Below are 922,746 nucleotides of genomic sequence, written 5' to 3'. Positions count from 1 at the left end.
GATGGTGTTTCAAAAACTTGGGACGAAGTTGCTATCAACATCACTTCTACTTTTAAATAAAACTTATTACACATATATATAAAAGCCTAAGAACAAATCTTAGGCTTTTTTTTGATTAATATTTTATTTAATGAACACCTTTCATCATTCGTTTTATAGGCAAAGAAAAGATTATAACTAATCCCCCTATTAACGAAGCTATAATTCCAAAATTTGCATACACTGACACATAAGTATACAACTGTTTAAACACTTCTGTTTTTTGCATTATAACATCACTCGACAAACCAGTTACAAACTCTGTAACCTCTCCAAAGACACCTTTTGAAAACACTCCTAATTCGCCATTAGAGACAGCTGTTAGTTTAGCTATTTTTCCAGCAAAAAAATGTCCGTAAAAATTAGCAGAGAACCAAACTCCCATTATAAAAGCTACATATTTTAACGGTGATAATTCTGTCATTTTCGACAAACCTATTGGTGACAAAAACAACTCCCCTACTGTATATACAAAAGTTCCTAACACCAAATAAAACATTGGCGTTTTAGCAAACTCATCTACCTGTTGAGCCGATAAACCAAATACAACAAATCCTAAACCTAAAAAGAACAATCCTAAACCAAATTTAACTACTGAGTTAGGGTTTCTTTTTATCTTGTTTAAAAAGATCCAAAGCATTGAAAATGGTATTGCCAACAGTATTATAAAACCTGAATTTATACTGTTCGTTTGAGCTGCATTCATTAAAACTAAATTAACATTTCTATCAGCAAATAATGTCAACGAACTCCCTGCTTGTTCAAAAATGGCCGAAAATAATGTATACAAAACTGTAAAATATACTGCCACTAATAACTGTTTACGTTCTGACAAAGTAACCTGTTTTAGAATATAGCTTAAGTAAACAATTAAAAAAAGCGAAACTACCCAAACCAAATAATGCTCAAATTGATGAAAACGTACAATTAATGCAAAAATAGGTACTGACAAAAAAGCTCCAATTGTTACTAAATTCCCTGACTTTATCCCTAAATTTTTTCTATTATACAATGCTTCGTTAGGAATTAAACCGTGATCTTCAAAGACTTCTCTTTTAAGCCCATTGTTAAAAACCAATAAACCTATTAACATCCCTATACCAGCTAAAACAAATCCATAATGCCAGCCATATGATTCTGCTAACCATGCACATAATAATGGAGCTACTGCTCCTCCTATATTAACCCCCATATAAAATATTGTAAATCCTGCATCTCGCCTGGTATCTTCTTTCTTATATAACTTTCCTACAAAAGAAGATATATTCGGTTTAAAAAAACCATTTCCTACTATTATTAACGATAATGAACTATAGAAAAACACTGGATGTTCAAAAGTTAAAAAAAAGTGACCTAAAGCCATTAAAACACCTCCTAATATAATAGCCTTTCTAAAGCCTAAAATTTTATCAGCAAGTACACCTCCAATCATTGGAGTTACATATACTAAAGACATATAAGCTGCATAAATTCCGAAAGACATTTCATCTGAAAAAAGTAAGTGTTTTGTCATGTAAAGCACCAACAAGGCTCTCATACCATAAAAGGAAAAACGCTCCCATAATTCTGCAAAAAATAAATACAATAGTCCTCTTGGGTGACCAAAAACATCTGTTGTTGACGTATAAGTTTTCATATAAATAAAAGTTTTAGCTAAACTATTTTTTGACTAAAACTTTTTAAAACACTGTAGTAAATTGTTATAAAAAATAAGTTTTGTGAGTTTTTGTAACCTTTAAAAAACCTAGCATTAATAAAGATTTAACATTTTAACTCACTAAGTTAATAGTAATACTATTAAATTTGCAGATATAATAATTATTTATGAAAAATCTACTTTCAAATCTTAAAATTGAAATCCCTTGTGGAATTTATATTAAAGACCCTGAGACATCCGATTTAGGAAAAAGAATTATTGAGCATAGTATTGTACTTATTGAAGAAATTGGTTTTGAAAAATTTAACTTTAAAAAACTAGGTCAAAAAATAGGTTCAAACGAAAGTTCTATTTATAGATATTTTGAAAGTAAGCACAAGCTATTAATCTACCTAACTTCCTGGTATTGGGGATGGATACAATATCAATTAGTTATTGAAACTTATAGTATTCAAGATTCAAAAGATAAGCTAAGTAAAGCCATTGAAGTAGTTACTAAAACTACTAAACAGGATAGTAATTTCTCTCACATTAATGAGATTTTATTAAACCGAATTGTAATAGATGAAAATTCTAAATCTTATTCTACAAAAAAGGTAGATTCAGAAAACAAAGAAGGCTTTTTTAGATTATACAAAGAAGTGGTTAGACGGTTAGCAAGCATTATTAGCCAATATACACCTTCATACAAACACCCTTTAACATTAGCTAGTACTATTATTGAAGGAGCTTTACATCAACAATTCATTAGACAACATTTTAAAACATTAACGAATTGTGATGACCAAATAACACCAACATCATTTTTTATTGACTTAACTCTTAACACTCTTGCTAATGAACGATAATAAAACACTAACCCCTTGGAAACGTTTTGTTGGCTTATTAAACCTTGAAAAAAAAGATACATTCCAAATTGGATACTACGCCATATTTGAAGGAATTGTTGCCCTTTCTCTTCCTTTAGGAATACAAGCTATTATTAATTTACTTCAAGCTGCTCAGGTATCAGCTTCTTGGATTGTTTTGGTAATATTAGTTACCTGTGGTGTAGGGTTTAGTGGAGTTTTGAAATTGATGCAAATTAGAATCATAGAAACTATTCAACAACGAATATTTACCAGAGCTTCTATTGAGTTAAGTTATCGATTTCCTAAAATAAAAATGAAAGAATTAGAAAACTATTACCCTCCTGAATTGGCTAATAGATTTTTTGATACACTAACTATTCAAAAAGGACTTTCTAAAGTTCTTATTGATGTACCTTCGGCATTTTTACAAATTATTTTTGCCTTAATATTACTTTCATTTTATCATCCATTTTTTATTGTATTTGGAATTCTTTTACTGCTATTAATTTATGTAGTATTTAAATTCACCGCAGAAAAAGGATTAGAAACTAGTTTAAAAGAATCTAAAAACAAATATAAAGTTGCACACTGGTTACAAGAAATTGCTCGTACTATTATTAGCTTTAAGTTATCAGGTAAAACAACTTTAGCACTTCAAAAAAGTGATGATCTAGTAAGTGAATACTTACAGTCAAGAGAAAGCCACTTTAGAGTATTAGTTACTCAGTATATTCAAATGATTAGCTTTAAAGTCATAGTAACTGCTGGGCTATTGTTAATTGGTGGATTTCTTGTATTGAACCAGCAAATGAATATTGGTCAATTCGTTGCAGCAGAAATCATCATTTTATTGGTTATTAACTCTGTTGAAAAACTTATTGTTGGACTTGAATCTTTTTACGATGTATTAACTTCAATTGAAAAACTAGGTCAAGTAGTAGATAAACCAATTGAATCTCAAAAAGGAACAAATGTTGAGAATTTTGACGAATTTAAAATAGAGATTCAAAATGCAAGCTATGTAACTTCAGCAAAGGAAACACCTATACTTAATGATATCTCTTTTACAATTAATCCAAAAGATAGAGTTTTAGTTCAAGGAAAAAGTAGCTCAGGAAAATCTAGCTTATTGCAAATGATTGCTGGAGTTATTGAACCAACTTCTGGAAATATCTTTATCAATAATTTATCGATAAAAAGCCTTTTATTGAATAGTTATAGATCAAATTTAGGGTTATCACTTTCAGAAGAAACTCCATTTGAAGGTACTATTCGTGAAAACATAACTTTTGGTGATGAAAAAATTACCGATGAAGAAATTTATGAATTATTTGATGCCATTGGTTTGTCTTATTTTCTAAAACATCAACCTAACGGCTTAGACACTTATATTCAACCAGAAGGTAAGTTAATTGGTTACACAGTAGCTAAAAAATTAATTTTAGCAAGAGCTATAATAAGTAAACCAAAACTGCTAATACTAGAAGACCCTCTTGATCAATTAGAAAAAGAGGAAACTCAAAAAATAATTGATTACATCACTGACAAATCAAAACCTTGGGGATTAATTATAGTAAGCAGTAACGATGCTTGGAAAAAGAAGTGCAACAAACAAATAACCCTTGTAAAAGGAGTTATTGTAAACTAAAAAGAACATAAATATGTTAAACATATCTACGAATAGTATCTCAAACCATATTGATGTAACCAAATTGAAATCTGGTAAAGTTATCTTTACTAAAGTACACCATAGACTTTTTAGAAAGTTTTTACTAGGATTTTTATTTGCTCTTGCAATTATACTGTTTTTACCATGGACACAAAATGTTTCTAGTGCTGGTAGAGTAACTACTTTGAAACCTAATCAACGTCCACAAACTTTACAATCTCAAATTCCTGGGCGAATTGAGCAATGGTTTGTTCAAGAAGGTACTTTTGTAAAAAAAGGTGATACAATTTTAAGAATCTCAGAAATAAAAAGCGATTATTTTGACAGCAAACTAACCGAAAGAACTGGACAACAATTAAACTCTAAAAGTCTTTCTGTAAAAGCATATAACAACAAAGTAAATGCTTTAAAAACACAAATTAGCGCCTTAAAAAGCGAGCGTGTTTTAAAACTACAGCAAGCTAAAAATAAACTAGAGCAATCTCATTTAAAAGTTAAAACTGACAGCATAGATTTAAAAGCTGTAAAAATAAAACTACAAATTGCAAAAACTCAATTTGACAGAACAGTGATGCTTGAAAAAGAGGGTTTAAAAGCTGTAAAGGATGTAGAAGAAAAAAGAGCAAAGCTTCAAGAACAATCAGCTAAATTGGTTTCTCAAGAAAATAAGCTACTTAATTCTAAAAACAACGTATTAAATGCACAAATTGCAATAAATAGTATTCAGGCATCTTATACTGATAAAATTTCAAAGGCTGAAAGTAATTTATACACAGCTGAATCAAATGCTTTAGATGCAGAAGTTCAAGTATCTAAATTAGAAACAAGCTTATCTAATTATAGCAAAAGAAATTCTCTATTATATGTTACTGCACCTCAAGATGGGTACATTAATAAAGCTATTAAGTCTGGTATTGGTGAGACTTTTAAAGAAGGTGAAGCCTTAGTTAAAATAATGCCTGCAAATTACGATTTAGCAGTAGAAATGTTCATAGAACCAATAGATTTACCTCTTATTCATATTGACGAAGAAGTACGTGTACAATTTGATGGATGGCCTGCTATTGTTTTTAGTGGATGGCCTAACGCATCTTATGGTACTTATAGTGCTAAAGTGATTGCAATAGAAAATTTTATTAGCGACAATGGTAAATACCGTGTATTGATTGTTCCTAACAATGATTCTCAACCATGGCCAAAAGCTATTAGAGTAGGTTCTGGAGCTAAAACCATTGCCTTATTAGAAAATGTACCTATTTGGTTTGAACTATGGAGACAAATAAACAGCTTCCCTCCTAACTTCTATCAACCAAAAAAAGATAATAATCAAAAAGACAAGAAGAAGAAATAATGAAGTTTAAGAGTTTACTTTTTATATTTTTATTTATAGGTTTTTGCACATATTCTCAAAACAGTACTAGTTTAAATCAATTAAGCTTAGAAGAATATTTAGGATATGTAAAGAAGTTTCACCCTGTAATTAAACAAGCAAATTTAATTACAAGCACAAACGAAGCTAAATTACTAAAAGCAAGAGGAGCTTTTGATCCTAAAATTGAAGTAGATTTTGAAAAAAAAGAGTTTAAAAACACCGAATATTTTGAGAAATTAAACTCAGTTTTTAAAATTCCAACTTGGTATGGAATTGAGCTAAAAGGTAGTTATGAAAACAACTCAGGTCAATATTTAAATCCAGAGCTAAATGTTCCTGAAAATGGATTATACAACGTAGGTATTTCTGTTTCTCTTGCTAAAAATCTTTTTATAAATAAAAGAATGGCTGCTTTAAAACAGGCTAAATTATACGTAAAACAAGGAAAACTAGAACAACAACTTGTTGTAAATGACATTCTTTTTAACTCCATTAGTGCTTACTTAAATTGGGCTAAGCATTATCAAAGTTTTGATGTTTTTAAAAACTATAAAAACAATGCTAAATTTAGATTAGATAATGTTATAAAAAGTTACAAAGCTGGAGAAAAACCTGCTATTGACACTTTAGAGGCTCGAATAAATTTTGACAGCAGAAAACTAGATTTAGAAAAAGCCAGAATTAAATATGTTAAATCTACTTTAGAGTTATCTAACTATTTATGGATTGGAGACAACACCCCTATGGTATTAAGAGAAAGTATTACTCCTACACCTGATACTTTTTCAAAAATTGAAGTTCTTTTAAATAATTCTATCATCAATACCTCAACTAGTATCGATGGACATCCTAAATTAAAATTATTAGAGTTAAAGAGGAAAAACTTACAAATTAACAAAAACCTAAAAATTAATAACTTATTACCTAAAGTAGATTTCCAGTACAACCTTTTAAGTTCAGATATTAATAATTTCGATTCTTTTAAAGTTGCCAACTATAAAAAATCACTTCAAGTAAGCATCCCTTTATTTTTAAGAAAATCTAGAGGTGATTTAAAGTTAGCCAAAATAAAATTGCAAGACATAGACTTTGAAATTGCTTCAACAAAAACAAGCTTACTTAACAAAATTAAGGCTACCGAACAAGAAATAGCCTCTTTAGAAACTCAAAATAATATTCTAAAAAATCTTGTAAACGATTACAATACTATTGTAAAAAGTGAAGAAAGAAAATTTACTCTAGGAGAAAGTTCTGTTTTTTTAATTAATTATAGAGAAGTAAAACTAATTGAAACTCAATTAAAAGCAATTGAAAACAATTATAAATTTGCTAAAACACAAAGTAAATTTTTCAAACTACTTGGAAAATTAAACACGTTATAATTCTCTTTCAAATTCTTTTAAGAGAGCTTTATCAAATGATATATATTCAGGTAATATGCGCAAACGATATTTACTTTCTCCAATAAAAGTAATTAAATCTTTGCGCTCTAACTTATTTTCATCCTCTAAAGAAAGTATCCCATTAATATTATCTATTATTCGTGTTAAATATGTTTGACTTTTAATTTCTCCTCCTGAATTTACTACTATCGATTGCTTTTCTGGCTCTAAATACTTTCTCTTATAAGCAAAGTTCATAAGGTTTTTATACTGAGTTGTTTTTGAACCAAAATCAATTTTTTCATTAATAATTCCTTTTGAAGGAATACTTAACTGCACTAACGACCAATCTAAAAAACCAATTTTCATTTCATTAGGCTTAGGCATGCTAGCTAACTGTATTACCCAACTTGTTCCTAACACTAAAAACACTGAAACCAAAGATGTTTTAGCAATGATTCGTATTAATTGATTAACAAAATCATCATCCAAATTCACAAATACATCCGATAATTGCGAAACAAACAACAATGTTATTGCTATAATAGAAATAAAAGCTACTAGTTTTAAATCGCGATGCATAAAAGTTCTATAAAAAGAAACCCCCATTAAAAAACATAAAAAGGTAGTAAGTAGGACATCTGGTACTGAAGCTAGTTTTATTCCATAAAACACTTCATTTCCTACTATAGATGACAATAACAAAGTTATACTCGCAACTGCCAAAATTATTACTGCAATAATCTTTACATTTTTTTCATTTCTATAAATAAACTTTGGCGCATCATATACATAATACAAAGCCAACAACCAAAACAAGTTATTTATTGTAGACAAAATATTGACCCCTATCTGATACTTTGTTGTGGTTTCAAATAAAAAGTAATTTGCAACAAAAGCCCAAGTACCTGAAACCACCCAAACTAACATTCCAAAACTAAAATAAAGCAAACCTCTGTCAACCCTTTTTATAGAATTTCCTTCTTCTAAAACTGCTCTAAATCGTTTTCTAATATTATAATAAATTGCTAATAGTAACACAGCTCCAATGAACGATATACAAATATGTGATAGGTTATGAAACTGTGTTACTTGATTCATTTATTGAATAATTTTATTGATTAAATTTTGTTTTGCTTTTTCATCATCTCCATACAACCACTGAAGTACATTATCCTCCCATATCTCATCTTTCTCTTCTTCGCTAATAATACTTCTATCGATGGCTAAATCTAATATTTTTCCTGGATATGACGATTGTTTATCACTTTCCATTTCCCCTAATGGATAAGGGTCATCTAACCCTATTAATACTTGCTTCGACCCTTGGTTTTTTATTAATAACTCTAAAGAACCTGTATCGTGCACTAAAGTATCAAAAAAGATATTCTTATGTCCTACTGCTTTTCTTGGGTGTTGTTTACCCTCGAACAAATCTGAACGCCCATCAAAACCTTGAATACGACGACCTATATTCATTTGCGCTAACTGCCCTCCATGAGCAAAACATATACGCATATTAGGATATTTTTCATAATATCCATTAAGCGTTAAGAAATGATAAGCATCTGCACATTGTGCTAACATCCAAATTAAATGAAAACGCCAAGAAGTATTTTCTAGTTTAATAAATTTTTCTCCATCATATGGATGAATTTCAATAGCTAAATTATACTTATTAGCTAATTCAAAAATAGGTTCATTTTCTTCATCAAAAATACAACGCCATGTACCTATAGTATCCATATAATGTGTTGGTAAACACAACAGTCTCATACCCAAAACCTCAACACAACGTTCTATTTCCCATAAAGCCCCTCTAACAAAACCTGGGTGCACTACAAATCCACAAGTAAATTTATTTGGATGATCGTGCTGTACTCTTGCATTGAAATCATTCTGAAAACGCAAAGCTTGTTTCATTTCCTCTAAACGCAAACCATTTCCATATAGCTGAGATAAATTTAGTACTACTGCATGATCTATTTTAAAGTGCTCCATCCAAGCCAACTTTTCTTCCAAGAAAAATGAAGAGTCAGTAACTGGTCGTTTCCAGTTTTTTTGAAGCATATATTTTTTGTCCTTGTCTACCCAAAAAATCCCTTTGTCTTTCATAAACTGTGGAATCTCTTCTGGATAAGGTAACAAATGTGAATGTCCGTTTATTCTTAATTTACGTTTCATTTTAGTTGGTTGGTTTTAAGGAAATCATTGTTCCTTGCATTGTTGTGTATAGTATTTCTTCTTTTTCATCAGTAACTTTTGCTTCGCAAAACACTAAGGTTCTTCCGCTTTTCACTACACGTCCTGTAGCAATGATAACATCGGATTTTGCTGGTCGCAGTAAATTAGTCTTAAACTCTACTGATAAAACATCTGAACCTTCTTGCATAGTTGTTAAGGCTGCATACCCACAAGCTACATCCATTATACTTGTTAATACTCCAGCATGAAAAAATCCATGTTGTTGTGTTAAGCCTTCTTGCTTTTTACATCGGATTTTGAGCAGTCCTTTTTCAATATGAATAATTTCCGCTCCTAAGGTTTTCATAAAACCTTGTTTTAAAAAACTCTCTTTTGCAGCCTCAATCATTATTTTACTTTGTTTGGAGCTTCCATTACTGTTCCACAATTAGAACAAGTACATTTTTCTTTATCTGAATAATATTTATCAAAAATTATAGGCATATCTGTTTCAATATTATCTAAAGCAAATTCTTCTCTATATAATTGCGACCCACAATTTTCACAGTACCATTCTAAAGCATCCATCATTCCTTCAGCTCTAGGATACTCTATTACCAAACCTACAGTGTTTTCTTTTCTTTGTGGAGAGTGTGGTACTTTTCCTGGTAATAAATAAATATCTCCTTCATTAATTTCTACATCAACCATTTCACCTTTATCGTCAATAATTTTCAATACCATATCTCCTTCTACTTGGTAGAAAAACTCTGGGGTTTCATTATAATGATAATCTTTACGGTTGTTAGGACCTCCTACCACCATTACAATATATTCACCATCTTTCCATACTTGTTTATTCCCCACTGGTGGCTTTAACAAATGACGATGTTCATCTATCCACTTTTTAAAATTCAAAGGTTGTACTAACTTACTCATGACTATTTAGATTTTATAATGATTTTGTTCTTCCTCCATCTACAGGAACATTAATCCCGTTAATAAAACTAGCTCGCTCACTCGCTAAGAAAACCACTGCATTTGCAATTTCTTCTGGTTTTGCAAAACGTTTTGCTGGCGATGCATTTTTCATTGTTTCAGCAACTTCTTCAACAGATTTACCTGTCTTTTTAGCCTTGTTATTAATTATCTCATTTAAACGCTCTGTACCTGTAGCACCTGGTAAAACATTGTTTACTGTAATATTAAACTGCCCTAACTCATTTGCTAACGTTTTTGACCAATTTGCTACAGCTCCTCGGATTGTATTCGAAACTCCTAATCCATCTAACGGTTGTTTCACAGAAGTTGATATCACATTAATAATTCTACCATATTCTGCTTCTTTCATAAACGGCACTAAAGCTTGAACCAATACATGATTACATTTTAAATGCTGCGTAAACGCTCTTTCAAATTCGTCTAATTGTGCATTAAATACTGGCCCTCCTGCTGGTCCTCCTGTATTATTTACTAGAATATGAAAATTTAAATCAGAAGCTTTAATTTTTTCTTTTAGCTCTAATGGATTAGAAAAATCCGCTACGATATAATTATGATTCTGGTTTTTATTTGGTAATTCTGCCAATACTGCTTTTAACTTTTCTTCATTACGAGCTATTAACGTCACATTTACTCCTTCTTCTGCCAACTGTATTGCTGATGCTTTTCCTATCCCTTGAGTACTACCGCAAACTAATGCGTTTTTATTATCTATATTTAAATTCATTTCTAATCGTTATTACAAATCATTGTTTTTATTTTAATCGCTTTTTCAAAGTGATCTAACCTATGTTTTTGTATCCACCAGGTTGCTACTTCCATTAACAATTCTGGATTGTCATTTTTATTTTTGAAAAATGCATAAAAAGACACTCCAACATTCTCTCCTTTCTTAACTATCTTTTCATCGCAAATTCTTACAATTTTTTGCCTTATTTCTTTATTCATATTTAATACAAACATTTTTAGGCTCGGTAAAGAATCGTAAAGCTTCGAATCCTCCTTCTCTTCCAACTCCACTATCTTTTTGACCCCCAAACGGTGTTCTTAAATCGCGTAACAACCATGTATTCACCCAAACAATACCTGCATGCAATTGTTTACTAAATTGCATGGTTCTATTTAAGTTATTAGTCCATAAAGTTGATGACAATCCGTATTTTACATCATTGGCTAGCGAAAGTGCTTCTTCCTCTGTTTTAAAAGACATTATTGTTACAACAGGTCCAAAAATTTCTTCTTGATTGAGTTTACAATCATTACTTTGAACTTCTATAATTGTTGGTTGTAAATAATATCCTCTTTCACTTCCTTCAACTGTAACCGTTTCTCCTCCAAAAAGTATTTTTCCACCTTCTTCTTCCGCTATTTCTATATAGGATTTCACTTTCTCTAAATGCTGTTTTGACACTAAGGCTCCTACATTAGTATCCTCATCAAATGGATTTCCAACTTTTAACTCAGCTACTTTCTGAACAAAATCTTTTTTAAACTGTTCGTAGATATTTTCTTCTACAAGAATTCTACTTCCGCATAAACAAATTTGCCCTTGATTCGCAAATGATGAACGTACTGTAGTTGCTAACATTTTATCATAATCACAATCTGCAAATATGATATTAGGGTTCTTTCCTCCTAGCTCTAAAGAAAGCTTTTTAAACATTGGAGCTGCTACTCGAGCTATATGTGCTCCTGTGGCTGTTCCTCCTGTAAATGATATGGCTTTAATATTTGGATGCTCTACAATTGCTTGACCAGTTGTTCCTCCTAATCCATGTACTATATTTAATACTCCTTTTGGTAAACCTGCTTCGGTACATATTCCTCCTAACAAATAAGCAGTCATTGGAGTTACTTCACTTGGTTTGGCTACTACACAGTTTCCTGCTGCAATAGCTGGAGCTATTTTCCAAGTAAATAAATACAACGGTAAATTCCATGGTGATATACAACCAACTACTCCTATTGGTTGACGCAATGTAAAGTTCATTGCCCCTAACCCAACACTTTCATGTGCTTCAGAAGAAAATTGAGTTATTGCATTGGCAAAAAACTGAAAATTAGATGAAGCTCTTGGTATATCTATCGCTGTTGCTAAACTTAAAGGTTTTCCATTATCTTTTGCTTCTGCCTTAGCTAATTCAGGTAATTTTTCTTGAATTAACTGGGCTATTCTAGACAAAATATTACTTCTTTCTTCTAAAGTAGTATTTGACCATTCTTTAAAAGCAGATTCTGCTGATTTATAAGCTAATTCTACATCCTCTTTTGTTGAATTTGGTATCTGCCCATAAACCTCTCCAACTGACGGATTATAATTATCTATATATCCTCCATTAATTGGCGATTGAAATTCTCCGTTTATATAATTTTTAATGTTTTGCATTTTAACTAACATTCTTTTTTACTAAAGATTTGTTTAGTAATTGAATACCCTTTATAGGCTAACTCTTCTTTATTTTGAATGAACACCTCCAAAAGATTTATTGTTTTTTATAAGCCACCACTTTAATTTCTATCAACAAATGTGGATGTGGCAATTGATGCACTGCAACTGTTGTTCTAGTTGGTCCGTTATAATCGAAATACTCTGCATATACTTCATTATAACCACCAAAATCATTCATATTTACCAGAAATGAAGTTACATCTACAATATCAGATAAATCAGCTCCTACTTCCTGTAAAATATCTCTTATATTTTCTATAACAGCTCTTGTTTGTTTTCTTATATCTAAATTTGTAGTCCCAAACTCATCTACCTCTACTCCTTCAAAAGAGTTGTCTGGTCTTCTTGAACTTGTACCTGATACATATATAAAATCCCCTACTTGTTTTACATGTGGAAATTTTCCTCTTGGTATTGCTTTCCCTTTGATTACTTTACTATCCATTTCCTTTATTCGTTTGTTGCCATTTCGAGCAACTTTACTGTTGTTTTATAATTTCTTGTTGTGGCTATTACATCTAACTTCTTCTCAAGAATATTATTAGTCAATTTTGTTCTCCCAAAACCTGATGGGCAATGCAGATAAACTACATCTTTATCTATTTTATATTGATCTTCTTTTATTCCTTTAACTTCAATTTCTGTTTGGCTAGACATTGTATTTAAAAATGAAAAAGCCACTATTTTTTCATTCTCTATAGAAAAAGGATATGCTTTAATTGCTTTTTCCCATTCGCTTACGGTTCTAACTATTACTGGAACATCATACTCGTACTTTTGATGTATACTTTGTTTAATCTTCTTGCTAATAGTTTCTTTTGTTTCTTCTGACTCTAAAATAATATTACCACTTTGAATGTAGGTTTGAACATTTTTAAAATCGAGGCTGTTTAACAATTCTCGTAATTCTGCCATTGAAATTTTATTTTTTCCCGAGACATTTATTCCACGTAATAAAACAATGTATACCATTTCTACTTTTCTCTTTGTTTTATCTCTTCTTTTATCTTTTTTACGCTTGAATATTGTAAAAGGAGAATTGTGCTTAACCCAAACACTATTGGCAATAAAGTAATAAAAACTGTTTTATTTTCTTTTGTTAACAAACCATATATAGTAACAGCTAATAACAGTATTAATGCTACGGTCATAGCTTTAGCTACCACCTTTAGTAACTTTATTCTTTTGTTAAGTTCTTCTATTGTTTTATTTTCCATGATACAATTATTTTAAACCTGCTACTTTATCTTCTTCTAGAATTTCGTTTGTTTCTTCCTGTACCTTTTTTAATACTACAGCCAACTCTTCTTTTGTCATATCTAAAGAAGTAATCACTTCATTATCCGCAATAAGATTTAATAGAGCTTTATCCTGAGCTCTTCCTTTTTTCATTGCTTTTGAATATGAAATTTCATCATTAAAAGTGACCATTGAATATTTTGAGAAATACTCTGTAGGAAAATTACTTTCCAAATCCATTTCTATTTTTCGTTTTTGTTTAAACAATGGATTTGCTACATGATCTCGCATTTCATAATAATTATCTATTGCTAAATCTGCAATTGCATCAGTATCTTCCTTTCTTTGCTTTTGATATTCCTTAAATACCTCTTCCCAACTACATTCACATATATCTAATATTTCATCAAAAACTGTTACATCCTCGAAAGAAGCATTCATTCCTTGTCCATAAAAAGGTACTATTGCATGAGCTGCATCTCCCATAAGTAAGGTATTCCCCTTATAAGACCACGGTGAACACTTAACTGTTCCTAACGCTCCTGTAGGATTGTTAAAAAACTCATCTTTTATGCTTGGTATCAGCTTTAATGCATCTGGAAACTCTTTTTCAAAAAACTCTGTAATTTTTTCTTCTGTTGTTAAGTTATTAAAATTGTATTCTCCTTCGTCATAACTTAAAAACAAGGTTACTGTAAAACTCCCATCTAAGTTTGGCAATGCTATTAACATATACTTACCTCTAGGCCAAATATGTAAATGATCTTTACTTATTTGATGTTTTCCTAAAGCATCTGCTGGAATCTCTAACTCCTTATATCCATGTGTTAAATAGTTTTGCGAATAACTAAACAAAAACTTTCTTTCTAAATAATAGCTTTTTCGCAGTATAGAACCAGCACCGTCTGTTCCAAAAACAACGTCTGCATTTACTGAAAACTCTTCTTTGGTTTCGTAATCTTTAAAATGAACTATTGTATTTTCTATATCTACTGAAGTACATTTTTTATTAAAATGTATTGTTACATTTTCATGATTTTCTGCTTCTGTTAATAGAATTCCATTTAAATCTCCTCTAGAAATTGAATTGATATATTCACCATTTCTACCAGAATAATTTGAAGCAAATGTATTCCCTTCTGTGTCGTGTATTAAACGTCCATACATTGGAATGCAAATCTCTCTTGCTTTTTCTTCTACTCCTGCCAAACGTAAAGCTTTAAAACCTCTATCTGACAATGCCAAATTAATCGAACGACCTGCTGATATATCTGTTGTACGTAAATCTGGTCGACTCTCATACATTGCTATTTTATATCCTCTTTGCGCTAAACGTAAGGCCAATAACGAACCACATAAACCAGCTCCTACTACTACTATATTATCTTTTTTATTCATAAAACTGAATTAATTCATTTTTCCGTTTCTCAGATTGATACCTGTATACAAATATGCTTTTAGTGAACATAAAAAATCTGTCCAACCCTGTGTTTGTTGCATTGTTTTCTTTATTCCTTCTGGAGTATTCTCATAACTTTTTTCAGTTATATTAACCTCTGTAGTAGCATCATCATTACTGGTAAATTTCATTTCTACCTCAGTTACAATTTGATTACCTGCCCAACTAAAAACAATTTCTTTATTTTCTGTTACGGATAATACACTTACCATACATTCTGCTCCAAAATCTTTCCACTCCCATTTCACTTCAGTTCCTTGAATTAAGTTCGCACTAGCTTCAGAAACAAAATATTTCGAAATCTTTTCTTTATCAACTATAGCCTTAAAAATCTCTTCTACATTTCTTCTTACAACATCTTTTACATGAACTTCTAAACTCATAATAAACTTTTTAAGATTTCTACCATTTTAAATACATCTTCAAAACTATTATACATTGGTACTGGTGCACATCGTATAACATCTGGCTCTCTCCAATCAGTAATTATATTATTCTCTGTTAACTTTTTATGTAAACTTTTATCAGCATTTTGTACCTGTATTGACAACTGACACCCTCTTTCTTTTGGATTTGATGGGGTAATAACTTTAATTCTATCTGTATCTATTTGATTAATCAAGAACTCAAAATACCCAGTCAGTCTTTCCGACTTTTCACGTAAAGCTTCCATTCCAACATCGTTAAACATATCTAAAGATGCTCTAATTGCTGCCATAGATAATATTGGTGGATTTGATAATTGCCATCCTTCTGCTCCGTCCATTACATCAAATGGTTGACGCATATTGAATCTCGTTTCTTTATTATGATTCCACCAACCTGCAAAACGAGGCAATTCTTTATTTTTTGCATGCTTTTCATGCACAAATAACCCCGCTAAGCTTCCTGGACCAGAATTTAAATATTTATAAGTACACCAAGCTGCAAAATCTACTCCTGAATTGTGTAATTCTGGTGAAATATTTCCTGCACCATGTGCTAAATCTATTCCTACAAAACAGTTTTTAGCATGACCTATTTCTGCTATACGTTTTAAATCTAAATATTGCCCTGTATAGTAATTTACCCCACCTATTAACAATAATGCTATTTCATCTCCTTGTTCAGAAACAATCTGTTCAAGGTCTTCAATCCTTAACAACTCTTCTCCTTCTCTTGGTTTCCATTCAATTAAACCGTCTTCTACATCAAATCCATGAAACTTTAATTGTGATTGAACTGCATACCTGTCAGATGGAAATGCATCACTTTCTATTACTATCTTATATTTCTTTTTTGTTGGTTGATAAAAAGAGACCATTAGCAAGTGAAGGTTTGTAGTTAACGTATTCATCACCACAACTTCCAACGGCTTAGCTCCTACAATTTTAGACATACTATCTGTTAAAAACTCATGATATGGCAACCATGGATTTTTTGCTTCAAAATGTCCTTCTACCCCATATTTTGCCCAATCATCTAATTCTTGTTGAATATACTTTTGAGTTGACTTAGGTTGTAATCCTAAAGAATTCCCCGTAAAATATAACCAGTCGTTTCCTTCTTTATCTTTTGGTATATGAAATTGCTCTCCTAAATAAGCTAATTTATCTTTTTTATCCTGCTCTTGCGCGTAATCAAGTGTTGCTTTATACATGTTTCTTTTTTTTCAAAAAACCTTTTCTTAGAAACACTAAAGATAATTCATTTATAAGCAAATTGAAAAACTAAAGTGTTTCATTATTTGAAACGGTGTTTTATAAATTTACACTTTTTTCTTACATTAGCAAAAATGATTTTTTAAAATATGATGGATAACAAGAACTTAAACCAATCTATTATTAAAGCTTTTATTCTTTTAGATGCTTTTACAAATGATAAAAAAGAATGGGGTGTTCGAGAACTAGCCTACAAAACAGGTTATAACAAGAGTACAGTACACAGACTCTTAAGCACATTAGTTTCATTAAATGTTATACATCAAAATGAAAATGAAAAATATCGTTTAGGAAGTAAACTTTTTGAACTTGGTAATCGTGTTTCTTTGTATCAATCTTTGATTACCATTACCAACCAACCTATTAAAAATGTTGCCTTAGAAATTCAAGAAACAGTTTTATTAGGCACACTAAAAGACCATCAAGTTTTTTACATTAATAAAGCCGATAGTTTGCAAGGATTAAAAATTAGCACTTCTATTGGATCTTATCAACCTATTCATGCTACAGCTTCTGGTAAATTACTACTAGCTTTTTCTTCTTCAGAAATGCAAAATGATTATTTCAAAAACAATACTTTAAATTCTTTTACTCAAAATACAATTAACAAAAAAAATGAACTAAAAAACAGTTTACAAACGATACAAAATCAAAAATACGCACTAGATTTAGAAGAATTTGAACTAGGACTTATTTGTATAGCTATTCCTATTTTTAACAAAAAAGGAAATATTATTGCTAGCCTTAGCGCTTCAGGTCCCTCTAGTCGATTTAGAATTGAAAACGTCCAAAACTATATTGCTATATTACAAAAGGGAGCTTCTATTATCGAAAACTCTTTACGAGATTTTGATTCATTATAAAAAAACGCCTTGCAAATATTACAAGGCGCTTTCTTTAAAATTATATTCGTTTTAATAAAGTACTCTAAACCTAAGAGTTCCTTCTACTTTACGAAGTTTTTCAATTACTTCTTCATTGTATTCTTTATCAACATCAGTAATTACATACCCTACTTTAGAATCTGTTGATAAATATTGACCAGTAATGTTTAACTCATATTTTGCCAACACTTTGTTTATTTTCGCCATCACTCCTGGTACATTTTTATGAATATGTAAAAATCGATGTGCATTTGTTTGGCGAGGTAATCTTATGTTAGGAAAATTAACAGCATCTACTGTATTTCCTGAATTGATATAAGCCATAATTTTACCAGGAACAAAATCAGCAATATCTTTTTGAGCCTCTTCAGTACTACCTCCAACATGTGGCGTTAAAATCACATTATCTAATCCTTTTAATTGGGTATAAAAATCACCGTTTTTTCTTGGTTCTTCTGGATATACATCAACTGCTGCTCCTGCCAATTTACCTGACTTCAATGCTTTTACTAACGCTTCTATATCTACCACAAAACCTCTTGAAAGATTCACTAAATGCGCCCCATCTTTCATATAACTAATCTCTTCTTCACCTATAAAGTTTTTATTTGCTGCATTATCATCTATATGCAAAGTAACTACATCAGAAATACTCAACAATTCTTTTAAACTATTTATTCTTGTTGCATTTCCTAAGGCCAATTTATCTTCAACATCATAATAATACACATCCATACCCAAAGCCTCGGCTAAAACTGATAATTGCTTCCCTATGTTTCCATAACCAACAATCCCTAGTTTTTTACCACGTACCTCTCTTGAACCTTGCGCTGTTTTATTCCATTGCCCATTGTGTAGTTCTGTACTTCGTTTAAATACACTACGCATTAGCATAATAATTTCCCCAATAGCCAACTCAACTACCGAACGTGTATTACTATAGGGTGCATTAAAAACTACAATCCCATTTTCCTTACACGCTTCTAAATCTATCTGTTTGGTTCCAATACAAAATGCAGAAACAACCATTAATTTTTCAGCAGCTTCAATTACACGTTTTGTTACTTGTGTTTTTGAACGGATTCCTAAGACATGGACGTCCTGTAACTTTTCAATTAATTCATCTTCCGACAAACTTCTTGATACTGTTTCAACTGTAAATCCATCACTCGATAACTTAGTAAAAGCATCTGGATGCACATTTTCTAATAATAAAATCTTTATTCTATTCTTTGGGTATGATATATTTCTAGGCAACTTGTTTACGTATAAAAATTCATCTAAATTCGGCGTAACATGATCAGCATTGGCAACAGTTTTATCTCTTAACACATTTTCTGTATAAGCAAAAAACTTGTCTGCAACCCCTGCTTCTTTTGTTACTGCATCACTATAACCATCTCCAATCATTTGAACTTCTCCATCTAAGTTCAATTTTTGAAGACATTCTATTTTCCCATTATGCTTTGATAAAGAATTTTCCTTATCAAAACCTATAATATTCTCATTTTCATCAAACTGAAAGGTATTTGCAAAGACCCTCTCTGATGGAATATTATACTCTGCAACTATTGGATCTATAAACTCCTTAAATCCAGCAGATATCACATAAATATCATCAGAAAAACTCTCAAAAAACTCTTTATTTCTTTCAATAGATGAGGAAACATGCTTTTTTAATTCACCTATTAACAAGGATAAATCAGATTTTTTAGCATTCAATAATTGAATACGCTTTTCTAAAGATTGAGGAAATGAAATTTCTCCATCAATTCCTTGATTGGTTATTTCTGTAATCTCCTGAATAATTTCTTCCTTCTTTGGATTTCCTACCAAAGTGATTTCTGCTAAAACATCTAATGCTTCTACTCTTGTTAGAGTACTATCGAAATCGAAAACGAAATTTCGTTTTACTAAGTTCATGTTACAAATTTTTACTCTTTTTTTTGTTGTTATGTTGTATGTTTTTGACTCCACTAAAGTACAAATGATAGGCAAAAAAAGTATCACAAAATGATAACATTTTCATATTCACCTATTATTCCTTTTAGAAATGAAGTTTATCCGTTAAAAAACTAAAAAACAGAAAGAAAAAGAAACCAAAAAATCGGAATAGCTTCCACTATAAAAGAACTGTAATATTTCGATTGATTTTCCGAAGATTTAAACAATAAAATCAATAAAAGTAAATAAATTACCAAAAACGAAATCCTAAATTCAATACTAGAACTTATAAAAAACTCTAACACTAAACACATCGTTAACAATACGTAACCCAACTTCTTTGTATTTTGAACTCCTATCTTTTTAGGAATAGTTTGTAGTGAAATGGCATCATATTTTACATCTCTTATATCAAAAGGCAATATTAAGGTCACTACCAATAAAAAACGCTGTATTGAAATCAAAACAACATTATAAGAAAACTCTAAGTCAATATCATAAATCGGAAGAACAACAGTTGTTCCCATCCATACTAAAGCAACAATTATAATTTTCAAATACCCTATACTCCTTAAATTCTTTTGAAAGCCACTTAGAAAAGGAACTGCATATAACAAAGTTAAAAAGCCAAAAGGTATAATTAACAACAATGTTTTTATTGAAAGTTGCCAGGTATAATAGCATAACAATAAGAAGCAAATCAATGAAAAAATTTGAATAATCTTTAAATGAGTTGTTAAACTTCTATGATGTAATTTTGCTACTCCTGCATATTTCACAAAATTATACCCCGTAATTGTTCCATAAAAGATAAAATAACCTAGTGATTCATTGTATGATAAATTAAAATACAATTGGGTAATTCTAACAAAAGCAAATACTGCTAATGCCACATGAATACTAGAGTTTATATAGAAATCTAATATAATTTTTAAAAGCTTCATTACACAAAAATAACTTTTATGTTTACACCCTTAACATTTGGTTAATAAAATATCGTTTTTAACATAAAATATACATCCAGTAATCGTACAATTTCACTATTTTTGAGCCACTTAAAAAACAACAACACAAATGAACACGAATTCATTTCAATTAAGACATATTGGTCCTCGTAAAAAAGACCATAAACAAATGCTTTCATCTATTGGTGTAGAGAGTTTAGATCAATTAATTTATGAAACTATTCCTGACGATATTCGTTTAAAAAACGAATTGGATTTAGCACCTGCAATGAGTGAATATGAATATTTAAATCACATTAATGAATTAGGCGCTAAAAATAAAGTGTTTAAAAGTTACATTGGTTTAGGATATCATGAAGCTATTGTTCCTAGTGTTATTCAAAGAAACATTTTAGAAAACCCAGGTTGGTATACTGCCTATACTCCTTATCAAGCTGAGATTGCTCAAGGACGTTTAGAAGCTTTATTAAATTACCAAACTATGGTTTGTGATTTAACAGGTATGGAATTAGCAAATGCTTCTTTATTAGACGAAGGAACTGCTGCTGCTGAAGCCATGGCTTTATTATTTGATGTTCGTGAACGTGCTCAGAAAAAAGCTGGGGTTAATAAGTTCTTTATTTCAGAAGAAATTTTACCACAAACATTATCTGTATTACAAACGCGTGCCATCCCAATTGGAATTGAACTTGTAATTGGAAACCATGAAGAGTTTGATTTTTCAGAAGAATTCTTCGGTGCTATAGTTCAATACCCTGGAAAACATGGACAAGTTTACGACTATACATCTTTTGTTGCTAACTGTAACGACAAAAACATAAAAGTAGCAGTAGCTGCTGATATTTTATCTTTAGTAAAGTTAAAAGCTCCTGCTGAGTTTGGTGCAGATGTAGTGGTAGGAACAACACAACGTTTTGGTATTCCATTAGGTTATGGAGGTCCTCACGCTGGTTATTTTGCAACTAAAGAAGCTTATAAAAGAAGTATCCCTGGACGTATAATTGGTGTTACCAAAGATGTTAACGGTGGACGTGCTTTACGTATGGCTTTACAAACTCGTGAACAACATATTAAACGTGAAAAAGCAACATCTAACATTTGTACTGCACAGGTTTTATTAGCTGTTATGGCAGGAATGTATGCTGTTTACCATGGTAAAGATGGTTTGCAATATATTGCTGATAAAGTTCATTCAGCAACTAATACACTAGCATCTGCCTTAGAACGTTTAGGTTTCAAACAAAAAAACACTTCTTATTTCGATACAATTTTAGTTGAAGTAGAAGCTGAGAAATTACGTTCTGTTGCTGAAAAGAATGCTATTAACTTTAACTATGTAGATAACAACCACGTTTCTATTTCTGTAAACGAAACTGTTAGCTTAAAAGAAATTAATGCTATTATTGATTGCTTCGAACAAGCTTTCAATGTTCAGGATATTACCATTTCAGAATTCACTTCATTAGATGTTATTCCTGAAAACGTTCAAAGAAGCACTTCTTTCTTAGACAACGAAATATTCAACACGTATCAATCAGAAACTGAAATGATGCGTTATATTAAAAAATTAGAACGTAAAGATTTAGCTTTAAATCATTCAATGATTTCTTTAGGTTCTTGTACGATGAAGTTAAATGCAGCTTCTGAAATGCTACCTTTGAGCAATCCACAATGGGGTAATATTCACCCTTTTGTACCTGTAGAACAAGCTCAGGGATATCAAGAAGTTTTAACTAACTTAGAAAACCAATTAAATGTAATTACTGGTTTTGCTGGTACTTCATTACAACCAAATTCTGGAGCTCAAGGTGAATTTGCTGGATTAATGGTTATTCGTGCATATCATGAAGCTAATGGAGATACTAACAGAAATATCTGTTTAATTCCTGCTTCTGCACACGGAACCAACCCTGCATCTGCTGTTATGGCTGGTATGAAAGTGGTTGTTACCAAGACAGATGAAAGAGGTAATATTGATGTAGAAGACTTACGCGCTAAAGCTGAAAAACACAAAGATAATCTTGCTGCTTTAATGGTTACTTATCCATCTACTCATGGAGTATATGAAAAAGCTATTAAAGAAATTACTCAAATTATCCATGACAACGGTGGACAAGTTTATATGGACGGTGCCAATATGAATGCTCAAGTTGGACTAACTAACCCTGCTACTATTGGAGCTGATGTTTGTCACTTAAACTTACATAAAACTTTTGCTATTCCTCATGGTGGTGGTGGACCTGGTGTTGGGCCAATTTGTGTAGCTCCTCAATTAGTTCCATTTTTACCTACAAACCCTGTTATTTCAACAGGAGGAGAAAACCCTATCACAGCTATCTCAGCTGCTCCTTGGGGATCTGCCTTAGCTTGTTTAATTTCTTATGGATACATTACAATGCTAGGTGCTGATGGCTTAACTAACTCTACTAAAAATGCTATTTTAAACGCCAACTACATGAAAGAGCGTTTAAGCGGTCACTTTAGTACTTTATATACTGGTGAATTAAATCGTGCTGCTCACGAAATGATTTTAGACTGTCGTGAGTTTAAACAAAATGGAATTGAAGTTGTAGACATCGCTAAGCGTTTAATGGACTATGGTTTCCATGCTCCTACTGTATCTTTCCCTGTTGCTGGAACTATTATGGTTGAGCCTACAGAAAGTGAAAGTGTTGCTGAGTTAGATCGTTTTTGCGATGCTTTAATTGCTATTCGTAAAGAAATAAGTGAAGCTACAAAAGATGATAATAACAATATTTTGAAAAACGCTCCACATACTCAGGAAATGCTAACTGCCGATGAATGGGATTTACCATATTCTCGTAAGCAAGCTGCATTCCCATTAGGTTATATTGCAGACAATAAATTCTGGCCTTCAGTTCGTCGTGTTGATGATGCTTTTGGAGATAGAAACTTAATTTGTTCTTGTAATCCTATTGAAGATTATATGGAAGCGGAAGCTTAAAAACATATTTACATTAAAAAAAGACCTCGATTATATCGAGGTTTTTTTTATCCTTATACTATAAGTATTTTTGCTTCATATTCACACCAAATGACTATTGAAGATTTAATTGGAGATTATAACATTATTGGAAACAACCAAGATTCTGAAGCCAATACATATAAAGGAGTTCTTTCTTTAACATTGGATATTAATAAAAGAATTGTAGCTAAATGGATTATCAATAAAGATCAAGAACAATACGGAACTGGCTTTTTTAAAGACAACATTTTAGTTATTAATTTTAATTACCTAGGTTTTGATAAAAACAAATACAAAGGCGTTGTTGTATATAAATGTCTTTCTAAAGATATATTAGATGGCTTTTGGTCTGAAAAACACGGAAATCCTCTTTATTTAGGAGAAGAACGCTGTTTTAGAATAAAAAACTCTAATGAACCTGTAAATTAAAAAGTATGAAATGCCCTTGTAATCCTAATATTGAGTATAAATTATGTTGCGGAAGAATACACAATGATATTCATATGGCTAATACCGCAGAAGAATTAATGCGATCGAGATATAGTGCCTTTGTATTAGCCAATATTGATTATTTACAGAAAAGTCATCATAGTAAAAAACGTCCTTCTAAACGTGAGAAAAAAGAAATTTTAGCTTGGGCTAAATCTGTTACTTGGGTAAAATTAGATGTTTTAACAAGTACTGAAGGAAAACCATCTGACTCCAATGGTACTGTAGAATTTAAAGCTTTTTTTATTGAAAATGGAAATTTAGAATTTATCCACGAAAACTCTAAATTCTACAAAGAAAATAACCATTGGGTATATTTTGATGCTAATTAGTTGTTATCTTGTAAAAACTAATTCTGTCTCAGTTGACATCTCTTCTGAAAAACCATATCCCTCTACATTAAAACCTTTAAGTTCTTCCAAATTCTTTATATCATTTTCAATAATATGACGTACCATTAAACCTCTGGCTTTTTTTGCAAAAGTCATAATTGTCTTATACTGCCCGTTTTTAAAATCTTTAAAAACTGGAGTAATCATCGGTACTTTTAATGTTTTCTTTGGTAAAGCTTTAAAATACTCTGAACTTGCTAAATTAATCAACAATTCGCCTTCTTCTAATTCTTCATTTAAAGAATTTGCTAATGTGTCTCCCCAAAACTTATATAAGTTATCAGCTCTTCCAACCTTTAATTTTGTTCCCATTTCTAAACGATAAGGTTGAATTAAATCTAATGGCTTTAATAAACCATAAAGTCCTGACAATATTCTTAATTTTTCTTGTAAGCTAGGCACCTTGTCTTCCGATAAAGAATTAACATCTATCCCTCTAAAAACTTCACCTGTAAAAGCGTATACAGCCTGCTTAGCGTTATCTATAGTAAATGGTGGCAACCACTCTTGATTCCTATCATAATTTAAACTAGCCAAATCATCAGAAATTTTCATCAATTCAGACAATTTCTTTCTTGATAATGTTTTTAGCTTCTTGTTTAATTTTGCTGATTGTTCTAAAAACCTTGGTTCAGTATATAAAGTAGTGTTAGCTTTATTTTCAAAATCTAACGACTTAGCTGGAGATATAATAATTTTCATGTAACAGAATGTTTTTGTAAAAATAAAAAGCAATTTTAGAAACCTCAATTACTTTCACTAATTTATATTAATAATACTATTGAAAAAGATGATACTTATTAAATAACAAGTCCATCATAAGATAAAAACACATTATCTGGCAATTCTTTTTCTACTTCGGCATGCAAACCTAATAATTCACTAATATGTGTTAAATATGTTTTCTTAGGTTTTACTTCCTCTATAAAATTAAGAGCTTCTTCTAAATTAAAATGAGTTGCATGCAATTCTCTTCTTAACCCCGTAACAATTAAAACATCTAAATCTTTTAATTTTTCTTTCTCTTCCTCAGAAATTGTTTTAATATCGGTTACATAAGCAATATCATTAAATCGATATCCTAAAATTGGTAAGCGACCATGCATTACTTCAATAGGAGTAACTTTTACACCTTCTAAAAAGAAACTTTCATGATGGGAAATTGTAGTAGTTGATACTTTTGGTGCACTTGGATAACGGTTTTCTGTAGCGAAAATATAATCGTACCTCTTCCTTAACACATTGAAAACTCTTTCCGATGCATACAAAGGTACTTCTCCCATTTGAAAACAATAGGGTCTAATTTCATCTAAACCTGCAATATGATCTGCATGTTCATGTGTAAATAAAATCCCGTTAATAGACATAACTTCTTCTCTCATCATCTGTTGACGGAAGTCAGGTCCACAATCAATTACATAATTAACATTATCATCCCATGAAATTAGCACCGAAGACCTTAAACGTCTGTCTTTAGGGTCTTTTGATAAAGCTACCGGGTGCTTACTTGTAAGCATAGGAACTCCAGTTGAAGTTCCCGTACCTAAAAAAGTTACTTTTAATTGCTTTTTTTTCTCCATTATTATCACAAAAATACGACAAATATTGTCTGATAATTCCGATTTTCTGTACATTTGTTTTACGTAACTAAAAATAGAAAAATGGCAATTACGCTAAAAGGAGATCAGAAGATAAATACAGTACCTACTACTAAAAGTAAAGCTCTAAAAATCAACTTAAATGCTCACATTTATGGAACATTTGCAGAAATTGGAGCTGGTCAAGAAACTGTTCGTAACTTTTTTAGAGCCGGAGGTGCTTCGGGAACTATTGCAAAAGCAATGAGTGCATATGATAAAGATTTTTCAGATGCAATTTATGGGATTGAGGAAGACAATAGATACGTAACTGAGCCTCGATTAAAGAAAATGTTAAAGCATGAAATGGATTTGATTGAAGATCGTCTTGATCGTCAAAAGCATCCAGATAAATTATTTTTTAGTTATGCTAATACCGTAGCAACTATAAACTTTACTAAAAAGTTTAAAGGTCATGGTTGGGTAGGTATTCGTTTTCAATTAGACCCATTAGAAGATTATAACGAAATTATTTTACACCTTCGTTTTAAAGAAACCGACGCTAGACAACAACAAGAAACCTTAGGTATCTTAGGGGTAAACCTAGTTTACGGAGCTTATTACTTAAATGATAATCCAAAAGATTTATTAAAATCTTTTTATGACAATATAGATAGCGACCGTTTAGAAATTGATATGATTAATTTCTCTGGACCTCGTTTTATGTATGTTGATAACCGTTTAATGAGTTTACAATTAGTTAAAAACGGAATGACCAACGCAGTGATGTTTGGTCCTGATGGAAATAACTTATTACCTGCTCAAGTACTTTATAAAAAGAACATTTTAGCTTTACGTGGTAGTTATCGTCCTGTTACTAAAGTAAACATGGACATGTTCGAAAGATCGAAACAATTATTCTTAGCTGAGAAAAAAGTAAATCCTGAGAAAACACAAATAATTTTTGAAATAACATTAAGTAACCTTCGTGCTGAAGGAGAAATTAATGAACGTGATTTCTTAGATAGAGCTGAATTACTTTGTGCTTTAGGTCAAAATGTAATGATTACCAACTACCAAGAATACTTTAAATTGGTAGAATACTTTAGTGAATTTACTAAAGAAAGAATGGGACTAGCCATGGGAGTTTATAACCTTATTCAAATATTTGATGAGAAATACTATCGTGATTTAAGTGGTGGTATTTTAGAAGCTTTCGGTAAATTATTTTATCGAGATTTAAAGGTATATATGTACCCTTATAAAGATGAAGAATCTGGTGAGTTTATTACTAGTGATAACCTGAAAGTTCATCCTAGAATGAAAGAGTTATACAAGTTCTTTAAAAACAATGGTAAGTTAAAAGACATCCAAAACTTTGACCCTGAAATCTTACATATTTTTTCTAGAAAAGTATTGCAAATGATTAAAGAAGACGAAGATGGATGGGAAGAAATGCTTCCAGAAGGAGTATCAGAAACTATTAAAGAAAAACGTTTATTTGGTTGCTCAAGAAAGCGCAAATAAAAAAATTATAGATTCTTTTTAAACCTTTTATTATCTTTAAAGTCTAACAGCTAAACATAAATTTAGTTGACTGACGAAATTACACTTATAGAGCAGCTACAAGATCAAAAAACAAGAGAAGTAGCTTTTAAACATTTGATATCGCAATATAAAGAGCGATTGTATTGGCATATAAGAAAAATTGTAATTAGTCATGATGATGCAGATGATGTTTTACAGAATACTTTCATTAAAATTTTTAAAAGCATTAATAATTTTAAAGGAAACAGTAAACTGTATTCTTGGATGTATAGAATAGCGACCAATGAAGCTATTACATTTATTAATAAAAAAGCCAAGGAAAGAAATATTGACATCACAGATTACCAGCATCAGTTAGTTTCTAATCTAGACAGTGACAATTGGTTTTCTGGAAACGAAATTCAGTTAGTTCTCCAGAAAGCCATTGCTACACTCCCTCAAAAACAACAACTTGTTTTTAACATGAAGTATTTTGACGAAATGAAATACGATCAAATTTCTGAAGTTTTAGAAACGTCTGTAGGTGCTTTAAAAGCATCATACCATATTGCTGTAAAAAAAATAGAACAGTTTATAAAAAACTACAATTAAACCTTTTACAAAAAATAAGGTCTTAGAAGTGAGATGGATAAAGAGATAAAAAATAAAATAGATTTTATAAACCAAAAAGCTGGTAAGCAAACTGGTTTTTCTACACCTAAAAATTATTTTGATGGTATAGAAGAAGACCTATTGAATTCAATAAAGACAGAAAGCTTCTCCAAAAAGAATAGCTTTGAAGTTCCGAGCAATTATTTTGATAAAATTGAAGATGATATATTTGCTAAAATAAACACACTAGAACCTAAGGAAACAAAAGTTATTTCTTTACGTAAAAGAGTGTTACAATTAGTCCCTATTGCCGCAGCTGCTTCTGTATTACTATTCATAGGTTTAAATTACTTTAACACTAATGGAAAAAGTGTAATTTATACGATAGACGACATTTCTGATGCAGATTTATCAGCTTGGTACGAAAATGGATATGGTGATACTAATGATGACGAATTAGCTTTAGCATTAAACACTACTGATTTAGAAAGTGACACTTTTAATGACATTAGCGATGATAATTTAGAAGAATATTTAAACGGTTTAGACAGTTCGACCTACTTAAACGAATTAGAATAATATGAAAAAATTAATATTAACACTTATAGCTTTTAGCTTCTTTGCTACAACAGCAAACGCTCAGTTTAAAAAAAGCAGTGAAAAAATTAGACTTTACAAAGTTTCTTTTCTTACTGAAAAACTAGATTTAACAGCTAGTGAAGCAGAAAAATTTTGGCCTATTTATAACAAATACGACAAGAACATGATGGAGCTTCATCGTGAAGAAAGGGTAAGTATTAGAAAAAGAATCAAGGAAAATGGTGGTATTGAAAATCTTTCTGAGAAAGAATCTAAAGAAATTCTAAAAAACATTAGAACGATTAATAGACAACGTTATGAAATCAAAGCTAAGTTTCATAATAAGATTTCAAAAATACTTCCTTATAAAAAGATTTTAGCTTTAGAAATGGCAGAACACGACTTTCATCGTAGCCTATTCAAAAAGTATAAAAGAAAAAGGATGAGAAAATAAAAAAACCGAGCAATGCTCGGTTTTTTTTTAGTGACCACATACAAATCAAATTATTTTTTCTTAATTATTAATGTATCTAATTTAAGTTCCTTTTGAAGCCACGTTCTCAATTCTTTTTCTTTTGCATTGACAACCGAATCTTTTATTTTTTTATCCCAAGTAATTGACAACTCTGGAATAGTATCTATTTTAATAAAATCTTTAGAACTTAATATTTTTGCAAAACTGATACCTTTAATATCATTATACCTAATCTTAGCATCTTTTGCTATTGTACTAAACGGCACAGAGTTTTTATCTCTATTTAAAGCATCTTTTTCTATTCGTTGATTTAATCCAGTAATAGTTGATTTTAACCCCTCTATTTCCTTGTGTAATCCTTTTATTACATTATCCTTTTGATCCAATTCAACAATAGCTCTATCATATGCATCTACTACCCTATCTACACTACGCGCTTTATTTTCATTAATAAGTAATTCATAAGTATCAATTCTTGGGTATGATTTCAACTCATTCCTTAAAAATGTTTTAGTTGCATCATTAACATCTCCATTGAAAAATAAACTAATCTTTTTCTCTCCTCTATCTAACTTCTCACGTTGCAACCATAAATCTTTATTAGAATCAATTTCTTCTTTTAAAAACTTCTTATAATTTGCATTTATAATACTTTCATTATACACATTAATAAAAGTAAAAACTGCTGGTACCATTACTAACACTGCAACAAATGAAGCTAAACGTGCAATTCTTTTTCTCTCTACAGAATTCACATAACGGATCATTGTAAAACGTAACAATTTCAAAACTACAAAGGTTGCCAAAGCAATAAAAATAGTATTGATTGTAAACAAATACATTGCCCCTAAAAAGTAATCGTAATTACCTATTGCTAATCCATAACCTGCAGTACACAAAGGAGGCATTAATGCTGTAGCAATTGCCACTCCAAATATTACTGATGCAATAGTTCCTTTTTTAGTACGTGCTATAATTAAAGCCAATCCTCCAAAAAAGGCTATCAGTACATCTCGTATATCTGGCTTTACCCTTCCTAAAAGCTCGGAAGTTTCTTCTTTTAAAGGAAAAATAGCAAAGAATAAAAAAGCCGTTAACAAACTTAACACAATCATTGTTGCTAAATTGATTAACGATTTTCTAAGCGTATCAATATCATTTATAGCAATAGACATTCCTACACCTAAAATTGGGCCCATTAAAGGAGATATTAACATGGCTCCAATAACTACTGCTGTTGAATTCGCATTTAAACCTATCGAAGCTATAAATATTGAGCAAATTAAAATCCATGCGGTTGCTCCTTTTAAAGGAATATCACTTTTTATAGCTTCTATAGTAGCTTCTTGATCGGTATCATGACGAAAATCTAATAACTCTTTTAAAAATATTATTGAGTTTTCCCACAAGCCTTTCGCGTTCTTTTCAACCGCCTGCTTCGATTGCTCCACATTTTCATCCTGCTTCTTCTTTTCTTCCATATAAATTGATTTTTGTTAACTCGGGGAAGATACAAAATTCCAGCATTACTCAATAAAAACAAAACCTCGAAACTAATTGTTCGAGGTTTTATTTTTACTTAAAGTTTATATCTCTTTTTTAGATTTTCAATTTATTTTTTAAATCTTTTGAAATCCCATCTTTATGTAATAAAACTGATATTGTTTTTAATTTAAAATAAGGAATTGACATGTAAACATATCCATTATTCCCTTGATTAGTTCCCCAAGAGTTTTTTACTTTAAAATACTTATTTCCTTTTTGATCTTTAACTAAACCTACAATATGCATTAAATGATCATCAGTTGTATTAAAGTTTTCAAATTCAGCCTGACGTAAACTTGGAGTTATTTTCTTTTCTTTTACAATTTCTGTCAATCCTTTCTTTGCATCAGCACTGCTTGCTGGTATGATTGCTACCCCACTTTTTGATGAAAATGTTTTTTCAGAGACATCACAATCTAATTCAATAGTATATCCTTTTTCTACAGCATCTTCAGTAACTTTTACCAATTCATCTAAAGACACATTATAAAACATTCCGTTTGAGAAATTATCTGGAATATTCAATACAAATTTGTCATACTTTCTTGCATGTTCAAAAGATGTTAAGGTCACATAGTTTGATGGATCTATTTTCACATACTCTGCAAAACTTTTTGGTGTATATGTTTTTCCTTCAAAAGTAAACTCTTTTTTATTCTTTCCTAAATACACATCTAAAACTCCCTCTGTAGCTTTACGCCATCTTGGACTTAACTCTCTTGCTGGGTTTTTAATATATGCATCTAACATTGCTTTTAAAACCGCTACCAGTTCTGCATGATTATGTCTGTCTTGCCCTACTTCTAATCCTGTAAAAACAGTTTCCGGTACCAATCCATACTTCGCTACTGAATTGATAACATCATGCCCTAAACCTCCTTCACTAAATTGTGCTTTTCCTTGACGATATAAATAATTATTTGCCTTATCTGAATACGTATTACGTACTGTATACATTTCTGATAAATCAATATCCTTACCTGTTAAACGTATAATTTCTGATTCTAAAAAAGAAGTTGTAGAAAAACTCCAACAAGTACCAGTTCTACCTTGGCTCTTTACTTGAGTATTCTCTATATCTTTTATTTCTTTAAATTGATATTTCTGTGCTTTAATTGAACCAATACTAAGAACTGCAAAAGCTCCAGCTACTAAGATTTTTTTCATGAGGTTATTTTTAATTTCTGAGCAATTTACATTTTTTAACTATCATTAAAAATTTCATACTCTTAAAAATCTACAATAACTCCAATTCTTGGCAAAGCTCTACCAGTAGTACTTTCTACTTCTTCTAAAAGATACCTTGAACTATCATTAGGGTCTATAACTCTTCCGTTTTGATCTTCTATTGGCAATAAAAAAGGGCGTTGCTTAGAACTACTAGCATAAATATTCTGCACATCTAAATATAAATTTATAGCCACTCTTTTTAAATACCAAGTCTTATCTACTCTAAAGTCTAATTGTGTGTAAGTATCCAAACGCTCCTCATTTAATTTAGTATAATCTAAAACACCTCCATTTCTAACGTCATAATTTGATATTAACGACGATGCATTTAAATCATAAGGAGTAAAAGGTTTTCCTCCTACCAATCTAAACTTAGTACCAATTTCCCAGTTTTTCTTCAGCTTTTTTCCTGCTGTAATAGCAATAAGATGTCTATTATCCCAAGTAGATGGTATGTATTGTCCTAACGCATTTTTAAATTCACTTCTTACAAATGTATAAGATGCAATTCCATACAAACCATCATAGGATTTTTTTTGAGCTAAAAATTCAAAACCATAAGATTTTCCTTGTGAATTTGAAACCACTTCTTCATTTCCAACAACACCAAAATCATCTCCTAAATTTGCTAAACTTATTTGATCCCTCACCGAAAATGGATAGTTATCATAAGACTTATGAAATGCTTCAAAAGTAACTTTAGAACTTGTATTAGGTCTATACGATAAACCTGTCACTATATGATCTGACTGTATATATTTTAGCCCTTTTTTATTTACAAACTCACCTGCATTATTCTTAAACCCCAAAACGGTATAAGAAGGCAATTGATAATATCTCCCAATAGATCCATTTACTGACCATTTATCTGTTAACAAATAATTCAAAGAAACTCTAGGTGAAAACTGGTTAAATACATTTCTCATTTCACTATTATAATCCACACCATCCAATCTAAAACCAAAAGAAACCCCTAATTTATTATTTAAATATTCCTTTGAAATCTGACCGAAAACTCCATATTTAATAAAGTCTATTTCTGAATTAAAAATATCTTCAAAAACTCCTTGATTATTTGCTACTTTCCTATAAGTGTTGTTTAAATATGTCGCTGTTTCAAAATTTGAACCTATATTTATTTTATAATTGTTTTTAGTATCTAAATTAAACTCATATCTAAACTTTGTTTCTATTTCTTTTGAGCTATAATTCAATAATAAATTTGGAGCTACTTCTTCATTCATAAAGTATTTCAGAGCCTTATTCTTAAGTTCATTTCTACTTAAAACCACTAAATGTGTAGCTTCTTCAGCAAAATATTTATAACTAGCCCCAACAGTGTAATTCCATTGACTATTTACTGGCACTGTATTTAATATTACTTTATTTCGCTTTATAGTTTCTTCATCAGTTTCTCCATCATTTACCGTTTCATTTAACTCAAAATCATCTATAGCTCCTAACGCTATAATTGACAACTCGCTATTTTTAGATAATTCAGATTTTACATTTAACTGAAAATCATTATACGTTGGTAAAAAAGGTAGTTTTATCAGCTTGAATAAAAACTGAAGATACGATTGACGCACAGATAACATAAAAGTGGTTTTATCACCAATAGGACCATCTAATGTAATACCAGCATCTGAAGTTCCTAAAGTAGCTCTTGTATTCAACGATTTGTTATTTCCCTCTTTCTGAGTAAACTCTATAACCGAACTCAATGTATTACCTCTATTTGCAGGAAAAGCACTAGAATAAAAATCTACTTTTCTAATTAAATCTGCATTCATTATCCCAACAGGACCTCCTGTAGCTCCTTGTGTTTGAAAGTGATTTATTACTGGTACTTCTACCCCATCTAAATAAAATTTATTTTCAGATGTTGCTCCTCCTCTAATAATTATATCGTTTCTAAAACCTGGATTTGAAGCCACTCCAGGAAAAGATTGAATTACTTTTAAAACATCTCTATTTCCTCCAGGGTTTTTCTCTATTTCTGCAACACCTAATGTTTGTAATGACAAAGGACTTTCTATTGATTTTTTAAATAAGTTTGCTTTAATCTCAACTTCTTTTAATGTTGTTGAGTTCTCTTTGAGCACTACTGTTATATAAGGAGAATTGTCTTTAGTTACTAAATATTCATCTGTAATTAACGACTGGTAACCTACAAATGAAACTTGTAGCTTGTTGTAACCTAAAGGAACGTTAGTTATTCTAAAATTACCTTCATCATCAGAAACAGCACCTACTGAAGCACCATAAACCAATACATTTACATAAGGAATTGTTTCTCTTGTTTTAGAATCAATTATTTTTCCTGAAATTTCTCCTAGATTTTGACCTACGGTTAAAAATGTTTGAAATATCAACCACAACACAAGTATACGTTTCATATATCAGAAATTTAAAGCTATGCTAAAATACAATTTGTTTAACAAATAATCAAAAAAGTTAAACAAACTATTTTAAAGCACAAAAAAACCTCAGCTTTAACTGAGGTTTGTGGGGAGAGCAGGATTCGAACCTGCGAAGTCGTAAGACAACGGAGTTACAGTCCGTCCCATTTGGCCGCTCTGGAATCTCCCCAGAGCTTTTCAAATTTATCTAATCTGATAAACTCTAAAAAACTTGTGACCGGGCTGGGGCTCGAACCCAGGACCCTCTCCTTAAAAGGGAGATGCTCTACCAACTGAGCTACCCGGTCATTGTTTTTTTTCGCGTTAGCGGGTGCAAATATAGAAGGTATTTTTAATTCTACAAACTTTTTTTTGACTTTATTTTTAAAAAAAACGCACTTATTTTTTTACCTCTTAATACACAGAAAGTTACCTAAACATCATTTAAATATGCTTTTCTAACTTTTTTAAATAAATTAGATGAATACACAAAATTAACGATTGCTTCATTATCTGTTTTAAAGATTTCTTTGTGCGAACCTTCCCATGCTTTTACTCCATTTTTAAGAAATACTATCTTGTCTCCTATTTCCATAACGGAATTCATGTCGTGAGTATTAATAACAGTTGTTATTTTATATTCATCGGTAATTTCTTGAATTAAGTTATCAATAACGATAGATGTTTGTGGATCTAGTCCTGAATTTGGTTCGTCACAAAACAGGTATCTTGGATTCATTACAATTGCTCTTGCAATTGCCACACGTTTTTGCATTCCTCCTGATAATTCTGCTGGAAATTTCTTATTTGAGTTCTCTAAGTTCACTCTCTTTAAAACAAAGTTTACTCTATCCAACATTTCACTCTCAGGCTGCTTTGTAAACATTTTCAAGGGAAACATCACATTCTCTTCAACTGTTTGAGAATCGAATAAAGCACTTCCTTGAAAAACCATTCCTAGCTCTTTTCTGAAGCTTCTTTTATCTTCTATAGTCATTTCAGTATTTACACGACCATCATAAATTATAGTTCCTTTTTCTGGTGTATGTAAACCTATTAATGATTTTAAGAACACGGTTTTTCCTGAACCACTTTGCCCTATAATTAAACTTGTTTCTCCTGGTTTAAATGAAGTTGTAATTCCTTTTAAAATCTCAACTCCATTAAATCCTTTATGTAATTTATTTACTTCTATCATTAGGTTAACAACATTTGAGTTAAGAAATAATTAGCGATAACGATTATTACAGTCGTCCAAACTACCGATTGCGTACTTGCTTTACCAACCTCTAAAGAACCTCCTTTTACATAATAACCATGATAAGAAGGCACTGTAGCTATCAAAAACGCAAAAACTAAAGTTTTAATAATTGCATAAGTAAGTAAAAAAGGGTTAAACTCCATTTGAACCCCAGTAATATAATCTACTCCTGAAAATAGCCCTGAAAGTACTCCAGCTACCCATCCACCAAAAATCCCTAAGAACATGGCTAATACAATTAAGAATGGATAGAAGAATATAGTAGCTATAATTTTAGGCAATACTAAATAGTTTAACGAGTTTATCCCCATTACCTCTAATGCATCTATTTGTTCAGTTACACGCATTGTACCTATACTTGAAGTAATGTAAGACCCTACTTTTCCAGCTAAAATAATTGAACAAAATGTAGGAGCAAATTCTAAGATTACTGAACGTTTTGCTGCAAAACCAATTAGTGATTTTGGAATAAATGGACTCTCCAAGTTTAATGCTGTTTGTAAAGCAATAACTCCTCCAATAAAAAAAGATATAAAAGCTATAATCCCTAACGACTTATGTCCCAGTTCTTCAATTTCTCTAAATAAAGCTTCTCGAAAAACCCTAGCTCTTTGTGGTTTTGTAAAAACTTGTTTTAGCATTAGAAAATACTTCCCAATATGCTCAATATAATTCATTAAACTATTCTATTTTTCTTTACTGCTAAAGTATTAAAAAACCATTAACTCTTCACGTTATTTATGAGTTTTAGCACTCTTTTTACTTACCTTTGATTCTAAATTTTTAAAATTAATCATGAAAAAAATAATATGTTTAGCTGCTTTAGCCGCAACTTGTTTAATTGGTTGTGTCATAGCCCCTAAAAAAAGCACTCATAAACCTAAACTAGTTGTTGGTGTAGTAATTGACCAAATGCGTTATGATTATTTAACTCGTTTTGCTTCAAAATATGGAGAAGATGGATTTAAACGTTTATTAGAAGATGGGTTTTCTCTGGAAAATGCTCACTATAATTATATACCAACCTATACTGCTGTTGGTCATGCTTCAATTTATACAGGAACAACTCCTACGAACCATGCTATAATTAGTAACACTTGGTACGACAAATACACTAAAGAAATGGTGTACTGTGTAGATGATAGTAATTATAATACTGTAGGTTATGATGGTGATGGAGGAAAGAAATCTCCTAATAGAATGCTAACGACTACAATAACAGATCAATTAAAGTTAGCACAAAATATGAATGGTAAGACTATTGGAGTTGCTATCAAGGATCGTTCAGCAATTTTACCTGCTGGTCATGCTGCTGACGGTGCTTATTGGTTTTATGGTCGTGATATAGGTAAATGGATTACCTCATCTTATTATATGAACAACCTCCCTAATTGGGTACAAGAATTTAACAATTCTAAGATAGTAGATGAATACTTGAAACAACCATGGGAAAGCTTGTATGACATTAACACTTATACTGAAAGTATTACTGATGATAATAATTTTGAAAAGGCTTTTAAAGGAGAAGAAAAACCTATTTTCCCTCATGACATACCTAATTTAAAAAGTGAAAACAAAAACTATAGTATCATAAAAGCAACACCAGCTGGTAATACCTTGACTACCGATTTTGCTAAAGCTGCTATTATTGGAGAAAACTTAGGTAAATCTGAATTTATTGACTTTTTAGCTATCAGCTATTCTTCTACTGATTATGTCGGACATCAATTTGGAGTTGCTTCCAAAGAAGTTGAAGACACTTATCTACGATTAGACAAAGATTTAGCTGATTTGTTTCAGTTTTTAGACACTGAAATTGGTGAGGACAATTACACCTTATTTTTAACAGCTGATCATGCTGCTGTTCAAGTCCCAGCTTATCTTAAATCTGTTAAAATCCCTGCTGATTATTTTAGTTATACAGAATTTAAAACTTATGTAAATGATATTACTAAAAAGTATTTTAATTCAGATGCATTAGTTGAGAGTATTTCTAATTTTCAAATCTTCTTAAATAAAGAGAAAATTGAAGAGTTAAAATTAGATGTACATACTGTTTCTCAAAAAATAGCTGACGAAGCAATCAATTATAAAAACATCTATAAGTCTGTAACCGCAAAAACATTACAAACTACTACTTTTACCAATGGTATTTTAAACTCATTACAGAACGGTTACAATCAGAAATTTTCTGGAGATATTCTATTAATTCCAAATCCATCTACACTTAGTGCTTATTATAAAAATGGAGGTACATCACATGGTTCTGGATATTCTTATGATACTCATATCCCTATGATTTTTTATGGAAATGGTATTAATCAAGGTTCATCAAAGAAAAAATATGAAATAATTGATATTGCACCTACAATCTCTAATTTATTACAAATTGAATTCCCTAACGGAACCACTGGAAAGATTATAGAAGAAGTATTAGAATAAAAAAAGCGCTCAATGAGCGCTTTTTTCTTTTCAAATAATGTACAGAATATTCTATTTTCTTTTACAATATACTTTACACGTTTTATATTTATATCTATTTGAAATATAACTCTTCATTATAAAAGCTGTAAGTAGTGTAAAAAAAATGTAAATCATATTTTTATGTTTTTGGTTTCTAACTATTTAGACACATCAATTTTAAAAAAGTCACATTTTTTATTTTGGATTATTTAATATAACCAAAGCACCAATAACTCCTGGTACCCAACCACAAAGGGTTAATAAAAAAACAATTACTACAGATCCACATCCTTTACCTAAAACAGATAATGGTGGAAAAAAAATTGCTAGTAAAACTCTTAATAAACTCATAGTATTTTTTTGATTAATATACTATAAAGACGAATATTCCTTTATTTTGTTACAGTTTACAGCAATAAAAGGTCATTTTGAAAAGAAAAAAGCATTGATTATATAACGATAATCAATGCTTTTCGATTTTAAAAACAATTCAATTAATGCAATGCAAAAATGAAAACTGTTTAGAAAGTTACTTCTAAACAGTTTATTTTATAAGCTATTTCTTTATAAATCGGATACTCTTTACATCTGTATCCTTTTCAATTACAATTGTATAAATAGCCGATTTTAAACCACTAACATCAATATTATTAGTAGTAACACCTTTCTTAATTCTTTGTCCTAATGTGTTATAAATAGTATAATTTACTTTTTCATAACCAATTGGCTTCACTAAATTTATTTGGTTTCCAACTGGATTCGGATAAATTGCAAACTCAAGAATATCTCCTCTTGTAGTAATTGCTGATTTTGAACCAGTAACCTGGAAGTTATCAATAGCAATATCTGCTTGCCATGTATTTCCTGTTACGCGGTTAAAACGTAATTTAATACCTTTTCCTACATAATCATTTAAGCTTACTGTAGCTGTTAACCAAGAGTTCCCTTTATTTCCTGATTGATTCCAAATTGAAGTCCAATTAGCTCCATCATCCTCACTAACTTCTAAGTCGATAGTTCCCATATTAGTAGCTCCATACATGTGATATTTGAACGAAATTGAAGCAGAACTTAATCCTGATAAATCATAACATGGTGAATTTATAATTGCTCTTTTATTTGGATATCCTGTATTCCTCACAGATGCTTCTACATAAATATAGTGTGAACCATTATTTGCTGATGAAGGACCAGTTCCACTTGATGGAGTACTTCCAGTTCTTCTTGTCCAATTGATATCATCGGCACTAGATTGTGTCCATGAACCAAAAGATGAATCAAAAGATTGTGCATAAGGGTAACTATCTATTCCTCCTGTACAACCAGCTGTAACTGCATTTACATTAACAGTTCTAGTTACTGCTGTTGCTGCATTACCAGCTGCATCAGACACATTATAAGTTAAAGTATAAGTTCCTTGTGTATTCGCATCTACAGAACCTGTTACTACAATATTAGCAGTAATGTTTCCATCGACATTATCACTTGCAGTTGCTCCAGCATCTGTATACGAATCTCCAACATTTATATTTTCAACACTATTTCCTAACAAGGTTATTACTGGTGCTACTGTATCTGCTCCAGCACCTGCTATTGTAACTGTATAATCTTCTACCTCTCCATAAGTAAATTCACCACATGGACTTGGTACTGCATTATAACGTAAAATTACTCTCATTCTAGTATCTCCTGTAACTGCTGATGCAGGTACCGTGAAACTTCCTGACACTGGTGTATCTGTTGAAGGAGATTTACTCCAAACCAACTCTCCAGCATCTGTAAACACGCCATTTTTATTATAATCAATCCAAACTCCATAACCTTCACTATAAGTTGTTCCAGTCCAAGTTGGAGTAATGGTAATTGTTTCTGAAGCTCCTTTAGTTATAGTAGTTGAAATATTTGTAAAATCTGAATAAAATTGACCTGTTGAAGTATTATCTATTGTATTTAATTTTACATTAGAAATATATTCATCATTTACATTTGTACTTTTAGCTGTACAATATGTTAATTGAACATCTGTTGTTGTAAAATTAGCTGTTGCACTAAAACTAGATGAAGTACCATCTGTACAAACACTCTTAACTCTAACTTCATAAGCTGTATTTGCATCTAAACCAGATAACGTAGTAGTTGTTCCTGATGTATTATTTGAAGTCCAAGAAGCATCTGATGCTTTTTTGTACTCAACAGTATAAGTTGCTCCTGATACTGTATTCCAAGAAACTGTAGCTGCTGAATCTGTAACTCCACTTACACTAACTCCAGTTGGAACTGATGCTGTACATGGTAACGGATTTGAAATAGTAAAGTTTGTATTTGAAATATCGAAGAAGATATGGTTAGTTCCTCTAACCATTATTCTATTTTGATTTCCTACTGAGTTTGGCACCGTAATATCATGAGATCCGTCATTAGGAACTCCACTAGCTAATACTACTGGATAAGTATCTCCACCATCTGTAGACATTAAAATATCAACATTTGCAGCATTTACTCCATTACTTGTTGTACCTGCTACATTCCAAGTAACAGTTTCAGTTGCTCCTGCTGTTAAAGTAACTGCTGTATTAGGTGAATTTACCACAAAAGGCCCTGCTGTTCCATTTACAGTAACCACCATATCATCACTATTATTTGTTCCTCCTCCTGCTCTGTTATCTCTTACCGTTAATCTAAAGTTTAAACTTCTGGCAACATTTGGAACCGCTTCCCATTGCCAAGAAGTATTTCCTGCTTTTACTGTTTCTAATCTTGGAAAATACCTTGACGCATTTGTTGTTGGAGAATAAGACCTAAAAGCTACTCCTGCTGTAGCTGTTGCACTAGGGTACGTTGTAGCTGCATTGTTTTCATCCATTTGTTCCCAACAATATGAAAGCACATCAGACGCATCTGCATCGGTAGCAGATCCTGTTAATACAAATGCTGTTCCTTTTGGAATTGTATAATCACTACCAGCATTTACTGTTGGCACATTATTTCCTGTTGAAGTATTTGTTTGACATGAAGTTGATTTAATATAATTAGTAATTTGCTGAATATTTATTGCATGAAAATATGGATCACTATTAGGCTGCACATCTGTTGCTCCTGTTATACCTGCATATCCCATTATGGTAGTACCACTTCCTGGTTCCATATGTACATTGGTTCCTTCATTTCTTATTGTAAAGGTATGATTACCTCCAAATTGATGTCCAATTTCATGAGCTACGAAATCTACATCAAAAGGATCTCCTTCTGGAGTAGTACGCGAAGTAAATGCACTACCTTTACTTCCATCTACACAAACACATCCAATACAACCTGCGTTTCCATTGTTTGATGCTTTTGCAAATAAATGCCCTATATCATAGTTCGCTTCACCAATAACACTGGTTAAAGTTGATTGCACTTGTGAATTAAAACTTCCATTTGAATAAGGATCTGTTGATGCATTCGTATAAATTACATCTTCATTATTCGCAATAATAATCATAGTTACATTAAAATCCGTTTCGTAGATTCCATTAACCCTTGTCATTGTTGTATTCATTGCTGCCAATGCTTGTGCTTTGGTACCACCATGATGCGCTGTATATTCACCTGTTGCAGAAATAGCAATACGATACGTTCTTAAGGTTCCATCATCTGCATTTTTATGCTGAGAAGAACTCCCTGTACTTTTATTTCTGTTGTTTGGATCTACATCACATTTGAATCCGTTTACATCTCTAGGCTTATCCGATTTTTTATAGATAGTATATCTTTTTAAATCTGCTGAATAAGGTTCAATAAACACTGTAGGTTTATCAATTCCTAAACGCATACTTTGTAAACCTTTTGCGTTTGAAAGACTAAAACGAATCCTATCTGAAGGATCATCAACACCTACACCCATGTAAGATTTAATGTCTGGATACTTTTGTGATAAGGCTGGATGCAACACCGAAGCTTCTGAAACTCGGTACTTTTCTAACTTTCCATCAGCATTTGGAAAAGCTATAATCACACTAGATTGTTTACCTGATTTTCTCTGAGGTGCATTTACTAAAGCTTGTTTAAACGCATCTAAATCTAGTTGATAAATCTCTTTATCGGGCAATCTTTTTTCTAGTGCAGAAACACTAGCTCTTACTTTTCCATTTGCTTGTTTTTTCCATAATTCGCTGTTTTGAGAAAATAAAACAGACGTAGCCAAGGACATGGCTAAAAATAGCTTGTTTTTCATAATCTGGGGGACTTAAAATTTATTTCGTTAAAGATATAAAAAAACTTTACACAAAAAAGTAACAAGCTAAAAAACAGAGCTTTAAAAACATACAATCTACATCAAGCGCCCGAAAAATATAGCGTTCATTAACAATTTATTTGTTCCAAACCAAAATCCTCTAAAATTTGTATTATCAGTAAATACAATTACTTTTCCAGCCCCCAAACGCTGAGATTTAAAAGGAACTGTATTCTTTAATTCCTTTAAATTTTCTTTTGAAATATATCCACTCAATAATGGGGCATTTGTATATTGAATTGGGTTATTATAACTTTTTTTATCAGGTTGAATGAATTGTCTTGTATTTCTAAACAATGCTATCTTATTATCTTTATAACCAAAACTTATTGGATGTGAACGATCTATTGAGGCTTCAAAAATTGCACCTCCGATAACTTGTGCTCCTGACTGCAATGAACGATTTTCAAATGATACATTTTTCACTGTATCCATTTTAGGTTTATTAAATTGTAATGAAATAAATCCTTTATTAGACATCCAGTTAACCGCATTTCTATATCCTATTAATACGCCTCCTTTGCGAACCCAATCTCTTAACTTTCCTTCTAAATTCTTATCTATTGAATAGCTATTAGGTATTATAATAGTAGTGTACTTACTTAAATTTACTCTTGATGCATAAGACATATCTAGTTTAGTAAGTTGCATATCAAAACGTTGGTCTAACAAATGCCAGATTTCACCTGCATCATAACTTGTTATTCCTTTTCCTACTAACATCGCTACTTTTGGTTCTTTTACAACTCTAAAGTTTCTACTCCCTAAATCTATACCATCATTCAAACCTGTTGAAACACCTGTTATTTCAATATGATTTTTCATTGCAACTTTTTCTAAATAAGCAAACAATTCAGCATTATTTAATTTTTGATTTTGTGCAGGAATAAAAATAGTTCCATAATCGTATGGTTTGTTATTGTTTTTAAACTGCTTCATTGCAACTTTAGCTCTTAGTCCCTTCTTTAAAATTTCATTTAAAGCCTTAGGTGCTTCATATTCATTCCAAGCAAATAAATATCCTACTGTGCTTTTATTTTGAATACTTCCCGATTTCTTTTTTAAATCAAGTATCTCATTACCCACTTTAGACAACGAAACATTTTTAGCAAAATCTACTCCAAATGCATGATTAAATGTCCAAGCAGAAACATCATAAAACAGACTATCTTTAAAGGTAGTTCTCACATCAAACATTGCCTTTACCAATCGATTATTTTTCTGATTCATTGGTATTGCATAACTATATCCTTTTTTAAAATATTTTCCATTAACTGTTAAATCAGATTTTAACTCATGAAGTTTTACTTTATGCTTTTTTAATACCTCAGCTAAATGATAACTTTTGATTGCATCCTTTTCATCTCCAAATACAAATGCCTTATTTTCTGATAACTTCCTTGATTCCTCATAAAAACCTTGTTGATATTTCAAGATTTTTTTTCGCATATTTTTAGCAGCTTCCAATGTTGATAATATTGCTGTAAACTGATTTCTAATTGTAAATGGAAAAGTTAATATTCCATTATCACTTTCCTGTGCATGTCCACGTGAACTTCCTTGTTCAAACAAAATCCCTATACTTCCATTGATATCTGGAAATGTTGACCCCTTTCCATAATAAAAATCATCAAAGCTTTCTTCTGAATAATATGTTGATCCTATTTTATCAAAAGCTTTCGCATGATAAGTTGCAATCTCCTTTGTTAAATCTTGATTCATTTGAGGCGTTAATGGATTTGTCCTACTTGGAATTCCTGGTTGAAAAAAGAAAGTAGAATTCGTCCCCATCTCATGATGATCTGTTAAAATATTAGGCAACCATTTATGAAATGTTTTAATTCTTGCTGTACTCTCTGGCAACTGTACAGGTAACCAATCTCTATTCATATCGAACCAATAGTGATTGGTTCTTCCTCCTGGCCAAACTTCATGATACTCTCTATCATTTGGATCTGGATTTATATTACTTGCTTTATTTGTATTTGCCCAATAAGCAAAACGTTGTAATCCATCTGGGTTTAATGATGGATCAAATAAAATTACTGTATTATTCAATAACTCATTTATTTTTGGCCCTTGAGCTGCTGCTAAATAATATGCTGCTGCTAATGCTGCATTAGAACCACTTGGTTCATTTCCATGAATTGAAAATCCTTGATACACAACAATTGGTTGATTAGACACATTTATTGAAGCATTATCTGTTATTTCAATATGCTTTTCCCTTATCTCCTTCAAGTTTTGATGATTCTTAGGCGCTGTAATTGTCAGTAACAGTAAAGGTCTCCCTTCATAAGTTTCTCCTCTATTTTCAATAGTTACTCTATTTGAAGCCTTTGCTAAAGCTTTCATATACGACACTAATTTATCGTGAGTAATATGCCATTCTCCTACTTCATGCCCTATAATAGACTTTGGAGTTGGTATATTTTTATCATAACTCACATCACTTGGCAAATAATATGATAAATCTACTTTTTGCTGAGCTAGCACTGAAACTGATAGAGATAATACTAAGTATAGAAAAACTTTTTTCATGAATTTGTTGTTTGATAGACTCACAAATATATTAAATCAAAAACGTTATTTTTGATTACTAACTAACTGGTTTCTATGTACACTAAAAAAACTTACCCAATTAAAGGGATGCTAAGATGGACTAGAAGGTATATTTATGTTTTTATACTACTTAGTCTTATCCCCGTATTTTTATTTGACGTTATGGGATGGAAATGGTTATATGTACCATGGCTTCCTTTAGGTGTTTTGGGTACCGCTGTTTCTTTTATTGTAAGTTTTAAAAATAACGCTTCTTATGATAGATTATGGGAAGCTCGTAAAATTTGGGGCGGTATTGTAAATACTTCCAGATCTTTTACTGTTATGGTGAAAGACTTTATTAAAAATGATCAAATAACTACTAGTGAATTAAAAAATATTCACAGAGAATTGGTTCATAGACATGTTGCTTGGCTAACCGCATTACGCTACCAAATGCGTAAAGACAAGCCTTGGGAAAATCATATTAAACTTAGCAAATCTAATAGAGAGTTTAGAGAAAAAAATGTTTACGTATTTGAAGATAACGTTCCAATCAAAGAAGCTATTTCACCTTATATCTCTGAAACCGAATACAATGAGATTTTTGCTAAAGGAAATCAAGCTTCTCAATTATTAGGAATTCAATCTAGACGAATCAAAGAACTTTATAATGAAGGATTCATAGATAATTTTCGACATATGGAACTTGAAAAAATAATTGTTGAATTATATACTTTACAAGGAAAATCGGAACGTATTAAGAACTTTCCATACCCTCGTCAATTTGCTACTTTAAACTTTATGTTTGTTTGGGTATTCATTATTCTTTTACCTTATGGTATGATGCAAGAATTTGAAGCTTTAGGTGATAGAATTACTGAAACCTTAGCTAATCATCAATCTAGAACAGCAATTATGCATAAAGTTCAAGTATTTATTTCCCGTCATTTCGAATGGTTTTCTGTTCCTTTTAGTACACTAATCGCATGGGTATTTTACTCTATGGAAGCTATTGGTGAAAACTCTGAAAATCCTTTTGAGGGAGGCCCGAATGATGTCCCTATTACAAACATGAGTAGAGGTATAGAAATAGATATCCGACAATTAATAGACGATACTGATATTCCAGAACCTTATAAATGGAATAATGATATTGTTTTATAAAAGACCCTATAATGACTGTAAAAAATTTATCTACTACCCCATTTGAAAAAATTATTGAATGCTTCTTGTTAGCTTTTGAAAACTATTTTGTTCCCATGCCTAAAGAGGAAATATATTATCAGGAAAGATGGAAAGCAGCTAAGGTTGATTTTGAATTTTCTTATGGCATGTTTGATGGAGAAAAGTTAGTTGGATTTATAATTCATGCTATTGATGAAAGAAATGGAACATTAATAGCTTTTAATACTGGTACTGGTGTAACTCCTGAATATCGAGGAAAAAAAATAATTCAATCCATATACAAACACGCTCTCAAAGAATTTAAAACCAACAACATTCAACAAAGTTCTTTAGAAGTTATTACAGAAAACAAAAAAGCTATTCATTTATATAAAAATATTGGCTTCACTACTTCTAAAACCTACAAATGCTATAGAGGGCAAATAAAAACAGATAGTTCACTTGAATATGAATTAAAAGAAACAGACTTAAAGAATGTAAACTGGAATCAACTTCCAAATCAATCATACTATTCTTGGGACAATCAAAAAGAGTCTATAACAAGAGGAAACTATCAATTTTTTCAAATAATATATAATGATATACCTGAATCCTTCTTTATTATCAATGCAGAACAAAATTATCTGGCTCAATTTGATTTATTAAACGATTCAAATATAGGTTGGGAAAGACTTTTCTCTGGTATTAAAAAATTATCAGAAACTATTAAAATAAACAACGTTGACACAAGGCTTTCTTCTAAAATTATTGCCCTCAATAATATTGGGCTTAAAAACATTATTGATCAATTTGAAATGAATTTAAAAATTGACCAGCTACACTCATAAACCTCTAAAAATCAAAACAAAAAGATAATCAAAATAATTTTCGTTTATTAATAATGTCAAATTGATTTTTTAAGAAGTTCTTTTTTAATCAAAATAGTTTTTTTTTATAAAAAAAGCCATTTACAAAACCAAATAAACACAAAACACTTCGTTTTAGAGTGAATTTTATTTTTAATAAACCTCAAAAAGATTAAATTTATTTAATTTGCAACAAAATTTAATAAATTATGTCATCAAAAAACATATTAGAAAATTCTAACACTACTACCAAGACATTTGTCTCGCCAGAATACATTCGTAATCGCTTCTCTACGATCATGTCTGATATGTATAAAAACGAAGTACCACTTTACGGTGAATTACTTGATTTGGTTCATGATATTAATGACAATGTTCTTTCAGAATCTAAAGATATTGAAGAACAATTGGCAAATACAGGAGAAATAACTCGCTTAAATATGGAACGTCATGGTGCTATTCGTTTAGGTAAACCATATGAGTTATTTACTATGAGACGTTTATTTAAAGTTATGGGAATGTTTCCTGTTGGGTACTATGATTTAGCTCCTGCTGGTGTTCCTGTTCACTCAACGGCCTTTAGAGCTATTGAAAACACAGCTCTTAATCAAGCTCCTTTTAGAGTTTTTACATCTTTATTACGTTTAGATTTAATTGATGACGAGCAACTTCGTAAAAATGTTGAAACTATTTTAGAAAAGCGTCAGATTTTTACAGAAAAGGCATTAGAGTTAATTGATAAATCTGAAAAAGAAGGTGGATTAAATAAAGAAGATGCTGAAACTTTTGTTCAAGAAGCATTAGAAACTTTTAGATGGCATGATACTGCTACGGTAGATTATGAAATGTACGAAGCATTATTAAATCAACACAGGTTAATTGCAGATGTAGTTGCTTTTAAAGGACCTCACATTAACCACCTTACACCTAGATCATTAGATATTGACAAAGTACAAACAAGCATGGAAGCTCGTAATATCCCTCCAAAAGACAATATTGAAGGACCACCTACTAGAAAATGCCCAATTTTATTACGTCAAACAAGTTTCAAAGCATTAACTGAAAAAGTAACTTTTAAAGGAGATGTTGGAAATGAAAAAATGGGAGAACACAAAGCTCGTTTTGGTGAAATTGAACAACGTGGTGTAGCTGTTACCCAAAAAGGATTAGATTTATATAATGAGTTATTAGGTAAAACACGTAAAGCTATTGGTGGTTCTCCAACTGCCGAAAATGCTAATGAGTACAACCAACTATTATTAGAAAACTTTAAAGTTTTTCCTGATACTTACAATGAATTACAAGCTAAAGAATTAGCCTACTTTCATTATTTCACAACTGATAAAGTAAAAGATATATCTGAAGGCAAAACATATACAAAAGCAGACGTGAATCAATTACTAAAAGATGGTTATTTAACCATTGAGCCTATGGTTTACGAAGACTTTTTACCTGTAAGTGCTGCTGGAATTTTTGCTTCAAACTTAGGTACTGATGATGCAAAACGTGAATACGAAGGAACATCAAATCAATCATTATTTGAAAAAGATTTAGGTGAACCAGTGTACAAGTTAATGAAGTGGTATGAAGACATGCAAGATGAAACTATTCAGAAATGTTTAGCACAAATAAACGCTTAAATAAGGTTTAGTCACATTTCTATATTTTCAATTATATTTTTTTTCATAAAAGAGATTGTCTATTTTACAACTTAAACTAAGTTTGTTTTATCAAAACACAATAAAGTTATTCTTTTGAAAAATCAATTTGATTATATAGACCAACAAATACTTCTAAAGCTACGAAAAGATGCGCGTAAAGCATATTCTCAAATAGCTGAAGAACTCAATGTTTCTAACTCTTTAATTCATCAACGTATAAAGAAGTTAACTTCTGAAGGCGTTATTCAAAATGCTGAATTTATCCTAGACGAAAAGAAACTAGGATATAAAACTAAATCCTATACTGGAATTCGTTTACGTGAAGCCCGTTTTGCTAAAGATGTAATGAAAGAGTTAGAAAAAATTGATGAAATTGTAGAATGTAATTTCGTCTCTGGTAATTATGCGATTTTCATTTTAATATATGCTAAAGACAATGAACATCTGCAAAAAATATTATATGACAAAGTTCATTTAATAAACGGAGTTGCAGGTACCGATACTTTTATTTGTTTTGACACTTGTTTTAAAAGAAATATTCCAATTGAATAGTTTATGAAAAAAAACGCAGCTGTTTTATGGACCGGTGGAAAAGATTGCGCTTTAGCCTTTTTTAAAGCTCAACAAGAAGAATATTCTATTACTCACTTAGTAACTTTTGCTCCAGAGAATCCTGATTTTAAAGCTCATAATTTGTCTCTGATTAAACAACAAGTAACATCGGTTGGAATTCCGCATATAATACTTACTGTAAAACCTCCAATGCAAAATAGCTATGAAGACGCTATAAGTTTATTAAAAACTAAATATCATATAGAGACTTTAATTACTGGCGACATTGATGAAATTGAAAACCATGATAATTGGATTGAAAAGTGCAGTCAAAAATCAGAAATGAAAGTTTACAACCCGCTATGGAAAAAAAATAGAACAGAATTACTTTCTACCTTATTAGATCATAAATTCGAAGTTATTTTTTCTTTGGTCAAAAAACCTTTTTTTAATCAAAAATGGGTAGGAAAAGTAATAGATTCAACAATTATTGAAGAATTAAAGAAATTAAATATTGATATTTGTGGTGAAAACGGAGAATACCATACAATGGTAATCAATGCTCCTTTTTTTAAAAGTCAAATAAATATAGGTTCATACACAGTTACTGAAAATGAACATTATAGTTATTTACACAAATAAATAACAACATCATAAGGTGTTTAACCATGATACAGAATACACAGCTACAAAATTTAGAAAAAAAACTAGAAGGAGAGTTATTTTTCGACGATTTACATAAAAACATATATGCTACAGATGCATCGGTGTATCGTAAAATCCCATTAGCTGTTGCATATCCTAAAAACAAAAAAGATATACAACAATTAATTAATTTTGCTACTAAAAGTAATATCACATTAATACCACGTACAGCAGGTACCTCTCTAGCTGGACAATGTGTTGGTGATGGAATTGTAGTTGATGTTTCTAAGCACTTTACCAACGTATTGGCTTTTGATGAACAGAATAAAACTATTACTGTTGAACCTGGTATAATTAGAGACGATTTAAATCGTTTTCTAAAACCTTTTGGATTATTTTTTGGACCAAACACCTCAACTTCAAACCGATGTATGATTGGTGGTATGGTTGGAAACAATTCTTCTGGAAGTACTTCAATTAGATATGGAGTTACTCGCGATAAAGTAATAGCAATTGAAGGTTTATTAAGCGACGGTAGTGAAGTAACTTTTTCAGAAATAACTTCTGATGAATTCAAACAAAAACGTTTTGAAAAGTCTTTAGAAGGAAGTATTTATAAAGCTATATACAATGAATTAACTTCTAAGGAGAATCAACAAGAAATAAAAAAAGAATTTCCAAAGGAAAGTATTCACCGAAGAAATACAGGATATGCTGTTGACGAGTTTTTAACTTCTGATTTATTTGGAGGAAATGAACCTACTTTAAACCCTGCTAAATTCTTATCAGGAAGTGAAGGAACCTTAGTTTTCTCTACTGCCATAACAATTCAATTGGACGACCTCCCACCTACTAAAAGTATTATGGTATGTCCACATTTTACAAGTGTAAATGAGAGTTTAAAAGCAACAGTTACTGCCATGAATCACAAATTGTACGCTTGTGAATTGATGGATAAAGTAATTTTAGACTGTACTAAAAACAATAGAGAGCAAGCAAAAAATCGTTTCTTCTTGCAAGGTGATCCTGAAGCTGTTTTAATGTTAGAAGTTTCTGCAAGTACTATTGAAGAAGCAGAAATACTAGCCGATAAACTTATTGAAGATTTAAAAGCTGGTAATTTTGGTTATCACTACCCTAAAGTATATGGAAACGATATAGCCAAAGTTCATTACCTACGTAAAGCTGGTTTGGGGTTACTAGGAAATATTGTAGGAGATATGAAAGCTGTTGCCTGTATTGAAGATACAGCAGTTGCCTTAGAAGATTTACCAGAGTACATTGAGGAGTTTACTCAAATTATGGATAAATATGAGCAGGATGCTGTTTATTACGCTCATGCTGGTGCTGGTGAATTACACTTACGCCCTATTTTAAATTTAAAGAAACAGGAAGATGTAGTTTTATTTAGAAAAATAACTACTGAAACTGCCGAACTAGTAAAAAAGTATAAAGGATCGTTTAGTGGTGAACATGGAGATGGAATTGTTCGTGCTGAATTTATACCGCTAATGATTGGTGATAAAAACTATCAATTATTACGTAGAGTTAAGAAAGCTTTTGACCCTAATAATGTATTTAACAAAGGAAAGATTACCGATGCCTTTCCTATGGATAAAAGTTTACGCTACGAAGTAGATAGAAAAGAACCAGAAATTAAAACTATTCAAGATTTTTCTGACAGTGAAGGGATTTTAAAGCTAGCTGAAAAATGTAATGGTTCTGGTGATTGCAGAAAATCTCCTGAAGCTGGAGGAACCCTATGCCCTAGTTATAGAGCAACTAGAAATGAAAAAGAAACTACACGAGCTAGAGCCAATACACTACGTGAAGTTTTAACCAACAACATCGCTAAAAACAAATTCGATTCTAAAGAATTAAAACAAGTTTTAGATCTTTGTTTAAGTTGTAAAGCTTGTGCAACAGAATGCCCTAGTAATGTTGACATAGCCTCTATGAAAGCAGAGTTTCTATATCAATACCAAGAAACTAACGGATATTCTTTCCGTAGCAAACTATTTGCTAATAATGCTAAGTATAATAAGTTAGGTAGTAAGTTTCCAACCATTACAAACTTTTTTACAAATACAACTATAGCTAAAAAAGTAATGGGAGTTGCAACAGAACGTTCAGTACCTAAATTGGCTAAACAACCTTTAGAAGCTTGGTTAAATAAGCATCAAATAAAAACATCAAACAAAGTAGTATACTTATTTAATGATGAGTTTACCAACTACTATGATGCTGAAATAGGAAAAGACGCAGTTTTAGTTTTAGAAAAACTAGGTTACGAAATTAAATACATCCAACATGAGGAAAGCGGTAGAAGCTATATCTCTAAAGGTTTTTTAAAGGAAGCTAAAAGCATTGCAAATAAAAACACTACTGCTTTCAAAGAATTAATTACTGAAGAAACTCCTTTAATTGGTATTGAACCTTCTGCTATTTTAACATTTAGAGATGAATATATTCGATTAGCGGACGATAAAGATGCTGCTAAAAATATTTCTAAAAACACATTTACTTTTGAAGAATTTTTAGCTTCTGAATTGAAAAAAGGAAATATTGATACTTCAATTTTTACTAATGATGAAAAAGAGCTCAAAATTCATGGTCATTGCCATCAAAAAGCATTATCAAGTACACATGCCTCTTTTTCTATTTTAAACATACCAAAAAACTACAAAGTAACCATTATGAATACAGGTTGTTGTGGTATGGCTGGTTCTTTTGGTTATGAGAAAGAACACTATAAAGTTAGTATGCAAGTAGGAGAAGACACTTTATTTCCTAAAATAAGAAATTGTTCTTCTGAAACGGAAATTGTAGCTGCAGGTACTAGTTGTCGTCATCAAATTTATGACGGAACAAAACGAATTGCAAAACATCCTATTACCATATTAAAAGAAGCCTTATCTTAGGCAAATGCAAAACAAAAATAAAATTACTTCTATGCTTTCCCTGATTATTGCAGGGGAAGCTATTTTTTTATTACCCTTTATTTTAATGCGTGTTTTTAAACCCATCATTAGAGAAGCCTTTCTTATTTCAGATGCAGAAATTGGAGAAGCTCAAGCTTTATATGGGATAACTGCTGTTATCTCTTATTTCTTTGGTGGCTTTGTTGCTGATAAATGGGAAGCCCGTAAATTATTATCTCTGTCATTAATTTTAACTGCTTTTGGTGGTTTTATAATGATTATGACTCCATCAGTTTTCACTCTAAAAATACTATATGCATTTTGGGGGATATCAACTATTTTTCTTTTTTGGGCTGCTTTAATAAAAGCAACAAGACAATGGGGAACCAAAAACAACCAAGGTTTATCTTTTGGTTTACTAGATGGCGGTAGAGGTTTTTTTGCTGCGACGATAGCTTTATCTGGCGCTGGAATCTTAAGTTTCTTCTTTCCCGAAAATGGAATAATAACTTTTGAGAATAAAGTAATTACTCTTCAATATATAATTGGAACCATTACACTTATTGTTTTTTTAGTAGCGTTTTTTGTTTGGAAAACTTTACCTAAAGACCAACAAAAAGCAACTAATTCTAAAGAACTTAAATTTAATTTTAAAGAGGCATTGTTTTTAATGACCAAATCTAAAGTTATCTATCATTCTCTTATTATTTTTTGTGCTTATTGCGCTTATAAACTAACTGGTGTTTATGGCACATATGCAAGAGATGTTTGGGGATATTCTTTAGAAAAAGCAACTTATTTTGCCGTTTTTATTCAATACTTAAGGCCTGTAGCTGCTATAACTATTGGATGGATAGCTGATAAATTTGTACCTTCTAAACTAATACTTCCTTGTTTTACTGTTCTAATTATTATTTCAACCTTTTTAGGTTTAGGCACATTTAAAGAACAATCCTTATTTATTTCTTTTTCGTTTTTTGTTTTTATGGCTTTAAGCACCTATGCGCTTAGAGGTTTATACTTTGCTATAATAGAAGAAACTAAAATCCCTATTCAATTCACAGGAACTTTAGTAGGAATTATTTCCGTAGTTGGTTTTACTCCTGATATTTTCATGTCGTTATTTATTGGATATATGCTTGGTGAAAATCCATCATTTGCCGAATACCAAAATTTATTTAGTTACTTTACTATAATACCGATTATAGGTTTAGCAGCCAGTATTTTATTCAGAAAAACTATTTATAGGAAGAACTAAGAGTCTAAAACTATTTTTAATTCAACGAATCTCGCTTCTCTTCTTTATTTATATTTTTGAAAATCTTTGCTATATTTTCTTTTACTTCGACGTGGTGATTTACCATTGCTTTTTGATACAAGATAGAAGAAGTACTTAATAACCTACCTGTAGCTGGTTGTACAATCCCCCTTTCTTCTATATTATAATATTTTTTACACTCTTCAACTTCTTCTTTACAACATTGCTTTTTTAATGCTGTTTTTATTTTATAATTACTTTTTTTGATTAAATCTACAACTCTTGCAAAATCTCCTTTTAATTTTCCTCCAAGTACATTTTCTAAATCTTTATATGTAAAATAATGCGGTAAATAAAGATCAACTGTCTCTTCCTTATTATTTACAACATCCTTAATATAATTAGGAGTATGTTCTATTGCTACTCCTACTTTTAAAACGGCAATAAGCTCTGGAGAAGACCTTAGTTTTTCTACCTTAATATTGTTTTCTTCTGCAAAATGCCTAATATAATTTGATTTAGCATTGATAAAGTTGACAAACTTCACTGTAGCAGAATCTTGTATCGCTTTAACCTTTTCTAAATATTCTTTAAAACTATAAGCACTTAAAAGTCCTGAATTTTCAAATGCTCCTCCATCTAAAAAATACCCTTTCTGTTTAATTTTTGCTGCTGGACTCACAAAAGGAAAACGATTACTCGTTGATACAGCTGTATAAAAAGGAAGCTCTTTACCTTTTTCTGAACCAAGAATATTTATAGCTCCAGGAAATATATCTTCATAGTTTTCTACATCAAATTTGCTACTATCATTAATCTTCAATGAAAGTGCATTCCCGTATTTATTACTCGTACTTGTTGTATTTATTATTAAAGGAGGATAATAACCTTCTTTATAAACTTTTTCATAGAGATCATAATAAGTAAATGAATCCTCTGCTTCTCCTTTAAATTCATCTAAAGCTAAAATGTGTTGACGCATTCCAAAATGAGACCTATCTCTTCCTTTAAATTCTATCAAAGAACAAGAATCTTTTTTAAAAGTTATTGTAGGAATAAATTCTCTTATTAAATCACAAGTTGCTAAATATAAAACATCAAGGGAAAGTCCATTTAAATTCGCTAACCGATCAATTGCTTCTTCTTTATTTTTATTAAAAGCTTTTATATAAGTATAATTTGCTATTCCCACCGAACCTCCTGATACCCCTGACAGACACCTTGTACTATTTAAAAACTCTTCATTTTCACTATCTAATTTATTCAATAAAAGCATGGTCCATAAATTAGACTTTAATCCTCCCCCATAGGAAGATACAAAATAATGTTCTTTTTTTTCCTTGATATCACTTACAAAAGCACTAATTTCAATGCCTTTAATAGAATCTTGCTTAATAGTTTGTAACTCATGTAAATCATTTCCTTTATATGATGTATATCCACCTATTAAAACTAAAACTAGCAAAGCGAATGGAATATGATATATCCATAACCTCCATCGTAACCTACCTCCTTCTTTATCAAAATTTTCATTTCTTACACTCCTTTCCTCTTCAGTACCGTTTCCTAGAGTTCTTCTATACATTTGTGTATAGTATTTGAAATGTTTTATATAGATAATGATTGCTCCATAAAAAAACAGATATAACATTAAAAAAAGTGGGATTGGATTAAAATTATGGATAAGTTTCCAATTAAAATCCAACACTAAGATTCCTGAAACACACACAATTCCAAAAACTGCTATAAAAAAAAGATACCATGAATTATTACTAAAAATAGATAAAAAATTAATATAGCTTCCTTTGTGTTTCTCATAATATTTCGTTCTTTTTTCTTCAAAGTATTCTTGAGGTCTTTCTAACAAAAAAGTAGTCCATTTATTGGTAAAAATATATTTTAGATACGACCTCCCCACTGTTAACAAAACATAGGTTAAAGCCGCTAACACTGAAACAACTATTGTAAGAAAAACCAATTGCTTATTCCATTCTGAAGCGGTAAAAGCAACAATAACCAACATTAAAACATCTAACATTAGTAAATAAGGAAAAAGACTTATGATTCTAGTAAACTTTTTTACACTTTCAACTCCCGATTGCTCTTCACCTTCTTTTTCAAAATATTTATCAGCATCTAATTTTAGTTTTGACAAATACCAAACAAACCAGAATAAAAACACAGCAATTAAAAATGTAACTGAAGTTGCTAGTCGTAAAGAATGAGCTTCATCTACTGCAGTTAATATCATATAAATAAAAGCTACATAAAATAACACTCCTAAACACCTTCTAAATATCTGCATCTTAAATTCTTCTTTATCATCCGAATCATTTTCATTCTTAACTACAGAAACACCTTTTCTTTTAACAAAATAAATAATTCCTATATAAGATTTAATGGTAAAATTACTACTCATTATATATTCATAGAGATTGGTATCTGAGTACTTTGAACCTTTAAAGTAGATTGGGTAATGTGCTGTAGGAATGGAAACAAAATACACCAATAACAGTGTAATAATTAAATTAAAACGACTTTCAAAAAGTCTAATCATAATATCACCTCCTTGATCTACAAAACCAATAAGTATACTAACAATAAAAATAAAGACTAAGCTAATCCTAGCATGCTTAATAAATCTCCAAACTATTTTTTTATGATCGATAATAACACTAAATAAAAAGGTAACAAAGCTTAATGCATACAATAATACTTTTACTCTCTGGACATGTATTACACTTTCAATTTCATATAATAAGTATAATACATTTTCTACAACATCAGCGGTATATGCTAAGATAAAAAGAGTAGTAATAAGTCGTAAAATATAAGGTGTAACGATTTCACATAAAATCCTATACATCATTAAAAGCAACAATGCAGCCCAAACAAAATCTACACAAAAAAACAGGTAATAACTCCAATTTTGAATACTGCTTTTATACTCTTCAAACAAAGGAATTTCTGTATCAAATTGCACATTACTATACAGAACATGCATTTCTTCTTGAAGCATTGCATTATGAAAATAATGATTCAACAAAACCATAATAGCTGTTAAACCAAACAATACTAAACCGTGAACTTTAAATGGAATTTTCTTTACAATTTTATCAAAAAAACTAAGCATATCTTTTTACTTTCTATAAAGTTATAAAATAATCAATCTATAAAAACTACCTATAAATAGGTGTTTTTAATTTAGAGTAAAAAGGGAAAAATTTTTTGATTTAAAATATAGAACTAAAGTAATAAAAATATAGCTTGATTATTTTATTATCTCAACTTTTTCTTAGCTATGCTAATTAAAAAAACACAATTATTATTAGACGTTAATTCCTCGATAAATACCTCACCTTTAAACTCCAGAAAATGCTAAAACAACTTTTTAAATTGATTATCAGTACTTTATTACGTATATTTAAACGTTCTATAAATTTTAAATATACTATTATGACAAGTACTAAAATAATAATTAACAATGCTTTGTTAATTTTTGCAGGCATTGTAGTGTTCTTCTTTTTAATGAAAATTTTAGGCTTAGAAAATGTCTCTGAACTACGAGTTTTAAACTTTGGATTTGTTCTCTGGGGAATAAACAGAGCTATCAAAACAAATATTCTTAGAAACAAAGAATCTTTATATTTTAATAATTTCTCTATAGGTATAGCAACTTCTGCAGTTGCTGTAGCACTTACCATTATAGGTTTAATTATTTATGTAGATTTTATTGACCCTAGTTTATTAATTGTACTAGAAAAAACTTCTTTCTGGGGACAAAATTTAAGTTTAGGTTTAGTAGTTTTTGCCTTAGCTATTGAAGGAATCGCTTCTTCTGTAATTTGTTCGTTTATACTAATGCAATACTATAAGAACTATAAAATTGATGTTACCATTGCATAAATTGTTTTTGTTTGTAAACAAAATATAATTATATCAAAAAAAATTAAATTAACACATAAAAAAACTCGAAGCTAAATTTAACTTCGAGTTTTTTATATCTGTACTAATTATTCCTTTTAAGGCTTTATTGTTTCTTCTTGAGCTAACAAACCAAAAAACTTATCTAAATTAGGTAAAATAATAATTTTTGTTCTTCTGTTTTTTGCTCTATTTTTTCTTGTATTATTATCTACTAATGGTAATGATGATCCTCTACCTGAAGCGATTAATCTACTTGGTTCTATTCCATATTTTTTTTCTAAAACACGAACAATAGATGTTGCTCTTTTCACACTTAAATCCCAGTTATCTTGTAATACTTCATTATGAATTTGTTGCGAATCTGTATGTCCTTCAATCATAACATCCATGCTTGGTTCAGATTTTATAATTTCAGATAATTTTTTAAGCACTTTATAAGCTTTACTACTTATTCTGTAACTTCCTGACCTGAATAACATTTTATCTGAAATAGAGATCATTACTACAGTTTTATCAATATTTACATTTACATCTTCAGAATTTTCTAAAGAGTTTTTATTTATTGATTTTTTCAATTTATAAGACACTGCAACATTCATAGAATCCTTTAGCGTTTTAGCATTTGCTAATTCGGCTGGATCAACATTTTTTAATGTTTTACGCATCTTTTCTTTCATAGAATTAGATATTACAGTCCCTTGAACCATATCTAATTTTATATCATTCTCTTTCTGTAAATCAGAATTTAAATTATTTAACGAGTTTAATTTCTTGTTATAATTATCTATTCTCTTTTCTATTTTAGAGAACTTTGCTTCTAGTTGCTCTTTTTCAAAAGCTGTTTTTTGAAGAGCTCCTTTCGTGTCTTTATACTTGTTTTCTAACTCTACATATTTCTTCTTAGAAACACAAGATGTTGCCATTACAGCAACCATTAATAAAAGGGAAAAATTTTTCATTTTTGATTTGTATTAGGTTATTTACCTAATAAACTTACTTTTTACTTCTTTAGTATAAAACCCAACACTAAATATTAAAAAACCTCTGCCATCATGCAACGAGCGCTACCTCCTCCACAAGTTTCTATAGTTTCTAACGATGAATGAATTACCTCATTATGCTTTTCTATTTTCTGTAACTGCTCTTTTGTTAAAGATTTATAAGCAGAACTACTCATTATTAAAAAGCGCTTATCATTTTCACCTCTAACTTGCAACATATTTCCTGCAAATTGAGTTACTTGCTCTTCTGATATAGCTATTACCTCTTTACCATCTGACTTTAAATGCTTCAACACATTTTTCTTTTCTTTTTTATCATCAATTGCATCTAAGCAAATTATTGCAAAAGTTTCCCCAACACACATCATAACATTGGTATGATAAATAGCTTCTCTTCTTTCTTTAACCGTTTGATTAGCTATAAAAACTACTGGAGTATATTCAAAATCTTCACAAAACTCAATAAATAACTCTTCATCTGCTCTTGGAGATAAAGCACAATAGGCTTTTCTATTTTGCCTATCTAAAATCATACTACCAGTACCTTCAAGAAATATACCTTCTTCCTCTGCTTCCGAATAATCTATTACGTTTTTAATTTCAAATCCGTTTTCTTCCAGTATATCTAAAACATCTTCTCGTTTTTCTAAACGACGGTTTTTAGCAAACATAGGATAAATAGCAACATCCCCATTTTCATGAAATGAAATCCAATTATTTGGAAACAAAGCATCTGGCGTATCAGGCTCTTTAGTATCCTGAACCACAATTACTTTTATTCCTTTTTCTCTTAACTTATCTACAAAAACATCAAACTCTGCCTCTGCTTTTGCATTGATAGATGCCGGTAACATTCCTGCTAACTCTTGTTGATAATAATTGTTAACAGCTGTTTGCTCGTTCATTCTAAAACTTGCTGGACGAACCATTAAAATAGTATTAGTTGTTTGCTTCATTCTTATGAAATTTTATGGATACTCAACCTCTAACTTTGTTACTTAATTTCTGTCAAAGATAGACACAAAAGAGCTAGTTAATTAAAGTTTTTTTTTAAAATTCATGTTAGAATTCTTCGCAAATCGTCTCCTTGACTATTTTTCAAGTGAAAAAAGAATTACACAGCTTTAACCTAGATATTTAAAACAGATAAAAAATCTAACAAAATTAAATAAACAGAAAAATAATCTATTTATTAAAATTAAAACTGACTCATATTATTATACATATTACTTTTGCCCGCTAAATTTTTCAGATTATGACAAACAACAACAAACTACCTATAGAAAGTCAGCAAAAACTAGATAATTTGCATACCGAATTAACTACTGCTCGCGACACCTTTTTAGGATACCCTGTATCTAAAGATTTTGATTATTCTGAATTAAATAAGTTTTTCAAATACCCTATTAATAATCTTGGCGATCCTTTTGAACAGGGAACTTATCGTGTACAAACACATGAAATGGAACGTGAAGTAATTGCTTTCTTCGCTAAATTATTTAGAGCAAATCCAAAAGACTTTTGGGGGTATGTTACCAATGGTGGTTCTGAAAGTAATTTATATGGCTTATATCTTGCTCGTGAGTTATTTCCTAAAGCCATTGTTTATTATTCTGAATCTACTCACTATAGTGTTCGTAAAAACATTCATTTATTAAACATTCCAAGTATCGTGATTAAATCACAAGAAAATGGAGAAATTGATTATGAAGATTTTGAAAATACTGTTCGTATGAATCGTCATAAACCAGTTATTGTTTTAGCTACTTTTGGAACTACCATGAAAGAAGCTAAAGATGATGTTTCTAGAATTAAAAATATATTAGGCAATTTAGCTATTCAAGACAACTACATACATTGTGATGCGGCATTAGCTGGATCTTTTGGACCATTTATGCAACCTCGATTACCTTTTGATTTTATTGATGGTGCTGATAGTATTTCTATAAGTGGTCATAAATTTATTGGTTCTCCCATTCCAACTGGAGTGTTATTAGCAAAAAGGTCTAACAGAGACCGAATAGCTAAAGGTATTTCTTATATTGGTTCATCAGATACAACTATTACTGGATCTCGAAATGGACACTCTCCTTTATTTCTATGGTACGCTTTAAAAAAACTCGGCGTAAAAGGATTGCAAGAACGTTATCAGCATAGTTTAGATGTTGCAGAATACTGCGAAAATGAATTAAAAAAGATTGGTATTAACGCTTGGAGAAATCCAAATGCCATAACAGTTGTACTTCCTAAAACATCTAAAAGGGTGAAAGATAAATGGCAATTAGCTACTGAAGGAGATATTTCTCATGTTATATGCATGCCTAATGTGACGAAAGCGCAAATAGATGAATTTATTTACGATATCAAAAACTGTAAAGAACCTATAATTGAAGATGAGTTTTCTTACGACTTTTCTTTAAGCTAAACAGCATGATTATAAAACCAAAAACGCTAAGAAAAATTCTTAGCGTTTTTTTATACATTCTATAATATCAAACTTCTTATTTTGTTTCAAGATAGTTACCTTTTTAAAAAGTCTGTTTAAATGCGTACTATAATTTAAATGTGAATTTGCTACTAACACAAATCTCCCATTGCTTTTTAAACAATTATGTACTCCTCTAAAAAGATTTAAAGCTACTTCTATATTATTTTCATGCTCAAAATGAAAAGGTGGATTTGACACTACTAAATCAAACGATCCTGTTTCTAAAGCATTTAATGTATCAGAGCAAATAAAATGTGCTTTTTTGTCTTTTAAATTTAACTTTGATGATTCTATTGCCAAGTTAAAATCATCCATTAATGTTACTTCAACATCAGGACTTTGTTTAGCCACTTCATAAGCTATAATTCCATTACCTGAAGCAACATCTAACACCTTTGATTCATCTGCTTTTAAATTTAAATTCTCTAAAAAGAACTGTGTTCCAATATCAATACTTTTTGAAGAAAATACTCCATAATATTGTTTTAACACATCTTCTTTCCAATCAATTTCATTAATCAATTCCTTGTACTCAATGTTTCTTTTAGGATTCTTTAAAATCAACAATCGAGCTTTTTTCCATGCTTTAGTTTGCTCAATAGAATCGAAATATTTCTCTGCTATTTTTAAAATTGAAGCTGAGAAATACTTGGTCATAAATCCACATACCACCTCAATATTTTCTTTTGAAGCTTTGTGAATTTGTTGTAAGAATAACTCAAACAACTCTATAGATTTTGGAACTTTTATAATTGCTAAATCAACTTTTTCTAAAGAATCTAAAGGTGTTTTATAAGCTCCCTTTTTAGATAATTTATTAAGCTTTAAATTCTGTTCGATTGCTTTTTGTTGACTAGCATAAGTCCAAACTGTTGTTAGATTTTTATCACTTAATGCACAATTCCAAATCCCAAATCGATCATTAAATAAATGAACATTTTCATATTCTTTTTCAGTAATATAATCTAACACTAAAAGCTCAGCATTACTCCAAGCTCTTAACGACTTATCAAATGTTTTTGGGTAACGTATTAATTCATATTTTACTGAATTAACCTCTACTATTGACTCCAATAAATTTCTTTTTTAATTATCTTTTTTAAGAGAAATATATTTTATCTAACGAAGTAATATCTCCTGCTTTATTTCTTCTAAAAATATGTTTTGCTTCTACTTCCGAAATTGTTTCTTTCCCCATAGCAGCTACTACTTCTTTTACTGCATCTATTGTTTTTGAATGATAATTTTTAACTCTAATATTTTTATCCCCTACAACCAACGCCTCTACTAAATCTTCATCTTGTGTTGCTACACCTACAGGACAAGTGTCTAAATTACATTCTCTAGCTTGTATACAACCTAAGCTCAACATAAAACTACGAGCCATACCAATAACATCAGCTCCTAAACTCTTGTACTTTACAATATCAAAAGCATCAATTGCTTTACCACTAGCAATAATTTTTATCTCTTCTTTTAATTTATACTTTTTCAACATTTTATTCACAAACGCTAATCCTTCCAATAAGGGGGTACCAACATAATTAGAAAACTCTAAAGGCGCTGATCCTGTTCCTCCTTCTCCTCCATCAACAGCAATAAAATCAGGATAATTGTTAGCTTCAGCAAATGCTTTAATCATTTCTTCAATCTCCTCATTATCTCCTACACAAAACTTAATACCAATTGGTTTTCCTTCAGCTAATTCTCTTACTCTTTGAATAAACGTAATCATTTCTTCAAAATTAGAAAATGCATCATGATTTGGTGGAGAATCTACACGAGTAAATGGCTCAACCGAACGAATCTTTGCTATTTCTTCAGTATTCTTTTTTGCTGGCAAAATTCCTCCATGACCTGGTTTTGCACCTTGAGAAAATTTAATCTCAATCATTTTTACCTCTGGTCTAATAGCATTCTTCTTAAAAACCTCATCATCAAAAACACGTTTTCCATCTACACTCTTTCCTGCTCCAAAATACCCTGTACCAACTTGAAAAATTAAATCTCCACCTTGTAAATGATACGGAGAAATTCCTCCTTCACCAGTGTTATGAGCAAAGTTTCCCATTTTAGCCCCTTGATTTAACGCCATAATTGCATTTTTACTCAGAGAACCAAAAGACATTGCTGAAATATTTATAATCGAAGCACTATATTTTTGAGTACACTTATTAGAACCAATAACTACTCTATCTCCCTTAACATGATGATGATTTTTTGGGAATAACGAATGTTTCACAAACTCATATCCTTTCTCATATACATTGTGTTGTGTTCCAAAAGGTACTGTTTCTATTTCTTTTTTTGCTCGTTGATATACAATACTTCTTTTTTCACGGTTAATAGGTGTTCCATTCAAATCATCTTCTATGAAATATTGTTGAATTTTTTCACGTTCTTCTTCAAACACCCAACGCAAACGTGCTACTACAGGAAATGCTCTCATTAAAGAGTGTTTTTTTTGAATAAAAGCATCATATATAGCTAGCAAGGTAATTGCCGAAGCTATAGTAAGTAATATGTAATTTCCCATATCGGGCATAAAGTATACCAATACCCCACATAATACATTTACTACTATAACCACAGTTAAAATAGTATCTCTCATTTTTGTTAGTTTTGTAGCTAAAATACAAGAATTTTGACATAAAAAAAGCTCTAACAGTTGTTAGAGCTCTTGTATATCTTATATACTTGAAATTATTTTTTGAATTTCGCGTATTTATTTTTGAACTTGTCAATACGTCCTGCAGTATCAACTAACTTAGACTTACCTGTATAGAAAGGGTGAGAAGTTCTTGAAATTTCTAATTTGATTAATGGATACTCAACTCCGTCAACTTCTAAAGTTTCTTTAGTGTTAGCTGTTGAACGAGTTAAAAATACATCTCCATTCGACATATCTTTAAAAGCTACCATTCTATAATTTTCTGGATGTATTCCTTTTTGCATCTTAAATGACTTTTAAATATTGTTTTAATTATTTGTCAAACACTGTAAAATTGGTAAGGTTTTACACTAAAAAATATTTTTAGCTGTTTGAGGCTGCAAATTTAACCATATTTTTTAATTTTCAAACAAATAAATTGTTTTAATTTGTAGTGAAAACGAATAAATTAGAAATCAAACTATAAAATATGCGTATTTATACATACTTTGCTTTAGCTTTATCAGTAATAACAATGACTTCTTGTAGCGATACTGGATACAAATTTAAGCTAAATACCTCTAAAAAAACTACTTTAGGTAAAAAAGCAGCAATAAAATTTGAACAAACTAAAGGAGCAAAAATTGATTCTGTTCATTTATTTGTTGATCAAAAACGTGTGAATAAAAACGAAACTAGCATAGCCATTAACACGAACGACTTTGGTGTTGGAAAGCATGCTGTAACTGCATTGGCTTTTTACCCTGGAAAATCTAAAAAAGTTACAGGTTCTATAGAAGTTTTAGCAAAGGATGCTCCTGCTATTTATACTTATAAAATTGTAAATACTTTTCCTCACGACAAGAGCGCATATACTCAAGGTTTAGAATACAAAGATGGCTTTCTATATGAAACTACAGGAAGAAGAGGTCAATCATCTTTAAGAAAAATAGACATAAAAACTGGAGAAGTTCTTCAAAAAATAGATTTAAACGACAAGTACTTTGGAGAAGGAATGACCATTTACGATAACAAAATTTATTGGTTAACATGGCAAGCTCGTAAAGGTTTTATTTACGATTTAGAAAGTTTTAAACAAGTTGGAGAGTTTGATTATAATAATAGTAATGAAGGATGGGGATTAACTCATAACAATAATGAATTAATAAAATCTGATGGTACTAATAAAATTTGGTTTTTAAATCCTGAAAACCAAAATGAAAAAAGAAGTATTCAAGTATACACAAACAAATATCCTGTTGACAATTTAAATGAGATTGAATTAATTAACAATAAAATTTACGCAAACAAATGGCAACAAAATTCTATTGTAATTATCAATCCAGAGACTGGTGTTGTTGAAGGTGTAGCTGATTTAAATGGGTTAAGAGATATTGTTGCTAAAGACCAAACTTTAGAGCCTAATGATGAAGTTTTGAACGGTATTGCTTACGACAAAGAAAACAATAAGTTATATGTTACAGGAAAACATTGGGGGAAATTATTTGAAATTGAGTTAATTAAACAATAAAATATTTACCTTTAGTTTTTTGAAAAAATCCTGAGCACATTTTACATATGAGATATACCCTTCAAATTTTATCTATCATTATTTTAATTGTAGTTAGTTCATGTAGAAAAGATTTTGACACTGTTCCTAACTTTGGTAAACTTCAATTTTCTAAAGACACCGTTTTTCTTGATACAATTTTCACTAATATAGGTTCTGCAACCTATAACTTAAAAGTTTATAACAGAAGTAACAAAGCTATTACCATTCCTGAAATTAAGCTAGAAAATGGAGTATCTTCAAATTATCGTTTAAATGTTGATGGAATAGCAGGAAAAAACTTCAGTAATATTGATATTTTAGCAAACGATAGTATCTATGTATTTGTAGAAACTACTATAGATTTTAGTACAGTTTCTAACCCGTTATATACTGATAAAATATTATTTGATAATGGAAACAATCAACAAGATGTTGATTTAGTTACTCTAGTCCAAGATGCAAACTTTATATTTCCTTCAAAAAATAGCATGGGAATTGAAACCTTAACTATTGATGGAAAAGATTCAAAAATACAAGGTCGTTTTCTAAAAGATTCAGAATTAACTTTTACTGATGAAAAGCCTTATGTTATTTATGGATATGCTGCAATTGCTGCTGATAAGACGCTTACAATTGATGCTGGAGCCAAAATTCACTTCCATAAAAACTCTGGATTAATTATTGATAAAAAAGGAAGTTTAAAAGTTAATGGAACTCTAAACAAAAAAGTTTCTTTTGAAGGAGATAGACTAGAACATGCTTTTAGTAACATTCCAGGACAATGGGGAACCATATGGATGCGTGCTGGTAGTAAAGAAAATGAAATCAATCATGCTTTAATCAAAAATGGTGTGGTTGGTATACTTGTAGACAGTATTGGTTCAAACACCTCACCTACTTTATCTATTAAGAACTCTGAGATTTATAACAACTCTAACTATGGTATTTTAGGAAGAGACACCAACATTCTTGGTGAAAACCTTGTAATTGGTTCTTCTGGACAATCATCCTTAGCTTGTACATTTGGTGGAACTTATAACTTTACACACTCTACTTTTGCTAATTATTGGAGAAATAGCATACGCCAGTTACCTACTGTGTTAATTAATAATCACATTACAATTACCGATGGTAGTAATAACGAGATTACATTAACTAGAGACTTAGTAGCTGCTAATTTTACTAATTGTATTATTAGTGGTAATAATAATATTGAACTAATACTAGACAGAATAAATGGAACTACTTTCAATTATAATTTTGAAAATTCAATGATTGATTTTAATGATTTCAATAATTCTTTCACCAACAATAATGAGTTAAATTTTAACGACGTTAGTCATTACCAAAATAATATTTTAAATGGCGATCCTTACTTTAGAGATACTTCCATGAACGATTTTATTATTGGCGAAAAAAGTGATGCTATTAACAAGGCTAAAGCCTCTTCTATTTCTGAAGATATTTTAGGAGTTAATAGAACTACAAATCCTGATATAGGAGCTTACCAACATATTACTTTTTAAAAAGTAATATGTTGTCCTATTTTTTGTTTAAAATCATTTTGTTTATCTACAAACAAGGCTAAAGAAACTGCACTTTTAGAGATGCCGTAAAAACTATTAAATTTTATTTTTTCTTTAAAATGTATCACTACATTATGCCCTCCAGAACTTCCCAATGGCGAAAAGTATTTGATTAAACTTTTTTCTGGAATATCTTTAGTACTCACCTCTATTTCCTTTATCTCATTAAAAGGAATAACTGCATTGGCAATAATACCAAATCTTAGCACTAATTGTTCTTTTTCTGTATCAATATAAATAGGTCTTTTAGCTAAAGAACGTAAAATTGCTATTACTTGTAATGCTGTATACACACTTAAAGCTCCTAGTACGAAAGAACCTTTTACATTTCCTTGTTCCATCATAGCATGAGTTACAAACATTTCAACCACCACTACCAATAAAAAACCTAATATTACACTTACAGCCATGCTATTTTTATGATAACTATATTCATTTTCTTGAAGTTGTTTCTTTCTCCAATTAAACAAACTATAGTACACCACTGAAATTTCAGCTGCAAAAACACTTCCTAAACCATAAGGTAAAATCTCATTACATGCCAACTGCATTGAATCGAAAAAGTCAAGAGAATTATTAGTAGTACTTTTTACTTTTTTTATAACCTTCCTTGCTTTTACAATAACAAACCCTATTAAAAAAACCTCTACTAAGGGCAATAAAATCATTCTTATTTGCCCAATTATTTCTTGATTTTCTTTGGGTAAAATTATACTTGCTATAGCTAAACCTAAAAAAGCAACAGTAATAGTTGTTTTATTTGATATTTCTTTCCTCCTTATTAAAAAGAAGTAAACTAGAGGTATTGTAATTAAAAAGTCAACAATAACAAAAGGTGAAATTCTTGGTATAAAAAAAGATGATTTTACCACAGCTACTAGTGATAAAATCATCAATAAAGGTATTCCAAAAACTATTAAATTATTCTGGATATTAAGTTTGGTAAACATACTTAGCTCTTTTAAGTTAATCTTTACTTATTAGTAGCTTATTCATGTTTTTTGTTACTCTTTATTATAATTATTTTTTCTTGTATACTTTTCCATTTTTCATAACAAAAACAACATTCTCCATTGTATTAATATTTTTCGTAGGATCTTCATTTACAGCAACGATATCAGCCAAAAAACCTTTTTTTAATTGTCCTATTTCATTCTCCATTTTTAAAATTTTGGCATTAGTAATTGTTGCTGACTGAATAGCTTCCATTGCAGGCATTCCTGCCTCTACCATGTAACCAAATTCTTTTGCATTATTTCCATGCTTAAAAACACCTGCATCGGTACCAAAAGCAATACCTACACCTTTCTTATAAGCTTTTGCAAAAGTTCCTTGTATTTGTGGCCCTACTGCTAAGGCTTTAGGTACAACTATTGCCGGATAGAAATCTTTTACCTTAGCTTTTTCCTCTACTTCTTTACCTGCAGTAATAGTAGGAACTAAATAAGCGTTATGCTTTTTCATTAACTCCATTGTTTTATCACTCATATAAGTACCGTGCTCAATGGTTTTAACCCCTCCTATAATTGCTCTTTGCATTCCTTCATCTCCATGTGCATGCGCAGCTACATGCATTCCGTAATCTTTTGCCATATCACAGATAGCTTTTATTTCTTCAACTGTAAATTGTGGATTATCACCACTTTTAGCTACACTAAGAACCCCTCCTGTAGCTGTAATCTTAATACAATCGGCACCATTTTTATAACGTTGACGCACTGCTTTTTTTGCATCCTCAACACTATTTACCACTCCTTCTTTTGGCCCAGGGTTTCCAATTAATCTCCTACTACTTCCATTGGTAGGATCTGCGTGTCCTCCTGTAGTTGCTAAGGCTTTCCCTGCTGTAAACACTCTTGGCCCTGGTATTTTACCAGCATTAATTGCTTTTCTTATAGCTATATTTACTCCAGTTCCTCCCAAATCGCGAACAGTAGTAAAACCTTTTAATAATGTTGTTTTAGCAAAACCAACTGAATTAAAGGCAATATCTGCTTCATTTTTAATATATCTATTCAACCTTGTTTTCGGACTATGCTCACTTTCTATATGTACATGCATATCTATTAATCCCGGAAGTACTACTTTATCTTTTAAATCAATTGTCTTTGAAGTTTTATCACGTGGTAAAATATATCCGTCAAAAACTTTTGTTATTTTATTTCCGTTTACAACCAAAGTTTGCTTTTCTTTTATAATTCCTTTTTCTGTATCAATAATTTTTCCACATAAAATGTATGTATTTTGTGCTTTTACAGATGTTATAATACAAATTAGCAAAATGAATAAACTGATTTTTTTCATGATAAAATATTAAGATTCGACAATAAATGTAACGTTTTTTTATGTAGCTTGCCTTTTAATTTTTCTATTTACTGAATGAAACATATTATAATTACTGGAACTAGTAGAGGAATTGGCTTTGAACTAGCTCAACAATCTGCTAATAAAGGACATAAAGTATTAGCTTTATCAAGAAACACTACCCCACTAGATACTATAAACCATCAAAATATAACTACCCTTTCTGTTGATTTATCAAATTCTGACGACATAAAAAAGGCTATAGACTTTGTAAAGTCTGACTGGAAAAAAGTAGATATCTTGATTAATAATGCAGGAAAATTAATCAATAAACCTTTTAGCGAATTAACTACTTCTGATTTTGAAGAAGTGTACAAAGTAAATGTTTTTGCTGTTGCTGAATTAACAAAGAATGTTCTTCCTTTTATGGAAAAAGGAAGTCATGTAATTACGGTAAGTTCTATGGGAGGAATTCAAGGAAGTATGAAGTTCCCTGGACTTGCTGCATACAGTTCTGCAAAAGGTGCAGTAATAACTTTATCTGAATTATTAGCCGAAGAATATAAAGAAGAACAAATTGCTTTTAATGTATTAGCCTTAGGAGCAGTTCAAACAGAAATGTTAGAAGAAGCTTTCCCTGGATATATCGCTCCATTATCTGCAAAAGAAATGGCTAATTATATCTTTGATTTTTCTTTAACCGGTAATAAATTTTATAACGGTAAAGTATTACAAGTTTCTAGTTCTACTCCATAAAAAAGACATTTATCTTTGCATAACACCCTTATAAAATATATTCCAGAAAAAGCAGTTCCGTTAGTTATATATCTAATTAACGAACATAAAATTAACCTCAAGATTGTTAATCAACGGCAAACTAAGCATGGTGATTTTAGAACTTTTCCTAATGGACAAACTCAAATAACTGTAAACAACAACCTAAACAAATATCAGTTTTTGTTAACCTTAGTTCATGAAATTGCGCATCATGTTGTTCATAAAAAATTTGGCAGAGTTCAAGCTCATGGCAAAGAATGGAAGATGATTTTTCAACATTTAATGCTTCCTTTTTTACAACCTGAGATTTATCCTAAAGAAATGCTTCCTTTTTTAGCTAATTACTTTAAAAATCCAAAAGCAAGTACTGATACCGACCCTCAATTATCATTAGCTTTACGAGGAGGAAAAGCCGAAACTGGTAAGAGTTTTATTTTTGAAATACCTTTCGATAGTATCTTTCAATTTAAAAATACATTATATAAAAGAGGAAATAAGCGGAGAACTCGATATGAATGCTTAAATTTAACAAACAAACGAGTATATTTATTTAATCAGAATGCAGAAGTACTAATTATAAAAAAATAGCTTTAAACATGAATAACAATTATTACGCAGTAGTCATGGCTGGCGGTATTGGCTCTCGATTTTGGCCAGTAAGCACACAAGAGTATCCTAAACAATTTCATGATATGTTAGGTACTGGAGAATCTTTAATTCAACGTACTTATAATAGAATAAATCAATTAATCCCTTCAGAAAACATATTAATTGCAACCAATGAACGTTACGAAGCTTTAGTACTTGAACAACTACCTAAAACTTCTAAAAAACAATTATTGTTAGAACCTGCAATGCGAAATACAGCTCCTTGTATTTTATATGCTACTTTAAAAATTTACAATCAAAATCCAGATGCTCTTATGTTGGTTGCTCCTTCTGATCACTGGATTGAAAACGAAACTGAGTTTTTAAATAATATTGAAACATCATTTGAAGCTTCTGCAAATAGTGATATTTTAATGACTTTAGGTATTCAACCAGATTCTCCAAATACTGGTTATGGATACATTAATTTCGAAGAGAATTCTAACACTATAAAAAAAGTAAAAAACTTTACTGAGAAACCAAATTTAGAAAAAGCTAAGGAATTTTTAGCTAGTGGTGATTATCTATGGAATGCTGGAATTTTTGTTTGGTCTGCAAAAAGTATTTTAAATGCTTTTAAAGAACACCTTCCTAACATGGTTACTACTTTAGATGACGGTAACAATGTATATAACACAGATTTTGAAGACGATTTCATTAAAAGTAATTACGAGAAATGTGAAAACATTTCAATTGATTTTGGTGTAATGGAAAGAGCTAAAAACGTTCATGTATTACCTGTTGATTTTGGATGGAATGATTTAGGTACTTGGGGATCTCTTTATAATAAACTAGGGAAAGATTCGCAACAAAATGCTATTGTAGGCTCAAAAACTATTTTTAGAGATGCTAATGGAAATATGGTTAGAACTCAAAATGGTAAAAAAGTGGTTGTTCAAGGACTAAACGATTTTATCATAGTAGAAAAAGATGATGTTATTTTAATTTGCCCCCGAAAAGACGAACAAGATATTAAACAAATTAGCGCAGAAGTTAAAAGCAAACTTTAAGCAAAATAAAAACGAAGCTGTTAAAGCTTCGTTTTTTTTATTTCATTAAGAATAAACTCATTAAACTCTTCATTTCTCGGTATAAATTCACTTTTTATTGAAATATAAGATACGTCTTCTAGCTTATTCTCTAATCGCATATAGTCCTTTTCTGTAGTTAAAAGAATTTTATCATTAGAATTTACTCCTTTAAACTCATTTTCTATTTTTAAAATATCATTCTCTGTAAATTCATAATGATCTGGATATTTCAAATGTTTATATTTTATTCCTTCTGCTGAAAGATAACTTAATAAAGAAGTAGGATTTGCTATCCCAGTTACTAACAAAACTTCCTTACTTTTTAAATCAGAAATTGTAAGCTCTATTCCTTTACCTTTTAATTCTTCATCATAAGAAATACTTGTAAAAAACAGTTGTTGATTTTCTCTTAACTTAATTCTTTGTTTAATTTTATTTTGTTCATCTTTTGACAAATTTTCAGGACATTTTGTTACTACAATTGCTTGTGCTCTTTTACTACCTCTTCTACTTTCTCTCAAATTTCCCGTTGGTAATATAAAATCATCAACAAATAAATCGCTATACTTGGTTAATAACACATAAGTACTCGCCTTTACTTTTCTATGTTGGTAAGCATCATCCAATAAAACTATTTCTGGCGGAGTATCATTTTTTAATAATTGTTGAATTCCATTAGTTCTATCTGCGTCTACAGCTACTATAATTTCTTTTCCAAACTTTTTAAAAAACTGTAATGGTTCATCTCCAACATCAGCTGCTGTATGATTAGTTTTTAAAATTTGAAAACCTTTAGTTTTTCTTTTATAACCTCTACTTAAAGTAGCTATCTTAAAATCGTTTTTTAACAACCTTATTAAATATTCAATCTGAGGAGATTTCCCAGTTCCTCCAACACTTAAGTTTCCCACTGCTATAACAGGTATGTTAAATGAGGTAGATTTTAAAATCCCAATATCAAAAAACCAATTACGTATTGAGGTAATTATATCGTATAAAATTGCAAACGGAAATAATAAAAATCGAAGTAACTTCATTGTATCAAAAGTAATAAAAATCTTAACTTTGATTCAAGATATTTTATATTATGCAAATAAAAGACATTACAAACTACATTGAAGAATTAGCTCCTTTGGCTTATGCCGAGGATTTTGATAATGTAGGTTTATTAATAGGTGACTATTCCACTGAAGTTACAGGTGTATTAGTTACTTTAGATACTTTAGAAGAAACTGTAGATGAAGCAATTGCTAAAAATTGCAATTTAATTGTAAGTTTTCATCCAATTGTTTTTAGCGGATTGAAAAAAATTAACGGCAATAATTATGTAGAAAGAGTAGTTTTAAAAGCCATTCAAAATAATATTGCCATATATGCTACCCACACTGCTTTAGATAATGTAAACAATGGGGTTTCTGCTAAAATGTGCGAAGTTTTAGGTTTAGAAAATTGTAAAACTTTAATTCCTAAAAAAGGATTAATTAAAAAGTTGACTACCTATGTTCCTCTTAGAAATGCTGACCAAGTAAGAGAAGAATTATTCAAGGCAGGAGCAGGAAATATTGGTAATTATGATAAATGTTCATTTAACTTTCAAGGACAAGGAAGTTATAGAGGTAATGAAAACTCAAATCCAACTGTAGGGCAAAGAGGGGAAGAAATTTTTGAAGAAGAAACCTGTATTTCTGTAACTTTTAATAGCTTTTTAGAATCTCAAATTATACAAGCTCTTTTTAAATCTCATCCTTATGAAGAAGTTGCATACGAAATAATTACCTTAAATAATGTAAATCAAAATATTGGTATGGGAATGGTTGGTGATTTACCAACTGAAATGAATGAAAAAGATTTTTTACTTTTTGTTAAAGATACGTTTAAAACTGGATGTGTTAGACATTCGTCTATGTTAAACAAGTCTATTAAAAAAGTAGCTGTTTTAGGAGGTTCAGGTAGCTTTGCTATAAAAAATGCGATTAAAGCAAAAGCAGATGCTTATATTAGTGCTGATTTTAAATATCATGAGTTTTTTAAAGCGGAAAATAAAATATTACTTGCCGATGTTGGACATTATGAAAGTGAGCAGTTTACAAAAAACCTTTTGATTGATTATCTTAGCAAAAAATTTAGTACTTTTGCAATTATTTTAAGTGAAAAAAGTACAAATCCAATACACTATATATAACAGATGGCAAAAAAAGAAGTAACGGTAGAAGAAAAGTTAAGAGCCTTATACGATTTACAGTTAATCGATTCTAGAATTGACGAAATCAGAAACGTTCGTGGTGAATTACCTTTAGAAGTTGAAGATTTAGAAGATGAAGTTGCCGGATTGAATACTAGACTTACTAATTTAGCTGAAGATGTTAAGAATTTAGAAACTGAAATTAGCAACAAGAAATTAGCTATTGACGAGTCTAAGTCATTAATTGCTAAGTACGAAGAACAACAAAAGAACGTTCGTAACAATCGTGAGTTCGATTCTTTATCTAAAGAAATTGAATATCAAGAATTAGAAATTCAATTATCTGAAAAAAGAATTAAAGAATACAAAGCAAAAATAGCTCAAAAGAATGAGGTTATTTCTGGTACTAAAGATAAATTAAAGCTACAAGAAAACCACTTATCTCATAAGAAAGGGGAACTTGATGCCATCTTAAAAGAAACAGAAAAAGAAGAGCAATTATTAAAAGAAAAATCTGAAGAGTATTCTCAGTCTATCGATGCTCACTTATTAACTGCTTATAAAAGAATTAGAAGCAAAGTAAGAAACGGATTAGCAGTTGTTGCTATTGAGCGTGGGGCTGCTGGAGGTTCTTTCTTTACAATTCCACCACAAGTACAGTTAGAGATTGCTAATCGTAAGAAAATTACAATTGATGAGCACAGTGGACGTATTTTAGTTGATGCTGCTTTAGCTCAAGAAGAAAAAGAAAAAATTGATAGCTTATTTGCTTAATTTTTATCTTTTAAAACATATTTTTAAAGCTCTCGATATCGAGAGCTTTTTTTATTTTACATAAAAACATTCATAACTATAAACACAAAAAAACTCGAATCATACGATTCGAGTTTTCTTTTAATTTATTCTTTAAAAAATTAGTAATCTAACTTTTTTAAATAATCTAATTTTGCTTGCCAAGCATCTAATTGATCTTTAAACTTCTGGATTCCTTTTCTTACATTTTGTACTAAAGGATTATCTTCTGTTGCATTCGAAATAAAGCTTAAATTATTTTCTAACTGCTGCATATCGCGAACTGTTTCATCAATTTTCTTACGAATAAAATATTGTTCACCATCTAATTTTCTATAGTCTTCTTGAGCCAAATAAGTATCAACTGTATTTTTAAATTTCATCATTTCAATATCGCCTCTACTCATATTTAGATTTCCTAAATGAGCATCAATAGCTTTATTGAATTTTTCATCTAAATGACGTGCATTTCTTGGTAAAGAACCTAATTCTCTCCATTTTGCAATACTTTCTTGAACTCCTTCTAAAGTTAAGCTTTCAGAAGCTTTAATTTGTTCTATATACTCTTTTTTAGCCTCAACAATAGCTAATTGTTCTTTATTCTGCTCATTCTTCTGAGCATGTAATCTATCAAAGTAATAATTACAAGCATTTTTAAAACGCTTCCAAATATCGTCAGAGAACTTTCTTGGAACATGACCAATCTTTTTCCAATCAGCCTGAATACGCTTCATTGTATTCGTAGTTTCATTCCAATCTTCACTATCTTTAATACTCTCTGCTAACTCTACAAGTTCCATTTTTCTTTTTAAGTTCTCATTTTGAGCACTCTTTTCTCCCTTGTAGAATATATTCTTTGCGCTATTAAACTTCTTGGTAGCCGCTTTAAATTCTTGCCATACAGCTTCACTTTTATTATAAGGTAATTTCCCTATATCAAAGTATTTTTTTCGTAGAGCTTCAATCTCAACAATACTTTTTTGCCAATCATTGTGCGATTTGTTATTAGATGTATCGTATGCGTTAATCTCGGCAATAACTTCTAATTTCGCATCAATCATTTCTTGATACTTCGATTTTAACTCTTTAAAATACTGGTGACGTTTATCGTGAATCTTCTTAGTTGCTTCACTAAACTTAGTCCAAACTTCTTCCCTATGCTCCTTTCCTACTGGCCCTATTTCTTCTTTCCATAAACGGTGTAACTCTTGCAACTCTTTGAATGCTACATTTACATCAGCTACTTCGTTTAAAGCTTCTGCTCTAGCAATCAACTTTAACTTCTCTTCTAAATTATGTTTAAAGTCAAGTTCTCTAAAGTCTTTGTTTAAGTGTAATAAATCGTAAAAACGCTCTACATGATGATGATATGTTTTCCAAGTGTCATTGTATTTCGTTTTCGATACCGCCCCTATTGCTTTCCATCTATTTTGAATTCCTTGAAAATCATTATACATGGTTTTAGGATCAGCATTTACAATTAACGCTTTTAATTCTTCAATTAAAACATTTCTTTTTTCTAAATTTTCTTTTAATTGTTTTTCTAATTGAGAATAATAAGCGTCTCTTTTTGACTTGTATTCTCCTAACAATTTATTGTATTCAGTTTTTACTGGGCTAGAAAATTGAAAATCTATAGAGTTACCTCCTTCAGCTAAAAAAGCCTCTTTTTTCTTAGCCAATAATGCTCCAAACTTTGTATTGAAAGCATTTTTTAATGCATCTACATTTGACTTTAACTGTTGAACTTGGTAAGTTTTTAATAATTTAGTTAACTCTTCTACCAATTTCTCTAGCTCCATAGAAGCATAGTCTGGCATTGGTATTTCGTGTTTTTCATCAGCTTTTTCAGCTTCATTAGCAACTTCATTTTCCACTTCACTTACTGCACTTTCAGTCTCTTTATTTACCTTAGCACTATCTTCAACAATTGGCTGCTCTATTTTCTCTTCGTTATTTTCTAACATATCTACAATGTTTAAGTTCCTTTTATTTAGATTATAAAGATACGCATTCTTATAAAATAGCAAACTTTATTTTCAGCTAATTCAAAGTTCTACTTATTCCATATTCTCCAAGCTTTCTCTGCTTGTTGTTCTAACATCTCTAATCCATTTTTTATAATAGCTCCTTTTTCTTTTCCTTTTTTCAAAAATGTTGTTTCTGATGGATTGTATATTAAATCGTATAATAAATGTTTTGAAGTAATATTTTCATAAGGAATATTTGGACAATCGTCTATATTTGGATAAGTTCCTAAAGGAGTACAGTTAACAATAATTTGATAAGCTTCTATTATTCCTTTAGACAAATCATTATAAGATATTTCTTTTTTCCCTTCAGGACTTCTCGATACAAATTTATATTTGACCCCTAACTCTTCCAATACATAAGCTATTGCTTTAGACGCTCCTCCTGTACCTAGAATTAAGGCCTTTTTATGATGCTCTTCTAACAATGGTTTCAACGATTTTTTAAAACCATAAACATCGGTATTAAAACCTTTTAATTTTCCTTTTTTTGAGATACGTATTGTATTAACCGCCCCTACCCTTAAAGCTTTCTTATCTATTTTATCTAAATAATTAAACACTTCCAATTTGTAAGGAATAGTAACATTCATTCCTTTTAAATTGTTTTTGTTTTCTTTTATTTTTTGAGGTAGTTCTTTTATTGTTTGAATATCAAAATTCACATACTCATTTTTTTCTAATTTTAAGTCTTCAAACTTTTTTGTAAAATATCCTTTTGAAAATGAATATGATATATTTCTTCCTACTAAAGCGAAAAGTTTTTTATTTTCTTTTCCTTCCATAAAATTCTATAATTAAAATTAAGGCGATTCCAAACACAATATAAGCTATTGAAATCCAAGTTTCTTGAGTTGTGAAATCAGGCAAAAATCTTTCGTAGTTTTCTATGATTTTATTACTGTTTCTATCTAGTAAAAACGCCCCATCATCGTCTATTTTATAAATTGTTTTTTTCCAAGGCCATACTATACCAAGCGAACCAGTAATAAATCCAATAATAACAGCAGTTACTATTTGATGCCATCTTTTTAAAACATATCCTAAAACATGTGAAATAGATACCAATCCAAAAGCTGAACCAGCTGTAAATACGGAAATAACTTTCAAGTACCTAACCTTTACTTCATCCTCCAACACTTCAAAATCGCCAGATAAAAGACTTGTTATTACACTTCCTAAAGCATTTACGCTATCTACTAAAAGAAGCACATAATTTCCTAATAAAATTAGAATAAATGAACCTGATAAACCAGGTAATGTCATTCCAGAAACTCCTATAATACCACAAACAAAAACAAACCAAAGATTATCGTTTTCTTTTGCTGGTGTCATAAAACTAATAGCTATTCCTACTGAAGCTCCTAAAATTAAACTTATTATATTTTTTAATCTCCAGTCATTAAAGTCTTTTGATATATAAAATATCGAACCAATAATCATCCCAAAAAACCAAGCCCAAACATAAAGTTCATAATGTTTTAAAAAATAATCTAGTATTAGGGAAACACTAAAATAACTGAACATACTCCCTAACATAACCAGCGCTAAAAATTGTAAATTGGTATATTGAGCAAAGCTTTTTAACCGTCCATTTAAAAGTAATTTAAACGCTTTTGCATTTATTCTTTGAAAAGTAAAAATGAGTTCTTCATAAAATCCCATTACAAAAGCTACCATTCCTCCTGAAACTCCAGGAACTTTGTTGGCCCCTCCCATAGCTAACCCTTTTAAAAAAAGGTTTACTTTTTGTAATAATGTACGCTCGTTATACATTTATATATTATATAAGTTCTAAAAACACCTTAGCATTAATGCTTTTTAACAGCTAACTTTTCAAGTAATAAAATTAATGAAAAACCTACAACTGCTAAGATAGTTGCATATAATATTTGAGGATTTCCATCGAAATTAAATGGAGATATTGACAATTCATTAAAGGGAACTTGTTCTCCATGAGAATTTGTACGGTAAGTTAGCACTTTTTTCCATGGCCATATTTTGTTTAGAGAACCAATAATAAATCCTGTTAAAGCTGCCAACGTATAGTTTTTATAATTCGCAAACAAATATTTTAAGACTCTAGAAAAAGATAACAACCCTACAATTGCTCCTAAAGCCACTGCTGCTATTGTTGTAATATCTCTATTATTTACTGCTGCTAAAACTGGTTTATAAGCTCCCAAAAGAACTAAAATAAATGAGCCTGAAATCCCTGGTAAAATCATTGCACAAATTGCAATTGCTCCTGCAAAAAACATAAACAGTGTTGATGAATTTTCAGATACCATTGGATTTAATGTAGTTATATAATATGCCAAAACCGCTCCTAAGGCAAGTAAGATAATAGATACTGCATTCCATTTAGTAATTTGCTTTGCAATATAAATTACACTAGCCAAAACCAATCCGAAGAAAAACGACCATAATAAAATAGGGTGATTTACTAATAACCAAGAAATTACTTTAGCTAAAGAGACAATACTTATAAAAACACCAACAAAAAGAGAGGCTAAGAAATTACCATTTAGTTGTTTCCATGCTTCTTTAAATCCTTTCTCTTTTAAAGTTTTTAAAAGACTTAAATTAACATTACTAATTGAACTTAAAAGTTCTTCGTAAATCCCTGAAATAAAAGCAATGGTTCCTCCAGAAACTCCTGGTACCACATCAGCTGCACCCATAGCAATTCCTTTTAAAGTAATTACCATGTAATCTTTAGTTGATCTATTCATGTGTTAGTTTGGTTATTCTTCTTTTTTCTTTTTAGACTTAAATCTAATTAATTTATTCTTCTTTGGTGCAATTATAGTATCTTTTTTAACTTCTTTTTTCTTTTTCTTCTTTTTCAACCCTAATTTTTCTCCCAGTTCTGATAAATTATTAAAGTTTACCTGATATGAAATACCAACTCCCTGAGTATATCCTTCTTCTTCTGTTGAATATTGTACTTCATTTTGCCTATTAAACACATTCCCTCTTAAATTACCTTCTTCATTCAAGAGTACCTCAACTTTTACTTCTCCTACAACACTTGTTTGTGTATTTGCTCCTACAGGAACTCCTACTTTACCATTTACTAGTACTCTATCACTCAATTGAGTCGAAATAGAAACATCTACCTGGTCATCTGATCTTAAATTGTCTACATTACCTCTATCTCCTTGTGTATATCCTAATCCTAACTGAAATTTACTTCCCTTACTATTTAACATATTTGTTAAAATGTTAGTTGCAATTTCTGATGCTGTTCCTGTTAATCCAGATGCTGCACTATTTCCTATAGCATCCTGATTGTAAAATGTTCCAAAAGCCAATAAAAATGAAAAATGTTGCATTTTGGTATTCAAATCATTTCCATTTAATACAAATTCTAACTCTGAAGCTACTGTTGAATTTGCATTAGGTATTTTAATATCAAACTCTTGTTTTGACTCAAATAAACCTCCAGTAATCTTTGTATATAAATCTATAGGAATTTTACGATTCGAATTAATATTATCAAGTAATTGAGCCGGATTAGCTTTGGTTCTATAAATGGCTGTTAAATCTAACTCTGCATTGTACGGATCTCCATCCCACGAAATGGTTCCCCCTTTTTGAACAGTAAAAGGTTTTGAAATTCCAGCGTATTTGAAATTATACAATCCATTATCAACTGTAAAATTTCCAAACATATTAAACTTTCCTAATGTATTAATCTCTATTCTCAAGTTTCCTTCTCCACTTCCTTTCAATTCACTTCCTGATACTTTATCAATTACAACCTGGGCAACTGCATCTTTTGTTACTATTAAATCAATTTCTAATTCTAACCCTTTAATATCTTTGATTTTTTTGTTCTCCTCTTCATCTTCAGGTTTTCCTGTTTTAAATCGTATTAACTTGTAATTATCTATTGTTTTTACATCACTTAATGGAATAACAAACTTGGTTCCTTTATTTGTTTTTCCATTTACACTAATAAAAAGATTACTTGTTAACCCACTTATACTAGCACTTCCATCTAAAAAACCTGTCCCATAATATTGAACTTCTTCTTCCTCTTCTGTATCTAGTACTAATAAATTATCAGTATCAATTTTAAGGTCTAAAAACCAGTTTTTAAAATTTTGATGCGCTATACTTCCTGATAAGGTTCCTTGCGTTTGATGCTTAGTATCTTCTAGTACAATATTATTTAGTAGAAACTGATTTTTATCCAATACAACACTTGTATTTCCTTTTAAATCAAAATCTACATTTAAATAAGGAAATTTTAGTCCTGCTTCTTCAAAATTCAAAACTCCTTGAAGATCTGGATTTCTCAAAGGACCTTTGGCTGTAAAATCTCCAGTAACTTTTCCTCTAAGTTTATTCAACACATCTTCTCCCAAAGGACTAAATGCTGCTATTTCATATTCCTTTAAGAATACACTTAAATCTATAATAGGCTTTTCTTTTGAAAAATCTACACCTCCAACTGCTGAGATATTCTTAGCCTTCTCACTTATCAATGAAAGGTTTACATCATATTTCTTGTACGAGTTATCCCCAGTTACATTTAAGGCTAAATCTCCTTGAGAATAATCATTAATATGGAAATTCTCTATTAATAAATTTCCTTTAGGAGCTAATAAATTGTTCTCTTGTTTATAGTTTATAATTCCATTTAAATCTCCATTCAATTTTAAACTATCAACTGGAGGTAAAAAACTAGCTAATTTTACTTTTTCAAAATTTACTTGTAAGTCTTTGTACGTACTATCTTTAACAATTCCTTTAAACTTTATTTTTTGTCCTCCTGAACTAAAAACAAATGGACTTATATTAAAATCATTTTCTTTTAAATCAAACGCTACTTTATTCTCTTGATTATTCTTTGGGTTTACAACCCAATCGAACCCTTTATAATTAAAAGTTGATTTCTGTATTCCTACAACAGATTTTTGTAATTCATCAATTGTATAATAAAAATCTAGATTAAAACTTTCTGAATAATCTTTACCTCCCTTAAATACCGATTTAAAAAATAGTGTATCATTCTGAGTTCTATTCAGCAGGTTTAGTTTTTCAATATTATAATACTTCGTATTTATTTTTCCCGCTGTTAAGTGAGTATTATACAACGGATTTTTATTATCTAACCTTAAAACTATGTTCTCAATAACATTTTTATAAGCTTCAATTTCAGGAGAACTAAACGTAAGTTTTAATGCATTTTTATCAGAATTGATTTTTCCTTTTAACCTTGTATTAGTACCTATTGAAATTTGAGGTAAAAACACATCAATAATTTTATTATAGATTGTAAAATCAAAATCTAAGAATTGATTTGAAGTTACTTCATGTGGACGATAGTTTGTATACACACTACCAAGTGCGTTTTGAGTAATTGGTATTAATTCTCCAAATGAAAACTTTCCTTTCAATTTTCCCTTTACTATATCTTCTGAGTCTACTTCAATAGTTTTTATACTATCTTTTACTGAAGAATTTACTTCAAAACGCTTAAAAGAATAACTCTGTTTTTGATTTGTATAGACTAAATTTTTAAATGTAGCCTTCCCTATGATATCATCAAAAGTATTTCCTGAAATATTTAAGCCTACATTCCCAGTTAACATAGCAATACTATCTCTTGTGAATAGATTTGTCTTTTTTAAATCTATTTTATCAATATTTGCCACGAAATCAAACTTATTAACTGCTGAAGAGAAATCTGCAAGTCCTTCAAATTTCAGTTTAAAATTATCATCTTCTGCTTTTAATAAACCGTCAAACTTTTTATTCTGAAACTGACCATTTACAATTAAGTCTTTATACTCATATTCATTAAAAAAAAGACTGCTTACTTTACCTATTATTATCGTATTAATATTATCAACATTAAATCCGCTTCCATTTACATCGGCTTTTAACGATATTTTTCCCAATACAGGATCGTTAGCAAATATTCCTAAATCAAAATCTTGAAATTCAACTTCCCCTACATACTCTGCTTCATCAATGTTATCAATATTTGTTAATTGAAGATCCGATATGGTAGTCCCTATTTCTGAATCAACCGTAAGTGTAGCATCCATTTGTTCTGGAGTAACTCTAACAATTCCTTTAAGTGTAAAATTACCAAGTCTTTGAAACTCTGTTGGCAAAGTTCTTCCCAATAAATTTGGCAGCACGCTTTTTAGTTGATAATAATTAGAAGTAACATTATCTAAATCGGCATCAAAAACAAAACCTCTACTTGTTTTTATAGCATTTACAAAGCCCATATTACCAACAATCCTCATTCCTTTTTTAGAATGGAGTCTTACATTGTTTGCACTAAAATTATTTAACGTACCATCAATATCTCCTGTGAAATAAACAATATCATTACCACTTAACTCTTTGTATAATTTACTTAAATCTTTTACTGCTAGTGCACTCTTTGAAAACTTTGCTTTGACATTAACCTTATCATTAAAGTTTGCAAAATCTTTACGATTGTATGTTAATTTTATATCTCCTTCTATTTTCGATTTATTATCAGTTTCTAACACAGTATTATCAAACTGCATATACTTTTTGGTATAAACAAAATCGGTAGATAAATTAGATATATTAACTCCTCTATTTTCAGTAAAATTCATTTTTCTAATATTTAGAGAAACATCAGGCCCCACAATTGAGAAGTTTAATAAATTACCTCCAGCATTGTACGCTGCAAACTCTAAAGGATCTTTTTTATTATCATCATATAACTTAAAAGTTAAATTTCTTAATGCTATTTTATCACTATTTAAAACAAAAGGTTTTGATAAACTATCTCTTGGTTTTCCGTCTTCAAAACTGTCGATAAAAATAGATAGGTTATCATTTTTTTCACCTTTATAAGTTCGCATATTAAAATAAGCACCACTTAAAGAAGCTTCTCCTAGGTTTACATTATTTTCTATAATACGTTTTGCATTTAAAAGTGAAGTGCTTAAGTTCTGAACAAAAATTAAAGTATCTTTATGATGATCTCTGATTTCTATTCCCTTTAATTGTACACTTCCCAACCAAGATAAATCTACTCTTTTTACTACAATATCTGTATTGTACTCCTTATTAAGCCAATCTGTTGCATGCTTTGCCAATTTGCTTTGTACAAATGGAAGTGACAACAAAATTATAAGCAAGATTAAAAAAAGTAACACGTACTTTAGTATTCTTCTTAATATTTTACCCGCTTTTCTAATAATTAAACCCTTTATAAACTAACTAACAAATGTAATCAGCTAACTGCAAAAATGTTGCCTTATTTTAAAGAAATATCAATTTTAACGAAAATCTAACGCAATATCGATATTTTTGCAATCTAATTTGAACTAAATTGAATACAAAAAACATTTACATTTTAGGTATTGAGAGCTCTTGCGACGATACAAGTGCTTCAGTAATTTGTAACGGAAAAGTTTTAAGCAATGTTATTGCAAATCAAGAAGTACACGCAAAATATGGTGGTGTTGTTCCTGAATTAGCTTCAAGAGCGCATCAGCAAAATATTGTTCCTGTTGTGCAACAAGCTTTAGAACAAGCCAATATTACTAAACATGATTTAAATGCAATTGCTTTTACACGTGGCCCAGGGTTAATGGGATCATTATTAGTTGGAACTTCTTTTGCTAAATCTTTAGCTTTAGGTTTAAACATCCCATTAATTGATGTAAACCATATGCAAGCGCATATTTTAGCTCATTTTATTGATGAAGAAGACAGTAAAATACCTCCATTTCCTTTTGTTTGTTTAACCATTAGTGGTGGTCATACACAACTTGTAAAAATTACCAATCATTTTGAAATGGAAATTCTAGGCGAAACTATTGATGATGCTGTTGGTGAAGCTTTTGATAAATCTGCTAAAATATTAGGTTTACCTTACCCTGGAGGTCCTTTAGTTGATAAATATGCTCAGCTAGGAAATCCAAAAGCATTTAAATTTACCAAACCTAAAGTAGGTGATTTAGAATTTAGTTTTAGTGGTTTAAAAACTGGTATTCTTTATTTTATTAGAAAACAAGAAAAAGAAAACCCAAATTTCATTAAAGAAAACTTATATGATATTTGTGCTTCTATTCAACACACCATTATTGAAATTTTAATGGATAAATTAAAAAACACTGTAAAGCAAACTGATATTAAACATATTGCTATTGCTGGAGGTGTATCTGCTAATTCAGAAATTCGTAAGCGATTAACATTAGCTGAAAAACACTGGAAATGGACCACTTATATTCCCAAGTTTGAATACACTACCGATAATGCTGCCATGATTGCTATCGCAGGGTATTTAAAATATTTAAACGGTAAATATTCAGACATTTCTGTTACAGCTCAAGCTCGTTTAAAAGTTACAGAATAATACTTTTAACACTCTAAAAACCTTACTAGAATCCCAAAATCTCCCTTAATGAAAAGCCTTAAAAATAGACTCCTATTTAATATTACTTATTACCTATTATGGGTAACTTATTTTTTATTTGCTAGATTTTTGTTTTTATCCTATTACTTTGATAAGACATCTGATCTTGGCTTTTCCACAGCGTTTAAAACTTTTGTATACGGAATTCAATTAGATTTTTCTTTTGCAGCCTATATAGCTGCACTCCCTTTTTTGATTATCATTTTTTCAATTTGGGTACCTATTAAGTACATTAAATATCTTATCAAAGGATTTACATTCCCCCTTATTTTTGTTATTAACTTATTTATGTTAATCGATATTATTCTTTATAAATCTTGGGGAGTTCGAATAGATTCTACTTTATTAAATTATATAAATACTCCTAAAATAATGATGGCCTCTGTTTCTACTTTTCAACTAGTTGGAGGTTTACTTATATGGATTCTTATTTCTTTAGCTGTTGTATATGTTTTTAATAAAGTATTAGACAAAGCAATGAACCGTTTAACAAAAGGTTCTTTTTTAGAAGCTCCTGCGCTTCTCTTATTAATAGGAACTTTAATTATTCCTATTAGAGGTGGCTTTGCTAATATTCCAATTAATCAAAGTAATGTGTATTTTTCTACTAAAATGTTTGCAAACCATGCTGCTGTAAACTTTATGTGGAATTTTGCCAACACCCTTACTCATAAAATAGATGATAAAAACCCTTATGTTCATTATAAAACTGATGTAGCTAAAAACATCATTCATAAAACTCAAAATGAATTATTAACAGGTTCAGATTCTATCTTAAAAACAAAAAAACCGAATGTTATTTTAATCATCTGGGAAAGTTTATCAGCCAAAGCAGTAGGAGCTCTTGGTGGCGAACCAGATGTTACTTCTAATCTAAATCGATTTGCTAAAGAAGGAGTTTTGTTTACTAATTTTTATGGAAATGGAGATAGAACAGATAAAGGTATACCTGCTATTTTAAGCGGTTATTATCCACAACCAACTACAAGTATTATGAAAATGCCTCGTAAGTCTCAATCGTTACCAATGCTAACTAAAGAAATGAAAAACTTAGGATACAATACTGGGTTTTATTATGGAGGTGACAGTAATTTTGGTAATATGATTACCTATTTGAGAAACGGAGAGATTGATAAAATTGTTGATGGTACTGAGTTTGATAAAGAGAACTGGAATTCTAAATGGGGTGCTCACGATCATATATTTTTAGAGCGTTTTCTTAAAGATTTATCAGACCCTAAATTAAAACAACCATTTTTCCAAATTGCTTTAACATTAACAAGTCACGAACCATATGAATTTCCTGATACTTATAAGTTTGGAAAAGATTCAGAAGCTAATTTATACAGAAGTGCTCAAGCATATACCGATAAAGCTATTGGTAATTTTATTGATGCTGCTAAAAAACAACCTTGGTGGGATAATACACTAGTTGTCATTATGTCTGACCACGGACACCCTTTACCTGTACACAAAGGATATTTTAATTCTTCTATACGTTTTAAAATTCCTATGGTTTGGATTGGTGGCGCTTTGGCTAAGACAGGAATTACAATTGATAATTTTAGTGGGCAAAGTGATTTTGCTTATACCTTAACTGATTTATTAGGAGGAAACCCAAAACAATTTCAGTTTGGTAAGCACATTTTTAATTCTTCTGATAACCAATACGTACATTATGTATTTAATAAAGGATTCGGGACCGTTTCTAAAAACGGAACTTTTATATACGATTACGTAAGTAACAAACCTGTTATTCAAGAAGGAAACTATCAAGCATTAGATTCGTTAGGAAGAGCAATTAGTCAAGAAGCTTATCAAGACTTTATAGACAGATAAAATAGTTTTAAACAAAAAATCCCAAGTTGTTTAACTTGGGATTTTTTGTTTACAGTAATAAATTTCTTACTGCCAGTTTTTTCTATCTTTAATAGAACATCCTATAGCACGAGTATTCGTTTTTGATGGCTTCTCTCCTTTTAATAAAGCATCAACTGCATTTTCTACAAAACGCTCAGAAACTTTAGTCTCATCACGAGAACTATCGTCAATAGCACCAATATATTCTACTATTAACTTACCATTGTTTTTATTTAAAATATATACATGAGGAGTTTTGGTAGCTCCAAATGCTGGATATACTCTTTGAGCCACATCAAATAAATACGGGAATGTGAAACCTTTTTCTTTAGCTCTAACTTTCATTCCTTCAAAACTATCTCCCTTAGAAATTTTTGGATCGTTTGGATTGATAGCAATTACTGGATATCCTTTAGCTTTGTATTTCTTATCTAAAGCAATTATACGATCTTCATTTGCTACAGAATAAGGACACATATTACATGTAAATACTACTATAAATCCTTTAGCATCTTTAAAATCAGATAAAGAAACCATTTTCCCATCTACATTTTTAAGTTTAAAGTCAGAAGCAACATCTCCTATTTTATATCCTTTAGATTCGTTTACTGTAAATGCTGAAATTGCAGCCATTACAACGAATAGTAATACTATTTTAAAAGTTTTCATAATTAATTAGTTTAAAAAGGTTTGTAATTCATTTTTTAGAGTTTCATAATGAAACGGTTGTTCGTAAAACTTTCTTTTCTTAGCATTATAAATTAATGTTGCAGGTATAGAACCTGTCCAATTTTCAGCAATATCTTTAATCCAAAATTGTTCATTACTATCTTCAAAATGAATAACTTTAGATTGTAATTTTTTCTCTTTTATAAATGGTATTAGATTAGTTTCCAACTGCCTTGAAAAATCAAGACTTACTAAAACCACTTCAACATTTTTATCTTTGAATTCTTGATGTAACTTTTCAAATGCGGGTAATTCCTTTACGCAAGGTATACACCAAGTTGCCCAAAAATTAACCACATAAGTTTTTCCATCATTTTTATGCAATAATGGTTTTAACTGCTCATAATTTAATGTAGCAATTTTAATATTTTCTTGTTGATTTACAGCTGTTTTTTGCGTTTTTTTACAAGAGAAAAACACAAAAACAAAGAGCAATAAAATTCCTGTTTTACGCATACACTACTTTATTTATCTCAAAATTAAATGATTAAACTATTCAAAATTGTGAATTAACGAAACATTAACAACAAAAAACCCGAAAGAAAATCTTTCGAGTTTATATATATTTTAAGTTACTATTATCCAAAAATATCATTCAATACTTTAGCTAAACGTAACCCTCCTTTTTGCAATTGCTCTCTAACTATTGGAAAGTAATCATAAGAATAACGATAACGTAATTTATCACCAGATTTCGCTGATCCATAAACTTTTTTAGTAAGCTTGTGTGTATCTTTCATCCAATCTAAAACACCACCTTTTTGAATCAATTTAATTTGTTCTTTAGACAAACGTTTGGCATTTTCAGCTAATTCAACATAGCTCATATCCCATTTGTTAATTAAGTTCTCATCCCATACTCTATGTAAATTAGAGCCTCTACCGTGCCATTGTACTTGTATAGTATTCCCTCCTTTATCTTCTTTTTGTCCAATATGCATTGGTTGGTGTAAATCTCCCATTAAATGTACCAACATTTTTAAGTAAAAACGTTTGTCTTCAACAGAACTATTGTCATTCCTTAAAACTTTAATACATTCTTTAATACCTGTAATTAAATCTCCTTTTGGATTTTTTTCTACATCCTCATAATTAGCATCTAATGGCATGTTTACATAATGCCAAGTATAAAACTTACCGTATTTTTTTCTATCTGATTTAATTTCATCAGCATAGGTTGATACAAAAGCTAAACTTTCTCCTTGTAATAGTTTATCAATATTTCTTTTAGCTCTTTTTGTTAAATGATTTTCTGCAATCTCTCCTGTAGCTCTATGACCTGTTGGTCCCCAAACATCTTCATTATTTGCTATAGCTGAAACACTTATAAAAAATGCGCTAAATAGCAGTAATACCTTGACTTTCATAAATAATTTTCTATTGATTTTTCGCTAAAATATAAAAATATTTACTCTAAAATTTGGATTTAACAAAAAATTATTTATATATTTATGATATCAATTTAATATCACTTTTAAATCAAAACAAAATGAAAGAAGAGAAAATTATAAAACCAGCCAATGGATATTTAATGTTTTTTATCGTCCTAATTCTTTTTATAGGCGGTATTGTTTTAACCATTAAAAATGAACATCCTGTATATATTTTAATGACAATCATAGGATTCATCTTAGCCTTAGGATTCATCTTAGTAAATCCGAACTCATCAAAAGTGCTGTTATTCTTTGGTAAATATGTTGGCACAGTGAAACAAAATGGATTGTTTTGGGCAAATCCACTATATAAGAAGAAAACTATTTCTTTAAGAGCTAGCAATTTTGATAGTGAACGTTTAAAGGTTAATGACAAACTAGGAAACCCTGTAATGATATCTACCATTTTAGTTTGGAGAGTAACCGAAACCTACAAAGCAGCTTTCGATGTAGATAATTATGAAAATTTTGTTCGCGTACAAACTGACGCTGCAGTACGTAAACTAGCTAGCATGTATCCATATGATAATTTTGCTGACGAAGGTCATGAAGAAGATATTACTTTACGTTCTAGTGTAAATGAAGTAAGTGAAGCTCTAGAAAAAGAATTAGAAGAACGTTTATCTATTGCTGGGATTGAAGTTTTAGAAGCACGTATAGGTTACTTAGCTTATGCTCAAGAAATTGCTAGCGCCATGTTAAAAAGACAACAAGCTACTGCTATTATTGCTGCTCGTCATAAGATTGTTCAAGGTGCTGTAGATATGGTTGATATGGCTTTAGAAGAATTAAATAAAAAAGAAATTGTAGAGTTAGACGAAGAGCGTAAAGCTGCTATGGTAAGCAACTTATTAGTTATTTTATGTGGAGATAAAGAAGCTTCACCAGTATTAAACACCGGAACATTAAGTCATTAAAATATGAAAGAATACAAAGTAACCATACCTAAATTAGGTTTCAAAAATAGAGTTAAGAAATACGAAGACTTGCTAAATCAACATGCTAGAGAAGGATGGATTGTGAAGCACATAGGACAAAATTCACCTATGATTATTTTCGAAAGAGATAAAAACAGGTAGAAGTAAAAATGAAGGAATACAAAATTATACACCGAAAATTTAGCTGGAGAAATGGAAGAGAAAAATTTCAAGACGAAATAAACAACCATGCAAAACAAGGATGGCGTGTTGTAAATATTTATTCCATTAGCGATGGTTATGTTGAAGCACTTTTAGAGAAAGATAAAAACAGATAAAAATGAAAATATTTAAAGAAGAGCAACGATTTATTCAGTTATGGCTAATTGTACTTTTAGCCGTAAGTACAATTGTACCTTTGGTTATTATTACACGAGAGTATCTTAATAATAAAGTAAGTTTATACAACTTCTTAGGCACATTAGCTTTAGTTGTTTTTGCTTCTGGATTTATCTTCTTCTTTAAACTTAAAACAAGAATTGATGAACAAGGGATACATTATCAATTTTTCCCTTTTCACTTAAAATTCAAACTCGTTAAATGGAATGAAATTAACAAAGCCTATGTTAGAAAATACGATGCTATTTCAGAATATGGAGGCTGGGGAATAAAAAATATTTTTTGGAGAAAAAACGGTACGGCTGTTAATGTTTCAGGAAATATAGGAATTCAATTAGAATTAACTAATGGTAAAAAATTACTTATTGGCACTCTCAAAGAAGAGGATGCTAAAAGAGTATTGCATACTTATAAAGAAAAAAACTAATAATCATGATACGAATTCTAGCTTTCATCGTTATTTACACCTTAGGAATTGTCTTTTCCTACTCGCAAACAAAATCTGAAGACATTGTTGTTCAAAATGATAGTATTATACTTTCGGGAACCTTGACCTATAATGAAAATACCAAACAACCTTTAATTATTTTTGTTCCAGGCTCTGGAAACCCAGATAGAAATGGAAATCAACCAGTTTATAATATAAAACCCAATTACATTAAACAATTATCAGATGAGTTAACTAAAAATGGTATCGCCTTTTTTAGATATGATAAACGAAATGTTCATAAAGAAAACATTCAACATATATTAAAAAAATACATTTTTGCGGATTTAGTTTCTGATGTTTCCACTATTATTAATCACTTTAAAGATGATAAACGTTTTTCTGAAATTATTTTAATAGGACACAGTCAAGGCTCGCTTGTTGCCATGTTAGCAGTAGATAAAAATGTTAGCAAATATATTTCTCTAGCTGGCTTAGGTGAAAGCATGGACAAAACCATAATTAGACAAATCACTTCCCAAAGTACTGATTTAGGAAAAATAGCTACACAGCATTTAGATGAGTTAAAAAACACAGGAACAATAAAAGAAGTAAATCCTTTTTTAGTTTCTTTATTTGCAAAACGAAATCATCCCTTTCTATTATCCTACATGAAGTATGATCCTACTGAAGAAATTAAAAAAGTAAGTATTCCAATACTAATAATTAACGGTACCAAAGATTCACAAGTTTTAGTAAAAGATGCCGAAGCATTACATAAAGCTAATATAAATTCAAAATTGACTATCATTAACAGCATGAATCATGTTTTAAAACACATAGAAAATGATAGCGACAATTTAAAATCATATACATCATCAGATTTTATAATTTCTCCTGAATTAATAAAATCTATAGTTACATTTGCGAAATAATAATTATGGCTAAAAAGAAAGCATTTGCACTCCGTATTAATGAAGACATGCTAAAAGCAATTGAAAAGTGGGCTTCAGACGAATTTCGTTCAACGAACGGACAAATCGAATGGATGCTTATGCAAGCTCTTAAAGAAGCTAAACGAGAGCCAAAAAAGAAAGAAGAAGACTAGGTTATTTCTTAATAAAAAGTTAAAAAACTACTCAATAATATTGAGTAGTTTTCTATTTTGTACCTTTTGTGTTTTTAACTAAACCAAGCAATGAAAAAAGCATTTTCTTTTCTATTTTTATTTTTAGTCTCTACCCTATTCTCTCAAGAATTTTCAATGGATTTGGTAAAAAACATGAAACCAAGAAGCATTGGACCTGGTGGTATGAGCGGACGTGTAACTTCTATTGATGTAGTATTAAGCAACCCAGATATTATGTACGTAGGTACGGCCTCGGGTGGTATTTGGAAATCTACTTCAGGAGGTATTAAATGGCAACCTATTTTCGAAAAAGAGTTAACTGCTTCAATTGGAGCAATAGCAATTCAGCAATCAAACCCAAGTGTTATTTGGGCTGGTACAGGAGAAGGAAATCCTCGTAATAGTTTAAATGGTGGTTATGGTATTTACAAATCGTTAGACGCTGGAAAAACCTGGAAAGCTATGGGATTAGAAAAAACACGTCATATACATCGTGTTATTATTGATCCTACTAACCCAAACACTGTTTATGTAGCTGCAATTGGTTCTCCTTGGGGAGAACATAAAGAACGTGGTGTTTATAAAACTACCGATGGTGGTAAAACTTGGAAACAAATTTTATATAACAATACTAAAACTGGAGCTGCCGATTTAGTAATGGATCCATCAAATCCTAATAAATTAATTGCTGCTATGTGGGAACACAAACGCGACCCTTGGTTTTTTAAATCCGGAGGTAAAGGAAGTGGCTTATACATTACACATGATGGTGGAGACAACTGGAAAAAAATAACAGACAAGGAAGGCTTCCCTAAAGGAGATTTAGGAAGAATTGGAGTTGCTATTTCAAGGAGTAACCCAAATACCATTTATGCACTAGTAGAAGCAAAGAAAAATGCTCTATACAAAAGTGAAGACGGTGGTTTTAAATGGAAAAAAATAAACGATAAAAGAGGTATTGGTAACCGTCCTTTTTATTATTCAGAAATTTATGTAGATCCTATAAATGAAAATCAATTGTATACTGTTTTTACTTATGTAAATAGCTCTATTGATGGAGGTAAAAACTTTAAGCAATTAATGCCTGCTTATGGTGTTTCTAATGGAGTTCACCCAGATCATCATGCTTGGTGGATTCACCCAGAAGATGGCTCTTTCATGATTGATGGAAACGATGGAGGTTTAAACATTACTAGAGATGGAGGTAAAACATGGCGATTCATAGGAAACCTTCCTGTTGCTCAATTTTATCATATTAATGTAGACAATGAATTTCCTTATAACGTTTATGGAGGAATGCAAGACAATGGTTCTTGGAGAGGTCCTGCCTATGTATGGAAAGCACAAGGAATAAGAAACTCTTATTGGCAAGAAATTAGTTTTGGTGATGGTTTTGATGTGATTCCTGATAAAGATGATTCTCAATACGGTTGGTCTATGAGTCAGCAAGGTTTTGTATCTCGTTACGATTACAAAACTGGAAATAATCATACAGTACGTCCAACACATTCTGATCCAAAAGTAAAATTACGTTTTAACTGGAATGCTGCTATTAACTTAGACCCTTTTAATAATTCAACATTATACTTTGGAAGTCAATTTGTACATAAATCAACTGATAAAGGTTTATCATGGGAAGTTATTTCTCCAGATTTAACAACTAACGATAAAAGCAAACAAAAACAAAGCGAAAGTGGTGGATTAACACTAGATGCAACTGGAGCTGAAAATCATTGTACTATTTTAGTTATTGAACCATCTCCACTAGAAAAAGACATGTTATGGGTAGGTACTGATGATGGTAATGTTCAAATAACACAAAACGGAGGCCAAACTTGGACTAATGTTACTAAAAACATCAAAGGATTACCTGCTGGTAGTTGGATAGCTCAAATAAAAGCTTCTAACAAAAACAAAGGAGAAGCTTTACTTGTAGCAAATGATTATAGACGTTTTAACTATACTCCTTATGTGTATAGAACAAAAGACTACGGAAAAACTTGGGAACGAATTGTAGACAAAGACGATGTGGTTAGTTATACGCTTTCAATTGTTGAAGATCCAATTACTCCAAATCTTTTATTCTTAGGAACTGATGATGGTTTATACATTTCTTTAAATGCAGGTAAAAAATGGACTAAATGGACAAACGGATTTCCTACAGTTTCTGTAAAAGACCTAGTAATACACCCTAGAGAACACGACTTAATTATTGGAACTTTTGGTAGAGCTGCTTGGGTTTTAGACGATATCAGACCTTTAAGAGAAATGGCTATGAATACCAATGTATTACAAAAAAACATTGTATTATTTGAACCGCCTATTGCTTACCAAGCTAGTTACCAACAACCTACAGGAAGTAGATTTGGTGCAGATGCTATTTACAATGGAGAAAACAGATCTCGTGGAGCTTTAGTAGCTTATTATGTTAACAAACCAAAGCAAGAGAAAAACGAAAACAAAAAGGATAAAAAAGCAAAAGAGCTAAAAGATAAAAAACCAACTATTAAGTGGGATTCTATTAAGTTTGAAATATTTGATGGTACACGTCTTATTAGAACTATAAAAAGAAAAGCTCCTAAAGAAAACGGTTTACAAAAAGGAACCTGGTATATGGATGAAAAAGGTGTAGCTAGACCATCTAGACGCATTCGTAAGTCTAAGAGAGAACCTAGTGGTGTTCGTGTAAAACCAGGAACTTATAGAATAAAAACAACTTTTGGTAACCAAACATCAGAGCAAAGTATTATCGTTAAAAGCGACCCTAGATACCCAGTACTAAAAGAAAACATTGACGAAAAGTATAGATTAAGTAAAAAGCTTGAAGGATACCAAAAATCTATTGCTCAAGCAGTAAAACAACTGGTAGAAAGTAAAAATACAGCAAAAAGTTTTAAAAGTAAATTAACTAAAAAGGACAAAAAGCTATACAAAAAGGAAATTAAGGCTTCTACTGATATCATAAAAAAGATAGACACGCTTTTAAATGTATATCTAGGTAAAGTAGACAAACGCCAAGGAATTGTTAGAAGTCCTGAGGTAAATGTTAATCAACGAATTGGTACTGCTAGATGGTATGTAGGTAGTAAACCTAAAATTACTAGTACAGAAAGAACTTTAATTAACCAAGCAAAAGAAGCTTTACAAGATGCTTTAAATAGCACTAATAAGTTCTTCAGTAACGATTGGAATATATATAGAGAGAGTACAGAAAAAATTGTAATTTCTCCATTTAAAAAAGTAGAGACTCTCAAAATAGAATAATCTAAAAAAGCTACCTTAAAACGGTAGCTTTTTTTATAGGATCTATGCTCTTAATCTGTTAAGAGAATTAAGCTTCCTGTTTAGATTATAAAAATAACCAAGAAAAATTGTAGTTTCGCTAACTGAAAACAAAACAATTAATTAAGTACCATGAAAAAAATCGCTTTTTTATTTATTATTCTATTTACTCTAAAAAATGTTGCTCAATCTAATCCTGAAAAAGAACTAGGTGCTTGGTATATGTACAATGGTTCTCATCAATTATCAGAAAAATTTAGCTTAAAAACAATGGCACATTTTCGTTTTTTCGAAATTGGTGATGATATGCAGCAATTTATTGGACGAATAGGTGGAAACTATAAAATAAATAAAAATTTAAGCGCTACAATTGGTTACGCTTTTTTAAATACGGACACAACCTTTAACCTAGATGGAGGAGACTTTAACGAGCACCGTATTTATGAAGATTTTAATGTAAAGCATAAAATATCTAAGTTAGGTTTCGCTCACAGATTTAGAGCTGAACAACGTTTTTTCAATTCACAAACAGGACATTTTATTCGTTACCAATTAGGATTAAGTTACCCTTTATCAGCAAAATGGTCTACTTATATCTATGATGAAATCTTTTTTGATTTTGACGGAGAAGCTTACAATCAGAATTGGTTAGGGTTTGGAGTTAAATACAAACTTTCGAATGCTGTAAAACTTCAGGTAGGTTATATGAATATTTCAAATGATGTAAGTCAAAGTTTTGACCGAATTCAATTAGGAGTAGCTATCAATACAAGTCACTTCAAAAAGAAATAAGCTTATTTTCATACTTTAGCAAAAAACTGATTTAAAATGAACACTCCTCTTTTTACTAATGATGCAATTGTATTTGGTATCTTAATGATTTCATTAGGTTTTGTATTTTATACTGAATCTAAAACATCTGGGTTTTGGCCTAAGTTTTACAAAATTGTTCCTGGCCTTTTCATGGCATACTTTATACCTGCTATTTTTACTACTTTAGGTGTTATTTCTCCAGAATGGGAAAGTTCAAATGCTGCTGGAGAAGTTATTAAAGGAAAATCTCAATTATACTATGTTGCCAGTCGTTTTTTACTTCCAGCTGCTTTAGTATTAATGACTTTAAGTATTGATTTAAAAGCTATTTTCAACCTAGGTTCTAAAGCTTTAATTATGTTTTTTACAGGAACTATAGGTATTGTTATTGGAGGACCTTTAGCTATTTTATTAATCTCAATATTTTCTCCAGAAACAGTTGGTGGTGCTGGTTTTGATGCTGTATGGAGAGGTTTATCTACTCTAGCTGGTAGTTGGATTGGTGGTGGAGCCAACCAAACAGCCATGTTAGAAATTTATAAATACAACCCTGCTAAATATGGGGGAATGGTTTTTGTTGATATTGTAGTTGCTAATATTTGGATGGCTATTTTATTAATTGGAATTGGTAAAAAAGATAAAATAGACAAATGGTTAAAAGCTGATACCTCAGCTATTGAGGAGCTAAAAGAAAAGGTTTCTACATTTACTCAGGGAGTTAAAAGAAACCCTACTCTTACTGATTTTATGATTATGCTTGCTATTGCTTTTGGTACAGTAGGTTTTGGTCATTTTGCTTCTAAATTTTTAAGTACACTTTTTAGTGACTTAGTAGCTTCTATTGAATCTCAAACTTGGAGAAATGTATTCTCTTTCTTAGGTTCTGGATTCTTTTGGTTAATTAGTATTTCTACTATTGTAGCAATTATCTTATCATTTACTAAAGCTAAAAACTATGAAGGTGCTGGAGCTAGTAAACTAGGAAGTATTTTCATTTATATTTTGGTTGCTACTATTGGTATGAAAATGGATTTAACCATGATTTTTGACAATTTAGGTTTAATTGCAATTGGCTTGGTTTGGATGAGTATTCATGCTGGACTTTTAATATTGGTTGCTAAACTAATTAAAGCTCCTTATTTCTTTTTAGCAGTAGGTAGTCAAGCAAATGTTGGTGGGGCTGCTTCTGCTCCTATTGTTGCATCTGCTTTCCACCCTTCTCTAGCAACAGTTGGTGTATTATTAGCCGTATTCGGATATGCTATAGGTACAGTTGGTGCTATATTATGTACAATTTTAATGGAATTATCAGCTACATTATAAGAGAATTCTGCATATTTGCAATCTAAAATTTAAACCTAATGGAATAGGCAAAAAGTAATAGTATTATATACATTTTTTTGCTAATTACATTTAACCTAACAAATAAAACAAAATAAACCAATGAAAAAACTTATCGCTATTTGTGCGTTCTCAATAATGGCTTTTGCTTGTTCTTCTCCTAAAAAAGAAGGTAACATGGTTGTAAAAGGTCAAATTAAAGGGTTAAAAAAAGGTACATTATATCTTCAAAAAATGAAAGATACAGTACTAGTTGCTGTTGACTCTATGGCTTTGTTAGGTGACGATAAATTTACATTAACTGATAATGTTGATTCACCAGTAATGTACTACTTAACTTTTAACGGAAATGCTGAAGATAAGCATATCATGTTTTTTGGAGAAAAAGGTAATATTACTATTAACGATAATATTGAAGAGTTTGGTTTCAAACCAGAAATTAAAGGTTCTAAAAACCAAGAAGTAATGGATAAATTCCGTGAAATTGATAAAAGATTCAAGGAAAAGCGTTTAGAGTTTATACAAAAAAGCTTTGAAGCTCGTAAAGCTGAAGATGAAGATTTAATCAAACAAGTAGAAGCTGATTATAACAAAATGATTCGTCGTCGTTTTTTATTTTCAACAAACTTTGCTATTACGAATGCTGATAGTGAAGCTGCTCCATACATAGCTTTATCAGAATTATACGATGCTAATATTCAATTATTAGACACCATTAATAAAAGCTTAAGTGATAAAGTTAAAAACTCTGACTACGGAAAACGTTTACAGAAATTTGTTGATGATGTAAAAGCTAAAGAGGCTAATTAATTTCAACAAAACATAGATATAAAAAACTCGATACAATTTGTATCGAGTTTTTTGTTTATCTAAATAACCTTGTATTACTTTCCAGAAGCTATATATTCATCTACCATAGTTTCTAATACATTTAATGGTAATGGTCCATTGGTTAAAACTACATCATGAAACTTTCTAATATCAAACTTATCACCTAAAGCATCTTTTGCTTTTTTACGTAACTCTAATATTTTAAGCATTCCTATTTTATAGGCCGTGGCTTGACTTGGCATTACAATATGACGCTCTACCATTTTAATAGCATCTAACTCTGCATTAGGTGTGTTATCTGTATAATATTTTATTCCTTCTTCACGAGTCCACTTTTTAGCATGAATTCCTGTATCTACTACTAAACGACATGCTCTCCATAATTCCATTGCTAAACGTCCAAAATCTGAATAAGGGTTAGCATAGAAGCCCATTTCTTTTGGTATAAACTCAGAATACAATCCCCATCCTTCAACATAAGCTGTATAGCGTCCAAATTTTCTAAACATTGGTACTTCTTTTAACTCTTGAGCTATGGCTATTTGCATATGATGTCCTGGTATTCCTTCATGATAAGCTAAAGCCTCCATTTGATATGATGGCATACTTTCCATATCATACATATTTGCATAATATGTTCCAGGTCTAGAACCATCTATTGCTGGTTGTTGATAAAATGCTTTTCCTGCCGACTTTTCTCTAAAAGGCTCTACTGCTTTTACTATTAAAGCCGCTTTTGGCTTTGTAATAAACAATTCATCTAAGCGAGTTTTCATACTATCAATAATAAAAGTTGCTTCATCCATGTACTCTTTTCTACCCTTTTGAGAATCTTCGTAATAAAATTGTTGATCCTTTTTCATGAATTCAAAAAACTCCTTTAAAGTACCTTTAAAACCTACTTTTTTCATAATAGCACGCATTTCTTCATGGATTCGAGCTACTTCTTTTAATCCTATTTCATGAATTTCTTCAGCAGTTAAATTAGTAGTAGTAGTTCTTTTTAATGCATTATTGAAAAATGCTGATCCTTCTGGTAACTTCCATGCGCCATCATCTGTACTCGCAACTTTTTCTTGTGCTTCTAATGTAGCTATTAAGCTTTCGTAAGCTGGTAAAACACTTTCCTTTAAAGCAGCTGTTCCTTTCTCAATAAGCTCCTTTTTTTGTTCAGTATCTATATCTAATGCATTAACTTTATTAGTAAAATCATTAAATAACGTACTTGGTTTACCTGAATTATCAAAAGGAGTTCCTTTTATTAGATTTCTAGAATCATCCAGCACTTTTGCAAACACAAACTTAGGAGGCATTATTCCTTTTGTTTCTCTTTCTTTTAAGCCTTTTACTAATTCAGCAAATAAAGGTTTTAAATTATGTAATCGAGCTATATAATTCTCTGCATCTTTAACATCAGATACTTGATGCATATTGATTAAAAATGCAGGTATTTCTGCTTGCATACCATGCATTTGGTTTACAGGATACGTATGAAAACGGTATTTAAAATCAGCTATTTGATTTTCTAATTGTTGTTTAAATAAATCATAACTTAATTTAGCTCCTTTATCTAAAGCTTTTACATTAACAGAATCGTTCATCCATTGTAAAGCTTCCTTTGCATGTTCTAATTCCTTTTTCGCAAAATCGTCAGAAATATCGTTCCACTTATCTGCATCTTTTTTTATACCTAAATAGGTTTGGTACATTGGATGCCTGTCTAAATTTCCTTTAAATTGTTTATCAAAAAAAGCATTTACTTTTTTAGATTCAGCAGCAATATCCTCTTTACTAAGAGCCTCAACTTTTTTTTCTTTTTTGCAGGACACTAACATTATCCCAACAAATAATGCTAAGACTGAATATGTTTTTATTTTCATGATTGATAGTTTAATATGCGGAAGATACAAAATAACTATCTCATAAAAATTGGCTATTTGTATTTTACAAATTTCTGTAAAAAGTCTTCTTTATAAGCTCTTCCTAAAGGTAAAACTTCTTCATTTGAAATATATACCTGATTCCCAGAAACTTTTTCTAAATAACTAGTATTAACTATATACGATTTATGTATTTGCACGAAAGATGTAGGTAATTTGGTTAACCAATTTTTCATTGACTCTGAACTTAAATATGTTTTTTCAGTAGTAACAATCTCCGTGTAATCTGCATCTGATTTTATAAATATGATATCATTGCTACTAACTTTTACAAAATCGTAGCCAGATTTCAATAAAAAAGTATCAGCTACTTCTACTATTTTACTTTCTTTCCCTTCTGATTTTGTTGATAACATTGAGGTACTTTTATGAATAGCCTGAACAAAACGTTGAAATGAAAAAGGCTTTAATAAGTAATCTACAACATTATATTCATAACTTTCTAAAGCATAATCAGAAAAGGCTGTTGTTAAAATTACTTGCGAATTATTTTTTAGTGTTTTTAAAAAATCGATACCCGATATTTTTGGCAAGTGAATATCTAAAAAAATTAAATCTACTTCTTCATTTTGTAAAAAAGATAATGCCTCTATACCATCAGAAAAAATTTCTAATAATTTTAATGAACCTACATCGTTAATATACTTTTGTAAAATACGTTGAGCAGGTGGTTGATCTTCCACTATAATACATGTTCTCATAGACTATTCTTTTTTTGAAAGTTGTAATTGTAAGTTCACTTTATAGGTTTGATTACTGTCATCAATTTTTAGTGAATACTTATCAGGATACAAAATTTCTAATCGCTTCTTTACATTTGCTAAACCAATTCCTTGGGATAAGTTTTGATTATTCGAACTAGACAAAAAACTATTCTCACAAACAAAATCTAATACTCCTTCTGAATTTACCTGTATATCTACATTAATGCGAATATCTGTGCTTTGACTAGCTGTACTATGCTTAAATGCATTTTCTATAAACATTAATAAAATTAAGGGTGCTATTACATAATTAGCAGGAATCTTTGATGTATTAAAACGAACTTCTCCTCTATTTTCTATCTGTAATTCATTTAAAGCTGTAAAATGTTTTAAATGTTCTATTTCCGATTGAAGTAACACAAAATCTTCCTTACAATCATATAACATATAACGCAATACTGATGAAAGCTCTAAAATAATTGATGGCGTTTTTGGTGATTGCTCTATAGCGTAAGCATATAAATTATTTAAATTATTAAATAGAAAATGTGGATTTATTTGAGACTTTAAAAAACGTAATTCACTCTCTTTTACTGTAGATTCTAATTTATCTACCAAGCCTTGTTTTTTATGTGCATCCCATCCTAATTTAAAACTTACTAATATTACTATAATTGGTAAAATATCGAGAAGTGTAAAGAATACATTTGAAATATATTTACCTCGTTCTCCTGCATAAAATATTTTTTCTAATACAAATTCTTCTGATATGTATAAATAGGCTAATGTTAATACAATAGCTATTCCAAACTCCTTATATCTTTTCTTATAAAATAATGTAGGAATAAAAATATAACTTATAATAAACGATACTAGTGCATAATGTGTAAAAAACACTAATCTATCTAAACTAATATCTGGACTATGCTTATCAAATGAAAACAGGAAAAAAATAACTATCAATAATGATATTTGAAAAAGCCATTCTTTACGTTCAATCTTACTAAATAGATGTTTCATAACTCAAAAATAAATGAATCTTATATAGTTACATACAAGTTTCCTATAAACGGTTAAATATTACCGACAAACAACAAAATATAAAAAATATCAATACCTAAGTTGTTTAGAGGTTAGTATTGGTTGTTTACCGATTTTATTTTTCACCCTACCTGTTTCTTTGAAAATTTGTTGTTCTAAAGTTTAAAATACAAATCATGAAACAATTTGGAATACTCCTATGCTTATTGTTTTTAGCTTTTTCTAAAACATATGGGCAAACAGATACCAAAACAATTAATGGAAAAGTTATAGAAAGTAATAACCAATTACCTCTTGAGTTTGTTACTGTAATTGTAATAGACTCTACAAAGAACACTCCTATTTCTGGTACTACTACCGATGAAACTGGAGCTTTTAGTTTAAAAACTACCGCTTCTAATTTTTATATAGAAGCTCGTTTTATTGGGTTCAAAACAAAAAAAATAACTCAATTTAATCGTAATGCTTCAATTATTAAATTACCAACTATTACTTTGGAAGAAGACTCTGATAAACTAGACGAAGTTATTGTTCGTGCTGAAAAATCTCAGACTGTTTTTAAATTAGATAAACGTGTTTTTAATGTTGGTAAAGATTTAAGTAGTACAGGAGCTAGTGCTTTAGAAGTATTAAATAACGTTCCTTCTGTAACAGTTAACATCGAAGGACAAATTAGTTTACGAGGTAGTCAAGGTGTACAAATACTTATAAATGGAAAGCCATCTGTTTTAGCTAGTGAAGAAGGAAATGCTTTAGGAAGTATTACTGCTGATATGATTGAAAGTATTGAGGTAATTACCAACCCTTCTGCAAAATATGACGCATCTGGAACTAGTGGAATTTTAAATATTATTTTAAAAAAATCAGAAAAAAAAGGATTAAATGGTTCGATATCTTTAAATACTGGTATTCCTAATAATCACAGTTTAGGTTTAAGTTTAAATAGACGTACTGAAAAATTCAACTTATTTAGCCAAATAGCTTATGGTAGACGTACTTTTCCTAGAAAAGGAAATAGTTCTAGTACTAACACTACAAGTAATACTCGATTAAGTACCACTAGCGACAGTGATAAAAACGAAAACTTCTTTAACCTAATTTTAGGTACTGATTATCATATCAACGAACATAATATTCTTACCTTATCTGGTCATTATGCTTTCGAAAATGAAAAAGAAAGTGCAAGTCAACTTTACAATTTACAAGATGCTTCTTTAACTACTACCGATTCTTGGAATCGATTAGAAGACACCAGAGCTACGAATCCTAAATGGGAATATGAATTACAATATAAAAAGGATTTCACAGATCATAAAAAACATAATTTATTATTTAGTGCTTTAGGTACTTCTTTCTCTAAAGATAAAACCTCAAACTTTAATAATAATGTGCTTATAGGTAGTATGACTAATGCTATTCAGGAAGCAAAAACTAACTTTGCTCAAAATGAATATACTTTCAAATTAGATTATACACGTCCTATTCGCGATAACTATATCTTAGAAATCGGAGCTCAATATTTATTAGACAAAGTAACCAATACTTATACCGTTCGTGATTTTATCAATAACAATTGGGTTACCAACACTGGATTTAGCAACGTATTTGATTATAACCAAGGGGTTTTAGGTACTTATGCTACTTTTGCCTATGAAAATGATACTTGGGGATTAAAAGGAGGTTTACGTTTAGAAACAACGAACCTTACTACAAAGTTAATTACCACAAATCAGAACAATAAACAAAACTATAGCAACCTATTCCCTAGCTTTCATAGTTCCTACAAAATAAATGATGATTTATCATTACAAGCTGGGTATTCTAAACGTATTTTTAGACCTAGTTTATGGGATTTAAATCCTTTTGTTTCTTTTAGAGATAACTTTAATCTTAATGTTGGAAACCCTAATTTAACTCCTGAATTTACCGATTCTTTTGAAATAACCACTATTTATAAATTATCAAAAGCATCTATTAATGCAGGAATATATCATAGAGCAACAACTGATGTAATTGAAGACATCACCACAATTAATAACAACGTAACAACTTCTCAACCTCAAAACATTGGTACTAATCGTGCTACAGGTATAGAAATAAACACTAAATATTCTCCTATTTCTTGGTTTAGTTTTACGTCAGATTTTAACTACAATACTTTTGTAAGGAAAGGACAATTATTGAACAATAATTTTGATTTCACAGGAAATAGATGGAGCTTAAGAGGAACTGGTAAAATTAAGTTTCCTGCTGGATTTACTTTAGAAGCTACAGGAAATTACCGTTCTAAATTTAAAACTGCTCAAAGTACCATATCTGATAATCTTTTTATGGATTTAGGTATTCGTAAAAAAATGCTAAAAGGTCGACTAAATGCTAGTTTAAGTGTTCGTGATGTATTTGCTTCAAGAAACTACGAAGAAGTAACTGTTCAAAATAACTTTAACAGAACTGCCTTTAGTCAAAGAGGACGTTTTGTTACCTTAGGAATTAGCTTCGGTTTTGGTAAAGGAGAAGCCATGGAATTTTCTGGTCAGAAAAGATTTTAAATACTTTAAATAAAAAAGTTAGCCTTTAATAGGCTAACTTTTCTTCTTTTATATTTTAAAGGTTAGTAACGGAAAACTACTATGATTAGCTACATCTTCAGTTATGCTTCCTTCAAAGAAACGAGCCATTCCTTTTCTTCCTTTTGTAGCAATAACTAACATTTCTACATCATTTGCGTTCACATAGTAACGTAAACCATCTTCTACAGTATAATCTGATACAATATGAATTTGTTCTTTACTAAAGCTTACTTCTCCTAGTTTATCTAAAAATCTTTGAATTTTTTCTTTTAATTCTGAAGTACTTTTAAACTTAGTTGAAGGAGTTTGTACATATACTAAATCTATTTTAGTATCTAAATCTTCAAAAAACAACTTTGCTCTTAGTAATGGAGCTATATCATCGTCAGAGAAATCACAAGCAAAAACTACTTTTTCAATATTCTCTACTATTGGTTTTTCTTTAATTACTAATACTGGTACATGTGCATAACGTATTACTTTTTCTGTATTAGAACCAATGAACATTTCTTTTAATCCACTTGCTCCTCTAGATCCCATTACAATTAAGTCTACATCTTCTTCTCTCGCTAATTGATCTAACTCGCTAAAAATTTTAAAATGCTTTATTATTGGTGTTACCTTTATGCCTTTTAAATAATCTTTTTGTAAAAAATTGTGAAACTTTTTTTCTGCCAATTTTAAATAAAAGAAGGTTTCATTTTGAGCATAACTTTCCGACTTACTAACGATAGCATTAGATAATTCTAACATGTGCACAACTATAATTTCTGCATTTGTTTGTTTTGCTAAAAAAGAAGCTGTTTCTAGGGCATATTCTGAATGATTTGAAAAATCAACTGGTACAATTATTTTTTTCATAAGTAAGATATTTAAGGTTTAACTTCATATCTAAATTACTAAACATCTACCAAGAAAATTATGATTTTTATCATGTGTAGTTTTTAATGACAACCTTTTACAGATGACACTATTTCATTGACTGGCAATGGAGAAACATAAGGTATTCCAAGTCCTAAACCTCTTAAAACAAATAATACTCCAATAAAAACAACCACGTAAGGAATAGCTTGTTGAATTCTTTTTCGAACAAGTACGTTGGCAAAATTCCCTATATATACCATTGTAGTCATTAAAGGTATAGTTCCTAATCCGAAAAGAAACATATATAAGCTTCCAGAAAGTGAATTTGTAGTAGTTAAAGCTCCAAAAACAGCCATATAAACCAATCCACATGGAAGGAATCCATTTAAAAAACCTATGGTGAAAAAAGTATCATTCCCTTTCTTTTTAAGTTCTTTTCCTAAAGCCGATTTTACTTTCATAACCAATCTACTTATTGGTTTTGAAAAATTATATTTTTGGAAGGTTTTGGGAAGTAAAATTATCAAAATCATTACAACACCAACAACAATAGAAAGTTGTTGTTGAAAGCCGAAGAAATAAAATCCTTTTCCCAAAAAACCAAACAACAAACCTATTAGGCTATAGGTAAATAGTCTTCCAAAATGATAACTTGTAATTTGAAAAAACTGTTTTACTTTATTAGTTCTATCTACGGGTAACATAAAAGCAATTGGACCACACATGCCTATGCAGTGAAAGCTTCCCAATAAACCTAATATGATTGCAGAAATAAGCATTAGTAAATTAGTTCTTTCTGATATAAATAATCTTTATTTTTGTAGTTCCAGGAAACAGTTATGTTCCAGCGACCACCTAACAAACGTTTCTCAGGCACGAGCAAATATGTATTGGAAAGTGAAATAGGCATTTCAAAATCCAGTTGCTTATTAGATGGTCTATATAGGAACACTTTTCCTGTTATATCCTTAGGATTAAATTCTGTTGGAAAATAGATTTTTAATCCTTCTTTTTTCTTTTCAACTCTTACATTCTCTTTTAATGCTTTCGCATTCTTTGTCGCATTTATACTGTTTTGATATGCTAATTCTTTTTGATAATATTTATCAGATACCAAATCGTGATTATAACTTTTTCCTGTACTCATGGTTATTACGAAATACATGATAAAACTTATAAATCCAATAATTGCGATTACTATGCCCGTGCCCCAGTTTAGTTTCATTTTTATTGTTTTTAGTGTCATTGTTCCCAATGACGTTATTATTATCTATAACTTCTTGGTCCTAAAAAATTTGTTTTAGTGGTTTCTATTAATTTATCTCCACTAAACACTCCTATTTTTAGTGTTACCTTTTCTTTTTTCATTTCAGATTGATGCAACTCTATAAATAGTGTTCCCTCTGCTAATCCTTGCTTTGGAACTTCAAAATTTTGATGTGTTACTGTTTCTATTTTCCCTTTATGAGATAGTAACTTATAACTAACATCATCAATCTGTTTTGTAGTTTTATTAATTACTTTGTATGTGTAAATATTACTAATAACTCCATTTTCTTTGTGCTGATATAACTGTCCTGGTAATCTTAAAATAGTAGCTTCAACATCGTTCCTCAAAAACAACATTCCTATTAAAACCGCTATTAAAATTCCCAATACTGCAGAATATCCTTTCATTCTTGCTGAAAACTTAAAAGGAGCTTTCTTCACTATATTCTCTTCACTTGCATAACGAATAAGTCCTTTTGGTAACCCCACCTTTTCCATCATGTGATCACATTCATCTATACAAGCTGTACAGTTTACACATTCTAACTGTGTTCCATTTCGGATATCAATTCCTGTTGGACATACATTTACACATTGGAAACAATCAATACAATCTCCTTTTCCAGATGCTGCTCTATCTTCTTTTTTCTTAAATTTTCCTCTTCCTTTTTCTCCTTCTCCTCGAACATGATCATACGCTACATTAATAGTTTTGTTATCTAATAAAACTCCTTGTAACCTACCATATGGACAAGCGATTATACAGACTTGTTCTCTGAACCAAGCAAAGATGAAGTAGAATACTCCTGTAAAAATTAATAGCGAAATAAGCGTTCTAATATTATCAAATGGATTACCTGTTACATAATCTATAACGGTATCTCCTCCTATCAGATAAGCTAAAAAAACATTTGCTATTATAAATGAGATAATAAAAAAGATGAACCATTTTAAAACTCTCTTTTTAATTTTCTCAGCATTCCATGCTTGTTTTTCTAAACGTATTTGTTTTCCTCTATCTCCTTCAATCCAATATTCTATTTTTCTAAAAACCATTTCTAAGAAAATGGTCTGTGGACAAATCCATCCACAAAAAATACGTCCAAAAACTACTGTAAAAAGTATTATAAATACAACTCCAATTATCATTGAAACCACCAACAAATGAAAGTCTTGTGGCCAAAATGGAAATCCGAAAATATTAAACCTACGCTCTAGTACATTAAATAGTAAAAATTGATTCCCTTTAATTTTTATAAATGGAGCAAGCAATAAAAATGCTAGTAAAAAATAACTCACATAGGTTCTGTATTTATAAAACCTACCACTCGGTTTCTTAGGATATACCCAAGAACGTTTACCTTCTTCGTTGATGGTACCAATACTATCTCTAAATTGTTCGTTCTTGGGTGTCTCCATTTTCTCCAATTAAAAACCAAATTTGTTATTAAGAGTATTATTTTACTGTATACTGTCTTTTGCTTGTTCTTCTACTTTTACCTCAGCAGTTGTTCCTTCTTCTACATATTTTTCTCCTTGAGGAGCTTTAGGTTTTGCTGGTGTTGTACCTTGAAATTTCAAAATATAACTAGCCACCTTTTGAATGTCTTTTGGTTTTAATGTTTTACCCCAAGCAACCATTCCTTTTCCATCTCTACCTCCATTGGTAATAGTGTTGAAAACATTTTTAATTCCACCACCTAAAATCCAGTATTCATCTGTTAAGTTAGGTCCTATACCACCTCCACCATCAGCAATGTGACAAGCAGCACAGTTTAAATTATAAACAGCCTTACCTCTATTTAAATCGCTTTCTGATGTTAATACGGTTACAGTTTCTGCATCAATTACTGCTTCTTTTGAAGTTGATCTAAAAGCAGCTAACTCTCTTTTAGCTTGCTCAACAGATTGTGCATATTCCATTTCTTGATTATCTGCTCCTAACATATGGTATCTTACTAAATACACACATCCGAAAATGATTGTTGCATAGAACATATATAACCACCATGGCGGTAAGTTATTATCCAGCTCTTTAATTCCATCATAATTATGATCCAGAATTATTTCTTCTTCCTCTTCTACTGCTTTGGCTTCTGTCCATTTATTAATTAACTTCTTAGCCCAAGCCCAATGATCTACTTCTTCTGGATTCACTCCATCCTTTTCCATTTGAAGCTGTTCAGCCTTTTGTTGTGCAACTATGTTTACTAATTCTTTCATTAGAATTACTAAAATCAACGCTACAATAGCTATCCATACTAATGGATTTTCATACAAGCTAAATGGATTTTCATACGACTTTATTGCTGTCATCAATGCAAAAAGTGTGAACCCTATAAAAGTGATATATGCTGCTGATTGAAAATATTTTTTCATGTTCTTTTATTTTAATCGTTTAACGGTAAATTGCTCACTTTACTTATGTAATCTTTCTTGGCTGTATATACCCACCAAAACAGTACTACAAAAAATGTAAAGAATATAGTTAACGAGATAATTGGATATATTTCAATACCTGCAATAGTCTCCATGTGATTTTTTACGAACTTCAACATAATTTCTAGTTTTTAGCACTTAATTGATCTTCTACATCTTTTACCTTTATATCTGTACCTAAACGCTGTAAATAAGCTATTAAGGCTACAATTTCCCTATCTTTCATCTCTATGAAAGTTTGTCCATTATCTGCCGCATATTTTTTATCTGCTGCATAATTCTTTGCAAAATCTGGATCTTGGTGTAAGTTCTCTTGAATCTTAGCTCCTTGTGCTTCCATATTTGCTTGTGCATTCGCAATATCTTCTTCAGTATATGGAACTCCTAAACTAACCATCGCTTTCATTTTTCCTTCAGTACTGCTCTTATCTAGTTTATTTCTTACTAGCCATTTATAAGCTGGCATGATAGAACCTGGCGAAGTACTTTGTGGATCGTACATATGATTTAAGTGCCAGCTATCAGAATATTTACCTCCTACTCTTAATAAATCTGGTCCTGTACGTTTTGACCCCCATAGGAATGGATGATCATATACAAATTCTCCTGCTTTTGCATACTCTCCATAACGCTCAACTTCTGACCTGAATGGACGAATCATTTGTGAGTGACATCCCACACATCCTTCACGGATATAGATGTCTCGTCCTTCTAATTCTAATGGTGAATATGGTTTTACACTAGTAATTGTTGGAATATTAGATTTTACTAATAATGTTGGTACTATTTGTACAATACCTCCTATTAAAATTGCTATCGTAGCATAAATTGTTAATTTAATTGGCTTTCTCTCTAACCAAGTATGCCATGTTTCTCCTTTAGTTCTGTACTTAGAAACTTTTGTTAATGCTGGTGCTTCTGCTAATTCATCTGTTACATTACTTCCAGATTTTACAGTTTTTACAACATTGTATAACATTACTATGGCACCAAGAATAAACATACTACCTCCAATAGCACGCATCCAGTACATAGGTATAATTTCATTTACAGTTTCTAAGAAGTTACCATAAGTTAAAGTTCCATCAGGATTAAACTGTTTCCACATTGATGCTTGAACAAATCCTGCAACATACATTGGTAAAGCATACATAATAATACCTAAAGTACCAATCCAGAAATGGAAGTTTGCTAATGCTGTAGAATATAATTTTGTTTTAAACATTCTTGGTATTAACCAATATAACATACCAAACGTTAAGAAACCATTCCATGCTAATGCTCCTACGTGAACGTGAGCAATAATCCAGTCTGAGAAGTGAGCAATTGCATTTACGTTTTTAAGTGATAACATTGGCCCTTCAAAAGTTGCCATACCATATCCTGTAATAGCTACTACCATAAACTTTAAAACTGGATCTGTACGTACCTTATCCCATGCTCCACGTAATGTTAATAATCCATTGATCATACCTCCCCAAGATGGTGCTATTAACATTACTGAAAACGCAACTCCTAAATTTTGAGCCCAATCTGGTAACGAAGTATATAATAAGTGGTGAGGTCCAGCCCAGATATAAATGAATATTAAAGACCAAAAGTGTACTATCGATAACCTATATGAATATACTGGTCGATTTGCAGCTTTAGGCACAAAATAATACATTAATCCTAAGAAAGGTGTTGTTAAGAAAAATGCTACGGCATTATGTCCGTACCACCACTGTACTAAAGCATCTTGAACTCCTGCATAAACTGAATATGATTTTAAGAAGCTAACTGGTAACTCTAAACTATTAAAAATGTGTAATACAGCTACAGTTACAAATGTTCCTAAGTAAAACCATATAGCAACATATAAGTGACGTTGTCTTCTTTGTAAAATTGTCCAAATCATGTTAGCACCAAAAGCTACCCATACTAAAGCAATGGCAATATCAATAGGCCATTCTAATTCTGCATACTCTTTTGATGTTGTATACCCTAAAGGTAATGTTATGGCTGCTGCAACAATAATTAATTGCCATCCCCAGAAGTTAAAATTACTCAGGAAGTTACTTGCCATACGTGCTTTTAACAATCGTTGTAATGAGTAATAAACTCCCGCAAATATTGCATTACCTACAAAGGCAAAAATTACTGCATTGGTATGTAATGGACGTAAACGACCAAAACTTAACCATGAAATCCCATCAGTAATATTTGGGAATAAAAACATAAAAGCCAGCAACAATCCTACCGAGAAACCTACAATCCCCCAGAGTAGCGTGGCGTAAATGAACTTTTTTACGATTTTATTATCGTAATAAAATTGTTGCATCTCCATAATTTATCTAAATTTAATATCTATTGTTAGTTGTTAATTTTTGTTTTCTTTTACCAATTCATCATCGAAAAGCATACGAACAGAAGGCGTATACGAATCATCGTACTGCCCTTTTTTTACCGAAACGATAAATGCAATAAAAAAAACAATTGCCACTAAGATGCTTAGTGTAAGTAGTAAGTAAATAACGCTCATATCTTGCCTGATAATTATAGTACAAAGGTAGATTTGAAGCTTTTCTTAAAACATGATATTTGTCATATTTCAAACTTTTATTAGAGATTTATTTACTTTTTTTTCAAATAAATAGCTCTTCTTTTTTTTAAAACTTGCAACTATTTCAATTTTATTTATTTTTGGAAGTGCTTAATTAAAATAAGCTATGAATTAAATATTTATTATAAATGAAATGTATTTCATGTAATAATATGCATGAGGAAAATTATTGCCCTCATTGTGGAGAAAAGAAAAATGTAAAAAGGATTACTTTCCCTTCTATGTTTCAATATGCTATATCTTCCATCATAGATATGGATAAAGGCTTTTTATTTAACGTAAAATCGCTCTTTACAAACCCCAAAAAAATAATCACAAATTATATTCTTGGTAAAAGAAAAGATATTTTAAATCCAATCTCTTTTTTAATTTTTTCTATAACTATATATTTAATTATTGAAACTTTTCTGAAAGTACCTGTTAAAAAAAGTACCATTACAAATGTTGACAGGGAAGGCCTTGAAAAAATAGCTTATTTTGGAGGACGATTTATTAGAGTATATTTTAAATATTTTTGGGTTTTTACTTTAATTCCCTTGAGTTTTCTAACTAGAATTCTTTTTCAGAAATATAATTACTCTGAGCATCTAGCTATCAACTCTTTTATTTTAGGGCAAATAACATTGATAGGGATATTAAGTCATTTAATTTTTAGAGAACCTATTATTATAGACCCAGTTATTTATATAGCTTTAATACTTTATATTTATATTGTCTTTAAAAATAAAAATGATAAAGTGGAAACAGCCATTTTATCATTTTTCACCATTTTTCTATTTATTCTTATGATGTTGGGGATTATTTTTACACTAGGTTATTTAAGTTAAATAGTCATAGAAAACAGCTTGGCTTCTGGTTGTTTTTCGTGTAATTTTTTATCAAACGCCATACAAATGTTTCGCACATACGGTCTTGCTTCTTCAGGAACTGTTAGCTTTTCATCCTCTATAAAAACTAGCTTATCCTCAATCATTTCTTCCAGTTTCTTTAAATGTTCATCTACATTTTCTATTTGTAAATTTTCTTCTTCCCATGAAGTAGAAAAATGACACATAATATTTAAAATATGCTTTCTTATTACTAAATCTTCTTTAGATAAAATGTGTCCTCGAAAAACTGGAATCTCACCTTCATTTACAACTTTTTGATATTCTTTTACTGTTTTTACATTTTGAGCAAAACCATACCATGAATCTGAAATTGCCGACATTCCTAAACCAATCATTAATTGAGTTTTATTAGCGGTATATCCCATAAAGTTTCTATGCAATGTTTTCTCTTCTGTTGCTTTATACAAACTATCGGTTGGTAATGCAAAATGATCCATTCCTATTTCTATATAACCCATCTCTGCAAATAACTCCTTCCCTATTTCATATAACTCTCGCTTTTCCTCATTCTTTGGTAAATCTTGTTCATTAAAACCTCTTTGCCCCACTCCTTTTACCCAAGGTACATGTGCATAACTATAAAATGAAATTCTATCTGGTTGTAATTCTTTTGTTTTATTAATAGTGTGAATTACATTTTCTTTTGTTTGAAATGGAAGTCCAAAAACTAAATCGTGGCTAATTGATGTATATCCTATTTCTTTTGCTAATCGATGTGCTCTTTCTACATTTTCAAATGGCTGAACTCTATGAATTGCTTCTTGCACTTTTAAATTATAATCCTGTACTCCAAAACTTACTCTAGTAAAACCTACATCATATAAAGTTTGTAATTGCTCTTTGGTCGTGTTGTTCGGGTGCCCTTCAAAACTAAACTCGTGATTAGGATGTTTTTTTGCTTTTAAAAAGATTCCATCAATTAACTTTTTTAATTGTTCTTTTGAAAAAAATGTTGGTGTACCTCCTCCTAAATGAATTTCTTTTACTAATGGTACTTCATCAACTAAATCAACATATAAATTCCATTCTTTTAATACGGTTTCTATGTATGGTTCTTCAACTTCGTGACGTTTTGTTATATGTTTATGGCACGCACAAAACGTACACAAACTTTCACAGAATGGTAAATGAATATATAAACTAATTCCTTCTGTTGAATTACTTTCTATAAACGATTTCTTAAAAGTTTCGATCCATTTTTCTTTTGAAAAAGTATTTTCATCCCAATAAGGTACAGTTGGATAACTTGTATATCTTGGACCTGGTATATTATATTTTTGAATTAGTGAGTTTTTCATTATAAAGTTCCTAATGCGATTTCTATCATTTCTTTAAACGTTTGCTCTCTTTCATCAGCTGTGGTTCTTTCTCCTGTAACCAAACTATCAGATATGGTTAATATTGATAATGCATTGACTTTGTGTTTAGCTGCCACTGTATACAAACCATTTGTTTCCATTTCTACACATAAAACACCGTAGTCTGCCCACTTTTTATAACTTTCAAATTCATCTGCATAAAATTCATCTGAACTTAAAATATTTCCTGCTTTTATAGCAATTCCTTTTTCATTAGCTGTATTTAATGCTTTTTGAAATAATTCAAAACTAGCTGTTGGGGCATAATCAGCACCATTAAATCGGATTGTATTTAATCCAGAATTGGTTGATGCTGCCATTGCTATTACAATATCTCTAATACCTACTTCTTTTTGATATGAACCTGCTGAACCTACGCGGATTAAATTCTTTACACCATATTCGGTAATCAATTCATGAGCATAAATTAATGTACTTGGTATTCCCATTCCTGTTCCTTGTACCGAAACTCTCTTCCGTTTATACTCTCCAGTATATCCTAGCATTCCTCTTACATCATTATAACAAACAGGATTTTCTAAAAAAGTTTCAGCAATCCATTTAGCTCTCATTGGATCTCCTGGTAATAATACCGTTTCTGCTACTTCTCCCTTTACGGCCGCTATATGTACACTCATCTTAATATTTGTTTTTGTCTGAAATTCCTGTTGTTACTAAAGATACTCCTGATGATGTTCCTAAACGAGTTACCCCCATTTCAATATACTCTATTGCAGTAGCTGCATCTCTTACTCCACCTGCAGCTTTTATTTGAGCCTTATCTCCAACTACTTCTTTCATTATTTTAACATCTTCAAAGGTTGCTCCTCCTGTTCCAAAACCTGTTGATGTTTTTACAAAATCAGCTCCTGCATTTACCGCTAATTGCGAGGCAATTTTTATTTGTTCTTTTGTTAGGTAACAATTTTCAAATATTACTTTCAAAATATTTTCTCCTATTGCTTCTTTTATCAATCTAATTTCATTCTCTATATATTCATTTTCTCCATCTATTAATTTTCCTACATTGATAACCATATCTATTTCTGAAGCTCCTTTTTCAATACATTTTTTTGCTTCAAAAATTTTAGATTCTGTATCCATAGCTCCTAATGGGAAACCTATTACTGCTGCTATTTTTATAGCCGAATCTTTCAATTCTTCTTTTGCTAAAGTTACATATGAACCATTTACACAAACTGCACAAAAATCATATTCTTTGGCTTCCTCACATAGCTTTACAATATCTTCTTTTGTTGCTACTGCTTTTAATAATGTGTGATCTATATATTTATTTATTTGCATAATATTTTATTTTTATTCTTGTTATCTTCTTTAAAACATACAAAGATAACTGTACTCTTTTTTCTTTTTTTGAATTTTGAAACTTCTCAAAAGCCTTATTTAATTTTCTTTCCTATTAAATTTGTTGCTACTGTTGTAAACACTACGATACTAATAGAACTTAAAGGCATTAAAATTGCAGCTATTACTGGTTTTAATTGCCCTGTAGTTGCAAAATACAATCCGATAACGTTGTATAATAAAGACAATAAAAAACTATATTTTATAATTTGAATTGCTTTTTTAGATACCTTGATATAATTTGCTATTTGATTAAATTTTGAAGCATCTAAAATTGCATCACAAGCAGGAGAAAATACATTTATATTTTCTGACAATGCTATACCAACATTACTTTGTGCCAATGCTCCTGCATCATTTAATCCATCACCAATCATAATTACACTTTTATCTTTTTGTTGTAATTTTTCTACATAAGACAATTTATCTTCTGGCTTCTGATTGAATAAAAATGTAGTATTCTCTGGTAAAATAGTTTGCAAATACTTTTTTTCTCCTTCATTATCTCCAGAAACAACCGCTAATTCATAATTCGATTTTAATTCTGAGAATAAATTATTTACTCCTTTTCTATATGCATTCTTAAAAACATACTTTCCTTTATACACATCGTTTATACTAACATGTACTGAAGTATCTAAATTTATCTGCTCTTCTATATTATTCACAAAAGATGATGAACCTACTTTTATTTTTGTTTGTTCATAATTAGCTTCTATCCCTTTTCCAGTGTGCTCTTTAAAATTTTCTATCGTTATTGTTTCTTCTATTAATGAATTATATAACATTCTACTTAAAGGATGATTTGAAGCTCTAAGTGTACTTTTTAATATTCTTTTTTCTAGCTTCTCTAAATCTGTTCCTTGATATTCAATTTTATTTTCCTTGTTTGTAGTAAGTGTACCTGTTTTATCAAAAATTACTGAGTTGGTTGCTGCTAATTGCTCCAATACAGTAGCATTTTTTATGTAAAACTTTTTCTTACCTAAAATACGTAACATATTTCCTAAGGTAAATGGAGCTACTAATGCTATAGCACAAGGACAAGCTATAATTAATACTGCAGTAAATACATTTAATGCCTTAGATGCATCATAAAACCACCAGAAACCAGTTGCTATTATAGCTATAATTAAAATTGTTATGGTAAAATGTTGACTTATCTTATCTGTTAGTGTTTTAAATGATGAGTTTTTATCTTTTTGAAATACATCATTGCTCCACAACTGTGTTAAATAACTTTGTGAAACTGATGCTAAAACCTCCATTTCAATAATACCTGATAACTGTTTTCCTCCTGCAAATAATTTATCTCCTGACTTTTTTGAAACTGGAATTGCTTCTCCTGTAACAAAACTATAATCTATCTCTGCTTCACCATTTATTAAAATTCCATCAACTGGGATTAACTCTTGATTTCTTATTAATAATCTATCTCCTTTTTTCACATCATATATTTGCGCATTTTCCTCTTTTCCTTCTGAAGTAAGCCTAGTAACAGCAATTGGAAAATAGGACTTATAATCGCGTTCAAATGATAGAAAGTTATATGTTTTTTGTTGAAAAAACTTTCCTAACAATAGGAAAAACACCAAACCAGTAAGAGAATCAAAAAAACCAGTTCCTAAATCAAAAATAATTTCAACAGAACTTCTAATAAATAAAACAGAAACTCCCAAAGCAATAGGAACATCTATGTTCAGGATTTTTGAACGTAATCCTTTATATGCTGAAATAAAATAATCTTGTGCGGCATAAAAAACTACTGGTAATGAAAAGAAAAACATTAACCAACGGAAAACTCCTTTGTATTGTTCTAACCAAAACTCTGATACTTCAAAATACTCTGGAAATGAAAGAAACATTACATTTCCAAAGGCAAATCCAGCTATTCCTAATTTATAAATTAAGCTTCTATCAACCTTTTTCTTTCCTACTTCGTAATCTTCCAAAGAAATATATGGTTCATAACCTATAGAGCTCAATAATAAAACAACTTCTTGTAATGAAATCTCGTCTAAATTATACGTAATTCTTACCGTTTTCTTTGGAAAGTTAACCTGCGAGTTTATTATACTCTTTTGAAGTTTATGTAAATTTTCTAGTACCCAAATACATGAACTACAATGTATATGAGGAATATATAAATTAACTACTTGAGTATTTCCATCGTTAAACTCTAATAATTTATTTACAATAGATTCATTTTCAAGAAAATCATATTTCCCTTGAATCTCTTCAGGAATTGCTCCTGGATTGTTCTGAAAATCGTAATAACAAGTTAAATCATTTTCTGAAAAAATTTCAAATACTGTCTTACATCCATTACAGCAAAAAAACTTTTCTTCTACTCTAATTTTATCAGTATCGCACTCGTTACCACAATGAAAACATATCTTGCTTTCCATATTTACTCATTTGCCTGATACAAAGGTCGTTTTTTATGCAAGTAATAAACATGATATTTATCAGTTTTCGTTATCTTTGAAGTATGCTACAAAACTCAGAAACTCACACTAAATGTGAACAGTGTATTATTAGGCAATTCAACTCATTAAAGTCCTTAACAAAAAGTGAATTGATTAGGATTTCTGGGTGTAAAACGTCTAAAATAATCAAAAAAGGTGAACCTCTTTTTCAAGAAGGCGAGCATATAAACGGTATTTTTTGTATTAAAGACGGTCTCTGTAAGGTTTCTAAAATGAGTGATAATGGTAGAGATCAAATCATTCACTTAATCAGAAAAGGTGATATTATAGGTGAACGTAGTTTAATTAATGACGAAGCTTCAAATCTAAAAGCTGTTGCTGTTAATGATATGGAAGTTTGCTTTATTCCTAAAGAAGAAATAATAAAGGATTTACAGAATAATTCTAACTTCTCTATGGATATGCTTAAAAAAATGGCTGCTTCTCTTAAAAATGCAGATAACGTTATTGTTGATATGGCACAAAAAACCGTAAAACAACGTTTAGCCGATACTCTTATTTTTTTAGATAGTGAATTTGAAAAAAATGAAGACGGCTCTATAGGTATATTATTGACTAGAGAAGATATTTCTAATATAATAGGTACTGCAACAGAAAGTGCTATCCGTTTACTTTCCGATTTTAAAAAGAAAAAATTGATTAACTTAAAAGGTAAACAAATTTTTGTTTTAAATATCTCTGGGCTTCAACAAATTTCTCAAGGATTTTAAACAATTAACAACATCATATAAAAACAAAAAATCGTCTTAATTAAGACGATTTTTTGTTTTATGCTTCTCCAGTAGTTCCTCCAAAATTCATTGGAATTGGTACTTTCTCATAATCTTTAATTTCACCATGAGCTTGTTCAAATTTTCGAACATTTTCTGCTAATGCTTTAGATAACCTTTTAGCATGTTGCGGTGTTAAGATTATTCTTGATTTTACTTTTGCTTTAGGTACTCCTGGCATCATATTTATAAAATCAACTATAAATTCAGATACTGAATGATTAATTATTGCCAAGTTACAATAGGTTCCTTCAGCTGTATCTTGATCTAATTCTATATTTAATTGTGGCTCTTTGTGATCTTCCATATTAAAATTTAAAAAAAAGACCTCTAAAAGCTTAGAGGTCTTTGTATTGAAAATTATAAACTTTGTTCAATTTCATCTTTAGGCCCTACGATTTGACTATCGTAAGATCTCATTCCTGTACCTGCTGGAATTCTCTTACCAACAATTACATTTTCTTTCAATCCTTCTAATGTATCAACTTTACCGTTTACTGCAGCTTCATTTAATACTTTAGTAGTTTCCTGGAATGACGCAGCTGAAATAAATGACTTAGTCTGTAACGAAGCTCTTGTAATACCTTGCAATACTTGCTCTGCAGTTGCTGGTTGTGCTTCTCTTGCTACTACTAATTCTTTATCTGCTCTACGTAATAATGAATTCTCATCTCTTAATTGACGAGCTGAAACTATTTGTCCTGGTTTTAAGTTCTCAGAATCTCCTGCATCCTCAACAACTTTCATTCCGTAAATAGCATCGTTTTCTTTGATAAAGTCGTTTTTATGAATTAATTGATTTTCTAAGAATAAAGTATCTCCAGAATCAATAACTCTAACTTTACGCATCATTTGACGTACTACTACCTCGAAGTGCTTGTCGTTAATTTTTACCCCTTGTAAACGATATACTTCTTGAATCTCGTTTACTAAGTATTCTTGAACAGCAGAAGGTCCTTTGATATTTAAAATATCTATTGGAGTAATAGCTCCATCAGATAAAGGCATACCTGCTTTAATGAAATCGTTCTCTTGAACTAAAATTTGGTTTGATAACTTCACTAAGTATTTAGTAATCTCTCCTGTTTTAGATTCAATAATAATCTCACGATTACCACGCTTAATTTTACCGAAAGATACAACCCCATCAATTTGAGCAACTACTGCTGGGTTAGATGGATTACGTGCTTCGAATAACTCTGTTACACGTGGTAAACCTCCTGTAATATCCCCTGCTTTACCAGACTTACGTGGAATCTTAACTAATGTATGACCTGATTCTACTTTATCACCATCATTTACCATTAAGTGTGCACCTACTGGTAAACTGTACGAACGTAAAGCATTACCATCTGCATCTTCAATAATTAATGAAGCAATAATTTTCTTATTTTTAGAATCAATCATTACTTTTTCTTGGAAACCTGTTTGCTCATCAATTTCAACAGTATAGTTAATACCTTGTTCTAAATTGTCAAACTTAACTTTTCCGTTGAATTCTGAAACAATAACTCCATTAAATGGATCCCATTGACAAACTGCATCTCCTTTTTTGATTGATTTAAGATCCTTATCAAATATGATCGAACCATAAGGAATGATATTAGTACTTAATACTATGTCAGTTTTCTTATCAATGATTTTAATTTCAGCTGTACGAGAGATTACGATATCTACTTCTTTACCTTCGTTATCTTTACCTTTAACTGTACGTAAATCTTCTATCTTAACATTTCCATCAAACTTAGCTATTAACTTGTTCTCCTCTGAAATGTTTCCTGCTACCCCTCCAACGTGGAATGTACGTAATGTTAACTGTGTTCCTGGCTCTCCAATCGATTGTGCTGCAATTACACCTACTGCTTCTCCTCTTTGTACTTTCTTTCCTGTAGATAAAGATTGTCCGTAACATTTTTCGCAAATACCTCTTTCAGATTCACAAGTTAATGCAGAACGTACTTCTACTTTATCTACTCCAGAAGCTTCAATTTTTTCAGCTATAATTGGTGTAATTAACTCTCCTGATTCAATTAATAATTCATCAGTTTTTGGAGCATATACATTGTGTAATGATGTACGTCCAGAAATTCTTTCACTTAAAGGCTCAACGATTTCATCGTTTTTCTTTAATGGAGAAATTTCTAATCCTCTTAATGTACCACAATCTACTTCATTTACAATAACATCCTGAGATACATCTACTAAACGACGTGTTAAGTATCCTGCATCGGCTGTTTTTAATGCGGTATCGGCAAGTCCTTTACGTGCACCGTGTGTAGAGATAAAGTATTCTAAAATCGATAATCCTTCCTTAAAGTTAGATAAAATAGGGTTCTCAATAATCTCTCCTCCACTTGCTGTAGATTTCTTAGGTTTTGCCATTAATCCACGCATACCTGTTAACTGACGGATCTGCTCTTTCGATCCACGTGCTCCAGAATCTAACATCATAAATACTGAGTTAAATCCTTGTTGATCTTCACGTAAACGCTTCATAGATAATTCAGTTAATCTGTTGTTTGTAGATCCCCAAACATCAATTACCTGGTTATAACGCTCTTTTTGCGTTAACATACCCATGTTATAGTTCATGATTATACCATCTACCTCTTTGTTTGCTTCAGCAATCATAGAGTGCTTTTCTTCTGGTATAATGATATCTCCTAATGAGAATGATAAACCACCTTCGAAGGCGTATTTATATCCCATGTTTTTAATCTCATCTAAGAATTTTCCAACTGCAGGAATATCAGTAACTTTTAAAATACCACTAATAACTCCTCTTAATGATTTTTTAGTTAAAACTTCATTAATATATCCTGCTGCTTCTGGTACAACTTCATTAAATAAAACTCTACCAACAGTTGTTTGTATGATCTTAACAACTGGTTCTCCATCCTCTACATCATTAGTACGAACTTTGATTCCAGCATTTAAGTCTACTCTTTCTTCGTTTAAGGCAATAATTACCTCTTCTGGTGAATAGAAAGTTAATCCTTCTCCTTTAATAGGTACTTCTGGAGTTGACTTTCTTTCCTTAGTCATATAGTATAGTCCTAATACCATATCCTGAGATGGTACAGTAATAGGTGCACCATTTGCAGGGTTTAAGATATTATGAGATCCTAACATTAATAACTGAGCTTCTAAAATAGCCTCTGGTCCTAATGGTAAGTGAACCGCCATTTGATCCCCATCAAAATCGGCATTGAAGGCAGAACAAGCAAGTGGGTGTAAACGTATTGCTTTACCTTCAATTAATTTTGGTTGGAATGCTTGAATACCTAGACGGTGTAACGTTGGAGCACGGTTTAATAAAACTGGGTGTCCTTTAATTACGTTTTCTAAGATATCCCAAACAACTGGTTCTTTTCTATCTATAATTTTCTTTGCAGATTTTACAGTTTTTACAATACCTCTTTCGATTAACTTACGAATAACGAAAGGCTTGTATAATTCTGCTGCCATATCTTTTGGCAATCCACATTCAAATAATCTTAACTCTGGTCCAACAACAATTACAGAACGTGCAGAATAATCAACACGCTTACCTAATAAATTTTGACGGAAACGTCCTTGCTTACCTTTTAAACTATCAGATAATGATTTTAATGGACGGTTAGATTCTGTTTTTACTGCTGATGATTTACGTGTGTTATCAAATAATGAATCTACTGATTCTTGTAACATACGTTTCTCGTTACGTAAAATAACTTCAGGAGCTTTAATCTCCATTAAACGCTTTAAACGGTTGTTACGGATAATAACACGACGATATAAATCATTTAAATCTGAAGTAGCGAAACGACCTCCATCTAATGGTACTAATGGACGTAACTCTGGCGGTATAACTGGAACCGCTTTCATAATCATCCACTCTGGGTTGTTTTCTCTATTCTTTTGAGAATCTCTAAATGCTTCAACAACATTTAAACGCTTTAATGCTTCGTTTTTACGTTGCTTAGAAGTTTCAGTATTTGCTTTATGACGTAATTCAAATGATAACGTATCTAAATCGATTCTTTCTAATAAATCAATTAAACATTCAGCTCCCATTTTAGCGATAAACTTGTTTGGGTCTGAATCATCTAAATACATATTCTCTTGTGGAAGTGTATCTAAAATATCTAAATACTCTTCTTCCGTTAAGAAGTCCATTTTTTGTAATGGTTCTCCTTCAGCATTTTTAGCTTCTCCTGGTTGAATTACTACGTAACGTTCGTAGTAAATAATCATATCTAACTTTTTAGATGGTAACCCTAGAAGGTATCCCATTTTGTTAGGTAATGATCTAAAGTACCAAATATGAGCAACTGGTACTACTAAATTAATGTGACCTACTCTATCTCTACGTACTTTTTTCTCAGTAACTTCAACACCACAACGATCACAAACGATTCCTTTATATCGGATTCGCTTATATTTTCCACACGCACACTCATAATCCTTTACAGGACCAAAAATACGCTCACAAAATAAACCATCTCTTTCTGGTTTGTGTGTACGGTAGTTAATAGTTTCTGGTTTTAAAACCTCACCTCTTGATGCCTCTAAAATAGATTCAGGTGATGCTAAACCAATTGAAATTTTGTTAAACTTTTTAACAGTGTATTTTTCGTTCTTTCTTGCCATAATAACTAATGGATTCGAATTAAAAATTTGCCTCTTTAAGACGTATATTTAAAATGATTTATCATTAGGTAGAAAACATCCTACCTAATGATATTTCACTGTTTATTATTCCTCTAATTTAACGTCTAATCCTAAACCTTTCAGTTCGTGCATTAATACATTAAATGATTCTGGTAATCCTGGTTCTGGCATAGACTCACCCTTAACAATACTTTCGTATGTTTTAGCTCTACCTAATACGTCATCCGATTTTACAGTTAAGATTTCTCTTAAGATACTTGATGCACCATATGCTTCAAGTGCCCAAACCTCCATCTCTCCGAAACGTTGACCTCCAAATTGTGCCTTACCTCCTAATGGTTGTTGTGTAATTAATGAGTAAGGTCCAATAGAACGCGCGTGCATCTTATCTTCAATCATGTGACCTAACTTAATCATATAAATTATACCCACTGTTGCTGGCTGATCGAAACGTTTTCCTGTACCTCCATCATATAAGTATGTATGTCCGTAACGAGGAATACCTGCTTGATCTGTTAAATCATTAATCTCGTTAATATTTGCACCATCAAAAATTGGTGTTGCATATTTTTGACCTAATTTTTCTCCAGCCCAACCAAGAACTGTTTCATAAATCTGACCAATATTCATACGAGATGGTACCCCTAATGGATTTAATACAATATCTACTGGTGTTCCGTCTTCTAAGAAAGGCATATCTTCTTGACGTACAATACGTGCTACAATACCTTTATTTCCGTGACGTCCTGCCATCTTATCTCCTACTTTTAACTTACGTTTTTTAGCTACGTAAATTTTTGCAAGCTTTAAGATTCCTGCTGGTAACTCGTCTCCTACAGAAATTGTAAACTTCTCACGACGTAAAACTCCTTGTAAATCGTTTACTTTAATCTTATAGTTGTGTACTAATTCTACAACTAACTTGTTTAAGTCTTTATCTGTAGTCCAAGTACCGTTTAAATGTGTAAAATCTTCTACTGAATTTAACATTTTTTGAGTAAACTTCTTACCTTTTGGTAATACTTCTTCCCCTAAATCGTTAAATACACCTTGTGAAGTTTTACCTGTAATTAAAGTAAATAACTTCTCTACTAATCTATCTTTTAATCCTTCAAACTTAGATACGTAAGATGCTTCTAAAGTTGCAATAGCCTCTTTATCTCTAGCACGTTTATTCTTATCTTTTACTGCACGTTTGAATAATTTTTTATTAATTACTACTCCTCTTAATGAAGGTGAAGCTTTTAATGATGCATCTTTTACATCTCCTGCTTTATCTCCAAAAATAGCACGTAATAATTTTTCTTCTGGTGTTGGATCAGATTCTCCTTTTGGTGTAATCTTACCAATTAAGATATCACCTGGGTTTACTTCTGCTCCAATACGAATCATTCCATTTTCATCTAAGTCTTTAGTAGCCTCTTCTGAAACATTTGGAATATCGTTTGTTAATTCTTCTGCTCCTAATTTAGTATCACGAACATCTAATGAATATTCATCGATATGAATAGAAGTAAAGATATCTTCACGAACAACTTTTTCTGAAATCACGATCGCATCCTCAAAGTTATACCCTTTCCAAGGCATGAAGGCTACTTTCATGTTTCTTCCTAAAGCTAATTCTCCTTTTTGCGTTGCATAACCTTCACAAAGTACTTGTCCTTCTTCAACTCTATCTCCAACTTTTACAATTGGCTTTAAGTTAATGTTAGTACCTTGGTTAGTTTTTCTAAACTTAATTAAGTTATAAGTGATTTCATCTGAATCGAAGCTTACCATTTGCTCTTCTTCAGTTCTATCATACTTAATAGTTATTTTATTTGCATCAACATACTCAACAACTCCAGCTCCTTCTGCATTGATTAAGATACGAGAGTCTTTTGCTACTCTACGCTCTAATCCTGTACCTACAATTGGAGATTCTGGACGTAATAATGGAACAGCTTGACGCATCATGTTCGATCCCATTAACGCACGGTTGGCATCATCATGCTCTAAGAAAGGAATTAACGATGCTGATATAGATGCAATTTGGTTTGGTGCAACATCCATGTAGTCTACTTCATTTGGAGTAACTACTGGGAAATCTCCACCTTCACGTGAAATTACTTTATCTTCAACAAAGTCTCCTTGCTCATCAATTTTTAAGTTAGATTGAGCAAACTTCATTCCTTCTTCTTCTTCAGCACTTAAGTAAACATGCTCTTGCTTTAAATCTATGTTTCCATCAACTACCTTTTTATAAGGTGTTTCGATAAAACCAAGATTATTAACTTTTGCAAATACTGCTAAAGATGAAATTAATCCAATATTCGGTCCCTCAGGAGTTTCAATTGGACATAAACGACCATAGTGTGTATAGTGAACATCACGAACCTCGAATCCTGCTCTTTCTCTAGATAAACCTCCAGGTCCTAAAGCTGATAAACGACGTTTGTGAGTAATTTCTGCTAATGGATTTGTTTGATCCATAAACTGAGATAATTGGTTGGTACCAAAGAATGAATTAATTACTGAAGATAATGTCTTCGCATTAATTAAGTCAATTGGAGTAAATACCTCGTTATCACGTACGTTCATTCTTTCACGAATTGTACGAGCCATACGAGCTAAACCAACACCGAACTGTCCAGCTAATTGCTCTCCTACAGTTCTTACACGACGGTTTGATAAGTGATCAATATCATCTACTTCTGCTTTTGAGTTAATTAACTCAATTAAGTATTTGATAATTGTAATAATATCGTTTTTAGTTAATACCTTTTGATCTATATCTTCATTAAGACCTAATTTGGTATTCATTCTAAAACGTCCTACTTCTCCTAAACTATAACGTTGCTCTGAGAAGAATAATTTTTCAATAATTCCTCTTGCTGTTTCCTCATCTGGCGGTTCAGCATTACGTAATTGTCTATATACATGCTCTACTGCCTCTTTCTCTGAGTTTGTAGGATCCTTTTGTAATGTATTATGAATGATTGCATAATCTGCCATGTCATTATCCACCTTATGTAATAAGATAGTTTTTGCACCTGCATCGATTATTTCATCAATGTGTTCTTTCTCTATAATTGTATCACGGTCGAAAACAATTTCGTTACGCTCAATAGATACTACTTCTCCTGTATCTTCGTCTACGAAATCTTCATGCCAAGTTTTTAATACTCTTGCTGCTAATTTACGCCCTAATACTTTCTTTAATCCTGCTTTAGAAACTTTTACTTCTTCCGCTAAATCAAAGATTTCTAATATATCTTTATCTCTTTCAAAACCTATGGCTCTGAATAACGTTGTTACTGGTAATTTTTTCTTTCTATCAATATAAGCATACATTACTTGATTGATATCTGTTGCAAATTCTATCCAAGATCCTTTAAAAGGAATAACTCTTGCTGAGTATAACTTGGTTCCGTTTGCGTGGAAAGATTGTCCGAAGAACACCCCTGGTGAACGGTGTAATTGAGACACTACAACTCTTTCTGCTCCATTAATAATGAAAGTTCCAGAATTAGTCATATAAGGAATAGTACCTAAATATACATCTTGAACTATAGTTTCGAAATCTTCGTGTTCAGGATCGGTACAATAAAGCTTTAACCTTGCTTTTAAAGGTACACTATGTGTTAAACCTCTTTCGATACATTCTTGGATGCTATATCTTGGAGGATCTACAAAGTAGTCTAAAAATTCTAATACAAATTGATTACGAGTGTCTGTAATCGGAAAGTTATCCATAAAGGTTTTGTATAAACCTTCTTCACCTCGCTCATCGGCTTTGGTTTGCAATTGGAAAAAGTCTTGGAAAGACTTCACCTGAATATCTAGAAAATCTGGATAATCAGTTCCTAACTGCGATGATGCAAAGTTAATTCTTTCAGTAGTGTTTATCGTTGCCAAAAGAGATGCTATTTTTAAATTAAAAATATTATTTTTTGAAACTTATCTGTTTCAATAATGCAATTTTAATTGCTTTTGATGGTTAAAAACCAACACTTTATAGTCGTAAAATCACAATTTCAAATTGTGATAAATAAAGAACGAATATATACACAAAATGGTTTAGGACTAAAAACATACGTTTCTAGTACCTAAACCTTAATTGTTTTTTCCCGTTTTAATTCGGGAGTATAGCTTACTTAAGCTCTACCTCAGCTCCTGCTTCTTCTAAAGACTTCTTAAGACCTTCTGCCTCATCTTTAGATACAGCTTCTTTTATTGGTGCTGGAGCGCTATCAACGATTGCTTTAGCATCTTTTAATCCTAATCCAGTTAATTCTTTAACTAACTTTACAACTGCTAATTTAGAACCTCCTGCTGCTTTTAAGATCACATCGAATTCAGTTTTTTCCTCTGCTGCATCACCTCCTGCTGCTGGACCTGCTACTGCTACTGCTGCTGCTGCTGGCTCAATACCATACTCTTCTTTTAAGATAGTAGCTAAATCATTAACTTCTTTTACTGTTAAGTTAACTAATTGTTCTGCGAAATCTTTTAAATCTGCCATTTTAATTGTTTTTTGAAATTTTATTTATTTTAGTTTATTAGTGCGCGTAATTATTTTTCAGATAACGTTGTAAGAATACCTGAAAGTTTGTTTCCACTTGATTGTAAAGCTGAAACAACATTTTTAGCTGGAGATTGTAATAATCCAATGATATCTCCAATAAGCTCTTCTCTAGATTTGATGTTAACAAGAGCGTCTAATTGGTCATCTCCAATGTAAACTGCCTCTTCAACAAAAGCTCCTTTTAATAAAGGCTTATCTGATTTTTTTCTGAACTCTTTTATAACTTTTGCTGGTGCATTTGCAGCTTCAGCAATCATTATAGAAGTATTACCTTTTAAAACACTTTGTAAGTCTCCAAAATCTTTATCTGAAGCTTCCATTGCTTTGGCAAGCATTGTGTTTTTTACAACAGCCAATTTAACGTTAGCTTTAAAACAAGCTCTACGTAAGTTAGATGTAGTTACTGCATCTAATCCAGAAATATCTGCTAAATAGATAGTACCAGTATCTCCTAATTGTGCTGTTAAATCTTCTATTACTTGTAATTTGTCTTCTCTAGTCATAATTAAAAAGTTTTAACTGCCTTATGATACAGATTTTTCATCTACAGCAACACTAGGACTCATAGTAGAAGACATAAAAATACTCTTAATATAAGCACCTTTAGCAGCTGTTGGCTTTAATTTAATTAATGTTTGTATTAACTCATTTGCATTTTCTTCAATCTTCTTAGCATCGAAAGATACTTTTCCAATTGCAGCGTGTACAATACCAGTTTTATCAACTTTAAAGTCAATCTTACCAGCTTTTACTTCTTGTACTGCTTTTGCAACATCCATAGTTACTGTTCCTGTCTTTGGGTTTGGCATTAAACCTCTTGGTCCTAAAATACGACCTAAAGGACCTAATTTACCCATAACGCTAGGCATTGTAATAATAACGTCAACATCAGTCCAACCACCTTTAATTTTTTGAAGGTACTCATCTAATCCAACATAATCCGCACCAGCTTCTTTTGCTTCTGCTTCTTTATCTGGAGTAACTAATGCTAATACTTTTACGTCTTTTCCTGTTCCGTGTGGTAATGTAACAACTCCACGTACCATTTGATTTGCTTTACGAGGATCTACTCCTAAACGTACTGCTAAATCTACAGATGCGTCAAATTTTACATTTGTAATTTCTTTAACTAAAGCTGATGCATCTCCTAAGCTATAAACTTTAGATCTATCTATCTTAGCACGAGCTTCCTTTTGCTTTTTAGTAATTGCCATTTCTAAATATCTTTTAAAGTTTAAGCAGGTGCATCACCTGTTACTGTTAATCCCATAGAACGAGCAGTTCCAGCAATCATTCTCATTGCAGACTCAACTTCAAATGCATTTAAATCAGGCATTTTGTCTTCTGCAATTCCTCGAATTTGATCCCAAGAAACGCTTGCTACTTTTTTCCTATTAGGTTCTCCTGAACCTTTCTTAATTTTGGCCGCTTCTAATAATTGTACTGCAGCTGGTGGTGTTTTTACAACAAACTCGAAAGATTTGTCTGTATAAACGGTAATCACAACAGGTAATACTTTACCTTGTTTGTCCTGTGTACGAGCATTAAATTGCTTACAGAACTCCATGATATTAACCCCGGCAGCACCTAAAGCGGGTCCAACTGGTGGCGACGGATTCGCAGCACCTCCCCTAACTTGTAGTTTAACTAATTTACTTACTTCTTTTGCCATTGTTTAAGATTTAATCGAGATATTTAAATTGGAAGCTTCAAACATCTCTAAATATAGGTGTAACAATTATATTTTCTCTACTTGCATGTAATTTAGTTCTAATGGTGTTTTTCTTCCGAAAATTTTAACCATTACTTCTAATTTACGTTTTTCCTCATTAACTTTTTCAACTGTTCCATCGAATCCATTAAAAGGACCGTCGATTACTTTTACAGTTTCTCCAACTGAATAAGGAATTGCGACATTTTCATCTCTAACAGAAAGTTCATCAACTTTACCTAACATTCTGTTCACTTCCGATTTACGCATTGGCACAGGTTCTCCTCCTTTTGTTTCACCTAAAAAACCAATAACTCCAGTTACTGATTTAATTACGTGAGGAACCTCTCCAGCTAAGTTAGCTTCAACCATTACATATCCTGGAAAATAAACTCTTTCTCTATTTATTTTCTTTCCGTTTCTAACTTGAATAACTTTTTCTGTTGGGACTATTACTTGATTAACATAATCTGATAATCCAAAACGAGCAATTTCAGTCTCGATATAAGTTTTAACCTTATTCTCTTGACCTCCAACAGCTCTTACAACATACCACTTCATTACTGAATTATCTGCCGCCATAATCTAAAAATTATATCTAGTTAAATTGGTTAAAAAACCAGTCTAATCCAGTGTGAAAAAACTTATCAATACCAGCTACAGCTAATGCAAATGCAATAGTGAATGCAGCAACCACTACAGTTGACTTTTGTGCTTCTTCACGAGTTGACCAAGTCATATTTGTATTTAATTCTTCAAAAGAATCCTTGACGTATTGTATAAATTTATTCATGTTTTTATCCTTTTAACGAGCTACAGTATTTAAACCGTAACTCGCTTTGATTTTTGCACGGATTGAGGGACTCGAACCCCCGACACCTGGTTTTGGAGACCAGTGCTCTACCAACTGAGCTAAACCCGTATTTCATTTTGAAAGGAGCCTCTCTATTTAAAGAGACTCCTTTTTTATGCTGTAAACTAACTATTAATTAGTCTAAGATTTCAGTTACCTGACCTGCACCTACTGTTCTACCTCCTTCACGGATTGCGAACTGTAAACCAATGTTTAATGCGATTGGTTGGATTAAATCAACTGTAATAGTTAAGTTATCTCCTGGCATTACCATCTCTACTCCATCAGGTAAGTTAATGTTACCAGTTACGTCAGTTGTACGTACGTAGAATTGTGGACGGTAGTTATTGTGGAATGGAGTGTGACGTCCACCTTCTTCTTTCTTTAAAACGTATACCTCAGCTTTAAATTTAGCGTGTGGAGTTACTGAACCTGGCTTACAGATTACCATACCTCTCTTGATATCTTCCTTAGCAATACCTCTTAATAAGATACCTGCGTTATCTCCTGCCTCACCTCTATCTAAGATTTGACGGAACATTTCAATACCAGTTACTGTAGAAGTTAACTTCTCAGAACCCATACCGATAATCTCTACTGGATCTCCAGAGTTGATGATCCCTGTTTCAATACGACCAGTAGCAACAGTACCACGACCTGTAATTGAGAATACATCCTCGATTGGCATTAAGAAATCTTTTTCAGTATCTCTTGGTGGCTCTTCAATCCAAGTATCAACAGCTTCCATTAATTCTAAAACTGTATCAACCCACTTTTGCTCTCCATTTAAAGCTCCTAAAGCAGAACCAGCAACAACAGGACCGTTATCTCCATCGTACTCGTAGAAAGATAATAAGTCTCTAACTTCCATCTCTACTAACTCTAATAACTCCTCATCATCAACCATATCAACTTTGTTTAAGAAAACAACGATACGTGGAATACCTACTTGACGTCCTAATAAGATGTGCTCACGAGTTTGTGGCATTGGACCATCTGTTGCAGCTACTACTAAGATAGCTCCATCCATTTGAGCAGCACCAGTTACCATGTTCTTTACATAATCGGCGTGACCTGGACAATCTACGTGTGCGTAGTGACGGTTTGCAGTTGCATACTCTACATGAGAAGAGTTAATTGTTATACCTCTTTCTTTTTCTTCTGGAGCGTTATCGATTTGATCAAAAGCTCTTTGTTCAGAAAATCCTGCATCAGCTAATACTTTAGTAATTGCAGCAGTTAAAGTAGTTTTACCGTGATCTACGTGACCAATAGTACCAACATTTAAATGCGGTTTCGAACGATCATAAGTTCCTTTTGCCATGATTATTAATTTTAATTCTTAGTTAAATATATTTAGTGTTATTTTAAAACTCTTTTAAACTCTTTTCACTAAAAAAGAGCCAATGACCGGATTTGAACCGGTGACCTCATCCCTACCAAGGATGCGCTCTACCAACTGAGCTACACCGGCTTGGAATTTTAGAGCGAGAGACCGGGTTCGAACCGGCGACATTCAGCTTGGAAGGCTGACGCTCTACCAACTGAGCTACTCTCGCCTATTTAAAACCGCTAATTTAATAATTAAACCTAGATTTAAAAATCATTTTTTCAGTTTTAAAAGAGTGGGGAGAGCAGGATTCGAACCTGCGAAGTCGTAAGACAACGGAGTTACAGTCCGTCCCATTTGGCCGCTCTGGAATCTCCCCAAGATTTTCAATAAAATCTTATCCGTTTTGCTTAAGAACTTGAGCCGATGAAGGGACTCGAACCCCCGACCTGCTGATTACAAATCAGCTGCTCTAGCCAGCTGAGCTACATCGGCAATTGTTATAAAAAAACAATCCGCTATTTCTAACGGACTGCAAATGTATAAAGTAATTTTTAATTTTTAAAACTTTTTTGAAATATTTTTTATCTTTTTATGAAACCAATGAATCTCTATGTTTTTCTTTTGATTTTTTCAGGCTTCTTTTTAATGATTCAATCGCAATGCTGACACCCTCTTCAAAGGTTTTTGTTTGTTTTTTCACCATCAACTCACTTCCTGGAATATTAATTTTAATTTCAGATATTTTATTTTCTTTTTCACTAGTATTTTGAACTTTTAAAAAAACCTCTACGTCTACTATTTTATCATGAAACCTTTCTAAACCTCCTACTTTCTTTTCTATGTAACTTATCAACTTTTTATCTGCTGTAAAGTTTACTGACTGCGTGAATACTTTCATAATTTTCAATCTTTAATTAGGCTCCCTAGGGTGAGCACTGTTATATACTTTCTTTATTTGCTCCAAGTTATTGTGCGTATAAACTTGAGTGGAGGCTAAACTTGAATGCCCTAGTAATTCTTTAACCGAATCTAATGACGCACCATTATTAAGTAAATGTGTAGCAAAAGCATGCCTTAAGATATGTGGGCTTTTTTTTACTTTAGTTGACACCCTACTAAAGTACGCATTTATTATTCGGTAAACAAGAGTTTCATAAATTTTAACTCCCTTTTTGGTTATCAAAAGTTCAGCTACATTTTCCAACTCATAGTCTTTTTTAAAATCAATATACTGATTCAAAGTATCTAACACCGTTGGCAACAACATTATATATCTTTCTTTATTTCTTTTTCCTAAAACCTTTATAACTTTCTTAACAAAATCAACATCCTTTTCTTTGATATTTATTAACTCTGTTCTTCTAATCCCTGTTGAATACAATAACTCTACTATTAAGCGGTCTCTTACTGATTCAAAATCGGTGCCTTCCTTCATAATATCCAAAACTTCTCCCACCTCATTTTGATCAAAAGGTACTTGTATTTTTTTTTGAACTTTTAATGCTTTGTGTTTTGACAAGGGATTTACTTTAACCTCTCCTATTTTTTGTAAAAAAGTATAGAACGTTTTTAAAGAGCTCATTTTTCTATTCACACTCCTATTTGAAATACCTTCATTTATCAAACTCACCATCCAAGTCCTAATTTGATTATAATGAATTTCCGTTAGTTTTTCATCTTCATATTCAACTACACAAAAATCTCTAAAAGCAATTAAATCAGTTTTGTATGCTTGAATTGTATGTTTTGAATACTTTTTCTCATGAGTTAAGTATTCTAGAAAAGCTTCTAATAACATTTGAAAGTTTATTTAAAATAAATGTACAAAAAAACCTGTATCGAAATCAATACAGGTTTTATATCTTTAAAATAGCTTATTCCTAACCTATTTCTTCTTTTGTTCTTAAACTCTGAACGTAAGATGCTTTTATCTTCTGAGCACGCTTTACAACAGATGGCTTATTAAACTGCTTTCTGTCACGTAATTGTTTTAACGTTTTAGTGTTACTAAATTTACGCTTATAACGTTTTAACGCTCTATCGATATTCTCTCCTTCTTTTACTGGAATAATTAACATTTGTTAGCACCTCCTTTCATTGTAGTCTCTAAATTTATTATTTTAGGACTGCAAAGGTACTGAGTATTTTTTAATTAACCTGCAAAAAAATTATTTTATTTTGGAGCCCAAACTGAGTAGCTTTTTGGCGGTACTTGTATTTTAACCCACTTTCCTCCTTGTGTTACAGGTTCCCATGAAGAATGTCCAGTATAATCTTTAATTCGAGTATTTGACCAATTGGTTTCTATCCAACGCTCTTGCCAATGATTTGCATTGTTAATATACACTACTAAACCTGCATTATTGTGTCCATTTCTTCTTGCAATGTATTCATCATTGTCAGTATATAAGTTTGTAGTACTTCCTCCTGCTAAGTTATTATGTATCCAAATCAAATTATTCAATCTTTCTTTATTTAACCATTCTTCATAATCTCTATAAAACATTGTTGGATACCCTTCATGTGTTAATATATATGCATAGGCTAACATTTTACCTCCATAGATTTCATTAGTATCATGATTAGTTACAAACGTTACCGCTCTACTCGCATTTCTCTTCCATAACATATCTTCGTTTAACTTATTTAAGTTATTACCATCAAATGCGTCTTTCATTCTATAATAACATGCAAAATCAAAAGCACTTGCTTCTGCTTGTCCTGACCACCAATCTAAAGTACCCGCATTTCCATCCCAGTATTCTCCAACTGTAAATCCTCCTACTTCATTTTTCCAATCTTTTACAACCCATGGTTCAAAACCTTTTACATAATCAAAACGCCAACCATCAAATCCCATTACATTTTTATAATATTTAGCAACTGACTCTGGATTTTTCCATAATTCATTTTGAACTCTTACTTGGTGATGCGATAAATCTGGAAATCCTCCAAATACCCCTGTGTCATTATTAAAGTTATGATTCGGATGAAAATCGTTATAATCTCTTATAAATCTTCCTGACATTGGTGTAAACTTAGTCCAATTTGGCTGACCATTAACTGGGTTCACTTCACTTTGGCCTCCACTATTATGATTGATAACAATATCTGCTATAACACTTAATCCAGCTCCGTGTGCTGATGAAATTAAACTTTTCAACTCATTTTCAGATCCAAAACGAGTTTCTACACTTCCCATTTGATTATATTTTCCAAAATCAAAATAATCGAAAGGATCATACCCCATCGAGAAAGCTCCATTTTGTGCTTTTGTTGCTGGCGGCAACCAAATAGCATCCATTCCTGCATTACTCCAATCTTGCACTTTACCTTTAACTGTGTTCCACCAATTCCCTCCTGCTGGAACATCCCAGTAAAACGCTTGCATCATTACTCCAGTTCCTATTTGTTTTAAGCCTGGTCTAGCCGACGCTTGTATTGTTTCTTTCTCTTGTGATTTTACGTTTAATTCTTCTGATAATTCTGCTGAACATCCTAAGAAAACTGTTATGATTGGCACAAGAAACCAATGCTTTTTTTGAAGAGTTTTCATTTAATATATTTTTAAATTTGGTTTCAAGTTATACATTGAATTTCAGACCGCGAAATCGTTATAGCTCCGAAATCGTTTTCGTGTTGAAAACTTATTGACTTTTAATTTTTTTCCTTCTCAAAAAGTTAATTTCACAAAAAAACCACTCATTAAACGAGTGGTTTTTATTTTTTTTATCATTTTGGTTATAAAGTCAACATTTAACAAAAATAAATTAACCTTATTAAAAAACGATTACGTCGCTGGCTTATACTCTTTCTTATCGATTACCATTTTTGCGATAATCTCTTTTAAGATTTCAGAGGTACCACCTCCTATTGGACCTAATCGGCTATCTCTTAATAAACGTGCTAAAGGATACTCTTCCATATATCCATAACCTCCTAATAATTGTAATGCATCATAAATTACTTCATCAGCCATTTTAGTCGATAATAATTTACTCATACTAGCTTCCTTTACCACATAATTACCATCATTAAGCCTCTTTGTAATTGAATAATTATATTCTTTACACATATCTATTCTACTTGCCATCTCTGCAACTTTATGACGTAATGCTTGGAATTTATCTAATGTTTTTCCAAAAGCTTCTCTTTCACTCATGTATTGAACTACATAATCTAAAGCGTACTCTGCTCTTGCATGAGCATTAACCCCCATTACTAGACGTTCTAAAGCAAAGTGCTGCATAATGTAAGGAAAACCTTTCCCTTCTTCTCCCATTAAATTTTCTGCTGGAATCACAACATTATCAAAAGCTATCTCTGCTGTATCTGATGCTCTCCATCCTAATTTATCTAATTTTGTTGATGATATCCCTGGTGTTTCTCTATCTACCACAAAAATACTCATCCCTTTATGCTTATCCTCTGGATTTGTTTTTGCTGCTACAACTAAGTAATCCGAATACACTCCATTTGTAATAAACGTTTTTGATCCATTTATCACATAAGTATCTCCATCTTTTATAGCTGTGGTTCTCATTCCAGCCACATCACTTCCTCCAAATGGTTCTGATATACATAAACACCCTATTTTTTCACCATCAATACTTGGAGTTAAATACTCTCTCTTAATTCTATCATCTCCTTCTTTATTTAAATGTGTCATTGCTAAATATGCATGTGCCCACATATTTGCTGCAAAACCTCCTGAGTTTATTTTTTGCAGCTCTTCTAAAAAGATTACGGTATAAAAAAGATCAAGGTTTAATCCTCCATATTCTTCTGGTTGATTCAAACCAAAGTATCCCATTTCTCCGAATTTCTTCCAAATAAAACGTTCAACTGTTCCTTCTTTTTCCCATTTATCTATATAAGGAGTAACCTCCTTTTGTAAAAACTCCTTAAAGCTTTGACGAAACGCCTCGTGTTCTTCAGTAAAATACATACTGTATATATTTTGTTGTTGTTTGTTTATTTTGCTTCCAAATATAAAACTATTCTCTCGTATTTGTCTACTGGGAATCCATCTATATTTTTTAATTCTGAGATATCTTGTAATTCTGCCACTTCATCTCTGTATTCAAAAATCTTTTTACATAAATCATAATCTATATATGGATTTTTAAGCACTTCTTTAAACATAGCTGTATTTACATTTATTTTTTCAATCTTAGGTTTTCTACCTATTTTAAACTTTGATAAAATATCATTGATTATTTCTTTTTCTAAACCCCAAACTTCATTCAATTGCTCTTTATAAGTAAACCCTTGTATCTTCTTTCTATATTTTAAAATACGATCAGCAATAACCTCACCAACTCCATTTATTATTTCAAAATCTTTTTTTGTTGCTTTATTTATATCATTAGTTGAAACTAATTTTTCTACTTTATTTTCAATAGTATTAGATTCTAACTTACTACTTCTAACAAGTATAGCTTTCTTTTCTTTTTTCCGCTTATTTCTATTAACAACCCAATCTGGAAACTTAAAGTATGGAGCTATCTTATTTAATAGACTATCGGACACCTCAGTTATTTTTTGGAACTCTTTTTTAGAATTCACATATCTATTTAGGTTTCTATATGCATGTAACCTATCTATTTCTTCTACAGACATACCCAACTGATATCCTTTATAATCGGTAATGTAATTTGGATTGAAAGGGTGTATTTTAAACTTTCTTTTTTCTATAGCTACTCTTTTTAAGCTATCAATCTTATTTTTAAAGACTAATAACTCTTCTGTATCATTGTTAATTATATCGTTTGAAGAAAAGTCTACAAACAAATAAATACTTTGCAATACAACTATAAGTATTATTAAAAAGAAAATCCCATTTCTTTGGCGTTTGTTATACCAGAAATAGGATTTAATATTTTTCATCGTTTTTCTTTTTTAGCTTTTTATCGCATCAAGATAACGCTTTAATTGCTTTTTCACAATTGGGAATAAGAAATATAATCCTACCATATTAGGGAAAATCATCGCAAAAATCATTGCATCTGAGAATTTCCAGATAGATCCCATACTTGCTGCTGCTCCAATAATTACAAAAATTAAGAACAATACTTTATATGTTAAATCTGCAGCCTTACCTCTACCAAATAAGAATTTCCAAGATTGTAATCCATAGTAAGACCAAGAAATCATTGTTGAAACTGCAAATAATACTACAGCTACAGTTAAGAACACATTAGAATAAGGTATATATTGAGCAAAAGCTTTTGATGTAATTCCCGCTCCTTCATATGCTACTCCATCAATTAATACTGCTCCGGAACCGTTTCCTCCATATTGGAATACAGCACCATCTCCACCACCAAAGTTAAAGATAATAATTACTAAAGCTGTCATAGTACAAATAACCACAGTATCAATAAATGGTTCTAATAATGCCACTAATCCTTCAGACGCAGAATATTTAGTTTTTACAGCAGAGTGTGCAATTGAAGCCGAACCTGCTCCTGCCTCATTCGAAAATGCAGCTCTTTGGAACCCTACTAATAATACTCCCATTATAGTACCTACTCCCATTGCAGTAGGGCTAAATGCTTCTTTAAAGATCAACCCAAAAGCATCATCAATAAAACTAAAGTTACTAAATATTATATATAAACATGCTAATAAGTACATTACTGCCATAAAAGGTACAACCTTTTCTGTTACAGAAGCGATTCTTTTAATCCCTCCAATAATAATAATACCTACTAAAACAGCTAAAACTACTCCAATAATAGCTCCAGCACTAGTACTCTCTAATCCTAATAATTCTTTTAAAACTATTGTAGCTTGATTTGACTGTGCTGCATTACCACCACCAAAAGAACCTCCAATACAGAAAATAGCAAAAAATATAGCTGCTACCTTTCCTAACATTTCGAAACCTCTCTCTTTTAAACCTTTACTTATATAGTACATTGGCCCTCCATATACAGTACCATCACTACCTACATCTCTATATTGAACTCCTAAAGTACACTCTACAAATTTTGTAGACATTCCTAATAATCCACAAACAATCATCCAAAATGTAGCTCCTGGTCCTCCCAAAGCAATTGCTAAAGCAACCCCTGCTATATTTCCATTTCCTACTGTACCTGAAACTGCTGTTGCTAATGCTTGGAAATGCGAAACCTCTCCTTCTTCACTCTCATCTCTAATTGTTTCAATTGAATCTCCACCTGGAGTAACATCTCCATAAGCTGGTTCCACTACTGCATGATCTACTTCATCATACTTTCCTCTTACAACATTAATAGCTGTTTTAAAGTGAAGGATATTTGGAAATTTAAAATATATTGTAAAAAATAACGCACTTCCTACTAGTAATATTAATACAAAAGGAATTCCAAAAACTTGAAAGAAAATAGCGTTAAAAAAAGTATCAGCAATTGGTTGAAACGCTTCATCAATTTGTTGGTCTAAACCTTTTTCTTGTGCAAATGTTAACATCGGTACTATCATTAGTAGTAACGTGAGAAGTTTTTTATTCATGATTTTTGTGTTGGTTTTTTTGAATTAGTAGCCCGCAATATCTTAAAAAAATGTACTTTCAACAAGTTTTAATCGTTAAATGTAATTTTTACTTGAGATTTATTTAAAATTTTAACGGTTTTTATTTATTTATTTTTAAGAAAACTCATATCAATTTACTAGAACAATTCTCTAAGTTTTATAATTTGTTCTGGACGGCCTAATACAATCAAATTAGCCCCTGCTGTTAATCTTACAGAAGCTTCTGGGTTAATAATATATTCTTTTTCTAAAGTCCTGTACCCTATCACAGTACAACCTGTTTTTTTTCGTAAATCTAAATCTAAAATAGTCTTATCTAAATATTCGTGAGGTAAATTATCAATAGCTATTTCTTCTAAATTCGCTGTAGTATCTCCTTCTATTGTTAGCCTATCTACAAACTCAATAACATCTGGGGTTACTACCAAAGAAGCCATATGTGCTCCTCCTAGTTTATCTGGCATAATTACATTATCTGCCCCAGCTATTTTAAGTTTATTATAAGAGGTTTCCTTAGAAGCTCTACTTATTATTTTACAATTTTTATTTAGCTGATTTGCTGTTAACACAACAAATAAATTATCTGCATCCGAAGGCAAAGCCGTAATCAAATTACTAGCATTTAAAATTCCTGCTCGTATTAGCGTTTCATCTGTAGTTGCATCTCCTTCAATATTCAGGACTCCTTTTTCATCAAGTAATTTAATTATACTCTCATCCTTCTCTACAACTACAAAATCTTTCTTATAACTATTTAGTTTTGAAATTGCTTGTTTACCATTTCTTCCAAAACCACAAACTATTGTATGCCCTTGTAATTTTTCTATTTTTTTTTGCACTTTTTTTATTTTTAAACGGTGAAAAAATTGCCCACTTATTAAGTATTCTGAAAATGACGATACTGCATATCCGAAAATAAAAAGGCTCGATAATATTAATCCTATTGTAAAAACCTTTTCTCCTGTTCCAAATGGATGTACTTCACCAAAACCAATGGTAGTTATGGTTATTACAGTCATATATAAAGCATCAATAAAAGAGTAATCAAATAACAAAGCATAACCAGCTACACCAATTGTTAAAATTAGTATTGAGAAAAAGATGGCTTTATATAACCTTGATCGAAATACCCTTTTTATCATAAATCAAATACCGAAGTTCTTTTTGTATAAATCATATCTTTCAACTTCAATAAAAATGCTAGAATAAGGTATATCCCAAAAGACAATCCTATTGTTACAAAAGACATATAAATAAAAAACAAACGTACATTACTCGTTCTGATCCCTAAACGATCTGCAAACCTTGAAGACACTGCAAAACCATGTCGTTCAAAAAAATGACGTACCGAGTCAATTAATTTCATATTTATCCGTTTTTTATGGCAAGATACCAATTTACAGCGATTTGTTAATAACATCGGTATTAAAATAAGTTTGGTTTTGGTAACTTTGCTTTTTTCTGAAAAATAGGCACTTTGAAAGAACAAGAATACATTGAGGTATACGGAGCTAGGGCTCACAACTTAAAAAACATCGACGTAAAAATACCACGTGAAAAGCTAGTTGTTATTACTGGTTTGAGTGGTAGTGGTAAATCTTCTTTAGCATTTGATACTATTTATGCTGAAGGTCAACGTAGATACATTGAAACTTTTTCTGCTTATGCTCGTCAATTCTTGGGTGGATTAGAAAGACCTGATGTAGATAAAATAGATGGTCTTTCTCCTGTTATTTCGATTGAACAAAAAACCACTAACAAAAGTCCTCGTTCTACCGTAGGTACTATTACAGAAATTTACGATTTTTTACGTTTACTTTTCTCTCGTGCTGCCGATGCCTATTCTTACAATACTGGAGAAAAAATGGTAAGTTATTCTGACCAACAAATAAAAGATTTGATTCTTAAAGATTTTGCCGATAAACGTATCGCTATTCTTGCTCCTTTAATTAAATCGAGAAAAGGACATTATCGTGAGTTATTTGAACAAATTTCTAAACAAGGCTTTGTTCGTGTTCGTGTTGATGGTGAGATTAGAGAAATTGAAAAAGGAATGAAACTAGATCGATACAAAACTCACGATATTGAAGTAGTTATTGATCGATTAGTTGTTAATCCTTCTGCCGACAAAAGATTGGAAGAAACCATAAAAACAGCATTATATACTGGTAATAATATTTTAATGGTTATTGATGTTGATGATGAAAAACCTCGTTATTTCAGTAGAGAGTTAATGTGTCCTACATCTGGGATTGCTTATCCAAACCCAGAACCAAATACTTTTTCTTTTAACTCACCAAAAGGAGCTTGTTCTCATTGTAATGGACTAGGAATTACGAATGAAATCAATCAATTAAAAATAATTCCAGATGCTAGTGTTTCTATAAAAAATGGAGGAATTGTTCCTTTAGGAGAGCAAAAAAACAGTTGGATTTTTAAACAATTGCAAAGCATTGCTGAACGATACAAGTTTAAATTAAGCGATCCAATTAATAAAATCCCTAAAGAAGCCATGGATGTTATTTTAAATGGCGGCAAGGAAAAATTTGAAATAAAATCTAAAACAGCTGGAGTTACCAGAAAATATGAAATTGATTTTGAAGGAATTATTTCTTTTATCCAAAGTCAATATAAAAATGCTGAAAGTTCAACTATAAAAAGATGGGCTAAAGGCTTCATGGACGAAGTTAAATGTTCAACTTGTGAAGGTAAGCGATTAAAAAAAGAAGCTCTTCACTTTAAAATTACTGATAAAAGCATTAGTGATTTAGCACAAATGGATGTTGTTGAATTAGCAAATTGGTTTTCTACTATAGAAGATAAGTTGACTGAAAAACAACTAACTATTGCTTCTGAAATTTTAAAAGAAATTAGAACCAGAGTCCAGTTTTTATTAGATGTAGGTCTTGATTATTTAACCATTGACAGAACATCTAAATCATTATCTGGTGGGGAAGCTCAACGTATTCGTTTAGCTACACAAATTGGTTCTCAACTTGTAGGTGTATTATATATTTTAGATGAACCTAGTATTGGATTACATCAACGGGATAACGAAAAGTTAATTCAATCACTTATAAAATTAAGGGATGTTGGAAATTCTGTTTTAGTTGTAGAACACGACAAAGACATGATTGAACAAGCCGATTTTGTATTAGATATAGGCCCTGGTGCTGGACGTCATGGAGGTGAAATTGTTAGTGAAGGAACTTTTGACGATTTAAAATCTCATAGTACTTTAACTGCAGATTATTTGACTGAAAGAAAAGAAATCGCTGTTCCTAAAGAAAGAAGAAAAGGAAACGGGAACTTTATCAAACTTACTGGAGCTACGGGTAATAACTTAAAAAACGTTAATGTTACTTTTCCTCTTGGACAAATGATTTGTGTTACTGGTGTTTCTGGTAGTGGAAAATCTACTTTAATCAACGAAACCCTTTATCCTATTTTAAATGCTCATATTTATCGTGGGGTAAAAAAACCTATGCCTTATAAAAAGATTGAAGGTTTAGAGCATATTGATAAAGTTATTGATATTGACCAATCGCCAATTGGAAGAACTCCTAGATCGAATCCTGCTACTTATACAGGTACTTTTGGCGAAATTAGAAGTTTGTTTGCAAAAACTCCTGAAGCTTCAATTAGAGGTTATAAACCTGGTCGCTTTAGTTTTAATGTAAAAGGTGGTCGTTGCGAAACTTGTCAAGGTGGTGGAGTACGTGTTATTGAAATGAACTTTTTACCAGATGTTCATGTAGAATGTGAAACTTGTCAAGGAAAACGTTTTAATAGAGAAACTTTAGAAATTAGATATAAAGGAAAATCTATTTCTGATGTTTTAGAAATGACCATTAACGAAGCTACTAAGTTTTTCGAACACATTCCTAAAATATTCAGAAAATTAAAAACCATCAAAGATGTTGGTTTAGGTTACATCACATTAGGGCAACAATCTACTACTCTTTCTGGTGGAGAAGCACAACGTATAAAACTAGCTACTGAATTATCTAAAAGAGATACGGGTAATACTTTCTACATCTTAGACGAACCTACAACTGGCTTACATTTTGAAGATATTCGTGTTTTGATGGATGTATTAAACCGACTAACTGATAAAGGAAATACTGTTTTAATTATTGAACATAACCTTGATGTTATCAAGCTTGCCGATCATATTATTGATGTTGGTATGGAAGGTGGTAAAGGTGGTGGACAAATTTTAACTACGGGTTCTCCAGAGAAAGTAGCAAAACATAAAACTAGTTATACTGCTAAATTCTTAAAAAGGGAATTGGTAAAATAACAGCTAAACAATGTAAAAAATAGAGATTTTACACAGTGTAAAATCTCTTTTTTTATCGAAGTCATCTAATTATTATTCTAACTTCTCTAATAATTCTTTTGCTTCTTTTTGCTTATAACTTGTATTAGTCAACAAAATATTTAATTCTTCCTTTGCTTTTGTTAATTGCTTAGACTTCACATACAATAAAGCTTTATACCAATGCCCTTTGGGAGCATCAATTAAATCGCTATTAATTAAAAGGTCTAAAGTTTTTTCTGCCTTGCTATAGTTATTTAATTCAATTAACGAAATAGCTTTATAAAGATAATAATTCCCATCTTTTAATTCTGGATTTGAAACTTGTTCTAAACTCGATAATGTCTCATTATACTTTTTCTCTTTAAAATAATTTTCGGCTGAAATTAGGTTTGCTTTATCAGATGCTTCTCCTCTGCTCGTAAAAGAAGGTAACTCGTTTAACATAATATATTCATTGTAATAATCTGATGAATTATTACCATTAAAAATATTTAAGGTTACCAGTAACAATATAGTTGCAGCTACTCCTGAAATATAAAACAACCTTCTTTTCTTAGATTGGTTTTCTTCTTTATAGACCTTATTAACTTCTGAAAGTGTTTTTTGTAAACTATTTGCTTCTTCCGAGCGAAACAACTCAGTATATTCTTGTACTTCTTCAGAATTTACATTCTCTACAAAACTCCAACTCTCTTCATTAAACGATTCAAACAACTCTTTTTCTATAGTAAAATGCTCTTTAAAAGCTTCGTCAGTTTCTACTCTTTTAAGAAATGTTTCTTTTTCTTCATTAGAAAGTTCATTTCTCAAAAAACGTTCAATTAGTATATCATCTTCTAAGTTCATATCTCTCTTAATGAATTATATCTTTTATCTGCCTTAATAATTTCTGTTAATTTCTTTTTACATTTAAAAACACGCTGCCTAACCACAGTTTCAGAATTATATTCTGTAGCAGAAACTATCTCGGCATAAGAAGTTTTAGCAAAAAACATAAATAAAATTTTCCTACAATTTTCTGAAATCTCTTTCATTTTCTCTATAAACAATTCCTGTCGTTTTTGTTCTACTAATGCCAATGAGTTTTCTCGTTCCTCATTAGCCAGTTCAACAACTTCACTATTTGTTACCTTATTTTTATGTTTATTTAATTCTCTACGCCATAAGTTTTTACATATGGTAAACAAATACGCATCAAAACTCGTAGTAATGCAAAACTGTTCCTTTTTATAACGTATAGCTATTTGTAGTAACGCTCTTTGAAAAATATCTTCAGCATCTTCTATATTACCGTTATTTTTCATTACAAAACTTTTAACCTTTGGTAAATTGTTTTTATAAATGGTAAGTATTGCTTTTTTGTTTTCTTTTACTAGCGCTTTTAAAAAAAAATCTTCTTCCATTTTTTTAAGTTGATTTACAAAAGTAAAATTTTATACTTTTGTTTGGGTAACAAAAAAAAAAAAAATGCACAACTAAAAAGAAAACAATATTAAAATTTAATTTTTATGAAAAAATTTAAAAGATAATCAGTCTAAAAATGAAGCCTTAAACAACGCGAAAAGAAACTATTTAAAAAACCATTCTTTAACTGAAAGGTCTCCTTATTACTGGGCTTCCTTTGTGTTAATTGGAGATATAGAACCAATTTCCTATACTAATATTTGGATTTATATAATAATAGGGGTGATTTCTATTTTTAAGTTGGTATTATTTTTTAATAAAAGGCTAAGAAAATAAACCTCACTTTTACGGATAACATTTTAAAATTTCTATAATTAAGAAAAAGAAAACAAAAACATTTTTAATTATGAAAAAAATCAACCTACTACCTCAAACAATTTTATTACTAGTTGCTATTATTTCCTTTAGCTTTACCATAAAAACCTCTATTGAAAGAGAAAAAAAGAACCAGACATCAGAGACTGTTACTGTTACTGTTACTCAATCTACAGATAGATTATTGCTTATATATTCTCCTGGGCTTACCTCTGCTGAAAAGGCACAAGCCAGACAATGCTTTAGCTCATATATAGGCGCTCCAATTATTCAAGCAATAGAATGTGACACAAATGAAAATGCCGAAATATTAAGATTTGCAATTAATATCGAGGTTCCTCCTACAGTAGGTATGAATGCTCCTGAAGATCCAGACGCTCAACAAACTCAAGAAGGAGCTACATTAAACTCGAACTTAATTTCGTTTGATACAGTAATGGAAGCTATTGATGCATGTCCAAACGTTTCTGGAGTTTCATTTAACTATAGTAGTTGTAAAAATTTTGATCCTTCAGCTGATGGACGTTAGACTTAACTATAAATTACTTTTACTTCTAGTTTTATCGATTTGCCCTATAATAGTTATGGGACAAATCGATAAAACTAAAAACTATTCTGAAAAAGAAGTAGATAGTATATTATCCCGAAATTTTAATAAAGCTAATTATGCCGAATTAGCTCATGATTTCTCTTTTTATTTTTATAGAAAAAAGAAGAATTATCGTCTAGCCATAAAATATGGCAAAATAGAAATTGAAACTATTGAAAAACAACCAATTGTTAACGATAGTGTTTATGCCAATGCCTTGTACAATTTAGGTAATTTTTTTAAAAGGGTTAAAGAACATGACACAGCTATTTCCTACTATATAAAGGCTATAAGAACTAAAGATTTCCCTTTGAAAAAAGCACAAGCCTATTGTGAACTAGGAAAGTATTATCGAATTAAAGGAGAATTATACAAATCTTTTGATTATTATGAAAAAGGACTTCCCCTGATAAAAAAATACTCAACTGCCAAAAGTTTTATGTCACATTGTATTAATTTCTCGCTAACTTGTCATGAGTTGAATACTAAAAAAAGTAACACTAGAGGACTCTTTTATTTAAAAAAAGTAGACAGTTTACAACAGTCTAACCCTAAACTAAATATCCCTGCATATTTTTACCCTTTACATATAAATTTGGGAAACCTATATTCCACAAAGAAAACTTATAATTATAAAAAAGCTAAATACCATTACAAAAAAAATTTAAAAAGAGCTTTTAAAGAAAATAACTCAATTGTAATTTCTTTTTCATATTTAAACCTAGGAGATTTATACTTAAAAAAGGGTAATGATAGCTCTATTGTTTTTCTTGAAAAAAGTATTATCTATGACACTCAGAAATCTGCTATAACTTCTGATGCAAATAGAAACATTGCCAATTATTATGTAAAAAAAAAACAATTTCCAATAGCTTTAACCTATTTTGACCAATCATTAAATGTTAGTTTTAGCACAGATAATAGCGATGATATGTTTCTCCTATCTAAAGAAAAACTATTAAATACTTTAGAAAAAAGAAATACAATGAAAGCACTAAAAGGAAAGATAAGTATTTTATTTTCTTTATATAGTTCAACAAGCGATGTTTCTTATTTAAAAGAAGCTATTAAATTAATTGATTTTTCTGATAAGTTTGTTCAAACGATTATTGAATATAGTACAGAAAATGATACTCGATTTTTATGGAGACAAGAAGTATCTGAGATATATGCTTTGGGAGCACACATTTCATACTTATTAAACAATCCTGCTTTCATGTTTAATTATATTGAAAAAAACAAAGCCTTCTTACTTACTTTAGATGTATACGATAATATTCAAGATTATAAACTTCCTAAAAAAGTAATTACAAAGGAACTCGCATATAAAAAACAAATATTAAAACTAGAGAACAATCCTACTTTAACTGATAAAAAAAAACTGAGAGATTCCTTGTTTAATTTAAAAGAACAATACGCTATTTTTAATGATTCATTAAAACAGATATACCCTCAACATTACGAAAATAAAAAAGAAATAATCCCAATTTCTTTAAATGAGGTAAAACAACTATTAAAAGAAGATGATATTATCATTTCATATACTTTAACGAATGATATTTATAATCAAAACGAAACTTCAAATTTGCTTGGCGTTCTCATCTCTAAAAATAAAACCTTAAGTTTTACCACCAAAAACTCCTCTGACATCAATCATGTGATATACGAGTATAAAAAATTAATTTCTAAACCTTTACAAAGCAAAAAGGAACTAGAATCTTTTAAACAAGTTTCTTTTAAATTATACAACCTATTATTTCCAACAAAAGAAATTCGAAATTTAATTCAACATAAAAATCTAATTATAATTCCAGATACTAGGTTTGAAAACATTCCTTTTGAAAGCCTAAATACTCAAAAAAATAAACTTAAATATCTTGTTGAAAATACTAATATTAGCTATGCGTATTCTTACTCTTTTATGAATTATAATAGTCAATTCAAAAGAGAAACTGAGGTTGACTTGGTAAGTTTTGCTCCTGTTAACTTTCATAATCCAAAATTAACTTCTTTAAATAACACCATTCAAGAAACGAATAACATTAACCATCTATTTGACGAGGTTAAATTTCAATATGATGAAGCTTCTAAAAGTAACTTTTTTAAGAATAGTTCAAATTCCAAAATCATACATTTGGCAACACATGCTAACTATACTCATACCCCAACAATCTATTTCTCAAAAGATTCTCTTAAACTTCATGAACTATATACTTTTAAAAACAATGCAGATTTAGTGGTATTGAGTGCTTGTGAAACTAATTTGGGTGAAGTTAAAAAAGGAGAAGGAACTTTAAGTTTATCTAGAGGGTTCTTTCATTCAGGAACCAATGCTGTTTTATCTTCTCTATGGAGTGTGAATGATAAAACTACCAGCTTTATTATGTCTAAGTTTTATAAAAACATAAAAGAAAATCAGTCTAAAAGTGAAGCCTTAAACAATGCTAAAAGGAATTATTTGAAAAATCATTCTTTAACTGAAAAATCTCCTTACTACTGGGCCTCTTTTGTGTTAATTGGAGATACAGAACCTGTCTTTTATACAAACATTTGGATTTATATTATAACAGGATTTATTGCAACTTCATTCCTGATTTTCTTTTTTAAGAAAAGAAAACTCAATCTTAAAGGGTAACATTTTAAAAAAAACGTAACAAAGAAGAAGAAAACAATTTTATCATGAAAAAATTTAACCTACTACCACAAACAATTTTAGTATTCATAGCTTTTATAGCCTTTAGCTTTACTACAAAAAACAATATTGATGTAGAAAAAAAACAGCAAACCACAATGGTTACAACATCAGTGTACACCTATACGGTATCAATTTTATATGAAAATGGGCTTACGCCACTGGAAAAAGCACAAGCCAGACAATGTTTCATCTCATACTTAAATGTTGCTATTACGCAAGTTACAGAATGTGACGGCAATGAAAATCTTGAAATATTGACGTTATCTATGCTGGTACAATTCCCAACTGTAGGTATGGAAGGTCCTGAAGATCATAATGAACAGCTTCCTCCAGGCTCTACGATGAACTATATTTCATTTAATCAAGTTGTTAATGCTGTTAATGCATGTCCTAATGTTATTGTAGTGTCACCAGGAACTAGTGCTTGTAATAAATCTCCACTTGGTGGTCGCTAGATTTAAACATAGCTTACTTTATTTAATATAACATTAGTCTTACAAAATTTGATTAATTAAAAATATTTAAATAGATAAAACTAACTTTCTGAAAAAATTAATACAGTTATACAATATTAGTTTAACTGTATTAATTTTTTCAGAAAGTTTTTATCTTTTTAAAAGGCACTCTTTCCATAATAATAGAATATATAAGCTTCCTTTTAAAAATTAACTCCATTAAAAAAAAATTCAAAAAAAGAGGGTAACAAAAAACTAAATAAGTAACTGTCTAGTAAACAAACTCTATTTTGCAAGACACATTATTTATTTTAGTACAAAGATTATTAAAGAGCAATCGTATAGCTTTTGATAAAGATGAATTAGCATTTCAAATACAAAGTCATCCATCATATCCAAGTTTACATGCTATTACAGGGGTATTAGACCATTTTAATATAGAAAATGTTGCTGCCGATGTTCCTGTAAATAAAGAAACCCTAGTACAACTTCCTGATTGCTTTTTAGTACAAATAAACACCGATAAAGGAAAAGACCTTGTTATTGTTGAAAGGAAACAACTCGATTATGTTGTTTACAATTCTGATAATAAAAAAGAAAAACATACAGAAGAAGCTTTTCTTCAAAAGTTTACAGGAATTATTGTTGCTGTAGAAAAAACAGAAGAAAGTGTTCAGCCAGAAAAAAAATCAGAGTTTGCTAAATATTTAGCAGTTGGATTATTAATAGGATTAACTGGATTTACTTTATATCAAAACACAATTAATCTATACACTTTAGCTTTCTTACTTTTATCTGTTGTTGGAGTTATAACTAGTATTGCTATTGTAAAGCAAGAACTAGGACTAAAAACATCTATAGGAAATGCCTTTTGTTCTGGAGCAGATGATAAAAAAGATTGTGATGCTGTATTAACTTCTAAAGGAGCAGAAATTATAAAAGGCTATAAACTTAGTGATTTAAGTGTTTTGTATTTTTCTGGGCTTGCTTTATTAACCTTAGCGCAAATCTCAAATCCAGCAATTTCATATACTATAAGCTTATTAGCTATTCCTGTTACTTTATACTCTATCCATTACCAATATGTTGTAGTAAAAAAATGGTGTATGTTATGTTTAAGTATTGTTGGAATTTTATGGTTACAAGCTGCTACTCCACTAATAACACACACTTTTGTTACAGAATTTGAACCCACAAATTTTGTTGTTTTTGGTATCGTATCTTCTATAACATGGTTGGCATGGTATTATATAAAACCATTAGTTACAGAAGTAACTGATTTAAGAAAAGAAAAGATAGAGAATATAAAATTCAAGAGAAACTATACATTATTTGAAAGTCTGTTGAAAAAATCACCGCAATTAAACACACAGATACAAAACAGTCAAGAAATCGTATTTGGAAATCCAAATTCAACTTTAGAATTAACGATTGTAACCAACCCATTTTGCGGGCATTGTAAACCTATACACAAGCATATTGATGAGATTTTACATCGTTATTCGAATAATGTAAAAATTAAAATTAGATTCAATATTAATACTGACAATACAGAAGATAACGCTGTAAAGATTACCAGTCGATTAATAGAGCTATACCATGAAAAAGGGAGCGAAGCTTGTTTAAAGGCTATGGATACTATTTATGACGGAGAAAACCCAGAAAAATGGCTTCAAACCTATGGGGCATGCACTCAAAAGGAGTTATACATCGTAGAATTAGAAAGAGAAAAAACTTGGTGTATTAACAATTCAATCAACTTTACTCCAGAAATTTTAGTAAATGGGAGGTCATTTCCTAAAGAGTACAACAGAACCGATTTAATCTTTTTTATAGAAGATTTAGAAGAAAACACACAAGAACTGGTAGTTATACAATAAAAACAACTGCTAATATAAAAGGGCTTCGAATAGGGGGAATTGCTATAAATGAAACCAAAATATTTTCGCGAAAATTAGACATAAACCTTGAGTGTCTTAAAACAGTTCAGGGGAATAATTAAAATTTCAAATTTATTACAAATGAAAAAATCAATTTTAAACATTGGAAAAACTATTAATAAATCAACCTTAAAAACTATAACTGGAGGGCATCCTCATCATAAAAGAGAACCAGACTATTGCGATGAAATTGTTGAAATGTCTAGAGAGCTATGTCTGTGTACATTTTTTGGTGATTGTAGTTAAACGAACAGTATTATATCAAACAACTATTAATAACATAATTTAAGTTTTGATATAGCTTTGAACAAAGTCGTTTAAAAAATTCATCAAAGGGTATTCATACCACAAAATAAATCATTCTTATTATAAGAATCTTGCAGTGTCTAATAAAGAATAAATATGTTTTTATTCGGCTTTGTAGATAAATACAAACCTTATTAATATTAGTCCAGAAATAGTAAAATATTTCTGGGCTAACAATAAAAAAACTTTGAAAAAGTTTCCAAATTATAAACAAACAGAGGCCAAAGACTGTGGACCTACTTGTATCAAAATCATAGCAAAACACTATGGTAAAACTATTAATACACAACAGTTAAGAAACTTAAGTGAAACCACTAGAGAAGGAAGTAGTTTATTAGGTTTAAGCGAAGCTGTTGAATCTATTGGTTTTAGATCTTTAGGTGTAAAACTAGCTTATAAAAAACTATTAGAAGCACCATTACCATGTATTGTACACTGGAATAAAAACCATTATGTGGTGCTTTATAAAATTAAAAAAGACACAGTTTATATCTCCGATCCTGCTCATGGACTCATCACTTTTACTAAAGAAGAGTTTATTCAACATTGGATAGGAAATAATGCTGATGAAAATACAGAAGAAGGAATTGTACTACTGGTAGAACCTACTCCTAAGTTTTATAGTGAAGAATTTGAAGAAGACGAAAAATTTGGATTCTCATTCATATTCAAATACTTATTCAAATACAAAAAATTTATTGTACAGCTAATTATAGGATTGTTAGCTGGAAGCTTATTACAATTAATCCTACCTTTTTTAACACAAAGTATTGTAGATGTTGGTATTGAAAATCAAGATTTAAATTTTGTTTACCTCATTCTATTTGCTCAACTATTTCTATTCATTGGAAAGGCTTCTTTGGAAATTATTCGAAGTTGGATTTTATTACACCTAAGTACCAGGATTAATATCTCTTTAATCTCTGATTTCTTTATCAAACTAATGAAATTACCTATTTCTTATTTTGATGTTCGAATGACAGGAGATTTATTACAAAGAATCAACGATCATAAACGTATTGAAAGAATCTTAACCACATCATCATTAACCGTATTATTCTCTTTCTTTAACCTAATTATCTTCAGTTTAGTTCTTGGGTATTATAGCCTGCAAATATTTGGAGTATTTGTACTAGGGAGTGTTTTATATTTTGGATGGGTGCTCTTCTTTTTCAAGAAAAGAAAAGAGTTAGACTACAAACGGTTCTCACAAGTAAGTCAAGAACAAAGTAAAGTAATTGAACTTATCAATGGAATGCAAGAGATTAAACTTCATAATGCAGAAAGACGCATGCGCTGGAACTGGGAATATGTACAAGCTCGTTTATTTAAAGTAGCTACTAAGAGTTTAGCTTTAGAACAAACACAAAGTGTAGGATCTAACTTTATCAACGAACTTAAAAATATGTTCATCACTGTTTTATCGGCAAAGTTGGTTATAGATGGACAAATAAGTTTAGGTATGATGATGGCTATTAGTTATATCGTTGGGCAATTAAACGGTCCTATTACTCAGCTTATCAATTTTATGAGAGATGTACAGGATGCACAAATATCAGTAGATCGATTAGGGGAAATCCATAATATGGAAGATGAAGAAAATCCAGATGATGAGAAAGTAACCAATATTCCAGAAAATGCTGCCATTACATTAAAGAACATCTCTTTTAGATACACAGGTGGATTAGAACCAGTACTTAAAGATTTATCATTAGAAATACCAGCGAATAAAACCACCGCTATTGTTGGAGTTAGTGGAAGTGGAAAAACAACACTAATGAAATTATTACTTGGGTTTTACCAGGTAGACCAAGGAGACATCATGATTAATAATTTTAATCTGAAAAACATCTCACAAAAAGAATGGAGAAGAAACTCAGGAGTGGTAATGCAAGAGGGATATATTTTTAATGATTCCATAGCTAAAAACATTGCTGTAGGAGAAGATTATGTAGACAAAGAAAAACTAGCACATGCTATTGATGTGGCTAACATCTCAGATTATATAGAAGGACTTCCTTTAGGATATAATACCAAAATAGGAAGTGAAGGAAATGGATTGAGTACAGGACAAAAACAACGTTTATTAATCGCTCGATCAGTATATAAGAATCCAAAGTTTTTATTCTTTGATGAAGCAACTTCAGCTTTAGATGCCAATAATGAAAAGGTGATTATGGAGAAGTTAAATACATTTTTTGCTAATAAAACAGCTGTGGTTATTGCTCACAGACTAAGTACTGTAAAGAATGCACATCAAATAGTTGTATTAGACAAAGGAAATATTATAGAAAAAGGTTCTCATGAAGAACTTATCAAATTAAAAGGAAGTTATTATCACCTAGTCAAAAATCAACTTGACTTGGGTAAATAAAAATATTTTTTCGCGAAAAATAGACATAGACCTTGAGTGTCTTTAAACAGTTCAAGGATTTAATCAATTTTTTAAATCATTTAATTATGAGAAAATCAATTTTAAGCTTGGGTAAAGCTTTAAATAAAGCAGAACAAAAAAATGTAAATGGAGGTGTCAGCTGCTTCGAAGTACCATGTGAAGAGCAACAATTAGGACATACTTTTACTCCATGGTTATGCATTAATGGTACTTGTATCGCTGGATAAACATCTCAAATTAATTATTTTTTTAAATCATTAAAATATGAAAAATTCAATTTTAAACTTAGGTAAAGTTCTAAACAAAACAGAACAAAAAAATGTAAATGGAGGGGCTCCACTTTGTTCACAAGACATATGCGACATATGGGATTCATTAATATTTAAACCTTTTTGTGTTTGTTATCAATAATTGATAGTTATAATTTCAAACCTTTTTAAAAAAGGAAGAACTTTCAGAAAAGACATATACCTTGAATGTCTCTAATTCTTCAAGGAAATTATTATAATTTTAAAACAAAATAAAATGAAAAAATCAATTTTAAACATTGGAAAAGCTTTAAATAAAGTAGAACAAAAGACGATTAATGGAGGAAGCCACATTGTTATGTGTACAGCAGATGCTAGTGGTTGTCCATGCGATTGCTACATTGATATTGATGGTCAATGCGTTACCGATTTATCGAGACGTTCAGAACCATGTCAAGATTATTAATTTAATTAATGGAATGAGGTGAAGATATATCACCTCATTCTTTACATTTTAAAAATATTATATGCCACAAAGTAATTCAGATATTGAAATACGTAGTGAAGAAGTACAAGAAATCTTAAATCAAGTACCCAATTGGATGATTCGTTGGGGAAACACCTTATTCTTATTATTAATTCTTTTACTTTTATTTATCTCATGGTTTGTTAAGTATCCTGATGTTATTACTTCTGAGGTAATGGTAACTACATCATTTCCTCCTGAAAAAATATATGCAAAATCGGCTGGACAGTTTGAAGTATTTTTAGCTAGTGAAGAGAAAAATGTTTCTAAAAATGAAGTACTAGCTGTTATAGAAAATAGTGCATCTTATAAAGATGTATTATTGTTAAAAAGTATTGTTGATACCATTAGTAGAGATAAAGATAAATTCTCTTTTCCTATTAACAAACTTCCTCCTTTGCTCTTAGGTGATATTACGGTGAGTTATTCACAATTTCAAAATGACTATACAGAATATGATTTAAACGAAAAACTCACTCCCTTTAAATCAGAAAGCCTTGCTAATCAAAGATCTCTTATAGAAGCCAAGAGTAGATTAATTACTTTAAACTCACAAAAGGCTATTGATCAAAAAAAATTACAAATCCAAAAAAAGGATTTAGAACGAAGTGAAAGTTTATTTGAACAAGGAGTAATTTCAGCGAAACAAGTTGAACAAAAAAAAGTAGATTATTTACAATTCGAAAAAGCTTATAAAGGTTTAGAAGCTTCTGTATCACAAATTAGAGAGTTAATAGGTAATTCAGCTAAAAACCTACAAGGTACTTCTATAAAGAAAACACAAAACGACATTCGTTTAAAAAATAAAGCAATTCAATCGTTTTTATACTTAAAAAAAGCATAAAGGATTGGGAAAAACAATATGCCTTAACCTCTTCTATCAATGGTAAAGTATCATTTTTGTCATTTTGGAATAAAAATCAAACAGTAAAAACAGGAGAATTAATTTTTATTGTAGTTCCAACAGAAGGAAATTCATTTATAGGAAAAATAAAAGCTCCAGCAGCAAATTCAGGGAAGATAAAAAAAGGACAAAAGGTTCAGATCAAATTATTGAATTACCCATCAGATGAGTTTGGAGAATTAAATGGAACCGTTAAATCAATATCCTTAATTCCAAATGAAGAGGGAAGTTATTTAATAGATGTAGACTTACCACAGGATTTAAAAACTACTTATGGTAAAAAAATAGCTTTCAGACAAGAAATGAAAGGAACTGCAAATATTGTAACTGAAGATTTACGCTTGATAGAACGTTTTTTCTATCAACTTAGAAATATTATTAAATAAAATAATTTTCTTCATGATCTAAAAGAGCAACTTAAAAGTTGCTCTTAAATTTTTAGTCAATTATTATAATCAGACTAATTCCCCTTTAATATTAAATTATATATTAGTTTTTATTTTTTAAAAGAAATATAAAAGATGAGCTATTTGCTGGATTAAAATTTAAAGGTAAATAACTACCATTTCCACTTGTATATAATATAAGACCATCACTATACATTCTTTTAATTTTCTCGTTTAGCCTCCATAAACAAATAACTACATCATTTCTTGAGAAGTAATCTGTAAGTGTTAGTCCATTACTTAATACTGAGTTTTTATTTGGAAAATACAGTTCCCAGTCATTTGAATTTATAATGTTATCAAGATACAATTCATAAAGCATAGTTGGACCAAATATTCCTCCCCACCTAAGTGGATCAGGATCTAAACTTGTTGATGTTGGAGGATCAGTTTCTCCTGTTTGGGGATCTTTATGATAATTATACTTATTAAACTGTTTATGAAACTCTATTTCAAACGGATTTGAATCAATAACATCATCATCCATAATATCAGACAAGTTTATTGCTGTCGTTCTAGGATCTTCTATATAATCATAAAAATAATCCCTTGCTGCCTCATTTTCAATAATCGTTTTTCCTATTAAAAAAGAAGTCATAAACATTAATTTTTCTACTTCCTTATTATCATAAGCTTGAAAAGGTTTCATACTAACATTACCTGTGATAGCCTTATTTTGTTCTTTCTCTATTATTTGTATTTCTTCATTGTTATCATTACAAGAAACACAAATAATCAATACAAAAAGAAACTGTTTTAAAAATTTCATATTCATTTTTTTTTGATTAACTCCTCAAAAATACATTGGAAATATCAAGCTTTATATAACAGTTCAAATTCGCTTATAATGAATTCAAATTCGTTACTTTTCTTTTTCAAAATAATGTTTTCAAAACCATATCTTTTCTCCTTGTAGCAACAGGAATTTGCTCACCTGTTTTAGTTATTAAAAACCCTTCATTTGTATATTTCGTTACATAAGTTTTATTGACAATAAAAGATTGATGACATTTAATAAACATCTGCTTATCAAGCAACTCCTCAACTTTTTTCATTGGTTTAGAAATAACAATTTTTTCTTCAAAAAGATAAAACGTTGTATAATTCCCTTCCGATTTACAATAAAGAATATCTTCAAAAGAAACCAAATGTTGAGTATCTAAAGTCTTTAAAACAATTTTCCGATGCTCCCCTTCTCTATAATAATGATTTGCAATGTTTATAGAGTTTCCATTCGTATTTTCTTTTTCAACAGCATTGATAGCTTTATTTACTGCCTCTTTAAATTCTTCTTCATCAATAGGTTTTAATAAATAATCTAAAGCTCCTAATCTAATCGCTTTTATTGCATGTGAATCATAACCTGTAATAAATATTATTTTAAAATTTATTTCTTCTAAAGACGACAAAATATCAAAACTAGTTCCGTCACCAAGATCAATATCCATAAAGATTAATTGAGGTTTATATCTTTTAATTTTTTCTACCCCTTCTTTTACTGAAATTGCTTCATCAACAATTGATATTTCATTTTGAAATTCTTGAAAAACTAATTTTTTTAAATTTTCTCTAACGTGCCTTTCATCTTCTACAATTAGTGCTTTTAACATGCTTAAAATATATTATATGGGATTTTTAACTCTACTCTAGTACCTGTAATTTCAATTTCTTTAAATGCTACTTTTTTATTGAAAATAATAATCCCTTCTCCTGTCATTTTCTTTAAAAATTCATCTATCAATTTAACTGATGATCTTTTATCAAAATTATTTTCATCTATCCCTACTCCATTATCATCTATAAAGCATTCGATATATTTTTTAGTAAGATTTAATTGAATTAAAAGATTTCCTTTTAGCTCCCTCTTCCTAAAACCGTGAATTATCGCGTTTTCAACAAAAGGCTGTAACAACATTGGTGGAATTAAAACTTCATCTTCAGTGTCAATTTTATTTTCTATTCTATAATCAAACTTTTCAGGAAACCTAAACTGTTGTAATTCTATATAATTCTGTAACGATTCTAATTCATCTTCAATGGGGACATAATTTTTTGTTGAATTTTGAAATATAGACCTTAATAACTTAGAGAATTTTTGGATATATTTTATTGACTTCTCACTATCCTCTTCTATAGTATTCTTTATCAAACTTAAGCTGTTAAATGTAAAATGAGGGTTCATTTGAGAACGTAATAATCGCTGTTGCAATAAAAAATTCTGTTGCTCAATCTTAAATCTTCGTTGTCTATATAAATTTAAAATTAATACTCCTATTACAATTGCAATCAATAATAAAAGAGCCAATATGTACTGATTCCTTTCCAACTTAAGACTCTTTATCTCTGCTTCTTCCCTTGCCTTTTCAGATATTATTTCTTTTTGATGAGATTTCCTTAAAGCTTCAAGCTCACTATTCATCCTATTAGCATAACTTTTTTCTTGAAAATTATTTATTGAATCTAACTGTGCTAAAACTTCATCTATACCTTTTCCTTTTTTAGATAAAATTTCCAAACTAGTTTTTAAAACACTTCTTTGATTTGTAAAATCAATATCCTCTATACCTAAAGCATAAATAGAATCTACATATTTTTGGGCTAGATCTAGTTTTTTTAATCTTATAAACGATTTAGATAAATTTAAATAACTATTAGCTTGTCTAGTTTTAGTTAAATGAGATGGTAACTTTTTCGAGAAAACCAGTGCCTTTTTAAATGCAGAAATACCTTTATGAAATAACTCATTATTATAATAATAAAAACCTAATGAACCATATAACTCATATCTTGCTGCTGTTTTCAAATTATCTTCATATTTAAGAGTTTTTCTTAACTCATTAATGGCCTGATCCTGTTCATTCAAACTACTATGAATAATAGATCTGCCTATTTTTGCCATTACATAATTTGTTGTATCTCCTACCTTTAAAAGCATAGTTGTAGCCGAATCACTTGCTACTAATGCTTCTTTGAACTGTTTTAATTTTGCTTTAACAGTTTGCTTAAAATAATATACATAAGCTTTATTTTTATAATCTTTACTATCTAAAAGAGATAACAGTTTTTCATTTACTCCTTCTCCATTTAAATAATCATTTTTATACGTAAAATATGTTTGCCTTAAAGCTCTAAAATATAAAACTTCTCTATTTGACTTTATCTTATTTCCTGAAAAAGATGTTGCTTTATTAAAGTTACTTACTGCTGAATCATATTTTTTTAAGCGAATGTTATATCTTCCTGAAGTATAATAAAATTCTGCTTTTAATGAATCTGATAAATTCTCTTTAGGTATATTTTTTAACAACTCTAAATAAAACTCTAAAGAATCTTTAGGTATATTTCTTTTTATTTTATTGTTAAAAAAACTAGGTGATTTTGGTAAAACTTTTTCTGGTGTTTTCTTACAAGAAATTACTATTAAGCAACATAATATTATTATTTTTCTTTTCATATTAATCGGGGTACAAGATAACAAAGCTAATTATTTTCTTTCCAATTCCTTTATTTGCTTTTTCATTTTAAGATTATATTAATAGAGACTTTACTATAATTATCTGGCTACAAAACAAATTATTGCTTAAATAGCTCACTTATGAAATAATTATATTCAAATATGAATTCACCATAAAAAACATCTCTTTTTTTACTTACTTTCGTTTGTAACTCATTTTTATTAAATCAAAAAAAGCCCTTAAATCCTTTGAAAGACACATTAATCAATTTAGTACAGAGATTATTACGAAAAAACCGCATATCCTTTGATAAAGAAGAATTATCATTTCAAATTCAAAGTCATCCTTCTTATCCAAGTTTACATGCTATAACAGGAGTCTTAGATCATTTTAATATAGAAAATGTTGCCGCTGATGTACCTGTAAATACAGAAACCTTATTACAATTACCTGATTGTTTTATTGCACAAGTAACTACTGAAAATGGCAAAGATTTAATTGTTGTTGAAAGAAAAGGATTGGATTATACGCTGTATGATACAGAAGGAAAAAAAGAAAAGCTTTCCGAAAGTGAATTCCTTCAAAAATTTACAGGAATCATCGTTGCTGTTGAAAAAACAGAAGATAGTACTTCAGGAAATACAGCTTCAAATATAGGAAGTATTCTAGCTACAAGTGTTTTATTACTTTTAGCTGTCTTTATGATATATCAAAGTTCAGCATCTTTATATACCATTGCTTATTTAATACTTTCTGTTGTTGGATTAGTAACTAGTATTGCTATTGTAAAACAAGAGCTTGGTTTAAAAACATCTATAGGGGATGCTTTTTGTTCAGGAGCAGATGATAAAAAAGATTGTGATGCTGTTTTAACTTCCAAAGGAGCTGAAATTATAAAAGGATATAAATTAAGTGATTTTAGTATTCTATATTTCATAGGATTAACTGCCTTAACATTTATCCAAGCAGCAAATCCAGTTATTTCATATACTATAAGTTTAGTAGCAATCCCAGTTACCTTATATTCTATTTATTATCAATATGCAGTAGTAAAGAAATGGTGTTTGTTGTGTTTAAGTATTGTAGGAGTATTATGGTTACAAGCTTTAATACCTGTACTAACGAGTACTTATATCAATAGCTTTATACCTACTGATGTTGTGTTGTTTGGTTTTGTAGCAGTAGCTACTTGGTTAACATGGTTTTATGTAAAGCCTTTAATTACAGATGTAAATGAGTTGAAAAAGGAAAAAATAGAGAATGTAAAGTTTAAGAGAAACTATACCTTATTTGAAAGCTTATTACACAAGGAGCCACAATTAAACACACAATTAGATAATAGCAAAGAAATTGTTTTTGGGAATCCAAATTCAAGATTAGAAGTAGTCATTGTAACCAATCCTTTTTGTGGACATTGTAAACCAGTTCACCAGCATGTAGATGCTATTTTAAATAGGTATGAAAACAATGTAAAAATAAAGGTTCGCTTTAATATTAGCACTAAAGATACCAATAGTGATGTTGTTAAAATTACAAGTCGATTACTTGAGATTTATAATACTCAAGGAGCTCCGCAATGTTTACAAGCAATGGATGAAATTTATGAAGGAGAGAAACCTTCAATATGGCTACAAAAATGGGGAGAGTGTATAGACTCAACAACATATGTAGCTGAATTAGAAAAAGAAAATGTTTGGTGTAAGGAGAATGCCATCAATTTTACTCCAGAAATCTTAATCAATGGAAGATCATTTCCAAAAGAATATAACCGTACAGATTTAATTTTCTTTATAGAAGAGTTAGAAGAAAGCAGTCAACCTGTTATATCCATGAAAACGGTATCATAAAACATGATAAAAAAGACAAAGCCCTAAAAAAGGGCTTTGTTTTAGAACAAAATTCTCTCGCGAAGAATAGACACAAAGGTGAGTGTCTTTAAATGTTCACCGCAAAAGTAATTTTTTTTAAATATTAATTATGAAAAAATCAATCTTAAATTTAGGAAAGGCTTTAAATAAAGCGGAACAAAGAACTATTAACGGGGGTAGAAAATTTTGTGAATCACATGAAGATTGTGGTACAGGATGCTGCAACACTTCTCGTTTTTGTCAAGTATTTGGAGTCCCTGGACCTGGAGGACTTTTATGTGATGGAAGCCTATCCTTTTAACACTTTTATTAAACGGGTAACTTTTTTAAAACAAAAAAATCACATTATCAAACAAATTTAAACAACATGAAAAAATCAATCTTAAATTTAGGAAAAACTTTAAATAAAACTGAACAACTAACTATTAATGGAGGTAGAAAACAGTGTGATTCCAATCATGATGGCACATGCGAAGATTTTGGTAGACACTGTTCTGAATTTTATTGTCGATTTACTTTAATTCTTGATTAAGAAATCCTTATTTCTAAAAACATTAACTATAACATACGCTAAATATCCAATTAGAAATATAGATAAGTATATACAAATACAATAATAGAAATTCAATTCTTTTTTAAATTCATTTTGAAAGGAATTGAATTTTCTTAAAATATCTACTTATAAATTAAATCTTAAGAAAATAGATTTTCAAAAATATCTTATCGATATTTGAAATCATATGAAAAAATTCCCAAATTACCAACAAACAGAGGCCAAAGATTGTGGACCTACTTGTATTAAAATCATAGCAAAACACTATGGTAAAACTATTAATACACAACAGTTAAGAAACTTAAGTGAAACTACTAGAGAAGGAAGTAGTTTGTTAGGTTTAAGCGAAGCTGTTGAATCTATTGGTTTTAGATCTTTAGGTGTAAAACTAGCTTATAAAAAACTATTAGAAGCGCCATTACCATGTATTGTACACTGGAATAAAAATCATTATGTGGTGCTTTATAAAATTAAAAAAGATACAGTTTATATCTCCGATCCTGCTCATGGACTCATCACTTTTACTAAAGAAGAGTTTATTCAACATTGGATAGGAAATAATGCTGATGAAAATACAGAAGAAGGAATTGTACTACTAGTAGAACCTACTCCTAAGTTTTATAGTGAAGAATTTGAAGAAGACGAAAAATTTGGATTCTCATTCATATTCAAATACTTATTCAAATACAAAAAATTTATTGTACAGCTAATTATAGGGTTGTTAGCTGGAAGTTTATTACAATTAATCCTACCTTTTTTAACACAAAGTATTGTAGATGTTGGTATTGAAAATCAAGATTTAAATTTTGTTTACCTTATTCTATTTGCTCAACTATTCCTGTTTATAGGAAAGGCTTCTTTGGAAATTATTAGAAGTTGGATTTTATTACATCTAAGTACCAGGATTAATATTTCTTTAATCTCTGATTTCTTTATCAAATTAATGAAATTACCTATTTCTTATTTTGATGTTCGAATGACAGGAGATTTATTACAAAGAATCAACGATCATAAACGTATTGAAAGAATCTTAACCACATCATCATTAACCGTATTATTCTCTTTCTTTAACCTAATTATCTTCAGTTTAGTTCTAGGATATTACAGCTTGCAAATATTTGGAGTATTTGTACTTGGAAGTGTTTTATACTTTGGATGGGTACTCTTCTTTTTCAAAAAACGAAAAGAATTAGACTACAAACGATTCTCACAAGTAAGTCAAGAACAAAGTAAAGTAATTGAGCTTATCAATGGAATGCAAGAGATTAAACTTCACAATGCAGAAAGACGCATGCGCTGGAACTGGGAATATGTACAAGCTCGTTTATTTAAAGTAGCTACTAAGAGTTTAGCTTTAGAACAAACACAAAGTGTAGGGTCTAACTTTATCAACGAACTTAAAAATATGTTCATCACTGTTTTATCGGCAAAGTTGGTTATAGATGGACAAATAAGTTTAGGTATGATGATGGCTATTAGTTATATCGTTGGACAATTAAACGGTCCTATTACTCAGCTGATTAATTTTATGAGAGATGTACAGGATGCACAAATATCAGTAGATCGGTTAGGTGAAATTCATAATATGGAAGATGAAGAAAATCCAGATGATGAGAAAGTAACCAATATTCCAGAGAATGCTGCAATTACACTAAAGAACATTTCTTTTAGATACACAGGAGGATTAGAACCAGTACTTAAAGATTTATCATTAGAAATACCTGCTAATAAAACCACTGCTATTGTTGGAGTTAGTGGAAGTGGAAAAACAACACTAATGAAATTATTACTTGGGTTTTACCAGGTAGACCAAGGAGATATTATGATTAATAATTTTAATCTGAAAAACATCTCACAAAAAGAATGGAGAAGAAACTCAGGAGTGGTAATGCAAGAGGGATATATTTTTAATGACTCCATAGCTAAAAACATTGCTGTAGGAGAAGATTATGTAGACAAAGAAAAACTAGCACATGCTATTGATGTAGCTAACATCTCAGATTATATAGAAGGACTTCCTTTAGGATATAATACCAAAATAGGAAGTGAAGGAAATGGATTGAGTACAGGACAAAAACAACGTTTATTAATCGCTCGATCAGTATATAAGAACCCAAAGTTTTTATTCTTTGATGAAGCAACTTCAGCTTTAGATGCCAATAATGAAAAGGTGATTATGGAGAAGTTAAATACATTTTTTGCTAATAAAACAGCTGTGGTTATTGCTCACAGACTAAGTACTGTAAAGAATGCACATCAAATAGTTGTATTAGACAAAGGAAATATTATAGAAAAAGGTTCTCATGAAGAACTTATCAAATTAAAAGGAAGTTATTATCACCTAGTTAAAAATCAATTAGACTTAGGTAAATAATAGAGTTAATGGACACAGGTTTTCAGTCTCATATACTAAACACAATTAGTAATAATTGTAATTTTCAATATAACACATTTTAATTATGTTTGTGATTAGAACATTCGTGTTTATATCCCCGAAATCTTTGGAGAAAAACCTTACAGTTATAAACTCCTAAAATTAAATAAATCATTAAGAAGTGTTTATAATAATACTTTTTTAAACAAAGTTATAATACATGCCAACAGAGATAGAAGATATAGAAATTCGCAGTGAAGAAGTACAAGAAATCTTAAATCAAGTACCCAATTGGATGATTCGTTGGGGAAATACCTTATTCTTATTATTAATTCTTTTACTTTTATTTATCTCATGGTTTGTTAAGTATCCTGATGTAATTACTTCTGAGGTAATGGTAACTACCTCATTTCCTCCTGAAAAAATATATGCAAAATCAACGGGGCAGTTCGAAGTTTTTTTAGCTAGTGAAGAGAAAAACGTTTCTAAAAATGAAGTCCTAGCTGTTATAGAAAATAGTGCGTCTTATAAAGATGTATTATTATTAAAAAGTATTGTTGATACCATTAGTAGAGATAAAGACAAATTTTCTTTTCCTATTAACAAGATTCCTCCTTTACTCTTAGGAGATATTACGGTGAGTTATTCACAATTTCAAAATGACTATACAGAATATGATTTAAACGAAAAACTCACTCCCTTTAAATCAGAAAGCCTTGCTAATCAAAGGTCTCTTATAGAAGCCAAGAGCAGATTAATTACTTTAAACTCACAAAAGGCAATTGATCAAAAAAAATTACAAATCCAAAAAAAGGATTTAGAACGAAGTGAAAGCTTATTTGAACAAGGAGTAATTTCAGCGAAACAAGTTGAACAAAAAAAAGTAGATTATTTACAATTCGAAAAAGCTTATAAAGGTTTAGAAGCCTCTGTATCACAAATCAGAGAGCTAATAGGTAATTCAGCTAAAAATCTACAAGGTACTTCTATAAAGAAAACACAAAATGACATTCGTTTAAAAAACAAAGCAATTCAATCGTTTTTATACTTAAAGAAAGCGATAAAGGATTGGGAAAAACAATATGCTTTAACCTCTTCTATCAATGGTAAAGTATCATTTTTGTCATTTTGGAATAAAAATCAAACAGTAAAAACAGGAGAATTAATTTTTATTGTAGTTCCAACAGAAGGAAATTCATTTATAGGAAAAATAAAAGCTCCAGCAGCGAATTCAGGGAAAATAAAGAAAGGACAAAAGGTTCAAATTAAGTTATTAAACTATCCTTCAGATGAATTTGGAGAATTAAATGGGACAGTTAAATCAATATCCTTAATTCCAAATGAAGAAGGAAGTTATTTAATAGATGTAGACTTACCACAGGACTTAAAAACTACTTATGGTAAAAAAATAGCTTTCAGGCAAGAAATGAAAGGAACTGCTAACATCGTAACAGAGGATTTACGTTTGATAGAACGCTTTTTCTATCAACTTAGAAATATTATTAAATAAAGAGCTCTTTAATTATAGAAAATAACTAAATTAGCAAGCTTGCTAAAAAAGTAATTTTTAAGCAACGTAAATTGTTACATTAATATAAAAGATAATGAGTATGAGTCCGAACGATGACAGAAAAATTAGAGAGAAATTACAACAAAAAACTTGGAACGAAATAAAAACAAATGATTCTTGGGCGATTTTTAAAATAATGTCTGAGTTTGTTGAGGGATATGAGAAGTTAAGTAAAATAGGTCCTTGTGTGTCTATCTTTGGATCTGCTAGAACAAAAACAGATCATCCTTATTATAAATTAGCAGAAGAAGTAGCTTTCAAATTAACTCAAAATGGATTTGGTGTAATTACCGGAGGTGGTCCAGGAATTATGGAAGCTGGTAATAAAGGAGCAGATAGAGGAAATGGAACTTCTGTTGGTTTAAATATTGAACTTCCTTTTGAGCAACATGATAATCCATGGATTGATCACGATAAAAACTTAAACTTTGATTACTTTTTTGTTCGTAAAGTAATGTTTGTAAAATATTCACAAGGTTTTGTAGTTATGCCAGGTGGATTTGGTACAATGGATGAACTTTTTGAAGCTATTACTTTAATTCAAACTAATAAAATTGGACGTTTTCCAATTGTTCTAGTAGGTAAAAAGTTCTGGAGTGGACTATTAGATTGGATTAAAAACACCTTACTAGAAGAAGGAAATATTAGTGAAAAAGATTTAAATTTATTTAGAGTTGTTGACACTGCTGATGAAGCTGTTGAACACTTTAATAAATTCTATGCTAAGTATGATTTAAAGCCAAATTTCTAAAAAAAATATTTATATTTAAAGCTCGTTGAATGTTCAACGAGTTTTTTTTTATTTTCAATTTGAAACAGAAACTACTACTCTTTTTGCCTTTCTTTTATTTGTTCTGTAATTCTTTAACAGCACAAACAAATTCAATAGAAATTAATGCAAAATTAGATGTTGAAAAAGACTTACTCAAAATTCAACAAAAAACTATTTTTTACAATAAGTCTTCAAAAAAATTAAACTCCATTTTCTTACATAATTGGGCTAATAGCTTTAGAAATAACGAAACTCCATTAGGTAAAAGATTTGTTGAAGATTATAAAAAAGAATTCTACTTTTCTAAAAAAAAAGATAGAGGATTTACTAAAATTCAAAACTTAACGGTAAACTATCAACAAGTTTCCTTTAAAGAAAAAACATCTCATCCAGATATCATCGAAGTTCTTTTAAATAATACGCTGAACCCAAAAGACAGTATTGTTTTATCAACTACTTATACAATTAAAATTCCGAATTCAAAATATACTGGTTACGGAAAAACAAAATCTGGATATCATTTACGTTTTTGGCATATAATACCTGCTATTTATAATAAAAAATGGCAATTAATGAGTAATTTAAATATTGACGATTTATATCAAGACCTTAGCGATTATAAAATAAGTATTGATGTTCCAAAAAAATATACAGTTGAGAGTAATTTATATCAGTATAAGACCCCAAAAGAAAATTATACCGAATATTATTTAATAGGAAAAAGAAAAAAAGATATCATAATAAATATCGATTCTATAAGTAGATTTAAATCTTTTAAAACGAAGGATAAGGAAATTAAAACTGATGCTTTTATAAGAAGCATTCCAAGTGAAACTACCACTAAAATAATTAATCAGCAAATAAAATTTATTGAAGGGTACTTAGGAAAACACCCGCATACAGAAATTTTTGTTGATGCGAATACTACTAATAAAAACTCTTTACATGAAATTTATGGAATACCAAGATGGTTAAAACCTTTTCCAAAGAATTTTAGATGGGAGATAAACTTTTTCAAAGCTCTTACAAAAAAATATATTGATGATGTCTTAATTTTAAATCAACGAAAAGATTATTGGCTTACTGATGGTATACAAACTTTTTTGATGATGGAGTATATCAAAAAAAATTATCCAAAAATTACCGTATTAGGAAAATACTCTAAATATTGGCCAATAAAAACATATAACATCGCTAAACTTAAACAAAATGACAAATACTCTTTTGTTTATCAATTCAGTGCACGAAAATTTTATGATCAAGCATTAGATATACCTGCCGATTCTCTTTCTAATTTTAACAGAAAAATTGTTAGTAAATATAAAGCAGGTCTGGGTTTACTATATCTTAAAGATTACATCGGTGGCGATACTTTAAAAAACTCATTAAAAGAGTACTATTTCAAACAACAATTAAAACTAAATAACAGTAAACTTTTTGCTCAAGTTCTTCAAAAAAACACTTCTAAAAATTTAGATTGGTTTTTTAATGACTATATAAAAACAAGTAAAAAAATTGACTATAAAATAGACAAAATTAAAGAAGCTAGTCACAAAGATTCTTTAGAAGTAACTATAAAAAATAAAAGAAGTTTTTCGGCACCAGTAGCTCTTTATGGAATCAACCAAAAAAAGATAAAATATAAAAAATGGTTTGACGGTATTGATTCTACTAAAACTATCAAAATAAAAAAAGGAAATTTTAATAAGTTAGCTTTAAACTATGAGAATATTTATCCTGAGTATAACTCTTTAGATAATTTCAGAAAAACCAATAATAGTCTTATCAACAAACCTCTACAGTTTCGATTTTTTAAAGATGTAGAAAACCCATATTACAACCAGTTATTTTATTTCCCTGATTTTAAATACAATTTATATGATGGATTAATACTAGGAGTTAACATTAATAACCAATCTGTAATAAATCATAATTTTGAATTTCGACTAACTCCAAACTTTAGTACAAGAAGTAGAAACTTTACTGGTTCTTATTCTTTTTCTTATAATCATTTCTTAAAAGAATCAAAAATATATAAAATACGTTATGGTGTAAGAGGTAGTAATTTTCATTATGCTCCAGAGCTTGAATACAACACCTTCTCTCCTTTTGTAAGTTTTCAATTTAGAAGAAATTCACTTCGTGAAAATGGTTTGAGACTTTTAATTGCTCGTATGATTAGTGTTAATAAAGAAGTACTTCCTAATGAACCTAAAACTGATAGTGATAAATACAACATCGTTAATCTTAGGTATATACATTCAAAATTTGATGCAATTAATAGAACATTATATGCCTTAAATACAGAATTCAATTCAAGCTTCACTAAAATTTCAACTGACATACGCTATCGTAGATTTTTTTCTGAGAATCAAAGTTTTGACATTCGTTTTTTTGGAGGATATTTTATATCCAACACATCAGATGGAGATTATTTTAGCTTTGGCTTAAATCGTGGGTCAGATTATTTATTTGAGCAAAACTTATTTGGCCGTTCAGAAAATGAAGGAATATTCAGTCAACAATTTATTATTGGTCAAGGAGGGTTTAAGTCTAAATTTAGTGAACCTCAATTTGCTAATCAACTTATAACTTCAATAAATACTAGTGTAAGTGTATGGAGATGGGCAGAAATTTATAACGATTTTGCTATGCTAAAAAATAAAAATACTTCTCCTAAATTCTTTTACGAAAATGGAATTCGTTTAAACTTAGTGCCAAATATCTTCGAATTCTACTTCCCTATTTATACAAATGAGGGATTTGAAGTGAATAAAAAAGCATATCCAACCAAAATTAGATTTATCGTTACTACAAATATTGACAGGATTTATAACTTTTTAAGAAGAGGATTATTATAAATACTTCAACAAAACCTCTTTTTTACCTTTTTTTTTGAAGAATATTCAATAAAAATTGAAATTTTTAGATTTCAACTAAAAAAACTATCTTTGTGTCGATACCAAAACTAGATGATTATGACGCAAAAGACCGAAGTAGCTAACACTCAACAACTTTCTTTTCAAGATTTTAAAAACGAAGTTTTAAACGACTATAGAATTGCTCGTATAAGTAGAGAATGTAGTTTATTAGGGCGTAGAGAAGTTTTAACAGGAAAAGCAAAATTCGGAATTTTTGGTGATGGTAAAGAAGTTCCACAATTGGCAATGGCTAAAGCTTTTAAAAATGGAGATTTTCGATCTGGTTATTACCGTGATCAAACTTTCATGATGGCTATTGACCAATTAACACCGCAACAATTTTTCGCTGGTTTATATGCACATACTGATATAAACGTAGAACCAATGTCAGCTGGACGTCAAATGGGAGGTCATTTTGCTACACATTCTATCGACGAAAATGGTAATTGGAAAAACTTAACTGCTCAAAAAAACTCATCATCAGATATTTCACCTACAGCAGGTCAAATGCCTCGTTTATTAGGTTTAGCCCAAGCTTCTAAAATTTACCGTAATGTAAAAGGTTTAGAAAATCAGACGAATTTTTCAAATAAAGGAAATGAAGTTGCTTGGGGTACTATTGGAAACGCAAGTACATCAGAAGGATTGTTCTTCGAAACAATAAATGCCGCTGGAGTTTTACAAGTGCCAATGGTAATGAATGTTTGGGACGATGAATATGGAATTTCGGTACACGCTAAACACCAAACAACTAAAGAAAGTATTTCTGAAATTTTAAAAGGATTCCAGAAAGAAAATGATACAAACGGTTATGAAATATTTGTGGTAAACGGTTGGGATTATGTACAATTAATTGATACTTATAACAAAGCATCAAAAATTGCGAGAGAGCAACATATTCCTGTATTAATTCACGTAAAAGAATTAACGCAACCACAAGGACATTCTACTTCAGGATCTCACGAAAGATATAAATCACCTGAGCGTTTACAATGGGAACAAGAATTTGATTGTATAGCTCAAATGCGTAAATGGATTTTAGAATTTGAATTACAAGATGAAAAAGGTGGTACTTTAAAATTCATAGAATCTGAAGAAGAATTAATTAAAATAGATAAAGAAGCTAAAAAAGAAGTTAGTAAAGCAAAACGTGATGCATGGAGTGCTTATACTAATGAAATAAAAGCTGAAGTAGCTGCTGCAGTAGAGTTACTTGAAAGAGTTGCTAATAAAAGTAACAATAGTTCATTTATTACAAAATATAAAAATGACTTAGCTGGAATTGCTGAACCAATTAGAAAGGATATTTTAGTTGCTACTCGTAAAAGTTTGCGTTATTTAAAAGATGAAAATTTTGCTGAAAAAATAGAGTTACAAAACTTTATTAAAGCAGCTATTAATAATGCCGCTGTAAAGTATTCTGCTCACTTATTAAGTGAAACAGAACTAGCTACACAAAATATTAGCTCTGAAGCTCCTACTTATGGAGAAGAAAAAAAGTTAGTAGATGCACGTATTATAATGCGTGATAATTTTGATGCTATTTTAAAGAAGTACCCAGAAACTTTAATTTTTGGAGAAGATGCAGGTTATATTGGTGATGTAAACCAAGGATTAGAAGGGCTTCAAGAAAAATACGGAGAGTTAAGAGTTTCCGATACAGGAATTCGTGAAGCAACTATTTTAGGACAAGGTATTGGAATGGCAATGAGAGGTTTACGTCCTATTGCTGAAATTCAATATTTAGACTACTTATTATATGCTTTACAAATTATGAGTGACGATTTAGCAACACTTCGTTACCGTACTTTTGGAAAGCAAAAAGCGCCATTAATTATTAGAACACGTGGTCACCGTTTAGAAGGAATTTGGCACTCTGGATCTCCAATGGGAGGGATTATTAATAATGTTAGAGGAATTCATGTACTAGTTCCAAGAAACATGACCAAAGCTGCTGGTTTTTACAATACTTTATTAGAAGGAGACGATCCAGCTTTAGTAGTTGAATGTTTAAATGGATATCGTTTAAAAGAAGAATTACCAACAAACCTAGGGGAATTTAAAACACCTATTGGAGTTGTTGAAACTATAAAAGAAGGAACAGATATTACTATTGTATCTTATGGTTCTACTTTAAGAATTGTAGAAGAAGCTGCTAAAGATTTAGCGCAGGTTGGTATTGATGTTGAAATTATTGATGCTCAAAGTTTATTGCCTTTTGATTTAAATCATGATTCAGTAAAATCTCTTGCTAAAACAAATCGTTTATTAGTAGTAGATGAAGATGTACCAGGTGGAGCTTCTGCTTATTTATTACAAGAAATTGTAGAAAACCAAAATGGTTACAAGCATTTAGATAGCAAACCAGAAACTTTAACTGCAAAAGCACACAGACCTGCTTATGGAACAGATGGAGATTATTTCTCTAAACCATCAGCAGAAGATATTTTTGAGAAAGTATATGAGATTATGCACGAAGCTAATCCTCAAAAATTTAAAAATCTTTACTAAGGTTTTAAAGTTTATAAATCAAAAAAAAGCGATTTGGAATTTAAATTCTAAATCGCTTTTCTATTTATTTTATACAATTACTTAATTTGAAGCAGCATCTTCTGTGTCAATTTTGACATTCTTAGATTTATAATCTTCAATTTTTTCTTGAATCTTTTCAATAAATGACGATGAAGAAAAATCTGTATTATTTACAATTTCTTCTAAAGCCTTAATTCTATCAGTCATTGCTCCATTAGACATAGCTACATTAGCAAACTTAGCTACTGCAATATCTACAGAAGATTCTGATAAATTCCCAGCTTTTATCCATCCTTCTTCAATATACTCACCTGCCGCTCTTTTTCCTTTCACAAGCATCCAATCGTCTTGAGTTTTTAAAACAGCTATAATATCCATTGTACTATATTTCTTGTCTGTTTTAGTTAATAAATCAGGTCTTTTATAAACTGTAGCTTCTTTTAATAAAGTTGCAACTTTACCGTCTACAGCTAAAAAGCTAGCTCTAGTCCATCCTTCTTTACCGTCAATCAATCTTACTTTGTAATACAGTTTTTTAGAAATAGAATCTGTTTCTTCTTCTCCAGTTAACGTAATCTTTTCTCCTAAGCTCATTGAAGTAATCCATTTTCCTTTTGCTTTAGGAGTAGCCCTAATAGACAGCTTTTCTAACAAACAAATAGCAGTTTTTTTAACCTCTTCTTTTTCTTGTTTAACAATTTCTGTTGAAGTTTCAGTTTGAGACGATTTTTTATCATCCTTACAACTTAATAGCATAAATGATGCTGAAATAATAGCAATATATACTCTTTTCATAATAACTAATTTTTCAGCAAATATATATGATTTTGTCAATCAACCACCTATAAATAAGATTAATTAGTTGAGAGCCTTATCAAACTCCTACTCTTCGTTAAATAAATCTAAAGTTTTCTCAATAGCTTTATCAAATTTATCCCACATTTCATCAGAGGATAAATCGGCATTAATAAACTTCTTATTAAATTTTGAACTCAGTGTAAAATAAATATAGCCACCAATCATTAAATGGAAAGCGTGTTGTAGTGAAGAATCTCTATCATTAATAGCAAATATTTTTTCCATTTGCTTATTTGTATACTTAAATAAATCTTTTGTTTCTTCCTTATTTTCAATAAGCTGCCATCTAAGAATTTCTTGAGTAATTTTATTATTTCGTAACTCTTTAGTTCCTTCTTTTGTAAAGCGCTTTAAATCTTCAACACTACTTTTTTCTTTATCATCAACAAGATGTAAAGGTTTAAAAAAGTCGCCACTTTTAGCATAGTTTAAAAGCAAACCTTTTAAACCTCCATAGTATCGATAAATAAGTTCTTTAGAAACACCAGCTTTTTTAGCTATAGCGTTAATCCCAACTCCTTGTGGACCTTTTTTTTCCAATAAACTAATAAAAGCATCGTATATTTTTTTTTCAGTTGCGGCTCTATCTCTCTTCATCTTAATTAATTTATTAGAGATACCAAATATAAGTAAAGATTAAAGAGCTGCAAGATTTAAAACTATACCTAAATCAACCCCGCCTTTTTGCAATGGAGGATACGTTTCTTGCATAAGTTGAAACATATAAGGCAAAGGCACATTTTTAAACGTACCATAATCTTCCAAATATTCCATAAAATTGACATTACCGCTTAAATCATATTCTTGAAATAAAGAATCTTGTTCTCCGTCAAAGTCTAATGCTTTTACTCCTAACTTCTCACACAAACTTTGATTAAATGCAGGAGTGGCCTTGACCCAATTATCATTTAAAAAAAGCTCTACATAGCCATGAGGAACTAACACATCGTTTCCAAACTTTTCAACTATATCTTCAACTGCAATATGATTTTTCACTTTAGCTAACCCCAAACGAGCAGGAATATTTTGCGATCTTAAAAGACTTATATAAATAATTGCTTTATCTAAACAATGCCCAGTTTTTTGGGTGCTAATTAATGATGATTTCCAATCCTCTTCTATTAAACTAAATCTGTAAGGGTTATAGGGCCATTTATCTCTTACATAATAGTAAGCTTTAATTGCAAAATCTTTTTTAGTTAACTCCTTAAAATTATCATCTACCTCTATCAAAAGATTTTGTAGATTTTCATGTAAAAAATCAAAATTGAAATTTTCTTCAGTATACTCCTTCATTTATATTATTTTAAAAATAACACCACAAAACAAACAATTCAACAAAACAAATAGTTAAAAATTAAATTATTCACTATTTAAACTGTAAATTAATGTGAAGTTATTTTCAAAAGTAAAAAATAATTTTAAATTTGTAACCACTTAGTCACAATAAAAAATTTAAAAGAAATATTTTTTTACATATAATGTTACCATAAGGTAACTTTAAAATTAAAAAAAATGGAAGCATACATTTACGATTCAGTCCGTACTCCAAGAGGAATTGGAAAAAAAACAGGAAGCTTATCGCAAGTTAGCCCAGTTCAATTAGCTGTAACTTTATTAAACGCACTTAAAACAAGAAACAATTTAGACACTACCTTAGTAGAAGATGTTATTTTAGGCTGTGTTACTCAAGCTGGTGAACAAGGTGGTAATATAGCTAAAGTGGCTGCTCAAGTTGCAAATTACGGAAATCATTTAGCAGCGGTATCCTTAAATAGGTATTGTGCTTCTGGTTTAGAAGCAGTAAATCAAGCTGCTGCTCGTATTCGTTCAGGTTGGTCTGATTTAATAATTGCCGGAGGTGTAGAGTCTATGTCACGTGTACCTATGGGAATTGACGGTTCTGCATGGGTAATGGAACCAGATGCTGCTTTTGGAAAATTTGTTCCTCAAGGAATTTCTGCCGATTTAATTGCTACTAAGTACGGTTATTCAAGAAAAGATTTAGATGCTTTTGCATTGACTTCACAACAACGCGCAACAGCAGCACGAAACGCTGGAAATTTTAAAAAATCAATCATTCCTGTAACTGATATTAATGGTTTTACACATCTAGACCATGATGAATATATACGAGAAAACACCACTCTAGAAGGTCTGGCTAACTTAAGACCAGCTTTTCAGAAAATGGGTGAAATGCTTTTCAATCAAACTGCTTTAGATACCTATACTGAAATAGAGCAAATTAATCACGTACATCACGCAGGAAACTCATCTGGTATTGTTGATGGGGCTGCTTTAATGCTTATTGGCTCTAAAGAAGTAGGTGAAAAATTAGGTTTAAAACCTAGAGCTAAAATAAAAATGGGAAGCATTATTGGTTCAGAACCTTTAATTATGTTAGAAGGCCCTACTCCAGCTACCAAAAAAGCTTTACAAAAGGCAAATATGGAAGCTTCCGATATTGACTTATGGGAAATCAACGAAGCGTTTGCCGTGGTTCCGTTACGTTTAATGGAAAACATGAAAATTGATCATTCAATTGTAAATATAAATGGAGGTGCCATAGCAATGGGGCATCCTCTTGGAGCAACTGGATGTATGATCTTAGGAACTGCTTTAGACGAATTAGAACGTCAAAATAAACAAACTGCATTAGCTACTCTTTGTGTTGGTGGAGGTATGGGAATTGCAACTATTATTGAACGTATTTAAAAGAAAAACATGCAACATATAAAATATACAATAGACTCAGATGGAATTGCATTTATTACTTGGGATGTAGCCAACAGCCCAGTAAACATAATGAATCAAGAAACCATGAACGAATTCTTTACTACCGTTACACGTTCTGTAAATGATTCTGCTGTTAAAGGAATTGTAATTAATTCTGCTAAGCAAGACTTTATAACTGGTGGAGATCTTAAATGGTTTTTAAATTATGACAAGTCTCGTGAAGAATGTTTTGATATGCTTATGGAAACTCACAAAGCAATGCGGTTGTTAGAAACCTCAGGAAAACCGGTAGTTGCAGCTATGAATGGACTAGCTTTAGGTGGTGGTGTAGAAATAGCTTTGGCTTGTCATCATAGAATAATGGTAAACCACCCTAAAAATAAAATGGGCTTAGTAGAATGTTCTGTAGGTTTATTTCCAGGTGCTGGTGGTACACAACGTTATTTACGTATGCTAGGTGCACAAAAAACTATTGAGTTCATAACGCAATCTAAAAAATTAACAGCTGAACAAGCATTACATAACAAATTAGTAAACCAAATTTGTGAACCAACTGATGATATTAATGAGCTAGCTAAACAATGGATTTTAGATAATCCAAATGCTAGTCAACCATGGGACAACAAACGTTTTGTGGTTCCAGGAACTCCAAATGGTGTTGGACAAATGTCGGGAATTACAGAATTCTATTCGGTTTCAAATGCCATGGCATACAAAACTACTCATGGAAATATGCCGCATATAAAAAATGTATTGAGTGCTATTTATCATGGAGGTTCAACAAGCATAGACAATGCTTTAGAAATAGAAGCTCGTTATTTTGTTGATACTTTATTTTCTAAAGAAACTAAAAATATTATCCGTTCATCGTTTATTTTTATTGGTGATGCTGCTAAAGGAAAAGCTAAACCAAAAGGTTTTGAAAGAGCTTCTTATAAAAAAGTTGGTGTTTTAGGAGCAGGAATGATGGGAGCAGGAATAGCTTATGTAACCGCTAAAGCAGGTATAGAAGTAGCTTTAAAAGATGTATCGATAGAAAGTAGTGAAAGAGGAAAATCATATTCAGAAAAAATAGAGCAAAAAAAAATAGCTAAAGGACGTACAACAGAAATAAAAATGAATGCTCTTTTAGAAAAAATTAAGCCTATAGACAAAGTAGAAGATTTAGCTGATTGCGATTTAATAATAGAAGCTGTTTTTGAAAACGAAAAACTTAAAAATTCAGTTACTAAAGAAACAGAAGCTATTATAAAACCAAAAGTAATTTATGCTTCCAATACTTCTACAATTCCAATAACAACTTTAGCAAAAGCTTCTGTTAAACCAGATAAATACATTGGATTACATTTCTTCTCGCCAGTAGACAAAATGCCTCTAGTAGAAGTCATTGTGGGGAAAGAAACCTCAGATAAAACTTTAGCTGCTGCGATAGATTATGTTACTAAAATTAAGAAAGTACCAATTGTTGTTAATGATGGTAGAGGCTTTTTTACTTCTAGAGTTTTTGGAAAATTTGTTAATGAAGGAATCGCAATGCTTTCTGAAGGCCTTCCTCCTGCTGTAATTGAAAATGTTGCTAAAAAAATTGGAATGCCTGTTGGTCCTTTAGCAGTTTCCGACGAGGTAAATCTAAAATTAATGCTAGATATCATGGGAGAAGACCCTACCCTATCTGATTTTGAAAAAAAACTAGAAAAAACCATTTACGATATTACAACCATTCATAAACGAACAGGAAAAAAAGAAAGAGCTGGTTTTTACGAGTACCCGAAAGAAGGGAAAAAATATATTTGGGAAAACTGGAAAACTATATTTCCTGTAAAAGAGGAATATGATGAAGAAGAAATAGGTAAACGATTATTATTTGCTATGGTAATAGACTCTTATAAATGTTTAGAATCCGGAGTTTTAAAAGAACCTAAAGATGCTGATATTGGTTCAGTACTAGGGCTAGGTTTTCCAATTTATACCGGCGGTGTTATGTCTTATATAGATTATATAGGCGCTAATGAATTCTTAGCATATTCAGAAAAGTTAGCTCGAAAACACGGTGAAAGATTTAAGCTACCAGAAAGTTTAAAAGAAAAAATTACAAAAACTGAAAACAATAGAATCTTTTACAAAAATTAATTTTTTAACCTAAAAAGTATCCAAATGTTACATAATATATTATTAGAAAGAAAAATATACGCATCAGAAGAACATAGTATGATGCGTAGCATGATACAAGATTTTATAACAAATGAAGTAGAATCTCAACTAGAACAATGGGAAAAAGATGGCATGGTAAGTAGAGAAATTTGGCAACGTGCTGGTGAATTAGGACTACTGTGTATGGATATGCCAGAAGAATATGGAGGTGCTGGACTAGACTTTACTTTTAATGCATTAATGATTGAAGAATTTGCTAGAAAAAATATTTCAGGGCCTGGTTTTTCTTTACATTCTGATATCATTGCCCCGTATATTTTAAAATGGGGAAATGAAGCACAAAAGAAAAAGTATTTACCTATTATGGCTACGGGTAAAATCATTACAGCCATAGGTATGACAGAGCCTAACTGTGGATCAGACTTGCAAGCTATCAGAACTACTGCAGTAGATAAAGGAGACCATTATTTAGTTAATGGACAAAAAACCTTTATTACCAATGGATATATGTGTGATATGGCCGTTGTAGCAGTAAAAACAAATCCTGGTACAGCTGAAGAAGGAGTATCTTTATTGATTATGGAAAGTAAATGGGAAGGTTTTGAAAAAGGAATACCATTTAAAAAGGTAGGAATGAAAGCCCAAGATACCTGCGAATTATTTTTCGATAATGTAAAAGTGCCCAAAGAAAACTTACTTGGAAATGAAGGACAGGGTTTTAAAATTATGATGACTGAATTGGCTAGAGAACGTATGTCTGTTGCTATTTCTGCTATTGGTGGCGCACAAGGAGCTATAGAAGACACTCTTTCATATACCTCAACTCGTACTGCTTTTAAACAACCAATTGCTGGTTTTCAAAACACTCAATTTAAAATGGCTGAATGTGCTACTGAATTACAGTTACACCAAGCTTTTGTAGATAGATGTATTGAAGATTTAGCACAGCATAAATTATCTGCTGAAAGTGCTTCAATGGCAAAATATTCAGCAACCGATATGCATGGAAAAGTTGTGGATGAATGTTTACAATTATTTGGAGGTTATGGTTACATGTGGGAATATCCTATAGCACGTATGTATGCCGATAACAGAGTCGCTAGAATTTATGCAGGGACTAATGAAATTATGAAGTTATTAATAGCTAGAGGATTGTATAAAGAACTATTTCAAAAGTTAAAAGCTATGAAAAAAAATCACAAATAATTTTCTCAAAAAATAACCAATATGATGACTATTAACGATTTTCCTATTCAAACTTATATAACAGTCCAATGGGGCGATATGGATGCTTTTAGACATGTGAACAATGTAACCTATGTTAAATGGGGAGAAACTGCTCGTATTGAATATTTTAAAAGTATCGACTTTTTCAATTCTGCTCCTGAAGAAATGGAGTTTGCTCCCATTTTAGGTTTTCAATCTGTAAAATACATAGCACCAGTAGTATATCCTGATATTATAAAAATTGGGACTATTACAGAAGAAATAAAAGAAGATCGGTTTATAATGAAATCATATTTTTTTAGTGACACACAAAATAAATTGGTTGCCATACAAACTCATGAAATCATAGTTTTTGATTATAAAAATCACCAAAAAATCCCAGTGCCTAACACCTTAAAAGAGTTAATTAAAAAAATTGAAGAATAGTTCATTATGCTACCATTAAAAGGAATAAAAATTATAGATTTTTCACGATTGTTACCGGGACCATTAGGCACACAAATATTAAAACAATTAGGTGCTGAAGTTATTAAAATTGAAAGTCCTAAACGTATGGACTATACTCGATATTATGAACCAAAAATCGAGCAAACTTCTACGATGTTTTATACACTAAATTATGGTAAAGAAGCATTGGTCATAGATTATGAAGAAGAAAAAGGTTATTCAAAAATTATTGAGTTAATTAAAGAAAGTGATGTTTTTATAGAACAATTTAGACCTGAAGTAATGAAAGGTTTTCGCTTAGATTTTGATACGGTAAAAAAAATAAATCCAACCATTGTTTATATTTCAGTAACTGGTTATGGACAAAACTCAAAATTTAAAAACAAAGCGGGTCATGATTTAAACTATATAGCACAAGCTGGCTTATTAGATTTGAATAAAGACGAAAAAGGAAAACCAGTTATACCAGGTTATCAAGTAGCAGACATTGCTGGTGGATCGTATATGTTAGTTTCCGCTTGTACTACAGCATTGTTAGCCAAACATAAACAACAAAAAGCACAATATGTAGATGTAAATTTATCAAAAGCCACGATGCCTTTAAATGCAATAGCACAAGGTATGGAATATCAAGGAGCATCTTATAAAAAGACTCCAATTCTAAGTGGTATGATGGTAAACTATAATGTTTATGAATGTGCCGATAAAAAATGGATTGCGCTTGGAGCCTTGGAAACTAAATTTTGGAATTCTTTCTGTGATAAAATAGATGAACCTTCTTGGAAAACAAATAATCAGTTTGATTTAATTGCTGGCGTATTTGACAAAACATTACTGGAAAATTTATTCTCAAGCAAAACTAGAGACGAATGGGTAGACTTTTTTGAAAACGAAGATATTTGTATTTCACCGGTATTAGAAATTAATGAGTTAATTGATTTTCATACTAAAAACAATACAGATGTTTTTGAAAAAGTTATGATTGATAATAATGAAATGTATATATACAAAGCCCCTTTTTTAATTACCAACTAAATATGTTTTTTAAGTAAAATATTTCCAATAGCACAGTTTATACAACGTTTTTTCACACAAAAATTATTTCTAAGTTCTAATAAAGCTTGACTTTCAAATGCATTTTTAGCAATCAATTTCAAGTCAGAGAACTTAGATATTATTGAATTTTTCTCTGGTTTTATCTGCTGTATTAGTTTTAAAATCTTTTCTTCATTCAATATCCCTTTGTATTGTTCATACACAAATTTTAAGGGTATAATTGTATTGATTAGAAGTAAATCAATAAATGACTTTGTCAATCTTTTTGTTAGCTTTTTTGAAGATGTTTCAAATGTATAATGTGCTTGCCAAAAAGCATTAACCTCAACAGATAATAAATCGTAAAAATCTTCTTTCCTATTTAACTCTAAAAGTTTAGAAAATAAATTTTGATATTTATGAAATAATGCAACCAGTTGTGCTATCCGTATTGTAGGAAAATTATTGGGACGCATTCTAAAGAATTGAAATTGTTTATTATGGATAGGGGTTAATTGATATTTATGCTTTAAAAAATCATACTCATTCTTTAAACTAAGGAAATATTCATTCTCCATAGTTTCTTCAAAAAAACCTGCTTGACCAAACAACAAAGCAGATAACTGGAATTCATTAAACCTAACCTTTTGTAGAATCGAAAAATCAAATGATTTCGCCAATTCTAAAAAGACATCTCCATTCACTTTTAATCCAAAGTTTTTAGCTAACAACTGAAACAAAACTGCTTCAAAATCATTTTTAGAATTCGCTAACAATTCTTTTATTAAAATTGATTTATTCTCTAATCGCTCAAAGTATAGTCGTTCTAACCAATTTTTAATTAAAAATGAATCAACATCTACTATTTGATTTTCACAAGAAATCCATTGTAGTTGTTTGGAAAATAACTGTTCATAATTTTTCATCACATTTTCATGAACTAATTCTTTAAGTTCTAAAGTAGGAAGTGGTAAGTTATTTTTCATAAACACTTCAGCATCATGATTCCAAACAATATGTAAAATTACTGCATCGTAATTTTCATCTTCTTCATGTTTATGCACATACCAATCGGAGGAATTGATATGGATTTCAACATTACCAATCCATAATTGATGGTTTATTTTTAACTGAGCATTTAAAAAATCTGGTCCAGAGTTTTTATTATGCATACCCGACTTAACAATCTGAATACTTTCATTGTGAACTGATTTCAAATTAGTTATATCAAATAATTTGTATTGCCACAAAAAATGTAGAAATTCCTCTTTCATAACCGTAAATTAGCAATTCTTTTACGACTATTAAGATATGAAAAATTTCACTAAGTCGCTTTTTATCAGCGCATTTCCAGTTTTCGCTTTGATTATTTTTATAAAAACAATCGCTAATGCAAACTTTAATAGTAGCAATATAGGCTTACTAATTTCTTCAATTACAGTAGTTATTTTCTTTGCTATGTTATTTATAAGACCAGTAGCAAGAACAACCAAAAATTTAAGTTTTTACTCAACATTTATTGTTATTGGGTTTGCTCTGAATCTTTTCAATTTTGAGCAAAAAACATTGGTTATTTCTGTTGGTTTGGCCTTAGGATGGTTAGCTTATTTAACTTGGTACTCTTCCTTTAATTCAAGAGATACAAGTATTTTGCAAGAAGGTAAAACACTTCCTGACTTTGTATTAGAAAACGAAAACTCAGAAAAAATCACGTTAAAAGATTTAAAAGGTGATTTTAAAATCTTTTTATTCTACAGAGGAAATTGGTGTCCATTATGTATGGCACAAATTAAAGAAGTCGTTGCTCAGTATAAAGAACTAGAAAAAAGAAATACAACTATGGTTTTGGTCAGTTCACAACCTCATAAATTCACTAAGAGTTTAGCAAAAAAACACAGCGTTCCTTTTAAGTTTTTAGTAGATGTAAAAAATAAAGTAGCTAAACAGCTAGGCATTTTACATGAAAATGGATTACCAGCAGGTTTTCAAGTTTTTGGTTACGACTCCGATGTAGTGTTACCTACTGTAATTATTACTGATGAAGACAATAAAATTATCTTTGCAGACTTAACTGATAATTATCGTGTAAGACCAGAACCAGAGACTTTTATTAAAATTATAGATCGTTATAAAAGATTAAATTGATTGGACTATCAATTATTGTAATAAACAAATCATTATTTTTCTTAATAGCAATTGTAATTTTGTGTCTCAAATAAATTCGAAAAAATGAATAGTATAGAAAGTTTAGAATGGCGTTATGCTGTTAAAAAATTTGACGAAAATAAATCACTTACAGAAACTCAAATAAACACCTTAAAAGAAGCTTTTAATTTAACAGCTACTTCATATGGATTACAACCAATTAAAATGGTCGTAATTCAAAATAAAGAACTTCAACAGCAATTAGTAGAACACTCTTGGAACCAAGGTCAGGTTGCACAAGCATCACATGTATTGGTTTTATGCATCCCTAAAGAATACACAGTGAAAGATGTTGAAAGTTATTTTACTTTGGTAAAAGAAGTAAGAAATACACCTGATGAAATTTTAAATCCATTTAAGGAAATGCTTAGTTCTTCAATAGCAAATAAAACTTCAGAAGAATTAAGAAGCTGGAATAAAAATCAAGCTTATATTGCTTTAGGAAATTTAATGACCGTAGCAGCTAATGAGCAAATAGATTCTTGTCCAATGGAAGGTTTTATTCCAGAGAAGTATGATGAAATCTTAGGTTTAGACAAACACAACTTGACATCGGTTTTAGTTTTGCCAGTTGGATTTAGAGCTGAAGATGATTATATGAAAGACCTGAAAAAAGTTCGTAGAAAAACAGCAGAAGTTGTTATAGAACTGTAATCTATATAACTTAAGTTATGAATTGCGAATGATAAATTTAGTACATTCGTAATTCATAATTTAACGGTATGCAACCACTACATATATTACTCCTTATTCTAGCCTATTTTGGTGTATTAATTCTTATCTCATACATCACAGGAAAGTCGGCAAATAACAATACATTTTTTAAAGCAGATAATTCTTCGCCATGGTATTTAGTAGCCTTTGGTATGATTGGAGCGTCACTCTCTGGGGTTACATTTATTTCCGTTCCTGGTTGGGTAGAAGGACAACAAATGAGTTATATGCAAATGGTGTTCGGCTACGTATTAGGATATGCCGTTATTGGACTGGTATTACTTCCACTCTACTACAAACTAAATCTAACTTCTATTTATACTTATTTAGAAGATCGTTTTGGTAGATATTCATATAAAACAGGAGCTTCATTTTTTTTATTATCAAGAACAGTTGGAGCGGCTTTTCGTTTATTTTTAGTAGCCAATGTATTACAATTAATTTTGTTCGATGCTTACGGAATACCATTTTGGGTAACTGTAACTATTACTATTTTATTAATTTGGTTATATACGTTTAAAGGAGGAATCAAAACCATTGTTTGGACAGACACTCTACAAACTTTATTCATGCTAATTGCCGTAGGTGTTTGTATTATAATGATTAAAGATGCAATGCAAATAGAAAGTTTATTCTCTTATATTTCAGAAAATAAACTATCAAAAATGTTCTTTTTTGACGATCCAAAAGCAGGAAACTATTTTTGGAATCGATTCTTTTCTGGTGCTTTTATAGCTATTGTTATGACGGGATTAGACCAAGACATGATGCAAAAAAACTTAACCTGTCGTAACTTAAAAGATGCACAAAAAAATATGTTTTGGTTTACCATAGTATTGGTTATCGTTAACTTCTTCTTTTTAGCTCTAGGAGTTTTATTAACCGACTATGCTGCTTCAAATGGTATTGATGCTCATAAAGATAATTTATTCCCAAGTATAGCTATGAGCGGTGAATTAGGTATAGCTACTTCCCTATTTTTCTTATTAGGATTAATAGCAGCAGCTTACTCAAGTGCCGACAGCGCCTTAACCTCATTAACAACTTCTTTTAGTATTGATATTTTAGAAATTGATAAAAAAGAAGACGGACAAGAGAAAGAAAAAATACGTAAAAAAATACACGTATTATTCTCATTTATTTTAATCGCAACCATTTTAGTTTTTAAATATTTTATTGCTGATGCTAGTGTAATTGCTAAAATATTTCAATTTGCAGGATATACTTATGGCCCATTATTAGGGCTTTATGCTTTTGGTTTATTTACCAAACTAAACGTAAAAGACAAATTAGTTCCCTATATCTGTTTACTTTCTCCTGTACTTACTTATCTAATAAGTATCTATAGTAAATCAGAATTAAATTTTGATTTTGGTTTCTTTGTTTTAATCTTAAACGGACTAATAACTTTCTTAGGTTTATTAGCTATTAAACAAACTCGTAATGCCTAAAAAAGGGAAAGGAAAAGCAAAAAACACTGTTAATAAGGCGAAACATACGCGCTTAATGAAACAGAAAGAAAACAAGGTAAAACTTGAAAAGCAACGTAATAAAGAACGTTTAAAAGCATTGATTAAAAAGATAAACGAACAGAAAAAAAATGACAGCACAACAGATAATACATAAATTCAATTTAACAGAACATCCAGAAGGCGGTTACTTTAAAGAAACTTATAGAAGTAACGGAATTATTAAAAATGAAAATTTAGGCTCAGATTTTGTTGGAGATAGAAATTACAGTACTTCTATTTATTTCTTATTAACTTCTGATAAATTCTCTGCTTTTCATAAAATAAATCAGGATGAAATTTGGCACTTTTACAAAGGCACTACCTTAAAACTTCATATGATTTCTCCTAAAGGAGATTATTCTTTTGTATTGATAGGAAACGATTTAGAAAATAACGAACAACCACAGTTTGTTGTACCAGCAACCTATTGGTTTGCTGCTGAAGTTATTAAAGAAAATTCTTACGCATTTACAGGTTGTACAGTAGCCCCAGGGTTTGATTTTAACGATTTTGTTCTACCTAAAAGAGATGAATTAATACAATTATTCCCTCAACATGAAGCAATAATTACAAAGCTTACTCATCATTAAAACAAAACTATTTTAATTAGGCCAACTTAATTACCATTAAAAAATTGCTATAAAATGAAAAAGTTTATCCTACATCTACTAATTATAGTTAGTATTTCATGTAGCTCACAAGAATCAATAATTGTAAAAAAAGAAAAAATTGATTGGAAAAACTATAAGGGTTTGTTTCAAGATGCTGAACAAACACAATTCAAAGCTCAATTTAAATTTTTACAAAATGTAAAATTATATGAAATTACTTACCTAAGTGATAGTTTAGAAATTCAATCGTTTGCAACATTTCCCAAAAAAGAAGGAAAATATCCAGTAATTATATTTAACAGAGGAGGAAATAGAGATTTTGGCGCTTTATCATTAACCAAAGAAAAACATAAACTTTTCTTCCCTCCTATGTTCTCTAAAATAACAAATAACGGCTACATTGTCATTGGTTGTAATTATAGAGAAAGTGGAAAAAGTGAAGGAAAAGATGAATTTGGAGGAAAAGACGTTAATGATGTACTCAACTTACTCAAAGTTGTTAAAGAGTTCCCTAAAGCCGACACAACTAGAATTGGAATGTATGGTTGGAGTCGCGGAGGTATGATGACCTATTTGTCATTAACCAAAACTAATAAAATTAAAACTGCAATAATAGGTGGAGCTCCCACAGATTTAACAATTATTGATAGAGCTGACATGGAAGTAAATGTATATGCGCCACTTATTCCTAATTATTGGAAAAACAAACAGGAAGAATTAAAAAAGAGGTCAGCTTTCTATTTTGCAAACAAATTTCCTAAAAATATTCCCCTCCTCATACTACATGGTGGTGCTGATAAAAGGGTGAGTGTATCAAATCCAATTAAACTTTCAAAAGAGTTGGATAAATATAATATCCCATATCGCTTAAAAATATATAAAGAAGGTAACCATGGCTTAACAAAAAATAAAAAAGAGGTAAACAGAGAAGTATTAGATTGGTTTCAAAAACACTTAAGGAACTAAAAAATAGACCATGAAAATATACTATTGGATTATTAAAAACTTACATCTTCTCATTTCATTAGGTATTGTTGTGCCAACTGCAATTATATATGGTTCACCATCCATTCTACCTCAACAATTAGATATCCAAGTTAATACAATAGACCTATCAAATATGCTAAAAGCTATTATGGGTTTATATATTGGAATTTCATTGGTATGGATTTTAGGTATTTGGAAAACCCAATATTGGAAAAGGGCTACTGAATTAAACATCTTATTTATGTTAACACTAGCAACAGGACGAGGATTAAGTATGATTACAGATGGAATCCCTACAAATGGTTATATTTTTGGAATTACAGCAGAACTATTACTTGGTTTCTTTTCAATTTATCAGCTTAGAAAATATAATTGTAAAGAAAAAAAATTGCAAAATCATAAATAGAAAACTTACAGATTAAACTAGGAAATGGTATAGGAAGAATAATTGATGTATATTTAGTTCCATAACTAACAAAACTTTAACTATTCTGCCCCTATGATTCAATCCTACAAGAAAAAACCAACACTACAAGAAAAATACGATACTATAATTATTGGCTCTGGAATGGGCGGGCTTGCTACCGCTGCTATTCTTGCTAAAGAAGGTCAAAAAGTATTAGTCTTAGAAAGGCATTATACAGCTGGAGGTTTTACTCATATTTTTAAACGAAAAGGTTATGAATGGGATGTAGGTATACATTATATAGGAGATGTACAACGAGACAAAAGCATTTTAAAAAAACTATTCGACTATGTAAGTAATGGTGACCTAAAATGGGAAGACATGGGAGATGTTTACGATAAAATTATTATTGGCAATAAACAGTATGATTTTGTAAAAGGTGTAAAGAACTTTAAAAAACAAATGATTACCTATTTCCCAGAGGAAGAGCAAGCAATTAATAAATATGTTGATACTGTTTTTGAAGCCGTAAAAGCGAGTAAAAACTATTATATAAGTAAAACACTTTCTACAATACCCAATGCAATAGCAGGTGGCTTCTTGAGAAAACCATTTTATAAGTATTCTGACAAGACCACCTATGAAGTCCTTCGAGAAATAACCGACAATGAAGAACTAATAAAGGTACTAACAGGACAATATGGCGATTATGGATTACCTCCTAAACAAAGTAGTTTTTCTATGCATGCGTCCGTAGCACGTCATTATTTTGATGGAGGAAGTTATCCTATTGGAGGATCGTCACAAATTGTAAAAACAATAGATCCTGTTATTGAAGCTGGAGGTGGAACTATATTAGTAAGTGCTGAAGTAGATGAAGTTCTTATAAATAAAGGCAAAGCTATAGGCGTACAAATGAAAGATGGCAAGCAAATTTTAGCGAAAAATATTATTAGTAATGCCGGACTCATCACTACTTACAATAAACTTTTACCTACTAGCATTGTAAAGAAATATCAATTAAAAAAGCATTTACAAACGGTTAATCCATCCGTAGCACATGTAAGTTTATATATAGGACTAGAAGGTACTCCAGAAGAACTTCAAATACCAAAAACAAATTATTGGGTATATCCAGCTAAAGGAGATCACGATACTTGTGTACATAATTACTTAGAAGATTTATCAAAACCATTTCCTGTAGTATATATGTCTTTCCCTGCTGCTAAAGATCCTGATTGGAAAAATAGATATCCTAGTAAGAGTGCTATTGATATTATTACCCTTGTTCCTTATGAAATGTTTGAAAAATGGAAAGAAACCTCATGGAAAAAAAGAGGTGACGATTATGAAGAAATTAAAGAACAAATAGCTCAACGCCTTTTAAGGGAATTGTATAAACAACTACCACAAGTAGAAGGAAAAATAAAACATTATGAATTATCTAGTCCGCTTACAACTGAGAATTTTGTAAACTATCAAAAAGGTGAAATTTACGGGTTAGACCACAGCCCTTCTCGTTTTAGACAACCTTTCTTAAAACCAAAAACACCTATTAAAAACTTCTATTTAACAGGGCAGGATATTGTTACCGCTGGTATAGGAGGCGCCTTATTTTCTGGAGTATTATCAGCCACAGCTGTAACAGGAAAAAATCTCTTAAAAAAAGTACTATAATATCTTAGTCAAAATAATAAAATAAGTACGTTTGTTAATTATATACAAACGTGCTTATTTCTTTATAAACTCTTCATTTCTTCACAATAAAAAAGTAAGGTTTTCCCTTACTTTTAGTATGGTTTTTTACATATTCTTTTACTTCTTTTCATTTAATTTTAAATAAAAACAATACATACGCTTATAACAAACTCAACATAACTAACTAAAAATCAACAAAAACCATGAGACAACTAGCCCTTCTTACAGTATTCATAGGACTATTAATATCGTGTAATAGTAAGCCTCAAAAAGAAACAGTAACAACCAAGAAAGCTGTACCACCTGAACTTTCTACTGTCAATTTGCATAAAGCATCAACAGTTAATTATATACGAGGAATAGATATTTCCGACTTTCAATCAAATATAAATTGGGAAGCTGTAAAGGAATCTCAAGTAAAATTTGTTTTTATAAAAGCTACAGGGGGAAAAAACTATATCGATCCGAAATTTTTCAACCATTGGAAAGATGCAAAACAACAAAAATTAAAAAGAGGTGCTTATCATTTCTATTATACAGCAGATAATCCTGAAGTACAAGCTGAATTTTTCTCACAAACCGTTTTAAAATTATCGGATAACAAAGACCTTCCTCCTACTTTAGATTTAGAAACTCGTGGAGTAAACTCAACAATATCTGTTGAAGAATATCAAGAAGGAGTAAAAACATGGTTAAAAATAGTAGAGGAAAGATTTGGTAGAAAGCCAATAATTTATGCTTCTACAAATTTTGCAAATCAATATTTAAACAATCCTTTCTTTAGTTCATATCATTTATGGGTTGCGAATTACGATACTGAAGCTCCAGAGGTACCATCAGCTTGGCAAAAAGCTAGCTGGACTTTTTGGCAAGATAGCGATGACGCCAAAGTAATTGGTATTCCTGGTACAGTTGATCATGATTATTTTAATGGAACCATGAAAGAGTTGAATCAATTATAACTATCAACATCTAATAAAACACTGATTTTAAAGCTTTACCCCCCTAAATAACTAAATCTTATAAATACATAATTAAAAAAAATACAGAAACATCTTTTAAAGTTAGGATTCCTTACTATATTTGTAAAACAATTAAACATAAAAAAATAGAACAGTATGAGTAAATCAATTTTTTATCACGCAGGATGTCCAGTGTGCATCAGCGCAGAGCACGACATTATTAATCTAGTTGGAGAGCAAAATGTAGAAATAGTCAATATTGGTGAAGACCGAAGTAGAATTCCCGAAGCAGAAAAAGCAGGAGTTAAATCGGTACCAGCATTAGTAACACCAACAGGAAATACTTTACATATTAACTTTGGAGCTTCCATGGCAGATGTAAAAGGCTAATTCTTTTAAATCATATAGTTAGGATTCCTAATTTAATTAGAATCCTAACTATTAAAACAAATCAAATGAAAACAATACTATCAATACTAACAGCAATACTATTTTTAAGTACTAGCATTTCTTGTGCTCAAAAGAGTAATTACAACAACAACGATTTTACAATTAAGAAGGTCAATGTAACACATCACTCCGACTTAGGAATCACGGTTTGGGAAATAAATGTAAATGGAACGGCAGGTAAAACAGTCCCTATCAAAAATGGTCAGCTAGACGGTGCTCCAGTACTAGGTTACGTATTTCCAACGAGTTTAAAAGCAACAGATGTAGGTTTCAATCAAACAGATGGAATAGTAGCATTAGCTTTGACTTCACATCCCGATTTTGATGATACACCTCTTTGGGACGAAAACAACGATCAAATTTATAATAACGATGGTGTTATCTGGCATCCTCATTGGGTAATATTACACCAAGACAAAAGAGTTGCTGGAGGCTTATCGGTTAAACAATTTAAAAAAGCAGATAAAACAGTGGTTTTACCACCTACAAATCCTGGAATGCCAATGTATATGGATTCCCCAGGATATCCAGTTACTACAAAAGGTAATACTATAAAAGTAGTAGTTCCAAATTACCGTATGAACAATCAAACAGATTTCAATTATGATGGCGTAACTGCTTTTATGAAAGTAAATACAAGTAATAAAAACTTACCTATGTTAGGAGTGTATGAAGTTTTTAGTGTAGCTAGTGGTAATTTATCTCTTCCCTATAAAGTTAAAAAGTAAAATGATGAAAATAGCAGTTTGGGACACCTATGTACAAAGAGAAGATGGTAAAACAATGCATTTTGACATTCTTGTACCAGATTATATAACCGAAGAACAAACCATATTTAATTATGGTATGGAATATTTGAAAACAAAACCTTTTAAAACTGATCAATTAACTACAAACGAATGTCGTCTTTGTCATATTGAACAAGCCACAGAAGCAATGATTGTTGCAATAGAAAAAGACAACTATACAATTATAGAAATGGAAAATTGTAATTAATTTAATTAGGATTACTAACTTTGCCTGTCGAACAAACTTCGGCAGGCTATTTCAATGAATAACAGTAATTTCAATCCAGAAGAGCAAAAAAATAATATTTCAAGTAAAATCGTTGCAGGTTTAGAACGAGTTTCTGAAGTATTTAAAATCTTATTGTGGGAAAAAGCCAAGTTGGTTGGGTTAAGTCCTATTCAAATTCAGATACTTATTTTTATTACGTTTCACAAACAACACTTGTGTAATGTAAGTCATTTAGCTAAAGAGTTTAATGTAACAAAACCAACCATTAGCGATGCCATAAGAGCCTTAGACAAAAAAGGAATGATTATTAAAGATTATTCTTCTGCTGATAGTAGAAGCTATGCTATTATGCTATCAGATAAAGGAAAGGAAATAGTACAACAAGTACACGATTTTTCAAATCCTTTACAACAACAAATAAATCTTTTTAATCAAGAAGAACAGGAAAGCTTATTTGATGCTTTAAGTACACTGATATATAAGTTAAATAAAAATGGGATTCTAAGTGTACAACGAACTTGTTATGGTTGCAAGTTCTATGAGAAAAAACAAGATTCGCATTATTGTAATTTACTAAAAAAGAAACTATTAAAATCAGAAATACGATTGGATTGTCCTGAATTTGAAGAGAAAATTTAGCTTTATTCATTATACAACATAAACTACAGCATTGATTCTAGAAAAAACATATCGTCCAAATGCACCATTGAATTATTTTGTGGATATGATATGGATAGGAAAAGCTTCTAATTTAAACCTAAAATCTAGTCACCATGCACCCATGTTTACCGAACTTATTTTTAATTATGGAGATACGTTTAAAGTAGAAGGTCAGAATACCGAGACTACATCAAACAAAGGACATCATCAAATTATTTCTGGATTAAAAACAACACCTTTTCAAACAACAGTATCAGGAATCTATGGTTCGGTTGGACTACTTCTAAAACCTTTTTGTTATGGAATGCTCCTTCGTAAATTCGATAGCTCTTTAATGAATACTATTTCAGAAATATTGTATGAACATGTTTTTAATACAGAAACGCCTAATTTTGAATTAGCAGAAAACTATTTATTAAAGCTATTTGAGCAATCGCAACTAGATACTAACTTACTAAAGTTTGAAGAATATCTTTCTTCAGAAATACTAGAAAAAGGAACACTGAAAAACTTTAATCATTCAATCCCTCTTTCACAAAAGAGCTTCATTCAAAAGTTTAAAAAACATTATTTATTGACTCCAAATGAATACATAAAGTTAAAAAAAGTAAATACTGCCATTCACTTACTAAAAAACAGAACTTCAGAAAAACTAACAGAAATTGCTTTAGCAGCTGGTTTTTACGATCAATCGCATTTTATAAAACTCTTTAAAAAGTTTTATGGAAACACACCAAAGAAATTTACAAATACAATTCAAGGGTAAATTCTGTACAATTATTTGTAACAGCTATCAACTAGTTTTGCAGTCAAATAATAAAACTTTCTAATATGAAGACAAGCAATCAGGTATTTATAGCAACTAGTTTAGACGGATATATAGCAGATAAAAATGGAGGAATAGATTGGTTACACTCAATACCAAATCCAGATAATTCTGATATGGGTTATGCAGATTTTAATTCGCAAATAGATGCCTTAGTTATGGGAAGAACAACCTTTGAAACTGTTTGCGGTTTTGATATCGATTGGCCTTATACTAAACCAGTATATGTATTAAGCAATACCCTAAAAGAAGTTCCAGAAGATTTAAAAGACAAGGTGTTTTTAGTAAAGGGAACATTAACTGAAATACTCGCTCAAATTCATAAAAATGGACATCATAACTTATATATTGATGGAGGGAAAACAATACAAAGTTTTTTAAAAGAAGATTTAATTGATAGTATGATTATTACTACGATTCCTAAGTTATTGGGTGGTGGATTTTCTTTATTTGGTGAACTTTCTAAAATGTTAGATTTTGAATGTACAGAGGCAAAAGTTTTTTCAAACAAAGTTCTACAAAGCACATTTAAACGTAAAAGATAAGTCGAATCATTGGGAATGTCATTCAATCAAAATTTTAAGAATACTTTAAAGTTTTGTTAAGTTTCTTGGTAATTAATTCGGTGTATTTTACAGCTTACAAAACACTAAAAATTATCCCCAATGAAAAACTTAAGCATCTCCCTACTTACGCTTAGTACTATTGTATTGATGAGTTGCAACTCAACTCCAAAAAAAGAAAAAAACTCAGTAAAAGAAGAAACTACAGACTCAAGAACTGTTCAAATCAAACTAGGAATTACGGGTAATAAAATGTCTAAAGAATGGAAAGAGGCATTACGTAATAGAAAGAGTAGCAAAGTACTCGATTCACTTTCGAAAGTAGAAAAAGACCTTACTAGTGAAGAACAAGATTGGATAACTTTAATCAAATCAAAAGCCAATAAATGGAATGCTATTAGAGATTCTATAAAAGTACCTTTTGAAAACATCAAATTGAACGATACAGTTACAGTTCTTTTAGGATATCAAGGAGGAGATGATGCTTTTACCCCTAATGTAAAAACCATTTGTCTTGATGTAAACACCTTACAGAGAGAATATGGATCGGCAAAAAAACCTGTAAATGACAATAGAATTGACCGAATATTTGCCCATGAGTTTACACATTTATTACACAAAGAATGGGCTACTAAAAACAATCTAAGTATTAATACATTTAAAGATCAAATATTATGGGAATGTACCATAGAGGGCTTTGGTATGTATCGTTCAATGTCTAGTAAATGGTTTCCTAAAGGAGATTCATTATCAGCAACCTCTAAAAAAACGTTTGATAATTTATATCCAATATTTGCAGAAAAAATTATAAAAGTATTAGGTCAACCCAATCTTACAGAAGAAGAAAAAAACGAGATACATGCAAACCTATCGAGAGGACCTATGAAAAGAAAATGGGGAGCATTACCAGTGGCAGTATGGTTAGCAGCTGAAGCTAAAGGAAATGATAAAAACCTTATAAAATGGGTAAACAAAGGTCCAAATGCTATTGTTCTATTAGCCGAAAAGTATTTAACTGGAGAAAGTAAAGTTGCTTTTGACGAATTCTTAAAAAACAACAAAGACGCTCACTAATTAAAAGATGTTTTTTACTATTAATTATTTTCACTCTAGGCAAAATATAATTTTGACTCTAGTGAAAGTTTTATTTTCACTATAAGTAAAGTAAATGTTTTACTCTAGTGAAAATAAATTTTTGCTTCTAGTGGAAATTTTATTTCCATTAGAAGCAAAATTGTTTTTAGAACTAAAATAGAATAAGTACATTGGACTCAAAAATTGCAAATAGTATGAAAAGAATCTTATCAATAATTATTATAGCCTTAGTAATTAATAATATCCAAGCTCAAAAAACCGTATCAATACAAGCAAAAGGAAGCTTAGAGTCACCAAATCCTTGTGATTGTGTGGAAATATCTGAAATCACCAATAAGCACAATCCTGCCGATATACTTAACGGAATGGAAAAGTGTATTAAGAAGAAAGAGTTTGATAAAGCTGCAAAACTTTTTGCAATAGCCGGTGTATATGGAAAATACGACTCATATAGAGTAAAAGACAAGAGTGCTCATCAAGCATTATTGGTTCTTCAACAAAAAGTTCTCTTAAATGTGAATGAAGATGAAAAGAACAATGTAATCGCAAGTCTTAAAAAAGTACTTAAAAAAGGCTCTGAAGAACTGAATAAAGTTTGTCAAGAGATTCGAAAAGTTGGAGCTCCCAAATACCATCCAAAATATATGATTCAACACGGGATTCAAGCATTTATAAAAAAAGATGGCAACGGGTTAACTGAGAATTTTAAAAGTGACGAATCATGGAAGCTAGCTTTAAAAAGTTATTTACACTGTGATGAATAAAACTGTTAATCAAACTAGAATAATATAAAACAAATTGAAAATGTTTAAATGGTTTAAAAAGAAAAAAAGCACAGAATCTAAAAGCAGCAATGGACCAGATTTTAATGATGTAGATAGCAACGATAAGGCTTTCAACTTATTTAAAAAAGGAGAATTAACTAAAATTCATCTAATACCTGTAGAATTTGGAGGTGAAGACAGTAATATTAACACTCTTTATGTTCCTGAATTTGTTAGTGTTTTAAAAATGCGATTCGATCAAATGATTGAAGATTTGTTAATTGAAGGAAAAGAATTAAGTTACTCAGCCAATCCAGAATATAAAGGAAAAAGCTTTATCCCTTCTGCTTTAAAAATTAGTGTTACAGGCGACTCAGAGTTTACAGAAGTTATTGAAATTTGGTAAACAATAGTTTAAGCCTTCTATTAAGTTTATGATAGATAATCAACTAACTTACATATTACTTGGGGCAATTGGACAATTGATATTGTGGTTATCGTACAAGATTCTTAAAAAACCGAAAATATATTTTAGTCTTTTGTTCCTAACGATTTTGATAGCTTTATTTGGTTATTTAAATATTGATAGGGAATCATTACAAATGGCAAATGGAAATGCTGCCCAGTGGACTTTTTTTCCTTTACTCTTCATGATTTATTATTGGATTTTCCGTCAATTATTTTTAAAAATATATAAAAGTGAACCACTAATGGTAAGTTACATGGAAACATATTCGGCTGAAGCTGTTTACAGACGTTTACATATTGGAGATTTAATCTTCACCTTGTCAACACTAATGCTCCCTTTTTTAACAACTTTACTATTTTAAAACAAAACCTTATGTCAAAAAGAAAATCATTCTGGTACAGCATTATATTAGAGTCAGCAATGATAATATTTAGCGTATTTATTGCTTTATTCATTAACGAATGGAAAAATGAAAAAAACGAAGCTAAAAGGACTGAATTAATAGTTCAAAATATCGAAAGTGAAATCCAAAATAATAGAAAAATTATACAAAACATCATTGGATACCACGAAAAGATAATGAATAACATTAGTCAACCTGACAATAAACAAATACTCGAACAAAAGTTTTTCAAAAATGCTTACTTTTCAATAGGAGAAATAGCTCCGAAAGGAATTATACAAGAGCATTTTCAAGATATTGCCTGGGCAGTTGCTAAGGAAGATAAAATTACCAATCGAATCTCTTTGGAGGAATCTCAAGTACTTTTTGCTGTTTATGAACAACAAAACCTTATTAAAGGAACAATAAAAGATATCATCAATTTATTAACCTCACATGAAGTCCATAAAGTAGAGTTGGTAAGTGAAAACGTGATTGTTTTTAAAATATTAATGAATGAGTTAATTGGACAAGAAAAAATCCTAGAAACTAATTATAAAAACGCATTAGCACTAATTACAAAAAGAAAAAACAAAAGCTAATCATTAACATGATACTCATTTCAAGAAAAGCTTGTAATATCTCATAAGTCAAACAATTGTAACTAATTTACAAAATGGACGAAAAAACAAAAAGACAAATCGAATTACATTCTGCTGGAGCAACCATAATTACGTTAGGTTCAATTAGCTCCAAACCTACTACTTAATTAATATTCTATTTCATTTTTAACCAAGACTATTAAATGAGAACTTATCCAGAAAACATAAAAGAGCTTGAAAAAAAACACAATTTTGTTTTTCCCATAAATAAACAAAAATTAGAAAGTATTCGTAACAATATTATTTTACGTCATGATCTTGCTTTTTTATTCTTAAAATCAAGAATATTAAATTCTTTGAAAGAACGAGATGATTTTAAAAAGGAAGCATCTCTTGATTCATTTTTAGACAAAAGAATTGCCAACAAAGACAGATTTAAAATTTATAATACAATAAAAAGCCAAATTCCTCTACCTCTTAAGGAAGCTGATAAATTGTTTTTGTATTCTTTGCTTATTCTAGGTGCTTTTCTTTTACCTTGGCTTGTCTATGCAATAATTGTTTCTAAAGAAGAAATTCTTATGCTTTTCTCATTAGCTTATCCTAAACTTTTTGTGGCTCTTTTTTTAATTGGAATCTTAATTGTAGTAGGTTTTGATCATGCATTCGGGCATTTTTTTAAAAAAGAGAAACCGTCAATTGATACAAATGTACTAACAATTAGAGAGTTCATTTGTAATTTAATCGGAGACAACAGACAAGATATTAAAGAAAAGTTTGAAATAATTTTTAAAAATGAACTAAAAGATTTAGAGTAATAAACAACACTACAACAATATCAACGATTAATTATAATACCAACCTAAGTTCAATACATTGAACTCTTAAACCTGAAAAAGAAAATGATTTTAGAAGAAAGATTAGAATTTTGTAAAATATGTGAGAATAGAAAAATTGACTTTAGTATAGGACTTACATGTTCATTCACTAATAAAAAACCTGATTTCACAGACAATTGTCCAAAATTCTTAAAAGACGCAAAAGAAGCTGATAGAGTATTAAGAATGAAACTTGATTCAGCTGGAAACTCAAGATCTCAAAACGGTTCTTTAAACCCTGATAGAAATATAAATTACGGGATATTCCTTTTTATTTCTGGTATATTAATATTACTATTTCTTTCTATCTTATTTGGAGTTATCATAACATTTGGTGGAATCTCTTTTTACATAAGAGGAGAACAACAAAGAAAAATTCTTCGCAAAAATAAAGAGCTAAACAAGAAAATAAATAATCCAAAGACTAACGATAATTAAAAACTTTAGTCAGTAACTATTCATTCAATCTCGTGAGCATTGCTCACTCGAGCGAGTGAGCTTTACTCACCCGTACCTGTGAAAGATACTCACTCGAGGCTGTGAGTGTTGCTCACTCGTACGAGTGAGTAACTCTAAGATAAAAATACAAGGGCTCATACTTAACTTATTTGTAATACTAACATAGAATTAGTACATTTAACTCACAAAAATTGTGAAAGCAATAGTCCCCTATTCCTTTTATTTTTTAAACACAATACGAAGTTATACATTCTTAACGGATACCCGTAAAAGAATGCTATAGGTTGTACTTACTTTAGCACTAAATAGCTGTTAAATAAGTAGGCTATTAAGAACTAAAAGTTCCGAATAGCTACCCAAAATGGGTAAATAAAAGAAATAAAGTTCCGCATATATACAAGTTGGCGGTAATTAAAGAGTGATATGAAAAGATTAAAATATTTTATAGCATCTGCTGGAAGCTTAAAAGAAGAAAGAGAAAGCATTGAAACCTACTTGAGTAGAAAAAACGACTCCTTGGTAGATAAAGGGATTTATTTGGAAGTTGTAATATGGGAGAAGCTCTCATCTTCTTTTAGCTCGGAAAGAAAACAAAATGAGTTTAACAAAGCTCTTTTGGAATCAGATGTCTTAATCTGTTTAGCATTTGACCGAGTTGGGCCATTTACATATGAAGAATTTGATAACGCAGTTAAAAGCTTTAATAAAGGAGGTAATCCAAAGAAAATATACATGTACTTTAAAAATGGTACGCTTAAAGCATCTGAAATAACTGCTGAATTTCAATCTGTTCTTTCATTGAAGGAGGAAATCAAAAAGTATGAGCAGGTTTACAATGAGTATGAAAATGTAGCGGAATTGCTTTTAGATATTGAGAAAAATTTCACTCTAGATTTAGCGGAACTGGTTAAAAAGTCACTTAAAGAAGAACTGATAGAATTACTCAATGAAATCAATCCAGAGATCCTGCAAAGATTTAATAATGGAACGGAACAGACTTGTGTTCTAATTAGTCCTCAAAACCTCCAGAAATTAAACAACATGAAAAATGAATTAGAAGCAGAACGCTTACTTACTTATTTTTCTAATGGAAATGTAGTTATGGGTATGGGTAATAGAATTGGAAACTGTATCAACGACAAACAGGAAGGAATGATGAATGGGTTTGAATTAGTCAAACTTGAGAATCTATAAATAAAACTACCGCCAACAATGGCTATAAGTAATTGCTTGTTCTCGCTTACTTCTGATAATCCTCCCGGATTTTCAGCTTGGTGTGTACTCGCAAAGTTTAGTACTAACCCACGCAACTACTCATAGCCGAGACCATTATATGTAATTTCAACACCCAAAAAAAAATGGAAAATATATTTGTAGAATCTAATAAAACCTATAAGCAAGGATTTATTCTAACGGAACAAGAATTTAGGAGAATTATAGATATAATATCTGAACAACTAAAAAAAGCGGTAAAAAAAGAAGAACCAAAATTGAACTATTTAGTTAAGTTCGAAAATGGAGTAATTGCTAAAACGGAATCAATTGAAGAGATATTTAATTTAGAAAATGGAGGAATTGGAGAAATTATTAGAGTTCAAATTAAAGGGGAAATTGGTGAGAATGAAAACAATCATATAATAAGTTTAATATTCCGGAATACGTCATCGGAAAATGAATCATCTAATACTGCTCCAATAAATCATATCATTAAAGGAAAATCTAGAGATTGGGTATTTGTTACATCATCGCTTATTCAAGAACGAATTAACAAACTGAAACAATCTGGAATTATAAACAAAATGAATTCAACGCATGAAAATGAGTCCAGTATACTTATTTACATACTGTTGCTTCTATTAACAACAATAAGTTTTACTTGGAGGTACTTTATTAAGGGCAAAAATTATATTGAACAAATTGAAACAAAATGGAAAGCTAATGTAATAAGTGATCCAATTGAAGTATTAATTGAATTTGAAAAGAACAAAGACACGTTACAGACTGAACCGATAAAATACATTATGGGAATTTTTTTCATATTCCTTATAATATTTTACTCAATAAAATTATTCGTAAAAAAATATTACCCTTCTTACAATTTTTGTTGGGGAGATTATTTAGAAGAGTATAGTAAGAAAGAAAAATTTAGAAAAGGTTTTTTTACAGTGTTTTTAATAGGACTTATAGTCTCTGTAATTGGAGGACTTATAGCAAATTTCATAGGAAAATAAACCAACTGCATATAACACCGTGTATAAAACATAGCTAATAAATGCTAAACCGAAAAGTTTGTCTATATTTAGAAAGTCCGCCAAATTTTTAATTTAACTTTTAAAAAGAGTAAATTAAAAAAAATATAAAAATTAGGCTCTGTGATAATCCGAAAAGTTAGTGTCTTTTTGCACGCTACGTTTCATACACAAGTCCGTTATACGTAATATGAAAAAGAGAAGTACTTATTTTTTGATACTTATTGGTGCAATGATATTAACTTCATGCAATCGAGATTACTCAATTAGCAGTTTCGATTTAGCGTTTACAAATTGGTATGGATCAGAAGGATATATGTTAAAGTATGTCATTGATAAGGACAGTGTAAGAATTCATTACGATTGTGATTTTGAGAACTGCAAGGACACAATTATCTATAATAGAAAATTAAGTAAAAAAGAAACTTATAACTTCTATGAAAAACTAAAAGAATTAAGAACAGATACACTTAAGAAATTCTATATAGGAGAATATATTCATGGCAGACAAGTTCTTGAAATTAGTGGAGATAGTTTAGAATCAAAAAAAGTCATTTTAATGAGTGGTTATTATCATCCAGTATTAGAAAAATTAACTATAGAAATTGATAAGTTATTACAAAGCGAAAAATATCTAATTAATAGAAGATAAAAATACTACGTACAACAATGGCTATAATTCATTGATAGTTATAACTCACTTAAGAAGGTCTTCGCGGACTTTCTATTTGTGATTTATTTGCTAAATTAAACGCTTAAACACGCAACTAATCTTATACAAACACGTTGTAACGCATTTGATCAAACCAAGAAACATTGAGTAAATTAAGAAAACTAATAGACGAAATCACAGAATTCGGAATCAATCCAAAAGTGGAATTGACCGATAAAACCGATGTTCTAAAAAAGCTGTTAGTCAGAATTTACTCTGAATTTCTAAATGTAAAGTTTGAATTTGACGAAACGGATTATGACGAAGAACCTAATTTTAATTATAACGAAATAAAGGAAAACGTTAAATCCAATTTTCCTGATTTTAATTGGTATAGTATGGTTTTAGATTCAAACAAAATGGAACCTAATATTGAAATCGGAATTGGAGACGAATTAGATGATTTGGCTGATATCATAAAAGATTTGTTAGAAGTAAAATGGCGTATGGAAAATACGAGCGAGAAAGATGCTATTGGGCATTTTGAACTTTTAATGAGAACTCATTCTGAACAACATTTGGTAGATTTATTAAAGCGACTTAAAGAAAGGAATGAATAAGTTACTTAATAGCACATCTATAAACGGATTAATTCAAATAATAACTTCTCTATTTTGGGTATGGCATTTTGGAGAATTATTATATCTATATCATTACACAGATATTTTGTTTTTCTTTATGTATCCGAATTGGACACTCGTTCTTTTTATTTTAATGGGCTTAATAGGAGCTTTGATTGGTTTATCAGTACTTTTAAAGAAAAGGAAAATAAAAAATGGATACTTTCTATTAATTGGATTATTTGTTATTGGGCTTATAATCGACTTAATTATAGTATCATAAAAGAATAAAAAACGTGTTACAACAACGTATAAAATTAATTGTTTGGTACAAGCCTACTTACGAAAATCCTCACGCATTTTCTATTCGGTTTGTATTTGCTAAATTCGTTGCTAAACCACGCAACTAATCTTATACAAGACCACTACTCCTTCCCAAACTTTTTCTCTAATAATTTACGTTCCCAATCCTTACCAAAAAAATCGAAAACCTTAATAGAATATACTCCAATAACAAGAAGCCAAGAAAACAAAGTCCATACTAATAAAAGCCAGTTAGAATTATCTACAAAAACAAGTATTATAGGCAGTAACATACTTAACAATGCAATAGCAACAAGCTTGTACAAACCCTTAACTTTTTCAAGATAAGCAGTCTCTTCTTTTAATTGAGCAACATCTATCTCCTTCTTCACATCGGTTATCGTAGTTTCAAAAACAGCTGCCAGAGATTTTAAAGATTCTAAACCCGCATTTTCACCATTCTCAATTCGTTGTATGGTTCTTACACTTAGTCCACTCATAGTCGCTAATTGTTCTTGCGACCAATGACGTGCTAATCGCATTTTTTTAAGGTCTCTTATCGTATTCGTATCACTAGTCATTCCTTTCTCAGACATGTATTAAATTGTTTTCTGCAAAGATAAACATCAATCACACTTTAGCCTTTATACCCATAAGACTCTAAGCTGACAGTAACATGACAGCTCTATGACACTAGCAATAAGAAAACAATAAAATAAAAACTGAAAGCAATTTTATCTAATTTTGCAGTTAGGTAGACAAAAATAAATGATAGAGAATTTTATAAATCAATTAGGAATAACTGAGAAGGCATTACAAAATGAACTTCGAGAAATTGCTAGCATAAGTACACACCAGAAAGGAGAATTCATCATTAAAAACAATCAATACATAAAAGTGTTAAAAATTGTATTGAAAGGAAAAGTACGAGTATACCAAGAAAATGAAGACAGAGAAATTCTTATCTATTATTTAAATGCTATGGAAGCCTGTACCCTATCGCTTTCAGCTTGTTTTGAAGATTGTAAAAGTACCGTGAATGCTATTGTAGAAGAAGAATGTACCCTGATAAACATTCCAGTGCGATTTGTAAGAGATTGGAACTTTAAATACAAATCCTGGAACACATTTACCACCAAAACATTTAGAGAAAGTTACAATCACTTAATAAATCAGTATGCCAACTTAGCCTTTCAACCCTTAAAAGATCGTTTGTTCGATTATCTCCTTGCTAAGGCAGATAACAATATTGTAAAAAAATCACACCAAGAGTTAGCCAGAGAATTAGGAACTACACGAGAAGTTATTTCCCGCTTATTAAAGAAGTTAGAAAAAAATAAACAACTCCATTTAGGACAAAAAGAAATTGTTTTACTAAATAATTCCTAAGCTTGTGACAAAAGGCACAGGTATGCCGCCTGCAATCTATTTTTCTTTGTATCGGATATAAAACACAATAGATATGAGAAATTTAAGAGCAAGAATACTTACGTTATTATTAGGAATAAGCGCCTTAACTTTTGGACAAAACACCCAAGCATTTTCAGCATACAAGCCAACAGCACAACATAAAGTAGCCTTAGAAGTATTAAAGGCAAGCAAAGAATGGATTGCGAACTTTAACAAAGGAAATGCAAAAGCATGTGTAAATGGCTATACACAAAATGCAGTAATGAATGCCCAACCGTTTGGAGTTAAAAAAGGGAAAAAAGAAGTGTCAGAATTTTGGACGCCTTTTATTCAATCAGGAGCAAGTAATTTAATTTATACCAATGTACAAATAGAAGTTGCTAATGAAACAACAGCCTTCTTATCGGCAAACTGGAGTATGAACGTGGGTAAAGGAATTATTTATCAAGAAAAATGGGTAAAAAAAGAAGGAAAATGGTTATTAAGCTACGATAACTTTGAGGTTTTAGAGAAATTTAAAACACCACAAGAAAATAAAACAAATCCAATAGCAAGTCATTTAGTATTAGAAGAAGTAATTAAAGCATCGATACAATGGATTCAAGGATTTAATGCAGGAAAAGGAGCAGTATGCGGTAATGGGTATTCAGAAAAAGCAACCATGAATGCAGTACCATTTGCATCATTAAATGCTAAAAAAGACATTCAAGAATTTTGGACACAATTAATAGCCAAAGGCGCAAAAAACTTAATCTATAACAATCCAATATTTACAGCTAAAACAGCCAACAGTGTTACTTTATCAGCGCAATGGAGCATGAATATTGGAGAAGGAAAAATTTACCTAGAAAAGTGGGAAAAGGTAAATGGGGAATGGTTGTTAACTTATGATGAATTTCAAGTATTAAAACAATACAAATAATTCATATACAACAACTGTAAACAAAAAATCCCGAGTATCATACTCGGGATTTTTATATAGTATAGGTTTAAACTATTTATCAATTGATCCTAAAACACGCTTCATAAAATTATTCAACGCTTCTTTTTTAGGGGTACCATCTTTTACCATTTTATCAACCTCAATAGCACCGTACATATTCGATATTAACTCACCTATAACGTCTAACTCCTCATCTTTTAAAGAAGGAACTTCCGTTAAAGCTTCTAAAGTTTCAATCGTTTCTAGTACGTAATCTTGGTCGTTTTCTTCAATAAAAGAAGTTAAGTGTTTAATAACTGGTAATTTCATATTATTATTTTGTCATTGCGAAGCAAATAGAATTTGCTGTGGCAATCTGTTAGTTTAAAAAAGATTACTTCACTACGTTCGTAATGACGTTTTATTATGCTACTACTTCGTTTACCAAGTCTTTTAAAACATCAAACTTATTCGTTTGAACTTGGTTTACAAATTTACCATCTACAAAAGTTGCAAACGTTGGTAAGTTACTTACATCTGCTAACTTTCTACTTTCAGGAAACTTTTCAGCATCAACAATTACAAAAGTAGTGTCTTCATTTTCAGAAGATAACTTTTTAAATTTTGGCTTCATAATACGGCAGTTACCACACCAAGTAGCCGAAAATTGTACTACTACTTTTGAGTTGCTTGAAACGATTTCTGTTAAATTATCTTGACTTAATTCTTGTACCATAGTTTATATTGTTTTCGAAAGGAGCTCGTGCTCGACCCCTTCACTTATCTCACACGAACTTGATTCCTTTCTTTTATTATTATATTAGTTTACAGCTAAATATTCTGCAGTAGCTTTGGCGTTAGGTTGCATTGCTTCTTTACCTTCTTCCCAGTTTGCTGGACAAACCTCACCTTTTTCTTGTACGTGAGTGTAAGCATCGATTAAACGTAAAAACTCGTTTACGTTACGACCAACTGGCATGTGGTTTACACCTTCGTGAAATACAGTTCCTTCTTCGTCAATTAAATAAGTAGCTCTATAAGTAACGTTATCACCTTCAACTTGTACAGTTTGAGTAGCTTCGTCAAATACTTCATTAGTAATATCTAAAATACCTAAGATTGAAGATAAGTTACGGTTGCTATCTGCTAATAAAGGATAAGTAACACCTTCAATTCCTCCGTTATCTTTAGATTGGTTTAACCAAGCAAAGTGTACTTCAGGAGTATCACAAGAAGCTCCAATTACCATAGTGTTTCTTTTCTCAAACTCACCTAAAGCTGCTTGGAAAGCGTGTAATTCAGTAGGACAAACAAAAGTAAAATCTTTTGGGTACCAGAATAATAATACTTTCTTCTTGTTGTTTGCTGCTTCTTCTAAAACATTTAACTTAAAAGTATCTCCCATTTCGTTCATTGCATCAACGCTTAAATTTGGGAATTTCTTACCAACTAATGTAGCCATTTTATATTATTTTAATGATTAAAAATTTTTTTACAGCGGCAAAGATATTTTATTCTTCAAGCTTTAAAAGCTTAAAAACAACTTTATTTTTTTATTCCACTATAGGTTTTTTCGATGTGGTAAAAAACAGTCAAAAACAGCCTCTAAAAAACCACAAATTTGCGCTTCGCTACATAAACAAAATCAATCACTTAGGGCGTCAACCATAAAAACAATCAATCACAATAATAACATTAACTTATAATTAAATAAAAAATATAGATAAAAATTATTCAATGATTTATCGTAAATTTGAGTGCAACAACTTACAAAACAATATATTATGGAAGATAAACACGCACACGGGGCTTCTGGAGACATTACAAAATGTCCATTTATGGGAGGAACTCAAAAAGAAACTGCTGGAGGAGGAACTCGAAATAGAGATTGGTGGCCCAACGAATTAAAGTTAAATATTTTAAGGCAAAATGCTGCAAAATCGAACCCTATGGATCCCGATTTTGATTACGCTGCTGCCTTTAATAGTATAGACTATAATGCACTTAAAAAAGATTTGATCGATTTAATGACTGATTCGCAAGATTGGTGGCCTGCCGACTATGGTCATTATGGTGGATTTATGATTCGTATGGCTTGGCACAGTGCGGGAACTTATCGTGTTGGAGACGGTCGCGGAGGAGCAGGTTCAGGAACACAACGTTTTGCTCCTTTAAATAGTTGGCCAGATAACGGAAACTTAGATAAAGCACGTTTATTATTATGGCCTATAAAGAAAAAGTATGGAAATAAAATTTCTTGGGCAGATTTAATGATTCTTGCAGGAAACTGTGCTTTAGAATCTATGGGCTTTAAAACTTATGGTTTTGCTGGTGGACGTGAAGATGTATGGGAACCAGAACAAGATATTTATTGGGGAAGTGAAACAGAGTGGTTAGGAAATGAAGATCGATATGCTGATGGTAATTTGGAAAGCGATTTAGGAGCAGTACATATGGGACTTATTTATGTAAATCCTGAAGGTCCAAACGGAAGACCTGATCCTGTTGCCTCTGGGGTTGATATTAGAGAAACTTTTGGACGTATGGCTATGGACGATGAAGAAACGGTTGCTTTGGTAGCAGGAGGTCATACCTTTGGTAAAGCACACGGAGCTGCAAATCCAGATACTTATGTAGGTGCAGAACCAGCAGGAGCTCCTATAGAAGAAATGAGTACAGGTTGGAAAAACAGCTTTGGAACAGGAGTTTTAGATGATGCAATTACTAGTGGTATTGAAGGAGCTTGGACGCCAAATCCTACACAGTGGGATCACGATTATTTTGATGTATTATTAAATTACGATTGGGAATTGACTAAAAGTCCAGCCGGAGCACATCAATGGACACCAACTGCTGCTTCAAATGCTCGAATGGCTCCAAAAGCTGGTGATCCTAACGGAAAGCAAGCCTTAATGATGACTACTGCCGACATGGCTTTGAAAATGGATCCAGCTTATTTAGAAATTTCAAAGCGTTTCCATAAAGACCACAAGGCTTTTGAAGATGCTTTTGCAAGAGCTTGGTATAAATTAACGCATCGTGATATGGGACCTGTAGCCTTATACTTAGGACCTGAAGTTCCTACTGAAGAATTAATTTGGCAAGACCCTATTCCAGCTGGAAATATCTTATCTGATGCTGAAGTAGCTACTTTAAAAGCTAGCATTGAAGCTTCTGGATTATCAATTTCACAAATGGTAACTACAGCATGGGCATCTGCTTCTACTTTTAGAGGTTCAGACAAACGTGGGGGTGCCAACGGTGGACGTATTCGATTAACTCCTCAAAAAGATTGGGAAGTAAACAATCCTACTGAATTGGCTAAAGTTTTAGCGGTTTATGAAGGAATTCAAAAAGACTTTAGTGGAACTGTTTCTATTGCCGATTTAATTGTACTTGGTGGTTCTGTTGGTATTGAATTAGCTGCTAAAAATGGTGGACATACCGTAACTGTACCTTTTACTTCTGGAAGAGGTGATGCTTCTCAAGAACAAACCGATGTAGTTTCTTTTGGATACTTAGAGCCTAGAGCCGATGGTTTTAGAAATTTTATAAAAAGTGATTTAAATGTTGCTGCTGAAGAACTATTAGTTGATAAAGCCAACCTATTAACGTTAACCATTCCTGAAATGACGGTATTGGTAGGTGGATTACGTGTTTTAGGCACGAATTACGATGGTTCTGACTTTGGTGTATTTACGGATGCTGTTGGAACACTATCTAACGATTTCTTCACCAATATTCTTGACTTTACCTACACTTGGAAAGCGGCTTCTTCTAGCGACAAAGAATTTATTGGTAGAGATAGAAGAACGGGAGCGATGAAATTTTCAGCCACTAGAGCCGATCTAATCTTTGGTTCAAATACTGAACTAAGAGCCATTGCTGAAGTATATGCAGCCGATGACGCAAAAGAAAAATTTATAACCGATTTTATTGCAGCTTGGACCAAGGTAATGAACCTTGATCGTTTTGATGTAAAATAGAATTTTGTTTGTTAAATAAAAAAAGGTGATCGTTCAGATCACCTTTTTTTATTCATTATTGTTTAGCTATTTACTAGCAAACAATTTTACATCGTTTTTAGAAACTGTTTTTTCTCCTAGAATAATTAAACGCTCTACTACGTTTCTCAACTCACGGATATTTCCAGTCCAATCGTATTCTTGTAATAATGTTATAGCCTCTTTAGAAAACTCTTTTTTAGGCATCCCTTGTTCGTTAGAAATCTTATCGGCAAAGAAGTTTACCAATAAAGGAATATCGCCCCTTCTATCATTTAAAGCAGGAACTTTGATTAAGATTACTGCTAAACGGTGATATAAATCTTCACGGAAACGTCCTTCTGCTATTTCCTTTTTTAAGTCTTTGTTGGTTGCAGCTACAACTCTAACATTCACTTTAATATCCTTATCCGAACCTACTCTCGAAATTCTATTTTCTTGTAAAGCACGTAATACTTTTGCTTGTGCAGACAAACTCATATCACCTATCTCATCTAAGAAAATAGTTCCTCCATTAGCTGCCTCAAACTTACCTGCCCTATCTTTATTAGCTCCTGTAAATGATCCTTTTACATGTCCAAATAATTCACTTTCTATTAATTCCGATGGAATTGCAGCACAGTTTACCTCAATCATTGGTGCTTTTGAACGATCTGATTTTTCGTGTAACCAGTGCGCTACTAATTCTTTTCCAGTTCCATTAGGTCCAGTAATTAAAACACGTGCATCGGTAGCGGCTACTTTTTCAATAATATCTTTAATATGAGTAATTTCATCACTCTCACCAATCATTTCGTAGCTCTTACTTACCTTCTTTTTAAGACGCTTGTTCTCTACAACTAACTCTGTACGATCTAAAGCATTACGAACTGTATTTAATAATCTGTTTAAATCTGGCGGTTTCGATATATAATCAAAAGCACCTAAACGCATAGTATTAACAGCAGTATCTAAATCACCGTGACCAGAAATCATAACCATTGCAGTTTCAGGTTTTAGTTTTTTTGCTTTTTCTAATACCTCAACACCATCCATTTTTGGCATTTTAATATCGCACAATACTAAATCGTAATCTTTATTCTTAATCATTTCAATTCCAGCCAAACCATCTTCAGCCTCCTCTACTTCATAAGCATCATTCTCTTCTGTAATGATTTTTTTTAAAACTCTACGGATTGCCGCTTCGTCTTCTATGATTAATATTTTACTCATATATTATTTAGACTTTAAGATAAAAGACGAAAGAAGAAACTTTTATAATTCATTTATTCTTCCTTTTTATCAATTAACTCTTTATTATTTTATAAATTTTAATGGCTTAATATAACTATTCGTTCTTGGAAATCAAAAAGCGAGCCAAGTGTTATTGTTATAACTTTTTTATCTTTTTCAACCATTTAGAATTTTAGACAAAAGATGAAAAGATAATAGATTATTCTAACGATTTTTTAAATCCAGAAATCATCTTTTATAACTCTTCTATTTTTTCCTCTAGATTTATTAATTCCTTATTATTAATATAACTTTTATAGTTTGACAATACTATTTGCGTCTGTAATTCAAAAAGCAATCCAAGTGCTATTGTAATAACTTTTTTATCTTTTTTAACCATTTAGAATTTTAGACAAAAGATGAAAAGAAAATAGATTATTCTAACGATTTTTTAAATCCAGAAATCATCTTTTGTAACTCTTCTATTTTTTCCTCTAAATTTATTAATTCCTTATTATTAATATAACTTTTATAGCTTGACAATACTATTTGTGTCTGTAATTCAAAAAGCGATCCAAGTGCTATTGTAATAACTTTTTTATCTTTTTCAACTATTTAGATTTTTAGACAAAAGATGAAAAGAAAATAGATTATTCTAAGGATTTTTTAAATCCAGAAATCATCTTTTGTCTCACAACCAGTCTTTCGTCTTTTGTCTTTTATCCTAGTTCTTATTCCTTTATAATATGAACATCTCTTTGCGGAAATGGTATAGAAATATTATGCTCTCTAAACAACTGATCTATTTTAAATCGAATTTCACTTTGCGGAATTAATGCTTGAAAACTATCGTTTAAAGTAAAAATCAACTTAAACTCTAATGCACTGTCTCCAAAGTTTTCAAATACAACTAATGGCGCTGGATATTCAAACACTTTTGGATGTTCGTTAGCAGCTTTTAATAACAGTTCTTTTACCAATTGAACATCACTTCCATAAGCCACACCTACCGATACACTTTCACGAGTAGTAGTTCCGTTTTGAGTCCAATTATATAAACTATTCGATAAATATTTATGATTGGGTATTACCAGTACTTTGTTATCTATGGTTACTGCTCTGGTGGTTCTTAGTTTTATTTCCTCTACTCTACCTACTTTTCCATCAATCTCAATAATATCGCCAACATGTACACTTTGATCAACAATAATGAAAATACCAGAAATGATGTCCTGGAACAAGGTTTGTAATGCCAAACCAACACCAATCAATAATGCTGCCGATGCTGCAAATATGGCTGTTACATCAACTCCAGAAGTATTTAAAGTAGTTAGAAATATAATAATATAGATAAACCAACTTGCAAAAGAAAAAACAGTATCAAACTTATTCTTATCCTCTGTTTGTAATCTTCTTTTTACAAACCTCTTAAAATACTTTAATAAAGACGACGCTAAAATTAATACAACTATAAGTACTAGAATCGATTTTACGCTTATACCTATCTCTTTATTAAATTGAAAAGTATAGTTAAGTATTTTATTAAGTTCTTTCACAAAAATATATTTGTAGTAAATATATAATTTTAGTTAAAAAAAGCAGCTATCTTTTTCTGATAACTGCTTTTTACTATTTTGTTTTTTATCCGTTGTATTTAATCCATTTCCATAAATCTTTATAGCTTGGTTTCTTACCATACATTAAAATACCTACTCTATAAATCTTAGCTGCTACCCATACAATTAAGACAAACGTAACAACTAATAACAACATCGATATTGCGATTTCCCACCAAGCAACTCCAAATGGAATACGCATTAGCATTACTATTGGCGATGTAAATGGTATATATGAGAATACTACAGAAACTGGTCCATGAGGATCGTTTATTACAGTTGCAAAACCAACATATACTCCTAATATTAATGGCAACATAATTGGCATCATAAACTGTTGCGTGTCTGTTTCATTATCAACAGCAGCTCCTACAGCAGCAAATAATGAACTGTATAACATATAACCTCCTAAGAAATAGAAAATAAATAGTAAGAACATTTTTAATAATGGTAACCTAAATATTTCCTGAATAATCATTTCTCCTTTGCTTCCAGCTGCTTGTTGCATAGCCTCCATTTGTTCTGGCGATACTTTTGCTGTTTGCATTTCCATCATATCAATTCCTAAGAACGAAGATGCTATTAAACTAAACACAAAGAATAGAATACCCCAAATAAAGAATTGTAACAAACCTGCCGAAGCATTACCAATAATTTTACCTAGCATTAACTGGAAAGGTTTTACTGAAGAAACAATTACTTCTATAATTCTACTTGTTTTCTCTTCAATAACACTACGCATTACAGATGTTCCATAAATCATTACAAACATCATTAATAAATATCCTGCTATTGCTCCTACTCCAATTTTTAATCCATTGATTAATTTAGACGATTTCTCTCCTGAGAAATTAAACATCTTAATATCTGATGAAATTTTAGATGCTTTAATATGTTCTAAATCTATTCCAAACTTATTTAACTTCTCGTTTCTAAGTTTCTTTTCAATTTTATTCTCTAAGCTTGCCATGATAGTCATACTAGGCGAATCTTTGGAGAAAAACTCAATTGAGTTTGCTAATATTTCTAAACTATCTTTTTTAGGAATGTATAAAGCTCCGTAATAATCTCCTTCTTCAACTTTCTTTTTAGAATCGTCGAGACCTAAAGCAGTAAAATCTTCATATTTTACAGTTTTTGAATCTTTAAATACATCTTTTGCAAACAATCCTGACTCATCTACAAAAACGATTTTTTTAACTTTCTCATCGTTTTTCTTCATTAAGAAAAACACCAATGCTCCCATACCAATCATTAGTAAAGGACTTAAGAAAGTCATTACTATGAATGATTTATTTCTAACCTTAGCAATAAACTCGCGCTCTATAATTAACTTTAATCTACTCATAGCTTAACTGTTTTTATTTACTGCCTCAATAAAGATATCGTTGGCACTTGGTATTAATTCTACAAAATGTTGTACTTGTCCTTGTGTTGTTAAATACGATAATAAATCGTTTGCTGTATTTCCTTCTGTTAATTTTACATTTAACTTTAAACCATCGTTTAATAATCTAAAATCAGCAGGTAACACTTTAAAGTTTTCTTTCAGTTTTGCTTCTACTTCTTTTCCGTTTGAAGTATTTAAACCAACTTGAAAAGTATTAGTTCTAAACTCTTTCTTTATATCATCTAATTTACCGTCTAATATTTTGTTAGACTTGTTAATTAAAGCAATATAATCGCACATTTCCTCAACACTTTCCATTCTGTGCGTTGAAAAAATAATCGTAGCTCCTTCGTCTCTTAATTGTAAAATTTCTTTTGCTATTAATTGTGCATTGATAGGATCGAACCCTGAGAAAGGCTCATCAAAAATTAATAATTTAGGTTGGTGTAAAACAGTTACTATAAACTGTACTTTTTGAGCCATTCCTTTAGATAGCTCTTCAATTTTTTTACCCCACCAAGCTCCTATATCAAACTTATCAAACCAATACTTTAAGCGCTTTTTAGCTTCCGATTTACTCAATCCTTTAAGCTGCGCTAAGTACAAAGCTTGCTCTCCAACTTTCATACTCTTGTACAAACCTCTTTCTTCTGGTAGGTATCCAATGTGCTCTATGTGGTTTGGAGCTAATTTTTCACCATCTAAAATAACACCTCCACTGTCGGGCATTGTTATTTGATTAATAATTCTAATCAAAGATGTTTTTCCTGCACCATTAGGTCCTAAAAGACCAAAAACACTCCCTTTAGGTATGTGCATAGATACATTGTTTAATGCAGTATACTCCCCATAGCGTTTTACTACATTATTAATTTCTAATAAATTATCCATAGATTTTAAAGTTGATTAATTGCTTGCTGTTTGTCAAAGAACAGCTAATGACAAACTTACATATTTTATATAGATTAGTATATTCCTTTTCCATTTTGTTACACAGAACATTTCTTTTTTATTGTAAAGAACTTTAATTAGTTAATTTCCTAATTATCCACTCCAAAGGTCCTTGTTCCTTTTTTTGTGTCCACAAATAAGCAAACACTATACATAAAAAACTAAACAATAAAGCATAGATAAAAGAGAACGTAATTGAATAACTCCCCATATTTTCTGGATTTAAAACGGCAACTATTCCCATTCCTATAACAACATGTGCTACATAAAATGTCAGAGCTAATTGACCTGTTCTTTTTAATACCTGAATAATAAAATGTTCTTTGTATTTATTTGAAATTAAAATACATATTGAGATTATTCCTATAGCAAAGCTACTTCCAGCAATCATATAAAACGGCAAAGGAGGCATAGGACTCGTTCCTAAAACCTGACTTAACTCGTTCAAGGTTTTAGTATTTCCTTCAGAAAATATATAAAGTAGAATTTTAGAAACAATCACCGTAATTACAAAAACACTCATACTTACAATCATAGATTTCTTAACAAATCTTTGGTCTGCTAAATTCTGTTTCCCAAACCAAAGACCAATTAACATAAAAGATACCCAAGGAATAACTGGATGAAAACCATTGTAAAATAGATTCCTCGTAAATCCGGATAGTGTCCAAAAATTATGATATTCAAATGTTTTATAATCCCAGCCAATATCGTAATCAAAGAATAGCATAAGAATTGGGTACAAAAGTATAATCGCTCCAGCAACAAGTAATATTTTTGATTTATCAACTGTTAAGAATAATACAGTTAGAAGCATATAAACTCCATAGAAATGTAGAATATCAGCAATCCAAATAGGCAAATACACTACACCTATTATAAATAGAAAAATGGCTCTTTTTATAATTTTTTTTCTAACATTATGAAGCTTTTGTTGATCTCTATTTTGAATACTTGAGTTAGACATAAATGCCAACCCTACTCCTGCTAATACCACAAAAGTAGCAGCAGCTTTTCCTTCAAATAAGCTTGTAAAGTATTTTAATGTCTGATTTCCATTATTTCCAAACGCAACTTTAAAATTAACTATAATCATTCCTATTACAGCCAATGCTCTTGCCACATCAATACCAATTATACGTTTCATCATATACAATTTAAAACTACTAATTAGTAAGCCCTTAGTGCCTTTCGTTACGTTATCTGTATGTTAATTTTATTATGCACGCATAACTTTTTTACAAAATACTATGCGTGCATAATAAATTTTTATATCTTTGACAACGATGGATAAAAGTAAATCAATAGATCACCAATTAAGAGCTACTTGGCAAGCTGTTGCAAAATTGTATAACGAACAAGCTGCAAAGCACGATAGTACAATGGCAACTGCTTTTGTTTTATTGAACATAGATTATGAAAACGGTACGCCTTCTACAGCCTTAGGCCCTTTAATGGGAATGGAACCTACTAGTCTTTCTCGTTTATTAAAAACAATGGAAGATAAAGGGGTTATATACAGAGAGAAAAATCCTAATGATGGTAGAAGTGTTATTATTAAGTTAACCGATTATGGTAAAGAAATGCGAGAAGTTTCTAAAGGCCATGTATATCAATTTAACAATAAAGTAAGAGAATATATTACTGAAGAAGAATTAGAAAACTTCTTTAAAGTAACAACTACAATAAACAAACTTATTACAGACAAGTTAATATACGATGATGATATTGACAAAAAAGCTGTATAAAACAAACCAACAAACAAATGACAAGAAGAATTAAAAAAGTAGCAATTATCGGTTCTGGTATTATGGGAAGTGGTATTGCATGTCATTTTGCCAACATTGGCGTTGAAGTCTTATTATTAGACATTGTTCCTAGAGAACTTAACGACAAAGAAAAAGCAAAAGGATTAACGTTAGAAGACAAAGCTGTTCGTAATCGTTTGGTTAATGATGCTTTAGCTGCTTCGTTAAAATCGAAGCCATCTCCTATTTACAAAAAAGAGTTTGCTAGTAGAATTACTACTGGTAACTTAGAAGATGATATCGCTAAGGTTGCTGATGTAGATTGGATTATGGAAGTTGTTGTAGAGCGATTAGATATTAAAAAAATCGTTTTTGAAAAATTAGAAAAGTATCGTAAACCTGGTACTATTATTTCATCAAATACTTCGGGGATTCCTATCAAATTTATGAATGAAGGAAGAAGTGAAGATTTCCAAAAACACTTTGCTGTAACTCACTTTTTTAACCCTCCTCGTTATTTAAAATTATTTGAAGTTGTTCCTGGACCTAACTGTAAGCAAGAAGTTACTGACTTCTTAATGGATTACGGTTCTAAATTCTTAGGAAAAACTTCAGTATTAGCGAAAGATACTCCTGCTTTTATTGGTAATAGAATTGGTATTTTCGGAATCCAATCGTTATTCCACCAAGTAAAAGAATTAGGATTAACTATTGAAGAAGTAGATAAATTAACAGGACCAGTTATTGGACGTCCTAAATCTGCTACTTTCCGTACTGTTGATGTTGTTGGTTTAGATACTTTAGTACACGTTGCTAATGGTATTTACGACAACTGTCCTAACGACGAAGCTCACGAATTATTCAAGTTACCAGATTTCATCAATACAATGATGGAAAATAAATGGTTGGGAAGTAAAACTAAGCAAGGTTTCTACAAGAAAACTGTTAACGCAGAAGGAAAGAAAGAAATCTTATCGTTAGATTTAGATACGATGGAATATCGTGCTAAAAAACGTGCGAAGTTTGCTACGTTAGAATTAACAAAAACTATAGATAAACCAATTGATCGTTTTAAAGTATTAGTTGGTGGAAAAGATAAAGCGGGTGAATTCTACCGTAAGAACTTTGCAGCAATGTTTGCATACGTTCAAAATAGAATTCCAGAAATCTCTGACGATTTATATAAAATTGACGATGCCATGAAAGCTGGTTTCGGATGGGAAAATGGACCTTTCGAAATTTGGGATGCTGTAGGTGTAGAAAAAGGTATCGAATTAATGAAAGCTGAAGGAAAAGAGCCAGCTGCTTGGGTTACTGAAATGCTAGCAAAAGGATCTAAATCTTTCTATACAGTTAAAGAAGGAGCTACTTATTACTATGATGTAACTGCAAAAGCTCAAACTAAAAAACCAGGTCAGGATTCATTCATCATCTTAGATAATATTCGTAAAACAAATGAGGTATTTAAAAACTCAGGAGTTGTTATTGAAGATTTAGGAGATGGTATCTTAAACTGTGAATTCCAATCTAAAATGAACACTATTGGTGGAGATGTTTTAGCTGGATTAAACAAAGCAGTTGATTTAGCTGAAAAAGACTTCCAAGGATTAGTAATTGGTAACCAAGGAGCAAACTTCTCTGTTGGTGCTAATATTGGAATGATTTTTATGATGGCTGTAGAGCAAGAATATGACGAATTAAATATGGCTATCAAGTATTTCCAAGATACAATGATGCGTATGCGCTATTCTGCAATTCCTACAATTGCTGCTCCTCATGGTATGGCTTTAGGTGGTGGATGTGAATTATCATTACACGCTGATAAAGTTGTTGCTGCTGCTGAAACTTATATGGGATTAGTAGAATTTGGAGTTGGAGTTATCCCTGGTGGAGGTGGTTCTAAAGAAATGGCATTACGTGCCTCTGACACTTTCCGTAAAGGAGATGTACAATTAAATGTATTACAAGAGTATTTCTTAACTATAGGTATGGCTAAAGTAGGAACTTCAGCATATGAAGCTTTCGATTTAGGTTTATTAGAAAAAGGTAAAGATGTAGTTGTAGTGAATAGAGATCGTCAAATTGCAGAAGCTAAGAAACATGCATTGTTACTAGCTGAAGCTGGATATACACAACCTGCTGCTCGTAAAGATGATGTATTAGTACTTGGAAAGCAAGCATTAGGAGCATTCTTAGTAGCTACAGACTCTATGCAAGCAAGTAGATTTATATCAGAACACGATCAAAAGATTGCAAACAAATTAGCCTATGTAATGGCTGGTGGAGATTTATCAGAACCAACAAAAGTTTCTGAACAGTATTTATTAAACCTTGAACGTGAAGCATTCTTAAGCTTAGCGACAGAACGTAAAACGTTAGAGCGTATTCAACACATGTTAAAAACTGGTAAACCATTAAGAAACTAAAAGATGAAAACAGCATATATAGTAAAAGGATATAGAACCGCCGTAGGTAAATCTAAAAAAGGTGCGTTCAGATTTAAAAGAGCTGATGAGTTAGCTGCTGAAACAATCGATTATATGATGAAGCAGTTACCTGAGTTCGATAAAAAACGAATTGACGATGTTATCGTTGGTAACGCAATGCCAGAAGGTTCCCAAGGATTAAACATGGCTCGTTTAATTTCTTTAATGGGATTAAAAACTGAAGACGTTCCAGGAGTAACTGTAAACCGTTTCTGTTCTTCTGGATTAGAAACTATAGGTATGGCAGTAGCAAAGATTCAATCTGGAATGGCAGATTGTATTATTGCTGGAGGTGCTGAAAGTATGAGTTCTGTACCTATGACAGGATTTAAACCAGAATTAAACTACGATATCGTAGCTGATGGTCATGCTGATTATTACTGGGGAATGGGAAATACAGCCGAAGAGGTTGCTCAGAAATATAACATTTCTCGTAAAGATCAAGATGAGTTTGCTTTAAACTCTCACTTAAAAGCATTAAAAGCTCAAGAAGAAAATCGTTTCCAAGACCAAATAGTTCCTATTGAAGTTGAAGAAACTTATGTAGACGCTAATGGTAAAAGAGCTACAAGAAAATTTACAGTAACAAAAGACGAAGGTCCACGTAAAGGATCAAACATTGCTGGATTAGAGCGCTTAAAACCAGTATTTGCTGCTGGTGGTAGTGTCACAGCTGGTAACTCTTCACAAACAAGTGATGGTGCTGCTTTTGTTATGGTTATGAGCGAAGATATGGTTAAGGAATTAAACCTAAAACCAATAGCACGTATGGTAAGTTATGCTGCTGCTGGTGTTCCACCAAGAATTATGGGAATTGGACCTGTTGCTGCTATTCCAAAGGCGTTAAAACAAGCTGGATTAAAACAAGAAGACATTAGCTTAATAGAATTGAACGAAGCATTTGCTTCTCAATCATTAGCTGTAATTCGCGAATTAGGATTAGATGCAGATATCATTAATGTAAATGGTGGAGCAATCGCTTTAGGACACCCATTAGGTTGTACTGGAGCTAAATTATCAGTTCAATTATTTGATGAAATGCGTAAGCGTAACATGCAAGGAAAGTACGGTATGGTAACTATGTGTGTAGGTACTGGACAAGGTGCTGCTGGTATTTTCGAATTTTTAAACTAGGAATAAGATATAAGTAATGAGTATTGAGGTTTTCTCTACTCCTAAAAAATAAATTTAAAATCAAAAAAGTAGTTAGTAACTCAATACTCACTACTGATTACTAAAATCTAAAAATATTATGTCAGAATTAAAGAAAGATATTTTACGTGGTGGGCAGTTCCTTGTAAAGGAAACAAACTGTGAAGATGTATTCACTCCAGAAGATTTTTCTGAAGAGCAAAATATGATGAAAGAGGCGGTTAAAGAATTTAACGACCGTGAAATCATTCCTCATAAAGAGCGTTTTGAAAAGAAAGATTATGCCTTAACTGAAGAAACTATGCGTAAAGCTGGTGAATTAGGTTTCTTAGGTGTTTCTGTTCCTGAAGCTTACGGTGGATTAGGAATGGGGTTTGTTTCTACGATGTTAACTTGCGATTATATTTCAAGTGGAACTGGTTCTTTTAGTACTGCTTTTGGTGCACATACAGGTATTGGAACTATGCCAATTACTTTATATGGTACAGAAGAGCAAAAGCAAAAATTTGTTCCTGCTTTAGCAATGGGAGAGCGTTTTGGAGCTTACTGTTTAACTGAGCCAGGAGCTGGATCGGATGCTAATTCTGGTAAAACTACTGCCGAATTAACTGAAGACGGTAAACATTATAAAATTAACGGACAAAAAATGTGGATTTCTAATGCAGGTTTTGCTGAAATCTTTATCGTTTTTGCTCGTATAGAAGATGATAAAAACATTACTGGTTTTATCTTAGAATATGATAAAAACAATCCAAACGGAGTTACTTTAGGAGAGGAAGAGCATAAGTTAGGTATCCGTGCTTCTTCTACTCGTCAGGTATTCTTTAACGATACATTAGTGCCAGTAGAAAATATGTTATCAGTTCGTGGTGGTGGATTCAAAATCGCTATGAACGCATTAAACGTTGGACGTATTAAATTAGCAGCTGCTTGTTTAGATTCTCAAAGAAGAATTATCGATCACGCTGTAAACTACGCTAACGAACGTAAACAATTTAAAACTCCTATTTCTGAATTTGGAGCTATTAAAATGAAATTAGCAGAAATGGCTACCAATGCTTATGTTGGAGAGTCTGCATCGTATAGAGCTGCTAAAAACATTGAAGATAGAATCGCTATCCGTGAATCAGAAGGAAACACACATCAAGAAGCAGAATTAAAAGGTGTTGAAGAATACGCTATTGAATGTTCAATCTTAAAAGTAGCTGTTTCTGAAGATGTTCAAAACTGTTCTGATGAAGGAATCCAAGTTTACGGAGGTATGGGATTCTCTGAAGAGACTCCAATGGAATCTGCTTGGAGAGATGCTCGTATTGCTCGTATTTATGAAGGAACTAACGAAATTAACAGATTATTATCTGTAGGAATGTTAGTTAAGAAAGCCATGAAAGGTCATGTAGATTTATTAAATCCTGCTATGGCTGTTGGTGAAGAGTTAATGGGTATTCCTTCTTTTGACACACCAGATTATTCTGAGTTGTTTGCAGAAGAGAAAGAAATTATAGCAAAATTAAAGAAGGTATTTTTAATGGTTGCTGGTGCTGCTATCCAAAAATTTGGAACTGAATTAGAACAACACCAACAATTATTAACTGCTGCATCTAATATCTTAATTGAAATTTACATGGCAGAGTCTGGTATTTTGAGAACTGAGAAAAACGCAAAACGTTTCGGTGAAGAAGCTCAAAAAGAACAGATTGCAATGGCGAAATTATACTTACACAATGCTGTAGAAATTATTACTAAAAACGGAAGAGAAGGCATTATCTCTTTTGCTGAAGGTGATGAGCAACGTATGATGTTAATGGGATTAAAACGTTTTACAAAGTATGCGAACTATCCTAACGTTGTTGAGTTGCGTAATACAATTGCAGAAAAATTAAAAGCAGAAAATAAATATTGCTTCTAAAAAGAATAAAATAGTTTACAACATTGTGTAATTATTAAATGGTAAACTGTTATTAAAAAGCTTCTATAACTTTATAGGTTTTAGAATTTAGTTGTTTGTTTAAAGATCGTTAAATTAGTTTTTAGCGGTCTTTTTTATTTATATTTATTTTGTAAGACTCTTAATTCAAAAAATGTACTTTATAAAACAATTTAATAATCTTCCCAAAGTCATAGCTTTTATAGCGTTATTCATAGTTTTTTCTTGTAAGAAAAGTTATCATGATTTATCCCCTGTAAGTTATGCTCAATTTGAAGCATTTGTAAAACAAACTGGTTATAAAACTGATGCTGAAAAATACGGATGGTCTATAGTACAAGTAAATGTTTATGATTTTAAAAAAGTTGATGGTGCCAACTGGAAAAAACCTGATGGCATAAACACCATAAATTCTAAAGATTTACCTGTAACTCAAGTAAGTTATAACGATGCCATAGCCTACTGTAAATGGTCTAGTACTCGATTGCCTAATTATAATGAATACTGGGAATTGATTAAAACAGATAAAAGAGTGGTTGTTTCTGAAAATGAGCTCCCTATATCTCCTGTAAACGAAGTTAATATTTTAGGAAATGTATGGGATATAACCGAAACTAAAAGAGGTGATTTAGTTAGACTTGCTGGTGGCTCTTTATTTTGCTCAAAAACAACTTGTCATGGTACAGTAAAACAAAGAGAATTATTTGTAGATAAAGAAACTGGTAATATTCATATAGGCTTTTCTGTTATTAAATAAGAACAAAAATTTACTTACTTCTATAACAATCAAAAGATCATTAAATAAAATTTGGTGGTCTTTTTAATATAAAATAACTTTAAACACCCTTTGAAACCTAAATGAAACTCTGATGATAAACATAAATAATGCTTTTGAAAGCATCCAAAATTACTTTTCTCCCAAAATAATTTCTGAGGTAAACGATCAATTTGTTAAACTTGCTAAAATTAAAGGAGAAGATATTCCTTGGCACAATCATGAAAATGAAGATGAGTTATTCTACATCATAGAAGGTTCTTTATTAATGGAAATTGAAAACGAACCAAGTTTTACGATGAATAAAGGTGATTTATATGTAGTTCCTAAAGGTGTTAATCATCGTGTTTCTTCAGAAAAAGAATGTTTTATTATGCTTATTGAAAGTAAAACAACACTACATACAGGTACTGTGAAATCTTCAATTACAAAGTCTCTTGATGATCAGAAATACTAAAAATAAAAAAGAGCCTATTCATTGTAGGCTCTTTTTTATAATATCAATTCAAACTTTTAATTGCTTCTTATAATTACGTCCCCATTAAAGTTCTTGAAAAGTAATTCTGGTCCTCCTCCATTAATTGCTCCAGTAATCCAGTTTTCAACTTTTACTCTGTATGCATTTCCTTTTTTAGAATTCCCTTTAGTCACTTTAGCTTTTGATGGCTTAGCTTTTAAATCAAAGTCAGTATAAATTTCTCCTCTATCTGATTTAATTTTTACATCAGCTTTTAAGTTCTTTGGAAAAGTTACATCGATATCTCCATTTAAACTACTAAAGGCCATTGCTGTATTTGGTGCTACTTTTTTAAAGCTTACTACAATATCTTTATTTAAGGCATCAGCACTCACAGAACCACTAATATCTTTTAAAATAATTCCACCGTTGGTATTACTAATATCCATTGCTCCTTCTACATTTTCAACATAAATAGAACCTTGATTTACAGTAGATATTTTTAAAGAAAACTTTTTTGGTACTTTAATTTCAAAATCAATAGTTGCTACTGGTGAACTTTGAATACGAACTGTATTGTCTAATTCTTCTACTTCAAATTCCATTGATTGATTTGAAATCTTCTTTAATCCTGATTTTCCTCTTCTACTACTGCTATGTCTATCTTTCCTCCTATTGCCTGTAACCACAACTTCATTACCATCATATCCTACTACATTGATCGATCCTCTAATAATTCCCATTTTTAAAATTCCTGCTTGTTTAGAATTACTCAATGGAATACTTACTGTTTCTTGTGCTGTTAAATTGAATGCTAATAAAAACAATATACTAAACACTCCTATTTTTATATTTTTAATACTCATTTTTTTAATTTTTAACTATTGCATCTCCATTTAACTGATCAAAATGTAAATGTACATTTCCATTTCCTATTTTAAAATGCCTATTGGATGCTATCTTATATTTTGTTCCTTTTTTTCTACTCTCTTTTACCTTTTTAAACCTTGGTGTTGTTTTTTCTAAATCAAAGTTGGTATAAAAACCTCCATTCATTGTTTTATAACTAATTGTTGCATCTAAATTATCTTTAAATTTTATATTAATATCACCATTCAATGAACGATACCAGCTCTCCTCTGTTGGGTTTTTACTATAAGTAATATTAATATCTTCATTTAAAGCATTAACATCGGTTTTCCCTGATACGTTTGTCATATCAATTGCTCCATTAATATTTTTAACTATTAATAATTTACCATGTACATTGGCTACTTTAATGTTTCCATTATTTACTGCCTTTATATCAATGCTCGCATTTTTAGGCACTTTAATCTTATAGTTTAGCGTGTATTTATACATACGTTTCTTACGATGCTTATAATTCCTTCTATAATTAAAGCTAAATTCTCTATGGTCAAAACTACCCGTTTTTAAATCGAAATTTGAATATGGTGAATCTAAATAAACATATAATGCATCATCTTTTTTGGCTGATTTTATACCTATTTCCTCTTTCCCCTTTGCTAATTCTTCTTTGGTATCTGCTGAAATAATCTTCGTAACTTCCAACTTAACGGTACGTCCGTTATACCCTTCTACATCTATTGATCCGTACACATTATCTACTACTAGAATATTATCTGATGACACTCTAGAAAATTCTAATTCTTTGGTAATTGTTTCAGTACTTTTAAGCTTTTTGTCTTTTTGATATCGCTGTGCCGATATTGTTGTTATTCCACATAATACAATCCCTGCTATTATTGGTCTTAAAAATTTCATAAATACTTGTTTTTTGATGAATGACTTGGTTGATTTCAGTAAAAAGCATGCCTAGGATTTGCCATTTACATCAAATACATATTTAAATTATTTGTTGAATACTTTCTTTCATTTTTTCTTTTGCAGCTTCATTAACATCTTCTTCATCTATTAGTTTTTCAAATGATTTTACTGCTTTCTTTTCTTGTAACACAACCATTAAATCGGCTAATGCTATCTGTACTAATGGTGATTTTTGGTGTACTATAGAAGCAATCAAACCTTCTCTAACCATTGACAAATCTGTATAATTTGCTAATGCTTCCACTGCTGATAATCGTACATTTACATTTGCGTCTTTATTTAAAGTTGTAAACAATGCTTTAATAACGGTTTCAGTAGCCGAATTTAATTTGTTTGCTTCGTTTACCGCTTGTAATCTTTTATTAGCCGAAGGCTGTTCTAATAATGCTAACACTAATTGAGAACGTACATTTTCTGTTTCTTTCTGAGCATATTTTACTTCTTCAATCAAAGGCTTTTTTTCTGTATTTAACTCCTTTCCTATAAAAAAACCTACTGTTAAAATTGCCAAGGTGTAGGCCAATTGTTTAGGGAAACTATTTTCAAAAAGGCTAATAATCTTGCTAAATACAGATACTTTTTTTGAAGCTTTTTCAGAGGCATTTAACATGGTATAAAACTTCACATCCATGGCTGTGCTTGGTTCTGGAACTTCTTCTTCACTTCCACTCCAAAAAACTTGCATTTGTTCAAACTCTTCTTGATGTTGTGGATTGTTCTTTAAATATTCCTCAAAAACTTTTCTATTCTCTATTGATAAATTATCTGAAATATAATCCATCATCATTTCTTGAAACTCTTTATAATTCATCGTATTATCTTTTTTCTAAGGTTAGGTATATTTCTTTTAATTCAAACAATGCTCTATGAACTTTGGTTCTTGCTGCTCCTTCTGTGCATCCAATAATTTCTCCTACCTCTTTATATCTTAATTCTTTAAACTTACTTAGTGTTAAAACTTCTCTTTTCTCTGATGATAATTGTTCCATAGCTCTTTTAAGAATTGTTTTCTTTTCTAAAACTTCCATTTTTTGCTGAAAATCATCCGAATGATTTAAGTTATATCCTACTTCATCAATATCATGATGTTGGTGTTTTTTTTGCTTTCTGTAATAATCATAACCTTCATTTCGAGCTATTTGAAAAATCCAAGTAATAAATTTGCTTTCTTCTGTGTACGTATGCTTGTATTTTAATACTCTTACAAACACATTTTGTACTAAATCTTCACTTAATCCGGCATCTTTATTCATATGATAGAAGTAACCAAACAATCGTTTCTTATACCGCTCGTACAATAACCCTAGCTTATGATGCTCTCCGTTTTTTACTTTCAGCATTAATGCGTTATCTGATAGTGTATTCAAGTTTTTGTGTATTAGTTGATTTTTATAAACAGATATACTATTGTTTTTTAAAAACGTTACAAATTACTTCTTTTTATTTCATTAATTTTTTGCAACATCTTTTTTGCATTGCCATTTGTCCCTCCTAAGGCAATGGCTTTTTGATAGTTTTTTATAGCTAATTCGTACTCTTTAATCTTCAAATAAGCTTCTCCTAAACTATCAAATGTATTAGCTGAATTTGGATAAGCTTCACTATTAAATTTAAAAACTTTAATCGCTTTTTCTAATTTATTTTGATTTATTAACTGATAACCAACACTATTAATGAGCCCTTCTAAATTTATCGTAGGATATTTTTTTTCAGTAATTTCAAACTTCTTTTTGAAATCAAATTCTTCATCAATTAAAATAGATTGCATCCACTCTTCATATATCAAATTATTTATATCTACAATATCTTCCTCTAGCAGACTTACAATATGATTTATAATATTATCAATATTGAAATAATTTCCTAAGCCATTTGCAAAAAACAGAATACTTAAATTGTCATCAGGAAAAATTCTGTAAGCTGTTACTAAGGAGCCTGAAAACCCATAAGACTTATGATTGTTTAATACTCGCTTATCCCAACTATAAGTAAACTTTTTTGTAGATTTTTCATATAAAAACTCTTTCCACATTTCTTCTTTTGTTTCTTTTTTAAGAAGTTGATTTTTTATCAATCGATTATTCCATTTTATAAACTCATCTATAGTAATATTTAATCCATTTGCTGCCAACATATAACGACCTTTCAAAGTTGAATGATCTATTTGTATTTTACCGGTTCTAAATGGAAAATAGGGAGTTACTCTATTAGAAACAATATCTTTTGAATTAGAAGAAAAGAATACATTTTCACGTTCGTTTTCGAATTGGTTTTTAAGAATAAAATCTTCTAATTTTTCTCCAGAAACTTTTTCTATAATTTGCTGTAAAAGCCAAAAATTAGATTGATTATAAGCATATTTTTCTCCTTTATCAAACTCAATTTCTCTTTTAAAAACAGCCTCTTTTACTTCCCCTTCTGTAAGCTTCTCTATTTCGGGAAAACTACTCATATCTGGTAATCCTGATGAATGCGTTAATAAGTATTTAAGTTCTATACTTTTCCAGCTTTCAGGAATACCTTCTATATATTTACCTACCTTATCTTCCAATGACAGTTTACCTTTTTCTATTAGTTGAAAAATAACAACAGCAATAATAGGTTTGGTTAATGAATATACCCTAAAAATAGATTCGTTTTTTATAGGAACATTGTGCTCTATATTAGCCCTTCCAAAATTTTTTCTGTAAAGAATTGAATCTCCTTTTAAAATAGCTAATGAAATTCCTGGTATATCATGTCGCTTCTGAATATGTTTTACATAGTTTTCTATAGCTTCATTTTCCGTTGTATTTAAAGACTCTTTTTTCGTTTGTAGCGAACAGCCCATCAATAACATTGAAAATAATAAACCACTTATTTTCAACACTAAGTTTTGCTTTTTCTTCATTTATTTTTTTGATTTTTAATTTTAGCTAGCATCTTTTTAGCGTTTCCTCTTGTTCCTCCCAAAGCAATAGCTTTTTCATAATTCTTTTTTGCCTTGTTATTTTCTTTATTTATGAAATAAGCCTCCGCTAGACTATCAAATGTATTAGCTGAATTAGAATATTCTTTCGTATTTAACTTGAAAACATAAATCGCTTTATTTATTTTCTTTTCCTTCATGAATTGATATCCTAAACTATTTAATACACTTTCATAATTAATAAAAGGATACTGCTTTTTAACTTTACTAAAATCACTTAAGGCTAACTGTTCTTTTTTTAATAAAAAACTCTTTTTAAGCGATTTGAAAACTAATGGAGTTACATCTTTTAAATTTTCATCTATCAATCCAGCAATAGCATTAGTCACTCGTTCTATTGGATAGGGAGTACTATAACCGTTAGTTAACCAAATTATGGATAAGTTTTTACTTGGAATTCTTCTATAATTTACCAAGCCTCCTCCGTTGAATCCGTAAGTTGAAAAACCATTCAAGTTTTGTAAATCCCAACCTCCTTCAGTAAAACCTTTGCCTTTTTTATATATAAAAGGTGCTAACATTTTCTTCTTACTACTAATCTTTAATAAACTTTCATCATTTAACTTTTTGTCCCATTCAATAAACTTATTTAATGTTATGTGTAAACCAGCTGCTCCATACAAATACTCGGGAACTTTGAAATAAAAATTTTTAAGTTGTCCTTTCTTATTAGGCTTATATTCTGATATTCGATGTGGGATAATTTCTTGAATATTTGAAAATTTAGCTTCTTTATCATTGCTATCAAATTGGTCTTTTAAAATAAATACCTTGAAATCTCTTTTAGAAATCTTTCTTATGATTCTATTTAACAACCAAAAGTTTGTTTGGTTATAATCCGCTTTATCTCCAGGTTTGAATCTTTTTTCTTTTTTATAAATAATTTCTGTAATAGCTTTTTCATCGCTATTATTTTCTAATTCAATTACATCTGGTAAACCTGATGAATGTGATAAAAGATGTTTAATTTTTATATGTTTCCAGCTTTGTGGTAAGTCTTCTAAATATTTTGAAATCTTATCTTCTAAAGAGATTTTATTCTTCTCTATTAATTGAAATACACCTACTGAAACAAAAATTTTAGAGAGTGAATGCATTCTAAACAACGATTGTTCAGAAATAGGAATATTATATTCTAGATTAGACTTTCCTTGGTACTTTTTATAAATAACTTTTCCATCTTTGAGTATCGCAATTGCTGTTCCTGTAATTCCATACTTTTTAGTTACCTCATTTATATAATTATCTATGGCTATTTCTCTTTTTTTAGCTAGATGATTGCTTTGACTATAAACTGTGAATATTGCCAATAAGCAAAAGCTAAATATCAATGCTTGTTTTATTCCTTGAAATCGTAATTTAATCATAGTTAGATTTTTAATTGATTAAACAGATATACTTTACTTTCATAAAAACGTTACAACAAAATAGCTCATTACAGTTTTTAAATTCCTGAGAAAATGTATTTTTGAATTTTACCAAAACAATCTGATGAAATTAAATCCATCTGTAGAACATCATACTATTATAGCCATCGTTTTAACTATTTGGGGCTTTCTGTTTAGCATTTTTGCTAGACCCTTTGAGCATGGTTATATGGATTTAAAAATATGGTTAAAAGTAAGTACAGGATTTAGTCTAGCCCTATTTATAAGTTATTTTATAATAAGCATTCTTCAAAAAAAACTATTTAGTAAAGAACAAAAATGGTCGTTATCTTATGAAGTTTACATGTACCTTATCATGTATACTTTGTATACTATAATTACATACACATTTTATAGAAGCCCTATAATTAAAGGGATTTACTACTTTCCCGACTTTTTTTTCAAAATAAGCATCAATATTATTCTAATTATTACGCCGATTATTATTATCGCAAGAAAGTATGTATTAAAGCTAATTCCTAAAGAGGGAACAAAGGAAATCGTTATTAAAGGAACTAATAAGTTAGATTTTCTAAAAATTAAAGAATCAGAATTAGTTTGTGTTTCAAACTCTCAGAATTATGTAGAAATTTTTTATCTAGAAAATGAAGAATTAAAAACGAAATTAATTAGAAGTACATTGAAAAAAATTCAAACAGATTTTGACTTCTTAATTCAAATTCATCGTTCTCATTTAATCAATCCAACACACTTTAAATCTTGGAAAGACGCTAATGCTATTTTTGTAACACAAATAGAACTACCTGTTTCAAAAAGCTATAAAAACAATCTTTTGAGTCTATAAAATTCGTACCTAAAAAGTACATTTTCGTACCACATGCCTTTATTTTAACCAAAAAAAACAGGTTTTATACCTTATCTAATTTTTATAACTAAATACACATTTTTTGATTCTATTTTGGGAATATCAAAACTTAAAATTCAATCAAAATGAAGAGATTATTGTGGCTTATTTTTATATGCCTTTGTTTATTTATTGGTATTACAAGACCCTTAAAATATTTTTTAGCTGATGGTCCTATAGACTTACTAGCAATGAAACCTCAAGAAGTACTAGACAGTATAATTTATAAAATTTCATTTTTTGTTCATATTACTTTTGGAGGAATTGCTTTACTGATTGGATGGATACAATTTTCTGAAAAGATTAGAAAAAAACATATAAAGCTTCATAGAATAATTGGTAAAATTTATGTGGGCTCAATTTTCATTGCTGGACCTGTTGGATTTTATATTGGCTTTTTTGCCAGAGGCGGATTACCTACAGAAATAGGATTCACATTTGGTGCTCTTATATGGATAGTTGCAACCTACATGGGGTATAAAACTATAAGAAAAGGAAATATTGAAGCACATAAAGAATATATGACCTATAGCTATGCAGGAACATTTGCTGCTGTTACTTTACGATTCTGGTTACCATTGTTAATTTCAACTACTAGAAACTTTGACCTTGCTTATGGAATTTCTGTATGGTTAAGTTGGATACCTAATATTTTTGTTGCTTATTTGATTGTCCATAAAAAAGATACTGTGCTTTATTACTACAAAAAATATAAAATTGAAACCATTTTAAAAGGAAGCGCTGCAATTGCTATTGTTATGGTAATATTATCATACACTAGTATCCAAACTTGGTTTTATAAAAAACCTTCTTTTAAAGGAATTGCTTTAGAAAAGAAAACTATTAATCAAGACTCGTATTTTACTACAGAAAAATTTAATGAAATAGATAACTATTTAAAAGAAGAATCTGAAACAACGAGTATGATGGTGCTCGAAAACGGTAAGATAGTATATGAATACGGAGATGTTTCTGAAATTAGTGATATTAAAGATTCTAGAAACGGTATTGTAAGCTTACTTTTTGGAAAATATGTAGAGAATAACACCATTAATTTACAAGAAACCATTGAAGCTAATAATGTTACTGAATATAACGGATTATTACCTATGGAAAAGCAAGCAAGTATTGAAAACTTACTTACCTCTTCATCGGGAGTTATATATCCTAAAAATCAACGATACTTTTATACTTTTCCTAGAGTTAGAAAAAGAGGTATGGTAAAACCTGGTGATTATTTTATGGTAAACAATTGGGATTACAACGTTGCTAGCTATATTCTTGAAAATAAATCTAAAAACCACTTTCACAGAGAAGTTGAAAACCAATTAGCAATTCCTCTAGGTTTTGAAGATTGGCATATCAAAAACCAAAATCAAACTAGAGACTTAAAAAAATCGATGTTTACATCTTATCAAGTTCATATTTCTACGCGTGATATGGCCAAAATAGGACAACTTTTACTTCAAAAAGGGAAATGGAATGAAAAACAAATTTTTTCTAAAAATTGGGTCAATAAAATTACATCAACATTTATTTCAAGAGATTCAGTAACGAGTAGAGTTCGGAGAGATATTTCAAGTCCAATGCAACAATCTTATGGATACTCTTGGTGGCTTTTTGAGCGTTTTTATGATAATCCAGATTTTGAAAATGCTTATACTTCATGGGATGAATCAGGGCAATTTATTACAGTTATACCTAAGAGGAGTGTGGTAATAGCTCATAAAACGAAACTAGATTACCTAACACACACTAAACTTTCTGAGAGAACTAAAACCCCTTCTTGGCGTTATTGGTGGATTATAAGGAAACTCATGTTGAATAGAAAAATGATTGCTGAACTCTCTCCAGAAAAATCTGCTGATGAAATTATCGAATTTATAAAAAGCGAATATAATACTGACTCAGAGTATGCAATTTCTGAACGTTTGATTAATGAATATGGACAATCATTAGCTGACAAAGGAAACTATTCTGATGCTATAAAGTTTTTTGAACTCAATTTAAAATTATATCCAAACCATGGATATTATACGCATCGAATTTATAATTACTTTGGTAATAGTTTGGTAAAGTTAAATAGGAATGAAGAAGCTCTGAAAGCTTTTGAAGAATCATTGAAATTAAATTCAGATAATCCAGAAGCAAAAAAAATGATTGAACAATTAAAACCATAAAAAAAGCTTCCCAAATTGGGAAGCTTTTTATTTTATATAAAACCGAACTTTATTCTAAAGCTCCTAAATAACGCTCAGCATCTAAAGCTGCCATACATCCTGTACCTGCTGCTGTTACCGCTTGACGATATTCTTTATCTTGTACATCTCCTGCTGCAAATACTCCTGGTAAATTTGTTTTAGTCGATTTACCTTTGGTAATTAAATATCCTGTTTCGTCCATATCTAATACATCTTTAAATAATTCTGTATTAGGCTTATGTCCAATTGCAATGAATACTCCTGTTACTGGAATATCAACTTTATCACCAGTTTGGTTGTTTACTGCACGTACACCTTCAACAACATTATCTCCTAATACCTCATCAATTTCAGTATTATACATTACAGTAATGTTTTCTGTTTTATTTACACGGTGTTGCATTGCTTTAGAAGCACGCATATAATCTTTACGTACTAACATTGTAACTTTATTACATATGTTAGCTAAGTATGTAGCCTCTTCTGCAGCTGTATCTCCAGCTCCAACAACTACAACATCTTGTCCTTTATAAAAGAAACCGTCACAAGTAGCACAAGCAGAAACTCCACCACCAATTAAACGTTGTTCACTTTCTAGTCCTAAATATTTTGCAGTAGCTCCAGTAGAGATAATAACTGTTTCTGCTTCTAAATCTGTTGAATCATCTACAGTTACTTTATGAATTCCTCCTTCTTCTTTAGAAAATTCCACTTTAGTAGCTAATCCAAAACGTACGTCAGTTCCAAAACGCTCTGCTTGATTTTTTAAATCATTCATCATTGCAGTACCATCAGTTCCATTTGGATATCCAGGAAAGTTATCAACTTCAGTAGTTGTAGTTAACTGTCCTCCCATTTGCATTCCTGTGTACATAACTGGTTTCATATCAGCTCTTGCTGCATATATTGCTGCAGTATATCCTGCTGGCCCAGACCCAATGATTAAACATTTTATTTTTTCTGCCATCTTCTAAAAAATTTTATGATTACAAAAGTAATTTTTTTTAAAATATATCAAGTTTTTTTAAAATATATTTTCGCTATTAGACGATAGATTACGCCTATCTTACAAAGAATTATTTTTTTTTACTTTTTTTGTTTGTAAACAAAGAATTTTTTATACATTTGCAACCCGATAATCATTCGGGGCGTAGCGTAGCCCGGTTATCGCGCCGCGTTTGGGACGCGGAGGTCGCAGGTTCGAATCCTGCCGCCCCGACCAAAAACCTTGTTAATCTTATGATTTTCAAGGTTTTTTTAGTTTTACTAACCAAGTATTTAAAATAGTATTAGAGGTTTCTAAAACGAGAGAGTATTTTTTATTTTTAAATGAAACTATATAATATCATAACAAAAGTGACCTATTCGGTTACCTTTTCGATTTAATTCCCCTATACAAGTAATAACTAATAATGGGAAAGTTATGATAATCTTAAACTCCTTTAGTATTCTATTTTGATTAAATAAAACCAAAGCAAAAAACAATTTATATCCTTTTTATACTCACATAACAATAATTTGTACCCACTTATAACAGGAATCACCTACACCATATTTAACTGAATTTGAATTATGGTTATATGAAAATGAAATGTTTGTTATAGTAAAATGTGAGAATAGAAAAAAGAACTATTTGTTGTAAGGCGTTTTCTTATTTCGTGATTTATTATTTCAGTAAAAATCACTTATATTATTTTATCATTTGTCTAAATGTTAGATTTACTCTTGGGCTGTGGATTCTTTTTGTAGTTGGAATATTGTGAATCCAATGCGATTGTGTTTGATCTTTCATTTCTAATAAATCTCCACTATCAAGCTCAAATATTTGTTTGTATTTGGTTTGTTTGTGTTTTATGGCAAATTTTCTTTTAGCTCCAAAAGATAAAGAGGCTATAGAACCATTAGTTCTTAAATCTCTTTCGTCATCACTATGCCAAGCCATTCCTTCTGCTCCTGAATGATACAGGTTTAATAAAACAGAATTATATTCTTGTTGTGTTTTTTCTTGTACAGTTTTTTTTATTTCAAGCAATAAGGGAGTCCATAATAGTGCAGTTCTATTAATTTTTGAATAGGTGTATTCATATGGTTTATCAGCATACCATGCTACTTTACGTTTAGTAATTATGTGTTTGCCAAAAATAATAGCTTCGTCATTTTTCCAAGCTACTTGTTCCATTAAGATTTTATAATACGTATCACTTTGTTTTTGATTAAATATTTTACCCCAGTAATGTACAGTGCCATCATAAGGTAACCAGTTTTTTGTTGAATCTATTTGTTCTTGAAATAATTCCATCTTTTATTTTCTTAAAAAACAATCTAAAGTGTGGTCGTTAATCATTCCAATAGATTGCATATAGGAATATACAATTATTGGTCCAACGAAACTCATTCCTTTCTTTTTTAATTCTTTAGAAATCTGTTCTGCTAAAGAAGACGTAACCGGCAATACTGTTGCATCTTTGTAATGATTAATTATGGGAGTATCATTTATTTTACTCCAAATATATTTACTAAAAGAACCAAATTCTTTTTGAATTTCAATAAACACTTTTGCATTTTTAATAGCAGAGTTTATTTTTAATTTATTGCGTATAATTCCTTTATCATTTACTAGTCTGTCAATATCTTTTTCAGAATATTTGGCTACTTTTTGAACATCAAAATTATCGAATGCTTTCCTGTAATTTTCTCTTCTTTTTAAAATAGTAATCCACGATAAACCTGCTTGAGCACCTTCCAAAATTAACATTTCGAATAAGGTTCTATCATCATATTTTGGAACTCCCCATTCGTTATCGTGATAATCTTGATAAACAAGATCGTTACTACACCATTTGCACCTTTTTAATTCTGTTGTGCTTTCCATAATTTATATTTATCAGTCATACAATGACCACAGGGGCTAAAATCATTTTCTTTAGCTTCTTTTTCGGTTTTAAAAAACATTCGGTTTTGAATTTTCATACGTTTCCCTGATTTATATTGAAGTGTACCGTATATTTTCAATCGTCTATTTCCTCCAAGAGTAATTTCTTTATTTTTAATTTTGAGAAACAGCTCTTTTTTATTGATGTCTGAGTGTTTAATCATACAGATGTTTTTGCAGCTTCCCAACCTAAAATAGCTTTCTTTCTGATTGGATTCCAACGATAACCGCCTGTTTTACCAGAAGATTGAATGACTCTATGACAAGGAATTAAATAAGCAATAGGATTACTTCCAATTGCTGTGCCTACCGCTCGTTGTGCATTTGGTTTGGCAATTTTTTTTGCAATTTCTCCATAGGTTGCTAATTTCCCTTTCGGAATAGTTAATAGAGCTTCCCAAACTTTTAATTGAAAATCTGTACCTTTTAGATGTAATTTTATTTCATTAAGTTCATCCCAATTATTTAAGAAAACCTTCAATATTTCCTGTTGAATTTTGTCTACCTTTTGTTCGTAATTTGCATTTGGAAAGTTGTTTATTAAAATTTGTAGAGCTTCTTCTTTATTATCCACAAAAGCAATATGACATATGCCTTTTTTAGTAGTGGCAACCAAAATATCACCAAACTGAGTTTCTGCATAACTATAGTTTATATTTAAAGTTTTCCCTCCGTTTTTATATTCTCCTGGTGTCATTCCTTCTATGTTTATAAATAAATCGTGTAAACGACTGGTACCTGAAAGCCCTGTTTCTAATGCAGTATCAAACAATGTATTTCCATCTTTTTTAAGCTTCTTTTTGGCATAATTTAAACTTAAATATTGAATATACTTTTTGGGTGAAACACCTACCCAATCTTTAAATAACCGTTGAAAATGATGAGGACTTAAATGTATATGTTCGGCAATATCATCTAAAGAAGGTTGTTTTTTAAAATGCTCATCTAAATATTCAATAGCTTCTGCTATTTTATTATAATGATATGTGTTTTTATTATCTGACATGGTTACTGTTGATATGCTTCTCGTTCTTTATTTAATTCTTCAATTAACTCATCAATTTCAATTTTAGTTGTATTGTAATTTGTAATACAAGCTCTAAATGTTGGAATGTTTTTTATAGGATAAACCGATAACCAAGATTTTCCTCTAGCTAAGATATTATCTAAAATGGTTTTGGTGAAATTCAAATCCGATTCCAATTGTTCATCTGTAAAACATACTACTGGTAATTCGGTATCATTCTTAATAATCCAGTTGTTTTCTATCAGTTTTCTCCTTAGATATTCACCTATATTAGCTTGATGATTGATAGTTTTTTCATAACCATTCCAACCATAAAATAATAAAGATAAATACACTTTTAACCCAATAAACCGTCTTGACCACTGAATAGAATGTGAGAAAGGTTCAATAATTTCCAATTCACTAGCTTCTTTAGGCATATATTCTGTTGTTATTCTAAATGTTTTATTAAGGATTTCTGAGGTAGAAGTCAAAAATATACTTGTCCCCATAGGTACAGACATCCATTTATGTGCATCAAAAGTTATAGAATCTGAAACAGAAATACCATTTAAGTTGTGTTTTAGTTTTGAACTTAAAACCGCAGCTCCACCATAGGCTGCATCAACGTGAAACCATATGTTATGTCTTTTGCAAATTTTAGATATACTTTCTAAATCATCAATTGTTCCCGTCCCAGTTGTTCCTGCTGTACCAATAACCATTAATGGACTATGTGTTGACGTATTAAGATTTATGATTTCTTTCTCTAATAATTGAGTGTCGATTTTTAAATCTTTATTAGTAGGAATAGTTTTCACAAAATCATATCCTAATCCTACAATTTTTGCTGCTTTTTGTACAGAATGGTGTGCTTCTTGAGAACAAAAAATAATTGGTTTTTTATCTAAACCAAACATACCATTTTTAGCAAAATCTGGATACTTATTGTTTAACGCACATAAAACAGCAGTTAAATTTGCTTCGGCTCCACCTGTAGTAAAAACACCATCAGCATTATTTTTATCGAACCCGAATTTTTCAATAAATTCTCTTATTACGTGTGCTTCAACTTCAACAGCAAAAGGAGCATGACTCCAAGCTGCTAATTGAGGATTATATGAAGCAGTTATAAAGTCTGCGATAATTCCAGCAAAATTCGCACGGGGATTGAATAAACCAAAATAGTTTGGATGTGGTGTATGAACCGAATAATTTTCAAGACCATTAATGATGTGTTCTATAGCATTTTTTGGATTATTCCCTAAAACTAAATTTGGAGTTTCTACTAAATTCCGTATTTCTTGTACATTTAATTCAGGCGTAGTATTGTAATCCTTGGTGTTAGCGTAAAAATGCTCTACTTTATCTAAAACAGTATGTAATATTTCTTTTCGCTGTTTATAGTCAAAATCAAAATTCATTTTCTGTATCGTTTATTATTTTAACAAAACTCTGAAATCTTTAATCATTGAAAAACCCGTTTCTTGCGGTTTTACGGAAACATAATTTATAAAGAGACATTAACTTTTTAGATTAATATAGAGCTTAATTTTTATACTTATTTTAACTCATCAATTTTAAGATATGAGTAAATCATTTTGCCTAATTACTCTTAATTAATAATATAGTTATTTAAGGAATTTTAGCGTACAAAAGGAATTCTTTTTTGCTTCTTTTTTCTTTTTCCGCTATGCGTAAAGAAAAAAGAAGACAACTCCTTTATGGAGCTGCCTCATATTATTTTGTATTGTAATATTTTATAAAAGCCTAATTCCTTGTTGTTCTTTTATATTTCTAAGCCACATGTTAGCAAACGATATATGACTGTGCAACATTCTTTAATACTTCCATTTTCAAAGGGTGATATGACTGTATTAAACCCTATATAATCATTTTTATAACTATAAGGGAAAATTACATTATCCGATTTATTTTGAATAAGTAAAAAACACATTTCGGGGTCAGCCATTAAATCACCATTCAGTTTTCCGTAATGAGCAAAAGAATAGTTACCTATTCGGTTACCTTGAAAAACTAAGAAGTTGTAAATAGCTGATTTTAAATATTGTAAATATATAGATAGTAATCCTACCTCCTTTATCAAAAACCTTGTTAATCTTATGATTTTCAAGGTTTTTTTAGTTTTACTAACCAAGTATTTAAAATCGTATTAGAGGTTTCTAAAATTATTTTACCAAAACCATTTGGAATTCTTTCTATAGGAATTCTAACTTGTTCTTCTTCCAAAGAAACTGATGTTACATATTCGTATTTATCTATTCCCCCATATTTTGCTTTGTTATATCTACTAAAATATAATTTAGCTTTTCCTTTCTTAACTAGACTTTTCCATATTATAAGAAAACTGTCTTTTTCTTTTTTAGCTTTTAAATTAATTACATCTACTGGTTTTATCAACGATACTCCGTCAAGCTCTCTTCTGGTATTAATGGGAATTTCTAAGTTTAAAAAATCTGCTATCGTAGGAAAAATATCTACTATAGCTGGTGTATAATTCTTAAAATAAAGATTTGTGTTTTTAAGATTCGTTACAATCCATGTACTTCTTTCTCTATGGCTTTGCCCTCCATGATCTTTACCTTCTTTTTTATTTCTTCCATGGTCAGTTGTTACAATTAATAACCACTCTTCATTATTCAATTTTTCTCGTTTTTTTATAGCGTTCCATATTTTTCCGACTAACATATCTTCAAAACTCACAGCTGCTTCAAATCGTTTACTATCACCATAACGATGTCCTATATCATCAGAAAACTCAAGGTATACCCATGAAATATCTGGTCCTTTTTCTATAATTGTCTTTGCAGTATAATCAGCCACAGTATAGTCTATGAGCTTCATAAAGTTCCTTCTCTTATCATGTGGAAAATTTATAGTGTCATTTTCCAAACCGTCAAAAGCATAATCTACTTTTATAAAATTTGTAGCTTTTAAGCCATCCCCTACTAACTTAGTTCTATTATCCAACCAAGAAGAAAATACTCCTATTGTTCCTTTTGCCCTTTTATCTTTAAAAAGTTTAAAAATAGTTGGGTAATTATAATTAGGTAGTTTAATGCTGTTTCCCCATACATTATGTTTATTAGCCCAAGTTCCTGTAAGAAGGCTATTATAACCAACAGCTGAAATAGTAGGTGTTTCTGAATAAGTTCCTTTACCTCCACCAACATAAGCATCAGTATAACTCCCTTGTAAGCTAATACTATCTAAATATGGAGTTTTTGATGATTTAAGTTGATCTATTGAAATTCCATCAACAATAACAAATACCACTTTTTTAACAATAGAGTCTTTATATATTCTATTCGCATTAACTATTGAATGAAATAGAAAAAATACTAGTAACAAAACATCTCTTCTCATAATTAAAACTTTAACTGTTTTTATAATTTGTATTAAACAAATATTTTTTTGAGTGGAGATTTAGCTAGAATACTTGCTAAGATTAATAAATTTAGTAATAGTTTAAGGGAAGTTTTTATCTATTACATTTCGGTACAATATATAAATTTATTTTTGAGAATTTTTAACCTTATAAAATCAAAAACAAAACAGCTAAGAAATTATTAAACTAACACTCATGAAAGTCTTTTTAGTAAATTTGCATTCAATCATTATACTTTATCGATGAAAAAAGAGTGCTGCAATTTAAATGAGGTTATTCAGGAATTTTACAATTTTCTGAAAGCTTATGTTTTAGGTAAGGTTAAAAATAAGCAAGTTGCAGAAGACATTGTACAGGAGGTAATGATCAAATTAGTTGAAGCACATCAAAAATCGCCACAAGTAGACAATATTAAGGCTTGGTTATTTCAAGTTAGTAGAAATACAATATTTGATTATTTCAAAAAACATAATATAGAAGCTAATTTTGATAATGATTGGAAAATAGAAAGCGACGACTCAAATGAAAACTCAAAAGTTATTGTTGCTGATTATATTATTCCTATGATTGAGATGTTACCGTCAACATATGCAGTCGCTTTGAAAATGAGTGATATTGACAACATTCCTCAAAAAGATATCGCTACAAAATTAGGTTTAGGACTTTCTGCTACTAAAATGCGTATTCAAAGAGCACGAATTAAATTGAAGGAACTTTTTATAGAATGCTGCGATATTGAATACGATAAAAATGGAGCTTTTGCAGGTTGTGTTATTAAAAAACATTGCGAACCTTTACATCAAGTAACAAAGAACTTAGAGAGTAAATCTTCTTCATAAAGCATAAATTTACACCATATAGAAAAGCCTTGTAACCCAATGATTACAAGGCTTTTTAATTTTTATTTGAAATATTTTTCAAAAACTTGTGTCTTTTTACATACTACTTCAGACTTCATAATAAAGTTTAATATTTAAAACAATAATTTATGAATACTGAAATCAAAATTTTACACTCGTCATGTTGCGCTAAGGGATCTCCTATTAAAGAACAACTTGAAGGAATCGCTAAAGAAAATAACCTAAATATTTCTATTGAAGAACTTTCAAAATTAGAAGACACAATGATATATGGTACAATGATCTTTCCTTCATTAGTAATCAACGGAAAAGTATACGATTACAAAAAATACAATACTAACGATAAACTATTATCTCTATTAAATTAATTTAAGCATGGAAAAACTAACACAGTTTCTTTCTACAATTGCTGATTATCTTGTTTACGATTTGTTTAGTATAACTCAAAATAGTGTATTTGGTAATGCTCTTCACTATTTTTTAATTGGTTTTACAGAAATAGTAATTCTTGTAATTCTTGTTACCTATTTAATGGGAATTATAACGAGCTATTTACCAATGGACAAAATTCGTGTATACTTAGAAAAAAATAAGAAATCTGGCTTAGGAAACATAATGGCTTCATTACTTGGTGCTATTACTCCATTTTGTTCTTGTTCATCTATCCCATTATTTGTAGGAATGATGCAAGCAAGAATTCCTTTAGGCATTGCACTGTCTTTTTTAATAACTTCTCCATTGGTAAATGAAATTGCGATTGCAATATTTTGGGTTACTTATGGATGGAAAGTTACCGTTATATATGTACTTACAGGTATTGTATTAGGTGTAGTTGGAGGTATTTTATTAGAAAAACTCGGAATGGCAAAATATGTAGCCAATTGGGTGAAAGAATTAGGTGAAAGTAAGGCGGAAGCTACAAAAGATACTAGAACTTTTATGCAACGATTACCTGAAATTAATAATGAAGCATTGACTACATTAAAAAAGTTAGTTCCTTATATTTTTCTAGGTTTAGCCATTGGTTCTTTTATTCATGGATATGTTCCTCAATCCTTTTTTGAAACTTATATTTCAAAAACAAATCCATTTGCAGTTCCTATAGCAGTTTTACTAGCAATTCCTCTATATATAGATGCTGTTGGTGTTTTGCCTATCATAGAATCGTTAATAGAAAAAGGGGTGCCATTAGGTACGGCTATAGCTTTTATGATGGCATCTATAGGACTTTCATTTCCAGAAGCTTTACTACTAAAGAAAGTAATGCAAAAAAAACTAATCATTGCGTTTTTTTCTACCATTGGAATTGGAATGATTATCTCTGGATTTTTCTTTAACCTCATTTTTTAAAATCAATTTATGAAATCAATTGTATCATCAATAAGCGCAATTTTTGTTGCCATAGCTGCTTGTACATGCTGTGTTGGACCTTTAATGGCTTTAGCTGGAGTATTGGGTGTGAGCGCATCGCAATTAATTTGGCTATCTAGTATAAAAAATTATCTAATTACTTTTAGCTTAATAGCTATTAGCTATAATCTTTACAGGGCCTATTACCCAAAAGCACAGCAAGAGTGTTGCGATATGAATCAATACGAAGCCTTATCTAAATTAAATGAAAACGAGAAAAAAGCAGTGTCTTTCTTTCAATCTAAAAAGTTTTTATGGGCTGTAGCCATCATCACAATTATTATTCTAATTCTCCCTTATTTATCTAATTAACTAAATAAACTATTATGAAAATTCAAAATCTATTATTAATAATCGCAGTATCTTTAATATTTTTAGCTTCTTGTCAATCACAGAATAAAACAAATAAAGATGCTAAAGTTAAAGAAATTGCAAAGTCTGGAATTATTACTAAGACCTATACTTTAGAAGGATTTAAACAATCATGCTGTACAGGTATTGTAAACTACTCTTTAAAAGAAGTGAACGGATATATAAAATCGGAAGCCAATGTTAAAAATCAACAGTTAACTGTTTGGTTTGATAACAAAAAATGTGATGAACAAGCTATCAAAAAAGCAATTAACAAAACCCCTTACAAAATAGTAAACTCAATATAGAGTAATGAATATTTAAAATATGCAATAGATATGAAAATATATGATGTAATAATAATTGGCGGTGGACAAGCTGGATTGTCTGTTGCATATTTTTTAAGACGCACCAATTTAGAATATCTAATTCTAGATAAGAATGATAAACCAGGAGGCTCATGGCTCCAAACATGGGATAATTTAAAGTTATTCTCTCCTACAGAATACAGCTCACTTTCTGGTTGGGCAATGCCAAAAAGCGAAAATGAATATCCTACTAAAAAAGAATTCATAAGCTATTTAGAGAAATACGAGTTACGTTATAACTTCCCTATTGAAAGAAATACAATAGTTCATAACGTTACAAAAGAAAATAATCTATTTCAAATAGAAACGAACCAAGGAATCTTCTATTCAAAAAAATTAGTTAGTGCTACTGGTACTGCTCAATTTCCTTTCACACCTTCTTATCCAAATCAAGAAAAGTATAGAGGAATTCAACTTCATTCTTTGGAATATAGAAACACTTCAAACTTCAATAATAAAAATGTTTTAATTGTTGGTGGTGGTAATTCGGGCGCTCAAATTTTAGCCGAGGTTTCAAAAGTGGCAAACACAAAATGGGTTACTTTACACCCGCCACATTTTTTACCAGACGATATAGATGGACGTTATTTGTTTAATGAAGCAACCCAAACCTTTTTGAATAAATCAGACAGTACTAAAAAGAAAAAAGCATCACTGTCTAGTATTGTAATGGTTCAAAGTGTAAAAGAAGCCAGAACTAGAAACGTGTTAAATGCTGTAGCTCCATTTGAATCTTTTTATGAGGAAGGAGTCATTTGGAAAGATGGAAGCAAAGAAAAATTTGATATAATTATATGGTGTACTGGATTTAAAGCTAACCTAAATCATTTAACCTCTCTTAATATTATTGAAAACAATCGTATTAAAACCACACATACTAGGTCTATAAAAGAACCCAACCTCTGGTTAATAGGTTATGGTAACTGGACAGGATTTGCTTCTGCTACTATTTATGGAGTAGGAAAAACTGCCAGACAAACTGTAAAAGAAATTCAAGAAACAACATAAGCTCAAACTTATTATGAAACTCATTTTTTACACTAAATGGTAAAATGTCCATAAATACCCTCTTTTTGTACACCTATAAAAATATCCAGCGCTTGTAGTTTTGCAATATAAATACAAGACTTATGGAAAATATTAAATTTGAAGTTATCATAATTGGAGGCGGTCCTGCTGGACTAAGTGCAGCATTAGTACTAGGAAGAAGTAGAGTAAATACACTTATTTTAAATACCGAAAAAGCTAGAAACTTTGCAACTACGCTTTCTCATACTTTTTTAACACAAGATGGCAAACATCCAACAGAAATTTTTAAAGCTGCCAAAAAAGACATAGACAAATACCCTTCTTTAACATACAAGAAAGAAAAGGCTATTGATATTAAAAATTCATCAAATGGTTTTATTGTAGAAACAGAAAATGGCACTTATAATTCCAAAAGAGTAGTTATTGCTTCAGGCTACAGAGATGATGTAGAAGGCTCTGGAATAAAAGGACTTTATGATGTTTATGGAAAATCGGTATACCCCTGCCCTTTCTGCGACGGATATGAATTAGCAGATAAGAAATTAGCAGTATTTGGAGGTGCTGAAATTGCTCCTTTCTTTTCAACAGTAGTTACACATTGGTCTAATGATGTAATACTTTTTACTAATGGAGATATGATTCCTGATAAAAAATTTGTTTCTGAATTAGAACGAAAAGGAATACAAGTGTTTCAAGACAAAATAAAAACATTGCATTCAATCGAAGGTAAACTTCAAAAAGTTGAACTAGAAAATGGAAAACTTATAGAAAGAGAAGGCGGCTTTTATAGAGATATGAAAGTTGTAGAAAACACCAATTTCGCTCAACAATTTAATATTCCTAGTGAACCTGGGCATTTTGGATTAACAAATTATATTGTTGATGAAAATAGAGAATCTAACGTAAAAGGACTTTACATTATTGGAGATGCAAGAACAGGTTGGAGTGGAATAGCACCTTCTGTTGCTGAAGGTTACGAACTAGGAGCTTCAATAACAGTTCAAATTTCACAAGAAAATTGGAATAACAAATAATCATCTATTATAATATCGTATGAAAGATTTTTGGAACGAAAGATATAATGATAATGAATGGGCATATGGTAAAGCACCTAATACCTACATCAAAGAAAAACTACCATTATTTAATGCAGGAAAAGTGTTATTTCCTGCAGAAGGAGAAGGTAGAAATGCAGTCTATGCAGCTACACTAGGATGGAACGTTTCTGCTTTTGACTACAGTTTAAAAGGCAAAGAGAAAGCGGACAAGCTGGCGCAACTTAATAATGTTACCATCAACTATAAAGTTCAAGCATTTCTTGATGAAAAATACAAGCAAGATGAATTTGATATGATTTGTCTCACATTTGTTCATTTTGAACCTAAAATTAAAGCTGAAATGCATAAAAGACTCAATAGCTACTTGAAAAAAGGAGGCTATATTATACTAGAAGCATTTAGTAAAGAACATCGAGAAATTAATAAAAAGAACCCAAAAGTTGGAGGACCATCAAGTGAAGAGGAAATGTATTCTCTTGAAGAAATTAAACGTGATTTTTCCAATTATGAAATCATTGAATTAAAAAACAAAAACACCTATCTTCAAGAAGGACTGTATCATATAGGAAATAGTGCTGTTATTCGATTTATTGGGAAAAAGAAGTAAGTGTTCAATTAAATAATTGTATTTTATAGAAGTTTAAACATTGTAACCGTGAGAAAAAAGGAATTTACAGATTTACCTATTAGAAGTTTTGAAGACAATGCTTTTACACCGAAACAGGTTTCTAAATTTGAAATAGATAGAATGACTGGAGAGAATAATGGTAACCAAATCATTGTTGAACCTCATCGACACGATTATTATCATATCATGTTTATAAAAAAAGGGATAGGCAAACATTCTATCGATTTTAAAACTTATGATATAAAACCCAATATGATGTTTTTTGTTTCTCCTGGTCAAGTACATTCTATAGAAACAAGTATAGACACCGAAGGTTATGTAATTTCATTTGACTCTGGTTTTTATCATTTAGGAGACAGCTTTCAAAAACTTTTAGACTTTCCTTTCTTTCATTCTATAAGTAACTCTCCTATTATAAATATAGATAAAGAAAACACTAAAATTCAAGCTGCTTGGGATGAACTATATGAAGAATATAATGCTAGTACAAACGATAAAAACAATATTTTAAGAGCTCTTTTTGAAATATTACTTATTAGATCTTCTAGAATATACGATTCTCCTACAGAATCTGAAAAACCAGCTTATTTAACCTATCAATTAAGAAAGTTAGAAACATTAATAGACAGGCATTTTAAAGAACTTCGATTATTAAATGATTATGCCGATTTAATGCATATTTCTCCAAGACATCTTAATAATTTATGTAAAAAAGGGTTAAACAAAACAGTAATGAACCTTATACATGAGCGTACTTTAACAGAAGCTAAAAGGCTCTTATTATTTACAAACAATTCTATTTCGGAAATTGCATATGAACTTGGGTTTACAGATACCTCTTACTTTATGCGATTTTTTAAAAAACATACATCTTTAACTGCCGATACTTATCGCAACCAAAACAACATAGTATAGTTTTTTAACCCTTTTGTACTTAATTACCTCCTAAAAGTCCATCGTCTGCACTTATAGCTAGTAATAATTTTGTTTATCACTAAAAACAAAATTTGTGAAAAGTAAAATATCAAGTCGAGGTGCTATGGCAGTTGTGATAGCTAATATGATTGGAACAGGTGTTTTTACAAGCTTAGGATTCCAATTAGTTTCAACAAAAAATACATGGAGTATTATACTTCTTTGGTCATTGGGAGCAATTATGGCTATAAGTGGAGCGCTCTCTTATGCTGAATTAGGTACAAAATTAACTCGCTCAGGCGGTGAATACCATTTTTTATCAGTTGTATATAATAAGTTTGCTGGCTACCTCTCTGGATGGGCTTCATTAACTGTTGGTTTTGCTGCCCCTATTGCACTCGCTGCTATGGCAGCTGGTGCATATACAGAAAAATACTTTGGTATAAACGACAAGTTAATTGCTTCTATTCTAATAGTAGTTGTCTCTTTATTTCATATGTTCAATTTAAAAAGAAGTAGTCAATTTCAAAACACTACTACCTTTATAAAAATTCTAGTAATTTTTATATTTATTTCTATTGGGCTTTTCACTCCCTCAGAGACTACTTCATTTGACTGGAGTAATCAATGGCAAAATGAAATCCTACTTCCTTCTTTTGCTGTTTCTTTAGTATACGTTTCCTATTCGTTTTCTGGATGGAACGCTGCAGCTTACATTGTAGATGAAATAAAAAATGTAAACCGCAATCTCCCCATAGCACTTATTGGAGGAACACTTTTGGTAAGTGTTTTTTATATACTTCTTCAAATTGTTTTTCTAAAACAAGCTCCTTTATCTCTACTTGTTGGACAGGTAGAGATTGGGCAAATTGTTGCGGATAATATTTTTGGTAGTATTGGAGGAAAAGTTATAAGTGGTCTCATTGCTTTTATGCTTGTATCTAGTATTAGCGCTATGGTATGGGTTGGGCCTAGAGTAACCAAAGCAATGGCTGAAGATTATCTATTATGGAAATTTTTAAGTAAGACAAATAAAAATGGAATTCCAAATAAAGCAATAATACTTCAAGCTATTATTTCTCTTACAATGGTTTTTACAGGGTCTTTTGATCAAATTTTAACCTACAGTGCTTTCATTTTGCAATTATTCGTTTCATTAACAGTTCTAAGTCTCTTCTTTATTAGAAAAAATGATGATTTATCTGGCTATAAAAGTCCTTTATTCCCTTTACCTCAAATTATATTCCTCCTAATCAGCTTATGGATTTTAATCTACCTACTAGTAGAACAACCTGTAGAATCACTTATAGGTATTGGAATTTTACTTCTAGGAGAATTGAGCTTTCTTTTCAATAAAGCAATAGAATCTAAAAAAATAAAGACTTAAAATAAAATGAAAAATATACCTACTACAAACATTCAAAAATTAAATTCAAAAACAAAAGGGGTTGCACTTGCTATTTTAGGAGCTATTTTAATGAGCTTCGACCCTATTTACATTCGATTTTCTGACGTGAGTGGTTTTAACACCATATTCTTATTTGGGTTATTTACAGCTATTTCAATGTCTATTGTTGTCCAAACTTCAGAAAAACGTAGTATTATTCAAGTTATCAAATCTGATGGCTGGCCACTTATAATTTCAAGTTTATTAATGTTAGGAAGTGCCTCTTCATTTGTTTTAAGTATAAAAAACACTTCCATAGCTAATACTTTTATTATACAAAGTGCTACTCCAGCTGCTGCTGCATTGTTAAGCTGGATTTTATTGAAAGAAAAAACCAACCGTAAAACATGGTTAGCAATATTTTTTGTTGTTTTAGGAGTTATTATTGTTGTTAATGGTTCTTTTGGCACAGGAAATTGGAAAGGAGATTTACTAGCTTTAATATCCGTATTCTGTGTGGCCTTAATTTTCACACTACTTCGTAAATATCCTAACGTTAATAGACTAGCCCTTGTTGGTTTAGGAGGTTTCTTCTTAGCTTTTGTAATGTTTTTCTTTGCAGAACCTTCTACATTTTCATTAAACACATGGCTAATTATGGGAGCAATGGGATTAATTACAGCTCCTTTAGGTAGAGTTTCTGGTATGATGGCTACTCGATTTATAAAAGCTTCTGAAGTATCCTTAACACTAATGCTACAAAATGTTTTAGCTCCAATCTTAGCATTCTTTTTCTTTAGCGAAATTCCAAATAAAGAAAGTATCATTGGTGGAGTAATTATTTTAACTGCTATCATATTATATACCATCAGCTTAATAAGAGAATCAAAAACTTACAAATAGTAATACTTTCTAATTATTTGAAAAAACAATCTTCAATTCTCTTAAAACTGTAAAAAAGTACATAATAAACCTACTTTTTGAAACAAAGAGAATTTTACAAAAAATAAACCTTTGTATCTCAAAACATAAGAACAATATAACATGAAAAAAACAAAGAGTAAATTAACAATCCCCAATCTTCTTTGTCTTGTATTAATAACATTTACTGGTGTAAACTGTAATGCTCAAAAACATGGTAAACATGGACATCACAAACATTTACCAGCTAAAGAACTTGCTAAACATCTAGATGCAAAAGATAGAGATAGCTGGCAAAAGCCTAAAGACGTTCTAGCGCTAATAGGTGACTTAAAAAATAAAAAAGTATTAGATATTGGTGCTGGTACTGGCTATTTTTCTTTTAAAATGGTAGATGCAGGAGCTAATGTAATTGCTGCAGATGTTGATAATGATTTTATAGAAATACTAAACCATAAAAGGAAAGAAAGAAAGGTTTCTTCTAAAGCAATGGAAATTAGAAAAATTCCTTTTAGTACACCTGATTTAAAAAAGGAAGAAGTAGACATCGTATTAATTGTAGACACTTATCATCATATAGAAAATAGGGTTGATTATTTTAAAAAGGTGAAGTTTGGAATGCAACCAAATGGCAAACTAGTTATAGTTGATTACAAAAAAGATAAATCAATTACCGATGGTCCATCATATGAGATGAGAATTAAAGAATCTGATGTTATTCAAGAATTAAAAAAAGCTGGTTTTGTCGATTTTAAAATCAATAGTAATTTACTTTCTAAACAATACATAATAGAAGCATTTTTAATTCCACAAAAAAAGGTATCTGAAGCTGAATTTTTAAAAGCATATTTCAATAAAGAATATGCCAAAAATGAATACTTATATGGTAAAAAACCTGACAAATATTTAGCAAAAATATTACCTCAACATAAACCTGGTAAAATATTATTTCCTGGTGAAGGAGAAGGTAGAAATGCAGTTTTTGCTGCCAAACTAGGATGGGATGTTACGGCTTACGATTATAGTATTGAAGCTAAGAAAAAAGCATTAAAATTAGCAAAGGCAAATGATGTAAATATTAAATATACTGTACAAGATATTGTAAATGCTTCATATCCTAAAGAATCTTTTGATGCTATAGCTTTCTTATTTATTCATTTTGCTGGACAAGAGCGCATTGATATAAACAAAAAGATGGATAAGCATCTTAAAAAAGGAGGTCTTTTAATTATTGAAACTTTTAGTACAGACCATCCAAAAATTAGCAAGGAAGGACCACAAGAGATTCCTTATCTGTATGATAAAGAAAGTATTTTAAGAGATTTTCCAAATTATGAAATCATCGAATTAAAAGTTGAAACAGACACTTTACTCGAAGGTAATAAAGACGAACTAAAAGCCTCAGTATTAAGATTTGTAGGTAGAAAAAAATAGGTTTAATTATTGATAGCCCCTTTTTGAAAGTTCATGTGGTATTTAACTTTACCCATGAGCTTTTTTCATTAACAAAACTTCAACAAGCTTTATTTGTAAAAAAGTACATAAAGAACCAACTTTTGTGAACTAATCAACCTCTCCATGCTCTCTAATTTTGTACCAACAATTAGAAACAAGCAAATATGAAGGTTTATAAGATAATAACAACACTAATAGCTTTTATTTTATTTTCTGTCACAATAAAGGCACAAGATAAATTTAGTCCAAAAGAAGCTATAAATCCCCCAATAGATTTTGAAGCATTTGCTTCTAAAGAAATTTTAAGTATTCAAAATGTCTTTATGGGACCATTAAAAAAAATGGAAAAGTTTAGCGTTTTTAATATGCTTACATATTCGCAGTTTTATGAAGATAAAAATGTTGTGTTTGTTGGTTCCACCACACTAAACTATGAAGTGGCTAAAAACCTTAGTATTTCAGGAGGAATAGCAACAAACTCTATTGATGGAATTCATCCAATTTTAGGTATAAATTATGCTTATATAAATAAGGAAATGTTACTAATCCTAGCTCCATCTATTGATTTAATAGACGACAAAAGTCTTGAGGCACTTTTTATATATGAATACAAACCTCGTTTATCGAAAAAAACCAACTTATATACCAGAATTCAATTCTTATATAATCATAACATAAGACAAGATACTCATAACAGAAGCTACCTTAACTTAAGACTTGGAGTTAGTTTTAATAATATTTCTATAGGAATAGGTTCAAATCTAGATGCCTTTGGACCATACAAAATCAAAAAAGAAAACCACGGTTTATTCGCTAAGTTTTTGATTTAAAAACAACATCAACAGTAAAACTTAACAAGAAAAATAACATCGAATTATGAAGCAAGAATCTTTAAATCATTTTATAAAAGAATTATCAAAAGTATGGGGACCTCTAACTTCAGACTTAACTAAAAAAAGTAAAGAACTAGTAGAAGAACTAACTCAAAATTGTATTGGAGAAAGTTGGGTTGATCAACTACTAAAAGAACAACTTCCATTTAAAGAAATATATAGAAGTGAAGAACACGGATTTATATTAATGGGACATGTAGAAAAGAAAGGAGACTTTAGCCCTCCACATGATCATGGAAGTGGTTGGGTAATTTACTCAACGGTAATTGGTCAATCCAAAATGGGACTTTTTAATCGTGTTTTTCATCCCGATGGCACCATGGATATAGTCCAAAAAGACGACTATATTTTAAACGCTGGAGAATGTAATGTATATCTGCCAGGAGATATTCATGATACTTATACTCTAGAAGACAACACTCTAATGCTGAGACTTACAAGCTGTGATTTTTTACAAGAGCTAAAAGAAGGAAGATTAGTTAGATATACAAACAATCATAAAAAATGGTAGTCTTTATATTAAAGTTATTTCATTATTAATAATATTAGAAAAACTCATTTTTAGTTTGTAAACAACTATAATTAGTTAGATGATAGGGTAATAGTTGTTCTAAAGCTCATGTCGTATTTAACGATACGTATGAGTTTTTTGCTTTTACTGAAAATATATTTTTTTGTGTAAATTCGTAGTTATGAGACTCCCTAATTGTTTCAACTAAACGTACACAATATGAAAACACTTCAACAATGGTTTGATGATTATGCAGTTAGCCATCAAAACGAAACAAACATTACGATACATTTTATTTGTGTTCCTGCAATATTTTTTAGCATTGTAGGAATATTCATGAGTATTCCTTCTCAATTTTTAAGTAATTTATTGCAATTAAACAATCCATTTGTTGAAAACTGGGCTACCGTAGCTTTGGTACTCGTATTAATTTTTTACTTAAGGCTATCTTTTTCAATGTTTCTAAAAATGTTAGTTTTTTCTATTCTATGTATTGTAGGAAATTTCTACTTAGGGAAATACGTTCCGTTACTTTATACTTCAATAGCTATATTCGTAATAGCATGGATTGGTCAGTTTTACGGACATAAAGTTGAAGGAGCTAAACCTTCATTTATTAAAGATTTACAGTTTTTATTAATTGGTCCAGCTTGGGTAATAAAAAAAATGTTTAGTTAAAATTAAACAACTATATTTTCCTAGAAAGTCTCTTAGCAATGTTTGTTTTAGTAAAACAGAATATTAAGAGATTTTCTGTAAATTCGTGGCTATGGAATTACTTTTTTTAGGCTTGATAGGCGGTGCTGTAGCCTCATACTTTATTTTTCAAAAATTTTCTTCGGTTAGTAAAAGAAACCTAACAGAAAAACAATCTGTTGTGCTATTAGATAAAATTAAGAAGGTATCAAAACTAATTACAGTTGAAGGAGAATTTGCTGAAATTTATCATCATGAAAACACCAAAGAAAAATTCCTTGGTTTATTTACTAGTAAGAAAAAGGCAATTATACTAATTAATGCTAAAGTTCATATTGGTTTTGACTTTAGAAAAATTGTTGTGCAAACAGATACTAAAAAAAAGACATTGGTTTTATCGGAATTCCCTAAACCTGAAGTTTTTTCTATAGAGCCTAACCTTCGGTTTTATGATATTCAAAATGGTTTGTTAAATAAGTTTAGCTCAGAAGATTTAACCGAAGTTAATAAAGAAGCTAAGGAACATATACTTCAAAAAATTCCAGAAAGTAACTTAATGCAAACTGCTAATAAAGAAGCTTTAGATGCTATTACTCTTATGGAGAATTTAGTTGAAACTATTGGATGGAAGTTAGATTACAGTGCTTTAGAATTACCTTCAGAAAATCAAAAGCTTATAGAGTAAATATAACATTATTGCTAATATTAAGAGGGACAAAAAAATGATAACTATTTCTACAGACAAAAACCTACTTCAAATTGATGTAATTCATTCTTTTTTAACCAATTCATATTGGGGAAAAGGAAGAACTTTGGCTCAAGTAGAAAAAACAATTGAAAACTGTTTCTGTTTTGGAGTGTATAAAAATGGAGAACAAATTGGTTTTGCAAGAGTGGCTACGGATTATACTGTTTTTGCTTATCTGATGGATGTTTTTATTTTACCAGAACATCGAGGTAATGGATATTCAAAAAAATTAATTGCTACTATAACACAAGCAAAAGAACTAGAATCATGTGGTACCTGGATGTTAAAAACTAAAGATGCTCATGGTTTATATACACAATATGGTTTTACCGAATTGAAACAACCCGAAACAGTACTCGAACGTATTTTGAAATAAATTATGGATATAGAACAACTAAGAGATTATTGCATTAATAAAAAAGGTGTTACGGAACATTTCCCTTTTGATGAGGTTACTTTAGTATTTAAAGTAATGAATAAAATGTTTGCTTTAGTAGGCTTGGATAGTTGGGAAAAAGGAGACACTAAAATGAATTTAAAATGCGATCCAGAATGGTCGTTAGAACTTAGAGGAGAATACGATAGTGTAAATCCTGGTTGGCATATGAACAAAAAACACTGGAATACAGTTCATTTAAATAACGATGTTTCAGATAAGTTTGCTTTTGAACTTATAGATCATTCTTATGACTTAGTTGTAAAAAGTTTGACAAAAAAATTACGAGAAGAACTTCATAATTCATAATGAGATGAAAAAGAATGAACTTCGAGAGATTTACAAACAAAAAAGAAAAAGTTTATCAAAATCAGAAATAGAAAATTTTGAACAAAACATTTACACTCAACTTTTCGAAATTGACTTTTCTACCTATAAAAACATCCATATTTTTCTTCCTATAGAAAAACAAAAAGAAATTAACACCTACCCCATTGTTGCCTTTTTAAGAAAACAAAAAAAAACAATTATTATTAGCAAAAGTGATTTTAAAACTAACACTTTACAACATTATATTTTTGACAACTCAACCACATTAGAAATTAATAAATATGGAATTCCAGAGCCTATCAACGCTATTGAATTCGATGTTAAAAAAATAGACCTCGTATTTGTTCCGTTATTAATTTCTGACGAACAAAATTTTAGAGTTGGTTATGGTAAAGGGTTTTATGACCGCTTTTTATCAGATTGCAAAAAAGATGTTTTTACTATTGGGCTTAACTTTTTCAAGCCAATTGATAAAATTGAAGACCTCAATAAATTCGACTTTCCGTTAAATAAAATCATATACCCAAAATAAAAAAACCTGCTTCTATAGCAGGTTTTTTAATATCTATTTCATCTAAAAATTATCCGTTCATAGAAATTAAGAACTCTTCGTTATTTTTAGAGAATTTAATTCTTTCGTTAATAAACGACATCGCTTCTACTGGGTTCATATCTGCTAAATACTTACGTAATACCCACATACGCTGTACTGTTTTATCATCTAATAATAAATCATCACGACGTGTACTAGACTTAATTAAGTCAATAGCTGGGTAAATTCTACGATTAGCAATATTACGATCTAATTGTAATTCCATATTACCAGTACCTTTGAATTCTTCAAAGATTACCTCATCCATTTTAGAACCAGTTTCAGTAAGTGCTGTAGCTATAATAGTTAATGAACCTCCGTTTTCAATATTACGAGCCGCTCCAAAGAAACGTTTTGGCTTGTGTAATGCATTAGCATCAATACCTCCCGATAATATCTTTCCAGATGCTGGAGCAACAGTATTATATGCTCTTGCTAAACGAGTTATCGAATCTAATAAAATAACAACATCATGACCACATTCCACTAAACGCTTTGCTTTTTCTAAAACTATATTTGCTACACGTACATGCTTATCTGCAGGCTCGTCAAATGTAGAAGCCACTACCTCTCCACGAACATTACGCTTCATGTCAGTAACCTCCTCTGGTCTTTCATCAATTAATAAAACAATTTGATATACTTCAGGATGATTTGCCGCAATGGCATTAGCAACATCCTTTAATAGCATTGTTTTACCAGTTTTAGGCTGTGCTACAATCATACCACGTTGCCCTTTTCCTATAGGAGAAAATAAATCGATTATTCTTGTAGATAAAGAACTACCTCTTTCTGCTAAATTAAATTTATCTTCAGAAAACAAAGGAGTTAAATGTTCAAATGCTACACGATCTCTAACTATATTTGGACTTAATCCGTTTATTTTTGATACTCTAATTAAAGGAAAATACTTCTCTCCTTCTTTTGGTGGACGTACATTTCCAAGAACAGTATCTCCAGTTTTTAATCCAAATAATTTAATTTGAGATTGAGATACATAAATATCATCAGGAGACGATAAGTAATTATAATCTGAAGAACGTAAGAAACCATATCCATCAGGCATCATTTCTAATACACCTTCACTTTCAATAATTCCATCAAACTCAAAATCAGGATCTCTATATTTATTCCCACTCTTGTGGTGTGGTTTATTAGAGTTTTGGTTTTTATGCTTATTCCCTCTATTATTTCTTTGTTGCTGCCTGTTAGCATTTGAATGCTGGTGCTGTTTTTTGTCTTCAACAGGTTGCTGTTTAGCTTCAGAAGTTTGCTTTTTTTGTGCAGCTACTGGTTTTTTAGCTTCAACAGGTCTCTTTTTGGCAGTATTTTCTTTTTTAGTTTCAGTTTTCTTTTCAACAGCTTTTGCAGGAACCTCTACTTTTTCTTTTTTAGTTTTAGCTTCTGTTTTTTCTACAACTTTCTTTTCAACCTGCTTCTTATCAGCAGTTTCAGTTTCAGTCTTAGCTATTCTTTTTCTCTTAGTCTTTTCAGCTTTTGGCTTTGCTTCATTAGCACCGGCCTCAGCTTGTGCGTCTAAAATCCTATAAACTAAATCTAATTTTTTTAACTGACTTACTTTAGTTAAACCAATAGTTTTAGCTATGGCTTGTAAGTCTGTTAATTTTTTAGTTTTTAATTCCGAAATTTCGAACATTCGTAAAAATAATTAAGTTATATAATTCTTTTATTTATAGAAAAGAATTGAATTTTATTAAGTTTTTTAATGATTGCTATATTATATAGGGGCTATATAATAGTTTAATGCGCGGTTACTTATACGACAAATATATACAAATATTTTAACTTGTAATATTTCTTTTTAAAAAAAGAAATATTACATTTGCTACCCCAATAAAAAACATGATACAAAGAATACAATCTATATATTTATTACTAACCGCAATTATTTCTGGTGGTTTAACTTTTGTATTTAGTCTATGGACTAATTCAAAAAACAATACTCCTATATATATTATGGATTTATTTTCTGGAGTTTCTATATTAGAAAACGTAACTCCTGTATTATTTTTTACTTCAGCCATATTAGCTATTGTAACTTTGTTTTTATTTAAGAACCGTCAGTTACAATTTGTATTAGGGCGCTTAAACATATTGATAAACCTTTTTTTATTAGGGATATTGATATATCTATCACAAACATTATCTGGAGAAGCTTTAGTTTCTGAGAAAGGTATTGGGATGTTCTTTCCTGTCATTGTTATTTTGCTGTTAGTTTTAGCAAATAAAGCCATTAAGAAGGATGAAGATCTTGTAAAATCTGTAGATAGATTACGATAAACCTAACATCTTAGTATATTTAGTGCGAAAAAACCGAGATTCTTAATCTCGGTTTTTTATTTTTGTTATATACTCACTCCTTGAGTCTTAGAAATTTAAACGTTAAAGAAATGTTAAAGAAAATAGGGTTAACCCTAATCAGATAGGGAAAACCCTGAGATACGTTTAGGGGTATTGAGTATTGTACACACCGCTTATATACTATAGATTTGTAAATGTAACAACGATGGATTACAAGATAAAAGTTCACATAGCTGATGACCATAAAATCTTAATTGATGGAGTCATCGCTTTATTAAATACCGAAGACAATATTGAAATTGAAGGCTATTCCTTAACGGGAAGACAAGTAGTCAATTGGTCGGCTAATAACCATGCAGATGTTTTGGTTCTAGATATTAATATGCCAGAAATGGATGGTATTGAAGTTTTAAAAACGTTTAAACAACGTAATACAAAAATTAAAACAATAATACTTTCAAGTCTAAGCGATCCGAAATTAGTACAAGAAATGGTACTACTAGGCGCTAACGGATTTGTAGACAAAAGCTGTGCTAGCGATCATATTATAGATGCAATTAAGACTGTTTATAATGGTGTTCAATATTTTAGTGATGATATTAAAAGTAAATTACTAGAATTATATATGTCTGAATCTAAAGCTGAAGAGCAAGAAGCACCTCATAATGATTTGACGGAGAGAGAGGTTGAGGTTTTAAAGCAAATAGCTTTAGAAAAAAGTTCAAGTGAAATAGCTGAACATTTAAAAGTAAGTATTAAAACGGTAGAAACGTATCGTAGAAATCTATACAAAAAATTAAAAGTTAAAAATGTAGTAGGTTTGGCGATGTACGCTGTAAAAAACAACATAGTATAGGTATAGAAACCCTTCAATTATTTTTCTTTAATCCCCCAAATAAAAGAAAATGTCCCCCGCAATCTATACAATACACTTTATGGTGTGCGTCGCTAATAACTATCTACTTTATATAAAATATTAAAACATAGCGGTGTACGTGTTTGCAATAACACAAATTAGAAAAACCCTTCATTTTGTTTTCTTTATACCCCCTAAAATAGAGCGTCCCCCGACACTATCTATATTTAGTACACCGCTTTTTCTTTTCACCCCCTTAAATAACATAACAATTTAAAACATTACATCATGAACAAAATCACTCCATTTATCCTAGCATTAAGTATCATTCTTGGATCTTGTTCTTCTAATGAAAATGAAGGTCTTATCAACACACAAGAGAAATTATTAAAATCGTATACCCTAAAAAGAGATGCCAATGGTGCATATTCTATTGATTTTAATACTACTAACAATACAGATGTCACTACAGTTAAGAATGTAGACTCATCAAATGAAATTATCTTATCAGAAGCTAATCATAATACAGCCAGTAAACACAGTAATGACTTCGCTATACAAAATGACCAGTTAAAAATTGGTTTTCTAGAATCTAACAGAGGTAAGAGAACAAAAATCTCAATTGAAGATGAAAACATTACCTTTGCTAAAGGTGGAGTTACTGAATTTTTAAACTCATATAGCATAACAAAAAATGTAGATGGAACTTTTCAATTAAACTTTAAGGTTAATGACAATGTAACTACAAATTTTGTTTATAACGAAGAGATAGAAACATATGAAGTTCATTTAGCTAGTGGCAAAGCCGAGCAAACTGATTTCTCAAGAACTATTAATATTTCGCCTGAAGATATTTTAAAATTAGATTTTGTAAATTACAAATACTTAGGAAAGAATGAGTCATTAACTGCTGAAAGAAAACCTAGAGTTGGTATAGACAATGGTGAAGGTGGAAAATTTTTATAAAATGTAAGATAGAAATTAAAAATGAATAATAAACTTAATATTATATCCATATGCATTATATTTTATTTATCTATTTTAAATAATGTAAATGCACTTCATTTAAATAAATTTGATAAGGATATCAATATTAATAATCATAATTTTTTTATCCAACAAAATAAAAACGACTCTTTAACAAGTAATATTTATTCAATTTTATATAAACAGTATAAAAAGGAAAAATATTTTGAAGCACTAAAAGGTGCTCTTAAACAATACAATATTGCTAAAACTAAAAAAGACACAAATAATGAATATTTGTTTTCTCTTTTAATAGCTGATATATATGATAAAACAAATAATTACGACAAATCTCTAATTTATTATAAGAACTCTTTAAAACTAATTGAATTAGATAAATTAGATTCTAAGCATAATGATTATAATGAGATTAGTAAAATATATTTAAGAATTGGTAGTACTTATCAAAGGTTATCTATAAAAGATAGTGCCGTTATTTATTATAAAAAGATTGAAAACTTAAATTCAATTAATGATAATATATTAAAATACAAAGCAGCTACTTATACAAATTTATCTGGAATTTATGAACAAGATTCCTTATTTGATAAAGCAAAGGACTATGCTATAAAAGCCGTTAATATACATAAAACTAGAAATAACAAAACAAGTCAAGCTAACTCTCTTAATAACCTAGGTAACATCTATTTATCTCAAAAAAAATTTAAAAAAGCAAAAAACATATATTTAGAAGGGATTAATTTAATCAAAAACAATAATTCTCAAAATGCTGTTAGGTTCAAAGCTAACTTATATTATAATTTAGCTTGGGCTATGAGGAATTTAAAAGATTATAAAGCTTATGATTTCCAAGAACTTTCTTATGAAATAGAAGATGATCAAAGAGAAAAAGAAACTAGAAGAATTATAGCTGAGATTACCGCAAAACATAATGAGTTTTTAGAGCATCAGAAAATTAATTTGGTAAAAGAACAACGTAAACTAGAAGAAACACAACAAGCTAAAACTACTTTACTTTTTGGAGCTTTAAGTTTATTAGTTATAGTTATTTCTGGCGTTGTGATTTATAATTATAAATTGCGTCAAAGTAATTTACAATTAAAACTTTCTGAGTCTGATTTATTACAGCAGCAAAGTATAGAAAAGTTAAAGTCAGACGCACAAATAAAAATATTAAATGCTACTATAGATGGTAAAGAAACTGAACGAAAGCAAATAGCCGAAACTTTACACGATAATGTGAGTGCTCTATTATCTTCTGCTAACATGCATTTAAGTGCTACTAAAAAACAATTCAACGGAGATACTCCACAAGAAATTGAAAAAACTAGACAAATTATTTTAGAAGCCTCTCAAAAAGTTAGAGATTTATCGCATAACTTAATTTCTTCTATTCTATTAAAATTTGGTTTGGAATACGCTTTAAAAGATGTTGTCAAAAAATATTCAAATAGTGAATTAAAATTTGAAGTTAAAGCAAATAACATTAGCAGATATAATCAGGAATTTGAGATTAAAATATTTAATGTTATTCAAGAACTAATAAATAACATTATAAAACATAGTAATGCGAGTAACGCAGAAATCATATTAAAAGCAGAGAATAATCAACTAACTATTCTTGTCAAAGATGATGGGGTAGGTTTTGCTACCTCATCTTCTTCTATTAATGATGGTATTGGACTAAATCAAATAGAAGCTCGTATTAAAATGATGAACGGTAAACTTGCCATTGATTCAGAACCTGATAAAGGAACAGATGTTTTTATACTAGTTCCAATACAACAACAAAAAGAATATGGTAGTTTATCCTCTGTGAGCTAATTCAATTACTTCCATATTCGTAATAGCTCCTTTATCTATTTCAAAACGCAACATAGTTCTTACTTTATGAAAACCATGATTCCCAGCAGCTCCTGAGTTTAAATGCAATAACTTAAGTTTTTCATCAAATTGAACTTTTAAAATATGAGAATGCCCACAAATAAAAAGCTTTGGACGTTCTCTTTTTAACTCTTCTCTAACTCTTAAGTTATACTTATTAGGATATCCACCAATATGAGTAATCCACACAGAAACACCTTCAATAACAAATTTATTATCCAAAGGAAACTCAGCTCTTGCATCTTTATCATCAATATTACCATACACCGCTCTTAAAGGTTTGTATTTTTTTAGAGTATCAGTAACTTTTAAATCACCAATATCACCAGCATGCCAAACTTCATCTGCTTGTTTTACAAACTTTAAAATTTGATCATCAATAAAACTGTGGGTATCGGAAAGTAATAAGATTTTTTTCATTACAACAAAACTAACAAATATCTAATATTAGCACATACAAACTTAAAAAAAACACTTGATTGCTATATAAAATAACATCAGAGCATTTTATTTTTTTAAGCCATAAAACTAAGTTTATAATTTCATAATTTAGCTTTTTAAAATTTCATTTTATTTGAGGTATTTTATCGAGTTAGCTTATAACGGAAAAAGCTATCATGGTTGGCAGGTACAACCAGACGCAATAACAGTTCAAGAAAAAATAAACAAAGCTATTAGCACAGTACTTAGAGAAGAAATAAGTATTGTTGGCGCTGGTAGAACAGATGCTGGCGTACATGCTTCTCAAATGTATGCACATTTTGACACTGATAAAAAACTAGACGACAATTTTGCCTTCAGGTTAAATTCTATTTTACCAGATGATATTGTTATATTTAATACTAAATTAGTTCACAACGAAGCCCATGCACGTTTTGATGCTAGTAGCAGAAGTTATGAATATAAAATTTGGCTTGGTAGAAATCCTTTTTTATTAGATAGTTCATGGCAATTATACAATCAAAAATTGAATCTTGATTTAATGAATCAAGCAGCTGCTATTTTATATGAATATGAAGATTTTGAGTGTTTTTCAAAAGTAAAAACAGAAGTTTACACTTTTAATTGCAATGTAACCAATGCAGAATGGGTTTTAAACGGAAATGAATTAACATTTCATATTAGTGCTAACAGGTTTTTACGTAATATGGTAAGAGCAATTGTTGGAACTTTAATGGATGTAGGGCAAGGAAAAATTACAATTGACGATTTTAGAAAAATCATAGAAAGTAAAAATAGAAGCAATGCAGGAACATCTGTTCCAGCAAAAGGATTATTTTTAACAAAAGTAGCATACGATTATATATAGTGAGTACATCAACAGGAAAAGCATTTGACATTAAAATTTTTGTAAGACTAATGAGTTTTGCAAAAAAATACCGCACCCGATTTATTATAGCAGCAACTTCTACAATATTACTTGCTGGTTTTGCTGTATTAAGTCCAGTTATATTAATGACTGCTATTGATGATTTTGTTGCAAATAAAAATCAAACAACCCTACTATATTATACAATAGCAATGTTTGCGGTATTGCTTATTCAAGTATTATTTCAGTTTAGTTTTATTTATTATGCAAATTGGGTAGGACAGCATATTATAAAAGATATTAGAACAAAAACATTTAGAAAAATCCTCGATTTTAAAATGGGGTATTTTGATAATTCATCTGTGGGTAAACTAGTTACAAGAGTAGTTTCTGATATTGAAACCATTGCAAACTTCTTTACTCAAGGAGTTTTTATGATTGTTAGTGATATTCTTAAAATGATAGTGGTAATTATCGTTATGGCATTTACCAACTGGAAACTAACTATAATAGCATTGGTAACATTACCTGTTTTAATTTACGCTACCAAACTTTTCCAAATAGCTATAAAATCAACATTCCAAGATGTAAGAAATCAAGTAGCAAACCTAAATGGATTTGTACAAGAAAGAGTTACAGGAATGAAAATTGTTCAGCTTTTTAATCGTGAGAAAATTGAATATCAAAACTTCGTTGAGATTAACAACAAACACAAAAAAGCACATATAAAAACAGTTTGGTACTACTCTATCTTCTTCCCTATTGCTGAAATTTTATCATCAATTGCTATTGGGTTAATTGTATGGTATGGCGGGTTACAAGTAATAGACAATAGCGCCATATCAGTGGGAGCTATTATTGGGTTTATCAAAATGGCTCAAATGTTATTTAGACCACTTCGTCAAATTGCCGATAAATTTAACCAACTACAAATGGGAATTGTAGCAGGTGAACGTGTTTTTAAAGTAATTGACACAGAAAGCTCAATTAATAAAGATGGAAATATTACAGCAGACTCTTTAGAAGGAAATATTAATTTTAAAGATGTTCGTTTTAGCTACATTAAAGGAGAAGAAATATTAAAAGGTATTAGCTTTAATGTTAAAAAAGGAGATACTGTTGCCATTGTTGGAGCTACAGGAGCAGGAAAATCGACAATTATAAACCTTATCAACCGTTTTTACGAAATTGATAGCGGTACTATTTGTATTGATACTATTCCAGTTGAAGATTACGAGATTAATTCTTTACGTAAAAAAGTAGCAGTTGTTTTACAAGATGTTTTTCTGTTTTCAGATACCATCTACAATAATATTACTTTAAAAAATGAACATATTTCTCTTGAAGAAGTTAAAGAAGCAGCCAAACAAATAGGTATTCATGAATTTATAATGAGCTTACCTAACAATTATCAATACAATGTTAAAGAAAGAGGTGCAATGCTTTCTTCTGGTCAGCGACAATTAATTGCTTTTTTACGTGCTTATGTTAGTAAACCTAGTATTTTAATTTTAGATGAAGCAACTTCTTCTGTAGATACTCATTCTGAACAAATGATTCAATATGCTACAGATAAAATAACTAAAAATAGAACATCTATTGTAATTGCTCACAGACTTGCAACGATTAAAAAATCGGATACAATTATTGTAATGGATAAGGGTGAAATTGTAGAGCAAGGAAGCCATACAGAACTGCTTAAAAAAGATAATGGTTACTATAAAAATCTTTACGACAAACAATTTAGCACAGAAATTATTTCATAAATAATTTGTTTAAGAGACTCAAAACAATAAATTTGTTACTCAATCAATTTAAACTAAAAATCAATTAATCATGAAAAAAGTAATTTTATCTGTATTTGTTGTTGGAGCTTTATTAGCAACTTCATGTAAAAACGCAAAAGAAGAAACTAAAGCTGCTACAGATGCTGCTGTTGAAGCAACTGAAAAAGCTGCTGAAGCTACTACTGAGGCTGCTACTAAAGTTGTTAAAGAAGCAGAAGCTGCTGTAGAAAAAGCTACTGAAGCTGTTGAGTCTGCTTTAGAAGGAGTAACTATCCCTAGTTTTGACAACGAAAAAGTAGACGCATATTTAAAAGACTATGCTGCTTACGCTAAAGATTATATTGCTGCAAAAGGTGATGTACTTAAAAACACTGAATTAGCTAAAAAAGGTGTAGAATTAGCAACTAAAGGAAAAGAAATTGCAAGTTCTTTAGACGCTGAAACAGTTAAGAAATTTAATAGCGTAATGACAGCTATCCAATCTAAAATGGCACCTGCTAAATAATTTTAGATTTTTATAAAAACTAAAAAGCTCGCTAAAGCGAGCTTTTTTTATGCAGTTAAATCTTTTTGTAATTTCTTAAATAATTCTTCTGGAGTTTTATACAATACAAACTCTCCATTATTTATATACGATATTTCACCTGTTTCTTCTGATACTAATAAACAAATTGCATCAGTTTTTTCAGTAACACCTATCGCTGCTCTATGTCTTAATCCAAACCTAGAAGGAATTTTGGTACTATCTGAAACCGGTAAAATAACACGAGTAGCAATAATGTAGTTATCTCTAATAACTGTAGCACCATCATGTAAAGGGCTATTTTTATAAAAAATACTTTCTAGTATTGCCTCATTTACTAGAGCATTCATTTTATCTCCAGTATTAATTAGAAAATCTAAATTATTCGTTTTTTCAATTACTATTAAAGCTCCAGTTTTAGTTTTCGATAAATTAAAACACGCTTTTAAAATTGTTTCAATATCAATTTCTGAATTGATTTCCGATTGTAAAAATTTTAATTGATTTAAAAACCCACGTTTCGTAGAAAAATTAGTGGTACCTATCATTAACAAGAACTTTCTAATTTCTTGTTGAAATACTATAATCAGTGCAATAACTCCTCCAGAAAGTAAATAACCCAATATTCCACTAAGCATTTCCATATGAAGTGCTTGGGTAATTTTCCAAATCAAAAAAATTAAAGCGATTCCAATAACTATATTAATGGCTACCGTTCCTTTTAATAACTTGTATATATAATATAAAAGTACAGCGACTAAAATAATATCAAGCACATCCAGAAACGAAAAATCAATAAAATCTAAACTCATTTATTTTATAGAAGTTTTAGTAAATGTAATCATTTTATGATAATTGCTCCACTATTTTAACAGCTTCTACCGCTTCTTTTACATCATGAACCCTTAAAATATTAGTGCCATTTAGCAAAGCAATCGTATTAGCTACTGTTGTCGCATTCAAAGCTTCTTGTGGAGTTATATCTAATAATTTATACAACATCGATTTTCTAGAAACTCCTGTTAGAACAGGAACATTCAAATGTTTAAACAAGCTTAATTTTTGTAACAATTCGTAGTTATGTCCTAGTGTTTTTCCAAAACCAAAACCAACATCAATTATAACATCATTTACTTTTAGTTCGCGAAGCTTAAAAATTTGAGCTGCAAAAAATGAAGTTATTTCTTTAACTATATCGGTATAAGCAGGGTTCTGTTGCATATTTTTAGGAGTTCCTTGCATATGCATCATAATATAAGGTACTTGCAATTTTGCTACCGTTTCAAACATTTTAACATCCATTACTCCTCCAGAGATATCATTAATAATTGCTGCTCCAGCATTAATAGTTTCCTCTACTACCCTACTCCTAAATGAATCTACAGAAATTATAATTTCTGGAAACTTTTTTACTAATAGTTCAATAACTGGCACAATTCTCTGTAACTCTTCTTCTTCAGAAATATGTTTAGCTCCTGGCCTTGACGAATAAGCTCCCACATCAATAAATGTAGCTCCATCATTTAACATTTTTTCTGTCTGTACAAGTATCTCTTTCTCATTTTTATATTTACCACCATCAAAAAAAGAATCGGGAGTAATATTTAAAATCCCCATTACTTTAGGAGAAGAAAGGTCTATTAAACTTCCTTTACAATTAATTGTCATCATAATAAATTTCCAAGTAAAAATAAACGAAAAGCTTGTAATATTTACTATTTTTGGTCGATTACTTTTAAATAAAAAAGATGCAAAACACATCCCAACAATACGATTCAGTAGTTGAAGAATGTAGAAGTTTGTTTATTAAAAAAATGAGTGACTACGGTAGTGCATGGAGAATATTAAGACTGCCATCATTAACCGATCAAATTTTTATCAAAGCTCAACGTATCCGACAACTACAAGAAAACACTGAACGTAAAGTAGATGAAGATGAAAAATCAGAATTTATTGGAATTATTAATTATTCAATAATGGCTTTAATTCAGCTAGAAAAAGGAGTTGTTGAACAACCTGATATGAATACTGAAGAAGCTACTGATTTATATGACAAACATGTAAACATTACCAAAGAGTTAATGGAAAATAAAAACCATGACTATGGTGAAGCATGGAGAGATATGAGAATTTCTTCCTTAACAGATTTAATTCTTCAAAAACTTCTTCGTGTAAAACAAATTGAAGATAACCAAGGAAAGACTATAGTTTCAGAGGGAATAGATGCAAATTATCAAGATATGATTAATTATGCTATTTTTGCTTTGATTCACCATTCAGAATTAGACAGTTAACCTAAACCCCTTAAAAAATGATTTTAAAGATTTCAACACATATTTCAAGAGTACTTGTAGGACTTTTATTTATTTATTCAGGATTTGTAAAACTAGTAGACCCTATAGGTTCTCAATATAAATTTCAGGAATATTTTAGTGAAGGAGTATTAAACATGGAGTTTTTAATTCCTTATACTTTACCTTTTTCTATTCTTTTAATTGTAACTGAATTAGTTTTAGGAATAATGCTTTTAGTAGGTTTTAAACCTAAATTTACGGTTTGGAGTTTGTTTAGCCTTAACTTAGTATTCTTATTCTTAACTTGGTATTCATATACTTATAACAAAGTAACTGACTGTGGTTGTTTTGGAGATGCTTTAAAACTTACACCTAAAGAAACATTTTATAAAAATGTCGTATTCATGATTTTTATCGTGATTTTAATTGTAGGATTAAGATACATTACTCCTTTAATTTCTAAAAAAGTTGGTGCTTTAACTACATACGCTTCAGTTTTCTTTTCACTAGTAATTGTATATCACGTTTTACAACACTTACCAATTATAGATTTTAGAGCTTACTCAATAGGAACTAATATTGCTGAAGGAATGGCATATAAAGATGGAAGCGATGAAGTTCCTCCTATTCATGATTTCATGATTGAAACTGATGAAGGTGATAAATTAGAAGAAATGCTTGGTAAAGATAAGGCAATGTTAATTATGCTTTACAACTTCGAGAAAACTGAAAAAGAAGGATTACCAGCTATTTCAAAAGTAGCAGCTGATGCAAAAGCTAAAGGATATGAAATTTATGTTTTAACAGCTTCTTATATTGAAGACTTAGCAGCTACACAAAAAGAATTTGGTTTACCATATACTTTTGGTTTTTGCGATGAAACTGCTTTAAAAACTGCAATTAGAGCCAACCCAGGAGTTATTACTGTAGAAAATGGAGTTATTGTAGGAAAGTGGAATTGGACTGATGCTGACGACATTGTTTTAAAATAACAATTTAAAAATCAGTAACTTTACAATAAATCAAACTATAATAATTATGAAAATCTTAAAATACATACTGCTACTTATAGTGGCAGTAATTGCTATTGGTTTAATTTACGTTAGCACTTATTCTGGAAGTTATGACGTAAGTAGAAGCAAAGTAATAAAAGCTCCGATTGCACATGCATTTAATACCGTAAACGATTTAAAAACATGGGAAAAATGGGGACCTTGGCATGATGAAGACAGTACTATTGTAGTAACTTATGGTGAAAAAACAGTAGGTGTTGGTGCTTCTGATAGTTGGACAAGTAAAGACGGACCAGGAAAAATGGAAACTGTTGCTTTAGTTGAAAATAAATCTATTGATCAAAAAATATCTTTTATGGATAATGAGCCTGGAGATATTTATTGGAATTTTGAAGAAGTAGCGGAGGGTACAAAAGTAACATGGGGTATGAAAGCTGAAAAATCTCCTTTTGTTTTCAAAATGTTTGCTGCATTAACAGGAGGTTGGGACAACATGCTAGGACCTATGGAAGAAAAAGGATTAGATAATTTAGAAAAGGTTCTTTTAGAAACAATTCCTGCAACTCCCAAGTTTACCATTGGTGAAATTTCTACAAAAGTGGTGCCTGAAAAAATCTTTATCGGATATCCTCATAAGATTAAAATTAACCATGAAGAAATGACTCGTTTATTCATGCAAGATTTACCTAAAGCAGGAATGCATGCCGCTAAAAGCGGATTAAAATTAGGTGATTACACTCCTGGGGCTGTATTTAGTAAATACGATGAAAAATCTGGAGAAACCGAATTTTATATTGGATTACTTTTAAACAAAGACTTAGCACCAGCTACAGGAATGGAAGTTGTTAAATTACCTGCAGGTAATAGCCTAGTAATATCTAAATTTGGTAATTATGGAGAAGGTGATTATGATGCGCATACCAAAATAGGCAATTATTTAAAAGAGAATAATCTTACTCAAAAATGGCCAATTTGGGAACTATACGTTAACGACCCAAGTACTGTAAAACCTACAGAAATTCAAACTGACATTTATTATCCGATTGAATAATACAAAAACTATATATTCGTAAAACCTCACAAAATTTGTGAGGTTTTATTATTTTCGCACATATATGAAACAACTATTATTAGTTTTTATTGGTGGCGGAACTGGGAGTGTTTTGAGATACCTTATAGGCAAACTTTTAAACAGCCCTGCAACAGGTATTCCTTATGGCACATTTGCAGCAAACGTTTTAGGTAGCTTATTTATCGGTATCATCTTAGGTTTAGCTGCAAAAAATGAAGCTTTAACTCAAAATCACACCCTATTATTAGCTACTGGTTTTTGTGGGGGTTTTACTACTTTTTCAACCTTTGCTTATGAAAATCATATTTTCTTAAAGTCGGGAGATTTTACCTCTTTTGCTTTTTATACAATTGCAAGTTTCATCCTTGGTTTTTCAGCTGTTTTTGCTGGAATCTATTTAATTAAATTTATATAAACATATGAGTACCCCTGTTCAGTATACATCGAAAGATGCTTATGTAATTATTACTATTACAAACGGAAAAGCGAATGCTATTTCACACGAAGTTATAGATGCTTTAAACATTGCATTTAATCAAGCAGAACAAGAAAAGAAAGTTGTTATTTTAACGGGACAACCTGATATTTTTTCTGCTGGATATGACTTAAAAAGCATGACAGCTTCTCCTGAATCTGCTTTAGAGTTAGTAACTAAAGGCTCTAAGTTATCACTTAGAATGTTATCCTTCCCTTTTCCAGTTATCATCGCTTGTAGTGGACACGCAATTGCAAAAGGAGCTTTTTTACTTCTTTCTGCTGATTATAGAATAGGTACCGAAGGTGATTTTAAAATTGGATTAAACGAAGTTATGATTGGAATGACAATGCACCATGCAGGTATTGAAATAGCCAAAGCGCGCTTAGCTCCTATCTATTTTGAAAGAAGCATTAGTAATTCTGAAATATACACTCCTGCAAATGCTGTTACAGCTGGTTTCCTGGATAGAATTGTACCTGAAGATCATTTGATGCCGACAGCTATAAAGATTGCTGAAATGTTTTCTAACTTAAACAAAAAAGCACATGCTGAAACAAAATTAAAGGTTAGAAAAAACTATTTAAATTCATTACAACAAGCAATAGAACAAGATAGTATAGAAGGATTAAATCCTCCTATTAAATAAAAAAACCTGCTAAGCAGGCTTTTTTTATGGTTTTTTATAGGCCATTACTCCAGCCTTTATCTCAGTATCTAAATAATTATCTCTAGGTGTAATTGGACAAGAATATCGATCACTATACGCACAATAAGGATTATATGCCTTATTAAAATCAATAGTTATTGTACCATCCTCATTTTCGTCCGTGACTAAAACATCAATAAAACGCCCACCTTCATAAGAAGTTTTTCCATTGGTATTATCTAAAAATGGTAAAAACAAGTTATCCTTATATTTTGGTTCTGGGTGTTCATCTCGGTATATAGCCAATTTAAAATCTTTTCCATTAATTTTAAAAGAAACTATACCATACTTTTTATACACCGCAACTCTATCAGTAGTTGTAGGAAAATTAAATGTTGGAGCATCAGGTGTCTTAGTTAATTTAGCCCTTACGATATACGCTTCTGAAATTGGAAAAAAATCCAATCCCTTAAAGTTTCTCAATCCTTTTTTAGTTAATGGTGATTTAGAAGCATCCTTAAATTCAGTATTCATTTCTATCTGAAAAGGAGATTTCCCAGTAATTTTTCTCTTTTTCTGACTACTACATGACTGAAATACAACCACTAAAATTATTAATATTACTTTTTTCATTGAACTTGTTATGTTTAAATATTAAAGATTTTTAGCATAAAATCTTAAGACTTCAAAAATACTTTATTCTCAATAATCTACCATAAACAAATGAATAATCATCAAAAAAGCCCAGTATTTATGTTAATTTTCTGTAAATAGACTTGACATAACAAATAAAAATTATTATATTTAACTCAATAGATTACATCTATGATTAACAAAAACTAGGAAATTTTGGTCTAAATTACGTTATAAAGAAAATTTATAAAAAAATAAAATAATTTGATGAATTTATTATAGGTTAAATGAAAGATTAGTATATATTTGTCGCCCAATTTATTTATAGAGAAAATAAATCTTTTTTATTCGGAATCAATTACCAGACTTATTCTAAAAAAAGATAATTTAATTAAAATTAGTAGATATTTTATGAACTCAGAATTAATAAGTAAAGCAGATGAATTTGAAAACAGAAAGTTCAAATTTATCACTACTAGTGATCGAATATTAGCTTCAAGAGAGGCTAAAGCTTTGATATTAGAAATAAACGAGGTATATAAACAAACCAAGGATACTGCCTTAATGGACGCCATGAAAAGATTAACTGTTGTAAAACAGCGAATTGAAAAGCGTTTAAAAGGTAAACCCTTAACTGCGTAATATTGAATAGAAACAATAAACGACAATTTATATCGTTTATTAAAACAGATAGAATAATATTTTTAATCAACTATTATTCTTTATAATATTTATTCTTGATAAAAGTTCTAGGTCTGCCCTAGAACTTTTTATTTTTTAATAATATATTTGCTTTCAACTCGGGATGTAGCTTAGTCCGGTTAAAGTGCACGGCTGGGGGCCGTGAGATCGAAGGTTCGAATCCTTTCATCCCGACTTCACACTTCCATAATTTAGATTAAAATATTTATCTAATCCTAAAAATACAGTAGAGTATTTCTTTGTATTTATTCTCAATTACTATCTATAAACATATTAAATTAAAAAAATATAAATTTTAATTTTAGCTATAAATAATAGCCTAAGTATAGCTATTAAAAGAACAAATCTAAAGGTTATAGTGCTCTAACACACTGAAATATTGACTTTTATATTTTAATGCAACAAAGTGGCTTTAAAGTATAAATAATTCAATTATTTAGTTAAATCATTAAATTAAATATATTTTTTAATTATTTTTTTTGAATATACAATAATATAGAATTGTATTCGTTTTCAACTTGGTCAACTTATCAAACCCTTCAAAATAAATGAAAAATTTTATTAAATTAACAACGTTGGCTATTTTAGTTTCGTTACAAAGTTGTGACAACCAAGAAATAGCTAAAGACATAGCACTAAATGCTAATTCTCCAGAAACAGGTGTTTTACCAAGTGAATTACATGTTCATAATACAGCACATAACTGTGCCACTGTTTCTCAATTTGGACCTAACTCTTACTGGTCAAACACACTTGTTAATGCAAGTGAAACAAATTTCTTAAAACAACAAAACAACAACGCTTCAAGTCTTTTTGGTATAGCTAATGTACCTCTTTATTTTGCAGCTGGAAGTGGTACTTTCAATGCTTTATCTTATGGACCACCAGCTAACTATATTATCTGGGGTGAAGAAATGTTAAGAGGAGCTTTAAACTACGGTAGATCAGCAGTAGCTTATATTGTAGCACATGAAGTAGCACATCAAATACAATTTAGACAAGGATACCCTTCAGTAACTGGTCCTTCTAACACGGAATTAGAAGCTGATGGTTTTGCTGGATATTTCTTAAGAAGAAGTTATACTTCTACTTGGTCTGATGTTATTCCTGCATATAACTTTTCTCAATCTATTGCTGGAGCTAGTGGATCATCTCATGGTTCTGCTTCACAAAGACGTTCTGCTGTGAGACTAGGATGGTTATTAGGAAACAATGGTACTTTATCTAATGCTAATCTTGATTATAACTTTTTTTACTACTATAACACTTATGTTATTCCTGGTAAATTAAAGTCTAGTAATATTCAAAAGCCTAAAAGAATAGATGCTGAATTGCATAAATTTATGTTAACTAAAATTGAAGAGTTAGTTGACATTCACACAGGGAAAATCTCTGAAAAAGAATACGCAAACCTAGGCAATAACTAAAAATAATATTAAATAAAAAGTTGACCATTTTAAAAAGAGAGGTGTTAAAACCTCTCTTTTTTGTTTATATAAAAGTTTATAAAATAGCTTACTATTTTTTTAAGTAAAGTATAAGATTAGCGTAATCAATAATTGCTTTTTTATCTGTTAAAATATCAGCTCCAATTACTCCATCAATTTCTTCTAACCCCATACTTACAAACGCGTTATTTACATGATCTAAACTCATTAACGTTAAACCTAGTTCTTTCAACTCCAATTCCCCTATTTTTAAATTATTTTTTTCAGAAGCTAGCATTTGCAGTCCAGTTCCTCCAGCACCTGTACCTTCATCATCAGATTCAATTGCCTGCATATTAAATTTCTCTTGATTCTTTTTATCTATTACTGTAGCACCAGCTCCAGTATCTAAAATAAAATTTCCTTTAATTCCATTTAATTTTCCATAAATATGTAAATGTCCTGAAGACATTTTTTTTAACTCTAACTTTACATATCCATCCTTAATTAAATAAGATTCTAAACTAAAATTTTGGCTTTCTATCGATTCTACATTTTTAGTACTAGTTTTACAAGAACATAAAAGTACTACAGTAAATAGTAAGTTAACTATTATTATTTTTCTCATAATGTTATGCTATAATTTCGATGCAAGTTTATGGTTAGTTTAAATTTAATTAAGTTAAAAGTTAACTACTGTTAATTAAGGTTAACTATTTTTCTACTCATCATATTTAATAAACTTTATTAAACAAGTTACTTTTTAAATAGTTAAAAAAAAGAGCAAGTAATTTAAAATTACTCACTCTTTTATAGATTAATTTATTTTCTGAAATACTTTTAAAAGAATCTTAAAAATTTAGATTTTTCTTTTCCGAAACTAAAGGTCATTAACACCTCATGACTTCCAGAATTAAAATCTCCTAAATTGGTAAATGTATGATCATATGCATATCCCATTCTCAACTTCTCTGTAACATTTAAACTGAAAATAGCTGAAAACGAATCATCATACCTGTAAGACAATCCAAACTCAATATTATCGTAAAATAATACATTTGCTGAATATTCCACCGAAATCGGAGCTCCTGTTGCAGCTTTTGCTAAAAATGATGGTTTAAACTTTATATCATCACTCATCTGAAAAACATATCCTCCCGTAAAAAAATAATGAGTTTCTTCTAATGCTTTAGAAACAATACCATTTCCTCTTTCAAAGTGAATTGTTTTTAACAAATTAGGAGCCGACAATCCTAGATAATATCTATCTGTATAATAATAAAGCCCTACTCCAAAATTAGGATTTGTTTCATTTAAATTATTCTGAAAGGCAATATCTCCTGAATTAACAGTATTTAAAAATGATAATGGTGCTGATAAAAACGTAACTCCTGCTTTTAAACCAAAAGCTAGTTTTGCCGCTTCATTTACTTTTATTGTATAAGAAAAATCTGCGTATACATTCTGCTCAGACAAAGGCCCTATTTTATCTGCAATTACAGAAAGTCCCATTCCTACATTTTTACCTAAAGGTGCTTGTGCATTAAACGTAAATGTTCTTGGAGCATCTTTGATACCTACCCATTGAGATCTACCTAAAACACTTAAAACCAAACCATCTTTAGATCCCGCATAAGCTGGGTTTACAATATTCATATTATACATATATTGTGTATAATGTGGATCCTGTTGACCTTTAACAGAAAAGGTACTAAATATTACTATTATTATTAATATAACTTTTTTCATTTCTTTTCTATTATCTATTAATATAAACCCAACCTGTAAATTGTTTACCACTTCCATCGTTCAACTCAATAACATAATAGTAAGTACCTACCGGAACTGGTTTACTATTATCAAATGTTAAACTAACATTTGAATAACCATCCCACCATTGAGGATTGCTACTTCCATTATTATCATATCTATAAACTTTTCTACCATACCTATTATAAACTCCCATACTAAAGTTTCTGTGGTTTGATAAGAATGGAATTACAAAAAGATCATTTACTCCATCTCCATTTGGTGAAAAACCTTCTGGTATAATTGTACAGTCAGTTAAATCAATATGATCTGGCACTTTATCATTATCACAATCATTCATAAATTCATCGATAGTTAATATTCCATCGTTGTCATCATCTGTATCTAAATAATCTGGTGTACCATCACCATCAGTATCATCATTTGTTGGATCTCCATCGTTATTTATGTCTTCATCAGCAGTTAATACTCCATCTCCATCATCGTCTGGATCTTGATAGTCTGATATTCCATCTCCATCACTATCTCCTAAACCTTCGGTGTTATCTGAAATACCATCGCCGTCTGAATCCAAATCTAAATAATCAGGTGTACCATCTCCATCAGTATCTCCAGCTCCCTCTGTTCCGTCTGGAATACCATCATTATCACTATCAGTATCTAAGCTATCTGGCGTACCATCACCATCACTATCACCATTACCCTCTGTAGCATCAGAAATACCATCACCATCATCATCTGGATCTGTAACGTCTGGATCACCATCGCCATCTGTATCTACTTGAACAGTTACAGTAACAGTTTCCGTTATACAAACTTGTGGTGTTACTGCTGTATTACATACTTGTAATTCAATTGTAACTATACCTCCTTCTTCGCCTGCGGCTGGTGTATAAGTAACTTCTCCTGTTAATGGATCAATATTTACGGTTCCTGCAGCAGTTCCTCCTGTTTGGGTGATACTTGTATTTGCTCCTGATTCAAAGTCATCATTAGCTAAAACATTAACCATAGCACTTTGACCTTCCACAACTGTTAATACATCATCTGCTCCTGTTGGCACTAATGAGTTTGGATCCGTTCCATCTGGATTCCCATCATTATCATCGTCTGGATCTGTAACGTCTGGATCACCATCGCCATCTGTATCTGTTTGTACAGTTACTGTAACTCTTTCACTAACACAAACTTGAGGTGTTACTCCTGTATTACATACTTGTAATTCAATTGTAACTGTACCTCCTTGCTCTCCTGGAGCTGGAGTATAACTTAACTCCCCTGTTAATGGGTCAATACTTACGGTTCCTACAGCAGTTCCTCCTGTTTGAGTGATACTTGTATTTGCTCCTGGCTCAAAATCATCATTCGCTAGAACGTTAACTGAAGCTGTTTGTCCCTCTCCTACAACTAAAACATCATCTACTCCTGTAGGTACTAATGAGTTTGGATCGGTTCCATCTGGATTCCCATCATTATCATCGTCTGGATCTGTAACGTCTGGATCACCATCACCGTCTGTATCTGTTTGTACAGTTACAGTTATTGTTTCTGTTACACAAACTTGTGGTGTTACTGCTGTATTACACACTTGTAATTCAATTGTAACTGTACCTCCTTCTTCGCCTGCAGCTGGTGTATAAGTAACTTCTCCTGTTAATGGATCAATACTTACGGTTCCTGCAGCAGTTCCTCCTGTTTGGGTGATACTTGTATTTGCTCCTGATTCAAAGTCATCATTAGCTAAAACATTAACCATAGCACTTTGACCTTCCACAACTGTTAATACATCATCTGCTCCTGTTGGCACTAATGAGTTTGGATCCGTTCCATCTGGATTCCCATCATTATCATCGTCTGGATCTGTAACGTCTGGATCACCATCGCCATCTGTATCTACTTGAACAGTTACAGTTATTGTTTCTGTTACACAAACTTGTGGTGTTACTGCTGTATTACATACTTGTAATTCAATTGTAACTGTACCTCCTTCTTCGTCTGCGGCTGGTGCATAAGTAACTTCTCCTGTTAATGGATCAATACTTACGGTTCCTGCGGCAGTTCCTCCTGTTTGGGTGATACTTGTATTTGCTCCTGGCTCAAAGTCATCATTAGCTAAAACATTAACCATAGCACTTTGACCTTCTACAACTGTTAATACATCATCTGCTCCTGTTGGCACTAATGGGTTTGGATCGGTTCCATCTGGATTCCCATCATTATCATCGTCTGGATCTGTTACATCTGGATCACCATCGCCATCTGTATCTACTTGAACAGTTACAGTTATTGTTTCTGTTACACAAACTTGTGGTGTTACTGCTGTATTACATACTTGTAATTCAATTGTAACTGTACCTCCTTCTTCGCCTGCGGCTGGTGTATAAGTAACTTCTCCTGTTAATGGATCAATACTTACGGTTCCTGCGGCAGTTCCTCCTGTTTGAGTAATACTTGTATTTGCTCCTGGCCCAAAGTCATCATTCGTTAAAACATTAACCATAGCACTTTGACCTTCTACAACTGTTAATACATCATCTGCTCCTGTTGGCACTAATGGATTTGGATCAGTTCCATCTGGATTTCCATCATTATCATCGTCTGGATCTGTTACATCTGGATTACCATCGCCATCTGTATCTACTTGAACAGTTACAGTTATTGTTTCTGTTACACAAACTTGTGGTGTTACTGCTGTATTACATACTTGTAATTCAATTGTAACTGTACCTCCTTCTTCGCCTGCGGCTGGTGTATAAGTAACTTCTCCTGTTAATGGATCAATACTTACAGTTCCTCCAGCAGTTCCTCCTGTTTGGGTGATACTTGTATTTGCTCCTGGTCCAAAGTCATCATTAGTTAAAACATTAACCATAGCACTTTGACCTTCTACAACTGTTAATACATCATCTGCTCCTGTTGGCACTAATGGGTTTGGATCGGTTCCATCTGGATTTCCATCATTATCATCGTCTGGATCTGTTACATCTGGATCACCATCACCATCTGTATCTGTTAAAACATTTAAAGTACCAGAAACATAGTTAAAAGAATAATTATTATCTACTCCTCCTGATACTGTAATAGGATACATTCCGACTGGAGATGTAACTGTCGCTGTAGTACTCGCTACTGGAACTGTATCTAAATCTGTAACACTATCTCCTACTATAAAACCTGAATAAGTAATTGTAAGAACTGGATTAGCAACTCCCTCAGCTCGAGATTTATCATCAGCAGTTACTGTTAATGCTTTAGCTGTAACTGTTAAATCTCCATCTACATAACTAATCGTATAGTTACTTGCGGTAAAGGTTCCGCCTGTCGCTGCTGATAATTGAATCGCATCTGTATACGTACCTACTGCATCCGTAGCTGCTTCTCCATCTGCATAGGCTACTGTTACTGAACCAATCGTTTCGCTGTTGGCTAATCCTACTGAAGTAAAGGTAGTATAACCTGTACCTCCTGTTAAGCTACTTCCGTATTCTTTGTTCTGATCGGTAGCGGTGATTGTTAATGCTTTAGCTGTAACTGTTAAATCGCCATCTACATAACTAATCGTATAGTTACTTGCGGTAAAGGTTCCGCCTGTCGCTGCTGATAATTGAATCGCATCTGTATACGTACCTACTGCATCCGTAGCTGCTTCTCCATCTGCATAGACTACTGTTACTGAACCAATCGTTTCGCTGTTGGCTAATCCCACTGAAGTAAAGGTAGTATAACCTGTACCTCCTGTTAAGCTACTTCCGTATTCTTTGTTCTGATCGGTAGCGGTGATTGTTAATGCTTTAGCTGTAACTGTTAAATCGCCATCTACATAACTAATCGTATAGTTACTTGCGGTAAAGGTTCCGCCTGTCGCTGCTGATAATTGAATCGCATCTGTATACGTACCTACTGCATCCGTAGCTGCTTCTCCATCTGCATAGACTACTGTTACTGAACCAATCGTTTCGCTGTTGGCTAATCCTACTGAAGTAAAGGTAGTATAACCTGTACCTCCTGTTAAGCTACTTCCGTATTCTTTGTTCTGATCGGTAGCGGTGATTGTTAATGCTTTAGCTGTAACTGTTAAATCTCCATCTACATAACTAATCGTATAGTTACTTGCGGTAAAGGTTCCGCCTGTCGCTGCTGATAATTGAATCGCATCTGTATACGTACCTACTGCATCCGTAGCTGCTTCTCCATCTGCATAGGCTACTGTTACTGAACCAATCGTTTCGCTGTTGGCTAATCCTACTGAAGTAAAGGTAGTATAACCTGTACCTCCTGTTAAGCTACTTCCGTATTCTTTGTTCTGATCGGTAGCGGTGATTGTTAATGCTTTAGCTGTAACTGTTAAATCGCCATCTACATAACTAATCGTATAGTTACTTGCGGTAAAGGTTCCGCCTGTCGCTGCTGATAATTGAATCGCATCTGTATACGTACCTACTGCATCCGTAGCTGCTTCTCCATCTGCATAGGCTACTGTTACTGAACCAATCGTTTCGCTGTTGGCTAATCCTACTGAAGTAAAGGTAGTATAACCTGTACCTCCTGTTAAGCTACTTCCGTATTCTTTGTTCTGATCGGTAGCGGTGATTGTTAATGCTTTAGCTGTAACTGTTAAATCTCCATCTACATAACTAATCGTATAGTTACTTGCGGTAAAGGTTCCGCCTGTCGCTGCTGATAATTGAATCGCATCTGTATACGTACCTACTGCATCCGTAGCTGCTTCTCCATCTGCATAGGCTACTGTTACTGAACCAATCGTTTCGCTGTTGGCTAATCCTACTGAAGTAAAGGTAGTATAACCTGTACCTCCTGTTAAGCTACTTCCGTATTCTTTGTTCTGATCGGTAGCGGTGATTGTTAATGCTTTAGCTGTAACTGTTAAATCGCCATCTACATAACTAATCGTATAGTTACTTGCGGTAAAGGTTCCGCCTGTCGCTGCTGATAATTGAATCGCATCTGTATACGTACCTACTGCATCCGTAGCTGCTTCTCCATCTGCATAGGCTACTGTTACTGAACCAATCGTTTCGCTGTTGGCTAATCCTACTGAAGTAAAGGTAGTATAACCTGTACCTCCTGTTAAGCTACTTCCGTATTCTTTGTTCTGATCGGTAGCGGTGATTGTTAATGCTTTAGCTGTAACTGTTAAATCGCCATCTACATAACTAATCGTATAGTTACTTGCGGTAAAGGTTCCGCCTGTCGCTGCTGATAATTGAATCGCATCTGTATACGTACCTACTGCATCCGTAGCTGCTTCTCCATCTGCATAGACTACTGTTACTGAACCAATCGTTTCGCTGTTGGCTAATCCTACTGAAGTAAAGGTAGTATAACCTGTACCTCCTGTTAAGCTACTTCCGTATTCTTTGTTCTGATCGGTAGCGGTGATTGTTAATGCTTTAGCTGTAACTGTTAAATCTCCATCTACATAACTAATCGTATAGTTACTTGCGGTAAAGGTTCCGCCTGTCGCTGCTGATAATTGAATCGCATCTGTATACGTACCTACTGCATCCGTAGCTGCTTCTCCATCTGCATAGACTACTGTTACTGAACCAATCGTTTCGCTGTTGGCTAATCCCACTGAAGTAAAGGTAGTATAACCTGTACCTCCTGTTAAGCTACTTCCGTATTCTTTGTTCTGATCGGTAGCGGTGATTGTTAATGCTTTAGCTGTAACTGTTAAATCTCCATCTACATAACTAATCGTATAGTTACTTGCGGTAAAGGTTCCGCCTGTCGCTGCTGATAATTGAATCGCATCTGTATACGTACCTACTGCATCCGTAGCTGCTTCTCCATCTGCATAGGCTACTGTTACTGAACCAATCGTTTCGCTGTTGACTAATCCTACTGAAGTAAAGGTAGTATAACCTGTACCTCCTGTTAAGCTACTTCCGTATTCTTTGTTCTGATCGGTAGCGGTGATTGTTAATGCTTTAGCTGTAACTGTTAAATCTCCATCTACATAACTAATCGTATAGTTACTTGCGGTAAAGGTTCCGCCTGTCGCTGCTGATAATTGAATCGCATCTGTATACGTACCTACTGCATCCGTAGCTGCTTCTCCATCTGCATAGGCTACTGTTACTGAACCAATCGTTTCGCTGTTGGCTAATCCTACTGAAGTAAAGGTAGTATAACCTGTACCTCCTGTTAAGCTACTTCCGTATTCTTTGTTCTGATCGGTAGCGGTGATTGTTAATGCTTTAGCTGTAACTGTTAAATCTCCATCTACATAACTAATCGTATAGTTACTTGCGGTAAAGGTTCCGCCTGTCGCTGCTGATAATTGAATCGCATCTGTATACGTACCTACTGCATCCGTAGCTGCTTCTCCATCTGCATAGGCTACTGTTACTGAACCAATCGTTTCGCTGTTGGCTAATCCTACTGAAGTAAAGGTAGTATAACCTGTACCTCCTGTTAAGCTACTTCCGTATTCTTTGTTCTGATCGGTAGCGGTGATTGTTAATGCTTTAGCTGTAACTGTTAAATCTCCATCTACATAACTAATCGTATAGTTACTTGCGGTAAAGGTTCCGCCTGTCGCTGCTGATAATTGAATCGCATCTGTATACGTACCTACTGCATCCGTAGCTGCTTCTCCATCTGCATAGGCTACTGTTACTGAACCAATCGTTTCGCTGTTGGCTAATCCTACTGAAGTAAAGGTAGTATAACCTGTACCTCCTGTTAAGCTACTTCCGTATTCTTTGTTCTGATCGGTAGCGGTGATTGTTAATGCTTTAGCTGTAACTGTTAAATCGCCATCTACATAACTAATCGTATAGTTACTTGCGGTAAAGGTTCCGCCTGTCGCTGCTGATAATTGAATCGCATCTGTATACGTACCTACTGCATCCGTAGCTGCTTCTCCATCTGCATAGACTACTGTTACTGAACCAATCGTTTCGCTGTTGGCTAATCCCACTGAAGTAAAGGTAGTATAACCTGTACCTCCTGTTAAGCTACTTCCGTATTCTTTGTTCTGATCGGTAGCGGTGATTGTTAATGCTTTAGCTGTAACTGTTAAATCTCCATCTACATAACTAATCGTATAGTTACTTGCGGTAAAGGTTCCGCCTGTCGCTGCTGATAATTGAATCGCATCTGTATACGTACCTACTGCATCCGTAGCTGCTTCTCCATCTGCATAGACTACTGTTACTGAACCAATCGTTTCGCTGTTGGCTAATCCCACTGAAGTAAAGGTAGTATAACCTGTACCTCCTGTTAAGCTACTTCCGTATTCTTTGTTCTGATCGGTAGCGGTGATTGTTAATGCTTTAGCTGTAACTGTTAAATCTCCATCTACATAACTAATCGTATAGTTACTTGCGGTAAAGGTTCCGCCTGTCGCTGCTGATAATTGAATCGCATCTGTATACGTACCTACTGCATCCGTAGCTGCTTCTCCATCTGCATAGACTACTGTTACTGAACCAATCGTTTCGCTGTTGGCTAATCCTACTGAAGTAAAGGTAGTATAACCTGTACCTCCTGTTAAGCTACTTCCGTATTCTTTGTTCTGATCGGTAGCGGTGATTGTTAATGCTTTAGCTGTAACTGTTAAATCGCCATCTACATAACTAATCGTATAGTTACTTGCGGTAAAGGTTCCGCCTGTCGCTGCTGATAATTGAATCGCATCTGTATACGTACCTACTGCATCCGTAGCTGCTTCTCCATCTGCATAGGCTACTGTTACTGAACCAATCGTTTCGCTGTTGGCTAATCCTACTGAAGTAAAGGTAGTATAACCTGTACCTCCTGTTAAGCTACTTCCGTATTCTTTGTTCTGATCGGTAGCGGTGATTGTTAATGCTTTAGCTGTAACTGTTAAATCGCCATCTACATAACTAATCGTATAGTTACTTGCGGTAAAGGTTCCGCCTGTCGCTGCTGATAATTGAATCGCATCTGTATACGTACCTACTGCATCCGTAGCTGCTTCTCCATCTGCATAGACTACTGTTACTGAACCAATCGTTTCGCTGTTGGCTAATCCTACTGAAGTAAAGGTAGTATAACCTGTACCTCCTGTTAAGCTACTTCCGTATTCTTTGTTCTGATCGGTAGCGGTGATTGTTAATGCTTTAGCTGTAACTGTTAAATCTCCATCTACATAACTAATCGTATAGTTACTTGCGGTAAAGGTTCCGCCTGTCGCTGCTGATAATTGAATCGCATCTGTATACGTACCTACTGCATCCGTAGCTGCTTCTCCATCTGCATAGACTACTGTTACTGAACCAATCGTTTCGCTGTTGGCTAATCCCACTGAAGTAAAGGTAGTATAACCTGTACCTCCTGTTAAGCTACTTCCGTATTCTTTGTTCTGATCGGTAGCGGTGATTGTTAATGCTTTAGCTGTAACTGTTAAATCTCCATCTACATAACTAATCGTATAGTTACTTGCGGTAAAGGTTCCGCCTGTCGCTGCTGATAATTGAATCGCATCTGTATACGTACCTACTGCATCCGTAGCTGCTTCTCCATCTGCATAGGCTACTGTTACTGAACCAATCGTTTCGCTGTTGACTAATCCTACTGAAGTAAAGGTAGTATAACCTGTACCTCCTGTTAAGCTACTTCCGTATTCTTTGTTCTGATCGGTAGCGGTGATTGTTAATGCTTTAGCTGTAACTGTTAAATCTCCATCTACATAACTAATCGTATAGTTACTTGCGGTAAAGGTTCCGCCTGTCGCTGCTGATAATTGAATCGCATCTGTATACGTACCTACTGCATCCGTAGCTGCTTCTCCATCTGCATAGGCTACTGTTACTGAACCAATCGTTTCGCTGTTGGCTAATCCTACTGAAGTAAAGGTAGTATAACCTGTACCTCCTGTTAAGCTACTTCCGTATTCTTTGTTCTGATCGGTAGCGGTGATTGTTAATGCTTTAGCTGTAACTGTTAAATCTCCATCTACATAACTAATCGTATAGTTACTTGCGGTAAAGGTTCCGCCTGTCGCTGCTGATAATTGAATCGCATCTGTATACGTACCTACTGCATCCGTAGCTGCTTCTCCATCTGCATAGGCTACTGTTACTGAACCAATCGTTTCGCTGTTGGCTAATCCTACTGAAGTAAAGGTAGTATAACCTGTACCTCCTGTTAAGCTACTTCCGTATTCTTTGTTCTGATCGGTAGCGGTGATTGTTAATGCTTTAGCTGTAACTGTTAAATCTCCATCTACATAACTAATCGTATAGTTACTTGCGGTAAAGGTTCCGCCTGTCGCTGCTGATAATTGAATCGCATCTGTATACGTACCTACTGCATCCGTAGCTGCTTCTCCATCTGCATAGGCTACTGTTACTGAACCAATCGTTTCGCTGTTGGCTAATCCTACTGAAGTAAAGGTAGTATAACCTGTACCTCCTGTTAAGCTACTTCCGTATTCTTTGTTCTGATCGGTAGCGGTGATTGTTAATGCTTTAGCTGTAACTGTTAAATCGCCATCTACATAACTAATCGTATAGTTACTTGCGGTAAAGGTTCCGCCTGTCGCTGCTGATAATTGAATCGCATCTGTATACGTACCTACTGCATCCGTAGCTGCTTCTCCATCTGCATAGACTACTGTTACTGAACCAATCGTTTCGCTGTTGGCTAATCCCACTGAAGTAAAGGTAGTATAACCTGTACCTCCTGTTAAGCTACTTCCGTATTCTTTGTTCTGATCGGTAGCGGTGATTGTTAATGCTTTAGCTGTAACTGTTAAATCTCCATCTACATAACTAATCGTATAGTTACTTGCGGTAAAGGTTCCGCCTGTCGCTGCTGATAATTGAATCGCATCTGTATACGTACCTACTGCATCCGTAGCTGCTTCTCCATCTGCATAGACTACTGTTACTGAACCAATCGTTTCGCTGTTGGCTAATCCTACTGAAGTAAAGGTAGTATAACCTGTACCTCCTGTTAAGCTACTTCCGTATTCTTTGTTCTGATCGGTAGCGGTGATTGTTAATGCTTTAGCTGTAACTGTTAAATCTCCATCTACATAACTAATCGTATAGTTACTTGCGGTAAAGGTTCCGCCTGTCGCTGCTGATAATTGAATCGCATCTGTATACGTACCTACTGCATCCGTAGCTGCTTCTCCATCTGCATAGGCTACTGTTACTGAACCAATCGTTTCGCTGTTGGCTAATCCTACTGAAGTAAAGGTAGTATAACCTGTACCTCCTGTTAAGCTACTTCCGTATTCTTTGTTCTGATCGGTAGCGGTGATTGTTAATGCTTTAGCTGTAACTGTTAAATCTCCATCTACATAACTAATCGTATAGTTACTTGCGGTAAAGGTTCCGCCTGTCGCTGCTGATAATTGAATCGCATCTGTATACGTACCTACTGCATCCGTAGCTGCTTCTCCATCTGCATAGGCTACTGTTACTGAACCAATCGTTTCGCTGTTGGCTAATCCTACTGAAGTAAAGGTAGTATAACCTGTACCTCCTGTTAAGCTACTTCCGTATTCTTTGTTCTGATCGGTAGCGGTGATTGTTAATGCTTTAGCTGTAACTGTTAAATCGCCATCTACATAACTAATCGTATAGTTACTTGCGGTAAAGGTTCCGCCTGTCGCTGCTGATAATTGAATCGCATCTGTATACGTACCTACTGCATCCGTAGCTGCTTCTCCATCTGCATAGGCTACTGTTACTGAACCAATCGTTTCGCTGTTGGCTAATCCTACTGAAGTAAAGGTAGTATAACCTGTACCTCCTGTTAAGCTACTTCCGTATTCTTTGTTCTGATCGGTAGCGGTGATTGTTAATGCTTTAGCTGTAACTGTTAAATCGCCATCTACATAACTAATCGTATAGTTACTTGCGGTAAAAGTTCCGCCTGTCGCTGCTGATAATTGAATCGCATCTGTATACGTACCTACTGCATCCGTAGCTGCTTCTCCATCTGCATAGGCTACTGTTACTGAACCAATCGTTTCGCTGTTGGCTAATCCTACTGAAGTAAAGGTAGTATAACCTGTACCTCCTGTTAAGCTACTTCCGTATTCTTTGTTCTGATCGGTAGCTGTGATTGTTAATGCTTTAGCTGTAACTGTTAAATCTCCATCTACATAACTAATCGTATAGTTACTTGCGGTAAAGGTTCCGCCTGTCGCTGCTGATAATTGAATCGCATCTGTATACGTACCTACTGCATCCGTAGCTGCTTCTCCATCTGCATAGGCTACTGTTACTGAACCAATCGTTTCGCTGTTGGCTAATCCTACTGAAGTAAAGGTAGTATAACCTGTACCTCCTGTTAAGCTACTTCCATATTCTTTGTTCTGATCGGTAGCTGTGATTGTTAATGTCTTTGGATCTATTGTCAACGTAATATCTTTAGTTCCTGAAGTATATATTCCGTTAACTGCTACAGTTGCTCTTATCGTAACTGTACCAGCATCTCCTATGGTTACCGTTTCATTATTTGTACCTGATAAACTTGTACCATTAGGTGATCCAATAATAGAATATGTAATTGCTCCCCCAGAATTTGAAGTTGCTCCTAAGTTAAAATTAGCATCTCCATAAGTAACTGTTATATCATTAAACGTAATTGTAGGATCATCATTTGTAATTGTTCCAGTAGCTGTAGTTGTTGCGATATTCGCATCAACTGGACTAGATAACGTTACTGTAAAACCTTCATCTGGTTCCACAGTAGTGTCTCCACTAACATTTATTGTGATTACTTTACTTGTTTCTGTGGCTGCAAAGTTTATTGTGCCACTAGGAAAAGTCCCTCCAAAATCAGCCGCAACAGCTGGATTAGTTCCACTTCCTGTTACCGCATAATTCACAGCACTTGTTCCACTAGTATCTCCATTACGAGTAACTGTAAAGGTGAATGCTGTAGAGCCTGTTGTTCCTTCTGCTTTTATTGCATCCGTTGCTGCTATTGTCACCGAAGTATCATCATCCGTAATTGTAACAGTAGATGTAGCATCAGCTACTTGTGGCTCTACAGAAAGGTCATCTAAAATTAAACCTAGTGTTTGTGTTAATGTTGAAGTAAATAATACTCTAGAAGTTGTTCCTGTTGCGGTAAATGAAAATGTACTTGAAGTATATTCAAAAGTAGTATTTGTTTTTGTTACCGTAGTACTATTTAAATTAGTCAGTACGCCTCCATTATTATCTTGAACAGTAATTGTTCCATTAACAGAAGCTGGTGAACCTCCTGCAGTTCTTCTTGATGTTATAAAACTTACATCGTAAGTAGTTCCTGCTTTTGTTGGAAAGTCTTGATATCCTTGAGATAAACAATCGACCTCCAAAACTTGGTTTGTTCCAACACTTCCTCCATATACTGTTTCTGTATTTACTTCAAAAGAAAAACTTCCAGCACAGTTCGGCGTTCCCGATACTGTAGTCCATCCTGTTGTTCCATCTTGAAATCCTGCATTTATAATTAAATCTCTTGTAACTTGAACTGTAAAAGATTTATCTGCTTCTATTGTAGTGTCTCCTATAATTGGAATACTAATAGTTCCTGTACTACTACCTGCTGGAATAATTATTCTAGCATTTGCCGCTGGGGCTGTATAATCTACACCAGCTACTGCTGTTCCTGGCACCACAGTATAATATATCGTTGCTCCACCTGATGGCGCTGGAGAACTTAATGTTACCACAACATCTGCATTCGTTGTTCCACTATCTCCTTCTGTTATTGTTGGACTACTAACACTAACACCTGAGTCGTCATTTGTAATACTACCTGTAGCTGTAGCTGTTCCAATTTCTGTTCCTGTTGGATTCGATAAGGTTACTGTAAATTCTTCAGTTTGTTCAAATGCATTATCTCCATTTACGTTCACTGTAATTACCTTACTAGTTTCTGTAGCTGCAAAATTAACAGTTCCAGATGGTAATGCCCCACCAAAATCAGTTGCGTCAGCAGCATTAGCTCCACTTCCAGTTATTGCATAATCTACTGAACTTGCCCCCGTAGTAATTCCAGTACGGGTTACTGTAAAAGTAAAAGCAGTATTTCCCGAATTCCCTTCACTTTTTGCAGCATCTGTTGCTGCTATTGAAACAGATGTATCATTATCTGTTATAGATATTTCCGTGTCAGTATTTCCTAATACTGCATTTACAGGATTAGAAAGTCTAATAATTAATGTTTCCGTCGGTTCAACCTCAGCATCATCTTTTATTGTAATATTTGGAAGGGTAATAGTTTGTGTACTTGTACCACTAGGTGCCGTAAAAGAAGCTGTTCCAGAAGTTGTTCCTGATGCTAAAGTATAATCAGTTCCTAATTGAGCGGTTCCTGCGATTACTTCCCAATCTACAGAAACATTAGAAGTACAATTCCCTTGAACTTCAACTTCGAAAGAGAATGACACCGCTGTTTCTCCTGCTGCATTTAATGGTTCATTAAGAGTTGTAGCTGCAATTCCACCTAACATAATACTTGATCCATCTACTGTTGCACTTGGTGGTGCTCCAAATCCTGCAAAATATCCCGCTGCTCCTTTATTCCCTGACGCCCCTAAAAAACCTACGTTTATAGGATTCGTTGCTCCAACGGACTCGTCTCCATTTCCTTTAATATTGATTGAAGTTACTCCAGAAGGAATCTGATATGTATGTGTAAACCATTCTGTATTACCTGTAACATTATTACTACTATTATCAACATCATCTCCTCCATCTGGTCCTATTACAAAAGTTGTTCCTCCTCCTGTAGGTGTTACAGTTGTATTAGTTCCTACTGGAACCGTAATATTTAAATACGCTGTTCCAAACTGTAATGGATCCGCAATAGTTACTTCTGATGTTTCAGAACACAAACTAATTGGCGGAATCAAATTCATACTCGATACAGTAGATGCATTTGCTCCATTTGTTGTTTGATATACAAATGAAGGCTTGTCTGTTCTAATATATGCATTATCATTACTACTAGTTGCTGTTTGCCAAAGACTGTTTGCACTATTTAAAAGAATATAATCTCCAACATTAGCAAGTGTTGTTACTGCGGTTCCACTTCCATTTAAAAACACTTGCGTATTAGCCTGAGTAGCAACTACTATAGCATATTCTAGTGATGCAGACCCTTGTCCTCTTACTAAAATAAAATCACTTCCAGCCTCACTCACTGGTACTAATTGATCGTATCCAATATCTCTCCCTGCGCTTGAAGCATCTGGTCCTGCTAATCCTCCTGAAGCTATCGCAATATCTTTATCTGAAGTCACAGAAATACCATTAAAACTATTTCGTTCTACGGCTGTATCATAATCAGGGTCTGATCCGTCTCCATCCACTATTTGAGCTATCACATAAACTTCTCCTTGACTTAAAGATTTATTAATTGTTGTTGATGTACCATGACCTATAAATGTTCTTCCATTAAAATCTGTAAAAGTAACATTGGTAGTACCTGACTGTGTAGCCATTACAGAGATAAATAAAACATTCTGATCATAAGTATTATTAGCAACTGGACTTCCTGTTATAAAACTTTGACCTAAACCAGCACTTCCTTTTCCTGTTAAGGACCCTCCTTGTGAACCTGAATCATGCCTTAGGTTTACATAAAAATTATTTGATGCTGTTAATATCAAGCCTTGATTACTTGGGTCTTCATAGCCTGGCGTTACAGAAGCGTTTAAATCTCCTGTAGAAGTATTAATGTCATTTGTAGTCAATACTCCTGTTCCCGCTACTGAGTCACTAGAACGAACTCCAATTCTAATCACCAATGGATTAGTGGCACTAATAGAAGCAACTCCCGTAGTCGAATTGTATTGTCCTGGACTGGGAGAACCACTAGTAATAATAGATGTTCCTGTTCCAGCTACTAGTTGCCCTGTTGGTAATTTAGTTGTTCCGTCTCCTAATGTAATAGTTACATCAAAAGCAGTTGACTCTAAAGTTGTTAATATCAAATATTGTTCATTCTGAGTACTATTAGATTGTACTCCTGACACATATGGAGGCACATAATGTGTACTTGAATATTGTGCATAATTTTCGTGCACAAACAGAAAAAAATTAAAAAATATGAGTAAACTCAGTATAAGAATTTTGTCAGGCTCTCTTTTTCTAGCCTCCTTAGTTTTGGAAAATTTACTAAATAGGGAATCTTTTTTTTTCATGTATGTAAGGTTAATTGTGTTTGTATAAAATGATTCTTGTGGTTTTTCTAGTTGATAATTTGTATTTATGTTTTCATTAAATATTTTTTGGTTATAGTCTTTCGTTATTTGTTAATTATATCTTTTATGACTGTTTTAAACTAAGTTTAACTGTATAGAAAATATCTTATCATTGAGCACCTGAATTTTTAGGACTCCTTTAAGTCCTACTTCATTAATTATTATTTTTTGTAGATTTTATTTTCAAAAGACATTAATTAAAAGAAGAGCTTTGTTGCCTTTTGACTTAAAAGAATCAGATTGTTTTTACACCTTTCTTGTTTGAAAGTACTGATTCCAAATATTTGTTTTTGAATTGAGTATTTTTTCCCCATATTACATAGTGTTTTTCCTGTATTAAATAGTGTTTTTCTTTTACAGAATAGTGTTTTCCCCCTACAACAAATAGTGTTTATCTAATTTCAAATTCACTAAACATTTTAAATAAAAACATATACACTTATTAATAATTTAACTTAACGTAGAACCTCATCTTTTTCACACATTTAAAACAATATTGATTACACTCTTTTTTTGACATAACCACCATATAAAACCCAGAAAAGATGCACTTTAACTTCATTTTTAATATCACAAAATTCTGATGCACTCTCATAGCTTTGTAGTAAGTTTTATATCAAAAAAAAAATGCTCTCTAAATGGAGAAAAAATTTTAATTCTACTTCTCTCTTTTAAATATAGTTTTTTAAACAAAATGAATTTCTTTGCTATTTTGAAGAGAGTTCTAAAGCCAATTTTTATATCTAAAATCCGTTTCGTTTTTATAGCGATTAGATAAGATATTTCTATTTATTGCTCATTTATTATTTACTTGAAATTACACATCAATAATATTCAAATAAATGCTCTTATGTCTAAAACAGCAGTTAAACAACACCACTTACTTCGTTGAATAACAGAAAAGTATCGACGAACGGTTTATAAATTGAATAAAAGGCAGCTAATTCGTTTTTCTATCTGAGAAGATGACCTTATAAAACGAGCGAAAAGAAATCTTAATCTAAAGAAACTTTAGACATATTATATGTTAAAAAAATGCTTTTCATAATAATGTAAATGACTTTGTTTTAATCTAATAGAACTAATCAGTCAAAAACACCATCAACACTTTTAACATTTAAATTAAAAAAATCATTAATTATTAAAATAATAAATATCAAAAAACCTAAATTTTCACATTTTATTTATTGATTAATTAAAAATTAATTAAATCTTAATCTTTCTTTTTTTATTTAGATTAAATACAAATAACTTTGTCCCCAAATAAAATGAAGGATGGATTTAAAGTATATCCTATTAGTTCTTGTTTTAACCTTTTCAAGCTTAAGTTATTCTCAAATAAAAGGTACTGTGCTAGATACTGAAAGTAGTCTCCCGATTTCAGAAGCAGTAATAAATATAAAACCATATAACAAATGGACGGTAACTGATAAGAATGGACAATTTAACATTCAAGTTAAAACACTACCTGTAACCCTAGAATTTTCTTTTCTCGGAAAGAAAAAAGTTAGTTTATTGGTTAAGGAATTTAAGTCTGATATAATTATTCGTTTAGCAAACAATGACCTTAAACTAGACGAAGTTGTTGTTACAGCCAAAAACAAAGAGGAAAGTACTGGCTCTAATTTAGTATTAGGTAAACAAGCTATAAATTTAGTACAAGCTCAAAGTGTTGCTGATGTAATGCAATTAATTCCAGGTAATTCAATTTCTGAATCTAATTTACATGAAAGACAATTATTAAGTTTAAGAACAGCATTTTTTAGTGATGCTTCTAGAAGAAATGTTAGTAATGGATTACTTTCTAATAATGACCCATATTTACTTAACAATACTTTTGGTGTTGGTTACGTTATTGACGATGTACCTATAGATAACGATGTAAACTTAAGTGGTTTTAGAGGCCTTAAATTTGGCGGCTTCAATAACATTACCGAAAACAACACTGTAAACATGGGTTTAGATTTAAAAAACTTAAGTCTAAACAATATAGAATCTATCGATGTTGTTCAAGGAATATCTTCTGCTAGATATGGTAATCATACTTCAGGATTAGTAAAAATTAATAGAGCTCATGGAACGGCTCCTTTTTCTTTAAACACAACTTTACGAGCTGGATCTTATAGTGTTTCTCTTTCAAAAGGATACAGATTACCCAAAGAAAAAGGTTTTTTAAACTTAGGCTTAGACTACTTAAGATCTGATGCCGATCCTAGATCAGCAATAGATAAGTATGATCGCTTAACCTTTAATGGCAGTTGGTCGTACAGAAAGCCTAATAAAACACGTAACTTATTAAGTTTTAGCTATTCTCAAAATATAAATTCATACAATACCCAAGAAACAACAACCAGTAGAAGAAAAAGAAAAAACGATAGTAAAAGATTTAGATTATCTAACACCAACACAACATACTTTAGTAATTTCTTTATTGATAATATTACTAGTACTATTTCATTAGATTATAGTGAGAACAACAGTTTAAATTCTAACTTCACTAGTTATGGTGGGAATCCAATTTTAGGAGCTACAAGTGAAGGTACCTACGAAGCTAGTTATACTCCCGTTTCTTATTGGGCCACTGAACAAGTAGATAACAAACCATTATCTTTTTTCAGCAGATTAGAAGCTCAAAAGGTATTTGATTTCAATAATACTATTCTAAAAGTTGATTTAGGAGCTTCTTTCAGCATTAATAAAAACTTTGGTAAAGGAAACACAAGTAGTTCGGACGAACCTCTTATTATTTATAGTGTTTCTAGTGGCGGAAGTAATGGATTTAGAAACATAAATTTCAACGATAATTTCCCGGCAGACAAACGTTTTAGCACTTATCTGACTACGAATATTAACAGTAAAATATTTGGCAAAAAATGGGTTACAGATTTAGGATTAAGATATGATAATTATAATAAACACTCTATCTTAAACCCTCGTATAAACACAAAATTATATTTATCTAAAAAATTAAAATTTAGAACTGGTGCTGGTCTATTTAGTAAAGCTCCTTCTTTACAATCTCTTTACCCTGGTAATCTTTATTACGATTATTTAATTGCTGATTATAGAACCAACTCATATTCACTAGCATTAGCTCATACTTTTGTTAGACAATTTACAAATGAGAACTTAAAACCTTCTCACACCTTTAAATATGAAGCCGGTATTGATTTTAACTCAAAATCAATAAACACATCTTTAACTTTTTATTACAATAAACTAAAAGACGGTTTTACTAATCAAAGTAGTTTTGAAATAGCTCAACTACCAACCTATGATTTTACTTTTTATCCTGACAGAGCTCCTGACTATACCCTTAACGGACACAAACCAGTTTTATTAAATTACAGCTTACCTAGCAATGCTTTAGAAAGCGAAAATTACGGATTAGAATTATTAGTAAATACTGGAAAAATAAAGGAAATTAATACCTCTTTTAATTTAACAGCAGCTTATAGAAACACATTAAACAATAACTCTTTAAATTCATTTACTATAAACAATGATGATTCGTCAGATGTTTTAATTGGAATTCATGAAAGCAGACCTACAAGGTTTCAAAAAATTAATAGTTCAATAACAGCAATTCATCATATTTCAAGTATAGGACTAGTCATAACTCTTACTGCCGAGCAATTTATTATGGCCAAGCAATCCAATTTCGGTAGATATATTTATCCAATTGCATACTACGATAGAAACCTCAACTATCATACGATTCCAGAAAACGAACAAAACGATAACAAATATAGTGGAGTCAGAAAACTAGGAACCAACAGCGACTCCTCTTCTAATGATATTGATAGAGTTTATGGGAATTATCATTTAAGATTAAGTAAAGAATTTGATAACGGCTTACGATTCTCTTTTTATGCAGTTAATTTCTTAAATCATTTACCTAAATCCAGAAAACTAAATAGTGATGGTTCATGGAGTCTTAGTCAGTTAAACAGACCAATTTCCTTTGGGGGAAGTATATTTTATAAATTTTAGAAAACAATAAACATTAATCAAAAACAAAAAAAATGAAATCTTTTAATAAATTAATAGCTATTCTTATTGTTGTTACTTTTACAATGATATCTTGTAGTTATGATCCTATAATTCAACCAGTTACTTATGATATCAAAGCTAACTTCGGAGAAGCATTCAATAATCAATCTACTGCTGGAATCGAAGTAAAATTAAAAAGCATCAATTCTACTCAAGAATACATTTCAACTACAGATACTGAAGGAAATGTAAATTTTGACGCAGTAAATCCAGGTACATACAACCTTACTGCTACTGCTAGTTTTACTTCTAGTGAATATAAAAACTTTTTTGGTGTAGCTACAACCGAAGCTACCGTTAATTTTAGTGGTACATTAGACAATATTGTAATAAACAATAGTTCTGATATGAATAAAACCGTAGTTTTAAAAACTTCTAAAATTGGTGACCTACTAATTAAACAAGTATACTATGCTGGTTCTGATATATTTGATGCCGCTAGCTTTAGAGATTTATTTTTCGAATTATACAACAACTCTAACGAAGTAATTTATCTTGACGGTTTACACTTTGCACAAGTATATGGTAGAACTACAAGCTCTGTTAAAACCTATACTTTAGCAAATGGACAGTACGACTGGACTAAATCTATTGATCAAACTAAAGGTGACAAATCCAATACAGATTACACTTATGCTGATCATATTATTAAATTTCCTGGAACAGGAAAACAATATCCTTTAAACCCAGGCGAAAGTACTGTGGTTGCAGGTACAGCTATTAACCATAAGCAACCTTTAGTAACTCCTACTAAGACTTATCAAGTAGCAAAACCAGAATTGACAATTGATTTAAGTGGTGCAAATTTTGAAGTAAACTTTGTTGATTATTTTAACAGCATTGGAAAAACTCCTCTTTCAACAGATATTGACAATCCATCTGTACAAAACATGGATATTGTTTACAACAACAGTCAAAGAGAATTAATTTTAGATCCATTAGGTAGAGATTCTTTTGTAATTTTTAGAATTGAAGATTTTAACACTTTAAATAAATTACCTAATCCTCAAACTACTGCTGTTACTTCTACAACTAGAAAATATGTACAAATTCCTAACAATATTATTATTGACGGTGTTGAAGTACGTAGAGAAGATGCTACAAAAGCAGCCCCAAGGCGTTTAGATTCTTCTATAGATGGAGGACAAATGTTTGTACCTAAAGGACGATACTCTTCACAAGCTATTATAAGAAAAGTAGCTCAAACTTTTGGAACTCGTAAAGTATTACAAGATACTAATAACTCTGAAGATGATTTTATCGCAATAGACATTCCTTTACCTGGAGGGTGGAATTAATTTTTAACTCTATTAAAGAGAAGAAGAAATCTTGTTCTACAACAAGATTTCTTCTTCCTTAATAAAATATGAAAAGCTTCAAAATTATACTGGTTCTATTATCTATTTTTTCAATTACTGAAATTCATAGCCAACAAAACGGTTTTCCAAAACTTTCATTTCACGAACGAGCAAAAATAGACAGCATCTCCTCAATAAATTTTTTAGACTATCCCTACAAATATATTGACAAGGATTATAAAATAAATATTAGCTCTGAAGAATTCAAAAAAGCATATTTAAAATACCCTATGAAAATTAGTAATTATAACGATTCTATTTCATTAATTACTATGTATGAATTTAACGACTGGACTGCATCAAGAATAGCTAGTTATCGTATCAATTTCAAATGGGAAACCTTAGGGTACTACATATGGAAATCGGCAAATGAATCAAAAATATTTGCAAAAAAACTTGGCATAAAACGCCCATATAAAGTGTACAAACTTTTAATAGATGACAACAACAACCAATTAGAAGTTGTTGATTTTTTTTCAGAGTTAGCCATTAAAATGAACCACTCCCAAGAAACATTTGAGAGTAGAAAAAACATCTTAAAAAGGGCCTTTAGAAACAATCCTGATAGATTAAAACACGCTACAAAATTTCATAACAAAAGGCATCTAGAGCGTAAAAACAGAAAAAAGAAAAGGGACAGTATAAAAAAAATCAATTTTTTGAATAAAAAATATTCTTTTCTAGATAACGAGTTTAACATTACAATATCATCATATGATTTTGATAATATTATAAATGAAACTTTGAAGAAACAATATTTCCCAAAATCAGAAATAAAAACATACGAAGATTCTTTGAATATAGTAGTTTTTAATAGAATTAAAAATAAAATGGCGGCTAGGGAATTACTTAATCAAATTCTTAAAAACAAGAAAAAAAACAGCGAAAATTAAAAATTTGATCATGAAAAAAGCTTTCACAACCATAATAATATTAATTTCTTTTGCTAAGATAAATGCACAAGACAGTTTAAAAGTTCAACAAAATTTACAACACTTTTACTACAAAGATCTTTTACAGAACTTTCATGAAACACCTTTTTTGTTCTATATAAATAAGGTTAATAATTATACTCATACTACCTTATCGTATCAAAATATACAAAACAACAAAGCTAAACAGCAGCAAGCTATTGAAGAAACAAATATTAATTTACAAACCGAGGGGATTTACAAAAAAAACAATACTCTTTTTACAGGTAAAATAGGTTATACTCGTAATTATTTAGATGGTTTAGGCTGGAACACCACAAATCTTCATCCATATAAAAATCCAGTAGAATCATCTCCTATTTATAATCTAGCTTATAAACGTGGAAATTGGGACAATCAATTTTATCGACTCAATGGAAATTTAGTTTTACCAATAATAAAAGATAAATTATTTACTACAATTAACATTAACTATAAAACACTTCAGTTTTTTAGAAAAAAAATAAATCCAGTTCCCGAATTAAATTATTTAGATGTTTTTGCAAAAGCTACACTTTACTATAAAATTTCTCCTCAAAAATATATAGGAGCTTTTGGTGGTTACGGATCTGTAAACAACAAATCAGAAATTTCTTATTTAGGTGGTATAGGGAATGAAAATATTCCTAATAATACTGAAATCTACAGTAGAATATCATATGGATATGGACTTATTGAAACAGCTATATTTTTAAGAAACACAGAAAACGACATCAAATACAGCGGAGGGTTTAATTATATTTCTAATAGAAAAAATAAACTACTATACACCGAAATAAGATATGATAATACTACTACAAAATTTAACGCGGTAGATGCTTCTGAAGAAATATTATTAGCCAGATATACAGTAAACAAAGTTTCTTCTAAAGTTAATTGGTATAATTTTAATAATGGTCATTCATTTTCTTTAAACGGAAAATATACTTCTGGAAGCAACTTCAGAATATCTACTAATGGTAAAAATTACGACGCTTCTTTAATTAATGTTCAAGCAACCTATCAAATCTTAAAGCAAACTGACAATTTAATTAACCACAATTATGGAATATATACTAGCTACTATCAATTAGAAAAGAAGGATTATCAGGCAGTAAATAGTTTTAATTTCATTAATACAAGTTTAGGAGCTTTTTACGGTAAAGATTTTAAAATAAAAAACAATAAGATCTACCTAAAAGCTAAAACAGACGTTCTTTTCAATTTAAAAAAAGAAAAATTATTTAGTAATACTAACAGTCGTTTCATCAATGATGTTGCTCTGCCTGACTTTTATTTAAACACCGCTAATAAATTAAATACATCATTACAAATTGGATATCAACGAAAAGTTAAATCAGCTACCTACCTTACCTTAGGCACCACTTTACAACAACAATATTTTTTCAACTTAAACGAGAACATCACCTATAATAAAGGCTTCAATTATGGAGCAATGTTCTTTTTCAATATTACTTATTAATTTTTTAGCATGAGATATAGTATAATAGCTCTTATTATATTTAATTTATTAATATCCTGTAAACAGCAAAAATCAGAATATCAAGCTTTACAAGATATTTATAAAAAGAAACCTTCTGAATGGGTAAAACCGTGGGTAGACAGTACCGTTATATGGAAAGAACTAGGAGTATTACCCAAACCCAACTATCCAAATAATGAGAAACCCTCAAAAGAACTCTTACAATTAGGTAAACAATTATTTTTTGATTCAAGGTTATCACAAACAAAACAATTTGCTTGTGTTAGTTGTCATCATCCAATACAAAACTATACTGATAATAGAGAAAAATCTTTAGGTTTTATGCTTAAAGAAGGTAACAGAAACGCTCCAACTGTATTAAACCTATCTCATAACAAACATTTTTTTTGGGATGGAAGAGCTGCTTCACTTGAAGAACAAGCTTTAGGCCCATTTCAAAACCCTGTAGAAATGAATACACATCTAGACACAGTAGTCTCTAGAGTAAAAAGTATAAAAGGTTATAGAAAAGTTTTCAAAAATATTTTTAAAAAAGAAGATATTATTATAGAAGACATTGCTTATGCAATAGCAATGTTTGAACGGTCGTTAATTAGTCGTAAATCTAAATTTGATAATTTTTTACTAGGAAAAAAAGAACTCGACGAAAACGAATTAAAAGGATTACATTTATTTAGAACTAAAGGTCGTTGTTTAACATGTCATAACGGACCTTTATTCACCGATAATAAATTTCATAACTTAGGACTTACCTATTACGGTAGGAAATTTGAAGACTTAGGTAGATATAATGTTACTAAAAAAAAGGAAGATGTAGGAAAATTCAAAACACCTAGTCTACGAGATGTTATCCGTACAGGTCCATGGATGCATAATGGTTTATTTGGAAAAATGGATGGAATTTTAAACATGTATAGTAATGGAATGCCTAGACCTAGACGTAGAGAGCACCAAAAAAACGACAGTTTATTTCCTACAACTTCACCTCTAATACAAAAGTTAGATTTAACAGAAGAGGAAAAAGAAAATATTATTGCTTTTTTAGAAAGCCTTTCCGCTCCTGCTTTTCGCATTTCAACACCAGAATTACCTAAAGAATAAATTTAAAACCATATTTATAAAACTCAAAGTAATCCCTTCGGCCTTTAAAAATTGATATAATTTTAACTGAATCATATTTTTCAATATTTTTTTTTAAAAAAAAATTAGCATTCAAAAAAAAACTCAAACTTTTAAAAAACAAATAGTTACAAACCTCAAAAAAAACTTCTCAATTTTTACTCTAAAAAAAAGTGAAAAAAGTTTTTGGCAGTATCAAAAAACGTTCTATATTTGCAGCGCCTTAAAGAAAAAGGCCGATGTAGCTCAGCTGGCTAGAGCAGCTGATTTGTAATCAGCAGGTCGGGGGTTCGAGTCCCTTCATCGGCTCAGAAACAAAAAGCGTTAACTTAAGTTAGCGCTTTTTTTGTTTACATATTTTCCTAAATTTGTCTTGAAAATTTTATCTTAATTAAACTCAATGAAAAATATATTTGTTATCGGTATTGCTGGTGGAACTGGAAGTGGAAAAACTACTGTAGTAAATCAAATAATTAACGAACTTCCACAAGACGAAGTTTGTGTAATCTCGCAAGACTCATACTACAACCAAACTGATAACTTAACATACGATGAGCGTACCAAGATAAATTTTGACCATCCAAGAGCTATTGATTTTGATTTATTAGTTCAACACCTAACAGATTTAAAGAACAATAAAATAATTGAACAACCTGTATACTCTTTTGTAGCTCACAATAGAACTAAAGACACTATTAAAACACATCCACGTAAGGTTGTAATTATTGAAGGAATCTTAATCTTTAACAGTAAAGAATTAAGAAACCTTTGCGACATTAAAGTTTTTGTGCATGCAGATGCAGACGAACGCTTAATTAGACGTGTAAGAAGAGACATAAAAGAACGTGGTAGGGACATTGATGAAGTTTTAAGCAGATACCAAAGCACCTTAAAACCTATGCATCAACAATTTATTGAACCAACAAAAAATTATGCAGACATTATAATACCTAACGACAGGTATAATACTGTAGCTATAGATATCGTTAGAACAGTAATTAACGACCGTTTATAAGATGAATTTAAAATCACTAAAAAACAAACCATCCTTTAAAATAGCAACTAACATATATGTTATTATCTTAACAATATTTGTCTTCTGGATGCTTTTTTTAGATGAAAATTCATATCTTACCCATAGAGAGTTCAATAAAGAAATCAAGGAACTTGAAACCTGGATTGACTACCACCAAAAAAAGATTAAGAAAGATAAAGAGACAATCGAAAAACTTAAAGATTCTCTTCAACTAGAACGCTATGCTCGTGAAAAATACTTGATGAAGAAAGAGAATGAAGACATATATATTATTGAATTTGATACCATACAGAAATAATGAGTAATTATTTATTTAATGAATTCAACGAAATTAGCCCTGCAGAATGGAAACAAAAAATCCAAGTAGACCTTAAAGGCGCTGATTACAACGAAACACTTCTTTGGAAAACTAACGAAGGAATTACCGTAAAGCCTTTTTATTCAAAAGAAGATCGAACACAATTAAAATCGAACACTTCTAGTGAGGGCTTCAAAGTATGCCAATCTATCTTCGTTGAGGATGAAAAAAAAGCAAATTCATTCGCTTTAGATTCATTAAATAGAGGAGCTAAATCAATAGAGTTTAAAGCTAAGAGTAAATTCAATTATAAAGTTCTACTGGATAAAATCGACATTCAAAACATTGCTATTTATTTCAATTTAAAATTTTTAGAATCAGGTTTCATTATTGAATTATCAGAATTTGTCAATTCTAAAAGCTGTTATTTCAATATAGATATAATTGGAAACCTTGCTAATTCTGGAAATTGGTTTAGCAATCTAAACAATGATCATAAAGAACTAGAAAGAATTATCTCTTCTACCGATAACTCTATTTGCGTAAATGCTTCAATATATCAAAATGCAGGTGCAAATATTACTCAACAATTAGCTTATTCATTAGCCCATGCAAATGAGTATTTAAACCATTTTGGAAGTGATATAATCAATAAAATACATTTCAATTTTTCAGTTGGAAGTAATTACTTTTTTGAGATAGCTAAACTAAAAGCTTTTAGAATTCTATGGGACGCTCTTTTAAAAGAATACAATACTGAAAATCAAAAAGCACATATTTATGTTCAACCAAGCTCACGAAATAAAACATTATACGACTATAATGTAAACATGCTACGTACCACCTCAGAATGCATGAGTGCTATACTAGGAGGAGCCAACACGGTTAGCAACATATCTTATGATGATATTTTCCACCACTCAAACGAATTTGGTGAACGAATTTCAAGAAATCAGCTATTAATCTTACAGCAAGAAAGCGAATTAGCTAACGCTCAAAATTATGCCGATGGCACTTATTATATAGAAGCAATCACACAACAATTAGCACAGAATGCTTTAGTTATTTTTAAGTCGATAGAACAAGGAGGAGGCTTCTTACAACAACTTAAAGAAGGAACTATTCAACGAAAAATAAAAGAATCAGCAGACAACGAACAAAAAAAGTTCGATTCTGGTGAATTAGTTTTACTAGGAACTAACAAAATTCAAAACGAAAAGGATTTAATGAAAAATGATTTAGAATTATTCCCTTTTGTAAAAACTAGAAATGAAAAAACTCTAATACAGCCAATTATCCAAAAACGATTAGCTGAAAAGTTAGAACAAGAACGATTAAGTAATGAGTAGAAAAGATATATCAAATATAAAACTAGCAGAAAGTCAAGATATAGAAAACAAAAATTTCCCTCATGAAAATTTCGTTGCAGGGATTGCTCCAAATTTACGTGGCCCATACTCAACAATGTATGTCCGTAGACCATGGACTATTAGACAATATGCCGGTTTTTCAACAGCTGAAGAAAGTAATGCCTTTTATAGAAGAAACTTAGCTGCAGGACAAAAAGGGCTTTCAGTTGCCTTTGATTTAGCAACCCATAGAGGTTACGATTCAGATCATGAACGCGTTCAAGGAGATGTAGGTAAAGCTGGAGTAGCTATAGATTCTGTGGAAGACATGAAGGTTTTATTTGATCAAATACCTTTAGATAAAATGTCGGTTTCTATGACAATGAATGGAGCCGTATTACCTATTCTTGCTTTTTATATTGTTGCAGCAGAAGAACAAGGAGTAGAACCTAAATTACTTACTGGAACTATTCAAAATGATATCTTAAAAGAATTTATGGTGCGCAACACCTATATCTACCCACCTACTCCATCCATGAAAATTATTGCAGATATTTTCAAGTATACTTCTGAAAATATGCCAAAGTTCAATTCAATATCTATTTCTGGATACCACATGCAAGAGGCTGGTGCCACTGCAGAAATTGAATTAGCCTACACTTTAGCTGACGGATTAGAATATATCAAAAAAGGATTAGAAGCCGGAATGGATATTGACACCTTCGCTCCTCGCCTTTCTTTTTTCTGGGCTATTGGAATGAATCATTTTATGGAGATTGCAAAAATGCGAGCAGGTAGAATGTTATGGGCTAAGCTAGTAAAACAGTTTAATCCTAAAAACCCAAAATCACTAGCTTTAAGAACACATTGTCAAACAAGTGGATGGTCCTTAACAGAACAGGATCCATTTAACAATGTAGCAAGAACAACTATTGAGGCTATGGCCGCAGCTTTTGGAGGAACACAAAGTTTACACACCAACGCCTTAGATGAAGCAATAGCACTTCCTACAGATTTCTCTGCTAGAATTGCTCGAAACACACAAATATACCTACAACAAGAAACTAACATTACCAAAACTGTTGATCCCTGGGCTGGTAGCTATCATGTTGAACAATTAACTGAAGAAATCGCAAACAAAGCTTGGGACTTAATTAAAGAAGTTGAAGAGCTAGGTGGAATGACCAAAGCTATTGAAAAAGGTATTCCTAAAATGCGTATCGAAGAAGCCGCTGCTAAAAAACAAGCAAAAATAGACAGTGGTCAAGATGTAATTGTTGGTGTAAACAAATATCAACTAGAACAAGAAGATCCTTTACACATTTTAGAGGTAGATAATGAAGCTGTAAGACAATCCCAAGTTGATAGGCTAAACGATTTAAAAGCTAAAAGAAATCAAACAGAAGTTGATGAGATTTTAACTGAATTAACCGAATGTGCTAAAACAGGCGAAGGTAATTTATTAGATCTAGCCGTGAAGGCTGCTAAAAAACGAGCTACTTTAGGCGAAATTTCCGATGCAATGGAAAGTGTTTTCGGGCGTCATAAAGCAGTTCACAAAACCATATCAGGCGTGTACAGTAAAGAAATAAAAGACGACAAATTATTTAAAAAAGCCACTGAGCTAGCTGATCAGTTTGCTGAATTAGAAGGTAGACGACCTCGAATTATGATTGCCAAATTAGGGCAAGATGGACATGATCGTGGAGCAAAAGTAGTAGCTACAGGATATGCCGACTTAGGTTTTGACGTAGATATAGGACCTCTTTTTCAAACTCCAATTGAAGCAACTAAACAAGCTATTGAAAACGATGTTCATATTCTAGGAATATCCTCATTAGCAGCAGGTCATAAAACATTAGTACCGCAAGTTATTGCTGAGCTAAAAAAATATGGACGTGAAGACATAATGGTTATTGTTGGAGGAGTTATTCCTGCACAAGACTACCAGTTCTTATTTGATGCTGGTGCAGTAGGTGTTTTTGGACCTGGAACCAAAATAGCACAAGCAGCTATTGATATGTTAACTATTTTAATTGACAGTACAGAAGAATAAAGCCATGCAAATAAAATTCATTGATAGAGAATCTGGTAACACAATTATAGAAACTCCTCCTGGAGAAGCTTTTCTAAAATTACTATACAATAACCCATTCGGTAAAATGGCTATTTTACCTATAGCTAAACGTAAGTTTTTATCATCTTGGTATGGTAAAAAAATGAACAAACCTAAGTCTACAAAAAAAATAGAAAGCTTTGTAGCACAGTTAGGTATTGATATAAACGAAGCTGAAAAATCTATTTCTGAGTTTACTTCTTTCAATGATTTCTTTTATAGAAAATTAAAACCCAATGCCAGACCCATAAATTCTGACTTTGTCTCTCCCGGTGATGGAAAAATGTTGGCCTTTGAAAACATTTCCGACATCCACAATTTCTTTGTAAAAGGTAGAAAATTTACACTTAAAGAATTTTTAGGCAACGAAGAATTAGCAGAAAAACACAAAGATTCTTCTTTGATTATTTTAAGATTAGCTCCTAATGATTACCACAGATATCATTTTCCTTTTGATGGAGTTCCTTCAGAAATGACAAAAATAAAAGGTGATTATTTTTCTGTTTCTCCATATGCCTTAGCTTCCAATTTCACAAAGGTTTTTTGCGAAAATAAACGTGAATATTGTATTTTATCAACAGAAGAAAAAGGAGACATCGTCATAGCTCCAGTTGGAGCAACAATGGTAGGAAGCATTATTGAAACTTATACTGCAAACACTCCAATAAAAAAGGGTGACGAAATGGGGTATTTTGCTTTTGGAGGCTCAACTATTGTTCTTTTAGTAAACAAAGAAAAATTAGCTATAGATCAAGACATTATAGAAAACACAAAAAATCGTATTGAGACTTTTGTTAAAATGGGAGAAACAATAGGAAAGTAATCTATTTACTTTAACACTCCTTTGCCCTTAAAAATGATTGAAATCATAATTTTATTACAGCTTTAATCCGTAAATTTGCGAAGTTTTATACTTATCAGATTTACAGATGAAAAAAGTTCTTAATATTCTTTACTCAACTCGCCTGATGGCCGTGTTGTTTTTTGCTATTTCAATTGCCATGGGAGTTGCTACTTTTATAGAAAACGACTATGGTACTCAAACCTCAAAAGCTTTAGTTTATAACACTTGGTGGTTTGAATTAATTATGATTTTTTTCACTATCAATTTCTTTGGAAATATTTTCAGGTATAAATTATATAAAAAAGAAAAGTGGTCTGTTTTATTATTCCACGTAGCTTTCTTATTCATTTTAATTGGAGCTGGAATTACCCGTTATATCAGTTATGAAGGTTTAATGATTATTGATGAAGGAGAAACTACAAATACTTTTTTCTCAGACATCAATTACCTTAACGTAATTATAGACGACAATCAGTTTCAAAAAGAAACAAACAACAAACTTTTATTATCAGCTTGGGGAAGTAATTCCGCTAGTTTTACAGAATATTTTCAACCTAAAAAAGATGGTAAAAATCATCAAATAGACTTTAAACTTATTGATTACATTCCTTGGGTAGAAAAGAAATTTATTGAGGATGATAACGGAGTAGAACACATCAAATTTGTTGAGAGTTCTAGTGGAAGTAGACATGAACATTATATTAAACGTGGCCAAATTCAAAATATTCACAATATTTTAGTTGGTTTTGACGCCAAGGATGGAAATGCTAATATTAATATTTTTAAAAGAAATGATTCTTTAAAAATAATTACAAAATCTGCAGGTAACTACCAAGTAATGGCTACTCAACAAAAAGGTTTTGTAAAACAAGATACTATTCAAGACTTTAAACTACGTTCACTTTACAATGTTTCTGGTTTACCTTTTGTAGTTCCTCAGTACCCTACTAAAGGAGACATTAAAACTGTTAGAGGAAAAAAAGACAATAAAAAATACGACATGGTAATTTTTGATGTAACTACAGATGGAAAAACTGAGCGTATCGAATTAACAGGAGGACAGTTTAATGTAGATGGGCAAAAACAATTTAAAATTGGAGATTTGAATTTTAGAGCTTGGTATGGTGCTAAACAGCGTGTAACTCCTTTTAGCGTAAAACTAAATGATTTTCAGCTAGAAAAATATCCTGGTTCAGAAAACGCAGCTTCTTTTGCTAGTGAAATTACTGTTTTTGATAAAGATGAAACTTTTGATTTTAGAATTTTTATGAATAATATTTTACACTATAAAGGATATCGTTTATTTCAATCAAGTTATTCAAATGCTGGTGAAAAAATTGAACAAACTCACCTTTCTATAAATCACGATTCTTGGGGTACAGCTGTAACTTATATTGGTTATTTTCTCTTATTTTTTGGTTTAATCGCTTCTTTATTTGTGAAAAACACCCGTTTTTACGATTTAAAAAAATCGTTAGAAAAAATACGAACTAAAAAAGCTACACTTTCAATTATACTATTGTTAATTAGTTCTATAGCTTTTTCTCAACACAACACACATAAACCAAAAGAATTATCAGAAACTCAAATTGATTCTATATTACAAAAATCAATAGTTGATAAAAAACATGCTGATTTATTTAGTCAATTAGTAATACAAGACGCAGGTGGAAGAATGAAACCTGCCCATACTTTCGCTTCTGAATTAGTACGAAAAGTTGCACACACCGATAATTTTAAAGGATTAACTCCTAGTCAAATTTTAGTTTCTATAACTGAAGCTCCTATGTTTTGGTTAAATGTTCCTTTTATTTATTTAGAAAAAGGAAATACACAAATTCGTGAAGTTCTTGGCTTACCAAAAGATACTAAACACGCTCGTTTTATTGATTTTTATGACGAAAATGGTACTTCAAAAATTAGTCATTTAGTTATTGAAGCTCAGAAAAAAAGAATACAAAGTAAATTAGAGCAAGACGCTATAAAAATAGAGCGTAGAGTTTGGTTACTATCTCAGGCTTTAGGTGGAGGTATATTAAGAATATACCCAATTCCAAATGATGAAAATAATAAATGGGTATCGCAACCTGAAACTTCACAAGCTAATTTTAGAGGAACTGACTCTGTATTTGTTCGTCAATCTTTACCTGTATATTTTCAATTATTACAAGCTTCTAAAAAAACAGGAGATTACACAGAAACTAATAAAATTTTAGATGGTATTAAAAAGTTCCAGAGAAAATTTGGTTCAAAAGTAATTCCTACTCAAGATAAAATACAATTAGAAATTGCTTATAATAAAGCTAATATTTTTGTTAAGCTGGCTAAATACTACGGATACGTTAGTTTACTAATGATTATATTCGTTTTCTTCCAAATATTCAATAATAAGCCTTGGATTAATTACGCCATCAAAGCTTTTATAGGGATAATAATCATACTTTTTATTACTCATGTATTAGGTTTAGCTGCACGATGGTATATTAGTGGTAATGCTCCTTGGAGTAATGCTTATGAAACTATAATTTTTGTTGGATTAGCGTCTATGTTTTTTGGTTTAATTTTAGGTAAGAGATCCTCTTTAACGATTGCAGCTACTACATTTTTAACTGCTATCATACTATCTTTTGCTCATCAAAACTGGCTAGATCCTGAAATTGCTAACTTAGTACCTGTATTAAACTCGTGGTGGCTATATGTACATGTTTCTATTATTGTTTCTGGTTATGGGCCTTTTGCCTTAGGTATGATTTTAGGTATATTTTCTTTATTCTTAATCATTTTTACAAATGAAAAAAACAAAAAGAAAATGAAGTTACACCTAAATGAACTAACAACTATAAACGAAATGGCCTTAACTGTTGGTTTAGTCTTATTCACTGTTGGTAACTTTTTAGGTGGAATGTGGGCAAATGAAAGTTGGGGACGTTACTGGGGATGGGACCCAAAAGAAACTTGGGCTTTAATATCAATTATGATATATGCTTTTGTATTACATATGCGTTTAATCCCTGGATTACGTAGTAAATATACATTTAATCTATGGTCAATTATTGCATTTGCTTCTGTTATGATGACATACTTTGGAGTTAACTTTTACCTATCTGGTTTACATTCTTATGCAAATGGAGATAAAGTAATTACTCCAAATTCAGTATACTATTCTGTATCTTTTGTCTTTATCATTGGTTTAATTGCATGGTTTAAACACAAGAAGTTTTACAAAAAATAATTATAAATAAATAAGAATAACGTACTTTTGCGCGTTGTTAAAAAAAAGAAATTATGTTCAATAAAAATATAAAATTAGTTTTAGCTGGATTAACTGTTATTTGGTCAATATATGAATTTACTCAAGGCCACATAATGAATGGTATATCTATATTACTATTAGCAGGGATATTCATCTTATTTTATTTTAAAAACGAATTTATCTTATTAGCCTTTCTAAAATTAAGAAAGCAAGATTTTGAAGGAGCAAAGAAATGGCTTAGCTATATTAAAAATCCATCAAGTGCTTTAATCAAAAAGCAAGAAGGATATTTCAATTATCTTCACGGTATTATGCTTTCTCAAACAAATATTACTCAAGCAGAAAAATTTTTAAGAAAAGCTGTAAAATTGGGATTAGCAATGGATCATGATTTAGCAATGGCTAAATTACAATTAGCTGGTATTGCTATGACCAAACGTAGAAAACGTGAAGCAACTAATTTAATGGCCGAAGCTAAAAAACTTGACAAACATGGTATGCTAAAAGAGCAAATGCAAATGATGAAGCAGCAGATGAAGAAAATTTAATTTTTTATTTTTTGTACTTTTAACGTCTAACAATTAATCAATGGTAAAAAAACTAGTTTTAAAAGCCTTTGAGAAATACGCTTCTCGATGGGTTGTATTAATTATAGATATCATATTAGTATGTATATCTTTTTTGTTAGCATATACTGTACGTTTCAATGCTAGTTTAAATTTTGATATTCAGAGTTTATATTCACAAATTCCTTTTATAGCTTCTATATCCCTCATAAGTTTTCTTATAGTTGGTTCATATAGAGGGATTGTAAGGCATACTGGAACTAGAGATGCTTTTAATGTTTTTGTAGGAGTCACACTACTTTCAATGATTACCATCAGTATTGTTTTAATAAATAATACTTTTAAAATTGTTCCTAGTTTTACTATTCCTAAATCAATTGTCATAATTCATTATTTAATTTCTGTACTTGTTTTAGTAGTTAGTCGTTACGTGTTCAAAGCTTTCTTTGAAATTATTTCCACAGAATTAGACACTATTACTAATGTATTAATTTATGGAGCTGGAGATTCAGGTTTAATTACCTATGGAGCTTTAAATAGAGACACTAAAAACAAGTATGAAATAATAGGTTTTGTAGATGATGATGAAAAAAAAGTTGGAAAAAAAATTAATAGAATTAAAATCTTTGACGGTAAAAGAATAGATAAAAATTTTATTGAGACTAAACAAATTGATGAAATTATTATTTCTATACAAAATGCTAAGCCAGAAAAATTACTCTATTTAACAGACACCTTATTAACATTAGATGTTAAAGTTAAAATTGTACCTCCTCTTTCAAAATGGATAGATGGTGATTTGCAGGCTAATCAAATAAAGAGTGTAAAAATAGAAGATTTACTTGACAGAAAACCTATTTCAATAGACAATCCAATAGTTAAAAGAGATGTTACTAATAAAACTATTTTAGTTACTGGTGCTGCAGGTTCTATAGGTTCTGAAATTTCAAGACAATTAAGTTCTTATGGACTAAAACATCTGATTTTAGTAGATCAAGCTGAATCTGCTTTATATGACTTACAACAAGAGTTAATACAAAAAGACAAAAAAAACTTTACCTCTATCGTAGCAGATGTAAGAGATGAAAAAAGAATGGCTGAGATATTTAACCAGTTTAAACCTAATAAGGTTTTTCATGCTGCTGCATACAAACATGTTCCTTTAATGGAGTTTAGTCCATATGAAGCTGTAAAAATAAATATTGGCGGTACAAAAAACATTGCTGATTTAGCAATAAAACATAATGTTGAACGTTTTGTAATGGTTTCTACAGATAAAGCTGTAAACCCTACCAATGTTATGGGTGCTTCGAAAAGAGTAGCTGAAATGTATATTAGTTGTTTAAGTAAAATAAACAATCATAACACCAAGTTTACAACCACTCGTTTTGGAAATGTTTTAGGATCAAATGGCTCTGTTATACCTCTTTTTAAAAAGCAAATTGAAAACGGAGGACCATTAACTGTTACACATAAAGACATTACACGTTATTTTATGACAATACCTGAAGCTTGTCGTTTAGTTCTAGAAGCAGGAACTATGGGAAACGGAGGCGAAATTTACATTTTTGACATGGGACAATCAGTTAAAATTTATGACATAGCCAAAAGAATGATTCATTTATCTGGATTAAACTTCCCTGAAGATATCGATATAAAAATTACTGGCCTACGTCCTGGGGAAAAATTATACGAAGAGTTATTAGCTAATGGAGAAAACACTTCTCCTACTTATCATGAAAAAATTATGATAGCTAAAAACCAAGAGTTAGATTTTGATTTAATAGAAAATAAAATTATTGATTTATGTATTGCTAATAAAAAACATAATAATCAAAAAACTGTTCAATTAATTAAAGAAATTGTACCTGAGTATAAATCAAATAACTCTATCTATGAAAAATTAGATATTGTTAAAAAAAATTAAATTAGTACTTTCGCAAAAAAATTCATTAAATGCTTAGAGATATAAAAATATTGTTAGCCATATTTATGCTAACTATTACCTCATGTGTTTCGAAAAAGGAAATCGTTTACTTCCAAAATCATGAAACAAATCAATCATTAAAGAACAACACTTATAAAACAATTTTTAAACCTAATGATTTGGTTCAGATAACTGTTTCTGCTTTAGACTTGGAAGCTGTTAAACCTTTCAATCTAACGGCTGTAACTTACGCTACAGCTACAAATAGTGTTTCTGGAACTCCTCAACAACAATCTTACCTTGTTGATAGTGAAGGATATATAGAATTCCCACTTTTAGGAAAAATAAAATTAGAAGGCTTAACAAGATCAGAAGCTATTCTTTTACTAAAGAAAAAATTATCTCCTGATTATGTCAAGAACCCAACTATAAATATAAAAATATCTAATTTTTCTGTAACTGTTTTAGGTGATGTAAAAAATCCAGGTAGATTTATAATACCTAATGAAAGAATTTCTGTTCTTGAAGCAATTGGTTTAGCAGGTGATTTAAATATTTCTGGCATTAGAAATATTGAAGTAAAAAGAGAAGAAAATGACAGAATTACAACTTATAATTTAGATTTGCGCTCAAATAAAATTTTCATTTCTCCAGCATATTATTTACAACAAAACGATATAGTATATGTAAAACCTAATAAAGCTGCTTTACAATCTGCTTCATATAATCAGAATACAGGATTATTTATTTCTATTGCTGGTATTTTAATTTCAATTGTAACTTTAATCGCTAAATAATCATTCTAAATTTTGGAAAAAAAACAATATACACAGATTCAAGAAAATGATACCATTAATTTTAGAGCTGAATTAGAAAAATATTTAATTCATTGGAAGTGGTTTGTTTTGGGAATTATAATTGCTATTACTGGTGCTTTTTTAAAATTAAGATATACTACTCCTATATATAGTAGCTCTACGACAATATTGATTAAGAACGATAAAAAAGGGGGCATTTCAGATGAATTAGCTGCCTTTGGAGATTTAGGTATTGTTGGTGGATCTAGTAATAGTATTGACAATGAAATTGAAATAATAAAATCAAGAAAACTAATAAAGAGTGTAATAACTAAATTAAATTTAAGTACTAAATATATAATTGAAGGAGCTATTAAAAAATCTGAAGCATATGGAAATAAACCAATTTCTTTTATACTTATTGATTCTTCCTCTCTAAATTTAAGTACGTCCCTTAATCTTCAAATAATTTCTGATAAAAAATTTAAATTAAGTGATATAAATGATAATTTTATTATAGAAGAACATTTTGGTAAAAGTATAAAAACCAAAGATTTACCTGAGTTTAAAATTATTAAAACTTCCTTTTTTTCTAATAAATCAATAAATAAAAACATTAAAATTGTATCAAGTCCAATAAATAGTATTATTGATTTCTATCAAAAAAGCATTAGTGTATCTCCTATAAATAAAAGATCTAGTGTTTTAAAATTATCTTTACAATCTACAATAAAGAAAAAAGCAGAAGATATATTGAATGAATTGGTTATTCAATATAATGATGATGCTATTTTTGATAAAAAAGAGGTTTCTAAAAAAACAAATGACTTTATAATTGAACGCCTTAATAGTGTTGCTACTGAACTTGCAGGTATAGATGATAAAGTGAAAATCTTTAAGAGCAAAAATAACATTACTGATATTGAATCTGAAGCTAAACTAACTTTAGAAACTAATACTTTAAATAGACAGAAATTAATAGAAGTTTCAACCGAATTAAATTTAGCTAAATCATTAAGTAAAGAATTAATCAATAATGATTATTTGCCCGCAAACTTAGGTCTAACCGATCCTAATATAGCTCAATCTATAGCTGAATATAACTTATTAATTGCTCAATACAAACGTCTAAAAAAGAGTGCTGGAGAAAAAAACACTGTGCTTATTGAAGTTCAAGATAAAATATCTAATCTAAAAAACTCTTTAAAAGGAAGCCTTAATAATATTGTTCAGTCACTTCAAATTAAAGTAAAAAGTTTACAACGAGAAGCTGGAATATTTAACTCTAAAATTTCATCAATTCCATCAAAAGAAAGGGAATTTTTAGATATAGCTCGTCAGCAAGAAATTATAGCAGGTTTATACTCTTACTTATTAAAAAAGAAAGAAGAAACTGCTATTTCTCTAACAGCTACTGCTGTTCCAAATGCTAAAATTATAGACAAAGCTTATAGTTCAAATATTCCTGTAAGTCCAAAAAGAAGAATAATTTATCTAGCTGCTCTTCTATTAGGATTAATAATACCATTTGTAATAATATATTTAAGAGAACTTTTAGACACAAAAGTACATACTAAAAAAGATATTGAGGAACATACAACAATACCTTATTTAGGAGATATTCCACACTCTATAACAAGAGAAAAAATTGTTATAAACTCAAGTGCACGTTCAAGTACTGCTGAAGCTTTCAGATTGATTAGAACGAACCTAGATTTTATGCTACCTCACAAAACAGAAGGAAAAGGAAACACTATATTTGTTACTTCTACTACTAGTGGAGAAGGAAAGTCATTTACTTCTATAAATTTAGCAGCTTCTTTATCTTTATCTGGCAAAAAAGTTATTTTAGTAGGAATGGATTTAAGAGCGCCAAAAATCACTGAATATCTTGAAATTCCAGATAGAAAAGGTATTACTAATTTCTTAACTAATAACAGTATCACATTAGACTCTTTAAAGTTTTCGATTGATGAAATTCCTAGTTTAGATATTATTGCTTCTGGAGCTATCCCTCCTAATCCAGCAGAATTATTAATGTCTAAAAAGATCGGTGATATTTTTACAGAGTTGGAAGAAAAATATGATTATGTTATTATAGATACTGCTCCTGTAAATTTAGTAACTGACACAATGCTTATTTCTAAACATGCAGATTTAGTATTATATGTTACTAGAGCTAATTATTTAGACAAACGTATGTTAATAGTACCTCAAACTTTATACAGAGATAAAAAGCTTCCTAACTTAGCCATTATTTTAAATGATGTTGATTTAAAGCGTGGATATGGATACGGTTATGGATATGGATACGGATATGGTATACCTGAAGAGGAAGATTTACCATGGTACAAAAGAATATTTAACTAATACTAAGTAAATAAATAGTATAAATAAAAAAGAGGAAGCAAATTGCTTCCTCTTTTTTATTTATAAGAGTTTTTTATTGTTATTTAACAAGTGTTCAATTTGCTTTCTTATTTTAACTGTACCTATTTTATTTAACAACTTAAGATGATTCTGATGATGTGTATCAGTTCCAACAAAATCATACATATTCTCTTTTAATAATTTTTGAGCTGTTTTCTGTACTCCTTTTCCGTATTGTTCAGTTAATGATAATAAGTTTAATTGAAAAACACATCCTGCCTTTTTTAGTTTATAAAAATTCTGGAAATCATTATGATAAAAATTATAACGCTCTGGATGAGCTAAAACAGGTTTATAACCTTTTAACTGAATTTCAAATAAAACATCATATAAATTATAAGGAGCATTAAAATATGACATTTCAACCAAAATATAATTGTCTTTTAAAGTTAGAATATCATCAGCTTTTAATCTTTCAACAAATTGCTCATCCATCATATACTCTGCTGCTGCATTAATTTTTATATCGTTGAAACCTTGTTTTTTTAGTTCTGATCTAACTATTTCTAATTTATCTTTTATCGTTTTAGAAGAATTTGGATATACATCTCCTAAAACATGTGGTGTGGTAATAAAGTTTTTAATACCATAAGAATACATCTTTGTTATCAAAGAAATTGAATTTTCTAAATCTTTTGCTCCATCATCAATTCCAGGAAGTAAATGAGAATGAATGTCTATAAATCCATCAGGAAAAAGTTCATTTAAGGGAATCTCTTTTTTCTTAAAAAACAACATATTTTATTTTTATCTCTTAATTATTTTACAAATTTACATCAATAGTCCATCTTAACTAAACAAAAATTATACCTTTTTTTATTACGAAATCGATTGAGATTAACACAGCTATTGTACAACTAATTTTGATAGTATATATTTGAGCAAAACTAAATAAAATATAATGATTTTAATAGCTGATGGTGGTTCTACAAAAGCAGATTGGATTGCTTTAGATAATAATAAAGAAGAAGTTTTTAGAGTAAGAACTTTAGGTTTAAATCCAGCTGTAGTTTCAAAAGAAGAATTATTAAATAGAATTGAGAATATATTTCAGCTTATTAACATTAAGGAAGCAGTTAAAGCAATTCATTTTTATGGAGCTGGTTGCGGAACTGCTATACCTGTTAAAATTTTACATGATGTTTTAAAGTCCATTTTCACAAATGCATCTATAAATATTTCTGAAGATATGTTAGCTGCTGTATATGCAAGTTCAGCTCAAAACCCAGCCATAGTTTGTATTTTAGGGACGGGATCCAATAGCTGTTATTATGATGGTAATAATATGGAAATGATTACTCCTTCATTAGGTTATACAATTATGGATGAAGCTAGCGGTAACTACTTTGGTAAACAATTATTAAAAGATTATTATTATAAGAAAATGCCACAAAAAATTGCTAAATCTTTTGAAGAAGAATTTAATGTTGATGCTGACTATATTAAGTTAAACCTATATAGAAAACCCAATCCAAATATGTATTTAGCTTCATTTGCTAAATTCATGTTTGATTATAAGGATAAAAAGTACATTAAGAAAATCATTAAAAAAGGCTTTCAAGAATTTTTTAAATATAGAATTTTACCGTACAAAAAAGGGGGTGAAACACCGATTTACTTTATTGGATCTATAGCTTATTACTTTAGAGATATTTTAGAAAATATAGCTTCTAAAAACAATTTAATTATTACTGATGTTATCCAACGTCCTATAGATAATTTAGTCAAATTCCATATGGAAAATGACATTTAACAAAATGGCAATATTTTTTCTAAAGTAATTCCTCGTGATCCTTTAATTAAGATTGTACTATCCTTAATTGGTTTTTTAGTTAAATATTCTTTTAACTCTTCTAAAGTTTTAAACTTGAGATGATTTGTTTTTGTTTCGAAAAAATTCTTTCCAACTAACAAAACATTAGAAAATTTAGCTTTAGAGGCGAAATCAACTATTTTTTGATGTTCTACTCCACTAAACTCACCAAGCTCGAACATATCTCCTAAAACAATCGTTTTATGATTAGATTCATATAGTATAAAACTATCCAAAGCTGCTTTCATACTTGTAGGATTGGCATTATAAGCATCTAATATTATTTTATTGAATTTAGTTTCTATAACTTCAGATCTATTATTAGAAGGAATGTAGTTTTCAATAGCTTTTTTTATTTCTTTTTCTGATACTTTAAAGTAATTTCCTATAGTAATTGCTGCACTTATATTGGCATAATTATAACTTCCTATAAGCTTACTGTGTATCTTTTCATCATTAAAAATTAAATTAACGAATGGATTAGCATCAATAAATTTAATTGATTCTTCAAATCGTATAACATCTATTCCTTTAGTTTTTTCAATTTGAATTGGATCATCTGAGTTTAAAAAAACTTTTCCTTTAGAATCTCTAATAAAATCATATAATTCAGATTTACCTTTAATTACTCCTTCTATAGACCCAAAACCTTCTAAATGAGCACTACCAAAATTAGTAATATAACCATAGTTTGGTTCTACAATCTTAGATAAAAAAGCAATTTCTTTTTGATGATTAGCTCCCATTTCAACAATTCCTATTTCAGTGTCAGAATTCATCGAAAGTAGTGTTAAAGGAACTCCTATATGATTATTCAAATTACCTATTGTAGCTGTCGTTTTAAATCTACAAGACAGCACTGCATTAATCAATTCTTTTGTAGTTGTCTTACCATTACTACCTGTCAAAGAGATTATTGGAATATTTAGTTGACTCCTATGATAATTAGCTAAATCTTGTAGTGCCTTCAACACATTATCTACTAAAATTATATTATCATTTGTTTTATATTCAATTTCATCAACAACTGCATACTTAGCTCCTTTAGTCAATGCATCAGAAGCAAACTTATTCCCATTAAAGTTATCGCCTTTCAGTGCAAAAAACATCGAATTGTTTCTTATTTTTCTTGTATCAGTATCAACTAAACCATGTTGAATAAACAACCTATATAATTCCTTTATATCCATGTTGTAAAAATAAAAAACCTCATTGAAATTCAATGAGGTTTAATTTATAATTTAAAAGATAAAACTATCTTCTTCTTTTAGCATACTTTGGTGTTGCAGTCTTTCTCTTGTTCATCATCATAGGTCCCATTTTATCAGTAGCACATCTAAATCCGATAAAATTAGTTGCCATATATTCTGGGAAGTACCTTCTTTGAGCTGGATCTAACCAATACTCTCTATCTGCCCAAGAACCACCTTTATAAACTCTAGATTTATCACTAATTAAAGTTGTTCTTGTTTTAGCGTCATACTTATAGTTATTGATAACATTTCCTAAAGAATCTTTTTCTGATTCAGGTTTTTGTGGCGAATTATACATTCTAGATTTAGGATCTAATTGATCTTTGTCCAATCCATAATTCTTAGAAGAAGCTTGATCTCCATCTCCTAAACTAGAGTTATTAGCAAGATTGTAGTTTCTTCTCATGTAAGTATCCTCTTTTGTAATTGGGATATACTTTACACTTCCTGGTAAGTCTTTAGGTACAATTCTACCATTTTCTAAAGTATCATATTCAATATCACCAATTTCATCTCCAACGATTACAACTTTACCATCTTGATCTATTAACTTTTTTGTGAATATATTTCCTCTAAAATAATTGAAATCATTTGCTTCTGAATCAATAATTGGACGGTATACATCCTCTACCCATTCAGCAACGTTACCAGACATATCGTATAATCCAAAAGCATTAGGAGGGTAACTTCTAACTGCATTTGGAATATCAGACATATCACTACTCCATCCAGCAATACCACTATAATCTCCTTTTCCTTGCTTAAAGTTAGCTAATTGATCTCCTCTTCTTCTTTTATCTCTATCTCTAGTATACTTTCCATTCCAAGCATACTTCTTTCTTCCTCTAATGTTATTGTATTCTCTATTTTCAAACATTGCTTTAGCAGCGTACTCCCACTCTACTTCTGTTGGAAGTCTAAACTTTTGAGATAGGATACCATCTGAAGAAGTAACTTGTCTTCCTGAAAACTCATCTTTACCAGGCTTAGGATCTCCTTTTTTTCTTGGTACAGGAATTCCTTTCTTATAGATTGTTGAATCCCCATCAAATAATGCGTAAGGATTAGTTAAATAAGTATCTGTATCAAAATTGTTTTTCCCTTTAAAACTTAATGAATCCTCTTTAAAAATATTTTTAATTACACCTTTATCCATTAAAATTTTTAAATTAACAGCATTTGTACGCCACTTACAATATTTAGTTGCTTGTAACCAACTAACACCTACAACTGGGTACTCTGCATAAGATGGATGTCTTAAATAACTTTCAGATAATAAATTTGTATTACCTAATCCTTTTCTCCAAACTAATGTATCAGGTAAAACTGATTTATAAATATTTTTAAACTGAGGTTCTTCTGGAGGAAACACTTTTTTAGTGTATTGCATAAATGCTCCATAAGCAGAATTAGTTACTTCCGTTTCATCCATGTAAAACGAACGAACATGCATCTTTTTAGGAGTAGTGTTCCAATCAAACATTACGTCATCTTGAACTAACCCCATTGTAAACGTACCTCCTTCAATATGAACCATATTCATAGGAACATCTTTATTAGGGTTATAAGATCCTTTTATTATATTTCCATAATTATGATCATTAAATCTCCATCCTGTAAAAGGATCTACATCACTAGAACCACCTCTATTGCTTTTACAAGAAGTAATTAATAAGCTAGTGATAGCCAACAAACTAAATAATTTTAAGGTACTTTTCATGTATTTTTAACTATTTTAAGGGTGCCGCAATTTACAATATTTCTAATTTCTTACAACTAATTTATCTACAATTTCTCGTATTAGAAAGTTGCTCTTGCAAGATTACAAACGACCATTTTTTAAGTTTAGTATTACGAATCTAAGAAAAAGATTAAATATCTAGCCTTAATTTTTATTATTTTATGAGATAAATATCTAAAGACCTCACTTTCAAAAACAAAAAAAAGTCTGAAATAAAATATTTTGAAATATTTTTAATTAATCTTCAAAAAAATGTAATAATTTTATCCAGCGAACGTTAAGATAGTGGTTAAAATTTAACAAATTTTAGCAATATTTTAAGAAAATCATATATTTGCCGAACTAATAATCAAATTTTTACATGAAAAAATTATCAATTTTATTGTTTTTTGCATGTTTTGCCCTTCAAATCAAAGCACAATCAACATCAAGTGGAATCACAACAGCTACTCCATTTTTATTAATTTCATCAGACGCTCGTGCTGGCGGTATGGGAGATGTAGGTGTAGCTACATCAGCTGATGCATTTTCAATTTTTCACAATGCTGCTAAAACAGTTTTTAACAAAAACAAAATAAGCATTGGTTTAAACTATACTCCTTGGTTACGTAATTTAACTGATGACATATTTATAGGAAATGCTTCTTATGTGAATAGATTTAAAGAAAACGCTGCTTGGGGTGTTGACGTCAAATATTTTTCTTTAGGTAAAATAGAATTAACAACTGATTTGGCTCAAAGTCTAGGTTATACAAATCCAAGTGAATTTGCTATTACTGGTACATACTCAATGAAATTAAGCGAGAAATTTTCAATGGGTATTGGGCTTAAATACATAAACTCAAATTTAGATGTCACTAACAATAGTATAGATGCAGTTAATTCATTTGCTGTTGATATCTCTGGTTACTATCAATCTGATGAAAGAAATTATGGAAGTTTCAATGGTCGTTATCGTTTAGGTTTCAATATTGCTAACATCGGTCCTAAAGTTGAATATACACCAGGACAAGAAAATTTCATTCCTACTAATGCTAAATTAGGTGGTGGTTTTGACTTTATTTTTGATAGCCAAAACACATTAGGTTTAAATTTAGAATTCACAAAATTATTAGTTCCTTCTAGTAGTACTCAATCTGGTAGAGGTTGGTTTGAAGGAATGTTTACCTCTTTAGGAGATAGAAGCTTTGGTGAAGAGTTAAAAGAAATAACATGGGCTTTAGGTGCGGAGTATTTATACAACAATGCTTTTGCAGCAAGAGCAGGTTATTTTCATGAAAGTGAAGAAAAAGGTCAACGCCAGTTTTTCACTTTAGGAGCAGGATTTACAGCTAAATCATTTACTTTAGATTTATCATATTTAGTTAATACTTCTGCTGTAAATAACCCATTAGAAAATACTTTAAGATTCTCTTTATCATTTGATTTAGGAGAAATCTACGAAGATTACTAAAATTTAGTATTTTTTTTTTAATTTCGTAACATAATTTAAAAGCAGTCTTGACGACTGCTTTTTTTGACCAATACTATTTCTTATGGAAAAAATAGAAGTAAAATCTTCAGCTGTTATTTATAATAGTGTAGAAGAATTATCTCAGGAAGATAGAATGCTAATGGATAAAGCTGTTGAAGCTAGAGCTAAGGCTTATGCCCCTTATTCTAAATTTAATGTAGGCGCTGCTTTTTTATTAGAGAATGGAGAAATTGTTTTAGGAAATAATCAAGAAAACGCTGCATATCCCTCTGGTATGTGTGCTGAAAGAGTCGGAATTTGGAAAATTGGCTCAGAATTCCCTGGAATAAAAATCAAAAAATTAGCTATAACAGCTGCATCTACCCAATCAAAAGTAGATAAACCTGTTGGGCCTTGTGGTGCTTGTAGACAAACATTATCTGAATATGAAATCAACCAAAAAGAACCAATGGAAATTCTTTTTATGGGAGAAGTTGGTAAAATTATAAAAACAGAATCATTACTGTCTTTATTGCCTTTTTCTTTTGATAGTTCATATTTATAAAAACAACAAACATAGAAAAGGCATCTTTTTTTTGTTAAATAAATAATTATTTAAGCCTTTTTTAAGAATTCGACAATTCTCAAAAATTGACTGATAATTAAGGCATTAATGTAATTAAAAATGCTTTATTTGTATTCTTTAACCCTTAAAGAATTCTAATGACATCATCAGTAATTACAGGTACAGGAACATATATTACCTCAATTCAAAAAACAAATGCAGAGTTTTCTAATCATCAATTTTTGAATGAAGATGGATCTGATTTTCCTAACACAAATGATGTAATTATTGAAAAGTTTAAATCAATTACTGGTATTGAAGAGCGACGCTATGCTAAAGATGAATATAATGCTTCTGACTTAGGATATTTTGCTGCTCAGAAAGCCATAAAAGATGCTAATATAAATCCAGAAGAACTAGATTATATAATCTTAGCTCATAACTTTGGTGATGTAAAGAGTAACGCAATTCAAAGCGATATCTTACCTAGTTTAGCCACAAGAGTAAAATACAAATTAGGAATAGAAAACCCAAACTGTGTAGCTTACGATATTTTATTTGGTTGTCCGGGTTGGGTAGAAGGAGTTATTCAAGCACAAGCATTTATCAAAGCTGGAATAGCAAAAAAATGTTTAGTTATAGGTGCTGAAACACTATCTAGAGTTGTAGATCAAAACGACAGAGACTCTATGATATATAGTGATGGTGCTGGAGCTTGTATAGTTGAAGCAAAAGAAGGTTCTGAATCTGGAATTATTAGCCATGCTAGTCAAACATTTACTAAAGAAGAAGCCTTCTATTTATTTTTCGGAAAATCTTATAATAAAAGTCACGATAAGGATGTTCGATACATAAAAATGCATGGTCGTAAAATTTATGAGTTTGCTTTAAACAATGTGCCAAACGCTATGAAAATAGCTTTAGATAAAAGTGGAATAGCAATAGATGAAGTAAAAAAAGTTTTTATCCATCAAGCAAATGAAAAAATGGATGAAGCAATTATTAAACGTTTCTTTAGACTATATAAAAAACCTATTCCAGAAGGTATTATGCCAATGAGTATTCATAAACTAGGAAATAGTTCTGTAGCTACCGTTCCTACATTATTAGATTTAGTTTTAAAAGGTAAAATAGAGGATCAAAAGGTAGAAAAAGGAGATGTAATTATGTTAGCTTCTGTTGGCTCAGGAATGAGTATTAATGCAATCGTTTATCGTTATTAAAAAACTTCAAAAAATCTAAAATCAAATACAACAAATCTAAAATCTAAGTACTATTTTTGCACATGCAACAACACAACGTACTTATATTAGATTTCGGATCGCAATACACGCAATTAATTGCGCGCCGAGTAAGAGAATTGAACATTTATTGTGAGATTCATCCGTATAACAAAATACCAGAAAATTTAAACAATTTTAAAGCTGTTATCTTATCAGGAAGTCCATCTTCTGTTCGTTCTGATGAAGCACCTCATCCAGATTTATCTGAAATTAGAGGTAAAAAACCTTTATTAGCTGTTTGTTATGGAGCCCAATATTTAGCTCATTTTTCTGGTGGACTTGTAGCTCCTTCAAATACCAGAGAATATGGAAGAGCCAATTTATCATTCATTAAAAAAGAGGAGGAATTTTTCAACGAAATTTCTGAAGGAAGTCAAGTTTGGATGAGTCATTCAGATACAATTAAAGACTTACCTACTAACGGAATTTTATTAGCTAGCACACACGATGTGAAAAATGCAGCTTATAAAATTGAAGGAGAAACAACTTATGCTATTCAATTTCATCCTGAAGTTTATCATTCAACAGATGGAAAACAATTATTACAAAACTTTTTAGTTAATATAGCAGGGGTAGCTCAAACATGGACACCATCTTCTTTTGTAGATGAAACGGTTGCCAGCATAAAAGCTAAAGTAGGAAATGACAAGGTTGTTTTAGGACTATCTGGAGGAGTAGATTCAACAGTAGCTGCTGTATTATTACATAAAGCTATTGGAAGTAATTTACATTGTATATTTGTTAATAATGGATTATTAAGAAAGAATGAATTTACCGACGTATTAAAACAATATGAAGGTATGGGCTTAAATGTAAAAGGGGTTGATGCTTCGGCACGTTTCTTGAATGAACTTGCTGGATTAAGTGACCCTGAAGCTAAACGTAAAGCTATAGGTAAAGTTTTTATTGATGTTTTTGATGATGAAGCTTCTCAAATTAAAGATGCAAAATGGTTAGCTCAAGGAACTATTTATCCAGATGTTATAGAATCTGTTTCAGTAAATGGAGGCCCTTCAGCAACAATTAAAAGTCATCATAATGTAGGAGGATTACCTGACTTTATGAAACTAAAAATAGTTGAGCCATTACGAATGATATTTAAAGATGAAGTTCGTCGTGTAGGAGCATCAATGGGAATTGATAAAGACTTATTAGGACGTCATCCTTTTCCTGGCCCTGGTTTAGCTATTAGAATTTTAGGCGATATTACGGCTGAAAAAGTTAGGATATTGCAAGAAGTTGATGCTATTTTTATTAATGGATTAAAAGAAGACGGATTATATAATAAGGTATGGCAAGCTGGAGCAATTTTATTACCTGTAAACTCAGTTGGAGTTATGGGAGATGAAAGAACTTACGAAAAAGTAGTAGCTTTACGTGCTGTTGAAAGTACCGATGGTATGACTGCTGATTGGGTAAACTTACCTTATGAGTTTTTACAAAAAACATCAAATAAAATAATTAATAATGTAAAAGGTGTTAATAGAGTTGTTTATGATATTAGCTCTAAACCACCTGCAACAATTGAATGGGAATAACTCCTTAAAAATAAAAACAACCTAGATGAAGAAATTACAATTTTTACTTTTAATTTGTATTTTAACTTTTGCCGTTTCCTGTGGCCAGCAGAAACGATATGTCTCCTACAAAGTAAAAGATGGTGAAACAATGCGCGACATTGCGAAACGTCTTGACATGAAAACCAAGGACCTACTTCGTTTAAATCCAGACGTAAGTAGAAGACCTGATCCAAACACGGTAATTGTAATTCCAAATCCTGAAATTAAAAAAGGAATTTCTTCATCTTCTTCAGAAAACACAGAAGAGCAACCTATTGTCACTGAGACAGAGACTGTAGAATCAGAACCTACTGAAAATAATAATGAAAATACAGAAGAAGTATTTCAGCAAACTGTTTATGAATACGAAACACATACAGTAAAAGCTGGTGAAACTGTATATAGAATTACTAAAGAGTACGATATTTCTAAAGATGATTTAATTAAATGGAATCCAGAATATCCAGGCATTAAAAACAATGACTTAAGTATTGGTCAAGTTTTAAAAGTTAAAGCTACTGAAAGTGTTATAACTATTGATCGTGAGGAAGTTTTAGAAAAATTTTTAACTCATACGGTTAAAAGTAAAGAAACTGTATATAGCTTAACACGCTTTTATAATATTTCTAAAGATGATTTAATTAGATTAAACCCTGAGTTTCCTAACATAGTTAATAACGACCTTTCTATTGGTCAACTTTTAAAAATTAAACCTATAGAAGAAGTTAACTCAGATGAAAACTTTACTTTTTATAAAGATACTATTCAAGAAAACACGGCTATAAACTTAGCTATTTTACTACCTTTTAAAGCAAAAGAATACGATTCTTTATCTGCCAAAGATATTTTTAGTAAGAAAAAGAATAAATCAGCTTCTTTAGCTAATATGGTTACTGACTTTTATATGGGAGCTGAAATGGCTATTGACTCTATAAAAAAACAAGGAGTAATAGTTAATTTGAATGTTTTCGATACTGGAAACAGAGGTAGCAATGTTAGTTCAATATTAGAAGAAGATCAATTAGATAATAGCGATGTTATCATTGGCCCTTTTTATTCTAATAAAGCAGAAATAATTGCTCGTAAAGTTAGCGCTCCAGTGGTTTTTCCTCATTTTTCTAGTAAGCAACAGAATTTTTCTTCTTCTAAATTGGTTAAAACAGCTCCTGAAAAAGATAAATACACTGATTTTTTAATTTCTTATTTAAAAGACAAGTATAATGGTGAAGAGGTTTTTGTTGTAGGTGATGGTAAGTCTAATTCAAGTTCTAGAATAACAAAAATTGTTGGCAATTTAAAAAGTCATGATTCAATTAAAAACGTTCATATTTTAAAACCAAAAGACGGTTATATTAAAAGAGATCGCTTTACTGAAAAAATGAATCCTAAAAAACACAACTGGGTTGTTATTACATCTGATGATAATGTAGCCATTGCTGATGTTTTAAATAGTATGATTGGTTTACCTGATGACATAACAGTTCAAGTGTTTGCTATTGAAAAAAATAAAGCATACGATAAAATAGAAAACAATAAACTAGCTAGTATTGATTTCACATATGTTTCTAATGTTTTTGCTGATGACTCTTCTAATGATGTAAAGATTTTCAATAAAAAATATTTTGACAACAACAACACCATACCTTCTGATTATGCTATCAAGGGATTTGATATTACCTATGATGTTTTAATGAGATTAGCTTCTGGAAAAAGCTTAACAGATACTTTTAAAGACGGTGTTTCTCTTCGTTTAGAAAACAAATTCGATTATCGTAAGAAAACTTTTGGAAGTACAAGTAATAGAGGCTTATTTATAGTAAAATACAATAAAGATCTAAGCTTAGAAAGATTAAAATAAAAATAAAAAAGCCGATGTAAATTTACATCGGCTTTTTTATCGCTTTTATCCTTTCAATACAGTTCATCAAAGAATCCCTCCAATAAGGTATTTCTATATCAAAATCTTCTTTAATTTTAGAACTATTTAAAAGTGAATAACTTGGTCTTTTTGCGGGTGTAGGATATTGCTTAGTCTCAATTGGATATATCTTACAATCAATTTTTGAAAGCTCCATTATTGCTTTTGCAAAATCATACCACGAAGTAACACCTTCATTAGAAAAATGATAAATTTTAGACTTTTCATCTATTCTCCCTTTGCTTTGTTTTATAATATTTAAACAAATTTTAGATAAATCTTTTGCGTAGGTTGGTACTCCTATTTGATCATATACTACATTTAGTTCTTGTTTTTCTTTCCCTAAACGAAGCATAGTTTTAACAAAATTATTACCATAAATGGAATACAACCACGATGTTCTAATTATAATTGCTTCTACTGAAGATTTTAAAACTTCTTCTTCACCTTTTAATTTAGTCCTCCCATAAACATTTATAGGACTTACTTTATCTTCTTCTTTATAAGGAAGAACATTTTCTCCATTAAATACATAATCTGTAGAAATATGAATTAACTTTCCACCAACTAACTCAATCGCTTTAATTAAGTTAGAAACACCTATATAATTAACTTTCTCTGCTTTTACTTTTTCTACCTCTGCTTTATCTACTTTGGTATAAGCTGCACAGTTGATAACTACTTGAATTTTATTATTTAATATGTAAAATTTTATTTTTTCAATATCAGTTATATCAAGATTTTTCGAATCTTCGAAAAAGAAATTATACTCAGGATAGTCCGAAGACAAATTCTTTATTTCTGAACCTAATTGACCATTACTTCCTGTAACTAATATATTCATTTTTAATAATTAAAAAGGGCTCTTAAAATCTCTAAAAGATTTGAGTTTCTTATCTTTTTCAGACAAAATTACTTCTTCTTCTTTAACTCCCCAGTCTATTTGTAGGTCAATATCATTCCATTTTATACCAGAATCATAATCTGGTGCATAATAATTATCTACTTTATAAACTATTATTGCTTCTTCTGATTTGACTAAAAAACCATGAGCAAAGCCTTTAGGAATGTATAACTGTTTTTTATTTTCTTCAGATAATTCTTCTGAAATATGCTTACCATAGGTTGGAGATCCTTTTCTTAAATCCACCACTACGTCTAAAATTTTACCTTTTATACACCTAACTAATTTTGATTGACTATAAGGAGGTTTTTGAAAATGAAGCCCTCTTAAAACCCCTTTTTGAGATTTAGATTCATTATCTTGAATAAAGTTTAGATTTTGTACATACTTTTCAATTCTTTTCTTATTAAATGATTCAAAAAAATATCCTCTTTCATCTCCAAATATTGTTGGCTTTATTATTATAACTCCTGGTATTTCAGTTTTTTTAAACTCCATTATTATTTAGCTAAATTTAATAAGTATAAAAAAGAAATAAAAATCAAGCATTCCCCTACCTCTTTATCTTTCTTTTTTTATTCTATCTCCCGATCCTTTTCCTCCTACAGTTGCAAAAATATATTGAAAGTATTTCTTTATTGTTAGAGATTCTAGCATCTCAGCATCTACTTCGGCTAACTTTTTTGGAGTTGACATATCAATTTCATTAATTTGAGCTAAACCAGTAATTCCTGGCAAGAAATCATAAACTCCTTTCTTACTTCTTTCATCTATTAGTTCCTCTTGATTAAAAAGATTTGGTCTTGGACCAACTAGACTCATATCTCCTTTTAAAACGTTAATCAGTTGCGGTAATTCATCTAATTTTGATTTTCTTAAAAAAGCTCCCAATTTTGTTACAGAACTACTGTTTGCTAAATGCGTCGCCACTGATTTTGTATTTACTCCCATAGTTCTGAACTTTAGTAATGTAAATGACTTTTTATTTTTACCTACTCGTTCTTGTTTAAAAATTGGTGAGCCTGTATCAAATAATCCTAAGATGTATACAATTAAACCCAATGGCCATAAAACCAAAATACCAAAAAAAGAAAAAATGAAATCAAAAAAACGTGTCATAAATTATATATTAAAACTTTTTATAGTCAACTGTATCCCTTCTTCAACAGCTAAAGGCATCTTTTTTCCAATAGCTTGCTTAATTTTTTTATTAGAAACCACATAATTACTAGTTAATTTGTGTATTTTCTCAGTACTGATTGGAAAAGGGATTATATTTCCAATTTTACCTAATAAATTGATTATAAATTTAGGTGTGTTAAATATTAATACTTTTTTATCTATAGCCTCACCTATATTCATTACTAACTCTTTTGTAGAAACAGGTTGATCATCTGCAATGTTATACACCCCTGATATAATATCTTTATTTTTAATCAACTCTTCAATAATAAAACATAAATTATTGATAGACAAAAAAGAGCGTTTATTTTCATATCTTCCAAATGGATACGGTATACCTTTTGACACAAAACTATATAATAAATTTAAATTTCCTTTATTATTAGGTCCATGTATCATACAAGGTCTTAAAATATATACTCTTTTGTTTTTCGGTAGTTTTTTACCCAAGATATATTCTTCAGCTGCCAATTTTGATTTCCCATATACAGTTATTGGATTTGGCTGAGTTTCTTCTGTTAGTATTACTTCTACTTCATCAGCAACAGCTTTTACGGAACTCATAAAAATAAAAGTCTCACAATTACTCTCTAAAAATTTATCAAAAAGTTCTTTTGTTAACTCTGTATTTGCCGTGAAATATTCTTTATCATTAGATATGCTCTTTAAATCATGTGCCTTCCCTGCTAAATGAATAACTGTATTATACTCTGAAAATAATTTTTCAGACAAATCTTCGTATGAAAAAATATTCTTTGATTTTTTTCTTGATACTCCAGATATTTCAAACAAATTTTCTAAATAGTTCTTTAAACTATTTCCAACAAAGCCAGATATTCCAGTAATGATAATTTTATTATTCATTTCCAAGAGTTATTATAGAATTTGCCATCTTCTTGTTAATCTCTAATCTTGAGAACTTCTCTTTAAACTCAAATCTCTCAATATTTTTATATGAATATTTTTTAATTTTTTCATATAATTCATCCGAATTAGTTGGTTCAAATAAAATTAAATTTGACATGTTTTCCTTAAGAAAAACTTTTGCATATCCATCCACTCCTGCTATTATTGGTTTATCAAATGTTCCATACTCAAAAAGCTTAGACGGCAATACTCTTTTAAAGGCCTTATGCTTATTTAAATGTAAAAATAAAAAGTCTGCATTTTGATAATAATCTAGTAACTGATCTCTAGTAACAGGCGGTAATAAATCAACATTATTTATTTTATTAATTACAAGTTGATCTTCCAATTTATGTTTAGCCCCTCCATCTCCAATAATCAAAAATTTATGTGTTTCGGATAATTTCATGGCAATTTGGGGTACTACTAAATCAAGGCCTTGTCCCTCACCAATATTACCTCCATATACAATTGTTTTTTTATCATTGCTTTTAGGTCTATCTTTTTTCTTTAGTGATAAAAAAAGTTCATCAATTCCATTAGTAAAGAAAGTATATTTAGCTTTAGTATATTTTGTAAAGTAACTTTCAAACCCTTTAGAAACTAAGTTTATCTGTTCTGCTTTTCCAAAGGTATAATTTTCAATAGGTTTTAAAACTAAATTCAATCCTAAGTTTAGAATTTTATTTTTATAAAGATCCGTTATAGTTTCTCTAAAAATATCACGAATATCAAGGTAAAGCTTTGCTTTTTTCTTTCTTGCTATTCTTGCTCCCAAAAAAGCCGTAAACAAACGAGATGAAGAAGCATAGACTAAATCATACTCTTTATTTTTTGTAAGTTCTAATGCTTCAAAATAAAACTTTTTAAATGATTTTATTTGACCAAGAATCCCACTTCCATGCTCTGGTATTTTAATCCTGTTAACAAAAATACCGTCTCGTATTTTTTCTTCATTCTTTGCTTCAACTTTAAAAGAATCATATCTATTTGGATGCGTAGTTACAACATCAATAGTGTCTTCTTGCTTTAACTGTTTCACCACTTCCTTTAACAAGGAAGTATTTCTAAAAGACCCCGCACATAAGTCAGGCTCATAATAAAACGTTAGAAATAATATTCTCATGATTATTATTTTGCTATTACTACCTCTAATTTTTCTTCAAAAATAATTACTATTTTTTTTCCTTCAATTGTTTTATTAAAACCTAAACAATAGTTATATTTTTTTTCATTTGCACTTTTTACTTCGCCATCAATGATCAATCTCAAATCATTTAAACAATATTCTTTATCATTGATTTTCTTATACTCTACATCTGGGTGAAAATGTAAAATAAATTTTTTGCTTAAAGAAGAATTCCCTAAAATATTATCATGAATTACTAAAGCCTCCTTATTTATTTGAAAGGTTCTTTCATGAATTATTCCATTTTTTTTATAACCATTATGCTTAGCAGATATCAATCCTTCTTCCTCTTTCAAATCAAATACCTTAGCTCTTTTGGCTACTCTAAAACCTCCCCAAACTTCAGTTTGTTCCAAATCACCTAATTGCACTGTATTATGATAATAAGTTCCTCTTTCGTCTTGTCTTAATTGATTTTTCTCATAAGTAGAAACTCCAGGGTCAACAATTATTGGCTTATTGTTATTATATAATTCGAAACTAAAAGTATCAGAATGCGCATGACCTGGTTGATACGAAGGTTTTATGTTTCCTACATCCATGAATACCTCTAGTTCTTCTGCTTGGAATTTCCTATATCCAGATTCTTTCAATCTTGTTTGACACCAAGTTATTCCAATTCTTTTAGCATACTTAAACAACTCCTTAGAAGTAGGTGCTATATTAAAAGTACTATCGTTAACCATTGGAATATTACCATTAGTATAGGTAATTTTATCTAGCCAAGAAAGCATTATTGAAGCTTTATTAATTAAAAAAGTTTTTAAATCTTCCTCTTTACTCCAAGATTTATTCAATTGAACTAATCGGATGCAATCTAATAACTTGTTCAATAATATTTGATGATACATTGGTGACAATTCAAAATGCGCTCCATCTCCTAATATTTGCTCTTCAAGTTGTTCCTTTAATATCCTTTTTGCTTTTTTATAAAAGCTCTTATCATTAAAATAGTATGCTCCAAAAAATAAAGAAAACCCGTTTTCTAGCAAATGATTCCCCAATAAATGATATTCTAAATTATTTACTAAGAATTGATAATGATTATATAATGTTTGATTAACAACATCTTCTTTTATACCATTCTTAGAAAGAAATTTAATCCAATTTATACCTCTTAATGAAACTGTATAGGGCTCTTTACCATCTAATAAGTTCTTATCATTCTTGATATAATTAGTTATTAAGTTCAGCCCTTCTTCTTTCGAAATCCCCTCTTGATTCAAGAAGTCAAAATAGTTTAAATTATAAGTCCATAATTTACCAAATGAAGAATAATTCCAATCTATTTTCTCTTCAAAACTTCTTGAAAGATTTAAAAACTTAAACTTATTTTCTCCAAAAAATGATTTTTTATTTAAAACTTCATCTTTCCATATTAAATCTATCGGGTTCTTAACGAGTTCTTTATTATATACTTTTTTCGATAAACGATTCCTTACAAAATAGTAAAGCCTGTAATAAATTTGAACAGGCTTTAAAAACTTTATTGTATTATATAAAATTATTACTTTATTTCTATCCATCCTCCTTGCTTCAAAGACTCAATAGCAGCAAATGATGCTCTTGTTGTATTCACAATCTCTTCAAAAGAAATAATTGGATTACCTCCTTTTTTTTGACTATCAATTAATTCATTAAATTGATTATAATGTCCTTTATCTTGTTTTGATGAACTTTTTGAGAATTTCTTAAATCCGTATCCTCTTAGTTTTCGCCAATTATCCATAATTAAAGTTCTTTCTTGAGAATATACCTCCACTCTTTCTTTAGAATAAGCTTTGGAACCATTAGCAAAATAATTAATTACCGCATTGGAACCGTTCTCATATTTCAATAAGATACTTGCATTATCTGTATTTTCTTGAGGGTTTGTTCCCATTGAATTCATACAAACCGATTTCACTTTACTTCCTGCTAGATAAGTACATAAATCTATATAGTGACAAGCTTCTCCTATGATTCGTCCTCCTCCAACTTCCATATCATGTACCCATACATCATCAGGAATAAAACCTGCATTCATTGTGGCAACAATGTTCATTGGAGTATTGTCATTTCCTAAAGCCTTTTTCATTTGTTTTGCTAAAGGAGCAAAACGCCTGTTAAACCCAACAGATACTGAAACATCATTTTCATTATACTCTTTTATAATTTCATCTAGTTCCTCTGTAGTTAAGGCTAAAGGCTTTTCTACAAAAACACTTTTATTCGATTTCATTGCCTCTAAAACCATAGAAGCATGCATATTATGTTTTGTCGTTATAAAAACCGTATCTACCTCATTATCCGATAATATTTCTTTATAGTTTGTTGTTGAATTTGCTATCCCATATTGTTTAGCCATGGTTGTAGACGACAAACCTCCAGAACTAGCTATATACTTTATATCGGCATTAATTTTTTTCAAATTAGGTAAAATTGTTGCACTAGTAAAATTACCAGCACCAACTATTCCAATAACTCCCTTATTTTCTTTAAAGGATTTTTCGTTTATAGCAACGGTAGTTTTAGGCTCTTCTGTTGAATTATACTCTAATATTGAAGCTATTGATTTAGACGAAGACATGTCTCCATAAATCTTATCAAACTCTTTTAGTGGAACTCTTTCTGTTATCAAAGGTTTTACATCCAATGAACCATTTGAGATAGCATTCAATACTGCTTCAAAATTTCTTTTTTCAGTCCAACGGACATAACCAACAGGATAATCATTTCCTTTTTGTTCATACTCTTCATCATACCTTCCTGGTCCATATGAGCAAGATACTTGAAAAGAAATTTCCTTGTTATAAAAATCGGCCCTGCTAATATCTAACCCTATTACTCCCACTAAAATTACTCTTCCAAGTTTACGGCACATTTGTGCCGATTGAGCAATGATTTCATTACTCTTGCTAGAAGCTGTTATAATTACTCCATCAGCTCCTACTCCATTAGTAAAATTTTCTACAAATTTAACCTGATCAGTTCCTTCCGATGGATTGATTGCAGTTATTCCTTTAGATTGAGCTATTTTAATTTTTTCAGGATCAAAATCAAAACCAATGACATTACATCCATTTGCTTTTAGAAGCTCTGCAGTAACTAATCCTATTAACCCTAAACCTACTACCACAATTGTTTCTCCAAAAGTCGGTTTTAACAATCTTATTCCCTGTAAACCTATAGAACCAATAACAGTAAAAACTGCTTTTTCATCTGTAACATTATCAGGTATCTTAGCCACTAGATTTTTTGGAACTAGAACGTACTCTGCATGATTCCCATTCGAAGCAACTCGATCTCCTATATTAAATTCTGTAACCCCATTTCCTATAGCAACAACCTCTCCTACATTGCAGTACCCTAAAGGTAAAGGTTGCCCTAGCTTATTAAATACAGCATCTAAGGTTGGTTTTAACCCATCGGTTTTTATTTTATCAAGTACCATTTTTACTTTATCAGGTTGCTGCTTTGCTTTCTGAATAAAGTTTGCCTTACCAAACTCAACCAACATTTTTTCTGTACCAAGAGATACTAATGTCTTCGTTGTTTTTATAAGTACATGTCCTTTTTTAACTAAAGGCACTGGAACTTCTTCCAATATAGTATCTCCCTTTTTAAGGTCTTGTATAATTTGTTTCATTATTTATAATTTCATTTCTTTATCATAGAATTGTCTCATCCATGATTCAATTGATAAAAGAGCCCAAATACTATAAGAAACATCTTCAACTCCTTTTCTATTCCTATCTAATAACTGTTCTATTTTAGCGTAATCAAAGATACCTCTTCTTTCTACAATTTCTTTACTTAAATAATCTTCTATTTTGAAAGACATATCATTCAATATCCATTCTCTAACAGGTGCACCAAAACCAGTTTTTGGTCTATAAATTACTTCTTTAGGTAAATATCTCTCTGCTACCCTTTTTAATATATATTTAGTTTCTTTTCCTTTTAACTTAAGCTCTATAGGAATTTTAGTTGAAAACTCTACCAATTCTTTATCTAAAAAAGGAACTCTCACTTCAACACCTGTTGCCATACTTAATTTATCTGTATAGTTTAAATTATGGTCTACTAAAAAAGTATTCAACTCCCAAAATAACATTTTATTTAAATCTGAAGTCGAATCAGGAATTTGGTTATTTAATTCTTTAAATCTCTTAAATACATCTATGTTGTTTTTTTCTAAAAACAAACCATTTAAAGTTTCAGGGGCTAACCAAGAAAAATACCCCATCATTCTTTCATTTTTGCTTTTATCAATATTTACTAGTAGTTTATTTAGTCTTCTGAAGAGAGGTCTCTTTTTGTCCAATCGTGATACTCCTTTTTTTAAAACTTTTCGTAAACCAACAGGTATAATCTCAAAATATTTTTCAAAATCTAACGCTTGATGTCTTCTATATCCTGAAAAAAGATCATCTCCCGCTGTACCACCTAATAATACTTTAATACCATCTTTTCTTGCTTGTGAACAAATATTATAAACATTTATAGGAGCTGAATCAGCTTGTGGTTCATCTAAATGATATACTATTTTATCAAAAAACTTTAAAACATCCGTATCGGCATTAACTATTGATAAATCTACATTTAAATGTTGTGCAACCTTTTCTGCATAAAACAAATCATCTGAAAAACCTTCTTTTACAATCTCGGGACTTTTTATAGTATAAGTTTTAATTTTTCTATCTGGATAAAGTTTTCTTGCAATAGCAACAATTAAACTAGAATCTAAACCTCCTGAAAGGAAAAAACCTATAGGGACATCAGACAGCATTTGTCTTTCAACTGCTTTAATTAATTTTTCTTCTAACTCATCAATATAATGTTCCTCTAGCTTCTTTTCTATTTTGCTATCATTAAAAGGAATTGCATAATACTGTTGAAACTTTACTTTACTATGATCTTTTGAATTTCCTGTTATTAAATGACCTGGTAATAATTTTTTAATTTCATTTAACATAGTAGATTCACCCGTTGACCATAAAAAATTTATGTGCTTTTTTACCGTATGTAAATCAATGTTTTTATCACCTAAAAAAGGTAGTATTGCTTTTAATTCAGAAGAAAAACATATCTCTTTTTCATTCATATGATAATACAATGGTTTTACACCAAAATGATCTCTCACTACCATATAATCATTTGTTAATGTGTCATAAAAGCAAAATGCAAAAATTCCATTTAATTTACTGATAAAATCTATTCCATATTCAATTACTCCATACAAAATAGTTTCAGTATCACTTGTTGATACAAAGTCAATTTTGTCTAAATATTTTTGTCTTAATTCAATATGATTATATATTTCACCATTAAAAATTATAAAGTACCTATTATCTTTTGAGTGCATTGGTTGATTTCCATTCTCACTCAAATCTAAAATAGATAATCTTGTATGTCCCAAAAAGCAATTCTCCAAAGTAATTGAACTACTATAGTCAGGCCCTCTATGAGCTATATCTTCTAATTTAGTTTTTTTTATAAATCCTTCTTGATTTCCTCCAAAATACCCTAGTATTCCACACATATAATTTTTATTTTTTTAGCTGTTTTTTTGACTTCGATTTCATTTCAATGTATTTTACATCAATAAGTAACATAAACCAAAAAGCATGTAAAAAATGAAAAATGAACCCTTGTTTTCTATCTAAAAATCCAAACCTTAAAATATATCTATAGAAAAAATAAAATATAGGTCTTATTAAAGGTGGTAATAACTTATTCCAAATTTTTTCTCTAACCCATCTCTTTCTTTGTGGCTGCGATCCAAAAAGATTAGCAAATTCATCATCTTCATCTTCTTTCTTCTCTTCAAACTTAATTAACTCTAAAGCTTCGTAAGTTGCATATTTATTATGTTTCTGTATCCAATCAGACACTCCTTTATTATCATCATGAATAAAATCATGCTTCAAAGTAGCTACTTCTCCATCAATTGAAACATGTTCATTCATATCTCTTAAAACTGTAGCTTTATCTTTTTTAAACAACCTAAGTATTTTAGTTCCATAATATCCTCCATACTTTATCCATCTATCTAAAAAATAAAATCTACGTTTTATATAATATCCATCAAATTTAGATATTGGTAATTCTTTAACAATTTCGTTCTTTAATTCATCTGTTAAATATTCATCTGCATCTAAAAAGAAAATCCAATCAGTTTCTACTGGTAACTCTTTTATTGCATAATTTCTCTGACTTGCATAATTATCAAACTTCCTTGTAAAAACTGTTGCTCCTAAATCTGTTGCTATTTTTTGAGTTTCGTCTGTAGATAAACTATCTAAAACAAAAACATCTTTTGCCCAACCTTGAACATTTTTAATTGATTGACGAATATTAACTTCCTCATTTAATGTCAAAATTATTACTGTCAAATTATCTGCTATCATTTCTTTTTACTTTTTAAATAAACATTTTCCCACTTATCAACATTAGCATCTACATCATATTTATCCTTAACTAACTTATAGGCATTATCTCTCATTTTTAAATAATCTCTATTTTCTTTTTGTATCAGATCATCAATACATTCAGTTAAAATAGTTTCTTCATTTCTTATCCATATACCAGCTTTGCTCTTATTTAAAATTTCCCAAGGTGTTCCTTCTGTGGCAATCACAGGTGTTTTTTGGGCTAAAGCTTCAACAACAACATTACCAAAATTTTCTGAATGAGAAGCCAAAATTAAGCAATATGACTCTGCTAAAATTTTTTGTTTTTCTTCTTTTTCTATATGTCCTATAAACTTTACATTATCTTTTAGATTTAACTTTCTTACTAAATCTTTCAACTTATTTAAATAATTTTGTTCTCCTCCACCAGCAATTACTAATTTAAAATCATTTTTTTTAAATTCTTTTGAACTAGCTACAGATTTTATAATACCATCTATATTTTTTATAGGGTGAATTCTTCCCAGAAATAAAAACTGTTTTCTAACCTCAATATTAACAAGTTTAGGTAAAGAGATAAAATTAGGCAAAGTAATTATATCTGCCTTTGGAAAATTTCTTTTTACATTATCCTCTTCACTCTTCGACGTTGCATGGAAAATTGTATTTTTCTTTGTTATATTTCTTAATAGACTTAAGTATTTTAACTTAATTATACTTTTGTAGCCCAACGCTCCATTTTCTAACTCTCCTCTTACAGACCATACTACTTTTTTATTATAAAATCTAGCTGCAATTGCTATAAAAATAGATGGGATAAAAAACAAACTCGTTAAGTGAATTATATCTACTCTTTTTATCTCTCCAATAGATTTAACTATAAGTTTAAAAGGCAAACTATAATTTTTTGTTTTTAAATAAGTAACTTCTCCAGCTTCTGTTATTAATAATTCATCTAATTTAAGATTAGAATCATTAATATCCTTATTAGTTGTAATAACTATTGGCCTTATAACACCATTTTTTTTTAATGCTCTAGCGTGCCAATATATAGTATTGCTTGGACCACCACTTTGAGCTGGAAAAAATGAACCTATAGGAAATAAAATTTTCATTGAATTCTACTATTTTAATCTTTAACTTAAATAAAAATTACTTATAACCAAGGAACTTCAGGTTTTTTATATTTAATACAATCTAACATATATTGAGCTGCTACTTCTCCACTAATACATTTAGACCAATCTATTATTTTATTTCTTGTAGCTTCCGAAACTTTACCTTGCATAATTTGCTTTACAAGTTCTTCTCTTAAACTTTCAATAGATCCAGATTTAACCACAGCCCCTCTTAGCGAATTTGATAATAAGACTGAACTTCCACACTTATCTGAAGCTATCACTCTAGTACCTTGCATTAAAGCTTCTGAAACTACTGCTCCCCATCCTTCTTTATATACACTAGGTAAGACTAAAAGGTCAGATTTTGCTATCTCTCTAATCACTTCTTCATTAGGAAGAGCATTAATTAAGGTTACATTTTTTCTTAATCTAGAATCATTATTTATCATTTTTTTTATTACATCTTCCTCAACTCCATTTCCGATTATTGTTAAGTAATAATCATTTTTTATGTACTTCAATGATTTTAGTAAGACTTCTACCCCTTTAGTTTTTATTAACCTCCCAACAAAAATTATTTGAAAAACATTAGATTCATTTTCTAACTTAAAGTTTGTTTTTTTTACAAAATATCCCCAAGGAAAAATTTTTGTTGTCTCTACTCCTATCATTTTATAAAATTTAACACCTAAAGAACCTATAGCAAAAACCCCTTCAATCTTTTTTATAATCTTTCGATTATCATAAACTCCTCTTAAAACCCTAAGTTTTCCTTTTATTCCAAAATAATCTGAAGCTTCAGATTGGATATATACTCGTCTTTTTTTGTTAATTAAATACTTAATCAATATACTCAGATTATTAGATGCTCTTATTCCCCCAAATAAATGAACAGTACTTGAATCTAAAGTTTCAACAAAAGTAACCATATCATTATAATTACTAATCAAATAATAATCAATAGAACAATCATTATTCCACCCCATATTCAACCTTAAACTATTTAACCTTTCATTCTCTATTATCCAGATTAATTCACATTTTTTGTTTAAAGCTTCGATTAAAGCTAATTGATGTAAACTTGGTCTATGTTGCCAAATACAAATTTTCATATTTTAATTAATAATAGCTAAGATAAATACATTACTATAAAGTCATTTCTATGAAAAACTCCTAGACTGATCCATAGCTCCTCCCATAGTCAACCAAAACACCATAGCTAACATAGAGCCTGATGCATATACATATCCTTCAGAAATGAAACTTACTAGAAAAAAACTAATTACACATAAATATAATGACATCTTAATATCTTTATTTTTTAAAACTCTTTTCAATAATTTAAAATATATTCCTAATACTAAAAGACAAAAACTCAAAAGACCAACTATTCCTGTCATTGATAGAATAGCTAACCAAGAAGTACCTGGTTCTACACCTCCATCATCTCCAACTCCTTTATTCCCTATTTTTAATGTAGCAAAACCATTACCAAAAATAGGATTAGATTTAAATTCAGAAATACGATCTCTCCAATAAAACTCTCTAGAATTACCACTTCCTTTATTTTCTAAGCTCTTTGTAAATTTACCTGTCTTTCCTAAAAAAGTAAAACTCAACACCGCTAGCAATCCAATAAAACCTAATACTAAAATTATTTTTCCTTTATATCTTATGTAAAGACTAACTAATGAAGCAAAAACACATGCAACTAAAGCTGTTCTAGAAGCAGATAAAAGCATTGTTATTAATAGAAGAACCAAACAAGCAAACATCCAAATTTTGTTTTTGAATTTTCCATAAATTAATCGATGTAGTATACTAACAAAACCTATTCCTGCTAATGGTCCTAATAACATAGAATGATACGTTAAGCCACTAAAAGAACCTCTTCCTAAATTTGGCAGTCCTAACAAATACCAAAAAAAAGAACCAACTCCAACAATTTCACAAATTTTAATAACCCATTCAAAACTTTTTTTTCTAAAAAATTCAAACCCACTATTTATCATAAATGGACCAAATACAATAAATATTAAGAGCCATGCTAGCCATCTACTTTCTGCTTGAAAAAAAGAAGGTGTATTATTTGCTAATAAGCTTAAAGCTGTAGTAATAATTAATAGTATAGCTAATGGATTTAAATATCTAATTTTAAACTGAAACAAATTCAACATTAAAATTAATAAGATTAACCCATAATATAACTGCTGAGTAAAAAAGGGAAATGCAAACTTTAAATTAGTTAATATAACTAATGCTATAAATATAAAAATATAATACGATATTTTTTTTCCAAAAGATATATTACTCATAATAAACTAATTTAGTTTTTAATCATCTTTAGAAATAACTACTATTCCCAAAATCAGGAGTTAATTTAGGGTTAGAATAATATTTTTTAGTTGAAATCGGTACTACCTTTTTTGTTTTCAAACCGTCTCTCATACCTTTAACAAAGTATTGACAAATAATTATTTTTTTCCCTATCCCAAAATGCCATAATGAATATTTAAAATAACTTAAAAAAATTCTTATTGAAAACTTAAGTGCTTTAAAAAATGGCAAATATTTAAAATTTAATCTTACATTATTATAAACCCTCATTTTAACTCTGAACAGATTTGGCTTTTTTCTATTTACTGTATCAATATGTATTCCTTGTATTTCAGGATCAAATAATATATCATAACCCTGAATATGAACTTTCATACATAAAGACCTCTCTTCCCCTCCATAAATACATTCTTCATCCAAATACCCTGCCTTAACAACTGCTTCTCTTAAAAATATACCAAATGAACCATGATGATTAGATATCTCATAAGAAGAATCTTTACCTAGAGTATTATTCATATGTTTTTTACTTTCATAATCTAAACATAAAGGAGCGACTACCCCTGCATTCTTATGTTTAAGAAAAATAGTTTTACATTTTAAATAATTTTCATTGCTAATCATCATATCATCATCAACACATAGTATTACATCAAATTTAGCTTTTTTAAGTCCTAGATTTCTAGCTGGAGCTATTCCTAAATTTTTTTCATTAGTTATAACTGTAATGAACTTATATTTTTTTGCACAATCTTGTAAATAAGTTGATGTTCCATCATCTGAACCATTATCTACAACAATAACTTCTCCTCCACAGGTTAAAGCATTTGATATATTATTTTCAAATGTTTTTTTTAAAAGGTTTATTCTATTACAGGTAATAATTACAGTACTTAACATTTTTTATATTCTTTTAAAAATTTTGCAGTAATTTTACTATTACTATGATATTTTACTACATGATTGAAAGTTTCTAACTTTAAATTACGTCTTTCATCTTCTGACATCAAAATGATTTCTTTTATTTCTTCGTAGATTTGTATAGCATCGGGTTTAATATTTATTACAGGACAAGTATCTAAATTATTGTATACTAATGCCTCTTTTTCTGCTCCACTTAATATTATAGTATTTCTTTCCATTCCTAAAATCGCATTCATTCCATAATCATAACTCTTACATTGATCTATCAAAATATCTGCTTTATCTAAATACTCAAAATATTCATCTATCGGAATCTTTTCTATTATTTTAATATCAACTCTATCATTAAACTCTTTATTAACTCTTTCTAAAGCTTCTAAAATAAAACTAGCTCCTTTAAAGTTTCTTCGAGTAATACCAAAAAGAATAAATATTTTATCTTTTTTAAAATCCTTCTTATTTAGTTTTTCCGTGGAGCCAGGCAGTAATATTGGATGCTTCTGTTTTTTTATCTGGTTTCTAAATGAGTATGTATACATAGCTGGTATAACAGCATCGATTTTATCCATAAAGTACTCATGAGTTTCGTAATGCTTATTCTTATATTGAGGATACTCTATATGATTTATATCATCAAAAGGAAAATATTTAAATTTTGTGCTAGCATTAATAAAATCAATATCTGTACCACAAGCATAATAAATAGTTTTTTTATTTAATAAAAATATTAACTTTAATAAACCTGCTTTTTTAAAGTAATACGGTACAACTAAGGGGTTAATAAACTGTACTATATCATTAAAAATAAAAAACCTAATATTGATTAAGAAATGTAATATATTTTTTACTGCGGCCAATATATTATTTCCTTTATAAGGGCATAATTTAATATCAAAATCAAATTTTTTAAAACCATCTCCATTTGCTGCAATTTTAACTATGTGCCCTTCTTTAATTAATCCCTTTTTTAAATTATTATGAACACCACTAAACTCACCTATCAATAATATTTTCATATTTTATTTTTTTCTAAATCGATTAATTAACTCTTTTAAATTAATTCTCTTATCTAATTCTTTGAATGAATACAATATTGAACTAAAAAAAACAATTAAAGTAAAAAAGAATGATATCATTGTATTCACTTCTTTTGTCAATATGAAACATAAAGCTCCCAAAACTAATTGAATACTTATTAGTTTTAAAATTTGTTTTCCATATGAAAAACTATATTTTTTTAATGCTATAATATATACTTGAGTAAAAAAGAATAAATTTATAATTAAAAAAGAAATCCCTAAACCTTTCAAACCAAAATAATGGTATCCAAAAATATTTATAGCTAGAGTATAAACATTAACCAATGTTTCGCTATAAATATATATTTTTCTATCTCCTTTAGCTAGAAACACATATGCAATAGCCCATGCCATGGCTTTAAAATACATTCCTAAGGCAGCCCAATAAAGCATATCTTCAACCTCTAAAAATTTTGAAGAATACAAAATTGTAATAATCCATTTTAAACAAACTATAAAACCTATTATAATTGGGCCTAATATAATAATTGCAATTTCAGATTGTTCATTTATAACTTTTTTAATTTTAAAATTATCATTCGAAACAAGAGTTAATCTTGGAAAATAATCTGTACCCATTGCTGTAAAAATTAATCCTACGTAAGTATTAATAATTACAAAACCCGCACTAAAAAGACCTACTTGAGCTGCTCCTCCTACCTCTGTTATATATATTTGTAATAAATACGCTCCCAAAGAAGCAATTAATCCATTAAGAGCTATAATAACTCCCAATTTCACAAGACTTTTACTTTGAAATACTACTTGCTGTATAGGAATATTAACTCTTGGATAGTTTATTTTTTTTAAATAATAAAATGACAAACAAGTAGTTAAAAATGAGGTTATAACAAAAACGAATATAATGGCATCATTTCTGAAAAAGTAATAAGCAGGTACACTAACAATTAAGCTAAACACACTACCAATTAAATTTGATTTGGCTAATAGCTTTATTTTTCTTGTTCCTTGTATAATAGAGTTATTACCTATTGTTACTTGATTTAAAAGTAACGATAATGATAACCACATAAAAGATATTGTGTATTTAGTAGTTCCAAAAGTCCATACACTCATTTTTGGCGAAAGAACAAGTAAAATAATTCCTCCTAATATTCCTGTTACTAATGCTATTCTCTTTACTATTGTAATCTTCTTTCCTAGATATTCAGCATCATTCAAAGAATTTGACTCTGAAATTTCTTTAACAGCACTTGTATCCAAACCTATATTCGTTAATTTGGATATCAAACTAGAGGACGAAGTAAATAAGCTAATCAATCCTAATCCTGTTGGACCTAATAAAATAGCTATTAACTTTGTTTTTATTATTTGAATAATAATTTTAAACAATTGTACTCCACCAAAAATAGACGTAGACTTTAAAGCTATTTTGTAAGAATTACTTTCTTTAGACATTAAAACTATTTACAGTTTTGACAATTTTTTCTATTTCTTCTTGAGTTAATACAGCACTTATAGGTAAACTCAATACCTCATCATGAATTCTTTCAGTTATAGGAAATGTAAAATCATTAAAATCTTTATATGCATTTTGCTTATGAGGGGGGATTGGGTAATGAATTAAACTTTGAATATTATTTAATTCTAAATAATCTTTAAGTTTCTCTCTTTCTTTTATTCTTATTACAAACAAATGCCAAACATGTTCTTTTGCATCATTTACTACTGGTAGTTTAATTCTTTTGTTTTTAATATTTTTTAAATAATAATCTGCAACATATCTTCTTCCTTTTATATCATTTTCAATATACTTCAGTTTAACATTTAAAAACGCTGCTTGAATTTCATCTAACCTAGAATTTAATCCTTGATAAATATTTTCATATTTTTTATGAGACCCATAATTCCTTAAAGCTTTGATTGTTATATAAAGATCTTTGTCATTTGTAGTAACGGCACCCGCATCTCCAAGTGCTCCTAGATTTTTCCCTGGATAGAAACTATGCCCAGCTGCATCTCCTATACCTCCACTTTTCTTTTGACCAAATTCCGCTCCATGTGATTGAGCTGCGTCCTCTATTAACTTTAAATTATGCTCTTTACAAATTCTCAACATTTCATGATCAATAGAGTTTTGACCATACAAATGCACTGTTAAAACACCTTTAGTTCTAGATGTAATTGCCTGTTCTATTTTATATGAATCCAAGTTATATGTTTCATTATTGGGTTCTACAAAAACAGGTTTTAAACCATTATCTGTTACTGCTAAAACCGAAGCTATATAAGTATTTGCTGGAATTATAATTTCATCACCTTTTTTCATAACCCCTAGCTCTATATATGCTTTAAATATTAGACGTAAAGCATCTAACCCATTTGCTATTCCTAATGAATATTTAGATCCACAAAATTCAGCATAGTCTTTTTCAAAACTTTTCAATTCGTCTCCTAATAAATACCAACCAGAATCTATAACTCTCTTAGCTGCTTTATACAAATCTTCTTGATATTGAGAGTTTATTTTCTTTAAATCTAAAAATTTAATCATAACTTCTTAATTATATCATTTTCCCCCCATTCGTATTGGACTCCACTTTTTTTAGAAATCATATCCATATTTAAAATTTCACCAGAACGAGTTATAAAACCTACTTGTTTCGCGGGGCTTCCAACCCACAATTCATTTTTTCCTACATTTTTTGTCACTACAGATCCAGCTCCTATTAAAGCAAAGTCATGTATCTTAACTCCTCCAATAATTGTTGAATTTGCACCAATAGATACTCCTTTTTTTATAATGGTTTTTAAAAATTCTTCTGGATAGGATTTTGATCTTGGGATTAAATCATTTGTAAAAGTAACATTAGGTCCAATAAAAACATTATCTTCTAGAGTAATTCCATCCCATAATTGAACTCCACTTTTCACCGTTACATTATTTCCTATTACCACATCATTTTCAATAAAAACATGAGCATTTATGTTACAATTTTCTCCTATTTCTGCTTCTTTTAAAATTATAGAATACTGCCAAATTTTAGTATTTCTCCCTATGTTTTTGGATTGTACATCCGATAGCTTATGACAAAAATAATCCATTCTTTTCTTTACAAAATTTATTATAGTCTCTGATATAATCCTTATCTTCATATGGATGAGAAGCTAACACTAAACAAATTGCTCCTGATGAAAAATTTTCTAATTCTCTCCATAAACCTGGTACAACATGTAATGCCAAATTTGGTCTATTCAAAGTAACTCTTTTTTTATTTTTACCATCATCTAAAACCACATCAAAACTTCCACTAGCTGCTATAATATATTGTTCTAATTCATAGTGAGCATGCCCACCTCTAGCTTTACCCCCTGGAATATCGTATAAATAATATAGCCTTTTAATATTAAAAGGGATATTATTATTATTTTCTACAACAGTAATATTCCCTGCTTTATTATGTATTTTATTCATTTCTACAACCGAACAATCAAATACAGTATTATTAGACAACTCCATTTCTCAATCTTTTAAAATCATGAAAATCTCTTATATAATCTTCTTCGTTATAAGGTATTGATGATACTATCAAAGCCAAAGAGTTAGTAGAAAAATTTTCTAATTGCCTCCAATACATTTTTGGTATAAATAAACCATTATAAGATCTATTCAAGCTAAATTTGACTTCTTCTAAACCATCATTTAAAATTACATCGAAACTTCCAGATAATGCTACAATAAATTCTTTAGATTCTTTAAATGCATGTCCACCTCTTTTTTGACCTCCGGGAACATCATATATCCAATAAGTTCTTTTTATATCAAATGGTATTTGTTTTTGGTTTTCAAAAAAACTTAAGTTCCCTCTTTCATCAAGAATTTTTGGTAATGATATTAATTGAGGCTTATTCATTCTCTATTATTCTTCTTATATAATCCCCATAACCACTCTTCCCATAAAGTTTAGCTACTTCTAAAGCCTTGGCTTTATCAATAAACTCATGTCTAAATGCGACTTCCTCAATACATGCTATCTTCCTTCCTGTTCTTTTTTGAACTACTCTTACATATTCAGCTGCAGCCTCCATAGAATCTATTGTTCCTGTATCTAACCACACCATACCTCTTTTCATAACTCCTACTTCAATTTGATTCAAATCTAAATACATTTGATTTAATGTAGTGATTTCTTTCTCTCCCCTCGCTGACGGCTTTACTCTTTTAGCAAACTCAACAACTCTATTATCATAAAAGTATAGTCCAGGTACTGCATAAGAAGATTTAGGTGTTAGAGGCTTCTCTTCTATACTTATAGCTTTACCTTCTTCATTAAACTCCACTACTCCATATCTTTCAGGATCATTTACTGGATAGGCAAAAATTGCTGCTCCTTCAACGTTTGTTTTACTTCTTAATAACGTTCCTAATCCGTTTCCATAAAAAATATTATCTCCAAGAATCAAGGCCACTTTATCTTTTCCTATAAATTGTTCTCCTATTATGAACGCTTCAGCTAACCCGTTAGGTTCTTCTTGAATAGCATATTCAAATTTACATCCAATCTGAGAACCATCTCCTAATAATTTTTTAAAATTTGGCAAATCATGTGGTGTAGAAATAATTAATATTTCCCTTATACCTGCTAATAATAGTACAGATAAAGGATAATAAATCATAGGTTTATCATAAACAGGTAACAATTGTTTACTTACCGCTACTGTAAGAGGATATAACCTTGTGCCTGATCCTCCTGCTAAAATAATTCCTTTCATTAACTATATTGTTTTTGATAATACTCTTTATATACTCCTGATGTCACACTATTTAACCAATTTGTATTTTCAAGATACCAATCTATTGTTTTCGAAAGTCCTTCTTCAAAGGTAACAGATGGAGCCCAATTTAATTCTTTATTAATTTTATTTGCATCAATAGCATAGCGTAAATCATGACCTGGTCTATCTTTTACGTAAGTTATTAATTTTTCTGAACTTCCTTTTTCTCTTTTTAACTTATCATCCATTTGAGCACATAAAACTTTTACTAAGTCTATATTTTTCCATTCATTAAAACCTCCAATATTATATGTTTCTGAATTTGCTCCTTCATGAAAAACTTTATCTATTGCTGTTGCATGATCAATTACATATAACCAATCTCTCGTATAGTTTCCATCACCATAAACTGGCAAAGGTTTATTTTCAATAATATTATTAATAAATAATGGAATTAGCTTTTCAGGAAATTGATTTGGTCCATAGTTATTAGAACAATTACTAATTACATAGGGAAGTTTATAAGTTTCTCCATATGCTCTTACAAAATGATCAGAGCTAGCTTTTGACGCTGAATAAGGTGAATTAGGATCATAGGAAGTTTTTTCTGTAAATAAACCTACTTCACCTAAAGTTCCATAAACTTCATCTGTACTTATATGATAAAACAACTTGTTTGAAAAATTATCTTTCCAAATACTTTTAAAAGCATTTAATAAAATCATTGTTCCCAAAATATTAGTCTTAGCAAATGCTAATGGATCTGTAATTGATCTATCTACATGAGATTCAGCTGCTAAATGTATTACATGGGTAAATTTATGATTTTGAAATAAATCATTAATAAATTTTTCATCTGTAATATCGCCTTTTATAAACTCATAGTTATTTTCAGATTCTATATCTGATAAATTTTCTAAGTTTCCTGCATATGTTAATGCATCTAAATTATAAATCTTATAATTAGAATATTTTTTAACAAAAAGCCTTACAACATGTGATCCAATAAAACCTGCCCCTCCGGTAATTAATACTCTCTTATCCATCTTTTCTTTTTATTCCGCAAAAATCTAAAAAAACCTTTTCTCTATCAACAGCTTCCACATTTTTGAATTCATCATGAGCTACCAAGAAAGCAACTATATCTGCTTTATCTATTGCCTCTTTATAATTTGTAAGTTTAAATACATTGTGCTCTTTTATATTAGGTTCTACTATAAAATATTTGCCATTATTATCGTTTTGAAGAACTTTCTGCGCAATATATTTAGCTGGAGATTCTCTTAAATCATCAATATTTGGTTTAAAAGCCAATCCCATTAGAGCTACACTTGGTTTTCTACCATGTTTTATTTCAAACTTTAATTTTTCATTTTGAATTTTTTCAGCACACCAAAATGATTTATAATTATTTATTTCTCTTGCTGTTCCTATTATTTTAGACTCCATAGGATATTCAGATACAATAAAATATGGATCTACAGCAATACAATGTCCTCCTACTCCACATCCTGGTTGTAAAATATTTACTCTTGGATGTTTATTTGCTAACTCTATTAACTCCCAAACATTAATTCCTGCTTTATCACAAATAAGAGATAACTCATTTGCAAAAGCAATCTGAACATCACGAGAAGAATTCTCTACAAGTTTACACATCTCTGCTGTTCTAGCATTTGTAGCATGTAATTCTCCTTTTACATATTGTGAATAAAAAGAAATTGCTTTTTCTGTAGATTCCTGATTGATTCCACCAATCACACGATCATTATAAACCAATTCATGCATTACATTTCCTGGTAAAACTCTCTCAGGACAGTAAGCTATATACAACTCTCCTTCTAAATCTGGTCTTTCTTTATAAATTAAATCCATCATTTTCTCGGTTGTCCCTACTGGAGAAGTTGATTCAATAATATATAAATCTCCTTTTTTCAATAATGGAATAACCCCATTTGTTGCAGCTTCTACAAACGAAATATCTGGTTCATTCTTTCCTTTAAACGGAGTTGGAACTACTATCAAATAAGTATCTGCTTCTACTGCTTTTAAATCTGCTCTTAGATATCCTTTTTCTACGGCAGACGCCACAGCTTCATCTAATGAAGGTTCTACAATATGAATCTTTCCTTCATTGATTGTATTTACAACATTCTCATTGATATCTACACCGTGTACATAAGATTCTCCTTGCGCTATAAGAGCCGCTGTTGGTAGGCCAATATAACCTAAACCAATCATTACTACATCTACTTTATTCATTTCCTTTTTCTTCTATAAAACTTACAATTCTTTGACAAGCTTCTCCATCTCCATAAGGATTATGAAGCTCACTCATCTTTTCATATAATTCTTTATCTTCTAATAACTTTGTAGCTTCTGAAACTATTTTTTCTGTTTCTGTTCCAACTAAAATTACTGTTCCTGCTTCTACAGCTTCTGGTCTTTCTGTAGTATCTCTCATTACCAAAACTGGCTTCCCTAAACTTGGTGCTTCTTCTTGAACACCTCCACTATCGGTAATTATCAAATAAGATTTATTCATTAACCAAACAAATGCAGGATATGACAGTGGATCGATTAATTTTATATTTTTTATTGAGCTCAACAATTCATAAACTGGCTTTTGTACATTTGGGTTTAAATGCACTGGATAAACAATTTGAATTTCAGGATTTTTAATTGCTATTTCTTTTAAAGCTTTACAAATATTGATAAAACCTTGACCATGGTTTTCTCTTCTATGTCCAGTAACTAAAATCAATTTTCTAGATAAATCTAAATTCTCTTTTAAGAAATCAATTTCCTTATCCTGAATATTTTCAACCCTTTGCACGCTATCTTTTAAAGCATCAATTACTGTATTACCTGTAACTAAAATTTGAGATTCTGAAACTCCTTCTCTCAATAAATTTGCTTTAGATGTTGCAGTTGGAGCAAAATGATAATCTGTAATTCTACCAGTAACCTGACGATTAATTTCTTCAGGGAAAGGTGACCTTTTATTATTTGTTCTCAATCCAGCTTCTACATGACAAACTTCTGCATTTGAATAAAAAGCAGCTATACTTGATGCCATTGTTGTTGTTGTGTCTCCATGAACATATACATAATCTGGTTGATATTCATCTAAAATAGGTTTTAATCCTGTAATAATATCAGCTGTTAACATATGTAAGTTTTGATTAGGTTTCATTAAATTCAAATCAAAATCTGGTTCTATTTCGAAAAATGCTAGCACTTGATCTAACATTTCTCTATGCTGTGCTGTAACACAAACTTTAGTTTCCGTACTTGAACTTCTTTGAAACTCTTTAACTAAAGGCGCCATCTTAATAGCTTCAGGTCTTGTTCCAAAAATGATGAGATTCTTTTTTCTATCCATAATATTATCCAGCATAGTGTTTTTTATACCAATCAACAAACCTTTTTACCCCTTCCTTAATTGAGGTATTAGGTTTATAATCATAATCTTTTATCAAATCATCTACATTAGCCCAAGTTCTTTCTACATCTCCAGGTTGAATAGGCATTAACTCTTTTTCGGCTTTCTTATCTAAATTATTTTCTATTTCTGAAATAAAATCTAGAAGGTTTATTGAATTATTATTACCAATATTATATATTTTATATAAGCTTCTATCTTTTATATTTTTTTTTATTATTCTTTCGACTCCTTCAATAATATCATCTATATAAGTAAAATCTCTCTGCATATTACCATAATTAAAAACCTTTATTGAACGATTATTAATCATTGCTTCAGTAAATAATATTGGTGCCATATCTGGTCTACCCCATGGTCCATAAACAGTAAAAAAACGCAATCCTGTAGTTTGAATTCCATATAAATGTGAATACGTATGAGCCATTAATTCATTACTCTTTTTTGTAGCTGCATATAGACTTACTGGATGATCTACATTATCTGAAGTTTCAAATGGAATTTTAGTATTTGCTCCATATACACTTGAACTACTAGCATATATCAAATGTTCAATTGAAAAATATCGACAAGCTTCTAAAACATTTAAAAAACCTACAATATTACTTTGTATATAGACATCTGGATTCTCAATACTGTATCTAACACCAGCTTGTGCTGCTAGATTACATACTATATTTATTTTTTCTTTTTCAAACAGAGCAAATAAGTCCTTCTTGTCTTCTAAATTAAGCCTAATAAATTTAAAATTATAATACAAATTACTTTTAGAACTACAACAATACTCTTCCGCTTCCTCCCTTTCTACACCCAATTCTCTTAACCGTGCGTATTTAAGGTTTACATCATAATAGTCATTAATATTATCAAGCCCAATAACCTCAACTCCTGCTTTTAAAAGTTTCTTGGTTAAATGATACCCTATAAAACCTGCTGCTCCTGTTACTAAAACTTTCATTAGTTTTTTCCTATTTGATAATATTCAAAACCTTTTTCTTCTATATTAAAAACATTATATTGGTTCCTACCATCAAAAACTATTGGATAATTTAATTGCTTTTTAATTTCCTCAAAATCAGGCGAACGAAACTCTTTCCATTCAGTCAACAAAATCAATGCATCCGCTCCTTGAAGCACCTCATACTTTGCTTTCATATAAGTAATATTTTCAGCATTTTTTAAATAGAAATGCCTTGCTTCTTCAATTGCCTTTGGATCATATGCTTGGATTTTACCTCCTCTTTTTAACAACTCTTTAATCACATAAATAGCTGGAGCTTCTCTCATATCATCTGTCCCTGGTTTAAAAGACAACCCCCATAAACCAAAGGTCTTACCTGACAAATCTTCTCCAAAACGTCTAACTATTTTTTCTGCTATTACATATTTTTGGCGATTATTAACGTTCTCCACAGATTCAATAAGCTCAGCTTTATAATTACTTTCTTCAGCTATTTTTTTAAGAGCTTTAACATCTTTAGGAAAACATGACCCTCCATAACCTGCTCCTGGGTAAATAAAACTATAACCTATTCTTTTATCTGAACCAATACCAATTCGTACATTATTAACATCAGCCCCCACTCTTTCACAAATATTTGCTATTTCATTCATAAAAGAAATTTTAGTTGCTAACATTGCATTAGCTGCATATTTTGTCATCTCTGCTGAACGAATATCCATTGCTATAAATCTATCCCTAGACATTGTGAAAGGAGCATAGAGTTGTCTCATTTTATTGAATGCATAATCGGACTCTGCACCAATAACAACTCTATCAGGTTTCATAAAGTCATTTATTGCATCACCTTCCTTTAAAAACTCAGGATTAGAAACAACGTCAAATTCTAAATCAATATTTCTTTCATCTAGCTCTTTTTGAATTGTATCTTTTACCTTATCGGCAGTACCTACAGGTACTGTTGATTTATCAACTACGACTAACCTTCTATTCATCTTACTACCAATCTCTTTAGCCACAGCTAATACGTATTGTAAATCGGCAGAACCATCTTCCCCCATAGGTGTCCCCACTGCTATAAAAACAACTTCAACATCTTCTATCGCTTCTTCTAACTTATTGGTAAACGATAAATTCTTTTTTGCAACATTCTTAAGAACCATTTTTTGCAATCCTGGCTCATAGATAGGTACAATACCTTTATGCAATTTATTAATCTTATCTTGATCAATATCAACACAAGTTACCTTATTTCCCATCTCAGAAAAACAGGTACCAGAAACTAATCCGACATAACCTGTCCCTATAACAGCTATATTCATCTATTATATTATTTATCTTTAGATTTCAAAACCTCTTTTTCTGCTACTTCTTTTCTTAATCCACTACTTGAAAAGCGGTGCTCTCTTTTATTATAAAATAATTCTATTCCTTTTTTTTCACAAAATTCTCTACCTGTAAAGTTTTTATCTAGATATTCTTCACCTAAAATTCTTACATCTATTTTAAAAGACTGTAATATATCCTCTAAATCTTGCTCAGTAGCATAAGGTACTACTTCATCTACATATTTACAGCCTTTCAATTGAATATATCTTTCAACTACAGATTGAATTGGTTTGTTTTTTTGAGGTCTATCTATTGTTGGGTCAGTTTGTAGTCCGCAAATTAAATAATCACATTGACGTTTTGCATCTTCCAACATTTTAATATGCCCAGCATGAAGTAAATCAAAGGCACTAAACGTTATCCCTATTTTCATTCCCTTTTTTATTTGCAAATATATTGATTCTTTCACAATAGAAAATGTTTTTCACCTAAATTCGTAACTCCTTTATTTCGTATATCATGAACTATTTGAATAGACGATTTAGCTTCAACCAAACCAAAACCGTTTCCTTTTAAAATTTCTTTATAGCTCTCCGTATGTAATTCTGTAAAACCTTCACTAAATTCTATTTCCTCGTCATCTACAGTAATTGAACGAAATGTCCTTTGACCTTTGTCTTTTATTTCTTTAGGAAGTAACTTTTCATTTGTCGACAAAAACCAACGTACTCTTGCTTTTTCAAACTCTAAGTATCCAGCTGCTTTATCTTTTTCTCTAAGGTGCACTATATTTTCTTGTACTCTTCCAAAAATCCAAAATAACATATCGTAAAAATGAACACCAATATTAGTAGCTATTCCTCCAGATTTACTTTCATCTCCTTTCCAAGACACATCATACCAATTACCTCTAGAAGTAATATATGTTAAATCAACATCATATTTCTCTTTCTTAATTTCACTATCTACTTTATTTTTTAAAGTGATAATACTTGGATGTAAGCGTAATTGAAGAATTGTATTAATTTTATTTCCTGACTCAGCTTCTATTGCTTGTAACGCATCAACATTCCATGGGTTTAAAACCAATGGTTTTTCACAAATAGCATCTGCTCCTCTTCTCAAAGCCATTCTTATATGAGAATCATGTAGATAATTTGGTGTACAAATACTAACATAATCCAATTGTACATTCTGTTGGCGTTTTATTTTTTCAATATGACGATCAAATCTCTCAAATTCAACAAAAAAATCGGCATTTGGAAAATAACTATCCATAACACCAACACTATCAAACTTATCAAGAGCAGCTAATAAATTATTTCCCGTATCTTTTATCGCCTTTAAATGTCGAGGGGCTATATAACCAGCCGCACCAATTAAAGCAAAGTTTTTCATTATAACGTTTTATTTACAAACTCTTTAGGTAAACTACCTTTTACATCATATACTACACTTTCTTTCTTCTTTAAAGAGTCTAAATCTAAATTTAAAAATTCTTTGTGAGCTACAGTTAAAACAATTGCATCAAATTTTTTATTCGGCAATTGTTTTGTTGAAACAATATTATATTCTTTTTTAACCTCATCTTCATCAGCCCAAGGATCATAAACCATAACATTTGTATTATATTCTTTCAATGCAGAGATTACGTCTACTACTTTTGTATTACGAACATCTGGACAATTTTCTTTGAACGTAACTCCTAAAATTAAAATATCAGCATTCTTAATTTTCAAATCACGATCTATCATCAATTTAATTACTTGAGAAGCCACATATTCCCCCATACTATCATTTAATCGTCTACCTGCCAAAATAATACCTGGGTGATATCCAAACTCTTGAGCTCTTTGAGCTAAATAATATGGATCTACCCCAATACAATGCCCCCCAACCAGCCCTGGTTTAAATGGTAAGAAATTCCATTTAGTCCCAGCTGCTTCTAAGACATCATGAGTATTAATATCCATCAATCCAAAAATTTTTGCTAGTTCATTTACAAACGCAATATTAATATCTCTTTGTGAATTTTCGATCACTTTAGATGCTTCTGCTACTTTTATTGTAGGCGCTAAATGTGTTCCTGCTGTTATTACAGATTTATACAAATCATCTACAACTTTTCCTATCTCTCGAGTAGAACCTGAAGTTACTTTTAATATATTTTCTACAGTATGTTTTTTATCTCCTGGATTTATTCTTTCAGGAGAATACCCTCCATAAAACTCTTCATTAAACTTTAATCCTGAAACTTTTTCTAACACAGGAATACATTCTTCTTCTGTAACTCCAGGATAAACTGTTGATTCATATATAACAATATCTCCTTTCTTCAAAACTGCACCTACTGTCTCGCTTGCTTTAATTAAAGGGGTTAAAACTGGTCTGTTATTTTTATCTACTGGAGTAGGAACTGTTATTATATATACATTACAATCTTGTATCTCTTCTAATACAGATGTACAATACATACCATTATCTTTTGAATTTTCTCTCTTAAGTACTTCTTGCAATACTTCATCAGAAACTTCTAAAGTTGAATCAACTCCTGAATTTAATTCATCTACTCTTTCTTTATTAATATCAAAACCAACAACAGCATATTTTGTAGCAAACAAACGTGCTAATGGTAATCCAACATATCCTAAACCTATTACTGCAATTTTTTGCTTATTCATTTCCCTTATCTATTTTATAAAGAGGCAAAACTACAAAAAACATTATTAACTAATTGTTACAAAACAAAAAAGTCTTTATCATAAATAGATAAAGACTTTTTATATTTTTTAATTTACATTATTTCAAAACATCAAACAAATATTGAATTTCTTCTTTAATCAAAACTTGTTGATTTCCTACAAATAAACCATTTTCATGTAAATATTTTGCATTCCTCAATTCTCCATGAATTTCATAATCAAAATACTTCATTACCTCATTTTGTGTAAAGTCTCCCGTAACAATTGGTCTACATTCTATTCCGTTATCAAATAACTTTGTCACCACTTCTTTTCTACTCAAATTTGACTCTGGCTTAATTATTAATGAAAACCCAAACCAAGAACTTTTACTTATCTCTTTTTGTATTATAAAATCTTTATGATCTTTAAACAACTCAACAAAGAAACTTGCATTTTCTCTCCTGTTTTCAATAAAAGAAGGTAATTTTTTTAATTGTTCAACCCCTATCGCTCCACTCATTTCTAACGGCCTTACATTATATCCTGGAAGTACAAACCTAAACGATTCTTCAAACCAATCATCGCTTTTATCAGACACTAAATTCTTTTTAGGTAAATTTCTTGTCCACCCATGGGCTCTTATCGATAGTAATATATGATACAACTCCTCATCATCTGTTGTTACAAAACCACCTTCCATCGTAGCCATATGATGCGAGAAAAATGTAGAAAAAGTTCCCATTACACCGAAAGTACCTGCTTGCTTATCTTTATAAGTAGCCCCCATTGACTCACAATTATCTTCTATCAAGAAAATATCTTTTCCTTCTATAATACTATTAATCTTATCAAAATCATTTGGATTCCCTAATAGATTAACAATCATTATCATCTTGGTATTATCTGATATTGCCGACTCTAAAGCCTCTAAATCATAATTTAAAGTTTCTAAATCTACATCTACAAACTTCAACTTTAAACCATATTGCTGTAAAGGAAAATACGTTGTAGACCACGATACTGCTGGAACTATAACTTCATCTCCTCTTTTTAATTTTGGATTCTTAGTAAAAAAAAGAGCAGCTACTGCTAATAGATTAGCTGTAGACCCAGAACTTGTCATAACACAATATTTAGAATCCAGATACTTTGAAAAATCATTTTCAAATTGCTTTACACTATCTCCCATAGTGTACATATCTTTATCTATTACCGATTGTATTGCGGCTAATTCTTTTTCATCCCATGTAGAGGATGCTAACTTATACTGCTTCATTGAACTCTTCTTTTTTATAATATTCAAATGTTTTTTTAACTCCTTCTTTTAAAGAAGTCTTATAACGCCAACCAAATTCGATAAGTTTTGAATCATCTATTAATTTCTGTTTCATTCCCACCGGCTTAGTTAAATCGTGCACAAATTGTCCTTTATAACCTATTACTTCAGCTATTTCTTTATAATACTCATTAATAGTATAATCATGACCTAATCCCACATTTATATTTTGTGGCATTTCATCAAACTTATCGATAGCATAAAAAATAAAATCTGCTAAATCTTCTGCATACATAAACTCTCTTCTAGCCAATCCGTCTCCCCAAATATCAATCTCTTGCTGATTTGCTAACGTTGCATCATAAATTTTTCTAATAACTGCCGGTATCATATGAGAATTCTTAGGACTAAACTTATCATGTTTACCGTATAAATTACAAGGAATTACTGTTTTATAGTTTTTTGTTTTATCTTCTTTCATTATGTATTCACACAATCTAGTAGACATTACTTTCGCTATAGCATATCCTTCATTTGTAGGTTCTAACTCTCCTTTCAAAATAAGATCTTCAGACAATGGGTTCTTTGCTTCTCTTGGGTACATACACGAACTTCCTAAATTCAGTAAGTTTTTTACCCCATTATTTTTAGCAGCTATTATTATATTTCTTCCCATATCAATATTGTCTACTAAAAAACTCACTGGCTCAGCTATATTAGCTTGAATTCCTCCTACTTTTCCTGCAGCATGAATAATAAATTCTGGCTGATTATCTTTTATATAATTATATACCGAGTTATAATCCAATAAATCCAACTCTTGACTTGTTGGAGTTAAAAACTGATGTTTTGAAACTTCAGAAAACTCTAAAATATTCTTCCCCACCATTCCTGATGCTCCTGTTAATAATATTTTCATCTTCTACTCGAAATAATTATTTGTGTAGTATCCTCCTTGCTTTAAGTATTGATCTTTGGTCATCAATTTAAGATCGCTTTGCATCATATCTTTTACTAAAGCTGGTAAATCGTATTCTAATTCCCAACCTAATTTTTCTTTTGCCTTGGTTGGGTCACCAATTAATAAGTCTACCTCAGTTGGCCTGAAATATTTTGGATCTACCGATAAAACTTCTTTACCTATTTCTACTTGATACTTCGGGTTATTACAAGCTTTTACATAAGCTTTCTCATCAACACCAGTTCCTTTAAACTCTAATTCAATTCCAGCTTCATTAAAACTCATTTTAACAAAATCACGAACTGTTGTTGTTTTACCTGTTGCAATTACCCAATCTTCTGGTTCATCTGCTTGTAATATCATCCACATCATTCGCACATAATCTTTTGCATGTCCCCAGTCTCTTTGAGCATCTAAATTCCCTAAGTAAAACTTATCTTGTAATCCTAAAGCTATTCTAGAAGTTGCTCTAGTTATTTTTCTTGTAACAAATGTTTCCCCTCTAATTGGCGATTCATGATTAAATAAAATACCATTACATGCATACATACCATATGCCTCTCTATAATTTACCGTTATCCAATACGCATACATTTTTGCAACAGCATAAGGACTTCTAGGATAAAAAGGTGTAGTTTCCGATTGAGGTACTTCTTGAACCTTTCCGTAAAGCTCTGATGTTGATGCTTGGTATATTTTTGTTTTCTTTTCTAACCCTAACAATCTAACAGCATCCAAAATACGCAAAGTTCCAAGACCATCAGCATTACCTGTATATTCTGGTATTTCAAAAGAAACATGAACATGGCTCATTGCTGCCAAATTATATATTTCATCTGGCTGAATCTCTTGAATTAAACGAATAATATTTGTACTATCAGTCATATCTCCATAATGTAAAAAGAAATTTCTATCTTCAACATGAGGATCCTGATATATATGATCTACTCTATCTGTATTAAACAAAGATGTTCTTCTTTTCAATCCGTGGACCACATATCCTTTCTTCAATAAAAACTCACTCAAATAAGCTCCATCCTGACCTGTTACACCTGTAATTAATGCTACTTTTCTAGTACTCATAATCGTTTATTAAATTAGGCAACCATTTCATTACCTTTATTATATTTATTTCTTAAAATCATTGATGCTTTTATCTTACAAATTAATCACATCAACTTCCTACAATCTATTTATAATTTCTCACTATCAAACATGCTTTACACCTAAGTTTAAAGTTCTCTTCTCAACAACTTCACATCTTAATAGAATAGCTTACGAAATTACAAAAAACATCATTAACAAAATATCATAAAATAAAAAAGTCTCCATCTGAAAAGATGAAGACTTTTAGTGGGCGCGAAGGGATTCGAACCCCTGACCCCTTGGGTGTAAACCAAGTGCTCTGAACCAACTGAGCTACGCGCCCGTTTTGCAATTAACTTCTTAAGAGTTGTGGGCGCGAAGGGATTCGAACCCCTGACCCCTTGGGTGTAAACCAAGTGCTCTGAACCAACTGAGCTACGCGCCCTTAATTGCTAATTGCGGGTGCAAATATATAACTCTTTTAGATATCTGCAATAACTTTTTTCACTTTTTTTTATAAAATTTCTGCAACAACAAACGTACTCCCTCCAATATAAACAACATCTTCTCTTCCTGAGTTCATTTTCGCTTTTTCAAAAGCTTGATTTACAGAATAAAAAGCTTCTCCTTCCAAATTATATGCATTCGCCTGCTCTTTTAAAAAAATTTCTGACATTCCTCGTGGAATATTTGGTTTACAAAAATAATAAGTCGCTTTTTTGGGAAACAATCTTAATATTTCTTCTATTTTTTTATCAGAAACCACACCTAAAACAATATGTAAATTTTTATAATTTTCTTTTTGAAGTTGCTTTAATGTATAAATTAACCCCTCTTTATTATGAGCAGTATCACAAATTACCTTAGGATTTTCTTGTAATATTTGCCAACGTCCTTTTAAACTCGTGTTTTTAGCTACCTTTAAAAGCCCTTGTTTTATATTGTTTTCAGAAACAATAAAGTTTTTTAATTGTTTTACTGCTAAAACTGCCGTTTTTACATTTTTCAATTGGTATTCTCCTAGTAAATCTGTTTTAAACTTATTTTCTTCTTCTTTTGAAGCAAATAAAATTTCAGAATTACATTCTTTAGCTTTCTTTTTAAACACCTCTACAACTTCTTCTTGCCTTTCTCCTATAACTACAGGTATTTCATTTTTTATAATTCCTGCTTTTTCAAATGCTATCTCTGGTAATGTTTCTCCTAAAAACTGAGTATGATCTAATCCTATATTAGTTATTACCGACACTTCTGGCTTTATAATATTTGTTGAATCTAATCTTCCTCCTAATCCAACTTCAATAACCGCTACATCTACCTCTTCTTTTGAAAAGTAATCAAATGCCATTCCTACTGTCATTTCAAAAAAAGATAACTGTTGCTTTTCTAAAAACTCTTTATTAGCTGTTATAAAATCTACAACGCTTTCCTTTAGAATTTCTTTACCATTTATTCTAATACGTTCTGTAAAGTTCTTTAAATGCGGAGATGTGTATAATCCTACTTTGTATCCTGCTTCTTGTAATATAGAAGCTATCATATGACTTGTTGAACCTTTTCCGTTTGTTCCTCCTACATGAATTGTCTTGAACTTTTTTTCTGGATTCCCTAACTCTTTACTTAAAGCTATAATATTTGTTAAGTCTTTTTTAAAAGCTGTTTTACCTTGACGTTGATACATTGGTAATTGTGCAAACATCCAATCTAAGGTTTCTTGATATGTCATATCTATTGTTTATAACATCTCTATTTCTGTATTGTGAGATGAAATTATTTTTGATGCAAAGTTATTACTGAGACAAAGAGAATCTGTAGATTATTGTTCCTCTTTGTTTTGATGGTGCTTTACCATCTGCATTCCATTTTGTTCTTAAAGCTGCTTCTTTAGCAGGTTTTAATAAACATGGCGCTGTGTTAGTTGATCCTTTTACTCCAGGTACTGCTTTAATCACCTTACCATTTTGATCTACTTCTATACTCACAACCACTGTTCCTTCTTCTTGGCACTCTGGCTTTTTTATAGGTTTGGATAATGCCTTTCTTCCTGCTAAGTTATAATTACCTCCAGAGCCACTACCGCCTCCTCCATAATATTTATTAGAACTAGGATCACCATTCTCTTTACCTTTTACACCAGCCTCATTATCATCTCCTTCTCCTTTATCTGCTCCATCTTTTGATGTCCCATTCAACAAACTATTTAAAGCATCTGTTGCTTCTTTTGAAGGCTTTGGTTTTGGTTTTTCTTTAGGCTTATCCTCTTTAGGAGTTTCTTTTACCTCTTCTTTTTTTTCTTCTATCTTCTCCACAACTGGAACATCATCAGCGGTATCATCAGTAATTACTTCTTCCTGAATTACCTCTTCCTGTACTTCTTGCACCTCTTCTACAACTTCTTCTTGCTGTTCTTCAGGTACTGATTGTGATTTTGTTTTTTCAACTGGCTCTCCACTCCCAACATCTGAGTTTCCAAAATTAATTGCTACTCCATACTCAATAGGAGGATCAAGATACTTCATCCCGTAATTGAATATTCCAAATAATAAAAGCAACAGAATAACTGCTGTTATTACTGCTGATTTACGTTTATGTTGTGTATCTAAAACTGACATTTTATTTGCCCTTTACTGCTAATATCATTTTCAACTTGTTCCTATTTGCAATATCTATAACTCTCATTACATTTTTATACGGAACATTTTGATCGCCTCGTATTACTACTGTTTTCTTTTTACCTGGCCCTACTTTAGCTAAAATTGAGTTTTCTAAATTAGCATTACTAACTTTAGTTTTATCAATATAAAAAGAAGAGTTTTTTGTTATTGTTACTGCTACTGAAGTATTATTTTCTGTTTTCCCTCCTGCTTTGGGTAATAAAACATCTATTGCACTAACGGTAACTAGCGTAGATGTTAACATGAAAAAAATCAACAACAAGAAAACAATATCTGTCATTGAAGACATATTGAAACTTGGATCTACTTTATTTCTTCCTTTTAAATTCATTATACTGGCTCATTTAATAAATCTAAAAACTCAACTGATTTAGCTTCCATTTGATAAACTACTTTATCTGTACGAACTACTAAATGATTATATGCTATATATGCAATAATACCAACTATTAAACCTGCTACTGTGGTTGTCATTGCTGTATACAAACCATCTGATAACATTTTAATATCTATTTGACCACCAGAGTTTGCTATTTCATGTATTGCAACTATCATTCCAATTACTGTTCCTAAAAATCCTATCATTGGAGCTGCTCCAGCTATAGTTGCTAATACCGATACGTTTCTTTCTAACTGATAAACTTCTAACTTACCAGCATTTTCTATTGCTGTATTAATATCATCTAATGGTTTTCCTATTCTAGAAATACCTTTACCAATTAATCTTGCAGTTGGTGTTTGTGTGTTTTCACACATTGCTTTAGCACTATCTAATTTACCACTAGTTACATGGTCTCTAATTTGATTCATAAAGTTTTTATCAACCTTAGATGCTGCTTTAATTGCAAAAAAACGTTCAAAGTATATATAAAGAGCTACTGCTAATAACACAAATAATAATGCTATGATAATTTGTCCTCCTAATCCACCATCTTTAATTAACTGGATTATAGATAATGTTTTTTCTTCTGACACTTCTTCTAACAATTCTGTACTTTCTTGAAATAACAACATTAAAAATAATATTAGAGTTTGTAATTAATTTACGTTAACTAATTAACGATTTGTTTTATTGAAAATTGTTTTAAAATACAAGTATAAAAAAGTCTTCCTCAATAACCATGATTAAGGAAGACTTTATTTTTATTTATTATATTTTTTTAGATAAATGTTCTCATTAACATAAACGCTAATGATCCTACTATAAATCCGATGAAAGCTAACCAAGAGATTTTCTTTAAATACCAAAAGAAATCTATTTTTTCCATTCCCATTGCCACAACTCCTGCTGCAGAACCAATAATTAACATACTTCCTCCTGTTCCTGCTGAAAAAGCAATAAAGTGCCATAACGGATTATCGATTGGTTCAGAGAACATTCCTAATGAAGCTGCTACTAATGGAACATTATCAATTACAGCTGAACCGATTCCTAATAAAATTACTACTAAATCAGAAACATTTGTTCCAGCTAACTCAGACCCCATTAAAGGAATTCCTTGTTTTAAACTATCAGCAAAATTAAATAAGATTCCTAAAGACTCTAAAGCTGCCACAGCCATTAAAATTCCTAAGAAAAATAAAATACTTGGCATTTCAATTTTAGATAAAGATGCATGCACTGGACTATGGTGAGCATGAGCATCAGATTCTTCGCTATCAAAATCTGTTAATGAGAATTTTGTTCTACTATAAATTTCAGCAAAAGTAGCTACAACTGCTAATGATAACATCATTCCTACATAAGGAGGTAAGTGAGTAACTGTTTTAAAGAAAGGCACAAATACAATTGCTCCTAGTCCTAAATATAACATTCTTGCGCTATGAGGACTTTTCTTTTTATCATCATCATTTTCATCTGTTTCTATTTCTCCTTTGAAAGCTGGTAAAAACGACGCTATAAAAGTTGGTACTACCATGCAAAGCACTGATGGTATAAATAAATACGCAACTAACATTGGTGTACTTACTTTTTTACCTATCCATAACATTGTAGTAGTAACATCTCCAATTGGCGACCAAGCTCCTCCTGCATTTGCTGCAATAATAATTAAACCTGCAAACCAAATTCTATCTTCTCTACTTTTTACTATTTTTTGTAAAATAGAAATCAATACAATGGTAGCTGTTAGATTATCTATAATCGCTGATAATATAAATGCTAGAACACCAAACATCCAAAGAATTTTCTTCTTACTCTTAGTTTTTACATATCCTTTAATTGTAGAAAAACCATCAAAATAATCTATAATTTCTACTATGGTCATTGCTCCTAAAAGGAAAACTAAAATTTCTGCTGTTTTACCTAGATGATGTAACAATGTTTCTTCTACTAAATGCATTTTATCATCGTGGGCTAAGGCACTAAAACCTTCTACTAAAGCATGCTTTGACGAATCAAACCAGTTAGAAAAACTATCTACTCCCAGAGCCACTAAGGCCCAACAAATAGCCATCATTATTAATGCTGGTATTAATTTATCTAACTTAATATTATGCTCTAAAGTAATGGCCAAATATCCCATTACGAATACTAAAATAATCGCTAACTCCATTTTTTATTTAATTTGTTTTTATATCAATTCTTTTAACGCGATTTCGAAGGCTGTCTCGCTAATTTTTGTTTTAGAAGCACTCTTTGCAAAAGTTTTTTGAAGTGCTTTCTTTATTGTGTTTGAAGTATCTGTGAATATAGCTTCATCTGTCATTTCAACTCTACGTTCCATAAAGTATGCAAATACTCTAGCCATTCCACAATTTGAAATAAAATCTGGAATCAAACTAACTTTCTTATCAGTTTCCTCCATGATAGGGCCAAAGAATATTTCTTTATCAGCAAATGGTACATTTGCTCCACAAGAAATTACTTCTAAACCTGTATCAATCATTTTATTTATTTGATCTTGTTGTACTAATCTTGAAGCAGCACACGGAGCAAAGATTTCACATGGTAAGTTCCAAATACGTTCATTCATCTCCTCAAAAGGAATCATATTTTCAGATACTAAAGTATTCCCATCTTTATTTAAGAACATTTCTTTAATTTCTTCAAACGAAAACCCTTCTTCATTTATTACTCCTCCTACTCTATCAATAATTCCAACAACCTTAGCTCCCATTTCTGCTAAATAAAATGCAGCTGCAGAACCAACATTACCAAAACCTTGTACAATAGCTCTTTTTCCAACTACTGTACCCCCATAGATATTATAATAGTGACGAATAGCTTCAGCAACTCCATAACCAGTAATCATATCAGCTACAGTATATTTTTTTAAAATACTTGGAGATAACTTTTCGTCTTCTAATACTTTTATAACTCCATGACGTAACTGACCTATTCTATTAATTTTATCAGCTTCTGTTGGCTTAAAGTGTCCATTAAAAACTCCTTCTTGCGGGTGCCATACACCTACATCTTCAGTCATAGGGATTACTTCATGAATTTCATCAACATTTAAATCTCCTCCAGTTCCATAATAGTTTTTTAATAATGGAGCCACTGCCTTATACCAACGCTCTAAAACTCCTTTTTTACGAGGATCGTGCGGGTCAAAGTTAATTCCTGATTTTGCTCCACCAATAGCCGGTCCAGAAACAGTAAACTTAACCTCCATTGTTTTTGCTAATGAAGTTACTTCATACTTATCTAAACCTTTACGCATACGCGTACCACCACCAGCAGCTCCACCTCTTAGTGAATTTATAACTGTCCAACCTTCTGCTTCTGTTTCAGAATCTTTCCAGTTAAAAACTATTTCAGGTTGCTTTTCTTCGTATTTTTTTAATAAATCTTTCATTTTAAATTTTATAGGTAAATTCAACTTTAATTGTTTCTCTTTTTCATCTTTTGAAGTTCTTTACAATTTGTCCCCATAGGGGAGTTAAAGTTGATTCATCTTACTGTGGTTTTTAATAATAGTTGTGCATACAAAACTACCATAAAAAAACATATTTTACACATTATTAATTCAATTAGCTTTATTTTATAGAATATTTTGAAAGAAAATTGATTAAACATTTAAAATAACTCTGCTAAAATACACAGGAAACTTTAAATACTAAAAAAGTTTCCTTGGTTTTTTGTAAATTTTAACATAAAAATTAATTTTTATTTAGGCTGAAATATTTCTCCAGAAGAGTGATTTTTACTTGCCCCTGTGACAGAAGCCAAGCAATTCACCTGATTATCAAGCTTTAAAACACCTAAAAAACCAAAAATTAATGCTTCCTTGTAATTAATAAGCTCATCACTAACTTTTTCTACTCTAGTTTTAGCATAAAAATCAATTCTTTTCATTAAAAAAGAGTTATATACACCTCCTCCTGTAGCTAAAACTGATTTACTATTTTTAATAACACTCCCTATTTGAATTGCTATGTGCTCAACAAAAGTTCTTAATATTGTTTGAATATCTTCCTCTAAACTGTCTATCAATGGAAAAATTTCTTTTTGCACCCATTCTAAACCTAATGATTTTGGAGGATTAATCTTATAAAATTTTAGTTGATTCAATTCATTTAATAAAATTTCATTAACATTTCCATTAGATGCTAAATTTCCATTATCATCATATTCCTGGCCTAACTTTCGTGTGTAATGATTCAAAACAATATTTACTGGACAAATATCAAAAGCTATTCTCTTAGTATTTTTTTCAAATGAAACATTTGCAAAACCTCCAAGATTTAAACAATATTCATAGTCAGAAAATAATAACTTATCACCAATTGGAACCAAAGGAGCTCCTTGACCTCCTAATTTTACATCTTGAGTCCTAAAGTCACAAACAACTTTTTTATTTGTAATATTTGCTATTTGTTGACCATTACCAATTTGTAAAGTGATTCCATTTTCTGGTTGATGCAAAATAGTATGACCATGGGAAGCTATAAAATCTAATGTTGATATTTCATTGATTTCAATAAACTCATTTAAAAGCTTACCAAGAAGAATTCCATACTCTATATCTAAGCTTTTCAAATTTTCTTTTTTGTATGATATAGCTTTCTGTAATTTATTTTTCCATTCATCTGAATATGAAAAAGTATCAGCCTTTATAATTTGGAAGTTATTGTATGAATTTGAGTCAAATTGGATATAAGCCAAGTCAATTCCATCTAATGAAGTTCCAGACATTAGCCCAATACAATAAATATAATTGTTTAACATGAAGTAAAAGTAGTAAGTCTATTGAAAATTTGCTATTAAAAAAGTATCTTTGGGGACATTTTTTACGAAATTAACAAAAATATAAATTAGATAATGGATTTTAATCTTACAGAAGAGCATTTAATGATTCGTGATGCTGCACGTGATTTTGCGCAAACCGAATTACTACCTGGAGTAATAGAAAGAGATGAAAAACAAGAGTTTCCTAACGAATTAGTTCGTAAAATGGGAGAATTAGGTTTTATGGGAGTAATGGTAGACCCAAAATACGGAGGAAGCGGAATGGATGCTGTTTCTTATGTATTAATAATGGAAGAATTATCAAAAATTGATGCTTCTGCTTCTGTTATGGTTTCTGTTAATAATTCTTTAGTATGTTATGGTTTAGAAGCATATGGTACAGAAAAACAAAAGGAAAAATATTTAACAAAATTAGCTACTGGTGAACAAATTGGAGCATTTTGTTTAAGTGAGCCTGAAGCAGGTTCTGATGCTACATCTCAAGCTACAACTGCTGAAGATAAAGGTGACCACTACTTATTAAACGGTACTAAAAACTGGATTACTAACGGAGGACGTGCTGATGTCTTTTTAGTAATTGCTCAAACTGATCGTTCTAAAAAACATAGAGGTATCAATGCTTTTATAGTTGAAAAAGGAATGGAAGGATTTGATATTGGGCCAAAAGAAGATAAATTAGGTATTCGTGGTTCTGATACCCATACATTACAATTTAACGACGTAAAAGTTCCAAAAGAAAACCGTATTGGTGAAGATGGATTTGGTTTTAAATTTGCCATGAAAACTTTATCTGGTGGAAGAATTGGTATCGCTGCTCAAGCTTTAGGTATAGCTTCAGGTGCTTATGAATTAGCTTTAAAATATTCAAAAGAGCGTAAAGCTTTTGGTACGGAAATTTGCAATCACCAAGCAATTGCATTCAAATTAGCTGATATGTATACAGAAATTGCTGCTGCACGTCATTTAGTTATGAAAGCTGCTTGTGATAAAGATAATGGTATTAACTACGATCAATCTGGCGCTATGGCAAAATTATATGCATCTAAGGTAGCAATGGAACAAACAGTTGAAGCTGTTCAAATTCACGGAGGTAATGGTTTCGTAAAAGAATACCATGTAGAACGTTTAATGCGTGATGCAAAAATTACTCAGATTTATGAAGGTACTTCTGAAATTCAAAAAATTGTAATTTCAAGAAGTTTAATAAGAGACTAAGTTTATTCTCTAATAATATTAATAAAGCTCATCAAAATTGATGAGCTTTATTTTTTAAAATCTATTTTATGTAAATGCAAACCTGATGCTGGTGCAATATTTTTTATTAAATCTACATCAGAATCTGGATTCAAACTATCTTTAATAAATTCCAAATCAAACTCACCTTTTCCTAAATCGTGTAAAGCTCCCATAATTAATCGAATTTGATTTCTCAAAAACCCTTCTCCTCTTACTATTAAAACATAACTTTCTTTAGGAAAAAAAGAAGCTGTTAATTCCGTATTTCTTTCAATTCTACAATAAACAATCTCTCTTTCAACTTTAGTATCTTTAGATGGCTTAGTACAGTACCTTTTATAGTTATTAAAGCCTTCAAATAATTTAGCCCCTTCTTTCATTAATTCCATATCCAATTGCTCTCTAAAACGCGTTAAAAAAGGCGCTGAATAAGGATGGTTCTTTTCTCCATAAGAAAAGTAATATCTATACTCTTTTAACTTTGGATGTTGAATAATATTAAAATCCCTATTAATATCTTCAATCTTCAAAGCACGCATGTCTCCAGGAGCGTTTGCATTAAAATCTAACATAAATTGATCAAAATCTACTTCTTCATCAATAAATAATTGAAATGCAAAATGGCTTGCAGAAACTCTTGCATCAGTTCGTCCAACTCCCAAACTCTTAAGTCGAATTCCCTTATAAATAAACTTCAATGTTTTATCTAAAAAAAGATGTCCCGTTTTTAAGTTTGGTTGCTTTTGCCAGCCATGAAAACGAAAACCTAAATATTGTATTGTTACTAAATAAGAATGTTTATAATTCATTTTTCAAATATAAAATTTTGGCAAAAAAAAACCTCAATCTTATAGTATAAGATTGAGGTTAAAAAGAAAGGCAACGACCTACTCTCCCACCATCGGCAGTACCATCGGCGCTAATGGGCTTAACTTCTCTGTTCGGAATGGTAAGAGGTGAGCCCCATTGCAATAATCACCTTAAATCGTTTCAGTGTATTTCAACTGTAAAAGTTAACATATTAGTAAAATCATATCATAAATTATCAAAGAGTTGCGCTTCCCTCCGTAGAGGGAAGACGATATACATAAGCCTATGGGTTATTAGTACTACTCGGCTATGACATTACTGCCTTTACACCTGTAGCCTATCAACGTTGTAATCTCCAACGACCCTTTAAAGAAATCTCATCTTGTGGTGGGTTTCGCGCTTATATGCTTTCAGCGCTTATCCCTTCCGAACGTAGCTACTCTGCAGTGCTCCTGGCGGAACAACAGATACACCAGAGGTTCGTCCAACTCGGTCCTCTCGTACTAAAGTCAGATCCACTCAAATTTCTAACGCCCACAGCAGATAGAGACCGAACTGTCTCACGACGTTCTGAACCCAGCTCGCGTGCCACTTTAATGGGCGAACAGCCCAACCCTTGGGACCTTCTCCAGCCCCAGGATGTGACGAGCCGACATCGAGGTGCCAAACCCCCCCGTCGATGTGAGCTCTTGGGGGAGATCAGCCTGTTATCCCCGGAGTACCTTTTATCCTTTGAGCGATGGCCCTTCCATGCGGAACCACCGGATCACTATGCTCTACTTTCGTACCTGATCGACCTGTATGTCTCTCAGTCAAGCTCCCTTATGCCATTGCACTCTACGCACGGTTACCAAACGTGCTGAGGGAACCTTTAGAAGCCTCCGTTACTCTTTTGGAGGCGACCACCCCAGTCAAACTACCCACCACGCACTGTTCTCATTGCTGAGTTAGGCTCTAGATAAGCAAAGGGTGGTATTTCAAGGACGACTCCACAACGCCTAGCGACGCCGCTTCAATGTCTCCCACCTATCCTACACATTACTTATCCAAAGTCAATACGAAGCTATAGTAAAGGTTCACGGGGTCTTTTCGTCCCGCTGCGGGTAATCGGCATCTTCACCGATACTACAATTTCACCGAGCTCATGGCTGAGACAGTGTCCAGATCGTTGCACCATTCGTGCAGGTCGGAACTTACCCGACAAGGAATTTCGCTACCTTAGGACCGTTATAGTTACGGCCGCCGTTTACTGGGGCTTCATTTCAGATCTTCGCCGAAGCTAAACCCTCCACTTAACCTTCCAGCACCGGGCAGGTGTCAGGCCTTATACATCATCTTTCAATTTAGCAAAGCCCTGTGTTTTTGATAAACAGTCGCCTGGACCTTTTCACTGCGGCCCCACAGAGTGGGGCGACCCTTCTCCCGAAGTTACGGGTCGATTTTGCCTAGTTCCTTAGCCATGAATCTCTCGAGCACCTTAGAATTCTCATCCCAACTACCTGTGTCGGTTTACGGTACGGGTTCTTATAATCTGAAGCTTAGAGGTTTTTCTTGGAAGCCCTTAGGCACACTATCAACGCATCCGAAGACTTGTTGTACTATCACACTTCAGCTAAAGCTGCGGATTTGCCTACAGCTCTAATACCTAAATGTTTCAACGAACTATTCCGTCAGTTCGCGGTGCTTTCATCACTCCGTCACCCCATCGCAATTATAAGAAGTACAGGAATATTAACCTGTTGTCCATCGACTACTCCCTTCGGATTCGCCTTAGGTCCCGACTAACCCTCAGCTGATTAGCATCGCTGAGGAAACCTTAGTCTTTCGGTGAGGGGGTTTCTCGCCCCCTTTATCGTTACTTATGCCTACATTTTCTTTTCTATCCGCTCCAGCATACCTCACAGTACACCTTCGGCGCAAATAGAATGCTCCCCTACCACTTATATATAAATATAAATCCATAGCTTCGGTAATATGTTTATGCCCGATTATTATCCATGCAAAACCGCTCGACTAGTGAGCTGTTACGCACTCTTTAAATGAATGGCTGCTTCCAAGCCAACATCCTAGCTGTCTAAGCAGTTTCACCTCGTTAGTTCAACTTAACATATATTTGGGGACCTTAGCTGATGGTCTGGGTTCTTTCCCTCTCGGACATGGACCTTAGCACCCATGCCCTCACTGCTGAGAAACATTTTATAGCATTCGGAGTTTGTCAGGAATTGGTAGGCGGTGAAGCCCCCGCATCCAATCAGTAGCTCTACCTCTATAAAACTTTTACTCAACGCTGCACCTAAATGCATTTCGGGGAGTACGAGCTATTTCCGAGTTTGATTGGCCTTTCACCCCTACCCACAGGTCATCCAAAGACTTTTCAACGTCAACTGGTTCGGTCCTCCACTGTGTGTTACCACAGCTTCAACCTGCCCATGGGTAGATCACTCGGTTTCGCGTCTACTACTACTAACTAATCTCGCCCTATTCAGACTCGCTTTCGCTTCGGCTCCGGACCTTAAATCCTTAACCTTGCTAGCAACAGTAACTCGTAGGCTCATTATGCAAAAGGCACGCCGTCACACAGTAAATGTGCTCCGACCGCTTGTAGGCGTACGGTTTCAGGTTCTCTTTCACTCCCTTACTTAGGGTTCTTTTCACCTTTCCCTCACGGTACTAGTTCACTATCGGTCTTTCAGGAGTATTTAGCCTTACCGGATGGTCCCGGTGGATTCATACAGGATTACACGTGTCCCGCACTACTCAGGGTACTGCTATATCCTCTTCGCTTACCTATACGAGACTATCACTCTCTTTGGTTCGTCTTTCCAAACGATTCTAGTTCACTTAGATTCTAATGTCGCAGCCCTACAACCCCAATACTGCCGTAACAGCATTGGTTTGGGCTAATCCGCGTTCGCTCGCCACTACTAACGGAATCACTATTGTTTTCTCTTCCTCTGGTTACTTAGATGTTTCAGTTCACCAGGTTTGCCCCCTTACGGGTAACATGTCTTCAACATGCTGGGTTGCCCCATTCGGAAATCTACGGATCATAAAATATGTGCTTCTCCCCGTAGCTTATCGCAGCTTATCGCGTCCTTCATCGCCTCTGAAAGCCTAGGCATCCGCCATACGCCCTTATTTAGCTTATTGTACTTTTTGCTCTAGAATTACTTCTAGAACGAGCTCTTTATAATTTGTTTTTATAAAAAATATTCTTGTTAAATATTTAAATTTAACTTCTCTATCTTGATTCTTTACGATATCATTCTACCAATATGTCAATGAACGTTTTCAGATTATAAAAACCTGATTGTGGAGAATACCGGAGTCGAACCGGTGACCTCTTGCGTGCAAGGCAAGCGCTCTAGCCAGCTGAGCTAATCCCCCATAGTCTTTTAGGCATGAGTTCTTAGTCGTGAGTTATTAGTTGTAACAACCCATACTTCTCAACTTCTAAAATTTCCTTCACTAAGGGTCTTATTGTAGTCTCGGGCAGACTCGAACTGCCGACCTCTACATTATCAGTGTAGCGCTCTAACCAGCTGAGCTACGAGACTATAAGATCTTAGTCTAATATTTTAAAATTAACAGCAAAGAGTAAAATAATTCATTTGTAACTCACCATCTTTCTCTAGAAAGGAGGTGTTCCAGCCGCACCTTCCGGTACGGCTACCTTGTTACGACTTAGCCCTAGTTACCAGTTTTACCCTAGGCCGCTCCTCTCGGTAACGAACTTCAGGCACCCCCAGCTTCCATGGCTTGACGGGCGGTGTGTACAAGGCCCGGGAACGTATTCACCGGATCATGGCTGATATCCGATTACTAGCGATTCCAGCTTCACGGAGTCGAGTTGCAGACTCCGATCCGAACTGTGATATGGTTTATAGATTCGCTCCTATTCGCATAGTGGCTGCTCATTGTCCATACCATTGTAGCACGTGTGTAGCCCAGGACGTAAGGGCCGTGATGATTTGACGTCATCCCCACCTTCCTCGCGGTTTGCACCGGCAGTCTCGCTAGAGTCCTCAGCTTGACCTGTTAGCAACTAACGATAGGGGTTGCGCTCGTTATAGGACTTAACCTGACACCTCACGGCACGAGCTGACGACAACCATGCAGCACCTTGTAAAGTGTCCGAAGAAAAATCTATCTCTAGACCTGTCACTCTACATTTAAGCCCTGGTAAGGTTCCTCGCGTATCATCGAATTAAACCACATGCTCCACCGCTTGTGCGGGCCCCCGTCAATTCCTTTGAGTTTCAATCTTGCGATCGTACTCCCCAGGTGGGACACTTATCACTTTCGCTTAGTCACTGAAGTAAACCCCAACAACTAGTGTCCATCGTTTACGGCGTGGACTACCAGGGTATCTAATCCTGTTCGCTCCCCACGCTTTCGTCCATGAGCGTCAGTATATACGTAGTAGACTGCCTTCGCAATCGGTATTCTAAGTAATATCTATGCATTTCACCGCTACACTACTTATTCTATCTACTTCCGTATAACTCAAGTCAACCAGTATCAAAGGCAGTTCCATAGTTAAGCTATGGGATTTCACCTCTGACTTAATTGACCGCCTGCGGACCCTTTAAACCCAATGATTCCGGATAACGCTTGCACCCTCCGTATTACCGCGGCTGCTGGCACGGAGTTAGCCGGTGCTTATTCTTACAGTACCGTCAAGGCCGTACACGTACGACTGTTTCTTCCTGTATAAAAGCAGTTTACAACCCATAGGGCAGTCTTCCTGCACGCGGCATGGCTGGTTCAGAGTTGCCTCCATTGACCAATATTCCTCACTGCTGCCTCCCGTAGGAGTCTGGTCCGTGTCTCAGTACCAGTGTGGGGGATAATCCTCTCAGACCCCCTACCTATCGTTGCCATGGTAAGCCGTTACCTTACCATCTAGCTAATAGGACGCATAGTCATCTTGTACCCATAAATGTTTAATTAGATAGCGATGCCGCTTCCCAATATTATGGAGTATTAATCTTCATTTCTAAAGGCTATCCTCCTGTACAAGGCAGATTCTATACGCGTTACGCACCCGTTCGCCGGTCGTCAGCAAAAAAGCAAGCTTTTTCCTGTTACCCCTCGACTTGCATGTGTTAAGCCTGCCGCTAGCGTTCATCCTGAGCCAGGATCAAACTCTTCATTGTATAATCTTTAATATTATGAATGAATAAGTTTCAAAAGAATTTTATCTAACGAAGTTAGACATGTTATTCTACTCTTTGTTTTACGCTGTCAATTTCAATATTTTCAATGAACTTTGTTAATCGCAATACTTAGTCTTCTCAACCAAAATCTTAATCAACTCTCTTGTAGAAATACTAGACTCGAACTAGTTGATTTTTTTTATCTAAATCATTCCAAAATTTCTGTGATCGTGTCGCTTTATTTAAGCGGTTGCAAATTTACAAACCTTTTTGAAACTGACAAACTTTTTTGAAAGTTTTTTTTAATTTGTTTTTGCTAGAATTTTAATGAACTGTCGTCTCTAAAACGGACTGCAAAGATAGCATCTTTATTTTGTAATAAACAAGAATAATTTAACTTATTTTTTACTCTCTTTTAACACCTCTCTACCGCCTATTTTAATGAACTTTTGCTATCTTTATAACTTGTCGTTTTCCCGTTAGCGGGTGCAAATATAGAACCCTTTTTTAACATAACAACTATCTTTTTTAATCTTTTTTTGAATTATTTTTTACATCACCTATCTATCAATAAGTTACACCCTAAAGTTTTTTAGGTTAGGTATTGCTTTTATCAAGTTCTGTATGATTTATCAAACTTATAATCTATAATTAGATGCTCTTATATTACTAACTGAAGCTCTTTCCTATTGTAAAATAGAAAGTACTGCCTACTCCTACTTTACTTGTTAACCAGATTTTACCACCTGATCTTTCTACTATTTTCTTCACCAAAGGCAAACCAACCCCTATTTCTCCACCTCCAGAATCAATATCTAACCTTTGAAACAACTCGAATATCTTATCAAAGAACTTCTTTTCAATACCTGGTCCATTATCTTTAACCGAAAAAACATACTCATCTCCTTCTTCTTTACAGTCAACCTCTATTTTAACATCACTATTGTTGTTATGTACTATTCCATTTTCTATCAAATTTTGAAAAACTTGAATCAGCTGTTCTTCATTAAAGAAAATCTTTGGCATTTCATCTTTTATAATTATTTGACAAGAATCCGTTTCATTTGAACTTTTAATCTTCCTTAACATAAACCCTACATCAACCCTTGTTAATTCCTTTTCTTTTTTCTTATACAAGGAATAATTCAATATACCTTTTATAAGCTTTTCCATTTGTTCTGCTAACTCTTTAATTCCAGTTATACTTGAATTCAATTCTTCGTTTTCATTTTCTTTCAATATAACCTCACTCCACTCTGCTAACGTATATATATTTCCCAACGGCTGTTTTAAGTCATGTGAAACTACATAGGCAAACTCTTCTAGATCTTTATTCCTTGCACTTAACTCCTTTGCTCTTCTTTCTAAAGCCTCTGTCCTCTCTTTAATCTTACCTTCTAAACTTTCGTTTAATTCTACCAACTCTTGCCTATACCTTATAATACCATTCAATATTATAAATGAATAAACAAATATTGTTGTAGTAGATATTATAATAGCACCTTCTTCTATTATACCTAAGTTTGACTTCAGCACCCAATAACTCATATGTATAAGTTGCGAAGTACTAAACAACACTATCAACAACCTACTACTTAACATTAACACCCCACCAAACATCACTATAAATGCCCCTAACAGATAATCTATCGAGAAACTATTCAACGCTACTGTGTATGTTAGATAATGTTGAAACAATAGTAAAATTATAAAAACAAAAATCCCGTAGTAATCAATTACAACTCTATGTTTAGTCAACGGCAGTAATGCCACTAACATAAATAAAACTGCAAACACTTCTCTGAGATAAGGAATCTCTACCGCATTCACATTATATCGAAAGATTAACAATGAATATATATACACTCCTGGAGAAATCAAACATAGCACTAAACTATTGTTCTTTATCTCAAACGGTTCTAAACGACCAATCTTTTTCAAAGAGTCTAAAAACATACTATATTACATTATTAACTTATAAATATAAGTATTTCATCCTAAACTCTCTCATATTTCACTCCTTCTTATTATATCTTTTCTTTTTCTTAGAAATACAACAAACTATATATTGTACAGCAAACGGTTTTACAATATCTTTGCCACTTGAAATTTCCACTTGTAAGGAAATTTAACCTAAAGACATATTTAAATAATGATTAAAATTACATTGCCAGACGGAAACGTCAAAGAATTTGAAGTGAACAGCACCGCTATGGATGTTGCTAAGAGTATAAGCGAAGGTTTTGCTAGAAACGTAATTTCTGCAAACTTTAATGGTACAACCATTGAAACCTCGACTCCATTAACCACCGATGGTTCTTTAATACTATATACATTTAATGATGAAGCAGGAAAAAAAGCTTTTTGGCATTCTTCTGCTCACGTATTAGCTCAAGCTATTTTGGAATTTCATCCAAACGCTAAATTAACTATAGGTCCTGCTATTGACAATGGTTTTTATTATGATATAGATTTAGGTGATGAAACTATTTCTGAGAAAGATTTTTCTGCTATTGAAAAGAAATTTTTAGAATTAGCAAGAGGTAAACATGAATTTAAATTACGTTCTGTTTCCAAAGCTGATGCTTTATCTTACTATAAAGAAGAAGGTAACGAATACAAAGTTGAATTAATTGAAAATTTAACTGACGGAGATATTACTTTCTGTGACCATAGTGATTTTACTGATTTATGTAGAGGTGGACACATTCCAAACACAGGAATAATTAAAGCTATTAAAGTAATGAACGTTGCTGGTGCTTACTGGCGTGGGGATGAAAAGAATAACCAATTAACTCGTATTTATGGTATTTCTTTCCCTAAGCAAAAAATGCTTACCGAATATTTAGAATTACTAGAAGAAGCTAAAAAGCGTGACCACAGAAAACTTGGTAAAGAACTAGAATTATTTACTTTTTCTCAAAAAGTTGGACAAGGATTACCTTTATGGTTACCTAAAGGAGCTGCATTAAGAGAAAGATTAGAAAGCTTCTTAAAAAATGCTCAAAAGAAAGCTGGTTACGAAATGGTAATGACTCCTCATATTGGACAAAAAGACCTTTATGTTACTTCTGGTCATTATGCTAAATATGGTGAAGATAGTTTTCAACCTATAAAAACTCCTAAAATGGATGAAGAGTTTTTATTAAAACCTATGAACTGTCCTCATCACTGTGAAGTATACAATTTCAAACCTCATTCATATAAAGATTTACCTAAGCGTTTTGCTGAATTCGGTACTGTATATAGATATGAGCAAAGTGGTGAATTACATGGATTAACTCGTGTAAGAGGTTTTACTCAAGATGATGCACACATTTTTTGTACACCAGAACAACTTGATGAAGAATTCAAAAATGTTATCGATTTAGTACTATATGTTTTTGGTTCTTTAGGTTTTGAAAACTTTACTGCACAAGTTTCAGTAAGAGATCCTGAGAATCCAGATAAGTATATTGGTTCTGTTGAAAACTGGGAAAAAGCTGAGCAAGCTATTATCAATGCAGCTCAAGACAAAGGTTTAGATTTTGTTATCGAAGAAGGTGAAGCTGCTTTTTACGGACCTAAATTAGACTTTATGGTTAAGGATGCTTTAGGTAGAAGTTGGCAACTAGGAACAATTCAAGTTGATTACAACTTACCTGAACGTTTTGATCTACACTACAAAGGTAGTGACAATGAGTTACACCGTCCTGTAATGATTCACCGAGCACCATTCGGTTCTTTAGAGCGTTTCATAGCAATTTTACTGGAGCATACTGGTGGTAATTTCCCTCTTTGGTTAACTCCAGAACAAGTTATTGTACTGCCAATCAGCGAGAAATATCAAAAATATACCAAAAAAGTTTTAACTTTGTTAGAAAATTCCGAAATTCGCGCCCTCGTAGACAATCGTAGTGAGAAGACTGGAAGAAAGATTCGTGATGCGGAAGTTAGCAAAATACCTTTCATGGTTATTGTAGGTGAAAAGGAGGAGCAAGATGGCACAGTATCTGTAAGGAAACATGGAGAAGGAGACTTAGGTACATTCACGATAGAAGAATTTATTTCTCTAATAAAGAAAGAAGTTGGTAAGACATTAGTTCCTTTTGGAAACGAAAAATAAAATAGTAATTTTTAAATTTATAAGTTATAGCAATTAGAAGAAGAGGCGGACGTAGACCGCTTAGAGTAATTAAAGAAGATCAGCATAGAATTAATGATAAAATTAAATATGTTGATGAAGTTCGCCTTGTTGGTGAAAACATTGAGGTAGGTGTATATCCTTTAGCTAAAGCAAAAGAGATAGCACGAGAGCAAGAATTAGATTTAGTAGAAATTTCTCCTAAAGCTGTTCCTCCTGTTTGTAAAGTTATTGATTACAAAAAGTTTTTGTACGAGCAAAAGAAACGTGAAAAAGCTTTAAAAGCTAAGGCTACTAAAGTTACTGTAAAGGAAATTCGTTTCGGTCCTCAAACTGATGAGCATGATTATGAATTTAAAAAGAAGCATGCTATTAAGTTTTTACAAGACGGAGCTAAATTAAAAGCTTTTGTATTCTTCAAAGGACGTTCTATTGTATTTAAAGAACAAGGGCAAATTTTATTATTAAAGCTAGCTCAAGAATTAGAAGAATATGGTAAGGTAGAGCAAATGCCTAAACTAGAAGGAAAAAGAATGATTATGTTTATTGCTCCTAAAAAGACAAAATAAACCTATCATACTTACAATATATAAGCAAGATAAACTAAAAAACAAAGATGCCTAAAATTAAAACAAAATCTAGTGCCAAGAAACGTTTCAAGTTAACTGGTTCTGGAAAAATCAAAAGAAAGCACGCGTTCAAAAGTCACATCTTAACAAAGAAGTCTAAAAAACGTAAGCTTGCATTAACTCATTCGACTTTAGTTCACAAGTCTGATGAGGCTAGTATTAAGCAACAATTAGTTTTAAAATAATTGTTAGCCAGGGAATTTAATTATTAACCATGGAGTTAGGCTCAATAAAGTATCGAATTTCGATCGCCTACTACAAAAAACATTTGAATTATGCCAAGATCAGTAAATTCAGTAGCTTCAAGAAATAGAAGAAAGAAAATCTTGAAGCAAGCAAAAGGTTACTTTGGAAGACGTAAAAACGTTTACACAGTAGCAAAGAATGCGGTTGAAAAAGGAATGCAATATGCATACCGTGACCGTAAAAACAATAAGAGAAACTTCCGTTCATTATGGATCCAACGTATTAACGCTGGAGCTCGTCAGTTTGGAATGTCTTACTCTCAGTTTATGGGGAAAGTAAAAGCTAATAATATCGAATTAAACCGTAAGGTTTTAGCTGATTTAGCTATGAACAACCCAGAAGCTTTTAAGGCCATTGTAGAAAAAGTAAAATAAGTTTCACAACCTTGCTTATACTAAAAACCCAAACTTAAACGTTTGGGTTTTTTTAAATCAAAACATTCAATTATTCTAACATAAAATCTTTACCTATGAAAACTTTAAGAATATTATTCATTTTTATTTTTACTCAAGGTATTATAGCACAAAACTCGAGTAAAACCGAACTACCTAATACGGTTGAAAATCAATTTAAAAAACTTTATAAAAACTCAAACAATTACCAAATCTATAAGGTTATAAAAAAGAATGAGTTTTTGAGTTTACAAAAAAATATTTTAGACAGCATAAAAGCGATAAAAAATGACGCGGCTGCTAAACAAATTAAAATAAATGAACAATTAAAAAACATTACTTCTTTACAAACTAAGATTGATGCTTTAAACAACAACTTATCTGCTTCTATAGAAAAAGAAGATGCTATTTCATTTATAGGTATCCCTCTAAAAAAAGGCACTTACAACACTATAGTATGGAGTATTATAATTGCACTTGTTGTTGGTTTGGCTTTTTTCATTTTTCGTTTTAAAAACAGTAATGCTGTTACTAAACAAACTAAAGATTTATTAATTGATGTTGAGCAAGAATTTGAACAACACAAGAAAAACGCCTTAACTAAGGAACAAAAACTAAGACGCCAGTTACAAGATGAAATTAACAAACAACGTGGTGTAAGTTAATAGTTTGATTATAAAAGTTTTCTAAATAAAAATCCCGAGTTTTTAACTCGGGATTTTTATTTTTAATAGTCTTTTTACTTCATTAAGACAAGCCAGATATTACACCTTGATTATCAATAGTCATATTTTCTGATGCTGGTACAGCTGGTAAACCTGGCATACGCATCATTTTTCCTAAAATTGGAATAATAAATTGAGCTCCAGCTGCTATTTCTATTTCACGAACAGTTACAGTAAAACCTTCTGGCCTTCCTATTAGTTTATCATTATCTGAAAAAGATTTTTGTGTTTTAGCCATACACACTGCAAAATCATTAAATCCTAAACGATCAATTCTTCTTAAGTTTAATTGTGCTTTTTTACTATACTCAACTTTTTCAGCTCCATAAATCTCTTTAGCTATCGTTTCAATTTTTTCCTTAACTGGGCTTGTCCAATTATACAATGGCTTAAATTGAGTTACTTTATTTTCAACAACATCAACTACTGCCTCAGCTAAATTCTTAGTTCCTTCTCCTCCTTTTGCCCATCCTTCAGACACTACAGCTTTTACTCCCAACTTACCACATGCTTCGATAACAAAATTCACCTCTTCTTCTGTATCTGAAATAAATGAATTAATTGCTACTACAGGCTCAATATTGTATTTGCGAATATTTTCAATATGCTTCTCTAAATTTTTAAACCCTTCTTGAACTCTTTCTATACTCGGTGTATTGTATTCTTCTTTTTGAGCACCTCCATGATGACGCAATGCTCTAACAGTAGCTACTAATACTACACACTTAGGATTCAATCCTGCATGCTGTGATTTAATATTTAAAAACTTTTCTGCTCCTAAGTCGGCTCCAAAACCAGCTTCTGTAACTACGTAATTAGATAATGACAATCCCATTTTAGTGGCAATAATTGTATTAGTTCCTTGGGCTATGTTAGCAAATGGACCTCCATGAATAATTGCTGGATTTTCTTCTAAAGTTTGAACTAAATTAGGCTTGATAGCATCTTTTAATAAAATTGCCATTGCATCTTGAGCTTTCAAATCACTTGCAAAAACTGGTTTTTTATCAAAAGTAAACCCAATAAATATATTACCTAATCGTTTTTTCAAATCATCAAAATCGGTTGCCATACAAAGTATTGCCATTACTTCTGATGCAGGCGTAATATTAAATCCATCTTCACGTGGGATTCCATTAGCTGTTCCTCCCAATCCAATAGTAATATGACGTAACGATCTATCGTTCATATCAATTACACGCTTCCATAAAATAGTACGTGGATCTATATTTAAATTATTGGTTTTACTCTGTAAATTATTATCAATTAATGCTGATAGTAAGTTATTCGCTTTTTCTATTGCATTAAAGTCACCTGTAAAATGTAAATTAATATCTTCCATAGGTACTACTTGAGAATACCCTCCTCCAGCTGCTCCTCCTTTAATACCGAAAACGGGTCCTAAAGATGGCTCACGTAAAACAACAGTTGCTTGCTTTCCTACTTTGTTTAATCCTTCTGTTAAACCAATAGAAACAGTTGTTTTACCTTCTCCTGCTGGTGTTGGTGTTAAAGCTGTTACTAAAACTAAATTGTTTTCTTTTACTTTATTTTCATCAATTAAGCTTAATGGTAATTTAGCTTTGTATTTACCATACATTTCTAAATTATCTTCATTTAAATTAAGTTTATTAGCTACAGTTTTAATGTGCTGTAATTCTTTTGCTTGAGCTATCTCAATATCGGTTAAATGCGCCATAGCGAATTATATATTTTTAGTTGTTTATTCTACTTTAAAAAGCAGGTAAATATACATAATATAATCCCTATAAAAACTGACATTTATTAGCATAATTTAACTAATTCTGTGCGAAACAGATAAATATAGTAAAAGAATTGGCAAATCTTTTTTGAAATACTATATTTGCACGTTTTAAAAAAAGTCGATTTAAATTAATAAAAATGCAAAACAAAGGTCTTATTAAATTATTTGCTATCCTGTTCGGGTTAGTGAGTTTGTACCAGTTGTCGTTTACATTTTTCGCTAACAAAGTTGAAGATAGCGCAAAAGTATACGCAAAAGAAAATGTAGAAGGTAACAACGGAAGAGCGTTAGCTAGAGCCGAAAGGAAATATCTAGATAGTGTAGCAAATAAAGAGGTATTAAATTTAGGAGTTGCAAAGTACACTTTTGATGAAATCAGGGAGAGAGAAATGAACCTTGGTTTAGATTTAAAAGGTGGTATCAATGCAATTTTACAAGTATCAGTAAAGGATATTTTAATTGGGTTGTCTAACAACTCAAAAAACACTGTTTTCAATGAAGCGTTAGCAAAAGCTGATGAAGCACAAAAAGACAGTCAGGATAATTATTTAGATTTATTCTATAGCGAGTTCGAAAAATTAAGCAATGGAAACGTTAAGTTAAGCGATCCAAGCATTTTTGGAACTAAAGCCTTACGTGACAAAATTGATTTCAACAAAACAAATGAACAAGTAAAATCGACTTTACAAGAAGAAATCAATTCGTCTATTAACACTGCTTTTGAAGTATTACGTAGTCGTATTGATAAATTTGGTGTTGTTCAACCAAGTATTCAAAGAATTGGTACTTCTGGTCGTATTCAAGTTGAATTACCAGGAGCAAAAGATATTGATCGTGTAGAAAAATTATTACAAAGTACTGCAGAATTACAATTTTGGGAAGTATACACAAATGCTGAAGTTCAAAATTATTTCTTTGCTGCTAATGCTAAGGTTGCTGAATTATTAAAAGATGATTCTACAACTGAACAAGCAAAAGATTCTACTAAAACTGATAGTATTGATGATTTATTAGGAGAGTCTACTGATTCAACTAAAGTTGAAAACCAAAAGAACTTATTTACTTACTTATTTCCTAATGTAGCTCAAAACCAACAACAAATGAGCTCTTTAGTTGCTCAATCTAGAGTACAGGATACTGCTAAAGTAAACAGTTTATTAGCTAATAAAGAAGTAAGAGCTTTATTACCAAGCAACTTAAAATATGTTAAGTTTTTATGGGATTACAAAGCACAACCAAGTGCTGATGGAAGTGTAAATCTTATTGGTTTATATGCAATAAAATCTAACAGAAACAACAAAGCACCTATTGATGGTGATGTAATTGCTGATGCTAAGCAAGACTATGATCAACTAAGCAAACCAGTAGTTTCAATGATGATGAACGGAGTTGGAACTAAGAAATGGGCAAAAATGACCAGTGAAAATACTGGTAAATTTGTTGCTGTTGTATTAGATGACTATGTATATACAGCACCTATTGTAAATGGACCTATAACTGGTGGAAGTACTCAAATTTCTGGTGGTTCTATGACTGTAAGTGAAGCTCAAGATATTGCAACTGTATTAAAAGCTGGTAAATTACCTGCTCCAGCAAGAATGATCCAATCAGAAGTAGTTGGGCCTTCTTTAGGACAAGAATCTATTAATGCAAGTATGTGGTCATTTGGATTGGCTATCTTATTAGTATTAGCTTGGATGATTTTATACTATGGAAAAGCTGGTTTATATGCTAATATTGCCTTATTAGTAAATATCTTATTCATCTTTGGATGGTTAGTATCTTTTAGCGCAGTATTAACTTTACCTGGTATCGCTGGTATTATCTTAACTATAGGTATGTCGGTAGATGCAAACGTTATTATTTTCGAAAGAATTAAAGAAGCATTATCAGGAGGAAAGAGTTTAGGTGAAGCCGTTAACGAAGGATTTAGTTTCAAAGGAGCTTTATCTGCAATTATTGATGCAAATATTACTACTTTCTTAACAGGTGTTATCTTATTTGTATTTGGAACAGGACCAATTAAAGGTTTTGCTTATACATTAATGTTAGGTATTGCTACTTCTTTATTTACAGCAATTTTCATTACTCGTTTATTTATTGACGGAGCCGTAAACAAAGGAACTAACTTAACATTTAACACTGGAATTTCTAAAAACTGGTTTAAAAATATTAGTATTGAATTCTTGAGAAAACGTAAGTTAGCTTACATTATTTCTGGATTCTTTATCATTGCTGGATTAATTTCAATCTTTACTTTAGGATTAAAGCAAGGTGTTGATTTTAAAGGAGGACGTTCTTATGTTGTTCGTTTTGACCAAGGAATGAAAGCTAATGAAGTAGCTTCTGCCTTAAAAGGTGCTTTTGGTACTTCTCCAGAAGTAAAAACTTATGGTTCTGAAAACCAATTAAAAATAACTACTGTTTTCAAAATTGATGAAGAAGGTAAAAACGTTGATAATGAAGTACAAACTGCTTTATACAACGGTTTAAAACCTTATTTAGGTACAACTTCTTACGAAGATTTTAAACCTGGTTTTGAAAAAGCTGGTAGCGGAATAATGAGCTATATGAAAGTAGAGCCAACAATTGCAGATGATATTAAACAAGCTGCAATATGGGCTGTATTAGGATCTTTAATTGTAGTATTCTTATATATCTTATTACGTTTTAGAAAAATGTCTTTCTCTATTGGTGCCGTAGTAGCTGTATTCCATGATGTATTAGTAGTATTAGGAGTTTTCTCTATATTCTACAAAGTAATGCCTTTCGATATGGAAATAGGACAATCGTTTATTGCTGCTATTTTAACTGTAGTTGGATACTCTCTGAATGATACCGTGGTAATTTTCGATAGAATTAGAGAATATGCTGCAAACAGCAACTCATTAACTGCTAATATTGTAGATAAAGCTTTAAGTAGTACTTTAGGAAGAACAATTAATACTTCTTTAACTACTTTATTAGTAATGTTAGCTATTTTCTTCTTCGGTGGAGATAGTATCAAAGGATTTATGTTTGCACTTATCGTAGGTGTAGTTGTAGGTACTTACTCTTCATTATTCGTGGCAACACCTGTAATGTTTGATACTTCTAAAAAAGAAGACAATAAATAATATATAAAAAAACACTCAAAAAACCGTTTTGAATATTTTTCAAAACGGTTTTTTCATTTAATATCAAGCAACTATCTTTGCAATCTGATGAAAATTACAAAACTTCACGATTTATATTTTAAAGAGTACATTTCAAGTAATGAACTCTCAAACATTGTACAGTCTCTGGCAGAACAAGTAAGAAAAGATTTACCTAAAAATGAAGTTCCTTTTTTTGTAGGAATCTTAAATGGATGCTTTGTTTTTACTGCTGATTTTTTACGAGCTTACAAAGGAGATTGCGAAATGACTTTTGTTAAATTAGCTTCTTATGAAGGAACTACTTCAACAGAAAATGTAAAGAAACTTATTGGTATAAACGAAGATTTAACAGGTCGTACCGTTATCATATTAGAAGATATCATTGATACAGGTACTACTTTACAAGAAATCTACGAAATATTCAAAACAAAAAATCTAAAAGAACTTAAAATAGTATCATTATTCTTTAAACCTGATGTGTATAGAAAAGAACTTCCTATAAATTATGTTGGAAAAAATATTGAAGACAAATTTATTGTAGGATACGGATTAGATTACAAAGGTTATGGAAGAAATTTGCCTGCTATTTATCAATTAACAACACAACCCAAAATGAAAAACATCGTATTATTCGGACCTCCTGGTGCAGGAAAAGGTACACAAGCTGAAGTATTAAAAGAAAAGTACAACTTAGTACATATTTCGACTGGTGATGTATTCCGATTTAATATTAAAAATGAAACTGAATTAGGATTATTAGCAAAAACATACATGGACGATGGTAACTTAGTTCCTGATGAAGTTACTATTAGCATGTTAAAAGCTGAAGTTGAAAAAAATGCTGATGCCGCTGGTTTTATTTTTGATGGATTCCCAAGAACTGAATCTCAAGCAAAAGCTTTAGATGAGTTTTTAGCTGAAAAAAATGAGCGTATAAACGGTATGGTTGCTTTAGAAGTTTCTGAAGACTTATTAGTTGAGCGTTTATTAGAAAGAGGTAAGACTAGTGGTCGTACTGATGATATGGATGAAGGTAAAATTCGTAATCGCTTTAACGAATACAATACTAAAACAGCTGTTTTAAAAGATTTTTACCAAAATCAAAACAACTATTATGGAGTAAACGGTGTAGGTTCTATTGAAGAAATTACAGAACGTTTATCAGAAGTGCTTGACACTTTATAAAAATTAATTTTACTTCTGTTTATTAAACAGAAAACAACTTAGAAAGAATGACTGAAGGAAATTTTGTTGACTACATAAAAATCTACGCATCTTCTGGTAAAGGAGGTAGAGGATCGGCTCACTTGCATCGTGAAAAATTCATTACAAAAGGTGGACCAGATGGTGGAGATGGAGGTCGTGGTGGTCACGTAATATTACGTGGCGATAAAAATATGTGGACACTTTTCCATTTAAAATTTAAACGTCACTTTAGAGCTGAATCTGGTGGTGATGGTAGTAGTAGTAGAAGTACGGGGCATGATGCTGATGATGTTATTATCCCAGTACCATTAGGAACTATTATTAGAGATGCTGACACTGATAAAATCTTATATGAAATCACAGAAGATGGTCGTGATGTAATATTATTAGAAGGTGGTAAAGGTGGTAAAGGAAACTGGCATTTCAAATCTTCTACTAACCAAACACCTCGTTATGCTCAACCAGGTATTGATGGTAAAGATGGATGGTTTCGTATAGAACTTAAAATCTTAGCTGATGTTGGTTTAGTTGGTTTTCCTAATGCTGGAAAATCTACTTTATTATCTGTTATAACTGCCGCTAAACCTAAAATTGCCGATTATGCTTTTACTACTTTAAAACCTAATTTAGGAATTGTAGAATACCGTAATCACCAAAGTTTTGTAATGGCTGATATTCCTGGTATTATTGAAGGAGCTTCAGAAGGAAAAGGTTTAGGGCATTATTTTTTACGTCATATAGAACGTAATTCTACCCTACTCTTTTTAATTCCTGCTGATAGTGATGATATTCAAAAAGAATACGATATCTTATTGAATGAATTAAGAAAACATAATCCTGAGTTATTAGATAAAGATCGTTTATTGGCAATTTCTAAGTCGGATATGTTAGACGATGAATTGAAAGAAGAAATTAAAAAGGAGTTACCTGAAGGTATTGAAACCTTATTTATCTCTTCAGTAGCTCAACTAGGCTTAATGGAATTAAAAGATAAATTATGGTCTATGTTAAACTAACATAGTTCTTTAATAAATAGAAAGCAATCTCTTTAGAGGTTGCTTTTTTAATTCTTCATTTTTAAATTTATAGTATCTACTTTGGTTACTAGAAATTATTTTAACAACAAAACATTTAAATGAAAAATAGGCTTATTTCTTTTATTAAAACAATCATTGTAATATATGCTTTATTATGCATTTTATTATATTTCTTTCAAGAAAGCCTAATATTTTTTCCTCAAGAACTACCACAAGGTCATCAATTTAATTTTAATCAGGAATTTAATGAATTAAGTTTCAAATCTAAAGATGGTAAATTATTAAATGGTTTATTATTCAAATCCATTAACTCAAAAGGGTTAATCTTTTATTTACATGGTAATTCAGGTTCCTTAAATTCTTGGGGAAATGTTGCCATGACTTATACTAAACTAAATTATGATGTATTTATTTTAGATTATAGAGGCTATGGAAAAAGTCAAGGAAAAATATATAATCAAGAGCAATTATTTGAAGATAATGCAATTGTTTATAACAAACTAAAAGAAGGATACAACGAAGATAACATTATAATTTTAGGTTATTCAATAGGGACTGGCTTAGCATCAAAATTAGCTTCAGAAAACAACTCTAAACATTTAATTTTACAAGCTCCTTACTACAGTTTAGCACATCTTGTTCAACAAAAATTTTCTTTCATTCCTTCATTTATTTTAAAATATAAACTAGAGACAAATCAATATTTAAAGAAGTGTAAAATGCCCATAACAATATTTCATGGAGATATTGATAATGTTATTAATTTAAATGCATCTTTAAAACTCAAAAAAGAATTTGGCGAACAAATCCATTTAATAATTTTAGAAAATCAAGGTCATAATGGAATTACAGAAAACAAAAATTATAGAAATGAATTAAAAAAAATATTAATAAAATAAATTACACCTTAAAAAACTCGTTTCGCCTTTACAAACTCTTTTTTCCAATAATTTTCTTTCATTGATGAAACAATTACTCCTTTTGAAGTTGTCGAGTGAATAAATTGAACATCATCATTATTAACAGATATAACTAAGCCAACATGATTAATTCCCCCTTTTAATCGAGAAATATCAAAAAATAATAAATCTCCCTTTTTAACTTCAGAAAGAGAAACCTCTGCACCTTTTTTACTCATCGAGGCAGATGAACGGGGTAATTTCTTATCAAAAACTTTAAAAACTGTTATCACCAGCCCTGAACAATCCATCCCACTTTTAGTAGTCCCTCCAGCTCTATAAGCAACTCCTTTATATGAATTAGCAATAGTAATCAATTCTTCTACCTTTGACTTTTCTTCTGTATAAGTTTCTTCTCCTTGCTTAATAAAACGAAAGACTATAAAACCTATAATTATCAATAATAACAGTAATTGTTTTCTCATATACTACTCTATTTAAACCAATTATTAAAATAAAATATTTTGGCATGTTAATTGAAACATAGAGTAAAATAACTCAAAAAATTAAAACTATGTTAAAAACAACTACTAAAAATCTATTACTACTTCTTTTCTTATCAATGTTACAATTTTCTTGCTCAAACAACAACGAAGAATTAGTTAAAGAAGAAACTAAACCCAAAAATCTTTTAATTGAATTTGAATTGAATGGAAAACCTATATCTATTAACTTTCCTATAATTCAAAATATTGGTTCAGGTATTAGAAATACTACACTTCAGAATCCAAAAGGAACAATTTTAGCAGGGATTTCAGAAACATATTCAAATGATGACTACCATATTCAATTATTCTTTGATGAATATTTTTCTGATAAAGAATATTCTTTCAATATAGAAGAAAGTATGTTTAAACTACCTTGGGAGGATTTCGAAACTACAATGTATAACAATGATAATTTTGGAGTAAAATATGTAGATTATAAAGAAAGTTATAAAAAGGATTTAAACACTAATAGCCATAAAGGATTTACTATTAAAATTAAGGATATTAAAAATAACAAAACATATACTAGTTTATTGTTTGAAACATTATACAGTACTGATACTAATAGTCCTTATGAGTATAATAATTTAATGAAAAATTCTTTCTTCAAATTTATCTCTTCAAACAAGTTACAAGATGATGACTTAACATTTAACAAACATGAAGTTAAAGCTTCTTTTGAATGCAAACTTTTAGACTACACTAAGAATTTAGATGACGGATTGGTTATAAACGAAATCATAAACTTAACTAATGGAAAAATAGTTGGAGTTTTATAAAAACTAAAAAGACCTGCAAAAAATTGCAGGTCTTTCCAGTTATAACACACGTTTTGCTTTTATAAATGCTTTTTTCCAATATTTATTAAATAATGAGGTTACAATAACTCCTCTTGAACTTGTTGAATGTATAAAATGGATATCACCATTTTTAACTGATGTCACCAAACCTACATGATTTACTTTTCCTTTTTTTCGTGCTGTTTTAAAAAACAGTAAATCACCTCGTTCTACTTTTCGTAAAGGTATTTCATATCCTTTTGTATACATTTCACGAGAAGTTCGTGGTAAATCTATATTACGCTTTTTGAAAGACACATGGATTAAACCAGAACAGTCCATTCCTTTATTCGTGGTACCTCCATATTTATATCGAGTTCCCTTAAAAGAAACTGCAGTCCAAACTATTTTATCTGCGATGGTAGGTGACGATGATTTCTCTTTTGTTGCTGTTACTATTTTAGACTTTGGCTTTGATCTTTTACTTGAAGGAACATTTTTGGATGAACCACAAGAAATCATTAATAAGGAAAGTGAAAAAATGAAAAGTATTTTTTTTATCATATATTCAATAGCATTTTTAAATTTATATCTAAGTTTATTTTTTATTCGCTCCCTCAACAATCAGTTTGGCTGTTTTTTCAGAAGCTCCTTTCCCTCCTAACTTTTGTTCTAAATCAAAATAAGACAAAAACAATTCTTCTCTTTTCTTTTGGTTTAAAATAGATTCTAATTCTGTTTTTAAATTTTCTTTGGTAAAATCGTTTTGAATTAACTCTTTAACAACTTCTTTATCCATTATTAAATTAACTAACGAAATATACTCTAATGTTATAATTCGTTTTGCTATATGATAAGAAATATTGCTTCCCTTATAACAAACTACTTGTGGCACTTTAAACAAAGCTGTTTCTAAGGTTGCAGTTCCAGAACCTACTAAGGCAGCATGAGAAACACTTAATAAATCGTAAGTCTTATTGCTAATTAACTTCACATTTTTATTCCCAATAAATGTTTGATAAAATTCTTTTGTTTGACTAGGTGCTCCACCTACTACAAATTGATACTCCGAAAATTCATTAACTAACGATAACATTACTGGTAGCATCTTAGTAATTTCTTGCTTTCTACTTCCTGGCAATAAGGCTATTATTTCTTTATCTCCTAAATTATATTCCTTTCTAAAACTTTCTTCATCTATCTGCTTTCTCCCTGCTATCCCATCAATTAAAGGGTGTCCAACAAAGTTTACATCATAGTCATATTTCTTATAAAACTCCTTTTCAAATGGTAGTATAACAAACATTTCATCAACATCTCTTTTAATGTCTTTTACCCTACCTGCTCTACTTGCCCAAACTTGTGGCGAGATATAATAATTTGTTCTAATTCCTTCTTGTTTTGCCCACTTAGCAATACGCAAATTAAACCCTGAATTATCTATAAGTACTAATACATCAGGGTTGAACTTAGCAATGTCTTTCTTACAAAAAGAAATCATTCCTAGAATCTTACGTAGATTCATCAGTACCTCTATAAACCCCATAAAAGCACGTTCTTTATAATGCTTTACAAGTGTACCTCCAACCTCTTGCATTAAATCTCCTCCCCAAAAACGAATTTCTGCTTTTGGGTCTTCCTTTAACAAAGCTTTCATCAAATTAGCTCCATGTAAATCTCCTGAAGCTTCTCCTGCAAGGATGTAATATTTCATTAAATATTATTTAGAAAAATTTTATAATAAATGTAATTAATGCTGTTAAAATAGTAGCTAATAATACCCCTCTAGCTCTATAATCTTGATTCTTTTTTAAAAATATCCAAAACACTAATAAATTAGGAATGGCAGCCAGTGCAATTACAGAACCTAATACGCCCCCTTCTTTTACTTTTTGAAAAGTAGTACCTATACTATCATATGATATATATTCTAGATAAATAAACAGTCCAAAAGCAGTAGCTATTAAAGAAACTGAAATTCCTATTGCTATTTCTTTTCTTATATGTCCCATGAATTCAGTTTTTGGATTGCATGATGTGCTGTCATATCAAATTGTACAGGAACTACAGAAATATATCCATTTTCTAAGGCCCAAATATCAGTATCCTGCCCTTTATCTCTATTAACAAACTCTCCAGATAACCAATAGTATTCTTTTCCAAATGGACTTTTGCGTTTGTCAAAATCTTCTTTCCAATATCCATTCGCTTGCCTACAAACACGGATTCCTTTAATATCTTTTTCTTTTAACTTTGGGATGTTTACATTCAATACAACACCTTCTGGTAATCCATTTAACAAAACATTCAACGTTATTTTTTCAATAAACTTTTTAGCTGCTCTAAAATCAGCATGCCAATCAAAATCAAGTAATGAAAAACCAATTGCTGGAATTCCTTCTATCCCAGCTTCAACAGCAGCACTCATTGTTCCCGAATAAATAACATTTATTGATGAATTAGAACCATGATTAATTCCAGAAACACATAAATCTGGCACACGATTTAATATTTTATTTTTAGCCATTTTCACACAGTCAGCAGGTGTTCCTGAGCAGCTGTATTCTATTTGTGGGCCTTCGTCAATGGTAATCGGATTACAATGCAAAACGTTGTTTACCGTAATTGCATGCCCCATACCACTCTGAGGACTATCTGGAGCAACAACAACAACGTCTCCTATTTTATTCATTATTTCAATTAACATTCGAATACCAGGAGCGGTAATTCCATCATCATTTGTAACTAATATTAAGGGTCTTTCTTGCATAGTAGAATAGTTTTACAACAAATGTAACACAAAAAAAGGACTCTTTTTTTAACATTTTGTAAAGACAAAAAGCTTTATTTTATGTGTAAAATTGTAGTAATCAAACACAAACGTTATGGTACGCTTTATTATCTATGTAACTCTTTTCACTTTAAGTACAATATTTTCGGTAGTAAATGCACAAAACAAAGGAACAAAACCATGTAGTTCTCCTGAATATTCTCAATTTGATTTCTGGGTTGGAAACTGGAATGTTTATGACACGAAGAAAAACCTTATAGGTACCAATAACATTATTAAACTTTCTAATGCTTGTGCCATTCAAGAGAATTGGGTTTCTAAAACATCTAAAAGTAAAGGAACTAGTTATAACTATTATAACAAATCTGATAATTCTTGGAATCAATTATGGGTAGACAATACAGGGTTCTCTTTAGAATTAAAAGGACAATATGATGCCAATAAGATGGTTTTAAAAAGTAAGCTTATAAAAAGTCAAAACGGTGATTTTTATAATCAAATTACTTGGACTAAAAACTCTGATGGAACAGTAACTCAAATTTGGGATTATATTGACAAAAACCATAAAAAAATAAAGGAAGTTTTTAAAGGAATTTACAAAAAGCAAGAAAACTAAAAAAGTTGGCATTATTTTAGTAGCTTAGCAACACAACGACACAATAAAAAAATAAAAAGACAGAAGATACATGAAGACGAAATTTATCATTCCATTTTTAGCATTTACATTACTATTTTCAAGTTCTACTTTTTCAAATTCGGTTTCTAATAACGATCCGGATAAAGATAGAGTAATTGTTTATGTTTTAAAAAATATATTGTCAAGATATCACTATGTTCAAAAGGATTTAAATGACGATTTTTCTGAGCATGTATACAATACTTTTATTGATGGTTTAGACCCAAGTAAGAGATATTTTACACAGGAAGACTTAAAAGAATTTTCTAAATACAAATATCAAATTGATAATCAATTAAGAGATACTAGAATTGATTTTTACAAATTGGTTTATAACCGTTTTTTAGAAAAATTAGGTACTGCTAAGAAAACATATCGTTCTTTATTACTTGAACCTTTTAACTATAAGAAAGATGAAGTAATTGACGTAGATTATGATAAAATTCCTTTTGCTAAAAATGATAGTGAATTAATTAACTATTGGAGAAAACAATTAAAACTTTCAATTTTAAGTAGAATTGAAGATGCAGAAGATCAGCAAAAGGAAAAAGCTAAAAAAGACAAAAACTTTAAAAAGAAAACCTTTGCTGAATTAGAAAAGGAAGCTAGAAAAGAAGTTTTAAAAAATATGAACGATTTATATCAACGTATTGATGAACTTGAAAATTCTGATTGGTATTCTACTTTTTTAAATAGTGTAGTAAGTGGATTTGATCCTCATACAACTTATATGTCTCCTAGAAGAAAATCGCGTTTCGATCAAGAAATGTCAGGTAAATTAGAAGGAATTGGTGCTCGTTTACAGAAAAAAGGTATTTATACTCATATTGTTGAATTGATTTCTGGTGGGCCAGCATGGAAACAAGGTGGTTTAGAACCTGATGATATTATTTTAAAAGTAGCACAAGGAAATAAAGAACCACTAGACATCGTAGGAATGAGATTGGACGATGCAATTAAATTTATTAAAGGAAAAAAAGGTACTGAGGTTCGTTTAACTGTTAAAAAGAAAATTGATGGTTCAATAAAAGTAATTCCAATTATTAGAGATGTAGTTGAGCTAGAAGAAACGTTTGTAAAGTCTAGTATTGTTGAAAAAGATGGAAAAAAATATGGGGTTATTAACTTGCCTAGATTTTATATAGATTTTAATGACTTAAGTCGTAGAGATGCTGCTAAAGACATGGAAAAAGAAATTGAACGCTTAAAGAAAGAAAACGTAAAAGGTTTAGTAATTGATTTACGTGATAATGGAGGTGGTTCTTTAAAGACAGCCATTGAAATTGGCGGATTATTTATTAAACAAGGTCCAATTGTACAAGTAAAGTATAGAAATGAACAACCCGTAGTTAAAAATGATACAGATTCGAAAATTCAATGGGATGGTCCTTTAGTAGTAATGGTAAATGAATTTTCTGCTTCTGCATCTGAAATTTTTGCTGCAGCTATGCAAGATTATAAACGTGGTGTTATTATTGGTGGAAAACAGACCTATGGTAAAGGAACTGTACAAAATGTATTACCAATTAATCGTTTTTACGAAAAATATCCTAGTGATTTAGGGGCTTTAAAAATGACTATTCAAAAATTTTATAGAATCAACGGTGGTTCTACCCAAATAGAAGGAGTTTATTCGGATGTTTCTCTACCTAGTAGGTTTAGTTATATGGAATTTGGTGAGCGTGATTTAGATGGAGCTTTACCTTGGGATAAGGTACAACAGGCTAAATATAATGCAACTAATTCTTATACAAACTTTGCTGATGTTGTTTATAACAGTAAGCAACGTGTAATGAAAAACAAAAAATTTAATCAAATTAACGAATACGCTAAGTGGTTAAAGAAGAATCAAGAAGAAAGAATATATTCTTTAAACTATAATAAATTTAAAGAAGAGAGTGACAAAAAATCTAAAGAAGGAGAAAAGTTTAAAGAAGTATTTAAATTTGATTCTAACCTAACATTTGACTCTCCTAAATACGAATTAAGTTTATTTAAAAAAGACACTGTTTTAAAAGAGAAACGTATTGCTTGGCATAAAAATTTAAAAAAGGATATTTATATAAACGAGGCACTTAATGTATTAAGTGAATTGAAAATGAATAAGAACTATACCATTGTAAAACATTAAAAAAATTGTATATTTATATTGAAGTATAGCTACTTCGTTCGGGGGATTACAAGTTTCAATAACAATTAAATTGATATGCTTTTAATCCAAAAAATAAATAATATACTAAATAGTAGAAAATACTATAATAATTATTACAGTCAAATAATTAAGAAATATAAAAATATAGATAATTATACATCTATATTTAACAGTGTTTTACAAGACAATGATATCATTGAAAGTAACGTTCCTATTCGTTTTTCTGATGATATTGATTTTGGTGCTTGCGTTAGTTCTGTAAAAAAAGGAATTAATACTTCGTATCGTTTTATTAAAAACCCCGATTTATGTGATATCATTTTTTTTACAACAAAAGTAGGTGGTTATCGAATAACCACTGAACTTCATTTTTTTAAAAATAAACTTATTTTTTTCAAATATACTTTTCCTTCATTATCAAATAAGAAAAAGGTTGAAAACTTAATAAAAAAGAAATATAAAATAAAAGAGCCTGTAACTGATAAAATAAATAATTTACTAGTTACAGACGCTCTTAATAGTTATTTGAAAACAGAAAATGAAGTCACATTTTCTATCTATTATTTCACAAAAAATTATGGTTTCTATGCTTTCTTAAAGCAACAACAAGAAAACTCAAAAATGAATGTTTTAAATCAACTTTATAATTCAGAATCTCAATTATTAGAAAAAATTTAAGCCATTGTAATTTCAACTACAATTCCTTCATTAGCTCTAACATTAAAAACAGTTTCATCTTCAAAAATCAAATACTGCCCTTTTATACCTACTAACGTTCCTGTATAGCTTTGTTCCTTTACAATATTCAAACTTTTAGGCTTTGTTGGGTACTTTTCTACAGGGAAATTAATTGATGTTTCTTTGTTATTTTCAATATAATATTGCTGAGCTTCTTCAGGAATAAAAGCTTTTAAACGTTCTTGCCACGATACTAAATTTTCATCTTCAATATCATTTTTTAGCATTTTTCGCCAGTTGGTTTTATCAGCCACATGTTCTTTTAAAGCAACCTCAGTAATTCCTGCTAAATAACGATTAGGTACCTCAACAATTTCAATAGCTTCATGAGCTCCTTGATCTATCCAACGTGTTGGCACTTGTTGTTTTCTAGTAACACCAACCTTTACATTACTAGAATTAGCTAAATACACAATATGTGGTTGTAATTGTACTTTTTTCTCATATTCTAAGTCACGATCTTCAATATCTAAATGAGCTTTACTTAACTCAGGTCTCATAATCCAATCTCCAGCATTCGGTGTTTCAAAAAAACATTTCTTACAAAACCCTTGACGGTAAACTTGTTTTTCTAAATGACAATTTAAACATTCATAAGTAACAAAACTTAGTGTTATTTTTTTGTTTAAAAGCTGATTCATGTTTAAAAAATCAGATTTCATATCTAAGTAATACTGTACAGTATCTAAATTTTCAGTCATCATTTTTTTTAAAACTCCTTGGTATTGCATGTCTTAAATTTTATTACTTTTAGCTTCACAAACTTACAGTAAAAAAATTGAATTAAGAGTCAAACTATGTCGTTTCCATTTATAAATTCTATTATTTCATGGTTTTTGAAAAAACGCAAACATCAGGTAGAATTATTTTTAAAATATCCTATCGATGTTCAAAACGAATTACTTCAAAAATTATTAAATACTGCTAAGAATACTGAGTTTGGAAAACAACATAACTTCTCTTCAATTAAAAACTACATCGATTTTACCAATAATGTTCCTATCCAGAGATATGAAAGTATTGAACCACTTATAGAGAGATGTAGAAAAGGAGAACAAAATTTATTTTGGCCTACAACAATTAAGTGGTTTGCAAAATCAAGTGGAACTACCAATGCTAAAAGTAAATTTATTCCAGTAAGTAATGAAGCCTTAGAAGGATGTCATTTAAAAGCTGGTAAAGACATGCTGTGTTTATACATTAATAATAATGAAGAAACACAAATGTTTACTGGTAAAGGATTAAAATTAGGAGGTAGCACAGCCATTTATGAGGATAACAATTCTCATTTTGGAGATTTATCTGCAATTATAACCGAAAACTTACCTTTTTGGGCAGATTTTAGCTCTGCTCCTAGTCAAGAAATTTCTTTAATGGCAGAATGGGAAACAAAAATGGAAGCTATTATTAATGAAACTATTAACGAAAATATTACTAGTTTAGTTGGAGTTCCTAGCTGGATGTTAGTACTTCTAAATAGAGTTTTAGAAAAAACCGGTAAAAATAATATTTTAGAAGTTTGGCCTAATTTAGAAGTTTACTTCCATGGAGGTGTCAATTTTAACCCATATAGAGAACAGTACAAAAAATTAATTCCAAAAGACAGTTTCAAATATTACGAAACTTATAATGCTTCTGAAGGTTTCTTTGCTATTCAAGACCAAAATAATTCAGAAGAATTATTACTAATGCTCGATTACGGTATTTTTTATGAATTTATTCCTATGGATTCTTATGATGGTGAAAATTCAATAGCCATTCCATTATCTGAAGTTAAAAAAGATGTTAATTACGCAGTGGTTATTACTACCAATGGTGGTTTATGGCGTTATTTAATTGGTGATACTGTTAAGTTTACTTCTTTAAATCCTTATCGAATAAAAATTACTGGTAGAACAAAACACCATATTAATGTTTTTGGTGAAGAATTAATTATTGAAAATGCAGAGGAAGCTTTAAAAATTGCAAGTACAAAAACTAATGCTTCTATTAGAGATTATACTGTTGGTCCAATTTTTATGAATGATAATAAAAGTGGTGGACATGAATGGGTTATTGAATTTAGTACTCCTCCTAAAAGCATAGATACTTTTACAGAATTATTAGATAATGCTTTAAAATGTATCAATTCAGATTATGAAGCCAAGCGCTATAATAACATGACCTTGTCTTTACCTAAAGTACATCAAGCACGACAAGGATTATTTTATGATTGGTTAAGTAAAAAAGGTAAACTTGGTGGACAACATAAAGTACCTCGTCTTTCTAACAAACGTGATTTTGTAGATGAATTACTTAACTTATAGGTTATGAGCTCTTTTTTTGAACAAAATGCCGATTTACTATTAGAAAACCCTGAACTTGCAGAAGCTTTTCAAAATATTATAAAACCTGAAAAATATCCTAAACATCATATACTACATGAAGCTGGGCATATTTGTAACCATATGTATATTATCATATCTGGAATAGCTCGTGTTTTTTATTACAAAGATGGAAAAGATATAACTGTACATTTTTCAGTTGAACAAGAAAGTATAACTACTATTGATAGCTTTATTCAACGTAAAAAAAGCAAATATAACATTGAAGCTTTAGAAGATTTGGAAGTTCTAAAAATTACGCATGCAGATTTAGAAAATCTTTTTGATTCCAATCCTAAATATGAACGATTTGGTCGTCTATTTTTACAAAAAATTTATATAGACCTTGTTGAAAGAATCGACGATTTACAACTTCACACTGCTCAAGAACGATATAATATTTTACTACAAAAGAAACCATTTCTATTTAATAGAGTAGCCTCTAAACACCTTGCTTCTTTCTTAGGTATGACTCCCGAAACCTTCAGTAGAATTAGAGGGAAATAATTTCTTGATAATTATCAAGAAAAACATAAAATTGGTAAAATATCTTTGTTGTATAAAACAACTACAACATGACAATAGCAGAAGCTTTACAAGGATTTTATACCAAAAACAATCTCTTAAAAAATGGAGGCGAAGATGAAAGTACCTTTGAATTAAAGTTTAAATTATTTACGTTAAAACTTCCCAATTCTCAATTTAGAAAAGATATAATTCACATTCACGATATACAACATGTATTATACAACTGTGATACAACTTGGAAAGGAGAAGCTTTTATCGCTGGGTGGGAAATTGCCACAGGTATGTGGAAAAAATTACCTATCGGTATAATGAGTACTTGGGCAATGGGTTTTTCTCTTTTAAACTATCCAAAAGACGTTTATAGAGGTTATAAAGCTGGATTAAAAGTAATTGGTATTATCGATTTAAATCTTAGCAAAGAGGAACTATTACAATTTTCTATTGAAGATCTAAAAAAAAGAATAAAGAAAAAAGGTCAGAATAAAATGGATTTTACACAAATAGTTTATTTTATTTTTTGGGTACTTTTTAGCCTCTTTATTTTTTTATTTCCTTTTAGTTTACTCCCTCTTCTATTTGTATTCTAATTGGTAATTGATATTGTGTTGAAACAGGTATCCCTCTTTTAAAACCAGGAGTTATTTTGGGTAGCTTTTTTATAGATTGTCTAATTACACTATCTAATTTTGGTAAGTACTCTTTTATATTGTTGGATGATGAAATATCTTTTAGCTCAAACTTCCCTTTACTACTAATTTGCAAGTCTATTAAAACTACCTCATCTATTAATTCATTACTAACAAAATTATATAATTGTAACTCCTTGGTTATTCTTTGCTGAATTTCTTTTCTAAAACAATTTGTTTTAGCTTCATCCATAAGGTTTTTACAAACACTAAAAGAAGGAGAAACATCTACTTTAGAAAAATCAATAACAGTATCTATCATCTGATCTTTATTCTTTTTTGATGAAGAAAAAAAATCGCACGACACAAATAATAAAATCGTAATTAAAGAAACACAGCAACACCTCATCTCATTGATTTTGAGATGAAAATACAAAAATTTAGCCTATTCTATAACATCACCTTTCATGAAATAATATTTTTTTATTTCTTTAATTCTAGTTTTCACTTGACTTGTAAGCAAAGAATCTTTTTCTTCAAACCTATCCATATAGTTTTTATAATATTTTAAGGCTAGCTTTTTATCCTCATAATAGTTTTCGGTAGTATTAGCTAACTGATATAGCGCTCTGTAGTTTCTACTATTTTCATTATAAGAATTTTTATAAGCCTTCATTTCTGCTTTAGGTTTTCCTAATTCTTTATATACTCTTGCTAATTGGTAATATTCAATATCTCTAGATTCTTTTCCTACATAAGTTGCTAACATATAGTTATACATTGCACTCTTATATTCTTTTTGATCAAAATTTATATCTCCTAAATAAGTATATGATTTAAAATCTGACCGATCTATTTTTAATGCTTTATTAAAATATTTTTCAGCCTCATCATAATCTTTTAACTTGTACAAAGCTCTTCCTAACATTTTTTGAGTGTAATGCTCATTTGGTTTTAATGTATCTATTTTTTCTAACAAGGTAATTGCAGATAAATATTCCTTTTTTCTGTATAAGCTATTTATTTTTAATTTGTTTAATTCTATATGATTGGGATTTACTTGCAATCCTCTATTGGTAAAAATAGCAGAAGAATCTCTATCTCTTAATAAAACATAAGCAAGCGCTAATTGATGAATTGCCTTAATATGCTCATCATCATTTTTATAAGCCTCTAAAAAACTATTTATTTTTAAGTTTCTCTTCTTCAACATAGTATATACCACTCCAAGCTGGTAATGATAATTCGCATTTTCTTTATCCTTTTCAATTAAATTTTCAAATAGTTTTTTAGCCTTAGAAGGCTGTTTAGTCTTTAAATACAATTTACCTAATTGATATTTTATCAATAAATTATCATCATCATTTTCTACAATTTCTTCAAAAATTAATATCGCTTTTTTTAACTTTTTCTCTTTATTGTAGCTTTTCCCTAACTTAACTTTTATACTATAATCATTTTTAATCTCTAATGCTTTTTCATAATATTTTGAAGCCAACTTATAATTATCTATTGCTTCATAAATTTGAGCTTTCTTAGTATTGGAAATGAAAGTTGAAGGTAAGTTATTCAATTCTTCCAAAGCCTTTTTATAGCGTCCTTTATTAACTAGATTATCAATGGATTTAAAAGTCGAAGTTTGCGCTTCGACCTTTATAAATCCTATTAAAAATAATACAATTAAAATTCTCTTTTTCATTTTTTTTAATAAATTATTCAATATTTAAACTAATTGGCAATGTATATCCCGTAGCCACAATTTTTCCATTTTTCTCCCCTGGTTTCATTTTTGGTAATTTTTCAACAACTTCTATTGCATACTGTTTTAACTCTGGATGTGGAGCTCTCGCATTAATTTGTGTAATCTCTCCTGTTTTATCTATTTTAAACTGTACATAAATCCTTGTTTTTCCTTTTCTAATTCCTAAATTATTTCCTTTAGAAACGTCAAAGTTATCTGCTATAAACCTTGTAATACTTTTGCCAAAACAATCCTTATTACCTTCTTCACACCCAGGAAACGTCGGATACTTATCTAACATTGAAAATGGTACTTTATCATTATTTAAACTTGTATTTCTTTTATTCACTTTATAAGATTTTATTAAACCTTTCATATCGTAAAACACAAGTTTTCTTCCATCAGCACCTTCAAAAAACCTAATTGTCCCTTTCGAAAACACATTACTTTTGTTTGGTGGCTTTGAAAGTAACTTCTCATATTCCATTTTTTCTTCTTCTGACAAATCATTAATAGAATATTCCTTTGTATCAGGGATTTTTGTCCCTAAATAAATATCCATATAGCTTTCTATAGATGAAGATACAGAAGGCTCTTTATCTAAGTCAAAATATAGCTTTCTGCTTTCTAGTTTAGCTCCAATAATATTCTTATCATTAGCTGAGCAAGCTGTATATAAAACCATACTTGCTAATAATGGAATTAATAATAAATACTTTAATTGTTTAATTTGTTTCGACTCTGTTTTCATAATCATAATAATTCTCTTTTTAATTAATGAATGTTTGTAAAATTGATTTATGAATGAAATGCTCTCAACTTGAAAAACATCAGAGAGTAAATTGTTTATGTAATTTTCTTTTAAAGTAGCTTTGCTCACTTTCTCATCAGATATATATTCATGAACTAAAGAAATTCTATTTTGATAAACGTATACCATTGGGTTAAACCACATTAGAATTCTTAGAAACTCAAAAAACAACAAATCAATTGAGTGTTTTTGTTTACTATGCACTAATTCATGTTGAATTATTTTTTCTTGTTTATCAGATGGAATCTCTTTTCCTATGAAAATATAATTGAAAAAAGAAAATGCTTTTGCGTTCTTTGGTAACAGCACCAATTTATATGTTTTCCTACGTTCAATTCCATGTTTAATTATTAATCGAACAATTCGTAATAACTTTATAACAAACACTATTAAAAACACAAAACATCCACTCCAAAATAGCACATCTAAATAATCAATAGATTGATACCATGCAGCTTTTTCAATTACTCGCTGTGGAGATAAAACTACTTCTGGCAACATAATGGTATATTCTAAAGGAACTGCTTTTTGTATAGTAGGTATTTTTACTAGTGGTAATAAGAATGATACTATAGATGTTGATAATAAATACCATCTATTCTTAGAAAAAAAAGTTTCTTTACTTAAGAAAAAATCATAAACTGCTACAAACAGTACTTGAAATAAGACTACTTGAATTATATAATTTATCATGACTCTTTATTTTTATTTATCTCTTTCAAAATACTTTCCAATTCATTAATATCCATCTTATTTTCCTTCATAAAAAAAGATACCATACTTTTGAATGAACCTCCAAAGTAACCATTCATTAACTTATGTAGACTTTCATTACTATACTCCGATTTTTTCACCAGTGGGTAATATACATACCCCCTTCCTTTAGGCTGATGCCCAACAAACTCTTTAGTTTCTAAAATTCTAATAATAGTAGAGACTGTATTATAAGCTGGTTTCGGTTCTGGTAACTCTGCTATAACTTCTTTTACAGATGCTTCTTTTAAATCCCATAAAACTTGCATTATCTGCTCTTCTGCTTTTGTTAATTGCTTACTCATTCTAACTTTTATTGAAATATTTCACTACAAATATAACTAAAAAATTAGTTTAAACTAATTTTTTAGTTACAAAAATGTAACAAATAGTCATTATACTCGTCTTATAAATAGAAAAATAAAGCTATTTTAAACTAAAAAAAGAATATAAAATATGGATATATTGCTAACCTTACTTGGTTTTATATGTGTTTGTTTAGGTATCGTTGGTTCATTTTTACCAATCTTGCCAGGTCCTTTAACAGGTTGGTTAGGTTTATTATTATTACATTTAACAAAAGCGATACCTCAAGATTGGACATTCTTAGGTATAACACTAGCCATTGCTGTTTTTATTTTTATTATTGATTATTTTATTCCTGCCATTGGAACAAAACGTTTTGGAGGTAGTAAGTATGGAGTTTATGGAACTACTATAGGATTAATTATAGGTTTATTCTCCCCTATTCCTTTTGGAATATTGATTGGTGCTTTTTTTGGAGCTCTTATTGGTGAATTAATTTATGACAGTAAAGATACTTCTAGAGCAATTAAAGCTTCTTTCGGGGCATTTTTAGGCTTCCTAGTTTCTGCTACCATCAAATTTTCCGTAGCTACAGTATATTTTGTTCTATTCTTAACTACTTTCTGGGAATACAAAAACGCTTTCTTTTAACCTTAAATCTAATGCAAAAAAAAAGCAACCCATCTCAGGGAAGCTTTCCATTGGTTAACAAAACCATGGTACTATTTAAAGTACCTAACAACACAACTAAATGCTACTTTACAAAAAAGCAGCCTGCAAATATACAACCTTTTTTAATACCTGCAAATTTTTTTAGTTTTTTTACAAAAAATGTCAATCTGTTATTCATTGTTTAATTCTTCAATTGATTGTATCTTTGCCCCTTCATTAAAAAATTATAAAAATTAACCCATGCAATTATCAGAACAAGAAGTTGTACGTAGAGAAAAGTTAGGGAAATTACGAGAATTAGGTATTAACCCTTACCCTGCTGATTTATTTCCATTAAATTCAAATTCAAAAACCATAAAGGATAAGTTTGAAGAAGGAAAAAAGGTGGTAATTGCTGGTAGATTAATGAGTCGTCGTATACAAGGAAAAGCTTCTTTTGCTGAATTACAAGATAGTGAAGGAAGAGTTCAAGTATATTTTAATAGAGATGAGATTTGTCCTGAAGAAGACAAAGATTTATACAATGAAGTTTATAAAAAACTTTTAGATATAGGTGACTTTGTAGGTATAGAAGGAGAATTATTTAAAACTAAAGTTGGAGAAATTACTGTAATGGTAAAAGACTTTAAATTATTAAGTAAAGCTTTAAAACCTTTACCACTTCCTAAAGTTGATGCTGAAGGAAATACCTTTGATGGTTTTACAGATCCTGAAATGCGTTATAGACAACGTTATGCTGACTTAGTTGTAAATCCACATGTAAAAGATGTATTTGTAAAAAGGACTAAGTTATTTAACGCTATGCGTCAGTTTTTTAACGATGCTGGTTATTTTGAAGTAGAAACTCCTATTTTACAACCAATTCCAGGTGGTGCTGCAGCAAGACCATTTATTACTCATCATAATGCCTTAGACATTCCATTATACATGAGAATTGCTAACGAATTATACTTAAAACGTTTGATTGTTGGTGGTTTTGATGGTGTATATGAGTTTTCTAAAAACTTCCGTAACGAAGGAATGGACAGAACTCACAATCCAGAGTTTACAGCAATGGAAATCTATGTAGCTTATAAAGACTACAACTGGATGATGGACTTTACAGAAAAATTATTAGAACACTGTGCTATAGCTGTAAACGGAACTACTGAAGCTACTTTTGGAGAACATAAAGTTGACTTTAAAGCTCCTTATGCTAGAGTTACTATGGCTGATTCTATAAAGCATTTTACTGGTTTTGATATCAATGGTAAATCGGAAGACGAAATTCGTGCTGCTGCTAAAGGTATGGGCATTGAGGTTGATGACACCATGGGGAAAGGAAAATTAATTGATGAAATTTTTGGTGAAAAATGTGAAGGAAATTATATTCAACCAACTTTCATTACAGATTATCCTAAAGAAATGTCTCCTTTATGTAAAGAACATAGAGATAACCCTGAATTAACAGAGCGTTTTGAATTAATGGTTTGTGGTAAAGAGATAGCTAATGCTTATTCAGAATTAAATGATCCAATAGATCAACGTGAACGTTTTGAAGCTCAACTAAAATTAGCTGCTCGTGGTGATGATGAAGCTGGAGAATTTATTGATCAAGATTTCTTACGTGCATTAGAATATGGAATGCCTCCTACTTCTGGTTTAGGTATTGGTATGGATCGTTTAATAATGTATTTAACAAACAATCCTTCTATTCAAGAAGTATTATTCTTCCCGCAAATGAAACCTGAGAAGAAAACTCCTTCTATTGAATTAAATGATGATGAGAAAGCTTTATTAGCTTTAATTGATAAAGCTGAAAAAATAGATTTAAATGAATTAAAGTCTGATTCTGGTTTATCTAATAAAAAATGGGATAAGACTATAAAGAGTTTAACCAAAAACAAATTAGCTAAAGTTGAAAAATCCGAAGAAGGTTTATTTGTATTAGCTGTATAAATCATATTTATATGAATAAAAAAACCACCTTTTTTAGGTGGTTTTTTTATTTTACAATCATAATCTCTTTTTACTTTACTTAATAAACAAGGTTGTTCAACTTTACTTTTCTTCCTCTCATCTAATTTTAAAAAATTAATCGCTTTATAAAATTACCTTTACAGTGTAATAACTTATTAAATGAGTTATCACTAAAAAAGAAGTTTATCCGGGGGGACGCTTCTTTTTTTTGGTTAAAAAACACTATTCATCTATATTTTTTTGCTTTTCAACAAGCAGATTATTCCATTTATCGAAAAATTGACAAAAATTACTTATATAAAAGGTAAATTAGAAATAGATAATTTGAATTTAATGTTTAACCACCCCTTATACAAAAAGCTCCCCCGGGAGCTCTTTTGTTATTTCATACTTATTTAACAACCTACTTCTCCTATAATCAATTCAAATTGTTGTGATACAAGCTCTCCCTTACTATTTCTTGCTGGATTCCATTTAGGCATTTTATACAACATTTTTATAATGGCTTTATCTACTGAAATAATACCTGTTGTTTTTGTAACTTTTACATTTCCTACTTCTCCCATTTCATTTACTGTAAACAACGCTGTTGCATTTTGCATAGGATTAAAGTTCCAGTTTAAAATTTCAACTGTACTATTCTTTTTCAAATATTCAACAAGTTGCTCATTACCTTCTCTAAAACTAGCTGATACTTCTGGAACTACTGTCATAGTAATATTTGTTTCTTTTTTGGTATTGTTAGTCCCTAAAGATTCTTTGTCTTTATAAACTACTCTTATTAAAATATCATCTCCAATATGTATGTTATTAAATAATTCTTGTTGTTTGCTATTTAAATTAATGTCATCTCCAACTTCTTTTATAGCTTCATCTTTCGTTATTCTATATGTTTCAACAGTAATATAATTTTCTATCCAGTTAGAAGGGTAATCTTCTACAATGTCTTTTAATGTTTTCGCTTTACTTAGTTTATATTTAGTAATTGTCCTATTACTAGCTCCTCTAACCAAGTAATTAGGTATTACTTCAGAGAATTTATTAAAACGATCGCTACTAAAGCAACTTAGTTTATTAGTTGTTTTTTTTACTCCCTTAACTTCTATCGGATTATTGTCATTCGAACTATTTTTGTTTGCAAAACCAACAATTATTAAACTTCCTAAAATTGATAAAACTCCTACTATTAATATTTTTACTTTCATTTTTAAATGCTTTAATGGTTCATATCACAAAGTTATTTGAGCAATTATTAGTTATTGAAAATGAGATGTAAATAATTGTTAATGAAGTGTAAATAATTGTTATTGAGATGTAAATATTTAAAAGCCAAACAATAATTAACTTAACTTTGCTGATATGACAAATAAAACTATACGTACTATACTACTATTAATGCTAATAACCATTTTAGGATTATTTGTTACGCAAGTATATTGGTTTAAAAAGTCTTTTTCTCTTGAAGAGAAACAATTTGATGATAAAATAAATATTGCTTTAAGAAATGTAGCTCATCAATTATTAATCTTAGAAAAAGATTCTATTTCTACAATTCCACCTGTAACTAAAATTGCTTCTAATGAATTTCTTGTTAAAACAAATACACATTTTAATATAAATATTCTAGATAAAACTCTTCGAAAAGAATTTTACTCTAGAGACTTAAATATTGATTTTGATTATAACATTATTAAATCTAAAAACAGTGAAATAATATTAGGGAATACTATTTTTGACGTTACTGAGAACACTGAAATATCTTGCGAAAAAAGAACCTCAACTGTTGATCTTTTGGATTTCAAAATTATAATTAATAATAAAACAGTTTATCTTTTAAACTCTATGGGAATATGGATGTATTCCTCTGTTAGCTTACTTGTTATATTAGCTGTTTTTATTTTTATAATAATTTCTATTCTTAAAGAAAAAAAATTAGCACATTTAAGAAACGATTTTGTTAATAATATGACGCATGAGCTAAAAACTCCAATTACAAATATTTCTGTGGCATCTGATGCTATAAGAAATAGAAGTAATAAAATGGATACTAATAAATTAGGAAAATATGCTGATATTATTTACAATGAAAATAATCGATTATTAAACCTTGTTGATAGCGTACTACAAATTTCTACTATTGAAAAACAAGAAGAATCTTTCTCTTTTCAAGAAATCGATGTTCACGCTATTATAAATAAAGTATTATTAAGTTTTGAACCAATCATTGAAAAAAAAGAAGGTAGTATAAAAGCTTTTTTGGAAGCCAAAAAATATACTATTAGAGCAGATGAAACTCATTTTACTAATGTTGTATATAATTTAATTGAAAACGCTATTAAATATGCAAAAGTTCATCCTGAAATTACAATTAAAACGATGAACTTAAACAATGGAATTAATGTCGAAATCATTGATAAAGGTATTGGAATGAGTAAGGAAACTCAAGAACGTATTTTTGAAAAATTCTTTAGAGCCGAAAGCGGTAATATACACAACACCAAAGGATTTGGCTTAGGTTTAAGCTATGTTAAAACAATAATAGAAAAGCATTTAGGGAAAATTACTTTTACTAGTAAAGAGAATTTAGGAACTACGTTTACCATTTTTTTACCTATTTAAATTTAATTATGAGTAATCAAAAACATATTTTATTAGTTGAAGACGATGAAAGCATGGGCTTTTTATTAAAAGATAGTTTAGAAAACTATCATTTTAATGTAACTCTTTTTCCGAATGGTAAGTTAGCTTTAAACGAATTCCATAAAAGTTCTTTTGACATCTGTTTACTGGACGTTATGATGCCTATTATGGATGGTTTTAGTTTAGCTAAGGAGATAAGAAAAATTAACACTAACATCCCGGTTATTTTTCTAACTGCCAAATCTATGAAAGAAGATAAAATTAATGGCTTTAAAATTGGTGCTGATGATTATGTAACTAAACCTTTTAATATTGAAGAGTTAGTACTTCGAATTAAAGCTATTTTAAAAAGAAGTTCTGCTGTTCAAACATTTAAAAACATTATTCCTTTTTCCAATTATAGTTTAGATCTTGATAACCTAATATTAAATTCTAATAATAGTGAAGCTATACAATTAACTCAAAAAGAAGCTGATATTTTAGCTTTATTCGCTAGAAACAAAAATACTTTACTTAAAAGAGATTATATTTTAAACTCCGTATGGAAAGATGATAACTATTTTATTGGAAGAAGCTTAGATGTTTTTATTTCCAAGCTTCGAAAACACTTTAAAAATTCTACTTCAATTCAAATAAAAAATATACATGGAACTGGTTATAAATTTATAGTTACTGATTAAATTCCAACTACATTTTCATAAACTTAGTTTCCTTCTTAAACTTTGTCCCATAAACATTTATAATATACATTCCTACAGATAATTTACTGGTATCAACTTTAAAGTCTTCTCCATTATAAAATTCTCGTTTTCTATAAATAGACTGTCCGTTAACATCAAAAATATGAATATCAAAAGGATCTCCAATAAGTGCATAGGTTGAAATAAACAATGTATTTGTAACTGGAACTGGGTATATAGTTATTGAATTTGCATCTACAACATCATTTTCAACCATTATTTTACTTATGATTGTACTACAATTTGATGGATTCAATTTCTCACAAATAGTATATTCATAATCGTAAGTACCTGCAGTAGTTCCTGAACTCACTACAATTGTACCGTCAGAATTCATTACAATACTTCCATTTAATGGATTAGGAGAAGCTCCTACTGTTAAGTCAATATCTGATACATTTAATAGCAGTCCGTTTAACAAATCATTAGATAAAACACTAGTGGTCACTTCTCCCTTTCTTCCATTTATGTTTGTAAAAATTTCTTCTTTTGCTTCAATTATTGAACTATCTACAACTACTTTACTTATAACTGTGCTACAGTTTGATGGATTTAATTTCTCACAAATAGTATATTCATAATCATAAGTACCTGCGGTAGTTTCTGAACTTACCGTTATCGTACCATCTGAATTCATTACAATACTTCCTTTTAATGGGTTCGGAGAAGTTCCAGCAATAAAATTGATGTATGAAGTACTATTTAATAATGACCCATTTAAAAGGTCATTAGTTAAAACACTTGCTGTAACTCCTCCTACTTTCCCATTTATTCCTGTAAAGGTTTCTGTTTTAGCTTCGATTACTGAACTATCCACAACTACCTTGCTTGTAATTGTACTACAGTTTGATAGATTTAATTTTTCGCAGATGGTATATTCATAATCATAAGTACCTGCAGTAGTTTCTGGATTTACAGTTATTATTCCATCAGAATTCATTACAATACTTCCACTTTGAGGTGTCGGTGAAGTACCTGCTGTTAAAATAACTTCTGAAGCGTTTAATAAAGAACCATTTAACGTATCGTTTGTTAAAACACTAGCTGTAACTCCTCCTACTTTTCCATTGATTCCTGTAAAGGTTTCTGTTTTCGCTTCGATTACTGAACTATCTATAACTACTTTACTAGTAACTGTGCTACAGTTTAATGGATTTAGTTTTTCACAGATAGTATATTCATAATCATAAGTACCTGCAGTAGTTTCTGGACTTACAGTTATTGTCCCATCGGAATTCATTACAATACTTCCACTTTGAGGTGTTGGTAAAGTTCCTGCTGTTAAAGTAACTTCTGAAATGTTCAATAAAATTCCATTTAACGTATCATTTGTTAAAACACTAGTTGTGACTCCTCCTATTTTTCCGTTGATTCCTGTAAAGGTGTCTGTTTTGGCTTCGATTACTGAACTATCTACAACTACCTTGCTTGTAATTGTACTACAGTTTGATGGATTTAATTTCTCACAGATAGTATATTCATAATCATAAGCACCTGCAGTAGTTTCTGGACTTACTGTTATCGTCCCATCGGAGTTTATTACAATACTTCCACTTTGAGGTGTTGGTGAAGTCCCTGCTGTTAAAGTAACTTCTATAGCGTTCAATAAAGAACCATTTAACGTATCATTTGTTAAAACACTAACTGTAACTCCTCCTACTTTCCCATTGATTCCTGTAAAGGTGTCTGCTTTGGCTTCAATTACTGAACTATCTACAACTACCTTGCTTGTAACTGTGCTACAGTTTGATGGATTTAATTTCTCACAGATAGTATATTCATAATCATAAGTACCTGCGGTAGTTTCAGAACTTACTGTTATTGTTCCATCGGAGTTCATTACAATACTGCCACTTTGAGGTGTTGGTGAAATTCCTGCTGTTAAAGTAACTTCTGAAATGTTCAATAAAGCTCCATTTAACGTATCGTTTGTTAAAACACTTGCTGTAACTCCTCCTACTTTTCCATTGATTCCTGTAAAACTTTCTGTTTTAGCTTCGATTACTGAACTATCTATAATTACTTTACTAGTAACCGTACTACAGTTTAATGGATTTAGTTTTTCACAGATAGTATATTCATAATCATAAGTACCTGCTGTAGTTTCTGGACTTACAGTTATCGTCCCATCGGAATTCATTACAATACTTCCACTTTGTGGTGTTGGTGAAGTTCCTGCTGTTAAAGTAACTTCTGAAGCGTTCAATAAAGAACCATTTAACGTATCGTTTGTTAAAACACTAACTGTAACTCCTCCTACTTTTCCATTGGTTCCTGCAAAGGTTTCTGCTTTGGCTTCGATTACTGAACTATCTATAACTACTTTACTAGTAACCGTACTACAGTTTAATGGATTTAGTTTTTCACAGATAGTATATTCATAATCGTAAGTACCTGCTGTAGTTTCTGGACTTACTGTTATCGTCCCATCGGAATTCATTACAATACTTCCACTTTGAGGCACTGGTGAAGTTCCTGCTGTTAAAGTAACTTCTGAAGCGTTTAACAAAGCTCCATTTAACATATCGTTTGTTAAAACACTAGCTGTAACTCCTCCTACTTTTCCGTTGATTCCTGTAAAGATTTCTGTTACCGCCGTAACTGTATTCTGTACAGATTCAATTTTAATTAAATAATCTTCAACTTGCCCTGTAATAACATGGCAACTATTTACATTTCCTTCATACCCAATTACTCGCATTCTTAAATTGATATCATAAACTACATCTTCTATAGGAATAGTAATAGTTCCTGTAAAAGTATCACCACTAGCTACATTCTGCCTAGCGACAGTTTCATTATAGCCCGTAAAATCTCCGTCATTATTATAATCTATATAAACTATATAACTTAAATTAAATCCTGGAGTATAAGAATCGGTTATTGAAATTGAATAACTCTCTCCTTCTTTTACATCATATATTATATTAGTAAAATCTTGATAGCCTTCGCTTCCTGAACTATCATTAGAGTTCCCATTAAAGGTTACATTGTTAATTACTTTAAACCAAGGACTATTATCTACAACAGGGGTACATATTGTTTTATCTGTATCAAACCTAACCACATTACTATAATATGTTTTTCCACCTACAGCATATTTTATTCTAAACTGATATGAATTCCCTATTACAGTATTAATCTCTGTTTCGATATTAAACTTTGTATCTTTAGTATATATGGAAGGATTAAATGAAATACTATTATCAAAAGCAGTAGTTCCATATTCTATAAACAATCCTTCTAAATCATTATTCTCTGGAAAAACTATTCCTTTTAACTTCCATTGATTATTCCCCAAGTTTAAAGCTACTAAACTTTCTGCTAATGGAATTTTATGTGGCGTAAGTTCAAAACTTTGTTTATTTCCATAATGAATTCCATATGCATCTCTTACAAAAGGACGATAATAATACTTTCCATTATAGTCTAAATCGCTTATTGTATTTTGAAATATCGTATTATTTGACACTATTGAAGAATGTAAGCTTACTGATGAATTATTTATATTCAAATCTCCATCAAATTTAGAATATACAAATCCTGAATTGATAACATTAGTTGCTCCCTCAAATGTAGCTTCTAAGGTTACAGTATTACTATTTACTAATGAATGCTGTATATTATTGAAATTTACTTTAGATTTTACTTCTACTAATAAATCAACCGTTTGTGTAGTACCAGTTGTTTGACATGAAGTTGGTGCTGTTGATGATTCAATACCTGTTACTCTCATTAATAGATATTTATTCTTAATTGCTGAGTTAGGTACAGTAAAATTTGAGGTATATTCATCTACCCATCCTCCTGAGCTAATTATTTCTTCATTTACATCATCAAAATCACCATCATTATTATAATCTATCCATGCTTTTAAATAAAGATTATACGAACCTGCATAACTATCTTTTATAAAAATTGATGATTGTTCTCCTGCAAAAAAATTAAATACTTTATTTGTAGCAACATAATTACTTTTATCTGTTACACTATATTCTTCTTCGTTTAATTTAATAGTACTAATCCCTTTATACCATGGAAGATTCCAATTACTAGTTAATACACAATTAGGTGTTATTGGATTGGCTTTAACATGAATATATTGCTCTTTAACAATAGTATCTGAACCATTTGTATTACTTGCTTTTAATGTTACCTTATAGTAGCCTACAGTTGATAATACTACTTTTGGTGTTGTTTGATTAGATAAATTAATTACATCGTTACCATTTTCTATTGTCCACTCTAATTCAGTCGCATTAGAAGACTGATCGACCAAAGTAATTGAATCTCCTTCTATAATTTCATTTGAATCATTCCCATAAATATTGAAATCTGCAACTGGTTTGTTTCCATTTTTATCTAATACAGATTGTAAACTTGAACTCCAAACACCTCTTCCATACTTAGACACATATAATCTACTATCATTATTAGGGTAATAAGCAATACGCATATCTGTAAGATTTTGTAATGGCAACCCTTTATTAAACTCAACCCAATTGGTTAGGTTTTCATCCGAATAATATACAGTTAAATTGGTGTATATATAAATTCCTTCTGTCGTATTTTTATCCATTAATACTGAAGCAGGATTAGCTGACGGAAAATTACCTTTTAACTTCCAAGTTTCTCCTTTATCTTTTGAAATATACACTCCGGCGTTAGTAGCAATAACAATTATATTTTCACTATAAGGATGTGTTGCTATTCTATAATGTGACACTTTTGGTGCATTTGGGAGTTCTATCCAAGTAGGTTCTGTTGCTGACAAGTTTTCTGTATAAAACAATCTATTTCCTACTTCATCTCCCAAAAAAGCTAGTTCTTTATTTGCTCTTGATTGTTCAAAGGTTCCAGGATGTAAAATTGTAATTCCAGCTGAAGCAACCTTAACTGTTTCCCAATTATTATGAACTGGCACCCATGAATGTCCTAATGTATTTGCTTGGTTTTCTCCCATAAATCCATTTACTAACCATCCATCTTTATTTAACGGAGAGCGTACTAAACGCACATCACCTGTAGTAAATCCATATAATCTATTTGCATTGAAATAATCGGCATTAATATTATTATACACAGAAAACTCATCAGTTCCACCATCTAATTTTACCTTAAGACTTCCTGTAATAAATTTAGTATCATCATTAGGTTGTATTCTTCCTCTATATACATCAGCAGAAGCTACATGACTATCTCTTCCATTTCTTGTAAATATTTGTCCTATGTCCTGTCCTCCTGTCATAAATACTCCTTTATCCATTTGACTAACATCCATTTGACTTCCTTCAGAAACACAAATATCTCCGTTTTTAGAAACTACCTTACTATTTAAATAAGCTTTCTTAGACAAACCTGAGGCTGTTACTTCGGCATCTGTAGGAAATAAATCATCTTCTTTAATTGCCCACATACCTCCATCATTACACCAAAACAATGAATCTTTTGCTACATTCGTTGTAACATATCTATTATCTGCCCAATTACTTTCTCCATAACTTGGTTTATACTCCCACAGAATTCCTCCATCTTCACTACCCCAAAACTTTTCCCTTAACGTTAACATTCTATTTGGATTGTTAGGACTTACATAAAAATCACTTATCCAAGTAGCTACTGAATACGGGTTGATACTTCCATAATAATCTGACGTTTCTTCTGAAAATCCCTGAGCATTTGTTGCTTTTACTAAAGGAACTGGTCCATTAGGATAATTATAAGTTGGGTGTTTCACTTCTGTAAAATTAAAATAAGAAGTATTATCTGCTGGATTAGGATTAAAATCTGATTTCCATAAACCTATAAATCTTGTGGGGGTATTTCCATCATCTAAACCATAAGCAAAAACCTGAGTAGAACCGGTTGTTGGCTTATAAAGTCCTAAATAAAATCGATCTACCTTATTCAAGTGTGTTATAATATTTTTCTCTATAAAGGTATCTCCTTTATCTTTTGAGAAATTTAAAACTGGAGCAATATCTGCATTATCATCTGACACTATTATTAAGTCCCAATTATCTGTTAAATCAATATCCGTATACCTTCCATTTAATTTCAACTCCCAGTTTAATCCCGAATTTACACTTAAATAAATACCACTAGATGTAGCTGCTAGTACTCTAGTTGCATCTACTGGATCTGAGTGAATATCATAAATAGTCCCTGAAATCCCTGAACTTCTGTCCTCCCAAGAAACACCTTCATTATTAGAGTACCAAACCTTTTGATCTTCTGCTGCTCCTAAGTATAATATAGATGGGGTGGATTTATTTACATCAATACATGAAGTATTATCTGTTGCAAAATAATCGGTTTGTGGTATCCAATTCTTACCATAATTAACTGTTTTCCAAAGTCCTCCATTTCTCGCACATGCATACATAATCGCTGGGTTTGTTGGATGCATTTCTAAATATTGTATTGCTCCATTACCAGTTGCTGACCAATGAACTTCAGGATCGCCAAAAGGGCCTAAATTTTTCCAACTTCCGTACCCATTATTATTAGGAATACTCGACGTAAAAAATGTTGCCGTTTTTTCATAATTTGTTGTTTGCTTTTTAGCATTTGGCAAAGCCTTTCTATAAACCAACAATTCTTTATAATATCCTAAATCTGAAGTTAAATAACCCCCACTATCTAATTTTGGTTTTACTCTTTTTTCTAGTTTTTCAAAATGCTCTATAGTTTCACGATCTAAATTATGAGTAGATTTATAAGCTTTAAACGCTGAAACTACATCAGAAAATTTCACTTTTTCTTGTAAGAGCATATCTTGCCAAACTGGATGTTCGTATGCATTTTTATTTAAAAAAATTAGTTCTTTCTTAGTTTCGTTATTACAAGAAAACAATAGAGAAAAGGTTATTATGAGTACTATTCTTTTCATATTTAATAATTTAGGATATCAATTATTTCAATATGCAAAGTGACGTTTTATATCGCTAACTTCCTCATCAAAAACAACTACCGTATACATATACGTAATAAACGGTAGGAAATATGTAATAAACGGTAAATATCTATATATCTAAAAAACATAGTTTTATCAATGCTATGAAAAAACTATTAGATTTTTTACCTTTTCATTTCCTTTTATGTATTATTTCTGGAATTATCTTACAATATTTTTTTAAAGTTTGGCAACAAAACTTTATTAATACTGATATCGTTACAATTTCAACTTTATCTGTATTATACATTTTCAAAAGAAAAAACTTACGTAAATTATTTTCAGTAACAACACTACTGCTCTTTATTTTTATTGGGATTTCTACTGCATTTATAAATAACCCTAAAAATCATGCTAACTTTTACTATAAGTTTGCCTCTAAGAATTCTTCTACAGTACTTGTAATCAAGAAAAATTTAAGATCTAACCAACACTATCATAAGTTTGTTGCTCAAATAGTTCAAATTGATTCAAATAAAACAGTAGGTAATATTCTTTTAAACATAAAAAAAGACAGTTCTTCTATTTCTTTAAAAATTGATGATCGAGTTTTTTTAAAAGCTCAATTTAAAGACATCCCTTCTCCTCTTAATCCTTATCAATTCAATTATAAGCACTATTTAGCTAAACAATATATTTATCATCAAATTTTCATTAATAAACATGAATTCAAATATTTAAAAAAGAGAACGTTTTCTCTAACTGGTCTTGCTGAAAATTTTAGAAATAGAATTCAAACTTCCTTAAACAAACTCCATTTCAAACCTGATGAACAGGCAGTTATTAATGCTCTATTATTAGGCGAAAGAAAAAATATGTCGAAAAAATTACTTGAGAGTTATACTAAAGCAGGAGCCATTCATATTTTAGCTATATCTGGTTTACATGTAGGTATTATTTTTATAATTCTAAACTATCTGTTTAAACCTCTTGAAAAGCTTAAACACGGTCGTATAGCTACAACTCTCTTTGTTATTTTATTGCTATGGTCGTTTGCTTTTATAACTGGATTATCAGCTTCTGTTGTTAGAGCCGTTACTATGTTTAGCTTTCTTAATATTGGAAAGGCTTTTAAAAAAAAGAAAGTTATAGAGTTCTCTATCATTAGCTCTATGTTCTTTTTACTATTAATAAAACCTTTATTTTTATTTGACATTGGATTTCAATTAAGTTACTTAGCCGTTTTTGGTATTATTTGGATACAACCAAGATTATCAACCTTATGGAAGCCTAAGTTTTTTTTCTTTAAAAAATTCTGGGATTTATTTACCGTATCTATTGCAGCTCAAATTAGTGTATTACCTATTAGCTTATTCTATTTCCATCAATTCCCTAGTTTATTTATTATTTCAAACCTCATTATAATTCCATGTTTAACATTTATCTTAATTGGTGGGATTTTAATTATAATATTAGCTTCTTGTAATTCTACCCCCTCATTTTTAATTGACTCTTATGCTTTTATTATTTCTAAAATGAATAAAGTTATTGACTGGATTTCCAATCAAGAGAAGTTTTTATTTCAGGAAATTTCAATGTCTTTTTATGAAATGATGTTTTGGTATTTAATACTCATCATTTTTTTTCAATTTATTATTTCTAAAAAGGTGAATTATTTCATCTATACATTAACAACAGTATTATTTCTTCAAGCTCATCTGATTTTCAAAAAGTATATTCAAGAAAATAAACAAGAAGTAATCGTTTTTCATAATCAACGAAAAAACTTAATAGGAATACGAAATGGCAAAAAACTACAAGTCTTTCAATCTTTAGATACCCTGAATAATTTTACTAAAAATATAATTAAGAACTATAACACAAATGAATCTATAAATAAAACTGTAGTTACTCCTCAAACTAATGTATTTAAGTTTAAATCTGACACTATTTTAATTATTGATCATTTAAATATTTATAAACTTCCTGTTAAAAAACCAATCATTATTTTACAAAACTCTCCCAAAATCAATTTAGTTCGTTTAATAAATACATTAAACCCTAAATTAATAATTGCTGATGGAAGCAATTATAAAAGCTATGTAACTCAATGGAGTTTTACTTGTGAAAACAAAAAAACTCCGTTTTACTATACTGGTAAAAACGGAGCTTATTTTATTAACTAAAACGTATTTTAGATTGAACCTTTAAAGTTCTTTTCAAATTCTTTCCAACTTGTTTTTTTATAATTATCATTATTAAAAAACGCTAACACTTTTTCAAAACGTTCTTTTGGCATATAACCTGGTACTGTTTGAATCAATTGCTCTTTTTCGTTAAAGAAGGCCGTTGAAGGATAACTCATTTTTCCTTTCATTATAGCTGCTGCTAATTCATGATATTTACTTCTTCCTTGTTGAACAAATTTATATGTTTTTCCTTGAAAACTGATATCTTCTCTTCCCTCTCCGTCCATCTTCACTGCATAATAGTTATCATTTATATATTTAACTATTACTTCATTTTTATAAGTTGTTTTATCCATCTTCTTACACCAACCACACCAGTCTGTATATAAATCGATTAAAATTGGTTTAGGATTTACTTTATTTTTTGCCATTGCTTCTTCAAAAGTTAACCAATTAACTTTATCCTGAGCCTTCACTCCAGCTGAAACAATTACTAAAACTGCTACTAATATTAATTTCTTCATATCTCTTAAGTCTCAATAAGTATTCCAAATTTACAAAAAAACCTGCCAAATATTAATATTTAGCAGGTTGTAATATTGTTTTAACTTTTATTTAGGGTTATTTTACCCCGTGCATTAACTTTTTCATTACTGGTGTTAAAGCCATTAAAATTACTCCAGCTAGCATTGGAACTAATGTAAATATTAAGAAGAATGTACTCATATCATAGGCAGCTGTAATCTTATCAATCATACCTCCCATTGATCCAGCAGCTTTATTTCCCATTCCTACTGCTATATACCATAATCCAAACATCATTCCTATTTTAGTTGCCGGTACTAACTTAGATACATAAGATAAACCTACTGGTGATAAACATAATTCTCCGATTGTATGTAAAAAATATGCTAATATTAACCATATCATACTTACTGAAGCTGTTTGAGCTCCTTGTGGAATTGCTGAAGAACCGTAAGCTAAAGCTCCAAATCCTAATCCTAAAAGAACTAAACCTAACCCAAACTTAACTGTTGCTGGCGGATTAAATTTACTTTCCCATATTTTTGAAATTAATGGCGCAAAAGCAATAATATAAAAAGAATTTAAAATTGAGAACCATGATGCTGGCACCTCTGTTTTTACGTCACTATATTGATTTTTTAACATCCAAAAAACTATAGCCCATATTATTATAAAACTAGTACCTAAAAATATATTTGATAAAGCATATTTTGAGAATGTAATTTTAAATAATTTAAATAATACATAAGTAATAATTAACAAAGGAACTACCGTTAATAGTGTATTAGCTATTCTAAAAATATTAGCTGAATCTCCTTCTAAAACTCTATTAGTATAATCACTAGCAAAAATTGTCATTGATCCTCCTGCTTGTTCAAAAGCAGCCCAGAAAAACACTGTAAAAAAAGCTAAAATACCTACAACAATATATCTATCTCTTTGAACATTTGCAGGAACATTTTCTTCAACAATTTCTTTTTGTAAAGATTCAGTTTCAATCGCATCTTCTAAATCTACATTTTTAGATGGTGCCAAACCAATTTTTCCAAAGATTCCTTGAGCAAACCAGAACTGTAACATTCCAAAGAACATAAAGATACCAGCTAATCCGAATCCATAATGCCATCCAGATGTTTCTCCTACATATCCACATAATAAAATACCTATAAACGCACCTGCATTTACTCCCATGTAAAAGATAGTAAAAGCTCCATCTTTCTTTTCTTGAGCATTTTTATAAACACCATTTATAATTGAAGTAATATTCGGTTTAAACAATCCATTTCCTGCTACTAAACACCCAATACCTACATATAAACTCCATGGTGTATTTAATGCCATTGTAGCATGCCCTATAGTCATTATTAATGCACCTAAAGCAACTGCCCATCTATAACCTAAAAATTTATCTGCTAAAATACCTCCTATAATAGGTGTAAAATATACTAGCATAGTATAAGTACCATACAATCCTAAAGCATCTTCTCTCGACCAGCCCCAACCTGGATTATCTCCTGTAATTGCAGATGTTAAAAATAACACTAAAATTGCACGCATTCCGTAATACGAAAAACGCTCCCACATTTCCGTAAAAAATAGTACAAATAACCCAGATGGATGTCCCATCAATAATTTACGATTCATCTCTGAACCTTCAAACCTAATACTAGTATTCATATTTTTCTTATATATTTATAATGAAAGAAACCTTGCAATAATATACATTACAAGGTTCAATTTTTATTTTTAGTTATTATCAGCTAATTCAAATCCTTCCGCTTCTTCGTACTTTAAATCTCTTTCGTTATCTTCTGCTCCATGAGTTAAAGCCTCTAATTTCTTTCTAAATACAAGCATTAACAGTCCAAAAGCTACGCAAAAAACAGCTATTCCTGTAAAAATTGTAAATTCACCTAAACTCTCTGAGGCTTCACCTAATAATCCTGCTACTTTATTTCCTATTCCAGTCATTGCAAAATAAACTCCCATCATTATAGATGCATATTTTACTGGTGCTAATTTTGTAATATATGAAAGTGCTACTGGTGAAATACATAATTCTCCTATTGTATGGAATAAATATGCTAATACTAACCAATACATTGCAGAAGAACCATTCGCATCAAACTGTGCAGCTGCTCCCGTCATAAAAAAGAATCCTGCACCCATTATAATTAGTCCCATTATCATTTTAAATAATGATGTTGAAACCTTTCCTTTCAATTTTCTATTGGCCCAATATGCAGCAACTGAAGTTCCTAAAAAGATAATAAACATTGCATTTAATGACTGAAACCATGAAGCCGGTACTTCAAAGCCCATTAACATTCTACTTGTCTTATCTTTAGCATAAATATTCATCAATCCTCCGGCTTGTTCAAAAGCTCCCCAGAATATTATTACTAATAAAAATGAAATTAAAAGTACAACAACTCTATCTTTCTCTATTTTAGTTAAAGGCTTTTTTAACGCTTCTTTATCTTCTTTATTCTCTGATTTCCCTAAATAATCTCCAACTCCTTTTAAGTGTTTTTGACCTAATACATATTGCAATAAACCTAAAGCCATTCCAATACCTGCTAGACCAAACCCATAGTGCCATCCATAAGTTTCTCCTACGTATCCTACAATTAAAGCTGATAAAAATGCACCTACATTAATTCCAATATAAAAAATTGTAAATCCTTTATCTCTCCTAATATCTCCTTGCTTATATAAACCTCCAACCATTGTTGAAATATTTGGTTTAAGCATTCCTACTCCTGCAATAATTAAACCTAGTCCTGTATAAAAAGCCCACATCTGTTCGATAGCCAAAACACTATGCCCTGCAACTAGCAAAATCCCTCCGTACAATACAGATTTCTTTTGCCCTAAAACTTTATCAGCAATCCAACCCCCTGGTATTGACATTAAGTATACTAACATTGTATAAGTTCCATACAATGATAACGCATCTCCATTAGACCAACCTAACCCTGCATTTTCATCTGTAGTTTTTGCAACTAAATATAATACTAGAATTGCTCTCATTCCGTAATACGAAAAACGTTCCCACATTTCCGTAAAAAACAGAACATATAATCCTACTGGATGCCCAAATAATTCTTTTTGTTTAATAGAAGTTGAATTTGCCATATTTTATAAGTTGTTTTTAATAAAGTTTGTCATTTTTGTATACAAATGTAAACGAGTATTTCCACCATAAATTCCATGGTTTTTATCTGGATACATTCCCCATTCAAATTGTTTATTCGCTTGGATCAATGCTTCTGCCATTCTATAAGCATTTTGCACATGTACATTATCATCACCTGTACCGTGAATTAACAAGTACTTACCTTTTAATAACTCTGGGTAATTTAATGGTGAATTTTCATCGTAACCTGTAGGATTTTCCTCAGGTGTACGCATATAACGTTCTGTATAAATTGTATCATAAAAACGCCATGTAGTAACTGGTGCTACTGCAATTGCCGCAGCAAAAACATCGTTTCCTTTTAATAATGAGTTTGTACTCATATGACCTCCAAAAGACCATCCCCAAATTCCAATTCTCTTAGCATCTACATATGGCAACTCAGCTAATTTTTTAGCTACTGCAATTTGATCTTCTGTTTCATGCTTTACTAAATTCATGTACGTTACTTTTTTAAAGTCACGTCCTTTAAATCCTGTTCCTCTTCCATCTACACACACAATAATATATCCATCTTGTGCTAACATTTGGTGCCAATAATCATTTGCACTATTCCAACGGTTGGCTACTTGTTGAGATCCTGGTCCTGAATACTGATACATCAATACTGGATATTTTTTATTAGGATCAAAATTAGCTGGCTTAATTGTATACATGTTTAAGTCTTCACCATTTACATTAATAGTTGAAAACTCTTTTTTACTTAAATTGTATTGTGCTACTAATTCTTTTAAAGCCGCATTATCTTTTATTGTTTTTAATACTTTTCCTTCATCGTTTCTTAATGTATACACATTTGGCGTATTAGCATCTGAAAAAGTATTGATAAAATAATGCATGTTTTTACTAAATGAAGCCCTATTAGTTCCATCAGGATTACTTAATAACTTTTTATTCTCTCCTTTTAAAGAAATACTATAAACTCCTCTATTGATAGAACCATTTTCTACCGATTGGTAATAAATTGTTTTTTTATCTTCATTATAACCATAATATGAAGTTACTTCCCAATTACCTTTAGTAACTTGGTTAATTAACTTTCCTGATTTATCGTAGTGATAAATGTGGTTAAATCCATCTTTTTCACTTGTCCAAATAAAACTGTTATCTTTTAAGAAAGTTAAGTCATCATTAACTTCTACATAAGCCTTATCCGTTTCATTCAACACTAAAGAACTGTTATATGTTTTAGCATCAACAAAATACATTTTTAAATCATTTTGATGACGATTTAACGTACGGATTGATAATATATTACCTTCGTTAGTCCAGTTAATTCTTGGAATATACTCATATTCTCCTACAGTAATCTCAGCTGTTTTATTTGTTTCAAAAGAAAAAATATGCAAAGAAACTTTTGCATTGTCTTCTCCAGCTTTTGGATATTTAAATACATGTTGTGTAGGATATTTCCCTTGTCCGTAAACATCCATTGAAAAAGTTTTCACTTTACTTTCGTCAAATCGTAAATACGCTAAATATTTACTATCCTTACTCCATTCGAAAGCTTTTACAAAACCAAATTCTTCTTCGTATACCCAATCTGTAATACCATTAATAATTTCGTTTTTCTTTCCATTACTTGTAATTTGGTAAACTACATTGTTTTCAGAATAATCTTTGATATATAAATTATTTCCTTTTGCATAAGCTACCTTTTTACTATCTGGAGAAAAAGTTGGTTCTTGAATGTCCTCTCCAATTAAATCTAACGATTTCGTTGCAATATCATAAACATAAAAGGTACCTAAAAAAGAACGACGAAAAATCGGTTTAAAGGCAGTACCTAAAATCAATTTTGTTTCGTCGTTATTAAAACTATATGATTGAAATGTTTTTAATCCACTTAAATCTTTACTATTTACAATTGTGGCTACTTTTTCTAAAGTTTCATAGCTATATTTATCTACAGAAGTGCTTCCATCGGCATAATTCAATAATGAGTAAAAATCGCCATTCATTGAATTTAAAGAGTTCATGTAATCAGCTCTAAACGTGCCGTTTCTCCATATATCTTCTAAAGAAATATCTTTTTTTTGTGCTTGCACAAACGTAGATATCCCTATAAAAAACATTAATATTTTCTTCATATTGATTTGTTGTTTGTATAAAAAGTTTGCCAAGTTTACGGAAAAATCATCAAAAATCCCTCCAAAATTGGTAGAAATCCTAAATAACAACCCTATTTTAACAGGATTCATTTATCTTTGGCCCTTATAAAACTAACAAAGAATGTCGAAAATTATTTCAGGTTTTTCTAAGCTTTCAAAAGAAGAAAAAATAGATTGGTTGTCTACTAGTTATTTTAACAACCAACCAGAAATTATTAAAACTATTAAACAGTATTGGAATGTAGATGAAAAATTACAACAACTACATGACGATTTTATTGAGAATACCATTTCTAACTTTTACATGCCTTACGGTATAGCTCCTAATTTTGTTATTAACAACAAAAACTATGTAATTCCTATGGTAGTTGAAGAAAGCTCAGTGGTTGCTGCTGCTTCTTTAGTTGCTAAATTTTGGAGTACTCGAGGAGGATTTAAAACCGAAGTTATTTCTACTACTAAAATTGGACAAGTTCATTTTATGTATTCTGGAAATAAAAGTGATTTAGAAGCTTATTTTAACGAGCAAAAACCAGAATTATTCAAAGCCACAGCATCTATAACTAAAAACATGGAAAAACGTGGCGGTGGTATTTTAGATATTCAATTGGTTGATAAAACTAACGATCTTGAAAATTACTATCAACTTCATGTTACTTTTGAAACTAAAGATTCTATGGGAGCTAATTTCATTAACTCTTGTTTAGAAGCAATGGCTAATCAGTTTAGAAAAGATGATATTGAAATTATAATGAGCATCCTTTCTAATTATGTTCCTGAGTGTATTGTTAGATCCGAAGTAAGTTGTAAAATTGAAGATTTAGGAGGTGATGATCCGTATAAATTTGCTAGAAAATTTGAACAAGCTGTAAAAATTGCTGAAATAGAACCTTACAGAGCTGTTACTCATAATAAAGGAATTATGAATGGTATTGACTCTGTGGTGTTAGCTACTGGAAATGATTTCAGAGCTATTGAAGCTGGAGCGCATGCTTATGCTTCTAAAGATGGTCAATACAGAAGTTTAACTCATTGTAGTATTGAAGATGACGTTTTTAAATTTTGGATTGAACTTCCTTTAGCTTTAGGTACTGTAGGTGGTCTAACAGCTTTACATCCTATGGCTAAACTATCCTTAGACATGATGCAAAGGCCTTCTGCTAGAGAATTAATGGAAATTATGGCAACGGCTGGTTTAGCTCAAAACTTTGCTGCCTTACGTGCTTTAACAACTAAAGGTATACAGCATGGTCATATGAAAATGCATTTGCAAAATATTTTAAATCAGCTAGAAGCTACTTCTAAAGAAAAAGAAAAAATAGTAGCTTTTTTTGAAAACAAAACAGTGTCTCATAGTGCTGTTGTTGATAAATTTAACGAATTAAGAAAATAGTTTGAATACATTTTATAGCAACGGAAAATTACTATTAACTGGTGAATATGTAGTCTTAGACGAGGCTATTTCATTAGCTGTACCTACTAAGTTTGGACAAGATTTAATTATAGAACCTATAAAAGAACCTCAACTTATTTGGGGAAGCTTTACCAATACAGGTGAATGTTGGTTTGAAGCCAGCTTCGACTTACCTAAGCTACGCCTAACCTCAGCTACTTTTAACTCTAACAAAGAAGGGAGTGCTGAATTTATTGCCGAAACTTTAAGAGATATTTTACAAGAAGCCAAACGTTTAAACCCTAAGTTTTTGGATAACCAACATGGTTTTATTGTAAAAACAAATCTAACTTTCCCACAAAACTGGGGACTTGGTAGTTCTTCTACTTTAATAAACAATATAGCTTCATGGGCCGAAGTAAATCCGTTTACCTTGTTATGGAATGCTTTTTCTGGTAGTGGTTACGACATTGCTTGTGCTAGTCACAACTCACCTATTTTATATCAGTTAAAAGAAAACCAACCTATTGTTAATGAAGTTACATTCAACCCAAACTTTTCGGATGAACTCTTTTTGGTTTATTTAAACCAAAAACAAAACAGTAGAGAAGGTATTTCTCAATACAAACAACATAGAAACGAAGCTAAACTTTTAATTCACGAAATAGACGCTTTAACTCAAGAGCTTTTAACTACCAATTCTTCTAAAGATTTAAATAAAATAATTGTTGAACACGAACAGATAATTAGTTCAATTATTAAACAACAGCCTGTTAAAAAACGTCTTTTTTCTGATTACTTCGGCGAAATTAAAAGCCTAGGTGCTTGGGGTGGTGATTTTATTTTAGCTACTGGTAATGATGACTCTATTGATTATTTCAATCAAAAAGGATTCAGCACTATCTTACCATATAAAGAAATGATTTTATAATGAAGAAAGTAATAATTATTGGTGGTGGTGCGGCTGGTTTTTTTACAGCCATTAACGCGAAAGAAAAGAATCCAGACCTAGACATTACTATTCTTGAAAAAGGAAAAGAAGTTTTACAAAAAGTAAAAATTTCTGGTGGAAGTAGATGTAATGTTACGCATGCTTGTTTTGAACCTAAGGAACTAACTAAATTCTACCCAAGAGGTGAAAAAGAATTGTTAGGTCCTTTTCATCAGTTTATGACTGGCGATACTTTTGAATGGTTTGACAATAAAGGCGTTCCTTTAAAAATTGAAAGTGACAACAGAGTTTTCCCTGAAGCTAATACTTCACAAGCTATTATTGACTGCTTTACTAGTGCTGTTGATAAACTTGGTATTAAAGTATTAAAAAACCATGGCGTAAATAGTGTTACTCATCATAAAAACAAATGGATTGTTAACACTAAAGAAAAGCAATTTGAAGCCGATTTTTTAGTCGTTGCTGCTGGTAGTTCTAAAAAAGTTTGGGATTTATGTAAAACTTTAGATCACTCTATTGTTCCTCCCGTTCCTTCGTTATTTACTTTCAACATTAAAGACAAACGAATTATTGATCTAGGTGGTATTTCTGTTCCTAATGCTGAAGTAAAGCTTGTTGGTACTAATCTAGAAAACAATGGTCCTTTATTAATTACACACTGGGGATTAAGCGGTCCTGCCATCTTAAAACTTTCGGCTTTTGGAGCTCGTATTTTAGCTGAGAAAAATTACCAATACAATGTTCTTGTTAATTGGCTTGGACAAGATTTTGATGCTGTTTTAGACGAATTATCTCAATTAAAAAAACAACAAGCAAAAAAACAAGTAAATTTAAAATCTCCTTTTACTGACATTCCTCGTCGTTTATGGGAACGCTTGGTTGTTGCTTCTGATATTAAAACAAATCAGAATTGGGGTGATTTGAGCAACAAACTGCTTAACAATTTAGCTAGTCAATTAACTAAAGGGTTATTTAATGCCAATGGACGAACGACTTTTAAAGAGGAGTTTGTAACTGCTGGTGGTGTTAATTTAAAAGAAATAAACTTTAAACGTTTTGAAAGTAAACTACATGAAAATTTATTTTTTGTTGGTGAAGTCTTAAATATTGATGCTGTTACTGGCGGATTCAACTTTCAGAACGCTTGGACTGGTGGGTTCATTTGCGCAACTACTATTGCTAATCAATAATTTATTTTGTTTCTCTTCAATAATCATTTATTTTTAACAAATAATGAATGAAGAAACTTTTATTGAATTTTGGCTTCGCGACGCTACTCAAATTCTAGTTCGCTACCTTGTTATTGCAGGTTCTGCCTTTATACTTTTCTATATTCTTTTTAAAAACACTTTATGGTTTAGAAAAATCCAAAAAAAGCTCCCTAAATTAAAAGATTATAAAAGAGATATTATCTACTCTTTTATATCTGTTTCAATTTTTGCCACCATAGCTCTTTTTGTATTTTACTATTTACTTCCCTACACCAACATCTATTTTAATTTTAATGAATACGGTACTACCTATTATTTATTGAGTTGGGTTTGGATGTTTTTCTTACACGACACTTATTTTTATTGGATGCACCGTTTAATGCATCATCCTAAACTTTATAGAAAAGTTCATTTAATTCATCATAAATCGACCAACCCATCACCTTGGACTGCTTATGCTTTTCATCCTTTTGAAGCTTTTTTAGAAGCTCTCATCGCTCCTTTAATTGCTTTTACATTACCCGTTCATATTTCTTCTTTTGGACTATTCTTTTTATTTCAAATTATTTACAATGTTTATGGACATTTAGGCTTTGAATTGTATCCTAAAAAATTTCACAAAACCTTTATTGGTAAGTGGATTAACACCTCCGTTGCACATAATTTACATCATAAAAGATTTAATGGTAATTATGGATTGTACTTCCTTTTTTGGGATAGAATAATGGGAACTATAAGAGACGATTATGACACTACTTTTGAAAACACTACTTCAAATAAAAACAACAATTAATAACTCATAATTGTTCCATAGTACAATAACTGGAATGTTTTTACATCTAACAACAAACAATTCATAGACATCATAATCCCATAATTTGTTTTATCGTAAAAACGATACTTAAAATAATCTATTTCATTCCCATCATGATCATAGAAAACATCATTTGTTTTGAAATGACCATTATAAAAATTTTCTAACTGTGATAATTTGTGTACGTTCATTTTAACGGAATGATTATACAAACTATCAATTTTCACTTTAAGTCTAACTCCTTTAAAACTTAAAGCTCCTCCTTGTCGAAAAAGTATGTTTTTATAGTGATCATCCTCCAATAAATCATATAAAACTTGTTCTGTATTCGCCTCACTTTGAAGTCTCTCAATATACTTAGACAAATTATTAGACAATCTATTAAACTCTTCTATTCTAGTTTTTGTCTTTTGAAACATCAAAGGCTTCTCTTCTGCCTGTTTTTCAAAAAAAGAAGTTCTTCCAGCAATTAATTCACTATTAATACGAATAGCTTCTGTTATAGATTTATGAGCTGAATAGGTTGAAAATTTATGCTGTGAAAAACCATAAAAAGTTCCTAAAAATAGAGACATTAATATAAGCTTGTTCTTCATACAACATAAATTTTTTAATAAGATACTATATTTAAATTTATTTTTCAAAAAACAAACTCAATACTATTCTTCTTCGTAACAATTAAAAATTATCGAGTAGCCATATTCTAACGCTTCTTCATATAATTCTTTTTGATCATCATCTACATCATTTACAGAATCTAATGTAAAGTACTCTTCTTCTATCTCTGTTACTTTCCAACCTTCATCTTTAATATAAAATTTGGCTAATCGTATAGCTCCTTCTATATCTTTATAATCTATATATAAACTTACGTAAGCTCCTATAACTTCATCGTAATGTTCTGATGATTTTCTTGGTTTTGCTAAGGCATTTATTAAAAACATATCTAATTTCTATTTTTTAAGCCAATACTCCTCTATGAGGTTTTAATGCATCTCTAAAAGTTTTCATATACGTTTCATCTACAGTAATGAAAGCATATGTGTGCATTGGACTTACTTCTTTATAATTTACCTCATCATATGGTAAGTTATCAATTTGTGCAAACTCTTTTAAATGTATACAATGATGTTTGGCTGTTTCTAAACCATCAGGGCCTTTAAAATCCCAAATTAGCTTTATTTTTCTACTCATAATTAAATTTTACACAACAAAAATACCCAATTCTTTATTGAATTGGGTACTATCAATTAACTAATCACAAACCTTTTAATTAATTTCCTACTCTAATTATTATTTTTAAAAGTTAACCCTATAATTCCTAATCTAGCAATTATAAATACTAACATTCCAAACGAAGGAGCAAGTAAACCTATTTTTAATCCTCCTGCAAAAACAGAAGGATTCATACTTGTATCTAATGTAATCTGATCAAACGCATTAATCATCCCCATCATAAACCCTAAGAACCCCCAAATTAAAGCTAACAAACTAATATGGCTAACTAGCTTTTGAGTTCTTCCATCTTTGTCACCTTTCACAAATGCTTTAATCAAAAGTCCTACACAAATTATCAACATAGCTAATATTGTATACATAAATAAAGGCCCTCCTTCTGTTAACAAACTAGTAAATAAAAATCTCATTTTCTTATATTTTTAAAGTTAATACATTTCAAATCTATCAAACAGTTTGTCCTTATTTTTATAAATGCGATAAGTGAATTAATTAGACAGATAAATTACAACTTTAGTTATCCTTTATATCTTATCTCATATTTTATGTAATCTTACTTGATAATCTTGTATTTCATCGCAAAAAATATGTTTTCTAAATAAAAAAAGTAATATTGTAAACTTATGAAAAAATTAGATTTGATTATTAAAATATTACTTAAGTACAGTATACATTTATTATTTTGGATAGGTGTTTATTTTTTCTATACTTATTTTTTAGGCTATGGAAGTATTAACACTAAATATGTTAATCAATTTTCATGGTTTTTAATGCCTATTACAATTGCATCTGGTTATTTTTTCTTTTCTTTTCTAATACCTAAATATCTGCTTAAAAAGAAATATTTAGAATTTGTTCTTTATTCAATTTATACCTTTATTGTATCTTTCTTTTTTATCATAATTTCAATATTTTCAGGATTAGTTTTCTTAGCTGATTCAATAATTACTGGAAGTAACATTCCTCTTACAAAAGGAATCTTATTTATTATTCTAGGAGTATATTTTATAATTTTTATTGCCATCACCTTAAGTTTAACAACACATAGTCATACAGCTTCCTTAAAAAACGATGATTTAAAAAATAAATTTTTACAAACTCAATTACAATTAAAAGAGCAAGAACTGAAGTTTTTAAAAATGCAAATCCACCCTCATTTTTTATTCAACACTTTAAACACTTTATATGGATTTGCATTAAAAAAGTCTGATGATGCACCAAATATGATTTTAAAACTCTCTAGTTTATTAGATTATATTTTGTATCAGATTGACAAACCATCTGTATTCTTGAAAAATGAAATTGAACACATAGATAATTACATTTCCTTAGAAAAAATGCGTTTTCAAGACAGTTTAAATATTCATTTTCATAAAGAAATTGAATATGATAATGTAAAAATACCTCCAATGCTATTATTACCTTTTGTAGAAAATGCATTCAAACATGGAGTTCAAATTAATGGCGTTTTAAAAGTAGACCTATCTATAAAAACCTCTCAAAATTCACTGGAATTTAACATTCAAAACCCTATGAAAAATATCAGTTCTTCTAAAAAGGGGATTGGTTTAGAAAACATAAAAAAACGCTTAGAAATGTTGTTTCAAAATCATTATTTTTTAAATATAACTCAAGAAAACAATATCTTTAAAATTGAACTTAAAACTCCGCTAAATCATGTCTAAAAAAACAACTTGCGTAATTGTTGATGATGAGCCTATAGCCAGGGAAATTATAGCTTCATTTGTTAATAAAGTCCCTAATCTAGAACTTTTAACCTCATGTAATAATGCCACTGAAGCTATTCAAGTTATGCAAAAAAACAAAGTTGACTTATTTTTTCTAGATATTAACATGCCTGAAATTACTGGATTAAGTTTAGCTAAAATAATAGGTCAAAAATCAAAAGTAATCTTTACTACTGCTTATAGAGATTATGCCGTAGATGGGTTTAACTTAAACGTAGTTGATTACCTATTAAAACCAATTGCTTTTGAACGTTTTTTTGAAGCTATTCAAAAAGTAACAAAAAACAACAATACACTTTCTCTTATAGAAGAATCTCCACAAAAAGAGTTTATGTTTATTCGTTCAGATAGAAAAATGGTTAAGATTAATTTTAATGAAATTATATATATAGAAAGCTTAGGCGATTATGTTAAAATTTTTCTTAGCCAAACTAATATAGTTACTAGGGAAACCATGAACAATATAGAAAATAAATTACCTCAAAATAATTTTGTACGAATTCACAGGTCCTATATTATTTCGCTTGATAAAATCTCTTCGTATACTAATGAGTTTATTGAAATAAATAAAAAGGCATTACCTATTAGTAGAAGTTATAAAGAAAGCACTTTACAAAAATTAGCAGAAGTGTAAGTGAAACTATATCTTTACGGCAAAATTTTTACACTTTGAATACAGCAGAATTTAAATTCCAAGCTTCTGATAAATCAGTAGAAAACTTATCCGTTACATGGCAAACTCCAAGTAATATTGCTTTAGTTAAATATTGGGGAAAAAGTGAACCTCAAATTCCTAAAAACGCATCTATTAGCTTTACTTTAAACAATTGTCATACTACAACCACAATTGAGTTTACTAAGTCGGAAAAAAATGAGAATACTCAATTCGAATTGTTTTTTGAAGGAAAAAAGAAAGATGATTTCAAACCTAAAATTGCTAAATTCTTTGAAAGAATTCAAGAATATTGCCCATATATATTAGAGTATAATATGGTTATCTCTTCCGAAAATTCTTTTCCTCACAGTAGTGGTATTGCATCATCTGCAAGTGGAATGTCTGCTATAGCTATGTGCTTAATGAATTTAGAACATAAGTTAAATCCAAACTTAACAGCATCATTTATAAATAAAAAAGCCTCTTTTTTAGCCAGACTTGGCTCTGGAAGTGCTAGTAGAAGTATTGAAGGACCAATTGTTGTTTGGGGAAAACACCCAGTTATTGAGGATAGCTCTGATTTGTATGGTGTAAAACTACCTCATAAAGTTCATCCAATTTTTGAAAATTATTGCGACACTATTTTATTAGTTGACAAAGGTGAAAAACAAGTAAGTTCTACTGTTGGTCATAACTTAATGCATAATCATCCTTATGCTGAACAACGTTTTATACAAGCTAATGAAAATTTAGAAAAAATATCAGAAATTCTTCAAAATGGTGACATCAAAGGTTTTGTTAATTTAGTTGAAAGTGAAGCATTAACACTACATGCTATGATGCTGACTAGCAATCCTTATTTTATTTTAATGAAACCTAACACTTTAGAAATTATAGATAAAATATGGGAGTATCGTAATGAAAACGATAGCAACATCTGCTTTACTTTAGATGCTGGTGCAAATGTTCATGTACTTTACCCAAACTCAGAAAAGACTGAAGTAGAGCTATTTATTAAGAATCATTTAGCAAAATACTGCCAAAAAAATCAGTATATTTGTGATAATGTGGGGTTCGGAGCAAAACCACTATAACCTTAAATTCCTTGAAATTATGAAAACTTCAACATTAATAATAGTTATGTTTTTTGGTTTCTTAACTTCATCTATAACTGGTCAAGAAACAATTTGGTTTGATAAAAACTGGAAAGAAACAACAAAAGAGAATCATGAATTCTATAGACCAGCTCCAAAAAAAATTAAAGATGGCTTTTGGATTGTAGATTATTATAAAAATGGCCAAATTCAAATGGAAGGATACAGTACTGTTAACAAACCTGACGGGGAAGTATTTGATGGTTTAGTTATCTATTATCACCCTAATGGCAAACCTTTCCATAAGGCTAATTATAAAAATGGTAAGTTAGACGGAGTTCGTAAAGTATTTTACGAATCTGGTGAATTAAAACAACAAGGAAAATATAACGACGGTAAAAGAGAAGGTGTTTGGAAAACCTTTTACAAAAATGGTAAAATAGAAACCAAAGGAAAATACAGAGACAACGAAAAAGTTGGAGTTTGGAAGACATTTTATAAAAATGTGTACTAGTTTGTACACTTATACAATTACTTGTACTTTTGCCTTGTAACTAAAAAATTATGAAAGGACCTTTATTTTACGCAAAAATATTACTCTTTGGTGAGTATGGAATCATAAAAGACTCTAAAGGGTTAGCTATTCCATTTAACTCATACAAAGGAGCCCTAAAATCGGCTAGTAACTTAACAGGAGAAGCAAGCAAATCAAATAATAGTTTAGTTAACTTTTATCAATACCTTGCTAATTTAGACTCAGATATCGTTTCTTTCGATTTAATTTCTTTAAAAAACGATATCGACAATGGGATGTATTTCGATTCATCAATCCCACAAGGATATGGCGTAGGAAGTTCTGGAGCTTTAGTTGCATCTATTTATGATAAATACGCTAATAATAAAATTACTGTTTTAGAAAACTTAACTCGTGATAAATTATTAGTCCTAAAACAAATTTTTTCACTGATGGAATCTTTCTTCCATGGAAAAAGTTCAGGTTTAGATCCTTTAAATTCATATTTAAGTTTACCAATTTTAATAAACTCAAAAGAAAATATTGAACCAGCTGGCATTCCTTCTCAAAAAGAAGGTAAAGGAGCTGTATTTTTATTAGACTCTGAGCAAATTGGAGAAACTGAGCCTATGGTAAATATCTTCATGAATAAAATGAAGAATGAAGGGTTCCGTAAAATGTTAAGCGAAGAATTTTCTCTTCACACTGATGCTTGTATCGATGATTTCTTACAAGGAAATATTAAATCGTTATTTAGCAATGTAAAAAAGTTATCAAAAGTAGTCTTGATGAACTTCAAACCTATGATTCCTACTCCTTTTCATAAAGTTTGGGAAAAAGGTATTCAAACCAACGATTATTATTTAAAACTTTGCGGTTCTGGTGGTGGTGGTTATATTTTAGGTTTTACTGAAGATTACCAGAAAGCAAAAAACAGTTTAAAAGATTATAAATTAGAATTAGTATATCGTTTTTAACAATATTACCATGAGTAGTACTTTAAGAACAAATACTTTTTTGTTAAAAATATTTAGTCTTCTTTCTGTAGTTAGAGGATATAATATATTAGTATTAATAGCAGCCCAATATTTGGCTGCTATTTTTATTTTTTCAGATAAAAAATCAATAAAACCTGTTCTTTTAGACTGGCACTTACTTTATTTAGTTATCGCAACAGTTTCTGTAGTTGCTTCTGGATATATCATAAATAATTTTTACGATAAAAATGCCGATAGAATTAATCGACCTATAAAATCTGGTATCGATTCTTACGTAAAACAAGAGACGAAACTTTCTTTATATTTCTTTTTAAATTTTGTTGGTTTTGGTTTTGGATGGCTAGTATCTTGGAGAGCAGCTTTATTTTTTGCTTTATATATTTTTGGTATATGGTTTTATTCTCACAAACTTAAAAAACATCCTTTTATAGGTCTAATAAGCGTAACTACTTTAACTATACTGCCCTTTTTTGTTGTCTTTATACATTATAAAAATTTTTCAAAAGTAATTTTTGTACATGCTGTATTTCTTTTTTTAGTTATCATGATTAGAGAATTAATAAAAGATCTAGAAAATATAAAAGGAGCTATTGCCAACAATTACAATACATTCCCTGTAAAATATGGAGAAAAAAACACTAAAAAACTAATTATCTTATTAATGGTTTTAACCTTAATACCAATTGGTGTTTTGTACAACTACCCAGCTATTGAATATATGAAATACTATTTCTATTTAGCTGCTTTCACTTTATTTTTTATCGGAATTTATACCTGGAAAGCAACCAGAATAAATCAGTATCGCTTGTTACACAACATTTTAAAAATCTTATTATTAATAGGAGTATTTAGCTTACTATTCATAGATAAGTCTTTAATTTTAGACAAAGTCGTTGAAGTTTTAGATTAAAAATCAAATAATTGGCGTACATTTGCCCACTTTTTAAAATTTAAGCATGAATTCAAAAAACTCGTCGAGAGGACGACAAGCTGATCGTAACAGCAATCCTCAAGGAAATAAAAGATTTAATAAAGGTTTCAAAAAAAACAAACCTAATAAACCTGTTCAGAAAAAAACTGAAGATACTGGTATTCGTTTAAATAAATTTATTGCTAATTCCGGAATATGCTCTCGTAGAGAAGCCGATACTTACATTGAACATGGTAGTGTTTCTGTAAACAATAAATTGGTTACCGAAATGGGATATAAAGTTCAACCTGGAGATGAAGTACGTTTCGATGGAACTTTAATTTCAATAGAAAAAAAGCGTTATATTTTATTAAATAAACCTAAAAACTATATTACTACCATGGAAGATGACCGTGGTCGTAAAACAGTTATGGAAATTGTAGCTAACGCAACAAAAGAACGTATTTACCCTGTTGGGAGGTTAGATAGAAACACAACTGGTTTATTATTATTTACTAACGATGGAGAATTAGCAAAAAAACTAACTCACCCAAAACACAACGTTCGTAAATTATATCACGCTTCTTTAGACAAGAAACTTTCGTTATCTGACTTAGATAAATTAAGAGGTGATGTAATTATTGAAGGAAGAAAAGTTTTTATTGATGCCGTTTCTTATGTAGAAGGTGAAAGAAAAACGGAAGTAGGTATTGAAATTCATTCTGGTAGAAATAGAATTGTTCGTAAAATATTCGAACACTTCGGGTATACCGTAAAAAAATTAGACAGAGTTGTTTTTGCTGGTATGACTAAAAAGAATTTACCACGCGGTAGATGGAGAGAGTTAACTCAACAAGAAGTAAACAATCTGCAAATGTTATAACAAAAATCCCGAGTATAAACTCGGGATTTTTTTTGACAACTATAATTAAAAAAATTAAAAATTATCCCCCGGATCTTCTGGACTCTGAGCTTGCGCTTTCTGTGGATTCAATATCATATAAGTACCTAAAGCTGTTAAAGCAGTGTACTTCCCATACTTCCCTATTTTTTTCAACGCTTCTTTTCTTGAAATCTCTGTATTATCTTTCTTCATAATTAACTATCCTTATGTATATTTTATTTAAAAGTTGTAAGCTGTATTACTTTAAAATAATCTTCTTCGTTTTTTGCTCTTCTTCTGTTTGCACTTTTACCAAATAAACACCACTTGCTAGTTTTGGCAATTGAACTTGATTATTATTTTGTTTCAACTGTTTTGACACAACCTCTTTCCCCTGAATAGTATATATATTAATTGTTGCTTCATTTTCTATTCCCTCAACATGAATAACATTAGCTCCTAAATGTTTAATTTTCAATTGCGAATTCTTAATAAAATCGTTCTCATTTATGTCTTTTGCTGAAGTATGTAAATAAAAACGTCCTGTACCATTTATTTTTTTTGATAGATCTACTGAATAATTTTCTGTAGCAATACTTAATTGAACAAAAAGCTGTTTCTCTTTATCCTCTATATATATTTTTATATCATCAGGAAAATTCTTCTTTTCAACAGAAAAATTAATTTTTTCTCCAGCTTTTGCTGACACTCCTATTGGAATAATCGAATGTTTTTCTTTAGCAGAAATTGATTGTATTTGATACTTTTTATTTTTATTTCCTTCCAACAATTCTGAATATATTTCAAACTTATTCTTTCCACTTGAAAACAACTCTCCATCGTATCCATTATCAAATCCTTTAGTAGCAGATTCTACAAAATATATTTTAGCGTATTTATTAATTTTTCCATTCGATACATTTAATTTAAGTTCTGGCCTATCATTACCTCCTCTTTGAAAAGTATCAGCCCCGTGAGTTTGATCTGCTAACAGAAATGAAACCGTTTCAGTATTAGATTTCGACTTCACAAAAAAAGCTTGCCCAGTTCCTATCTTATAATTATCAGCCGTTACTTTTGTATCATAACTATTGGTTGCTTGGTTCCAAACCCAAATAGTTTCACTTTCTAATGAGTTTGTATTTCTTTGCAAAAAATCACTTGACTTAACAAGAGCTAAATATGGATTACCTATCAGGTTATATGAAGTAGCTGCTTTTGATAAGTTAACATCTGTTTTCTTACTATTTACTTTACCTTTAGAAAAGAACCCACTAGAATTTGCCAATTTAACTGCAAATCCTTTACCCAAACCAATGCTTCCAAACGAAGTTGTTTTTTGATACTCCCACCTATTGTTTGGACTATTTCTATTATCGTAAAATGCTAAACCAATATTATTATTCTTTGTACCATTAGCAAACTGATTATTCTTTATCAAATCTCTAATTGATTCAAACTCTAAAGGACTACTCATTAAATACCAATTTGTAGTTGCTAAATTCCTTTTATAAATAGCAATCGCATCAACAGATTCATTCGCAACTAATGTTGCCCCTGATTCCATTACAATACTTTTCACTGTAGTACTACTGTTTATTGTAGGGAAATTAGTCGCTGTAGATGGAATTAACACTTCATCTGTAGTATTTGGAATTGCTCCCCCTTCCCAGTTTGCTGCTAATGACCAATCTGAACTTATATTACCAGACCAAATTATTGGATTACAATTTTCTTTATATGTCACAGTTACATCTTTTTGTGTCCAATTTGTATTACTCCACGAAGCATCATCTACTTGAATACAAGACAATCTTGGGGTATTCCTAACGGAAAAATTTAAATTACTAATAAAACCATTAGCTCCATTTTTTATGTTTAAACTTTCTAATTGCGGATTATTAGATGCATGTAATCGAATAAGCTTAGAATGAGCACTTACATCTAATACTTTTATTTGATTATTATTAATTTTTAAGGCTTGTATTTCTAAATTATTACTTAAATCTATACTCTTAAGTAAATTGTACTCCAAATCTAAACTTCCCGTTAATTTTGTTTGATTTGTAAGATCTAACTCTTCTAATTTATTATTATCTAATGTCAATCCAATCAATTCAGTGTTATTACTTATATCAATTGTTTTTAGCTTATTTGAATGTAAGTACAAACCTTTTAACGCAGTATTTTTACTGACATCTATAGAAGTCAAACCTATAGCACCTAAATTAAGAAAGACTAATTTTGTATTCTTACTAAGATCAATATTCTCTAACTTATTACTTGCATAACAATACAAATTTGTCAACTCAGTATTCATAGACAAATCAAGCGTTCTTATCTGATAATTTCTAACCATAGAAAATATCTTTAAAGCCTTAAAACCCTCTATCCCTGTTAAGTTTTCTATTTGCTTATCATCAAGGGTTAAGTTTTCAACACCACTAATATTAGCAGTAATTACCGAACCGTCTAAAACATCGTCATGTCCTAAATCTATTAATGCTTGTTCAAAATTTGTATCTGGTATTGATGTAGTTTGCGCATAACTAATTAAAGTTAAACACATAAAAAGTAGTAGTAATTTTTTTTTCATATTGAGTTATTTAAAAAAGCAAAACTACTCTTGCTTAATATTTTTTAACTCACCCGAAAAAGGTGATTTTTACACCACCATAATCATTCTTCTATACAATAAAATAAAATCCCGAGTATAAAACTCGGGATTCTTTATTATTTGTTTTCTTTCTTATGATCTTCTTGCACTTCTTCACTTCTATATTTACAACAAGGATGCAAATTATCATATGCTTCTTTGGTTGCTTTTATAGCTTTAGTATCGTGACCTACATTTGCTAAGTTTTGCTGAATTGTTTTAACATCTGTTTTACGCTCATCAATAATTAATTTCAACTCATGAGTTTTCACATTCCATTGCGCATATTTTACTCCTTTACTGTTTAAAGCTGCTTTTTCAATACGCCCTTTACACATCATACAAACTCCATCTACTTCTAAAGATACTTTTGCATTTTTCTTTTTTTTCTGAGCTTGTGCTGAAAAACCAATCAACAACAAACCTATTATAAATATTATTTTTCTCATGTTTTTATGTATTATTTAATTGTTCTACTATTTTTTATTAATCAATTTTAAATCGTAATCCTGTATAAAAATTACTACCAAATATAGGCGCATACACAATTATTGTATCAAAGTTTGCTCCAAATGGATTATTACTTTCTATGATAGGATTTTTCTGTTTATAGTTTGTAATATTCTCTGCTCCCGCATAAATCTCAAACTTTTTTGAAAATACTTTTGTTACCTGAGCATTCAATAAATTATAGCTTTCAGAATACGTAGGCAATTGATGCTGCACTGGATTTGATTGTGTATTTGGTAATCGCTGCTCACCAATCCAATTATAGGTTACATCAAACTTCCAACGGGCATCATTTTCTTTTTTTGAAGTTTCATACGAGACGTTGGCAAAAAAGCGATGTTTTGCTTGTAAAGCTTTATCCAAGTTTCCTGACTTATAATCGGTAGTAACATCATAAAATTTATACGAAAATCTTGTGTTAAAATACGGTATAATGTTCTGATTTATTTCAACTTGAAAACTGTTTGCTATACTTTTTCCATTTAAATTATAAAATGAAATCTCTTGAGGGTTTTCCCAATCTACCACAACTTGATTTGTAAAGTTTGTTTGGTAGAAATCAAAAGTAACGTCTCCTTTTCTTCCAAAAAGCTTATAACCTTGTAAAAAAGAAATTCCATAATTCCATGCTTCTTCTGGGTTTAAACCATAAATTTTACCACCAACATCATCTATATTGATTTGTCTTGAAGAAGCAAAGAATTGTTGATTTTCAGCAAAAATATTCGCACTTCTTCTCCCTTTACCTATCGAACCTCGTAAAACTCCTCTTTCCCAAGGCACATACCTAGCATGTAAACGAGGGGTTATAAAAGTCCCCAATAAATTATGAGTATCTATTCTTAATCCAGCAGTAACACTAAGGTTTTCGGAATTATCGTAAGCATATTCAAAAAAAGCACCAAAAGAATTTTCTTTACGATTATAATTTTGAACTGTAGTTACTCTTACAAACTCATCATATTTATCATATGTAAAACTAACACCTGTTTTAAATTTATTTCTAGTATCACCAATAATTGAATTAAAAATAAAATTGGTGTAAAAACTTTGATGCTCAATATTATAGTCTCTTAAACCAAAATACGAGTCTTGTTTATGATTACTATAAGCTGCTTGAAACCCCATACTTTGAAAAGGTAAGTCTGGAAATACATATCCTACTTTTGTAGAAGCATCAAATCGTTTTGTTTTAATCTCACTTCCCCATATAATATTTGATCCTTTATGAATATCTGGATTAAAATTAGTTTGCCCTACTTGTTTCTCATCATTTAAGTATCTAAAATTAATAAAACTCACCCAACCTTTTTCAGCATTAGTATACTGCCATCGGTTCATTATATTAATTTGCTCTGCTAAAGAATTATCTAAAAACCCATCTTTATTATTATCAAACTTCTGCCCTCTATAATCTCCATGAACATACATCCCTGTTTGCCACTTATCATTCAATTCCTGATTAAAGTGTGTATTCAACTCTAACCTTCCTCCTACAGAACCATAAGCATTTGCAAAGAACTTATAATCGGTAAATGGCTTTACCAGTTCGGCGTTTACTTGTCCAGAAATACTTTCATAACCATTAGTTACACTTCCCGCTCCTTTAGTTATTTGAATACTTTCAACCCAAGTCCCTGGTGTAAAAGAAAGTCCAAATGCTTGAGAAGCTCCTCTAATAGAAGGAATATTTTCTTGTGTTATTAACAAATATGGGCTTTCCAAACCTAGCATTTGAATTTGCTTAGTACCGGTTAAAGCATCTGAAAAGTTCACATCAATAGATGGATTCGTTTCAAAACTTTCTGATAAATTACAACAAGCAGCTTTTAATAACTCTTCACTATTGATAGTTACTAAATTTTGTGTTTGTAAGTACGATCTTTGGGTAGCACTTTTCTTTGCTTTTATTGAAACCTCTTCTAACGTATTACTCTCATTTAAAAAGTGACGTATAGGTTTTAAACTATTAACAATTAATGTATCTGTTTTATAACCAACAAAACTAATTACTAACTTTTTATATTCTTTTTTATAAGGTATTACAAATTTACCTTGTTCATTAGTAGTTACCCCTACACTTGTATTTAGCCAGTATACACTAGCTCCATAAATTCCTAAATTATCTTTAGGATTATTTTTATCTACAACTGTTCCTTCAATTGTTTCTTGAGAAAAAGCTATAGAAGTAATCAGTAATAAAATACTGAGTATATTATTTTTCATTATTTAACATCATACTAAATTCTACAATTCTTATTTCAACTGAATAGAATTATAAAATCATATGATAAAAACTTCGTGAAGTACCTGTATATCGAAAACTAAATCAGGTGGTGAATAATATTGTTGAGGTATAAATTGTTTTTCTTCTTCTTGAAAAATCAATTTATAAGACATTAAAAAAGCTACAAATAACTTAGCTTTCTTAAAAATTATCTTTTCTGAAGAAACTTTTTGAATTTCATCTTGTCCATCAATTTGATGAACTTCATTTTTACAACATTTATCTTTCTTTTCTGTACTTTCACAATCGTCTTGCTCTAATCCATTACAAGAACCTGCTTCACCAAGATAAGATATGTCAACTAAAAAATCGCCACAATAATGTTTATCTACCGTAAAAGAAAAAGTAGAAAACAACACTAACAAAGCTAGTACTATAGAAAATATTTTAGACATTAACTGTTTCATGAAATGCAAATGTACAAAAAATCAAAATTGTGTTTTTTATAACAGTTGTTAAAACTACTTTTGTAAGTTCTAACGTTTGATTACGAACTAGGTATTAAATTTACGAATAATGAACTTACAAGATTTAAAAAATAATATTGATAAAATTACAGATAGTAATTCTGATAAAGAATTAAAGCTACAACAAATATGTGATTACTTAGCTTCTGAAATTTCTTATTACGATTGGGTTGGATTTTATTTCAGGAATGGAGATAAAGAGGAATTAAAATTAGCTCAATTTAATGGAGAACCTACAGACCATACTATTATTCCATTTGGAAAAGGAATTTGTGGACAAGTAGCTGTTAGTAATGAAAATTTTGTTGTTCAAGATGTTAGCGAACAAGATAATTATATTTCATGTGGATGGAAGGTAAAATCTGAAATTGTAATTCCAATTTTTGTAAACGAAGAAAATATCGGACAAATAGATATTGACTCTCATACAGTTAACGCTTTTTCTAAAGATGATGAAGAGTTATTAGAGTACACATGTAAAAAAGTTGCCACTTTTATTTAATTTTTTCTGTAAACATTTGATTATTAGGATTTTTTTTCTTTTATTTGAACAGTTTTATTAATCCCACATAATCCCCTTAATTATGAGCACTAAAGAATACCCTTCTTATGCTGCATTAGGCAATGCTAATGCTCAATCAAAATCTCAACAATCTTTATTAGAAAAATTTACAATGTGGTTTCGCGATTTCTTAGAAAATGCGGAATAAAACAATACTTTTTTCACATTTTGTTGTATAAAACACCACCAAAATTCTAATATTTTTGGTGGTGTTTTTCTTTTGTTATCTTCTAAAATAATTATTGCGTAACCCTTACTGTTTTAGTAGCTTTGTTCGCTTAACAACACAACAACAATGAACAATACAAAAACTATTAAATCTGCCCTAATTTCGGTATTTCACAAAGACGGATTAGAACCTATTGTAAAAAAGCTTAACGATTTAGGGGTAACTATTTATTCTACTGGAGGAACTGAAAAATTTATTAAAGATTTAGGTATTCAAGTAGTACCAGTTGAAGATGTAACTTCTTATCCTTCTATTTTAGGTGGTCGAGTAAAAACATTACACCCAAAAGTGTTTGGCGGAATTTTAAATAGACAAGACCATGAAGGTGATGTAGCAGAGATGCAAGAATATAACATTCCTCAAATAGATTTAGTTATCGTAGATTTATATCCTTTTGAAAAAACAGTAGCTTCAGGTGCTCCTGAACAAGATATTATTGAAAAAATTGATATCGGAGGGATTTCTTTAATTAGAGCTGCGGCAAAGAACTTTAAAGACACTGTAATAGTTTCTTCTATGGAACAATACGATGAGTTTTTAAATTTAATTTCTGAAAATAGTGGTGAAACTTCTATAGCAGACAGAAAAAAGTTTGCTGCTAAAGCTTTTAACATCTCTTCTCATTACGACACAGCCATCTTTAATTACTTTAATGCCAACCATGAAGAAGCTTCTTTAAAAATTAGCGAAACAAATGGTAAAACATTACGCTATGGAGAAAATCCTCATCAAAAAGGTTTCTTCTTTGGCGATTTAGATGCTATGTTTGATAAATTACACGGAAAAGAATTAAGTTATAATAACTTATTAGATGTAGATGCTGCCGTAAATTTAATGAACGAGTTTAAAGGAGAAGATCCTACATTTGCTATTTTAAAACACAATAATGCTTGTGGTTTTGCTCAAAGAGAAACAATTTATCAAGCATATGTTGATGCTTTGGCAGGAGATCCTGTATCAGCTTTTGGAGGTATTTTAATTTCAAACACAAATATTGATAAAACTACTGCTGAAGAAATTCATAAATTATTTTGTGAAGTAGTTATAGCTCCATCTTTTGATAATGATGCTTTAGAAATTTTAAAAGGAAAAAAGAATAGAGTTTTACTAGTTCAAAAAGAAGTTGAACTCCCTAAAACTACTGTAAGAACTTGCTTAAATGGAGCATTAGTTCAAGATAAAGACTTTATTACAGACAAATTAGAAGATCTATCATATCCAACAAACAATAAACCAAATAATAATGAGTTAGATGATTTATTGTTTGCTTCTAAATTATGTAAAAACACAAAGTCAAATACTATTATTTTAGTAAAAAACAAACAATTATTAGCTGGTGGAACTGGACAAACTAGTAGAGTTGATGCTCTTAAACAGGCAATTGAAAAAGCTAATAGTTTTAATTTCGATTTAAATGGTGCTGTTATGGCTAGCGATGCTTTTTTCCCGTTTCCAGATTGTGTAGAAATTGCACATAATGCAGGAATAAAAAGTGTAATTCAGCCAGGTGGTTCTATTAAAGATCAACTAAGTATTGATTTCTGTAACAACAATGAAGTTTCAATGGTTTTTACAGGAACAAGACATTTTAAACATTAATAATTTTAGATGCAGAAACATTACAGATTTTTATTAGATTTGTAAGATTCCACTTAAATATAAAAAACAACGATACCATATGGGGTTTTTCGACTTTATGACTGAAGATATTGCAGTAGATTTAGGAACTGCAAACACGTTAATTATACACAACGGAAAGGTTGTTATCGATAATCCATCCATTGTTGCTCGTAATAGATTGACTGGTAAAATTATTGCTACAGGTCATGAAGCGAACAGAATGCAAGGAAAAACGCACGAAAACATTAAAACAATACGTCCATTAAAAGATGGGGTTATTGCCGATTTTCAGGCTTCAGAGGAAATGATCAAAGAATTTGTAAAACAAATTCCTGCTATAAAAAAGAAGCTTTTCCCACCATCATTACGAATGGTTATTTGTATTCCTTCTGGAATTACTGAAGTAGAAAAACGTGCCGTTATCGATTCTGGTCGCCATATGAATGCTAAAGAAATCTATTTGATTTATGAACCAATGGCTGCTGCAATTGGTGTTGGTGTTGATATAATGGAACCTAAAGGTAATATGATTATTGATATAGGTGGTGGTACAACTGAAATTGCCGTTATTGCACTTGCAGGTATTGTTTGTGATCAATCTGTAAAAGTTGCTGGTGATTTATTTACTAGTGATATTATGTATTACATGCGTACACAGCACAACTTATATGTAGGTGAAACTACTGCTGAGAAAATCAAAATTCAAATAGGTTCTGCAACAGAAGACTTAGACACTCCACCAGAAGATATGATGGTTCAAGGACGTGATTTATTAAGTGGTAAACCAAAACAAGTACAAGTTTCATATAGAGAAATAGCTAAAGCGTTAGATAAATCAATTTTACGTATTGAAGATGCTGTTATGGAAACTTTATCAAAAACTCCACCTGAATTAGCTGCCGATATTTATAATACTGGTATTTATTTAGCTGGTGGTGGATCTATGCTTAGAGGTCTAGATAAACGTTTATCTAGAAAAACTGATTTACCTGTTTATGTTGCTGAAGATCCTTTACGTGCTGTAGTTCGTGGAACTGGTATCGCATTGAAAAATCTTGAAAAATACAAATCTGTATTAATCAAATAAATTTTAATGATTATTTATGCAACAGCTTATTTATTTCTTACAGAAGTATAAACACTTTTTGTTTTTTCTATTTTTAGAAATTATTGCTGTTGCATTAATCATTAACAATCACTCTTTTCACAGAAGTAAATTTATTAGCTCAACTAATTTTATTACAGGTGGCTTGTATAATAAGTCTTCAGAAATTTCTGAATATTTAAATTTAAAAGACCAAAACAATATTCTTGCTAAAGAAAATACTTTGTTGCGAAATAAATTAGAAAAAATTTACGCAATAATAGACACAACAAACATTACTTCAGTTTCGGATTCTTTATATCCAAACCAACAATACAAATACATTAACGGAAAAATCACTAATAACTCATATAATAAGTCCAACAACTTTATAACCATTAATAGAGGCTCTAAAAACGGTGTTTCTACTGAAATGGCTGTTATCAATAGTAAAGGAGTTATAGGAATTACTGATAATGTTTCTGGTAAATTTGCTAGGGTTCAATCTATTTTAAATTCAAAAAGCAGAATCAATGCTAGCTTTAAAAACAACAATCATTTCGGAACTTTAACTTGGAATGGAAAAGATTACAATACAGTTCAATTAACAGACATTCCTCGTCAAGCAATTTTCAAGGTTGGAGATACAATTATAACTGGAGGTAAATCTACTATTTTTCCAAAAGGGATTCCTATTGGAACTATACTTGAAGTTCCTGAAAAATTATCTGCTTCAAACACTATTGATGTTAAGTTATTTAATGACATGTCTAACTTAGGACATATTTACGTGATAATAAATTTAGATAAAAAAGAAATTAAAACTGTAGAAAATGAATAAGACTATTTATATCATATTTTTATTTGTTTTCCTCTTGTTATTACAAGTTCTTGTGTTAAACAATGTATCTTTTTTAGGATATGTAAATCCTTATTTATATATAGTTTTTGTTTTTCTTTACCCTTTAAACACTAACCGTTTTCCTTTTTTAAGCTTAGCTTTTTTACTTGGCTTATGTGTTGATAGCTTTTCTAACTCAGGAGGCATGCATGCTTTTTCTATTTTATTCATAGCATACATAAGACTATTTTTAGTGAAAACTATCTTTAAAAAAACAGAATCTGATTATTTATTATTTAACCTAAGACTAGAAACATTTGATAAAGTATTTAATTACACTGTAATTTTAACACTTATACATCATTTCATTTTATTTAGTTTAATTAATTTTAGTTTTTATAATTTTTCAGACGTACTTATTAAAACACTTTTTTCTAGTGTTTTTACGTTAGTATTATATTTCTTAGGAAGTTTTATCTTTAGAAGAAAACTTGCATAACCATATTTTAACAACATCTGTCATCAACAATAAAGATAAAAACAGCGGATGAAACGAAGTTTTTTACTATTTTTTTTAGTCACATTAATTGGAATCATATATATCATAAGGCTTTTCCAATTACAGATACTTCGTGGCGGTAATCAAAATCCAATACAAAGTTCTACTGTAAAAATTGAATATGACTACCCTGAGCGTGGTCATATATATGATCGTAATGGAAAATTATTAGTAGCTAATCAATTATCATATGATGTAATGATAGTACCTAAAGATGTTGAACCTTTAGATACTTTAGAATTTTGTTCTCTCTTAAAAATTGATAAAGAAAGTTTTAAAAAACGTTATAAAAAAGCGGTGAAATTTGCTCGCTGGCTACCTTCAGTTTTCTTAAAACAATTAGCTAAAGAAGACTTTGCTTACCTACAAGAAAAACTACCTAAATACAAAGGTTTTTATATTCAAAAACGTATTATTAGAAACTACCCAGTTAAATCTGCTGCCAACATTGTAGGATTCATTGCGGAGGTTAATGAAAGAAAAGCAAAAGCCAGTAACTATTACGAACAAGGAGAGTTAATAGGAAAACTAGGTGTTGAAAAGCAATATGAAAACGTCCTTAGAGGAGTTAAAGGAAAAAAACATTTCAAGAGAAATAACCTAAATAAAATTACCGGAACCTATAAAAATGGGAAATACGATACACTAGCAGTTCCTGGTAAAGATTTAACACTTACCATAGACACTAAACTACAGCAATATGGTGAGTTATTAATGAAAGATAAAAGAGGTGGTATTGTTGCTATTGAGCCTAAAACTGGAGAAATTTTAGCTTTGGTTACTGCTCCATCCTATGACCCAAATTTATTAGTCGGACGAAAAAGATCTCCTAATTCTGTAAAATTATTTAACGACACCATAAACATTCCTACTTTCGATAGAGGTTTACAAGCCATGTACCCTCCAGGGTCGCCTTTTAAAATCATTAATGGTCTAATAGGACTACAAGAAGGAGTTATTGATAAAAATACTGGAGTTTATTGCCAACATGGATACAGATATGGTAGTAGAAAAAATGAATTTATGGGGTGCCACTGTGGTATTGTAGGAAGACCTATCCGATTAAAAACAGCGATAGCAAAATCTTGTAATAGCTATTTTGCTACTACTTATAAGAAAATTGTAGACAAATCTGGCAATCCTAAAATAGGAATGGAAAAATGGAATAAGCATGTTGAAAGTTTTGGTTTAGGAAATTATTTAGGTTATGATCTACCTTCTGGAAGAAAAGGAATGATTCCCGACACTTTATTTTATAACAAATGGTATAAAAACAGATGGAAATCAACTTATACTATTTCAAACGCAATTGGACAAGGAGAAATACTTACCACACCAATGCAACTAGCCAATATGACTGCTGCTATTGCTAACAAAGGGTACTTTTACACGCCACATATTGTAAAAAAAATAGACAATAAATCAATTACTGATTCAACTTATACAACTAAGAGAATTACCACAATTGATCCTGAGCATTTTCCTATTGCAATTGATGCAATGCATGAAGTTTTTACCTATGGAACAGCAAAATGGTATCAAATAAAGGGTATTGAAATATGTGGTAAAACAGGTACTGCTGAAAACAAAATTAAAATTATAGACGGAGAAAAAGTAACAGCTCCTGATCATTCTATATTAATTGCCTTTGCTCCTAAGGACGATCCTAAAATAGCTATGGCTGTTTATATTGAAAACGGGGGGTACGGTTCTACTATAGCTGCTCCAATAACAAGTTTAATGATTGAAAGTTATATTAAAGGAGAGGTTTCTCGAAAAAATTTAGAAGACCGAATGATTAACTATAGTCTTCAAGAACAGTACAATAAATTAATTCAAAAGAAAGATACACTTGCGCAAGGAACGAAATAACATATTTGAAGGTATCGATTGGATACTTGTTTTATTATACATTGTATTAGTTGGTTTTGGTTGGATGAATATTTACGCAGCTTCTTCTAATGATGATACAAGAGAATTTTTTGATTTTTCAAGTAAATATGGAAAACAATTAATTTTCATCTGCCTAAGTATACCTGTAATTATTTTAATTCTATTCTTTAATTCAAAATTCTACGAACAGTTTTCCAGTGTCCTATATATAGTTTCACTAGTTTTACTAGCTGGAGTTTTAGTATTAGGGCGGAAAATTAATGGAGCAACTTCTTGGTATAATTTTGGAGGTATTGGTCTACAACCTTCTGAATTTGCTAAAGCATTTACAGCACTTGCTTTAGCTAAATTAATGAGTGACAGACAGTATAACCTGAAGCTTGTTAAAAATCAAATAAAAGCTTTCTTTGTTATATTTTTACCTGCTTTTTTTATTGCTCTTCAGCCCGACATGGGATCGGTTTTAATTTATTTTGCCTTCTTTTTTGTTTTAAATAGAGAAGGATTAACACTTGCTTACATAATTTTTGGTGTACTATCAATAATACTTTTTATACTTACTATATCTTTTGGTGCTAAATGGATACTTTTTATCTGTTTAACCATTATCACTTTATCTGTCCTGTATGGATTGTATAAAGACAAGCGTTTTTTACGTTTTAACGCCATAAAAATAATTAGCATATATCTTGTTACTAGTATCTCCATTTTAGGTATTAGCTATACTTACAATAACATATTAGAACCTCATCAAAAAGACAGATTTGATATTCTTTTAGGAAAAACCACAGACCTTAAAGGAAAAGGATATAATACATATCAATCAGAATTAACTATTAGCTCAGGAGGCTTTTTAGGAAAAGGTTTTTTACAAGGCGATAGAACACAAGGAAAATTTGTCCCTGAACAAGAAACTGATTACATCTATAGTACTGTAGGTGAAGAATGGGGCTTTATTGGAAGTTCTTTAGTTATTATTTTATTTATGTTTTTATTGTACCGAATTATATACTTATCGGAAAAACAAACAAATAAGTTTGGTAGAATTTACGGCTATGGAGTGGCTTCTATTATATTTTTTCATCTAATTGTAAATATAGGGATGGTTATAGGTTTATTACCAACGATAGGAATACCTCTACCCTTTTTTAGTTATGGTGGATCTTCATTATGGGGCTTTACACTACTATTATTTATTTTCATTCGTTTAGATGCCCATAAAAAATACGATTGGTAAAGAAGTTTTTTTAACAACTCTTTTCTCTACCAATAGAACTATGTATTTGTGTGCCATAAAAACAGCTATATACACTCCTTAATAAGCTTATTAAAGAAAACTTTATCAAACAGATTGCCCTATAATCTGTATAAACTTTCTTCTTTAATTACACTCAAAAAAATCAAAAAAACTCCTTGAATAAAATGCCATTTTAAATTTAAAGCACAAAAAAACGTTTCAATCGAAATTGAAACGTTTTACTATTAACTAATCTTATTTTTTTATAAAGCTGCTACGTGCTTTGCTAACTTAGACTTTAAGTTTGCAGCCTTATTTTTATGAATTACGTTGTTCTTAGCTAATTTATCTAACATAGATACAACTGACGAAAACATACCTTCTGCTTCTTTTCTATCTTCAGTAGCTCTTAATTTTCTAACAGCATTACGAGTTGTTTTATGCTGATATTTATTTCTTAAGCGCTTAGCTTCGTTACTTCTAATTCTTTTAATTGCTGACTTATGATTTGCCATTTTATTAATTCTTATTTGTTTATAAAAAACTTTGTAGTCCGTACGGGAATCGAACCCGTGTTACCAGGATGAAAACCTGGCGTCCTAACCCCTAGACGAACGGACCAAAACAATCGTTTTGATTGCGGGTGCAAATATACAATAACTTTTTATATTTGCAATAATTTTATTTTTAATTCTCCAATTATAAATATAATTAAACTCTTTATAAATGTCAATTAACTTTGTAGTCCGTACGGGAATCGAACCCGTGTTACCAGGATGAAAACCTGGCGTCCTAACCCCTAGACGAACGGACCAAAACAATCATTTTCCGATTGCGGGTGCAAATATAGAAACAGTTTTTTATTTACCAAAAGCTTTTTTCATTTTTTTTCATTTTTATGTGATTTTTTTTCGCTCAATAAAAACTACCTCAAGCACAAATTCATATAAACAACTGATATCCATAAAAATATAAAAACTTCATAAACTCTAAAAGAAAAGATCCATATTTTAATTTTTCTGTATTAAAATTACAAACTAGACTTACACTTAAATTAAAACATAAAAAAAGCCCTACTTTATAGCAGGGCTTAATTATTAATATGCTTTAGCAAAAAGAACTCTTTTAGACGATTCTTTTCCTGTGAAAACACATTTTCCAGCTTCTTCTTTCGCATCATTAGGAATACATCTAATTGTCGCTTTAGTTAATTCTTTAATTTTATCTTCTGTTTCAATAGTACCATCCCAGTGAGCAGATACAAAACCTCCTTTATTTTCTATAACATCTTTAAACTCTTCAAATGTATCTACTTCAGTAATATGACTATCTCTATAATCTAAAGCCTTTTTAAATAAGTTCTCTTGTATCTCATTTAATAAATTTTCTACAACATCTACTACTTCTTCCCTAGCAACAGTTTGTTTTTCGAAAGTATCACGTCTAGCTATTTCAACTGTACCATTTTCTAAATCACGTTTACCCATAGCTATCCTTACTGGAACACCTTTCAATTCGTATTCAGCAAACTTTGCTCCAGGTCTAAAAGTATCTCTATTATCAAATTTAACAGAAATTCCTTTCTTTCTTAGTTCCTTAACAATTACATCAACTTTTTCTGAGATTGCTTCTAATTGCTCTTCTCCTTTGTATATAGGTACAATTACCACTTGAATAGGAGCTAATTTAGGAGGCAATACTAAACCTGCATCATCCGAGTGCGTCATAATCAATCCTCCAATTAAACGAGTTGAGACTCCCCAAGAAGTAGCCCAAACATGTTCTTGTTTTCCTTTTTTAGATGTATATTTTACATCAAATGCTTTTGCAAAGTTTTGCCCTAAAAAGTGAGATGTACCAGCTTGTAATGCCTTACCGTCTTGCATTAATGCTTCTATAGTTAATGTATTATCAGCTCCTGCGAAACGCTCACTTTCAGATTTTGCTCCTTTAACTACTGGCATTGCCATAAAGTTCTCTGCAAATGTTGCATATACTTCTTGCATTTGCTCAGATTCTGAAACAGCTTCGGCTTTAGTTGCATGAGCTGTATGACCTTCTTGCCATAAAAATTCTGCTGTACGTAAAAATAAACGTGTACGCATTTCCCAACGAACTACATTTGCCCATTGATTAATTAATAAAGGTAAATCTCTATAAGATTGTATCCATCCTTTATATGTATTCCAGATAATAGCTTCAGATGTAGGACGAACTACTAACTCCTCTTCTAATTTAGCTTCAGGATCTACACGTAATTTTCCTTCATTATCAGGATCGTTCTGTAAACGGTAGTGAGTAACCACTGCACACTCTTTTGCAAAACCTTCTGCATTTTTTTCTTCAGCTTCAAACAAACTTTTAGGTACAAATAAGGGGAAATATGCATTTTCATGACCAGTTTCCTTAAACATTCTGTCTAATTCTGCCTGCATTTTTTCCCAAATTGCAAAACCGTAAGGCTTTATTACCATACATCCTCTTACTGCTGAATTCTCAGCTAAATCAGCTTTTACAATTAATTCGTTATACCATTTAGAGTAATCTTCTGCTCTTTTTGTTAAATGTTTGCTCATAATCAAAAGTTTGGCACAAAAATTGTTATTTTTTATGCGTAAAATTGTATTTGCAAAACTACATTAAAAAGGCTACAAGCCCAACAAAGAAATTGTTTTTTGCATTTCAGTTTTTAATAAGCTAGTTCTAATCTAAAAACATAAGACATGAAGTTACATTACTACCACACCAAGCTTCCTTTATACATTATATCATTATTAATGATTACTACTATTGTTTCTTGCGGAACAGTGCAAACGGTTGCGGATAGTGATGATGGCATTTATGCTGATGATCAAGAAATAGAACAAGAACGTAGAGTCGTTGTAGTTGATAGAGAAGAATATAAAGATTACAACGAAAACTACTTTACAAAAGAGATTGAGCGTTTAGACGCCCTTAATGGGACTGATATTTTTACTGATATTGAAAATTATAAATCAGACGATTCTGAATTTAATAACGAAGAAGACATTGCCTATGAGGAAGAACCAAGAACTAATATTACTTACAGCTCTAACACACCTTGGGGCTATAACAATAATAATAGTGATGTTGTAATTAATATAAATACATCTCCAAGATGGGGTTATTATAATGCTTGGGGTTGGGATCCTTTCTTTGACTATGGGTATCATGGATATTATGGACCATGGTGGAGAACACGTTATTGGGGATACAATCCTTACTGGCATCCTTATAACTCTGGATTTTATGTAGGAGTAGGTGGTTTTTACAATTCTTTTTATTGTCCTCCTTTTTACAGAAATCGCTTCTATGGACCATATTATAACAATAGGTATTACAGACCTTATAGAGGTGCTAACCCATACAGAGGTTACAGAACTGCCTCAGTATCTAGAAGAGGCTATACTACTGGACGAAGAGGTACTTCAGTTTCAAGAAGATCATCTAATGCTTATACAAGAAACAATAGAAATTCTTCTACTCGCCGTAGTACCAGAAGTACTAGATCTGTAAGAAGTACTAGAGGTAACAGTCGTGGATACAATTCTTCTAATAGAAGGTCTACACGTAGTTATAACTCGAATGGAAGATCTACGAGAAGTACAAGAGGGTATAACACACGTGGTACTTCAAGAAGTTCAAATAGATACACTAGAGGTAATAGAACTTCAAGCAATACTAGAACCACTCGTGGTAGCAGCACAAGAAGTAATAATAGAAGTTACAACAATACTGGCGGATACAAACCATCAAGAGCTACCACTAAACGTTCTACAAGAAGTTCTAGGAGCTATACTCCTTCTAGAAGTTCAAGAAGCAATAGAAGTTATTCAGCACCTTCAAGAAGTACTCGTAGTTACTCTACACCATCGAGAAGTAGTTCATCTAGTAGAAGCTATTCTGGTAGCAGAAGTAGTTCAAGAAGTAGTAGACGCAGATAATTTTAACCAACCTTATTAAATAAGTTTTTAAACTAATTACCTAAAAACATGAAACGATTTTTAACTTACGCGATAATTATCGCTAGTACTTATACTGCCTATTCTCAATCTTTAGGTTATAATGATGTAGGTATTCTTTTTTCAAAAGATGATAATTTTGGAACTGCTCGTTTTGAAGCTATGAGTGGTGCCTTTGGAGCTCTAGGAGCAGATGTTTCTTCTATAAGTATTAATCCTGCTGGAGGGGCTGTAGCTCAAAAAAGTATCTTTTCTGCTACCCTTAACAATAGAAATACCGAATTCTTAGCTTCTTACTATGGAACTAACACAAATACCAGTGACAATTATTTAAATATTTCTCAAGCTGGTGCCATTTTATCTTTTGACTCTGCATATAATACAGATTGGAATCGTTTTTCATTAAACATTAATTATAAGCTTAAAAGTGATTTTGAAAATTCCTTTTCTTCAAGGGGTAATAGTGGACAAGCTTTATTTAATGAACATCCAGATGACACAAGTAATCAATTTGATAATGGTATAGAACAACGTTTTACCAATGCTACAACAGGAGAAAGCTCTGTTTTAGAATTAGGATTTTCTGCGGTACATCAAAATAAATTATTTGCTGGAGCAAGTATAAAACTTCATCGTTTTAAGTTTGGTCAAGTAACAGAACTAAGAGAAACAAACGAAGATACTAACGGTAATACTTTAAATGCATTAAACATTCAAGATAGTTTTTTTCAAGGTGATGGTATTTCATTAAGTGCAGGTTTTATATATAAAGTAAATCAAGCTTTTCGCTTTGGTTTAGCTTATGAAACACCTACTTGGTATACTGAAGTTTTGGAAGAAAGTAATTTAAATGTTTTTGACCCTAATAACTCTAGATATGATGATTGGTTAGGTTACACTAGCATTAGAGCAACAAACCAAGCCGTTAACGTTAATAGTGGAGAACAATTTAATACTAATGTTTTTAAAATAAGAACTCCTAGCAGATTAACCGCAAGTGCTGCAATAGTTTTTGGTAAAAATGGATTAATTAGTGCAGACTACACATACAGAGATTACGGCGGAACAAAATACCAAGAAAGTGATGCTGTTTTTGTAACTGCTAATCAAAACTTTGTTAATGATTTTAAAAATGCACACTCTATAAATATTGGTACTGAATGGCGCTTTGAAAAAATGAGTATTAGAGGTGGTTATCATTTTGAAGAAAGCCCTTTTAAAAATGCTCTAGATAAAGATCATATAAAAGGATATTCTCTTGGTTTGGGATACAATTTTGGAGATTTCAAATTTGACTTAGCGTATCGTAGATCAGAAAACAATAGTCCTTACAACATATATAATTCACCAAATGTAAATGTAAACCCTATTGAATTGAACAACAACACTACACGAATTTCTGGAACTATCACATTTAGTTTATAGTTCAAAAAAATATAGAACATAAAAGTCCTGCTTAGGCAGGACTTTTTATATATACATATATCAGTTTTTTACCGTAATTTTGCACTTCATTTTACAACTTATGAGTTCAATTAAAATAAATATACAAGAAACAAATAACGAAACAATACTTAAGTTTATTAGTAATACTATTTTAGTAAATGGAGGTAGTTATGAGTTTAACAATATAGACGAAGCTAAAAACTCACCTTTAGCACAAAAACTTTTTTACCTTCCTTTTGTAAAAAAGGTATTAGTTACAGCAAACTTCATTGCTATTCAACGATATGACATTGTTCAATGGGACGATGTTGAGGAAGAAGTACGTGAACAAATAGAAAACTATTTACAAGAAGGAAAATCTGTAGTTACTGAAGAAACTAACAAAAAAGACCCTGTTGAAGTATATGCAGAAGTTACTCCAAATCCAGCTGTAATGAAGTTTGGAACTAACAAGGCTCTTACACAAACTGATGTTGAATTTCAAAATATTGAAGAAGCTAGTAAATCATCGCCTTTAGCTCAACAATTATTTACTTTTCCTTTTGTAAAAGATATTTTTATTTCTGAAAACTACATATCTATTACTAAATACGATATGATTGAATGGAATGAAGTATATCAAGAAGTACGTACTTTCATTAGAGAATATATTCAACAAGGAAAAACAATTATTAAAGAACTTCCTAAACAGAAAACAAAACAAAATGTTGAGATTCCTAAAGAAGATTTAACTGATATTGAAGCTAAAATTGTTGACATTTTAAACGAATATATCAAACCGGCAGTTGCTTCTGATGGTGGAAACATAGCATTTCAATCATATGATGAAAGCTCTAAGCAAGTAAGTGTTATTTTACAAGGTGCTTGTAGTGGATGCCCATCATCTACAGTTACTTTAAAAAACGGGATAGAAACAATGCTTAAAGAAATGCTTCCAAACCAAATTAGTGAAGTAGTAGCTATTAACGGATAATTTCATCGTAAAAAAAATCAAATGTCAAAAAGCATCAAACCATATAAAGATTCTGAATTAGGAAAAAAAGAGCAAGTAGCAAAAATGTTTGACAATATTTCTGAAGATTACGACGGATTAAACCGAGTTATTTCTTTAGGAATTGATGTAAGCTGGCGAAAAAAAGTTGTAAAGCTCGTTGGTGAAAACAATCCTCAACAAATATTAGATATTGCAACAGGGACAGGTGACTTAGCCTTAATGATGTCAGCGTTAAAACCACAAAGGATTGTTGGTTTAGATATTTCTGCTGGAATGTTAGAAGTTGGAAAACAAAAAATAGCAAAAGCTAACTTATCCGACAAAATAGAAATGATTGTCGGCGACAGTGAAAACATCCCTTTTGAAGACAATACCTTCGATGCTATTACAGTTTCTTTTGGTGTAAGAAATTTTGAAAACCTAGATAAAGGTTTAAAAGAAATACTTCGAGTATTAAAACCAGGTGGTAAATTTGTTGTTTTAGAAACATCTAATCCTACTAAGTTCCCTTTTAAACAAGGGTATAAGTTCTACACTAATTTTATTTTACCAGTTATAGGAAAAATCTTTTCTAAAGATAAAGTTGCTTACTCATATTTGTCTGAAAGTGCTAATTCTTTTCCTTTTGGAGAAGCTTTCAACAATATTTTACAAAAAAATGGGTTTAAGAATGCAAAGAATTTACCTGTAACTTTTGGAGTTGCATCAATTTATACCGCTTTAAAATAGTATGCTAAAAAAACTTTTACTTTTCGGAATCCTTGGAATCATTTCAATTTCTTCTCAAGCTCAACAAGAAAAAGTACTGAATTTACCTAGTTTTGATAAACCTCTTTTTCATTATGGATTTTATTTAGGTTTAAATAGCAACGGATACAAAGTTGCATATAAACCTAGTGGATTTAACAATGCTGAAGTAGAAGTTAGCTCTTCTATTGGATTTAATGTTGGATTAATTGCTGATTTAAGATTACATAATAATGTAAACTTACGCTTTGAACCTGGTTTAATGTCTAACACTAAAACATTAACTTTTAAACATATTGCAGGAGCAGATAATGTAAGGACAAGAGAAGTTGGAGCTACATACTTACATTTACCCTTAATTTTAAAATTAAGTACTAATAGACTTAACAATATAAGACCTTACGTATTAGGAGGTATTTCTTATGACTATAATTTTTCTAGTAATGAAAATAATAGTGATGATAATTTTGCTGGCGAATTTAGAACAACCACTAGTAATTTCATGTATGAAATAGGTATTGGGGTTGATTTTTATCTTAGTTACTTCAAATTCTCTCCTTCTATAAGAGGAGTCTTTGCTGTAAATAATGAGCTTAAGTATGATAACAGGAATCCAAGTCAATGGACAGATCCAATTGACTTTTTAGGAACAAGAGGAGTTTTCTTACATCTCTCTTTTGAATAAAGACAATAAAAAAACAAAAAACAGCTAATAAATTAGCTGTTTTTTTATGGTTATAATTTTAAAAATTATATTTCCTTTTCTCTTCTATCATATAAGACACCTAAAATAAGTTTAAGTCACAATTACTCTTTATTTTTTTTATAAAAAACGAATGGTTTTTGTTTCCAAAAACCATTCTTTACTTACTTAAAAGATAGATGCCCCCCGATAACTATCTTCAATTATTTAGACACATTTAATTTTATTAAGTCACAAAAAAGAACAAAAAAAATGACCATTTCTCAATGGCCATTTAATTAGCAAAGAATAAATCTTCACCTATAAGATAGAAGTCCCCCGAAATCTATCATTTCTTAAAATTATCTTTCTTTAATATAATATATTTGCCAAATATATAAAAAAAAAGTTAATACCTTATTTTTTTATAATTATTTTACTGTTTACCACATCCTTAATAGGCAAAACAATTTTACCATCAGTTGTTGTTACTGTAAAACAGATATTGTCTATTGCTGTAACTACTCCTTCAACATCTCCTATCACTACTTTTTCACCGATTCCTATATTCTTTCTTGAATAATAACCAAAAAGTAATCTAGAAACTGCATCTCTTGCACCTAAACCAAAAGCTATCGTAAAAGCTAAAAGTACTGACCCTATTAACAGAGTTAAGTTACTTTTTATTACAGAAGTATCTACTCCTGCTTGATCTAAAGCTGTTATTGACAAAAATACAACTATTAAGTAAAACGCTATATTTCCAACTAAATTGCCTCCAGAAATCTCTAAAGACTTAAACATTGACTGAATAGCTTTTTTTACAACTGTTCCTAAATATGCACCTGCAACAAAAATTCCAAGAGCCGTTAATAAGTTAGGTAAATAAGCAAAGAAACTTTGTATTCCATCAGAAACTACATCTATTCCAAAAATGTTAGAACCTGCCATAACAAATGTTAATATTAAAAACCATTTTAATACAGCCAAAATCACGTTTGTTAACACTATATTAATAGTACTGTTTCCAAAAATCTCTGTTTTCCTTAATTTTTTAGACCATTCATCTATTTTAGTTTTCGCTAAAGCTTTTCTAACTACATATAAAAATACTTTAATAATTATCCAGGCAACAATTACAAAGCCGATAAATCCCACTACTGTAGGTAATGAGTCTACAGCATTCTGAAAAATATCTTTAAAAGGTTTTAAAATATCTACTTGCAAGGCGTTCATAATGATAGTGTGTTATGGTTGTATATATTTAGTTTTGGTTATTTTCTTCTTCAGATTCTTTTTTATGCGTACCTCCTCCTAATAAATCAGCTATTGTATTCGGGTATTTTACCACAAATAAATCAGCCATATCTATTGAAAGCTTAATCATTGCCACATCATTAAGTACTTTTTCTTTAAGTACCTCTGGCAACTCTTCACTATGTAATATTTTCTTAAATGGATTATCCATAATTATTACAATTTGTTATACGCTTTTACTACTTTCTCTTTAGCTCTCTTTAAACGCATTTTTACTGCGCTATCTCCCAACTCTAATAATACTGAGATTTCTTTAATAGACATATCATCTTGATACTTCATTAATAAAATCATTTTCTCCGAAGGAGATATCATTTCGAGTGCTTTAGCTAATTTATCTGATTTTAACTCAAATAAATCAGCATCATCTATTTCATCTTCGTTTGTTTCTTCTTTAATTTGGTCTGTTACTACTGTTACTCTTTCCTTTTTCTTTTCTTTATTTCTTTGCACGTAATTTACACAGAAATTATAAGTAAAGGAATATAGCCATGTAGAAAACTTAGATCTTCCTTTGAAAGTTCTTAGTTTTACAAATAGGCGTATAAAAACATCGTGGGTTAAGTCTTGAGCTTCTTCTTTGCTCTTAGAAAAACCATAGCACTTGTTATATACAACAGCAGCATAGCGGTCGTATAAAACAGCGAATAAATGAGTATCATTTTTCTCCACTATTTTAGCAACCAGCTCTTCATCACTAAATTTTGTAGCATCAAGACTTTTCAAGGGCTAAGTTTGATTTCCTTATGGTTATAATTAGACTTGCTATTTAGACACTTTATTTTAGAAGAAGTCACTTTTATTTTTCTCTTCAAAGTTCGAAATTAACAATTCTTTAACAGATTGGAAAATTTTATAAAAAAAATTCTCCCTTTTTGTAACATTCATATAACATCTTACGTATAAGAATATGTAAGCCAATAGATAATTAAAATATTTCGTAATTACATGAGACAACTTAAGATTACAAAACAGGTTACCAATAGAGAAACCGCATCTTTAGATAAATATTTACAGGAAATAGGAAAGGTAGATTTAATTACTGCCGATGAAGAAGTTGAATTAGCACAAAGAATCAAAGCTGGTGACCAAAGAGCCTTAGAAAAACTAACTAAAGCTAACTTACGTTTTGTAGTTTCTGTAGCAAAACAATATCAAAACCAAGGATTAACTTTACCTGATTTAATTAATGAAGGTAATTTAGGTTTAATTAAAGCTGCTAAACGTTTCGATGAAACTCGTGGTTTTAAATTTATCTCTTATGCTGTTTGGTGGATTCGTCAATCTATATTACAAGCTTTAGCTGAACAATCTCGTATTGTACGTTTACCTTTAAACAAAATTGGTTCTATTAATAAAATCAATAAAATGTATGCTTTCTTAGAGCAAGAAAATGAAAGACCTCCAAGTCCTGAAGAGATTGCTAAAAAATTAGACATGACTGTTAACGACGTAAAAGAGTCTATGAAAAACTCTGGACGTCACGTATCTATGGATGCTCCATTAATTGAAGGTGAAGATTCTAATTTATATGATGTATTAAACTCAGGTGAATCTCCAAACCCAGATAGAACTTTATTACACGAATCTTTACGTATTGAAATTAACCGTGCCTTAGAAACATTAACTCCTCGTGAAGCTGATGTTGTTAAATTATACTTTGGTTTAGGTGAGCACCAACCAATGACTTTAGAAGAAATTGGTGAAACTTTCGATTTAACTCGTGAGCGTGTAAGACAAATTAAAGAAAAAGCCATTCGTAGATTAAAGCATACATCTCGAAGCAAAATCTTAATGACTTACTTAGGTTAAAAACTAACAGCTATAGTTATATAACTATATGTTTTATATGATAAAAAACTCTCGATTACTCGAGAGTTTTCTTTTTTATTCACTTTATAGTTTTAACTATATTTGCCACTCACAACAACACAACAAAATACAATGGAAAAACTAGTAGCTCCTTCAATTTTAGCAGCTGATTTTGGAAATCTACAACGAGATGTAGAAATGGTTAACAATAGTAAAGCCGATTGGTTTCATATTGATATTATGGACGGAGTATTTGTTCCTAATATTTCTTTTGGAATGCCTGTTTTAAAAGCAATATCTAAGCACGCAAATAAAACTATTGATGTACACTTAATGATTGTAGATCCTGATAGGTACATTAATACTTTTGCAGAATTAGGAGCAGATATTTTAACAGTACACTACGAAGCTTGTACACATTTACACAGAACAATACAAGCAATTAAAGCTGCAGGAATGAAAGCTGGAGTTGCTTTAAACCCACATACTCCTATAGCTGTTTTAGAAGACATCATTGAAGATTTAGACTTGGTGTGTATTATGAGTGTTAATCCTGGTTTTGGTGGGCAATCTTTTATAGAAAACACTTACAAAAAAGTTTCTCAATTAAAACACTTAATAGAGTTTACAAGTTCTAAATGTAAAATTGAAATTGACGGAGGCGTAAGTGATCAAAATGCAAATAAACTTATTGAAGCTGGAGCTGATGTTTTAGTTGCAGGTAGTTTTGTTTTTAAAAGTGATAACCCTACTGAAACAATTTCAAATTTAAAAGATATTATTAATTAAGTTAAATAAACTCTTTAAAATATATAAAGGCAATTTTATTAACTAAAATTGCCTTTAATTTTTCCTACTAAAACCTTAAATAAATAGTAGATTTTATCTGTTCTTAAGTTTGATCTCCACAAAAAGGCTTGTTCATACAAACATAACCATCAGGAAGAGGATCACATGTTAAACACATAACATAAATCCAACCACCTTTGATAGATTTCTGTTCTGATTTATTTAAAACTGAACCTAAGTTTGATAAATTTTTTAACATAATAAAGTATTTTATTTTCTCAAAAATAGATTATAATAAATAAGCTCAAGCAAAAAAATCCGTAATATAAGTAAGGATATTCCTTACTTTTAAAATTGCTCTAACAAATAGTAAATCAAGTCTGTAGTAGTAACAATACCTACCAATTTACCTTCATCAACTACTGGTAAAGCATGAAATTCTTTTTTAGATAAAATTTCTGCTACTTCTTTAATTGTTGTTGATGAGCTAACCGTCACTAAATTTTTAGCCATTACTTGATCAATAGTAAACATGTTATATACCACTGTATCAACATCTGTTTCATCATCATTTATTGCATCTGCAAAACTAATTCTTAATAAATCAGTATAACTTAACATTCCTTTTATTTCCGAACCACTTACTACTGGAATATGTCTTATACGTTCTCTTTTAAATAATTCTTCTGCACGTAATAAATCATCTGTACTACTCAATGTAATTACATTTTTACTCATAATTACTGATACTGGCGTTCTTTTTTTCATTTTTATATGATTTTATTATTTATTTCTATATCAAATTTCAGAAATAAATCCTTCAGAAAAACTGATTAAAATCATATCGTTTTATTTTATTTCTTTGTAAATTATCCCTTGAAAACAAAGACAAAATTGATACTAGATTTAAAAAAACATTACGGATACATATTTGAAGATGAATTAATTAATGAAATCTCAAATTTAGCCGTTTACAAAGAATTTGAAGCCAATACTATTATTATTGATGTTGATAGCTATATGGTTTCTATTCCCTTAATAATTAGTGGTGCCATTAAGATATTAAGAGAAGATAAGGACGGTGATGAACTTGTTCTATATTATATAGAAAAAGGTGATACATGTGCTATGACGCTTTCTTGCTGTATGGGAGAAACAAAAAGTAAAATTAAAGCTGTAGCTGAAACGGACATTAAACTACTAATGATTCCAAAAAACAAAATGTCTGAATGGCTTAGTAAATACAAAAGTTGGCAAGAATATATATTACAGAGTTATCATTCTCGACTTAATGAGTTTATTGAAGCTGTTGACTCTATTGCTTTTTTAAACATGCATGATCGCCTGTATAAGTATCTAAAAGATAAAGCAATGGTTACTAATAATGTTGTTATTTCAGCTACACATCAACAAATAGCCAATGATTTACATACTTCGAGAGTTGTTATTTCTCGTTTATTAAAAGCTCTTGAAAAGCAAGAAAAAATAGAATTACATCGTAATCAAATAAAAGTATTAGAATTATAATTTGTTTGATTTATAGTTCAACATTACTTCAATTTTCTTATACAACACCGGAAATTTCTTTTGTAAATCTTCTGGTGTTTCGAAGAAATGCTCCATAATTACCGACACAAATTCTAATTTATTTGTAAAAGCATAATCTCTAAAGTAATTAGATTTTTTTATCTGTTCTATATTACTCTTATCATTCATAAAGCTCACTATCTCTACAAATACCTTATAAAATATTTTTGCACTTACATCTTTCGATTTACTTCCATGAAAAGTTAATGCATGTGTAAATTCATGAATTCCTAAGTTTAAATTATCATTTACAATAATTTCTCCCAATAAAAAATCTTCCCATGAAAAAGCTATTGTTTTAAATCGAGGGTTGAATTCTCCCTTATGGTATTGTTTTGTTGATAGTGAATAAAAACTTTTAGGATAGATTATAATCTTATCAAAAGTTGTGGTTATATATCTTCTCATACCAAAAGTCAATTTTACATAAGAAGAAGCTATCAAAACTTTAATCTCTGGTGTTAACTCTACATCTCCTCTTTCTATAAAATCATACTCTCTAAAAAAATGTACCAACCTATGCTCAAAATATTCTTTTTCCTTATTATTAAGTCTAGCATAAAAAGACACATTTTCTACTAAAAAATCTTTCTTTTTCTTCGGAAGTTTCTTCTTTACTAAATAGAAGTGTACAAAAATTGGCTTATTAAAAACAGTAACATAGATTCTTTCAAAAATATTTATTCCTACTCCTAAAAAACTTATTAAAACTCCGGTATACTTTATAACTGAAAAATATTTCATAACACTAAAATAAAATCCTCTTATGTAACAAATGTTACATAATTTAAAATACTTGTTTTATACTTTTATTGCTCACTCAAAAAAGAGTGCACCCCTTTTTCTTTTTCCCTAAAAAAAGCAGTAGAACAACTTCTACTGCTTTTTATTTTGTGACCCAGAGAGGATTCGAACCTCTAACCGTCAGAGCCGAAATCTGATATTCTATCCAGTTGAACTACTGGGCCCATTTAGTTACCCTAAATTTTTACGGACTATTGTAGAAATTATTTTTCCATCAGCTTGTCCAGCTAATTGTTTTGAAACAATTCCCATTACTTTACCCATATCTTTCATTCCTTCAGCTCCGACTTTTTCTATGGTTTCTTTTACAACTTTCTCTATCTCTTCTTCCGAAAGTGCTTCAGGTAAAAACTGTTCTAATACTGCTGCTTCAGCTAATTCCGGTTCAGCTAAATCCTTTCTACCTTGCTCTGAAAAAACAGCAGCACTATCTTTTCGTTGTTTTACTTGTTTTTGTATAATTTTTAATTCTTCAGCTTCTGAAAGATCACCAGCTCCTGATTCAGTTTTAGCTAACATAAAAGCAGATTTTAAAGCTCTTAAAGCTGTTAAAGCTACTGTATCTTTAGATTTCATAGCTTCTTTCATTTTATCCATTACTTGTTTTTGCAAACTCATAGTTATTATTTTTAGTATTAAAAAATTCCCGAAAAAATCGGGAATTTAAAAATATATTTTATTATTTAATTAATCTACGTTATCGTGTAAAAATGAATTATTGGTACGAGATAAATCGTTGTTATCAGTATTCAATGCTGTATCTGACTTACTGATATCTGAACCAGAATCAATATCTACGCCCAATCTTTTGTATGCAGGTTGTTTTTCAATATCATCGATATTTTTACTAACCTGATCATTGAACTTATAATTAAAACCTTTCATCTTCTCACGTCTCTCCTGTGCTCTCTTTTGTAATTCAGAAATTGTTAAACTCAATGGAGAAACCTCTTCACTTGTTGTTTCTATTTCATTAACTTTTTCCTGAACTTTACTCGTAACTTCAAATTGTAATTCCTCTTCTACTTCTTCTTTTATAATAGGAGTTGAGCTTTTTCCTATTGTTGGTTGTACATCAAAATCATCTAAAACATAACGTTTCTCTACTTGATGTGTTTGTGGTTTCACATTCTCAGCAACTACATCAATGTTTTCGATTTCTTTTGTAGTTTCAACTAAACGAGTATTAGGCGTAACTTCTTCATACGAATTTAAAGGCAAATCGAATAATAAATCTTGTTGAATTGGTTGTTGCTTTACCTCTTTCTTCTCAACTTTTTGCTCTGTTATATTCGTAATGATAAAATCATCCTCAGAAACTGATTCCAAAGCAATTTCATCATACACTACATCGATATTTTTAATTACATCGGTTGTAGGAATTAAGTTAAACTTTGGTGTTTTTTCTTCTTCTTCCTCTAAAACATGTACTACCTTTTCATTTTTAGGCTTAACAGTTAAAGGCTCATCTATACTAGGAGCTGTTTCTATTTTCTTTTCTCCAAAACTATAAGTTGCTTTTTGTTCATCTTCTAAAGTATGAACAATTTTCTTTACCTCAGTATTTGTTATTGTTCCTTGCTGATCTGCCGTAAAACCAGTAGCTACAATAGTAACCGCTATACCATCTTCTAAAGCTTCGTCTTCTCCAATACCCATAATGATATTAGCATCGTAACCTGCTTCAGTTTGAATATAATCGTTAATTTCTCCTATCTCATCTAAAGTTACTTCATTTGCTCCAGAAACTATTAACAACAATACATTCTTAGCACCAGTAATTTTATTGTCGTTTAATAATGGTGAATCTAAAGCTTTTACAATTGCATTTTTAGCACGATTAGCTCCTGCTTCTTTTGCCGATCCCATAATTGCGGTACCACTATTTGACAATACTGTTTTAGCATCATGTAAATCGATATTTTGCTTATAGTGATGCGTAATTACCTCTGCAATACCTTTTGCAGCCGTTGCTAAAACCTCATCTGCTTTAGAAAAACCTGCTTTGAAACCTAAATTACCGTAAACCTCACGTAATTTATTGTTATTAATTACAATTAATGAATCAACATTTTCACGCAATTCATCAATTCCTTTTTGAGCTTGTTTTGAGCGCATTCTTCCTTCAAACTGAAATGGCATTGTAACGATTCCTACCGTTAAAATATCCATATCCTTTGCTATTTTAGCAATAATAGGAGCCGCTCCAGTTCCAGTACCACCTCCCATACCAGCAGTTATAAAAACCATCTTAGTATGTGTACTTAACATTTGCTGAATTTCTTGTATACTCTCAGCTGCTGCTTGTGCTCCAACCTCAGGATTTGCCCCTGCACCTAACCCTGAAGTTAAGTGAGCTCCTAACTGAACTTTATTAGGAATTGGACTATTCTCTAGTGCTTGTGCATCAGTATTACAAATTACGAAATCTACTCCGTGAATTTGTTTACTATACATGTGGTTTACTGCATTACTTCCTCCCCCACCAACACCAATTACTTTAATGGCATTCGATTGTGTTTTCGGCATGTCGAATGAAATGTTATTGAATTCTGTGCTCATAATAACTTTTCTTTTATTAATTCATATTCATTTTACGCTCCTCTTTAGGGGATAAATAGGAGTAATTTTTATTATTTATTTTAACTTGTCTATTCTGCGTTATCTAAAAACTCTTTGAATCTTTCAGTAAATTTTTCAAAAAACGACTTAGACTTTTCTTTTGTTCTTTGCTCTACCTCTTGTTGTAAAACTTCTTTCTCTTCAATCTCCTCTGGCTCTATTTCTTCAATTGGTTCTTCAACAATTTCCTCTACTTCACAAGACTCTTCTTTCTGTAAACCTTCCATTAACAAACCAACGGCTGTTGCATATGACGGACTTGACAATACTTCATCAGAATCTCCTGCTAAATGTTCATTTGGATAACCAATACGAACATCCATTCCTGTAATATATTCAACTAATTGTCGTAAATGTTTTAACTGAGAACCACCTCCTGTTAAAACTATTCCTGCAATTAGCTTTCCTTTTTGAGTTTCATGCCCATAATTCTTTATTTCTAAATATACATGCTCTATAATTTCTTGTACTCTTGCATGTATTATTTTAGATAAATTTTTAAGGGTTATCTCTTTTGGCTCTCTTCCTCTTAAACCTGGAATTGAAACAATCTCTGTTTCTTTATTTTCTCCTGGCCAAGCTGAACCAAACTTTATTTTTAATAACTCAGCTTGTTTTTCAATAATTGAACAACCTTCTTTTATATCTTCGGTTATAACATTACCTCCAAAAGGAATTACTGCCGTATGACGAATAATCCCATCTTTAAATATTGCTAAATCAGTTGTTCCACCACCTATATCAATTAAAGCTACTCCTGCTTCTTTTTCTTCTTGACTTAACACGGCTGATGCTGACGCTAACGGCTCTAATGTTATATCTGATAAATTCAACCCAGCACTTTTTACACAACGACCAATATTTCTAATTGAAGAAACTTGCCCTACTACAACGTGAAAATTTGCTTCTAGTCTTCCTCCATACATTCCTATAGGCTCCTTGATTTCTGGTTGACTATCTACTTTGAATTCCTGAGGTAATACATGAATTATCTCTTCTCCAGGAAGCATTACTAATTTATGTACTTGCTCAACCAAGTTTTCAATATCACCTTGATCAATTACTTCATCCGATTTTTCACGAGTTATGTAATCACTATGATGCAAACTTCTAATATGTTGCCCTGCAATACCTACTACAACATTTTCTATCTGTTGACCAGAAACACTCTGGGCTTCATCAACAGCTTGTTGTATTGATTGAATTGTTTGTGTTATATTATTAACCACACCTCGTTTTACACCTAAACTTTTGGCTTTACCTATACCTAAAACCTCTAATTTACCATACTCGTTTTTACGACCAATCATGGCAACAATTTTGGTAGTACCAATATCTAGACCAACTGCAATTTTATTGTTTTCCATCTTGATTTTGTTTTGTGCACACAACTTGGTTGTGGTATTTTACATTTATTATCTTATACTTTTTTATCGTTTTATCAACTAAGGCTTTGTTATAAAAAGCCATTAATTTTTTAAACTTTATATCTACATCTTCCAATTTTCCAAAAAGAATCTTATAATCACCGCTACGCACAGTAAACACATATTCTTTTTGAGCGTTTTTTTGAATTGCAATGATTTCTTTTGAAAAAAAATCGTTACTTTCAATCGCTTTTATTAACGCTATTAATTCTTTGATATCCTCAGACTCCCTTACCCCTGAAACTAACGGTACTCTAGCCGAAAAATTGGTTGACATTGGTATTTTAACACCAAACTTATCAACATAAAAGGACTTACCTTTATCAACAATTCGAGCTATTGGTTTTCGCTGTTTTATTACAGTTTTCAACACCCCATCGACTGTTAAAAAAACGGTTGCTTTTTCAACATACGGGTTCGCCAAAACATTAGTCTCTAGAAAATGTAAATCTACCACTCTTTTCGGTTGGTTTTTAACAAATTCTTTATTTTGTATTAACAATTTATCAACTATACTGTGCGTCAAAAAGTTATTGTCTCCCGCTTCAAATTCAACCACTGTATTTTTCACCTTTTTACTACCATTTTTACCCGTGGTAAACCCATACAAAAAGCCAAAAAACATCAGCAAGAGGAAAAAAGATAAATATGTTATTACTTTTTTCATATTTGATTTGTGTATTTTTTCTCTAAACTTTCTTTCACTTTATCAACCAATAATCCGATATCTCCAGCACCCAACATTGCTATTATTTTTGACTCAGATTTCAATATTTCGTCACTCAGTTTTTCTTTAGAAATAAGCTTTTTATTTTTCAAGCTCATTTTATCTAATAACCATGACGATGTTACTCCTTCAATTGGTAGTTCTCTGGCTGGGTATATATCTAACAACAACACTTCATCAAATTTAGAAAGCGCTTCTGCAAAATCATCTGCAAAATCTTTTGTTCTACTGAATAAATGTGGTTGAAAAACTGCCAATACTTTATCTTTTGGATACATTTCTCTTACCGAATGCTCCACTGCTTTTATTTCTGTTGGATGGTGTGCATAGTCATCTATTAAAACTAAATTTTCAGTTTTTATTTTATATGAAAACCTTCGCTGCACCCCTTTAAATGTCTTTAACTGTTCTTTTATCTTTTCTAAAGACACCCCATAAACATCTGCCATCGCTAAAGCTGCTAAAGCATTCATCATATTATGTTTCCCTGGCAAATGAAATTCAATATTTTTTATTTCTGATGTTGGTGTTTGCACATCAAAAACATATTTTCCTTCTGCTACTTTAACATTATATGCTTTATAATCTGCTTCTTCATTTACTCCATATGTAAGTCCTTTCAAAGGAATTCCCTTAGCCACTATTAAAGTATCCGATACTTTGTTTGAAAAATCTCTAAACGATTGTTGCAACGCTTCACTCTCACCGTAAATATCTAAATGATCTGCATCCATTGAGGTTACACAAGCTATATTTGGAGACAATTTTAAAAACGATCTATCAAACTCATCTGCTTCTACCACCGAAACTTTATCCTCTCCTAAAATAAGATTTGAGTTATAATTCTCTGCTATACCACCTAAAAAAGAAGTTGCCTTTTCTGGCTGCATAATATGTCCCAAAATAGAAGATGTAGTTGTTTTTCCATGAGTTCCTGCCACTCCTAAACAAAAGGTGTTTCTTGTAATTTCTCCTAAAATTTCTGCTCTTTTTAAGATTACAAATCCATTATTTTTAAAATAATTTAATTCCTCATGGTCTTTTGGAATTGCTGGCGTATAAACAACCAATGTTTTTTCTTTCTCTAAAAAAGAAAGGGGTATATTTTTAATTGAATCTTCAAAATGAATTTCAACACCAATCTCTTCTAATTTCTTAGTTATTGGACTTGGTGTTTTATCATAACCACATACTTTTTTCCCGTTCATAGAAAAATAACGCGCAATAGCACTCATTCCTATTCCTCCTACACCTATAAAATAAACGTTATGTATCGTTTTTAAATTCACTAAATAATTAATTTTTCTATTTCGTTAACTATATCACTTGTTGCATTTGGCAATGCTAACTCATTTATATTTTCACTTAAGCTTTGTTGCTTTCCTTCATCTTTTAGTAAAGTTTCTAACACTATTGGAAATGTATCTAGCTCTTTTTCTTTTACTAAAATTGCACCATGTTTATCTGCTATCGATTTTGCATTTTTAGTTTGATGATCTTCTGCTACATTAGGAGAAGGTATAAATATTGTTGGCTTCCCTACAATACATAATTCTGAAACTGAACTTGCTCCTGCTCTTGAAACAATAAAATCTGCCGCTGCATAGGCCAAATCCATTCTATTTAAAAATTGATGCACTTGTACATTCTCTAGCTCATTATATTTTTGATATTCTTCAAAATACAACCTCCCACATTGCCAAATCAATTGTACCTTTTGCTCTTTAAAGAATTCTAAATTAGCCTCTATTAACTGATTTATTTTTCTTGCTCCTAAACTTCCTCCTAACACTAAGATTGTTTTCTTTTTTGAATCTAACTCAAAAAACTCCTTACCCTCTTCATCCTTTGTGTGTATAAAGAGTAAATCTTGACGTACTGGATTTCCTGTTTTTATTATTTTTTCTTCAGGAAAAAAACGCTCTAAATTCTCATATGCCACACATATTTTTCCTGCTTTTTTACTTAACAATTTATTCGTTATCCCTGGATACGAATTTTGTTCTTGTATTAATGTTGGAATTCCTTTCTTGTTAGCTACCATTAATGTTGGTCCGCTTGCAAAACCTCCCGTTCCTATAGCAACATCTGGCTTAAACTTTCGAATAATTCTATGAGCTTTCCACAAACTACTTAGCAACTTAAATGGAAACAATAAATTTTTAGCTGTTAATTTTCTTTGAATTCCAGATATCCACAAGCCTTCTATATCATATCCTGCTTGCGGTACTTTTTCCATTTCCATTTTATCTTTTGCCCCCACAAATAAAATATTAGCCCCTGGATAACGAACTTTTATTTCATTCGCTATGGCTATTGCTGGATATATATGACCTCCAGTTCCTCCTCCGCTTATTATGATGTTAATCGATTGTTTCATGTAAAATATCTAAAGGATTATCATCTAAAATTGTTTCTTCTGTTTCATTCTTTGAAGCACTCACACTCAATATCATTCCCAAAGCAAAACACGTCATCCAAATAGAGGTTCCCCCACTACTTATTAACGGAAGTGTTTGACCTGTTACTGGTAAAATATTTACAGCTACCGCCATATTTATCATTGCTTGAAAAACTATTGGAACACCTACTCCTATTACCATTAGTGTTGCAAAAATTGTTGTTGCTTTCTTTGCTGTTATCAAAATTCTAAACAACAACAAAAAGTATATAAACACTACAATTACAGCACCAATCAAACCATACTCCTCTACAATTATAGCGTAAATAAAATCTGATGATGACTGTGGTAAGAAATTCTTCTGAACGCTTTTTCCCGGACCTCTTCCAACTACACCACCTGTAGCTATCGCAATTTTAGCTTTTTCAACCTGATAATCCTCTTTTCCATCAGATTTTGAAAAATTTTCTATCCTGCTTTGCCAAGTATTAACACGATTTGGCATTGCATCTGGAAATGCCTTTGCTACTAGTATAAAAAACAACAAAGCAAAAAGCCCCATACTTAGTATGTAGCCTATAAATTTTAATGGATACCCTCCAATATAACTTAACAACAAAATCATTGTAAAAACTATTGCTGTTGTTGAGAAGTTTGCTGGTAACACAAGCACTAAAACTATACCTACAGGCAACCAAAGCTTTATTAAACTTTCTTTAAATACTATTACTTTTTCTTTATTTTTAGCCAAATACCTTGCTACATATACCATTAAAACTAAGCCTGCCAAGGTAGATGTTTGAAAACCAATACCCACAAACGGAATCCGAATCCATCTACTTGCATTAGCACCTCCAATAATTGTTCCCTGAGCCAAGGTTACTATCAGAAGTAACACCACTACAGGAAGCATTAGAATAGAACCTCCACTAAAATATCTATACGGTACTTTATGAACGCCATAAATTATTGCAAAACCAGTAATTAATAAAACGATATGCTTTACTAAGTGCCCTAAAGTAGAACCATTACCTACTACGTATACTAAGTTAGTACTTGCACTATAAATTGGCATAAATGAGAATATAGCCAACATAGCAACAATTGCCCATATAGCTCTATCACCTTTAATATGTTGAAAGATGGTTTTCATCAATCAGTTTTAGTTTTATAAATTTTTAACCGCTTCTCTAAATTTATTCCCTCGATCCTCGTAACTATCAAACAAATCAAAACTAGCGCATGCTGGCGACAACAAAACTGCATCACCCTTTTTTGCTATTTTATGAGACACCTTAACAGCTTCTTCAGCTCCTGCTGTTTCTACCATTACCTCTACAACATTTTGAAATGTTTCTATAATCTTTTGATTATCCAACCCTAAACATACAATTGCTTTTACCTTTTCTCTAACCAAAGGCATTAAGTCTGTGTAATCATTTCCTTTATCTACACCCCCTACAATCCACACTGTTGGAGCCTCCATACATTCTAATGCATAATAAACAGCATTTACGTTTGTAGCTTTACTATCGTTTATATACTGAACTCCATTAATTTTTTGAACATTTTCTAAACGATGCTCTACTCCTTCAAAATCAGATAAACTCTCTGCTATTGTATTTTTTCTAACTTGTAATAATCGAGCTGCCATTGATGCTGCCATTGCATTCTTAGTATTATGTTTTCCTTTTAATGCTAGTTCAGAAACATTCATTAGTACTTCTTCTGTATTTAATTTCATTATTATCTTATCTTGTCTTAAAAAGGCACCAAACTCTAATTCTTTTTCAACTGAAAAAGGAACTAATTTTGCCTTTACTATATTATTTTTCAACCAATTTTGTATCGCTTTATCATCTGCGTCATAAATCAAAAAATCTTTTTCTGTTTGATTTTTTGTAATGCGAAACTTTGACGCTATGTATTTTTCAAAATCATAATCATACCTATCTAAATGATCTGGTGATATGTTTGTTATAATTGCTATATGCGAATTAAACTCTTCAATCCCATCCAACTGAAAACTACTCAATTCTAACACATACTCTTTGTAATCTTGCTCTGCTATTTGATGCGCAAAACTATCACCTATATTTCCACCTATACCAACATCTAGTCCTCCTTGTTTTAACAAGTGATGCGCTAACAACGTTGTAGTTGTTTTACCATTTGATCCTGTTATCCCTACTATAGTTGCATTTGTATATTTAGACGCAAACTCAATTTCAGAAATAACCTTTACACCCGCTACAATCAATTTTTGCACTAAGGCAACTTTTTCTGGTATACCAGGACTTTTCATTACCAAATTAGCATTCAATATTTTACTTTCCGTATGCTGATTTTCTTCAAAATCTATAGCATTATGTAAAAGAACCTTTTTATACCTTTCTGCTATGCTTCCTTTATCTGAAACAAAAACATCAAAGCCTTTTTGCTTTCCTAAAATAGCTGTTCCTACACCGCTTTCTCCTCCTCCTAAAACAACCAACCTTTCCATTACTACCTCAGTTTTAGAGTTACTATCGTAAACACTGCTAATAAAATTCCTACAATCCAAAAACGTGTAACAATTTTACTTTCATGATAATTTGACTTCTGATAATGGTGATGTAAAGGCGACATTTTAAAAACACGCCTTCCTTCTCCAAACTTCTTTTTTGTATACTTAAACCAAGAAACCTGAATCATTACCGATAAATTTTCAACCACAAAAACTCCTGCTAATATTGGCAACAATAATTCTTTTCGAATTGCAATTGCTATTACCGCTATAATCCCTCCAATGGTTAAACTTCCTGTATCTCCCATAAATACCTGAGCTGGATACGTGTTATACCATAAAAAACCTATTAAAGCCCCTGCAAAAGCAAGTATAAACACTGCCATTTCTCCAGATTTAGGGATATACATTACATCTAAATAATCTGCAAAAATTATATTACCAGATACCCATGCAAAAATTGCCAAAGTAACCACCATAATTGCAGATGTTCCAGCTGCTAAACCATCAATCCCATCTGTTAAATTAGCGCCATTTGAAATTCCTGTTACGATAAAAACAACAACAAATATGAATACAATCCACCCATACTTCCTATAGTCATCTCCTAGAAAACTTAGTGCTTTTGCATAATCTAACTCATTATCTTTTAAAAATGGCACCGTAGTTTTAGTTGATTTATGCGCCTCTCCAAAAACCTTCTTCTTACCATCAACCTGAACTATTTGCTCTGAAGCTGGTAACTGCTCTTTTATTGTAACATCTTGGTGAAAATAAAGCATTGAACCTACAATAAGTCCAAGCCCAACTTGACCTAAAACCTTAAACTTACCTTTCAATCCAGCCTTATCTTTTTTAAACACCTTTATATAATCATCTGCAAAACCTATTAACCCCATCCAAACCGTTGTGATTAATAAAATGATGATATAAATATTTTCTAACCTTGCCAATAACAAGACCGGTATTAATGTTGCAAAAATAATAATAACACCTCCCATTGTTGGTGTTCCTGCTTTTTGTACCTGCCCCTCTAGACCTAAATCTCTAACCGTTTCACCTACCTGTTGTCTTCTTAAATAATTAATGATTTTTTTTCCAAAAATCGTAGAAATTAATAACGACAAAATAAACGCTGTTGCTGAACGGAACGTAATGAATTGAAATACACTCGCCCCCGTTAGGTTAAATTCGCTTTCTAAATATTGAAATATATAATACAGCATTTATTTTAGTTTTTTAGTTGATTAAAACAATTAGTCACTTCTTCTAAATCATCAAAATGGTGTTTAACTCCATTTATTTCTTGATAATTTTCATGCCCTTTTCCTGCAATCAATATTATATCCCCAGCTTCTGCTAGCTTACATGCTGTTTTTATAGCTTGTCTTCTATCTAAAATTGACAATGTTTTTTTATAGTTTTCCGCCGACACCCCCTCTTCCATTTCATCAATAATTACCTGCGCATCTTCTGTCCTAGGATTATCTGATGTAAAAATTGCTTGATCGCTTAATTGTGATGCTATAAGTGCCATTTTCGGACGCTTGGTTTTATCTCTATCTCCTCCGCAACCTACTACTGTGAATACTTTTTCGTTTCCTGTTCGAATATCATTTATCGTTTGCAACACATTTTTCAAAGCATCTGGTGTATGCGCATAATCAACTATAGCTGTTACTTTATCTTCAGATACCGTATACTCAAAACGCCCTCTTACACTCTCCAACTCACTCACTATCCTTAAAGTTTCAAGCTTTTCAAAACCTAATAAATCTGCCACACCAAAAATCGCCGCTAGATTATAAGCATTAAATTCTCCTATCAATCTTGTCCAGATTTCAATTCCATTTATAGACAACAATGTTCCAGAAAAACGCTTTTCTAAAACTTTTACTTTATAATCTCCTAATGTTTTTAAAGCATATGATTTCTTATTTGCTTTTGTATTCTGAAGCATTATTTGACCATTTTTATCATCAATATTCACCAAAGCGAATGCTGATTTTGGCAATGAGTCAAAAAACGACTTTTTCACATCTCTATATTCTGCAAAAGTCTCATGATAATCTAAATGGTCGTGAGATAGATTTGTAAAAACACCTCCTACAAAACTCAACCCTTCAGTTCTCTTTTGATGCACTCCATGCGAGCTAACCTCCATAAAACAATACTCAACTCCTTCTTCAACCATTAATGACAGATATTTGTTAATCATTAATGAATTTGGAGTTGTATGTGTTGCCTCGTACTCAACTTCATCAACCATTACTTTCACCGTTGAAAGTAAACCTACTTTATAACCCGCTTTTTTAAACAGCTTATACAATAATGTAGCAATGGTTGTTTTACCGTTAGTACCTGTAACCCCCACCAACTTCAATTTATCACTTGGATTACCATAAAAGTTAGCCGACATTACTGCCAAAGCAACGCTAGAATCTACCACTTCTATATAGGTAACATCTTCCTCTATATTAACTGGAAGCTTTTCACAAATAATCGTATTTGCCCCCAACCCTAATGCTTTATCTATAAACTGATGCCCATCTACCATCACTCCTTTTTGAGCAACAAAAACATCATTTTTTTCAATTTGCCTACTATCAAATTGAATATCCTTCACCATCACATCTGTATTTCCATGCACTGCATTTACAGATACTTTATATAATATGTCTTTTAATCTCTTCAACTACGATAGTTTTAAATAAACTGTTCTTCCTTTTGACACTTTTATTCCTTTTTGTATCGACTGCTCTTTTACTTTACCCATTCCAGAAAACTTAACTTTAAGCCCCATATTTTCAAGTAACGCTATAGCATCCATACCACTCATACCTACAACCTTAGGCATAATTGTTTTATATTTTCTTAATTTCTGATAATACACCTGATATTCCTTATCAAGATTCAAGTTTGACATTTGATCAGACACTCTTTGATTATTAACAGGTGTTGTTGTATATATTTTTTGAGCAATCTCCTTAAAAACTGGAGCAGCCACTGTAGCTCCATAATATCCTTTTTCCTTTTTTGGACTATGCACAACCACTATACATGAATACTTAGGATTCTTTGCTGGGAAAAAACCTGCAAAAGACGCTACATATTTCTTATTTGAATAATGTCCATATACCGTTTTACCGTTTTTATCTTTATGCTTAGGAATCCATTTTTTTGCAGTCCCTGTTTTTCCTGCCATTGAAAAATTAGAAGAATATACATTTTTTGCAGTCCCTTTTTTCACCACATTCTCCATCACTTTTCTAACCTTATTCAAAGTTGTTTGCGACGCTATCCTCTCCTTTACAACCTCAGTTTCAAATCTTTCTTCTACTTTTCCTCCAACTCTTAATTCTTTTACAAAAAACGGCTTCACCATTTTACCATCATTTGCTACCGCATTATAAAAAGCTAGTGTTTGCAAAGGTGTTAAAGACACTCCATAACCCCAAGCCATCCATTCTAATGATATTGGACTCCATCTTTTTTCTGACGGATTTGGAATATACGGTTTTCCTTCTCCTAAAATCTTAACTCCCGTCATTTGGTCTAACCCAAACGACTTAATTTTCTTGATAAATTTCTTAGGATTTCTATCATAATGCTTTTGAATTGTTTTTACAATCCCAACATTTGATGACACTTCAAATACACGCGCTAAAGAAACCCTTCCAAAACCTCCTCTTTTACTATCCTCTACCTTTCTATTATTTATAAAAATCTTTCCTTTTTCACAATCCACAACATTAGATGTATCCGCTAACTTATCTTCAAGAACCGCCATTAAACTTGCCAACTTGAATGTTGAACCTGGCTCATGACTCTCCCATACCGCATAATTTCTTTTTTCATAATACCTACCTTTCGATGTTCTTCCTAAGTTAGAAATTGCTTTTATCTCACCTGTTTCAACCTCCATAACCACGGCACACCCATGATCCGCCTCAAAATACTCTAACTGCTTAAGCAATGCATGATGTGTTATATCTTGAATATTTACATCTATTGTGGTAATTACATCACTTCCATCTACTGGCTCTTTTTCATTAACATCATTTACCGGCTTCCATTGCCCTTTTGCAATTTTCTTTTTTAAACGCCAACCATTCTCACCCTGCATATAATCTGCAAAAGCTCCTTCAATACCAGCACCTCCTCTATGGTTATCGTAACCTATTGTTCTTTCTGCAATCTTACCTATAGGATGTACGCGAACCGTTTTTTGCTCAGCAATAAAACCTCCTCTATAAACCCCCAACTTAAAAATTGGGAAGCTTTTCATTTTCGTATAATCATTATACCCAACATCTCTTGCAATTAACAAATAGCGATTTTTTCTATTCTTAGCTTCTCGTAGCTTTTCCTGATAATAATCCGCCGATTTACCCAACAACCCTGACAACGATTCTGCAAGAGCTCGAATATTTTTTTCAAACACCTCTGAATCTACCGTAACCACATCCATTCGAATAGTATATCTCGACATTGAAGTTGCCAAAAGATTTCCATCCGCTGCATACACATTACCCCTGTTTGCAAAAATCGTATCGTTTTTTACTGTCTTTTCTAGCGCTAACTTCTTATACTTAGCACCATCAACATATTGAAGATTAAAGATTCTAAACAGGATAACAATAAAAAAAAGCGTCATTAAAATCGCAACCACATAGAGCTTATTTAATATACCTTTCTTTACTACCATTTTTATCCTATTCTACTTTAGTTGTTACTTTTATTTTTTGAGGAGGTGTCTTCGCTGGAGACAACCCATTTACTTTTACTTTATCACGAATACTACTCTCTAACTTCATCCGCATCAACCTTGTATTCGTATCTATATCTTCCGCTCGCAACTCTCTTTTTTGCTTATTCAATTCTGCTATTCGAACTACCTTAGCATCTATACTATGCGAACTAGATATCATTATCAACAATAGAATCACTACAAATATCAATATTCGCCAATTATCAAAGGAACTCTCATCCGTTAAGAACCGTCCCTTCAGCACACCATAAATACCTTCTTTAACTTTCGACATTATTTTAATGTTGCTATCCTTAATTTAGCACTTCTCGCTCTATTATTCTCTTTTATCTCTTCTTGAGTAGGCACTATCATTTTACCTACTTTTTTCAGCGGCACATTAATATTCCCATAAAAATCCTTCTCTGGTTCTCCACTAAACAACCCCGTCCTTATAAAACGCTTCACCAACCTATCCTCTAAAGAATGATATGAAATAACACTCAACCTACCTTCTTCATTTAGTAAACCCGGAATTTGCTCCAAAAACTCCTTCAACACATCCAACTCCTGATTTACCTCAATCCTAACCGCTTGAAATATCTGAGCCAAAATCTTATGCTCTTTTGCTTTTGGCAAAAAAGCTCGTAACACCTCCCTCAATTGAAAACTAGTCTCTATTCTCTCCTCTTCTCTAGCCTCTACAATTGTTTTAGCCAACACCCTAGCATTCCTCAACTCTCCATATAAAAAAAGCACATCTGCTAATTTATCTTCCTCGTATTTATTAATAATTTTTTTCGCAGACAATTCAGACTTCTGATCCATCCTCATATCCAAATCTGCATCAAATCGTGTAGAAAATCCTCTTTCTGCTTCATCAAACTGATGAGACGAAACACCTAAATCTGCCAAAACACCATCTACTTTTCTCACACCATAAAAACGCAAAAACCTAGAAATAAAACGAAAATTCTCTCCAATTAAAACAAAACGCTCATCATCTATTTTATTTCGTTGCGCATCCGGATCTTGATCAAACGCAAACAACCTCCCGTTCTCACCTAACCTACTCAATATTTCTCTAGAGTGACCCCCACCCCCAAACGTCACATCGACATACACTCCATCTTCTTTTACATCAAGCGCATCAACACTTTCTTTCAACAAAACCGGATTATGATAATTCATCTACATCTATATTTCCCATCACCTCTTCTGCTAAATCAGCAAAATCAACAACAGCTTCATCAATAACTTTTTCGTACTTATCTTTATCCCAAATCTCAATAATATTAACCGCAGATGAAAGCACCACCTGCTTCTCTATTCCCGCAAATTGACATAAATCTTTTGGAATTAAAACTCTACCAGAAGCATCCATTTCTACAACCTTCACACCAGCAGTAAATCTTCTAATAAAATCATTATTCTTCTTTACAAAACGATTTAATTTATTAATCTTTTGCATCACCATGTTCCATTCTTGCATTGGATACAACTCCAAACAAGACTGAAAAACAGACCTCTTAACCACAAAACCCTCTTGTAACACAGAAGACAACTGCTTTTTAAAAGCTGACGAAACCATCAACCTTCCCTTAGCATCTACCTTACACTCATATGTCCCAATTAGATTTATCACGCCCAGAAACCATAGTTTGCACCAAAAATAAAAAATAATTGCCACTTTTTACCACTTTTTACCACTTTGTTGATAAGTTTTACCCTTTTTGTTAAAAAACTGATTATTAAAGCATTTAGTTTTATAATTGATACTGAAATAATAAAAATGAGAATATCCCAAAAAAGAACTACATTTGCGGTTGAGTCAAATCTTAGATACAATGACTGAATTTTTAAAGAAAGAAGGTAAATTTACATACGCGGAAGCGGGAGAAGGAAACCCTATCATTATACTACACGGTTTAATGGGAGCGTTGAGTAATTTTGACTCAACGTTTAACTACCTTTCTCAAAAAGGATATAAAATATTCATCCCTGAATTACCTTTATACACTTTACCTCTACTCAAAACCAATGTAAAAAATCTTGCTAAATTTTTACATGATTTTATAGAATACAAAAATCTTAAAGATGTAACGCTTTTAGGAAACTCTTTAGGTGGACATATTGCTTTATACTACACAAAACACTATAGTTCTGATATTAAATCATTAGTTCTAACTGGTAGTTCTGGTTTATATGAAAACTCTATGGGAAGTAACTATCCTAGAAGAGGCGACAAGGAATTTGTTCGCAGAAAAATAGAAGAAGTTTTTTACGATCCAGCTATAGCTACTGATGATTTATTTGATCAAGTTTATGAAGTAATCAACGACCGAAACACTCTTGTTAGAACATTAGCTATTGCTAAAAGTGCTGTAAGGCACAATATGGCTAAAGACTTACCTAACATGGAACAGCCTACTTGTTTAATTTGGGGTAAACAGGACTCTGTTACTCCTCCTGAAGTTGCTGAAGATTTCCACAGACTTTTACCAAATTCAGATTTATTTTGGATTGATAAATGTGGGCACGCTGCTATGATGGAGACTCCTGATGAATTTAATAAAATATTAGAAGCTTGGCTTTCTAATCAAAATATATAATAGCTTTTAATAAGCTAAATCTATATTTATGAAAATAAAATCTGCTGAATTTGTAATGAGTAACAGTAATGTTACTAAGGCTCCAAAAGACAGAATACCGGAATATGCTTTTATCGGTAGGTCTAACGTTGGTAAATCTTCGTTAATTAATATGTTAATGGAGCGAAAAGATTTAGCAAAAACCTCTGGAAAACCAGGAAAAACACAACTTATAAATCATTTTAAAATTAATAATGAATGGTTTTTAGTGGATTTACCTGGTTATGGATATGCTCAAGTTTCTAAAAAGAAAAGGACTATTTTTCAATATTTTATTGAAAATTACTTCAAAGAAAGAGAGCAATTAGTTTGCACTTTTGTTTTAGTTGACAGTCGACACGATCCTCAAAAAATAGATTTAGAGTTCATGGAGTTTTTAGGAAAAAACCGTATTCCTTTCTGCATTGTTTTCACCAAAGCAGATAAATTAGGAAGCTCTAAATTAAACAAACAGATAACTGCCTACAAAAAGAAATTACTTCAATTTTGGGAAGAACTCCCTATGTCTTTTGTTACCTCTTCTTCAACTGGATTTGGCAGAGATGAATTCCTTAATTTTATTGATGGAGTTAATCAGGATGTAGCCGAAAACTTTAAATAAACTATTTTTTATTTATTGCTTATAATTTCTAAAAATGTATTCTACCAAAAATAATCTGCAAGTTTTACATGAAGATAATCACATTATTATAGTAAACAAACGTGCTGGAGATATTGTTCAAGGAGATAAAACTGGAGACAAACCCTTATCGGATGTTGTTAAAGAATACATTAAAATAAAATACAATAAACCTGGAGCTGTTTTTTTAGGTACCGTTCATAGACTCGACAGACCTACTTCTGGTATTGTTATATATGCTAGAACATCAAAAGCATTAGAACGTTTAAACAAAATGCTTAGAGAGAAAACAATACAAAAAACGTATTGGGCTGTTGTTAAAAGTCAACCTAAAAAACCAACAGACACTCTAGTTAATTTCTTAAAGAAAAACCCTAAAAACAACAAATCTACCGCTTACTCTAAAGAAATTGACGGAAGTAAAAAAGCCATTTTACATTATCAAGTTTTAAAAAAACTAGATAATTATTCTTTACTAGAAATCGATTTAGAAACTGGTCGCCACCATCAAATTCGAGTACAATTATCTAACATTGGCTCTACTATAAAAGGAGATTTAAAATACGGAGCCAAAAGAAGCAATAAAGACGGAAGCATTCATCTTCACGCAAGAAAAATTAAATTCACTCACCCCGTAAGCAAAGAATTAATTAAAGTAATTGCTCCAACTCCCTCAGATCCTATTTGGGATGCTTGTTTGTAATTTGTATCTTTAGGGAAATTTCAACCATGAAAGCCCTTAAGTTTTTATCAATTTTAATACTCCCTATCACCGTATACATTTCATTTACAAATAACGGCTGGTTAACCATATTACCTTTGATTACCTTTTTTGGCTTTGTACCATTATTAGAACTTCTATTTAAACCAGACAAAGAAAACTTCGAAAAAGAACAAGAAAAAGCTGAGAAAGAAAACAGACTATATACCTACATTTTATATTTAACCATTCCTATACAATTAATCTTTTTAGTTTGGTTTTTTTATATAATTCAAGAACCAGAATTAACGACATTAGAATACATTGGCAAAATTTCTGCCATGGGTCTTATGTGTGGAGTTATTGGCTTAAATGTTGGACATGAATTAGGTCACAGAAATAATAGATTTGATGAATTTTTAGGTGAGATTTTGTTATTAACTTCATTAAACACTCACTTTTTACCTTATCACAATGCAGGGCATCATTTAAATGTTGCCACTCCTAAAGATGCTGCTACCGCAAGAAAAAATGAAATTTTATATTCTTTTTGGATTCGCTCACATTTCCAAAGTTATTATCAAGCTTGGGAAGCAGAAAACAAACGAATGAAAAACTTAAATAGAAATTGGTTTCATCATCAAAACAGAATGCTTGTTTATACATTTTGTAACATCATTTTAATCTTTAGCATTTTCTTTTTTTTCAATCTTAATGTTCTTTTAAGTTTTTTAGCTGCTGCTGTTTTTGGTATTTTATTACTAGAAACTGTCAACTATATTGAACATTATGGCTTACTAAGAAAGAAAAATGAAAAGGGTAGATATGAACGTGTAAAAAGAACACACTCATGGAATTCTGACCATGTAATTGGAAAGATTATGTTATTTAATTTATCTCGTCATTCAGACCATCATTATAACGGAAGTAAACATTATCAAATATTAAAATCATTACCTGAAAGCCCTCAAATGCCTACAGGGTACCCCGGCATGATGCTAGTAGCACTCTGTCCACCTTTATGGTTTAAATTAATGAACAAAAAACTACAAGAAATTTAACTTTATGAATATTAAAGACCTCGTTCAGTCACAAAAAAAATATTTTTCTCAACAACACACTAAGGATATCTCTTTTAGAAAAGATGCTTTAAAAAGGCTTCAAAAAGAAATTATTAAAAGAGAAGACGACATTATAAAAGCTCTTCATGATGATTTTAAAAAATCTGAATACGAAGCAGTAATGACCGAAACTTCCATAGTGTTGGCTGAATTAAAAATGGCTATTAAAAATATTCATTCTTGGAGCAAACCCAAAAGAGTTTTACCTTCTTTATTGAATTTTCCATCATCAGCAAAAATTTACAAAGAACCTTATGGAACTGTTTTAATCATTGCACCGTGGAACTACCCATATCAACTAGCTTTTGCTCCTTTATTGGGTGCTATCGCTGCTGGAAACACCGTAGTTTTAAAACCTTCAGAACTCACCCCTCATGTAAGTAAAATTACCAAAGAAATAGTAGAAGCTGTTTTTGACAAAAATCATGTAGCTGTAATTGAAGGTGGTGTGGATGTTTCCCAAGAATTGTTAGCGCAACGATGGGACTATATTTTCTTTACAGGAAGCGTGCCTGTGGGAAGAATAGTAGCAAAAGCTGCTGCTGAGCACATTACTCCTGTTACTTTAGAACTTGGAGGAAAAAGTCCATGTATTGTTGACGAAACTGCTAATATAAAGTTAGCAGCTAAACGATTGGTTTGGGGTAAATTTATAAATGGCGGACAAACTTGTATTGCCCCAGATTATTTACTAATTCACAAATCGGTTAAAGATAAATTTACTACTCACTTCAAAGAAGAGCTGATAAAAGCTTATGGTGAAAATCCTCAGAAATCTGATGACTACCCAAGAATTGTAAACACCAGAAACTTTGACCGTTTAGCTCTAATGCTAGATAATGAAAACTTTATTATTGGTGGACAAACCGATAGAGAAGATAGATATATAGCTCCAACCATTATTGATGAGCCTAGCATAGATAGCGAGGTGATGAAAGGTGAAATTTTCGGACCTATTTTTCCTTTAATCTCTTATGAAAACGAAGAAGACATAGCCAAAACATTAGCTAATTACGACAAACCCTTGGCCTTATACGTGTTTACAACTCGTACTCGTTTTGCAAAAAAAATAATAGCAACTTATTCTTTTGGAGGTGGTACTATAAACGATACGACTGTCCATTTTGCAAATCATAGGTTACCTTTTGGTGGTGTAGGTGAAAGTGGAATTGGAGGATATCATGGAAAACAAACTTTTGACACTTTTTCTCACAACAAAGGGGTTGTTACAAGAGGAAACTGGTTAGATATACCTACTAGATATGCACCTTACAAAGGGAAGCTAAAACAACTAAAATCATTAATGAAGTTTGGGTAGAATGACAGAAAAAACAGTATCTGAAGCTATTAGTTATAGACGCTCTGTAAGAGTATATGACTCTGAAAAAACTATCGACAGTGCTATCGTAAAAAAATGCTTACAACAAGCTAGTTTAGCACCAACAAGTAGCAACATGCAATTGTGGGAGTTTTATCATATTACCTCTAAAGAAACAATTGCTAAAATTGCTCCTTTATGTTTTAATCAAAATGCTGCAAGAACTGCACAGCAATTAGTTGTTTTTGTGGTTCGCAAGGATTTATGGCGAAAACGAGCCAAAGCAAACTTATCTTTTATGGATAAAACTTTTGGCAAAAACAATCCAAAATCTGAACAAAGCAGTAGAGAAAAAGTAGCTCGCAACTATTATGGTAAAATTATACCTTTTGCTTATGCTGACTTTATGGGGATTTTAGGTTTTTTTAAATATTTAATGATTTTAATTACTGGATTGTTCCGACCAATATATCGAGAAGTTCGTAACAGCGATATGCGCATTGTAGCTCATAAAACTTGTGGGTTAGCCGCACAAACCTTTATGCTTTCTATGGCGGCCGAAAATTACGACACCTGCCCTATGGAAGGCTCAGACACTTGGAGGGTTAAAAAACTATTAAACATACCAAGTAGTGCAGAAATCAATATGATTGTTTCATGCGGTATTCGAAAACCTGAAGGTGTTTATGGTGAACGTTTTAGAATTCCTTTTAACGAAATTTACAAAGAAATATAACATGAAAAAGCTACCACTACTTCTTAGGAACAAATACTAATTTATTTTCACTCTTTTCAATCTCTTCTTGATTTATTTTCATTTTCACAAACTCTCCATCTACATACTTTTGAGCCTGATCTTTATAATATGGACTAAATACATTTCCTGATTGACCTGTTGGCACTATAGCTATACTATTTTCAACATCAGAAAAATCAATTACTCTACGAGTTGATGGTCCTGCTGTAATTTTATAATACCCTGTACTATCCAATTTAAAAATCTGATTATTAATCACCTCATTACCTCCAATAGTTTCAAACGGACCTACATTAAAAAATTTACGCAAAGCTCCTCCTGCTTTTCCTATTGCATGCTCATACTCTACACTAATTACTCTTTTCCACATCCAGTTATCTACATTCTCTCCCAATTGATTTTGTAAAAACTCAACTGCTTTTGTAAAAGCTTTCGTAATGACTTCTTCTCGAGTTTCAACTTTATCTTTGGTTAATATATTATCCCACCATACAGACTCTTTTCTTTTAGATTGCTGAGCCAATACCTGATCTTGTAATTGAGTATCTATAAATAACTGAAAACTTCCTCCTAATTCATCTTTATAAGTTTCTTTTAAAAACGCATACAAAAATCTATTGTAAATTGTAGCCCCAACACTTTCTTTAGGATAATCACCTTTCCACTTTTTTAAAACTGAATAGGCTTTTTTTGCTGACGGAGACAATGTTTCTTTCTCTACTCCTTCTAATAAATTCTTAGAAATATCAGCAACAGCTGGTGAAGTTACATCATAAACCATTTCAGCAACATCCTGTTTAGTAAAATCGCTTTTAGCATCTAACAACCCCACTATCCTTTTAGCTCTATCTTCTGGTTGATAATATCCTGGATACAATTTACCCCTTACTGAATCTGGTTGATTATTTGCCGAATACACATAATTCCAAGTTGGATTCACCGCTTGTGGATTCTCTTTAAAATCTAAATATTCCTGAATTTCATCTTTACCAGAAGCTCCATTTAAATACATTCTTGACGATAGACTATCTCTTAACTGATATAATTTTGCAGAAGCAAACCAACCCACGTTTCCTTTTGCATCTCCATACATTACATTTAGTCCTGGTGCGTGAATATAAGATGCTCCTTTCTTAAAACCTTCTATTGATTTTGCATGAGACATTAAATAAGATGCCTCCAACACTTGATTAGGCAATTGTGTATAAATCCAATTCATCGCCACTGGTTTATCATCTTTAACATGTTCTATTAAGCCATTCATAACAGGACCATGTTTACTTACTTTTACCTGATAAGTTGTATCTGTTCCTCCTTTTACCTTAATTGTTTTATCTACTAATTTATATTTTTGATATCCTTCAGATGTTTTATATTCATTAGCATTTTCTGGATTATTTTCTTCAACATAAAAATTCAAATCATCATTTGCTAACATGGTTAATCCGTAAGCATATTCTTTATTATGACCTAACAAAGGAAATGGCATTAAAGCCAAATTAAATCCATAAATTTCATAGTCAGGAGTTTTTAAATGACTCTGATACCACACTGATGGCTGTGAAAATGCAATATGAGGGTCGTTTGCAAAAATTACTTTTCCATTCTTTGCTTTCTGTGGAGCTATTACCCATGAATTACTTCCTATAAAAGGAGAAACAGGTAGTTTTTCCATAATTTCCTGAACAGCAACTGATAACTCTGCTCGAATCTTTTCTTTATTATTTGATTTATTAATTGTTAAATTCTCTTGATATGAATTCATCAACTCATTAATATAAGCCTCTCCCAGCTTTTCTTTTACTTCGGTTAACAGAGGATCAGTTTTATGTGCGATTGCAAAACTAAAAGCCATATAACCAAACACATTATACACATCCTTTATGGTATATTTTTCTTTATCTACTCCAACTAAATAATATTCTAAGGGAGTAGTTCCTTCTTCTATAAATTGATTAACTCCTTTTAAATAAGCTTCAGTCATTTTATAAGCTTCTGAGTTCTTATCTAAATTTTGAATTGTTTTATTCGCAGCCTCTTCAATTCCTAAACCTGAAAAAAACTTATCTACTCTTACTAAATCTTTACCAAAAAGCTCTGCTAATCTTCCTGCTGCAATTCTTCTTATCAATTCCATTTGCCATAATCTATCTTGTGCATGCACATAGCCAAGAGCCGTATAAGCATCTTTTTGATTTTCTGCATTAATATGTGGAACACCAACTTCGTCGTAATACACAGTAACATTATTTGAAATATCAGCTAATTCAAGCTCTCCACTATACTTAGGATGTAATGTTTTGGTAAATAACCACACTCCTACGATTAATAAAACAACTAGAATAACTACAATTTTTAGACCTCTTTTTAATAACTTCATTTATGACTGATTTTCTTCAAAGATAACAGAAATTTAATTCGTATTTTTGATGTTCTAAAAATTCATTTTTCAGATGAAAAAAATACAAATGGTTGACTTACAAAGTCAATATCAAAAAATAAAAGATGTTGTTGATACATCTATTCAAGAAGTTTTAAATTCATCAGCATATATTAACGGTCCTTACGTTAAAGAATTTCAAGCTGATTTAGAAAAATACCTAGGAGTAAAACATGTAATTCCATGTGCAAATGGTACTGATGCTTTGCAAATTGCCATGATGGGATTAGGTTTAGAGCAAGGAGATGAAGTTATTACAGCTGATTTTACCTTTGCTGCTACTGTAGAAGTTATTGGTTTATTAAAATTAACTCCAGTTTTAGTTGATGTAGAACCAGATACTTTCAACATGGATATCGAAGCTTTAAAAAAAGCTATCACTCCTAAAACTAAAGCAATTGTACCTGTACATTTATTTGGTCAATGTGCTAACATGGAAGCTGTTTTAGCAGTTGCTAAAGAACACAACTTATTTGTTATTGAAGATAACGCACAAGCTATTGGTGCTGACTACACTTTCTCTGACGGAACTAAGAAAAAAGCAGGAACTATGGGGAATGTAGGAACTACTTCTTTCTTCCCTTCTAAAAATTTAGGTTGCTACGGTGACGGTGGAGCAATTTTTACTAATGATGATGAATTAGCACATACCTTAAGAGGAATGGTAAATCATGGAATGTATAAACGTTATTACCATGATGTAGTAGGAGTAAATTCTCGTTTAGATTCTGTACAAGCCGCTGTTTTAAAAGCAAAACTACCTTTACTAGATTCTTATTGCGACGCTCGTAGAGAAGCTGCAATGTATTATACTGAAGCATTTGCTACTAATGCCAATATTATTACTCCTGCAATTAGTGTTTTCTCAACTCATGTTTTTCATCAATATACTTTAAGAATTACAAACGGGAAACGAGATGAATTACATCAACATTTGTTAGAGAATAATATTCCAAATGCGATTTATTACCCAGTTCCGTTACATGCTCAAAAAGCATATCAGGACGATCGCTATGATGAAGATGATTTTACAATTACAAATCAGTTAATAGACGAGGTAATTTCCCTACCAATGCACACTGAATTAAGTGAGGAACAATTGTCATTTATTACTAAAACTGTAAATGAATTTGTAGGGTAACACATGCTCGCTATGAATCAGAAAATAAAAACACTTAAAATAATACATTTAGTCTTAGTAGCTGGAGTAACGTTTGCGTATTTTTTAATTGGAGATTTTAAAAACATCTTAAATCTTGAAATAGATGACTCCTCTTTAATTTATTCATTTATTCCAGCACTAGCTTATGTTTCAAGTAATTTTATTTTTAGAAATATTCTCAATAAAATAAAAGAAGGCACTTCTGATGATGAAAAATTTGCAATCTTTCAAAGTGCTTCCGTAGTTAAATGGATTATACTAGAAGCTGCGTGTTTTCTAATTTTATTTTTAAAACCAGATTTTCTTTTATTTGGAGTAATTCTTTTATTTTATTTATTACTTCTAGCCCCCAAGGAAGATAAAATATTCAATCTTTTAAAGATTAAAAATCCCAATTTTGAAAAATAGCTCATTATGAAAAAAATATTAGTTACAGGAGGCTTAGGTTTTATAGGTTCACACACTGTAGTTGAATTACAAAATGAAGGTTTTGATGTAGTAATTATTGACGATTTATCTAATTCTAAAATTGAAGTTTTAGATAATATTACTTCTATTACTGGTACAAAACCAGATTTTTATCAATTAGACTTACGTATAAAAGCAGATGTAAAAAAGTTTTTTGACCATAATACTATCGATGGTGTTATTCATTTTGCTGCTTTTAAAGCTGTTGGTGAAAGTGTAAATAAGCCATTAGATTATTATGAAAATAATATTGGGAGCTTAGTTTATTTATTACAAGAAATGCGTGATCGAAATATTGATAATTTTATTTTTAGTTCGTCATGTATGGCTTATGGTACTCCTGAAAAACTTCCTATTACAGAGAGTACTCCTTCTAACAAAGCTGCTTCTACTTATGCTAATACTAAGCAAATTGGAGAAGAAATTTTAGAAGAAAGTTGTAATGCCTATGGTATGAATGCTATTACACTTAGATATTTTAACCCTATAGGAGCACATTCAAGTGCTAAAATTGGGGAACTTCCTAATGGTGTACCTCAAAACTTAATACCTTTTATAACACAAACTGTTGCTGGTATTCGTGAACAGTTATCTGTTTTTGGAAACGATTATCCTACTGAGGACGGAACTGCTATTAGAGATTATATTCATGTTGTAGATTTAGCTAAAGCCCATATTATTGCTTTGCAACGTTTATTAAATAAGAAGAATAAGAAAAACTTTGAACTATTTAATATAGGAACTGGTACAGGAAGCTCTGTTATGCAAATAATTAATGCTTTTGAAAAGGCTACCAACAAAAAATTAAACTACAAAATAGTAGATAGAAGACCTGGTGATATCAAAGCTATTTATGCTGATACTACATTTGCTAACGAAGAATTAAACTGGAAAACAGAAAAAACACTTGAAGAAGCTTTACTTTCTGCTTGGAAGTGGCAAGAAAATCAATAAATTTTATTTAGAAAATGAAGCATCAACTTAAAAAATATATGAATAGGTATGCTTCATTTTCTGATAAAGAAGTAGATCTTTTTTTTACTTATTTAGAAGTCAATACTTATAGTAAAAAAGAAGTTCTATTAAATGTTAATCAAGTTTGTAAACATCATTATTTTATTATCGAAGGCTTACTGAGAGCCCATTATATTAATGAAAAAGGTAATGATAAAACAATACAATTTGCTATTGAAAATTGGTGGATTACCAATCTAGAAAGCTACGTAAGAGAAACTCCTTCTACTTTTATAATTGATGCTTTAGAAAAATCAATTATCCTTTCAATAAGTAAAGAAAACTTAGAAAAAGCCTTTGTTCAAATTCCAAAATTAGAACGTCTTTTTAGAAAAATTGCAGAAAATACATTGATTGCTATACAACGTAAAAACGAATATTACTTAAACCTAAGTAGTAAAGAACGATTTATTACGCTACTTGAAAGTATTCCTGATTTCTTGCAAAGAGTTCCCATGTACATGATTGCTTCCTATTTAGATATGACTCCAGAATATTTAAGTGAAATAAGAAAAAGTATTTCTTAAGATATCTTAAGTAGATTCGGTTTTTCGACTCCTAATTTTGTAATACACTTAAAAATAAAATTATGGAACGAATCTCTTATAACGAAGTACCTAAAGGAATGTTTGACGCATTAATGTCTGTTGAAAACTATGTAAACAATGCTCCTATCGATTTACAACTTTTAGAATTAATCCGCTACAGAGCAGCTATTTTAAACGGTTGTTCTTATTGTGTAGACATGCACTCTAAAGAATTAAAACATATTGGAGAAACTGATGTTAGATTACATGCCGTTAGTATTTGGAACAGTACACCTTATTTTTCTGAAAAAGAGCAATCAATACTCGCTTTTACAGATGCTATAACACACACAAACTACGCCCCTATACCTGAAGAACTCTTTCAAAACTTAACTAAATATTTTACGAAAGAAGAAATAGCTTACTTAACATTGGCAATTGCTCAAATTAATAGCTGGACTCGCTTAATGAAGTCGTTTAAATTTACTCCTGGAAATTACAAAGTAAGTCAAAATGAAAAATAAATATCTGAAACTATTTTTACGACTGTCCATAGCATTTGGTTTTTTATCAGCTGTTGCTGATCGTTTTGGGCTTTACTCTAAAGAAATTTCTACTTGGGGAAACTGGAACTCTTTTATTGATTTTACTCATTTAATAACCCCTTGGTTTCCAAAAATTATAATTCCTAGCATAGCTATTATAGCTACAATTTTAGAAATTGTTTTCGCTATTTGCTTATTATTAGGTTATAAAACTCAATTAACAGCTAAACTTAGTGGAGTGTTACTTTTAATTTTTGGTTTAAGTATGACTTTTTCTTTAGGCATAAAACCTCCTTTAGATTATTCTGTTTTTGGTATTTCAGCTGCTGCCTTTGCCTTGAGTAACTTTAATGAACCTTATTTAGAAATTGACACTCTTATTCCCAATAAAAATGATGCATAAAAAAAGCCGCTTTATAAGCGGCTTTTTAAATTATTTTAAGCTTCAAAGCTAGCTCCATTAGCTGAAACACTTCTATCTATTTTTCTCATTAATCCTTGTAAAACTTTACCTGGACCAACCTCAACAAATTCAGTACCTCCATCAGCAATCATAGCTTGTATACATTGAGTCCATTTTACTGGCGCTGTTAATTGTGCTATTAAATTTTCTTTAATCTCTTCTGGATTAGTAACTGCTTTTGCTGGTACATTTTGATATACAGGGCAAGTTGGCTCATTAAAAGTAGTTTCTTGAATTGCAGCTGCTAATTCCTCACGCGCAGGCTCCATCATTGGTGAATGGAATGCTCCTCCTACTGGTAATACCAATGCTCTTCTTGCTCCTTTTTCTGTTAAAACCTCACAAGCTTTTTCTACAGCTTCAACTTCTCCAGAAATTACTAACTGACCTGGGCAATTGTAATTTGCAGCAACAACTACTCCGTCAATTTCAGCACAAGCATCCTCTACTACTTTGTCTTCTAACCCTAAAACAGCTGCCATAGTTGATGGTTGTATCTCACATGCTTTTTGCATTGCCATAGCTCTTTTAGAAACTAATGTTAATCCATCTTCAAATGACAACACTCCGTTAGCTACTAAAGCTGATAACTCTCCTAAAGAGTGTCCTGCTACCATTTCAGGTTTAAAATCGTCGCCTAATACTTTTGCTAAAATTACTGAATGTAAAAATATCGCTGGTTGTGTTACTTTAGTTTGCTTTAACTCTTCTGCAGTTCCTTCAAACATTATATCTGTAATACTAAATCCTAGTATTTCATTTGCTTTTTCAAATAGCTCTTGAGCTAGTGGAGATTTTTCATATAAATCTAATCCCATCCCAGTAAACTGTGCTCCTTGACCTGGAAAAATATATGCTTTCATCTTTTATTTTTTGTTTTTGTTAATTGAATGGTGTAATTACTATATCAATTTCACCTAATTAGGTTGTTGTTTGTTTTATGCTGCAAACATACACATTTTTAAAATCATTATTAATTAGTAACTTCGTTCTATGACTGCACAACAGAAAAACCAAGCTCAGCTAATATATCTTATTTTAGCCGCTTTATTTATTGCTTCGTTAGTAACCTCTAATCTTATTTTTCAAAAGTTTTTTTACTGGTACCCATTTGATATGGAAATTTTTGGAGTAAAACTTTTTGAAATATCTGTTGGATTGCTTCCATACCCTATTACTTTTTTAATTACCGATGTATTATCTGAAATCTACGGTAAAAAAAAGGCAAACCAAGTAGTAATTGCTGGTATTTTTGCTTCTTTGTTTTCATTAGGAATTATATATTTAGGTAAATATGCTCCTGCTACGGAATGGTCTCCAGTAGATAACAGTACATTTGATTTAGTTTTTGGGGCAACTCCATTAGCTGTTTTAGCTTCAATGCTTGCCTACTTATTTGCCCAATTTATTGATATTAGAATTTATCATTTCTGGAAAAACTTTACCAAAGGAAAACATTTATGGCTACGTAATAACTTTTCTACGTTTGCATCTCAGTTTATAGATACTCTTACTGTACTTTTACTATTATGCTCTTTTGAAATCATTACTTGGGATAAATTTGGAGGTCTTTTAATTAGTGGTGTTATTTTTAAAATTATGATTGCTGCTATAGATACTCCAGTACTTTATATACTAGTTTATGCTTTTCGAAAAAAATTCAACTTAAAAGTTGGTGAAGAAATTACCAATATCTAATTTCGACTCATGAAGAATTCTAATTCTCTTTGGCAAATTGCTATCCAAAAATTTAAGCAAAGTAAAACAGGAATGTTTAGTTTTTGGTTTATTATTCTTTGCGGTTTTATTGCAGTTTTTTGCTATGTTTTAGCACCTGACAATAGTAATTCTGCCAATCAAATGCATTTAGAAATTCATTCAAAACCTCCTGGGTTTTCTGTTCAAATGCTAAATATTCCTTCTGAAAAGGAAAACGGTCAATCTTGGTTTTCCATCTTTATGAACGGGAAACAAAACTCAAACACTGAAGCCCCTATCAAATCTTACTCTGTACAAAACAACCTTCTAGAAGTTGTAAAATATTCTGATAACTTAACGAAAACATATCCTCTTTCTTTATTCAATAATACTCCTGAAGAATATATTGAACAAAAAACATTTTGGTTTGGTACCGATAAATATGGTCGTGATTTGTTAAGCAGATTATTAATAGGTGCTAGGATTTCTTTCTTCATTGGTTTTATAGCTGTTTTTATTTCTCTTTTAATTGGAATTCCAATTGGTGCTATTGCTGGATATTTCGGTGGAAAAATAGATGATTTTATTATGTGGGTTATCAATATTACTTGGTCTATTCCTACTCTTTTATTGGTAATTGCAATCACATTAGCCTTAGGAAAAGGTTTTTGGCAAGTATTTATTGCTGTAGGTTTAACCATGTGGGTGGAAGTAGCTCGTGTGGTTCGTGGACAAGTAATTACCACTAAACAACAACAATATGTTGAAGCAGCTAAGGCTTTAGGTTTTTCTGACTTCAGAATTATTTTTAAACATATTTTACCTAATATTTTAGCTCCTATTATTGTTATATCTGCAGCTAATTTTGCTGCTGCCATTTTAATTGAAAGCGGTTTAAGTTTCTTAGGTATCGGTGCGCAACCTCCAACTCCTTCTTGGGGTGCTATGATTAAAAATCATTATAACTACATTATTCTTGGTAAGCCTTTTCTAGCTATAATTCCCGGATTAGCAATTATGAGTTTGGTAATGGCTTTTATGCTTATTGGTAATACACTCCGCGATGCTTTAGATGTTAAATCTTAACAGCTGATACTTTAATTTTGTACTTTCGTTTTTCAAAAAAATTACAAATGAGTTTTAGTGTACAATTTAAAACACGATGGGCAGATTTTGATGCCAACATACACATGCGTCATACCGCATATAATGATTATGCTGCAGAAGTAAGATTGCGTTTTTTTAAAGAGCATAATATTACCATTCAAGATTTTTCTAAGGAAAATACGGGCCCTATTTTATTTGAAGAAAACACCAAGTTTTTACGTGAAATACATATGGGTACTGATATTACTGTTAACTTAAAAGTTATTGGTTTATCTAGTAAAGGTGAGCGTTGGAAAATTCAACATGAAGTTTTTAATGAAGAAGGTAAGCTTTCTGCTATTATTACTGTTTATGGTGCTTGGTTAGACTTAGTAAAAAGAAAATTAACTGAACCTCCTGTTAAGTTTCAAACTATTTTTAATGAAGTTGAAAAAACTGAAGATTTTAAAGAAATTGTATTAAAAAGTTAGATGAGTACTTCAAGAAAAATAAAACTTATTGTTTCTATAGCTGTTTTTATCATTGCTTATTGGTTAAAACAAAAAGAAACTCCTACTCACACCTCAACTGAAGAGACTACCAAATCAAGTAACACAAGTTTTAATTTTCTACCAACTTCAACAACGGGAGCCATTATTAAGCATAATGGTTATCAATTATCATACAACGAGCAACATGAGCAAGCAGAATGGGTTGCTTATTCTTTAGACAAAAAAGATATTGTTTATAATAACTTTAAGCGTCCATTTTTTATTGATGACCCTAAAGTAAGAACAAAATCCGCTAGTTGGAGAAATTATAAAAACTCTGGATATGACAAAGGCCATCTTTGTCCAGCTGCAGATAAGCGCTATTCTAAAGAAGCACATGACGAAACTTTTTATACCTCTAATGTAAGTCCTCAAAAACACGATTTTAATGCTGGAATTTGGAATAAATTAGAACAAAAAACTCGTTATTGGGCTAAGAAGTACGAGCATTTATATGTGGTTACTGGTGGTATTTTAAAACCTAATTTAAAAACCATAGGTAAAGACAAAGTGAGTGTTCCTAATGAATTTTATAAAATAATCTTAGACTATACTCAACCAGAAATTAAAGCCATTGCTTTTTTATTACCTCATCAAGAAAGTAAATTACCTTTATATAATTTTGTTGTTTCTATTGATGAAATTGAGCGAAAAACTAATATTGATTTTTTCCCTGAGTTACCCGATGATATAGAAACAAAATTAGAAGCAAATAGTAATTATAAGGCTTGGAGTTTTAGATAATCCAAGCCTTATTTTTATGATACAAAATAGCTATCTGGTAAACTTCGAGTAAAATCTGCCAAATTTTTCATCGCTATATAATGGTTTTTCTTTTCGGGAATTATATTCACATAATTAAAATTCTGATGTCTCCAAAAAGCTGTTGCTGCTGCTCCATAAACTGTAAATGCTTTCAATGCTTTTTTCTCTTGGTCTAACAGTTTTATTTTACTTTCATATCCTTTTAATAAACTCTTCATTTTTTTGGAGTTCAATTCTTCACCTTCTGCACAGGTACCAATAATCATCATACCAATATCAAACACTCTATAATAATAACTAGCTTCTTCAAAATCCATAATATTAGCTTTTTTTCCATCCTTGCTTATAATAATGTTATTAAAAAAGATATCACTATGAATCAGTGCTTTTGGCAAATCAGTATTAATGTAACTTTCTATATACTCTTGAATTTCTTTTAACCATTTATAAAAGGTAGATTCTGGCGCATATACTTTAACTTCATCAAATCGTTCGATTCCATAACTAACGGTTTCTGATAAATATTCTGGAGCTTCTACTTGGTGTAATGTTGCCAATTCTTTTCCTAGATAAATTAAAATATCTTCTGATAAATCTTCAACAATATCTCCTTCCAAATATGCTTTTAGTATAATTGGTTTATTATTCCAAACTGGCACAAAGCTGTTACTTACTGTTTTAATTATTTTAGATGTTGAGAAATTATTTTTATTCAGATGCACTAATAAATTAGCTAGTTCTGTTGCTTGCTCTAATGATTTTTGTTCGCAAATTGTTAGCACATAATTATTGATAGCTGTTTTTACCAAATAATTAGTATTCTCTGAACCACCACTTAACACATTATACGATTCTACTTCATTAATTCCATAATAGTTTAAAATGGTATGTAAATCTTTATCCTTTAAAACTGTATACTGTGCCATATTATGCTCCTTTAGTTAAATCCCAATTTGTTTCCATTGCATGCATCAACGCTTCTTCTAAATGCTCGTAGTCACATAAATGCACCTTTTCACAACGCTTTTTAGCTATTTCTATACTCTGATGAGTTGCTTGTGCAGGTAGCTCTTTTGTTATTAAGGCTTTCTTTATTGTTTCTGGGAACTTAGCAGGATGTGCTGTAGCTAAGCAAATTAATTTTTCCTTTCCTAACTGCTGTTTTAACACATCTGTTGCTTGTAGAGAAACCGCTCCATGAGGATCTAATAAATAATTTTCACTTGTATAAATTTCATTTATTAAAGTAAGCGTTTCTACATCGGTTGTACTATTTGATAAAAACCCTTTTCTATAAGTTTCAAAAGTTTCTTCATCAAACTTTAAGTTGCCTGTTTCTTTAAAAGAATCCATCCAATTTTTTATTTTTTCAGCATCCTTATCAATACTAAAATATAAGTACCTCCAAAAGTTAAACGGAATTAAAATATCAATTGCCGATGAAGCTGTTTCATGAATTGCTTCTTTTGTAAATTCTCCTTTTGAAAAAATACGATCTAAACAAGCATTTTTGTTATTTGCTGCAACTAAGTATTTAATTGGAAGTCCCATTTTTCTTGCTAAACTTCCTGCACATAAATTTCCAAATCCTCCAGAAGGCACCGACATATTTACTTTTTCTCCTACTTCATCCACCACTTGTAAATAGCCATAAAAATAATGTACCGTTTGCATCATTACTCGTCCCCAGTTAATTGAATTCACACTCGATAAATTCAATTTTTCTTTAAAAGTCTTATTGGCATAAAACTTACTAATAACAGCATCCAAATCATCTCCTCCATCGGGGCAATTTGCTACTCCTACTGGATGTATATTTCCATGTTGTAAAGTAGTCATTTGACGCTCTTGCTCTTCTGTAATCAATCCTTTTGGATACAATACCCAAGCGTCTATGTTTGATTTTCCTGCTGCAAAATACGCTGTAGCTGGACCTGTATCACCTGTAGTGGCTACAATTACTGAAAGATGTTCTTTTCTTCTTTCTAAGAAAAAATTAACCAAGTTTACTAAGAATGCTAAGCCTACATCTTTAAATGAAATTGTAGGCCCATAAAACAATTCCATTATAAAGGTATCCTTTCTAGTTTTTAATGGATACAAAGGAATTATTTCTTCTTTTTCAAAAGGCGCATAAGCTGTTTTAAGTATGTTTTTTAATTCTTCTTCTGATACTATTGACCTATCTATAAACAAGGATAATATTTCAAATGCTAAATCTACATAACCTAAACCTTTCCACTCTTTTAATTGATCTAAGGTAATCTCAGGTAATTCTTCTGGCACATACAATCCTCCATCTACTGCAAAACCATCTAATATTGCTGTTTCAAAATCTACAGGCTCTCCTCCTCCTTTGTTACTAACAAATTTCAACATCTTTTATTCTTTTATATAATTTGTATAAACCGCTTTGGTAATCATAATATCTTGTACTGCTACCCCAGTTAAATCTACCACCGTTATTTGTTCATCATTTAAACGTTGTAATGCTGGGTCTTGGATAGCTGTTCCTAATTCTATCACTGAACTTTCTGCTACAGCTCCGTCTTTAACTGCTCTATATATTTCTCCTCTACTTTTACTTTGTGGAATACTGTCTGCTATTACTATAGAAGCTTTTTTTAACAATTCACTCTCTAACTCTTGTTTATGCTCTGTATCTGAACCTACAGCTGTAATATGCGTTCCTTGTTGAATATCTTCTGCCTTTAATAAAGCTATTTCTGAAGGAGTTGTAGTTACTATTAGATTACTGTTTTTAGCTACTTCTGATGGATTTTCGGCTATATTTATATCAAAGTCAGCTCCAAGCTCTTTTACAAATTTCGCTACATTTTCCTTGTTACGTCCCCAAAGCCAAACCTTAATACAAGGTGTGTGTTTTTGTAAATACTGTAACTGTAATTTTGCCTGTATTCCTGTTCCTATAATTCCTACTGCTTTTATATTCTTAGGTGCAAAATATTTAGCTGCTAAAGCTCCTGCAGCTGCTGTTCGTATATCGGTTAAATAACCTTCATCTAGCAAAACTCCTTTTGGAACTCCTGTTTTTTGATCAAATAATAACATTAATCCCTGACTTGATGCTAGTCCTATCTTCGGATTATCATAAAAACCAGAGGCTATTTTAATAACATAATAGTCATCATTTTTTATATATCCGTATTTGATGTGTGCATCTCCTTTGGGTTCTTCAAATAATAATTCTCCTACTGGTGGCACTACTGTATTTCCATTACTATATTGCACAAACCCCTCTTCCATAGCAGAAACTACATCTATATCTGCTACTATTTTTTTTATTTCTTCAAGATTAATAACAATCGCCATATGCTTCGTTTATTTCTTTTAGTAATTGTTTATTTATTTTTTTTCCTGTTAATACCAACACCACATTTTTATATTCTTTTGAAATATCTTCTTTTAATAATGCTGCCACTGGTACAGCTGATGTTGGTTCAACAATTATATTATGGTGTTTATATAAAAACGCTACTGCTTTTTTTATCTCTTCTTCGGTGACTAGTTTAACCTCCTCTAAATGCTTTTTACAAATATCATAGGTTATTGCATTTGCTTCTATTCCCCCTGCTGCTGCATCTGCGATGGTATTTAATGTACTCGGTTCTACAATATGATTATATTTTATAGAATCGTACATTTCAGAAGCATTTTCAGGTTGGCAACCTATTACTTTTACTTTTTCATTTTCTGAAAAATAAGAAGCTATTCCCGATATTAATCCTCCGCCTCCAATTGGTACTAGTACTGCATTAACTTCTGGTAATTCTTCTGCTATTTCAACCGCAATGGTTCCTTGTCCTTTTATAATTTCAACATCATTGTATGGATGGATTAAAACTCCTTCAATATCCTTTGCATATTGAGTTGCTTTATTTTCTGTTTCTACACTTGTATCCCCATACAATACTTTGTCTAATTTATATTTAGACAAGCTCTTAAGTTTCTCTAAAGCAACATTTTTAGGTAAAAACAACTTAGCTTTAAAATCAAATTTCTCTGAGGCTAAACCAAAAGCCGCTGCATGATTCCCTGTTGATGCCGCTACAAAAGTTTTATCAAATTCTTCTGAACTTAAACTCTTTACTTTATTTAAAACGCCTCTTATTTTAAAGGAACTAGTGAGTTGTAAATACTCTTTTTTTAAGTATACATTTACTCCTGAAATTTCACTTAACTTTTCTGAATACTCTAGAGGTGTTTTATAAATATCGTTTTTAATATTTTCATAAACACGCTCTATATCTGTTTTAGAAATCACTTTTCTTAGTATCTATAATTAGTTAGGAAAATTAGCATCTACACTTTCAATAAACTGCTCTATTAATGCAACCACATTGGTATAAAACACCGGATTCGTATTTTTAAAATCGTCAGTAGGTTTATGATAGTCTGGGTGATCTTCTTCACTAAAAGTTATGTTTGGAATACCTTTTTCATGAAATGGTCCATTATCTGACGAATACATCCAGTAATCTTTTGTTTTATCGTTTGGATCATCATGACCGTAAGAAACTTTTAACGGACTCGTTTTTGCTATTTTTTCCACCACAGGTTTAAATTGTGGATATGGATACGTTCCTACTACATAAATTTCATTATTAGGATTACGACTTATCATATCAAAGTTGATATCTAACTTTATATCAGTTAAGGGTACTGGTGGGTTTTCTACAAAATACTTTGATCCGTGTAAGCCTAATTCTTCTGCATCAAAAGCTGAAAATATAATTGAATGCTCTGGTTTGTTTTTAGTAAAATACTTTGCCAAAACTAATAAGGCTGCGGTTCCTGACGCGTTATCATCAGCTCCATTAAATATTACACCATCTACAATTCCCATATGATCGTAATGCGCTCCTATAACAATATATTTATCAGGATTTGTTTTTCCTTTTATATACCCTACTATATTGGTTGCTGGTCGTTTCTTTTTAGTTTTTTCATCAATAAAATCAAATGGAGTCTTATAACTATCGTTAAATTTTTCTAAGCCTAATGTTTTGAAGTAATTGATTATTAACTCCTGTGCTTTTTGATTTTTTCCTGTACCTCTTCCCGCAAACTCTTCTGATGATAACGTTTTTTGCAAACTCAACAGTTCAGATAAATCATTCGTTAATACTTTATACTTTTTAATTTCATCAGGTTTCATCCAATGAATACTCTCAGCAGGTGCTGCTTGTAGTGTATACCAATAAAAGTCTGTTGGTATGTCCATTTCCTTGTAGTAGTCTAAATACTTTTTATGAGAAGGATCTTCTTTAGGATATTTATCTCCTCCTTTGCTTCCATCAGACCAAGAGTGAACCCCTAATTTAGCACTTGGATGTGCATTTCTTTTAGTTCCTGCTAAAAACATATCTGTTCCACCTGATGCCACCATGCCATTTTCTGGTAAATATGTATTTATCTTTCGTTTTCTAATTTCTTGAGATGCTACTAAATTGACCTCATCATCTATTGATCCACCTACATCTTCCATTGCAATTGTTGTTACTTGTGGATTCTTATCTAGTACATTTTTGATATCTTCTAAGGTATTTCCATAAATAATCCCTTTCATATACAAAGTATCCTTTGTTTTCTGACCTTCTTTAAAATAGAATTCTGCTACACTCTCATCTGAAAGTTTAAGTAATAGCTTTTGTCCAAAAGTTGACCCGAATATTAATTGAGGAAAAAAATAAAGAAGTCCAATTCCTATTACTAAAACCGTTAATAAACCAATAAATAGTTTTTTCAATTTTCTCATATATTATGTTTTTAAAAATTGGTGTAAAAAAATCTCCGTACACCAATTAGTTATTACTAATTAAGGTATACGGAGATTTCCGTAAGAAATAAAACTTATCTTCCCAATGTCTTCCTTAAGATAGAAAATAAGCTTGCAATAATTATATTGCTATTAATTCTTCTGATTACAAATTTAAAGAATTTTGGTTAAATTTCAAAAAAACTGAAAATCAACCAAATAACAAACTCATTAGGCTAGCACTTCAAGCACTAAGAGTTCTTTTTCATAATCTTCTATAAAAGTATCTATTTGGCTTTTTTCAATTCCTGGTGTACAAATAATATGTGCGATAGTATCTTCTGATGCTAATTGATATTTTTCACATAAACTTTTCGATGGCTTATCTAAAACTACCGTTAAAGCATCATTGTTTCTCCAAGCATTTACACCAATTTCTTTCAATCTCATTTCAGTATAAGCTGCTAACTTTTGCGACTCCCTTGTACGTTTTATTAATCCTTCTTTACCATGTTTCTTTATAAACGACCATAAAAACAATGGTGTTAACCCATTTCTAGACCCTGTAATTGTTGTATCTAAGGTTCCTACATAGGATACTGAATTTACAATACGGTTTCTGTGTTTTCTTTTTGCTAAAACGATTCCACACGGTATTGGTCCTCCAATAAACTTATGTCCAGAAATAGAAATACTATCAATTCCTTCAGCAAAATCAAACTTTGGTTTTGGATCTACAAATGGCGCTATACAACCTAAAAACGCTGCATCGCAGTGTATATAATAATCTTTGATTGCATACTTTTTAATTAACTTTTTCACCCTATCCAAATCATCAACAGCCTCGGTCATTGTAGTTCCTATATTTAAAAAGAAAACTGCGGGTCTATCTCTATTAAGGATTAAAAGGCTTTCTAAATCTTCGTAATCCATTTCTCCGTTAGACTGACTTCTTACTACAATACTTTTTAAATTCAATAAATGTAAATTCTTTTTTACACTATAATGCGTAGACTCACTATAATACACTATAGGATTATTAAAGCTCTCTCTTGCTAAATATAAACCATAAAGATTTCCTTCAGTTCCTCCATTTGTAATGTAGCCCCAAGTTTCTTTGGTATTGGTTGATAATATATCAGCAAAAAAAGAAATAACTTCTCTCTCCACATCTTTAGTATCTATTGATAAGGTAGATGGTGATTCTGGATCTCCCACATTATTAATACATAAATTTAAAAAGGGAGCAAACTCTTTATAATCAAAATCTTTTGCTAAAGGATACCCTAAAAACCTCGATGAACTTTCACTAATTCTATTATAAATCTCTTCTATTCTTTCCATTTCTATTATATGTATAAAATTCTTTTCCAAAGTTACATGAAAGAATAAATTACCAATAACAAGTTTTAAAATAACGAAATTATACTATTTTTACACTTTAAAAAGAATTTTATTCTTTCACACAAACACTTAACTGATGAAAACAGGAAAAAATACCGTGCACACGCTAGATCACATCGATTTAAAACTGATTAATGAGCTGCAAACCGACAGTAAACAGTCCATAAAACAACTAGCTGCTAAAGTAAACTTGTCAATTACACCTACGCATGAACGCATTAAACGTATGGAGTCTAATAAGGTTATTGATAAATATGTAGCTATTGTTAAGCCTGAAACTTTAGGAAAAAGTTTAATTGTGTATTGCCAAGTTACCTTAGTTAAGCATCAGGAGGTATTTTTTAAAGAATTTGAAAACTATGTTGCTGATATTGATGAGATAGTTGAAGTATCTTATATTGCTGGGGCTTATGATTTTTTATTAAAAATTATTTTAAACGACATGAGTCATTATCAAGATTTTGTAATGAAGAAAATTTCTCAATTAGAAATTATTTCCAACATCCAAAGTTCTTTTATTATCAAGCAAACGAAAAATACTACTAAGATTAGTGTTCATCCATAAAACAAAAAGCCCTGCTCTATTACTAGAGCAGGCACTTTTCCTTAATCCCCTAAAAAAATCAACCTTTTGTTACGATTGATACTACAAATAAACTCCTAATAAATTACTTTAGTATACTTTAAGCATAGAAAAAACTTATTTTGAAATAATCAAAAATTACTCGCTGTAAAACTGAAGTATTTAACTGAATTCTTTAAGGGTTTTATTGACTTTTCATAGTTCTTTTCTTTACTTTTTATTTGAAGTAAATAGCGGAGTAACAGTACTATTTTCATCTCTTAATTCAGCTCCTGAATATATAGTTCCTTTTTTTACTACATATAAAGGTTCAGCCCAAAAAGTTATGTCTTTTAAAGGATTTTGTTCATACACCAAAAAAGAGGCTGGTTTTCTTGCTATAATCTTTCCTAATTCATTCTCAAAACCTGCCACTTCTGCATTAATTAGTGTAGCAGATTTTAATATCTGAAATGGAGTCATATCAGCTCTTTCTTTTAACAATCTATATTCAATATGACCTCCTGGCAATTTATCATCACCTGGAACATCACTTCCTGCCGCAACTCTAATTCCTGCTTTTAATGCTTTTTTTGTAAGTAAATCTGCCATATCACTAATTGACTTCTCATTCATATAATTATATACAGCAAATGTAGGCTCTAGAATTGTTCCGTTTTTTTTCATGATTTCCCATAACTCTTTCTCTCCATATTTTTTTAGTGCTGACTCATTCGTTTCTCCTTCTGGTAATCTTCCAAATATTTGAGCGTGAGATACTACTTGTACTCCAGCTTTTGAAGTTTGCTTTGCATCCGATGGTCTAATTGCCCAATGCGCCCATACTTTTAACCCTGCTTTTTTAGCTGCATCTGTAATTTTTTTTGCTAACTTTCCGTCAATATCATAGTACAATTTTACTGCTGTAGAACCAATTCCTTTTACACGTTGCATTAAAGATGTCAAATCTGTTTCTTTAGTTACCTTATGCGCCCAAGATCCTGTTCCTAGTTCTATTCCTACCGAACCTGCAATTACTCGTGAGTCAGTGAAAAAATCTGGCCCCGCTAGAATACTTGAAAAATTTAAATCTGGTCCTAAAATCTGATTTGCTAATAATTGTCTTTTATAATACGCCAAAGCTCTACCATCTCCTCCCATATCACGAATTCCTAAAATTCCTGTTCCTAATTCTTTTCTAAATCTTTTCTTCACACTTTCATAAGTCTCGAAACTAGGGTCAGTAGCATAATGCACGTGTGAATCTATTAAACCTGGCATTATATATTTTCCTTTTAAATCTATAACAACAGCATCTTTATCTAGCTCTTTAGCATTGCCTTTATAGATATCTGTTATTTGAGTTCCTTTAAAAACAATAGTACTATTTCTCTTTGGTTTTGAACTAGTTCCATCAATTAAATTCACGTTTGTTAAAACATATGTTTTAGGTTCTAACTCTTCTTCTTCTGTCTCTTCAACTGTTATTTCTCCTTTGGAAAAATCATTTAAAAGTGCTTTTAACTCTTTAGTTGATGAGTTTTCTTGCATTAAGTTCAATACCGTTTTCACTAATTCTGGTGATGGGACATAACTTAAAAGCCTGCTTATATTCTCTTTAACCTCAACTGGTTTTTCTTTTATTAATTTATCTGATTCTTTTACTAAAGCTATAATTTGCTTTTCTCGTTCTTTGGGTATTTGTCCTAAAAAGGCATGATTAATTCCGAATACAATTAGTATTAATAATATTGTTTTCTTCATTTTTAAAATTATTTTAAAAGTTTACATTAATTTATTAGTTGTAAAATACAACTTTATTAATCTGACGATGTCTTTTTACTTTTGTTACATAAAATTATTTAATCTTTAAAAATTTCTATTAAGGCTCTTTTGAAGTTATTTCCAAGAACCATTTGTATGTGTTCATCCTTATAGCCTCGTTTTAATAAACCTTCGGCAATATCATAAGTTCTGTATGGATGATTAAGCCTTTCTATAGTAAGTAAATATTCTTCGTTGGTATGTGTTTGATACTTCTTTGGAGCATTTTCTAGTCTTTGTTTTCTAAGTTCTTTAGGAATATAATCTTCAGTATACAATCCTTGATCACTTCCTATTCCTACATATTCTATACCAACTAATTGTGCGACATGATCTATATGATTTAAAAAATCATCGATAAAAACTGGTTCTTTTTCACTAATCATAAAACGTAAAATAGGAATACCAATAACTCCCCCCGTTTTTGCCATTGCTTTAATAGCTTCGTCTGTTTTTGCTCTTGCAACTCCTTTTGCTATACTTCTGCAAGCTCCATGTGTAATTAAAATAGGTTTATTACTGGCTTCAATACCACCTAATGTAGTTATATCACCACAATGAGACACGTCAACCCCCATTCCAACTTCATTCATACGCTTTACAACTTTCTTACCATAGGGTGTAATTCCAGTATCTACATCTTCAAAAGCTCCACAACCTATCCTGTTTTTATCATTGTAAGTTAATTGAGAAACTCGCTGTCCTAATCCATAAAAAAGATTAACATCATCTAAAGTTCTAAAATGTTTAGAGTCTTGGTTTGTAATTAACATCCCAATTTTGTCTGAAATCCCAATGTTATTAAGCTTTTCAATAGTATCTATACGTTCAAAATATTTTGGATTGGATGCTATAATTCCGTTTTGTGTTGCCATAAATAACAACATTTCTTCATAAGAGGGCAACATATTTCCCCAACCAAATACATTTATTCCACAACTTTTAACGAATTCATAATCTTCTTGTGTAAAAGAATTAGGTACTTTTTCCCATAGCTCAGCTAATGGTAATCCATTTCGTTTATGAACCCAATCGCCATAATCGCCAAGCATATCTATACAGGTAGCTTGATTTACCAATTGAATTACCTCTTTTGAATACGTTTTTAATGCCTTATAATTGAGGCTCTGTTCTTTTTTTTGTACTACTACTGATTTTCCCTCACACATAACCAAGGATGGCAAAACAACTCCAGCTGTAGCAGTATAACCAAGTTTTTTAAGAAATAATCTTCTGGGTGATTTCATATTAGTTATTATTTAAGTTTTGTATCATTTGTGTTAGTACTCTTTTTACAGTATTTAAATCTTCTTCACTAATATTCTTTTCAGATTTTTCTGTGATTATATTGGCTATTTTTAAAGTTTCTTTTTCAAGTTCTTTCCCTTTTTCAGTAATAAAAATGAGTTTATTTCTCTTATCAAACTCAGAACTTTCTCGAACAATCAATTCTTTCTTTTCTAAATCAACTATTTGTCTAGCAATAGTACTTTTTTCTTTATTGGCTCTTATTGAAAGATCTCTTTGGTTTACTCCGTCATTATCCCATAAATAGAATAATAACTTCCACTGTTCTACCGTAATTTCAATATTGTTATTAATAAATTCTTCTTGTAATTTACTTACCAAAAGACGCTCGGTTACACTAATAAACCTTGATGACGAATTGTATGTTTGTTTTTCCATCTTCTTGAATTTAGTTGCAAGTTACAACTTTTAATTAAAGGATTAATAATAAAATAAACTAAGCGATTCTATTTATTTAGAATTCAATACTATTTTAATTAAACGTCGCCGTTTAATTAAAATAAAACAATTATATTTACACTATTAAACGCAAACGTCTAATAAATGCCAAAAATAATAGCAAAAAAACACGACTGGATTACTTTAGGGTATAAACTATTTGCAGAAAAAGGAATAGAAGGAATTGTTATTGAAAAGATGGCACAAAAACTAAAGGTTAATAAATCTAGCTTTTATTGGCACTTTAAGACAAAAAAAGAATTTGTAGATAAAATTATTTCTTATTGGATTGATACAGATACTGAACAAATAATCAAACTAACTGAAAGTTCTAAAAACGGAAAAGAAAAGTTTTTAAAATTAGTAGAACTAGCTTTCAAAAAAGAACCTCATCTAGATTTTATTTTTTTCCTTAAGAGATACGCTAAGAAGAATAAACAGATACAAGCTTTAATTGATAATATAGATACTCAAAGAATAGCTTATACAAAAAGCTTGTTAATAGAAATGAACTTTCCTTCTGAAGAAGCAGACATTAAATCTCAGTTGTTTTATAAATACTTAATAGGCTATCATGAAATGATACGTTACAAAAAACAGCCGAAAAATTATATAGATAAAGTTAAAATAGAGCTCAATCAATTTATTAAATTCTAAAGTTATGGCTAAAAAGAATATTTACTGGATTATTGCTGGAATCATAAACCTACTAACCTTTTTAATACATCTTATCGGTGGACAAACAACTCTTGTTAATCCTCTATTAAAAAGCAAATTATCACTACAAGTACAAACAGAAATGTTAGGTGTATGGCATATGGCTACAGTTGTTTTACTTCTTTCTTCAATTGTTTTTTTTAAACATTACTATAGCAAGCAAGTAAATAGCAATAAAGAATTAATTTCATTTATTAGTTACTTATATATTGGATTTTCTATAGTATTTATTGGTTCTGGATTTTCTATAGTATTTATTGGTTCTAGTTTTTTTAATGAAATATTAGCTCCACAATGGATACTATTGCTTCCTCTAGGAATCATTGGAATTTTAGGTGTAAACAACGAAAAAAAGAAAATGAGATTATCATGAAAAAAGTTATAGAAGAAGCTATCATCCTTACAGATAGAGAAAGAAAATCGCTACAGAAAATAGATTTTATAGACACTTTTTCAACTACAAATCATCTAAACAATTTAGAAGAAATATCTAATATGATTTTCAACTCTAATCCAAAATGGATTGAAAAACTATTTACAATTCGAAATAAAATTGCTGGTTTCTTAGGGTTACAAAACAAACTCCCTGATGATTATAACGAAAACTTTAAAGTAGGTGGCTATGTAAAGTTTTTCAAAATATTTTCTATTTCAGAAAATGAGGTAATATTGGGTGCCGATGACTCTCATTTAAACTTCCGAGTATTTTTAAAAAATGAAAACATTAAAAACTATAATATTAAAGTCATTACACTAGTAGAACTTAATAACCTCACAGGAAAAATATATATGACAATTGTAAAACCGTTCCATAAACTAGTTGTAAAAAGATTAGTTTCTAATGCTTTTAATGAAAATAATAAATGAAATAAATCTATATGAAAATGATAAAAACTGCACAAAAAAAAATTGAAATGGAATCAATATTTAAAACTTGTAAAACAAGTAGAAAGCTCTATTCAGAATATTTTAAAAAGTACTCTTTAGAACAATTAAATAAAGTACCTAAAGGGTTTAGCAACAATTTAATATGGAATATAGGACATATTATAGTTGCGCAACAAGTACTAATTTACAAAGGTTCTAATTTAAATGGGTATATCCCAGAAGAACTATATAAATTATACAAACCAGGAACCAAAGCCACAGGACATACTACAAAACATGAAGTTGATGAACTCCAAAATTTATTAATTTCATTAATAGAAAAAACTGAAAAGGATTTTTATAACGGGGAATTCATTAGCTATAACGCACGAATGACAGGAACTGGATTTTACTTAAATTCGCTAATGGATGCCTTTCAATTTAATAATTATCATGAAGGCTTGCATTTAGGTTATATGATGAACATTAAGAAGTTTGTTTAATTGAAAAATATACGGTATCTAACATACGTTATGTATCTAAAAATAAAATTTCAATGAAAGCCATAACTAAATATCAATATGGAGGGCCTAATGTACTTAATTTAGAAAATATTGAGAAACCTACTGTAAAAGAAAATCACTTACTTGTTAAAGTTAAAGCAAATTCTATCAATGCTGCCGACTGGCGTATCATGAGAGGAAAACCATACTTTGCTAGGCTTAGCTTTGGGGTATTGAAACCAAAAAATAAAATTCTTGGTGCCGATTTCGCTGGAATTGTAGAAGAAGTTGGTAAAGGAATTACAAAATTTAAAGTTGGTGATTCTGTATTTGGTGAAATGATCGAAGGAGGCGCTTTTGCTGAATACATTAATGCTCCTGAGAAAGTTTGCGGGTTAATACCTGATGAAAAAGAGTTTATTGAAATGGCTAGCATTCCCATGGCTGGACTTACAGCATTACAAGCATTAATAACACATGGAAAATTACAAAAAGGAGAGTCAGTTCTAATTAACGGAGCATCGGGAGGAGTTGGACATCTTACCCTCCAAGTTGCCAAAGCTTATGGAGCTCATGTTACAGCTATTTGTTCCCATAAAAATGTTGACTTTGTAAAGTCCATAGGTGCTGACAAAGTTTTAGCTTATGATATAACATCCATCCACCAACATAAGGAGAAATATGATTTAGTAATTGATGCCTATGGTAATTTAAACTATACTGATTATAAACGAATGGCAAAGCGTGGAGTTGTGGTAGGCTTTACTAATATGAGGCATCTAATACCTTTATTATTGAAAACTGCTTTAAAAAAATTCCCTCTAGCACAATTTACAGCACAAGCAAATACTAAAGATTTAAATACTTTGGCAGAACTTATAAAAGACAATAAAATTAAACCTTATATTGAAAAGAAGTTTTCTTATACTAACGTTTCTAAAGCTATTGAACACATAGAATCAATGAGAACTAGAGGAAAAATAGTATTATACTTAACTACAAACCATCTAAACAACAATACTATATAATTCCCTCTATTATTCTCATCTACTTATTATACTAACCTGAGGAAAATCAGCAGAACTATAGTATAAAGAAACATCCTTTTTCTTTATACAAAGGTTAATATAAAAGGTACCAAAAACGGTACTATAATCGTAAGTATTACACCACTAAACACCGCTATAATTGCCCACTCTTTACCTGTGGTTTCTGAAATAATAGGCAAACAAGTATCCATAGAAGTTGCTCCACCTGCTGTGATGGCTCCAAGTTTTCCAAAATACTTTACAAAAAACGCTGCAGCTAAAAGTGTTATGATTTCTCTAGAAATATTAGAAAGTAAGGCTATTACTCCCAAGGTTTCTCCACTTATTTCAGTTATAAAAATGGATGATAAACTATAATATCCAAATCCAGCACCTACCGCCATTGCTTCTACCATGTTTATATCTTCAATAAAGAAAGAAATGATTGCTGCTCCTAATAACGAACCTACAATAACACAAAGTGGCACTAATATGATTTTAATTTTTGTTTCTCGTATAACTTTAAAGGCTTTGGTATCTGAACCAATTCCGATTCCTACAAAAAACATTAATGCATATAAGGTGTATAGCGTAAAGTCGTTATTGATTAAAAAATCGGGTAAGAATTTATACAATGCTAGCAATAAACCTATTACAAACATTAAAAGAATGGTAAGACTATTTTTCATTTTTAGCGACAAAAAATAATTTATACGTGAAATATGCCAATAGCAAACTTCCAAACATTGCTCCTAAAGTAATAAGTAGCGCTTGTAATCCGATACTTCCCATATTAGACACAATGGTATTATTCAACCCAACTCCTATTCCCAGTAAGAACAACAACAAGTAAATTACCATACTGGTTGCTCTTTCTGAAAATCGGATGATTTTTGATTGATTTCTAAACACATATCCTAAAACAATACCTAGTGTCATTACTAATAATACTGGTAGCATATTCTATTAATCTTATTTAAAGTGTTGATATAAATAATTGAATTCTGTGTTGGCTCCTCCACACACAATGACTAAAATGTTGTTACTTTCAGCTAATAATTCAGGGTGGAAATACGGAACAGATATCGCAGCTCCACAAGCAGGTTCTACCAATACGCTTTTTTCATTTAAAAAATCGAAAGAAGCTTTGAGCGCTGTTGCATCTGATACTTTTACTGGTTTTATTGTAAATTCTTTAGCTAACTCTAAGGCTTGGGTTGTTATCTTTTTAGCCCCTAAACTTGTGGCTATGGTTTTAATTTCTTCTAGCTCTACAATTTTATTTGCCTGATAACTTTCATAAAAAGATGCTGCTCCTATGGTTTCTGTAGTAATAACTTGTGTGTTGGTCCATCCGTTTTTTTTCATGCCTTCTAATACTCCGCACAACAATCCACCGCCACCTACTGAAACAATAACCGTATCGGGTTGTTCCATTTGTTGGGCACATTCATCTATAATGCTAGCATGCCCTTTCCATAACAACGGATCGTCGAAAGGCGATACATATACCGCGTCTTCTTGCGCTGCTGACTTCAAAGCATACTGATGTGCTTCGTCCCAAACATTGCCATGCACCTCAACTTTAGCTCCTAAATCTTTGATTTTATCAATCATAAATTTAGTGGTTGTACTAGGCACTACTACTTTTACACTTACTCCTAACTGTTTTCCAACATAGGCTAATGAATACCCCGCGTTTCCTCCTGAAGAAGACACAAATTTTGTTTTTCCTTCTCCAATATGATGCCTGCATAATTCTTCCATTCCTCTAATTTTAAAAGAATTGGTTGGCTGATAACAATCCATCTTATAAAAGACATTCTTATGCTGTTCATTAAAAAGCTTATGCGATTGGTATATTGGAGTTTCTAAATAAAATTTGTGTCTCATTGTTTATTAGTTGTTTCTAACTTTATATTTCTTAATTTCTTCCTCAGTCATGTTGTGAATACTACTTGCTGGCGCAGCCTTAAGTGTGTACCAATAGAACTCTGTTGGAATATTAATTTTTGTGTAATAGTCTAAATATTTTTGGTGTGCTTCATCGCTCTTAGGTAAATCAGTAGCAGCGGTAGCTCCACCACCCCACGAATGTACTCCAATTTTAGCTCCTTTTGCTATGGTTCTTTTTCTACCTGCTAAAAAGAAATCTGTTCCACCAGATGCAATCATACTTTTAGAATTTAATCTAGTGTTTAATCCAAATTTATGTACATATAAACTTGCGCGCAAATTAGCTACATCGTCAATAGAACCTGGTACACTTAACATTTCTATTGTTTTTACTTCTGGATGTTGGAAAATTAATTCTAAAACAGCAGCTGGTGTACTACTGCTTATTGTTCCATTCATATAAGCTACATCTCCTTTTACTTCAAACTTAGCTGTTGACGCTCCTGACTCTAATCCTTTAAAGATTTCTTTTTCAGTTAACTTTCCATCTTCATTACTATCCCAAGCTACAACTTCTTCCTGTACTTCAGCTGGTGCATTTTTAATTACTACATATGCTTTTCCTCCCGAGAATTGTTGTAAAATTTCTTTTGCTTGTTGTTTCAATGCTGCTTCTCCTGGAAAGATGGCTTTTTCAAAGTTAAAATTATTCATTTCTTCTTTACTTACCGATCTACTTCCATCTGTATCCATCATTTGTAAAAACTGCACCATTTCCTCTGGAGCTTCGTTCATTTCTATGATGTTGTTCTTGTTTTTATCAACATCCTTAAAAATATCGTCGCTTTCTTTTTGTTGTTCTGTATGATAACTAGCCACAATCTCTGCAATATCGTCTGTAGCTATTTTACCTTTTTCTTTTTGCATTAACAACAGTACGTCTAAAGCTTCATATGGATTGATAACTCCATCTCTGTTGGCATCTAAAATTGCCATGTCAGACACTTTGTTTCCTGCTCCTTCTTTAACTCTTTTGTAATGCAACGTAATCAACTGTCCATCTATTTTTGTTTTCAGCGTCATTTTATTGCTTTTAAAAGACAATACTTTAAATACACTCTTCTTCCCGTCTGTTGTTATACTAACTTCTTTTTGGTTTTTAGACACTTTCCAGTTTCCCTTTTTTTGTTCCGCACCAACTACTCCTGTAAAGGCTCCTTTTGCTGCATAAACCTGAAATACTTCAGATGTTTGAAAAGCATCTTGTGGTTTTAGTTTAGAACCGTCTACTTCTAAAGTCTTTAATTTCCATTTTCCTATAATAGCCTTCGAAAGGTCTTGGGCTAAAACATTTCCTACTACTAAAAAGGCTACTAATGCCAGTATGTTTTTTTTCATTTTATTCTTGTTTAAATTTATTTTACTGTTCATAATCTTTTCTTGTTTTTTATATCTCCTTGTTTTTTTGCCATAAAAAAACTCCGTATACCAACCACATTTATGTGATTAAGGTATACGGAGTTTTCCGTAGGTTATTTACTTTATTTCCCAATTTCTTCCTTAATGTTAGAAATAAAGCAAGTAACTGCATTTACATACAGTTACTTTTTGTATGTCAGATAACAGTTAACAAAGGTAACTTATTATCTTCTAATCAACTTTAACAAACTATAAAGTCTTTATATTATTTTCAAAATAAAAAGACACTCTACTCCAAGATGAAACACAACTATTTTGTAGAGTGCCGTATCAAGTCAATCAAATAATTTTTTATTTAATTTTCTCTAAAATCCCCCTGTTTCAAACTTTCCCACCTATTAAAGGCTGTTCGAAAACTGGGTACAAAGTTGAGTTTAATTTTTAGAATTCCCAGTAAAAACGGGGCTAAAGTTGTCCGGATTTTAGAATTCTGAACAAAATTACGTAAATCGGGACTCCTTGTATTTAATCGGAGTCATCTGAGTACTGTTTTTAAATGCTGTATAAAACGAGGTTCTGCTTTTAAATCCAGATTCGTGTGCTATGGCTTCAATAGTAAAATTATTCTCCAAGTTATTTTTCAATAATTTCTTGGCATATTCTACTCTGTAGTTATTAATAAACTGATTAAAATTAGATCCCAAATTCGCGTTGATTGTAGCCGATAATTTTCTTGGGTGTACTCCAATTTTTTCAGCAACATCAATAATGGTTAAATCGACATGTTTGAAAAGTTCAAACTCTTCAACCGCTGCACGCAATTTATCAATTATTTCTTTGGTCTCTGTATTATTTTCCTGAGGCAATTCTTTTGGTGTATCTTTTTCAGTACATAATTCTGAAGTATTGGTATTGGTTTCTTCTGGAATTAACAATTTTACTTCGTGCTGCATAATTCCTTTAAACGATGCCCAAAAAATTAAACACATATTAATAATAAGGAATGCCGTATCTAATAAACTAATTGCCGATTCTTGAAAAATAACCACCAATATTAATGCTACAAACGACGACATAAAATAAAGGAGTATGGTAAGCGAAAAATATTTAATCCAGATAATCCCTTTGTATTCTGTAGTTGAATATTGATTTTTAATTTTCTTGGTGTGAACAGTTATGAGTTTAAAAGTCCTCACCATGATTACAATACTGTAAATAATCCCTCCTAAGTAATATATCAATCCGAATATAGCTGATTCAAATACTTGAACGATAAAAGACAAATCGAAAAGCAATAAACCTGTAAAAAAGAGAAATGCTACAATTCCCGGTATTAATACATTGTATTTTTTCTTTTCAGGTACAATGGAAATGTCTTGCACATACAAATAAAACACGGGAAACAACAACCACAAAAAGTCAAACGGTAAGTATTCTAGCTTTGGATAATACTTTATAAGATTTAGTTCTATGACTATTTCGTTGATAGCACCCAAACCAAAAAGAATCATAAAAACACCTAAGAAAAACGTGTTTCGCTGTTCTTTTCGATGTAAAGCTATTAGTAGTATTCCAAACGATACGCCTAATATTAACAACACAATATTTATGGTTGATTGTAATGAATACGTTATTTCCATATTGAATAAGACACAGTGTTCAGCATTAAGTTACAAAACATTTTACAGAAAACCTGCGACTCTTTGGTAAAAAGTTTCAGGAGTAAACATGTAACATTCAATAAGCTACTATGTCTAATAGAAAATCGTGGTCGCGAAAAATTATACTAATCTTTAACCCCAACTAATCAAATAAATGAATCAACCCTTAAAAAAAATCTTACATTTCCCTATTACCAAAATCCTTTTAGGAATAAGTAGTTGTTTAGCAGTTTTAATCCTTGTACAAAACTTTATTTCTAAGCCTATTTTCCAAACACTAATTGCTACCAAACAAATCTCGGACACGTTTGTTAATTATACTTCAATCGCTGTTTTATTAGCTACCTATTATTTTCTATTTAAGTTTTTAGAGCAACGAAACATTACAGAAATAACCATCAGAAACCATACAAAAGAGCTCTTTGGAGGATTTATACTTGGCTTTGGAATTCTTTCTTTAGTTATACTAATTTTATATGCATTAGGCTATTACCAAATAACAAACTTTAACGGATATTCTTATTTCTTAGCACCACTTTCTTCTTTGGTTATTAGCGCCTTACTTGAAGAAATAATGTTTAGAGCTATTTTATACCGAATATTAGAAAACTGGTTAGGAACCTATATTGCCTTGGCTATTATTTCGGTATCTTTTGAACTACCTCATGTTTTTAATGACAACGTTACCTTTTTATCGATAGTACTGGGACTTATCTTCGGATTTGCACATGGTATTATGTATACTTATACCAAAAGAATTTGGCTACCCTTTGCATTCCATTTAGCATGGAACTTTGCACAACCTTTTTACGGTTCTAACCTATCGGGTATTGAAGATGTTGGAAATATTTTTAGTTCAACATTTAACGGACCAAAATTATTAACGGGTAGTATTTATGGTTTAGAAGACTCTATACTTTCTATCATCCTATTATCTATAGTGTCTATTGTATTCTTATACGCTAGTATACAACAAGGAAAAATAGTACCGCCTTCTTTTAAAAAATAACTTGAACAATAAGGATAGGTACATCGCCTATCCTTTATTCAACATTTACAGTTTGTAACGCAAGTGTAACATTTTGACCACTTTAATCGTTGTAAGGTAAAAATCCTAACAACTGACCTTAAACTGTAAAAAATGAACAAAGCTATTCTCCTTGTTTTCGCATTTCTTATCTGCTTATCGTGTAAAAAAAATGAGCAAAAAGCATCCTTAAAAAAAGAACCACAAACCGTAAATCCGATTTCAGAAATAGACAGCCTTCTACGTAGCTATGAGAAAAACGGAACTTTTATGGGAAGCATAGCCTTATCTAAAAAAGGTAAAACTATCTATTCTAAAACTATTGGATTTAGCAACATAGAAGCAAATACAAAAGCCGATGAAAACACCAAATATCGTATTGGTTCAATTTCAAAAACATATACAGCGACATTGGTATTGAAAGCTGTTGAAGAAGGTAAGATTGCTTTAGATGAAACCATAGACAAATACACCCCTAGCATTAAAAACGCATCAAAAATTACCATTGCTCATTTATTGCAGCACAGAAGTGGTATACATAACTTTACAAAAGATAAAAACTTTTTTGAATATAGAACGGAGTATAAATCGCCTGAAGAAATGTTAGCCCTAATTGCTACTTACGACAGCGATTTTGAACCCAACACTAAAGGCGACTATAGCAACTCTAACTACTTTTTATTAGCTTATATTCTTGAAAAAGTATACAACGAAAGCTACAATAAACTTTTACAAAAAAAAATATGCACGCCTTTAGGCTTAAAAAACACTTATGAAGGAAAACAAATAGACAGTAGTAAGAACGAAGCACATTCGTATTCTTTTGCAGAAGGGAAAACAAAGTTTCCAGAAACCAACTTATCTATAACCTTGGGAAGCGGTTCTATAGTTTCTACTGCTAAAGAGGTAAACCAATTTATAACCGCTGTGCTTACAGGCAAATTACTTTCTGATAAAAGTATAGCCCTTATGAAAACCATTAAGGACAATTATGGAATGGGGGTATACCGATATAAAATAACCGATAGGCATGGACTTGGACACCGTGGGCATATTGATGAGTTTAGAGCTACCGCTATTTATTTTCCAAAAGAACAAGTAACGCTTATTGCAATAACCAATGGATCTAGCATTGATATTAACGATTTATTTTTAGACATTTTAAAACGTTATTTTAAAGATACTCCTGTTGAGATTTCGGAAACTGAGCTTGAAAAATTTGCAGGGACTTATGTATACGAAAAAGATGCAACGGACAAAGCAGTGTTTGTAAGAGACCACACTACTTTGGTTCATATTATAAAAGGTGAATTTAAATCTCCACTTGTATACAAAGGCAATAACCGATTTGTTATGGAACAAATGTATGCGGAGTCTATTTCGTTTATATTTTCTGCAGATGGAAGTGAGCTAAGCTTTGTTCAAGGTGATTTTAAGGGCAAATACACCAAAGAGTAAACGTGTTATTTAGCTCATTATTAACAAAGAACAATTAAAATTTATTGTACTATTGTTAAGCCTTGCATACTTAACTATATATCGATGAAGTTTAAAATTGTTCTTTGTTTCCTACTTTTTCAAACTGTTTTTTATTCGCTAACAGCCCAAGAGGCTACTCCTAATGTGGTAGGCAACAAACAAGTGATTTCTTCGAAGGTTTTAAACCAAGATCGAGAAATTTCGATATACCTGCCTGCTGATTATAAAAAAACAGCTTATCCAGTACTGTATATTGTAGACGGACAACGGTATTTTTTAAATGGCGTCCTGTATCAGAACACGTTGCAATGGCAAGACAAAACTCCTCCATTTATTGTGGTGGGCATACATACACAGCAGAGAAAAAGGAGAAAATTGTTATATCCAGACGCTCAAATGTTTATACAGTTTTTAACGGATGAATTGATTCCGTTTGTTGAAAAAAATTACAATGCTGCCTCCAAACGCTTCTATTTTGGTTGGGAAATGGCGGGAGGTTTGGCACTTGAACTCCTTGCACAACCCGAAAATATATTTACTGCTTTCTTTATAGCTAGCCCCACCCATATAACTAAAGCCAGACTAAACTCTTTGAGAAAAAAGTTAGTTACACAGGGCAATACTACCGAGTTTATCTATGTTTCTTTAAGCCCTTCTGAACATTGGGCAGCGGAATCTGTTAATCAATTTAAAAGCCTGTTAAGTAACACTGTTTTACCAAAAACCACATGGAAATTCGATTCCTTACCAAACGAAAACCATCACTCTACTCCAACCTTAACCCTGCATAAAGGTTTAAACCTTTACTTTAGCGATTATCCTTACCTACGCTTTAACTCTTTAAACGATTTTAACCAATATGGTGGATTGGCTCAACTCAAAGCGCATTATGCCAAAAGAGGCGATAAATACAATACCTCTAAAGAGATTCATAAAAGCACCAAACACTTTTTGTTATTGCAAGCCATGAAAGAAAACAATTACCCTGCTTTTGCTTTGTTTATGAAAGAGTTTAGCAACTACTACCAAACCAAAACTAGGGATTTGTGGTTTAACCGATATGCTCAGTTTTATTTACAACATCAAAAAACAAACAAGGCTATTGAAGTTTTAAGCGCTGGACTCGGTAAGTTTAAAAAATCGGCAATTCTATTACGAAGTTTGGGCGATGCCTATTTACAACAAGGCAACAAAGCTAAAGCCAAGGTGTTTTATACAAGGGCTTTTGAAACCGCTATACAAAACGAAGACAAGAATATTGAAGCTTATAGATTGAAGTTGGAGGGGATATAGTCTTTAGTTTAACGATAAAAACTTTGCAGAACTATCAGCGAGCTTCGTTGATGCTCTTGAAACTCTACGAAACTGTCAGCGAGCTTCGCTGATGCTTTTGAAACTCTGCGAAACCATCAGCGGGCTTCGCTGATACTCTTGAAACTCTGCGAAACCATCAGCGGGCTTCGCTGATACTCTTGAAACTCTGCAGAACCTTCAGCGAGCTTCGCTGGTACTCTTGAAACTCTGCAGAACCATCAGCGGACTTCGCTGACACTCTTAAAACTCTGCGAAACCTTCAACGGGCTTCACTGACAGAATAAAATTATATAATTAGGGAAAATCCTAAACTATACTAATTACTTACTTTTCAGTCATTACGAAACAGCATCAAATAAAACATTATTAAAACTGCATAACAAATATCTAGATAAATAAAATAAATCTTCATTTGTATTATTATTCCCTTGGTGTAGTCATTATTTTAATAAATACAATTATAAAACGAATAATTAATATAGTAGATGTAAATATTAGATATAAAATGATGTATTTAAATATATCAATAATTAACTCACTAAAATTATTTACTAATGATTTAAAAACTGGAATTGTAAAAGAGATAACTGAAACAACAAGTGCTGAATATATACTATAATTTAAATAATGTACTAGTATTTTATATTTAGAATTTGCATTTTTAATTAATTGCATCGCAGTATTATCAATAGTATGAAGTAATGTTGTTATTGTCAACAAAAACCCAAGTAAAACACTAAATACTACCATAGTAGAAGCAATTAAATTTTTAAAATCTAATAAATCTATGAAATTGTTTTTAATTTTATATGTGATCAGAATTATTAAAATTGATATCAAAAAAGGAAAAACTTTGGACAGATATTTTATAAAAGTACTTACCATTTTTATTTATTAGAGAAGACTTCTCTCAAATATATCGAATTTTCATAAAACTTAATTTCTAATTGCTCATAAACCTCTCTTGTTCTAAAATTATTATGCCTTGTTTTTTCTACAGTAATTTTATCATTTATTGTTCCCGTTAAAAAGTTAAAAGTTTTTTCTTCAACATCAGGGTCGTTACCAGTGACAGTTAATGTTAATAATTCAGCACTTGTTTGTCGATCTAAATAAGATACAACTTCTCTTACTTTAGAGATATTTAAAGACTGTTTAGTTTCTGCTTCAAATTCAAAACTTAATTTTCCTGCCTCAAATTTATTTGCCAAACTTGGAATCTCCACTGGTAATAAATCCGAACCGTCAACAAGTTTATTAATATTTGTAGGAGAAGCAAGTTTAACTTTTAGTTTTTTGTAACTTTTAGTTTTAAAAAAGTTTTCCATTGAAGATTTATTTGTAATCTTTTCAAGTGTAAAATTGGGAGTATTAAAATTATGTTTAATAAACTTTTCAATTGATTTAGCATTTACTCCTGGTCTCCTATTAACAAGTACAATAATATTAGTTTGACTGTCAAACAAAAAAGACGTTTGATATCCTAAACCATCATCTTCCTCTAAATCAAGCTTATTTATCTCTTTAGTATTTTTATTTTGCCTTGGAGGAATACTTTCAGTTTGAGTAAAAGAAAATGTTCCGAATGTAAAATCGTTTCTTTTTTTCACTTCAAATAGACCAACCTCACCATTAGTTTGAATAATATTCTCCAAATTCTCTTGGTTTGGAATTTCAAATGCTTTTGTCAACTCTTCCTGATGTAGTCTTCTATCTTCTTTTGTTATTGCTTTAGGAGTTATTTTATAATAATAAATACTTAAATCTTTTGTATTGCTCATAACTTTTTGTTTAAATTATATAGTCTCTAAATTGAATTAGTCTAGTAAATTATAAGTTTCTTCAAGATTTTATAGAACTCAAAAATTCTCTAATCTTTAAGCTTCCGAATGTAAAACAAAATAAAGTCTCTAGTTTACGGAAAACCATACTATAAGTAAGGGTTTTCCCTATTTTTAGTTAAGTTAAAATCCTTTTGGTAATTTCATATTTATCAACAAGTTTGAAATTATAAATAGTTTGCTTTTATAAAAGTTATATTAAATTTACATTTAATGAATAATAATATATTAATTACCTTATTACTTGCTTACCTAATTAAATAAGTCGTCAAAATTTAGATAAAATAAAATGGATAAATTCAATTTAAACACTTTTACTTTAAAGTTAGCAGTAGGAACTATTTGGTTAGTTTCTATTTTTTTATTTGCATGCGGCATATACAATATTTTCCCTTTTATTGAATATTTATCTAAAACCTCAACTTGGGGGATATTAGTTTCTATACCAACATTAGTATTTGCATATACTATTGGTGAGGCTACTATATACCTTAATAATTCTGCATTCTTTAGGGGTTCTTCTAGTTATAAAGAGATTGATGATTTTTCTCTTTTAGCAAAAACTAAAAACGAGTTCTTAATCAAAAGGTACGAAAATATGGAATATCAATTTCAGTTTTTCAAAACATGCGTCCCTACATTTATCTTTTTAGGAGCTTCAGTAGTTTGGAGTTCTATTCAAGTATTAATTTCTGGAGTGAGAGAGATATGTATAGGGCTCGGGATATTCACAATCGTTTTCTCTTTTATATTCATAAGAATGGCCTCAAAAAAGAAAGCTGAAATAAAATACCTTATTGAAAAACAAGAGCAGCCTACTTCCCTCTCTTCAACTAGTGAATAGTGTTACTTTCTACTAAACAGTATTAAAACAAACAACTTACTTTAAAAATATATTCTTAAAAAAGCCTTTGAATAATACACTACTCAAAGGCTTTTATCTTAGAATCTGTACAAGGCTGATATTGCCGTAACAAATTGGTGCTTGTTTCCTGTTTGAATAATTGGGCTATCTACAACATCTGAAATAAGTACATTGTAACGGAATGCCATACCTAACATCCATTTTTTATTCAATAAATAGAAAACATTTGAAGATACTCCAACATCTTTAAAACCAGACTCCAATTTATAAGTTGATAAGTTAGCAGCTAAACTACTTGTTTGAGATACTCCAAAATAGGTATTTAAATAATTTGAGGTAGCAAAAGAGCTGTTTATTGCAACTCTTGAAATTAACTTCTTTTTTCTATAGTTAAAACCTACTTCTACATTCGCCAAACCACCATCGTTTGCTCCAGTAATATCGTGCGTATAGCTCGCTTTAATATCTACCTTTTTAAAGTTATACTTAGCAAACAATCCTGCTCCAACGGCAAAATCTATTTCGGGGAGCTGCGCTATTTTAGTATTAGACACAGAGTTATTTCTGTTTATTTTTGAGGCAATCATGGGACCGAAATTCCACTTTCTATTTGCCAACACATTGTATTCTGCATTTAGTCCGTACACTCTTATATATCGACCATTTATCCAGTTAGCAGAAAAACTTATGAAAGGCAATACACGGTAATCTTTCGCTCCTTCGTACTCAGGAAACAAAGCTACACTGGCTCCTAAACTATAAAACACTTTTTTAGTAACAGGGGGTTTTTGTTGCTTTTGAGCTTGTAGGTTATTGGTATAAAGACTGCTTATTCCAATAATAAAAATTAAAAAAAATCTCGTCATAAATAGTTATTGTTATAATTAGGCAACAAAACTATTGGCTCTGACACTTTCAATTCTGAAACTAATTTCAGTAATGAAGCAAAATACATTTGAATTAAAACTTTGCCTACTTATGCTTTTATGACTACTGTTTTAAATTTTGAGATAATAACAGCAATATTTAAATATTAGAAAGAGTTGTCTTTGTTTTTCCTGATAGTACTAATTGCTAGTTTTAGCTAAAAATAAAAACGGATATGTAACCGCAACAATTAATAAAACAATAATGGTTGTTCTTAATACGCTGTTTTCTGTTTTAAGTAATTTTGAAAAAACATAGCATACAGCTACGTTATATAATCCAGCTATTAAAAAATAAGCCTTCATTGATTCAAAACTAGATAATAATAGTATACCGAGTACTACGCTAATACTTCCGCTTAAAGTATTACCTTCATTAAGATCATAGAAAACAAACACATTAGTAATAAAAACTACAATCAAAAAAACATATTTTAATCTAATTTTATTTCTTCTATTCATAACATTCAAAACTTCTTCTTTACTTTTATCTTAAATCATAATTACTATGAAATTCAAAGTTACTTTTATTTTACTACTTACTTTCTCGCTCTCCTAGTCTCTGACCAGTTGAGATTACGTTTGTTTTCAGCTAAAAAATTCAAAAAACAAACAACTACCTTTAACTATGGAGTTCTTTGTAATTATGCTTTTGGAAAAAGCTAGCAGAGATTTTTTTTATCAAAAACAGAAAAACACAATTAATTAAATCTGTAGTACGAAGCGTATAAGAAAAAGAAAAGCGAACCGAAGTTCGCTTAAGAATAGATTTAGCATTTATGCGCAGGATATTCAACACCACAGATATAACAATAACCATTAGAATATACTGGTGTTGCACTACAATCTAAAGGCTCTTGAAATCCACCGCTAATAGATTGTTGCTCAGATTTGTTTAAAGCTGTACCTAAGTTTGAAATGTTCTTTAACATAATTTGAATTTTAAAATTTCTCAAACCTATGGATAAATAAAAACAGTGAATTAAATTAAACCGTAATAAAAGTAAGGCTTTACCTTACTTAACAAAAATTAACAACTACTGTAAATAGTCTAATATTAAGAGTAAAGAAAAAAGTGGGTTATCAAGTAGAACCAAAAAACATGAAAGCAAATAACACAATTGATATAAGAAACAGGTTGGTTAAAAGAATCAGATTCGACGTTAATTAAAACTTTGCCTACTTGTACGTTTATATCTACTCTACTGTTTTAAGTTTTACAGTAAGTTAAATTTGTACTTTTGCTATTCAACATTTAAAATAAATTGTTATGAAAGCAAAAATTAAAATTGCTGCTATTGTTATGATAGCAATGAATTTTGGTGCTAAAGCTCAAAATAGTTATCCAAAAACAGGAACAGTAAGTTTTTACGATATCACTTCTACTCAAACAATCCCTAAATTATCTTTGGGTAGACATGCAGGAGAAGCATTTAATTTTTATGTGTCTGATTATGTTGGAACCATCAAGTTTAAACAGGATGAACCCAATAGCATGCATGAAATGAGATTTGATATTGAGTCTCCAACAATAAATGAAATGAACTATGCTTTTATGTTTAATGGAGTTTCAAAATTTAGAATTAAGTCAAACGGGAATGTAGGTATTGGTACATCAAATCCTTCTGCTGGATTAGAAATTAATAAAGGAAATACAAATGATGTTGCTTTATTATTAAAGTCTTCTGGTCCAGGTTGGGGTTCGGGATTGCAATTATATAATTTAGCTTCAGACAAACAGTTTGGTATGTACTCTGGAAATGATGGAAAATGGCATTTTACACATGAAGGTAATGGAGATAGATTAGTTATAGATAATGCTGGAAATGTAGGAATTGGAAATTCAAGTCCAAGTACTAAGTTAGATGTTGGAGGAGAACTGAAAACGAATTGGGGTAGACTTGTTTTAAGAGATAACTCTTTAGAAGAATGGTATACAAACGGACCTGCAAGGCTAGCAGTAAATTACCTAGGGTATCAAAAAGGAGATAGTCAGTTTAGAGATTATACTATTTATAACGGTAAGAGAGTAGGAATTCTACATGTAAGTGGTGAACAAGAAAGCGTAGGTATTGGAACTGAAAATACTTTCGGATATAAATTAGCTGTAAATGGAAAAATTGGGGCTAAAGAAGTAAAAGTCGAAGTAAATAGTCCTTGGCCAGACTTTGTTTTTGAAAAGAATTACAACTTACCAACCTTAAAAGAAGTAGAAAACCATATAAAAGAAAAAGGACATTTAAAAAACATACCTAATGCTAAAGAAGTAGAAAAGAATGGTTTCTTTTTAGGGGAAATGAATAGCAAACTATTACAGAAAATAGAAGAGCTAACTCTATATACCATTGAACAAGAAAAAAAATTGAATGCTCAAAAAGAAGAGATTGAGAATCTAAAAACTCAAAATTCTAAAATAGACGAGCAACAAAAGAAAATTGAACAATTGGAAATGTTAGTCAACAAATTACTGAAAGACAAAAAGTAAGTTTATTTACTTTTAATATTATGAATAAAAATCAACACCTAATAAGTGTTGATTTTTTTATGTTGAGGATTTAGAAACCGAATGCTAAAAATAAATCATCGGAACAGAATCCTTTTGAGCTGTTGAATAAACTATAGAGCAGTTTGCAAATTTTTCTTTGCAGCAACTCCATTGTTTCCCGATGTTTAACTTTTCTTAACAAGCAGTCCGTAAATAATTAATTAACTTACGAAACGCTGACAAACAGTATAAAACTCAAACAATGAAAAACTACTTCTCTACATTTTTAATCGCAGCATTGGTATTACTTTTAAATGCTTGCAATTCAAAAAAACAGCAATCGAAAGATACCAACTCACCAACTCCTGAAGTCTCGTATTTTGGACAAAAACCACCAGGAACAACTCCTGAAATTTTTGCTCCTGAAATTGTTTCGGTAACTGGACGATATGAATACGCCTTATCTTTCTCTCCTGCTATGGATGAGTTATATTTTTCAGGAAATAAAAAAGAAGAAAACCAAACCGTATATTTTTCTAAGCTGAAGGATAAAAAATGGAGTCAGCCTAAAAAAGCAAACTTTACTAAGGGGCAAAAAAAGAACGAATTCGAAGCATTTGTAAGTCCTGACAATAAAAGAATCTATTTTTCTACTTACGATTCTATTTTTCATGATGAAAACATCTGGTATGTTGACCGTTTAAAAGACTCTTGGAGTGAAGCTAAAAAATTAGATTCCCCAATGAATGATGATATTGTTTTTTACGCTAATGCTGCAAATAATGGAGATATTTTTTATACGAGCATCTCAAAACTAAAAATGTATTATGCTCCCAATAAAAATGGTGCGTTCCCCGAAGTACATGAGGTAAAAATTGAACATGGAGGTCATGGCTACATCTCTCCCAATCAAGATTTTCTATTGGTAGACGCAAAAAAAGACAATGACAAAACAAAAGACAGAGATATTCACGTTTATTTTAAGAAAAAGAATGGTGAATGGACAAAACCTATTAACCTTGGAAGTACCGTAAATTCTGATTTTACTGAGACATGTCCAAGTCTTTCTCCTGATGGGAAATATTTATTTTTCAGCCGATATAATGAAGAAAATGGAGTATCAAACATTTATTGGGTAAACGCGGATGTTATTGATAAGGTAAAACCTACTGACTTAAATGAGTAATGACTCATTAATTAGAAATACTTTTTTAAACTTTATAAAAGCAAAAAACCTTAACTCGTAAGAATTAAGGTTTTTCTTTGAAACTCAGTACGGGCGGAGAGACTCGAACTCTCACACCTCACGGCACTAGAATTTAAGGTAGCGTACTAATAAACAACGCTTAAGACTATAATCTCTTAATTGCATAAACTTCTTAAATCAACATGTTTTATAGCTAATTTCTGCTTTAGTGTGCAAATAGTGTGCAAAAAATGGCATCAATTAAATTTATATTTAGGTCTATAAAAGACTTTGGTTCATTAACTATGAGATTTACTCATAAGGACAAAAACAATAAACTCGATATTTTCATTAATACCGAATTTAAATCGAAAAGAAGTTATTGGTTTGATTCTAAAAACAAGCAATTAAAATATCCCTAAGGCAAACTGTAAGGAGTCATTAAAAGTAAAATCTACAATCATTAATCTTGAAGAATTCGTTTATAATAGATTTAATATTGATTTTCAAGTTACAGACATTAACAAACTTTGGTTACAAGACTGTATTAACAACTTTTTTAATCGAACGACTAATACAAAACATAAACTTCCTTTAACTTTAGTTAGCTACGTTGATTACTACATAAGTAAGTCGTCGACTATTAAAAATGCTAAAGGTACTTTTGGGTTATCTAAGTCTAGAATTGACGACTTTAAAATCTTGAAAAAGTTTTTAGTAGAATTCCAAGGAAAGGAAACTATTAAGATTAAAGATGTAAATCTTGATTTTAGCAACCGTTTTATTAACTGGATGGTTGATATTAAAAAATACGCTAATGGTTATGCAGGTAGAATGTTAAGTGTTATTAAAACACTTTGTAATGATGCTAAATTCAATGGTTTAGAAACACATTCACAGCTATTTAAAGTCTCAGGATATAAGACAAAAAACGAACATATAATCGTTTTAAGACCAGAAGAATTGCAATCTATAAAAGATATAGAACTACCTTTAAAACATCTTAAAAACGCCCGTAAATGGCTTCTTTTAGGCTGTTACACAGGTCAAAGAGCAGGAGATTTACTCAGCATAACTTTAGATAATTTTCATACTAGAAATAACCTAGAAATTATCGAATTAAAGCAACAGAAAACGGGTAGTTTAGTTACTATTCCTGTACTTGATGAAGTGAAGAAAATTATATCTAATGGATTTCCTCATAAGATTAGTCAACAGAAGTTTAATCAATACATGAAAGAAGTATGTAAACTTGCTGGAATTAACCAATTAACTGAAGGATTTTTATTTAATAAGACTACTAAACGTAGAGAATTAGGAAAGTATGAAAAGTGGAAACTAATTTCAACTCATACATGTAGAAGAAGCTTCTGCACGAATAACTACGGAAAACTACCCAATTATTTAATTATGAGTGTTACAGGTCATAGAAGCGAGAAAACCTTTCTTGGTTATATAGGTAAAACATCTTATAACTATGCAAAGCAATTCAAAGAATTATATGAGAAGAAACCTTAAGAAGCTTTGAGGTCTTTTATTTAACCTATTAACCTTATTACTGAACAAATAAACATTTACGATTATCGTAAATGTTTATTGTTTTACATTAAATCAAGAGAAATATCCTTGAAAACTACTTACAAATGTGGGGGAATAAGCAACTTATTAATAGAATAAGAAACGCTCCCCCACATTTGTAGATAGAAATCAACATTAATTAACTAAATCTCTATAGCAAACAATAACTTAATTCTTTTATATTTACAGTTATTATTTTTTGTATAAGAGTATATACATATGTCGTTTACCTATATAAATTAGTTCTATAACGACGTATTTTATGCGTATATAAACAAGTTGTACGCAAGCTGAAAAAGGATTATGAATAATAAAATCTTAATACTGACTTTGATAATTCTATTCAGTCACCAATTTGGTTTTGGACAGGAAAATAAATCGAATGAATTTAATACCGACAATTTGATTGGAGTATGGTATCCAAAATATAGTCGTGGAAAAACTGATTTGATTTTTGAAAAGAAAGTAACGACTGAACACAAGTACGGATTAAGTATTGAAATATTGAAAAACGGAGAGTTCCGAAATAGATATTCTGCCCCTTGCGGAAATGACACAATGCTTCGGACTCATAATTATAGTGGGAAATGGAATCTGAATGAAAATGACTGGATAATAACCACTTCTGAACCAATTAATCGAAAAGGAACTGTTTATAAAATAGTGGAATTAAAGTCCGACAAATTAGTTCTTGCGGAGATTAAAACAGAATAAAGTCAGCGTACAACAATGTATAACCGCAATTACGGCGGATTCGACTACGTTCGAATCCATTCGGAATTGCGAGCGTCAGTGCTAAACTGAAAAATAATAACTTAAAACCCGTAACTGACGCTTATACGAGACCGTTGTGCTTCATTACGAAATGAATAAATAGAATTGGAACATAAAAAATGAAAAACTGGAAATTAGAAGAATATGTAAATGATTGGGTAAAATCCGAATTTTCTAGAATTAACCAATCGAATTTTACAGTCGAGTCTGATATGTCTGATTACCTTAAAAGTGCCATCCAAGAAGGAGTCAAACTTAAAAGGATTGAACTTGAGGAAAAAGGTGAAAAAGAGAAAGGTAAATCTTGGAAGCCCGATTTTGAATTGGAATGTTTCGATATACCAGTACTTATAGAAAACAAACTTAAAGCCAACAAGTTAGTTAATAAAACAAAGGAGGGGATTAAGAACGACATTAAATCTGTTCAAAATTATGCTGTTAATGGAGCAATTCACTATGCTCAATGTGCCATAAGAAGTAAGAAGTATAATGAGGTCATTGCGATCGGAATAGCTGGGGACAATAAAGAAAATGTTGAAATACAAGTCTATTATGTCTTTGGTGCAAGTGACAACACTTACAAATTAGCAATCGATTATAACAGCTTGGATTTTTTAGAATCCAAAAAATCGTTCAAAGAATTCTATAAAGCAATAACGCTTACAGAAGAAGAAAAGCATACTATTTTAATTCGTTCACAAGCTTTATTACAGAAATATGCAAAAGAACTGAATAAATTGATGCACAATCATAACATTACTGCTCCTCAGCGTGTGTTATATGTGTCTGGAATGCTTCTTGCCATGCAGGATTTACAAGATTATGAAACAAAGGAAATAATTGAGAAAGGATTAGTTCCTGAAGACTTAACTGGAATCGAATTAAACGAAAAAAGAGATGGTTATAAAGTAGTAAGTCAAATCAAAAATTACTTAGAACTCAAGAAGATACCAGAAGAGAAAAGAAAATTAATGTTATCCTCTTTTCGTGAGATTAGCAAGGATACTGATCGCGATAAAAAAACAGGCTTAGAGAAATTCGTAAGCAAATTATTAAAGGAAAATTCTAGCACGAATAAACAGATTTTCACCTATATATATGAAAATATATTCCAATCTATTGACTCTATGAGCGGTCACATAGACATCATGGGGGAAATGTATTCCGAATTTCTTAAATATGCTTTAGGAGATGGTAAAGAAATTGGCATTGTATTGACGCCTCCTTATGTGACAAAAATGATGTCACAGATCTTGGAAGTTGATGAAAATTCGAAAGTCATGGACTTGGCAACAGGTTCGGCTGGTTTTTTAATCTCGAGTATGGAGTTGATGATAGAAAAAGCCGAGTTAATCCATGGAAAAGCCACGAATAAAGCCGAAGAAAAAATTAAACAAATAAAGGAAAATCAGCTATTAGGAATTGAGTTGAATGCTGAGATGTTTACTCTTGCTGCGACAAACATGATATTGCGGGGAGATGGCTCCAGTAATATTCAAAAAGGTTCATCTTTTGATAAACCTGAGAAATTGTATAGAGATTTTAAAGCCAATAAGCTTTTACTGAATCCCCCGTTCAGTTTCAAAGAAAACGGTATGCCTTTTATTAAGTTTGGTTTGGATCAGATGGAATTGGGAGGCAGAGCCGCAATAATTATACAAGATTCAGCAGGTAGTGGAAAAGCTATAGAAAGTTGCAAAGCAGTTCTAAAAACAAGTCAATTAATTGCTAGCATAAAGATGCCAGTTGATTTGTTTCAACCTATGGCTGGCGTTCAAACGTCTATTTACATTCTTGAAAAAACTGGAAAAAAACATGATGTAAAGAAACAAGTTCGATTTATAGATTTTAGAAAAGATGGATATAAACGGACAGCAAGAGCCGTTTATGAAATTGACAATCCTGATAAAAGATATAATGACATTGTTGAAATCTATCACAATGGTTTAACCGCTAAAGTTTCTGACGAACTATGGAATCTTCAAGAACAAGTAGTTATGACTAATATCTCTTTGGATGGTAAGGACTGGAATTTTGACCAACATAGTATAGTAGACACCAAACCCACACTTGAAGACTTCAAAAAAACGGTTAATGATTACGTATCTTGGGAAGTTAGTAACATTCTTAAACAAAAAGAAAATCTTAAAGACACGGATACTTTAAAGTCAAAATTTCAGGAAATTGAATTAACAAATCCTGAAGAAAAGACGATTAAAAATTTCGAAAACAATTTGGTAGAATTTAATGAATTCGAAATTCAAAATTTATTTGATGTCTCTCCATCAAAAGCCTATAGCTTGAATGATCGTGACATTTTAGCTGAAAATGGTAGCACACCATATGTCTCTAATCAGTCTCAAGATAATGGCTATATTGGTTGGAGCAACCTTGAAGCGTTAAATCCAGCTAATGTTATTACCTTAAGTGATACATGGCAGTCAGAACGTACTATCTATTACCAATCTACGGAATTCATTGGTAAGAGTCATCTACAAGTTATGAATCCCTATGATGATAACTTTCAACAGTTTGAGTTATTTTTTGTGATATCAAGTTTCAGAAAGGCGATTATTGAAATGAATTATAACTACGGCACCAAATTTAACCGAGATAAAATCAAAGCGACTAAGATTCAACTCCCTGTAAAAAAAGGTAAAATTGACTTTGAAACAATGAATACTTTAATGCGTGCTATTCATAAATTGGCACTTAAAGATATTTATGCATACATAGACGTTAGACTAAACAATTATTAAATGATAATTCTAAAAAAACGAAAGCACAACACTGTATATAAATCATAGCACCTTTCGGGATGCTACGCTTCATATACTAACCGATAGCAAACATTAAAACAAATCATAACCAAATAAACATTTACGATTATCGTAAGTGTTTATTGTTTTTCATTAAATCAAAAGAAATATCCTCGAAAATTAACTTACAAATGTGGGGGAATATGCAACTTATTAATGGAATAAGAAACTCTCCCCCACATTTGTAATCAATTATTAGATCTATTTTACTCGATTTAAACCTTATTATAAAACAATATTCATTGTAAACAATCAATTATTAACCTACAGTAAAGTATTAATTCAGAAAAAATGTGCAACTTTTGTGCAAACCTTAAGAAACAAAAAATGCAACTAACTAAAAATAAACTAATTGCATTTAAACTCAGTACGGGCGGAGAGACTCGAACTCTCACACCTCACGGCACTAGATCCTAAGTTCTATATCAACTTTTACACAAATTCAAGTAGCTATAAAACAATGCTTTAAAAAACAATAAACTCTGGTTTATTAATGATTACATGTACTTCTACATGTATTTTTTACAAGTCTCTAAAGTACAAAATAACAACAACTTAACCAACCAATAAATTAATTCCAATTTTAAAATTTAGGGAAAAACCTTACTTTAAGTACGGATTTCCTTAAACTTATTATATCATTAAGTATTACGTTTGTTGAATTACACAAAAATATAATCACTTCCAAAAAGAAGCATGATAATGTTTATCAGTAATTATATTAATTTCAAAATATAAAAAGAGAGATTATAACATAATGATTAAACAAATAGGTTTTAAAAATTACAAAGCATTTAAAGAAGGTAAAATTAAAATAAAGCCAATTACAATTTTACTTGGCTCAAACAGTGCTGGAAAAAGTAGTTTAATACAACTATTTCTTATGCTATCTCAAACATATAGCTCTAGAAAGAATCGCAAGAACTCATTAATGCTAAATGGGAATTTAGTTAATTTAGGAGAATCTAAAAATATTTTTCATAATAAGCGTACTAAACTTGGAATTGAATTATCATTTGATTTTGATAATGTCGACTACGAAACAATATATGAACTAGTTAAAGATCATATTTTATCCCTTTACAGATCTTTAGAAAGAGTATACTCTATGTTTTCTACAGAAGAAGAGCTTTCAAAAAAAAGGAGAATAAAATTTTACAAACTTTCCAGAGAATTTGAAGATATTTCTGATTTTGAAGAAGTATTCAAAAGGCTATCTAGTTTAAAAAGAAAAATAAATATTAAAGCTAAAGATATAAGTCATCAAGATTTTGAAAATATTTTGAATATTTATTTTGAACCCGAAGAACTATCTGAAGAAAATAAAATTTACTCAAAATCAGAGAAAAAAATAATTATTGATTTTGCACAATATAAAAATGCATATAGTTTTATCAATAAACTAAATGAAATCAATCCTAAAAGTGCAAACATTACTTACTTAATAAAAAGAACTAAAGATAATCTTGAAATTTCAGGCTTTAAGGTATCTAGTGGAGAATCGAATTTACTTTCATACGAACATAAAAAAAGAAGAAAGGGTAAACGTGATATATTATCTAGTGATTTATTAGATGAAAAAACCATTGAAAAATACTCTAGTAAGTTCGGAAAAATGATAGATTTAACAAATATCGAGATTGCTACAAAACGGATTTTCTTCAGACAAAAAACAATAAACAACTTCTTTATAAACATTCTTATAGAATTTATTGAATTTTCATCATCACCAGTCAAAGACTCACTTAGCTATAGAAATATAAACTATATTAACCCCTTACGTGCATACCCTAAAAGATATTATTTTCAGGATGAAGTTATTAACTCATCTGGACTTTCAACTATTGACTCTTTACATTTGATTGATTTATTCAAAGACAGAACGGACATTAAAAAAAATGTAAACAAATGGTTAAAAAAATTTAATATTAATCTAGATATAGCTCAATTAGAAGAAGTTATTCATAAAATAAAAGTAAATCATAGTGGTTTACATCTCGACATCACCGATGTAGGTTTTGGGATATCTCAAATTATACCAATTATTGCACAGAGTTATATTGCTAGGAAAAACTCAATTACTTTAATTGAACAACCAGAAATTCATTTACACCCGAAAATGCAAGCAGATTTAGCTGACTTATTTATTCAAACAAGTCAATTTAATAATAATCGAAAACACTTTGTAATAGAAACACATAGCGAATATCTATTGAAACGATTAAGAAGACGTATCTCTGAAGGAGGTATTTCGGCTAACGATGTCGGCATATATTTTATCAATGGAAAAAATGAAGAAAGAAATTTTGCTACAATTGATGAGATTGAAATTAGTGATTCAGGTAGTTTTCAATGGCCAAAAGATTTTTATGCTGATGATTTAGAGGATACAATGGAATTTCTTAAAAACCAAGCAAAATAATGGATTATACTGTTTGTTCAAAAGTATTAGAAATAGCTTGTACTCAACCTAAATATGCATATGATCTATTATGGAAGTTTATAATGGAAAATCCACATAAAGTTGTCATAAATCAGGAAATCCTTGAAGAGTATTCAAAATATACTCATAATGGAACTATTCATGAATGGATTAGAGGAATGGATTATAAAAAATTTTGGAAAACTGTTGAAATAGATCAAACTAACAATATTTTTATAAATACTTGTCAAAAAACACATGACAAAAACTTTATCGTATCTGAAAAAGAAGACTATAAAAAAGAGGATTTTATAGGAATTAAAGTATTAAATAAAGACGAGGCAATTACTGAACTAAAACCTAAATCTATTATAATAAACCAAATAGGTAATAACAATCAAGCTTCAACAGGAAATAACTCACCAAATTTAAAATAAAATGATAATTCAAACAGGAAATGATAATCAAGCTTCAACAGGAAATAATTCTTCTAACACTAGAGGAGGTAAACACAAAACAATATTACCTAACAAAAAAGAAATCGGCTGGTTTACAGGAGGCATCGTTCTACCACTTATTGTTGGTTTAATATTAGAATTGTTTAAACAAGGTGAAGTAAGTAAAATTTTCACTTCCATTATTAAAATATTTAGTTAATAATATTGATGTCAAATCTATTTATCTAGTATTATCTTATAAGATTTTGATGTGATTAATTACCCTTACGGAATATATTATATATTAATAACTGATGCGAGTCAACACTAGATTTGAAATCTAGTGTTGAAAAATTAATCAAGTATCAAGCTTACATAAAAAAAAGGCGATTAATCTCTTAAAAACAAAAGGATTGTAAACTTATAATCACACCTATTCTTTTGTACTTTCATCGTTGTTTATTATCAAAAAAAATGGCTTTACATGTACTTTTACATGTACTTTTATTTAGCGTCACACTAGACCAAAAAAAAACATCCTAGCTTTAGCTAAGATGCTCTTAATCAATGTACGGGCGGAGAGACTCGAACTCTCACACCTCACGGCACTAGATCCTAAGTCTAGCGTGTCTACCAATTCCACCACGCCCGCATACTTTGAATTTGTGGGTGCAAATATAAACAATACTTCTAAACTACAAAGAACATGCACAATATTTTTATTATTTTTGATGCTTACTAATTTACAACACATGCAAAACGTTAAAGAATATATTGCTCAACATAAAGATAGATTTATCAATGAGCTAATCGAATTATTAAAAATACCTTCGGTAAGTGCAGACCCTGCCTATAACCAAGATGTATTAAATACAGCTGATGCTGTGAAAGATAGCTTAGAAAAAGCTGGATGTGATAACGTAGAAATATGTGAAACTCCTGGTTACCCTATTGTTTATGGAGAAAAAATTATAGATCCGAACTTACCAACTGTTTTAGTTTACGGACATTACGATGTACAACCTGCAGACCCTATTGAATTATGGGACTCTCCTGCTTTTGAACCTGTAATTAAAAAAACAGGCATTCATCCTGAAGGAGCTATTTTTGCACGTGGTGCTTGCGACGACAAAGGACAAATGTACATGCATGTAAAAGCTTTAGAATACATGACCTCTACTGGAAATTTACCTTGTAACGTAAAGTTTATGATTGAAGGTGAAGAAGAAGTAGGTTCTGAAAGTTTAGCTTGGTTTGTACCTAGAAATAAAGAGAAATTAGCGAACGATGTTATTTTAATTTCTGATACAGGAATGATTGCTAACGATATTCCATCAATCACTACTGGTTTACGTGGTTTAAGTTATGTCGAAGTTGAAGTTACAGGTCCTAACCGTGATTTACATTCTGGTTTATACGGTGGTGCAGTAGCAAACCCAATAAACATTTTAACAAATATGATTGCTTCTTTACATGATGAGAACAACCATATTACCATTCCTGGTTTTTACGATAAAGTAGAAGAGTTATCGAGAGAAGAGCGAGACGAAATGGCAAAAGCTCCTTTTTCTTTACAAGAATACAAAGATGCCTTAGATATTGACGATGTTCACGGTGAAGCTGGCTACACAACCAACGAACGTAACTCTATTCGTCCTACTTTAGATGTAAATGGAATTTGGGGTGGTTATACTGGTGAAGGTGCCAAAACTGTAATCGCTTCTAAAGCTTATGCTAAAATTTCTATGCGTTTAGTTCCTGGGCAAGATTGGGAAGAAATCACCGAATTGTTTAAGAAACACTTTGAAAGCATTGCTCCAAAATCGGTAAAAGTAGTTGTTACTCCTCACCATGGTGGACAAGGATATGTAACTCCTATAGACAATATTGGTTATCAAGCTGCTAGTAAAGCGTATCAAGAAACATTTGGTGTAACTCCAATTCCACAACGTAGTGGAGGAAGTATTCCTATTGTAGCTTTATTTGAACAAGAATTAAAAAGTAAAACCATTTTAATGGGATTCGGATTAAACTCTGATGCGATTCATTCTCCAAACGAACATTTTGGTGTTTGGAACTACTTAAAAGGAATTGAAACCATTCCTTATTTTTATCAATACTTTACAGAGTTATCTAAATAAATTAAAAATCCCACATAGTTAGTATGTGGGATTTTTCTTTTGATACTATCTCGTAGCTCTTTTATAAGCTTCTTTTGCTAATTCTAAAGCTTTCTCTGCTTCTTTAACTCGCTTGGCTTTAGCTTTCCTAGGATCTTCGTTATTCACAATATATTTCAAGTTTTCTACTATTTTTTCAATCTTGTTTTGAAACTTTTTAGAAGTCAACTCTCTTTCTACAAAAATTCTGATGCCTCCTTCTGAAACTTTACATTTAAATGCTTCTTCGTCGTTTTTTTCAATTATCCAGAAAGTAGAATCGTTTGTATTCGTAAACTTCATTCCATCAAGATTGTCTTGCAAGTATCTCGATACATTATTTGTTAATTCATCTCTATAAGAGGCTCTAAATTTAAACGTTGAATTGGTTTTCTTTACAGAAATGGAACTTGAACCACTACTATGATTACTTGATGAATTTGTGTAAGTAGTGCTCTGTGTTACACTATGCGTTGTTGATGTTGATGGCGGTGTAGGTGGCGTTGGTGGTGTTTGAGCACTTAATGTAAATGCTGTTAAGAAAATTGCTGTGATTGTTACTGTTACTAAAGCTCTCATGTGTATTTATTTTTAAAATCAAACCTTGTTTTTAGTCAATAAAATGACTGTCTCTATAATTTTGTGTTATAGAAATTCTATTATTTTTATATGTAATTGTGTTTATTTTTCTAGAGAAGCTATCTTAAATTCTAGCCCTACTCCTCTTATGCTTTCAATTTTTATATTCGCATCATCTTTAAAGTATTTCCGTAGTCTGCTTATAAAAACATCCATACTTCTCCCTGAGAAAAAATCATCAGTATTCCATACTGCATTCAATATTTCATCTCTTTTTAATAATTGATTTTTATGAGTAAACAAAAACTGAATTAATTCGGCTTCTTTTTCAGTTAGTCTTTGTGTATTGTCCTGTAATTTTAATATTAGCTTTTGTGGATTAAAATCGTAATTCCCAATTTTAAAACTATCTGTTATTATTACATTGGTATTGCTTTGTTGACTCCTTTTTATAATATTTTGTAACCTGAGAATAAGTTCGTCCGCTTCAAAAGGTTTAATGATATAATCGTCTGCACCCAGTTTCAGTCCTTTAATTTTATCCTCCTTTTGGTTACGTGCCGTTAAAAAGATAAATGGAACTTCTGGATATTTTTCTATTACCTTTTCTGCCAGTGAAAAACCGTCTAACTTAGGCATCATCACATCAAAAACACAAATATCAAATGTTTCATCCATAGCTACCTGCAATGCCTCTTCTCCATTCTTTGTCCAAGTAACATTGAAATTATGCAACGTTAAATACTGCTTTAAAATATTTCCAAAATCGATATCATCCTCAGCTAATAGTACTTTTTTCATCTTACACAGGAATTTTAATTGTTATTGTTGTGCCTTTTTCTAACTCGCTATCTAATTGGATAGTTCCTTGATGTGCTTTTACAATTTGATTTACATAATACAGTCCTAATCCTAAACCTTTTACATTATGTATCGTTGTATTGTTTACTCTGTAAAATTTATCAAATATTTTTTTGTGGTTCCTTTTTGCAATCCCAATACCATTATCTTTTATTATTAACACACCATGGTTGTTTTCTTTTTTCAACCTAATATCTATTGTATCTCCTCCATATTTAACGGCATTGTCTAATAAATTTAAAATAGCTGTATTAAAATGAAAAACATCTAAGTTTAAATTCACTTCAGGCGCTGAATATTCAAACGAAATAGTTACTTCCTCCTTTTGAATTTTATAATCGTCAATCAAGTTTTTTAAATGATATTGAATAACTACATTTTCCTTTTGTAGATTGATTTGTTCAAAGCCCAACGAATTATTCACCACTTGATCTATTAAATTTTGCAATCGAACACGCTGCCTATTAATTGTACTAACCACTGATTGAAACATTTCTTTATTCTCCGCTATATTTTTCTGTTGTAATGTTTTTGTTGCAATACTTAAAGTAGCTAAAGGCGTCTTTAATTCGTGTGTAATATTATTTACAAAATCGGTTTTAATATCAGCATTCTTTTTCTGTTTTACCAAGCTATACAATGCATAAGTAAACAACCCAATTACTGCTATTATTGACAAAAAACTTAGCAAAAGCACCCAAAACATACGTTTAAAGATTTCACTCTTCCAATTTATAATATCTATATAGCTCCTAGTTTTTATTTTAAAACCAATATTATTTTTTTCACTACCTTCATTAACTGTTTTACTCACAGTTTCCCAGTCACTTTTATTATAAAAGAAACGTGTTTTTGGGTTTAGTTCTTTACCATATAATAAAACCGATTCATTATTTAGTATTGTATCATTTACTTCCCCCAATAGAATAACTGAAGTTATTTCTTTTTGGAAATCTACAGGGAATAGTAATTTCTTTGTTTTTATTTTCTCTTCAAAGTAAGTTACAAACTCTTTATTTATACTATCTCTATGAAGAGTAAAGCTTTTAAGCAATTCTCCCTTTGTAATTTTTCCTTCTTTATAGGTTTGAGCATCTTTTTTAAGTTCTACTAAATATTTAGTATCCCAATCAGGACTATCATCTGTTTCTATAAATGCTAAGTCCTTTTTTACTTCATTAAAAAACAAGTCACGTTGCAACGTAAAAGTGTTTTTTATTAATGAATACTGTATTGTAGATAAGGTTACAATAGCTATTATTGATACAATTATTAATATGTTTATTCTTCCTTTCATTACTCCAAAAATAGTGTAAACTTCTTGTAAAAATGCATGTTTATAGACCGTTAACCTTGTATTAACCGTTAACAGAAATCTTATTAACATAAAAAATATTTTAACTCTACACTTGTAGAATTAAATTTTATTTCTACATTTGTAGAGTTAATTCTAAACATGTAGAAATGCAATTATCAAAAACTGAAGAACAAGTAATGCAATTATTATGGAAACTAGACAAAGCTTTTATGAAAGATTTGCTAGCAGAATTTCCAGAGCCTAAACCAGCTACCACAACTGTAGCTACTTTATTAAAAAGAATGAAAGACAAAGGCTTTATTGATTATAAACTTTTTGGAAAATCGAGAGAGTACTATCCTAAGGTTAAAAAATCAGATTACTTTTCTAAACATGTTAATGGGTTAATTAAAAATTTCTTTAATAATTCTGCAAGTCAGTTCGCATCGTTTTTTACTGCTGAAACAGATTTATCGATTACCGAATTGGAGGAATTAAAAAACATTATTGATAATCAAATTAAAAAACAACAATAATGGCTAGCTATTTAATTAAATCCGGTATTTGTTTAGCAGTATTGCTACTCTTTTATCATTTGGTATTAGAGCGCGAAAAAATGCATCAATTTAATCGGTTCTATTTATTAGGAAGTATAATATTTTCTTTTGTGGCTCCTTTATTTGTTATTTATACACAAGTTCCTATTGAGGTTACTGAAGCTCCAGCAATGCTGAATTATACAATTGTTGATATAGAACCAGAAATTCCACAAGAATCCCCTATTAATTATTGGAATATAGCCTTAGGCTTTTCAGTTTTTATTTCACTTCTTTTAACCATTCGCTTTGGGTATAATCTATATAGAATATATAAGAAGATAACTTCCAATATAAAAGTTACCATAGATAAAGCACATCTTATTTTAGTTGATGATCTTATAAGTCCTTATACTTTTTGGAATTACATTTTTATAAATAAAGAAGAATACAATTCTCAAAAAATAGAAGATGAATTATTTACACACGAATTAACACATGTAACCCAAAGACACACTATAGATGTATTACTTATTGAAATACTAAGAATTGTCTTTTGGTTTAACCCTCTATTTTATTTCTTAAAAAAATCAATTCAATTGAATCATGAATTTATTGCCGACGGAGAGGTGATAAATAACTATAAAAATATTTCTGAGTATCAATATTTATTACTGAATAAAGCTGCTTGGAACAACGATTATTACTTGGCCAGTAATTTGAATTATTCATTAACAAAAAAACGATTAGTTATGATGAGCACTAAAACATCAAAAGTCAATAATTGGCTTAAAAAGCTGGCGGTAATTCCGCTGCTAACTGGAAGCATCTACGCGTTTGCAGAAAGAGTAGAAATCTATGAAAAAATAGATAACTCTATACTTTTAGACACTGAAGTTTCTAAAGATTTAAAAACACCTATTTTAAATACAACACCTGTTTTAAAAATAGATTCAAAAACTAATAAGTACTATTTAAATAATCGCTTAATTAAGTTAGACAACTTAAAAAAGGAGTTTTTACTAGAAACCAATGGTAAAAAATCAGATTTAAAAATAGAAACGGATGAGGACCTTGTGGTTATGTCTTTAATAAAAGATATTACAAAAAGGCTGACTAAAAAATATTTAAGTGAAATACACATTACTGATAACAAATATATTTTAGGAGATACAAGCTCAGTAAGTCTTGAAACAATAAATGATTCAGATTATAAATCTACACCAGAGTATCATTATTTAAAACAAACCTTTTGGATAAAGGATAAAAGTGGTAAAAAGGTTTCTAAAAAATACCATGAGCTGTCTGATTACTACAAAAAGAAGTGGTTGCTTTTTCCTACTAACCCAGAAAGCTTTAAAACATTATCTAAATTTGAATTCAACAACCTTAAAAATGCTAACGTTTATGTAGTAAGAATTAATGGGGTTGTTATTAACAATAATGATTTAAATAAATATAATCCTGACAATTTTGTTACTTTTTCTTCAAGAAAAATTTCAAAGTATGCCAAGCTAAAGCAAGAATATCATTATAATTTATTAACAAAAGAAGGTTTTAATTCTTATAATTTACTTAAGGAAATTCAACAAAAAAGAAAATCTTCTAAGCAAAGTATTGCTGATGGTGTAAACCCAACGTATTTACAAGTAGCTTTGGATAAAAACAAACCTTTAAACACAAAACTTGTAAAAAGAGATACCTTAAAAGAAATATCTCGCCAAGAGTACATGTATCGTAATATGGTGATACGTAAAAAGGATAAAAATGGAAACATTATTTCTAAAAAATATAATGAACTAACCGATGATGAGAAAAGAAATTTACCTCCTCCTCCTCCATTAGTCTCTAAAAAGAAAAAAGTTTCTAAGAGTTTATTAGAAAAATTAAAAAATGGAAAAAAATATGCTATTTGGATTGACGGAAAGCATGTTGGCAATGATGCTCTTAATAAGTATAATAATACAGATTTTGCTACATTTTTTGGAAGTTTTGTACATAATAATGCTCGAAGTCAAAAATTTCCGCAACCATATCAATATTCATTAAGTACACATGCGTATTTTGATGCTCGAAATAAAAAAGTTGTTAAAAGTTATAAAAAATGGAAAAAACAAAATAATGAGTCTATAAAAAAGTATACTTCTTTATACAATTCATACGAAAAATTAAGAAACCAAAAACCTCATTATATAAGTAGTTCAAAAAAGAGAAAAGAACAATTAAATAACTTATTCTCTAAACTTGGAACGCTATATTATAAACTATCTAAAACAGATAAGAAAAAAGTTAAAAGAGCTATAAACCCAGTACATCCTTATGTGGCACTTACAAAAAACAATTCAACTTTTTATAAGTTAAAAAGCGAATTAACCGCTGAAGATAAAAAACTTCTTCCACCACCACCTGCTCCTGTTTCAATAAAAGTAAAAAAGGGGAACACTAGTAGCATACCTCCTCCTCCACCGGTAGTAAAAAAAGGAGAAGATTCAAATATTCCTCCTCCACCGGTTCCAGTATCTATTAAAGTAAAAAAAAGAGAATTAACAAAAGCGTCATTACCAGCTGTAAAAAAAGGGAAAGGCCTAATGATACCTCCGCCGCCACCTCCAATGACAGCTAGTGAATTAGTGTTTAAATATCCAAAAGCCACTTATTATTTTAATAATAAAAAACTAAAGCATAAGGAAGCTATAGAGTTAACTAAAAATACTAATGAGTTAAGAGTTTCAACACAAGATGTTGATAATAAAAAAGTAATTAAGTTTACTACTAAAGAGTATGTATCTTCTCAAAAAACAGTCAGCATAGATAAAATAAATAAGTTAACTAATAAAGAAATTTTAAATTTACCTAAAGGAAATACTAAAGAAATCACCTATTATTTAGACAACAAACTTATTTCTTTGGCAGCATTCAATAAAATTAATAAAAACAATGTTGCAACTATATATGTAAAAAGAGGTAAAGAAGGTAAAAATTCAATCTACGTTACTAGCAAGTAATCAATTTAAAATTATGTTAAAAGCCTCACAATGTGAGGCTTTTTTGTAACATTTTTTTCAAACTATCGTTCTTACTGTATAAGCTTATATTCATGATCAAAGATTTTTTCCTCTTATGCTCTGGTGTGGATCAGAATTTAATTAATGATTGTTCCAATGGAGAGCAAAATAAGTACGCCGGTATTGGTGCTACTGTTTTTTTTACAGCCCTAATGGCTACCATAGCTTGTAGCTATGCCTTATATACTGTTTTTGATAATATATATTCTTCTATCTTTTTTGGTTTTCTTTGGGGATTATTAATTTTTAATTTAGACCGCTTCATAGTTTCTACTATAAAAAAGAGAGATTCTAAACGTCAAGAAATTCTACAAGTAATTCCTCGCTTATTGTTAGCACTCATTATTGCTATGGTTATTTCTAAACCTCTAGAGTTAAAAATATTTGAAAAGGAAATTAATCAAGTTTTGTTAACTGAAAAAAATCAAATGACTTTAGAGAACAAAACTCAAATAGCTCTACAGTTTACTCCTGAGATTGATAAAATAAAAGAAGAAATAGAAGTTTTAAAAACTGAGATTGTAGACAAGCAAAAAGAAACTGATACTTTGTATGAAACCTATATAGCAGAAGCTGAAGGAAGAAAAGGTACTAAACTTCTAGGAAAAGGACCTGTTTATAAAGAAAAAAGAGAAAAACACGATGCTTCTTTAGCCGAACTAAACGAATTAAAAAAAGTAAATTCTGAAAAGATTAGCCAAAAAGAAAGTGCTATTACCAATTTACTTGAAAAACAGAAACTAACAGAAACACAAACTCAACCTATTATCTCTAGCTTTGATGGTTTAATGGCTAGAATAAATGCTTTAAACAAATTACCTTGGTTACCTTCTTTTTTTATTTTTTTATTGTTCTTAGCAATTGAAACCGCTCCTATATTTTCAAAACTAATAAGTCCAAAAGGAGAATATGATTTTAAATTAGAAAATCAAGAGTCGCTTGTAAGAACCTGGATTCAACAACAAGTGCATCAACGTGAATCTGTCTTACAAACCGATACAGATCTTAACAACAAAGTATATTCCGATTTAAAAACCGAAGAAGAAATTTATAATTACAAACAAAAAATGGCTCGTAATTTATTAAAACTACAAGCAGATTCTTTTTATAAAAACCAACAAGAAATTTTATAAAACGACTTATTAGTTAAGTTTTTAATGCTTTTTTTCTACCTTTGTTTTTACTAATCAAAAAAACAATTGCATGAAAAAAACAGGTTACGTTATCGTAATGATAACGCTATTGTTATGTACTAAACTCTTCTCTCAAGAATCCATACAACTCTCTTCTTTACTTATCCCTTTAGAGTTAAAAGAAAATGCTAATGCAGTAATTAGACTTAATGAAACTACTGTTAATGTTTTGGCTGTTGATGAAATGGTAGTTAAAGAAAAGAGAATAGTTACTGTACTCAACAAACTTGGTAAAACACATGTAGATGCCTACAAGCATTATAATGATGACACAAAAATAACAAAGTTAACTGCCATTATATATGACGCATTAGGAAATAAAATAAAAAAATACTCAAAAAAAGATTTTCAAGATGTTAGTGCCATTGATGGTGGAACTCTATATTCTGATTCTAGAGTAAAGTACTTAGAATATACACCAACCTCATATCCATATACTGTAGTTTTTGAATCTGAATACAAAAACTCTTCAACAGGCTTTATTCCTAGATGGTTTCCAATTGAAAGTTACAATTTAGCTATTGAGAAAAATGTTTATCAATTAAATAATTCTAAAAATATTCCTTTTAGAAAAAGAGAAAAAAACTTTGAAGGCTATCCAATTGAAAACACTTCAAATGAATATAATTTAAAGTACACACTAACTAATCAAAAACCTATAAAATATGAAAGGTATACTATAAATTTTGAGGATTTTTCACCTAATCTTTCTGTTTCCCTTAATCAATTTAGTTTAAAAGGCATTACTGGTAAAGCAGAAAACTGGAAAGAATTTGGTAATTGGATGTATAACAAACTATTAATTAACCGAAATCAACTATCACCAGCAACCATTGAAAAAGCAAAAAATTTAGTTAAAGGTGTAGATTCTCCAATTGAAAAAGCAAAAATTATTTATGATTATGTTCAAAACAAAACTCGATATATTAGTGTACAAGTAGATATTGGAGGTTGGGAACCAATTGCAGCAAATAAAGTTGATGAAGTAAGTTATGGAGATTGTAAAGGTTTAACAAATTACACAAAAGCCCTTTTAGATGCTGTAGGGGTTAAATCCTATCATACACTTGTATATGCTCAAGATCAAAAAAACATAGATAAAAACTTCACTGCTCTCCAAGGTAATCATATGATTTTAAACATTCCTAATGAAGGAAATGATATATGGTTAGAGTGTACTAGTCAAACAACTCCTTTTGGTTTTTTAGGAGATTTTACTGATAACAGAGATGTATTAGTAGTTACTCCTCAAGGTGGAATCATTAAAAGAACTCCCTCTTATATTAATAACGACAACCTTCAAACAATTAAAGCCAACATTAATTTATTAGATGATGGAAGTATAAATGCTTCTTTAACAAGAAAATCTTATGGCACACAGTATAGCGACAAATATCGTATTGAAAATTATCCTCCCAAAAAACTAAATAAATATTATACATCTAATGTTTGGGACTACAATAATAATTTAGAAATTGAAAGTGTAAAACATACAAATGATAAAGATAAAATTGAATTTACTGAAAAAATAAATATCAAAATTGAAAAATTTGCAAGTTTAAGAGATAGTAGTTACTTATTTAAACTTAACGTATTCAATAGAATTACTGGAGTTCCAAAAAAATATAGAAAAAGGCAAAGACTTTTAAATATAGAAAGAGGATTTACTGATAAAGATGAATTTACATTCAAAATCCCAAACGGTTATTTAATAATGAATTTACCAGATAATAAAAGTATTGATAATAAATTTGGAACCTACAAATTAACATTTGAAAAAATAAATGAAACTTCCTTCAAGTACACTAGAGTGTTCTCTCTAAAAAAAGGAATTCATCCAAAAGAAGATTACAAAGCCTATAGAAAATTTAGAAAAAAAGTTGCTAAACTCGATAACTTAAGAACTGAGTTAATCAAAAAATAAAAAACACTATGAAAAAAACACTATTCATCCTTGCATTGATGCTATCGCTAACAACAGTTGCTCAAAAAATAAAATTTGGTAAAGTTTCCAAAGAAGCTTTAGAAGAAAAACTCAATCCAAAAGACTCAACTGCTAGCGCTTCTTATTTATATAAAAAAAGAAGAACTTATTTTAAACACGAACAAGGTAATGGAGGTTTTCACGTAGTAACCGAATACCATGAAAGAATAAAAATATATACAAAAGAAGGGTTTAAATATGCTAACAAAAAGATTAATTATTATAGACCCAAAGTTGGAAAAAAAGAAGATATTTCATCAATTAAAGCATACACATTTATTATAGAAAATGGTAAAATTGTAAAACACAAACTTCAAAGAAAAGATATTTTCGATGAGCAAATAAACAAATATAGAAGTCAAAAGAAAATAACGCATCCTAATGTAAAAGAAGGAGCTATTATAGATTTAAAGTATACTATAAAATCACCTTATTGGGAAATTAGAACTTTAAATTTTCAATATCCCATTCCAGTCAAAAAATTAGATTATAAAGTAGAAATTCCAGAATATTTCGTTTTTAATAATTCTTCTAAAGGATATTATGGTATTATTCCACAAAAATCTAAAAAAAATCAATCTATTATACTTAATTCTAAAACTAGATCTGAAACAGGTAGTATAAAGGCAACATTTCATTCCACTAAAGTTCCTTACCTTACTAAGGTCGATGCTTTTTTTAAAGAAAACATACCTGCTTTAAAAACTAACGAACCTTTTTCTGGGAGCTTAAACAATTACAGAGGAGCTATTCAATATGAATTAGCAGGAACAAGGTTTCCTAACTCATCATATCAAAATTATTCCACTACATGGAAAAATGTTTGTAAAACAATTTACAAATCTTCTAGTTTTGGTAAAGAATTAGAAAAAAGCAGCTACTACAAAAAAGATTTAACTAACCTTATTAGTACCGCTAAAAATGATTTTGAAAAGATTGCAATCATATTTCAATATGTAAAATCAAAAGTAAACTGGAACGAATTTATAAGCAAATATACTGATATAGGTGTTAAAAAAGCTTACAAAGAAGGTGTAGGAAATTCTGCAGAAATAAACCTTATGCTAACATCTATGCTTCGTTTTGCTGGTTTAAATGCAAATCCAGTTTTAGTTAGCACTAAAAGCAATGGAGTTCCTCTATTCCCTACTCTTGATGGTTTTGATTATGTTATTACCAAAGTAAATTTTTCAAATGGAAAATATGCTTTATTAGATGCAACTGAAAAATATTCTTACCCAAACATACTACCTTACAGAACATTAAATTGGTATGGGAGAGAAATTTTTAATGATGGACTTTCTAATCAAGTTAATCTCGTTCCCTCTACTCCAACTAAAGAAAATAACATTTTATACTTAAAAATTGATAATACAGGAAATATTGAAGGAATGTTCCGAAGATCTTTAACAGATCATACTGCTATGTTTTATCGTCAAAAATATAACTTTAAAAAGGATGAAGATCGAATAACCAGTTTAGAAGAAAAATACAACATAGAAATTGATGAATTTAAAGTACTAAATAAAAAAACATTAGGTAAACCTATTTCACAATCGATAAAGTTCACTGGAGATAGTCATATTGAAGAAATTAATAATAAGTTATACTTTTCTCCTTTATTCTTCTTAGCTATGACAGAAAATCCATTTAAATCTAAAGAAAGAAATTTCCCTGTAGATTATGTAATGCCTTGGCAAGAGAAATTTTCTGTTTCAATCACAATACCAGAAGGCTACACTGTTGAATCCTACCCTCAAAAACTAGCTATAGGGCTACCTAATAACCTTGGAATATTTAAATATAATATTTCAGTTACTGAAAATAAGATAAAACTATCTTCTTTATTAGAAATCAAAAAGAATATAATTGCTCCACAATATTACAGTTCATTGAGATTATTTTATAAACAACTTATTGAAAAGCAAACAGAAAAAGTTGTCCTAACTAAAAACAATAAGAAAATTTAAGATTATAAAAAATATATTGAACCTAATTAAATTGCTATGAAAAAAATATTATTACTATTTATATTAACCTTTTCGGCAACAATAGTGGGGCAAAAAATAAAATTTGGTAAAGTTTCTAAAGAAGCTTTAGAGGAAAAATTTTATCCTTTAGATTCAACCGCTGAAGCTGCTTATTTATATAAAGAAAAAAACATTTCATACACTTATAGTTATGATTACGGCTGGAGAATTATAACTAAAGTAAAAGAACGTATTAAACTTTATTCAAAAAATGATCCTGATATAATTACAAAAAAAATCAGGCTTTTTACTTCTGGTAGCAGAACTGAAAAAGTTTCATTAATAAAAGCATTTGTCTTTAATTTAAAAAACAATAAAATTGAAAAGACTAAATTGAATAAAAAAGATGTCTTTAAAGAGGTAATAAATAAAAATTGGTTTTCCACAAACTTTACTATGCCAAATGCTCAAGATTATTCGGTTATAGACTTAAGTTATACAATCACTTCTCCTTTCCCTTCCCATATTGATAAAATATATCTTCAAGATAATTATCCTATAAAGGAAAGCAACCTAATAGTTAAAATTCCAGAATACTTCACTAATAAATATCATGTAACTGGATACTTACCATTAAATTTGGATAAAAGCTCCAAACAAAGAAAAATTCCATATAGATACACTAAAATGGTTAATCAAATTAATGGTTATCAATCTAAAAAATTTAGTGGTGTTCTAGAATTTAATGATATTATTTATACTATAAACAAAAAAAACACTCCAAAAATTGCCAAAAACGAGCCCTATATTCTTAATCTAAACAAATATAAATCTGCTATAAAATTTGAAATAAGTGGAGTTAAAATTCCTAATACCATATATAAATCTTTCTCCAATACTTGGGAAGATGTATGTAAAACTGTATATAATTCTTCCAGCTTTGGCGGAGAACTAAATAAAGATAACTATTATAAAGATGAGATTATTAATATTACTACTTCGACAAAAAACAATACAGAAAAAGCAATAAGAATATTTCAGTTTATCAAATCGAAAATTAAATGGAATGGCTATTATGGAAAGTATGTAAATAAGGGTGTAAAAAAAGCTTATAAAGAAGGTGTTGGAAATGTTGCTGAAATTAATTTAGCATTAACATCTATGCTACGTTCTGCTGGATTAAATGCTAATCCTGTTTTAATAAGTACTATAAAAAATGGCATACCACTTTTCCCTACAACAGATGGTTTTAACTATGTGATATCTAAAGTTAATCTTTCCAATGGACAACATATACTATTAGATGCTACAGAAAAATACTCTTCACCTAATATCCTACCTTTTAGAACATTAAACTGGTACGGAAAAGAAATTTTAGAAAATGGAATCTTACAAGATACAAACTTGATACCTTCATCTCTTTCTAAAGAGAATGATGTTTTACATATAAAGATTAATGATACTGGATCTATTCAAGGAATGCACCGAAAATCTTTAACAGGACATAAAGCTATGTATTATCGTCAAAAAAACAATTTAAAGAAAAAAGAAGACCGAATAACTAGTTTAGAAGAAAGATATAACATAGAAATTGATGAGTTTAAAATTTTAAATAAACAATCTTTAGGTAAACCAATTATACAGTCTATAAAATTTACTGGAGATAGTCACATAGAAGAAATAAATAACAAATTATACTTTTCTCCTTTATTCTTCTTAGCTATGACAGAAAATCCATTTAAATCTAAAGAAAGAAATTTTCCAATAGATTACGGAACCTCTTGGCAAAATAAATTCACAGTATCTCTTTCAATACCTAAACAATATAGTATCGAGTCATATCCAAAGGAACAAGCTATTAGACTTCCAGATAATCTTGGTTCTTTTAAATATAAAATTATAGTTCTCGGAAACAAATTAAAGCTAACTTCAATAACACAACTAAATTCAAATAGTGTTTCTCCTGAATATTATAAAGTTTTACAAGAATTTTACAAACAACTTGTCGAAAAACAAACAGAAAAAATTGTATTAATTAAAAAATAATGAAAAAGTTACTCTTAATTTTAATTTACCTACTAAGCTTAAATGGTTTTTCTCAAAAAAGTAAATCAACTAAAATGGGAAATATAAATATTCTTGACTTAACCATGAAAGAATATAAAAAAGATACAACCGCTAACGCAGTGGTCCTTTATGAACACGCTAATTATTACTTAGATGAAAAAAGGAATTATGATAAAACCACCGATTATTATTTTAAGATAAAAATATTAAAAAAAGAAGGTGAAAACAAAGCCACAGTAAAGATTCCGTTATATGGAGATGAAAAAATACATTCAATAAAAGGAATTACTTATAATATTTCTGATCAAAATAAAATTTTAAAAACTCACTTAGAAAGCAATAAAATTTATACCGTTGATTTATACAACAAGTGGAAAGAAGTAACTTTTACACTTCCCAATATTAATCCTGGCTGTGTTATTGAATACAAGTATTCTGTAACATCTCCTTATTCTAATATTGACGATTGGTATTTTCAATCAGACATTCCTAAAATTAAAAGTGATTTTACCGCTGCTATTTTAGGAAACTGGAAATACAATATTAGAATTATGGGATTTTTAAAACTTAATAGAAATAATACTTCCATAAAAAAGAACTGCATAGATACATCTAGTTTTAATAGTGGCGATTGTTTAATTTTAGACTTCGGAATAGATAATATCCCAGCCTTTAAGGAAGAAAGTTACATGTTAAGCAAAGAAAACTTTATTTCTAAACTAGTTTTTGAACTTCAATCATACACAAATCTATCAGGAAGTATAAAAAAATACACCAAAACATGGAAAGATGCCGACAAAAACTTGAAATATAACTTTTTAGATAATCAAGTTTCTAAAAAACATTTTTTCAAAAATGAATTAGCCTCTGACCTGTTCTTAATAAAAGATGATTTAAAAAGAGCTCAGAAAATTTATACCACTATTCAAAATCATTTCACTTGGAATGAAAAATATTGGCCTTCAAAAAAAGTAAGAATAAAAAAAGCTTATAAAAATAGAATTGGTAATATTTTCGATATTAATCTATCATTATACAATGCTCTTCAAGCCGCTAACATAAAAAGCTATTTAGTACTTACATCAACAAGAAATAAGGCTATACCAACTAAACTACACCCAGTAATAAATGATTTTAACTACTTATTAGTTAAAGCTGTAATTAATGATAAAACTTATTTTTTAGATGCAACAAAGAAAAAATTACCCTTTGGTTTAGTTCAATACATGGCTTTAAATGGAGAAGGTAGAGTAATGGATTTTAAAAAAGGAAGCTATTGGGAAACCATTACTTTAAGTAAAATAACTTACAGGACTACAAAAGCATTATTATCTTTTAATGAAGAAAACGAATTAAACGGTAGTTTAATGGTTTCTACTAATGGATATTTTGCTGCAAATGATAGAGAAGAAATTAGCGAATCTAGCAAGGATGATTATATCGACAACTTTGAATCCGAACATTCAAATATCGAAGTTGAAAATCTAGATTTTAATAATTTAGAACAAAATAACAAAGCCTTACATCAAATTTACACCATTGCTTTTAATGATTTTGATCTTAACAATAAAATTAGAATGAATCCTTTTTTAATAGATAGATTCACTAAAAACCCTTTCAAACTTAATCATAGAGATTATCCTATAGATTATGCTTTCCCAAGAAAATACACATATATATTATCCTTAAAACTACCTGAAAGATATAAGTTTAAAAAACTACCTGAAAGTAAAGTACTGGCTTTACCTAACAAAGGAGGTCAATATATTTTAAAAGTTAAGAGCATTAACAATACTCTAAATATATATTTTAAACTAAACATTAATAGAAGAACTTACTCTAATGACGAATACTACCATTTAAAGGAGTTCTATAACCAAATAATTAAAGCACAAGATGTTTTTATTGAAATTGAAAAAACGAACGATTAATCGTTCGTTTTTTTTATAATAATGATATTACGTTAGAGCTTTTAACTTCTCCAATAGTAAATGTACTATGAGTACTACCAATATGTTTTAAGGCTGTAAGTTTATTTACCATAAACTCACGATACTCATCCATATCCTTAACATAAATTTTTAAAATATAGTCATAATCACCACTTACATGAAAACACTCTGCCACTTCTTCTAATTTATTTATTTCTCTTTCAAAAGCAGCAATATATTCTTTGGCATGTTTTTCTAATTTAATATGGCAAAAAACTAAGAATGATTTCCCTACTTTATTTTTATTAATTAAAGCTACATATTGAGTAATTATCTCACTTCTTTCCAACTTTTTTATACGTTCGTATACTGCTGTTACTGATAATCCTAATTCTAATGAAAGCTGTTTCGTGGTTTGCTTACTATCTTTTTGAAGTAATTCTAAAAGCTTTTTATCAATTCGATCTAATTTCATCTGAAAAATTTACGTTTTTTAAACTCATCAATTTTAAAAAACCATTATAAAAACTAATTATTCAACAAAATAAAGAATAAAAAACTACAAACATTAATTTTAATTGATTTTTAATCAAAAAAACAAGTCATTTATAGTCCTATAAACAACTAAACATATACACAATGGACTTTAAACCAGCAAACAATATTCAAGATTTACAATACTTTGGAGAATTTGGAGGAGTAAATCCTTCTATTTCTGACTCCTCTACTTACACCTTCATAAAAGCAAAAACAATGTTTGATACTTTTGAAGGAAATACAGATGGTTGCTACTTATACTCACGTCATACTTCTCCTTCTAACTTATATTTAGGTGAAGCTTTAGCTGCAATGGAAGGAACAGAAACTGCAAATGTAGCTGGTTCAGGAATGGGAGCTATAACAGCAACTATTTTACAAATTTGTGGAGCTGGAGATCATATTGTTTCAAGTAGAACTATATATGGTGGTACTTATGCTTTTTTAAAGAACTTTACACCAAGAATGAATATTGAAACATCTTTTGTTGATATTACAAAACTAGATGTAATAGAAGCTGCTATTAACAGCAATACAAAAATGATTTATTGCGAATCTGTTAGCAACCCTTTACTAGAAGTAGCAGATATTAAAGCTTTGGTTGCCTTGGCTAAAAAATACAATTTAAAACTTGTTGTTGATAATACTTTCTCTCCGTTATCTATTTCACCAGCACAACTTGGAGCAGACATTGTTATTCATAGTTTAACTAAATTCATCAATGGGTCATCTGATACAATGGGAGGAGTTGTTTGTGCGAGTACTGATTTTATCAACGCTCAAAAAAGTGTTATCGATGGTGCAAGTATGTTATTAGGTTCTTCTATGGATTCTTTACGTTCGTCGTCAATATTAAAGAACATGAGAACTCTACATATTCGAATGAAACAACATAGTAAAAATGCAGCTTTTTTAGCTGAAAAATTCGAAGGTCTTGGTATCAAAACAGTATACCCTGGTTTAAAATCACATCCATCTCATGAAGTTTACAAATCAATGATGAATAATGAATACGGTTTTGGTGGAATGTTAACTATTGATGCTGGTTCTTTAGACAAAGCCAATGCTTTAATGGAATTAATGCAAGAAAAAAACTTAGGATATTTAGCTGTAAGTTTAGGGTTTTATAAAACTTTATTTTCAGCTCCAGGAACATCAACCTCTTCTGAGATTCCTGAAGAAGAGCAAGCTGAAATGGGACTAACCGACGGTTTAATCCGTTTTTCTATTGGATTAGATAATGATATTGAGCGTACTTTTGAAATGATGAAAGGCTGCATGCTAGAAATAGGTGTTTTAAAAGAAGAAGCCTTAGCATAAGACTTAACTAAATTCTAAAAAAATGGCAAACAGAATGGTTTAAAACCTGTTTGCCATTTTTTATTTACCATAAAAACGCTTGGTAAATTCTTTTAAATCATCTTTTGACGGTGGTTTACCAGAGAACGGCACCATATCCCATCTATTATTCTCTTTCATTAATTCAAATCTAAACATAGATGTTTCTGAATTATTAGGATTCAACAAAGGATATCTTAAATCTAAATATTGAATATTTTTAGATGAATCCATAGGTACTAAATTATAATAACCATTACTAAACCAGGTTAAGACTTTAATATCTTTATGATTCACATCTAATAAATCACGATTCTTAGGAATTGTTAAAATGGTATCTAATTCTGATTTTTTATCTAATAAAGAATAAAATCCAACTTTATAATCGTTTTCAGTTTCAGCAATTCCATACCACAAAACATTATTCATAATAGTAGGTTGAGTAGAAAATCTACTATAAGAAATATCGGCTCTATCAAACGATTTTTTAAACACAGAATCCATATAAATTTTATTTCCAATAGTAAACAGCATATAGGCTGAACTAATATAAATTCCAGCTTTAACCCAAACTCTTCTTCTTGTTCGTTTTCTATTATAAAACATAGCCACAATTAAACACAATAAAAAAGGAAGCGTATATAAAGGATCTACTACAGAAATATTATTAAATGCAACTCTATAATCGGAAAAAGGTAAAAATAACTGAGTCCCGTAAGGTGTAAAACTATCTAATAAAGGATGGGTAAAAATGGATAGAAAAAATAGCCAAATCCAGTTTTTTAACGTAGTAGTTCCTTCACGTTTTCCTTTATCGTATAGTTTAAAAGTGATCCATCCAAATAGAAAAGAACCAAAAATAGAAAATAATATCGAGTGCATAAATCCACGATGAAAAGCCATTGCATCTATTTCATTTCCATACAACCATCCGCCAATAAACACATCTAAATCTGGTATAGTACCTCCTATTGCACCAAACAATAATGCTTTATTTCCTATCTTTTTTCCTAGTGCTATTTCTCCACAAGCAGCACCTAAAACAATTTGAGTTAATGAATCCATAGGTAACAAATGTACTAAACTGATTCTACTTGTATAATTCTTTACAAAATCGTAACATTACAAACCGAAAAAAACCACACAATGCAAGACGATAAAAACTTATCCGAAATCGATATCGAAGGTCAAAAAATTATAGCTAATAAAGAACTAAGTATATGGGAAGCTTTAATTCCTGTAATAGCATTAATAACAATGCTCGCTTACAATGTTTTTGTTTTTGGTGATAATGCTTTAAGTGGAAGTAATCAATTCATTTTAATACTTGGTGGTGCAACAGCTGCTATTGTTGGATTTAGAAACAAAGTTTCATACAAAGTTATGATTGATGAAGTTGCAGAAAACATTAAATCTACAGCTGGAGCTATTTTAATACTACTTATGGTAGGAGCATTAGCAGGAACTTGGCTTATTAGTGGAATAATTCCTTCAATGATTTATTATGGGTTACAAATTTTAAATCCTACAATATTCTTAGCTGCTTGTTTAATTATTTGTGCTGTAATTTCAATAGCTACAGGTAGTTCTTGGACAACTGCCGCAACTGTAGGTATTGCCTTAATTGGTATTGGTGAGGCCTTAGGAATTTCTTTAGGAATGACTGCTGGTGCTGTTTTATCTGGCGCTTATTTTGGCGATAAAATGTCTCCAATGTCAGATACAACAAATTTAGCTCCTGCAATGGCTGGTACGGATTTATTTACTCATATTAAGTACATGGCTTATACCACTGTACCAACTATTATTGTTACCTTAATCTTCTTTATCATTTTAGGGTTTACACAAAATACTACAGGAACTGCAGATACTCAACAAATGCTTAGTGATATAAACAAAGCTTTTAATATTAACCCATTTTTATTTTTAGTACCTATAGCAGTTGTTATTTTAATTATGAAAAAAACACCTCCTTTAATTGCTTTATTAGCAGGAACATTATTAGGTGGAGTTTTTGCGTTAATTTTCCAACCTCAAGTTGTTGCTCAAGTTGCTGGTGTTAAAAGTTTAGATTTTAACTCAGCTTATAAAGGGGTAATGAATGCTATTACAGTAAAAACATCAGTAGCTACTGACAATGAAGTTTTAAAAGACTTATTTACAGCTGGAGGTATGGAAAAAATGCTGGGAACTATATGGTTAATTCTTTGCGCCATGATTTTTGGTGGTGTAATGGATGCTATTGGGGCACTAGCTAAAATTAGTAGTTTCTTATTAAATTTATTTGATTCTGTTTTTGGGTTATTTGCAAGTACAGTAGCAACATGTATTGGTTTAAACTTTACTGCTTCAGATCAATACTTAGCTTTAGTGGTACCAGGTAAAATGTACGCAAAAGCTTATCAAGATAAAGGACTAGCTCCAGAAAACTTAAGTAGAACTTTAGAAGATTCTGGAACCGTAACTTCTGTTTTAATTCCATGGAATACTTGTGGTGCATATCATTCAGGAGTATTGGGAGTTCCAGTAATAGACTACGCTTTTTATGCTGTTTTTAACTGGTTAAGTCCGTTTATGACATTATTATTTGCTGCGTTTAGAATAAAGATTAGAGAAATAATCAAAAAATAATATCAGGCCTCACTTAAATAGTGAGGCTTCTTTTTTTATGATAGAAAAAGCTAACATTAAAGATGCTGAATTATTAACTAGTATTGCACTAACTTCAAAAGCACATTGGGGCTATTCAAAAGAACTTATTAATAGTTGGAAAGATGATTTAACTGTTAGTCCCAAAATGATTGAGGAAATGATGGTTTATAAATTCATCTTTAGTCAAAAAACTATTGGATTTTATATTTTAAATCAGCCCCAAAACAATACAATAGAATTAGAATTTCTATTTGTACACCCAAATGCTATTGGTCAAAAAATTGGAAAACAATTATTATCACATGCTATTGAGAAAGCTAATAACTTAAATATTCAAACAATGACATTATTAGCTGACCCCAATGCACAACCTTTTTATGAAAGTCAAGGTTTTATTTCAACAGAAAAAAAAGAAAGTTCTATTCCGAATCGGTTTTTACCACTAATGAAGTTAAATTTAAAATAACCGAGACTAATAAAAAAACCCAAGGACTTCCATGCAACAAAACATCAAACCAATCTTTAAATTGCATTGCATGCTCTCCTGAAAATGCATTACCTCCAGCAATCCATTTTAATTTACCAACAATATGAGGAGGTTTAAAAGGTGCTAAACCTAAAGTTAAACTAGCAATTAAAAATAGCTTCCAATTTTCTTTTAACTTTTGTTTCATTATTTATTATATAAACCAGTTCCAAACAACTCCAAAACGAATTACAAAATCTCTATATGGATAATTAGGAGCTGATAAATAATTTTTCTTTAAGAAAAAAGAGCTTATGTTATCTGCTTTAAAATAAATACGAGTTCTACGAACTCTACCATTAAAAAATAAATCAACAGTTGGATAACCTATTTCTGTTGTATTTTGTAAAGTAAATTCAGCTAATAACGGATTATAAGCGTTGGCCTTATACTTTGAAAAATAATTAAACGTTGCTCCAATTTGAACAAACAACGGATTTCCTTTAAACCAATTATCAGAATAATATAAAGTATTTCTAGTTACTATTTCTGGTACTCTAAATACATCACTTCCACTAGAAACCTTTTGATACATTACTGTATTATCTAAAGCAAATTTACCAACCTTAAACTCTTTAGATACTTTGGCTTTTAAATAATTAACACTACCTGAAAATTGTTTAGGTAAGTTATTTTCATCAAAATAAGTATAATTATCAATATTAGTAATATCTAAAGATGCATTACCCCATTTCGATTCAAAAACTCCTCCTAAAGTTTGAGTTCCTACTGATGCAAAATTATTCTCCCAGTTATACGCATTATAACTACTTTGATGTAATAAGAAATTAAAATTAGGAAGTTTATTACTAATTCCTAATTTAGCTTTCACAGTAAACAAACTATCTTTTTTATATAACGCTTCAGCTTTTAAGTTATTCCCCGAAAGTCTTCCACTACCAGGAGTTAAGTTTGCCGATGCGTTTACATAAAAGTTTTTAATTTTACCATTCCAGTCTGCTCCAAACGAAACAGCATCTCCTTTTAATTTATTTTTAGTTATTCCTACTAAATTGTTTTGTAAATTATCGTAACCATAACTATATGTGGTATAATCAGCTTTAACTCTAAACCTTCCTAGTACATATTTAGAATTAAAATCTAAAAACACTTGATTATTATATAATAAGTAGTTTGTTTTATTATTTACAACACCTAAAATCTCAGCATTACCAAAAATTGTAGAGGTTGTTGAACTCTGATTAAATCGATAAAATTTTGATTCTCTCGTAAAAGAATGCCCTATTTTTAAATTTGAAAAATCTCTTGAATTTAAACTATCTCTTGAAGATAATAGTTTGTAAGTCTGTTCAAAATACAACCGTTTACTATCAAAAATATTCTCTGCATTATCTAAGTTAACGTCTAACCTTCCTCGATTACCACTAAAGTTTGGATCATCATTTAAAAAAGAAACTAAAGCTGCATCCGTTAATCCTCCACTTTCCTGATTAAAAAAATCTTGATTAACAATTTGTCCTCGTATCGCATACTGATCTTTTGGACTCTCGTATCTAAAACTTAATCTAAAATTACCTGTGCTCGATAATGATCTTCTATAAGCCCCCAACGAACGAAGCCCTTTATAGGCTATTCCTACATTAAATCTCTTAGAGAAATTTGCTGTAAACAAAGCATCTAAAACTTGTCCTTGTTCTAAACCAGTTCTATACATAATTTCAGTAGTAGGCGTTGGAACATGGTAATAATCTACATCTTCAATTCTAAAGTAATTAAACTGCTTTGCTCTAAAACCAATGTCAGGAAATCTAGAAACATCATCAAAAGTATACGCTAGATTATTAAATGTTTGTCCTTGATTATGAAATTCTAGCAATTCAAAATTATCTTTTCTTAAAAAATTGAATTTGTAATGTTTTTTTATTGTTAGTGTAGTATCTACAATTGTCGTATCATTTTTAAATGATATAATTTTATAATCTGTATATTTTGTTTTCCCACTAAGTTTTACTTCAATCTCATCATTAGGTAAAGAATCATTAACTTGATTAAACCCTCCAGTTGATCTACCAAAACCACCGTTTAGCGATCCTATTTGTGAAAAAAGTGTTTGAATACTTACCAAACAAAATAACACTAAAAAAATTTTCTTCATGACAACAAAAGTAAAATAATTAAACGACAAAAATTGTGAATAATTTCTTTGAAAACTGTTAATTTGTAGCATGTTGAAATTAAATTATAGTGGAATTAGTCTTGAAGCCGGAACAGACGAAGCAGGAAGAGGCTGTTTATCTGGCCCTGTTGTAGCCGCAGCTGTTATTTTACCTGAAAATTTTCAACACGATCTTTTAAATGATTCTAAGCAACTTTCAGAAAAAAAACGACAGGAACTCCGTCCTTACATAGAAGAACATGCCTTGGCTTATGCTGTATCTTTTATTCATCATGAGGAAGTAGATGAACTAAATGTGTTACAAGCTTCTATTACTGGTATGCATAGATCAATTGAACAACTTTCTACTCAACCTGAATTTATCATAATTGATGGTAATAAATTTAAACCTTATAAAGAAGTCCCATATCAAACTATTGTAAAAGGAGATGCTAAATTTATGAGCATTGCAGCGGCTTCTATTTTAGCAAAAACATACAGAGATGAATTCATGGAAAAAATTCATCAAGAATTCCCACAATACAATTGGAAAAAAAACAAAGGATATCCCACAAAAGAACATAGAAATGCTATTAGAGAGCACGGAGCGACTCCTTACCATCGTAAATCGTTCAAATTGTTACCCGAACAACTTAAATTAAAACTTTAGTTTTTCTATTTTTGTCTTCCAATTTTTTAGAAGATGATAAAAAGAACACGTGCAGAGATTAACAAATGTATTATTCACAAAGTTGCTAATAAGTACAATAGCGGACAAAATGCTTTATCAGAAAGCTTAGTTCGATTTGATGAAGAAAGTTATGAGTTATTAATGCCTTTTTTACTAAAGAACTTTGGAAATGTTACGCAAAGTTATCGTTTTAGCCATCATGCTGATGTTCGATTAAATGAATTGAATAAATACTCTTCTGACATTTTTGAAGACGATAGTAATGAAGTGTTTATCGAAAACTCTAAGAACATCGTAAACCACTTATACGAACAGTCTAATTCTGCAAATATTAAAACAGGTGATGTAATTGTTGCTTATTTTGAAGGTATCGAATATAAAGATGTTTTAACAGAAGCTGTTGGAATTTTTAAAATTGAAAGTAAAGTAGATTTTTTCCAAACTTATTTAGATGATGAAAGCTTTGATGTTGTAGTTCAAAAAGGTATTTCTACTAAAAAACTTGATAAAGGTTGTTTAATTTTAAACTCTTCTGATACGGAAGGAACGGTTGTTTTATCAGTCGACAACAATAACTACGATGCTCAATATTGGATTAAGAATTTCTTAAGTGTAAAATATGCTGACGATCGTAATTTACACACTCAAAACTATTTAGAAATGTGTAAAGAGTTTTCTGAAGAGGTGATAAAACCAGAATTTGGAAAACAAGAACAAAGTAATTTCTTAGCGAATACTGTTGATTATTTTAAAGAACATGAAAGTGTAGATTATCATGGTTTTAAAGATGAAATTTTTGAAGAAGACAAACATAAAGATATGTTTGAAGACTACAAAAAGCATTTCGAAAAACTGAATGATGTATTAATTCGTAATAATTTTGACGTATCAGATGCAGTACTAAAAAAGGAAAAAAGTAAATTTAAAACTGAAATAAAGCTAGACACTAACATTCAAATTAAAATTGATGTTGATGCTCCTGATGCTTCTTCAGAATATTTAGAACAAGGATATGATGAAGATAAAAAAATGAAGTTTTATAAGGTATACTATAATACTGAGAAATAAATATCATTCTCAACAAAAATAAAAAGGTCAAAACAATTTAAGTTTTGACCTTTTTTATTTTGCAACTAACAAAATTCTATTTAGCTGTATTTTGTTTTTTGCTTTCTAATAATTTTTCAACTAAAGTTTCTAATCTCTTAATATTCTTAGCCTGCTCTTTTAATTGTTTCTCTTGCTGAATTGTATATAAAGTTAACTCTTCAATTTTTTGTAATAATTTAGAGTCCATTTCACCTAAATAGAATCCGTTTTTTAGTACTTCAGCTTCACTTGGAATATCTTTTAAATGCCCTTTTTCTTTAATATAATCTTCCACTTCTTTTAAAGTAGGTAATTTATACTCATTTTCAAATACAAAATCTGACCAACCAGTAGCTTCTACTTTAATCTCTCTTGCTCCTATTGAACCTTCAACAGCTAACCTATGCTTTCCAGTCTCTATTGTTCCTATTCCAACCTTACCATCTGGTTTAACTAAAAGATCAACATTACCAGTACCTCCTGTTCTTATGGCAATCGAACCATTTTCTTTAATATTATCTATATATGAAAAACCATCTCTTGAAAATTGTAATATATTTGAAGTAAGCCTCGAAGTAAAACTAGATCCTTTTACTGTAAAAACTGTTGCTTTAACACCTCCAATTACTTCTAATTTTTCAGCAGGAGTAGTTGTACCAATTCCTACTTTTCCGTCTTCTGTTATCCTCACTCTACTTGTTTGATTTGTATTTGCTACTTCATCAGCAACAACATTTCCAGATTTTCCAAAAAAATCTATCAAGCCATTGTGTCCAATTTTAACTCCTGAAAAGCCATTACCTGATGTAACTCCAACTCTACCTACAGAATTATCTGTGCCATCTTGATATCTAGTATAAACATTTTTACCTAAAATTAAACCTCCATCTGACCTAGTAGAACCTATTGAAGAATACCCTTTACCTCCTCCTAACATTATAAGACCATTCGTTGTAGATGAACCTATTTGTAAATTAGCTTCAGGATTTCCTGTTCCTATTCCAACTTTATCACTAGTATATACACTATTCGTATTTTTACTCCACACATTATTTGCCTCCCCTAACAAACCTTCGTAAGGTCTAACCGCTTCTGGATGTAAATAAAACAATTCTGACACTCCTAAATTTCCATCTGGCCCTGTTCCTTCATAAAAGGTAAAACGTAATTCTGTGTACGAACCACTAGGCACCTTAACTAAAAATTGACCTCCTCCTGTATAATCTTGTGTTGAATAATCTGCTATTGTTCTCCATTCACTTTGAACATGAACATTATATCCTTCAATTTTAAATCGTTTTGCTCCCCAGTATCGAGTAGACCAACCTACCCAAGCTCCTTGTTGACTATGCCAATTTACTAAACCTTTTATTAAAACAACTGTAGGTTCAGCTAATGTAGGCGGTGTAGACGTATATGAAGGAATAAACTTACCGTCAAATAAATAATCCAAACTTAATGCAGCACTACCTGTTTGTGTTACTTGGAACCTAGATCTAGTAGTTGCATTAAAAAGCATATTATGCTCCATTCCTACTGGATTTTCATTACTTGTAAAAGTAATTTGTGAAAATGTTACTTCAGAAAGCAACAAAACAAAAGCTATAAAAACTATTTTCTTCATATTATTTTAATTTTTGCTTAATTAATTCTATCTCTTTTGCCAACCTTAATAATTCTTTATTTTGTTTTTTAAGTTGAGCTATTTCTTCTTTTTGATTTTTCAATTCTTTTTCTTGCTGAATTGTATAAAGAGTTAATTCTTCTATTTTTTGCAATAATTTAGAGTCCATTTCTCCCAAATAGAACCCATTCTTTTTTACTTCAGCTTCACTTGGAATATCTTTTAAATGCCCCTTTTCTTTAATATGATTTTCCACTTCTTTTAAGGTTGGTAATTCGTATTCTTTTTCAAATACAAAATCTGCCCAATTCGCATAAGTAGCTACTTTTACTTCTGTAGCTGCAATTTTACCATTCACACCCAACTTAAACCCTTTTGTATCTGTTGTTCCAATTCCTACTTTACCATTAGTTCCTAAGTGTAAAACATGCGTAAACTCACCTAAAGAACGCGGAGTAGCATCTGTTCCCCATTGACGACCATAAAAATTTAAATCACTTATGCCACCTGAACTTGTTGTTAAAATCATTCCTGAAGCATTTGAAGCTCCAGCCCAAGCAGGTTTAAACTTACTAACATCACTTGATTCAATACTTGCGTTAAAACCTATAACCGCAGCATTATTTATGGTTTCTCGTTCATTTATTTCAATATAATCACCTATTCTTAACCCTCTATCAGCACCTACATTTGTACCAATATCCAACCTTGATCTTGGCGTTGTTGTTCCTATACCAACTTTCCCTCCATTAAAAAAAGACGAACCATTTGTTTTAAATTGAAATTTTGTTGTAGTATCATCAAATCCTTTAATCTCAGCTCCTGTATTAGAAGCCCCTCCATTTATTTCAACTCTATCTTGATTCAAACCATAATAACCTACTTTAAGTAAACCTGCATCACCTACCTCAGAGAAGTCTAACAAACCACCTCCTCTATACTCATTCAAACGTAAAATACTTGATTCATTATCATTCTTAGGAGTTACCAAAAGACTACCATCATTTATATGTAATTTTTCAGAGGGAATATTAGTACCAATCCCCACATAACCATCATTTAACCCTATATTAAACAAACTACTATTTGTTATTTTTGCTCCTGTTTTTTTACCTACATAAAACCTGTTCCCATTAACAAAAGCTACTGCATCTGAAGAAGAATCTGATGAATCTTGAAACTCAATACTTGGCACAAATTCTTTAATAGTTATAGAAGAATTTCCAGTTACATCTAGTTGATTTTGTGGATTTATATGTACACTTCTTAATCCACTATGATGAACTTCTAATTTAGATTGTGGTGCAACCGTTCCAATTCCAATATTTCCTCCATAAGGGTTTAACGCAATATCCCAATTAGCTGTATTACCTGAATTAGTAACTTGAATCCCCATTCCATTACCATTATTCACCTGAGCAAATTGCATATTGGTTGAATTTGTTGCATGAGGTTTTAATGTTAATATTGAATTTTCACTCATATTAACTTTTGAATCTCCTTGTCCTGTAATATTGTTTGCTACATGTAACTTAGCTTTTGGTGATGGTACTCCTATCCCTACTTTTCCTGCTAAATAATTTTTTGCTGCGGCTGTGGCTGCATACAAATCATATCTATTTATTACGTTAGATTGATTATAACCATTAGTCGAAATATGAACTCCATAAGCATTTTCAATAGTAGTTCCATTTGTATTATCTAAAACCTCTGCATTAACTGCTATGGCTCTTTTTATTGTTGCTCCTGGTGCAGCTACATAAACCCCTGCTCTAGCCCAAATTCCGTAATTACTATTTAATGTTCCAGCAAAAGTATTTGATGTTGAAAAAGAAGTTGCATCTACACCAATTTTATACCCCGAATCTGTAATTCCTGAAGGAATTGAAAAACTACTCATTTTAGAATATATACCTTTATCGTAACTTGTTACATTAGTATTGGTTTGAGTATTTCTAAACACCGTTATTCCATTTTTAGAAACTTCACCTAAATTAGTTTCATAATTCACTTGAAGTTTAGCATCTGGGGTAGAAGTTCCTATTCCAACTTTATCTCCCACTTGTTTAATTACATCTTGCGCAGTACTATTAATTGCAATGCAAAGCATAGCAATTGTAAAAATTGTCTTTCTCATAAGAATTTATGATTTATTTAATAAGTATTTTTGATTGAGATTATAGCAATTTATTTTCTCAGTTTTTTCAATTTATTGTAATACAAAAGTAAAAAATATAGGCTTAGTTTTACTAAACCTATTCTTTTTCAGTCATTTTTTTTACGTAATCTGTTACAATTACTATTTGAGTAGCCCCAACTTTACCTTCAATATATTTAGCATTTTCACGATCTAAAGAAATTCTACGTACTGCCGTTCCTTGTTTTGCAACCATACTAGATCCTTTCACTTTTAAGTCCTTAATTAAAACTACAGAATCTCCAGCTTGTAAAATAGCACCATTAGCATCTCTATGAATTATCTTTTCACTTTCATCTAAATGATCACCGCTTTCTTTAGCAAAACGTAAATCATCATCTTCTAAATACAACATATCTAATAAATCCTGTGGCCATCCTTCATTACGAAGTCTAGATAGCATTCGCCAAGCAACAATTTTTACTGCTCTAAATTCACTCCACATAGAATCATTTAAACAACGCCAATGATTTGCATCTGTTTTTTCAACATCATTTATTTGTTCAATACAAGTGGAACATGCTAACAAACTTCCATCTACACCACCAGTAGATACTGGAGGCACTTCATAAATTGATAAATTATCTTTTGCTGCACATAATTCGCATTGTTTTCCGCTTCTTTCTTCTAACTCCTGTAATAAACTCATTTTATACTCTAAATTAAGGTGTGTAAAAGTACATTTTTATTTTATCTTTATCAGATGTATTTAGAAAGTAAAAGACTTATTATTCGTGAAGCTAAAGTAAGCGATGCCCCTTTTTATTTTGAGCTTTTTAATGATCCTGACTGGATTCAATTTATTAGCGATAAAAATTTAAAAACAGTTGAAGAAACTGAAACCTATTTGAAAGACATTCTCTTTAAGAATTCAAAATTAGATGGTTTAGGTTTCTTTACCGTAATTTTAAAAGATACTAATGAACCAATTGGTACCTCTACAGCTTTACAGCGAGAAAAATTAAAATTTATTGATATTGGTTATGCCTTTTTACCTAAAACCAGAGGAAAAGGATACGCTACAGAAGCAACTCAACTATTTATGGAGTATGTTAAAAATAAATTTCAACAAGAAAAAGTATATGCATTTACAATGCCTAAAAACGAAGCTTCCCAAAAGCTATTAAAAAGATTAGGCTTTAAATACGTTGGATTAAAAAAAATATTTGATAACAGTGAGGACAAGGTTTATGAATACATTTTTTAAAAATACACTATTTTTTAACTACTAGTTTTTTTTATTTCTTTAAAAAAATACTCATATTTGCCAAAGATTTTTCCCCCATAAGAAGATAACCTTTATAAAACCTTACTTATATGAAAATCAATTTATCAAGAGAAAGATCTACTCGTTCTAGTAAAAAGAAATTAAAAAAATTTCTTGTTTTACCCTTATTCCATAGTGGTTCTATGTTTTGGCTAGAGAGAGTAGTTATCAAGAAAAACTTCAACGGTATCTCTTATCAAATAACCGATGTACAAAGATTAAAAAACATTTAATCTTAGAAATTCAAAAATTCCCCTTTTTTTGTCTTATTAAAAAGTCCCCTTTTTTATAAAAACTTCATTCCAGAAATTTTATTCTAAATACAAATCAATTAATCCTTCAGGGGTAGCAACTTCAACAATTTTATTTTCTTTATCTACCTTTTTGATAAACTCATCAATCATAGGAATAAAAATTTCATCACCATTATCACCTTCGATTTCAAACAAAGGTTGAGCAGAAGAATCGTTAATACTAACAATAGACCCCACCTCTCCGTGTGAAGCATCTATTACTTTAAAACCAATAACTTCGTGATAATAAAATTTATTTCCAGAAAGTTTTGGCAATAAATCTAATGGTAAATATATATCAGAACGCATAATAGCGTCTGCATCTTGCTCAGAATCTACGTCTTCAAATTTGACGCGAAACATAGTACTCTTACTTAAAGAAGATTTTTCAATAAAAAAAGGAACCAGATTATTGCCTAAATCGACAAAAACTGATTCCAAATTTCTATAAAGATCGGGTTCGTCTGTATCTAATTTGATTACAACTTCTCCCTTAAAACTATGTTTTTTAACGATTTTGCCAAGATAAAAGCAATCCTTTTTTTGCAGCATCGTCTATACAGTTTTATTCTTCGCTATCAGCACCACCTTCAGTAGCAGCATCTTCACTATCTACAACAGGAGCTTTAGCAGCAATACGAGCTTCGTTTACAGCTTTTTCAGCTTCTAACGCTTTAGCTTTAGCATCTGCTTGAGCTTTTGCTAAACCGTCAGCTTTTCCAGCTACTTTTCCAGCTTTTTCCTCTAACCAAGCGTTGAATTTAGCTTCAGCTTGCTCTTCAGTTAAAGCACCTTTACGTACTCCACCAGCTAAGTGATTCTTTAATAAAGCACCTTTATAAGATAAAATTGCTCTAGCAGTATCAGTTGGTTGAGCACCATTTTGTAACCACTTTACAGCACCATCAACATCTAAATCAATAGTTGCAGGGTTAGTGTTTGGATTGTAAGTTCCGATTTTTTCTAAGAAACGTCCGTCTCTTTTAGCTCTTGAATCAGCAGCTACTACCCAATAAAATGGTTTTCCTTTTTTACCGTGTCTTTGTAATCTAATTTTTACAGGCATAATTTTAATTTTTAAGGTACGCGACCTTGATTATTAATAAATCTTACCATCTCGTGATAAGTGGGCGCAAAAATATGACTTTTTTTTCATTAAAAAGAAAAAAACAAATATTATTACAACAAAAAAGAGCTTGAAAAACAAGCTCTTAAGAAAAAATAAGTTTCGGAGACATTTTTATAGCACTCTAACGCTAACAGCGTTTAATCCTTTTCTTCCTTCTTTAAGTTCAAACTCTACAGTATCACCTTCTCTAATCTCATCGATTAATCCTGATACATGTACAAAATGTTCTTTGTTTGATCCTGTTTCTGTAATAAACCCAAAGCCTTTAGATTCATTGAAGAACTTTACTGTTCCTTCTTTCATTGTAAAAAATATTATATTAAATACTAAAGATACCTTTATTAATTGATTATCAAACACTTTTTATTGTCTATTTTAAAAACTTAACACCTAGATAACATTAAAAATAAGCACCATGCAGTATTTCAACATTTTACCTTTTATTAAATTTCATCGTTAATAACTTCTAAAGATTACACCATAAATTCTTCGTATTTTTACACACTGTTTTTTACAAAGAACACTTCATTAAATTAAGCTGATAGATGTATTTAATTTTCGATACAGAAACTACTGGATTACCTAAGAGTTGGAATGCTCCAATAACTGATACCGATAACTGGCCTAGAGCCATACAAATCGCATGGCAATTACATGACGAATTGGGGAATGTAATAGAGCATAACGATTTCCTTATACAACCTGAAGGATTCAACATTCCTTATGATGCAGAGCGTATTCACGGTATTTCTACCGATTTAGCTCTTGAACAAGGAATTTCTTTAGACGAAGGTTTAAGATTATTTAATGAAGCATTAGGCAAAACAAAATTTGTTGTAGGTCAAAATGTTGGGTTCGATGTTAATATTATGGGGTGTGAGTTTCATCGTTTAGGCGTTGAAAATAACTTAACAGAACTGCCTGTTTTAGATACCTGTACAGAACACACAGCACAACTTTGTCAAATTCCTGGTGGACGTGGTGGTAAATTTAAATTACCAACACTTACCGAATTACACAATCATTTATTCGGAACTGGATTTGGTGAAGCCCACAACGCAACTGCCGATGTGGAAGCAACTACGCGTTGTTTCTTAGAATTAATACGTTTACGTCAGTATACAGAAGAACAATTAGATGTTCCTGCTGATTATTTCCAACGTTACTCGGAAGCTAATCCAATGCCAATTCAGGTTATTGGTTTAAAACACTTAAACCTTAAAAAGGAAAGTGAAAAAATACGTAAGCGTAAAGAAGCAGAAAGTGGTGAAGTAGCTACTGTTTCTACTTCTGAAGGTTTAGCAGCGCTTAAAGATGTACAATTTGCGCACTTACATAATCACACACAGTATTCGGTATTACAATCGACTATTCAGATTGGAAATATTGTAAAGGCTGCTGGAGAAGATAACATGTCTGCCGTAGCTATGACCGATACTGGTAATATGATGGCAGCTTTCCATTTTGTGCAAGCAGTATTTGGACATAACAAATCTGTAGAAGCAGCCAATCAAGAAGCTATTGAAAAAGGAGAAGAGCCTATACAAAAACCATTAAAACCTATTGTAGGTTGTGAGTTTTTTGTCTGTTCAGACCATACAAACAAAAGTCAAAAAGACAACGGATACCAAGTAGTTTTATTAGCTAAAAATAAAAAAGGATATCACAACATTGCAAAGATGTCTTCTATTGCCTTTGTTGATGGATTCTACTATGTACCTCGTATCGACAAAGAAGTTATCAAACAATACAAAGAAGATGTTATTGTTTTAACAGGTAACCTTTATGGTGAAGTACCTAGTAAAATATTAAATGTAGGAGAAACACAAGCTGAAGAAGCTTTACTATGGTGGAAAGAACAATTTGGCGATGACTTATATATTGAGTTAATGCGCCATGGACAAGAAGATGAAAAAGTAGTAAATAAAACGCTTTTAGAATTTTCTAAAAAGCACGATATAAAAGTAGTTGCTTCTAACAATACCTTTTATTTAGGTAAGGAAGACGCCAATGCACACGATATTTTATTATGTGTAAAAGATGGTGAAAAACAGGCAACTCCAAAAGGTAGAGGAAGAGGATATCGTTACGGATTACCAAACGACGAATACTACTTTAAGTCTACAGAAGAAATGAAAACTTTGTTTGCAGATCTTCCCGAAGCAATTATTAACATTCAAGAAATTGTAGATAAAGTAGAACCTTTTACCTTAGCCAGAGACGTATTATTACCTGCCTTTGATATTCCTGAAGAATTTACAGATGCTAAAGACAATGAAGATGGTGGAAAACGAGGTGAGAACAACTTTTTACGTCACTTAACTTACGAAGGAGCTAAAAAACGTTATGGTGAAATTACCGAACTCATTAGAGAACGTTTAGACTTTGAGTTAGAAGTAATTGAAAAAACAGGGTATCCTGGTTACTTCCTTATTGTAGAAGACTTTATTAGAGAAGCGAGAAATATAGGAGTTTCCGTAGGACCTGGTCGTGGTTCGGCAGCAGGATCGGTGGTAGCTTACTGTTTATGGATTACCAATATTGACCCTATTAAATACGACTTACTTTTTGAGCGTTTCTTAAACCCTGAGCGTGTATCCATGCCCGATATCGATATCGATTTTGATGATGAAGGAAGAAGCCGTGTAATGGATTATGTAATTGATAAGTACGGTGCCAATCAGGTAGCACAAATTATTACATATGGTACCATGGCTGCAAAGTCTTCTATACGTGATACTGCTCGTGTACTAGACTTACCATTATTTGAAGCCGATAGAATTGCCAAGTTAATCCCGGGAATGAAGCTTAAAAAAATCTTTTCTCTTGATGAAAAAGGATTGAAAGAGAAACTTCGTTCTGAGGAAATTGAAATGGTTAACGAATTAAAATCTATTGCCAATGGTAATGGATTAGAGGCTGAAACCATTAATAAAGCACGAATCTTAGAAGGTTCTGTTCGTAATACAGGAATTCATGCCTGTGGGGTAATTATTACACCAGACGATATTACCAAGTTCGTACCTGTATCGTTGGCTAAAGATTCCGACATGTACGTTACGCAATTTGACAACTCGGTTGTGGAAAGTGCGGGACTACTAAAAATGGATTTCTTGGGGTTAAAAACATTAACCCTTATTAAGGATACCGTAAAAATTGTAAAAGCACGTCATGGTGTGGAACTCGATCCAGAGAATTTCCCTATTGATGACGAAGAAACATATGCATTATTCCAACGAGGAGAAACAGTAGGTATATTCCAATACGAATCTCCTGGGATGCAAAAATACATGCGAGAACTAAAACCAACAGTTTTTGCAGATTTAATTGCCATGAATGCCCTGTATCGTCCAGGACCGTTAGAGTATATTCCTTCGTTTATTCGAAGAAAACATGGTGATGAAGAAATTACTTACGATTTACCAGCACTAGAAGAATACTTAGCTGAAACCTATGGTATTACTGTATATCAGGAGCAAGTAATGCTACTTTCTCAGAAGTTAGCAGACTTCACCAAAGGTGAGGCCGATGTACTTCGTAAGGCAATGGGTAAAAAGCAAATTGCGGTACTAGCGAAAATGAAGCCTAAGTTTGTGAAACAAGCAATGGCGAATGGACATGACGAAAAGGCCTTAGAAAAGATTTGGAAAGACTGGGAAGCCTTTGCATCCTATGCCTTCAATAAGTCGCACTCTACTTGTTATGCTTGGATTGCTTATCAAACCGCCTACTTAAAAGCGCATTATCCTGCCGAATATATGGCTGCGGTATTATCGAACAACATGAACGATATTAAAACCGTATCTTTCTTTATGGAAGAATGTAAACGTATGGGACTTGAAGTATTAGGCCCAGACGTAAACGAATCCTTTTCTAAATTCTCTGTAAACAAAGAAGGAGCCGTTCGTTTTGGAATGGCAGCTATTAAAGGTGTGGGAGCATCTGCCGTAAAAGCTATTATTGATGAACGTACAGAAAACGGAAACTTTACTTCTGTATTCGATGTGGCGAAACGTGTAGATTTACGTGTAGCTAACAAAAAAGCTTTTGAAGGTTTAATTTTAGCAGGTGGATTTGATTCTTTTACCCAAACCCATAGAGCACAATATTTTGTAGAAGACGAAAAAAGCCAGAAGTTTATAGAAAAAGCCTTGCGTTTTGGTAATAAATATCAAGAGAATTTAAATTCATCACAGGTGTCTTTATTTGGTGAAGCTTCAGATGTAGATTTACCTGAACCTATTATCCCTGAATGTGATACTTGGGGAACCATGGAGTTATTAGCTCGTGAAAAAGAAGTAGTAGGAATGTATATTTCTGCACACCCACTTGATGACTTTAAAAACGAAATGAAATTTTGTAACGCTTCTCTTTCTCATTTTAAAGACATTGCCAGATATGAAGGTATGGGACTTTCTTTTGCAGGAATTGTAACCGATGTTCAGCATCGAGTTTCTAAAGCAGGTAAAGGATGGGCTGCTTTTACTATGGAAGATTATAATGATAGTTTCGAGTTTAGAATTTTTGGTGAAGATTATCTAAAATTCAAACACTTCTTAGTTCCGAATTCTTTCTTATATGTAAAATCAACTATTAAACCTGGTTGGGTAAACAAAGAAGGTGTAAAAGGTGACCCTAGAGTTGGCTTTAATGAATTCTTATTACTGCACGACATTATGGATAAAATGTGTAAAAAGGTGACTATTAAAATGCCTTTACATGAAGTAAAAGAAGAGAAAATTAAAGACCTACAGCATCTATTCGCCATCAACAGAGGTTCGCAAAGTTTGCACTTTACCATTTGGGATGCCGAAGAAAAAATTGAACTGAATTTACCTAGTAGAACCACGAAGATTAAAATTTCTAGTGAGTTCCTCAAAACACTAGACGAACAGCATATTAATTACAAGCTAAATTAAATGCTTCAAGAGTATCAAAACAGTATAGCCTTATTAACCAACGTGGTTGATAAGGCTTTATATATACAATTGGTACAGCAACTAAATAAAGATTTTGAACTCGTTAGTTTAGATATTGTTTTCAACACTCAAAGCAGTCCTGTTGAGCTAAAAAACAAACTTCAAGAAACTGTAAAAGACTTACTCTTGAATAATACCGATGGATATTACAACCTACTCTATCGTATTGATATTTCGGAAACCACTTTAAAAAGCATCAATACCTCAACTATTGAAGATTATACAGAAGCTGTTACTTTTTTAATTTTAAAAAGGATTTGGCAAAAGGTATATTATAAAAACAAGTTTTCTAGTTAAACTAACATTTTAAATTAATGTAACCATCAAACGTTAATTATCATTATTGATATCAAATTTCATACTTTCTACTTTAACACCAAGTATAAAACTTATTTTATCACAAATTTTATTACTGATTTTTGTTAGCTCATACACTATTTCATCTTCATATTTTTGAGTAATACCTGATGGGTTTACAATAAACATTTCGTGTTTATTTCCATCTATATCTTTACAATATACAACGGACATATATCTATACACTTTTGAATGTCCACCACCAGAACTAACACACTCTTTAATATTATCTATAATAATCGAATCAATATCACTAATCTTTAATTCTTTAGTTCTAAAATGATTTATTCTTATCGAAAAAAGATTCTTAGACCTATCATACTCTATAATATTCTTGGTTGGTTTAATATAAATACCAACAAGCTGAGTCGAAAAAATAAAAATGAGAAAGGCAAAAAAGACAAATAGAATTAAAGTTTCAATACCCGAATAATTATAAATTTCGAAATAAAAAATTACCGCAAACACAATAGATATTTTTATTATTGAAAGTATTGTATGAAAATATTCTAACCTCCCTCTTTGATAGGAAAGTGAAAATGTTGAAAAATTATTTTTCCATAAAAAATTACCAATTCTCTCAGTCATTATTATAACTACACTTTGTTACATTGCTTTATTTTCTTTTTCAGTTTTTCGTAAGAATATTTACGCTTCTTTTTTCTATCAGACCTGCCTTTTATAAAACCATAAACTTCATTTGATTCAGGAAAATACTCCAAATAATTTTCAGAACATCCGTCAATATGATAATCATCTTTTCCTTCATTTGGTAAATTATACGACGACTCTACTGTTTTATGCAATGAAAATATATAATACTCCCCTTTTTTAAATCCCGAAACATTTAATTTAAAATCGTTACCATTACTTCCAAAAACCTCAACAATTTTCCGTTTCTCTTTTCCTTTAATTACTTCAATTATTTCCACTGTTATTGATTCATAAAAGTCTTGATTTTTTTCAAAAAGATAATCTTCAAACTCTACCTTATCTTTCTGATTAATAACTTTCTTATCTTCAAAATGATAATACTTATCAAGCACTCTTACTTTTACAATAAGCTCGGAATATTTGGAAGCTTTTATAAAATTCCCTCCCCAATTACAGTCACTAGCATAACTAAAACTTGAGAAAAGTATAAGAAGACTTACAAATATCTTTTTCATTACCAGATTCACGCTACTTATTCAACTCTTTCAATGCTCTTCCTGCTGCCGATTTCCCATTAACCATTGCTGTTTTCGTTAATTCAATCAGCTTGTTTCTTGCTGGCTTGTATTTATGAAACCCTATTGTAGCTATTGCTTTTTCTTGAATGTACATATCTTCATCTTCCAAAAAAGGATAAATATAAGACTCAATTTCATCTGCATTTACCAGTGTCATTGCAGAATATACTAGTTGTTGCCTTAGATCTTCTTTGTTTTCAGAAACCTCTTCCAATTCAGTTAAAATCTCTGCAATAAGCTCTCTTCTATTCTCTAAGTCAATATTATTCCCTCTTTTCGGATAATCAAAAACCTCAATATCCAATTCATCAAAATCATAAGCATCAGGGTTTTGATAAATGGCATTTATCAAATTGGTAATATTCTTAAATCTAGGTGCAAGATTCATTTCTTCATTAGCTAAGTAACAAACCATTCCTTTTAGTTTGCCACCAACATACAAACACCAATAGTTCGAATTATTATCGGTCATTATAGGAATCAGGTTATTATAAACCTCGTATTCCTCAAAGTATTCAAGCATACTTTCAAAATCGTTTTCTTCAATTAATTCAAATCCATCTCTAGAATTATAATCCTGAAGTTTCCTTACATCATCTTTTTCAATTTCGTACTTTGATAAATATTCCATAGTTCTAATCAATCAGTATTATTACTAACTTTTTATTTGATTTACTAACACCTCTTTTTTATTAACAAAGCTGCACTCTATTTCTATTGAATCGAGAAAATTTTTAAGTGATTCTAATAATTTAGCATCAGCAGATTCAACGATAACCTTTCTATTGTCATAGTCATAACCTTCTACATTCCTAAGTTCAAACTCCATTTCGTTCTTACGAGTTAACTTGATAAACTTTACTATATCAGATTCGTTTAAATAATTCCTCCTATATACTCCTTCTTTTATTTTTTCTAAGCTAGGCTTGCTTTCAGGTTCAGGAATCTCATCCAAGTATTTAGAATAATCTCCTGTAATAAACTCAATTCCCCAAGTAGCATAATATTCTTTAGTATGCTTGTTATACACAATTGGTCCAGATCCAAAAACGCCTCCTCTTTCATCATCTGCTTCATAATCTTTATGCTTGTGAGTAATAAAAATATACTTACTCGTATCTAAAACCTTATCTATTTCACGTGGGGTTGTATAATTTTCTTTTAAAAGATCTAAAACCTTTTCTTTATCAATATCAATCTTCATTTAATTTTAATTGTATACAAGGTTATAACTAACCTCCATTCCACAGAATGATGGTTGTAGTCTTTGTTATCTATTCTTTTTTAATCTAAACTTTTTCCCTTCTTTATAACCAATTGGATGATTAGGACTTTTAATCCCAAACGGTCCTGTTCCTCCCGATTGATAATAATACTCTTCCTTATCATCTGAGTAACGTCCCGCGCATAGAAGTTTAAATGTTGTTATTTTCCTATCTGATTTATGCACCGCAATATCTATCCAAACAGGAACTTTCCCTTTTCTATAAAGTAAGTCTCTAACCTCTTTATATGTTAATCCAGTTTCAACTCTTTCATTATCCTCTGGATAAATATCAAATTGAGTCAATGCAGGATCATCATTAGACATATTTAAATAAACATCATATCTAAATTCTGGGATTAACTTGTTCTTTAAGAACTCTTGAGCAAACTTAAAAGAAATAAAACTTGCTCCATTAATTAATGTTGAAAATTCTTCTTTTGTCATTTAATAAAAACTTAATTGCTTCATACAATCATCTATTTCAAATTAAAACACTACTTCACAATATCTAAACTATTAATGTTCCATCTTTATGTTGAAACAAAATATAGTCTTCTATCTGTCCTTTTTTATAGGCATTTCGTTTTCTCCCTACTTTTCGTGGTAATCGTTTGTCATTTTTAACAAAATTAATTTTAAAAACCTCGCCTTTATTACTCACTTCCATTTCAAAAGAGTTATGATTAATTGTATAATCTATAATTTTACCACCAGAAATATACTCAGTTAAGAAGTTCCAAGTTTTATCATCTCCATAGTTTGAAATCCATGGTTTTGTTTTATTGTATAAATCAGGGCTGCACTCTACTACTTTGTTGTTTATTATTACATATTCTCCAGCATTCCATACAGCATAAGTCAAGTATTGATCATTACTAAGTAGCAATCCAAAAAAGCCAGCTCCTCCCATTCCATATGTTCCAAGGTGCGTACTAAAATCTATAATCTCTAAATCAATAATACTTTCTTTCTCTGTTTGTTTGAGTAATTTAGGTCTATTGAATATTAATTGTTCATCCTTTTTAATTTCTCCATACAACATATAAGCTTCCTCATCTCCTTCTGGCAATCCAATCTCAGTATATTCTAGCCAACCTGATTTTTTCCATTTAGGTAAGTCTTTCTTTTTCACAACCATTGAATATTGTTCAATATCTCCAATTTTCAGGTTTAAATAATCGTGCTCTTTCATTCAATTTAATTATGTGTAAAATCTGTTACAGATTACATTTATTCTTTTTCTATTTTCAGTTTAACTATAGCTATCAAAACCTTATTTCCTTTTACACGATATAGTTTTCTTATATCTAACCATTTGGAATTCTCTTTTATAAGGATTGTTTTATCATTCAGCTCAAGCCACAACTCAAACTCCACATGACTTTTACTGGTTGATGTAACACTAACTAAATATTGGTTTAGTTTTTCTGTTTCTTTAATTTGAACACTATTATTTAAAGAGATTAAATGAATATTATTATCTGAAATTGAAGTGTTTTCTACGTCAGGAATGGTTATATACAGAACTTTACTTTCATCAACTTTTAAATGTGGAAACTCTTTGAAATCTGGATACCAACTTTTAAGTATAGCCTTTGGCTTTTTATTCAGTCTTATGGTGTCCTGCCCATAGGTAAAAGAAGACACTAGTAACAAAGAAATAATTACCACTAATAAATTAACTCGACTCATTTTTATCTTTTCTCGCAATTCTTTATACAAACAACTAAAGTGTTTATATAATTAAGTTTTAGTGGTAAATATAGCAATTTTAAGAAGCAAGGACATTAACTACTAATTAGAGACTAGCGGGTATAAAAGGTCAAACTTTTAATTAAATAATTATGAACTATGCATACTACATCATCAAACACCTTTTCATAAAACATCATTCCAAAACGAAAATGTTCTTTCCCCTATTTTTTTGGGGTACATTTCATAAACTTCTATGAGAACACTCTGAAATTCAAATGCTTGTTTTTTTAAACCTAATAAGTTTAATGATTTTAAAATTCTTGTAATTCGTAAATAATTGTGATTTCCGTTATTTATCCAATTTTTACTTTGTTCATCAAATTTTCTACCAATTTTTATTTTATCATTGTTCTCAATTTCAAAACCATAAAAGTTCAACATTAAGCAAAATGATTTATATAAATTCTTTTTTGCTTTTTCTGAAGATTTAAATTCTTCTGCTATTTGCTTAGATACAACTGGTGCATTAGGGTTAAACTTACTTATCTCATTAGTTGGAAATAACCATTGAATGAAATCATGTTTATATTCTAGTTCATTATAATCATAACTCCATATTTCAATCAACGTCCTTCCTACATTATCTTTACCATCTATAGTATAAAAATTTAAAATACTCATATTTAAGAACTCAATCCGATTGCATATTTTAATATTTTATAAATGTCTTTTTTTACTATATCAGCTTTAGCTTCTTCTTTTTTTCTAAATATTATAATTGTAACCTCTTTGTTCTGTTTCTTCATTAAAAATTGTGAGAAACCCAAAACAATAGCAAAAAGAGAAATTTTATTATTCACTCCTCCATGACCAGCTCCTAATAAAGGTGTTTTTATTTTACTTATTCTTTTATCTAGAGCAAGTAAATGAATATTATTTATCGCTTGCATCAAAAAAGAAATATTAGAATGTAATCCAATACCCTTCCTTTTTCTTGTAACTGAAGAAATGATAATATTATATTTAGAGTTCAATGGTTTTTTAAAAAAAAGACAAGTTCCAATTCCGTAAGATTTCTGAAATTTACCCTCTTCTTTTTCAACATCTTTGCCTTCCATTTTTTGTAATTCAACTTGAATTAATTCTTCAAATTTATCTTCCTGGTTTGGAAAATGCTTTTGAATAAAAGAACCCAATGCGCTTTTTTTATCCCTTATACATTCATCATCAAAAAATTCGTTAGCAGGAAGAACAATCGCAGTATCATCATATTCACAATCGCATTCTTCAATCCTTCCGTATTTCAAATTGATTTTTGATTTATCAAATATCACTGAATAAAGTCCCTTTTTTACTTTTTCTATTCTTGCTTTTTCTGAAGGTTTGATAAAAATATTCTCCTGAATTACTGTAAAAACTACCGAAAGAAAAATCAGCATACCTCCAAATACTATCAAAACATATTGTGGCTTTTCACTTATTTTAAATTCAAATTCTGAAAAATTTATTTCCCCAAAAAAAGAAACTAAAATCAAGATTACACCTAAGATCAATAGTATAACATTATACTTTTGAGTTATTAATTCTTTAATTATTTCCATAATTATTTTTCTTCTCCCAATAAATTCATTTTTTTTTAGAAAAACTTACATGGCTTATCCGTTTTCCCTCAAAGAAAATTAATGGTTATACTTATATATTTTAATTCATAAAAACTCGCCCATAAAAATAACAAGCCTCAAAAAGAAAAAATTACGAAAACCCGTAAACAAAGTATGGATTTTCCCTACTTATTAATTTCTTCTCTTTATCCACAACCCAAAAACATCAATTTTTCATTTTTTTCTTTCAGCGAAGCTCGCTGATGGCTTCGCACAATTTCAGGAGCATCAGCGAAGTTCGGGGAAGCTTTTGCAGAGTTTCAGAACCATCAGCGAAGCTCGCTGATAGTTTCGCACAATTTCAAGAGCGTCAGCGAAGCTCGCTGATGGTTTCGCAAGCTTTTTATTGGATCAGCGAAGTCCGCTGACACTTTCGTTGAATTTTTATTCATCTTATTGAAAATCAATCTTTTATTTATCAAATATTTGACTTTTCTTTGCCCTAGCTATGACAACATTTATTGCTAGCACTCTCCACTCCCTATTTATTGAATTTAAAAATTTGTTATTATGACGACAGCTTATCTTACGCGCTATCGAAATGGAGAATATCTGCAATACATGAAAGACGTTCTCGTATTAGTAAACCTTCAAGATGTTGCTCTTTTAGAGTTAACCGAGCAACGAGATGCACTAACCTCTTTAACCAATCAAATAGACGAAGCTTTCCTACAAAGTTTAGGCAGTGCTTTAACCCAAGAAATTATTTTGCTCGACGAACGTAGAGACAAAGCCTTTATAGGTATTAAAACCTTACTTAGTGGTTATACCTATCATTATGACACCACACAACAAGACCACGCTAAAAATATTCTACTTAATATTGATATTTACGGTAAAGACATTACCCGAAAAAGCTATCAGGAAGAAACCGCTATTATTAATAGTTTAATCAACGATTTAGAAACCAAACCCGAGTTAATTGCCGCTATCAACGCAATAAACATTTCCGATTGGGTAAACGAGTTAAAAACCTCTAATCAAGCCTTTGGTTCTAAATACATTGAACGTGTAGGAGAAACTGCCGCCAATCCCATTACCAATATTACCGAGCTAAGAGCCACTACAAGTACTGCATACAGAACTTTAATTAGCCATATTCAAGCACACGATGTATTGGGTAACAATCCAAGTTATGCAACTCTTTTAGAAGAAATAGATGTTTTAACCAAACAATACAATTTGGTTTTAGATAATAGGAGCAATAGTTCCCCTAACGGTGCCACGCCTGCGACGGACGGTGAGAGTAATTCTCAGAACAATCAACCCCTATAAGAAGAATGCCCTTCTTAAACAATGATTGTTACGCCATTGCGTTTGGAATGTTTGTAGAGTAGCCTGCTCCACATTAAAAAGGTTCTTTATAAAATATTGCTTCGTAATGGCGTTGTCTATTTTACCTAGACTATTAACGTTTCAAAAAAGCAGTAATCTCTGCTACTACTTCTTCTAATTCCTTAGACAACTCAGTACTATTCCAAGGATGTCTTACATTAAACACATGATCTGCTCCTTTTATAACAACCAGTTCATTTTTTGAATTCCACTCGTTAAGCTCTTTTGCTTCGCTTATTGAAATAGAAGTATCATGATCTCCATGAATAATTAAATGTGGAATTTCTAATTTTTCTTCAGCTGCTTTTATATTTAATCGTGCCTCGTTTTCTTTAAAGTCTGTATAAAACTGATAGTAATGTGGCATTTGCTGTTTGGTTCTTCCATTAACAACATACTTTACTCCTGTTTCTTTCCACTCCTTTAAATTACCAACAGTAGCAGTACGCTTTCCAAAATCGCTAATACTCGCCAAAGTAATGAGTTTTTGAATTCGATTATCTTCTGAAGCTTTTATGATGGAAATACCTCCTCCTCTACTATGACCTATTAAATGAATATTGTTCGTATTGACATGAGTATTTCCTGAAAAATAAGCTTCTACCCAATCTAACACATCGTGTAAGTCATCCAACTCCTTGGTATAATTATTATTTCCGAAAGCTTCTAAATCAGGAAAATCAATAGGGTTTTCAACGGTTCCTCCATTATGAGAAAAGTTGAATTTGACAAAGCAATATCCCGATTTCGCTATCGATTCTGCCACCAAATCCCAAGCTCCCCAATCTTTAAAACCTTTGTAGCCATGGCAAAAAACTACCACAGGTTGCTGCCTCGTTTCTTTTGAAAAAAAGGCATCCATCAAAATTGGTTTCTTATTCGTTCTTTCTAAAACTATATTTTTTACAATTTCCATACAGTTCCAACAAACTAAGCGGTTAATTCTCTAAATAAGCTTTCTAGATTTTTGTTTTCGGTATTCAACCCTAGAATTTTTAATCCGTTTTCTTGGGCAAAATCAAATATTACTGGACGCATATCTTCAGTAGATTCAAAAGATAAAATCCAGTTATTTTCTGTCGTATTTTTAAATGAAGTAATATTAGGTAATCGCTTAATAAACTGTTCTTCCAATTTATAATCAAAGGTTACTCTAATTACTTGTTCATTGCTGGTTTTTAGTTCAGAAATTGGTTTATCAATTACCAATTCACCTTTGTTTATAATTACCACACGATCGCACATAGCCTCTACTTCCTGCATAATGTGTGTAGACAATAAAACCGTTTTGTCTTTTCCTAATTCTTTGATTAATTCGCGAATTTCTACCAACTGATTCGGATCCAATCCTGTAGTTGGCTCATCTAAAATCAACACTTCTGGATTGTGTAAAATAGCTGCTGCCAATCCAACTCTTTGTCGGTAACCTTTAGATAATTGCCCTATTTTTTTATGCGCTTCTACTCCCAAACCTACTTGCTCTATTACTTCCGCTACTTTGGTTTTAGCTACTTTATGTATAGACGCTTGAAACTGTAAATACTCGCGTACATACATGTCTAAATACAAGGGATTGTGCTCTGGAAGGTATCCTATTTTCTTTTGAGCTTCGATAGGGTTTTGAATCACATCAATATCACTTACCATTACTGTACCTTCTGTAGGTTGAATAAATCCTGTTAAGATTTTCATGGTAGTTGATTTCCCAGCCCCGTTAGGTCCTAAAAAACCAACAATATCTCCTTTTTTAGCTTCTAGGCTAATTCCGTTAACAGCTTTTTGTGTACCGTATGTTTTAGTTATAGATGTAAGTTGTATTGACATAAATTATTTTCTTACGTAAGAAACGAAACTATAATCGTATTTATTTTTATCGTCTGCTTTAAAATTTTCTCTCGAAACCTCTTCCCAAATCGTTGGATCTATTGTTGGAAAGAAAACATCGGCTTCAAACTCGTGGTGTACTAGGGTAATGTCTAGTTTATCTACCAAACCTTTTTCTATGGCTTGTTGGTAAATTTGTGCACCACCAATAATAAAGATATCAGAATCTTCTTTTGCCATGTCTAAAGCGTCTTCAATTGAATTGGCTATAAGACAACCGTCTTTAAAATAGTCGTTATTTCGGGTAATGATAACGGAAGTTCTATTTGGCAAAGGTTTCCCTATGCTTTCAAAAGTATTACGCCCCATTAAAATATGGTGTCCCGACGTTACTTTTTTAAAGCGCTTTAAGTCTGCTGGAAGATGCCATATTAAGTCATTATCTTTTCCTAAAGCATTGTTTTTTGCTATTGCAGCAATAATTGTAATCATAAATATAATTTAATGAGCCTTACATGCTCTTAGCCCATTCCTTAATATAACCGGTTAAATCTCTCTTGGTTGTAACAGCCTCGTCCGTTCTTACATTATCAATTAAAGTCTTTATTGCGACTAAAATTTCCTCATCATTAATTTCTGCTATTTTTTCGTACAGATCGTCCTTTAAAACATCAATATTTGTAGTCATTTTATTACTTTTTTGGTTCCTCTTACAAATTTACTAAAGAAACCTTTTAAAATAAAGTTAAATTACACGGCTACAACACCTTTAATATGAGGATGTGGATCGTATCCAACTAGCTCAAAATCGTCAAAAGTAAAATCTTCTATATTGGTAATTTCTGGATTAATTTTCATAGTTGGCAACGGTCTTGGATCGCGCGATAATTGCAACTCCAATTGCTCCATATGATTGTTATATATATGAGCATCGCCAAAGGTGTGAATAAACTCCCCTGCTTCATATCCGCATACTTGTGCCATCATCATGGTAAACAAAGCATACGAAGCTATGTTAAACGGCACTCCTAAAAAGATATCGGCACTTCGTTGATATAGTTGACACGATAACTTTCCGTCCGCTACATAAAACTGAAAAAATGCATGACACGGTGGTAATGCTGCCTTTCCGTTGGCTACATTTTCTGAAAACGATTTTGTTGTATCTGGTAATACCGAAGGATTCCATGCAGAAACTAACATTCTTCTACTATTCGGATTCTTTTTAAGCGTTTCAATTACCTCTTTTAACTGGTCAATTTCATCACTATTCCAATTACGCCATTGGTGTCCGTAAACTGGTCCTAAATCGCCATTTTCATCAGCCCATTCATTCCAAATACGTACGCCGTTTTCTTGCAAATACTTAACATTAGTATCTCCTTTTATAAACCAAAGTAGTTCGTAAATAATCGATTTTAAATGTAACTTCTTAGTTGTTACCATCGGAAAGCCTTCACTTAAATCAAAACGCATTTGGTATCCAAATACACTTTTGGTTCCTGTTCCAGTTCTATCGCCTTTCTCATTTCCGTTTTCTAAAACGTGCTTTACTAAGTCTAAGTATTGTTGCATTATTCTCCCTTTAATTTGGGTATAAAAATAAAAAAGCATCGATAAAAAATATCGATGCCTAAAAAATTGTTTTCAGGAAGTTATTAACTATGAACTTTTATTAAGCCCATACACACCTGTTTCCAAAACAGTAACCATAGTCGCAAAATTCAACTCCGTTAGGTAATCTTGAACAACACATATTGCTACCTTTACAATAGGTTCTTCCACCTCCGTTGATTTGAACTTGTTCTTTTTTCGACAATGCTTTAAAACCGTTTAGATTTTTTAAATTTTTCATAATTTATGATTTAAGATTTCGGGTGATATAAATATATCAAAAAAAGTGTTAAAAAAGAGCGAATTACATAAATTAAAATCATTTATTTTTAGTCCTAACTCGCACACCTTGAAAACACTAGGGGGATCAAAAATCATCCAATAAAAAAGCTTCAATAATTACTATTGAAGCTTTTTTATATTTTATATATCGTTATTTTTTATCCGATAATCATACCTGCAATGGTTGCCGACATTAACGAAGCGATAGTACCTCCGATTAATGCTTTCATTCCAAATTCTGATAAGGTTTTACGTTGTCCTGGTGCTAACGAACCAATTCCTCCAATTTGGATTCCAATCGAAGCAAAGTTGGCAAATCCACATAACATATACGTTGCCATAATAATTGACTTGTTGTATGTTAAATGCGTTGCACTCGCTACATTTTTAAGTTCAGCTAACTGAATGTATCCAACAAACTCACTTGCTGCTAACTTAATTCCTAATAACTGCCCCATTAAAGCCATATCTTCTTTTGCTACACCTATTAACCACATTAATGGTGCAAAAATATAACCTAGAATAAACTCTAATGATAAACTTTTATAAGCCGTATTAGCTGCAATAACATCATTTAAATTTGTAATACTCCCAACTAAGTTCAATCCTCCATTCAACATTGCTATAAATGCAATAAATACTAATAGCATTGCTGCTACGTTCATGGCTAAGTTTAAACCTTCAGTTGTTCCGTTGGCAATCGCATCTAAAATGTTTGAACCAATTTTTTCTGAAGACACCTTTACATCTGTGTTTACTTCTTCAACTTGCGGATATAAGATTTTAGAAATAATAATAGCTCCTGGTGCTGCCATTACTGAAGCTGCTAATAAGTGCTTTGCATATACTAAGCGTAAAGCTTCATCATCACCTCCTAAGAAACCAATATAAGCTGCTAATACTGCCCCTGCTACCGTTGCCATTCCTCCTATCATCACCAATAACATTTCTGACTTATTCATTTTTTCTAAATATGCCTTAATCAATAAAGGTGCTTCTGTTTGTCCTAAGAAAATGTTTCCTGCTACCGATAAACTCTCTGCTCCCGATATTTTTAAAACTTTAGATAATAACATCGCCATCAACTTAACTATTACTTGGATAATCCCAAGATAAAATAACAAAGAAGTTAACGCCGAGAAGAAAATGATAGTTGGTAATACTTGGAATGCGAAAATGAATCCGAATGAATCCATATCTGCAACCAATCCACTAAATAGGAATTCACTACCCGCTCTGGTGAAATTTAAAATTTCAATAAATAAACGTCCAACTAGTTCGAATGCTTTTTGTACAAAAGGTACCTTTAATACTCCTACAGCTATAATTAATTGAAAAGCCAATCCTAAACCTACGATTTTCCAATCAATGTTCTTTCTGTTTGAACTGAATAAAAAAGCAATGATTAATAAAGTAATCATTCCAATAGCTCCTCTAAACAAACTATTCATTGAAAATCCTTGACTAGGAATAATAGCGCTTGTTGCTTTTTTCTCTTCAACTACTTTTTCTACAACCGCTACCTTCTCTGGTGTTGAAGTAAACTTATACAGTACGTTTTTTTCAGATAATGTTAACGCATCTTCTGTAAGCTCTACAACATTATAGTAACGAACCGTGTCGTTAGGTTGCTTGTAGTTAAAAATTAATAAGTTATTTTGATGAATATAGTTTCCTCCTGCTTGTAAACTATCTTTTGCTACTAATGAGTACTTAAAATCTCCTTTTGTTAAATGTAAAACATCAGAAGGATTTATTGTAACCACCGAGTTTCCATCGGTAGTAGTTATAGACGAAAAATTCCACTTTTTCTCTATGCTTTGCCCAAAAGTTACTATTGATGCACAAAGCATTATGAAAGTAAATAATTTCTTCATTTTATATATTTAATTTAAGAACGTTTGCTGATTTCATCGCGAATTTTCGCGGCCATTTCATAATCTTCGTTTGCTACAGCTTCGTTTAGTTGATCGTGTAGTTCCTGTAGTGATAAACTCGCGTATCGGTCTTTTGCAGCCGCTTCTTCCTCTTCTAATGAGAACTCTATTTCTTCAGACTCTAAGTCTTCTTCAATAATTAGTTCCTCATCCAGTTTTAGATAAATACCTGCTTTATCTAAAATGTTTTCATAGGTGTAAATTGGTGCGTTAAAACGGACGGCTAATGCTATCGCATCGGATGTTCGTGTGTCAATTACTTCTTCTTCGCCATCTTTTTCACAGACTAAACTAGAATAAAACACACCATCAACCAGCTTATGTATAATAACCTGTTTGACCGCAATAGTAAACCTATCGGCAAATGTTTTAAATAAATCGTGTGTAAGTGGCCTTGGGGGACGAATTTCTTTTTCTAATGCTATCGCAATAGATTGTGCTTCGAATGCTCCTATAATAATAGGTAACGTTCTTGTTCCTTCCATTTCACTTAATACTAACGCATAAGCTCCACTTTGGGTTTGACTGTACGAAATTCCTTTAATAGTCAGCTTAATTAAACTCATTTATCAATTATCGTAATAACAAAAAAGCTGTCTAATTTTAGGCTCTTTGCTTAAAATTTAGACAGCCTTTTAAGAGGGCACAATTTACTAAAAATAATGAGTTCACCTCAAATTAAAGTAAAAAGAAAATTTACCCAATTATTTTATGCTTGTTTGAAAGCTTTTAATTTCTCTATTAATTGTGGAACAACTTCAAAAGCATCACCAACAATACCGTAATCTGCAGCCTTAAAGAAAGGTGCTTCAGGATCTGTGTTGATTACTACTTTTACTTTAGATGCATTTACCCCAGCTAAGTGCTGAATTGCTCCAGAAATACCGATAGCGATGTATAAATTTGAAGCTACTGGCTTACCAGTTTGTCCAACGTGCTCGCTGTGAGGACGCCATCCTAAATCTGAAACTGGCTTAGAACATGCAGTTGCTGCTCCTAAAACTCCAGCTAATTCTTCAACCATTCCCCAGTTTTCTGGTCCTTTTAATCCTCTACCTCCAGATACAACAACATCTGCATCTGCAATTGTAACAGTACCTGATGCTTTGTTAATGCTTTCAGACTTTACTCCTAATTCTGGTAATGAAGCATCAAATGACTCTGCTGAACCGCTTACTGCGTTTTCATGCGCTCCGTAAGAATTCTTTGCTACACCAATTACTCTTTTCTCTGTAGTAACCTCAGTATTGTTAAATCCTTTGTTTGAAAAAGCTTTTCTCTTTACAACAAATGGACTTGTGCTACTTGGTAAAGCAACTACGTTAGATGCTAATCCAGCCTCTAAAGCTACTGCTACTAATGGAGCAACTGTTAAACCATCAACACTAGAATCGATAACTACAGTGCTAGCTCCCTGAGCTTCCGCTACTTGTTTAATGATTGATGCATATGCTTTTGCATTAAAAGAAGCTAAGTCGTTTTTTACTTCCACTACTTTTTCTGCACCGTATGCATATAATTCAGAAGCATCTCCTCCATTGATAGTTACTACTACCATGCTACTCCCTAACTGCTCCGCTACTTTTTTTCCGTATGAAACTACTTCAAAAGCAGTTTTTTTAAATTTTCCTTCCGATGAATCGGCAAAAACTAATACAGACATATTTTATATTTTTTATATCATTAATAAGAAAGAAAGACTAATTAATGCTTGCTTCTTATTCTTATTAATAATGAGTTTTTAAATTTTACTACTAAATTGCTTTTGCTTCGTTGTGTAATAAGTCGATTAATTCATCAACATTATCTACTAACTTCACTGCTCCTTTTTCTGCTGGTCTCTCAAACGTTTTCGTAGCTGAACTAGCAGCTGCTCCTGTTGGTTCCACTACAGATAATGGCTTTTTACGTGCCATCATAATTCCACGCATGTTAGGAATACGTAAATCTTTTTCCTCTACAATTCCTTTTTGTCCTGCAACAATCATTGGTAATGTTGAAGAAACTTTTTCTTCTCCACCATCAATTTCTCTATCTAAAGTAGCATTCGTTCCATCTACCTCAATACCAACACATCCGTTAACAAAGTTATAATCTAATAAAGCAGCTAACATTCCTGGTACCATTTGACCATTGTAATCTGCAGATTCTTTTCCTGCTAAAACTAAATCGTACCCTCCGTTTTTAACAACTTCAGCTAATTCTTTAGCTACCATAAAACCATCAGTTGGCTCAGCATTTACTCTAATTGCATTATCTGCTCCAATAGCTAATGCTTTACGTAAAGTAGGCTCAGTTGAAGCACCTCCAACATTAACTACAGTTACGCTTGCCCCCTGTTTTTCCTTAAACCACATTGCACGAGTTAAACTAAACTCATCGTAAGGATTAATTACAAACTGAACTCCATTCGTATCAAACTTTGTATCGTTATCGGTGAAGTTAATTTTTGATGTAGTATCAGGTACGTGACTGATACAAACTAATATTTTCATATATTGCTGTTTTTAAGAAACTTAATTTTGAGTGACGAAGTTACGTCTTTTTTTTAATTTATTATGCACGCATAGTAAATTTTTTACTTCTATTTAATTCTCTAGAAATCACTACAAATGTAGGTAATGATTTGTTTAAGTTAAAAAACTATTTTTTAGTTCTATTTTTACTATTTTTGCACTCTTGATAAACAACTACTTATAAAACGTATGAAAACAGTACAATTTAGAGAAGCTATTTGCGAAGCTATGAGTGAGGAAATGCGCAGAGATGAAAGCATTTACTTAATGGGTGAGGAAGTAGCTGAATATAATGGAGCTTATAAGGCTTCTAAAGGAATGTTAGATGAATTTGGTGATAAGAGAGTAATTGATACTCCAATTGCTGAATTAGGTTTCGGTGGTATTGCAGTTGGTTCAGCAATGAATGGAAATCGTCCAATCGTTGAGTACATGACCTTTAACTTCTCTTTAGTTGGTATCGATCAAATTATTAATAATGCAGCTAAGATTCGTCAAATGAGTGGTGGTCAATTTAATTGTCCTATCGTATTTAGAGGTCCTACTGCTTCTGCTGGTCAATTAGCAGCTACACACTCACAAGCTTTTGAGAGCTGGTATGCTAACTGTCCTGGATTAAAAGTAATTGTACCTTCTAACCCATATGACGCTAAAGGATTATTAAAAGCAGCTATTCGTGATGACGATCCAGTAATTTTTATGGAGTCTGAGCAAATGTATGGTGACAAGATGGAAATTCCAGAAGGAGAATACATCATCCCAATTGGTGTTGCTGACATTAAAAGAGAAGGAACAGATGTAACTGTAGTTTCTTTTGGAAAAATTATTAAAGAAGCTTACAAAGCTGCTGAAGAATTAGCGAAAGAAGGTATTTCTGTTGAAATTATCGACTTACGTACAGTTCGTCCAATGGATCATAACGCAATTTTAGAATCTGTTAAGAAAACAAATAGATTAGTAATCTTAGAAGAAGCTTGGCCATTTGGAAGTGTTTCTTCAGAAATTACTTTTAGAATACAAGATGAGGCATTTGATTATTTAGATGCTCCTATCAAAAGAATCACAACAGCTGATACGCCAGCACCATATTCTCCAGTATTATTAGAAGAGTGGTTACCTAATGCTAAGGATGTTGTAAAAGCTGTTAAGGACGTTATGTACCTTAACAAATAAGAAAAGAAAAAAGAAATTGAAAAGAAATTAAAATCCTTTTGACCCATGTCAAAAGGATTTTATAGTAATAAAAAAAAATGAGACTAAGACTTACAATACTATTAGTATTCATAACCAGCGTGTTATACTCTCAACTTACATTAAAAGGTAAAGTTGTTGATGAATTCAACAATCCACTACCTTTTGTAAATGTAGTTATGAAAAATACAATCTATGGAACCACCACAGATGACGATGGTAGATTCTTTTTAAAAACAAAAAAGTATAGAGGTACTGTAGAAGTCTCTTTTCTTGGGTTTCAAACGCAAACATTTAGTGTAAGTGAAAAAACGAGGTTTTTAAATATTGTACTAAAAGAAGAAAGCAATCAACTAGATGAAGTTGTTGTAGTTACAAGACCTAAGAAAAGGCTGAAAAAGAAAGAAAATCCTGCTTACCGAATTTTACAAGAAATTTGGAAACGAAAAAGAAAGAATGGTTTAGATTTAGTTGACTATTATCAATACAAAAAGCATAAAGCTATTGAAATAGGAATAAACAACTTGGACACAACTTTTTTAAAGAGAATATTTAAAAAAGAATATGATCAAGCTATTGAAGAAGTTAAATATGATGATGATGGTGTTAACTATTATATTCCTATATATATAAACGAAGAGGTTTCTAATGTATATGGTAACAATATTACTAAAGAAGTTAGAAATGATATTGAAGCAGAGAAATCTGAAGGGTTAGGTGCACAAGGATTTGTTTTTGATAGAATGTCGAATACTTTTCAAAATATTGATGTATTTAACAACAACATTACCTTACTACAAAGATCTTTTGTAAGTCCATTATCTACGGATGGTTTTGCTACATACGACTATGTGTTATACGATAGCATTACCAAAAACGATAAAAAGCTTTACAACATTTACTTCTTTCCTATTAGAGAAGGTGATTTAGCTTTTGAAGGAAACTTTTGGGTAGCAGATAAAAACTTCTCTATCAAAAGAATAAAAATGAAAGTTCGTAAAGAAATTAACTTAAACTTTGTTAGAGGACTTTCATTTGATAAAGAATTCGAAGTTCAAAACGATTCTATTTACTTACCTACCAAAAACGCTTATGATGGTGATTTCACTTTTATAGATAAGAGTGAAACTAATAAGGGTTTAACTATAAAAAAGACTATTACATTTAAAGATTATGTGTTAGACAAACCTTTGGCTAAGAATTTTTACAAAGAGGAAGTTGTAAAAATTAGACCAGATCAGTTTGAAAAAGATAGTACTTATTGGGCTTCAACCGATTCTCAAGAAACTAAATCGACATATCAACTTATAGAAAAAGTTAAAGAGAAAAAACAAATTAAAAACCTAACGGGAGTTATTAATACCGTAGCTAGTGGATATATAAATACTAAGTTCGGAGTACAATTTGGACCTTTCTGGACCGCTTTTGCTAAAAACGAAATAGAAGGATTTAGAACTCGTATTGGTTTTAGAACATTTAAAACTAAAGACGATAGATTTAGATTGAACGGTCATGTTGCTTATGGTTTTAAAGACAAAAAGTTTAAGTACGGTGCCGAGGCTCGTTATCTTTTATCTTACAAACCTAGAATAGCTGGTGGTATAGCTTATCAAGATGATATTGAGCAATTAGGAAGTGTACTTTTTAACACTACTCAACTTTTAGGAAATAGTTTTGGTACCTCTGCCCTATTTACACGTGGTAACAACCGTTTTCTTTCAAGAGTTAAAAAAGTAGCTGTTAATGTTGATTTTCAAATTAAAAACAACCTTCATGTAGGTTTTAATTTAACAAGATCTAATATCGTTTCTGCTGCCCCAAGTTTATTCTCTATTGATTATTTAGATGAAAATGGAGTTTTAAGAGATAGAGTTGTAGATGTTTCTTCAGATATATATGTATCCTATACTCCTGGAAGATTTGTGTATGGTTATGGTGTAGAAAGACGTTTTGGAAGAAACATTTACCCAAGATTAATATTAAATTATAAAAAAGGACATAGCGGAATCTTAAATGGAACTCACAACTATCATAAACTTCAATTCCAATACAACCAACCATTATTACTTGGGAAATTTGGAGTATTAGACGCCACATTTGAAGCCGGTAAAACTTTTGGAACTGTACCTTTAAGTTTATTGAATCCAATTCCTGCCAACCAATCTTTTTCTTTGGTTAGAAACACATTCAGTTTGTTAAACTTTTATGATTTTGTAACAGACACCTATACAGCTACGCACTTAGAACATCACTTTAACGGATTCATTTTAAACAGAATTCCTTTAATCAAGAAATTAAAACTAAGAAGTTTAGTTACTTTTAGAGCTGCCTATGGAACCATATCTGATGCTAACAGAGCTATAAACCGATCAGATATTAGTTATAATACACCTGAAAAACTGTATTACGAATACGGATTTGGTATTGAAAATATTGGATATGGAAACCTTCGTTTCTTAAGAGTTGACGCTATTTGGAGGTCTGATTATGCTTTACCTGCAGGCTCTACAATTGCACCAACTCCAAAGTTTGCAATTCGTATTGGAATTAGACCTGGCTTATAATCATTCTTTTAACCATAAAATAACAGCAACTTACCCTTTAAAAATGGTAATTAATTAGTACTTTTGCTGTCCGATTTTAGAAACGAAGAAAAGCAAGATATATGACTGCAAAAGAAAGAAAGACAGTAGATGTTTTAATTGAAATTCCAAAAGGAAGTAGAAATAAATACGAATATGATTTTGATTTAGGGAAAATCCGCTTTGATAGAATGTTATTTTCATCAATGATGTACCCTGGAGATTACGGTTTCATTCCACAAACTTTAGCTTTAGATGGAGATCCGTTAGACGTATTAGTTTTAGGTGCTGAGCCAACTTTTCCTATGTGTGTAATGGAAGTTAAACCTATTGGTGTTTTTCACATGGCTGATGAAAAAGGTCCAGATGAGAAGATAGTTTGTGTACCTGTTTCTGATCCAATTTGGAATAACTACAATGATATTTCAGACTTAAATCCACACCGTCAAAAAGAAATCACTCACTTCTTCCAAGTTTATAAAGACTTAGAAAAAAAGAAAGTTGATATTGGTGATTGGGGTAATGCTGATGAGGCTTATGAAATCTTAGACAAATGTCTTGAGCGCTACGAAAACAGCGAGCATAAAGCTAACGGAAACTTCACTATTTAATAAAAGTTTTCAATAAAATTTATAAAAAACCTCTCAGAAGCACCTGAGAGGTTTTTTGTTTAGTCGCTGATTTTGTTATATTTACAACACTTATAACTAATCAAATTACTAAACATGAAACAAAACATGATCTATTTGCCAATAGCCTTGGCAATTTTAGGGCTTATTTTTATGTACATAAAAATGGTCTGGGTAAAAAAACAAGATGCAGGAAATGACAAGATGAAATCCATTTCCAAAAGTATTAAAGAAGGAGCTCTTGCTTTTTTAGCCGCCGAATATCGACTACTACTAATTTTTGTAATTATTGCCTCCGCGGCACTGTTCGGAATTTCTCAATTAGTCGATACCACAAGTATCATGATTGTTCCCGCTTTTATTATAGGAGCTATATTTTCTGCCTTAGCAGGAAACATTGGAATGCGTATTGCAACCGATGCCAATGCTAGAACTGCTGAAGCTGCTAAAACAAGTTTACCACAAGCCTTAAAAGTATCTTTTGGAGGTGGAACTGTAATGGGACTTGGTGTAGCTGGATTGGCTGTTTTAGGATTAAGTTTATTCTTTTTAATATTTATTGGACAGTTTTTAACTACAGGAGGAAACTTTTACAATGAAATGACCATTGTTTTAGAAGCCTTAGCTGGTTTTTCTCTTGGTGCTGAATCTATTGCTTTATTTGCACGTGTTGGTGGAGGTATTTATACCAAAGCTGCCGATGTTGGTGCTGATTTAGTAGGAAAAGTAGAAGCAGGTATTCCTGAAGATGATCCACGTAACCCTGCAACTATTGCAGATAATGTAGGTGATAATGTAGGTGATGTTGCCGGAATGGGTGCCGACTTATTTGGTTCGTATGTTGCTACCGTTTTAGCAGCAATGGTATTAGGTAATTATGTTATTAGAGACATGTCTACCTCAACTCCATTTACTGATGATTTTAACAATATGGGACCTATACTATTACCATTGGTTATAGCAGGTGTTGGTGTGGTAGCATCTATTATTGGAACTTTCTTAGTTGGAATTAAAGATAATACTGCAAAAGAAGCAGAAGTTCAGAAAGCACTAGACACAGGAAACTGGGCTTCGATTTTAATCACGTTAGCTGCTAGTTTCTTTTTAATCAAATGGATGTTACCAGAAACAATGCAAATGAACTTCTTTGGAGAAGGTTTAAGAGACGTTTCGTCAATGAATGTATTCTGGGCTGCTTGTATAGGATTAGCTGTAGGAGCTTTAATTTCTATGGTTACTTCACACTATACTAGTTTAGGTAAAAAACCGGTGTTAGATATTGTACAAAATAGTGCTACCGGTGCTGGAACAAATATTATTGCTGGTTTAGCTGTAGGAATGAAATCTACTTTCTTATCGGTTATTTTATTTGCAGCTGCTATTTATGGTTCCTATTTCTTTGCTGGGTTTTATGGTGTGGCTTTAGCTGCTTCTGCAATGATGGCAACTACTGCAATGCAATTAGCAATTGATGCATTTGGACCTATTGCCGATAATGCTGGTGGGGTTGCTGAAATGAGCGAATTAGAAGAACACGTACGTGAGCGTACTGATATATTAGATTCTGTTGGAAATACCACAGCAGCCGTTGGAAAAGGTTTTGCAATTGCTTCTGCTGCCTTAACTGCCTTAGCTTTATTTGCTGCCTATGTAACTTTTACTGGTATTGATGGAATTAACATTTTTAAAGCCGATGTATTAGCTATGCTATTTGTTGGAGGAATGATTCCTGTAATATTCTCAGCATTAGCAATGCAATCAGTGGGAAAAGCTGCTATGGAAATGGTACATGAGGTACGTCGTCAGTTTAGAGAAATTCCAGGTATTATGGAAGGAACTGGAACTCCTGAATATGCTAAATGTGTAGATATTTCTACAAAAGCAGCCTTAAAAGAAATGATTTTACCAGGATTAATTACCATTATTACACCAATTATTATTGGAGTTGTTTTTGGAGCTGAACCATTAGGTGGTTATATGGCTGGAGTTTGTGTATCTGGCGTAATGTGGGCTATTTTCCAAAACAATGCCGGAGGTGCTTGGGACAATGCTAAAAAATCATTCGAAGCTGGTGTTGAAATTAACGGAGAAATGACATACAAAGGTTCTGATGCACACAAAGCTGCTGTTACTGGAGATACGGTAGGTGATCCTTTTAAAGATACTTCTGGGCCTTCTATGAATATTTTAATTAAGCTTACTTGTTTAGTTGGATTGGTAATTGCGCCTATTTTAGGCGGACATACTTCAGATTCTCATGCTACTAACGAAGTTAAAAAAGAAATCAAAGTAGAAATGAAATCTACTGAAGGTGAAACTGCAATGATTACATCAACTGAAAGCAATGAAGAAGCTATTAAAAGTTCTTTTAAAAAAGTAAAACAGAAAGTAGAAGAAACTTCTAATAAAGAAACCACTGTTGACACTAAAAAAGTAGAAGAAAAAACTGAAAAGAAAGAATAGTTTTTCACACTATATAAATAAAAAAACCTCACAGTTATTTTACTGTGAGGTTTTTTTATTTACAATAACTTAGTATTTTACTCACATTTCTTCAGTTTTTTCACTATTTCTTTAGTCAAATCCTTACCATATATACACCCAGAACAAGTTCTAGTTAATGGCACTTGTTTTTCTATTTCAATTATTCTTTTTTCAATCTCTATAATTTGAGCTGAGTTAAAACTTGAACGATTACAATAAAAGTACTCTACAGCCATTATCCTTGAAGCAGGATTAATGCTGTACAATAAAAATTGGCAATTAGAAGCATTTATCACCTTATTAAAAATCTCTCTATTTGGCAGCAACCTACCGGCAAAACCACAATAACCTCCATAAGTTATTCCTACAAAAGGACTCATTATTTTTTCAATCTCTATAGGTATATCCATTTTAGATTTTAGTGATTTAAACGCTTTTTCAATCCCTAGCTTTATTGGCTTAACTTTAAAATTATCATTAATATCAAATAGCTTTGATAATTTTTCTTTATATAAATTCTTTGTTTTTCGTGACTCACTAGGAATATTTACTAACAATTCATAAGCTATAATCTTATTTTTAAAGTAAAGAATCTTATATTCAAAAGATATATATCCTTTTCCATTACTTCCAGTTCTTAAGTAATAATCATATCCTAATTTTTCTAATTCATCATCATCTACTTCTAATACTTCAAATAATTTTTTGGTCGAAGTGTTATAAGCTTTAGTTACTTGAGAAATAAATAATGTATCTTTCATTACCCACTCTTTAATAATTTTAGTCTTTTGAGAAAAGGAGTAATTAAAAGTTAATATAAGAATCAGTACTACTATTGTTTTTATTTTTTTCATAACATATTTATATCTTAAACTATTTGTCAATAATAAAGCGTAACAATTCTTCTTTAGTTAAATAAGAGTTTAGCTTTTTGTTTTTCTTCCAATATTCATAAATCTCTTTATGGGTTTCATAAGCTTGTTTTCTTAATTCAGATAGTACTTCTCCTTTTTTTTCTGCAATCTCTATCTCTTCTATAATCCTCTTCGATTTAATTGCATCTTTATCACCATAAAAAAACAACAATCTTTTTTTGCTAAACTCCTCTAATACTTCACTTAAACAGTAAGCAATACTTCCATTTCTTAAATCAAAAATTACTGGTTTGTCAAGTGGCAAACTGTTTAAAAATTTAATAAAATCTTCATTATCTTCTCTACATCCAGAAATTGTTCCCCAAACCCTATATTCAAAAGGATTATCTCCTACCTTTCTTATTGGTAAACCGTAATAAAAATAATCTTGAATATTTTCTAAACCTGAAATCCCTTTATTATCGTTTATTGATTTATAGGCTAATTCAAAAAAAGCATCTAATAATTTATACTCTAATTGTGATTTTTCATTTCTACGAATAAGATTACTTGTCAACGAAATAATATCTTTTGATGCATAAATTTTACTAATCTTATAGTGTATACCATCTAAAATAGAAGCTTTATGTCTTGCTGTTGAATCTAACCGACTTGCTTTTAACTCATTTAAAAACTTATTTAAAACAATACTATCAACATGAAAACTTCTTTTATAATGAATAATCAGAGTATCCTTAACATTTACTTTATAAGAAACTGAATCAACCCATTCTCTACTACTATATTTATCTTGATATGTATATTGTTTAATCAAACTTTCTTTAACATCAACCGTAAACTTCGTTGAAAAAAGAAATGAAGGCTTAAAAAGTATTTGAACTTCTTTCAATTCATTACTTTGATTACACGAAACTAAACCAATTAACAATAGAAAAACAATGATGAGAAAATATAATTTATTTTTCATTACAACTTTATTTATAGCACCTCAAAAATATAAAAACTAAAATCATCTCAATAAAGTTTACTCAACAACAAACCTCAATTGATCTCCCGTAGTTTTTTGAGCAAGTATATTAATCGCGTTTTCTGAAAGTTGTAATATACGAGGATAGCCTCCTGTAACCTGACAATCTCGCATTAATACAATCAATTTCCCAGAAGGCGTTAATTGTACTGTACCTGGCAATACTCCTGAAGTTAACATCGAATCAAAATTGTTGGGAACAACCTCATTAAGTCGATACCCCATACGACTATTATCTGATGAAATGGTAAATAGACTTTCTTGAAGTAATTTTATTTGTTCAGAAGAAAGCATATTAAATTCTGGACCTTTAAAGCATGAAACCTTTTCAGAAATAAAATGGTTTGATGGTACTTTAACCTTAGCAAAACTTCTTTGCAATTGATTTCTTACAGTTTTTATTGGTAGAACTGCTCCTTTTTTCAACATAAAATCTGGAGTAATTCCTTTATAAAAACTTCGGCTATTAAGAAACTGTGCTGTTTTTAACCCTCCCAAGACTCCTATATACGTTCGCACCCCATAGTTTCTTTTTCCAAAAGATAATATTGTTCCTTTTGTAACTCTTTGTACTGAGTTTAGTTTAATAGATGCATCATTTAACTTAGGAGAAAAATCAGCTCCTGTAATACAAATAAAAGTATCTGTTAAAAATTCTAGTTTACAACCTCCAAAAGTAACTTCTATAAGCGCTGCATCTTCGTTATTATGTAATAAATGATTAGCTAATTGTGCCGAATAAGCATCCATTACTCCAGAAACTGGTACTCCAATTTTCCGATATCCTTTTCTACCGTCATCTTGTATAGAACTATAAATTCCAGAAGCTAATACTTTAATCATCTAACAGTGTTTTTGTTAATTGATATTTTTCCTTTTGCCCTACTATCTTTTCGTATTCTGAGAGTATTATTGGTACAAACTGAATTTTGTCTCCTGACTTTGCAAAACATGGTGTTTCTTTTGTAATATCAAACAATGATATTGGAGTTTGCCCTATAATATTCCATCCTCCTGCACTCTCCTGCGGATAAATCCCTGTTTGACTTCCTCCTATTGCCACCGACCCTTTGGCTACTTTTAATCTAGGTGTGGCTTTTCTAGGAAAATGCAAACACTTTTCTAAACCTCCTAAATATAAAAAGCCTGGTAAGAAACCTATAAAATATACACTATACTGAGTTGCACTATGCTTTTGTACAAGCTCTTCTGGTGTTAACTGTAAGTTTTTTGCTAGTTCTTGTAAATCTATTCCAAACTGTGACTCATAACATACTGGTATTTCCCATAAATAGTTTGACTCTTCTACAATTGCACTACTATCTTCATATAATTCTTGTAGTGATGTTATTTCTTGTTTTTTAGGCTCTTCCTTATAAACAAGCATTAACGAATGATAGCCTATAATGCTATCTTCTATCAGTTCTGATTTTTCCGAATTTACAAGCTGCTCAAACCATGTAATATCTCGAATAATCTCTTCTGATATTACTGCAGTCCATTCTATTAAAATGGTTCGTTCTCCAAAAAACGTATATGTTGGCTTTTTAAACAACGTTGATATTATTTTCTGTAAGCTTTGTATGAATATACTTCACTAATTCTACCGCATTTCCTGTATCTCCATGCACACAAATGGTATCCGCTAGTATTTCCTTAACTCCTGTAATTGTAGCTACTTTTTTGTCTACAATCATCCTTTGTATATGCAAAAACACTGCTTCTCTATCAGTAATCATAGCATTCTCTTGACTTCTCGACACCAATGTTAAGTCTCCATTATAGTTTCTATCAGCAAAAGCTTCGTATTGTATTTGCAAATTATTTTTTAAAGCTTCTTCTGCTATTACTGAATTATACGGAACATATAAATATACTTCTGGACTTGTATTTTGTATTGCTTTTATAACCAATTGCGCCACTCCTCTACTCTTAGCTATTAAATTATACAAAGCACCATGTGGTTTTATATGGTGTAGTTTTTCTCCTTGTAACGCAGCCCTTTCTTTCAATAAATTAATTTGATTTTCTATACTGTACTGAAGTTCTTTTTCTGAAATATCTAACACAACTCTTCCAAAGTTTTCTCTGTCTGGAAATGAAGGATGTGCTCCAATTTTCACTTTGTTATTTTTCGCTAGACTTATTACATGATCTATAATTTTTACACTACCAGCATGAGCTCCACATGCAATATTGCAGGAAGATATATAAGGCATCAAAATTGCTTCGTTTCCAATACCTTCACCTACATCACAATTAATATCTATAGATAATTTAGAATACATTAAATACCTTTAAAATACTTTTTAGTCCTAAGAATATACTAATTCCTAAAATTAAAAACCCAATAATATTTTGAGTTTTTGTATTACTATACTTTCCTAGTAATGATTTTTTATTCATAATCCACAATAGAATTCCTGCTATAATTGGCAGGAGCATTCCATTGGCTATTTGTGCAAACTTGATAATTTCAATTGGTTTTATTCCTATAGAAGAAAACACTACTCCTATCAATAAAATAAACATCCAAACTGCTCTAAACTTTTTAGATTTTAATCCTTCTTTCCATCCTAAACATCCTTTTGCTACATAGGCCGCTGCTAAAGGTGCTGTTATTGCCGATGTAATTCCAGCTGCAAACAATCCTAATGCTAAAAAGTATTTAGAAAAACTTCCGTATAATGGTTCTAATCCTTTAGCTAAATCGGCTGCATTATTTATTTCTGATGAATTGATAGCTGCTGCTGAAATTATAATTGCCATAGAAACCAATCCTCCCAACACAATAGAAACTATTGTATCTTTTTTAGCAAACGATAAATCTTCCGAAGTTTTCCATTTTTCTTTTACTAAAGAAGCATGTAAAAACAAATTATATGGCACTACCGTAGTTCCTATTAGCCCTATTATGGTTAACAAACTTTTCTCTGGGAATTTAGGAATCAACATGCCTTTTATAATCTCTAAAAAGTTTGGCTTTGTTACAATTGCTGTTATTAAAAAAGAAACACTCATTAAAATAACCAAAGTAACCAAAGCTCGTTCTAAAAACTTATAATTTCCTATGTATAAAAGAATAAAAGCAATGATTCCAATGATTAAACTCATTACATTTACCGTAAAACCACCAAAAGAAAATAACCAACTACCAAATACGGTTTCTAAACCTAAAATTCCACCACTTATATTTCCAGCTTCGTAAGATGCATTCCCAACAACAATAGCAGACAGTATTAAAACCGTAATAAATTGTTTAAAAAAAGGCGATTTTATTTCTTCTCTAATTACTTCCGATAATCCTTTTTGAGAAATTATCCCCAACCTTGCTGCCATTTCTTGTAATACAATGGTAGCGATAATGGACAATAACATTGCCCATAATAAATTCATTCCAAAATTAACTCCTGCGAGTGTACACAATGTTACAGTTCCTGGACCAATAAAAGCTGCTGCTACTAAAGTTCCAGGACCTATATTTTGAAATAGTTTTTTAATCATTATCAATAGAGTTTAATGCATAAATAGCAAAACTTCCTAACCAATGACCTCCTTCATAACTATCGCCTACAATATTTGGTAACGAATAGTTTATATGCTGATTAGCTATATTTTTTAAATGCTTATAATTTGGCATTCCTTTAATAATTCTATTTAATGCCCAAGCTCTTGAAAAGTTTACTCCATCTAAATGGACTAGCTTCCCATCTTTTCTATCAGACACTTCTCCTACTGGGAATGTAAAACTCTTATCTTTTAATTGTGGAAGAAAATCGGCAAACCATAATCTAAATTCGGCTGGTGACATAATACGTTTCATAATTGCTGCTTCTTGTAAACAAGGCGATAAGAAATCGTAACCACTAGGCTCCCATGATAACGGACAATGCGCATCTTTTAAATAAAAGTCTCTTGCTCGTTTTTTTATTAAATCTTGCAACTTAGAATTCCCTACTGTTTTTGCATAATCCCACGCAAAGGTTAATCCGAAAGCTGTATTGGTATGTTCTCCTACTCTAATTGGATATTTTAATTTTGGTAAAAAATCAAAATATTTCTCTACAATTAAATCTGTTAATGGTTGTAAGTTTTCTTCTAGTTGTCTAGCAGTTGGACTATCCCATGTATGTAATTCTTCAGCTAACTTTAACAACCAAGCCCATCCATAAGTTCGTTCATAACTTTTATTATGCTTTCCATGAAAATAAGCTACTTCTTTTTCTATGTTTACTTTTGAAATATTATTCAGTAGTTTTTGCTCTATTTCTGCAGAATTATCAAGATTTGGAAATTGTTTTAATAAAGAAACTAAACTCCAATGCCCATGTACAGAAGAGTGCCAATCGAAACAACCATAAAATGCTGGATGTAATTCTTTTGGTGATTGTAAATCTAACGAATCACCTATTACCTGGTTTAATTTATTAGGATACTCTACTTCAATACAATTTATTGGTAATGAAACTAACCGTTTAGCTTGCTCTAAATTTAAAGTTGGTACTGGCTCTTTTTTTATTTCCGCTACTTTCTTTTTCTTTTCTGGCGTATTACATGCTATTATAGAAACAAGTAAAAAAAAGAATACTGTTTTTTTCATTCTGTTTAATTAATTAGATTTTTATAAAAGTAGGAAAAAGAAAACAAAAGTATTTTCGTATTCTTATTTTTGTACGATGTCTAAAAGAACTCAACGTAATTTTAAAATAGAAGATCCAAAAATATTTAAGCAAAAAATATTTTCATGGATGCAACAATTTGAAACTGCTATTTGGCTAGATTCAAATAATTACGAACAAAAATATTCTTCTTTTGATTGTGCGATTGCTGTTGATGAATTTACTTCTATAAAAACAGATTACCATAATGCCTTTGATAAATTAAAAGAATACCAATCTTATACCAAAGATTATATTTTCGGGTATATCAGTTACGATGTTAAAAACGATACAGAAAAACTGAGTTCTAATAATTTTGATGGACTTCATTTTCCTGATTTATATTTTTTTCAGCCTCAAAAACTAATTTTCATCAAAGGAAATATCGTTGAATTCCATTATTTACAAATGATTGATGATGAACTAGAAGAGGATTTTGAAGAAATTATCGAGGCTATTCCTATTTATAATAGAGTCCAAGAAAATAATTCACCTGAAGAAAGTGATATTAAAATTAAACTTCGAATTCATAAGGACGAATACCACGAAAAAGTTACTAAAGTTTTAGAACACATTCATAGAGGTGATATTTATGAGGCTAACTTTTGTCAAGAATTTTATGCTGAAAATACAATCATAAACCCTTACGAAGTTTACACACATTTAAATGAGATTTCCGAACCTCCTTTTGCTACTTTTTTCAAGCATGAGAATTTACACCTTTTATCTGCTACTCCTGAAAGGTATATTAAAAAAGAAGAAACTAAAATTATTTCTCAACCTATAAAAGGAACTGCAAAGCGTTTAATTAGTCAAATTGAAGATAAAAAAATTGCTTTCGACTTAGCTCGTGATGAAAAAGAGCGTTCGGAAAATATTATGATTGTTGACTTAGTTAGAAACGACCTATCTAGAACTGCTATAAAAGGAAGTGTTCAGGTAGAAGAATTATGCAAAGTATATTCTTTTAAACAAGTGCATCAAATGATTTCTACTGTAACTTCGGAAGTAGCAGTTACTACACATCCTGTAGATGTAATAAAAGACACATTCCCTATGGGTAGTATGACAGGAGCTCCTAAAATTTCAGCAATGAAAATTATTGAAGAATTAGAGGAAACTAAACGCGGACTATATTCTGGTACAGTAGGTTACTTTACTCCTGATGGAAATTTTGATTTTAATGTAGTAATCAGAAGTATTTTATACAATAGTGACGAAAAATACGTTTCTTATTCAGTAGGTGGAGCCATTACCGCCAAGTCTACTCCAGAAAAAGAATATGAAGAATGTCTTTTAAAAGCTAAAGCCATGAAATATGTGCTATTAAACAACTAATTAAACTTAATTATATTTATCCCTATGAAAAACATTTTTAAAACCTTAACACTTATAGCTCTATTAATTGGTGGAATGGCCTGTAAAACCAACAAGTATTCTTTTGTAAGTGAATACCCTGTAAAACAATTACCTTTAATTGATAGCACCAACTTTGATAATCATGTAGAAGGAAAACTTTTAAATAAAGAAGAGCAAAAATTATTAAAATTACCTTCGATTTTTGAAGATCAATTAAATAATGAAAAAGCTAAAATTGGAATTTCATACTTACCTAAAATATCAGATAATTTTCAATCAGTTGTTTTCTATTTCTACCCAAATAACAATGAAGTTATTTCAATGTTAGTAAACTACGATAAAGACTTTACTGTAATTAACAGTCAAGTTTTGGCTTATGATGAAATTGCTGATGGTATCTTAAAGACAACTTCAAAAATTGATAAAAACAGAATTATGTTAACAGAATATGTTTCTGATAACCCTTCTACTCTTTATTTTAAAATTTCAGACAAAGGAGATATCACTAGAGAATAAATAATCTCTATTGAAACTTCAGAAGCAAAATTAAGAGGTAGTTTATTTATATTTACTGAATAATGATTATAGATCAAGAAGAAAAATTCACACAAGTACTTTCAAATATAGAAGGAATAGTTAATGAGCAAAGCTTTTTTAATAAATTTTTAGAGTTATATCCAGAAGCATGGAAGCAACATAAAATTGCATTTTCTAAATTTAAAAGAAGTAAACAATTTGGTAAAACTATTCCCTTGCCTAAACCTGAGGTTTCTTTAAAAAAAGAAATCAGAGTTTGGTTAAAAAAACAATAGATTATGACGCATAAAGAATTCAATTTTAATTATCATAAAACAACTTTTTTTGGTCAATATTGGCAGCCCGAAACTGTAAAAGCTGTGGTAATTCTAGTTCATGGAATGGGAGAACACTCTGGTCGTTATCAACATGTTGCTAAAAAACTTACGGATAATAATTTTGGAGTTATTGCTTTTGATCATTTTGGACATGGTAAAACTACTGGTAAACGTGGTCATAATCCTAGTTTTGATACTGTTTTAGAAAGTGTTTCTAAATTAATAGAACAAGCAAAAAACGTTTTTGGAAACAAACCAATGTTTTTATATGGACATTCTATGGGTGGAAATACTGTAATTAATTATACACTTCGTAATGAACATGAATTAGTAGGAACTATAGCAACCAGTCCAATGCTAAAATTAGCATTTCAACCTCCAGCTTGGAAATTATCTATTGGAAAATTAATGCAAAAAATTGCTCCTTCTATTACTTTACCTAGTGAACTAGAAACTTCTCATATTTCACGTATTCAAGAAGAAGTAGATAAATATGTAAATGATCCATTGGTACACGATAAAATAAGTCCAAACTTTTCATTATCCTTCTTCGATTCAGCAGATTGGGCTATAAAAAATGCTGCCTCTTTAAAAACTCCAATGCTTCTATTACATGGAACTGATGATAAGATTATTGATTATAAAGGAACCGAAGCATTTGCTAATAATACCGACAACACTACTTTAAAACTTTATCAAGGAGGTTATCATGAATTACACAATGATTTATGTGCAGAAGAAATGCTTAATGATATTGTAAATTGGTTAAATTCAAAAACGAAGTAAATAAACTTGTTATCTAAAGTATTATATTGCGTAAACTTTAATACAAACAGTAACTATGAGAAGATTACTATTACTAGTAATAGTTTTAACTATTATTTCATGTAAACAAGAAAAAAAGAACTACGTTTTGTTTTCTGGTAAAATTGAAAATCCAAACAGTGGTTTATTAGCTATTATAAATAGCGAAAACAAAAAAGTAAAAGAAATAGATGTTTCTGAGGCTGGAACTTTTTCTGATACTATTTTTGATGCTAATGGGTACTTTAGGTTTTCTGACGGAAAAGAAAGTTCTACTATTTATTTGCAAGACGGGTATGATATTACCCTAAATATGGACGCTAAGGAATTTGATGAAACCATTACTTATAAAGGTGAAGGTAGTAATGAAAATAACTTTTTAGCTCAAAAATACTTAATCAAAGAAAAGCAAGACACTAAAGATTTATTTTCTTCAGAAGAATCAGAATTTTTAAAGAAATTAGATAATCAAAAAACCGAATTGCTAAATTCTTTTACTGACAATTTAGACAAAGACTTTGTTGAATTGGAAAAAACAAGCATTAACTATGATCGTATTATGACTGCAAAACAATATGAGCGTGCACATGCTTATTTCACCAAAAATAAAGATTTTAAAGCATCTAAAGATTTTCCTGATTTAGCGAAGGATTTAAATTATGATAATGAAGAACATTATAAAACATTCTCTGCTTACAAAAATTTAGTAGGAAGAAATTTTTATGCTAAAGTTGATGAAGCTGTAAAAAAAGATAGTGTTGCTTTTGACAAGGCTGCTGTTGATTTTATTAAAAAGGTAAAAAGTGAAGTTATTAAAAACGGATTATTAAAAAGTGTAGCTTATGAAGTTTCTTTTGAAAATCCAAAACCAGAAGGAATTTACAATGCCATTATGCAACTTTCAACTGATGAAGATTTCAAAAAAGGATTAACTCAAAAATATGAATTAATCAAAAAACTTGGCCGTGGTTCAGATTCTCCTGCATTTGAGAACTTTGAAAACTATGCTGGTGGTACATCTTCATTAAAAGACTTTAGAGGTAAATATGTATATATTGATGTTTGGGCTACTTGGTGTGGACCATGTAAAGCTGAAATACCATCATTAAAAAAAGTCGAAAAACAATACCACGATAAAAACATTGAGTTTGTTAGTATTTCAATAGATCCTAAAAAAGACCATGGTCTTTGGGAACAAATGATTAAAGATAAAGAACTGGGTGGTGTTCAATTATTTGCTGATAAAGACTGGAACTCTAAATTTATTAAAGACTATGGTATTAACGGTATTCCTCGTTTTATATTAATTAACCCAGAAGGAAAAATTGTTAGTGCTAGTGCTCCTAGGCCATCGAATAAAGCTTTAATTGATTTATTTGATGAATTAAAAATTTAAAGTAATAAACACAAAGCCTTTTTAGTTAACTAAAAAGGCTTTAAATTATCTATTCATATTGCTTAGACTAGCTGAACATATTAATAACAACCTTCCTTTTTTAAAAGAGAAAAAGCTTTTAATTGCTATTTCTGGAGGAGTAGATAGTGTTGTCTTAACACATTTATTACATCAATTGAAATTTGACATTTCATTAGCTCATTGTAACTTTCAATTACGAGGTAAAGAGAGTGATTTAGATGAAGTTTTTATTAACGATTTAGGAAAAAAACTTTCCTTAAATACCCATACAATTCAATTAAAAACAGATGAGTATGCTAAAAAACATAAATTATCAATTCAACTAGCTGCCAGAAAACTCCGTTATGATTGGTTTAATGAATTAGCTAAAGAACATGATTTCGATTACATCTTAACAGCTCATCATGCTGATGATAATTTAGAAACATTTTTAATCAATTTAACAAGAGGTACTGGTTTAGAAGGTTTAACAGGAATTCCTACTATAAATGGTAATATAGTACGTCCTTTATTGATTTTTTCAAGAGAAGAAATTAAGAATTTCGCCATAACTAATGCAATTCAGTGGCGAGAAGACGCTAGTAATTCTGAGACAAAATACCTTAGAAATAAAATAAGGCACCAAATTATCCCTGTTTTAAAAGAGGTTAATCCTAGCTTATTAAATTCATTTATCAAAACGAATGAATTTTTAAAACAATCTCAACAAATTGTAGATGACAAAGTAAAAGAAATATCTTCTGAAGTCCTTGTTAACAAAGGGGATATTATAAAAATAGACATTAAAAAAATCTTATCTTTTTCCAACCCAAAAGCTTACCTATATCAGATTTTAAAAGAGTATAAATTTACTGAATGGGATGATGTTTACAATTTAATTTATGCTCAATCGGGTAAGAAAGTATCAACAAATTTCTATACTTTATTGAAAGACAGAGATTTTTTATTACTTTTACGCACTAATAAAAACAGCTCGTCTGAAAATGAACGAGTTATCATTTATAAAGAAAACACCCAAATAGTAAGTCCCATTAACTTATTATTTAAAAACGTTCAAAAAAAGACAAGAACAGATATAAATACTATTTATGTCGATAAAAATTTATTAAATTACCCCCTCATCCTAAGAAAATGGGAAAAGGGTGATTATTTTTATCCTACTGGAATGGTAGGTAAAAAAAAGTTAAGTAAATATTTTAAAGACGAAAAGATATCTGTTTTTGACAAAAAAAACATTTGGTTGCTTTGTTCAGGTGATAATGAAATAATATGGATTATCGGAAAACGACAGGACAGACGTTTTGTATCCTCTAACAACACAACCCAATTATTAAGAATAACTATATAAAAACAACCCCTTATAAACTAACTCGAATGAAAAAATTCTTTACTCTATTTTTATTGTTCATAGGTTTTACGGTTTACTCTCAATCAGATGACAATCCTATTGTTGTAACTCCTACCGTTGAAAAAATTTCGGACACTGAATACGACTTAATTTTCGAAGTAGAAATTGCTGAAGATTGGCACTTATACTCGCAATACAATCCAGAAGATGCTTCTTTACCAATGACTATTGCTCCTGCAGAAGGACAAACTGGTTATACACTTAATGGTAAAGCTAAAGAAAGTGAAACTGAAACTGAATTCAGTGAAATTTGGGGAAAAGATGAAATCTTTTTTGTTGATGAAGCTAGATTAATTCAACGAATTACTGTTTCTGACCCAAGTTTAACTCAAATTACACTTAACTTAGATGCTCAAATATGTAAGGAATACTGTTTACCTTTTGATGAAGATTTTACTTTCTCTTTAACTGGTGAAGAAGTTGTTCAAACTGTAGCAGAAGTTGATGATAAAAGTCAGTCTTTATCACAAACATTGAACTTAAACTTAAAAAACACAATTTTATTAAAGAGTTCTACTGAAAAAACTAATGACGAAGAAGGTGATACTTTGTTTAACATTTTCTTATTAGGATTTGTTGGAGGTTTGTTAGCCTTTTTAACTCCATGTGTTTTCCCAATGGTTCCTTTAACTGTATCGTTTTTTACAAAGCGTTCTGAGAAAAAAGGAAAAGGAATAGGTAGCGCTTTATTATATGGTTTCTTTATCGTTTTAATTTACGGACTTTTAAGTTTACCATTTCACTATTTAGATACTTTAGACCCAGAAATTTTAAATACTATTTCAACTAACATTTGGTTAAATGTATTTTTCTTTGTGGTACTTATATTCTTCGCAGGATCATTCTTTGGTTTCTACGAATTAACATTACCAAGCTCTTGGAGTAATAAAGCTGATAGCGCTTCAAATATTGGAGGTATTATTGGTACTTTCTTTATGGCATTAACTTTAGCTATCGTATCATTCTCTTGTACAGGACCTATCTTAGGATCTTTATTAGCAGGATCATTAGGTACTAATGGAGGAGCAATGCAATTATCTGCTGGTATGATAGGTTTCGGTACTGCATTAGCATTACCATTTGCTTTATTTGCAATGTTTCCAGGATGGTTAAATTCTTTACCAAAATCTGGAGGATGGTTAAATACTGTAAAAGTAGTTTTAGGTTTCTTAGAATTAGCATTTGCATTTAAATTCTTATCTAATGCAGATTTAGTTGGTCACTGGGGAGTATTAAAAAGAGAGGTTTTCATTGGAATATGGGCATTAATTGCTTTCTTAATGGCTCTTTATTTATTTGGTATCATCGGAAAAAAGTATGGTAAAATTTCTTTCTTTAGAGTTTTACTTGGTTTAACTGCTTTAGCAGCTGCTGTATACTTAGCTCCAGGTGTTATGGAAAAACCAGCATGGAATCAAGGAAAATTATTAAGTGGATTTGCTCCACCTAAGTTTCACAGTATATATAAAACAGACAACCAATGTCCTCTTAACTTAAATTGTTTCAAAGATTTTGAAGAAGGTATTGCTTATGCTAAGTCTGTAAACAAACCTGTTTTATTAGATTTTACAGGTTGGGCATGTGTTAACTGTCGTAAGATGGAAGAAAATATTTGGAGTCAACCAGATATCTATTCATTAATCAACGATGATTATGTATTAATCTCATTATATGTAGATGATCATGAAAGAAAATTACCAGAAGATCAACAATTCGATTTTATTAAACCAAATGGAAAAGTAAAAAGAATTAGAACTTACGGTGATAAATGGGCTACATTACAAGCAGCAAACTTTAAAACTGCTTCACAACCTTTCTATGTATTAATGAGTCCAACTTTAGAGGTACTTAACTCTCCTCAACAATATACCGATCATTCAACTTATTATAAGTGGTTAAAAACTGGTTTAGATCGTTTTAACAACAATTAATATAAGTTAGTAAATAAATTAAAAGCCTCTTAATTTTATTAAGAGGCTTTTTTTATACATGAAATCTAACTTTTAAAAACTTTTAGATTTTCTTTTTATAAATATATTAAAGAGGAATTCCTCCTTCAAAGCAATCAATATGTATTCTTACACATCCTATTGCATCAGGATAATTAGATAATTGATTACAAGATAAACAACCTGGAACTGGACCAAAACACAATCCATTATCTATATAATAATCGCAAACCGACCCTCCATTAATTGCTATTTGCTCTGCTTTTGATAAAGACTTTCCTAAATTTAAAATTTGCTTTTTCATTTTATAAATTTATAATTAAAAAAATTAGATTAAATGACACCCTGGATAATCGTCTCTAAAACACAGTTCCAATTGTGGGCAACATCCTTGTCCTGCAGGACAATCTTTATGAGTTAAACAACTTTCGTGCTTTCCTCCATTAATAGTTCTTTGTTCTGCTTTATTTAAAGCCTTACCAATATTTAAAATTGATTTTTTCATAACTCTATTATATTTTAAAATAATGTTCCATAAATTCTTACTTCAAATCCTGAACCTCCCCAATGTAAGGTACATGGTTCACAACTTGTTTGAGCTGGATCTGCTCCATTAGAAATAGCTGCAGCCATAGCACTATTACATCTACTCATAGATGTATAACAACTACTTCCTATGAAAGTAATCCCTCCTCCATTAATTAATTTTTGCTCTTTTTTGTTTAGAGTTTTCCCTAAACTTATAATTGATTTTTTCATTTCTAAACAGTTTAATTATTAAGGCTCTAAAGGCGCAATCATACATTGATAACCACATCCTGGAAAATACACCCAAGGACTTACACAGTTTACATTAGCAACAGGTTGTTCATAACATCCTCTGCTATTTGGTCCATCATTATTATTTCCTTCTCCAGGACCTTCTCCTCCATTGATAGCTTTTTGCTCAATTTTGTTTAGAGCTTTTCCTACATTTAAAATTGATTTTTTCATTTTATATGAATTTAAAAATTAATTAAATCCTTGATCATTTAACGACACTCAAGGATTGTGTCTATTCTTCGCGAAAGAATATTTATTTAATAATATTTCTAAGTTGATAGAAAAAACGTTCTATCAAGCGTAAATCTTCAGTTACAATATTTGCAGTTCCTTTCATTTCTTGTCTGAAAGCTATTTTTTTACCATAAGTAGTTTTTAAGTCCTGTGGTAAGTCTACATCTATTAAATAACTTCCTTCTTCATTTGGAATTAAGGATATTGATTTAACGGTTCCATTTAATTCTCCAAACTCATCTGATGGGTAATTCAATAATTTGATCTGAACCTTTTGTCCTTTCTTTATCTTTCCTGAATTCGCTGCTGGAGCTTTTATTTTTCCTATAAATGAGTTTCCTTCTGTTGGAACTACAATAAAAATTAATTCTCCTGTTTTTACTGTTTGATTTTTATTCCAAAATGATAAAAATGATACTTTACCATTGATAGAAGAGGTTAAAGCATATTGCTTTTCCCAATCCTTTATTGCTTTCTTTAAGTATAAAAACGATTGAATTGCTTTGTTTTTTAAACGAATGTCATTTTGTGTTTTCTTTATAGAAGTACCTTGTAGATTTTTAGCTGAATTACCAATTAATTCTCTAATTTGTGATACAGAGGCTTCTAAACCTTTATAAGCTTTTTCGAATTGTAAATAATCTACTTTTTTTTGCTCAACTTGTTTCGCTGAAATTACTCCTTGTTCAAATAAACTTTCACTTCGTTCTAAATCCTTTTTTTGGATTTGTAATTTTTTTTGATCAATTGCTTTTTGTGAGTTTAAAGTAATTAATCTGCTCTTGGCTTCTATAAGAGATCTTTCATTAGCAAGGCTTTCAGATTTAAAGGGTGTGAGTTTCTCGTTTAAATCATACTCTGTATAATCATTTTGAAATTGTGAATAACTCACCGTAATATCTCCTAAGAGTAAAGGAGGAATCTTGTTAATAGGAAAAGAAAATTTATCTTTATCTCTACTAATGGTATCAACAATACTTTTTAATAATAATACATCTTTATAAGATGCACTATTATCTATAACAGCGAGTACTTCATTTTTAGAAACGTTTTTCTCTTCACTAGCTAAAAAAACTTCGAACTGCCCCGTTGATTTTGCATATATTTTTTCAGGAGGAAATGAGGTAGTTACCATTACCTCAGAAGTAATTACATCAGGATACTTAACAAACCATGAGATAAATAAAAGTAAAAGAATTAATAATAAGAATAAGGTATTTCCCCAACGAATCATCCAATTGGGTACTTGATTTAAGATTTCTTGTACTTCTTCACTGCGAATTTCTATATCTTCTATTTCTCTTGGCATATTTTATTAGGTTTGATTAAGCTAAGGGAAGCAATAAATTGCTTCCCTTATAAGGATAAAATAATTTACCCTTGTTATAGTTAAGTGTTTTTTAATTTAACTCACCTTCATCCATACAAGAAGCATGTACTAATACACATCTACTTGCTCCTGGATATCCGCTCATTTGACCACAAGGCAAACATCCTGGTACTGGACCAAAACATAATCCATTATTTATATAATAATCGCAAGGAGATCCTCCGTTTACTTTTTTTTGTTCTGTTTTATTTAAAGCTTTTCCTAATTTTAAAATTGATTTTTTCATAATTTAATTTTTATACTCTTTTAAGAGTGTTAGTTATTTTTTTTTACAATAAACAGTTTCCCATAAAACAACGTACAGGACACCAACGATTAGTAGTGTGAGTGTTTCCTCCTGCACACCAGTATAAACCACCATTAACCCCTTTTTGCTCTTTTTTATTTAGAACTTTTCCAAGATTTAATATTGAGTTTTTCATCTTTTTACAATTAATGATTCTTATACAGGATCAACTGGACCTCCGCCGTTTCCTCCACCTGAGTTTCCTCCACCTGAGCTACCTCCTGTATTACAGCTACAGTTTAATGGCTTCCAAAAAACTTGTTGTAAATAAGGATCGGCACACCACTCAAAACATGGTCCGTAAAATTGTTGTCCTCCATTAATAGATTTCTGCTCAGCTTTGTTTAAAGCCTTACCGACATTTAAAATTGATTTTTTCATTTTAAAAAATTTAAATTGATAAAAATCCTTGATCATTTAAAGACACTCAAGGTTTGCGTCTATTCTCTACGAGAGATATTTTTCAGAACTTAGCCTAGTTTTATTAAAAGGCTTATAAATTAGCTTAACAGTATTGAGCAATACATTCTCCCATACATACTCCATACACCATTCGATCGCCTCCACTATTCGCTATACAGTAACTTTGGCAATCAAAACAGTTAACTCCTCCATTAACTTTTTTTTGCTCATCTTTATTTAAGACTTTTCCAAGATTTAAAATTGATTTTTTCATTATTCTATATTTTTTATATTATTTAATTATTCTGAATCTTTAAAATGGACAAGGATCTGTCTCATAAGGGCAGAAATCAAAATTAGACCAGCAATTACATGTACCATCACTACACCACTCAACACATCGTGTCCCTTCACTTCCTTTGATCTTCTTAAGCTCTTTTTTAGCTAAAGATTTTCCTAAGTTTAAAATTGACTTTTTCATTTTACCATAGAAGATCATTACCACCAGAGCATACACCTCCTGTACAAGTATAAAAAGGATCATTCCCTATAAAAGGGTATTGACTAATCCAAAAACCTTGCGTTCTTGTACAACAGAATTGATATAAAGTAGGTATGAAACCTCCACTAATTTCTTTTTGCTCTACTTTATTTAAAGCCTTTCCTAGATTTAAAATTGATTTTTTCATTTTAAGATGTATTAAAATTGATTAAATCCTTGATCTTTTAAAGACACTCAAGGGTTGTGTCTATTCTTTGCGAGAGAATATTAATCCTAAAGTTCAAAGCAACCATTATCTAAATTAACGCAAGAAGCTGCTCCTGGATAATTACCTATTTGACTACATGGTTTACAATATGGATCATTATCAGCAAAACAAAGGTTTATCCTAGCATAATAATCACAATTATCACTACCACCTTTAATTAATTGTTGCTCAGTTTTACCTAGAATTACACCTACTTTTGAAAGTTCCTTTTTCATTTTAAAAGAATTATAAAATTGATTAAATCCTTGATCTTTTAAAGACACTCAAGGGTTGTGTCTATTTTTCGCGAGGAAATTTTATTCGTCATTATGAATTGAATGAAGTAATTCTATTACTTCATTTTTACTCTTCATTTATTTTATTTCATTTTTCATGAAAAACCTAAAACTGATATTCTAATAATGAAGAGTCTATATATTATCACCTATTCTAATAGCAATTTTTAACTAGTCGATAATTAAGTTCCTTATTTTTTCAGAAAAACTCTAACAAATTTTTCTATCATAATTTTCTTATATCTCACGCAATTATTTGATAAGGTGCTCTAAAAGAAGAACACCTCTATGTTTTTTATGTCTTAAAACCAAGTAAGGATATCTCCATCTTCTCCTCCTGCACCACTACCACATCCATGGATATTATGTACACATCTACCGAAATTATTTAAACAATATGGATATCTACAATCTCTTCCATCTCTATCTACAATACCAAATCCTCCTTTAACATTTTTTTGTTCAGCTTTATGTAAAGCTCTACCTAAGTTTAAAATTGTTTTTTTCATCACTTTTAAGATTTAATTAATTTGATTAAATCCTTGAACTATTTAAAGACACTCAAGGTTTATGTCTATTCCTCGCGAGGGATTTTTACTTATTATTATGAGCTATGTTTAGCAATTTGATATATTCGAAGATTAATCAGTCTTTATTTCATAATAACAACTTTTATATGTAACTACTTACCCAAGTCAAGTTGATTTTTGACTAGGTGATAATAACTTCCTTTTAATTTGATAAGTTCTTCATGAGAACCTTTCTCTATAATATTTCCTTTGTCTAATACAACTATTTGATGTGCATTCTTTACAGTACTTAGTCTGTGAGCAATAACCACAGCTGTTTTATTAGCAAAAAATGTGTTTAACTTCTCCATAATCACCTTTTCATTGTTGGCATCTAAAGCTGAAGTTGCTTCATCAAAGAATAAAAACTTTGGGTTTTTATATACCGATCGAGCGATTAATAAACGTTGTTTTTGTCCTGTACTCAATCCATTTCCTTCACTTCCTATTTTAGTATTGTATCCTAAAGGAAGTCCTTCTATATAATCTGAGATGTTAGCTACATCAATAGCATGTGCTAGTTTTTCTTTGTCTACATAATCTTCTCCTACAGCAATGTTTTTAGCTATGGAGTCATTAAAAATATATCCCTCTTGCATTACCACTCCTGAGTTTCTTCTCCATTCTTTTTGTGAGATGTTTTTCAGATTAAAATTATTAATCATAATATCTCCTTGGTCTACCTGGTAAAACCCAAGTAATAATTTCATTAGTGTTGTTTTTCCACTTCCACTAACTCCAACAATAGCAGTGGTTTTATTAGCAGGTATTTCTAATGATAAATCTTTAAGTACTGGTTCTAATCCTCCTGTGTATCTAAAAGAAATGTTCTTTAGTGTAATTGCAGCATTCTCTGGAATATTGGTTACTTTCTCATCATCTGGATTTTCTTCATCTTCCATATTATGAATTTCACCTAACCGATCTACTGATATTTGTGCATCCTGTACATCTCTCATAAAATTAATCAGCTGAGTAATAGGACCGTTTAATTGTCCAACGATATAACTAATAGCCATCATCATACCTAAACTTATTTGTCCATCTATAACCAACTTTGCCGATAAAACAGTGATGAACATATTTTTAAGTTCGTTGATAAAGTTAGACCCTACACTTTGTGTTTGTTCTAAAGCTAAACTCTTAGTAGCTACTTTAAATAAACGAGCTTGTACATATTCCCAGTTCCAGCGCATGCGTCTTTCTGCATTGTGAAGTTTAATCTCTTGCATTCCATTGATAAGCTCAATTACTTTACTTTGTTCTTGACTTACTTGTGAGAATCGTTTGTAGTCTAATTCTTTTCGTTTTTTGAAAAAGAAGAGTACCCATCCAAAGTATAAAACACTTCCAAGTACAAATACTCCAAATATTTGCAAGCTGTAATATCCTAGAACTAAACTGAAGATAATTAGGTTAAAGAAAGAGAATAATACGGTTAATGATGATGTGGTTAAGATTCTTTCAATACGTTTATGATCGTTGATTCTTTGTAATAAATCTCCTGTCATTCGAACATCAAAATAAGAAATAGGTAATTTCATTAATTTGATAAAGAAATCAGAGATTAAAGAAATATTAATCCTGGTACTTAGATGTAATAAAATCCAACTTCTAATAATTTCCAAAGAAGCCTTTCCTATAAACAGGAATAGTTGAGCAAATAGAATAAGGTAAACAAAATTTAAATCTTGATTTTCAATACCAACATCTACAATACTTTGTGTTAAAAAAGGTAGGATTAATTGTAATAAACTTCCAGCTAACAACCCTATAATTAGCTGTACAATAAATTTTTTGTATTTGAATAAGTATTTGAATATGAATGAGAATCCAAATTTTTCGTCTTCTTCAAATTCTTCACTATAAAACTTAGGAGTAGGTTCTACTAGTAGTACAATTCCTTCTTCTGTATTTTCATCAGCATTATTTCCTATCCAATGTTGAATAAACTCTTCTTTAGTAAAAGTGATGAGTCCATGAGCAGGATCGGAGATATAAACTGTATCTTTTTTAATTTTATAAAGCACCACATAATGATTTTTATTCCAGTGTACAATACATGGTAATGGCGCTTCTAATAGTTTTTTATAAGCTAGTTTTACACCTAAAGATCTAAAACCAATAGATTCAACAGCTTCGCTTAAACCTAACAAACTACTTCCTTCTCTAGTAGTTTCACTTAAGTTTCTTAACTGTTGTGTATTAATAGTTTTACCATAGTGTTTTGCTATGATTTTAATACAAGTAGGTCCACAATCTTTGGCCTCTGTTTGTTGGTAATTTGGGAATTTTTTCAAGCAAAAATATTTTAATTAAAAAGAGATAAGAGTAATTCTTATCTCTTTTTTACATTATTGGTTCCAAGCATAAATACATACTCCATTTATGCATTCTGAAGGACCAGAAAAAACGTTGCAATCTGAAGCACTATTACAAGGATGTAATACTCCATTACCCCCTTGAATAATTTGTTGCTCCGTTTTGTTTAAAGCCTTTCCTAAATTTAAAATTTGTTTTTTCATAACTAAATGATTTTTAAGATTAATAATCTTTTTGGTTTAAATACAGCAGTTACTTGCAGGATGGTATTGACATCCAGAAATATAAGTACCTCCACAACTTGCGTTATTTTGAGCTAAATGGCTAGTTGTACAACATTGCATTGCTGGATCACAACATTTAAATGGTTTTATTCTCCATCCACCTTCTATACTTTTTTGTTCACTTTTATTTAAAGCCTTTCCTAAGTTTAAAATTTGTTTTTTCATGGTTAGTGTTTTTAAAGTTTAAAAGCAAATACAGTTTGTTGAAGTTCCATAACCCCAAGCATTAGGATTCCATACACCTCCCGTATTACCACACTCACTTGGTGTACAACATCTTTTATCTCCATAATTTACCAAGCACTTAAATTTGATTGGTGAAAGAATCGGATTTCCTCCAAAAATTTCTTTTTGACTTTCTTTATTTAAAGCCTTTCCTATATTTAAAATTGATTTTTTCATTGATTTGAATGTTTTTCTAATTAATCTTATGAATTGCTAGAATTCATGATTTTTTCATACTCTATCCTATGCAACAAGTATCAAACTCATCAACACAAAATCTATCAGGAACACAACCTCCACCTGTATTTCCTCCTCCTGTGTTTCCTCCACCAGAAGAACCACTTCTTACACAAACATAACCTTGGCAATGAGTACCAGTAGGGCAATCTCCGTTTGCATCACAAAAACCTAGAGCTCCGTTTCCTCCAGTAATCTTCTTTTGTGTTTCTTTATTTAAAACATTCCCTATATTTAAAATTGAGTTTTTCATGATTTAATTTTTTAGTTAATAAGCCATTACACAACAATTTCTTCTACAGAATGTTGGTGCTCCTGGTAGAATAGTATTCACGCATGATCCACAATTACTTACATAGTACATAGCAAAACCATTACATGACGTTCCAAATCCTCCGTTAATTTTCTTTTGAGTCTCCTTATTTAAAATCTTTCCTAAATTTAAAATTGAGTTTTTCATAATTAGAAAGGCATAAATTGACAATAAAATTCAGAACAGTGTCTACCTGAGTCTTCACATATACCATCATGATTAGAATCACATTGTTTTCTTCCACCATTAATAGTTTGTTGTTCTGCTTTATTTAGAACTTTACCTAAGTTTAAAATTGAGTTTTTCATAATTAAAATTTTAAAAATTAACTTATTACTATTTTATAAACCTCCTAGGTATTCACAATTGTTTCCATAAACAATACAATAGTCAAATGATGGTGGACAGATAGGATTTGAATAACAAATTATCGGTTTTCCTCCCTGAACTTTTCTTTGTTCCGCTTTATTTAAAGCCTTTCCTAAATTTAAGATTGATTTTTTCATAATTAATATTTAAAAAAAATTACTTTTGCGGTGAACATTTAAAGACACTCACCTTTGTGTCTATTCTTCGCGAGAGAATTTTGTTCTAAAGCAAAGCCCTTTTTTAGGGCTTTGTCTTTTTTATCATGTTTTTATGATACCGTTTTCATGGATATAACAGGCTGACTGCTTTCTTCTAACTCTTCTATAAAGAAGATTAAATCTGTACGGCTATATTCTTTTGGAAATGATCTTCCATTGATTAAGATTTCTGGAGTAAAATTGATGGCATTCTCCTTACACCAAACATTTTCTTTTTCTAATTCAGCTACATATGTTGTTGAGTCTATACACTCTCCCCATTTTTGTAGCCATACTGAAGGTTTCTCTCCTTCATAAATCTCATCCATTGCTTGTAAACATTGTGGAGCTCCTTGAGTATTATAAATCTCAAGTAATCTACTTGTAATTTTAACAACATCACTATTGGTATCTTTAGTGCTAATATTAAAGCGAACCTTTATTTTTACATTGTTTTCATACCTATTTAAAATAGCATCTACATGCTGATGAACTGGTTTACAATGTCCACAAAAAGGATTGGTTACAATGACTACTTCTAGTCTTGAATTTGGATTCCCAAAAACAATTTCTTTGCTATTATCTAATTGTGTGTTTAATTGTGGCTCCTTGTGTAATAAGCTTTCAAATAAGGTATAGTTTCTCTTAAACTTTACATTCTCTATTTTTTCTTTTTTCAACTCATTTACATCTGTAATTAAAGGCTTTACATAAAACCATGTTAACCAAGTAGCGACTGCTACAAAACCAAACAACACAACATCAGTAAGTATAAAGCTATTGATATAAGTACTCGTTAGTACAGGTATTAAAGCTTGTACCCATAATACTCCTACAATACTTAAACATAACATACACCATTTCTTTACTACAGCATATTGATAGTAAATAGAATATAAGGTAACTGGGATTGCTACTAAACTTATAGTATATGAAATAACAGGATTAGCTGCTTGGACAAATGTTAAAGCAGTTAATCCTATAAAATATAGAATACTAAAATCACTTAATTTATATCCTTTTATAATTTCTGCTCCTTTGGAAGTTAAGACAGCATCACAATCTTTTTTATCATCTGTTCCTGAACAAAAAGCATCCCCTATAGATGTTTTTAAACCAAGCTCTTGTTTTACAATAGCAATACTAGTTACTAATCCAACAACAGAAAGTATTAAATAAGCAATGGTATATAAAGATGCTGAACTTTGATATATCATAAAGACAGCTAAAAGTGATAAAACACTTGTAGCTAGAATACTTCCTATATTTGAAGCTGTTTTTCCCGATGTACTATCTTCTGTTTTTTCAACAGCAACTATGATTCCTGTAAACTTTTGAAGGAATTCGCTTTCTGAAAGTTTTTGTTTTTTTCCTTCTGTATCATACAGTGTATAATCTAATCCTTTTCTTTCAACAACAATTAAATCTTTACCATTTTCAGTAGTTACTTGTGCAATAAAACAATCAGGTAATTGTAATAAAGTTTCAGTGTTTACAGGTACATCAGCAGCAACATTTTCTATATTAAAATGATCTAAGACTCCTGTTATAGCATGTAAACTTGGATAAGAAGGATGACTTTGAATTTGAAATGATAGTTCTTCTTTATCAAAGGATATGCGGTTTTTTCGTAATAATCTCTGTACTAAATTGATTAATGTGTCTTTCAAAAGTTATATTTTTTAGAGTAGCTATTTTTTGTTGTCTCCAAAGCTATTTTTAAACCTTCAAAAAAACCTCTAAAAAACCATAAAAAAAGTAAGGGTTTACCTTACTTTTTTTATTTTATATAACTCCTATCTCTCTAGCCTTCAATATTAACTCTCTGTCTCCCTTGTTTTTAACACCAAAAACCTTACGTAGCTGACGTTTTCTTTTTTCAATACTTGCTACAGAAAGCGGAATGTAATTAGGAAGGTCTTTCATTCTTGATCCGATAGACAATTCATACAATATTTTTCTATCCATTGAATCTAACAAATACTCATTTGAAATTTTTTTCCTTAGAAGTTTTAAAACAGTTCTACTATAATAAGGAGTTTCATTTACTACAGAGGCAATAGCTTCTTGAAAACTATCAGAAGTCAAGTCTTTTTTAATTAAAAAACCTTCAGGGTTTAAATTTTTAAAAATACTATGTACCATATAATTATCACTACATGAAGTCGATACAATCAACTTAGTTGTGGGTAATAGTTTTCTAACTAAAATTCCAAAATCTAAACCTGATAATATTCTTTTATCTTCCGTAGGTGGTAATTTCAATTCTAAGATGATAAAATCTAGATATGACTCTGTTTCTATTATTCTTTTAACAACATCAAATGCTCCTTCATAATTGTAGGCTACATCGATATTAAACAGATAAATCTCGGTATCTTTAAATGGGGTTAATATTTCTTTATACTTTTCACATATAAGCGGACAACTATCTACAATCAATGTAGATTTTTTCTCTTTTTCCATAATAATATAGTTTCGGGGGATCTAATTTCATAATAGACAATAATATTCTATTAACTAACTCATAACTTTAATTTTACGACTTGAAAGTTATAGAAAGAATTTCACTTATACAAAAAAGCATAAAACAAACCTTCAAAAAAATTCTTTATCTTTAACAAAAAAGAAAAAAGCTATGTTAGTAAAAGTCTATGGAAGTGCTGTTTTTGGCATTGATGCCACCATAATAATTGTTGAAGTAAATATTGATAAAGGTATTGGATATCATCTTGTTGGCTTACCCGATAATGCTGTACGCGAAAGTTCTTACCGAATTTCAGCTGCACTACACAATAACGGTTATAAATTTCCTGGAAAAAAAATTATCGTTAATATGGCTCCTGCTGATATTCGAAAAGAAGGGGCTGCTTATGATTTAACTTTAGCTATAGGAATACTTGCTGCTTCTAATCAAATACAATTTGAAAATATAAATGAGTATGTTATTATGGGAGAACTTTCTTTAGATGGAAGTTTACAACCTATAAAAGGAGCTTTACCAATTGCTATTAAAGCTCGAGAAGAAGGCTTTAAATATTTTATTTTACCTGAAGAAAATGCTAAAGAGGCTGCTATTGTAGATGGTATTGAAGTTTTTGGAGTAAATAATATCATGGAAGTTATTCATCATTTCAATGGTAGTCAACACTTAAAACCTACTTATGTTAATACTCAATCTGAATTCTATAATCGATCAGATTCTTCTGAATTTGATTTTTCAGATGTAAAAGGACAAGAAAGTATAAAAAGATGTATGGAAATTGCAGCAGCGGGTGGACATAATATTATTTTAATAGGACCACCAGGAGCTGGGAAAACAATGTTAGCCAAAAGACTTCCATCTATATTACCTCCTATGACTTTACAAGAAGCTTTAGAAACAACAAAAATACATTCTGTAGTAGGTAAAATAAAAAACTCTGGACTTCAATATAATCGTCCTTTTAGGTCACCTCACCATAGTTGCTCAGATATTGCTCTAATTGGCGGAGGAAATAATTTACCACAACCAGGAGAAATATCATTAGCGCATAATGGTGTTTTATTTTTAGATGAACTTCCTGAATTTAAACGTGGCGTTTTAGAAGTAATGCGTCAACCTTTAGAAGATAGAGAAGTTACAATATCTAGAGCTCGATTTACAGTTAGTTATCCTAGCAGTTTTATGTTAGTAGCAAGTATGAACCCTAGTCCATCAGGCTATTTTAATGATGGTAACTCACCTGCTACTTCTTCTCCTGCAGAAATGCAACGGTATTTAAGTAAAATTTCTGGTCCATTATTAGATAGAATAGATATTCATATTGAAGTTACTCCGGTTCCATTTAATAAGCTATCAGAAGATCAAAAAAGTGAAACAAGTATTGAAATTAGAAAAAGAGTTATTAAAGCTAGAGAAATTCAAACAAATCGCTTCTCTTCTTTTGATACTATTCATTATAATGCTCAAATGAACGTAAAACAAATTCGTAAATATTGTAAACTATCTGATGAAAGTAATGAATTATTGAAAAAGGCTATGGAAAAACTAAATCTTTCTGCAAGGGCTTATGATAGAATTTTAAAAGTTTCTCGTACTATTGCCGATTTGGCTTTATCTAATGATATTCAATCGCATCATATTTCAGAAGCTATCCAATATAGAAGCTTAGACAGAGAAGGTTGGTTAGGATAATTTAGTATTTAAGGTTACTCTAAATTTAAAATTAGTAATTTAGTGCGCTACAAACCTTAAATTAAACTTAACAACTAATGAAAAAAATAGTTTTTTTAATAGCTATGACAGTAGCTATGATTTCTTGTAAAAAAGAACCAAACAATTTTGTTACTTTTTCAGGAAAAATTACCAATAAAAACTCTGATTCTATATTAATTTCTAATCCTCAATTACAATTTAGTCGTACAATTAAAGTTGATGATCAAGGAATGTTTAAAGATACAATGAATGTTAAAGATGGGTTTTATCGTCTTTTTGACGGAAAAAAAGCTACTGCTTTATATTTAAAAAATGGAGCTGTAATTAATATGATATTAAATGGAAATGAATTTTATGAAAGTATTTCTTATACAGGTGAAGGAGCCTCTGAAAGTAACTTTTTAGCTAAATCTACTTTATTAGAACAAGAACTTTTTAAAAATCAATCGCTTTTTAATTTACCTCAAAAAGAGTTCGATACTAAAATAAATGCTTTTGTTGATGCCTTTAACAAAAGAATCAAAGAAACTAAATTAGATTCTGCTTTTGTTGCTGCTCAAGAGAAAAACATTAAAGGTTTAACTCAGTATGTAAATAAAACTCATGCTAATAATTTATATGTAGCTACTAAATTAGTCAAAGGAGCTGATTCTCCTAAATTTGTGGATTATGAAAATTACAAAGGAGGCACCACTTCTTTAGATGATTTAAAAGGAAAATATGTTTATATAGATATGTGGGCTACTTGGTGTCCACCATGTAAAAAAGAAATACCTTTCTTGCAAAAAGTTGAAAAACAATATCATAATAAAAACATTCAGTTCGTAAGTATTTCTGTTGATAGCGAAAAAGATTATCAAACGTGGAAAAACATGGTTGCTGATAAAAACTTATCAGGAATTCAATTATATGCTAAAAAAGACAAATCTTTTGCTAATGCTTATAGAGTAAATAGTATTCCTCGTTTTATTTTAATTGATCCTCAAGGAAAGATTGTGACTGCGAATGCTCCTAGACCATCTAGTCCAAAATTAATTGAATTATTTACATCTTTAAATATCTAATTCAATAGTATTATAGATAAAAATAAAAAGCTCGTCAATTGACGAGCTTTTTATTTTTATAGTAATTTGTTTACTAATTTTTCTAATTTTTCCAATCTCTTTTTTAAATCTTCATTCTCCTTCTTAACCTTCTCAACTTCTAATTTTTGATTTTTTAAAGTCTCTATTTCTTTTTCTTGTTGAATAGTATACAACGTTAATTCTTCAATCTTTCTTAATAATTTAACGTTCATTTTACCTAACTCAATTCCTTTATTCGCTTTCACTTCACTAGCTGATGGTATATTAGGTAAATGTCCTTTTTCTTCTATATGTTTTTCAACTTCTTTTAATGTTGGCAACTCATACTCTTTTGAAAAAACATAATCTGGCCAATTAGTTTGTAATTGTACTTTTACTTCTTCTGTTATAGTTTTTCCTGCTATTGCTAATTTATAACTCGAAGGAATCGTCGTTGTTCCAATACCTACATTACCAGATTTATTAATCTTCATGGTTGCTCCTAATGTACTTCCATTTGGGTAAAAATAAATTCCCGAAGCTGTATTAGCTGCAATTGTAGGAATACCTGCTCCATACTTATTTCCCCAAGAAAGGTTATGTCCATCTTTCACTATAATACTTCCATTTACATCTAATTTTTCTCTTGGTTCAACAATACCTGCTCCTATATTTCCTGAATTCGTATTCATTACTAAAGAATGATCAACCCCATTAATTGTTCTATTTTTATCAAAACCAAAAAAACCAAAAACATCTCCTATTCCTCCTATATTAACTACATTATTACTCGCTGTTTTTTGTCTAATTAATGATTGATAAGTACCAGCTTTTAACTGAGTCGAAGAATTAATTCCTCCTGTATCTGTTTTCCCTGTAAGCCAAATACCTTGAGATGAAGCAAAATTAATATTTCCATTTACATCTAATTTTGCCATTGGTACAGTAGTTCCTATTCCTATAAATCCGTTATCAACATTCATAATCAATGAATGATCAAAACCATTACTTGTTCTGTTTTTATCAAAACCAAAAAAACCAAAAACATTTCCTATTCCTCCTAAATTAACAACATGGTTACTCGCTGTTTTTTGTCTAATCAATGATTGATAATACCCTGTTTTTAATTGTGTAGATGAATTAATCCCTCCAGTATCTGTTTTCCCTGTAAGCCAAACACCTTGAGATGCGGTAAAATTAATATTTCCATTTACATCTAACTTTCCAGAAGGAGTTTCTGTACCAATACCTATTTTCCCATCTCCTTTAACAGTAATTCCTTGTCCTTTATTAAAAACTTTTAAATCATAACCTACTCTGTTGGTAAAAAGACCTAATTGTTTAGCAGATGTACTTCCTTCACCTAACCACCACATTTCAGCACCGTTTTTATCATAACCTCCAATCCAGCCATAAAAACTATCGCTAGTACCTTCTTCATTTTTATTTTGAATTTTAACTACCGGAGCATTACTTGCTATATGAAAAATTGACGATGGATTATTAGTACCTATACCTACATGACCATTTGGTTTAAACGTCATAAAAGTATCATCATAATTTTTTCCAATATATCCATAAACAAAAGAAGAAACTCCATTATTGATGTCTCCTAAAGCTCCAAACGATATAAACTTCTCCGTATCATTTTGATTTACCAGCTGAAAACTTCTAGCCCAACCTCCATTAAGCCCTGGCCAATTCGCTTTAATTTTTACTCCATTTGCTGGAGAATTTAACCCCACTAATACGTTAGGATCTTGAGCTTGTATCTCTGTTCCCCCCAGAAACATAGCAATTGCTAAAACTACTCTTTTCATTGTAATTATTTTAATTAATAAGTTATATAGAAATAAGGCCAGATTGTAAATAATCTAAAAAATTATGTAGTAGAAAATCATAGCACTTTTTCAATTACAAAAGTATAAAATAAAATCACCTTCACAATAAGAATCATGAAGGTGATTTGATATATAAACGTAAACTTTAATAAAACTATTTTAACTTTGCTTTGATTAACGCTATTTCCTTCGCTAAATCTTTAAGTTGTTTATTTTGTTCTTTCAACTCTTGTATTTCTTTTTCTTGCTGAATAGTATACAATGTTAATTCTTCTATTTTTTGTAATAATTTGGCATCCATTTCACCCAAGTAGAAACCGTCTTTTTTCACTTCAACTGCACTTGGTATATCTTTCAAATGTCCTTTTTCTTTAATATGATTTTCAACTTCTTTTAAAGTTGGTAATTTATATTCTTTTTCAAATACAAAATCTGACCAATTAGGGAATGCTTCTACTTTAATTTCTCTAGCTCCTATTGAACCTTCAACAGCTAATTTATGACTTCCAGTAGTTGTGGTTCCTATCCCTACATTACCATTACTTACAACTACATTATGGTCAGGTTTTAAAACAATATCAGCATTTCCTGCGTCCCAAAAATTTTCAATTTCAATATTTCCATTTGAAGAATTATATAATTGAACATGGGCTCTATGATTTGCATCGCCATGATACTCTATTTTTTTACCTGCATATTTAAACTTTAAGTTATCTTTTAACAGAATATCTCCATTCACATCCAACTTAGCATTGGGTGTAGCAGTTCCAATACCAACTTTATGTCCTTGTAAAACAATACTACCACTAGCTCTTGACCAAAGTGTAATATTTCCATCAGCATTGGCACCAATATTTTCTGCATATAAACCTCCTCTATGATGCCCTTTCCCTGAAAATGCTATCCCATATGGAGTATCCATATCTCCATTAATTCCTATTTGATCTTTCCATGCTGGGCTTTGATTTTTAACATCAAACATTATCAACTTAGAACTTGTCTTTCCTTTTACTTCTAAAGAAGCACTAGGTGCTTTGGTTCCAATACCAACTCTACCTCCATTTTGTCCATGAAACCACGTATTTCCTAGTTGATCTTCCATTTCAAATGGCAGTCCATTTTGCGCTTTTAACTGTCCTTTGGTGGTAAAACCACGCAACGTAAAAGAATTTGTTTCATTTGTATTTCTTATATGTAATGCCAAACCATGAGTATTATCTGTTGCTCTAAAAACCCCATCTCCTTTTACATCTAACTTAGATACTGGTTCTGTTATACCAATACCAACTTTACCATCTGACTGAAGAGATAATAAATCTCCACCTGGATATGTTAAAAAACTCAATGTAGATTTATTTGGACTAGTGGAATTATAAATATGATTTACATGAAATTCACCATAATGATTAGAAGCTATTTTATTATTTGTAAAATGTAGTGTCCCTATATCACCTGAGGATTTAACACTAAATATTGGTCTATTATTCTCAAATTGAAAAACCTTTCCTGTAAACCATGTACTTGGATTTGTAGTTCCAATACCTACATTACCATTACTTTTAATTGACATTTTAGCATCCGCTAAAGTAGTTACAGCAGGACTTATTGAGTTATTTACTAAAAAATGTAAAGTTCCAATACCATATCCCCCCAGTCTTTCATGTACAATACCCGACTTAAACCAACCTGCTCCAACAGCTACTTCATTTAAAAAACCGATTCCTACTGCGTTTCCTCCACTTTCTACTCCAGACTTATTTATATAAGTTGATACAAAATTAAGTCCTGTATTATTTACTACAGTTTGAAGTTTACTTGAAGGGGTAGTAGTTCCTATACCTACATTACCTCCTGTATCTGTAATCTGTGCTTTCAATATTATACTACTTGTTATTAAAGCAAATGTTAAAACAATTCTTTTCATTGTAATTATTTTTAATTAATAAAATGTATAGAAATAAGGCCAGATTATAAATAACCTATAAATTGTGTAGTAGAAAATCATAGCACTTTTTCAATAGCAAATTTACTCAAAAAAAGAGACTTCATTTCTAAAGTTTTAACTTTTAATTATTCTTCTTTAGATTCATTAAAAATAATTATCTTTGCTGCATGAATTTTTCAGTAAAAGAAACCTTATATAAAATCTCTTGTGAAGATCGCAACTGTTACCAATTAGATTTGGGTTATAAAGTAATTGATTTTACTTTTTGTCAATTATTAGCTTTTCGAAAAAAGATACTTCACTATTCTTCATATGAATCTATAGAAAATATTATTGAAGGAGATAATTATATACTTCTTTTTGCTGCTGATAACAAACATCTTTTATTACTAGATGTACCTCAAATTTTAGAGCTAAGAGAAACTGTATTATCTGCTTTTAGATAAATACAGACCTTTACTAAGACTATTTTTAAATTAACCTCCTCTCCTTTTTTAAGGCTATTTATTCTGTATCTTTATCCTAGTTACCAGCAACACTAAAAATAAGATAATATGGAAACAGCAATAAGAAGAGATATGATTTTAGATGTAGAGGTAGTTGATTTGCTAAACCATCAAATAATGATGGAGCAAAAAGCCTCTTCTAAATATTTAGCAATGGCATCATGGTGCGATCAAAGAGAACTTAGAAATAGTGCTACTTACTTTTATAATCAAGCTGAAGAAGAAAGAGCACATATGATGAAAATATTCAAATTTGTTAATGATAATGGTGGTAGTGCTTTATCTCCAACAGTAGATACTATTACTCACGAATATGAGAGCTTACGAGCTGTTTTTGAAGCTTCTTTAGATGCCGAAATTGAAGTAACAAAATCTATTCACCATGCATTTAAAACTGCAAGAAAAGTAGGCGATTTTACTTCTGAAATCTTTTTACAGTGGTTTGTAACTGAACAAGCTGAAGAGGAAGAAAAAGTAAGAGATATCTTAGACATGATAGACCTAATGGACGGTATGCCTTTAAAAATGGTTGATGAACGTATTCCAACTGCTTAAAAAGCATATTAATTAAAGAAAACAAAAATAAAAAAGGTTCGTATTTTCATACGAACCTTTTTCTATTTCTATACTATATATTTTAGTATCTGTAGTGTTCTGGTTTATATGGACCTTCAACAGTTACTCCAATATAAGATGCTTGATCTTCACGTAATTCAGTTAACTCAACACCAATTTTAGCTAAGTGTAATTTTGCTACTTTCTCATCTAAGTGCTTTGGTAACATATATACTTCATTCTTGTATGCATCAGCATTGTTCCATAACTCGATTTGAGCTAATGTTTGGTTTGTAAATGAATTAGACATTACAAAACTTGGGTGACCTGTAGCACATCCTAAGTTTACTAAACGTCCTTCTGCTAAAATGATAATATCATTTCCTTTTACTGTATACTTATCAACTTGAGGCTTAATTTCAACTTTAGAATCACCATAAGTTCCATTTAACCAAGCCATATCGATTTCGTTATCAAAGTGACCGATGTTACAAACAATTGTCTTATCTTTCATTGCTTCGAAGTGCTCTCCTCTAACGATATCTTTGTTTCCTGTAGTAGTAATTACGATATCTGCATTTCCAACAACAGTTTCTAATTTCTTAACTTCAAAACCGTCCATAGCAGCTTGTAAAGCACAAATTGGATCAATTTCAGTAACAGTAACAATAGAACCAGCTCCACGGAAAGAAGCAGCAGTACCTTTACCTACATCTCCATATCCACAAACTACAACTCTCTTACCTGCTAACATTACATCTGTTGCTCTACGAATAGCATCAACAGCAGATTCTTTACATCCGTATTTGTTATCAAATTTAGATTTAGTAACAGAATCGTTAACGTTAATTGCTGGCATTGGTAAAGTTCCATTCTTTACTCTTTCATATAAACGGTGAACTCCTGTAGTAGTTTCTTCAGATAATCCGTTGATTCCTTCTGCTAACTCAGGGTATTTATCTAATACCATATTTGTTAAATCTCCACCATCATCTAAAATCATGTTTAATGGCTTACGATCTTCACCAAAGAATAAAGTTTGTTCTATACACCAGTCAAACTCTTCTTCGTTCATACCTTTCCAAGCATATACTGGAGTACCAGCAGCAGCAATAGCAGCAGCAGCTTGATCTTGTGTAGAAAAGATGTTACAAGAACTCCAAGTAACCTCAGCTCCTAAAGCTTGTAAAGTTTCAATTAAAACCGCAGTTTGAATCGTCATGTGTAAACATCCTGCAATTCTTGCTCCCTTTAAAGGTTGCTCATCTTTATACTCTTCACGTAAACTCATTAACCCAGGCATTTCAGCCTCTGCCAATTCAATTTCTTTTCTTCCCCAATCAGCTAAAGAAATATCTTTAACTTTGTAAGGAACGTATGTAGCGGTTTTTGTGCTCATATTTTTGTATATTTATGTATCTAAAATTTTGAGTTGCAAAATTACGAAATAACTTTCTAAAATATGCCTATTCACAAAACATTAACGGTAAACGACACTTCTAAAGTATTGATTTGGAAGATTGAAGAGTCTTTTGAAGATTTATCTAAAGACATTGAACTTACGAAAAGTAGTAGCGAACGTGTTAATAATATGAAGTCTGATTTACACAGAAGAGGCTTTTTAAGTGTTCGTCAATTGCTAAAAGAAGTAGGTTACACTGATGCCGATTTAGTGTATGATGAGTATGGTAAACCACATTTAAAGGACGGAAACTTTATTTCTATTACGCATTCTTTTACTTTTTCAGGTATTATCATTTCAAGTAAAAAACCTGTAGGAATAGATATTGAGAAGCAACGCGACAAAATTGTAAAAATTGCGCATAAATTTACTCCTATTGAAGAATATAAATCGATAGCCAATCACGATGCTTTGGTGAGTAAGCTAACTATTGTTTGGGGTGCTAAAGAAAGTTTGTACAAAATTTATGGAAAGAAAAAACTGCTCTTCTTAGAAAACATTTATATAGAAGACTTCTCTTTTGACACCAATCAAACTACCGGTAAAATTTTATATGAAGGTGTAACTTCTGAATACGATATTCACTTCTTAGAAACAGAAGGGTTTACTTGTGTATATGCTAGTTAAAATTTAGGGTTTTTAAAAACCTATATTATAGCATACTACACTATCTTTGTTCTCCTAATTTATTTTTACAATGAAAATATCTGTTGAATTGACTTTGACTCCTCTTCAAAATGAGTTTGAACAGCCTATTATCGACTTTATAAAAAAACTAAGAGCATCTGGATTAACCATTCTTGAAAATCCTTTAAGCACTCAGGTGTATGGTGACTATGATAAAGTAATGCAATTGATTACTTCCGAATTAAAAAATTCATTTGAATTGATTGATAATGGAATCTTATTAATGAAAATTGTAAAATCTGACCGCAGCGATTATGAACCAAATTTTTGATTTCCTCTTTGGCCAATATGCGACTTATGATCCTTTAGATGTTTGGCTAGAAATTATTGCTGTAATTTTCGGTTTTTTGTCTGTTTGGTATTCTAAACAGAATAAAATTTGGGTTTTTCCAACTGGAATGATTAGCACCTCTATATTTGTTTATTTACTATTGAAATGGCAACTACTAGGTGACATGATGATTAATGGATACTATTTCATCATGAGTGTTTATGGTTGGTATATTTGGACTCGTAGAGTTGATGAAACTCATGTTACTCCTATTTCAAGAACCACTACTAAAGAAAAGAAAACAAGTATTATTATTTTTTTAGCAACACTAGTTTTTGTGTATGGTGTGTATACTTATTTCGACAAATGGAATAACTGGACAGCATATATTGACACCGTTACCACTGCCGTATTTTTTGTTGGAATGTGGTTAATGGCAAGAAGAAAAATAGAAAACTGGATCTATTGGATTATTGGTGATATTATCTCAGTTCCTCTCTACTTTTATAAAGGTCTTACATTTACAAGTTTACAATATTTAATCTTTACCTTTGTAGCAATAGCTGGTTATTTAGCATGGAAAAAGCACTTAGACAACAAAACATCAACCTTGTAAAGGTTGTTTTATTCGGACCAGAAAGTACTGGAAAAACTACACTTTCAGGACAATTAGCACGTCATTATAATACCGTTTGGGCTCCTGAATTTGCACGTGATTATTTACAAGACAAATGGAACAACGAACGTAAAGTTTGTGAACAAAAAGATATTATTCCTATTGCAGAAGGTCAAATAAAACTAGAAAACGACTTAGCTAAAAAAGCCGATAAAATTTTAATTTGCGATACCGACTTATTAGAAACTAAAGTATATTCTGAAGAATATTATGGAGGTTTTGTAGACCCAATTCTTGATGAAGCTGCTGTTGAAAACACCTACGATATTTATTTCTTAACCTATATTGATACTCCTTGGGAAGCCGATGATTTACGTGACAGACCTGAGCAACGTTTAGAAATGTTTACGGCTTTTGAAAATACTTTAAAAAAATACAATCGTCCTTATGTTTTATTGAAAGGAGATAAAGAAACACGTTTTAAAAAGGCAGTTCAAATTATTGATGAAATCCTTTCCAAGAAAGAAAACCTATATTCTTTTTCTGATACTTTAACAGATTTAGATATGCATTTTATGCATCAGAACATAGATACTACCGATTATTCTTTATAATATGTATATCCCAGAACTACTAAAAGAATTAAACTTTAAAGCTATTCGTAGTTCTGGTGCTGGTGGTCAGCATGTAAATAAAGTATCTTCTAAGATTGAATTAACTTTCGATTTATATAATTCCAAAGCTTTAACTACTGAAGAAAAACAGTTATTGGTTAAGAATATCTCTAGTCGTTTAACGAAAGAACATACTCTAGTTCTTTTTTGTGATGAAACTAGAAGTCAACACACTAATAAAGAACTTGCTATAAAACGTTTTCTTGAAATCATAAAACAAGGTTTAAAGAAACCTAAGGTTAGGAAAGCTACCAAGCCTAGTAGAAGTTCAATCTTAAAAAAAGTAGAAAACAAAAAGCAACATTCTTTAAAAAAAGCACTTCGAAAGAAACCAAAGCTCGATTAGCATTTCACTTCTATCAAACAACCAGTTATTTAGAAAAATTCTCAATTGTTTGTATGCTATTATAAAAAACAACTTTACCTTTGCACTGTTCTCGTAAAGGGGTGCCCAACATAGGCTGAGATCATACCCAATGAACCTAGAACAGGTAATGCTGTTTAGGGATTTAATTGTTATTACAAAGAGAGGTAAATTTACCTTGTAATTAATACTAATGAAGTAAAATCTTCATTGAAAGCATCTTGTGATAACAAAACAATTATTCAAACCAAAACAACGAATAATTACCTCTTTTTATTCAATTTTATTTTATAAAAAATGAGACCGATGTCTTTTATTAAAAAAATGAAGATTTTATCTTCTCTAATGCTATTATTTGCAGCGTTTACTGCAAATTCTCAAAACTTTATCCTATCTGGTAAAGTAGTCAATAGCCAACAAGAACCTCTTGTAGGGGCAACTGTTGCTGTAAAAAGCTTAAAAAAAGGAACTTCTTCCGATTTTGAAGGAGGGTTTAAATTAAGCCTTGCCAAAGGAACCTATAATGTTACCGTTTCGTATGTTGGTTTTAAAACCGTAACTCAAAAAGTTGATATCACAGCTAATCAAACAGTAAACTTTCAATTAACATCTGATGCAAATGTTTTAGATGAAGTATTAGTATCAGCAGTACGTGTAAAGGCTGACGCTCCTGTAACGCATTCTAATTTAACTAAGAAAGAAATTGCTAAACGTAACTTAGGGCAAGACATTCCTATTTTAATGAATTATTTACCAAACGTTGTTTCTTCTTCTGATGCAGGTGCTGGTATTGGTTATACCTACATTCGAGTTCGTGGTTCTGATGCTTCTCGTGTAAATGTTACTGTAAATGGTATTCCATATAACGATGCAGAAAGCCAAGGAACATTCTGGGTAAATATGGGAGACTTTGCTTCTTCTACTCAAAGTTTACAATTACAACGTGGTGTGGGTACCTCAACAAACGGTTCTGGTGCATTTGGGGCTAGTTTAAATATATTAACTGATGCTGTTGCTGAAGAAGCTGGTGGAGAAATTTCTAACTCTTTTGGTTCTTATGGAACTAGAAAACACACTGTAAAATTTACTACTGGTAAAGTAAATGAGCATTTCGAATTTGCTGGACGTTTATCTAATATCTATTCTGATGGATATATTGATAAAGCTTTTACCGATTTAAAATCGTACTTCTTACAAGGAAGTTATACAGATGATAATACTTTAATTAAAGCTCTAGTTTTTGGAGGAAAAGAAAAAACTTTCCAAGCTTGGGCAGGAATTGATCTTAAACAATTACAAACAAACAGAAGATTCAATCCTTATACCTACGATAACGAAACTGATAACTACCAACAAGACCACTACCAATTACACTGGAATGAAAAGATTAATGAAAACTGGTCTACTAATATTGGTTTAAACTATACACGTGGTAAAGGTTATTTTGAACAATACAAAGCTGGTAGAGATGCTGCTGATTATAACAATTTAATTGTTGACGGAAGTGATGTTATCGTAAGAAGATGGTTAGATAACCATTTCTATGTTGCAAACGGAAACGTAACATATAAAAAAGATAACTTAGAAATTATTACTGGTGGTTCTTATAGTAAATATGACAACGATCATTACGGGGAAGTAATTTGGGGGAGCGATTTAGCTCCAAATGCAAATATTAGAGATCACTACTATGATAGTGCTTCGAAAAAAACAGATTTAAGTATTTTTTCTAAAGCTACTTTTAATGTTACCGATAACTTAAAAGCTTTTGTAGATATTCAAGGAAGGTTTGTTAATTATAAAACTTCTGGTTTAACTTCTGATAGAGATCCTATTAATGTAGACAAAGATTATAACTTCTTTAATCCTAAAGCTGGTTTAACATATAAAGTAAATGATGAGCATAGTTTATATGTTTCGTATGCAAAAGCAAATAGAGAACCAAATAGAAATGACTTTGAAGGAGGAAACTCTAAACATGAAAGCTTAGACGATTACGAATTAGGTTGGCGTTTATCTACTCCTGTAGCTAAGATAAATACCAATGTATATTATATGGATTACCAAAACCAATTAATTTTAACAGGAGCTATTGACCCTAATACAGGTGAACCTTTAAGAGCTTCTAGTGGTAGCAGTTATAGATTAGGTATAGAAATAGATGCTGATCTTAAATTATCTGAGCAAGTTTCTATGCGTCCAAATGTTGCTTTTAGTAAAAACATCAATAGAGATTATCACGCTAAAATTGACGGGGTTTTACAAAACTTAGGAAACACTACAATTACTTTTTCTCCAGATATTGTTTTCGGAAATGCACTTGTATATAAACCAGTAAAAAACTTACAATTAGCTTTCTTATCTAAATATGTTGGAAAACAGTTTATGAGTAATTTAGATAGTAGAGTTTCTGATTTAGATGTGTTAGAAGGATTCTTTACAAGTGATTTAAATCTTGTTTACGAAATTCAAACAAACAAAATATTTAAATCGATTGTATTTACTGCTTTAGTAAACAATATTTTCAATAAAGAGTATGTAGACAGAGGTTATTACTTTACGTATGACGATACTTGGACAAACCCTGGTACTACTAAAACTGTGGATGGTTCTGGATACTATCCCCAAGCAACTAGAAACTTTTTAATAGGTGCTACCTTAAAGTTTTAAATGGGAAAATGCTTTGAATAAACTATGAAAACTAAGAGCCATACAATTGTATGGCTCTTTTTTGTTAAGTACTAAAAATCGAATCTATAATTCATTTTAAAAGCTACTCCCCAATTTTGCCTTGATATTTCTTGATTAAAATTATCTGAAATCACCAAATAGATATAAGACAATGGTTTGTACTCCCATTGTAATCTTGAGTTTATATTAAAATTGTCAAACTGTGTATTGTACTGTACATAAGTTGTCCAATTTAATCGGTTTGAAAAGAATACTTCACCTGAAAATCTAGCCAAGTGGAAAGTATCGCTTCCCAATTCATTTAAATCAATATCATTTCGTTCATACCTTACATACAATCTGGCTAAAGGCATTAATTTATAATCTACCCTTGCTATTAAACGGTCTCTAGAACCTCCATAATAACTACCCAATTCATAACTTCCATCAAATTCTAATTTTCTATTTCTTGTAGTTCGATACCCAGCAGAAAATCGATAATAATTATAAATACCTGGCTGTATATAATTTCCATTTCTTAGAGGGTCAAAAGCATACTTTAAGTTAACATATTCATTCCCTACTCCTCCATAAATTAGGGAGTTATCATTAAACAACAAGTCATTATTAATATTGGTTGAAGATTGAGAAACTACTCCTTCCTCATCAAAATAGGTATTATTTGAAAATCCTAAGTATTTATAGGAGTTAATCTTTTTAGAATCCTTTGGAAAATAAGTCAAACTCAATCGTCCAATAGCTTGTGTATATCCTTCTCTAACTATTGTTTGATTAATTGCATCATAATTATCTAGTCTTGGAACAAAACCAACATCAGTAATATAATTTCTTCCTACTTTTCTTACGGAAGTTTTCCAAGATGTTTTTAAGCTATTATACCAAAGACTTAAACTATAAAACTTATTATCTCCAGACACATTACTCGTAAAACTCTGCGCATAATTTGCCAATCCCGTCCATTTATTATTCTTTGAGTTATAATTTACATTCAATCCTGCTACCCTATTGTAATCATTCAAAAATGAAAAACCATCGGTTTCTTGTCTATTAATTATAAATCCCGTTGTTCTAAAAACATTCGATAACTGTTGTTCTACTACTAATGCCCCATAATTTTGAGCTGGCTTCGTATCTTCTTTCTTTGTAGCCACATTCAATACTCCTAAACGTGTTTTCTTAGCTACATTCCCTGATAGTTTTAAACCAAATAAGATATCGGTTTCTGCTCCTATTCTTCTAGAGTAAAACGGATTTACACCACTTACACCTAATGAGGTAAATAAATCGCTGTTTTCTATAAAGAAATTACGTCGCTCTGGAAAGAATACCGCAAAGCGACTTAAGTTAGTAACTTGTGTATCTACATCTATTTGCGAAAAATCTGGATTAAGGGTAGCATCTAATTTTAAAGAAGAACTTACATTGTATTGAAAATCTAAACTTGGCTTTACATTGGAGTCTTCTGTTTTATTTACCAAGTTTTCCTGATAATCCATGGTTAAAGATGGAGTTACCGTAAACTTAGTAGGTTTGTTATTTGATAAGTTTTCAACTTCAAAAGGTTCTGAGAAACGTAAATCAAATTGTGTAAAATTACGGTCTATTTTAGTACTCGTAATCCATTCATTTGTTTTAATATCTCTAGCGTGAAACATAATTCCCCAATTAGGACTGTCTTCTTTATACCCTAAAGCTTTTAATGGAATTTCAACTTCATATATTTTTTGATGTCCTTTTACAGAGGTTTTAGCATTCCAAATTGCATTCCAGCTCCTACTTATCCAATAACCATCTCCTTTTCTCGATACCAATGCATCAATTAAAGCACCTCCCATATTCACAATAAAAAAATACCCAGACTGTTGTTGGTTATAGGTATCAATAATAATAGCAAAAGAATCACTGTTTCCTCCAGAGTTGGCTATATCATCTCGTTTTAACGATCCTATTTGTATCTGATCTGTTACGTCATAATATATAGCACTTATGTATAGTTTTTTACCATTGTGAAACATCTTTACTTCCATTTGTTTTGATGCTACACTTCCATTCTTAGGCATATAATCAATAAAATTCCCATGTACATCTAACTGTTCCCAAATAGGTTCATTTAATTTACCATCTAGTTTAATGGTAGTATTGCTAAATACAATTCTATCTTGCTTTTGAGCTTGTGTATTTAAAACTCCTAATAGCAGGAGCATGAATAAAACAATTCTTTTCATTTTTAAAATTTCAATAATTAAACATATTGCTTGGATTGCTAAAGTATCCTGAGAAAGAATTGCTTTAAAAAAAGTAGACTAAGCAGCTATTTTAGCCTCTTGAAACTCATGAAGCATCAAATTTTGTTTTAGTCTATGATATTTATCTATTAAGCTACCTAAATTCATATTTAAGCTACTTTTAGTTTTCAATGTTATATATATCGTATTTTAGTCGCTTAATGGGTAAAACAAAAAAAATAGCTTCTTTAATTAAAATTCCCCTAATACGTCATTTGTTATTTTGGTTAGGGATTTTCTCTTATTTCTTAATTACACTAGAAGCTTCTTATTTTACTAGTTACTATCAAGGTGTTGAATCGCGGTTAATTATGTTATTAATACAAATTATAACCGCCTATTGTATTCTTTACATACTCATCCCTTATTTTTTAACCCCTAAGAAATACATCCAGTTTAGCTTTTTCTTACTCATATTACTTATGTTTAATTATGCTCTTTTTGTTTGTATTCAAGAGTTTTGGCATCTACCAAAGTATTTTGGTAATACACAAAACAATACGGGTTATGATTCTATGAAAGGCTTTTGGGATCATATTTTTAAAATTCAAACATTGGTTAGTAAATCGGTAAAGTTTATAACTCCTACTATTATATTGTTAACCATTAAGTTTTATAACGAACAACAGCGTTTCCTTAAAATCAACGAGCAAAAAAAGGCCACAGAATTAACGACTTTAAAGCATCAATTAAATCCACATTTTTTATTTAATACGTTAAATAACTTATATGCATTAACTATAGAAAAATCGGACGAAGCTCCTGAAGTTATTGAAAAGCTTTCTGAGATGTTAGACTATATGTTATATGGATGTAATGAGAAGTTTGTGCCTTTACAAAAGGAAATTGATCTGATAAAAAACTACTTAGCTTTAGAAAAAGTACGCTACGGTAATCGTGTTACAATTCAATTGAATACTCCTGAAAACTCCAGCGCTAAGATTGCTCCTTTAATTTTACTAACTTTTATTGAAAATGCTTTTAAACATGGGGTTTCACAAGAGTTGAATAAAGCTTTTATTCATATCAATATTGAATTGGAGGAAACTATGATTCATTTTAAAATAGAAAACTCTATTGCTAAAAACAAAATCCTTTCTCGCAAAGAAAGTATTGGTATTGGTAATGTTAAAAAGCAACTAGAGTTATTGTATGCAGACACTTACTCTTTAGCTATTCAAGAAGAAAACGATAGTTTTAATGTTGATTTAAAAATTCCGATTAAATGACCTACAAATGTTTAATTATTGATGATGAAGAACTAGCAAGAAGGTTGCTTAAAAATCATTTAATGCAATTGGATGATTTTGAATTGGTAGCTTCTTGTGCCAGTGCAATTGAAGCAAGTAAGTTTTTACAAGAAAACACTATTGATCTTTTGTTTTTAGACATTGAAATGCCAGTTTTAAAGGGTATTGATTTTTATAAAAATCTACTCCATAAACCCAAAGTAATATTTACTACCGCTTATAGAGATTATGCTATTGATGGTTTTGAACTAAATGCAATTGATTATATTTTAAAACCTATAACCTTTCAACGTTTTTTTAATGCAATTGAAAAGTTTAGAGCACTACAAATAGTAAACACCTCAACTCCTATAATTGCTAGTCTGCCTGAAAACAACACTTCTTTTATTTATATAAGAAAAGATAGAAAGCAAGTTAAAGTTAATTTTGAAGACATCTTATATATTGAAAGCTTAAAAGATTATATCAAAATTCATTTGGCTAATGAACATCATATTACCAAAACTAGTATTTCAGCTTTTTTACAAAAGCTAGATTATCGTTTTATTCGAATACACCGTTCTTATATTATTAATAAAAATAAGATAACTGCTTATACTAAAAATGATATTGAAATTGGACGTATGGAAATTCCTATTGGCGATAATTATAGAACAGATATTGATGCTTTTTTAAATTAATTTATTAAAAAACTACCTAAAAAAGACACTATTGCTTATTCCTCTTTTTATATTCGTATTGCTTATCAAATAAATGGTCTTTGACTTTATAAATCAACTTTTCCTTATTAAGTTGAACAATAATATACTTTCTATTTCCAAGAGTTAAAATTGAATCATTTAATTTATAAGTCGCATTATATTCATTCCCATTTTGATTAATATACACCCTTTGATTTGCTTTAAAAATCAGCATTGTTTTCAAATCTTCTTTTGAGTTAGAAACCGATTTAGAGTCATTTATTGTAAGCAATACAGGTTCTTCCATAGAAGAATCACTTTTCGCAACCAAAATCCATTTTCCTAATAGCTTTTTTTCAGCTTCTGATTGCGCTGTACATGAATATCCTCCTATAATTAAAGCTATAAATATTAATACTCTCATAGTTTGTTTTTCTTAAATGTATTTTAAAATACTCTCCAATCCAATCATATGTAATTTTTATAAGTGAAAGTACAAAGTATTTATGATTAATAGGAATTCCCTGTAGGTTTGATTCTCTTCCACTTCCTTACTCTACTTCTAGCGTTTTTATAAGGTGACGAAGTATTTAATTGTATCATTTTACCTTGAGTCCATTTGTCATACCAAGGCTTTTCATATAAATCTATGTTTTCAGTGCTTTTTACCAAAGACAGAATTTCATTAACAATAGCATCTAATTCACTTAACAATGTTTGATAATCGAGGTTTTCATAGTCCGAATAAAACTTTTGAGCTAGCTTTCCTAATTCGTTCCATTTATAACCCGTTTCTGGAAAATCTACCATTTCTCCTTTTTCTTTTTTCTTGTGCCATTTTAATACTAGCACTCCCCAGCCAATAAGATAAGCTACCAAATCAGAAACACTCATTTGTGTTCCTTTAGCATGCCCTTCTAGTTCTTTCTTTTTAGTGAGGTCAAACGGAACTGTTTCCAAATCTTTTTTTAGTTTGGAATAATTGTTTTCTATTTCAAAAACTAACTCTTCTTTATTTTTAGGAACTGCCATAGCGTATTATTTCTTTGTGTAAGAATTCTTGTTCTTTCCATAACATAAAACTAAATGTAAGCGGTATACAAACAACCGCTTACATATTATTAGTTTTTCATTTTTAATTTGCATACCAATCTAAAAACTTTCGATGTCTTATATATGGCATGTCTTTTTCCAATTTCAAGGTTCTTTTTAAAATAACACGATTATCTCTTCTAAACTTTCTATTAGCCCAAACTTTTAATTCTTTACCAATGGGATAACTTCCTCTATAAAGTCGATGAGAATCACGCCTTTTTTGCTCTTCCGTAAAATTGTAAAACTTCTTGTTTTTTTTAGTTTTCATTTTGTATTAAATACTGTTAGTACTTAATACATGGTTCCTTTTTTAATTGCCATTTTAATTTAATGCTTTATTTCACTTTTTATATTTATAATTACTATCAAACAATCATCACCATCTTTTTTCTAATTCCTCATAGTTCTTATCATAAAACAAGAGAAAAGCATCTAGCGCATCTTGTTTGGTTTGCTCTGGAATAATACTACAAAAGTTTTCATCGTAATAATCGTATTCAACTAACCCAAACCATTTTTTCTTTTTTCTAATTATAGGTCTTTTATAACAAACATAAAATTCATATTCCTCTAATTCTCCTACTATAGATGCAAATACTGCATTTTCTTTTTCATCTTCAATAGTAAGTGAAGGAGAACTATGCACTTGATTCTCTTTTGCATTTAGTTGCAATTTTAATAACTCCAACCATTGAAAGCTCTCAAACTTATCAATAAACTCCTCTTTTGTCAAAAATTGTTCATTAACTACATAAGACTTCAACGGATGAGATTCAGAATATTTAAATTTTAGCTTTTTCAATACTTTTGAACTTCTTTTTGAGATAGAGAAAATAATACTCCTAAATATGACATAGTTTTTTTATCTTTTTTCTATAACACACTATTCAACCTTTTCTAATTTCATTTTTGATAAGTTAACTTTTTCTCTTTTTCTTGGATAAACTCCATGTTCAAAAGTTAATACAATATCGTAGTCATCTTCTTCTTTTTCAACTCTTTTTAAATCAATCAAATCTATATTATAATATAGTCCCATCCTATACAATTCATAATCTTCTCCTAATTCTTCTGGTTCAATAACTATATAAATCGAATCAGTGCAATTACACATTTCTAGAGGCAATGACTTTCCATCACAGATACTGTACACATAATAACCATACAACTCTAATCGTTCACTAATCATCCCAAGTGATTCAGCAAATGAATTATTATCTAACTTATTTAAAACAACATCTCGTTTAAACACAAACTCATTACCATACTTGGCTAAATCTAATGTGTCTTCAGAATATATTTTATCTATATTTCTTAAAACCTTTGAATCTATTAACCCAGTTACCCTACTTCCTTTATTTAACTCCTTTTGAGCCAAAGCTTGTTTAGTTAATTCTAAGTTTGTTGTTTTCAGCTTTTTTAGTTGTTCTTTTAAAGTACTATTTTCTTTTTTTAACTCAGCAACTTCTTTATTTCCAGAGCAAGATATACTGATAATAGAAAGTACAACTATTAAAATTAGTTTATTCATTTTTTTCATAAGTACTAGCAATTTTAATTCTCAACGAATATATTCAAAAGGTTCATTACCAATTTCCACTGACTGCCGCTCTTGGACTCGGAAAACTTGTTCCAATTCTTGGATCCATTAAATTCCCTCCAAACCCAATGCCTTCGTCAGATAATTCATCGGCAATTTTTAATAATTTATCTTTATATTCTTTACCTCCTATCTTCTTTAATGAACGAATAGCAATTACAATATCAAAGTTTTCGTTTACATCATTTTGAATATATTCTAATAAAAAATCTTTTGTTTCTTTATTATCAAGTAGTGACATTAATTGAACCGAAGAAGTTCTTGAATGAAAGTTATCTGACTTTGCAAACTTCTTAAGTCTATCTAATTCAATTGGAATTTCTAATAGGTAAGCTGTTTCTAATGAAGCATGTTGTAAGAAAAAAGTTGAGATCTCATTTTCATCAAATCCAGCAGGTTCTTTACTTACTTGCTCATTTATAAACTTCAATATTATTTCTTTATTATAATTAATTCCTCTATAATAATTCCAAATTGCTTTGTAAGTTAATTCGTAAATATCTTTAGGTATCAAAGCTTGGTGATAGCTATGCCTATATGTAGCATAAACATTATCTTCTTCATCTAGTAACGCAAAACCAGAAGTTGGTGTAGGAATAGCGTAATTACCATCTTCTCTTTTTGTCAATAAAAAATATAAATTCTGTCCTTTCTCAAAATCAAAATGTACTCCATGACCTGAAGCACTCCTTAAATTAAGAAGTGAAAAACCATTAATTAATATTTTATTGGATAATTTTTTAGTTCCAAAATTCTTTGTAATCTCAACATGAACTCCAAGGCTATCCAGCTCTATTACTTTTCCAAGAATAAAGTATTCTGCTTTCTTTATAATTTCTTTTTGCCAAGGCTCATCCCATGTTTCCGCTTTCAATGTATTTTGACAGGTAATTGAAGCAATTAGAAATAATAGAACTTTAATTTTTTTCATAGTTTTTCTCATAAGTACTAGCAATTTTAATTTTCAACGAATATACTCAAAAAGTAAGCTGACATTTAATTACTTATAATTTATTATGCTGTTTACACTACATAACAACTATTACTCTTCCTTATCAATTTTCTAAACTTCTTTAAACTTAATCTCGTCATTATAATCAGGTAAATTCGATTTAGTTTTACTTAAGTCTTTACAAAAATAACCTGTTTTAATTTCACTTTTTTATACTCGTATTGTTGACTTAATGAATGATTTTTGTTTTTTTCAATCATTCAAACATCAGTAAAAAAAGAAAATATTAAAGTTAATTTTCCATTACAGTAAGATATAAGTTAAATAATCTATTTACTTAAAGTAATAAAACTACTCAAGCAAAATATCGAAAATAATAAAGAAGAGTAATAGTAATTCTTTTACTCTGTTAATATATTATAATCTGCTATTTTTTCACCTTCCTTTACAGAAATATTCATTATTTCTTTATTTTTAAAAGACAATACACCTTTTTCAAAATCGTCATCTATTATGACATACAAGTCCCAATTTTTCTTTCTTCTTACTTTTATATAATAACCTTTAACATACTCAGGGCCAACATCAAAATAAGGTCTTACTTTATACTTTTCTTTTTGAGTAGCAAAACTCATTTCAAATAAAGGTAGTTTTTCTCTTTTGCCACTTTTTCCATAAAACTTTGCTTTAATAACTAAGTATCTATAACCTTTAGGAGCAAATGTCCAGTACAAGCCACTTCTAATTGATTTTTTATATTTTATTTCTTTAATTTCAAAAGAAATGTTATCTGTCAGCTTTACTTCTTGGCAATGTAATACAACTGTAAAGAGAAGTATTACAATAAAAATTGTTCGTTTTAAAATCATTTTATTGTTTTTTTCACAACATTTACAAGAAGCAAATATACTCAAAAAGTGAACGATAAGTTTCTAATGGATAACTTAAACAACAACAATTAGGTTTCGTCTATCAAAAGAACCTATCTGTCTTTCAAAGTAGCGGTTTAAGCTAATAATTGACAACACCATCTTTTAAAAATTAATTTTACCAACAGAACTATTAATTAATAATAGCGATTTCAAATGTTAAAAGAAACGATACATTACTTCTTTCTCTTCAGTTTATTATCTCATAGTTTTAATGCTCAAACCAAATCTTTCGATTTTGTAGCCACCCCCGTTGCAGAAAATGTATATAGTATCGTTTCTCCTTCATTTGGATTACCCACTCCCGAAAACAAAGGTTGGAACTCTAACAGTCATTTTATAGTTACTAAAGATGGAGTGTTGTTATTCGACACTGGTTCTTCAGAAACCATTGGAAATGGGATTAAAAACGCTATTAAAAAAGTGACGAACAAACCCGTTCGTTGGGTGATTAACTCTCACAGTCATGCCGATCATTGGTTAGGGAATGCTGCCTTTTCTAAAGCTGAGATTTTTGCTAGCAAAGCAGCTTTAGAAACCATGAAAAAGTATGGAGAAGAAGATGTTACTTTTTTTAATCGAGCTACCAAAGGCACCATTGGTAAAACTCGTTTGCTATATCCTAACAAACTAATTACCGAACATCAAAAGATGAATTTTGGTGGTGTAGAAGTCGAATTCCTTTTTTCTAGTAACGGTCACTCACACGGTGATGTATTGGTATGGTTACCTCAACAAAAAATAATCTTTGGAGGCGATGTATTAAGCTCTAACTGGATGCCTATTATTATCAATCCTAAAAAAGTTCCCAACCTAATTCAAACGCTTAACACCATAGCTGAGTTACAACCTATACATGTACTAACTGGTCATGGAAATGTTACCAAAGGAAGTGCTGTAATACGCGATGCGAATCTGTTATCTAAGGTTTGGAAGTTGGTTAAAGAAGCTAAAGGAAAAGGAAAAACAGAAAGCGAAGTTCTTAAAGGAATTGAAAGCAAACTTACTCCCACTTACAAAGACCTGTACACTAACTTTACCACGGAGATAAAACGTTATGTTGAGGTGTTGTATAAAACTTTATAAGCTCTTTACCTCACTACTACAGTTTCAAAAATAGCCTTTAACTCTTCTTTGTTAAATTCTGTATTCGTTCTAATTCCTATAAACAGCTTATCATTTGGTTCCTTTTTATCTAATGGTTCAAAGTTTACATTTGATCTATTTGTAATCTCTTTATCTGTCCACAAAGCAATTGTTCGTTTATAGTTCCCAATAGTATCAATGTGTAATTCGCAATACTTAAACCGTTCTTTCTTTTCTTCTGGAATACAAAACGGAATCAAATATTCCTGCCCTTCAAACTCTAATGAGTAATAAAACTCACAGTTGTTTTCCTTGTCATTTTCAAAAACTACAGTTTTGTTGTTCTCATGTAGTTTTAAGTTTTTTATTTTCTTAGTTATCTCATCTAAGTTTACGCTCCCTTTTTCATCTTCATATGGCTTTATATTTATTTTGTTTAAAAACTTTTGAAGCGTCATAAAGTCCATGCTCTTTTGACTCTCTTTTACAAAAGAAGCTTTATCCTTTGGTGGGCTAGGTGAATACCAACCATAGTCAAAAAGAAAACTAGAAGTACCATTTTCAAGTTTTCCTACAAAAGAATCAATTCCTTTTACCTTTTTATATTTAAACTCTTTTGGTAGAATAATACTAAATAACTCAAAGTCTATTGTATGATTTTCCCCATCCTTTTGAGGAATATACTCTACTACGCTTGTATTACAATTAACCAATAATAGGAATGTGCATAAGAGAAGAAGATTACTTTTCATATTTTTTAAGGTAAAGATAAAATAACTTCTTTTCATGAGCTTTTGTTTTTACTTTTAAATATATTAGTACGATAATAACTTCAACGCTATTAAATGAAAAAGACAATTTTAACTACTATAATTTCACTTCAAATATTTATACTTTTTAGTCAAGAAACCACTAAAAACGAAAGAATTAAATTCAAAATTAGTACAATTAAATCTTTTGATGAAGATGGTAATCTTAAAAGTATAGAAGAGTTTAATACAAATGGAGACTTGGTAAAAGTTCTTGATAAAGATAAAATCGTTGAAAAAGAATTAATTTATAATGATAAAAAGCAAATATCAAAAGAGTTAAGATATGACTCAAACGGTATAATATCTAATACTATTATTTTCTATTACAACTCAAAAGAACAGCTAGTAGAAAAAAAACTAATTGATTCTCATGGAGAAATCGATACATCTTGGTTGTTTGAATTTAATGAAAACAACCAATTATTAAAAGAAACTCGTGAATCTTTGGCTAGTGGAAAATCAATAACTAAATTTAAATACAAAAACTCAAAACTTGATAAAACTATCTTAACTAATAACACCATTGGGAAAGAAAGTCAAACTTCATTCAAGTATGATAAAAAAGGACGTTTATCTATAAAAAAAACTAGATATTATTATAGTAACACGACCATGACTTGGAATTATACTTATAATGAAAAAGGAAAACTAATAACCTTAACTGACCAATCAAGTAATGGTGTAAAATCTACTACAACTTATAAATATAACAGTAATGATTTAGTAATAAAGGTAAACTGGAGAGGAAGCTTTAGTAATGAAGATTATATAACAAAGTACACATACGAGTAAAATATTCATTATAGCTCTCTTACCTTTAAAAAGATAAATATTAAGAGTGAATTGTTCTAAATATTAAACAATGAATCAAAAAGAAATTACTTTTTCTGAATTTTATGAATTAATTTTTAAAGTTCTTCCTGATTTGCGAGAAATGAAAGTTTTCGAGCAACATAAAAATGAACTCAATGACGATTATATTGGTTTGCTTATATGTAATGAGCTAGCTAATAAAATGATGAAGGAAACCGAACTAGGAAATAAAACTATTTCAAATAAACTATTGGAACTAATTGAAGAAATATTAGTAAAACATCCAAGTTCCATTATATCTAGTCTTATTGGGACTGAGTTTATTGTTAGTATTTTAGAATACCCTATGAAAAAAGAACTAAAAATTAATCTTTTAAAACAGATGAAAAAAGAAACCCTTAAAAGTTATAAAATGGCCAAACAAGGCTATAAAGAGGTCTTTCTTTAGTTATTACTTCTTCTTTTCTAATATAAGACACAAAAATTTCGTATCTTAGAGCAGACGTAGAAATTGTATGTCCTTCACTTTCTCCACAACTTCCCTTTATACATTCAATTTTAAATAACCTTACATCCCATAGCTAATAGGTTTAGTTATGAACTAAAAATAATGTTATTAAAGTTGAACTTATGAAGTACTATTTGACCAAAAATCATTTAAACGAAGAAGATAATTACATCGCACGTGTGTTGGCTACACGCAGTGTAAGTCAGGCTACTCTGATTAAAAAGATGCTAGAAAAACGAAGTGCCGTAGGCAAAACAGATATTGTTGCTGTGCTCAACTCTTTTTACGAGACCATTGTACAATGCATTAAAGATGGTGATACTGTAAACTTACCACTGTTCAATATTAGTTATTCTATAACTGGTGTTTTTGATAATGATGAAGAGGTCTTTTCCGAAAAAAAGCACAAACTTCATTTAAAGCTTAAAACGGGAAAATTAATTAAAAGTGTGCTTCATGAAGTGCCTATTAGTAAGGTTGCAGCTCCTAATACCTATACACAAATTACACAGGTAATAGACATTGGTTCTGGAACTACCAATCAGCAAATTACTTCAGAAGGCCTTTTCGAACTGTTGGGAAGTCGATTAAAAATAGCGGGATCAAACCCTAGTGTGGGATTGTATTTTGTTGGAGAAGATCAAACAGAAATTAAAGTAACTCGTTTTTCTCGCAATACCTTTAAAAACATTATTGCACAAGCACCTCAACTATTACCTGGGAAGTATCATATTCGAATTAAATCGCAGTTTACTTCAAATCCACAAGCCTTTTTAAAAGGAGTTCGTATTAGCGATACTTCTTTTAAACTAGTTGTTGTTTAAGTTTCTTTTAGCTTAGCAACAAGTACTATTTAAATTCTAATTCTTTTCATATTATAACGGTCGCTATAGTTTATCTATAACGACCGTTATGCTGTTATTATCACTACGCTTATAGCAACTCTCTCATTATAGTGTTTGATTTGCTCCGCTTAGTGGTCTCCAAATACTTTGCTTAGGCTTCTCCTTTTTAAATACTTATCGGTTAAATTTTAGTCCGCTTAGACTATTTCTTTTTTACAAAGGCCTTAAGAAAATGGCTTCACGCAACACTTGCCATCTATTGTCTTCAAAACGTAATTCTATATTACATAGTAATTGCATTTCTTTTTCATTCATTCCGCTGTGTTTTCTCGTAAGTACACAAACAGCTGTGTCTCCAAGAACATGAAAATCATGCCAATCTGCCCAAGTATTTAACTGGGTTTTACCTTCAGCTGCTTGCTTGGCAAAATGCGCTTTAAACTCTTGCTTATTATAGGTTTTTACTTCGCCATCTGGCAATACCAATGTGGTATGAAAGTCTTTGTGATAAATGGTTTCTAAAGCTTCTATATCGTAATTTGTGGCTCTGTCTATTAAATGATCCATTGCCTTACGAATTGCTTCTTTGGTATGGGTTTTATTTTGTGCTTTTGCTACCATGGTAAAAACGGTTAAGATGATTAAACATATTTGTGTTAAGTGTTTCATTGATGCTTGTTTTATCAATTCTTTTCTTAGTACAAAGATGCTCCACTTTCCCTAGTTATAGGCTACCGTTTTCTTACGAATAGATACCATTTTGATAATCGATTCGGTACTCTTTGGGCGATTGCCCAGTTTTTAATTTAAAAAACCTCGATAAGTGATTGGATTCTGAAAAATGCAATTCGTCCGCTATTTCCGAGATCGTTTTTGAAGTATGTATGAGTTTCATTTTTACTTCAAATAGGAGTCTCGATTTGATAAAGTCGGTAACCGTTACATTGAACTGTGCTTTTACCGCTTTGTTTAGCGATATTCGACTTATTTTCATCATTCCCGCGTAGTCTTCCACTCGTTGGTGAGTATGGATGTGTTTTTCTACCAACTTTCGAAATTGATAGGCTGTATTGTCTAATGAAATAGCCTCATTGAACTTATTGATTTCGAAGTAATTTCTATTTAACGATATTAAGATATAGTACAATAAGGATCGTATAATGTGTACACTATCGCTTTTAGGGTGTACCAACTCGTGTTTAATCTCTCGTAACTTTAATAAGTTATCGTCCATATAAGACGGAGCTACTTCTATTGCTAAAGGAAACTCAGTTTGGTAAAAGTATAGCAATCGGAAAATAAAATATTGATCGGAAAAGAAGTCGTTTAAAAAGTTGTCTTGGAACAATAACAGTTGCCCTTCAAACGTAGCAACATCAGCATGCCACGAATGGTGCTGATGTTTTGATATAAAAATAATACTGTTGGGTTTTAGGGCTATCTTTTCATCATTGAGTTGTAAAAAACCTTCCGCCTTTTTTACCTTCCGCCTTTTTTAAGAAGAAAATCTGAAAGAAATCTGCCGACACCGTTGCATTGGTTAATTCAAACGGACATTCGGACTGAAAGTCGATGGCGTTGAGGTGTAAATTAACCCCACATATGGTTTTGTTAAACTCTAAATATTCCATTTTCTATTTTTAGAATAAGATATAAATTAATCTACAGTTAGTTTTTATATTTGCCAAAATCATTTATGCTATGAAAAATCTTTTACTTTTATTTATCTTAATATTCTTAATAATTAGTAATGTTTATCCTGCTCCTTTTTTAGATAAAAAAACTAAACGTTTAAAAACTTGGATAATAATTGTTCTTAGTATAGCATTATTAATATATATAGCTCTTGTATTTTTAGCTTAAAATAACCTATAGTTTTATAATACTATAGTTTCTCCATCGTTAGGCACTAAGATACTTACCTTTTCTTTTTGTGCTTCTTGGCGTACCATATCTCTAGTAGTTTTACAATGGTCTAAAGATTCCATATGTACAGCTATTACTTTTGCTTTGGGTGCTAACTTGGCTACTTCTACTGCTCTTTTTTCATCCATTAATATTTGTGCACCTCCGTATTCTGCACCTCCCGAATTTACAACAATTATTGCTGGATTGTATTTTTGGATGGTACTCTTAATCTCTTCATCTAAAAGGCAATCGCCTACAATATATACTGTTGGGTATCCTTTAGCTTGCAATACAAAGCCCGATACTTCTCCTAGTGCTTTTAATAACTGATCTGGTCCGTGTTTTCCTTTGGTACGGATAATTGTTGTTCCTTCAAATACTGCTTTTTCTTCCACCAACTGTACCTTGGTAAACGGACTTTCTTCTAAAACTTTTTTATCAAAAGGCTGTCCAAACAATGGCAAACTTTTATCTAATGCTTTTTTTGCTCCTTCATCAAAGTGATCTAAGTGTGTATGCGTTACTAAAACAGCATCTAACCCTTTGGTAATGTCGCTAACTGGTAAAGGTAAATCTACAGTTGGGTTTAGGTTTTTGTTAGGCACTACAAACGACATAAAACTGTGTTTTGGCGATAATGATGGATCTACCAAAAAGGTTTTTCCGTTGTAGTTTAGTTTTAAAGTTGCGTTTCTTATTAGTTGGATGCTTACCGGTTCCATATTCGTTGTTTTTAATTGCTGACAGGCTGTTAATAGCATAATGGCTATGAGCACTATAGGTAATCTTCTCATTTTTAAAATTTTATTTCTGCAAAGATCCTCCCTTTCTCCTGTTATTAGGCTACCAATTATTTACGAATACCTACCATTTTGATAAGCGAGTGGTTTTATTAAATATATAGTATAAAAAATCCCGAGTAAAGAACTCGGGATTTTTATTTTTATGATTTTTGTACTCTTCCTACAGCGCAGCTTACAAACGATTTTGCTTTGTGCAATACCGTATTGTCTGCTCCTACTTCTGGATAACCTAGTTTTGATAATTTTTCTTTTACCAATCCTAGTGTAGCCTCGTTACTTACAAAGGTAACTAATGAGTCTTCTACGCTTACGGCAACGTTGTCTACTCCTTTTATGCTACTTACTCCGTTTACAATGGTGTTTGCACAACCACCGCACTTTAGGTTTTCTATATATACTTCTTGTTTCATGATTACTTATTTTTCTCTTTCCATTCTAAATAGCCTCCTAAAATATTATAAGTTTCAAAGCCTTCTTTCGATAACATTTCCGAAGCTATTTTACTTCTTCCACCCGATCGGCAATAAATATATACTGGTTTTGTTTTGTCTAACTTTTTTAAAGCTTCCTCTTTAAAACCATCTGATGTTACATTTATTTCTGTCGCATTTTTAATAATACCATGTGCCCATTCTGGTGGTGTACGTACATCTAACAACTGAATGTCGGCTTCGTTTTTTAAAACCACTTGTAAATCTTCTACCGTAATATCTTTTACGCCTTCGTTTTTCGATTTACACGACATTGCAATGGCTAGTATACTTACTAGTATTAAAACGTACTTTTTCATCTTAAATTATTTTAATGTTGAAGGACAAACTTGGGCTGTTCTCTCAATATTAGTTTCTTTAATTGCCTTGTATCCTCCTGCTACATCTATTACATTATGATATCCTCTCGCTTTTAAGATTGATGCTGCGATTACCGAACGGTATCCTCCTGCACAGTGGATATAAAAATCTTCTTTTGTTGGGAACTCCGCTATATGATCGTTTAAGAAATCTAACGGTGTACTTGGTACGTCTACGATATGCTCATTGGCATACTCTCCTGGTTTACGTGCATCAAATACTTTCGCATCGTTTTTCATTGCTTCTTCTAATGCTACTGCCGATACCGAACGCATTGTATCTACTTCTTTACCAGATGCTGCCCAAGCCTCAAAACTTCCATCTAAATATCCTACTACATTGTCAAATCCTACTCTCGATAAACGTGTAATGGTTGTTTCTTCATCTCCTTTTGGTGTTACCAATAATATTGGTTGTGTTACGTCTTTTATTAAAGCTCCTACCCATGGTGCAAAGGTTCCGCCTAATCCTATAAATATTGATTGTGGGATGAATCCTTTGACAAAATCGAATTGGTGACGTACATCTAATACAATTGCCTCTGTATCGTTAGCTGCTTTTTCAAACTCATCTACCGATAATGCTTTGGCTCCACTTTTAATTACCTCATCAATCGATTGGTATCCTTCCTTGTTCATTTTTACATTCAATGGGAAGTATGCTGGCGGTGGTAACAATCCATCTGTTACTTCAGCAATAAACTCTTCACGAGTCATGTTTTCACGTAAAGCATAGTTTGTTTTCTTTTGCTCTCCTATAGATCCTACAGTTTCTTTACTTAGGTTCTTTCCACATGCCGATCCTGCTCCGTGTCCTGGGTATACTATTACATCATCTCCTAAAGTCATTACTTTAGTTCGTAAGCTATCGTATAACATTCCCGCTAACTCTTCTTGCGTTAAGCTTGCTGCTTTTTGTGCTAAGTCTGGACGTCCTACATCTCCTAAGAATAAGGTATCTCCACTAAATATTGCATGCTCCTTTCCTTCCTCATCTATTAATAAATAAGTAGTACTCTCCATGGTATGTCCTGGAGTGTGCAATGCTTTTATAGTTACATTTCCTATGGTAAACTCCTCGTTGTCTGTTGCAATATGCGTGTTGAACTTTGGGTTTGCCGTAGGCCCAAATACAATGGAAGCTCCTGTTTTCTCTGCCAAGGTTACGTGACCACTCACGAAATCGGCATGAAAATGAGTTTCAAAAATGTACTTAATCTTCGCTTCATCTTTTTCAGCTCTGTTTATATAAGGTTGTACCTCTCTTAAGGGATCAATAATAGCAGCCTCTCCATTGCTTTCAATGTAGTATGCTCCTTGTGCTAAACAACCTGTATAAATTTGCTCTATCTTCATAATATTAAATTATTCATACGCTTGGTGGATATACTGAGCGTATTTCTTTTGATTTTGATTATCTCCTGTTTTAAAGAAGTTTACAGCTCCATTTACTCTCATAAAAAGGTGGTTTATACTAATAATGTCTAATAAACCTCCTCTAAAGAATGCATCTCTAACAGGTCCTTTAACTCCTGCTAAATAAAACTCTACTCCTCTTTTATTATAATACTTAATTCGTTCTTTAAGCATTTCTATTCCTGTACTATCTACGCGGTTAATGCTTTCTGCATCTAACACGATTAACTTTAAAGCTTCTCCCTTTTCTTCTGTCATTTCCTCCAAGGTATCTCTAAAGTAACTGGCATTGGCATAAAACAATTGGGCATCGAAACGGAATACCAATACTTCTTTGTCTATTTCTACTTCGTTAAATCTGTTTTTGTTTCGGTAAAAATCTGAGTTCGGTACTTTTCCTAATTCAGTAACATAGGGTCTTGATGTTCTAAATATTAAGACTATCAACGATAATCCTACTCCCATTACAATACCATATTCTATACCAAAGATTAATGTTGAAAAGAACGTAGCTACCAACAGCCAGAAATCTAAATTGTTGGCTTTCCATAACCTTTTGGCTTCTTTTACATTAATTAAGTTAAATACCGCTACAATAATGATAGCTGCTAAAATTGTTTTTGGTAAGTGATAAAACACCGGTGTTAAAAACAATAAGGTAAGCACTACAATGATAGCCGATACTATTGCCGATACTCCTGTTGTTCCTCCCGCTTCTTCATTAATTGCCGAACGCGAAAAACTTGATGTTGATGGATAGGATTGAAACAACGATCCTACAATATTACTCAACCCTAAAGCTACCAATTCCTGATTTGGTCGTACTCTATATTCGTCTTGCTTTACTTCTAAGGTTTTTCCTATAGAAATAGTTTCTAAATATCCTACCATTACTAAGGTTCCAGCAATAGGCATTAGTTCTCTTATTAAAGCAATATCTATTACAGGCATTACAAACTTTGGCAATCCTGAAGGAATATCTTTTACAATGGCTACTTCTGAAAAGTGATTCCCGAAATATCGAACAGCTACAATTCCTAAGACCACTACAATTAAGGCATTGGGTATTTTTTTATTGATCTTTCTAAAAATCATGATAATAATACACGCTATAATACCAATAATGGTTGTTGGTGTATTGAAATACATGAATCTAGCAATAATGTCTTCTAATAAAATGTGAATTTGATCGCTTTGTAAAAACTCTACACCTAATAAGTTTCTAAACTGATTTAGTCCGATTATCAATGCTACTGCTGAGGTAAACCCGATAATTACTGGCCTTGATAAAAAGTTTACAATAAACCCTAAACGGAAAATCCCCATTAAAAACTGTATTCCTCCTACCAGCAATGCTAGTAATATGGCAATGGCTATATAACTTTCGGAACCTATTAAGGCTAAAGTAGAAACTCCTGTGGCTACTATTAACGAGTCCATTGCCACTGGCCCTATGGCCACTTGACGAGACGATCCGAAAACTGCATACATTAACTGTGGTACCAAAGCTGCGTATAATCCGTATATAGGTGGTAAGCCAGCAATTAATGCATAAGCTATTCCCTGTGGAATTAATACTATAGCCACCGTAATACCCGCTACTACATCGCCTCTTAATTGCGACTTCCTATAGTTGGGTAACCACTCTAGTATTGGTATGAGCTTTTTTAATAACTTCATCTATCTCTTTTCATTAAAATTATAATAAAACGGAATGGTCCATTCTAAATAATTCTTATCATAACTTTTCTTTTCAACCTTTATTTTATGTATTCCTTTAGATATCTCATTTAAATCTAAATAGCATACCAAACCAAACTGATTGGTTCTTGGGTGATTGTTATAACGTAGAAATTCTACGTCTAGTTTCTTTCCATCTAATGAAACGATGTTGTATGATTTATAACAATCTAATAAATGCTGTATTCTTGCTTCTTTTTGTTCTATGTCTGATTTCTTATCGTCTTCCTGATAGTCTCCACAATTTTCCTTTCGTATTTTTAGTTCGTATTCATACACGGGTATAAACAGCTCTAATGTATTGGAAGTTACTTTGTGTGATTCTATTTCTGGTGTTAGTAAGAAATCATTTTTCTCATTGTCCGATTTGTAAAAATCTGCATAAGCTCTAGTACTATCGTATCTTTTATTTTTTGAAATTAAATGAAGCGTATTTGTATCTTTTAGCTGCACTGCAAACATGAATATTCCTGCTACAGCGAAAACCAATATTAAATATACTATACTCTTTTTCTTCTTAAAGTTAGATCCAAATATCATGGAAACCTGAAGTATGTTTTTATACAAAGGCCCAAACATAATCATAGATACAAACTTTACGAGTTTAAAGTTTAGAATTTGTAAGCCTTCTTTTTCCTTATTCATTTTAAGGTTGGAGAAAAATGTTAGAATGGTTTGTGTAAAGGCTCCTATGATGATGATTCCTGCTGGAATTAATAATATAAAAGCATCTACATATGGCACCAACAAATTGAATAACAATAAATACAAACTCGAAAAAATTGCTGAGTAAGCATAGATTAGTAGAAATGTAAAGGCTACTGAAAAAATTACACTACACAGTTCGTCTACCTTTTTAATTGAATCTTTTAACTTTGGTAATATGGATAGTATCTTTTCTGTATATATCTTTGAATAGGCACTGTCTTCTATACTATAATCGGGAAACACGGAATTTAATCCGACCAAACCAATCCAATAAGCTCGTAATACAAAATGAATTACAAACATTGCTGCTAGTATACTTACTGCTAACAATCCAAAAGTGACTATAAAATATGCTACAAAGTACTGACTGGGATGTAAAGTGTCTATAAAGAAATTAGTAACCCACGATATAATATCGAACAATTTAAATGTACCAAATATTGCGATAGCCGATACCAATAGTTCTGCCTCCCAACTTTCGTCTTTTAAACGTTGTAACCACGTATTATTACTATTTCCCTTATTTTCTCCCATACGTACCTTTTCTTTTTAAAACAATTCCCCTTGACTTGATCCTTTTATTCTGCCTAAATGCTTATAGGCTAAATCGGTTACTTCTCTTCCTCGAGGTGTTCGCATTATAAATCCTTGCTGAATTAAAAATGGTTCATATACCTCTTCTATGGTTTCTGCATTTTCTGCTACTGCTGTTGCTAATGTGGTTATTCCTACTGGTCCTCCCTTGAATTTATCGATAATTGTTGTTAATATTTTATTATCCATTTCGTCCAATCCATGGGCATCTACATTCAATGCTTTTAATGCATATACTGCTATTTCTATGGTTATGGTTCCATCGCCTTTTATTTGTGCAAAGTCTCGTACTCTTCGCAACAATGCATTGGCTATACGTGGTGTACCTCTACTTCTACCCGCTATTTCTATAGCTGCTTCCATTGAAATTGGTACTTTTAATATATGTGCACTACGCTGTATAATGGTAGTTAGTAATTCTGTTGAATAATAATGTAAACGACTGCTGATTCCAAAACGTGCTCTCATTGGAGCTGTAAGTAATCCCGAACGCGTTGTGGCCCCTACTAATGTAAATGGCTCTAAGTTTATTTGCACCGTACGTGCATTTGGCCCTGATTCGATCATAATATCTATTTTATAATCTTCCATTGCCGAGTATAAGTACTCCTCAACTATTGGGCTTAATCGGTGAATCTCATCTATAAATAATACATCACGCTCGTCCAAGTTGGTTAACAATCCTGCTAAGTCTCCTGGCTTGTCTAATACTGGACCAGAAGTTACTTTGATGCCTACTCCCAACTCATTTGCTAAAATATTGGCTAGAGTTGTTTTTCCCAAACCTGGAGGTCCATGGAACAATGCATGGTCTAATGCCTCGTCTCTTTGATTGGCTGCCTCTACAAATATTTTTAAATTCTCAATCGCTTGATCTTGACCTGTAAAATCGTCAAATGACAACGGACGTAACTTCTTTTCTACGTCTAATTCTTCATTTGAAAAGTTTGTATTTTCAGGATTTAGATTTTCATTCATACACGCACAAATATACTTGAAATATTATTTTAGGTTTGTAATAAAAGTTACTTTGATGACTTTATGGGTGCTAAGATACATATTAGTACTTAATGTTTTAGCCCTAAAAAGCCTCTGAAACCTGTGCTTTTTTCTAAGTTGCTTAGGCTATTGAATTTATTCTTTTGGGAAGGTTAAAAAAGTTTTGTTTTATCGTTAGAAGTATATCTTTTTTATCTACAATTTGAATTTATATAATTAAACTCTATTAAATAACCTCTTATTATATTTCTGCTACAAACCAAGTATTTTCTACTCTTAAATATTTCCTGTTTTGAGAGAAACTAATGTTATTCTCTTTTAACATTCTAATTATTTCTATTGAATGATCAACTTCTTTGTTCTGAATTAATTTTCCTACAACTTTAATTTCAATAGGGTTTATTTCCAACCACTTCCATTGATTAATTTTTATAGGACCAATGTGCTGAGGCTCAAAATATCCCTCTATAGGAAAGTTCAAATAATTATTCCAATCTGATACTTCATAGTCTGGATCATAAAACCAGTTGAATCTAATTGTACAGTTTTTCTCTTTAACTATTTCATATACCTTCTCTAACATCTTTTTGCTTTTCATAATTATCAACTTAAAATATATGTTGTAATACAATTTTGCGAAAATTAATCATATTCTTTAAAAAACAAAAAAGATGAACCTAAGTTCATCTTTCTGCTTTGTTATTTTATGGTTCTTTTAAAAATTCACGGTTATCGATCCTCTTAAGAAAAACGGTGTTCCTGGTGTAAAGTGAATTTCCTCTACTGAGTTCACCTCATTTTGCAAACGTGATTCTGTTGCAAACTGTGCTTCATTCCAAGCTACATCAAATAAGTTTTGTACTTGTAATCCTAAGGTTACATTTTTAAACTGGTATCCTACATTCAAATCGGTTACCGTATACCCCTCAGCTACTATTGAATTATCTTCATTTGCCGGTCTGTCATTTATATGTTTTAGTTGTACTCCTCCATATAATCCTGACTTGCTTTTATAGGTTAGTCCACTAGTTAATGTAAAGTCTGGTGCTAACGGTATGTAATCTTGTCCGCTTGCTTCTTCTGTTGCTCTTGCATGCGAATAGTTTGCATCTAAATTGAAGTACAGCTGGTTTACTGGTTCGTATCTTAAACTTAGATCTATACCTTGTCGTTGTGTTTTTCCGCTAGGCTCTACTATTCCTGCATCTCCAACATAGACAAACTCTTGCTCTAAGAATAAATACCAGTAAGCCGTATTGATTAACAATTTAGGTGTTGGTTTCCAAATAAACCCTGCATCGAATCCGTAAGAAGCTGGTAAAATAGTATTTCCTTTTTGTGCTACCACTACTCGTGTATCGTTTGAATGAAATCCTTTTCCTGTTTTTAAGTATAATTGTAAATCTGAATTATAGTTATAAAAGATATTTAGTTTTGGACTTAATATACTTTGTGTTTCCGACTGCGTTTTGTAGTTGGTTTGTAAAGCATCGTTGTATTCGAAGTTGAAATAGTCTAAACGTAAAGCTGGATTAATTGTAAACTTACCAAAGTTAAAGTTTGCTCCAGCGTAAACTCCCATATTGGTTTCGTTGATGTCTCCAAACTGAATTTGATTCAATGTTTGACTTCTGTTAGCGGTGTGCGATAATTCGTTGTTAAAACTTCTATCGTTTCGCAAGCTAATTCCTGCTGTAAAATTACCATCTATATTATTAAAGTCTTGAGTATAATCACTTGTAAAACCAAAGATATTACGTGTTTCTTTTTGTTTGATTTGATCTCCGTTTACTGGATCGTCTAAGAAAAAGGTAAAGTTTGAAAACAGTTCAAAATTATACTTATTGTAAAATAACTTGTTTTTGATTGACGATATTTCTGAGATTACCTTATCATAAGTTACTAAAAGATTGGTACGACTTGTTGTTCCTCCTTCGGTATCGTCTATGGCACCGAAACGTGTAATTAACCCACTATTAATTGCTCGTTGAGGAACTTGCCCTGATGCATCCCATTTACTTGTAAAGTGCGACACGGTGAATCCTACCTTATCTGTATCGGTTACATTATTGGTATACTTTCCAAAAACATTTAACCTATGAAAGTTTTGTGGGCTGTCGAAATATCCATCAGTTAATATATATTCTGAAGCAATGTAGGCACTTTCCTTGTTGTTGTTTAACAAACTAAACATTCCTAACAATCGTTGCGAATTGTACTGTCCTACTTCTAACTTTATGACATTTGAAGCTAATCGGTTTTTGGTTTTAAAGTTTACATAACCCGCTGTATTAAAGTTTCCTTTATCTGCATAATAAGCTCCTTTTCCAAAGTCTATTTTATCTACTGTTTCTGGAATTACAAAGTGTAAATCGGCATACCCTTGTCCGTGTGCATGCGACACCATGTTTACAGGCATTCCATCGGCAGTAATGGTAATATCTGTACCGTGATCAATATCAAATCCTCTTAAAAAGATTTGCTCTGCTTTTCCTCCTCCTGCATGCTGTCCTATAAACAGTCCCGGTACCTTTTGTAATATTTCTTGCGATGAATTTACCGGATTGGTTTGTATATCTACCGCCGTAAGTACATTCAATGCATTTAGTTTTTTTCCTATGGTTACTTCTTCAAGAGAAACAAAATTCTCTTCTAATGTAATTGTGATAGGCTTTAAATCATCGACTACTATTTTTTTTCTTTTGTAGTTTATATGACTTATTTCTAAGGTATCTCCAACTGTTACATGATGCAGTATAAATACCCCTCGCTCATTACTATGTGTATGATGCTTTTCGTTTTCACTTAGGTTTAATATATGTGCTTCTGTTATTGGAATGTTTTCTTGTGAAACTATCTTTCCTTTTAGCGTTTGTGCAAAGATTTGCTGTGCCAGCAAAGCACAACAAATTGTGATTAGTTGTTTCATTCTCACGGCTAGTGTTTACTTAAATATTTGAATTTGTTTTGCAACTGAGTTGCCTTAAAGCGACTCAGTTGCAAAAGTAAATTTTATTCGTGTTGCTTCTTTCTTTTAATGAAACTTTAACGTGTTATTAACGATTCCTTTTGGGTTTAACCTTTAATGGTACTTTTATAAAACAAAAAAGATGAACCTAAGTTCATCTTTTCTTATTGTAAATATATATTCTATTTAAGAATTATCTTCTACTGTTGCGTCTGGTGCATTCTTTTTTACTGAAGCTATTCCGTTTTCCATTGCATCTTTACTTGAATACATTTCGCTATTTCCAATTACTTGTCCGTTAGCTGCCTTTAAGTTAAAATATGGACTTCCGTTTTTTGCTTCTAGTCTATCGAATCTAGCGTCGTTTTGCGAATTCGTTTTTACAGAGTCAATTCCGTTATTACAAGCTGCTTTTGTAGTATAAGCTTCACTTGAAAGAATTACTTGTCCATTTCCCGCTTTTAAGTTAAATCTGAATTGCCCAGACTTATCTGTTTTAATTTCGAATTTTCCCATTTTATATAATTTTATATCAATAAAAATACACAAATATGTGTATTCTCATAGATATTGTTGAAAAAACTGTTTTAAAATTAACTATAATCTCTTTTTAACCATTAAGAAAATAGTTTAACATAGGGATAATGGTTAATGCTAGATAAAACTTCCACCAATTATTTTTAAATGAAATATCTTTTTGATTAAGTTTCATAAACTGTGAATACAAAAAGCAAATAAATATTGAAAAAGCTAAAATAGAAATCATTCCCATGATAACTTGATAGATACTTCTTTTAAAATACAATTGGAAACCAATTCCTATGATAGTTATTATTAATATTTTGTTTAAATGATATTTTTTTAAAATAGCTTTATTCATTCCTTTAGTACAATTTTCGTCTAAATTAAAAAAACTACCCTAATTTGTATTAAGATAGTTTTAATAATATATATTAATGAATCACTCACTCTTGCATGCCACTAATTGTAAACTGGCGGGAGCGGAGGGTTTGTAAGAAAACATGATGTTACTTATTTCTTTATTAGGTACCAATTTGGATCAATTTTGTTCTCGTCAATAAGTCTTGAGATCCATTTTTCATTATTGATATTGCTTATATCCGAAGCATAAACTAAATAATTATTATTTATAAAAAATATGATACAATCTCCAATTGATTCTTTACTTACTATTTTAGGTATATTTATCTTTTCATATTCCTCAAATATCTTAGAAGTATAATCATTAACAAATGAATATGATTTGTTTTGTTTCTTATATTGATAACTGAAGGATTTGATATCGAATTTTTTATTCGTATTCTCTTTTAAACACTCCAAAGTAGGTTCAGTACATCTATAATACTCAAAGTTTGGAAGTAGGTACTCAACTCCATTTTCTTCTTTTTTCATGAATGGAGCTATAAATACATTTTGCTTTTTACTTCTTGCTTCAATTGTAACACCTTTAAATAAATGATATTTTGAATTTTGAATTTTCTCAATCATTTCCTTTTCTAATCTAGGTGCATTATTTTGTTTACAAGAATAAAACAAAATACAAATAGTAATAAAAAATATTTTTCTCATAATTACTTAAAATTCCTTTTCTGTCACTAGACAAACTAGCAGGAACAGGAGATATTATTTTTTATCTAAGAGTTATGTTCTTCCTTAGCTTTTAGACCGTTTTTTTTACCATATTCTATAAAATTCATTATCATAAACGAAATAGGTAAGGCAATCAAACTCCATAATTTAATATACTTTTGAAAATAAGTAGATGTTATTTTATAAAAAATAACCACCAGTACAATGGAAACTAAAAACTTTATGATAATAATACCTTTTTTCTCATTAGGTGCCCTGAAAAAACTTATAAAACCTAATAAGGTTAAAAATAAGCTGGTTAATAATGCTTCTAAAGAAAAAATAAAAACTTTATCGAAGTTATAGTCTTCCAAATAAATACTTGTTAAAAAGTAAACTACTACAAAACTTAATATGTATTTCATTCCCAATTATTTAAACTATTATTACCTCTTGCTCCCGCACGATTGTATCATGTGGAATTCTATTTATAAAACTTAAATACATCTACGTTATCTAACCTGCTTCTACTGGGTTGCTATGAATGCACTGTATTTTTTTCATTGATTATCTTATAACTACAATTTCTATTCTTCCTCTTCTAAAATTGGAAATAGTGGAGATTTATCAATAACATCTTCATCGTTCACTCCAGAATAACCACCTCCAACTTGATTACTATTTTCTTCTGCCCAAGAAATGATAACCTCCATTAATTCGCGAGCTTTCTTTTCTGATAATCGTTCTCCATTTGCTTTTTCTAAGCAAAATTTAAATTCCCAACAATCTGCTTCTTTTTTCATAATTATATTCAAATTTTAATTTTCTTTTATCGCACGATGGAATCGTACGAAAGTGGGGCAAGAACCAAATAATTTAAGCCTTTATAATTTCAAATTAAGTTTTGTTTGCTCTATGTTTTTGTTAAAAAAAACATTTAAATCATTCTTATTTTCATATTCTTTTTCTAAGTATACCATATTTTCTAAAATACTTTTAATCCAACCTATTTCCAAATCTTCTTTTTTAAGTTCTTTAATAAATCCTGATAGAATCTTCTTTCCTTTTTTATTATCAGAATGAATTGCTGAATAAACTAAAGCTTCTTTAATTCTTATATTTTTTACTTTCTTATTTTTAAAATAATCATATAAATCTTCTGAAGTTTTTATTTTTGACAAAAAGCCTTTTAATTCTTTTTTTATTAAAGACTTTAATTCCGAAATTGTTTTATCTATATCAGAGTTATTTTTCAAATGCCATACTCCTCCATTTTTTTTAATTTCCATCCTTTTTCCTAAAGTCAAACTTAAATCCTCATTTTCAACATACAAAGGCATTACAAAAGACCACACATAAACTTCATCTTTGTGAAAACCTGATTTCTCAAAACAAAACCCTACTAATAATTCATTTATATCTTTATTATAAAGTACACCTTCCTTTAATATAAAACTATTAGGAAAAACATCTTTTAAGTGATTCTCATATATTCTTTTTATTTCTGTATTTGTCATTATTTTATTGTTCAGGTTTTTGTTCTTCTCGCTACCACTAGTCTCTGACTAGTGGTAAATACATTTAATTTTTATTTAATTAAACTCTGAGAAACTCATAGCATTTTACAATTTTCGTCTAAAATAAAAAAACTACCCTAATTTATATTAAGGTAGTTTTAGTAATATATATTAATGAATCACTCACTCTTGCATACCACTAGTTGCAAACTAGCGGGAGCGGGGGTATTTTTTATAATAATTTATCTGTTATAGTTTTTAATTAAATTATCGATATACAAAAAAAACGACTTCTTATTGTAGACAATATCTTCTAATATATAGATTGGTTCAAAGAGTCCGTTATCACAATTTATTACAGGATTAATAGTATTGACAGCGTCGTTTTTTAGATATATCCATTCGCCATTAATTACATTCTCTTTCAAAAAACAACCTATAATAGCTACAAGAGAGTTTTTATGCTTCAGAATTTCTTTTTCATTAAAAGATTCTAACAAACTGTCTAATTTCTTTAATTCATTAACATCTGAAAAATCTAAATCATAACTATTCAAAAAGAATGTAGTATATAAATCAATTTTATCAATAAAGTTTTTGTCTTTTACTTGAATTTTTGACTTTACACTCTCTTTAGCGATTTTTGACGTTAACTTTTTAAAGTTTTTTAAGTCATCTAAATCATTGAATAAAAAAGTTTTCATGTCCATCATATCAAAAATAATTCTATTATCATTCAATACGTAAACTTCACTATCATATTTACTATCACTCATTTCCTTATTTAAGACTCCTTTAAAATTTACTAATAAAGAATCTTTCTCTTTTTCTGTTAATGTGTGATAAGTGATTTCTTGTAATATATGTTTATTCATTTTTTAATCTCCTCTTCTAACGCTAGTCTCTGAATAGTGGTATACACAATTAATTTTTACTTAATTAAACTCTGCAAAACTCATAGCATTTTACAATTTTCGTCTAAAATAAAAAAACTACTTCAATTTCTTAAAGTAGTTTTTATTAGTTAGAATAGTTTACAATAATCATTTTAATGATAAAAATTAGCAACTTATAAACTAAAAAGAATATTTATAAAAACAATTTATCATTTTTTAAATAAATAATCAGTAAACCTAACTTCTTTTTGAAGTTTTACTTACCTTCGCCACTTCAAAAAATTGCTTTATTTCTTTTGAAAAACTAAAAAGATAATTGCTACATATTACTAATACATTTTTAAATCAATCTTATGAAAAGAACTACTATTCTCTTTTATATGAATGTTGTATTATTTCTATTTTATAACAATGGAAATTCTCAAACTTCATCACACTTTCCTGGTTCTGTTGAGCCTAGTAAAGACAAACCTGTTTCTTATAAAATAAAAAACTCTTTCTCTAATAACGATTTAGTTAATTTATATACAGGGATGTTAAACGTTAACTTAAATATACTTGACCCTAAATATAGAGACATTAATTTACCTATTTCACTTAATTACAAAAAAGATGGAATTAAAGTTAATGAACGCGATAGTGAAATAGGCTTAGGATGGACAATAAATGCTGGAGGTTATATCATTAGAGAATTGAGGGGAAATCCAGATGAAAATTTATATGACGGTATTAATGAAAGTAATTTCGGGCGATTTTGCGATTTATCTTTCTCTCATTTACCAAATACAGTATCGCATGGTCCTTTTCTATCATTTACAAACGGTAATTGTTTTAATAAAAACACAACTTTTGAAAGTATTAAAAACTATCTATTAGAAAATGAGACCGTTCCTTTATCTTGTTATACTGAATCTCTTGTTCCAGGTAATCAAAAATATCAAGAAGGTTATATTCATGAACAGTTATTCAAAAAAATGTTAATCGTTGGAGGTAGAAATTGGGATGGTTATAATACTCAACCAGATATTTTTCATTACTCAGTTCCTAATTTCTCTGGGAGCTTTGTTTTAGATAGTGTTGGGGCTCCATTAATTATTTCTGGTAATCCTAATGTAAAAATACTTCCTGCAATAGGGCCTCTTTCAGAAAGTAATTCTTGGGTAATTATAACTCCAAATGGTTTGAAGCATAATTTTTTAAATAATAATGAGTTTACTGAAACTTCTTTTAGTAAAAATATAGGCTCAAAATGGGGAGGAGTAGCTTTTTTTGGATATGACACTAAAGAAGAAGTGACAAAAGATAGTTTTGATGCAATGCCAAACCTTAAAGAATATAAACCAAGTATTCATGGTAGTAGCTTTATAAAAAACGAAAGGTTTTTTATTTCTAAATGGAATTTATCTAGCATTCAATCTCTTAAAACAAAATCCCAAGTTAATTTAACTTATAAATCTATTAATACAAAAGAAGATTTTTATGCTCGAGAAGATAGAATAGACTATATAAGATCTTATCAAAAAAAATATCTAAACCAAATTCATGATCCTAATAATTATTCTATAGAAGGGCCATACACTATTAATTATCATAATAATAGATATCAAACTTTTGACTTCGAAGATTTATTTTCTACTCCAAACAAATCATATTTTTATCCTGTCAACTTTGGTGTTTCAAATCCAAAAATTTTAAGTTCTATAATAATGGGGGATAATAAAATAACTTTTGAAAGTGGAAACAATTATAACAATCAACAATGGTATATAAATAATATAAAGCTTATTAATAATGATAAGGAAGTAAAATCATTTCATTTTGAATATGAAAAATTTCAAACTAACGATGATAGAATTAAATTAAAAAGTTTTTATCAAATTTCCAATAATATTAAAAGTAATAAATATGATTTTACTTATTACGATCAGCATGATAAATTACCTCCAAGATATTCTAGTAAACAAGATCTATGGGGATATTATAATAATAATACGTCTAATTCACTAATAGTAACAGGTAAACGTTTTGGTAAAACATTTAGCATCAATACAGACAGAACTCCAGAATTAAATAAAGCTAAAACATTTATGTTAAAAAAGATTCAATATCCTACAAAAGGGTATAAAGAGTTTTTTTATGACTTAAATACCTATTCCTATACTATGTCTGGTCTTAATAGATTTAGTACAGAAACTGCTATAGGCGGACTTAGAGTTTCTAAAATAGTTTCTAATGACCTAAAAAATGAGTATACTACTAATTTTGAATATAAAAACGGTACTGTCCCTCATTATATCGACAATTGGAATAACTATTTTCAAGCAGATTCTAAATTTTACCTGAATGATAATTTCAAAATTCATAATGTAAATGAATACTTAAAAAGAAGCTCTCATACTACATCTCCTTTGAAAAGAACTAAAGGTGGAATAGTTGGATATGAAAATGTTACAGTTAGTCAAAATGGTAATGGTAAAACATATTTTAGCTTTAGAGCTCCACTAGAAATAAACGATGAAAAAGGAGAACATTACATGTATCCTTTCAGGAATCGGGTAAGTGTTTCTCCAAATGTAGACAGGGCAAACACTTCTAAAGATGCCTTAAGAGGTTTATTAACTTCTAAAATTATTTATAATGAGAAAGGACAAATACTGACTATTGAAAATTATGAATATTCAGACTTATTCTTACCATCAAAAGTTTACTCAATAGATTCAAAAAAGCAACTTTATGGACCACAAGGATATAATTACTCTTCTTCACAATTTGTTATACAATTAGAATATACTAAAATACCAACGTTTTATGCTCAAAAAAAGAAAATGACTATTAAGAATTTTTTCTATGAGGATAATAATGTTCGTGAACAAAATATAACGGAAAATTATTATTATAATTCAAATCGTCAATTAAATAGAATAGAAAAAGAAAATTCAAAAGGAGACTTAATAAAAACAGAAAAAGATTTTCTCACAAATTCTTATATCAACACTCATCCTAATGAAAAATTTCTTGATATTATAAAAGGTCATAATCGATTATCCGATCCTATCAGTGTTAAAGTATTTAAAAATTCTAAAAAGTTATTTGAAAGAAAAAAAGCATATAACAAATTTGGAGATTTATATTTAACTTCTAATATTGAAGCTTCAAAAGGGATAAATCCTCTTGAAAAACAGGCAATTTATCAACGATATGACATTAAAGGAAATTTAGTTGAATCCAGAAAAAATGAAAACTCTATATCTTCAGTTTATTTATGGGGCTATGATTATACACTTTTAATAGCTAAAATAGAAGGAGCTACTTATGCGGAAGTATTAACTTCATTAGGTAAAAGTGTTACAGATGACTTAAGTTATTTGCAAAATTTAACAAACAGTCAAATCGAATCAGAAATTCACAAAATAAGAAAATCATTACCAAACTCAAATGTTACAACCTATACTCACATACCTTATGTAGGTAATGCTAGTATAATAGATTCAAGAGGAGAAAAAATATACTATGAGTATGATATTTTTAATCGATTGCAATTCGTAAAAGATAAAGATGGAAATATTTTAAAAGAAACCAAATACAACTATAAAAACTAAAAAAGTTATGAAAAAGCTATTATATACATTATTGTTAATGAGTTGCTATAGTTATGGACAAGAAATTACAATAGAAAAAAAAGATTATACTGTAAATGAAAATGAGAATATTACACTAAAAGCAACACAAAGTATTACATTAAAACCTCTAACTTGGATAAAACAAGGAGCCATATTTAACGCTAAAATAGTTGAAGAAAATTATGTTCCTTCAATTTTTAGTGATGAAAACTATGTATTTACTAGAGCTTATAGAAAAGCTCTAAAAAGTCCCTTAAATATAACAAGTACAAGTGATGTAATAGAAAACATTACTTATTTAGACGGTTTAGGAAAAGATAAGCAAAAAATAGGAATTCGTCAAGGTGCTAACGGTAAAGATATTATTACACATATAGAGTATGATACTTTTGGGCGTCAAACAAAAGAATATTTACCTTATGCTGCAAATACTCAAAATGGATTAATAAGAACTGGCTCAGTCGCTGAAGAAGCTAAAAATTACTATAAAGCTATACATGGTTCAGATTTTGCTGATGTAAATTTACCTATAAACTCTTATTCTGAAGAAGAATTAGAAAATTCTCCATTAAATAGAATAATAAAACAAGCAGCACCTGGGCAGGATTGGCGCATTGGAAGTGGCCATGAAACTAAGTTTGATTACCTTACCAATTTAAATGAGGAGGTAAAAATATTTGAAGTAACTAATATAGTTTCAAATAAAACATATACACCTAGTTTAATAGGAGGAAATACCTTTTACCCTGAAGGAGTTTTACAAAAAAATATAACTAAGGACGAGAATTGGACTACTGGGTTAGATAATACTACAGAGGAGTTTATAAACAAACAAGGTCAATTGATATTAAAACGAGTTTATAATAATAGTCTAAAACATGATACTTACTATGTATACGATGATTTTGGGAATTTAACTTATGTTTTACCTCCTAAAATAGACGCTACAGAAGCTTCAAGTAATTTGTCAGTAATACAAACTAAACTAAACGATTTAGGGTATCAGTACAAGTATGACCATAGAAATCGATTAGTAGAAAAAAAAGTACCTGGAAAAGAGTGGGAATACATCATATATGATAAATTAAATAGACCAGTACTTATTCAAGACGCCAATTTAAGAGCCCAAAACAATTGGTTATTCACAAAATATGACAAATTTGGAAGAGTTGTTTATACAGGTATATACAACGATTATAATACAAGAATAGGTATGCAACAAACAGTTGATGATGAAACTGATGTATTTATTGAACATAGAATTTTATTATCTAATGCTATACCTAACGCTAATATTTATTATTCAAACAATAGCATGCCATATGAAATTTTAGGTGAAAATATTTATACAATTAATTATTACGATACTTATATTGATTTACCGTCAGAATTAAGTAATACAATAATAACAAGTTATGGAAAAAAGTCATCTGAAAACACAAAAAACTTAACAACAGTTCAAAAAACTAGAATATTCAGTAATGAAAATAATTGGATAACTACAGTAACGTATTACGATGATAAGGCACGTCCAATTTATATGTATACTAAAAATGATGAGTTACATACTATTGATATTGTAGAAAATAAGTTAGATGACTTTACAGGAAGAGTATTAGAAACAAAGACTACACATAAAAAGACCGGACAAGTAGATATTATAACAGTAGATAAGTTTTTCTATGATAACTTAGATAGAGTTATTAAGCAAACACAAACTATAGGTAATAATACTGAAGTAATAGCAGAAAACTTTTATGATGAATTAGGAAAATTACAGGAGAAACGAATTGGAGGAAAAGAAAATCAATCAAGGTTACAAACCATAAATTATAAATATAATATACATGGGTGGTTAAAAACAATAAACCAAGATAATATAGATGATAATGATTTATTTAATTTAAGTTTAGAATATAATAATCCAACCAGTGGAAAAGCATTATATAATGGAAATATCAGTCAATTAAGTTGGAATACATTAAACACGGATACTAGTACAAAAACATACAATTATAGTTATGATGTTTTAAACAGAATTACTTCAGCTATAGACAATACAGCTGATAATCGTTATAGTTTAATAAATGTGACTTATGATAAGAATGGTAATATTCAATCATTAAAAAGAAATGGGCACAGAGATACTGATGTTACTTCTTTTGGTTTAATGGATAACTTACAATACTCCTACGGCAATAATAATAACAGTAATCAATTAGTAAAAGTCGAAGAACTCTCTGGAGGAAGTAAAGTTACTGGTTTTAAAGATGCTATTGATCTTACCACTGAATATGTTTATGATGCTAATGGGAATCTTATAAAAGATTTAAATAAAAATATAGGTACATTATCAAATAATGGAATTACATACAATTATTTAAATTTACCTAGTGAGATCAAATTTAACAATTCGAACACTCAAAAAATTAATTTCATCTATGATGCAAATGGAACTAAACTAAAAAAAATTGTCAATAATAATGGAAATATTACAACTACAGAATATGCGGGGAATTATGTATACAAGAATAATAGTTTAGAATTTTTTAATCATCCTGAAGGATATGTTATGCCTAATAATTTAGGGTTTAAATATGTTTATAATCATTTAGATTATTTAGGAAATGTTAGACTTTCATATACAGATAATAATAATGATGGTGTTATTACTGCAAGTACCGAAATTATAGAAGAGAAAAATTATTATCCTTTTGGAGCTTTGCAAAAAGGATATAATTCTAATTACAGTTCTATAGGAAATAAAACAGCTCAAAAATTTGGTTTTGGTGGTAAAGAACTTAACGATGACAATATAGACGGTAATCAATTAAACTGGCATGATTTCGGTTCTAGAAATTATGATGCTTATTTAGGTAGATGGTTTACTATTGATCCAAAAGCAGAAGATATAATGCAAATAGATATAACTCCTTATAACTATAGCTGGAACAATCCTGTAAATGTAAGTGACCCTGATGGAGAATGTCCTATGTGTTGGGGATTTGTAATAGGTGCTGCCATCGATTATGGAATGCAAGTTGCCGTTAATTATGCCGAAGGTAAAACTGGTGTTGCGGCTTGGACACAAGTAGATAAAACAAAAATTTTTATCTCAGCAACTTCTGGTGCTTTAACAGGTGGTTTAAACTCTATAAAAGCAGTAAGTGCAACTGACAAAGTTTTAAAAGTAGTTACTCAGGTAGCCATTGATGCAGGAACAGAAACTGCAAATCAATTAAATGAAACAAAAACAGTCAATGGTAAAGATTTAATTAAAAACGTTGTACAAGCAAAACTTATAGATAAAGGTATAGGAAAAATTAAGGTTTTCAACAATGTCCCTAAAAGTGAAATGGCTACAGCAAAAAGAGTAGCTGACAGGGCTAGGAGAGTAAATAGAAGTAATGATAGAGTATCGAGGCAAAAAGCAGCAAGAGAATCTAAAGAACGAGTAACAAATTTACAAAAGAAAGATAAAGCTATAGATACTGCTAATGATGTTGTTGAACAGGTTACAAAAAAATATGTAGAAAATGCTGCTAATACAATAAGGAAAAGTAAAAGAATAAAAAAAGACATTCGTCCAAAAATTACTAGAAAAAAAGATAATACAAAAGTTAATATCAGAAGAACAGATATGTAAAGAAAAAAGCGAGATATATATCTCGCTTTTTTCTTTGATAAAGAGACTGCAAAAGCTTTACTCTTTAATTATTTACTTTTTATACCTATCAATGGTAGTCTTTCCATTAAATATAAACGTATTCATCAAATTTGTATGTCTTTCTATATTTTTTTCAAAATCTTTTTCATTTGATAAAAATAAAACATTGTAAAGAATTAATCCACTAACAAAACTGTCACTATAACCTAAAAAAAACTTATCTCCTTTTTTAGCTTTAATTTTATATCTTAGAGTTTCTATATTATTATAATTTACAATTTCTTTATCAATTATAGAACAATCACAAGTATCACCATAAAACTTCTCATAGGAATCATCTAAAAGATTACCTTCTATAAAATTATGTTCGTAGATTTTTGAAATTGATAAGGTATAATTAAAAACATTCTTCTTTGTATTAACAAATATTGAAATATTAGCACCATTTACATCCATTTCTGACATCTTAGTCTTTTTTTCTAATAAAACAACATAATCTTGCTCTTTATCTACAAAAACGCTTCTTTTTTCTTGACTAAAACAATTGAAAACTGATACAAACGTTAGAAATAATACTAATCTATTCATTCTTTTCTTTTTTAAATAAAAATAAAAAACCAACTAAAAAAAGCCCAACATTTGCCAAATTATCAAGTAATATATTTTCATTAGGATATAAAAAAATGGTGTTATCACTATTCGTTTTTAACTCAATAACTGCTCCTGCTTTGATAATATTACAATACTTTCCTTTAATATTTTTTGTATGAGTTTTATTTTTAAATATAAATCTAAAACTAGGGCTTTTGGTCCTATTTCTTTCATTACATGAAGTCAGAACTTCTAATACTTCTACTTTAACTATCTTACCAGTTTTCATTGTTTTATAATCCATAACACCTCCTATAGATATTATTATAGAAATAGCAATTAAAATAATACCTGATACTTTGTACATCATACAATTTTGTTTTTATTAAAAATTTTTATGTTAATAATCATGCAAAGATAAATAATTAAATACCCCTATCGTTTATCTAAAAAACAATATTTATAAGCTGTTATTCTTAATAACACATTGCTTAAAATTTTTTAATAACCTTATTTAATTTTCTTAAAAGAATATTACGTGTATAGCACCATTTTGTCATAGCTTACAATTTGGCCTTTAGATAAAGCTGAAAAACTTCAATCTATTGTAAAATTGATATATCTTCTTGAACCTAGTACTTTATTTACATTAATGTGTCCATAAAATATCCATAATAATCTGCAACATTTGGTAACCAGACCTCGTACTTCTAAATTCCAACCATAGTCAAGATGCAATATCTGACACCTTATTTCCACCTCCACTATAACTCAATCCTATAGAAATATTAACTCCATTATAAGATATTGTTCAAATGCAATGGATATATTTGGTAAACCTGCATAAGGAGAAATATCTGTTTGTGAATATTTTAATTAATAAAGCTGTCTCCGAAGATGGAGATAATACTTCCGATAAATACTACAAAACAAGACAATAGAATAAAGTACTATAAAAATGCTTATCACTCTTTTTTTTCATAAAGTTATTTTGAATATTAGCAATTATTTTTTTTACAGCAGCACAAATGCATAACCTTTATTATTATCATACAAAAAACTATAAGATTAAATTATATCTTAAATAAGATTAAGTAAATTAATTTAATAAGGTTTTAAGCTGTTTTTATAAGTTCCATAAGGAAAAAAACTAACTCTAAGTTTTTACCCCTAAAAACAATCTATTTTCATTTAGAGATACTCATATCAATTATCTCTTTATTTAGATTTAGTGTAAAAAAAAACCTCAATCTTATAGTATAAGATTGAGGTTAAAAAGAAAGGCAACGACCTACTCTCCCACCATCGGCAGTACCATCGGCGCTAATGGGCTTAACTTCTCTGTTCGGAATGGTAAGAGGTGAGCCCCATTGCAATAATCACCTTAAATCGTTTCAGTGTATTTCAACTGTAAAAGTTAACATATTAGTAAAATCATATCATAAATTATCAAAGAGTTGCGCTTCCCTCCGTAGAGGGAAGACGATATACATAAGCCTATGGGTTATTAGTACTACTCGGCTATGACATTACTGCCTTTACACCTGTAGCCTATCAACGTTGTAATCTCCAACGACCCTTTAAAGAAATCTCATCTTGTGGTGGGTTTCGCGCTTATATGCTTTCAGCGCTTATCCCTTCCGAACGTAGCTACTCTGCAGTGCTCCTGGCGGAACAACAGATACACCAGAGGTTCGTCCAACTCGGTCCTCTCGTACTAAAGTCAGATCCACTCAAATTTCTAACGCCCACAGCAGATAGAGACCGAACTGTCTCACGACGTTCTGAACCCAGCTCGCGTGCCACTTTAATGGGCGAACAGCCCAACCCTTGGGACCTTCTCCAGCCCCAGGATGTGACGAGCCGACATCGAGGTGCCAAACCCCCCCGTCGATGTGAGCTCTTGGGGGAGATCAGCCTGTTATCCCCGGAGTACCTTTTATCCTTTGAGCGATGGCCCTTCCATGCGGAACCACCGGATCACTATGCTCTACTTTCGTACCTGATCGACCTGTATGTCTCTCAGTCAAGCTCCCTTATGCCATTGCACTCTACGCACGGTTACCAAACGTGCTGAGGGAACCTTTAGAAGCCTCCGTTACTCTTTTGGAGGCGACCACCCCAGTCAAACTACCCACCACGCACTGTTCTCATTGCTGAGTTAGGCTCTAGATAAGCAAAGGGTGGTATTTCAAGGACGACTCCACAACGCCTAGCGACGCCGCTTCAATGTCTCCCACCTATCCTACACATTACTTATCCAAAGTCAATACGAAGCTATAGTAAAGGTTCACGGGGTCTTTTCGTCCCGCTGCGGGTAATCGGCATCTTCACCGATACTACAATTTCACCGAGCTCATGGCTGAGACAGTGTCCAGATCGTTGCACCATTCGTGCAGGTCGGAACTTACCCGACAAGGAATTTCGCTACCTTAGGACCGTTATAGTTACGGCCGCCGTTTACTGGGGCTTCATTTCAGATCTTCGCCGAAGCTAAACCCTCCACTTAACCTTCCAGCACCGGGCAGGTGTCAGGCCTTATACATCATCTTTCAATTTAGCAAAGCCCTGTGTTTTTGATAAACAGTCGCCTGGACCTTTTCACTGCGGCCCCACAGAGTGGGGCGACCCTTCTCCCGAAGTTACGGGTCGATTTTGCCTAGTTCCTTAGCCATGAATCTCTCGAGCACCTTAGAATTCTCATCCCAACTACCTGTGTCGGTTTACGGTACGGGTTCTTATAATCTGAAGCTTAGAGGTTTTTCTTGGAAGCCCTTAGGCACACTATCAACGCATCCGAAGACTTGTTGTACTATCACACTTCAGCTAAAGCTGCGGATTTGCCTACAGCTCTAATACCTAAATGTTTCAACGAACTATTCCGTCAGTTCGCGGTGCTTTCATCACTCCGTCACCCCATCGCAATTATAAGAAGTACAGGAATATTAACCTGTTGTCCATCGACTACTCCCTTCGGATTCGCCTTAGGTCCCGACTAACCCTCAGCTGATTAGCATCGCTGAGGAAACCTTAGTCTTTCGGTGAGGGGGTTTCTCGCCCCCTTTATCGTTACTTATGCCTACATTTTCTTTTCTATCCGCTCCAGCATACCTCACAGTACACCTTCGGCGCAAATAGAATGCTCCCCTACCACTTATATATAAATATAAATCCATAGCTTCGGTAATATGTTTATGCCCGATTATTATCCATGCAAAACCGCTCGACTAGTGAGCTGTTACGCACTCTTTAAATGAATGGCTGCTTCCAAGCCAACATCCTAGCTGTCTAAGCAGTTTCACCTCGTTAGTTCAACTTAACATATATTTGGGGACCTTAGCTGATGGTCTGGGTTCTTTCCCTCTCGGACATGGACCTTAGCACCCATGCCCTCACTGCTGAGAAACATTTTATAGCATTCGGAGTTTGTCAGGAATTGGTAGGCGGTGAAGCCCCCGCATCCAATCAGTAGCTCTACCTCTATAAAACTTTTACTCAACGCTGCACCTAAATGCATTTCGGGGAGTACGAGCTATTTCCGAGTTTGATTGGCCTTTCACCCCTACCCACAGGTCATCCAAAGACTTTTCAACGTCAACTGGTTCGGTCCTCCACTGTGTGTTACCACAGCTTCAACCTGCCCATGGGTAGATCACTCGGTTTCGCGTCTACTACTACTAACTAATCTCGCCCTATTCAGACTCGCTTTCGCTTCGGCTCCGGACCTTAAATCCTTAACCTTGCTAGCAACAGTAACTCGTAGGCTCATTATGCAAAAGGCACGCCGTCACACAGTAAATGTGCTCCGACCGCTTGTAGGCGTACGGTTTCAGGTTCTCTTTCACTCCCTTACTTAGGGTTCTTTTCACCTTTCCCTCACGGTACTAGTTCACTATCGGTCTTTCAGGAGTATTTAGCCTTACCGGATGGTCCCGGTGGATTCATACAGGATTACACGTGTCCCGCACTACTCAGGGTACTGCTATATCCTCTTCGCTTACCTATACGAGACTATCACTCTCTTTGGTTCGTCTTTCCAAACGATTCTAGTTCACTTAGATTCTAATGTCGCAGCCCTACAACCCCAATACTGCCGTAACAGCATTGGTTTGGGCTAATCCGCGTTCGCTCGCCACTACTAACGGAATCACTATTGTTTTCTCTTCCTCTGGTTACTTAGATGTTTCAGTTCACCAGGTTTGCCCCCTTACGGGTAACATGTCTTCAACATGCTGGGTTGCCCCATTCGGAAATCTACGGATCATAAAATATGTGCTTCTCCCCGTAGCTTATCGCAGCTTATCGCGTCCTTCATCGCCTCTGAAAGCCTAGGCATCCGCCATACGCCCTTATTTAGCTTATTGTACTTTTTGCTCTAGAATTACTTCTAGAACGAGCTCTTTATAATTTGTTTTTATAAAAAATATTCTTGTTAAATATTTAAATTTAACTTCTCTATCTTGATTCTTTACGATATCATTCTACCAATATGTCAATGAACGTTTTCAGATTATAAAAACCTGATTGTGGAGAATACCGGAGTCGAACCGGTGACCTCTTGCGTGCAAGGCAAGCGCTCTAGCCAGCTGAGCTAATCCCCCATAGTCTTTTAGGCATGAGTTCTTAGTCGTGAGTTATTAGTTGTAACAACCCATACTTCTCAACTTCTAAAATTTCCTTCACTAAGGGTCTTATTGTAGTCTCGGGCAGACTCGAACTGCCGACCTCTACATTATCAGTGTAGCGCTCTAACCAGCTGAGCTACGAGACTATAAGATCTTAGTCTAATATTTTAAAATTAACAGCAAAGAGTAAAATAATTCATTTGTAACTCACCATCTTTCTCTAGAAAGGAGGTGTTCCAGCCGCACCTTCCGGTACGGCTACCTTGTTACGACTTAGCCCTAGTTACCAGTTTTACCCTAGGCCGCTCCTCTCGGTAACGAACTTCAGGCACCCCCAGCTTCCATGGCTTGACGGGCGGTGTGTACAAGGCCCGGGAACGTATTCACCGGATCATGGCTGATATCCGATTACTAGCGATTCCAGCTTCACGGAGTCGAGTTGCAGACTCCGATCCGAACTGTGATATGGTTTATAGATTCGCTCCTATTCGCATAGTGGCTGCTCATTGTCCATACCATTGTAGCACGTGTGTAGCCCAGGACGTAAGGGCCGTGATGATTTGACGTCATCCCCACCTTCCTCGCGGTTTGCACCGGCAGTCTCGCTAGAGTCCTCAGCTTGACCTGTTAGCAACTAACGATAGGGGTTGCGCTCGTTATAGGACTTAACCTGACACCTCACGGCACGAGCTGACGACAACCATGCAGCACCTTGTAAAGTGTCCGAAGAAAAATCTATCTCTAGACCTGTCACTCTACATTTAAGCCCTGGTAAGGTTCCTCGCGTATCATCGAATTAAACCACATGCTCCACCGCTTGTGCGGGCCCCCGTCAATTCCTTTGAGTTTCAATCTTGCGATCGTACTCCCCAGGTGGGACACTTATCACTTTCGCTTAGTCACTGAAGTAAACCCCAACAACTAGTGTCCATCGTTTACGGCGTGGACTACCAGGGTATCTAATCCTGTTCGCTCCCCACGCTTTCGTCCATGAGCGTCAGTATATACGTAGTAGACTGCCTTCGCAATCGGTATTCTAAGTAATATCTATGCATTTCACCGCTACACTACTTATTCTATCTACTTCCGTATAACTCAAGTCAACCAGTATCAAAGGCAGTTCCATAGTTAAGCTATGGGATTTCACCTCTGACTTAATTGACCGCCTGCGGACCCTTTAAACCCAATGATTCCGGATAACGCTTGCACCCTCCGTATTACCGCGGCTGCTGGCACGGAGTTAGCCGGTGCTTATTCTTACAGTACCGTCAAGGCCGTACACGTACGACTGTTTCTTCCTGTATAAAAGCAGTTTACAACCCATAGGGCAGTCTTCCTGCACGCGGCATGGCTGGTTCAGAGTTGCCTCCATTGACCAATATTCCTCACTGCTGCCTCCCGTAGGAGTCTGGTCCGTGTCTCAGTACCAGTGTGGGGGATAATCCTCTCAGACCCCCTACCTATCGTTGCCATGGTAAGCCGTTACCTTACCATCTAGCTAATAGGACGCATAGTCATCTTGTACCCATAAATGTTTAATTAGATAGCGATGCCGCTTCCCAATATTATGGAGTATTAATCTTCATTTCTAAAGGCTATCCTCCTGTACAAGGCAGATTCTATACGCGTTACGCACCCGTTCGCCGGTCGTCAGCAAAAAAGCAAGCTTTTTCCTGTTACCCCTCGACTTGCATGTGTTAAGCCTGCCGCTAGCGTTCATCCTGAGCCAGGATCAAACTCTTCATTGTATAATCTTTAATATTATGAATGAATAAGTTTCAAAAGAATTTTATCTAACGAAGTTAGACATGTTATTCTACTCTTTGTTTTACGCTGTCAATTTCAATATTTTCAATGAACTTTGTTAATCGCAATACTTAGTCTTCTCAACCAAAATCTTAATCAACTCTCTTGTAGAAATACTAGACTCGAACTAGTTGATTTTTTTTATCTAAATCATTCCAAAATTTCTGTGATCGTGTCGCTTTATTTAAGCGGTTGCAAATTTACAAACCTTTTTGAAACTGACAAACTTTTTTGAAAGTTTTTTTTAATTTGTTTTTGCTAGAATTTTAATGAACTGTCGTCTCTAAAACGGACTGCAAAGATAGCATCTTTATTTTGTAATAAACAAGAATAATTTAACTTATTTTTTACTCTCTTTTAACACCTCTCTACCGCCTATTTTAATGAACTTTTGCTATCTTTATAACTTGTCGTTTTCCCGTTAGCGGGTGCAAATATAGAACCCTTTTTTAACATAACAACTATCTTTTTTAATCTTTTTTTGAATTATTTTTTACATCACCTATCTATCAATAAGTTACACCCTAAAGTTTTTTAGGTTAGGTATTGCTTTTATCAAGTTCTGTATGATTTATAATGCTTATTACTTATAATTAACCACTCCTATATTCCTAACCGGAGCTCTTTCGCATCGTAAAAAAGAAAGAACTGCCCACTCCGTTTTGCTTCTTTGATTTATATTTTACAAGAATGAACAGTAGAACGATAAGTAAACTATTTGTTCTCCTCTTATAAAAAGTATTATAAAACATTAATTAGAGAAGTTTAATATTCCTGCTCTATTCACTTTGTAGCAAAGTTATATCCTTATCATATGCTTGATATACTAATTAGTATCATTTCATCTGGTATTAAGTTATAAAGCATTAATGTATTTTTATTCTTACGCCTATTCTTTATATAAATTTTTAAATATTACCCAATAAAAAAGCCTTCCAAAATTTGGAAGGCTTTTTTAAGCTTTTATATACTATTTACTAGGTTGGTTCTTCACCGTCTAATAATGGTGTAGTTTGTAATACGAAATCTTGTCCGTGTACATATTCACCGTTTTCATCGGTCTTACTGTAATCATAAGCCCATCTGTGAACTTCTGGAATAGCTCCAGGCCAGTTTCCGTGAATATGCTCTACTGGTGTAGTCCACTCTAATGTATTTGCATTCCATGGGTTTTGTGATGCTACTTTTCCTCTGTAGATTGAGATAAAGAAGTTAGCTAAGAAAATTAACTGAGCTAAACCTCCAATGATAGCCATTACCGTCATAAATACGTTAATATCTGCTAAATCATCAAACATTGGGAAGTTTGTGTTTGTATAGTAACGACGTGGTAAACCTGCTAATCCTACAAAGTGCATTGGGAAGAATACTCCATATGCAGAGATTATAGTAATCCAGAAATGCCAGTATCCTAATGTTTTGTTCATCATTCTACCATACATTTTTGGGAACCAGTGGTACACCCCTGCGAACATTCCGAATAATGCAGATACACCCATTACTAAGTGGAAGTGCGCTACTACGAAATACGTATCGTGTACATTGATATCTAATGCAGAATCTCCTAATACTAATCCTGTTAAACCTCCTGTTACGAATGTAGATACTAATCCGATAGAGAATAACATACCTGGATTCATTTGTAAGTTACCTTTCCATAGTGTTGTTACATAGTTAAATGCTTTTACTGCTGATGGAATTGCAATTAATACTGTTGTGAATGTAAATACCGATCCTAAGAATGGATTCATTCCTGAAATAAACATGTGGTGACCCCATACAATTGTAGATAAGAATGCAATTGCCATAATTGATCCAATCATTGCGCGGTATCCGAAAATTGGTTTACGTGCGTTTGTAGAGATAACTTCTGATGTTAATCCTAATGCTGGTAATAATATGATATATACCTCTGGGTGACCTAAGAACCAGAATAAGTGTTCAAATAATACTGGTGATCCTCCTTGGTAATGTAATACTTCTCCTGAAATAAAGATATCCGATAAATAGAATGATGTTCCAAAGCTTCTATCGAATATTAATAATAAAGCTGCAGATAATAATACTGGGAACGAAATAACACCAATAATAGCTGTAATGAAGAATGCCCACATTGTTAATGGCAATCTTGTCATCTTCATTCCTTTTGTACGTAAGTTTAATATAGTAACAATATAGTTTAATGATCCAATTAATGAAGATGCAATGAATATTGCCATAGACACTAACCATAAAGTCATACCTGCTCCTGAACCTGGAATTGCTTGTGGTAATGCAGATAATGGAGGGTAAATAGTCCAACCTGCAGATGCTGGTCCTGCTTCAACAAACAATGATATAACCATTACTACTGATGATAAGAAAAATAACCAGTAAGAAACCATGTTTAAGAAACCAGAAGCCATATCACGTGCTCCAATCTGTAATGGAATTAGTAAGTTTGAAAAGGTACCACTTAAACCTGCTGTTAATACAAAGAATACCATTATTGTACCGTGTATTGTTACCAATGCTAAGTACATATCTGGGTTCATAATACCATCTGTTTGATGGTTTCCTAAAAATGCTTCAATTATTGAGAATGAAGTATCTGGCCATGCAATTTGCAAACGAAATAACATAGACATAAAACCTCCAATGATACCCATGAATATACCTGTAACAAGGAACTGCTTCGAGATCATTTTGTGATCTGTACTGAAGATATATTTAGTTACAAATGTTTCTTTGTGATGATGATCTGACATAATCTATCTTTTATATAACTTTTTTGAAAAAATCTTATTTAATAACTTGAGCTAATGTTTTTTGCTCTGATAACCACTTCTTGTATTCAGCTTCTTCAACAACAGTAATTTTCATTTGCATGTTGTAGTGAGATGCTCCACAAATTTTGTTACATAACAATAAGTAGTTAAATTCATAAGGCTCTTCACCTTTAGCTCTTCTAATTTTGTTAATTCCTTCAGTTTTCGCTATTACTTCAGAATTTTGACGCATTTCTTCTGTAGTATACTTAGGTGTAAATGCAAACTGAGTAATCATACCTGGAACACAGTTCATTTGTGCTCTAAAGTGTGGCATGTACGCAGAGTGTAATACATCTTGTGAACGGAATTTAAATAATATTTTCTTTCCTTTCGGTAATACTAATTCAGTAACTTTTTTATCATCTTGTGATTTAGGATCTGACATATCAACTCCCATAGAGTTAATTCCTTTAATGAAATTTACATTTCCTAATCCTAACTCATTATCTTCTCCTGCATAACGTGCTTGCCAGTCGAATTGTCTTGAATATACTTCAATTTCAATTGGGTTCTCATCGTCTCCAACATACATAATGTTGTTCCAAGCCCATAATCCATATCCAATTAATAATACAATTGTTACTGCTGGAATAGAAGTCCATAAAAGCTCTAATTTGTGGCTATCTGCATAAAATAATGCTTTTCTGTCCTTGTTTCCTCTGTACTTATAACTAAAGTAAAAGATTAAGAACTGCATTCCAAATTGAACAATTCCAATTAACCAAAATGTAATATTGAATAAGTTATCATCGTGTTCTCCTTCGATAGAAGCAGATTCTGGTAACATTATTACATTCATTGCTATTAAACAGTAAATCATCATTGCATATAAGAATGCTAAGAATCCTAAAGCTAATTTACCTTGTGTTTCGTTGTCTTTATCTGTAGCAATTACAGAACGGAAATTCATGATACGAGTAATTTGCCAAAAACTTACTCCTATTGCAACTGCTATGAAAATATAAAATAAAGCGAGCATATTATCTAAACTATTTGTTTATTAATTCTAATTATTAATGATGATTACTATCTTCTCCTCTGTGTTCGATATTATAGTAATGGAAAGTTTCACTCTCATGTAAGAATGGGTTTCCTTTTGCTACTGGATCTGCTTTTGCAAATGCATTGAACGTTGCGAAAATAAACAATCCTACGAAGAATAAGATTGCACTGATTTCTCCAACTCCAAATCCGTATTGAGCTCCTACAGTACCAGGCATAATCATTACGAATAAATCTAAGTAGTGACCTGCTAATATTACTACTCCTCCTAATGTTACAAACCAAGGTACACTCTTAAAGTCACTGTTGATTAATAATAATACTGGGAAGATGAAGTTCATTACTACCATTGCTAAGAATGGTACTTTGTATTCGTTAAAACGCAATAAGTAATATGTAGTTTCCTCTGGCATATCTGCATACCAAATTAACATAAACTGAGCAAACCATAAGTAAGTCCAGAATACAGAGAAACCAAACATGTATTTAGCTAAATCGTGAATATGGCTATCGTTAACTAATGGTAAATATCCTTTAGAACGTAAGTAAATTGTTACAAAAGCAATTACTGTTAAAGCTGATACTAAGAAAGTAGCTAATACATACCATCCGAATAATGTTGAGAACCAGTGTGGGTCAATTCCCATAATCCAATCCCAAGCCATCATAGATTCTGTAATCATAAAGAAAAATAAGAAGATTACAGATATGTTATAATTTCTCTTGTGTAATTTTAAATCACCATTATCTTGTTGGATAGACCCTTTTCTGATAATAAAACGGTAAGCATTCCATACTAATAAATAGAAGATACTTCTAATTAACCAACCTGGTGTATTTAAGTACCATTTCTTTCCATCAATAATTGGATCGTAGTTTGGACTTGTAGGATCTACAACTCCTTCTCCCATCCATGGAAATAAGTGGTTGATGTGCATTGCTGTAGCAATTAAGAACAATAACATAATTGCACTTACATAGTGCATGTTTGCTGTTATTGCTTCCATTACTCTAAACAACACTACAGACCATCCTGCTTGTGCTACTCTTTGAATTGCATAGAAAGCTAATACTAATAATGTTACTCCTAAGAAGAATAATAACGCAACAAAGAAAGCAGCCCATGGTCTGTTTTTCATTTGATGAAAAGCGTGCTCTGCATGTGCATCTCCGTGATCTTCACCGTGTGCATTAGCTGCATGCGCATCTTTAGATACTGCAACTTCTGCATGTGATTCTTTCACCTCTTTTTGGTGAGTATCTTCTGCGTTTACAGCAGTACTATCTGCTGTGTGAGCTTCTTCTGTTGTTTCTTTTGCATGTGTAGCAGTGCTATCAGCTTCGTGTGCTTTTGTAGCTGCTTCTTCTGAATGTTTTTCAACTTCAGCATGCGCTTCAGTCTTAGCTTCTTTAGCGTGAGCTTTTTCTTCACCATGTGAATCAGCTGCTCCGTGACCACCTCCATGGTGAGCCTCTTGTTTTGCTAAAATTTCTTTTGCTTCTTCTAATGTTTTAGGCGCCGTCATAAAACTAGCGGCAGTACCTAAGGCTCCTAAAACCATAAGAGCAATAGCAAGCATTTTTAATTTTCCTGAAAACTGGTACATATCTTAACTATCTATTATAGACTTATTTTAATTCGCTTCTTAATTTTTCTACGTATTGTACAATTTGCCAACGCTCTTTGTACTTTAACTGTGATGCATGAGATCCCATTAAGTTTTTACCATACATAATTACATGGTAAATATTTCCTGGTGTTAAATCTCTATCCTTGTAATTTGGAATACCATTGAATTTATCTCTTTGTGATAAAACTCCGTTTCCATCTCCTTTTGTTCCATGACAAGAGGCACAGTAAATTCCGTATAATTCTTTACCTTTTTCTAAGTTAACCTCATTAGTAGGTAAAGGGTTTTTTAATTCAGCTTTCGCTTTTTCATATCCTTCATTTGTATCAGGAATATCATAAGCTACTATACCATTTCTACTTACAGTACCTGCAACTGGTAATCTATCAACCATTCCTCCTGGTGAATTAGCTCCATTTGCATCATAAGCTACAGACACATACATATCTGGCATATATTGTACTTGTGGTTTACGTTTGTTATTACAAGAAGCTAAGCTTGCAACTACAACTAAAGCGATAATTATTTTTAAGCTCTTCATATCTCTTAATTAATGCTTTTCTACTACGTTAATTTCTACAGCTCCTGTTGTTTCTAACAAAGCTTTTAATTCTTCTTCGTTACCGTGAACAGGGATCTCCATTAAGAAGTGATCATCTGTAGTTCTTGGATCTGGGTTTTCAGCTTTTTTGAATGGCCAAATTTTACTTCTCATGTAAAATGTAATAACCATTAAGTGGGCTGCAAAGAATACTGTTAATTCGAACATGATTGGAACGAAAGCTGGCATGTTAGTAGCCCAAGAAAAATTAGGTTTACCTCCAATATCTTGTGGCCAATCTGCAATCATAGTATACCATGTTAACCAAATAGCAACCGATAAACCTGTAATACCATACATAAAAGCAGTGATGGCTAAACGTGTTGGTGCTAATCCCATTGCTTTGTCTAATCCGTGAACTGGAAATGGACAAAATACCTCTTCAATATGATGGTGATCTGCTTTTACTTTCTTAACGGCATCCATTAAGATATCATCATCATTATATAATGCGTGAATTACTTTATTAGTGCTCATTGTTCTCCTCTCTTAATTTTTTATAGTTCTCACCTGTTGATTTCAAGATTGTCTTAATCTCTGCTGTAGGAATTACAGGGAAAGTTCTTGCATATAATAAGAATAATACAAAGAAGAATCCAATAGTTCCAATAAAGATACCTACATCTACAAATGTTGGCTCAAAACGCCACCATGTTGATGGTAATTGACCTTTACTTAATACAATTGCGATAATATCGAAACGCTCAAACCACATTCCTATATTAATGATAATTGAGATAATGAAAGACCAAATAAAACTTCTTCTAATTTTCTTAAACCATAATAATTGTGGAGTAAAAATGTTACAGATTAATAAAGACCAAAATGCCCATCCGTAAGCTCCTGCTTCTGCTCCAAAAGATAAATAAGTATAATTTTCGTAAGGTGATCCTGTATACCATGCAATAAAGAACTCTGTTGCATATGCTACTGCTACGATACCTCCTGTTACGATAATTACGATATTCATATACTCTACGTGTAGACGTGTAATATATGCTTCCATATTCGTTACTTTACGCATAATACCTAATAAAGTTTGTACCATTGCGAATCCAGAGAAAATTGCCCCTGCTACGAAATATGGAGGAAAGATTGTTGAGTGCCATCCTGGGTTAATAGATGTTGCGAAGTCCATCGATACAATCGTGTGTACTGAAAGTACTAATGGAGTTGCTAAACCTGCTAATACTAATGATACTTCTTCAAAACGTTGCCAATCTTTAGCTCTACCTGACCATCCGAAAGATAATAATGCATATATCTTCTTTTGGAATGGCTTAACAGCTCTATCACGGATTGTTGCAAAATCAGGTAATAAACCAGTCCACCAGAATACTAATGATACCGATAAATACGTAGAGATTGCAAATACATCCCATAATAAAGGCGAGTTAAAGTTTACCCATAACGAACCAAACTGGTTAGGAATTGGTAATACCCAGTACCCATTCCATGGACGTCCCATGTGAATAATTGGGAATAAACCTGCTTGGAATACGGCAAAGATTGTCATTGCCTCTGCAGAACGGTTAATTGCCATTCTCCATTTTTGACGGAATAATAATAATACCGCTGAGATAAGTGTTCCGGCGTGACCGATACCTACCCACCATACAAAGTTGGTGATATCCCATGCCCAACCGATATTTTTACTTAATCCCCATACACCGATTCCTGTTCCTACGGTGTAAAAGATACATCCAAATCCCCATAACATTGCTGCTAAAGAGATATAGAATGCTACATACCAATGTTTGTTTGCTTTACCTTCAATAGGTTTTGCAATATCTTCAGTAATATCATGGTAACTCTTGTCACCAAGTATTAATGGTTCTCTATAAGATGATTCGTAATGAGACGACATAAATCTATATACTTATTAATTTTATTATTAAGCTTCGTTTGTATTTCTAACTTTCACTTGGTACACTACATTTGGTTTTGTTCCAATATAGTCTAACACGTGGAATGCTCTTTTATCTTCTACTAATGGCGTTACTGGATCTTCTGGATTGTTTACATCTCCAAACACCATAGAACCAGAAGAACATGCTGCAGAACAAGCACAAGCATCGTTAAACTCGTCTTTTCTTACTGCTCTTCCTTCTCTTTTTGCTTTTAAGATAACTGCTTGAGTTGACTGGATACAGAATGAACATTTTTCCATAACTCCTCTTGAACGAACAACTACGTCTGGGTTTAACACCATTTTACCGTACTCGTTATTCATATTGAAATCAAACTCTTCGTTTTCTGCATAGTTAAACCAGTTAAAACGACGAACTCTATATGGACAGTTATTTGCACAATATCTAGTTCCTACACAACGGTTATACGCCATTTGGTTTTGACCTTGACGACCGTGTGATGTTGCTGCTACCGGACATACTGTTTCACATGGTGCGTGATTACAGTGTTGACACATCATTGGCTGGAAAGCAACTTGTGGGTTCTCTGCTGGATTTTCTAAAGCGTCAAATAAATCACCTTTACTTAACTCTAATACTTTTTCAGTATATCTTCTTTCTACTTCTTGATTCGCTAAACCTGGATTTTGAGCTTTAAACTCTTCCATAGTCATTTTAGCTTCGTGTTGCTTATCTTCAACAGTAGATGAATAGTAACGATCTATACGCAACCAGTGCATATCTCTACCTACTCTCATTTCATCTTTACCAACTACTGGTACATTGTTTTCTGCGTGACATGCTACAACACATGCTCCACACCCTGTACATGAAGTTAAGTCGATAGATAATTTGAAGTGATGTCCTATTGTTCTGTCATGCTCTTCCCATAAGTCGATAGTACTTCCTTCAACTTCTTGGTGATCATAAGAAACCATAAATGGCTTATTCCATGTATGCTTAGGATCTAAGTTTTTATTGTTTACTTCTTTTAAAGTAGCTTCTTTTAAAATATCGTGACGTCCTGCAAGCGTACTTTGTACCTGTGTACAAGCAAACTTATGCCATCCTGATGTTTTTTCAATTGAAACGTTGTATTGGATGTTATTTCCATTCATATAGAATGGGTATGCATTAACACCAACTTGCATTTCTTTTTTCAATCCTTGAGTTCTACCGTAACCTAACGCTAATCCAACTGATCCTTTAGCTTGACCTGGTTGAATCATTACTGGAATATTCTTAATAGTTACTCCATTTACTGTTACTGTAGCATAATTACCATCGATTGCTCCGTTATCTCTTACTGGGTTTTCAAAACCTAACTCTCTTGCATCAGCAATAGACATTGTTAAGTAGTTATCCCAAGTAGCTCTTGTAAGTGGATCTGGTAATTCTTGTAACCAAGGGTTGTTTGCTTGTTTACCATCTCCTAAAGCAGTAGATGTAAATAAGTTTAATTCGAACCCTGAAGCTTTCCCTGCTGATCTTGCTAACTCACCTGCTGCAGCTGTTAAATCTACAACTGTTTCTGTTGGTGCTTCAACTTCTTCAACAACGGTTTCTGCTTTGAAGAATCCATCATGTAATGCTTGATTCCAAGATGCTCCTCCTAAAACGTTAGTATTCCAGTATTCTTTTAAAGTATCGTAATAGTTTACAGTACTACCAGACCATTTTAATAATACATCTTGTAACTGACGTGTATTGAATAATGGTTGAATTGTTGGTTGCATTAAACCATAAGATCCTTCTTCAACAACAACATCTCCCCAAGACTCTAAATAGTGAGGAGCTGGTAATTTATATTCTGTAGCATTAGCTGTAGCATCATTTTGAGTAGTTAATGCAACAGATAATTTTAATTTCTTTAATCCTTCAGAGAAATCAGCAGCGTTTGCTAAACTGAAAACTGGATTTACGTTATAAGTTACTAAACCTTTAACAGCTCCAGATTTCATATCAGCAACTAACTTAGCTACTTTTTTATCATCTCCTTGTCTTTTGTAAATAGGCTTATTTACATCGATAATAGTACTCTTTAATGCTTTATTTATTTCTAAAGCGATTAATTGAGCGTTTTTATCATTTAATCCTGTAACAACAACTCCTTTTGAACCTGCTTTCATTAAGGCAGCTGCTAAGTTTTTAATCTCAGCATCAACTTTAGTTGCTTTTGAAGGAAGAGATCCTCCAGTTATAGCATTGTAAAGATTAATTAAAGCATAAACTTGTTCAGAAGGTTTTAATACCACACGCTTATCGGCATTTGCACCTGTAAGCGACATGTTACTTTCAAGTTGTACATGGTAAGACATCTTACCGCTGTTTACTTTTCTACCTTTTACATAACTTCCTTCGAAACCTCCATGCCAGTCAGCTAAGAAATCTGCTCCAATTGAAGCAATTACTTCTGCTTTACTAAAATCATAGTTAGGTAAAGCACGTTTACCATACATTGCTTCAAAAGCATCTGCCGCTCCACTTTCAGAAACAGCATCGTATACTACGTGTGTTACATTTGGATAAGCAGTTATAAAATCAGCAATTACTTTTTCAGTAGAAGGACTCGCTAAAGTACCTGTCAATAACACTACTGGTTCGTTTGCTTCTTTTAATCCGTTTAATTTTGCTACAATTTCTTTATCTGCATCTTCCCAAGAAATATTTGCACCACCTTTACTAGGCTCTTTTAAACGTAATTTTTCATCATATAAAGATAATATAGAAGCTACTGTTCTTGCATTTACATCTGCATTTGCTTCTTTATTTGGCATCACTAAAATAGGACGCCCTTCTCTTGTTTTTACTAATACGTTTGCGAAATCAAATCCGTCTGCCATAGTAGTTGCATACCAATCAGCAACACCTACAACGATATCATTTGGTTGTACTACATAAGGAATTGATTTTCTTACTGGACCTTCACAAGCTGCTAAAGAAGCTGCTGCTGTTGTAAATCCAACATATTTCAAGAAATCCCTACGTGAAGTTGATGATGTTTCTAACGTTTCTTTGTCACCTAAAAACTCATCTGTAGGAATATCTTGTACAAACTCATTATTACGTAGCGTTTCAACAATAGAACTATCTTTTAGTTCCTCAACACTTTGCCAGTATTTTTTGTTTGAAGCCATTTATATACGTGTTTTTCTACTTTCTAATTGATTAATAGTGGCACTTACCACACTCTTTTCCTCCTAACTGCGCAATTGTTACTTGCTCTACCCCATACTTTTCTGCTAATTCTTTGTGAATCTTAGCATAGTATTCATTTCCTTTCAAGTCAACCTTAGTTGCTTTGTGACAGTCGATACACCAACCCATTGTTAACGGAGAGTATTGATATACTTCTTCCATTTCTTCAACTGGTCCGTGACATTTTTGACATTTTAATCCAGCAACTGTTACGTGTTGTGAGTGATTAAAATATGCAAAATCTGGTAAGTTGTGAACTCTTATCCATTTAACTGGCTTTGTATTTCCAGTATACTCTAATTTTTCTGCATCCCATCCAGCAGCTTCATAAATCTTAGCAATTTCCTTATCTAAATCAGCCTTAACTAATGTATGATCATCCATTACTACTTTTGTATCATCCGCTACTTCCGAAATATTCTTATGACAGTTCATACAAACATTTACAGATGGAATCCCTGAAGTTTTACTATGCTTAGCTGAAGAGTGACAATATTGACAATCTATCTTATTGTCTCCAGCGTGTATTTTATGTGAAAAAGCAATTGGTTGAATTGGCTGATAACCTTCATCAACACCTACTTTAAATAAATTCCCAAATAAGAAATAAGCTGTTACTAAGGCACCAAATATCACAGCCAATACATGTAAAAATGTATTTTGCTTAATACCTTCCCATAACTCAGCAGTTTGCCCTAATAAACCTGGCGTTTTAGGAGCTCCTTTTAACTCGCTAATTGTTTTTAATAAACTACCAATAATTAAGAACGCTACAATAATAGCCGTTGCTAAAATGTAAATCAACCACTTCGGAGCAGCTCCTTTTGCACTAGCCACCTCTACATCACCACCAGGAGCACCCGCAGGCTTAATCTCACCTACAGTAGTATAGTATAAAATATCATCGATATTCTTATCTGTTAACTGAGGAAAAGCCGTCATATTTGACTGCTTATACTCTTCAAAAATCGCGATTGCTTCTTTATCCCCTGAAGCTCTTAACGCTGCATTGTCTTTAATCCAAGCTTTTAACCACTCGTTAGACCTTTTTTCTTCAACGCCTCCTAAAGCAGGACCTACAAGCTTCTTGTCTAATTTGTGACATGAAGCACATAAAGATTTAAATAATTTTTTCCCTTCTTTCTGACGCGCTTCATCTACATCTCCTTGCGAAAATGCCGAGAAACTCATGAATAATACTAAGAAGAAAGCTAAACTCTTTGCGAGTGTTTGGGTTAATCTGCTGTGATGTTTCACACTTTTCATACTATAAAATATAAGTTTTGTATCTATTTTGGTACAATTTTTTCTATATACAGTTTCAAAAAACAATACACAGAAAGTTGCACAAAAGTACTACTTCTGTCTAAATTGTGAAATGTTAAGAGATTGCTAATTTATAATTTATATTAATTCTAAATAAATAACATTGACAATCTATTAACCAACAAGTCGTTACTTTTGTAAAAAGATTTAAAGAAATGAAAAAACACAGGTTTTTAATAGCTATTATATTGGTTTTCATTGGTGGTATCGTTTCTGCTAATGCTCAATCTAACACCTCTAACAATAAAGAGATTACCTCTTTAATAAAAAAGAAAAGAGCGTATAACAAACTTAATGGTACTGGTTATAGAATCCAATTATACAATGGACTGGAAAGAACAGCGAAAAGCTTAAGAGGAAGATTCAGAGTTGAGTTTCCTGGAGTTTACACTAAACTTTCTTACACGGAACCAGAATGGAAAATACAAGTTGGTAACTATAAAACACGTTTACATGCCGACAGAGCATTGAATAAAATACGTGAAAAATTCTCTGGAGCTATCGTAGTCCCATTATAAAAGCTAAAATTTAAAGCATAAAAAAAGAGCGTTTTATCAAACGCTCTTTTTTTATATCTGAACAAAAGCATTAGTATGCTCTTTTATCATTTCCTTCATAAAAGTTAATAAAAGCTTGGTTTACTACTCTATGACCTCCATCTGTTGGATAATCTCCTGTAAAATACCAATCACCTAAATTATCAGGACACGCTTTGTGCAATCCACTTACTGGCTGAAAAATAACTTCAATATCTGCAGTAATTCCATCTGTTTTTAACATCTGAGCTATTTTAGCAGAAATCTCTTCATCAGTAAAAGGTGCATAAATTTCTTTTACAAAGTTTATCACATCTTTATCCTCACTATCCTCTTGTTGTTTACACTTTTTGTAAACTTCTTCTACTATCGAATATTGATCTGTTTCTTTTAACAATTCTAAAGCTGCCTTGAAAGCAATAAAATCATTAATTTTTGCCATATCAATTCCATAACAATCAGGATATCGAATTTGTGGTGCTGATGATACTACTACTATTTTCTTAGGATTTAACCTGTCTAATATTTTAATAATACTTTTCTTTAAAGTAGTGCCTCTTACAATACTATCGTCAATAATTACTAAATTATCTGTTGGTTTTACTACTCCATAAGTAACATCATAGACATGAGCCACTAAGTCATCTCTACTACTATCATCTGTAATAAACGTTCTTAGTTTAGCATCTTTAATAGCTATTTTTTCAAAACGTGGTCTTTTTGATAATATCTCAACTACCTTTTCTTTTGACAACTTACCATTCCCTGCTAATATCGCGGCTGTTTTTTGTTGATTCAATACATCCTCCGCTGCTTCCATCATTCCAAAAAATGAGGTTTCTGCTGTATTCGGTATGTATGAAAACACCGTATTCTCTATATCATTATCGATTGACTTTAGAACTTCTGGAAAAACATACTTCCCTAAATTCTTTCTTTCTTCATATATAGAAGCATCACTTCCTCGTGAAAAATAGATACGTTCAAATGAACATGCTTTTTTAACTCGCTGTTCTAAAACCGGTTTCATTGTCGTATTTCCATTCTTCTTAATAATTAATGCATGACCTCTTTCAATCTCTTTTATTGAATTGATATCTACATTAAATACAGTTTGAATCACTGGTCGTTCTGAAGCTACAACTACAACTTCGTCATCTTGATAATAAAATGCTGGTCGAATTGCTGATGGATCTCTTAACACAAATGCATCTCCATGCCCAAGTAATCCTGCCATTGCATATCCTCCATCCCAGTTTTTTGCTGATCTTTTTAAGATTCTTTGGATATCCAAATGCTCTTCTATATATGGTGAGGCATCTTTTTTATTAAACCCAGCTTCTTTTGCTTTGATATACAAATCAGAAACTTCATCTTCTAAAAAGTGACCTATCTTCTCCATTACTGTTACCGTATCGGTAAACTCTTTTGGATGCTGTCCTAAATCAATTAAATCATTTAATAATTGTCTTGAGTTAGTCATATTAAAATTACCCGCAACTATTAAACTCTGATGTTTCCAGTTATTCTGACGTAAAAATGGATGCACACTCTCTATTGAGTTACTTCCAAAAGTTCCATAGCGAACATGACCTAAAAACAAGTTACCTATATATGGTATGTTTTCTTCTTGCCATTTAACATCATCTATCTTATCTGGGTTTTCTTCAAATACTCCGTTGATTCTTTTATTAATTTTCCCGAAGATATTTTGAATTGGTTGTGATTTATTAGATCTAATTCTACTAATATATCTTGTACCAGGCTCTACGTTAAACTTTATACTTGCAAGTCCAGCTCCATCTTGGCCACGATTGTGTTGCTTTTCCATTAACAAGTACATCTTGTTTACCCCATAAAATGCAGTACCGTATTTATCTTTATAATACTGTAATGGTTTTAATAAACGAACCATTGCAATTCCGCATTCATGTTTAATAGCGTCACTCATTATATTTAAATATATTTTAGTTGTGTTGTTGTCTTGTGTCTTGTTGTTTTTTATATAAAAAAATCCGCACCAAAAGGTGCGGATTGTATTTATGATAATTCTATATCAAACTGAGTCAGCTCTTTAAAAGACTGCAAACGTGTTTGCACTTCTTCTTTTGTTAGCTCTTCCATTCTTTGTGTTCCAAACTTCTCTACACAAAATGATGCTAAGTTCGAACCGTAAATAATTGCATTCTTCATGTTTTGGAAAGAGATATCTTCTGTTTTTGCTAAATATCCACAGAAACCTCCTGCAAATGTATCTCCTGCTCCTGTTGGATCAAATACTTCTGCTAATGGTAATGCTGGTGCAAAGAACATTTTCCCTTCATTGAATAATAAAGCTCCATGCTCTCCTTTCTTTATTACTACATACTTAGGTCCCATTTCATGAATCTTCTTAGCTGCATTTACTAATGAATACTCTCCACTTAACTGACGTGCTTCTTCATCATTAATTGTAATTACATCTACTCTTTTTAATACAGTATGTAAATCTTCTAAAGCTATGTCCATCCAAAAGTTCATAGTATCTAGTACTACTAATTTTGGTCTTTCATTCATTTGATCTAAAACAGATGCTTGAGTTAATGGATGTAAGTTTCCTAACATTACGATTCCTGCATCTTTAAAATCTTCTGGTACTACTGGCTGAAAATGCTCTAATACATTTAACTCTGTTACTAATGTATCACGAGAGTTCATATCGTTATGGTACTTACCACTCCAAAAGAATGTTTTTCCTTCTTTTACAATCTCTACTCCATCAGTATTAATTCCTTTAGAGTTCATCATATCTATATATGACTGTGGAAAATCTCCTCCTACTACAGATACTACTCCTGTTTTAACTCCAAATTGAGAAGCTGCTAAACCTACAAAAGTTCCAGAACCTCCTAATATTTTATCTGTTTTACCAAAAGGTGTTTCAATAGCATCAAACGCTACAGTACCTACTGCTAATAATTTACTCATTTGTTATTTTTTTACTGTAATTTTGCACTTTTAAATAAAGTGGTCGTAAGACGATGCAAAAATAGTTTTAAAAAATGACTATCAAAGAAATACAAGAAGAAATTATTGACGAGTTTTCAATGTTTGAAGACTGGATGGAGCGTTATGAGTATATTATTGACCTAGGAAAATCATTACCTTTAATTGATAGTGCTTATAAATTAGATGAAAATTTGATTAAAGGATGTCAATCTAAAGTATGGTTGCATTCTCAATTAAATAATGATATTATTGAATTTACAGCCGATAGTGATGCTATTTTAACTAAAGGTATTGTAGCCCTACTATTAAGAGTTTTTTCAAATCAAACTCCTCAAGCTATACTAGATGCCAATACTGATTTTATTGACAAAATTGGATTAAAAGAACACTTAAGTCCAACTCGTGCCAATGGTTTAGTTTCTATGGTTAAGCAAATAAAAATGTATGCAATTGCACAACAAAGTAAATTAGCGAATTAAAAATAATAAGATGACAGATACTCAATTAGAAGAATTAGGAGATAAGATAGTACGAGTATTGAAAACAATATTCGATCCTGAGATACCAGTAGACATATATGAATTAGGGTTAATTTATGACGTATTCGTTTCTGAAGAAAACGATGCTAAAATTTTAATGACTTTAACTTCACCTAACTGCCCTGTAGCCGAAAGTTTACCTGTAGAGATTGAAGAAAAAGTAAAAACTTTGAAAGAAATTAACAACTGTGAGGTTGAAATTACTTTCGATCCTACTTGGACTCAAGATATGATGAGCGATGAAGCTAAGTTAGAATTAGGAATGCTATAAAATATGGCTGAAGAAATTATAAATAGAGTTGCCAATAGTAAACTTATAACCATTGACCTTGAAGATTTTTATCCTCAAGGAAGACGTGTTGTTTTTGATATTAAAGATTGGTTATACGAAGGTTTAATCCTTCGTGAAAAAGACTTTAGAGAACAGGTAAAAAATCATGATTGGGAGCAATACCAAAACACGTATGTTGCTTTAACTTGTTCTTCTGATGCTATTATTCCTTCTTGGGCTCATTTATTGCTAACTGCACAATTATCTGAACATACAAACAAAGTTGTTGTTGGTAATTTAGAACTGTTGGAAACTGTAATTTATCAGGAAATCATCAATTCGTTAGATATTTCGGAATATGAAGACAAACCTATAATTATTAAAGGGTGTGCTAATAAACCTATTCCTCCTTCAGCTTATACTTTATTAATAGAAAAAATTCAGCCAATTGCTAAAACTCTTATGTTTGGTGAGGCTTGTTCTACTGTTCCTTTGTATAAGAAAAAGAGATAATACCTTTTCTTTATTTAAAAGAAACAGATAAAAAATTAAATCCCCAAAGAATTCAAACTCTTTGGGGATTTCTTTTAAACACTCATTAAAATTACCACTCACTCTTTACTTTTCATAGATATAAATATCATCAATAGCAGTCATACCTCCAGCGTGTTTTACAGCAATAGTATAATCTCCTGCTACTACTTCTTTAGCTATAGTTGCATTTAATATTTCCCATGACGATGTTGTTGTTGATTTTTTTACATCTAAAGAAATCACTTCTGCTCCTGAAGCTGATTTTAATTCAACTTTAATACTTGTAGTATCTCCCCAAGGTTCAATTACCTGACTACTAAATTGTACTCCTAGTTTATTTGCTTCAAACGTTTTTGACAACTTAAATGTCTTTGTCGCTTCAGTAGCAAAATAGCCACCTATTTCCCCCATATTAATTCCCATAAAACTAGTATCATTCCCACTATACACTAAGCTATTGTATGCTGGAAAATCTCCTCTTTTCCCTCTACAATATTTATCAATCTTTTCAACAGCGTTCTTTGCATTAGCAAAACCTTCTACATTTTCCTCAAATGTAAAGCCATATAAAACTTTTGAATCATCTACTTTAATTGTTACCGTATCTTCAACAGCTATATCTTTTTCATTTGTAACTACAATTTTAAATACATATTCCCCTGCTTGCAAATTAGATACTTTAGTATCTTCTTTGTCACTATTAGCAATTGTTACTCCCTTTCCGCTTATTTTTGTCCAAACAATTGATTTAATTTTTTCTCCTTTCGGATTTGTTATTGTACTATTTAAATCAAATGTATTTGTTGGTAAATTAATTGTTGCATCTGTTCCTGCATTTACTTTTATTTCACTAGTACTGCTAGTAGTTTTGTCTGTATAAATTTTAATATTGTCCAAGCTAATACCTTTTGGAGCGTGAAATACTATTAATTCATATTCACCAGCTACTATTTTACTTGGAATCTTTGTAGCATATTTCGACCAAGTATATCCTTTTTCAGACGGTGTTAAGTTGATCGATTCTTTTGTTTTCTTTGAACGTAAGAAAATATTAATTGCTGGAAAAACATAACTTGTATTTACATCTTGCCCATAATAATCATAAGAAATCGACAATTCATTTACATTAAAATCTTTTGCAAAATTCAAGGTTCTTTTTGTTGAATACAAAGCAACACACGAAGCTTCTCCGTCTGTACTACTCCAACCTCCACCTGACTTTATTGCATTATTAAATAACCTTCCCATAAAATAAGTGTCGTTTCCTTCAAAGTTTATTGGTGCTTTGGTTGGAAAATCTTCTTTTTTACCTCTCGCTAGATTACACTTATAAGTAGTTTCTGAAATATTTCGGATAGGCGTTTCCTTATCTGATGGTTTATTTTCTAAAACACCTACAAAACCTTCATTATCATCTTCAAAATCGAAGTCAAATAAAATAACTGAGCTACTTGTTGGCGGTGTTGTAGGAACAACTGTAATTGTTTTTACAGAAGGAATGCTTCCTACTACTGTTAAATTATCTATTCCTTGTTGTTCTATTGTAGTTTCACTACACGATGTTAAAAAAGTCGCTGTTAATGCTACTATTGATAGTATTTTTTTCATTTTTAAATATATTAAGGGTGTTCTAATGCTTAATCGCATCTATTATTTGACTGTGAAACGAAACATGATTAAAAAACCCTACTTTTTGTTTTGAATTCTTTTCCTGGGAAACACCAACTCTTAGAAAAAACATTAATAAAACCTCATAAAGACTATTAATTATCTTTGAAAAAATATTTTATAAAAAGAATTTATTTTTTAGTAGGGTATTTTTATAGTTAATCGTTATACGTCAAACAAAAAGTATTTTATGAAGGATGTAAACTCTGTTTGTGCTCCCGTAACCTATAAAAAGTTATATGATTCATACGCTGATGGATTATATGGTTTTATGATATATAAATGTGGTGATAGTGCAAAAGCACAAGACTTTGTTCAAGAAGCTTTTGTTAAATTATGGACTAACTGTTCTAAGGTTATCTTTGAAAAGGCAAAGTCCTATTTATTTACTGTTGCCAATAATTTATTTCTTGATGATTATGCACATCAAAAAGTAGTTTTAGCACACAAAAAGCTAGATGTAAAAAGTACTACCAATGAAACTCCTGAATATTTATTAGAAGAACAAGAATTCTTAAAAAAACTTCAAAAAGCAATTAGTGATTTGCCTGATAAACAACGTGAGGTTTTTTTAATGAATAGAATTGATAAGAAAAAATATAGAGAAATAGCCGAAGAACTAGAAATATCAGTAAAAGCAGTAGAAAAAAGAATGACTTTGGCTTTAAAAACATTACGAACTCAAATAAAAGGCATATAATATGGATCCAATAGAAAAATCAGATACTTTATTAGCAAAATGGCTTTCTGGAGAAATGTCTCAAAAAGAACTAGCTGCCTTTGAAAAAACAGAAGATTTTCATCTGTTTAAAAGAATTTCAGAAGAATCACAAAATTTTGAAAGACCCGTTTTAAACAAAGAAGATGTATACTTAAAAATATTAGAGGATATTGAACGTAAAAAAACAGCAAATAAAACAACTGTTCGACGTTTATTTCCTAAAAAAATTCTTGCTGTTGCTGCCTCTTTAGCCTTACTTATTAGTTTCTTTTATTTCAATTTTCAAAATGTAGAATCCTCAACTGGATATGGAGAACAATTGGAAATTAATTTACCAGACAATTCAACGGTAATATTAAACGCTCAATCTACCATTGCATACAATAAAAAAGATTGGAATACTAATCGATTATTAAAGTTAGAAGGAGAAGCTTTTTTTAAGGTTCAAAAAGGCAGCACTTTTACAGTTGAAACCAATGAAGGTAACATTACTGTTTTAGGTACACAATTTAACGTTTTAGAGGATACAGACTTCTTAAAAGTTGAATGTTATGAAGGTAAGGTTAAAGTAGAATCGGAAGGAGAAGTTATATTCTTAACTAAAGGTAAAACATTTACAAAATTAAAAAGTGACATAAAAACAGGTGATAAAAAAGCAACCGAAAATCCTAATTGGATAAATGGCGAAAGTAGCTTTACTAGTGTACCTTTAAAAATTGTTTTAAAATCGCTAGAAAATCAATACAACATAAAATTTAAAGGAAATACAGTTAAAACAAATGATAAATTATTTACAGGTAGCTTTATTCATTCAGATTTAAGTTTGGCTTTAGATGCTGTTTTTATTCCTATGAATATAGACTATATCATTTCAAACCAAAGCAACATTATTGAATTGACTGAAAAATAGTTTTATATGAAGAAACTGATATGTTTCGTATTGCTGAGTTTATCCTTATCTGTATTTACTCAAAACAAAACGACTCGATTGAGACATTTAAAAGATGTTTTAATCGAGTTAAGTGATTTATACAATGTTAAATTTTCTTTTTCAGATGAAATTGTTAATAATCAAAAGGTTCCTTTTAAATCTGGAAAAGACAGAGACATAAGCTCTATCATCAAAGGTTTAGAAAAATACTCTAAACTTAATTTTAAAAAAATATCTAAAAACAGGTATGCTATTTCAAGACTTAAGAATAGAGTAAACATTTGTGGAAATCTCTTTTCTAAACACAATAAAGAACCTTTAATTGGTGCTACTATAACTTTAAAAAATAAAAACATAGGTACTCAAACCAATATTGATGGTTACTTCGAGCTAAGAAATCTATATATCACTGATACCATAAACATTTCCTTTGTCGGATTTAAATCAAAAAAAAGAGCTGTTGCTAATTTTTCTAAAGAAAACTGTTTTTCTTTATCTTTAGAAGAAGAAAATGCAGTATTAAATGAAATAGTCATAACTAATTATTTAACTAATGGATTATCTAAAACCATTGATGGTGCTATAGTTTTTAAACCTAAAAACCAAGACATTATTCCCGGTTTAACTGAACCAGATGTTTTTTATACAGTTCAACAATTACCAGGAATAGTAAATGTTGATGAAACGGCTACTGGAATGCACATTCGTGGTGGTACTCCGGATCAGAACTTAATATTATTCAATCAAATAAAACTATTTACAGCTTCGCATTTCTTTGGAGCCATATCTGCCTTGAATCCTGAAACTATAGATAAGGTTGAAGTATACAGAGGTGCTTCTAAAGCTAAATACGGTAATCATATTGGAGGCGTTATTAACGTTGAAACTGGTAACGACATCCCATCAAAAATTAAAGGTTCTGTAGGAATGAACTTTACACATGCTGATGCTAATGTTAGTCTACCTATTTCTCCCAAATTAAGCATATCAGTTTCTGGAAGACGTTCAATTACTGATGTATTGAATACTCCCACATACAGGCAATTATCTCAAAAAGCTTTTCAACACACTACCATATCTAAAGATAAAAAATTGGTTGAAGAGATAAATGCTAAAATTAACACCGATTTTTTCTTTCAAGATTTTAACACTAAAATAATTTATAACCCAACTAAACAAGATAAAATATCACTCAGTCAAATTAGCATTAAAAACTCCTTAGACCACTCTTTTTTCTCTTCCGATTTTAATGATCAAAGAAGTGATGATTTATTAATAAAAAATGATGGTTATAATATAGGATGGGATAAACAATGGAATTCAAAAATGAGTAGTAAAACTACTATTAGTTATTCTGATTATAATTTAAAATATAGAAACAATAAAGAGAAAGATAACGCATCGTATGCTTTTACGACAAAAAATAATCATGTTAAAAATCTAGACATTAGCACTAGTTTTGACTATAAAATAAACACGAGCTCTAGAGTTAGTATGGGATATCAATATGCTTATAATGATGTTTACTTTCTTTTAAGTAAAAAAAATGATCTTCTTTTTGTAGAAAAATCTTCAACTCAAAGTGACATCAACCAATCACATTCTTTTTTTACTGAGTACCTGTACAACAAAAATAAAAACATCACAGTAAGCTTAGGAGCAAGAGCAAATCACTTTTCTTTATTAAACAAAACCACTTTTGAACCTAGAATATACAGTCAAATACAAGTTTTACCTAAATTTTGGTTAAGTAGTTCTTTTGAAATAAAACAACAAAATATTAGTCGAATAGTTGAATTTTATACTACCGATTTTGGTTTGGAAAATCAATTATGGGCACTATCTAATCAAAAAGACATTCCTTTATTAGAAAGTCAACAAATCACTATTGGAGCTTTATTCAATCAAAATAATTGGTTAATTGATTTAGATGTTTATAAAAGAGAAATAAAAGGGATTACCTCTTTAACTAGTGGATTTGATTCTTTTACAAGGGATATTTTAACAGGTAAATCGAAAACACTTGGTTTAGACTTTTTAATAAAGAAGAACTGGAAAAATTATAATACTTGGTTAAGTTATCATACAGGAAAAACTACTTTTCTTATCAATGATTTTAATGACAATAAAGAGTTTACTGGTAATTTTGATGTTACTCATTCCTTTTATTTAGCTAACAATTTTAAATATAAAGAATATAATTTTTCATTAGGTTATACTTATAGAATAGGAATTCCATTCACTTCTAATAATGGTTTAGCTAACAATTACTTTATTGAAAGAAACGGCATTAATGATAGTAGGCTTCCTAATTTTTCTAGGTTAGATTTTTCAGCGGGATATGATTTTTATATGAATAAAAAGAAAACCGTAAAAGGAAGATTCAATATCTCATTATTGAACATTCTAAATAAAAAAAACATTCTTAAAAGAACCTATGATATTGTTAAAGAAAATAAAAATGGTTTTGATGAAGGAAAACTAATAGAACAAAATACAGAATCTTTAGGTTTTACCCCAAACGTAAGTTTTAGGTTAAGTTTTTAAAAACATAAAGTTGTAATTTATTTATTTCGTAAAGTATAAATATATTTGCTGATTTTTTTAATGTTAGTCTAACTAATTAATAGACAATAGTTTTAAAATATAATCGATGCAAAAGTTATTTTTAATACTTTTTATAAGTGTTGCTAGTATAATGTATTCGCAACAAAAAAAAGATAGCATTCCTAAAAAATGGACTGTATTAGGTAAATCTACTTTTTTATTCAACCAATCTTCCTTTTCAAATTGGACAGCAGGAGGTAACAATACTATTGCTGGAAATATTAGTTTGAATTATGATTTTAACTATAAAAAAGGAAACTGGAACTGGGATAATAAAATTATAAGTGCTTATGGTATAAGCCATATAAGTGGTTCAGGATTGCAAAAAACCGATGATCGTTTTGAATACAATTCATTACTTGGTTTAAAGGCTAAAAAGTATTGGTTCTTTTCTTTCTTTAGTAATTTTAAAACTCAATACACTAAAGGATATAATTATAAAACCGACCCTAAAGTATTGGTTTCTGATTTTTTTGCCCCTGCTTATTGGAGTTTTGGACCCGGTATGCTTTGGAAAAAATCTGATAACGCAAGAATAAATATTGCACCAGCAACTTCCCGTTTTACTTTTGTTTCCGATCAGTTCTCAGGAAAATATGGTGTAAAAGAAAATAGAAACACAAGTTTCAGTTTAGGTTTCAATTTATCTGCCTATTTTAAATATGCTATAATGAAAGATGTTATTATGGAAAATATAGTATCCATCTATTCTGATTATTTACAAAAACCTCAAAATATTGATATTGATTATCAATTGAACTTCTTTGTGAAAATAAACAAGTATCTTTCTACTAATGTTGGATTTCATGCTATAATTGATGATGACGCTTCTAGTAAAATACAATTTAAAGAAGTATTTGGTTTAGGACTGAATTATATCTTTCATAAAAAGTGACTTTTAATAAATAACTTTGTCTAAAGTAAGGGAAGTGTAATTTTTGCACAAAAAAAGAATTTAAATATAAAAACATACCAATGAAAAAACTATTAGCTATTGCTGTATTATTTGGAGCTTTAACAGTTAATGCACAAGAAGAAAAAAAAGAAGAACCAAAAGAAGGTTGGAAAAAAAGTGGTAACATCTCTTTTTTATTCAATCAGTCTGCATTTAATAACTGGTTAGCTGGAGGGACTAACAATATTTCTGGAACTCTAGGTTTAAATTATGATTTTAACTATGCTAAAGGCGATTGGACTTGGGATAATAAAATAATTGCTTCGTATGGTTTAACTAAATTAAGAGGTCAAGATTTACAAAAGACAGACGATCGTTTTGAGTTAAACTCTTTAGTTGGTAAAAAAGCTTCAGGATATTGGTACTATTCTGCTTTTTTCAACTTTAAAACACAAATGTCTTCTACATTTGCAAATGGAGTTCAAACTTCACATTTTTTCTCACCTGCCTATTTCCAATTTGGACCAGGTATGTTATGGAAAAAATCTGATAATTTAAAAATAAACATCGCTCCTGCTACTTCTAAATTGGTAGTTGTTGATAGCGATTTAACTGTTGCAGGACCTGCATTTGGTGTTGCTCAAGGTGAATCTACTCGTTATGAATTGGGTGCAGCTGTTAATGCATACTATAAATTTGTCATTATGGAAAACGTTTCTGTTGAGAATATTTTAAACTTATACAGTAACTATTTAGAGGATTTTCAAAATGTAGATCTTGATTATACTGTAAACGTAGTTATGAAGATTAATAAATATTTATCTGCAAACCTTTCTATGCAAACTATTTATGATGATAATGCATTTAAAGGGTTTCAAACAAGAGAAGTATTTGGTTTAGGAGTTAACTATGGTTTTTAATTAACACCTAATAACAATAATACAAACAAACCTCAGAGGGAAACCTTTGAGGTTTCTTTTTTCCTTATTTTAGCCAAAAAAATAAAAAAATGACTTTATTAATAGTTTTCGCTACTTTATCTATTCTCTTTTCCTTTTTATGCTCTATTCTAGAAGCAGTATTATTAAGTGTAACTCCTACATTTATCAATCTAAAAAAGAAAGAAGGAAAAGCTTTTGCAACTAAATTAGAAGAAATTAAAAAAGATGTTGACAAACCCTTAATTGCTATTTTAACTCTAAATACTGTTGCACATACTGTTGGTGCTATATTAGTTGGTACACAAGCTGAAGAAGCTTTTGGAGGTGAAGGTAATGGAGTTTTTTGGGTGTCTTTTGTAATGACTATTTTAATTTTAGTTGCCTCTGAAATTATTCCTAAAACCATAGGAGCTACTTACTGGAAGGGATTAGCTAATTTTACAACAAAAGCATTAAGCTTTTTAATTATATTATTTAAATACACCGGAATCATATGGATACTTCAACTATTCACTAAAATGTTTGGTAAAGGCGGACATGGTGAAAGTGTTTTAAGTAGAGAGGATTTTTCTGCCATGACTGATATTGCCGAACAAGAGGGAGTTTTTCAAGAAAGTGAAAGTAAAGTTATTAAAAACATGCTAAACTTTAAAGATGTTCAGGCAAAGCATATTATGACCCCTCGTACAGTAATTGTTACCGCAGACGAAAATCAAACTATTCAATCTTTCTTTGAAGACAATAGACTTTTACGCTTTTCAAGAATTCCTGTGTACTCTGAAAATTCAGATAATATTACTGGCTATATTTTAAAAGACCAGTTATTACTTGCTATGGTTGAAAATAAAGGAAATGAGCCTTTAAAATCGATTAAAAGAGACATTATTATAGCTAATAGAGAATTATCTATTCCTAACTTATTTGAAAAGCTAATAGAACAAAGAGAACACTTAGCTCTTGTTGTTGATGAATATGGCACAGTAAGCGGTTTAGTAACCCAAGAAGATGTTATAGAAACTTTATTAGGTTATGAAATAATGGATGAAAGCGATAATGTTGCTGACTTACAAAGCTTAGCTAGAAAAAGCTGGGAACAACGTGCTAAACGTTTAGGAATTATAGACGACAAAGAAGAATAAGTTTTATTTTATAAAACAAAAAGGAGAAGCATAATGCTTCTCCTTTTTTATATTATTATTTTAACTTTTAATCGTTAATTGTCCAAGATAAATAATACATAGAACCTATTAAACCAGAACCTGGTGCTACTATATATTCTTTTCCTGTTAAGTTAGTTCCACCTAATTTAAACCTTGATTTTAAAGAAGGTACACTATAGTTAATTTGAGCATCTAAAATAGTTCTTGCATCTACAATACCATCTAAGAATCTAGACTCCCACACAAACTTATCTTGCCAACGTACATTTACATTAAATCCTAAGTTCTTTAATATATTTGGATTTCCAAACTGGAACTTAACTTTATGCTCTGGTGTATTAAACCCTGGCTTAAACTCAACGTCTGTACTCTTATCAAAAGTAAATCTAGCCCAGTTATAAGCTAATCCAACATCAAATTTCTTAAATATTTTCGTTTTTAAACCTAAACCTGCTCCGTATGAAGAAACATCAGCATTAGAATTTGTTTTAATTGAAAAACGAGTTAAATCTCTATTATTCCATGCATTTACTAAATCCTGATCCGGAACTCCGTTAGCATCAAAACTTCCATAGTGAGCAACGAATGCAACTTTTTCAGTTAAAAAGTCTTCATAATCGTTATAATATCCATTTAAATCAATCTCTAATAAATTAGTATCTGTTAAATTAAATACTCCACGGTATCCTGCCTCAAAAGACCTTACTTTCTCTGGTTTTACTAAACCATAATTTGCTTGCAATGGAGTTCCATTTGCTACTGAAAGAGCAGAAAAAGATCTATTAATTGCATCTCTACCTGTTAATACTGATGTTGTAGATGGTGCATTTGCTCCTCTATTAGTAACAGTAACTGAATATCTATCTAAATTCTCTCCTGCTGTTCCTAATATATGAGTTGCTCCACTAAAGAAACCAATATACTGATCTTGTGTTGTAGGATTACGGAAACCTGTTTGGAAAGATCCTCTTAATACGTGATCTTTATTTTCTCCTAAACCATAACTTAACGATACCCTAGGTGAAAAATTTCCTTTAAAGTTTTCTGACTTATCATAACGCACTGAACCTGTAAACTTTAAACGATTGTCTAAAAACTTTTTCTGTAACTGTGTATAAAAACCGAACTCATCAAATGAAATTCTAGAATTTGAATCGGTATAAATGTTACCTTGAGAGTTTAATTTAAATAATCGGTAACTACCTCCTACTTGTATTTCTCCCCAATCTATAATATCTCTAAAGTTATAGTTAGCATCTGCATGATAAAAAGCTGATTTATCAAAAATCTTTACTCCTGAACTTGCATCTGAAGTTACTTCATTCAATGCTGCTTCAAATTCTGGTGTTCCTGGAACTAATCTTCCAGAATCTGCTTGAGTTCTTGCTGTTAAGTGAGCTATTTGCGCATTATTTGCTGGTACTCCTGGAATATTACCTGTAAAGGCAGCTGCATAAGCTCCTATATACTCTGAATACCACTGGTTATTTGATTTCCATCTTTCGTTTAAGTTAATAGCTGCAAAACGTGTATCGAAAGAATTACCTCCATCATTTTCTGAATAATATCCTCTAACAAAATAGTTTTTACCAATTAACTCTAATTTATGCTGTTGTAAAAAGAAATCTTTTAACGAATATCTATTTACTCCTTGATATACATTATTATCTCCTCTATTATAACGTGAATTCCAAACAATCTCTAAATCTTCATTCCCAAAAGGGCGGTAGTGTAATGAAGCATCAAACTTTAAGCTATTTGCCTTATAATCTAATAACTCTTTTTCTTTATAACCTGTTCTACTTACATCAACTCCTCCTTGGAATAATGGTGCTAAAGCATTTATAGCTGGATTATTGCTTCCTAAAACTAATCGCTCTAAATCCTGAGATACTTCATCTCCATAAACGTTTACCCCATCATAATTTGGATCTGAACCTATATCACCTGCTATTCTATAACCAGATGTAACTACACCACCAATTCCTGTAGTATTTTGAATATCATCTGCATGCCAATCTTCTCCTTCAAAATACGTTAAATTAACCTTAGCAGCTAACTTATTTGTAAATGCATATGCCATACGTACACCAACATTATAAAACTCATTATTACCTGCTGCATTTTGACTTGTAATACCTGATTTAATGTATGTGCTTATACCATTGTATTCAAATGGATTTTTACTTTTAGCTAATAAGATACCATTAAATGCATTTGCCCCATAAAGTGCTGATGCTGCTCCTGGTAATATCTCTACACTTTCAACATCTAATTCAGAAATACCTGCTAAATTTCCTACAGAGAAATTAAAGATTGGCACTGAATTATCTACTCCATCAATTAACTGTACAAAACGAGTATTTTCAAAAGGGGAGAAACCTCTAGTATTTACAGATTTAAATCCGATACTATTTTCGTTTACATCTACCTCTTTTAAATTAGCTAAACCATCATAAAAAGACAACGCTGTGTTCTTTTTAATATCGTTTAACCCTAAACGTTCAATTGTTACTGGCGATTCTATAATTCTCTCTGGAGCTCTTGATGCTGAAATTACAACTTCATCTAAAGATGTACTCTCTTTAAGAATTATATTTAACTCTTGATTTGCTTCTGTTACTTCAACTATTTCAGTTTTATAACCTATAGCAGATACTTCTATGGTAAATGGAAAAGTCTCTTGCTTTGTTAAAGAAAAATTACCATCGATATCTGTGTTAGTTTTTTGCTTTGATGTTTTAACACTAGCCCCTGGGAAAGGTTCTAAGTATTCATCATAGACTTTACCACTTATAGTTTGTGCCATTGACACAATACTATATAAGGCAAAAAAAACAATAAGTAATTTTTTGTTCATAAATAAGGGTTTTTAATTGTAGTATTTAAAAATAAAGATTGGAAGAATTACTAATTATTCTTCCAAAGAAAATGAAATAGGGAAACCATATTTAACGGAAGTTTTTTCCCCATTTTTCTTTGCAGGTATAAACCTAGGTAGTTGAGCGACTACTCTTTTAGCCTCATCATTTAAAATCTCTCCTCCTTTTGGTCCTAAAGTTTTTACATTCGAAATGTTTCCGTTTTTATCTATAACAAAACGGATCCAAACATCTCCTTGAATTCTTTCTCTGACTGCTTTACCTGGATAACGGAAATACTTTTGAATATGTTTAATCATTTCCATATTAAAACAGTTCATTCTATCACTCTTTTTCGAGTTTCTACAAGATTCGAATAAAGGTATTTTATCAACAGCACTAAACTTAGAAGCTTTTCTTAATTCTTCTGCTGATAAATTATTAGTAATATTTGCTATATTATTTTTAAGAGCTAATGATTCTTTTAACTCTGAAGAACTATCTATACTTGAAACTCCTGAAGTATTTAAGTGAGAAGCATTATTAACTGCAGAACGTTTTTTAATATCTTCCCTCTTTTTTAGGTATCTACTTCTAGAAGACGATACTCTAACCGTAATTTGTCTTGTTTTTTTACTTTTTTTTGATTCTTTTATAGTACACTTTGTTATACTATTTACATCAAAAGAATCCTCTGGTGTTTCACAGACTTCTTTTTGGGCTACCAAATTAATAGAAAAAGAAGAAGCTAATATTAAAAATAATAACTTTCTCATACTTATGGGGTATTAGTGTTATGGTTATTTAACAATTACAACAGAATTAAAGTCGATAAGCCTGTTTATAACTTTCACTAAGGCTGTTTTTTTAACAGTTTTTTAGGGGGAGGGAATATAATACACCTTAGAGACTGCAAATTTTATACTAAAATTTAATATTTACAATTTTTTAACATAGAAAATACTCGTTTTTATGATTTTTTCATATAAACGAGTGTATTTTTTAATAAAAACTAGAATTCTTTTCTATTCAATAGTAAAATTTAAGAAAAAATTGAGTTCTAGTATTAAATATATATACAAAAAGCCCATCAAATTGATGGGCTTTTAATTATATTGTTAAATATTATTACTCTAAACTGAAAACTATAGGAAATTCATATAATACATCTATAGATTTATTTTTATGTTTTCCTGGTTTAAAATCTGGCAATAATGAAACTATTCTTTCTGCTTCTTTTCTTAAAATTTTGTGGACATTTTCTCCTTCTATCTTAATATCCTTAACTTCTCCATAAGAATCTATTACAAAGCTCACATTTAAACTTCCTTCAATACCTCTTTCCAATGCTTTTTCAGGATATCTAAAGTTGTCTGTTATATGCTTTTCCATTTCTTGATTAAAACAATCAAATGCATCTAATGTAGAATCTGAGCAATTTTTAAACATCGGGATTTGCTCTACAACATCGAAAGAAACATTCATTTCTTTTTTCTCTACACTTTTAATTTCTTTTAAGGAATGTTTTTCTAATTCATTGTCTGTTTTAATACCAGTAATATTGTTTGTTTTTAAATCACCTGCTAATAAAACAGCTTTACTTAAGTATGTACGCTTTTTAAAATACCTCTTGCTTGAAATTATTACATCTTTTTTATTAGGCTTTTTGGTAATTTTTATTTCTTTTACCTTACACTTATTAATCTCATTTACATCAATTATTACTTCATTCTTCGTCTCACAAACTTCCTGAGAGAAAATTTGTGTTACAGTGAAGAACATCAATAATATTGTGAGTACATTTTTCATTTAAATCAAATTAGATTAACGTATATAAAATCTGAGTTTTTAAACAATAGAGATAATCTATCGTTTTAAAATCCTTTCTTGATTTTTTATAAGTTAAATGATAAAAAAATTGACTAGATAGTCGTAGCTAGTTTTTTATTTGAAAAAAATGATCAAGGAAATGGTCAAATATTCTATTCTGGGTAAGTGTGTTATTTCTCATTTTCAGGGGGTTAAAATGGTTAAAAAAACTGATTTATAACTACTTAAAAAATATATCTTTTATTTATTAAGGGAATCTAAATATAATAAAAAAGAACTTAAATAACAAAATATTCAAGTTCTTTTTAGGTTAAACGTTTATCAAGTTATGTTAAAGTTTTAATATTCTTGGTATAAGAAATCGTTATACGGAAAGCGTTGTATATGGATTTTTTTTACCTCTTCATATACCTTTTCTTTAAAATCCTCTAAATTACTTTTATTTAACGCTGAAATAAAAATACTTTCTTTTTCTATATCTTTCATCCATGTTTTTTCCCAGTCAGAAAGTGTATAATGTGCTTTTGTTTTCTCGGTTATTAAATCATCTTCATCAATAACTTCATGTGTATAAGCATCTATTTTATTAAAAACCATTACAGTAGGTTTATGAACGGAATTTATCTCATCTAATATTTTATTTACAGACGCAATATGGTCTTCAAAATTTGGATGAGAAATATCTACTACATGTAATAATAAATCTGCTTCTCTAACTTCATCTAAAGTTGATTTAAATGACTCTACTAATTGAGTAGGTAATTTTCTAATAAATCCAACAGTATCTGTCATTAGAAAAGGAATGTTTTTAATCACTACTTTTCTAACTGTTGTGTCTAATGTTGCAAATAGCTTGTTTTCTGCAAAAACATCACTTTTACTTACTACATTCATTAATGTAGACTTTCCTACATTTGTATAACCAACCAGAGCTACTCGTACCATTTTACCTCTGTTCTTTCTCTGAACAGCCATTTGCTTATCAATAGTAACTAACTTCTTTTTAAGCAATGATATCTTATCACGAATTATACGACGGTCTGTTTCTATCTCCGTTTCTCCTGGTCCACGCATACCAATACCTCCTTTTTGTTTATCAAGGTGAGTCCACATTCTTGTTAATCGTGGTAATAAGTATTGATATTGAGCAAGTTCTACCTGCGCTTTGGCTGAACTTGTTTGAGCTCTATTTGCAAAAATATCTAGAATTAAATTTGTTCTATCTAGTATTTTACAGTTTAAAAAATTCTCTATATTTCTTAATTGTGCAGGAGATAATTCATCATCAAAAATTGCTGTTCCTATATTGTGCGATTCTATATAAGCTCTTACCTCTTCTAACTTTCCTGTTCCTAGAAAAGTTTTTGGGTTAGGCTTATCTAATTTTTGCACAAAACGCTTAACTGCTACTCCTCCAGCTGTTAAAGTTAAAAACTCTAATTCATCTAAATATTCCTCTGATTGTTTTTCGTCTTGATGTTGGGTTATAATACCAATTAAAACCGCTTTTTCAGATATGGCTTCACGTGTTTCTATCATAAGGTGCAAAAGTACAAATTTATCAACTTAGCTCCTCGATATTATTTTCGTTACTTTTTTCTTTAATTCTGGTAAAATATCCTTTTCAAACCATGGATTTTTAGTTAACCAAAATCTATTTCTTGGAGATGGATGTGGCAAAGCAAAATACTTTGGTAAATATTCTTCGTAATGATTTACTGTTTCTGTTAATGTCTTTTTAGCTGCTTCTTTTAAATAATATTTCTGTGCATACATCCCAATCAACAATACCAATTCTACGTTTTGCATCTTATTTATCAATAGCTCATGCCATTTAGGAGCACATTCTTTTCTTGGTGGTAAATCTCCAGATTTTCCTTTTCCCGGATAACAAAACCCCATTGGAATAATCCCAAAATTAGTAACATTATAAAATTGTTCATTAGTAACTCCTAGCCAAGCTCTTAGTTGTTTACCACTTGCATCATCCCAAGGTATTCCAGATTTATGAACTTTAGTCCCAGGTGCCTGACCTATTATAATAATTTTTGAATCCTTATTTGCAAACACCACTGGTCTTGGTTCAATAAAGTTTTCGCATACTCTACATTTCTGTATCTCTAATAACAACTCTTTCATTTGATAAAGTTAACATTAAAGCACAAAAAAAACACTCGTCTTATCATAAAACGAGTGTTCCTTTTTCAAAATTTGTTATTGCTTAGTGGTTAATTGCGTAACCAGCAGCTTTTCCAAACTCAGCTAACCGAGCTAAAATGTTTTTAAAAAAATTTTGAATCCCCTTAAGTAATTTTTTTTTCATGATTGTATTTATTAATTCCCCTTATGCAAATATAAGGATTTAAAACACTGTTTACCAGTAAATTACAAAACCATGTATGAATGGTAAATTATTATGTATAAATGGTATTGAGTGTTTTATAATTTGTTAAACACAATCTAAAAAAACAATATTTTTAAAACTTTATAAAGTCATTAAACGCCACATAGTATGGCTGATCCTTAAAAACTGGCAGATCTACACTTTCTGCATTTGCTATACCTACACCTGCAAACCAAACTTTTGCATTGTGTTTTTTTGCATGCTCTTTAAATGTTTCCATCCATAAAACATCATATTCCTCAGGTGATTGAATATTATTGGTAGTTTTTACAATCACAAAAATTGTGGGTTCTCCCTTTTTAAACAAAACAAACTGAGGATGTCTTTTTAGCTCACTATTAATTGCAACAAATTCAAAGCCTTTTTCTTGCAGTTCTTTCCCCACAATATTCATTCCTAAATTATGAAGTTCTTGCTCTGTAAGTGCTCTCATTACTTTCTTTTGTTTCTTTTATTGTAGTTTTTATCTCCTCTAGTTTTTGGTTTCTTATACTTTTTAGCAATTTCTCTTCTATAAGAACCACCTTGATTTGTTTTTTTATTTTTTTCTTTCTTTTCGTGAAAAGCTGGTCCCGGAACATATTCTTGTGATGTTCTATTTTTGGAAATTTCTCGCTCTTCTTTTGGTCGCTCTTCTTCAGTTAATTGTTTCGTTATTTCAACTTGCTCTGGAATATCTAACTTAGGAATCTCATAATTCATCAATTCCTCAATACGCTTTTTAGCCTCTTGCTCTTTTTCTGTTGAAAATAATATTGTTTTTCCTTCATGTTCAGCTCGACCAGTACGACCAATTCTATGCATATAGTTTTCTGGAAAATGTGGTGTATTAAAATTAATTACATGTGTAACTTCTTCTAAGTCTAAACCACGTGCAATAACGTCTGTAGCTATTAAAATTCTCTTTTCTCCTTTATTAAACTGCTCAATAGATCGTAAACGATAGTTCTGAGTCTTATTTGAATGAATTACACATGATTGTGAAGGATACTCCTCTTTTAGGCATTCAAATAATCTATCAGCATTTCTTTTGTTAGGTGCAAAAATTAATACTTTACTAAACTCCGATTTATCTAATAGCAATTCGTTTAATAAATTAACCTTTGTATAAAAGTTTGGAACATCATAACACACTTGTTTTATATTATCTAATGGTGTACCACTAACTGCTATTGCTATTTTCTTAGGCCCTATAAAGAAATCATCGATCAAGGCTTCAACATCTTCAGTCATTGTTGCTGAAAACATAATATTTTGACGTCTTGGAGGAAGTATATCAAAAATGTTTAGTAATTGAAATCTAAATCCTAAATCTAGCATTACATCAACTTCATCTATTACTAACTTTTGAATTGATTTCAACTTTAACACATTACTCAATGCTAAATCATATAAGCGTCCTGGTGTGGCTACTATAATATCTGCTCCTTGCATTACAGCTTCCTTATGGCGATTTAAATTTACACCTCCATAAACACCAATTGTACGCAGTGTTATATATTTTGCTAATTTTTCAATCTCCTCAACTACCTGTACAACCAACTCTCTTGTAGGTACTAAAATAAGTACTCTAGGATGTTGCTGTTTAGAGAACTTTAAATCTCTAAGTATTGGCAACATATAGGCAAAGGTTTTACCTGTACCTGTTTGTGCTATACCTACAACATCTTTACCCGACCTTACAATAGGATAAGCCTGTTCTTGTATTGGTGTTGGATTAACAAAACCAAGGTCTTCTATTGAATTACGTAACGCGTTTGATAAGTCTAAATCCTGAAAAGAAATCATTTATGCAAAATTTGTGCAAAGGTACGGTTTCTATCACCAAGTACAACATCTATATTATTTTGAAAAAAAATAAACTTTATTCATCAAAAGCACTCTCATAAAAATACACTTACAATGAAAGCATTTATATTTTCTGCTAGATGAAAATAGTTTTTGAATAACTGTTTTTTTCTTTATTCTTAAATATTTTGAATTACATCTTGGACAACTCATGATTATTTTTGTTCAAAAGTATTAATTAAGTATCCCCTTAAAATCACCCATAATGGGTGATTTTAAGAGCAAGTATCATCAAAAAAACATAGAATTAATCAAAATACTTTCCGAATGGCTTCTAATTATTTCTAAAAAGCAAAAAACCAACGCTATGCGTTGGTTTTTTTATATAAAGAGAAATATTTCTATCCTCCAAAGTCATCAAATCGGATGTTTTCGTCATCAAGACCAAAATCTTCTCCCATTTTTTGTACTGCTTTGTTCATTAATGGTGGTCCACAGAAGTATAATTCTAAATCTTCTGGGGCATCATGTTTAGATAAATATTGGTCTATTACAACTTGGTGAATAAACCCAACGAAACCATCTCCAGCCTCATCGTTAATATCTTTTTTAACTTTCCAGTTATCTTGCTCTAAAGGCTCTGATAAAGCTAAGTAGAACTTAAAGTTTGGAAAATCTTTTTCTAATGCTCTAAAGTAGTGAATGTAAAATAATTCTGCTTTAGAACGACCTCCATACCAATATGTAACCTTTCTACCAGTTTTTAAAGTTTTAAATAAGTGATAAATGTGCGAACGCATTGGTGCCATACCAGCTCCTCCACCTACATATAACATTTCTGCTTCAGATTCATTGATAAAGAACTCACCATAAGGTCCTGAAATAGTTACTTTATCTCCTGGTTTTTGGTTGAAAATATAAGATGATGCTACACCTGGATTAACATCCATCCATCCACCTTTAGCACGGTCGAAAGGAGGTGTTGCAACACGAACATTTAACATGATTTCACGCCCTTCTGCAGGGTAAGAAGCCATAGAATATGCTCTTTCTACTATTTCAGTATTCTTCATTACTAATGGTCTAAGATTAAACTTATCCCAATCAGCCTCAAATTTATTTGGTTCACCTGGATGATCTTGTGGATGTGCTGTAATATCCATATCTGAATATTTAATCTCACACTCAGGAATTTCAATCTGAATATATCCTCCAGCTTTATAGTCCATTTCTTCAGGAATTTCAACTACGAATTCCTTAATAAAAGTTGCTACGTTATAGTTACGTACTACTGTTGCTTCCCATTTCTTAATTCCAAAAATTTCTTCAGGAATAGAAATATCCATGTCTTGTTTTACTTTTACTTGACATGCTAAACGGATACCGTGTTGTAATTCTTTACGTGTAAAGTGAGGAGTTTCTGTTGGTAAAGCTTCACCTCCACCTGAATTTACGTGACACTCACATTGTACACATGATCCACCTCCACCACATGCTGATGGTAAGAAGATTTTTTCGTTTCCTAAGGTAGATAATAAGGTACCTCCTGAAGCTACTTCAATTGTTTTATCACCGTTAATCGTAATCTTTACAGGTCCCGATGGTGCTAATTTTTGTTTTACAAATAATAACAATCCTACTAAAACTAATACAATTGCTAAGAATGCTACTACAGTTACAGCTACTGTTCCTCCAGTACTTACTTCTAAAAACATCATTATTCTGTAATTTTTTTAGTGTTATCAGCTAATTCTTTAGTATCCTCTTTTATCTCTTGCTTCTTCTCTTCTATTTTGATTTCTGCTTTAGGAGCTTCTTCTTTTTTTCCTTCGTCATCTCCTCCTGTTAACATTCCACCAAAACTCATGAATCCGATAGCCATTAAACCAGTAATGATAAAAGTGATTCCTAATCCTCTTAACGCTGGTGGCACAGATGAATATCTAATTTTTTCACGAATAGCTGCAATAGCTAAAATTGCTAAAAACCATCCAATTCCTGATCCAATTCCATAAGTTAATGATAAACCTAATGTTGGAATTTCACGAGATTGCATAAATAAAGACCCTCCTAAAATTGCACAGTTTACTGCAATTAACGGTAAGAAAATACCTAAAGAGTTGTATAAAGCTGGTGCAAATTTCTCTACAATAATTTCTACTAATTGTACCATGGTTGCAATTGTTGCAATAAACATGATAAATGATAAGAAACTTAAATCATAGTCTGCATACTCTGCTCCTAACCAAGATAAAGCTCCTGGCTGTAATAAATATTGATCTAACAACCAGTTAATTGGTACAGTTACTGCTAATACGAATATTACAGCAGCTCCTAAACCTACAGCTGTTGATACTTTTTTAGATACTGCTAAGTAAGAACACATTCCTAAGAACGTAGCAAAAACCATGTTATCTATAAATATCGACTTGAAAAATAATTCTATATGTTCCATTTTCTATATTTTTTTAATGAAATCTAACGATGTTAGTCTTCAATTAATGCTTTGTTTCTACTACGTTGTACCCAAATAATAATACCTACAACGATTAATGCCATTGGTGATAATAACATGAATCCGTTATTCTCATATCCAATAGAATATAATCCAGTCTTTTCAATTGGGTCTCCTAATACTTTAAATCCTAATAAAGTACCAGAACCTAATAATTCTCTAAAGAAACCTACTGCAATTAAAATTACAGCATATCCTAAAGCATTTCCAATTCCATCTAAAAATGATCTCCATGGTCCATTTCCTAAAGCAAATGCTTCAAAACGCCCCATGATAATACAGTTGGTAATAATTAATCCTACGAATACAGATAAGGTTTTACTTAATTCATAAGCAAAAGCTTTTAATACCTGATCTACAATAATTACTAAAGCAGCTACTACTACTAACTGTACAATAATTCTAATTTTTGATGGTATAATGTTTCTCATTAAAGAGATTACTACATTTCCTATTCCTAATACAAATAATACAGAAATAGACATTACAATAGATGCCTTTAATTCTGCTGTAATTGCTAATGCAGAACAAATACCTAATACTTGAATTGTAATTGGGTTATTATCTGCTAATGGGTCAGTAATTAACGCTGCGTCTTTCTTTGATAAAAGTCCCATATCTTATAATTTTATTTTATTAGATTCTTTTAATGACTTGAAGAAAGGTAAGTATAATCCTAACTCTGACTTAATCATAGCAGCAACACCGTCTCCAGTAATTGTAGCTCCTGCAATTGCATCTACTTCATTATCATTTTTATCTTCATTCTTCGGATCGTTATTCGATTTAGAAACAGTAATTCCTTTAAAAACACCATTGCTCATTAAATTTTCACCGATAAAATCGTCCATAAAATAACGTTGCTTAATGTTAGCTCCTAATCCTGGTGTTTCTCCTTTGTGATCGAAGAAAGCTCCTTGAACTACCATATTTGCATCCATTGCAACATATCCCCAAATAGCATCCCAAAGACCTTTACCTCTAATTGGTGCTATATAAAACGTTTTACCGTCTTTTTCACCAACAAATAATGGTAACTTTCTTTCATTTCCTGCTTTTGCAGATGTTTGTTGTTTTTTAACATCAATTAAATACGCTTTGTCATCTTCAGTTACTTTGTCTCCTTCAATAACTAATTGTTTTTTGATGTATTTTGAAAACTCATCAGCTACTTTGTCTTTTGAAACAAAGATTGCACTGCTTTCATCGTTTTCATTTACACCCATTGCGTATAAAATATTTTGTTGCTTTTCTATACGTTTATTTCCATCAATCATTGGTCGAAGCGATGATGCTGTAAACGCTAACAAAGCTCCTACTACTAATACCATACCTATGGCAAAAAGTAGCGTATATCCATTGCTTTCTGTTTTCTTACTCATAATTAGGCAGTTTTAACTTTAGCACGTTTTAATCTTCTCTTAACATTTCCTTGAACCACATAGTGATCAATTGTTGGAGCAAATACGTTCATTAATAAAATAGCTAACATTACTCCTTCTGGATAAGCTGGGTTAAATACACGGATCATGATTGAAATAAATCCAATGAAGAAACCGTAAATCCATTTTCCTTTGTTTGTTTGTGCAGCCGATACTGGATCTGTAGCCATATAAACTGCTCCAAATGCAAAACCACCAATTAATAAATGTTTCCAGAAGTCTAAACTCATTAATCCGTAAAACTTACTTGTTTCACCAATCCATCCCATTTCTACAACTTGGTTAAAGATGAATCCCATTACTAAGGCTCCAATTACTGAAGATAACATAATTCTCCAGCTACCAATTTTTGTAAAGATTAAGAATAAACCTCCTAATAAAATTAAGAAAGTGGATGTTTCTCCTACCGAACCTGGAATAAATCCGAAGAACATATCTGACACTGAGAAATTAGTTGTAGCATTTTGCGCTAAACTTCCTAACATTGTTTCTCCTGAAATTGCATCAGCAGTTCCTGCTAATTCTCTTGCTCCAGCTACCCATACTTTATCTCCCGACATCCAAGTTGGATATGCGAAGAATAAAAATGCACGGATTGTTAATGCTGGATTTAAGATATTCATTCCTGTTCCTCCAAATACTTCTTTACCAATTACAACTCCAAATGCAACTGCAACTGCTAACATCCATAATGGTAAATCTATAGGTACAATTAACGGAACTAACATTCCTGTTACTAAGTATCCTTCTTCTATTTCATGTCCTTTAATGATACAGAATACAAATTCTATTGCTAAACCAACAACATAAGAAACAATTACTAATGGTAATATTTTAGCTGCTCCAACTAATAAATTGTCTAAGTTCCAAAATTCTCCACTGAAGAAAGACATTCCTTCTGTAAATCCATTAATAGCTGCGTGGTGTTGATATCCTGCATTAAACATACCAAATAGTAAACATGGAACTAACGCCATAATTACTATATTCATTGTACGTTTTAAATCATCTGCTGCCTTGATATGAGTTCCTCCGTGAGTTGTCTCATTTGGCAAGTATAAGAAAGTATGGAAACCATTAAATAGCGGAGCCATTTTAGTTCCTTTATACTTTTCTTTTAAATTATGTAAATTTTGTTTTAAGCCCATATCTTATCCTAATTCTTCTCTCATTAAATCTAATCCTTCACGAATTATTTTCTGGTGAGGTTGTTTAGATACACAAATAAATTCTGTTAACGCAAAATCTTCTGGTGCAATTTCATATGCTCCTAATCCTTCCATTTCGTCAAGATCTTTATACATACAAGCTTTTAATAATTGCAACGGATAGATATCTAATGGAAATACTTCTTCGTAAGAACCTGTTACTACAAAAGCTCTATGCTCCCCATTAGTATTTGTATTTAAATCGTATTTTTTCTTTGGGTTTAACCAAGAAAAAGTTAATGCTCTAGAAGTTGAGATTTTATTAAATACTGGTTTATTCCAACCGAAGAATTCATAATCATCTCCTTCTGGAATTGCAGTTACCTGATTATCATAGTATCCTAAGAAACCGTTTTCATCAACTTGTAATCCACTTAATATGTTTCCTGAAACTACACGTGCATTATCTGCATCTAAATTTCCTTTAACTACATCAGCTATTTGAGCTCCAGCTAAAACAGTAACATATTGTGGCTTATTAAACTTAGAACCAGCTAAAGCAACGGTACGTTTTGCATTAAATTTACCTGTTAATAATAGTTCACCTATTATTACTAAGTCTTGTGGAGTAACTACCCACACAACTTCCCCTTTGTTTATCGGGTCAATTTGTGCTATTTGTGTACTTACATTCCCTATTGGGTGCGGACCTGATACATTGTGCAATTCAACACCTTTCATGCTCTTGAATGGAGATAATGTTGAATTTTTTGCAACTGACACATGTACTTTACCTTCTGTTAACTTTGTTAACGCAGTTAAAGCTGCCTGTAATTCAGCTTCCTTACCTTTTAATGCATAATCATAATCTGCTGCTAGAGGTGCACTTGCGTAGGCTGATACAAAAATTGCTTTTGGTGCTTGATTTGGATTTGCTACAATATCGTATGGACGTTGCTTTACAAATGGCCAACAACCTGAAGCAAATAAGTGATTTTTCACTTCTTCTCCAGACATTGAATCAACATCTTTCTTTCCAAAATCTTTGTATTCCTGCTGTGCATCAGCAGTGATTTTAATTGCTAAAACTTTTCTTCGTGCTCCACGAACGATTTCTGTAATTTTTCCACTAACAGGACTAGCAAATAAAATACGCTCATCACTTTTTGCATGAAAAAGTGCTTGACCTACTTTTACTTCTGTACCTTCTTTAGCTAAAATTTTAGGAATAACGCCGTGAAAATCATCTGGCTTTACTGCAAATGTACTACCCAATGGAAGTTCGGTAGTAACTTGTTCTGCCTCGCCAACTAGCTTGATGTCCAAGCCTTTCTTAATACGGATGTCTTTTGACATAGGAACTGATTAATTTGATTTTCTTAAAAAACATGCAAATTTACAGATTTTCAATTTTTTTGGTAAGCATTTGTATTTTTATCTTTTAGAGTTCTCTTTATTTATACCTATTCTAAATAAAGAAGTTTATCTTTGGTCTATATTTTGATACATTCCTATCTATGATAAAACATATTTTATTTTTAATTTCTTTTAGCCTCTCAATTCAGTTAGGTGCTCAAAACATAAAAACGATTCAGTTGCGCCCCAAAAACAGCAACAATCAATTTTCTGCTATTATTCCTTTAGGCAGTGTTCTAACATTATCATTTGATGATTTAGATGCTGATAGCAAGGAATATCAATATAAAATACAACACATGACACATGATTGGAAACCTAGTAACATTACTACCAATCAATACATTGATGGATTTGACCAAATTGAAATAGTCAACTTCAGCAACTCCTTTAACACATTACAACCCTACACTCATTATTCAGTTGATTTACCAAATCAAAATACTGTAATTACTAAAAGTGGTAATTATCTAATTTCCGTATTAGATGAAGACTACGAAGTTGTGTTTACTAGACGCTGTGTTTTTTATGAAAATATTACTACGGTTGGTGTGGCTGCATTTAGAAGTAGAGACACCAAATCTAACAACCAAAAACAAACAGTTCAATTTGCCGTAAATCACCCCGATTTACAAATCAACAATCCCAATCAAGAAATAAACATTACCCTATTTCAAAACCATAACTGGAGCACAGCAATAAACAATATCCAACCTCAATTTATTAAACCTCAACAACTTTTATATAATCATACTCTTGCTACTAATTTCTGGGGTGGAAATGAATTCTTAAACTTCGATAGTAAGTTTATAAGAACAACCAGTTTAAACATTGCAAAAGTTGAACGTAAAGATATTTACAATAGCTATTTATACACCGACGAACAAAGAGCAGATAAAATATACACCTACAATCCTGATATTAATGGTCAGTTTATTATTAGAACTATGGATTCTAATCTTCCAAATACGGAAGCTGATTATTCGTTGGTACATTTTTCACTAGACGCCTTTGAACCTTTAGAAGACAAAAGCATTTATGTTTATGGCGCTTACAACAACTATAGACTAACCGATGAAAACAAAATGAAGTACAACTCTAAAGGCAGAATTTACGAAGCTTCTATTTTACTTAAACAAGGCTTTTACAACTATAGTTATGTTACTCTGGACAAGAATAACCTGATTAATCTGAATGAAATCGACGGTTCTTTTTTTCAAACCGAAAACGAATATACTGTTATCGTATATTACAAACCTTTCGGCGAAACTTACGACCGTGTAATCGGAGTTGGTATGGGGTATTTTAACCAAAATAGGTAATTTGCAAGTGTCTTAAACGACTTAAGACGTAAAAAAACCTTATATTTATACTATGTTTCAGCAAATAACTAGGGGGATAAAAATATCTGTTAAAACAACATTCAATGGTCCGATTTATCATGCAAATCGATTCCGAAATGCTTTTAGCTATTACATATCTATCGAAAACACTTCGAAAGACACTGTAAAGCTATTAGGTCGTTTTTGGACTATTTTTGATGCCCTAAGCAATGTTGAATATGTTGAAGGAAGAGGAGTTGTTGGAGAAACTCCTACTTTAAAACCTAACGAGTCTTATAGTTACAAATCTAATTGTTTTTTACTTTCTTCTCTTGGAGCTATGAAAGGAAATTATAAAATGATTAACTTTGAAACTTCAGAAGAATTTCTTGTGACGATACCAACATTTCAACTAACGACGACTCCTACTTTAAACTGATGGGTAAAAAAAATAAAGTAGCAATTATAAAAGACCCTAATTGCTTAAATTGTGGACATCCTTTTATTCAAAATGAAAAATTTTGCCCTGAATGCGGCCAAAAAAACAAAGGAAAAAGAATCACTCTAAGAAGCTTTGTTCGCGAAGTTTTTGCTGGTTTTATTTCTTGGGATGCCAAATTTTGGAAAACTTTAATTCCGCTACTTATTAGACCCGGTAAAGTCTCTAGAGATTATATAGAAGGGAAGCGTACTAGATACGTTAACCCTTTTCGTTTTTATATAACTACTTCAATTATTTTCTTCTTAATTTTTGGTTTAATTTCTAGCTACAATAAATTTCAAAACTTCAACAAAGGTAATCTTAAAAAAGACACCTCTTTAATTTCTGAAATTCAAAAAGAAATAAACATTGATTCATTAAAAAACGAAACTAACAAGCGTCTTGAAAGAATACCTCTTGACTCCATTACCAAAAAGACTATTCTGGACGAAGTTAACCAAAAAGCTAACGACTCTATAAATAGTAAAATACCTGGTAAAATATCTTTTGGTGGAGGTACTAGACTAGACGAATTTATTGTATATAACCGTAAATATCCAGATGCCAATATCGATGACGCATTAGATAGTTTAAAATACGAAAAGACTTTCCTAAACAGGTTTTTTTATAGTAGAGCTGAAGTAGCAAACAGTTTTGTAGACAAAAAGGAAATGAGAGAACAATTTTTAAATCAGATGCTTTCTTATGGTTCTATTTCTCTCTTTATTTTACTACCTATTTTTACATTTTTCCTAAAAATATTTTACATAAGAAGAAGGTATACTTATGTAGAGCATTTAATATTTGTATTTCACACCCAAACAGTTTTCTTTCTATTAATTACACTGTATATTATCTTAGATTTCTTTACACAAACAGCCGAAGAAGGTATATTTACCCTTCTTTTCTTAATATACCTCTTTATAGCCATGAAAAGCTTTTATAAACAAGGTTATTTCAAAACCTTTGTAAAATTCTCTTTAATAAATATGGTTTATTTGTTCTTAGCTACTATAGGGATAGTAATTGTTGGAACTGCATCCTTTGCTTTGATTTAAGAAGTCAGTTATCTTGTACTTGTAAAACCTAAATAAAACTTTAGCTTTTATTTCAACTCTTGATAAATTGATTTTAAAGAAGATTCTTTTAAAGAAACAATCAACTCTAGCTGATTATCGTTACTAACCGTAGCTTTAATTTTTTGTACCTGTTTTAAATATTTATTGGACAACGTATAAAGACCTCTATTTTCTTCTAAATAACTCTCTACATTAAAAACTACTGAAAGCCTATTCTTTTTATCAACTGTAAAATCACCCACAGTATCATAAGTTGAAGACATCAACAATTCATCTTCTTCATTATTCGCATAGGTTTTAAAAAGTGGGTTTAATACCAACAACTCTTTTCCTTCTACATTTTGAATTCCTTTATTTCTCTTCAAATACTCGTAAACTTTATCCCCTCCTATTCTAAGACAAACATTAGGTAATAAGCTTTTATGAATTGATTTTTTTTCAACTTTATTAAAATCATCATCATATTCATAGGTAACAATAGTATCGTTTTTACTTTGAAAAGACTCTAAACTAAAGTCTATTTTTCCGTTCCAATAATTACGAAGAGAATCTAAAGATAAGTTTGTTAACTTCTTAAACTTTTCTTTTTTCTTTGCATCAATAGAAGAAAGAAGATACTCTTTATTTATTCTTCCAGAAAAAGAAGCTATTCCTTCTTTTAACTCCTGAGAATCGTATGCTAAAAAAGGACTATCCTCCTCATTCAACCCTCCTTTTAAAATCAATTTTTCTTGATCTTTTTCAAGCTCAAAAAAACCAAACTCTTTACTTTGAAAAGCTATTACTCCATTACTGTTTTTTAGTTTCAAAAGCTTTGCGTCATTCTCATTCAAATAACTTTTCTTTTCAAAAACTGTATTAAGCACCCGATCTATATTTGTTGTTTTTTTTAAGCTATAAACAACACTAAGCTTATTTTCTTTTAGAAGAAAAAACAGCTTTTTATATATAAAACAATCAATCCTGGTTTTATTCCCTATCAACTTTCCTTCTTTTTTTAAAAAGCTCACAAGACCAACCTTATCTTTTACTTCTACAGGACTGCTTACCCACAAATCTTTTAAAATAGTTGAATTTGTGTAGAAAAACACATTATTAGGAATCTCTATTTGATCAAAAAAAGAAATTCTTTTCTCGGAATTTGATTCTGAACTTTCTTCAAAATCTATATATGAAAGTGGATGAAGCACAACATCTTTTACAATGTTAAATTCAGCTTCACGTAAATTAATTCTTACAATGGCTTCTGCCGAAGTAGGTATAGTATTAGATAAATTTACAGTTGGATTATACCTAAAAAACCCAACTGTAAATATGATACTTAATATAAGTAAAATAGAATATACTATCTTTTTTATCATCTGCTTATTTAGCCATATTATCTATCAATCTAAATAATAGCTTTAATGTATTTTCCTCTTTACCTTTTGTATTTAATCTTAATTCCGATGAAATTTTATTTCCTTTCATTCTCGAAACTGTAAAATTAAGATTCTCGATATGTTCATTAGACAAATTAGCCATTTTATCTTCAGTCTTCCCAAACCATTCAGTAGGCAATTTGTTTATTATCTTATTTACATCTGCAAACAATACTGTAGAATTATTTCTTATAAGTTTATTATGTTTTTTACTAGCAAAATTAGTTCTACCAGCCTCTATACTTATAGCATTTGCTTTTGAAGTAGTAAAATATAAAACTCCATTTTTAACTACTGCATAAAAACCAAACGGTAACTTCGCTTCTTTTAAGATTAACTCATAAACGTTATTCGTTTCTTTAACAGCCTTATACTTCTCTCCTAACTTAAATACTTTAGTTAACAATTCTTTTTCTTCAGAACCTATCATAATAGTAAAGTCCGGAACTAAAGTTTCTTTTGTCTTTGTTACCTCTTTACGCTTATAATCTTCATCATACTCATACTTTGTATACTCTACTTCTTTTTTTCCAAACTCGTTTAACACAAAAAGTGCATCACCAGTTACTAATTTCGCGATAGCTTCCTCATCAATAACTAATGACAATACATCACCAACTATTTCAAACTCTTGCTTAAACTTTGGTAAAATAGCCCCGTATAAGTTATTCATCATTACTGGGTACTGTACAAGCATTTCTTCAGTATTAATAGACATACTCCAAAATGCCAATGCTTTTTCATGGTCAAAGCTATTTACAAGAGCAGAATTCATTCTCTTGTTATAAATCTTCTTAAAAGATTTTTTCATATAATCGCTAACCGACATTTCTAATAAAACTCGAATGTTTGCTTTCTCAAAAAACAAATTAGCGGTTACCTCTTCAACTCCATAAATGTTTTTACCTTTTGAAGGCATTAAGTACGACATTGTTGATCGCATTGTTTTTCCAAACTCTTGAATTAAGTTAGACATAAACATTCCATAGTTGCGAACCCACAATGTTGCTGAAGCATTCTTTTTCTTTCCTTTTTGGAAGTTTTTATTGGTTGCAATTGAATTAGACGGACTACTATTTAAAGTTTTCAATGCCTCTTCTTTAATCCACGACTTAACAATTCTCTTTTTAAAAGAATATCTCGACTCTCCTTCTTCTTTTAATTTGTTAAAACGCTCTTTGTGCTCTTTAAAATAACTATATGATTTACTTCCGTTAACAACCGCAAGTATATTATCATTCCAAATAGTTAAATTACTATAACCCTCTATATAGTTATATCCGTTTTCTCTTTTAATTTTCTTCTGCTGTCTTTCTTTTAAAGTAGCTTCATACTGTGCTTTATCTGTTAACTCAACCAAAATAGTATGATAAGATATACTATCTGTTTTCTTGAAAAAGTAATATGAATTTGACTTGATATCAACTCCTAAATCACTTACCGAGTTAACTTTTGCTCTTTTATTTGCACCTCTTAATGCTCCTTTTCCTAAAAAACTATTATCAATATCCGAAACATCTATCAAACTAAACAAGTTATCTGCGTTTGCTGCGATAACAATGTCTACGTTATTAGGTATTTTAGTTTCTAGTTTTTGAGCTTGTAAAACAACAAATGTGTTTACTAATAATAATGCTGAGATTATTTTTCTTATCATAACTTTTAGTTCTGTAGTTGAATTTTATTCTTGATTGTGTATTTATTGGTTATAATGTCTTGAGCCTTTACTCTTAACATAACTGCTTTTTTACTTTTTGAAATCTTTGATTGCTTATTAGTACTTGATTGTACTAAATCATCAAAACGATATACACCTGTATACGTAGCTGTTTCGAAAACTTTTCGATCTTTTATTTTGGTTTTTTGAAATTCTCTTCCAATATCAAAATGATGACTACGAACAAATGTTTTACTCTTTTTATTATAAGTGAAGTGCTGTTGCTTCTTAATAGCTTGCGCTTGTTTTTTAGAACTAAAAGCTACTAATACATTATTTATAGCTTCAACATTATCAAAGCTACATGAAATAGCAAGTATAAACTCATCCAAATCTAACGTACTATTAACATTATGTACTCCTTTAGTTTTTTTTATTTTTTGAACAACCTCAGCAACTTTTTTTCTGATAGCACTTTTAGAAGGAACCTTATAACCATTAATGCTATCTAATAACATTATTGAGGCTAGTTTGGTTTTATTCTTGCTTAAATTTAAGGTAAAGGTAACACTACCCGACCCGTCTTTATTAAAACTAATTTCTTCAACAAATTCAAAACAACTGGTAAACAAAAAAAGAATCATTGTAGTTACCACGAACAGCTGTTTTTTACACATAACTTTTTTTTGCGAAAATACTAAAAACTACAACTTTCTAATAATTATTTTGAGCTATATATTTTCGTCAACTATGTAATAATCCATAGTTACATGGTTCTTTTCTTTTTTTACTGAAGTTGTGCTAACTGTTTCAACCCTTGAACGTTTCATTTTTAAAGAAACTCCTTCCTCTCCTCTAGTATCATCTTGATGAAATGCTACAATATTTTCCTGAGAAATCTCAGTATTCTCTTTTAACCAATCGGCAAACCAATTTTTACGCAATTGTTTCATTCCCTCGTCATATAAAGTAGATGATGACCAAATTTTAGGTTGATCGCCTAGTTTTTGAAAATGCTTTTCTTCACCATCCCAAACCAACTCATAGGCATTTAATGTTTTTTCCCAATCAACAAGTACAATAGTAAAAGGTTCAATTCCATTAAAATCAAACTGATTAATAATTTCTACAGGATTATTTACTTTCAATAATTCTTTAACTATAATCCCTCTACTCATTTTATACGAAGCAGCTCTTACATGTTTTGTAAAACCTCCATTTAACAGACAAATCAATCTGTTTTTTTCAGATAAACCAATCCAAGTACCACCGGCTAATTCGTCTTTTGGGTACTTTAATTTTATACCATCTTCATTGTATTCTTTAGGTGGTATTGTTCTTCGTTTAGGATCTTCATCCCTGTTAGACGTTAATATAAAATCATTATTTCCTAAAGGTAAATAAGTTACCGTGCACATATAGTATCTCTTTTGGTAAATTAAGACGTAAAAACTACTTAGTTATTACTAAAAATAAGTGTTAACTTTGTCCCTCGAATCAATCTAAAGATTGTTTGAAAATGTAAACTACTTAGTCTTTGCAAATTAATAGTATTAGATTTTGTTTTTTGCTTTTTTGAAAAAAATATTTTTAAACATACAAACAACATAATAAAAATGGCAAGAGGATTTTTTAATGTTCCTAAAGCAGTAAACGAACCTGTAAAAGGATACGCTCCTGGCTCTCCTGAAAGAGAAGAATTATTGGCTACTTACAAAGCAATGTACAATAGTAACGTTGATGTACCAATGCACATTAACGGTGAAGAAGTTAGAACTGGAAACACTAAAAATATTACACCTCCACATGATCATAAGCATGTAGTTGGTCAGTACCACACAGCAGATAAATCTCACGTAGACGCTGCTATTTCTACAGCTTTGGCTGCTAGAGAAGCTTGGTCTAGTGTTAGCTGGATGGAACGTGCTTCTATCTTTTTAAAGGCTGCTGAATTATTAGCTGGTCCTTATAGAGCAAAAATGAATGCTGCAACTATGATTGCTCAATCTAAAAACGTACACCAAGCAGAAATTGATGCTGCTTGTGAAATGATTGACTTTTTCCGTTTCAACGTAGAGTACATGACTGATATTTTCAAAGATCAGCCTGCTTCTGCTCCTGGAATTTGGAACAGAGTTGAGTACAGACCATTAGAAGGTTTTGTATATGCAATTACTCCATTTAACTTTACATCTATTGCTGCTAACTTACCTGCTGCAGCTGCTTTAATGGGGAACGTTGTTGTTTGGAAACCATCTGATCACCAAGCATATTCTGCTCAAGTAATTGTTGACTTATTTAAAGAAGCTGGTTTACCAGACGGTGTAATTAACGTTGTATATGGTGACCCAGTAATGATTACTGATACTGTATTAGCTTCTCCAGATTTTTCTGGATTACACTTTACAGGATCTACGCACGTATTTAAAAACTTATGGCAACAAATAGGAAACAACATCCACACATATAAAACATACCCAAGAATTGTTGGAGAAACTGGAGGTAAAGATTTTATCTGGGCGCACAACTCAGCTAATCCATTACAAGTTGCTACTGCAATTACTAGAGGAGCATTTGAATTCCAAGGTCAGAAATGTTCTGCAGCTTCTCGTGCTTACATTCCTGCTTCTATTTGGGAAGATGTTAAAAAGCATTTAGTTGCTCAAACTAGTGAAATTAAAATGGGTTCTCCAGAAGATCCATCTAATTTTGTAAATGCAGTAATTCACGAAGGTTCTTTCGATAAGATTGCAAAATATATTGATGCTGCAAAAGAAGATGCTGATGCTGACATTATTATTGGTGGTGGTTACGACAAATCTGTAGGATACTTTATTGAGCCAACAGTGATTGTAAGTAAATCTCCAAAGTATGCTACTATGTGTACTGAATTATTCGGTCCTGTTATGACTGTTTACGTATACGAAGATGCGGAGTGGGAAGCTTCATTAAAATTAGTTGATGAATCTACTGAGTATGCTTTAACTGGAGCTATTTTCTCTACAGACAGATATATTGTAGAAAAAGCATCTAAAGCTTTAGAAAATGCTGCTGGTAACTTCTATATTAACGATAAGCCAACTGGTGCTGTAGTAGGACAACAACCATTTGGAGGAGCTAGAGCTTCAGGAACTAACGATAAAGCTGGTTCTGCTCAAAACTTATTACGTTGGACTTCTGTTCGTTTAATTAAAGAAACGTTTGTTAGCCCAACTGATTACAAGTACCCTTTCTTAGGATAATACTTTAATTTATATATATTATTATAAAAGCAACCTCAATTGAGGTTGCTTTTTTTTTAGCTATATTCGAATGCTTAAAAAATTTAATTGCTATTTTTAACTGTAAAAAACACCTAAAGTTTTATGCGTAAAAAATTGCTCGCAATATGAAAAAAAAACTTCAAATATTAGGTTTTCTGCTATTGATTGTCTTTAACTGTAAAGCACAAAACAACGCTCTCCCTAACTTTATTCCTGAAGGATACACTCTATTTGAAAAATATTTTGGAGACCTAAATAAAGATGGGACAAATGATTGTGTTTTAATAATCAAAAAAACGGATACAACAAATATCGTTACAAATCGGTTTAACAAAAAAGTTGATAGAAATAGACGTGGAATTATTGTACTGTTTAAAAAGAAGAAAGGCTATCAGCTTACTGATAAAAATCTTAACTGTTTTTCATCTGAAAATGAAGACGGTGGAGTTTATTTTTCTCCTGAATTATGGATTGAAATAAAAAACAACAAATTATACGTACACTATGGTCATGGCAGATATGGATATTGGAAGTATACTTTTAGGTTTCAGAACTCAAATTTAGAATTAATTGGATATGATTCAAGTAGCAATCGTGGGCCAATTACAATTACAGAGACAAGTATTAACTTTTTGACAAGAAAAAAACTAATCAAGAAGAATATAAATAAAAATGATAATGACGGTGAAGAAAAGTTTAAAGAAACTTGGAGTAATATTGAAATAGAAAATCTAATCAAACTATCAGAAATAAAAAACTTTGATGAATTAGATATGTATAATTACTAAAAATAAAAACACCTAAAACTCCGCTTAGCCAGACATATTAGGCAAATAACAGGAACAATATTCCGCATATAAACAAATGATACCTCATTAAAAAAATGACGAATAGAACAAAAACCATAAGAGAAAATGAATTGAATAAGCTAAAGCTTCATCAAAAAGTAATTGCTCGTTTATGTTCTAAATTAGGAATTCCAGATTTAAGAGCTGGAAATATTACAATCCGAGACGACCGAAATTGGAGAACCAATGAAATGCATATTGAATACAGCTGGTTAGTTAATATCGCACAGTCATTTAATGGATGGTGCTGGTTGTTTTCTATAAAATTCGATAAAACTGAATTTAGAGAATTTAAAAATCCCGAAAAATTAGTTCAAGGACTTTTCACAATAGGCAACCAAGGAGAGATTAATGAATTCCATATGATTACTAAAACTAACGAATTCGAGGATAAGATTAGAAACCTCACATCTTATGAAATGTTTGATGCAAATTCTGGAATCACACTAGATGGAGTTGGATATGAATATTTAATATTTGCTCCTAATACTGAAATAAAAATGAGTCTGAATAATCCAAGTTCGGAAAGTTGGAAAATATGGGAAAATGAGATTTGGACCATTAGCAGGAAAATAGCTCAAGACTCTGGAGTTGAAGAATTGAATAAAATATTTGAATAAAAATGAAGTGCAACAATAACTATAAGTAATTGCTTGTTTTAACCTAATTCTAAAATAAAATCAAAAACAATGAATGTCCTATTTAAAAACATTCGTTGTTTATAGTATTTAGACTTTCCTTAATTGCTATCGTGCCAACGTGCCCAATCTTTCATACTTCCAAATAAAACATTCCTTCCTGAAGAACCATTCGTAAGTATTATAATACCTGATTTCGATTCTAAATCGAGCATAAAACCAGAATGCCACCCCTCATTAGATCCTCCATGACCATGTAATGTAAAATCTCCAAAACGATTCATCACCATATATCCCATTCCGTAATTCCCTTTAGACAATTCCGTAGGACTAATTAGAAGTTGTTTACTTTTTTCCGACAGTATTGGGTTTTGTGAATATGATGCCATTGCAAAAAGAATAAGATCATCAAGAGTAGTATGTAAGCCTGCTGCTGCCTGAGCATTAAAAAAACGTATTGGAATTTCCTCTCCTTCTTCATCATATGCCCTAGACGATTTTTTTAATAGCGCTTTATCTATGTTAAAACTTGTCTGTTTCATATTTAAAGGATCAAATATGTTTTCTTTCATATAATCAGAAAATGTGCTGCCAGTTACTTCTTCAATAACCAATTGTAAAACAGTATAGCCCCCACCAGAATATTGCCATTTACTTTCAGGTTCCATAATTAATTCTACCGCTTCTTCTTTACGACTAATTCCTGACAAAGATTCAGTAATAGATGTTAGTCCTTTTCTAGATTGATAGCCATTATATCCATGTACAGATAATCCCGCCGTATGTTGCAATAAATTCCTTATGGTTACTTTTTTTGCATCAAATTGACTAAGTGGTAATTGCCATTTTGTAATATATGTTGAAATAGGCGTGTCTAGCTCAATCTTTCCGTCTTCTACCATTTTCATAATTCCCCATGCTGTGAACATTTTAGAAATAGAACCAATATTAAATCCAGTTTTACTAGTAACAGTAGTCTTATCATCTATATTAGAATACCCATACCCTTTTTTAATAATTACTTTTCCTTTTTTAATAATTGCTAATGCTAAACCAGGCACTTTATTTTCATGTAATGCATTAGGAATGCTCTTATCTAAAGTAATTAACAGCTCTTTTTCTGAAGAAGTCATTTGCGCATTAAGGAATAAGGTCGATAACGCCATTGTAATAATTGTAATTATAGTTCTCATATTTTATTAAGTTTTAAATTTGATGCAAACCTAAAACTGTAAAACCGCTGTTTATAAACGTTTTGATGAACCTTGTATATAGAATGACAAATGATTATTTGTGATATTTAAAGTACCTTTAACCTCTAATTTGAATCGTTTACACTTTAAAAAGTGACGTTCATAAAATAAAAATTATCGCCTTGAGTTCGTACTATAGCTTTGTGTCAAAATCATAAACAATTAGAAAACATGACACACACAAAATTATTTAAATCTGCTGCTGTTATATCAGGAATACTCATTGTATTAATGGTGATTCTAAGAAACTCTAAAAGTGAACTTTTTACAGTACTTTCGGCATCACTGGGCTTAGTTGTCTTTTACACACTTTTATATTATCTATTCCAAACTGAAAAGATAAAATTTGGAGCTTCTAATCCAATCGTGAAATATCTCTTTTTTGGAATTAGTATCCCTCTATTAATTTACGGAATACAGGTAACTACAGGAACTGATGGGTTTATTACAAACTCTATTAGGATTCTTTTTACTATCGAAATTGCATATTTAATCTTTTATTGGATATACAAATACCAAAAAGGCATTCAAAAGCTTAAAAATGATAAATTAGAAGCTGAGTTGATGCTCTTAAAAAATCAAATAAACCCTCATTTTTTCTTTAACACATTAAACAATTTATACTCCCTAATAAAGAAAGATACAGATGTAGCACAAGATTATGTTTTAAAATTATCAGACTTAATGCGATTCACTATTTATGATAGCGGAAAAGAAAAAGTACAATTGAAAGATGAAATACAATACTTAATAAACTATATTGATTTACAAACAGCTAGATACCATAAAGACATCGATGTAAATTTCGAAAAGACTATTAAAAATTCGGATGCAACAATAGCTCCATTATTGTTTATCATCTTATTAGAAAATGCTTTTAAACATGGAGTCGAAAAAGCAACCGAAAATGCATTTGTTCATATAAATCTTGTTGAAGATGATAGTAAAATAAGGTTTATAGTTAAAAACAACTATGATGATGAATCATCAGAAAACAATGGTATTGGACTTAAAAACTTAAAAGATCGTTTAAATATATTATATCCAAACACACATCAATTGTGCAATAGTATAGAAGAGAACATCTATTCAACAACCTTAGAAATAATTAAGTAATGATAAAATATATAATTGTAGATGACGAAACTGCATCTCATGATAATATTAAAGATTATGCGAGCAACCTATCGTATCTATCATTCCAAAAAAGCTGCTATAATGCTTTTGAAGCCCTTGAATATTTAAATAAACATTCAATCGATCTTATTTTTTTAGACATTAATATGCCTAAACTTTCAGGCTTAGATTTTTTAAAAACACTTTCTAATCCTCCTAAAATCATTATTACTACAGCCTATAAAGAGTTCGCTATAGAAGGTTATGAGTTAAATATTGACGATTACCTGTTAAAACCATTTAACTTTAGTCGTTTTGTAAAATCTGTTAGTAAAGTTTCCGATGCACTGGCAATAAAATCCAACCCAATACAAAATACTGAAACTACAGAAAATAAGATTTTTATTAAGGAAGACAAAAAATACCATCAAATTAAATTAAAAGATATTCTATTCATTGAAGCTTATGGTAATTATGCTAAAATATATTTGCTTGATAAGATGATTGTTTCTCATCAAACCTTAACTTCCTTTACACACAACCTACCCGAAAGTCAATTTATAAGAGTTCACAAATCTTTTATAGTCTCAATAGATAAAATTGAATTGATAGAAGGAAATAGAATTCATATTCATGATAACAAAATACCAATAGGCAAAATGTATAAGCTTAATATTAATCGTTTAATAAAATAAAACATTCAAAAACATACTACACAATAACTTGAATAACTACCTTACATCCTACCAAACACCAACATAACACCTCAAAAGCAATCTAAACTAGGTTGCTTTGTTGTTTGACTAGCTGTGTTTATAACCAAATCCTTTTTTTTAACTATATTCGAATACTTAAAAAAATTTAATTGCTATTTTAAGTTCAATAAAAACACCTAAAACTCCGCTTAGCTAGACACACTAGGCAAATAATAGGAACAATGTTCTACATACAAATAAATTGCAACCAATTGAATGAAAGAAAAAATTAAAATATATATACTGATTAAATGGTGGATACCTGTGCTTCTTTTTATTTTAAGTGCATTAATCTTCATTGGACTGATTTCCTCAACAAATGATCTGTTCTTAAACATAATTGCTTACTTGTTGTTATCAAGTATCATTCTATTGTTTATAGCAGGTATTTGGCAACTTATTAAAGGAAAATGGTATTTGGGAATTTTGCAATTAGCAGTGCTATTTTTGGGTATTAAAAAACTAATATTTATAGTATCATTTATATCAATGTTTGGACCCGACACAGACACTTTTGCAGATAATTTAACCATTCCAAAAAACGTTGTCATTGATTACCCTATTGATTTAGAAATGGGTGAGAATTTTGAAGAAATTAGGCCTGATAGCCTAAACCTTAATATAAAAAAAACTGAATTCCAACTCTATAATTCATTTCAACCTGGATTATATGAATTTGATGTTTGGTTAAATTCAGATCAAAATGGAACTCTCTTTCTAAAGGCATTTGAAATCACTCAAGAAATAGAACTTTCTACATCAAGCCTAAAGGAAAGCTCAACAATTCGAATTGAAAATACTAATGGAGAAACGAAAAAATTTGGAACAAAAGATAACTTTACCATCTATGAAGGTGATTGGGGAAAACCATATGGAGCAAGATTTGAAATCTGGTTTAAAGCAGATAACCAAAATAAAGAGATAAAGCTTTTTGAAAAAAACTATGTTATCGAAGGATGGATGAGATAAGAAAGCTTTTAGCGCAAGCTATTTTTACTTAAGATTTGATATAGGAACTAGAAAATCATACGAAAGTTCCGCTTAGCCAGATATATTAGGCAAATAACAGAAACAACCTTCAATAACAAATAAATTAAAATAAATGGATATTAAAAGCCTAAATATGGAACCAAATCCATTAAGTGATAAAATAATTGAAATCGGAAATACTCCTTTCAAATTATGGCTTGAATTTGAAGTAACAAGTCCTTGGGATGATGTTGAAAATGATTTCGCAAACATTGGAGTTAACACATTAGACGGAAGAAGATATGGAATTAACGTTTGGACATATAAATTCCTTGAAACTGCAATCAAACAAGATGAAAAAAGCGGAGAAAACGCAAATGGACTTTATCAAACACCACCTGATCTTTTTGTCAAAGAACTAACTAGAGAATGTATTGAAAAAACAATTGCTAATTTATTAGAGAAAGGAAATTTAGAAGAAGAACTTAATACATCAATTTTTGTATTGGACTATCTTGACCCCTATTGTGATGCAATGGAAATGGAGGAAAAAAATATTGAAGCTCTAATGAACGAACTCAAACTTGAGTTGCCTGAAAATCATTTATTACAGGACAAGAAAATTGAATTAGTAGCAAGAAAAACTAATAATGATGATATTGTGTTGGAACTAGAAAATGGAAATATTGCAGTTGTTCATTTGACTTGGAAATCGAAAAGAGAGATTGATGGATATCCAATAACAAGAATTTATAAAGACAAAATGGAGTTTTGGAATCAAGAAATGAAACTTGACATTATGGAGTTTAAAGCTTAAAGATCTAGTAATTATTTTTAGTTATTTGAGCACCTAAAACTCCACATTTAAACAAGTTAACATTAATAAAAATGAAGAAAATAATTTTAATTATACTATTAATATTAACATACAGTCCTTTTTATGGACAAGAGATTCTATATGTTAGTGCTGACAATGGTTTAATAGTCAGAGAAGAGCCTAATAAAAACTCAAAAAGGTTAGGTAAATTCAAATATGCTGAGAAAATTGAAGTTCAAGAAAAAACCGGTATTAAATTTTCGATTATTGACAATGGAGAAAAAATAAATGGCTCATGGCTAAAAGTTCAGGGAATTGCGGATGAAAAACCGATAAATGGTTATGTTTTTAGCGGGTTTTTGATAGATAAAGTTCTAAAAAAACGTTTAGAAATAAAGTTTGATGGATTTATAGTTGAAATAGACAATATTCAACTTATGGGAGATTTAGTTGTTTTAACAAAAATTCAAAAAGACACCGCTAAATTGAGTTTAGATTTATCTGGTACACCCGAAAACAAATTCTTTAAAATCATTCAAAAAAAATATAAGAAAGTAGAAGTTTTTCAACGACACGAAAATACTATAACAATAATGGACGAAGGTCCTCATTGCGATCTAACTGAATGGAAACATTTCTACTCTGAATGGAAAAAATTGCCATATGATAAAATCAAAAATTCATTTAAAACTTTTGAATACTCAAGTAAAGATTGGGAAAAATTTATTCCCGTAAAGATTAGTGAGCTTAAAAATGCTGTGGACAAGTTTTGCGGACAAAGATGGTCTAACTTGGTAAAAAATATTAAAAAGACAAATGAATATCCAAGCGGAGTTTCAATGAGTAGAATATTTCTAAAAGTTATCTTGACTGATAAAAACAATCAGATTACTGAAAAAATCATTGAATTTGAAATTCCTATGGGATGTTAAAGAACTAAGCATAGCTATTTGTATAGCACGTTAAAGAAATGACAGAAAGCGAATTTATAGACTTTTGGAAAAAGGAATATCCAGAATCCTTACCAATCAATCATGAATTGAAAACGATATATCCTGATAGATGGTTTAGAATTCATAGTCTTCCTAAATCAAAAAGATACGCAGAGAATGAAAACGAATATAAAATCATACTTAATCGACAAAACCAATTAATTGACGACCTGATTGGAGACAAATCAGAAGTTGCTATTTCATTTGGGCTTTATCAATGGGATTCAATCAATGACAACTACAAAAAACTAACCGAATTTGGAGAATTTCAAAAGGTTTTGAGAATTGATTTACAAAAAGAAAGGCCAAAAGAATATGAAGACGAAATGTATTTTGACATTTATATAAAAACTGAAAATTGGGAAAGCGGAAAAAGGGATCAAATCTTAAAATCAATTGCTGATGATAAAATAAGAGCAATGTTTGTTAGTCCGTCAAGGAAATGTATCATTGCGCCTTATGATGGTGGAGTTGATGTGATTGTAGACTCGACTGAAAAGCGTGATACATTAAAAATTAAATACAAGGATTGGCTTCCTGATCGAAAAGATGAAATGTAAAAGAGAAATAAAAAACCACTACAACAAGATACAAAGTGTAGCACTATATAAAGAGCGTTAGTAAAACAACCTCAACCAAGCTCCCTTTACTGTTTAGTAAGCTCTATCTATAACCAAATTTCTTTTTTTAGCTATATTCGAATGCTTAAAAATTTAATTGCTATTTTAAGTTGTATAAAACACCTATGAAAATAATGAACACCTACATAATAATTCCAATTATAGCTTTATTAACAATCGTTGTTTTGATTAATGATAATTCAAAACGTAATCTAACCAAACTCAAAGAAGCTGAAAACATAAGTGAAATACGACAAGAAAAACGAGATTTAAAACTCACATTTTCTTATAACTATGGAGAAAAAACAGAAACCATATCTGAAAAAGCTACAGTAGAATTAATAAAAAGCACTATGAATTCTATCAATTGGAATAAATTTCATATTGTTCAATTAGAAGATGAGAATGGAAAAAACTATAAAGCTTTGCACGTAAGTGGTAGTTTAAAAGATGACGGATTAACATCTGGATTTGTAACAGACGATAACCATATTCTAATAGACAAGCAAATAAAAACAGTTGAACAAATGACCGAAATATTGATTGACTTTTTGAAAGGAGAAAATATTTGGCGGAATAAGTATGAATATAAATAATAACCAGTTCAATTACTTCCAAATCCATCAGAATTACTAAAATTATTGATTAACCGAAAAACAACAACTTAAGCCACACTAATTAACGGTTTAGGTAACCTTTGCTATAATTACAGAATGAAATCATTATTTACAATTTTATTAGCCTCAATATTTCTATTTTCTTGTGGAAGAAATAAAGACGAAAAGAAGTTATTTGGAAAATGGTATGAAATTAGAGAGTTTAGTAAACTTGAATTTACTAAAGACTCCCTAAATATTTCGGAATTAGCGTTTACAAAAGCAAAGTGGAAAGCTGATGAAAAAGAAATTAAAGTTGAATTTAAAAATGTCTTTAACGATTCTATTAAGAGTTATTCCTTAAAATACAAATTGAATAATGATACTTTATTTATTCAATCAGAAATAGACTCAATACCTGTATTTAAATTCATAAAGGCTGAGAATTTTACTGACTTTATATTTAAGAAAAATAATGTAACTATAAACTTAGATAAAAATCCAAATTCTAACTTTCAAAGAACCGAAAACAAATATGGTATTAAAGTTTTTATAGAAAACAAAAATGGAATAGTAAAGGCAAAAACTGAGTATTCTAATAACTTGGAAAATTTAGAAAATGATTTGAATGAAATTCTTCTTGACTTAAGTCCTTACTTTATGGATGAATACAATAGTTCGCATTCTGAAAGATTCTCGGTTGAACAATGGATTAGAATGAATATTTACTACTCTCTATTTATAGATAAAGAAATACCTCAGTCAAAAATTGACACCATCTTAGAAAAATTAAGAAAGACAAAAATTGTAAAAATTTATAGAGCTTATAAAACTGTAGAAACAGATTTTGCTGATTTTAATAATTTGAAAGAAATAAAACTATAGCCAACAAAACATATATAAACATCCACCAAGCCAAACACATTAAACAAATAACAGGAACAATATTACGCATACAAACAAGCTGTACACAAACCGAGAAATGATATTCGCAGAATTAAATAATCATATAATACCAATGACCGAATTCACTATGAAATGGAGGTTTACGGAAGAAAAATATGGCTTGCTTTCTGAACAACATCTTGCTGAATTAAAACCGCTTGATAAAGAAGGTTCGGAATTTATTGCTGATTACTTAAGTAACTGTAAAATTCACAGGCAAATACCTTTTAATAATGACTTATTTCGGAATTTAGATAAAGTGAAAATTCTTGATGGAAATGAAAAAGAAATAACGAAATGGCTATACCAAAGAGCAATCCCTTTTAACAAAGAAGTGTATTTATCTTGGGATCGTCAAAATGCAATGATAACCAAATGGAAATTTGTAGTGAAATATTGGGATTCCATTTTTTACGGAGGTGCAGATGACTTAACTGTGTTCGACCAAAGTTTAGAATGGACTTTGCTTTTCTTCCACAAAAACGAAATTTATTTCGGAACAAATAAAGAGTACGAACTCAAAGCGAAATATGATAAAAATTGGTTTTCGCTTTGAAAATTAAATAACAACATTTCGCATATAAACAAATTAACACCAATACGAAAAACAGAATGGGATTATTTGACTTTTTAAAAAACAAATCTAAACAAACTGAGAAAAAGACGGGAGAAAAGCCTATAAAGAAAAAAAGAAAATCAGACAATGAATTTCTAAAAACAGAATCTAATCAACATTCATTTTGTTGGTTGGAAGTTGGAGAAAAAGACAATCCTTTTAATAAAAAAATTTTAGATATAAGTTCTTATACTCAAACTACAATGGCGTTTACGAAAGAGAAATTGATTGCAGAAAAATATAACGAATTAAGAAGTTCTTTTGGTAAGGAATTAATTGATTTTGACACTTCAAATTTCGACAAAATCTCTACTAACTTGACATACCCACACAACGGAAGCAAATTAGAAGGAATTGCTTTTAAAGCAGATTCTATGGATTGTAAGTGGGATATTTATGCTTATAATAACTTCTTGTTTTTCTCAAGAAGCTGGGATGGACAATTGATTTATAAAGCAAAATATAGTATTGATACTAATAAACTAGTTATAACTGAAATATTGTTTGACAATCAGATAACTAAAAGAGAAGCGGAAAATGATGTTCATTTTCTTTTAAAATCTCACGCAATCGGTCAAGCTTTCCCACATTTAATACCAGAAGAGTTAAAATCTGATTTAGAAATAGCACAATGGTCATTTGTTAAATTTGGTAATCGTGCGTATTATGCCTCTTACGAAGAAATTATAGACACAGAAATTAACATAACAGACAACCACAAGTAACTACTCATTATCATCCACTTATGAAAAAGAATTCTAAAATAATATTTCCTATCCTCATACTTACATTGATTGGTTATCTCATGATTACCAATAATAAGAATAATCAATTGACTGATTGGGATATTGATAATACCAGGGAATTTAAAAGTAATGATGAACTTCTTTTAAAAGCAAAAATGGAAAGTCAAAAACTCCTGCCAAAATTCATAGAGGAGTTTAAAAACAATAAGAATAGTAAAAAAGAATTTTATGTAAAAGTAAAATTGAGTGAGAATAAATTGAGTGAACATATGTGGCTCGTAGCCCTTTCTTTAAATGGTAAAAATTCTATTGGAGTGTTAGATAATACCCCCAACGATTTAAAAAAAATAAAGCTTCAGGATACATTAAAATTTGATATTAATAAAGCAGAAGATTTAATGATCTATGAAAATGATAGTTTAATTGCTGGTGCATTCTTATGGTCGTTGTTAAACAAATAGTAAATAAAACACATACCATTCACTAACAAAAACACTCTAAAACAAAGAAAATGATAGTCGGAAATAAAGAATCGTTTGCTGTTGAATTCACTCAATCAGAATCTGACCCTAAAATGGGATTCGGAAAAATATGGATCCAAAATGATTTTTTTGGAACAAATAAAGACCTCATCTATTTTCAAGGCTATCTGATTTCACTACTTAACGAATTAGTCAATGCAAAGGAGATTGACTTTGAGTTTGATAAACTGTCTGAATCTAAGTTATTTGAACGTTTTGAAAACAAACAAAATCGATTTGATTATTTAATTGAAGGTTCAACATTTACAGACGATTTTATAGCCTATAGATTTAATAAGAATGGAAAAATATACTTGATTTGGAAAATGTGGAATGACAAAGAGATATTGTTTTCTGACTTAAAAGATTATGGAACGAATATCAAATTTTGCAGTACCCAAAAAATAGAAATTAAAACTATTAAAAATGAACTGTTGAAAAAAAACAGTATACAATCATCATTATAGTTCATTACAGCTGAATGATACTCGCACACTACTCCATAACAAAATCATACACCCCATAAAACAATACAAAACCATTAGCGAACACAGCTGAAAGACTGGTTGAATTAAAAATTGCAATCGAAAACGAACTCAGATGAAAACATTGAAAAATATAGTTAAAATTGTATTTGGAATCGGAATAATTTATATTCTAACTGTGACTTTTTTTGTCCTAAAACCTAATATTAACGACTATCTAAACAGAACTGAATTTAATAGTACTAAATGGAGAAACTGGAAAGAAACTGAGTCTTCCTTTGGAGTTAGATGGAATATGATACATGACTTAACGGAAAACAAAAATCTTCAAGGAAAATCAAAAATTGAAATAAAAACCTTGCTTGGTAATCCATCTAATGAATCAGAAACAGAATTTATTTACTATTTAGGGTTAACTGGGCATGGAATTAATACAGGTTCTTTAATTTTAAAATTTGAAAAAGAAAAAGTTGTTGAAATAAAAACATGGCAAGGATAAGACCACACACAGCAATGTATAATAGCAACTTACAGTTATACCAAATCATTGATGATAATTAAAAAACAAAACAACCTCAACCAAGGTTGTTTTTTAGTTTGACTTTACCCACAGAATAACACGCCCCCATAAAAACAATACAAAACCATCAGCGGACTTCGCTGATGCTCTCGAAACCCTGCAAAACCATCAGCGGACTTCGCTGATACTCTTGAAACCTTGCAGAACCATCAGCGAGCTTCGCTGACGCTTTCGAAACTCTGCAGAACCACCAGCGGGCTTCGCTGACGCTCTCGAAACCCTACAGAACCTCCAGCGAACGTCGCTGAAAGAAAAAAACTATATTTTTAGCTTAAAAACATAAAAAACAGGGAAAAACCTTACTTAAAGTAGGGGTTTCCGTAAAACCAACTTCTTTTTTTATTCTACTTTGGAACACTCTAAAAAGTATAGTGAATACTTTGTGTTGTAAAAAATAACAGTAACAAAGTTCCACATATAAATAAGTTGAGTCTAATTAAAAAATAAGAATGAATAAAGACAAAGGAAATAGAATTGAACTCGAAAGAGAAAAAGTAGACAATTATTTAATAACTGCTTGCATAACTTTAATTGCAGCCTTTATTGTAATTCTATCTATAAAGAAACCTAGCGAAAATTATATTTCCTATACATATTTAATCTCTCTTTTATTTCTGATTACTTGTCTTCTATTTTCACTATGGCACAAGTTCAGATTTCCGATAAGACAGGAAAAATATGAGAGAATAAAGGACAAAATATTGACTGATATAAGTGGTGAAATTGCGGATTTTGCTGAGGAATTTGTATTACCCGCTTCTCAGTTAAGATTGAATAAATTGAAAGCAGAAAATCCAACAATGAATGATGATGAATTAAAAAAGAGAGTTGTAGAAGGAGACTCTAAAGAGAAGACAAAAAAGGTCATAACCACATATATAGAAAAGCTCAACTATCAGTTGAAAGAAAAATCGAATGAAATTTTTCAAAAACCTTTAGAAGAAAAAAACTCAAAACTCAAATTTAGATTAGATATGGTTTCTAAGTCGTTTAGGTATTGGGCATTTGGGATAGGGATTTTGTTCTTTTTTGTTTCAATATTTATGACAATAATATAAAAAGACTATAACCAACAATGGCTATAATTAATACGGGTTTGGTCTTTAACCTAAAGAACAATTCCTTTTAATCCCGCACTAACCATAGCTGAGACGTTACCAATAATGCAAAAAACAATCAATGAACAAAGGAACTAAATTTTATAACTGCGATTTTCAAGTACATTCACCTAGAGATATAAATTGGTCTGGAGTAAAACCGACTTCCGATGAAGACAGAAACAAGTATGCCGAAAAATTTGTATTAGCTTGCCGAGAAAAAAATGTAAATGCAGTTGCAATAACAGACCATCATGACTTAACTTTTTTCACATATATTAAAAATGCTGCAAACAATGAAGTTGATTCAACTGGAACACCTATTCCTGATGCGAACAAACTAGTTGTTTTTCCTGGAATTGAATTAACGTTGAGTAATCCACCTTGTCAAGTTCTTTTAATTTTAGATGCAGATTTTCCAGAAGACCAATTTACTAGAATCTTATTTAAACTTGCTCTAGAACCAAACCCAGTTGAAGAACCTTCAACACAACCCACAATTCCAATTCCATCAGATGTAATAAATGGAATTCCAGATTTACACACAAAGCTAAATACAATTGATATCCTGAAAAAAAAGTATATTGTACTACCACATATATCAAAAGGGCATAGAGGCCTTTTAAGACGTGATTTTTATGAACATTACAAAAAAATGCCTTGTGTTAGTGGATATAAGGATGGTTCAATACCAGACAATGACCAAGGTTATTTAAATATAATCAATGGTAAGGATAGAAATTATGGTTTTAAATCTGTTGCTGTATTTCAAACATCTGATAATAGAAAAGAAACTTTTGAAGACCTAGGAACAAGCACTACTTGGGTAAAATGGGCAACACCAACAGCAGAAGCTATAAGACAAGCTAGTCTTGCTAAAGAATCAAGAATATCAATTAATGAACCTGAACTTCCGCAAGTATTCATTAATAAAATCAGCGTAACAAATTCGAAATTTTTAGGAAGAATAGAATTAGAATTAAATCAGCAATACAATGCTTTTATTGGTGGTAGAGGAACTGGAAAATCGACAGTTTTAGAATACATTCGTTGGGGACTTTGTGACCAAATTATTGGTTCACATAATTTAGAAAATCAGTCAGAAATATTAAAAAGAAGACAAGTTTTAATAGACAAAACTTTAGTGCCATTTTCTGGAGAAGTTCGTATTAGTTGTATTATAAATGGTATTGAGCACATCGTAAAAAGAAATTCAGTTACTAAAGAAATTCAACTAAAAATTGGCACAAATGAATTCTCTAAAGTATCAGAAGATGAAATTCGCAGATTGATTCCAATTCAGGCTTACAGTCAAAAGCAATTAAGTAGCGTTGGTGTGAGAACAGAAGAACTCAAAAGGTTTATACAACAACCAATTTCTAACGAGTTAAATGATATTCGTTTTAATCTAAGAGAGGTATCTAAAAACATCAAATTAGCTTACAATAACTTAATTAGGAAAAAAGAAATTCAGACCGAGATTGTGGAATTAAATCTACAATCAAAATCAATAACTGAACAAGTTGAAAACTTAAGACAGTCTTTAAAAGGGATTAGTGAGGAGGATAAAAAAGTAATTCAAACGAAACAGCTTTACGAAAACGAAAAAACATACATTCAAGAATCTAAAAACGAAATTAATTTATTCAAAAATAAGTTTGAAGAAATTCAATCGTCATTAGAAGATTATCCAAATTTACTTGATAGTGGAACAGCTATTGAAAATAAAGATTTAATTAAAAAAATAGAAAAAGAGAAGATTGCGAAATTTGACACAATAAAGTCTAAATTATCAGAATTACTAGAACAATTTAAAGACGAAAATTTAATCGAGCTAAATAAACTGGTATCGGATTGGACAACTCTTAAAACAACATTTGACACTAACTATAATCAAATAAAGGAAAAGGCAACATCAAACGAAAGCACAATTAAAGAAATTAATAATCTTGAAAAACGAACTCGTGAAATCACTAATTCAGTCAATGAAAGGTTAACTAGAATTAAAGAACTTGGAAACCCAGAAACCAATTTCTCTGAACAGAAAGAAAATTGGTATGAATTTCATAGAAACAAGGTAGATTTATTAGACAACCAAGCTACGCAGTTTACCAAATTATCAAATGGTATAATTAAGGCAGAAGTAACTAAAAACATTAGTATAGAAATAATTAGAGAGCAATTAATAAATTCCTTTACAGGATCTCGAATAAATCGAGATAAAATAGATTCGATTTGTGAACAAATAACTCAAAGTGAAAATCCATTAGAAACTTGGAAATCACTTTTAGAAGAGTTAAGATTATTAGCTGAATATAGAATTACGGAAGACAAACCAATTCAACTACCAGAAACGAAAATTTTGACAGAAGCTCGACTAAATGATGGAAATCGAGAAAAGATAGTGGAATTGTTTAAACCTGAAAATTGGTTGTCAATGATGACGCAAGAAATAGAATTTGAGCCATCCTTCTTTTATTCAACCGGAAACGCAATGGAAGATACTATTCCGTTTGCAGAAGCTTCAGCAGGTCAACAAGCAACAGCATTGTTATCTGTACTTCTAAACCAAGAGGGAATTCCATTACTTATAGACCAACCAGAAGACGATATTGACAATAGAGCAATAAATGACATCACTAAAAATATTTGGGAAGCTAAAAGTAAGCGACAATTAATTTTCACTAGTCATAATGCTAATCTCGTAGTTAATGGAGATGCCGAGTTAGTTGTTTGTTGCGATTATAAAGAATCAAGTCAGCAAACTCAAGGGGAAATAAAATTTGAAGGTTCAATAGATAATGCAGAAATTAAAAATGAAATAACTACTATTATGGAAGGTGGAGAAAAAGCATTTATTTTACGAAAGGAAAAATACGGATTCTAAAAAACACTACTGGTAAATCATTGTTGTTTATAACCTACTTACGAAAGTCCTTACGGACTTTCTATCTGTGATTTATTTGCCAACTTTAATTCCTAAACAACGCCACGAAATCATACACAAACACGTTATCAAAACAAAAAACACTCTTTAAAAGAGTGTTTTTTGATATTTCTATACTAATTCAATCTTCATATTCAAATACAACCATTTGGTAGGTACATTGTCCGACTTTCCGTTAACAATCAAATCATAATCAATTCCCCAATCAAACAAATTCACCTGTCCATCTAATACCAAGGTTGTTGCTACTTGCTCGTTTGGTTTTCTAATCCCCGTAACAAACAATTTCATATCTTTTTCAACACCTTTAATAGACATTTTACCGTTTACCTGATACCAGTCTATTCCCATCGTATATATATGGGTAGATTTAAATGTAATTTTCTCGTTATTAATCCCAACAAACAAACCAGGCGTTTTAATTTTCGGGGTCAGCTCTTCTGCCCTACACACATTAAACGAATTTGGATCTACCTCAAACGAAATCACCATATCCTCCAAAGGATTTCCCATATCCAATCGGGTTGGATAATCAACCTTTAAATCGTTTACCTTACCAGCAAAAGGCGTACTGCAATGCCCATGCGTCACAAAAAAATTAATTGTTGGTTCTTTTGCTTTTACAGTTTCAGTCTTCTTATCGGTCAATGTACTTTTAGTATAGCCACTCACCACAAAAACAGTAATCAATACCGCTACTAAAACAATACTCTTTTTAATTAAATTCATAATATCCCATTTTATATAGTTACGAATATAGACACAGCCTCCCCTAATTATTGTAAATGAAATGTAAAAACGACTCCGTAAAGTCTACAACACGCTAAAAACAAGGCATAAACCCCCAAAACACTCCAGAAAAACAGGAAAACAAAAGCCTTTGGTGAATCGATTAACAGATGAATTTCCCTATTCTACTGAAAAGAACACCCTACTTACAGAAATATAAAGCGACTGTATAAAATCGACTATTTTGTTGGGTAATAAATCTTTAGATTTGTAAGAACATTAAAAAAACTACAGCACAAAACATTGTAGATGTCTCAAAAAAACGATTTAAAAGAAATAGCAAAGCTCTTTTTTAAACTAGGAAGCATTGCCTTTGGAGGTCCAGCAGCTCATATTGCCATGATGGAAGATGAAGTAGTTAAAAAGCGTAAATGGATGACCCAAGAACACTTTTTAGACCTTATGGGTGCAACCAATTTAATTCCGGGACCTAACTCTACAGAAATGACCATGCACTGCGGACATGAAAAAGCGGGATGGAAAGGATTAATAGTGGCAGGTTTTTGCTTTATTTTTCCAGCGGTAGTCATCACCTCAATCTTTGCTTGGCTATACCAAGAATACGGACAGCTCCCCAAAGTAGAACCCTTTATCTATGGTATCAAACCAGCAGTAATAGCCATTATAGTAATGGCTGCTTATAGGCTAGGTAAAAAAGCAATAAAAAACACCCAACTAGCCATCATAGGAGCTATAGCATTAGGCGTTTGCTTATTGGGAATTAATGAAATAGTTACCTTACTAGGCTGTGGATTGCTGGGCTTAGGCATCTATTTTGTAAAACAAAATGCTACAAACCTACCTAGCATTATGCCTTTGTTGCTGTATCAAGCTAGCGAGTCTTTGAATCTAAGTAACCTTAAAATATTTCTTACTTTTTTAAAAATAGGCGCTATTTTATATGGTAGTGGTTATGTATTGTTTGCTTTTTTAGATGCAGAATTAGTCGCCAATGGTTGGTTAACCAGACAAGCCTTAATAGATGCCGTAGCGGTGGGACAAATAACACCAGGTCCCGTTTTATCTACAGCTACTTTTATAGGATGGCAAATGAATGGACTATGGGGAGCAGTTGTGGCAACACTAGGAATCTTTTTACCATCATTTTTGTTTGTATGGCTATTAAATCCATTAATGCCCAAAATGAGGAAGTCTAAAACCATCCGTGCGGTTTTAGATGCTGTAAACGTGGCGGCAGTTGCTTTAATTATTGCGGTATGTATAGAAATGGCTAAAGACACTTTGGTCGATTGGCGTACTATTGTTATAGCCCTGCTAAGTTTAATTACAGTTTTTGGATTTAAAAAGCTAAACAGTGCATTTATAGTACTAGGGGGTTCATTCCTAGGCTACTTCCTAACTTTTTTCTAAAAACGCCTTATTACATACGTGTAAATTAAATACCAAACGTTGTTTCATTTAAACTACCTTTGCAAAAAAGAATCCATGCAGTTTTCAGACTTACAGCTTAATAAATCTATTGTAAAAGCACTTACGGAAGAAAGATACCACAAACCAACCTTGGTACAGGAAAAAGCGATTCCAATAATCTTAGAAAAGAAAGATGTTATTGTAGCAGCGCAAACAGGTACGGGTAAAACTGCGGCTTTTGCATTACCTATTATTCATCATTTAGCTAAAGAACCAGATGCTGAAAAAAGAGCGAAGAAAATTAAAGCATTAATTGTAAGTCCTACCCGTGAATTGGCCATACAAATTGAAGAAAACTTTAAAACATACAGCAAATACACCAACTTAAGAACCACGGCTATTTATGGAGGTGTTTCTATTAAACCACAAAAAGAGTTGTTAGCAAAAGGTGTCGATATTTTAATTGCTACTCCAGGTCGTTTTATCGATTTGCACAAACAAGGCGATATTGATTTACGTGTATTAAAAACCTTTGTATTAGATGAGGCAGATTTAATGTTAGACATGGGCTTTATTCACGATGTGAAGAAGATTGAAGAACTATGTCCGCGTAAAAAACAAACCTTGTTGTTTTCGGCAACCATGCCAGAGAAAGTTACACAGCTAGCTTCCTCAATGTTATACAAGCCAGAAACGGTTTCGGTTACGCCATCGGAAAGTACTTCAAACAACATTGGTCAGTTATTATACTATACGCCAAAAAAGAACAAAGTAGATTTATGTTTGCACCTGCTTCGTAATACCATTAATGGACGTATTATTATTTTCAGACGTACAAAGTTTGGAGTAGATAAACTTGAAAAAACTCTTTTAAAGAACGGATACAAAGCTACAAGTGTTCACGGCGATAAATCGCAAGCACTTCGTAATGAAGCCATCGAAAACTTTAAAAACAACAAAGTAAATATCTTAATTGCTACGGATGTTGCTGCCCGTGGTATTGACATTAGCAAAATAGATGCGGTAATTAATGTCGACCTACCGAACATTCCAGAAACCTATGTACATAGAATCGGTAGAACAGGTAGAGCAGGAAAATCGGGAATTGCCTTTTCATTATGTAGTGCAGATGAAACTTCATACATCAAAGCCATTCAAGAATTTATAGGTCGATCTATAAAAATTGTTGAAGATCATCCTTTCGCTTTACAAAAACCTAAAAAGAAAAAGCAACCGAATACCATTAGTAAACACAAGAAAGGACGTAAATCTGAAGCGTCTAAAAAACGAAAAAAACGTTGGTACTAAACCTCTTATAGATTATAACAACTTACGGATAACAAAAAATTATTGTTAAAAATGTGTCCGTTTTAAATATTAATCGTAATATTGCAATATAATAATTAAACGAATGGGACTTACCAAATCAGAAATATTCACCGCCGAACAAAATGAGCTTGCTAAAATAGCCAAAGCATTAGGGCACCCTGCTCGTATTGCTATTTTACAGCATTTGTTTAAAATAAACTCTTGTGTTTGTGGCGACTTGGTAGAAGTAATCGGTTTAGCCCAACCAACAATTTCACAACATTTAAAAGAATTAAAAAACTTAAACCTTATCAAAGGAAATATAGAAGGAACTAGTGTATGCTACTGTATAAATCAGGAGCACTGGGAAAAAGTAAAAACCTTATTGAATAACTTTTTAGACTTTAATAGCAACCCGAACAGTTGCTGCTAAAAAAATTTATAATTATTAATCGCAATATTACAATTAAACGTCATAGATATGAAATTATCAGAAATTAAAAACCATCTAGCAAACCTAAACACCATCGCTTTTCAATTACCAAATGGCGAATTAGTACCGAATCACTTCCACGTAACCGAAGTAGGTAAAATAACAAAGAACTTTATTGATTGTGGAGGTACTATTAGAAACGAAGAAGTGGTTAACTTCCAACTATGGAATGCCAATGACTACGATCATAGATTGCATCCAGAAAAATTGGTTCATATTATTGAATTATCAGAAAAAGCTTTAAACATCCCTGATTTAGAGATTGAAGTTGAATACCAAGGTGCTACTATTGGAAAATACGGATTGGATTTCGATGGAACGAATTTCTTATTAACTACCAAACAAACCGATTGTTTAGCTAAAGACAACTGCGGAATTCCTGAAGAGAAACCAAAGATGAAATTATCAGAATTACAAAGTCAATCGGCATGCGCTCCTAACTCTGGATGCTGCTAATAGAAAAGAATATGGAAGCAACAAAAACAGCCGTATTTTCTCAAATAGAGGAAACCATTGCCAGCTTATCTGAAACTATTTCAGACAACAGAAAAGAAGTGCTACAACCGTTAATCGATTATATTCAACAAGGTGTAAACAACAACGAGTTGATTAATTTAAACTTCATTTGTACGCACAATTCTAGAAGAAGTCATTTATCGCAAATATGGGCACAAACCATGGCTTACTATCTAAACATTCCAAATGTTTATTGTTATTCGGGCGGAACAGAAGCAACGGCTATGAATAAGAATGTGGTATCAACATTGCTGCAGCAAGGATTTAAAATTCAAAGTTTATCGGAAACAGCTAATCAAGTTTATGCAGTAAAGTTTTCCGAAAACACACAACCAGTAATTGGTTTTTCTAAAAAGTACGATCATGAGTTTAATCCAGTAAATGAGTTTTGTGCCATCATGACCTGTTCTCAAGCTGATGAAGGATGTCCTTTTATTGCAGGAGCAAACAAAAGAGTTCCTGTTACTTATGAAGATCCTAAAGCCTTTGATAATACACCTTTAGAAAAAGAAAAATATGCTGAAAGAAGTTTAGAAATAGCTTCGGAGATGCTATATATTTTTAAATCTATTAAATAGCCCTGAGCTATTTAATAGATTTATATTTTGGTAGGTATAGCGTTACTACTATCCTTTGTATTTCATAGGTAAGTGTACTACTTTTTTAGTTTCAAAGAAGTCTTCTTCAAAGTAGTCAGGCAAATTGTAAATAGTTGCCGAAGTATATTTTTTTAACTCTTCAGTTAAGTCACCTCCTTTTAAATAAAGAATTCCATTCTTTAAGTCGTGCTCTTGCTTTTTAGCAATCTTTCCTTTGGTCCAACCAACAAAAGTTTCCATTTGAGCCACTGCTCTACTTACAATAAAATCGTAAGTATCTTTTACTTCCTCCACTCTACCGTGCGTAGTTTTTACGTTTTCTAGCCCTAAACCTTCAACAACTTCATTAACTACTTTGATCTTTTTTCCGATAGAATCTACTAAGTGAAACTGAGTTTCTGGAAATAAAATAGCTAAAGGTACCCCTGGAAAACCTCCTCCGGTACCAACATCCATTACCTTTGAACCTGGTTTAAACTGCATCACCTTAGCAATTCCTAACGAATGCAACACGTGACGTAAGTACAATTCATCAATATCTTTACGAGAAACCACGTTGATTTTCAAGTTCCAATCTTCATATAACTCTTGAAGTTTCGAAAACTGTTCTAGTTGCGTTTCTGTTAAATTGCTAAAATATTTTTTTATAAGCTCCATTAAGTGAATTTTTCGCTGCAAAAATAAAAAACTAATTCTTAATAGTCATTTATCTCATAAAAGATATATTTCTTGTTAAAAAGTTCTCTTTGAGCAATAACCATCTAGTAAAAACGTTTATTTTTGCGGTTCAAACAAACAACAAATGAAGACAATAAACTTCTCAAGAATAGATAACGCAAAGTTTTTTAGAACACTAAACAAGCGTGTGAATTCATACTTCAAAGAAAATAATATTAAACGTACCGGAAACTGGAAATTATATTCAAAAGCAATTATAATGTTCGCCATTTTCTTAATCCCATTTATTTTAATCTTAACTGTAGATATGTCGCAGTGGATTAAGTTAGCACTTACCGTTATTATGGGAGTTGGAATGGCTGGTGTTGGAATGAATGTAATGCACGATGCAAACCATGACTCTTTTTCTAACAAAAAGTGGTTAAACAAATTAATGGGAAGCAGTATTTACATTTTAGCTGGAAACGTATACAACTGGAAAGTACAACACAATGTTTTACACCACACGTATACAAACATTCAAGACCATGATGAGGATATTGATGCTGGTAGAATTATTCGTTTTTCAAAGCACGCACAATGGTTATGGATTCATAAATTCCAAAAGTATTATTCAATTTTCCTTTACGGATTATTAACAATTAACTGGGCAATTACTACCGACATTAAGCAAATGCACAATTACTTAAAAAGAAAATTATCTTACGGAGAGTTCCCAAATCCAGCTACTGAATGGACTAAATTGGTAATTTCTAAGATTGTATACTATTCATTATGGATTGTATTACCAATTGCTGTATTAAACATTGTTTGGTGGAAAGTATTAGTAGGATTCTTTGTAATGCACTATACTGCTGGAATTATTTTAAGTGTTGTATTCCAATTAGCACACGTAGTTCCAAAAACAGAAATGCCATTACCAGATGAGAATGGAAATATGAAAAACACTTGGGCAATTCACCAGTTATACACTACGGCTAATTTTGCACCAAAAAACTGGTTAATTAACTTTTACACTGGCGGATTAAATCACCAAGTAGAACACCATATTTTCCCACACATTTCTCATATTCACTATGATAAATTAGCAAAGATTGTAAAGGAAACCGCTTTAGAGTTTAACCTTCCTTATAACGAGTATAAAACTACGCGAAGAGCTATTATAGAACACTTTAAGCACTTAGCTGAGTTAGGAAAAAAACCACAACTGGCGTAAATAACAACACACTATACAACACACCAATGTCACAACAATTATCAGACAGAATTAACAGTTTACCTGTTTCACAAACTTTAGCCATGGCAGCTAAAGCAAGAGAGTTAAAAGCCGAAGGTAGAGACATTATTAGTTTAAGCTTAGGAGAACCAGATTTTAACACTCCAGACTTTATTAAAGACGCAGCAATAGAAGCTATTAATCAAGATTACAATTCATACACTCCTGTTGATGGATATGTTGAATTAAAAGAAGCTATCTGCGAAAAGTTTAAAAGAGATAATAATTTAACCTATGCTCCAAATCAGATTGTAGTATCTACAGGAGCAAAGCAATCTATTGCCAATGTTGCTCAGGTATTATTAAATCCTGGTGATGAGATTTTATTACCAGCTCCATACTGGGTAAGTTATTCTGCAATTGCAACTTTATGTGAAGCTAAATTTGTTGAAATCCCTTCATCTATTGATAGTGATTTTAAAATTACACCAGCGCAATTAGAAGCTGCTATTACTCCTAAAACTAAAATGATTTTCTTTAACTCGCCAAATAACCCTAGTGGATCTATTTATAGCGAAGAAGAATATAGAGCGTTAGCTAAGGTTTTAGAAAAACACCCTCAGATATATATCTTATCTGATGAAATTTATGAGCACATTAACTACGGGACAAAACCATTTAGTTTTGCTGCCATAGAAAACATGTACGATAGAACAATTACCGTAAACGGATTGGCGAAAGCATTTGCTATGACAGGATGGAGAATTGGTTTTATTGGAGCTCCTCAGTGGATTGCTAAGGCTTGTACTAAAATGCAAGGGCAAATTACTTCAGGAACTAACTGTATAGCTCAGAGAGCTGCAATTACAGCTGTTTTAGCAGAACCAAGCAAAGTACAATACATGGTTGATGAATTTAAAACACGTAGAGATATGGTTTTAGATTTATTAGGTGAAATTGAAGGATTTAAATTAAATGTACCAGAAGGTGCTTTTTATATTTTCCCAGACATTTCTGCTTTCTTTGGTAAAACTATTAGAGGGAAGCAAATTAACAATGCTAACGACTTCTCTATGTTATTATTAGAAGAAGCTAATGTTGCCTCTGTAACTGGTGAAGCTTTTGGTGCACCAAATTGCATTCGTTTATCTTATGCCGCTTCTGAATTACAGTTACGTGAAGCTATTAAAAGAATTAAAGAAGTTTTAAGCTAAAAATTAAAACATCCTATTCATATACAATCTCACTACAGCAATGTGGTGAGATTTTTTTATTAAAAAACAATTACTACTAAAGCTAATACAAACATTGATACTTTTAAGATAGCTCCTGTTTCACTTGACAATTTTGTTCCTCGAGACTTTAATCGGCTTTTTACTCCATATAAAGACTGAGCCTTCATTGTACAGATGTTTTGTTGAATTTCTCTTTTGTAGGCGGACGTTAAAATTCCTCTTTCTAAAACTAAATTATTTACTGATGATTTCATGGTTGTTGATTTAAATTGATTACACAAATATGACGGTCAATAAAATCATTTGTTACACCAGTTTAAAATTCATTAACATTTAAAAACCTCAAAAATGAAGGATGAATTTTAATCAAAACTCAGTAAATATGGTTTACGGAAATCGATACTATTCTCGAAAAAAAGCGCGTAAAAAAAATAAATTTTAACCTTTTTTAACAAAAATTAGCGATTAAAAAGGAACCTTAATTAGCTTTTTTCTTTTCTTTTTCTTCAACTTTTTTAAATAAAGTACTTTCTTATCGTAATCAATAAAAGCTTTTCCTGCTTCTAAAATATCGGCACCAATAATTCCATCAACCTTTTCAGCATCATGCTGCGTTAAAGCTGTATTTACATGGGTTAAATCAAATAATACCAAATTACATTGATTGGTTTGCCACTTCCCTATTTTTAAAGAATTATTATCAGACTTTTGTGTCTCCATATCAGTAGCACCGGCACCTGCAGCTTTTACTTCGCTTTCTTCAGAAATTAGTTTAAAATGCTCAATCAGGTCTAATCCAACACAAGAATTAGAAGCTCCTGTATCTAAAATAAATTTACCCTTTACACCATTAATCTCAGCATTTAACTCAAGGTGATTGGTAACAATCTTCTTAAGTTTTACCTTGATATATTTCTTTTTTCTTAATACTTTTTTCAAACTTGCCATTTCTCGTACTTTTGTCGCCACAAAGATACAACAATACAAATCACCTTTAGACTATTCAAAAGTCCTTTAACAAGTTATGATTACAGACACGCATACCCATTTATACTCAGAGCAATTTGATGAAGACAGAAACGAAATGATGCAACGTGCAAAAGACGCTGGTATTTCTCGATTCTTTATTCCTGCAATTGACAGTAGCTATACTGAAAGAATGTTAGACTTAGAAAAAAACTATCCTAACGATGTGTTTTTAATGATGGGACTACACCCTACATCTGTTAAAGAAAACTACAAAGAAGAGTTAGCCCATGTAAAAGAATGGTTAGACAAAAGAGACTTTTATGCTATTGGAGAAATAGGAATTGACTTGTATTGGGACAAATCTTTTTTAAAACAACAGCAAGAAGCATTTAGAACACAAATACAATGGGCGAAAGAAAAAAAGCTTCCTATTGTAATTCACTGTCGCGATGCTTTTGATGAAATATTTGAAGTATTGGAAACCGAAAAAGGTGATGATTTATTTGGAATTTTTCACTGCTTTACTGGTACTTTAGAACAAGCACAAAAAGCAATTTCGTACAATATGAAACTAGGAATTGGAGGTGTAGCTACATTTAAAAATGGAAAAATTGACAAGTTTTTAAACCAAATTGAAATCAAACATATTGTTTTAGAAACAGATTCTCCATACTTAGCTCCTACTCCTTACCGAGGAAAACGTAATGAAAGTAGTTACATAACAAATGTTATAGACAAACTAGTTGATATTTACGGGTTAACTTTCGATGAAATTTCCGAAATTACAACTCAAAATTCTAAAGAAGTTTTTAGTGTCTAACTTACAAATCGCATATTATAAAACACCTATAGGTACAGCAAAGATTGTTGGAGATGAGAACGGAATCCAATCTATTTCTGTATTGGACGACGATACTATAAAAACCTCAACTGAGACTCCAATTCATTTAAAAGATTGCATAGCTCAACTGGATGAATATTTTTCTGGAAACAGAAAAGAGTTCAACTTAAAACTGAATCCTCAGGGAACAGAATTTCAACAATCGGTTTGGGAAGAGTTGTTAAATATTCCTTTTGGAAAAAGTAGAACCTATTTAGAACAAACAAAACAAATTGGTGATCCAAAAGCGATTAGAGCTGTAGCTTCAGCCAACGGAAAAAATCCTATTTGGATTGTGGTTCCTTGTCATAGAGTTATAGGCTCTGACGGTTCTTTAACTGGATATGCTGGTGGTGTTTGGCGAAAAAAATGGTTGTTAGAACATGAAAGTGGTAGCAAACAACAGACACTTTTTTAGTTTAAGTTTCTTTTCTCAATAAAAAACTTTTTCAATAAAAAGCTACATTCTTCTTCTAGAACTCCAGAAACAACATTGGTTTTAGGGTGAATTTTGGTATTCAATACACTAAAACCTAATTTAGGTTCGCTAGCTCCGTATACAATTTTTCCTATCTGTGTCCAATAACTTGCGCCTGCACACATCTGGCAAGGTTCAAGGGTTACATATAAAACACAATCTCTTAAATACTTTCCTCCTAAGAAATCGGCTGCAGCTGTAAAAGCTTGCATTTCTGCATGTGCAGTAACATCATTCAACATCTCTGTTAAGTTATGCGCTCTAGCTATTATTTGGTCTTTAAATACAATTACTGCTCCCACTGGAACCTCTCCTTTATCAAAAGCTTTTTCAGCCTCTTGCAAAGCTTTTTTCATAAAGTAAGTATCGTCAAATGGGTTCATAAGTATAAATTGAATGGATGTTTAAACAAATGTAGATAAAATTTGATTGTAGAGACTCTGCTTAAAATACTTATTTTTACCAAAAATTTCAAGTTTGATATCAATTAACACTTCTGAGAATACAAAAGTTTATTTCGCTTCCGATCAACATTTAGGAGCACCTACAGCTGAAGCTAGCTTTCCACGTGAGCAAAGGTTTGTGCGTTGGTTAAATGAAGTTAAAAAAGATGCTGAGGCTATTTTTTTATTAGGTGATTTATTTGACTTCTGGTTCGAGTATAAAACCGTTGTTCCTAAAGGTTTTGTTCGTGTTATGGGAAAACTTGCTGAAATTAAAGACAGTGGAATTCCTATTTATTTCTTTGTTGGTAATCATGATTTATGGATGACTGATTACTTTGAGAAAGAATTAGACATTCCTGTATACCACAAGCCACAAGAATTTACCATTGACGGTAAACTATTATTAATTGGTCATGGAGATGGCTTAGGTCCAGGTGATAAAGGTTACAAGCGAATGAAGAAGATTTTTACTTTTAAACCTTTTCAGTGGATGTTTAGATGGCTACACCCAGATTTAGGTGTACGCTTAGGTCATTACATGTCGGTTAAAAACAAATTGATTTCAGGTGATGATGACGCTAAATTTTTAGGAGAAGACAATGAATGGTTAGTTCAATATTGTAAACGTAAATTAGAAACGAAACATTACGATTATTTTGTTTTTGGTCACCGTCATCTTCCTTTAGAAATTAAACTACAAGAAAACAGTGAGTATATAAACACTGGCGATTGGGTAAAGTATTTTACCTATGGAGTTTTCGAAAATCAAAAACTATCTTTAAAAGAATACAAATAAAAAAAGCACCTCTAGAGGTGCTTTTTAACTTCTATGATTTTATTAGAATTTAAACGTTAAACCTCCTCTAAAAGTTGTTCCGTTAAATCCAAACTGGTTAACCTCCCATGGATATCTAAAACGACCTCCTAAATCGGTTACCACATCTCCTTTAGTATCTATTTCATCTGGGAATACATCAAATAAATTATTTACCTGAGCATTTACCGATATTTTATCAGTAATATCATACCCAAATGATAAATCGGTTATTACTTTACCTCTAAACGTTTGGTCTTTAAATGCATCTGTAGCATGTTGCCAAGTAACTTCCCCAAAATACGTATTATTTAAGTTCGTGGTAAACTTTCCTATTTTATAGTTAGCCCCAAATAAAAACTTAGTATTTGGTCTTGCACTTATAATTCTTGACTGCTCTTTTCTATTAAAAATAGCATTCTTATAGTTCGATAAATTTGTTGGAGTTTTTACTTCTCCTTCTAATTTCGTTCTATTAATATTTAAAGCTAAATTCAATCCTAGCTTACCTGCAGCAAAATCAATATTTTTATAACGCATTGTATAATCAAAACCTTCCGTTTTGGTATCAGCAGCGTTTATAAAAAACTTGATACTTGTAACACTATTATCTATTAAAATTTGCTGTACTGTAGCATTTACATTTCCATTATCATCTGTAGCTCCGATTTCTCCTGAAAATACTACTCGGTCATTCACTCGTACATTATAGTAATCAAATGAAATTGTAAAGTCTTTTGATGCTTTAACTGTTAAACCTGCTGAAATATTTTTTGATGTTTCTGCAAATAATGAAGCCACTCCTAAGTCTTTAATTACCTGGCTTACATTATTAAATGTTCCTTGATTAGAAATTGTACCTCCTGAAACTAATGTTTGTACATTACTTAAATATACTTGGTGTAATGATGGTGCTCTAAACCCAGTACTATACGAAGCTCTTAAAACTCCTGCTTCACCTACTTTATACCTTGAACTAATTTTCCACGAAGTGTTTCCTCCAAAATCAGAATAATTTTCATAACGTACTGCTCCTGAAACTAATAGATCATCGGAAATATCCCAATCTAAAGTACCATATCCTCCAACATTAGTTCTTGTTTCATTTAAAGCGTTACCAGGCTGTAATCCTGGAAATGATTGTGCTCCTCCATTGATATATGAAGCCTCTTCTCCAGCTGTAACTTTAAAACGTTCCTGACGTGCTTCAACTCCTAACCCAATACTTACATCTCCAAAAGACCTACTAACATCAAAGTTTCCTATAATATTGCTAAATGAATAAGCTCCTGCATCAAAAGAAGTTGGACTATTGGCTCCTAAACTTACATTAATAGTATTTCCAATAGTATAATCTACGGAATTACCTCCATAATTGGCACTTAAATCAGCATCAAATTCTCCTAATTTAAATTTAGTTCCCACAGTGAATAAGATATCTTGAATATCTGTTTCAAAAGTAGGCTGAAAACCATTATAAGTTTGACCTGGTGGTGTTAATAATCCAAAATCATCTGTAATCCAATACGGTGTTCTATATAATGCAAAACTTTTACCTTTTCTTATATTAAAACCTCCAAACCCATACAGTTTAACATTATCATTTAATGGGTATTCTGCATTTACAAATAAATCTCCTTTTTTCATTTCTGGTTGACCAATTGTCATACCCAATGCTGGATTATCTCTTGTCCACTGATTATCCACTCCAAACAAATCATCTTTACCTGGCTCTCCTGCTCTATTAGTAATATCTTGATAATTGAATCCTAATGTTGCATTTACAAAACCTCCTTCGGCAAACGTAAGAGTATGATTTACATCAGCAGAAGCATTAAACCCGTCTCCTCTTGAAGTAACTCCTGAATTTACATTTACCTCTGTAAACGATATATTTTTCTTTAAAATTATATTTATTACACCCGCTACAGCATCAGATCCATATTGTGCAGATGCTCCATCTCTTAAAACTTCAATTCGCTCTATTGCTGCTGTTGGAATACTTTTCATATCGACTCCTACTTCTCCTTTTCCTGGAGTATCATTTACATACACTAAAGCACTTTGGTTTTTACGCTTACCATTAATTAAAACTAAAGTTCTACTAGGCCCTAATCCACGTAAATCCGCTGGGTCAAAATGCGCAGTTGCATCAGACACCGTTTGGTTACTTGCATTATAAGATGGTACTGCAAAATTCAACATTTGATCAATACTTGTTTGACCTGTTGTTTGTAGTTCTTTTACACTTATATTATCTATAGGAACCGCTGAATCTAAAATAGTTCTAGGTTTTGCTCTATTACCTGTTAGTACTACCTCATCTAAAACATTGTCGTCTTTTAAAACTATTGTAATAGATACCTTTTCATATATAGTTTTTTCTAATGTTGAAAAACCTACTGAAGAAAAAATTAAGGTTGCTGGAATACTTTTTACACTAAGTGTAAACTCTCCCTGATCGTTTGTGCTAACTCCATTTGTAGTATCTTTTTCTAAGACATTTACAAAAGGAATTGGTTGCCCATTTTCATCGACAACTTTACCATTGATTTGTTGAGCTAAAACTGCAATTGTGGTTAAAAAAAAGCTCAAGACAAATAGTATTGATTTTAATCTCATAAATAAAAAATTATATAGTTAGTTATAACAATAATACTTAAAAATAAATTAAAAACCTTAAAAACAGATAGTTAAAACAGAAAAACACCCTCTAAAAAGAATCAATCTAATAACACCTTTTTTAAAGCTTTTTTATTAAAAAGAGAAAGTCGCCTAAAGCTTTAGACGACTTCTTAATGAAAACATAGTTTCTTTTATTAAAATAAAACTTGTTCTAAATCTATTGTTACAACTCCTGTAACTGCATCTGTTGTTTTTGTTATTTTTATAAAATCTTCAACAGTTGTATATCCGAAAAAACCTCCTGGAGTAGCTCCAACCAAGTTACCTGTATAATTTGTTTCTGTAGTACCATTTAATACATTAACATAACACTCAATAGAGTTATTATTAACTGTCCATGGTAAAATTGCAAAGAAGTACTCTCCATCAGCAACATTGTCTGGTAAAACAGCAACTTCAGTAGTTGAAGTTGTACTCGTAGAAAGGTTTATTCCCGCTACAGCTGGAGTTTTAGTGATTGTACCACAATCTAAATCACTATCGTCATTCCATGTAAAAGTAAATACAACTGTATTTTCTCCTTTGATTATCTTTAATTCATTTAAATCTTCAGATATCTCTGGCTTTACACTGTCAACATTAGCATTTATAATTTTTAAATCCACTAATTTCAATGTTCTAACATGAACATCAGGATCTGACATGTCAACAGTTATTGTTACATCTTGACTTCCTTGAGTAGCATCAATAGACATTTCTTCTCCGTCTAATGTATATGTTAACCTTGATAAACTAGTTACTGGACTAGTAAAAGAAATTACCGCATCATAACTTGTTTCTGAAGTCATTATACGTTTAATTTTCGCTTCAGTTTTTGCAGTAATACTCGTTACTTGCTTAACGATTATTGCATCATCATCATTAACTGCACAAGAACTCAATAAAAGCACTGCACAAATTAACAAAGAACTTATTTTATATATATATTTCATTTTAATTAGCTTATAATTTGATTATTGTGTAGGTTACTGTACTACCATCTGTTGCTTTATTGATTTTATACCAAATATCTGGTTCTCCATTTGGCGGTGCTGCAACAACTGTATCTAGACTTGTTAAAAGTACTTCGCTCTTTCCTCCCGCAAAGTTAATAGCCAAAGTACATGGAATACTATAAGGAGTAGCAACATTAAAGTTATCTAACCCTAAGAAATAATCACCATCTGCTAATGCCTGTGTAATTGTAACTTCCTCTGGTTGAGAAAACCAACTATTAGCAATTACAGTAGAAGTAATCTTAGCTTCAGATCTTAGGTATAAATCTAAATCTTCAGTCCCAGGCCAATTCAATACAATATCTGCGTCTCCTAGTGGAGCTTGAATTACAAGAGGTAATGTATCATAAACATTAATATTTCTCCCACTACTTTTTTCATTTAATGTTATAAAATGCTTGATTAAAGTTTGAGAAGCGTTAAGGTTTTTTATTGAAACACTATATATTTCCTCTGCATCTGCAACAGTATCATCCGAAAATGTAAAAGTTACACTCGCTGATGTTTCTCCTGCTGGAATTCTTACTTCGTTATGTGACACTTCATTTACACCGGCTGTAGATTCTGTAGAACCATCTGATGATGTAATATCAAAAACTACCACACCATCTACTGGTAACGGCTTAGATAAACTTACTTGATAAGTAGCTGTACCTCCATTTTCCAGTACATTCGTTTTTAAATTCGTATCGCTAAAACCAATAACAACTTGTTCGGTAGCGGTAGCAACTCCTTCTACAAGGTCTGTTGTTTCACTTTCACAAGAAACAAACCCTAGTGAAAGCAATAATATATATATAGATAATTTTATTTTTTTCATTTCTTCTGTAAATTATATTACTTAATAACAAAGTTTAAACGGGCAAATAAGAATCTACCTCCAATTCCAAACTGTTGCGCTCTACGTGACCAATCGAAACGTCCACTGCTTCGGTTGTTTCCTCCATCTCCTAGAACTTGAGCAGCTCTGTCTGGATACACATCTAAGATATTGTTTGCACCCACAGTAAATGTTAACTCTTCTGTAGCTTTAAACCCTATAGATAAATCTGTTACAACTTTTCCACTAAAAACTTGCTGTCTGCTAACGTTAGTTGTTGCTTCTGTTACTTCACCAAAGTATACATTTCTTAAAAACACATTAAATCTCTTAGTAGTTAATGTATTTGATAAGTTTACTTTAGTTCTTGGTACAGCTTCTTCTAAATATACTCTACTATCTTCTGGAAAGTAAGTATCTATTAAACCTGCATTTGCTATTTGTTCTGAACTATGAATATCATCTACTTGATTTGTTTTAGAGAACGTAGCTGATAAATCTGATTTTAAACTCATCTTGTCATTTAAAGCTGCTTTATGAGTAATTACGATATCCACTCCTTTTGATTCTGTGTCAATTGCATTAGCAAAAAATGATGCTGCTGTAGCATTCGCTTCTCTAAGTAATTTACCAAATTCAGAATCAGAATCATCATTTGGATTTGCATTAGTATCATTAGTTCTAAATTGTCCAGTGTAAACCACTCTATCTTCAATTCCTACCCAGTAACCATCTACTGTAATTTTTAAGTTTGCTGATGGAATTTTAGCTGTAAAACCTAAGCTTATACTTGCAGACTCTTCTTGCTTTAGCTTAGGAATCCCTAATAATTGCGCGACTCTACTATCATTTGAAAAAGTCCCTACTTCTTCTGGGTTTCCATTCTGACCAAATAATGTTGATGTAGTACTAAAGTTTAATTGGTGTAATGATGGAGCTCTAAATCCAGTATTAAAAGCTGATCTAATATTTAAGTTTTCACTTAACTTATAACGTCCAGAAACTTTATAATTAAACGTTGAACCAAAGTCACTATAGTTTTCAAAACGTCCAGCTAGCCCTACTAAAAACTTATCTGTTAAATCTGCCTCAAAATCTGCATAAGCAGCAAAACTACTGCGATCTCTTGATAATTCATTTTTCGCATTAAACCCTGGGAAAACTTGTGATCCTCCTGGTCTTGTATTTCCAAAGAAATCTACTGATGCAGTTGTAGTAGCTGTTACTGGTAACCCATTTGCATCGTATTGTGTATAAGATTCTTCTTCACCTGCTACGATTTCATATAACTCTTTTCTAAATTCTGCTCCAAAAGCAACATTTAATCCATTAAAAATATCTTTATAATTATTCGATAAGTCTAAGTTAGTTGTGTTTTGAGTAAAAGCAAAACCTCCTGCATCAAAACGAGTTGGTGAATTATTTAACATCGAAGCATTTGAAGTATTTGAAATTTCAAACAAGAAAGAGTTTCTACCCCAAGTATTACTTAAATCTACATCCCAATCTTTTATTTTCCCTTTAATTCCTAAAGCAAAAGACATATCGCTTATTTTTGAATTAATCTCTGGTAAGAATCCATTGATATAGAAAGGTGTATATGTTCTAGATTGATTTGGTAAACGATAGAAACCTGCTGAATTACCTATTCTTGAACTAATACCAGCAAATGAGTATAATTCTGTACCATCTTCATCTATAGGTAATGACATATTAGCAAAGAAACGTCCTCCTCTAAGTGCCGATTGACCTACACGCATTGTAAAATCTGTTCTATCTAAACCACGAACAGCAAGTTCAGATTCAGTAGTATCAAAGTTTAATAATCCTTGAAGATCTTGTAATGTAGTAGCATTATTAATAGCACTCTTAGTTGCCAAATCAAAATGCGTTACCCCTTGCGCCGCAAATTGAATATCAGCTATAGACAAATTAGCTATGTCTAATCCTGAGTTGTTAGCTACCCACTCTACAGAGTTATAAGCATTAAAGATAGTACCCTCGTATTCTCTCATACGGTTGTATGGGTTTCTGAAATCAAAATCTCCAGTAAAGTTTATAAAACCTCCTTTGTCCCCTAGATTGATTCCATAGTTCGCAGATACATTAACACTTTCTCCATCAATTCCTCCAGTTTGCTTATCAGAATTTTTTGAAACATGTGCTCCAGAAGTAACAGCTAAATTTAACTCATTTGTTTTGTTATTAAGTACAATATTGATTACCCCTGCAATTGCATCTGAACCATATTGTGCTGCAGCTCCGTCTCTTAAAACTTCTATTCTTTTAATAGCAGCAGCTGGAATAGCATTTAAATCTGTACCTACACTTCCTCTACCAAATGTTCCATTTACATTTACTAAAGAAGATGTATGCCTTCTTTTTCCGTTAATTAACACCAATACTTGATCTGGACCTAACCCTCTTAAAGAAGCTGGATCTATATGATCTGTACCGTCAGAGATTGTTTGTGTATTTGACGAAAAAGAAGGGGCAACATAATTCAAGATTTGGTTCAAGTTAACTTGTGGTGATGTTGCTGTTAATTCAGCCACATCGATAATGTCTACTGGTACGGGGGTATCTATCGCTGTTCTTGACTTGTTTCTTGACCCTACTAAAACTACTTCGTCTAAACTTTCACTCTCTTCTTTTACTTCAATGGTAACATATTGAGTAGAGCTAATTTGTTTTTCTACTGTTTTAAAACCTATAGAAGAGATTACTAGTGTTGTAGGAATTTTCTTTACATTAATAGAAAATTCTCCTTTGTCATCGGTTGTTACACCGTTAGTGGTTCCTTTTTCTAAGACATTAAAAAAGGGTAATGGTTCTTTGTTTTCATCAACGACCAACCCTTTCACGGTTTGTGCAGTCATAGAAATTGCTACAAAAAATATACTAAAAAATAGAATTTTTTTGAATAGTGTGTTTTTTTTCATGAACTATTGTTTAAATTTAATTAGTTCAACAAATATTTAAATATTATACACAAAAAACAATGTTTTAATACATTTTATTTAAATAAATAACAAATTAGATGCCTAATCGCCATAAAATTAACTTTTTTAACAGTTAAATAAACAAAACCCCCGTTTTTACTACATAATCCTTTTTTTTGGTTTAACCTTACTTTAACAACACTTATTTTCTTATTATTGTAGCTTTGTTTCACAAAAATTCAAAATATATTTCAATTCATATGGATATAGATGTAAGAGCTATTAATGAAAAAATAGAAAGAGAGAGTGCTTTTGTAGATTTACTAACTACAGAAATGAATAAAGTTATCGTAGGTCAGAAATATATGATTGAACGATTACTTATCGGGCTTTTAGGCAATGGACACATCTTATTAGAAGGTGTTCCTGGATTAGCGAAGACACTTGCAATTAACACACTATCAAAAGCTGTTCAAGCAAGCTTTAGTCGTGTCCAATTTACTCCAGACTTATTACCTGCAGATGTTGTTGGTACTATGATATATAATGTAAAGGAGAATGATTTTTCTATTAAAAAAGGCCCAATTTTTGCCAATTTTGTATTAGCTGATGAGATTAACCGTGCTCCAGCTAAAGTACAATCTGCATTACTTGAAGCAATGCAAGAAAGACAAATTACAATTGGAGATGAAACATTTAAGTTAGATGAGCCTTTTTTAGTAATGGCAACTCAGAATCCAGTAGAACAAGAAGGGACGTACCCTCTTCCAGAAGCACAAGTTGACCGTTTTATGTTGAAAACTGTAATTGACTATCCTAAATTACAAGATGAACAAATAATTATGCGCCAAAACTTAAATGGAACTTTTGGAAAAGTTAACCCTGTAGTTTCTGTTGAACAAATTATAAAAGCTCGACAAGTTGTTAACGAGGTATATATGGATGAAAAAATTGAGAAATATATTCTTGATATCATTTTTGCTACTCGTTATCCTGAAAGATATAATTTAGAGAAACTACAACCTTTAATTAGTTTTGGTTCTTCTCCTCGTGGTAGTATTGCATTAGCTAAAGCTGCAAAATGTTATGCTTTTATTAAACGTAGAGGTTACGTAATTCCAGAAGATGTTAGAGCAATTGTAAACGATGTTTTACGTCATAGAATTGGAATTACATACGAAGCAGAAGCCGAAAACGTTACATCTATAGATATTATTAATTCAATTATAAATGAGGTTGAGGTACCTTAATTAAAAAAAACTTACATAACACGTAACAAAACCATAACTATCTACTCAACTAAGCAAAAGTTTTACCCCCTTAAACAAAGCTAATATGAGATTTAAATTAACAACGTACAAAACGTTAAATGGAACAAAAAAAATTTTAGAATTAAGACGAAGAAAAAGTACTGAGGCTATCATTTACAAAGATAATTCCCCTTCTTTTTATGTGGATTGTTTTGATTTACAAACAGAATCTAACGTAATAATGAACAGCTTAGTATTATGCCAACAAAGAAAGTTGGATGAAGTAATTAAAGAAATTGGTAAAAAGAACAATGTAAACCTATCAATACAAAAAGCACCTTTATTATCTATAAAACAAGATGCTGAGTATACAGATATGGAATTACCACCTTTACCAGAAGCTTGGTTAAATTAAATGAACACAAAAGAATTACTAAAAAAAGTTCGAAAAATAGAAATTAAGACACGTCGTTTGTCTAATCATATTTTTGGAGGAGAATACCACTCGACCTTTAAAGGTCGTGGTATGACCTTCTCCGAAGTACGTCAATATCAATATGGAGATGATATTAGAGCTATTGATTGGAATGTAACTGCTCGTTATAACGAACCTTATATAAAAGTTTTTGAAGAAGAACGTGAACTAACAATGATGTTGGTTGTTGATATTTCTGGTTCTGAATTTTTTGGTACTACTAATCAGTTTAAAAAAGATACAATTACAGAGATTGCTGCAACTCTCGCTTTTTCTGCTATTCAAAACAATGATAAGGTTGGTTTAATTCTATTTTCAGACCAAGTAGAGCTATTCATTCCTCCTAAAAAAGGAAAGAGTCATGTTTTAAGAATTATTAGAGAGTTAATCGAATTTCGCCCAAAAAGCAAACAAACTAATATTAGTGAAGCTTTAAAATTCTTATCTAATATTATGAAAAAGAAAGCTATTGTATTTATGCTTTCTGATTTTATGGATGATGATTATGAACGTACGTTAAAAATTGTTGGAAACAAACACGATGTTACAGGCATACGTGTATATGATAAGTCTGACGAAGAAATTCCTAACTTAGGAATGGTTCCGATGGTAGATGCTGAAACAGGAAAAATACAATTGGTTAATACTAGTTCATCATCGGTAAGAAATCAATACAAAGCTAACGCCTTACGATTATCTGATTATTTCGAAACTACTTTTACAAAAAGTGGTGCAGGAACAATTAATACTCGTGTAGACGAAAGCTATGTGAAAAAATTATTAGGTTATTTTAAACGAAAAGGTTAATTGTCTACTTTATATAAAGACAGTATAAAATGAGAAAAAAATTATTCTACATCTTCTTACTAATATCTTCTATTGGATTTTCACAATCTAACAAAGTTCAGGTTGAAGTTGATACTACTAATATTAGAATTGGTGAACAATTTCAATATAAAATCTCTGTTGATGATACTGAAAATGTAATTATCCCTAAATTAAACAACCTTAAAGGATTAGAAGTTGTCGATACTTTAAAAATAGACACTATTAAAAACAAATTAGTTCAGAAATATATTTTAACTGGTTTTGATAGCGGCTCATTTTATATACCACAACAACAAATTTTTATAAAAAATCAGGCTTATTTAACAGATAGCCTACTCATCAATGTAGCTACTGTAGCTATTGACACTACAAAAATTAAAAAATTCCCAATAAAAGGAATCAAAGGAGAACCTTACCAATTTGATGACTTTAAAAATTATATTTATTGGGCTATAGCCATATTAATACTTATTGGATTAATAATCTATTACTTTGTTTTCAGAAAGAAAAAAGAAGAACAAGAAACAGTTGTTGTGCCACTATTACCTCCTTATGAAGAAGCCATACAAAAACTTCAAGAATTGGACAGTAAATTATTATGGCAAAATAATCATGTTAAAAAATATTATAGTGAATTAACAGGAATTGTAAGGTCTTACATAGAAAGAGAGTTAAATATTCCTGCACTAGAAAGTACAACAGATGAATTGATTGACACCTTAAAAGATTTTGACGAAACAAAGTCTATTGAGACAACTAAAGAAACAATTCAAAAGTTAAAAGAATTACTACAAGAATCGGATTTAGTAAAATTTGCGAAATCAAAACCTTTATCTCATGAGATTGAGCAAGATCGTAAAGACGCTAAAGATGTAATAGATAATTTAAAACCTAAAAAAGAAGAAGTAGAAGATGAAGTGGAATAATTTTGAATTTCATAGCCCTGAATTTTTATGGTTATTAATTTTAATTCCTCTACTTGCTTTTTGGAATTATTATTCAAGAAAAAAAGACAGCGCTCATTTAACAATTTCAAGTATTAAAGGGTTTAAGGTACAAGGCTCTATTTTACCTAAACTTAAGCCATTATTATATCTCTTAAGGCTTTTAGCTTTAACCTGTTTAATTGTTGCTTTAGCAAGACCAAGAAATGTAGCTGTTAGTAAGAAAACAAAAACAAACCGAGGTATAGACATTGTTATGGCAATTGATGTATCTGCCAGTATGCTTGCAAAAGATTTAAAACCAAATCGTTTAGAAGCACTTAAACGTGTTGCTACCGATTTTGTTAATAGAAGACCTAATGATCGTATAGGTATTGTTGTATATGCAGGTGAAAGTTTTACTCAAACTCCAATTACCAGTGACAAATCAATTGTAAAAAGAACCATTTCAGATATTAGATGGGGACAACTTGAAGGAGGTACAGCAATTGGAATGGGACTTGGTTCAGCAGTAAACAGGCTAAAAGAAAGCAAAGCCAAAAGTAAAGTTATTATCCTTTTAACAGATGGTGTAAACAATGCTGGTTTTGTTGATCCTAAAACAGCTACCGAATTAGCAAAAGGAAACAATATTAAAGTTTATACTATTGGAATAGGAACAAACGGAATGGCTCCTTTTCCTTGGGCAAAAGACCCAAGAACTGGAAAAATTTCATTTAGAAACCAACAAGTAGAAATTGACGAATCTTTACTAAAACATATAGCTAAAGAAACTGAAGGAAAATATTTTAGAGCAACTAACAACTCTAAGTTAAAAGCTATTTATGATGAAATAGATAAGCTTGAAAAAACAAAAATAGAAGAGTTTAAATACTATAATTATACTGAAAAATACAGATTCCTTGTATTCTTAGCTGGTATCTTTTTATTATTAGAATTCGTATTAAAAAACACATTATTTAAAAGTTTTATATAAACAATGTATCGTATAGAAGAACCAATATATTTTTCCTTTTTTGCAATTGTTCCAGTAATAATTGTTGTTTTTCTGTTGGTTTTATGGTGGAAAAAAAGAACTCAAAAAAAATTCACAAACAAAGAACTATTAAATAAAATAGCTCCAAATGCCTCTACATTTAAATCTGTTTTAAAATTAGTGTTTTTTATCATTGGAATTTCTTTTTTAATCATATCTCTAGTAAACCCTAAAATGGGAACTAAATTAAAAACGGTAAAAAGAGAAGGTGTAGATGTTGTTTTTGCTCTTGACGTATCCAAGAGTATGTTGGCAGAAGACATAGCTCCTAATAGATTAGAAAAGTCGAAACAGATTATTTCTAAAATAATAAACAAACTAGGAAGTGACAGAGTTGGTATCATTATTTATGCAGGAAATGCTTATCCTTTACTACCTATTACTACAGACCATGCAGCTGCAAAAATGTTCTTGCAAAACGCAAATCCTGATATGGTTTCAAGTCAAGGAACTGCTATTAATGAAGCTTTAACCTTAGCCAAAACATATTATAATAATGACGAGCAAACCAATCGTTTTTTAATTATTATTTCAGATGGTGAAGATCATCAAGAAGAAACAAAGCAAATTGCTCAAAATATAGCTAACGAAGGTGTAAAAGTGTATACCATAGGTGTAGGTACCGAAAAAGGAGGCCCAATCCCTATCAAATTAAATGGCGCACTTATTGGTTATAAAAAAGATAGAAAAGGAGAAACTGTAATTACTAAGAGAAAACCAGATGTTTTACAAGATATTGCAGAAGCTTCAAATGGAGAATATATTGATGGAAATAAAACTGAAAACCCAGTTAACACCATTGAAAACATTATAGCAAATGCTCAGAAAAGCGAATTCGAAACAAAACAATTTTCTGACTATAAAGATCAATTCCAATGGTTTTTAGGAATTGGTTTATTTTTCTTAATTATTGATTTATTTTTCTTCGAAAGAAAAACGAAGTGGGTAAAGAAAGTAGACTTATTTAATGAAGAATCTAAAAAATAAATGAAGATGAAAAGTTTACATTATGTTTTATTTTTAGTGCTATTATTTGCTGCTGTTACTACTAGCAACGCACAACAAGATACTTTAAAATTGCAGCGAGAAGCAAGAGCTTTATTACGTGAAGGAAATAAATTATATAACAAGCAAAAATTTGATGATGCTGCTATTGCCTATCGTAAAGCCTTAGGTAAAAATAGTAAATATGAAAAAGCTAGTTACAATTATGGAAACACCTTGTATCAAGCCAAAAAATTCAAAGAAGCAGTTGCACAATTTGAAGTAACTACCAAAACATCAAAAGATAAATTTGCTCAAGCTGAAGCATACCACAACATTGGAAATGCAATGATGGAGCAAAAACAATATCAACAAGCTGTTGATGCCTTTAAAAATGCTTTAAGAAGAAATCCTGGTGACGATGAAACTCGTTATAATTTGGCTGTTGCACAAAAAAAATTAAAAAAGCAGCAACAAAACCAAAAGAACAACAAGGATAAAAATAAAGACAAAAAAGATCAGAATAAGAAAGATCAAAAAAACAAGGACGACAAAGACAAGCAAAAAGATAAAAATAAAGACAAAAAAGGCGACGACAAGGATAAAGATAAAAAGGACGAGAATAAGGATCAAAAAAATAAAGATCAGAATAAACAGCCTAATAAAAACGACAAAAAAGACCAAAAGCAAAAACCTCAGCCTCAACAAGGAAAAATGTCTCCTGAGCAAATGAAGCAATTGCTAGAAAGTTTAAACAACGAAGAGAAAAAGACACAAAAGAAAATGAATGTTAAAAAGTCGAAAGGAAGAAAGGTAAAACAAGAAAAAGATTGGTAATTTACCAACTTATAAAATCTTAACTATTTTTGCATTTTTTAAAACTGAATATGAAGTTGAAACTATACATATCGTTAATAATCTGTTTTATTACATTTAGTGTTAACGCACAAGATTCTGTATTAAAAGCATCAGTTAGTAAAAATAAACTAGGTGTTAACCAACGATTACGTGTTGAGTTTACTATTAACAAACAAGGAGCTGATAATTTTAAAGCCCCTAACTTTAAAAATTTTAAAGTTGTGGGTGGACCAAGTCAATCAGTTAGTCAATCGTTGATTAATGGAAAATTATCTTTTTCTCAATCATATTCTTACATTCTTCAACCTAAAAGAAAAGGTGAATTCAACTTACCATCTGCTACCATAGAAATTGATGGAGAAACAATAAAATCTAACCCAGTTAAAATTATTGTTTTAGATGCTGTTGAACTTCCTAAAAACCCTAATGACCCTAACTACATAGCGCAACAGAACATCCATTTAGTTGCCGAATTATCTAAATCAAATCCTTATGTAGGTGAAGGAATATATGTAGAGTACCGTTTATATTTTAGTGAAAATGTTGGTATTTACGACAATGCTATTACAGAAGCCCCACAGTATAATGGATTTTGGAATCAAGAAATTAAACGAAATGGAACTCCTGTTAAAATAGGTAAATATAATGGAGAACGATATCGTTATGCTGTATTACACAAAGCTTTATTAATCCCAACAAAAGACGGTAAACTGACTATAGACCCTATGAAAATGGATATTATAGTAGCAGTACCAACCGGTCGTGCCGATTTTTTTGGAAATGTTATTACAAAACAAGTAAGAAAAGAGTTTTCTTCAGCTAAGAAAATTATTAGAGCTAAAGCATTGCCTCTTGAAAATAAACCAGAAGATTTTACAGGTGCTGTAGGAGAATTTTCTTTTGATGTTTCTTTAAACAAACTTACTTTAAAAGCTAACGAATCAGCTAAAATAAAAGTAACAGTAAACGGAAAAGGAAACTTAAAACTATTTGAACTTCCTAAAATAGAAACACCTAAAGAATTAGAAGTATACCAACCTGAAAGAAAAGAAAATGTTAGTATAACTTCATCAGGATTAAAAGGATCTGTAACTGACAACTATACCGTAGTTCCTGAATTCAAAGGAAAGTATAAAATTCCAAAAACGAGTTTTTCTTACTTCAACCCAAAAGAAAAAGTTTATCAAACCATAACTACAGAAGATTTATATGTTGATGTTTTAGAAGGCAAGGAATTACCAACAACAACTGATAATAAAGCGGTTGCAAAACAAAACATAAAAGTTACAGGAAACGATTTTAGGTATATTCAATCGTCTACAAACTTAGAAACTATAGATAACTCAGATTTTTTCAAATCAACTGTATTTTACATTTTGTTATTATTACCTATTATTCTAATTCCTGTAGGAATTTATATTTACAAGAAAAAAGAAGAACGTGATGGTGATGTAATTGGGAATAAGTTGAGAAAAGCTGATAAACTTGCTAAAAAATATTTATCGGAAGCTCAAAAACAACTAGGAAATAAAGAAGCTTTTTATGAAGCCTTAGAAAGAGCTTTACATAATTATTTAAAAGCTAAATTAGGCGTAGAAACTTCTGATATTAGTAGTGATAAAATAACAGATTTATTAGACAGTAAACAAATTGATACTTCTACTATAAAAAGTTTTATTGATGTTTTAAACGATTGCGATTTTGCTCGTTATACTCCAATTACCAACGTGCAAATGAAAGAAGAATACGAGAAAGCAAAACAAGTAATTACACAATTAGACAAACAGTTATAATGAAAAGAGTTATTGTAATATTATTGTTTTTTACAACACATTTTGTGCTAGCCCAAGCCGTAAATGACACATTTGCAAAAGCAAACACGTTATATAAAGAAAAAAAATACTCAGAAGCTATTAAGTTGTATGATGAGATTGAAAACTCGGGTAAAGTTTCTTCTGAATTATACTTTAACCTAGGGAATGCTTATTACAAATTAAATCAAGTAGCTCCTTCAATTTACAATTATGAAAAGGCTCTTTTACTAGATCCTTTAAATGAGGATGCTCAAAACAATTTAATTATAGCAAAACGATTAACATTAGATAGAATAGAAGAATTACCTAAATCTATTTTTCAAAAAATCAATGATAATTTCTTACAAAAATTATCTTATGATACTTGGGCAGTTATTACAGTATTACTGTCTTTTGTAGCATCTTTTTTATTCCTAATGTTCTACTTTTCGTATACGCCAAGTAAAAAAAGACTCTTTTTTACAACTAGTATTTTGTCTTTTATTCTTTTAATAACAACATTAGCAATAACTTTTACACAATACAATCAATCAAAGAGTAATATTGAAGCAATTGTTTTTAATGAAGAAGTAGAAATAAAAAATGCTCCTACTGATGATTCGGATGCTATATTTACTTTACATGAAGGAACAAAAATTAAAGTATTAGATGCTGTGGACGATTGGAATAAAATCAAATTAGCAGATGGTAAAATTGGTTGGGTAAAGAGCAACGTAATCAAAGTGTTATAAATTTTCATTTATTTAACATTTAATTAGCTCATATCTTTTATATTTGCTTTTCGTCAAAAAATCGACAATGACCAAAAACTTCTTCGTATACCTACTCACTATAATACTACTAGCCTCAGTAGCTATTCCTTCGTATTATAGTATTACAGAAGAACTTTGTGAGTCCTCATTAGCAATCGACATAGAGGAAGATGCTGAAAACAATGAGAATTCTGAAAAAAACGAAATAAAAATCATCGACTTTTCTAACGAATTTTCATCTTCTTATACCCTTCCTTGTAACGATAAAAAAAATACTTACATTTCAAATAAGTATAATTCTATATCTAGAAGTCTAGAATCTCCACCTCCAGAATTTTCATAAATATTACTTATTACTAACATCTATCAGATGTTTTTTAACATACCTTACTCATAATCAAGGCCTACAATAACAAACCTTGAAAATCGTGTTAATGTCCTTTTTAAAAATAATACACATTTCAAAACGAACAATTTAACTGTAAGTTTTTTAGCTAATTACTTAAAAAAGGAAGTAATAAAATATTTTTTCAAAAGTGCATTTATCACAGCACTTAAATTTCATTTATATATAATTTAAATTAAAAATAACCCTAGGTTAAAATCACGTCTATGTTTAAAACAATTAAAAGCGATTTACCCGCTAGTATCGTAGTATTTTTTGTTGCATTACCATTATGTTTAGGTATTGCATTAGCCAGTGGTGCTCCACTATTCTCTGGTTTAATAGCAGGAATTGTTGGTGGTATCGTTGTAGGAGCCATTAGTGGCTCAAAAATAGGAGTAAGTGGACCAGCTGCTGGTTTAGCTGCCATAGTATTAACTTCTATTGCTTCTTTAGGAGGCTTTGAAAACTTTTTAGTAGCAGTTGTATTAGGAGGTATTATTCAATTAATTCTTGGTGTATTAAAAGCAGGAGTTATTGGTTACTATTTCCCTTCATCTGTAATTAAAGGAATGTTAACTGGTATTGGAATCATAATTATTATGAAACAAATACCTTTCTTCTTTGGTTACGATAAATCAGCTACAAGTTTTTCTTTAGATGCCATAAGTATGGGATCTACAATTGTTGGTGTTATTGGATTAGGAATCTTAATCCTTTGGCAACAAGTATTATCTAAAAAAGGTAAAATATTCGAATTAGTTCAAGGTCCATTAGTGGCTGTAATCGTTGGTATTATTTTCTTCGTTGTAACTCAAGGAAATGAGTCATTAGTAATTAGCGCTAAACAATTAGTAAGTGTACCTGTTCCAGAAAGTGTTGATTCTTTCTTAAGTCAATTTACTTTTCCAAACTTTGCTGTAATTGGAAGTAAAGATGTTTGGATTGTAGCTTTCACTATTGCTGTAGTAGCAAGTTTAGAAACATTATTATGTGTTGAAGCAACTGATAAATTAGATCCAGACAAAAATGTAACTCCTACGAATAGAGAATTATTAGCGCAAGGTGCTGGTAATATTATTTCTGGTTTAATTGGAGGATTACCTGTAACACAAGTAATTGTAAGAAGTTCTGCAAATATTCAATCAGGAGGTAAAAGTAAAATGTCTGCAATCGTACATGGTATTTTATTATTAATCTCAGTAATTTTAATTCCTACTTTATTAAATAAAATTCCATTATCAGTTCTTGCTGCGGTATTATTAATTGTTGGATTTAAATTAGCGAAGCCAGCTACATTTATCAACATGTATAAATTAGGATGGAAACAATTTATTCCTTTTATGGCTACAGTATTACCAATGGTTGTTACTGGTGACTTATTATTAGGTATTGGTTTAGGTCTTGCAGTTGGAATTGTTGTTATCTTATTTAAGAGTTACCAAAACTCTCACTTCTTACATATAGAAGACAAGAGTAACGGTGTTCATAAAATAAAAATGTCTTTAGCTGAAGAAGTTACTTTCTTTAACAAAGGAGCTATTTTAAAAGAATTAGATAGTCTTTCTGAAAATTCTTATTTAGAGTTAGATGTAAGAAAAACAAGATTCTTAGACCATGACATTATTGAAATTCTTGAGGACTTTGCCTTTAAAGCAAAAGAGAAAAATATTGACATTAAGTTAATTTCTGAAAGAGGTATAGTAGAAAACCCTGCTAGTTTTATTGAGTTTTTTAAGTTAAGACCAAAAGCTTCATAAAATGGCAGTATCTAAACATAAAATTGTCGTGCTATCTGATTTAAAGGATAGCACGGCAACATCATTAAAAACAGCTATCAGCTTAGCAAAAAAAACAGATGCTAGCATCCATTTTTTCCACGTAAAAAAGCCAACTGATGTTGTAGTTACTGATAATCAATTATCAGCAAAAAGAGCCATTAACTCTAACTTCACTCAAACTAACAAAGAAATTAGTGAATTAGTTTCTGAATTTTCTCAAAAGTATGATATCGATATTACCTCTTCATTTACTTTTGGAAATATTAAAAATGAAATTGACCTTTTTTTAGAAGATACCAATCCAAATATTATTGTAATTGGAAAGCGCAGAAGTAAAAGCATAAGTGCTTTAGGCGATAAAATTAGCAAGCACGTATTAAAGAAAAAAGGCAAAACAATTATTATAGCCTCAGCTGAGAGTGAACTTCAACCAGAAAATGAAATCTCATTAGGCTTATATAATGAAATAGAGCAACAGCATAATAATGAATTTATTAATGAAATTATTGAAAATGCTAATAAACCATTAAAAAACTTTCAAGTAGTTAATTCAAATGATGCCAATTTATTATTGGTAGATAGAGAAATGGTCAACCCAAAATCTACAAAATCATTTGACAAACTACTTAATAAAATGAATGTTTCATTAGTAGTTGCTAATTAAAATATTAAATCTAAGTTACTTAAATCAATAAACCAGTCCCAAACGTGAGTAGGTATCTATTACAGTTTTTTTAGTATATTTATTCCTACTCAACTAAAAATATATGAAACAACTATTTTCAAATCTTAAAGGTGATCTCTTTGGAGGGATTACAGCCGGAATTGTGGCATTACCACTAGCTTTAGCTTTTGGTGTTTCATCTGGTTTGGGACCTAGCGCTGGTTTATACGGTGCTATTTTTATTGCTTTTTTTGCAGCACTTTTCGGAGGAACAGACACTCAAATTTCTGGGCCAACTGCGCCAATGACTGCTGTAAGTATGGTTGTTATTGCAGGTATATTAGCTGCTAACGACGGAGATGTTAGTAGAGCACTACCAACAATTTTAACTGTTTTCTTATTAGCTGGTTTAATGCAAATTGGACTGGGAGTTTTAGGTTTAGGTAAATATATTCGTTATATACCCTACCCTGTTGTTTCTGGTTTTATGACCGCTATTGGAGTTATAATTTTGGTTACACAAATTTTACCTTCAGTAGGTTATTATGCTAAAGAAGATGCAGAATTTGTTGAGCAATTTAAACCACAAGCAGAAGAAGTAATTTTAGATAATATTTTAAAAGAAGAAGCTGGTGAAGGTATTTTAGTTCTTGAAGATTTCAAAGAAACTATTAATAGAGCTGAAAATATAACACAAGCTGATATATTAAAAGAAAGTAAAACTTTAGCAGGTAAAGAAGCTTCAGGTGTTTTAGGTACTTTTAAAGTGTTACCTCGAGCATTACAAAACATTAACTTCTTAGAATTAATGTTAGCTTTAGGAACCATATTCATTATTTATGGATTTAAGCGCATTACAACTGCCGTCCCTAGTACTTTAGTTGCTTTAGTTGTTATGACTGGTATTGCATTAGGTTTTGGCTTAAACTACAGGCCTATTGAGGAAATCCCAAGCGGATTCCCAATGCCAAACATGGAAATTTTCACAAACTTTACCATATCCAGCATTACACCTTATGTATTTACTGCTTTAACCTTAGCTTTATTAGGAGCTATAGATTCTTTATTAACATCAGTTGTAGCTGATAATATGACTAAAACAAAGCATAAACCAAATAAAGAATTAATAGGACAAGGTATTGGTAACACTATTGCTTCAATTTTTGGAGGTATCCCAGGTGCTGGAGCTACTATTCGTACAGTAGTGAATATCAACTCTGGTGGTAAAACTAAATTGTCAGGTATGATAGCAGGTATAATGCTATTAGTTATTTTACTAGGACTAGGCCCAATAGCTTCAAAAATACCTGCAGCAGTTTTAGCAGGAATTTTAATTACTGTTGGTATTGGTGTTATGGACTACAAAGGACTAAAAGCTATACCTAACTTACCACGTGATGCTAAATTTGGACCTTTAAAACTAAGTTCTGAGGTAATTATTATGCTAGTGGTATTAGTACTTTCTACTTTTTGGAATTTAGTATATGCAGTAGGTATTGGTTTAGTCATAGCTTCTTTAATGTTTATGAAGAAAATAGGTGACTTAACAGCTGAGCGCTCAGATGTAAAATCACTGAAAAAAGAAGAAGCTTGGAAAGATGAAAAAGATTTCCCTGAGGAATTGAAAGAACATTTGTTTGTAAAACACATCAAAGGACCTCTATTTTTTGGTTCTACTAGTGATTTTCAAGCGTTAACTAAACAAATTCCTAAAACTGCAACTTCTGTAATTATGCGTTTAGACAGAATGCAGTATATGGATCAATCTGGGCTTTATGCCATGGAAGATACGATTCAAGATTTAAAATCAAACGGAACGCATGTACAGGTACTTTTTGTTGGTTTATTAAAGCAACCTCGCTACATGATGGAACGAATTGATATTATCCCAGATTTAATATCAGAAGATCATATTTTTGAATCTTTTGATGATTGTATGGTTTGGGTAAAACAAAACATAAAAATTAATAATTAAAAAAATAAAAATACTTTTATGAGAAATGTAGCTATTACAAAAGACGTGCAAGCAGAATTAACAGCTGATTCTGTATTACAAGACTTATTAGACGGAAACAACCGTTATACTAGCAACAATTTAACAGCATCTAGTGTAACTGACTTAGTTGAACAAACAACTGGTGGTCAATTTCCAAAAGCTGTAATATTATCTTGTATCGATTCAAGAGTACCAGTAGAAATGGTTTTTGACCAAACTATTGGTGATGTTTTCGTAGCTCGTGTAGCTGGTAACTTCGAAAACGTGGATATTTTAGGAAGTATGGAATACTCTTGTGCTGTAGCAGGAAGTAAATTAGTTTTTGTATTAGGTCATGAAAGTTGTGGTGCTGTAAAAGCTGCTTGTGATGGAGTAGAATTAGGAAATATTACTGCAATGTTAGATAATATTGTTCCTGCTGCAAAATTAGCTTCAGAACAAGTAGAAGGAGAAGCAAATTCAACAAATAGTGCTTTTGTAGCTAAGACTGTAGAAAACAATGTAAAATTAACTATGGATCGTATCCGTCAAAGAAGTAAAATTTTACAAGAAATGGAAGATAATGGTGAAATTAAAATAGTAGGTGGAGTTTACTCTTTAACTACTGGAAAAGTTGAAATGATTTAATTCATTATCATTTGTTATAATATAAAAAAGGGAGTTTTTTAAACTCCCTTTTTTTATGCTAATTTGCTCTCTGCTGTTCTTCACTATTTCCAAAACCATGATTTCTAGTCTTTATTTTTTTATTTCCAAAATTATAGGATAGTGAAAAACGTAAATATCTACTACTATAATTCTGGTCATAAATTGTTTTAACTCCATTTACTTCAGAAGTCAAATTATTTAAACTAGCACTGTCAAAAATATCATTCACAAAAATAGCTGCTTGTAACTGCTTTTTTAAGAATGCTTTTTTAACTCCTAAACTCAATCCATACATCGTCCCTAATTCGTAAATATTTGAACTAGACTTTGGCTGATAAAAGAAATCTGCTTGTACACTTGTATTTTCTGATAATGTAAATGTATTGTTGGTTGAAAATCTAAATTGAATACCATTCTTAACAGGTGCTGATAAATCTTCAAATACATTAGCATTAACACCTGAAATATGTGCATAATTTTGGCTCTTCCACCAACTTGTAAAACGAACATTATACATTTCTGAAAGTTGCCAATAAGTTCCATTATAATAGTTCCTTCTTATAACTGCTTGAATATTATTTTCAGGTTCGGCAGAAAATAATGTACCAAAACCATCAGATGTATAACTAAAATATAAAGAAGTTATAAACTTACCTTTGTAATTATGAGTAAAAGTAAATCTGTCAATAAACGCAGGTTGAATAAATGGATTTCCTTCTGAGTATACATTACTATTCACATAGCTTCTAAAAGGATTTAAATCTCTATAATTTGGGCGATTGATACCTCTTCCATAATTAAATGAAAATGTATTGTTATCGTTTTTATTATAAGATACAAATACTGAAAGGAATAACTTAGTATAACTATTCTTATTTACTTGATTTAAAGTTTCAGAAAAACCTCTGGTTTCAGTATTTTCTAGTCTAAGACCAGCTTGCAAATTCCATTTATCACTAATTTTTCTTGAAGCATTTACATAAAAACTCTGCACATTTTCTTCGTATTCAAACTCATTAGATAAATTGGTATCTAATACAGGCACATTAGTTACTGTATTAAAATTATCTAATTTATTCTTTGTATTAATGAAACTAAACTTAAAACCATAAGACAAATCCAATTTATCAATAGGATGAGACATATCTGCTTTTATACTATAGTTATCTATTGCTTGATTGGTAATATTTTTAACTGATTGATTTACCCTTACAAATTGTCCAGAAGGAGAAAAAGTATTCACTAATGCATCCGCTTCTAGTTTATTTTCATAATTAAAATAATCAAAATCTACAGTTAGTTTTCTCCCCATAGTATCAAGTTTAGCAATTATATGAGCATTATATATATTGTTGTTTATACTTCTGCGTCTAGGCTCAGTTTTTACCAATAAACTATCTAATTGGTTAGATTCATTATAAAACTCAGTTGTTCCAGGGGCATCAGAAAAAGGTCTATTAAAACTTCCTAGATATTGCCCTCCTATTTCAATATTATCTGACAATAAATAGTTTATAGACAACCTAGCTGAATTATTTTTTCTAGTATCTTTTGAATCAATGCCAACCTTCCATGTACTTTTTGGAAAAAAAGTAGCACTTCTTTCTAAGTTTCTTAAACTTCCTCTTGTAGTATTAATCGAAGCATTTAAATGAATTTTATCTTTATTGTATGAGAAATTATTTCGCAATGTTCCATAACCATAAGTATTTACATTATAAGAAAATGAAGTTGTGTTTTTCCAAGAATTCCTTCTTCCTTTCTTGTATACTATATTAATTATTCCACCTCCTCCAGATGCTTCATATTGGGCTGGCGGATTGGTTATAATTTCTATTTTCTTGATATCATCTGCTGAGATTGAATTTAGAAAAGACACTAATTCCTCACCAGAAAGTTGAATCAAACGTCCATCAACCATTATTCTGGTTGCCTCTCCTCCAACCATACTTATTTGATTGTTTTGGATTGTAATAGCAGGAGCTAATTTTAACGCATCTAAAGCATCGCCTCCACTTGCAGATACACTATTTTCTACATTAAAAATTAGTCTATCTGTTTTTTGTTCTATTAATCTTTTCTTCGATGTAATTACAACTTCATTTAACCTACTGCTTTCTTCCTTTAATATTAAAGTTCCTAAATCTATATCTGTATTTAAACTTACTTGTTTCTTTATTTCTATGAAACCTATAAAACTTATTCTTAAATTATAGGTTCCTTTTGGAGCGGATAATGAAAACTCACCATTATCTATAGTTGTAGTTCCTTTAATAATTTTTCCTTCTAAACTTTGTAAAATAACGTTAGCAAAAACAATCGGCTCATTACCTTCTGTTACTTTACCTGTAATCTTTATCTGTCCTGTTAAACTTATAGCTTGAAATAATAATGCTAAAATGAAAATGCTTTTAACTCTCATGAATGTATTTTTTATTTGAGAGCAAAATTGTAGCTATTTAAAATTGCTTGCGACCGAATGCATAAAGTCGAACTATTTTTTCATGAATAAATTGGTTTGACTATCTCACACAAACGTTCGACTTTATCATAAACACCTGACTACAAGTGTTTTTTCCGATATTGAGTTGGTGTTAATCCTGTTTGTTTTTTAAACTCTGTATTGAAAGAAGATTTAGAGTTAAAACCTACTTCATATAAAATTTCTAATACGGTTAGTTTCTTATTTTCCGGATTTTCAAGAATTTCTTTGGCTCTGTTAATTCGATATCCATTCACAAATTCAAAAAAATGCTGTCCTATATTATGATTTATTAATATTGATAAATCTCTGTAAGGAATATTCATTTGATTTGCCAAATTATGAATGGTAAGAGATGAATTTAAATAAGGTCTTTCTTCTTCCATAAACTTTTTTACTACGGACACCTCTTCTAAAACTTCTTCTTTTGTATCCTTAGTTTTTTCTTCTAAAAAGTTTTTAACTAATTGATGTTTGGTGTCAATTCCTCTAAACAATTCTGGTTGATATAAACTTTTCAAAACAATCCAACATAAATATCCAAGTAGGACTAATGTTGTTATAATTCGCATAACATCCAATATTTCTTCATCTGAACCAAATAATTTATAAATACTTTTAATTAATGAAAGAGAAATTAAAACAACACTAATACTAGCCAATTGAAATAACCATTTATAATTATAATTTGTAATAGATGAATAGTTTTCCAACAATAACTCCTTATATTTTTTTAATTCAACAAATATGAAAACCAAATAAACTATTGAAACCAAAAGTCCATATACTAAAGATATTTTTGTTTCAATATTAAAGTAGTAATTATTATAAAACTCAATTTGCTGTTCTATAGAAGCCAAATAGAAATTAGGAAAATAAATAAGTAATTCAATAGCAAATGGAATAAGATGCAACAAGTGCTTGGGCTGAAGTTTAAAATATGAATAAATACAGGATACTACATATAAATATAAAAGCGGGCTAGCTAGAAATCCGATTTGATCTCGAAGCATATCTAAAGCAACCGGTACTTGTACATAATTAGCATAAAAAAAAACACTAATATGAATAGAAAAAACAATAAAGTAAATAGCCATTAACTGATTACTTGTTTTGTTTTTAGTTTTTACAGTGAGTAAAAATGCCGAAAGCAATAGTGCTATAAATATTAAAATAAGTGTTATAAAACCTCGAATTGAAGCACTATCCATATACTACTTTTAATTTGTTTCTTTTATTTCTTCTTCCTCTTCAATCTCATCATCTTTTATAATAGATGGGAAAATAGTTGGAGCAATTTTTTTGACTGGTTTATATAAAATAGATTCATTAAGATTTTCTTCAGAAACAAATGGAATGGTGTCATTCATTTTTCCAAAAAATATGAAAATAACACTCAATATCAATCCTATTTTTAAAGCGCCAAAAGCTCCTCCTAATATTTTATTTAAAATTCCTAAAGAGGCAAAATCCGCTATTTTGGTTAAGGCCTTACCTAACAAAGCTATTACAATTATAATTACAACAAAAGTTCCTGCGAATGCTGCTAAAGAAATATATTTTTCATCCCAAGTAACACTATTCTTTAACCAGTCTCCAATAAAGTATGAAAAATGAATTGCTCCATAAACCCCAGCTACTAAAGCTACTAAAGAAGCCACCTCTACAAATAACCCTTTCATAAGTCCGCGAACAAAACCAAAAAGAAGTAAAGCTGTTATAATAATATCAAAAGTATTCATAGGCAATAATTAAAAGTATTCTAAAGAGTTCATAAAGTAATTATGTGCATCAATTCTATGTTCAAATATACACAACTCATTTGTATCTTTGCATTTTCTTAAAAAAATCAAATGACGAAAGAAGTTAACTTAAAAGAAAAATGGGATTTTGTTGTAAAGCAATTATCACAACAATTTGCTGATGGAGATGAACTGAACTTAGATGGCATCATCTATTTAATTGGTGTACAAGAGTTAGGTCAAGGGCATCGAAAATTTAAAAAAGACGAAAAAGTAAACTTAATGCATATTGCTATCTGCAAACTTTTAGAACCTTATGGTTATTATGAATTCGATTTTTTTGATAATGATGGTTGGCCTCACTATAAAACACTAACAGAATTACCTAATTTAAAACCAGGTGAACAATCTGTTTTGATAAAAGAAGCAATTATAAATTATTTTGAAGCTTTAGATTTCTTTGAATAAAATTAAGTAACACTTAATTTTCTTATTATCTTTGATAATAATTTTGGAAAAAAACGCTTGGCATATACTCCAAGCTTTTCCTTAGCTCCTGCTATATATACCTCCTCTTTCTTTTTTCTAATTGCTTTTATCATCAACTCAGCAAATCTATCAGGGTTTATACCATTGGCTGTTGCTGCATCCATTGAATTTTGAGGACTTCCATTTCCTGTTAATGCATTTTTAGACACATTAGTAGTTACAAAACCTGGGCAAACCAAAGTAACTGCTATATTATCTTTATGATGTTCTGCTCGTAAACTATCAAAAAACCCATGTAATGCGTGTTTCGTTGCTGCATAAGATGAACGTAATGGAGTTCCTATTTTTCCTACAATACTAGTTGTTACAACAAAATGCCCTTCTTTTCTTTCTGTAAAATGTGGAAGTAATGCTTTTGTTAAAGCTATAGTTCCTAAATAATTAATATCCATCAAACGTTTATCAATAGATATACTCGTATCTTTTACTAAAGAACGTTGACTAATTCCTCCATTATTAACCAAAACATCAATTCTATTAAAAAATGCAATAGCTTCATTTACTTTAGAAGTCAGACTGTTATAATCTTCTAAATCTATTGGCAAAATCTTAACGTTTTTTGGGTTTTTGCAAAGTATTTTTGTCTCCTCTAAAGCATTTGTATTTCTCGATGATAAAATTAAATTTGCATCGTAATTAGATAACGCAATCGCTAATGATTTACCAATACCAGATGAGGCGCCCGTTATCCAGAAAACTTTATTTTTAATATGCATACAATATTTACTTTAAAGAAAAACTCCCCTAAAATAAACAACAAAAAATAAAAATGGTACACTTCTTGGAAAGAAGTTTGTAAATGACTAGTTTTAAAACCTTAATAACAACCCTTTAAATTAAAATGATGAAAAAATTACTGGCTCTATTAATACTTACTACTTCAATAGTTAACGCTCAGTATACTGTTAAAGGAACAATGACTCCTACAGAAAAAACCAATTGGGTTATTCTGTACAAAATAGAAGGAGCAAAACAAAAATTTGTTACTAATACAACAATTCAGTTTGACACTGTTGTAGTTGGTGGAAACAAGCAATCAATAGGTAAATTTAAATTTGACTTACCAAACACAGCTAAACCAGGTGCTTATAGGGCAACCTATAGAAACAGAGGTGCTGGGTTTGTAGACTTTTTCTTTAATAAAGAAAATGTAGAATTTATTTTTAACCCAAAATATCCAGATGAATCAGTTGTTTTTACTTCATCTAGAGAAAATAAATTATACAACGAATATTTACAGGCATATGCTGCTGTTCAAAAAAAGATTGACGAAAATCAAGTAGCTTATATTAAAGAAGAAAATAAGGAAGCTAAAAAAGCATATAAAAAACAAGTTAAACAACTTGAAGATGTGCAAGAAACTTATGAAAATAAGTCTGAAGGAATGTTAGTTCATCATTTCATTAAAGCTTCTCAAAGATATAATCCTTCTAGTCCTGTTGACAACATGGAAGATTATTTAACAACTGTTGGGGATAACTTCTTTAGATATATCGATTTTAAAAGTGAAGCTTTATTCAATTCTTCTTTCTTAGTTGACAGAATTAACGATTATGTTTTTTACTTAAACAATTCAGAAGATAAAGAATTACAGCAAAAGTTATTAAGAGGTGCTATCAATAAAGTAATTGATGAATTACCTAAAGGAAAATTAAAAAAATCTGTATTAGAATTTTTAATTACTTCTTTATCTGACAAACGTGACGGTGAATCTGTAGATTGGTTATTTGCTGAGCACTATGATAAATTACCAGATAATCAAAAAGATGCTGAGTTCAAGAAAAAAATATTAGACGTATTACGTGCTACTGTAGGTAGAACTGCTCCTGATTTTTCTTGGGAAGAAAATGGTAAAGAAATGAAGTTATCTACTTTAAATGATAGTGATAAATATTTACTAGTATTCTGGAGTACAGCTTGTCCTCACTGTGTTAGAGACGTTCCTAACTTATATAGTTTTATGAACAATCACAAAAACACTTCTGTAATTTCTTTTTCAATTGAAAATTCAGACAATAATTTTAAAGATTGGAATGAGTTTAAAAAACAATTACCTAATTGGCATAATGCAGCAGGCACTCACCCAGAATATAAATGGGATAATGAAACTGTAAGAGCTTATAACTTATTAGGAACTCCTAGTTACTTTGTTTTAGATAGTAATAAGAAAATTATTGCTACACCAGAGGAACTGGAAGACGTAAAAAAATATTTTGAAAGTCACTAAACTGAGACTTTGACAACATAAAAAAACACCATCAGATTTGATGGTGTTTTTATTTTTAAAAATGTAGGAAAGCATTTTCCAAGTGTTCTATTTTAAACTTTTCTTTTTCTTTAATTAATGCTATAACATCAAATCGTAACTCTACTTCTAATTCTCTTTCATTTATATAATTATCAGCCGCAGCCACTAATAATTTAACTTTTTTAGAACTTATAAAATCTTGTGGATTTCCAAAATAACTCGTTGATCTTGTTTTTACCTCAACAACTATTAATACTTCCTCTTTTTTTGCAATAATATCAATTTCTGCTTTTTGAAATCGATAGTTTTTTTCAAGAATTACATATCCTTTTTCTTGTAAATATTCAATAGCTAATTCTTCACCTTTTTTTCCAAGTTCATTATGTTCTGCCATTCTGTTAAGTTACAACTTATTTGAATGGATTTGAAAACTTTGGATTTTCTAACAAATTAGTATCTGTTAATGTTTTTAAAAATGCTATTAAATCTTGTTTATCCTGTTCTGTTAATTCCAGGCCTTTTTTACTAATACTTGCTAATGTTAAGTTTAAAGTAGGTGAATTTACCACTTCATTATTATAATGGTTTATAACTTCTTCTAATGTTTTAAACCTTCCGTCATGCATATAAGGTGCTGTTACCTCGATATTTCTTAAAGAAGGCACTTTAAATTTTGCTCTATCAAAAGAACTTTGAGTTACTTTCTCTCTTCCAATATCTTTAAAATTAACTTCTAAATCTAAGCCATTATTCATGTACTCATTGTTCTCAAAGTTAGCACCATTATGACATTGCGCACAATTAGCTCCAGAATTCTTTGGATTGTTTCCATCATAACCTTTAAAAAATAATATTCGACCTCTTTCTTCACTTATTGTTAATTTCTCTTCTTTTCTTAAATAGCGATCATATTTGCTTTGATTCGAAATAATTGAGTTCATAAACTGCTCTAATGCTAAAGAAATGGTTTCTGCAGATATTCCTCTACTAGGAAAAACCTTATTAAATAACAATTTATAGTCATTTTTCTTTTTAAGCTTTTCTATAACATTTTCTATTGTTTCATCCATTTCTAATTCATCTTCAATAGGCATTAAAGCCTGATCTCTTAATAAATGAGCTCTACCATCCCAAAAGAAATCGTTTGTATTCCATGCCATATTAAAAATAGCCATAGCTTGTCTTTTTCCTGGTAACTTTTTCACTCCAATAGAAAACCTTCTTTTATCTGAAAATGCATTCTTTTGCTGATGACAAGAAGCGCAGGAAATCGAATTATCTTTACTTAAACTTTTCTCATAAAAAAGCTTCCTACCTAAGGAAACTCCTTGCTCTGTTAGTTGATTATCTTCAGGAATGTTTGGTTGTGAAAAGCCAGTAAAATCTAGTTTATAAGGCAATAAAGTATATTCATCTACTTCTGTTTCATTTGAACATGAATAGAAAAAAACTAAAATAAAGGGTAATAAAATATATAATTCGCTCTTTTTCATTCTTTATTTGTTTACATAACAAAGTTCCTGAAAAAGCAAAAAAACGGTTTTGATTTAAATCAAAATGAAACGAAGTTTATTTAATTTGTAAAAGTGACTGAAGAACTGTTTTTATCAATATTTAACTTAACAATTCTTCCCATTATCAAAGCTCTATTGTCTGGTTCATGACCAGCAGGAAAACTAAACATAACAGGAATGTCTTTAGGAATCACATCTAAAATCAACTGTTCTATAGAACTCCCCCAAGGAGTTGTATTTCTTTTAATCTTAGTCATATCTCCAACAATAACTCCTTTCAATTTATTAAAATAACCTGCTCGTTTTAGACTTTGCAACATTCTATCAATAGCATACTTATATTCACCAATTTCTTCAATAAAAAGAATCTTTCCTTCTGTTGACATTTGACTATCTGAACCAAGCATAGAGGCTAAAATAGCAATGTTTCCTCCTATTATCTCACCTGACACTTCTCCTATTCTATTATATTTCGATGATTGTATAGTATAGTTTAATGTTTCTCCAAACAATGCTTTTCTCAACGTTTCAATAGTTTCTGGGATATCTTTTATTTCATCTTGCATACTTGTTCCCATCATACCATGTATTGTTTCAATTCCCAAGTTATGAATATGATTATGAAAAGCGGTAATATCAGAATAGCCTATTATCCATTTTGGGTTTTCTTTAAACTTAGTAAAATCCAACTTATCTAGAATTCTAACAGAACCGTACCCACCTCGAGCTGACCAAATTGCTTTTATATTAGGATTATTTAATGCATCTTGAATATCCTGACAACGTTCTTCATCTGTACCAGCAAAATGATGGTTTTGATTAAACATATGTTTACCATAAACCACTTTTAACCCCCAACTTTCTGCTAATTCTTTAGCTTTATCGATAATGTGTTTTCTGTTTTTCAAAATACCTGCCGGGGCTACTATTGCAATCGTATCTCCTTTTTGTAAATACGGTGGTTTTACTAACTTCATATGTTTAGTTTGTGAAAAAACTGATGAAATCATCAGCATAAAAAACAACAAGAATATTCTTTTTATCATAATCATGTCTTTTTTTCTTGATTCTAAAGTATAAAATCTATCAAATGTACCTATTTTATAACAGTATAAAAAATTGCTTTTTTGTACTTTTGCCCTTTAATTTTAGTAAAAAAACATGAGTACACCTAAAAGATATACAATTACAGCAGCATTACCTTATACAAACGGACCTATTCATATTGGTCATTTAGCAGGTGTTTATGTTCCTGGAGATATTTATGCACGTTATTTACGCCAAAGAGGTAAAGATGTAGCCTACATCTGTGGTTCAGATGAACACGGAGTAGCTATTCCAATGCGAGCAAAAAAAGAAGGTGTTACTCCTCAAGATATTATTGATAAATATCACGGAATTATTAAAAAGTCGTTTGAAGATTTTGGTATTTCGTTTGATAATTATTCTCGTACCTCAGCTGAAATTCATCATAAAACAGCTTCTGAATTCTTTATTAAGTTATACAACGATGGAGAATTTATTGAAGAAGTAACAGAGCAATTATACGATGCAGAAGCAGATCAATATTTAGCAGATCGTTTTGTAATTGGTACTTGTCCAAAGTGTGGAAATGAAGAAAGTTACGGAGATCAATGTGAAAAATGTGGTACAAGTCATAATGCTACCGACTTAATTAACCCAAAGTCAGCAATTACAGGAAATATTCCTACACTAAAAGAAACAAAACACTGGTTTTTACCTTTAGATAAACATGAAGCATTTTTACGCGAATGGATTTTAGAAGGTCATAAAAATGATTGGAAACCTAACGTTTTAGGACAATGTAAATCGTGGATTGATGATGGTTTACGTCCTCGTGCAGTAACACGTGATTTAGATTGGGGAATTCCAGTACCAGTTGAAGGAGCTGAAGGAAAAGTATTATATGTATGGTTTGATGCTCCTATTGGATATATCTCTGCTACTAAAGAATGGGCCGCAAGAGAAGGTAAAAACTGGGAAGATTATTGGAAAAAAGATGACACTAAACTAGTACATTTTATTGGGAAAGATAATATTGTATTTCACTGTCTTATTTTCCCTTCTATGCTAAAGGCTCATGGAGATTATATCTTACCTGAAAATGTACCTGCTAACGAATTTTTAAATTTAGAAGGAAATAAATTATCAACTTCTAAGAACTGGGCCGTTTGGTTACACGAATATTTAGAAGAATTCCCAGGCCAACAAGACGTGTTACGTTATACTTTAACAGCTAACGCACCTGAAAGTAAGGACAACGATTTTACTTGGAAAGACTTTCAAGCAAAAAACAATAACGAATTAGTAGCCATTTTTGGTAACTTTATTAATCGTGTAGTAGTATTAACTAACAAATACTACAATGGTATTGTTCCTACTCCAAACGATTTTTCAGAGGTTGATGAAGATACCTTAACAGCTTTAAAAGAATTCCCTAATATTATTGCCAAGTCTATTGAACGTTATCGTTTTAGAGAGGCTTCACAAGAGTTAATGAACTTAGCTCGTTTAGGAAATAAATATTTAGCTGACGAAGAACCTTGGAAGTTAATTAAAACTAATGAAGAGCGTGTTAAAACAATTATGCATGTTGCCTTACAAATAGCAACAGCTTTATCGGTATTATCAGAACCTTTCGTGCCTTTTACTTCGAAGAAGTTAAAATCGATATTAAAAACTGATGAAAACTTACAATGGAATGAAGTTTCTGAAAAAGAAGTTTTATTACCAGAAGGGCATCAAATACAAGAAGGTAAACCTGAGTTATTATTTGCTAAAATAGAAGATAAAACTATTGAAGAGCAATTAGCAAAATTAGAAGCAACTAAAAAAGCTAATGAAGCAGCAAATAAAGTAATAGAACCACAAAAAGATACTATAGAATTTGATGACTTCACAAAATTAGATATTCGTGTAGGTACTATTTTAGAAGCTGAAAAAGTAGCTAAAACTAAAAAATTATTAAAACTTACAGTAGATGTAGGTATTGATAAAAGAACTATTGTTTCTGGTATTGCTGAAAGCTTTAAACCAGAAGACATTATTGGTCAACAAGTATCTGTATTGTGTAATTTAGCACCAAGAAAATTACGTGGAGTGGTTAGTCAAGGAATGATTTTAATGACGGATACTCCAGATGGTAAGCTTGCTTTTGTACAACCTTCCGATAAGGTCAACAATGGAGAATTTATAGCTTAAAAACGAAAAATAAAAACAACCATCTATCTAACATCCAGTAGTTTAACTATTGGATGTTTTTTATTTATATTCTTCTTCTAAAAAAAGCTATTTTAATATTTTAATTATATTTTTTGTAGATTTATCGGTAATAATTGCTAAAAAAAACAAAACATATGAAAACAATACCCTTATTCCGCAAAAAATTATTGCTTAGTAATTTTTTTAAATTATTTTTAGCTTACAACTTCTTTTTTTTAATCTCACAATCTTACGCACAGCAAGAAACATCAAATCCGATAATTAAGAATTTTGAAAACTATGTTTCTAGTTACAGAGAAGTTGCATACTCTCAACTCAACAAATCAACCTATGTTAAAGGTGAAACATTAGGCTTTTGCAGTTATGTAATAGATAAAATCCAGAAAACACCTTCACTATCAACTAAAAATTTATACTGTGTAATTACTGACCAAAACAATAATGTTATAAAGAGTAAACTTCTTAGAACCAACAAAGGAATTACCTACAATACTTTTAATATTGACAGTCTTTTTTCTACAGGAAAATATACATTTAAAGCATATACAAACTGGATGAAAAACTATAATGAGCCTAATGCTTTCATTGAAACTTTTGAAGTGATTGATCCTGAAAAAACACCTTTTAGAGAAAGAGTAAAAGCATCTGATATATTAGATGCTCAATTTCTTCCAGAAGGTGGACATTTTGTAAATAATGTAAAAACAAATGTAGGTGTTACCATAAAAAATGATAATGGATATGGGGTTTCTGATTTAGAAGGTACTGTTTATGATTCAGCTGACAACCAAATAGTTTCTTTTAAAACTAATTTTCTAGGAATTGGTAAATTCTCATTAACTCCAAAAATAGAAGAAACTTATACGGTTAAAATTAATTATTTAGATAAAGAATATAAATATCTTATAAAAGAAATTAAAAATAAAGGAATTTCAATTCGCTTTAATCCTTCAAATACTAAAGTTGCTTTAGAATTAAACACTAACAATGAAACTTTAAAAGAAATAAAAGATCAACCTTTTAAACTAATAATTCATAATGGAAACATTATTAAAGAAGGAAACATTAGTTTTAATAGAACTAACTTAATTAAGGTATTTGATTATAATGATTTATTACCTGGAATAAATATTTTTACTCTTTTCGACGCTAATAACACCCCTGTTTTAGAACGTCTTTTCTTTAATTATAATGGTGTTAACACATTAAATTTAGAAAAAACTAATATCTCGAAAGCAGGAGATTCTTTACAAATAAGCATTCCGATTACTCAACTAACAAAAGAAGTAGATGACAAAGTACATTTAAGTATATCTGTCTTACCAAAAGGAACAAAGTCTTATCAAAAAAATCATAATATCATTTCCTATACATTTTTACAACCTTATGTCAAAGGTTATATAGAAAATGCAGGATATTATTTTACTAATATCAATAGAAAAAAGAAATACCATTTAGATAATTTATTACTTACGCAAGGATGGAGTAGTTACAATTGGAATACTATTTTTAACAAAAAAACACCAAATCGTTTTACTTTTGAAAAAGGTATTACTATTAAAGCAAATAGAAATACTCCAAACCATTCTACATTTTATATTTCTGCTTTAAATCTTCATAACCCTAGTATTATAAAATTACAAGAAGCTAAAAATAATTTCGTTGTAAATGGATTATTTCCAATTGGGAATGAAGCTTTAAGTTTAAGTGCATTTGATAAAAAAGGAACACTTGTAAAGCCTAACTTATATGTTCAATTTTACCCTAGAGTTATACCTAGGTTTAACCATTATCTAACTTCAATACTCCCCCCAAAACCTTCTACATATTCATTAGAAACAGAAGTAAAACCTTTTGAAGATTTTCAATTAAACTCAAATCAAAAACTAGATGAAGTTGTAATTAAAGCCAATTTAAGACAAAAAAGACTTGATAAAATTAGAGGTACTTCATTTGCAGTTTTTGACCCTAACGCATCAATAGGCACTGAAAATTTAACTTTAGCCCAATATATAAATTCATATATCCCCGCTTTTTCAGCAAAAGAGGTACATGGAATACTAACAATCACAAACCTTCGCGCTCAAAATATGAGCTTAACAGTTGAGAATAATGAAGATAGTCAACAAGAAGACAATAGAGAAACTCCTCAAATTAATAGAGGAGGTAGTAGTTTTATAAGCCCTAATTATCCTCTGCTCTTTTTAGACGATAATCAAACAAGTCCAGAGTTTTTAACCAATTTTAACATGGGGCAAGTAGATTATATTGTCTCAAACCCTTTTGGGTTTGGGTTAGGATTAAGAGGAGCTCAAGGTTCTATAAGAATTTATACCAAAAAAGGAATAGAATATAAAAGTCCGATTGAAAACTCTAGAAAGTTTAAATTCCCTATAACCTTCTCTAAGAATAAAAAATTCTATATACCTAAATACAACACTTATCATAATTCTTTTTATAAAGAATATGGGGTTATCGACTGGATTCCAAATGCTACTATAAATGATAGCGGAAAATTACAGTTTAAAATACACAATCCAGCCAATACTAACGTAACCCTTTTTATAGAAGGAATTACTCTAAATGGAAGATATATAGCAAGTAAAAAGGTTTTAAATCTTGTTGAAAACTAACAATAAAATAACTCAATTCTAATTTTATTAAGACCTCGTATTTATGCGAGGTCTTGTATTTTATAAGATTATTAAATAATAAAAGCTATAGTTTAAATTAAAAGTAAAATCCAATAACTTAGGCATGATTTTTGTTAATTTATCAGAAATAATTGCAAAAAATTCAACAAATATGAAAATCAACTATTTATTTTTCAAAAAATTGCTTAATCAATCTTTTAAACTACTTTTAATTTACAGCCTCTTTTTTTTAACCTCACAATCTTATGCACAACAAAAAACACTAAGTCCAATAATAAAAGACTTCAAAAACTATGCTTCTAATTATAGAGAAATTGCGTATTCTCAACTTAATAAATCAACCTATATCAAAGGAGAGATATTGGGATTCTGTAGTTACATAATCGATAAAGTCAAGAAAACACCTTCAGTATCAACTAAAAATTTATACTGTGTAATTACTGATGAAAACAACAATGTTGTTAAAAGTAAACTTCTTAAAGTTGATAAAGGAATCGCCTACAATACTTTTAATATAGATAGCCTTTTTTCTGAAGGGAAATATACTTTCAAAGCATATACAAACTGGATGAAAAACTTTAATGAACCTAATGCGTTTATTGAAACTTTTGAAGTGATTGATCCTGAAAAAACTGCCTTTGAAAAAAGAGTAATAGCCTCAGATATCATCGATGCTCAATTTCTTCCAGAAGGAGGTCATTTTGTAAATAATATAAAAACAAATGTGGGAGTTACTATAAAAAACGATAACGGATATGGTATTCCTAATTTAAAAGGTAAAATTTATAACTCTTCTAATCAATTGGTTACTGATTTTAAAACTAATTTTTTAGGAATAGGAAAATTCTCATTAACTCCAAAAACGGAAGAAACTTATACGGTTAAAGTTAATTATCAAGGTAAAGAGTATAAATACCTTATAAGAGAAATAAAAAGTAGAGGTATCTCAATTCGTCTTAATCCATCAAATACTAAAGTTGCTTTAGAATTAAATACTAACAGAGAAACTTTAAAAAAGATAAAAAAACAGCCTTTTAAATTAGTGATTCACAATGGAGATATTATTCAAAAAGGAAATATTAACTTTCAAAAAACAAGTTTAGTTAAGGTATTTGATTATAACGATTTGATGCCTGGTATTAATATTTTTACTCTTTTCGATGCTAATAATAATCCTGTATTAGAACGTCTTTTCTTTAACTACAAAGGTATTAATGCTTTGAGTTTAGAAAAGCCTAGCGTATCAAAAAGAGGAGATTCTTTACAAGTTAGTATTCCAGTTTCTGAAATAGTAAACCAAGCTAAAAGTAACATGCATTTAAGTGTTTCTGTACTACCTAAAGGAACAAAGTCTTATCAAAAAAACCATAACATTATTTCTTATACACACTTACAACCTTACGTAAAAGGTTATATAGAAAATGCTGGATATTATTTTACCAATATTGATAGGAAAAAGAAATATCATTTAGATAATTTATTACTTACACAAGGATGGAGTAGTTATAACTGGAATACTATTTTTAACAACAATATTCCTAATAGTTTTACTTTTGAAAATGGTATTGCTATTAAAGTAAATAGAAACAACCTAGACAACTCTACATTCTTTATTCCTTCTTCAAAACTTAATAATCCTAGTATTATTAAACTACAAGAAAACAGAAATGATTTTGTAGAAAATGGATTTTTCCCTGTTGATAATGAGCCTTTAAAATTAAGTGCATTGGATAAAAAAGGAACATTAGTAAAACCTAATTTATATGTTCAGTTTTACCCTAGGAGCATTCCTGAGTTTAATCATTATCTAACCTCAACTCTTTCTCCAAAATCTTCTACGTATTCTTTAGAAACTAATGTAAAACCTTTTGAATATTCTCAATTAAATAAAGATCAAGAATTAGATGAAGTTTTAATCAAAGCCAATTTAAGGCAAAAAAAACTTGATAAAATTGGAAATAGTTTTAATCAAGTATATGACCCTAATAAGGTAATAGGCAGCTCATATTTAACGTTAGCTCAATATATAAACGCTTATGTACCTTCTTTTACTGCAAGAGACGCCTCTAATGGACTAGTCGTACAAAATCTTCGCACTATGAATATGAGTCTATTATTAGAAAATGAGAATGGTGAAATAATAAATACCAATAGGAGACCTACTCCTCTTCTTTACTTAAATGATGTTCAAATAAGTGGTCAATTTCTATATTTCTTTTATATGAATCAAGTAGATTATATTGTTTCAAATCCATTAGGATTTGGAGAAGGATTTAGAGGAGCTGGTGGTATAATAAGAATTTACACAAAAAAAGGTGTTGAATATAAAAAACCAGTTGAAAATACTAGAGAATTTAAATTTCCATTGACCTTCTCTGATAATAAAAAATTCTACGTTCCTAAGTATAAAACCTACCATAACACTTTTTATAAAGAATATGGAGTTATCGACTGGATTCCTAATGCTAAAATAAATAATAACGGAGAATTACAATTTAAAATACACAACCCAGCTAATACTAATTTTACTCTTTTTATTGAAGGTATTACTCAAAACGGAAAGTATGTAGCTAATACAAAGGTTTTAAACATTGTTGAAAATTAATATTAGAACAGTCTAATTGTAATTTTTAGACTAAGCATTAAAAACAACATTTTAGTATATTCGCAACCTCACTTTTTTAGTGAGGTTTTTTTATAAATTCAACCATAAAAATCATGAAAAAAAATTGCTTAACTATCCTTTTAATGGGATTGATATCTTATTCCCTATTCGCTCAAACTGAAATTACTAGTTTTAAAAATCATTTAAAGAAAAACTCAACAGACATTAAAGATGTTATTCCTATTATAAATAGCGAAAACAATGAAGTAACTATTTTTATTGCCGATGCTAAGAATGTATATGGTTATAAACTAAACGATCAATTTAAAGTTAAAGGGGAAGTATCATCAATAACCAAGAAAAGAAAATATAAAGTATTATTAGGTAGTAGTATACAAAATAATAATTATAAAATATACTTAACAAACAAAGACAAAGATCAGTTTGCTTATATAGACTTCTCTTTTGACACTAAAGAAAATTCTATTCATGAATTTGCTTTGCCTTCTGGCCAAGAATTTATTCAAACCATATCATATAAAAATAAGTTTTACATCTTATCAGCCAGTAAAATAACAGGGAGTATTTTACTTAATTATTTTAACAATGATAACAGTTTACAATACCACATTATTGACACTACAAACCTTAGTTTTTTAAATAAAAATGGCAACGTAGTTTTAGCTACCAATTTACTTTTACCATTTGATCGTACTCCTATTAAGAAGTTTGAAAAAGATACACCTAATTCTATTGAAACTGTTTCTGAGGATAACAAAATATATTTAAGAGATAATAATATTGTATTTACCTTCGATAAAAACAAGGAGTTTACACAAGTATTAACTATAAATCTTGACTCTATAAAAGCCACAAAAAATAGTTTTAAAAAACCTTTAACTCATATAAAATCAGGAAGAAAAAAAACTAATTCTTTCATTTATGATGATAAAATAGTACTTATTGCTTCTACTAAGAATATCTTTTCTATGCATATAGTTGATTATAATACTGGAGAATTTTTAAAAGAGTATGCAGCTAGTAAAGATGAGGACATAACATTTAAAAACTCTCCTATTGTTCAAAAAGGAGGTTTTTATAATAATCATAGAGAACTCGAAAAAACTAAAAAATTTCTTCGAAAAATCACTTCCAATAAAATTGGTGTTTCTGTAATAAAAAATGAAGGAAATTATCATTTATCTATTGGAGGATATGTTAAACAAAGAGCTGCTGCACCAATGATGATGGGCGGATTTGGAGGAATTCCAATGGCTAGTTTTGGTAATGTATCATTATTTTTTAATCCAACTATGTTAGCTTATGATTCTTTCTCTAATACTAAATCAACACAAATAGAATGTCTATTTAATGATGATTTTGATCATATTAAAGATGCAAACCCTCAAGACAATATCTTTGATAAGATGAGAAATATTCCTAAAAGAGGTAAAACTGGAGTTACAGTTTTTAAATATAAAGATTATTTTGTCAGAGGTTCTTATGACCCTACAACTAAAATTTACTATTTAAGAAAATTTAGAAGGTAAAACTAGTATTTGTTATGAAAAGAATTATTTTCATTTTGATGATTTTGAACTTAACTTATGTTTATTCACAAAAACAAATTGGAAGTTTTAACCCTGAAATAGAAAACTCATCAAAAAACATTCAAAAATCATTTTCAATATTTAATAAATACACTGATAATATTTCAACATTCTTATTTAAAAAGAAAAGTATTTATGCCTATTTATTAAATAAAGATTTTCACAATAAAAAAAAGTTAGTTTTAAAAGGTCTAAAACCTAAATACAACGTAATTATTGGAAAATTATATGATCGAGAAAATAATTATACTCTTATTCTTTCTAATAATGAAAGAAGTAAATTTATTTTAGCTAAATTCTTATTTAACGCAAACAAAACAATTATAACTGAGAGTAATTTTGGGTTAAAAAACCTTCGGTTTCTTCAAAGTATTAATAAAGGAAATAAAGTTCATTTACTTTTTCTGAATGAAAAAAACTCAACCATAGTTTCTAGGAACTATCATAGTAATGGTAAAGCTACCTCAACCAAATTTAACTTTCAAAATGAAAAGTTTTTAATTACTGATATTAAAGAAATTTCTTTTAAAAAACTTCTAGTTGATTACACTAAACCTAACCATAGAGAGATTGAAAATATAGCCTATGAACTTACTAAAATTAATGAAATCCCATATAAAAATGAGATAGTTTATAAAAGCTTTTCTACAACGACTAAAAGAAATCAAACTTCACCTACTTCAATAGATCTTACTTCAAGATTAAGTAAGCTTTATGTTAACAATAACAATGTAATAATTACGCTAGATAAAAATAGATTCTACACACAAATATTAACATTAAATATAGATAAAGGCACTTACTCATTTCAAAAAATAAAAAAACCTTTATTCAGTGTGAAAAAAATGTATAAAAGATCTAATTCTTTTATTCACAATGATCTATTATTTCAAGTAGCAGTATCAAAAAACATATTGACGTTTACTATTTATGATATCAAAAAAGAACAATTATTAAAAGAAATAACAGCTAAATCAAACAACCCAATTAATTTTAAAAATACACCTATCCTTCAAGAAGGAGGTGCTTTTGAAAAGCACCGAGATTTAGAAAAAACAAATAAATTTTTAAGAAAGATTTCTCAAAGTAACATTGGTATTGGTGTAATGAAAAATAAAAATAGCTATGAAATAGTTATTGGAAGCTCTAAATTAGCAAGCAAAGGGATTAATACAATTTCTACGATTTTAGGAGCCGCATTAATGTCTGGAGCTCCAAATTTTATAGATACTAATAACTTTTCTCAAGTAAGTTTTAATTCTTATACTAGTTATTTAACAACAAAATCTGTTCGTATTCATTGTCTTTTTGATGAAAACTTTAATCATTTGTCAGGTACTATTGAAAAAAATTTATATGATAAAATTACTAGTTTTATAAAACCAATATTATCTAACGAGAAAGATGGTATATATGAAAACGTGCAACAAAAAATAGAAGTTCCTATAGCTTTTGATGTTTTTAAAACCAACAACTCAACTATTCTTGGATCTTATTTACCTTTAACAAAAAAGTATTCTTACTATAAATTCAATTAATTTATGCAACTTATATCCTACATAACTTCACGCAGTCAAATCTCACAAAAATCAATTCAAAATACTATCGAATTATTAAATGAGGATTGTACCGTTCCTTTTATTGCACGTTATCGTAAAGAAAAAACAGGGAATTTGGATGAAGTTGAAATTGGACTAATAGTTCAATTAAAAGAACAGTTTGAAGCTCTTGAAAAAAGGAAAACAGCTATTCTAAAGGCTATTGAAGATCAAGATCTTTTAACTCAAGAACTAAGAGATAAAATAGATAAAATAGAAGACCTTACTTCTTTAGAAGATTTATATCTCCCATATAAAAAGAAACGTAAAACAAAAGCTGAAACTGCTCGTAAAAATGGCTTAGAACCATTGGCTAAAATGATTATGAGTCAAAGAGTAAATGACTTAGAATATACAGCTTCTAAATATATTAATAATGATGTAGATTCAGAAGAAAAGGCATTAGAAGGAGCTCGTCATATTATCGCTGAATGGGTTAATGAACGTACAGATATTAGAAATAATATTAGATATCAACTAGAACGTTTTGCTACTATTATTACAAAAGTTGTTAAAACTAAAAAAGACGAAGAAGCTGCTCAAAAATTTAAAGACTATTTCGATTGGGAAGAAAATTTAAGTCGTATTCCTTCACATCGTTTGTTAGCAATCTTAAGAGCTGAAAAAGAAGGCTTCATTCGAGTAAAAATTGAAATAGATAACGAACGAGCACTTCAAAAAATGGAGGATAGAATTATCCGTTCACATAACGAATGTGCCGATCAAATTGAGTTGGCCATAGCTGATGCTTACAAACGTTTACTTTTGCCCTCTCTAAGTACAGAAGCTCTTAATTTAGCAAAAGAAAAAGCAGATGAAAGTGCTATAAAAGTATTTGCTAAAAACTTACAACAACTTTTATTAGGGGCTCCATTAGGTGAAAAACGCATATTAGCTATCGATCCAGGTTTTAGAACTGGTTGTAAAGTAGTTTGTTTAGATGCTCAAGGTAATTTATTGCATAACGAAACAATATTTCCTCATGCGCCTCAACGTCAAACAACTGAAGCTATTAAAAAAATCAGCTCATTAACGGATGCGTATAAGATTGAAGCAATTGCTATCGGGAATGGAACAGCCTCTAGAGAAACAGAACAGCTTGTAAAACGAATTCACTTTAAAAAGTCTATAGAAATTTTTGTTGTCAGCGAAGCAGGAGCCTCTATTTACTCAGCTTCAAAAATTGCTCGTGATGAATTTCCAAATTATGATGTAACAGTCCGTGGAGCAATATCAATTGGCCGTAGATTAGCCGACCCCTTAGCAGAATTGGTTAAAATCGATGCAAAGTCTATTGGTGTAGGACAATACCAACATGATGTAGAGCAGTCAAACTTAAAAAAATCATTAGACACAGTTGTTGAACATTGTGTTAATAAAGTTGGTGTAAATATAAATACAGCAAGCGCTCCTTTATTAAGTTATGTCTCTGGTATAGGACCTAAATTAGCAGAAAACATTGTTAATTACAGAAATGAACACGGAGCTTTTGCAAATAGAACCGCTATTAAAAAAGTACCTCGATTAGGAGGAAAAGCTTTTGAACAATCAGCCGGTTTTTTACGTATTAAAAATAGCGATAATCCATTAGATGACTCAGCAGTTCATCCTGAACGATACACTTTAGTAAAACAAATGGCTAAAGATTCAGGTAATAAAGTAGTTGATTTAATAGGAAATACTCTCGCTTTAAAACAATTAAAATTACAACAATATGTTACAGAATCTTACGGACTACCTACCCTACAAGATATAGTAAAGGAATTAGAAAAACCTGGTTTAGATCCAAGAGAAAAAGCAAAAGCTTTTAGTTTTAACGAGCATATAAAAACTATTGATGATATTAAAACAGGTATGATACTCCCAGGAATTGTAAATAATATAACCAACTTTGGATGCTTTGTAGATATAGGTATTAAAGAAAGTGGATTAGTACACGTATCTAACCTTGCTAATACTTTTGTTAAGGATGTAAATGAATATGTAAGTTTACATCAACATGTAGAAGTAAAAGTATTAGAAGTTGATATTATTAGAAAACGAGTACAACTTAGTATGGCTTTTAACAAGTAAAACAAAAGTTTAACAAAAAAAGAAAGATGTTATTTGCATAACATCTTTCTAACTCTTTATTCCTAGAAATTCGAAACATCCTAAATATAAAGCGTCTTTCGGGGGGCAGGGCATTGTTTTCTTTACAACTTCCCTTTAATATTTCATAATTAGTATACAATTAAATTTATTTTGTATCAATTCTTCTCTATTATATTAACCACACTTTTGGCAAAGGCGGTAATTCTAATTCTCTAAATTCAACCTTTTTTTTAATAGAAAAGAAAGGTGCCTTTCGTATTGATAAGTTTACTTTATTTCTTCTACTTATTTCCTTTATTACTTCTTTTAACTTTTGTTGACGGCACAACACCATATTATTCATCATTACATTCGATTCGGTAAGCAAATCAAAACAGTCAACATAAAAACAAGGAAAATCATCTTTGTAAATTATTGCCTCAGTAGCTTTATTCTTTTTTAACTCTAAAATTTCCTTTGTTCCTCTTATCGTTTTGTATGTTGTCAATTTAAATTTCATAATCATATCATTTAAAAAGTAAGAACTAGTTGAGTACTTCCTCATAATTCAATTACATAGAAAAAGAGCAAAACATCAACATAACAAGTACATTTCTAGTCCTTACTTTATATTTCATATGAAAACATCAATAGTATAGTTAATTAAATCAAATACATTTTCAATTAAAAAATCATCAAACCCTATTCCATAATACTATATTTAATAGAAAGAGCCTAAGTCCCCCAACTCAGTGAATAGGGCTGATGATTATTTTATCATGATAAAATTTTGAAACCACCATCAACTCCCTACCAATAATCCATAGCCTAACCTTACATAACGTATCCCTAGATATCCCTTAATTATCTAAACATAATAACAAACTACTATTATTGGTAGGTGATTTAACATTGATGGCCTCCACTCTATCATTGTTTCTTTATCCCTTATTTTTATGAACTTTTTTAACATATAGTTACTTCTATCTTATAAATTCGTTTACTAATAAATTATCTGTTAAAAGAATTTTAAATGCCCTAATAAATTTGCATTCTATTCTTGATAATTTAGTTTAACAAAAACCTTTTGTAACTAACTTGTTTCGAGTTATATATTTCGATAACTCTTGTACAAAGAAACATCTATACCTAACAAAAACCTTATGTAAATCAACTAACGTATACATCTATGTAACCAACGGTAGGTAATATGTAATAAACGGTAAATCGAAGGGGAAACCTGAAGGCTTTTTTGAAATCATTTGAAGATTGAATTAGTTTTTATCAAAAAACAACTAGTAATTGGTAATTAAAGTCAAGTAATAAATAATTAAAAATTAGTTCTTCTAGTCATAAAAAATTATATTTAACCGCCCAAACTACTTAAGTATAACAACTTCTATTGTTAAAATGAATTAACATCATCTATTAATATATAGATGTAATAGTATTTATATATGATTAAGTGGGGGCTTAAGAGGTTTAAAATAATAAGTTTTTTATGGCTTATTATTATTTCTATACATTGTTTATCTCAAAATAAAATAAACGAAATTTCAATTGCCGACAGCGGCATCTCTTCTTCTCAAAATAAAATTTTATTTATAGATAGCTCTAGTTTTATCTGGCATAATAGCTTAAATGGTGTTACTAGAGAAATGGGAAACCAAAGAGAATTCTACAAATTAAAAACTAAGAAAGGGAACATAATCAATGAAATCTATGATTTTATTGAAACGAAGAATGGATTATTCTGGGCATTAACTGAATTTGGAGCTTTTGAAATTGATCCTATTAAAGGGGTTATTCAATGCTTAAACCCTACTGAGAAAATAGGAGAAAAAAGAGATAGTTGGTTTAACTCTGCTTATGAAGATTCAAACGATAACATTTGGTTAGGCTCAAGTACTGGTATATTTTATTGCATTACACCAAATAAAGAAATAAAAAAATATAGCTTCAATGTTCCTTTACCCAAAAAACAATTATTTCTATTAAATATTTCTAAAATTTTAAACGTAACAAATTTACATGTTACTTTTTTAACTTATAATGGCATTTATAAAGGAAAATTAGATGATAGTAAAAAAATAACTTTTTTTCCTTTCCCTAATTCATTCACTAAAAAGTTTGAAAAAAGCAATAAGTCTTACAATTATTATTGTCTTAATTTTTCTAAAAATTCTACTTATCAAAAAAATTATTATGGAAAATTTAAACTAGGAAAAGAAGAAGGAGAATATTTCTATAATAAAAATTTAAAGACTTTAATTTTTCAATTACCTTTCTTTGATTCAACTATCAAAAAAGTATCGAAAAATTCATATAAATTAATCGCTACCGATACTAAAAAATTATACTTAGGTACTCTTATAATTAATAATGGAGTACCTATTTTAAAAAACAATTCCTTCAATACATTTAATGTTTCCGTAAAAAAAGTTCAACTTTATAACAACACTATAATCGGTATAAATCCTGAAAAAATTTATTGTTTTCAGCTTTATAATAATTCTTTCAATCGTTTTTTAAATAATAAAAACAACTTAATTAGTACTAGAGGAATTATTGAAGACGACAGTTTAAATACTTACGTTGCTGCTCATTATGGCTTGTATAAAAAAGCTAATACAGATAGTGTTTTTTCTAAAATTGAATTAAAAAACGTGTCAAATAATGACTTTTTTTATAATGGAAAAATATATGATATAGAATTCATTAACAATAAAACCAAAGTTATTTTATATGGCTTTACAAATCGTCTTTATGATGTTAATTTAAAGAATAATACCTATACTGAACATCTTCTTTTCAATGAATTAAAGTTAAAATTCCCTCCAACCATTATTGACATTCTTAACATAAAATACAATGAACTATTGTTAGCTACTACTAATGGACTTTATGAATATAATCTAAGTACGAGAAAATTAGCATACATTGGTAATTTATCACCTACAATATATTTAAACAAGGAAATAAATTATTTGTTTTTAGACAAAGAAAACAACAATTTATGGATTGGTGGTTTACAAGGTTTATATAGAAAAAACTTAATTACAAACGAAACTATTACCTACTTAAAAAATGATAATTCTAATTTAGATATGTCCAAATCTATTAGAGTTATCACTAAGGATTCTTATGGAAACATTTGGGCAGGTTCTCGTGATGGACTTTACGAAATTTCAGCAAAGTCTAATTATAAAAAAATAGAATTAAAAGATTTTGGATTAAAAAACAACAATATTGTTGGATTAATTCCTCACGAAAAATTTTTATGGATTAGTACTTATAATGGGCTTATTCAACTTAATATAGACAACTCATTAACAAATAAATATTATGAAAAAGATGGAATGCCGCATAATGAATTTAATGCTAAATCTTTTTATAAAGCTAAAAACGGCACCTTATATTTTGGAGGTTTAAATGGTATTGTAAACTTTAATCCTGACGAACTAATATTTAATCCTCAAAAATCATCCATTTATTGTTCTTATATACAAAAATACAATCCAGAAGAAGGAAAGGTTACTAGAACACGAATGGGGCTTTCTAACAAACCTAAAAAAATAAAGCTTTCTTATAATCATAACAGTATAGAAATGGGATTTGCTTTAAAAAACAGTGTTATAAACAATGCAAATGACAATCTTTTCTTTTACAAGCTCAGTTATTATGACAATAATGAATGGACAAAAATGGAAAATACTAGCTCATTACGATTACGAGATTTACCTTCTGGAAATCATACACTAGAAATAAAAGGTTATGATAATGAAGGAAAACAGTCTAATCATTTAAAATATAATATTTTCGTTTCTCAAATTTTTTACAAGACTACTTGGTTTTACTATTTGTGTGCTCTTTTAATTTTACTAAGCTTATATCTTTTTTATCAACACAAAAAAAATAGAATTCATGAAAAATATTTAGCACAAATACAAATAGTTAAACAAGAATCTAAAGCATTAAGAGCACAAATGAACCCTCATTTTATATCAAATGCTTTAAATGGAATTCAAAGTGTGTTAATTTTTGATGGTGTTAAAGTAGCAACGCATTATATTCAAATATTCTCTAAGCTTTTTCGCACAACTTTAGATATGACAGGATCTGAATGGACTTTTTTAAAGGATGAAATATCTTATTTAAAGAATTACATCGAATTAGAAGAAATGCGTTTCGAAAAAAGACTAAACACTGTTTTCAATATCTCTCCTGAGATAAATATTAATTACCATAAAATCCCTTGTATGTTAATTCAACCCATAATTGAAAATGCTATTATTCATGGATTATCTAATAAAGAAGAAGATTGGAGATTAACTATAGATTTTTCAATGATAGATGATTATATTCAAATTAAAGTTATCGATAATGGTGTTGGAAGAGCTGCTGCTAAAATTAATAGAAGGAAAAAGAGACGCTCTTGGAGTACCGAGATTTTAAAAGATAGAATTTCTGGTTACAATAGTATACATGAGAAAAAAATGCGATTACAAATAATTGATTTACATGAAAATGGTACCGCTTCAGGAACCAAGGTTGTTTTAAACATACCTACCCAAAATAACATGACATCACATAAAAAATAAACTATGGATAAAATAAATGCTATTATTATAGACGATGAAGTAAAAAACATTAGACTCCTAAAATATTATTTAAATGAGTTTTGTGGAGATATTAATGTAATAGCAGAAGCTACTTCTTTTGAAGAAGGAATAAAAGTTTTACAAAACAACAACACTGATATCTTATTTCTAGATATACAATTAAAAGACAAAACTGGATTTGAATTATTAGACTGTATTTTACCAGAAAATCTAAAAGTAATATTTGTTACTTCTCATGAAAAGTATGCTTTAAAAGCCTTTAAATACAATGCTGTTGATTATATTTTAAAACCAGTTATTACAGAAGAATTAATCTCTGCTGTGAATAGAGTAAAAAAAGATATTCAAGAAGAAATATTTACATCAAAAACACAAATTAACAGTCTAAATAAAACAATCAGTGATTCTATAAAACAAGATTTCATAGCAATACCATCTAACGATCGTATTGAGTTAATTAAATTTAAAGACATTGTTTTTTTAGAATCTCAAGGACGCTATACCATTTTTCATTGTACCAACAACAGGCAAATAATAGCATCTCGTAATCTTGGTGATTACGATGATGTTTTTGATGGTTTACCCTTTTTTAGAACTCATAAAAGTTATATCATCAACATAAATCATACTTCAAAAATTATTAAAAATGACGGTTTTTATTGCAAAATGAATAACAATAAAAACATTCCAGTGGCTAGAAGAAGACAAGAAATATTAAATAGAGTCTTAGGTATTTAAAATAAAAAAAGGCATTTTATAAATGCCTTTTCCTCTTTTTCATAAAACAACTTTCCCACTATTTACCACCTAGCATTAGTAATTCATTACAAATTACTTCGGTAACATAGCGCTTAACACCTTCTTTATCTTCAAAAGATCTAGAAGTTAATTTTCCTTCAATCATTACTTCACTTCCTTTCTGCAAGTATTGTTCTATAATTTCAGCAATCTTATTCCATGCAACTATATAGTGCCATTCTGTATCAGTAACTTTTTCTCCTTCCGAGTTTTTATACGTTTCATTTGTAGCTAATGAAAACTTAGCTATTTTTTTACCATTATCTAAATTGATAATTTCTGGGTCATTTCCTAAATTTCCAATCAACTGTACTCTGTTTTTTAGTGCATTCATAATTATTATTTTTTCATTAAACAGTTAAGACTTTGTTATTCAATCGAATTAACACTGCAAATATCTAACACAATCCAAATCATAATCGGTAAGTAATCGTTTGTTTTCGTTTGTAAATGAATGTAGTCGTTTATATTTTACTATATTTGAAAAAAAGCATAGCTAAAAATGAAGTTCCAATTAGAAACAAATCGTTTGAAATTAAGGCCGTTTGAAAAAAAAGATACAGCACATATCTTTGAATTAGACTCAAACCCAGAAGTACATAAATATCTTGGAAATAATCCAATTACTACTTATGAACAGGCTGAAGATATTATTGATTTTTTCGAAAAACAATACAATGAAAATGGTATTGGTAGGTTTGCTGCATTTGAAAAAGAATCAGGAGATTTTATAGGATGGTCAGGGTTAAAATTAAATAAAGGTATAGAAGAAGAATTAAATGGCTTTACAAATTTTATTGATATAGGCTATAGATTATTACCAAAATTCTGGGGAAAAGGATATGCAACAGAATCAGCAATAACATGTTTAAAATTTGGTTTCGAGCAAATGAAATATGATATCATTTATGGAGCTGCAGAAACAGATAATATTGGATCCAACAAAATTCTACAAAAAATAGGATTGAAGTATGTAAATGATTTTAAGTTCGAAGGTAACGATGCTAAATGGTATGAATTGAAAAAAACAGACTATGGATGCTAAAAAATGTTTAGAATGTGCTGAAAAAGTTATTGGTAGAGTTGATAAAAAATTCTGTTCTGATTATTGTCGAAACGCTTATAACAATAAAATCAACAAGGAAAGTAAAAACCTCGTTAGAAATACCAACAATAGATTGCGTAAAAATTATAAAATCCTTGCTGAACTTAACGCATCGGGAAAGACAAAAGTTAGCAGGCGTAAATTATTTGATAGAGGTTTTGATTTTAAATTCATCACCTCTATCTATACTACAAAAACAGGAAACACCTATTTTTATGTATATGACCAAGGATACTTAGAACTGGAAAATGAAATGTATTTATTGGTTAAACAAGATTAATTATTTCCAAGTATTACCTTTTAGCTTCATTGCAGCTTTTAACACATCCTTTTGACTTATTAATCCAACTAATCTTCCGTTTTCAGTAATTGGAAAACGTCTCCTTTTTGATTGTAAAAACTTATTAGCAGCATCAAAAATATTCATATCTCCATCAATAGTTTCAACCTGCGTAATCATGGCCTTTGAAACTGTATTATTTTTATCAATAGGTAAATTATGATATCTACTTTCAGATATTTGTTTTATACAATCTCCTTCAGAAATTATTCCAACTAATTCATTCTTATCATTGACAACTGGACCTCCAGAAATTTTATTTTTAATTAGAGAATCGATAACATCTTCAATAGATTGATCTTCTTTAAACGTAATAAGATTTTTAGACATATAATCAGAAACCAAAATTGGCACTGACTCTTTTTCTTGTTGATTTGTTCGCTTCCCTTGAAAGTTAATAATTCCCATAATAGTAAGATTTAGCTATTAAATATACTGATTTTTAACTAATTAACTATTTCACAGATAAAGAATAAATTTACTTACTTTTATATGCATTAAAATTTTACTATGAAATCATCAAATAATTTTATCGCTGTACTAATCATAATTTTTACAGTTTATTGGAGTTTTAAAGATGTAATTCCTTCGGTTCCCTCAAATAATAAAGAATTAAAATCTGAGGACTTTTCGTTAAATAATGCTTTATATCATTTAAAAAACATTTCGAAAAAAACACACCATTCAGGTTCGCCTGAGCACAAAGTGGTTCAAGATTATATTGTAAATGAGTTAAAAAAACTGAATTTAACTCCAGAAATTCAATATCAAACAGCTATTAATAAAAAATGGAGAGCAAGTACTACTACTGAAAACATCATAGCTAAAATTAAGGGATCTAGCAATGGAAAATCACTACTATTACTTACTCATTATGACTCTAATCCACATTCTTCATTAGGAGCTAGTGATGCAGGTTCAGGTGTTGTAACTATACTAGAAGGAATAAGAGCATTTTTAGCTAAAAATAAACAGCCAAAAAATGATATAATTATTCTTTTTTCTGATGCCGAAGAATTAGGTTTATTAGGGGCACAAGCTTTTGTAGAAAATCATCCTCTAGCTAAGAATATTGGAATAGTATTAAATTTTGAAGCACGAGGTAGCGGAGGTTCTAGCTATATGTTAATGGAAACAAATGGCAAGAATAAAAAATTACTTACCGAATTTTTAAATTCAAATCCAAACTATCCTGCAGCAAACTCATTAATGTATAGCATCTATAAAAAGTTGCCTAACGATACTGATTTAACTGTATTTAGAGAAAAAGGAAATATTAATGGATTCAATTTTGCTTTTATCGATGATCATTTCGATTATCATACTGCTCAGGATTCTTATGAAAGGTTAAATAGAGAAACTTTAATGCATCAGGCAGAATATTTTACTACATCTCTAAATTATTTTGCTAATTCTGACTTAACAAACTTAAACAGTGACGAAGATTATATTTATGTAAACTTTCCAATAATTAAAATGTTGACTTACCCTTTCTCTTGGGGCGGTACCTTATTAATTATAAGTTTCATCATATTTTGTGTGCTACTCTTTTTAGGTTTTTCAAAAAATAAACTTACTATTAGAGGCACTTTTATTGGTTTTATACCCTACATAACTTCATTAATTCTTTGTGCAGGTATTTCATATGGTTTATGGCAATTAATTTTAATAATACATCCGCAGTATAGCGATATGCTTCATGGTTTTACTTATAACGGTTATCAATACATCATTGCTTTTATATTTTTAAATATTTGGATTGTATTTAAAATTTACAGCCGTTTTAAAGAACATAAAACTACAGATTTATTTATTGCTCCAATAGCTCTTAGTTTTATTTTAAACTATTTCATTTACCAATACTTACCAGGAGCAGGTTTCTTTATTATTCCTGTATACGCTTCTCTTTTAATTTTAGCTATTCTAATTTTAATGAAACTAAAAGCAAATTCTAAAGCTACTTTATTTGCCATAATATCAGTTCCAACTGTATATATTATAGCTCCTATGATTCAATTGTTTCCTGTTGCTTTAGGACTTAAAATTTTATTTGTTTCAGCTATTTTTATTGTTTTAGTTTTTGGTTTTACTTTACCTGTTTTTCATCAACAAAAAAGAAAGAACAGATGGCAAACTATTACTGGTATTATATCTATAGTATTCTTTGTTCTTGCTACTTTTAACAGTGGTTTTTCAATTGATAAAAAAAGACCTAATAGTATAGTTTATATTCAAAATTCTGATGATAAAATGGCTTATTGGGGTACTTACAACAAAACATTAGATAATTACACAAAACAAATTTTCGATTCTGATTATCAAGAAGGAAGTATTCCTTCAGTGGAAGGTAAAAGCAAGTATAATACTCGTTTTAGTTATCACAAAAAGGCAGAAAACAAAAACTTAAGTACTTCCAATATTAAAATCAATTTAGATACCATTATTAATAATGAAAGGAAGTTAAACTTAACAATTACACCTACGCGCAACATCAATAAATATGAGTTTTACAACAACACTCCTATTCAATTAAAGGACTTAAAAGTAAACGGCGCCTTTTATGATACTGGAAAAGCTTTTAAAGCTCACAAAGGAGTATTATTAATTTATCAAATAGCAAACTCTGATAAGGATGTAACCGTATCATTCACTATAGGTAAAGATGAAAAACCTAACATTGTTTTAAATGAAGTTTCGTACGATTTATTAACACATCCTAAATTTAATTTAAAACCTCGAAGTGAAATAATGATGCCAATGCCTTTTGTAACCAACGATGCCATTATAACTTCTAAAAAAATACAGTTATAAAATAAAAAAGCGCAGCCTAATTGGTTGCGCTTTTTTATTTATTTTATGCTTCTTAGTCTATTTGAGAAACACGTAAAGTATTTACCATACCTTTTGCTTTCACTGGCATTGATGATAAGTTGATCATAAAATCTCCTCCTTTTACAAAACCTTTTTCTTTGGCTATTTCATTAATATCTTCAACAGTATCATCTGTACTTAAATCTCTATCATAATAGAAAGCTCTAACTCCCCATAAAAGATTTAACTTTCCTAAAATTCTTTTCTCTGATGAAAATGCTAATACGTGTGATTTTGGTCTCCATGCTGAAATTTGGAAAGCTGTATAACCACTATTAGTTAATGTAGAAATTGCTGCTGCGTTAATATCATCAGCCATTAAAGCTGCATGATGACAAATAGATTTTGTTATAAATCTGTTTGTACGAATATGAGGTGGCTCTTGTGGAACTTTAATTAATTCAGAGAACTCAACACTGCTAATAATTTCAGTCATTTTTTTAATAACTTTAATAGGGTGTTTTCCAACTGATGTTTCACCAGAAAGCATTACTGCATCTGCTCCATCCATAATTGAATTTGCAACATCATTTACCTCTGCTCTTGTAGGTACTGCATTATCAATCATAGTTTCCATCATTTGAGTAGCAATAATAACTGGAATTCTTGCTTCTTTAGCTCTACGAACTAAACTCTTTTGAATTAAAGGAACATCTTGCATTGGTACTTCAACACCTAAATCACCACGAGCTACCATTAATCCGTCACAATAAGGAATTAATGCATCTATATTTTCTACTGCTTCAGGTTTTTCAATCTTAGCAATAACAGGTACTCTATATCTTGACTTTTGTTTAATTAAGTCACGTAAAATTCTTAAATCTTCTGGAGTTCTTACAAAAGATAAAGCTACCCAATCAACTTCTTGTTGTAAAGCAAAAACAACATCTTTTTTATCTTTTTCAGTCAATGCTGGTAATGAAATGTTTGTATTTGGAAGGTTTACTCCTTTTTTAGATTTTAATGGACCTCCTACTATTACTTTAGCTACTACTTCTTTCTCTTTATCCGTAGAAACTACTTCAAATAATAGTTTACCATCATCTACAAGAATTTGTTCTCCTGCTTTTACATCTTTAGGAAAACGTTGGTAAGTCATAAAAGCTTTTTCCTTAGTTCCTTCACATTCTTCTGTAGTAAAAGTAAAGGTATCTCCAGCTTTTAATTCTACTCCTTCTTGCATTACCCCCACTCTAAGCTTTGGCCCTTGTAAATCGGCTAAAATTGCTACATTGTAACCTCTTTCTTCATTAATTTCTCTAATTTGCTGAATACGCTCTTTTACAACATCATAATCTGCGTGAGAAAAATTAATTCTAAAAACATTTACTCCAGATGCAGCCATTTCAGCTAAAACCTCTTTTGTACTTGTTGCTGGTCCTAATGTTGCTACAATTTTTGTTTTCTTATTGTGTGGCATAATTTAAAATATTAAAAAATCTTTCGATTTTAACGATTCAACCTCTACTTCGTAAGAGGTTATAACTTGAGGTATTTGATTTATTTTTTCTATTGTTTTCACAATATATTCATAATCAAAATCTCCTTCTATCTTGAGAAAATAATCAACCTTCTTTTTTTCAGAAACTAAATACATTATAGAATCACTTTCATTAAAAAGACTCGTTGATATAGTTTTTTGTGTCGATTTATATTTATTGGAAATTAAGAACCAATCATATTCTAATTCTACGTTGGTATACTCATATACGGCGTAAGAAGATTGGTTGTTTTTTCGAGTAAAATCTAAATCATAACTGGCTCTGCAAAACTTAATTTGCAGGTATTGATTTAACAAATAAGCTAACCTGTACTCACTCAATACAGTATGAATACCTATTAATGCATAATCATTATCAGAAAAATCATCAATATTTAGTGCATAGGTAGCCATTAAAACAACTATTTGTTTTTTGCTAAATTAATGAATGTATCTAAAATATAATGTGAAATTTACGAAAACGTTTTCGGCTAAATGTTAAGAATTTGTCATCTGACTTTGCATAGCATAGTACACTCTTTTTGCTGCAATTTCTTCTGCTTTTTTCTTAGAAGTAGCTCTACCTTTGGCTACAATTGTACCATCAATACTTACTCTAACACTAAAATGCCTCTTGTTTTGGTTTCCAGAATCTTCGTATGATTCGAATTTATATTTCTTCTTTTTCTTCTGACACCATTCTATCACAAAACCTTTGTAACTAGAAATTTTACCTTCTAATCTTTCAATATCCACATAAGGTAATATTACTTGTTCATAAATAAATTGATGACAATAATTGTATCCTCTATCTAGATATATAGCACCTATTAGAGCTTCAAATATATTACCATAAATATTATTGCTAATATGATCTTGTGAAATATTGCTTTTTACAAAACGTATTAATTCCAAATCCTTTCCCAAAGCGTTTAAGTGTTCTCTACTTACTACTTTAGAACGCATTTGAGTTAAATATCCTTCGTCACCTTTAGGCACCTTCTTATATAAATAAGATGCTATTACCGAACCTAAAATTGCATCACCTAAAAATTCTAATCGCTCATAGTTAATAGGATTTCCTTTGCTATCAACTAATTTAAGAGACCTATGTGTAAAAGCCTTCTTATAATGCGATAATTTTATAGGTTTAAAATTAAGCAGTTCTTTTAATTCGTAGTAAAAGTTTTCATCTTCTTTAGTCTGGGGTCTTACTATTCTACGAAGAAAATTCATATAGGGTTAATCTAGTTTTCTAAAAGCGATACAAGCATTGTGTCCACCAAAACCAAATGTATTACTTACCGCGACTTTGATATCTCTCTCTTGTGGCTTATTCAGTGTTAAATTTAAATCTGGATTAATATTTTCATCAACATTCTCGTGATTTATTGTTGGAGGTACAACACCGTGCTCCATTGCTAAGATTGCTGCAATAGATTCTATAGCACCAGCTGCTCCTAATAAATGTCCAGTCATGGACTTTGTAGAATTGATGTTTATATTTTTAGCATGATCTCCAAAAACTTCAGAAATCGCTTTCAACTCAGCTACATCTCCAAGAGGGGTAGAAGTACCGTGAGTATTAATATGGTCTACGTCTTCTGGCTTTATACCAGCATTTTCAAGACAGTTTTTCATTACTGCAATTACACCAATTCCTTCTGGATGTGGTGCAGTCATGTGGTGAGCGTCAGATGACATTCCACCTCCAATAACTTCTGCATAAATTTTAGCTCCACGAGCTTTGGCATGTTCGTATTCTTCTAATACAATTGCTCCTGCTCCTTCTCCTAAAACAAACCCATCACGTTCGCTATCAAATGGTCTTGATGCTGTTTCTGGACTTTCATTTCTAGTTGATAAAGCGTGCATTGCATTAAACCCTCCCATACCTGCAACTGTAACAGCAGCTTCACTACCTCCAGTTACAATAACATCACAATGACCTAGTCTAATGTAATTAAGTGCATCTATCATCGCATTTGCTGATGATGCACAAGCAGATACCGTAGTATAGTTAGGCCCCATAAATCCATTTTTAATAGAAATATTTCCTGGAGCAATATCTGCAATCATTTTTGGGATAAAGAATGGGTTGAATTTTGGTGTACCATCTCCTTGCGCAAAGTTTAATACTTCGTTTTGAAATGTTTCCAATCCTCCAATTCCTGCTCCCCAGATAACACCAACTCTTAATTTGTTGACCTCATCTAAATTTATCTTAGCATCAGCAATAGCTTCATCAGAAGCTACCATTGCATACTGAGTAAACCTATCCATTTTTCGCGCTTCTTTCCTATGTATGAAATCAGTCGCGTTGAAGTTTTTCAACTCACATGCGAAACGAGTTTTGAACTTGGCAGCATCAAAATACGTTATAGGTGCTGCTCCGCTAACTCCGTTAACTAAGCTATTCCAATATTCTTCTTTATTGTTCCCTATTGGCGTTAATGCGCCAAGTCCAGTTACTACAACTCGCTTTAATTGCATATAAATCTTATTTTTTTGCGTCTTCTATATAGCTTACCGCTTGACCTACAGTACCAATGTTTTCTGCTTGATCATCTGGAATTTGAATATCAAATTCTTTTTCGAATTCCATGATTAACTCAACAGTATCTAATGAATCTGCTCCTAAATCGTTTGTGAAGCTTGCTTCGTTAGTTACTTCGTTATCGTCTACTCCTAACTTGTCTACGATAATTGCTTTTACTCTTGATGCAATGTCTGACATAATTTGTTTGTTTTAAAATTTAAAATCGAGGCAAAAATACAAATCTTAGTTATTAATTCTAACTTTTGCTCAAAAATGTGATGCCTAAAATAAAAAAAATACTTGAATATTTCGCTACACACACCACCGTTGTTAATAATTATTCTTTTTTTTGCAGTAACAAAACAACTAAATTTTAACATGAAACGTATCGTAATTTTTGCTTCTGGCTCTGGATCCAACGCCGAAAATATAATTAAATACTTCAATTCTTCTCAAATTGCCACTGTTACTCACGTGCTGTCTAACAATGAACATGCCAAAGTTTTTGATCGTTGTGAACGACTAAACATAGAAGCATCACTCTTTGATAGAGAAAGCTTTACAAAAGACGACACCGTACTAAACTTTTTACAGGTTGAAGCTGACATAATTGTCCTTGCTGGATTCTTATGGCGTATTCCTGCAAAGGTTGTCGAAGCTTTTCCTAATAAAATTATAAATATCCACCCTGCTTTGTTACCTAAATATGGAGGAAAAGGTATGTATGGAATGAATGTTCATAAAGCTGTAAAAGAAAATAATGAAACGGAATCTGGTATTACAATTCATTATGTTAATGAGAATTATGATGAAGGAGCTATTATTTTTCAAGCTAAAACAACCATAGACAAAAACGATTCACCTGAGCAAATAGCTGAAAAAATTCATATCTTAGAATATGAACATTTTCCTAAAATAATTGAAGAAGTAATTACAAAGAATGTCTAAAAAGAAAAAATACTATGTTGTTTGGCAAGGTAAAGAAAAAGGTATTTTTACCTCTTGGAATGCTTGCAAAAAACAAATAACGGGGTATGAAGGTGCCCAATACAAAGCTTTTATTGATAAAAAAGAAGCCGAAATTGCGTTTACCAAGAGTTATAACGACTATAAAGGAAAAGATACCAAGAAAGTTGTTCTATCTGCTGCCGAAAAAGCTAAATATGGAAATCCTATTTTAGAAAGTATTTCTGTAGATGCCGCTTGTGCTGGTAATCCAGGAAAAATGGAATACAGAGGTGTTTTAACTCACAATAAAAAAGAAATCTTTAAAATGGGACCTTTTATTAATGGAACCAATAATATTGGTGAGTTTTTAGCTTTAGTCCATGGAATTGCTTTATTAAAAAGTAAAAACATGCATGAACTACCTATTTATTCAGATTCTAAAATAGCAATGGGATGGGTTCGAAAAAAACAATGTAGAACTAATATTGTTTTTGATGAGAAGAATAAAGATATTTTAGACTTAATAAAACGTGCCGAGAAATGGCTAAAAGAAAACTCTTTTAAAAACCCTTTATTAAAATGGGAAACTAAAGCTTGGGGAGAAATTCCTGCTGATTTTGGAAGAAAATAAAAACCGAGTAGAAAATCTACTCGGTTTTTTTATTCTGTTTAATCTCCCAAAGGCTATTTGATAGCCATTTTAGTTTCTTCTTTCCAAGTTTGCACGCTTGCTATAACATTATTGTTATAATCAATTTCTTTCAATCCATCTTCTTTCCACATAAACCATTTACCTACTTTTTTTCCTGCTTCATAATGTGCAATAGCAGTCTTGTTTCCTTTTTCATCAAAAGAAGTCCATGTCCCTGTTAATTTTTTGTTTTTGAAGAAACCTTGCTCCTTTACTTTACCATCCTTATAAAAATAAGTTGCTTTTACTAAATCTCCTGATTTCTCAAATTTTGGTTCTGTATCTTGAGCTTGTAATAATGATACTGATAAAACACAAGCGGCTATTATTAATTTCTTCATATCTAAACTTTTAAGGATTAACACTTACATTACAAATATATAAAAATATTTACATAATTGAAACATTTTCGTAACATTAATTTAACATTGGTTTTTAATCCTATTTTTTGACAAGGAAATAATCTTTAAAATTAGTATATTTATGAGGTATAAATCATAAAAGAAATTATTATGGCAGTAATGAAAGTTATTGAAATTTTAGCTAATTCTGACAAAAGTTGGGAAGATGCTACCAGAAAAGCCGTAAAACAAGCTTCTAAATCAGTTAAAGGAATTAAATCAGCATTTGTACAATCGCAAAGCGTAGTTGTAAACGATGATGAAGTAACTGAATTTAGAGTTAACTTAAAAGTTACTTTCGAAGTAAAGTAACACTATATTAACTAACTACTATTCAAACGATATTGTTATACAATATCGTTTTTTTGTTTATAAACGTTAAAAGACCACAATAATTTCTCTATTATTTTTTGCATATGTTTGTGTAAATAAACTTTGTTGTTCTTTAAAAACAACTATTAACTAACCAAAAAACAATAAACAATGACGTATCCTCAATTATTTTTCGTTGCCTTAGTAGCGTTAATCCATATTTATATAGTTATTTTAGAAATGGTTTTATGGACCAAACCTAAAGGAATTAAAACCTTTGGTTTAAAATCGAAAGAATATGCTGAAGAAACTAAAATATTGGCTGCCAATCAGGGGTTGTATAATGGTTTTTTAGCTGCTGGTTTAATTTGGTCTATTTTGTCTGTAAAAACTGATGTAGCTATTTTCTTTTTGGGTTGTGTTTTTGTTGCTGGAATTTATGGTGCTTATTCTACCAAAAAGCCTAGAATATTCTTTGTTCAATCTATACCTTCTTTAATTGGTATATTATTATTGATACTGTAACTTTGCTTTACTTTTAAAAAACTAACGCTACTCACATTTTATTAATTTTTTAAAAACTTAAACATGAAAGAGTATTTTGATCAATTTCAAAACTTATTAATTGATTACACACCTAAAGTACTAACTGCTTTAGTAATTTTAATTGTAGGGCTATTTGCCATTAAATTTGTTGTAGGAACCTTTAAAAAGATAATGAACAAACGTAACGTAGATGTTACACTACAAAAGTTTTTGGGCGACTTATTAAGTTGGTCTTTAAAAGCTTTATTATTTGTTACTGTTATTTCTAACTTGGGCGTTGCAACAACTTCTTTTGCTGCTATTATTGGTGCTGCTGGTCTTGCCGTTGGTTTAGCTTTACAAGGATCATTATCAAATTTTGCTGGAGGAGCTTTAATTATGATTTTCAAACCTTTTAAAATTGGTGATTTAATCGAAGCACAAGGTGTAACTGGAGTTGTAAAAGAAATTCAAGTATTTACTACTCACATAAACACTCCAGGAAACAAATTAGCTATTGTACCTAATGGTGCTTTATCTAATGGTAATATAATTAATTATACTGCTGAAGGTAAATTAAGAGTTGATTTAACTTTTGGAGTATCATATGATGCAGACATCAAACAAACAAAGGAAATTTTAATGGAGGTTTTAACATCAAACCCTAAAGTATTAAAAGATCCTGCTCCTAGTGTAAATGTTTCTGAATTAGCAGATAGTTCTGTAAACTTTGCTGTGAGACCTTGGACGGAGACTCCTAATTATTGGGATGTTTATTTCGAAACTACTGAAAATGTAAAATTAGCTTTAGACAAAGCTGGTATCGAAATTCCTTATCCACATTCTGTAGAAATTCAAAAAGAAGGCTAAACCTTCTTTTTTTCAGGAATCACAATAAAATCTTTTAAATAAAAAGGTTCAAAATAAGCGACATCTTCGATGTCGTTTTTTTTGTATTTCTCATAACTTAATGCAGCCATTTCTTTTGATGAAGGAAACTTTCCATCTACAAATACAGCATTTTCATGTGTAATAACTTCTTTACATTTTGCTGCCCCATCACCCAAGAAATATACTTTCCCTTTTGACAACTCTTCTTCAAAAGAGTTTTCATCAATTATTTGAGCTTGTATTTCTCGCTCTTGCTCATAGTTTGAATTATATATTGCTGAATATACTTCCATTCTACGTGCATCTATCATTGGTACTATTAGTCCTTCTTTAATATTTATACTATGCGCTAACGATTTTAATGTTTCTAGCGATATCAATGGTTTATCTATTGAAAAACAAAGTCCTTTTGCAGCAGAAACACCAATACGAAGTCCTGTATAAGAACCAGGCCCCTTACTTACTGCTATAGCATCTAACTTACTTGTGGTTAACGCTAATTCTTCTAAAACCTCTTGAATAAATGGATGTAATTTTTCTGCGTGAGAATAACTTCCTTCGTTTAATTCTCTAATAGCTAAAACCTTTCCGTCTTCTGCAATACTTACTGAACAGTTTTTAGTAGCTGTTTCTATATTTAAAATTAATGCCAAACTAATAATACTTTTTTGCAAAGATACATTATAAAGAAAAACCTCGTTAATTTTTACTTAACGAGGTTTTTCTTTATATGAATTTTATATCTAATCTACTATCGACTCTCCAAAGTAGAACTTTAATACTTTTGTTTTAAACACATAATCGTATTTAGCTCTAATCATGGCTCCTTCAGCATTTACTAAACGATTACGAACTTGATCAAAATCAAACTGTGTCATAGAGCCATAATCGTAACTAACCTGTGCATTTTTAAAAGCTTCCTTTTGCGCTTCTAATGAAGCTTTAGCTGCTTCAAATGTTTTTGCTGCTGCTTTAGCATCTAAAAAAGCTTTTTCTATTTCTTGTTCTAATTGTAGTTTTTGATTCTCTAAAGCTATCTCTGAAACTTCTTTATTAATTTTAGCTTTTGCTATTCTGTTTTTACTTTGAAAACGATTAAATATTGGTATGTTTAAATTTAAACCAAAGTTATACCCCAAATTACCATCTAGTTGAGTAAAGAAACCATTTCTTGCTGTTCCTGTTATATTACCTAAATTATCTCTAACTACAATCTCATCTTTTTCTCCTAATACAGTTTGATAGGATGTATTAACTCCTGCTCTAAAGCTTAGTGACGGTAATAATTCACTCTTTGCTAAATCTACACCTAAATTTGCATTTTCGACATTCAATTTTGCTCTTTCAACCTCTGGTCTATTTGTCAAAGCTTTTTGATACACCTCTTTTGAACTATTATATAATAAAGCTAAAGATGGAGAATCAATATTAATTTTTGCTACATCAAAATTTTCTGAAGAGATCTGTAATAATTGTGCTAGTCTTAGTAATGCTAAATTCAAAGTGTTTTCCTGTAAAACAACATTTTGAACATCATTTGCTGCTGTAGACTGAACATTAAGTAAATCTCCTTTTGGCACCGCTCCCGCTTCAAACTGAGCTTTAGCTCTTTCTATTTGTTTTTTACTAATCTCAGATTGTACAATAGCCACTTCTAAATTTTCTTTGGCAAACAATACATTTAAGTAAGTATTTACAACATTTAGAGATATGTCGTTTTCTATTTTAGCAACATCTAATTTATTTCCTTCAACTCCTAGCTTAGATTGTTTTAATGTATTTTTATTTCTATTACCATTATAAAGAGTAGTGTTAGAACTTAATCCAAAACTATTCCCTCTAGTATCTCTAGAAATTCTACCTCCATTTTGACCAATAAAAGATCCAAAATTCAGTCCTTGTGAAGCTGAACCACTTAAACTTGGCAAGAAATTTCCTTTTGCTATTTCTACATCTTTTTCAGCTAGTTGTACACTTAACTTGTTTTGTTTGATTGTAATGTTGTTTTTCAATGCATGGTCTACACATTCTTTAAGCGTCCATTGTTTTTGAGAAAAACCTGTTAATGAGACTAATAGAGCTCCTAGTAATACAATTTTTGTTTTCAAGACGAATATTTTTTTGTTCATTATAGTTAGTCAATTGGCATTCCAAAAAAAAATAAAACATAATCTTTTGAATATCAACACACTAATTGTTTTTCAATTTCATTTAACTGTTTGATTTCGAACATTATTAGATTCAAAATCGAACATTTTTTCAAAACTGTTTTTATATGACGACTAAAAATAGAATATGTTACAAAAAAAAACTCTTATTGGACTGTTAATTTTTTGAAGCCTTTTTATGGCGATATATAAAATAGAATAACAGTCCTACTAATATATAAGGAAATACCATCAAATAGGTAATACCATTATTAACCCCTTCTGCCATTGTCTCATTTCCTCCTTCTACTACAGCTTTACACATTGCACATTGTGCTGATGCATTTACAGAAACTATTAATAGTAGAATTAAAACTATTTTTTTAAACATAATATGGAGATATCATTATATACACTATTACTCCTGTTACTGCTACATACAGCCATAAAGGAAAAGTAATTTTAGCTATTTTTTTATGCTCAGGAAATTTTCCCAAACGCGCTCTCATAAAGGTTACCAATACAAAAGGAATCACTATTACTGATAATACAATATGAGTTAATAAAATAAACAGGTATATATACTTTATTACTCCCTCACCTCCAAATTTTGTTGAATCTGAAGTCATATGATATGCAACATACATTACTAGAAACAATGCTGAACATACAATTGCCAAAGTATTTAATTGCTCATGAAGTTTTCTATTCCCTTTTTTAATTGCTACTACTGAAGCTACCAATAATACTGCAGTTAACCCATTAATACTCGCATAAATAGGCGGTAAAAAAGTTAAGGGTTCTACATTTGGTATTTTAATTCCAAACAATGCCGCTACAGCCAATGGAATTACTATAGACACTATTGTTATAAACCTCTTATATTTTTTTTCTTCTGAACTCATATTACTCCTTTAACAATAATTTTATGTCTTCTTTTAACTCTTTTATTTGATTATCAAAACCGTGTTCTTCTAACGCTCTATAATAACCTATTGGATTACCCTGTTCGTCATAACGAGAACGGATATACCCATCTTTATCTACCAAAGCAAACAAACCTGAATGCTCAAACCCTCCATGAGATACTTCACCTTTTCCAACGAATAATTTAAATCCGTCATTTGACAAATTATAAACTACTTCTTCTGGCTTACCTGTTAACATATGCCAGTTTTTATGATTTATACCATTTCTTTTAGCATATGCTTTTAACTGTTTAGGTGTATCTATCTCTGGTGTTATTGAAAATGATGCTATTCCAAAATTAGGATTTCCCATAAACTCATTCTGAACTTCAACCAACCTTGCATTCATTATTGGGCAAATTGTTGGACATGTTGCAAAGAAAAACTCTACTACGTATACTTTACCTTCATAATCTTTATTTGAAATCGTTTCGCCATGTTGGTTTATAAATTCAAAATCTGGAACCTTAGTGTACTTATATAAGTCTGCAGCATTAAAGTGTTTTACAATTTTTGGTACTGAATAAATACCAAATAATAAGATAATGAATGAAATTCCTATGTATGAATAATTTTGTTTTTTCATAGTTATAAGTTTTTAGATTTTTCTATCAGCATTATTCTTTTTTAATGCTAAACGATATTCTGCTAATACTACCTTAACATCGTCTTTCATTTTACTATTTAACTCAGCTACCGATTTCATATTATATCCAAACAACTTTCCATTTGCACTATCTTCATCATCAGTTCTTCCTCTTAAATGCATTTCTTTATCTATAATAAAAGCTTTTGATGTGTGTAATGCATTATCTAATGATTGATTGGTTTTAAAACTATCAAACAACACTTTTATTTCTGCTTCATTAGCAAATACGAAATTCCATTTAATCATATTTGTAAATGCTCCTATGTCTTTTTGAAGTTTTGCAACTTTATCTTCCATTCCTTTCGGTGCAATTACGATTAATTGAAAATCTTTAAACCCATAAAATGGCTTGTAAATCTTTTCATTTAAATTAAATAACTCTCCTTTTGCTTCATCAATATTAGTTCCTAGAAAAGTAACGATTGAAATTTTCCTATCAAACGTATACTTTTTATTTATTGATGAAATATCTGTTACATTTTTAGTAAGTACTGGTAGTTTAGCAAAGTTATTGATTCCTAATGATAAGAATATATAAAATAACAAGGGCACTATAAATAATGCAAATAAGACTACGTGTTTTTTTGTTACCTTCATTTGATTTCAAATTAAAGACAAAAAAAGGTGGTTAAAACCACCTTTTCTTTCAATTTTATATAATTACCATTTTACTAATGGCGCTAATGTTTCATATAAATAATCTCCTTCTATCAATACAATAAATAATAAGTAAGATATTAAGAAAACTCCTGTCCAAACAATTGATCTTCTAAACCATGTTTTTTCACCTTCTAAGTGCATAAAAGCCCATGCAATATAGTATGCTTTTGCAATTGTTAAGATAATGAAAATCCAGTTTAACCAACTAGTTCCCCATCCATGTAAATGTAACGATGCAGGTTTAATGATACCTAATACAACCTCTACAGTTGTTATAATTGTTAAGATTGCTAAAACAATCCAAATTCTTTTTTGATTCGATTCGTGTGCGTGACCCATTTTACTATCGTTTTTTTATTATACTAAGTAGAAGAAGGTAAATACAAATACCCAAACTAAATCTACAAAGTGCCAATATAAACCTACTTTTTCAACCATTTCATAATGTCCTCTACGCTCGTACGTTCCTAGTACAACATTAAAGAATATGATTATATTAATTAAAATCCCTGAGAATACGTGGAATCCGTGGAATCCTGTAATAAAGAAGAAGAAATCTGCAAATATTGGATTACCATATTCATTTACTTTTAAGTTAGCTCCTTCAACAACTTGAGTTGCTAAAGCTAATTGCGCTAAACTTTCTTCTCTAGATAAAATTATCTTTTGTTTAGTTTCTGGATTTAATTTTTCAGTTCTAATTCTTAAAGTAGGATCAGCTTTAAAAGCTTCTTGTACTTGTGCCACTGAATACTGAGAAATTGCTGGTTCTTGATCAAACCATAATCCATTCTTACGGGTATGGTGGATTCTGTCGTCTTTTCTATCAGTATGTACAAAATCGGCTAGCGCTATCTGATGTCCATCTTTTACAAATTGTATAATATGGTTATCAGAAGTTTTAACTGCTCCGTACGAACCGTTAATAAAGTTTTTCCACTCCCATGCTTGTGATCCAACGAAAATAATACCAAAAACAATCGTTGCAAACATATACCAAGCTACTTTCTTTTGTTTCATTTGATGACCTGCATCTACCGCTAACACCATTGTTACCGACGATACAATTAAAATAAATGTCATTAATGCTACATAATACATAGGTGCGTGTACACCATGTAACCCTGGAAAGTGGGTAAATACCTCATCGGCTATAGGCCAAGAGTCAATAAACTTAAAACGTGTTAAACCGTACGCTGCTAAAAAACCTGAAAATGTTAATGCATCAGATACGATGAAAAACCACATCATCATTTTACCATAACTAGCGCCAAATGGTTTTGCACCACCTCCGCCCCAGGTCTCTTTGTTGTCAGAATTTACAGCAATATTTGCTCCCATAAATCTCTTTTTGTTAATTTTTGTTAAAACAGTGCGCCAAAATTACGCATTTTTCATCATCTTATGAAATAGAAAAAGAAAAATAGATAAATCCATAATACATCTACAAAATGCCAGAAGATTGCACCTAACTCAAACCCAAGCATATCCGCCGATGAATATTTCTTTTTAAAATGATTATAAATTACTACTAATAACACAATTACACCCGCTAATAAATGCAGTACATGTAAAAATGTTATCCCTATTATAAAAGATGTAGACACTGTACTTTCTGGTCCAGTAAAATACAATCCTACAGCTTTTAATTCGTTAAATCCAACATATTGTTGCCATACAAAACCTAATCCTAGCACTAAAGTTGCTAATAATAGCATGAATGACACCTGAATTTTATCCTTTTTTAAAAATTTTTGCGATAGTATTAATGTAATACTACTCATTACTATTAATACTGTACTTACATAAAATGCTTGTGGTAATTCGAAAGTAACCCAATCTTCACGATTCATACTTATTACATATGCACTTGTAAGTCCTGCAAAAAACATTACCATACTAATCATTGAAATCCATAACATTGGTTTCGCTGATTTTCTTTTACCCGCTCTTAACTCTTCTTGTAAAGTTTGTTCACTCATTAATGTAAAAATTTATCTACCACATATATAATGGGTACTATTGTAATATAAAAAACACTCGCTAACATTAATTTTCGTGCATCAGTGTTTTTTTCTGTTTTGTATAATTGAAATGCGTAATACAACATTAACATTCCTAATAATAATATAATAACAGCTGTTACTGGATATATATAAAACTTTCCTGTTACCTTTAATACTGGCGCAATAGACATTAATATCATTACACAGGTATAAAATATAATTTGCACAATAGCTCCTTTGTCTTTTTTATCCATAGGTAACATATGCAACCCTGCTTTATTATACTCTTCATATTGTAACCAACCTATTGCCCAAAAATGTGGGAATTGCCAGAAAAATTGAATCATGAATAAAAAGCCGGCTTCAATTCCAAAATTTCCGGTAGCAGCTACCCAGCCTAACATAAAAGGAATTGCTCCTGGGATTGCCCCTACAAAAACTGCTAAAGGAGTTATAGCTTTTAATGGAGTATACGCACTTGTATATAAGAATATCGAAATTGCTCCAAATAATGCACATTTAGGATTAATGGCATATAGTATAGCAATTCCAGCTATTGTAAATATTGTCGCTATGATTAATGCTGTTGTTACAGACATTCTACCTGCAGGTAATGGTCTGTTTTTAGTACGTTGCATTACTGCATCAATATCTTTTTCTATTACTTGATTAAATGCATTTGATGCACCTACCATAAAGTATCCTCCAATAGCTAATAATAGTATTGTTGTATAATTTATATTTTCTGCTCCTAAAAGATATCCTGTAATAGATGTGAATACTACACTAACCGATAAGCCAACTTTTGTTAATTGCTTAAAATCGTTAAAGACTGATTTTAAAGAGGTTTTTGTATTTACAGATGAAACGGTGCTCACTTCTTATTTTAAAATTTCTGCAAAGATATTTCTTTCTTATGTAATCGCAATAAAATTTATTGGTAATTAAATTTAAAAAAAATAAAAAATTGCTTTGTAATTCAAAAAATGGTGTTATATTTGCACCCGCATTCGGAGCAATGCACAAGTTCTTTAAAATAATTTTTGACTACGCGAAAGTAGCTCAGGGGTAGAGCATCACCTTGCCAAGGTGAGGGTCGCGGGTTCAAATCCCGTCTTTCGCTCAATCCTTTTAAGAGATTATGCTGAAGTGGTGGAATTGGTAGACACGTTGGACTTAAAATCCAATGAGCCGTAATGCTCGTGCGGGTTCAAGTCCCGCCTTCAGTACCAAGCCTCGCTTTCATTAGCGAGGCTTAATTTTAAAAGTAGTCAAAATAAATATATTATACCATGCTGAAGTGGTGGAATTGGTAGACACGTTGGACTTAAAATCCAATGGGCCGTAATGCCCGTGCGGGTTCAAGTCCCGCCTTCAGTACTAAACCTTAACATTTGTTTGTTAAGGTTTTTTTATTTTATAAAAGTTTTGTTTCAAAAAATAACTTTTCAGTGTCATTCAAACACACCTTCCTTTTCACACTGAACCTTATCGATAAACTTTATTCAAACTAAAAACCTAATTGTATCGAAAGTCATTAATCCGTCTTCATCCATTTATGAATAGCAATCAACATGATTAAGGACAAATCAGAATATTTTATAAAGCCCTACTCCTTTTTTATCCTACTATCACACATTCTTAAAAGTTATTTTTAAACTAACTATATAAATTGATAAAGATTTTTAATCTTTGAGTCTTTATTGCTATACATAAACCCCCTACTTATGAAATATAAGCTACTCTTTGGCTTCATCTTTTTTCTTGTTTGTTGCACAAAGCAAAATTTATTTAGAGATACTAATAAAGTTATTAGATTACAAAAATTAGCAGAAAAAAGTAATGGCGACTCTATTTTCTACTATGTGAAAAAAGCACAAAATATACTTAACAAAACAAACAAAATAGCAGATACTTTAATTATTGAAAATCTTTTCTTAACAGGAAATTATTACAAACAAAAAAACATACTTGATTCTGCTAGACACTTTTTCCATCAAACATTAGCTTTAGCAAAGAAAAATAAAAACAGAAAAAAAAACATAAAGTACTTTAGAAGCGCTTGGGAAATGGAAGAACTACAGGATAATATTGGAAATGCAATTAGTATAGCTAAAGAATACATTAATATACCTGGCAGTAATAAAAAAGAGTTTGTTGGTGATTTGGTATATGTTTATAACTATCTAGAAAGAGCAAATTTAGATTTAGGTAATTACAAAGAATCATTATACTATAATGCTAAAACTCTTAAAGCCGCAGAAGAATCTTTAGATAATGACATGTATATAATTACAGCCAGCTCTAAAGCTTCTACTTTTTATGATTTAGAAAAAAAAGGCGAAGCTTTTAAGTTATTAGATAGTATTAGCACTATAAAATGTGGAATAGATGGAAAAAGACAGCTAAATAGAGCTTATGGTACTTTATATTTTTATGAAGGTAAATTTCCTAAAGCAATAGAATACTTTGAGAAAGTAATAGTATTAACCAAAAAATATAGAAAGTTAAAAGAAACCAAAAATACTAAGTTGGACCACAATTATAATTTCATTGAAGCCTACAACAATATTTCTGAAGCCTATTTATACAATAAAAACTACTCACAAGCCAAAAGTTATTTAGACACATCGAAAACCTTTATACATAGTAATTCTTATCAACCTCTTGTTGATTTTTATGATAGTTTACGTTTTTTACTAAGTTACAGAACAGGAGAAAATGAAAATGATGTTTTACATGAATACAAAACATTAATTAATAATAACAAAAAAAGACTTCAAGAAAGAATAGATGAAAAATTATACGCATTAACAATAGCTACTGAAAAAGAAAGAATTGCTACTAATCTTAAAAATCAAAGTGAGTTAGACAAAATAAAACTAATTTCCTTATTAGTATTTTTTGCATTATTAATGCTTGTGGGCGTCTTACTTTATAGGCAACGAAACCTAAATTTTAAAAAGCAAGAAATACAAATGCAACAAAGACTACTAAGGTCACAAATGAACTCGCATTTCACTTTTAATACATTATCTGTAATACAAAATCAGATTAGGGACAACCAAGAAGCAGCAACAGCTTATTTGTTAAAGTTCTCAAGATTATTACGCTTAATACTTAACAATTCTTTATATAATTACGTACAAATAGAAAACGAACTCGAATCGTTACAAAAGTATCTTGACTTGCAATTAATTAGATTTCAAAATAAGTTTGACTATAAAATTACGCTAGACAACTTTGAAATAGACGACTTATTATATATACCCCCAATGTTAATCCAGCCTTTTATAGAAAACAGTATTGAACACGGTTTCTCTCAAATAAACTATAAAGGACATATATCAGTTAACCTAAAGCTACTAAATAATAAAAAACATATACGCTGTATTATAGAAGACAATGGCATAGGGTTAAACAACAAAAACAACACTAATGCATTCAAAAAATCAATCTCTACCGATTTAATTTTTAAGTTTATTTATAAAGTTACAAAACAAAAAATTAGCATTGTAGATAAAATAAATCAAAAAGAATCTGGAGTTATAATTAAATTTTTAATCCCCTACAAACATTCCGAAAATGATTAGAACAATAATAATAGATGATGAAAATTATATTAGAGAAGTTATTAAAGGAAAATTAAAAGCATCATTTAATAAAGACATTAAAGTTGTAGCTGAAGCTTCTAATATAGAAGAAGCTATTACTAACATTGAAAAAGAAAAACCTGATTTACTTCTCTTAGATATCCACTTAAAAAAGGGCACTAGTTTTGATATTCTATCAAAAATATCTTATAAAAATTTTGATGTTATTTTTATAACTGCATTTGATGAACATGCTATTAAAGCTATTAAAACAGGAGCTTTAGATTATATATTAAAGCCAATTGATGATATAGAATTTAATGACGCCATTAATAAAGCTATTAAAAACTCGAAAAAAGAAAATAATTTAGAAAAACTAGTTGAAATTTCTAGTGATTATTTTAAAGGAACATCTGAAAAACGAATTGTTTTAAAAACCTTAGAGGATGTTTATATTATTTATGAAAAAGACATTTTATACTGTAAATCTGAAGGAAATTATACAACATTTTATATCCAAAAATTGGATAAAATCATAATTTCAAAACCTATAAAAAAAATGATCGAATTATTATCAAAAGATATTTTTATTCGATGTCATAAATCTTATTTAGTTAACAAAAAACATGTGATAAGATATAACAACAAAAAAGGTGTGTTAATTATTAATTCTGAAATACAAGTTCCAGTTTCTAGTAGACGTAAAGATTATGTGTTAAAAGAAATCTTCAAATAACGATAATGAATCTATTCAATGTACTTACTGAATTACTCATACACGTTCATACAATTTAATGATTAAGTAATTATAAATATTTTACATTTAAAAAGTTAAACACCTATACTTATGCTTAAAAAATTAAATAGATTTATAATACTTATATTCATAATCATATCTTGTAACAAAGAAGAAACGGAAATTGTATCTGAACTTAAAAATAATTTACGTTTTAATAAAACTAAATCTATAGATACTGCAACCTCAAACGCATTTCAAACAAAATTACAGTGGACTTCTTTTTTAGTAACAGAAACAATAATAGATGACCCTACCGCGAAAGAAGAATTTATTAATATTTTAAACAATAGCAATATTAACAATGTTATAAGGTTAAATGACTTATTTAACCCAAACAATTTAAAGTTTATGAATGGCTTGAAAAAAAAATTTGATTATTATCAATCTCTAAATGACGATACTGTTAGACCTCATAATAGACCAAGACCAGGAAGTGGACCAACCCACTCGCCTATTACAAATCAAATTTCAAGTGAATTTGAATTATACATAAATTCTCTCCTTAATGAAGATTGCTTAGAATTGTATTTACCTAATGGAATACCTTCACAAACAACATCAATTTCAATACTTCGTATCATATCATCAGCACACCCCTTAAACAACTCTAATTACAATAATGAAGCTTATGATTTTTCTAATATACGGGATACCAAAACAACAGAAATCAACGATACTACAAGAAGTTATATGATAATAACAAGACCATTTAGGAATGTACTACCTAACAATTGTAGCTATCAAGAATATATAGGAATAGATTTTAAGAGTTTTCTTAATTAACTCAGCTTTAATCATATTTTTCAAAAACCTTTAGCCCATTAGCTAAAGGTTTTTTTATACTACAATTTACACGTTCATGAAATTATATAGGTCGTTCATGAATCCACTATTGCAAACCTCTTTTAATATACTCATTTTTAAACCACTAGCCTAAAAAAAGGGCATCATAGGCGTAACCGTGCACGTCTTTAGATATAAAAAGTCACGATAAATTAATCTATAAAATCTAATTATGAAAAATTTATTAAAATTAGGAAGAGTATTAAACAAAACAGAACAACAAACCATTAATGGTGGTATTAATTTCGCTAAGTTCCCTGAAACATGTAGTAATGACTGGTGCAGCAATATTACAGGTCGTTGCTGTGGATTTGATGAAAATGGGAATTACGGATGTGTAATCGCTCAAGAAGGATCAAGAAACTGCAGATAAACATAAAACACATATTATTAATTTATAACTTTATTATGAAAAATTTATTAAAATTAGGAAGAGCATTAAACAAAACAGAACAACAAACCATTAATGGTGGATTTTCAAGTCGAGGATGTTCTATTCAATCAGAATGTTATTCAGCATCTGATTGTATTTCCTTTAAAGGAAATTGTAAATTTCAATGTTTTTCTCCATCAGCTGATTGCCCTGGAGTTTGTGTAGGTACACCTATATAATTAACAAATATAACCTAGTAATTTCCTTTGTATTGCTAGGTTTAAATTGATTATACAACTTTAATTATGAGAACAATTTTAAAACTAGGAAAAAAATTATCAAAAGAATCACAAAAACATATAAATGGAGGAACCTCAAGACACGCTTGTTCTACTAAATCAGGATGCTATTCAGAATCTGATTGCATTTCCTTTGCTGCAAACTGTCAATTCTTATGTGCATTTCTTTCTCCTGAAGGTCCCGGCATGTGTATAGGAATACCTTAATATTTTCTGTTAAACTCAGTAAACATAGTATTACTGAGTTTTTTCATAATATAATCAATCTTATTTTAGTTATATCCTTGCTGTTTTTCTTTAAAACAAAAAGATGAACCAAAGTTCATCTTCTTACTTTTTCTTTATTTATTTTACATCTAACTCAAGAAATAATACTATTTTATTAAAGTCAGCAGCGCTATTTATAACCTTCCTATATTCTTCATATTGAGAAACTTTTACAATATTCTTCCTATAATGTTCGTTTGCTGTAATTTTTAATTGATCTCCTACTAATTCATAAGACGATTTAAAAGAAAATAATTCTTTTCCTTTCTCTATATATGAATTATTAATATTAATATCTTCAAGGTTTGTTATTTTATACCCTTTAGGTATATTTATGGTAATTGTACGAAAATAACTTCTTTGAAACTTTTCTTCTAGAGGTAAAACTCTTTCTTTTTCTTGATATAACTGTATTTGCGCACCTATTAACTCTCCTAATTTGAATAAATATTTCCTCCCTGCTTTTTCTACAAAAGCTTCTGAACTAAAGCCTATTACAAACTGAAGAGGTTTTAATCCAAATAACTCTGGATTATCATTAACTATATTTCTTTTACTAACTTCAATATCCTTACTTATACTTTGAGCTAAACCGTCAATCAACTCATTTCTTTTTTCTCCTTTTATTAAATGGATATATGGCTGAATATTCATTGCATAATACCCATTGAATGATCTATTTAATTCTATATTAGTTTCAGTTAAATTATTTTCATTAAAATCTACATCAATAAGCATAGTATCAAATGTCTTATCTGATTTTATAGGCTTAATGTATTTAATTTTCCCTACTGCCGATTTAAACTCACCTATTTTAACTTCTTTTACAAACAACCCATAATTATCTGTTTTATAAGCTGGGGGAAACCCAAATCTTGTTTCAAAATTATCAGGGGATAAGTACAATTTAGATTTTGGAAAATAAATTAAAAAATCTGTAAGAAAGTTATTTGCTTCAAATTCATTATCAAACTTTGTATCTCTTCTATCTGTTGTTAAAACTAACTCATGCTTTATATTTAAAGCTCTCAACAAAGAGACGTATAATTTTACAGCACCGGTTTCATTCATCACTTTTTTTGTTAGAATTTCATCTAGATTCTGTAAACTTTTAGCCCCATCTGACATGAAAAAATTTGATTTTATATAATAATCTAATTTTCTAATTTTATTTTCTTCTTTTTTTATTTCCTCCAGAGACAAATCAGCAATAAATTTATTTAATAATTGAGTTGTTTTCTTTTTATATTCTGGATAATAAAAAGCATATAAGTTTCGAGATACTTTACTGTAAGATGAAATGTCTGTAACTTTCGTTGCTGTATTTTTATCAAGCTTATAAATAACAGCTCCTCTAGAAGCATTATATGCAGAAAGATTTTCTTTTTCTATTCCTTTTAATTTTTTCAAATAAAGCTTCCAGTGATTTTTTTCCTTTACAATTGTATCTTCAACTATAGATGGCAAACCATTATATGTTTTAAATTTAAACATTAGGTTCTTAGGTGAAAACAAATCAAACTCTACATCTTTTTTATTATAAGACGATTGCAAACTAATTTTTCTTCCTCTATAAACTGGTGATTTTTTTACTACATAAATAAATTCTATAAAACTTCCTTTTTCTATTCCTTCAAAAGCAAAATATTTATACTTCCTTCCTGTCTCTTCATCTTCTGCCGTTAATATTTTTGATTGATCTAAATTTACAATCTCTCCTCCTTTTGTAATTACTCTTCCTTTGTGCAGTTCTAAACTAGAATTTGAAGAAAATGGTAAATAGATTTTATTATATTCTTCTATTTTTTCATCTGAATTTAACCATAATACTTTATGCTCTAAAAAATACTCTATTAATGAATTCTCTTCAAAATAAAACTCTGTAACGATTTTCTCCTTTACGGAAACCATCTTTTCATTATTATCTTTCTTTATTTTATAATTTGGGTTCTTATCCCAATCGTAAGTTTTAAAAAAAGGAAGTTTTTGCGAAAATGTAGTTTGTAAACATAACAATATTGTAACTATTGTTAATAATGAATATTTATTTCTCATAGGTGTTTATTTTTTCAATACAATTATTTCTTTATATGTTTTTTCTATTTTTTTTATTTGCTTATTAAGATCTTTTTGCTCATGCAAATTCAAGGTCAAAAAATTAAGTTCTACAATTTGATTATAAATAACCTTATTTTCTTTTAGCTGAAAATCGACGCTACATTTCATTAAATTGCTAGATACCTTTATGTTTTCTGGTAAATAATCAACCTTATACCCTGGTGGAATTTTTAATTCAGTATAAAAACTATAATATTTTTTGTAATCAAATTCTTTTTCTGTTTTTCGTTTTTTTTCTGTCTTAAATTCAGATGTTATCTTATTTAAATTCAGATTAAGATAAACTTCATTACCTAATCTTTTTAAATAATTGTTTATCGAAAAACTATACTCTACAACAAAATCATTATCATAGTCATATTTATTAATCTCTTTAAAATTCTTAATTAGAAATTTATTATTTCCTTTTTTGAATTCTTTATTGTAAAATTCCTTTAATTTAGACTCGGAGTTTTCTTTTTCCAAATTTTGAAAGTAATTAGTTTTAGAATATCCTGAAATTGATACTTTAGAATTTCCTATTACATTATTGTTTGATATTTTAATATATGTAGAGTCAATTACAGCATTTTCTTGTAACCTTATTATTGGAACTTTTTTTATTTTAAATTCATCTCCATAGGACACCAACGCTTCTTTACCTTGTATAAAAGATGTTGGCATTCCTAATTTAATATATCTTCCTGTTGCATCTAAAAAATAAGTTTTCCCTTTGTACTCATAAGAAAGTATCATATGATTATCTACAATTGGTGTTGGGGCTTCTTCATATGTATAAGGGATATCCCTTGTTCCTATCCATGTTAAATTTCCTTTTATTCCTGCTATTTCTAACATTCTATAAAGAATACTTGAATTATCCTTACAATCACCATATTTTTTTCTAAATACATCATTAGATTCTCTTGGTATAAAACCACCTAAAGCATACTCGAAAGCTATATATTTAATGTTTTTCTGCACCCAATAATAGATAGCTTTTACTTTTTCTAAATCTGTTTTTTTATTTAGTGTAATCTTATTTACCAGTTCAACTAATTCTTTACTTGGTTCTTCTTTATTTACATTTTTCACTAAAGAATAATACCATTTATATAAATCTGAAACCTCTCCTAAGAGTTTTTTATTTTTATAAGTATTAATTACTGGAACTATGTGGGGTAATATATTTTTATAGCTAGGTGAATTATCTTCTAATTCATACTCATCTTTATTTCTTAATTCCCATTTATAAATTACCTTTCTTCTTTTTTCTTTCTTTGAAAAGAGAATATTTTCATCTTCAAGGTTAAACTCTCTAAATTCTAAATTTATATCCTTATCTACAATTATGGTAACTTTATTATTCACAATTGGAAAGTAATCTCCAAAATAGAAAGGACTAATAAAACGAGGATTTTTAACTTTTTCAGTATACTTTAATTTTGTTTTTGAGCCTTTTTTTAAATTAGGATAAATAAAACTTAAAATCTGTGTATCATCATGAAAAGATTGACTTAAATCATCTTTTCTTTTAAAATCTTTTACCTTGGACTCTTTATATTTTCCTTTCTCAAAAGAGAAAGATGATGCAGCAACTTCACTCAATTCAAAGAAAGATGAAAATTTTAATGTTTTTTTTGAACCATATGTTGCTGATTCATTTAAATATAAATCTTCTTCTACATATTCCTGTTTAATATCAAGCTCGTTATCTATTAATTTTATCGTAATTATTATTTCTTGGTTTAACCTTACTTTTCTTGAATTTGGGTATTGCTTACTGTATTCTTTATATTCTTCTGAATACTGTGAATGAGCAGTTATTGCTATTAATAAAAGAACAATAGTTACTATGTAATTATTATAAAGTTTCAATTGAAATAATTTTATCATTAAAATACTTCACTCTTTTTTGAAGCTTACCTTCTTTAGAATAAAATTCACCAACTCCTTGCTGTTCATTATTTAAATAGGTTTTTTCTTCTTTTTTCATACCATTATTATAGTATATAGTACTTTTCCCATGTTTAACTCCATAATTATACTCTACTTCTTCCTTTATGTTACCATTTAAAAAATACTCTCTTTTTATTCCATTATACTCTCCATCTATAAAGGTAATTTCGTCTTCAAGTTCTCCATTATAAAAATATGATTTATAAGAATTCACTAAATCTCCATTTTTATATTCCATAATTTTTGATTTTTTTCCGTTATCATAGAATGCTAAAATTTTACCTGTTTCATTTATTAACTTTATCATAGGTATCTCCTTTCCATCTTTTCCTATATAACTATAACCTATTAACCTGTTGTGGTTATAAAATCGGATAAGTTGTAATTTTCCAGATGGATCGTAAAACTCTATCCTTCCATGTAATTTATCTTCATTATACTCTTTTACAAGCTCTTTTTTTCCATTTTTAAAATAACTCGTATATGTATCTACACTTAATCCATTTCTATAATAGTATTCATCTTCTATCTCTCCTGTCTTATAATAGTTTATACTTTTACCATTAATATTCCCATTTATATAATTCACCTTACTTTCTATTTCTCCTGTGTTATAATACCAAGTCCACTGCCCATTCTGTTTCCCATTAATATAATCTCCTTCTACTTTTCTACTTCCATCAAAATAAAATGCCTTATATGATCCATGTTTAACTCCATTTACATAGGAAATATCTGTTTTAATCTTACCATTCAAATGTTTAGATTTAATTGAATATTCTCTATCATTAGATTGATAGTTTATTTGTTCAAAAACATTCCCTTTATTATCAAAAATAATTTCAGAAACAAGCTCTCCAAAATTCATCTTAGATTTTGAAACAAGTTTTCCATCTCCTCCAAAATATTCTTGAACCCCATGTAATTTTCCTTTATGATAAAAATTAATTGATTCAATAGTTCCATCGGAATAATAATATCTCCATTCTCCATGCTCAAAACCTTCCTTATACCATCCCTGTACACTCATTTCTCCATTTAAATGATATCCAGTATAATACCCCTCAATAATATCATCTTTATAAGGTGTAACAGCTTCCTTCTTTCCATTATTAAAGTAATTATAATAATCTCCTGTAGCTTTATCATTTACATAATCTCCTTTACTTTTAAGAACTCCATTATCTGAATAAAATTTCCAACTTCCCTTTTTCCCACCAGAAATATCATATTGCCCTTCAGATGTTTTATTTCCAGTGGATGAAAAACCTTCATAATAAAACTCTCCCCCTTTCTTTTTCCCTTCTTTTACAATTTCACTTTTTTTATTATAAAATTTATATTCAATTATCTTCCCTTTACGATATACATATTCATAATACAACTTTCCGTCTGTATCATAAAACTTATATAAACCTGATAACTTTCCTTTTTTGTAATTAAATTCACTCTTTAATTTACCATCTATATAATAGGTTTTCCAATTTCCATCATAAAAGCCTTCTACACTTTGCCCTTCTTCATTTAGTTGTCCATTTGTATAATATGTTTTATAACTTCCTTCTAAATTACCATTTAAATAGCTTACCTCTGATGCTATTTGTTTGTTATAATGGTACTTCCTTTCGATGCCATTAATTTTTCCTTTTACATAGCTTGTTATAGCATATACATTTCCATTAGCGTAGTATTCAGTTAGCTCACCTTCTATTAAACCATTTTTATAAGGGATATTATATTCAAGTATCCTTTCTCCTACTTTAAAATAAGATTTATAAACCCCATCTAACTCTCCTTCTTTAAAATACTTTTTCTGTAATAAAGCACCTTTATTGTTGTAATATTTATACTCACCTTCTAATTTGTTTCCTTTATAAATTGCATCTACATATTTCTTTTGATTTTTATAAAGCATTAAATTTCTCCCATTCAATTCTCCATCTTTATAAAGCGCAGTTTCTTTAATACAATCTACATTATTATACCAAGTCCACTTGCCTATTTTTTTCCCTGACTTATCAAAATTACCTTTAGCTATCAACAACCCGTCTTCATTAAAATATTCCCAATAGCCAACTGCTTTTCCATTATTTATTTCACCTATCGCATCTACATAAGAATCATTATAACTATAAGTAACTTCTTGTTCTTTTCCGTTCAAAAGGATTTTATTCTTACCTACAATACTGGCCCATTTTTCTTTAAACTTCCCTAAAAAAGCTTTAATATTTTTTATCTTCTTATCTATAACTTTTTTAAAATCAGGATTCTCAATTGAATATGAAAGTGTATAAATAAAGTCATCAAAGTGATTATTTTCAGCAATCCATTGATATAATGTAACATACTTAGCATCCCAAAAACCTCCATTTCCTTCAAAATCCTTTAATTGTTCAATCATTGCATGATTTTGTCTAGTTAACGCAATGTTAATTTCGTTTTCAATCTTATAATTTTTCTGAATTGTCATTTTACTATTTAACACCAAATCAATATCTTCATAAGAATCATCAGCATCTACTAAGTCTAGCTCATCATCTCTTTTATTTACATTTTTTGCAGTTACTATATTATTAAGAGATTTAAGAACTGTAAAAGCCCCCTCTGCATCTGGCTCTAAAAGCAAATAAAAATTAAAACACATTAAAGCTTGAGTAATTCTTTCTTGCTTATAAAATATATTCCCCATTTGTAAATGAGGTTTCCTATACATTGGGTTTAACGTAATAGCTTTTTTGTATGCTGATAAAGCTTCATTTAACTTATCTTGATTTTCAAAAACAACCCCTTTATTAAACCATAACAAATAGTTTTTCGGGTAATTCTTTAAACCTAAATCATAAGTAGCTATTGCTTCTTCATACTTTTTTAGACTAGTTAATGCAACTCCTTTGTTTATATAAAAACTAACTTTAGAACTTTCATGTTCGCTGTTTATTCCTTTATCAGCTATCTTTATAACATCATTGTATTTTTTTAACCTAAAAAGATAATATGATTTTGATGATAGGGCATCATAGTACATTGAATCATTTTCATTAATCTTATCTAAGAGTTCTATTTTTTTTTCGTCATCTATTTCATCAGAACTCTCTGTAATTAATTTCTCAATATTAGTATAATCTATAAACGGAATTTTTTCTTGCGAGTTACACATGCTCGAAACAAGAAACATAGCAATTAATATTTTTTTCATAGCGCTAAAATAATTAAAATTATAGAAGAGTAAAAAATGACATTTAAAGCTTCAATCATTAACATTTTATTTATCAACTAAATATTAACAATGCTTTATCTAATCTTTTTTTAAGAACATTAAGCTTCATACTAAATTTTAATAAAGAAAATATTTTATGTAATGTCTTACATAAGTCAACGTCTAAACAGACAGTTTAAAACAAATAAGCATGAAAAATTTATTTCTAATATTAAGTTTATCTTTTTTCTTAACCTCTTATAGTCAAACATCCACTTTCGATGCTCTATTAAAAAAACACGTAAGTACTAAAGGAAATGTAAACTATAAAGCATTCAAAAAAGACGAAGCTAAATTGCAGTCTTACCTAGATTATTTAGCTAAAACTTCTCCTAAAAAATCATGGTCTGCAGCAAAAACAAAAGCTTTTTGGGTAAATGCTTATAATGCCTATACTATTAAATTAATTTTAGACCACTACCCTTTAAAAAGTATTTTAAAAATAAAAAAGAAAGGAAAAGATGCTTGGAGCATTCCTTTTGCAAAAGTTGGAGGTAAATCTTATACACTAAACCATATTGAACACGAAATTTTACGTAAAGATTATAACGACCCTAAAATACATGTAGGTGTAAATTGCGCTTCGGGTTCTTGTCCTCAATTAGGAAACTTTGCTTTCACTGAAGCTAATTATGAAGCCAAAACTAAAGATTTAATGAAGAAATTCATTAATGACACCAATAGAAATAAGATTAGTAAAAACAAAGTTGAGCTTTCTAAAATATTTGAGTGGTTTAAAGGTGATTTTACTAAAAAAGGATCATTAATTGATTTCCTAAACAAATATTCAAACACCAAGATAGACCCTAAAGCTAAGGTTCGATTCTTAGAATATGATTGGAGTTTAAACGGAAAGTAGTATTTTTATTTTTCAACTTAAAATAAACATATGTCTAAAACATATTATGATCCGGCTGACTTGCGTAAGTTTGGAAAAATAACAGAATGGAGTGAAGAACTTGGAAACAAGTTCTTCGATTATTATGGTAAAGTATTTGAAGAAGGTGCTTTAACCGCAAGAGAAAAAAGTTTAATTGCATTGGCTGTAGCACACACAGAGCAATGTCCATATTGTATAGATGCCTATACAAAAGATGGTTTACAACGTGGAATTACCAAAGAAGAAATGATGGAAGCTATTCATGTAGGAGCCGCTATAAAAAGTGGTGCTACTTTGGTGCACGGAGTTCAAATGATGAACAAGGTGAATAAATTAGAAATGTAATTATCCCTTCTTCAAAAAATATTTCCTCGAGCGCAGTCGAGAGATACTACTTAGGTCTCGACTGCGCTCGACCTGATAGAATAATGTATACAAATGAAGAAATCGCTTTTAGCAAGAAATAATGATTTAGCAAACACTCAACGTCAGTTAGAAATTTTATCAAATGGAATTTTCGCTGATGGAGAACTACCAACATTTGCTAAAAAAATAAAAGAAACAAATCAGTTTCCACTACGTCCTAATAAGTTAGAAATCTTACAAATTAATTTAGGATATATGTGTAATCAGGTTTGTGCGCATTGTCATGTTGATGCTGGTCCTGATCGTAAAGAAATTATGACCAAAGAAACCATGCAACAATGTTTAGATGTTATAAAAACTACTGGTGCTCATACATTAGATTTAACTGGAGGAGCCCCTGAAATGAACCCTAATTTTAGATGGTTTGTTGAAGAAGCTTCTAAAGCTGGAATTAAAGATTTTATTGTACGTTCTAACCTAACTATTATTAGAGCCAATAAAAAGTTTTACGACTTACCTGATTTCTTTAAAAAACATAACGTTCACGTAGTATCTTCAATGCCACATTGGACTCGTGGAAAAACCGACAAACAACGTGGTAATGGTGTTTTTGACAAATCGATAAAAGCCCTTCAAATGTTAAATAATGTTGGTTATGGTATTGAAGGAACTAACTTAAAACTCGATTTAGTATACAATCCTTCTGGAGCATTTTTACCTGGAGACCAAGCTGCTTTAGAGTCTGACTTTAAAAAAGCTTTAAAAGAAGATTTCAACATTGATTTTAACAGTTTATTCGCCATTACAAATTTACCTATTAGTAGATTTTTAGATTATTTAATTGCTTCTGAAAACTATGAAGATTATATGTATGCTTTAGTAGAAGCATACAATCCTATGGCAGTAGAAAATGTAATGTGTACCAATACATTATCTGTAAGCTGGGATGGTTATTTATATGATTGCGATTTTAACCAAATGTTAAATTTAAAAGTAGACAGCAAAGTAAAACATATTTCAGAATACAACGAAGAGCTTATTCAAAACAGAAATATCATTATTAACCAACATTGCTACGGATGTACTGCTGGCGCAGGAAGTAGTTGTCAAGGTACTGTTGCTTAACATATAAAAAGTTCCCTTAACAGGGAACTTTTCATCATTTTAAATATTTTCAAAACAAGGCTCTTCTATAGTTCTTGTTGATTCATCTGGTAAAGTATAGGTTGTTATTTTACCTTTGCAAGGAACTTCATCTTCCCAAGACTATAAAGTAGAAACAACCAATAATAGAAATAATGTTTTTAAAGTTTTTTTCATATCAATTTCAGTTTTTAAAAACGGTAAATGCAATTACTTTGGTATTCTGTCTTTTATTCTCAATGAATTGTTTCTCTCAACAAAACTTAAAGCAATTATTAAAAAAACACAACACAGAAAGCATTCCTTATATTTCTGTAAGTGATTTAGCTAAAGACCAAAAAGCAATTTTACTAGATGCTCGTGAACCTAAAGAATTTGCTGTAAGCCATCTTAAAAATGCGATTTGTGTTGGATATGACTTTTTTAACTTAAAAAACACCTTAAAAAAGCTTCCAGAAAACAAAAACACTAAAATCGTAGTATACTGCTCACTTGGAATTCGTTCTGAAGATATTGCCGAAAAGCTACGCAATGCTGGTTTTTCAAATATTTATAATTTATACGGTGGTATTTTTGAATGGAAAAACCAAAACAACACTGTTGTTAATAAAGAAAATAAACCTACTACAAAAATCCACGCCTTTAACAAAGAATGGGGAAAGTGGTTACATAAAGGAGAAAAAATTTATGAGTAAAAACTTACTATTAATCTTCACTAGAAACCCAGAACTAGGAAAAGTTAAAACACGTTTAGCAAAAACAATAGGAGATGAATCTGCATTAAACATTTATAAATTCTTGCTAAACCATACCAAAGAGGTTACACAAGATTTAAACTGCGATAAAGCCGTCTATTATTCAGTAAAAGTTAGAAACAATGATATTTGGGATACTTCGAATTATCAAAAACATCAACAAAATGGTGATGATTTAGGTATAAGAATGAAGAACGCTTTTCAAGAAGCTTTCAACAAAAACTATGAAAAGGTTTTAATCATTGGGAGCGATTTATACGATTTAAAGCCAAATCATATTAATGAAGCCTTTGAAAAACTAAATTCAAACGATGTTGTCATAGGTCCTGCCGAGGATGGCGGTTACTATCTTTTAGGAATGAAAGAACTGCATTCAGAAGTGTTTAAAAACAAAGCTTGGGGTACTTCTACCGTAAGACAAGACACTTTAAACGATTTACAAAACGTTTCAGTACATTTGTTAGAAACCTTAAACGATGTAGATGTTTTTGATGACATTAAAGGTAACCCTGCATTCGAACAATTTTTATAAAAACTATTTCGAACAGTATAAAGGAAACACTTTGTACATCGTAACGACAAACACAAAATTAAAATGCTAAAAAAACAATTAGACTTACAAGAAACGCAAGAGTTTCTTCAAAATAAAGGAATAACAAACCCGCAAATAGGAATTGTATTAGGTACTGGTTTAGGTAAACTAGTAGATGAAATTGAAATAGAGCATGAAGTTCCTTATTCAGAAATCCCACACTTTCCTCAAGCTACTGTTGAGTTTCACTCTGGAAAATTAATTTATGGTGATTTATCTGGAAAAAAAGTATTGGTTATGTCTGGACGTTTCCATGTATACGAAGGTTATAACTTATGGGAAGTAACTTATGGTATTCGTACAATGCATGCTTTAGGAATTCAAACTTTACTAGTTTCAAATGCTGCTGGAGCCGTTAATCTTTCTTATAAAAAAGGAGATTTGATGTTACTTGAAGATCATATCAATTTACAAGGAGGATCGCCATTAGCTTTTAAAGGAGCTAACGAGTTTGGAAATATTTTTGCTGACATGCTAGAGCCGTATTCAAAAAAAATTAATGCTTTATTGAAAGATATCGCAAAAACTAACGACATACAATTGCATGAAGGTACATATGCTAGTGTTGTGGGCCCTCAATTAGAAACCAGAGCTGAATACAGAATGTTACAAATATTAGAAGCTGACGCTGTTGGTATGAGTACAGTTCCTGAAGTAATTGTAGCTAAACAACTAGACTTACCTTGTGCAGCAATTTCTGTATTGACTGATGAGTGTGATCCTAAAAATTTACAACCTGTTGATATTGCAGAAATTATTGCAATAGCTGGACAAGCAGAACCTAAAATGATTACCTTATTTAAAGAATTAGTTAAAAACATTTAATGCAAAAAAATAAACAAATAGCAATAACAACCATCCGTTTGATTCTTGGATTCATTTTCTTTTTTCAAGGATTTGGCAAAGTATTTAAATTTGGATTAGACGCAGTTTATAAAAACTTTTTCTTAACTAGTTATGGCGATTTACTTCCAGATTTCCTATTGTTATTTACAGCATATTACACTTCTATTATTGAATTAATTGCTGGTTTTTTGTTAGTAATAGGCTTTAAAAGAGACTATGCCTTATATGTTTTAGCTAGTGTTTTAGTTATCGTAACAATTGGACATGGATTAAAGGAACCTATTTGGGATTTATCGCATGTAATGTACAGAACTATACTTTTAGTAAGTTTATTAATACTACCCCGTGAATTAGATATTTTTTCTGTTGATGCATTTATCAACACTAAATTAAAAAAACAAAAATGAGTTATTTAGATACAACACATAATGTATACAAAGAAGCTGCACTAACACCTGATGTTGGTTTATGCTGTACTACCAATCCAATATGGGAATTACCTGGATTAAAAATTCCACGTATTATGCAAGAAATGAACTACGGCTGTGGTTCTACAGTACATGCACGTGATTTAACCAATAATCCTAAAATGTTATATGTAGGAGTTGGTGGCGGAATGGAACTATTACAGTTTTCTTATTTCAACAGAAACAAAGGTGGTGTTATAGGATTAGACGTAGTAGACGAAATGCTTGAAGCATCTCGTAAAAACTTTAAAGTTGCCGAAGAGCAAAACGATTGGTTTAAAAGTGAGTTTGTTGATTTACGTAAAGGAGACGCCTTAAATCTACCTGTAGAAGACAACTCTATTGATGTAGCTGCACAAAACTGCTTATTTAATATCTTTAAAACTGAAGATTTAAAGAAAGCTATTGCTGAAATGTATCGTGTTTTAAAACCACACGGGCGTTTAGTAATGAGCGATCCTACATGTGAGCAACCTATGAACGAAACTTTACGTAACGACGAACGTTTACGTGCCCTTTGTTTAAGTGGAAGCTTACCTATTGCTGAATATGTAAAAATGTTAACTGATGCAGGCTTTGGAACTATTGAAATTAGAGCTAGAAAACCTTATAGAATTTTAGATCCAAAGAATTACCCAACTGATGAGTTAATTTACATTGAATCTATTGAAGTAGCTGCTATTAAAGACCCAATGCCAGAAGATGGTCCTTGTGTATTTACAGGAAAAGCTGCTATTTATTACGGTGATGAAGATTATTTTGATGATGGAGCTGGACATACATTATTAAAAAATCAACCATTAGCTATTTGCGATAAAACTGCTGCTGCTTTACAAGCTTTAGGCAGAGATGATATTTATTTCTCAGAATCTACTTATCACTATGATGGTGGTGGATGCTGTTAAGAAACCTTATAACTATAAAAACTCTTACACATTGTAAGAGTTTTTTTATTTACAAAATTGAGTTTGATTATTTACCCTGAATCTTATAGTTTAGCGACCTAATAACTAATCATAAAAATGCTATGAAAACAAATGAGGTTAATAAAGGGACACGGATAATAAATTTTGTAATTGATACTCTAGCCATAAGCTTTATTAGTCTTATTTTATACAACATACTTTATTCCTTCGATTATGCAATATTATACTATTTAGTTTTTGTATTTTACTATTTCATTTTTGAATACTTTTTAGGCCAAACATTGGGTAAAATGATTACAAACACTGTAGTTGTTGATATGACTAATTCTAAACCTGGTATAAGAAAAACTTTATATAGAACTTTATTAAGATTAAATCCTTTTGATGCAGTTTCTTATTTATTTGGACTAGAACAAGGCGGACATGATTTAATATCTAAAACCCGACTAAAAAATAAATAAATCTAAGTGTTTTTCATTATTTTTAATGCAAAAATTATTGTTCAATGAAACGCATACAGCTTTTTGAGTTTGAAGATTTTAATTGGCTACCTCCATTTATAAGAAGTAGTATTACCAACTTATTAGCGTTGCTACTAAAAATGCTAAAAACAAAAGATGTTGTTGCAACTCTTATTATAAATATTAAAAAGCAATATGATTTCAAACAAATTGTTGATTTAGGCTCAGGGTCTGGCGGGGTTATGCTAGACGTTATTCAAGAAATCAATAAAAAAGAAGAAAAACCTACAAACATACTACTTACCGATTTATACCCCAATCCATCAGTGGTAAACCGTATTAATAATACTACTATTGAAAATGTACATTATCAACAAAAATCTTTAAATGCAACCGATTTTAAAGATGCTCCTAGTGGGTTAAAAACTATGATGAATAGCTTTCATCATATGCCACCAAAAAATGCTCAACAAATTCTGCAAACAGCCCAAGAAAACAAACAACCTCTTTTAATTTATGAAATGGGAGAAAACAATATCCCTACCTTACTTTGGTGGTTATTGCTACCTATTTCAATGGTCATTTTAATAATTATGGTTCTTTTTATGACTCCATTCACAAAAGGAGTTACCATAAAACAAATTATTTTCACATATCTAATTCCAATCATCCCGTTTATATATGCTTGGGACGGACAAGCTTCTTTGGTAAGAATGTATACTTTTGAGGATATTCAAAATTACTTATTAAAAAACATAAAAGACAATTCTTACACTTGGATTATTGACCATGCTAAGAATGAAAAAGGTAAAAAACAGGGATATTATATCTTAGGATTACCTAAGAATAGTTAACACATAAAGACTTATGCAAATAATGTAGCAAAAGCCTCTTCTATTTTACTAACCAAAATTAGTTTTATAGAATGATCTCTACTTGCAATCTTATTATATTTAGAAGTAACAAAAGTTTTATATCCTAATTTCTCAGCCTCTATAATACGCTGATCTATTTTTGATACAGGTCTAATTTCCCCAGCCAAACCTACTTCTGCAGCAAAACAAACATTTGGATTAATCGCCATATCTTGATTTGATGATAAAATAGCTGCTACTACTGCCAAATCAATCGCAGGATCATCTACATGAATACCTCCAGTTACATTTAAAAAGACATCTTTCGCTCCTAATTTAAAACCTGCTCGTTTTTCTAACACTGCAAGAATCATATGCAATCGTTTTAAATTATACCCTGTGGTGGTTCGCTGAGGTGTTCCATATACTGCTGTAGAAACCAAAGCTTGAATTTCTATCATTAACGGACGAATTCCCTCCAGCGTTGAAGCAATAGCTGTTCCACTTAAATCTGCATCCTTTTTTGAAATTAAAATTTCTGAAGGATTAGATACTTCTCTTAACCCACTAGACAACATTTCATAAATTCCTAATTCTGCCGTAGATCCAAAACGGTTTTTTTGAGAACGTAAAATTCGATAGGTATGATTTCTATCTCCTTCAAACTGTAATACTACATCAACCATATGCTCTAATATCTTAGGTCCTGCAATATTACCTTCTTTATTTATATGTCCAATTAATAGTACTGGAGTCGAAGTTTCTTTGGCAAACTTTATAAGCTCTGCTGAGGTCTCTCTAATTTGCGAAATACTCCCTGGCGATGCCTCTATGGTATTTGTATGTAATGTTTGAATAGAATCAATTACCAAAACATCTGGCTGAACCTCTTCTATATTTTTAAATATTTGTTGTGTATTTGTTTCAGTAAGAATTAAACAATTTGAATTGCTTGCCTCTAAACGTTCTGCTCGCATTTTTATTTGCGATTGACTCTCCTCTCCTGAGACATACAATACTTTTTGAGGAATTTTTAAAGCGATTTGTAATAATAACGTTGATTTCCCTATTCCTGGCTCACCTCCTAACAAAACAACTGCTCCTTTAACAATACCTCCGCCTAAAACAGTGTCTAACTCATTATTTTTAGTTTCTACACGCTCTTCAAGATTCAATTGAATATCTTCCACTTTAAGTGGCTTAGAAGTTGTTTTTTGTTTATTTGACGGCGTTTTCCAGCTTCTTTTTTCTTCTTTTTGTATTACTTCTTCAACAATAGTATTCCATTCCTTACAAATATTACATTGCCCTACCCATTGTGCATGCTGCGTTCCACAGTTTTGACAGAAAAAAGTTGTTTTGGTTTTAGCCATTATTATTTTGTTTATTCAACAAATATATCACAACAATAAAAAACCAGAGTGTATTTACTCTGGTTTTTCTACAACTTATATATTGTTATAATCATCAATTTCTTTTTGAGTTCTTGTAAACTCTTTTGTTACTTTAATTGGCTCTTGCTGTTGCTTAGAAGTAATGATTAAGGTAAATTTTGTAACTCCTAATCTTGGTCCCCAATGTAAACTTGTTTTACCGTTTTCATTTGTCGCTTTATAACGTTGCGCTTTCTTTTCTACTTCATCAACAACTTCCCACTCATAATCGGCTGTTTTATCATCGCTTGTTCCAATTACTTGAATATCTAATCCTTTTGCTGATTTGAATTCTATCTGAGCATTTAAAGGATTATTAGCACTATTATCTATAGCTAACTCATCATTATCATTACAAGAAGCTAACAAAGTAACTAACATTAAAACTAAGCTTGATTTTCTAATTATATTCATCATGATTCACTGTTTATTTAAATTATTTTTTAGGTAAACGAATCACGATTAAAAAACCCTACTTATATTTTTTTATTTTTTATTATAAAGTGGTAAAAGTAAAAATGCTAATCCTCCAAATACAATAATCATTGCTGTTTGAGCAGTCCACATTATCCATCCAAAAGCTGTCGCTGGCTCTTCTGAAACTCCAAATAAAGCCAAAGCTCCTGCTACTGCTACTGGATATAAACCAACACCTCCATTGGTAGCTGCAATACTAAATCCTCCTGCAATAAATCCTATTAATACTCCTCCAAAAGGAACTTGTAAACCTTCAATTGCTGGAATTGTTGCCCAGAACATCATCACATACATTACCCAAATAAATACTGTATGGAAAATAAATGCCCATTTGTGTTTCATTTTAAAAATACTCGTAACACCTTCTACCAAACCAGAGACGAAGCTTTTAATTTTTAAACCAATTCCCGATTGTGCTTTTTTTACATAACGAGTAAAAACAAAACCTCCTAAGACCAATAAAGCTAGAAGAATTCCAATTTTTATTGGGTCAAAGTTTTTAGTTAAAAGTTCATATATGAAATCAAACTGAACAAATAATGTAATTGTAATAATTAATAACATCATTACTACATCTGCGATTCTTTCTGCAACTATAGTTCCAAAACCTTTTTCAAAAGGAATACCTTCATAATTAGTCATAACAGCAGCTCTAGAAACCTCACCAGCTCTTGGCACTGCATAATTTACTAAATAAGCTACCAATACTGCCATTGTACTATTTCCAAGATCGGGTTTATAACCTATTGGCTCTAATAAAAACTTCCAACGGTAAGCTCTTGATAAATGACTTAAGATTCCAAAAAACAACCCTAAGGCAATCCACCAATAGTTGGCGTCTTTAAAATATTGTAATAAAGTATCTATTGATACTTTTGACAATGAATACCAAACTAAAAAACCTCCCAAAACGAGAGGCAATATAACTTTTAAGACTTTTTTTAAATTCAAAATTAAGTAAGGGTATTATCCGCTTCATTAGGAAATACTAAAGATGGCTTAAATTTCTTAGCCTCTTCTAATTCCATGAAAGCATAAACTATTAAAATTAATACGTCTCCTTTAGCAACTTTTCTTGCAGCTGCTCCATTTAATGTAATTTCTCCACTTCCTCTTGGTCCAGGAATAGCATAAGTTTCTAAACGTTCTCCATTATTGTTATTCACAATTTGAACACGTTCTCCTTCTATAATACCTGCAGCATCCATTAAATCTTCATCAATGGTAATACTTCCTATATAATTTAAATCGGCACCAGTAACTTTTACTCGGTGGATTTTAGATTTTACTACTTGAACTAACATGGCACAAAAATAGTTGTTTTTTGATGATTAATAAGTTGTTTTTGACGAAATTATTTCAGCTTGATATTATCAATCAAACGAATATCTCCTGCAAAAACGGCTATAAAAGCACGATATTTTTTCTTAGGCTCAAAATTCGTTACAGTTTCTAAAGTTTTTTCGTCTGCAATAGTAAAATATTCCAAATCTAATAAAGCTTCTTTTTTAAACTGTTTTTTTACCCATTCTGTTAATTCATTTGCATCTTTTATGCCAAATTTTTTCTTTACTTTTTTTAACGTTTTATAAATAAAAGGAGCTATACTTCTATGTTCTTCTGTTAAACGAGCATTTCTAGAGCTCATTGCCAAACCATCTTTTTCTCTATAAATATCACAACCTTTAATTTTTACAGGCAAATCATATTTTTTGACTAATTTTTTTATGATTTGTAATTGTTGAAAATCTTTCTTTCCAAAATAAGCTTTATCAGGCGTTACTATCTCAAATAATACTTTAACTATAGTACCAACTCCATCAAAGTGTCCATCTCTAAACTTACCTTCCATTTGGTGTTCTAGCCCATCAAAGTTGAAACTTTCCGACACTATATTTTCCTCATATATTTCTTCTACAGATGGAAAAAAGAGCACATCACAATTTACACTTTCAAGCAACTCAACATCTTTGTCAAATGTTTTAGGGTATTTTAATAAATCTTCTTTATTATCAAACTGAGTTGGATTAACAAAAATACTTACTACTGAAATGTCATTTTTCTTCTTTGCTCTTCTAACAAGAGATAGATGCCCTTCATGTAAAGCCCCCATTGTAGGTACAAATCCAATTGATTTCTCCTCTGCTTTTTGTTTAGATAAAAAATCTATTAATTCTGATTTTTTTTTGAATATTTTCATTCTTTAATCCTTGGAATACGTGCAAAATTAGCAATTTAACACCATTTTAGCATAAAATTTCGTATTTTTGCACCTTCAATAAAAGAGACAGATTTAATGAAGGATAAGAGAATACTATATGTTTCATCTGAGGTAACACCTTATTTACCAGAAACAGAATTATCGTCTACTGCATTTAACGTTGCTAAAAATGCACATTCTAAAGGAGTTCAAACTCGTATTTTTATGCCTCGTTTTGGGGTTATAAATGAACGAAGACATCAATTACACGAAGTAATTCGTTTATCGGGTATGAATCTAATTATTAACGACATGGACATGCCTTTAATTATCAAGGTTGCTTCTATTCCAAAAGAGAGAATGCAAGTGTACTTCATTGATAATGATGAGTATTTTAAGCGTAAGGCTGTTTATTCTGATGAAGATGACAAGTTATTTGACGATAACGACGAACGTATGATTTTCTTTGCTAAAGGAGTTGTGGAAACAGTTAAAAAATTAAACTGGGCACCAGACATTATCCATGTTCATGGATGGATGGCTTCTTTACTTCCATTATATTTAAGAGAATTTTATAAAGAAGAACCATTGTTTGCAGAAAGTAAGATTGTAACTTCGCTTTACAATAGTAGCTTTGATGGTGAATTAAATGGTGAACTAGCTAATAAAATTCGTTTTGATAAAATTGAAGGAACAAAAGTATCAACTGTAGAAACACCAAACTATATTAATATTTTAAAGAGTGCTATTGAAAATTCAGATGCTATTGTAAAAGGTAGCGAAGTTTTACCTGAAGAAATTGAAAGTTATATTAACGAAAAAGACACAAAAGTCTTAGAATTTCAATCAGAAGAAGCTTTAACTGAAGCATATTTAGAATTTTATAAAGAGAACGTTTTAGAATTAAGCGAATAATATACAAAATGATTAGAAAAATTGGTGTTTTAGGTATTAGCCTGCTATGTTTTGCGGCTATTATATCGTGTGAAAAAGATTTTAGCGACATAGGAAGTAGTGTTGTAAACAATACTAAGTTTGATACTGGTGAAGTTTTATTAGACGTAGAAATAACTCCAGTAGATATTCAAAGTGTTAGAGCTGATAATATTGCTATTGGTAGATTAGGTGAATATTGGTTAGGTGTATATAAAAATGACAATTACAAAGCCATTGAATCGTCTTTTGTAAGTCAATTAACATTACTTACAAACCCAAAAACAGAAGATGTAAAGGCTGCTGTAAACAATGGAGAAATAGATTCTATTTTTACCCTTGATAAAGTAATACTTAAATTACCATATACAGCAACAAATATTGGAAAGGAAACAGATGGAAAACCTAAATTTAGATTAGATTCTGTTTTAGGAGACCCAACAATACCAACTACGTTAAAGATATTTAGAAACGGAACTTTCTTAAATACTTTAGATCCTAATAATCCAGCTAATCAAAATAAATTTGAGTCAAACCATTCATATATTGAATCAGAATTACTAACTGAAAATACTGGATTTAGTTTTACTCCTAGTCCAAAAGACACTATGTTAGTTTTAACAAGAAATATTAGTAATGGTAATACTTATAAAGATACTATTAAACTTGCTAACAAGGCACCATTTTTAGCTATTCCGTTAGATATGACTCGTATGAAAGAGCTTTTTTGGGACAAGTTTAAAGACAGCGAATTTGCTTCTTCTGATGCATTCAATGATTATTTTAGAGGTTTAATAGTAAAATCTGAAGGATCGAATGGATCAATGGTACCTTTAAGCCTTTTAGGAACAAATGCTTCTGCAACTTTAGACTTCCATTATACAATTACAACTTTTGAAAAGAAAGATGGACAGGCTAACTTAGTTTTAAAAGACACTTTACCAAATACATATTCTTTCCCTTTAACTGGTGTAAGAAATAGTATTTATAAAATGAGCCCTGTAGTTACTCCAGCACCTGCGAATAACTTTATAATTCAAGGAACATCCGGAACTGCAGCTAGCATAAAAATCTTAGACAACACTAAGCTTAATGATTTAAGAGCTAATAATTGGTTAGTTAATGATGCTACCTTATCATTTTACATTAACCAAAATATTAATACTGATAAAAACTTATTACCTCAAAGATTATTTATTTATCAAAATAAAGACAATGGAAATGGAGGGTTTACTCCAACTCAAATAACAGATGCTTATAGAGAAGCAGCTTTATTTGGAGGTAATTTAGTGATAACAGAAGACAAACCTGAAAAATATACTTTTAAAATAACAGATTATATTTCTGAATTGCTTGATGGCACAACTAGTGACATTTCTCCTTTAATAATGAAAGTTTACAATAACCCTACTGACAATCCTATAACAAATAATGTTTTAGATGTTAATGTAAAAACTTACAACTGGAACCCTAGAGGGGTAACACTATTAGACGGAAATGAAGCTGCCAACACAACTAAAAGAGCAGTATTAAAAATATCATATTCAAAAGAAAAATAATTAAATAGTTATGTGTGGAATAACGGGGTATATAGGACATAGAGACGCTTATCCTATTGTAATAAATGGATTAAAGCGATTAGAATACAGAGGTTACGATAGTGCTGGTATTATGATGTATGACGGAGATGTTATGCATTTATCAAAAACCAAAGGAAAGGTTGCTGATTTAGAAATCATAACCAATAAAGAAGAAAAAAGAAAAGAAGGTAAAATAGGTATTGGTCATACTCGATGGGCAACTCATGGTGTGCCTAACGACGTAAACTCTCACCCTCACTTTTCTGAATCGGGAGATTTAGTAATTGTTCATAATGGAATTATTGAAAATTATGATACAATTAAAAAAGAGTTAATTAGTAGAGGATATACTTTTAAAAGTGATACTGATACAGAAGTATTAGTAAACTTAATTGAAGAAGTAAAGAAGAATGAAGGATGTAAATTAGGTAAAGCCGTTCAATTAGCACTTACTAATGTAATTGGAGCTTACGCCATTGCTGTTTTCGACAAAACAAAACCTAATGAATTAGTAGTGGCTCGTTTAGGAAGTCCTATTGCTATAGGTGTTGGTAAAAACAATGAAGAGTTTTTTGTTGCTTCTGACGCTTCACCTTTTATTGAATATACTAAAGATGCTATCTATTTAGAAGATGGTGAATTAGCTATCATTAAAAAAGATAAAGGAATTAAAGTTCGTAAAATTGATAACGACAAGGAGATCGATGCAAACATCCAAGAACTTCAATTAAGCTTAGAGCAAATTGAAAAAGGTGGATACGATCACTTTATGTTAAAAGAAATATACGAACAACCAAAAGCTATTATAGATACATATAGAGGTAGAATGCTTGCTGATGAAGGTATCATTAGAATGGCTGGTGTTAACGATCATATTTCTAAATTTTTAAATGCAGACAGAATTATCATCATTGCTTGTGGTACTTCTTGGCATGCTGGTTTAGTTGGAGAGTATCTTTTTGAAGATATGGCTCGTATTCCTGTTGAAGTTGAATATGCTTCTGAATTTAGATATAGAAACCCAATTATTACGTCAAAAGACGTTGTAATAGCTATATCACAATCTGGAGAAACTGCTGATACATTAGCTGCTATTAAATTAGCTAAATCTAAAGGAGCATTTGTATTTGGAGTATGTAATGTTGTAGGATCGTCTATCGCTAGAGAAACACATGCTGGAGCTTATACACATGCTGGTCCTGAAATTGGTGTTGCTTCTACAAAAGCGTTTACAACTCAAATAACGGTATTAACATTAATAGCCTTAAAACTTGCACAAGCTAAGGGTACTTTATCTGCATCTGCTGTAAATAAGTATTTACATACAATGCAACAAATACCTACCCAGGTAGAAAAACTATTAGAAATAGATTCTAAAGTTCAAGAGATTGCAAATGTTTATAAAGATGCAACTAACTGTTTATATTTAGGTAGAGGTTTTAACTTCCCTGTTGCTTTAGAAGGAGCATTGAAATTGAAAGAGATTTCATACATCCACGCAGAAGGATATCCTGCTGCCGAAATGAAGCACGGACCAATTGCACTTATTGACGAAAACATGCCAATTTTTGTGATTGCTACAAACAAAGGTCATTACGAAAAGGTAGTTAGTAATATTCAAGAGATAAAATCTAGAAGCGGTAAAATTATAGCTATCGTAACTGAAGGAGATGTAACTGTTAAGGAAATTGCAGATCACGTGATCGAAATTCCTGAAACAGAAGAAGCTTTAACTCCTTTATTAACTACTATCCCACTACAGTTATTATCATACCATATTGCTGTAATGTTAGGTAAGAATGTTGATCAACCAAGAAACTTAGCTAAATCTGTTACTGTTGAATAAACAGAAGGTTTAATTATAAATAACAAAATCCCGAGAATTCTCTCGGGATTTTTTATTAATCGTCTTTTTCTAAAGTAATATACACAGGAAAATGGTCAGAAAAACCTCCTTTATACCATGGTCCTATATAGGTTCTAAACGGGCTTCCTTTGTATTTACCCCTATTGGTACGCAACCAATCTTTATTTAAAATTTTAGCCTTTAAAAATGTATGAGAACTCTTTTCTGAATCGAAAAAATCTCTAGAAAAGATGATTTGATCAAACAAATGCCATTCTCCAGAAAATGTTAGCGTTCCCTTTCCTTTTTCAAATAGTGATTTCATAGGATTATACAAGTTATCAGTAACTAAATACTCTTTAATACTTTCACTAGTAGGATCATCATTAAAATCGCCCATAACAATGAATTTAGCATCTTTTTCATCATGTTTGATTTCTTCGATAATCTTTCTAACTAATTTAGCTGCTTTAATACGATTAGGTCTTGTTTCTTCTTCACCATCTCTACGCGATGGCCAATGATTAACCAAAACATGAACTAGTTCACCATTCAACCATCCTTTAACAGCTAATACATCACGAGTATAATCAATCTCTCCTTCTTCATCTGTTAAATGCAGGGTATGAGTTTCTGAAGAAACCACTTCAAAAAAGTCTTTGTGATAGAGCAAAGCAACATCAATACCTCTTTCATCTGGAGAATCGTAATGCACAAAATCGTAATTGTATACTGATAGATTCTTGTGCTTAATTAAATCTTTTACCACTCTACTATTTTCAACCTCAACCAAACCAACTAAAGCTGGAGGATAAGCTGACTCCTTATTACCTAATTGGCTAATAACAGATGATATTTTCTTTATTTTGTGATAGTATTTTTTTTCATTCCATCTTCTTTTACTTAATGGTGTATAATCATCATCGGCAATAAATGGATCATTTACAGTATCAAATAAATTTTCTACATTATAAAAGGCAATTGTATGTACCTTTTTTCTCTTTTTAAGTGACATTTACTAATAATTTATCTTTCGAAAGTACAAAATATACTTCAGCAATAAACATAAAGCTAAACTTCAATTTTTACGACTTTATGATAAAATACTTCTAAAACATCAAATTCGTTAAAAAAAGGAAAGTTATGGTGCTTTCAATGCAATTTTTTCTTCCAAAAAAATACAAATACTCAATATTATCTGAATGTAAATTATTAAAAAAACAGCTATTTTTTAACTAAAAAAACATCTTTTACTAACGAATAAAAAAGAAGATAAACAACTAATTACCAATACTTTTACAACAGTTAAATTAAACACAACCATAACTAAATTAAAACCCTAAAAAATGAAAAAGCTATTAGTATTAGTATTTGTTACTTTAATCAGTACTTCAGTATTCTCAACAAATGAGAACCCTAACAAAAAAGAAATTAGAGCCAAAATCGTTACACTTTTAGGAAGTCCAGACTTCGCTATTAACAATGAAATAAAAACGATTGTAGAATTTACACTTAATAACAAAGGTGAGATTGTTATTTTAAATGTAGATTGTGAAAAAACACAAATATGTGATTATATAAAGAGTAGATTAAATTATAAAAAAGTTTATAATGTAATCATTCAATCTTCTAACGATGTTTATAAAATTCCTCTAACTATTAGAAACAAGTAAGAAGAAAAACAATCTCTCACAAAACAAAAACCTCATAGAAAATCTATGAGGCTTTTTTTATTATATATAAGTTATATAAAAATTATACAACTCCTTGATCTAACATTGCATCAGCTACTTTTACAAAACCAGCTACGTTAGCACCTTTTACATAATCAACATATCCACCTTCTTGTGTACCATATTTTACACAAGCTTCGTGAATACTGTTCATAATACCATGTAATTTACTATCTACCTCTTCTCTAGTCCAAGATAAACGTAATGAGTTTTGAGACATTTCTAAACCAGAAGTAGCAACCCCTCCTGCATTAGAAGCTTTTCCTGGAGCAAATAAAATTTTAGCTTCTTGGAATACTTCGATAGCCTCAGGAGTAGATGGCATATTTGCACCTTCAGATACACATATACATCCATTCTCAACTAATACTTTAGCCTCTTCTCCGTTTAATTCATTTTGAGTTGCACATGGTAAAGCGATATCAGCTTTTACTTCCCATGGACGCTTTCCTTCGAAGAACTTAGCATTTGGATATTTATTTACGTACTCAGAAATTCTTCCTCTCTTTACGTTTTTCAATTCCATTACAAATGCTAACTTATCAGCATCAATACCATCTTCATCATAGATGTATCCTTTAGAATCTGATAAAGTAACAACTTTAGCACCTAACTCAGTAGCTTTTTCACAAGCATATTGAGCTACGTTTCCTGAACCAGAAATAGCTACAACTTTACCTTCAAAAGAATCACCTTTAGTTTTTAACATGTTATCAGCAAAGTATACATTTCCGTATCCAGTAGCTTCAGGACGGATTAATGAACCTCCCCAAGTAGCTCCTTTACCAGTTAATACTCCAGTAAATTCATTACGTAAACGCTTATACTGTCCGAACATGTATCCGATCTCACGTCCACCAACTCCAATATCTCCAGCAGGAACATCAGTATCAGCTCCAATATGACGAGATAATTCAGTCATGAAAGATTGACAGAATTTCATTACTTCGTTATCTGACTTACCTTTAGGGTTAAAATCAGAACCTCCTTTACCACCACCCATTGGTAATGTAGTTAAAGAGTTTTTGAAAACTTGCTCAAATCCTAAGAATTTTAAGATTGATAAGTTTACAGATGGGTGAAAACGTAAACCTCCTTTATAAGGACCAATAGCAGAGTTAAACTCAACTCTATAACCACGGTTTACTTGTGTTTCTCCATTATCATCTACCCAAGGAACTCTAAACATTAAAACACGCTCTGGCTCAACCATACGCTCTAATAATTTCTTTCCTTGATATTTAGGATTGTTTTCTATAAACGGAATTACAGTTTCTGCTACTTCATGTACAGCTTGCAAAAACTCTGGCTCATATGAATTACGTCCTTTAACGTAATCCATAAATTCATTTATTTTAGATTCCATAAAATTAGTTGTTCTGTTATTATAAATTATAAACAATTTTATCCTGCAAATATAATTAATTTCCAATTCGTTAATTTCTATTTAACGCTTTATTTTATCTAATTCTACAACGATTTCGCAAACACTTTAAAAAGCAGTTATTTTTTCGCAAAAAAGCGTAAATTTGCAGCTTAACTTTTTGGAAAGATTATGTTAGATAAAGTAAAAGAACTGATTGGTGACGTTCAATCCTTTAAAGCTACCTCTAAAGAAGAAGTAGAAAACTTTAGAATTAAATATTTAGGTAGTAAAGGTTTATTAAAAGATTTATTTGCTGAATTTAAAAATGTAGACGCTGAACTACGTAAAGACTTTGGTCAGGCATTAAATAATTTAAAGAAATCTGCTGAAGGAAAAGTTGCTGAATTAAATGAGGCTTTAGAAAGTGCTATTGAAGAAAAAGGTGTTTATGGAGATTTAACTCGTCCATCAGAACCAATTAATTTAGGTTCTCGTCATCCTATTTCTTTAGTTAAAAATCAAATTATTGAAGTTTTCAATCGTATTGGTTTTACTGTTTCTGAAGGACCTGAGATTGAAGATGATTGGCATAACTTTACAGCATTAAACTTACCAGAGTATCACCCAGCACGTGATATGCAGGATACTTTCTTTATTGAAAAAAATCCTGACACTTTATTAAGAACACATACCTCATCGGTACAAGTTCGTTATATGGAAAACAACGAACCACCAATTCGTACAATTTCTCCGGGACGTGTATTTAGAAATGAGGATATCTCAGCAAGAGCTCACTGTATATTCCACCAAGTAGAAGGTTTATATATTGATACAGATGTTTCTTTTGCCGATTTAAAACAAACATTATTATACTTTACTAAAGAGATGTTTGGTAAATCGAAAATTCGTTTACGTCCTTCATATTTCCCATTTACTGAGCCTAGTGCTGAAGTAGATATTTACTGGGGATTAGAAACTGAAACTGATTATAGAATTACCAAAGGAACTGGTTGGTTAGAAATTATGGGATGTGGTATGGTAGATCCTAACGTATTGAAAAATGCGAATATCGATCCTACTAAATACTCTGGATATGCATTTGGAATGGGTATTGAGCGTATTGCTATGTTATTATACCAAATACCAGATATCCGTATGTTCTATGAAAACGATAAGCGTTTCTTAGAACAGTTTAAATCTGTAATTTAATTATACAAAAACACATAAAAGACGAAAGAACACAAGCTTTCGTCTTTCTTTTAATATAGTTTTAATGAGAAAAGATATTGAAATACCCGTAGTTACAAATGTTGAAATCGCTGTTGTTTTAGATAAAAACGAAAAGGATAATTCAGATGAATGGGGTGTATACATTATAAATAGAAAAGAGGTAGCTATAGAAATGGTTGTAATTGTTTCTCAAGGTTTTTCTGATACAAAAACAACTTCTTTATTCCGTAGAAAAATAGATGTTTTACCTGCGAACTCTTATTCTAAATTTGAAGTAATGCAGCCTGAATTATTTGCGTTAGACAACAGATTTCAGGTAAGTTTCTTTGAAAACAACCAATTACAAGACAAAACCTTCATCTTTCAAGCAGAAACAATTCAAGAAGGTTTCTTAAGAGATATTGATATTTTAGGCAAAAAAGGAGTACTTATTAAATAAGGACTTTAACTAAAAAATAAACAAAAGAACGATACTTGTGAATATCTAAGTATCGTTCTTTTTTTGTATTCACTTTTAGTACTTTAGCTAAAAATAGTTTTTATGCTGTCAGATATTCAAAACCTAGTGGCTCAGTTTTCTTCTTGGGTTTGGGGAATTCCTTTATTGATTTTATTAATTGGTGGTGGATTGTATTTATTCATCTACTCTGGCTTAGTTCCTTTTCGATATATGAGTCATGCTATTGCTATTTTGAGAGGAAAATACGACAAACACGATTCTCCTGGTGACTTATCGCATTACGAAGCTTTATCTTCCGCAATTGCAGCTACGGTAGGAATGGGAAATATTAGTGGTGTTGCCATTGCTATTGCCACAGGTGGTCCTGGTGCTATCTTTTGGATGTGGGTAAGTGCTTTTGTAGGAATGGCTACCAAGTTTTTTACTTGTAGTTTGTCGGTAATGTATCGTGGTAAAGATGAGACTGGTGATGTAAAAGGAGGGCCTATGTATGTTATTACTGAAGGACTCGGTAAACGATGGAAACCCTTAGCTGTTTTCTTTGCAACTGCTGGTTTGGTAGGAACACTTCCTGCTTTTCAGGCAAACCAATTAGCACAAACATTGGTAGATGTTTTTAAGGTAAACGAAGCGAATGAGTTTACTGCTAAACTTCTATTGGGAATATCAATAGCAATTATTGTATCTACAGTAATTTTTGGTGGAATTAAACGAATTGGAAAAGTAGCTGGAAAACTAGTTCCTTTAATGGTAGTTATCTATTTATTGACCGTTATAACAATATTGGTTTTAAAAATTGAAGACGTTCCTGCTATCTTCTCACTAATATTTACTGATGCTTTTACAGGTAAATCGATATTAGGAGGTGCTTTAGGAGCTTTAATTATCACAGGGGTAAAAAGAGCAGCTTTTTCTAATGAAGCAGGTTTAGGAACCGCTCCAATGATGCATGGTACTGCCAAAACTAAGGAACCTATACGAGAAGGTTTAGTAGCCATGTTAGGACCAGCCATTGATACTTTATTGGTATGTACTTTAACAGCTCTAGCTATTTTAGCTTCTGGTATTTGGAAAGGTTTTGATGGTAATGGAATTACCATGACATTGGCTGCCTTCGACTCTGTACTTCCTTACAACTCTGGAAGTGTTATTTTAACCATTTGCGTTCTAATTTTTGCTTTTTCAACCTTATTCACCTATTCTTTTTATGGTTATAGTTGTTTGAGCTATTTGACCAATTCAAAAATTGGGAAGTATTACAATCACATTTATGTGTTTGTCATTGTAATCGCCTCTGTAATTAAATTAGATTTTGTAATTAACTTAATGGACAGTGCCTATGCTCTAATGGCGATTCCAACAATTATTTCAACATTAATCTTAGCCCCAAAGGTTAAAAAAGCAGCGACTATTTATTTTCAGAAGTTAAAGACTGATTCTTTTTAACAAGCGCTTCTATTATTTTGGACGAAACAGAATCTATTGCTTTTTGCGTCTGTTCTACATCTGTAGTAAAAGTTGCATTGTTTTTTATCACATCTTCTGTTGTTTTGGCTGTTTTTACATACCAATCGTTCCAAGCATTGATAATTGCTTTTTGAGTTTTTAAAGAATCTCCCTTGCTTAAAGCTAACTCACTTTGCTTTTGCTCTTCTTTCAACCTAGAAAAAGCAGCTTTTTTAATATCCTTTAAAATTGCCTTTGCTGTTTTATCATTTGCATTAACTAACGAATATGCCGAAACCAAAGATGCAACTCCAACATTTTTTAAGGTTTCTTTTGATACTTTATCTAAACGATCATTATCGGTATGATAAAACTGATCTGTAAAATGCCAAAACAATACACTTGGAATATTCCTCTTTAAGAATGGAACGTGGTCACTTCCTCCTTCAAATGGGTTGGTATTTACTACCCAATTTGCGTGCTTTCCTTGTTTTTTAAATTTATCTATTAAAAAATCATTTAAGTAATGAGGTTTCATTTGACTCAATTTCATTTTCTGCCCACCCCATTCTGTGTGCTTATCATTTCCTCTGGTCCATATAGCACTTGGATCAGGCATTTTTTCAATTAAAAATGTTCCACCTGTTTTTTTAGTGTCCTCTCCTACCATATCTAAAGATATTCCCCATTTAATGTCTTTTGCTCTTATACTATCTTCTTTTACATATCGGTTGGTAGAAACAATTTCATCACCCCATAAAAAAGTTAGGGTTCTATTAGGCGAAAATCGTTTTTGTCCTTTCAATTTTGCTGTAAGAGTTGCCATTTCTAAAGCTACTCCAACACCTGTAGCATTGTCATTGGCTCCTGGCTCTTGTATATGTGCGCTAAAAACCAATCGCTCCTTAGGATATTGATTCCCTTTAATATCGGCAATAATCGTCAACTCTTCAGATGGGTAAACATTCGTCTTTACCATCACATCTAAAACAACTTTTCCTTCCTTAAGTTTTGCCTTTAATCTTTCTTTTGCTTCATAAGACATGGCTATTGCCCATGGCTTTATTGTTTCATTTAAAGGAATTGAACGAAATTGAATAGAAGTAGTATTCTTTTCTGGTTGTAAGTACTTTGGATTGCTATAAGTAATTAAACCAGCCGCACCACTTTCTACAATTGCTTGATTAAAAATTCTATATGGATGGGTTTCAGCAAAAACAATTTTACCTTTTATATCTAATGTTTTTAATTGCTTTAAATCTTTTACATAAACCACCTCAGCGGTTACCCCTTCCTTTGGCGTACTATAAGAATTTAAAGCAATCATATTTCTGTTGGTACTATGCTGTAACAATGAAGTATTATCTCCAACAATTTTTACAGTTGCATCTACAGATTCCCAAGTTGGTTTTTCTAGAGGTCTTTTTTCTATTCTATAAGTTAAAGAATCTTTGATAGTAGCATTTTCCTCTTTTACAAATCCAGCCTTTTCTAATTCTTCGGCTATTTTAAATACACTTTTATTAAACCCTGTATTTCCAACAACACGCCAATACTTTTCTACAAAAGAAGTGGTTTCGTAAGCTAAATCGCCCGTAAACTCTTTATTGAGAACATCGAAATAATTAGAAGGTTTTAAAACTTGGATTTCTTTTTCTTGTTTGCATGCTATAAAAGCAATTACAAACAGCATTGCTAGAAGGGTATTTTTAGACATAACTTTTTTTTTGAAAAGCCTAAAAATACACTTTTTGCATCAGAAAATTATATCAAAACTTCGTATTCAAATAATCTTTTTATAAAGTTTTCTTCACCACGGTATGTTGATACTTTCTTTTTTCTACGAAACCTTCAGCGAAGCTCGCTGATGCTCTCGCACAAATTCAGAAGTGCCAGCGAAGTTCGCTGATGCAATTGAAACTCGACGAAAGCTTCCCCGAAGCTCGCTGACGCTTTCGTACAACAACAAAAGCTCCCTGCAGTTTCGCTGATAGATTCTGCGAATTTTAAATGTTTATTCTGAAGTTTTTAAGTTATAATTCTTTCTCAACTAGTACTTCTTGCTCAAACACCAATCCTTCAAAACCAGTTTGCATAAAATTTCTAATGTTTTGATGATCTGTCCCGTTAGGATTTTCTAGTACATCTTTGAAGTAATACTGACCAAAGCATGCCAAAGTCTCTTCTTTTGTAAACTGCTGTTTTGTAGCAAAGGCAAATACTTTACAAGAGCCTAAATTTTGGGTAGCACTATTCTCTATGTTTCCATTTTTAAAAGCCGAAGGTGTAAATTCATACAAACCTTCTATAACTGCCATTGTTTCGGAAAAGATAATTGCTGTTGGTGTTGTTTTTAATTTATGGGTAAAATCTGCTAAGGTCATTTTAAATTCTTTTGCTGCAAATGAATAAAAAGATTCCTTGAAAAACGAAAGAACTATAATTTTAAACAGACTTCTCTTTATTGTTACTTTCTAAAATAGAACCGAATGCTTTTAAGTACAATATAAAAACTGATTACGATTACAATTAAAGCCCACATCCAATAAGTACCAAAAGTATTTTCAGCGATGGCTTGTGTATCTGAATTTTGAACCTGCCCGCCTCTTACAAACTGTTTGGTAAACAAATAATTTAACTGTAAGTAACTACTTAAAACAGATTGCATTCCTAAAAACAATAAGGTTCCCTCTTCTATTTTTTTATTCTTTAACAAAGTGATGATTATAAAAAGAACAGCAAAAGCTCCTAATACAATAACACCCCAATACGATCGTATCCATACAATTAACGACAATATGATTACTCCTATTAGAAGGCGCAATAAAATACTTGCACTCTTGGTATGCTTTGCACCAGCTATTAATACCGCACCTGCTATTGCCGGCCCTAATAAACCTCCAATAGCTACAATTGCATTCCCAATAGAAATGGGCATAAATGCATTACTTAGTGTGTAATAAGCAACTCCACCTCCATTTTCGTAGATTTCTAAATACTTAAAACTTCCTCCAACACAAATAGCGGTTAAACCATGTCCCATTTCATGAAACCAAGTTCCTAATAATCGAAAAGGATATTGGGCAATAGCAAAATAGGGTAACTGAAGTAATAAGAATACTAAAACTGCAATGGCAAGAATAATATAATTAAGTTGTTTTGTCATTGTTTTTAATAAAATTATACAGTTTCTCAATTAAGTTTTCAAGTACTTCATTATCTTCTTTTAAATCATCATAATTATAACTGCTATCAACAACAAAACGAGCTAATTTCTTTTTATAGTCACTACTTAAAGTACCTGATTTAGTCTTAAACTTTTTATAGTCACCTTCTTTTAGACCACATTCTTTAAATTCTTTTACATAAAATTCTCCTAGGCCCACATTTTTATATTCACTTCTCTGAAAATTTATTCCTTTAACTATCTCTATATTTGTTTCATTAGTTAACAATTCAAACATAAATTCTTTAACAATTTTTACAGGTAATAAATTTTCTATTTCTTTAACAATAGTGTTTTGGTATTTAAAGTTATCATTATTGGATAATTCTTCTAACACCTTTCTTCTCCTAAACTTTTCATCACCACTTTTCGCATTATCATTATCAGCCAGAAGATAAATTTTACTTGAAAGAGCAAAAGAATTGATTTTATCTTTAACTTCATTTCCATCAACCTCCTCTATTTCTTCTTTTGTTTCTTTAAATAGATAGTGTGCTATTAAATTCCCTCCATATTCAAAAAAAGCATAGTCAATATCTTCTTTTAGATATGGTAATTTATGTTCTTTACAATACAGTTTTAAAAACTTTGACAAGTACAATCTATCTGTAGGTCCTTCTACCCACAAAGAAGTGTTTGCTAAAAAAACAGAAGTATTATTTACCCCTAGTAAATCCAATGTTTCTTTACTCGGTTTAATTTTTGTTTTAATTAAATGTTTACCTTCTTCTATTTTTTGAAATTGAAAAAAAGAAACCTTATCGTTTCTTAAAGTTAAATCTAAAAAGTGATTGGAATGTGTGGTAAAAAAGAATTTTAGATTCTTATCTAAAATGTCTTTATTTGTTAATAATGTTTCAATAAATATTCTTTGAAACCCTGGATGCAAATTTGTTTCGGGTTCTTCTATATAAAATATTTCATTTTCAGAAGCAGTAAAAATAGGAAAGAGTAATAGTAATAAAGTTTGAATACCATCTCCTATTTCATTAGCACTTCGAAAATCACCATTGTCAATTGCTATTGATATTAAGTTTAATGATTCACTTGTTTCTCTTGCTAATAACTCAACTCTTTTTCCTTCAAAAAAATATTTACTTAAAAAAAATTCAAACTTTTCTATATCTCTTTTCTTAGGAGACCTTCCCATTTTATCTATTCTACCCCATAAATCCAACCCCGTTTCTAAACTTATATTATTAGACAAAGTTTTTTCTTTGAAAAAGACTTTTTTAACTGTATTTCTATACGCATGCTCTCCTAAGTGTTCTGTCGTCAATAAACTTCTTAAAATAGGGATATATGTTTTCTTTCTTATTTCATTTTTTTTTGCAAATCCAAGTTCTTCATCTAGTTTATTAAATAAATCAATATAAAACTTAATTTTTGTTTTTAATTCTTCACTTTTAATCTTACTTAACTCTTCTTCAAAATCCTTTAATTTTTCTTTATAAAGAAATAAACCTGAAAAATTTAACTCATTTTTTTCATTAGAATAAAGCTCATCAATAGTATTGTTTGTATCAATCTCATCAAAAACTAAACTTTTTATTTTATTTTGGATTTCCTTTAATTGGGTTTGACTAATTGTTCGCTCTTTATCAATTAAAATTGGGTTTTTAATCCTTAGTAAAATAGAATATATAGATTCATTTTTCGCAAAAAACACTTTATTAATATTTTCTAGTCTTAATAACCCTCTCATAAACCGACTCTTCCCAGAATTGTTAGCCCCAATAAAAAAATTAATATTATTCAATTCTAATTCTGATGAAGTATAAGTTACCTCCCTTTCTTTATAAGTTCCTTTGATAAACGAATTCTCCATTTCATCTAGGAAAAAATTAGGTTCTAATAATTCTATCGGAAGGTGTTTTTTATTAACTTTATGGATTACTAGTTTCATTAGCTCTTGTTTTTATCTCAAAAATATCATTTCTTTTTTATAAATGTTATTAAAGTTTATTTTTTAAGTTCCTAACATTTATCCTTAATTTTGCACCTCAAAATTTCAAGAAATGTACAGAACGCATACTTGTGGCGAATTAAGAGCTTCGCACATTAATACTGAGGTTACCCTTTCTGGTTGGGTACAAAAATCACGTGATAAAGGTTTTATGATCTGGGTAGATTTACGTGATCGTTACGGAATTACACAATTAATTTTTGATGAAGAACGTACTTCTAAAGAATTAATGGACAAAGCCAAAACATTAGGTCGTGAGTTTGTTGTTCAAGTAACTGGTACTGTTATAGAGCGTCAATCTAAAAATGCTAATATTCCTACTGGTGATATTGAAGTTTTAGTTACAAACTTAGAAATTTTAAACGACGCTAAATTACCTCCTTTTACTATTGAAGATGAAACAGATGGTGGTGAAGATATTCGTATGAAGTATCGTTATTTAGATATTCGTCGTAATCCAGTAAAAGACAGCCTAATTTTCCGTCACAAAGTATCGATGGAAGTTCGTAAATATTTATCAGATAAAGGATTTATCGATGTTGAAACTCCATATCTAATCAAGTCTACTCCAGAAGGAGCTCGTGATTTCTTGGTACCATCGAGAATGAATGCAGGTCAGTTTTACGCATTACCTCAATCGCCTCAAACATTCAAACAATTATTAATGGTTGGTGGAATGGATAAATACTTTCAAATTGTAAAGTGTTTTAGAGATGAGGACTTACGTGCCGACCGTCAGCCAGAGTTTACTCAAATAGACTGCGAAATGGCGTTTGTTGAGCAAGAAGATGTTTTAGAGATTTTTGAAGGAATGACTCGTCACTTATTAAAAGAAATTAATGGTGTTGAGGTTGATAAATTCCCAAGAATGTTATTTGACGATGCTATGCGTTTATATGGAAACGACAAACCAGACATCCGTTTTGGAATGGAGTTCGGTGAGTTAAACGAAGTAGCTCAGCACAAAGAATTCAAAGTATTTAACGATGCTGAATTAGTTGTAGGTATTGCTGTTCCAGGAGGAGCTTCATATACTCGTAAAGAAATAGATAAATTAATTAACTGGGTAAAGCGTCCACAAGTAGGTGCTTTAGGAATGGTATATGTAAAATGTAATGAAGATGGTTCTTTCAAATCGTCTGTAGATAAGTTTTACGACCAAGATGATTTAGCAAAGTGGGCTGAAAAAACTGGAGCTAAGCCAGGAGATTTAATCTGTATATTATCAGGAAGCACCAACAAAGTACGTGCACAATTATCTGCTTTACGTATGGAAATGGCCGAGCGTTTAGGTTTACGTAAACCAGACGAATTTGCTCCATTATGGGTAATCGATTTCCCATTATTAGAATTAGACGAAGAAACTGGTCATTACCACGCAATGCACCACCCGTTTACTTCACCTAAACCAGGACAGTTAGAATTATTAGATACAGATCCAGGTGCTGTAAAAGCAAATGCCTACGATTTAGTATTAAACGGTAACGAAATTGGTGGAGGTTCTATTCGTATTCACGATAAAGAAACTCAAGCGATTATGTTTAAACATTTAGGATTTACTGAAGAGGAAGCGAAAGCTCAATTCGGATTCTTAATGGATGCTTTTGAATACGGTGCACCACCTCACGGAGGGTTAGCATTTGGTTTAGATAGATTAGTAGCTATTTTAGGTGGACAAGAAACAATTCGTGACTTTATTGCCTTCCCTAAAAACAATTCAGGACGTGATGTAATGATTGATGCTCCTGCTACTATTGATAACGAACAATTACAAGAATTGAGTATTCAATTAGATATTCAACAAGAAGAAGCATAAAATATTTAAATCCCGCCTATTGCGGGATTTTTTTATGGCTTAACAATACATTCTGGATTGTGCTCAATTATAAAATTGACTGAGTTCGCTATAAAACAATATTCATTTGCTTTTTCATGTAAAGCTATTGCTTTTTCTTTCATAGAAGCTTCTAAAACTGTAACTGTAGGATTTAAAGTAACTTTTGAAAAACAACCTTTCCCTTTCTTATCAATTTCCATAACACCAGAAACAGCGTCTTTATAAGCTGTTATAATCACATTTTCTTCTGAACATAAATGCAAATACCAAAGCATATGGCAAGATGCTATTGCTGTAACTAAAAGTTCTTCCGGATTGTGTTTTTTACCATCTCCTTTAAAAGCTACATCCGATGAACCTAAAATTTGTGGTTTATCACTTATATTTATGGTATAACTTTTTTCATAACTTTTATAATTTAATGTTCCTTCTCCCTTATTTCCTGTCCAATTTATAGTTGCTGTATACTTATACTCGTTTTTCATAATTATTAACTGATTTATAACCTCAACAAAGAAAAAACAACAAAAACATTAATAGTTCATTTTAAAATGAAGTATAAAATTCTCCCTGAATTTACCTTTGTAAAAAAGCAAAACACATGGAGTCAAAATCAATCATTTTATTAAATTTTAAAGAAACTAGACGAAGAAGTATTAACGTATGGAAAGGAATTCCATCTGAATACCTTCACTGGAAACCTGATGCAAAAGCCATGAGCTGTATTGAAATGATACGTCATGTACTGGAAGGAGAACATTTATTTCATACTATTATAAAAAATAGAGGTAATTTAGGCAACTATACATCGCCATGGAAAGATTTAGCGTTTATTGATGTTAACCATGAATTACAATTCGCAGAATCATATAAAACGGAACTATACACAATGATAGAACAATTATCTGTGAATGATTTAAAAGACATTGTTATTCATCGAGAAGAAGTAAATCAAGTAAAAGAGTTAGGCGATTATTTAAACAGAATGGTGTATCATGAAGCGGTTCATACAGGTCAATTATTAAGTTATTTAAGAACCTTACACATTAAAAGACCACAAGTTTGGGATTAATCCTATGGAAAGTTTAGAAAACGATTTTAGCGAAATAGCAAGTCTTTTAGGTGATAAGTCTAGAGCTATAATGCTATGGAATTTACTAGATGGAAGAGCTTATACTGCAACTGAACTGGCTAACTGTAGCGGTATTTCTTTACAATCGGCAAGTAATCATTTAGCTAAACTTCTTCAAAAGAATATTCTTTCTGTAGAAAAACAAGGAAGGCACCGCTATTATAGGTTTAGCTCTCCTGAAGTAGCCCAAGTTATTGAATCTATGGCTAGTTTACTTTCCTTGCAAAAAGATTACACAAAGATTAAAAAACCCAAAGTTTCAGCATTTACCTATGCCAGAACATGCTACAATCACTTAGCTGGTGAAGTGGGCGTAAAAATTACTGAAGCATTGATTTCTCAGCAAATCATTACTCCTGTACATAAACAATATTCTGTTACCAGTATTGGAAAGCAATGGTTTTTAAACTTAGGTATTCATATTGAAGAAATTCAAAACTTAAAAAGATCGTTTGCACATCCGTGTTTAGACTGGAGTGAAAGAAAACATCATATTGCGGGTGCATTAGGAGATGTATTTTTAGAAGTAATGCTTCAAAAAGATTGGTTCAGAAAACATAAAAACACCAGAGAACTAATCTTAACTTCTAAAGGAAAACAACAATTGAAAGAACTTTTAAAAATCGACTTATAACCCGAAACTGTTAACAAGATTTTTAGTATTTTCATTTCATGAAAAAAAAGAAAATTGTTAAAGTAATTCTAATAGGTTTAGCCACTATTGTTATTGCTATTGCTGGAATAGCCCTCTATGGATATTTCTACATTAAAAAAGCGTATGATACCGAAAACAAACCCTTTAAACATTATGTTGGTTATATAGATACCGATAAGGCTCTTTTAAACGACACATACAAACTGTGTAAAGATGTTGGAATCATGCACACTTATAGCAGCGCTAGTTTAAGTGCATACAACGGTTCTAAAAAACAATTTAGAGACAGCCTTAATGCTACATTTAACGCCAACAGTACTTACACCGACTCTGGATACTTAAACTTTCGATTTTTAGTGAATTGTGAAGGAAATGCTGGTTGGTTTGAAATTATTGAAATGGATTTAGATTTAAATGAGTCTCCTTTAAACTCTAAAATGGTTGACAAACTTTTTAAGTTTACTTCAAACTCGAGTCATTGGAATGTTATTTCTTACGAAGACGAGCCTCATAACTATTATATGTATATCTCTTATAGAATTGAAAATGGAAAAGTTACTGAAATTATCCCTTAGTCTTATTGCACTTCTGTTAATGTTCTCATGTAAAAATGAAGCAAATACTCTTAGTAAAAGGCAACTTGCTGAAAAAAGATATAAAGAAGCCATTATGTTTACCCAAGGCTCAACTCCTTTTCAAAATGGAATTGTTGAAGCCTTAGAAATAGACCCAACTTTTGAACAAGGTGTTTACGAACTATCGGTTGCGCATTTAAAAAGAGGAATGCCTCATAAATGGAAACCTCAATACGACAAAGCACTGAAATTAGATTCTGTATACAGAATTCCTTGGAGAGGATATTTGTACTTATGGTTTTATAGAGATTATAAAAAAGCTATTGCCGATTTTGATGCCAGTGACGTTTTAACTCCTGATTTTATCGATGCTCCTCAAGGACTTAGCGTAGATGCTTGGCGAGGAATTGCTTATTTAGGTTTAAAAGATTACGAAAAATCTATTTATTATTTCGACAAATACATTACCAAAGAAATTAAAGACTTTAGTGAAAACTCTGTTGATGTAACTGCCTTTTTATATCAAGGTATTGCTTATCTTGAGTTGGGCAAATACGATAAAGCTCAGGCTTCTTTTGATCGTTTGATAAAGAACTCTTATGGTTTTAGTGCCGATGCTAAATATTACAAAGCTTTCATATTAAAAAAACAAGGAAAAATTGAAGAAGCAAAATCTATGATTGATACTGCTATTAAAGATTTTAACGAAGGTTATTATAATAAAAGACCTTACGTAGAAGCTTTAAGACAATTATATTTGGGTGACTTAACCGATTTTAAATCCTCTTTATCTAAACAATAATATCATGAAAAAACTAATCACATTTTTCTTACTATTACTTACTGTTCAATTATTTTCACAAGAACTTACCGGAAAAGAACTGTTAGAAAAAGCTATTCAATATCACGATCCTAATGGTAACTGGGAAACCTTTAACGGAACTTTGTTTGTAACTATGAAAACTCCTAAAAGCCCTGAGCGAAAGAGCGAGATTAAAATCAATCTACCTCAAGATTTTTTTTATGTAAAAGCTACCAGAGATGAAAACACAACAGAGTATACTGTTAATAAAGGTGAGTGTAAAATTGGTTTTAACGGACAAGAAAATCCGTCGGAAGCTATTTTAAAAGAACACAAACTAAGTTGCGACAGAGCCAATTTATATAAGAACTATTATACATATTTATATGGTCTTCCAATGAAATTAAAAGATAACGGAACTATTATTCATAATAAAGTTGAACGTAAAAAGTTTAAAGGCAAAGAATACTTAGTTTTAAAAGCTACTTATGATCAAACTGTTGGAAAAGATACTTGGTATTTTTATTTCAATACAAAAACGTATGCCATGGAAGTGTATCAGTTTTTTAAGAGCAAGCCTAACAGCGGCGAGTATATTTTATTATCTGAAGAAGAAGTTATTAACGGTATTAAGTTTCCAAAAAACAGAGCTTGGTATTACAATAAAGACAACGGTTATTTAGGTACCGATTATTTAAGCGCTAAATAAAACGGGTTATTATTTATAATCCCTAGATTGTATAGTAACTTTGCCCAGTTAACAACAGCAATCAACTAATGCCAAAAAAGAAATCCATATTTAAAAAAATACTTATTTGGAGATATAAAAACATTTCCGAACGTCAATTTGTATATGTTTTAAGTGTTTTTGTTGGTTTTTTGGCTGGTATTGGAACTTTAATATTAAAAAACCTTACTTCTTTTTTTCAAAACATATTAGAAGGAAGATTCATTAAAGACATTCATCATTCTCTTTATTTTATCTTCCCTATTATCGGTTTGGTTTTGGTGTACTACATTAAAAAACGCTTTATTAAAAAAGAAATAGGTCATGGAATTTCTACCACATTACACGCTATTTCTAAGCGAAGTGGAATTATAGAAAAGTATAAAATCTATGCTTCTTTAATTACTGCTCCTATTACCGTTGGTTTTGGAGGTTCTGTAGGATTACAAGGCCCAGCCGTAAGTACTGGAGCAGCTTTAGGATCGACAGTATCGCAACTGTTTCATATGAACAGAAAAACAAGGATGTTGTTAATTGGTTGTGCTACAGCCGGTGCAATGTCTTCAATGTTTAAAGCTCCTGTTGCTGCCATTATTTTTGCTGTAGAAATTTTTAGTTTAGACTTGGCTTTTGCTTCTTTAGTTCCATTACTATTAGCTTCAGTATCTGCCGTAGTAACCTCTTATTTCTTTTTTGAAAAAGATGCCTTACTCGGTTTTGAACTCATCGATACTTTTGAAGTTAATGATGTTTTTTATTACGTTTTATTGGGTATTGCAACGGGTATTGCTTCTGTATACTTTTCAAAAATCTATTTTAGAATCATCAATTTTTTTAAAAGAATTAAAAAACCAATTCATAAATTAATTTTTGGAGGAATTGCTATTGGATTAATGCTGTATTTAATTCCACCTTTATATGGTGAGGGTTATAACCTAATTAACAACTTATTGGAAGGAAATGCATTGGCTGCTTTAGAAGACATTCCTTATGATGTAAACTTCAAAAATGTTTGGGTAGTAATTGGCTTACTATTGCTAATCACTTTATTTAAAGCCATTGCCATGACTACTACTTTTGCTGCTGGTGGTGTTGGAGGTATTTTTATTCCAACACTAGTTATGGGAAGTGCTTTAGGTAATGTATGTGCAAAAATCATTAATCAATTAGGTGGTAATGTATCTGAATCTAATTTTACCTTAATTGGAATGACTGGATTAATGGCTGGTGTGTTACACGCTCCTTTAACAGCTATTTTCTTAATTGCTGAAATTACTGGAGGTTATGATTTATTTGTTCCGTTAATGTTAGTAGCAGCAATTTCGTTTGCCGTAACAAAATACTTCATCTCCAATTCTATTTACACTGTTGAATTAGCTGAAAGAGGTGAACTTATTACACATAACAAAGACAAAAACGTATTAATGATGATGAAAATTAATTCGTTGATTGAAACAAACTTTAAAGCTGTACATTCTGAAATGCTTTTAGGTGAAATGCTTAAAAAATCTGTTTCCAATTCTAATAGAAATATCTTTCCTGTTATTAACGAAGAACAGCAATTTTTAGGTATTGTTTTATTGGATGATATCAGACCTATTATGTTTGATAGTGAAATGTACGATAAAGTAACTGTTGAAACTTTTATGAGAAGTGCTCCTGCTATTATTTCTTATAATGATTCGGTTGCAGAAGTAATGCAAAAATTTAAAGAAAGTGATGCTTGGAACTTACCTGTAATAAAGGATAAAAAATATGTTGGTTTTATCTCTAAGTCTAAGTTATTATCAGCTTACCGAAACAAACTTATTGAAGTTACCAACTAGCACTACTTCTTAATGGGCAATCTCTTTTTATAAGTTAAACACCTCCACAACCATTCTAATGGCCCATATTTATAATAGGTAAGCCACAACTTACTAATAAATACCTGGAAAATAAACACTACAATAGCTGTTAACAATGCCATTGACGGACTTAATGTTTCATATAACCTAAACCCTACTGATGAAAAAAGAAATAGTCCTATAAAACTTTGCATTAAATAATTGGTAAGTGCCATTCTTCCTACATACTTTAAAGGTGATAACAATCGTTTCCAGCTTGTATTATACCAAAACCAACTAATTAACCACAAGTAAAATAATCCCATTGCTATATCGGAAAGCACCATTAGTTTTATAAAAATATCTCTATAAATTTTTATTGAATACACGGAACTACTGGTAAGTACAAATAAAAATAACAATCTGTAAATATTAGTTAATACTGCAATTATAATTGCTGGCTTTTTAATCTTTTCTGTGAATTGATCTAAGGATGTATAAATTTTGTTTTTACCCAAATAGAGCCCTAAAAGAAACATCGAAATAGCCACTGGTGCTAAGAATCCAAATAACATTGGTGTATTAGAAAGGTATTCTAACAAGCGTAAATTCAATCCGTCTAGGTATGTGCCATTCTTAATTGTTTGATTAACTATTTTGCCTGTATAATCACTTAAATAGACTTCAGGTTTAAAATTGACAAGATTAAAAACATATTCAATAATCGCATCATAAAAAGGGAACAGTAGAAAGAATAATGCTAACAAAAGAATTGTTCTATTAGATTTATCAATCATTAAGGTAGTGAAAAGTCCAAGGATTGCATAAATATTTAAAACATCTCCAGACCATAAAAAAACAATATGAAACACACCAAATAGAAATAGAAAAAACATTCTTCTTGCAAAAAATGGAAATACATTTTTACGTGTTTTTAGCATTTTTAATGCCTGCATTGAAATACCTAAGCCAAATAGTAACGAGAAAATAGGAAAGAACTTGGTATAGAAAAACAGTTGAAGGATTTTGCTCGAAATAATATCAATATTGGCTGTCCATTGCTTAGCAAATTCATCTTGATTCAAATATGTTGAATTCATTACAACAATATTAACTACAAAGATTCCTAAAATTGCAAAACCTCTAAAAACATCTAATACTTCTATCCTTTTTGTTCCTTTTACTGGCTGATCTTTCAATTGATACTATTTTAAAGCAATTATTTAATTCTTTTCTAAGAAATCTTTCATCTTATCTGGGAAGTCGGTAAAACCTCCATCTACATTGGCTTCAAACAACAAAACCTGCATCATTTCATCAAAAGAAGAAAACTCTTTTAATTGATCAGCTCTAAACGTATAGGGATGCACTTTTAAACCTAACTCATGAGCTTCAGTTACTAACGGTGTAAATTTCCATTTATCATTTACTTTCTCATCTAAGATTTGTGTATACCATGGACCTAATCCGTCTGCGTATGATGCAAAATGTTTTAACTGTTTAGTTTCTTCTGGAAATTCAATCAATTGTACTAAAAACAGTTCTGATTTTAATTCCTTCCGAACCCTTTCTAGTTCTTTAGCATCAAAACATTGAAAAATACATTTATCTTCTTTGGTTGTATATCCATAGTTTGAAAGAATCTCTAATACAATTTTTGCAATGTCTTTTCCATTCTTGTGATGGAACTCAGGATTTTTAATTTCTGGATAAATTCCAATGTTTTTTCCTGTGCTATAATTTAATCCTTGAATTAATTCAATCTCTTCTTGTAAAGAGTGTAGCTTAAAATTTCCTTTACCCTTTGGAAATCTTTGAGGATAGTATTGTTTACCTGTTTTAGGGTCAAATCGTTCAGTTACCTTTAACTGTTGTAATTCATCAAAAGTAAAGTCAATAACATAGTAACGTCCATCTTCTCTTTTTCTATCAGAAAATAATTGAGCTACATTGGTTACATCATCTAAATACACATCGTGAATAACAATGGGTACATTGTCTTTACTCAATACCAAGTCTTGCTCTATATAATCGGGATTCATAGCATAAGCCATTGCTTTTCCTTCCATGGTATGCTCTGGAAGATATCCTGAAGCCCCTCTATGTGCGACAACTATTTTGTTCATTTTTTCTTTATCCTTTGTTGATTTATCACAACTAAAAAACACCAACAAAACAAGAATATAAATTTTTGATTTGTCAAATAACATTGAACTTATTTTTAGTTCTTAAAAATAAAAAAAGTCAAGAGAAATTCTCTTGACTTTTCAGCAATTATAAAAATATTTTCAAATATTAATTTTTACTAGTTTAGCATAGAAGCTCTTGCTCCTCCGTCAGCAAAAATTGCTCTCATTCTTGATTTTTGACCTTCAGAAAACATAGACATACAAGCATCATCTGTATAATCCATATAGTTCATAGTCATATCATTTGAACGACAGTTAACTGTTGGATATGATGGACATCCATAGTTTGGAGCATCTGAAGATGGTGTATCGGCTACAAAATCATCTTGACGACATCTACCATCACCCCAAATGTGACGTAAGTTTAAATAGTGACCAACTTCATGTGTCATAGTACGCCCTCCATTGAATGGTGCAGATACATAACCTGTAGTTCCAAAATATTGAGGAGAACACACAACACCATCAGTAGCAGAATTACCACCTGGGAATTGAGCATATCCTAAAATTCCTCCACCAATATTAGCTACCCAGATATTTAAATGTGTTTGTGGTGTAACTGGTGGGTATGCTGATTTTACTGCATTATTAGTTCCCCATGAAGCCGTAGAATTAGCATGTCTAAAAGTACCAGCTAAAGAAAAAGTGATTTCAGCATCTGCTGCTACTCCTGCAAATTCAGAAGGTGTATTACTTGCATCAGAATTTTGTTTTCTAAAATCGTCATTTAAAACTGTCATTTGTGAGGCTATCTGCGCATCACTAATATTCTGTTGTGAATTGCTATAAACTACATGCACATATACTGGTATGTTAATTACTCCTAAGTTATCAGGAGTAGTTCCACCACCGCCTCCGCCAGTGTTACCGCCACCGCCGTTACCGTTTCCATTTCCATTTCCTTTTTTTGCTGCAATAAATTTACGCGTTGCGTATTCTACATCGTACATCTTTTTGTACAATCCTGGGTTTTCTTTTAACTGTCTGTTTAAAACTCGCATAGAATGACACTGCTCACTTCCCCCTTTTGACTCATGAGCATCAGTTACCAAATAGAAGTCGCTCATATCGATTGCTTCTTGAGTTGGTAAAACTGAGTCTTGACCATTTTGCTGACATCCAATTAAAACGGAAGCAGCAACTGCTAATGTTAAAAAAATTCTTTTCATGTTGTGAAAAATTAAAAAAATTAGTTGAATAATAATTACCCCTTTAGGTATTATTGGTTTGTGCTAAAAACAACTCCAATTATCATTTTAATAAAAAAAGAATATGTATTTTATTATTTATGTAAAAAATTGAAGGGTTTTTTAACGATGTGCAATATATAGTTTTTTTTTAATTCCTAAAAAAATGTTAAAAAAATGGATTTTCTCTTTAAAATCAACTTGTAGAAGCTTAAAAACAAAAATACCATATTGTTTAATTTTTAACTAAAAACATAAAAAAACGTCAATTTTAAACATTTAACGATATGAAATACGCAAATACACTCGTTTCAAAAAGCAATATTCATAACAATTACACATAGTAAAGATTATCTCTATAAAAAAGCTATATTTACTCCAAAATAAAAATTAATTATGGAAAACTCATTTGACAACGGACCTAAGGTACTTGTTGCACAAGTATCGGAAGCAGACAGAGTCGCTTTTTACAAAAAAACCTATGCGCATGTAGGTGGTGGTATCTTACTATTTATTGTATTTGAATACCTATTCTTACAAAGTGCTTCTCTTGTAGAATTTGCTTTATCAATGACTCAAGGATACAAGTGGTTATTATTATTAGGTGGTTTTATGCTAATTACTAATTATGCTGAAAGTACTGCTTTAAAAACCTCTGATAAAAACTTACAATATTTAGCATATTCAGCTTATATTTTTGCTGAAGCTTTTATTTTTATACCATTAATTTACATGGCTATTATGTATACCAATAGCTTAGATTTAATTAAACAAGCAGGAATTGTTACGCTTGGTTTATTTACAGGAATTTCTTCTATTGTTTTTATTACTAAAAAAGATTTTTCTTTTATCAGAGCTGGATTAACTGTTGGATTTTTTATAGCAATTGGATTAATCATTGCAGGAGCCTTATTTGGTTTTAACCTTGGTTTATGGTTTTCTGTAGGAATGTGTGTGTTAGCTGCTGGATCTATTTTATACCAGACTTCTAACTTAGTACATAAATTTTCTACTGATGATTACATCCCTGCTGCATTAGGTTTATTTGCCTCTTTAATGCTTTTATTCTGGTATGTATTACAAATTTTTATGTCAAGAGACTAGTTAAAAATTTAACGTTTATATATAAAAAAACCACTTGTTCTTTAAACAGGTGGTTTTTTTATTTTATTAATTATTGAGTAGTATTTAACTCAACATCATTTTGGCTTTCTTAACCGCTGTTACCAATGCATCTATTTCTTCTTTGGTATTGTAAAAAGCAAATGATGCTCTTACTGTCCCTGGAATACAATAAAAGTTCATAATTGGTTGCGCACAATGGTGTCCTGTACGAACTGCTATTCCTAGTTTATCTAAGATAGATCCAACATCATACGGATGTATTCCTTCCAAATTAAATGATATTACAGAAGCTTTTTTACCAGTTCCGTAAATTTTTAATCCTTCGATTTTTTCCAACTCTTGAGTTCCATAAGCTAACAACTCTTTTTCTTGTTGATCTATAGCCTCAAAACCTATTGAATTCATATAATCAACCGCAACTCCAAAAGCAATTCCTCCACAAATATTTGGTGTCCCTGCTTCAAACTTATGAGGTAATCCTGCATAGGTAGTTTTTTCAAAAGTTACCGTTTCAATCATTTCTCCTCCTCCTTGATAAGGTGGTAACATTTGCAATAACTCTTCTTTTCCGTATAATAAACCAACTCCTGTTGGACCACACATTTTATGAGCTGATGCTACATAAAAATCAACATCTAATTCTTGAACATCTGGCTTTATATGTGGAACTGCCTGCGCTCCATCAATTAAAACATACGCACCAAATTTGTGCGCTGCATGAATAATTTCTTCTATTGGGTTAATCGTTCCTAATGCATTCGACACATGATTACAAAAAACCAATTTGGTTTTATTATTTAATAATTCATGATATACATCCATTCTTAACGAACCATCTTGATCCATTGGAATTACTTTTAAAACAGCACCCGTTTTTTCACAAAGCATTTGCCAAGGAACTATATTTGAATGATGTTCTAATGATGATACAATTATTTCATCCCCTTCTTTTAATAAAGCAGCAAATCCTGATGCTACAATATTAATACTATGAGTAGTTCCAGAAGTTAAAATAACTTCATAAGAATGCTTTGCATTAAAATGTTTTTGAATCTTTATACGTGCTTCTTCATATTTATCGGTTGCTTCCTGACTTAAGGTATGCACTCCTCTATGAATATTAGCATTATAATTCGAATAATAATCAACAATTGCATCAATCACAATTTGAGGTGTTTGAGAAGTTGCTCCATTATCAAAATACACTAAATTTTTCCCATGTACTGTACGATTTAAAATAGGAAAATCAGCTCTAATCTTATCTACATTCAACATATAAAAAGTAAATTTAAGACAAAGGTAGTGCTTGCATTTCAAATATAAACACCAATCAATTAAATTCTTACATTTGCTAAAAAAGAGTCCCTAATGAAAAATATCAAAAGAATTTTATTATTACTGGCAATTGTTCTTATTGCTGTTGTAGTTTACAATTACCCTAAGTTAAATATTTTAGCTGGATATTCCGCTAAAAACACTGCCTCTTCGGTTTTCTTAGCTGAAAGAAGCCTAGAGTTTACTGATGAAAATGACAATAATTTTTCTCCAATAAACTTAACTTCCGATGAAATTAACTCTCAAGAAAAATCTGCTACTGGTTCAGTTTTTGGACTTTTAAAAAGAAAAGCTGTTTACAGAAAAGGATTAGGAGCTGTTTTAATTAATGACGACTACGACGCTTCTAAAACTCCTTTAGTTCCAAAAAGGTCAAAGGCCGATAATACTACTCCTTTCCCTTATGGAAATGCAGATCAAATAGACACTGTTTTTTCTAATATCAATTACAAAAAGCTAAACGAAACTATTGATACTATTTTTAATTCGAGAAACCTAACTCGATCTGTGCTTGTAGTTTATAAAGATCAAATTATTGCTGAAAAGTATGCTGATAATTTCGATAAAAACTCTTTACAGTTAGGATGGTCTATGACCAAAAGTATTACGAGCACTGTTTTTGGAATTTTACAATGCCAAGGAAAAGTTAATGTTGAGCAAAGCAATTTGTTTAAAGAATGGGAAAACGATGACCGTAAAAACATTACAATTCACAACCTACTTCAAATGAATTCTGGTTTAGAATGGCTTGAAGATTATAATACTATTTCTGACGTTACAAAGATGCTATTTCTTGAAAGCGACATGACTAAAACTCAAATAAGCAAACCTTTAGTAGGTAAACCAAACGAAACTTGGAATTATTCTTCTGGTACTACTAATTTACTTTCTGGTATCATCCGTAGTCAATTTAAAACGCATCAAGAGTATTTAGATTATTGGTACAGTAATTTAATTGACAAAATAGGAATGAATTCAATGGTCATTGAAACTGATTTGAGTGGAAACTTTGTAGGTTCTTCTTATGCTTGGGCAACTGCAAGAGATTGGGCAAAATTAGGTTTATTATATCTTCATAATGGTGAATGGAATGGAGAACATCTTTTTGATAAAGATTGGGTACAATATGCAACTACTCCAACACCAGGTTCTGATGGTTGGTATGGAGCACAAATATGGTTAAATGCAGGAAAGCGTTATCCTGATGTACCAACAAATATGTATTCTTTTAATGGGTATAAAGGTCAAAATGTATTTATTTTGCCAAGTGAAGATTTAGTAGTTGTTAGAACTGGGCTTACTAAGAACGCTGACATGAACACTTTATTAAAAGGAATTATAAACTCGATAAAAAAATAAAAATGAACCCATATTATTATGTACTGTCTCTTAATGGATTACTTTTCCTTTTCAGTATAATTTTTTATTTCTTTCCCCCAAAAAAAATTAACTCACTTTATGGTTATCGCACCAACAAAACCATGAAAAACGAAACTGTTTGGAGATTTGCCAATGCATTTTTTATAAAGCAATTTTTAATTTATTCTGCAGTATCATTTGCAGCTGCATTAATTTTTGTTTTTATAAGTAAAGATATTAGTTGGCAACCCATGGCTATTATGTTACTATCTCTAGCAGTTTCTGTTATTAAAACAGAACAAGAAGTAAACAAAAACTTTGATGAGGACGGAAATAAAATATAAAAAAAGAGACTGTTTAAACAGTCTCTTTTTTTATTCTTCGTATTCTTTTTTCAGTAGCGTAATATCATCTATAATTTTCTGCATGTTTTCTTTTTTGGTTCCATCATACGAACCTCTAATACGTCCTTCTTTATCTATTAGCACAAAGTTTTCTGTATGAACCCAATCGTTCTCTCCTCCATCTCCTTCGTCTAAAACTGCAAAATAATGCTTACGAGCTAAATTATATATATGCTTTTTTTCTCCAGTAGTTACATTCCATTTTCCATCAATAACTCCTTTTTCTAATGCATATTTCTTCAATTGTGGAACGCTATCCATAACTGGTGTTACTGAATGTGATAAAAACATAATATCATCATCCTTTTTATAGTGTTCTTGTAACTCACTCATATTATAAGCCATAGCTATACAAATAGTTTGACAACGAGTAAAAAAGAAATCTGCAATATAAATTTTACCTTTATAATCTGCATTTGTTATTGTTTCTCCATTCTGATTGATTAACTTAAAATCACCAACCTTATGATTTCTAGATTTTGTTCTTAAGGAAACATCCACCAGTTTTGGATTAATATCTGCAGGATTATAAATTGGTAATCTATCATCAACTTTTACTAAATGATAAAAAACGGGGATTCCAATAGCACAAAAAACTAATAAGAAAATTAAAGTGCTTTTAGATTTTTTAAAGAATTTAAAGTCCATTCTCTCTTTTTTCTACAAAAATACGACTTAAAACAGGGTTAATCTCTCTTAAACTTAAAAAGTTTGTTAAATCCTAAGTCGAACTAGAGTACAAACTTTTAGAACTCTTTCGAAAAACGTACATTTGTCAGATTTTAAATTTTAGACACAAGCCTTTATGGAGATATTAATAAAAGCATCACAATTTATTTTAAGTTTATCGCTTTTAATTGTTTTGCACGAGTTAGGACACTTTATTCCTGCCAAATTATTTAAAACTAAAGTTGAAAAGTTTTACCTTTTCTTCGATTATAAATTCTCTTTATTTAAAAAGAAAATTGGTGATACTGTTTATGGTATTGGTTGGATTCCATTAGGTGGTTATGTGAAAATCTCTGGAATGATTGATGAGAGTATGGATACTGAGCAAATGAAACAACCTGCTCAACCATGGGAATTTCGTTCTAAACCAGCTTGGCAACGTTTAATTATTATGCTTGGTGGTGTAATTGTAAATTTTGTTTTGGGTATAGTTATCTACATTTGTTTAATGTATGCATATGGTGAAAAGTTTTTACCTAACGAGAACTTAAAAGATGGTGTATGGGTACAAGACCAGTTAGGTAAAGATTTAGGTTTAGAAACTGGAGATAAAATACTTACTGTAGATGGACAAGCAATTGAAAAATTTAGAGAATTACCTATAGAGTTTATTAATGGAAACAACTATTCTATTGAAAGAAATGGAACTGTTATTGAAAAAGTAATTCCTACTGATTTTATTTCAAAACTAGTAGATCGTGGTAAAAACGCTGGAAGTTTTATAACACCAAGATATCCATTTATTATAGCAAAAGTTGCTGAAGATTCTCCAAACGTAAAAAGTGGTTTACAATCTAAAGATATAATTACTGCTATTAACGGAGTTAACATCAAATATTTTGATCAAGCTGAAAAAGAGCTCAATAAATATAAAAACCAAGATATCAGTGTTACTGTAAAAAGAGGTAATGAAAGCATAGATATCCCTGTTAAAATATCTGAAAACGGTAAAGTTGGTGTAGCTATTGCTCAATTATCTTTAAAAGATTTAGAAAAATTAGGTTACTATGACTTAGCAGAAAAGAAGTATTCATTTTCTGAAGCAATTCCTGCTGGTACAAACAAAGCTTGGACTACTTTAACTAATTATATTAAGCAAATGAAAAAAATCTTCAATCCTAGCACAGGTGCTTATAAAGGATTAGGTGGTTTTATTTCTATTGGTAGTATTTTCCCTTCAGAATTTAGCTGGGAAACTTTCTGGAACATTACTGCATTCTTATCAATTATGTTAGGTTTCATGAACTTATTACCGATTCCTGCTTTAGACGGAGGTCATGTTGTATTTACACTTTGGGAAATGATTACTGGTAAAAAACCTGGTGATAAATTTTTAGAATATGCCCAAGTAACGGGATTCATCTTATTAATTGCCTTATTACTTTTTGCTAACGGTAATGACATATTTAGGCTCTTTAAATAACCTATAATACTTAAATAAACTTAAAAACACCGTAATGTTGATTACGGTGTTTTTTTATGTCTTATAATAGATAAAAACACCTTGAACATCTTTCACAACAAAACACTTGATTTAAGGCTATTTATAGGCCTTAAACAAGAATGTAACACTCAATAATCGGTAAATGCATTAAACTCCTTAAAAAAGCCACATAAAACACTTAGCACTATTTGTTTAATTAATCATTTTTTACACCGAAACAATCTTATTAAAATTTATATAATAAAAAAGGCTGAGAGTAAACTCTCAGCCTTAAAATATATCGTTAACAAAACTACTACTTACGGTAAAGTAGGCGAGTAATTTGTTGGGTAACTATCAGCCTTAGCTAAACCATCTTTACCTTTTGTAAAGTTTGATCCGTAAGTAGCATCAATAGCTTCTAACATTTTATTAGCCATTAACGCATAACCTCTTCCTGTTAAGTGAACACCATCTAAACTAACTAAACCTCCTGTAACAAAAGTTGTTGTTAAATTATAAGTATCAAAGCTCAAACCAGTAGTAGAAGCTTGTTGTAAAATAGTATTAAAATCAACAAAAGCTAAACCTTTAGCATCTGCAACTGCTTTAATTGTTGCATTATAAGCATCTGTAGCTGATTTTAATTTTGCTACTTCGTTTTCAGTTAATACCCATTTATCTTCTAAAGGTAAAGAAACTCCTTCAGCAGAGAACATTCCTGCCAATGTTTGTGGTAAACCTTGCCCTACTAAAAATGCTACCGAACTAGTATTAACTGTTCCTATAATACTTCTACTAGGTAAAACTAATAAATCTTTATCAGTAGCTTGTCTAGCTTGTCCATAATAAGTTCCTAATAAACCTGCTACTTTCTGTAAAGTTAGTGGATCAGTAGGTAAACCAAAACTTGCAACAAAACCAGGGAACGTTGGGCTAGCTAATAATGCTCCAACAATCTCAGCTGTTTTATTATCTAATGATTCATCTTTAATTACTACAGGACTAGCTGCAGTAGTAGAGAAAGTTATTGCACGCTCTGGAACACCAATTGCAGCAAAAACTCCGTTAATAGCTCCAAACACATTATTTAAAGTAGGTATTTGAGCTGCAAAGCTTGCATCAGTTGGATCTAATGGTGCATAAGGAACTGTTGTAAAGTGAGGTAAACTTGTAATATATGGTAAGTTTGCCACTACTCCTTTTGCTCCTGTAGCTGTTAATGCATCAACTGTTCCTGAAAAAGCAGCAGCAAATACATTAGAATTTGTAATATCAGCAGAACCATAAGTTGCAGGGTTTAAATTACCTGTTTCGTTATGATCAACTCCAGTACCTCCAGCAATAGCATATCCTAAAACATCGTTACCTCCTATTTCTGATAAACTGAAAAATGTAGGAGATTGCGCTAATACATCTTGTAAAATACTAGCCGTTGGAGAAGAAGCCATTCTTACAAAGTAAGGATTAGCATTTGGTAACGCTGCTAAAGCACCGTAACCATTTACTCCTAAATGATAACTCTTTGCTCCTGGTACTCCCATATTATTGAAAGGACCTGTTTGAATATTTCCTACTTCTGTTGTTGAAGTTGCTTGTAATCCTACTGGTCCTGCACCATTAAAGTACAATCTTGGTCCAAATGAACCATCGGCATTTTGCATACCTCCAAAAAGTAACCCTCCAATGTTATCATTCATTAATGGCTGTGTGAAAGTTCCTCCACCTACCATAGCAAATTTCTTTGCTAAAGTATTTGGGAATGAATTTTCTTGACTTGCTATGAATAAAGCATTATCAGTAAAACCTGCTGTAAAAGAAGCTCCTACTGCTACGTATTTAGAAAAATCTGCAGTACCTGCATCCAAAGGAATTGTACTTTCAGCTTCTCCTTTAATTTCTGGTAATGTATTATCTACATCACAGGCTACAACACCTAAAAATAATGCAGATAAAAATGTATATTTTAATGTATTCTTCATTTTTCTATTTTTTAGTTATTGATTGTCCAAGAAATGTAATATTGAGATCCAATCGCTCCAACTCCTGGTGCACTTAAATACTCTTTTCCTGTTAAGTTAGATCCTCCTACTTTAAATACCGACTTGATTGAAGGTACAGAGTAGTTAATTTGAGCATCAAGAACAGTTCTTTCAGCTACATTTCCTTCTAAGAAAGTTGACTGCCAGTAAAAATCAGTTTGCCAACGAGCACTTACGTTAAATCCGAAGTTTTCAAATACATTCGGGTGACCAAACTGAGCCTTTAATTTGTGCTCTGGCGTATTAAACCCTGCTTCAAAATCTGGATCTTGTGCTTGATCAAAACTAAACCTAGACCATGTATAGTTTAAACCAACATTGTATCCGTTAAATACTTTTGTGCTTAAACCAATTCCTAAACCGTAAGAATCAACATCTACAGTAGAATTTGTTTTTACACTAAATGTTCTTACTAAATCTCTATTTGTTAAGTTACCTACCGTTACTGGTGTAGTTGGATCAACTAGTACTAATACATCTTTATTTGAAATAAAGTTAGAATACATGTTGTAGTAAGTACTAAAATCGATTGATAATTTATTATCTCCTAATGGTAATACACCACGATAACCTACCTCAAAAGATTTTACTTCTTCTGGCTTAACTAAAGCCGTAGTTGCTAATGTTGGTGTACCTGTTGCAATTGAACTTGCAGAGTAACCTCTTGTAAATACATCAGCACCTGTTAATGTAAATGTTCCTGTTGTAGTTACTGCTGGTGCAGAAAAACGTCCAATATTATCAGGAGCAGTACCTAAGATAAATCCAGCACCTGTAGCTAAACCAATATATTGATCTTGTGTAGTTGGGTTACGGAAACCTGTTTGGAAAGATGCTCTGAAGTTATGATTCTTATTTTCACCTGCAGCATATGCTAAAGATAATCTTGGAGTTACATTTCCATCAAAGTTTTCTGATTTATCATAACGAATAGATCCTGTAAACTTTAAACGATCATCTAACATTTTCTTTTGTAACTGTGTATATACACCATACTCTCCATACTTAATAGGTCCATCTGCATCTGTATAAATTGTTCCAAAAGAGTTTAATCTGTATTGTCTGTAAGAACCTCCTACTTGTACTTCAGCCCAATCAATATAATCACGTAAATTTAAATTACCATCAGCATGGTAATAACTTGTATTATCTCTAAACTTAGATCCTGTTAATAAATCTGGATCAGCAGTTACTTCATTAAATAAAGCTTGGAAAGCTGGTGTTCCTGGTATTGGTCTTCCAGTATCTGCTACTGCTCTTGCCGCTGCGTGATTAGATGCTGGCACTCCTGGTATAGCTCCTAAATATGCTGCTGCATATTGTCCAAACCAATCTGTATTAGATTTCCATTTACTATTAATGTTAATTGCAGCAAAACGAGTATCATAAGAATCTCCTGCATCCTCTCCTGCATAGTAACCTCTTACGAAGAAGTTCTTACCTCTAACCTCTAATTTATGTTGCTCCATAAAGAAGTTAGCTAAGTTATATCTGTTTTGTCCTTGATAAATAGTGTTACCTGTACCATACTTAGAGTTCCAAATAATTTCAACTCTATCATTTCCTAATGGACGATAGTGAATAGCTCCATTGAATTTTACACTCTTAGCTTCGTTAGTCATTAACTCTTGATCAGTATAACCAGTTCTACTTACATTACCTATTGCTCCACCTAAATTAACAGAAACCTCGTCACCATATACGTTTGCTCCATCATAATTAGGATCGCTTTGTCTAGTACCTGGAATGTAAGTTCCTCCAATTCCTGTTGTGTTTCTATAATCAGTAGCATGCCACTCCTCACCTTTTAAGTAAGAAAAACTTGCTTTAACAGCAACATAATCATCAAAAGCATGCGCCATTCTAATTGTAGCATCGTAAAATTTATTGTCTCCCGCTGCTTCTTGACTAGTCAATCCTGTTTTTAAACCTACACTAACTCCTTGGTCATCAAAAGGATTTTTACTACGCATTAACATAATTCCATTAAATGCATTTGCTCCATATAAAGCCGAAGCTGCTCCTGGTAAAATCTCAACACTTTTTACATCTACCTCAGAAATTCCTAATAAATTTCCTATAGCAAAGTTTAATGCTGGTGATGCATTATCCATTCCGTCAACTAACTGAACGAAACGCTCATTTCCAAACGTAGCAAAACCACGAGTATTTACTGTTTTAAAAGTAAAACCTCCTGAATTAATATCAACACCTTTTAAATTTTCTAAACCATCATAGTATGATGCAGAAGCTGTATTCTTAATCGCTCTAGAGTCAAAACGTTCAATTGTTACAGGAGATTCCATAACACGTTCTGGAGTTCTAGAAGCAGAAACTACTACTTCATCTAAAGAAGTTGCATTTTCAGTCAAAGCTACCTCAACAACTTGATTGTTTTTTGTAATCTCTACAGTTTTAGATTGGTATCCTAAAGAAGAAATTTCAATTGTAAAAGGAGGGTTATCTGTTACTGTCATAGTAAACTTACCGTCAAAATCAGTAGATGTTCCCACCGACTTCCTTAAGACTTTAATGTTGGCTCCTGGAAGTCCTCCACCAAGAGATGCGTCATTGACCGTACCAGTAATGGTAGTCTGAGCAACCATTATTGCTGTGCCAAATAGCACAAATGCAACAAGTAATAGTTTTTTCATCATAATGTAAAATAATTTGTTAACTGTAGCGCAAAATACGATTTTTTTTTATTTGTAAAAATTTATCCTTTATTTTATCACTATAGTGTTTTAGAGGGCTTTGTTTTGTTAAAATGACATTTTTATAACTTTATTTAACGAACATTACGCATCATCTTTTACAAATTGTATTTTTGCATAAATTTGTTCTTATCTTGGAAATTATTCACTCCATTTTCGATTTTAAACCAATACAAAAATCAATAGTTACTATTGGTACTTTTGATGGTGTTCATATTGGTCATCAAAAAATTATTCAGGAATTGATTGATGAAGCAAAATCATCTAATAAAAAGTCTGTTTTGTTAACTTTTTTTCCTCACCCAAGAATGGTGTTGCAAAAAGATGTTTCTATAAAACTTATCAATACGATTGATGAACGTGCCAAACATTTAGAAAACTTAGGATTAGATTATTTAATTATCCATCCTTTTAGCAAAGAGTTTTCTAGACTTACTGCGTTAGATTTTGTTCGTGATATCTTAGTTAATCAACTCAATACTTCAAAATTAATTATTGGTTATGATCATCATTTTGGAAAGAATAGAGAAGGAAATATTGAACAATTAACTGAATATTCTCACCTGTATGATTTTACAGTTCAAGAAATTTTAGCTCAAGATATTGATGAAGTTTCTGTAAGTTCTACTAAAATTAGAAAAGCACTAGCTAGTGGTGAATTAAAAACTGCCAATAAATATTTAGGATATCCATTTTCTATAACAGGCGTTGTTGTGAACGGAAAACAACTTGGCGGTAAAATTGGTTTTCCTACTGCTAATATTGATATTGCAGAAACCTATAAACTAGTTCCTAAAACTGGAGTATATGTTGTAAAATCTATGATTAACAACAATACTGTTTTTGGTATGATGAATATTGGCAATAGACCTACAGTTAACGGAGAGCACCAAACTATTGAAGTTCATTTTTTCCATTTTAATCAAGATTTATATCAAAAGGAATTAACCATCGAGTTACTTTATTTTTTAAGAGATGAACATAAGTTTAATTCTGTTGATGATTTAATTATTCAACTTAAAACAGACAAAGAAAACTCTCTAAACTACATTAGCACAATTACCAATTTAAGTTAACAAAATAGAATTCTAACAAAGTCTTTTTTACTCATTCTTAAATAGAATTCTAAAACTTAATACGTAAAAAACTATTTAGTAAGCAATCACCATTGTTTAAGTCTGTAGCTTCTTATATCTTTGCGGTTCTTAAAAATTAAAAAAAGATGTTACAGGTTCAGTTTATTAGAGAAAACAAACAAACTGTTTTAGACGGATTAGCAAAACGTAGTTTTGAAAATGCCGAAGCAATTATTAATGAAGTATTAACTACTGATGAAGCTCGTAGAGCTACTCAAGTTTCTTTAGATAATACATTAGCTGAATCTAACAAAATATCCAAAGAAATTGGAGGTCTTTTTAAATCTGGTGAAATTGAAAAAGCAAACTTATTAAAAGAAAAAACAGGTGAATTAAAAGAGAAATCTAAGCAATTAACCGAAGAATTAAGTATTGCTTCTAACAAATTACAAGATTTATTATACCAAATTCCTAACGTACCTCACGCATCTGTGAAAGCTGGGAAAAATGAAGAGGATAATGAAACTATTTTTAGCGAAGGTACTATTCCTGATTTAGGTGAAAAAGCTTTACCTCACTGGGAATTAGCTAAAAAATATGATATCATCGATTTTGATTTAGGTTCAAAAATTACTGGAGCTGGTTTTCCTGTGTACAAAGGAAAGGGAGCTCGTTTACAACGTGCCTTAATCAATTATTTTTTAGATAAAAATATTGCTGCTGGTTATAGCGAAGTACAAGTTCCTCATTTAGTAAATGAAGCATCTGGTATTGGTACTGGTCAACTTCCTGATAAAGAAGGACAAATGTACCATGTAACTGGAGATGATTTATATTTAATTCCAACAGCGGAAGTTCCTATTACTAATATTCATAGAAATGATTTAGTAAAAGAAAATGATTTGCCAATTAAATATACAGGTTACACACCATGTTTCCGAAGAGAAGCTGGAAGTTATGGAGCACATGTACGTGGATTAAACAGATTACATCAGTTTGATAAAGTAGAAATTGTAAGAATTGAACATCCAGAAAACTCTTACAATGCTTTAAATGAAATGGTAGAACACATTAAAGGTATTTTACGTGAATTAAAATTACCATATCGTATTTTACGTTTGTGTGGTGGAGATACAGGATTTGTTTCTGCTTTAACTTTCGATTTTGAGTTGTATTCTACAGCTCAGGAGCGTTGGTTAGAAATTAGTTCTGCTTCAAACTTTGAAACATATCAAGCAAATCGTTTAAAATTACGATTCAAAAATAAAGAAGGAAAAAGTCAGTTAGTACATACTTTAAACGGAAGTTCTTTAGCTTTACCTAGAGTATTAGCTGGAATTTTAGAAAACTATCAAACTGAAGATGGAATTAACATACCAGAAGTATTAATTCCTTATTGTGGTTTTGATAAAATTGACTAAATAATTTCATTATAAAAATGTAAAAAGAACCAATGCTTCAATTAAGATGCTTGGTTCTTTTTTTTAATTCACCCCTTAATAATGAACTATTTTTTTATAATTAGTTAGCAACTACCGCTACCATTAATCTCTTATATTTATTCATTTCCAATAAAGCTTCAAAATACTGAGTTATTTGTCCTCTTCTCATAAATTCATCTGCTCTACTCTTTGCTAAGTTATATTGCGTATTTAAATTCTTCATAGTGTTCGATGTTTAGTTACGCTAACAATAAAACAAAGTTCGTGCCAAAATGTTGCATTCCTTTTAAAAAAAGGGAGTGTTTTAATATTAATTTAACAATTTTCTTCTGTATTTTTGATTGATGAAAAAAACATTTATCCTATTTAATTTCCTTATTATTAACCTGTTCTGTTATTCACAACAGAACGAATTTATTATTGCTGAAAATTATTTTAGAAATAATGAATACGAAAAAGCTATTCAATTTTATAAAAAATTATACGATAAGAGTCCTTATAATACAACCTATTTAAAGAGACTTATTACTTCTTATCAAGAAACTGAACAGTTTTTGGTTGCAGAAAACCTGTTAACACAAAAAATAAAACAAAGGCCTAACTTAACATATCTAAATGTTATTATAGGATATAACTACGAACGTCAACAAAACGATTCAGAAGCCAACAAATATTATCAAAAAGCACTTAATTCATTAAACAAAAAGGGGAATTACGGAAGTGTTATTGCTAGTTTATTTAAAAACTACAACAAACTAGACTATGCTATTGAAGCATATACCAAAACCATGGAAAACCATCCGCAAGCTAATTATGGATTCCAATTAGCACAAATCCATGGTGAAAAAGGAGATTTCCCAAAAATGTTTGAATCTTATGTAGATTTAGTTGATAAAAATGAAAGCTATCTTAATAACGTCAAACGTTTTACCAGTAGATATATAAATGACGATGCTGAAAATGAAAACAACAACTTGTTTAAAAAAGCACTGTTAAGAAAATCAATAAGTAATCCTAAAAACATTTGGAACGATTTATTAGCATGGTTATTTATAAAACAAAAACAATATTCGAAAGCTCTTATCCAATTAAAGGCATTATTAGCTAGGGATCCTGACAATTTGGGTAGAATTAATCAACTAGGAAAAATTGCTCTAGAGAATAAAGAATATGAAACTGCTAAGGAATGTTTTGACTTAATTATTGAAAAAACTAATTACCCAAGAGATAAGTTTAATGCTATTAACAACAATTTAAAAATAGCTATTGAAACTAAAGAACCAGATGTAGAAGCACGTTTTGATGACATATTTTTAAAATATGGAATTAATAAAAATACTTTTCGTACTCAAGTAGCTTATGCTAATTATTTAACATTCAATAAAAATAATCCAGAAAAAGCTGTAGAAGTTTTAAATAAAGCTAAGGGGTTTGCTGGCTCTAAGTTCTCCAAAGCCATGATTAAACTAAAACTAGGTGAAGTTTTAGTATACACTGGAAAGTTTAACAAAGCTCTTATTTACTTTTCACAAGTACAAACAAAATTTAAAAACCATTATTTAGGGCAAGATGCACGTTTTAAAGTAGCTCAAACATCATATTTCAAAAGCGATTTTAAATGGGCTAAAGCACAATTAAAAGTTTTAAAAGGTTCTGCTACACAGCTTATAGCAAACGATGCTGCTAATTTGTTTTTAACAATTTCTGATAACCAACCTAAAGATAGTATCCCTTCTGGCTTAAAAGAATATGCTAAAGCTGATTTATTAGCTTTTCAGAATAAAGATAATGAAGCCATTGCTATTTTAAATGATATTATCAAAAACTACAAAGGGCAACCTATAGAAGACGAAGCCTTGTTTAAACAGGCTGAGCTTCTTGTAAAACAACACAAATACGATGAAGCTATTTCAAATTACACCAAAATAATAGCCTTAGACAAAGAAGGAATTTATATTGATGATGTGTATTATTTAATGGGCGAATTATACAATAATGAATTAAATAATGCTGAAAAGGCCAAAGAATACTATCAAAAGATTATTTTTGACCACCCATCGAGCATTTACTTAGTTGCTGCTCGAAAAAAATACAGAAAACTAAGAGGGGATAATATCTAATTTTATAGAAAACAACAATGTATATATATAACGTAACAGTAAATATTGATGAAAGTGTTCATGCAGAATGGTTAACTTGGATTGAAAGCCACATACCAGAAGTTTTAGCAACAGGACGCTTTTTAAGTGCTAAGTTGACACAAGTTTTAGTAAAAGAAGAAATGGGAGGAGTTACTTACTCTATTCAATACACAGCTAAATCACGTGAAGATTTAGAAAACTATTACAAACACGACGCTGATAAATTACGTTCAGATGGTCTTAAAAAGTTTGCTGATAAAATGTTAGCCTTCCGTACTGAATTAAAAGTAATAAACGAATTTTACCCTACTGTATCTAGCAACTAAAAGAAACAGGATACAATTACAAAAGAATTAAGATACTACTTAATCTTAAATTTTTTATCTTAGAACATGACCGTAAGAGCAAAGAAACATTTAGGACAACATTTTTTAACCGATGAAAACATCGCAAAAAAAATAGCAGATTCGTTAACCGAAAATGGATATGATAACGTATTGGAGATAGGTCCTGGAATGGGAGTTCTAACAAAATACTTATTAGAAAAAAAGCCTAAGGTTACAGTAATGGAATTAGATTCTGAATCGGTAGAATACCTTAAAGAAACATTTCCTCTAGAACATATTAAACTAGATACTTCTTCTGAAAAATTTACCATTATTGAAGGTGATTTTTTAAAAAAAAATATTACTGATACTTTCAATAAAGAGCAAATAGCCATTATTGGAAACTTTCCTTATAACATCTCTTCACAAATTGTTTTTAAAGCAATTGAAAACAGGGATTTTGTACCTGAATTCTCCGGAATGTTTCAAAAAGAAGTAGCCTTACGAATTGCAGAAAAAGAAGGGTCTAAAACCTATGGGATTTTATCCGTTTTAACACAAGCATTCTACGATGCTGAATACTTATTTACAGTTCCTCCTACTGTTTTTAATCCACCACCAAAAGTAGATTCTGGTGTTATACGATTAATTAGAAAAAAGGATTATAGTCTTCCAGTTGATGAGAAATTATTTTTTAGAGTAGTAAAAACAGCATTTAATCAACGAAGAAAAATGCTACGTTCTAGTTTAAAATCTTTAGATCTCTCGGATACATTAAAAGAAGACCCTATCTTTGCGATGCGTCCCGAACAATTATCGGTACAAAAATTCATTGAATTGACGGCAAAAATCGCAAACGATGGCATTAGAAATTACTAAAGATCTTTTAGAAAACGTACAGGAACTGATTAAAAACCAGAAAGACACAGCGCTTTCCAGTTTTTTCTCAGACATACATCACGCCGATATTGCAGAAGTTTTAGATGAATTATCTTTTGAAGAGGCATTATACATTATTCGTTTATTAGATAGTGAAACTACCGCTGAAGTTTTAATGGATGTGGATGATGATGTACGTGAAAAAATATTTCAACAACTTACAGCCAAAGAAATTGCTGAAGAGATTGATGAGCTTGATACTGATGATGCTGCCGATGTAATTGCCGAACTTCCTGAAAAAAGAAAGCAGGAAGTAATGCAAGAGATTGAAGATGAAGAACACGCCAAAGAAATTGTAGAGTTATTACGATATGATGAAGATTCTGCCGGTGGTTTAATGGCGAAAGAGCTTGTAAAAGTTAACGAAAACTGGACTGTTTTACGCTGTGTAAAAGAAATGCGCGTTCAAGCAGAAGAAGTAACCAGAGTACACTCTATATATGTAGTTGATGATAGTGGTAAACTAAAAGGTCGTTTATCATTAAAAGATTTACTAATGGCCTCTACACGTGCTAAAATTGCCGATGTATATATTCCTAAGTTAGACTTTGTTAATGTTAATGATGAAGCTGAAGATGTTGCTAACATTATGCGTAAATATGACTTGGAAGCTATTCCTGTTGTAGACGAGTTAGGTATTTTAGTAGGACGAATTACCATTGATGATATTGTTGACGTTATTAAAGAGGAAGCTGATAAAGATTATCAATTAGCAGCAGGTATTACTCAAGATGTTGAGGCTGATGATACAATATGGGAATTAACACGTGCTCGTTTACCTTGGCTATTCTTAGGTCTTCTTGGAGGTGTTGGTGCTGCTGGTATTATGGGCTTTTTCGACGATGCTATTAAAGAAAATGCTATTCTTTTTATGTTTACTCCATTAATTGCTGCAATGGCAGGTAATGTAGGTGTACAATCATCAGCAATTATTGTACAAGGTTTAGCTAATGACGATGTAAAAGGAAGTATTACAGACAGGTTATTAAAAGAAGTATCATTAGCTATGATTAATGGACTTGCTTTAGCTGTTTTACTTTTTATATATGTCTTTATATCCGAACAAGATTATAAAATAGCAAGTGCTATTTCAATATCTCTCTTTGTAGTAATTATAGTTGCTGGACTCATTGGAACTTTTATTCCTTTATTTTTAGATAAAAGAGGTATTGATCCTGCAATTGCTACGGGACCTTTTATTACAACAAGTAACGATATTTTTGGGATTCTTATTTATTTCTGGATAGCCAAAATGATTATTGGCTTTTAGTAGTTTCTTCTACTGTTTGTAATAAACTATCCATCTTTTCTTTAGGAATAAATGTTTTTAGCATTATAATCGCTCCAAAAACGATTAATAACACTCCCATTCCTCTTTTTATTCTATAAATAACTAGAGGAGTTAATTTACTTTTTAACTGTTTAGCTAGTAATATTTTCCCTAAATCGGTAGTAGCATATCCCAATATTACTGTGGCAAAATACCAAAACATATAGGTCGGGTTCATATCTAACGTTGGACCTACTACAACAATAATACCTAACCAACCTGCTAAAACACCTATATTAATGAAGTTCAAAGCAAATCCTTTTAAAAGTAATTTTAAGTAATTATTACTTTCAGGAATATCAACTTCTGGAGCTTCTAACTCCTTTTTATTGTTTTTATCTAAATAGGTTATCAAACCATAAACAATAAGAATTAACCCTCCAATTAAAAATAATCGAGGGTCATCCTTAATTTTTTCTAACAAACTTCTACTTCCAAAATAAGCTATTAACATAAAGGATATATCTCCTAAAATAACTCCAATATCAAATGCAATAGCAGCTCTTGCTCCTTTTAAAATACTTGTTTTAAGAAGCATAAAGAAAACTGGACCTATCATAAAAGACATGACAAACCCAATGAAAAAAGCATTTTTTAAGTCGTAGAAATCCATTTTATAAAGTAACTGTATTTAGTTTAAACATCATCGTAATCAACCACAACCTTTGGAGTTGCTGGATGCGCTACACAGGTTAATATAAGTCCTTCTTCTAACTCATCATCCGTTAAAATAGAGTTCTTAGTCATCACAGCTTTTCCTTCTGTTACTTTTGCTATACAACTACTACAAACACCTCCTTGACATGAATATGGAGCATCTAACTGATTACGTAATGATGCTGCCAAAATGGTGTCTGTTTTATCCATTGTAAAAGTAGACTCTTCATCGTCTAATAAAACGGTAATTCCAGATTTTCCATCAGGAAATTGCATTGGAATTTCTTCATCTGGTGACGAACTTGCTGTAAATAATTCAAAATGAATATTTTCCTCATCAAATCCATTATCTTGTAAAGTCTCAGAAACTGTAGTTATCATTTCTTCTGGACCACATAAGTAGGCAGAATCAAAAGAAATATCTTTATGAATATTCTTTACAAAATAATTCACATGCCCTTTATCAATTCTTCCAAACTTAGTGTTTGTTCTTACTTCTTGACTAAACACATAATGCAAATTAAACTGTGTAGGGTATTTTTCGGCTAAAGCATTTAATTCAGTATAAAAAATAGTACTATCAGCTTTTTTATTCCCAAAAACTAATGTAAAAGTTGAAGTTGGTTCATTTTCCAACACTACTTTTATCATAGATAGAACAGGAGTAATTCCGCTACCAGCAGCAAATGCTATATAGTTTTTATTCCCTGCAGGTTGTAATATAAATTTACCTTCAGGTTCAGAAACTTCTAGAGTGGTATTCTCTTTTAATTTTGTTGTTGCATACGTAGAAAACAATCCTTTTTCAACAGCCTTTACAGCTACTTTAATTTCGTTCGTATTTGGTGAAGCACATATTGAATATGCTCTCCTAACCTCTTGATCGTTTAATTTCGTTTTTATGGTAATATATTGCCCTGCAACAAATTTATAAGCTTCTTTTAGCTCAGCAGGGACAGTAAATAAAATAGATACAGCATCAGCTGTCTCTTTTATTATTTTTTCAATAATTAATTTATGAAATGTAGCCATTTATTCTATTTAAATGCACAAAAATAAGAAATAGTGAGGTAACCGTTTATTCTTCCTGTCATAAAAAATAATACATAAGTATTTTATACATAAGAAAATTATGTATATTTGCATACCTAAGTTTTTTAGGTATATGAATTATGGGAAATCAAAAATTATACAAAGGCTCATTACAAACTATCATTTTAAAGCTATTAGCACAAAATGATAAGATGTATGGATATGAAATAACTCAAAAGGTAAAAGAATTAACCAAAGGCGAATTAAAAATTACCGAAGGTGCACTATACCCTGCGTTACACAAATTAGAAGCTGAAGGTTTGCTAGATGTTGAAGTTGCTAAAGTTGGAAATAGACTTCGCAAGTATTATAAATTGACAGAAAGCGGTACTAAGGAAACTGTAAATAGACTTGCAGAAATGCAAGAATTTTTACAAACAATGCAGCAACTAGTTAATCCTAAATTTGGCTTAGAATAAAATGAAAAAGAAATATACTATAACAGAAAAACAAGTAGCTTTTTTATATAATTATCTAAAAAAGAAGAAGTCCTTTTCTGATGAAGAAGAACGTTATGAGTTAATGGATCATCTTATATGTGATTTTGAAGAAACTACAAAAGATGGTAATTTATCTCAATATTTAGCCAACAAATCTAATTTCATATTCCAATATGGTAAAGATAGAAGCTCAAAAATACACTGGGCTTATCAAAAAGAACTGTGGATAACTACTTATCGTTTTTTTACAAACTTAAAAACACTTCCTATAAGTTTATTAAGTACTTTAGTCATTTTAAGCCTTTCTTTTACTTTAAATAATTCCCTACTCTACTTAGTTTTTTTCTGTTCTATAGTTTTTCAAATTCTATACAGTTTATATCTAACCTATCATGAAAATAAAAAAGTAAGACAGCTCATTTCTTTTAAATATTTGGGAAACATTATGAGTTTACCACAAGTTTTTCTTTTCTCTTTCAATTTAGTTAAAGATTATTTAAATACTCACAGAATATTATTCTTTATCTATTGGTTTATGGCTTTTAGTTTAAGTGTAGCTGGTTTAATTATTATTGAGAAAAAGAAAACAACAATTTTAAAAAAATACAAACACTTGTTAAAATAATTGCTATGGAACTAACAGATAATCAAATACAAAGAATTAACAGTTACTTGGATACTAAAGGCGTTAAATTAATTGATTTTAGAATAGAAATATTTGACCATATTATTTCTGAAATTGAAAGAAAACTATCTAATGACAATCTTGATTTTGAAACAGCTTTTAAGCTGGTAATTAAAAAATGGAATTTCGAGCTTAAAAAAACGAATAGCTTCATTTTTGGAAGATTTTATAGTGCTCCTAAAATTGTAATTGATAGAGCAAAAAGAATTTTTTTAAAATATTTTTTAGCTTCTTTCTCTCCTATATTTATTAGTTTTCTAATAATATTTAATAAAAAGGTATTGCTTAGTAATGTTTTTGGCTATTTTACTTTTTTTTCAATAGTTATTCTTCTATTTACCTCTTTATTTTTTGTTATTAAAATTATTGCCTCTAAAGAAAAAACAGTGTACAGTTTTATAATAAAAACTCAAATTACAAACTTCATTGTTATGCCTTACATTTTAGTTAGTAATTCTATTAATGACATTTTTAATATATCTATATTAATTTATATGATGGTTGTTAATTACTATTCAATATTGTTTTACAAAAAGCATAAACAAGAAAAAGAGAAATATAAATTACTTGTGGGATAATTGCTATGGAACTAACAAAACAACAAATACAAAGAATTAATGATTTTTTAGAAGGAATAGGCATTGAATATATAGATATTCGTTTTGAAATGATAGATCATATTGCTTCTGAAATTGAAAATAAAATTGAGAATATTCCTGCTTTTTTTGAAAATAAAGGATTTCAAACTCCTTTCATAAAATATATGCTTAGTCAAAAAAAGAAATATTTAAATGAATATAAAAAGCTTAAAAATGAGAGTTTTTGGTATTATACAAAAAGGGTATTGATTTCTATGTTTCAACAAATGACAAAACCATATAACTTAGGTTTTATTTTACTTTTTTTAAGTACAACACATTTTCTGAGCATCTTTAAAATTAAATATACAAGTGAAATAATTTTTACTTGTTTTATTTCAAGTTTTCTTTTTATTGCTATTAAATTTAATCAATTAAGAAAAAAGTTGGGTGAAATTAGAATTATTCGATCTTATACAAAAATTCTATTATTTAACTCAATAATAGCTTTACATCTTCCTAGTTTTACTCCAATTCTTAATGAAACAGCTTATTCACCTATAGAAATTTATACAGTTGCTATAATGCTTGTAAGCAACTATTTAGCTTATTTAAGCTTTATGAATCAAAAAGAAAGTATTGAACAATATGCAACTAACTTTTATTTAAACTAATGGAACTAACTGAAAAACAAATACAGTTCATTGAAAATCGTTTGGAAAACGATGGTGTTAAATATTGGGACATTCGAATAGAAATGTTGGATCATGTTGTTACCGATGTTGAAAATAAATTAGAAAATGGAGAAAAATTTAAGACTGCTGTTCAAGAGAGTTTTCTTTCTTTAGGTTGGAAAGAGAACTTTAACGGAAGTAATTTTGAAGGTATTATGCAGAGAAAACAAAATGTGTTTGCAAAAGAATATCGAAAAAGATATTGGAAATATTTTAAAAACTCTATTGTAAAAACATCTTCACTTGTGTTGTTTTTAAGCTTTGTTACGCTGCTTTATACTATTAGTTTTTATTCTAAAATTTTTAAATACACCTTATTTACTTATTTAATTTCAATGTCAATTTTTATATTCTATTTTTTAATAAAATACAGAGTAAATAGATCTATACAATTAAATAATGCTCTAGAACAAGCAGGTTTTTCTTTAAGTATTATAAATTTTTTCATCTATATGCCTAAAATGATAGGAATTGATGTTTTCAAATTTCCTTTTTTAGTTGCTATAGTTTTTGGATTCGTTTTTTTACAATCAATATTAGGAATTCAATTTTTCAAAAAAGAATATCAAAAAGTTAATGCTACATATAAACAACTTATATCATAATGAAATTAACAAACCAACATATAGAACAATTATACAAGTTTACACGTCAGCATTATGTAGAGCATTATGATGTACAAACAGAATTGGTAGATCATTTGGCCAACGATATTGAACAAATTTGGGTTGATAAACCTCAATTATCTTTTGAGCAAGCTAGAGATATTTCTTTTAAAAAATTTGGTGTTTTTGGTTTTATGGATGTAGTAGAAGAAAAGCAGAAACAACTAGGTAAAAAGTATCGTAAAATCTTATGGAAGTATACAAAAGAATGGTTTGGTTTGCCTAAAATACTTTTAGTAATAAGTCTTATCTTTTTCTTTTTTTACTTCATACAATTACCAATTGGAGTTTATATAATGGGAGCAGTTGTTTTTCTAATGGCCATTTTAGATCTTTATCTTGTAACTAAACTAAAAAAAGAGTTTAAAAAAAGAACCAATACCAATGGCAAAAAATGGATGCTGGAAGAAATGATTTTTAATGTAGCTTCTTTTGGAGGTGTAATAGTTGCCTCTAATCTTCCTCAAATTTTCAATCATATTGAGAGCACGCCATCAAACATTGGTGCAATTATTATCTCTGTAATTATTACACTAACAATTATATACTCTTATGTAACACTAATTGTTATTCCTAAAAAGTCAGAGGAATTATTAGAAGAACATTACCCTGAATATAAACTTGTATAATTATTTTTTACCATCAACAATAATCACAATTTCGCCTTTTGCTGGCTTTTCTGTATAATATGATAAAACTTCTGCTATACTTCCTCGCTTGGTTTCTTCAAATAATTTTGTCAATTCTCTAGAAACAGAAACTTGCCTGTCTTCACCAAAGTATTCGGCAAAATGAGTTAATGTTTTTAATAATTTATGTGGGCTTTCATAAAATATCATAGTACGTTTTTCTTCTGCTAAAAACTTTAATCGGGTTTGTCTTCCTTTTTTAACTGGTAAAAAACCTTCAAAAACGAATTTATCATTTGGTAAACCCGAATTTACCAAAGCTGGTACAAATGCAGTTGCTCCTGGTAAACACTCAACATCTATATTGTGTTGTACACAAGCCCTTGTTAGTAAAAAACCTGGGTCTGAAATTGCTGGGGTTCCTGCATCTGAAATCAGTGCAAAAGTTTCACCACTTTGCAATCTTTTTACTATAGTTTCTACTGTTTTATGTTCATTGTGCATATGATGAGATTGCATAGGTGTGCTAATTTCAAAATGTTTTAAAAGCTTTCCACTAGTACGCGTATCTTCAGCTAAAATATAATCTACTTCTTTTAAAACCTTAAGAGCTCTTAAAGTAATATCTTCTAAATTTCCAATAGGTGTTGGTACCAAATACAATTTACTCATACAGCAAAGCTACAACAAAGTTTTAGTACATTTGTGCTATGCCAAAAAAGCTGTTAAAAAATATTGATTTCCCTAAGGATATAAGACAATTAAACAATGATGAATTGCCTTTATTAGCCAAGGAATTACGTGAGTTTATTATTGATGTAGTTGCAACTAAAGAAGGTCATTTAGGCGCCAGTTTAGGTGTTGTTGAACTTACTATTGCTTTACATTATATGTTTAATACTCCAACAGATCAATTAGTTTGGGATGTTGGACATCAGGCTTATGGACATAAAATTTTAACTGGTAGGAAAGATATTTTCCATACTAATCGTCAATTACATGGAATTTCTGGTTTTCCAAAACGTTCAGAAAGTACTTATGACACTTTTGGAGTTGGACATTCATCTACTTCAATTTCTGCTGCTTTAGGAATGGCTATCGCTTCCAAATTACAAGGAGAAGAAAAACATCATATTGCTGTTATTGGTGACGCCTCTATTGCTAGTGGAATGGCTTTTGAAGCTTTAAACCATGCTGGAGATACCAACGCTAACTTATTGGTTATTTTAAACGATAATGCTATTGGTATTGATCCTTCAGTTGGAGCTTTAAAACATTACTTAACTAGAATAAAATCTACACGATCTGATATTGAACAGCATAATATATTTGAGGGACTCAATTTTGATTATTCTGGCCCTATTGACGGTCATAATTTTGAAGAACTTTTATTAGAACTTAACAGATTAAAACAAATCAAAGGCCCCAAGTTTTTACATGTAATTACTACCAAAGGAAAAGGCCTTAGACAAGCCGAGCAAGATCAAGTAAAATATCATGCTCCAGGAAAATTTGATAAAGTATCTGGAGATGTTTTACCAAAAGAAGCTAGTAAGTTTACTAAGTTTCAAGATGTATTTGGAAAAACTATTGTAGAATTAGCCGAACAAAATGAAAAAATAGTAGGAATTACACCTGCTATGCTTACTGGAAGCTCTTTAAAATTTATGTTAGAGAAATTTCCTGAACGCACTTTTGATGTGGGTATTGCCGAACAACATGCCGTAACATTAGCTGCTGGTATGGCAACTCAAGGTATTATTCCGTTTTGCAATATTTACTCCACATTTTTACAACGTGCTTATGATCAAATAATACACGATGTTGCTTTGCAAAACTTATCTGTTGTTTTTTGTTTAGATAGAGCTGGTATAGTTGGACAAGATGGAGCCACACATCATGGAGTTTTTGACTTAGCTTACCTACGTTGCATTCCAAACCTACACATTTTTGCTCCTCGTAATGAAATTGAATTGCGAAACATTATGTATACAGTACAGTTAGGAATTGATAAACCTATAGCTATCCGTTATCCTAGAGGAAAAGGTAGACTTGAAGAATGGAAACTTCATTTCAAAAAAATAAACATTGGTGAAAACATTTGTTTAAAAGAAGGAAGTGACTTAGCCGTTCTATCTACAGGAACAATTGCTAATAATGTCTCAGAAGCCATAAAAAAGACAAAAAACAAATATTCTATAGCGCATTACGATATCCGATTTATAAAACCTATAGATAAAAAGCTACTTGAAGTAATCTTTAATAAATTTGACAAGATTATAACTATTGAAGATGGAACTGTTAAAGGAGGTTTAGGCAGTGCTATTTTGGAACAAGCATCTGAATTAAATTACGGTGGTCAGATAAAACTTTTAGGTGTTCCTGATGAATTTATTCATCATGGTACTATAGATGAACTACAAAAGCAATGTAAAATAGATATAGGTTCTATTCAAAATATGATTGAAGAACTTTTAAAATAAAAAAGCGAACCTATTTTCGGTTCGCTTTTTTATTTTATTAATTCATCTTAATAAGATGCACTGAATGATCCGTTTGTTATTTTAAGTGATTCTATAACATTATTATTACACTTATCTATATTTCCAGAAAAATTTCCGGAAATAGTTGTTCCGTCGTTAACAGATGTTACAAAAGTCATTTTACTATTTGGAATACCGTTACCACAACTTGACACAGATATTATTGAACCAAAATAATAAGTAGTTCCATTTTGAATGTAGGTAAAGTCACTTAATGTATCTGTACCTGTTTTCGACTTGTATACTTTTATTGTAATAACTTTATCTGTTGAATTATTAATTGTTCCTGTTAATTGTACTGATTTTAAACCTGATTGTGTGTCTGAATTTGGATCAACAGTAATAGAGTTAAATGTTAGCTCTTTACCATCAATTGTCATTTTTATTTCTTTTTTTGCTCCTGTAGGTGTTATATCGTCGTCATTACTTGAACAAGATGACATAATAGCAATAGAGAATAATACTAGCATTTTGAATACTAATTTTTTCATAGAATTTATTTTTTTAATTTGTTTTTGCGAATATAATATTTAAAAATAAAAAAACGAACTGCTTCAGTTCGCTTTTTTATTTACTCGACATTAAAAGTAATAGGCAAAGTATATCCTACCTTTACATTTTTATTCTTATGACTACCAGGTGTCATCACAGGTAAAAGTTTAGCTATTCTAATAGCTTCTTCTTTCAATTTTTCATGCGGAGCTCTAGCTGAGATATCTACTACTTTTCCTTTCTTGTTTATTTTAAACTGTAAGTATATTCTTTTGAAACCAGGACTAAGAACCGAAATACATTGTTTCTCTTTTTTCCCATTTTCATTATTCAATATTTCTTTTTTTTCTAAACAATTAATAAGATCTATATTAAAATTTTTAGCAACATGACTACGCATCATTTTATTTAAGCAATATTTCTTTTGAGAGTTTGTTTCATATTTTTCACAACCTGGAAAAATAGGAGCTTTATCAATTATTGTAAAGGGAACATCTTCTGAATTTCCGTCAATAAAATTAATTGTTTTAATATTATTCTTATTATCATCTTTCTTTTCTTGTGAAATTACACCATTCGTTATAAAAGCTATAAATACAAATAATAATGTCTTTTTCATAATACAATGTTTTGATTAATGTTCTAACAAACATAACAAAAAAAACGAACCAAATTGGTTCGCTTTAAATATATAGATAAATTTTTCTTATCCTTAGTTGTTCAATGCTTCTGCCCCACCAACAATCTCTAAGATCTCATTAGTAATTGCAGCTTGACGCGCTTTGTTATAAGTTAATAATAACTCGTCACGTAATTCTTTAGCATTATCAGTTGCCTTATGCATTGCAGTCATACGAGCTCCATGTTCGGCAGCAAATGAATCACGGATAGCCTTGTATAATTGCGTTTTTAAAGACTTTGGTATTAATTCTAATACAATTTCTTCTTTAGAAGGTTCGAAGATGTAATCTAAATTTACATTCTCATCACTTTCTACTGGTTCAATTGGTAAAAACTGTTCAACTTGTGGTATTTGAGTTGCAGCATTTTTAAATCTATTATAAACTAATTCTATTCTATCATAAGAACCATCTACATATAAATCCATTAATTTTTCAGCAACTTTAGCTACATTATCAAAAGTTAATTCATCAAAAATATCAGTTCTATTTTCAATTACATTATTATCTTTTGATAAGATATCGTTACCTTTTTTACCTATTGTCATTAAGTCAACAGCTACTCCATTATACTTTGTGTTAATAGTATTTACTGTTTCTTTAACGATAGATGAGTTAAAACCACCACATAAACCTCTGTTAGAAGTAACTACAACTAGTAATACTTTATTTACTTCTCTTTGCGTAGAATATGCTCCACCTGCATCACTATCTAAAGTAGCGCTTAAGCTTTGTAATAACTCAGTAAGCTTAGATGAATATGGACGCATTGCTGTAATAGCATCTTGAGCTTTTTTCAACTTTGCAGCCGATACCATTTTCATGGCAGAGGTAATCTGCATTGTTGATTTAATTGAAGTAATTCTATTACGTATTTCTTTTAAGTTTGCCATAATTTCTAGTTATGTGTATGCTATTTTAATGTTTACTAAAAAATTAGTTTTTAATTTTCCAGTTTTCCCAAACAAAGTCATATTGATAGGTAATTTCATGTGTTTCTGCTAACTTTCTTTGAATGCTTTCCATTCGTTCTCTAGCATTATCAATGATGAAATCGTGGAACTGAATCTGTAAATTTTTAAAATTGGTAATTAAACCTGATTCTAAAAGAGATTCTAATACTTCGTATTCTCCACCTTCAATATTAATCTTTATAAGATCTACATTAGTAATATTATGATCTTTAATAAAGTTTACAATCGATTTTAACTGAATTTTCTCTCCATCGTCAGTCTTTATAAAAACTGAGGATGCATCTCCTGTATTACTTATATTAAGTTCTTTATCTTCATTAGATAATCCATAATGAAAAGATTTAACTTTCTCATTATCCTTGAACTTATCTTTTATAATATTATAAAAAGATTTTACTGGTTCGAAAACGTAGATTTCGCAAGAGTATTTATTAAAAATACTCTCTGCAAAATTACCTTTAAAACCTCCTAAATCTAATACTACAGAAGTCTCTGTTAAATTATAATCTAATCGTAAAGTTTCATCTCCATTAACCGCAAACCAAGGCTTACAACGTTCTTTTTGAATTTTACGTTGCTTTTTCTTTTCTATGATGTCTTTGAAAAGTTTATTAAACATTGGTTACGATATCTTATACTTTATTAAAGAGATTTATAATACTTTAAAATAAATTTAGTTTGAAAATTTAGCAGAAATTTCTGCTGCTGCTGATGTTAACACATCTGTTACTTCATCAGTTAATTTTCCAGATTTTAATACATCTAAAGTATCTCTATGCTTAGCATTTAAATACTCGATATAATCTTTTTCAAACTCTTTTACCTTGTTTACAGGTACATCTTTTAATAAGTTCTTAGAACCTGCATAAATGATTGCAATCTGATCTTCTACAGTAAAAGGATCGTTTTGAGCTTGCTTTAAAATTTCAACGTTACGTTGTCCTTTAGAAATTACACTCATAGTAGCAGCATCTAAATCAGAACCAAACTTAGCGAACGCTTCTAACTCACGGAACTGAGCTTGATCTAATTTTAATGTACCAGATACTTTCTTCATAGATTTAATCTGTGCGTTACCTCCTACACGTGATACAGAAATACCAACGTTAATTGCTGGACGTACACCAGAGTTAAATAAATCAGACTCTAAGAAAATCTGTCCATCAGTAATCGAAATTACGTTTGTTGGAATATATGCTGATACGTCTCCTGCTTGTGTTTCAATAATTGGTAATGCAGTTAAAGAACCTCCACCTTTTACGATTCCTTTTAATGAATCTGGTAAATCGTTCATTTCACTTGCAATTTTATCATCATTGATAACTTTTGCAGCACGCTCTAATAATCTTGAGTGTAAGTAGAATACATCCCCTGGGTAAGCCTCACGTCCTGGTGGTCTTCTTAATAATAAAGATACCTCACGGTAAGCTACTGCTTGCTTAGATAAATCATCATAAACAATTAATGCTGGTCTACCAGTATCACGGAAATATTCTCCAATTGCAGCTCCTGCGAATGGTGCATATACCTGCATTGGTGCAGGATCAGATGCATTTGCAGCAACGATAGTTGTATAAGCTAAAGCTCCTTTTTCTTCTAACATACTAGCAATTGCTGCTACAGTAGAAGCTTTTTGACCAATAGCTACATAGATACAGTACACTGGTTGTCCTGCATCATAAAATTCTTTTTGATTTAAGATTGTGTCAATAGCAACTGTTGATTTACCAGTTTGACGGTCTCCAATGATTAACTCACGTTGTCCACGTCCTACAGGAATCATTGCATCAATAGACTTGATACCAGTTTGCATTGGCTCAGTTACAGGCTCACGGTAAATTACCCCTGGAGCTCTACGCTCTAAAGGCATTTCGTAAGTTGTTCCTTCGATTGGTCCTTTACCATCAATTGGTTGACCTAAAGTGTTTACAACACGTCCTGCGATTCCTTCTCCAGCTCTTAAAGAAGCAATTCTTTCTGTACGCTTAACAGTAGAACCTTCTCTTACTGATGTAGAAGCTCCTAATAATACAACCCCTGCATTGTCTTCTTCTAAGTTTAATACGATACCTTCTAGTCCGTTATCGAATTCAACTAACTCTCCATATTGTACGTTAGATAAACCATAAACACGAGCAATACCATCACCTACTTGTAATACTGTACCTACTTCATTTAATGAAGCTTTTGACTCGAAATTTGTTAATTGTTCCTTTAAAATTGCTGATACTTCAGCTGGTTTAATTGCTGCCATCTTATTTCTTTTGATGTATAATTAAATTTGTGGAATATAATGACTGTTGTCAAATTCTCTTCTTAATTCATTAAATTGATTAGAGATACTTGCATCATACTGCACATCTCCAACACGTAAAATAAATCCTCCTAAAATTTCTGGATTTACTATATTTTCTATACTAGCACTATTTCCTGTAAGTTCTACAATCTTTGCTTGTATTTTATCTTCTAGCTCTTTTGTTAAAGCTACTGCTGTAGTAACTTTAGCAACCTGCATACTCTTGTGGTAATCGTAAATGATAGAATATTGCTTTGCAATTGGCTCTAACATTATCATACGTTTATTTTCTTCTAATAAGTTAAATAAACCTTTTATAACGTTATCTACTTTGTCACCAAAAAGTGCTGCTAAAACTTTACGTTTATCTGCAGCTTTAATTACAGGGCTTTTAAGCATTGTATCTAATTCACTACTCTCTGCAATAGTATCTACGATTAACTTCATGTTATCGTTTACTAAAGTTTCGTTTCCTGTTTCTTTAGCTAGATTTAAAATTGCTTTTGCGTAACGTAATGCTGGTCTTGCTCCTTTCATTGTTTGATTAGTTTAAAGTAACCTCTTCTAACATTCCTTCTACAAGCTTTAATTGATCGTCTTGTGAAGTTAATTCTTTTCTTACTACTTGTTGAGCGATGTTGATTGATAACTCAGCAACATTTTTCTTTAACTCAGCAATTGCAGCTTGTTGTTCTTGCTTAATAGTTGCTTTAGCATTTTCTATCATAATAGCTGCTTGTTCAGAAGCTTCTTCTTTTGCCTCAGCGATAATGTTATCTTTAATTTCACGAGCATCTTTCATCATTGCATCTCTTTCAGCACGTGCTTCTTTGATCATTTTTTCATTATCTGCTTGTAAGTTTTGCATTTCCTTACGAGCATTTTCAGCCTCGTCTAATGCATTTTGAATTCCTTCTTCTCTTTCATCTAAAGAGCTTAAAATTGGTTTCCAAGCAAACTTTGCTAATAAAAATAATAAAATCCCTAAAATAACTAGTTGCATTACGAACAACCCTGGAGAAAAATCATTTAATAACTGATCCATTATATATCTAATTAATTCTTTTTAAAAACACCTTTTGTTTAATTGTGAAAACATTTCCTGTAACCAACCGTTACAGGAATATGTTTTTCTTTGTTTTAAAATCTTATTTTCCTAAGATTAAAGCACCGAAAGCTAATCCTTCTAATAATGCTCCGATGATGATCATCGCTGTTTGGATTTTACCAGCAGCCTCAGGTTGACGAGCAATTCCTTCCATTGCTTTTCCTCCAATTTGACCTAATCCGATTCCTCCACCGATTACGATTAATCCTGCTCCAATTAAATTGTACATACTAATTGATTTATATTAAATTAAACAAATTCTTATTCTATATTCTTAGTGAGCATCTGCATGCTCGTGATCGTGCTCTTCTACTGCCATACCGATAAATAAAGCAGATAACATTGTAAAAATAAATGCTTGTAAGAAGGCTACTAATATTTCAATTACTGAAATAAATAATGTTAACACTAATGAAATCCCTGTTGAAGCAACTCCTCCAAACTGAGCTTTTAAAGTCATCATTAACGCTATTAAACTCATTACTACGAAGTGTCCCGCTGTAATGTTTGCAAATAAACGCACTAATAATGAAAATGGTTTAATTAAAATAAAACCTACTAATTCTATTATTGCTAATATTGGTCTTAAAACTACAGGAACTCCTGGCATCCATAAAGTGTGCATCCAAAAATCTTTTGTTCCACTTGAGATGTATACTACTAATGTAAAAATAGCTAAACAAGCTGTCACAGCAATTTGACCTGTAACGTTAAACCCTAATGGAGTTAATCCTAATAAGTTTAATATCCAGATAAAGAAAAATACCGTTAATAAATAAGGCATAAATCTCTTATACTTCTTTTCTCCAATATTTGGTCTTGCGATTTCATCTCTTACATATAACACTAATGGCTCTAATACACGACCAACTCCAGTTGGAATTGCTCCTTTTTTATAACCTTTAGCTAAAGAGTTAAATCCTAAAAACATTAATAATCCTGCGAATAACATTCCAAAAACACTCTTAGTAATAGAAAAATCTAATACTTTGTGTGCATTTGTTGCATGGTGAGTTTCATCAAAAGCAACCTCAGTAGCTCCTTCATTTAACTCATAAATTTTACTATGAATCTTAACTAACTTTACATCCCCAGCATCAACGATAACTGTTCCATCATCATTATGATGGAATTTAGACGACATAAAAAACTTAATTCCTTTGCTTGTTTTAACAATTACTGGTAATGGAAAACCTACGTGCTTTCTTTCACCTGCATCATTCGTATACGAATAAAAAGCAAAATCATGTGAATCTGCTAAGTGATGCTTAATGTAATCGTTGATTTCTTTCTTGGTGTTTACTCTTCCACCATCATTTTCTGAAGATTTTTTTTCTCCACCACCAGCAAATGCTGTGAATGAAGTAAAAACTAGTGCTAAGACTGTAAAAAACTTGATAGATTTTTGTGCTATCATCATGCCTTTTTTAATATAGGGTTATGGTCTCTAAATTTCCGTGCAAAGGTACACATTTAATTAAAACTACAAACCCTTTTTTTGTCTTAGTTTTTCAAAAGATATTTTAAAGCAAAAAAAACATGAAACTATTTGCTATTCAATAGTTTTGAAACAGCAATAGCTTCTAGAATTAAAAATAAAAATAATGGAATTACTAATGAAAATCTTTCTGGCTTAGTTAGTTGTTCATTTGCGAAGACCGAAGCTTGAAAAATCAATACAAAAAATCCAATTTTTAAAAATATGGATGCCAAATACGCATATCCTGCCTGATTAGGCATCTTATCTGCTATAAACTCAACTATAAAATATACAATAATTGCTGCAATAACATGAAATAGATATACCGCAAAAAGTGAAAATGATAATTGAATTTCTTTTGAAGCTAAAACATAGTTGTGCGGAATGTAACTTATTGCTAGTGTTAAAATTACTGCAGCAATAAAGAACAAAATTCGTTTAATCATTTTCTTTTGAAATTTTTGTAACTTGTTGGATAACGGAGAACATTGCTAAGAAAACAGCAACCAGTGTACATATTTTAGTATATAACTCTCCTTCGTTTGGATATTTGGTATCTAACCATTCACCTAGTAAACTTCCTAGATAAATGGTTAAACCCATTTGAAAAGCAATAGTAGTAAACCGAATATATTTATTAAGCGGTTTTCTCTTTGAGTTTTTGCTCATCTTTATTTAATTCTTTCACGGCTCCTTTCATTGAACAAGTAGCATTAAATGCTGCACCTGGTTCTACTGAAAGCTTACCTATAACTACATCTCCATTAATATTTGCTGAAGATTTTACTGTTAAAGTATTTGAAACCAATAATTCTCCTGAGAACTTACCTTCTACATCTGCATTTGTACACTCTACCTTACCTTTAATTAAACCAGAGTCGCCTATAATTACTCTACCATCTGTTTTTATGGTTCCTTCTAAAGTTCCGTCTATTCTGAAGTCTCCTTCTGAAATAATATCTCCAGTAATCTTGGTGTTTTTACCTATAATATTTCTTTCTGACACTTTTCTTTCACCTGCTTTTGCTTTCTTGTTTTCTTTACTAAACATACTTGGGGAGTTTTGGGGAATTAAATTTTACCTAATTTTTTAATTATTTCTTTTGCTTTCTTACCTTCTTCAGTATTTGTATAACTAATAGACACAAACTCTAACGCTTTCTTGTACACCTTCTTATCGTTATACTTACCTATAGCTAAAGCTTTTAAGAGAGCAAATTTAGGAATTAAATTTGAATTTCTTATGGTTGGCAAAAATCCATCTATTTCACTTACAACTTCTTCAAACTTATTTTCTTTATATAAGTAATAGATTTCTTTGTATTTATCTAAGACTGCATCTTCTTTTTTCTCTTCCGTTAACTTCTCGTTTGGATTACTTATGATTTGTGCAAACTTAGTATCTGAATATTTATTCAGTATAATGTTTTTAAATTCTGATGCTTTTTCTTCGTTATTTAAACTTGTATAAATCTGATATAAATGATAACTAATAGGCAGTTCTAACTTATCATCTTTACGTTCTTCTCGTAAACGTTCTAAGTTTTTAACTGCTAATTCTGAGTTTTTAAATTGCTCTTTATAAATCAACCCTAATTGATATAATGCATCATTACGATCAAACACAAGTTTATCTATAACTTTCTTTTCTGTTGGTATTTGACTTATATATGTAGATAATTCATAACGTTTATTCACCTTTGGTTCTGAAGATTCTTCTTCTTCATCGGTAATATTAGTAGTTGATTTATCTGACAAACGCCAGTTATCTTCCAAAGGTCTTGTTCCCCATACTTTTTGAAATTCTGCTTTTCCATAACCTAAAGCCTGAGTATTGTAAAAATACCATTTTCCTTTATTTGAAAGATTTATAGATGCCCCTCCTCCAAATGAGTTTCCAAAATTTTGAGCATTTAGTAGTAACTGTTGTTTTTCTTCGTCTTCTTTCTTTATTTTTTCAATATACTTTTCAAAAAAAGATTCCTGCTCTTCTTTTGTCATTCCTACCAAATTAAGAATACTATCATTTGTTTTAACTAGATCTTCATACTTTCTTAAAGTTGTTAAACCTTTATTTTTTCTACGAATTCTACGTATTCTTTTCTCTTGATCAAACTCTTTTGATGTTACTTGTAAAACACTATCATAATAAGCCCCCGCTAGCAAATAGTTCTCTTTATTAAATGCTATATTCCCTAAATGCTCGTAAGCATATGTTTTTTGATAATCATTGTTATTTTTTGCCCTCAATGATTTTTCATAATAGGCTATTGCTTTTTCTGGATTGTTTCTTCCTTCCTCTAAAACACCTGCCTGATAGTATAATGTATTTAAATATTTTCTGTTGTCCGTGTTTCGAATTAACTTTTTTAATCGTGCTAAAACAACTATTGATGCTGAATCGTTCTCTGTATTTTTGGCTAACTCTATATTTGCTCGAATACGGTATTTATAAGGTGCTTTTCTATAATCTGCTAATTTTTTAAACACCATTCTTGCCGAATCTCTTCTATCTAACTCGCTATAAATCTGCCCTAAAACAAACATATTTCGAGCTGCTTGCTCTTTATTTTTAAATATTTTAGAAGCTGCCGTTAAATGCTCTATTACTTTTTGAATCGTATCTGTTTTTTGATACGCCATTGCCATTGCTGTATGGGCTTGTTCTCTAATTTCGTCTGGTAACTCTTCTTCATTTTCTTCTACTTCTAACAAAAATTTTAATGATTCTATAGCTAATTTCTCATTATCTAATCGAATATTTGTTTTAGCTCTCCAAATTTTAGTTTCGTTTATTAAGCTTGCATTTGGGTAATTTGCTATGATGTAGTTAAATGCCTCTATTGCTGGTATAAATCTTTGTGTATAGTATCTTGATTTTCCAAGTAATAAATAAGCATCGTCTATTTGGCGATTTCTCTCATACCCATTTATATTCATTGAATGCTTCTGAATTGCTTTTACTGCTTTTTCTTCTGCTTTATCAAATGGTGTTAGTTTTTTATTCTCTTCTTCTTCATCTTCTCCAAAACCTGTACCTGGTTGCAATACTGGAGCTACTATTTTGCTTTCATCAAAAGTTATTGGTTCTATTTGTAGTCGTCTCCAAAAATTGTCTTGATGTTTGTCTTCAATTTCTTTTAATCCCTTTAAATAAGCTTGCTCTCCATTAAACAACACATTGTATTTTGTTGTTACTGCATGAAAGTTTCTATTTAAAAAAGCATCTTTTTTTACGCTACATGAATACACAATAGCTAAAAGAATATTGAAAACTAAGATTTTGTATAGTTTTTTCATAAGAATTACACCTTTACTGTACAACAATATTATAGTTAAGTTATTGTACGTAAAAGCGTAAAAATAATAATAAAAAGATAATTTTTATCAATTTAGTTTATCACAATCGATATTTACATTTTTACATCGTTCTTGGTAAGCTAAAATTAGTTTTTCTTTTGCTAAAGAACTTTTCGGAAAATACTCTAATGCTTTATTATATTGATAAATAGCATTTTTGTATTTCTTTTTTGCTAACCACTGGTCTCCGTCTTGTATAACAAAGTTGAATTTTGGTAAATATTTCTTGTTATATGCTTCTTTTTTTATTGCAATGCTTCTACTATTTATTTCTTTTTGAGCGTCTCTAAAATGTATCAATAATGGAATGCTAATTAAAGTTAACACTATCAAAGTTAGACTGAAATAAACTCTGAGTTTCTTCTCTTCTTCTTTTATTTTTAATCTAATTCTTCTTTTAACTCGACTTAACTCGTAGTTAGACTTTTTTAAAAAAGAAAGTTTACCTTTAAAAAGACCCTTTAATTCTTTCTTCTTCTCTTATGGCGAACCTTCTTTTTTAAATATGCTTTTCTTTCGCAATAAATTTTTATTATTACGAAGTATAGGTTTTATGCTACCATAACCTCCATACATACATTAAGCCGAAAAATAGCTTTCTAATTCTTGCAATGTTTCTTGTGATGTATTGATATCTTTAACCACATTTCCTTTGTCTAAAACCACTATTCGTTCACAAACATCGGTTACATGACTTAAATCGTGACTTGATACTAGCACTGTAACTTCCTTATTCTCTGTTAAGGTTTTTATTATTTTTTTCAGTCTAATTTGAGTCGTTGGATCTAAATTTGCAAAAGGTTCATCTAAAATTACTACTTGTGGGTTACCCATCATTGCAGCAACAATTCCTGCTTTTTTCTGATTTCCTTTACTTAGGTCTCGTAAATATTTTTTCTTCCCTAGAATTTCTCCATTAAAAAACTCCTCAAACTGACTTAAATAAGATTTCACATCTGCCCTATTCATTCCTCGCAAATCTCCAATAAACTCAAAATACTCCATAGGAGTTAAATAACTTATTAGAAAGGATTCATCAATAAAAGATCCTGTAAAAGTTTTCCAGTCTTCGCTTTTATTTACTACTACTTCATTATTTATTATTTCACCTGTTGTTGGTCTTATTAAATCCAACAAAATATTAAAATATGTTGTTTTTCCTGCTCCATTATTACCTACCAAACCAAATGATTGACCTGTTGGAATTTCTAATGTTTCTATATTTAAGACTTCAGTTTGTCCGTATTTTTTTGATATATTATTTGATCTAATCATGTTTTCTTCTTTTAATTTTTTATGTTTTAGGCTTCTTTTCCAAAGGCATTAATCATTGCATATTTATCTTTAATATACTTTGCCTCAATTAAATTCATAAAATAGTTTTTAAATACTAAACCTATTACACCTACTAACGCTACTACAATAAATCCTGAATTATATCCAACGAATTTATCAAACACCCAAAATATAGCCATTGGAAATAACATTAATGGTAGTATAATTAAGAACTGCGTAGCGCTGGTTCCTTGCGTATTACCAAAACCTCCTTTTGTCAAATCAATTCTTTTTCTATTGAAAGAGCCAGCATATAATAAAAACAATGAATTAAATCCTATATTAAAAACAGCTCCACAAGTAATCATTAAAAATATCCTAGTTCCAAAATATAAATAAGGAATACTTAAAAAATATAAGATTGATGTCATAGCTACCATTAAAAACCATTTTGACTCCAAGAATTTTCTATATCTAAAACTTTGACTCATTAGCATTTTATAATGTGAACTATCCCAAGCTGGAATAAATTGTCCATAGTTTAGTGCAAATCCTCCCGTTATAAATAATGAAGCAAACATTAGCATTGCAGGCATTTTCTGATATGTTTCTTGAGTAAAGAAAATTAACCCATAAAAAAGAAATAGAAAGGACATTAAAAAAACTGTTTTTGTTCTTTTATTTCTCCAAATTAATCGAATATCATTTTTAATAAATGGTGCTACATCACCTAATCTTTCTGTCCAAGATAAATCAACAGTAGTTGCTACTTCTGTTTTTACAGCAACAATATCATCTAAGTAAACTCTATTTCTTAATTGTTTAAAGTTTATATAAAACAATACAACTGCTAAAACTAATGGAATAAAAGCTAATACTGGATTTTCTACAACTCCATCAAATATTTGTTGGCTATAAATAGAAACATCGAAACTCGTGAACTTTTGTAAAGCAAGTAGACCAACTAACAAAACGGCAATAAACGTAAATACCTTATTATTCTTATTTATTAGAAAATTTAAAAAATTATTAGCTTGAATAACGCATAACATTGCAAATAGCCAGCCTAAAATTCCAATAGTATTATAATCATGATTAATTAATACTATTGCAAAAGGGATATAAAAAAACAATGGCAAAAAATTAAATCCTGAAAAAGCTGATTTACCTAAAAGGTAATAAACTAACTTATCTTTTTTTATTGGAAGTATTAGTAATGGTTTTATATTCATTACTGGTAATTTTTGCATTAAATAACGAAAAATTAAATCTCCCAAAATAGCAAAAACTAACATCGAATTAACTATTTGTAAAGGATCTTGATCTGGAAATGTTTTTTTCAAAATAAAATATCCTCCTATACCAATACTTAAAAAAGCCACTATAAAATAAAGAATAAAAAATCCCATTATTATTTTTAGTGCTAGTCCTTTTTGCCAATAAGAAGAACGAAAATATTGTTTCCATTCTAATTTTAAAAAGTGTAAAATCATTTGGTTTGTGATTATTTGATTGATTAACTATATGTATTATTTTTTCGATTTTTGTTACATAAAAAAAGCATCAATTTTATAAAATTGATGCTTTTCTATATTATTTTTATCTTCAATACACTTACGCCCATTGACAAATTACTCCTCCCATTAATGCTAATGTTATAATCCAATATCCTGCATTTATAAACACATATTTAAAACTCTTTCTTTCAAATAATGCTTGTGTTCCTAAAATTGGTAAAGCTATAAATAATCCAATCATAGTTCCATGCAGTGCTCCATGACCAAATGTTCTAAATCTATCTCCAAAATTAGACATGAATTCTTTAAAGTAAGCAAATGCTCCTCCAGTTTGCTCCATAAAGCCTGGTTCTCCCATTAATACTGATTGTACTCCCCATTGATGTATTACTAATGTTTGTAATATAAATGCTAGTAAAAAGCTAAACACATAAGAGAGTCCAAAAATCTTTCCCATATTCGCTCCTTGCATTGATTCTTCTGTAAAGTTGACCTCTTTCATCCAAGCATTTTTAAAAAGCATTGGACCATACCAAATAAATCCCATTACCATAGGAACTAATGCTGCTATAGCGATAATTAAAAAATTAAATTTCATAAATATAAAGTTTTGGTTTACAACCAAATATAACAAAAAAAGCATCAAATAATTATTTGATGCTTTTCTACTTATTTTCTTTAAACCTTATTTAATCTTTAAAGATTTAGCTATTGCTTCCAATTCAAAAATAAAATCACGTTTATTTACTGAAGGTGCATACGTAAATCCTTCAAAAATTATCAATCGGTTATTTTTCTTATCGATTACTGTATAATTTATAAATGGCCCTGCCATGAAATCGTTTTTCACTTCCCATTTACCTCTAGTTTCATATGCTTTTTTACCATCTATTTCGGCATCAAATGTAAAAGGTGTGTATGCTTGTTCTGTAATCATATACATCCCTTCTTTACTACCTGGAATATATTTCTTACCTATAGTGTCACGTACTGAAGTAATATTATCTGAAACTTTAGATTCATCTTCTAAAGGAACACTGTATATTAAAATATTATTGGTTCCATCTCCTCTAGCTATTCCGCTTTTTAGATGCTGTCTCATCCATAAAAAATCACCCGTATCTTCGACTAAATTATATCTTTTAGGAATATCAACTGTTAATCCAAGGTTTTGAATTGTTTTAAACTTTGTTTCATCGATACGTTCTTTTTTAAAGATAGTTTGGGTAAATCTTATGTCTTCATCTTTAAATATCTTAATAATCTCTTTCCCCTTATTCTTTATTAAGTTTATTAACCCTTCTTTTCCCTTTGCTGTTGCATAAACAATAATTTGAGGTGCCGCATATTTATTTTTCTCAACTTTAATATCTTCTTCTGTTCCATTTTGAAGAATTAAAATTGCCTTTGCATGTCTCAAAAAACTATTAAAACCTATAGGGTCTACTTGACTGACAGATAATAATGTTTCCGGTTGTGGCAAACCAACTTGGTGCTCCCCAAATACTGTACGAATTTCATCTCCTATTTTCCCTTGCCAATCTGCTGCTTTGGTAACAATCATAATTTTGTTAGTTGTCCCATTGGATCTAGGCAAAATATAACCATCTTTTCCTTCTCCTGTTTTACATGAAATTACCAAGCATGTCAATACTAATAAGGCTACTATTTTCTTCATAGTTTATACTTTTACTCTTTAGTTGTAAAATTTAGCTTTTAAAAATTTTAAGCTTCATTCCTGGTTTTAGACTTTTTACACTCCAAATATTATTCCATTTTTTGATTTGTTCAATAGAAATTGAAGGATATTTTTTAGAGATCGTCCATAATGAATCTCCATTCTTAACAATATATATTTCATGCTCACCTTTTGGTGTTTCATGTTTCTTTTTAGAAGCTTGTTTTGGTATAGCTAATTTTTTAGGATAAATACTTAAGCGTTGACCTATTTTAAGCCTATTATTACGTAAACCATTCCAACGTTTTATATCTCTTACTCTTACCCCAAACTTATTTGCTATTTTCCCTAAATAATCTCCGCTACGCACTCTATAACGAATACGCTTATCCATTTCGAAGTACTTAGGTAATGGTTTTTCTCTCTTGGCATCATCTTCATTTGCCAAGGTATAGATATCCTTCTCTTTATCTAAGAATTCTATTACACTTTTTCGAGGTAATCTAACTGCATAATTTTTCCCTTTTACATATGGAATTATGTCTAGTTTATACGATGGATTTAAAAACGATAACAAATCTGTATCGATTTTTGTTTTTTCTGAAATCTGATCAAAACTTATGGTTCTTTTTACCCTTACTGTATCTGTTTCAAAGTGAAATATTTTTGGTGCTTCTGGATTAATCCCATGTTCTTCTGCATATTCAAAAATATACATCGTTGCGTAAAAAGCTGGTACATATCCTGCTGTTTCCCTAGGTAAAAAAGGTCTAATATTCCAGTAGTTTTTATAGCCTCCAGATCGTTTAATTGCTTTTGAGACATTTCCTGGCCCAGAATTGTATGCTGCTAAAGCTAAATCCCAATCGCCAAATATTTTATATAACTGACTTAAGTATTTACAAGCTGCTATAGTTGCTTTTACTGGATCTTGCCTATCGTCTACATAAGAATTAACTTTCAAATCAAACTGAACTCCTGTCCCATACATAAATTGCCATAGACCTGTTGCCCCTACTCTTGAACGGGCATCTGGACGTAAAGCTGATTCAACAATCGCTAAATATTTCATCTCTAATGGTACATCGAACTGATCTAAATATTGTTCGAACATTGGAAAATAATATTTGGCTTTTGCCATTAAAGCTGGATAATACTTTTTACGATATTTTAAATAACCATTTATTACTTTTTCTAAAGCTGGATTGTATGCTAAATGAAATGGTGTTTTTACATCTATATCATTTAATCGTTTTTTTAATAAATCTGTTGAAAGTATTGTAGTTGTATTCCCTAGAATGTCTTTATCGTTTATTACATACTGAATACTATCAAACAACGATGAATTAAACTTTTCTTCTATTAGTAAACTATCAATCATTTTCAAATCTGCATCTGAAAACAAATCTTCGGCTTGCTTTATTTTAATAGAATCTTTTGCTACAATAGTTGAATCAACGGCAATTTCTAGATTTGGTTTTTCTACTGAAGTACTATCAATTGGTTGTTGTGCAAAAATTGAAACTGTAAAAAAAAGTAGTAATAGTAAGTTTTTCATCTTTGGTTTAAATATCTAATTCTACAGCTATTGGACAGTGGTCTGAATGCTTTGCTTCTGGTAAAATATAAGCTCTAGAAATTTTATCTTTTAAAGGTTCAGTTACCATTGCATAATCTAATCGCCATCCTTTATTATTAGCTCTAGCATTCGCTCTATAACTCCACCATGAATACTCTTGTCGTTCTGGATTTAAATGGCGGAAACTATCTATAAATCCACTATCTATAAATTTACCTAACCACTCTCTTTCTTCTGGTAAAAATCCTGAGACTCCTTTCATTTTTGGATTATGAATATCAATCTCTTCATGACAAATATTATAATCTCCACAAATTACTAAGTTTGGAATTGTTTTACGTAACTCAGTAGCATACGCTAGTATTTCATCCATATAGTTAAATTTATAATCTAACCTTGCTGAATTTGTTCCTGACGGTAAATACATACTCATTATTGAAACCTCATCGAAATCTACACGAAGGTTTCTTCCTTCAAAATCCATAGATTCTATCCCTGTTCCATATTCTATATGCTTTGGCTCTTCTTTACAAAACACAGCTACTGATGAATATCCTTTTTTTTCTGCTGAAAACCAATAGTGATATGGGTACCCAGCATTTTCAAACTCAGTTACATCTAGTTGTTCTTTATGTGCTTTGGTTTCTTGTATGCAAATTACATCTGGACTAGCCGCTTTTAACCAATCTATAAACCCTTTTTTTAAGGCAGCACGTATTCCGTTTACGTTATATGAGATTATTTTCATTTAATTAAAATGATTGATTTACTGGTTTTAAATAGCCATTTCTGGTATTTCTCCATTTACAATTAAAGTACCTTCTGTTGCTTCTTGAATTTCTTCTACTGAAACCCCTGGTGCTCTTTCTAATAAATGAAAAGCATTATCTTTTATTTCAAGTACTGCTAAATTGGTAACTATTTTAGTTACACATCCAACTCCTGTTAATGGTAGTGAACATTTTTTTAGCAATTTAGATTCTCCTCTTTTATTGGTGTGCATCATTGCTACGATAATATTATCTGCTGATGCTACTAAATCCATAGCTCCTCCCATTCCTTTTACCATTTTCCCTGGGATTTTCCAGTTTGCAATATCTCCATTTTGAGCTACTTCCATAGCTCCTAATACTGTTAACTGAACATGTTGCCCACGAATCATAGAAAAACTTGTAGCTGAATCGAAAATAGAACCTCCATCTAAAACAGTTACGGTTTGTTTTCCTGCATTAATTAAATCGGCATCTTCTGTACCTTCTACTGGAAAAGGTCCCATTCCAAGTAATCCGTTTTCTGATTGAAACTCTACTTCTATTCCTTCTGGAATATAATTTGCCACCAAGGTTGGGATTCCAATTCCTAAGTTAACATACCATTTATCTTGTAATTCTTGAGCTATTCTTTGTGCTATTTGTTGTTTTGTCAATGCCATCTTATTACAATTTTGGTGTTACTGTACGTTGTTCTATTCTCTTCTCATATTTTTCTCCTTGAAAAATACGTTGCACAAAAATCCCTGGAATATGAATTTGATTTGGGTCTAATTCTCCAGCTGGCACTAATTCTTCTACTTCAGCAACCGTAATAGTTGCTGCTCCACACATATTTGGATTAAAATTACGTGCTGTCCCTTTAAATATTAAGTTTCCTGCTGTATCACCTTTCCATGCTTTTACAAAAGCAAAATCGGCTTTAAAAGCTGGCTCTAACACATACATTTTTCCATCAAACTCTCTAGTTTCTTTCCCTTCTGCTACTTCTGTTCCGTAACCTGCTGGTGTATAAAATGCTGGAAAACCTGCTTGCGCTGCTCTACATTTTTCTGCTAATGTTCCTTGTGGTGTTAATTCTACTTCTAACTCACCAGATAACATTTGACGCTCAAACTCATCATTTTCTCCTACGTATGAAGAAATCATTTTTTTGATTTGTTTATTTTGTAGTAATAAACCTAAACCAAAATCGTCAACTCCTGCGTTATTTGATATACAAGTAACATCTTTTACTCCTAATCTTACCAATTCTGCAATTGCATTTTCTGGTATTCCGCACAAACCAAAACCTCCTAACATAAAAGTCATTCCGTCTTTTACGCCAGCAACTGCTTCTTGTACGTTATTTATTTTTTTATTTATCATGTTTAGTTGTTTGTTTTTCTAAATACAATTAAAAATCAGTTTCTTCATCTTCTACTTCCTTCTCTTTCTCTTCAACATCTCCTTCTACTTTTTTCACTTCATCACAATTGATATTGATTGATAAGTCTTCTTCTGGTTTTTCAAAATCTTCTTTACTAATGTTAAGTGTTTTATCTTCATAACATTTTTTCATAAATAATCCCCAAGTTGGTAAAGACATTGTAGCTCCTTGCCCATATGCTATTCCTTTAAAGTGAGTAGCTCTATCTTCTCCTCCTGTCCACACTCCTGTTGCTAAATTTGGAACTATTCCCATAAACCAACCATCTGATTGATTCTGCGTTGTTCCTGTTTTTCCTGCTATTGGGTTTTCTAGCTTATAAGGGAACCCTGTTGATATTTTTTTATACTTAGTCCAATTTGATCTTAATCTTGCTCCTGATCCACTTAAAGTTACCCCTTTCATTAAATCAAGTATTACATACGATGATTCTTCACTTAACACCTCTTTTGTCGCTGGCACAAACTCTTCTAATACAGTTCCATTTTTATCTTCAATACGCGTAATCATCATTGGGCTTACTCTCAGACCTCTATTAGCAAAAGTTGCATAAGCACTTACCATTTCTATTAATGATAAATCTATGGCTCCTAAGGCTATTGATGGATTTGCTTCTACTTTTGATTTTATTCCTGATGATTCCGCTAAACGCGCAACATTTATTGGCGATACTTTATCTATTAATTGTGCTGTTACTACGTTTGTAGAGTGTGCTAATGCTTCTTTAAGTGTTAACTCTCCTCCATATTTATTATTTGAGTTTTTAGGTGTCCAGTCTTCTGGCATTCCATATTTCTCTTTTGGAATTGTGTATAAAATGTTTGGCAACTTATCGCAAGGAGACATTTTCAATTGATTTATTGCAGTTGCATAGACAAATGGCTTAAATGTAGATCCTACTTGACGTTTTTGTTGCTCTACTGCATCATATTTAAAATACTTATTATTAATTCCTCCAACCCATGCTTTTATATGTCCTGTTTGCGGTTCTATAGACACCAATCCTGAACGTAAGAAATGTTTATAATAACGGATTGAATCGTAAGGAGTCATTACGGTATCCTTTTCTCCTTTCCATGAAAACACTCGCATATCTGTATCGGTATTGAAAGATTTTTCTATCTCTTTTTCCGATTTTCCTGCCGCTTTCATTCTCTTATAACGTGTAGAACTTCTTTTTGCACGTTTCATACTATTCAAGATTTCTTTTTTATCTAAATCGTAAAACGGTGCTGTTCTATTCTTTTTCTGTTCTGCAAAGAAAAACGACTGTAAATTTGCCATATGCTCTTCTACCGCTTCTTCTGCATATTTTTGCATACGTGAATCAATTGTAACATATACTTTTAATCCATCTTTATATATATTGTATGGCTGTCCATTTGGCTTTAAATTATTTTTTGCCCACTTTTTTAATCGCTGTTTTAAATTTTCTCTAAAGTAAGTTGCCAATCCATCACTATGACTTTCTGGAGTGAAATTAATTTTTAATGGTAATTTTTGTAATGAATCTTTTTCTTTCTCTGTTAAAATTCCATTTTTTGCCATTTGTGAAAACACTACATTTCTTCTTTGTAATGATTTCTTTTTAGAAACTTTTCTATGTGGATTGTATTGCCTTGGATTTTTTAGCATTGCTACTAAAATTGCCGATTCTTGTAAGTCTAAATCTTTTGGTTCTTTTCCAAAATAAATACGTGCTGCTGAACGTATTCCTGTTGCATTAAAAAGAAATCCTTGTGTATTTAAATACATTGTTGCAATTTCTTCTTTCGTATACTGACGCTCTAACTTTACAGCCACCACCCATTCTTTCATTTTTTGAGTAATACGTACAATTATATTCCTAGAAGCTCTTCCTGTAAAAAGGTTCTTTGCTAATTGTTGTGTAATTGTACTTGCTCCTCCTCCAGCACCCATTTTGGCTACTGCTCTTGCTAAACCTCTAAAATCTATCCCTGAATGTTCGTAAAAACGTTCATCTTCTGTAGCTACTAGAGCTTTTATTAAGTTTTCTGGTAAATCTTTGTATTGGATTGGTGTTCTATTTGCTTTTACATAGTATTTTCCTAAAGTTTTTCCATCTGCTGAAATAACTTCTGTTGCTAAATCACTTTTAGGATTTTCTAATTCTTCGAAAGATGGTAATGCTCCAAATACTCCCCAAGACGCTAATAAAAACATTAAACATATAAATAGGAATCCACCTAAAACGATAGACCAAAACCACTTAATATATTTAACAAAACTGACTGCTTTTTTCTCTGCCATTATTTAATTTTTTCTATTCTAAACCCAACCTGAGTAACTCCTTCTAATTCTTCTATACCTTCAACTTCTCCGTTTTTTCTCATTGCTTGTCGAACTTTAAAGGTATATTCTCCGGCTTTTGGGAATGTTATGTTTTCTTTATAATAAAGTTTATTTTCTTTTATATCTGTAAATCCAGTTCCTAAAAATTTTCCTGTAAGATCAGCCATATCATATTCTAAAGTATCTATAATTGCTTCTCCATCTGGAAAATCCATTTGAGTTATTAAAAACAAGTTACTATAACCGTAATCTTTATTGTTTCTTAAATTTATAAATAAGTTTTTCTTGTTTATAGAATCGTTTATAGTAAAAGTAAATGCCAGTGTATTTTCTTTATTCCATGAGTTACCTGACAACGAAATATATTCATCGTACACGCCTTTTGAATCGCATGATGCTAGCATAAAAATTGCTAAAAAGAATACTGCTATTTTACTCTTTATTATTCTTGTTTTCATTATTCTTATTTCCGTTTGGCTTTCTTTTTC

Annotated in this window: 848 protein-coding genes, 23 tRNA genes, 6 rRNA genes and 2 pseudogenes (2 of these 879 only partly in view); 418 read left to right on the top strand and 461 right to left on the bottom strand. The window is 30.7% G+C overall.

Annotated elements, in window-relative coordinates; all coding sequences use genetic code 11:
* Positions 1 to 60, top strand: the 3' portion of a protein-coding gene (locus ACOQN8_RS11255; RefSeq protein ID WP_420552739.1) for a YceI family protein. 570 nt of this gene lie to the left of the window's left edge; the window shows 60 of its 630 coding nt (coding positions 571-630); the start codon falls outside the window, past its left edge; its stop codon occupies positions 58 to 60.
* 67 nt (positions 61 to 127) lie between these two features.
* Here ACOQN8_RS11255 and ACOQN8_RS11250 read toward each other — a convergent pair whose 3' ends face one another.
* Positions 128 to 1,675, bottom strand: coding sequence for a peptide MFS transporter (locus tag ACOQN8_RS11250; protein ID WP_420552738.1), 1,548 nt, complete (start codon positions 1,673 to 1,675; stop codon positions 128 to 130).
* Positions 1,676 to 1,863: 188 nt separating this feature from the next.
* Between ACOQN8_RS11250 and ACOQN8_RS11245 the strand changes: the two genes are divergently transcribed.
* The 4 genes from ACOQN8_RS11245 to ACOQN8_RS11230 are packed head-to-tail and all read left to right on the top strand — an operon-like array spanning position 1,864 to position 6,970.
* Positions 1,864 to 2,544, top strand: coding sequence for a TetR/AcrR family transcriptional regulator (locus ACOQN8_RS11245; RefSeq protein WP_150900703.1), 681 nt, complete (start codon positions 1,864 to 1,866; stop codon positions 2,542 to 2,544).
* Positions 2,534 to 4,195 carry a peptidase domain-containing ABC transporter gene (locus ACOQN8_RS11240; RefSeq protein WP_420552737.1) on the top strand — a complete coding sequence of 554 codons (1,662 nt, stop codon included), beginning with the start codon at positions 2,534 to 2,536 and terminating at the stop codon, positions 4,193 to 4,195. Before ACOQN8_RS11245 ends, ACOQN8_RS11240 begins: the two co-directional genes overlap by 11 nt.
* Positions 4,196 to 4,208: 13 nt before the next feature.
* Positions 4,209 to 5,567 (top strand): HlyD family secretion protein, encoded by a 1,359-nt coding sequence (locus tag ACOQN8_RS11235; RefSeq protein ID WP_420552736.1) that lies wholly within the window; start codon positions 4,209 to 4,211, stop codon positions 5,565 to 5,567.
* The gene (locus tag ACOQN8_RS11230; RefSeq protein WP_420552735.1) at positions 5,567 to 6,970 is read left to right on the top strand and encodes a TolC family protein; all 1,404 of its coding nucleotides are present in this window, start codon (positions 5,567 to 5,569) and stop codon (positions 6,968 to 6,970) included. Before ACOQN8_RS11235 ends, ACOQN8_RS11230 begins: the two co-directional genes overlap by 1 nt.
* Here ACOQN8_RS11230 and ACOQN8_RS11225 read toward each other — a convergent pair.
* The 13 genes from ACOQN8_RS11225 to kynU form a co-directional block, all read right to left on the bottom strand.
* Entirely contained in the window at positions 6,965 to 8,071 is a 1,107-nt protein-coding gene (locus tag ACOQN8_RS11225) for a hypothetical protein (RefSeq protein ID WP_420552734.1), read from the bottom strand. The two genes, ACOQN8_RS11230 and ACOQN8_RS11225, sit on opposite strands and share 6 nt — an antisense overlap.
* Positions 8,072 to 9,154: an amidohydrolase family protein gene (locus ACOQN8_RS11220; protein WP_299123845.1), complete on the bottom strand. Its 1,083-nt coding sequence runs from the start codon at positions 9,152 to 9,154 to the stop codon at positions 8,072 to 8,074.
* Position 9,155: 1 nt separating this feature from the next.
* A complete protein-coding gene (locus tag ACOQN8_RS11215) occupies positions 9,156 to 9,521 on the bottom strand; it encodes a PaaI family thioesterase (RefSeq protein WP_272150325.1) in 366 nt (121 codons plus the stop codon).
* A gap of 41 nt (positions 9,522 to 9,562) precedes the next feature.
* The gene (locus tag ACOQN8_RS11210; protein ID WP_150900696.1) at positions 9,563 to 10,093 is read right to left on the bottom strand and encodes a 3-hydroxyanthranilate 3,4-dioxygenase; all 531 of its coding nucleotides are present in this window, start codon (positions 10,091 to 10,093) and stop codon (positions 9,563 to 9,565) included.
* A gap of 13 nt (positions 10,094 to 10,106) precedes the next feature.
* Positions 10,107 to 10,883, bottom strand: coding sequence for an SDR family oxidoreductase (locus ACOQN8_RS11205; RefSeq protein ID WP_420552733.1), 777 nt, complete (start codon positions 10,881 to 10,883; stop codon positions 10,107 to 10,109).
* A gap of 2 nt (positions 10,884 to 10,885) precedes the next feature.
* Entirely contained in the window at positions 10,886 to 11,104 is a 219-nt protein-coding gene (locus ACOQN8_RS11200; protein ID WP_420552732.1) for a DUF6500 family protein, read from the bottom strand.
* A complete protein-coding gene (locus tag ACOQN8_RS11195; RefSeq protein ID WP_420552731.1) occupies positions 11,097 to 12,542 on the bottom strand; it encodes an aldehyde dehydrogenase in 1,446 nt (481 codons plus the stop codon). The genes ACOQN8_RS11200 and ACOQN8_RS11195 overlap by 8 nt, the downstream gene beginning before the upstream one ends.
* 97 nt (positions 12,543 to 12,639) lie before the next feature.
* The gene (locus ACOQN8_RS11190; RefSeq protein WP_150900691.1) at positions 12,640 to 13,050 is read right to left on the bottom strand and encodes a RidA family protein; all 411 of its coding nucleotides are present in this window, start codon (positions 13,048 to 13,050) and stop codon (positions 12,640 to 12,642) included.
* Positions 13,051 to 13,055: 5 nt separating this feature from the next.
* Positions 13,056 to 13,577, bottom strand: coding sequence for a DUF1697 domain-containing protein (locus tag ACOQN8_RS11185; protein WP_420552730.1), 522 nt, complete (start codon positions 13,575 to 13,577; stop codon positions 13,056 to 13,058).
* A gap of 2 nt (positions 13,578 to 13,579) precedes the next feature.
* A complete protein-coding gene (locus ACOQN8_RS11180) occupies positions 13,580 to 13,822 on the bottom strand; it encodes a hypothetical protein (protein ID WP_272150320.1) in 243 nt (80 codons plus the stop codon).
* A 7-nt stretch (positions 13,823 to 13,829) separates the two neighbouring features.
* Positions 13,830 to 15,242: an FAD-dependent oxidoreductase gene (locus ACOQN8_RS11175; RefSeq protein ID WP_420552729.1), complete on the bottom strand. Its 1,413-nt coding sequence runs from the start codon at positions 15,240 to 15,242 to the stop codon at positions 13,830 to 13,832.
* A gap of 9 nt (positions 15,243 to 15,251) precedes the next feature.
* On the bottom strand, positions 15,252 to 15,686 hold the full coding sequence (locus tag ACOQN8_RS11170) for an SRPBCC domain-containing protein (RefSeq protein WP_420552728.1): 435 nt from the start codon (positions 15,684 to 15,686) through the stop codon (positions 15,252 to 15,254).
* Positions 15,683 to 16,942 (bottom strand): kynureninase, encoded by a 1,260-nt coding sequence (gene kynU / locus ACOQN8_RS11165; RefSeq protein WP_420552727.1) that lies wholly within the window; start codon positions 16,940 to 16,942, stop codon positions 15,683 to 15,685. Before kynU ends, ACOQN8_RS11170 begins: the two co-directional genes overlap by 4 nt.
* 150 nt (positions 16,943 to 17,092) lie before the next feature.
* Here kynU and ACOQN8_RS11160 point away from each other — a divergent pair, with 150 nt between their 5' ends.
* Complete coding sequence (locus ACOQN8_RS11160) at positions 17,093 to 17,866, top strand: IclR family transcriptional regulator (RefSeq protein WP_420552726.1); 774 nt, start codon at positions 17,093 to 17,095, stop codon at positions 17,864 to 17,866.
* A gap of 51 nt (positions 17,867 to 17,917) precedes the next feature.
* On the opposite strand, the gene serA is transcribed toward ACOQN8_RS11160, so the two are convergent.
* Both serA and ACOQN8_RS11150 read right to left on the bottom strand, forming a co-directional pair.
* Positions 17,918 to 19,810, bottom strand: coding sequence for a phosphoglycerate dehydrogenase (gene serA, locus ACOQN8_RS11155; protein ID WP_420552725.1), 1,893 nt, complete (start codon positions 19,808 to 19,810; stop codon positions 17,918 to 17,920).
* Between the two features lie 152 nt (positions 19,811 to 19,962).
* A complete protein-coding gene (locus ACOQN8_RS11150) occupies positions 19,963 to 20,775 on the bottom strand; it encodes a UbiA prenyltransferase family protein (RefSeq protein ID WP_420552724.1) in 813 nt (270 codons plus the stop codon).
* Positions 20,776 to 20,905: 130 nt separating this feature from the next.
* Here ACOQN8_RS11150 and gcvP point away from each other — a divergent pair, with 130 nt between their 5' ends.
* From gcvP to ACOQN8_RS11135, 3 genes are all read left to right on the top strand, one after another.
* A complete protein-coding gene (gene gcvP, locus ACOQN8_RS11145) occupies positions 20,906 to 23,761 on the top strand; it encodes an aminomethyl-transferring glycine dehydrogenase (RefSeq protein WP_420552723.1) in 2,856 nt (951 codons plus the stop codon).
* A gap of 90 nt (positions 23,762 to 23,851) precedes the next feature.
* A complete protein-coding gene (locus ACOQN8_RS11140; RefSeq protein WP_420552722.1) occupies positions 23,852 to 24,211 on the top strand; it encodes a hypothetical protein in 360 nt (119 codons plus the stop codon).
* Between the two features lie 5 nt (positions 24,212 to 24,216).
* Entirely contained in the window at positions 24,217 to 24,603 is a 387-nt protein-coding gene (locus ACOQN8_RS11135; RefSeq protein ID WP_420552721.1) for a YchJ family protein, read from the top strand.
* A 3-nt stretch (positions 24,604 to 24,606) separates the two neighbouring features.
* On the opposite strand, the gene yaaA is transcribed toward ACOQN8_RS11135, so the two are convergent.
* Together yaaA and ACOQN8_RS11125 are read right to left on the bottom strand one after the other, a co-directional pair.
* Positions 24,607 to 25,365, bottom strand: a complete 759-nt coding sequence (gene yaaA, locus ACOQN8_RS11130; RefSeq protein WP_420552720.1) for a peroxide stress protein YaaA — start codon at positions 25,363 to 25,365, stop codon at positions 24,607 to 24,609.
* 98 nt (positions 25,366 to 25,463) lie between these two features.
* Positions 25,464 to 26,297: an MBL fold metallo-hydrolase gene (locus ACOQN8_RS11125; RefSeq protein WP_420552719.1), complete on the bottom strand. Its 834-nt coding sequence runs from the start codon at positions 26,295 to 26,297 to the stop codon at positions 25,464 to 25,466.
* Positions 26,298 to 26,324: 27 nt separating this feature from the next.
* On the opposite strand from ACOQN8_RS11125, the gene ACOQN8_RS11120 reads away from it, so the two are divergent.
* The 4 genes from ACOQN8_RS11120 to ACOQN8_RS11105 all read left to right on the top strand — a co-directional run bounded on the left by ACOQN8_RS11120 (position 26,325) and on the right by ACOQN8_RS11105 (position 29,412).
* The gene (locus tag ACOQN8_RS11120) at positions 26,325 to 27,767 is read left to right on the top strand and encodes a TonB-dependent receptor (protein WP_420552718.1); all 1,443 of its coding nucleotides are present in this window, start codon (positions 26,325 to 26,327) and stop codon (positions 27,765 to 27,767) included.
* 66 nt (positions 27,768 to 27,833) lie between these two features.
* The gene (locus ACOQN8_RS11115; protein WP_420552717.1) at positions 27,834 to 28,379 is read left to right on the top strand and encodes an RNA polymerase sigma factor; all 546 of its coding nucleotides are present in this window, start codon (positions 27,834 to 27,836) and stop codon (positions 28,377 to 28,379) included.
* A gap of 33 nt (positions 28,380 to 28,412) precedes the next feature.
* Positions 28,413 to 28,958, top strand: a complete 546-nt coding sequence (locus ACOQN8_RS11110) for a hypothetical protein (RefSeq protein ID WP_420552716.1) — start codon at positions 28,413 to 28,415, stop codon at positions 28,956 to 28,958.
* 1 nt (position 28,959) lies between these two features.
* Positions 28,960 to 29,412 carry a Spy/CpxP family protein refolding chaperone gene (locus tag ACOQN8_RS11105; protein WP_150900675.1) on the top strand — a complete coding sequence of 151 codons (453 nt, stop codon included), beginning with the start codon at positions 28,960 to 28,962 and terminating at the stop codon, positions 29,410 to 29,412.
* 50 nt (positions 29,413 to 29,462) lie between these two features.
* Here ACOQN8_RS11105 and ACOQN8_RS11100 read toward each other — a convergent pair whose 3' ends face one another.
* From ACOQN8_RS11100 to ACOQN8_RS11070, 7 genes are all read right to left on the bottom strand, one after another.
* Entirely contained in the window at positions 29,463 to 30,914 is a 1,452-nt protein-coding gene (locus ACOQN8_RS11100; RefSeq protein WP_420552715.1) for a DUF389 domain-containing protein, read from the bottom strand.
* Between the two features lie 118 nt (positions 30,915 to 31,032).
* Positions 31,033 to 32,145, bottom strand: coding sequence for a C1 family peptidase (locus tag ACOQN8_RS11095; protein WP_420552714.1), 1,113 nt, complete (start codon positions 32,143 to 32,145; stop codon positions 31,033 to 31,035).
* A gap of 62 nt (positions 32,146 to 32,207) precedes the next feature.
* The gene (locus ACOQN8_RS11090; protein WP_420552713.1) at positions 32,208 to 34,607 is read right to left on the bottom strand and encodes a TonB-dependent receptor; all 2,400 of its coding nucleotides are present in this window, start codon (positions 34,605 to 34,607) and stop codon (positions 32,208 to 32,210) included.
* Positions 34,608 to 34,717: 110 nt separating this feature from the next.
* Positions 34,718 to 34,800 (bottom strand) — tRNA-Tyr (locus ACOQN8_RS11085).
* Between the two features lie 45 nt (positions 34,801 to 34,845).
* A tRNA-Lys gene (locus tag ACOQN8_RS11080) sits at positions 34,846 to 34,918 on the bottom strand.
* 125 nt (positions 34,919 to 35,043) lie between these two features.
* Positions 35,044 to 35,808, bottom strand: a complete 765-nt coding sequence (locus tag ACOQN8_RS11075) for an ABC transporter ATP-binding protein (RefSeq protein WP_235275769.1) — start codon at positions 35,806 to 35,808, stop codon at positions 35,044 to 35,046.
* Positions 35,808 to 36,548: an MlaE family ABC transporter permease gene (locus ACOQN8_RS11070; RefSeq protein ID WP_235275770.1), complete on the bottom strand. Its 741-nt coding sequence runs from the start codon at positions 36,546 to 36,548 to the stop codon at positions 35,808 to 35,810. Before ACOQN8_RS11070 ends, ACOQN8_RS11075 begins: the two co-directional genes overlap by 1 nt.
* Positions 36,549 to 36,666: 118 nt before the next feature.
* Here ACOQN8_RS11070 and pafA point away from each other — a divergent pair, with 118 nt between their 5' ends.
* Entirely contained in the window at positions 36,667 to 38,313 is a 1,647-nt protein-coding gene (gene pafA / locus ACOQN8_RS11065) for an alkaline phosphatase PafA (protein ID WP_420552712.1), read from the top strand.
* 216 nt (positions 38,314 to 38,529) lie between these two features.
* On the opposite strand, the gene ACOQN8_RS11060 is transcribed toward pafA, so the two are convergent.
* The 3 genes from ACOQN8_RS11060 to ACOQN8_RS11050 all read right to left on the bottom strand — a co-directional run bounded on the left by ACOQN8_RS11060 (position 38,530) and on the right by ACOQN8_RS11050 (position 45,151).
* Positions 38,530 to 38,685: a YqaE/Pmp3 family membrane protein gene (locus ACOQN8_RS11060; protein WP_150900668.1), complete on the bottom strand. Its 156-nt coding sequence runs from the start codon at positions 38,683 to 38,685 to the stop codon at positions 38,530 to 38,532.
* Between the two features lie 205 nt (positions 38,686 to 38,890).
* The gene (locus ACOQN8_RS11055; protein ID WP_420552711.1) at positions 38,891 to 42,550 is read right to left on the bottom strand and encodes a reprolysin-like metallopeptidase; all 3,660 of its coding nucleotides are present in this window, start codon (positions 42,548 to 42,550) and stop codon (positions 38,891 to 38,893) included.
* A 96-nt stretch (positions 42,551 to 42,646) separates the two neighbouring features.
* Positions 42,647 to 45,151, bottom strand: a complete 2,505-nt coding sequence (locus ACOQN8_RS11050; protein ID WP_420552710.1) for a M14 family metallopeptidase — start codon at positions 45,149 to 45,151, stop codon at positions 42,647 to 42,649.
* 75 nt (positions 45,152 to 45,226) lie between these two features.
* Between ACOQN8_RS11050 and ACOQN8_RS11045 the strand changes: the two genes are divergently transcribed.
* The 7 genes from ACOQN8_RS11045 (at position 45,227) to ACOQN8_RS11015 (ending at position 54,221) form a co-directional block, all read left to right on the top strand.
* Positions 45,227 to 46,318 (top strand): bestrophin family protein, encoded by a 1,092-nt coding sequence (locus ACOQN8_RS11045; RefSeq protein WP_150900665.1) that lies wholly within the window; start codon positions 45,227 to 45,229, stop codon positions 46,316 to 46,318.
* A gap of 11 nt (positions 46,319 to 46,329) precedes the next feature.
* Entirely contained in the window at positions 46,330 to 47,166 is an 837-nt protein-coding gene (locus tag ACOQN8_RS11040) for a GNAT family N-acetyltransferase (protein WP_420552709.1), read from the top strand.
* A 227-nt stretch (positions 47,167 to 47,393) separates the two neighbouring features.
* A complete protein-coding gene (hglS, locus tag ACOQN8_RS11035; RefSeq protein ID WP_420552708.1) occupies positions 47,394 to 48,824 on the top strand; it encodes a 2-oxoadipate dioxygenase/decarboxylase HglS in 1,431 nt (476 codons plus the stop codon).
* A 114-nt stretch (positions 48,825 to 48,938) separates the two neighbouring features.
* On the top strand, positions 48,939 to 49,397 hold the full coding sequence (locus ACOQN8_RS11030; RefSeq protein ID WP_235275777.1) for an Lrp/AsnC family transcriptional regulator: 459 nt from the start codon (positions 48,939 to 48,941) through the stop codon (positions 49,395 to 49,397).
* 3 nt (positions 49,398 to 49,400) lie between these two features.
* A complete protein-coding gene (locus ACOQN8_RS11025) occupies positions 49,401 to 50,039 on the top strand; it encodes a Dph6-related ATP pyrophosphatase (protein ID WP_420552707.1) in 639 nt (212 codons plus the stop codon).
* A 26-nt stretch (positions 50,040 to 50,065) separates the two neighbouring features.
* On the top strand, positions 50,066 to 52,963 hold the full coding sequence (locus ACOQN8_RS11020) for an FAD-binding and (Fe-S)-binding domain-containing protein (RefSeq protein WP_420552706.1): 2,898 nt from the start codon (positions 50,066 to 50,068) through the stop codon (positions 52,961 to 52,963).
* A gap of 31 nt (positions 52,964 to 52,994) precedes the next feature.
* A complete protein-coding gene (locus ACOQN8_RS11015; protein ID WP_420552705.1) occupies positions 52,995 to 54,221 on the top strand; it encodes an MFS transporter in 1,227 nt (408 codons plus the stop codon).
* A 16-nt stretch (positions 54,222 to 54,237) separates the two neighbouring features.
* On the opposite strand, the gene ACOQN8_RS11010 is transcribed toward ACOQN8_RS11015, so the two are convergent.
* Positions 54,238 to 57,354, bottom strand: a complete 3,117-nt coding sequence (locus ACOQN8_RS11010) for a WD40 repeat domain-containing protein (protein ID WP_420552704.1) — start codon at positions 57,352 to 57,354, stop codon at positions 54,238 to 54,240.
* Positions 57,355 to 57,596: 242 nt separating this feature from the next.
* Here ACOQN8_RS11010 and ACOQN8_RS11005 point away from each other — a divergent pair, with 242 nt between their 5' ends.
* Positions 57,597 to 58,127 carry a hypothetical protein gene (locus ACOQN8_RS11005; protein WP_420552703.1) on the top strand — a complete coding sequence of 177 codons (531 nt, stop codon included), beginning with the start codon at positions 57,597 to 57,599 and terminating at the stop codon, positions 58,125 to 58,127.
* Between the two features lie 116 nt (positions 58,128 to 58,243).
* Here ACOQN8_RS11005 and ACOQN8_RS11000 read toward each other — a convergent pair whose 3' ends face one another.
* Positions 58,244 to 59,107: an OmpA family protein gene (locus ACOQN8_RS11000; RefSeq protein WP_420552702.1), complete on the bottom strand. Its 864-nt coding sequence runs from the start codon at positions 59,105 to 59,107 to the stop codon at positions 58,244 to 58,246.
* A gap of 74 nt (positions 59,108 to 59,181) precedes the next feature.
* Positions 59,182 to 60,105, bottom strand: a complete 924-nt coding sequence (gene ctlX / locus ACOQN8_RS10995; protein ID WP_150900653.1) for a citrulline utilization hydrolase CtlX — start codon at positions 60,103 to 60,105, stop codon at positions 59,182 to 59,184.
* Between the two features lie 299 nt (positions 60,106 to 60,404).
* On the opposite strand from ctlX, the gene ACOQN8_RS10990 reads away from it, so the two are divergent.
* Positions 60,405 to 61,574 carry a histidine decarboxylase gene (locus ACOQN8_RS10990; RefSeq protein WP_272150289.1) on the top strand — a complete coding sequence of 390 codons (1,170 nt, stop codon included), beginning with the start codon at positions 60,405 to 60,407 and terminating at the stop codon, positions 61,572 to 61,574.
* Positions 61,575 to 61,613: 39 nt separating this feature from the next.
* Here ACOQN8_RS10990 and ACOQN8_RS10985 read toward each other — a convergent pair whose 3' ends face one another.
* The 3 genes from ACOQN8_RS10985 to ACOQN8_RS10975 all read right to left on the bottom strand — a co-directional run bounded on the left by ACOQN8_RS10985 (position 61,614) and on the right by ACOQN8_RS10975 (position 64,592).
* Positions 61,614 to 62,711 (bottom strand): class I SAM-dependent methyltransferase, encoded by a 1,098-nt coding sequence (locus ACOQN8_RS10985; protein ID WP_420552701.1) that lies wholly within the window; start codon positions 62,709 to 62,711, stop codon positions 61,614 to 61,616.
* A 25-nt stretch (positions 62,712 to 62,736) separates the two neighbouring features.
* The gene (locus ACOQN8_RS10980; protein ID WP_150900647.1) at positions 62,737 to 64,248 is read right to left on the bottom strand and encodes an FMN-binding glutamate synthase family protein; all 1,512 of its coding nucleotides are present in this window, start codon (positions 64,246 to 64,248) and stop codon (positions 62,737 to 62,739) included.
* Between the two features lie 92 nt (positions 64,249 to 64,340).
* Positions 64,341 to 64,592, bottom strand: a complete 252-nt coding sequence (locus ACOQN8_RS10975; protein WP_150900646.1) for a type B 50S ribosomal protein L31 — start codon at positions 64,590 to 64,592, stop codon at positions 64,341 to 64,343.
* Positions 64,593 to 64,777: 185 nt separating this feature from the next.
* On the opposite strand from ACOQN8_RS10975, the gene ACOQN8_RS10970 reads away from it, so the two are divergent.
* Positions 64,778 to 65,818 (top strand): glutaminyl-peptide cyclotransferase, encoded by a 1,041-nt coding sequence (locus ACOQN8_RS10970; protein ID WP_420552700.1) that lies wholly within the window; start codon positions 64,778 to 64,780, stop codon positions 65,816 to 65,818.
* A 47-nt stretch (positions 65,819 to 65,865) separates the two neighbouring features.
* Positions 65,866 to 67,365 carry a hypothetical protein gene (locus ACOQN8_RS10965; protein WP_420552699.1) on the top strand — a complete coding sequence of 500 codons (1,500 nt, stop codon included), beginning with the start codon at positions 65,866 to 65,868 and terminating at the stop codon, positions 67,363 to 67,365.
* Here the strand turns inward: ACOQN8_RS10965 and ACOQN8_RS10960 are convergent.
* Together ACOQN8_RS10960 and ACOQN8_RS10955 are read right to left on the bottom strand one after the other, a co-directional pair.
* Positions 67,362 to 68,375: a hypothetical protein gene (locus tag ACOQN8_RS10960; protein WP_420552698.1), complete on the bottom strand. Its 1,014-nt coding sequence runs from the start codon at positions 68,373 to 68,375 to the stop codon at positions 67,362 to 67,364. The genes ACOQN8_RS10965 and ACOQN8_RS10960 overlap by 4 nt on opposite strands.
* Positions 68,376 to 68,445: 70 nt before the next feature.
* Positions 68,446 to 69,729: a metal-dependent hydrolase family protein gene (locus ACOQN8_RS10955; protein WP_420552697.1), complete on the bottom strand. Its 1,284-nt coding sequence runs from the start codon at positions 69,727 to 69,729 to the stop codon at positions 68,446 to 68,448.
* A gap of 75 nt (positions 69,730 to 69,804) precedes the next feature.
* Between ACOQN8_RS10955 and ACOQN8_RS10950 the strand changes: the two genes are divergently transcribed.
* The 3 genes from ACOQN8_RS10950 to ACOQN8_RS10940 are packed head-to-tail and all read left to right on the top strand — an operon-like array spanning position 69,805 to position 72,164.
* Positions 69,805 to 70,485, top strand: a complete 681-nt coding sequence (locus tag ACOQN8_RS10950; RefSeq protein WP_420552696.1) for an SDR family NAD(P)-dependent oxidoreductase — start codon at positions 69,805 to 69,807, stop codon at positions 70,483 to 70,485.
* A gap of 15 nt (positions 70,486 to 70,500) precedes the next feature.
* The gene (locus tag ACOQN8_RS10945) at positions 70,501 to 71,094 is read left to right on the top strand and encodes a SprT-like domain-containing protein (RefSeq protein WP_420552695.1); all 594 of its coding nucleotides are present in this window, start codon (positions 70,501 to 70,503) and stop codon (positions 71,092 to 71,094) included.
* 8 nt (positions 71,095 to 71,102) lie between these two features.
* Positions 71,103 to 72,164, top strand: a complete 1,062-nt coding sequence (locus ACOQN8_RS10940; protein WP_420552694.1) for a mannose-1-phosphate guanylyltransferase — start codon at positions 71,103 to 71,105, stop codon at positions 72,162 to 72,164.
* A 20-nt stretch (positions 72,165 to 72,184) separates the two neighbouring features.
* Here the strand turns inward: ACOQN8_RS10940 and lpxK are convergent, their stop codons facing one another.
* Complete coding sequence (lpxK, locus tag ACOQN8_RS10935; RefSeq protein WP_420552693.1) at positions 72,185 to 73,222, bottom strand: tetraacyldisaccharide 4'-kinase; 1,038 nt, start codon at positions 73,220 to 73,222, stop codon at positions 72,185 to 72,187.
* A 50-nt stretch (positions 73,223 to 73,272) separates the two neighbouring features.
* Here lpxK and ACOQN8_RS10930 point away from each other — a divergent pair, with 50 nt between their 5' ends.
* Both ACOQN8_RS10930 and ACOQN8_RS10925 read left to right on the top strand, forming a co-directional pair.
* Positions 73,273 to 74,367 (top strand): Nif3-like dinuclear metal center hexameric protein, encoded by a 1,095-nt coding sequence (locus ACOQN8_RS10930; protein WP_420552692.1) that lies wholly within the window; start codon positions 73,273 to 73,275, stop codon positions 74,365 to 74,367.
* 3 nt (positions 74,368 to 74,370) lie between these two features.
* Entirely contained in the window at positions 74,371 to 75,141 is a 771-nt protein-coding gene (locus ACOQN8_RS10925; protein ID WP_150900634.1) for a zinc ribbon domain-containing protein, read from the top strand.
* A gap of 140 nt (positions 75,142 to 75,281) precedes the next feature.
* Here ACOQN8_RS10925 and ACOQN8_RS10920 read toward each other — a convergent pair whose 3' ends face one another.
* The 5 genes from ACOQN8_RS10920 to ACOQN8_RS10900 all read right to left on the bottom strand — a co-directional run bounded on the left by ACOQN8_RS10920 (position 75,282) and on the right by ACOQN8_RS10900 (position 84,292).
* Positions 75,282 to 77,126, bottom strand: a complete 1,845-nt coding sequence (locus ACOQN8_RS10920; RefSeq protein ID WP_420552691.1) for a DUF349 domain-containing protein — start codon at positions 77,124 to 77,126, stop codon at positions 75,282 to 75,284.
* A gap of 89 nt (positions 77,127 to 77,215) precedes the next feature.
* Complete coding sequence (locus ACOQN8_RS10915) at positions 77,216 to 77,974, bottom strand: shikimate dehydrogenase family protein (RefSeq protein ID WP_420552690.1); 759 nt, start codon at positions 77,972 to 77,974, stop codon at positions 77,216 to 77,218.
* On the bottom strand, positions 77,955 to 78,965 hold the full coding sequence (locus ACOQN8_RS10910) for a DUF368 domain-containing protein (protein WP_420552689.1): 1,011 nt from the start codon (positions 78,963 to 78,965) through the stop codon (positions 77,955 to 77,957). The genes ACOQN8_RS10915 and ACOQN8_RS10910 overlap by 20 nt, the downstream gene beginning before the upstream one ends.
* Positions 78,966 to 79,000: 35 nt before the next feature.
* On the bottom strand, positions 79,001 to 79,924 hold the full coding sequence (locus ACOQN8_RS10905) for a polyprenyl-phosphate transporter (RefSeq protein WP_420552688.1): 924 nt from the start codon (positions 79,922 to 79,924) through the stop codon (positions 79,001 to 79,003).
* Between the two features lie 12 nt (positions 79,925 to 79,936).
* Complete coding sequence (locus ACOQN8_RS10900; protein ID WP_420552687.1) at positions 79,937 to 84,292, bottom strand: translocation/assembly module TamB domain-containing protein; 4,356 nt, start codon at positions 84,290 to 84,292, stop codon at positions 79,937 to 79,939.
* A gap of 236 nt (positions 84,293 to 84,528) precedes the next feature.
* Here ACOQN8_RS10900 and tsaD point away from each other — a divergent pair, with 236 nt between their 5' ends.
* Both tsaD and ACOQN8_RS10890 read left to right on the top strand, forming a co-directional pair.
* Positions 84,529 to 85,557 (top strand): tRNA (adenosine(37)-N6)-threonylcarbamoyltransferase complex transferase subunit TsaD, encoded by a 1,029-nt coding sequence (gene tsaD, locus ACOQN8_RS10895; protein ID WP_420552686.1) that lies wholly within the window; start codon positions 84,529 to 84,531, stop codon positions 85,555 to 85,557.
* Between the two features lie 48 nt (positions 85,558 to 85,605).
* Entirely contained in the window at positions 85,606 to 87,456 is a 1,851-nt protein-coding gene (locus ACOQN8_RS10890; protein ID WP_420552685.1) for an LTA synthase family protein, read from the top strand.
* Between the two features lie 66 nt (positions 87,457 to 87,522).
* Here the strand turns inward: ACOQN8_RS10890 and ACOQN8_RS10885 are convergent, their stop codons facing one another.
* The 3 genes from ACOQN8_RS10885 to ACOQN8_RS10875 all read right to left on the bottom strand — a co-directional run bounded on the left by ACOQN8_RS10885 (position 87,523) and on the right by ACOQN8_RS10875 (position 89,573).
* Complete coding sequence (locus ACOQN8_RS10885) at positions 87,523 to 88,146, bottom strand: thioredoxin family protein (protein ID WP_420552684.1); 624 nt, start codon at positions 88,144 to 88,146, stop codon at positions 87,523 to 87,525.
* A 6-nt stretch (positions 88,147 to 88,152) separates the two neighbouring features.
* The gene (locus ACOQN8_RS10880; protein ID WP_420552683.1) at positions 88,153 to 88,662 is read right to left on the bottom strand and encodes a TlpA disulfide reductase family protein; all 510 of its coding nucleotides are present in this window, start codon (positions 88,660 to 88,662) and stop codon (positions 88,153 to 88,155) included.
* A 122-nt stretch (positions 88,663 to 88,784) separates the two neighbouring features.
* Entirely contained in the window at positions 88,785 to 89,573 is a 789-nt protein-coding gene (locus ACOQN8_RS10875) for a S1/P1 nuclease (protein ID WP_420552682.1), read from the bottom strand.
* A 122-nt stretch (positions 89,574 to 89,695) separates the two neighbouring features.
* Here ACOQN8_RS10875 and ACOQN8_RS10870 point away from each other — a divergent pair, with 122 nt between their 5' ends.
* The 10 genes from ACOQN8_RS10870 (at position 89,696) to ACOQN8_RS10825 (ending at position 98,757) form a co-directional block, all read left to right on the top strand.
* The gene (locus tag ACOQN8_RS10870; protein ID WP_420552681.1) at positions 89,696 to 90,556 is read left to right on the top strand and encodes an SPFH domain-containing protein; all 861 of its coding nucleotides are present in this window, start codon (positions 89,696 to 89,698) and stop codon (positions 90,554 to 90,556) included.
* A gap of 3 nt (positions 90,557 to 90,559) precedes the next feature.
* A complete protein-coding gene (locus ACOQN8_RS10865; RefSeq protein WP_150900623.1) occupies positions 90,560 to 90,718 on the top strand; it encodes a DUF4177 domain-containing protein in 159 nt (52 codons plus the stop codon).
* Positions 90,719 to 90,726: 8 nt separating this feature from the next.
* On the top strand, positions 90,727 to 90,894 hold the full coding sequence (locus ACOQN8_RS10860) for a DUF4177 domain-containing protein (RefSeq protein ID WP_235275810.1): 168 nt from the start codon (positions 90,727 to 90,729) through the stop codon (positions 90,892 to 90,894).
* Between the two features lie 2 nt (positions 90,895 to 90,896).
* On the top strand, positions 90,897 to 91,382 hold the full coding sequence (locus ACOQN8_RS10855; protein ID WP_420552680.1) for a hypothetical protein: 486 nt from the start codon (positions 90,897 to 90,899) through the stop codon (positions 91,380 to 91,382).
* 5 nt (positions 91,383 to 91,387) lie between these two features.
* A complete protein-coding gene (locus ACOQN8_RS10850; RefSeq protein ID WP_420552679.1) occupies positions 91,388 to 92,317 on the top strand; it encodes an alpha/beta hydrolase family protein in 930 nt (309 codons plus the stop codon).
* A gap of 5 nt (positions 92,318 to 92,322) precedes the next feature.
* A complete protein-coding gene (locus tag ACOQN8_RS10845; RefSeq protein WP_150900622.1) occupies positions 92,323 to 92,490 on the top strand; it encodes a type II toxin-antitoxin system antitoxin in 168 nt (55 codons plus the stop codon).
* Between the two features lie 90 nt (positions 92,491 to 92,580).
* Positions 92,581 to 95,775 (top strand): VPS10 domain-containing protein, encoded by a 3,195-nt coding sequence (locus ACOQN8_RS10840; RefSeq protein WP_420552678.1) that lies wholly within the window; start codon positions 92,581 to 92,583, stop codon positions 95,773 to 95,775.
* Between the two features lie 150 nt (positions 95,776 to 95,925).
* On the top strand, positions 95,926 to 96,585 hold the full coding sequence (locus ACOQN8_RS10835) for a DUF2490 domain-containing protein (RefSeq protein WP_420552677.1): 660 nt from the start codon (positions 95,926 to 95,928) through the stop codon (positions 96,583 to 96,585).
* A 36-nt stretch (positions 96,586 to 96,621) separates the two neighbouring features.
* Positions 96,622 to 97,929: a DUF819 family protein gene (locus ACOQN8_RS10830; protein WP_235275816.1), complete on the top strand. Its 1,308-nt coding sequence runs from the start codon at positions 96,622 to 96,624 to the stop codon at positions 97,927 to 97,929.
* Positions 97,930 to 98,049: 120 nt separating this feature from the next.
* The gene (locus ACOQN8_RS10825; protein WP_420552676.1) at positions 98,050 to 98,757 is read left to right on the top strand and encodes a DUF4369 domain-containing protein; all 708 of its coding nucleotides are present in this window, start codon (positions 98,050 to 98,052) and stop codon (positions 98,755 to 98,757) included.
* 74 nt (positions 98,758 to 98,831) lie between these two features.
* On the opposite strand, the gene ACOQN8_RS10820 is transcribed toward ACOQN8_RS10825, so the two are convergent.
* The 3 genes from ACOQN8_RS10820 to ACOQN8_RS10810 are packed head-to-tail and all read right to left on the bottom strand — an operon-like array spanning position 98,832 to position 102,442.
* Positions 98,832 to 100,658: a DUF885 domain-containing protein gene (locus tag ACOQN8_RS10820; protein ID WP_420552675.1), complete on the bottom strand. Its 1,827-nt coding sequence runs from the start codon at positions 100,656 to 100,658 to the stop codon at positions 98,832 to 98,834.
* Positions 100,659 to 100,711: 53 nt separating this feature from the next.
* Entirely contained in the window at positions 100,712 to 101,419 is a 708-nt protein-coding gene (locus ACOQN8_RS10815; protein WP_420552674.1) for a LytR/AlgR family response regulator transcription factor, read from the bottom strand.
* Between the two features lie 3 nt (positions 101,420 to 101,422).
* A complete protein-coding gene (locus tag ACOQN8_RS10810; RefSeq protein ID WP_299123684.1) occupies positions 101,423 to 102,442 on the bottom strand; it encodes a sensor histidine kinase in 1,020 nt (339 codons plus the stop codon).
* Between the two features lie 197 nt (positions 102,443 to 102,639).
* Here ACOQN8_RS10810 and ACOQN8_RS10805 point away from each other — a divergent pair, with 197 nt between their 5' ends.
* On the top strand, positions 102,640 to 105,012 hold the full coding sequence (locus ACOQN8_RS10805) for a TonB-dependent receptor (protein ID WP_420552673.1): 2,373 nt from the start codon (positions 102,640 to 102,642) through the stop codon (positions 105,010 to 105,012).
* A 48-nt stretch (positions 105,013 to 105,060) separates the two neighbouring features.
* On the opposite strand, the gene ACOQN8_RS10800 is transcribed toward ACOQN8_RS10805, so the two are convergent.
* The 8 genes from ACOQN8_RS10800 to ccoS all read right to left on the bottom strand — a co-directional run bounded on the left by ACOQN8_RS10800 (position 105,061) and on the right by ccoS (position 112,126).
* Complete coding sequence (locus tag ACOQN8_RS10800; RefSeq protein ID WP_420552672.1) at positions 105,061 to 105,894, bottom strand: universal stress protein; 834 nt, start codon at positions 105,892 to 105,894, stop codon at positions 105,061 to 105,063.
* An 83-nt stretch (positions 105,895 to 105,977) separates the two neighbouring features.
* Positions 105,978 to 106,676, bottom strand: coding sequence for a sulfite exporter TauE/SafE family protein (locus ACOQN8_RS10795; RefSeq protein ID WP_150900611.1), 699 nt, complete (start codon positions 106,674 to 106,676; stop codon positions 105,978 to 105,980).
* Positions 106,676 to 107,122: a FixH family protein gene (locus ACOQN8_RS10790; protein WP_420552671.1), complete on the bottom strand. Its 447-nt coding sequence runs from the start codon at positions 107,120 to 107,122 to the stop codon at positions 106,676 to 106,678. Before ACOQN8_RS10790 ends, ACOQN8_RS10795 begins: the two co-directional genes overlap by 1 nt.
* A gap of 41 nt (positions 107,123 to 107,163) precedes the next feature.
* On the bottom strand, positions 107,164 to 108,585 hold the full coding sequence (gene ccoG / locus ACOQN8_RS10785; protein ID WP_299123673.1) for a cytochrome c oxidase accessory protein CcoG: 1,422 nt from the start codon (positions 108,583 to 108,585) through the stop codon (positions 107,164 to 107,166).
* A gap of 42 nt (positions 108,586 to 108,627) precedes the next feature.
* Positions 108,628 to 109,545 carry a cbb3-type cytochrome c oxidase N-terminal domain-containing protein gene (locus tag ACOQN8_RS10780; protein ID WP_420552670.1) on the bottom strand — a complete coding sequence of 306 codons (918 nt, stop codon included), beginning with the start codon at positions 109,543 to 109,545 and terminating at the stop codon, positions 108,628 to 108,630.
* Between the two features lie 11 nt (positions 109,546 to 109,556).
* Positions 109,557 to 109,724, bottom strand: coding sequence for a CcoQ/FixQ family Cbb3-type cytochrome c oxidase assembly chaperone (locus ACOQN8_RS10775; protein WP_150900607.1), 168 nt, complete (start codon positions 109,722 to 109,724; stop codon positions 109,557 to 109,559).
* 5 nt (positions 109,725 to 109,729) lie between these two features.
* A complete protein-coding gene (gene ccoN / locus ACOQN8_RS10770; RefSeq protein ID WP_420552669.1) occupies positions 109,730 to 111,931 on the bottom strand; it encodes a cytochrome-c oxidase, cbb3-type subunit I in 2,202 nt (733 codons plus the stop codon).
* A 33-nt stretch (positions 111,932 to 111,964) separates the two neighbouring features.
* Positions 111,965 to 112,126, bottom strand: a complete 162-nt coding sequence (gene ccoS / locus ACOQN8_RS10765) for a cbb3-type cytochrome oxidase assembly protein CcoS (protein WP_150900605.1) — start codon at positions 112,124 to 112,126, stop codon at positions 111,965 to 111,967.
* Between the two features lie 209 nt (positions 112,127 to 112,335).
* Here ccoS and ACOQN8_RS10760 point away from each other — a divergent pair, with 209 nt between their 5' ends.
* The gene (locus tag ACOQN8_RS10760; RefSeq protein ID WP_420552668.1) at positions 112,336 to 113,034 is read left to right on the top strand and encodes a DUF3667 domain-containing protein; all 699 of its coding nucleotides are present in this window, start codon (positions 112,336 to 112,338) and stop codon (positions 113,032 to 113,034) included.
* Here ACOQN8_RS10760 and hemN read toward each other — a convergent pair.
* From hemN to ACOQN8_RS10740, 4 genes are all read right to left on the bottom strand, one after another.
* Positions 113,031 to 114,395: an oxygen-independent coproporphyrinogen III oxidase gene (gene hemN / locus ACOQN8_RS10755; RefSeq protein ID WP_420552667.1), complete on the bottom strand. Its 1,365-nt coding sequence runs from the start codon at positions 114,393 to 114,395 to the stop codon at positions 113,031 to 113,033. The two genes, ACOQN8_RS10760 and hemN, sit on opposite strands and share 4 nt — an antisense overlap.
* Complete coding sequence (gene deoD / locus ACOQN8_RS10750) at positions 114,395 to 115,093, bottom strand: purine-nucleoside phosphorylase (RefSeq protein ID WP_420552666.1); 699 nt, start codon at positions 115,091 to 115,093, stop codon at positions 114,395 to 114,397. Before deoD ends, hemN begins: the two co-directional genes overlap by 1 nt.
* A gap of 1 nt (position 115,094) precedes the next feature.
* A complete protein-coding gene (gene deoC / locus ACOQN8_RS10745) occupies positions 115,095 to 115,760 on the bottom strand; it encodes a deoxyribose-phosphate aldolase (RefSeq protein WP_420552665.1) in 666 nt (221 codons plus the stop codon).
* Between the two features lie 95 nt (positions 115,761 to 115,855).
* On the bottom strand, positions 115,856 to 118,228 hold the full coding sequence (locus ACOQN8_RS10740; RefSeq protein WP_420552664.1) for a heavy metal translocating P-type ATPase: 2,373 nt from the start codon (positions 118,226 to 118,228) through the stop codon (positions 115,856 to 115,858).
* A gap of 170 nt (positions 118,229 to 118,398) precedes the next feature.
* Here ACOQN8_RS10740 and ACOQN8_RS10735 point away from each other — a divergent pair, with 170 nt between their 5' ends.
* The gene (locus ACOQN8_RS10735; protein ID WP_333909541.1) at positions 118,399 to 119,019 is read left to right on the top strand and encodes a Crp/Fnr family transcriptional regulator; all 621 of its coding nucleotides are present in this window, start codon (positions 118,399 to 118,401) and stop codon (positions 119,017 to 119,019) included.
* Between the two features lie 58 nt (positions 119,020 to 119,077).
* Here ACOQN8_RS10735 and ACOQN8_RS10730 read toward each other — a convergent pair whose 3' ends face one another.
* From ACOQN8_RS10730 to ACOQN8_RS10615, 24 genes are all read right to left on the bottom strand, one after another.
* Positions 119,078 to 119,386 (bottom strand): DUF3467 domain-containing protein, encoded by a 309-nt coding sequence (locus ACOQN8_RS10730; RefSeq protein WP_420552663.1) that lies wholly within the window; start codon positions 119,384 to 119,386, stop codon positions 119,078 to 119,080.
* A gap of 53 nt (positions 119,387 to 119,439) precedes the next feature.
* A complete protein-coding gene (gene rpoC, locus ACOQN8_RS10725) occupies positions 119,440 to 123,711 on the bottom strand; it encodes a DNA-directed RNA polymerase subunit beta' (RefSeq protein WP_420552662.1) in 4,272 nt (1,423 codons plus the stop codon).
* Between the two features lie 105 nt (positions 123,712 to 123,816).
* Entirely contained in the window at positions 123,817 to 127,629 is a 3,813-nt protein-coding gene (gene rpoB / locus ACOQN8_RS10720) for a DNA-directed RNA polymerase subunit beta (protein WP_420552661.1), read from the bottom strand.
* Between the two features lie 235 nt (positions 127,630 to 127,864).
* Positions 127,865 to 128,236 carry a 50S ribosomal protein L7/L12 gene (gene rplL / locus ACOQN8_RS10715; RefSeq protein WP_150900595.1) on the bottom strand — a complete coding sequence of 124 codons (372 nt, stop codon included), beginning with the start codon at positions 128,234 to 128,236 and terminating at the stop codon, positions 127,865 to 127,867.
* Positions 128,237 to 128,286: 50 nt separating this feature from the next.
* On the bottom strand, positions 128,287 to 128,802 hold the full coding sequence (gene rplJ, locus ACOQN8_RS10710; protein WP_420552660.1) for a 50S ribosomal protein L10: 516 nt from the start codon (positions 128,800 to 128,802) through the stop codon (positions 128,287 to 128,289).
* Between the two features lie 21 nt (positions 128,803 to 128,823).
* Entirely contained in the window at positions 128,824 to 129,513 is a 690-nt protein-coding gene (gene rplA, locus ACOQN8_RS10705) for a 50S ribosomal protein L1 (protein ID WP_150900591.1), read from the bottom strand.
* Between the two features lie 20 nt (positions 129,514 to 129,533).
* The gene (gene rplK, locus ACOQN8_RS10700) at positions 129,534 to 129,971 is read right to left on the bottom strand and encodes a 50S ribosomal protein L11 (protein WP_150900589.1); all 438 of its coding nucleotides are present in this window, start codon (positions 129,969 to 129,971) and stop codon (positions 129,534 to 129,536) included.
* A gap of 66 nt (positions 129,972 to 130,037) precedes the next feature.
* Complete coding sequence (gene nusG, locus ACOQN8_RS10695; protein ID WP_150900588.1) at positions 130,038 to 130,592, bottom strand: transcription termination/antitermination protein NusG; 555 nt, start codon at positions 130,590 to 130,592, stop codon at positions 130,038 to 130,040.
* 16 nt (positions 130,593 to 130,608) lie between these two features.
* Positions 130,609 to 130,803, bottom strand: coding sequence for a preprotein translocase subunit SecE (gene secE, locus ACOQN8_RS10690; protein ID WP_420552659.1), 195 nt, complete (start codon positions 130,801 to 130,803; stop codon positions 130,609 to 130,611).
* Between the two features lie 56 nt (positions 130,804 to 130,859).
* A tRNA-Trp gene (locus ACOQN8_RS10685) sits at positions 130,860 to 130,932 on the bottom strand.
* A 67-nt stretch (positions 130,933 to 130,999) separates the two neighbouring features.
* A complete protein-coding gene (tuf, locus tag ACOQN8_RS10680) occupies positions 131,000 to 132,187 on the bottom strand; it encodes an elongation factor Tu (RefSeq protein ID WP_150900585.1) in 1,188 nt (395 codons plus the stop codon).
* 77 nt (positions 132,188 to 132,264) lie between these two features.
* Positions 132,265 to 132,337 (bottom strand) — tRNA-Thr (locus tag ACOQN8_RS10675).
* Positions 132,338 to 132,349: 12 nt separating this feature from the next.
* Positions 132,350 to 132,422, bottom strand: a tRNA-Gly gene (locus tag ACOQN8_RS10670).
* A 67-nt stretch (positions 132,423 to 132,489) separates the two neighbouring features.
* Positions 132,490 to 132,572 (bottom strand) — tRNA-Tyr (locus ACOQN8_RS10665).
* A 42-nt stretch (positions 132,573 to 132,614) separates the two neighbouring features.
* Positions 132,615 to 132,688 (bottom strand) — tRNA-Thr (locus tag ACOQN8_RS10660).
* A 97-nt stretch (positions 132,689 to 132,785) separates the two neighbouring features.
* Entirely contained in the window at positions 132,786 to 133,094 is a 309-nt protein-coding gene (locus tag ACOQN8_RS10655) for an HPF/RaiA family ribosome-associated protein (RefSeq protein WP_150900584.1), read from the bottom strand.
* 12 nt (positions 133,095 to 133,106) lie between these two features.
* Positions 133,107 to 133,994, bottom strand: a complete 888-nt coding sequence (locus ACOQN8_RS10650) for a tyrosine-type recombinase/integrase (RefSeq protein WP_420552658.1) — start codon at positions 133,992 to 133,994, stop codon at positions 133,107 to 133,109.
* 82 nt (positions 133,995 to 134,076) lie between these two features.
* Positions 134,077 to 134,274 (bottom strand): 30S ribosomal protein S21, encoded by a 198-nt coding sequence (gene rpsU / locus ACOQN8_RS10645; protein WP_150900580.1) that lies wholly within the window; start codon positions 134,272 to 134,274, stop codon positions 134,077 to 134,079.
* 95 nt (positions 134,275 to 134,369) lie between these two features.
* Positions 134,370 to 135,752, bottom strand: coding sequence for an alpha-amylase (locus tag ACOQN8_RS10640; protein ID WP_420552657.1), 1,383 nt, complete (start codon positions 135,750 to 135,752; stop codon positions 134,370 to 134,372).
* A gap of 234 nt (positions 135,753 to 135,986) precedes the next feature.
* Positions 135,987 to 137,153, bottom strand: coding sequence for an acyl-CoA dehydrogenase family protein (locus tag ACOQN8_RS10635; RefSeq protein WP_420552819.1), 1,167 nt, complete (start codon positions 137,151 to 137,153; stop codon positions 135,987 to 135,989).
* A 17-nt stretch (positions 137,154 to 137,170) separates the two neighbouring features.
* Positions 137,171 to 138,085 carry a ComEA family DNA-binding protein gene (locus tag ACOQN8_RS10630; RefSeq protein WP_420552656.1) on the bottom strand — a complete coding sequence of 305 codons (915 nt, stop codon included), beginning with the start codon at positions 138,083 to 138,085 and terminating at the stop codon, positions 137,171 to 137,173.
* A gap of 12 nt (positions 138,086 to 138,097) precedes the next feature.
* Positions 138,098 to 139,696: an alanine/glycine:cation symporter family protein gene (locus tag ACOQN8_RS10625; protein WP_420552655.1), complete on the bottom strand. Its 1,599-nt coding sequence runs from the start codon at positions 139,694 to 139,696 to the stop codon at positions 138,098 to 138,100.
* 158 nt (positions 139,697 to 139,854) lie between these two features.
* A complete protein-coding gene (locus ACOQN8_RS10620) occupies positions 139,855 to 140,859 on the bottom strand; it encodes a potassium channel family protein (protein WP_420552654.1) in 1,005 nt (334 codons plus the stop codon).
* On the bottom strand, positions 140,856 to 141,083 hold the full coding sequence (locus ACOQN8_RS10615; RefSeq protein WP_150900572.1) for a PspC domain-containing protein: 228 nt from the start codon (positions 141,081 to 141,083) through the stop codon (positions 140,856 to 140,858). Before ACOQN8_RS10615 ends, ACOQN8_RS10620 begins: the two co-directional genes overlap by 4 nt.
* A gap of 111 nt (positions 141,084 to 141,194) precedes the next feature.
* On the opposite strand from ACOQN8_RS10615, the gene uvrA reads away from it, so the two are divergent.
* A complete protein-coding gene (gene uvrA, locus ACOQN8_RS10610) occupies positions 141,195 to 144,020 on the top strand; it encodes an excinuclease ABC subunit UvrA (RefSeq protein WP_420552653.1) in 2,826 nt (941 codons plus the stop codon).
* Between the two features lie 72 nt (positions 144,021 to 144,092).
* Here uvrA and ACOQN8_RS10605 read toward each other — a convergent pair whose 3' ends face one another.
* Positions 144,093 to 144,887 (bottom strand): hypothetical protein, encoded by a 795-nt coding sequence (locus ACOQN8_RS10605; RefSeq protein ID WP_420552652.1) that lies wholly within the window; start codon positions 144,885 to 144,887, stop codon positions 144,093 to 144,095.
* Positions 144,884 to 145,444, bottom strand: coding sequence for an RNA polymerase sigma factor (locus ACOQN8_RS10600; protein ID WP_420552651.1), 561 nt, complete (start codon positions 145,442 to 145,444; stop codon positions 144,884 to 144,886). The genes ACOQN8_RS10605 and ACOQN8_RS10600 overlap by 4 nt, the downstream gene beginning before the upstream one ends.
* A 124-nt stretch (positions 145,445 to 145,568) precedes the next feature.
* Between ACOQN8_RS10600 and ACOQN8_RS10595 the strand changes: the two are divergent.
* From ACOQN8_RS10595 to ACOQN8_RS10545, 11 genes and pseudogenes are all read left to right on the top strand, one after another.
* Positions 145,569 to 145,781 (top strand): annotated as a pseudogene (locus ACOQN8_RS10595) (CHAT domain-containing protein); the annotation flags it as partial.
* 70 nt (positions 145,782 to 145,851) lie between these two features.
* Positions 145,852 to 146,349 (top strand): hypothetical protein, encoded by a 498-nt coding sequence (locus tag ACOQN8_RS10590; protein WP_420552650.1) that lies wholly within the window; start codon positions 145,852 to 145,854, stop codon positions 146,347 to 146,349.
* Positions 146,350 to 146,404: 55 nt separating this feature from the next.
* Positions 146,405 to 149,044 (top strand): CHAT domain-containing protein, encoded by a 2,640-nt coding sequence (locus ACOQN8_RS10585; protein ID WP_420552649.1) that lies wholly within the window; start codon positions 146,405 to 146,407, stop codon positions 149,042 to 149,044.
* Positions 149,045 to 149,088: 44 nt separating this feature from the next.
* The gene (locus ACOQN8_RS10580; protein WP_420552648.1) at positions 149,089 to 149,559 is read left to right on the top strand and encodes a hypothetical protein; all 471 of its coding nucleotides are present in this window, start codon (positions 149,089 to 149,091) and stop codon (positions 149,557 to 149,559) included.
* 290 nt (positions 149,560 to 149,849) lie between these two features.
* A complete protein-coding gene (locus ACOQN8_RS10575) occupies positions 149,850 to 151,439 on the top strand; it encodes a vitamin K epoxide reductase family protein (protein ID WP_420552647.1) in 1,590 nt (529 codons plus the stop codon).
* Positions 151,440 to 151,580: 141 nt separating this feature from the next.
* Complete coding sequence (locus ACOQN8_RS10570) at positions 151,581 to 151,745, top strand: hypothetical protein (RefSeq protein WP_272150223.1); 165 nt, start codon at positions 151,581 to 151,583, stop codon at positions 151,743 to 151,745.
* Positions 151,746 to 151,992: 247 nt separating this feature from the next.
* Positions 151,993 to 154,179, top strand: a complete 2,187-nt coding sequence (locus tag ACOQN8_RS10565) for a peptidase domain-containing ABC transporter (RefSeq protein ID WP_420552646.1) — start codon at positions 151,993 to 151,995, stop codon at positions 154,177 to 154,179.
* A gap of 86 nt (positions 154,180 to 154,265) precedes the next feature.
* Positions 154,266 to 154,427 carry a hypothetical protein gene (locus ACOQN8_RS10560; RefSeq protein WP_272150221.1) on the top strand — a complete coding sequence of 54 codons (162 nt, stop codon included), beginning with the start codon at positions 154,266 to 154,268 and terminating at the stop codon, positions 154,425 to 154,427.
* Positions 154,428 to 154,725: 298 nt separating this feature from the next.
* Positions 154,726 to 154,914, top strand: coding sequence for a hypothetical protein (locus ACOQN8_RS10555; protein ID WP_272150220.1), 189 nt, complete (start codon positions 154,726 to 154,728; stop codon positions 154,912 to 154,914).
* A gap of 61 nt (positions 154,915 to 154,975) precedes the next feature.
* Positions 154,976 to 155,818 (top strand): HlyD family secretion protein, encoded by an 843-nt coding sequence (locus ACOQN8_RS10550; RefSeq protein WP_420552645.1) that lies wholly within the window; start codon positions 154,976 to 154,978, stop codon positions 155,816 to 155,818.
* Positions 155,819 to 155,874: 56 nt separating this feature from the next.
* Positions 155,875 to 156,264: a beta-barrel domain-containing protein gene (locus tag ACOQN8_RS10545; RefSeq protein WP_420552644.1), complete on the top strand. Its 390-nt coding sequence runs from the start codon at positions 155,875 to 155,877 to the stop codon at positions 156,262 to 156,264.
* 103 nt (positions 156,265 to 156,367) lie between these two features.
* On the opposite strand, the gene ACOQN8_RS10540 is transcribed toward ACOQN8_RS10545, so the two are convergent.
* The 3 genes from ACOQN8_RS10540 to ACOQN8_RS10530 all read right to left on the bottom strand — a co-directional run bounded on the left by ACOQN8_RS10540 (position 156,368) and on the right by ACOQN8_RS10530 (position 159,778).
* Positions 156,368 to 157,093: a hypothetical protein gene (locus ACOQN8_RS10540; RefSeq protein WP_420552643.1), complete on the bottom strand. Its 726-nt coding sequence runs from the start codon at positions 157,091 to 157,093 to the stop codon at positions 156,368 to 156,370.
* A gap of 106 nt (positions 157,094 to 157,199) precedes the next feature.
* The gene (locus ACOQN8_RS10535; RefSeq protein ID WP_420552642.1) at positions 157,200 to 157,934 is read right to left on the bottom strand and encodes a LytR/AlgR family response regulator transcription factor; all 735 of its coding nucleotides are present in this window, start codon (positions 157,932 to 157,934) and stop codon (positions 157,200 to 157,202) included.
* A 2-nt stretch (positions 157,935 to 157,936) separates the two neighbouring features.
* Positions 157,937 to 159,778, bottom strand: coding sequence for a histidine kinase (locus ACOQN8_RS10530; RefSeq protein WP_420552641.1), 1,842 nt, complete (start codon positions 159,776 to 159,778; stop codon positions 157,937 to 157,939).
* Between the two features lie 249 nt (positions 159,779 to 160,027).
* Between ACOQN8_RS10530 and ACOQN8_RS10525 the strand changes: the two genes are divergently transcribed.
* The 8 genes from ACOQN8_RS10525 (at position 160,028) to ACOQN8_RS10490 (ending at position 172,348) form a co-directional block, all read left to right on the top strand.
* Positions 160,028 to 161,626 carry a vitamin K epoxide reductase family protein gene (locus ACOQN8_RS10525; protein ID WP_420552640.1) on the top strand — a complete coding sequence of 533 codons (1,599 nt, stop codon included), beginning with the start codon at positions 160,028 to 160,030 and terminating at the stop codon, positions 161,624 to 161,626.
* 130 nt (positions 161,627 to 161,756) lie between these two features.
* On the top strand, positions 161,757 to 161,948 hold the full coding sequence (locus tag ACOQN8_RS10520; protein WP_272150213.1) for a hypothetical protein: 192 nt from the start codon (positions 161,757 to 161,759) through the stop codon (positions 161,946 to 161,948).
* Between the two features lie 66 nt (positions 161,949 to 162,014).
* Positions 162,015 to 162,179, top strand: coding sequence for a hypothetical protein (locus tag ACOQN8_RS10515; protein ID WP_272150211.1), 165 nt, complete (start codon positions 162,015 to 162,017; stop codon positions 162,177 to 162,179).
* Between the two features lie 208 nt (positions 162,180 to 162,387).
* Positions 162,388 to 164,574 carry a peptidase domain-containing ABC transporter gene (locus ACOQN8_RS10510; RefSeq protein ID WP_272151299.1) on the top strand — a complete coding sequence of 729 codons (2,187 nt, stop codon included), beginning with the start codon at positions 162,388 to 162,390 and terminating at the stop codon, positions 164,572 to 164,574.
* Between the two features lie 220 nt (positions 164,575 to 164,794).
* Entirely contained in the window at positions 164,795 to 166,084 is a 1,290-nt protein-coding gene (locus ACOQN8_RS10505) for an HlyD family secretion protein (RefSeq protein WP_420552639.1), read from the top strand.
* Positions 166,085 to 166,184: 100 nt separating this feature from the next.
* Complete coding sequence (locus ACOQN8_RS10500; RefSeq protein WP_150900919.1) at positions 166,185 to 166,895, top strand: LOG family protein; 711 nt, start codon at positions 166,185 to 166,187, stop codon at positions 166,893 to 166,895.
* 59 nt (positions 166,896 to 166,954) lie between these two features.
* On the top strand, positions 166,955 to 169,777 hold the full coding sequence (locus ACOQN8_RS10495; RefSeq protein ID WP_420552638.1) for a gluzincin family metallopeptidase: 2,823 nt from the start codon (positions 166,955 to 166,957) through the stop codon (positions 169,775 to 169,777).
* A 117-nt stretch (positions 169,778 to 169,894) separates the two neighbouring features.
* Positions 169,895 to 172,348 (top strand): alpha-ketoacid dehydrogenase subunit alpha/beta, encoded by a 2,454-nt coding sequence (locus ACOQN8_RS10490; protein WP_420552637.1) that lies wholly within the window; start codon positions 169,895 to 169,897, stop codon positions 172,346 to 172,348.
* 81 nt (positions 172,349 to 172,429) lie between these two features.
* On the opposite strand, the gene ACOQN8_RS10485 is transcribed toward ACOQN8_RS10490, so the two are convergent.
* The 3 genes from ACOQN8_RS10485 to ACOQN8_RS10475 all read right to left on the bottom strand — a co-directional run bounded on the left by ACOQN8_RS10485 (position 172,430) and on the right by ACOQN8_RS10475 (position 174,523).
* Positions 172,430 to 173,164: an SH3 domain-containing protein gene (locus tag ACOQN8_RS10485; protein ID WP_299124893.1), complete on the bottom strand. Its 735-nt coding sequence runs from the start codon at positions 173,162 to 173,164 to the stop codon at positions 172,430 to 172,432.
* Between the two features lie 87 nt (positions 173,165 to 173,251).
* The gene (locus tag ACOQN8_RS10480) at positions 173,252 to 173,824 is read right to left on the bottom strand and encodes a TetR/AcrR family transcriptional regulator (RefSeq protein ID WP_150900915.1); all 573 of its coding nucleotides are present in this window, start codon (positions 173,822 to 173,824) and stop codon (positions 173,252 to 173,254) included.
* A 39-nt stretch (positions 173,825 to 173,863) separates the two neighbouring features.
* The gene (locus ACOQN8_RS10475; RefSeq protein WP_420552636.1) at positions 173,864 to 174,523 is read right to left on the bottom strand and encodes a transglutaminase-like domain-containing protein; all 660 of its coding nucleotides are present in this window, start codon (positions 174,521 to 174,523) and stop codon (positions 173,864 to 173,866) included.
* A 219-nt stretch (positions 174,524 to 174,742) separates the two neighbouring features.
* On the opposite strand from ACOQN8_RS10475, the gene ACOQN8_RS10470 reads away from it, so the two are divergent.
* The 5 genes from ACOQN8_RS10470 to ACOQN8_RS10450 are packed head-to-tail and all read left to right on the top strand — an operon-like array spanning position 174,743 to position 180,823.
* Entirely contained in the window at positions 174,743 to 175,942 is a 1,200-nt protein-coding gene (locus ACOQN8_RS10470; protein ID WP_420552635.1) for an acetyl-CoA C-acetyltransferase, read from the top strand.
* A gap of 9 nt (positions 175,943 to 175,951) precedes the next feature.
* The gene (locus ACOQN8_RS10465; protein WP_420552634.1) at positions 175,952 to 178,093 is read left to right on the top strand and encodes a 3-hydroxyacyl-CoA dehydrogenase NAD-binding domain-containing protein; all 2,142 of its coding nucleotides are present in this window, start codon (positions 175,952 to 175,954) and stop codon (positions 178,091 to 178,093) included.
* 24 nt (positions 178,094 to 178,117) lie between these two features.
* On the top strand, positions 178,118 to 179,320 hold the full coding sequence (locus ACOQN8_RS10460; RefSeq protein WP_420552633.1) for an acyl-CoA dehydrogenase family protein: 1,203 nt from the start codon (positions 178,118 to 178,120) through the stop codon (positions 179,318 to 179,320).
* A 21-nt stretch (positions 179,321 to 179,341) separates the two neighbouring features.
* On the top strand, positions 179,342 to 179,767 hold the full coding sequence (locus tag ACOQN8_RS10455; RefSeq protein WP_150900910.1) for an acyl-CoA thioesterase: 426 nt from the start codon (positions 179,342 to 179,344) through the stop codon (positions 179,765 to 179,767).
* A 6-nt stretch (positions 179,768 to 179,773) separates the two neighbouring features.
* Positions 179,774 to 180,823, top strand: coding sequence for a CaiB/BaiF CoA transferase family protein (locus ACOQN8_RS10450; RefSeq protein ID WP_420552632.1), 1,050 nt, complete (start codon positions 179,774 to 179,776; stop codon positions 180,821 to 180,823).
* On the opposite strand, the gene ACOQN8_RS10445 is transcribed toward ACOQN8_RS10450, so the two are convergent.
* Positions 180,820 to 182,097, bottom strand: coding sequence for a DUF2851 family protein (locus tag ACOQN8_RS10445; RefSeq protein WP_420552631.1), 1,278 nt, complete (start codon positions 182,095 to 182,097; stop codon positions 180,820 to 180,822). The genes ACOQN8_RS10450 and ACOQN8_RS10445 overlap by 4 nt on opposite strands.
* A 37-nt stretch (positions 182,098 to 182,134) precedes the next feature.
* Here ACOQN8_RS10445 and ACOQN8_RS10440 point away from each other — a divergent pair, with 37 nt between their 5' ends.
* The 27 genes from ACOQN8_RS10440 to ACOQN8_RS10310 all read left to right on the top strand — a co-directional run bounded on the left by ACOQN8_RS10440 (position 182,135) and on the right by ACOQN8_RS10310 (position 201,886).
* Positions 182,135 to 182,968 carry a peroxiredoxin family protein gene (locus ACOQN8_RS10440; RefSeq protein WP_420552630.1) on the top strand — a complete coding sequence of 278 codons (834 nt, stop codon included), beginning with the start codon at positions 182,135 to 182,137 and terminating at the stop codon, positions 182,966 to 182,968.
* A gap of 84 nt (positions 182,969 to 183,052) precedes the next feature.
* The gene (locus ACOQN8_RS10435) at positions 183,053 to 183,682 is read left to right on the top strand and encodes an NAD(P)H-dependent oxidoreductase (protein ID WP_150900906.1); all 630 of its coding nucleotides are present in this window, start codon (positions 183,053 to 183,055) and stop codon (positions 183,680 to 183,682) included.
* A 68-nt stretch (positions 183,683 to 183,750) separates the two neighbouring features.
* On the top strand, positions 183,751 to 185,193 hold the full coding sequence (locus tag ACOQN8_RS10430) for a sodium:solute symporter (RefSeq protein WP_420552629.1): 1,443 nt from the start codon (positions 183,751 to 183,753) through the stop codon (positions 185,191 to 185,193).
* Positions 185,186 to 185,368, top strand: coding sequence for a hypothetical protein (locus tag ACOQN8_RS10425; protein ID WP_150900904.1), 183 nt, complete (start codon positions 185,186 to 185,188; stop codon positions 185,366 to 185,368). The genes ACOQN8_RS10430 and ACOQN8_RS10425 overlap by 8 nt, the downstream gene beginning before the upstream one ends.
* Positions 185,343 to 185,843: a cupin domain-containing protein gene (locus tag ACOQN8_RS10420; RefSeq protein ID WP_420552628.1), complete on the top strand. Its 501-nt coding sequence runs from the start codon at positions 185,343 to 185,345 to the stop codon at positions 185,841 to 185,843. The genes ACOQN8_RS10425 and ACOQN8_RS10420 overlap by 26 nt, the downstream gene beginning before the upstream one ends.
* A gap of 54 nt (positions 185,844 to 185,897) precedes the next feature.
* On the top strand, positions 185,898 to 186,830 hold the full coding sequence (locus ACOQN8_RS10415) for an alpha/beta hydrolase family protein (RefSeq protein WP_420552627.1): 933 nt from the start codon (positions 185,898 to 185,900) through the stop codon (positions 186,828 to 186,830).
* Between the two features lie 10 nt (positions 186,831 to 186,840).
* Positions 186,841 to 187,257 (top strand): DUF4345 domain-containing protein, encoded by a 417-nt coding sequence (locus ACOQN8_RS10410; RefSeq protein ID WP_420552626.1) that lies wholly within the window; start codon positions 186,841 to 186,843, stop codon positions 187,255 to 187,257.
* Between the two features lie 93 nt (positions 187,258 to 187,350).
* On the top strand, positions 187,351 to 188,934 hold the full coding sequence (locus ACOQN8_RS10405; RefSeq protein ID WP_420552625.1) for a phytoene desaturase family protein: 1,584 nt from the start codon (positions 187,351 to 187,353) through the stop codon (positions 188,932 to 188,934).
* A gap of 224 nt (positions 188,935 to 189,158) precedes the next feature.
* A complete protein-coding gene (locus tag ACOQN8_RS10400; RefSeq protein WP_420552624.1) occupies positions 189,159 to 189,917 on the top strand; it encodes a glycoside hydrolase family 25 protein in 759 nt (252 codons plus the stop codon).
* 156 nt (positions 189,918 to 190,073) lie between these two features.
* On the top strand, positions 190,074 to 190,307 hold the full coding sequence (locus ACOQN8_RS10395) for a thioredoxin family protein (RefSeq protein ID WP_150900899.1): 234 nt from the start codon (positions 190,074 to 190,076) through the stop codon (positions 190,305 to 190,307).
* 65 nt (positions 190,308 to 190,372) lie between these two features.
* Positions 190,373 to 191,095, top strand: coding sequence for a hypothetical protein (locus ACOQN8_RS10390; protein WP_420552623.1), 723 nt, complete (start codon positions 190,373 to 190,375; stop codon positions 191,093 to 191,095).
* 1 nt (position 191,096) lies between these two features.
* Positions 191,097 to 191,363 carry a DUF2024 family protein gene (locus ACOQN8_RS10385; protein ID WP_420552622.1) on the top strand — a complete coding sequence of 89 codons (267 nt, stop codon included), beginning with the start codon at positions 191,097 to 191,099 and terminating at the stop codon, positions 191,361 to 191,363.
* 54 nt (positions 191,364 to 191,417) lie between these two features.
* Positions 191,418 to 192,023: a MarR family winged helix-turn-helix transcriptional regulator gene (locus ACOQN8_RS10380; RefSeq protein WP_420552621.1), complete on the top strand. Its 606-nt coding sequence runs from the start codon at positions 191,418 to 191,420 to the stop codon at positions 192,021 to 192,023.
* A 31-nt stretch (positions 192,024 to 192,054) separates the two neighbouring features.
* Entirely contained in the window at positions 192,055 to 192,810 is a 756-nt protein-coding gene (locus ACOQN8_RS10375) for a helix-turn-helix domain-containing protein (RefSeq protein ID WP_420552620.1), read from the top strand.
* A gap of 65 nt (positions 192,811 to 192,875) precedes the next feature.
* On the top strand, positions 192,876 to 193,415 hold the full coding sequence (locus ACOQN8_RS10370; RefSeq protein ID WP_420552619.1) for a dihydrofolate reductase family protein: 540 nt from the start codon (positions 192,876 to 192,878) through the stop codon (positions 193,413 to 193,415).
* Between the two features lie 120 nt (positions 193,416 to 193,535).
* Positions 193,536 to 194,507 carry a hypothetical protein gene (locus ACOQN8_RS10365; protein ID WP_420552618.1) on the top strand — a complete coding sequence of 324 codons (972 nt, stop codon included), beginning with the start codon at positions 193,536 to 193,538 and terminating at the stop codon, positions 194,505 to 194,507.
* Positions 194,508 to 194,722: 215 nt separating this feature from the next.
* The gene (locus ACOQN8_RS10360; RefSeq protein ID WP_420552617.1) at positions 194,723 to 195,292 is read left to right on the top strand and encodes a hypothetical protein; all 570 of its coding nucleotides are present in this window, start codon (positions 194,723 to 194,725) and stop codon (positions 195,290 to 195,292) included.
* 40 nt (positions 195,293 to 195,332) lie between these two features.
* Complete coding sequence (locus ACOQN8_RS10355; RefSeq protein ID WP_420552616.1) at positions 195,333 to 195,698, top strand: hypothetical protein; 366 nt, start codon at positions 195,333 to 195,335, stop codon at positions 195,696 to 195,698.
* Between the two features lie 148 nt (positions 195,699 to 195,846).
* Positions 195,847 to 196,122: a hypothetical protein gene (locus ACOQN8_RS10350; RefSeq protein WP_420552615.1), complete on the top strand. Its 276-nt coding sequence runs from the start codon at positions 195,847 to 195,849 to the stop codon at positions 196,120 to 196,122.
* An 11-nt stretch (positions 196,123 to 196,133) separates the two neighbouring features.
* On the top strand, positions 196,134 to 196,745 hold the full coding sequence (locus ACOQN8_RS10345) for a hypothetical protein (protein ID WP_420552614.1): 612 nt from the start codon (positions 196,134 to 196,136) through the stop codon (positions 196,743 to 196,745).
* A 203-nt stretch (positions 196,746 to 196,948) separates the two neighbouring features.
* Positions 196,949 to 197,563 carry a hypothetical protein gene (locus tag ACOQN8_RS10340; protein WP_420552613.1) on the top strand — a complete coding sequence of 205 codons (615 nt, stop codon included), beginning with the start codon at positions 196,949 to 196,951 and terminating at the stop codon, positions 197,561 to 197,563.
* A gap of 84 nt (positions 197,564 to 197,647) precedes the next feature.
* On the top strand, positions 197,648 to 198,061 hold the full coding sequence (locus tag ACOQN8_RS10335) for a hypothetical protein (RefSeq protein ID WP_420552612.1): 414 nt from the start codon (positions 197,648 to 197,650) through the stop codon (positions 198,059 to 198,061).
* Positions 198,062 to 198,505: 444 nt separating this feature from the next.
* Positions 198,506 to 199,276: a hypothetical protein gene (locus ACOQN8_RS10330; RefSeq protein WP_420552611.1), complete on the top strand. Its 771-nt coding sequence runs from the start codon at positions 198,506 to 198,508 to the stop codon at positions 199,274 to 199,276.
* Positions 199,277 to 199,440: 164 nt separating this feature from the next.
* Positions 199,441 to 200,313, top strand: a complete 873-nt coding sequence (locus ACOQN8_RS10325; RefSeq protein WP_420552610.1) for a hypothetical protein — start codon at positions 199,441 to 199,443, stop codon at positions 200,311 to 200,313.
* Between the two features lie 250 nt (positions 200,314 to 200,563).
* Complete coding sequence (locus ACOQN8_RS10320) at positions 200,564 to 200,983, top strand: hypothetical protein (protein WP_420552609.1); 420 nt, start codon at positions 200,564 to 200,566, stop codon at positions 200,981 to 200,983.
* 164 nt (positions 200,984 to 201,147) lie between these two features.
* On the top strand, positions 201,148 to 201,603 hold the full coding sequence (locus ACOQN8_RS10315; RefSeq protein WP_420552608.1) for a DUF5063 domain-containing protein: 456 nt from the start codon (positions 201,148 to 201,150) through the stop codon (positions 201,601 to 201,603).
* Positions 201,596 to 201,886: a hypothetical protein gene (locus tag ACOQN8_RS10310; RefSeq protein WP_420552607.1), complete on the top strand. Its 291-nt coding sequence runs from the start codon at positions 201,596 to 201,598 to the stop codon at positions 201,884 to 201,886. Before ACOQN8_RS10315 ends, ACOQN8_RS10310 begins: the two co-directional genes overlap by 8 nt.
* A 142-nt stretch (positions 201,887 to 202,028) precedes the next feature.
* Here the strand turns inward: ACOQN8_RS10310 and ACOQN8_RS10305 are convergent, their stop codons facing one another.
* On the bottom strand, positions 202,029 to 202,502 hold the full coding sequence (locus ACOQN8_RS10305; protein ID WP_420552606.1) for a helix-turn-helix domain-containing protein: 474 nt from the start codon (positions 202,500 to 202,502) through the stop codon (positions 202,029 to 202,031).
* A 172-nt stretch (positions 202,503 to 202,674) separates the two neighbouring features.
* On the opposite strand from ACOQN8_RS10305, the gene ACOQN8_RS10300 reads away from it, so the two are divergent.
* Positions 202,675 to 203,295 (top strand): Crp/Fnr family transcriptional regulator, encoded by a 621-nt coding sequence (locus ACOQN8_RS10300; RefSeq protein ID WP_420552605.1) that lies wholly within the window; start codon positions 202,675 to 202,677, stop codon positions 203,293 to 203,295.
* Between the two features lie 73 nt (positions 203,296 to 203,368).
* Positions 203,369 to 204,238: a YybH family protein gene (locus ACOQN8_RS10295; protein WP_420552604.1), complete on the top strand. Its 870-nt coding sequence runs from the start codon at positions 203,369 to 203,371 to the stop codon at positions 204,236 to 204,238.
* 72 nt (positions 204,239 to 204,310) lie between these two features.
* On the opposite strand, the gene ACOQN8_RS10290 is transcribed toward ACOQN8_RS10295, so the two are convergent.
* The 3 genes from ACOQN8_RS10290 to ACOQN8_RS10280 all read right to left on the bottom strand — a co-directional run bounded on the left by ACOQN8_RS10290 (position 204,311) and on the right by ACOQN8_RS10280 (position 205,700).
* Entirely contained in the window at positions 204,311 to 204,568 is a 258-nt protein-coding gene (locus tag ACOQN8_RS10290; RefSeq protein ID WP_150900872.1) for a DUF6952 family protein, read from the bottom strand.
* A 94-nt stretch (positions 204,569 to 204,662) separates the two neighbouring features.
* A complete protein-coding gene (locus ACOQN8_RS10285) occupies positions 204,663 to 204,974 on the bottom strand; it encodes a thioredoxin family protein (RefSeq protein ID WP_420552603.1) in 312 nt (103 codons plus the stop codon).
* 84 nt (positions 204,975 to 205,058) lie between these two features.
* Positions 205,059 to 205,700 (bottom strand): peroxiredoxin, encoded by a 642-nt coding sequence (locus ACOQN8_RS10280; protein WP_150900870.1) that lies wholly within the window; start codon positions 205,698 to 205,700, stop codon positions 205,059 to 205,061.
* A 322-nt stretch (positions 205,701 to 206,022) separates the two neighbouring features.
* Here ACOQN8_RS10280 and katG point away from each other — a divergent pair, with 322 nt between their 5' ends.
* Positions 206,023 to 208,224 (top strand): catalase/peroxidase HPI, encoded by a 2,202-nt coding sequence (gene katG / locus ACOQN8_RS10275; protein ID WP_420552602.1) that lies wholly within the window; start codon positions 206,023 to 206,025, stop codon positions 208,222 to 208,224.
* A gap of 66 nt (positions 208,225 to 208,290) precedes the next feature.
* Here the strand turns inward: katG and ACOQN8_RS10270 are convergent, their stop codons facing one another.
* From ACOQN8_RS10270 to ACOQN8_RS10245, 6 genes are all read right to left on the bottom strand, one after another.
* Positions 208,291 to 209,454 (bottom strand): sigma-54-dependent transcriptional regulator, encoded by a 1,164-nt coding sequence (locus ACOQN8_RS10270; protein WP_235275996.1) that lies wholly within the window; start codon positions 209,452 to 209,454, stop codon positions 208,291 to 208,293.
* Between the two features lie 435 nt (positions 209,455 to 209,889).
* The gene (locus tag ACOQN8_RS10265) at positions 209,890 to 210,045 is read right to left on the bottom strand and encodes a four helix bundle protein (protein ID WP_420552818.1); all 156 of its coding nucleotides are present in this window, start codon (positions 210,043 to 210,045) and stop codon (positions 209,890 to 209,892) included.
* A gap of 140 nt (positions 210,046 to 210,185) precedes the next feature.
* A complete protein-coding gene (locus ACOQN8_RS10260) occupies positions 210,186 to 211,010 on the bottom strand; it encodes a mechanosensitive ion channel family protein (protein ID WP_272150167.1) in 825 nt (274 codons plus the stop codon).
* 85 nt (positions 211,011 to 211,095) lie between these two features.
* Positions 211,096 to 212,418, bottom strand: coding sequence for an ABC transporter permease (locus tag ACOQN8_RS10255; RefSeq protein WP_235275999.1), 1,323 nt, complete (start codon positions 212,416 to 212,418; stop codon positions 211,096 to 211,098).
* 3 nt (positions 212,419 to 212,421) lie between these two features.
* On the bottom strand, positions 212,422 to 213,351 hold the full coding sequence (locus ACOQN8_RS10250; RefSeq protein ID WP_235276000.1) for an ABC transporter ATP-binding protein: 930 nt from the start codon (positions 213,349 to 213,351) through the stop codon (positions 212,422 to 212,424).
* 133 nt (positions 213,352 to 213,484) lie between these two features.
* Positions 213,485 to 214,558, bottom strand: coding sequence for a DUF418 domain-containing protein (locus tag ACOQN8_RS10245; RefSeq protein WP_420552601.1), 1,074 nt, complete (start codon positions 214,556 to 214,558; stop codon positions 213,485 to 213,487).
* A gap of 139 nt (positions 214,559 to 214,697) precedes the next feature.
* Between ACOQN8_RS10245 and ACOQN8_RS10240 the strand changes: the two genes are divergently transcribed.
* The 6 genes from ACOQN8_RS10240 (at position 214,698) to ACOQN8_RS10205 (ending at position 221,956) form a co-directional block, all read left to right on the top strand.
* Entirely contained in the window at positions 214,698 to 215,159 is a 462-nt protein-coding gene (locus tag ACOQN8_RS10240; RefSeq protein ID WP_420552600.1) for a MarR family winged helix-turn-helix transcriptional regulator, read from the top strand.
* Positions 215,160 to 215,176: 17 nt separating this feature from the next.
* On the top strand, positions 215,177 to 217,585 hold the full coding sequence (locus ACOQN8_RS18175; protein WP_150900860.1) for a 3-hydroxyacyl-CoA dehydrogenase/enoyl-CoA hydratase family protein: 2,409 nt from the start codon (positions 215,177 to 215,179) through the stop codon (positions 217,583 to 217,585).
* Between the two features lie 3 nt (positions 217,586 to 217,588).
* Entirely contained in the window at positions 217,589 to 218,779 is a 1,191-nt protein-coding gene (locus ACOQN8_RS10220; RefSeq protein WP_150900858.1) for an acetyl-CoA C-acyltransferase, read from the top strand.
* A 118-nt stretch (positions 218,780 to 218,897) separates the two neighbouring features.
* Positions 218,898 to 220,706 carry an acyl-CoA dehydrogenase family protein gene (locus ACOQN8_RS10215; protein WP_420552599.1) on the top strand — a complete coding sequence of 603 codons (1,809 nt, stop codon included), beginning with the start codon at positions 218,898 to 218,900 and terminating at the stop codon, positions 220,704 to 220,706.
* A 172-nt stretch (positions 220,707 to 220,878) separates the two neighbouring features.
* Positions 220,879 to 221,481 (top strand): SUMF1/EgtB/PvdO family nonheme iron enzyme, encoded by a 603-nt coding sequence (locus tag ACOQN8_RS10210; protein ID WP_420552598.1) that lies wholly within the window; start codon positions 220,879 to 220,881, stop codon positions 221,479 to 221,481.
* 112 nt (positions 221,482 to 221,593) lie between these two features.
* Complete coding sequence (locus ACOQN8_RS10205) at positions 221,594 to 221,956, top strand: cupin domain-containing protein (RefSeq protein ID WP_175578748.1); 363 nt, start codon at positions 221,594 to 221,596, stop codon at positions 221,954 to 221,956.
* A gap of 56 nt (positions 221,957 to 222,012) precedes the next feature.
* Here the strand turns inward: ACOQN8_RS10205 and ACOQN8_RS10200 are convergent, their stop codons facing one another.
* The 6 genes from ACOQN8_RS10200 to ACOQN8_RS10175 form a co-directional block, all read right to left on the bottom strand.
* On the bottom strand, positions 222,013 to 222,822 hold the full coding sequence (locus ACOQN8_RS10200) for a DUF4097 family beta strand repeat-containing protein (protein WP_420552597.1): 810 nt from the start codon (positions 222,820 to 222,822) through the stop codon (positions 222,013 to 222,015).
* A gap of 4 nt (positions 222,823 to 222,826) precedes the next feature.
* Complete coding sequence (locus ACOQN8_RS10195; protein WP_420552596.1) at positions 222,827 to 223,741, bottom strand: DUF4097 family beta strand repeat-containing protein; 915 nt, start codon at positions 223,739 to 223,741, stop codon at positions 222,827 to 222,829.
* Positions 223,742 to 223,823: 82 nt separating this feature from the next.
* Positions 223,824 to 224,615 carry a HEAT repeat domain-containing protein gene (locus ACOQN8_RS10190; RefSeq protein ID WP_420552595.1) on the bottom strand — a complete coding sequence of 264 codons (792 nt, stop codon included), beginning with the start codon at positions 224,613 to 224,615 and terminating at the stop codon, positions 223,824 to 223,826.
* 4 nt (positions 224,616 to 224,619) lie between these two features.
* On the bottom strand, positions 224,620 to 225,171 hold the full coding sequence (locus ACOQN8_RS10185) for an RNA polymerase sigma factor (protein WP_420552594.1): 552 nt from the start codon (positions 225,169 to 225,171) through the stop codon (positions 224,620 to 224,622).
* A 56-nt stretch (positions 225,172 to 225,227) separates the two neighbouring features.
* Complete coding sequence (locus tag ACOQN8_RS10180) at positions 225,228 to 226,694, bottom strand: serine hydrolase (protein ID WP_420552593.1); 1,467 nt, start codon at positions 226,692 to 226,694, stop codon at positions 225,228 to 225,230.
* Positions 226,691 to 228,139: a serine hydrolase domain-containing protein gene (locus ACOQN8_RS10175; RefSeq protein WP_420552592.1), complete on the bottom strand. Its 1,449-nt coding sequence runs from the start codon at positions 228,137 to 228,139 to the stop codon at positions 226,691 to 226,693. The genes ACOQN8_RS10180 and ACOQN8_RS10175 overlap by 4 nt, the downstream gene beginning before the upstream one ends.
* Positions 228,140 to 228,263: 124 nt before the next feature.
* Here ACOQN8_RS10175 and ACOQN8_RS10170 point away from each other — a divergent pair, with 124 nt between their 5' ends.
* Together ACOQN8_RS10170 and ACOQN8_RS10165 are read left to right on the top strand one after the other, a co-directional pair.
* Positions 228,264 to 229,004, top strand: coding sequence for a LytTR family DNA-binding domain-containing protein (locus ACOQN8_RS10170; protein ID WP_235276012.1), 741 nt, complete (start codon positions 228,264 to 228,266; stop codon positions 229,002 to 229,004).
* 146 nt (positions 229,005 to 229,150) lie between these two features.
* The gene (locus tag ACOQN8_RS10165; protein WP_420552591.1) at positions 229,151 to 231,244 is read left to right on the top strand and encodes a DUF2306 domain-containing protein; all 2,094 of its coding nucleotides are present in this window, start codon (positions 229,151 to 229,153) and stop codon (positions 231,242 to 231,244) included.
* Between the two features lie 49 nt (positions 231,245 to 231,293).
* Here ACOQN8_RS10165 and trxB read toward each other — a convergent pair whose 3' ends face one another.
* Entirely contained in the window at positions 231,294 to 232,232 is a 939-nt protein-coding gene (gene trxB / locus ACOQN8_RS10160; protein ID WP_150900846.1) for a thioredoxin-disulfide reductase, read from the bottom strand.
* A gap of 177 nt (positions 232,233 to 232,409) precedes the next feature.
* Here trxB and ACOQN8_RS10155 point away from each other — a divergent pair.
* Positions 232,410 to 232,487 (top strand) — tRNA-Pro (locus ACOQN8_RS10155).
* Between the two features lie 468 nt (positions 232,488 to 232,955).
* On the opposite strand, the gene ACOQN8_RS10150 is transcribed toward ACOQN8_RS10155, so the two are convergent.
* The 7 genes from ACOQN8_RS10150 to ACOQN8_RS10120 all read right to left on the bottom strand — a co-directional run bounded on the left by ACOQN8_RS10150 (position 232,956) and on the right by ACOQN8_RS10120 (position 238,590).
* Positions 232,956 to 233,564: an alpha-ketoglutarate-dependent dioxygenase AlkB family protein gene (locus ACOQN8_RS10150; RefSeq protein WP_420552590.1), complete on the bottom strand. Its 609-nt coding sequence runs from the start codon at positions 233,562 to 233,564 to the stop codon at positions 232,956 to 232,958.
* 3 nt (positions 233,565 to 233,567) lie between these two features.
* Positions 233,568 to 234,137, bottom strand: coding sequence for a DNA-3-methyladenine glycosylase I (locus ACOQN8_RS10145; RefSeq protein ID WP_150900845.1), 570 nt, complete (start codon positions 234,135 to 234,137; stop codon positions 233,568 to 233,570).
* Positions 234,116 to 234,361, bottom strand: a complete 246-nt coding sequence (locus tag ACOQN8_RS10140) for a metal-binding protein (RefSeq protein WP_420552589.1) — start codon at positions 234,359 to 234,361, stop codon at positions 234,116 to 234,118. Before ACOQN8_RS10140 ends, ACOQN8_RS10145 begins: the two co-directional genes overlap by 22 nt.
* Positions 234,358 to 235,203, bottom strand: coding sequence for a methylated-DNA--[protein]-cysteine S-methyltransferase (locus tag ACOQN8_RS10135; protein WP_299124734.1), 846 nt, complete (start codon positions 235,201 to 235,203; stop codon positions 234,358 to 234,360). The genes ACOQN8_RS10140 and ACOQN8_RS10135 overlap by 4 nt, the downstream gene beginning before the upstream one ends.
* Positions 235,204 to 235,205: 2 nt before the next feature.
* Complete coding sequence (locus tag ACOQN8_RS10130; RefSeq protein ID WP_420552588.1) at positions 235,206 to 236,627, bottom strand: pyridoxal phosphate-dependent decarboxylase family protein; 1,422 nt, start codon at positions 236,625 to 236,627, stop codon at positions 235,206 to 235,208.
* Positions 236,628 to 236,992: 365 nt separating this feature from the next.
* Entirely contained in the window at positions 236,993 to 237,337 is a 345-nt protein-coding gene (locus ACOQN8_RS10125; protein ID WP_420552587.1) for a DUF6908 domain-containing protein, read from the bottom strand.
* Complete coding sequence (locus ACOQN8_RS10120; protein WP_420552586.1) at positions 237,334 to 238,590, bottom strand: alkaline phosphatase family protein; 1,257 nt, start codon at positions 238,588 to 238,590, stop codon at positions 237,334 to 237,336. The genes ACOQN8_RS10125 and ACOQN8_RS10120 overlap by 4 nt, the downstream gene beginning before the upstream one ends.
* Positions 238,591 to 238,854: 264 nt before the next feature.
* Here ACOQN8_RS10120 and ACOQN8_RS10115 point away from each other — a divergent pair, with 264 nt between their 5' ends.
* The 19 genes from ACOQN8_RS10115 to ACOQN8_RS10025 all read left to right on the top strand — a co-directional run bounded on the left by ACOQN8_RS10115 (position 238,855) and on the right by ACOQN8_RS10025 (position 253,140).
* Positions 238,855 to 239,451: a sigma-70 family RNA polymerase sigma factor gene (locus ACOQN8_RS10115; RefSeq protein ID WP_420552585.1), complete on the top strand. Its 597-nt coding sequence runs from the start codon at positions 238,855 to 238,857 to the stop codon at positions 239,449 to 239,451.
* Positions 239,452 to 239,600: 149 nt separating this feature from the next.
* Positions 239,601 to 239,840, top strand: a complete 240-nt coding sequence (locus tag ACOQN8_RS10110; protein WP_420552584.1) for a thioredoxin family protein — start codon at positions 239,601 to 239,603, stop codon at positions 239,838 to 239,840.
* A 7-nt stretch (positions 239,841 to 239,847) separates the two neighbouring features.
* A complete protein-coding gene (locus ACOQN8_RS10105) occupies positions 239,848 to 240,822 on the top strand; it encodes a permease (RefSeq protein ID WP_420552583.1) in 975 nt (324 codons plus the stop codon).
* 9 nt (positions 240,823 to 240,831) lie between these two features.
* Entirely contained in the window at positions 240,832 to 241,194 is a 363-nt protein-coding gene (locus ACOQN8_RS10100; protein WP_235276024.1) for a hypothetical protein, read from the top strand.
* A gap of 14 nt (positions 241,195 to 241,208) precedes the next feature.
* Positions 241,209 to 241,541, top strand: coding sequence for a heavy-metal-associated domain-containing protein (locus ACOQN8_RS10095; RefSeq protein WP_420552582.1), 333 nt, complete (start codon positions 241,209 to 241,211; stop codon positions 241,539 to 241,541).
* Positions 241,542 to 241,571: 30 nt separating this feature from the next.
* Positions 241,572 to 242,609, top strand: a complete 1,038-nt coding sequence (locus ACOQN8_RS10090) for an ArsO family NAD(P)H-dependent flavin-containing monooxygenase (protein ID WP_420552581.1) — start codon at positions 241,572 to 241,574, stop codon at positions 242,607 to 242,609.
* A gap of 122 nt (positions 242,610 to 242,731) precedes the next feature.
* Entirely contained in the window at positions 242,732 to 243,664 is a 933-nt protein-coding gene (locus ACOQN8_RS10085) for an NAD(P)/FAD-dependent oxidoreductase (protein ID WP_420552580.1), read from the top strand.
* A gap of 19 nt (positions 243,665 to 243,683) precedes the next feature.
* The gene (locus tag ACOQN8_RS10080) at positions 243,684 to 244,295 is read left to right on the top strand and encodes a class I SAM-dependent methyltransferase (RefSeq protein ID WP_420552579.1); all 612 of its coding nucleotides are present in this window, start codon (positions 243,684 to 243,686) and stop codon (positions 244,293 to 244,295) included.
* 48 nt (positions 244,296 to 244,343) lie between these two features.
* Complete coding sequence (locus ACOQN8_RS10075) at positions 244,344 to 245,231, top strand: helix-turn-helix domain-containing protein (RefSeq protein WP_150900823.1); 888 nt, start codon at positions 244,344 to 244,346, stop codon at positions 245,229 to 245,231.
* Between the two features lie 94 nt (positions 245,232 to 245,325).
* Positions 245,326 to 246,618 carry an APC family permease gene (locus ACOQN8_RS10070; RefSeq protein ID WP_420552578.1) on the top strand — a complete coding sequence of 431 codons (1,293 nt, stop codon included), beginning with the start codon at positions 245,326 to 245,328 and terminating at the stop codon, positions 246,616 to 246,618.
* 6 nt (positions 246,619 to 246,624) lie between these two features.
* Positions 246,625 to 247,521 carry a DMT family transporter gene (locus ACOQN8_RS10065; protein WP_420552577.1) on the top strand — a complete coding sequence of 299 codons (897 nt, stop codon included), beginning with the start codon at positions 246,625 to 246,627 and terminating at the stop codon, positions 247,519 to 247,521.
* A 141-nt stretch (positions 247,522 to 247,662) separates the two neighbouring features.
* Positions 247,663 to 248,973 (top strand): methyltransferase domain-containing protein, encoded by a 1,311-nt coding sequence (locus ACOQN8_RS10060; protein ID WP_420552576.1) that lies wholly within the window; start codon positions 247,663 to 247,665, stop codon positions 248,971 to 248,973.
* Positions 248,974 to 249,158: 185 nt separating this feature from the next.
* The gene (locus ACOQN8_RS10055) at positions 249,159 to 249,824 is read left to right on the top strand and encodes a hypothetical protein (RefSeq protein WP_420552575.1); all 666 of its coding nucleotides are present in this window, start codon (positions 249,159 to 249,161) and stop codon (positions 249,822 to 249,824) included.
* Positions 249,825 to 249,870: 46 nt separating this feature from the next.
* Complete coding sequence (locus tag ACOQN8_RS10050; RefSeq protein WP_420552574.1) at positions 249,871 to 250,398, top strand: hypothetical protein; 528 nt, start codon at positions 249,871 to 249,873, stop codon at positions 250,396 to 250,398.
* A 219-nt stretch (positions 250,399 to 250,617) separates the two neighbouring features.
* Positions 250,618 to 251,076, top strand: coding sequence for an Mpo1 family 2-hydroxy fatty acid dioxygenase (locus ACOQN8_RS10045; protein ID WP_420552573.1), 459 nt, complete (start codon positions 250,618 to 250,620; stop codon positions 251,074 to 251,076).
* A gap of 91 nt (positions 251,077 to 251,167) precedes the next feature.
* Positions 251,168 to 251,779: a DUF4230 domain-containing protein gene (locus tag ACOQN8_RS10040; RefSeq protein ID WP_420552572.1), complete on the top strand. Its 612-nt coding sequence runs from the start codon at positions 251,168 to 251,170 to the stop codon at positions 251,777 to 251,779.
* Between the two features lie 37 nt (positions 251,780 to 251,816).
* Positions 251,817 to 252,218, top strand: a complete 402-nt coding sequence (locus tag ACOQN8_RS10035; RefSeq protein WP_420552571.1) for a GNAT family N-acetyltransferase — start codon at positions 251,817 to 251,819, stop codon at positions 252,216 to 252,218.
* Between the two features lie 3 nt (positions 252,219 to 252,221).
* Positions 252,222 to 252,587 (top strand): MmcQ/YjbR family DNA-binding protein, encoded by a 366-nt coding sequence (locus ACOQN8_RS10030; protein WP_420552570.1) that lies wholly within the window; start codon positions 252,222 to 252,224, stop codon positions 252,585 to 252,587.
* A 4-nt stretch (positions 252,588 to 252,591) separates the two neighbouring features.
* Positions 252,592 to 253,140: a 5-formyltetrahydrofolate cyclo-ligase gene (locus ACOQN8_RS10025; RefSeq protein ID WP_420552569.1), complete on the top strand. Its 549-nt coding sequence runs from the start codon at positions 252,592 to 252,594 to the stop codon at positions 253,138 to 253,140.
* A 49-nt stretch (positions 253,141 to 253,189) separates the two neighbouring features.
* On the opposite strand, the gene rho is transcribed toward ACOQN8_RS10025, so the two are convergent.
* The gene (rho, locus tag ACOQN8_RS10020) at positions 253,190 to 254,857 is read right to left on the bottom strand and encodes a transcription termination factor Rho (protein WP_420552568.1); all 1,668 of its coding nucleotides are present in this window, start codon (positions 254,855 to 254,857) and stop codon (positions 253,190 to 253,192) included.
* Between the two features lie 206 nt (positions 254,858 to 255,063).
* Between rho and ACOQN8_RS10015 the strand changes: the two genes are divergently transcribed.
* The 4 genes from ACOQN8_RS10015 to ACOQN8_RS10000 all read left to right on the top strand — a co-directional run bounded on the left by ACOQN8_RS10015 (position 255,064) and on the right by ACOQN8_RS10000 (position 259,189).
* Positions 255,064 to 255,501, top strand: coding sequence for a DUF4293 domain-containing protein (locus ACOQN8_RS10015; protein ID WP_420552567.1), 438 nt, complete (start codon positions 255,064 to 255,066; stop codon positions 255,499 to 255,501).
* A gap of 226 nt (positions 255,502 to 255,727) precedes the next feature.
* Positions 255,728 to 256,378, top strand: coding sequence for a response regulator (locus ACOQN8_RS10010; protein ID WP_150900810.1), 651 nt, complete (start codon positions 255,728 to 255,730; stop codon positions 256,376 to 256,378).
* Positions 256,379 to 256,666: 288 nt separating this feature from the next.
* The gene (locus ACOQN8_RS10005; protein WP_420552566.1) at positions 256,667 to 257,344 is read left to right on the top strand and encodes a hypothetical protein; all 678 of its coding nucleotides are present in this window, start codon (positions 256,667 to 256,669) and stop codon (positions 257,342 to 257,344) included.
* A 21-nt stretch (positions 257,345 to 257,365) separates the two neighbouring features.
* Entirely contained in the window at positions 257,366 to 259,189 is a 1,824-nt protein-coding gene (locus ACOQN8_RS10000) for a tetratricopeptide repeat-containing sensor histidine kinase (protein WP_420552565.1), read from the top strand.
* On the opposite strand, the gene ACOQN8_RS09995 is transcribed toward ACOQN8_RS10000, so the two are convergent.
* On the bottom strand, positions 259,172 to 259,669 hold the full coding sequence (locus ACOQN8_RS09995) for a metallophosphoesterase family protein (RefSeq protein WP_420552564.1): 498 nt from the start codon (positions 259,667 to 259,669) through the stop codon (positions 259,172 to 259,174). The two genes, ACOQN8_RS10000 and ACOQN8_RS09995, sit on opposite strands and share 18 nt — an antisense overlap.
* Before the next feature lie 154 nt (positions 259,670 to 259,823).
* On the opposite strand from ACOQN8_RS09995, the gene truA reads away from it, so the two are divergent.
* The 3 genes from truA to ACOQN8_RS09980 all read left to right on the top strand — a co-directional run bounded on the left by truA (position 259,824) and on the right by ACOQN8_RS09980 (position 262,850).
* Entirely contained in the window at positions 259,824 to 260,558 is a 735-nt protein-coding gene (truA, locus tag ACOQN8_RS09990) for a tRNA pseudouridine(38-40) synthase TruA (RefSeq protein WP_150900806.1), read from the top strand.
* Positions 260,559 to 260,608: 50 nt separating this feature from the next.
* Positions 260,609 to 262,324 (top strand): ABC transporter ATP-binding protein, encoded by a 1,716-nt coding sequence (locus ACOQN8_RS09985; protein WP_420552563.1) that lies wholly within the window; start codon positions 260,609 to 260,611, stop codon positions 262,322 to 262,324.
* Positions 262,325 to 262,394: 70 nt separating this feature from the next.
* Positions 262,395 to 262,850 (top strand): hypothetical protein, encoded by a 456-nt coding sequence (locus ACOQN8_RS09980; RefSeq protein ID WP_420552562.1) that lies wholly within the window; start codon positions 262,395 to 262,397, stop codon positions 262,848 to 262,850.
* 47 nt (positions 262,851 to 262,897) lie between these two features.
* Here ACOQN8_RS09980 and cdaA read toward each other — a convergent pair whose 3' ends face one another.
* The gene (cdaA, locus tag ACOQN8_RS09975; RefSeq protein ID WP_235276043.1) at positions 262,898 to 263,680 is read right to left on the bottom strand and encodes a diadenylate cyclase CdaA; all 783 of its coding nucleotides are present in this window, start codon (positions 263,678 to 263,680) and stop codon (positions 262,898 to 262,900) included.
* Between the two features lie 34 nt (positions 263,681 to 263,714).
* A complete protein-coding gene (folP, locus tag ACOQN8_RS09970) occupies positions 263,715 to 264,536 on the bottom strand; it encodes a dihydropteroate synthase (RefSeq protein ID WP_420552817.1) in 822 nt (273 codons plus the stop codon).
* A gap of 80 nt (positions 264,537 to 264,616) precedes the next feature.
* Between folP and ACOQN8_RS09965 the strand changes: the two genes are divergently transcribed.
* The 5 genes from ACOQN8_RS09965 to ACOQN8_RS09945 all read left to right on the top strand — a co-directional run bounded on the left by ACOQN8_RS09965 (position 264,617) and on the right by ACOQN8_RS09945 (position 268,371).
* The gene (locus ACOQN8_RS09965; RefSeq protein WP_420552561.1) at positions 264,617 to 265,162 is read left to right on the top strand and encodes a DUF1599 domain-containing protein; all 546 of its coding nucleotides are present in this window, start codon (positions 264,617 to 264,619) and stop codon (positions 265,160 to 265,162) included.
* Positions 265,163 to 265,179: 17 nt separating this feature from the next.
* Positions 265,180 to 266,154 carry a DoxX family protein gene (locus ACOQN8_RS09960; protein WP_420552560.1) on the top strand — a complete coding sequence of 325 codons (975 nt, stop codon included), beginning with the start codon at positions 265,180 to 265,182 and terminating at the stop codon, positions 266,152 to 266,154.
* 46 nt (positions 266,155 to 266,200) lie between these two features.
* Complete coding sequence (locus tag ACOQN8_RS09955; protein WP_420552559.1) at positions 266,201 to 267,226, top strand: SRPBCC family protein; 1,026 nt, start codon at positions 266,201 to 266,203, stop codon at positions 267,224 to 267,226.
* Between the two features lie 64 nt (positions 267,227 to 267,290).
* Positions 267,291 to 267,662 (top strand): fluoride efflux transporter CrcB, encoded by a 372-nt coding sequence (crcB, locus tag ACOQN8_RS09950; RefSeq protein WP_235276046.1) that lies wholly within the window; start codon positions 267,291 to 267,293, stop codon positions 267,660 to 267,662.
* A gap of 4 nt (positions 267,663 to 267,666) precedes the next feature.
* Entirely contained in the window at positions 267,667 to 268,371 is a 705-nt protein-coding gene (locus ACOQN8_RS09945; protein WP_420552558.1) for a crotonase/enoyl-CoA hydratase family protein, read from the top strand.
* Between the two features lie 24 nt (positions 268,372 to 268,395).
* On the opposite strand, the gene ACOQN8_RS09940 is transcribed toward ACOQN8_RS09945, so the two are convergent.
* Positions 268,396 to 269,004 (bottom strand): DUF1684 domain-containing protein, encoded by a 609-nt coding sequence (locus tag ACOQN8_RS09940; RefSeq protein WP_150900797.1) that lies wholly within the window; start codon positions 269,002 to 269,004, stop codon positions 268,396 to 268,398.
* Positions 269,005 to 269,415: 411 nt separating this feature from the next.
* Between ACOQN8_RS09940 and ACOQN8_RS09935 the strand changes: the two genes are divergently transcribed.
* From ACOQN8_RS09935 to ACOQN8_RS09925, 3 genes are all read left to right on the top strand, one after another.
* On the top strand, positions 269,416 to 269,646 hold the full coding sequence (locus ACOQN8_RS09935) for a hypothetical protein (protein ID WP_150900796.1): 231 nt from the start codon (positions 269,416 to 269,418) through the stop codon (positions 269,644 to 269,646).
* A gap of 159 nt (positions 269,647 to 269,805) precedes the next feature.
* Positions 269,806 to 269,880: transfer RNA gene (locus ACOQN8_RS09930), tRNA-Pro, on the top strand.
* Between the two features lie 374 nt (positions 269,881 to 270,254).
* Positions 270,255 to 271,133: a metalloprotease gene (locus ACOQN8_RS09925; protein ID WP_272150121.1), complete on the top strand. Its 879-nt coding sequence runs from the start codon at positions 270,255 to 270,257 to the stop codon at positions 271,131 to 271,133.
* Between the two features lie 91 nt (positions 271,134 to 271,224).
* Here the strand turns inward: ACOQN8_RS09925 and ACOQN8_RS09920 are convergent, their stop codons facing one another.
* The 3 genes from ACOQN8_RS09920 to ACOQN8_RS09910 all read right to left on the bottom strand — a co-directional run bounded on the left by ACOQN8_RS09920 (position 271,225) and on the right by ACOQN8_RS09910 (position 287,937).
* Entirely contained in the window at positions 271,225 to 271,761 is a 537-nt protein-coding gene (locus tag ACOQN8_RS09920) for an aspartyl protease family protein (RefSeq protein WP_420552557.1), read from the bottom strand.
* A gap of 212 nt (positions 271,762 to 271,973) precedes the next feature.
* Entirely contained in the window at positions 271,974 to 272,882 is a 909-nt protein-coding gene (locus tag ACOQN8_RS09915) for a PorP/SprF family type IX secretion system membrane protein (RefSeq protein WP_150900790.1), read from the bottom strand.
* Between the two features lie 10 nt (positions 272,883 to 272,892).
* Positions 272,893 to 287,937, bottom strand: a complete 15,045-nt coding sequence (locus ACOQN8_RS09910) for an MBG domain-containing protein (protein ID WP_420552556.1) — start codon at positions 287,935 to 287,937, stop codon at positions 272,893 to 272,895.
* Positions 287,938 to 289,389: 1,452 nt separating this feature from the next.
* Here ACOQN8_RS09910 and ACOQN8_RS09905 point away from each other — a divergent pair.
* From ACOQN8_RS09905 to ACOQN8_RS09830, 16 genes are all read left to right on the top strand, one after another.
* Positions 289,390 to 292,107, top strand: coding sequence for a TonB-dependent receptor (locus ACOQN8_RS09905; RefSeq protein ID WP_420552555.1), 2,718 nt, complete (start codon positions 289,390 to 289,392; stop codon positions 292,105 to 292,107).
* A gap of 32 nt (positions 292,108 to 292,139) precedes the next feature.
* Entirely contained in the window at positions 292,140 to 293,465 is a 1,326-nt protein-coding gene (locus ACOQN8_RS09900) for a DUF4876 domain-containing protein (RefSeq protein ID WP_420552554.1), read from the top strand.
* A gap of 68 nt (positions 293,466 to 293,533) precedes the next feature.
* On the top strand, positions 293,534 to 294,418 hold the full coding sequence (locus ACOQN8_RS09895; protein WP_420552553.1) for a hypothetical protein: 885 nt from the start codon (positions 293,534 to 293,536) through the stop codon (positions 294,416 to 294,418).
* Between the two features lie 10 nt (positions 294,419 to 294,428).
* On the top strand, positions 294,429 to 295,958 hold the full coding sequence (locus ACOQN8_RS09890) for a DUF6850 family outer membrane beta-barrel protein (protein WP_420552552.1): 1,530 nt from the start codon (positions 294,429 to 294,431) through the stop codon (positions 295,956 to 295,958).
* 9 nt (positions 295,959 to 295,967) lie between these two features.
* On the top strand, positions 295,968 to 297,080 hold the full coding sequence (locus ACOQN8_RS09885; protein WP_420552551.1) for a cytochrome-c peroxidase: 1,113 nt from the start codon (positions 295,968 to 295,970) through the stop codon (positions 297,078 to 297,080).
* Positions 297,081 to 297,333: 253 nt separating this feature from the next.
* Positions 297,334 to 297,407: transfer RNA gene (locus ACOQN8_RS09880), tRNA-Thr, on the top strand.
* A gap of 100 nt (positions 297,408 to 297,507) precedes the next feature.
* Positions 297,508 to 298,113: a uridine kinase gene (gene udk / locus ACOQN8_RS09875; RefSeq protein ID WP_150901394.1), complete on the top strand. Its 606-nt coding sequence runs from the start codon at positions 297,508 to 297,510 to the stop codon at positions 298,111 to 298,113.
* A gap of 1 nt (position 298,114) precedes the next feature.
* On the top strand, positions 298,115 to 298,432 hold the full coding sequence (locus tag ACOQN8_RS09870; RefSeq protein WP_150901388.1) for an FtsB family cell division protein: 318 nt from the start codon (positions 298,115 to 298,117) through the stop codon (positions 298,430 to 298,432).
* Complete coding sequence (locus ACOQN8_RS09865) at positions 298,432 to 299,781, top strand: methylmalonyl-CoA mutase subunit beta (protein WP_420552550.1); 1,350 nt, start codon at positions 298,432 to 298,434, stop codon at positions 299,779 to 299,781. Before ACOQN8_RS09870 ends, ACOQN8_RS09865 begins: the two co-directional genes overlap by 1 nt.
* Positions 299,774 to 301,837, top strand: coding sequence for a methylmalonyl-CoA mutase (gene scpA, locus ACOQN8_RS09860; RefSeq protein WP_420552549.1), 2,064 nt, complete (start codon positions 299,774 to 299,776; stop codon positions 301,835 to 301,837). The genes ACOQN8_RS09865 and scpA overlap by 8 nt, the downstream gene beginning before the upstream one ends.
* Positions 301,818 to 302,720 carry a phosphatidylserine decarboxylase gene (locus ACOQN8_RS09855; protein ID WP_420552548.1) on the top strand — a complete coding sequence of 301 codons (903 nt, stop codon included), beginning with the start codon at positions 301,818 to 301,820 and terminating at the stop codon, positions 302,718 to 302,720. The genes scpA and ACOQN8_RS09855 overlap by 20 nt, the downstream gene beginning before the upstream one ends.
* A 106-nt stretch (positions 302,721 to 302,826) precedes the next feature.
* Positions 302,827 to 305,973, top strand: a complete 3,147-nt coding sequence (locus ACOQN8_RS09850) for a cytochrome c biogenesis protein CcsA (protein WP_420552547.1) — start codon at positions 302,827 to 302,829, stop codon at positions 305,971 to 305,973.
* A gap of 53 nt (positions 305,974 to 306,026) precedes the next feature.
* Positions 306,027 to 306,542: a DUF2892 domain-containing protein gene (locus ACOQN8_RS09845; protein ID WP_235276066.1), complete on the top strand. Its 516-nt coding sequence runs from the start codon at positions 306,027 to 306,029 to the stop codon at positions 306,540 to 306,542.
* Positions 306,543 to 306,582: 40 nt separating this feature from the next.
* Positions 306,583 to 308,487 (top strand): polysaccharide biosynthesis protein, encoded by a 1,905-nt coding sequence (locus ACOQN8_RS09840; protein ID WP_420552546.1) that lies wholly within the window; start codon positions 306,583 to 306,585, stop codon positions 308,485 to 308,487.
* 29 nt (positions 308,488 to 308,516) lie between these two features.
* The gene (locus ACOQN8_RS09835) at positions 308,517 to 309,284 is read left to right on the top strand and encodes a polysaccharide biosynthesis/export family protein (RefSeq protein WP_420552545.1); all 768 of its coding nucleotides are present in this window, start codon (positions 308,517 to 308,519) and stop codon (positions 309,282 to 309,284) included.
* Between the two features lie 12 nt (positions 309,285 to 309,296).
* Positions 309,297 to 311,654: a GumC family protein gene (locus ACOQN8_RS09830; RefSeq protein ID WP_420552544.1), complete on the top strand. Its 2,358-nt coding sequence runs from the start codon at positions 309,297 to 309,299 to the stop codon at positions 311,652 to 311,654.
* Positions 311,655 to 311,714: 60 nt separating this feature from the next.
* Here ACOQN8_RS09830 and ACOQN8_RS09825 read toward each other — a convergent pair whose 3' ends face one another.
* A complete protein-coding gene (locus ACOQN8_RS09825) occupies positions 311,715 to 312,452 on the bottom strand; it encodes a tyrosine-protein phosphatase (RefSeq protein ID WP_420552543.1) in 738 nt (245 codons plus the stop codon).
* A gap of 163 nt (positions 312,453 to 312,615) precedes the next feature.
* Between ACOQN8_RS09825 and ACOQN8_RS09820 the strand changes: the two genes are divergently transcribed.
* Complete coding sequence (locus ACOQN8_RS09820) at positions 312,616 to 313,467, top strand: N-acetylglucosamine kinase (protein ID WP_420552542.1); 852 nt, start codon at positions 312,616 to 312,618, stop codon at positions 313,465 to 313,467.
* Here the strand turns inward: ACOQN8_RS09820 and ACOQN8_RS09815 are convergent.
* Positions 313,464 to 314,717 (bottom strand): UDP-N-acetylmuramoyl-tripeptide--D-alanyl-D-alanine ligase, encoded by a 1,254-nt coding sequence (locus ACOQN8_RS09815; protein ID WP_420552541.1) that lies wholly within the window; start codon positions 314,715 to 314,717, stop codon positions 313,464 to 313,466. The two genes, ACOQN8_RS09820 and ACOQN8_RS09815, sit on opposite strands and share 4 nt — an antisense overlap.
* A 64-nt stretch (positions 314,718 to 314,781) precedes the next feature.
* Positions 314,782 to 316,500 (bottom strand): gliding motility lipoprotein GldJ, encoded by a 1,719-nt coding sequence (gldJ, locus tag ACOQN8_RS09810; RefSeq protein ID WP_235276073.1) that lies wholly within the window; start codon positions 316,498 to 316,500, stop codon positions 314,782 to 314,784.
* Between the two features lie 382 nt (positions 316,501 to 316,882).
* On the opposite strand from gldJ, the gene porV reads away from it, so the two are divergent.
* The 5 genes from porV to ACOQN8_RS09785 all read left to right on the top strand — a co-directional run bounded on the left by porV (position 316,883) and on the right by ACOQN8_RS09785 (position 323,239).
* Positions 316,883 to 317,974, top strand: coding sequence for a type IX secretion system outer membrane channel protein PorV (gene porV / locus ACOQN8_RS09805; protein WP_420552540.1), 1,092 nt, complete (start codon positions 316,883 to 316,885; stop codon positions 317,972 to 317,974).
* 82 nt (positions 317,975 to 318,056) lie between these two features.
* Positions 318,057 to 318,539, top strand: a complete 483-nt coding sequence (gene cdd / locus ACOQN8_RS09800) for a cytidine deaminase (protein WP_420552539.1) — start codon at positions 318,057 to 318,059, stop codon at positions 318,537 to 318,539.
* A 158-nt stretch (positions 318,540 to 318,697) separates the two neighbouring features.
* On the top strand, positions 318,698 to 319,762 hold the full coding sequence (locus tag ACOQN8_RS09795) for a 3-oxoacyl-ACP synthase III family protein (RefSeq protein ID WP_420552538.1): 1,065 nt from the start codon (positions 318,698 to 318,700) through the stop codon (positions 319,760 to 319,762).
* A 62-nt stretch (positions 319,763 to 319,824) separates the two neighbouring features.
* On the top strand, positions 319,825 to 321,360 hold the full coding sequence (gene guaA, locus ACOQN8_RS09790) for a glutamine-hydrolyzing GMP synthase (RefSeq protein WP_150901374.1): 1,536 nt from the start codon (positions 319,825 to 319,827) through the stop codon (positions 321,358 to 321,360).
* A gap of 25 nt (positions 321,361 to 321,385) precedes the next feature.
* Positions 321,386 to 323,239 (top strand): LysM peptidoglycan-binding domain-containing protein, encoded by a 1,854-nt coding sequence (locus ACOQN8_RS09785; protein ID WP_420552537.1) that lies wholly within the window; start codon positions 321,386 to 321,388, stop codon positions 323,237 to 323,239.
* A gap of 22 nt (positions 323,240 to 323,261) precedes the next feature.
* Here the strand turns inward: ACOQN8_RS09785 and rfbD are convergent, their stop codons facing one another.
* The 40 genes from rfbD to ACOQN8_RS09585 form a co-directional block, all read right to left on the bottom strand.
* Positions 323,262 to 324,143: a dTDP-4-dehydrorhamnose reductase gene (gene rfbD, locus ACOQN8_RS09780; protein WP_420552536.1), complete on the bottom strand. Its 882-nt coding sequence runs from the start codon at positions 324,141 to 324,143 to the stop codon at positions 323,262 to 323,264.
* A 9-nt stretch (positions 324,144 to 324,152) separates the two neighbouring features.
* Positions 324,153 to 324,701 carry a dTDP-4-dehydrorhamnose 3,5-epimerase gene (gene rfbC, locus ACOQN8_RS09775; RefSeq protein ID WP_420552535.1) on the bottom strand — a complete coding sequence of 183 codons (549 nt, stop codon included), beginning with the start codon at positions 324,699 to 324,701 and terminating at the stop codon, positions 324,153 to 324,155.
* Between the two features lie 63 nt (positions 324,702 to 324,764).
* Positions 324,765 to 325,322, bottom strand: a complete 558-nt coding sequence (locus ACOQN8_RS09770) for a sugar transferase (protein WP_420552534.1) — start codon at positions 325,320 to 325,322, stop codon at positions 324,765 to 324,767.
* A gap of 3 nt (positions 325,323 to 325,325) precedes the next feature.
* Positions 325,326 to 326,249: an NAD-dependent epimerase/dehydratase family protein gene (locus ACOQN8_RS09765; RefSeq protein WP_420552533.1), complete on the bottom strand. Its 924-nt coding sequence runs from the start codon at positions 326,247 to 326,249 to the stop codon at positions 325,326 to 325,328.
* Entirely contained in the window at positions 326,242 to 327,417 is a 1,176-nt protein-coding gene (locus ACOQN8_RS09760; protein WP_420552532.1) for a glycosyltransferase family 4 protein, read from the bottom strand. Before ACOQN8_RS09760 ends, ACOQN8_RS09765 begins: the two co-directional genes overlap by 8 nt.
* Positions 327,418 to 327,422: 5 nt before the next feature.
* Complete coding sequence (locus tag ACOQN8_RS09755; protein WP_420552531.1) at positions 327,423 to 329,006, bottom strand: heparinase II/III domain-containing protein; 1,584 nt, start codon at positions 329,004 to 329,006, stop codon at positions 327,423 to 327,425.
* Positions 328,988 to 331,108, bottom strand: coding sequence for a bi-domain-containing oxidoreductase (locus tag ACOQN8_RS09750; RefSeq protein ID WP_420552530.1), 2,121 nt, complete (start codon positions 331,106 to 331,108; stop codon positions 328,988 to 328,990). Before ACOQN8_RS09750 ends, ACOQN8_RS09755 begins: the two co-directional genes overlap by 19 nt.
* Positions 331,109 to 331,111: 3 nt before the next feature.
* Positions 331,112 to 333,004 (bottom strand): asparagine synthase (glutamine-hydrolyzing), encoded by a 1,893-nt coding sequence (asnB, locus tag ACOQN8_RS09745; protein ID WP_420552529.1) that lies wholly within the window; start codon positions 333,002 to 333,004, stop codon positions 331,112 to 331,114.
* A 7-nt stretch (positions 333,005 to 333,011) separates the two neighbouring features.
* Positions 333,012 to 333,872: a glycosyltransferase family 2 protein gene (locus ACOQN8_RS09740; protein WP_420552528.1), complete on the bottom strand. Its 861-nt coding sequence runs from the start codon at positions 333,870 to 333,872 to the stop codon at positions 333,012 to 333,014.
* Positions 333,869 to 334,990, bottom strand: a complete 1,122-nt coding sequence (locus tag ACOQN8_RS09735; protein ID WP_420552527.1) for a glycosyltransferase — start codon at positions 334,988 to 334,990, stop codon at positions 333,869 to 333,871. The genes ACOQN8_RS09740 and ACOQN8_RS09735 overlap by 4 nt, the downstream gene beginning before the upstream one ends.
* 41 nt (positions 334,991 to 335,031) lie before the next feature.
* A complete protein-coding gene (locus ACOQN8_RS09730; RefSeq protein WP_420552526.1) occupies positions 335,032 to 336,108 on the bottom strand; it encodes a glycosyltransferase in 1,077 nt (358 codons plus the stop codon).
* 48 nt (positions 336,109 to 336,156) lie between these two features.
* On the bottom strand, positions 336,157 to 337,311 hold the full coding sequence (locus tag ACOQN8_RS09725; protein ID WP_420552525.1) for an O-antigen ligase family protein: 1,155 nt from the start codon (positions 337,309 to 337,311) through the stop codon (positions 336,157 to 336,159).
* 28 nt (positions 337,312 to 337,339) lie between these two features.
* Entirely contained in the window at positions 337,340 to 338,233 is an 894-nt protein-coding gene (locus tag ACOQN8_RS09720) for a glycosyltransferase family 2 protein (protein ID WP_420552524.1), read from the bottom strand.
* Entirely contained in the window at positions 338,227 to 339,273 is a 1,047-nt protein-coding gene (locus tag ACOQN8_RS09715; RefSeq protein ID WP_420552523.1) for a hypothetical protein, read from the bottom strand. Before ACOQN8_RS09715 ends, ACOQN8_RS09720 begins: the two co-directional genes overlap by 7 nt.
* Before the next feature lie 3 nt (positions 339,274 to 339,276).
* Positions 339,277 to 340,755, bottom strand: coding sequence for an oligosaccharide flippase family protein (locus ACOQN8_RS09710; RefSeq protein WP_420552522.1), 1,479 nt, complete (start codon positions 340,753 to 340,755; stop codon positions 339,277 to 339,279).
* Entirely contained in the window at positions 340,748 to 341,851 is a 1,104-nt protein-coding gene (locus tag ACOQN8_RS09705; protein WP_420552521.1) for a DegT/DnrJ/EryC1/StrS family aminotransferase, read from the bottom strand. Before ACOQN8_RS09705 ends, ACOQN8_RS09710 begins: the two co-directional genes overlap by 8 nt.
* The gene (locus ACOQN8_RS09700; RefSeq protein WP_420552520.1) at positions 341,848 to 342,402 is read right to left on the bottom strand and encodes an acyltransferase; all 555 of its coding nucleotides are present in this window, start codon (positions 342,400 to 342,402) and stop codon (positions 341,848 to 341,850) included. Before ACOQN8_RS09700 ends, ACOQN8_RS09705 begins: the two co-directional genes overlap by 4 nt.
* Positions 342,383 to 342,817, bottom strand: a complete 435-nt coding sequence (locus ACOQN8_RS09695) for a sugar 3,4-ketoisomerase (RefSeq protein WP_420552519.1) — start codon at positions 342,815 to 342,817, stop codon at positions 342,383 to 342,385. Before ACOQN8_RS09695 ends, ACOQN8_RS09700 begins: the two co-directional genes overlap by 20 nt.
* Positions 342,804 to 343,211, bottom strand: coding sequence for a sugar 3,4-ketoisomerase (locus tag ACOQN8_RS09690; protein ID WP_420552518.1), 408 nt, complete (start codon positions 343,209 to 343,211; stop codon positions 342,804 to 342,806). The genes ACOQN8_RS09695 and ACOQN8_RS09690 overlap by 14 nt, the downstream gene beginning before the upstream one ends.
* Positions 343,204 to 344,070: a glucose-1-phosphate thymidylyltransferase RfbA gene (rfbA, locus tag ACOQN8_RS09685; RefSeq protein ID WP_420552517.1), complete on the bottom strand. Its 867-nt coding sequence runs from the start codon at positions 344,068 to 344,070 to the stop codon at positions 343,204 to 343,206. The genes ACOQN8_RS09690 and rfbA overlap by 8 nt, the downstream gene beginning before the upstream one ends.
* On the bottom strand, positions 344,070 to 345,119 hold the full coding sequence (gene rfbB, locus ACOQN8_RS09680; protein WP_420552516.1) for a dTDP-glucose 4,6-dehydratase: 1,050 nt from the start codon (positions 345,117 to 345,119) through the stop codon (positions 344,070 to 344,072). The genes rfbA and rfbB overlap by 1 nt, the downstream gene beginning before the upstream one ends.
* Positions 345,112 to 346,335 carry a UDP-N-acetyl-D-mannosamine dehydrogenase gene (gene wecC / locus ACOQN8_RS09675; protein WP_420552515.1) on the bottom strand — a complete coding sequence of 408 codons (1,224 nt, stop codon included), beginning with the start codon at positions 346,333 to 346,335 and terminating at the stop codon, positions 345,112 to 345,114. Before wecC ends, rfbB begins: the two co-directional genes overlap by 8 nt.
* The gene (wecB, locus tag ACOQN8_RS09670) at positions 346,328 to 347,473 is read right to left on the bottom strand and encodes a non-hydrolyzing UDP-N-acetylglucosamine 2-epimerase (protein ID WP_420552514.1); all 1,146 of its coding nucleotides are present in this window, start codon (positions 347,471 to 347,473) and stop codon (positions 346,328 to 346,330) included. The genes wecC and wecB overlap by 8 nt, the downstream gene beginning before the upstream one ends.
* Complete coding sequence (locus tag ACOQN8_RS09665) at positions 347,463 to 348,476, bottom strand: NAD-dependent epimerase (RefSeq protein ID WP_420552513.1); 1,014 nt, start codon at positions 348,474 to 348,476, stop codon at positions 347,463 to 347,465. The genes wecB and ACOQN8_RS09665 overlap by 11 nt, the downstream gene beginning before the upstream one ends.
* A complete protein-coding gene (locus ACOQN8_RS09660; protein WP_420552512.1) occupies positions 348,476 to 349,801 on the bottom strand; it encodes a UDP-glucose dehydrogenase family protein in 1,326 nt (441 codons plus the stop codon). Before ACOQN8_RS09660 ends, ACOQN8_RS09665 begins: the two co-directional genes overlap by 1 nt.
* Before the next feature lie 8 nt (positions 349,802 to 349,809).
* Positions 349,810 to 350,241 carry an adenylyltransferase/cytidyltransferase family protein gene (locus ACOQN8_RS09655; protein WP_420552816.1) on the bottom strand — a complete coding sequence of 144 codons (432 nt, stop codon included), beginning with the start codon at positions 350,239 to 350,241 and terminating at the stop codon, positions 349,810 to 349,812.
* 32 nt (positions 350,242 to 350,273) lie between these two features.
* Entirely contained in the window at positions 350,274 to 351,206 is a 933-nt protein-coding gene (locus ACOQN8_RS09650) for a Gfo/Idh/MocA family protein (protein WP_420552511.1), read from the bottom strand.
* Entirely contained in the window at positions 351,206 to 352,489 is a 1,284-nt protein-coding gene (locus tag ACOQN8_RS09645; protein WP_420552510.1) for a nucleotide sugar dehydrogenase, read from the bottom strand. Before ACOQN8_RS09645 ends, ACOQN8_RS09650 begins: the two co-directional genes overlap by 1 nt.
* Positions 352,490 to 352,607: 118 nt before the next feature.
* Positions 352,608 to 353,768: a DegT/DnrJ/EryC1/StrS family aminotransferase gene (locus ACOQN8_RS09640; RefSeq protein ID WP_420552509.1), complete on the bottom strand. Its 1,161-nt coding sequence runs from the start codon at positions 353,766 to 353,768 to the stop codon at positions 352,608 to 352,610.
* A complete protein-coding gene (locus ACOQN8_RS09635; protein WP_420552508.1) occupies positions 353,755 to 354,687 on the bottom strand; it encodes a GDP-L-fucose synthase family protein in 933 nt (310 codons plus the stop codon). Before ACOQN8_RS09635 ends, ACOQN8_RS09640 begins: the two co-directional genes overlap by 14 nt.
* A gap of 3 nt (positions 354,688 to 354,690) precedes the next feature.
* Positions 354,691 to 355,812: a GDP-mannose 4,6-dehydratase gene (gene gmd / locus ACOQN8_RS09630; protein ID WP_150901352.1), complete on the bottom strand. Its 1,122-nt coding sequence runs from the start codon at positions 355,810 to 355,812 to the stop codon at positions 354,691 to 354,693.
* 271 nt (positions 355,813 to 356,083) lie between these two features.
* Positions 356,084 to 356,158, bottom strand: a tRNA-Val gene (locus ACOQN8_RS09625).
* A 27-nt stretch (positions 356,159 to 356,185) separates the two neighbouring features.
* Positions 356,186 to 356,260 (bottom strand) — tRNA-Val (locus ACOQN8_RS09620).
* Between the two features lie 69 nt (positions 356,261 to 356,329).
* Positions 356,330 to 357,541, bottom strand: coding sequence for a bifunctional folylpolyglutamate synthase/dihydrofolate synthase (locus ACOQN8_RS09615; protein ID WP_420552507.1), 1,212 nt, complete (start codon positions 357,539 to 357,541; stop codon positions 356,330 to 356,332).
* Positions 357,542 to 357,605: 64 nt separating this feature from the next.
* Positions 357,606 to 358,427: an energy transducer TonB gene (locus ACOQN8_RS09610; RefSeq protein WP_420552506.1), complete on the bottom strand. Its 822-nt coding sequence runs from the start codon at positions 358,425 to 358,427 to the stop codon at positions 357,606 to 357,608.
* A gap of 1 nt (position 358,428) precedes the next feature.
* Positions 358,429 to 358,821 (bottom strand): ExbD/TolR family protein, encoded by a 393-nt coding sequence (locus ACOQN8_RS09605; RefSeq protein ID WP_235276110.1) that lies wholly within the window; start codon positions 358,819 to 358,821, stop codon positions 358,429 to 358,431.
* Positions 358,821 to 359,504, bottom strand: coding sequence for a MotA/TolQ/ExbB proton channel family protein (locus tag ACOQN8_RS09600; protein ID WP_235276111.1), 684 nt, complete (start codon positions 359,502 to 359,504; stop codon positions 358,821 to 358,823). Before ACOQN8_RS09600 ends, ACOQN8_RS09605 begins: the two co-directional genes overlap by 1 nt.
* 146 nt (positions 359,505 to 359,650) lie before the next feature.
* Positions 359,651 to 361,045 carry a sodium:proton antiporter NhaD gene (gene nhaD / locus ACOQN8_RS09595; protein ID WP_420552505.1) on the bottom strand — a complete coding sequence of 465 codons (1,395 nt, stop codon included), beginning with the start codon at positions 361,043 to 361,045 and terminating at the stop codon, positions 359,651 to 359,653.
* An 18-nt stretch (positions 361,046 to 361,063) separates the two neighbouring features.
* Complete coding sequence (locus ACOQN8_RS09590) at positions 361,064 to 362,290, bottom strand: Glu/Leu/Phe/Val dehydrogenase dimerization domain-containing protein (RefSeq protein WP_150901346.1); 1,227 nt, start codon at positions 362,288 to 362,290, stop codon at positions 361,064 to 361,066.
* 311 nt (positions 362,291 to 362,601) lie between these two features.
* On the bottom strand, positions 362,602 to 363,663 hold the full coding sequence (locus ACOQN8_RS09585; RefSeq protein WP_420552504.1) for an anhydro-N-acetylmuramic acid kinase: 1,062 nt from the start codon (positions 363,661 to 363,663) through the stop codon (positions 362,602 to 362,604).
* 93 nt (positions 363,664 to 363,756) lie between these two features.
* Here ACOQN8_RS09585 and ACOQN8_RS09580 point away from each other — a divergent pair, with 93 nt between their 5' ends.
* Complete coding sequence (locus ACOQN8_RS09580; protein ID WP_420552503.1) at positions 363,757 to 364,899, top strand: acyl-CoA dehydrogenase; 1,143 nt, start codon at positions 363,757 to 363,759, stop codon at positions 364,897 to 364,899.
* A 47-nt stretch (positions 364,900 to 364,946) separates the two neighbouring features.
* Here the strand turns inward: ACOQN8_RS09580 and ACOQN8_RS09575 are convergent, their stop codons facing one another.
* The 7 genes from ACOQN8_RS09575 to ACOQN8_RS09545 form a co-directional block, all read right to left on the bottom strand.
* A complete protein-coding gene (locus ACOQN8_RS09575; RefSeq protein ID WP_420552502.1) occupies positions 364,947 to 365,729 on the bottom strand; it encodes a tRNA pseudouridine synthase A in 783 nt (260 codons plus the stop codon).
* 65 nt (positions 365,730 to 365,794) lie between these two features.
* Positions 365,795 to 365,903: ribosomal RNA gene (rrf, locus tag ACOQN8_RS09570) — 5S ribosomal RNA — on the bottom strand.
* Positions 365,904 to 366,003: 100 nt separating this feature from the next.
* Positions 366,004 to 368,880, bottom strand: a 23S ribosomal RNA gene (locus ACOQN8_RS09565).
* Positions 368,881 to 369,043: 163 nt separating this feature from the next.
* Positions 369,044 to 369,117: transfer RNA gene (locus ACOQN8_RS09560), tRNA-Ala, on the bottom strand.
* Between the two features lie 96 nt (positions 369,118 to 369,213).
* A tRNA-Ile gene (locus tag ACOQN8_RS09555) sits at positions 369,214 to 369,287 on the bottom strand.
* 78 nt (positions 369,288 to 369,365) lie between these two features.
* Positions 369,366 to 370,889, bottom strand: a 16S ribosomal RNA gene (locus ACOQN8_RS09550).
* Together the 16S, 23S and 5S rRNA genes with 2 tRNA genes alongside form the textbook arrangement of a ribosomal RNA operon.
* A gap of 669 nt (positions 370,890 to 371,558) precedes the next feature.
* Entirely contained in the window at positions 371,559 to 372,437 is an 879-nt protein-coding gene (locus ACOQN8_RS09545; RefSeq protein WP_420552501.1) for a sensor histidine kinase, read from the bottom strand.
* 604 nt (positions 372,438 to 373,041) lie between these two features.
* Between ACOQN8_RS09545 and thrS the strand changes: the two genes are divergently transcribed.
* From thrS to ACOQN8_RS09520, 5 genes are all read left to right on the top strand, one after another.
* Positions 373,042 to 374,994, top strand: a complete 1,953-nt coding sequence (gene thrS / locus ACOQN8_RS09540) for a threonine--tRNA ligase (RefSeq protein WP_150900928.1) — start codon at positions 373,042 to 373,044, stop codon at positions 374,992 to 374,994.
* A 68-nt stretch (positions 374,995 to 375,062) separates the two neighbouring features.
* The gene (gene infC, locus ACOQN8_RS09535; protein ID WP_175578760.1) at positions 375,063 to 375,581 is read left to right on the top strand and encodes a translation initiation factor IF-3; all 519 of its coding nucleotides are present in this window, start codon (positions 375,063 to 375,065) and stop codon (positions 375,579 to 375,581) included.
* 47 nt (positions 375,582 to 375,628) lie between these two features.
* Positions 375,629 to 375,826, top strand: coding sequence for a 50S ribosomal protein L35 (gene rpmI, locus ACOQN8_RS09530; protein ID WP_150900930.1), 198 nt, complete (start codon positions 375,629 to 375,631; stop codon positions 375,824 to 375,826).
* Between the two features lie 90 nt (positions 375,827 to 375,916).
* Positions 375,917 to 376,261, top strand: coding sequence for a 50S ribosomal protein L20 (gene rplT / locus ACOQN8_RS09525; RefSeq protein ID WP_150900931.1), 345 nt, complete (start codon positions 375,917 to 375,919; stop codon positions 376,259 to 376,261).
* Positions 376,262 to 376,356: 95 nt separating this feature from the next.
* The gene (locus ACOQN8_RS09520; protein ID WP_150900932.1) at positions 376,357 to 376,944 is read left to right on the top strand and encodes a coiled-coil domain-containing protein; all 588 of its coding nucleotides are present in this window, start codon (positions 376,357 to 376,359) and stop codon (positions 376,942 to 376,944) included.
* An 82-nt stretch (positions 376,945 to 377,026) separates the two neighbouring features.
* Here ACOQN8_RS09520 and ACOQN8_RS09515 read toward each other — a convergent pair whose 3' ends face one another.
* Entirely contained in the window at positions 377,027 to 378,703 is a 1,677-nt protein-coding gene (locus ACOQN8_RS09515) for a formate--tetrahydrofolate ligase (protein WP_420552500.1), read from the bottom strand.
* 203 nt (positions 378,704 to 378,906) lie between these two features.
* Here ACOQN8_RS09515 and secDF point away from each other — a divergent pair, with 203 nt between their 5' ends.
* From secDF to ACOQN8_RS09495, 4 genes are all read left to right on the top strand, one after another.
* Positions 378,907 to 381,885, top strand: coding sequence for a protein translocase subunit SecDF (secDF, locus tag ACOQN8_RS09510; RefSeq protein ID WP_420552499.1), 2,979 nt, complete (start codon positions 378,907 to 378,909; stop codon positions 381,883 to 381,885).
* A gap of 87 nt (positions 381,886 to 381,972) precedes the next feature.
* On the top strand, positions 381,973 to 383,091 hold the full coding sequence (locus tag ACOQN8_RS09505; RefSeq protein WP_235274917.1) for an adenylate kinase: 1,119 nt from the start codon (positions 381,973 to 381,975) through the stop codon (positions 383,089 to 383,091).
* Positions 383,092 to 383,138: 47 nt separating this feature from the next.
* The gene (gene obgE / locus ACOQN8_RS09500) at positions 383,139 to 384,128 is read left to right on the top strand and encodes a GTPase ObgE (protein ID WP_420552498.1); all 990 of its coding nucleotides are present in this window, start codon (positions 383,139 to 383,141) and stop codon (positions 384,126 to 384,128) included.
* Between the two features lie 119 nt (positions 384,129 to 384,247).
* Positions 384,248 to 385,048 (top strand): alpha/beta hydrolase, encoded by an 801-nt coding sequence (locus ACOQN8_RS09495; RefSeq protein ID WP_420552497.1) that lies wholly within the window; start codon positions 384,248 to 384,250, stop codon positions 385,046 to 385,048.
* An 8-nt stretch (positions 385,049 to 385,056) separates the two neighbouring features.
* On the opposite strand, the gene ACOQN8_RS09490 is transcribed toward ACOQN8_RS09495, so the two are convergent.
* The gene (locus ACOQN8_RS09490) at positions 385,057 to 385,533 is read right to left on the bottom strand and encodes a C40 family peptidase (protein ID WP_420552496.1); all 477 of its coding nucleotides are present in this window, start codon (positions 385,531 to 385,533) and stop codon (positions 385,057 to 385,059) included.
* 89 nt (positions 385,534 to 385,622) lie between these two features.
* Between ACOQN8_RS09490 and ACOQN8_RS09485 the strand changes: the two genes are divergently transcribed.
* Entirely contained in the window at positions 385,623 to 386,375 is a 753-nt protein-coding gene (locus ACOQN8_RS09485) for a hypothetical protein (protein ID WP_420552495.1), read from the top strand.
* 39 nt (positions 386,376 to 386,414) lie between these two features.
* Here the strand turns inward: ACOQN8_RS09485 and ACOQN8_RS09480 are convergent, their stop codons facing one another.
* From ACOQN8_RS09480 to surE, 4 genes are read right to left on the bottom strand one after another with little or no spacing between them, the layout of a single operon-like run.
* The gene (locus ACOQN8_RS09480) at positions 386,415 to 386,939 is read right to left on the bottom strand and encodes a C40 family peptidase (RefSeq protein WP_420552494.1); all 525 of its coding nucleotides are present in this window, start codon (positions 386,937 to 386,939) and stop codon (positions 386,415 to 386,417) included.
* A gap of 34 nt (positions 386,940 to 386,973) precedes the next feature.
* A complete protein-coding gene (gene lpxB / locus ACOQN8_RS09475; protein WP_420552493.1) occupies positions 386,974 to 388,089 on the bottom strand; it encodes a lipid-A-disaccharide synthase in 1,116 nt (371 codons plus the stop codon).
* 10 nt (positions 388,090 to 388,099) lie between these two features.
* Positions 388,100 to 388,387, bottom strand: coding sequence for a hypothetical protein (locus tag ACOQN8_RS09470; RefSeq protein WP_420552492.1), 288 nt, complete (start codon positions 388,385 to 388,387; stop codon positions 388,100 to 388,102).
* A complete protein-coding gene (gene surE, locus ACOQN8_RS09465; protein WP_150900942.1) occupies positions 388,375 to 389,145 on the bottom strand; it encodes a 5'/3'-nucleotidase SurE in 771 nt (256 codons plus the stop codon). The genes ACOQN8_RS09470 and surE overlap by 13 nt, the downstream gene beginning before the upstream one ends.
* A 115-nt stretch (positions 389,146 to 389,260) precedes the next feature.
* Between surE and ACOQN8_RS09460 the strand changes: the two genes are divergently transcribed.
* From ACOQN8_RS09460 to ACOQN8_RS09450, 3 genes are all read left to right on the top strand, one after another.
* A complete protein-coding gene (locus ACOQN8_RS09460; protein ID WP_420552491.1) occupies positions 389,261 to 389,782 on the top strand; it encodes a hypothetical protein in 522 nt (173 codons plus the stop codon).
* 70 nt (positions 389,783 to 389,852) lie between these two features.
* Positions 389,853 to 391,973 (top strand): carboxy terminal-processing peptidase, encoded by a 2,121-nt coding sequence (locus ACOQN8_RS09455; protein ID WP_420552490.1) that lies wholly within the window; start codon positions 389,853 to 389,855, stop codon positions 391,971 to 391,973.
* Positions 391,974 to 392,048: 75 nt separating this feature from the next.
* Positions 392,049 to 392,672, top strand: coding sequence for a hypothetical protein (locus ACOQN8_RS09450; RefSeq protein WP_420552489.1), 624 nt, complete (start codon positions 392,049 to 392,051; stop codon positions 392,670 to 392,672).
* Here the strand turns inward: ACOQN8_RS09450 and ACOQN8_RS09445 are convergent.
* Positions 392,669 to 393,463 carry a DUF2797 domain-containing protein gene (locus tag ACOQN8_RS09445; protein ID WP_420552488.1) on the bottom strand — a complete coding sequence of 265 codons (795 nt, stop codon included), beginning with the start codon at positions 393,461 to 393,463 and terminating at the stop codon, positions 392,669 to 392,671. The two genes, ACOQN8_RS09450 and ACOQN8_RS09445, sit on opposite strands and share 4 nt — an antisense overlap.
* Before the next feature lie 66 nt (positions 393,464 to 393,529).
* On the opposite strand from ACOQN8_RS09445, the gene ACOQN8_RS09440 reads away from it, so the two are divergent.
* From ACOQN8_RS09440 to ACOQN8_RS09430, 3 genes are all read left to right on the top strand, one after another.
* Positions 393,530 to 395,038 carry a GH3 auxin-responsive promoter family protein gene (locus tag ACOQN8_RS09440; protein ID WP_420552487.1) on the top strand — a complete coding sequence of 503 codons (1,509 nt, stop codon included), beginning with the start codon at positions 393,530 to 393,532 and terminating at the stop codon, positions 395,036 to 395,038.
* Between the two features lie 3 nt (positions 395,039 to 395,041).
* Complete coding sequence (locus ACOQN8_RS09435) at positions 395,042 to 395,602, top strand: Crp/Fnr family transcriptional regulator (protein ID WP_420552486.1); 561 nt, start codon at positions 395,042 to 395,044, stop codon at positions 395,600 to 395,602.
* A 68-nt stretch (positions 395,603 to 395,670) separates the two neighbouring features.
* Positions 395,671 to 396,210, top strand: a complete 540-nt coding sequence (locus tag ACOQN8_RS09430; protein WP_420552485.1) for a hypothetical protein — start codon at positions 395,671 to 395,673, stop codon at positions 396,208 to 396,210.
* Here the strand turns inward: ACOQN8_RS09430 and ACOQN8_RS09425 are convergent.
* The 4 genes from ACOQN8_RS09425 to ACOQN8_RS09410 form a co-directional block, all read right to left on the bottom strand.
* Positions 396,179 to 396,571, bottom strand: coding sequence for a hypothetical protein (locus tag ACOQN8_RS09425; RefSeq protein ID WP_420552484.1), 393 nt, complete (start codon positions 396,569 to 396,571; stop codon positions 396,179 to 396,181). The two genes, ACOQN8_RS09430 and ACOQN8_RS09425, sit on opposite strands and share 32 nt — an antisense overlap.
* A 123-nt stretch (positions 396,572 to 396,694) precedes the next feature.
* Positions 396,695 to 397,948: a tetratricopeptide repeat protein gene (locus tag ACOQN8_RS09420; protein WP_420552483.1), complete on the bottom strand. Its 1,254-nt coding sequence runs from the start codon at positions 397,946 to 397,948 to the stop codon at positions 396,695 to 396,697.
* A 13-nt stretch (positions 397,949 to 397,961) separates the two neighbouring features.
* Entirely contained in the window at positions 397,962 to 399,494 is a 1,533-nt protein-coding gene (locus ACOQN8_RS09415; protein ID WP_420552482.1) for a M56 family metallopeptidase, read from the bottom strand.
* Positions 399,491 to 399,859, bottom strand: a complete 369-nt coding sequence (locus tag ACOQN8_RS09410; RefSeq protein WP_420552481.1) for a BlaI/MecI/CopY family transcriptional regulator — start codon at positions 399,857 to 399,859, stop codon at positions 399,491 to 399,493. The genes ACOQN8_RS09415 and ACOQN8_RS09410 overlap by 4 nt, the downstream gene beginning before the upstream one ends.
* A 151-nt stretch (positions 399,860 to 400,010) precedes the next feature.
* Between ACOQN8_RS09410 and ACOQN8_RS09405 the strand changes: the two genes are divergently transcribed.
* Both ACOQN8_RS09405 and lysS read left to right on the top strand, forming a co-directional pair.
* On the top strand, positions 400,011 to 400,511 hold the full coding sequence (locus tag ACOQN8_RS09405) for a DUF456 domain-containing protein (RefSeq protein WP_420552480.1): 501 nt from the start codon (positions 400,011 to 400,013) through the stop codon (positions 400,509 to 400,511).
* A 261-nt stretch (positions 400,512 to 400,772) separates the two neighbouring features.
* Entirely contained in the window at positions 400,773 to 402,470 is a 1,698-nt protein-coding gene (gene lysS / locus ACOQN8_RS09400) for a lysine--tRNA ligase (RefSeq protein ID WP_420552479.1), read from the top strand.
* Between the two features lie 416 nt (positions 402,471 to 402,886).
* Here the strand turns inward: lysS and ACOQN8_RS09395 are convergent, their stop codons facing one another.
* Complete coding sequence (locus ACOQN8_RS09395) at positions 402,887 to 403,696, bottom strand: energy transducer TonB (protein WP_420552478.1); 810 nt, start codon at positions 403,694 to 403,696, stop codon at positions 402,887 to 402,889.
* A gap of 154 nt (positions 403,697 to 403,850) precedes the next feature.
* On the opposite strand from ACOQN8_RS09395, the gene ACOQN8_RS09390 reads away from it, so the two are divergent.
* Together ACOQN8_RS09390 and ACOQN8_RS09385 are read left to right on the top strand one after the other, a co-directional pair.
* The gene (locus tag ACOQN8_RS09390) at positions 403,851 to 405,110 is read left to right on the top strand and encodes a sensor histidine kinase (RefSeq protein WP_420552477.1); all 1,260 of its coding nucleotides are present in this window, start codon (positions 403,851 to 403,853) and stop codon (positions 405,108 to 405,110) included.
* Positions 405,111 to 405,118: 8 nt separating this feature from the next.
* The gene (locus tag ACOQN8_RS09385) at positions 405,119 to 405,811 is read left to right on the top strand and encodes a response regulator transcription factor (RefSeq protein WP_420552476.1); all 693 of its coding nucleotides are present in this window, start codon (positions 405,119 to 405,121) and stop codon (positions 405,809 to 405,811) included.
* Between the two features lie 7 nt (positions 405,812 to 405,818).
* Here ACOQN8_RS09385 and ACOQN8_RS09380 read toward each other — a convergent pair whose 3' ends face one another.
* Positions 405,819 to 412,763, bottom strand: coding sequence for a GEVED domain-containing protein (locus ACOQN8_RS09380; RefSeq protein ID WP_420552475.1), 6,945 nt, complete (start codon positions 412,761 to 412,763; stop codon positions 405,819 to 405,821).
* Between the two features lie 167 nt (positions 412,764 to 412,930).
* Here ACOQN8_RS09380 and ACOQN8_RS09375 point away from each other — a divergent pair, with 167 nt between their 5' ends.
* Positions 412,931 to 414,952 (top strand): ComEC/Rec2 family competence protein, encoded by a 2,022-nt coding sequence (locus ACOQN8_RS09375; protein ID WP_420552474.1) that lies wholly within the window; start codon positions 412,931 to 412,933, stop codon positions 414,950 to 414,952.
* Between the two features lie 8 nt (positions 414,953 to 414,960).
* On the opposite strand, the gene ACOQN8_RS09370 is transcribed toward ACOQN8_RS09375, so the two are convergent.
* From ACOQN8_RS09370 to ACOQN8_RS09355, 4 genes are all read right to left on the bottom strand, one after another.
* Positions 414,961 to 415,479 (bottom strand): thioredoxin family protein, encoded by a 519-nt coding sequence (locus ACOQN8_RS09370; protein WP_150900961.1) that lies wholly within the window; start codon positions 415,477 to 415,479, stop codon positions 414,961 to 414,963.
* 97 nt (positions 415,480 to 415,576) lie between these two features.
* Entirely contained in the window at positions 415,577 to 417,157 is a 1,581-nt protein-coding gene (locus tag ACOQN8_RS09365) for a peptide MFS transporter (RefSeq protein ID WP_150900962.1), read from the bottom strand.
* Between the two features lie 69 nt (positions 417,158 to 417,226).
* Positions 417,227 to 418,618 carry a peptide MFS transporter gene (locus ACOQN8_RS09360; RefSeq protein ID WP_420552473.1) on the bottom strand — a complete coding sequence of 464 codons (1,392 nt, stop codon included), beginning with the start codon at positions 418,616 to 418,618 and terminating at the stop codon, positions 417,227 to 417,229.
* Between the two features lie 3 nt (positions 418,619 to 418,621).
* Complete coding sequence (locus tag ACOQN8_RS09355) at positions 418,622 to 420,769, bottom strand: S9 family peptidase (RefSeq protein WP_420552815.1); 2,148 nt, start codon at positions 420,767 to 420,769, stop codon at positions 418,622 to 418,624.
* 142 nt (positions 420,770 to 420,911) lie between these two features.
* Between ACOQN8_RS09355 and ACOQN8_RS09350 the strand changes: the two genes are divergently transcribed.
* The 4 genes from ACOQN8_RS09350 to ACOQN8_RS09335 are packed head-to-tail and all read left to right on the top strand — an operon-like array spanning position 420,912 to position 425,139.
* On the top strand, positions 420,912 to 422,183 hold the full coding sequence (locus ACOQN8_RS09350) for a hydroxymethylglutaryl-CoA reductase, degradative (RefSeq protein ID WP_420552472.1): 1,272 nt from the start codon (positions 420,912 to 420,914) through the stop codon (positions 422,181 to 422,183).
* A gap of 1 nt (position 422,184) precedes the next feature.
* Entirely contained in the window at positions 422,185 to 423,114 is a 930-nt protein-coding gene (locus ACOQN8_RS09345; RefSeq protein ID WP_420552471.1) for a GYDIA family GHMP kinase, read from the top strand.
* A complete protein-coding gene (locus ACOQN8_RS09340) occupies positions 423,114 to 424,325 on the top strand; it encodes a BaiN/RdsA family NAD(P)/FAD-dependent oxidoreductase (protein ID WP_420552470.1) in 1,212 nt (403 codons plus the stop codon). The genes ACOQN8_RS09345 and ACOQN8_RS09340 overlap by 1 nt, the downstream gene beginning before the upstream one ends.
* A 43-nt stretch (positions 424,326 to 424,368) precedes the next feature.
* Entirely contained in the window at positions 424,369 to 425,139 is a 771-nt protein-coding gene (locus ACOQN8_RS09335) for a sterol desaturase family protein (protein ID WP_420552469.1), read from the top strand.
* On the opposite strand, the gene ACOQN8_RS09330 is transcribed toward ACOQN8_RS09335, so the two are convergent.
* The 4 genes from ACOQN8_RS09330 to ACOQN8_RS09315 form a co-directional block, all read right to left on the bottom strand.
* Positions 425,136 to 425,756, bottom strand: a complete 621-nt coding sequence (locus tag ACOQN8_RS09330) for a hypothetical protein (protein ID WP_420552468.1) — start codon at positions 425,754 to 425,756, stop codon at positions 425,136 to 425,138. The genes ACOQN8_RS09335 and ACOQN8_RS09330 overlap by 4 nt on opposite strands.
* A 63-nt stretch (positions 425,757 to 425,819) precedes the next feature.
* Positions 425,820 to 426,104, bottom strand: coding sequence for a hypothetical protein (locus ACOQN8_RS09325; protein ID WP_420552467.1), 285 nt, complete (start codon positions 426,102 to 426,104; stop codon positions 425,820 to 425,822).
* A 16-nt stretch (positions 426,105 to 426,120) separates the two neighbouring features.
* Positions 426,121 to 426,354: a hypothetical protein gene (locus ACOQN8_RS09320; protein ID WP_420552466.1), complete on the bottom strand. Its 234-nt coding sequence runs from the start codon at positions 426,352 to 426,354 to the stop codon at positions 426,121 to 426,123.
* A 92-nt stretch (positions 426,355 to 426,446) separates the two neighbouring features.
* Positions 426,447 to 426,806, bottom strand: coding sequence for a MotA/TolQ/ExbB proton channel family protein (locus tag ACOQN8_RS09315; RefSeq protein ID WP_420552465.1), 360 nt, complete (start codon positions 426,804 to 426,806; stop codon positions 426,447 to 426,449).
* 213 nt (positions 426,807 to 427,019) lie between these two features.
* Here ACOQN8_RS09315 and ACOQN8_RS09310 point away from each other — a divergent pair, with 213 nt between their 5' ends.
* Genes ACOQN8_RS09310 through ACOQN8_RS09280 form a run of 7 tightly spaced genes read left to right on the top strand, consistent with a single transcriptional unit; the run spans position 427,020 to position 433,198 of the window.
* Positions 427,020 to 428,081, top strand: coding sequence for a sensor histidine kinase (locus tag ACOQN8_RS09310; protein ID WP_420552464.1), 1,062 nt, complete (start codon positions 427,020 to 427,022; stop codon positions 428,079 to 428,081).
* The gene (locus ACOQN8_RS09305; RefSeq protein WP_420552463.1) at positions 428,074 to 428,778 is read left to right on the top strand and encodes a LytR/AlgR family response regulator transcription factor; all 705 of its coding nucleotides are present in this window, start codon (positions 428,074 to 428,076) and stop codon (positions 428,776 to 428,778) included. Before ACOQN8_RS09310 ends, ACOQN8_RS09305 begins: the two co-directional genes overlap by 8 nt.
* A gap of 35 nt (positions 428,779 to 428,813) precedes the next feature.
* Positions 428,814 to 429,893 (top strand): diphosphomevalonate decarboxylase, encoded by a 1,080-nt coding sequence (locus ACOQN8_RS09300; RefSeq protein ID WP_420552462.1) that lies wholly within the window; start codon positions 428,814 to 428,816, stop codon positions 429,891 to 429,893.
* 19 nt (positions 429,894 to 429,912) lie between these two features.
* Complete coding sequence (locus ACOQN8_RS09295) at positions 429,913 to 430,407, top strand: toxin-antitoxin system YwqK family antitoxin (RefSeq protein WP_235274958.1); 495 nt, start codon at positions 429,913 to 429,915, stop codon at positions 430,405 to 430,407.
* Between the two features lie 50 nt (positions 430,408 to 430,457).
* Complete coding sequence (locus tag ACOQN8_RS09290; RefSeq protein WP_420552461.1) at positions 430,458 to 431,384, top strand: mevalonate kinase family protein; 927 nt, start codon at positions 430,458 to 430,460, stop codon at positions 431,382 to 431,384.
* 10 nt (positions 431,385 to 431,394) lie between these two features.
* Positions 431,395 to 432,315 (top strand): geranylgeranylglycerol-phosphate geranylgeranyltransferase, encoded by a 921-nt coding sequence (locus ACOQN8_RS09285; protein WP_272151193.1) that lies wholly within the window; start codon positions 431,395 to 431,397, stop codon positions 432,313 to 432,315.
* Between the two features lie 46 nt (positions 432,316 to 432,361).
* A complete protein-coding gene (locus ACOQN8_RS09280) occupies positions 432,362 to 433,198 on the top strand; it encodes a pseudouridine synthase (protein WP_420552460.1) in 837 nt (278 codons plus the stop codon).
* 54 nt (positions 433,199 to 433,252) lie between these two features.
* On the opposite strand, the gene ACOQN8_RS09275 is transcribed toward ACOQN8_RS09280, so the two are convergent.
* The 5 genes from ACOQN8_RS09275 to ACOQN8_RS09255 form a co-directional block, all read right to left on the bottom strand.
* Positions 433,253 to 433,411 carry a hypothetical protein gene (locus ACOQN8_RS09275; protein WP_272151191.1) on the bottom strand — a complete coding sequence of 53 codons (159 nt, stop codon included), beginning with the start codon at positions 433,409 to 433,411 and terminating at the stop codon, positions 433,253 to 433,255.
* Between the two features lie 46 nt (positions 433,412 to 433,457).
* Positions 433,458 to 435,794 (bottom strand): T9SS type A sorting domain-containing protein, encoded by a 2,337-nt coding sequence (locus ACOQN8_RS09270; protein ID WP_420552459.1) that lies wholly within the window; start codon positions 435,792 to 435,794, stop codon positions 433,458 to 433,460.
* Between the two features lie 137 nt (positions 435,795 to 435,931).
* Complete coding sequence (locus tag ACOQN8_RS09265) at positions 435,932 to 436,303, bottom strand: heavy-metal-associated domain-containing protein (protein WP_150900980.1); 372 nt, start codon at positions 436,301 to 436,303, stop codon at positions 435,932 to 435,934.
* A 37-nt stretch (positions 436,304 to 436,340) separates the two neighbouring features.
* Positions 436,341 to 438,590 (bottom strand): TonB-dependent receptor, encoded by a 2,250-nt coding sequence (locus ACOQN8_RS09260; RefSeq protein ID WP_420552458.1) that lies wholly within the window; start codon positions 438,588 to 438,590, stop codon positions 436,341 to 436,343.
* 57 nt (positions 438,591 to 438,647) lie between these two features.
* Positions 438,648 to 439,058 carry an HYC_CC_PP family protein gene (locus tag ACOQN8_RS09255; protein ID WP_420552457.1) on the bottom strand — a complete coding sequence of 137 codons (411 nt, stop codon included), beginning with the start codon at positions 439,056 to 439,058 and terminating at the stop codon, positions 438,648 to 438,650.
* Between the two features lie 109 nt (positions 439,059 to 439,167).
* On the opposite strand from ACOQN8_RS09255, the gene ACOQN8_RS09250 reads away from it, so the two are divergent.
* The 8 genes from ACOQN8_RS09250 (at position 439,168) to rodA (ending at position 447,143) form a co-directional block, all read left to right on the top strand.
* Complete coding sequence (locus ACOQN8_RS09250; RefSeq protein ID WP_150900983.1) at positions 439,168 to 439,620, top strand: GAF domain-containing protein; 453 nt, start codon at positions 439,168 to 439,170, stop codon at positions 439,618 to 439,620.
* A gap of 82 nt (positions 439,621 to 439,702) precedes the next feature.
* Complete coding sequence (locus ACOQN8_RS09245) at positions 439,703 to 439,828, top strand: hypothetical protein (RefSeq protein ID WP_255689397.1); 126 nt, start codon at positions 439,703 to 439,705, stop codon at positions 439,826 to 439,828.
* 147 nt (positions 439,829 to 439,975) lie between these two features.
* Complete coding sequence (gene purH / locus ACOQN8_RS09240; protein ID WP_420552456.1) at positions 439,976 to 441,508, top strand: bifunctional phosphoribosylaminoimidazolecarboxamide formyltransferase/IMP cyclohydrolase; 1,533 nt, start codon at positions 439,976 to 439,978, stop codon at positions 441,506 to 441,508.
* A gap of 79 nt (positions 441,509 to 441,587) precedes the next feature.
* The gene (locus ACOQN8_RS09235) at positions 441,588 to 442,616 is read left to right on the top strand and encodes a rod shape-determining protein (RefSeq protein ID WP_028890183.1); all 1,029 of its coding nucleotides are present in this window, start codon (positions 441,588 to 441,590) and stop codon (positions 442,614 to 442,616) included.
* Positions 442,617 to 442,632: 16 nt separating this feature from the next.
* Entirely contained in the window at positions 442,633 to 443,454 is an 822-nt protein-coding gene (mreC, locus tag ACOQN8_RS09230; protein WP_420552455.1) for a rod shape-determining protein MreC, read from the top strand.
* Positions 443,447 to 443,953, top strand: coding sequence for a rod shape-determining protein MreD (gene mreD / locus ACOQN8_RS09225; RefSeq protein ID WP_420552454.1), 507 nt, complete (start codon positions 443,447 to 443,449; stop codon positions 443,951 to 443,953). The genes mreC and mreD overlap by 8 nt, the downstream gene beginning before the upstream one ends.
* 48 nt (positions 443,954 to 444,001) lie before the next feature.
* Positions 444,002 to 445,885 (top strand): penicillin-binding protein 2, encoded by a 1,884-nt coding sequence (gene mrdA, locus ACOQN8_RS09220; protein WP_420552453.1) that lies wholly within the window; start codon positions 444,002 to 444,004, stop codon positions 445,883 to 445,885.
* Entirely contained in the window at positions 445,866 to 447,143 is a 1,278-nt protein-coding gene (gene rodA / locus ACOQN8_RS09215) for a rod shape-determining protein RodA (protein WP_420552452.1), read from the top strand. The genes mrdA and rodA overlap by 20 nt, the downstream gene beginning before the upstream one ends.
* A gap of 263 nt (positions 447,144 to 447,406) precedes the next feature.
* On the opposite strand, the gene rpsT is transcribed toward rodA, so the two are convergent.
* The 4 genes from rpsT to proS form a co-directional block, all read right to left on the bottom strand.
* Entirely contained in the window at positions 447,407 to 447,658 is a 252-nt protein-coding gene (gene rpsT, locus ACOQN8_RS09210; protein WP_150900989.1) for a 30S ribosomal protein S20, read from the bottom strand.
* Between the two features lie 34 nt (positions 447,659 to 447,692).
* Positions 447,693 to 447,764 (bottom strand) — tRNA-Glu (locus tag ACOQN8_RS09205).
* A 121-nt stretch (positions 447,765 to 447,885) separates the two neighbouring features.
* A tRNA-Glu gene (locus ACOQN8_RS09200) sits at positions 447,886 to 447,957 on the bottom strand.
* Between the two features lie 283 nt (positions 447,958 to 448,240).
* Positions 448,241 to 449,719, bottom strand: a complete 1,479-nt coding sequence (gene proS / locus ACOQN8_RS09195) for a proline--tRNA ligase (protein ID WP_420552451.1) — start codon at positions 449,717 to 449,719, stop codon at positions 448,241 to 448,243.
* 147 nt (positions 449,720 to 449,866) lie between these two features.
* On the opposite strand from proS, the gene ACOQN8_RS09190 reads away from it, so the two are divergent.
* The 5 genes from ACOQN8_RS09190 (at position 449,867) to porT (ending at position 454,998) form a co-directional block, all read left to right on the top strand.
* A complete protein-coding gene (locus ACOQN8_RS09190; protein WP_420552450.1) occupies positions 449,867 to 451,108 on the top strand; it encodes a hypothetical protein in 1,242 nt (413 codons plus the stop codon).
* 48 nt (positions 451,109 to 451,156) lie between these two features.
* A complete protein-coding gene (locus ACOQN8_RS09185; RefSeq protein ID WP_420552449.1) occupies positions 451,157 to 452,551 on the top strand; it encodes an OmpP1/FadL family transporter in 1,395 nt (464 codons plus the stop codon).
* A 100-nt stretch (positions 452,552 to 452,651) separates the two neighbouring features.
* Positions 452,652 to 453,545, top strand: a complete 894-nt coding sequence (locus tag ACOQN8_RS09180) for a NifU family protein (RefSeq protein WP_420552448.1) — start codon at positions 452,652 to 452,654, stop codon at positions 453,543 to 453,545.
* Between the two features lie 21 nt (positions 453,546 to 453,566).
* Positions 453,567 to 454,295, top strand: coding sequence for a bifunctional demethylmenaquinone methyltransferase/2-methoxy-6-polyprenyl-1,4-benzoquinol methylase UbiE (gene ubiE / locus ACOQN8_RS09175; protein ID WP_420552447.1), 729 nt, complete (start codon positions 453,567 to 453,569; stop codon positions 454,293 to 454,295).
* Position 454,296: 1 nt separating this feature from the next.
* The gene (porT, locus tag ACOQN8_RS09170; RefSeq protein ID WP_272151176.1) at positions 454,297 to 454,998 is read left to right on the top strand and encodes a type IX secretion/gliding motility protein PorT/SprT; all 702 of its coding nucleotides are present in this window, start codon (positions 454,297 to 454,299) and stop codon (positions 454,996 to 454,998) included.
* 414 nt (positions 454,999 to 455,412) lie between these two features.
* On the opposite strand, the gene ACOQN8_RS09165 is transcribed toward porT, so the two are convergent.
* From ACOQN8_RS09165 to ACOQN8_RS09155, 3 genes are read right to left on the bottom strand one after another with little or no spacing between them, the layout of a single operon-like run.
* A complete protein-coding gene (locus tag ACOQN8_RS09165) occupies positions 455,413 to 456,231 on the bottom strand; it encodes a mechanosensitive ion channel family protein (RefSeq protein WP_420552446.1) in 819 nt (272 codons plus the stop codon).
* A 28-nt stretch (positions 456,232 to 456,259) separates the two neighbouring features.
* On the bottom strand, positions 456,260 to 456,463 hold the full coding sequence (locus ACOQN8_RS09160; protein WP_420552445.1) for a hypothetical protein: 204 nt from the start codon (positions 456,461 to 456,463) through the stop codon (positions 456,260 to 456,262).
* Between the two features lie 5 nt (positions 456,464 to 456,468).
* Positions 456,469 to 457,038: an RNA polymerase sigma factor gene (locus ACOQN8_RS09155; protein WP_150900998.1), complete on the bottom strand. Its 570-nt coding sequence runs from the start codon at positions 457,036 to 457,038 to the stop codon at positions 456,469 to 456,471.
* A 222-nt stretch (positions 457,039 to 457,260) separates the two neighbouring features.
* On the opposite strand from ACOQN8_RS09155, the gene ACOQN8_RS09150 reads away from it, so the two are divergent.
* Both ACOQN8_RS09150 and rpe read left to right on the top strand, forming a co-directional pair.
* Complete coding sequence (locus ACOQN8_RS09150; protein ID WP_058884193.1) at positions 457,261 to 458,124, top strand: sigma-70 family RNA polymerase sigma factor; 864 nt, start codon at positions 457,261 to 457,263, stop codon at positions 458,122 to 458,124.
* A 132-nt stretch (positions 458,125 to 458,256) separates the two neighbouring features.
* Entirely contained in the window at positions 458,257 to 458,913 is a 657-nt protein-coding gene (gene rpe / locus ACOQN8_RS09145) for a ribulose-phosphate 3-epimerase (RefSeq protein ID WP_150900999.1), read from the top strand.
* 103 nt (positions 458,914 to 459,016) lie between these two features.
* Here the strand turns inward: rpe and ACOQN8_RS09140 are convergent, their stop codons facing one another.
* Together ACOQN8_RS09140 and ACOQN8_RS09135 are read right to left on the bottom strand one after the other, a co-directional pair.
* On the bottom strand, positions 459,017 to 459,172 hold the full coding sequence (locus ACOQN8_RS09140) for a hypothetical protein (RefSeq protein WP_235274976.1): 156 nt from the start codon (positions 459,170 to 459,172) through the stop codon (positions 459,017 to 459,019).
* 89 nt (positions 459,173 to 459,261) lie between these two features.
* Entirely contained in the window at positions 459,262 to 459,681 is a 420-nt protein-coding gene (locus ACOQN8_RS09135; protein ID WP_150901000.1) for a CBS domain-containing protein, read from the bottom strand.
* Between the two features lie 126 nt (positions 459,682 to 459,807).
* On the opposite strand from ACOQN8_RS09135, the gene ACOQN8_RS09130 reads away from it, so the two are divergent.
* Complete coding sequence (locus ACOQN8_RS09130) at positions 459,808 to 460,440, top strand: Crp/Fnr family transcriptional regulator (RefSeq protein WP_150901001.1); 633 nt, start codon at positions 459,808 to 459,810, stop codon at positions 460,438 to 460,440.
* Here the strand turns inward: ACOQN8_RS09130 and ACOQN8_RS09125 are convergent.
* The 16 genes from ACOQN8_RS09125 to mraZ all read right to left on the bottom strand — a co-directional run bounded on the left by ACOQN8_RS09125 (position 460,435) and on the right by mraZ (position 477,382).
* Entirely contained in the window at positions 460,435 to 461,244 is an 810-nt protein-coding gene (locus tag ACOQN8_RS09125; protein ID WP_420552444.1) for a zinc-dependent peptidase, read from the bottom strand. The two genes, ACOQN8_RS09130 and ACOQN8_RS09125, sit on opposite strands and share 6 nt — an antisense overlap.
* Positions 461,245 to 461,394: 150 nt before the next feature.
* A tRNA-Arg gene (locus ACOQN8_RS09120) sits at positions 461,395 to 461,468 on the bottom strand.
* Between the two features lie 7 nt (positions 461,469 to 461,475).
* Complete coding sequence (locus ACOQN8_RS09115) at positions 461,476 to 461,922, bottom strand: GatB/YqeY domain-containing protein (RefSeq protein WP_420552443.1); 447 nt, start codon at positions 461,920 to 461,922, stop codon at positions 461,476 to 461,478.
* Between the two features lie 69 nt (positions 461,923 to 461,991).
* Positions 461,992 to 463,866, bottom strand: coding sequence for a cell division protein FtsZ (gene ftsZ / locus ACOQN8_RS09110; RefSeq protein ID WP_420552442.1), 1,875 nt, complete (start codon positions 463,864 to 463,866; stop codon positions 461,992 to 461,994).
* A gap of 89 nt (positions 463,867 to 463,955) precedes the next feature.
* Complete coding sequence (gene ftsA / locus ACOQN8_RS09105; protein ID WP_420552441.1) at positions 463,956 to 465,293, bottom strand: cell division protein FtsA; 1,338 nt, start codon at positions 465,291 to 465,293, stop codon at positions 463,956 to 463,958.
* Positions 465,280 to 466,020: a cell division protein FtsQ/DivIB gene (locus ACOQN8_RS09100; RefSeq protein ID WP_235274982.1), complete on the bottom strand. Its 741-nt coding sequence runs from the start codon at positions 466,018 to 466,020 to the stop codon at positions 465,280 to 465,282. The genes ftsA and ACOQN8_RS09100 overlap by 14 nt, the downstream gene beginning before the upstream one ends.
* A complete protein-coding gene (murC, locus tag ACOQN8_RS09095) occupies positions 466,017 to 467,369 on the bottom strand; it encodes a UDP-N-acetylmuramate--L-alanine ligase (protein WP_420552440.1) in 1,353 nt (450 codons plus the stop codon). Before murC ends, ACOQN8_RS09100 begins: the two co-directional genes overlap by 4 nt.
* Complete coding sequence (gene murG / locus ACOQN8_RS09090; protein WP_150901008.1) at positions 467,369 to 468,460, bottom strand: undecaprenyldiphospho-muramoylpentapeptide beta-N-acetylglucosaminyltransferase; 1,092 nt, start codon at positions 468,458 to 468,460, stop codon at positions 467,369 to 467,371. The genes murC and murG overlap by 1 nt, the downstream gene beginning before the upstream one ends.
* Positions 468,444 to 469,634 carry an FtsW/RodA/SpoVE family cell cycle protein gene (locus ACOQN8_RS09085; RefSeq protein WP_272151163.1) on the bottom strand — a complete coding sequence of 397 codons (1,191 nt, stop codon included), beginning with the start codon at positions 469,632 to 469,634 and terminating at the stop codon, positions 468,444 to 468,446. Before ACOQN8_RS09085 ends, murG begins: the two co-directional genes overlap by 17 nt.
* 15 nt (positions 469,635 to 469,649) lie before the next feature.
* Positions 469,650 to 470,984 (bottom strand): UDP-N-acetylmuramoyl-L-alanine--D-glutamate ligase, encoded by a 1,335-nt coding sequence (gene murD / locus ACOQN8_RS09080; protein WP_420552439.1) that lies wholly within the window; start codon positions 470,982 to 470,984, stop codon positions 469,650 to 469,652.
* A gap of 2 nt (positions 470,985 to 470,986) precedes the next feature.
* Positions 470,987 to 472,213 carry a phospho-N-acetylmuramoyl-pentapeptide-transferase gene (gene mraY / locus ACOQN8_RS09075; protein WP_150901011.1) on the bottom strand — a complete coding sequence of 409 codons (1,227 nt, stop codon included), beginning with the start codon at positions 472,211 to 472,213 and terminating at the stop codon, positions 470,987 to 470,989.
* A 5-nt stretch (positions 472,214 to 472,218) separates the two neighbouring features.
* Positions 472,219 to 473,682, bottom strand: coding sequence for a UDP-N-acetylmuramoyl-L-alanyl-D-glutamate--2,6-diaminopimelate ligase (locus ACOQN8_RS09070; RefSeq protein WP_420552438.1), 1,464 nt, complete (start codon positions 473,680 to 473,682; stop codon positions 472,219 to 472,221).
* Complete coding sequence (locus tag ACOQN8_RS09065) at positions 473,683 to 475,695, bottom strand: penicillin-binding protein (protein ID WP_246175218.1); 2,013 nt, start codon at positions 475,693 to 475,695, stop codon at positions 473,683 to 473,685.
* 7 nt (positions 475,696 to 475,702) lie between these two features.
* The gene (locus ACOQN8_RS09060; protein WP_150901013.1) at positions 475,703 to 476,032 is read right to left on the bottom strand and encodes an FtsL-like putative cell division protein; all 330 of its coding nucleotides are present in this window, start codon (positions 476,030 to 476,032) and stop codon (positions 475,703 to 475,705) included.
* Positions 476,032 to 476,928, bottom strand: a complete 897-nt coding sequence (gene rsmH / locus ACOQN8_RS09055) for a 16S rRNA (cytosine(1402)-N(4))-methyltransferase RsmH (RefSeq protein ID WP_150901014.1) — start codon at positions 476,926 to 476,928, stop codon at positions 476,032 to 476,034. Before rsmH ends, ACOQN8_RS09060 begins: the two co-directional genes overlap by 1 nt.
* Positions 476,915 to 477,382: a division/cell wall cluster transcriptional repressor MraZ gene (gene mraZ / locus ACOQN8_RS09050; protein ID WP_235275203.1), complete on the bottom strand. Its 468-nt coding sequence runs from the start codon at positions 477,380 to 477,382 to the stop codon at positions 476,915 to 476,917. Before mraZ ends, rsmH begins: the two co-directional genes overlap by 14 nt.
* Before the next feature lie 202 nt (positions 477,383 to 477,584).
* On the opposite strand from mraZ, the gene ACOQN8_RS09045 reads away from it, so the two are divergent.
* Genes ACOQN8_RS09045 through ACOQN8_RS09020 form a run of 6 tightly spaced genes read left to right on the top strand, consistent with a single transcriptional unit; the run spans position 477,585 to position 482,882 of the window.
* Positions 477,585 to 478,349, top strand: coding sequence for an alpha/beta fold hydrolase (locus ACOQN8_RS09045; protein WP_150901016.1), 765 nt, complete (start codon positions 477,585 to 477,587; stop codon positions 478,347 to 478,349).
* A 28-nt stretch (positions 478,350 to 478,377) separates the two neighbouring features.
* The gene (yihA, locus tag ACOQN8_RS09040) at positions 478,378 to 478,989 is read left to right on the top strand and encodes a ribosome biogenesis GTP-binding protein YihA/YsxC (RefSeq protein ID WP_150901017.1); all 612 of its coding nucleotides are present in this window, start codon (positions 478,378 to 478,380) and stop codon (positions 478,987 to 478,989) included.
* A gap of 34 nt (positions 478,990 to 479,023) precedes the next feature.
* Entirely contained in the window at positions 479,024 to 479,710 is a 687-nt protein-coding gene (locus ACOQN8_RS09035; protein WP_420552437.1) for an RluA family pseudouridine synthase, read from the top strand.
* A 26-nt stretch (positions 479,711 to 479,736) separates the two neighbouring features.
* A complete protein-coding gene (locus tag ACOQN8_RS09030) occupies positions 479,737 to 480,768 on the top strand; it encodes an alkane 1-monooxygenase (protein ID WP_420552436.1) in 1,032 nt (343 codons plus the stop codon).
* A gap of 4 nt (positions 480,769 to 480,772) precedes the next feature.
* Complete coding sequence (locus tag ACOQN8_RS09025; RefSeq protein WP_420552435.1) at positions 480,773 to 482,146, top strand: aldehyde dehydrogenase; 1,374 nt, start codon at positions 480,773 to 480,775, stop codon at positions 482,144 to 482,146.
* Between the two features lies 1 nt (position 482,147).
* Positions 482,148 to 482,882, top strand: a complete 735-nt coding sequence (locus ACOQN8_RS09020) for a nitroreductase family protein (RefSeq protein ID WP_420552434.1) — start codon at positions 482,148 to 482,150, stop codon at positions 482,880 to 482,882.
* A 16-nt stretch (positions 482,883 to 482,898) separates the two neighbouring features.
* Here the strand turns inward: ACOQN8_RS09020 and ACOQN8_RS09015 are convergent, their stop codons facing one another.
* Positions 482,899 to 485,283, bottom strand: a complete 2,385-nt coding sequence (locus tag ACOQN8_RS09015; protein ID WP_420552433.1) for a penicillin acylase family protein — start codon at positions 485,281 to 485,283, stop codon at positions 482,899 to 482,901.
* 73 nt (positions 485,284 to 485,356) lie between these two features.
* Between ACOQN8_RS09015 and ACOQN8_RS09010 the strand changes: the two genes are divergently transcribed.
* The 6 genes from ACOQN8_RS09010 to ACOQN8_RS08985 all read left to right on the top strand — a co-directional run bounded on the left by ACOQN8_RS09010 (position 485,357) and on the right by ACOQN8_RS08985 (position 489,462).
* Positions 485,357 to 486,484, top strand: coding sequence for a DegT/DnrJ/EryC1/StrS family aminotransferase (locus tag ACOQN8_RS09010; RefSeq protein WP_420552432.1), 1,128 nt, complete (start codon positions 485,357 to 485,359; stop codon positions 486,482 to 486,484).
* Positions 486,485 to 486,496: 12 nt separating this feature from the next.
* Positions 486,497 to 486,913: an MFS transporter gene (locus ACOQN8_RS09005; RefSeq protein ID WP_420552431.1), complete on the top strand. Its 417-nt coding sequence runs from the start codon at positions 486,497 to 486,499 to the stop codon at positions 486,911 to 486,913.
* Positions 486,914 to 486,919: 6 nt separating this feature from the next.
* Complete coding sequence (galE, locus tag ACOQN8_RS09000; RefSeq protein WP_420552430.1) at positions 486,920 to 487,927, top strand: UDP-glucose 4-epimerase GalE; 1,008 nt, start codon at positions 486,920 to 486,922, stop codon at positions 487,925 to 487,927.
* A 14-nt stretch (positions 487,928 to 487,941) separates the two neighbouring features.
* On the top strand, positions 487,942 to 488,514 hold the full coding sequence (locus tag ACOQN8_RS08995) for a Crp/Fnr family transcriptional regulator (protein WP_235275002.1): 573 nt from the start codon (positions 487,942 to 487,944) through the stop codon (positions 488,512 to 488,514).
* 62 nt (positions 488,515 to 488,576) lie between these two features.
* Positions 488,577 to 489,038, top strand: a complete 462-nt coding sequence (locus tag ACOQN8_RS08990; RefSeq protein ID WP_420552429.1) for a carboxymuconolactone decarboxylase family protein — start codon at positions 488,577 to 488,579, stop codon at positions 489,036 to 489,038.
* Positions 489,028 to 489,462: a DoxX family protein gene (locus ACOQN8_RS08985; protein ID WP_420552428.1), complete on the top strand. Its 435-nt coding sequence runs from the start codon at positions 489,028 to 489,030 to the stop codon at positions 489,460 to 489,462. The genes ACOQN8_RS08990 and ACOQN8_RS08985 overlap by 11 nt, the downstream gene beginning before the upstream one ends.
* 35 nt (positions 489,463 to 489,497) lie before the next feature.
* On the opposite strand, the gene fabD is transcribed toward ACOQN8_RS08985, so the two are convergent.
* Positions 489,498 to 490,385, bottom strand: coding sequence for an ACP S-malonyltransferase (gene fabD, locus ACOQN8_RS08980; RefSeq protein WP_420552427.1), 888 nt, complete (start codon positions 490,383 to 490,385; stop codon positions 489,498 to 489,500).
* A gap of 130 nt (positions 490,386 to 490,515) precedes the next feature.
* Between fabD and ACOQN8_RS08975 the strand changes: the two genes are divergently transcribed.
* From ACOQN8_RS08975 to ACOQN8_RS08960, 4 genes are read left to right on the top strand one after another with little or no spacing between them, the layout of a single operon-like run.
* Complete coding sequence (locus tag ACOQN8_RS08975) at positions 490,516 to 491,220, top strand: queuosine precursor transporter (protein WP_420552426.1); 705 nt, start codon at positions 490,516 to 490,518, stop codon at positions 491,218 to 491,220.
* 9 nt (positions 491,221 to 491,229) lie between these two features.
* A complete protein-coding gene (locus ACOQN8_RS08970) occupies positions 491,230 to 492,306 on the top strand; it encodes an ABC transporter permease (RefSeq protein WP_420552425.1) in 1,077 nt (358 codons plus the stop codon).
* A gap of 47 nt (positions 492,307 to 492,353) precedes the next feature.
* Positions 492,354 to 492,797: an acyl-CoA thioesterase gene (locus ACOQN8_RS08965; protein WP_150901035.1), complete on the top strand. Its 444-nt coding sequence runs from the start codon at positions 492,354 to 492,356 to the stop codon at positions 492,795 to 492,797.
* A complete protein-coding gene (locus ACOQN8_RS08960) occupies positions 492,798 to 493,601 on the top strand; it encodes a DNA/RNA non-specific endonuclease (RefSeq protein ID WP_150901036.1) in 804 nt (267 codons plus the stop codon).
* A 14-nt stretch (positions 493,602 to 493,615) separates the two neighbouring features.
* Here the strand turns inward: ACOQN8_RS08960 and ACOQN8_RS08955 are convergent, their stop codons facing one another.
* The 6 genes from ACOQN8_RS08955 to ACOQN8_RS08930 form a co-directional block, all read right to left on the bottom strand.
* Positions 493,616 to 494,548: a phosphotransferase gene (locus ACOQN8_RS08955; RefSeq protein ID WP_420552424.1), complete on the bottom strand. Its 933-nt coding sequence runs from the start codon at positions 494,546 to 494,548 to the stop codon at positions 493,616 to 493,618.
* A gap of 1 nt (position 494,549) precedes the next feature.
* Positions 494,550 to 496,001, bottom strand: coding sequence for a threonine synthase (gene thrC / locus ACOQN8_RS08950; RefSeq protein ID WP_420552423.1), 1,452 nt, complete (start codon positions 495,999 to 496,001; stop codon positions 494,550 to 494,552).
* Positions 496,002 to 496,004: 3 nt separating this feature from the next.
* Entirely contained in the window at positions 496,005 to 496,955 is a 951-nt protein-coding gene (locus tag ACOQN8_RS08945; protein ID WP_420552422.1) for a Rossmann-fold NAD(P)-binding domain-containing protein, read from the bottom strand.
* Positions 496,939 to 497,907 carry a threonine ammonia-lyase gene (locus tag ACOQN8_RS08940; RefSeq protein WP_420552421.1) on the bottom strand — a complete coding sequence of 323 codons (969 nt, stop codon included), beginning with the start codon at positions 497,905 to 497,907 and terminating at the stop codon, positions 496,939 to 496,941. The genes ACOQN8_RS08945 and ACOQN8_RS08940 overlap by 17 nt, the downstream gene beginning before the upstream one ends.
* An 18-nt stretch (positions 497,908 to 497,925) precedes the next feature.
* The gene (locus tag ACOQN8_RS08935; RefSeq protein ID WP_420552420.1) at positions 497,926 to 499,401 is read right to left on the bottom strand and encodes a M28 family peptidase; all 1,476 of its coding nucleotides are present in this window, start codon (positions 499,399 to 499,401) and stop codon (positions 497,926 to 497,928) included.
* 231 nt (positions 499,402 to 499,632) lie between these two features.
* A complete protein-coding gene (locus tag ACOQN8_RS08930; protein WP_272151135.1) occupies positions 499,633 to 500,745 on the bottom strand; it encodes a histidine decarboxylase in 1,113 nt (370 codons plus the stop codon).
* Positions 500,746 to 500,902: 157 nt separating this feature from the next.
* Between ACOQN8_RS08930 and ACOQN8_RS08925 the strand changes: the two genes are divergently transcribed.
* Positions 500,903 to 501,370, top strand: a complete 468-nt coding sequence (locus tag ACOQN8_RS08925; protein WP_150901128.1) for an Lrp/AsnC family transcriptional regulator — start codon at positions 500,903 to 500,905, stop codon at positions 501,368 to 501,370.
* Between the two features lie 228 nt (positions 501,371 to 501,598).
* On the opposite strand, the gene ACOQN8_RS08920 is transcribed toward ACOQN8_RS08925, so the two are convergent.
* The 3 genes from ACOQN8_RS08920 to ACOQN8_RS08910 form a co-directional block, all read right to left on the bottom strand.
* Positions 501,599 to 503,131: an amidohydrolase family protein gene (locus tag ACOQN8_RS08920; RefSeq protein WP_420552419.1), complete on the bottom strand. Its 1,533-nt coding sequence runs from the start codon at positions 503,129 to 503,131 to the stop codon at positions 501,599 to 501,601.
* A gap of 98 nt (positions 503,132 to 503,229) precedes the next feature.
* Positions 503,230 to 504,438 carry a dipeptidase gene (locus ACOQN8_RS08915; RefSeq protein WP_420552418.1) on the bottom strand — a complete coding sequence of 403 codons (1,209 nt, stop codon included), beginning with the start codon at positions 504,436 to 504,438 and terminating at the stop codon, positions 503,230 to 503,232.
* Position 504,439: 1 nt separating this feature from the next.
* A complete protein-coding gene (locus ACOQN8_RS08910; RefSeq protein ID WP_420552417.1) occupies positions 504,440 to 504,877 on the bottom strand; it encodes a MarR family winged helix-turn-helix transcriptional regulator in 438 nt (145 codons plus the stop codon).
* A gap of 165 nt (positions 504,878 to 505,042) precedes the next feature.
* Here ACOQN8_RS08910 and ACOQN8_RS08905 point away from each other — a divergent pair, with 165 nt between their 5' ends.
* From ACOQN8_RS08905 to ACOQN8_RS08885, 5 genes are read left to right on the top strand one after another with little or no spacing between them, the layout of a single operon-like run.
* Entirely contained in the window at positions 505,043 to 505,594 is a 552-nt protein-coding gene (locus ACOQN8_RS08905; RefSeq protein ID WP_272151134.1) for a TetR/AcrR family transcriptional regulator, read from the top strand.
* Between the two features lie 4 nt (positions 505,595 to 505,598).
* The gene (locus ACOQN8_RS08900; RefSeq protein WP_420552416.1) at positions 505,599 to 506,027 is read left to right on the top strand and encodes a hypothetical protein; all 429 of its coding nucleotides are present in this window, start codon (positions 505,599 to 505,601) and stop codon (positions 506,025 to 506,027) included.
* Positions 506,024 to 506,521, top strand: coding sequence for a DUF2867 domain-containing protein (locus tag ACOQN8_RS08895; protein WP_420552415.1), 498 nt, complete (start codon positions 506,024 to 506,026; stop codon positions 506,519 to 506,521). The genes ACOQN8_RS08900 and ACOQN8_RS08895 overlap by 4 nt, the downstream gene beginning before the upstream one ends.
* Before the next feature lie 47 nt (positions 506,522 to 506,568).
* Entirely contained in the window at positions 506,569 to 507,024 is a 456-nt protein-coding gene (locus ACOQN8_RS08890) for a DinB family protein (protein ID WP_420552414.1), read from the top strand.
* 53 nt (positions 507,025 to 507,077) lie between these two features.
* Positions 507,078 to 508,052, top strand: coding sequence for an NAD(P)-dependent alcohol dehydrogenase (locus ACOQN8_RS08885; RefSeq protein WP_420552413.1), 975 nt, complete (start codon positions 507,078 to 507,080; stop codon positions 508,050 to 508,052).
* 83 nt (positions 508,053 to 508,135) lie between these two features.
* On the opposite strand, the gene ACOQN8_RS08880 is transcribed toward ACOQN8_RS08885, so the two are convergent.
* The 5 genes from ACOQN8_RS08880 to ACOQN8_RS08860 form a co-directional block, all read right to left on the bottom strand.
* Entirely contained in the window at positions 508,136 to 508,741 is a 606-nt protein-coding gene (locus tag ACOQN8_RS08880; protein ID WP_150901043.1) for a LysO family transporter, read from the bottom strand.
* Positions 508,731 to 509,012, bottom strand: a complete 282-nt coding sequence (locus ACOQN8_RS08875) for a LysO family transporter (RefSeq protein ID WP_420552412.1) — start codon at positions 509,010 to 509,012, stop codon at positions 508,731 to 508,733. The genes ACOQN8_RS08880 and ACOQN8_RS08875 overlap by 11 nt, the downstream gene beginning before the upstream one ends.
* 12 nt (positions 509,013 to 509,024) lie before the next feature.
* Complete coding sequence (locus ACOQN8_RS08870) at positions 509,025 to 509,945, bottom strand: pyridoxal-phosphate dependent enzyme (protein WP_420552411.1); 921 nt, start codon at positions 509,943 to 509,945, stop codon at positions 509,025 to 509,027.
* A gap of 6 nt (positions 509,946 to 509,951) precedes the next feature.
* A complete protein-coding gene (locus ACOQN8_RS08865) occupies positions 509,952 to 511,346 on the bottom strand; it encodes a hypothetical protein (RefSeq protein WP_420552410.1) in 1,395 nt (464 codons plus the stop codon).
* A 521-nt stretch (positions 511,347 to 511,867) separates the two neighbouring features.
* Entirely contained in the window at positions 511,868 to 513,007 is a 1,140-nt protein-coding gene (locus tag ACOQN8_RS08860; RefSeq protein ID WP_420552409.1) for a helix-turn-helix domain-containing protein, read from the bottom strand.
* A 175-nt stretch (positions 513,008 to 513,182) separates the two neighbouring features.
* Between ACOQN8_RS08860 and ACOQN8_RS08855 the strand changes: the two genes are divergently transcribed.
* The 3 genes from ACOQN8_RS08855 to ACOQN8_RS08845 all read left to right on the top strand — a co-directional run bounded on the left by ACOQN8_RS08855 (position 513,183) and on the right by ACOQN8_RS08845 (position 516,827).
* Positions 513,183 to 514,037: a CPBP family intramembrane glutamic endopeptidase gene (locus tag ACOQN8_RS08855; protein ID WP_420552408.1), complete on the top strand. Its 855-nt coding sequence runs from the start codon at positions 513,183 to 513,185 to the stop codon at positions 514,035 to 514,037.
* A 132-nt stretch (positions 514,038 to 514,169) separates the two neighbouring features.
* Positions 514,170 to 515,513, top strand: a complete 1,344-nt coding sequence (locus ACOQN8_RS08850) for a serine hydrolase domain-containing protein (RefSeq protein WP_420552407.1) — start codon at positions 514,170 to 514,172, stop codon at positions 515,511 to 515,513.
* An 84-nt stretch (positions 515,514 to 515,597) separates the two neighbouring features.
* On the top strand, positions 515,598 to 516,827 hold the full coding sequence (locus ACOQN8_RS08845; RefSeq protein ID WP_420552406.1) for an alpha/beta hydrolase-fold protein: 1,230 nt from the start codon (positions 515,598 to 515,600) through the stop codon (positions 516,825 to 516,827).
* A 441-nt stretch (positions 516,828 to 517,268) separates the two neighbouring features.
* Here ACOQN8_RS08845 and ACOQN8_RS08840 read toward each other — a convergent pair whose 3' ends face one another.
* Both ACOQN8_RS08840 and ACOQN8_RS08835 read right to left on the bottom strand, forming a co-directional pair.
* Complete coding sequence (locus ACOQN8_RS08840; RefSeq protein ID WP_420552405.1) at positions 517,269 to 517,598, bottom strand: hypothetical protein; 330 nt, start codon at positions 517,596 to 517,598, stop codon at positions 517,269 to 517,271.
* 137 nt (positions 517,599 to 517,735) lie between these two features.
* The gene (locus tag ACOQN8_RS08835) at positions 517,736 to 518,629 is read right to left on the bottom strand and encodes a DUF6731 family protein (RefSeq protein ID WP_420552404.1); all 894 of its coding nucleotides are present in this window, start codon (positions 518,627 to 518,629) and stop codon (positions 517,736 to 517,738) included.
* A 349-nt stretch (positions 518,630 to 518,978) separates the two neighbouring features.
* Between ACOQN8_RS08835 and ACOQN8_RS08830 the strand changes: the two genes are divergently transcribed.
* Entirely contained in the window at positions 518,979 to 519,533 is a 555-nt protein-coding gene (locus ACOQN8_RS08830; RefSeq protein WP_420552403.1) for a hypothetical protein, read from the top strand.
* 98 nt (positions 519,534 to 519,631) lie between these two features.
* Here the strand turns inward: ACOQN8_RS08830 and ACOQN8_RS08825 are convergent, their stop codons facing one another.
* The 3 genes from ACOQN8_RS08825 to ACOQN8_RS08815 form a co-directional block, all read right to left on the bottom strand.
* The gene (locus ACOQN8_RS08825; protein WP_420552402.1) at positions 519,632 to 520,420 is read right to left on the bottom strand and encodes a MipA/OmpV family protein; all 789 of its coding nucleotides are present in this window, start codon (positions 520,418 to 520,420) and stop codon (positions 519,632 to 519,634) included.
* A gap of 201 nt (positions 520,421 to 520,621) precedes the next feature.
* Positions 520,622 to 520,903, bottom strand: coding sequence for a hypothetical protein (locus ACOQN8_RS08820; RefSeq protein ID WP_420552401.1), 282 nt, complete (start codon positions 520,901 to 520,903; stop codon positions 520,622 to 520,624).
* A gap of 347 nt (positions 520,904 to 521,250) precedes the next feature.
* A complete protein-coding gene (locus ACOQN8_RS08815; RefSeq protein WP_235275030.1) occupies positions 521,251 to 521,412 on the bottom strand; it encodes a hypothetical protein in 162 nt (53 codons plus the stop codon).
* 338 nt (positions 521,413 to 521,750) lie between these two features.
* On the opposite strand from ACOQN8_RS08815, the gene ACOQN8_RS08810 reads away from it, so the two are divergent.
* The 8 genes and pseudogenes from ACOQN8_RS08810 (at position 521,751) to ACOQN8_RS08775 (ending at position 532,401) form a co-directional block, all read left to right on the top strand.
* The gene (locus ACOQN8_RS08810) at positions 521,751 to 522,965 is read left to right on the top strand and encodes a hypothetical protein (protein WP_420552400.1); all 1,215 of its coding nucleotides are present in this window, start codon (positions 521,751 to 521,753) and stop codon (positions 522,963 to 522,965) included.
* A 262-nt stretch (positions 522,966 to 523,227) separates the two neighbouring features.
* Positions 523,228 to 524,151 (top strand): hypothetical protein, encoded by a 924-nt coding sequence (locus ACOQN8_RS08805; protein ID WP_420552399.1) that lies wholly within the window; start codon positions 523,228 to 523,230, stop codon positions 524,149 to 524,151.
* A gap of 414 nt (positions 524,152 to 524,565) precedes the next feature.
* Entirely contained in the window at positions 524,566 to 525,669 is a 1,104-nt protein-coding gene (locus ACOQN8_RS08800; protein WP_420552814.1) for a tyrosine-type recombinase/integrase, read from the top strand.
* A 390-nt stretch (positions 525,670 to 526,059) separates the two neighbouring features.
* The gene (locus ACOQN8_RS08795) at positions 526,060 to 526,443 is read left to right on the top strand and encodes a lipocalin family protein (RefSeq protein WP_420552398.1); all 384 of its coding nucleotides are present in this window, start codon (positions 526,060 to 526,062) and stop codon (positions 526,441 to 526,443) included.
* Positions 526,444 to 526,622: 179 nt separating this feature from the next.
* A pseudogene (locus tag ACOQN8_RS08790) lies at positions 526,623 to 528,641 on the top strand (HsdM family class I SAM-dependent methyltransferase); the annotation flags it as partial.
* 1,438 nt (positions 528,642 to 530,079) lie between these two features.
* Positions 530,080 to 531,744 carry an AAA family ATPase gene (locus ACOQN8_RS08785; protein ID WP_420552397.1) on the top strand — a complete coding sequence of 555 codons (1,665 nt, stop codon included), beginning with the start codon at positions 530,080 to 530,082 and terminating at the stop codon, positions 531,742 to 531,744.
* On the top strand, positions 531,744 to 532,181 hold the full coding sequence (locus ACOQN8_RS08780; RefSeq protein ID WP_420552396.1) for a hypothetical protein: 438 nt from the start codon (positions 531,744 to 531,746) through the stop codon (positions 532,179 to 532,181). Before ACOQN8_RS08785 ends, ACOQN8_RS08780 begins: the two co-directional genes overlap by 1 nt.
* A 1-nt stretch (position 532,182) precedes the next feature.
* Entirely contained in the window at positions 532,183 to 532,401 is a 219-nt protein-coding gene (locus tag ACOQN8_RS08775; RefSeq protein ID WP_420552395.1) for a hypothetical protein, read from the top strand.
* A gap of 350 nt (positions 532,402 to 532,751) precedes the next feature.
* On the opposite strand, the gene ACOQN8_RS08770 is transcribed toward ACOQN8_RS08775, so the two are convergent.
* Positions 532,752 to 532,833 (bottom strand) — tRNA-Leu (locus tag ACOQN8_RS08770).
* 100 nt (positions 532,834 to 532,933) lie between these two features.
* On the opposite strand from ACOQN8_RS08770, the gene ACOQN8_RS08765 reads away from it, so the two are divergent.
* A complete protein-coding gene (locus ACOQN8_RS08765; protein ID WP_420552394.1) occupies positions 532,934 to 534,322 on the top strand; it encodes a dipeptidase in 1,389 nt (462 codons plus the stop codon).
* 45 nt (positions 534,323 to 534,367) lie between these two features.
* On the opposite strand, the gene ACOQN8_RS08760 is transcribed toward ACOQN8_RS08765, so the two are convergent.
* The 3 genes from ACOQN8_RS08760 to ACOQN8_RS08750 all read right to left on the bottom strand — a co-directional run bounded on the left by ACOQN8_RS08760 (position 534,368) and on the right by ACOQN8_RS08750 (position 537,167).
* Positions 534,368 to 534,919, bottom strand: coding sequence for a hypothetical protein (locus ACOQN8_RS08760; RefSeq protein ID WP_420552393.1), 552 nt, complete (start codon positions 534,917 to 534,919; stop codon positions 534,368 to 534,370).
* A 102-nt stretch (positions 534,920 to 535,021) separates the two neighbouring features.
* Positions 535,022 to 535,720, bottom strand: a complete 699-nt coding sequence (locus tag ACOQN8_RS08755) for a response regulator transcription factor (protein WP_420552392.1) — start codon at positions 535,718 to 535,720, stop codon at positions 535,022 to 535,024.
* A 1-nt stretch (position 535,721) separates the two neighbouring features.
* A complete protein-coding gene (locus tag ACOQN8_RS08750; RefSeq protein WP_420552391.1) occupies positions 535,722 to 537,167 on the bottom strand; it encodes a sensor histidine kinase in 1,446 nt (481 codons plus the stop codon).
* A 77-nt stretch (positions 537,168 to 537,244) separates the two neighbouring features.
* On the opposite strand from ACOQN8_RS08750, the gene ACOQN8_RS08745 reads away from it, so the two are divergent.
* From ACOQN8_RS08745 to ACOQN8_RS08715, 7 genes are all read left to right on the top strand, one after another.
* Complete coding sequence (locus tag ACOQN8_RS08745) at positions 537,245 to 537,613, top strand: BlaI/MecI/CopY family transcriptional regulator (protein ID WP_235275092.1); 369 nt, start codon at positions 537,245 to 537,247, stop codon at positions 537,611 to 537,613.
* Positions 537,613 to 540,618 carry a M56 family metallopeptidase gene (locus tag ACOQN8_RS08740; RefSeq protein WP_420552390.1) on the top strand — a complete coding sequence of 1,002 codons (3,006 nt, stop codon included), beginning with the start codon at positions 537,613 to 537,615 and terminating at the stop codon, positions 540,616 to 540,618. The genes ACOQN8_RS08745 and ACOQN8_RS08740 overlap by 1 nt, the downstream gene beginning before the upstream one ends.
* A gap of 92 nt (positions 540,619 to 540,710) precedes the next feature.
* Entirely contained in the window at positions 540,711 to 541,811 is a 1,101-nt protein-coding gene (locus ACOQN8_RS08735) for a DUF4407 domain-containing protein (protein ID WP_420552389.1), read from the top strand.
* Positions 541,812 to 541,881: 70 nt separating this feature from the next.
* Positions 541,882 to 543,795 carry a DUF3857 domain-containing protein gene (locus ACOQN8_RS08730; protein WP_420552388.1) on the top strand — a complete coding sequence of 638 codons (1,914 nt, stop codon included), beginning with the start codon at positions 541,882 to 541,884 and terminating at the stop codon, positions 543,793 to 543,795.
* Positions 543,796 to 543,803: 8 nt separating this feature from the next.
* The gene (locus ACOQN8_RS08725; protein ID WP_420552387.1) at positions 543,804 to 545,825 is read left to right on the top strand and encodes a DUF3857 domain-containing protein; all 2,022 of its coding nucleotides are present in this window, start codon (positions 543,804 to 543,806) and stop codon (positions 545,823 to 545,825) included.
* Positions 545,826 to 545,861: 36 nt separating this feature from the next.
* Entirely contained in the window at positions 545,862 to 547,871 is a 2,010-nt protein-coding gene (locus ACOQN8_RS08720) for a transglutaminase family protein (RefSeq protein WP_420552386.1), read from the top strand.
* Positions 547,871 to 549,823, top strand: a complete 1,953-nt coding sequence (locus tag ACOQN8_RS08715; RefSeq protein WP_420552385.1) for a DUF3857 domain-containing protein — start codon at positions 547,871 to 547,873, stop codon at positions 549,821 to 549,823. The genes ACOQN8_RS08720 and ACOQN8_RS08715 overlap by 1 nt, the downstream gene beginning before the upstream one ends.
* Positions 549,824 to 549,836: 13 nt before the next feature.
* Here the strand turns inward: ACOQN8_RS08715 and ACOQN8_RS08710 are convergent, their stop codons facing one another.
* On the bottom strand, positions 549,837 to 550,298 hold the full coding sequence (locus ACOQN8_RS08710; protein WP_272151373.1) for an Lrp/AsnC family transcriptional regulator: 462 nt from the start codon (positions 550,296 to 550,298) through the stop codon (positions 549,837 to 549,839).
* A 164-nt stretch (positions 550,299 to 550,462) separates the two neighbouring features.
* Here ACOQN8_RS08710 and ACOQN8_RS08705 point away from each other — a divergent pair, with 164 nt between their 5' ends.
* Positions 550,463 to 551,680, top strand: coding sequence for an aminotransferase class I/II-fold pyridoxal phosphate-dependent enzyme (locus tag ACOQN8_RS08705; RefSeq protein WP_420552384.1), 1,218 nt, complete (start codon positions 550,463 to 550,465; stop codon positions 551,678 to 551,680).
* A 60-nt stretch (positions 551,681 to 551,740) separates the two neighbouring features.
* On the opposite strand, the gene ACOQN8_RS08700 is transcribed toward ACOQN8_RS08705, so the two are convergent.
* Complete coding sequence (locus ACOQN8_RS08700) at positions 551,741 to 552,763, bottom strand: metal-dependent hydrolase (RefSeq protein ID WP_420552383.1); 1,023 nt, start codon at positions 552,761 to 552,763, stop codon at positions 551,741 to 551,743.
* An 81-nt stretch (positions 552,764 to 552,844) separates the two neighbouring features.
* Between ACOQN8_RS08700 and nhaC the strand changes: the two genes are divergently transcribed.
* On the top strand, positions 552,845 to 554,329 hold the full coding sequence (nhaC, locus tag ACOQN8_RS08695; protein ID WP_420552382.1) for a Na+/H+ antiporter NhaC: 1,485 nt from the start codon (positions 552,845 to 552,847) through the stop codon (positions 554,327 to 554,329).
* Between the two features lie 37 nt (positions 554,330 to 554,366).
* Positions 554,367 to 554,816: a GNAT family N-acetyltransferase gene (locus ACOQN8_RS08690; protein ID WP_420552381.1), complete on the top strand. Its 450-nt coding sequence runs from the start codon at positions 554,367 to 554,369 to the stop codon at positions 554,814 to 554,816.
* Here the strand turns inward: ACOQN8_RS08690 and ACOQN8_RS08685 are convergent.
* Positions 554,770 to 555,024, bottom strand: coding sequence for a hypothetical protein (locus tag ACOQN8_RS08685; protein WP_420552380.1), 255 nt, complete (start codon positions 555,022 to 555,024; stop codon positions 554,770 to 554,772). The two genes, ACOQN8_RS08690 and ACOQN8_RS08685, sit on opposite strands and share 47 nt — an antisense overlap.
* A 6-nt stretch (positions 555,025 to 555,030) precedes the next feature.
* On the bottom strand, positions 555,031 to 556,992 hold the full coding sequence (locus ACOQN8_RS08680; protein WP_420552379.1) for a putative porin: 1,962 nt from the start codon (positions 556,990 to 556,992) through the stop codon (positions 555,031 to 555,033).
* Positions 556,993 to 557,062: 70 nt separating this feature from the next.
* Here ACOQN8_RS08680 and ACOQN8_RS08675 point away from each other — a divergent pair, with 70 nt between their 5' ends.
* Both ACOQN8_RS08675 and ACOQN8_RS08670 read left to right on the top strand, forming a co-directional pair.
* Positions 557,063 to 557,662, top strand: coding sequence for a ribonuclease HII (locus tag ACOQN8_RS08675; protein WP_420552378.1), 600 nt, complete (start codon positions 557,063 to 557,065; stop codon positions 557,660 to 557,662).
* Between the two features lie 33 nt (positions 557,663 to 557,695).
* On the top strand, positions 557,696 to 558,751 hold the full coding sequence (locus ACOQN8_RS08670; protein ID WP_150901078.1) for a nucleoid-associated protein: 1,056 nt from the start codon (positions 557,696 to 557,698) through the stop codon (positions 558,749 to 558,751).
* 76 nt (positions 558,752 to 558,827) lie between these two features.
* Here ACOQN8_RS08670 and ACOQN8_RS08665 read toward each other — a convergent pair whose 3' ends face one another.
* The 3 genes from ACOQN8_RS08665 to ACOQN8_RS08655 all read right to left on the bottom strand — a co-directional run bounded on the left by ACOQN8_RS08665 (position 558,828) and on the right by ACOQN8_RS08655 (position 563,242).
* Positions 558,828 to 560,396 carry a hypothetical protein gene (locus tag ACOQN8_RS08665; RefSeq protein WP_420552377.1) on the bottom strand — a complete coding sequence of 523 codons (1,569 nt, stop codon included), beginning with the start codon at positions 560,394 to 560,396 and terminating at the stop codon, positions 558,828 to 558,830.
* Position 560,397: 1 nt separating this feature from the next.
* Entirely contained in the window at positions 560,398 to 562,533 is a 2,136-nt protein-coding gene (locus ACOQN8_RS08660) for a hypothetical protein (RefSeq protein ID WP_420552376.1), read from the bottom strand.
* 118 nt (positions 562,534 to 562,651) lie between these two features.
* The gene (locus tag ACOQN8_RS08655; RefSeq protein ID WP_420552375.1) at positions 562,652 to 563,242 is read right to left on the bottom strand and encodes a PhnA domain-containing protein; all 591 of its coding nucleotides are present in this window, start codon (positions 563,240 to 563,242) and stop codon (positions 562,652 to 562,654) included.
* 54 nt (positions 563,243 to 563,296) lie between these two features.
* Here ACOQN8_RS08655 and ACOQN8_RS08650 point away from each other — a divergent pair, with 54 nt between their 5' ends.
* Both ACOQN8_RS08650 and ACOQN8_RS08645 read left to right on the top strand, forming a co-directional pair.
* On the top strand, positions 563,297 to 563,800 hold the full coding sequence (locus ACOQN8_RS08650) for a GNAT family N-acetyltransferase (protein ID WP_420552374.1): 504 nt from the start codon (positions 563,297 to 563,299) through the stop codon (positions 563,798 to 563,800).
* 110 nt (positions 563,801 to 563,910) lie between these two features.
* Positions 563,911 to 564,093 (top strand): hypothetical protein, encoded by a 183-nt coding sequence (locus tag ACOQN8_RS08645; RefSeq protein WP_420552373.1) that lies wholly within the window; start codon positions 563,911 to 563,913, stop codon positions 564,091 to 564,093.
* 78 nt (positions 564,094 to 564,171) lie between these two features.
* On the opposite strand, the gene rimM is transcribed toward ACOQN8_RS08645, so the two are convergent.
* The 3 genes from rimM to ACOQN8_RS08630 all read right to left on the bottom strand — a co-directional run bounded on the left by rimM (position 564,172) and on the right by ACOQN8_RS08630 (position 565,585).
* Entirely contained in the window at positions 564,172 to 564,702 is a 531-nt protein-coding gene (rimM, locus tag ACOQN8_RS08640) for a ribosome maturation factor RimM (RefSeq protein WP_420552813.1), read from the bottom strand.
* 16 nt (positions 564,703 to 564,718) lie between these two features.
* Positions 564,719 to 565,219 carry a 30S ribosomal protein S16 gene (locus ACOQN8_RS08635; RefSeq protein ID WP_150901081.1) on the bottom strand — a complete coding sequence of 167 codons (501 nt, stop codon included), beginning with the start codon at positions 565,217 to 565,219 and terminating at the stop codon, positions 564,719 to 564,721.
* A 174-nt stretch (positions 565,220 to 565,393) separates the two neighbouring features.
* On the bottom strand, positions 565,394 to 565,585 hold the full coding sequence (locus ACOQN8_RS08630) for a cold-shock protein (protein WP_150901082.1): 192 nt from the start codon (positions 565,583 to 565,585) through the stop codon (positions 565,394 to 565,396).
* A 242-nt stretch (positions 565,586 to 565,827) separates the two neighbouring features.
* Between ACOQN8_RS08630 and dnaE the strand changes: the two genes are divergently transcribed.
* Positions 565,828 to 570,201: a DNA polymerase III subunit alpha gene (dnaE, locus tag ACOQN8_RS08625; RefSeq protein WP_420552372.1), complete on the top strand. Its 4,374-nt coding sequence runs from the start codon at positions 565,828 to 565,830 to the stop codon at positions 570,199 to 570,201.
* Positions 570,202 to 570,558: a hypothetical protein gene (locus ACOQN8_RS08620; RefSeq protein ID WP_420552371.1), complete on the top strand. Its 357-nt coding sequence runs from the start codon at positions 570,202 to 570,204 to the stop codon at positions 570,556 to 570,558. It begins immediately after the preceding gene.
* A gap of 33 nt (positions 570,559 to 570,591) precedes the next feature.
* Here ACOQN8_RS08620 and ACOQN8_RS08615 read toward each other — a convergent pair whose 3' ends face one another.
* The 9 genes from ACOQN8_RS08615 to ACOQN8_RS08575 all read right to left on the bottom strand — a co-directional run bounded on the left by ACOQN8_RS08615 (position 570,592) and on the right by ACOQN8_RS08575 (position 576,413).
* Entirely contained in the window at positions 570,592 to 571,206 is a 615-nt protein-coding gene (locus ACOQN8_RS08615) for a hypothetical protein (protein WP_420552370.1), read from the bottom strand.
* Positions 571,207 to 571,214: 8 nt separating this feature from the next.
* On the bottom strand, positions 571,215 to 571,787 hold the full coding sequence (locus tag ACOQN8_RS08610) for a hypothetical protein (RefSeq protein ID WP_420552369.1): 573 nt from the start codon (positions 571,785 to 571,787) through the stop codon (positions 571,215 to 571,217).
* Positions 571,788 to 571,800: 13 nt separating this feature from the next.
* Positions 571,801 to 572,481 (bottom strand): hypothetical protein, encoded by a 681-nt coding sequence (locus ACOQN8_RS08605; protein WP_420552368.1) that lies wholly within the window; start codon positions 572,479 to 572,481, stop codon positions 571,801 to 571,803.
* A gap of 24 nt (positions 572,482 to 572,505) precedes the next feature.
* Positions 572,506 to 573,054, bottom strand: a complete 549-nt coding sequence (locus ACOQN8_RS08600) for a hypothetical protein (RefSeq protein ID WP_420552367.1) — start codon at positions 573,052 to 573,054, stop codon at positions 572,506 to 572,508.
* Between the two features lie 66 nt (positions 573,055 to 573,120).
* Positions 573,121 to 573,561: a hypothetical protein gene (locus tag ACOQN8_RS08595; protein WP_420552366.1), complete on the bottom strand. Its 441-nt coding sequence runs from the start codon at positions 573,559 to 573,561 to the stop codon at positions 573,121 to 573,123.
* 64 nt (positions 573,562 to 573,625) lie between these two features.
* Positions 573,626 to 574,309: a hypothetical protein gene (locus ACOQN8_RS08590; protein ID WP_420552365.1), complete on the bottom strand. Its 684-nt coding sequence runs from the start codon at positions 574,307 to 574,309 to the stop codon at positions 573,626 to 573,628.
* A gap of 38 nt (positions 574,310 to 574,347) precedes the next feature.
* On the bottom strand, positions 574,348 to 574,809 hold the full coding sequence (locus ACOQN8_RS08585; protein ID WP_420552364.1) for a hypothetical protein: 462 nt from the start codon (positions 574,807 to 574,809) through the stop codon (positions 574,348 to 574,350).
* A 186-nt stretch (positions 574,810 to 574,995) separates the two neighbouring features.
* Positions 574,996 to 575,493 carry an opioid growth factor receptor-related protein gene (locus ACOQN8_RS08580; RefSeq protein WP_420552363.1) on the bottom strand — a complete coding sequence of 166 codons (498 nt, stop codon included), beginning with the start codon at positions 575,491 to 575,493 and terminating at the stop codon, positions 574,996 to 574,998.
* A gap of 2 nt (positions 575,494 to 575,495) precedes the next feature.
* Positions 575,496 to 576,413 (bottom strand): macro domain-containing protein, encoded by a 918-nt coding sequence (locus ACOQN8_RS08575; RefSeq protein WP_420552362.1) that lies wholly within the window; start codon positions 576,411 to 576,413, stop codon positions 575,496 to 575,498.
* A gap of 621 nt (positions 576,414 to 577,034) precedes the next feature.
* Here ACOQN8_RS08575 and ACOQN8_RS08570 point away from each other — a divergent pair.
* Complete coding sequence (locus ACOQN8_RS08570; protein ID WP_420552361.1) at positions 577,035 to 577,748, top strand: DUF6261 family protein; 714 nt, start codon at positions 577,035 to 577,037, stop codon at positions 577,746 to 577,748.
* Positions 577,749 to 577,881: 133 nt separating this feature from the next.
* Here the strand turns inward: ACOQN8_RS08570 and ACOQN8_RS08565 are convergent, their stop codons facing one another.
* The 10 genes from ACOQN8_RS08565 to ACOQN8_RS08520 form a co-directional block, all read right to left on the bottom strand.
* The gene (locus ACOQN8_RS08565) at positions 577,882 to 578,724 is read right to left on the bottom strand and encodes an alpha/beta hydrolase family protein (RefSeq protein ID WP_420552360.1); all 843 of its coding nucleotides are present in this window, start codon (positions 578,722 to 578,724) and stop codon (positions 577,882 to 577,884) included.
* Positions 578,725 to 578,738: 14 nt separating this feature from the next.
* Positions 578,739 to 579,632, bottom strand: a complete 894-nt coding sequence (gene gldA, locus ACOQN8_RS08560) for a gliding motility-associated ABC transporter ATP-binding subunit GldA (RefSeq protein WP_420552359.1) — start codon at positions 579,630 to 579,632, stop codon at positions 578,739 to 578,741.
* A gap of 3 nt (positions 579,633 to 579,635) precedes the next feature.
* Positions 579,636 to 580,124 carry a dihydrofolate reductase gene (locus ACOQN8_RS08555; RefSeq protein ID WP_420552358.1) on the bottom strand — a complete coding sequence of 163 codons (489 nt, stop codon included), beginning with the start codon at positions 580,122 to 580,124 and terminating at the stop codon, positions 579,636 to 579,638.
* Positions 580,125 to 580,143: 19 nt separating this feature from the next.
* A complete protein-coding gene (locus ACOQN8_RS08550) occupies positions 580,144 to 580,320 on the bottom strand; it encodes a hypothetical protein (protein WP_175578758.1) in 177 nt (58 codons plus the stop codon).
* Positions 580,321 to 580,382: 62 nt separating this feature from the next.
* Positions 580,383 to 581,207, bottom strand: a complete 825-nt coding sequence (locus ACOQN8_RS08545) for a thymidylate synthase (RefSeq protein ID WP_420552357.1) — start codon at positions 581,205 to 581,207, stop codon at positions 580,383 to 580,385.
* Positions 581,208 to 581,307: 100 nt separating this feature from the next.
* The gene (locus tag ACOQN8_RS08540) at positions 581,308 to 581,487 is read right to left on the bottom strand and encodes a hypothetical protein (RefSeq protein ID WP_299124101.1); all 180 of its coding nucleotides are present in this window, start codon (positions 581,485 to 581,487) and stop codon (positions 581,308 to 581,310) included.
* A gap of 199 nt (positions 581,488 to 581,686) precedes the next feature.
* Complete coding sequence (locus ACOQN8_RS08535) at positions 581,687 to 583,405, bottom strand: NupC/NupG family nucleoside CNT transporter (RefSeq protein ID WP_420552356.1); 1,719 nt, start codon at positions 583,403 to 583,405, stop codon at positions 581,687 to 581,689.
* A gap of 14 nt (positions 583,406 to 583,419) precedes the next feature.
* Positions 583,420 to 584,031 carry a bifunctional nuclease family protein gene (locus tag ACOQN8_RS08530; protein ID WP_150901104.1) on the bottom strand — a complete coding sequence of 204 codons (612 nt, stop codon included), beginning with the start codon at positions 584,029 to 584,031 and terminating at the stop codon, positions 583,420 to 583,422.
* A 143-nt stretch (positions 584,032 to 584,174) separates the two neighbouring features.
* Positions 584,175 to 585,128, bottom strand: a complete 954-nt coding sequence (locus tag ACOQN8_RS08525) for an electron transfer flavoprotein subunit alpha/FixB family protein (RefSeq protein WP_420552355.1) — start codon at positions 585,126 to 585,128, stop codon at positions 584,175 to 584,177.
* 91 nt (positions 585,129 to 585,219) lie between these two features.
* Positions 585,220 to 585,960: an electron transfer flavoprotein subunit beta/FixA family protein gene (locus ACOQN8_RS08520; RefSeq protein WP_299124093.1), complete on the bottom strand. Its 741-nt coding sequence runs from the start codon at positions 585,958 to 585,960 to the stop codon at positions 585,220 to 585,222.
* 210 nt (positions 585,961 to 586,170) lie between these two features.
* Here ACOQN8_RS08520 and ACOQN8_RS08515 point away from each other — a divergent pair, with 210 nt between their 5' ends.
* The 4 genes from ACOQN8_RS08515 (at position 586,171) to ACOQN8_RS08500 (ending at position 592,846) form a co-directional block, all read left to right on the top strand.
* A complete protein-coding gene (locus tag ACOQN8_RS08515; RefSeq protein ID WP_150901107.1) occupies positions 586,171 to 587,154 on the top strand; it encodes a pyruvate dehydrogenase complex E1 component subunit beta in 984 nt (327 codons plus the stop codon).
* Between the two features lie 77 nt (positions 587,155 to 587,231).
* On the top strand, positions 587,232 to 589,736 hold the full coding sequence (locus tag ACOQN8_RS08510; RefSeq protein ID WP_420552354.1) for a DUF5686 family protein: 2,505 nt from the start codon (positions 587,232 to 587,234) through the stop codon (positions 589,734 to 589,736).
* 101 nt (positions 589,737 to 589,837) lie between these two features.
* Positions 589,838 to 590,365: an inorganic diphosphatase gene (locus ACOQN8_RS08505; RefSeq protein WP_150901109.1), complete on the top strand. Its 528-nt coding sequence runs from the start codon at positions 589,838 to 589,840 to the stop codon at positions 590,363 to 590,365.
* Between the two features lie 114 nt (positions 590,366 to 590,479).
* Positions 590,480 to 592,846 (top strand): sodium-translocating pyrophosphatase, encoded by a 2,367-nt coding sequence (locus ACOQN8_RS08500; RefSeq protein WP_420552353.1) that lies wholly within the window; start codon positions 590,480 to 590,482, stop codon positions 592,844 to 592,846.
* Positions 592,847 to 592,923: 77 nt separating this feature from the next.
* On the opposite strand, the gene ACOQN8_RS08495 is transcribed toward ACOQN8_RS08500, so the two are convergent.
* From ACOQN8_RS08495 to ACOQN8_RS08465, 7 genes are all read right to left on the bottom strand, one after another.
* On the bottom strand, positions 592,924 to 593,628 hold the full coding sequence (locus ACOQN8_RS08495) for a hypothetical protein (RefSeq protein WP_420552352.1): 705 nt from the start codon (positions 593,626 to 593,628) through the stop codon (positions 592,924 to 592,926).
* A gap of 112 nt (positions 593,629 to 593,740) precedes the next feature.
* Complete coding sequence (locus ACOQN8_RS08490; RefSeq protein ID WP_420552351.1) at positions 593,741 to 594,709, bottom strand: hypothetical protein; 969 nt, start codon at positions 594,707 to 594,709, stop codon at positions 593,741 to 593,743.
* Positions 594,710 to 594,766: 57 nt separating this feature from the next.
* Complete coding sequence (locus tag ACOQN8_RS08485; protein WP_420552350.1) at positions 594,767 to 595,612, bottom strand: 5-oxoprolinase subunit C family protein; 846 nt, start codon at positions 595,610 to 595,612, stop codon at positions 594,767 to 594,769.
* Positions 595,605 to 596,324, bottom strand: coding sequence for a 5-oxoprolinase subunit PxpB (pxpB, locus tag ACOQN8_RS08480; RefSeq protein WP_420552349.1), 720 nt, complete (start codon positions 596,322 to 596,324; stop codon positions 595,605 to 595,607). The genes ACOQN8_RS08485 and pxpB overlap by 8 nt, the downstream gene beginning before the upstream one ends.
* Complete coding sequence (gene pxpA / locus ACOQN8_RS08475; RefSeq protein WP_420552348.1) at positions 596,317 to 597,057, bottom strand: 5-oxoprolinase subunit PxpA; 741 nt, start codon at positions 597,055 to 597,057, stop codon at positions 596,317 to 596,319. Before pxpA ends, pxpB begins: the two co-directional genes overlap by 8 nt.
* Entirely contained in the window at positions 597,047 to 598,273 is a 1,227-nt protein-coding gene (locus tag ACOQN8_RS08470; protein ID WP_150901115.1) for an Nramp family divalent metal transporter, read from the bottom strand. The genes pxpA and ACOQN8_RS08470 overlap by 11 nt, the downstream gene beginning before the upstream one ends.
* Positions 598,266 to 599,369, bottom strand: coding sequence for a DUF2891 domain-containing protein (locus ACOQN8_RS08465; RefSeq protein ID WP_420552347.1), 1,104 nt, complete (start codon positions 599,367 to 599,369; stop codon positions 598,266 to 598,268). The genes ACOQN8_RS08470 and ACOQN8_RS08465 overlap by 8 nt, the downstream gene beginning before the upstream one ends.
* Positions 599,370 to 599,445: 76 nt before the next feature.
* Here ACOQN8_RS08465 and ACOQN8_RS08460 point away from each other — a divergent pair, with 76 nt between their 5' ends.
* The 7 genes from ACOQN8_RS08460 to ACOQN8_RS08430 all read left to right on the top strand — a co-directional run bounded on the left by ACOQN8_RS08460 (position 599,446) and on the right by ACOQN8_RS08430 (position 607,200).
* Positions 599,446 to 600,765: an anthranilate synthase component I family protein gene (locus tag ACOQN8_RS08460; protein ID WP_420552346.1), complete on the top strand. Its 1,320-nt coding sequence runs from the start codon at positions 599,446 to 599,448 to the stop codon at positions 600,763 to 600,765.
* A gap of 24 nt (positions 600,766 to 600,789) precedes the next feature.
* Positions 600,790 to 601,302 (top strand): hypothetical protein, encoded by a 513-nt coding sequence (locus ACOQN8_RS08455; protein ID WP_420552345.1) that lies wholly within the window; start codon positions 600,790 to 600,792, stop codon positions 601,300 to 601,302.
* A 62-nt stretch (positions 601,303 to 601,364) separates the two neighbouring features.
* Positions 601,365 to 601,598 (top strand): hypothetical protein, encoded by a 234-nt coding sequence (locus ACOQN8_RS08450; protein WP_272151319.1) that lies wholly within the window; start codon positions 601,365 to 601,367, stop codon positions 601,596 to 601,598.
* 3 nt (positions 601,599 to 601,601) lie between these two features.
* Entirely contained in the window at positions 601,602 to 602,426 is an 825-nt protein-coding gene (locus ACOQN8_RS08445; RefSeq protein WP_420552344.1) for an alpha/beta hydrolase, read from the top strand.
* 55 nt (positions 602,427 to 602,481) lie between these two features.
* Positions 602,482 to 603,840, top strand: coding sequence for a TlpA family protein disulfide reductase (locus ACOQN8_RS08440; RefSeq protein WP_420552343.1), 1,359 nt, complete (start codon positions 602,482 to 602,484; stop codon positions 603,838 to 603,840).
* Positions 603,841 to 603,898: 58 nt separating this feature from the next.
* Entirely contained in the window at positions 603,899 to 605,209 is a 1,311-nt protein-coding gene (tilS, locus tag ACOQN8_RS08435; protein ID WP_420552342.1) for a tRNA lysidine(34) synthetase TilS, read from the top strand.
* Positions 605,210 to 605,235: 26 nt separating this feature from the next.
* Positions 605,236 to 607,200 carry a protein-disulfide reductase DsbD family protein gene (locus tag ACOQN8_RS08430; RefSeq protein ID WP_420552341.1) on the top strand — a complete coding sequence of 655 codons (1,965 nt, stop codon included), beginning with the start codon at positions 605,236 to 605,238 and terminating at the stop codon, positions 607,198 to 607,200.
* Between the two features lie 106 nt (positions 607,201 to 607,306).
* Here the strand turns inward: ACOQN8_RS08430 and ACOQN8_RS08425 are convergent, their stop codons facing one another.
* The 22 genes from ACOQN8_RS08425 to ACOQN8_RS08320 form a co-directional block, all read right to left on the bottom strand.
* Positions 607,307 to 607,522: a hypothetical protein gene (locus tag ACOQN8_RS08425; RefSeq protein ID WP_420552340.1), complete on the bottom strand. Its 216-nt coding sequence runs from the start codon at positions 607,520 to 607,522 to the stop codon at positions 607,307 to 607,309.
* 24 nt (positions 607,523 to 607,546) lie between these two features.
* Positions 607,547 to 607,723 carry a hypothetical protein gene (locus tag ACOQN8_RS08420; protein WP_420552339.1) on the bottom strand — a complete coding sequence of 59 codons (177 nt, stop codon included), beginning with the start codon at positions 607,721 to 607,723 and terminating at the stop codon, positions 607,547 to 607,549.
* Positions 607,724 to 607,737: 14 nt separating this feature from the next.
* Positions 607,738 to 607,977 (bottom strand): hypothetical protein, encoded by a 240-nt coding sequence (locus tag ACOQN8_RS08415; protein WP_420552338.1) that lies wholly within the window; start codon positions 607,975 to 607,977, stop codon positions 607,738 to 607,740.
* Between the two features lie 18 nt (positions 607,978 to 607,995).
* Positions 607,996 to 608,211: a hypothetical protein gene (locus ACOQN8_RS08410; RefSeq protein ID WP_272151310.1), complete on the bottom strand. Its 216-nt coding sequence runs from the start codon at positions 608,209 to 608,211 to the stop codon at positions 607,996 to 607,998.
* Between the two features lie 82 nt (positions 608,212 to 608,293).
* Positions 608,294 to 609,583 carry an HlyD family secretion protein gene (locus ACOQN8_RS08405; protein ID WP_420552337.1) on the bottom strand — a complete coding sequence of 430 codons (1,290 nt, stop codon included), beginning with the start codon at positions 609,581 to 609,583 and terminating at the stop codon, positions 608,294 to 608,296.
* Between the two features lie 91 nt (positions 609,584 to 609,674).
* Positions 609,675 to 609,890 carry a hypothetical protein gene (locus tag ACOQN8_RS08400; RefSeq protein ID WP_272151306.1) on the bottom strand — a complete coding sequence of 72 codons (216 nt, stop codon included), beginning with the start codon at positions 609,888 to 609,890 and terminating at the stop codon, positions 609,675 to 609,677.
* Between the two features lie 43 nt (positions 609,891 to 609,933).
* Positions 609,934 to 610,086, bottom strand: coding sequence for a hypothetical protein (locus ACOQN8_RS08395; protein WP_420552336.1), 153 nt, complete (start codon positions 610,084 to 610,086; stop codon positions 609,934 to 609,936).
* A gap of 20 nt (positions 610,087 to 610,106) precedes the next feature.
* Positions 610,107 to 610,331, bottom strand: coding sequence for a hypothetical protein (locus ACOQN8_RS08390; protein WP_272151304.1), 225 nt, complete (start codon positions 610,329 to 610,331; stop codon positions 610,107 to 610,109).
* 124 nt (positions 610,332 to 610,455) lie between these two features.
* Positions 610,456 to 610,626 (bottom strand): hypothetical protein, encoded by a 171-nt coding sequence (locus ACOQN8_RS08385; protein WP_272151303.1) that lies wholly within the window; start codon positions 610,624 to 610,626, stop codon positions 610,456 to 610,458.
* Positions 610,627 to 610,834: 208 nt separating this feature from the next.
* Positions 610,835 to 611,041 carry a hypothetical protein gene (locus tag ACOQN8_RS08380; protein ID WP_420552335.1) on the bottom strand — a complete coding sequence of 69 codons (207 nt, stop codon included), beginning with the start codon at positions 611,039 to 611,041 and terminating at the stop codon, positions 610,835 to 610,837.
* A gap of 86 nt (positions 611,042 to 611,127) precedes the next feature.
* Positions 611,128 to 611,337 carry a hypothetical protein gene (locus tag ACOQN8_RS08375; protein ID WP_272151301.1) on the bottom strand — a complete coding sequence of 70 codons (210 nt, stop codon included), beginning with the start codon at positions 611,335 to 611,337 and terminating at the stop codon, positions 611,128 to 611,130.
* A 362-nt stretch (positions 611,338 to 611,699) separates the two neighbouring features.
* Entirely contained in the window at positions 611,700 to 611,906 is a 207-nt protein-coding gene (locus ACOQN8_RS08370) for a hypothetical protein (protein ID WP_272151300.1), read from the bottom strand.
* A 173-nt stretch (positions 611,907 to 612,079) separates the two neighbouring features.
* The gene (locus ACOQN8_RS08365) at positions 612,080 to 614,266 is read right to left on the bottom strand and encodes a peptidase domain-containing ABC transporter (RefSeq protein ID WP_272151299.1); all 2,187 of its coding nucleotides are present in this window, start codon (positions 614,264 to 614,266) and stop codon (positions 612,080 to 612,082) included.
* A 54-nt stretch (positions 614,267 to 614,320) separates the two neighbouring features.
* Positions 614,321 to 614,491, bottom strand: a complete 171-nt coding sequence (locus tag ACOQN8_RS08360) for a hypothetical protein (protein ID WP_272151298.1) — start codon at positions 614,489 to 614,491, stop codon at positions 614,321 to 614,323.
* A gap of 36 nt (positions 614,492 to 614,527) precedes the next feature.
* Positions 614,528 to 614,737, bottom strand: coding sequence for a hypothetical protein (locus tag ACOQN8_RS08355; RefSeq protein ID WP_420552334.1), 210 nt, complete (start codon positions 614,735 to 614,737; stop codon positions 614,528 to 614,530).
* Positions 614,738 to 614,755: 18 nt separating this feature from the next.
* On the bottom strand, positions 614,756 to 614,974 hold the full coding sequence (locus tag ACOQN8_RS08350; RefSeq protein ID WP_420552333.1) for a hypothetical protein: 219 nt from the start codon (positions 614,972 to 614,974) through the stop codon (positions 614,756 to 614,758).
* Positions 614,975 to 615,035: 61 nt separating this feature from the next.
* Positions 615,036 to 615,287: a hypothetical protein gene (locus ACOQN8_RS08345; protein WP_272151294.1), complete on the bottom strand. Its 252-nt coding sequence runs from the start codon at positions 615,285 to 615,287 to the stop codon at positions 615,036 to 615,038.
* A gap of 15 nt (positions 615,288 to 615,302) precedes the next feature.
* Positions 615,303 to 615,494: a hypothetical protein gene (locus ACOQN8_RS08340; RefSeq protein WP_420552332.1), complete on the bottom strand. Its 192-nt coding sequence runs from the start codon at positions 615,492 to 615,494 to the stop codon at positions 615,303 to 615,305.
* A gap of 2 nt (positions 615,495 to 615,496) precedes the next feature.
* Positions 615,497 to 615,655 (bottom strand): hypothetical protein, encoded by a 159-nt coding sequence (locus ACOQN8_RS08335; RefSeq protein WP_272151292.1) that lies wholly within the window; start codon positions 615,653 to 615,655, stop codon positions 615,497 to 615,499.
* 33 nt (positions 615,656 to 615,688) lie between these two features.
* A complete protein-coding gene (locus tag ACOQN8_RS08330) occupies positions 615,689 to 615,853 on the bottom strand; it encodes a hypothetical protein (RefSeq protein ID WP_420552331.1) in 165 nt (54 codons plus the stop codon).
* A 131-nt stretch (positions 615,854 to 615,984) separates the two neighbouring features.
* Positions 615,985 to 617,583, bottom strand: coding sequence for a vitamin K epoxide reductase family protein (locus ACOQN8_RS08325; RefSeq protein WP_420552330.1), 1,599 nt, complete (start codon positions 617,581 to 617,583; stop codon positions 615,985 to 615,987).
* A 115-nt stretch (positions 617,584 to 617,698) separates the two neighbouring features.
* A complete protein-coding gene (locus ACOQN8_RS08320; protein WP_272151289.1) occupies positions 617,699 to 618,379 on the bottom strand; it encodes a DNA-binding response regulator in 681 nt (226 codons plus the stop codon).
* A gap of 172 nt (positions 618,380 to 618,551) precedes the next feature.
* Here ACOQN8_RS08320 and ACOQN8_RS08315 point away from each other — a divergent pair, with 172 nt between their 5' ends.
* Complete coding sequence (locus ACOQN8_RS08315; protein WP_420552329.1) at positions 618,552 to 620,090, top strand: YifB family Mg chelatase-like AAA ATPase; 1,539 nt, start codon at positions 618,552 to 618,554, stop codon at positions 620,088 to 620,090.
* Between the two features lie 77 nt (positions 620,091 to 620,167).
* Positions 620,168 to 621,175 carry a TlpA family protein disulfide reductase gene (locus ACOQN8_RS08310; protein ID WP_420552328.1) on the top strand — a complete coding sequence of 336 codons (1,008 nt, stop codon included), beginning with the start codon at positions 620,168 to 620,170 and terminating at the stop codon, positions 621,173 to 621,175.
* A 56-nt stretch (positions 621,176 to 621,231) separates the two neighbouring features.
* Here ACOQN8_RS08310 and ACOQN8_RS08305 read toward each other — a convergent pair whose 3' ends face one another.
* Together ACOQN8_RS08305 and ACOQN8_RS08300 are read right to left on the bottom strand one after the other, a co-directional pair.
* Entirely contained in the window at positions 621,232 to 622,995 is a 1,764-nt protein-coding gene (locus ACOQN8_RS08305) for a hypothetical protein (protein ID WP_420552327.1), read from the bottom strand.
* A 175-nt stretch (positions 622,996 to 623,170) separates the two neighbouring features.
* The gene (locus ACOQN8_RS08300) at positions 623,171 to 624,940 is read right to left on the bottom strand and encodes a hypothetical protein (RefSeq protein WP_420552326.1); all 1,770 of its coding nucleotides are present in this window, start codon (positions 624,938 to 624,940) and stop codon (positions 623,171 to 623,173) included.
* Positions 624,941 to 625,128: 188 nt separating this feature from the next.
* Between ACOQN8_RS08300 and ACOQN8_RS08295 the strand changes: the two genes are divergently transcribed.
* Together ACOQN8_RS08295 and ACOQN8_RS08290 are read left to right on the top strand one after the other, a co-directional pair.
* Complete coding sequence (locus ACOQN8_RS08295) at positions 625,129 to 625,407, top strand: hypothetical protein (RefSeq protein ID WP_420552325.1); 279 nt, start codon at positions 625,129 to 625,131, stop codon at positions 625,405 to 625,407.
* Positions 625,408 to 625,515: 108 nt separating this feature from the next.
* Positions 625,516 to 626,022, top strand: a complete 507-nt coding sequence (locus ACOQN8_RS08290; protein ID WP_420552324.1) for a ferritin — start codon at positions 625,516 to 625,518, stop codon at positions 626,020 to 626,022.
* Between the two features lie 82 nt (positions 626,023 to 626,104).
* Here ACOQN8_RS08290 and ahcY read toward each other — a convergent pair whose 3' ends face one another.
* Complete coding sequence (ahcY, locus tag ACOQN8_RS08285) at positions 626,105 to 627,421, bottom strand: adenosylhomocysteinase (protein ID WP_150901290.1); 1,317 nt, start codon at positions 627,419 to 627,421, stop codon at positions 626,105 to 626,107.
* Positions 627,422 to 627,484: 63 nt separating this feature from the next.
* Between ahcY and ACOQN8_RS08280 the strand changes: the two genes are divergently transcribed.
* The 6 genes from ACOQN8_RS08280 (at position 627,485) to ACOQN8_RS08255 (ending at position 632,766) form a co-directional block, all read left to right on the top strand.
* Entirely contained in the window at positions 627,485 to 628,111 is a 627-nt protein-coding gene (locus ACOQN8_RS08280; RefSeq protein WP_420552323.1) for a 4'-phosphopantetheinyl transferase family protein, read from the top strand.
* Positions 628,112 to 628,181: 70 nt separating this feature from the next.
* Positions 628,182 to 628,442, top strand: a complete 261-nt coding sequence (locus tag ACOQN8_RS08275; RefSeq protein ID WP_272151282.1) for a thiamine-binding protein — start codon at positions 628,182 to 628,184, stop codon at positions 628,440 to 628,442.
* The gene (gene pnuC, locus ACOQN8_RS08270; protein ID WP_420552322.1) at positions 628,426 to 629,058 is read left to right on the top strand and encodes a nicotinamide riboside transporter PnuC; all 633 of its coding nucleotides are present in this window, start codon (positions 628,426 to 628,428) and stop codon (positions 629,056 to 629,058) included. Before ACOQN8_RS08275 ends, pnuC begins: the two co-directional genes overlap by 17 nt.
* Positions 629,019 to 629,672, top strand: a complete 654-nt coding sequence (locus ACOQN8_RS08265) for an AAA family ATPase (RefSeq protein ID WP_235275165.1) — start codon at positions 629,019 to 629,021, stop codon at positions 629,670 to 629,672. Before pnuC ends, ACOQN8_RS08265 begins: the two co-directional genes overlap by 40 nt.
* Before the next feature lies 1 nt (position 629,673).
* Positions 629,674 to 630,078 (top strand): alternative ribosome rescue aminoacyl-tRNA hydrolase ArfB, encoded by a 405-nt coding sequence (gene arfB / locus ACOQN8_RS08260; protein WP_420552321.1) that lies wholly within the window; start codon positions 629,674 to 629,676, stop codon positions 630,076 to 630,078.
* A gap of 342 nt (positions 630,079 to 630,420) precedes the next feature.
* A complete protein-coding gene (locus ACOQN8_RS08255; protein WP_420552320.1) occupies positions 630,421 to 632,766 on the top strand; it encodes a TonB-dependent receptor in 2,346 nt (781 codons plus the stop codon).
* A 71-nt stretch (positions 632,767 to 632,837) separates the two neighbouring features.
* On the opposite strand, the gene ACOQN8_RS08250 is transcribed toward ACOQN8_RS08255, so the two are convergent.
* Positions 632,838 to 635,012 (bottom strand): DUF5916 domain-containing protein, encoded by a 2,175-nt coding sequence (locus ACOQN8_RS08250; RefSeq protein ID WP_420552319.1) that lies wholly within the window; start codon positions 635,010 to 635,012, stop codon positions 632,838 to 632,840.
* A gap of 221 nt (positions 635,013 to 635,233) precedes the next feature.
* Here ACOQN8_RS08250 and ACOQN8_RS08245 point away from each other — a divergent pair, with 221 nt between their 5' ends.
* Together ACOQN8_RS08245 and ACOQN8_RS08240 are read left to right on the top strand one after the other, a co-directional pair.
* On the top strand, positions 635,234 to 636,301 hold the full coding sequence (locus ACOQN8_RS08245; protein WP_420552318.1) for a sensor histidine kinase: 1,068 nt from the start codon (positions 635,234 to 635,236) through the stop codon (positions 636,299 to 636,301).
* Entirely contained in the window at positions 636,298 to 637,002 is a 705-nt protein-coding gene (locus ACOQN8_RS08240) for a LytR/AlgR family response regulator transcription factor (RefSeq protein WP_420552317.1), read from the top strand. The genes ACOQN8_RS08245 and ACOQN8_RS08240 overlap by 4 nt, the downstream gene beginning before the upstream one ends.
* A gap of 28 nt (positions 637,003 to 637,030) precedes the next feature.
* On the opposite strand, the gene ACOQN8_RS08235 is transcribed toward ACOQN8_RS08240, so the two are convergent.
* From ACOQN8_RS08235 to ACOQN8_RS08205, 7 genes are all read right to left on the bottom strand, one after another.
* Complete coding sequence (locus ACOQN8_RS08235; RefSeq protein ID WP_420552316.1) at positions 637,031 to 637,426, bottom strand: hypothetical protein; 396 nt, start codon at positions 637,424 to 637,426, stop codon at positions 637,031 to 637,033.
* Between the two features lie 86 nt (positions 637,427 to 637,512).
* The gene (locus ACOQN8_RS08230; protein ID WP_420552315.1) at positions 637,513 to 638,034 is read right to left on the bottom strand and encodes a ClbS/DfsB family four-helix bundle protein; all 522 of its coding nucleotides are present in this window, start codon (positions 638,032 to 638,034) and stop codon (positions 637,513 to 637,515) included.
* 103 nt (positions 638,035 to 638,137) lie between these two features.
* Positions 638,138 to 638,365, bottom strand: coding sequence for a hypothetical protein (locus tag ACOQN8_RS08225; protein WP_420552314.1), 228 nt, complete (start codon positions 638,363 to 638,365; stop codon positions 638,138 to 638,140).
* A 108-nt stretch (positions 638,366 to 638,473) separates the two neighbouring features.
* Positions 638,474 to 638,899 (bottom strand): hypothetical protein, encoded by a 426-nt coding sequence (locus tag ACOQN8_RS08220; RefSeq protein WP_420552313.1) that lies wholly within the window; start codon positions 638,897 to 638,899, stop codon positions 638,474 to 638,476.
* An 81-nt stretch (positions 638,900 to 638,980) separates the two neighbouring features.
* Positions 638,981 to 639,628 carry a hypothetical protein gene (locus tag ACOQN8_RS08215; protein WP_420552312.1) on the bottom strand — a complete coding sequence of 216 codons (648 nt, stop codon included), beginning with the start codon at positions 639,626 to 639,628 and terminating at the stop codon, positions 638,981 to 638,983.
* A 55-nt stretch (positions 639,629 to 639,683) separates the two neighbouring features.
* Positions 639,684 to 640,628 (bottom strand): hypothetical protein, encoded by a 945-nt coding sequence (locus ACOQN8_RS08210; RefSeq protein WP_420552311.1) that lies wholly within the window; start codon positions 640,626 to 640,628, stop codon positions 639,684 to 639,686.
* A gap of 422 nt (positions 640,629 to 641,050) precedes the next feature.
* Positions 641,051 to 641,518: a hypothetical protein gene (locus ACOQN8_RS08205; protein WP_420552310.1), complete on the bottom strand. Its 468-nt coding sequence runs from the start codon at positions 641,516 to 641,518 to the stop codon at positions 641,051 to 641,053.
* 216 nt (positions 641,519 to 641,734) lie between these two features.
* Here ACOQN8_RS08205 and ACOQN8_RS08200 point away from each other — a divergent pair, with 216 nt between their 5' ends.
* The gene (locus ACOQN8_RS08200; RefSeq protein WP_420552309.1) at positions 641,735 to 642,664 is read left to right on the top strand and encodes an MBL fold metallo-hydrolase; all 930 of its coding nucleotides are present in this window, start codon (positions 641,735 to 641,737) and stop codon (positions 642,662 to 642,664) included.
* 5 nt (positions 642,665 to 642,669) lie between these two features.
* On the opposite strand, the gene ACOQN8_RS08195 is transcribed toward ACOQN8_RS08200, so the two are convergent.
* On the bottom strand, positions 642,670 to 643,416 hold the full coding sequence (locus ACOQN8_RS08195; protein WP_420552308.1) for a hypothetical protein: 747 nt from the start codon (positions 643,414 to 643,416) through the stop codon (positions 642,670 to 642,672).
* A gap of 93 nt (positions 643,417 to 643,509) precedes the next feature.
* Between ACOQN8_RS08195 and ACOQN8_RS08190 the strand changes: the two genes are divergently transcribed.
* The 3 genes from ACOQN8_RS08190 to ACOQN8_RS08180 all read left to right on the top strand — a co-directional run bounded on the left by ACOQN8_RS08190 (position 643,510) and on the right by ACOQN8_RS08180 (position 645,621).
* The gene (locus tag ACOQN8_RS08190; protein ID WP_420552307.1) at positions 643,510 to 644,268 is read left to right on the top strand and encodes a hypothetical protein; all 759 of its coding nucleotides are present in this window, start codon (positions 643,510 to 643,512) and stop codon (positions 644,266 to 644,268) included.
* Positions 644,269 to 644,338: 70 nt separating this feature from the next.
* Positions 644,339 to 644,737 (top strand): DUF7674 family protein, encoded by a 399-nt coding sequence (locus ACOQN8_RS08185; RefSeq protein WP_420552306.1) that lies wholly within the window; start codon positions 644,339 to 644,341, stop codon positions 644,735 to 644,737.
* 182 nt (positions 644,738 to 644,919) lie between these two features.
* Entirely contained in the window at positions 644,920 to 645,621 is a 702-nt protein-coding gene (locus ACOQN8_RS08180) for an HU family DNA-binding protein (RefSeq protein WP_420552305.1), read from the top strand.
* Positions 645,622 to 645,855: 234 nt separating this feature from the next.
* Here ACOQN8_RS08180 and ACOQN8_RS08175 read toward each other — a convergent pair whose 3' ends face one another.
* From ACOQN8_RS08175 to ACOQN8_RS08090, 18 genes are all read right to left on the bottom strand, one after another.
* The gene (locus ACOQN8_RS08175) at positions 645,856 to 646,311 is read right to left on the bottom strand and encodes a nuclear transport factor 2 family protein (RefSeq protein WP_420552304.1); all 456 of its coding nucleotides are present in this window, start codon (positions 646,309 to 646,311) and stop codon (positions 645,856 to 645,858) included.
* Positions 646,312 to 646,384: 73 nt separating this feature from the next.
* Positions 646,385 to 646,990: a helix-turn-helix domain-containing protein gene (locus tag ACOQN8_RS08170; protein ID WP_420552303.1), complete on the bottom strand. Its 606-nt coding sequence runs from the start codon at positions 646,988 to 646,990 to the stop codon at positions 646,385 to 646,387.
* Between the two features lie 529 nt (positions 646,991 to 647,519).
* Positions 647,520 to 648,344, bottom strand: a complete 825-nt coding sequence (locus ACOQN8_RS08165) for an MBL fold metallo-hydrolase (protein WP_420552302.1) — start codon at positions 648,342 to 648,344, stop codon at positions 647,520 to 647,522.
* Between the two features lie 149 nt (positions 648,345 to 648,493).
* A complete protein-coding gene (locus ACOQN8_RS08160) occupies positions 648,494 to 648,763 on the bottom strand; it encodes a heavy-metal-associated domain-containing protein (RefSeq protein ID WP_150901323.1) in 270 nt (89 codons plus the stop codon).
* A 2-nt stretch (positions 648,764 to 648,765) separates the two neighbouring features.
* Entirely contained in the window at positions 648,766 to 649,143 is a 378-nt protein-coding gene (locus ACOQN8_RS08155) for a rhodanese-like domain-containing protein (protein WP_420552301.1), read from the bottom strand.
* Between the two features lie 6 nt (positions 649,144 to 649,149).
* A complete protein-coding gene (locus tag ACOQN8_RS08150) occupies positions 649,150 to 650,559 on the bottom strand; it encodes an MBL fold metallo-hydrolase (protein ID WP_420552300.1) in 1,410 nt (469 codons plus the stop codon).
* Between the two features lie 9 nt (positions 650,560 to 650,568).
* Positions 650,569 to 652,299: a SulP family inorganic anion transporter gene (locus tag ACOQN8_RS08145; RefSeq protein WP_150901326.1), complete on the bottom strand. Its 1,731-nt coding sequence runs from the start codon at positions 652,297 to 652,299 to the stop codon at positions 650,569 to 650,571.
* Positions 652,300 to 653,601: a hypothetical protein gene (locus tag ACOQN8_RS08140; protein WP_420552299.1), complete on the bottom strand. Its 1,302-nt coding sequence runs from the start codon at positions 653,599 to 653,601 to the stop codon at positions 652,300 to 652,302.
* A gap of 15 nt (positions 653,602 to 653,616) precedes the next feature.
* A complete protein-coding gene (gene ruvB / locus ACOQN8_RS08135) occupies positions 653,617 to 654,639 on the bottom strand; it encodes a Holliday junction branch migration DNA helicase RuvB (RefSeq protein WP_272151252.1) in 1,023 nt (340 codons plus the stop codon).
* 262 nt (positions 654,640 to 654,901) lie between these two features.
* Positions 654,902 to 655,258: a DUF6678 family protein gene (locus tag ACOQN8_RS08130; protein WP_420552298.1), complete on the bottom strand. Its 357-nt coding sequence runs from the start codon at positions 655,256 to 655,258 to the stop codon at positions 654,902 to 654,904.
* A 117-nt stretch (positions 655,259 to 655,375) separates the two neighbouring features.
* Complete coding sequence (locus ACOQN8_RS08125) at positions 655,376 to 657,589, bottom strand: TonB-dependent receptor (RefSeq protein ID WP_420552297.1); 2,214 nt, start codon at positions 657,587 to 657,589, stop codon at positions 655,376 to 655,378.
* Between the two features lie 225 nt (positions 657,590 to 657,814).
* Positions 657,815 to 658,144, bottom strand: a complete 330-nt coding sequence (locus ACOQN8_RS08120) for a YegP family protein (protein WP_150901331.1) — start codon at positions 658,142 to 658,144, stop codon at positions 657,815 to 657,817.
* Positions 658,145 to 658,238: 94 nt separating this feature from the next.
* Positions 658,239 to 658,508, bottom strand: a complete 270-nt coding sequence (locus tag ACOQN8_RS08115; protein ID WP_420552296.1) for a hypothetical protein — start codon at positions 658,506 to 658,508, stop codon at positions 658,239 to 658,241.
* A 152-nt stretch (positions 658,509 to 658,660) separates the two neighbouring features.
* Positions 658,661 to 659,218 (bottom strand): hypothetical protein, encoded by a 558-nt coding sequence (locus tag ACOQN8_RS08110; protein ID WP_420552295.1) that lies wholly within the window; start codon positions 659,216 to 659,218, stop codon positions 658,661 to 658,663.
* Between the two features lie 65 nt (positions 659,219 to 659,283).
* Positions 659,284 to 659,643 (bottom strand): hypothetical protein, encoded by a 360-nt coding sequence (locus tag ACOQN8_RS08105; RefSeq protein WP_420552294.1) that lies wholly within the window; start codon positions 659,641 to 659,643, stop codon positions 659,284 to 659,286.
* Between the two features lie 162 nt (positions 659,644 to 659,805).
* A complete protein-coding gene (locus ACOQN8_RS08100) occupies positions 659,806 to 660,021 on the bottom strand; it encodes a hypothetical protein (protein ID WP_420552293.1) in 216 nt (71 codons plus the stop codon).
* Positions 660,022 to 660,102: 81 nt separating this feature from the next.
* Positions 660,103 to 660,735: a hypothetical protein gene (locus tag ACOQN8_RS08095; protein ID WP_420552292.1), complete on the bottom strand. Its 633-nt coding sequence runs from the start codon at positions 660,733 to 660,735 to the stop codon at positions 660,103 to 660,105.
* Positions 660,736 to 660,977: 242 nt separating this feature from the next.
* Positions 660,978 to 661,610 carry a hypothetical protein gene (locus ACOQN8_RS08090; protein WP_420552291.1) on the bottom strand — a complete coding sequence of 211 codons (633 nt, stop codon included), beginning with the start codon at positions 661,608 to 661,610 and terminating at the stop codon, positions 660,978 to 660,980.
* A 374-nt stretch (positions 661,611 to 661,984) separates the two neighbouring features.
* Between ACOQN8_RS08090 and ACOQN8_RS08085 the strand changes: the two genes are divergently transcribed.
* The gene (locus ACOQN8_RS08085) at positions 661,985 to 665,230 is read left to right on the top strand and encodes a hypothetical protein (protein ID WP_420552290.1); all 3,246 of its coding nucleotides are present in this window, start codon (positions 661,985 to 661,987) and stop codon (positions 665,228 to 665,230) included.
* Between the two features lie 7 nt (positions 665,231 to 665,237).
* Positions 665,238 to 668,897, top strand: a complete 3,660-nt coding sequence (locus ACOQN8_RS08080) for a DUF6443 domain-containing protein (RefSeq protein ID WP_420552289.1) — start codon at positions 665,238 to 665,240, stop codon at positions 668,895 to 668,897.
* A gap of 72 nt (positions 668,898 to 668,969) precedes the next feature.
* Here ACOQN8_RS08080 and ACOQN8_RS08075 read toward each other — a convergent pair whose 3' ends face one another.
* The 15 genes from ACOQN8_RS08075 to ACOQN8_RS08005 all read right to left on the bottom strand — a co-directional run bounded on the left by ACOQN8_RS08075 (position 668,970) and on the right by ACOQN8_RS08005 (position 688,358).
* Entirely contained in the window at positions 668,970 to 669,506 is a 537-nt protein-coding gene (locus tag ACOQN8_RS08075; protein WP_420552288.1) for a hypothetical protein, read from the bottom strand.
* Complete coding sequence (locus ACOQN8_RS08070; protein WP_420552287.1) at positions 669,499 to 669,879, bottom strand: hypothetical protein; 381 nt, start codon at positions 669,877 to 669,879, stop codon at positions 669,499 to 669,501. The genes ACOQN8_RS08075 and ACOQN8_RS08070 overlap by 8 nt, the downstream gene beginning before the upstream one ends.
* 908 nt (positions 669,880 to 670,787) lie before the next feature.
* A 5S ribosomal RNA gene (rrf, locus tag ACOQN8_RS08065) occupies positions 670,788 to 670,896 on the bottom strand.
* A 100-nt stretch (positions 670,897 to 670,996) separates the two neighbouring features.
* A 23S ribosomal RNA gene (locus tag ACOQN8_RS08060) occupies positions 670,997 to 673,873 on the bottom strand.
* A gap of 163 nt (positions 673,874 to 674,036) precedes the next feature.
* Positions 674,037 to 674,110 (bottom strand) — tRNA-Ala (locus tag ACOQN8_RS08055).
* A gap of 96 nt (positions 674,111 to 674,206) precedes the next feature.
* A tRNA-Ile gene (locus tag ACOQN8_RS08050) sits at positions 674,207 to 674,280 on the bottom strand.
* A 78-nt stretch (positions 674,281 to 674,358) separates the two neighbouring features.
* A 16S ribosomal RNA gene (locus tag ACOQN8_RS08045) occupies positions 674,359 to 675,882 on the bottom strand.
* A 1,035-nt stretch (positions 675,883 to 676,917) separates the two neighbouring features.
* Positions 676,918 to 678,687 (bottom strand): cytochrome c oxidase subunit I, encoded by a 1,770-nt coding sequence (locus ACOQN8_RS08040; RefSeq protein WP_420552286.1) that lies wholly within the window; start codon positions 678,685 to 678,687, stop codon positions 676,918 to 676,920.
* Between the two features lie 34 nt (positions 678,688 to 678,721).
* Positions 678,722 to 679,729 carry a cytochrome c oxidase subunit II gene (locus ACOQN8_RS08035; protein WP_150900169.1) on the bottom strand — a complete coding sequence of 336 codons (1,008 nt, stop codon included), beginning with the start codon at positions 679,727 to 679,729 and terminating at the stop codon, positions 678,722 to 678,724.
* A gap of 34 nt (positions 679,730 to 679,763) precedes the next feature.
* The gene (locus ACOQN8_RS08030) at positions 679,764 to 681,359 is read right to left on the bottom strand and encodes a quinol:cytochrome C oxidoreductase (RefSeq protein ID WP_420552285.1); all 1,596 of its coding nucleotides are present in this window, start codon (positions 681,357 to 681,359) and stop codon (positions 679,764 to 679,766) included.
* Between the two features lie 22 nt (positions 681,360 to 681,381).
* Positions 681,382 to 681,924, bottom strand: a complete 543-nt coding sequence (locus tag ACOQN8_RS08025) for a c-type cytochrome (RefSeq protein WP_175578715.1) — start codon at positions 681,922 to 681,924, stop codon at positions 681,382 to 681,384.
* Positions 681,925 to 681,933: 9 nt separating this feature from the next.
* A complete protein-coding gene (locus ACOQN8_RS08020; protein ID WP_150900171.1) occupies positions 681,934 to 682,461 on the bottom strand; it encodes a DUF3341 domain-containing protein in 528 nt (175 codons plus the stop codon).
* Positions 682,451 to 683,851 carry an NrfD/PsrC family molybdoenzyme membrane anchor subunit gene (gene nrfD / locus ACOQN8_RS08015; protein ID WP_150900172.1) on the bottom strand — a complete coding sequence of 467 codons (1,401 nt, stop codon included), beginning with the start codon at positions 683,849 to 683,851 and terminating at the stop codon, positions 682,451 to 682,453. The genes ACOQN8_RS08020 and nrfD overlap by 11 nt, the downstream gene beginning before the upstream one ends.
* A 27-nt stretch (positions 683,852 to 683,878) precedes the next feature.
* The gene (locus ACOQN8_RS08010) at positions 683,879 to 687,031 is read right to left on the bottom strand and encodes a TAT-variant-translocated molybdopterin oxidoreductase (protein WP_420552284.1); all 3,153 of its coding nucleotides are present in this window, start codon (positions 687,029 to 687,031) and stop codon (positions 683,879 to 683,881) included.
* Positions 687,032 to 687,062: 31 nt separating this feature from the next.
* On the bottom strand, positions 687,063 to 688,358 hold the full coding sequence (locus ACOQN8_RS08005) for a c-type cytochrome (protein ID WP_420552283.1): 1,296 nt from the start codon (positions 688,356 to 688,358) through the stop codon (positions 687,063 to 687,065).
* A 215-nt stretch (positions 688,359 to 688,573) separates the two neighbouring features.
* On the opposite strand from ACOQN8_RS08005, the gene ACOQN8_RS08000 reads away from it, so the two are divergent.
* Complete coding sequence (locus ACOQN8_RS08000) at positions 688,574 to 688,936, top strand: SPOR domain-containing protein (RefSeq protein ID WP_150900175.1); 363 nt, start codon at positions 688,574 to 688,576, stop codon at positions 688,934 to 688,936.
* A gap of 70 nt (positions 688,937 to 689,006) precedes the next feature.
* On the opposite strand, the gene ACOQN8_RS07995 is transcribed toward ACOQN8_RS08000, so the two are convergent.
* Together ACOQN8_RS07995 and ACOQN8_RS07990 are read right to left on the bottom strand one after the other, a co-directional pair.
* The gene (locus ACOQN8_RS07995) at positions 689,007 to 690,905 is read right to left on the bottom strand and encodes an amidophosphoribosyltransferase (RefSeq protein ID WP_420552282.1); all 1,899 of its coding nucleotides are present in this window, start codon (positions 690,903 to 690,905) and stop codon (positions 689,007 to 689,009) included.
* Between the two features lie 89 nt (positions 690,906 to 690,994).
* Positions 690,995 to 691,921 (bottom strand): PfkB family carbohydrate kinase, encoded by a 927-nt coding sequence (locus ACOQN8_RS07990; RefSeq protein WP_150900177.1) that lies wholly within the window; start codon positions 691,919 to 691,921, stop codon positions 690,995 to 690,997.
* Between the two features lie 74 nt (positions 691,922 to 691,995).
* Between ACOQN8_RS07990 and ACOQN8_RS07985 the strand changes: the two genes are divergently transcribed.
* The 3 genes from ACOQN8_RS07985 to ACOQN8_RS07975 are packed head-to-tail and all read left to right on the top strand — an operon-like array spanning position 691,996 to position 693,265.
* Entirely contained in the window at positions 691,996 to 692,421 is a 426-nt protein-coding gene (locus tag ACOQN8_RS07985; protein ID WP_420552281.1) for a SufE family protein, read from the top strand.
* A gap of 10 nt (positions 692,422 to 692,431) precedes the next feature.
* Entirely contained in the window at positions 692,432 to 692,752 is a 321-nt protein-coding gene (locus ACOQN8_RS07980; RefSeq protein ID WP_150900180.1) for a DUF59 domain-containing protein, read from the top strand.
* 3 nt (positions 692,753 to 692,755) lie between these two features.
* The gene (locus ACOQN8_RS07975; RefSeq protein ID WP_272150672.1) at positions 692,756 to 693,265 is read left to right on the top strand and encodes a DUF2480 family protein; all 510 of its coding nucleotides are present in this window, start codon (positions 692,756 to 692,758) and stop codon (positions 693,263 to 693,265) included.
* 105 nt (positions 693,266 to 693,370) lie between these two features.
* On the opposite strand, the gene ACOQN8_RS07970 is transcribed toward ACOQN8_RS07975, so the two are convergent.
* Positions 693,371 to 694,894: a PKD domain-containing protein gene (locus ACOQN8_RS07970; RefSeq protein ID WP_420552280.1), complete on the bottom strand. Its 1,524-nt coding sequence runs from the start codon at positions 694,892 to 694,894 to the stop codon at positions 693,371 to 693,373.
* Between the two features lie 250 nt (positions 694,895 to 695,144).
* On the opposite strand from ACOQN8_RS07970, the gene ACOQN8_RS07965 reads away from it, so the two are divergent.
* The 6 genes from ACOQN8_RS07965 (at position 695,145) to ACOQN8_RS07940 (ending at position 702,188) form a co-directional block, all read left to right on the top strand.
* Positions 695,145 to 695,654 (top strand): RNA polymerase sigma factor, encoded by a 510-nt coding sequence (locus tag ACOQN8_RS07965; RefSeq protein ID WP_150900183.1) that lies wholly within the window; start codon positions 695,145 to 695,147, stop codon positions 695,652 to 695,654.
* A 1-nt stretch (position 695,655) separates the two neighbouring features.
* Positions 695,656 to 696,585, top strand: coding sequence for a FecR family protein (locus tag ACOQN8_RS07960; protein WP_420552279.1), 930 nt, complete (start codon positions 695,656 to 695,658; stop codon positions 696,583 to 696,585).
* A gap of 6 nt (positions 696,586 to 696,591) precedes the next feature.
* Entirely contained in the window at positions 696,592 to 699,153 is a 2,562-nt protein-coding gene (locus ACOQN8_RS07955; protein WP_420552278.1) for a TonB-dependent receptor, read from the top strand.
* Positions 699,154 to 699,259: 106 nt separating this feature from the next.
* Positions 699,260 to 700,108 carry a DUF3078 domain-containing protein gene (locus tag ACOQN8_RS07950; protein WP_235275487.1) on the top strand — a complete coding sequence of 283 codons (849 nt, stop codon included), beginning with the start codon at positions 699,260 to 699,262 and terminating at the stop codon, positions 700,106 to 700,108.
* Between the two features lie 80 nt (positions 700,109 to 700,188).
* The gene (locus ACOQN8_RS07945; protein ID WP_272150678.1) at positions 700,189 to 701,028 is read left to right on the top strand and encodes a DUF3078 domain-containing protein; all 840 of its coding nucleotides are present in this window, start codon (positions 700,189 to 700,191) and stop codon (positions 701,026 to 701,028) included.
* Positions 701,029 to 701,117: 89 nt separating this feature from the next.
* Positions 701,118 to 702,188 (top strand): CNNM domain-containing protein, encoded by a 1,071-nt coding sequence (locus ACOQN8_RS07940; RefSeq protein WP_272150679.1) that lies wholly within the window; start codon positions 701,118 to 701,120, stop codon positions 702,186 to 702,188.
* A gap of 67 nt (positions 702,189 to 702,255) precedes the next feature.
* Here the strand turns inward: ACOQN8_RS07940 and ACOQN8_RS07935 are convergent, their stop codons facing one another.
* The 13 genes from ACOQN8_RS07935 to ACOQN8_RS07875 form a co-directional block, all read right to left on the bottom strand.
* A complete protein-coding gene (locus ACOQN8_RS07935; RefSeq protein WP_420552277.1) occupies positions 702,256 to 705,069 on the bottom strand; it encodes a TonB-dependent receptor in 2,814 nt (937 codons plus the stop codon).
* Between the two features lie 54 nt (positions 705,070 to 705,123).
* The gene (locus tag ACOQN8_RS07930; protein ID WP_420552276.1) at positions 705,124 to 705,846 is read right to left on the bottom strand and encodes an energy transducer TonB; all 723 of its coding nucleotides are present in this window, start codon (positions 705,844 to 705,846) and stop codon (positions 705,124 to 705,126) included.
* A gap of 352 nt (positions 705,847 to 706,198) precedes the next feature.
* Positions 706,199 to 706,879 (bottom strand): energy transducer TonB, encoded by a 681-nt coding sequence (locus tag ACOQN8_RS07925; RefSeq protein ID WP_420552275.1) that lies wholly within the window; start codon positions 706,877 to 706,879, stop codon positions 706,199 to 706,201.
* A gap of 360 nt (positions 706,880 to 707,239) precedes the next feature.
* Entirely contained in the window at positions 707,240 to 708,439 is a 1,200-nt protein-coding gene (gene hflX / locus ACOQN8_RS07920; RefSeq protein ID WP_420552274.1) for a GTPase HflX, read from the bottom strand.
* A gap of 27 nt (positions 708,440 to 708,466) precedes the next feature.
* Positions 708,467 to 709,039: a uracil-DNA glycosylase family protein gene (locus tag ACOQN8_RS07915; RefSeq protein WP_420552273.1), complete on the bottom strand. Its 573-nt coding sequence runs from the start codon at positions 709,037 to 709,039 to the stop codon at positions 708,467 to 708,469.
* A 338-nt stretch (positions 709,040 to 709,377) separates the two neighbouring features.
* A complete protein-coding gene (locus ACOQN8_RS07910; protein WP_150900194.1) occupies positions 709,378 to 709,737 on the bottom strand; it encodes a Na(+)-translocating NADH-quinone reductase subunit F in 360 nt (119 codons plus the stop codon).
* Positions 709,737 to 711,092 carry a DEAD/DEAH box helicase gene (locus ACOQN8_RS07905; RefSeq protein ID WP_420552272.1) on the bottom strand — a complete coding sequence of 452 codons (1,356 nt, stop codon included), beginning with the start codon at positions 711,090 to 711,092 and terminating at the stop codon, positions 709,737 to 709,739. The genes ACOQN8_RS07910 and ACOQN8_RS07905 overlap by 1 nt, the downstream gene beginning before the upstream one ends.
* A 401-nt stretch (positions 711,093 to 711,493) precedes the next feature.
* Positions 711,494 to 712,807, bottom strand: a complete 1,314-nt coding sequence (nqrF, locus tag ACOQN8_RS07900) for an NADH:ubiquinone reductase (Na(+)-transporting) subunit F (RefSeq protein ID WP_150900242.1) — start codon at positions 712,805 to 712,807, stop codon at positions 711,494 to 711,496.
* 2 nt (positions 712,808 to 712,809) lie between these two features.
* Positions 712,810 to 713,547 carry an NADH:ubiquinone reductase (Na(+)-transporting) subunit E gene (gene nqrE / locus ACOQN8_RS07895; RefSeq protein WP_420552271.1) on the bottom strand — a complete coding sequence of 246 codons (738 nt, stop codon included), beginning with the start codon at positions 713,545 to 713,547 and terminating at the stop codon, positions 712,810 to 712,812.
* A gap of 32 nt (positions 713,548 to 713,579) precedes the next feature.
* The gene (locus tag ACOQN8_RS07890; RefSeq protein ID WP_150900196.1) at positions 713,580 to 714,224 is read right to left on the bottom strand and encodes an NADH:ubiquinone reductase (Na(+)-transporting) subunit D; all 645 of its coding nucleotides are present in this window, start codon (positions 714,222 to 714,224) and stop codon (positions 713,580 to 713,582) included.
* 3 nt (positions 714,225 to 714,227) lie between these two features.
* Positions 714,228 to 714,989 carry a Na(+)-translocating NADH-quinone reductase subunit C gene (locus ACOQN8_RS07885; RefSeq protein ID WP_150900197.1) on the bottom strand — a complete coding sequence of 254 codons (762 nt, stop codon included), beginning with the start codon at positions 714,987 to 714,989 and terminating at the stop codon, positions 714,228 to 714,230.
* A gap of 2 nt (positions 714,990 to 714,991) precedes the next feature.
* Positions 714,992 to 716,197, bottom strand: a complete 1,206-nt coding sequence (locus ACOQN8_RS07880) for an NADH:ubiquinone reductase (Na(+)-transporting) subunit B (protein WP_150900198.1) — start codon at positions 716,195 to 716,197, stop codon at positions 714,992 to 714,994.
* A gap of 3 nt (positions 716,198 to 716,200) precedes the next feature.
* On the bottom strand, positions 716,201 to 717,553 hold the full coding sequence (locus ACOQN8_RS07875) for a Na(+)-translocating NADH-quinone reductase subunit A (RefSeq protein ID WP_420552270.1): 1,353 nt from the start codon (positions 717,551 to 717,553) through the stop codon (positions 716,201 to 716,203).
* Between the two features lie 161 nt (positions 717,554 to 717,714).
* Here ACOQN8_RS07875 and ACOQN8_RS07870 point away from each other — a divergent pair, with 161 nt between their 5' ends.
* Genes ACOQN8_RS07870 through ACOQN8_RS07860 form a run of 3 tightly spaced genes read left to right on the top strand, consistent with a single transcriptional unit; the run spans position 717,715 to position 720,474 of the window.
* Positions 717,715 to 718,935: a type IX secretion system plug protein gene (locus ACOQN8_RS07870; RefSeq protein ID WP_420552269.1), complete on the top strand. Its 1,221-nt coding sequence runs from the start codon at positions 717,715 to 717,717 to the stop codon at positions 718,933 to 718,935.
* A gap of 52 nt (positions 718,936 to 718,987) precedes the next feature.
* The gene (apaG, locus tag ACOQN8_RS07865; protein WP_150900201.1) at positions 718,988 to 719,374 is read left to right on the top strand and encodes a Co2+/Mg2+ efflux protein ApaG; all 387 of its coding nucleotides are present in this window, start codon (positions 718,988 to 718,990) and stop codon (positions 719,372 to 719,374) included.
* A complete protein-coding gene (locus ACOQN8_RS07860) occupies positions 719,374 to 720,474 on the top strand; it encodes a DUF3667 domain-containing protein (protein WP_420552268.1) in 1,101 nt (366 codons plus the stop codon). Before apaG ends, ACOQN8_RS07860 begins: the two co-directional genes overlap by 1 nt.
* Before the next feature lie 47 nt (positions 720,475 to 720,521).
* Here the strand turns inward: ACOQN8_RS07860 and ACOQN8_RS07855 are convergent, their stop codons facing one another.
* From ACOQN8_RS07855 to ACOQN8_RS07840, 4 genes are read right to left on the bottom strand one after another with little or no spacing between them, the layout of a single operon-like run.
* Positions 720,522 to 721,856 (bottom strand): hypothetical protein, encoded by a 1,335-nt coding sequence (locus ACOQN8_RS07855; protein WP_420552267.1) that lies wholly within the window; start codon positions 721,854 to 721,856, stop codon positions 720,522 to 720,524.
* 4 nt (positions 721,857 to 721,860) lie between these two features.
* Positions 721,861 to 723,573: a hypothetical protein gene (locus ACOQN8_RS07850; protein WP_420552266.1), complete on the bottom strand. Its 1,713-nt coding sequence runs from the start codon at positions 723,571 to 723,573 to the stop codon at positions 721,861 to 721,863.
* Between the two features lie 5 nt (positions 723,574 to 723,578).
* A complete protein-coding gene (locus tag ACOQN8_RS07845; RefSeq protein WP_420552265.1) occupies positions 723,579 to 724,250 on the bottom strand; it encodes a hypothetical protein in 672 nt (223 codons plus the stop codon).
* A gap of 54 nt (positions 724,251 to 724,304) precedes the next feature.
* Complete coding sequence (locus ACOQN8_RS07840) at positions 724,305 to 724,991, bottom strand: NRDE family protein (RefSeq protein ID WP_420552264.1); 687 nt, start codon at positions 724,989 to 724,991, stop codon at positions 724,305 to 724,307.
* Between the two features lie 198 nt (positions 724,992 to 725,189).
* On the opposite strand from ACOQN8_RS07840, the gene pruA reads away from it, so the two are divergent.
* The 3 genes from pruA to ACOQN8_RS07825 all read left to right on the top strand — a co-directional run bounded on the left by pruA (position 725,190) and on the right by ACOQN8_RS07825 (position 728,304).
* On the top strand, positions 725,190 to 726,815 hold the full coding sequence (gene pruA, locus ACOQN8_RS07835; RefSeq protein WP_150900207.1) for an L-glutamate gamma-semialdehyde dehydrogenase: 1,626 nt from the start codon (positions 725,190 to 725,192) through the stop codon (positions 726,813 to 726,815).
* Between the two features lie 146 nt (positions 726,816 to 726,961).
* Positions 726,962 to 727,624, top strand: coding sequence for a hypothetical protein (locus ACOQN8_RS07830; RefSeq protein ID WP_420552263.1), 663 nt, complete (start codon positions 726,962 to 726,964; stop codon positions 727,622 to 727,624).
* 95 nt (positions 727,625 to 727,719) lie between these two features.
* The gene (locus ACOQN8_RS07825; protein WP_420552262.1) at positions 727,720 to 728,304 is read left to right on the top strand and encodes a hypothetical protein; all 585 of its coding nucleotides are present in this window, start codon (positions 727,720 to 727,722) and stop codon (positions 728,302 to 728,304) included.
* Positions 728,305 to 728,423: 119 nt separating this feature from the next.
* Here ACOQN8_RS07825 and ACOQN8_RS07820 read toward each other — a convergent pair whose 3' ends face one another.
* Positions 728,424 to 729,515 carry a serine hydrolase domain-containing protein gene (locus tag ACOQN8_RS07820; RefSeq protein WP_420552261.1) on the bottom strand — a complete coding sequence of 364 codons (1,092 nt, stop codon included), beginning with the start codon at positions 729,513 to 729,515 and terminating at the stop codon, positions 728,424 to 728,426.
* 231 nt (positions 729,516 to 729,746) lie between these two features.
* Here ACOQN8_RS07820 and ACOQN8_RS07815 point away from each other — a divergent pair, with 231 nt between their 5' ends.
* The 15 genes from ACOQN8_RS07815 to ACOQN8_RS07745 all read left to right on the top strand — a co-directional run bounded on the left by ACOQN8_RS07815 (position 729,747) and on the right by ACOQN8_RS07745 (position 743,317).
* Complete coding sequence (locus ACOQN8_RS07815) at positions 729,747 to 730,691, top strand: sensor histidine kinase (RefSeq protein ID WP_420552260.1); 945 nt, start codon at positions 729,747 to 729,749, stop codon at positions 730,689 to 730,691.
* Positions 730,691 to 731,386, top strand: a complete 696-nt coding sequence (locus ACOQN8_RS07810; protein ID WP_420552259.1) for a LytR/AlgR family response regulator transcription factor — start codon at positions 730,691 to 730,693, stop codon at positions 731,384 to 731,386. The genes ACOQN8_RS07815 and ACOQN8_RS07810 overlap by 1 nt, the downstream gene beginning before the upstream one ends.
* A gap of 276 nt (positions 731,387 to 731,662) precedes the next feature.
* Positions 731,663 to 732,415 carry a hypothetical protein gene (locus tag ACOQN8_RS07805; RefSeq protein WP_420552258.1) on the top strand — a complete coding sequence of 251 codons (753 nt, stop codon included), beginning with the start codon at positions 731,663 to 731,665 and terminating at the stop codon, positions 732,413 to 732,415.
* Between the two features lie 133 nt (positions 732,416 to 732,548).
* On the top strand, positions 732,549 to 733,232 hold the full coding sequence (locus ACOQN8_RS07800; RefSeq protein ID WP_420552257.1) for a hypothetical protein: 684 nt from the start codon (positions 732,549 to 732,551) through the stop codon (positions 733,230 to 733,232).
* Positions 733,233 to 733,303: 71 nt separating this feature from the next.
* Positions 733,304 to 734,164, top strand: a complete 861-nt coding sequence (locus tag ACOQN8_RS07795) for an SH3 domain-containing protein (protein ID WP_272150699.1) — start codon at positions 733,304 to 733,306, stop codon at positions 734,162 to 734,164.
* Between the two features lie 38 nt (positions 734,165 to 734,202).
* On the top strand, positions 734,203 to 734,784 hold the full coding sequence (locus ACOQN8_RS07790) for a DUF3885 domain-containing protein (RefSeq protein WP_420552256.1): 582 nt from the start codon (positions 734,203 to 734,205) through the stop codon (positions 734,782 to 734,784).
* A 194-nt stretch (positions 734,785 to 734,978) separates the two neighbouring features.
* On the top strand, positions 734,979 to 735,440 hold the full coding sequence (locus ACOQN8_RS07785) for a hypothetical protein (protein WP_420552255.1): 462 nt from the start codon (positions 734,979 to 734,981) through the stop codon (positions 735,438 to 735,440).
* 117 nt (positions 735,441 to 735,557) lie between these two features.
* Positions 735,558 to 736,325: a hypothetical protein gene (locus ACOQN8_RS07780; protein ID WP_420552254.1), complete on the top strand. Its 768-nt coding sequence runs from the start codon at positions 735,558 to 735,560 to the stop codon at positions 736,323 to 736,325.
* Positions 736,326 to 736,458: 133 nt separating this feature from the next.
* Entirely contained in the window at positions 736,459 to 736,941 is a 483-nt protein-coding gene (locus tag ACOQN8_RS07775; RefSeq protein WP_420552253.1) for a hypothetical protein, read from the top strand.
* A gap of 56 nt (positions 736,942 to 736,997) precedes the next feature.
* Positions 736,998 to 737,726 (top strand): hypothetical protein, encoded by a 729-nt coding sequence (locus ACOQN8_RS07770; protein WP_420552252.1) that lies wholly within the window; start codon positions 736,998 to 737,000, stop codon positions 737,724 to 737,726.
* A gap of 20 nt (positions 737,727 to 737,746) precedes the next feature.
* Positions 737,747 to 738,208 (top strand): DUF2314 domain-containing protein, encoded by a 462-nt coding sequence (locus ACOQN8_RS07765; protein WP_420552251.1) that lies wholly within the window; start codon positions 737,747 to 737,749, stop codon positions 738,206 to 738,208.
* Between the two features lie 50 nt (positions 738,209 to 738,258).
* Positions 738,259 to 738,735, top strand: a complete 477-nt coding sequence (locus ACOQN8_RS07760; RefSeq protein WP_420552250.1) for a hypothetical protein — start codon at positions 738,259 to 738,261, stop codon at positions 738,733 to 738,735.
* 133 nt (positions 738,736 to 738,868) lie between these two features.
* Positions 738,869 to 739,252, top strand: a complete 384-nt coding sequence (locus tag ACOQN8_RS07755) for a hypothetical protein (RefSeq protein ID WP_420552249.1) — start codon at positions 738,869 to 738,871, stop codon at positions 739,250 to 739,252.
* 530 nt (positions 739,253 to 739,782) lie between these two features.
* Positions 739,783 to 740,391 (top strand): hypothetical protein, encoded by a 609-nt coding sequence (locus ACOQN8_RS07750; RefSeq protein WP_420552248.1) that lies wholly within the window; start codon positions 739,783 to 739,785, stop codon positions 740,389 to 740,391.
* Positions 740,392 to 740,512: 121 nt separating this feature from the next.
* Positions 740,513 to 743,317, top strand: a complete 2,805-nt coding sequence (locus ACOQN8_RS07745; protein ID WP_420552247.1) for a TrlF family AAA-like ATPase — start codon at positions 740,513 to 740,515, stop codon at positions 743,315 to 743,317.
* A 171-nt stretch (positions 743,318 to 743,488) separates the two neighbouring features.
* Here the strand turns inward: ACOQN8_RS07745 and ACOQN8_RS07740 are convergent, their stop codons facing one another.
* The gene (locus ACOQN8_RS07740; protein ID WP_420552246.1) at positions 743,489 to 744,025 is read right to left on the bottom strand and encodes a YceI family protein; all 537 of its coding nucleotides are present in this window, start codon (positions 744,023 to 744,025) and stop codon (positions 743,489 to 743,491) included.
* 390 nt (positions 744,026 to 744,415) lie between these two features.
* On the opposite strand from ACOQN8_RS07740, the gene chrA reads away from it, so the two are divergent.
* From chrA to ACOQN8_RS07715, 5 genes are all read left to right on the top strand, one after another.
* Positions 744,416 to 745,537, top strand: coding sequence for a chromate efflux transporter (chrA, locus tag ACOQN8_RS07735; RefSeq protein WP_420552245.1), 1,122 nt, complete (start codon positions 744,416 to 744,418; stop codon positions 745,535 to 745,537).
* 75 nt (positions 745,538 to 745,612) lie between these two features.
* Positions 745,613 to 746,845, top strand: a complete 1,233-nt coding sequence (locus tag ACOQN8_RS07730) for a DEAD/DEAH box helicase (protein WP_299124515.1) — start codon at positions 745,613 to 745,615, stop codon at positions 746,843 to 746,845.
* Positions 746,846 to 746,948: 103 nt separating this feature from the next.
* A complete protein-coding gene (locus tag ACOQN8_RS07725; RefSeq protein ID WP_150899312.1) occupies positions 746,949 to 747,278 on the top strand; it encodes an ArsR/SmtB family transcription factor in 330 nt (109 codons plus the stop codon).
* Positions 747,279 to 747,326: 48 nt separating this feature from the next.
* A complete protein-coding gene (locus tag ACOQN8_RS07720) occupies positions 747,327 to 747,794 on the top strand; it encodes a DUF6428 family protein (RefSeq protein WP_150899313.1) in 468 nt (155 codons plus the stop codon).
* 11 nt (positions 747,795 to 747,805) lie between these two features.
* Positions 747,806 to 748,432 carry an arsenate-mycothiol transferase ArsC gene (locus ACOQN8_RS07715; RefSeq protein ID WP_420552244.1) on the top strand — a complete coding sequence of 209 codons (627 nt, stop codon included), beginning with the start codon at positions 747,806 to 747,808 and terminating at the stop codon, positions 748,430 to 748,432.
* A gap of 48 nt (positions 748,433 to 748,480) precedes the next feature.
* On the opposite strand, the gene rsmG is transcribed toward ACOQN8_RS07715, so the two are convergent.
* Positions 748,481 to 749,110 (bottom strand): 16S rRNA (guanine(527)-N(7))-methyltransferase RsmG, encoded by a 630-nt coding sequence (gene rsmG / locus ACOQN8_RS07710; RefSeq protein WP_150899315.1) that lies wholly within the window; start codon positions 749,108 to 749,110, stop codon positions 748,481 to 748,483.
* A gap of 145 nt (positions 749,111 to 749,255) precedes the next feature.
* On the opposite strand from rsmG, the gene ACOQN8_RS07705 reads away from it, so the two are divergent.
* Together ACOQN8_RS07705 and ACOQN8_RS07700 are read left to right on the top strand one after the other, a co-directional pair.
* Positions 749,256 to 750,347 carry a fatty acid desaturase family protein gene (locus tag ACOQN8_RS07705; protein WP_235275520.1) on the top strand — a complete coding sequence of 364 codons (1,092 nt, stop codon included), beginning with the start codon at positions 749,256 to 749,258 and terminating at the stop codon, positions 750,345 to 750,347.
* A gap of 26 nt (positions 750,348 to 750,373) precedes the next feature.
* Entirely contained in the window at positions 750,374 to 751,561 is a 1,188-nt protein-coding gene (locus ACOQN8_RS07700; RefSeq protein ID WP_175578678.1) for a pyridoxal phosphate-dependent aminotransferase, read from the top strand.
* A gap of 59 nt (positions 751,562 to 751,620) precedes the next feature.
* Here the strand turns inward: ACOQN8_RS07700 and ACOQN8_RS07695 are convergent, their stop codons facing one another.
* Positions 751,621 to 751,836 carry a hypothetical protein gene (locus ACOQN8_RS07695; protein ID WP_150899317.1) on the bottom strand — a complete coding sequence of 72 codons (216 nt, stop codon included), beginning with the start codon at positions 751,834 to 751,836 and terminating at the stop codon, positions 751,621 to 751,623.
* Positions 751,837 to 752,047: 211 nt separating this feature from the next.
* Positions 752,048 to 752,530: a retropepsin-like aspartic protease gene (locus tag ACOQN8_RS07690; protein WP_150899318.1), complete on the bottom strand. Its 483-nt coding sequence runs from the start codon at positions 752,528 to 752,530 to the stop codon at positions 752,048 to 752,050.
* A 76-nt stretch (positions 752,531 to 752,606) separates the two neighbouring features.
* On the opposite strand from ACOQN8_RS07690, the gene ACOQN8_RS07685 reads away from it, so the two are divergent.
* Together ACOQN8_RS07685 and ACOQN8_RS07680 are read left to right on the top strand one after the other, a co-directional pair.
* Positions 752,607 to 753,371, top strand: a complete 765-nt coding sequence (locus ACOQN8_RS07685) for a TatD family hydrolase (RefSeq protein WP_420552243.1) — start codon at positions 752,607 to 752,609, stop codon at positions 753,369 to 753,371.
* Positions 753,364 to 753,849 (top strand): methylated-DNA--[protein]-cysteine S-methyltransferase, encoded by a 486-nt coding sequence (locus ACOQN8_RS07680; RefSeq protein WP_420552242.1) that lies wholly within the window; start codon positions 753,364 to 753,366, stop codon positions 753,847 to 753,849. Before ACOQN8_RS07685 ends, ACOQN8_RS07680 begins: the two co-directional genes overlap by 8 nt.
* On the opposite strand, the gene ACOQN8_RS07675 is transcribed toward ACOQN8_RS07680, so the two are convergent.
* A complete protein-coding gene (locus ACOQN8_RS07675; RefSeq protein ID WP_272150725.1) occupies positions 753,846 to 754,292 on the bottom strand; it encodes a nucleoside deaminase in 447 nt (148 codons plus the stop codon). The two genes, ACOQN8_RS07680 and ACOQN8_RS07675, sit on opposite strands and share 4 nt — an antisense overlap.
* A 94-nt stretch (positions 754,293 to 754,386) precedes the next feature.
* Here ACOQN8_RS07675 and ACOQN8_RS07670 point away from each other — a divergent pair, with 94 nt between their 5' ends.
* Positions 754,387 to 755,151 (top strand): UDP-2,3-diacylglucosamine diphosphatase, encoded by a 765-nt coding sequence (locus tag ACOQN8_RS07670; protein ID WP_235275526.1) that lies wholly within the window; start codon positions 754,387 to 754,389, stop codon positions 755,149 to 755,151.
* Between the two features lie 42 nt (positions 755,152 to 755,193).
* On the opposite strand, the gene ACOQN8_RS07665 is transcribed toward ACOQN8_RS07670, so the two are convergent.
* From ACOQN8_RS07665 to ACOQN8_RS07650, 4 genes are all read right to left on the bottom strand, one after another.
* Positions 755,194 to 757,791: a TonB-dependent receptor gene (locus ACOQN8_RS07665; protein ID WP_420552241.1), complete on the bottom strand. Its 2,598-nt coding sequence runs from the start codon at positions 757,789 to 757,791 to the stop codon at positions 755,194 to 755,196.
* A gap of 197 nt (positions 757,792 to 757,988) precedes the next feature.
* Complete coding sequence (locus tag ACOQN8_RS07660; protein ID WP_420552240.1) at positions 757,989 to 758,786, bottom strand: hypothetical protein; 798 nt, start codon at positions 758,784 to 758,786, stop codon at positions 757,989 to 757,991.
* A 10-nt stretch (positions 758,787 to 758,796) separates the two neighbouring features.
* On the bottom strand, positions 758,797 to 759,669 hold the full coding sequence (locus ACOQN8_RS07655; protein WP_420552239.1) for a hypothetical protein: 873 nt from the start codon (positions 759,667 to 759,669) through the stop codon (positions 758,797 to 758,799).
* Between the two features lie 17 nt (positions 759,670 to 759,686).
* Complete coding sequence (locus ACOQN8_RS07650) at positions 759,687 to 762,611, bottom strand: TonB-dependent receptor (RefSeq protein ID WP_420552238.1); 2,925 nt, start codon at positions 762,609 to 762,611, stop codon at positions 759,687 to 759,689.
* 260 nt (positions 762,612 to 762,871) lie between these two features.
* On the opposite strand from ACOQN8_RS07650, the gene ACOQN8_RS07645 reads away from it, so the two are divergent.
* From ACOQN8_RS07645 to ACOQN8_RS07580, 14 genes are all read left to right on the top strand, one after another.
* The gene (locus ACOQN8_RS07645) at positions 762,872 to 763,861 is read left to right on the top strand and encodes an AAA family ATPase (protein ID WP_420552237.1); all 990 of its coding nucleotides are present in this window, start codon (positions 762,872 to 762,874) and stop codon (positions 763,859 to 763,861) included.
* Between the two features lie 85 nt (positions 763,862 to 763,946).
* Positions 763,947 to 764,276, top strand: a complete 330-nt coding sequence (locus tag ACOQN8_RS07640) for a hypothetical protein (protein WP_272150732.1) — start codon at positions 763,947 to 763,949, stop codon at positions 764,274 to 764,276.
* Entirely contained in the window at positions 764,277 to 765,143 is an 867-nt protein-coding gene (locus ACOQN8_RS07635) for a DUF58 domain-containing protein (RefSeq protein WP_420552236.1), read from the top strand.
* Between the two features lie 29 nt (positions 765,144 to 765,172).
* Complete coding sequence (locus ACOQN8_RS07630) at positions 765,173 to 766,090, top strand: BatD family protein (RefSeq protein ID WP_420552235.1); 918 nt, start codon at positions 765,173 to 765,175, stop codon at positions 766,088 to 766,090.
* Positions 766,077 to 767,084, top strand: a complete 1,008-nt coding sequence (locus tag ACOQN8_RS07625) for a vWA domain-containing protein (protein ID WP_150899332.1) — start codon at positions 766,077 to 766,079, stop codon at positions 767,082 to 767,084. The genes ACOQN8_RS07630 and ACOQN8_RS07625 overlap by 14 nt, the downstream gene beginning before the upstream one ends.
* Positions 767,085 to 767,087: 3 nt before the next feature.
* Entirely contained in the window at positions 767,088 to 768,131 is a 1,044-nt protein-coding gene (locus tag ACOQN8_RS07620; RefSeq protein WP_420552234.1) for a VWA domain-containing protein, read from the top strand.
* A gap of 6 nt (positions 768,132 to 768,137) precedes the next feature.
* The gene (locus ACOQN8_RS07615) at positions 768,138 to 768,965 is read left to right on the top strand and encodes a tetratricopeptide repeat protein (RefSeq protein WP_420552233.1); all 828 of its coding nucleotides are present in this window, start codon (positions 768,138 to 768,140) and stop codon (positions 768,963 to 768,965) included.
* Positions 768,966 to 769,015: 50 nt separating this feature from the next.
* Positions 769,016 to 770,779, top strand: coding sequence for a BatD family protein (locus ACOQN8_RS07610; protein ID WP_420552232.1), 1,764 nt, complete (start codon positions 769,016 to 769,018; stop codon positions 770,777 to 770,779).
* Positions 770,779 to 771,531 (top strand): tetratricopeptide repeat protein, encoded by a 753-nt coding sequence (locus ACOQN8_RS07605; protein WP_420552231.1) that lies wholly within the window; start codon positions 770,779 to 770,781, stop codon positions 771,529 to 771,531. Before ACOQN8_RS07610 ends, ACOQN8_RS07605 begins: the two co-directional genes overlap by 1 nt.
* A gap of 67 nt (positions 771,532 to 771,598) precedes the next feature.
* A complete protein-coding gene (locus ACOQN8_RS07600) occupies positions 771,599 to 771,895 on the top strand; it encodes a hypothetical protein (RefSeq protein WP_272150742.1) in 297 nt (98 codons plus the stop codon).
* Between the two features lie 269 nt (positions 771,896 to 772,164).
* Positions 772,165 to 773,697, top strand: a complete 1,533-nt coding sequence (locus ACOQN8_RS07595) for a SulP family inorganic anion transporter (RefSeq protein ID WP_420552230.1) — start codon at positions 772,165 to 772,167, stop codon at positions 773,695 to 773,697.
* 1 nt (position 773,698) lies between these two features.
* Positions 773,699 to 774,382 (top strand): universal stress protein, encoded by a 684-nt coding sequence (locus ACOQN8_RS07590; RefSeq protein ID WP_420552229.1) that lies wholly within the window; start codon positions 773,699 to 773,701, stop codon positions 774,380 to 774,382.
* A 103-nt stretch (positions 774,383 to 774,485) separates the two neighbouring features.
* Complete coding sequence (locus tag ACOQN8_RS07585) at positions 774,486 to 776,357, top strand: SulP family inorganic anion transporter (protein ID WP_420552228.1); 1,872 nt, start codon at positions 774,486 to 774,488, stop codon at positions 776,355 to 776,357.
* Between the two features lie 18 nt (positions 776,358 to 776,375).
* Positions 776,376 to 777,005, top strand: a complete 630-nt coding sequence (locus ACOQN8_RS07580) for a carbonic anhydrase family protein (RefSeq protein ID WP_420552227.1) — start codon at positions 776,376 to 776,378, stop codon at positions 777,003 to 777,005.
* 58 nt (positions 777,006 to 777,063) lie between these two features.
* On the opposite strand, the gene ACOQN8_RS07575 is transcribed toward ACOQN8_RS07580, so the two are convergent.
* The 3 genes from ACOQN8_RS07575 to ACOQN8_RS07565 all read right to left on the bottom strand — a co-directional run bounded on the left by ACOQN8_RS07575 (position 777,064) and on the right by ACOQN8_RS07565 (position 781,250).
* Entirely contained in the window at positions 777,064 to 779,448 is a 2,385-nt protein-coding gene (locus tag ACOQN8_RS07575; RefSeq protein ID WP_420552226.1) for a TonB-dependent receptor, read from the bottom strand.
* A 140-nt stretch (positions 779,449 to 779,588) separates the two neighbouring features.
* Positions 779,589 to 780,719, bottom strand: a complete 1,131-nt coding sequence (locus tag ACOQN8_RS07570; RefSeq protein WP_420552225.1) for a helix-turn-helix domain-containing protein — start codon at positions 780,717 to 780,719, stop codon at positions 779,589 to 779,591.
* A 9-nt stretch (positions 780,720 to 780,728) separates the two neighbouring features.
* Positions 780,729 to 781,250: a CvpA family protein gene (locus ACOQN8_RS07565; protein WP_420552224.1), complete on the bottom strand. Its 522-nt coding sequence runs from the start codon at positions 781,248 to 781,250 to the stop codon at positions 780,729 to 780,731.
* A 111-nt stretch (positions 781,251 to 781,361) separates the two neighbouring features.
* Between ACOQN8_RS07565 and ACOQN8_RS07560 the strand changes: the two genes are divergently transcribed.
* Positions 781,362 to 781,718 (top strand): hypothetical protein, encoded by a 357-nt coding sequence (locus ACOQN8_RS07560; RefSeq protein ID WP_150899344.1) that lies wholly within the window; start codon positions 781,362 to 781,364, stop codon positions 781,716 to 781,718.
* A 2-nt stretch (positions 781,719 to 781,720) separates the two neighbouring features.
* Here ACOQN8_RS07560 and ACOQN8_RS07555 read toward each other — a convergent pair whose 3' ends face one another.
* Positions 781,721 to 782,515 carry an SDR family oxidoreductase gene (locus ACOQN8_RS07555; RefSeq protein ID WP_420552223.1) on the bottom strand — a complete coding sequence of 265 codons (795 nt, stop codon included), beginning with the start codon at positions 782,513 to 782,515 and terminating at the stop codon, positions 781,721 to 781,723.
* Positions 782,516 to 782,640: 125 nt separating this feature from the next.
* Between ACOQN8_RS07555 and ACOQN8_RS07550 the strand changes: the two genes are divergently transcribed.
* Positions 782,641 to 784,026, top strand: coding sequence for a TlpA family protein disulfide reductase (locus ACOQN8_RS07550; RefSeq protein ID WP_420552222.1), 1,386 nt, complete (start codon positions 782,641 to 782,643; stop codon positions 784,024 to 784,026).
* Positions 784,027 to 784,081: 55 nt separating this feature from the next.
* Here the strand turns inward: ACOQN8_RS07550 and ACOQN8_RS07545 are convergent, their stop codons facing one another.
* The 3 genes from ACOQN8_RS07545 to ACOQN8_RS07535 all read right to left on the bottom strand — a co-directional run bounded on the left by ACOQN8_RS07545 (position 784,082) and on the right by ACOQN8_RS07535 (position 786,538).
* Positions 784,082 to 784,441 (bottom strand): YraN family protein, encoded by a 360-nt coding sequence (locus tag ACOQN8_RS07545; protein WP_420552221.1) that lies wholly within the window; start codon positions 784,439 to 784,441, stop codon positions 784,082 to 784,084.
* Between the two features lie 16 nt (positions 784,442 to 784,457).
* The gene (locus tag ACOQN8_RS07540; RefSeq protein ID WP_420552220.1) at positions 784,458 to 785,540 is read right to left on the bottom strand and encodes a cytochrome-c peroxidase; all 1,083 of its coding nucleotides are present in this window, start codon (positions 785,538 to 785,540) and stop codon (positions 784,458 to 784,460) included.
* An 80-nt stretch (positions 785,541 to 785,620) separates the two neighbouring features.
* On the bottom strand, positions 785,621 to 786,538 hold the full coding sequence (locus ACOQN8_RS07535; protein WP_420552219.1) for a S66 peptidase family protein: 918 nt from the start codon (positions 786,536 to 786,538) through the stop codon (positions 785,621 to 785,623).
* A 184-nt stretch (positions 786,539 to 786,722) separates the two neighbouring features.
* Here ACOQN8_RS07535 and metG point away from each other — a divergent pair, with 184 nt between their 5' ends.
* From metG to ACOQN8_RS07505, 6 genes are all read left to right on the top strand, one after another.
* On the top strand, positions 786,723 to 788,783 hold the full coding sequence (gene metG / locus ACOQN8_RS07530; RefSeq protein ID WP_420552218.1) for a methionine--tRNA ligase: 2,061 nt from the start codon (positions 786,723 to 786,725) through the stop codon (positions 788,781 to 788,783).
* 155 nt (positions 788,784 to 788,938) lie between these two features.
* The gene (locus ACOQN8_RS07525; RefSeq protein ID WP_420552217.1) at positions 788,939 to 791,437 is read left to right on the top strand and encodes a hypothetical protein; all 2,499 of its coding nucleotides are present in this window, start codon (positions 788,939 to 788,941) and stop codon (positions 791,435 to 791,437) included.
* A gap of 172 nt (positions 791,438 to 791,609) precedes the next feature.
* Positions 791,610 to 794,063 (top strand): hypothetical protein, encoded by a 2,454-nt coding sequence (locus ACOQN8_RS07520; protein ID WP_420552216.1) that lies wholly within the window; start codon positions 791,610 to 791,612, stop codon positions 794,061 to 794,063.
* Positions 794,064 to 794,176: 113 nt separating this feature from the next.
* Positions 794,177 to 795,613, top strand: a complete 1,437-nt coding sequence (locus ACOQN8_RS07515; RefSeq protein WP_420552215.1) for a hypothetical protein — start codon at positions 794,177 to 794,179, stop codon at positions 795,611 to 795,613.
* A 14-nt stretch (positions 795,614 to 795,627) separates the two neighbouring features.
* Positions 795,628 to 797,211 carry a hypothetical protein gene (locus tag ACOQN8_RS07510; RefSeq protein ID WP_420552214.1) on the top strand — a complete coding sequence of 528 codons (1,584 nt, stop codon included), beginning with the start codon at positions 795,628 to 795,630 and terminating at the stop codon, positions 797,209 to 797,211.
* Positions 797,212 to 797,214: 3 nt separating this feature from the next.
* Positions 797,215 to 799,344, top strand: a complete 2,130-nt coding sequence (locus ACOQN8_RS07505) for a Tex family protein (RefSeq protein ID WP_420552213.1) — start codon at positions 797,215 to 797,217, stop codon at positions 799,342 to 799,344.
* A gap of 190 nt (positions 799,345 to 799,534) precedes the next feature.
* Here ACOQN8_RS07505 and ACOQN8_RS07500 read toward each other — a convergent pair whose 3' ends face one another.
* Positions 799,535 to 799,864, bottom strand: a complete 330-nt coding sequence (locus ACOQN8_RS07500) for a hypothetical protein (RefSeq protein ID WP_272150765.1) — start codon at positions 799,862 to 799,864, stop codon at positions 799,535 to 799,537.
* Between the two features lie 937 nt (positions 799,865 to 800,801).
* Here ACOQN8_RS07500 and ACOQN8_RS07495 point away from each other — a divergent pair.
* Entirely contained in the window at positions 800,802 to 803,945 is a 3,144-nt protein-coding gene (locus ACOQN8_RS07495; RefSeq protein ID WP_420552212.1) for a sensor histidine kinase, read from the top strand.
* Positions 803,946 to 803,948: 3 nt separating this feature from the next.
* Entirely contained in the window at positions 803,949 to 804,704 is a 756-nt protein-coding gene (locus ACOQN8_RS07490; RefSeq protein ID WP_150899356.1) for a LytR/AlgR family response regulator transcription factor, read from the top strand.
* 58 nt (positions 804,705 to 804,762) lie between these two features.
* Here ACOQN8_RS07490 and ACOQN8_RS07485 read toward each other — a convergent pair whose 3' ends face one another.
* On the bottom strand, positions 804,763 to 805,098 hold the full coding sequence (locus tag ACOQN8_RS07485; protein ID WP_272150767.1) for a single-stranded DNA-binding protein: 336 nt from the start codon (positions 805,096 to 805,098) through the stop codon (positions 804,763 to 804,765).
* A gap of 168 nt (positions 805,099 to 805,266) precedes the next feature.
* Between ACOQN8_RS07485 and ACOQN8_RS07480 the strand changes: the two genes are divergently transcribed.
* Both ACOQN8_RS07480 and ACOQN8_RS07475 read left to right on the top strand, forming a co-directional pair.
* A complete protein-coding gene (locus tag ACOQN8_RS07480; RefSeq protein ID WP_420552211.1) occupies positions 805,267 to 805,809 on the top strand; it encodes a GNAT family N-acetyltransferase in 543 nt (180 codons plus the stop codon).
* Positions 805,799 to 806,149: a hypothetical protein gene (locus tag ACOQN8_RS07475; RefSeq protein ID WP_150899359.1), complete on the top strand. Its 351-nt coding sequence runs from the start codon at positions 805,799 to 805,801 to the stop codon at positions 806,147 to 806,149. The genes ACOQN8_RS07480 and ACOQN8_RS07475 overlap by 11 nt, the downstream gene beginning before the upstream one ends.
* Here the strand turns inward: ACOQN8_RS07475 and ACOQN8_RS07470 are convergent, their stop codons facing one another.
* Positions 806,150 to 806,617: a CBS domain-containing protein gene (locus ACOQN8_RS07470; protein ID WP_272150770.1), complete on the bottom strand. Its 468-nt coding sequence runs from the start codon at positions 806,615 to 806,617 to the stop codon at positions 806,150 to 806,152. It abuts the gene before it with no gap.
* Positions 806,618 to 806,719: 102 nt separating this feature from the next.
* Here ACOQN8_RS07470 and ACOQN8_RS07465 point away from each other — a divergent pair, with 102 nt between their 5' ends.
* A complete protein-coding gene (locus ACOQN8_RS07465) occupies positions 806,720 to 809,020 on the top strand; it encodes a M20/M25/M40 family metallo-hydrolase (RefSeq protein WP_420552210.1) in 2,301 nt (766 codons plus the stop codon).
* Positions 809,021 to 809,072: 52 nt separating this feature from the next.
* Here the strand turns inward: ACOQN8_RS07465 and pyk are convergent, their stop codons facing one another.
* From pyk to ACOQN8_RS07440, 5 genes are all read right to left on the bottom strand, one after another.
* A complete protein-coding gene (pyk, locus tag ACOQN8_RS07460; RefSeq protein WP_150899362.1) occupies positions 809,073 to 810,500 on the bottom strand; it encodes a pyruvate kinase in 1,428 nt (475 codons plus the stop codon).
* 3 nt (positions 810,501 to 810,503) lie between these two features.
* Complete coding sequence (locus ACOQN8_RS07455; RefSeq protein ID WP_150899363.1) at positions 810,504 to 810,974, bottom strand: IPExxxVDY family protein; 471 nt, start codon at positions 810,972 to 810,974, stop codon at positions 810,504 to 810,506.
* An 84-nt stretch (positions 810,975 to 811,058) separates the two neighbouring features.
* Positions 811,059 to 811,796 (bottom strand): ribonuclease III, encoded by a 738-nt coding sequence (gene rnc, locus ACOQN8_RS07450; protein ID WP_150899364.1) that lies wholly within the window; start codon positions 811,794 to 811,796, stop codon positions 811,059 to 811,061.
* Between the two features lie 6 nt (positions 811,797 to 811,802).
* Positions 811,803 to 813,053: a beta-ketoacyl-ACP synthase II gene (gene fabF, locus ACOQN8_RS07445; protein WP_420552209.1), complete on the bottom strand. Its 1,251-nt coding sequence runs from the start codon at positions 813,051 to 813,053 to the stop codon at positions 811,803 to 811,805.
* A gap of 7 nt (positions 813,054 to 813,060) precedes the next feature.
* Positions 813,061 to 813,297: an acyl carrier protein gene (locus ACOQN8_RS07440; protein ID WP_093871978.1), complete on the bottom strand. Its 237-nt coding sequence runs from the start codon at positions 813,295 to 813,297 to the stop codon at positions 813,061 to 813,063.
* Between the two features lie 180 nt (positions 813,298 to 813,477).
* Here ACOQN8_RS07440 and purN point away from each other — a divergent pair, with 180 nt between their 5' ends.
* Positions 813,478 to 814,047 (top strand): phosphoribosylglycinamide formyltransferase, encoded by a 570-nt coding sequence (purN, locus tag ACOQN8_RS07435; protein WP_420552208.1) that lies wholly within the window; start codon positions 813,478 to 813,480, stop codon positions 814,045 to 814,047.
* Positions 814,040 to 814,678 carry a ribonuclease H family protein gene (locus ACOQN8_RS07430; RefSeq protein WP_272150774.1) on the top strand — a complete coding sequence of 213 codons (639 nt, stop codon included), beginning with the start codon at positions 814,040 to 814,042 and terminating at the stop codon, positions 814,676 to 814,678. Before purN ends, ACOQN8_RS07430 begins: the two co-directional genes overlap by 8 nt.
* A gap of 53 nt (positions 814,679 to 814,731) precedes the next feature.
* Here ACOQN8_RS07430 and ACOQN8_RS07425 read toward each other — a convergent pair whose 3' ends face one another.
* Complete coding sequence (locus ACOQN8_RS07425; protein WP_150899368.1) at positions 814,732 to 815,079, bottom strand: toxin-antitoxin system YwqK family antitoxin; 348 nt, start codon at positions 815,077 to 815,079, stop codon at positions 814,732 to 814,734.
* A gap of 171 nt (positions 815,080 to 815,250) precedes the next feature.
* Between ACOQN8_RS07425 and ACOQN8_RS07420 the strand changes: the two genes are divergently transcribed.
* The 3 genes from ACOQN8_RS07420 to ACOQN8_RS07410 all read left to right on the top strand — a co-directional run bounded on the left by ACOQN8_RS07420 (position 815,251) and on the right by ACOQN8_RS07410 (position 816,846).
* Complete coding sequence (locus ACOQN8_RS07420) at positions 815,251 to 815,451, top strand: dodecin family protein (protein ID WP_150899369.1); 201 nt, start codon at positions 815,251 to 815,253, stop codon at positions 815,449 to 815,451.
* Positions 815,452 to 815,622: 171 nt separating this feature from the next.
* Complete coding sequence (locus ACOQN8_RS07415) at positions 815,623 to 815,976, top strand: DUF1304 domain-containing protein (protein ID WP_272150776.1); 354 nt, start codon at positions 815,623 to 815,625, stop codon at positions 815,974 to 815,976.
* 63 nt (positions 815,977 to 816,039) lie between these two features.
* Positions 816,040 to 816,846: a mechanosensitive ion channel family protein gene (locus tag ACOQN8_RS07410; RefSeq protein ID WP_272150777.1), complete on the top strand. Its 807-nt coding sequence runs from the start codon at positions 816,040 to 816,042 to the stop codon at positions 816,844 to 816,846.
* Here the strand turns inward: ACOQN8_RS07410 and tsaB are convergent.
* The 10 genes from tsaB to cyoE form a co-directional block, all read right to left on the bottom strand.
* Positions 816,843 to 817,520 carry a tRNA (adenosine(37)-N6)-threonylcarbamoyltransferase complex dimerization subunit type 1 TsaB gene (tsaB, locus tag ACOQN8_RS07405; RefSeq protein ID WP_420552207.1) on the bottom strand — a complete coding sequence of 226 codons (678 nt, stop codon included), beginning with the start codon at positions 817,518 to 817,520 and terminating at the stop codon, positions 816,843 to 816,845. The two genes, ACOQN8_RS07410 and tsaB, sit on opposite strands and share 4 nt — an antisense overlap.
* Positions 817,521 to 817,610: 90 nt before the next feature.
* Positions 817,611 to 818,975: a TolC family protein gene (locus ACOQN8_RS07400; protein WP_420552206.1), complete on the bottom strand. Its 1,365-nt coding sequence runs from the start codon at positions 818,973 to 818,975 to the stop codon at positions 817,611 to 817,613.
* Positions 818,976 to 819,192: 217 nt separating this feature from the next.
* Positions 819,193 to 819,405, bottom strand: coding sequence for a hypothetical protein (locus tag ACOQN8_RS07395; RefSeq protein WP_420552205.1), 213 nt, complete (start codon positions 819,403 to 819,405; stop codon positions 819,193 to 819,195).
* On the bottom strand, positions 819,398 to 819,919 hold the full coding sequence (locus ACOQN8_RS07390) for a DUF420 domain-containing protein (RefSeq protein ID WP_420552204.1): 522 nt from the start codon (positions 819,917 to 819,919) through the stop codon (positions 819,398 to 819,400). The genes ACOQN8_RS07395 and ACOQN8_RS07390 overlap by 8 nt, the downstream gene beginning before the upstream one ends.
* A gap of 1 nt (position 819,920) precedes the next feature.
* Complete coding sequence (locus ACOQN8_RS07385) at positions 819,921 to 820,568, bottom strand: SCO family protein (protein WP_150899376.1); 648 nt, start codon at positions 820,566 to 820,568, stop codon at positions 819,921 to 819,923.
* 12 nt (positions 820,569 to 820,580) lie between these two features.
* On the bottom strand, positions 820,581 to 821,228 hold the full coding sequence (locus ACOQN8_RS07380) for a hypothetical protein (protein WP_420552203.1): 648 nt from the start codon (positions 821,226 to 821,228) through the stop codon (positions 820,581 to 820,583).
* 63 nt (positions 821,229 to 821,291) lie between these two features.
* Positions 821,292 to 821,630: a cytochrome C oxidase subunit IV family protein gene (locus ACOQN8_RS07375; protein ID WP_150899378.1), complete on the bottom strand. Its 339-nt coding sequence runs from the start codon at positions 821,628 to 821,630 to the stop codon at positions 821,292 to 821,294.
* A gap of 18 nt (positions 821,631 to 821,648) precedes the next feature.
* A complete protein-coding gene (locus tag ACOQN8_RS07370) occupies positions 821,649 to 822,632 on the bottom strand; it encodes a cytochrome c oxidase subunit 3 (protein WP_150899379.1) in 984 nt (327 codons plus the stop codon).
* 56 nt (positions 822,633 to 822,688) lie between these two features.
* A complete protein-coding gene (locus tag ACOQN8_RS07365) occupies positions 822,689 to 823,273 on the bottom strand; it encodes a cytochrome c oxidase subunit 3 (protein WP_150899380.1) in 585 nt (194 codons plus the stop codon).
* Positions 823,273 to 824,175 (bottom strand): heme o synthase, encoded by a 903-nt coding sequence (cyoE, locus tag ACOQN8_RS07360; RefSeq protein ID WP_420552202.1) that lies wholly within the window; start codon positions 824,173 to 824,175, stop codon positions 823,273 to 823,275. Before cyoE ends, ACOQN8_RS07365 begins: the two co-directional genes overlap by 1 nt.
* A gap of 173 nt (positions 824,176 to 824,348) precedes the next feature.
* Here cyoE and ACOQN8_RS07355 point away from each other — a divergent pair.
* The 9 genes from ACOQN8_RS07355 (at position 824,349) to ACOQN8_RS07315 (ending at position 829,411) form a co-directional block, all read left to right on the top strand.
* A tRNA-Gly gene (locus tag ACOQN8_RS07355) sits at positions 824,349 to 824,420 on the top strand.
* Positions 824,421 to 824,440: 20 nt separating this feature from the next.
* Positions 824,441 to 824,529, top strand: a tRNA-Leu gene (locus ACOQN8_RS07350).
* Between the two features lie 62 nt (positions 824,530 to 824,591).
* A tRNA-Leu gene (locus ACOQN8_RS07345) sits at positions 824,592 to 824,677 on the top strand.
* Positions 824,678 to 825,024: 347 nt separating this feature from the next.
* Complete coding sequence (locus ACOQN8_RS07340; protein WP_420552201.1) at positions 825,025 to 826,890, top strand: histidine kinase; 1,866 nt, start codon at positions 825,025 to 825,027, stop codon at positions 826,888 to 826,890.
* The gene (locus tag ACOQN8_RS07335; RefSeq protein WP_420552200.1) at positions 826,883 to 827,626 is read left to right on the top strand and encodes a LytR/AlgR family response regulator transcription factor; all 744 of its coding nucleotides are present in this window, start codon (positions 826,883 to 826,885) and stop codon (positions 827,624 to 827,626) included. The genes ACOQN8_RS07340 and ACOQN8_RS07335 overlap by 8 nt, the downstream gene beginning before the upstream one ends.
* 111 nt (positions 827,627 to 827,737) lie before the next feature.
* Entirely contained in the window at positions 827,738 to 828,472 is a 735-nt protein-coding gene (locus ACOQN8_RS07330; protein ID WP_420552199.1) for a hypothetical protein, read from the top strand.
* Between the two features lie 232 nt (positions 828,473 to 828,704).
* Positions 828,705 to 828,905: a hypothetical protein gene (locus ACOQN8_RS07325; protein ID WP_420552198.1), complete on the top strand. Its 201-nt coding sequence runs from the start codon at positions 828,705 to 828,707 to the stop codon at positions 828,903 to 828,905.
* A 35-nt stretch (positions 828,906 to 828,940) separates the two neighbouring features.
* Entirely contained in the window at positions 828,941 to 829,144 is a 204-nt protein-coding gene (locus ACOQN8_RS07320; RefSeq protein WP_420552197.1) for a hypothetical protein, read from the top strand.
* A gap of 66 nt (positions 829,145 to 829,210) precedes the next feature.
* Positions 829,211 to 829,411: a hypothetical protein gene (locus tag ACOQN8_RS07315; RefSeq protein ID WP_420552196.1), complete on the top strand. Its 201-nt coding sequence runs from the start codon at positions 829,211 to 829,213 to the stop codon at positions 829,409 to 829,411.
* A gap of 138 nt (positions 829,412 to 829,549) precedes the next feature.
* Here the strand turns inward: ACOQN8_RS07315 and ACOQN8_RS07310 are convergent, their stop codons facing one another.
* From ACOQN8_RS07310 to ACOQN8_RS07300, 3 genes are read right to left on the bottom strand one after another with little or no spacing between them, the layout of a single operon-like run.
* A complete protein-coding gene (locus ACOQN8_RS07310; protein WP_420552195.1) occupies positions 829,550 to 831,526 on the bottom strand; it encodes a DUF3857 domain-containing protein in 1,977 nt (658 codons plus the stop codon).
* Between the two features lie 6 nt (positions 831,527 to 831,532).
* Entirely contained in the window at positions 831,533 to 833,446 is a 1,914-nt protein-coding gene (locus ACOQN8_RS07305) for a DUF3857 domain-containing protein (protein WP_420552194.1), read from the bottom strand.
* Complete coding sequence (locus ACOQN8_RS07300) at positions 833,433 to 836,723, bottom strand: hypothetical protein (RefSeq protein WP_420552193.1); 3,291 nt, start codon at positions 836,721 to 836,723, stop codon at positions 833,433 to 833,435. The genes ACOQN8_RS07305 and ACOQN8_RS07300 overlap by 14 nt, the downstream gene beginning before the upstream one ends.
* 211 nt (positions 836,724 to 836,934) lie before the next feature.
* Here ACOQN8_RS07300 and ACOQN8_RS07295 point away from each other — a divergent pair, with 211 nt between their 5' ends.
* The 10 genes from ACOQN8_RS07295 (at position 836,935) to ACOQN8_RS07250 (ending at position 844,073) form a co-directional block, all read left to right on the top strand.
* Positions 836,935 to 837,642: a DUF547 domain-containing protein gene (locus ACOQN8_RS07295; protein WP_420552192.1), complete on the top strand. Its 708-nt coding sequence runs from the start codon at positions 836,935 to 836,937 to the stop codon at positions 837,640 to 837,642.
* A gap of 30 nt (positions 837,643 to 837,672) precedes the next feature.
* Positions 837,673 to 838,008, top strand: coding sequence for an arsenosugar biosynthesis-associated peroxidase-like protein (locus tag ACOQN8_RS07290; RefSeq protein ID WP_086029663.1), 336 nt, complete (start codon positions 837,673 to 837,675; stop codon positions 838,006 to 838,008).
* 93 nt (positions 838,009 to 838,101) lie between these two features.
* Entirely contained in the window at positions 838,102 to 839,154 is a 1,053-nt protein-coding gene (gene arsS / locus ACOQN8_RS07285) for an arsenosugar biosynthesis radical SAM (seleno)protein ArsS (protein WP_420552191.1), read from the top strand.
* 173 nt (positions 839,155 to 839,327) lie between these two features.
* Positions 839,328 to 839,867 (top strand): rhodanese-like domain-containing protein, encoded by a 540-nt coding sequence (locus tag ACOQN8_RS07280; RefSeq protein ID WP_420552190.1) that lies wholly within the window; start codon positions 839,328 to 839,330, stop codon positions 839,865 to 839,867.
* Positions 839,860 to 840,459: a TIGR04282 family arsenosugar biosynthesis glycosyltransferase gene (locus tag ACOQN8_RS07275; protein WP_420552189.1), complete on the top strand. Its 600-nt coding sequence runs from the start codon at positions 839,860 to 839,862 to the stop codon at positions 840,457 to 840,459. Before ACOQN8_RS07280 ends, ACOQN8_RS07275 begins: the two co-directional genes overlap by 8 nt.
* Before the next feature lie 63 nt (positions 840,460 to 840,522).
* The gene (locus tag ACOQN8_RS07270; RefSeq protein WP_299119936.1) at positions 840,523 to 841,344 is read left to right on the top strand and encodes a purine-nucleoside phosphorylase; all 822 of its coding nucleotides are present in this window, start codon (positions 840,523 to 840,525) and stop codon (positions 841,342 to 841,344) included.
* On the top strand, positions 841,344 to 841,772 hold the full coding sequence (locus ACOQN8_RS07265; protein WP_420552188.1) for a DoxX family membrane protein: 429 nt from the start codon (positions 841,344 to 841,346) through the stop codon (positions 841,770 to 841,772). Before ACOQN8_RS07270 ends, ACOQN8_RS07265 begins: the two co-directional genes overlap by 1 nt.
* On the top strand, positions 841,769 to 842,737 hold the full coding sequence (gene arsM / locus ACOQN8_RS07260) for an arsenosugar biosynthesis arsenite methyltransferase ArsM (protein WP_150899393.1): 969 nt from the start codon (positions 841,769 to 841,771) through the stop codon (positions 842,735 to 842,737). Before ACOQN8_RS07265 ends, arsM begins: the two co-directional genes overlap by 4 nt.
* 122 nt (positions 842,738 to 842,859) lie before the next feature.
* Entirely contained in the window at positions 842,860 to 843,219 is a 360-nt protein-coding gene (locus tag ACOQN8_RS07255; RefSeq protein WP_420552187.1) for an RDD family protein, read from the top strand.
* A 44-nt stretch (positions 843,220 to 843,263) separates the two neighbouring features.
* On the top strand, positions 843,264 to 844,073 hold the full coding sequence (locus ACOQN8_RS07250) for a hypothetical protein (RefSeq protein WP_420552186.1): 810 nt from the start codon (positions 843,264 to 843,266) through the stop codon (positions 844,071 to 844,073).
* An 11-nt stretch (positions 844,074 to 844,084) separates the two neighbouring features.
* Here ACOQN8_RS07250 and radA read toward each other — a convergent pair whose 3' ends face one another.
* The 5 genes from radA to panC form a co-directional block, all read right to left on the bottom strand.
* Positions 844,085 to 845,446, bottom strand: a complete 1,362-nt coding sequence (gene radA / locus ACOQN8_RS07245; RefSeq protein ID WP_150899395.1) for a DNA repair protein RadA — start codon at positions 845,444 to 845,446, stop codon at positions 844,085 to 844,087.
* A gap of 75 nt (positions 845,447 to 845,521) precedes the next feature.
* Positions 845,522 to 845,923, bottom strand: coding sequence for a hypothetical protein (locus ACOQN8_RS07240; protein ID WP_420552185.1), 402 nt, complete (start codon positions 845,921 to 845,923; stop codon positions 845,522 to 845,524).
* A 69-nt stretch (positions 845,924 to 845,992) separates the two neighbouring features.
* Positions 845,993 to 846,904, bottom strand: a complete 912-nt coding sequence (locus ACOQN8_RS07235) for a lysylphosphatidylglycerol synthase transmembrane domain-containing protein (protein ID WP_420552184.1) — start codon at positions 846,902 to 846,904, stop codon at positions 845,993 to 845,995.
* 32 nt (positions 846,905 to 846,936) lie between these two features.
* Entirely contained in the window at positions 846,937 to 847,287 is a 351-nt protein-coding gene (gene panD / locus ACOQN8_RS07230) for an aspartate 1-decarboxylase (protein ID WP_101903293.1), read from the bottom strand.
* Between the two features lie 50 nt (positions 847,288 to 847,337).
* Positions 847,338 to 848,183, bottom strand: a complete 846-nt coding sequence (gene panC / locus ACOQN8_RS07225; protein ID WP_420552183.1) for a pantoate--beta-alanine ligase — start codon at positions 848,181 to 848,183, stop codon at positions 847,338 to 847,340.
* 96 nt (positions 848,184 to 848,279) lie between these two features.
* Between panC and ACOQN8_RS07220 the strand changes: the two genes are divergently transcribed.
* Genes ACOQN8_RS07220 through glmS form a run of 3 tightly spaced genes read left to right on the top strand, consistent with a single transcriptional unit; the run spans position 848,280 to position 852,542 of the window.
* Complete coding sequence (locus ACOQN8_RS07220; protein ID WP_420552182.1) at positions 848,280 to 849,098, top strand: glycogen/starch synthase; 819 nt, start codon at positions 848,280 to 848,282, stop codon at positions 849,096 to 849,098.
* Between the two features lie 8 nt (positions 849,099 to 849,106).
* On the top strand, positions 849,107 to 850,675 hold the full coding sequence (locus ACOQN8_RS07215; RefSeq protein WP_420552181.1) for a DUF4270 family protein: 1,569 nt from the start codon (positions 849,107 to 849,109) through the stop codon (positions 850,673 to 850,675).
* A gap of 10 nt (positions 850,676 to 850,685) precedes the next feature.
* Complete coding sequence (glmS, locus tag ACOQN8_RS07210) at positions 850,686 to 852,542, top strand: glutamine--fructose-6-phosphate transaminase (isomerizing) (RefSeq protein ID WP_420552180.1); 1,857 nt, start codon at positions 850,686 to 850,688, stop codon at positions 852,540 to 852,542.
* A gap of 55 nt (positions 852,543 to 852,597) precedes the next feature.
* Here glmS and ACOQN8_RS07205 read toward each other — a convergent pair whose 3' ends face one another.
* On the bottom strand, positions 852,598 to 853,557 hold the full coding sequence (locus ACOQN8_RS07205; RefSeq protein ID WP_420552179.1) for an endonuclease/exonuclease/phosphatase family protein: 960 nt from the start codon (positions 853,555 to 853,557) through the stop codon (positions 852,598 to 852,600).
* A gap of 331 nt (positions 853,558 to 853,888) precedes the next feature.
* Here ACOQN8_RS07205 and ACOQN8_RS07200 point away from each other — a divergent pair, with 331 nt between their 5' ends.
* Positions 853,889 to 854,215, top strand: coding sequence for a hypothetical protein (locus ACOQN8_RS07200; RefSeq protein WP_420552178.1), 327 nt, complete (start codon positions 853,889 to 853,891; stop codon positions 854,213 to 854,215).
* An 82-nt stretch (positions 854,216 to 854,297) separates the two neighbouring features.
* On the opposite strand, the gene gdhA is transcribed toward ACOQN8_RS07200, so the two are convergent.
* Positions 854,298 to 855,641, bottom strand: a complete 1,344-nt coding sequence (gene gdhA / locus ACOQN8_RS07195) for an NADP-specific glutamate dehydrogenase (protein WP_420552177.1) — start codon at positions 855,639 to 855,641, stop codon at positions 854,298 to 854,300.
* Positions 855,642 to 855,830: 189 nt separating this feature from the next.
* Here gdhA and pheS point away from each other — a divergent pair, with 189 nt between their 5' ends.
* The 3 genes from pheS to ACOQN8_RS07180 all read left to right on the top strand — a co-directional run bounded on the left by pheS (position 855,831) and on the right by ACOQN8_RS07180 (position 858,777).
* Positions 855,831 to 856,850, top strand: a complete 1,020-nt coding sequence (gene pheS / locus ACOQN8_RS07190; protein WP_150899411.1) for a phenylalanine--tRNA ligase subunit alpha — start codon at positions 855,831 to 855,833, stop codon at positions 856,848 to 856,850.
* A gap of 64 nt (positions 856,851 to 856,914) precedes the next feature.
* Positions 856,915 to 857,310 (top strand): hypothetical protein, encoded by a 396-nt coding sequence (locus ACOQN8_RS07185; RefSeq protein ID WP_235275603.1) that lies wholly within the window; start codon positions 856,915 to 856,917, stop codon positions 857,308 to 857,310.
* A gap of 102 nt (positions 857,311 to 857,412) precedes the next feature.
* Entirely contained in the window at positions 857,413 to 858,777 is a 1,365-nt protein-coding gene (locus ACOQN8_RS07180; RefSeq protein WP_420552176.1) for an alanine/glycine:cation symporter family protein, read from the top strand.
* Here ACOQN8_RS07180 and ACOQN8_RS07175 read toward each other — a convergent pair.
* The 4 genes from ACOQN8_RS07175 to ACOQN8_RS07160 all read right to left on the bottom strand — a co-directional run bounded on the left by ACOQN8_RS07175 (position 858,740) and on the right by ACOQN8_RS07160 (position 863,909).
* Positions 858,740 to 860,494: a M28 family peptidase gene (locus tag ACOQN8_RS07175; RefSeq protein ID WP_420552175.1), complete on the bottom strand. Its 1,755-nt coding sequence runs from the start codon at positions 860,492 to 860,494 to the stop codon at positions 858,740 to 858,742. The genes ACOQN8_RS07180 and ACOQN8_RS07175 overlap by 38 nt on opposite strands.
* Positions 860,495 to 860,810: 316 nt before the next feature.
* Complete coding sequence (locus ACOQN8_RS07170; RefSeq protein ID WP_420552174.1) at positions 860,811 to 861,161, bottom strand: HopJ type III effector protein; 351 nt, start codon at positions 861,159 to 861,161, stop codon at positions 860,811 to 860,813.
* A gap of 83 nt (positions 861,162 to 861,244) precedes the next feature.
* Positions 861,245 to 861,943 (bottom strand): M50 family metallopeptidase, encoded by a 699-nt coding sequence (locus tag ACOQN8_RS07165; RefSeq protein ID WP_420552173.1) that lies wholly within the window; start codon positions 861,941 to 861,943, stop codon positions 861,245 to 861,247.
* Positions 861,927 to 863,909, bottom strand: coding sequence for an AAA family ATPase (locus ACOQN8_RS07160; RefSeq protein WP_420552172.1), 1,983 nt, complete (start codon positions 863,907 to 863,909; stop codon positions 861,927 to 861,929). The genes ACOQN8_RS07165 and ACOQN8_RS07160 overlap by 17 nt, the downstream gene beginning before the upstream one ends.
* Before the next feature lie 112 nt (positions 863,910 to 864,021).
* Here ACOQN8_RS07160 and aspS point away from each other — a divergent pair, with 112 nt between their 5' ends.
* Positions 864,022 to 865,785 (top strand): aspartate--tRNA ligase, encoded by a 1,764-nt coding sequence (aspS, locus tag ACOQN8_RS07155; protein WP_420552171.1) that lies wholly within the window; start codon positions 864,022 to 864,024, stop codon positions 865,783 to 865,785.
* Positions 865,786 to 865,817: 32 nt separating this feature from the next.
* On the opposite strand, the gene ACOQN8_RS07150 is transcribed toward aspS, so the two are convergent.
* On the bottom strand, positions 865,818 to 866,291 hold the full coding sequence (locus ACOQN8_RS07150) for an OsmC family protein (protein WP_420552170.1): 474 nt from the start codon (positions 866,289 to 866,291) through the stop codon (positions 865,818 to 865,820).
* 116 nt (positions 866,292 to 866,407) lie between these two features.
* Between ACOQN8_RS07150 and ACOQN8_RS07145 the strand changes: the two genes are divergently transcribed.
* The 6 genes from ACOQN8_RS07145 to ACOQN8_RS07120 all read left to right on the top strand — a co-directional run bounded on the left by ACOQN8_RS07145 (position 866,408) and on the right by ACOQN8_RS07120 (position 871,523).
* Positions 866,408 to 866,878 carry a DinB family protein gene (locus tag ACOQN8_RS07145; protein ID WP_420552169.1) on the top strand — a complete coding sequence of 157 codons (471 nt, stop codon included), beginning with the start codon at positions 866,408 to 866,410 and terminating at the stop codon, positions 866,876 to 866,878.
* A 4-nt stretch (positions 866,879 to 866,882) separates the two neighbouring features.
* Entirely contained in the window at positions 866,883 to 867,572 is a 690-nt protein-coding gene (locus ACOQN8_RS07140) for an ArsR/SmtB family transcription factor (RefSeq protein WP_420552168.1), read from the top strand.
* 38 nt (positions 867,573 to 867,610) lie between these two features.
* The gene (locus ACOQN8_RS07135; RefSeq protein WP_420552167.1) at positions 867,611 to 868,168 is read left to right on the top strand and encodes a hypothetical protein; all 558 of its coding nucleotides are present in this window, start codon (positions 867,611 to 867,613) and stop codon (positions 868,166 to 868,168) included.
* Positions 868,140 to 868,970 carry a tetratricopeptide repeat protein gene (locus ACOQN8_RS07130; RefSeq protein ID WP_420552166.1) on the top strand — a complete coding sequence of 277 codons (831 nt, stop codon included), beginning with the start codon at positions 868,140 to 868,142 and terminating at the stop codon, positions 868,968 to 868,970. Before ACOQN8_RS07135 ends, ACOQN8_RS07130 begins: the two co-directional genes overlap by 29 nt.
* A gap of 4 nt (positions 868,971 to 868,974) precedes the next feature.
* Positions 868,975 to 869,679 carry a DUF6503 family protein gene (locus ACOQN8_RS07125; RefSeq protein ID WP_420552165.1) on the top strand — a complete coding sequence of 235 codons (705 nt, stop codon included), beginning with the start codon at positions 868,975 to 868,977 and terminating at the stop codon, positions 869,677 to 869,679.
* 68 nt (positions 869,680 to 869,747) lie between these two features.
* The gene (locus ACOQN8_RS07120) at positions 869,748 to 871,523 is read left to right on the top strand and encodes a chloride channel protein (protein ID WP_420552164.1); all 1,776 of its coding nucleotides are present in this window, start codon (positions 869,748 to 869,750) and stop codon (positions 871,521 to 871,523) included.
* Positions 871,524 to 871,525: 2 nt separating this feature from the next.
* Here the strand turns inward: ACOQN8_RS07120 and ACOQN8_RS07115 are convergent, their stop codons facing one another.
* The 3 genes from ACOQN8_RS07115 to ACOQN8_RS07105 all read right to left on the bottom strand — a co-directional run bounded on the left by ACOQN8_RS07115 (position 871,526) and on the right by ACOQN8_RS07105 (position 874,881).
* Complete coding sequence (locus ACOQN8_RS07115; RefSeq protein ID WP_420552163.1) at positions 871,526 to 872,722, bottom strand: DUF418 domain-containing protein; 1,197 nt, start codon at positions 872,720 to 872,722, stop codon at positions 871,526 to 871,528.
* Between the two features lie 24 nt (positions 872,723 to 872,746).
* Complete coding sequence (gene glpQ, locus ACOQN8_RS07110; protein WP_420552162.1) at positions 872,747 to 873,733, bottom strand: glycerophosphodiester phosphodiesterase; 987 nt, start codon at positions 873,731 to 873,733, stop codon at positions 872,747 to 872,749.
* A gap of 95 nt (positions 873,734 to 873,828) precedes the next feature.
* Complete coding sequence (locus ACOQN8_RS07105) at positions 873,829 to 874,881, bottom strand: M43 family zinc metalloprotease (RefSeq protein WP_420552161.1); 1,053 nt, start codon at positions 874,879 to 874,881, stop codon at positions 873,829 to 873,831.
* 414 nt (positions 874,882 to 875,295) lie between these two features.
* Between ACOQN8_RS07105 and ACOQN8_RS07100 the strand changes: the two genes are divergently transcribed.
* On the top strand, positions 875,296 to 876,003 hold the full coding sequence (locus ACOQN8_RS07100) for a Bax inhibitor-1/YccA family protein (RefSeq protein WP_175578685.1): 708 nt from the start codon (positions 875,296 to 875,298) through the stop codon (positions 876,001 to 876,003).
* A gap of 84 nt (positions 876,004 to 876,087) precedes the next feature.
* On the opposite strand, the gene ACOQN8_RS07095 is transcribed toward ACOQN8_RS07100, so the two are convergent.
* A complete protein-coding gene (locus tag ACOQN8_RS07095) occupies positions 876,088 to 877,299 on the bottom strand; it encodes an aminotransferase class V-fold PLP-dependent enzyme (RefSeq protein ID WP_420552160.1) in 1,212 nt (403 codons plus the stop codon).
* Between the two features lie 93 nt (positions 877,300 to 877,392).
* Here ACOQN8_RS07095 and ACOQN8_RS07090 point away from each other — a divergent pair, with 93 nt between their 5' ends.
* Positions 877,393 to 878,718 carry a serine hydrolase domain-containing protein gene (locus ACOQN8_RS07090; protein ID WP_420552159.1) on the top strand — a complete coding sequence of 442 codons (1,326 nt, stop codon included), beginning with the start codon at positions 877,393 to 877,395 and terminating at the stop codon, positions 878,716 to 878,718.
* Positions 878,719 to 878,720: 2 nt separating this feature from the next.
* Positions 878,721 to 879,062, top strand: a complete 342-nt coding sequence (locus tag ACOQN8_RS07085; RefSeq protein WP_420552158.1) for an SdpI family protein — start codon at positions 878,721 to 878,723, stop codon at positions 879,060 to 879,062.
* A gap of 30 nt (positions 879,063 to 879,092) precedes the next feature.
* Here ACOQN8_RS07085 and ACOQN8_RS07080 read toward each other — a convergent pair whose 3' ends face one another.
* Positions 879,093 to 879,770: an SCO family protein gene (locus ACOQN8_RS07080; protein ID WP_420552157.1), complete on the bottom strand. Its 678-nt coding sequence runs from the start codon at positions 879,768 to 879,770 to the stop codon at positions 879,093 to 879,095.
* Between the two features lie 157 nt (positions 879,771 to 879,927).
* On the opposite strand from ACOQN8_RS07080, the gene rseP reads away from it, so the two are divergent.
* Positions 879,928 to 881,274 carry an RIP metalloprotease RseP gene (gene rseP, locus ACOQN8_RS07075; protein ID WP_420552156.1) on the top strand — a complete coding sequence of 449 codons (1,347 nt, stop codon included), beginning with the start codon at positions 879,928 to 879,930 and terminating at the stop codon, positions 881,272 to 881,274.
* 320 nt (positions 881,275 to 881,594) lie between these two features.
* On the opposite strand, the gene ACOQN8_RS07070 is transcribed toward rseP, so the two are convergent.
* Together ACOQN8_RS07070 and ACOQN8_RS07065 are read right to left on the bottom strand one after the other, a co-directional pair.
* Positions 881,595 to 883,256: an SGNH/GDSL hydrolase family protein gene (locus tag ACOQN8_RS07070; RefSeq protein WP_420552155.1), complete on the bottom strand. Its 1,662-nt coding sequence runs from the start codon at positions 883,254 to 883,256 to the stop codon at positions 881,595 to 881,597.
* An 11-nt stretch (positions 883,257 to 883,267) separates the two neighbouring features.
* Positions 883,268 to 885,973: a TonB-dependent receptor gene (locus ACOQN8_RS07065; protein ID WP_420552154.1), complete on the bottom strand. Its 2,706-nt coding sequence runs from the start codon at positions 885,971 to 885,973 to the stop codon at positions 883,268 to 883,270.
* Between the two features lie 191 nt (positions 885,974 to 886,164).
* Here ACOQN8_RS07065 and ACOQN8_RS07060 point away from each other — a divergent pair, with 191 nt between their 5' ends.
* The gene (locus ACOQN8_RS07060) at positions 886,165 to 887,106 is read left to right on the top strand and encodes a bifunctional riboflavin kinase/FAD synthetase (protein WP_420552153.1); all 942 of its coding nucleotides are present in this window, start codon (positions 886,165 to 886,167) and stop codon (positions 887,104 to 887,106) included.
* Positions 887,107 to 887,252: 146 nt separating this feature from the next.
* Positions 887,253 to 888,527: a serine--tRNA ligase gene (gene serS / locus ACOQN8_RS07055; protein WP_420552152.1), complete on the top strand. Its 1,275-nt coding sequence runs from the start codon at positions 887,253 to 887,255 to the stop codon at positions 888,525 to 888,527.
* 100 nt (positions 888,528 to 888,627) lie between these two features.
* Here the strand turns inward: serS and ACOQN8_RS07050 are convergent, their stop codons facing one another.
* A complete protein-coding gene (locus tag ACOQN8_RS07050) occupies positions 888,628 to 888,771 on the bottom strand; it encodes a hypothetical protein (protein WP_175578686.1) in 144 nt (47 codons plus the stop codon).
* Positions 888,772 to 888,892: 121 nt separating this feature from the next.
* Here ACOQN8_RS07050 and ACOQN8_RS07045 point away from each other — a divergent pair, with 121 nt between their 5' ends.
* The 4 genes from ACOQN8_RS07045 to mgtE all read left to right on the top strand — a co-directional run bounded on the left by ACOQN8_RS07045 (position 888,893) and on the right by mgtE (position 893,224).
* Entirely contained in the window at positions 888,893 to 890,668 is a 1,776-nt protein-coding gene (locus ACOQN8_RS07045; RefSeq protein WP_420552151.1) for a tetratricopeptide repeat protein, read from the top strand.
* Between the two features lie 17 nt (positions 890,669 to 890,685).
* Entirely contained in the window at positions 890,686 to 891,015 is a 330-nt protein-coding gene (locus tag ACOQN8_RS07040; protein ID WP_235275626.1) for a DUF4286 family protein, read from the top strand.
* Between the two features lie 66 nt (positions 891,016 to 891,081).
* Positions 891,082 to 891,894 (top strand): 16S rRNA (adenine(1518)-N(6)/adenine(1519)-N(6))-dimethyltransferase RsmA, encoded by an 813-nt coding sequence (gene rsmA / locus ACOQN8_RS07035; protein WP_420552150.1) that lies wholly within the window; start codon positions 891,082 to 891,084, stop codon positions 891,892 to 891,894.
* Complete coding sequence (mgtE, locus tag ACOQN8_RS07030) at positions 891,875 to 893,224, top strand: magnesium transporter (RefSeq protein WP_150899442.1); 1,350 nt, start codon at positions 891,875 to 891,877, stop codon at positions 893,222 to 893,224. The genes rsmA and mgtE overlap by 20 nt, the downstream gene beginning before the upstream one ends.
* Here mgtE and ACOQN8_RS07025 read toward each other — a convergent pair.
* Complete coding sequence (locus ACOQN8_RS07025; protein ID WP_150899443.1) at positions 893,211 to 893,897, bottom strand: LysE family translocator; 687 nt, start codon at positions 893,895 to 893,897, stop codon at positions 893,211 to 893,213. The genes mgtE and ACOQN8_RS07025 overlap by 14 nt on opposite strands.
* A 23-nt stretch (positions 893,898 to 893,920) precedes the next feature.
* On the bottom strand, positions 893,921 to 894,973 hold the full coding sequence (locus tag ACOQN8_RS07020; protein WP_420552149.1) for a 2Fe-2S iron-sulfur cluster-binding protein: 1,053 nt from the start codon (positions 894,971 to 894,973) through the stop codon (positions 893,921 to 893,923).
* A 140-nt stretch (positions 894,974 to 895,113) separates the two neighbouring features.
* On the opposite strand from ACOQN8_RS07020, the gene ACOQN8_RS07015 reads away from it, so the two are divergent.
* From ACOQN8_RS07015 to ACOQN8_RS06990, 6 genes are read left to right on the top strand one after another with little or no spacing between them, the layout of a single operon-like run.
* A complete protein-coding gene (locus tag ACOQN8_RS07015; protein ID WP_150899445.1) occupies positions 895,114 to 895,452 on the top strand; it encodes a PadR family transcriptional regulator in 339 nt (112 codons plus the stop codon).
* Between the two features lies 1 nt (position 895,453).
* Complete coding sequence (locus ACOQN8_RS07010; RefSeq protein WP_420552148.1) at positions 895,454 to 896,098, top strand: hypothetical protein; 645 nt, start codon at positions 895,454 to 895,456, stop codon at positions 896,096 to 896,098.
* 5 nt (positions 896,099 to 896,103) lie between these two features.
* A complete protein-coding gene (locus ACOQN8_RS07005) occupies positions 896,104 to 896,736 on the top strand; it encodes a hypothetical protein (RefSeq protein ID WP_420552147.1) in 633 nt (210 codons plus the stop codon).
* A gap of 5 nt (positions 896,737 to 896,741) precedes the next feature.
* Complete coding sequence (locus ACOQN8_RS07000; protein WP_420552146.1) at positions 896,742 to 897,410, top strand: hypothetical protein; 669 nt, start codon at positions 896,742 to 896,744, stop codon at positions 897,408 to 897,410.
* Complete coding sequence (locus ACOQN8_RS06995; protein WP_420552145.1) at positions 897,410 to 898,075, top strand: hypothetical protein; 666 nt, start codon at positions 897,410 to 897,412, stop codon at positions 898,073 to 898,075. Before ACOQN8_RS07000 ends, ACOQN8_RS06995 begins: the two co-directional genes overlap by 1 nt.
* Positions 898,075 to 898,764 (top strand): hypothetical protein, encoded by a 690-nt coding sequence (locus ACOQN8_RS06990; RefSeq protein WP_420552144.1) that lies wholly within the window; start codon positions 898,075 to 898,077, stop codon positions 898,762 to 898,764. The genes ACOQN8_RS06995 and ACOQN8_RS06990 overlap by 1 nt, the downstream gene beginning before the upstream one ends.
* Here ACOQN8_RS06990 and rsmI read toward each other — a convergent pair whose 3' ends face one another.
* On the bottom strand, positions 898,765 to 899,436 hold the full coding sequence (gene rsmI / locus ACOQN8_RS06985) for a 16S rRNA (cytidine(1402)-2'-O)-methyltransferase (RefSeq protein ID WP_272150859.1): 672 nt from the start codon (positions 899,434 to 899,436) through the stop codon (positions 898,765 to 898,767).
* 38 nt (positions 899,437 to 899,474) lie between these two features.
* On the opposite strand from rsmI, the gene ACOQN8_RS06980 reads away from it, so the two are divergent.
* Positions 899,475 to 901,247 (top strand): 1-deoxy-D-xylulose-5-phosphate synthase, encoded by a 1,773-nt coding sequence (locus ACOQN8_RS06980; protein WP_420552143.1) that lies wholly within the window; start codon positions 899,475 to 899,477, stop codon positions 901,245 to 901,247.
* Between the two features lie 47 nt (positions 901,248 to 901,294).
* On the opposite strand, the gene ACOQN8_RS06975 is transcribed toward ACOQN8_RS06980, so the two are convergent.
* The 25 genes from ACOQN8_RS06975 to ACOQN8_RS06855 form a co-directional block, all read right to left on the bottom strand.
* Complete coding sequence (locus ACOQN8_RS06975; RefSeq protein WP_420552142.1) at positions 901,295 to 901,798, bottom strand: hypothetical protein; 504 nt, start codon at positions 901,796 to 901,798, stop codon at positions 901,295 to 901,297.
* Between the two features lie 80 nt (positions 901,799 to 901,878).
* Complete coding sequence (locus tag ACOQN8_RS06970) at positions 901,879 to 902,418, bottom strand: energy transducer TonB (RefSeq protein ID WP_420552141.1); 540 nt, start codon at positions 902,416 to 902,418, stop codon at positions 901,879 to 901,881.
* A 93-nt stretch (positions 902,419 to 902,511) separates the two neighbouring features.
* A complete protein-coding gene (gene atpG, locus ACOQN8_RS06965) occupies positions 902,512 to 903,372 on the bottom strand; it encodes an ATP synthase F1 subunit gamma (RefSeq protein ID WP_150899453.1) in 861 nt (286 codons plus the stop codon).
* A gap of 43 nt (positions 903,373 to 903,415) precedes the next feature.
* Positions 903,416 to 904,072, bottom strand: coding sequence for an FkbM family methyltransferase (locus ACOQN8_RS06960; protein WP_420552140.1), 657 nt, complete (start codon positions 904,070 to 904,072; stop codon positions 903,416 to 903,418).
* A 54-nt stretch (positions 904,073 to 904,126) separates the two neighbouring features.
* Entirely contained in the window at positions 904,127 to 905,707 is a 1,581-nt protein-coding gene (atpA, locus tag ACOQN8_RS06955; protein ID WP_420552139.1) for a F0F1 ATP synthase subunit alpha, read from the bottom strand.
* 21 nt (positions 905,708 to 905,728) lie between these two features.
* Complete coding sequence (gene atpH / locus ACOQN8_RS06950) at positions 905,729 to 906,286, bottom strand: ATP synthase F1 subunit delta (RefSeq protein WP_150899456.1); 558 nt, start codon at positions 906,284 to 906,286, stop codon at positions 905,729 to 905,731.
* Between the two features lie 7 nt (positions 906,287 to 906,293).
* A complete protein-coding gene (locus ACOQN8_RS06945) occupies positions 906,294 to 906,794 on the bottom strand; it encodes a F0F1 ATP synthase subunit B (RefSeq protein ID WP_420552138.1) in 501 nt (166 codons plus the stop codon).
* A 103-nt stretch (positions 906,795 to 906,897) separates the two neighbouring features.
* Complete coding sequence (gene atpE, locus ACOQN8_RS06940) at positions 906,898 to 907,086, bottom strand: ATP synthase F0 subunit C (RefSeq protein WP_004569351.1); 189 nt, start codon at positions 907,084 to 907,086, stop codon at positions 906,898 to 906,900.
* Between the two features lie 45 nt (positions 907,087 to 907,131).
* A complete protein-coding gene (gene atpB / locus ACOQN8_RS06935) occupies positions 907,132 to 908,277 on the bottom strand; it encodes a F0F1 ATP synthase subunit A (protein WP_420552137.1) in 1,146 nt (381 codons plus the stop codon).
* A gap of 125 nt (positions 908,278 to 908,402) precedes the next feature.
* Positions 908,403 to 908,783, bottom strand: a complete 381-nt coding sequence (locus tag ACOQN8_RS06930) for a DUF6168 family protein (protein WP_217701365.1) — start codon at positions 908,781 to 908,783, stop codon at positions 908,403 to 908,405.
* Complete coding sequence (locus tag ACOQN8_RS06925) at positions 908,776 to 909,006, bottom strand: AtpZ/AtpI family protein (protein WP_150899459.1); 231 nt, start codon at positions 909,004 to 909,006, stop codon at positions 908,776 to 908,778. Before ACOQN8_RS06925 ends, ACOQN8_RS06930 begins: the two co-directional genes overlap by 8 nt.
* Positions 908,975 to 909,388 (bottom strand): bactofilin family protein, encoded by a 414-nt coding sequence (locus tag ACOQN8_RS06920; RefSeq protein WP_150899460.1) that lies wholly within the window; start codon positions 909,386 to 909,388, stop codon positions 908,975 to 908,977. Before ACOQN8_RS06920 ends, ACOQN8_RS06925 begins: the two co-directional genes overlap by 32 nt.
* A 20-nt stretch (positions 909,389 to 909,408) precedes the next feature.
* On the bottom strand, positions 909,409 to 911,637 hold the full coding sequence (gene porW, locus ACOQN8_RS06915; RefSeq protein WP_420552136.1) for a type IX secretion system periplasmic lipoprotein PorW/SprE: 2,229 nt from the start codon (positions 911,635 to 911,637) through the stop codon (positions 909,409 to 909,411).
* An 87-nt stretch (positions 911,638 to 911,724) separates the two neighbouring features.
* Complete coding sequence (locus tag ACOQN8_RS06910; protein ID WP_420552135.1) at positions 911,725 to 912,024, bottom strand: hypothetical protein; 300 nt, start codon at positions 912,022 to 912,024, stop codon at positions 911,725 to 911,727.
* A 252-nt stretch (positions 912,025 to 912,276) separates the two neighbouring features.
* A complete protein-coding gene (locus tag ACOQN8_RS06905) occupies positions 912,277 to 912,972 on the bottom strand; it encodes an ABC transporter ATP-binding protein (protein WP_272150874.1) in 696 nt (231 codons plus the stop codon).
* A 26-nt stretch (positions 912,973 to 912,998) separates the two neighbouring features.
* On the bottom strand, positions 912,999 to 914,465 hold the full coding sequence (locus ACOQN8_RS06900; protein WP_420552134.1) for a DUF5687 family protein: 1,467 nt from the start codon (positions 914,463 to 914,465) through the stop codon (positions 912,999 to 913,001).
* Between the two features lie 121 nt (positions 914,466 to 914,586).
* Complete coding sequence (locus ACOQN8_RS06895; RefSeq protein ID WP_420552133.1) at positions 914,587 to 915,087, bottom strand: DUF1761 domain-containing protein; 501 nt, start codon at positions 915,085 to 915,087, stop codon at positions 914,587 to 914,589.
* A gap of 87 nt (positions 915,088 to 915,174) precedes the next feature.
* Positions 915,175 to 916,167, bottom strand: coding sequence for a DUF4837 family protein (locus ACOQN8_RS06890; protein WP_420552132.1), 993 nt, complete (start codon positions 916,165 to 916,167; stop codon positions 915,175 to 915,177).
* 31 nt (positions 916,168 to 916,198) lie between these two features.
* Entirely contained in the window at positions 916,199 to 917,725 is a 1,527-nt protein-coding gene (locus ACOQN8_RS06885) for a lytic transglycosylase domain-containing protein (RefSeq protein ID WP_420552131.1), read from the bottom strand.
* Between the two features lie 7 nt (positions 917,726 to 917,732).
* Positions 917,733 to 918,494, bottom strand: coding sequence for an exodeoxyribonuclease III (locus ACOQN8_RS06880; RefSeq protein ID WP_150899467.1), 762 nt, complete (start codon positions 918,492 to 918,494; stop codon positions 917,733 to 917,735).
* Positions 918,495 to 918,521: 27 nt separating this feature from the next.
* The gene (locus tag ACOQN8_RS06875) at positions 918,522 to 919,178 is read right to left on the bottom strand and encodes a CoA transferase subunit B (RefSeq protein ID WP_150899468.1); all 657 of its coding nucleotides are present in this window, start codon (positions 919,176 to 919,178) and stop codon (positions 918,522 to 918,524) included.
* Positions 919,179 to 919,182: 4 nt separating this feature from the next.
* Positions 919,183 to 919,884, bottom strand: a complete 702-nt coding sequence (locus ACOQN8_RS06870; protein WP_150899469.1) for a CoA transferase subunit A — start codon at positions 919,882 to 919,884, stop codon at positions 919,183 to 919,185.
* Between the two features lie 28 nt (positions 919,885 to 919,912).
* Positions 919,913 to 922,216 (bottom strand): transglycosylase domain-containing protein, encoded by a 2,304-nt coding sequence (locus tag ACOQN8_RS06865; RefSeq protein ID WP_420552130.1) that lies wholly within the window; start codon positions 922,214 to 922,216, stop codon positions 919,913 to 919,915.
* Positions 922,216 to 922,716, bottom strand: coding sequence for a gliding motility lipoprotein GldH (locus ACOQN8_RS06860; protein ID WP_420552129.1), 501 nt, complete (start codon positions 922,714 to 922,716; stop codon positions 922,216 to 922,218). Before ACOQN8_RS06860 ends, ACOQN8_RS06865 begins: the two co-directional genes overlap by 1 nt.
* Positions 922,691 to 922,746 carry the final stretch of a PSP1 domain-containing protein gene (locus tag ACOQN8_RS06855; protein ID WP_420552128.1) on the bottom strand. The gene runs 1,408 nt beyond the window's last position, so the window shows 56 of its 1,464 coding nt (coding positions 1,409-1,464); its start codon lies off the right edge, out of view; its stop codon occupies positions 922,691 to 922,693. Before ACOQN8_RS06855 ends, ACOQN8_RS06860 begins: the two co-directional genes overlap by 26 nt.

It is taken from the genome of Tenacibaculum aiptasiae, assembly GCF_965221665.1.
GTDB lineage: Bacteria > Bacteroidota > Bacteroidia > Flavobacteriales > Flavobacteriaceae > Polaribacter > Polaribacter aiptasiae.
The sequence above is the reverse complement of the archived record's forward strand: the minus strand, read 5'-3'. Positions and strand labels throughout refer to the sequence as shown.

Bases quoted from the DNA above. Each gene is read 5' to 3' on its own strand.
- ACOQN8_RS11250 (WP_420552738.1), bottom strand. From the start codon at position 1,675: ATGAAAACTTATACGTCAACAACAGATGTTTTTGGTCACCCAAGAGGA.
- ACOQN8_RS11245 (WP_150900703.1), top strand. From the start codon at position 1,864: ATGAAAAATCTACTTTCAAATCTTAAAATTGAAATCCCTTGTGGAATT.
- ACOQN8_RS11240 (WP_420552737.1), top strand. From the start codon at position 2,534: ATGAACGATAATAAAACACTAACCCCTTGGAAACGTTTTGTTGGCTTA.
- ACOQN8_RS11235 (WP_420552736.1), top strand. From the start codon at position 4,209: ATGTTAAACATATCTACGAATAGTATCTCAAACCATATTGATGTAACC.
- ACOQN8_RS11230 (WP_420552735.1), top strand. From the start codon at position 5,567: ATGAAGTTTAAGAGTTTACTTTTTATATTTTTATTTATAGGTTTTTGC.
- ACOQN8_RS11225 (WP_420552734.1), bottom strand. From the start codon at position 8,071: ATGAATCAAGTAACACAGTTTCATAACCTATCACATATTTGTATATCG.
- ACOQN8_RS11220 (WP_299123845.1), bottom strand. From the start codon at position 9,154: ATGAAACGTAAATTAAGAATAAACGGACATTCACATTTGTTACCTTAT.
- ACOQN8_RS11215 (WP_272150325.1), bottom strand. From the start codon at position 9,521: ATGAAAACCTTAGGAGCGGAAATTATTCATATTGAAAAAGGACTGCTC.
- ACOQN8_RS11210 (WP_150900696.1), bottom strand. From the start codon at position 10,093: ATGAGTAAGTTAGTACAACCTTTGAATTTTAAAAAGTGGATAGATGAA.
- ACOQN8_RS11205 (WP_420552733.1), bottom strand. From the start codon at position 10,883: ATGAATTTAAATATAGATAATAAAAACGCATTAGTTTGCGGTAGTACT.
- ACOQN8_RS11200 (WP_420552732.1), bottom strand. From the start codon at position 11,104: ATGAATAAAGAAATAAGGCAAAAAATTGTAAGAATTTGCGATGAAAAG.
- ACOQN8_RS11195 (WP_420552731.1), bottom strand. From the start codon at position 12,542: ATGCAAAACATTAAAAATTATATAAACGGAGAATTTCAATCGCCAATT.
- ACOQN8_RS11190 (WP_150900691.1), bottom strand. From the start codon at position 13,050: ATGGATAGTAAAGTAATCAAAGGGAAAGCAATACCAAGAGGAAAATTT.
- ACOQN8_RS11185 (WP_420552730.1), bottom strand. From the start codon at position 13,577: ATGGTATACATTGTTTTATTACGTGGAATAAATGTCTCGGGAAAAAAT.
- ACOQN8_RS11180 (WP_272150320.1), bottom strand. From the start codon at position 13,822: ATGGAAAATAAAACAATAGAAGAACTTAACAAAAGAATAAAGTTACTA.
- ACOQN8_RS11175 (WP_420552729.1), bottom strand. From the start codon at position 15,242: ATGAATAAAAAAGATAATATAGTAGTAGTAGGAGCTGGTTTATGTGGT.
- ACOQN8_RS11170 (WP_420552728.1), bottom strand. From the start codon at position 15,686: ATGAGTTTAGAAGTTCATGTAAAAGATGTTGTAAGAAGAAATGTAGAA.
- kynU (WP_420552727.1), bottom strand. From the start codon at position 16,942: ATGTATAAAGCAACACTTGATTACGCGCAAGAGCAGGATAAAAAAGAT.
- ACOQN8_RS11160 (WP_420552726.1), top strand. From the start codon at position 17,093: ATGATGGATAACAAGAACTTAAACCAATCTATTATTAAAGCTTTTATT.
- serA (WP_420552725.1), bottom strand. From the start codon at position 19,810: ATGAACTTAGTAAAACGAAATTTCGTTTTCGATTTCGATAGTACTCTA.
- ACOQN8_RS11150 (WP_420552724.1), bottom strand. From the start codon at position 20,775: ATGAAGCTTTTAAAAATTATATTAGATTTCTATATAAACTCTAGTATT.
- gcvP (WP_420552723.1), top strand. From the start codon at position 20,906: ATGAACACGAATTCATTTCAATTAAGACATATTGGTCCTCGTAAAAAA.
- ACOQN8_RS11140 (WP_420552722.1), top strand. From the start codon at position 23,852: ATGACTATTGAAGATTTAATTGGAGATTATAACATTATTGGAAACAAC.
- ACOQN8_RS11135 (WP_420552721.1), top strand. From the start codon at position 24,217: ATGAAATGCCCTTGTAATCCTAATATTGAGTATAAATTATGTTGCGGA.
- yaaA (WP_420552720.1), bottom strand. From the start codon at position 25,365: ATGAAAATTATTATATCTCCAGCTAAGTCGTTAGATTTTGAAAATAAA.
- ACOQN8_RS11125 (WP_420552719.1), bottom strand. From the start codon at position 26,297: ATGTACAGAAAATCGGAATTATCAGACAATATTTGTCGTATTTTTGTG.
- ACOQN8_RS11120 (WP_420552718.1), top strand. From the start codon at position 26,325: ATGGCAATTACGCTAAAAGGAGATCAGAAGATAAATACAGTACCTACT.
- ACOQN8_RS11110 (WP_420552716.1), top strand. From the start codon at position 28,413: ATGGATAAAGAGATAAAAAATAAAATAGATTTTATAAACCAAAAAGCT.
- ACOQN8_RS11105 (WP_150900675.1), top strand. From the start codon at position 28,960: ATGAAAAAATTAATATTAACACTTATAGCTTTTAGCTTCTTTGCTACA.
- ACOQN8_RS11100 (WP_420552715.1), bottom strand. From the start codon at position 30,914: ATGGAAGAAAAGAAGAAGCAGGATGAAAATGTGGAGCAATCGAAGCAG.
- ACOQN8_RS11095 (WP_420552714.1), bottom strand. From the start codon at position 32,145: ATGAAAAAAATCTTAGTAGCTGGAGCTTTTGCAGTTCTTAGTATTGGT.
- ACOQN8_RS11090 (WP_420552713.1), bottom strand. From the start codon at position 34,607: ATGAAACGTATACTTGTGTTGTGGTTGATATTTCAAACATTTTTAACC.
- ACOQN8_RS11075 (WP_235275769.1), bottom strand. From the start codon at position 35,808: ATGATAGAAGTAAATAAATTACATAAAGGATTTAATGGAGTTGAGATT.
- ACOQN8_RS11070 (WP_235275770.1), bottom strand. From the start codon at position 36,548: ATGAATTATATTGAGCATATTGGGAAGTATTTTCTAATGCTAAAACAA.
- pafA (WP_420552712.1), top strand. From the start codon at position 36,667: ATGAAAAAAATAATATGTTTAGCTGCTTTAGCCGCAACTTGTTTAATT.
- ACOQN8_RS11060 (WP_150900668.1), bottom strand. From the start codon at position 38,685: ATGAGTTTATTAAGAGTTTTACTAGCAATTTTTTTTCCACCATTATCT.
- ACOQN8_RS11055 (WP_420552711.1), bottom strand. From the start codon at position 42,550: ATGAAAAACAAGCTATTTTTAGCCATGTCCTTGGCTACGTCTGTTTTA.
- ACOQN8_RS11050 (WP_420552710.1), bottom strand. From the start codon at position 45,151: ATGAAAAAAGTTTTTCTATACTTAGTATTATCTCTATCAGTTTCAGTG.
- ACOQN8_RS11045 (WP_150900665.1), top strand. From the start codon at position 45,227: ATGTACACTAAAAAAACTTACCCAATTAAAGGGATGCTAAGATGGACT.
- ACOQN8_RS11040 (WP_420552709.1), top strand. From the start codon at position 46,330: ATGACTGTAAAAAATTTATCTACTACCCCATTTGAAAAAATTATTGAA.
- hglS (WP_420552708.1), top strand. From the start codon at position 47,394: ATGTCATCAAAAAACATATTAGAAAATTCTAACACTACTACCAAGACA.
- ACOQN8_RS11025 (WP_420552707.1), top strand. From the start codon at position 49,401: ATGAAAAAAAACGCAGCTGTTTTATGGACCGGTGGAAAAGATTGCGCT.
- ACOQN8_RS11020 (WP_420552706.1), top strand. From the start codon at position 50,066: ATGATACAGAATACACAGCTACAAAATTTAGAAAAAAAACTAGAAGGA.
- ACOQN8_RS11015 (WP_420552705.1), top strand. From the start codon at position 52,995: ATGCTTTCCCTGATTATTGCAGGGGAAGCTATTTTTTTATTACCCTTT.
- ACOQN8_RS11010 (WP_420552704.1), bottom strand. From the start codon at position 57,354: ATGCTTAGTTTTTTTGATAAAATTGTAAAGAAAATTCCATTTAAAGTT.
- ACOQN8_RS11005 (WP_420552703.1), top strand. From the start codon at position 57,597: ATGCTAAAACAACTTTTTAAATTGATTATCAGTACTTTATTACGTATA.
- ACOQN8_RS11000 (WP_420552702.1), bottom strand. From the start codon at position 59,107: ATGAAAAATTTTTCCCTTTTATTAATGGTTGCTGTAATGGCAACATCT.
- ctlX (WP_150900653.1), bottom strand. From the start codon at position 60,105: ATGAAGCAAACAACTAATACTATTTTAATGGTTCGTCCAGCAAGTTTT.
- ACOQN8_RS10990 (WP_272150289.1), top strand. From the start codon at position 60,405: ATGACAAACAACAACAAACTACCTATAGAAAGTCAGCAAAAACTAGAT.
- ACOQN8_RS10980 (WP_150900647.1), bottom strand. From the start codon at position 64,248: ATGAGAGATACTATTTTAACTGTGGTTATAGTAGTAAATGTATTATGT.
- ACOQN8_RS10975 (WP_150900646.1), bottom strand. From the start codon at position 64,592: ATGCAAAAAGGAATACATCCAGAAAATTATAGAATGGTAGCTTTTAAA.
- ACOQN8_RS10970 (WP_420552700.1), top strand. From the start codon at position 64,778: ATGCGTATTTATACATACTTTGCTTTAGCTTTATCAGTAATAACAATG.
- ACOQN8_RS10965 (WP_420552699.1), top strand. From the start codon at position 65,866: ATGAGATATACCCTTCAAATTTTATCTATCATTATTTTAATTGTAGTT.
- ACOQN8_RS10960 (WP_420552698.1), bottom strand. From the start codon at position 68,375: ATGTTTACCAAACTTAATATCCAGAATAATTTAATAGTTTTTGGAATA.
- ACOQN8_RS10955 (WP_420552697.1), bottom strand. From the start codon at position 69,729: ATGAAAAAAATCAGTTTATTCATTTTGCTAATTTGTATTATAACATCT.
- ACOQN8_RS10950 (WP_420552696.1), top strand. From the start codon at position 69,805: ATGAAACATATTATAATTACTGGAACTAGTAGAGGAATTGGCTTTGAA.
- ACOQN8_RS10940 (WP_420552694.1), top strand. From the start codon at position 71,103: ATGAATAACAATTATTACGCAGTAGTCATGGCTGGCGGTATTGGCTCT.
- lpxK (WP_420552693.1), bottom strand. From the start codon at position 73,222: ATGAAGTTACTTCGATTTTTATTATTTCCGTTTGCAATTTTATACGAT.
- ACOQN8_RS10930 (WP_420552692.1), top strand. From the start codon at position 73,273: ATGCAAATAAAAGACATTACAAACTACATTGAAGAATTAGCTCCTTTG.
- ACOQN8_RS10925 (WP_150900634.1), top strand. From the start codon at position 74,371: ATGGCAAAAAAAGAAGTAACGGTAGAAGAAAAGTTAAGAGCCTTATAC.
- ACOQN8_RS10920 (WP_420552691.1), bottom strand. From the start codon at position 77,126: ATGTTAGAAAATAACGAAGAGAAAATAGAGCAGCCAATTGTTGAAGAT.
- ACOQN8_RS10915 (WP_420552690.1), bottom strand. From the start codon at position 77,974: ATGGAAGGAAAAGAAAATAAAAAACTTTTCGCTTTAGTAGGAAGAAAT.
- ACOQN8_RS10910 (WP_420552689.1), bottom strand. From the start codon at position 78,965: ATGTATAACGAGCGTACATTATTACAAAAAGTAAACCTTTTTTTAAAA.
- ACOQN8_RS10905 (WP_420552688.1), bottom strand. From the start codon at position 79,924: ATGAATAGATCAACTAAAGATTACATGGTAATTACTTTAAAAGGAATT.
- ACOQN8_RS10890 (WP_420552685.1), top strand. From the start codon at position 85,606: ATGAAAAGCCTTAAAAATAGACTCCTATTTAATATTACTTATTACCTA.
- ACOQN8_RS10885 (WP_420552684.1), bottom strand. From the start codon at position 88,146: ATGAAAACTTTTAAAATAGTATTACTATTCGTTGTAATGGCTGCAATT.
- ACOQN8_RS10880 (WP_420552683.1), bottom strand. From the start codon at position 88,662: ATGCGTAAAACAGGAATTTTATTGCTCTTTGTTTTTGTGTTTTTCTCT.
- ACOQN8_RS10875 (WP_420552682.1), bottom strand. From the start codon at position 89,573: ATGAAAGTCAAGGTATTACTGCTATTTAGCGCATTTTTTATAAGTGTT.
- ACOQN8_RS10870 (WP_420552681.1), top strand. From the start codon at position 89,696: ATGAAAGAAGAGAAAATTATAAAACCAGCCAATGGATATTTAATGTTT.
- ACOQN8_RS10865 (WP_150900623.1), top strand. From the start codon at position 90,560: ATGAAAGAATACAAAGTAACCATACCTAAATTAGGTTTCAAAAATAGA.
- ACOQN8_RS10860 (WP_235275810.1), top strand. From the start codon at position 90,727: ATGAAGGAATACAAAATTATACACCGAAAATTTAGCTGGAGAAATGGA.
- ACOQN8_RS10855 (WP_420552680.1), top strand. From the start codon at position 90,897: ATGAAAATATTTAAAGAAGAGCAACGATTTATTCAGTTATGGCTAATT.
- ACOQN8_RS10850 (WP_420552679.1), top strand. From the start codon at position 91,388: ATGATACGAATTCTAGCTTTCATCGTTATTTACACCTTAGGAATTGTC.
- ACOQN8_RS10845 (WP_150900622.1), top strand. From the start codon at position 92,323: ATGGCTAAAAAGAAAGCATTTGCACTCCGTATTAATGAAGACATGCTA.
- ACOQN8_RS10840 (WP_420552678.1), top strand. From the start codon at position 92,581: ATGAAAAAAGCATTTTCTTTTCTATTTTTATTTTTAGTCTCTACCCTA.
- ACOQN8_RS10835 (WP_420552677.1), top strand. From the start codon at position 95,926: ATGAAAAAAATCGCTTTTTTATTTATTATTCTATTTACTCTAAAAAAT.
- ACOQN8_RS10830 (WP_235275816.1), top strand. From the start codon at position 96,622: ATGAACACTCCTCTTTTTACTAATGATGCAATTGTATTTGGTATCTTA.
- ACOQN8_RS10825 (WP_420552676.1), top strand. From the start codon at position 98,050: ATGAAAAAACTTATCGCTATTTGTGCGTTCTCAATAATGGCTTTTGCT.
- ACOQN8_RS10820 (WP_420552675.1), bottom strand. From the start codon at position 100,658: ATGAAAATAAAAACATATTCAGTCTTAGCATTATTTGTTGGGATAATG.
- ACOQN8_RS10815 (WP_420552674.1), bottom strand. From the start codon at position 101,419: ATGAGAACATGTATTATAGTGGAAGATCAACCACCTGCTCAACGTATT.
- ACOQN8_RS10810 (WP_299123684.1), bottom strand. From the start codon at position 102,442: ATGAAACATCTATTTAGTAAGATTGAACGTAAAGAATGGCTTTTTCAA.
- ACOQN8_RS10805 (WP_420552673.1), top strand. From the start codon at position 102,640: ATGAAACAATTTGGAATACTCCTATGCTTATTGTTTTTAGCTTTTTCT.
- ACOQN8_RS10800 (WP_420552672.1), bottom strand. From the start codon at position 105,894: ATGAAAAAAATAATTGTACCAGTTGATTTTTCAAATCATTCAGAATAT.
- ACOQN8_RS10795 (WP_150900611.1), bottom strand. From the start codon at position 106,676: ATGCTTATTTCTGCAATCATATTAGGTTTATTGGGAAGCTTTCACTGC.
- ACOQN8_RS10790 (WP_420552671.1), bottom strand. From the start codon at position 107,122: ATGAAACTAAACTGGGGCACGGGCATAGTAATCGCAATTATTGGATTT.
- ccoG (WP_299123673.1), bottom strand. From the start codon at position 108,585: ATGGAGACACCCAAGAACGAACAATTTAGAGATAGTATTGGTACCATC.
- ACOQN8_RS10780 (WP_420552670.1), bottom strand. From the start codon at position 109,545: ATGAAAAAATATTTTCAATCAGCAGCATATATCACTTTTATAGGGTTC.
- ACOQN8_RS10775 (WP_150900607.1), bottom strand. From the start codon at position 109,724: ATGTTGAAGTTCGTAAAAAATCACATGGAGACTATTGCAGGTATTGAA.
- ccoN (WP_420552669.1), bottom strand. From the start codon at position 111,931: ATGGAGATGCAACAATTTTATTACGATAATAAAATCGTAAAAAAGTTC.
- ccoS (WP_150900605.1), bottom strand. From the start codon at position 112,126: ATGAGCGTTATTTACTTACTACTTACACTAAGCATCTTAGTGGCAATT.
- ACOQN8_RS10760 (WP_420552668.1), top strand. From the start codon at position 112,336: ATGAAATGTATTTCATGTAATAATATGCATGAGGAAAATTATTGCCCT.
- hemN (WP_420552667.1), bottom strand. From the start codon at position 114,395: ATGAAAAACTCACTAATTCAAAAATATAATATACCAGGTCCAAGATAT.
- deoD (WP_420552666.1), bottom strand. From the start codon at position 115,093: ATGAGTGTACATATAGCGGCCGTAAAGGGAGAAGTAGCAGAAACGGTA.
- deoC (WP_420552665.1), bottom strand. From the start codon at position 115,760: ATGCAAATAAATAAATATATAGATCACACATTATTAAAAGCAGTAGCA.
- ACOQN8_RS10740 (WP_420552664.1), bottom strand. From the start codon at position 118,228: ATGGAAAGCAAGATATGTTTTCATTGTGGTAACGAGTGCGATACTGAT.
- ACOQN8_RS10730 (WP_420552663.1), bottom strand. From the start codon at position 119,386: ATGGAAGATCACAAAGAGCCACAATTAAATATAGAATTAGATCAAGAT.
- rpoC (WP_420552662.1), bottom strand. From the start codon at position 123,711: ATGGCAAGAAAGAACGAAAAATACACTGTTAAAAAGTTTAACAAAATT.
- rplL (WP_150900595.1), bottom strand. From the start codon at position 128,236: ATGGCAGATTTAAAAGATTTCGCAGAACAATTAGTTAACTTAACAGTA.
- rplJ (WP_420552660.1), bottom strand. From the start codon at position 128,802: ATGACTAGAGAAGACAAATTACAAGTAATAGAAGATTTAACAGCACAA.
- rplA (WP_150900591.1), bottom strand. From the start codon at position 129,513: ATGGCAATTACTAAAAAGCAAAAGGAAGCTCGTGCTAAGATAGATAGA.
- rplK (WP_150900589.1), bottom strand. From the start codon at position 129,971: ATGGCAAAAGAAGTAAGTAAATTAGTTAAACTACAAGTTAGGGGAGGT.
- nusG (WP_150900588.1), bottom strand. From the start codon at position 130,592: ATGGCGGCAGATAATTCAGTAATGAAGTGGTATGTTGTAAGAGCTGTT.
- secE (WP_420552659.1), bottom strand. From the start codon at position 130,803: ATGAATAAATTTATACAATACGTCAAGGATTCTTTTGAAGAATTAAAT.
- tuf (WP_150900585.1), bottom strand. From the start codon at position 132,187: ATGGCAAAAGGAACTTATGATCGTTCGAAACCGCATTTAAATGTTGGT.
- ACOQN8_RS10655 (WP_150900584.1), bottom strand. From the start codon at position 133,094: ATGAAAGTATTCACGCAGTCAGTAAACTTTACAGCAGATAAAAAGTTG.
- ACOQN8_RS10650 (WP_420552658.1), bottom strand. From the start codon at position 133,994: ATGTTATTAGAAGCTTTTCTAGAATACTTAACTCATGAGAAAAAGTAT.
- rpsU (WP_150900580.1), bottom strand. From the start codon at position 134,274: ATGTTAATTATTCCAGTAAAAGAAGGAGAGAATATCGATAGAGCGTTA.
- ACOQN8_RS10640 (WP_420552657.1), bottom strand. From the start codon at position 135,752: ATGAAAACTCTTCAAAAAAAGCATTGGTTTCTTGTGCCAATCATAACA.
- ACOQN8_RS10630 (WP_420552656.1), bottom strand. From the start codon at position 138,085: ATGAAAAATATTAAATCCTATTTCTGGTATAACAAACGCCAAAGAAAT.
- ACOQN8_RS10625 (WP_420552655.1), bottom strand. From the start codon at position 139,696: ATGAATAAAAAACTTCTCACGTTACTACTAATGATAGTACCGATGTTA.
- ACOQN8_RS10620 (WP_420552654.1), bottom strand. From the start codon at position 140,859: ATGATAAAAAGGGTATTTCGATCAAGGTTATATAAAGCCATCTTTTTC.
- ACOQN8_RS10615 (WP_150900572.1), bottom strand. From the start codon at position 141,083: ATGAAATTAATTGACTCGGTACGTCATTTTTTTGAACGACATGGTTTT.
- ACOQN8_RS10605 (WP_420552652.1), bottom strand. From the start codon at position 144,887: ATGAACTTAGAAGATGATATACTAATTGAACGTTTTTTGAGAAATGAA.
- ACOQN8_RS10600 (WP_420552651.1), bottom strand. From the start codon at position 145,444: ATGGAAGAAGATTTTTTTTTAAAAGCGCTAGTAAAAGAAAACAAAAAA.
- ACOQN8_RS10590 (WP_420552650.1), top strand. From the start codon at position 145,852: ATGAAAAAAATCAACCTACTACCTCAAACAATTTTATTACTAGTTGCT.
- ACOQN8_RS10585 (WP_420552649.1), top strand. From the start codon at position 146,405: ATGGGACAAATCGATAAAACTAAAAACTATTCTGAAAAAGAAGTAGAT.
- ACOQN8_RS10580 (WP_420552648.1), top strand. From the start codon at position 149,089: ATGAAAAAATTTAACCTACTACCACAAACAATTTTAGTATTCATAGCT.
- ACOQN8_RS10570 (WP_272150223.1), top strand. From the start codon at position 151,581: ATGAAAAAATCAATTTTAAACATTGGAAAAACTATTAATAAATCAACC.
- ACOQN8_RS10560 (WP_272150221.1), top strand. From the start codon at position 154,266: ATGAGAAAATCAATTTTAAGCTTGGGTAAAGCTTTAAATAAAGCAGAA.
- ACOQN8_RS10555 (WP_272150220.1), top strand. From the start codon at position 154,726: ATGAAAAAATCAATTTTAAACATTGGAAAAGCTTTAAATAAAGTAGAA.
- ACOQN8_RS10550 (WP_420552645.1), top strand. From the start codon at position 154,976: ATGCCACAAAGTAATTCAGATATTGAAATACGTAGTGAAGAAGTACAA.
- ACOQN8_RS10540 (WP_420552643.1), bottom strand. From the start codon at position 157,093: ATGAAATTTTTAAAACAGTTTCTTTTTGTATTGATTATTTGTGTTTCT.
- ACOQN8_RS10535 (WP_420552642.1), bottom strand. From the start codon at position 157,934: ATGTTAAAAGCACTAATTGTAGAAGATGAAAGGCACGTTAGAGAAAAT.
- ACOQN8_RS10530 (WP_420552641.1), bottom strand. From the start codon at position 159,778: ATGAAAAGAAAAATAATAATATTATGTTGCTTAATAGTAATTTCTTGT.
- ACOQN8_RS10520 (WP_272150213.1), top strand. From the start codon at position 161,757: ATGAAAAAATCAATCTTAAATTTAGGAAAGGCTTTAAATAAAGCGGAA.
- ACOQN8_RS10515 (WP_272150211.1), top strand. From the start codon at position 162,015: ATGAAAAAATCAATCTTAAATTTAGGAAAAACTTTAAATAAAACTGAA.
- ACOQN8_RS10510 (WP_272151299.1), top strand. From the start codon at position 162,388: ATGAAAAAATTCCCAAATTACCAACAAACAGAGGCCAAAGATTGTGGA.
- ACOQN8_RS10505 (WP_420552639.1), top strand. From the start codon at position 164,795: ATGCCAACAGAGATAGAAGATATAGAAATTCGCAGTGAAGAAGTACAA.
- ACOQN8_RS10500 (WP_150900919.1), top strand. From the start codon at position 166,185: ATGAGTCCGAACGATGACAGAAAAATTAGAGAGAAATTACAACAAAAA.
- ACOQN8_RS10490 (WP_420552637.1), top strand. From the start codon at position 169,895: ATGACGCAAAAGACCGAAGTAGCTAACACTCAACAACTTTCTTTTCAA.
- ACOQN8_RS10485 (WP_299124893.1), bottom strand. From the start codon at position 173,164: ATGAAAAGAGTATATATTGCTATTATTTCAGCATCATTTATGCTATTA.
- ACOQN8_RS10480 (WP_150900915.1), bottom strand. From the start codon at position 173,824: ATGAAGAGAGATAGAGCCGCAACTGAAAAAAAAATATACGATGCTTTT.
- ACOQN8_RS10475 (WP_420552636.1), bottom strand. From the start codon at position 174,523: ATGAAGGAGTATACTGAAGAAAATTTCAATTTTGATTTTTTACATGAA.
- ACOQN8_RS10470 (WP_420552635.1), top strand. From the start codon at position 174,743: ATGGAAGCATACATTTACGATTCAGTCCGTACTCCAAGAGGAATTGGA.
- ACOQN8_RS10465 (WP_420552634.1), top strand. From the start codon at position 175,952: ATGCAACATATAAAATATACAATAGACTCAGATGGAATTGCATTTATT.
- ACOQN8_RS10460 (WP_420552633.1), top strand. From the start codon at position 178,118: ATGTTACATAATATATTATTAGAAAGAAAAATATACGCATCAGAAGAA.
- ACOQN8_RS10455 (WP_150900910.1), top strand. From the start codon at position 179,342: ATGATGACTATTAACGATTTTCCTATTCAAACTTATATAACAGTCCAA.
- ACOQN8_RS10450 (WP_420552632.1), top strand. From the start codon at position 179,774: ATGCTACCATTAAAAGGAATAAAAATTATAGATTTTTCACGATTGTTA.
- ACOQN8_RS10445 (WP_420552631.1), bottom strand. From the start codon at position 182,097: ATGAAAGAGGAATTTCTACATTTTTTGTGGCAATACAAATTATTTGAT.
- ACOQN8_RS10440 (WP_420552630.1), top strand. From the start codon at position 182,135: ATGAAAAATTTCACTAAGTCGCTTTTTATCAGCGCATTTCCAGTTTTC.
- ACOQN8_RS10435 (WP_150900906.1), top strand. From the start codon at position 183,053: ATGAATAGTATAGAAAGTTTAGAATGGCGTTATGCTGTTAAAAAATTT.
- ACOQN8_RS10430 (WP_420552629.1), top strand. From the start codon at position 183,751: ATGCAACCACTACATATATTACTCCTTATTCTAGCCTATTTTGGTGTA.
- ACOQN8_RS10425 (WP_150900904.1), top strand. From the start codon at position 185,186: ATGCCTAAAAAAGGGAAAGGAAAAGCAAAAAACACTGTTAATAAGGCG.
- ACOQN8_RS10420 (WP_420552628.1), top strand. From the start codon at position 185,343: ATGACAGCACAACAGATAATACATAAATTCAATTTAACAGAACATCCA.
- ACOQN8_RS10415 (WP_420552627.1), top strand. From the start codon at position 185,898: ATGAAAAAGTTTATCCTACATCTACTAATTATAGTTAGTATTTCATGT.
- ACOQN8_RS10410 (WP_420552626.1), top strand. From the start codon at position 186,841: ATGAAAATATACTATTGGATTATTAAAAACTTACATCTTCTCATTTCA.
- ACOQN8_RS10405 (WP_420552625.1), top strand. From the start codon at position 187,351: ATGATTCAATCCTACAAGAAAAAACCAACACTACAAGAAAAATACGAT.
- ACOQN8_RS10400 (WP_420552624.1), top strand. From the start codon at position 189,159: ATGAGACAACTAGCCCTTCTTACAGTATTCATAGGACTATTAATATCG.
- ACOQN8_RS10395 (WP_150900899.1), top strand. From the start codon at position 190,074: ATGAGTAAATCAATTTTTTATCACGCAGGATGTCCAGTGTGCATCAGC.
- ACOQN8_RS10390 (WP_420552623.1), top strand. From the start codon at position 190,373: ATGAAAACAATACTATCAATACTAACAGCAATACTATTTTTAAGTACT.
- ACOQN8_RS10385 (WP_420552622.1), top strand. From the start codon at position 191,097: ATGATGAAAATAGCAGTTTGGGACACCTATGTACAAAGAGAAGATGGT.
- ACOQN8_RS10380 (WP_420552621.1), top strand. From the start codon at position 191,418: ATGAATAACAGTAATTTCAATCCAGAAGAGCAAAAAAATAATATTTCA.
- ACOQN8_RS10370 (WP_420552619.1), top strand. From the start codon at position 192,876: ATGAAGACAAGCAATCAGGTATTTATAGCAACTAGTTTAGACGGATAT.
- ACOQN8_RS10365 (WP_420552618.1), top strand. From the start codon at position 193,536: ATGAAAAACTTAAGCATCTCCCTACTTACGCTTAGTACTATTGTATTG.
- ACOQN8_RS10360 (WP_420552617.1), top strand. From the start codon at position 194,723: ATGAAAAGAATCTTATCAATAATTATTATAGCCTTAGTAATTAATAAT.
- ACOQN8_RS10355 (WP_420552616.1), top strand. From the start codon at position 195,333: ATGTTTAAATGGTTTAAAAAGAAAAAAAGCACAGAATCTAAAAGCAGC.
- ACOQN8_RS10345 (WP_420552614.1), top strand. From the start codon at position 196,134: ATGTCAAAAAGAAAATCATTCTGGTACAGCATTATATTAGAGTCAGCA.
- ACOQN8_RS10340 (WP_420552613.1), top strand. From the start codon at position 196,949: ATGAGAACTTATCCAGAAAACATAAAAGAGCTTGAAAAAAAACACAAT.
- ACOQN8_RS10335 (WP_420552612.1), top strand. From the start codon at position 197,648: ATGATTTTAGAAGAAAGATTAGAATTTTGTAAAATATGTGAGAATAGA.
- ACOQN8_RS10330 (WP_420552611.1), top strand. From the start codon at position 198,506: ATGAAAAGATTAAAATATTTTATAGCATCTGCTGGAAGCTTAAAAGAA.
- ACOQN8_RS10325 (WP_420552610.1), top strand. From the start codon at position 199,441: ATGGAAAATATATTTGTAGAATCTAATAAAACCTATAAGCAAGGATTT.
- ACOQN8_RS10320 (WP_420552609.1), top strand. From the start codon at position 200,564: ATGATATTAACTTCATGCAATCGAGATTACTCAATTAGCAGTTTCGAT.
- ACOQN8_RS10310 (WP_420552607.1), top strand. From the start codon at position 201,596: ATGAATAAGTTACTTAATAGCACATCTATAAACGGATTAATTCAAATA.
- ACOQN8_RS10305 (WP_420552606.1), bottom strand. From the start codon at position 202,502: ATGTCTGAGAAAGGAATGACTAGTGATACGAATACGATAAGAGACCTT.
- ACOQN8_RS10300 (WP_420552605.1), top strand. From the start codon at position 202,675: ATGATAGAGAATTTTATAAATCAATTAGGAATAACTGAGAAGGCATTA.
- ACOQN8_RS10295 (WP_420552604.1), top strand. From the start codon at position 203,369: ATGAGAAATTTAAGAGCAAGAATACTTACGTTATTATTAGGAATAAGC.
- ACOQN8_RS10290 (WP_150900872.1), bottom strand. From the start codon at position 204,568: ATGAAATTACCAGTTATTAAACACTTAACTTCTTTTATTGAAGAAAAC.
- ACOQN8_RS10285 (WP_420552603.1), bottom strand. From the start codon at position 204,974: ATGGTACAAGAATTAAGTCAAGATAATTTAACAGAAATCGTTTCAAGC.
- ACOQN8_RS10280 (WP_150900870.1), bottom strand. From the start codon at position 205,700: ATGGCTACATTAGTTGGTAAGAAATTCCCAAATTTAAGCGTTGATGCA.
- katG (WP_420552602.1), top strand. From the start codon at position 206,023: ATGGAAGATAAACACGCACACGGGGCTTCTGGAGACATTACAAAATGT.
- ACOQN8_RS10270 (WP_235275996.1), bottom strand. From the start codon at position 209,454: ATGAGTAAAATATTAATCATAGAAGACGAAGCGGCAATCCGTAGAGTT.
- ACOQN8_RS10255 (WP_235275999.1), bottom strand. From the start codon at position 212,418: ATGAGTAGATTAAAGTTAATTATAGAGCGCGAGTTTATTGCTAAGGTT.
- ACOQN8_RS10250 (WP_235276000.1), bottom strand. From the start codon at position 213,351: ATGGATAATTTATTAGAAATTAATAATGTAGTAAAACGCTATGGGGAG.
- ACOQN8_RS10245 (WP_420552601.1), bottom strand. From the start codon at position 214,558: ATGAAACGTATAATTGGTATTGATGTGGCAAGAGCATTGGCTGTAATA.
- ACOQN8_RS10240 (WP_420552600.1), top strand. From the start codon at position 214,698: ATGGATAAAAGTAAATCAATAGATCACCAATTAAGAGCTACTTGGCAA.
- ACOQN8_RS18175 (WP_150900860.1), top strand. From the start codon at position 215,177: ATGACAAGAAGAATTAAAAAAGTAGCAATTATCGGTTCTGGTATTATG.
- ACOQN8_RS10220 (WP_150900858.1), top strand. From the start codon at position 217,589: ATGAAAACAGCATATATAGTAAAAGGATATAGAACCGCCGTAGGTAAA.
- ACOQN8_RS10215 (WP_420552599.1), top strand. From the start codon at position 218,898: ATGTCAGAATTAAAGAAAGATATTTTACGTGGTGGGCAGTTCCTTGTA.
- ACOQN8_RS10210 (WP_420552598.1), top strand. From the start codon at position 220,879: ATGTACTTTATAAAACAATTTAATAATCTTCCCAAAGTCATAGCTTTT.
- ACOQN8_RS10205 (WP_175578748.1), top strand. From the start codon at position 221,594: ATGATAAACATAAATAATGCTTTTGAAAGCATCCAAAATTACTTTTCT.
- ACOQN8_RS10200 (WP_420552597.1), bottom strand. From the start codon at position 222,822: ATGAGTATTAAAAATATAAAAATAGGAGTGTTTAGTATATTGTTTTTA.
- ACOQN8_RS10195 (WP_420552596.1), bottom strand. From the start codon at position 223,741: ATGAAATTTTTAAGACCAATAATAGCAGGGATTGTATTATGTGGAATA.
- ACOQN8_RS10190 (WP_420552595.1), bottom strand. From the start codon at position 224,615: ATGAATTATAAAGAGTTTCAAGAAATGATGATGGATTATATTTCAGAT.
- ACOQN8_RS10180 (WP_420552593.1), bottom strand. From the start codon at position 226,694: ATGAAGAAAAAGCAAAACTTAGTGTTGAAAATAAGTGGTTTATTATTT.
- ACOQN8_RS10175 (WP_420552592.1), bottom strand. From the start codon at position 228,139: ATGATTAAATTACGATTTCAAGGAATAAAACAAGCATTGATATTTAGC.
- ACOQN8_RS10170 (WP_235276012.1), top strand. From the start codon at position 228,264: ATGAAATTAAATCCATCTGTAGAACATCATACTATTATAGCCATCGTT.
- ACOQN8_RS10165 (WP_420552591.1), top strand. From the start codon at position 229,151: ATGAAGAGATTATTGTGGCTTATTTTTATATGCCTTTGTTTATTTATT.
- trxB (WP_150900846.1), bottom strand. From the start codon at position 232,232: ATGGCAGAAAAAATAAAATGTTTAATCATTGGGTCTGGGCCAGCAGGA.
- ACOQN8_RS10150 (WP_420552590.1), bottom strand. From the start codon at position 233,564: ATGGAATTATTTCAAGAACAAATAGATTCAACAAAAAACTGGTTACCT.
- ACOQN8_RS10145 (WP_150900845.1), bottom strand. From the start codon at position 234,137: ATGGAAAGCACAACAGAATTAAAAAGGTGCAAATGGTGTAGTAACGAT.
- ACOQN8_RS10140 (WP_420552589.1), bottom strand. From the start codon at position 234,361: ATGATTAAACACTCAGACATCAATAAAAAAGAGCTGTTTCTCAAAATT.
- ACOQN8_RS10135 (WP_299124734.1), bottom strand. From the start codon at position 235,203: ATGTCAGATAATAAAAACACATATCATTATAATAAAATAGCAGAAGCT.
- ACOQN8_RS10130 (WP_420552588.1), bottom strand. From the start codon at position 236,627: ATGAATTTTGATTTTGACTATAAACAGCGAAAAGAAATATTACATACT.
- ACOQN8_RS10120 (WP_420552586.1), bottom strand. From the start codon at position 238,590: ATGAGAAGAGATGTTTTGTTACTAGTATTTTTTCTATTTCATTCAATA.
- ACOQN8_RS10115 (WP_420552585.1), top strand. From the start codon at position 238,855: ATGAAAAAAGAGTGCTGCAATTTAAATGAGGTTATTCAGGAATTTTAC.
- ACOQN8_RS10110 (WP_420552584.1), top strand. From the start codon at position 239,601: ATGAATACTGAAATCAAAATTTTACACTCGTCATGTTGCGCTAAGGGA.
- ACOQN8_RS10105 (WP_420552583.1), top strand. From the start codon at position 239,848: ATGGAAAAACTAACACAGTTTCTTTCTACAATTGCTGATTATCTTGTT.
- ACOQN8_RS10100 (WP_235276024.1), top strand. From the start codon at position 240,832: ATGAAATCAATTGTATCATCAATAAGCGCAATTTTTGTTGCCATAGCT.
- ACOQN8_RS10095 (WP_420552582.1), top strand. From the start codon at position 241,209: ATGAAAATTCAAAATCTATTATTAATAATCGCAGTATCTTTAATATTT.
- ACOQN8_RS10090 (WP_420552581.1), top strand. From the start codon at position 241,572: ATGAAAATATATGATGTAATAATAATTGGCGGTGGACAAGCTGGATTG.
- ACOQN8_RS10085 (WP_420552580.1), top strand. From the start codon at position 242,732: ATGGAAAATATTAAATTTGAAGTTATCATAATTGGAGGCGGTCCTGCT.
- ACOQN8_RS10080 (WP_420552579.1), top strand. From the start codon at position 243,684: ATGAAAGATTTTTGGAACGAAAGATATAATGATAATGAATGGGCATAT.
- ACOQN8_RS10065 (WP_420552577.1), top strand. From the start codon at position 246,625: ATGAAAAATATACCTACTACAAACATTCAAAAATTAAATTCAAAAACA.
- ACOQN8_RS10060 (WP_420552576.1), top strand. From the start codon at position 247,663: ATGAAAAAAACAAAGAGTAAATTAACAATCCCCAATCTTCTTTGTCTT.
- ACOQN8_RS10055 (WP_420552575.1), top strand. From the start codon at position 249,159: ATGAAGGTTTATAAGATAATAACAACACTAATAGCTTTTATTTTATTT.
- ACOQN8_RS10050 (WP_420552574.1), top strand. From the start codon at position 249,871: ATGAAGCAAGAATCTTTAAATCATTTTATAAAAGAATTATCAAAAGTA.
- ACOQN8_RS10045 (WP_420552573.1), top strand. From the start codon at position 250,618: ATGAAAACACTTCAACAATGGTTTGATGATTATGCAGTTAGCCATCAA.
- ACOQN8_RS10040 (WP_420552572.1), top strand. From the start codon at position 251,168: ATGGAATTACTTTTTTTAGGCTTGATAGGCGGTGCTGTAGCCTCATAC.
- ACOQN8_RS10035 (WP_420552571.1), top strand. From the start codon at position 251,817: ATGATAACTATTTCTACAGACAAAAACCTACTTCAAATTGATGTAATT.
- ACOQN8_RS10030 (WP_420552570.1), top strand. From the start codon at position 252,222: ATGGATATAGAACAACTAAGAGATTATTGCATTAATAAAAAAGGTGTT.
- ACOQN8_RS10025 (WP_420552569.1), top strand. From the start codon at position 252,592: ATGAAAAAGAATGAACTTCGAGAGATTTACAAACAAAAAAGAAAAAGT.
- rho (WP_420552568.1), bottom strand. From the start codon at position 254,857: ATGTTCGAAATTTCGGAATTAAAAACTAAAAAATTAACAGACTTACAA.
- ACOQN8_RS10015 (WP_420552567.1), top strand. From the start codon at position 255,064: ATGATACAAAGAATACAATCTATATATTTATTACTAACCGCAATTATT.
- ACOQN8_RS10010 (WP_150900810.1), top strand. From the start codon at position 255,728: ATGGATTACAAGATAAAAGTTCACATAGCTGATGACCATAAAATCTTA.
- ACOQN8_RS10005 (WP_420552566.1), top strand. From the start codon at position 256,667: ATGAACAAAATCACTCCATTTATCCTAGCATTAAGTATCATTCTTGGA.
- ACOQN8_RS10000 (WP_420552565.1), top strand. From the start codon at position 257,366: ATGAATAATAAACTTAATATTATATCCATATGCATTATATTTTATTTA.
- ACOQN8_RS09995 (WP_420552564.1), bottom strand. From the start codon at position 259,669: ATGAAAAAAATCTTATTACTTTCCGATACCCACAGTTTTATTGATGAT.
- ACOQN8_RS09985 (WP_420552563.1), top strand. From the start codon at position 260,609: ATGAGTTTTGCAAAAAAATACCGCACCCGATTTATTATAGCAGCAACT.
- ACOQN8_RS09980 (WP_420552562.1), top strand. From the start codon at position 262,395: ATGAAAAAAGTAATTTTATCTGTATTTGTTGTTGGAGCTTTATTAGCA.
- cdaA (WP_235276043.1), bottom strand. From the start codon at position 263,680: ATGAGTTTAGATTTTATTGATTTTTCGTTTCTGGATGTGCTTGATATT.
- folP (WP_420552817.1), bottom strand. From the start codon at position 264,536: ATGACAATTAATTGTAAAGGAAGTTTAATAGACCTTTCTTCTCCTAAA.
- ACOQN8_RS09965 (WP_420552561.1), top strand. From the start codon at position 264,617: ATGCAAAACACATCCCAACAATACGATTCAGTAGTTGAAGAATGTAGA.
- ACOQN8_RS09960 (WP_420552560.1), top strand. From the start codon at position 265,180: ATGATTTTAAAGATTTCAACACATATTTCAAGAGTACTTGTAGGACTT.
- ACOQN8_RS09955 (WP_420552559.1), top strand. From the start codon at position 266,201: ATGAAAATCTTAAAATACATACTGCTACTTATAGTGGCAGTAATTGCT.
- crcB (WP_235276046.1), top strand. From the start codon at position 267,291: ATGAAACAACTATTATTAGTTTTTATTGGTGGCGGAACTGGGAGTGTT.
- ACOQN8_RS09945 (WP_420552558.1), top strand. From the start codon at position 267,667: ATGAGTACCCCTGTTCAGTATACATCGAAAGATGCTTATGTAATTATT.
- ACOQN8_RS09940 (WP_150900797.1), bottom strand. From the start codon at position 269,004: ATGAAAAAAGTAATATTAATAATTTTAGTGGTTGTATTTCAGTCATGT.
- ACOQN8_RS09935 (WP_150900796.1), top strand. From the start codon at position 269,416: ATGAACTCAGAATTAATAAGTAAAGCAGATGAATTTGAAAACAGAAAG.
- ACOQN8_RS09925 (WP_272150121.1), top strand. From the start codon at position 270,255: ATGAAAAATTTTATTAAATTAACAACGTTGGCTATTTTAGTTTCGTTA.
- ACOQN8_RS09920 (WP_420552557.1), bottom strand. From the start codon at position 271,761: ATGAGAAAAATAATAATAGTTAACTTACTATTTACTGTAGTACTTTTA.
- ACOQN8_RS09915 (WP_150900790.1), bottom strand. From the start codon at position 272,882: ATGAAAAAAGTTATATTAATAATAATAGTAATATTTAGTACCTTTTCT.
- ACOQN8_RS09905 (WP_420552555.1), top strand. From the start codon at position 289,390: ATGGATTTAAAGTATATCCTATTAGTTCTTGTTTTAACCTTTTCAAGC.
- ACOQN8_RS09900 (WP_420552554.1), top strand. From the start codon at position 292,140: ATGAAATCTTTTAATAAATTAATAGCTATTCTTATTGTTGTTACTTTT.
- ACOQN8_RS09895 (WP_420552553.1), top strand. From the start codon at position 293,534: ATGAAAAGCTTCAAAATTATACTGGTTCTATTATCTATTTTTTCAATT.
- ACOQN8_RS09890 (WP_420552552.1), top strand. From the start codon at position 294,429: ATGAAAAAAGCTTTCACAACCATAATAATATTAATTTCTTTTGCTAAG.
- ACOQN8_RS09885 (WP_420552551.1), top strand. From the start codon at position 295,968: ATGAGATATAGTATAATAGCTCTTATTATATTTAATTTATTAATATCC.
- ACOQN8_RS09870 (WP_150901388.1), top strand. From the start codon at position 298,115: ATGAATTTAAAATCACTAAAAAACAAACCATCCTTTAAAATAGCAACT.
- ACOQN8_RS09865 (WP_420552550.1), top strand. From the start codon at position 298,432: ATGAGTAATTATTTATTTAATGAATTCAACGAAATTAGCCCTGCAGAA.
- scpA (WP_420552549.1), top strand. From the start codon at position 299,774: ATGAGTAGAAAAGATATATCAAATATAAAACTAGCAGAAAGTCAAGAT.
- ACOQN8_RS09850 (WP_420552547.1), top strand. From the start codon at position 302,827: ATGAAAAAAGTTCTTAATATTCTTTACTCAACTCGCCTGATGGCCGTG.
- ACOQN8_RS09845 (WP_235276066.1), top strand. From the start codon at position 306,027: ATGTTCAATAAAAATATAAAATTAGTTTTAGCTGGATTAACTGTTATT.
- ACOQN8_RS09840 (WP_420552546.1), top strand. From the start codon at position 306,583: ATGGTAAAAAAACTAGTTTTAAAAGCCTTTGAGAAATACGCTTCTCGA.
- ACOQN8_RS09835 (WP_420552545.1), top strand. From the start codon at position 308,517: ATGCTTAGAGATATAAAAATATTGTTAGCCATATTTATGCTAACTATT.
- ACOQN8_RS09825 (WP_420552543.1), bottom strand. From the start codon at position 312,452: ATGTTGTTTTTTAAGAAAAAAGAGATTCCCTTAAATGAACTTTTTCCT.
- ACOQN8_RS09820 (WP_420552542.1), top strand. From the start codon at position 312,616: ATGATTTTAATAGCTGATGGTGGTTCTACAAAAGCAGATTGGATTGCT.
- ACOQN8_RS09815 (WP_420552541.1), bottom strand. From the start codon at position 314,717: ATGGATATAAAGGAATTATATAGGTTGTTTATTCAACATGGTTTAGTT.
- gldJ (WP_235276073.1), bottom strand. From the start codon at position 316,500: ATGAAAAGTACCTTAAAATTATTTAGTTTGTTGGCTATCACTAGCTTA.
- porV (WP_420552540.1), top strand. From the start codon at position 316,883: ATGAAAAAATTATCAATTTTATTGTTTTTTGCATGTTTTGCCCTTCAA.
- cdd (WP_420552539.1), top strand. From the start codon at position 318,057: ATGGAAAAAATAGAAGTAAAATCTTCAGCTGTTATTTATAATAGTGTA.
- ACOQN8_RS09795 (WP_420552538.1), top strand. From the start codon at position 318,698: ATGACATCATCAGTAATTACAGGTACAGGAACATATATTACCTCAATT.
- guaA (WP_150901374.1), top strand. From the start codon at position 319,825: ATGCAACAACACAACGTACTTATATTAGATTTCGGATCGCAATACACG.
- ACOQN8_RS09785 (WP_420552537.1), top strand. From the start codon at position 321,386: ATGAAGAAATTACAATTTTTACTTTTAATTTGTATTTTAACTTTTGCC.
- rfbD (WP_420552536.1), bottom strand. From the start codon at position 324,143: ATGAATATATTAGTTACAGGAAGTAATGGTCAATTAGGTTCAGAAATA.
- rfbC (WP_420552535.1), bottom strand. From the start codon at position 324,701: ATGGAGTTTAAAAAAACTGAAATACCAGGAGTTATAATAATAAAGCCA.
- ACOQN8_RS09770 (WP_420552534.1), bottom strand. From the start codon at position 325,322: ATGACACGTTTTTTTGATTTCATTTTTTCTTTTTTTGGTATTTTGGTT.
- ACOQN8_RS09765 (WP_420552533.1), bottom strand. From the start codon at position 326,249: ATGAATAATAAAATTATCATTACTGGAATATCTGGCTTTGTTGGAAAT.
- ACOQN8_RS09760 (WP_420552532.1), bottom strand. From the start codon at position 327,417: ATGAGAATATTATTTCTAACGTTTTATTATGAGCCTGACTTATGTGCG.
- ACOQN8_RS09755 (WP_420552531.1), bottom strand. From the start codon at position 329,006: ATGGATAGAAATAAAGTAATAATTTTATATAATACAATAAAGTTTTTA.
- ACOQN8_RS09750 (WP_420552530.1), bottom strand. From the start codon at position 331,108: ATGAAACAAATTATACAAGACCTTAAAAAGGGAGATACTATATTGGAA.
- asnB (WP_420552529.1), bottom strand. From the start codon at position 333,004: ATGTGTGGAATACTAGGGTATTTTGGAGGAAATCAAGAAGGATTTATA.
- ACOQN8_RS09740 (WP_420552528.1), bottom strand. From the start codon at position 333,872: ATGATAGCAGATAATTTGACAGTAATAATTTTGACATTAAATGAGGAA.
- ACOQN8_RS09735 (WP_420552527.1), bottom strand. From the start codon at position 334,990: ATGAAAATTTTATTTCCTATAGGTTCATTTTTTCCAGCTCAAAGTGGT.
- ACOQN8_RS09730 (WP_420552526.1), bottom strand. From the start codon at position 336,108: ATGAAAATTTGTATTTGGCAACATAGACCAAGTTTACATCAATTAGCT.
- ACOQN8_RS09725 (WP_420552525.1), bottom strand. From the start codon at position 337,311: ATGAGTAATATATCTTTTGGAAAAAAAATATCGTATTATATTTTTATA.
- ACOQN8_RS09720 (WP_420552524.1), bottom strand. From the start codon at position 338,233: ATGTTAAGTACTGTAATTATTACCTGTAATAGAATAAACCTTTTAAAA.
- ACOQN8_RS09715 (WP_420552523.1), bottom strand. From the start codon at position 339,273: ATGAAAATATTATTGATAGGTGAGTTTAGTGGTGTTCATAATAATTTA.
- ACOQN8_RS09710 (WP_420552522.1), bottom strand. From the start codon at position 340,755: ATGTCTAAAGAAAGTAATTCTTACAAAATAGCTTTAAAGTCTACGTCT.
- ACOQN8_RS09705 (WP_420552521.1), bottom strand. From the start codon at position 341,851: ATGATTAAATTTTTAGATTTAAAGAAAATAAACTCTCAATATCAAGAA.
- ACOQN8_RS09700 (WP_420552520.1), bottom strand. From the start codon at position 342,402: ATGGATTATTTTTGTCATAAGCTATCGGATGTACAATCCAAAAACATA.
- ACOQN8_RS09695 (WP_420552519.1), bottom strand. From the start codon at position 342,817: ATGGAGTTGTCTAATAATACTGTATTTGATTGTTCGGTTGTAGAAATG.
- ACOQN8_RS09690 (WP_420552518.1), bottom strand. From the start codon at position 343,211: ATGAATAAGCCTCAATTAATATCATTACCAAAAATTCTTGATGAAAGA.
- rfbA (WP_420552517.1), bottom strand. From the start codon at position 344,070: ATGAAAGGAATTATTTTAGCAGGAGGATCAGGCACAAGGTTATATCCT.
- rfbB (WP_420552516.1), bottom strand. From the start codon at position 345,119: ATGGATAAGAGAGTATTAATTACCGGAGGGGCAGGTTTTATTGGATCA.
- wecC (WP_420552515.1), bottom strand. From the start codon at position 346,335: ATGAATAAAGTAGATGTAGTAATGATTGGTTTAGGTTATATTGGCCTA.
- wecB (WP_420552514.1), bottom strand. From the start codon at position 347,473: ATGCTGGATAATATTATGGATAGAAAAAAGAATCTCATCATTTTTGGA.
- ACOQN8_RS09665 (WP_420552513.1), bottom strand. From the start codon at position 348,476: ATGAAAGTTTTAGTAACAGGAGCAGCAGGTTTTATAGGGTATCATTTA.
- ACOQN8_RS09660 (WP_420552512.1), bottom strand. From the start codon at position 349,801: ATGAATATAGCTGTTATAGGGACAGGTTATGTCGGATTAGTTTCTGGT.
- ACOQN8_RS09655 (WP_420552816.1), bottom strand. From the start codon at position 350,241: ATGAAAATAGGGATAACGTTTAGTGCCTTTGATTTACTTCATGCTGGG.
- ACOQN8_RS09650 (WP_420552511.1), bottom strand. From the start codon at position 351,206: ATGAAAAACTTTGCTTTAATTGGTGCGGCTGGTTATATAGCCCCTCGA.
- ACOQN8_RS09645 (WP_420552510.1), bottom strand. From the start codon at position 352,489: ATGAATAAGCAAAAAATTGCAGTAATAGGTTTAGGATATGTTGGATTA.
- ACOQN8_RS09640 (WP_420552509.1), bottom strand. From the start codon at position 353,768: ATGAAGCAGTATAAGTTAGCATCCTCTACATGGGATGAAAAAGAATTA.
- ACOQN8_RS09635 (WP_420552508.1), bottom strand. From the start codon at position 354,687: ATGAAAATATTATTAACAGGAGCATCAGGAATGGTGGGGAAGAATATT.
- gmd (WP_150901352.1), bottom strand. From the start codon at position 355,812: ATGAGTACTAGAAAAGTAGCATTAATTACAGGTGTAACAGGTCAGGAT.
- ACOQN8_RS09615 (WP_420552507.1), bottom strand. From the start codon at position 357,541: ATGACATATCAAGAAACCTTAGATTGGATGTTTGCACAATTACCAATG.
- ACOQN8_RS09610 (WP_420552506.1), bottom strand. From the start codon at position 358,427: ATGTCAGTTTTAGATACACAACATAAACGTAAATCAGCAGTAATAACA.
- ACOQN8_RS09605 (WP_235276110.1), bottom strand. From the start codon at position 358,821: ATGAATTTAAAAGGAAGAAATAAAGTAGATCCAAGTTTCAATATGTCT.
- ACOQN8_RS09600 (WP_235276111.1), bottom strand. From the start codon at position 359,504: ATGTTGTTATTTCAAGAAAGTACAGAATTGTTAGAAGAAGTGTCAGAA.
- nhaD (WP_420552505.1), bottom strand. From the start codon at position 361,045: ATGGAGTTAGCGATTATTTTAGTATTCGTAATGGGATATTTGGCCATT.
- ACOQN8_RS09590 (WP_150901346.1), bottom strand. From the start codon at position 362,290: ATGAAAGATTTATTAAAAAAATACGAAGAAAAGCAACCTGAAATAGTT.
- ACOQN8_RS09585 (WP_420552504.1), bottom strand. From the start codon at position 363,663: ATGTTAAACAATTATATTTATTGTATTGGGCTAATGTCTGGAACTTCA.
- ACOQN8_RS09580 (WP_420552503.1), top strand. From the start codon at position 363,757: ATGGATTTTAATCTTACAGAAGAGCATTTAATGATTCGTGATGCTGCA.
- ACOQN8_RS09575 (WP_420552502.1), bottom strand. From the start codon at position 365,729: ATGAATTATAAACATTCTTATTTAGTAACAATACAATATTTAGGTTTT.
- ACOQN8_RS09545 (WP_420552501.1), bottom strand. From the start codon at position 372,437: ATGAGTTATTGGGTGCTGAAGTCAAACTTAGGTATAATAGAAGAAGGT.
- thrS (WP_150900928.1), top strand. From the start codon at position 373,042: ATGATTAAAATTACATTGCCAGACGGAAACGTCAAAGAATTTGAAGTG.
- rpmI (WP_150900930.1), top strand. From the start codon at position 375,629: ATGCCTAAAATTAAAACAAAATCTAGTGCCAAGAAACGTTTCAAGTTA.
- rplT (WP_150900931.1), top strand. From the start codon at position 375,917: ATGCCAAGATCAGTAAATTCAGTAGCTTCAAGAAATAGAAGAAAGAAA.
- ACOQN8_RS09520 (WP_150900932.1), top strand. From the start codon at position 376,357: ATGAAAACTTTAAGAATATTATTCATTTTTATTTTTACTCAAGGTATT.
- ACOQN8_RS09515 (WP_420552500.1), bottom strand. From the start codon at position 378,703: ATGGCGCATTTAACCGATATTGAGATAGCTCAAGCAAAAGAATTACAG.
- secDF (WP_420552499.1), top strand. From the start codon at position 378,907: ATGCAAAACAAAGGTCTTATTAAATTATTTGCTATCCTGTTCGGGTTA.
- ACOQN8_RS09505 (WP_235274917.1), top strand. From the start codon at position 381,973: ATGAAAATTACAAAACTTCACGATTTATATTTTAAAGAGTACATTTCA.
- obgE (WP_420552498.1), top strand. From the start codon at position 383,139: ATGACTGAAGGAAATTTTGTTGACTACATAAAAATCTACGCATCTTCT.
- ACOQN8_RS09495 (WP_420552497.1), top strand. From the start codon at position 384,248: ATGAAAAATAGGCTTATTTCTTTTATTAAAACAATCATTGTAATATAT.
- ACOQN8_RS09490 (WP_420552496.1), bottom strand. From the start codon at position 385,533: ATGAGAAAACAATTACTGTTATTATTGATAATTATAGGTTTTATAGTC.
- ACOQN8_RS09485 (WP_420552495.1), top strand. From the start codon at position 385,623: ATGTTAAAAACAACTACTAAAAATCTATTACTACTTCTTTTCTTATCA.
- ACOQN8_RS09480 (WP_420552494.1), bottom strand. From the start codon at position 386,939: ATGATAAAAAAAATACTTTTCATTTTTTCACTTTCCTTATTAATGATT.
- lpxB (WP_420552493.1), bottom strand. From the start codon at position 388,089: ATGAAATATTACATCCTTGCAGGAGAAGCTTCAGGAGATTTACATGGA.
- ACOQN8_RS09470 (WP_420552492.1), bottom strand. From the start codon at position 388,387: ATGGGACATATAAGAAAAGAAATAGCAATAGGAATTTCAGTTTCTTTA.
- surE (WP_150900942.1), bottom strand. From the start codon at position 389,145: ATGCAAGAAAGACCCTTAATATTAGTTACAAATGATGATGGAATTACC.
- ACOQN8_RS09460 (WP_420552491.1), top strand. From the start codon at position 389,261: ATGGTACGCTTTATTATCTATGTAACTCTTTTCACTTTAAGTACAATA.
- ACOQN8_RS09455 (WP_420552490.1), top strand. From the start codon at position 389,853: ATGAAGACGAAATTTATCATTCCATTTTTAGCATTTACATTACTATTT.
- ACOQN8_RS09450 (WP_420552489.1), top strand. From the start codon at position 392,049: ATGCTTTTAATCCAAAAAATAAATAATATACTAAATAGTAGAAAATAC.
- ACOQN8_RS09445 (WP_420552488.1), bottom strand. From the start codon at position 393,463: ATGCAATACCAAGGAGTTTTAAAAAAAATGATGACTGAAAATTTAGAT.
- ACOQN8_RS09440 (WP_420552487.1), top strand. From the start codon at position 393,530: ATGTCGTTTCCATTTATAAATTCTATTATTTCATGGTTTTTGAAAAAA.
- ACOQN8_RS09435 (WP_420552486.1), top strand. From the start codon at position 395,042: ATGAGCTCTTTTTTTGAACAAAATGCCGATTTACTATTAGAAAACCCT.
- ACOQN8_RS09430 (WP_420552485.1), top strand. From the start codon at position 395,671: ATGACAATAGCAGAAGCTTTACAAGGATTTTATACCAAAAACAATCTC.
- ACOQN8_RS09425 (WP_420552484.1), bottom strand. From the start codon at position 396,571: ATGATAGATACTGTTATTGATTTTTCTAAAGTAGATGTTTCTCCTTCT.
- ACOQN8_RS09420 (WP_420552483.1), bottom strand. From the start codon at position 397,948: ATGAAAAAGAGAATTTTAATTGTATTATTTTTAATAGGATTTATAAAG.
- ACOQN8_RS09415 (WP_420552482.1), bottom strand. From the start codon at position 399,494: ATGATAAATTATATAATTCAAGTAGTCTTATTTCAAGTACTGTTTGTA.
- ACOQN8_RS09410 (WP_420552481.1), bottom strand. From the start codon at position 399,859: ATGAGTAAGCAATTAACAAAAGCAGAAGAGCAGATAATGCAAGTTTTA.
- ACOQN8_RS09405 (WP_420552480.1), top strand. From the start codon at position 400,011: ATGGATATATTGCTAACCTTACTTGGTTTTATATGTGTTTGTTTAGGT.
- lysS (WP_420552479.1), top strand. From the start codon at position 400,773: ATGCAATTATCAGAACAAGAAGTTGTACGTAGAGAAAAGTTAGGGAAA.
- ACOQN8_RS09395 (WP_420552478.1), bottom strand. From the start codon at position 403,696: ATGAAAGTAAAAATATTAATAGTAGGAGTTTTATCAATTTTAGGAAGT.
- ACOQN8_RS09390 (WP_420552477.1), top strand. From the start codon at position 403,851: ATGACAAATAAAACTATACGTACTATACTACTATTAATGCTAATAACC.
- ACOQN8_RS09385 (WP_420552476.1), top strand. From the start codon at position 405,119: ATGAGTAATCAAAAACATATTTTATTAGTTGAAGACGATGAAAGCATG.
- ACOQN8_RS09380 (WP_420552475.1), bottom strand. From the start codon at position 412,763: ATGAAAAGAATAGTACTCATAATAACCTTTTCTCTATTGTTTTCTTGT.
- ACOQN8_RS09375 (WP_420552474.1), top strand. From the start codon at position 412,931: ATGAAAAAACTATTAGATTTTTTACCTTTTCATTTCCTTTTATGTATT.
- ACOQN8_RS09370 (WP_150900961.1), bottom strand. From the start codon at position 415,479: ATGAAGAAATTAATATTAGTAGCAGTTTTAGTAATTGTTTCAGCTGGA.
- ACOQN8_RS09365 (WP_150900962.1), bottom strand. From the start codon at position 417,157: ATGAATACTAGTATTAGGTTTGAAGGTTCAGAGATGAATCGTAAATTA.
- ACOQN8_RS09360 (WP_420552473.1), bottom strand. From the start codon at position 418,618: ATGGCAAATTCAACTTCTATTAAACAAAAAGAATTATTTGGGCATCCA.
- ACOQN8_RS09355 (WP_420552815.1), bottom strand. From the start codon at position 420,769: ATGAAGAAAATATTAATGTTTTTTATAGGGATATCTACGTTTGTGCAA.
- ACOQN8_RS09350 (WP_420552472.1), top strand. From the start codon at position 420,912: ATGTCGAAAATTATTTCAGGTTTTTCTAAGCTTTCAAAAGAAGAAAAA.
- ACOQN8_RS09340 (WP_420552470.1), top strand. From the start codon at position 423,114: ATGAAGAAAGTAATAATTATTGGTGGTGGTGCGGCTGGTTTTTTTACA.
- ACOQN8_RS09335 (WP_420552469.1), top strand. From the start codon at position 424,369: ATGAATGAAGAAACTTTTATTGAATTTTGGCTTCGCGACGCTACTCAA.
- ACOQN8_RS09330 (WP_420552468.1), bottom strand. From the start codon at position 425,756: ATGAAGAACAAGCTTATATTAATGTCTCTATTTTTAGGAACTTTTTAT.
- ACOQN8_RS09325 (WP_420552467.1), bottom strand. From the start codon at position 426,104: ATGTTTTTAATAAATGCCTTAGCAAAACCAAGAAAATCATCAGAACAT.
- ACOQN8_RS09320 (WP_420552466.1), bottom strand. From the start codon at position 426,354: ATGAGTAGAAAAATAAAGCTAATTTGGGATTTTAAAGGCCCTGATGGT.
- ACOQN8_RS09315 (WP_420552465.1), bottom strand. From the start codon at position 426,806: ATGAGATTTTTATTTACTAGTTTGTTAACAGAAGGAGGGCCTTTATTT.
- ACOQN8_RS09310 (WP_420552464.1), top strand. From the start codon at position 427,020: ATGAAAAAATTAGATTTGATTATTAAAATATTACTTAAGTACAGTATA.
- ACOQN8_RS09305 (WP_420552463.1), top strand. From the start codon at position 428,074: ATGTCTAAAAAAACAACTTGCGTAATTGTTGATGATGAGCCTATAGCC.
- ACOQN8_RS09295 (WP_235274958.1), top strand. From the start codon at position 429,913: ATGAAAACTTCAACATTAATAATAGTTATGTTTTTTGGTTTCTTAACT.
- ACOQN8_RS09290 (WP_420552461.1), top strand. From the start codon at position 430,458: ATGAAAGGACCTTTATTTTACGCAAAAATATTACTCTTTGGTGAGTAT.
- ACOQN8_RS09285 (WP_272151193.1), top strand. From the start codon at position 431,395: ATGAGTAGTACTTTAAGAACAAATACTTTTTTGTTAAAAATATTTAGT.
- ACOQN8_RS09280 (WP_420552460.1), top strand. From the start codon at position 432,362: ATGAATTCAAAAAACTCGTCGAGAGGACGACAAGCTGATCGTAACAGC.
- ACOQN8_RS09275 (WP_272151191.1), bottom strand. From the start codon at position 433,411: ATGAAGAAAGATAATACAGAGATTTCAAGAAAAGAAGCGTTGAAAAAA.
- ACOQN8_RS09270 (WP_420552459.1), bottom strand. From the start codon at position 435,794: ATGAAAAAAAAATTACTACTACTTTTTATGTGTTTAACTTTAATTAGT.
- ACOQN8_RS09265 (WP_150900980.1), bottom strand. From the start codon at position 436,303: ATGAGAAAAATAATATTTATAATAGGTTTGTTGTTGATTGGTTTTTCA.
- ACOQN8_RS09260 (WP_420552458.1), bottom strand. From the start codon at position 438,590: ATGAAAAATAATATACTCAGTATTTTATTACTGATTACTTCTATAGCT.
- ACOQN8_RS09255 (WP_420552457.1), bottom strand. From the start codon at position 439,058: ATGAAACAGTTAATGTCTAAAATATTTTCTATAGTACTAGCTTTGTTA.
- ACOQN8_RS09250 (WP_150900983.1), top strand. From the start codon at position 439,168: ATGAACTTACAAGATTTAAAAAATAATATTGATAAAATTACAGATAGT.
- ACOQN8_RS09245 (WP_255689397.1), top strand. From the start codon at position 439,703: ATGAGCACTAAAGAATACCCTTCTTATGCTGCATTAGGCAATGCTAAT.
- purH (WP_420552456.1), top strand. From the start codon at position 439,976: ATGAACAATACAAAAACTATTAAATCTGCCCTAATTTCGGTATTTCAC.
- ACOQN8_RS09235 (WP_028890183.1), top strand. From the start codon at position 441,588: ATGGGGTTTTTCGACTTTATGACTGAAGATATTGCAGTAGATTTAGGA.
- mreC (WP_420552455.1), top strand. From the start codon at position 442,633: ATGCAACAGCTTATTTATTTCTTACAGAAGTATAAACACTTTTTGTTT.
- mreD (WP_420552454.1), top strand. From the start codon at position 443,447: ATGAATAAGACTATTTATATCATATTTTTATTTGTTTTCCTCTTGTTA.
- mrdA (WP_420552453.1), top strand. From the start codon at position 444,002: ATGAAACGAAGTTTTTTACTATTTTTTTTAGTCACATTAATTGGAATC.
- rpsT (WP_150900989.1), bottom strand. From the start codon at position 447,658: ATGGCAAATCATAAGTCAGCAATTAAAAGAATTAGAAGTAACGAAGCT.
- proS (WP_420552451.1), bottom strand. From the start codon at position 449,719: ATGAGCAAACATTTAACAAAAAGAGCAGAAGATTACTCTAAATGGTAT.
- ACOQN8_RS09190 (WP_420552450.1), top strand. From the start codon at position 449,867: ATGAAGTTACATTACTACCACACCAAGCTTCCTTTATACATTATATCA.
- ACOQN8_RS09185 (WP_420552449.1), top strand. From the start codon at position 451,157: ATGAAACGATTTTTAACTTACGCGATAATTATCGCTAGTACTTATACT.
- ACOQN8_RS09180 (WP_420552448.1), top strand. From the start codon at position 452,652: ATGAGTTCAATTAAAATAAATATACAAGAAACAAATAACGAAACAATA.
- ubiE (WP_420552447.1), top strand. From the start codon at position 453,567: ATGTCAAAAAGCATCAAACCATATAAAGATTCTGAATTAGGAAAAAAA.
- porT (WP_272151176.1), top strand. From the start codon at position 454,297: ATGCTAAAAAAACTTTTACTTTTCGGAATCCTTGGAATCATTTCAATT.
- ACOQN8_RS09165 (WP_420552446.1), bottom strand. From the start codon at position 456,231: ATGAACGCCTTGCAAGTAGATATTTTAAAACCTTTTAAAGATATTTTT.
- ACOQN8_RS09160 (WP_420552445.1), bottom strand. From the start codon at position 456,463: ATGGATAATCCATTTAAGAAAATATTACATAGTGAAGAGTTGCCAGAG.
- ACOQN8_RS09150 (WP_058884193.1), top strand. From the start codon at position 457,261: ATGAGACAACTTAAGATTACAAAACAGGTTACCAATAGAGAAACCGCA.
- rpe (WP_150900999.1), top strand. From the start codon at position 458,257: ATGGAAAAACTAGTAGCTCCTTCAATTTTAGCAGCTGATTTTGGAAAT.
- ACOQN8_RS09140 (WP_235274976.1), bottom strand. From the start codon at position 459,172: ATGTTAAAAAATTTATCAAACTTAGGTTCAGTTTTAAATAAATCAGAA.
- ACOQN8_RS09135 (WP_150901000.1), bottom strand. From the start codon at position 459,681: ATGAAAAAAAGAACGCCAGTATCAGTAATTATGAGTAAAAATGTAATT.
- ACOQN8_RS09125 (WP_420552444.1), bottom strand. From the start codon at position 461,244: ATGAAATATTTTTCAGTTATAAAGTATACCGGAGTTTTAATAAGTTTT.
- ACOQN8_RS09115 (WP_420552443.1), bottom strand. From the start codon at position 461,922: ATGAGTTTGCAAAAACAAGTAATGGATAAAATGAAAGAAGCTATGAAA.
- ftsZ (WP_420552442.1), bottom strand. From the start codon at position 463,866: ATGAGCACAGAATTCAATAACATTTCATTCGACATGCCGAAAACACAA.
- ftsA (WP_420552441.1), bottom strand. From the start codon at position 465,293: ATGGAAAACAATAAAATTGCAGTTGGTCTAGATATTGGTACTACCAAA.
- ACOQN8_RS09100 (WP_235274982.1), bottom strand. From the start codon at position 466,020: ATGAAAAAAGTAATAACATATTTATCTTTTTTCCTCTTGCTGATGTTT.
- murG (WP_150901008.1), bottom strand. From the start codon at position 468,460: ATGAAACAATCGATTAACATCATAATAAGCGGAGGAGGAACTGGAGGT.
- ACOQN8_RS09085 (WP_272151163.1), bottom strand. From the start codon at position 469,634: ATGAAAACCATCTTTCAACATATTAAAGGTGATAGAGCTATATGGGCA.
- murD (WP_420552439.1), bottom strand. From the start codon at position 470,984: ATGGAAAGGTTGGTTGTTTTAGGAGGAGGAGAAAGCGGTGTAGGAACA.
- mraY (WP_150901011.1), bottom strand. From the start codon at position 472,213: ATGCTGTATTATATATTTCAATATTTAGAAAGCGAATTTAACCTAACG.
- ACOQN8_RS09065 (WP_246175218.1), bottom strand. From the start codon at position 475,695: ATGGTAGTAAAGAAAGGTATATTAAATAAGCTCTATGTGGTTGCGATT.
- ACOQN8_RS09060 (WP_150901013.1), bottom strand. From the start codon at position 476,032: ATGTCGAAAGTTAAAGAAGGTATTTATGGTGTGCTGAAGGGACGGTTC.
- rsmH (WP_150901014.1), bottom strand. From the start codon at position 476,928: ATGAATTATCATAATCCGGTTTTGTTGAAAGAAAGTGTTGATGCGCTT.
- ACOQN8_RS09045 (WP_150901016.1), top strand. From the start codon at position 477,585: ATGACTGAATTTTTAAAGAAAGAAGGTAAATTTACATACGCGGAAGCG.
- yihA (WP_150901017.1), top strand. From the start codon at position 478,378: ATGAAAATAAAATCTGCTGAATTTGTAATGAGTAACAGTAATGTTACT.
- ACOQN8_RS09035 (WP_420552437.1), top strand. From the start codon at position 479,024: ATGTATTCTACCAAAAATAATCTGCAAGTTTTACATGAAGATAATCAC.
- ACOQN8_RS09030 (WP_420552436.1), top strand. From the start codon at position 479,737: ATGAAAGCCCTTAAGTTTTTATCAATTTTAATACTCCCTATCACCGTA.
- ACOQN8_RS09025 (WP_420552435.1), top strand. From the start codon at position 480,773: ATGAATATTAAAGACCTCGTTCAGTCACAAAAAAAATATTTTTCTCAA.
- ACOQN8_RS09020 (WP_420552434.1), top strand. From the start codon at position 482,148: ATGACAGAAAAAACAGTATCTGAAGCTATTAGTTATAGACGCTCTGTA.
- ACOQN8_RS09015 (WP_420552433.1), bottom strand. From the start codon at position 485,283: ATGAAGTTATTAAAAAGAGGTCTAAAAATTGTAGTTATTCTAGTTGTT.
- ACOQN8_RS09010 (WP_420552432.1), top strand. From the start codon at position 485,357: ATGAAAAAAATACAAATGGTTGACTTACAAAGTCAATATCAAAAAATA.
- ACOQN8_RS09005 (WP_420552431.1), top strand. From the start codon at position 486,497: ATGAATCAGAAAATAAAAACACTTAAAATAATACATTTAGTCTTAGTA.
- galE (WP_420552430.1), top strand. From the start codon at position 486,920: ATGAAAAAAATATTAGTTACAGGAGGCTTAGGTTTTATAGGTTCACAC.
- ACOQN8_RS08995 (WP_235275002.1), top strand. From the start codon at position 487,942: ATGAAGCATCAACTTAAAAAATATATGAATAGGTATGCTTCATTTTCT.
- ACOQN8_RS08990 (WP_420552429.1), top strand. From the start codon at position 488,577: ATGGAACGAATCTCTTATAACGAAGTACCTAAAGGAATGTTTGACGCA.
- ACOQN8_RS08985 (WP_420552428.1), top strand. From the start codon at position 489,028: ATGAAAAATAAATATCTGAAACTATTTTTACGACTGTCCATAGCATTT.
- fabD (WP_420552427.1), bottom strand. From the start codon at position 490,385: ATGAAAGCATATATTTTTCCAGGTCAAGGAGCACAGTTTACTGGGATG.
- ACOQN8_RS08975 (WP_420552426.1), top strand. From the start codon at position 490,516: ATGACTGCACAACAGAAAAACCAAGCTCAGCTAATATATCTTATTTTA.
- ACOQN8_RS08970 (WP_420552425.1), top strand. From the start codon at position 491,230: ATGAAGAATTCTAATTCTCTTTGGCAAATTGCTATCCAAAAATTTAAG.
- ACOQN8_RS08965 (WP_150901035.1), top strand. From the start codon at position 492,354: ATGAGTTTTAGTGTACAATTTAAAACACGATGGGCAGATTTTGATGCC.
- ACOQN8_RS08960 (WP_150901036.1), top strand. From the start codon at position 492,798: ATGAGTACTTCAAGAAAAATAAAACTTATTGTTTCTATAGCTGTTTTT.
- ACOQN8_RS08955 (WP_420552424.1), bottom strand. From the start codon at position 494,548: ATGGCACAGTATACAGTTTTAAAGGATAAAGATTTACATACCATTTTA.
- thrC (WP_420552423.1), bottom strand. From the start codon at position 496,001: ATGTTGAAATTTGTTAGTAACAAAGGAGGAGGAGAGCCTGTAGATTTT.
- ACOQN8_RS08945 (WP_420552422.1), bottom strand. From the start codon at position 496,955: ATGGCGATTGTTATTAATCTTGAAGAAATAAAAAAAATAGTAGCAGAT.
- ACOQN8_RS08935 (WP_420552420.1), bottom strand. From the start codon at position 499,401: ATGAGAAAATTGAAAAAACTATTTATTGGTTTATTAACGGTTTTAGTA.
- ACOQN8_RS08930 (WP_272151135.1), bottom strand. From the start codon at position 500,745: ATGGAAAGAATAGAAGAGATTTATAATAGAATTAGTGAAAGTTCATCG.
- ACOQN8_RS08920 (WP_420552419.1), bottom strand. From the start codon at position 503,131: ATGAAGAAAACAATATTATTAATACTAATTGTATTCGGAATTAATCAT.
- ACOQN8_RS08915 (WP_420552418.1), bottom strand. From the start codon at position 504,438: ATGAAATCACCCAGAAGATTATTTCTTAAAAAACTTGGTTATACTGCT.
- ACOQN8_RS08910 (WP_420552417.1), bottom strand. From the start codon at position 504,877: ATGGAAAAACAAACATACAATTCGTCATCAAGGTTTATTAGTGTAACC.
- ACOQN8_RS08905 (WP_272151134.1), top strand. From the start codon at position 505,043: ATGCCAAAAATAATAGCAAAAAAACACGACTGGATTACTTTAGGGTAT.
- ACOQN8_RS08900 (WP_420552416.1), top strand. From the start codon at position 505,599: ATGGCTAAAAAGAATATTTACTGGATTATTGCTGGAATCATAAACCTA.
- ACOQN8_RS08895 (WP_420552415.1), top strand. From the start codon at position 506,024: ATGAAAAAAGTTATAGAAGAAGCTATCATCCTTACAGATAGAGAAAGA.
- ACOQN8_RS08890 (WP_420552414.1), top strand. From the start codon at position 506,569: ATGGAATCAATATTTAAAACTTGTAAAACAAGTAGAAAGCTCTATTCA.
- ACOQN8_RS08885 (WP_420552413.1), top strand. From the start codon at position 507,078: ATGAAAGCCATAACTAAATATCAATATGGAGGGCCTAATGTACTTAAT.
- ACOQN8_RS08880 (WP_150901043.1), bottom strand. From the start codon at position 508,741: ATGAAAAATAGTCTTACCATTCTTTTAATGTTTGTAATAGGTTTATTG.
- ACOQN8_RS08875 (WP_420552412.1), bottom strand. From the start codon at position 509,012: ATGCTACCAGTATTATTAGTAATGACACTAGGTATTGTTTTAGGATAT.
- ACOQN8_RS08870 (WP_420552411.1), bottom strand. From the start codon at position 509,945: ATGAGACACAAATTTTATTTAGAAACTCCAATATACCAATCGCATAAG.
- ACOQN8_RS08865 (WP_420552410.1), bottom strand. From the start codon at position 511,346: ATGAAAAAAAACATACTGGCATTAGTAGCCTTTTTAGTAGTAGGAAAT.
- ACOQN8_RS08860 (WP_420552409.1), bottom strand. From the start codon at position 513,007: ATGGAAATAACGTATTCATTACAATCAACCATAAATATTGTGTTGTTA.
- ACOQN8_RS08855 (WP_420552408.1), top strand. From the start codon at position 513,183: ATGAATCAACCCTTAAAAAAAATCTTACATTTCCCTATTACCAAAATC.
- ACOQN8_RS08850 (WP_420552407.1), top strand. From the start codon at position 514,170: ATGAACAAAGCTATTCTCCTTGTTTTCGCATTTCTTATCTGCTTATCG.
- ACOQN8_RS08845 (WP_420552406.1), top strand. From the start codon at position 515,598: ATGAAGTTTAAAATTGTTCTTTGTTTCCTACTTTTTCAAACTGTTTTT.
- ACOQN8_RS08840 (WP_420552405.1), bottom strand. From the start codon at position 517,598: ATGGTAGTATTTAGTGTTTTACTTGGGTTTTTGTTGACAATAACAACA.
- ACOQN8_RS08835 (WP_420552404.1), bottom strand. From the start codon at position 518,629: ATGAGCAATACAAAAGATTTAAGTATTTATTATTATAAAATAACTCCT.
- ACOQN8_RS08830 (WP_420552403.1), top strand. From the start codon at position 518,979: ATGGATAAATTCAATTTAAACACTTTTACTTTAAAGTTAGCAGTAGGA.
- ACOQN8_RS08825 (WP_420552402.1), bottom strand. From the start codon at position 520,420: ATGACGAGATTTTTTTTAATTTTTATTATTGGAATAAGCAGTCTTTAT.
- ACOQN8_RS08815 (WP_235275030.1), bottom strand. From the start codon at position 521,412: ATGTTAAAGAACATTTCAAACTTAGGTACAGCTTTAAACAAATCTGAG.
- ACOQN8_RS08810 (WP_420552400.1), top strand. From the start codon at position 521,751: ATGAAAGCAAAAATTAAAATTGCTGCTATTGTTATGATAGCAATGAAT.
- ACOQN8_RS08805 (WP_420552399.1), top strand. From the start codon at position 523,228: ATGAAAAACTACTTCTCTACATTTTTAATCGCAGCATTGGTATTACTT.
- ACOQN8_RS08785 (WP_420552397.1), top strand. From the start codon at position 530,080: ATGATTAAACAAATAGGTTTTAAAAATTACAAAGCATTTAAAGAAGGT.
- ACOQN8_RS08780 (WP_420552396.1), top strand. From the start codon at position 531,744: ATGGATTATACTGTTTGTTCAAAAGTATTAGAAATAGCTTGTACTCAA.
- ACOQN8_RS08775 (WP_420552395.1), top strand. From the start codon at position 532,183: ATGATAATTCAAACAGGAAATGATAATCAAGCTTCAACAGGAAATAAT.
- ACOQN8_RS08765 (WP_420552394.1), top strand. From the start codon at position 532,934: ATGCAAAACGTTAAAGAATATATTGCTCAACATAAAGATAGATTTATC.
- ACOQN8_RS08760 (WP_420552393.1), bottom strand. From the start codon at position 534,919: ATGAGAGCTTTAGTAACAGTAACAATCACAGCAATTTTCTTAACAGCA.
- ACOQN8_RS08755 (WP_420552392.1), bottom strand. From the start codon at position 535,720: ATGAAAAAAGTACTATTAGCTGAGGATGATATCGATTTTGGAAATATT.
- ACOQN8_RS08750 (WP_420552391.1), bottom strand. From the start codon at position 537,167: ATGTTAATAAGATTTCTGTTAACGGTTAATACAAGGTTAACGGTCTAT.
- ACOQN8_RS08745 (WP_235275092.1), top strand. From the start codon at position 537,245: ATGCAATTATCAAAAACTGAAGAACAAGTAATGCAATTATTATGGAAA.
- ACOQN8_RS08740 (WP_420552390.1), top strand. From the start codon at position 537,613: ATGGCTAGCTATTTAATTAAATCCGGTATTTGTTTAGCAGTATTGCTA.
- ACOQN8_RS08735 (WP_420552389.1), top strand. From the start codon at position 540,711: ATGATCAAAGATTTTTTCCTCTTATGCTCTGGTGTGGATCAGAATTTA.
- ACOQN8_RS08730 (WP_420552388.1), top strand. From the start codon at position 541,882: ATGAAAAAAACAGGTTACGTTATCGTAATGATAACGCTATTGTTATGT.
- ACOQN8_RS08725 (WP_420552387.1), top strand. From the start codon at position 543,804: ATGAAAAAAACACTATTCATCCTTGCATTGATGCTATCGCTAACAACA.
- ACOQN8_RS08720 (WP_420552386.1), top strand. From the start codon at position 545,862: ATGAAAAAAATATTATTACTATTTATATTAACCTTTTCGGCAACAATA.
- ACOQN8_RS08715 (WP_420552385.1), top strand. From the start codon at position 547,871: ATGAAAAAGTTACTCTTAATTTTAATTTACCTACTAAGCTTAAATGGT.
- ACOQN8_RS08710 (WP_272151373.1), bottom strand. From the start codon at position 550,298: ATGAAATTAGATCGAATTGATAAAAAGCTTTTAGAATTACTTCAAAAA.
- ACOQN8_RS08705 (WP_420552384.1), top strand. From the start codon at position 550,463: ATGGACTTTAAACCAGCAAACAATATTCAAGATTTACAATACTTTGGA.
- ACOQN8_RS08700 (WP_420552383.1), bottom strand. From the start codon at position 552,763: ATGGATTCATTAACTCAAATTGTTTTAGGTGCTGCTTGTGGAGAAATA.
- nhaC (WP_420552382.1), top strand. From the start codon at position 552,845: ATGCAAGACGATAAAAACTTATCCGAAATCGATATCGAAGGTCAAAAA.
- ACOQN8_RS08690 (WP_420552381.1), top strand. From the start codon at position 554,367: ATGATAGAAAAAGCTAACATTAAAGATGCTGAATTATTAACTAGTATT.
- ACOQN8_RS08685 (WP_420552380.1), bottom strand. From the start codon at position 555,024: ATGAAACAAAAGTTAAAAGAAAATTGGAAGCTATTTTTAATTGCTAGT.
- ACOQN8_RS08680 (WP_420552379.1), bottom strand. From the start codon at position 556,992: ATGAAGAAAATTTTTTTAGTGTTATTTTGTTTGGTAAGTATTCAAACA.
- ACOQN8_RS08675 (WP_420552378.1), top strand. From the start codon at position 557,063: ATGTTGAAATTAAATTATAGTGGAATTAGTCTTGAAGCCGGAACAGAC.
- ACOQN8_RS08670 (WP_150901078.1), top strand. From the start codon at position 557,696: ATGATAAAAAGAACACGTGCAGAGATTAACAAATGTATTATTCACAAA.
- ACOQN8_RS08665 (WP_420552377.1), bottom strand. From the start codon at position 560,396: ATGAAGAAAATAGTTTTTATAGCTTTTGTTTTGTTGCTTTCTGAAGTA.
- ACOQN8_RS08660 (WP_420552376.1), bottom strand. From the start codon at position 562,533: ATGAGAAAGACAATTTTTACAATTGCTATGCTTTGCATTGCAATTAAT.
- ACOQN8_RS08655 (WP_420552375.1), bottom strand. From the start codon at position 563,242: ATGAGTTTATTACAGGAGTTAGAAGAAAGAAGCGGAAAACAATGCGAA.
- ACOQN8_RS08650 (WP_420552374.1), top strand. From the start codon at position 563,297: ATGTATTTAGAAAGTAAAAGACTTATTATTCGTGAAGCTAAAGTAAGC.
- ACOQN8_RS08645 (WP_420552373.1), top strand. From the start codon at position 563,911: ATGAAAATCAATTTATCAAGAGAAAGATCTACTCGTTCTAGTAAAAAG.
- ACOQN8_RS08635 (WP_150901081.1), bottom strand. From the start codon at position 565,219: ATGCCTGTAAAAATTAGATTACAAAGACACGGTAAAAAAGGAAAACCA.
- ACOQN8_RS08630 (WP_150901082.1), bottom strand. From the start codon at position 565,585: ATGAAAGAAGGAACAGTAAAGTTCTTCAATGAATCTAAAGGCTTTGGG.
- dnaE (WP_420552372.1), top strand. From the start codon at position 565,828: ATGTATTTAATTTTCGATACAGAAACTACTGGATTACCTAAGAGTTGG.
- ACOQN8_RS08620 (WP_420552371.1), top strand. From the start codon at position 570,202: ATGCTTCAAGAGTATCAAAACAGTATAGCCTTATTAACCAACGTGGTT.
- ACOQN8_RS08615 (WP_420552370.1), bottom strand. From the start codon at position 571,206: ATGACTGAGAGAATTGGTAATTTTTTATGGAAAAATAATTTTTCAACA.
- ACOQN8_RS08610 (WP_420552369.1), bottom strand. From the start codon at position 571,787: ATGAAAAAGATATTTGTAAGTCTTCTTATACTTTTCTCAAGTTTTAGT.
- ACOQN8_RS08605 (WP_420552368.1), bottom strand. From the start codon at position 572,481: ATGGAATATTTATCAAAGTACGAAATTGAAAAAGATGATGTAAGGAAA.
- ACOQN8_RS08600 (WP_420552367.1), bottom strand. From the start codon at position 573,054: ATGAAGATTGATATTGATAAAGAAAAGGTTTTAGATCTTTTAAAAGAA.
- ACOQN8_RS08595 (WP_420552366.1), bottom strand. From the start codon at position 573,561: ATGACAAAAGAAGAATTTTCAACATTAATTAATGGAGCAAGTTTTATT.
- ACOQN8_RS08590 (WP_420552365.1), bottom strand. From the start codon at position 574,309: ATGAAAGAGCACGATTATTTAAACCTGAAAATTGGAGATATTGAACAA.
- ACOQN8_RS08585 (WP_420552364.1), bottom strand. From the start codon at position 574,809: ATGAGTCGAGTTAATTTATTAGTGGTAATTATTTCTTTGTTACTAGTG.
- ACOQN8_RS08580 (WP_420552363.1), bottom strand. From the start codon at position 575,493: ATGAGTATTTTAAATTTTTATACTATAGATGGTAAAGATAATGTAGGA.
- ACOQN8_RS08575 (WP_420552362.1), bottom strand. From the start codon at position 576,413: ATGGAAATAATTAAAGAATTAATAACTCAAAAGTATAATGTTATACTA.
- ACOQN8_RS08570 (WP_420552361.1), top strand. From the start codon at position 577,035: ATGAAAGACGTTCTCGTATTAGTAAACCTTCAAGATGTTGCTCTTTTA.
- ACOQN8_RS08565 (WP_420552360.1), bottom strand. From the start codon at position 578,724: ATGGAAATTGTAAAAAATATAGTTTTAGAAAGAACGAATAAGAAACCA.
- gldA (WP_420552359.1), bottom strand. From the start codon at position 579,632: ATGTCAATACAACTTACATCTATAACTAAAACATACGGTACACAAAAA.
- ACOQN8_RS08555 (WP_420552358.1), bottom strand. From the start codon at position 580,124: ATGATTACAATTATTGCTGCAATAGCAAAAAACAATGCTTTAGGAAAA.
- ACOQN8_RS08550 (WP_175578758.1), bottom strand. From the start codon at position 580,320: ATGACTACAAATATTGATGTTTTAAAGGACGATCTGTACGAAAAAATA.
- ACOQN8_RS08545 (WP_420552357.1), bottom strand. From the start codon at position 581,207: ATGCAACAATACTTAGACTTAGTAAAGCACGTTTTAGAAAACGGAAAT.
- ACOQN8_RS08540 (WP_299124101.1), bottom strand. From the start codon at position 581,487: ATGAAAAATTTAAAAAATCTAAACGGTTTTAAAGCATTGTCGAAAAAA.
- ACOQN8_RS08535 (WP_420552356.1), bottom strand. From the start codon at position 583,405: ATGAAGAAATTATTTACTTTCATAATGCTTTGTGCATCAATAGTAACT.
- ACOQN8_RS08530 (WP_150901104.1), bottom strand. From the start codon at position 584,031: ATGAGTTTAATTAAGCTGACTATTAAAGGAATTTCGTACAGTCAAACC.
- ACOQN8_RS08525 (WP_420552355.1), bottom strand. From the start codon at position 585,128: ATGTCTGTATTAGTTTTTGCCGATTCATCGGAAGGAAAATTTAAAAAA.
- ACOQN8_RS08520 (WP_299124093.1), bottom strand. From the start codon at position 585,960: ATGAAAATATTAGTTTGTATCAGTCACGTACCTGATACTACATCAAAA.
- ACOQN8_RS08515 (WP_150901107.1), top strand. From the start codon at position 586,171: ATGAAAACAGTACAATTTAGAGAAGCTATTTGCGAAGCTATGAGTGAG.
- ACOQN8_RS08510 (WP_420552354.1), top strand. From the start codon at position 587,232: ATGAGACTAAGACTTACAATACTATTAGTATTCATAACCAGCGTGTTA.
- ACOQN8_RS08505 (WP_150901109.1), top strand. From the start codon at position 589,838: ATGACTGCAAAAGAAAGAAAGACAGTAGATGTTTTAATTGAAATTCCA.
- ACOQN8_RS08500 (WP_420552353.1), top strand. From the start codon at position 590,480: ATGAAACAAAACATGATCTATTTGCCAATAGCCTTGGCAATTTTAGGG.
- ACOQN8_RS08495 (WP_420552352.1), bottom strand. From the start codon at position 593,628: ATGAAAGATACATTATTTATTTCTCAAGTAACTAAAGCTTATAACACT.
- ACOQN8_RS08490 (WP_420552351.1), bottom strand. From the start codon at position 594,709: ATGAAAAATAAATTATATTTTCTCATCATTGTTTTTCTATTGTTAATT.
- ACOQN8_RS08485 (WP_420552350.1), bottom strand. From the start codon at position 595,612: ATGATTAAAGTATTAGCTTCTGGAATTTATAGTTCTATACAAGATGAC.
- pxpA (WP_420552348.1), bottom strand. From the start codon at position 597,057: ATGTATTCTAAATTATCTATAGATATTAATTGTGATGTAGGTGAAGGT.
- ACOQN8_RS08470 (WP_150901115.1), bottom strand. From the start codon at position 598,273: ATGATTAAAAAACTATTTCAAAATATAGGTCCTGGAACTTTAGTAGCA.
- ACOQN8_RS08465 (WP_420552347.1), bottom strand. From the start codon at position 599,369: ATGAAAAAAACAGTATTCTTTTTTTTACTTGTTTCTATAATAGCATGT.
- ACOQN8_RS08460 (WP_420552346.1), top strand. From the start codon at position 599,446: ATGTCTAAAAGAACTCAACGTAATTTTAAAATAGAAGATCCAAAAATA.
- ACOQN8_RS08455 (WP_420552345.1), top strand. From the start codon at position 600,790: ATGAAAAACATTTTTAAAACCTTAACACTTATAGCTCTATTAATTGGT.
- ACOQN8_RS08450 (WP_272151319.1), top strand. From the start codon at position 601,365: ATGATTATAGATCAAGAAGAAAAATTCACACAAGTACTTTCAAATATA.
- ACOQN8_RS08445 (WP_420552344.1), top strand. From the start codon at position 601,602: ATGACGCATAAAGAATTCAATTTTAATTATCATAAAACAACTTTTTTT.
- ACOQN8_RS08440 (WP_420552343.1), top strand. From the start codon at position 602,482: ATGAGAAGATTACTATTACTAGTAATAGTTTTAACTATTATTTCATGT.
- ACOQN8_RS08430 (WP_420552341.1), top strand. From the start codon at position 605,236: ATGAAAAAATTCTTTACTCTATTTTTATTGTTCATAGGTTTTACGGTT.
- ACOQN8_RS08425 (WP_420552340.1), bottom strand. From the start codon at position 607,522: ATGAAAAAGCAAATTTTAAATTTAGGAAAGTCTTTATCAAAAGCAGAG.
- ACOQN8_RS08420 (WP_420552339.1), bottom strand. From the start codon at position 607,723: ATGAAAAAATCAATTTTAAATATTGGTAAGGCTTTAAATAAAGCAGAA.
- ACOQN8_RS08415 (WP_420552338.1), bottom strand. From the start codon at position 607,977: ATGAAAAAATCAATTATAAGTTTAGGGAAAACTCTAAACAAAAAAGAG.
- ACOQN8_RS08410 (WP_272151310.1), bottom strand. From the start codon at position 608,211: ATGAAAAAATCAATTTTAAATGTAGGAAAAGCTCTAAACAAAATTGAG.
- ACOQN8_RS08405 (WP_420552337.1), bottom strand. From the start codon at position 609,583: ATGCCAAGAGAAATAGAAGATATAGAAATTCGCAGTGAAGAAGTACAA.
- ACOQN8_RS08400 (WP_272151306.1), bottom strand. From the start codon at position 609,890: ATGAAAAAATCAATTTTAAAATTAGGAAAAGCTTTAAATAAAACAGAA.
- ACOQN8_RS08395 (WP_420552336.1), bottom strand. From the start codon at position 610,086: ATGAAAAACTCAATATTAAATCTTGGAAAAGTTCTAAATAAAAAAGAG.
- ACOQN8_RS08390 (WP_272151304.1), bottom strand. From the start codon at position 610,331: ATGAAAAAATCAATTTTAAATGTCGGTAAGGCTTTAAACAAAGCTGAG.
- ACOQN8_RS08385 (WP_272151303.1), bottom strand. From the start codon at position 610,626: ATGAAAAAATCAATTTTAAATCTTGGAAAAGTCTTAAATAAAGATGAG.
- ACOQN8_RS08380 (WP_420552335.1), bottom strand. From the start codon at position 611,041: ATGAAAAAATCAATTTTAAATCTAGGAAAGGCTTTAAATAAAGTAGAG.
- ACOQN8_RS08375 (WP_272151301.1), bottom strand. From the start codon at position 611,337: ATGAAAAAGGAACTTTCAAAAGTAGGTGTAATTCTAGGTAAAACTGAG.
- ACOQN8_RS08370 (WP_272151300.1), bottom strand. From the start codon at position 611,906: ATGAAAAAAACAATTTTAAACTTAGGTAGAGCTTTACATAAAGCTGAA.
- ACOQN8_RS08360 (WP_272151298.1), bottom strand. From the start codon at position 614,491: ATGAAAAAACAAATTTTAAATTTAGGAAAGGCTTTAAACAAAACGGAG.
- ACOQN8_RS08355 (WP_420552334.1), bottom strand. From the start codon at position 614,737: ATGAAAAAACAAATTTTAAACTTAGGAAAGGCTTTAAATAAAAGTGAA.
- ACOQN8_RS08350 (WP_420552333.1), bottom strand. From the start codon at position 614,974: ATGAAAAAATCAATTTTAAATATAGGAAAGGCTTTAAATAAAGAAAGT.
- ACOQN8_RS08345 (WP_272151294.1), bottom strand. From the start codon at position 615,287: ATGAAAAACTCAATTTTAAATATAGGGAATGTTTTAAATAAAGAAACA.
- ACOQN8_RS08340 (WP_420552332.1), bottom strand. From the start codon at position 615,494: ATGAAAAACTCAATTTTAAATTTAGGAAAGATTTTAAATAAGGAGACT.
- ACOQN8_RS08335 (WP_272151292.1), bottom strand. From the start codon at position 615,655: ATGAAAAACTCAATTTTAAACTTAGGTAAAGTTCTAAATAAAGCAGAA.
- ACOQN8_RS08330 (WP_420552331.1), bottom strand. From the start codon at position 615,853: ATGAAAAAATCAATCTTAAATTTAGGAAAGGCTTTAAATAAAGCGGAA.
- ACOQN8_RS08320 (WP_272151289.1), bottom strand. From the start codon at position 618,379: ATGGAAAAAGAGAAAAAATCTACATTGATTGTAGATAGTTGTCCGCTT.
- ACOQN8_RS08315 (WP_420552329.1), top strand. From the start codon at position 618,552: ATGTTAGTAAAAGTCTATGGAAGTGCTGTTTTTGGCATTGATGCCACC.
- ACOQN8_RS08310 (WP_420552328.1), top strand. From the start codon at position 620,168: ATGAAAAAAATAGTTTTTTTAATAGCTATGACAGTAGCTATGATTTCT.
- ACOQN8_RS08305 (WP_420552327.1), bottom strand. From the start codon at position 622,995: ATGAAAAGAGTAGTTTTAGCAATTGCTATGTTTCTGGGGGGAACAGAG.
- ACOQN8_RS08300 (WP_420552326.1), bottom strand. From the start codon at position 624,940: ATGAAAAGAATTGTTTTAACATTTGCTTTAATAACAAGTAGTATAATA.
- ACOQN8_RS08295 (WP_420552325.1), top strand. From the start codon at position 625,129: ATGAATTTTTCAGTAAAAGAAACCTTATATAAAATCTCTTGTGAAGAT.
- ACOQN8_RS08290 (WP_420552324.1), top strand. From the start codon at position 625,516: ATGGAAACAGCAATAAGAAGAGATATGATTTTAGATGTAGAGGTAGTT.
- ahcY (WP_150901290.1), bottom strand. From the start codon at position 627,421: ATGAGCACAAAAACCGCTACATACGTTCCTTACAAAGTTAAAGATATT.
- ACOQN8_RS08280 (WP_420552323.1), top strand. From the start codon at position 627,485: ATGCCTATTCACAAAACATTAACGGTAAACGACACTTCTAAAGTATTG.
- ACOQN8_RS08275 (WP_272151282.1), top strand. From the start codon at position 628,182: ATGAAAATATCTGTTGAATTGACTTTGACTCCTCTTCAAAATGAGTTT.
- pnuC (WP_420552322.1), top strand. From the start codon at position 628,426: ATGAACCAAATTTTTGATTTCCTCTTTGGCCAATATGCGACTTATGAT.
- ACOQN8_RS08265 (WP_235275165.1), top strand. From the start codon at position 629,019: ATGGAAAAAGCACTTAGACAACAAAACATCAACCTTGTAAAGGTTGTT.
- arfB (WP_420552321.1), top strand. From the start codon at position 629,674: ATGTATATCCCAGAACTACTAAAAGAATTAAACTTTAAAGCTATTCGT.
- ACOQN8_RS08255 (WP_420552320.1), top strand. From the start codon at position 630,421: ATGAAGATTTTATCTTCTCTAATGCTATTATTTGCAGCGTTTACTGCA.
- ACOQN8_RS08250 (WP_420552319.1), bottom strand. From the start codon at position 635,012: ATGAAAAGAATTGTTTTATTCATGCTCCTGCTATTAGGAGTTTTAAAT.
- ACOQN8_RS08245 (WP_420552318.1), top strand. From the start codon at position 635,234: ATGGGTAAAACAAAAAAAATAGCTTCTTTAATTAAAATTCCCCTAATA.
- ACOQN8_RS08240 (WP_420552317.1), top strand. From the start codon at position 636,298: ATGACCTACAAATGTTTAATTATTGATGATGAAGAACTAGCAAGAAGG.
- ACOQN8_RS08235 (WP_420552316.1), bottom strand. From the start codon at position 637,426: ATGAGAGTATTAATATTTATAGCTTTAATTATAGGAGGATATTCATGT.
- ACOQN8_RS08230 (WP_420552315.1), bottom strand. From the start codon at position 638,034: ATGGCAGTTCCTAAAAATAAAGAAGAGTTAGTTTTTGAAATAGAAAAC.
- ACOQN8_RS08225 (WP_420552314.1), bottom strand. From the start codon at position 638,365: ATGAAAACTAAAAAAAACAAGAAGTTTTACAATTTTACGGAAGAGCAA.
- ACOQN8_RS08215 (WP_420552312.1), bottom strand. From the start codon at position 639,628: ATGAATAAACTAATTTTAATAGTTGTACTTTCTATTATCAGTATATCT.
- ACOQN8_RS08210 (WP_420552311.1), bottom strand. From the start codon at position 640,628: ATGAAAAAAATTAAAGTTCTATTATTTCTAATTGCTTCAATTACCTGT.
- ACOQN8_RS08205 (WP_420552310.1), bottom strand. From the start codon at position 641,518: ATGATTTTAAAACGAACAATTTTTATTGTAATACTTCTCTTTACAGTT.
- ACOQN8_RS08200 (WP_420552309.1), top strand. From the start codon at position 641,735: ATGTTAAAAGAAACGATACATTACTTCTTTCTCTTCAGTTTATTATCT.
- ACOQN8_RS08195 (WP_420552308.1), bottom strand. From the start codon at position 643,416: ATGAAAAGTAATCTTCTTCTCTTATGCACATTCCTATTATTGGTTAAT.
- ACOQN8_RS08190 (WP_420552307.1), top strand. From the start codon at position 643,510: ATGAAAAAGACAATTTTAACTACTATAATTTCACTTCAAATATTTATA.
- ACOQN8_RS08185 (WP_420552306.1), top strand. From the start codon at position 644,339: ATGAATCAAAAAGAAATTACTTTTTCTGAATTTTATGAATTAATTTTT.
- ACOQN8_RS08180 (WP_420552305.1), top strand. From the start codon at position 644,920: ATGAAGTACTATTTGACCAAAAATCATTTAAACGAAGAAGATAATTAC.
- ACOQN8_RS08175 (WP_420552304.1), bottom strand. From the start codon at position 646,311: ATGAAACACTTAACACAAATATGTTTAATCATCTTAACCGTTTTTACC.
- ACOQN8_RS08165 (WP_420552302.1), bottom strand. From the start codon at position 648,344: ATGAGAAGATTACCTATAGTGCTCATAGCCATTATGCTATTAACAGCC.
- ACOQN8_RS08160 (WP_150901323.1), bottom strand. From the start codon at position 648,763: ATGAAACAAGAAGTATATATAGAAAACCTAAAGTGCGGTGGTTGTGCA.
- ACOQN8_RS08155 (WP_420552301.1), bottom strand. From the start codon at position 649,143: ATGAAAAAGTACGTTTTAATACTAGTAAGTATACTAGCCATTGCAATG.
- ACOQN8_RS08150 (WP_420552300.1), bottom strand. From the start codon at position 650,559: ATGAAGATAGAGCAAATTTATACAGGTTGTTTAGCACAAGGAGCATAC.
- ACOQN8_RS08145 (WP_150901326.1), bottom strand. From the start codon at position 652,299: ATGAAGTTATTAAAAAAGCTCATACCAATACTAGAGTGGTTACCCAAC.
- ACOQN8_RS08140 (WP_420552299.1), bottom strand. From the start codon at position 653,601: ATGGGAGAAAATAAGGGAAATAGTAATAATACGTGGTTACAACGTTTA.
- ruvB (WP_272151252.1), bottom strand. From the start codon at position 654,639: ATGAATGAAAATCTAAATCCTGAAAATACAAACTTTTCAAATGAAGAA.
- ACOQN8_RS08130 (WP_420552298.1), bottom strand. From the start codon at position 655,258: ATGAAAAGCAAAAAGATGTTAGAGAAGGTATATGAAATAGTTAAAGAG.
- ACOQN8_RS08125 (WP_420552297.1), bottom strand. From the start codon at position 657,589: ATGAAACAACTAATCACAATTTGTTGTGCTTTGCTGGCACAGCAAATC.
- ACOQN8_RS08120 (WP_150901331.1), bottom strand. From the start codon at position 658,144: ATGGGAAAATTCGAAATTAAAACAGATAAGTCTGGGCAATTCAGATTT.
- ACOQN8_RS08115 (WP_420552296.1), bottom strand. From the start codon at position 658,508: ATGAATAAAGCTATTTTAAAAAAATATCATTTAAACAAAATATTAATA.
- ACOQN8_RS08110 (WP_420552295.1), bottom strand. From the start codon at position 659,218: ATGAGAAAAATATTTTTTATTACTATTTGTATTTTGTTTTATTCTTGT.
- ACOQN8_RS08105 (WP_420552294.1), bottom strand. From the start codon at position 659,643: ATGAAATACATATTAAGTTTTGTAGTAGTTTACTTTTTAACAAGTATT.
- ACOQN8_RS08100 (WP_420552293.1), bottom strand. From the start codon at position 660,021: ATGAAAAAAGAAGCAGATTGTTGGGAATTTAAATTTTGCTTAGAAAAA.
- ACOQN8_RS08095 (WP_420552292.1), bottom strand. From the start codon at position 660,735: ATGACAAATACAGAAATAAAAAGAATATATGAGAATCACTTAAAAGAT.
- ACOQN8_RS08090 (WP_420552291.1), bottom strand. From the start codon at position 661,610: ATGAATAAACATATATTACAAGAAATCACTTATCACACATTAACAGAA.
- ACOQN8_RS08085 (WP_420552290.1), top strand. From the start codon at position 661,985: ATGAAAAGAACTACTATTCTCTTTTATATGAATGTTGTATTATTTCTA.
- ACOQN8_RS08080 (WP_420552289.1), top strand. From the start codon at position 665,238: ATGAAAAAGCTATTATATACATTATTGTTAATGAGTTGCTATAGTTAT.
- ACOQN8_RS08075 (WP_420552288.1), bottom strand. From the start codon at position 669,506: ATGAATAGATTAGTATTATTTCTAACGTTTGTATCAGTTTTCAATTGT.
- ACOQN8_RS08070 (WP_420552287.1), bottom strand. From the start codon at position 669,879: ATGATGTACAAAGTATCAGGTATTATTTTAATTGCTATTTCTATAATA.
- ACOQN8_RS08040 (WP_420552286.1), bottom strand. From the start codon at position 678,687: ATGTCAGATCATCATCACAAAGAAACATTTGTAACTAAATATATCTTC.
- ACOQN8_RS08035 (WP_150900169.1), bottom strand. From the start codon at position 679,729: ATGCTCGCTTTATTTTATATTTTCATAGCAGTTGCAATAGGAGTAAGT.
- ACOQN8_RS08030 (WP_420552285.1), bottom strand. From the start codon at position 681,359: ATGTACCAGTTTTCAGGAAAATTAAAAATGCTTGCTATTGCTCTTATG.
- ACOQN8_RS08025 (WP_175578715.1), bottom strand. From the start codon at position 681,924: ATGAAGAGCTTAAAAATAATTATCGCTTTAGTTGTAGTTGCAAGCTTA.
- ACOQN8_RS08020 (WP_150900171.1), bottom strand. From the start codon at position 682,461: ATGAGCACTAATAAAGTAATTCACGCATTATATAATGATGATGATATC.
- nrfD (WP_150900172.1), bottom strand. From the start codon at position 683,851: ATGTCGTCTCATTACGAATCATCTTATAGAGAACCATTAATACTTGGT.
- ACOQN8_RS08010 (WP_420552284.1), bottom strand. From the start codon at position 687,031: ATGGCTTCAAACAAAAAATACTGGCAAAGTGTTGAGGAACTAAAAGAT.
- ACOQN8_RS08005 (WP_420552283.1), bottom strand. From the start codon at position 688,358: ATGAAAAGTGTGAAACATCACAGCAGATTAACCCAAACACTCGCAAAG.
- ACOQN8_RS08000 (WP_150900175.1), top strand. From the start codon at position 688,574: ATGAAAAAACACAGGTTTTTAATAGCTATTATATTGGTTTTCATTGGT.
- ACOQN8_RS07995 (WP_420552282.1), bottom strand. From the start codon at position 690,905: ATGAGTGACGCTATTAAACATGAATGCGGAATTGCAATGGTTCGTTTA.
- ACOQN8_RS07990 (WP_150900177.1), bottom strand. From the start codon at position 691,921: ATGAGTAAATTATTAGCAGTAGGTACTGTAGCGTTTGATGCTATTGAA.
- ACOQN8_RS07985 (WP_420552281.1), top strand. From the start codon at position 691,996: ATGACTATCAAAGAAATACAAGAAGAAATTATTGACGAGTTTTCAATG.
- ACOQN8_RS07980 (WP_150900180.1), top strand. From the start codon at position 692,432: ATGACAGATACTCAATTAGAAGAATTAGGAGATAAGATAGTACGAGTA.
- ACOQN8_RS07975 (WP_272150672.1), top strand. From the start codon at position 692,756: ATGGCTGAAGAAATTATAAATAGAGTTGCCAATAGTAAACTTATAACC.
- ACOQN8_RS07970 (WP_420552280.1), bottom strand. From the start codon at position 694,894: ATGAAAAAAATACTATCAATAGTAGCATTAACAGCGACTTTTTTAACA.
- ACOQN8_RS07965 (WP_150900183.1), top strand. From the start codon at position 695,145: ATGAAGGATGTAAACTCTGTTTGTGCTCCCGTAACCTATAAAAAGTTA.
- ACOQN8_RS07960 (WP_420552279.1), top strand. From the start codon at position 695,656: ATGGATCCAATAGAAAAATCAGATACTTTATTAGCAAAATGGCTTTCT.
- ACOQN8_RS07955 (WP_420552278.1), top strand. From the start codon at position 696,592: ATGAAGAAACTGATATGTTTCGTATTGCTGAGTTTATCCTTATCTGTA.
- ACOQN8_RS07950 (WP_235275487.1), top strand. From the start codon at position 699,260: ATGCAAAAGTTATTTTTAATACTTTTTATAAGTGTTGCTAGTATAATG.
- ACOQN8_RS07945 (WP_272150678.1), top strand. From the start codon at position 700,189: ATGAAAAAACTATTAGCTATTGCTGTATTATTTGGAGCTTTAACAGTT.
- ACOQN8_RS07940 (WP_272150679.1), top strand. From the start codon at position 701,118: ATGACTTTATTAATAGTTTTCGCTACTTTATCTATTCTCTTTTCCTTT.
- ACOQN8_RS07935 (WP_420552277.1), bottom strand. From the start codon at position 705,069: ATGAACAAAAAATTACTTATTGTTTTTTTTGCCTTATATAGTATTGTG.
- ACOQN8_RS07930 (WP_420552276.1), bottom strand. From the start codon at position 705,846: ATGAGAAAGTTATTATTTTTAATATTAGCTTCTTCTTTTTCTATTAAT.
- ACOQN8_RS07925 (WP_420552275.1), bottom strand. From the start codon at position 706,879: ATGAAAAATGTACTCACAATATTATTGATGTTCTTCACTGTAACACAA.
- hflX (WP_420552274.1), bottom strand. From the start codon at position 708,439: ATGATAGAAACACGTGAAGCCATATCTGAAAAAGCGGTTTTAATTGGT.
- ACOQN8_RS07915 (WP_420552273.1), bottom strand. From the start codon at position 709,039: ATGAAAGAGTTGTTATTAGAGATACAGAAATGTAGAGTATGCGAAAAC.
- ACOQN8_RS07910 (WP_150900194.1), bottom strand. From the start codon at position 709,737: ATGAGAGCACTTACAGAGCAAGAACTTCATAATTTAGGAATGAATATT.
- ACOQN8_RS07905 (WP_420552272.1), bottom strand. From the start codon at position 711,092: ATGATTTCTTTTCAGGATTTAGACTTATCAAACGCGTTACGTAATTCA.
- nqrF (WP_150900242.1), bottom strand. From the start codon at position 712,807: ATGTTTTTAGAAGTAAGTACTGGAGGAACAGTAGCTGTAACTGTAGTA.
- nqrE (WP_420552271.1), bottom strand. From the start codon at position 713,547: ATGGAACATATAGAATTATTTTTCAAGTCGATATTTATAGATAACATG.
- ACOQN8_RS07890 (WP_150900196.1), bottom strand. From the start codon at position 714,224: ATGGGACTTTTATCAAAGAAAGACGCAGCGTTAATTACTGACCCATTA.
- ACOQN8_RS07885 (WP_150900197.1), bottom strand. From the start codon at position 714,989: ATGAGTAAGAAAACAGAAAGCAATGGATATACGCTACTTTTTGCCATA.
- ACOQN8_RS07880 (WP_150900198.1), bottom strand. From the start codon at position 716,197: ATGGGCTTAAAACAAAATTTACATAATTTAAAAGAAAAGTATAAAGGA.
- ACOQN8_RS07875 (WP_420552270.1), bottom strand. From the start codon at position 717,553: ATGTCAAAAGACATCCGTATTAAGAAAGGCTTGGACATCAAGCTAGTT.
- ACOQN8_RS07870 (WP_420552269.1), top strand. From the start codon at position 717,715: ATGATAAAACATATTTTATTTTTAATTTCTTTTAGCCTCTCAATTCAG.
- apaG (WP_150900201.1), top strand. From the start codon at position 718,988: ATGTTTCAGCAAATAACTAGGGGGATAAAAATATCTGTTAAAACAACA.
- ACOQN8_RS07860 (WP_420552268.1), top strand. From the start codon at position 719,374: ATGGGTAAAAAAAATAAAGTAGCAATTATAAAAGACCCTAATTGCTTA.
- ACOQN8_RS07855 (WP_420552267.1), bottom strand. From the start codon at position 721,856: ATGATAAAAAAGATAGTATATTCTATTTTACTTATATTAAGTATCATA.
- ACOQN8_RS07850 (WP_420552266.1), bottom strand. From the start codon at position 723,573: ATGATAAGAAAAATAATCTCAGCATTATTATTAGTAAACACATTTGTT.
- ACOQN8_RS07845 (WP_420552265.1), bottom strand. From the start codon at position 724,250: ATGTGTAAAAAACAGCTGTTCGTGGTAACTACAATGATTCTTTTTTTG.
- ACOQN8_RS07840 (WP_420552264.1), bottom strand. From the start codon at position 724,991: ATGTGCACGGTAACTTATTTACCTTTAGGAAATAATGATTTTATATTA.
- pruA (WP_150900207.1), top strand. From the start codon at position 725,190: ATGGCAAGAGGATTTTTTAATGTTCCTAAAGCAGTAAACGAACCTGTA.
- ACOQN8_RS07830 (WP_420552263.1), top strand. From the start codon at position 726,962: ATGAAAAAAAAACTTCAAATATTAGGTTTTCTGCTATTGATTGTCTTT.
- ACOQN8_RS07825 (WP_420552262.1), top strand. From the start codon at position 727,720: ATGACGAATAGAACAAAAACCATAAGAGAAAATGAATTGAATAAGCTA.
- ACOQN8_RS07820 (WP_420552261.1), bottom strand. From the start codon at position 729,515: ATGAGAACTATAATTACAATTATTACAATGGCGTTATCGACCTTATTC.
- ACOQN8_RS07815 (WP_420552260.1), top strand. From the start codon at position 729,747: ATGACACACACAAAATTATTTAAATCTGCTGCTGTTATATCAGGAATA.
- ACOQN8_RS07810 (WP_420552259.1), top strand. From the start codon at position 730,691: ATGATAAAATATATAATTGTAGATGACGAAACTGCATCTCATGATAAT.
- ACOQN8_RS07805 (WP_420552258.1), top strand. From the start codon at position 731,663: ATGAAAGAAAAAATTAAAATATATATACTGATTAAATGGTGGATACCT.
- ACOQN8_RS07800 (WP_420552257.1), top strand. From the start codon at position 732,549: ATGGATATTAAAAGCCTAAATATGGAACCAAATCCATTAAGTGATAAA.
- ACOQN8_RS07795 (WP_272150699.1), top strand. From the start codon at position 733,304: ATGAAGAAAATAATTTTAATTATACTATTAATATTAACATACAGTCCT.
- ACOQN8_RS07790 (WP_420552256.1), top strand. From the start codon at position 734,203: ATGACAGAAAGCGAATTTATAGACTTTTGGAAAAAGGAATATCCAGAA.
- ACOQN8_RS07785 (WP_420552255.1), top strand. From the start codon at position 734,979: ATGAACACCTACATAATAATTCCAATTATAGCTTTATTAACAATCGTT.
- ACOQN8_RS07780 (WP_420552254.1), top strand. From the start codon at position 735,558: ATGAAATCATTATTTACAATTTTATTAGCCTCAATATTTCTATTTTCT.
- ACOQN8_RS07775 (WP_420552253.1), top strand. From the start codon at position 736,459: ATGACCGAATTCACTATGAAATGGAGGTTTACGGAAGAAAAATATGGC.
- ACOQN8_RS07770 (WP_420552252.1), top strand. From the start codon at position 736,998: ATGGGATTATTTGACTTTTTAAAAAACAAATCTAAACAAACTGAGAAA.
- ACOQN8_RS07765 (WP_420552251.1), top strand. From the start codon at position 737,747: ATGAAAAAGAATTCTAAAATAATATTTCCTATCCTCATACTTACATTG.
- ACOQN8_RS07760 (WP_420552250.1), top strand. From the start codon at position 738,259: ATGATAGTCGGAAATAAAGAATCGTTTGCTGTTGAATTCACTCAATCA.
- ACOQN8_RS07755 (WP_420552249.1), top strand. From the start codon at position 738,869: ATGAAAACATTGAAAAATATAGTTAAAATTGTATTTGGAATCGGAATA.
- ACOQN8_RS07750 (WP_420552248.1), top strand. From the start codon at position 739,783: ATGAATAAAGACAAAGGAAATAGAATTGAACTCGAAAGAGAAAAAGTA.
- ACOQN8_RS07745 (WP_420552247.1), top strand. From the start codon at position 740,513: ATGAACAAAGGAACTAAATTTTATAACTGCGATTTTCAAGTACATTCA.
- chrA (WP_420552245.1), top strand. From the start codon at position 744,416: ATGTCTCAAAAAAACGATTTAAAAGAAATAGCAAAGCTCTTTTTTAAA.
- ACOQN8_RS07730 (WP_299124515.1), top strand. From the start codon at position 745,613: ATGCAGTTTTCAGACTTACAGCTTAATAAATCTATTGTAAAAGCACTT.
- ACOQN8_RS07725 (WP_150899312.1), top strand. From the start codon at position 746,949: ATGGGACTTACCAAATCAGAAATATTCACCGCCGAACAAAATGAGCTT.
- ACOQN8_RS07720 (WP_150899313.1), top strand. From the start codon at position 747,327: ATGAAATTATCAGAAATTAAAAACCATCTAGCAAACCTAAACACCATC.
- ACOQN8_RS07715 (WP_420552244.1), top strand. From the start codon at position 747,806: ATGGAAGCAACAAAAACAGCCGTATTTTCTCAAATAGAGGAAACCATT.
- rsmG (WP_150899315.1), bottom strand. From the start codon at position 749,110: ATGGAGCTTATAAAAAAATATTTTAGCAATTTAACAGAAACGCAACTA.
- ACOQN8_RS07705 (WP_235275520.1), top strand. From the start codon at position 749,256: ATGAAGACAATAAACTTCTCAAGAATAGATAACGCAAAGTTTTTTAGA.
- ACOQN8_RS07700 (WP_175578678.1), top strand. From the start codon at position 750,374: ATGTCACAACAATTATCAGACAGAATTAACAGTTTACCTGTTTCACAA.
- ACOQN8_RS07695 (WP_150899317.1), bottom strand. From the start codon at position 751,836: ATGAAATCATCAGTAAATAATTTAGTTTTAGAAAGAGGAATTTTAACG.
- ACOQN8_RS07690 (WP_150899318.1), bottom strand. From the start codon at position 752,530: ATGGCAAGTTTGAAAAAAGTATTAAGAAAAAAGAAATATATCAAGGTA.
- ACOQN8_RS07685 (WP_420552243.1), top strand. From the start codon at position 752,607: ATGATTACAGACACGCATACCCATTTATACTCAGAGCAATTTGATGAA.
- ACOQN8_RS07675 (WP_272150725.1), bottom strand. From the start codon at position 754,292: ATGAACCCATTTGACGATACTTACTTTATGAAAAAAGCTTTGCAAGAG.
- ACOQN8_RS07665 (WP_420552241.1), bottom strand. From the start codon at position 757,791: ATGAGATTAAAATCAATACTATTTGTCTTGAGCTTTTTTTTAACCACA.
- ACOQN8_RS07660 (WP_420552240.1), bottom strand. From the start codon at position 758,786: ATGAAATATATATATAAAATAAGTTCTTTGTTAATTTGTGCAGTGCTT.
- ACOQN8_RS07655 (WP_420552239.1), bottom strand. From the start codon at position 759,669: ATGAAAAAAATAAAATTATCTATATATATATTATTGCTTTCACTAGGG.
- ACOQN8_RS07650 (WP_420552238.1), bottom strand. From the start codon at position 762,611: ATGAAAAAAAACACACTATTCAAAAAAATTCTATTTTTTAGTATATTT.
- ACOQN8_RS07645 (WP_420552237.1), top strand. From the start codon at position 762,872: ATGGATATAGATGTAAGAGCTATTAATGAAAAAATAGAAAGAGAGAGT.
- ACOQN8_RS07640 (WP_272150732.1), top strand. From the start codon at position 763,947: ATGAGATTTAAATTAACAACGTACAAAACGTTAAATGGAACAAAAAAA.
- ACOQN8_RS07635 (WP_420552236.1), top strand. From the start codon at position 764,277: ATGAACACAAAAGAATTACTAAAAAAAGTTCGAAAAATAGAAATTAAG.
- ACOQN8_RS07630 (WP_420552235.1), top strand. From the start codon at position 765,173: ATGAGAAAAAAATTATTCTACATCTTCTTACTAATATCTTCTATTGGA.
- ACOQN8_RS07625 (WP_150899332.1), top strand. From the start codon at position 766,077: ATGAAGTGGAATAATTTTGAATTTCATAGCCCTGAATTTTTATGGTTA.
- ACOQN8_RS07620 (WP_420552234.1), top strand. From the start codon at position 767,088: ATGTATCGTATAGAAGAACCAATATATTTTTCCTTTTTTGCAATTGTT.
- ACOQN8_RS07615 (WP_420552233.1), top strand. From the start codon at position 768,138: ATGAAAAGTTTACATTATGTTTTATTTTTAGTGCTATTATTTGCTGCT.
- ACOQN8_RS07610 (WP_420552232.1), top strand. From the start codon at position 769,016: ATGAAGTTGAAACTATACATATCGTTAATAATCTGTTTTATTACATTT.
- ACOQN8_RS07605 (WP_420552231.1), top strand. From the start codon at position 770,779: ATGAAAAGAGTTATTGTAATATTATTGTTTTTTACAACACATTTTGTG.
- ACOQN8_RS07600 (WP_272150742.1), top strand. From the start codon at position 771,599: ATGACCAAAAACTTCTTCGTATACCTACTCACTATAATACTACTAGCC.
- ACOQN8_RS07595 (WP_420552230.1), top strand. From the start codon at position 772,165: ATGTTTAAAACAATTAAAAGCGATTTACCCGCTAGTATCGTAGTATTT.
- ACOQN8_RS07590 (WP_420552229.1), top strand. From the start codon at position 773,699: ATGGCAGTATCTAAACATAAAATTGTCGTGCTATCTGATTTAAAGGAT.
- ACOQN8_RS07585 (WP_420552228.1), top strand. From the start codon at position 774,486: ATGAAACAACTATTTTCAAATCTTAAAGGTGATCTCTTTGGAGGGATT.
- ACOQN8_RS07580 (WP_420552227.1), top strand. From the start codon at position 776,376: ATGAGAAATGTAGCTATTACAAAAGACGTGCAAGCAGAATTAACAGCT.
- ACOQN8_RS07575 (WP_420552226.1), bottom strand. From the start codon at position 779,448: ATGAGAGTTAAAAGCATTTTCATTTTAGCATTATTATTTCAAGCTATA.
- ACOQN8_RS07570 (WP_420552225.1), bottom strand. From the start codon at position 780,719: ATGGATAGTGCTTCAATTCGAGGTTTTATAACACTTATTTTAATATTT.
- ACOQN8_RS07565 (WP_420552224.1), bottom strand. From the start codon at position 781,250: ATGAATACTTTTGATATTATTATAACAGCTTTACTTCTTTTTGGTTTT.
- ACOQN8_RS07560 (WP_150899344.1), top strand. From the start codon at position 781,362: ATGACGAAAGAAGTTAACTTAAAAGAAAAATGGGATTTTGTTGTAAAG.
- ACOQN8_RS07555 (WP_420552223.1), bottom strand. From the start codon at position 782,515: ATGCATATTAAAAATAAAGTTTTCTGGATAACGGGCGCCTCATCTGGT.
- ACOQN8_RS07550 (WP_420552222.1), top strand. From the start codon at position 782,641: ATGATGAAAAAATTACTGGCTCTATTAATACTTACTACTTCAATAGTT.
- ACOQN8_RS07545 (WP_420552221.1), bottom strand. From the start codon at position 784,441: ATGGCAGAACATAATGAACTTGGAAAAAAAGGTGAAGAATTAGCTATT.
- ACOQN8_RS07540 (WP_420552220.1), bottom strand. From the start codon at position 785,540: ATGAAAAAGAGCGAATTATATATTTTATTACCCTTTATTTTAGTTTTT.
- ACOQN8_RS07535 (WP_420552219.1), bottom strand. From the start codon at position 786,538: ATGAAGTTAGTAAAACCACCGTATTTACAAAAAGGAGATACGATTGCA.
- metG (WP_420552218.1), top strand. From the start codon at position 786,723: ATGAGTACACCTAAAAGATATACAATTACAGCAGCATTACCTTATACA.
- ACOQN8_RS07525 (WP_420552217.1), top strand. From the start codon at position 788,939: ATGAAAACAATACCCTTATTCCGCAAAAAATTATTGCTTAGTAATTTT.
- ACOQN8_RS07520 (WP_420552216.1), top strand. From the start codon at position 791,610: ATGAAAATCAACTATTTATTTTTCAAAAAATTGCTTAATCAATCTTTT.
- ACOQN8_RS07515 (WP_420552215.1), top strand. From the start codon at position 794,177: ATGAAAAAAAATTGCTTAACTATCCTTTTAATGGGATTGATATCTTAT.
- ACOQN8_RS07510 (WP_420552214.1), top strand. From the start codon at position 795,628: ATGAAAAGAATTATTTTCATTTTGATGATTTTGAACTTAACTTATGTT.
- ACOQN8_RS07505 (WP_420552213.1), top strand. From the start codon at position 797,215: ATGCAACTTATATCCTACATAACTTCACGCAGTCAAATCTCACAAAAA.
- ACOQN8_RS07500 (WP_272150765.1), bottom strand. From the start codon at position 799,864: ATGAAATTTAAATTGACAACATACAAAACGATAAGAGGAACAAAGGAA.
- ACOQN8_RS07495 (WP_420552212.1), top strand. From the start codon at position 800,802: ATGATTAAGTGGGGGCTTAAGAGGTTTAAAATAATAAGTTTTTTATGG.
- ACOQN8_RS07490 (WP_150899356.1), top strand. From the start codon at position 803,949: ATGGATAAAATAAATGCTATTATTATAGACGATGAAGTAAAAAACATT.
- ACOQN8_RS07485 (WP_272150767.1), bottom strand. From the start codon at position 805,098: ATGAATGCACTAAAAAACAGAGTACAGTTGATTGGAAATTTAGGAAAT.
- ACOQN8_RS07480 (WP_420552211.1), top strand. From the start codon at position 805,267: ATGAAGTTCCAATTAGAAACAAATCGTTTGAAATTAAGGCCGTTTGAA.
- ACOQN8_RS07475 (WP_150899359.1), top strand. From the start codon at position 805,799: ATGGATGCTAAAAAATGTTTAGAATGTGCTGAAAAAGTTATTGGTAGA.
- ACOQN8_RS07470 (WP_272150770.1), bottom strand. From the start codon at position 806,617: ATGGGAATTATTAACTTTCAAGGGAAGCGAACAAATCAACAAGAAAAA.
- ACOQN8_RS07465 (WP_420552210.1), top strand. From the start codon at position 806,720: ATGAAATCATCAAATAATTTTATCGCTGTACTAATCATAATTTTTACA.
- pyk (WP_150899362.1), bottom strand. From the start codon at position 810,500: ATGCCACACAATAAGAAAACAAAAATTGTAGCAACATTAGGACCAGCA.
- ACOQN8_RS07455 (WP_150899363.1), bottom strand. From the start codon at position 810,974: ATGGCTACCTATGCACTAAATATTGATGATTTTTCTGATAATGATTAT.
- rnc (WP_150899364.1), bottom strand. From the start codon at position 811,796: ATGAATTTTCTTCGTAGAATAGTAAGACCCCAGACTAAAGAAGATGAA.
- fabF (WP_420552209.1), bottom strand. From the start codon at position 813,053: ATGCAATTAAAGCGAGTTGTAGTAACTGGACTTGGCGCATTAACGCCA.
- ACOQN8_RS07440 (WP_093871978.1), bottom strand. From the start codon at position 813,297: ATGTCAGACATTGCATCAAGAGTAAAAGCAATTATCGTAGACAAGTTA.
- purN (WP_420552208.1), top strand. From the start codon at position 813,478: ATGAAACGTATCGTAATTTTTGCTTCTGGCTCTGGATCCAACGCCGAA.
- ACOQN8_RS07430 (WP_272150774.1), top strand. From the start codon at position 814,040: ATGTCTAAAAAGAAAAAATACTATGTTGTTTGGCAAGGTAAAGAAAAA.
- ACOQN8_RS07425 (WP_150899368.1), bottom strand. From the start codon at position 815,079: ATGAAGAAATTAATAATAGCCGCTTGTGTTTTATCAGTATCATTATTA.
- ACOQN8_RS07420 (WP_150899369.1), top strand. From the start codon at position 815,251: ATGGCAGTAATGAAAGTTATTGAAATTTTAGCTAATTCTGACAAAAGT.
- ACOQN8_RS07415 (WP_272150776.1), top strand. From the start codon at position 815,623: ATGACGTATCCTCAATTATTTTTCGTTGCCTTAGTAGCGTTAATCCAT.
- ACOQN8_RS07410 (WP_272150777.1), top strand. From the start codon at position 816,040: ATGAAAGAGTATTTTGATCAATTTCAAAACTTATTAATTGATTACACA.
- ACOQN8_RS07395 (WP_420552205.1), bottom strand. From the start codon at position 819,405: ATGTTTAAAAAAATAGTTTTAATTCTACTATTAATAGTTTCTGTAAAT.
- ACOQN8_RS07390 (WP_420552204.1), bottom strand. From the start codon at position 819,919: ATGAGTTCAGAAGAAAAAAAATATAAGAGGTTTATAACAATAGTGTCT.
- ACOQN8_RS07385 (WP_150899376.1), bottom strand. From the start codon at position 820,568: ATGAAAAAACAAAATTATTCATACATAGGAATTTCATTCATTATCTTA.
- ACOQN8_RS07380 (WP_420552203.1), bottom strand. From the start codon at position 821,228: ATGAAGGTAACAAAAAAACACGTAGTCTTATTTGCATTATTTATAGTG.
- ACOQN8_RS07375 (WP_150899378.1), bottom strand. From the start codon at position 821,630: ATGGGTCACGCACACGAATCGAATCAAAAAAGAATTTGGATTGTTTTA.
- ACOQN8_RS07370 (WP_150899379.1), bottom strand. From the start codon at position 822,632: ATGGGAGCAAATATTGCTGTAAATTCTGACAACAAAGAGACCTGGGGC.
- ACOQN8_RS07365 (WP_150899380.1), bottom strand. From the start codon at position 823,273: ATGAGTGAACAAACTTTACAAGAAGAGTTAAGAGCGGGTAAAAGAAAA.
- ACOQN8_RS07340 (WP_420552201.1), top strand. From the start codon at position 825,025: ATGAAATATAAGCTACTCTTTGGCTTCATCTTTTTTCTTGTTTGTTGC.
- ACOQN8_RS07335 (WP_420552200.1), top strand. From the start codon at position 826,883: ATGATTAGAACAATAATAATAGATGATGAAAATTATATTAGAGAAGTT.
- ACOQN8_RS07330 (WP_420552199.1), top strand. From the start codon at position 827,738: ATGCTTAAAAAATTAAATAGATTTATAATACTTATATTCATAATCATA.
- ACOQN8_RS07325 (WP_420552198.1), top strand. From the start codon at position 828,705: ATGAAAAATTTATTAAAATTAGGAAGAGTATTAAACAAAACAGAACAA.
- ACOQN8_RS07320 (WP_420552197.1), top strand. From the start codon at position 828,941: ATGAAAAATTTATTAAAATTAGGAAGAGCATTAAACAAAACAGAACAA.
- ACOQN8_RS07315 (WP_420552196.1), top strand. From the start codon at position 829,211: ATGAGAACAATTTTAAAACTAGGAAAAAAATTATCAAAAGAATCACAA.
- ACOQN8_RS07310 (WP_420552195.1), bottom strand. From the start codon at position 831,526: ATGAGAAATAAATATTCATTATTAACAATAGTTACAATATTGTTATGT.
- ACOQN8_RS07300 (WP_420552193.1), bottom strand. From the start codon at position 836,723: ATGAAAAAAATATTAATTGCTATGTTTCTTGTTTCGAGCATGTGTAAC.
- ACOQN8_RS07295 (WP_420552192.1), top strand. From the start codon at position 836,935: ATGAAAAATTTATTTCTAATATTAAGTTTATCTTTTTTCTTAACCTCT.
- ACOQN8_RS07290 (WP_086029663.1), top strand. From the start codon at position 837,673: ATGTCTAAAACATATTATGATCCGGCTGACTTGCGTAAGTTTGGAAAA.
- arsS (WP_420552191.1), top strand. From the start codon at position 838,102: ATGAAGAAATCGCTTTTAGCAAGAAATAATGATTTAGCAAACACTCAA.
- ACOQN8_RS07280 (WP_420552190.1), top strand. From the start codon at position 839,328: ATGTTTTTAAAGTTTTTTTCATATCAATTTCAGTTTTTAAAAACGGTA.
- ACOQN8_RS07275 (WP_420552189.1), top strand. From the start codon at position 839,860: ATGAGTAAAAACTTACTATTAATCTTCACTAGAAACCCAGAACTAGGA.
- ACOQN8_RS07270 (WP_299119936.1), top strand. From the start codon at position 840,523: ATGCTAAAAAAACAATTAGACTTACAAGAAACGCAAGAGTTTCTTCAA.
- ACOQN8_RS07265 (WP_420552188.1), top strand. From the start codon at position 841,344: ATGCAAAAAAATAAACAAATAGCAATAACAACCATCCGTTTGATTCTT.
- arsM (WP_150899393.1), top strand. From the start codon at position 841,769: ATGAGTTATTTAGATACAACACATAATGTATACAAAGAAGCTGCACTA.
- ACOQN8_RS07255 (WP_420552187.1), top strand. From the start codon at position 842,860: ATGAAAACAAATGAGGTTAATAAAGGGACACGGATAATAAATTTTGTA.
- ACOQN8_RS07250 (WP_420552186.1), top strand. From the start codon at position 843,264: ATGAAACGCATACAGCTTTTTGAGTTTGAAGATTTTAATTGGCTACCT.
- radA (WP_150899395.1), bottom strand. From the start codon at position 845,446: ATGGCTAAAACCAAAACAACTTTTTTCTGTCAAAACTGTGGAACGCAG.
- ACOQN8_RS07240 (WP_420552185.1), bottom strand. From the start codon at position 845,923: ATGATGAATATAATTAGAAAATCAAGCTTAGTTTTAATGTTAGTTACT.
- panD (WP_101903293.1), bottom strand. From the start codon at position 847,287: ATGTTAGTTCAAGTAGTAAAATCTAAAATCCACCGAGTAAAAGTTACT.
- panC (WP_420552183.1), bottom strand. From the start codon at position 848,183: ATGAAAATATTCAAAAAAAAATCAGAATTAATAGATTTTTTATCTAAA.
- ACOQN8_RS07220 (WP_420552182.1), top strand. From the start codon at position 848,280: ATGAAGGATAAGAGAATACTATATGTTTCATCTGAGGTAACACCTTAT.
- ACOQN8_RS07215 (WP_420552181.1), top strand. From the start codon at position 849,107: ATGATTAGAAAAATTGGTGTTTTAGGTATTAGCCTGCTATGTTTTGCG.
- glmS (WP_420552180.1), top strand. From the start codon at position 850,686: ATGTGTGGAATAACGGGGTATATAGGACATAGAGACGCTTATCCTATT.
- ACOQN8_RS07205 (WP_420552179.1), bottom strand. From the start codon at position 853,557: ATGTCACTTAAAAAGAGAAAAAAGGTACATACAATTGCCTTTTATAAT.
- ACOQN8_RS07200 (WP_420552178.1), top strand. From the start codon at position 853,889: ATGAAAAAGCTATTAGTATTAGTATTTGTTACTTTAATCAGTACTTCA.
- gdhA (WP_420552177.1), bottom strand. From the start codon at position 855,641: ATGGAATCTAAAATAAATGAATTTATGGATTACGTTAAAGGACGTAAT.
- pheS (WP_150899411.1), top strand. From the start codon at position 855,831: ATGTTAGATAAAGTAAAAGAACTGATTGGTGACGTTCAATCCTTTAAA.
- ACOQN8_RS07185 (WP_235275603.1), top strand. From the start codon at position 856,915: ATGAGAAAAGATATTGAAATACCCGTAGTTACAAATGTTGAAATCGCT.
- ACOQN8_RS07180 (WP_420552176.1), top strand. From the start codon at position 857,413: ATGCTGTCAGATATTCAAAACCTAGTGGCTCAGTTTTCTTCTTGGGTT.
- ACOQN8_RS07175 (WP_420552175.1), bottom strand. From the start codon at position 860,494: ATGTCTAAAAATACCCTTCTAGCAATGCTGTTTGTAATTGCTTTTATA.
- ACOQN8_RS07170 (WP_420552174.1), bottom strand. From the start codon at position 861,161: ATGACCTTAGCAGATTTTACCCATAAATTAAAAACAACACCAACAGCA.
- ACOQN8_RS07165 (WP_420552173.1), bottom strand. From the start codon at position 861,943: ATGACAAAACAACTTAATTATATTATTCTTGCCATTGCAGTTTTAGTA.
- ACOQN8_RS07160 (WP_420552172.1), bottom strand. From the start codon at position 863,909: ATGAAACTAGTAATCCATAAAGTTAATAAAAAACACCTTCCGATAGAA.
- aspS (WP_420552171.1), top strand. From the start codon at position 864,022: ATGTACAGAACGCATACTTGTGGCGAATTAAGAGCTTCGCACATTAAT.
- ACOQN8_RS07150 (WP_420552170.1), bottom strand. From the start codon at position 866,291: ATGAAAAACGAGTATAAGTATACAGCAACTATAAATTGGACAGGAAAT.
- ACOQN8_RS07145 (WP_420552169.1), top strand. From the start codon at position 866,408: ATGGAGTCAAAATCAATCATTTTATTAAATTTTAAAGAAACTAGACGA.
- ACOQN8_RS07140 (WP_420552168.1), top strand. From the start codon at position 866,883: ATGGAAAGTTTAGAAAACGATTTTAGCGAAATAGCAAGTCTTTTAGGT.
- ACOQN8_RS07135 (WP_420552167.1), top strand. From the start codon at position 867,611: ATGAAAAAAAAGAAAATTGTTAAAGTAATTCTAATAGGTTTAGCCACT.
- ACOQN8_RS07130 (WP_420552166.1), top strand. From the start codon at position 868,140: ATGGAAAAGTTACTGAAATTATCCCTTAGTCTTATTGCACTTCTGTTA.
- ACOQN8_RS07125 (WP_420552165.1), top strand. From the start codon at position 868,975: ATGAAAAAACTAATCACATTTTTCTTACTATTACTTACTGTTCAATTA.
- ACOQN8_RS07120 (WP_420552164.1), top strand. From the start codon at position 869,748: ATGCCAAAAAAGAAATCCATATTTAAAAAAATACTTATTTGGAGATAT.
- glpQ (WP_420552162.1), bottom strand. From the start codon at position 873,733: ATGTTATTTGACAAATCAAAAATTTATATTCTTGTTTTGTTGGTGTTT.
- ACOQN8_RS07105 (WP_420552161.1), bottom strand. From the start codon at position 874,881: ATGAAAAGAATTTTTTTAACATTAGCAGTTGCTGCTTCCGTTTTAATT.
- ACOQN8_RS07100 (WP_175578685.1), top strand. From the start codon at position 875,296: ATGGAAAACTCATTTGACAACGGACCTAAGGTACTTGTTGCACAAGTA.
- ACOQN8_RS07095 (WP_420552160.1), bottom strand. From the start codon at position 877,299: ATGTTGAATGTAGATAAGATTAGAGCTGATTTTCCTATTTTAAATCGT.
- ACOQN8_RS07090 (WP_420552159.1), top strand. From the start codon at position 877,393: ATGAAAAATATCAAAAGAATTTTATTATTACTGGCAATTGTTCTTATT.
- ACOQN8_RS07085 (WP_420552158.1), top strand. From the start codon at position 878,721: ATGAACCCATATTATTATGTACTGTCTCTTAATGGATTACTTTTCCTT.
- ACOQN8_RS07080 (WP_420552157.1), bottom strand. From the start codon at position 879,770: ATGGACTTTAAATTCTTTAAAAAATCTAAAAGCACTTTAATTTTCTTA.
- rseP (WP_420552156.1), top strand. From the start codon at position 879,928: ATGGAGATATTAATAAAAGCATCACAATTTATTTTAAGTTTATCGCTT.
- ACOQN8_RS07070 (WP_420552155.1), bottom strand. From the start codon at position 883,256: ATGAAGAATACATTAAAATATACATTTTTATCTGCATTATTTTTAGGT.
- ACOQN8_RS07065 (WP_420552154.1), bottom strand. From the start codon at position 885,973: ATGATGAAAAAACTATTACTTGTTGCATTTGTGCTATTTGGCACAGCA.
- serS (WP_420552152.1), top strand. From the start codon at position 887,253: ATGTTACAGGTTCAGTTTATTAGAGAAAACAAACAAACTGTTTTAGAC.
- ACOQN8_RS07050 (WP_175578686.1), bottom strand. From the start codon at position 888,771: ATGAAGAATTTAAATACGCAATATAACTTAGCAAAGAGTAGAGCAGAT.
- ACOQN8_RS07045 (WP_420552151.1), top strand. From the start codon at position 888,893: ATGAAAAAAACATTTATCCTATTTAATTTCCTTATTATTAACCTGTTC.
- ACOQN8_RS07040 (WP_235275626.1), top strand. From the start codon at position 890,686: ATGTATATATATAACGTAACAGTAAATATTGATGAAAGTGTTCATGCA.
- rsmA (WP_420552150.1), top strand. From the start codon at position 891,082: ATGACCGTAAGAGCAAAGAAACATTTAGGACAACATTTTTTAACCGAT.
- mgtE (WP_150899442.1), top strand. From the start codon at position 891,875: ATGGCATTAGAAATTACTAAAGATCTTTTAGAAAACGTACAGGAACTG.
- ACOQN8_RS07025 (WP_150899443.1), bottom strand. From the start codon at position 893,897: ATGGATTTCTACGACTTAAAAAATGCTTTTTTCATTGGGTTTGTCATG.
- ACOQN8_RS07020 (WP_420552149.1), bottom strand. From the start codon at position 894,973: ATGGCTACATTTCATAAATTAATTATTGAAAAAATAATAAAAGAGACA.
- ACOQN8_RS07015 (WP_150899445.1), top strand. From the start codon at position 895,114: ATGGGAAATCAAAAATTATACAAAGGCTCATTACAAACTATCATTTTA.
- ACOQN8_RS07010 (WP_420552148.1), top strand. From the start codon at position 895,454: ATGAAAAAGAAATATACTATAACAGAAAAACAAGTAGCTTTTTTATAT.
- ACOQN8_RS07005 (WP_420552147.1), top strand. From the start codon at position 896,104: ATGGAACTAACAGATAATCAAATACAAAGAATTAACAGTTACTTGGAT.
- ACOQN8_RS07000 (WP_420552146.1), top strand. From the start codon at position 896,742: ATGGAACTAACAAAACAACAAATACAAAGAATTAATGATTTTTTAGAA.
- ACOQN8_RS06995 (WP_420552145.1), top strand. From the start codon at position 897,410: ATGGAACTAACTGAAAAACAAATACAGTTCATTGAAAATCGTTTGGAA.
- ACOQN8_RS06990 (WP_420552144.1), top strand. From the start codon at position 898,075: ATGAAATTAACAAACCAACATATAGAACAATTATACAAGTTTACACGT.
- rsmI (WP_272150859.1), bottom strand. From the start codon at position 899,436: ATGAGTAAATTGTATTTGGTACCAACACCTATTGGAAATTTAGAAGAT.
- ACOQN8_RS06980 (WP_420552143.1), top strand. From the start codon at position 899,475: ATGCCAAAAAAGCTGTTAAAAAATATTGATTTCCCTAAGGATATAAGA.
- ACOQN8_RS06975 (WP_420552142.1), bottom strand. From the start codon at position 901,798: ATGAAAAAATTAGTATTCAAAATGCTAGTATTATTCTCTATTGCTATT.
- ACOQN8_RS06970 (WP_420552141.1), bottom strand. From the start codon at position 902,418: ATGAAAAAGACATTATTATTTGTATTTATAGCTTTTATAACGAATGGT.
- atpG (WP_150899453.1), bottom strand. From the start codon at position 903,372: ATGGCAAACTTAAAAGAAATACGTAATAGAATTACTTCAATTAAATCA.
- ACOQN8_RS06960 (WP_420552140.1), bottom strand. From the start codon at position 904,072: ATGTTTAATAAACTTTTCAAAGACATCATAGAAAAGAAAAAGCAACGT.
- atpA (WP_420552139.1), bottom strand. From the start codon at position 905,707: ATGGCAGCAATTAAACCAGCTGAAGTATCAGCAATTTTAAAGGAACAA.
- atpH (WP_150899456.1), bottom strand. From the start codon at position 906,286: ATGAAAGGAGCAAGACCAGCATTACGTTACGCAAAAGCAATTTTAAAT.
- ACOQN8_RS06945 (WP_420552138.1), bottom strand. From the start codon at position 906,794: ATGGATCAGTTATTAAATGATTTTTCTCCAGGGTTGTTCGTAATGCAA.
- atpE (WP_004569351.1), bottom strand. From the start codon at position 907,086: ATGTACAATTTAATTGGAGCAGGATTAATCGTAATCGGTGGAGGAATC.
- atpB (WP_420552137.1), bottom strand. From the start codon at position 908,277: ATGATGATAGCACAAAAATCTATCAAGTTTTTTACAGTCTTAGCACTA.
- ACOQN8_RS06930 (WP_217701365.1), bottom strand. From the start codon at position 908,783: ATGATTAAACGAATTTTGTTCTTTATTGCTGCAGTAATTTTAACACTA.
- ACOQN8_RS06925 (WP_150899459.1), bottom strand. From the start codon at position 909,006: ATGAGCAAAAACTCAAAGAGAAAACCGCTTAATAAATATATTCGGTTT.
- ACOQN8_RS06920 (WP_150899460.1), bottom strand. From the start codon at position 909,388: ATGTTTAGTAAAGAAAACAAGAAAGCAAAAGCAGGTGAAAGAAAAGTG.
- porW (WP_420552136.1), bottom strand. From the start codon at position 911,637: ATGAAAAAACTATACAAAATCTTAGTTTTCAATATTCTTTTAGCTATT.
- ACOQN8_RS06905 (WP_272150874.1), bottom strand. From the start codon at position 912,972: ATGATTAGATCAAATAATATATCAAAAAAATACGGACAAACTGAAGTC.
- ACOQN8_RS06900 (WP_420552134.1), bottom strand. From the start codon at position 914,465: ATGATTTTACACTTTTTAAAATTAGAATGGAAACAATATTTTCGTTCT.
- ACOQN8_RS06895 (WP_420552133.1), bottom strand. From the start codon at position 915,087: ATGAAATTTAATTTTTTAATTATCGCTATAGCAGCATTAGTTCCTATG.
- ACOQN8_RS06890 (WP_420552132.1), bottom strand. From the start codon at position 916,167: ATGAAGAAAATAGTAGCCTTATTAGTATTGACATGCTTGGTAATTTCA.
- ACOQN8_RS06885 (WP_420552131.1), bottom strand. From the start codon at position 917,725: ATGAAAAACTTACTATTACTACTTTTTTTTACAGTTTCAATTTTTGCA.
- ACOQN8_RS06880 (WP_150899467.1), bottom strand. From the start codon at position 918,494: ATGAAAATAATCTCATATAACGTAAACGGAATACGTGCTGCCTTAAAA.
- ACOQN8_RS06875 (WP_150899468.1), bottom strand. From the start codon at position 919,178: ATGGCATTGACAAAACAACAAATAGCACAAAGAATAGCTCAAGAATTA.
- ACOQN8_RS06870 (WP_150899469.1), bottom strand. From the start codon at position 919,884: ATGATAAATAAAAAAATAAATAACGTACAAGAAGCAGTTGCTGGCGTA.
- ACOQN8_RS06865 (WP_420552130.1), bottom strand. From the start codon at position 922,216: ATGGCAGAGAAAAAAGCAGTCAGTTTTGTTAAATATATTAAGTGGTTT.
- ACOQN8_RS06860 (WP_420552129.1), bottom strand. From the start codon at position 922,716: ATGAAAACAAGAATAATAAAGAGTAAAATAGCAGTATTCTTTTTAGCA.